Annotated in this window: 839 protein-coding genes, 2 tRNA genes, 1 other RNA gene, 8 pseudogenes, 2 riboswitches and 2 other annotated features (2 of these 854 cut by a window edge); of the genes and pseudogenes, 457 read left to right on the forward strand and 393 right to left on the reverse strand. The window is 67.8% G+C overall.

Annotated elements, in window-relative coordinates:
- The 9 genes from K0O62_RS06260 to K0O62_RS06300 form a co-directional block, all read right to left on the reverse strand.
- Window positions 1–608 carry the 5' portion of an acyl-CoA dehydrogenase family protein gene (locus K0O62_RS06260; RefSeq protein ID WP_073856338.1) on the reverse strand. It extends 553 nt beyond the left edge of the window, so 608 of the gene's 1,161 nt are visible here — the first part of the coding sequence; its start codon is at window positions 606–608; its stop codon lies beyond the left edge, outside the window.
- Between the two features lie 6 nt (window positions 609–614).
- Window positions 615–2,135, reverse strand: a complete 1,521-nt coding sequence (locus K0O62_RS06265; RefSeq protein ID WP_073856339.1) for a CoA-acylating methylmalonate-semialdehyde dehydrogenase — start codon at window positions 2,133–2,135, stop codon at window positions 615–617.
- A gap of 204 nt (window positions 2,136–2,339) precedes the next feature.
- The gene (locus tag K0O62_RS06270) at window positions 2,340–2,948 is read right to left on the reverse strand and encodes a dTDP-4-dehydrorhamnose 3,5-epimerase family protein (protein ID WP_073856541.1); all 609 of its coding nucleotides are present in this window, start codon (window positions 2,946–2,948) and stop codon (window positions 2,340–2,342) included.
- Window positions 2,949–2,958: 10 nt separating this feature from the next.
- Window positions 2,959–3,954 (reverse strand): dTDP-glucose 4,6-dehydratase, encoded by a 996-nt coding sequence (gene rfbB / locus K0O62_RS06275; RefSeq protein WP_073856340.1) that lies wholly within the window; start codon window positions 3,952–3,954, stop codon window positions 2,959–2,961.
- Between the two features lie 9 nt (window positions 3,955–3,963).
- A complete protein-coding gene (locus K0O62_RS06280; RefSeq protein ID WP_073856341.1) occupies window positions 3,964–4,836 on the reverse strand; it encodes an LLM class F420-dependent oxidoreductase in 873 nt (290 codons plus the stop codon).
- 39 nt (window positions 4,837–4,875) lie between these two features.
- A complete protein-coding gene (locus K0O62_RS06285; protein WP_073856342.1) occupies window positions 4,876–5,721 on the reverse strand; it encodes an LLM class F420-dependent oxidoreductase in 846 nt (281 codons plus the stop codon).
- 57 nt (window positions 5,722–5,778) lie between these two features.
- Window positions 5,779–7,302: an ATP-binding protein gene (locus tag K0O62_RS06290; protein WP_073856343.1), complete on the reverse strand. Its 1,524-nt coding sequence runs from the start codon at window positions 7,300–7,302 to the stop codon at window positions 5,779–5,781.
- A 32-nt stretch (window positions 7,303–7,334) separates the two neighbouring features.
- Window positions 7,335–9,038 (reverse strand): response regulator, encoded by a 1,704-nt coding sequence (locus K0O62_RS06295; protein ID WP_073856344.1) that lies wholly within the window; start codon window positions 9,036–9,038, stop codon window positions 7,335–7,337.
- A gap of 39 nt (window positions 9,039–9,077) precedes the next feature.
- The gene (locus K0O62_RS06300) at window positions 9,078–9,977 is read right to left on the reverse strand and encodes a universal stress protein (RefSeq protein WP_073856345.1); all 900 of its coding nucleotides are present in this window, start codon (window positions 9,975–9,977) and stop codon (window positions 9,078–9,080) included.
- Window positions 9,978–10,148: 171 nt separating this feature from the next.
- Between K0O62_RS06300 and K0O62_RS06305 the strand changes: the two genes are divergently transcribed.
- Entirely contained in the window at window positions 10,149–11,855 is a 1,707-nt protein-coding gene (locus tag K0O62_RS06305; protein WP_234800081.1) for a SulP family inorganic anion transporter, read from the forward strand.
- On the opposite strand, the gene K0O62_RS06310 is transcribed toward K0O62_RS06305, so the two are convergent.
- Complete coding sequence (locus K0O62_RS06310; protein WP_073856347.1) at window positions 11,843–12,505, reverse strand: hypothetical protein; 663 nt, start codon at window positions 12,503–12,505, stop codon at window positions 11,843–11,845. The two genes, K0O62_RS06305 and K0O62_RS06310, sit on opposite strands and share 13 nt — an antisense overlap.
- A 79-nt stretch (window positions 12,506–12,584) precedes the next feature.
- Entirely contained in the window at window positions 12,585–13,016 is a 432-nt protein-coding gene (locus tag K0O62_RS06315; protein ID WP_073856348.1) for an Hsp20/alpha crystallin family protein, read from the reverse strand.
- Between the two features lie 179 nt (window positions 13,017–13,195).
- Between K0O62_RS06315 and K0O62_RS06320 the strand changes: the two genes are divergently transcribed.
- The 3 genes from K0O62_RS06320 (at window position 13,196) to K0O62_RS06330 (ending at window position 15,670) form a co-directional block, all read left to right on the forward strand.
- Complete coding sequence (locus K0O62_RS06320; protein WP_073856349.1) at window positions 13,196–13,981, forward strand: sigma 54 modulation/S30EA ribosomal C-terminal domain-containing protein; 786 nt, start codon at window positions 13,196–13,198, stop codon at window positions 13,979–13,981.
- Between the two features lie 136 nt (window positions 13,982–14,117).
- Window positions 14,118–15,011, forward strand: coding sequence for a universal stress protein (locus tag K0O62_RS06325; RefSeq protein ID WP_073856350.1), 894 nt, complete (start codon window positions 14,118–14,120; stop codon window positions 15,009–15,011).
- A 71-nt stretch (window positions 15,012–15,082) separates the two neighbouring features.
- On the forward strand, window positions 15,083–15,670 hold the full coding sequence (locus K0O62_RS06330) for an Rv1733c family protein (RefSeq protein WP_073856351.1): 588 nt from the start codon (window positions 15,083–15,085) through the stop codon (window positions 15,668–15,670).
- A 33-nt stretch (window positions 15,671–15,703) separates the two neighbouring features.
- On the opposite strand, the gene K0O62_RS06335 is transcribed toward K0O62_RS06330, so the two are convergent.
- Window positions 15,704–16,579 carry a universal stress protein gene (locus K0O62_RS06335; protein WP_073856352.1) on the reverse strand — a complete coding sequence of 292 codons (876 nt, stop codon included), beginning with the start codon at window positions 16,577–16,579 and terminating at the stop codon, window positions 15,704–15,706.
- Between the two features lie 167 nt (window positions 16,580–16,746).
- Between K0O62_RS06335 and K0O62_RS06340 the strand changes: the two genes are divergently transcribed.
- From K0O62_RS06340 to K0O62_RS06350, 3 genes are all read left to right on the forward strand, one after another.
- A complete protein-coding gene (locus K0O62_RS06340) occupies window positions 16,747–17,193 on the forward strand; it encodes a pyridoxamine 5'-phosphate oxidase family protein (protein ID WP_073856353.1) in 447 nt (148 codons plus the stop codon).
- A gap of 169 nt (window positions 17,194–17,362) precedes the next feature.
- Window positions 17,363–18,325, forward strand: a complete 963-nt coding sequence (locus K0O62_RS06345; protein ID WP_264002416.1) for a 1-phosphofructokinase family hexose kinase — start codon at window positions 17,363–17,365, stop codon at window positions 18,323–18,325.
- A 31-nt stretch (window positions 18,326–18,356) separates the two neighbouring features.
- A complete protein-coding gene (locus tag K0O62_RS06350) occupies window positions 18,357–20,078 on the forward strand; it encodes a GAF domain-containing sensor histidine kinase (RefSeq protein ID WP_079244230.1) in 1,722 nt (573 codons plus the stop codon).
- Between the two features lie 7 nt (window positions 20,079–20,085).
- Here the strand turns inward: K0O62_RS06350 and K0O62_RS06355 are convergent, their stop codons facing one another.
- Window positions 20,086–20,928: a universal stress protein gene (locus K0O62_RS06355; protein WP_073856354.1), complete on the reverse strand. Its 843-nt coding sequence runs from the start codon at window positions 20,926–20,928 to the stop codon at window positions 20,086–20,088.
- Between the two features lie 432 nt (window positions 20,929–21,360).
- Here K0O62_RS06355 and K0O62_RS06360 point away from each other — a divergent pair, with 432 nt between their 5' ends.
- From K0O62_RS06360 to K0O62_RS06370, 3 genes are read left to right on the forward strand one after another with little or no spacing between them, the layout of a single operon-like run.
- On the forward strand, window positions 21,361–21,642 hold the full coding sequence (locus K0O62_RS06360) for a dsRBD fold-containing protein (protein WP_073856356.1): 282 nt from the start codon (window positions 21,361–21,363) through the stop codon (window positions 21,640–21,642).
- Window positions 21,643–21,696: 54 nt separating this feature from the next.
- Window positions 21,697–22,680 carry a universal stress protein gene (locus K0O62_RS06365; protein WP_234800082.1) on the forward strand — a complete coding sequence of 328 codons (984 nt, stop codon included), beginning with the start codon at window positions 21,697–21,699 and terminating at the stop codon, window positions 22,678–22,680.
- Window positions 22,677–22,955 carry a DUF1918 domain-containing protein gene (locus K0O62_RS06370; RefSeq protein ID WP_073856357.1) on the forward strand — a complete coding sequence of 93 codons (279 nt, stop codon included), beginning with the start codon at window positions 22,677–22,679 and terminating at the stop codon, window positions 22,953–22,955. The genes K0O62_RS06365 and K0O62_RS06370 overlap by 4 nt, the downstream gene beginning before the upstream one ends.
- On the opposite strand, the gene K0O62_RS06375 is transcribed toward K0O62_RS06370, so the two are convergent.
- Window positions 22,952–23,845: a universal stress protein gene (locus K0O62_RS06375; RefSeq protein ID WP_073856358.1), complete on the reverse strand. Its 894-nt coding sequence runs from the start codon at window positions 23,843–23,845 to the stop codon at window positions 22,952–22,954. The genes K0O62_RS06370 and K0O62_RS06375 overlap by 4 nt on opposite strands.
- 225 nt (window positions 23,846–24,070) lie before the next feature.
- Between K0O62_RS06375 and K0O62_RS06380 the strand changes: the two genes are divergently transcribed.
- The 6 genes from K0O62_RS06380 (at window position 24,071) to K0O62_RS06405 (ending at window position 29,046) form a co-directional block, all read left to right on the forward strand.
- Window positions 24,071–24,346: an SHOCT domain-containing protein gene (locus tag K0O62_RS06380; RefSeq protein ID WP_073856359.1), complete on the forward strand. Its 276-nt coding sequence runs from the start codon at window positions 24,071–24,073 to the stop codon at window positions 24,344–24,346.
- Window positions 24,347–24,577: 231 nt separating this feature from the next.
- Window positions 24,578–25,675 carry a 4Fe-4S dicluster domain-containing protein gene (locus tag K0O62_RS06385; protein ID WP_073856545.1) on the forward strand — a complete coding sequence of 366 codons (1,098 nt, stop codon included), beginning with the start codon at window positions 24,578–24,580 and terminating at the stop codon, window positions 25,673–25,675.
- Window positions 25,668–26,516 carry an FAD/NAD(P)-binding protein gene (locus K0O62_RS06390; RefSeq protein ID WP_073856360.1) on the forward strand — a complete coding sequence of 283 codons (849 nt, stop codon included), beginning with the start codon at window positions 25,668–25,670 and terminating at the stop codon, window positions 26,514–26,516. The genes K0O62_RS06385 and K0O62_RS06390 overlap by 8 nt, the downstream gene beginning before the upstream one ends.
- Window positions 26,517–27,275, forward strand: coding sequence for an NADH-quinone oxidoreductase subunit B family protein (locus K0O62_RS06395; RefSeq protein ID WP_073856361.1), 759 nt, complete (start codon window positions 26,517–26,519; stop codon window positions 27,273–27,275). It abuts the gene before it with no gap.
- On the forward strand, window positions 27,272–28,564 hold the full coding sequence (locus tag K0O62_RS06400) for a Ni/Fe hydrogenase subunit alpha (RefSeq protein ID WP_073856362.1): 1,293 nt from the start codon (window positions 27,272–27,274) through the stop codon (window positions 28,562–28,564). The genes K0O62_RS06395 and K0O62_RS06400 overlap by 4 nt, the downstream gene beginning before the upstream one ends.
- A complete protein-coding gene (locus K0O62_RS06405) occupies window positions 28,561–29,046 on the forward strand; it encodes a hydrogenase maturation protease (protein WP_073856363.1) in 486 nt (161 codons plus the stop codon). Before K0O62_RS06400 ends, K0O62_RS06405 begins: the two co-directional genes overlap by 4 nt.
- Here K0O62_RS06405 and K0O62_RS06410 read toward each other — a convergent pair.
- The 4 genes from K0O62_RS06410 to K0O62_RS06425 all read right to left on the reverse strand — a co-directional run bounded on the left by K0O62_RS06410 (window position 28,991) and on the right by K0O62_RS06425 (window position 31,542).
- A complete protein-coding gene (locus tag K0O62_RS06410; RefSeq protein ID WP_073856364.1) occupies window positions 28,991–29,422 on the reverse strand; it encodes a pyridoxamine 5'-phosphate oxidase family protein in 432 nt (143 codons plus the stop codon). The genes K0O62_RS06405 and K0O62_RS06410 overlap by 56 nt on opposite strands.
- Before the next feature lie 22 nt (window positions 29,423–29,444).
- Complete coding sequence (locus K0O62_RS06415) at window positions 29,445–29,879, reverse strand: CBS domain-containing protein (protein WP_073856365.1); 435 nt, start codon at window positions 29,877–29,879, stop codon at window positions 29,445–29,447.
- Between the two features lie 123 nt (window positions 29,880–30,002).
- Window positions 30,003–31,115, reverse strand: coding sequence for an Rv2629 family ribosome hibernation factor (locus K0O62_RS06420; protein ID WP_073856366.1), 1,113 nt, complete (start codon window positions 31,113–31,115; stop codon window positions 30,003–30,005).
- Entirely contained in the window at window positions 31,105–31,542 is a 438-nt protein-coding gene (locus K0O62_RS06425; protein WP_073856367.1) for a nitroreductase family deazaflavin-dependent oxidoreductase, read from the reverse strand. The genes K0O62_RS06420 and K0O62_RS06425 overlap by 11 nt, the downstream gene beginning before the upstream one ends.
- 158 nt (window positions 31,543–31,700) lie before the next feature.
- On the opposite strand from K0O62_RS06425, the gene K0O62_RS06430 reads away from it, so the two are divergent.
- From K0O62_RS06430 to K0O62_RS06440, 3 genes are all read left to right on the forward strand, one after another.
- Complete coding sequence (locus K0O62_RS06430) at window positions 31,701–31,958, forward strand: hypothetical protein (protein WP_073856368.1); 258 nt, start codon at window positions 31,701–31,703, stop codon at window positions 31,956–31,958.
- 305 nt (window positions 31,959–32,263) lie between these two features.
- A complete protein-coding gene (locus tag K0O62_RS06435) occupies window positions 32,264–32,839 on the forward strand; it encodes a hypothetical protein (RefSeq protein ID WP_131817397.1) in 576 nt (191 codons plus the stop codon).
- 83 nt (window positions 32,840–32,922) lie between these two features.
- Window positions 32,923–33,915, forward strand: a complete 993-nt coding sequence (locus tag K0O62_RS06440) for an Acg family FMN-binding oxidoreductase (RefSeq protein ID WP_073856370.1) — start codon at window positions 32,923–32,925, stop codon at window positions 33,913–33,915.
- Window positions 33,916–33,989: 74 nt separating this feature from the next.
- Here K0O62_RS06440 and K0O62_RS06445 read toward each other — a convergent pair whose 3' ends face one another.
- Window positions 33,990–36,317: a heavy metal translocating P-type ATPase gene (locus tag K0O62_RS06445; protein ID WP_073856371.1), complete on the reverse strand. Its 2,328-nt coding sequence runs from the start codon at window positions 36,315–36,317 to the stop codon at window positions 33,990–33,992.
- Window positions 36,314–37,288 carry an Acg family FMN-binding oxidoreductase gene (locus K0O62_RS06450; RefSeq protein WP_073856372.1) on the reverse strand — a complete coding sequence of 325 codons (975 nt, stop codon included), beginning with the start codon at window positions 37,286–37,288 and terminating at the stop codon, window positions 36,314–36,316. Before K0O62_RS06450 ends, K0O62_RS06445 begins: the two co-directional genes overlap by 4 nt.
- Window positions 37,289–37,498: 210 nt before the next feature.
- Between K0O62_RS06450 and K0O62_RS06455 the strand changes: the two genes are divergently transcribed.
- The 3 genes from K0O62_RS06455 to mgtA are packed head-to-tail and all read left to right on the forward strand — an operon-like array spanning window position 37,499 to window position 42,780.
- Window positions 37,499–38,986, forward strand: a complete 1,488-nt coding sequence (locus tag K0O62_RS06455) for a bifunctional aminoglycoside phosphotransferase/ATP-binding protein (protein ID WP_234800083.1) — start codon at window positions 37,499–37,501, stop codon at window positions 38,984–38,986.
- A gap of 46 nt (window positions 38,987–39,032) precedes the next feature.
- A complete protein-coding gene (locus tag K0O62_RS06460) occupies window positions 39,033–40,079 on the forward strand; it encodes a zinc-dependent alcohol dehydrogenase family protein (RefSeq protein ID WP_073856373.1) in 1,047 nt (348 codons plus the stop codon).
- Window positions 40,080–40,092: 13 nt separating this feature from the next.
- On the forward strand, window positions 40,093–42,780 hold the full coding sequence (gene mgtA, locus K0O62_RS06465; RefSeq protein WP_234800084.1) for a magnesium-translocating P-type ATPase: 2,688 nt from the start codon (window positions 40,093–40,095) through the stop codon (window positions 42,778–42,780).
- Here mgtA and K0O62_RS06470 read toward each other — a convergent pair.
- The 3 genes from K0O62_RS06470 to K0O62_RS06480 all read right to left on the reverse strand — a co-directional run bounded on the left by K0O62_RS06470 (window position 42,734) and on the right by K0O62_RS06480 (window position 46,187).
- Window positions 42,734–43,750 carry a zinc-binding alcohol dehydrogenase family protein gene (locus K0O62_RS06470; protein WP_073856374.1) on the reverse strand — a complete coding sequence of 339 codons (1,017 nt, stop codon included), beginning with the start codon at window positions 43,748–43,750 and terminating at the stop codon, window positions 42,734–42,736. The genes mgtA and K0O62_RS06470 overlap by 47 nt on opposite strands.
- Before the next feature lie 165 nt (window positions 43,751–43,915).
- The gene (locus K0O62_RS06475; protein ID WP_073856375.1) at window positions 43,916–44,803 is read right to left on the reverse strand and encodes a universal stress protein; all 888 of its coding nucleotides are present in this window, start codon (window positions 44,801–44,803) and stop codon (window positions 43,916–43,918) included.
- The gene (locus K0O62_RS06480) at window positions 44,757–46,187 is read right to left on the reverse strand and encodes a WS/DGAT/MGAT family O-acyltransferase (protein ID WP_073856376.1); all 1,431 of its coding nucleotides are present in this window, start codon (window positions 46,185–46,187) and stop codon (window positions 44,757–44,759) included. The genes K0O62_RS06475 and K0O62_RS06480 overlap by 47 nt, the downstream gene beginning before the upstream one ends.
- 129 nt (window positions 46,188–46,316) lie before the next feature.
- On the opposite strand from K0O62_RS06480, the gene K0O62_RS06485 reads away from it, so the two are divergent.
- The 9 genes from K0O62_RS06485 (at window position 46,317) to truA (ending at window position 51,956) form a co-directional block, all read left to right on the forward strand.
- The gene (locus K0O62_RS06485; RefSeq protein ID WP_073856377.1) at window positions 46,317–46,967 is read left to right on the forward strand and encodes a response regulator; all 651 of its coding nucleotides are present in this window, start codon (window positions 46,317–46,319) and stop codon (window positions 46,965–46,967) included.
- A 241-nt stretch (window positions 46,968–47,208) separates the two neighbouring features.
- The gene (infA, locus tag K0O62_RS06490) at window positions 47,209–47,430 is read left to right on the forward strand and encodes a translation initiation factor IF-1 (RefSeq protein WP_003418601.1); all 222 of its coding nucleotides are present in this window, start codon (window positions 47,209–47,211) and stop codon (window positions 47,428–47,430) included.
- Between the two features lie 116 nt (window positions 47,431–47,546).
- The gene (gene rpmJ, locus K0O62_RS06495) at window positions 47,547–47,660 is read left to right on the forward strand and encodes a 50S ribosomal protein L36 (protein ID WP_003879483.1); all 114 of its coding nucleotides are present in this window, start codon (window positions 47,547–47,549) and stop codon (window positions 47,658–47,660) included.
- Window positions 47,661–47,824: 164 nt separating this feature from the next.
- A complete protein-coding gene (rpsM, locus tag K0O62_RS06500) occupies window positions 47,825–48,199 on the forward strand; it encodes a 30S ribosomal protein S13 (protein WP_073856378.1) in 375 nt (124 codons plus the stop codon).
- 6 nt (window positions 48,200–48,205) lie between these two features.
- The gene (gene rpsK, locus K0O62_RS06505; RefSeq protein WP_019512358.1) at window positions 48,206–48,622 is read left to right on the forward strand and encodes a 30S ribosomal protein S11; all 417 of its coding nucleotides are present in this window, start codon (window positions 48,206–48,208) and stop codon (window positions 48,620–48,622) included.
- A gap of 32 nt (window positions 48,623–48,654) precedes the next feature.
- Window positions 48,655–49,260: a 30S ribosomal protein S4 gene (rpsD, locus tag K0O62_RS06510; protein ID WP_073856379.1), complete on the forward strand. Its 606-nt coding sequence runs from the start codon at window positions 48,655–48,657 to the stop codon at window positions 49,258–49,260.
- A 73-nt stretch (window positions 49,261–49,333) separates the two neighbouring features.
- Window positions 49,334–50,386 (forward strand): DNA-directed RNA polymerase subunit alpha, encoded by a 1,053-nt coding sequence (locus K0O62_RS06515; RefSeq protein ID WP_073856380.1) that lies wholly within the window; start codon window positions 49,334–49,336, stop codon window positions 50,384–50,386.
- 75 nt (window positions 50,387–50,461) lie between these two features.
- Entirely contained in the window at window positions 50,462–51,019 is a 558-nt protein-coding gene (gene rplQ, locus K0O62_RS06520) for a 50S ribosomal protein L17 (protein WP_073856381.1), read from the forward strand.
- A 7-nt stretch (window positions 51,020–51,026) separates the two neighbouring features.
- Complete coding sequence (truA, locus tag K0O62_RS06525; RefSeq protein ID WP_073856382.1) at window positions 51,027–51,956, forward strand: tRNA pseudouridine(38-40) synthase TruA; 930 nt, start codon at window positions 51,027–51,029, stop codon at window positions 51,954–51,956.
- 13 nt (window positions 51,957–51,969) lie between these two features.
- On the opposite strand, the gene K0O62_RS06530 is transcribed toward truA, so the two are convergent.
- From K0O62_RS06530 to K0O62_RS06550, 5 genes are all read right to left on the reverse strand, one after another.
- A complete protein-coding gene (locus tag K0O62_RS06530; protein WP_079244200.1) occupies window positions 51,970–52,659 on the reverse strand; it encodes a cutinase family protein in 690 nt (229 codons plus the stop codon).
- A gap of 62 nt (window positions 52,660–52,721) precedes the next feature.
- On the reverse strand, window positions 52,722–53,429 hold the full coding sequence (locus K0O62_RS06535; protein ID WP_073856383.1) for a cutinase family protein: 708 nt from the start codon (window positions 53,427–53,429) through the stop codon (window positions 52,722–52,724).
- A gap of 21 nt (window positions 53,430–53,450) precedes the next feature.
- Entirely contained in the window at window positions 53,451–54,083 is a 633-nt protein-coding gene (locus K0O62_RS06540; RefSeq protein WP_079244199.1) for a cutinase family protein, read from the reverse strand.
- An 80-nt stretch (window positions 54,084–54,163) separates the two neighbouring features.
- Entirely contained in the window at window positions 54,164–54,841 is a 678-nt protein-coding gene (locus tag K0O62_RS06545) for a cutinase family protein (RefSeq protein WP_073856549.1), read from the reverse strand.
- Between the two features lie 15 nt (window positions 54,842–54,856).
- Complete coding sequence (locus K0O62_RS06550) at window positions 54,857–55,855, reverse strand: EamA family transporter (RefSeq protein WP_073856384.1); 999 nt, start codon at window positions 55,853–55,855, stop codon at window positions 54,857–54,859.
- Between the two features lie 73 nt (window positions 55,856–55,928).
- On the opposite strand from K0O62_RS06550, the gene K0O62_RS06555 reads away from it, so the two are divergent.
- The gene (locus tag K0O62_RS06555; RefSeq protein WP_073856385.1) at window positions 55,929–56,501 is read left to right on the forward strand and encodes a CGNR zinc finger domain-containing protein; all 573 of its coding nucleotides are present in this window, start codon (window positions 55,929–55,931) and stop codon (window positions 56,499–56,501) included.
- Here the strand turns inward: K0O62_RS06555 and K0O62_RS28610 are convergent.
- The 9 genes from K0O62_RS28610 to K0O62_RS06595 all read right to left on the reverse strand — a co-directional run bounded on the left by K0O62_RS28610 (window position 56,474) and on the right by K0O62_RS06595 (window position 67,995).
- Window positions 56,474–57,277: a hypothetical protein gene (locus tag K0O62_RS28610; protein ID WP_073856386.1), complete on the reverse strand. Its 804-nt coding sequence runs from the start codon at window positions 57,275–57,277 to the stop codon at window positions 56,474–56,476. The genes K0O62_RS06555 and K0O62_RS28610 overlap by 28 nt on opposite strands.
- Window positions 57,274–59,511 (reverse strand): FAD-dependent oxidoreductase, encoded by a 2,238-nt coding sequence (locus K0O62_RS06560; RefSeq protein ID WP_234800085.1) that lies wholly within the window; start codon window positions 59,509–59,511, stop codon window positions 57,274–57,276. The genes K0O62_RS28610 and K0O62_RS06560 overlap by 4 nt, the downstream gene beginning before the upstream one ends.
- On the reverse strand, window positions 59,508–59,912 hold the full coding sequence (locus tag K0O62_RS06565; RefSeq protein ID WP_073856388.1) for an SCP-2 sterol transfer family protein: 405 nt from the start codon (window positions 59,910–59,912) through the stop codon (window positions 59,508–59,510). The genes K0O62_RS06560 and K0O62_RS06565 overlap by 4 nt, the downstream gene beginning before the upstream one ends.
- Window positions 59,905–60,927 carry a hypothetical protein gene (locus K0O62_RS06570; protein ID WP_073856389.1) on the reverse strand — a complete coding sequence of 341 codons (1,023 nt, stop codon included), beginning with the start codon at window positions 60,925–60,927 and terminating at the stop codon, window positions 59,905–59,907. The genes K0O62_RS06565 and K0O62_RS06570 overlap by 8 nt, the downstream gene beginning before the upstream one ends.
- Window positions 60,924–61,160, reverse strand: coding sequence for a hypothetical protein (locus K0O62_RS06575; RefSeq protein ID WP_073856390.1), 237 nt, complete (start codon window positions 61,158–61,160; stop codon window positions 60,924–60,926). Before K0O62_RS06575 ends, K0O62_RS06570 begins: the two co-directional genes overlap by 4 nt.
- Window positions 61,157–61,612 carry a hypothetical protein gene (locus K0O62_RS06580; RefSeq protein ID WP_073856391.1) on the reverse strand — a complete coding sequence of 152 codons (456 nt, stop codon included), beginning with the start codon at window positions 61,610–61,612 and terminating at the stop codon, window positions 61,157–61,159. The genes K0O62_RS06575 and K0O62_RS06580 overlap by 4 nt, the downstream gene beginning before the upstream one ends.
- On the reverse strand, window positions 61,609–62,772 hold the full coding sequence (locus K0O62_RS06585; RefSeq protein WP_073856392.1) for a polyprenyl synthetase family protein: 1,164 nt from the start codon (window positions 62,770–62,772) through the stop codon (window positions 61,609–61,611). Before K0O62_RS06585 ends, K0O62_RS06580 begins: the two co-directional genes overlap by 4 nt.
- A gap of 18 nt (window positions 62,773–62,790) precedes the next feature.
- On the reverse strand, window positions 62,791–63,594 hold the full coding sequence (locus K0O62_RS06590; RefSeq protein WP_073856393.1) for a hypothetical protein: 804 nt from the start codon (window positions 63,592–63,594) through the stop codon (window positions 62,791–62,793).
- Between the two features lie 87 nt (window positions 63,595–63,681).
- On the reverse strand, window positions 63,682–67,995 hold the full coding sequence (locus tag K0O62_RS06595; protein WP_073856550.1) for an AAA family ATPase: 4,314 nt from the start codon (window positions 67,993–67,995) through the stop codon (window positions 63,682–63,684).
- Between the two features lie 543 nt (window positions 67,996–68,538).
- On the opposite strand from K0O62_RS06595, the gene eccB reads away from it, so the two are divergent.
- The gene (gene eccB, locus K0O62_RS06600) at window positions 68,539–69,909 is read left to right on the forward strand and encodes a type VII secretion protein EccB (RefSeq protein ID WP_308214476.1); all 1,371 of its coding nucleotides are present in this window, start codon (window positions 68,539–68,541) and stop codon (window positions 69,907–69,909) included.
- Here eccB and mycP read toward each other — a convergent pair.
- Together mycP and eccD are read right to left on the reverse strand one after the other, a co-directional pair.
- Window positions 69,838–71,217, reverse strand: coding sequence for a type VII secretion-associated serine protease mycosin (mycP, locus tag K0O62_RS06605; RefSeq protein ID WP_073856395.1), 1,380 nt, complete (start codon window positions 71,215–71,217; stop codon window positions 69,838–69,840). The genes eccB and mycP overlap by 72 nt on opposite strands.
- Window positions 71,214–72,530 (reverse strand): type VII secretion integral membrane protein EccD, encoded by a 1,317-nt coding sequence (gene eccD, locus K0O62_RS06610; protein WP_073856396.1) that lies wholly within the window; start codon window positions 72,528–72,530, stop codon window positions 71,214–71,216. Before eccD ends, mycP begins: the two co-directional genes overlap by 4 nt.
- Window positions 72,531–72,638: 108 nt before the next feature.
- Between eccD and eccCa the strand changes: the two genes are divergently transcribed.
- From eccCa to K0O62_RS06640, 6 genes are all read left to right on the forward strand, one after another.
- Window positions 72,639–76,235 carry a type VII secretion protein EccCa gene (eccCa, locus tag K0O62_RS06615; RefSeq protein ID WP_073856551.1) on the forward strand — a complete coding sequence of 1,199 codons (3,597 nt, stop codon included), beginning with the start codon at window positions 72,639–72,641 and terminating at the stop codon, window positions 76,233–76,235.
- A complete protein-coding gene (locus tag K0O62_RS06620; protein WP_073856552.1) occupies window positions 76,232–77,338 on the forward strand; it encodes a type VII secretion-associated protein in 1,107 nt (368 codons plus the stop codon). Before eccCa ends, K0O62_RS06620 begins: the two co-directional genes overlap by 4 nt.
- An 87-nt stretch (window positions 77,339–77,425) precedes the next feature.
- Window positions 77,426–77,734 (forward strand): WXG100 family type VII secretion target, encoded by a 309-nt coding sequence (locus K0O62_RS06625; protein ID WP_097933713.1) that lies wholly within the window; start codon window positions 77,426–77,428, stop codon window positions 77,732–77,734.
- Window positions 77,735–77,747: 13 nt separating this feature from the next.
- Entirely contained in the window at window positions 77,748–78,044 is a 297-nt protein-coding gene (locus K0O62_RS06630; RefSeq protein WP_073856398.1) for a WXG100 family type VII secretion target, read from the forward strand.
- A 201-nt stretch (window positions 78,045–78,245) separates the two neighbouring features.
- Window positions 78,246–79,532 (forward strand): helix-turn-helix domain-containing protein, encoded by a 1,287-nt coding sequence (locus K0O62_RS06635; protein ID WP_073856399.1) that lies wholly within the window; start codon window positions 78,246–78,248, stop codon window positions 79,530–79,532.
- A 97-nt stretch (window positions 79,533–79,629) separates the two neighbouring features.
- Window positions 79,630–80,565 (forward strand): alpha/beta hydrolase, encoded by a 936-nt coding sequence (locus tag K0O62_RS06640; protein WP_073856400.1) that lies wholly within the window; start codon window positions 79,630–79,632, stop codon window positions 80,563–80,565.
- Here the strand turns inward: K0O62_RS06640 and K0O62_RS06645 are convergent.
- The gene (locus tag K0O62_RS06645; protein WP_073856401.1) at window positions 80,498–81,073 is read right to left on the reverse strand and encodes a TetR/AcrR family transcriptional regulator; all 576 of its coding nucleotides are present in this window, start codon (window positions 81,071–81,073) and stop codon (window positions 80,498–80,500) included. The two genes, K0O62_RS06640 and K0O62_RS06645, sit on opposite strands and share 68 nt — an antisense overlap.
- 158 nt (window positions 81,074–81,231) lie before the next feature.
- On the opposite strand from K0O62_RS06645, the gene adh reads away from it, so the two are divergent.
- The 12 genes from adh (at window position 81,232) to K0O62_RS06705 (ending at window position 94,699) form a co-directional block, all read left to right on the forward strand.
- Window positions 81,232–82,755 carry an aldehyde dehydrogenase gene (gene adh, locus K0O62_RS06650; protein WP_073856402.1) on the forward strand — a complete coding sequence of 508 codons (1,524 nt, stop codon included), beginning with the start codon at window positions 81,232–81,234 and terminating at the stop codon, window positions 82,753–82,755.
- A 169-nt stretch (window positions 82,756–82,924) separates the two neighbouring features.
- Complete coding sequence (gene adhP, locus K0O62_RS06655; RefSeq protein ID WP_073856403.1) at window positions 82,925–83,983, forward strand: alcohol dehydrogenase AdhP; 1,059 nt, start codon at window positions 82,925–82,927, stop codon at window positions 83,981–83,983.
- An 80-nt stretch (window positions 83,984–84,063) separates the two neighbouring features.
- Window positions 84,064–85,581 (forward strand): glycerol kinase GlpK, encoded by a 1,518-nt coding sequence (glpK, locus tag K0O62_RS06660; protein ID WP_220045495.1) that lies wholly within the window; start codon window positions 84,064–84,066, stop codon window positions 85,579–85,581.
- Window positions 85,582–85,814: 233 nt separating this feature from the next.
- Window positions 85,815–87,227 (forward strand): ethanolamine permease, encoded by a 1,413-nt coding sequence (gene eat / locus K0O62_RS06665; protein ID WP_073856405.1) that lies wholly within the window; start codon window positions 85,815–85,817, stop codon window positions 87,225–87,227.
- The gene (locus K0O62_RS06670) at window positions 87,224–88,636 is read left to right on the forward strand and encodes an ethanolamine ammonia-lyase subunit EutB (RefSeq protein WP_073856406.1); all 1,413 of its coding nucleotides are present in this window, start codon (window positions 87,224–87,226) and stop codon (window positions 88,634–88,636) included. Before eat ends, K0O62_RS06670 begins: the two co-directional genes overlap by 4 nt.
- On the forward strand, window positions 88,633–89,409 hold the full coding sequence (gene eutC / locus K0O62_RS06675; RefSeq protein WP_073856407.1) for an ethanolamine ammonia-lyase subunit EutC: 777 nt from the start codon (window positions 88,633–88,635) through the stop codon (window positions 89,407–89,409). The genes K0O62_RS06670 and eutC overlap by 4 nt, the downstream gene beginning before the upstream one ends.
- Before the next feature lie 193 nt (window positions 89,410–89,602).
- Window positions 89,603–90,046: a 50S ribosomal protein L13 gene (rplM, locus tag K0O62_RS06680; RefSeq protein ID WP_073856408.1), complete on the forward strand. Its 444-nt coding sequence runs from the start codon at window positions 89,603–89,605 to the stop codon at window positions 90,044–90,046.
- Between the two features lie 41 nt (window positions 90,047–90,087).
- On the forward strand, window positions 90,088–90,564 hold the full coding sequence (gene rpsI / locus K0O62_RS06685) for a 30S ribosomal protein S9 (protein ID WP_073856553.1): 477 nt from the start codon (window positions 90,088–90,090) through the stop codon (window positions 90,562–90,564).
- A gap of 440 nt (window positions 90,565–91,004) precedes the next feature.
- Complete coding sequence (locus K0O62_RS06690; RefSeq protein WP_097933697.1) at window positions 91,005–91,451, forward strand: hypothetical protein; 447 nt, start codon at window positions 91,005–91,007, stop codon at window positions 91,449–91,451.
- Between the two features lie 150 nt (window positions 91,452–91,601).
- Entirely contained in the window at window positions 91,602–92,939 is a 1,338-nt protein-coding gene (gene glmM, locus K0O62_RS06695) for a phosphoglucosamine mutase (protein WP_073856555.1), read from the forward strand.
- A gap of 49 nt (window positions 92,940–92,988) precedes the next feature.
- Entirely contained in the window at window positions 92,989–93,294 is a 306-nt protein-coding gene (locus K0O62_RS06700) for a type VII secretion target (protein WP_073856409.1), read from the forward strand.
- A 4-nt stretch (window positions 93,295–93,298) separates the two neighbouring features.
- A complete protein-coding gene (locus K0O62_RS06705) occupies window positions 93,299–94,699 on the forward strand; it encodes a hypothetical protein (RefSeq protein ID WP_073856410.1) in 1,401 nt (466 codons plus the stop codon).
- Window positions 94,700–94,709: 10 nt separating this feature from the next.
- On the opposite strand, the gene K0O62_RS06710 is transcribed toward K0O62_RS06705, so the two are convergent.
- The 3 genes from K0O62_RS06710 to K0O62_RS06720 all read right to left on the reverse strand — a co-directional run bounded on the left by K0O62_RS06710 (window position 94,710) and on the right by K0O62_RS06720 (window position 98,135).
- Window positions 94,710–95,408, reverse strand: a complete 699-nt coding sequence (locus K0O62_RS06710; RefSeq protein ID WP_073856556.1) for a histidine phosphatase family protein — start codon at window positions 95,406–95,408, stop codon at window positions 94,710–94,712.
- 93 nt (window positions 95,409–95,501) lie between these two features.
- Window positions 95,502–96,881 carry a DEAD/DEAH box helicase gene (locus tag K0O62_RS06715; RefSeq protein WP_073856557.1) on the reverse strand — a complete coding sequence of 460 codons (1,380 nt, stop codon included), beginning with the start codon at window positions 96,879–96,881 and terminating at the stop codon, window positions 95,502–95,504.
- 207 nt (window positions 96,882–97,088) lie between these two features.
- Complete coding sequence (locus tag K0O62_RS06720; RefSeq protein ID WP_073856411.1) at window positions 97,089–98,135, reverse strand: LLM class F420-dependent oxidoreductase; 1,047 nt, start codon at window positions 98,133–98,135, stop codon at window positions 97,089–97,091.
- A gap of 168 nt (window positions 98,136–98,303) precedes the next feature.
- On the opposite strand from K0O62_RS06720, the gene K0O62_RS06725 reads away from it, so the two are divergent.
- Entirely contained in the window at window positions 98,304–99,026 is a 723-nt protein-coding gene (locus K0O62_RS06725; protein ID WP_234800087.1) for a DUF3298 domain-containing protein, read from the forward strand.
- Here K0O62_RS06725 and K0O62_RS06730 read toward each other — a convergent pair.
- The 11 genes from K0O62_RS06730 to K0O62_RS06780 are packed head-to-tail and all read right to left on the reverse strand — an operon-like array spanning window position 99,016 to window position 111,062.
- A complete protein-coding gene (locus K0O62_RS06730) occupies window positions 99,016–100,473 on the reverse strand; it encodes a carotenoid oxygenase family protein (RefSeq protein ID WP_073856412.1) in 1,458 nt (485 codons plus the stop codon). The two genes, K0O62_RS06725 and K0O62_RS06730, sit on opposite strands and share 11 nt — an antisense overlap.
- A 23-nt stretch (window positions 100,474–100,496) precedes the next feature.
- Window positions 100,497–101,180, reverse strand: a complete 684-nt coding sequence (locus tag K0O62_RS06735; RefSeq protein ID WP_073856413.1) for a hypothetical protein — start codon at window positions 101,178–101,180, stop codon at window positions 100,497–100,499.
- A gap of 15 nt (window positions 101,181–101,195) precedes the next feature.
- Complete coding sequence (locus K0O62_RS06740) at window positions 101,196–102,470, reverse strand: MlaD family protein (protein WP_073856559.1); 1,275 nt, start codon at window positions 102,468–102,470, stop codon at window positions 101,196–101,198.
- 11 nt (window positions 102,471–102,481) lie between these two features.
- Window positions 102,482–103,597: an MlaD family protein gene (locus K0O62_RS06745; protein ID WP_073856414.1), complete on the reverse strand. Its 1,116-nt coding sequence runs from the start codon at window positions 103,595–103,597 to the stop codon at window positions 102,482–102,484.
- Complete coding sequence (locus tag K0O62_RS06750; RefSeq protein WP_073856415.1) at window positions 103,594–104,700, reverse strand: MCE family protein; 1,107 nt, start codon at window positions 104,698–104,700, stop codon at window positions 103,594–103,596. Before K0O62_RS06750 ends, K0O62_RS06745 begins: the two co-directional genes overlap by 4 nt.
- Complete coding sequence (locus K0O62_RS06755; protein ID WP_165636978.1) at window positions 104,697–105,734, reverse strand: MCE family protein; 1,038 nt, start codon at window positions 105,732–105,734, stop codon at window positions 104,697–104,699. Before K0O62_RS06755 ends, K0O62_RS06750 begins: the two co-directional genes overlap by 4 nt.
- Before the next feature lie 5 nt (window positions 105,735–105,739).
- Window positions 105,740–106,804, reverse strand: coding sequence for an MCE family protein (locus tag K0O62_RS06760; protein ID WP_073856416.1), 1,065 nt, complete (start codon window positions 106,802–106,804; stop codon window positions 105,740–105,742).
- Window positions 106,801–108,081, reverse strand: a complete 1,281-nt coding sequence (locus tag K0O62_RS06765) for an MlaD family protein (RefSeq protein WP_073856417.1) — start codon at window positions 108,079–108,081, stop codon at window positions 106,801–106,803. The genes K0O62_RS06760 and K0O62_RS06765 overlap by 4 nt, the downstream gene beginning before the upstream one ends.
- Window positions 108,081–108,935: an ABC transporter permease gene (locus K0O62_RS06770; RefSeq protein WP_073856418.1), complete on the reverse strand. Its 855-nt coding sequence runs from the start codon at window positions 108,933–108,935 to the stop codon at window positions 108,081–108,083. Before K0O62_RS06770 ends, K0O62_RS06765 begins: the two co-directional genes overlap by 1 nt.
- Window position 108,936: 1 nt before the next feature.
- Window positions 108,937–109,791, reverse strand: coding sequence for an MlaE family ABC transporter permease (locus tag K0O62_RS06775; RefSeq protein ID WP_073856419.1), 855 nt, complete (start codon window positions 109,789–109,791; stop codon window positions 108,937–108,939).
- Between the two features lie 2 nt (window positions 109,792–109,793).
- Window positions 109,794–111,062, reverse strand: coding sequence for a cytochrome P450 (locus K0O62_RS06780; RefSeq protein ID WP_073856420.1), 1,269 nt, complete (start codon window positions 111,060–111,062; stop codon window positions 109,794–109,796).
- Window positions 111,063–111,198: 136 nt separating this feature from the next.
- Here K0O62_RS06780 and K0O62_RS06785 point away from each other — a divergent pair, with 136 nt between their 5' ends.
- Genes K0O62_RS06785 through K0O62_RS06805 form a run of 5 tightly spaced genes read left to right on the forward strand, consistent with a single transcriptional unit; the run spans window position 111,199 to window position 116,956 of the window.
- Window positions 111,199–111,984 carry an SDR family NAD(P)-dependent oxidoreductase gene (locus K0O62_RS06785; protein WP_079244266.1) on the forward strand — a complete coding sequence of 262 codons (786 nt, stop codon included), beginning with the start codon at window positions 111,199–111,201 and terminating at the stop codon, window positions 111,982–111,984.
- Window positions 111,981–113,378 (forward strand): aromatic ring-hydroxylating oxygenase subunit alpha, encoded by a 1,398-nt coding sequence (locus tag K0O62_RS06790; RefSeq protein ID WP_073856422.1) that lies wholly within the window; start codon window positions 111,981–111,983, stop codon window positions 113,376–113,378. The genes K0O62_RS06785 and K0O62_RS06790 overlap by 4 nt, the downstream gene beginning before the upstream one ends.
- 49 nt (window positions 113,379–113,427) lie before the next feature.
- On the forward strand, window positions 113,428–114,060 hold the full coding sequence (locus K0O62_RS06795) for a TetR/AcrR family transcriptional regulator (RefSeq protein WP_073856423.1): 633 nt from the start codon (window positions 113,428–113,430) through the stop codon (window positions 114,058–114,060).
- Window positions 114,061–114,080: 20 nt separating this feature from the next.
- Window positions 114,081–115,463 (forward strand): aldehyde dehydrogenase family protein, encoded by a 1,383-nt coding sequence (locus tag K0O62_RS06800; RefSeq protein WP_073856424.1) that lies wholly within the window; start codon window positions 114,081–114,083, stop codon window positions 115,461–115,463.
- A gap of 35 nt (window positions 115,464–115,498) precedes the next feature.
- On the forward strand, window positions 115,499–116,956 hold the full coding sequence (locus K0O62_RS06805) for a carotenoid oxygenase family protein (RefSeq protein WP_083603706.1): 1,458 nt from the start codon (window positions 115,499–115,501) through the stop codon (window positions 116,954–116,956).
- Here K0O62_RS06805 and K0O62_RS06810 read toward each other — a convergent pair.
- Complete coding sequence (locus tag K0O62_RS06810; protein ID WP_073856425.1) at window positions 116,953–117,552, reverse strand: carboxymuconolactone decarboxylase family protein; 600 nt, start codon at window positions 117,550–117,552, stop codon at window positions 116,953–116,955. The genes K0O62_RS06805 and K0O62_RS06810 overlap by 4 nt on opposite strands.
- 24 nt (window positions 117,553–117,576) lie before the next feature.
- A complete protein-coding gene (locus tag K0O62_RS06815; protein WP_073856426.1) occupies window positions 117,577–118,410 on the reverse strand; it encodes a TauD/TfdA dioxygenase family protein in 834 nt (277 codons plus the stop codon).
- A gap of 133 nt (window positions 118,411–118,543) precedes the next feature.
- On the opposite strand from K0O62_RS06815, the gene K0O62_RS06820 reads away from it, so the two are divergent.
- The 11 genes from K0O62_RS06820 (at window position 118,544) to K0O62_RS06870 (ending at window position 127,389) form a co-directional block, all read left to right on the forward strand.
- Window positions 118,544–119,146, forward strand: coding sequence for a TetR/AcrR family transcriptional regulator (locus tag K0O62_RS06820; RefSeq protein ID WP_073856427.1), 603 nt, complete (start codon window positions 118,544–118,546; stop codon window positions 119,144–119,146).
- A gap of 193 nt (window positions 119,147–119,339) precedes the next feature.
- The gene (locus K0O62_RS06825; RefSeq protein ID WP_073856428.1) at window positions 119,340–120,323 is read left to right on the forward strand and encodes a thiamine pyrophosphate-dependent dehydrogenase E1 component subunit alpha; all 984 of its coding nucleotides are present in this window, start codon (window positions 119,340–119,342) and stop codon (window positions 120,321–120,323) included.
- 2 nt (window positions 120,324–120,325) lie between these two features.
- Complete coding sequence (locus K0O62_RS06830) at window positions 120,326–121,345, forward strand: alpha-ketoacid dehydrogenase subunit beta (protein WP_073856429.1); 1,020 nt, start codon at window positions 120,326–120,328, stop codon at window positions 121,343–121,345.
- A gap of 3 nt (window positions 121,346–121,348) precedes the next feature.
- A complete protein-coding gene (locus K0O62_RS06835) occupies window positions 121,349–122,869 on the forward strand; it encodes an AMP-binding protein (RefSeq protein WP_073856430.1) in 1,521 nt (506 codons plus the stop codon).
- The gene (locus K0O62_RS06840) at window positions 122,869–123,882 is read left to right on the forward strand and encodes an acyl-CoA dehydrogenase family protein (RefSeq protein WP_234800088.1); all 1,014 of its coding nucleotides are present in this window, start codon (window positions 122,869–122,871) and stop codon (window positions 123,880–123,882) included. The genes K0O62_RS06835 and K0O62_RS06840 overlap by 1 nt, the downstream gene beginning before the upstream one ends.
- Window positions 123,875–124,987: an acyl-CoA dehydrogenase family protein gene (locus K0O62_RS06845; protein ID WP_073856431.1), complete on the forward strand. Its 1,113-nt coding sequence runs from the start codon at window positions 123,875–123,877 to the stop codon at window positions 124,985–124,987. Before K0O62_RS06840 ends, K0O62_RS06845 begins: the two co-directional genes overlap by 8 nt.
- A 1-nt stretch (window position 124,988) precedes the next feature.
- Complete coding sequence (locus K0O62_RS06850) at window positions 124,989–125,369, forward strand: 2Fe-2S iron-sulfur cluster-binding protein (protein WP_073856432.1); 381 nt, start codon at window positions 124,989–124,991, stop codon at window positions 125,367–125,369.
- Window positions 125,356–125,793 (forward strand): Zn-ribbon domain-containing OB-fold protein, encoded by a 438-nt coding sequence (locus K0O62_RS06855; protein ID WP_073856433.1) that lies wholly within the window; start codon window positions 125,356–125,358, stop codon window positions 125,791–125,793. The genes K0O62_RS06850 and K0O62_RS06855 overlap by 14 nt, the downstream gene beginning before the upstream one ends.
- Window positions 125,790–126,938 (forward strand): thiolase family protein, encoded by a 1,149-nt coding sequence (locus K0O62_RS06860; RefSeq protein WP_073856434.1) that lies wholly within the window; start codon window positions 125,790–125,792, stop codon window positions 126,936–126,938. The genes K0O62_RS06855 and K0O62_RS06860 overlap by 4 nt, the downstream gene beginning before the upstream one ends.
- Window positions 126,939–126,948: 10 nt before the next feature.
- Window positions 126,949–127,140 (forward strand): ferredoxin, encoded by a 192-nt coding sequence (locus K0O62_RS06865; protein WP_073856435.1) that lies wholly within the window; start codon window positions 126,949–126,951, stop codon window positions 127,138–127,140.
- 18 nt (window positions 127,141–127,158) lie between these two features.
- On the forward strand, window positions 127,159–127,389 hold the full coding sequence (locus K0O62_RS06870; RefSeq protein WP_073856436.1) for a biotin/lipoyl-containing protein: 231 nt from the start codon (window positions 127,159–127,161) through the stop codon (window positions 127,387–127,389).
- Window positions 127,390–127,435: 46 nt separating this feature from the next.
- Here K0O62_RS06870 and K0O62_RS06875 read toward each other — a convergent pair whose 3' ends face one another.
- The gene (locus tag K0O62_RS06875) at window positions 127,436–128,278 is read right to left on the reverse strand and encodes a dienelactone hydrolase family protein (protein ID WP_207550989.1); all 843 of its coding nucleotides are present in this window, start codon (window positions 128,276–128,278) and stop codon (window positions 127,436–127,438) included.
- 42 nt (window positions 128,279–128,320) lie between these two features.
- Here K0O62_RS06875 and K0O62_RS06880 point away from each other — a divergent pair, with 42 nt between their 5' ends.
- Window positions 128,321–128,887, forward strand: a complete 567-nt coding sequence (locus tag K0O62_RS06880; RefSeq protein ID WP_073856437.1) for a diacylglycerol-binding protein — start codon at window positions 128,321–128,323, stop codon at window positions 128,885–128,887.
- 27 nt (window positions 128,888–128,914) lie between these two features.
- A complete protein-coding gene (gene glmS / locus K0O62_RS06885; protein WP_073856438.1) occupies window positions 128,915–130,789 on the forward strand; it encodes a glutamine--fructose-6-phosphate transaminase (isomerizing) in 1,875 nt (624 codons plus the stop codon).
- A gap of 5 nt (window positions 130,790–130,794) precedes the next feature.
- On the opposite strand, the gene K0O62_RS06890 is transcribed toward glmS, so the two are convergent.
- Entirely contained in the window at window positions 130,795–131,544 is a 750-nt protein-coding gene (locus tag K0O62_RS06890; protein ID WP_073856439.1) for a helix-turn-helix domain-containing protein, read from the reverse strand.
- A gap of 38 nt (window positions 131,545–131,582) precedes the next feature.
- Window positions 131,583–132,823, reverse strand: a protein-coding gene (locus K0O62_RS06895; protein ID WP_372512867.1) for an IS3 family transposase whose coding sequence is annotated in 2 segments (ribosomal slippage) — window positions 131,583–132,538 and window positions 132,538–132,823 — 1,242 coding nt in all. Because the reading frame shifts where the segments join, the coding sequence is not laid out codon by codon here.
- Window positions 132,432–132,548, reverse strand: a sequence feature (AL1L pseudoknot). It overlaps the preceding gene by 117 nt.
- Before the next feature lie 234 nt (window positions 132,824–133,057).
- Between K0O62_RS06895 and cynS the strand changes: the two genes are divergently transcribed.
- From cynS to K0O62_RS06910, 3 genes are all read left to right on the forward strand, one after another.
- Window positions 133,058–133,504 (forward strand): cyanase, encoded by a 447-nt coding sequence (cynS, locus tag K0O62_RS06900; RefSeq protein WP_073856564.1) that lies wholly within the window; start codon window positions 133,058–133,060, stop codon window positions 133,502–133,504.
- Window positions 133,505–133,527: 23 nt separating this feature from the next.
- Entirely contained in the window at window positions 133,528–134,385 is an 858-nt protein-coding gene (locus tag K0O62_RS06905) for a formate/nitrite transporter family protein (protein ID WP_073856440.1), read from the forward strand.
- A gap of 84 nt (window positions 134,386–134,469) precedes the next feature.
- The gene (locus K0O62_RS06910; protein ID WP_073856441.1) at window positions 134,470–136,191 is read left to right on the forward strand and encodes an HNH endonuclease signature motif containing protein; all 1,722 of its coding nucleotides are present in this window, start codon (window positions 134,470–134,472) and stop codon (window positions 136,189–136,191) included.
- 58 nt (window positions 136,192–136,249) lie between these two features.
- Here the strand turns inward: K0O62_RS06910 and K0O62_RS06915 are convergent, their stop codons facing one another.
- Window positions 136,250–137,008 (reverse strand): DeoR/GlpR family DNA-binding transcription regulator, encoded by a 759-nt coding sequence (locus K0O62_RS06915; RefSeq protein ID WP_073856565.1) that lies wholly within the window; start codon window positions 137,006–137,008, stop codon window positions 136,250–136,252.
- Window positions 137,009–137,027: 19 nt separating this feature from the next.
- Window positions 137,028–139,016 carry a PTS mannitol transporter subunit IICBA gene (locus K0O62_RS06920; RefSeq protein WP_073856442.1) on the reverse strand — a complete coding sequence of 663 codons (1,989 nt, stop codon included), beginning with the start codon at window positions 139,014–139,016 and terminating at the stop codon, window positions 137,028–137,030.
- A 173-nt stretch (window positions 139,017–139,189) separates the two neighbouring features.
- Here K0O62_RS06920 and K0O62_RS06925 point away from each other — a divergent pair, with 173 nt between their 5' ends.
- Window positions 139,190–140,248, forward strand: coding sequence for a zinc-dependent dehydrogenase (locus K0O62_RS06925; RefSeq protein ID WP_073856443.1), 1,059 nt, complete (start codon window positions 139,190–139,192; stop codon window positions 140,246–140,248).
- Between the two features lie 19 nt (window positions 140,249–140,267).
- Here K0O62_RS06925 and K0O62_RS06930 read toward each other — a convergent pair whose 3' ends face one another.
- Window positions 140,268–140,591, reverse strand: a complete 324-nt coding sequence (locus tag K0O62_RS06930) for a hypothetical protein (RefSeq protein WP_073856444.1) — start codon at window positions 140,589–140,591, stop codon at window positions 140,268–140,270.
- Between the two features lie 146 nt (window positions 140,592–140,737).
- Here K0O62_RS06930 and K0O62_RS06935 point away from each other — a divergent pair, with 146 nt between their 5' ends.
- From K0O62_RS06935 to K0O62_RS06975, 9 genes are read left to right on the forward strand one after another with little or no spacing between them, the layout of a single operon-like run.
- A complete protein-coding gene (locus K0O62_RS06935) occupies window positions 140,738–142,183 on the forward strand; it encodes an NAD(P)H-hydrate dehydratase (protein ID WP_073856445.1) in 1,446 nt (481 codons plus the stop codon).
- The gene (gene gad, locus K0O62_RS06940; protein WP_073856446.1) at window positions 142,180–143,574 is read left to right on the forward strand and encodes a glutamate decarboxylase; all 1,395 of its coding nucleotides are present in this window, start codon (window positions 142,180–142,182) and stop codon (window positions 143,572–143,574) included. Before K0O62_RS06935 ends, gad begins: the two co-directional genes overlap by 4 nt.
- A 57-nt stretch (window positions 143,575–143,631) precedes the next feature.
- Complete coding sequence (gene alr / locus K0O62_RS06945) at window positions 143,632–144,804, forward strand: alanine racemase (RefSeq protein WP_073856447.1); 1,173 nt, start codon at window positions 143,632–143,634, stop codon at window positions 144,802–144,804.
- A gap of 5 nt (window positions 144,805–144,809) precedes the next feature.
- Window positions 144,810–145,916, forward strand: coding sequence for an alpha/beta fold hydrolase (locus tag K0O62_RS06950; protein ID WP_234800089.1), 1,107 nt, complete (start codon window positions 144,810–144,812; stop codon window positions 145,914–145,916).
- Window positions 145,909–146,373 (forward strand): tRNA (adenosine(37)-N6)-threonylcarbamoyltransferase complex ATPase subunit type 1 TsaE, encoded by a 465-nt coding sequence (gene tsaE / locus K0O62_RS06955; protein ID WP_073856448.1) that lies wholly within the window; start codon window positions 145,909–145,911, stop codon window positions 146,371–146,373. Before K0O62_RS06950 ends, tsaE begins: the two co-directional genes overlap by 8 nt.
- Entirely contained in the window at window positions 146,370–146,999 is a 630-nt protein-coding gene (gene tsaB, locus K0O62_RS06960; RefSeq protein ID WP_372512861.1) for a tRNA (adenosine(37)-N6)-threonylcarbamoyltransferase complex dimerization subunit type 1 TsaB, read from the forward strand. Before tsaE ends, tsaB begins: the two co-directional genes overlap by 4 nt.
- 26 nt (window positions 147,000–147,025) lie before the next feature.
- Window positions 147,026–147,457: a ribosomal protein S18-alanine N-acetyltransferase gene (gene rimI, locus K0O62_RS06965; protein WP_073856566.1), complete on the forward strand. Its 432-nt coding sequence runs from the start codon at window positions 147,026–147,028 to the stop codon at window positions 147,455–147,457.
- Window positions 147,454–148,488, forward strand: coding sequence for a tRNA (adenosine(37)-N6)-threonylcarbamoyltransferase complex transferase subunit TsaD (gene tsaD, locus K0O62_RS06970; protein WP_073856449.1), 1,035 nt, complete (start codon window positions 147,454–147,456; stop codon window positions 148,486–148,488). The genes rimI and tsaD overlap by 4 nt, the downstream gene beginning before the upstream one ends.
- Complete coding sequence (locus tag K0O62_RS06975; RefSeq protein WP_073856450.1) at window positions 148,485–148,934, forward strand: nuclear transport factor 2 family protein; 450 nt, start codon at window positions 148,485–148,487, stop codon at window positions 148,932–148,934. Before tsaD ends, K0O62_RS06975 begins: the two co-directional genes overlap by 4 nt.
- Here K0O62_RS06975 and K0O62_RS06980 read toward each other — a convergent pair.
- The gene (locus K0O62_RS06980; RefSeq protein WP_073856451.1) at window positions 148,923–149,969 is read right to left on the reverse strand and encodes a PucR family transcriptional regulator; all 1,047 of its coding nucleotides are present in this window, start codon (window positions 149,967–149,969) and stop codon (window positions 148,923–148,925) included. The genes K0O62_RS06975 and K0O62_RS06980 overlap by 12 nt on opposite strands.
- A 95-nt stretch (window positions 149,970–150,064) precedes the next feature.
- Window positions 150,065–151,498, reverse strand: coding sequence for an APC family permease (locus tag K0O62_RS06985; RefSeq protein ID WP_073856452.1), 1,434 nt, complete (start codon window positions 151,496–151,498; stop codon window positions 150,065–150,067).
- 235 nt (window positions 151,499–151,733) lie between these two features.
- Here K0O62_RS06985 and K0O62_RS06990 point away from each other — a divergent pair, with 235 nt between their 5' ends.
- From K0O62_RS06990 to K0O62_RS07020, 7 genes are all read left to right on the forward strand, one after another.
- Window positions 151,734–154,040 (forward strand): propanediol/glycerol family dehydratase large subunit, encoded by a 2,307-nt coding sequence (locus K0O62_RS06990; RefSeq protein WP_079244168.1) that lies wholly within the window; start codon window positions 151,734–151,736, stop codon window positions 154,038–154,040.
- Window positions 154,037–154,396 (forward strand): diol dehydratase small subunit, encoded by a 360-nt coding sequence (locus tag K0O62_RS06995; RefSeq protein ID WP_073856453.1) that lies wholly within the window; start codon window positions 154,037–154,039, stop codon window positions 154,394–154,396. The genes K0O62_RS06990 and K0O62_RS06995 overlap by 4 nt, the downstream gene beginning before the upstream one ends.
- Entirely contained in the window at window positions 154,393–155,976 is a 1,584-nt protein-coding gene (locus K0O62_RS07000; RefSeq protein WP_073856454.1) for a diol dehydratase reactivase ATPase-like domain-containing protein, read from the forward strand. The genes K0O62_RS06995 and K0O62_RS07000 overlap by 4 nt, the downstream gene beginning before the upstream one ends.
- A 153-nt stretch (window positions 155,977–156,129) precedes the next feature.
- Complete coding sequence (gene groES, locus K0O62_RS07005; protein ID WP_036421278.1) at window positions 156,130–156,432, forward strand: co-chaperone GroES; 303 nt, start codon at window positions 156,130–156,132, stop codon at window positions 156,430–156,432.
- Window positions 156,433–156,508: 76 nt separating this feature from the next.
- Window positions 156,509–158,131, forward strand: coding sequence for a chaperonin GroEL (groL, locus tag K0O62_RS07010; RefSeq protein WP_073856456.1), 1,623 nt, complete (start codon window positions 156,509–156,511; stop codon window positions 158,129–158,131).
- A gap of 232 nt (window positions 158,132–158,363) precedes the next feature.
- Window positions 158,364–158,786 carry a PaaI family thioesterase gene (locus tag K0O62_RS07015; protein ID WP_234800090.1) on the forward strand — a complete coding sequence of 141 codons (423 nt, stop codon included), beginning with the start codon at window positions 158,364–158,366 and terminating at the stop codon, window positions 158,784–158,786.
- 165 nt (window positions 158,787–158,951) lie between these two features.
- Entirely contained in the window at window positions 158,952–160,460 is a 1,509-nt protein-coding gene (locus K0O62_RS07020) for an adenylate/guanylate cyclase domain-containing protein (RefSeq protein WP_073856458.1), read from the forward strand.
- Window positions 160,461–160,472: 12 nt separating this feature from the next.
- On the opposite strand, the gene K0O62_RS07025 is transcribed toward K0O62_RS07020, so the two are convergent.
- The 3 genes from K0O62_RS07025 to K0O62_RS07035 form a co-directional block, all read right to left on the reverse strand.
- A complete protein-coding gene (locus K0O62_RS07025; RefSeq protein WP_205870612.1) occupies window positions 160,473–161,696 on the reverse strand; it encodes a hypothetical protein in 1,224 nt (407 codons plus the stop codon).
- Window positions 161,697–161,883: 187 nt separating this feature from the next.
- On the reverse strand, window positions 161,884–162,063 hold the full coding sequence (locus K0O62_RS07030; protein WP_234800091.1) for a hypothetical protein: 180 nt from the start codon (window positions 162,061–162,063) through the stop codon (window positions 161,884–161,886).
- A gap of 106 nt (window positions 162,064–162,169) precedes the next feature.
- Window positions 162,170–163,732 (reverse strand): alpha/beta fold hydrolase, encoded by a 1,563-nt coding sequence (locus K0O62_RS07035; protein WP_073856460.1) that lies wholly within the window; start codon window positions 163,730–163,732, stop codon window positions 162,170–162,172.
- A 148-nt stretch (window positions 163,733–163,880) separates the two neighbouring features.
- Here K0O62_RS07035 and K0O62_RS07040 point away from each other — a divergent pair, with 148 nt between their 5' ends.
- Window positions 163,881–164,153, forward strand: coding sequence for a hypothetical protein (locus tag K0O62_RS07040; RefSeq protein ID WP_073856461.1), 273 nt, complete (start codon window positions 163,881–163,883; stop codon window positions 164,151–164,153).
- Window positions 164,154–164,179: 26 nt separating this feature from the next.
- Here K0O62_RS07040 and K0O62_RS07045 read toward each other — a convergent pair whose 3' ends face one another.
- Complete coding sequence (locus K0O62_RS07045; RefSeq protein ID WP_073856462.1) at window positions 164,180–164,683, reverse strand: hypothetical protein; 504 nt, start codon at window positions 164,681–164,683, stop codon at window positions 164,180–164,182.
- 94 nt (window positions 164,684–164,777) lie between these two features.
- On the reverse strand, window positions 164,778–165,068 hold the full coding sequence (locus K0O62_RS07050; RefSeq protein ID WP_073856463.1) for a WhiB family transcriptional regulator: 291 nt from the start codon (window positions 165,066–165,068) through the stop codon (window positions 164,778–164,780).
- A gap of 395 nt (window positions 165,069–165,463) precedes the next feature.
- On the opposite strand from K0O62_RS07050, the gene K0O62_RS07055 reads away from it, so the two are divergent.
- From K0O62_RS07055 to K0O62_RS07065, 3 genes are all read left to right on the forward strand, one after another.
- The gene (locus tag K0O62_RS07055; RefSeq protein ID WP_073856464.1) at window positions 165,464–166,267 is read left to right on the forward strand and encodes a hypothetical protein; all 804 of its coding nucleotides are present in this window, start codon (window positions 165,464–165,466) and stop codon (window positions 166,265–166,267) included.
- Window positions 166,268–166,355: 88 nt separating this feature from the next.
- Window positions 166,356–166,931 carry a sigma-70 family RNA polymerase sigma factor gene (locus tag K0O62_RS07060; RefSeq protein ID WP_073856465.1) on the forward strand — a complete coding sequence of 192 codons (576 nt, stop codon included), beginning with the start codon at window positions 166,356–166,358 and terminating at the stop codon, window positions 166,929–166,931.
- Entirely contained in the window at window positions 166,924–168,198 is a 1,275-nt protein-coding gene (locus K0O62_RS07065) for an anti-sigma-D factor RsdA (protein ID WP_073856466.1), read from the forward strand. Before K0O62_RS07060 ends, K0O62_RS07065 begins: the two co-directional genes overlap by 8 nt.
- Before the next feature lie 7 nt (window positions 168,199–168,205).
- Here K0O62_RS07065 and K0O62_RS07070 read toward each other — a convergent pair whose 3' ends face one another.
- On the reverse strand, window positions 168,206–168,610 hold the full coding sequence (locus tag K0O62_RS07070) for a DUF5319 domain-containing protein (RefSeq protein WP_073856467.1): 405 nt from the start codon (window positions 168,608–168,610) through the stop codon (window positions 168,206–168,208).
- Between the two features lie 165 nt (window positions 168,611–168,775).
- On the opposite strand from K0O62_RS07070, the gene guaB reads away from it, so the two are divergent.
- The 3 genes from guaB to K0O62_RS07085 all read left to right on the forward strand — a co-directional run bounded on the left by guaB (window position 168,776) and on the right by K0O62_RS07085 (window position 173,330).
- Complete coding sequence (gene guaB / locus K0O62_RS07075) at window positions 168,776–170,317, forward strand: IMP dehydrogenase (RefSeq protein WP_073856468.1); 1,542 nt, start codon at window positions 168,776–168,778, stop codon at window positions 170,315–170,317.
- 53 nt (window positions 170,318–170,370) lie between these two features.
- Window positions 170,371–171,507 (forward strand): GuaB3 family IMP dehydrogenase-related protein, encoded by a 1,137-nt coding sequence (locus K0O62_RS07080; RefSeq protein WP_073856469.1) that lies wholly within the window; start codon window positions 170,371–170,373, stop codon window positions 171,505–171,507.
- A gap of 71 nt (window positions 171,508–171,578) precedes the next feature.
- A complete protein-coding gene (locus tag K0O62_RS07085; RefSeq protein WP_073856470.1) occupies window positions 171,579–173,330 on the forward strand; it encodes a GMC oxidoreductase in 1,752 nt (583 codons plus the stop codon).
- Here the strand turns inward: K0O62_RS07085 and K0O62_RS07090 are convergent.
- Together K0O62_RS07090 and K0O62_RS07095 are read right to left on the reverse strand one after the other, a co-directional pair.
- Window positions 173,314–175,695, reverse strand: a complete 2,382-nt coding sequence (locus K0O62_RS07090; protein ID WP_073856471.1) for a glycoside hydrolase family 65 protein — start codon at window positions 175,693–175,695, stop codon at window positions 173,314–173,316. The genes K0O62_RS07085 and K0O62_RS07090 overlap by 17 nt on opposite strands.
- Window positions 175,696–175,703: 8 nt before the next feature.
- The gene (locus K0O62_RS07095; RefSeq protein ID WP_073856472.1) at window positions 175,704–176,438 is read right to left on the reverse strand and encodes a beta-phosphoglucomutase family hydrolase; all 735 of its coding nucleotides are present in this window, start codon (window positions 176,436–176,438) and stop codon (window positions 175,704–175,706) included.
- Between the two features lie 338 nt (window positions 176,439–176,776).
- Here K0O62_RS07095 and K0O62_RS07100 point away from each other — a divergent pair, with 338 nt between their 5' ends.
- Genes K0O62_RS07100 through K0O62_RS07120 form a run of 5 tightly spaced genes read left to right on the forward strand, consistent with a single transcriptional unit; the run spans window position 176,777 to window position 182,388 of the window.
- Window positions 176,777–178,045: a GTP cyclohydrolase II gene (locus tag K0O62_RS07100; RefSeq protein ID WP_073856473.1), complete on the forward strand. Its 1,269-nt coding sequence runs from the start codon at window positions 176,777–176,779 to the stop codon at window positions 178,043–178,045.
- Window positions 178,042–179,241: a URC4/urg3 family protein gene (locus tag K0O62_RS07105; RefSeq protein ID WP_073856474.1), complete on the forward strand. Its 1,200-nt coding sequence runs from the start codon at window positions 178,042–178,044 to the stop codon at window positions 179,239–179,241. Before K0O62_RS07100 ends, K0O62_RS07105 begins: the two co-directional genes overlap by 4 nt.
- Before the next feature lie 16 nt (window positions 179,242–179,257).
- Complete coding sequence (upp, locus tag K0O62_RS07110; protein WP_073856475.1) at window positions 179,258–179,899, forward strand: uracil phosphoribosyltransferase; 642 nt, start codon at window positions 179,258–179,260, stop codon at window positions 179,897–179,899.
- A 56-nt stretch (window positions 179,900–179,955) separates the two neighbouring features.
- Window positions 179,956–181,524, forward strand: coding sequence for a glutamine-hydrolyzing GMP synthase (gene guaA, locus K0O62_RS07115; protein ID WP_073856476.1), 1,569 nt, complete (start codon window positions 179,956–179,958; stop codon window positions 181,522–181,524).
- Window positions 181,525–181,584: 60 nt separating this feature from the next.
- Window positions 181,585–182,388 (forward strand): hypothetical protein, encoded by an 804-nt coding sequence (locus K0O62_RS07120; protein WP_073856477.1) that lies wholly within the window; start codon window positions 181,585–181,587, stop codon window positions 182,386–182,388.
- A gap of 8 nt (window positions 182,389–182,396) precedes the next feature.
- On the opposite strand, the gene K0O62_RS07125 is transcribed toward K0O62_RS07120, so the two are convergent.
- The 3 genes from K0O62_RS07125 to K0O62_RS07135 form a co-directional block, all read right to left on the reverse strand.
- The gene (locus tag K0O62_RS07125) at window positions 182,397–184,316 is read right to left on the reverse strand and encodes a phosphatidylglycerol lysyltransferase domain-containing protein (RefSeq protein WP_073856478.1); all 1,920 of its coding nucleotides are present in this window, start codon (window positions 184,314–184,316) and stop codon (window positions 182,397–182,399) included.
- Window positions 184,317–184,347: 31 nt separating this feature from the next.
- Window positions 184,348–185,952 (reverse strand): S53 family peptidase, encoded by a 1,605-nt coding sequence (locus K0O62_RS07130; RefSeq protein ID WP_073856479.1) that lies wholly within the window; start codon window positions 185,950–185,952, stop codon window positions 184,348–184,350.
- Window positions 185,953–186,019: 67 nt separating this feature from the next.
- Window positions 186,020–186,262, reverse strand: a complete 243-nt coding sequence (locus tag K0O62_RS07135; RefSeq protein ID WP_073856480.1) for a hypothetical protein — start codon at window positions 186,260–186,262, stop codon at window positions 186,020–186,022.
- Window positions 186,263–186,548: 286 nt separating this feature from the next.
- Between K0O62_RS07135 and imuA' the strand changes: the two genes are divergently transcribed.
- Together imuA' and K0O62_RS07145 are read left to right on the forward strand one after the other, a co-directional pair.
- Window positions 186,549–187,283, forward strand: coding sequence for a DnaE2-dependent mutagenesis accessory factor ImuA' (gene imuA' / locus K0O62_RS07140; RefSeq protein ID WP_073856481.1), 735 nt, complete (start codon window positions 186,549–186,551; stop codon window positions 187,281–187,283).
- 29 nt (window positions 187,284–187,312) lie between these two features.
- Entirely contained in the window at window positions 187,313–188,866 is a 1,554-nt protein-coding gene (locus K0O62_RS07145; protein WP_073856482.1) for a DNA polymerase Y family protein, read from the forward strand.
- Here the strand turns inward: K0O62_RS07145 and K0O62_RS07150 are convergent.
- Together K0O62_RS07150 and K0O62_RS07155 are read right to left on the reverse strand one after the other, a co-directional pair.
- The gene (locus K0O62_RS07150; RefSeq protein ID WP_272939081.1) at window positions 188,857–189,927 is read right to left on the reverse strand and encodes a nucleoside hydrolase; all 1,071 of its coding nucleotides are present in this window, start codon (window positions 189,925–189,927) and stop codon (window positions 188,857–188,859) included. The genes K0O62_RS07145 and K0O62_RS07150 overlap by 10 nt on opposite strands.
- A 24-nt stretch (window positions 189,928–189,951) precedes the next feature.
- A pseudogene (locus K0O62_RS07155) lies at window positions 189,952–191,952 on the reverse strand (SDR family oxidoreductase).
- Between the two features lie 79 nt (window positions 191,953–192,031).
- On the opposite strand from K0O62_RS07155, the gene K0O62_RS07160 reads away from it, so the two are divergent.
- The 3 genes from K0O62_RS07160 to K0O62_RS07170 are packed head-to-tail and all read left to right on the forward strand — an operon-like array spanning window position 192,032 to window position 195,353.
- Window positions 192,032–192,898 (forward strand): MaoC/PaaZ C-terminal domain-containing protein, encoded by an 867-nt coding sequence (locus K0O62_RS07160; protein WP_073856483.1) that lies wholly within the window; start codon window positions 192,032–192,034, stop codon window positions 192,896–192,898.
- Between the two features lie 53 nt (window positions 192,899–192,951).
- Window positions 192,952–193,833: a universal stress protein gene (locus tag K0O62_RS07165; RefSeq protein WP_073856484.1), complete on the forward strand. Its 882-nt coding sequence runs from the start codon at window positions 192,952–192,954 to the stop codon at window positions 193,831–193,833.
- Window positions 193,830–195,353: an APC family permease gene (locus K0O62_RS07170; RefSeq protein WP_073856485.1), complete on the forward strand. Its 1,524-nt coding sequence runs from the start codon at window positions 193,830–193,832 to the stop codon at window positions 195,351–195,353. Before K0O62_RS07165 ends, K0O62_RS07170 begins: the two co-directional genes overlap by 4 nt.
- On the opposite strand, the gene K0O62_RS07175 is transcribed toward K0O62_RS07170, so the two are convergent.
- The gene (locus tag K0O62_RS07175; RefSeq protein WP_073856486.1) at window positions 195,350–196,651 is read right to left on the reverse strand and encodes an HNH endonuclease signature motif containing protein; all 1,302 of its coding nucleotides are present in this window, start codon (window positions 196,649–196,651) and stop codon (window positions 195,350–195,352) included. The two genes, K0O62_RS07170 and K0O62_RS07175, sit on opposite strands and share 4 nt — an antisense overlap.
- A 66-nt stretch (window positions 196,652–196,717) precedes the next feature.
- Window positions 196,718–197,488, reverse strand: a complete 771-nt coding sequence (locus tag K0O62_RS07180) for an SDR family NAD(P)-dependent oxidoreductase (RefSeq protein WP_073856487.1) — start codon at window positions 197,486–197,488, stop codon at window positions 196,718–196,720.
- An 87-nt stretch (window positions 197,489–197,575) separates the two neighbouring features.
- On the opposite strand from K0O62_RS07180, the gene K0O62_RS07185 reads away from it, so the two are divergent.
- The 4 genes from K0O62_RS07185 to K0O62_RS07200 all read left to right on the forward strand — a co-directional run bounded on the left by K0O62_RS07185 (window position 197,576) and on the right by K0O62_RS07200 (window position 204,023).
- A complete protein-coding gene (locus tag K0O62_RS07185) occupies window positions 197,576–198,430 on the forward strand; it encodes a helix-turn-helix transcriptional regulator (protein WP_073856488.1) in 855 nt (284 codons plus the stop codon).
- 31 nt (window positions 198,431–198,461) lie between these two features.
- On the forward strand, window positions 198,462–201,764 hold the full coding sequence (locus K0O62_RS07190) for an error-prone DNA polymerase (RefSeq protein ID WP_073856489.1): 3,303 nt from the start codon (window positions 198,462–198,464) through the stop codon (window positions 201,762–201,764).
- 167 nt (window positions 201,765–201,931) lie between these two features.
- On the forward strand, window positions 201,932–203,548 hold the full coding sequence (gene mdlC / locus K0O62_RS07195) for a benzoylformate decarboxylase (RefSeq protein ID WP_073856571.1): 1,617 nt from the start codon (window positions 201,932–201,934) through the stop codon (window positions 203,546–203,548).
- A 73-nt stretch (window positions 203,549–203,621) separates the two neighbouring features.
- Complete coding sequence (locus K0O62_RS07200; protein WP_073856490.1) at window positions 203,622–204,023, forward strand: tautomerase family protein; 402 nt, start codon at window positions 203,622–203,624, stop codon at window positions 204,021–204,023.
- A gap of 13 nt (window positions 204,024–204,036) precedes the next feature.
- Here K0O62_RS07200 and K0O62_RS07205 read toward each other — a convergent pair whose 3' ends face one another.
- On the reverse strand, window positions 204,037–204,447 hold the full coding sequence (locus K0O62_RS07205) for a TIGR03667 family PPOX class F420-dependent oxidoreductase (protein WP_073856491.1): 411 nt from the start codon (window positions 204,445–204,447) through the stop codon (window positions 204,037–204,039).
- 23 nt (window positions 204,448–204,470) lie between these two features.
- On the opposite strand from K0O62_RS07205, the gene K0O62_RS07210 reads away from it, so the two are divergent.
- On the forward strand, window positions 204,471–205,112 hold the full coding sequence (locus K0O62_RS07210; RefSeq protein ID WP_073856492.1) for a nitroreductase family protein: 642 nt from the start codon (window positions 204,471–204,473) through the stop codon (window positions 205,110–205,112).
- Between the two features lie 24 nt (window positions 205,113–205,136).
- Here K0O62_RS07210 and K0O62_RS07215 read toward each other — a convergent pair whose 3' ends face one another.
- Both K0O62_RS07215 and K0O62_RS07220 read right to left on the reverse strand, forming a co-directional pair.
- Complete coding sequence (locus tag K0O62_RS07215; protein ID WP_073856493.1) at window positions 205,137–205,571, reverse strand: TIGR03667 family PPOX class F420-dependent oxidoreductase; 435 nt, start codon at window positions 205,569–205,571, stop codon at window positions 205,137–205,139.
- A 96-nt stretch (window positions 205,572–205,667) separates the two neighbouring features.
- A complete protein-coding gene (locus tag K0O62_RS07220) occupies window positions 205,668–206,132 on the reverse strand; it encodes a tRNA (cytidine(34)-2'-O)-methyltransferase (RefSeq protein WP_073856494.1) in 465 nt (154 codons plus the stop codon).
- 31 nt (window positions 206,133–206,163) lie between these two features.
- On the opposite strand from K0O62_RS07220, the gene K0O62_RS07225 reads away from it, so the two are divergent.
- The 6 genes from K0O62_RS07225 to K0O62_RS07250 all read left to right on the forward strand — a co-directional run bounded on the left by K0O62_RS07225 (window position 206,164) and on the right by K0O62_RS07250 (window position 211,418).
- Window positions 206,164–206,769 (forward strand): class I SAM-dependent methyltransferase, encoded by a 606-nt coding sequence (locus K0O62_RS07225; protein ID WP_073856495.1) that lies wholly within the window; start codon window positions 206,164–206,166, stop codon window positions 206,767–206,769.
- Window positions 206,770–206,993: 224 nt separating this feature from the next.
- Window positions 206,994–209,489: an ATP-binding protein gene (locus tag K0O62_RS07230; protein ID WP_079244570.1), complete on the forward strand. Its 2,496-nt coding sequence runs from the start codon at window positions 206,994–206,996 to the stop codon at window positions 209,487–209,489.
- Window positions 209,486–209,884, forward strand: a complete 399-nt coding sequence (locus K0O62_RS07235) for a roadblock/LC7 domain-containing protein (protein WP_073856496.1) — start codon at window positions 209,486–209,488, stop codon at window positions 209,882–209,884. The genes K0O62_RS07230 and K0O62_RS07235 overlap by 4 nt, the downstream gene beginning before the upstream one ends.
- A 7-nt stretch (window positions 209,885–209,891) precedes the next feature.
- Window positions 209,892–210,278: a DUF742 domain-containing protein gene (locus tag K0O62_RS07240; protein WP_073856497.1), complete on the forward strand. Its 387-nt coding sequence runs from the start codon at window positions 209,892–209,894 to the stop codon at window positions 210,276–210,278.
- Window positions 210,259–210,858: a GTP-binding protein gene (locus K0O62_RS07245; protein ID WP_073856498.1), complete on the forward strand. Its 600-nt coding sequence runs from the start codon at window positions 210,259–210,261 to the stop codon at window positions 210,856–210,858. The genes K0O62_RS07240 and K0O62_RS07245 overlap by 20 nt, the downstream gene beginning before the upstream one ends.
- Window positions 210,855–211,418, forward strand: a complete 564-nt coding sequence (locus K0O62_RS07250; protein WP_073856499.1) for a pentapeptide repeat-containing protein — start codon at window positions 210,855–210,857, stop codon at window positions 211,416–211,418. The genes K0O62_RS07245 and K0O62_RS07250 overlap by 4 nt, the downstream gene beginning before the upstream one ends.
- 268 nt (window positions 211,419–211,686) lie before the next feature.
- Here K0O62_RS07250 and K0O62_RS07255 read toward each other — a convergent pair whose 3' ends face one another.
- The 3 genes from K0O62_RS07255 to K0O62_RS07265 form a co-directional block, all read right to left on the reverse strand.
- Window positions 211,687–214,326, reverse strand: coding sequence for an FHA domain-containing protein (locus tag K0O62_RS07255; protein WP_073856500.1), 2,640 nt, complete (start codon window positions 214,324–214,326; stop codon window positions 211,687–211,689).
- A gap of 92 nt (window positions 214,327–214,418) precedes the next feature.
- The gene (locus K0O62_RS07260) at window positions 214,419–215,339 is read right to left on the reverse strand and encodes a diphosphate--fructose-6-phosphate 1-phosphotransferase (protein WP_073856501.1); all 921 of its coding nucleotides are present in this window, start codon (window positions 215,337–215,339) and stop codon (window positions 214,419–214,421) included.
- A gap of 3 nt (window positions 215,340–215,342) precedes the next feature.
- Window positions 215,343–216,566, reverse strand: a complete 1,224-nt coding sequence (locus tag K0O62_RS07265; RefSeq protein WP_073856502.1) for an NADH:flavin oxidoreductase — start codon at window positions 216,564–216,566, stop codon at window positions 215,343–215,345.
- Window positions 216,567–216,605: 39 nt separating this feature from the next.
- Here K0O62_RS07265 and K0O62_RS07270 point away from each other — a divergent pair, with 39 nt between their 5' ends.
- Entirely contained in the window at window positions 216,606–217,457 is an 852-nt protein-coding gene (locus K0O62_RS07270) for a bifunctional methylenetetrahydrofolate dehydrogenase/methenyltetrahydrofolate cyclohydrolase (protein WP_073856503.1), read from the forward strand.
- Between the two features lie 13 nt (window positions 217,458–217,470).
- A complete protein-coding gene (locus K0O62_RS07275) occupies window positions 217,471–217,764 on the forward strand; it encodes a DUF3017 domain-containing protein (protein ID WP_073856573.1) in 294 nt (97 codons plus the stop codon).
- 9 nt (window positions 217,765–217,773) lie between these two features.
- On the opposite strand, the gene K0O62_RS07280 is transcribed toward K0O62_RS07275, so the two are convergent.
- The 5 genes from K0O62_RS07280 to K0O62_RS07300 all read right to left on the reverse strand — a co-directional run bounded on the left by K0O62_RS07280 (window position 217,774) and on the right by K0O62_RS07300 (window position 223,412).
- Complete coding sequence (locus K0O62_RS07280) at window positions 217,774–218,361, reverse strand: hypothetical protein (RefSeq protein WP_073856504.1); 588 nt, start codon at window positions 218,359–218,361, stop codon at window positions 217,774–217,776.
- A gap of 1,302 nt (window positions 218,362–219,663) precedes the next feature.
- A complete protein-coding gene (locus tag K0O62_RS07285; protein WP_234800093.1) occupies window positions 219,664–220,122 on the reverse strand; it encodes a DUF4383 domain-containing protein in 459 nt (152 codons plus the stop codon).
- An 82-nt stretch (window positions 220,123–220,204) separates the two neighbouring features.
- Window positions 220,205–220,909: a class I SAM-dependent methyltransferase gene (locus K0O62_RS07290; RefSeq protein ID WP_073856505.1), complete on the reverse strand. Its 705-nt coding sequence runs from the start codon at window positions 220,907–220,909 to the stop codon at window positions 220,205–220,207.
- 23 nt (window positions 220,910–220,932) lie between these two features.
- Window positions 220,933–222,048 carry a homoserine O-acetyltransferase MetX gene (gene metX, locus K0O62_RS07295; RefSeq protein WP_073856575.1) on the reverse strand — a complete coding sequence of 372 codons (1,116 nt, stop codon included), beginning with the start codon at window positions 222,046–222,048 and terminating at the stop codon, window positions 220,933–220,935.
- 23 nt (window positions 222,049–222,071) lie between these two features.
- Window positions 222,072–223,412 (reverse strand): bifunctional o-acetylhomoserine/o-acetylserine sulfhydrylase, encoded by a 1,341-nt coding sequence (locus K0O62_RS07300; RefSeq protein WP_073856506.1) that lies wholly within the window; start codon window positions 223,410–223,412, stop codon window positions 222,072–222,074.
- A 150-nt stretch (window positions 223,413–223,562) separates the two neighbouring features.
- A riboswitch (SAM riboswitch) is annotated at window positions 223,563–223,694 on the reverse strand.
- A 265-nt stretch (window positions 223,695–223,959) separates the two neighbouring features.
- Between K0O62_RS07300 and K0O62_RS07305 the strand changes: the two genes are divergently transcribed.
- Window positions 223,960–226,197 carry an NADP-dependent isocitrate dehydrogenase gene (locus K0O62_RS07305; protein WP_073856507.1) on the forward strand — a complete coding sequence of 746 codons (2,238 nt, stop codon included), beginning with the start codon at window positions 223,960–223,962 and terminating at the stop codon, window positions 226,195–226,197.
- Window positions 226,198–226,341: 144 nt separating this feature from the next.
- Here the strand turns inward: K0O62_RS07305 and K0O62_RS07310 are convergent, their stop codons facing one another.
- Window positions 226,342–227,211, reverse strand: coding sequence for an epoxide hydrolase EphH (locus K0O62_RS07310; RefSeq protein ID WP_073856508.1), 870 nt, complete (start codon window positions 227,209–227,211; stop codon window positions 226,342–226,344).
- A gap of 136 nt (window positions 227,212–227,347) precedes the next feature.
- On the opposite strand from K0O62_RS07310, the gene K0O62_RS07315 reads away from it, so the two are divergent.
- Window positions 227,348–228,163, forward strand: a complete 816-nt coding sequence (locus K0O62_RS07315; protein ID WP_073856509.1) for an exodeoxyribonuclease III — start codon at window positions 227,348–227,350, stop codon at window positions 228,161–228,163.
- On the opposite strand, the gene K0O62_RS07320 is transcribed toward K0O62_RS07315, so the two are convergent.
- Window positions 228,156–229,199, reverse strand: coding sequence for an alpha/beta hydrolase (locus tag K0O62_RS07320; protein WP_073856510.1), 1,044 nt, complete (start codon window positions 229,197–229,199; stop codon window positions 228,156–228,158). The two genes, K0O62_RS07315 and K0O62_RS07320, sit on opposite strands and share 8 nt — an antisense overlap.
- An 80-nt stretch (window positions 229,200–229,279) precedes the next feature.
- Here K0O62_RS07320 and trpS point away from each other — a divergent pair, with 80 nt between their 5' ends.
- Window positions 229,280–230,305 carry a tryptophan--tRNA ligase gene (trpS, locus tag K0O62_RS07325; RefSeq protein WP_073856511.1) on the forward strand — a complete coding sequence of 342 codons (1,026 nt, stop codon included), beginning with the start codon at window positions 229,280–229,282 and terminating at the stop codon, window positions 230,303–230,305.
- A 20-nt stretch (window positions 230,306–230,325) separates the two neighbouring features.
- Window positions 230,326–231,381, forward strand: a complete 1,056-nt coding sequence (yhjD, locus tag K0O62_RS07330) for an inner membrane protein YhjD (protein WP_073856512.1) — start codon at window positions 230,326–230,328, stop codon at window positions 231,379–231,381.
- Between the two features lie 19 nt (window positions 231,382–231,400).
- On the opposite strand, the gene K0O62_RS07335 is transcribed toward yhjD, so the two are convergent.
- Window positions 231,401–231,718 carry a DMT family transporter gene (locus tag K0O62_RS07335; RefSeq protein WP_073856513.1) on the reverse strand — a complete coding sequence of 106 codons (318 nt, stop codon included), beginning with the start codon at window positions 231,716–231,718 and terminating at the stop codon, window positions 231,401–231,403.
- A gap of 11 nt (window positions 231,719–231,729) precedes the next feature.
- Window positions 231,730–231,794: riboswitch (guanidine-III (ykkC-III) riboswitch) on the reverse strand.
- 30 nt (window positions 231,795–231,824) lie between these two features.
- Here K0O62_RS07335 and K0O62_RS07340 point away from each other — a divergent pair.
- Window positions 231,825–232,679: a nitronate monooxygenase gene (locus K0O62_RS07340; protein WP_073856514.1), complete on the forward strand. Its 855-nt coding sequence runs from the start codon at window positions 231,825–231,827 to the stop codon at window positions 232,677–232,679.
- A 69-nt stretch (window positions 232,680–232,748) separates the two neighbouring features.
- Here K0O62_RS07340 and K0O62_RS07345 read toward each other — a convergent pair whose 3' ends face one another.
- The 5 genes from K0O62_RS07345 to K0O62_RS07365 all read right to left on the reverse strand — a co-directional run bounded on the left by K0O62_RS07345 (window position 232,749) and on the right by K0O62_RS07365 (window position 238,562).
- Window positions 232,749–233,948, reverse strand: a complete 1,200-nt coding sequence (locus tag K0O62_RS07345) for a D-alanyl-D-alanine carboxypeptidase family protein (RefSeq protein WP_073856515.1) — start codon at window positions 233,946–233,948, stop codon at window positions 232,749–232,751.
- Window positions 233,949–234,104: 156 nt separating this feature from the next.
- Entirely contained in the window at window positions 234,105–235,469 is a 1,365-nt protein-coding gene (locus K0O62_RS07350) for a hypothetical protein (RefSeq protein WP_131817400.1), read from the reverse strand.
- A gap of 496 nt (window positions 235,470–235,965) precedes the next feature.
- On the reverse strand, window positions 235,966–236,502 hold the full coding sequence (locus K0O62_RS07355; protein ID WP_234800095.1) for a MarR family winged helix-turn-helix transcriptional regulator: 537 nt from the start codon (window positions 236,500–236,502) through the stop codon (window positions 235,966–235,968).
- A gap of 153 nt (window positions 236,503–236,655) precedes the next feature.
- Window positions 236,656–238,044 (reverse strand): aspartate aminotransferase family protein, encoded by a 1,389-nt coding sequence (locus K0O62_RS07360; protein WP_073856517.1) that lies wholly within the window; start codon window positions 238,042–238,044, stop codon window positions 236,656–236,658.
- Window positions 238,041–238,562 (reverse strand): Lrp/AsnC family transcriptional regulator, encoded by a 522-nt coding sequence (locus K0O62_RS07365; RefSeq protein ID WP_057166871.1) that lies wholly within the window; start codon window positions 238,560–238,562, stop codon window positions 238,041–238,043. Before K0O62_RS07365 ends, K0O62_RS07360 begins: the two co-directional genes overlap by 4 nt.
- 28 nt (window positions 238,563–238,590) lie before the next feature.
- Between K0O62_RS07365 and K0O62_RS07370 the strand changes: the two genes are divergently transcribed.
- The gene (locus K0O62_RS07370) at window positions 238,591–240,147 is read left to right on the forward strand and encodes a gamma-aminobutyraldehyde dehydrogenase (RefSeq protein WP_234800096.1); all 1,557 of its coding nucleotides are present in this window, start codon (window positions 238,591–238,593) and stop codon (window positions 240,145–240,147) included.
- Between the two features lie 27 nt (window positions 240,148–240,174).
- Here K0O62_RS07370 and K0O62_RS07375 read toward each other — a convergent pair whose 3' ends face one another.
- A complete protein-coding gene (locus K0O62_RS07375; RefSeq protein ID WP_097934235.1) occupies window positions 240,175–241,839 on the reverse strand; it encodes an Ig-like domain-containing protein in 1,665 nt (554 codons plus the stop codon).
- Between the two features lie 794 nt (window positions 241,840–242,633).
- Here K0O62_RS07375 and K0O62_RS07380 point away from each other — a divergent pair.
- Entirely contained in the window at window positions 242,634–243,566 is a 933-nt protein-coding gene (locus K0O62_RS07380; protein ID WP_073856520.1) for a sigma-70 family RNA polymerase sigma factor, read from the forward strand.
- Here K0O62_RS07380 and K0O62_RS07385 read toward each other — a convergent pair.
- Window positions 243,505–244,131 (reverse strand): annotated as a pseudogene (locus tag K0O62_RS07385) (carboxymuconolactone decarboxylase family protein); the annotation flags it as partial. The gene K0O62_RS07380 and the pseudogene K0O62_RS07385 overlap by 62 nt on opposite strands.
- A 42-nt stretch (window positions 244,132–244,173) precedes the next feature.
- Here K0O62_RS07385 and K0O62_RS07390 point away from each other — a divergent pair.
- The 3 genes from K0O62_RS07390 (at window position 244,174) to K0O62_RS28965 (ending at window position 246,257) form a co-directional block, all read left to right on the forward strand.
- Window positions 244,174–245,277: an AI-2E family transporter gene (locus K0O62_RS07390; RefSeq protein ID WP_073856522.1), complete on the forward strand. Its 1,104-nt coding sequence runs from the start codon at window positions 244,174–244,176 to the stop codon at window positions 245,275–245,277.
- Window positions 245,278–245,379: 102 nt separating this feature from the next.
- Complete coding sequence (locus K0O62_RS28960) at window positions 245,380–245,847, forward strand: hypothetical protein (protein WP_308214467.1); 468 nt, start codon at window positions 245,380–245,382, stop codon at window positions 245,845–245,847.
- An 80-nt stretch (window positions 245,848–245,927) separates the two neighbouring features.
- Window positions 245,928–246,257, forward strand: a complete 330-nt coding sequence (locus K0O62_RS28965) for a putative endonuclease domain-containing protein (protein WP_308214468.1) — start codon at window positions 245,928–245,930, stop codon at window positions 246,255–246,257.
- Window positions 246,258–246,279: 22 nt separating this feature from the next.
- Here K0O62_RS28965 and K0O62_RS07400 read toward each other — a convergent pair whose 3' ends face one another.
- The 4 genes from K0O62_RS07400 to sdhC are packed head-to-tail and all read right to left on the reverse strand — an operon-like array spanning window position 246,280 to window position 249,768.
- Window positions 246,280–247,062 (reverse strand): succinate dehydrogenase iron-sulfur subunit, encoded by a 783-nt coding sequence (locus K0O62_RS07400; RefSeq protein ID WP_073856523.1) that lies wholly within the window; start codon window positions 247,060–247,062, stop codon window positions 246,280–246,282.
- A gap of 2 nt (window positions 247,063–247,064) precedes the next feature.
- A complete protein-coding gene (sdhA, locus tag K0O62_RS07405; RefSeq protein WP_073856524.1) occupies window positions 247,065–248,819 on the reverse strand; it encodes a succinate dehydrogenase flavoprotein subunit in 1,755 nt (584 codons plus the stop codon).
- A 47-nt stretch (window positions 248,820–248,866) separates the two neighbouring features.
- Window positions 248,867–249,343, reverse strand: coding sequence for a succinate dehydrogenase hydrophobic membrane anchor subunit (locus tag K0O62_RS07410; protein ID WP_097934231.1), 477 nt, complete (start codon window positions 249,341–249,343; stop codon window positions 248,867–248,869).
- Entirely contained in the window at window positions 249,340–249,768 is a 429-nt protein-coding gene (sdhC, locus tag K0O62_RS07415) for a succinate dehydrogenase, cytochrome b556 subunit (RefSeq protein ID WP_073856525.1), read from the reverse strand. The genes K0O62_RS07410 and sdhC overlap by 4 nt, the downstream gene beginning before the upstream one ends.
- 237 nt (window positions 249,769–250,005) lie before the next feature.
- On the opposite strand from sdhC, the gene K0O62_RS07420 reads away from it, so the two are divergent.
- The 3 genes from K0O62_RS07420 to K0O62_RS07430 all read left to right on the forward strand — a co-directional run bounded on the left by K0O62_RS07420 (window position 250,006) and on the right by K0O62_RS07430 (window position 252,864).
- Window positions 250,006–250,380, forward strand: a complete 375-nt coding sequence (locus K0O62_RS07420; protein WP_234800107.1) for a cytidine deaminase — start codon at window positions 250,006–250,008, stop codon at window positions 250,378–250,380.
- The gene (locus K0O62_RS07425) at window positions 250,377–251,666 is read left to right on the forward strand and encodes a thymidine phosphorylase (RefSeq protein WP_079244666.1); all 1,290 of its coding nucleotides are present in this window, start codon (window positions 250,377–250,379) and stop codon (window positions 251,664–251,666) included. The genes K0O62_RS07420 and K0O62_RS07425 overlap by 4 nt, the downstream gene beginning before the upstream one ends.
- 109 nt (window positions 251,667–251,775) lie before the next feature.
- Window positions 251,776–252,864, forward strand: a complete 1,089-nt coding sequence (locus tag K0O62_RS07430) for an adenosine deaminase (protein ID WP_073856527.1) — start codon at window positions 251,776–251,778, stop codon at window positions 252,862–252,864.
- Window positions 252,865–252,913: 49 nt separating this feature from the next.
- Here K0O62_RS07430 and satS read toward each other — a convergent pair whose 3' ends face one another.
- The 4 genes from satS to K0O62_RS07450 are packed head-to-tail and all read right to left on the reverse strand — an operon-like array spanning window position 252,914 to window position 255,736.
- Window positions 252,914–254,173: a protein export chaperone SatS gene (gene satS, locus K0O62_RS07435; RefSeq protein WP_073856528.1), complete on the reverse strand. Its 1,260-nt coding sequence runs from the start codon at window positions 254,171–254,173 to the stop codon at window positions 252,914–252,916.
- Between the two features lie 19 nt (window positions 254,174–254,192).
- Window positions 254,193–254,354, reverse strand: coding sequence for a hypothetical protein (locus K0O62_RS07440; protein WP_165693844.1), 162 nt, complete (start codon window positions 254,352–254,354; stop codon window positions 254,193–254,195).
- Window positions 254,351–255,433, reverse strand: a complete 1,083-nt coding sequence (locus K0O62_RS07445) for a C40 family peptidase (protein ID WP_220045496.1) — start codon at window positions 255,431–255,433, stop codon at window positions 254,351–254,353. The genes K0O62_RS07440 and K0O62_RS07445 overlap by 4 nt, the downstream gene beginning before the upstream one ends.
- A gap of 3 nt (window positions 255,434–255,436) precedes the next feature.
- Complete coding sequence (locus K0O62_RS07450; protein ID WP_073859610.1) at window positions 255,437–255,736, reverse strand: hypothetical protein; 300 nt, start codon at window positions 255,734–255,736, stop codon at window positions 255,437–255,439.
- Window positions 255,737–255,814: 78 nt separating this feature from the next.
- Between K0O62_RS07450 and upp (K0O62_RS07455) the strand changes: the two genes are divergently transcribed.
- A complete protein-coding gene (gene upp, locus K0O62_RS07455; protein ID WP_073859576.1) occupies window positions 255,815–256,438 on the forward strand; it encodes a uracil phosphoribosyltransferase in 624 nt (207 codons plus the stop codon).
- A gap of 4 nt (window positions 256,439–256,442) precedes the next feature.
- Here the strand turns inward: upp (K0O62_RS07455) and K0O62_RS07460 are convergent, their stop codons facing one another.
- Window positions 256,443–258,041: a phospho-sugar mutase gene (locus K0O62_RS07460; protein ID WP_073859577.1), complete on the reverse strand. Its 1,599-nt coding sequence runs from the start codon at window positions 258,039–258,041 to the stop codon at window positions 256,443–256,445.
- A complete protein-coding gene (locus K0O62_RS07465; protein ID WP_073859578.1) occupies window positions 258,038–258,496 on the reverse strand; it encodes a MarR family winged helix-turn-helix transcriptional regulator in 459 nt (152 codons plus the stop codon). Before K0O62_RS07465 ends, K0O62_RS07460 begins: the two co-directional genes overlap by 4 nt.
- A gap of 86 nt (window positions 258,497–258,582) precedes the next feature.
- Here K0O62_RS07465 and K0O62_RS07470 point away from each other — a divergent pair, with 86 nt between their 5' ends.
- Window positions 258,583–259,683, forward strand: a complete 1,101-nt coding sequence (locus K0O62_RS07470; RefSeq protein WP_073859579.1) for an AbrB family protein — start codon at window positions 258,583–258,585, stop codon at window positions 259,681–259,683.
- On the opposite strand, the gene K0O62_RS07475 is transcribed toward K0O62_RS07470, so the two are convergent.
- A complete protein-coding gene (locus tag K0O62_RS07475) occupies window positions 259,637–260,401 on the reverse strand; it encodes a hypothetical protein (protein ID WP_073859580.1) in 765 nt (254 codons plus the stop codon). The genes K0O62_RS07470 and K0O62_RS07475 overlap by 47 nt on opposite strands.
- 114 nt (window positions 260,402–260,515) lie before the next feature.
- On the opposite strand from K0O62_RS07475, the gene K0O62_RS07480 reads away from it, so the two are divergent.
- A complete protein-coding gene (locus K0O62_RS07480; RefSeq protein WP_073859581.1) occupies window positions 260,516–261,061 on the forward strand; it encodes a TetR/AcrR family transcriptional regulator in 546 nt (181 codons plus the stop codon).
- 7 nt (window positions 261,062–261,068) lie between these two features.
- Here the strand turns inward: K0O62_RS07480 and K0O62_RS07485 are convergent, their stop codons facing one another.
- Window positions 261,069–261,863, reverse strand: coding sequence for a purine-nucleoside phosphorylase (locus K0O62_RS07485; RefSeq protein WP_073859582.1), 795 nt, complete (start codon window positions 261,861–261,863; stop codon window positions 261,069–261,071).
- A gap of 18 nt (window positions 261,864–261,881) precedes the next feature.
- Here K0O62_RS07485 and K0O62_RS07490 point away from each other — a divergent pair, with 18 nt between their 5' ends.
- From K0O62_RS07490 to K0O62_RS07500, 3 genes are all read left to right on the forward strand, one after another.
- Window positions 261,882–263,066 (forward strand): M20 family metallopeptidase, encoded by a 1,185-nt coding sequence (locus tag K0O62_RS07490; RefSeq protein WP_073859583.1) that lies wholly within the window; start codon window positions 261,882–261,884, stop codon window positions 263,064–263,066.
- Complete coding sequence (locus K0O62_RS07495) at window positions 263,063–264,232, forward strand: M20 family metallopeptidase (RefSeq protein WP_073859584.1); 1,170 nt, start codon at window positions 263,063–263,065, stop codon at window positions 264,230–264,232. The genes K0O62_RS07490 and K0O62_RS07495 overlap by 4 nt, the downstream gene beginning before the upstream one ends.
- 151 nt (window positions 264,233–264,383) lie before the next feature.
- Window positions 264,384–265,268, forward strand: coding sequence for a type IV toxin-antitoxin system AbiEi family antitoxin (locus K0O62_RS07500; RefSeq protein WP_073859585.1), 885 nt, complete (start codon window positions 264,384–264,386; stop codon window positions 265,266–265,268).
- 68 nt (window positions 265,269–265,336) lie between these two features.
- On the opposite strand, the gene K0O62_RS07505 is transcribed toward K0O62_RS07500, so the two are convergent.
- Window positions 265,337–265,810, reverse strand: coding sequence for a gamma-glutamylcyclotransferase family protein (locus K0O62_RS07505; protein WP_073859586.1), 474 nt, complete (start codon window positions 265,808–265,810; stop codon window positions 265,337–265,339).
- A gap of 129 nt (window positions 265,811–265,939) precedes the next feature.
- Between K0O62_RS07505 and K0O62_RS07510 the strand changes: the two genes are divergently transcribed.
- The 3 genes from K0O62_RS07510 to K0O62_RS07520 all read left to right on the forward strand — a co-directional run bounded on the left by K0O62_RS07510 (window position 265,940) and on the right by K0O62_RS07520 (window position 270,021).
- On the forward strand, window positions 265,940–267,355 hold the full coding sequence (locus tag K0O62_RS07510; protein WP_073859587.1) for an NAD(P)H-quinone dehydrogenase: 1,416 nt from the start codon (window positions 265,940–265,942) through the stop codon (window positions 267,353–267,355).
- 63 nt (window positions 267,356–267,418) lie between these two features.
- Complete coding sequence (locus K0O62_RS07515) at window positions 267,419–269,158, forward strand: glycerol-3-phosphate dehydrogenase/oxidase (protein WP_073859588.1); 1,740 nt, start codon at window positions 267,419–267,421, stop codon at window positions 269,156–269,158.
- Window positions 269,155–270,021, forward strand: a complete 867-nt coding sequence (locus K0O62_RS07520; protein WP_073859589.1) for a pseudouridine synthase — start codon at window positions 269,155–269,157, stop codon at window positions 270,019–270,021. Before K0O62_RS07515 ends, K0O62_RS07520 begins: the two co-directional genes overlap by 4 nt.
- On the opposite strand, the gene K0O62_RS07525 is transcribed toward K0O62_RS07520, so the two are convergent.
- Window positions 270,022–270,789 (reverse strand): FkbM family methyltransferase, encoded by a 768-nt coding sequence (locus tag K0O62_RS07525; RefSeq protein WP_073859590.1) that lies wholly within the window; start codon window positions 270,787–270,789, stop codon window positions 270,022–270,024.
- 159 nt (window positions 270,790–270,948) lie between these two features.
- Here K0O62_RS07525 and K0O62_RS07530 point away from each other — a divergent pair, with 159 nt between their 5' ends.
- A complete protein-coding gene (locus K0O62_RS07530; protein WP_073859591.1) occupies window positions 270,949–271,719 on the forward strand; it encodes an SDR family NAD(P)-dependent oxidoreductase in 771 nt (256 codons plus the stop codon).
- Here K0O62_RS07530 and K0O62_RS07535 read toward each other — a convergent pair.
- Together K0O62_RS07535 and K0O62_RS07540 are read right to left on the reverse strand one after the other, a co-directional pair.
- Window positions 271,716–272,516: an enoyl-CoA hydratase/isomerase family protein gene (locus K0O62_RS07535; protein ID WP_097934172.1), complete on the reverse strand. Its 801-nt coding sequence runs from the start codon at window positions 272,514–272,516 to the stop codon at window positions 271,716–271,718. The two genes, K0O62_RS07530 and K0O62_RS07535, sit on opposite strands and share 4 nt — an antisense overlap.
- 9 nt (window positions 272,517–272,525) lie before the next feature.
- Complete coding sequence (locus K0O62_RS07540) at window positions 272,526–273,290, reverse strand: TetR family transcriptional regulator (protein ID WP_372512862.1); 765 nt, start codon at window positions 273,288–273,290, stop codon at window positions 272,526–272,528.
- A gap of 69 nt (window positions 273,291–273,359) precedes the next feature.
- On the opposite strand from K0O62_RS07540, the gene K0O62_RS07545 reads away from it, so the two are divergent.
- Entirely contained in the window at window positions 273,360–274,415 is a 1,056-nt protein-coding gene (locus K0O62_RS07545; RefSeq protein ID WP_073859594.1) for a ferredoxin reductase, read from the forward strand.
- A gap of 30 nt (window positions 274,416–274,445) precedes the next feature.
- On the forward strand, window positions 274,446–275,609 hold the full coding sequence (locus tag K0O62_RS07550; RefSeq protein ID WP_073859595.1) for a fatty acid desaturase family protein: 1,164 nt from the start codon (window positions 274,446–274,448) through the stop codon (window positions 275,607–275,609).
- Here K0O62_RS07550 and nei2 read toward each other — a convergent pair.
- Together nei2 and K0O62_RS07560 are read right to left on the reverse strand one after the other, a co-directional pair.
- A complete protein-coding gene (nei2, locus tag K0O62_RS07555) occupies window positions 275,597–276,352 on the reverse strand; it encodes an endonuclease VIII Nei2 (RefSeq protein WP_073859596.1) in 756 nt (251 codons plus the stop codon). The two genes, K0O62_RS07550 and nei2, sit on opposite strands and share 13 nt — an antisense overlap.
- 6 nt (window positions 276,353–276,358) lie before the next feature.
- On the reverse strand, window positions 276,359–280,870 hold the full coding sequence (locus K0O62_RS07560) for an ATP-dependent helicase (RefSeq protein WP_073859597.1): 4,512 nt from the start codon (window positions 280,868–280,870) through the stop codon (window positions 276,359–276,361).
- A gap of 141 nt (window positions 280,871–281,011) precedes the next feature.
- Here K0O62_RS07560 and K0O62_RS07565 point away from each other — a divergent pair, with 141 nt between their 5' ends.
- Both K0O62_RS07565 and K0O62_RS07570 read left to right on the forward strand, forming a co-directional pair.
- A complete protein-coding gene (locus K0O62_RS07565; protein ID WP_097934174.1) occupies window positions 281,012–281,398 on the forward strand; it encodes a hypothetical protein in 387 nt (128 codons plus the stop codon).
- A gap of 29 nt (window positions 281,399–281,427) precedes the next feature.
- Window positions 281,428–281,775 carry a heme-binding protein gene (locus tag K0O62_RS07570; protein WP_073859612.1) on the forward strand — a complete coding sequence of 116 codons (348 nt, stop codon included), beginning with the start codon at window positions 281,428–281,430 and terminating at the stop codon, window positions 281,773–281,775.
- Here K0O62_RS07570 and K0O62_RS07575 read toward each other — a convergent pair.
- The 7 genes from K0O62_RS07575 to K0O62_RS07605 form a co-directional block, all read right to left on the reverse strand.
- Window positions 281,772–282,431, reverse strand: coding sequence for a TetR/AcrR family transcriptional regulator (locus K0O62_RS07575; protein WP_073859598.1), 660 nt, complete (start codon window positions 282,429–282,431; stop codon window positions 281,772–281,774). The genes K0O62_RS07570 and K0O62_RS07575 overlap by 4 nt on opposite strands.
- Before the next feature lie 106 nt (window positions 282,432–282,537).
- Window positions 282,538–283,335, reverse strand: a complete 798-nt coding sequence (locus tag K0O62_RS07580; RefSeq protein WP_073859599.1) for an SDR family oxidoreductase — start codon at window positions 283,333–283,335, stop codon at window positions 282,538–282,540.
- Window positions 283,336–283,363: 28 nt separating this feature from the next.
- Entirely contained in the window at window positions 283,364–284,836 is a 1,473-nt protein-coding gene (locus tag K0O62_RS07585) for an acyl-CoA synthetase (RefSeq protein ID WP_073859600.1), read from the reverse strand.
- Window positions 284,833–285,606 (reverse strand): SDR family NAD(P)-dependent oxidoreductase, encoded by a 774-nt coding sequence (locus K0O62_RS07590; protein ID WP_073859601.1) that lies wholly within the window; start codon window positions 285,604–285,606, stop codon window positions 284,833–284,835. The genes K0O62_RS07585 and K0O62_RS07590 overlap by 4 nt, the downstream gene beginning before the upstream one ends.
- A gap of 1 nt (window position 285,607) precedes the next feature.
- Window positions 285,608–287,116 carry an AMP-binding protein gene (locus K0O62_RS07595; RefSeq protein WP_073859602.1) on the reverse strand — a complete coding sequence of 503 codons (1,509 nt, stop codon included), beginning with the start codon at window positions 287,114–287,116 and terminating at the stop codon, window positions 285,608–285,610.
- Window positions 287,113–287,856 carry a GntR family transcriptional regulator gene (locus K0O62_RS07600; RefSeq protein WP_073859613.1) on the reverse strand — a complete coding sequence of 248 codons (744 nt, stop codon included), beginning with the start codon at window positions 287,854–287,856 and terminating at the stop codon, window positions 287,113–287,115. Before K0O62_RS07600 ends, K0O62_RS07595 begins: the two co-directional genes overlap by 4 nt.
- Window positions 287,857–287,867: 11 nt before the next feature.
- Window positions 287,868–289,463 carry an SMP-30/gluconolactonase/LRE family protein gene (locus K0O62_RS07605; RefSeq protein WP_073859603.1) on the reverse strand — a complete coding sequence of 532 codons (1,596 nt, stop codon included), beginning with the start codon at window positions 289,461–289,463 and terminating at the stop codon, window positions 287,868–287,870.
- Between the two features lie 180 nt (window positions 289,464–289,643).
- Between K0O62_RS07605 and K0O62_RS07610 the strand changes: the two genes are divergently transcribed.
- The 8 genes from K0O62_RS07610 (at window position 289,644) to K0O62_RS07645 (ending at window position 299,511) form a co-directional block, all read left to right on the forward strand.
- Window positions 289,644–290,489: an SDR family NAD(P)-dependent oxidoreductase gene (locus K0O62_RS07610; RefSeq protein ID WP_073859604.1), complete on the forward strand. Its 846-nt coding sequence runs from the start codon at window positions 289,644–289,646 to the stop codon at window positions 290,487–290,489.
- Entirely contained in the window at window positions 290,489–291,913 is a 1,425-nt protein-coding gene (locus tag K0O62_RS07615; protein WP_073859605.1) for an aromatic ring-hydroxylating oxygenase subunit alpha, read from the forward strand. Before K0O62_RS07610 ends, K0O62_RS07615 begins: the two co-directional genes overlap by 1 nt.
- Before the next feature lie 68 nt (window positions 291,914–291,981).
- Complete coding sequence (locus K0O62_RS07620; RefSeq protein WP_073859606.1) at window positions 291,982–293,154, forward strand: LLM class flavin-dependent oxidoreductase; 1,173 nt, start codon at window positions 291,982–291,984, stop codon at window positions 293,152–293,154.
- A complete protein-coding gene (locus K0O62_RS07625; protein ID WP_073859607.1) occupies window positions 293,151–294,998 on the forward strand; it encodes a flavin-containing monooxygenase in 1,848 nt (615 codons plus the stop codon). The genes K0O62_RS07620 and K0O62_RS07625 overlap by 4 nt, the downstream gene beginning before the upstream one ends.
- Window positions 294,998–295,861, forward strand: a complete 864-nt coding sequence (locus tag K0O62_RS07630; RefSeq protein WP_079244214.1) for a TauD/TfdA dioxygenase family protein — start codon at window positions 294,998–295,000, stop codon at window positions 295,859–295,861. The genes K0O62_RS07625 and K0O62_RS07630 overlap by 1 nt, the downstream gene beginning before the upstream one ends.
- A complete protein-coding gene (locus K0O62_RS07635) occupies window positions 295,858–296,769 on the forward strand; it encodes an SDR family NAD(P)-dependent oxidoreductase (protein ID WP_073859608.1) in 912 nt (303 codons plus the stop codon). Before K0O62_RS07630 ends, K0O62_RS07635 begins: the two co-directional genes overlap by 4 nt.
- Window positions 296,762–297,916, forward strand: a complete 1,155-nt coding sequence (locus tag K0O62_RS07640) for a CaiB/BaiF CoA transferase family protein (protein ID WP_073859609.1) — start codon at window positions 296,762–296,764, stop codon at window positions 297,914–297,916. Before K0O62_RS07635 ends, K0O62_RS07640 begins: the two co-directional genes overlap by 8 nt.
- 272 nt (window positions 297,917–298,188) lie before the next feature.
- Window positions 298,189–299,511, forward strand: coding sequence for an HNH endonuclease signature motif containing protein (locus K0O62_RS07645; protein WP_220045497.1), 1,323 nt, complete (start codon window positions 298,189–298,191; stop codon window positions 299,509–299,511).
- Between the two features lie 115 nt (window positions 299,512–299,626).
- On the opposite strand, the gene htpG is transcribed toward K0O62_RS07645, so the two are convergent.
- From htpG to hglS, 3 genes are read right to left on the reverse strand one after another with little or no spacing between them, the layout of a single operon-like run.
- A complete protein-coding gene (gene htpG, locus K0O62_RS07650; RefSeq protein ID WP_073857607.1) occupies window positions 299,627–301,564 on the reverse strand; it encodes a molecular chaperone HtpG in 1,938 nt (645 codons plus the stop codon).
- A gap of 24 nt (window positions 301,565–301,588) precedes the next feature.
- On the reverse strand, window positions 301,589–303,133 hold the full coding sequence (gene amaB / locus K0O62_RS07655; RefSeq protein WP_073857609.1) for an L-piperidine-6-carboxylate dehydrogenase: 1,545 nt from the start codon (window positions 303,131–303,133) through the stop codon (window positions 301,589–301,591).
- Window positions 303,130–304,332: a 2-oxoadipate dioxygenase/decarboxylase gene (gene hglS, locus K0O62_RS07660; protein ID WP_073857611.1), complete on the reverse strand. Its 1,203-nt coding sequence runs from the start codon at window positions 304,330–304,332 to the stop codon at window positions 303,130–303,132. Before hglS ends, amaB begins: the two co-directional genes overlap by 4 nt.
- A gap of 42 nt (window positions 304,333–304,374) precedes the next feature.
- Between hglS and K0O62_RS07665 the strand changes: the two genes are divergently transcribed.
- Window positions 304,375–304,836: an Lrp/AsnC family transcriptional regulator gene (locus tag K0O62_RS07665; RefSeq protein ID WP_073857613.1), complete on the forward strand. Its 462-nt coding sequence runs from the start codon at window positions 304,375–304,377 to the stop codon at window positions 304,834–304,836.
- 49 nt (window positions 304,837–304,885) lie between these two features.
- Window positions 304,886–306,226: an L-lysine 6-transaminase gene (gene lat, locus K0O62_RS07670; RefSeq protein ID WP_073857615.1), complete on the forward strand. Its 1,341-nt coding sequence runs from the start codon at window positions 304,886–304,888 to the stop codon at window positions 306,224–306,226.
- On the opposite strand, the gene K0O62_RS07675 is transcribed toward lat, so the two are convergent.
- The gene (locus K0O62_RS07675) at window positions 306,227–306,709 is read right to left on the reverse strand and encodes a restriction endonuclease (protein ID WP_079244429.1); all 483 of its coding nucleotides are present in this window, start codon (window positions 306,707–306,709) and stop codon (window positions 306,227–306,229) included. It lies immediately after the preceding gene.
- 179 nt (window positions 306,710–306,888) lie between these two features.
- Between K0O62_RS07675 and K0O62_RS07680 the strand changes: the two genes are divergently transcribed.
- From K0O62_RS07680 to usfY, 6 genes are all read left to right on the forward strand, one after another.
- A complete protein-coding gene (locus K0O62_RS07680; RefSeq protein ID WP_073857882.1) occupies window positions 306,889–307,317 on the forward strand; it encodes an SRPBCC domain-containing protein in 429 nt (142 codons plus the stop codon).
- Complete coding sequence (locus K0O62_RS07685; protein ID WP_097933871.1) at window positions 307,314–307,637, forward strand: ArsR/SmtB family transcription factor; 324 nt, start codon at window positions 307,314–307,316, stop codon at window positions 307,635–307,637. Before K0O62_RS07680 ends, K0O62_RS07685 begins: the two co-directional genes overlap by 4 nt.
- Window positions 307,638–307,648: 11 nt before the next feature.
- Complete coding sequence (locus K0O62_RS07690) at window positions 307,649–308,338, forward strand: PAS and ANTAR domain-containing protein (RefSeq protein WP_073857618.1); 690 nt, start codon at window positions 307,649–307,651, stop codon at window positions 308,336–308,338.
- Window positions 308,339–308,374: 36 nt separating this feature from the next.
- The gene (locus tag K0O62_RS07695) at window positions 308,375–308,623 is read left to right on the forward strand and encodes a metallothionein (RefSeq protein WP_073857619.1); all 249 of its coding nucleotides are present in this window, start codon (window positions 308,375–308,377) and stop codon (window positions 308,621–308,623) included.
- A 4-nt stretch (window positions 308,624–308,627) separates the two neighbouring features.
- Entirely contained in the window at window positions 308,628–308,987 is a 360-nt protein-coding gene (locus tag K0O62_RS07700) for a hypothetical protein (RefSeq protein ID WP_073857621.1), read from the forward strand.
- 79 nt (window positions 308,988–309,066) lie between these two features.
- A complete protein-coding gene (usfY, locus tag K0O62_RS07705; RefSeq protein ID WP_073857623.1) occupies window positions 309,067–309,375 on the forward strand; it encodes a protein UsfY in 309 nt (102 codons plus the stop codon).
- A gap of 98 nt (window positions 309,376–309,473) precedes the next feature.
- On the opposite strand, the gene mbp1 (K0O62_RS07710) is transcribed toward usfY, so the two are convergent.
- Window positions 309,474–309,710 carry a microaggregate-binding protein 1 gene (gene mbp1 / locus K0O62_RS07710; RefSeq protein WP_073857625.1) on the reverse strand — a complete coding sequence of 79 codons (237 nt, stop codon included), beginning with the start codon at window positions 309,708–309,710 and terminating at the stop codon, window positions 309,474–309,476.
- 274 nt (window positions 309,711–309,984) lie between these two features.
- Here mbp1 (K0O62_RS07710) and K0O62_RS07715 point away from each other — a divergent pair, with 274 nt between their 5' ends.
- From K0O62_RS07715 to K0O62_RS07730, 4 genes are read left to right on the forward strand one after another with little or no spacing between them, the layout of a single operon-like run.
- Window positions 309,985–310,218 carry a hypothetical protein gene (locus K0O62_RS07715; protein ID WP_073857626.1) on the forward strand — a complete coding sequence of 78 codons (234 nt, stop codon included), beginning with the start codon at window positions 309,985–309,987 and terminating at the stop codon, window positions 310,216–310,218.
- The gene (locus tag K0O62_RS07720) at window positions 310,215–310,370 is read left to right on the forward strand and encodes a hypothetical protein (RefSeq protein WP_097933869.1); all 156 of its coding nucleotides are present in this window, start codon (window positions 310,215–310,217) and stop codon (window positions 310,368–310,370) included. Before K0O62_RS07715 ends, K0O62_RS07720 begins: the two co-directional genes overlap by 4 nt.
- Window positions 310,371–310,418: 48 nt before the next feature.
- Window positions 310,419–310,961 (forward strand): DUF6328 family protein, encoded by a 543-nt coding sequence (locus tag K0O62_RS07725; RefSeq protein WP_079244427.1) that lies wholly within the window; start codon window positions 310,419–310,421, stop codon window positions 310,959–310,961.
- A 43-nt stretch (window positions 310,962–311,004) separates the two neighbouring features.
- Window positions 311,005–311,988 carry an LLM class F420-dependent oxidoreductase gene (locus tag K0O62_RS07730; protein ID WP_073857628.1) on the forward strand — a complete coding sequence of 328 codons (984 nt, stop codon included), beginning with the start codon at window positions 311,005–311,007 and terminating at the stop codon, window positions 311,986–311,988.
- Between the two features lie 20 nt (window positions 311,989–312,008).
- On the opposite strand, the gene K0O62_RS07735 is transcribed toward K0O62_RS07730, so the two are convergent.
- From K0O62_RS07735 to K0O62_RS28865, 4 genes are all read right to left on the reverse strand, one after another.
- Window positions 312,009–313,001 carry an iron-containing redox enzyme family protein gene (locus tag K0O62_RS07735; protein ID WP_073857883.1) on the reverse strand — a complete coding sequence of 331 codons (993 nt, stop codon included), beginning with the start codon at window positions 312,999–313,001 and terminating at the stop codon, window positions 312,009–312,011.
- A gap of 32 nt (window positions 313,002–313,033) precedes the next feature.
- Window positions 313,034–313,927, reverse strand: coding sequence for a DoxX family protein (locus K0O62_RS07740; RefSeq protein ID WP_073857629.1), 894 nt, complete (start codon window positions 313,925–313,927; stop codon window positions 313,034–313,036).
- A 98-nt stretch (window positions 313,928–314,025) separates the two neighbouring features.
- Window positions 314,026–314,232: a hypothetical protein gene (locus K0O62_RS07745; protein ID WP_073857630.1), complete on the reverse strand. Its 207-nt coding sequence runs from the start codon at window positions 314,230–314,232 to the stop codon at window positions 314,026–314,028.
- Between the two features lie 99 nt (window positions 314,233–314,331).
- Window positions 314,332–314,454, reverse strand: a complete 123-nt coding sequence (locus K0O62_RS28865) for a hypothetical protein (RefSeq protein ID WP_097933867.1) — start codon at window positions 314,452–314,454, stop codon at window positions 314,332–314,334.
- Between the two features lie 115 nt (window positions 314,455–314,569).
- Here K0O62_RS28865 and K0O62_RS07750 point away from each other — a divergent pair, with 115 nt between their 5' ends.
- Both K0O62_RS07750 and K0O62_RS07755 read left to right on the forward strand, forming a co-directional pair.
- Complete coding sequence (locus K0O62_RS07750) at window positions 314,570–314,995, forward strand: ATP-binding protein (RefSeq protein WP_073857631.1); 426 nt, start codon at window positions 314,570–314,572, stop codon at window positions 314,993–314,995.
- A gap of 26 nt (window positions 314,996–315,021) precedes the next feature.
- The gene (locus K0O62_RS07755; protein WP_234800191.1) at window positions 315,022–315,744 is read left to right on the forward strand and encodes an RNA polymerase sigma factor SigF; all 723 of its coding nucleotides are present in this window, start codon (window positions 315,022–315,024) and stop codon (window positions 315,742–315,744) included.
- Window positions 315,745–315,748: 4 nt separating this feature from the next.
- Here K0O62_RS07755 and K0O62_RS07760 read toward each other — a convergent pair whose 3' ends face one another.
- The gene (locus tag K0O62_RS07760) at window positions 315,749–316,084 is read right to left on the reverse strand and encodes an STAS domain-containing protein (RefSeq protein ID WP_097933865.1); all 336 of its coding nucleotides are present in this window, start codon (window positions 316,082–316,084) and stop codon (window positions 315,749–315,751) included.
- A gap of 335 nt (window positions 316,085–316,419) precedes the next feature.
- On the opposite strand from K0O62_RS07760, the gene K0O62_RS07765 reads away from it, so the two are divergent.
- Window positions 316,420–316,986 (forward strand): nucleotidyltransferase family protein, encoded by a 567-nt coding sequence (locus K0O62_RS07765; RefSeq protein ID WP_073857634.1) that lies wholly within the window; start codon window positions 316,420–316,422, stop codon window positions 316,984–316,986.
- Window positions 316,987–316,989: 3 nt separating this feature from the next.
- Here K0O62_RS07765 and K0O62_RS07770 read toward each other — a convergent pair whose 3' ends face one another.
- The 9 genes from K0O62_RS07770 to K0O62_RS07810 all read right to left on the reverse strand — a co-directional run bounded on the left by K0O62_RS07770 (window position 316,990) and on the right by K0O62_RS07810 (window position 325,606).
- Window positions 316,990–317,322: a hypothetical protein gene (locus K0O62_RS07770; RefSeq protein WP_073857635.1), complete on the reverse strand. Its 333-nt coding sequence runs from the start codon at window positions 317,320–317,322 to the stop codon at window positions 316,990–316,992.
- A 67-nt stretch (window positions 317,323–317,389) separates the two neighbouring features.
- On the reverse strand, window positions 317,390–319,183 hold the full coding sequence (locus tag K0O62_RS07775; protein ID WP_073857637.1) for an acetyl/propionyl/methylcrotonyl-CoA carboxylase subunit alpha: 1,794 nt from the start codon (window positions 319,181–319,183) through the stop codon (window positions 317,390–317,392).
- Between the two features lie 279 nt (window positions 319,184–319,462).
- Window positions 319,463–320,896, reverse strand: a complete 1,434-nt coding sequence (locus tag K0O62_RS07780) for a hypothetical protein (RefSeq protein WP_073857639.1) — start codon at window positions 320,894–320,896, stop codon at window positions 319,463–319,465.
- 193 nt (window positions 320,897–321,089) lie between these two features.
- Window positions 321,090–321,506: a SufE family protein gene (locus K0O62_RS07785; protein WP_073857641.1), complete on the reverse strand. Its 417-nt coding sequence runs from the start codon at window positions 321,504–321,506 to the stop codon at window positions 321,090–321,092.
- 7 nt (window positions 321,507–321,513) lie between these two features.
- Window positions 321,514–322,407 (reverse strand): sulfurtransferase, encoded by an 894-nt coding sequence (locus K0O62_RS07790; protein ID WP_073857643.1) that lies wholly within the window; start codon window positions 322,405–322,407, stop codon window positions 321,514–321,516.
- 67 nt (window positions 322,408–322,474) lie between these two features.
- Window positions 322,475–323,014: a cysteine hydrolase family protein gene (locus tag K0O62_RS07795; protein ID WP_073857645.1), complete on the reverse strand. Its 540-nt coding sequence runs from the start codon at window positions 323,012–323,014 to the stop codon at window positions 322,475–322,477.
- A 56-nt stretch (window positions 323,015–323,070) separates the two neighbouring features.
- The gene (locus K0O62_RS07800; protein WP_073857647.1) at window positions 323,071–323,718 is read right to left on the reverse strand and encodes a Maf family protein; all 648 of its coding nucleotides are present in this window, start codon (window positions 323,716–323,718) and stop codon (window positions 323,071–323,073) included.
- Window positions 323,715–323,981 (reverse strand): acyl-CoA carboxylase subunit epsilon, encoded by a 267-nt coding sequence (locus tag K0O62_RS07805; RefSeq protein WP_079244611.1) that lies wholly within the window; start codon window positions 323,979–323,981, stop codon window positions 323,715–323,717. The genes K0O62_RS07800 and K0O62_RS07805 overlap by 4 nt, the downstream gene beginning before the upstream one ends.
- Window positions 323,978–325,606 carry an acyl-CoA carboxylase subunit beta gene (locus K0O62_RS07810; protein ID WP_073857649.1) on the reverse strand — a complete coding sequence of 543 codons (1,629 nt, stop codon included), beginning with the start codon at window positions 325,604–325,606 and terminating at the stop codon, window positions 323,978–323,980. Before K0O62_RS07810 ends, K0O62_RS07805 begins: the two co-directional genes overlap by 4 nt.
- A gap of 401 nt (window positions 325,607–326,007) precedes the next feature.
- Between K0O62_RS07810 and K0O62_RS07815 the strand changes: the two genes are divergently transcribed.
- The 5 genes from K0O62_RS07815 (at window position 326,008) to K0O62_RS07835 (ending at window position 331,397) form a co-directional block, all read left to right on the forward strand.
- Window positions 326,008–327,150 (forward strand): glycosyltransferase, encoded by a 1,143-nt coding sequence (locus K0O62_RS07815; protein ID WP_234800178.1) that lies wholly within the window; start codon window positions 326,008–326,010, stop codon window positions 327,148–327,150.
- Between the two features lie 123 nt (window positions 327,151–327,273).
- Complete coding sequence (locus K0O62_RS07820; RefSeq protein WP_073857651.1) at window positions 327,274–327,954, forward strand: acyltransferase; 681 nt, start codon at window positions 327,274–327,276, stop codon at window positions 327,952–327,954.
- The gene (locus tag K0O62_RS07825; protein WP_073857653.1) at window positions 327,954–329,081 is read left to right on the forward strand and encodes a glycosyltransferase; all 1,128 of its coding nucleotides are present in this window, start codon (window positions 327,954–327,956) and stop codon (window positions 329,079–329,081) included. The genes K0O62_RS07820 and K0O62_RS07825 overlap by 1 nt, the downstream gene beginning before the upstream one ends.
- On the forward strand, window positions 329,074–330,258 hold the full coding sequence (locus K0O62_RS07830) for a lipopolysaccharide biosynthesis protein (RefSeq protein ID WP_234800179.1): 1,185 nt from the start codon (window positions 329,074–329,076) through the stop codon (window positions 330,256–330,258). Before K0O62_RS07825 ends, K0O62_RS07830 begins: the two co-directional genes overlap by 8 nt.
- Window positions 330,255–331,397, forward strand: coding sequence for a glycosyltransferase (locus K0O62_RS07835; RefSeq protein WP_073857655.1), 1,143 nt, complete (start codon window positions 330,255–330,257; stop codon window positions 331,395–331,397). The genes K0O62_RS07830 and K0O62_RS07835 overlap by 4 nt, the downstream gene beginning before the upstream one ends.
- On the opposite strand, the gene K0O62_RS07840 is transcribed toward K0O62_RS07835, so the two are convergent.
- Entirely contained in the window at window positions 331,377–332,888 is a 1,512-nt protein-coding gene (locus tag K0O62_RS07840; RefSeq protein ID WP_131817421.1) for an O-antigen ligase family protein, read from the reverse strand. The genes K0O62_RS07835 and K0O62_RS07840 overlap by 21 nt on opposite strands.
- A gap of 224 nt (window positions 332,889–333,112) precedes the next feature.
- Between K0O62_RS07840 and K0O62_RS07845 the strand changes: the two genes are divergently transcribed.
- The 10 genes from K0O62_RS07845 (at window position 333,113) to K0O62_RS07890 (ending at window position 344,954) form a co-directional block, all read left to right on the forward strand.
- Window positions 333,113–334,570 (forward strand): tyrosine-protein kinase domain-containing protein, encoded by a 1,458-nt coding sequence (locus tag K0O62_RS07845; protein WP_165693820.1) that lies wholly within the window; start codon window positions 333,113–333,115, stop codon window positions 334,568–334,570.
- A gap of 4 nt (window positions 334,571–334,574) precedes the next feature.
- Window positions 334,575–335,870 (forward strand): lipase family protein, encoded by a 1,296-nt coding sequence (locus tag K0O62_RS07850; RefSeq protein WP_073857661.1) that lies wholly within the window; start codon window positions 334,575–334,577, stop codon window positions 335,868–335,870.
- Window positions 335,867–336,595 carry a YveK family protein gene (locus tag K0O62_RS07855; protein ID WP_131817422.1) on the forward strand — a complete coding sequence of 243 codons (729 nt, stop codon included), beginning with the start codon at window positions 335,867–335,869 and terminating at the stop codon, window positions 336,593–336,595. Before K0O62_RS07850 ends, K0O62_RS07855 begins: the two co-directional genes overlap by 4 nt.
- Before the next feature lie 40 nt (window positions 336,596–336,635).
- Window positions 336,636–337,889 (forward strand): lipase family protein, encoded by a 1,254-nt coding sequence (locus K0O62_RS07860; RefSeq protein ID WP_073857665.1) that lies wholly within the window; start codon window positions 336,636–336,638, stop codon window positions 337,887–337,889.
- Window positions 337,886–339,178 carry an acyltransferase family protein gene (locus tag K0O62_RS07865; RefSeq protein ID WP_234800180.1) on the forward strand — a complete coding sequence of 431 codons (1,293 nt, stop codon included), beginning with the start codon at window positions 337,886–337,888 and terminating at the stop codon, window positions 339,176–339,178. Before K0O62_RS07860 ends, K0O62_RS07865 begins: the two co-directional genes overlap by 4 nt.
- Window positions 339,178–340,407 (forward strand): lipase family protein, encoded by a 1,230-nt coding sequence (locus K0O62_RS07870; RefSeq protein WP_073857669.1) that lies wholly within the window; start codon window positions 339,178–339,180, stop codon window positions 340,405–340,407. The genes K0O62_RS07865 and K0O62_RS07870 overlap by 1 nt, the downstream gene beginning before the upstream one ends.
- 451 nt (window positions 340,408–340,858) lie before the next feature.
- Window positions 340,859–342,310: a sugar transferase gene (locus tag K0O62_RS07875; protein ID WP_073857671.1), complete on the forward strand. Its 1,452-nt coding sequence runs from the start codon at window positions 340,859–340,861 to the stop codon at window positions 342,308–342,310.
- A gap of 51 nt (window positions 342,311–342,361) precedes the next feature.
- Window positions 342,362–343,630 (forward strand): lipase family protein, encoded by a 1,269-nt coding sequence (locus tag K0O62_RS07880; protein ID WP_073857673.1) that lies wholly within the window; start codon window positions 342,362–342,364, stop codon window positions 343,628–343,630.
- On the forward strand, window positions 343,620–344,426 hold the full coding sequence (locus K0O62_RS07885; RefSeq protein WP_073857675.1) for a biotin--[acetyl-CoA-carboxylase] ligase: 807 nt from the start codon (window positions 343,620–343,622) through the stop codon (window positions 344,424–344,426). Before K0O62_RS07880 ends, K0O62_RS07885 begins: the two co-directional genes overlap by 11 nt.
- Before the next feature lie 9 nt (window positions 344,427–344,435).
- Complete coding sequence (locus K0O62_RS07890; RefSeq protein WP_073857677.1) at window positions 344,436–344,954, forward strand: PH domain-containing protein; 519 nt, start codon at window positions 344,436–344,438, stop codon at window positions 344,952–344,954.
- On the opposite strand, the gene K0O62_RS07895 is transcribed toward K0O62_RS07890, so the two are convergent.
- The gene (locus K0O62_RS07895) at window positions 344,909–345,616 is read right to left on the reverse strand and encodes a GtrA family protein (RefSeq protein ID WP_073857679.1); all 708 of its coding nucleotides are present in this window, start codon (window positions 345,614–345,616) and stop codon (window positions 344,909–344,911) included. The genes K0O62_RS07890 and K0O62_RS07895 overlap by 46 nt on opposite strands.
- Window positions 345,617–345,722: 106 nt before the next feature.
- Between K0O62_RS07895 and K0O62_RS07900 the strand changes: the two genes are divergently transcribed.
- The 5 genes from K0O62_RS07900 to K0O62_RS07920 all read left to right on the forward strand — a co-directional run bounded on the left by K0O62_RS07900 (window position 345,723) and on the right by K0O62_RS07920 (window position 350,550).
- Entirely contained in the window at window positions 345,723–346,928 is a 1,206-nt protein-coding gene (locus K0O62_RS07900) for a 5-(carboxyamino)imidazole ribonucleotide synthase (RefSeq protein ID WP_234800181.1), read from the forward strand.
- Entirely contained in the window at window positions 346,921–347,427 is a 507-nt protein-coding gene (gene purE, locus K0O62_RS07905) for a 5-(carboxyamino)imidazole ribonucleotide mutase (protein ID WP_073857681.1), read from the forward strand. The genes K0O62_RS07900 and purE overlap by 8 nt, the downstream gene beginning before the upstream one ends.
- 118 nt (window positions 347,428–347,545) lie before the next feature.
- On the forward strand, window positions 347,546–348,610 hold the full coding sequence (locus tag K0O62_RS07910; protein WP_073857683.1) for a beta-galactosidase: 1,065 nt from the start codon (window positions 347,546–347,548) through the stop codon (window positions 348,608–348,610).
- Between the two features lie 62 nt (window positions 348,611–348,672).
- Window positions 348,673–349,275, forward strand: a complete 603-nt coding sequence (locus K0O62_RS28870; RefSeq protein ID WP_264002316.1) for an acyltransferase — start codon at window positions 348,673–348,675, stop codon at window positions 349,273–349,275.
- 114 nt (window positions 349,276–349,389) lie between these two features.
- Entirely contained in the window at window positions 349,390–350,550 is a 1,161-nt protein-coding gene (locus K0O62_RS07920) for an acyl-CoA dehydrogenase (RefSeq protein WP_073857685.1), read from the forward strand.
- Between the two features lie 21 nt (window positions 350,551–350,571).
- Here the strand turns inward: K0O62_RS07920 and K0O62_RS07925 are convergent, their stop codons facing one another.
- Complete coding sequence (locus tag K0O62_RS07925) at window positions 350,572–351,291, reverse strand: TIGR03089 family protein (protein WP_097933861.1); 720 nt, start codon at window positions 351,289–351,291, stop codon at window positions 350,572–350,574.
- Between the two features lies 1 nt (window position 351,292).
- A complete protein-coding gene (locus K0O62_RS07930; protein WP_073857687.1) occupies window positions 351,293–352,792 on the reverse strand; it encodes an LCP family protein in 1,500 nt (499 codons plus the stop codon).
- A 136-nt stretch (window positions 352,793–352,928) separates the two neighbouring features.
- Between K0O62_RS07930 and K0O62_RS07935 the strand changes: the two genes are divergently transcribed.
- From K0O62_RS07935 to manB, 4 genes are all read left to right on the forward strand, one after another.
- Window positions 352,929–353,981, forward strand: a complete 1,053-nt coding sequence (locus tag K0O62_RS07935) for a cellulase family glycosylhydrolase (RefSeq protein ID WP_234800182.1) — start codon at window positions 352,929–352,931, stop codon at window positions 353,979–353,981.
- 17 nt (window positions 353,982–353,998) lie between these two features.
- Window positions 353,999–354,856, forward strand: a complete 858-nt coding sequence (gene rfbD, locus K0O62_RS07940) for a dTDP-4-dehydrorhamnose reductase (protein ID WP_073857890.1) — start codon at window positions 353,999–354,001, stop codon at window positions 354,854–354,856.
- 70 nt (window positions 354,857–354,926) lie between these two features.
- Window positions 354,927–355,802 carry a glycosyltransferase family 2 protein gene (locus K0O62_RS07945; protein WP_073857691.1) on the forward strand — a complete coding sequence of 292 codons (876 nt, stop codon included), beginning with the start codon at window positions 354,927–354,929 and terminating at the stop codon, window positions 355,800–355,802.
- A gap of 1 nt (window position 355,803) precedes the next feature.
- Window positions 355,804–356,907, forward strand: coding sequence for a mannose-1-phosphate guanylyltransferase ManB (manB, locus tag K0O62_RS07950; RefSeq protein WP_073857693.1), 1,104 nt, complete (start codon window positions 355,804–355,806; stop codon window positions 356,905–356,907).
- Window positions 356,908–356,922: 15 nt separating this feature from the next.
- On the opposite strand, the gene K0O62_RS07955 is transcribed toward manB, so the two are convergent.
- From K0O62_RS07955 to cofD, 3 genes are read right to left on the reverse strand one after another with little or no spacing between them, the layout of a single operon-like run.
- Complete coding sequence (locus K0O62_RS07955; RefSeq protein WP_073857695.1) at window positions 356,923–357,453, reverse strand: NUDIX hydrolase; 531 nt, start codon at window positions 357,451–357,453, stop codon at window positions 356,923–356,925.
- On the reverse strand, window positions 357,450–358,808 hold the full coding sequence (locus tag K0O62_RS07960; RefSeq protein WP_073857696.1) for a coenzyme F420-0:L-glutamate ligase: 1,359 nt from the start codon (window positions 358,806–358,808) through the stop codon (window positions 357,450–357,452). Before K0O62_RS07960 ends, K0O62_RS07955 begins: the two co-directional genes overlap by 4 nt.
- A complete protein-coding gene (gene cofD, locus K0O62_RS07965; protein ID WP_073857697.1) occupies window positions 358,805–359,803 on the reverse strand; it encodes a 2-phospho-L-lactate transferase in 999 nt (332 codons plus the stop codon). Before cofD ends, K0O62_RS07960 begins: the two co-directional genes overlap by 4 nt.
- A gap of 514 nt (window positions 359,804–360,317) precedes the next feature.
- On the opposite strand from cofD, the gene K0O62_RS07970 reads away from it, so the two are divergent.
- Window positions 360,318–360,578 carry a WhiB family transcriptional regulator gene (locus tag K0O62_RS07970; protein WP_173826766.1) on the forward strand — a complete coding sequence of 87 codons (261 nt, stop codon included), beginning with the start codon at window positions 360,318–360,320 and terminating at the stop codon, window positions 360,576–360,578.
- A 15-nt stretch (window positions 360,579–360,593) separates the two neighbouring features.
- On the opposite strand, the gene K0O62_RS07975 is transcribed toward K0O62_RS07970, so the two are convergent.
- Window positions 360,594–361,016 (reverse strand): metallopeptidase family protein, encoded by a 423-nt coding sequence (locus K0O62_RS07975; protein ID WP_073857699.1) that lies wholly within the window; start codon window positions 361,014–361,016, stop codon window positions 360,594–360,596.
- 130 nt (window positions 361,017–361,146) lie between these two features.
- On the opposite strand from K0O62_RS07975, the gene K0O62_RS07980 reads away from it, so the two are divergent.
- The 15 genes from K0O62_RS07980 (at window position 361,147) to lpqB (ending at window position 376,410) form a co-directional block, all read left to right on the forward strand.
- Window positions 361,147–361,587: a DUF3499 domain-containing protein gene (locus K0O62_RS07980; RefSeq protein WP_073857700.1), complete on the forward strand. Its 441-nt coding sequence runs from the start codon at window positions 361,147–361,149 to the stop codon at window positions 361,585–361,587.
- A gap of 156 nt (window positions 361,588–361,743) precedes the next feature.
- A complete protein-coding gene (locus tag K0O62_RS07985) occupies window positions 361,744–363,153 on the forward strand; it encodes a phosphomannomutase/phosphoglucomutase (protein WP_073857701.1) in 1,410 nt (469 codons plus the stop codon).
- Window positions 363,150–364,220 (forward strand): TobH protein, encoded by a 1,071-nt coding sequence (locus tag K0O62_RS07990; RefSeq protein ID WP_073857703.1) that lies wholly within the window; start codon window positions 363,150–363,152, stop codon window positions 364,218–364,220. Before K0O62_RS07985 ends, K0O62_RS07990 begins: the two co-directional genes overlap by 4 nt.
- A 4-nt stretch (window positions 364,221–364,224) precedes the next feature.
- Window positions 364,225–365,451, forward strand: a complete 1,227-nt coding sequence (manA, locus tag K0O62_RS07995; protein ID WP_073857705.1) for a mannose-6-phosphate isomerase, class I — start codon at window positions 364,225–364,227, stop codon at window positions 365,449–365,451.
- A 175-nt stretch (window positions 365,452–365,626) separates the two neighbouring features.
- Window positions 365,627–366,856: an alkane 1-monooxygenase gene (locus K0O62_RS08000; RefSeq protein ID WP_073857707.1), complete on the forward strand. Its 1,230-nt coding sequence runs from the start codon at window positions 365,627–365,629 to the stop codon at window positions 366,854–366,856.
- The gene (locus K0O62_RS08005; RefSeq protein ID WP_073857710.1) at window positions 366,853–367,056 is read left to right on the forward strand and encodes a rubredoxin; all 204 of its coding nucleotides are present in this window, start codon (window positions 366,853–366,855) and stop codon (window positions 367,054–367,056) included. Before K0O62_RS08000 ends, K0O62_RS08005 begins: the two co-directional genes overlap by 4 nt.
- Window positions 367,053–367,241, forward strand: a complete 189-nt coding sequence (locus tag K0O62_RS08010; protein ID WP_073857712.1) for a rubredoxin — start codon at window positions 367,053–367,055, stop codon at window positions 367,239–367,241. Before K0O62_RS08005 ends, K0O62_RS08010 begins: the two co-directional genes overlap by 4 nt.
- A 74-nt stretch (window positions 367,242–367,315) precedes the next feature.
- A complete protein-coding gene (alkX, locus tag K0O62_RS08015; protein WP_073857714.1) occupies window positions 367,316–367,948 on the forward strand; it encodes a TetR family transcriptional regulator AlkX in 633 nt (210 codons plus the stop codon).
- A gap of 134 nt (window positions 367,949–368,082) precedes the next feature.
- Window positions 368,083–369,543 (forward strand): adenosylhomocysteinase, encoded by a 1,461-nt coding sequence (ahcY, locus tag K0O62_RS08020; protein WP_073857716.1) that lies wholly within the window; start codon window positions 368,083–368,085, stop codon window positions 369,541–369,543.
- Between the two features lie 5 nt (window positions 369,544–369,548).
- Window positions 369,549–370,025, forward strand: a complete 477-nt coding sequence (locus K0O62_RS08025) for a hypothetical protein (RefSeq protein ID WP_073857719.1) — start codon at window positions 369,549–369,551, stop codon at window positions 370,023–370,025.
- Between the two features lie 119 nt (window positions 370,026–370,144).
- Window positions 370,145–371,452 carry a lipase family protein gene (locus tag K0O62_RS08030; protein ID WP_234800183.1) on the forward strand — a complete coding sequence of 436 codons (1,308 nt, stop codon included), beginning with the start codon at window positions 370,145–370,147 and terminating at the stop codon, window positions 371,450–371,452.
- Between the two features lie 55 nt (window positions 371,453–371,507).
- Entirely contained in the window at window positions 371,508–372,131 is a 624-nt protein-coding gene (locus K0O62_RS08035) for a dTMP kinase (protein ID WP_073857720.1), read from the forward strand.
- A 106-nt stretch (window positions 372,132–372,237) separates the two neighbouring features.
- Window positions 372,238–372,924 carry a two-component system response regulator MtrA gene (gene mtrA, locus K0O62_RS08040; RefSeq protein WP_073857721.1) on the forward strand — a complete coding sequence of 229 codons (687 nt, stop codon included), beginning with the start codon at window positions 372,238–372,240 and terminating at the stop codon, window positions 372,922–372,924.
- A gap of 28 nt (window positions 372,925–372,952) precedes the next feature.
- Window positions 372,953–374,644, forward strand: coding sequence for an MtrAB system histidine kinase MtrB (mtrB, locus tag K0O62_RS08045; RefSeq protein WP_073857723.1), 1,692 nt, complete (start codon window positions 372,953–372,955; stop codon window positions 374,642–374,644).
- Window positions 374,641–376,410, forward strand: coding sequence for an MtrAB system accessory lipoprotein LpqB (lpqB, locus tag K0O62_RS08050; RefSeq protein WP_073857724.1), 1,770 nt, complete (start codon window positions 374,641–374,643; stop codon window positions 376,408–376,410). The genes mtrB and lpqB overlap by 4 nt, the downstream gene beginning before the upstream one ends.
- Window position 376,411: 1 nt before the next feature.
- Here the strand turns inward: lpqB and K0O62_RS08055 are convergent, their stop codons facing one another.
- Complete coding sequence (locus tag K0O62_RS08055; protein ID WP_073857725.1) at window positions 376,412–377,224, reverse strand: SDR family NAD(P)-dependent oxidoreductase; 813 nt, start codon at window positions 377,222–377,224, stop codon at window positions 376,412–376,414.
- Window positions 377,225–377,303: 79 nt separating this feature from the next.
- Here K0O62_RS08055 and K0O62_RS08060 point away from each other — a divergent pair, with 79 nt between their 5' ends.
- The 3 genes from K0O62_RS08060 to secA all read left to right on the forward strand — a co-directional run bounded on the left by K0O62_RS08060 (window position 377,304) and on the right by secA (window position 381,917).
- Window positions 377,304–377,939, forward strand: coding sequence for a ComF family protein (locus K0O62_RS08060; RefSeq protein ID WP_073857892.1), 636 nt, complete (start codon window positions 377,304–377,306; stop codon window positions 377,937–377,939).
- A gap of 303 nt (window positions 377,940–378,242) precedes the next feature.
- A complete protein-coding gene (gene hpf / locus K0O62_RS08065; protein ID WP_073857726.1) occupies window positions 378,243–378,914 on the forward strand; it encodes a ribosome hibernation-promoting factor, HPF/YfiA family in 672 nt (223 codons plus the stop codon).
- A 195-nt stretch (window positions 378,915–379,109) separates the two neighbouring features.
- Complete coding sequence (gene secA / locus K0O62_RS08070) at window positions 379,110–381,917, forward strand: preprotein translocase subunit SecA (protein ID WP_073857727.1); 2,808 nt, start codon at window positions 379,110–379,112, stop codon at window positions 381,915–381,917.
- Between the two features lie 66 nt (window positions 381,918–381,983).
- Here secA and K0O62_RS08075 read toward each other — a convergent pair whose 3' ends face one another.
- Window positions 381,984–382,439 (reverse strand): Rv3235 family protein, encoded by a 456-nt coding sequence (locus tag K0O62_RS08075; protein WP_073857894.1) that lies wholly within the window; start codon window positions 382,437–382,439, stop codon window positions 381,984–381,986.
- Window positions 382,440–382,680: 241 nt separating this feature from the next.
- Between K0O62_RS08075 and K0O62_RS08080 the strand changes: the two genes are divergently transcribed.
- The 5 genes from K0O62_RS08080 (at window position 382,681) to K0O62_RS08100 (ending at window position 388,989) form a co-directional block, all read left to right on the forward strand.
- On the forward strand, window positions 382,681–384,090 hold the full coding sequence (locus K0O62_RS08080; protein ID WP_073857728.1) for a WS/DGAT/MGAT family O-acyltransferase: 1,410 nt from the start codon (window positions 382,681–382,683) through the stop codon (window positions 384,088–384,090).
- 54 nt (window positions 384,091–384,144) lie between these two features.
- Complete coding sequence (locus tag K0O62_RS08085) at window positions 384,145–385,911, forward strand: BCCT family transporter (protein WP_073857729.1); 1,767 nt, start codon at window positions 384,145–384,147, stop codon at window positions 385,909–385,911.
- A gap of 9 nt (window positions 385,912–385,920) precedes the next feature.
- Window positions 385,921–386,439: a DUF6912 family protein gene (locus tag K0O62_RS08090; protein WP_073857730.1), complete on the forward strand. Its 519-nt coding sequence runs from the start codon at window positions 385,921–385,923 to the stop codon at window positions 386,437–386,439.
- A gap of 66 nt (window positions 386,440–386,505) precedes the next feature.
- The gene (locus K0O62_RS08095; protein WP_073857731.1) at window positions 386,506–387,660 is read left to right on the forward strand and encodes a ferredoxin reductase; all 1,155 of its coding nucleotides are present in this window, start codon (window positions 386,506–386,508) and stop codon (window positions 387,658–387,660) included.
- 69 nt (window positions 387,661–387,729) lie between these two features.
- Entirely contained in the window at window positions 387,730–388,989 is a 1,260-nt protein-coding gene (locus K0O62_RS08100) for a fatty acid desaturase family protein (protein ID WP_073857732.1), read from the forward strand.
- Between the two features lie 132 nt (window positions 388,990–389,121).
- On the opposite strand, the gene rsgA is transcribed toward K0O62_RS08100, so the two are convergent.
- On the reverse strand, window positions 389,122–390,108 hold the full coding sequence (gene rsgA, locus K0O62_RS08105; protein ID WP_073857733.1) for a ribosome small subunit-dependent GTPase A: 987 nt from the start codon (window positions 390,106–390,108) through the stop codon (window positions 389,122–389,124).
- The gene (gene aroA / locus K0O62_RS08110; protein WP_073857896.1) at window positions 390,105–391,388 is read right to left on the reverse strand and encodes a 3-phosphoshikimate 1-carboxyvinyltransferase; all 1,284 of its coding nucleotides are present in this window, start codon (window positions 391,386–391,388) and stop codon (window positions 390,105–390,107) included. The genes rsgA and aroA overlap by 4 nt, the downstream gene beginning before the upstream one ends.
- Window positions 391,389–391,398: 10 nt before the next feature.
- Here aroA and K0O62_RS08115 point away from each other — a divergent pair, with 10 nt between their 5' ends.
- Together K0O62_RS08115 and K0O62_RS08120 are read left to right on the forward strand one after the other, a co-directional pair.
- On the forward strand, window positions 391,399–392,163 hold the full coding sequence (locus K0O62_RS08115; RefSeq protein WP_073857897.1) for an SOS response-associated peptidase: 765 nt from the start codon (window positions 391,399–391,401) through the stop codon (window positions 392,161–392,163).
- Entirely contained in the window at window positions 392,160–393,641 is a 1,482-nt protein-coding gene (locus K0O62_RS08120; protein ID WP_073857735.1) for a DUF7782 domain-containing protein, read from the forward strand. Before K0O62_RS08115 ends, K0O62_RS08120 begins: the two co-directional genes overlap by 4 nt.
- Before the next feature lie 69 nt (window positions 393,642–393,710).
- On the opposite strand, the gene K0O62_RS08125 is transcribed toward K0O62_RS08120, so the two are convergent.
- From K0O62_RS08125 to K0O62_RS08140, 4 genes are read right to left on the reverse strand one after another with little or no spacing between them, the layout of a single operon-like run.
- Entirely contained in the window at window positions 393,711–394,475 is a 765-nt protein-coding gene (locus K0O62_RS08125; RefSeq protein WP_073857737.1) for a class I SAM-dependent methyltransferase, read from the reverse strand.
- Between the two features lie 19 nt (window positions 394,476–394,494).
- Window positions 394,495–394,812 carry a GNAT family N-acetyltransferase gene (locus K0O62_RS08130; protein WP_234800185.1) on the reverse strand — a complete coding sequence of 106 codons (318 nt, stop codon included), beginning with the start codon at window positions 394,810–394,812 and terminating at the stop codon, window positions 394,495–394,497.
- A gap of 8 nt (window positions 394,813–394,820) precedes the next feature.
- Entirely contained in the window at window positions 394,821–395,672 is an 852-nt protein-coding gene (locus tag K0O62_RS08135; protein ID WP_073857741.1) for an SDR family oxidoreductase, read from the reverse strand.
- 9 nt (window positions 395,673–395,681) lie between these two features.
- A complete protein-coding gene (locus tag K0O62_RS08140) occupies window positions 395,682–396,173 on the reverse strand; it encodes an aminoacyl-tRNA deacylase (protein WP_073857743.1) in 492 nt (163 codons plus the stop codon).
- A gap of 212 nt (window positions 396,174–396,385) precedes the next feature.
- On the opposite strand from K0O62_RS08140, the gene K0O62_RS08145 reads away from it, so the two are divergent.
- Entirely contained in the window at window positions 396,386–397,024 is a 639-nt protein-coding gene (locus K0O62_RS08145; RefSeq protein ID WP_165777141.1) for a sigma-70 family RNA polymerase sigma factor, read from the forward strand.
- Window positions 397,021–397,323, forward strand: coding sequence for a mycothiol system anti-sigma-R factor (gene rsrA, locus K0O62_RS08150; RefSeq protein ID WP_073857746.1), 303 nt, complete (start codon window positions 397,021–397,023; stop codon window positions 397,321–397,323). Before K0O62_RS08145 ends, rsrA begins: the two co-directional genes overlap by 4 nt.
- 76 nt (window positions 397,324–397,399) lie before the next feature.
- Here the strand turns inward: rsrA and K0O62_RS29080 are convergent, their stop codons facing one another.
- Entirely contained in the window at window positions 397,400–397,474 is a 75-nt protein-coding gene (locus tag K0O62_RS29080; RefSeq protein ID WP_085976028.1) for a 50S ribosomal protein bL37, read from the reverse strand.
- 160 nt (window positions 397,475–397,634) lie between these two features.
- Here K0O62_RS29080 and K0O62_RS08155 point away from each other — a divergent pair, with 160 nt between their 5' ends.
- Together K0O62_RS08155 and K0O62_RS08160 are read left to right on the forward strand one after the other, a co-directional pair.
- A complete protein-coding gene (locus K0O62_RS08155) occupies window positions 397,635–397,850 on the forward strand; it encodes a biotin/lipoyl-binding carrier protein (RefSeq protein ID WP_073857898.1) in 216 nt (71 codons plus the stop codon).
- Window positions 397,851–397,870: 20 nt separating this feature from the next.
- Window positions 397,871–399,397 (forward strand): two-component system sensor histidine kinase PdtaS, encoded by a 1,527-nt coding sequence (locus K0O62_RS08160; RefSeq protein ID WP_073857748.1) that lies wholly within the window; start codon window positions 397,871–397,873, stop codon window positions 399,395–399,397.
- 142 nt (window positions 399,398–399,539) lie between these two features.
- On the opposite strand, the gene whiB1 is transcribed toward K0O62_RS08160, so the two are convergent.
- The 8 genes from whiB1 to K0O62_RS08200 all read right to left on the reverse strand — a co-directional run bounded on the left by whiB1 (window position 399,540) and on the right by K0O62_RS08200 (window position 407,716).
- Window positions 399,540–399,794: a transcriptional regulator WhiB1 gene (gene whiB1, locus K0O62_RS08165; RefSeq protein ID WP_029373613.1), complete on the reverse strand. Its 255-nt coding sequence runs from the start codon at window positions 399,792–399,794 to the stop codon at window positions 399,540–399,542.
- Between the two features lie 256 nt (window positions 399,795–400,050).
- Window positions 400,051–400,998 carry a diacylglycerol/lipid kinase family protein gene (locus K0O62_RS08170; protein WP_073857750.1) on the reverse strand — a complete coding sequence of 316 codons (948 nt, stop codon included), beginning with the start codon at window positions 400,996–400,998 and terminating at the stop codon, window positions 400,051–400,053.
- Between the two features lie 107 nt (window positions 400,999–401,105).
- A complete protein-coding gene (locus tag K0O62_RS08175; protein WP_073857752.1) occupies window positions 401,106–401,618 on the reverse strand; it encodes a M15 family metallopeptidase in 513 nt (170 codons plus the stop codon).
- Window positions 401,619–401,627: 9 nt separating this feature from the next.
- Window positions 401,628–402,032, reverse strand: a complete 405-nt coding sequence (locus tag K0O62_RS08180; RefSeq protein ID WP_073857753.1) for a YchJ family protein — start codon at window positions 402,030–402,032, stop codon at window positions 401,628–401,630.
- Window positions 402,019–402,948, reverse strand: coding sequence for a LysR family transcriptional regulator (locus K0O62_RS08185; protein WP_073857755.1), 930 nt, complete (start codon window positions 402,946–402,948; stop codon window positions 402,019–402,021). Before K0O62_RS08185 ends, K0O62_RS08180 begins: the two co-directional genes overlap by 14 nt.
- An 82-nt stretch (window positions 402,949–403,030) precedes the next feature.
- On the reverse strand, window positions 403,031–405,400 hold the full coding sequence (locus tag K0O62_RS08190) for a CaiB/BaiF CoA-transferase family protein (RefSeq protein ID WP_073857757.1): 2,370 nt from the start codon (window positions 405,398–405,400) through the stop codon (window positions 403,031–403,033).
- A 6-nt stretch (window positions 405,401–405,406) separates the two neighbouring features.
- Window positions 405,407–406,609 carry an acyl-CoA dehydrogenase family protein gene (locus K0O62_RS08195; protein ID WP_073857759.1) on the reverse strand — a complete coding sequence of 401 codons (1,203 nt, stop codon included), beginning with the start codon at window positions 406,607–406,609 and terminating at the stop codon, window positions 405,407–405,409.
- A 3-nt stretch (window positions 406,610–406,612) separates the two neighbouring features.
- Window positions 406,613–407,716, reverse strand: a complete 1,104-nt coding sequence (locus K0O62_RS08200) for an acyl-CoA dehydrogenase family protein (protein ID WP_073857761.1) — start codon at window positions 407,714–407,716, stop codon at window positions 406,613–406,615.
- Window positions 407,717–407,880: 164 nt separating this feature from the next.
- Between K0O62_RS08200 and aroQ the strand changes: the two genes are divergently transcribed.
- Both aroQ and K0O62_RS08210 read left to right on the forward strand, forming a co-directional pair.
- Complete coding sequence (aroQ, locus tag K0O62_RS08205) at window positions 407,881–408,321, forward strand: type II 3-dehydroquinate dehydratase (RefSeq protein WP_073857763.1); 441 nt, start codon at window positions 407,881–407,883, stop codon at window positions 408,319–408,321.
- Window positions 408,318–408,722 (forward strand): hypothetical protein, encoded by a 405-nt coding sequence (locus K0O62_RS08210; protein ID WP_073857764.1) that lies wholly within the window; start codon window positions 408,318–408,320, stop codon window positions 408,720–408,722. Before aroQ ends, K0O62_RS08210 begins: the two co-directional genes overlap by 4 nt.
- Here the strand turns inward: K0O62_RS08210 and K0O62_RS08215 are convergent.
- Window positions 408,710–409,630 carry a TIGR03619 family F420-dependent LLM class oxidoreductase gene (locus K0O62_RS08215; protein ID WP_073857765.1) on the reverse strand — a complete coding sequence of 307 codons (921 nt, stop codon included), beginning with the start codon at window positions 409,628–409,630 and terminating at the stop codon, window positions 408,710–408,712. The two genes, K0O62_RS08210 and K0O62_RS08215, sit on opposite strands and share 13 nt — an antisense overlap.
- Before the next feature lie 135 nt (window positions 409,631–409,765).
- Between K0O62_RS08215 and K0O62_RS08220 the strand changes: the two genes are divergently transcribed.
- From K0O62_RS08220 to K0O62_RS08230, 3 genes are all read left to right on the forward strand, one after another.
- The gene (locus K0O62_RS08220) at window positions 409,766–410,362 is read left to right on the forward strand and encodes a TetR/AcrR family transcriptional regulator (RefSeq protein ID WP_073857766.1); all 597 of its coding nucleotides are present in this window, start codon (window positions 409,766–409,768) and stop codon (window positions 410,360–410,362) included.
- 155 nt (window positions 410,363–410,517) lie between these two features.
- Complete coding sequence (locus K0O62_RS08225) at window positions 410,518–412,002, forward strand: aldehyde dehydrogenase family protein (protein ID WP_073857767.1); 1,485 nt, start codon at window positions 410,518–410,520, stop codon at window positions 412,000–412,002.
- A gap of 55 nt (window positions 412,003–412,057) precedes the next feature.
- Entirely contained in the window at window positions 412,058–412,837 is a 780-nt protein-coding gene (locus K0O62_RS08230; protein ID WP_073857769.1) for an SDR family NAD(P)-dependent oxidoreductase, read from the forward strand.
- 5 nt (window positions 412,838–412,842) lie between these two features.
- On the opposite strand, the gene K0O62_RS08235 is transcribed toward K0O62_RS08230, so the two are convergent.
- From K0O62_RS08235 to K0O62_RS08245, 3 genes are read right to left on the reverse strand one after another with little or no spacing between them, the layout of a single operon-like run.
- A complete protein-coding gene (locus K0O62_RS08235) occupies window positions 412,843–413,334 on the reverse strand; it encodes a GNAT family N-acetyltransferase (RefSeq protein WP_073857771.1) in 492 nt (163 codons plus the stop codon).
- Window positions 413,331–414,434: an isochorismate synthase gene (locus tag K0O62_RS08240; protein WP_073857773.1), complete on the reverse strand. Its 1,104-nt coding sequence runs from the start codon at window positions 414,432–414,434 to the stop codon at window positions 413,331–413,333. Before K0O62_RS08240 ends, K0O62_RS08235 begins: the two co-directional genes overlap by 4 nt.
- A complete protein-coding gene (locus K0O62_RS08245; RefSeq protein WP_073857900.1) occupies window positions 414,416–415,030 on the reverse strand; it encodes an acid phosphatase in 615 nt (204 codons plus the stop codon). The genes K0O62_RS08240 and K0O62_RS08245 overlap by 19 nt, the downstream gene beginning before the upstream one ends.
- Before the next feature lie 59 nt (window positions 415,031–415,089).
- On the opposite strand from K0O62_RS08245, the gene K0O62_RS08250 reads away from it, so the two are divergent.
- The gene (locus K0O62_RS08250; protein WP_073857775.1) at window positions 415,090–415,884 is read left to right on the forward strand and encodes a ParA family protein; all 795 of its coding nucleotides are present in this window, start codon (window positions 415,090–415,092) and stop codon (window positions 415,882–415,884) included.
- 39 nt (window positions 415,885–415,923) lie between these two features.
- Entirely contained in the window at window positions 415,924–416,835 is a 912-nt protein-coding gene (locus K0O62_RS08255) for a hypothetical protein (protein ID WP_073857777.1), read from the forward strand.
- A gap of 10 nt (window positions 416,836–416,845) precedes the next feature.
- On the opposite strand, the gene K0O62_RS08260 is transcribed toward K0O62_RS08255, so the two are convergent.
- Window positions 416,846–418,063 (reverse strand): Rv3212 family protein, encoded by a 1,218-nt coding sequence (locus tag K0O62_RS08260; RefSeq protein ID WP_220045499.1) that lies wholly within the window; start codon window positions 418,061–418,063, stop codon window positions 416,846–416,848.
- A 10-nt stretch (window positions 418,064–418,073) separates the two neighbouring features.
- Window positions 418,074–419,588 carry a DEAD/DEAH box helicase gene (locus K0O62_RS08265; RefSeq protein ID WP_073857781.1) on the reverse strand — a complete coding sequence of 505 codons (1,515 nt, stop codon included), beginning with the start codon at window positions 419,586–419,588 and terminating at the stop codon, window positions 418,074–418,076.
- A gap of 295 nt (window positions 419,589–419,883) precedes the next feature.
- Here K0O62_RS08265 and K0O62_RS08270 point away from each other — a divergent pair, with 295 nt between their 5' ends.
- A complete protein-coding gene (locus K0O62_RS08270; protein WP_073857783.1) occupies window positions 419,884–420,597 on the forward strand; it encodes a ferritin-like fold-containing protein in 714 nt (237 codons plus the stop codon).
- A gap of 4 nt (window positions 420,598–420,601) precedes the next feature.
- Here K0O62_RS08270 and K0O62_RS08275 read toward each other — a convergent pair whose 3' ends face one another.
- Window positions 420,602–421,513, reverse strand: a complete 912-nt coding sequence (locus tag K0O62_RS08275) for a hypothetical protein (protein WP_073857785.1) — start codon at window positions 421,511–421,513, stop codon at window positions 420,602–420,604.
- A gap of 258 nt (window positions 421,514–421,771) precedes the next feature.
- Here K0O62_RS08275 and K0O62_RS08280 point away from each other — a divergent pair, with 258 nt between their 5' ends.
- The gene (locus tag K0O62_RS08280; protein WP_073857787.1) at window positions 421,772–422,020 is read left to right on the forward strand and encodes a DUF3107 domain-containing protein; all 249 of its coding nucleotides are present in this window, start codon (window positions 421,772–421,774) and stop codon (window positions 422,018–422,020) included.
- A gap of 19 nt (window positions 422,021–422,039) precedes the next feature.
- Here K0O62_RS08280 and fasR read toward each other — a convergent pair whose 3' ends face one another.
- Entirely contained in the window at window positions 422,040–422,696 is a 657-nt protein-coding gene (fasR, locus tag K0O62_RS08285; RefSeq protein ID WP_073857788.1) for an HTH-type transcriptional activator FasR, read from the reverse strand.
- A 390-nt stretch (window positions 422,697–423,086) separates the two neighbouring features.
- Between fasR and K0O62_RS08290 the strand changes: the two genes are divergently transcribed.
- The 3 genes from K0O62_RS08290 (at window position 423,087) to K0O62_RS08300 (ending at window position 426,298) form a co-directional block, all read left to right on the forward strand.
- Window positions 423,087–424,064, forward strand: a complete 978-nt coding sequence (locus tag K0O62_RS08290) for a DUF3152 domain-containing protein (protein WP_073857902.1) — start codon at window positions 423,087–423,089, stop codon at window positions 424,062–424,064.
- A 175-nt stretch (window positions 424,065–424,239) separates the two neighbouring features.
- Entirely contained in the window at window positions 424,240–425,406 is a 1,167-nt protein-coding gene (gene moeZ, locus K0O62_RS08295; RefSeq protein WP_205870756.1) for an adenylyltransferase/sulfurtransferase MoeZ, read from the forward strand.
- A 37-nt stretch (window positions 425,407–425,443) separates the two neighbouring features.
- The gene (locus K0O62_RS08300; protein WP_073857791.1) at window positions 425,444–426,298 is read left to right on the forward strand and encodes a TIGR02569 family protein; all 855 of its coding nucleotides are present in this window, start codon (window positions 425,444–425,446) and stop codon (window positions 426,296–426,298) included.
- A gap of 55 nt (window positions 426,299–426,353) precedes the next feature.
- Here K0O62_RS08300 and K0O62_RS08305 read toward each other — a convergent pair whose 3' ends face one another.
- On the reverse strand, window positions 426,354–426,653 hold the full coding sequence (locus K0O62_RS08305; RefSeq protein WP_073857793.1) for an MGMT family protein: 300 nt from the start codon (window positions 426,651–426,653) through the stop codon (window positions 426,354–426,356).
- A gap of 3 nt (window positions 426,654–426,656) precedes the next feature.
- Window positions 426,657–427,448 carry an alpha/beta fold hydrolase gene (locus K0O62_RS08310; protein ID WP_073857795.1) on the reverse strand — a complete coding sequence of 264 codons (792 nt, stop codon included), beginning with the start codon at window positions 427,446–427,448 and terminating at the stop codon, window positions 426,657–426,659.
- Between the two features lie 87 nt (window positions 427,449–427,535).
- Between K0O62_RS08310 and K0O62_RS08315 the strand changes: the two genes are divergently transcribed.
- The gene (locus tag K0O62_RS08315) at window positions 427,536–430,652 is read left to right on the forward strand and encodes an ATP-dependent helicase (protein WP_073857797.1); all 3,117 of its coding nucleotides are present in this window, start codon (window positions 427,536–427,538) and stop codon (window positions 430,650–430,652) included.
- On the forward strand, window positions 430,592–433,933 hold the full coding sequence (locus K0O62_RS08320) for an ATP-dependent helicase (protein ID WP_079244262.1): 3,342 nt from the start codon (window positions 430,592–430,594) through the stop codon (window positions 433,931–433,933). Before K0O62_RS08315 ends, K0O62_RS08320 begins: the two co-directional genes overlap by 61 nt.
- Here K0O62_RS08320 and K0O62_RS08325 read toward each other — a convergent pair.
- Window positions 433,918–434,313, reverse strand: coding sequence for a DoxX family protein (locus K0O62_RS08325; protein WP_073857799.1), 396 nt, complete (start codon window positions 434,311–434,313; stop codon window positions 433,918–433,920). The genes K0O62_RS08320 and K0O62_RS08325 overlap by 16 nt on opposite strands.
- Before the next feature lie 42 nt (window positions 434,314–434,355).
- Here K0O62_RS08325 and K0O62_RS08330 point away from each other — a divergent pair, with 42 nt between their 5' ends.
- From K0O62_RS08330 to K0O62_RS08340, 3 genes are read left to right on the forward strand one after another with little or no spacing between them, the layout of a single operon-like run.
- Window positions 434,356–435,447, forward strand: a complete 1,092-nt coding sequence (locus tag K0O62_RS08330; RefSeq protein ID WP_073857800.1) for a potassium channel family protein — start codon at window positions 434,356–434,358, stop codon at window positions 435,445–435,447.
- Window positions 435,448–435,486: 39 nt separating this feature from the next.
- Window positions 435,487–436,410, forward strand: coding sequence for an NAD(+) diphosphatase (gene nudC, locus K0O62_RS08335; RefSeq protein WP_073857801.1), 924 nt, complete (start codon window positions 435,487–435,489; stop codon window positions 436,408–436,410).
- Window positions 436,411–436,412: 2 nt separating this feature from the next.
- Window positions 436,413–436,631, forward strand: a complete 219-nt coding sequence (locus tag K0O62_RS08340) for a hypothetical protein (protein ID WP_073857802.1) — start codon at window positions 436,413–436,415, stop codon at window positions 436,629–436,631.
- On the opposite strand, the gene mrx1 is transcribed toward K0O62_RS08340, so the two are convergent.
- Entirely contained in the window at window positions 436,628–436,870 is a 243-nt protein-coding gene (mrx1, locus tag K0O62_RS08345; RefSeq protein ID WP_205870632.1) for a mycoredoxin, read from the reverse strand. The genes K0O62_RS08340 and mrx1 overlap by 4 nt on opposite strands.
- 97 nt (window positions 436,871–436,967) lie before the next feature.
- Here mrx1 and K0O62_RS08350 point away from each other — a divergent pair, with 97 nt between their 5' ends.
- From K0O62_RS08350 to K0O62_RS08365, 4 genes are all read left to right on the forward strand, one after another.
- A complete protein-coding gene (locus K0O62_RS08350; protein WP_073857908.1) occupies window positions 436,968–437,720 on the forward strand; it encodes an SDR family oxidoreductase in 753 nt (250 codons plus the stop codon).
- Between the two features lie 26 nt (window positions 437,721–437,746).
- Window positions 437,747–439,846, forward strand: a complete 2,100-nt coding sequence (locus K0O62_RS08355; RefSeq protein ID WP_372512865.1) for an ATP-dependent DNA helicase UvrD2 — start codon at window positions 437,747–437,749, stop codon at window positions 439,844–439,846.
- A gap of 171 nt (window positions 439,847–440,017) precedes the next feature.
- Window positions 440,018–440,191 (forward strand): hypothetical protein, encoded by a 174-nt coding sequence (locus K0O62_RS08360; protein ID WP_165637009.1) that lies wholly within the window; start codon window positions 440,018–440,020, stop codon window positions 440,189–440,191.
- A 143-nt stretch (window positions 440,192–440,334) separates the two neighbouring features.
- Window positions 440,335–440,613 (forward strand): WhiB family transcriptional regulator, encoded by a 279-nt coding sequence (locus tag K0O62_RS08365; protein ID WP_073857804.1) that lies wholly within the window; start codon window positions 440,335–440,337, stop codon window positions 440,611–440,613.
- A gap of 79 nt (window positions 440,614–440,692) precedes the next feature.
- Here the strand turns inward: K0O62_RS08365 and K0O62_RS08370 are convergent, their stop codons facing one another.
- The 3 genes from K0O62_RS08370 to K0O62_RS08380 are packed head-to-tail and all read right to left on the reverse strand — an operon-like array spanning window position 440,693 to window position 444,291.
- Window positions 440,693–442,018, reverse strand: coding sequence for a macrolide-binding ATPase MABP-1 (locus tag K0O62_RS08370; protein ID WP_073857806.1), 1,326 nt, complete (start codon window positions 442,016–442,018; stop codon window positions 440,693–440,695).
- Between the two features lie 42 nt (window positions 442,019–442,060).
- A complete protein-coding gene (locus K0O62_RS08375; protein ID WP_073857808.1) occupies window positions 442,061–442,906 on the reverse strand; it encodes a bacteriocin biosynthesis cyclodehydratase domain-containing protein in 846 nt (281 codons plus the stop codon).
- 35 nt (window positions 442,907–442,941) lie between these two features.
- Complete coding sequence (locus K0O62_RS08380) at window positions 442,942–444,291, reverse strand: zinc-dependent metalloprotease (protein ID WP_073857810.1); 1,350 nt, start codon at window positions 444,289–444,291, stop codon at window positions 442,942–442,944.
- Between the two features lie 81 nt (window positions 444,292–444,372).
- On the opposite strand from K0O62_RS08380, the gene K0O62_RS08385 reads away from it, so the two are divergent.
- The 5 genes from K0O62_RS08385 (at window position 444,373) to putP (ending at window position 451,996) form a co-directional block, all read left to right on the forward strand.
- The gene (locus K0O62_RS08385) at window positions 444,373–445,413 is read left to right on the forward strand and encodes a YlbL family protein (RefSeq protein ID WP_073857812.1); all 1,041 of its coding nucleotides are present in this window, start codon (window positions 444,373–444,375) and stop codon (window positions 445,411–445,413) included.
- 101 nt (window positions 445,414–445,514) lie between these two features.
- Complete coding sequence (locus tag K0O62_RS08390; RefSeq protein WP_097934042.1) at window positions 445,515–448,514, forward strand: UPF0182 family protein; 3,000 nt, start codon at window positions 445,515–445,517, stop codon at window positions 448,512–448,514.
- 204 nt (window positions 448,515–448,718) lie between these two features.
- Entirely contained in the window at window positions 448,719–450,104 is a 1,386-nt protein-coding gene (locus K0O62_RS08395) for an FAD-binding oxidoreductase (RefSeq protein ID WP_073857816.1), read from the forward strand.
- Window positions 450,105–450,167: 63 nt separating this feature from the next.
- Window positions 450,168–450,241 (forward strand) — tRNA-Met (locus K0O62_RS08400).
- A 204-nt stretch (window positions 450,242–450,445) separates the two neighbouring features.
- Window positions 450,446–451,996 carry a sodium/proline symporter PutP gene (gene putP, locus K0O62_RS08405; protein ID WP_073857818.1) on the forward strand — a complete coding sequence of 517 codons (1,551 nt, stop codon included), beginning with the start codon at window positions 450,446–450,448 and terminating at the stop codon, window positions 451,994–451,996.
- 66 nt (window positions 451,997–452,062) lie between these two features.
- Here putP and K0O62_RS08410 read toward each other — a convergent pair whose 3' ends face one another.
- Entirely contained in the window at window positions 452,063–453,448 is a 1,386-nt protein-coding gene (locus tag K0O62_RS08410; RefSeq protein ID WP_073857819.1) for an oxygenase MpaB family protein, read from the reverse strand.
- A gap of 160 nt (window positions 453,449–453,608) precedes the next feature.
- A complete protein-coding gene (locus K0O62_RS08415; protein ID WP_073857821.1) occupies window positions 453,609–454,976 on the reverse strand; it encodes an NAD(P)/FAD-dependent oxidoreductase in 1,368 nt (455 codons plus the stop codon).
- A gap of 79 nt (window positions 454,977–455,055) precedes the next feature.
- On the opposite strand from K0O62_RS08415, the gene K0O62_RS08420 reads away from it, so the two are divergent.
- Window positions 455,056–455,745, forward strand: a complete 690-nt coding sequence (locus K0O62_RS08420; RefSeq protein WP_073857823.1) for a TetR/AcrR family transcriptional regulator — start codon at window positions 455,056–455,058, stop codon at window positions 455,743–455,745.
- Window positions 455,746–455,753: 8 nt separating this feature from the next.
- On the opposite strand, the gene K0O62_RS08425 is transcribed toward K0O62_RS08420, so the two are convergent.
- The 7 genes from K0O62_RS08425 to chvE are packed head-to-tail and all read right to left on the reverse strand — an operon-like array spanning window position 455,754 to window position 462,996.
- Window positions 455,754–456,707, reverse strand: a complete 954-nt coding sequence (locus tag K0O62_RS08425; RefSeq protein WP_234800187.1) for an aldose 1-epimerase family protein — start codon at window positions 456,705–456,707, stop codon at window positions 455,754–455,756.
- Window positions 456,700–457,794, reverse strand: coding sequence for a galactokinase (locus K0O62_RS08430; RefSeq protein WP_073857825.1), 1,095 nt, complete (start codon window positions 457,792–457,794; stop codon window positions 456,700–456,702). The genes K0O62_RS08425 and K0O62_RS08430 overlap by 8 nt, the downstream gene beginning before the upstream one ends.
- A gap of 2 nt (window positions 457,795–457,796) precedes the next feature.
- The gene (gene galT, locus K0O62_RS08435) at window positions 457,797–458,879 is read right to left on the reverse strand and encodes a galactose-1-phosphate uridylyltransferase (protein ID WP_073857827.1); all 1,083 of its coding nucleotides are present in this window, start codon (window positions 458,877–458,879) and stop codon (window positions 457,797–457,799) included.
- Window positions 458,876–459,127, reverse strand: coding sequence for a hypothetical protein (locus K0O62_RS08440; protein WP_073857829.1), 252 nt, complete (start codon window positions 459,125–459,127; stop codon window positions 458,876–458,878). Before K0O62_RS08440 ends, galT begins: the two co-directional genes overlap by 4 nt.
- A gap of 4 nt (window positions 459,128–459,131) precedes the next feature.
- Window positions 459,132–460,361 carry a multiple monosaccharide ABC transporter permease gene (gene mmsB, locus K0O62_RS08445; protein ID WP_073857831.1) on the reverse strand — a complete coding sequence of 410 codons (1,230 nt, stop codon included), beginning with the start codon at window positions 460,359–460,361 and terminating at the stop codon, window positions 459,132–459,134.
- Window positions 460,358–461,869 carry a multiple monosaccharide ABC transporter ATP-binding protein gene (gene mmsA / locus K0O62_RS08450; protein ID WP_073857912.1) on the reverse strand — a complete coding sequence of 504 codons (1,512 nt, stop codon included), beginning with the start codon at window positions 461,867–461,869 and terminating at the stop codon, window positions 460,358–460,360. Before mmsA ends, mmsB begins: the two co-directional genes overlap by 4 nt.
- A 29-nt stretch (window positions 461,870–461,898) precedes the next feature.
- Complete coding sequence (gene chvE / locus K0O62_RS08455) at window positions 461,899–462,996, reverse strand: multiple monosaccharide ABC transporter substrate-binding protein (protein ID WP_073857833.1); 1,098 nt, start codon at window positions 462,994–462,996, stop codon at window positions 461,899–461,901.
- 286 nt (window positions 462,997–463,282) lie between these two features.
- Between chvE and K0O62_RS08460 the strand changes: the two genes are divergently transcribed.
- From K0O62_RS08460 to K0O62_RS08505, 10 genes are all read left to right on the forward strand, one after another.
- Window positions 463,283–464,266 carry an ABC transporter substrate-binding protein gene (locus K0O62_RS08460; RefSeq protein ID WP_073857835.1) on the forward strand — a complete coding sequence of 328 codons (984 nt, stop codon included), beginning with the start codon at window positions 463,283–463,285 and terminating at the stop codon, window positions 464,264–464,266.
- Window positions 464,267–464,268: 2 nt separating this feature from the next.
- The gene (locus K0O62_RS08465) at window positions 464,269–465,798 is read left to right on the forward strand and encodes a sugar ABC transporter ATP-binding protein (protein ID WP_073857836.1); all 1,530 of its coding nucleotides are present in this window, start codon (window positions 464,269–464,271) and stop codon (window positions 465,796–465,798) included.
- Complete coding sequence (locus tag K0O62_RS08470; protein ID WP_073857838.1) at window positions 465,798–466,889, forward strand: ABC transporter permease; 1,092 nt, start codon at window positions 465,798–465,800, stop codon at window positions 466,887–466,889. The genes K0O62_RS08465 and K0O62_RS08470 overlap by 1 nt, the downstream gene beginning before the upstream one ends.
- Window positions 466,886–467,887 carry an ABC transporter permease subunit gene (locus K0O62_RS08475; protein WP_079244251.1) on the forward strand — a complete coding sequence of 334 codons (1,002 nt, stop codon included), beginning with the start codon at window positions 466,886–466,888 and terminating at the stop codon, window positions 467,885–467,887. Before K0O62_RS08470 ends, K0O62_RS08475 begins: the two co-directional genes overlap by 4 nt.
- A complete protein-coding gene (locus K0O62_RS08480; RefSeq protein WP_073857840.1) occupies window positions 467,884–468,912 on the forward strand; it encodes a LacI family DNA-binding transcriptional regulator in 1,029 nt (342 codons plus the stop codon). Before K0O62_RS08475 ends, K0O62_RS08480 begins: the two co-directional genes overlap by 4 nt.
- Window positions 468,909–470,576, forward strand: coding sequence for a ribulokinase (gene araB / locus K0O62_RS08485; protein WP_073857842.1), 1,668 nt, complete (start codon window positions 468,909–468,911; stop codon window positions 470,574–470,576). The genes K0O62_RS08480 and araB overlap by 4 nt, the downstream gene beginning before the upstream one ends.
- Complete coding sequence (locus K0O62_RS08490) at window positions 470,573–471,283, forward strand: L-ribulose-5-phosphate 4-epimerase (RefSeq protein WP_073857844.1); 711 nt, start codon at window positions 470,573–470,575, stop codon at window positions 471,281–471,283. The genes araB and K0O62_RS08490 overlap by 4 nt, the downstream gene beginning before the upstream one ends.
- Entirely contained in the window at window positions 471,280–472,791 is a 1,512-nt protein-coding gene (araA, locus tag K0O62_RS08495; RefSeq protein ID WP_073857845.1) for an L-arabinose isomerase, read from the forward strand. The genes K0O62_RS08490 and araA overlap by 4 nt, the downstream gene beginning before the upstream one ends.
- Window positions 472,792–472,806: 15 nt before the next feature.
- Window positions 472,807–473,817 (forward strand): zinc-dependent alcohol dehydrogenase, encoded by a 1,011-nt coding sequence (locus K0O62_RS08500; protein WP_073857847.1) that lies wholly within the window; start codon window positions 472,807–472,809, stop codon window positions 473,815–473,817.
- A 117-nt stretch (window positions 473,818–473,934) separates the two neighbouring features.
- Entirely contained in the window at window positions 473,935–475,221 is a 1,287-nt protein-coding gene (locus K0O62_RS08505; RefSeq protein ID WP_079244249.1) for an MFS transporter, read from the forward strand.
- On the opposite strand, the gene K0O62_RS08510 is transcribed toward K0O62_RS08505, so the two are convergent.
- Complete coding sequence (locus K0O62_RS08510; RefSeq protein WP_073857850.1) at window positions 475,202–475,978, reverse strand: SDR family oxidoreductase; 777 nt, start codon at window positions 475,976–475,978, stop codon at window positions 475,202–475,204. The genes K0O62_RS08505 and K0O62_RS08510 overlap by 20 nt on opposite strands.
- A 155-nt stretch (window positions 475,979–476,133) precedes the next feature.
- On the opposite strand from K0O62_RS08510, the gene K0O62_RS08515 reads away from it, so the two are divergent.
- The 3 genes from K0O62_RS08515 (at window position 476,134) to K0O62_RS08525 (ending at window position 478,949) form a co-directional block, all read left to right on the forward strand.
- Window positions 476,134–477,018 (forward strand): helix-turn-helix transcriptional regulator, encoded by an 885-nt coding sequence (locus K0O62_RS08515; RefSeq protein ID WP_073857851.1) that lies wholly within the window; start codon window positions 476,134–476,136, stop codon window positions 477,016–477,018.
- Between the two features lie 102 nt (window positions 477,019–477,120).
- Complete coding sequence (locus K0O62_RS08520) at window positions 477,121–477,744, forward strand: TetR/AcrR family transcriptional regulator (protein ID WP_073857853.1); 624 nt, start codon at window positions 477,121–477,123, stop codon at window positions 477,742–477,744.
- Complete coding sequence (locus K0O62_RS08525; protein WP_073857856.1) at window positions 477,741–478,949, forward strand: cytochrome P450; 1,209 nt, start codon at window positions 477,741–477,743, stop codon at window positions 478,947–478,949. The genes K0O62_RS08520 and K0O62_RS08525 overlap by 4 nt, the downstream gene beginning before the upstream one ends.
- 72 nt (window positions 478,950–479,021) lie before the next feature.
- On the opposite strand, the gene K0O62_RS08530 is transcribed toward K0O62_RS08525, so the two are convergent.
- From K0O62_RS08530 to K0O62_RS08540, 3 genes are all read right to left on the reverse strand, one after another.
- Window positions 479,022–479,972, reverse strand: coding sequence for an AraC family transcriptional regulator (locus tag K0O62_RS08530; protein WP_073857858.1), 951 nt, complete (start codon window positions 479,970–479,972; stop codon window positions 479,022–479,024).
- Window positions 479,973–480,344: 372 nt separating this feature from the next.
- Entirely contained in the window at window positions 480,345–481,259 is a 915-nt protein-coding gene (locus K0O62_RS08535; RefSeq protein ID WP_073857916.1) for an MBL fold metallo-hydrolase, read from the reverse strand.
- A gap of 97 nt (window positions 481,260–481,356) precedes the next feature.
- A complete protein-coding gene (locus K0O62_RS08540) occupies window positions 481,357–482,175 on the reverse strand; it encodes an acyl-CoA thioesterase (protein WP_073857860.1) in 819 nt (272 codons plus the stop codon).
- Window positions 482,176–482,245: 70 nt separating this feature from the next.
- On the opposite strand from K0O62_RS08540, the gene K0O62_RS08545 reads away from it, so the two are divergent.
- Entirely contained in the window at window positions 482,246–482,896 is a 651-nt protein-coding gene (locus K0O62_RS08545; RefSeq protein ID WP_097934044.1) for a biliverdin-producing heme oxygenase, read from the forward strand.
- A 65-nt stretch (window positions 482,897–482,961) separates the two neighbouring features.
- Entirely contained in the window at window positions 482,962–483,822 is an 861-nt protein-coding gene (locus tag K0O62_RS08550) for an alpha/beta fold hydrolase (protein WP_073857862.1), read from the forward strand.
- Window position 483,823: 1 nt separating this feature from the next.
- Here the strand turns inward: K0O62_RS08550 and K0O62_RS08555 are convergent, their stop codons facing one another.
- From K0O62_RS08555 to K0O62_RS08575, 5 genes are all read right to left on the reverse strand, one after another.
- Window positions 483,824–484,705, reverse strand: coding sequence for a TIGR03854 family LLM class F420-dependent oxidoreductase (locus tag K0O62_RS08555; protein ID WP_073857918.1), 882 nt, complete (start codon window positions 484,703–484,705; stop codon window positions 483,824–483,826).
- Window positions 484,706–484,760: 55 nt separating this feature from the next.
- Window positions 484,761–486,059: an NtaA/DmoA family FMN-dependent monooxygenase gene (locus tag K0O62_RS08560; protein ID WP_073857864.1), complete on the reverse strand. Its 1,299-nt coding sequence runs from the start codon at window positions 486,057–486,059 to the stop codon at window positions 484,761–484,763.
- Between the two features lie 41 nt (window positions 486,060–486,100).
- Window positions 486,101–486,691: a TetR/AcrR family transcriptional regulator gene (locus K0O62_RS08565; RefSeq protein WP_073857866.1), complete on the reverse strand. Its 591-nt coding sequence runs from the start codon at window positions 486,689–486,691 to the stop codon at window positions 486,101–486,103.
- Window positions 486,688–488,499 (reverse strand): flavin-containing monooxygenase, encoded by a 1,812-nt coding sequence (locus K0O62_RS08570; RefSeq protein WP_073857868.1) that lies wholly within the window; start codon window positions 488,497–488,499, stop codon window positions 486,688–486,690. Before K0O62_RS08570 ends, K0O62_RS08565 begins: the two co-directional genes overlap by 4 nt.
- 238 nt (window positions 488,500–488,737) lie before the next feature.
- Window positions 488,738–489,649 carry a LysR family transcriptional regulator gene (locus K0O62_RS08575; protein ID WP_073857870.1) on the reverse strand — a complete coding sequence of 304 codons (912 nt, stop codon included), beginning with the start codon at window positions 489,647–489,649 and terminating at the stop codon, window positions 488,738–488,740.
- A gap of 252 nt (window positions 489,650–489,901) precedes the next feature.
- Between K0O62_RS08575 and K0O62_RS08580 the strand changes: the two genes are divergently transcribed.
- The 3 genes from K0O62_RS08580 to K0O62_RS08590 all read left to right on the forward strand — a co-directional run bounded on the left by K0O62_RS08580 (window position 489,902) and on the right by K0O62_RS08590 (window position 492,752).
- A complete protein-coding gene (locus K0O62_RS08580; protein ID WP_234800188.1) occupies window positions 489,902–490,609 on the forward strand; it encodes a type 1 glutamine amidotransferase domain-containing protein in 708 nt (235 codons plus the stop codon).
- A gap of 477 nt (window positions 490,610–491,086) precedes the next feature.
- Complete coding sequence (locus K0O62_RS08585; RefSeq protein ID WP_131817423.1) at window positions 491,087–492,259, forward strand: MFS transporter; 1,173 nt, start codon at window positions 491,087–491,089, stop codon at window positions 492,257–492,259.
- A gap of 157 nt (window positions 492,260–492,416) precedes the next feature.
- Complete coding sequence (locus tag K0O62_RS08590; RefSeq protein WP_073857876.1) at window positions 492,417–492,752, forward strand: cupin domain-containing protein; 336 nt, start codon at window positions 492,417–492,419, stop codon at window positions 492,750–492,752.
- A gap of 312 nt (window positions 492,753–493,064) precedes the next feature.
- Here K0O62_RS08590 and acs read toward each other — a convergent pair whose 3' ends face one another.
- Window positions 493,065–495,041 (reverse strand): acetate--CoA ligase, encoded by a 1,977-nt coding sequence (gene acs, locus K0O62_RS08595; protein WP_220045500.1) that lies wholly within the window; start codon window positions 495,039–495,041, stop codon window positions 493,065–493,067.
- Window positions 495,042–495,452: 411 nt separating this feature from the next.
- On the opposite strand from acs, the gene K0O62_RS08600 reads away from it, so the two are divergent.
- From K0O62_RS08600 to K0O62_RS08615, 4 genes are all read left to right on the forward strand, one after another.
- Window positions 495,453–497,576, forward strand: coding sequence for an oxidoreductase (locus tag K0O62_RS08600; protein ID WP_073857603.1), 2,124 nt, complete (start codon window positions 495,453–495,455; stop codon window positions 497,574–497,576).
- 142 nt (window positions 497,577–497,718) lie between these two features.
- Complete coding sequence (locus K0O62_RS08605) at window positions 497,719–499,398, forward strand: flavin-containing monooxygenase (protein ID WP_073857601.1); 1,680 nt, start codon at window positions 497,719–497,721, stop codon at window positions 499,396–499,398.
- 175 nt (window positions 499,399–499,573) lie between these two features.
- Window positions 499,574–500,917 (forward strand): aminotransferase family protein, encoded by a 1,344-nt coding sequence (locus K0O62_RS08610; RefSeq protein ID WP_073857567.1) that lies wholly within the window; start codon window positions 499,574–499,576, stop codon window positions 500,915–500,917.
- A 64-nt stretch (window positions 500,918–500,981) separates the two neighbouring features.
- Window positions 500,982–502,478, forward strand: a complete 1,497-nt coding sequence (locus tag K0O62_RS08615) for an aldehyde dehydrogenase family protein (RefSeq protein ID WP_079244152.1) — start codon at window positions 500,982–500,984, stop codon at window positions 502,476–502,478.
- 67 nt (window positions 502,479–502,545) lie between these two features.
- Here K0O62_RS08615 and K0O62_RS08620 read toward each other — a convergent pair whose 3' ends face one another.
- A complete protein-coding gene (locus tag K0O62_RS08620) occupies window positions 502,546–504,159 on the reverse strand; it encodes a PucR family transcriptional regulator (protein ID WP_073857566.1) in 1,614 nt (537 codons plus the stop codon).
- A 190-nt stretch (window positions 504,160–504,349) separates the two neighbouring features.
- On the opposite strand from K0O62_RS08620, the gene K0O62_RS08625 reads away from it, so the two are divergent.
- The 3 genes from K0O62_RS08625 (at window position 504,350) to K0O62_RS28970 (ending at window position 508,590) form a co-directional block, all read left to right on the forward strand.
- The gene (locus tag K0O62_RS08625) at window positions 504,350–506,539 is read left to right on the forward strand and encodes a N,N-dimethylformamidase beta subunit family domain-containing protein (protein WP_073857565.1); all 2,190 of its coding nucleotides are present in this window, start codon (window positions 504,350–504,352) and stop codon (window positions 506,537–506,539) included.
- Between the two features lie 98 nt (window positions 506,540–506,637).
- On the forward strand, window positions 506,638–508,029 hold the full coding sequence (locus K0O62_RS08630) for an NAD-dependent succinate-semialdehyde dehydrogenase (protein ID WP_073857564.1): 1,392 nt from the start codon (window positions 506,638–506,640) through the stop codon (window positions 508,027–508,029).
- A gap of 36 nt (window positions 508,030–508,065) precedes the next feature.
- Window positions 508,066–508,590, forward strand: a complete 525-nt coding sequence (locus K0O62_RS28970; protein ID WP_079244151.1) for an SDR family NAD(P)-dependent oxidoreductase — start codon at window positions 508,066–508,068, stop codon at window positions 508,588–508,590.
- Here K0O62_RS28970 and K0O62_RS08640 read toward each other — a convergent pair.
- The 4 genes from K0O62_RS08640 to K0O62_RS08655 are packed head-to-tail and all read right to left on the reverse strand — an operon-like array spanning window position 508,575 to window position 512,886.
- The gene (locus K0O62_RS08640) at window positions 508,575–509,000 is read right to left on the reverse strand and encodes a pyridoxamine 5'-phosphate oxidase family protein (protein ID WP_073857598.1); all 426 of its coding nucleotides are present in this window, start codon (window positions 508,998–509,000) and stop codon (window positions 508,575–508,577) included. The two genes, K0O62_RS28970 and K0O62_RS08640, sit on opposite strands and share 16 nt — an antisense overlap.
- A 31-nt stretch (window positions 509,001–509,031) precedes the next feature.
- Entirely contained in the window at window positions 509,032–510,312 is a 1,281-nt protein-coding gene (gene eno / locus K0O62_RS08645) for a phosphopyruvate hydratase (RefSeq protein ID WP_073857562.1), read from the reverse strand.
- Window positions 510,313–510,332: 20 nt separating this feature from the next.
- Window positions 510,333–511,736 carry a glycerate kinase type-2 family protein gene (locus tag K0O62_RS08650; RefSeq protein WP_073857561.1) on the reverse strand — a complete coding sequence of 468 codons (1,404 nt, stop codon included), beginning with the start codon at window positions 511,734–511,736 and terminating at the stop codon, window positions 510,333–510,335.
- Between the two features lie 28 nt (window positions 511,737–511,764).
- A complete protein-coding gene (locus K0O62_RS08655) occupies window positions 511,765–512,886 on the reverse strand; it encodes a tyramine oxidase subunit B (RefSeq protein WP_073857560.1) in 1,122 nt (373 codons plus the stop codon).
- Between the two features lie 190 nt (window positions 512,887–513,076).
- Between K0O62_RS08655 and K0O62_RS08660 the strand changes: the two genes are divergently transcribed.
- Complete coding sequence (locus K0O62_RS08660) at window positions 513,077–513,991, forward strand: LysR family transcriptional regulator (protein ID WP_264002119.1); 915 nt, start codon at window positions 513,077–513,079, stop codon at window positions 513,989–513,991.
- 450 nt (window positions 513,992–514,441) lie between these two features.
- Here K0O62_RS08660 and K0O62_RS08665 read toward each other — a convergent pair whose 3' ends face one another.
- Entirely contained in the window at window positions 514,442–515,959 is a 1,518-nt protein-coding gene (locus K0O62_RS08665) for a PucR family transcriptional regulator (protein ID WP_073857559.1), read from the reverse strand.
- An 82-nt stretch (window positions 515,960–516,041) separates the two neighbouring features.
- Between K0O62_RS08665 and K0O62_RS08670 the strand changes: the two genes are divergently transcribed.
- Together K0O62_RS08670 and K0O62_RS08675 are read left to right on the forward strand one after the other, a co-directional pair.
- On the forward strand, window positions 516,042–517,283 hold the full coding sequence (locus K0O62_RS08670) for an NAD(P)/FAD-dependent oxidoreductase (RefSeq protein ID WP_073857594.1): 1,242 nt from the start codon (window positions 516,042–516,044) through the stop codon (window positions 517,281–517,283).
- Between the two features lie 14 nt (window positions 517,284–517,297).
- Window positions 517,298–517,684: a Rid family detoxifying hydrolase gene (locus tag K0O62_RS08675; protein ID WP_073857558.1), complete on the forward strand. Its 387-nt coding sequence runs from the start codon at window positions 517,298–517,300 to the stop codon at window positions 517,682–517,684.
- Window positions 517,685–517,778: 94 nt separating this feature from the next.
- On the opposite strand, the gene K0O62_RS08680 is transcribed toward K0O62_RS08675, so the two are convergent.
- The 4 genes from K0O62_RS08680 to K0O62_RS08695 form a co-directional block, all read right to left on the reverse strand.
- Window positions 517,779–518,066: a hypothetical protein gene (locus tag K0O62_RS08680; RefSeq protein WP_073857557.1), complete on the reverse strand. Its 288-nt coding sequence runs from the start codon at window positions 518,064–518,066 to the stop codon at window positions 517,779–517,781.
- Window positions 518,067–518,082: 16 nt separating this feature from the next.
- Entirely contained in the window at window positions 518,083–518,985 is a 903-nt protein-coding gene (pdxS, locus tag K0O62_RS08685; protein ID WP_097933563.1) for a pyridoxal 5'-phosphate synthase lyase subunit PdxS, read from the reverse strand.
- Between the two features lie 220 nt (window positions 518,986–519,205).
- Window positions 519,206–519,565 (reverse strand): DUF488 domain-containing protein, encoded by a 360-nt coding sequence (locus K0O62_RS08690; protein WP_073859155.1) that lies wholly within the window; start codon window positions 519,563–519,565, stop codon window positions 519,206–519,208.
- Window positions 519,566–519,641: 76 nt separating this feature from the next.
- The gene (locus K0O62_RS08695) at window positions 519,642–520,328 is read right to left on the reverse strand and encodes an HAD family hydrolase (RefSeq protein ID WP_073859156.1); all 687 of its coding nucleotides are present in this window, start codon (window positions 520,326–520,328) and stop codon (window positions 519,642–519,644) included.
- An 89-nt stretch (window positions 520,329–520,417) separates the two neighbouring features.
- Here K0O62_RS08695 and K0O62_RS08700 point away from each other — a divergent pair, with 89 nt between their 5' ends.
- The 4 genes from K0O62_RS08700 to K0O62_RS08715 all read left to right on the forward strand — a co-directional run bounded on the left by K0O62_RS08700 (window position 520,418) and on the right by K0O62_RS08715 (window position 524,153).
- Window positions 520,418–521,347, forward strand: a complete 930-nt coding sequence (locus tag K0O62_RS08700; protein WP_073859157.1) for an NAD(P)/FAD-dependent oxidoreductase — start codon at window positions 520,418–520,420, stop codon at window positions 521,345–521,347.
- Between the two features lie 75 nt (window positions 521,348–521,422).
- Entirely contained in the window at window positions 521,423–522,871 is a 1,449-nt protein-coding gene (locus K0O62_RS08705) for a lipase maturation factor family protein (protein ID WP_073859227.1), read from the forward strand.
- Window positions 522,872–522,924: 53 nt separating this feature from the next.
- Window positions 522,925–523,965: a YihY/virulence factor BrkB family protein gene (locus K0O62_RS08710; RefSeq protein ID WP_079244659.1), complete on the forward strand. Its 1,041-nt coding sequence runs from the start codon at window positions 522,925–522,927 to the stop codon at window positions 523,963–523,965.
- The gene (locus K0O62_RS08715; protein WP_073859158.1) at window positions 523,962–524,153 is read left to right on the forward strand and encodes a hypothetical protein; all 192 of its coding nucleotides are present in this window, start codon (window positions 523,962–523,964) and stop codon (window positions 524,151–524,153) included. Before K0O62_RS08710 ends, K0O62_RS08715 begins: the two co-directional genes overlap by 4 nt.
- A 60-nt stretch (window positions 524,154–524,213) precedes the next feature.
- On the opposite strand, the gene K0O62_RS08720 is transcribed toward K0O62_RS08715, so the two are convergent.
- The gene (locus tag K0O62_RS08720) at window positions 524,214–525,581 is read right to left on the reverse strand and encodes a neutral zinc metallopeptidase (RefSeq protein ID WP_083603734.1); all 1,368 of its coding nucleotides are present in this window, start codon (window positions 525,579–525,581) and stop codon (window positions 524,214–524,216) included.
- A 407-nt stretch (window positions 525,582–525,988) separates the two neighbouring features.
- Between K0O62_RS08720 and K0O62_RS08725 the strand changes: the two genes are divergently transcribed.
- Window positions 525,989–526,699: an SDR family oxidoreductase gene (locus K0O62_RS08725; protein ID WP_073859159.1), complete on the forward strand. Its 711-nt coding sequence runs from the start codon at window positions 525,989–525,991 to the stop codon at window positions 526,697–526,699.
- Between the two features lies 1 nt (window position 526,700).
- Complete coding sequence (locus K0O62_RS08730; RefSeq protein WP_073859160.1) at window positions 526,701–527,525, forward strand: hydroxypyruvate isomerase family protein; 825 nt, start codon at window positions 526,701–526,703, stop codon at window positions 527,523–527,525.
- A 60-nt stretch (window positions 527,526–527,585) separates the two neighbouring features.
- Here the strand turns inward: K0O62_RS08730 and K0O62_RS08735 are convergent, their stop codons facing one another.
- The 16 genes from K0O62_RS08735 to K0O62_RS08810 all read right to left on the reverse strand — a co-directional run bounded on the left by K0O62_RS08735 (window position 527,586) and on the right by K0O62_RS08810 (window position 546,513).
- A complete protein-coding gene (locus tag K0O62_RS08735; RefSeq protein ID WP_097933566.1) occupies window positions 527,586–527,735 on the reverse strand; it encodes a hypothetical protein in 150 nt (49 codons plus the stop codon).
- 181 nt (window positions 527,736–527,916) lie between these two features.
- On the reverse strand, window positions 527,917–529,101 hold the full coding sequence (locus tag K0O62_RS08740; RefSeq protein ID WP_073859161.1) for a metallophosphoesterase: 1,185 nt from the start codon (window positions 529,099–529,101) through the stop codon (window positions 527,917–527,919).
- A 27-nt stretch (window positions 529,102–529,128) separates the two neighbouring features.
- Window positions 529,129–529,887: an SDR family oxidoreductase gene (locus K0O62_RS08745; protein ID WP_073859229.1), complete on the reverse strand. Its 759-nt coding sequence runs from the start codon at window positions 529,885–529,887 to the stop codon at window positions 529,129–529,131.
- Window positions 529,888–530,093: 206 nt separating this feature from the next.
- Window positions 530,094–530,333, reverse strand: coding sequence for a microaggregate-binding protein 1 (gene mbp1 / locus K0O62_RS08750; protein ID WP_073859230.1), 240 nt, complete (start codon window positions 530,331–530,333; stop codon window positions 530,094–530,096).
- A gap of 94 nt (window positions 530,334–530,427) precedes the next feature.
- Window positions 530,428–532,356, reverse strand: coding sequence for a potassium transporter Kup (locus tag K0O62_RS08755; RefSeq protein WP_073859162.1), 1,929 nt, complete (start codon window positions 532,354–532,356; stop codon window positions 530,428–530,430).
- A gap of 56 nt (window positions 532,357–532,412) precedes the next feature.
- Window positions 532,413–533,498, reverse strand: a complete 1,086-nt coding sequence (locus K0O62_RS08760; RefSeq protein WP_073859163.1) for a sulfate/molybdate ABC transporter ATP-binding protein — start codon at window positions 533,496–533,498, stop codon at window positions 532,413–532,415.
- Between the two features lie 23 nt (window positions 533,499–533,521).
- Window positions 533,522–534,322: an ABC transporter permease gene (locus tag K0O62_RS08765; protein WP_073859164.1), complete on the reverse strand. Its 801-nt coding sequence runs from the start codon at window positions 534,320–534,322 to the stop codon at window positions 533,522–533,524.
- Window positions 534,319–535,062, reverse strand: coding sequence for a molybdate ABC transporter substrate-binding protein (gene modA, locus K0O62_RS08770; protein ID WP_372512866.1), 744 nt, complete (start codon window positions 535,060–535,062; stop codon window positions 534,319–534,321). Before modA ends, K0O62_RS08765 begins: the two co-directional genes overlap by 4 nt.
- Window positions 535,059–535,463 (reverse strand): TOBE domain-containing protein, encoded by a 405-nt coding sequence (locus tag K0O62_RS08775; protein ID WP_073859165.1) that lies wholly within the window; start codon window positions 535,461–535,463, stop codon window positions 535,059–535,061. The genes modA and K0O62_RS08775 overlap by 4 nt, the downstream gene beginning before the upstream one ends.
- Before the next feature lie 81 nt (window positions 535,464–535,544).
- Window positions 535,545–536,237 (reverse strand): TetR/AcrR family transcriptional regulator, encoded by a 693-nt coding sequence (locus tag K0O62_RS08780; protein WP_073859232.1) that lies wholly within the window; start codon window positions 536,235–536,237, stop codon window positions 535,545–535,547.
- Window positions 536,238–536,299: 62 nt separating this feature from the next.
- On the reverse strand, window positions 536,300–537,790 hold the full coding sequence (locus K0O62_RS08785) for a sodium:solute symporter family transporter (protein ID WP_073859166.1): 1,491 nt from the start codon (window positions 537,788–537,790) through the stop codon (window positions 536,300–536,302).
- A 78-nt stretch (window positions 537,791–537,868) separates the two neighbouring features.
- Complete coding sequence (locus K0O62_RS08790) at window positions 537,869–538,894, reverse strand: isopenicillin N synthase family dioxygenase (protein WP_073859167.1); 1,026 nt, start codon at window positions 538,892–538,894, stop codon at window positions 537,869–537,871.
- A gap of 2 nt (window positions 538,895–538,896) precedes the next feature.
- The gene (gene atzF / locus K0O62_RS08795; RefSeq protein ID WP_073859168.1) at window positions 538,897–541,398 is read right to left on the reverse strand and encodes an allophanate hydrolase; all 2,502 of its coding nucleotides are present in this window, start codon (window positions 541,396–541,398) and stop codon (window positions 538,897–538,899) included.
- A gap of 8 nt (window positions 541,399–541,406) precedes the next feature.
- On the reverse strand, window positions 541,407–545,009 hold the full coding sequence (uca, locus tag K0O62_RS08800; protein ID WP_073859169.1) for an urea carboxylase: 3,603 nt from the start codon (window positions 545,007–545,009) through the stop codon (window positions 541,407–541,409).
- Window positions 545,006–545,653: an urea amidolyase associated protein UAAP2 gene (locus tag K0O62_RS08805; RefSeq protein WP_073859170.1), complete on the reverse strand. Its 648-nt coding sequence runs from the start codon at window positions 545,651–545,653 to the stop codon at window positions 545,006–545,008. Before K0O62_RS08805 ends, uca begins: the two co-directional genes overlap by 4 nt.
- A complete protein-coding gene (locus K0O62_RS08810) occupies window positions 545,650–546,513 on the reverse strand; it encodes an urea amidolyase associated protein UAAP1 (protein ID WP_073859171.1) in 864 nt (287 codons plus the stop codon). Before K0O62_RS08810 ends, K0O62_RS08805 begins: the two co-directional genes overlap by 4 nt.
- Before the next feature lie 294 nt (window positions 546,514–546,807).
- Between K0O62_RS08810 and K0O62_RS08815 the strand changes: the two genes are divergently transcribed.
- Window positions 546,808–547,458 carry a hypothetical protein gene (locus K0O62_RS08815; protein ID WP_079244694.1) on the forward strand — a complete coding sequence of 217 codons (651 nt, stop codon included), beginning with the start codon at window positions 546,808–546,810 and terminating at the stop codon, window positions 547,456–547,458.
- 3 nt (window positions 547,459–547,461) lie between these two features.
- Here K0O62_RS08815 and K0O62_RS08820 read toward each other — a convergent pair whose 3' ends face one another.
- The 3 genes from K0O62_RS08820 to K0O62_RS08830 form a co-directional block, all read right to left on the reverse strand.
- Window positions 547,462–547,917, reverse strand: coding sequence for a GreA/GreB family elongation factor (locus K0O62_RS08820; protein WP_073859172.1), 456 nt, complete (start codon window positions 547,915–547,917; stop codon window positions 547,462–547,464).
- Window positions 547,918–548,071: 154 nt separating this feature from the next.
- Window positions 548,072–549,613, reverse strand: coding sequence for a PucR family transcriptional regulator (locus K0O62_RS08825; protein ID WP_073859173.1), 1,542 nt, complete (start codon window positions 549,611–549,613; stop codon window positions 548,072–548,074).
- Between the two features lie 31 nt (window positions 549,614–549,644).
- Window positions 549,645–550,130 carry a DUF309 domain-containing protein gene (locus K0O62_RS08830; protein WP_073859174.1) on the reverse strand — a complete coding sequence of 162 codons (486 nt, stop codon included), beginning with the start codon at window positions 550,128–550,130 and terminating at the stop codon, window positions 549,645–549,647.
- A gap of 213 nt (window positions 550,131–550,343) precedes the next feature.
- Here K0O62_RS08830 and mbtM point away from each other — a divergent pair, with 213 nt between their 5' ends.
- Window positions 550,344–551,930: a long-chain-fatty acid--ACP ligase MbtM gene (gene mbtM / locus K0O62_RS08835; protein WP_234800283.1), complete on the forward strand. Its 1,587-nt coding sequence runs from the start codon at window positions 550,344–550,346 to the stop codon at window positions 551,928–551,930.
- Here mbtM and K0O62_RS08840 read toward each other — a convergent pair.
- Window positions 551,927–552,253, reverse strand: coding sequence for a DUF732 domain-containing protein (locus K0O62_RS08840; protein WP_073859175.1), 327 nt, complete (start codon window positions 552,251–552,253; stop codon window positions 551,927–551,929). The genes mbtM and K0O62_RS08840 overlap by 4 nt on opposite strands.
- Before the next feature lie 92 nt (window positions 552,254–552,345).
- Between K0O62_RS08840 and K0O62_RS08845 the strand changes: the two genes are divergently transcribed.
- Complete coding sequence (locus K0O62_RS08845; RefSeq protein WP_073859176.1) at window positions 552,346–553,953, forward strand: CocE/NonD family hydrolase; 1,608 nt, start codon at window positions 552,346–552,348, stop codon at window positions 553,951–553,953.
- Between the two features lie 48 nt (window positions 553,954–554,001).
- On the opposite strand, the gene K0O62_RS08850 is transcribed toward K0O62_RS08845, so the two are convergent.
- Window positions 554,002–554,970 carry an NADPH:quinone oxidoreductase family protein gene (locus tag K0O62_RS08850; protein WP_220045501.1) on the reverse strand — a complete coding sequence of 323 codons (969 nt, stop codon included), beginning with the start codon at window positions 554,968–554,970 and terminating at the stop codon, window positions 554,002–554,004.
- Between the two features lie 26 nt (window positions 554,971–554,996).
- Between K0O62_RS08850 and K0O62_RS08855 the strand changes: the two genes are divergently transcribed.
- The gene (locus K0O62_RS08855) at window positions 554,997–556,076 is read left to right on the forward strand and encodes an NAD(P)-dependent alcohol dehydrogenase (RefSeq protein ID WP_372512869.1); all 1,080 of its coding nucleotides are present in this window, start codon (window positions 554,997–554,999) and stop codon (window positions 556,074–556,076) included.
- A gap of 40 nt (window positions 556,077–556,116) precedes the next feature.
- Window positions 556,117–557,040 carry an alpha/beta fold hydrolase gene (locus K0O62_RS08860; RefSeq protein WP_073859179.1) on the forward strand — a complete coding sequence of 308 codons (924 nt, stop codon included), beginning with the start codon at window positions 556,117–556,119 and terminating at the stop codon, window positions 557,038–557,040.
- Here K0O62_RS08860 and K0O62_RS08865 read toward each other — a convergent pair.
- Window positions 557,030–558,364: a flavin monoamine oxidase family protein gene (locus K0O62_RS08865; RefSeq protein WP_165637053.1), complete on the reverse strand. Its 1,335-nt coding sequence runs from the start codon at window positions 558,362–558,364 to the stop codon at window positions 557,030–557,032. The genes K0O62_RS08860 and K0O62_RS08865 overlap by 11 nt on opposite strands.
- Window positions 558,365–558,457: 93 nt before the next feature.
- Here K0O62_RS08865 and K0O62_RS08870 point away from each other — a divergent pair, with 93 nt between their 5' ends.
- Window positions 558,458–559,441 (forward strand): TIGR03617 family F420-dependent LLM class oxidoreductase, encoded by a 984-nt coding sequence (locus tag K0O62_RS08870; RefSeq protein WP_073859235.1) that lies wholly within the window; start codon window positions 558,458–558,460, stop codon window positions 559,439–559,441.
- Between the two features lie 47 nt (window positions 559,442–559,488).
- The gene (locus K0O62_RS08875) at window positions 559,489–561,048 is read left to right on the forward strand and encodes a flavin-containing monooxygenase (RefSeq protein ID WP_073859181.1); all 1,560 of its coding nucleotides are present in this window, start codon (window positions 559,489–559,491) and stop codon (window positions 561,046–561,048) included.
- Between the two features lie 87 nt (window positions 561,049–561,135).
- Here K0O62_RS08875 and K0O62_RS08880 read toward each other — a convergent pair whose 3' ends face one another.
- On the reverse strand, window positions 561,136–562,251 hold the full coding sequence (locus K0O62_RS08880) for an Rv3169 family protein (RefSeq protein WP_073859182.1): 1,116 nt from the start codon (window positions 562,249–562,251) through the stop codon (window positions 561,136–561,138).
- A complete protein-coding gene (locus tag K0O62_RS08885) occupies window positions 562,251–563,414 on the reverse strand; it encodes a phosphotransferase family protein (protein ID WP_073859183.1) in 1,164 nt (387 codons plus the stop codon). The genes K0O62_RS08880 and K0O62_RS08885 overlap by 1 nt, the downstream gene beginning before the upstream one ends.
- Before the next feature lie 43 nt (window positions 563,415–563,457).
- Between K0O62_RS08885 and K0O62_RS08890 the strand changes: the two genes are divergently transcribed.
- Window positions 563,458–564,078 (forward strand): TetR/AcrR family transcriptional regulator, encoded by a 621-nt coding sequence (locus K0O62_RS08890; protein ID WP_073859184.1) that lies wholly within the window; start codon window positions 563,458–563,460, stop codon window positions 564,076–564,078.
- A gap of 27 nt (window positions 564,079–564,105) precedes the next feature.
- On the opposite strand, the gene K0O62_RS08895 is transcribed toward K0O62_RS08890, so the two are convergent.
- The 18 genes from K0O62_RS08895 to K0O62_RS08980 form a co-directional block, all read right to left on the reverse strand.
- Window positions 564,106–564,882: an enoyl-CoA hydratase gene (locus tag K0O62_RS08895; protein WP_073859185.1), complete on the reverse strand. Its 777-nt coding sequence runs from the start codon at window positions 564,880–564,882 to the stop codon at window positions 564,106–564,108.
- A gap of 9 nt (window positions 564,883–564,891) precedes the next feature.
- Window positions 564,892–566,454: an NADH-quinone oxidoreductase subunit NuoN gene (nuoN, locus tag K0O62_RS08900; protein ID WP_073859186.1), complete on the reverse strand. Its 1,563-nt coding sequence runs from the start codon at window positions 566,452–566,454 to the stop codon at window positions 564,892–564,894.
- Entirely contained in the window at window positions 566,451–568,034 is a 1,584-nt protein-coding gene (locus tag K0O62_RS08905; RefSeq protein ID WP_276035952.1) for an NADH-quinone oxidoreductase subunit M, read from the reverse strand. The genes nuoN and K0O62_RS08905 overlap by 4 nt, the downstream gene beginning before the upstream one ends.
- Window positions 568,028–569,917 (reverse strand): NADH-quinone oxidoreductase subunit L, encoded by a 1,890-nt coding sequence (nuoL, locus tag K0O62_RS08910; protein WP_073859188.1) that lies wholly within the window; start codon window positions 569,915–569,917, stop codon window positions 568,028–568,030. The genes K0O62_RS08905 and nuoL overlap by 7 nt, the downstream gene beginning before the upstream one ends.
- Window positions 569,917–570,216, reverse strand: a complete 300-nt coding sequence (gene nuoK, locus K0O62_RS08915; RefSeq protein WP_073859189.1) for an NADH-quinone oxidoreductase subunit NuoK — start codon at window positions 570,214–570,216, stop codon at window positions 569,917–569,919. The genes nuoL and nuoK overlap by 1 nt, the downstream gene beginning before the upstream one ends.
- Window positions 570,213–570,974, reverse strand: coding sequence for an NADH-quinone oxidoreductase subunit J (locus tag K0O62_RS08920; protein WP_073859190.1), 762 nt, complete (start codon window positions 570,972–570,974; stop codon window positions 570,213–570,215). Before K0O62_RS08920 ends, nuoK begins: the two co-directional genes overlap by 4 nt.
- Entirely contained in the window at window positions 570,971–571,510 is a 540-nt protein-coding gene (gene nuoI / locus K0O62_RS08925) for an NADH-quinone oxidoreductase subunit NuoI (protein ID WP_073859191.1), read from the reverse strand. The genes K0O62_RS08920 and nuoI overlap by 4 nt, the downstream gene beginning before the upstream one ends.
- Window positions 571,503–572,765: an NADH-quinone oxidoreductase subunit NuoH gene (gene nuoH / locus K0O62_RS08930; RefSeq protein ID WP_073859192.1), complete on the reverse strand. Its 1,263-nt coding sequence runs from the start codon at window positions 572,763–572,765 to the stop codon at window positions 571,503–571,505. The genes nuoI and nuoH overlap by 8 nt, the downstream gene beginning before the upstream one ends.
- A complete protein-coding gene (locus tag K0O62_RS08935; RefSeq protein WP_073859193.1) occupies window positions 572,762–575,164 on the reverse strand; it encodes an NADH-quinone oxidoreductase subunit G in 2,403 nt (800 codons plus the stop codon). The genes nuoH and K0O62_RS08935 overlap by 4 nt, the downstream gene beginning before the upstream one ends.
- Window positions 575,165–575,270: 106 nt before the next feature.
- The gene (gene nuoF / locus K0O62_RS08940) at window positions 575,271–576,575 is read right to left on the reverse strand and encodes an NADH-quinone oxidoreductase subunit NuoF (RefSeq protein WP_073859194.1); all 1,305 of its coding nucleotides are present in this window, start codon (window positions 576,573–576,575) and stop codon (window positions 575,271–575,273) included.
- Window positions 576,572–577,273, reverse strand: coding sequence for an NADH-quinone oxidoreductase subunit NuoE (gene nuoE / locus K0O62_RS08945; protein WP_073859195.1), 702 nt, complete (start codon window positions 577,271–577,273; stop codon window positions 576,572–576,574). Before nuoE ends, nuoF begins: the two co-directional genes overlap by 4 nt.
- 7 nt (window positions 577,274–577,280) lie before the next feature.
- Window positions 577,281–578,582, reverse strand: coding sequence for an NADH dehydrogenase (quinone) subunit D (nuoD, locus tag K0O62_RS08950; protein ID WP_073859196.1), 1,302 nt, complete (start codon window positions 578,580–578,582; stop codon window positions 577,281–577,283).
- Entirely contained in the window at window positions 578,582–579,271 is a 690-nt protein-coding gene (locus tag K0O62_RS08955; RefSeq protein ID WP_073859197.1) for an NADH-quinone oxidoreductase subunit C, read from the reverse strand. Before K0O62_RS08955 ends, nuoD begins: the two co-directional genes overlap by 1 nt.
- Window positions 579,268–579,825, reverse strand: a complete 558-nt coding sequence (locus K0O62_RS08960) for a NuoB/complex I 20 kDa subunit family protein (RefSeq protein ID WP_073859198.1) — start codon at window positions 579,823–579,825, stop codon at window positions 579,268–579,270. Before K0O62_RS08960 ends, K0O62_RS08955 begins: the two co-directional genes overlap by 4 nt.
- Window positions 579,816–580,190, reverse strand: a complete 375-nt coding sequence (locus K0O62_RS08965; RefSeq protein ID WP_073859199.1) for an NADH-quinone oxidoreductase subunit A — start codon at window positions 580,188–580,190, stop codon at window positions 579,816–579,818. The genes K0O62_RS08960 and K0O62_RS08965 overlap by 10 nt, the downstream gene beginning before the upstream one ends.
- 183 nt (window positions 580,191–580,373) lie before the next feature.
- Entirely contained in the window at window positions 580,374–580,772 is a 399-nt protein-coding gene (locus K0O62_RS08970; RefSeq protein WP_079244552.1) for an Rv3143 family two-component system response regulator, read from the reverse strand.
- A 10-nt stretch (window positions 580,773–580,782) separates the two neighbouring features.
- On the reverse strand, window positions 580,783–581,295 hold the full coding sequence (locus K0O62_RS08975) for a YceI family protein (protein WP_073859200.1): 513 nt from the start codon (window positions 581,293–581,295) through the stop codon (window positions 580,783–580,785).
- 12 nt (window positions 581,296–581,307) lie between these two features.
- Window positions 581,308–581,679 (reverse strand): nuclear transport factor 2 family protein, encoded by a 372-nt coding sequence (locus K0O62_RS08980; protein ID WP_073859201.1) that lies wholly within the window; start codon window positions 581,677–581,679, stop codon window positions 581,308–581,310.
- A 52-nt stretch (window positions 581,680–581,731) separates the two neighbouring features.
- Here K0O62_RS08980 and K0O62_RS08985 point away from each other — a divergent pair, with 52 nt between their 5' ends.
- Window positions 581,732–582,361: a class I SAM-dependent methyltransferase gene (locus K0O62_RS08985; RefSeq protein ID WP_073859237.1), complete on the forward strand. Its 630-nt coding sequence runs from the start codon at window positions 581,732–581,734 to the stop codon at window positions 582,359–582,361.
- A gap of 4 nt (window positions 582,362–582,365) precedes the next feature.
- On the opposite strand, the gene K0O62_RS08990 is transcribed toward K0O62_RS08985, so the two are convergent.
- The 9 genes from K0O62_RS08990 to K0O62_RS09030 form a co-directional block, all read right to left on the reverse strand.
- Window positions 582,366–582,704, reverse strand: a complete 339-nt coding sequence (locus K0O62_RS08990) for a DUF6285 domain-containing protein (protein WP_073859202.1) — start codon at window positions 582,702–582,704, stop codon at window positions 582,366–582,368.
- Window positions 582,701–583,705: a phosphotransferase family protein gene (locus tag K0O62_RS08995; RefSeq protein ID WP_083603733.1), complete on the reverse strand. Its 1,005-nt coding sequence runs from the start codon at window positions 583,703–583,705 to the stop codon at window positions 582,701–582,703. Before K0O62_RS08995 ends, K0O62_RS08990 begins: the two co-directional genes overlap by 4 nt.
- Window positions 583,702–584,940, reverse strand: a complete 1,239-nt coding sequence (locus tag K0O62_RS09000; protein ID WP_073859203.1) for an acyl-CoA dehydrogenase family protein — start codon at window positions 584,938–584,940, stop codon at window positions 583,702–583,704. The genes K0O62_RS08995 and K0O62_RS09000 overlap by 4 nt, the downstream gene beginning before the upstream one ends.
- A gap of 19 nt (window positions 584,941–584,959) precedes the next feature.
- A complete protein-coding gene (locus K0O62_RS09005) occupies window positions 584,960–585,574 on the reverse strand; it encodes a TetR/AcrR family transcriptional regulator (RefSeq protein ID WP_073859204.1) in 615 nt (204 codons plus the stop codon).
- Window position 585,575: 1 nt separating this feature from the next.
- A complete protein-coding gene (locus tag K0O62_RS09010) occupies window positions 585,576–586,466 on the reverse strand; it encodes a hydroxymethylglutaryl-CoA lyase (RefSeq protein WP_073859205.1) in 891 nt (296 codons plus the stop codon).
- A complete protein-coding gene (locus tag K0O62_RS09015; protein WP_073859206.1) occupies window positions 586,463–587,668 on the reverse strand; it encodes a CaiB/BaiF CoA transferase family protein in 1,206 nt (401 codons plus the stop codon). The genes K0O62_RS09010 and K0O62_RS09015 overlap by 4 nt, the downstream gene beginning before the upstream one ends.
- On the reverse strand, window positions 587,665–588,858 hold the full coding sequence (locus tag K0O62_RS09020; protein ID WP_073859207.1) for an alpha/beta hydrolase family protein: 1,194 nt from the start codon (window positions 588,856–588,858) through the stop codon (window positions 587,665–587,667). Before K0O62_RS09020 ends, K0O62_RS09015 begins: the two co-directional genes overlap by 4 nt.
- Window positions 588,859–588,861: 3 nt before the next feature.
- The gene (locus K0O62_RS09025) at window positions 588,862–589,965 is read right to left on the reverse strand and encodes a homogentisate 1,2-dioxygenase (RefSeq protein ID WP_073859208.1); all 1,104 of its coding nucleotides are present in this window, start codon (window positions 589,963–589,965) and stop codon (window positions 588,862–588,864) included.
- A gap of 83 nt (window positions 589,966–590,048) precedes the next feature.
- Window positions 590,049–590,963 carry an amidohydrolase family protein gene (locus K0O62_RS09030; RefSeq protein WP_073859209.1) on the reverse strand — a complete coding sequence of 305 codons (915 nt, stop codon included), beginning with the start codon at window positions 590,961–590,963 and terminating at the stop codon, window positions 590,049–590,051.
- A gap of 33 nt (window positions 590,964–590,996) precedes the next feature.
- Here K0O62_RS09030 and K0O62_RS09035 point away from each other — a divergent pair, with 33 nt between their 5' ends.
- Window positions 590,997–592,466, forward strand: coding sequence for an aldehyde dehydrogenase family protein (locus K0O62_RS09035; protein ID WP_131817469.1), 1,470 nt, complete (start codon window positions 590,997–590,999; stop codon window positions 592,464–592,466).
- 57 nt (window positions 592,467–592,523) lie between these two features.
- On the opposite strand, the gene K0O62_RS09040 is transcribed toward K0O62_RS09035, so the two are convergent.
- On the reverse strand, window positions 592,524–593,696 hold the full coding sequence (locus tag K0O62_RS09040; RefSeq protein WP_073859210.1) for an acyl-CoA dehydrogenase family protein: 1,173 nt from the start codon (window positions 593,694–593,696) through the stop codon (window positions 592,524–592,526).
- A 35-nt stretch (window positions 593,697–593,731) separates the two neighbouring features.
- Entirely contained in the window at window positions 593,732–594,298 is a 567-nt protein-coding gene (locus K0O62_RS09045; RefSeq protein WP_073859211.1) for a TetR/AcrR family transcriptional regulator, read from the reverse strand.
- 230 nt (window positions 594,299–594,528) lie between these two features.
- Here K0O62_RS09045 and K0O62_RS09050 point away from each other — a divergent pair, with 230 nt between their 5' ends.
- Complete coding sequence (locus K0O62_RS09050) at window positions 594,529–595,497, forward strand: esterase family protein (RefSeq protein WP_073859212.1); 969 nt, start codon at window positions 594,529–594,531, stop codon at window positions 595,495–595,497.
- Between the two features lie 63 nt (window positions 595,498–595,560).
- On the opposite strand, the gene K0O62_RS09055 is transcribed toward K0O62_RS09050, so the two are convergent.
- From K0O62_RS09055 to hisN, 4 genes are all read right to left on the reverse strand, one after another.
- On the reverse strand, window positions 595,561–596,988 hold the full coding sequence (locus K0O62_RS09055) for an FAD-dependent oxidoreductase (protein ID WP_073859213.1): 1,428 nt from the start codon (window positions 596,986–596,988) through the stop codon (window positions 595,561–595,563).
- Between the two features lie 139 nt (window positions 596,989–597,127).
- Window positions 597,128–598,342, reverse strand: a complete 1,215-nt coding sequence (locus K0O62_RS09060; protein WP_073859214.1) for an acyl-CoA dehydrogenase family protein — start codon at window positions 598,340–598,342, stop codon at window positions 597,128–597,130.
- 44 nt (window positions 598,343–598,386) lie between these two features.
- On the reverse strand, window positions 598,387–599,775 hold the full coding sequence (locus K0O62_RS09065) for an acyl-CoA dehydrogenase family protein (RefSeq protein ID WP_073859215.1): 1,389 nt from the start codon (window positions 599,773–599,775) through the stop codon (window positions 598,387–598,389).
- Window positions 599,776–599,857: 82 nt separating this feature from the next.
- Complete coding sequence (gene hisN / locus K0O62_RS09070) at window positions 599,858–600,640, reverse strand: histidinol-phosphatase (protein WP_073859216.1); 783 nt, start codon at window positions 600,638–600,640, stop codon at window positions 599,858–599,860.
- A gap of 23 nt (window positions 600,641–600,663) precedes the next feature.
- Here hisN and K0O62_RS09075 point away from each other — a divergent pair, with 23 nt between their 5' ends.
- Window positions 600,664–601,035 (forward strand): hypothetical protein, encoded by a 372-nt coding sequence (locus tag K0O62_RS09075; RefSeq protein ID WP_097933571.1) that lies wholly within the window; start codon window positions 600,664–600,666, stop codon window positions 601,033–601,035.
- Between the two features lie 219 nt (window positions 601,036–601,254).
- Here the strand turns inward: K0O62_RS09075 and K0O62_RS09080 are convergent, their stop codons facing one another.
- Entirely contained in the window at window positions 601,255–602,595 is a 1,341-nt protein-coding gene (locus tag K0O62_RS09080; protein ID WP_073859217.1) for an FAD-dependent oxidoreductase, read from the reverse strand.
- Between the two features lie 141 nt (window positions 602,596–602,736).
- On the opposite strand from K0O62_RS09080, the gene prfB reads away from it, so the two are divergent.
- The 11 genes from prfB to K0O62_RS09135 all read left to right on the forward strand — a co-directional run bounded on the left by prfB (window position 602,737) and on the right by K0O62_RS09135 (window position 613,845).
- Window positions 602,737–603,858: a peptide chain release factor 2 gene (gene prfB / locus K0O62_RS09085; RefSeq protein ID WP_073859218.1), complete on the forward strand. Its 1,122-nt coding sequence runs from the start codon at window positions 602,737–602,739 to the stop codon at window positions 603,856–603,858.
- On the forward strand, window positions 603,845–604,771 hold the full coding sequence (locus tag K0O62_RS09090) for a mechanosensitive ion channel family protein (RefSeq protein WP_073859219.1): 927 nt from the start codon (window positions 603,845–603,847) through the stop codon (window positions 604,769–604,771). Before prfB ends, K0O62_RS09090 begins: the two co-directional genes overlap by 14 nt.
- On the forward strand, window positions 604,768–605,319 hold the full coding sequence (locus K0O62_RS09095) for an Rv3103c family proline-rich protein (RefSeq protein WP_073859220.1): 552 nt from the start codon (window positions 604,768–604,770) through the stop codon (window positions 605,317–605,319). The genes K0O62_RS09090 and K0O62_RS09095 overlap by 4 nt, the downstream gene beginning before the upstream one ends.
- 25 nt (window positions 605,320–605,344) lie before the next feature.
- The gene (gene ftsE / locus K0O62_RS09100; protein ID WP_073859221.1) at window positions 605,345–606,034 is read left to right on the forward strand and encodes a cell division ATP-binding protein FtsE; all 690 of its coding nucleotides are present in this window, start codon (window positions 605,345–605,347) and stop codon (window positions 606,032–606,034) included.
- Entirely contained in the window at window positions 606,034–606,927 is an 894-nt protein-coding gene (gene ftsX, locus K0O62_RS09105) for a permease-like cell division protein FtsX (RefSeq protein WP_073859222.1), read from the forward strand. Before ftsE ends, ftsX begins: the two co-directional genes overlap by 1 nt.
- A 2-nt stretch (window positions 606,928–606,929) precedes the next feature.
- A complete protein-coding gene (smpB, locus tag K0O62_RS09110) occupies window positions 606,930–607,427 on the forward strand; it encodes an SsrA-binding protein SmpB (protein ID WP_073859241.1) in 498 nt (165 codons plus the stop codon).
- The gene (locus tag K0O62_RS09115; protein ID WP_079244501.1) at window positions 607,424–608,269 is read left to right on the forward strand and encodes an EamA family transporter; all 846 of its coding nucleotides are present in this window, start codon (window positions 607,424–607,426) and stop codon (window positions 608,267–608,269) included. The genes smpB and K0O62_RS09115 overlap by 4 nt, the downstream gene beginning before the upstream one ends.
- Window positions 608,270–608,356: 87 nt before the next feature.
- Entirely contained in the window at window positions 608,357–610,624 is a 2,268-nt protein-coding gene (locus K0O62_RS09120) for a putative bifunctional diguanylate cyclase/phosphodiesterase (protein WP_073859224.1), read from the forward strand.
- Window positions 610,625–610,696: 72 nt separating this feature from the next.
- Window positions 610,697–611,068: a transfer-messenger RNA gene (gene ssrA, locus K0O62_RS09125) on the forward strand.
- 123 nt (window positions 611,069–611,191) lie between these two features.
- On the forward strand, window positions 611,192–612,796 hold the full coding sequence (locus tag K0O62_RS09130) for an SLC13 family permease (protein ID WP_073859225.1): 1,605 nt from the start codon (window positions 611,192–611,194) through the stop codon (window positions 612,794–612,796).
- Window positions 612,793–613,845, forward strand: a complete 1,053-nt coding sequence (locus K0O62_RS09135) for a tartrate dehydrogenase (protein ID WP_073859226.1) — start codon at window positions 612,793–612,795, stop codon at window positions 613,843–613,845. The genes K0O62_RS09130 and K0O62_RS09135 overlap by 4 nt, the downstream gene beginning before the upstream one ends.
- Before the next feature lie 16 nt (window positions 613,846–613,861).
- On the opposite strand, the gene K0O62_RS09140 is transcribed toward K0O62_RS09135, so the two are convergent.
- Both K0O62_RS09140 and K0O62_RS09145 read right to left on the reverse strand, forming a co-directional pair.
- Window positions 613,862–614,386: a hypothetical protein gene (locus tag K0O62_RS09140; protein WP_097933573.1), complete on the reverse strand. Its 525-nt coding sequence runs from the start codon at window positions 614,384–614,386 to the stop codon at window positions 613,862–613,864.
- 53 nt (window positions 614,387–614,439) lie between these two features.
- Window positions 614,440–615,396, reverse strand: a complete 957-nt coding sequence (locus K0O62_RS09145) for a DNA polymerase domain-containing protein (protein ID WP_073858543.1) — start codon at window positions 615,394–615,396, stop codon at window positions 614,440–614,442.
- A gap of 22 nt (window positions 615,397–615,418) precedes the next feature.
- Here K0O62_RS09145 and K0O62_RS09150 point away from each other — a divergent pair, with 22 nt between their 5' ends.
- The 3 genes from K0O62_RS09150 (at window position 615,419) to K0O62_RS09160 (ending at window position 620,652) form a co-directional block, all read left to right on the forward strand.
- Window positions 615,419–616,117: an Ntn hydrolase family protein gene (locus K0O62_RS09150; RefSeq protein WP_073858544.1), complete on the forward strand. Its 699-nt coding sequence runs from the start codon at window positions 615,419–615,421 to the stop codon at window positions 616,115–616,117.
- A 100-nt stretch (window positions 616,118–616,217) separates the two neighbouring features.
- Window positions 616,218–619,046, forward strand: coding sequence for an MMPL/RND family transporter (locus K0O62_RS09155; protein WP_073858545.1), 2,829 nt, complete (start codon window positions 616,218–616,220; stop codon window positions 619,044–619,046).
- Between the two features lie 58 nt (window positions 619,047–619,104).
- Entirely contained in the window at window positions 619,105–620,652 is a 1,548-nt protein-coding gene (locus K0O62_RS09160; protein ID WP_073858546.1) for an adenylate/guanylate cyclase domain-containing protein, read from the forward strand.
- A gap of 9 nt (window positions 620,653–620,661) precedes the next feature.
- Here the strand turns inward: K0O62_RS09160 and K0O62_RS09165 are convergent, their stop codons facing one another.
- Entirely contained in the window at window positions 620,662–621,120 is a 459-nt protein-coding gene (locus K0O62_RS09165; protein ID WP_073858547.1) for a cyclic nucleotide-binding domain-containing protein, read from the reverse strand.
- Between the two features lie 135 nt (window positions 621,121–621,255).
- On the opposite strand from K0O62_RS09165, the gene K0O62_RS09170 reads away from it, so the two are divergent.
- A complete protein-coding gene (locus tag K0O62_RS09170; protein ID WP_073858548.1) occupies window positions 621,256–622,164 on the forward strand; it encodes a metal-dependent hydrolase in 909 nt (302 codons plus the stop codon).
- Window positions 622,157–623,275, forward strand: a complete 1,119-nt coding sequence (locus tag K0O62_RS09175) for a PDR/VanB family oxidoreductase (protein ID WP_073858549.1) — start codon at window positions 622,157–622,159, stop codon at window positions 623,273–623,275. The genes K0O62_RS09170 and K0O62_RS09175 overlap by 8 nt, the downstream gene beginning before the upstream one ends.
- A gap of 2 nt (window positions 623,276–623,277) precedes the next feature.
- Here the strand turns inward: K0O62_RS09175 and K0O62_RS09180 are convergent, their stop codons facing one another.
- From K0O62_RS09180 to K0O62_RS09200, 5 genes are all read right to left on the reverse strand, one after another.
- A complete protein-coding gene (locus K0O62_RS09180; RefSeq protein WP_073858550.1) occupies window positions 623,278–623,643 on the reverse strand; it encodes a nuclear transport factor 2 family protein in 366 nt (121 codons plus the stop codon).
- A gap of 77 nt (window positions 623,644–623,720) precedes the next feature.
- Window positions 623,721–624,146 (reverse strand): hypothetical protein, encoded by a 426-nt coding sequence (locus K0O62_RS09185; RefSeq protein ID WP_073858551.1) that lies wholly within the window; start codon window positions 624,144–624,146, stop codon window positions 623,721–623,723.
- A complete protein-coding gene (locus K0O62_RS28620) occupies window positions 624,143–625,843 on the reverse strand; it encodes an Rv0964c family protein (protein ID WP_234800235.1) in 1,701 nt (566 codons plus the stop codon). The genes K0O62_RS09185 and K0O62_RS28620 overlap by 4 nt, the downstream gene beginning before the upstream one ends.
- Window positions 625,844–625,852: 9 nt before the next feature.
- On the reverse strand, window positions 625,853–626,173 hold the full coding sequence (locus tag K0O62_RS09195; RefSeq protein ID WP_131817450.1) for a type VII secretion target: 321 nt from the start codon (window positions 626,171–626,173) through the stop codon (window positions 625,853–625,855).
- Window positions 626,174–626,366: 193 nt separating this feature from the next.
- Entirely contained in the window at window positions 626,367–626,657 is a 291-nt protein-coding gene (locus K0O62_RS09200) for a hypothetical protein (RefSeq protein WP_131817451.1), read from the reverse strand.
- 197 nt (window positions 626,658–626,854) lie between these two features.
- Between K0O62_RS09200 and K0O62_RS09205 the strand changes: the two genes are divergently transcribed.
- On the forward strand, window positions 626,855–627,466 hold the full coding sequence (locus K0O62_RS09205; RefSeq protein ID WP_264002325.1) for a TetR/AcrR family transcriptional regulator: 612 nt from the start codon (window positions 626,855–626,857) through the stop codon (window positions 627,464–627,466).
- 317 nt (window positions 627,467–627,783) lie between these two features.
- Window positions 627,784–628,887: a fatty acid desaturase family protein gene (locus K0O62_RS09210; protein WP_073858622.1), complete on the forward strand. Its 1,104-nt coding sequence runs from the start codon at window positions 627,784–627,786 to the stop codon at window positions 628,885–628,887.
- 158 nt (window positions 628,888–629,045) lie between these two features.
- On the opposite strand, the gene K0O62_RS09215 is transcribed toward K0O62_RS09210, so the two are convergent.
- Window positions 629,046–629,555, reverse strand: a complete 510-nt coding sequence (locus K0O62_RS09215) for an Imm61 family immunity protein (RefSeq protein ID WP_079244311.1) — start codon at window positions 629,553–629,555, stop codon at window positions 629,046–629,048.
- Between the two features lie 775 nt (window positions 629,556–630,330).
- Here K0O62_RS09215 and K0O62_RS09220 point away from each other — a divergent pair.
- From K0O62_RS09220 to K0O62_RS09235, 4 genes and pseudogenes are all read left to right on the forward strand, one after another.
- Window positions 630,331–630,648: a hypothetical protein gene (locus K0O62_RS09220; protein ID WP_073858555.1), complete on the forward strand. Its 318-nt coding sequence runs from the start codon at window positions 630,331–630,333 to the stop codon at window positions 630,646–630,648.
- A 92-nt stretch (window positions 630,649–630,740) separates the two neighbouring features.
- A complete protein-coding gene (locus tag K0O62_RS09225; protein ID WP_073858556.1) occupies window positions 630,741–631,844 on the forward strand; it encodes a zinc ribbon domain-containing protein in 1,104 nt (367 codons plus the stop codon).
- A 12-nt stretch (window positions 631,845–631,856) separates the two neighbouring features.
- A pseudogene (locus K0O62_RS09230) lies at window positions 631,857–632,821 on the forward strand (DUF732 domain-containing protein).
- A 120-nt stretch (window positions 632,822–632,941) separates the two neighbouring features.
- Window positions 632,942–634,306 carry a wax ester/triacylglycerol synthase domain-containing protein gene (locus tag K0O62_RS09235; RefSeq protein ID WP_073858557.1) on the forward strand — a complete coding sequence of 455 codons (1,365 nt, stop codon included), beginning with the start codon at window positions 632,942–632,944 and terminating at the stop codon, window positions 634,304–634,306.
- Between the two features lie 31 nt (window positions 634,307–634,337).
- Here the strand turns inward: K0O62_RS09235 and otsB are convergent, their stop codons facing one another.
- From otsB to K0O62_RS09280, 9 genes and pseudogenes are all read right to left on the reverse strand, one after another.
- Complete coding sequence (gene otsB, locus K0O62_RS09240) at window positions 634,338–638,015, reverse strand: trehalose-phosphatase (protein WP_073858558.1); 3,678 nt, start codon at window positions 638,013–638,015, stop codon at window positions 634,338–634,340.
- Window positions 638,012–640,414: a phosphoenolpyruvate synthase gene (ppsA, locus tag K0O62_RS09245; protein WP_073858559.1), complete on the reverse strand. Its 2,403-nt coding sequence runs from the start codon at window positions 640,412–640,414 to the stop codon at window positions 638,012–638,014. Before ppsA ends, otsB begins: the two co-directional genes overlap by 4 nt.
- Window positions 640,415–640,628: 214 nt before the next feature.
- A complete protein-coding gene (locus tag K0O62_RS09250) occupies window positions 640,629–641,792 on the reverse strand; it encodes a DUF2786 domain-containing protein (protein ID WP_308214469.1) in 1,164 nt (387 codons plus the stop codon).
- Between the two features lie 162 nt (window positions 641,793–641,954).
- Window positions 641,955–642,296: pseudogene (locus K0O62_RS09255) on the reverse strand (Lsr2 family DNA-binding protein); the annotation flags it as partial.
- 250 nt (window positions 642,297–642,546) lie between these two features.
- Window positions 642,547–643,167, reverse strand: a complete 621-nt coding sequence (locus tag K0O62_RS09260; RefSeq protein WP_079244063.1) for a hypothetical protein — start codon at window positions 643,165–643,167, stop codon at window positions 642,547–642,549.
- Between the two features lie 130 nt (window positions 643,168–643,297).
- On the reverse strand, window positions 643,298–643,846 hold the full coding sequence (locus tag K0O62_RS09265) for a hypothetical protein (protein ID WP_131817452.1): 549 nt from the start codon (window positions 643,844–643,846) through the stop codon (window positions 643,298–643,300).
- Between the two features lie 287 nt (window positions 643,847–644,133).
- A complete protein-coding gene (locus K0O62_RS09270) occupies window positions 644,134–644,883 on the reverse strand; it encodes an SseB family protein (RefSeq protein ID WP_073858562.1) in 750 nt (249 codons plus the stop codon).
- A gap of 684 nt (window positions 644,884–645,567) precedes the next feature.
- The gene (locus tag K0O62_RS09275; protein ID WP_073858563.1) at window positions 645,568–645,978 is read right to left on the reverse strand and encodes a hypothetical protein; all 411 of its coding nucleotides are present in this window, start codon (window positions 645,976–645,978) and stop codon (window positions 645,568–645,570) included.
- Between the two features lie 10 nt (window positions 645,979–645,988).
- Complete coding sequence (locus tag K0O62_RS09280; RefSeq protein ID WP_131830353.1) at window positions 645,989–647,647, reverse strand: hypothetical protein; 1,659 nt, start codon at window positions 647,645–647,647, stop codon at window positions 645,989–645,991.
- Between the two features lie 559 nt (window positions 647,648–648,206).
- Here K0O62_RS09280 and K0O62_RS09285 point away from each other — a divergent pair.
- Window positions 648,207–649,859 (forward strand): nuclease-related domain-containing DEAD/DEAH box helicase, encoded by a 1,653-nt coding sequence (locus K0O62_RS09285; RefSeq protein ID WP_073858566.1) that lies wholly within the window; start codon window positions 648,207–648,209, stop codon window positions 649,857–649,859.
- 49 nt (window positions 649,860–649,908) lie between these two features.
- Window positions 649,909–650,688: a hypothetical protein gene (locus K0O62_RS09290; protein WP_073858567.1), complete on the forward strand. Its 780-nt coding sequence runs from the start codon at window positions 649,909–649,911 to the stop codon at window positions 650,686–650,688.
- Between the two features lie 37 nt (window positions 650,689–650,725).
- Here the strand turns inward: K0O62_RS09290 and K0O62_RS09295 are convergent, their stop codons facing one another.
- Window positions 650,726–657,160 carry an SNF2-related protein gene (locus K0O62_RS09295; RefSeq protein ID WP_073858568.1) on the reverse strand — a complete coding sequence of 2,145 codons (6,435 nt, stop codon included), beginning with the start codon at window positions 657,158–657,160 and terminating at the stop codon, window positions 650,726–650,728.
- Window positions 657,153–662,363: a RecQ family ATP-dependent DNA helicase gene (locus tag K0O62_RS09300; protein WP_073858569.1), complete on the reverse strand. Its 5,211-nt coding sequence runs from the start codon at window positions 662,361–662,363 to the stop codon at window positions 657,153–657,155. The genes K0O62_RS09295 and K0O62_RS09300 overlap by 8 nt, the downstream gene beginning before the upstream one ends.
- Window positions 662,364–662,701: 338 nt before the next feature.
- Here K0O62_RS09300 and K0O62_RS09305 point away from each other — a divergent pair, with 338 nt between their 5' ends.
- The 3 genes from K0O62_RS09305 to K0O62_RS09315 all read left to right on the forward strand — a co-directional run bounded on the left by K0O62_RS09305 (window position 662,702) and on the right by K0O62_RS09315 (window position 667,943).
- A complete protein-coding gene (locus tag K0O62_RS09305) occupies window positions 662,702–665,788 on the forward strand; it encodes a DEAD/DEAH box helicase (protein WP_073858570.1) in 3,087 nt (1,028 codons plus the stop codon).
- A 203-nt stretch (window positions 665,789–665,991) separates the two neighbouring features.
- Window positions 665,992–666,738 carry a PDDEXK family nuclease gene (locus tag K0O62_RS09310; protein WP_131830354.1) on the forward strand — a complete coding sequence of 249 codons (747 nt, stop codon included), beginning with the start codon at window positions 665,992–665,994 and terminating at the stop codon, window positions 666,736–666,738.
- An 80-nt stretch (window positions 666,739–666,818) separates the two neighbouring features.
- The gene (locus tag K0O62_RS09315; RefSeq protein WP_079244064.1) at window positions 666,819–667,943 is read left to right on the forward strand and encodes a PDDEXK family nuclease; all 1,125 of its coding nucleotides are present in this window, start codon (window positions 666,819–666,821) and stop codon (window positions 667,941–667,943) included.
- 280 nt (window positions 667,944–668,223) lie between these two features.
- Here K0O62_RS09315 and K0O62_RS09320 read toward each other — a convergent pair.
- The 5 genes and pseudogenes from K0O62_RS09320 to K0O62_RS09340 form a co-directional block, all read right to left on the reverse strand.
- Window positions 668,224–668,364: pseudogene (locus K0O62_RS09320) on the reverse strand (ATP-binding protein); the annotation flags it as partial.
- A gap of 26 nt (window positions 668,365–668,390) precedes the next feature.
- Window positions 668,391–669,631 (reverse strand): IS3 family transposase gene (locus tag K0O62_RS09325; protein WP_372512867.1). Its coding sequence is split into 2 segments (ribosomal slippage): window positions 668,391–669,346 and window positions 669,346–669,631, totalling 1,242 coding nucleotides; the frame shifts between segments, so codons are not numbered across the junction.
- Window positions 669,240–669,356: a sequence feature (AL1L pseudoknot), on the reverse strand. Its footprint overlaps the gene before it by 117 nt.
- Window positions 669,632–669,677: 46 nt before the next feature.
- Window positions 669,678–670,349: pseudogene (locus K0O62_RS09330) on the reverse strand (ATP-binding protein); the annotation flags it as partial.
- Window positions 670,346–671,822 (reverse strand): annotated as a pseudogene (locus K0O62_RS09335) (Mu transposase domain-containing protein). The pseudogenes K0O62_RS09330 and K0O62_RS09335, both read right to left, overlap by 4 nt.
- A gap of 693 nt (window positions 671,823–672,515) precedes the next feature.
- Window positions 672,516–673,661: a helix-turn-helix domain-containing protein gene (locus K0O62_RS09340; RefSeq protein ID WP_073858575.1), complete on the reverse strand. Its 1,146-nt coding sequence runs from the start codon at window positions 673,659–673,661 to the stop codon at window positions 672,516–672,518.
- Window positions 673,662–673,816: 155 nt separating this feature from the next.
- Here K0O62_RS09340 and drmD point away from each other — a divergent pair, with 155 nt between their 5' ends.
- Genes drmD through drmC form a run of 5 tightly spaced genes read left to right on the forward strand, consistent with a single transcriptional unit; the run spans window position 673,817 to window position 687,893 of the window.
- A complete protein-coding gene (drmD, locus tag K0O62_RS09345; RefSeq protein WP_234800239.1) occupies window positions 673,817–677,362 on the forward strand; it encodes a DISARM system SNF2-like helicase DrmD in 3,546 nt (1,181 codons plus the stop codon).
- Window positions 677,362–681,435 carry an Eco57I restriction-modification methylase domain-containing protein gene (locus tag K0O62_RS09350; RefSeq protein WP_073858576.1) on the forward strand — a complete coding sequence of 1,358 codons (4,074 nt, stop codon included), beginning with the start codon at window positions 677,362–677,364 and terminating at the stop codon, window positions 681,433–681,435. The genes drmD and K0O62_RS09350 overlap by 1 nt, the downstream gene beginning before the upstream one ends.
- Window positions 681,435–685,148: a DISARM system helicase DrmA gene (drmA, locus tag K0O62_RS09355; RefSeq protein WP_073858577.1), complete on the forward strand. Its 3,714-nt coding sequence runs from the start codon at window positions 681,435–681,437 to the stop codon at window positions 685,146–685,148. The genes K0O62_RS09350 and drmA overlap by 1 nt, the downstream gene beginning before the upstream one ends.
- A complete protein-coding gene (gene drmB, locus K0O62_RS09360; protein ID WP_073858578.1) occupies window positions 685,148–687,199 on the forward strand; it encodes an MrfA Zn-binding domain-containing protein in 2,052 nt (683 codons plus the stop codon). Before drmA ends, drmB begins: the two co-directional genes overlap by 1 nt.
- Window positions 687,189–687,893, forward strand: a complete 705-nt coding sequence (drmC, locus tag K0O62_RS09365; RefSeq protein ID WP_073858579.1) for a DISARM system phospholipase D-like protein DrmC — start codon at window positions 687,189–687,191, stop codon at window positions 687,891–687,893. Before drmB ends, drmC begins: the two co-directional genes overlap by 11 nt.
- An 8-nt stretch (window positions 687,894–687,901) precedes the next feature.
- On the opposite strand, the gene K0O62_RS09370 is transcribed toward drmC, so the two are convergent.
- Window positions 687,902–690,004 (reverse strand): UvrD-helicase domain-containing protein, encoded by a 2,103-nt coding sequence (locus tag K0O62_RS09370; protein ID WP_073858580.1) that lies wholly within the window; start codon window positions 690,002–690,004, stop codon window positions 687,902–687,904.
- Between the two features lie 25 nt (window positions 690,005–690,029).
- On the reverse strand, window positions 690,030–691,250 hold the full coding sequence (locus tag K0O62_RS09375) for a hypothetical protein (RefSeq protein WP_234800240.1): 1,221 nt from the start codon (window positions 691,248–691,250) through the stop codon (window positions 690,030–690,032).
- 609 nt (window positions 691,251–691,859) lie between these two features.
- Between K0O62_RS09375 and proA the strand changes: the two genes are divergently transcribed.
- From proA to K0O62_RS09395, 4 genes are all read left to right on the forward strand, one after another.
- Complete coding sequence (gene proA / locus K0O62_RS09380) at window positions 691,860–698,198, forward strand: anti-phage protein ProA (protein ID WP_073858582.1); 6,339 nt, start codon at window positions 691,860–691,862, stop codon at window positions 698,196–698,198.
- Complete coding sequence (locus tag K0O62_RS09385) at window positions 698,195–698,557, forward strand: hypothetical protein (RefSeq protein WP_073858583.1); 363 nt, start codon at window positions 698,195–698,197, stop codon at window positions 698,555–698,557. Before proA ends, K0O62_RS09385 begins: the two co-directional genes overlap by 4 nt.
- 4 nt (window positions 698,558–698,561) lie before the next feature.
- On the forward strand, window positions 698,562–699,617 hold the full coding sequence (locus K0O62_RS09390; protein ID WP_073858584.1) for a DUF2510 domain-containing protein: 1,056 nt from the start codon (window positions 698,562–698,564) through the stop codon (window positions 699,615–699,617).
- 123 nt (window positions 699,618–699,740) lie between these two features.
- Complete coding sequence (locus K0O62_RS09395) at window positions 699,741–700,214, forward strand: nucleotidyltransferase domain-containing protein (protein ID WP_079244408.1); 474 nt, start codon at window positions 699,741–699,743, stop codon at window positions 700,212–700,214.
- 165 nt (window positions 700,215–700,379) lie between these two features.
- Here K0O62_RS09395 and K0O62_RS09400 read toward each other — a convergent pair whose 3' ends face one another.
- Genes K0O62_RS09400 through K0O62_RS09410 form a run of 3 tightly spaced genes read right to left on the reverse strand, consistent with a single transcriptional unit; the run spans window position 700,380 to window position 702,186 of the window.
- A complete protein-coding gene (locus K0O62_RS09400) occupies window positions 700,380–701,024 on the reverse strand; it encodes a vWA domain-containing protein (RefSeq protein ID WP_073858585.1) in 645 nt (214 codons plus the stop codon).
- A 22-nt stretch (window positions 701,025–701,046) separates the two neighbouring features.
- Window positions 701,047–701,427 (reverse strand): hypothetical protein, encoded by a 381-nt coding sequence (locus K0O62_RS09405; RefSeq protein WP_073858586.1) that lies wholly within the window; start codon window positions 701,425–701,427, stop codon window positions 701,047–701,049.
- A gap of 60 nt (window positions 701,428–701,487) precedes the next feature.
- Complete coding sequence (locus K0O62_RS09410) at window positions 701,488–702,186, reverse strand: endonuclease/exonuclease/phosphatase family protein (RefSeq protein ID WP_073858587.1); 699 nt, start codon at window positions 702,184–702,186, stop codon at window positions 701,488–701,490.
- 186 nt (window positions 702,187–702,372) lie between these two features.
- Here K0O62_RS09410 and K0O62_RS09415 point away from each other — a divergent pair, with 186 nt between their 5' ends.
- Window positions 702,373–703,176 (forward strand): hypothetical protein, encoded by an 804-nt coding sequence (locus K0O62_RS09415; RefSeq protein WP_073858588.1) that lies wholly within the window; start codon window positions 702,373–702,375, stop codon window positions 703,174–703,176.
- Between the two features lie 47 nt (window positions 703,177–703,223).
- Here K0O62_RS09415 and K0O62_RS09420 read toward each other — a convergent pair whose 3' ends face one another.
- On the reverse strand, window positions 703,224–703,376 hold the full coding sequence (locus tag K0O62_RS09420; RefSeq protein ID WP_205870816.1) for a hypothetical protein: 153 nt from the start codon (window positions 703,374–703,376) through the stop codon (window positions 703,224–703,226).
- Here K0O62_RS09420 and K0O62_RS09425 point away from each other — a divergent pair.
- Complete coding sequence (locus tag K0O62_RS09425; RefSeq protein WP_411551110.1) at window positions 703,357–703,566, forward strand: NrtR DNA-binding winged helix domain-containing protein; 210 nt, start codon at window positions 703,357–703,359, stop codon at window positions 703,564–703,566. The genes K0O62_RS09420 and K0O62_RS09425 overlap by 20 nt on opposite strands.
- A gap of 107 nt (window positions 703,567–703,673) precedes the next feature.
- Window positions 703,674–704,504 (forward strand): hypothetical protein, encoded by an 831-nt coding sequence (locus K0O62_RS28625; RefSeq protein WP_234800241.1) that lies wholly within the window; start codon window positions 703,674–703,676, stop codon window positions 704,502–704,504.
- A 16-nt stretch (window positions 704,505–704,520) separates the two neighbouring features.
- On the opposite strand, the gene K0O62_RS09435 is transcribed toward K0O62_RS28625, so the two are convergent.
- The 6 genes from K0O62_RS09435 to K0O62_RS09460 form a co-directional block, all read right to left on the reverse strand.
- Window positions 704,521–704,883 (reverse strand): type II toxin-antitoxin system PemK/MazF family toxin, encoded by a 363-nt coding sequence (locus tag K0O62_RS09435; protein WP_073858590.1) that lies wholly within the window; start codon window positions 704,881–704,883, stop codon window positions 704,521–704,523.
- Window positions 704,867–705,103 (reverse strand): antitoxin, encoded by a 237-nt coding sequence (locus tag K0O62_RS09440; RefSeq protein WP_073858591.1) that lies wholly within the window; start codon window positions 705,101–705,103, stop codon window positions 704,867–704,869. The genes K0O62_RS09435 and K0O62_RS09440 overlap by 17 nt, the downstream gene beginning before the upstream one ends.
- 252 nt (window positions 705,104–705,355) lie before the next feature.
- Window positions 705,356–705,673 (reverse strand): type II toxin-antitoxin system VapC family toxin, encoded by a 318-nt coding sequence (locus K0O62_RS09445; RefSeq protein ID WP_073858592.1) that lies wholly within the window; start codon window positions 705,671–705,673, stop codon window positions 705,356–705,358.
- Entirely contained in the window at window positions 705,670–705,918 is a 249-nt protein-coding gene (locus tag K0O62_RS09450; protein WP_073858593.1) for a type II toxin-antitoxin system Phd/YefM family antitoxin, read from the reverse strand. Before K0O62_RS09450 ends, K0O62_RS09445 begins: the two co-directional genes overlap by 4 nt.
- Window positions 705,919–705,951: 33 nt before the next feature.
- Window positions 705,952–707,184 carry an IS1096 element passenger TnpR family protein gene (locus tag K0O62_RS09455; protein ID WP_073858594.1) on the reverse strand — a complete coding sequence of 411 codons (1,233 nt, stop codon included), beginning with the start codon at window positions 707,182–707,184 and terminating at the stop codon, window positions 705,952–705,954.
- Window positions 707,181–708,260 carry an HNH endonuclease gene (locus K0O62_RS09460; RefSeq protein ID WP_073858595.1) on the reverse strand — a complete coding sequence of 360 codons (1,080 nt, stop codon included), beginning with the start codon at window positions 708,258–708,260 and terminating at the stop codon, window positions 707,181–707,183. The genes K0O62_RS09455 and K0O62_RS09460 overlap by 4 nt, the downstream gene beginning before the upstream one ends.
- Before the next feature lie 216 nt (window positions 708,261–708,476).
- Between K0O62_RS09460 and K0O62_RS09465 the strand changes: the two genes are divergently transcribed.
- The 5 genes from K0O62_RS09465 (at window position 708,477) to K0O62_RS09485 (ending at window position 713,390) form a co-directional block, all read left to right on the forward strand.
- Window positions 708,477–709,466 carry an RNase H family protein gene (locus K0O62_RS09465; RefSeq protein ID WP_073858596.1) on the forward strand — a complete coding sequence of 330 codons (990 nt, stop codon included), beginning with the start codon at window positions 708,477–708,479 and terminating at the stop codon, window positions 709,464–709,466.
- Window positions 709,467–709,496: 30 nt separating this feature from the next.
- Window positions 709,497–710,465 carry a mechanosensitive ion channel family protein gene (locus tag K0O62_RS09470; protein ID WP_073858597.1) on the forward strand — a complete coding sequence of 323 codons (969 nt, stop codon included), beginning with the start codon at window positions 709,497–709,499 and terminating at the stop codon, window positions 710,463–710,465.
- Between the two features lie 23 nt (window positions 710,466–710,488).
- Complete coding sequence (locus K0O62_RS09475; protein ID WP_073858598.1) at window positions 710,489–710,989, forward strand: O-acetyl-ADP-ribose deacetylase; 501 nt, start codon at window positions 710,489–710,491, stop codon at window positions 710,987–710,989.
- A gap of 54 nt (window positions 710,990–711,043) precedes the next feature.
- Entirely contained in the window at window positions 711,044–712,006 is a 963-nt protein-coding gene (locus K0O62_RS09480; RefSeq protein ID WP_073858599.1) for a DUF7159 family protein, read from the forward strand.
- Between the two features lie 130 nt (window positions 712,007–712,136).
- A complete protein-coding gene (locus K0O62_RS09485; RefSeq protein ID WP_079244667.1) occupies window positions 712,137–713,390 on the forward strand; it encodes a L,D-transpeptidase in 1,254 nt (417 codons plus the stop codon).
- Window positions 713,391–713,411: 21 nt separating this feature from the next.
- Here K0O62_RS09485 and K0O62_RS09490 read toward each other — a convergent pair whose 3' ends face one another.
- A complete protein-coding gene (locus K0O62_RS09490) occupies window positions 713,412–715,019 on the reverse strand; it encodes a peptide chain release factor 3 (protein ID WP_073858601.1) in 1,608 nt (535 codons plus the stop codon).
- A gap of 115 nt (window positions 715,020–715,134) precedes the next feature.
- Here K0O62_RS09490 and K0O62_RS09495 point away from each other — a divergent pair, with 115 nt between their 5' ends.
- Complete coding sequence (locus tag K0O62_RS09495) at window positions 715,135–715,818, forward strand: YceI family protein (protein WP_165637033.1); 684 nt, start codon at window positions 715,135–715,137, stop codon at window positions 715,816–715,818.
- A gap of 1 nt (window position 715,819) precedes the next feature.
- Here the strand turns inward: K0O62_RS09495 and K0O62_RS09500 are convergent, their stop codons facing one another.
- A complete protein-coding gene (locus K0O62_RS09500; RefSeq protein ID WP_073858603.1) occupies window positions 715,820–717,598 on the reverse strand; it encodes a sulfatase-like hydrolase/transferase in 1,779 nt (592 codons plus the stop codon).
- Between the two features lie 73 nt (window positions 717,599–717,671).
- Between K0O62_RS09500 and K0O62_RS09505 the strand changes: the two genes are divergently transcribed.
- Window positions 717,672–718,637, forward strand: coding sequence for an LmeA family phospholipid-binding protein (locus K0O62_RS09505; protein WP_073858604.1), 966 nt, complete (start codon window positions 717,672–717,674; stop codon window positions 718,635–718,637).
- Here K0O62_RS09505 and K0O62_RS09510 read toward each other — a convergent pair.
- A complete protein-coding gene (locus K0O62_RS09510; RefSeq protein ID WP_073858605.1) occupies window positions 718,634–719,458 on the reverse strand; it encodes a hypothetical protein in 825 nt (274 codons plus the stop codon). The two genes, K0O62_RS09505 and K0O62_RS09510, sit on opposite strands and share 4 nt — an antisense overlap.
- A gap of 361 nt (window positions 719,459–719,819) precedes the next feature.
- On the opposite strand from K0O62_RS09510, the gene K0O62_RS09515 reads away from it, so the two are divergent.
- A complete protein-coding gene (locus tag K0O62_RS09515; RefSeq protein ID WP_073858627.1) occupies window positions 719,820–721,580 on the forward strand; it encodes an N-acyl-D-amino-acid deacylase family protein in 1,761 nt (586 codons plus the stop codon).
- Between the two features lie 17 nt (window positions 721,581–721,597).
- On the opposite strand, the gene K0O62_RS09520 is transcribed toward K0O62_RS09515, so the two are convergent.
- Window positions 721,598–723,118, reverse strand: coding sequence for a PTS transporter subunit EIIC (locus K0O62_RS09520; protein WP_073858606.1), 1,521 nt, complete (start codon window positions 723,116–723,118; stop codon window positions 721,598–721,600).
- Between the two features lie 68 nt (window positions 723,119–723,186).
- On the opposite strand from K0O62_RS09520, the gene K0O62_RS09525 reads away from it, so the two are divergent.
- From K0O62_RS09525 to nagA, 3 genes are read left to right on the forward strand one after another with little or no spacing between them, the layout of a single operon-like run.
- Window positions 723,187–723,648, forward strand: coding sequence for a PTS sugar transporter subunit IIA (locus tag K0O62_RS09525; protein ID WP_073858628.1), 462 nt, complete (start codon window positions 723,187–723,189; stop codon window positions 723,646–723,648).
- Window positions 723,648–724,433, forward strand: coding sequence for a glucosamine-6-phosphate deaminase (gene nagB, locus K0O62_RS09530; protein WP_073858607.1), 786 nt, complete (start codon window positions 723,648–723,650; stop codon window positions 724,431–724,433). Before K0O62_RS09525 ends, nagB begins: the two co-directional genes overlap by 1 nt.
- Window position 724,434: 1 nt before the next feature.
- A complete protein-coding gene (gene nagA, locus K0O62_RS09535) occupies window positions 724,435–725,586 on the forward strand; it encodes an N-acetylglucosamine-6-phosphate deacetylase (protein WP_073858608.1) in 1,152 nt (383 codons plus the stop codon).
- A gap of 1 nt (window position 725,587) precedes the next feature.
- On the opposite strand, the gene K0O62_RS09540 is transcribed toward nagA, so the two are convergent.
- Window positions 725,588–725,821: a hypothetical protein gene (locus tag K0O62_RS09540; RefSeq protein ID WP_073858609.1), complete on the reverse strand. Its 234-nt coding sequence runs from the start codon at window positions 725,819–725,821 to the stop codon at window positions 725,588–725,590.
- A gap of 58 nt (window positions 725,822–725,879) precedes the next feature.
- Here K0O62_RS09540 and K0O62_RS09545 point away from each other — a divergent pair, with 58 nt between their 5' ends.
- Window positions 725,880–726,275, forward strand: coding sequence for a DUF2237 family protein (locus K0O62_RS09545; RefSeq protein ID WP_073858610.1), 396 nt, complete (start codon window positions 725,880–725,882; stop codon window positions 726,273–726,275).
- Here the strand turns inward: K0O62_RS09545 and K0O62_RS09550 are convergent.
- Window positions 726,272–727,921, reverse strand: coding sequence for a patatin-like phospholipase family protein (locus tag K0O62_RS09550; RefSeq protein ID WP_234800243.1), 1,650 nt, complete (start codon window positions 727,919–727,921; stop codon window positions 726,272–726,274). The two genes, K0O62_RS09545 and K0O62_RS09550, sit on opposite strands and share 4 nt — an antisense overlap.
- A gap of 37 nt (window positions 727,922–727,958) precedes the next feature.
- A complete protein-coding gene (locus K0O62_RS09555; RefSeq protein ID WP_073858611.1) occupies window positions 727,959–728,153 on the reverse strand; it encodes a hypothetical protein in 195 nt (64 codons plus the stop codon).
- A gap of 81 nt (window positions 728,154–728,234) precedes the next feature.
- On the opposite strand from K0O62_RS09555, the gene K0O62_RS09560 reads away from it, so the two are divergent.
- Window positions 728,235–728,876, forward strand: coding sequence for a GNAT family N-acetyltransferase (locus K0O62_RS09560; RefSeq protein ID WP_073858612.1), 642 nt, complete (start codon window positions 728,235–728,237; stop codon window positions 728,874–728,876).
- Window positions 728,877–728,899: 23 nt separating this feature from the next.
- Here the strand turns inward: K0O62_RS09560 and mbtN are convergent, their stop codons facing one another.
- The 5 genes from mbtN to crcB (K0O62_RS09585) are packed head-to-tail and all read right to left on the reverse strand — an operon-like array spanning window position 728,900 to window position 732,221.
- Window positions 728,900–730,075: a mycobactin biosynthesis acyl-ACP dehydrogenase MbtN gene (mbtN, locus tag K0O62_RS09565; protein WP_073858613.1), complete on the reverse strand. Its 1,176-nt coding sequence runs from the start codon at window positions 730,073–730,075 to the stop codon at window positions 728,900–728,902.
- Complete coding sequence (locus K0O62_RS09570) at window positions 730,072–730,365, reverse strand: acyl carrier protein (RefSeq protein ID WP_264002380.1); 294 nt, start codon at window positions 730,363–730,365, stop codon at window positions 730,072–730,074. The genes mbtN and K0O62_RS09570 overlap by 4 nt, the downstream gene beginning before the upstream one ends.
- A gap of 32 nt (window positions 730,366–730,397) precedes the next feature.
- Window positions 730,398–731,450, reverse strand: coding sequence for a putative PII-like signaling protein (locus K0O62_RS09575; protein ID WP_073858615.1), 1,053 nt, complete (start codon window positions 731,448–731,450; stop codon window positions 730,398–730,400).
- A gap of 13 nt (window positions 731,451–731,463) precedes the next feature.
- On the reverse strand, window positions 731,464–731,829 hold the full coding sequence (crcB, locus tag K0O62_RS09580; RefSeq protein WP_073858616.1) for a fluoride efflux transporter CrcB: 366 nt from the start codon (window positions 731,827–731,829) through the stop codon (window positions 731,464–731,466).
- Window positions 731,826–732,221: a fluoride efflux transporter CrcB gene (gene crcB, locus K0O62_RS09585; protein WP_073858617.1), complete on the reverse strand. Its 396-nt coding sequence runs from the start codon at window positions 732,219–732,221 to the stop codon at window positions 731,826–731,828. Before crcB (K0O62_RS09585) ends, crcB (K0O62_RS09580) begins: the two co-directional genes overlap by 4 nt.
- Before the next feature lie 48 nt (window positions 732,222–732,269).
- On the opposite strand from crcB (K0O62_RS09585), the gene K0O62_RS09590 reads away from it, so the two are divergent.
- Window positions 732,270–735,575 (forward strand): ATP-binding protein, encoded by a 3,306-nt coding sequence (locus K0O62_RS09590; RefSeq protein ID WP_234800244.1) that lies wholly within the window; start codon window positions 732,270–732,272, stop codon window positions 735,573–735,575.
- Between the two features lie 72 nt (window positions 735,576–735,647).
- Here K0O62_RS09590 and K0O62_RS09595 read toward each other — a convergent pair whose 3' ends face one another.
- Window positions 735,648–736,340 carry a hemerythrin domain-containing protein gene (locus tag K0O62_RS09595; protein WP_073858631.1) on the reverse strand — a complete coding sequence of 231 codons (693 nt, stop codon included), beginning with the start codon at window positions 736,338–736,340 and terminating at the stop codon, window positions 735,648–735,650.
- Window positions 736,341–736,434: 94 nt separating this feature from the next.
- Here K0O62_RS09595 and pgm point away from each other — a divergent pair, with 94 nt between their 5' ends.
- From pgm to K0O62_RS09615, 4 genes are all read left to right on the forward strand, one after another.
- Entirely contained in the window at window positions 736,435–738,069 is a 1,635-nt protein-coding gene (gene pgm, locus K0O62_RS09600; protein ID WP_073858618.1) for a phosphoglucomutase (alpha-D-glucose-1,6-bisphosphate-dependent), read from the forward strand.
- Between the two features lie 64 nt (window positions 738,070–738,133).
- Window positions 738,134–739,402: an MFS transporter gene (locus K0O62_RS09605; RefSeq protein ID WP_073858619.1), complete on the forward strand. Its 1,269-nt coding sequence runs from the start codon at window positions 738,134–738,136 to the stop codon at window positions 739,400–739,402.
- A gap of 56 nt (window positions 739,403–739,458) precedes the next feature.
- Window positions 739,459–739,531: transfer RNA gene (locus K0O62_RS09610), tRNA-Ala, on the forward strand.
- Window positions 739,532–739,824: 293 nt separating this feature from the next.
- Entirely contained in the window at window positions 739,825–741,633 is a 1,809-nt protein-coding gene (locus K0O62_RS09615) for a putative bifunctional diguanylate cyclase/phosphodiesterase (RefSeq protein WP_272939078.1), read from the forward strand.
- On the opposite strand, the gene K0O62_RS09620 is transcribed toward K0O62_RS09615, so the two are convergent.
- From K0O62_RS09620 to K0O62_RS09630, 3 genes are all read right to left on the reverse strand, one after another.
- Window positions 741,630–742,616: an IS481 family transposase gene (locus K0O62_RS09620; RefSeq protein WP_220045508.1), complete on the reverse strand. Its 987-nt coding sequence runs from the start codon at window positions 742,614–742,616 to the stop codon at window positions 741,630–741,632. The two genes, K0O62_RS09615 and K0O62_RS09620, sit on opposite strands and share 4 nt — an antisense overlap.
- A 107-nt stretch (window positions 742,617–742,723) precedes the next feature.
- On the reverse strand, window positions 742,724–743,392 hold the full coding sequence (locus K0O62_RS09625) for an SAM-dependent methyltransferase (protein ID WP_073855794.1): 669 nt from the start codon (window positions 743,390–743,392) through the stop codon (window positions 742,724–742,726).
- Between the two features lie 20 nt (window positions 743,393–743,412).
- A complete protein-coding gene (locus K0O62_RS09630; protein WP_073855795.1) occupies window positions 743,413–744,117 on the reverse strand; it encodes a dienelactone hydrolase family protein in 705 nt (234 codons plus the stop codon).
- A 157-nt stretch (window positions 744,118–744,274) separates the two neighbouring features.
- On the opposite strand from K0O62_RS09630, the gene K0O62_RS09635 reads away from it, so the two are divergent.
- The gene (locus K0O62_RS09635; RefSeq protein WP_073855796.1) at window positions 744,275–744,937 is read left to right on the forward strand and encodes a TetR/AcrR family transcriptional regulator; all 663 of its coding nucleotides are present in this window, start codon (window positions 744,275–744,277) and stop codon (window positions 744,935–744,937) included.
- A gap of 58 nt (window positions 744,938–744,995) precedes the next feature.
- Here the strand turns inward: K0O62_RS09635 and K0O62_RS09640 are convergent, their stop codons facing one another.
- Window positions 744,996–746,378, reverse strand: a complete 1,383-nt coding sequence (locus K0O62_RS09640) for a cytochrome P450 (RefSeq protein ID WP_276036003.1) — start codon at window positions 746,376–746,378, stop codon at window positions 744,996–744,998.
- Between the two features lie 115 nt (window positions 746,379–746,493).
- Here K0O62_RS09640 and K0O62_RS09645 point away from each other — a divergent pair, with 115 nt between their 5' ends.
- The gene (locus tag K0O62_RS09645; protein WP_073855797.1) at window positions 746,494–748,620 is read left to right on the forward strand and encodes an Rv1355c family protein; all 2,127 of its coding nucleotides are present in this window, start codon (window positions 746,494–746,496) and stop codon (window positions 748,618–748,620) included.
- Here K0O62_RS09645 and K0O62_RS09650 read toward each other — a convergent pair.
- From K0O62_RS09650 to K0O62_RS09665, 4 genes are read right to left on the reverse strand one after another with little or no spacing between them, the layout of a single operon-like run.
- Complete coding sequence (locus K0O62_RS09650) at window positions 748,617–750,083, reverse strand: class I adenylate-forming enzyme family protein (RefSeq protein WP_073855798.1); 1,467 nt, start codon at window positions 750,081–750,083, stop codon at window positions 748,617–748,619. The two genes, K0O62_RS09645 and K0O62_RS09650, sit on opposite strands and share 4 nt — an antisense overlap.
- Window positions 750,084–750,112: 29 nt before the next feature.
- Window positions 750,113–750,349 (reverse strand): hypothetical protein, encoded by a 237-nt coding sequence (locus K0O62_RS09655; protein ID WP_073855799.1) that lies wholly within the window; start codon window positions 750,347–750,349, stop codon window positions 750,113–750,115.
- Between the two features lie 59 nt (window positions 750,350–750,408).
- The gene (locus tag K0O62_RS09660) at window positions 750,409–751,539 is read right to left on the reverse strand and encodes an acyl-CoA dehydrogenase family protein (RefSeq protein ID WP_073855800.1); all 1,131 of its coding nucleotides are present in this window, start codon (window positions 751,537–751,539) and stop codon (window positions 750,409–750,411) included.
- Entirely contained in the window at window positions 751,540–752,772 is a 1,233-nt protein-coding gene (locus K0O62_RS09665; protein WP_073855801.1) for an acyl-CoA dehydrogenase family protein, read from the reverse strand. It lies immediately after the preceding gene.
- Between the two features lie 364 nt (window positions 752,773–753,136).
- Between K0O62_RS09665 and K0O62_RS09670 the strand changes: the two genes are divergently transcribed.
- Window positions 753,137–753,892 carry an FAD-binding protein gene (locus K0O62_RS09670; protein WP_073855802.1) on the forward strand — a complete coding sequence of 252 codons (756 nt, stop codon included), beginning with the start codon at window positions 753,137–753,139 and terminating at the stop codon, window positions 753,890–753,892.
- A gap of 3 nt (window positions 753,893–753,895) precedes the next feature.
- Here K0O62_RS09670 and K0O62_RS09675 read toward each other — a convergent pair whose 3' ends face one another.
- Window positions 753,896–755,695 (reverse strand): putative bifunctional diguanylate cyclase/phosphodiesterase, encoded by a 1,800-nt coding sequence (locus tag K0O62_RS09675; protein WP_073855803.1) that lies wholly within the window; start codon window positions 755,693–755,695, stop codon window positions 753,896–753,898.
- A 216-nt stretch (window positions 755,696–755,911) separates the two neighbouring features.
- Window positions 755,912–756,661, reverse strand: a complete 750-nt coding sequence (locus tag K0O62_RS09680) for a hypothetical protein (RefSeq protein ID WP_073855804.1) — start codon at window positions 756,659–756,661, stop codon at window positions 755,912–755,914.
- 415 nt (window positions 756,662–757,076) lie between these two features.
- Here K0O62_RS09680 and K0O62_RS09685 point away from each other — a divergent pair, with 415 nt between their 5' ends.
- A complete protein-coding gene (locus tag K0O62_RS09685) occupies window positions 757,077–757,529 on the forward strand; it encodes a MaoC family dehydratase (protein ID WP_073855805.1) in 453 nt (150 codons plus the stop codon).
- A gap of 66 nt (window positions 757,530–757,595) precedes the next feature.
- On the opposite strand, the gene K0O62_RS09690 is transcribed toward K0O62_RS09685, so the two are convergent.
- Window positions 757,596–758,819, reverse strand: coding sequence for an acyl-CoA dehydrogenase family protein (locus K0O62_RS09690; RefSeq protein ID WP_073855806.1), 1,224 nt, complete (start codon window positions 758,817–758,819; stop codon window positions 757,596–757,598).
- Window positions 758,820–758,934: 115 nt separating this feature from the next.
- Here K0O62_RS09690 and fabG point away from each other — a divergent pair, with 115 nt between their 5' ends.
- The 9 genes from fabG to K0O62_RS09735 all read left to right on the forward strand — a co-directional run bounded on the left by fabG (window position 758,935) and on the right by K0O62_RS09735 (window position 768,686).
- Window positions 758,935–759,675, forward strand: a complete 741-nt coding sequence (gene fabG / locus K0O62_RS09695; RefSeq protein ID WP_073855807.1) for a 3-oxoacyl-ACP reductase FabG — start codon at window positions 758,935–758,937, stop codon at window positions 759,673–759,675.
- Window positions 759,676–760,902, forward strand: a complete 1,227-nt coding sequence (locus K0O62_RS09700; protein WP_073855808.1) for an acetyl-CoA C-acetyltransferase — start codon at window positions 759,676–759,678, stop codon at window positions 760,900–760,902.
- Window positions 760,899–762,092, forward strand: a complete 1,194-nt coding sequence (locus K0O62_RS09705) for an acyl-CoA dehydrogenase family protein (RefSeq protein ID WP_073855809.1) — start codon at window positions 760,899–760,901, stop codon at window positions 762,090–762,092. Before K0O62_RS09700 ends, K0O62_RS09705 begins: the two co-directional genes overlap by 4 nt.
- Window positions 762,076–762,789, forward strand: a complete 714-nt coding sequence (locus K0O62_RS09710; RefSeq protein ID WP_073855810.1) for a GntR family transcriptional regulator — start codon at window positions 762,076–762,078, stop codon at window positions 762,787–762,789. The genes K0O62_RS09705 and K0O62_RS09710 overlap by 17 nt, the downstream gene beginning before the upstream one ends.
- 75 nt (window positions 762,790–762,864) lie before the next feature.
- Entirely contained in the window at window positions 762,865–764,211 is a 1,347-nt protein-coding gene (locus K0O62_RS09715; protein WP_073856169.1) for a flavin-containing monooxygenase, read from the forward strand.
- Window positions 764,208–764,807, forward strand: a complete 600-nt coding sequence (locus K0O62_RS09720; protein ID WP_073855811.1) for a TetR/AcrR family transcriptional regulator — start codon at window positions 764,208–764,210, stop codon at window positions 764,805–764,807. The genes K0O62_RS09715 and K0O62_RS09720 overlap by 4 nt, the downstream gene beginning before the upstream one ends.
- Window positions 764,804–765,706 carry an alpha/beta hydrolase gene (locus tag K0O62_RS09725; RefSeq protein WP_073855812.1) on the forward strand — a complete coding sequence of 301 codons (903 nt, stop codon included), beginning with the start codon at window positions 764,804–764,806 and terminating at the stop codon, window positions 765,704–765,706. The genes K0O62_RS09720 and K0O62_RS09725 overlap by 4 nt, the downstream gene beginning before the upstream one ends.
- 139 nt (window positions 765,707–765,845) lie before the next feature.
- The gene (locus K0O62_RS09730) at window positions 765,846–767,432 is read left to right on the forward strand and encodes an HNH endonuclease signature motif containing protein (protein WP_097933758.1); all 1,587 of its coding nucleotides are present in this window, start codon (window positions 765,846–765,848) and stop codon (window positions 767,430–767,432) included.
- Between the two features lie 66 nt (window positions 767,433–767,498).
- Window positions 767,499–768,686 carry a CaiB/BaiF CoA transferase family protein gene (locus K0O62_RS09735; protein WP_073855813.1) on the forward strand — a complete coding sequence of 396 codons (1,188 nt, stop codon included), beginning with the start codon at window positions 767,499–767,501 and terminating at the stop codon, window positions 768,684–768,686.
- Here the strand turns inward: K0O62_RS09735 and K0O62_RS09740 are convergent.
- From K0O62_RS09740 to K0O62_RS09750, 3 genes are read right to left on the reverse strand one after another with little or no spacing between them, the layout of a single operon-like run.
- Window positions 768,683–769,192, reverse strand: a complete 510-nt coding sequence (locus K0O62_RS09740) for a nuclear transport factor 2 family protein (protein ID WP_073855814.1) — start codon at window positions 769,190–769,192, stop codon at window positions 768,683–768,685. The genes K0O62_RS09735 and K0O62_RS09740 overlap by 4 nt on opposite strands.
- Entirely contained in the window at window positions 769,189–770,016 is an 828-nt protein-coding gene (locus tag K0O62_RS09745; protein ID WP_073855815.1) for a TIGR03619 family F420-dependent LLM class oxidoreductase, read from the reverse strand. The genes K0O62_RS09740 and K0O62_RS09745 overlap by 4 nt, the downstream gene beginning before the upstream one ends.
- The gene (locus K0O62_RS09750; RefSeq protein ID WP_073855816.1) at window positions 770,013–770,846 is read right to left on the reverse strand and encodes an SDR family NAD(P)-dependent oxidoreductase; all 834 of its coding nucleotides are present in this window, start codon (window positions 770,844–770,846) and stop codon (window positions 770,013–770,015) included. The genes K0O62_RS09745 and K0O62_RS09750 overlap by 4 nt, the downstream gene beginning before the upstream one ends.
- Before the next feature lie 67 nt (window positions 770,847–770,913).
- Between K0O62_RS09750 and K0O62_RS09755 the strand changes: the two genes are divergently transcribed.
- Complete coding sequence (locus K0O62_RS09755; protein ID WP_073855817.1) at window positions 770,914–771,531, forward strand: TetR/AcrR family transcriptional regulator; 618 nt, start codon at window positions 770,914–770,916, stop codon at window positions 771,529–771,531.
- Here the strand turns inward: K0O62_RS09755 and K0O62_RS09760 are convergent.
- Genes K0O62_RS09760 through K0O62_RS09780 form a run of 6 tightly spaced genes read right to left on the reverse strand, consistent with a single transcriptional unit; the run spans window position 771,522 to window position 778,262 of the window.
- The gene (locus tag K0O62_RS09760; RefSeq protein ID WP_073855818.1) at window positions 771,522–772,982 is read right to left on the reverse strand and encodes a class I adenylate-forming enzyme family protein; all 1,461 of its coding nucleotides are present in this window, start codon (window positions 772,980–772,982) and stop codon (window positions 771,522–771,524) included. The two genes, K0O62_RS09755 and K0O62_RS09760, sit on opposite strands and share 10 nt — an antisense overlap.
- Complete coding sequence (locus tag K0O62_RS09765; RefSeq protein WP_372512823.1) at window positions 772,975–774,450, reverse strand: class I adenylate-forming enzyme family protein; 1,476 nt, start codon at window positions 774,448–774,450, stop codon at window positions 772,975–772,977. The genes K0O62_RS09760 and K0O62_RS09765 overlap by 8 nt, the downstream gene beginning before the upstream one ends.
- On the reverse strand, window positions 774,425–775,882 hold the full coding sequence (locus tag K0O62_RS28630; protein WP_073855819.1) for a class I adenylate-forming enzyme family protein: 1,458 nt from the start codon (window positions 775,880–775,882) through the stop codon (window positions 774,425–774,427). The genes K0O62_RS09765 and K0O62_RS28630 overlap by 26 nt, the downstream gene beginning before the upstream one ends.
- A complete protein-coding gene (locus K0O62_RS09770; protein ID WP_073855820.1) occupies window positions 775,882–776,655 on the reverse strand; it encodes an enoyl-CoA hydratase/isomerase family protein in 774 nt (257 codons plus the stop codon). The genes K0O62_RS28630 and K0O62_RS09770 overlap by 1 nt, the downstream gene beginning before the upstream one ends.
- 2 nt (window positions 776,656–776,657) lie before the next feature.
- Window positions 776,658–777,458 (reverse strand): enoyl-CoA hydratase/isomerase family protein, encoded by an 801-nt coding sequence (locus K0O62_RS09775; RefSeq protein ID WP_073855821.1) that lies wholly within the window; start codon window positions 777,456–777,458, stop codon window positions 776,658–776,660.
- 9 nt (window positions 777,459–777,467) lie between these two features.
- Window positions 777,468–778,262: an enoyl-CoA hydratase/isomerase family protein gene (locus K0O62_RS09780; RefSeq protein ID WP_073855822.1), complete on the reverse strand. Its 795-nt coding sequence runs from the start codon at window positions 778,260–778,262 to the stop codon at window positions 777,468–777,470.
- A gap of 91 nt (window positions 778,263–778,353) precedes the next feature.
- Between K0O62_RS09780 and K0O62_RS09785 the strand changes: the two genes are divergently transcribed.
- The 3 genes from K0O62_RS09785 to K0O62_RS09795 all read left to right on the forward strand — a co-directional run bounded on the left by K0O62_RS09785 (window position 778,354) and on the right by K0O62_RS09795 (window position 781,334).
- Window positions 778,354–779,124: a FadR/GntR family transcriptional regulator gene (locus tag K0O62_RS09785; protein ID WP_073855823.1), complete on the forward strand. Its 771-nt coding sequence runs from the start codon at window positions 778,354–778,356 to the stop codon at window positions 779,122–779,124.
- Window positions 779,114–780,016: an enoyl-CoA hydratase/isomerase family protein gene (locus K0O62_RS09790; RefSeq protein WP_073855824.1), complete on the forward strand. Its 903-nt coding sequence runs from the start codon at window positions 779,114–779,116 to the stop codon at window positions 780,014–780,016. The genes K0O62_RS09785 and K0O62_RS09790 overlap by 11 nt, the downstream gene beginning before the upstream one ends.
- Before the next feature lie 142 nt (window positions 780,017–780,158).
- The gene (locus K0O62_RS09795; RefSeq protein ID WP_073855825.1) at window positions 780,159–781,334 is read left to right on the forward strand and encodes a thiolase family protein; all 1,176 of its coding nucleotides are present in this window, start codon (window positions 780,159–780,161) and stop codon (window positions 781,332–781,334) included.
- Window positions 781,335–781,386: 52 nt separating this feature from the next.
- Here K0O62_RS09795 and K0O62_RS09800 read toward each other — a convergent pair whose 3' ends face one another.
- A complete protein-coding gene (locus K0O62_RS09800; RefSeq protein ID WP_073855826.1) occupies window positions 781,387–782,136 on the reverse strand; it encodes a TetR/AcrR family transcriptional regulator in 750 nt (249 codons plus the stop codon).
- A 170-nt stretch (window positions 782,137–782,306) separates the two neighbouring features.
- On the opposite strand from K0O62_RS09800, the gene K0O62_RS09805 reads away from it, so the two are divergent.
- From K0O62_RS09805 to K0O62_RS09840, 8 genes are all read left to right on the forward strand, one after another.
- Window positions 782,307–783,068, forward strand: a complete 762-nt coding sequence (locus tag K0O62_RS09805) for a crotonase/enoyl-CoA hydratase family protein (protein WP_073855827.1) — start codon at window positions 782,307–782,309, stop codon at window positions 783,066–783,068.
- Window positions 783,069–783,091: 23 nt separating this feature from the next.
- Entirely contained in the window at window positions 783,092–783,889 is a 798-nt protein-coding gene (locus K0O62_RS09810; protein ID WP_073855828.1) for an SDR family NAD(P)-dependent oxidoreductase, read from the forward strand.
- A gap of 202 nt (window positions 783,890–784,091) precedes the next feature.
- Window positions 784,092–784,928, forward strand: a complete 837-nt coding sequence (locus K0O62_RS09815) for an enoyl-CoA hydratase (RefSeq protein WP_073855829.1) — start codon at window positions 784,092–784,094, stop codon at window positions 784,926–784,928.
- 13 nt (window positions 784,929–784,941) lie between these two features.
- Window positions 784,942–786,192 carry an amidohydrolase family protein gene (locus K0O62_RS09820; protein WP_073856172.1) on the forward strand — a complete coding sequence of 417 codons (1,251 nt, stop codon included), beginning with the start codon at window positions 784,942–784,944 and terminating at the stop codon, window positions 786,190–786,192.
- A gap of 5 nt (window positions 786,193–786,197) precedes the next feature.
- On the forward strand, window positions 786,198–787,799 hold the full coding sequence (locus tag K0O62_RS09825) for an acyl-CoA synthetase (protein ID WP_073855830.1): 1,602 nt from the start codon (window positions 786,198–786,200) through the stop codon (window positions 787,797–787,799).
- Window positions 787,796–788,635, forward strand: a complete 840-nt coding sequence (locus K0O62_RS09830; protein WP_097933762.1) for an amidohydrolase family protein — start codon at window positions 787,796–787,798, stop codon at window positions 788,633–788,635. Before K0O62_RS09825 ends, K0O62_RS09830 begins: the two co-directional genes overlap by 4 nt.
- Entirely contained in the window at window positions 788,635–789,681 is a 1,047-nt protein-coding gene (locus K0O62_RS09835; protein WP_073855831.1) for an acyl-CoA dehydrogenase family protein, read from the forward strand. The genes K0O62_RS09830 and K0O62_RS09835 overlap by 1 nt, the downstream gene beginning before the upstream one ends.
- A gap of 2 nt (window positions 789,682–789,683) precedes the next feature.
- A complete protein-coding gene (locus tag K0O62_RS09840; RefSeq protein ID WP_073855832.1) occupies window positions 789,684–790,859 on the forward strand; it encodes an acyl-CoA dehydrogenase family protein in 1,176 nt (391 codons plus the stop codon).
- Window positions 790,860–790,935: 76 nt separating this feature from the next.
- On the opposite strand, the gene K0O62_RS09845 is transcribed toward K0O62_RS09840, so the two are convergent.
- Together K0O62_RS09845 and K0O62_RS09850 are read right to left on the reverse strand one after the other, a co-directional pair.
- Window positions 790,936–792,168, reverse strand: a complete 1,233-nt coding sequence (locus tag K0O62_RS09845; RefSeq protein WP_073855833.1) for an amidohydrolase family protein — start codon at window positions 792,166–792,168, stop codon at window positions 790,936–790,938.
- Between the two features lie 85 nt (window positions 792,169–792,253).
- Window positions 792,254–793,399 carry a thiolase family protein gene (locus K0O62_RS09850; RefSeq protein WP_073855834.1) on the reverse strand — a complete coding sequence of 382 codons (1,146 nt, stop codon included), beginning with the start codon at window positions 793,397–793,399 and terminating at the stop codon, window positions 792,254–792,256.
- A 132-nt stretch (window positions 793,400–793,531) separates the two neighbouring features.
- Here K0O62_RS09850 and K0O62_RS09855 point away from each other — a divergent pair, with 132 nt between their 5' ends.
- Window positions 793,532–795,067, forward strand: a complete 1,536-nt coding sequence (locus tag K0O62_RS09855; RefSeq protein ID WP_073856174.1) for an aldehyde dehydrogenase family protein — start codon at window positions 793,532–793,534, stop codon at window positions 795,065–795,067.
- Here the strand turns inward: K0O62_RS09855 and K0O62_RS09860 are convergent.
- Both K0O62_RS09860 and K0O62_RS09865 read right to left on the reverse strand, forming a co-directional pair.
- Complete coding sequence (locus K0O62_RS09860; RefSeq protein ID WP_073855835.1) at window positions 795,058–795,750, reverse strand: TetR/AcrR family transcriptional regulator; 693 nt, start codon at window positions 795,748–795,750, stop codon at window positions 795,058–795,060. The two genes, K0O62_RS09855 and K0O62_RS09860, sit on opposite strands and share 10 nt — an antisense overlap.
- A gap of 13 nt (window positions 795,751–795,763) precedes the next feature.
- Complete coding sequence (locus tag K0O62_RS09865) at window positions 795,764–796,954, reverse strand: cytochrome P450 (RefSeq protein WP_205870794.1); 1,191 nt, start codon at window positions 796,952–796,954, stop codon at window positions 795,764–795,766.
- A gap of 192 nt (window positions 796,955–797,146) precedes the next feature.
- Here K0O62_RS09865 and K0O62_RS09870 point away from each other — a divergent pair, with 192 nt between their 5' ends.
- On the forward strand, window positions 797,147–798,616 hold the full coding sequence (locus tag K0O62_RS09870) for a coniferyl aldehyde dehydrogenase (protein ID WP_234800042.1): 1,470 nt from the start codon (window positions 797,147–797,149) through the stop codon (window positions 798,614–798,616).
- Window position 798,617: 1 nt separating this feature from the next.
- Here the strand turns inward: K0O62_RS09870 and K0O62_RS09875 are convergent, their stop codons facing one another.
- The 3 genes from K0O62_RS09875 to K0O62_RS09885 are packed head-to-tail and all read right to left on the reverse strand — an operon-like array spanning window position 798,618 to window position 801,890.
- Window positions 798,618–800,300 carry a medium-chain acyl-CoA ligase Mig gene (locus K0O62_RS09875; protein ID WP_073855837.1) on the reverse strand — a complete coding sequence of 561 codons (1,683 nt, stop codon included), beginning with the start codon at window positions 800,298–800,300 and terminating at the stop codon, window positions 798,618–798,620.
- Window positions 800,293–800,931 (reverse strand): cysteine hydrolase family protein, encoded by a 639-nt coding sequence (locus K0O62_RS09880; protein ID WP_073855838.1) that lies wholly within the window; start codon window positions 800,929–800,931, stop codon window positions 800,293–800,295. Before K0O62_RS09880 ends, K0O62_RS09875 begins: the two co-directional genes overlap by 8 nt.
- A complete protein-coding gene (locus K0O62_RS09885) occupies window positions 800,880–801,890 on the reverse strand; it encodes a Rieske 2Fe-2S domain-containing protein (RefSeq protein ID WP_073855839.1) in 1,011 nt (336 codons plus the stop codon). The genes K0O62_RS09880 and K0O62_RS09885 overlap by 52 nt, the downstream gene beginning before the upstream one ends.
- Before the next feature lie 82 nt (window positions 801,891–801,972).
- Here K0O62_RS09885 and K0O62_RS09890 point away from each other — a divergent pair, with 82 nt between their 5' ends.
- Genes K0O62_RS09890 through K0O62_RS09925 form a run of 8 tightly spaced genes read left to right on the forward strand, consistent with a single transcriptional unit; the run spans window position 801,973 to window position 809,434 of the window.
- Entirely contained in the window at window positions 801,973–802,794 is an 822-nt protein-coding gene (locus K0O62_RS09890; protein ID WP_073855840.1) for a mycofactocin-coupled SDR family oxidoreductase, read from the forward strand.
- Entirely contained in the window at window positions 802,794–803,237 is a 444-nt protein-coding gene (locus K0O62_RS09895; protein ID WP_073855841.1) for a nuclear transport factor 2 family protein, read from the forward strand. The genes K0O62_RS09890 and K0O62_RS09895 overlap by 1 nt, the downstream gene beginning before the upstream one ends.
- A gap of 7 nt (window positions 803,238–803,244) precedes the next feature.
- Window positions 803,245–804,255 (forward strand): NAD-dependent epimerase/dehydratase family protein, encoded by a 1,011-nt coding sequence (locus K0O62_RS09900; protein WP_073855842.1) that lies wholly within the window; start codon window positions 803,245–803,247, stop codon window positions 804,253–804,255.
- Window positions 804,252–805,859, forward strand: a complete 1,608-nt coding sequence (locus K0O62_RS09905; protein ID WP_073855843.1) for a flavin-containing monooxygenase — start codon at window positions 804,252–804,254, stop codon at window positions 805,857–805,859. Before K0O62_RS09900 ends, K0O62_RS09905 begins: the two co-directional genes overlap by 4 nt.
- A 10-nt stretch (window positions 805,860–805,869) precedes the next feature.
- Window positions 805,870–806,937 (forward strand): alpha/beta fold hydrolase, encoded by a 1,068-nt coding sequence (locus K0O62_RS09910; protein ID WP_073855844.1) that lies wholly within the window; start codon window positions 805,870–805,872, stop codon window positions 806,935–806,937.
- On the forward strand, window positions 806,934–807,995 hold the full coding sequence (locus tag K0O62_RS09915; protein WP_073855845.1) for a phosphotransferase: 1,062 nt from the start codon (window positions 806,934–806,936) through the stop codon (window positions 807,993–807,995). Before K0O62_RS09910 ends, K0O62_RS09915 begins: the two co-directional genes overlap by 4 nt.
- A complete protein-coding gene (locus K0O62_RS09920) occupies window positions 807,992–808,360 on the forward strand; it encodes a nuclear transport factor 2 family protein (RefSeq protein WP_073855846.1) in 369 nt (122 codons plus the stop codon). Before K0O62_RS09915 ends, K0O62_RS09920 begins: the two co-directional genes overlap by 4 nt.
- A gap of 24 nt (window positions 808,361–808,384) precedes the next feature.
- Complete coding sequence (locus K0O62_RS09925; protein ID WP_073855847.1) at window positions 808,385–809,434, forward strand: TIGR03857 family LLM class F420-dependent oxidoreductase; 1,050 nt, start codon at window positions 808,385–808,387, stop codon at window positions 809,432–809,434.
- On the opposite strand, the gene K0O62_RS09930 is transcribed toward K0O62_RS09925, so the two are convergent.
- Window positions 809,431–810,927, reverse strand: a complete 1,497-nt coding sequence (locus K0O62_RS09930; protein WP_073855848.1) for an acyl-CoA carboxylase subunit beta — start codon at window positions 810,925–810,927, stop codon at window positions 809,431–809,433. The genes K0O62_RS09925 and K0O62_RS09930 overlap by 4 nt on opposite strands.
- A 73-nt stretch (window positions 810,928–811,000) precedes the next feature.
- Between K0O62_RS09930 and K0O62_RS09935 the strand changes: the two genes are divergently transcribed.
- From K0O62_RS09935 to K0O62_RS09945, 3 genes are read left to right on the forward strand one after another with little or no spacing between them, the layout of a single operon-like run.
- Complete coding sequence (locus K0O62_RS09935) at window positions 811,001–812,053, forward strand: LLM class F420-dependent oxidoreductase (RefSeq protein ID WP_073855849.1); 1,053 nt, start codon at window positions 811,001–811,003, stop codon at window positions 812,051–812,053.
- On the forward strand, window positions 812,046–812,909 hold the full coding sequence (locus K0O62_RS09940; protein WP_073856176.1) for an SDR family oxidoreductase: 864 nt from the start codon (window positions 812,046–812,048) through the stop codon (window positions 812,907–812,909). Before K0O62_RS09935 ends, K0O62_RS09940 begins: the two co-directional genes overlap by 8 nt.
- Window positions 812,910–812,919: 10 nt before the next feature.
- Entirely contained in the window at window positions 812,920–814,155 is a 1,236-nt protein-coding gene (locus tag K0O62_RS09945) for a cytochrome P450 (RefSeq protein ID WP_073855850.1), read from the forward strand.
- Window positions 814,156–814,158: 3 nt separating this feature from the next.
- On the opposite strand, the gene K0O62_RS09950 is transcribed toward K0O62_RS09945, so the two are convergent.
- Genes K0O62_RS09950 through K0O62_RS09960 form a run of 3 tightly spaced genes read right to left on the reverse strand, consistent with a single transcriptional unit; the run spans window position 814,159 to window position 818,156 of the window.
- On the reverse strand, window positions 814,159–814,350 hold the full coding sequence (locus K0O62_RS09950) for a YbdD/YjiX family protein (protein ID WP_073855851.1): 192 nt from the start codon (window positions 814,348–814,350) through the stop codon (window positions 814,159–814,161).
- Complete coding sequence (locus tag K0O62_RS09955; protein WP_073856177.1) at window positions 814,296–816,581, reverse strand: carbon starvation CstA family protein; 2,286 nt, start codon at window positions 816,579–816,581, stop codon at window positions 814,296–814,298. Before K0O62_RS09955 ends, K0O62_RS09950 begins: the two co-directional genes overlap by 55 nt.
- 45 nt (window positions 816,582–816,626) lie before the next feature.
- Window positions 816,627–818,156 carry an ATP-dependent DNA ligase gene (locus K0O62_RS09960; protein WP_073855852.1) on the reverse strand — a complete coding sequence of 510 codons (1,530 nt, stop codon included), beginning with the start codon at window positions 818,154–818,156 and terminating at the stop codon, window positions 816,627–816,629.
- Between the two features lie 121 nt (window positions 818,157–818,277).
- Here K0O62_RS09960 and narJ (K0O62_RS09965) point away from each other — a divergent pair, with 121 nt between their 5' ends.
- From narJ (K0O62_RS09965) to K0O62_RS10000, 8 genes are all read left to right on the forward strand, one after another.
- Window positions 818,278–818,919: a nitrate reductase molybdenum cofactor assembly chaperone gene (gene narJ / locus K0O62_RS09965; RefSeq protein WP_073855853.1), complete on the forward strand. Its 642-nt coding sequence runs from the start codon at window positions 818,278–818,280 to the stop codon at window positions 818,917–818,919.
- Window positions 818,920–819,088: 169 nt separating this feature from the next.
- A complete protein-coding gene (locus K0O62_RS09970; protein WP_073855854.1) occupies window positions 819,089–820,312 on the forward strand; it encodes a nitrate/nitrite transporter in 1,224 nt (407 codons plus the stop codon).
- A complete protein-coding gene (locus K0O62_RS09975) occupies window positions 820,309–823,989 on the forward strand; it encodes a nitrate reductase subunit alpha (RefSeq protein ID WP_073855855.1) in 3,681 nt (1,226 codons plus the stop codon). Before K0O62_RS09970 ends, K0O62_RS09975 begins: the two co-directional genes overlap by 4 nt.
- Complete coding sequence (narH, locus tag K0O62_RS09980) at window positions 823,986–825,644, forward strand: nitrate reductase subunit beta (RefSeq protein ID WP_073855856.1); 1,659 nt, start codon at window positions 823,986–823,988, stop codon at window positions 825,642–825,644. The genes K0O62_RS09975 and narH overlap by 4 nt, the downstream gene beginning before the upstream one ends.
- Complete coding sequence (gene narJ, locus K0O62_RS09985) at window positions 825,641–826,285, forward strand: nitrate reductase molybdenum cofactor assembly chaperone (protein ID WP_073855857.1); 645 nt, start codon at window positions 825,641–825,643, stop codon at window positions 826,283–826,285. Before narH ends, narJ (K0O62_RS09985) begins: the two co-directional genes overlap by 4 nt.
- 1 nt (window position 826,286) lies before the next feature.
- Window positions 826,287–827,015 carry a respiratory nitrate reductase subunit gamma gene (narI, locus tag K0O62_RS09990; protein WP_073855858.1) on the forward strand — a complete coding sequence of 243 codons (729 nt, stop codon included), beginning with the start codon at window positions 826,287–826,289 and terminating at the stop codon, window positions 827,013–827,015.
- Between the two features lie 106 nt (window positions 827,016–827,121).
- Complete coding sequence (locus tag K0O62_RS09995) at window positions 827,122–827,550, forward strand: pyridoxamine 5'-phosphate oxidase family protein (protein WP_073855859.1); 429 nt, start codon at window positions 827,122–827,124, stop codon at window positions 827,548–827,550.
- Between the two features lie 29 nt (window positions 827,551–827,579).
- On the forward strand, window positions 827,580–828,242 hold the full coding sequence (locus K0O62_RS10000; protein WP_073856178.1) for a response regulator: 663 nt from the start codon (window positions 827,580–827,582) through the stop codon (window positions 828,240–828,242).
- Here the strand turns inward: K0O62_RS10000 and K0O62_RS10005 are convergent.
- Window positions 828,207–829,193 carry an Acg family FMN-binding oxidoreductase gene (locus K0O62_RS10005; RefSeq protein ID WP_073855860.1) on the reverse strand — a complete coding sequence of 329 codons (987 nt, stop codon included), beginning with the start codon at window positions 829,191–829,193 and terminating at the stop codon, window positions 828,207–828,209. The two genes, K0O62_RS10000 and K0O62_RS10005, sit on opposite strands and share 36 nt — an antisense overlap.
- A 78-nt stretch (window positions 829,194–829,271) precedes the next feature.
- Window positions 829,272–830,828 (reverse strand): molybdopterin-dependent oxidoreductase, encoded by a 1,557-nt coding sequence (locus tag K0O62_RS10010; protein WP_079244203.1) that lies wholly within the window; start codon window positions 830,826–830,828, stop codon window positions 829,272–829,274.
- A gap of 98 nt (window positions 830,829–830,926) precedes the next feature.
- Here K0O62_RS10010 and K0O62_RS10015 point away from each other — a divergent pair, with 98 nt between their 5' ends.
- Window positions 830,927–831,694, forward strand: coding sequence for an SDR family NAD(P)-dependent oxidoreductase (locus K0O62_RS10015; protein WP_073855861.1), 768 nt, complete (start codon window positions 830,927–830,929; stop codon window positions 831,692–831,694).
- A 132-nt stretch (window positions 831,695–831,826) separates the two neighbouring features.
- Here K0O62_RS10015 and K0O62_RS10020 read toward each other — a convergent pair whose 3' ends face one another.
- From K0O62_RS10020 to K0O62_RS10030, 3 genes are read right to left on the reverse strand one after another with little or no spacing between them, the layout of a single operon-like run.
- Window positions 831,827–832,576, reverse strand: coding sequence for a sulfite exporter TauE/SafE family protein (locus tag K0O62_RS10020; protein ID WP_073855862.1), 750 nt, complete (start codon window positions 832,574–832,576; stop codon window positions 831,827–831,829).
- 42 nt (window positions 832,577–832,618) lie between these two features.
- On the reverse strand, window positions 832,619–834,244 hold the full coding sequence (locus tag K0O62_RS10025; protein WP_073855863.1) for a SulP family inorganic anion transporter: 1,626 nt from the start codon (window positions 834,242–834,244) through the stop codon (window positions 832,619–832,621).
- Window positions 834,234–834,617 carry an ArsR/SmtB family transcription factor gene (locus K0O62_RS10030; RefSeq protein ID WP_073855864.1) on the reverse strand — a complete coding sequence of 128 codons (384 nt, stop codon included), beginning with the start codon at window positions 834,615–834,617 and terminating at the stop codon, window positions 834,234–834,236. The genes K0O62_RS10025 and K0O62_RS10030 overlap by 11 nt, the downstream gene beginning before the upstream one ends.
- Before the next feature lie 238 nt (window positions 834,618–834,855).
- Between K0O62_RS10030 and K0O62_RS10035 the strand changes: the two genes are divergently transcribed.
- On the forward strand, window positions 834,856–835,338 hold the full coding sequence (locus K0O62_RS10035) for a 2-isopropylmalate synthase (protein WP_073855865.1): 483 nt from the start codon (window positions 834,856–834,858) through the stop codon (window positions 835,336–835,338).
- 35 nt (window positions 835,339–835,373) lie between these two features.
- Here the strand turns inward: K0O62_RS10035 and K0O62_RS10040 are convergent, their stop codons facing one another.
- Together K0O62_RS10040 and K0O62_RS10045 are read right to left on the reverse strand one after the other, a co-directional pair.
- The gene (locus K0O62_RS10040) at window positions 835,374–836,870 is read right to left on the reverse strand and encodes a cytochrome P450 (RefSeq protein WP_234800044.1); all 1,497 of its coding nucleotides are present in this window, start codon (window positions 836,868–836,870) and stop codon (window positions 835,374–835,376) included.
- A 145-nt stretch (window positions 836,871–837,015) separates the two neighbouring features.
- Entirely contained in the window at window positions 837,016–838,497 is a 1,482-nt protein-coding gene (locus K0O62_RS10045) for a cytochrome P450 (RefSeq protein WP_073855866.1), read from the reverse strand.
- Between the two features lie 123 nt (window positions 838,498–838,620).
- Here K0O62_RS10045 and K0O62_RS10050 point away from each other — a divergent pair, with 123 nt between their 5' ends.
- Together K0O62_RS10050 and K0O62_RS10055 are read left to right on the forward strand one after the other, a co-directional pair.
- A complete protein-coding gene (locus tag K0O62_RS10050; RefSeq protein ID WP_073855867.1) occupies window positions 838,621–839,265 on the forward strand; it encodes a TetR/AcrR family transcriptional regulator in 645 nt (214 codons plus the stop codon).
- A gap of 18 nt (window positions 839,266–839,283) precedes the next feature.
- Entirely contained in the window at window positions 839,284–840,141 is an 858-nt protein-coding gene (locus K0O62_RS10055; protein ID WP_073855868.1) for an SDR family oxidoreductase, read from the forward strand.
- A gap of 3 nt (window positions 840,142–840,144) precedes the next feature.
- Here K0O62_RS10055 and K0O62_RS10060 read toward each other — a convergent pair whose 3' ends face one another.
- From K0O62_RS10060 to K0O62_RS10070, 3 genes are read right to left on the reverse strand one after another with little or no spacing between them, the layout of a single operon-like run.
- Window positions 840,145–841,299, reverse strand: coding sequence for an AAA family ATPase (locus tag K0O62_RS10060; protein ID WP_073855869.1), 1,155 nt, complete (start codon window positions 841,297–841,299; stop codon window positions 840,145–840,147).
- A complete protein-coding gene (locus tag K0O62_RS10065; protein ID WP_073855870.1) occupies window positions 841,293–842,351 on the reverse strand; it encodes a DNA polymerase IV in 1,059 nt (352 codons plus the stop codon). The genes K0O62_RS10060 and K0O62_RS10065 overlap by 7 nt, the downstream gene beginning before the upstream one ends.
- On the reverse strand, window positions 842,348–842,956 hold the full coding sequence (locus K0O62_RS10070; protein ID WP_073855871.1) for a TetR/AcrR family transcriptional regulator: 609 nt from the start codon (window positions 842,954–842,956) through the stop codon (window positions 842,348–842,350). The genes K0O62_RS10065 and K0O62_RS10070 overlap by 4 nt, the downstream gene beginning before the upstream one ends.
- 89 nt (window positions 842,957–843,045) lie before the next feature.
- On the opposite strand from K0O62_RS10070, the gene K0O62_RS10075 reads away from it, so the two are divergent.
- From K0O62_RS10075 to K0O62_RS10115, 9 genes are all read left to right on the forward strand, one after another.
- Entirely contained in the window at window positions 843,046–843,606 is a 561-nt protein-coding gene (locus K0O62_RS10075; RefSeq protein ID WP_073855872.1) for an NAD(P)H-dependent oxidoreductase, read from the forward strand.
- Window positions 843,607–843,716: 110 nt separating this feature from the next.
- Window positions 843,717–844,970, forward strand: a complete 1,254-nt coding sequence (locus K0O62_RS10080) for a glycosyltransferase (RefSeq protein WP_073855873.1) — start codon at window positions 843,717–843,719, stop codon at window positions 844,968–844,970.
- 1 nt (window position 844,971) lies between these two features.
- Window positions 844,972–848,151: an adenylate/guanylate cyclase domain-containing protein gene (locus K0O62_RS10085; RefSeq protein WP_073856181.1), complete on the forward strand. Its 3,180-nt coding sequence runs from the start codon at window positions 844,972–844,974 to the stop codon at window positions 848,149–848,151.
- 443 nt (window positions 848,152–848,594) lie between these two features.
- Window positions 848,595–848,837, forward strand: a complete 243-nt coding sequence (locus tag K0O62_RS10090; protein WP_073855874.1) for a redoxin NrdH — start codon at window positions 848,595–848,597, stop codon at window positions 848,835–848,837.
- Window positions 848,838–848,880: 43 nt separating this feature from the next.
- Complete coding sequence (nrdI, locus tag K0O62_RS10095) at window positions 848,881–849,333, forward strand: class Ib ribonucleoside-diphosphate reductase assembly flavoprotein NrdI (RefSeq protein ID WP_073855875.1); 453 nt, start codon at window positions 848,881–848,883, stop codon at window positions 849,331–849,333.
- Window positions 849,300–851,468, forward strand: a complete 2,169-nt coding sequence (nrdE, locus tag K0O62_RS10100) for a class 1b ribonucleoside-diphosphate reductase subunit alpha (RefSeq protein ID WP_073855876.1) — start codon at window positions 849,300–849,302, stop codon at window positions 851,466–851,468. The genes nrdI and nrdE overlap by 34 nt, the downstream gene beginning before the upstream one ends.
- A gap of 169 nt (window positions 851,469–851,637) precedes the next feature.
- Window positions 851,638–853,365 (forward strand): DUF222 domain-containing protein, encoded by a 1,728-nt coding sequence (locus tag K0O62_RS10105; RefSeq protein WP_079244253.1) that lies wholly within the window; start codon window positions 851,638–851,640, stop codon window positions 853,363–853,365.
- Window positions 853,366–853,521: 156 nt separating this feature from the next.
- Window positions 853,522–853,761 (forward strand): hypothetical protein, encoded by a 240-nt coding sequence (locus tag K0O62_RS10110; RefSeq protein ID WP_073855878.1) that lies wholly within the window; start codon window positions 853,522–853,524, stop codon window positions 853,759–853,761.
- Window positions 853,745–853,909 (forward strand): hypothetical protein, encoded by a 165-nt coding sequence (locus tag K0O62_RS10115; protein ID WP_165636967.1) that lies wholly within the window; start codon window positions 853,745–853,747, stop codon window positions 853,907–853,909. The genes K0O62_RS10110 and K0O62_RS10115 overlap by 17 nt, the downstream gene beginning before the upstream one ends.
- Before the next feature lie 212 nt (window positions 853,910–854,121).
- Here K0O62_RS10115 and K0O62_RS10120 read toward each other — a convergent pair whose 3' ends face one another.
- Entirely contained in the window at window positions 854,122–854,508 is a 387-nt protein-coding gene (locus tag K0O62_RS10120; RefSeq protein WP_073855879.1) for a DUF5997 family protein, read from the reverse strand.
- Between the two features lie 94 nt (window positions 854,509–854,602).
- On the opposite strand from K0O62_RS10120, the gene K0O62_RS10125 reads away from it, so the two are divergent.
- Window positions 854,603–855,316: a LysR family substrate-binding domain-containing protein gene (locus K0O62_RS10125; protein WP_073855880.1), complete on the forward strand. Its 714-nt coding sequence runs from the start codon at window positions 854,603–854,605 to the stop codon at window positions 855,314–855,316.
- A 43-nt stretch (window positions 855,317–855,359) separates the two neighbouring features.
- On the opposite strand, the gene K0O62_RS10130 is transcribed toward K0O62_RS10125, so the two are convergent.
- Both K0O62_RS10130 and K0O62_RS10135 read right to left on the reverse strand, forming a co-directional pair.
- Window positions 855,360–855,569: a hypothetical protein gene (locus K0O62_RS10130; protein WP_131817388.1), complete on the reverse strand. Its 210-nt coding sequence runs from the start codon at window positions 855,567–855,569 to the stop codon at window positions 855,360–855,362.
- 347 nt (window positions 855,570–855,916) lie between these two features.
- Window positions 855,917–856,585, reverse strand: a complete 669-nt coding sequence (locus K0O62_RS10135; protein WP_073855882.1) for a nitroreductase family protein — start codon at window positions 856,583–856,585, stop codon at window positions 855,917–855,919.
- A gap of 111 nt (window positions 856,586–856,696) precedes the next feature.
- Here K0O62_RS10135 and K0O62_RS10140 point away from each other — a divergent pair, with 111 nt between their 5' ends.
- Window positions 856,697–857,467 (forward strand): SDR family NAD(P)-dependent oxidoreductase, encoded by a 771-nt coding sequence (locus tag K0O62_RS10140; RefSeq protein ID WP_073855883.1) that lies wholly within the window; start codon window positions 856,697–856,699, stop codon window positions 857,465–857,467.
- Between the two features lies 1 nt (window position 857,468).
- Window positions 857,469–857,897, forward strand: coding sequence for a VOC family protein (locus K0O62_RS10145; protein ID WP_073855884.1), 429 nt, complete (start codon window positions 857,469–857,471; stop codon window positions 857,895–857,897).
- On the opposite strand, the gene K0O62_RS10150 is transcribed toward K0O62_RS10145, so the two are convergent.
- Entirely contained in the window at window positions 857,898–858,749 is an 852-nt protein-coding gene (locus K0O62_RS10150) for a TIGR03619 family F420-dependent LLM class oxidoreductase (RefSeq protein ID WP_073855885.1), read from the reverse strand. It abuts the gene before it with no gap.
- Between the two features lie 90 nt (window positions 858,750–858,839).
- Here K0O62_RS10150 and K0O62_RS10155 point away from each other — a divergent pair, with 90 nt between their 5' ends.
- On the forward strand, window positions 858,840–860,030 hold the full coding sequence (locus tag K0O62_RS10155) for a cytochrome P450 (RefSeq protein WP_073855886.1): 1,191 nt from the start codon (window positions 858,840–858,842) through the stop codon (window positions 860,028–860,030).
- Here the strand turns inward: K0O62_RS10155 and K0O62_RS10160 are convergent.
- The 4 genes from K0O62_RS10160 to K0O62_RS10175 form a co-directional block, all read right to left on the reverse strand.
- Window positions 860,027–860,956, reverse strand: coding sequence for a TIGR03564 family F420-dependent LLM class oxidoreductase (locus K0O62_RS10160; protein ID WP_073855887.1), 930 nt, complete (start codon window positions 860,954–860,956; stop codon window positions 860,027–860,029). The genes K0O62_RS10155 and K0O62_RS10160 overlap by 4 nt on opposite strands.
- Before the next feature lie 25 nt (window positions 860,957–860,981).
- Window positions 860,982–861,845: an SDR family NAD(P)-dependent oxidoreductase gene (locus K0O62_RS10165; protein ID WP_073855888.1), complete on the reverse strand. Its 864-nt coding sequence runs from the start codon at window positions 861,843–861,845 to the stop codon at window positions 860,982–860,984.
- Window positions 861,845–863,179 carry a cytochrome P450 gene (locus K0O62_RS10170; protein WP_073855889.1) on the reverse strand — a complete coding sequence of 445 codons (1,335 nt, stop codon included), beginning with the start codon at window positions 863,177–863,179 and terminating at the stop codon, window positions 861,845–861,847. Before K0O62_RS10170 ends, K0O62_RS10165 begins: the two co-directional genes overlap by 1 nt.
- A gap of 90 nt (window positions 863,180–863,269) precedes the next feature.
- Entirely contained in the window at window positions 863,270–864,013 is a 744-nt protein-coding gene (locus K0O62_RS10175) for an SDR family NAD(P)-dependent oxidoreductase (protein WP_073855890.1), read from the reverse strand.
- Window positions 864,014–864,163: 150 nt separating this feature from the next.
- Between K0O62_RS10175 and K0O62_RS10180 the strand changes: the two genes are divergently transcribed.
- Together K0O62_RS10180 and K0O62_RS10185 are read left to right on the forward strand one after the other, a co-directional pair.
- Window positions 864,164–865,351: a cytochrome P450 gene (locus K0O62_RS10180; protein WP_073855891.1), complete on the forward strand. Its 1,188-nt coding sequence runs from the start codon at window positions 864,164–864,166 to the stop codon at window positions 865,349–865,351.
- A gap of 15 nt (window positions 865,352–865,366) precedes the next feature.
- The gene (locus K0O62_RS10185; RefSeq protein WP_073855892.1) at window positions 865,367–866,188 is read left to right on the forward strand and encodes a mycofactocin-coupled SDR family oxidoreductase; all 822 of its coding nucleotides are present in this window, start codon (window positions 865,367–865,369) and stop codon (window positions 866,186–866,188) included.
- A gap of 1 nt (window position 866,189) precedes the next feature.
- Here the strand turns inward: K0O62_RS10185 and K0O62_RS10190 are convergent, their stop codons facing one another.
- From K0O62_RS10190 to K0O62_RS10200, 3 genes are read right to left on the reverse strand one after another with little or no spacing between them, the layout of a single operon-like run.
- Window positions 866,190–867,791: a GMC family oxidoreductase gene (locus K0O62_RS10190; protein ID WP_073855893.1), complete on the reverse strand. Its 1,602-nt coding sequence runs from the start codon at window positions 867,789–867,791 to the stop codon at window positions 866,190–866,192.
- Window positions 867,792–867,811: 20 nt separating this feature from the next.
- The gene (locus tag K0O62_RS10195; RefSeq protein ID WP_073855894.1) at window positions 867,812–868,603 is read right to left on the reverse strand and encodes an SDR family oxidoreductase; all 792 of its coding nucleotides are present in this window, start codon (window positions 868,601–868,603) and stop codon (window positions 867,812–867,814) included.
- Between the two features lie 11 nt (window positions 868,604–868,614).
- Window positions 868,615–869,172, reverse strand: coding sequence for a nuclear transport factor 2 family protein (locus K0O62_RS10200; protein WP_073855895.1), 558 nt, complete (start codon window positions 869,170–869,172; stop codon window positions 868,615–868,617).
- A gap of 251 nt (window positions 869,173–869,423) precedes the next feature.
- On the opposite strand from K0O62_RS10200, the gene K0O62_RS10205 reads away from it, so the two are divergent.
- The gene (locus tag K0O62_RS10205) at window positions 869,424–869,978 is read left to right on the forward strand and encodes a hypothetical protein (RefSeq protein WP_073856182.1); all 555 of its coding nucleotides are present in this window, start codon (window positions 869,424–869,426) and stop codon (window positions 869,976–869,978) included.
- 31 nt (window positions 869,979–870,009) lie between these two features.
- On the opposite strand, the gene K0O62_RS10210 is transcribed toward K0O62_RS10205, so the two are convergent.
- On the reverse strand, window positions 870,010–870,264 hold the full coding sequence (locus tag K0O62_RS10210; protein ID WP_073855896.1) for a hypothetical protein: 255 nt from the start codon (window positions 870,262–870,264) through the stop codon (window positions 870,010–870,012).
- A gap of 141 nt (window positions 870,265–870,405) precedes the next feature.
- On the opposite strand from K0O62_RS10210, the gene K0O62_RS10215 reads away from it, so the two are divergent.
- The 8 genes from K0O62_RS10215 to K0O62_RS10250 are packed head-to-tail and all read left to right on the forward strand — an operon-like array spanning window position 870,406 to window position 879,542.
- Window positions 870,406–871,611 carry an MCE family protein gene (locus tag K0O62_RS10215; RefSeq protein ID WP_073855897.1) on the forward strand — a complete coding sequence of 402 codons (1,206 nt, stop codon included), beginning with the start codon at window positions 870,406–870,408 and terminating at the stop codon, window positions 871,609–871,611.
- Window positions 871,608–872,633, forward strand: coding sequence for an MCE family protein (locus tag K0O62_RS10220; RefSeq protein ID WP_073855898.1), 1,026 nt, complete (start codon window positions 871,608–871,610; stop codon window positions 872,631–872,633). The genes K0O62_RS10215 and K0O62_RS10220 overlap by 4 nt, the downstream gene beginning before the upstream one ends.
- Complete coding sequence (locus K0O62_RS10225) at window positions 872,633–873,712, forward strand: MCE family protein (protein ID WP_073855899.1); 1,080 nt, start codon at window positions 872,633–872,635, stop codon at window positions 873,710–873,712. The genes K0O62_RS10220 and K0O62_RS10225 overlap by 1 nt, the downstream gene beginning before the upstream one ends.
- Window positions 873,712–875,118 carry an MCE family protein gene (locus K0O62_RS10230; protein WP_073855900.1) on the forward strand — a complete coding sequence of 469 codons (1,407 nt, stop codon included), beginning with the start codon at window positions 873,712–873,714 and terminating at the stop codon, window positions 875,116–875,118. Before K0O62_RS10225 ends, K0O62_RS10230 begins: the two co-directional genes overlap by 1 nt.
- Window positions 875,115–876,353 carry an MCE family protein gene (locus K0O62_RS10235; RefSeq protein WP_372512824.1) on the forward strand — a complete coding sequence of 413 codons (1,239 nt, stop codon included), beginning with the start codon at window positions 875,115–875,117 and terminating at the stop codon, window positions 876,351–876,353. The genes K0O62_RS10230 and K0O62_RS10235 overlap by 4 nt, the downstream gene beginning before the upstream one ends.
- A complete protein-coding gene (locus tag K0O62_RS10240; RefSeq protein ID WP_073855901.1) occupies window positions 876,353–877,816 on the forward strand; it encodes an MCE family protein in 1,464 nt (487 codons plus the stop codon). The genes K0O62_RS10235 and K0O62_RS10240 overlap by 1 nt, the downstream gene beginning before the upstream one ends.
- A gap of 56 nt (window positions 877,817–877,872) precedes the next feature.
- On the forward strand, window positions 877,873–878,730 hold the full coding sequence (locus tag K0O62_RS10245) for a mycofactocin-coupled SDR family oxidoreductase (RefSeq protein WP_073855902.1): 858 nt from the start codon (window positions 877,873–877,875) through the stop codon (window positions 878,728–878,730).
- Window positions 878,727–879,542 (forward strand): sugar phosphate isomerase/epimerase family protein, encoded by an 816-nt coding sequence (locus K0O62_RS10250; protein WP_073855903.1) that lies wholly within the window; start codon window positions 878,727–878,729, stop codon window positions 879,540–879,542. Before K0O62_RS10245 ends, K0O62_RS10250 begins: the two co-directional genes overlap by 4 nt.
- 6 nt (window positions 879,543–879,548) lie before the next feature.
- On the opposite strand, the gene K0O62_RS10255 is transcribed toward K0O62_RS10250, so the two are convergent.
- From K0O62_RS10255 to K0O62_RS10275, 5 genes are read right to left on the reverse strand one after another with little or no spacing between them, the layout of a single operon-like run.
- Window positions 879,549–879,893, reverse strand: a complete 345-nt coding sequence (locus tag K0O62_RS10255) for a hypothetical protein (RefSeq protein ID WP_073855904.1) — start codon at window positions 879,891–879,893, stop codon at window positions 879,549–879,551.
- The gene (locus tag K0O62_RS10260) at window positions 879,890–881,065 is read right to left on the reverse strand and encodes an aromatic ring-hydroxylating oxygenase subunit alpha (protein WP_073855905.1); all 1,176 of its coding nucleotides are present in this window, start codon (window positions 881,063–881,065) and stop codon (window positions 879,890–879,892) included. The genes K0O62_RS10255 and K0O62_RS10260 overlap by 4 nt, the downstream gene beginning before the upstream one ends.
- A gap of 23 nt (window positions 881,066–881,088) precedes the next feature.
- Window positions 881,089–881,835, reverse strand: a complete 747-nt coding sequence (locus K0O62_RS10265; RefSeq protein ID WP_073855906.1) for an SDR family NAD(P)-dependent oxidoreductase — start codon at window positions 881,833–881,835, stop codon at window positions 881,089–881,091.
- On the reverse strand, window positions 881,832–883,106 hold the full coding sequence (locus K0O62_RS10270; protein ID WP_073855907.1) for an MBL fold metallo-hydrolase: 1,275 nt from the start codon (window positions 883,104–883,106) through the stop codon (window positions 881,832–881,834). Before K0O62_RS10270 ends, K0O62_RS10265 begins: the two co-directional genes overlap by 4 nt.
- Window positions 883,103–884,377: a sulfotransferase family protein gene (locus K0O62_RS10275; RefSeq protein WP_073855908.1), complete on the reverse strand. Its 1,275-nt coding sequence runs from the start codon at window positions 884,375–884,377 to the stop codon at window positions 883,103–883,105. Before K0O62_RS10275 ends, K0O62_RS10270 begins: the two co-directional genes overlap by 4 nt.
- Window positions 884,378–884,405: 28 nt before the next feature.
- Here K0O62_RS10275 and K0O62_RS10280 point away from each other — a divergent pair, with 28 nt between their 5' ends.
- The 9 genes from K0O62_RS10280 (at window position 884,406) to K0O62_RS10320 (ending at window position 892,308) form a co-directional block, all read left to right on the forward strand.
- Window positions 884,406–885,392 (forward strand): SDR family NAD(P)-dependent oxidoreductase, encoded by a 987-nt coding sequence (locus K0O62_RS10280; RefSeq protein WP_234800045.1) that lies wholly within the window; start codon window positions 884,406–884,408, stop codon window positions 885,390–885,392.
- A gap of 27 nt (window positions 885,393–885,419) precedes the next feature.
- A complete protein-coding gene (locus K0O62_RS10285; RefSeq protein WP_073855910.1) occupies window positions 885,420–885,944 on the forward strand; it encodes a VOC family protein in 525 nt (174 codons plus the stop codon).
- Between the two features lie 106 nt (window positions 885,945–886,050).
- Entirely contained in the window at window positions 886,051–887,040 is a 990-nt protein-coding gene (locus K0O62_RS10290) for a thiamine pyrophosphate-dependent dehydrogenase E1 component subunit alpha (RefSeq protein ID WP_073855911.1), read from the forward strand.
- Complete coding sequence (locus K0O62_RS10295; RefSeq protein WP_073855912.1) at window positions 887,037–888,032, forward strand: alpha-ketoacid dehydrogenase subunit beta; 996 nt, start codon at window positions 887,037–887,039, stop codon at window positions 888,030–888,032. Before K0O62_RS10290 ends, K0O62_RS10295 begins: the two co-directional genes overlap by 4 nt.
- Before the next feature lie 18 nt (window positions 888,033–888,050).
- Entirely contained in the window at window positions 888,051–888,281 is a 231-nt protein-coding gene (locus tag K0O62_RS10300; RefSeq protein ID WP_073855913.1) for a biotin/lipoyl-containing protein, read from the forward strand.
- An 18-nt stretch (window positions 888,282–888,299) separates the two neighbouring features.
- Window positions 888,300–889,706, forward strand: a complete 1,407-nt coding sequence (locus tag K0O62_RS10305; RefSeq protein ID WP_073855914.1) for an aromatic ring-hydroxylating oxygenase subunit alpha — start codon at window positions 888,300–888,302, stop codon at window positions 889,704–889,706.
- 16 nt (window positions 889,707–889,722) lie between these two features.
- Window positions 889,723–890,064 (forward strand): 2Fe-2S iron-sulfur cluster-binding protein, encoded by a 342-nt coding sequence (locus K0O62_RS10310; RefSeq protein ID WP_073855915.1) that lies wholly within the window; start codon window positions 889,723–889,725, stop codon window positions 890,062–890,064.
- Complete coding sequence (locus tag K0O62_RS10315) at window positions 890,051–891,670, forward strand: FAD-binding protein (RefSeq protein WP_073855916.1); 1,620 nt, start codon at window positions 890,051–890,053, stop codon at window positions 891,668–891,670. The genes K0O62_RS10310 and K0O62_RS10315 overlap by 14 nt, the downstream gene beginning before the upstream one ends.
- Before the next feature lie 23 nt (window positions 891,671–891,693).
- Window positions 891,694–892,308, forward strand: a complete 615-nt coding sequence (locus K0O62_RS10320) for a TetR/AcrR family transcriptional regulator (RefSeq protein WP_079244049.1) — start codon at window positions 891,694–891,696, stop codon at window positions 892,306–892,308.
- 3 nt (window positions 892,309–892,311) lie between these two features.
- On the opposite strand, the gene K0O62_RS10325 is transcribed toward K0O62_RS10320, so the two are convergent.
- From K0O62_RS10325 to K0O62_RS10335, 3 genes are read right to left on the reverse strand one after another with little or no spacing between them, the layout of a single operon-like run.
- Window positions 892,312–893,304 (reverse strand): NAD-dependent epimerase/dehydratase family protein, encoded by a 993-nt coding sequence (locus K0O62_RS10325; RefSeq protein ID WP_073855917.1) that lies wholly within the window; start codon window positions 893,302–893,304, stop codon window positions 892,312–892,314.
- A gap of 11 nt (window positions 893,305–893,315) precedes the next feature.
- Window positions 893,316–893,747, reverse strand: coding sequence for a nuclear transport factor 2 family protein (locus K0O62_RS10330; protein WP_073855918.1), 432 nt, complete (start codon window positions 893,745–893,747; stop codon window positions 893,316–893,318).
- 14 nt (window positions 893,748–893,761) lie between these two features.
- The gene (locus K0O62_RS10335) at window positions 893,762–894,280 is read right to left on the reverse strand and encodes a nuclear transport factor 2 family protein (RefSeq protein ID WP_073855919.1); all 519 of its coding nucleotides are present in this window, start codon (window positions 894,278–894,280) and stop codon (window positions 893,762–893,764) included.
- A 188-nt stretch (window positions 894,281–894,468) separates the two neighbouring features.
- Here K0O62_RS10335 and K0O62_RS10340 point away from each other — a divergent pair, with 188 nt between their 5' ends.
- Together K0O62_RS10340 and K0O62_RS10345 are read left to right on the forward strand one after the other, a co-directional pair.
- On the forward strand, window positions 894,469–895,935 hold the full coding sequence (locus K0O62_RS10340; protein WP_234800059.1) for an AMP-binding protein: 1,467 nt from the start codon (window positions 894,469–894,471) through the stop codon (window positions 895,933–895,935).
- A 93-nt stretch (window positions 895,936–896,028) separates the two neighbouring features.
- Window positions 896,029–897,399 carry an LLM class flavin-dependent oxidoreductase gene (locus tag K0O62_RS10345; RefSeq protein WP_073855920.1) on the forward strand — a complete coding sequence of 457 codons (1,371 nt, stop codon included), beginning with the start codon at window positions 896,029–896,031 and terminating at the stop codon, window positions 897,397–897,399.
- Here the strand turns inward: K0O62_RS10345 and K0O62_RS10350 are convergent.
- Window positions 897,396–898,040, reverse strand: a complete 645-nt coding sequence (locus tag K0O62_RS10350; RefSeq protein ID WP_073855921.1) for a TetR/AcrR family transcriptional regulator — start codon at window positions 898,038–898,040, stop codon at window positions 897,396–897,398. The genes K0O62_RS10345 and K0O62_RS10350 overlap by 4 nt on opposite strands.
- A gap of 48 nt (window positions 898,041–898,088) precedes the next feature.
- Window positions 898,089–899,267 carry a geranylgeranyl reductase family protein gene (locus K0O62_RS10355; protein ID WP_073855922.1) on the reverse strand — a complete coding sequence of 393 codons (1,179 nt, stop codon included), beginning with the start codon at window positions 899,265–899,267 and terminating at the stop codon, window positions 898,089–898,091.
- 167 nt (window positions 899,268–899,434) lie between these two features.
- Between K0O62_RS10355 and K0O62_RS10360 the strand changes: the two genes are divergently transcribed.
- The 5 genes from K0O62_RS10360 (at window position 899,435) to K0O62_RS10380 (ending at window position 903,994) form a co-directional block, all read left to right on the forward strand.
- A complete protein-coding gene (locus K0O62_RS10360; protein ID WP_073856186.1) occupies window positions 899,435–900,184 on the forward strand; it encodes a TetR/AcrR family transcriptional regulator in 750 nt (249 codons plus the stop codon).
- Between the two features lie 106 nt (window positions 900,185–900,290).
- The gene (locus K0O62_RS10365; RefSeq protein WP_073855923.1) at window positions 900,291–901,781 is read left to right on the forward strand and encodes a flavin-containing monooxygenase; all 1,491 of its coding nucleotides are present in this window, start codon (window positions 900,291–900,293) and stop codon (window positions 901,779–901,781) included.
- A 49-nt stretch (window positions 901,782–901,830) separates the two neighbouring features.
- Window positions 901,831–902,580, forward strand: a complete 750-nt coding sequence (locus K0O62_RS10370; RefSeq protein WP_165636970.1) for an Atu4866 domain-containing protein — start codon at window positions 901,831–901,833, stop codon at window positions 902,578–902,580.
- Window positions 902,581–902,718: 138 nt separating this feature from the next.
- Window positions 902,719–903,681: a class 1b ribonucleoside-diphosphate reductase subunit beta gene (nrdF, locus tag K0O62_RS10375; RefSeq protein ID WP_073855924.1), complete on the forward strand. Its 963-nt coding sequence runs from the start codon at window positions 902,719–902,721 to the stop codon at window positions 903,679–903,681.
- A 142-nt stretch (window positions 903,682–903,823) separates the two neighbouring features.
- Window positions 903,824–903,994, forward strand: coding sequence for a hypothetical protein (locus K0O62_RS10380; RefSeq protein WP_165636971.1), 171 nt, complete (start codon window positions 903,824–903,826; stop codon window positions 903,992–903,994).
- Here the strand turns inward: K0O62_RS10380 and K0O62_RS10385 are convergent.
- On the reverse strand, window positions 903,984–905,486 hold the full coding sequence (locus K0O62_RS10385) for a GAF domain-containing sensor histidine kinase (protein WP_073855925.1): 1,503 nt from the start codon (window positions 905,484–905,486) through the stop codon (window positions 903,984–903,986). The genes K0O62_RS10380 and K0O62_RS10385 overlap by 11 nt on opposite strands.
- A 93-nt stretch (window positions 905,487–905,579) precedes the next feature.
- On the opposite strand from K0O62_RS10385, the gene K0O62_RS10390 reads away from it, so the two are divergent.
- Window positions 905,580–905,933, forward strand: a complete 354-nt coding sequence (locus K0O62_RS10390; RefSeq protein WP_073855926.1) for a response regulator — start codon at window positions 905,580–905,582, stop codon at window positions 905,931–905,933.
- A gap of 3 nt (window positions 905,934–905,936) precedes the next feature.
- On the opposite strand, the gene K0O62_RS10395 is transcribed toward K0O62_RS10390, so the two are convergent.
- Window positions 905,937–906,590, reverse strand: a complete 654-nt coding sequence (locus tag K0O62_RS10395; RefSeq protein ID WP_073855927.1) for a response regulator — start codon at window positions 906,588–906,590, stop codon at window positions 905,937–905,939.
- 199 nt (window positions 906,591–906,789) lie between these two features.
- Here K0O62_RS10395 and K0O62_RS10400 point away from each other — a divergent pair, with 199 nt between their 5' ends.
- Window positions 906,790–907,110 carry a DUF3349 domain-containing protein gene (locus K0O62_RS10400; RefSeq protein WP_073855928.1) on the forward strand — a complete coding sequence of 107 codons (321 nt, stop codon included), beginning with the start codon at window positions 906,790–906,792 and terminating at the stop codon, window positions 907,108–907,110.
- Window positions 907,111–907,487: 377 nt separating this feature from the next.
- On the opposite strand, the gene K0O62_RS10405 is transcribed toward K0O62_RS10400, so the two are convergent.
- The 3 genes from K0O62_RS10405 to K0O62_RS10415 all read right to left on the reverse strand — a co-directional run bounded on the left by K0O62_RS10405 (window position 907,488) and on the right by K0O62_RS10415 (window position 910,057).
- Entirely contained in the window at window positions 907,488–908,537 is a 1,050-nt protein-coding gene (locus tag K0O62_RS10405; RefSeq protein WP_073855929.1) for an NAD(P)-dependent alcohol dehydrogenase, read from the reverse strand.
- Between the two features lie 154 nt (window positions 908,538–908,691).
- Window positions 908,692–908,967 carry a YciI family protein gene (locus K0O62_RS10410; protein ID WP_073855930.1) on the reverse strand — a complete coding sequence of 92 codons (276 nt, stop codon included), beginning with the start codon at window positions 908,965–908,967 and terminating at the stop codon, window positions 908,692–908,694.
- A gap of 22 nt (window positions 908,968–908,989) precedes the next feature.
- On the reverse strand, window positions 908,990–910,057 hold the full coding sequence (locus tag K0O62_RS10415) for an iron-siderophore ABC transporter substrate-binding protein (protein ID WP_073855931.1): 1,068 nt from the start codon (window positions 910,055–910,057) through the stop codon (window positions 908,990–908,992).
- Window positions 910,058–910,277: 220 nt separating this feature from the next.
- Between K0O62_RS10415 and ctaD the strand changes: the two genes are divergently transcribed.
- Both ctaD and serB read left to right on the forward strand, forming a co-directional pair.
- A complete protein-coding gene (ctaD, locus tag K0O62_RS10420; protein WP_073856188.1) occupies window positions 910,278–912,023 on the forward strand; it encodes an aa3-type cytochrome oxidase subunit I in 1,746 nt (581 codons plus the stop codon).
- Between the two features lie 52 nt (window positions 912,024–912,075).
- The gene (gene serB / locus K0O62_RS10425) at window positions 912,076–913,335 is read left to right on the forward strand and encodes a phosphoserine phosphatase SerB (RefSeq protein WP_073856189.1); all 1,260 of its coding nucleotides are present in this window, start codon (window positions 912,076–912,078) and stop codon (window positions 913,333–913,335) included.
- On the opposite strand, the gene yczR is transcribed toward serB, so the two are convergent.
- A complete protein-coding gene (gene yczR / locus K0O62_RS10430) occupies window positions 913,332–914,777 on the reverse strand; it encodes a MocR-like transcription factor YczR (protein WP_073855932.1) in 1,446 nt (481 codons plus the stop codon). The genes serB and yczR overlap by 4 nt on opposite strands.
- Window positions 914,778–914,839: 62 nt before the next feature.
- Here yczR and K0O62_RS10435 point away from each other — a divergent pair, with 62 nt between their 5' ends.
- The 8 genes and pseudogenes from K0O62_RS10435 (at window position 914,840) to K0O62_RS10470 (ending at window position 921,144) form a co-directional block, all read left to right on the forward strand.
- Window positions 914,840–914,992, forward strand: coding sequence for a hypothetical protein (locus tag K0O62_RS10435; protein ID WP_097933399.1), 153 nt, complete (start codon window positions 914,840–914,842; stop codon window positions 914,990–914,992).
- The gene (yczE, locus tag K0O62_RS10440; RefSeq protein WP_073855933.1) at window positions 914,989–915,678 is read left to right on the forward strand and encodes a membrane protein YczE; all 690 of its coding nucleotides are present in this window, start codon (window positions 914,989–914,991) and stop codon (window positions 915,676–915,678) included. Before K0O62_RS10435 ends, yczE begins: the two co-directional genes overlap by 4 nt.
- Entirely contained in the window at window positions 915,645–916,508 is an 864-nt protein-coding gene (locus K0O62_RS10445; RefSeq protein WP_073855934.1) for an ABC transporter ATP-binding protein, read from the forward strand. The genes yczE and K0O62_RS10445 overlap by 34 nt, the downstream gene beginning before the upstream one ends.
- A gap of 61 nt (window positions 916,509–916,569) precedes the next feature.
- Window positions 916,570–917,409, forward strand: a complete 840-nt coding sequence (locus tag K0O62_RS10450) for an NUDIX hydrolase (RefSeq protein ID WP_097933401.1) — start codon at window positions 916,570–916,572, stop codon at window positions 917,407–917,409.
- Window positions 917,410–917,470: 61 nt separating this feature from the next.
- The gene (locus K0O62_RS10455; RefSeq protein ID WP_073856190.1) at window positions 917,471–918,163 is read left to right on the forward strand and encodes an enoyl-CoA hydratase; all 693 of its coding nucleotides are present in this window, start codon (window positions 917,471–917,473) and stop codon (window positions 918,161–918,163) included.
- Window positions 918,164–918,172: 9 nt separating this feature from the next.
- The gene (locus K0O62_RS10460; protein WP_073855936.1) at window positions 918,173–919,171 is read left to right on the forward strand and encodes a class I SAM-dependent methyltransferase; all 999 of its coding nucleotides are present in this window, start codon (window positions 918,173–918,175) and stop codon (window positions 919,169–919,171) included.
- A pseudogene (locus tag K0O62_RS10465) lies at window positions 919,168–920,378 on the forward strand (THUMP-like domain-containing protein). The gene K0O62_RS10460 and the pseudogene K0O62_RS10465 overlap by 4 nt, the downstream one beginning before the upstream one ends.
- A 64-nt stretch (window positions 920,379–920,442) precedes the next feature.
- Window positions 920,443–921,144, forward strand: a complete 702-nt coding sequence (locus K0O62_RS10470; protein WP_073855938.1) for an esterase — start codon at window positions 920,443–920,445, stop codon at window positions 921,142–921,144.
- Window positions 921,145–921,154: 10 nt separating this feature from the next.
- On the opposite strand, the gene K0O62_RS10475 is transcribed toward K0O62_RS10470, so the two are convergent.
- Window positions 921,155–922,453 carry a BamB-related PQQ repeat family beta-propellar protein gene (locus K0O62_RS10475; protein WP_073855939.1) on the reverse strand — a complete coding sequence of 433 codons (1,299 nt, stop codon included), beginning with the start codon at window positions 922,451–922,453 and terminating at the stop codon, window positions 921,155–921,157.
- 47 nt (window positions 922,454–922,500) lie between these two features.
- On the opposite strand from K0O62_RS10475, the gene K0O62_RS10480 reads away from it, so the two are divergent.
- Window positions 922,501–922,746 carry the 5' portion of an acyltransferase gene (locus tag K0O62_RS10480; protein WP_073855940.1) on the forward strand. Its footprint extends 501 nt past the window's final position, so the window shows 246 of its 747 coding nt (coding positions 1–246); its start codon is at window positions 922,501–922,503; its stop codon lies off the right edge, out of view.

Genomic DNA, 922,746 nt, shown 5'->3' on the forward strand with positions numbered 1-922,746 from the left:
GTGTTCCAGCCCATCTTGGCTTCGTTGGCCCCGAAACTCAGTCCCGGTGTGTCCTTTTCGATCAGGAAGGCCGACAGGCCCTTGGGCCCGTCGACGCCGGTGCGGGCGATCACCAGGTAGACGTCGGAGACACCGGCCCCGGAGATGAACTGCTTGACGCCGTCGAGCACCCACTCGTCGCCGTCGCGCACCGCCTTGGTCCGCACCGCCGACGCATCCGAGCCGGCCCCGGGTTCGGTCAGGCAGTAACTCGCCAGCGCCTCCATACCGGCCAGCCGGGGTATCCAGGTCTTTCGCTGGTCCTGACTGCCGTAGGTGTCGATCATCCAGGCGCACATGTTGTGAATCGAGATGAAGGAGGCCAACGCCGGATCGGCGGCGGACAGTTCCTCGAAGATGCGCACGGCATCGATGCGGCGCAGCCCGCTGCCGCCGACATCCTCACCGCAGTAGATGGCACCCATGCCCAGTTCGCCGGCCTCACGCAGCACATCGGTGGGAAAGTGCTTGGTCTCGTCCCACTCCAGAGCGTGCGGCGCAAGCCGTTTGGCGGCGAACGCGGCCGCCGTCTCGGTGATGACGCGTTCATCCTCGTCGAGCTCGAACATGGCCGGCTACTTCATGGTCGGGATGACGAACTCGGCGCCATCCTTGATGCCGGAGGGCCAACGCTCGGTGACGGTCTTGACCTTGGTGTAGAACTGGATCGAGGCCGGGCCGTGCTGGTTGAGGTCGCCGAAGCCGGAACGCTTCCAGCCGCCGAAGGTGTGGTACGCCACCGGAACCGGGATCGGGACATTCACGCCGACCATGCCGACCTGCACGCGGGAGACGAAGTCGCGGGCGGCGTCACCGTCGCGGGTGAAGATCGCCACGCCGTTGCCGTACTCGTGCTTGGTGGGCAGGCTCAGTGCCTCTTCGTAATCCTCGGCGCGGACGATGCACAGCACCGGGCCGAAGATCTCGTCGGTGTAGATCGACATGTCGGTGCTGACGTGATCAAAGAGGGTGGGGCCGATGAAGTAGCCGCCCTCCAGGCTCTGATCGTCGAAGCTGAGTTCGTCGGTGGCGCGCTCGCGGCCGTCGACCACGATCTCGGCGCCGGCCTCGACACCCTGGTTGATGTAGTCGCGGACCCGCTCGAGGGCGGCACCGGTGACCAGCGGCCCGTAGTCGGCCTTGGGATCCAGGCTGTGCCCGACACGCAGCTGCTTGACACGCTCGACGAGCTTGGCGCGCAACCGGTTTGCGGTCTCTTCGCCAACCGGGACGGCGACGCTGATGGCCATGCAACGCTCACCGGCGCTGCCGTAGCCGGCACCGATCAGTGCGTCGACGGCCTGGTCGAGGTCGGCGTCGGGCAGGATGATCATGTGGTTCTTGGCGCCACCGAAGCACTGCGAACGCTTTCCGTGCGCGGCCGCGGTGGAGTAGATGTACTGCGCGATGTCGGAGCTGCCGACGAACCCGACGGCCTGGATGTCGGGGTGGGTGAGGATGGCGTCGACCGCCTCCTTGTCACCCTGCACCACCTGGAACACACCGGCGGGCAGACCGGCCTCGATGAACAGCTCGGCGAGCCGCAGGGGGACCGAGGGGTCACGCTCAGAAGGCTTGAGGATGAAGGCGTTTCCGCACGCCAGGGCCGGGCCGGCCTTCCACAGCGGGATCATCGCCGGGAAGTTGAACGGGGTGATGCCGGCGACGACACCGAGCGGCTGACGGATCGAGTAGACGTCGATGCCGGTGCCGGCGCCCTCGGTGAACTCACCCTTGAGCAGGTGTGGGATGCCGATGGCGAACTCGATGACCTCGATGCCGCGCTGGATGTCGCCCAGCGAATCGGCGACGGTCTTGCCGTGCTCGATGGACAGCAGCTCGGCCAGCTCCTGGGCGTTCTGGTTCACCAGGTCGATGAACTTCATGAACACCCGCCCGCGGCGCTGCGGGTTGTAGGCGGCCCAAACCTTCTGGGCTTCGACGGCGGAGGCGACGGCGGTGTCCACGTCGGCCTTGCTGGCCAGCAACACCTGGGCCTGGACCTCGCCGGTGCTGGGGTTGAGCACGTCGGCGGTGCGGGTGGACGCCAGGTCGCTGCGCTGGCCGTCGATGAAGTGCGGAATCTGTGTGGTCATGACATCCGTCCAAAAAGGTGTGCAGATTTACTGGTCCGGCGGAAGGCCGAGATACTTGCATATCCTAGTAATCGGGGCACGGGTTTGGCAAGGGGCTGTTGTGAGGGCGACCGGCGCAGCGGTCGACTGTGAGCCGGGCGATGAAATCGGGTACAGATGGGCGATCTTGTTCACGCCGGCGGCGGGCCGGCTAGGGCGAAGCCGTCACTCGCCGGCCTGCGCGGCGCGCAGGCTCTCCACGAAGGCCTGGCTGTCGGCCCAGGTCGGGAGAAGCCCGGCGGCGCGTACCTCGTCGAGGGTCGGTGCGGCGGCGTCGCGCTCGGACAGCAGCGGGGTATGCCCGGCGGGCCACTCGATACCCAGCGAGGTGGCCAGGATGGTGTGCTCGCGCTGCGGCGCATAACCCGTCGAGCACAGGTACATCACCGTCGAATTATCTTCCAACGCAAGGAAAGCGTGCCCGAGGCCCTCGGACAGGTACACCGAGTTGTGGGTGCGTTCGTCGAGCAGCACGGCATCCCACTGCCCGAAGGTGGGGGAGCCGACCCGGATGTCGAGCACCACGTCGTACACCGACCCGCGCAGGCAGGTGACGTATTTGGCCTGGCTCGGCGGCAACTCGGCGAAGTGCACCCCGCGCAGCACCCCGGCCGCGGATACCGAGCAGTTGGCCTGGGCCAGGTCGAAGCGATGCCCGGTCATCGAGGTGAACCCGGGCGCGGTGAACCATTCGAAGAACAATCCGCGGGAATCGGTGTGCACCCTCGGGGTGATCTCCCACGCACCGGGCACCTTCAGTTCACGCGAGCTCATGTCCGCAACCTCACTGCCCGCGCCGCGCATAGGTGGCCTCGACGTCGTTCTTCAAAGGACCCCACCAGGATTCGTTGTCCCGATACCAGTCGATGGTGGCCCGCAGGCCGGACTCGAAGTCGGTGTGGGTGGGCTTCCAGCCGAGTTCTGAACGCAACGCCGATGCGTCGATCGCGTAGCGCAGATCGTGGCCGGCCCGGTCGGTGACGTGATCGAAGTCGTCAGGGTCGCGGTCCATCAACCGCAGCAGGGTGCGCAGCACCGACAGGTTGTCGCGTTCCCCGTCGGCGCCGATCAGGTAGGTGCGGCCGATCTCACCGTCGGCCAGGATCCGCCACACCGCGGCATTGTGATCGTCGACGTGGATCCAGTCCCGCACGTTGGCCCCGGCCCCGTACAGCTTCGCGCGGCGCCCGGTCAGCAGATTGGTGATCTGGCGGGGGATGAACTTCTCCACGTGCTGATACGGCCCATAGTTGTTGGAGCAGTTGGAGATTGTCGCCCGCACGCCGTAGGAGCGCACCCAGGCCCGCACCAGCAGATCGGCGGATGCCTTGGTCGACGAGTAGGGGCTCGACGGGTTGTACGGGGTGCTCTCGGTGAACCGGCCCGGATCGTCGAGCGCGAGGTCGCCGTAGACCTCGTCGGTCGAGACGTGGTGCAGCCGCGTCCCGTGCCGGCGTACCGCCTCCAGCACCGTGAAGGTGCCGATCACATTGGAGTGCAGGAACGGCGCCGGGTCGGCCAACGCGTTGTCGACGTGGGTCTCGGCGGCGAAGTGCACCACCGCGTCGGCCGCGCCGACGAGCGCGTCGACCACCGGGCCGTCGGTGATGTCCCCGGTGACCAGCCGGATCCGGTCGGCCACCGGGGCCAGCGCTTCCCGGCTGCCGGCGTAGGTGAACGCGTCGAGCACAGTCACGTCGACATCGGGATTCTCACGCAGCGTCAGGTGCACGAAGTTGGCGCCGATGAACCCGGCGCCACCGGTGACCAGCAGGCGCATGGGACAACCCTAGTGGTCTACCCCTTTGAGCCCCAGCGGGCCGGCCAGTTCGGTCAGCGTGGGAATCAGCTTGTCCGGGCCACCCAGCACCTGGATGGCCACGTGATCGGCGCCGGCGTCCAGATGCTCGTTGAGCCGCGCCGCGATCGCCGAGGCGCCCCCGTGCGCCACCACCGCGTCGATCAGCCGGTCGCTGCCCGGCTTGGCGATGTCCTCCTCGGTGAACCCGAGCCGGCGCCAGTTGTTCAGGTAGTTGCTCAGATTGAGGTAGAAGTCCACGGTCTCGCGGCCCACCGCGCGGGCCTGCTCGGCGGCATCCGGTGACGCGTCGGTGAGCACCACCTTGTGTTCGGGCGCCAGGAAGACGGTGTTGCCGATGAGGTTGCGCGCCTGCCCGGTGTGTTCCGGGGTGGTCAGGTAGGGGTGGGCGCCGGCACTGCGCGCGGCCGCCAGCTTGAGCACCTTGGGGCCGAGCGCGGCGACGACCCGCCTGCTGGTCGGCACCTTCTGCGCGTCGAGGGCGTCCAGGTATTCGACCAGCACGTCGTAGGGCTTGCGGTACTCCTCGGTGTGTTCGGGATGGCCGATCCCGATGCCGAGCAGGAAGCGGCCCGGGAACGCCTTCTCCACCCGGTGGTAGGCCTCGGCGACCTCTTCGGCCGGGGCCGTCCACACATTGATGATGCCGGTGGCGACCTGCAGATTCTCGGTGGCCTCCAACAGCGGTTCGACGTAGTTGAGGTCGCCGGCCGGCGAACCGCCCACCCAGATCGCGCGGTAGCCGAGCTGCTCGATCTCGGCGGCCTGTTCCGGCTTGGGGCTCCCGAAGATCCAGACGCCGAAGCGGCCGAGGTCGGGTTTGAGCGAGACAGCGTCGGTCATGGTGGTAGTCCTCGTTCCTGGGTAGTTCCGCGTTTCTGATTACTGCAGCCCGAGCGGGCCGGCCAGTTCGGCCAGTGCAGGCACCAGCTTGTCAGTACCCGTCAGGACCTGAACCGGAACGTGATCGGCGCCGGCGGTGAGATGTTCGCGCAGGCGCGCGGCGATCGCCTCGGTGCTGCCGTAGGCGACCACGGCGTCCACCAGCGCATCGCTGCCCGGCTTGGCCACATCCGCATCGGTGAACCCCAGCCGTTTCCAGTTGTTCAGATAGTTCGCCAGATCGAGGTAGACCTGCAGCGCCTTGCGGCCCACGGCGCGGGCCGCCTCGGCGTCGCTGGTCGGGACCACCTTGTGCTCCGGCGCCAGGAACGCGTCGGGCCCGATGAGGTCCCGCGCGGTGGCGGTGTGCTCCGGGGTGGTCAGGTAGGGGTGGGCGCCGGCGCTGCGGCGCGCCGCGAGTTTGAGCACCTGCGGGCCGAGCGCGGCGACCACCCGGCGGTCGGCCGGGACGCCGTAGCGGTCCAGCTCGGCGAGGTAGTCGGTGAGCGCGTCGTAGGGCTTCTTGTACTCGGTGTGCGCTTCGGGGTGGCCGACGCCGATCCCGAGCAGGAACCGGCCCGGGTACTCCTTGTCGATCCGGTGGAACGATTCGGCGACCGGCCCGGCCGCAGCGGTCCAGATGTTCACGATGCCCGTCGCGAGCGACAGGCTGTCGGTGGCGCCCAGGATGGGCTCGACCCACTCCAGCTCGGCCGGCGGTGAGCCGCCGGCCCAGATCGCCCCGTACCCGAGGGCCTCGATGTCGCGGAGTTGTTCCCGCGAGAGTTGTCGCCACTGGGCGTAGTGGCCGAAGACGCCGAACGTGCCCAAGTCTGGTTTCGTCACGTTTGCCTCAACGACGGCGGTGACGTGCGCATTCCGATCCGCGCACGCCGATCGGAACTATTCGGTGCCGGCGGCGGCGAGTTCACCCGGAGTCGGGGTGACCGGGGCGGGCGCGATCAACGGCAGGCAGACCGCGAACCGGGTATCACCCGGCTTGGACTGCACCGAGATGTTGCCGCCGTGCTTTTCCACCACGATCCGCCAGGCCAGGTCCAGGCCGAGCCCGGTGCCCTCGCCGAACGGCTTGGTGGTGAAGAACGGGGTGAAGATCCGGTCGATGATCTCCTCGGGGATGCCCGGGCCGTCATCGCAGATCTCGACCCGGATCGTGTGCTCGTTCTCCCGGGAAGTGCGCAGGGTCAGCGTGCCCTCCCCGTCCATCGCCTGGATCGCGTTGTCGATGATATTGGTCCAGACCTGGTTGAGATCACCTGGGTAGCACTGCAATTCAGGCAGCGTCTTGTCCAGCTCCTTGACGATGGACACCGGCTTGCCCTTGCCGGGGCCGCCGATCTTGTCGCCGAACATCATGATCGTGCTGCGCAGCAGTTCGTGCACGTCGGCGCTGCCGTAGGTGCCGCGGTCCATCTGCGAGTACTGCTTGGCGCCGGCCAGCAGGGCGGAGATCCGCTTGCTGGCCTCGGCGATCTCGTTCATCCTCAGTTCGTTGTCGATGGTGTACTTCAGCCAGCCGATGGCGCTCTGCAGCGACGCCGTCGCGTCGACCTCGTCGACGGAGGCGTGTACCTTCTCCAGCCAGTCGGTATCGAGGCCGGCCTCGACGAATGTCGGCGCGTAGTCCCAGGCCAACGCGATGCCGTGGTCCTCCAGCCAGTCGCCGATCGCGTCCTCGCGGTCGGAGGCCTCCAGCGCGGTGAGTTCGACATCGCGGTTCTTGGCCACCTGCTCGGCGACATCGTCCTGGATGCGGATCAGCACGCACATCCCCTCGGGGGAGAACTTCCCGTCGGCCAGCATGGCCAGCTTGTGCCGCATCTTGCCGACCGTCTCGCGCAGATCGGCGACGGCCCGGGCGGTGGCGGCGGCGGGATTGTTGAGCTGATGGGTGAGCCCGGCGGTGATGGTGCCCAACGCCAGCAACTTCTCCCGCTGCCCGATGATCTGGCTCTGCCTGCGGCCGCCGACGAGATGACCTTCGAGCAGGTGCACCGCCATCGGGAACTGGGTGCGCATGAACTCGGCGAAGTCCTTGGCCTCGAGCACGAAGCAGCGCGACGGCCGGGTCAGCTGCACCGAGGCCTGATAGCTCTGTTCCTCACCGGGGATGTAGGCGGACCACGCGCCGAAGTACACGCCGCGCTGGGAGGTGCGGTTGGTCTGGATGTCGACGCCGCCGGACCGCTTCGACATGATCAATTCGCCGTCGATCATGACGTAGAAGCAGGTGGCGGGCTCGCCCTCCTGGCACAGCGGGCCGGCCGGGAACGTCTCGATGTGCCCGGCCTCGCAGAGGATGTCGAGCTGGTCGTCGGCGAGATGCTCGAACAGGAACAGCGTCCGCAGCTCTTCGCGGACGCACTGCTCGCCGTCGTCTGTGACCTCGCCGTTGCTGGAACCCATGTGTCCCTCTTCCCGCGTCGTCCTGCGTCGTTCTAGGTCTCGGCCAGATACCGGTGCACCAACATCACCGCCATCGACCCCTCGCCGACGGCGGCGGCCACCCGCTTGGCCGACTCCGAGCGCACATCCCCGGCGACGAACACCCCCGGAACGCTGGTTTCCAGGTGGTGGGGCGGACGGTCCAGCGTCCACCCGACCTTGTCGCGCAGATCAGGCCCCGACAAGATGAAGCCGTGATCGTCGCGGGCTATTCCCGCCTCCTCCAGCCATTGGGTGCGCGGGACGGCCCCGATGAAGCAGCACATCCGGTCGCAGCGGACCGATTCGGTCTCCCCGGTCCGCTTGTTCAGCAGGGTCAGTCCGGCCAGATGGCCGTCCTCGGCGGTGGTGTCGACGACCTCGGTGCAGGTCTTCACCGTGATGTTCGGGGTCTGGACGATCCGGTCCACCAGGTACTGCGACATCCCGGCCTCGATCGACTGCCCGCGGATCAGCATGGTCACCGACTTCGCGGTCTGCGACATGTACATCGCGGCCTGGCCCGCCGAGTTGGCGCCGCCGACGATGAAGACGTCCTCACCGGCGCACTCGGCGTTGTCCGAGACCGAGGCGCCGTAGTAGACGCCGCGGCCGATGAAGTTCTCGTCAGGGCTGCCGGGATCGTTCCAGCAGCCGGCGATCTCCAGCTGTCGGTAGTCCACCCCGGTGGCGAGGATGACCGCCCGCGCCCCGATGGTCGCGTCCCCGTTGAGGTGGATGGTGTGCGCGGCGCCGATGCCGCCGGCCTTGAGTCGGCCCGCCTCCTGGGTGGTGATCACTTCGGCGCCGAAGCGTTCGGCCTGCCGGCGCGCCGTCGTGGTCAGCGCGGCACCGCCGACACCGTTCTCGAATCCGAGGTAGTTCTCGATCTTCGAACTGCGCCCGGCCTGGCCGCCGGTGGTGGCCTTCTCGATCAGCACGGTCTTGAGGCCCTCGGAGGCGCCGTACACCGCGGCCGCCAGGCCGGCGGGCCCACCGCCGATGACGGCCAGGTCGTACATCTCCAGCTGCGGGCTGGTGGACAGGCCGAGCAGCGCGGCCAGTTCGGCGTCGGTCGGCGCGACCAGCCGCTCGCCCTTCTCGGTGATGACGACGGGCAGCCGGCTGTCGTCGAGGCCGGCGGCTTCGAGCAGTTGGGCGCCCTTGGGTTCGTCGGCGTTGACGCTGCGGAACGAGTACTGGTTGCGCGCCAGGAACTGGCGGACCTCCCAGGACCGGTCGTTGTACCGGTGCCCGATGACCTTGGTGTAGGGCATGCCGCGGTCCCCGACGGCGCGCCATTCCTCCAGCAGCCCGTCGATGACGGGGTAGAGCTTCTCCTCCGGCGGGTCCCACGGCTTGAGCAGATAGTGGTCCAGGTCGACGACGTTGATGGCGTCGATCGCGGCGGTGGTGTCGGCGTAGGCGGTCAGCAGCACCCGGCGCGCCAGCGGGAAGACGTCCATCGCCTTCTCCAGGAATTCGATGCCGCTCATCTGCGGCATCCGGTAGTCGGCGACCAGCACCGCCACGGTGTCGCCGCGCAGCTTCAGTTCCTTGAGCGCGTCGATGGCGTCGGCACCGGATTCGGCGCGGATGATGCGATATCGCTCCCCGTAATGGCGGCGCAGATCGCGCGCGACCGCGCGCGACACCGCGGGATCGTCGTCCACGGTGAGAATGGCTGGCAGGCGAGGCTGGTGATCGGATCCGGGCATCGCTACCAGTATGCGCCCGTCGTCGAGCGGATTTGCGGCTCAGGTGGGATGAACCGGCGACTGGGGCCGCGCAACGATGACCGCGGTCCGCGCGGATTGCGCCACCGTGCGGCTGACCGATCCCAGAAGCATGCCGGCGAAACCGCCGCGGCCGTGGCTGCCGACCACCACCAGTTGCGCCGTTTCTGCTTGCACAAGCAACTGCTGGGCCGGGCTGTCGCGGACCACCTCCCGCCGAACGGGCACGTCGGGGTAGCGCTCCTGCCATCCGGCCAGACGTTCGGACAGCACCTCCTCGGCCTGCGGCCGAAACGTCGTCCACTCCTCGGCGGGGTACGCGTACACCGTCACGTCGTTCCACGCATGTACCGCGATCAGTTCCACCGCGCGCCGCGAGGCCTCGTCGAAAGCGATCGCCACCGCGGCCTCCGAGGCGGGTGACCCGTCGATGCCCACCACGACGGGGGCTCGCTCGGACTGCATCTGCGGCTGCGCCTTCGGGTGGATCACCGCGACCGGGCACTCGGCATGGTCGAGCACTCCGGAGCTGACCGAACCGAGCAGGGCGCGCCCGATGCGACCGAGCCCCCGGCTGCCCACCACGAGCATCTGCGCATCCCTGGACAGGTCGACCATCGCCGACACCGGGTTGCCCTCACAGACCTGTTCGCGAATCGGGATCGATTCGGCGCCGGTCGCCACCTGTGCAGCGATCATCGTTGCCCGGCTGAGGAACTCGCGACCGCGCTGTGCGGCCCGCTCCTTCAGGTCGTCGGCGACCGACATCTCGTACAAGGTGTGGACCGTAGTGCCCGGCAGCACGTGGACGAGGGTCAACCCGACCTTGTGCAGCACCGCTTCGGCGGCCGCCCAGTCGACGGCCGCCTCCGATTCCGGTGAGCCGTCGACTCCGACCACGATGCCGTTACCTGACGTCATATCAACTCCTCGAACGCCGCCTGACCATGAGTCGACCCGAATCGACCGTAGAGCACCTCCGCGGATCTGTGAGGGCTTTGGTCACCGCGCGCAGAGCCCAACGACCCGACGTGGGGTGGCGGGGCATCGCATAACCTTGATGAGCAGTCCGAGTAGCCGCCGAGGAGGGCCATGGCCGCCGCGACATGGGGTCGGCGTGCCATGCCGGGTCTGGCGAACTTCCAGGGCTACCGCAGAGATGTGCTGCGCGGGGACGTGCTGGGCGGGCTCACCGTGTCGGCGTATCTGGTGCCCCAGGCCCTCGCATACGCCACCCTGGCCGGCCTGCCGCCGGCGGCGGGTCTGTGGGCGGCGTTGCCGCCGTTGGTGATCTACGCGATCCTCGGGTCGTCGCGCCAACTCTCGATCGGCCCGGAATCCACCACGGCGCTGATGACGGCGGCCGTGCTGGGATCGACGATCGCCGGTGGCGACCCCGCACGTTACGCGGCGTACGCCGCGACGTTGGCCGTCCTCGTCGGCGCGATCTGCCTTGTTGCCGGGTTGCTCAGGCTCGGCTTCCTCGCGAACCTCCTGTCGCGGCCCGTGCTCGTCGGGTACCTGGCCGGAATCGCCGCCATGATGGTGGCAAGTCAGCTCGGTCGGCTGGCGGGAGTGTCGGTGTCGGGTCAGTCCGTGGATGCGCAACTACGGTCCTTTGCGACCGAACTTCCGCACTGGCATTGGCCCACAGTACTTCTCAGTGCGGCGATCATGGCCTTGATCTTCGCGCTGGACCGGTGGGCGCCTCGAGTACCGGGACCACTCATCGGGGTGTTGGCGGCCTCCGCGTTGATGGCGTTGTTCGCACACTCATGGCAGGACATCGCCGTTGTCGGCGCGGTACCGTCCGGGCTTCCGCTCCCGGGCTGGCCGATCGTGTCGGGTGAGGAGGTGCGGGCGCTCATCGTTCCGGCGATGGGTATCGCCGTGGTCGCGTTCTCGGACAATGTGCTTACCGCGAGGGCATTCGCGTCCCGAACCGGAGCCGACGTCGACCCGCAGGCCGAACTTCGTGCACTCGGCGCCTGCAATCTCGTCGTCGGTGTGTTCCGTGGGTTTCCGATCAGCTCGAGCGGTAGCCGCACTGCGCTGGCGGATGCGGCCGGGGCGCGTACGCAGGTGTACTCACTCGTGGTTTTCGCGGTGGTGGCCGCCGCACTGCTGTTCGGCGGCGGAATCATGGCCGGCATCCCGTCGGCCGCCCTCGGGGCACTCGTGGTGTTCGCAGCGACCAAACTGGTCGATGTCGGGGAATTCCGCCGATTGGCCCGGTTCCGCCGTAGCGAACTGTATCTCGCGCTGGCGACCACCGCGGCCGTCCTGCTGTTCGGGGTGCTCTACGGCGTGCTGGTGGCGGTCGCGCTGTCGGTGGCCGATCTGCTGCACCGCCTCGCGCATGCGCACGACAGCGTGCAAGGCATCGTGCCCGGACTGGCCGGCATGCACGACGTCGACGACTATCCCGCGGCGAAGGTGATCCCGGGTCTGGTGGTGTACCGCTATGACGCCCCGTTGTTCTTCGCCAACGCCGCGGACTTTCACCGTCGGGCGCTCGCTGCACTGGATCAGGCTCCGGCACCGGTGCACTGGTTCGTGCTGAACGCGGAGTCCAACGTCGAGATCGATGTCACCGCCCTGGACGCGCTCGAGCAGCTCCGCAGGGACTGCGAGCGCCGCGGAGTCGTGTTCGTCATGGCGCGGGTGAAGCAGGATCTGCGCGACGCGCTGGCCGCCGGCGGTCTACTCGACAAGATCGGTGCAGAGCGCATCTATCTGACCTTGCCCACGGCCGTCGCCGCCTATCGCGCCGAGTTCTCCGGCGATCAGGACGGATAACGGCACAGCACGCCGGGCTGCCGGCGTCGGCCTGCCCGCCGCGCTATACCCCGCAGCATCTTCTGCTCCATGACGAAGTGTGGAAGGTCGAACCAGAAGTGACCCACGGCGCCACCACTACCGCGGGCCAGCAATCTCGTCCCGTCGACATCGCGGCGGAGAATGAATGACCAGCAGCCGGAGGCCTTTTGGCCGCACTGCACGCGTTCATAGTCTGCCGGGTTCACCAATACCAGGTGTGAACACTGTTTGACCGCCGCCACGATCTGGCGCGCGTCCGGGCCGTATCTGCGCGCCAGCCAGACGGTGTCGCCGACCCGTAACTTCTGCCATTCCGGGTGGACGGTGTCGGCATTGTGGATGTCGGCGCCGACCGCCCGCTCCAGAAGCGAGTAGCTGTAGAAGCCGCCCCGGTCTTCGCCGATCTGGATCAACCACGGCCACACGGCGGCACGGGATGCGGCGATGCTCACCGCGCGGGTCGTCCTCGGCGCCTCCGGGCTGACCAGCTCATCACCCGGCAGTACCGCTGCGAGCTCGTCCGGACGGGCGCCCCAGGTGTGAATCCACGGCCGCACGTGCGCGCGATACAGTGCGGCGATGCCGACGGCCGCCGACATGGCCGCCACCACGTTGTGCTGCCGCCCCATCGTGACTTCTGTTTTTCGGTTGCCCGGCCCGCACGGTCCGGGGCGGCGACTGTCCGCCCCGGAAACCCCCGTCCACGTGTCAGCCGGCGCGTTCCACCGCGATGTGCTTCTCCGGGGACTTGGGTTCCTTGAGCGGCACCGAGACGGTGAGGACGCCCTTCTCACAGTGTGCCTTGATGTGGTCCTCGTCCGCTCCGGACGGCAGCGCCACCGTACGGGTGAAAGAGCCGTAGGAGAATTCGGAATGACCATTGGTCTCCTTCTTCTCGCTCCGTTCGGCCTTGATCGTCAACATCCCGTTTCGGACCGTGATGTCGACGTCCTTGTCCGGATCGACGCCGGGAATCTCGGCCTTCAACTCGTACTTGCCATCGCGGATGTCGTCCTCGACCTTGATGGGGTGCCCACCGAAGATCGGTCGCAGGTTCGCCCATGAGGGAAGTCCTGGGAAGATGTCCGACATCTCCGGCCATGACGACCGATGATGTTGCTGCACAGCGACGTTACTCATTGTGGTCTCCTCGTTGTTCTCGGTTGGTGCCGTCTCTGAATCCGATCACCCGGGCGGTGGTCCCCACTAGGGGCGGAAGTCCCCGCCATCAGGGTCGTTCGTCGCGCGAACGTGAAACCCCGGCGAAGAGGACCTTCGGCCCTAACGGAGTCGACCGCAGTCGAGATACCACAGTCACCATGACCGACGGAGTTGGCGTTTCGCCCGCAGCGGATCTCGATATCACGATGCGCGGGAGCTTCCCCGGCGCTGTCGAGTACGCGAATATCAAGATCGGCGGACTCGGGCGATCCACCCGCCACCCGATCACCAACGCCCGACTCCGGCTGACTCAGCGAGACCGCGGTCCCGCCGAAACGGCGGTCGTCGGTCAGGTCAATCTCGACTTCCTGGGACGTCATATTCGGGTGCAGGTCGCCGCGGCCACCGCTCGGGAGGCGATCGACAAGTTGGAGGAACGGACGCGGCGCCGGCTCGAACAGGTGCGCGAGCGTCGGGAACCTCGACGCGGGCCGGCCGGCGCGCCACCGTGGCGTCAGGCCCGGGCGTTGGGTCCCGGGTCCGGGCCGAACGCCGGCAGGTCCCGAATCAGCCGGCGCAAATCCTATGCGATGGCCCCGTGCACGGTCGATGAAGCACTGGCCGAAATGGATCTGCTCGACTACGACTTCCATCTCTTCAACGAGATCGGCAGCGGCACAGCCGCCGTCGCGTACCGAAGCGGCCCGACAGGTCTGCGGGTCGCGCTCGTCGCCCCGGACCTCAGCAGTGCGGTGGCGCCCTTCGAACGGCCGGTCACGATCAGCCCGCACCCGGTGCCCTGTCTGCGTGAGGACGCCGCTGTGCGGCGGATGGCGCTGATGGATCTGCCGTTCCTGTTCTACATCGACGCGGCGCTGGGCCGCGCAAGCGTCCTCTACCGGCGCCTCGACGGCGACCTCGCGGTGATCACACCCGCCGGGTAGGGCGGCGCTGCCGAGGAAGGGCCTTTCGTCGGCGAACGAGGGGACCTACGCCTCACGAAACGCAGCGGGCTGCCGATCTACGGTCGGGTCGCAGCCACCGCCGCGACCGGCAGTGCGCAACCCGAATGGAGGCCCGATGACTTTTCAATCGACGACGAACTTGAACGGCATTGTGGCGGCTGTCGACGGGTCACCGACCTCGGACTCCGCGGCGGCATGGGCTGCCCGGGAGGCGGCACGTCGCGACGTGCTGCTCACGCTCGTGTATGTGAAGCCTTCCGACGAGGTCGGCCCCTGGTTGGACCTGCCGATCTCATCGGAGTACCTGCAGGAACGTGATCGGCTGGCCGAAGAGGTGATCGAGGGCTCGCACCGGCACATCGCAACCGTCCTGTCCGGAACCCGGGACGTACGGACCAACAAGCTCGTTCTCGACGGCCCGAAATTGCCCGTTCTGATCGACCTTTCGAAGGATGCAGACCTGATGGTGGTCGGCTGTCGCGGGCTCGGCGGACTGGCGCGTCTGCTGTTGGGTTCAACCAGCTCGGCATTGGTCCACCACTCGCACAGCCCGGTGGCAGTGATCCATGACGAGAACTCGGTGGCGGAGCTTGAGGCGACGGCACCCGTGGTGGTCGGGGTGGACGCCATGCCGGCCTCGGAGTTGGCCGTTGCCATCGCATTCGACGAAGCATCAAGGCGGGGCGTCGAACTCATCGCGGTGCACACCTGGATGAACAGCGCAGATTTCTATGTCGACGTCGCCTACGAAGACCTTGCGGTCCAGGCCGAAGAGGAGTTGGCGCAGCGCCTGGCCGGATGGTCCGAACGCTACCCGGACGTGGTGGTCCGCCGCGTGGTGGGACGTGACAATCCGGCTCACCGGCTCATCGCCGAGTCGCATCGGGCGCAGCTTCTGGTGGTCGGCAGTCACGGTCGGGGCGGCTTCGCGGGCCAGCTTCTGGGTTCGGTGAGCTGGACCGTGGTGCAGGCCGCCACCATACCGGTCATAGTCGCCCGGCAAGGATGAGGCGGTTCGGCCGGTAATCATGGGACTTTTGTCCCTGCGGTAGCGGCTCGGCGGTGCCGAGAATCGTTGATATGCAGACCTTCGCGTTCAATCTCGGCGCCCGGTTTCGGTGCCTGCTGGGGACCAACCCCTTGGTTCGGACCTCCGACCGGGTCCAGGCGACGGCAGAACTGTTGATCGCGGCACTCGCACTGCTCACCGTTGCGATCGCGGCAGCGGTCGCAACGGCTGTGCATGACGACGCCGCTCATGAACTCGCCGCGCAACGCCTGGTCCGTCAGCAGATTTTCGCGACGGTGTCGGCCGACAGTCAGGACACGTCGCAACCATTCGCCGAGTCGTCGGTCACCGAGATCCGCTGGGAGTTCGGCGGTAAGGCGCACACCGATACCATTCGCACCGAGCGACTCAGGGCGGGCGACCGGCTCACCGTGTGGGTGGATGCCGAGGGTGAGCGCACCCTGGCGGTCCCGTCGGACGCGGATGCGGCGATCCTGGCGATCGTCACCGCACTGGCAGTGTGGACCGCGGTGCTGACGCCTGCGGCTGTGCTGTTGCTGTGGCTGCGCAACAGTCTGAACCGTGCGCGGTCCACGGCATGGGATCGTGAACTCGATGGTCTTGCCGATGGCGGTGGGAGAAAGGACAATTCACCCTGATCGAGTTGCCCGGACACCGTGGCGCTCACGGGTTCAGGCGCGGATCACGGCCACCGGTGCCCGGGCCGATTCGGCGACCGAGGTACTGACCGAGCCGAGCAACATACCCGAGATGCCCCCGCGGCCACGGCTGCCGACCACGACGAGCTGGGACTGGTTGGACTCGTCGATCAGCCAGCGAGCGGGCTTGTCGCAGACAACTCGTCTCCGGATGGTGACATCGGGATAGCGTTCCTGCCACCCGGCGAGGCGTTCCGCGAGCACCTCGTGTCCCTGCTCTTCGAACTGGTGCCAATCCATGCCCAGGAAGGGGAAGACCGCCACATCGCTCCAGGCGTGCAGGGCGACGAGGTCTACTCCACGGCGCGACGCTTCGTCGAAGGCAAAGGCCGTTGCCGCCTCCGAGGCCGGCGAGCCGTCGATCCCGAGGACCACGGGCAGGCCGCGGTCGGTGCTACGGACCACGCCTTCTCTGACGAGCACCACCGGACACCCTGCGTGGTGCAGCAGAGCGCGGCTGACCGAGCCCAGCACGGCGGCGCCGACCGGACCGAGGCCGCGGCTGCCCAGCACAATCAGGTCGGCGTCGGCCGACGCCGCGGTCAGCTCGGCCACCGGGCCGCCATGACGACGCTCGACGCGGACGTCCGGCGGCGACCCCGGTACCGCGGTACGCAGGGTGTCCAGTGTGCGCGCGATGACGTTGTCGGCGTGGTCTTCCTGCCACACTTGATAATCCGACAGCACCGCTTCGATCGACCAGCTGGCGATGATCGGCGACACGACGTGCATCAGGGTGACCGGACGGTGTCTCAGCACGGCCTCGTCGGCCGCCCACCGGACCGCAGCATGTGATTCCGGGGATCCATCGATTCCGACGAGAATTCCCAGGCCGGCTGGTGAGGTCATCTGGCGTTCCTTTGCAGTGGCTACTGAACGGGGTGACGCGTACACCGCGCGCACCGGTGCTCCCTAGACACTAGGGCGCTGCCGGCGTGATCTCAGGAGTCCTTGGTTCGTCGAACTAGGGACTTTGTGCCTCAGAACCGGGCGGTGTGGGCTCCTACAGTCGAGTGATGACCGACACCCACACCATGGTCGTGCTGTCCGTTTCGGACTGCTGGGATCTGCTGGCAGGCACTGCACTTGGCAGGCTGGTCACGACGGTCGACGGCGTTCCGGCGATCTTCCCGGTGAACTACACCGTGCAGGATCGGACGGTTCTGTTCCGAACGGCGCAGGGCACCAAGCTGGTCAGTGCGGCGATCAACAACAACGTCCTGTTCGAAGCGGACGGGTACAGCCTCAGCGAGGGCTGGAGCGTCATCGTCGCCGGGGTGGCGCGATCGGTACGCAGCGAGGAAGACATCGCCGAGGCCGAGCGGGCCGGGTTGATTTCCTGGACCGACTCGGAAAAGGAGCATTTCGTCCGGATCCACCCGCGCGGTGTCACCGGCCGGCGGTTCCGGTTCCGTGCCCAGCCGGGCACGGGGACGCCTGCCGAGGATCCGATTCTGGGCTGACCGATTCACCTGCGGAGTCAGCGATGACAACAGCGCGAGCGCGCCACCGAGACCCCTCCGGGCGGGTCTTCCGGGGTCGGGGCGAGGCCGGCCGCGTCCTGGCGGGAAAGCTCGGTGACCACCGCGGACGATCCGGTCTGGTGGCACCCGAAACGTATCCCAGCGGGCTGTGAACCCGCCCGCCATCGTCACCGTGACGATGAACCCCGCACTCGACCTCACCGCCGATGCCGACGAGGTCCGGCCGACCGAGAAGATCCGCTGTCACGGCGAGAGATATGACGCCGGCGGCGGCGGCATCAACGTCGCGCGGTTTGCCCAGGTTCTGGGAGTGCCCAGCGCTGCGGTGTTCACCACCGGCGGGAGCACCGGGGCGCGCCTGGCCGGCCTCGTGGCCACATCCGGGGTCCGCTGTACGCCGATCGGGATCCGGGGTACGACACGCGAGAATTTCACGGTCAACGACCGCGCCTCGGGCAAGCAGTTCCGGTTCGTGCTGGCCGGGCCTTCCCTCGACGACGACGAGCAGACACAATGCCTGGCCGCCGTGGCGCAGGTCGCCGCGTCGGCTCGCTACATCGTCGCGAGCGGCAGTTTGCCGCCCGGCGCATCGCCCGACTTCTACCAGCAGGTGGCCGACGTCTGTGCCGCAGCCGGCGTGCCCCTGATCCTCGATACCTCCGGGGGTGGTCTGACCCACGTCACCTCGGGGGTGTTCCTGCTGAAGCCGAGCCTGCGGGAGCTCCGCGAATGCAGCGGTCGAACGTTGGGCACCGAAGTGGAGCAGGTGCAGGCCGCCCGGGAACTGATCGACCGCGGAGTCGCGCAGACGGTGCTCGTATCGCTCGGGGCCCACGGTGCGCTGCTGGTGACGGCTTCGGAGAGCATTCGTTTCCCGGCCGTCCGGGTGGCGGCGGTCAGCGGTGTCGGTGCCGGCGACGCAATGGTCGCGGGGCTGACCGTCGGGCTGGTGCGAGGCTGGGGACTGACCCGCTGCGTCCAACTCGGAATAGCCGCTGCGACAGCAAAGCTGCAAACACCGGGAACGTCGGCATACGAGAGTGCGGAGGTGCAGCGCTATTTCGCGGCGTTGTCCGCGGAGCGGGAATTCTCGATCCGTAATTTACGCTGACGCTGCACACAGCGGCCGATCCGGTGCCACCATGGGTGGTGTGGTTGGGGGTGGCCGAGACGCCGAAATGGGCATGCGTCCGTTGCGGGAAACGCTGTCTCAGTTGCGGCTGCGCGAGCTCTTGGGCGAGGTGCAGGATCGGGTGGAGCGGATCGCTGAAACGCGTGACCGGCTCGACGGGTTGCTCGAGTCGATGTTGGCCGTGACATCCGGCCTGGAGCTCGACGAGACCCTGCGCACCATCGTCAGAACCGCGATCGACCTGGTAGACGCCCGCTACGGCGCACTGGGCATCCGCGGGTACGATCACGAACTCGTCGAGTTCATCTACCACGGCATCGACGAGCCGACCCGGCGGCAGATCGGACGCCTCCCGGAGGGGCTCGGCGTCCTCGGGGTGCTCATCGACGACCCCAAACCCATCCGGCTGGACAACATCTCACGCCATCCCGACTCGGTGGGCTTCCCGGCGCACCATCCGCCCATGCGGACCTTCCTCGGAGTGCCGATACGCATCCGTGACGAGGTGTTCGGCAACCTCTATCTCACCGAGAAGACCAGTGGGCAGCCCTTCACCGACGACGACGAGGTGCTGGTCCAGGCATTGGCCGCGGCAGCGGGAATCGCCATCGACAACGCGCGGCTCTACAAACAATCCACCGTCAGGCAGTCCTGGATCGAGGCCACCCGCGACATCGGTACCGAGATGCTCTCCGGCGCCGATCCGTCGCTGGTGTTCAGCCTGATGGTCGACAAGGCGCGAACCCTCAGTGGGGCCTGGGTGACCCTGGTTGCGGTGCGTGCCGATCTCGACGAACCCGCCGACCCGGTCGACGAACTGGTGGTGGTGGCGGCGGCCGGTGACGGACCGGAGGCGAACCTGGCCGTTATCGCTGCCGAGGACACATTCATCGGCGACGTCGTCTCGACCCGGAAGGCGCGGCGTTTCGAGAGCCTCGAGCTCGTCGACGACGGTTCGGTCGGGGGCCCGGCACTCGTCCTGCCGATCTGCGCCACGGGCTCATCCACGGCCGGGGTGCTGGTGGCACTGCGGGCGCCCGGGCAGCCCGAATTCACCGACGATGAACTGGACACCATGGCGTCGTTCGTCGCGCAGGCGACCCTGGCCTGGCAATTGGCGACCAGCCAGAGTCAGCTGCGCGAACTGGACATCCTCACCGATCGTGACCGGATCGCGCGGGACCTCCACGATCATGTGATTCAGCGGCTGTTCGCGGTGGGACTCGCGGTGCAGGGGACCATCCCGCGCGTCCGTGCCCCCGACGTTGCGCAGCGATTGTCGAATTGTGTCGACGATCTGCAGCAGGTGATCCACGAAATCCGGACCGCGATCTTCGATTTGCACGGCCACCATCACGATGGCAAGGGGTTTCGACAGCGGCTCGACGAAGCGATCGCGGGCTTCGCGACGTCGGATCTGCACATCACCGTCAAGTTCTCGGGCCCGTTGTCTGTGGTCAGCTCGAGCGTGGCCGACCACGCGGAGGCGGTGGTGCGCGAAGCCGTCAGCAATGCGGTCCGCCATGCACACGCGACGAAGTTGTCGGTCAGTGTCACCGCCGCCGACGAGTTGTGCATCGAGGTGCGCGATGACGGCTGTGGTCTACCCGCCGGGGTTCGGACCAGCGGTCTGACAAACCTGGCGCAGCGGGCCGAGGACGTCGGTGGGACCTTCTCGGCGGAGCCCGTGACCACCGGCGGCACGTTGCTGCGGTGGTGTGCGCCGATTTAGGGAGCTCTCACCGGGCGGTGACGGCGGCGGCCGGGACGCGATGCGCCACCACGACGGCAATCTCCGCCGTACAGGCGTGTCCGATTCGGTCGATGGTGGTGGCGACATCGGTGGCTCTGTCGCCGTCGAGCATGATCAACCCGCCGAGGTCGGGACTGGCGTGCAGGAACCGCGCCAGGTCGTGGTCCGTCGCGACGGGGTAGATGTGAACGTCCGGACACCGGTGCCGCCATTCCGACGCCAGACGGCTCACGTCGTCAACGCAGGTCTTGTCGTTTCCGGAGTCGGTCCACACCGCCAGAATCGCCCACCCCCGCTGCCTCGCCTCGGACGCGGCCTCGGCGAGCAGGCTGTCGTTGTCGCGGGAGCCGGCGTCCACCGGCGTGATGATCCATTTCGATTGAGGTTCGGCGGGCGTGTGGACCGGACGGCGGACGATCGCCACCGGGCAGGTCGCCTTGGTGGCGACGAGGGTCGCCGTGGAACCCATCAAGGTGATCCCGATGCGGTTCATCCCGGTCCACCCGACACAGATCATGTCGGTGCTCTCCGATTCGGCGAGGAGAACACCGGCCGGAGAGCCCTGCGCGATGGTCGTCGTGACCCGCACCCCGCAACCGCATTCGTCGATCCGCTCGCCGGTGGTCCGCAAGATGCGTTTGGCCGTGGCTACGGCGGTTTCGTACTCACTGGCCGACAACATCCCGGTCAGGTCGGTTCTGATCACGTAGATCAGACGCAGTGGCGCGCTGCGTCGCAGCGCTTCGTCGATCGCCCAGAGCGCGGCATGTTCAGCTTGCTCGGAACCGTCGATCCCGACGATGACCTGCGTGCTCTCCGTCTCAGGCATGTCGGCGCCCTTCGTAGGAGGAATCGAGAGTTCTCAGGTTAGGCAGCCGCCCCGCGCGATGGGCGGGGCCAACGGTCACCTCTCTGCGGGCGAAGGTCCATTGTGGGATGGGCGTGCATGTGCTGCCTGCGTGTCGGCGCGCGCATCCGCGGGATCGCCGGCTTCGACGAGGTGCTCGCGGTGGGTGGTCGGGGTGTTCACCCTGATCGGCGGCCCCGGCCGACACCTACCGCCGACACGAGTCACCGCCCGTGAGATCCTCTCCGGCACAGATCATCACCTCATGGCGTCACGTTCGATGACAACCTCGGGTCCATCACGGACCAACGACCCCCAAGGCCGGGACCTCAGTCCCTACCTGCGGCCCATCGGTGGTGGTCGAATCGAGTTGGTGATGACCACCAGTCTGCTGCCGACCTGAGGGGATCGCTCATGACCGAGGATGAGGACAGCGTCCGCAAGGACTGGACCGTGCAGATCGCGATCGACGAGTATGACGGCCGTACCCGGGCGACCGCCACGTTGCGCGGGCGCGGCCAGGAGACCACCGGGATCGGGCTGGCGCGGTGCAATCCCGCCGACGCTGACATTGCCGACATCGGCGACGAACTCGCCGTCGCCCGGGCGCTGGCGGCGCTGGTCCAGCAACTGCGGACCAGCACGGTTCACGACATCGAGGAATCCACCCATCAGCCGGTGACCGCCTTGCGCTGAGCCGCAACGGTGTACGCGATCCGGTGAGAACCAGCCGACGAAATGGGGCACTCCATGAAGATGCCGGGTGACCGTCCCGCCGGGACACCGGACAGCGAGGAAAACCGCTCTCCCGGTGGAGCTCCCGGCGTCCTCGTCGGCATCGACGGATCTGCCTCGTCGACATCGGCGGTGCGGTGGGCAGCACGGGAGGCCATGCTGCGCAAGCTTCCCCTGCAGATCGTGCACGTGATGAAGTGGCCGTCCGGGCCCATCTGGTCCGAAGTGCTCGCCACGCCGGACATCGCCGCGGATCTGACACGAAACGGTGAGGCGGTCCTGCGCGCCGCACACCAGGTCGCCGAGGAGGTGATCGGTGGCGCCGTCGAGATTCGGGTCGACGACGTCGTGGCCGCCGACAGCATCGTGGGCGTGCTGGTCGACTGTTCCCGATCGGCGCGGATGGTCGTCGTCGGCCGCCGAGGCATGGGGGCGGTCAGTCGCTGGTTGCTGGGTTCTGTCACCTCTGCGCTCATCCGGCACGCCCGCAGCCCGGTCGTGGTGGTCCACGATGAGGACGCAGAATCGTTGCCCGCGGCCGGCACCGCGCCTGTCGTCGTCGGTCTGGACGGATCCCCGGCCTCGGAGAACGCACTCGCCTTCGCGTTCGACGAAGCGTCCTGGCGAGCAGCGCCGCTGGTGGTGGTGCACGCGTGGGGTGACGCCGACGGCGAGCCGCTGCCGGGCTCCCAATGGGAGCGGCTGCGAGTTCTGGCCGAGGAGCGGGTGGCCGAGCGACTCGCGGGCTGGGGCGAACAGTATCCGGATGTCCTCGTCCACCGCGACGTTGTTCTCGACCGTCCGGCGCACCACCTGCTGCAACAATCGCGGACCGCGCAGCTGACGGTCGTGGGTAGCCGCGGGCGGGGCGGCTTCAAGGGCCTGCTGCTGGGGTCGGTCGGCAAGAGCGTTGTCGAGGGCGCACAGACACCCGTCGTCGTGGTCCCACCGGATGGCAGCCGCGGCCCGGAGAATCGGATGGAAAGGAATCGCTCATGAAAGCCAATGTCGGTGACTGGCTGGTGATCAAGGGTTCGGTGGTGGACAGACCGGATCGACGCGGAATGATCACCGAGGTGCATTCGTCGGACGGGGCACCGCCCTATGTGGTGCGATGGCTCGACACCGATCACGTCACCACGGTGTTCCCGGGACCGGATGCGATCGTGGTGTCGGCGCAAGAACAGAGGGACGCCGACGAGCGTGCCCGGCACAGATTCGGTGTGGTCCAGTCGGCGATCAAACGCAACCAGGGGACCGATGAGCGGACCTAACTCCGGGTAGGACCACGCACCACCATCACCGGCGCCTCGGCCTCTCGGGCCACCCGTGTGCTGACCGATCCCAGCAGCAGACCGGCGAATCCACCGCGGCCATGGCTGCCCACCACGACGAGTTGTGCCTGCTGAGAATTCTCGATCAGAGACCGTGCCGGCTGGTCACCGACGACCCGGCGGTGCACAGTCACATCGGGGTACCGCTCGTGCCATCCGGCCAGTCGTTCACCGAGCACCTCGTGCCCCTGATCCTCGTACGCACGCCAGTTCGCGCCCAGCGCCGGGAAGACATCGACATCACTCCATGCATGCAGGGCAACAAGATCCACCCGTCTGCGTTCGGCTTCGTCGAAGGCGAACGCGATCGCCTCCTCCGATGCGGGCGATCCGTCGATCCCGACCAGGATGGGGGAGATGTAGTCGACCGCCTGCGCGTCGCCGGCATGGACGACCACGACGGGACATCGCGCGTGGTGGACGAGCCCGCCGCTGACAGAACCCAGGATGACCCGGCCGGCGGCACCCTTACCCCGGCTTCCGACAACCATGAGGTGCGCTCTTGCAGAAGCGGCGACGAGCTCATCGACCACCCCTGCATACCGCACTTCGGTTCGCACCACGAGATTTTCGGCGCCCACGGCGCCGGCCGCCAGGGCATCACGGGCCCGCTCGATCACCTGATGCGCGTTATCCTGCTGCCATTCGGTGATGGTGCCCTGCAGGGGCGGTATGGGCCAGTTCACGATCACCGGTTCGACCACGTGCATTACGGTGACACTCGACTTGCGCAGGACCGCATCGCATGCCGCCCAGCGCAGCGCCGAATCCGACGCGGGCGAACCGTCGACCGCGACGATGATTCCGTATGTCTCGGCATTGCTGGTCATGTCGCGCCCCCAGGGTTGTGTGCGCTCCCATTGCCCCCCTTGCGGATCCTTGACGCTACGGCGCGGCCGAGCGTTTCGGCAGTGCCATTGGTCCATGGATGGGGTGCCGGTGGTCCCCGGCCTTCGGTGCCCCTCGGCGGCCCCTTCCGGCCCTTCGCCTCCAGCATCGTCACCGCTCGCGGCCGACGATGGACTCCGGAGAACGGATGAATCGGGAGTGGTGAAATGCGCTGGCACGAACACGATATGGGGTGGTGGGGCTATGCCGGGATGGGCATCGGCATGGTGTTGTTCTGGACCCTGCTGATCGCCGCGGTCGCGGCCCTGTTCATCGTTCTCGTCGGTGATCGCCGCCGGCCGTCCACGCCGCCGATGCCGCCGACGACGATGCCGCAGACGCCCGAACAGATACTGGCTGCCCGCTTCGCGCGGGGCGAGATCGGTGAATCCGAGTTCCGCGACCGCCTCGCGGTGCTCCAGAGCCACCAGGGACCCAGCTGACCTCACGCACCGACTGCCCGGCCGCGCGACCTCAGACCGTGCCGCAGAAGGGCTCACATCACCATGAATCGCGAACTGTGCAAGTCCCTTTCCGGGACGTTTGCCGCACTCGGCTACGCCACGCGGCCTACGCCGTGGCACGGTTCACCTCCACGTTGAGGACCTTCGCCCCTGCCGGGTGTGACCCATGGCCACTGCACCGCACGTGGTCGCGGACAAATAGTGGAATCCATGAACGATGTGGTGATAGACGCCGCGGGTCTGCGACACCTGGTGTCCACGCTGATCGACCGGGGCTACCGGGTCATCGGCCCGACCCGCTCCGACAACGCGATCGAGCTCGCCGAACTGACCTCTGCCGACGACCTGCCGAGGGGCTGGGGTGTCGACGTGGGTCCCGGGCACTACCGGCTGCGTCGCCGCGCCGACTCGGCGCTGTTCGGCCATTCCGCCGGTCCGCAGTCCTGGAAGCGGTTTCTGCACCCACCACGACAGCGGTTGTGGTCATCCGATGAACCGGTCGCCGAGGAGCCCGAGCGGCTGGCCTTCATCGGCGTCCGGGCCTGCGACCTGGCCGCGATCGCCATGCTGGACGGGGTCCTGGGCGCCGCCGCGCATCCCGACCGGGGATTCCTCGGGCGGCTGCGCAATACCTTCGTGGTGGCCGTCAACTGCACCGAACCCGGCGGGCTCTGCTTCTGCGCCTCGATGGGGACCGGTCCGCGGGTCGGTCCCGGCTACGATCTGGCGCTCACCGAACGCATCACCGGTGACTCCCCGTACTACCTCGTGGAGGTCGGCAGCGAGGAGGGCGCGCAGGTACTGGCCGTCCTGGACCAGCGCGAGGCGCGTCCAGACGAAATCGACTCGGCCATCGCCGATGTGGACGAAGCGGCCCGGCACATGGGTCGGCAGATGCCGCCCGGGGACTTCCGCGAACTGCTCGTCGAGTCCCGGGAGTCGCCACACTGGGACGAGGTCGCCGGTCGGTGCCTGACGTGCGGCAACTGCACGATGGTGTGTCCGACGTGTTTCTGCACGAGTGTCGAGGATGTCACCGACCTCACCGGGCGCCACGCCGAACGGTGGCTGGAATGGTCGTCGTGTTTCGACGTGGACTTCACGTTCATCCACGGGGGCAACGTCCGTCAGTCCGCCCCGTCGCGGTACCGGCATTGGATCACGCACAAGCTCGGCACCTGGCATGACCAATTCGGCAGCAGCGGCTGCGTCGGCTGTGGTCGGTGTATCGCCTGGTGTCCCACCGGAATCGACATCACCCAGGAGATGACCACCCTGGCCGAACTGGCACGACATCACGATGACTGACACCGCGTCGTCCGATGTCTCGGCGATGACGCCGATCCCGTACCGCGTGCGCTCCCGTGCCGACGAGAACCGCGAGTGCTCGACACTGCATCTGGCGCCCGTCCACGGTCCGCTCGGCACACCCAGGCCGGGTGAGTTCATGATGATGTACGTCTTCGGGATCGGCGAGATCGCCGTCTCGGTCAGTGGTGTCACCGCGGCGCCGGATACCACCCTCGCCCATACCGTCCGGGCGGTCGGCGCGGTGAGCACGGCACTGCGTGATGCGCAGGTGGGCACGGTGATCGGGATGCGGGGGCCGTTCGGGACCGGGTGGGGACTCCAGGATGTGACGGGGCGCGATCTGATCCTTGTCGCGGGTGGTGTCGGCCTGGCGCCGCTGCGCCCGGTCGTGCTCGCCGTGCTCGCCAACCGGGCCGCACACGGCACGGTCACCCTGATCGCGGGTGCCCGCTCGCACGATGAGTTCCTGTTCGGCGCCGAACTGCGGCGGTGGTCGCAGGATCGGACCATCGGCGTGAAACTGACCGTCGACATCCCGGTGCAGGGGTGGTCGGGCGAGGTCGGTCTGGTCACCGAACCACTGCGCCGGTTGGCGCTGCGGCCCGGCAAGACGACGGCGTTCCTGTGTGGGCCGGAGCCGATGATGCGTTCCTGCTCCGAGGAACTGTTGCGCAAGGGTGTGCCCGCCGGCGATATAAGGGTGGCGCTGGAACGCAATATGGCATGCGGGGTCGGCTGGTGCGGACACTGCCAGCTGGGTCCGCTGCTGCTGTGCCGGGACGGGCCGGTCGTCGGCTACGACGTCGCCGGACCCCTGCTCGCGGTTCGGGAGCTCTAGGTGCACACCCCGTCACTGGCAGTCTGGAAGTTCGCATCCTGCGACGGATGTCAACTGACCCTGCTGGATTGCGAGGACCAGCTGCTGACCCTGGCCGACGAGGTCCGGATCGTCACCTTCCTGGAAGCGTCCAGTGTGGTCGTCGCGGGACCGTATGACATATCCCTGGTCGAGGGCTCGATCAGCACCGAAGCCGACCGCCTGCGGATCCTCGAGATACGGCGGCAGTCCACGATCCTGGTGACGATCGGCGCCTGCGCCACGGCCGGCGGGATCCAGGCCCTGCGCAACATGGCCGACGCCGACGAGTTCGCCTCGGTCGTCTATGCCCGGCCGGACTACATCCACACATTGGCGACGTCGACACCGGCCGCCGCGCACGTCGAGGTCGACTATCAACTGCAGGGCTGTCCCATCGACCGCGGCCAGTTGCTCGACACGCTTGCCGCGCTACTGATCGGCCGCAAGCCGCGGTTGCCGGCCAAGACGGTGTGCTCGGAATGCAAGCTGCGCGGAGTGACCTGTGTCCTGGTGGCCGAGTCGATTCCGTGCCTGGGCCCGGTGACACAGGCCGGTTGCGGCGCGCTGTGTCCGTCCTGCCATCGAGGCTGCTACGGCTGCTTCGGGCCCGCGGCCACACCGGACACCGCGGCGCTGATCCCGTTGCTGCGCCGCGACGGCCTGTCCGAAGATGGTGTCGAGCAGGTGTTCTCGACGTTCAACGTCACCCGGTTCGCCGCTGAGCGGAACGACCGATGAGTCGCGGGGTGCGCACATTGTCAGTGGGTGCGCTGACCCGGGTGGAAGGTGAGGGCGCCCTGCATGTGACGCTGCGCGACGGAGTGCTCGACAGCGTGGAGCTCGACATCTATGAGCCACCCCGGTTCTTCGAGGCGTTCCTGCGGGGCCGGGCCCACACCGAGCCACCCGACCTCACGGCGCGGGTGTGTGGGATCTGCCCGGTGGCCTACCAGGTCAGTGCCTGCAACGCCATCGAGGACGCGTGCGGGGTCAGCATCGATCCCGAATTGGTCAGGCTGCGCCGCCTGATGTATTGCGGGGAATGGATCCACAGCCACGCCCTGCACATCTTCCTGCTGCATGCGCCGGATTTCCTGGGTTACCCGGACGGTATCAGCCTGGCCCGGGACCGGCCCGGGTTGATCGAGCGCGGACTGGCGATGAAGAAGGCCGGTAACCGACTGATGGAGCTGGTCGGTGGCCGCGCGATCCATCCGGTCAACGTGCGGTTGGGCGGCTTCTATTCGGTGCCGCGGCGCGCCGAGCTCGAGACGGTGGCCGAGCAGTTGCGACGCGCACTCGATGACGCCGTGCGGACCGTCGCCGAGATCGCCGAATTCGACTATCCGGATGTGGAATTCGATCATGAATTCATGGCGCTCACCGGTGCCGGAGAGTACCCGATCGAGAACGGGGACATCGCCCGCAGCGGCGGTGCGCCGTTCCCGGTGGCGGACTTCACCCGGCATGTGGTGGAAACCCAGGTCCGCCGCTCGACTGCGTTGCACGCAACCCTGGATGGTGGCCGCTACCTGACCGGCCCGCTGGCGCGGTACTCGCTGAACTCCGCCGCATTGTCGCCGGTTGCCCGCCAGGTCGCGACGGACGCGGGGCTGGGGGAGCAGTGCCGCAACCCCTTTCGCAGCATCGTGGTTCGTGCCGTCGAGGTGGTGTACGCCTTGGACGAGGCGCTGCGCATCATCACCGACTACCAGCGACCGGTGCGGCCGTTCGTGCCGGTCGGGGCCCGGGCCGGCGTCGGGCATGGGGTCAGCGAGGCTCCGCGCGGTCTGTTGTACCACCGCTACGAGCTCGGCGACGACGGACTGGTGCGGTCCGCGGTGATCATCCCGCCCACCGCACAGAACCAGGGCGCAATCGAACACGAGATGGCCCAGATCGTCGCGGCGAATCTTGCCTGTGACGACTCCTCGCTGACCGCGTTGTGCGAGAGGTCGATTCGCAACCACGACCCCTGCATCTCGTGCGCGGCACATTTCCTCACCGTGAATGTCGATCACCGGTGAACGGCGACGCGCTCGTGATCGGCATCGGCAACGATTTCCGGGGCGACGACGGGGTCGGGCTCGCGGTGGCCGCCGCGCTCGCGGACCACCGGACGGCGGGTGTGCGGGTGATCACCACCGCCGGTGATCCCACCACCGTCATCGATGCGTGGCGCGGGGTAGGGCTCGTCATCGTGGTGGATGCGGCACTGGGTGACGTCGCGGTCTCCGGGCGGCTTCGGCGCTGGGTGCCGGCGGAGCCGGCCGGACCGGCCGAGGTCAGCTCGCACGGATTGGGCCTGCTTCAGGCGTACGCGCTGGGCGAGGCGCTGGGCAACCTCCCGGACCGGCTGGTCGTGTTCACCGTGGACATCGCCGAGGCCGCTCTCGGCATCGGGCTCAGCCCGCCGGTCGCCGCGGCGGTGCCCCGTTGCGTGTCCGCCGTGCTCACCGAGGTTCGTGCACGTCCGGGTCGGGACCGAACCGAAACCGTCGACCGGTGACCTGGACCGGCAAGATCCGGACGTAGTGCTGCCTGGGCGTCGCCGTCCACGGCAGGACCTGGGCCTTCTCGGCGACCGCTATCTCCTCATCGGTGCGAAGCATTCGGGCGACGCCTCTGACGATCACACTCCACCCCTGCGACAAGCCGTGATCGTCGGCTTCGAACAGCACCTGATGGTTGATCGCGGCGCTGACCAGTTTGGTGCCGTGGGCCGTGCGGAACAGCACCGTGCGGTTCTGCACGGCGTAGTTGACCGGGAAGATATCGGGGTTGCCGCCGACGCTGGTGATCAACCGGCCAAGCGTCAGGCTGCCGAGCAGACCCCAGCACTCTGCCAGAGACAGAATGTCGACCGACTCGTCCTTGGTCTTCATCGCGGCTTCCGACGGCGTGGTGTCATTTGCTCGAAATGGCCTCTTGCGCGCAGATCGCTTTCACGAATCCTGCGACCGCGTGTTCGGGGAGGTGCCGGGCGACATCGGCGACGCTGACGATGCCGACCAATCGGTGGTTGTCGATCACCGGCAACCGCCGGACCCGATGTTCGGTCATGACATCGAGCATCTGCTGGACACTGGCATCCGCGTCGACCTGATAGACGGTGCCCTGCGCCATCTCGCCGATCGTCGCCGTCTTCGGGTCAGTACCGGTGGCGATATATCTGGTGACGATGTCTCGATCGGTGAGCATGCCGTACAGGTGGTCGTCGTCACCGCAGATCGGTAACGCCCCGATGCCTTGTTCGGCCATCCGGCGTGCCGCATCGGTGATCGTCTCGTGCGCTCTGACACAGGTGACTCCGGTGTGCATGATGTCCCGCGCTGTTGTCATGTCGTCCTCCTCGGGATGAAGATCCGCTTCGGTTCGGTGTCGTGGAGTCTTCTCGGCCTGCCGCGGGTCGCTGTAGGGTCCTTGGGCCCTAGCGGCGGCGGAGAAAGGCCTTGTCCGTTCCGCTCATGCCCGTGAGTCGTGCGGTGTGTAGCGCAACAGCGCGCCCACCCCGTCCCACAGGCCGGCCTCGTCCGTCGTCCGCACGATCGACGCGTGGGTGGCGACCGCCACGAACGGCAGTGCTTCGTCGGCAAGCGCGGTATGGCGGGGCGGTTCGCCGAATTCGGACAGGGAATCGGGATCCGCCGCGATGGCCGTCAGTGCACGTCCCACCACCACCGTGGCACCTCGGAGTCGGCCGATGACCAAGGTAGCGACCGCGCCCTCCCGCAGCGCCGTGCAGACCGCGGACAGGCCCTGCACCGCCGCGCCGGATTCGCGGGCGAGCTCGGACTTGATTTTCGTTACCGCGGCGTCGATCTCGGCGCGCCCGCGGCGCGCGAACTCCGCGGCCAGCCGGTCGGCGAACTCCAGTTCCGGTGCGCGGCTCCCGTGTGCGCCGGCAGCCAGTGGCACCACGAGTGCCCGGACACGTGGGGCGAGCGCCGACATGATGTCGGTCCGGGCGCGTACCTCACCGCACACGAAGACCAGTTGTGCGCCGATCTGATCGACGATCGTGGTGATGCGGTCGGCGACGGTCCGTGCGTTGACCCGGGCGGACTCTTCTACCGATCCCTCGGCATCTGCGTAGCCATGCCACCCTGCACTGGCCGGTTTGTGTACCGGAAATCCCGGGCCCACAACAGTTTCGACCGATACCCCATGTTCTGCGTGGACGGTGAGATCTGCGCCGAGATGGTCCACCGCAGCGAATACGTGCGGGGGCTGCGTCGACGTGGAATCGCAGAGCGGGAGCAGGTAGGGGTATATGGAGACGCGGATCTGCGTCGCGGGCGGAGCAACGCCGAGTCGCTCATCGAGGAGAACCCGGTCCTGTGCGGCGATCAGCAATCGCCCCAGGTGACCCACGGACGGGGCGCGGGTCAGGACGGCGTTGCGCACCGCCGCCATGAGTTGCTCGGGCACCCCGCTGTCCTTCAGTTGCCGGTGCATCGCGCTCCAGCGAGATTCGGCTTGTCTGGCGGAGTCGTGAGTTGCGTGGCTGTCGTCGAAGTGCAGGGATACGAAGGGCCCGGCCGAGTCGAGCAGGCCGCGGAGACGGTCAGTGCGCATTCCCGGCCGCCTTCCCGGCGGCCGGGCCCAGATCGAAACGAACGAAACGCCCTATGCCGAGACGGCGGAACGCCCGAAGTCGTCGCGCGGGCAGCACCGTGGCGGCCTCGGCGGCGTCGATGAGGCGTGGATTGATCACTGTCGACCGTTTGCCGCCGTTGGTGATGACGGCTTCACCGGCGGCGAGCGTGTTGCGGAGCCAGTCGGTGTCCACACCGTAGGGCAGCGGGGTCAGGTAGCCGCCGCTCACCGGATGGGCGACTATCGGCGTCCGGTAGGTCGTTCCGCTTCGGCGCCCGGTGTGCTCGATGGTCGATGTGTACCAGTGCTTGCGTCCGGCCAGGCGCAGCATCAGCGGATTCAGCACGTGCTTGTTGAAGCGCCGCACGGAGAAGTTGACCGGCGAAATGGTGCTTTTCTTGGTCATTGAACAATGTTCGCGCGGCTCGCCGTGCCGGGGCAGGGTAGAAAGCGCCCGGCCACGAGGACTAAAGGCCTCAGGTGCGGCACTTGTGACTTTCGTCCCTACCACCGGCTGTCCCACCGGAAAACGATGAGGAGGACGATGTTTCACAGGGAGTGACAATGAGACCGACGGGGCGACTCGCCCTCACCCGAAGCCAGTTGGACAACGTGGCATGGCAGTTCTTGCGGTCGGAGTTCACCGATGAGGTGTACGCGCGTTGGCCCATCGATCGCAGGCTCGACGCCTTCCTGCTCCATCGCGGTTACCGGCGACTACACGATGACGGATCCGCGTACGGAGCGCTGCTCGACCGGGTCATGGCCAATATGGCGGCGGCCGCGCGCAACGGCGCCCAGTTCGCGCCGCGGGACGGGTGACCGTCGTCAGGGTGATCCACAGGCCGGCGCAGCAGCATCGGCCCTGCGCCAGGTCGCGGACGCTTGTGGGTGGGCCGTGGAAACCGACGACATCCGGGTGTCCTGTTGTTGCAATCGGTCACCTGAGTCACCGACTTTCGGCCCTAGTTCCGAAAGCCATCTCCTGGATACCTTTCAGGGGCAACACCTGGACAAGGAGTGTCGGCAGGGGGCGAGAAGGCGAAGGTCGGACGGTCGGGGTGTCCGTCGATGAGCAGGATGACCACACCCGGGCCGCTGCGTTGAACCACGAACGGCGTTGAATCATGAACGACTTCGAGGACTCACGGGTCCGAACGCAATACGGCGCACCGCAGCCGCGCAGGCGCTGGTACCGGTGGCTTGCCGTGGGAATGGCCCTCACGGTCGCCTTCGCTCTTCTGATCGTCTCGGTGATACTGCTCACCGACAGGTCAGGCCGGCCCGATCGCGCACTGGATGTCGATTTCGGTCGGCGCACCGCATTTGCCCAGTGGTGGGACGCTGCCTACCCGGATGTCTCTGCGCTACAGGCGGTTGTCGACGAGGCGCAGCGGTCGTTGCGCCTTGCCGAACCACGCGCGCTCACCTCGGCCTGTCAGACGATGCATGACGTGGCCGCAGTCCGGGTTCCCGCGCACCTGCCCGCGCCGGAGGGGGATCTGAGCGCCGAGCTCGGGGCCGCGGCGACGGATGCGCACGCCGCGGCACACATGTGCTTGTCGGTGGTGGAGCGAACGCCGAACAACTATGACGCGGAGTTCCTGTCCAACCTCGAACAGGCCGACCGCCAGGTGAAGGCCGCGATGGCGACTGCCAATGAGTATCTCGCGGGATTCTCCGGTCAGCCCGGCGGTCCCTGATCCGAACATCGGCCGCCCTCCAGGGAGGTGTCGGGCAATGGGAATGTGACGGTGCAGCACTCAACCAGGTAAGGCCACACAAGATGTCCGCTCACTATCCGGATCTCGAAACACTCTACGCAGCAGTGTCATTGGCGATACGTGCTCCATCGGTGCACAATACCCAGCCGTGGCGCTGGCGGGTTGCGCCGCACAGCGCGCACCTGTTCGCCGAGCCGGCATTGCAGTTGGAACACGCAGATCCCGACGGCCGCGATCTGCTGGTGAGTTGCGGCGCGGCGTTGGATCATTGCGCGGTGGCGCTGGCGGCACTCGGATGGCATACGAAAATACACCGTCTGCCCAACCCGGCAGACCCGAATCACCTCGCCTCCATCGAGTTCCATCGAGTTGCGCCCCGTGAGGCGGAAATCGCTCTGGCCGCGGCCATCCCCGCGCGACGAACGGATAGACGCCGCTTCAGTTCGTGGTCTGTGCCCCCGGGCCACATCGCGATGATGGGCGCGCGTGCGGCGCGGCTGGGCATCACGATGAGACGGGTCGAGGTCAATGACCGTTTTCGCGCGGCGCTCGTCGAATCGGCGCGCCGGCATGTTCACGACGCCGGCTACCGCGCCGAGTTGGCGTACTGGAGCGGTCGTCACGCGGCCCGCTCAGGTGTCCCGTCCCGAAATGCTCCGGTGCCGGATCCCAAGGCGTTGGTGCCGGCCCGCGTCTTCGCAGGGGCGGCGTTACCCGATCCGGCAGAGTCTGGCGAAGACTACGACCACGCAGTGGTACTGGCCGTGGGCACCGCAGCCGACGACACCGTTTCGCGATTACGTGCCGGCGAGGCGACAAGCCAGATCGTCTTGACGGCAACCTCTGTGGGACTGGCGAGTTGTATCTTCACCGAACCGTTGGAGATCGTTTCGACCCGTGATGCGCTGCAGGCGGAGGTCTTCGGCATCACGCACTTTCCGCAGGCGCTGGTGCGAATCGGCTGGGCGCCGATCAACGCCGATCCGTTGCCGGCAACTCCGAGAAGGGAACTGAGTGACGTCGCGAGCAGACTCGATGGATCGCCACTGCCGTGAACCGGCCGTGCCGGCGACGCTGCCCGGTGCCGAGACGTTGAGTGTTGCGTGTACCCACCGAAAGTCGTCCGTTCCTACTGCTCGGCAGCCGGGAGCTCCTCGGGCAACAACGTGAAGTAGTTCTCCTCCTCGGCTGCGAAGTGCACGGACAGCAGTTCATCCAGCCCGTACAGGCAGGCAAGAAGGTCCTCACGCTGAGCGTCGAGGCTGTTTCCCTTCTCGGCGAGAAGGACGTGTGCGTGCAGCCGCCGTGCCAGACTGCTGATCTCTGCGTGCATGCGGCTCATGGTCGCGGTGGCTTCCGTGCTTCCCAGCGGCGCTGCGAGCGCGGGGTAGAGGTTGCGGTCTTCGGCACGCTCGTGCGGCAACAGGACCTCCTGTACGAACGCATCCGCCCGCCGCAGCAATGGCAGGGCCTCTGAGGACCGGCCCTCGTAGAGTTCGTGTGCGGCCGCCCCCAGCACCCGGAGGTCTCCACGCATCCGATCGTGCTCCGCCGAGAATCGCCGCAACAGATTCTCGGTGTTCTCGTCCAAGGCGGGACTGCCCACGCCGCGCGTCCGCAATGCACGCAGTGCGTTGGCGATGACGGTGAGGTCGATCAGTTCTTGCAGGAGCGCACCGGCCACCGCGGGAATCAGACCGGCGGCGGCGAAGGCCATGGCCACCAGGGACAGTCCCATTCCGACGCCGGCGCTCTGCAGGGCGATACGCCGGGATCGGCGCGCGATGAGCATGGCATCGGCGAGCCGGTCGAGGCGCCCTGTCGCCAGCACGACATCGGCGGCCTCCGAACTCGCTGTCGAGCCGTAGCCGCTGAGCGCGATGCCCACGTCCGCTGCGGCCAGCGCGGGCGCATCGTTGACACCGTCGCCCACCATCGCCGTCACCGCGGTCTCGCGTTCGGCCCGAACCCCGGCGACTTTGTCGGCGGGGCTCTGTTCGGCGTACAACGCGTCGAGGCCGAGCAATGCCCCGATACGTTCGGCCGGCGGCAACCGGTCACCGGTCAGCATGACCATCCGATTGATACCCGCCGCGCGCAGCCGCCGGAGGGTGCGGGCAGCGTCGATGCGGAGCGGATCATGGAGCAGCACCGCGCCGACCAGGGTGTCGTCGACCGACACCCAGGCAATCACCGCGCCATCGAGATTCGCGCGCAGAAGAGCCGTATCGGCCCACTCCGGCCGGTCCGCCGGTAACGGATGATTTCCCACCGTCACGCGCGAACCATCCACCGTCGCCGTGGTACCGGTTCCCGCTGATTCGACGACATCGGTGGGCAAGCTCAGCGGTACCTGCCGAGCCCGGGCGGCATCCACGATGGCGTGCGCCACCACGTGCGGGGAGAATCTGTCGGCGGATGCGGCCAGTCGCAACACCTCGGTCTGGGTCCATCCCGGGCCGCTGAGCACTTCGGTCCCTTCCGGGTGTCCGGTGGTGACCGTGCCGGTCTTGTCCAGCACCAGAGTGGTGGCCTTTCCGAGAACCTCCAGCGCGCCGCCGCTGCGGACGATCACTCCGATGCGCGCGGCACGTGACAACCCGGATACCACCGCGACCGGAGCGGCCAGCAGCAAGGGGCAGGGGGTGGCGACCACCAACACCGCCACCGCCCGCTCGGCGGACCCGCTGATCAGCCACGCGGTCCCGGCGACGGCGAGGGTGAGCGGCAGAAACCAGGCGGCGAACCGATCCGCGAGGCGTACGACCGGCGAACTCTGGGCGGCCGCCTCCTCGGCGAGGCGCACTATCCCGGAATAGGTGCTGTCGGCCGCGGTCGCCGATGCGGTGATCTCCAGCGCCGCCCCGGCGTTGACGGATCCGCTGCGCACCGCCTCCCCCGACATGCGCTGCGCATAGACGGACTCACCGGTGAGTACGGACTCGTCGAGCGTCGCGGCCGGCGAACTGATCACTCCGTCAACGGGGACGACCTCACCGGGACCGACGATCACCCGGTCACCGGGGACGAGGGACTCGATGGGCACGGTCTCCAGACCGCCGGCGTGGAGTCTTCGGGCGTCGTGGGGCATTCGTTCGGACAATGCGCGCAGATCACGGGTCGCGCGACGCTCGGCCGCCGATTCCAGCGTCCGGCCGGTGGCGAGCATGACCGCGATGAGTGCACCGGCCAGGTATTCGCCCACCGCGAGCGCCCCGAGCAGCGCCAACACCGCGATGAGGTCGGTGCCGAGGCGGTGCTGCCGAAGGGCGGCGGCGACCCACCAGATGGCCGGCACAACCGCCGCCAGAGTGCCGGCACTCCAGATCTGTTCAGCGGTGCGGGGACTGCCGATCCACCACGCCAGCCCACCGCCGGCAAGGGCACTCAGGGTCACGGCGAGGAGCAGTACCGGCAGCAACCGGCCTGCCCGGGCGGTGAACCTCGACCCGCTCATCGGCGTACGGTCACCACGTCGGCGAGCGGCAGGCGCGGGGTGAGCGGGGGGATCTCCTCGTCGGCCGGCGTGCAGCCCATCCTGATCAACACCTGCGGTAGTTCGCGGCCGGTCAGCTCCCGGACGATGTCACGGCCGGCCGGTACCTCTGTGAGGTGGGTCAGCGTGCACGAGGCGAGGTCGGCCATTGTGGCTGCCAGCAGGACCGCCGATAGTGTTTCGCCACAACGGAGTACATCGAGGCGAGTGTCGTCGTAGGTCGACATCACGACGATGCGCGCATCGTCGGCCTGCACGTCGGCGCGCTGGTCCCGGTGATGGGTGATCGGGAAGCGACGCCCTATCCCGACGCGGTCACTTTCGGACTGGGAGGTCAGGGAACTGTGCGGAATGCCGGTTCCTGAATCCGAAGATGATGTCCACCAGTGCATATCAGCGTGATACGTGGAGTCGTCGAGTCGTGCCGACTCGGTGAGCGCAGCCGCCTTCTGCAGCGCCGGCCGGGCCTGCGCGTCGAGGACGTCGATGAGAACCGTATCCCCGGTGATTTGGCGCAACACGGGTTCGAAGGTGTCCCAATCCGCCGGTGCGGCGAAGGGCAGCCGGTCCGTGCGGCGTCGCCGAATCGCCTCGGCGCGGTGTCGGTGCCCCTCGGTCACGAATGCCATCGGGCTGAAGTCGATCGTCGCCAGGTGCTTGTGATCATTGGGGTTCGGGTACCGGTCGACGTTGGCCGTCCAGCCCGCGGCGGCCGCCGCCACCCGGAAATGGTCCAGACCCGCCCCGCAGCTCAGCAACGCCTGGCGACCCGAGGAATCCGACGCCACCAACCGTTGGGGAAACAGGTGGAGTTCCACGGTGTCGGCACCGACCGACCACTGCCAGGGCTGGCTGTTGTGGAACGACGGAGCCCGGCAGGCCAGCTGCAGAGTCTCCTGCAGTTGAGGGGTCCACATGGTGGGCCGGGGCATGGTGGGTCCCTTCGGTGACGATGCGTTCTGGAGTTCAACCCTCGTCCCGTCGGTCACCGTAGGTTAGGGCCATAGGTCCCGAGTTGCGGCATCCGCCCAATCGATGTCCGCACAGTGACTTTGGGCCCTACGGAACGAGGACCATTGCCGCCGGGCGGGGGACGCTCGGCCGCTATCGGCCACGACAGCCGCACGGCGACGATTTCGGATATGAACGCAGCACCCGATCGGCTTGTGCAGCCCGTCGAGTCGATGAGTCCTGCGGCCATCCATGAGACGCACACCGGCCTGGTCGTACTCGCCGGTGACCGTGCCTACAAGGTCAAGAAGCCGGTGGTCACCGACTTCCTGAACTTCGCCGGCACAGAAGCCCGCGAATACGTCTGTCAGCGCGAGGTCAGCCTGAACAGGCGGCTGGCCGCGTCGAGCTATCTCGGTGTCGCGCATCTGGTCGGATTGTCGGACGGCCCCGGGGAACCGGTGATCGTGATGCGTCGTCACCCCGACGCGCTATGCCTGGCGACACTGGTCACCGGCGGCAGGCCCGTCGAAGCGGACCTGGATGCGATCGCGGACCTGCTGGCCCGGTTCCACCGCGCGGCCGACCGGAGCCACCTCATCGACATGTGCGCGACCGTGGATGCCGTCACCGACCGTTGGCGGGAGAATCTGGCCGAACTGCGCACCCACACCGCCGACATCCTTCCTGCGGGTGGGGTTGCCGAGCTGGAACGCCTTGTCGACCAGTTCGTCTCCGGCCGAGGGGACCTGTTCGCGCAGCGCATCGAGGCACATCGGGTCATCGACGGCCACGGTGACCTGCAGGCCTCCGACATCTACTGCCTGCCCGACGGGCCCGCCCTCCTGGACTGTCTCGAATTCGACGATCGCCTGCGCTTCCTGGACGGAATCGACGACGCCGCCTTTCTCGCGATGGACCTGGAGTTCCTCGGCCGCAAGGATCTCGGCGATCGGTTCCTCGACCAGTACCGGCGCGCCGCCGATGATCGGGCTCCGCCGGCGCTCATCCACTTCTACATCGCCTACCGCGCGGCGGTGCGCGCCAAGGTCGACTGCATCCGGGTGACACAGGGACGACCCGAAGCGCGCGACGACGCCCGGGCACACCAAGACATCGCCCTCGCACACCTCCGGTTGGGCACCGTCCGGCTGATCATCGTCGGGGGCGGGCCCGGCACCGGGAAATCGACGTTGTCGCAATCCTTGGCCCGTGACATCGAGGCGCAGGTCCTCTCGACCGACGACATTCGCCGCGAGCTACACCAGGGCGGTCTGATCGGCGGGCCGGCCGGCACCCTGCAGGCAGGTCTGTACACCCCGGAGAACGTCGACCGCGTCTACGACGAAGTCTGCCGGCGGGCGAAAGAGCTGCTGGCCGGTGGACACACGGTCATCCTCGACGGCACCTGGAGAGATCCGCGTCACCGCCGGTCGGCGCATGAAGTGGCCGACGACCTTTCGGTGCCGGTCGTCGAGTTCGTCTGTACGACAACACTCGACGAAGCCGAGAGGCGCATCGCGGGTCGCGGACCGACGTCCTCGGATGCGACGGCGGAGATGGCGGCTCCGCTCACCCCGGACCTCGACGACTGGGTGGGTGCGCACCGGATGGATACCAGCCGCCCACTTTCCGACAGCATCGCCGAGGCGAAACAGATCTGTTGTGTGGGCATCTGACCCAGATGAGTCGCATACCGAGAAAATCCATCGAAAGGGACGTGCCGTGAAAGCTCTCGTCTACCTGGGACCCGGACGACGATCGTGGCAGGAGATGCCCGATCCGCAGATCCAACACCCCGGCGATGCCATCGTCCGGGTGGACGCGGTCACCATCTGCGGAACCGACCTGCACATCTTGAAGGGGGACGTACCCGAGGTAACCGCGAACCGGATCCTCGGCCATGAGGCAGTCGGCACCGTGACCGAGGTCGGCGCGGGAGTCGAAACGCTCGCCGCCGGCGATCGCGTCCTGGTGTCCTGCGTCAGCGCCTGCGGTAGATGCCGCTATTGCCGTGAGGCCCACTACGGGCAGTGCCTGGGCGGCGGGGGATGGATTCTCGGTCACCTCATCGATGGCACCCAGGCCGAATATGTGCGGGTTCCCTTCGCGGACAATTCAACTCACAGGGTGCCCGAGGGTGTGAGCGATGAGCAGATGCTCATGCTCGCGGATATCCTGCCCACCTCCTATGAGGTCGGAGTGCTCAACGGAGCGGTCCGTCCGGGCGATGTGGTGGCCATCGTCGGTGCCGGCCCCATCGGACTGGCGGCGATCCTCACGGCCCGACTACACAGTCCCCGAACGATCGTGGCGATCGATCTGGCCGATTCTCGGCTGGACGCGGCACGCACGTTCGGCGCCGACGTGGTGGTGAACCCCGGCACCCAGTCGGCGCGGCAGGTGATCGACCAGCTGACCTCGGGTCTGGGTGCCGACTGCGTCATGGAGGCGGTGGGCACACCGGGCACCTTCGAGGACTCGGTCCGACTGGTCCGGGCGGGTGGCCATGTGGCCAACATCGGGGTGCACGGCGCGCCGGCGACGCTGCACCTCGAAGAGATCTGGATAAAGAACCTGACCATCACCACCGGGCTGGTCGACACGTATTCCACTCCGACGCTGGTCGGTCTGGTGGCAGGTCAGCGGCTGGACACCACGGCAATGGTCACGCATCGCTTCACCTTCGACGAATTCGAAGCCGCCTACGATGTCTTCAGCCGGTCGGCGGAGACCGGGGCGCTCAAGGTCTTGCTCACGGTGTCGCAGTGACCGCGCGGGCCGCGTGAGTGACCTTCCGCGACAGTTGACGACGGGTCAAGCCGGTACGGCGACGGCAAAGGAGGTGTTGGCCGCAGTCGCCGGCTCCACAACGGGTCTGAGCACCATCCAGGCACAGGAACGGTTGACCACCTGCGGTCCGAATGCCGTCCGTACGCACCGGGTCAGCGCCGGATCGGTGCTTGTCCGTCAACTACGTAATGCCGTGCTGCTCCTGCTTGCCGGCACCGCGATACTGGCCTTCTTCCTCGGCGACGCCACGGAGGCCGCCATCATCGGGGTCATCTTGCTGGCGAGCGTCGGTTTGAGCTTCGCCAATGAGTACCGGGCCGAACGGGCCACCGCGAAACTGCATTCCGAGGTGCAGCATTACGCTCTGGTCTGCCGCGACGGCCGGTTCGCCAAACACAGCGTGACCCACCTCGTGCCCGGTGACGTGATCCGCCTGACGCTGGGCGAGGTGGTGCCCGCCGACGTCCGATTGGTGCGCGTCAACGGCCTGGAATGCAACGAGAGCATCCTGTCCGGGGAGTCCGCGCCGGCGGAGAAGTCGGCGTTGCCGGTAGCCGATGCTCAAGGCTTGTCGGACTACACCGACCTGGCCTTCATGGGAACTGTCGTCACCGCCGGCGAAGCCGACGCCGTGGTGTACGCCACCGGGGCGCGCGCGCAGTTCGGGCGGCTCGCCGCGGGATTGGGGGAGCGGCACCCCGAGACGGACTTCCAACGCGGTCTCCGCGAATTTTCGTATCTGCTGCTGTGGGTCGCGCTCACCCTCACCGGGTTCATCCTGGCCGTCAACATCATGCTCGGCCGGCCCCTGATCGATTCCGCGCTGTTCGCCCTGGCGATCGCCGTGGGCATCACGCCGCAGCTGCTCCCTGCGGTGGTCAGCACCAGCCTGGCCACCGGGTCCAGACGACTGGCCCAGATGCGGGTCCTGGTCAAGCGGCTGGTGTGTATCGAGGACCTCGGCGATATCGACGTCCTCATCACCGACAAGACCGGGACATTGACCAACGGGCGGATCAGTTTCGTCGGTGCCGAGAACGTCGACGCCGAGCGCAGTGCGGCGGTGCTACGGCTCGGACTGCTGGCCAGCGATGTCGACGTCACAGGCGGAGACAGTACGAACCCGCTGGACAGCGCGCTGGCGGAGACCGCCGTCGGTGTGGTGTCCGTCGGCGCTGCGCGCCGGGTCGCCCTGCGTCCGTTCGACCACGTTCGGCGCGCGACATCGGTGCTCGTCGATGACGGCGGTCAACGGCAACTGATCGTCAAGGGCGCTCCCGAACAGGTGATAGCCCTGTGCCAGACGGTGCCTGACGCTGTCCGGACCAGACTGGACGTGCTCTTCGGGGAGGGACGCCGAGTGGTGGCGGTCGCCACCCGGCCCGCGCCCGGCCTCACGGAGATCGGCGACAGCACCGAATCCGCGCTGACCTTCGAAGGCTTCCTGTGTTTCGCCGATGAGCCCAAGGCCGCTGCGGCGCAATCTCTGCTCGCCCTGGCCGAGTTGGGTATCGAGGTGAAGGTCGCCACCGGCGACAATCCGCGGGTCGCGGAGAAGGTCTGCGCCGACCTGGGGCTGCCGAGCAAGGGAACCATCACCGGTACGCAACTCGACGATCTCGGCGGGGCCGACTACAGCCGTGCGGTGCAGGAGCACACCATCTTCGCCAGAATCTCCCCGGAACAGAAGGCGGCGTTGATCATCGAGGCCCGGCGTGCGCAGCGCTCGGTCGGGTTCCTCGGCGACGGTGTCAATGACGCGCTGGCGCTGCACGCCGCCGATGTGGGCATATCGGTGGACACCGCGACCGATGTGGCCAAGGACGCCGCAGACATCGTGTTGATGGAAAAGGATCTGGGCGTGCTCGCCGCGGGCGTGGCCGAGGGCCGGCGCATCTTCGGAAACACCATCAAATACGTCCTGATGGGCACGTCGAGCAATTTCGGCAACATGTTCAGCGCGGCCGCGGCATCGTCGATCCTGCCCTTCCTGCCGATGTTGCCGAGCCAGATTCTGCTGAACAATCTGCTCTACGACAGTTCGCAACTGGCGATCCCCAGCGATCGGGTCGATCCCGAACAACTGCGTGCACCCTCGCACTGGGACATCGCCTTCATCAGGCGGTTCATGCTGACGTTCGGGCCGGTCAGTTCGTTGTTCGATTTCCTGACCTTCGGATTGATGCTGGGGGTTCTGCATGCCGCACCAGCGGAGTTCCGCACCGGGTGGTTCGTCGAGTCGTTGGCGACCCAGACGTTGATCATCTTCGCCATCCGCACCCGTCGTGTCCCTTTCACCCGAAGCAGGCCCGGTGGTCTGTTGACGGTGACGACGGTCGCGGTGATCGCTGTGGGCGTCGCCATCAGCTATTGGCCACCGGCCCGGCGCATGGGATTCACTCCGCTGCCCTGGCAGTACTTCGCCGCGCTCGCCGCGCTGGCGGCGGCGTATCTGGTCTTGGTGGAGTTGACCAAATCGGTCTTCTACCGCGAGTCCGTGGGTGTGCAGCCGCGTCGAGTTCGCAGTCCGGACAAGCAGATTCATCGCCTCGCCGCACGGTTCAGTCATCACGGTCGACTGCTGCCGGGGGCGAGTGGCGCGGAGTCGCCGGCGATGCAGGTGGCTTCCCCGGTCAGCCGACCTGCAGTACCGCAGCGCCGGCGATCGATCCGGCGCTGAGGTCTTCCAGCGCCCTGTCGGCCTGGTCGAGCCGATAGTGCGGACCCGTGATCTCGATTCGGTGGCGGCCTGCGAAGGCCAGGAATTCGAGGGCATCGGCGCGGGTGTTCGAGGTCACCGAACGTATCTGCTTCTCCTGGAACAGGTGACGCTGGTAATTGAGTGACGGCACATCGCTGAGGTGGATGCCGGCAATGGCCAACGTGCCGCCCCGGTCGAGTGCCTCCATCGCCGGCGGAACCAGGTCACCCACGGGCGCAAAGAGGATCGCGGAGTCCAACGCCACCGGTGGACGGTCCGCGGCGCCCTGGGCGGAGGCGGCGCCCAGCTCCAGCGCCAGCCTGCGGGCGTGTTCCCCGCGGGTCATGACATGGACTTCGGCGCCCTCGGCAAGGGCGACCTGCGCGGTGATGTGCGCACTGCCGCCGAAGCCGTAGATGCCCAATCGGCCGCCGGGCGGCAGGTCGGCGCGACGCAGCGAGCGGTAGCCGATGATCCCGGCACACAGCAGCGGGGCCAGTTCGGCATCGCTGTATCCGCCAGGCAGTGAGTATACGAACGATGCGGGCGCGGTGAGGAATTCGGCGTAGCCGCCGTCGGCGTCCCAGCCCGTGTAACGGCTCAGCGGGCAGAGGTTCTCCCGGCCGGCCAGGCAGTACGTGCATTCCCCGCAGGTGTGCCGCAGCCACGCCACACCCACCCGGTCGCCGACGGCCAGTGTCGTGACCGCGTTCCCGAGTGCCACCACCTCACCGACCACCTCGTGGCCCGGGGTCACATGCGGACGGTGCACCGCCAGGTCACCCTCGGTGACATGCAGGTCGGTGCGACACACACCGCAGGTACGCACGGCGATGAGGGCCTCGTCGGCGGCGGGCGTGGGCACCTCGGTGTTGGTGAGCTGCAGGGGGTGCGTGTCCACCGGTGCGGGCGTGCGCACCTTCCACGCCCTCATGGTCGCCGGGATCATGGCCTGCCGGCGTCTCGCGGACAGTGGTGATCGCGGTGCAGCATCGTGCCTCCAGCTCGGTTTCGCCGTCGTTCGACGCCCGGAGCGCTTTGCCGGTCATCGGAGCTCATCTGATGATGTACCGGATCGGCGTGGCCTGCCAGGGCCTTTGGTCATCGTCGGCTTTCACGCTCGGTGCGTCTGTGGCCGCGCCACCAGCACCGGTACCCGCACTGCCTGGACCACCGCGTTGCTGACCGAGCCCAGCAGCACACTCGCCGCCGCGCCGTGGCCGTGACTACCCACGACGACCAGTTGCGCGGACTCCGAGCGCTCGACGAGCTGCCGGGCGGGTTCATCGGCGACCGCGATGCTCTCCACCGGGACCGCGGGGAACCGCTCCTGCCACGGCGCGAGCATCTCCTGGATCTGGCGGTCCACCTCCGGACGCAATGCCTCCCAATCGAAGCCCGGCATTTCGAATGCACCGGGCGACCACCAGGCATGGACGGCGATCAAACCCACCTTGCGAACGGATGCCGCGTCGAAGGCCAACGCGATGGCCGACTGCGATGCCGGTGAGCTGTCGAATCCCAGGAGCACCGGCGCTTCGGGGTCGGGAGGCGGTTCTTCGTCATGGACCACCACCACCGGACACTGCGCCCGGTGCAGCAGTCCGGTGCTGACACTGCCCAGGACCCGACGGGCGACCGCCCCCTTCCCACGCGATCCGACGACGACCATCCCGGCGTCCCGGGAAGCGTGCACCAGGGCCGCGGTCGGGGTCGCGACGGTGAATTCCGTCCTCACGGGCACCGCACCTGCAGTGATGTCAGCGGCGATCCGCGCGGTGTCGGCGAGGATCTCGCGGCCGATCTTGGCCTGCCACTCCAGGTACTCGGCCGGCGCCGGTGCCAGTGGCCACCCGGCGATGGGCAAGGTACTCGCATGCAGCACCGTCAGGGGGAGCCCGCGAAGGGTCGCCTCATGTGCGGCCCATTCGACAGCGCGTTCTGACGATACTGAATCATCCACTCCGACAACTATTTTCCTGGGCTCCAGGGCTTGGGTCATGGTGCTCCTTTCTGGGTTCCGGGTGCCGAGCCACCGTGGCGAGGCGGGTGATCGCCCCGGCGATGCCGTCGGCAAGGTCGTCGACGTCGGGGAACGCATCGAAATCGGCTGTGACTCCGAAGACCAGGTCGTCGCCATAGCTGAGGATCGCCACCGCCGCGCGCATCCGTAACGCCACCGGGGGGATGGGCAGCATGCGGACGACTTCGCGGCCCATCACCTGCAGATGGTGCCGCGGTCCCGGCACGTTGGTTGCCAGCGTGACAACGCCGCGCTGCGGAAGCGAGGTCAACAAACGGACCACCCGGGAGGTGAGCGCGAAGGGCACCAGCTTGAGTGCGGCCACTGCCATGCCCCCGGCTTGCCGCTGGCCGCCGGACTTCACCCGGGCCATCCGTCGGTGCACCGTGCGCAGCTGTTCCAGCGGGTCGGATTCGTCCACCGGCAGGTGCGGGAGCATCACCGATATCCGGTTGTCGAGCTCGCCCATGGCGGCGCCGGGTCGCACCGATACGGGTACGAGTGTGCGCAGGGACGTGCGACGGGGTACTTCGCCGCGGCGCTGTAACGCGGCACGAAAACTGTCGGTGATGGCGGACAGGGCCACGTCGTTGAGGGTGACGTCGAAGGCCTGGCAGACCGATGCGACGTCCGCCAACGGGACCTGTGCGGCGCTGTAGCGGCGCATCGTCGAGACCGGGCCGTTGAACGCGGACTTCGGGCCCGGGCGTAACAGGCTGTCGAGGATCTGGACGGTCCCGCCGACCGTCACCGCCGTGGAGTAGGTCAGCGCGGACACCGAGTTCACCACGCCGCGCACCAGTGTGCGCGGGTCCGCGGTGAGGGTGGGCAGGGTTCGTGGACGGTGCGGCGGCGCGTGGGCGGCGCGGATGGCGCCGACATACGTCTGGCCTTCACCGCCGTCGCCGAGGCCGGCGAGCAGGTGCATCGCGGCGATGCCGTCGGCGATGCAGTGATGCACCTTCATCAGCAGCGCCCAGCGATCGGCGGCGAGTCCCTCGATGATCCAGCACTGCCACAACGGCCGCTCGCGGTCGAGTCGGGACTCCATGGCCTCCGCGGTGAACCGGAACAACGCCGCATCGTCGCCCGGGTGGGGGAGGGCCGCACGGCGGATGTGGTGTGCCATGTCGAGTGCCGGATCCTCCACCCACTCCGGCGCCGACAGATCGAACGGCTGCCGTCGTACCACCTGGCGCAGTCGCGGGACGGCGGCGATCCGGTCGCCGATGAGAGTGGCGAGAGCATCTCGGTCGGGTAGCGGGCCGTCCAGGATGGAGACGGCTCCGACCGCCAGGCTGACGTGCGGATCGGCATCCTCGGCGTCGAGAAACCCGGCGTCGAAAGTGTTCAGGCGGTCCACTGCATGACTATCCGTTCAGCGCACGCCTGTCCGACAGGGCCCGAGGTCCCGGCCTGCTAGGGACTACGGTCCCTTCCCGGGCGCCCCCGGTTCGGTCACAATCGAAGGACAGCAGGTGAGGGGGCCGTCATGGTCAGGGTGTTTCTGGTCGATGATCACGAACTCGTCCGCCGCGGCCTGATCGATCTGCTCAGCGACGACCCCGACCTGGACGTGGTCGGGGAGGCCGCCTCCGTCTCGGAAGCGCTGGCGCGAATACCCGCCCTGCGTCCCGACGTCGCGGTGCTCGACATCCGCCTCCCGGATGGCAACGGCATCGAGTTGTGCCGCGATCTGCTGGCCCGGTTTCCTGACCTGCGGTGTTTGATGCTGACCTCGTTCACGACCGAGGAGGCGATGCTCGACGCGATTCTGGCGGGGGCGAGCGGATACGTGGTGAAAGACATCCGGGGGATGGAACTCGCCAAGGCGATCAAGGACGTGGGGGCCGGGCGGTCACTGCTGGACAACCGGGCCGCAGCGGCGTTGATGGCGAAATTGCGCAACGACGCCACGCATGCGGATCCGCTGTCGGGCCTGAGCGGCCAGGAGCGGGCGCTGCTGGATCTCATCGGCGACGGGCTGACCAACAAGCAGATAGCCGACCGCATGTATCTGGCCGAGAAGACCGTGAAGAACTATGTGTCCCGGCTGTTGGCGAAGCTGGGTATGGAGCGCCGGACACAGGCCGCGGCGTTCGTGTCCAGGCTTGAGCGGCTCGGCCGGCCGGAGATAGTGTGACCCAGGGTGGCCGAGTTCCGCGATTTTGGCCCAGCCCGAACAGCGGGTATCGTGGACCAACGGTGCGGCCTGCGCGCCGGCTCTGTGCGTGCCCTGTCCTGGAACTCGTCGTCTTGGAACTCGTAATTCTGGAGAACGTCGACATCCTGCCGATCTGGCCCACGTGGTGCAGTCGGTCAGGGGTTGCGCCGGTAACGGGCGCATAAGAGATACGAAACGAAGACAAGGATCGCCAGACAGTATGGCCAAGAAAGACGGTGCCATCGAGGTCGAGGGCCGCGTGGTCGAGCCTCTGCCCAATGCGATGTTCCGCATTGAGCTGGAGAACGGACACAAGGTTCTGGCCCACATCAGCGGCAAGATGCGGCAGCACTACATCCGCATCCTGCCCGAGGACCGCGTCGTGGTGGAGCTCTCTCCCTACGACCTGTCCCGGGGCCGCATCGTGTACCGGTACAAGTAACCCGCGTCCACAACCGCAATAACCACGACCTGTGGCGAGCACGCTTGTGCGAGTCACGAATCGACCTGTGACGAGCCCTGGGCGAGTCACAATTCAACACAGAAGGATCGCAAGCCGTGAAGGTGAACCCGAGCGTCAAGCCGATCTGCGACAAGTGCAGGGTGATCCGCCGGCATGGGCGGGTCATGGTGATCTGCTCTGATCCCCGCCACAAGCAGCGGCAGGGCTAGGCCTCTTCTTTTCGAGGCTCAACCAGCACCACCCACAACTGAATGCAGACCTCCCAGTTCCACTGAACGGATTGGCCGTTCAACCACGTCCGGCACGGAGGCCGGACCCCGTGAGGGGAACGGACTGGGAACAGACCTCCGCATAGAAAAGGAATCACTGCCTGATGGCACGTCTCATGGGCGTCGATCTCCCGCGTGACAAGCGCATGGAGATCGCGCTGACCTACATTTACGGCGTCGGCCGTACCCGCTCCCAGGAAATCCTGGACGGCACCGGCATCAGCCGGGACCTGCGTACCAAGGACCTGACCGATGATCAGGTCGCACAGCTGCGCGACTACATCGAAGGCAACCTCAAGGTCGAGGGTGACCTCCGCCGCGAGGTCCAGGCCGATATCCGCCGCAAGATCGAAATCGGCTGCTACCAGGGCCTGCGCCACCGTCGTGGCCTGCCCGTGCGTGGACAGCGCACCAAGACCAACGCGCGTACCCGCAAGGGCCCGAAGCGCACCATCGCCGGCAAGAAGAAGGCCAGGTAACCCCGGATGGCACAGGCAAAGAAGGGCGGCACCGCCGCCAAGAAGGGTCAGAAGACCCGCCGCAGGGAAAAGAAGAACGTCCCGCACGGCGCTGCTCACATCAAGAGCACCTTCAACAACACGATCGTCTCGATCACCGATCCCCAGGGCAACGTCATCGCCTGGGCCTCGTCGGGTCACGTCGGCTTCAAGGGTTCGCGCAAGTCGACCCCGTTCGCCGCGCAGCTCGCCGCCGAGAACGCTGCCCGCAAGGCGCAGGAGCACGGTGTCAAGAAGGTCGACGTCTTCGTGAAGGGCCCGGGTTCGGGCCGCGAGACCGCGATCCGCTCGCTGCAGGCCGCCGGCCTCGAGGTCGGCGCGATCTCCGACGTCACTCCGCAGCCGCACAACGGCTGCCGCCCGCCCAAGCGGCGCAGGGTCTAGGTCGGCTCGGGAAAAGGATTAGGTAACAGAAAATGGCTCGTTATACCGGACCCGCGACCCGCAAGTCGCGTCGCCTCGGCGTCGACCTCATCGGCGGCGATCAGTCCTTCGAGAAGCGCCCCTACCCGCCCGGCCAGCACGGCCGCGCGCGGATCAAGGAGAGCGAATACCGCACCCAGCTGCAGGAGAAGCAGAAGGCTCGCTTCACCTACGGCGTCATGGAGAAGCAGTTCCGCAAGTACTACGAAGAGGCCAACCGCCTCTCCGGTAAGACCGGCGAGAACCTGCTGCGCATCCTGGAAAGCCGTCTGGACAACGTCGTCTACCGTGCCGGCCTGGCCCGCACCCGGCGGATGGCGCGCCAGCTGGTCAGCCACGGCCACTTCACCGTCAACGGTGTGAAGGTCGACATTCCGAGCTACCGGGTGTCGCAGTACGACATCATCGATATCAAGGAAAAGTCGATCAACACGTTCCCGTTCGAGGCCGCACGTCAGGCCGCGGGCGAGCGCCCGATCCCGGGCTGGCTGCAGGTCGTCGGCGAGCGTCAGCGCATCCTGGTGCACCAGCTCCCGGAGCGCGCCCAGATCCAGGTGCCGCTCACCGAGCAGCTGATCGTCGAGTTCTACTCGAAGTAAGGTCTTCAACCGCCCTGGTCGAAGACACCCAGACGGCATCAAATAGCGGGTGCCGAGAAGGAGATAGAAAACCATGCTGATTTCTCAGCGACCCACACTGTCCGAAGATGTGTTGGCCGACAACCGGTCCCGGTTCACCATCGAACCGCTGGAGCCCGGTTTCGGTTACACCCTCGGTAACTCGCTGCGGCGCACGCTGCTGTCGTCCATCCCGGGCGCAGCGGTCACCAGCATCCGCATCGACGGTGTGCTGCACGAGTTCACCACCGTCCCCGGGGTGAAGGAAGACGTCACCGACATCATCCTGAACCTCAAGGGTCTGGTCGTGTCCTCGGAAGAGGACGAGCCGGTCACCATGTACCTGCGCAAGCAGGGCCCGGGTGCGGTCACCGCCGGTGACATCGTGCCGCCGGCCGGCGTGACGGTGCACAACCCGGATCTGCACATCGCGGCTCTCAACGACAAGGGCAAGCTCGAGGTCGAGCTGGTCGTCGAGCGGGGCCGTGGCTACGTGCCCGCCGTGCAGAACAAGGCCTCCGGCGCGGAGATCGGCCGGATCCCGGTCGACTCCATCTACTCGCCGGTCCTCAAGGTCACCTACAAGGTGGAGGCCACCCGCGTCGAGCAGCGCACCGACTTCGACAAGTTGATCCTCGATGTCGAGACCAAGAATTCGATCACCCCGCGTGACGCCCTGGCCTCGGCCGGTAAGACGCTGGTTGAACTGTTCGGTCTGGCACGCGAGCTCAACGTCGAGGCCGAAGGCATCGAGATCGGGCCGTCGCCGGCCGAGGCGGATCACATCGCCTCGTTCGCGCTGCCCATCGACGATCTGGACCTGACCGTCCGGTCGTACAACTGCCTCAAGCGCGAGGGTGTGCACACCGTCGGCGAGCTGGTGTCGCGTACCGAGTCCGATCTGCTCGACATCCGCAACTTCGGGCAGAAGTCCATCGACGAGGTCAAGATCAAGCTGCATCAGCTCGGTCTGTCGCTGAAGGACAGCCCGGCCAGCTTCGATCCGTCCGAGGTGGCCGGATACGACGTGGCCACCGGCACCTGGACCGGTGACACCGGGTACGACTCGGACACCGACCAGGACTTCGCCGAAACCGAACAGCTCTAAGCCCACCAGGGTCTGAAGAGAATCGTCCCGGTCCTACCTGATACGGGGACCGGCCCCACTTAGGAGATAGTCGCAATGCCCAAGCCCACCAAGGGTCCTCGCCTCGGCGGGTCGTCCTCGCACCAGAAGGCGCTGCTGGCCAACCTGGCCACCGCGCTGTTCGAGCACGGCCGCATCAAGACCACTGAGCCGAAGGCCCGGGCGTTGCGTCCGTACGCCGAGAAGCTGATCACCCACGCCAAGAAGGGCCAGCTGCACAACCGGCGCGAGGTCATGAAGAAGATCCGCGACAAGGACGTGGTGCACGCCCTGTTCGCCGAGATCGGACCCTTCTTCGCCGACCGCGAGGGCGGCTACACCCGGATCATCAAGGTGGAGGCACGTAAGGGCGACAACGCCCCGATGGCCGTCATCGAGCTGGTCCGGGAGAAGACCGTGACCTCCGAGGCCAATCGTGCGCGCCGTGCGGACGCCGCGCAGAAGGTTGCGGCCGCGGCCGCACCGCAGGCCGCTGTCGAGCCCGAGGCTGCCGAAGGCCCGACGGCCGACGAGGCTGCCGAGGAGACCACCGAGGCTGTCGCCGAGGAGGCCACCGAGGCTCCTGCCGAGGAAGCCAAGTCTGACGACAAGTAGTCATCCGATGAACATGCCCGTCACCGATTCCGGTGGCGGGCATGTTCAGTTTCCCGTCGCTCCGCTCGCCCCGGCTGGATCTCCCGTCGCTCCGCTCGCCCCGGTTCGTCTACGCCTCGACGTGGCCTACGACGGGACCGACTTCGCCGGCTGGGCCACCCAGGACGGGCAGCGCACCGTGGCCGGTGTGCTGGAGGAATCGCTGTCCACGGTGTTCCGCACACCGGTCGTGCTGCGGGCCGCCGGACGCACCGATGCCGGGGTGCACGCCACCGGTCAGGTCGTGCACGTCGACATTCCGGGCGACGCGCTGGTGCACGCCTTCCCGCGTACCCCGCGCCCGCCGGACGAACACGAGTTCCTGCCGCTGGTGCGCCGGCTGGCACGGTTCGTCCCCGAGGACGTCCGGGTGCTCGGGATCCGCCGGGCGCCCGCCGGGTTCGACGCCCGGTTCTCGGCACTGCGCCGGCACTACGAATACCGGCTCAGCACAGCGCCGTACGGAGCCACCCCCCAGCAGGCCCGGTTCGTCACGCCGTGGACGCGTCCGCTGGACGTGGACGCGATGGCGGCCGCCTCGCAGCGGCTGATCGGCCTGCACGACTTCGCCGCCTTCTGCAAACACCGCGAGGGCGCCACCACCATCCGCGAGATGCAGCGGCTGGACTGGGTCCACGAGGGTGACCTGATCACCGCTCACGTCAGTGCCGACGCCTTCTGCTGGAACATGGTGCGCTCGTTGGTCGGTGCGCTGTTGGCGGTCGGGGAGGGCCGCCGGGACGCGGACTGGTGCGCGGCCCTGCTGGACGCGTCGAAGCGCTCCAGCGATTTCGCGGCGGCCCCGGCGCGCGGTCTGACGCTGGTCGGCGTGGACTATCCGGCGGACGAGGATCTCGCGGCGCGCACCGTGATCACGCGCGACCTGCGCACGCTCTGAGCCGCGGGTTGCCTCAGAGTCGTGGCGCCACGAAGTCGGCGGCCTGATTCACCATGCCGGCGCTGATGTAGGCGGGGGCCAGGTGATCGGCCCAGTAGTCCTCCCAGTTCTCCGGATCGGTGGGGTTACAGATCGGGTCGTCACCGTGGCACAGCTCGATCGTGCGTTCCTGGTAGAGCGGATTGAAGTTCGAGATCGGTCCCACCCACGCAATTCCGTTGCCGAACAAGGCCACTGCGGCGACCTTCTGGTCGGATCCGGGAGGCAGCGGGCGATCGAAACCGAACGCGGGGAACGGAACGGCCAGCACAACGTCGGTGACGGCCGCGCCGAGCGAGTAGCCGCCCAGTACGAGCCGGGTGCCGGGGCAGTTGTCCATCATGTACTGCACGCGGCCGCTCATGTCGTTGGCGCCGATGTCGATCTGGGTGTCGGCGGGGTAGCGCACCGCGTACAGCGCGACGTTCTTGCCCGACTTGGAGCGCAGTGCGCTGACGAGCGCATTACCGATCTGGCCGGCGCCGGGGGACTCGTGCCGGCCCCGCGCGAAGATCAACTCGGCGTCGGGACACGACACCGCTCCCGCGGCGGGCAGCAGAGCGGGCGTGGTCAATGTGTTCGTGGTCAGGGCGGCCAGCACGATCAGCACCGCTGATGCCAGCACGGTGAACCGGCGGGCCCCACCCCTCGGCTTCAAGATCACCGCACCGATTGTAGCCGCCGGAATTGACGTCTGGGTTGCGTAGTTCACCCGGGACCCCGTCGCTACCGGACCCGGGCGGCGGCGAACTCGGCGCCCCGGTCGATGAATCCGCCGTTGATGTAGCCGTCTTGCAGGTGGTTCTGCCAGTCGCTGGCCAATTCGGCGATGCTCGCCGGCCGCGAATTGGAACACACCGGGTCCGTCCCGTTGCAGAGATCGATGGTGCGGTCCCGGTATGCGGGCCCGATCCCGTCGACCCCCATCCGGTTCGAGAAGTTGCCCACCAGGACGACGGCGGCCACGTGTGCGTCCATCCCGGGCGGTAACGGCCGACCGAAGCCGAACCCCTTCTGGGTGGCTGAGAGCGCCATCACCGCGGCCGCGGCGCCCAGCGAGTAGCCGCCGACGATCAGCCGGGTGTTCGGGCAGGCACCGGCCATGTACTGGATACGGTTGCTGATGTCGTTGGCGCCGCGCGCGAACTCGTTGTTGGCCGCGTAGTTCACGGCGTAGACGCCGACGGGCTGGGGCAGTCGCGCGTTCAGCGAGCCCACCAGTGCGTCCCCGATCCGCCCGATGCCCGGTTGTTCGTTACGTCCCCGCGCGAAGATCAACTCGACCGGTGCGCACGGTTCCGCGGAGGCGGCGGCCAGTTGGCCGGCCGGGGGCGTGGCGACCGAGGCGATCAAGCCGCCCAACGCCACCGCCGCGGCGGTGAGGACGGTGCCGATCCTGGTCGTGTGGCGCTTTGCTGACGCTCGGGTGAACACCGAACCGAGTGTACGGCGCGATCAGAGGAGGCCGGCGACGAATCCGGCCGCCTGCTCCACCGCGCCACCGTCGTAGGCGCGGTGGGCGGCGACGTCCTCGCCGCTGGTGCACACCGGGTCTCCGGGGTTACACAGGTCGATGGCGCGGCCACCCCAGACCGGGCTGGCGGTGAGCGGAAGCCCTACCTTGGCCGATGGGTTGCCGAACACCGCGAGGGCGGCGACATGCTCGGGCGTATTCGGCGGCAGCGGGGCATTGAAGCCGATGGCCGGCACCGGAACCGCGGCGATGACATCCATCACCGCAGCACCCTGGGAGTATCCGCCGAGCACCAGCCGGGTGCCGGGGCAGTTGTTCATCACCCACTGGACCCGGGCGCTGGCGTCGTTGGCGCCGTTCGCGGCGGCCAGGAAGTCGTAGCTGGCCGGATAGTTCACCGCGTAACTGCTCACCGACCGCCCGCCCACCTTGTTGCGCAGCGACTCGACGAACGCGTTGCCGACGCGACCGAGACCGGGGGCCTCGTTCGTTCCGCGGGCGAACACCACTTCGATGTCCGGGCAGTCGGCGGCCTGGGCCGGCGCCGCCGGGGAGAGGGCGACACCGCTGACGGCGGTGACGACGGCTGCGCCCAGCAGTGCGCAACGAGACATGACGTGACGACGGTTCACCTGGGTGCTCACGCCTCACCTTAACGCGGAGGTGGGCTAATGACTTCCCGTGACGGTGTGGGTCAGACCCGTCCGGCGATGAAGCCGGCGGCCTGCGGGATGTACATCGAGTTTTCGTATTTGGTGTGTGCGAACGGGTTGCGCCCGCGCGAACAGATCGGATCGCCGTCGGCGCACAGGTCGATACCCCGACCACTGAACGGCGGGCCGGCGGCGGTCAGCGGGTGGCCGAACTTGGCGCCGGCATTGCCGAACACCGCCATCGCCGCGACGTTGCCGGCGAGGTTGCCGGGCAGGGGCGGTGCCGAGCCGATGTCGCCGATCCGGTCGCCGACCGGCGGGAGCCCGGCCAGCATGCTGACGATCGCCGCGCCCTGGGAGTATCCGCCGAGGACCACCCGGGTGTTGGGGCAGTTGTCGGCCAGGTAGGCGATGCGGCCGGTGGCATCGAAGGCGCCGTCGGCGGCCCGGAGGAAGTCGTAGGTGGCCGGGTAGTTGATCCCGTAGGTGCTCAGGGTGCGGCCCCCGAGCTGCTGGCGCAGCGACTGCTCCAGCGCGAAGCCGACCCGTCCGATGCCGGGGGGCTCGCTGGTGCCGCGGGCGAAGATCAGTTCGACGTCCGAGCACGGTTCGGCGGCGGCCACCGGCGCCGGGCCGGCCAGGACGGCGAGGACGGCGACCATTGCGGATCCCAGTGCGGCCGACCGGGCCGCCATCGTGCGCAGCTTCACGATCAACATCTTCACATCTCGCGGTCAGGTGCGGGTAATCGGTTGTTCTGCCGGCGGGACGTCGGGCCAGTTGGCCTGAGCCACCTGGTCGCTGCGATCACCTTGGCGGGCCAGTGCCAGCCCGAGCAGCACCACCACTCCGCCGGCGGTCTGGGTGACGGTGATCGCCTCTCCCACCAGCGCCCACGCGGTGAGCACGGCGAACAGCACCTCGGACAGCCCGACCAGGGAGGCGAACCGGGGGCGCAGTCGAGCCACACCCATGATGCCCAGGGTGTAGGCGAGTGCTGTCGGGATGAGGCCGAGGGCGATGACGGGAACGAACCAGGGCAGCGTGAAGCCGGCGACCACGGTGTCCTGCGCGCTGAACCGCAGTGGGAGTGCGCCGGACGCGCCGAGTGCGGCGACCGCGATGGTGCCCACGACCAGTCCGCCGGCGGCCAGCGTGATGGGGCTCAGGCCGCTGCCGTCGGAACTGGCCTTCTCCGACATCATGAAGTAGCAGGCGGCGCAGATCGCGGCCGCCAGGCCCCACAGCACGCCGACCGAGTTGACGTGGGCGCCGGCGAACACGTCGAGCACCAGCATGATGCCGACGATGGCGAGCGCGACGCCGCCCAAGGTCAGATTGCCGGGCCGGCGCCGGGTCGTCGCCCACAGCCAGCCCACCACCAGAACCGGTGCGGTGTATTCGAGGAGCAGCGCCACGCCCACGGACAGATGGGAGACGGCATTGTAGTAGCACAGCTGCGCGCCGGCGATCGGGATGAGGCCGTAGGCGATGACGGTGCGACGGTGCTGCAGCGCTTCGCGGACCCAGCCCGGCCGGGCGAGGCCGGCGAAGACCGCCATGGCCACCGCGCCGCCGGCGAGCCGCGCGGTGACGGCGGCGGTCGGGGTCCAGCCGGCCTCCATGAGCGCCTTCGCCAACGGGCCGGACAGGCCGAAGGCGAACGCGGACGTGATGGCGAACAGCAGCCCGAGCTGGAACCGGTTCGTGGACCGCGCGTCGGTCACCGTCATCGAGCACCTCGGGATGTAATGAGTAAAGTGAATGTTGCTCATGACGTTATCGGCGACGGGAGTCATGCGTCAAATGATTTTTACTTATGACACGGAGCTCACATTGCGGGCGGCGTGCATGCTGGTCAACAGCAACCGCGGGGCGTCCGGCGGGGTCGACGGGGCCGCCGACACCGTCGGTGATGTGGCGGGTCTGGATGCCTATCTGGCCGAGTTCGGATGGACCGGCCGCCGCGACCGGGACGCCGCCGAACTCGCCGACGTGCACCGGCTGCGGGAACGAATCGGTCGGATCTGGGCGGTGGCCGAGGATGAGGAACGCACCGTCGGGCAGGTGAACGCGTTGCTGTCCGACACCAAGGCCTCGCCCTGGCTGACCCGGCACGCCGAGATGCCGGAGTGGCATCTGCACCTGGCTTCGATCCACGATCCGCTGGCCCAGCGGATGGGCGCCGAGATGGCCATGGCGCTGGCCGATCTCATCCGCGGCGGGGAGCTACGCCGGCTCAAGACCTGTGCGGCCCCGGATTGTGACGCCGTGCTCTTCGATGTGTCCCGTAACCGGTCGAAGATCTTCTGCGACACCGGCAACTGCGGGAATCGTCAGCACGTGGCAGCCTATCGGGCGAGGTCGCGAGACGGCTGAATCAGCTCCAGGCGCGGGTGCAGCGACAGGTCCTGTCGCAGCGGGGCGACGTGCTGCAGCTTGTCCGGAGGCTTCACCCCGGACGCCGATCCGTCGCCCTCGTCACCGGCCGGCCCGGTGTGTTGGGTCTGCCCCTCGTCGGAGGGCGGTTGGTATTCGGTCTTCGACGTCCCCGCCGTGGGCGCGGGCGGCTCGGATGTGGGGCTGGAGCCGGCCTCCCACCATTGTGTGGTCGGGGGCGATGTGGGCTGTGCCGCAGACGAATACAATGATTTCGGCGTCGACTGGACGTAATCTTCGGCAGCTGGTACGCCGGTCTCGGGCGGGTAGGCAGACCCCACCCGCGGCGCCGGTGGCCCGGAACCGGTCGGTGGTCGCACCGGCTCGCTGCGGCTGGCGTCGTCGAGGTACGGGGCGAGCACCACGTGCTCGGCCGGCGGGTCTGCCTCGGCCGGCGTCGGCGCCACCGGTCTGGTGCGCACCGAGTTCTCCAGATACTGGCGCCAGGCCTGCAGGGTGTTCAGCAGCTGCTGGATGTAGTCGGCCGATGGCGCCGCCGGAGCCGTGCCCGGATGGGGAGGCGGGGCCGCAGCGGGCGGCAGCGGCGGCAACGCGGGAGGAAGCAGCGGGTTGGGTGGCAGTTGGGGCAGGCCCGGGAACGCCAGGCCGGGAACGGTCAGGCCGGGGGCCGCCGCCGCACCGGCCAGCTGCTCCAGGTACTGCCGCCAGGCCTGCAGATAGGCCGGCAGGTTCGGGTCGAACTGCGGTGTTGTCATCTTCGTGCCTCCGGAAAGGGTGACGGGAATCCATTGCGGGCGACGGGTGGCGGGGCGGGAATGTCCAGGGGGTGCGGCATCGACTGCGCGGCATAGCGGGAGTCGAGGTTGCGCAGCGGACGGGTGTCGGCGGGTTCGCGGTTCTCCAGGTCGAAGATGTAGCAGTAGTCTCCGGCCGGTGTGGGCATCCGGATCGGGCTCGACAGATTCTGATCGAGGAAGCCGTACGGGAACCGCCAGTCCAGGGTGGTGTGATCGCGGCGGTCGGCGCCGCCGGTACCGATCCAGATGTAGTGATCCAGGATGGCGTTCACGGCGTGGCGGCCCGATTCGCAGGCGGCCTCCATCGATGTCATGCGGGTGAACGTCTTCGTCCAGGTGCCCGCGAAGACCACCGAATTGTGGTGCACCTGGTAACCGCCGTGCCGGGCCTGCCAGACATGACGGCGCCACAGATCATCCAGCCATAGGTCTTCGGGCGGCCGCGTCGCCCAGGACGAGCCGTGCGGATTCCACGGATCTCCGCCGGGCCGGTTCGGCCAGTCGCCGAGTATCGGTATGAGATAAGGGGTTTCGTTGCGAACGATGCGTCGGCCGTCTGGGGCCATGCGCAGCCCGCTGTCCAGGGTGTACCAGGCGGGCCACGGCAGGATCGACTTCGAGTCTGTCCCGTTGACCGCGGTGAGTGCACCGGAGATCTGGCGCCACACCTCGGCGGCGATCTCGTCGGCGGTGCAGTCCCGGGCCGCCTTCGGCCGCCCCGATTCATCGCGAAGGTGCGTCGAGGGCGTGTTGAAATCGCCGATGTCCACCGACAGGACCGACACGTAGCCGTCGCGGGCCAGGTTCGGGCGGTGCTCCCACATCCCGTGCTGGTTGATCGACGACAGCGCCCACTCGGTCCCGGAGTAGTACATGTGCCCGCGCAGCAGCTGGAACTCGGTGTCGAAGAAGAACTGTATGCCGGACAGGGTCTGGAACCGGTCCCACGGCACCCGCCCCATGTGGTCCATGGCGTAGGGATCCCGGCGCGTGGGCGGTCTGGTCGCGCCCGGCTGCAGCGGACCGTCCGGCGGCGGCGCGGAGGTGGTGAACCCGTCGAGTCCGGCGACCGTGCCTCCGGTCCCGGCAGCGCGCAGGGCCGCGGTGACGCGCTCGGCGCCCGGAGCATCGAGCGCCACCACGACATAGTCCGGGGTCACTCGAGTGCCGTCGGCCATCTTCACCCGCACCCGAGGTCGCAGGTGCGGAGGCTGTCGCAGGTCGACCACCGGCGGATCGATGCACTCGACCACCGCCTGGACGAAGTGGACGCCGATCTGGTCCAGGTGGCGGTACCAATGGTCGAACCACGAGTCGGTGGTGGGGCCGTTGAGGACGCCGTCGGCCTTGTTGTCGCGGCGGTCCATCTGCAGTTGCAGCTGTAGATAGGTCGTCAGGTTGGTGCGCGCGTCACCCCATTGCACGTCGAATGCGGCCAGCACCTTGGGCATCTCCCGCAGGTAGCTGTCGAACTCGGCCGTGTAGTAGAACCGGCGGGTGCCGTCGGGTTGCCTGCCGACGAAGAAGTCGTAGGCCGACTGATTCTGCAGTTCGGCGGCCCGGCGCACCGGGCTGGTCACCAGATACTGGAGCAGCCGGCTGACGAAGTTGTACACGTCGGTCGGGGCGAACCCCAGGCTGGTGAGCTGTCTTCCGATGCTGACCACTTCGGCCGAGTTCCGGGGTTTCTCGCGGGGGAAGACCAGCGAGGGTTTGCCGTTGACGGTGGTGCCCTGGGTGACCACCCGGCGGACGTTGTCCAGCACGGTGCGCGACGTCGGCGTCCAACGCTGCGAGCCGTCGGGGGAGAGGGACCGGTGGTAGATGGGGATGCGATTGAACAGGTCCCAGGTGTGCAGATAGTAGGCCGGGAAGAAGCGGAATCCGTGCTCGCCGGCGATGGCCCCGCCGGGCACCGGGTAGGTGCCCGGCCGGCCGGGGAAGGGGCGCAGTTCGGCGCAATGCCCGTGACCGGGAGCGGCTTTCGCGTACTGGGAGGCGGCCAGGCCGCCGAGTTTCACCGGCGGGTGTCCGCCGCCGTCGCGTTCGTCGGCGCGTGCCTCGTAGACGGTGACGTCGAAGCCACGTTCGGCGAGTGCCTGGGCGGCGGTCAGCCCGGCGATACCGGCGCCCAGGACGGCCACGGTGGGACGGCGCGGGCACGAGGCGGGGCTGGTGATCGAGTGGCTCATGGCGTGTCCGCCCGGAGGGCATCCAGCAGCCCCGGCTGCGACGGTGCCCGGACCGCCGCGTGGACATAGGCCCGCAGGGTGTCGTGCGCACGCAGCACGTCATCGAGCGCGCCGCGCACATTGAGTGCGCCGGTCTCGATCGCGTCATCGAGAGTGATCGCGGCGTCGAGGATGGCCAGGATGGCGGGCCGCGACGTGACGACCCGGATGCCCGTCGGGTCATCGGCGTCATCGGTGACCTCGAGTCGTCGGCCGCCCCGCAGCGTGCAGCGTTCGTCGTCGACCTCCAGGCCGACCACCAGTGCGCCGAGGGCGTCCAGGACGTGCCGGTAGCTGGCGGGAAGCTCATCGGCGAGGTGGCCGATCGATCTGCGCAGCAGAGACGAAACCGATTCAGCCATGGAGGAACTCGAATACGCCGGTGCCGCGGAAGTCCATCCGTCGGCCGTTGATCGAACCGGTCACGACGGCGGCGCCGGTGGATTCGCACAGCACGGTTACCCCGTCCAGCGACAGCTCGCTGGGCTGGGCGAGTCGCGCGTAGGACTGTGGCAGGAACTCGACCCGTGCGGCGTCACCGGCCCGGTGCGCGGTCACCGTGACGCACTCCGGTACGCCCGGAACCTCACCGTCGAGCAGCAGGCGCATCGGTGCCGGCAGGGTGCAGTCCGCCCGACGGTGCAGCACACCGGATGTCCGGACCGCCACGGCCGCGTGCCGGAAGATCGCCGCGGGTTCGTTGTGGTGCCACACATAGAGGGCCTGGGAGAAGTAGCGCAGCCGTCGGCGGTCGGTCATCCGCAGGAACACCAGCGACCACGGCTGGTCGGGATCGCTCGGCAGGACGGTCGCCCACTCCCAGCCGAAGTCGTCACCCCACCGGAACCGGCCCCAGTTGTGGTCGTGATAGGCGATGTCGTCGGTGAACCGGTGCTCGCGGCCGCCGATGCGCAGCCACCCGGTGGCGTGCAGGCGCGGGACGAACAGCCAGCTCATCCGCCCGGAACCGACCGGCTGGTTGGTGACGACGAAGGGCTTGCTGGCCGGGACGAAGGACAGTTCCCCGGCGATGCCGCGAGCCGGGAGATCGATGACGACGCGGTACCCATCGGGCCGGATCAGCATCCGGTTCCCGCCGATCGTCAACTCGCCCAGGCTGGGTGCGATGGCGAGCGCGTCCGCGGCGAATCGTTCGACGGCGCCGCCCCATCGGTCGTCATGGGCGATGACGATCACCCGCGGCGCGAGGCGGTACCGACCGTCGGGCGCGCTCTCGGTGTTCAGGCTGAAGTTGACGAGCAGCCGACAGCCCCCGGCGTGGATGACGAAGTGATGCCATTCCTTGAAGGCCTCGGCGTTCGCCATGCCGATGGTGGGGGTGCGCAGGAAGTCGGCCGCTGCGAGGGTGGCCGTCATGGTGACGACCTCGCCGCAGGTGTGTCCGAGGTGCGTTCGGCCAGGGCTTCGATGGCCGATCCCAGGCTCGCGATCCCGAGCAGCAGGTGCACGAAGTCATCGGCGGTGCCGGAGGTGTGCGGGTCGGGGCCGGCCACCGTGCGCACCAGTCGGCCGAGGCCGGCCAGGCCGGTGAGATAGTCGATGAAGCTGCAGTCATCGGCCAGTGCGGCAACGGGATCGGTGAGGGTCATGCGAATCCCTCTGGGCGCAGCCGGGACAGTACGGAGTCGTCGAGGCCGTGTCCGACGACCGCGTCGGCCAGTAGCTCGGCCCAGGCGCTGGGGGTGGCCTTGGGTTCGCAGGGCCCGTCGAGGACGTTGAGGCTCAGCGTCTCCCAGATGCGCCGAAGGTTCTCGACGGCTTCGGAGGCGGCCAGCCGGTCGCGCAGCTGGGCGCCTTCGGGTGTCCGGGCGTATCGCGCGCCCTCGGCCACGAGCATGTCGTGCACGCTGCGGGCGGCGGCCGGGTTTCCCAGGACGGCGCGCCGCGCGCCCATCAGCAGGTCGAAGGCCGCGCGTTCGGATCCGGCGTGTTCGGGCGGTGTCGGCAGCAGGGCGGGCGCGTTGCGTTCGACGAGGTCGAGGGCGGCCTCTCGGATCCGTTCCAACTCGGCCAGCATGCCGATCAGCTGTTCGGGGGTCATCGGGTGCGCTCGTGGACGAAGTCGGTCAGGTGGGTGAGCATGTCCCGGTGCCGGCTCGCCGGCAACCAGTCCATCCCGGAGAGCACCGCTTCGGCGGCCTGCGCGTGTTTGGCCGCCACCGCGCGAGCATGGTCGAGCGATCCCATGCGCTGCATCAGGTCGAACAGCCAGCGGATGTCATCGAGGGTCTTCGGGTCGCAATGTTGTTGAGTGCGTAGGAAGTCGGCGATGGCACCGCGACCGGTCCGGGACAGCTCGCCCTGGCCGGCCAACCGGTCCAACAGATCGGTGAGGTTCAACTCGCCGTCCATGCTGGGGCGACGCTTCCCCAGAATTCCCACGGCGCGGTCGCGGTCCTCCGGGCGGGCATTGCGCAGCGTGTGCAGCAGCATCAGCGTGCGTTTGCCCTCCCAGAGGTCGCCGCCGATCTCCTTGCCGTAATCCTCCGGATCGGCCCGCAGGTTCAGCAGGTCGTCGGTGATCTGGAACGCGGCTCCGACGTGCCGGCCGAGCTCTTCCAGCGGCGCGAGACGGTCGATGCCGGCGCCGGCGGCGATCGCGCCGGCCTGCAGCGGGGTGATGAAGGAGTACCAACTGGTCTTGAGTTCCACCATCCTCAGGTAGTCCGCATCGGTGAGTTCCCATGTGTTGCAGCGCACCCACTCCAGTTCGATGGCTTGGCCGTCCACCGTCTGGCGGGTCATGTGCGCGACCGCGCGCAGGATGCGCAGTGCCGGGCCGAGGCCGACGCGTCCGACGTTGTCGAGCAGCGGCTGCAGGGTCAGGGACAACATCGCGTCGCCGACGTTGACGGCGATCGGGATGCCGTGGTCGATGTGCATCGTGGGTTTTCCTCGGCGCCACCAGGATTCATCCTCGATGTCATCGTGGATCAGGAAGGCGTTGTGGTAGAGCTCCAGAGTGGCCGCGGTCGGCAGGACGGCGTCGAGGTGCCCGCCGAGCCCCAGACAGATCGCGATGGCCAGCGCGGGGCGCAGCGCTTTCCCGCCCCGCTGCGGGTAGTCGAGGATCAGATCGTAGAGGCCGCCGGTGCCGTGCTGGCCGGAGCCGTAGAGCTTTTCGATCTCGGCGTCACATGCCTCTTTGCAGTCGGCGAGGTAGTCCTCCAGCGGGTCGGATACCGTGATCGGTGAATGCATGTGGGCGGTGCCGAGACATCATGCGCCGGTGATGACGACCAGGCCGCCCGGCGTCTTCGGCCGTACCGCACAGCGGATTCGAACGTTGAGCGTGATCAGATTGGCGCCAGTCTCCCCGACGATCTCGAAGCTCGGGGGGATGCTGACGGCAAGGTCGACGGGTTCCTCGCCGGCAGATGCCTGTGACGCCGCGCCCGGGGCGATGCGCTGACGGCGTCCGAGCATGATCGCGTGCTCGGTGCGTCCGGCGGCAGCGGAAACATTCGGCAGCAGCAGCACGTTATCGAACACTTTTGTGATGTGGTGGAAATCCGAGATATTGCCGGCGTCCAGTAGTGGATTCTTCACCGGGTTGTACCCGCCGTACAGTTGATAGAGGGCTTGCATCGCCTTGACGTCGCCGAATAGCGTGGCCGGCGCCCGGAACCCGGCGGTCTCCAGTGCGATCCGCGCCGCGATGAACGCATTCACGATGTCCGGTCCTGGCAGTCCTGGGTTTGGCACATCTTCGACCGCAGCAGCCTTCTGACGCAGTATTGGGAACACATATTCATCGACCTTCACCGCGAGCTTCGCGACCGCGGCGTTGACCTTGTCGAGCAGGGCATCGGGTGTCGGCGCCATCAATTCGGCGACGGACGGAGTGAGAGGCTCGAATGGACTCTCGACTTTCACCACGCCACTGTTGTTGTCCGAAACGTTGGTCTGCCCGGGATCCCCTGTGTCCCAATGCGGTATGGCCTGCCAGGCCACACAGGTCTGCTCGAAGGTCGTCCGGATCGTGTGGTTGACGAGGGCAACCCGCTCGGCGCTCAGATACATACCGTGACCCCCTAGGTCCAGTGTGTGTTGTGAATCATCGCAGATCACAACGTCGCGCGTACGGAAACTCGGTGTCCGCCGATCGAACTATTTCTGGTGCAGCACCACCTCTCTGCCCGGGGGCAGCTCACCCCGTTCGGCCGCCTCGCAATGCGCCAGGTGCAGCGTGGCGACCGGATCGCCGGGCAGCAGGTCCCGGCAGCGCTCGAAGGCCCGCCGTGCCTGCTCCACATCGCCGGTGTCGAACAGCGCGAAGGCTTCATCGAAGGCCGGCTGTGCGGCGCGCTTGGCTTCGCGCAGCGGGGCCGGGTCTTCGTCGTACACCTCGTAGACGGTCACCGGCCGGCGCCTGTTGACCACCATCACCCGTTCCATCCGGCGGATGTGGAACAGGTCCGGCCGGGCCAGTCGCGCGTAGGTCGCATCGGAGATGAGCATCGCCGAGTCGTAACGCTTGGTGGTGCCCTCGATACGTGCGGCCAGGTTCACCGCGTCACCGATGACGCTGAGCACCATGCGGTTCACCCCGCCGACGAGCCCCAGACCGACAACACCGGTATTGATACCGATGCCCACCCGGAACTCGTGGGACCCGTGCGCCTGCCGTTCCCGGTTGTGCTCCTGCAGCGAGCGCAGCATGCCGAGTCCGGCCCGCAGGGCGTTGTCGGGCTCCGATTCGAACACGGCCAGGATCTCGTCCCCGCGCAGATCCTGGATCACCCCGTTGCAGGCAATGATCGGCAGCTCCACGGCCCGGAAGAAGCCGGTGGCGAGATTGTTCGCCTCCGCGATGTCCATGTCCTCGAGCAGCGTGGTGTACCCGCGGATATCGGAGATGAGGACCGTCATCTCGCGTTCCACCCGACGGCCGCTTCGGACCCGGCGGATGTCGTCCAACTCCAGGATGCGCAGCAACTCGTTGGGCACGAACCGGGACTGCATGTCGAGCAGCGACTGTCGTTGCTCATCGGCGGCCCGCAGCCGCGCCTCCAGCTGGAAATTCCACAGCGGGGCGGCGCACTGGGCGCACACGAATGACACCGCCTCCTCGTGCCCGGCGGTGAACGTGTGCTCCGGATCGTCCTGCTCGGCATAGATCACACCGATCACGTTCTGCTGTAAGGAAATCGGCACCGCGAGGATCGACGGAATCTCCTGAACCGGATCGCCCGGGACCCGGACCGGAGCGCCGGTGGCGAGTACCTGGGAGATGATCTCCTCGTCGTAGGACACCGGAGTCCACGGTCCGTCGACCGCGGCGGTGACGCCGTGTTCGTGCACGGCGCGCACGCCGAGCCGGTCCGCCTCCCCGGTGAGCGCGATGATCCGGCTCGCCCCGGTCATGGCGGCGACGGTGCCCAGGGCCAGCCTGCCCAGGCCGTCGGGGGTCCGCGCCGCCGACAGGGTCCGTACCAGCTGGTGCGCGCTGACCGGGTCGATGCCGGTCCCTTCGTCCTGCACCAGATCCCGGCTGAGCAGCCAGGGATGGGCGTGGGCGAGTCGATCGGTGCGGACCGTCATGCCGATGCCCAGGAAACCCTGATACGCGGCCCGGAGCATGTGCTGGTGCAGTCTGGTCCGGCCGGTCTCGGCGTACAGGATGGCCGCCTCTTCGTATGCGCTCGCGGCGATCAGTGGAAGCTGGTGCGTCTCAGCCAGTTCGATCGCCTGCTCGAGGAAGCGTTCGGCCTTGCGGTGCTCCTTGCGTGCCCGCGCCCATGCTCCCTCGATCAACGCGTACGGCGCAGCGTAGTTCGCCGGTGAGTCCGCTGCCCATTTGCGGTGCAGGGCAAGGGCGGTGCGGACCGCTCGCTTGGTGGACCGTTCATCGGGCGCGGCGTGGATCCTGCTCAGCGCGCACTTCATATGGATGAGCTGCATGACCGGGTTACCGTCCATACCGGCGATCTGCTCCATGGCCTCATCGACCACGGTGAGCGCCCCGGCATAGTCACCCGACCAGAAGTGCAGGCCGAGTTTCATGGTGGCCGCCACGCTGAGTGCCACGCCGTCGCTTTCCAGGCGGGCGGCGGGTACCACCTCCCGTTCGTCGTAGCCGCTTTCCCCGGCGAGCAGATAGGCGTCCTCGCTGCGGCCCATCAGATTGAGGCAGATCTGTTGGACGGCCTGACACAGCGTCGCCGGCGTCGGTTGGGAACGGATACCGGGGATCACCGCCTGGGCGAGCGCGTCGATCTCGGTGAGCGGTCGGCCCAACCAGAAGGACTGCGACAGCAGTGCCGCCGCCTGGTACCCGGCGAATTCCTGGTCACCCTGGTCGAGGGCGTGGCCGATCGCGTCGTGCAGCCGGTTCAGGTTCTCTCGGACCGGCTCCTTCCAGTGCCGGATGAAGTGCAGGTAGATGAACAACGTGTGCGGATGTGCTTCGCGGAACTCCTCGCGCTCGGCAAGCGCCAAGGCCACTTCACCGAAGCGTTGACTACCGGTGCGGTCCCCGGTGAACACCAGCACGATCGCGTAGTTGGCCAGCATGATCGGCGAGGCCGGGGTGTGCCCGTGGGCCAGGGTGAGGTCGAGCTGCTTGCGCACCAGGATCGGGGCGTAGTTCGGCTGGATGCTGTAGCAGACGTGAAAGAGCTCACCCAGGATGCGCTGAATCTCGATGACCCGGCGGTCCTCGCAGTAGGTCAGCTCGAGGAGCCGCTCGTTGCTCCACTGCCGCACGGTGAGCTTCATGTTCGCCACCGCGAGCACCATCCGCGGCTTGCCCGGGTCGCGCGGGAGCGGTTCGCCCAGTTGCTCCAGCGCCTGCAGCCCGGTCTCCAGGGCGTCCTGGGGTCGGTTCTGCGCGATCCGGCCCTTGATCCGGAGGAAGGCCAACCGGGCCCGATCGGCCGGGTCGTGCAACACTTCCTCACCCTCGTCGAGCAGGCTGTGCAGGGCGGGCACATCGCAGACCAGCAGGGCTGCCTCGGTCGCGTCGAGGTGCAGCTCCCGGCTCTGCTCGAACGACGTCGTCCAGCGCTGCTCGCCCAAGAGGTCCAGCGCGTTGCGGCAGTAGTCGAGGGCGAGCGGGAAGGACGCCTGGGCCCGGGCCTGGCGTGCCGCGCGGCGTAGGACGTCGACGAACCGGGCACGCTCTCCGGCCTCGAGGAGCCCGCGCCCGCCGATGCCGAGGTGCCGTGCGGCTTCGAAGAGCCGGTCCTCGCCGAGGGTCACCAGGCGGCGGCCGAGGCGGAGATGGGTGCGGCGCGCGTCCTCGTCGGACAGGCCGTGCCGCGCGGCTTCGGCCACCCGGTCGTGGCTGAACCGGTAGCGCGCCTGACGGCTGATGGCATTGGAGATCCGCTGACCGGAGCGGTCCAGCGCTTCCAGCAGGCGCAGTTCCTGGGCCGCCCACAGTGCCTGCGCCACCACGTCGGCGGGCTGGTTTGCTGCGGTGACGGCGTCGTCGAGGTCGAACTCGCTGCCGATGCAGGTCAACGACCGCAGGACGGCTCGATGCGCAGGGTCGAGTTGGTCGAGGTAGCGGCCCATCGACTCGGCGGCCGATGCGCTGACCTCCAGCGCGGCGAGCGCGCGCAGATCCCACTCGGGCGGTCTGCCCGGCCCCACCGGTGCCAGCGCACCCACCTGCTGCGCCCGATACAGCAGCTGACGGATCTGAAACGGGTTGCCCTCGGTCCGGTGGTGAAACTCGGTCGCCACGTCGGCCAACTCGACGGTGTGGCCGCTGACCGTGGCGAGGAGCTCCTCGATGTCCGGGCGGGAGAGCGGCTGCAGATGCATCTCCTGCAGGTTGGGGGAGGTGAAACCGGCTGTCTGCGCGTCGAATTCGCCGGCCCGGTGGGCGCCGAGGACCAGGACGTTGCGCGGGGACACCGTCAGCAGTTCCGACAGCAGTAACAGGGTGTCGCGGTCGGCCCACTGCAGATCGTCGACGGCGAGCACGACCGGCCGGAAGAGCGCGGTCTCGGAGAGCAGGCGGATCACCGCGCGATGCAGTCGGCGGCGGGAGTCGGCGGCGTTCAGTTCGGTGACGCGCGGAGACGGACCGAGGACGGTCGTCAGGTCGGGCACGAGTTGCACGAGCACGCCGGGCAGCGTCGCCATCCCGGTGTGCAGCCCGTCGCGCCACCGGTCCCGCTCGGCCGCCGGGGCTGCGTCCATGGTGTGCACGAGCGCGCCGAGCGCGTCCCGCAGCGCGGAGTAGGGTGCCGGCGCGCGGTCTCGGCACCGTCCGTAGCCGAAGACGCCGTTGCGGTCGGCGACTTCACGGCCGAATGTCTGGACCAGAGTCGACTTCCCGACGCCGGGTACGCCGCTGAGCAAGACGCATGCCCCGTCACGGCCCGCCGCGTCGACGGCCGCTCGCAACTCTGCGAGTTCGCGCTTGCGGTTGACCACCCGGCCGTCGAAGTCGTATAGCGAGGTCGTCATGTGCGGCGTCTCCGCCTGCATCGACCGGACGGCGACCGAAGGACGGGAACGGTCGGCCGCCTCGTCCGATCGTCCCGCACGGATACCGATATCGGGCCCATGACCTGACCGAATCTCCTCACGACCGCCGCAGCACGGGTGTACGTCTCAAGATCGAGATGTGCCGAAGCTTAACCCCGATCGGGTGACGACGGACATTCTGGGAAGCCTCCCGCTCCGATATCAAGATCGCGGTATGGACTCGCGGCTAATGGATTTCGGCTCTCGACGTCGCGGACCGCCTCACCAGGACGGCTGATCGGATAGACCTTTCCTCATGCAAATAAGTTGCTGCACATAGGATTGTCCATGCTCGGGAGGGCCGTCCGCTTCGCGGGAGCAGTCCCGAGGTCGGGCGGAGTCGAGAATTTTGGGGGGCTATACGAAGGTCGACAGGTTGCTGTGAACGGTCGCCGGCGAACTCGCGTTCGGTAGCAACTGGTGCGCTGCGGACCGCTGGGCGCCGGTTAGGGTCGACTCGGGGGATACATGGTTCGGCATTCGGTGACACGACTTGAGGCCAGCGGCTACCGCTTCATCCGGCGCAGAATGGAATACGCGCTGGCCTGCCGGGACACTCGCATGCTCGACGACCCGATCCGAAGTCAGGCCATCGCACTGACCGCGGGCGTGGTGCTGGCCGCGATCGTGCTGGCTGCCTGCGCCGTGCTGGCGTTGCTGCGGCCGCACGGAAGCCTGGGGACCGCCCCCGTCGTCATGGTCCGCGAGTCCGGGGCGCTGTACGTCCGGGTCGGCGACACCATGCACCCGGCGCCGAACCTGGCGTCCGCCCGGCTGATCACCGGGGCGCCGGGCCTGCCGCGTCTGGTGAGCGCCCAGATGATCGCCGGCGCCAAACAGGGTCCGGCGATGGGCATCCCGGGTGCACCGGAGACCATTGCGCCCGCGCTGGAGCCGGACCGGGCCACCTGGACGGTGTGCGACGAGGCCGCCGGCCGCACCGTCGTACTCATCGGTCCGCCCGCCGATCTGCCGGTCGCCGAACCCGTCCTGGTCACCGCGGCACAGGAGCGCGCCCCGGGTGTGTATCTGCTGCACGCCGGCAGACGCGCCGCGGTGGATCTACGCGACCACGCCGCGGTGCGCGCGTTACGCCTCGATGGTGTTGTCCCACGCACGGTTTCGGCGGCACTGCTCGATGTCCTTCCGGAGGCGCCGCCGATCGGGGCCCCACGGATTCCGGGCGCCGGCGGGCCGGGTCCCGTTGCGCTGCCCGACTTTCGGGTCGGCGAGGTCTTGCGGGTCCCGCGCGCGGAGGGCGCCGATCATTATGTAGTCCTGGCCGACGGCGTGCAGCGGGTGGGACGGGTCGCCGCCGACCTGATCCGGTTCGCCGGTACGCACGCCGACAAGTCGATCCCCGATGTGGCGGCGTCCCGGCTCGCGCCGGTGCCGGTGTTACAGACCTTGGCGGTGACCGATCTGAGCGAGACGGCTCCGGTGGGAACGACAGACGGGGTGCTGTGCGCACGCTGGCATGCACGCACAGGCACGCCGGCCCCCGACACCACCGTGCTGACCTCCGCCACGCTGCCGGCGCCGCGGTCGTTCGACCTGGCCCAGGCCGACGGCGACGGGCCGCGGATCGACGCTGTCGCCGTCCCGGCCGGGCGCAGCGCCTACGTCCGGGCTGCGGGAGTGGCCGGCGACGGTGTGACGACCGGGCCGCGGTATCTGGTGACCGGCGCCGGTGTGGCCTACGGCATCGGTGATGACCGCGACGCGGTGTCACTCGGACTGCCGCCCGCCCCGGGCGTCGCACCGTGGCCGCTGCTCGCGCTGCTACCGCGCGGCCCCGAACTCAGCGCCACCCGGGCCGCGGTCGTCCGGGACAGCCTCGGTGTGCCGTCGTGATCGGCGGCGGGGCAGCAGCAACGCGGATACCGCCAGCACCGCGCAGGCCGCCGCGCCGGTCAGCGCGAACCGGCCCGGACGGCCGTCGGCCACCCTCGCCGGCGACGGCGCCGGCGAGCGCTGCGCCCCTGCCGGCGCCGGCGCACCGATTCCCCGCACGGCCGCCAGCACATCGACCACACCGTGGCCCACCAGGGGGTTCCAGCCGGACGCCGGTCGACGGGCGGTGCTCTCGATCCGGTGCATCACCTGCCGCGCGGTCAAGGCCGGGGCGGCAGCGCGAATCAGCGCGGCGATCCCCGCCACGACCGGCGCGGCGTAGCTGGTGCCGGAGATGGGCGCCGGTTGCCCGGGGCCGGGCATGGTGTCGACCAGACCCTCGCCGGTCGCGGCCAGCGAGGTCACCGCCTCACCCGGCGCCGCCACATCCACCCACGGCCCGGCCAGACTGAACGCCGACGGCGCGCCATCGGCATCCACCGACCCGACCGTCAGGACGTAATCGTCGTACCAACTCGGGCTCGCGACCACCTCGACACCGTCCCAGTCGGGTTGAGCGGGCGCCGCCGGGTCGGGCGGCGGATTCTGGCTCGGGCAGGTGCCCCGGCCGCCCACGTTGCCCGCCGCGGCGACCACGACCGCGTTCCGGACGTCCACCGCATAGGCCAGGGCCGCGCCGAGTGCCCGGTCGTCGAGCGTATCGGCCACCCCGAGACAGGCGACCGACGATATGTTGATCACCGTCGCGCCCTGGTCGGCGGCGGCGCGCACCGCGGCGGCCAGCGATTCCACGTCACCGACCCCGCTGCCCCCGTACCCATCCGTGACGCGGAACTTCATGCTGGACTGGCGAATTCCGAGAATGGTGGCGTCGGGGGCGATCCCGCTGAACCCGTCGGACGGATCCGATGCCGCCCCGATGATCCCGGCAACGATGGTGCCGTGACCGTCGCAGTCCTCGGTGCCGTCCCCGTCGGCGACATAGTCCCCGCCGGGCACCAGGTGTGGCAGCAGCCGGTGCCGTGCCACCCCGGTGTCGATGACGGCGACGATCTGTCCGGCTCCGCGGGTGCGGACCCATGCGGCGCGCAGATCGGGTCGGTCATCACGCGGCCGCGTCTGCACAACCGGTGCCGCATCGCATGTTTCGGACTGTGCCGTCGGGTGCCGCGGCGCGGCCGGGCCCTGCGGGGGGAGCATCCGGTTGTCGACCGGCGGCGGGGTCACCGCCGCCGCCGGGGCCGCGGTGCCGACGGGCGCACCGACGAGTGCCACCGCGGCCAGCACCCGGACGAACCGGCCCGTCATCCGAGGCTCAACGATCGGACCACCTGATAGATCCCCGCCACCCAGCAGGCCAGCGGCACCACGGCGGCGATCAGCAGGTATTCGGCGATGTCCGCGGTGCGCGACCAGGACGGCGCACGGTGGGCCCGGCCGGCGTGCCACCACCCCGCCAGCGCCACGGCCGGCACCGCGGCCGGCCCGCCGTAGCGCGGCGCCGACACCGTTGCCAGCGCGACCGTGACGGTGGCACCCACCAGAGCGCACCAGCCCGCGGCGGCCCGGCAGGTGCGGTCGGCGTAGAAGCGCACCCGCAGCAACAGCAACGCCGAGATCACTGCGGCCAGTGCGGCACCCTGCGGCCACGACGGTGAGCCCGCGCTGTCCACCGCGACCATCCCGACCGCGAGAGTGGCGGCCACCGCGCTGCCGCCCACCAGCCCGGTGAACACCGCTCGGCAGCGAACGGCCGTCTCATCCGAGACCGGTCCGGTGTCATCGCTGCGCCCCGGCAACCTCGGCCGCGGCCCGGCAATGCCGATGGCGATACGCCCCGCAGCGCTCGACATCCCCAGGGCCAGCACGCCCAACACCGCGCCCTGCGCGCCGGGCCCGGCCGGCAGGAGCAGCGCCGGCGCACTCACCGCCGTGAGCAGCGCGAGAGCGGTCGCGGTGGCGGTGAAGAACCGCGTATCGGCGCCGCCGGCCCGCAGCAGCCACATCGACGCGGCGCACCCCGTCGCCGCTCCGAGCACGACGCCGGGCATCCCCGCGGGGCCGGGCACCGCGAGAAATCCGGCGACCCAAGTGAATCCGATGGCAGCGGCCTGAAGGGCCAGCCGCATCGCGGTGTCTGCGCGGCGTGCGATCAGCACGCAGCCGGCGGCGGCCGCCACGGCGAGGGCGGGCGCAACCGGCGTCGGGGCGGCGGCGCCGGAGTATCCGAGCGCGGCCACGGCCACCGCGCAGGCACCCGCCCAGGCCCCGGCCGGCACCGTCGGTGGCTCGGGGCGGGCATCGGCGGCGGCCACCGTGCGGAACACGTCGCGCGGCAGCGGCCCGGGTGGCGGGCCCGTCACCGCGGAGAGCACGATGACGTCCCCGTCGACGATCCCGATCTCCTGTAGTGACAGCGACTCGTCACACCGCCCGCCGCAGATGCGGTCCAACCGCCAACCCTGGGTCGCCGCATCCGGGGAAGGGTCACCGTCTCCGGTGACGAGACCGACGATGTCGGGCAACAGCACCCCGAGTGCCGCGTGCCGGGGCAACGCGACGTCGATGGCCCGTGCCGCATCGGCACACTGAATCGAGATCCGGCACAACGGATCGTCCACCCCCGGCACCCCCTGAAAAGCTCCCGGGATCACGGTAACCGCGCCACCGATCGCCCTTGCGCACCAAATCGGGTGGAACCGCAGCCCGCTCCGTCCCGTCTGAACAACATGGAGTTCCTGCGGGAGAGACGGTCGGCGGCCCCGCTCATGCCTGCCGGGGCGATACCGGTGCGGCAACCGCCGGAGGTGCCGGTCGCCGAACCGGCCGGCCCGGTGGCGCGCCTGCTGCCGGTCCTGATGCTCGTCGCCGTCGGCGGCATGGTCGTGCTGTACCTGAGCGCACCGGCCGGGGCCGGTTCCTCGACCACCCGTAACCCGATGTACCTGATCTTTCCGGTGATGATGGTGGTGTCGGTGCTGGGCACGCTGGCCCACACCGCGCGCGGACGCACCGCCGAGGTGGACGCCGGCCGCCGCAACTATCTGCGCTACCTCGACGAACTGGCCGATCAGAGCAGGGAAACCGCCGCGGCCCAACATCTTTGCCTGCACTGGCGACATCCGGACCCGACAGTGCTGTGGGCGGTGGCCGGTGGCGGCCGGATGTGGGAGCGCCGTCCCGGGGATCCGGACTTCGGTCAGGTCCGGATCGGCCTGGGTCCCGGGCAGCCGGCGACCCCACTGGTCGCCGCGCCGGCGGATCCCGTCGCCGAGAGTGACCCGGTCACCGCAGGGGCGCTGGAGGCCCTGATGATGGCCCGATCGACGGTGCCGGACCTGCCGGTCACTGTCGATCTGACCGGGCGCATCGGGTTGGCGGGCGGCCCATCTGCCGCCCGCGACCTGGTGCGCGCGATCATCTGCCAACTCGCGGTGTGGCATGCTCCCGCCGACTTCGGAATCACTGCGGTGGCGGGAGAGGTTGACCACCAATGGGACTGGTTGAAGTGGTTGCCCCACCACGTGCGGTGTGCCGGCGCCCCCGGGCCGGCGCGCACCGTGGTGGTCCGCGATGGTGACGGGCCCGTGCCGGCCGGCCCCGATGTCGTGGTGTTGGACCTCAGCGGGGACGGCGACACCGTCATCGACCCGGCGGAACTCGCCCGCCCGGATGGGCTGTCCGTCGCCCAGGCGACGATGTGCGCCCGTCGACTGGCCCGGTGGCGTGCGGGTGCTGCGGGCGTCGAGCGCCGGGGGTGGGCGGAGTTGATGGGGGTGGGCAGCACCGCCGAACTCGATCCGGCGGTGCTGTGGCGCCCGCGACCGGACCGTGACCGGTTGCGGGCCCTGATCGGCATCGGTGCGGGGCCCGAGGATGGGGGCGAACCGGTGTATCTGGACATCAAGGAGGCCGCCGAACAGGGCATGGGTCCGCATGGCCTGTGCGTCGGGGCGACCGGTTCCGGGAAATCCGAGTTCCTGCGTACCTTGATCCTGGGCCTGGTCGCCACACATTCACCCGACGATCTGAATCTCGCCCTGATCGACTTCAAGGGCGGCGCCACCTTCCTGGGCTTCGACCGGCTGTCCCACGTCTCGGCGGTGATCACCAACCTGGCCGAGGAGGCGTATCTGGTCAGCCGGATGCACGATGCGCTCTCCGGGGAGATCAACCGGCGGCAGCAGATTCTGCGCGCCGCGGGCAATCTCGGCAACATCGCCGATTACCGCCGTGCTCGCCGGGCCGGCGCCGAACTGCCCGCGCTGCCGGTGCTGTTCATCGTCATCGACGAGTTCTCCGAATTGTTGAGCAAGCATCCGGATTTCGCCGAGTTGTTCGTGGCGATCGGTCGGCTGGGCCGGTCGCTGGGCATGCATCTGCTGCTGGCCAGTCAACGCCTGGACGAGGGCAGGCTGCGCGGGCTGGAGACCCACCTGTCCTATCGGGTATGCCTGAAGACGTTCTCGGCCGCGGAATCCCGGGCGATTCTCGGCGTTCCCGACGCCTACGAACTGCCCGCCGCACCGGGTGCGGCCTACCTGAAGACCTCGGACGGGCGACTGGTCCGGCTGCGCACGGCCTTCGTCTCCGGTACGGAGACCGGGACCGACACGCCCCGTGATGTCCGGCCGCGGCTGTTCACCTGCACGTCCGGCCCGGCAGACGACCACCCGGCACCGGACCGCGGCGAGGACACCCCGACCGTCCTCGACGCCGCACTGGCCCGGTTGGTCGGCCACGGCGCCCCGGCACACCGGATGTGGCTGCCCGTGCCGGTTACCTCGCCCACCCTGGACGACCTGCTCGCCCAGCATGAGCAAACGCCGCTGAGTGCACCGATTGCCCTGGTGGACAACGCCTTCGCGCAGCGGCGTGATGTGCTCGCCGTCGATCTGACCGGCGCCGGCGGACACGCGGCGGTGGTGGGGGCGACGCGGTCGGGCAAGTCCACCGTGCTGTGCACGCTGCTGCTGGCGTTGGCCGCCGCGCATACCCCCGCCGAGGTGCAGTTCTACTGCCTGGACTTCGGCGGCGGAACACTTGCCGCCGTGGCGGACCTTCCGCACACCGGTGTGGTGGCCGGTCCCGGTGACGGCGAGCTGGCCGGTCGCACGGTCGCGCAGCTGCAGGCGCTCATCCGGCGCCGGGAGAGTGGTCGGGAACCGGTCGCCGACGGGTACGGCGAGGTGTTCCTGGTGGTGGACGGCTGGGGCGCACTGCGCGCCGTCGACGAGGAGGGCCGGCCGGGTATGGAGGACGCCATCACCGCGATGGCGATGCACGGGCTGGCCTACGGGGTACACGTGATCGTGGCCGCCTCGCGGTGGGCCGAGCTGCGGCCCGCGCTCAAGGACCAACTCGGCACCCGCATCGAGCTGCGCCTGGGCGAACCCGCCGAATCGGAGATGGACCGCACGGCGGCGCGTCACCTCGCCGACAGCCCGCCGGGCACCGGCATCACCCGCGACGGCCGGCTGTTCCGGGTGGCCCGGCCACAGCTGTACGGGATGGATGCCGCCGGCGCCGCGGACGACATGCGTGGCCGATCCGCCGGACGTGCCGCCGTCCCGGTCCGGTTGCTGCCGGCGTTGGTGCAACGCACCTCGGTTCCGGCGCCCGGGGCGAGCGCCACGCATGTGACCATCGGCATCGGTGAATCCGAACTGCGGCCACTGGCAATCGATTTCGCAGAATCCTCGCATCTGATCGTGCTGGGCGACACCTGCTGCGGCAAGACCGCGGCACTACGCACCCTGTGCGCCCAGCTGACCGCGACGTGCACGCCGCAGCAGGTCGAGCTGCACATCGTCGACGTGCGCCGGACCTTGCTCGGGGCGGTCGACACCGGGCACCTCGCGGGCTATCTGATGTCCGCCGGCATGCTGGGCGAGCACCTCTGCGGATTGGTCGAGCGGCTCCGCACCCGGTTGCCGGGCGCGGGGGTGACTCAGCAGCAGTTGCGTGACCGGTCCTGGTGGTCGGGACCGGAGATCTACCTCATCGTCGACGACTACGAGCTGATCACCGGGGCCGGGCACGACCCGTTGGCGGCACTGCTGGAGCTGCTGCCGCATGCCCGCGACATCGGCCTGCACCTGGTGCTCGCCCGGCGGGCCGGGGGCGCGGCCCGGTCGATGTTCACCGCGGTGCCGTCCACCCTGCGTGAACTCGGCAGCGCCGGCCTGCTGATGAGCGCGGGACCCGAGGAGGGCGCGCTGCTGGGTTCGGCTCGGCCCGCTCGGCTGCCTCCCGGGCGGGCGACCCTGGTCGTGCGGGGGCGCGCCGATGAACGGGTCCAGATCGGATGGTCGGCACCTCCGTGACAGTGCTGGTGATCGGCCCGGCAGCGGTATCGGGTGGCGAACCGGTACCGGATGAAATGGTCTGTGCGGCAATCGATGCGATCGATGACCGGCATGCGCTCGTCGAGGACCGGGTGGTGGATGTCGACGCGCTGTGGGCGTCGGTCATCGCTGCGGCCCTGCCCCACCCGGTGGCCCGGCTCACCCTGGTGTGCCCGGGCTGGTGGAGCGATGACCGGGTGACCCGCATCCGTCGGGCGGTCGGCCCGGACCCGGAGATCGTCATCCGGAGGCGGCACGAGGTCGACGGGACGGGCGGATGCCGGGTGGAGATCGCACGGGAGTTCGTGCTGTGCCGCATCGCCGGCCGGCCGGTCGCCGCGGTACCGAGATCGGCGCCGGCCACCGACGTCGCACGGGCGGTCGTGGCCGGCGTCGACGGCGGCGGCCCGGTACTGATCGATGTGCCCGCACGCGTGGCCGGTGCGACCGAGCTCGCCGCCATGATCGCCCGGGGTCTGCGCGAACACGGCCGGGAGGTCGGGATGACCGACGATGCGGCCCTGTGCGCGGCGGTGCCCGACGACGGTCCCCCCGGCGCCCCGGCGCGGCGGGGCGCCGGGGCCTGCGCACTGCTGACCTGCGGTGCGCTGCTCGCGGCCGGCTGGCTGGTGCCGCGCGCCGAGGAGGCTGGGGAACCGGTGGCGCTGATCACCGAAGGGCGGGTGACGGTCCGGCTCCCCGCCGGCTGGATGATCGACCGCGTCACCGGCAGCGCGGGTTCGCCACGCGTACAGGCGGATTCGCCGAGCGATCAACTCGCCGCGATACTTCTCACCCAGTCACCGGCCGGCCCCGACCCGGGCCGCAGCGCGGCCGTTCTCAAGGCGGCACTGGAGCGCCAGCCCGAGGGTGTCTTCACCGACTTCCGCACCGACGACCACCGCGGCGGCCGTGCCGTCAGCAGTTACACCGAGATCCGCGGCGATCGCGAAATCGCCTGGGCCGTCTTCATCGACGGCCCGGTGCGCATCGCCATCGGATGCCAGCAGCCCGCGGGCGGCGGCCAACCGATCCGTGAGCACTGTGACGAGGCGATCCGGTCGGCCCGCGGCACGCCGTGACATCAATTCCGGCACAGACGGAACCGAACCGGGCATCGCTGCGTCCTACTCATGACGGCACCACACCGAACACGGGGGAGAGCGATGATGTCCGCACTGAACACCGACCTGGAGCTCATGCATTCGGTCTCGGGTCAGATCGACGCCCGCAACGAGGAGGTCCGGGCCATGCTCGGCACCTTCATCGGGCGAATGTGCAGTGTCCCCGCATCGGTGTGGGGCGGTGCGGCGGCGGTGCGCTTCCGCGAGGTCGTGGACCGGTGGAACGCCGAATCGATGGCCCTGCACACCGCGCTGGGGCGCATCGCCGAGACCATCCGGCTCAACGAGCGGACCCTGCGCGAGGCCGGCGACGGCCACTCGCACCGGATCGGCGCCGTCAGCAGCGAGCTGTAGAGGAGCCGGACCGATGGACATGATGCTGACCTACAACTTCGACGAGATCGAGTACACGGTGCGCCAGGAGATCCACGCCACCTCGGCCCGGTTCAATGCGGCGCTGGAGGAACTGCGCGCCCAGATCGCCCCGCTGCAGCAGACCTGGACCGCCGAGGCCGCCGAGGCGTACCGCGCCGAGCAGGTGCGCTGGAACCAGTCGGCCGCGGCGCTCAACGACATCTTGTTCCGGTTGGGCAACGCGGTGCGCGAGGGGGCCGAGGACGTCTCGGCCACCGACCGCCGCGCGGCGAGCGCCTGGGGGCGGTGACTCGAGCGCCTGGGGGCGGTGACCCTGTGCGGTCCCGATTCGGGGGAGAGACCGGCGGGACCGCACAGTCACCGCTCACCCCGGGTCGGTGAACCCGGCGGGTCGTTGTCGGCCGTCAACTATCCTGGTCACATGCGCTGCTGCCGGTGATCGGCTCAGCGCCGGAACAGTGGGCGTCGGCTCAGTGCCGGGAGTGTGAGCATGGTGGCGATATCGGACACCGCCGGCGGCCCAGGGCCGTCGGCCAAAGTGCGTGCGCTCCATGAACTCTTCGTCGCAGGTCAGGTGGACGCCGCCTACCTCGATTCGGTGCCGTTGCGCCGGGTGGTGGCCGAGAGCTGGCAGCGCAGCCTGGCGACCGGAGTCGACCCGAACGGCGCCGGTCGGCACGCCGAGGCCCTCACCGCGCTGGAGGAGCTGCGCAGTTCCCATCCACTGGCACCGACGCTGCCGCTGATCCGCAGACTGCTCGTCGAGGATGCGGTGGACTCGGGCGGCGTCGTGGTCGCCATCACCGCCGCGGACGGCACCCTGCTCTGGGTCGAGGGGGACCGACAGGCCTGCCAGAAGGCCGAGGCGATGAACTTCGTTCCCGGCGCGAACTGGAGTGAGGACGTCGCGGGGACCAACGCCCCGGGCACCGCGCTCGCCCTGGGCCGCGAGGTGCAGATCCGCGGGTCCGAGCACTACGCGCGCATCGTGCACCCCTGGAACTGCACCGCTGTACCGGTCCACGATCCCGCCACCGGCGTGGTGCTGGGTGCCATCGACCTCACCGGCGGATCCCGCGTCGCCGCCCCGGAGACCCTGGCGTTGGTGCGGGCCACCGCCGTCGCGGTGGAAAACCAGCTCGCGCTGTTGCGGCTTACCCGCCCGGCCGTCGACACCGACACCGGGACCGCGAGACTGTCGGTCCTCGGCGCCGCCCGGCCCCGCTGGCAGGCCGGGGGTTCCACCCCGATCACCCTCACCGGTCGGCACGCCGACATCCTGGTGCTGCTGATCCGCCATCCGGAAGGCCTGAGCGCCGACCATCTGGCGATGCTGCTCGACGAGAAGGACCTCGACGTGGTGACCATCCGCGCCGAGATGTCGCGACTGCGCCGGGTGATCGGCAAGAATTTCATCGAGTCCCGGCCCTACCGGCTGCAGGAACCGGTGACCAGCGACCTCGGTGATGTGCTCGACGCGCTGCAGGCCGGCAACGTCAACGGCGCCCTCAACGCGTACACCGGAGCGCTGCTGCCGCAGTCGGTGTCCCCGGCCGTCGGGCGGCTGCGCAACGAACTGATAGCCAGCCTGCGTGGCGCCGTGCTCGCCGAATCCAAGGGCAGCAACGTCAGCCTGTTGCGGCGCTGGCTCCAGTTGCCGGAGGGGCGCGAGGACCGGACGGGATGGAAACTGCTGCACGATCACGCCGCCACCGATCCGGTCGCGCGGGCCAGGGCCCGCGCGCATCTGGCGGGCCTGGACGCCGAACTCGGCTGAAAAATCTGAGCAATCCGGGCGGCACCCTGCCTGAACTGGTGTTTTGCCGTCCAAAAGGCGAGTTGCCGAAACCGCCGTGACGCCGCAGCATCGAGGCGTGGACATCGAACGTTACGCAGCCTTCCTGCCGCCGCACCGTCGCGCGATGACGATGGCGGCACCCGAGTCGACCTGGATGGCCTGGCGTGGGCGGCGCATCCACATCGCGCGCGCCGGCGCCCCGGACGCCCCGGTGCGCGCAATCCTGGTGCACGGCGGTGGCGGGTACTCGGGTGCGCTGTGGCCGCTGGCCGGTCTGGTCGTCGGCGACCCCGAGATCGATGTCCAGGTGTTGGCACCGGACCTGCCGCTGTACGGCTACACCGAGGAACCCGCGCCCGGGACGGTGCGCTACCAGGACTGGATCGACCTGCTGTGCGACATCGTCACCGCCGAACGGGCCCGCGACGACCGGCCGATCATCCTGTTCGGCGCCAGCATGGGCGGCATGCTGGCCTACGAGGTGGCCCACCGGACCGGCCAGGTGGACGCGGTGCTGGCCACCTGCCTGCTGGACACCGCCGACCCCCTCGTGCGCCGCGCGGTGGCCCGGCACCCGGTGCTCGGTCGGATCAGTGCCGGCGCGTTGCGCGCGATCAGTCCGGTGCTCGGGTCGGTACGGCTGCCGATCCACTGGCTGTCGGACATGTCGGCGATGAGCAACGACCCGGGACTGTCGCGGCTGTGCGCGGCCGACCCGCGTGGCGGCGGGGCGCGGGTGCCGCTGGGCTTCCTGTCGAGCTGGCTCAACTACCGGCACACCGCGCCGGAACACTACCGCGGCGCACCGGTCACCCTGGTCGCCCCGGCTGCGGACACCTGGACGCCGCCGGAGCTGAGTCTGCGCTTCCTGCACCGTATTTCAGGGAAGACAACGGCGGTGTTGCTGGAGGGCTGCGGGCATTACCCGATCGAGGAGCCCGGTCTCACCCAGCTGGAGGAGGCGGGTCTGCAGGTGCTGCGGGACGTGCTGGAGCAAGATGCGCGACGGTGAGCCGTAACTGCTCGATGTCGTAACCGTGGTCCGGCATCACCCGGTGCAGCTGCGCGTCGACCAGCGCCACGATGCTGCGCGCGGTCAGCTCCGGGTCTTCCTCGGTGCCCCGGTCGCAGCGTTTGAGGTGGTAGGCCACCTCGGCGCAGATCCGGTCCTCGAATATCCGCATCTCCTCAAGATCCGCGGCCGTCATCGCGACCCGGTGCAGCAGCGCGTGCAACCTCGGGTGATCGGCGTGCAGGTCCACCAACTCGCGCAGCACCTGATCCATGGTGTCCTCGAACGGCGGGGCGGTGGCGCGGAGGCGCTCGAACAGCGCGGTCAGCCGGGCGTCGCTGTGCAGAACATGCCGGGCGGCCACCGCGTGCAGCAGCGCACCCTTGTCCGGGAAGTACTGGTAGAGGGTGCCGATCGAGAGCCCCGCCCGCTCGGCGATGCGATTGGTGGTGGCGGCCATCCCCTCCCGGGAGAACACCTGCGCAGCGGCCTCCACCAGGGTGGCCATCGTCTCTTTGGACCGGGCCTGGAGTGGACGTCTGCGTGCGGTGCCGATACTGGCGATGTTCTCCGAACTTGTTGTCCGTTGCAACCGTGATGCAACTGTGCAACCCCTAGGTTGGGTGATGAGCGACACACTGGAGTGTCCCGACCCAGGAGAAGGCCATGACTGTTTATGCACGTCCGGGCGCCGACGGCGCCCTGATGTCGTTCGATGCCCGCTACGACAACTTCATCGGCGGTCAGTGGGTCGCCCCCACTGCCGGCCGCTACTTCGAGAACCCCACCCCGATCACCGGCCAGGTGTTCTGTGAGATCGCCCGGTCCGACGAATCCGATATCGAGAAGGCGTTGGACGCCGCGCATGCCGCCGCGCCGGCCTGGGGCAAGACCTCGGCCGCCGAGCGTTCGGTGATCCTCAATAAGATCGCCGACCGCATCGAGGAGAACCTGGAATCCATCGCGCTGGCCGAGTCCTGGGACAACGGCAAGCCGATCCGCGAGACCCTGAACGCCGACATCCCGCTCGCCGTCGACCACTTCCGGTACTTCGCGGGGTGCATCCGCGCCCAGGAGGGCTCGCTGTCCGAGATCGACGAGGACACTGTCGCCTACCACTTCCACGAGCCGCTCGGCGTGGTCGGCCAGATCATCCCGTGGAACTTCCCGATCCTGATGGCGGTGTGGAAGCTGGCCCCGGCGCTGGCCGCCGGCAATGCGGTGGTGCTCAAGCCGGCCGAGCAGACCCCGGCCTCGATCCTGTACCTGGTGTCCCTGATCGGCGACCTGCTGCCTGCCGGCGTGCTCAACGTCGTCAACGGATTCGGTGTCGAGGCGGGCAAGCCGCTGGCGTCGAGCAACCGGATCGCCAAGATCGCCTTCACCGGTGAGACCACCACCGGCCGGCTGATCATGCAGTACGCCTCGCAGAACCTGATCCCGGTCACCCTCGAATTGGGTGGTAAGAGCCCGAACATCTTCTTCAGCGATGTGCTTGCCGCCGACGACGCCTACCAGGACAAGGCGCTCGAAGGTTTCACCATGTTCGCGCTCAACCAGGGCGAGGTGTGCACCTGCCCGTCGCGCAGCCTGGTGCAGGCCGACATCTACGATGAGTTCCTCGCGATGGCGGCGATCCGCACCAAGGCGGTCCGTCAGGGCGATCCGCTGGACACCGAGACGATGATCGGCGCGCAGGCCTCCAACGATCAGCTGGAGAAGATCCTGTCCTACATCGAGATCGGCAAGAACGAGGGTGCGCAGGTGATCACCGGTGGTGAGCGTGCCCAGCTCGGTGGCGATCTGAACGGCGGATACTACGTCGCGCCAACGATTTTCGCCGGCCACAACAAGATGCGGGTGTTCCAGGAGGAGATCTTCGGCCCGGTGGTCGCGGTGACGTCGTTCACCGACTACGACAACGCCATCGAGATCGCCAACGACACCCTCTACGGCCTGGGCGCCGGGGTGTGGTCGCGCAACGGCAACACCGCCTACCGCGCAGGCCGCGACATCAAGGCCGGCCGGGTGTGGACGAACTGCTACCACCAGTACCCCGCGCACGCCGCGTTCGGTGGGTATAAGCAGTCCGGCATCGGCCGGGAGAACCACAAGATGATGCTCGATCACTACCAGCAGACCAAGAACCTGCTGGTGAGCTACAGCACCAACGCGCAGGGATTCTTCTGATCTGAGCGCTCCGCCGAACGTGGGCTCGGGTGCGATAGCCCCTCAAGGTCTCGCACCCAGGCTCACGTTCGCGGTCCCATGCCGATCGGCGTACCGCCGAAAACTGAGTAACAACTGGAGAAAAACAGAAGACAGCCATCGACCTATCACGATTCGCAGGAGCAGGACCATGACCCAGACCTTCAATCCCCAGACCGATGTGGGCGCCAACGCCATGCGCGCCGCCGTGGTCACCGAATTCGGTGCACCGTTGCAGATCTCCGAACTCACCCTTCCCGAGCCCGGCCCGGGCGAGGCTTTGGTGAAGCTGGAGACCTCAGGGGTCTGTCACACCGATCTGCATGCCGCACATGGAGATTGGCCGGTCAAACCCACCCCGCCGTTCGTGCCCGGTCACGAGGGGTGCGGCACGGTGGTCGCGCTCGGGCCGGGGGTCGAGGACCTCGCGATCGGTGACAAGGTCGGCAACGCCTGGCTGTGGTCCGCGTGCGGCATCTGCGAGTACTGCCGCACCGGCTGGGAGACGTTGTGCGAGAAGCAGCAGAACGGCGGTTACTCGGTCAACGGCAGCTTCGGCACCTACATGGTGGTCAATGCCGCGTATGCGGCGCGAATCCCCGATGGCAGCGACCCGGTCGAGGTCGCGCCGATCCTGTGTGCCGGGGTGACGGTCTACAAGGGGCTCAAGGTCACCGACACTCGTCCGGGGCAATGGGTGGCGATCTCCGGGGTCGGTGGGCTGGGCCACGTCGCTGTGCAGTACGCGCGGGCGATGGGCCTGCGGGTGGTCGCCATCGACATCGACGATGCGAAACTGGCGCTGGCGACGCGACTGGGCGCGGAGATCACCGTCAACGCAAAGACCTCCGACGTGGTGGCCGAGGTGCAGAAGGCCACCGGCGGGGTACACGGTGTGCTGGTCACCGCGGTGCACCCGCAGGCGTTCGGCCAGGCGATCGGTCTGGCCCGCCGCGGCGGCACCATCGTGTTCAACGGTCTTCCTCCGGGGGACTTCCCGGCGCCGATCTTCGACATCGTGCTCAAGGGTCTGACCATCCGCGGTTCGATCGTCGGCACCCGTCAGGACATGGTCGAGGCACTGGACTTCTATGCCCGCGGCCTGATCCACCCGACAGTCGAGACCGCGTCACTGGACGACATCAACGACGTGTTCGGGCGGATGCAGCGTGGGGAGATCGACGGCCGGGTGGTCATCGACTACCGATAGCCGCGTCTCTCCGCGCGTCATACCGACATGGGGCATGCTGATCCTGCTCGGATACAACCGTTTCGACAGTAGGAGCAGCATTGCCCGATTTCGTCGCGGCCATCGATCGGGGGACCACCAGCACGCGCGCCATGATCTTCGATCACGCCGGTGCCGAGGTCGGCCGCCACCAGTTGGAGCACGAGCAGATCATGCCGCGGGCCGGCTGGGTGGAGCACAACCCGGTGGAGATCTGGGAGCGCACCGTGTCGGTGTTGCTCTCGGCGCTCAACAACACCGACCTGCAGCCCGAAGATCTTGCCGCACTCGGGATCACCAATCAGCGTGAGACGACGCTGGTGTGGAACAGGCACACCGGCCGGCCGTACTACAACGCCATCGTCTGGCAGGACACCCGCACCGACCGGATCGCCACGGCACTGGACCGCGACGGCCGCGGTGACGTCATCCGCCGCAAGGCCGGCCTACCGCCGGCCACCTACTTCTCCGGCGGCAAGATCCAGTGGATCCTGGAGAACGTCGACGGGGTGGCCGAGGCCGCCGAAAAGGGTGACGCGTTGTTCGGCACCAGCGACTCCTGGGTGCTGTGGAATCTGACCGGCGGTACCCGCGGCGGGGTGCACGTCACCGATGTGACCAACGCCAGCCGGACCATGCTGATGAACCTGGAGACCCTGGATTGGGACGATGAGTTGTTGTCCTTCTTCAAGATTCCCCGGCAGATGCTGCCGCAGATCCGGCCGTCCTCCTCGCCGGAGCCCTACGGTGTGACGCTGGGCGCCGGACCGCTGGGCGGCGAGGTGCCGGTGACCGGCATCCTCGGTGACCAGCAGGCCGCGATGGTCGGGCAGGTGTGTCTGAAGGCCGGCGAGGCCAAGAACACCTACGGCACGGGAAACTTCCTGCTGCTGAACACCGGTGAGAAGATCGTCCGCTCGGAGAACGGCCTGCTGACCACGGTGTGTTACCAGTTCGGGGACGCCAAACCGGTGTACGCCCTTGAAGGTTCCATCGCCGTCACCGGTTCGGCGGTGCAGTGGTTGCGTGATCAGCTGGGCATCATCAGTGGCGCGGCGCAGAGCGAGTCGCTGGCCCGGCAGGTCGAGGACAACGGCGGGGTGTACTTCGTCCCGGCGTTCTCCGGGTTGTTCGCCCCGTACTGGCGCTCCGATGCCCGGGGCGCCATCGTCGGGCTGTCCCGGTTCAACACCAACGCCCACGTGGCGCGCGCGACGCTGGAGGCCATCTGCTACCAGAGTCGGGACGTGGTGGACGCCATGGAAGCCGATTCCGGTGTGCACCTTGAGGTTCTGAAGGTCGACGGCGGCATCACGGCCAACTCGCTGTGCATGCAGATCCAGGCCGATGTGTTGGGCGTCGACGTCGTCAAACCCGTGGTCGCCGAAACCACGGCGCTGGGTGCGGCGTATGCCGCGGGGCTGGCGGTGGGATTCTGGGACGGCCCAGATGACTTGCGGGCCAACTGGCAAGAGGGGAGGCGCTGGAGTTCGGCGTGGTCGGAGCAGCAGCGAAACGATGGTTACGCGGGGTGGCAGAAGGCCGTCCGGCGCACCCTGGATTGGGTCGACGTGTCCTGATGCCGGCCGCGGTCGTGTCGGGGTGGACACGGGGGCGCCGACAGACGATACTGCTGATCAAAGGTTGGGTATCAGACCTTTAGGCTGCCTCAGTGGCGAGCAGTCGAACGCTGAAAGTCCGCTTTCCCGGTCAGCCCGGTGGCTGGCAGTAACCAGGCGCCACCCGGCGCAGCGCGAGAGCCAACAACCCCACACAACCAAGCTGTATTGCTCCCCGAACGAAGGAGTTCGAAGTGGCCGGTGTCGAAGAACACCTCGAGAGTGCGGACTATCTGCAGAAACGCCAACTGAAGTCCGGCAGCGCGGGCTGGTTGCTGCTGGCCGGCCTCGGCGTCAGCTACGTCATCTCCGGTGACTACTCCGGCTGGAACTTCGGGCTGGAGCAGGGCGGCTTCGGCGGCCTGGCCATCGCCGCGGTCATCATCGCCGGCATGTACCTGGCCCTGGTGCTGGGTATGGCCGAGTTGTCCTCGGCGCTGCCCGCCGCCGGTGGGGGATACACCTTCGCCCGGCGCGCGTTGGGGCCGTGGGGCGGTTTCGCCACCGGCACAGCGATTCTGATCGAGTACGCGATCGCGCCCGCGGCCATCGCCACCTTCATCGGTGCCTACGTCGAATCCCTCGGGCTGTTCGGTATCACCAGCGGCTGGTGGATCTACCTGGCCGCGTACGCGTTGTTCATCGGTATCCACCTGGCCGGTGTCGGTGAGGCTCTCAAGGTGATGTTCGTGATCACCGCCATCGCCCTGGTCGGCCTGCTGGTCTTCGCGATCGCCGCGATCGGGCATTTCGACATCGCCAACCTGACCGACATGGCCGTCGACGACACCGCCGCCGGCGCCTCGTCCTGGCTGCCGCACGGCTATATCGGCATCTGGGCGGCGATCCCGTTCGCCATCTGGTTCTTCCTCGCCATCGAAGGGGTGCCGCTGGCCGCCGAGGAGACCGCCAACCCCGAACGCAACGTCCCGCGCGGCATCATCGCCGGCATGGGCGTCCTGCTGGTCACCTGTGTCACCGTGCTGTTCCTGACCACCGGAGCCGGTGGCGCAGAAGCGATGTCGACCTCAGGCAACCCGCTGGTGGAGGCGCTCGGTGACGGCACCGCCGCGAAGGTGGTCAACTACATCGGGCTGGCCGGTCTGATCGCGAGCTTCTTCTCGATCATCTACGCCTACTCGCGGCAGCTGTTCGCGCTGTCGCGCGCCGGCTACCTGCCGAGGGCGCTGTCGGTGACCAACAAGCGCAAGGCGCCCACCCTGGCGCTGATCATCCCCGGCATCATCGGCTTCGTGCTGTCGCTGACCGGCCAGGGCGACCTGCTGCTGAACATGGCCGTGTTCGGCGCGGCGCTGAGCTACGTGCTGATGATGGTCAGCCACATCGTGCTGCGGGTACGCGAACCCGATATGCCGCGGCCCTACCGGACCCCCGGCGGCGCGGTGACCACCGGTTTCGCACTGGTCATCGCGGTGCTCGCGGTCATCGCGACCTTCCTGGTCAACCCGGTCGCGGCCGGCTGGTGCCTGGCCGTGTTCGCCGCGTTCATGCTGTATTTCGCGGTCTACAGCCGGCACAAGTTGGTGGCCAACTCTCCCGATGAGGAGTTCGCCATGCTCGCGAGTGCGGAGAGTGAACTGAAGTGATCTACCGGCAGCAGATCTCGGGCGTGAACTACGCCTTCGACGGACTCGTGGAGGTGCTGGCCAAGGCCACACCGCTGCGCTCGGGCGACCAGCTCGCCGGGTGCGCGGCAGAGCACGACGCCGAACGGGCGGCCGCCGCCTGGGTGCTCGCAGATCTGCCGCTGCAGACCTTCCTCAACGAGGACATCGTCGCGTACGAGACCGACGAGGTCACCCGGCTGATCATGGACACCCATGACCGCCAAGCCTTTTCGGCCATCTCGGCGCTGACCGTCGGCGGCCTGCGGGACTGGCTGCTGGAAACCTCCTCGCACGACGACAGTGCCGCCCGGATCGCGGCCATCGCCGGAGGGCTCACCCCCGAGATGGTGGCCGCGGTCAGCAAGATCATGCGCAACCAGGACCTCATCGCGGTCGCGGCCGCCGCCGAGGTCACCGCCGCGTTCCGCACCACCATCGGGCTGCCGGGCACCCTGGCGACCCGGCTGCAGCCCAACCATCCCACCGACGATCCCCGCGGCATCGCCGCCGCGGTGCTCGACGGGCTGCTGCTGGGGTGCGGGGACGCGGTGATCGGCATCAACCCGGCCACCGACTCCCCGCACGCCACCTCGGATCTGCTGCATCTGCTCGACTCCATCCGGACCCGCTACGACATCCCGGTGCAGTCCTGCGTGCTGTCGCACATCACCACCACCATCGGCCTGATCGAGGAGGGGGCACCGGTCGACCTGGTGTTCCAATCCATCGCCGGCACCGAGGGCGCCAACTCCGCGTTCGGCGTGAACATCGCGCTGCTGCGTGAAGGACGGGATGCCGCAACGGCTCTCGGTCGCGGCACCGTCGGCGACAACGTGATGTACCTGGAGACCGGGCAGGGGTCCGCCCTGAGTTCGGGGACGCACCTGGGCGTCGGCGGCAAGCCGGTCGATCAGCAGACCCTGGAGACCAGGGCCTATGCGGTGGCCCGGGACCTGAACCCGCTACTGGTCAACACCGTCGTCGGTTTCATCGGCCCGGAGTACCTCTACGACGGGAAGCAGATCATCCGGGCCGGGCTGGAGGACCACTTCTGCGGCAAGCTGCTCGGGCTGCCGATGGGTGTGGACGTCTGCTACACCAACCACGCCGAAGCCGACCAGAACGATATGGACACCCTGCTGACGCTGTTGGCCGCGGCCCGCGCGGCGTTCGTCATCACGGTGCCCGGCGCCGACGATGTGATGCTCGGCTACCAGAGCCTGTCCTTCCACGATGTGCTCACCACCCGGCGGACCCTGGGGCTGCGGCCCGCCCCGGAGTTCGAAGCCTGGATGCAACGGGTCGGCATGGTCGACGACGCCGGGCGGCTGACCCCCTTCGATCTGACGCACTCACCGCTGCGCGCGCTCACCCAGGCGCCGGCATGACCGCGCAGGATCCCGCGGTCCGGGAGTTCTGGGACGACCTGCGCAAAACCACCCAGGCCCGGATCGGCTTGGGCCGGGCCGGAACGGCGCTGCCCACCCGCGAGGTCCTGGAACTGGCGGCCGCGCACGCCGCGGCCCGCGACGCCGTGCACATCCCGCTGGATGTGCAGGAGATCTGCGGAGCTGTTCGTTCGGTCGGGATCGGCGAACCGGTGGCCGTGACCAGCCGCGCCACCTCCCGCGACGAATACCTGCGCCGCCCCGACCTGGGCCGGGTGCCGGCCGAGGACATGGAGGTGCCGCACAGCCCGGCCGATATCGGCTTCGTGCTGGCCGACGGGCTGTCGCCGACGGCGCTGAGCCATCACGGCGCCGCGCTGCTGGGCGCGTTGGTCGAGCAGCTTCGCGACCGGTACACCCTGGCGCCCCCGGTCATCGCCACCCAGGCCCGCGTCGCATTGGGCGATCACATCGCCGCCCGGCAGGGGGTGCGCACCGTGGCGGTGATCATCGGGGAACGCCCCGGTCTGAGCGTCGCCGACAGCCTCGGCATCTATCTCACGCACCTGCCCCGGCCGGGGTGCACCGACGCCGACCGCAACTGCATCTCCAACATCCATCCACCCGACGGGCTGGGCTACGCCGAGGCGGCCCGGGTGGCGGCCGGGCTGGTCGGTGGGGCGGTGGCACTCGGCCGCTCGGGCGTCGGCCTCAAGGACACCTCGCGCCTGGAACTGGGCGCCCAACCTACGGTGGACGGGGAAATCGCCTGAGGGTGCGGGTTTCCGGTATCACCGCGGCCGCCGGACGCGTTTTGACCTGGGCGGATAACGACCGGTAAGCTGCTCGGTTGGCGTGAGCTGCCCTTCGCCGGGCGCACGGGTCCCGGGTCAACGTCGGTCGCCGGAATCCTGAATCGCGTCCGCCTGACCGGCATCAATAACCCGAGAGAAGAAGGTAAGCACTGTGCCTACTTACACGCCGAAGGCGGGTGACACCACGCGTTCGTGGTACGTCATCGACGCCCAAGACGTGGTGCTCGGCCGTCTCGCCGTCGAAGCAGCCAAGCTGCTCCGCGGCAAGCACAAGCCGACATTCACGCCCAACGTCGACGGTGGCGACTTCGTCATCGTCATCAATGCCGAGAAGATCGCCGTCAGCGGCGACAAGCTCACCAACAAGTTCGCTTACAGCCACTCGGGTTACCCCGGCGGCCTGCGCAAGCGCTCCATCGGTGAACTGCTGGAGAAGCACCCCACCCGGGTCGTGGAGAACGCGATCATCGGGATGCTGCCGCACACCAAGCTGAGCCGCCAGGTTCAGAAGAAGCTGAAGGTGTACGCCGGCCCGGATCATCCGCACGCCGCGCAGCAGCCGATTCCGTTCGAGATCAAGCAGGTGGCGCAATGACCGAACAGACTGGGACCGAACTGAACGAGATCGAAGCCGAGGTGGCCGAGGTCGTCGAGACCCCCGAGGGTGAGGTCACCTTCGAGGAGACCGTCGTCGAGGAAGCCGCTCCGCGTGAGCCGGTCTACATCGACCGCCCGATCCAGACCGTCGGCCGCCGCAAGGAAGCCGTCGTCCGGGTCCGCCTGGTGCCCGGCACCGGCAAGTTCCACCTGGACGGCCGTTCGTTGGAGGCCTACTTCCCGAACAAGGTGCACCAGCAGCTGATCAAGGCTCCGCTGGTGACCGTGGACCGGGTGGACAGCTTCGACATCTACGCCCACCTCGATGGTGGCGGCCCGTCCGGGCAGGCCGGCGCGCTGCGCCTGGCCATCGCGCGTGCACTGATCCTGGTGCAGCCCGAGGACCGTCCGGCCCTGAAGAAGGCCGGCTTCCTGACCCGCGACCCGCGTGCCATCGAGCGCAAGAAGTACGGCCTCAAGAAGGCCCGTAAGGCTCCGCAGTACAGCAAGCGCTGATCTGCTCTGCTTTACACCGCCGGGTGTGGATTCCGATCCACACCCGGCGGTTTTCTTTTTTTCGTGACCTTGTTTGCTCGGGGCCGCGGGGCACCCGGGTGCCGATCGCGGGGTCGAGCAGCGCGAAGGGGGCACTCCGGCACTGTTCAGTGGGAAATCGGCGACGATACCGGGGCCGGTCGGCGGGGACCATGATCGGCGCGACGAGGCGTTGGCTCGTTCGGCGGGGTTCGCAGGAGATCGGGCCGGGCATGTTTGAGATCGCCCTCGACGGTGCAAACCCTGGGAGTGGAGCGGGGACGCCGTCGTGCGTCCGAGGCAGACCGAATCTGTCGCCGGAACGAGTCAGTCAGCTCGTGGGGGACCGGACCGCTTCACTGACTGAAAGGATGAATGTCTTGAAGACGAGCACTTTGACCCGCGTAACTGCCGGTGCCGCCATGGGCGGAGCATTTCTACTGTTCGGAGGCGCCGCGGCGGCCAACGCCGAGCCCGGCGACGGACGAGTAGACCTCGCGATCGGGACGGCAGGCGTGCTGACCGGCGTGCCTATCGAGACTGCTTCGAAGATCGCCGCCGGTGTCTGCGATGCCGACCAGTCGACCATCGCATCCACCGCCGAGAGCGTGGACGCCAGCGGCGCCCAGCAGAGCGTCTGCACCAGCCCCGAGATCGGCGCCGTCGACTTCCGGCAGAACACCACCGGCGCCGAGGCCGGCACCTCCGGCGTGATCGATGCGCCGGGTACCGCGGAGGGCACCTCGTACTCCGAGGAGCCCACCGAGCAGCCGGCGCCTGACGTGACCGGCGATGAGGAGACCGCCGTCGAGGACGGTGAGACTCCTGTCACCACCACGACCGTTCCCGTACCGAGCCCGGTCGGCTGATCTGGTCCGCTAGCACCACCACCGCCCGCGCCCACCTGGGGTGCGGGCGGTGCCTCGTTCCGGGCGGACCCGGATACCGATTCGGTACCTACTCGGGCGTACGAGTTGCCGGTTGGCTCTTTGGGTGCTTTCTGTGAGAAATTTATGGGCATGGCTCGACTGTTCGGCACCGACGGCGTGCGCGGAGTCGCCAATCGCGATCTGACCGCAGAGTTGGCGGTGGCCCTCGGTTCGGCCGCCGCCCGACGGTTGACGTCGGCCGGGACCGCCCGGCGCCGGATCGCCGTGGTGGGACGCGACCCGCGGGCCAGCGGCGAGATGCTGGAGGCGGCGGTCATCGCCGGAATCACCAGCGAGGGCATCGACGCACTGCGGGTCGGTGTGCTGCCCACCCCCGCGGTGGCCTATCTGACCAATGCGTATGACGCCGACTTCGGCGTGATGATCTCCGCATCGCACAATCCGATGCCTGACAACGGCATCAAGATCTTCGGCCCCGGCGGGCACAAGCTGGATGACGCCACCGAGGACCGCATCGAGGAACTCCTGAACTCCGGGCCGGGGACACGCCCGGTGGGCGCCGGCATCGGGCGCGTGGTCGACGCCGAGGACGCTCTGGACCGGTATCTGCGCCACGCCGCCAAGGCCGTCACCGCCCGGCTGGACGGCATCAAGGTCGTGGTGGACTGCGCGAACGGCGCAGCCTCGGTGGCCGCGCCGCTGGCCTACCGCGCGGCCGGCGCCGAGGTGATCACGCTGCACGCCGACCCGGACGGTCTCAACATCAACGACCGCTGCGGATCCACCCACATGGAGGTCCTGCAGGAGGCCGTGTTGGCGCACGGTGCCGACCTCGGGCTGGCCCACGACGGCGACGCCGACCGATGCCTGGCCGTCGACGCCACCGGTGCCCTCATCGACGGCGACGCCATCATGGTGATGATGGCGCTGGCCATGCAGGAGGCCGGTGAACTGGCTTCCAACACCCTGGTCGCCACCGTGATGAGCAACCTCGGCCTGCACCTGGCGATGCGCGCAGCCGGGATCGAGGTGCGCACCACCGCCGTCGGCGACCGCTATGTGCTCGAAGAACTGCGGGCCGGGGAATTCTCGCTGGGCGGTGAGCAGTCCGGCCACATCGTGCTGCCGAGCTTCGGCACCACCGGCGACGGGATCGTGACCGGCCTGCGGGTGATGTCGCGAATGGCCCAGACCGGGGTATCGCTGGCCGCGCTGTGTGAGCCGATGCACACCCTGCCCCAGGTGTTGATCAATGTGGCGGTTGCCGACAAGGCCACCGTCGCAGAAGCCGTTTCGGTGCGTGCGGCGGTCGCCGAGGCCGAGGCCGAGCTCGGGGACACCGGCCGGATTCTGTTGCGGCCGTCGGGAACCGAGCAGGTGGTACGGGTGATGGTGGAGGCTGCCGACGAGGTCACCGCGCGCCAGCTCGCGGCCCGGGTGGCCGAATCGGTCAGCCGGCAGGGCTAGTTTCACCCGACAGGGAACCGATCGCAGCGCTGCTGCGTCCAATTCGGGTATGGGATTCATCGACGCTGCCCGGGTGGATGTCGCCGCCGTCCTCGACGCCGCGCACCGCTACGACACCGCGGCCGGGATGCTGGACGGTGCGGTGCAACGATGCGTGACCGCGCTGGTCTTCGGGGGCGCGCGGGCCGGCCGCGAGTACAACGCCGAGGGTGAGGACGTGCGACGGGCCGTCGACCGGGCCGTCGTGGCCCTGCGCGAGTGGTCCCGCAGCTGCCGGGACGTGGCCGCCCAGCTGAGGGTGTCGGCGGCCGAGTATGAACAGGTCGACGACCGCGCCGCGCGCCGGATCGGGTGAGGCGATGAACGAGCTCGCGCCGGGTTTGCCTGCCGTGCAGGTGATGTCCGAGTATGTCCGGGCCGTTCGCCTGCTCGGACACCCCGCCCCGGAGCCCACCCGCCTGCACACCGCATACACCGCGGAGGACGGGATGGACCTGGCGGCGCTGGACGCCGACGCCCGCGCGCTGTCGGCGGCGGCCGCGACCGCCGAGGAGACACTGCTGCTGCAGGAGCACGCGCGACGAACATTGGACGGGACCTGGCGGGGTGCCGGGGCGCAGGCGGCCGCCGACCGGCTGCACCGGCACGCCGACTCTGCCGGTGCGCTGGTCGAGGGTCTCCGCGGGACTGCGGTGGCGCTCGGCGATCTGGGAAACCGGTTGCGGCAGTTGATCGATGCCAAGGTCGACACCACGCTGGAGGTCGAAGCACGCGGCGCGAGGGCCCAGTGGCTGGGTGCCGCCCGCACCGTGACGACCGGTGCCGGGGACCGTTCTGCCGCCAGCGAGTTGGTGGATATGCAGGTGGCGCCGTTCGTCGCGAACGACATCGGCATCGACTGGGTGTCGTCGATGCGGGACACCGAGGCCGCGATCCGGCAGGCCTACCGCGATGCGGCCACCGCGGCCGGCAGCGCTGCAGCGGTATTCGAGCGGTCGGGCTCATTTTTGAGCGTTGGTACCGGATCTCCGGCAGCTGAGCAGGTGTGGGCTCGCACCGGTCCGGCGGCGGTGACCGTTCCGGCGGGCTATGCGCCGGCACCGCAGGCACCGGAGTCCTTGGCGGCACCCGCATCTGCCCCTGTCGCGCCGGCCGCGTCGGTGATGCCGTCCTCCGCACCGCCCGCGGCCGGGCCGGCGCCGCTGGATCCGGCAGCCACAGTGCCCCCGGCCACCCCGATGCCGAACGGTCTCGGCGGCGGGGCATCCCCGCTGGGATCCGGCATGACGGGGTTGTCCGGACTGGGACAGTCCTTGACCGACATGCTCGGCGGTCTGCTCGGGTCCGGGGGAGATGCACTGGGTGAGAACCTAGCCGGGACTCACGATCTCGACCTTGGACCAGACGATGATCCGGAGGACCGCGAGATCGAGGACCCCGCCGAGGGTGAGGTGCCCGACGGCGAGGTGCCCGAAGACGAGGTGCCAAAAGGCGACGACTCTGAAGAGGATGACTCTGAAGAGACTGAAGGCGAGGCCGAGGCCGGTGACCCGGAGGAGCCCGACGACGCGGCACCCGGCGAACCGGCCGCGGCCGGTGAACCCGCCTCACCCTCCGAACCCGTTGCCCCGCAACCGGAGCCGCCGGTGCCGACACCCGTGCCCGACCCACCGGTCGATCCGGTCATCCCTGCCGAACCGGCACCGCCGGAGACCCCGTGCCAGATCGCGGCCGACGATCTGCCGCAGGCCGGGCCCTGAGAGGTGCCCGTCAGGGGCTCATCCGGCTGGCGACCAGTTCCCAGCCGTCGACCGGATTGCCGCGAATGACGAAGTATCCGGTGTTCTGCATCGGCGCGGTGAGGAACGTGCCGGGGTCCACACCGCGCACGTTCATGGCCACCCACATCATGGTGGCGGCCCCGTGCGAGTAGGCGACCGCGTTGCTGTCCCCGCTGTCGTAGATGGCCTGGACGGCCTCGTCGTAGCGGGCATCGAACTCGTTGCCGTCGATGGACCCGGGGATGCGTGCGGCGCGGTCACCGCTCAGCCACCGCAGCGGCGCGGCGGCGTAGGTGGTGGCGGCGTCGGCCTCCGGCAGGCCCTCGTAGTCCCCGGCCTCGATTTCGCGGAGCCCGGGCAGCACCACGATCGGTTCCCGCAGCGCGGCGGCCATCGGTTGGGCGGTCTGCTGGGTGCGGATCATGGTCGACGCGTAGACACCGTCGTAGCTGTTGCCCTTGCCGCGCAGTGCGGCGGTGCTGGCCTCGGCTTCCCGGCGGCCGAGGTCGGTGAGTGCGGGGCCCGGGGTGGAGCTGTCGATCAGACCCGAGGCGTTGCCGGCGGACTGCGCGTGCCGCACCAGGGTCAGGGTGATGTCGCGGAGCTCGGCCGCCGCGATCGGCGCCGACACCAGCGCCAGCGCGACGGTCAGCAGCAGGGCCGCGGTCGCCCGCCCGATTGCGGTAATGGCCGGCACAGCGCCTCCCAGAAGTGAGCACGAAAAAGGTCGCCGTCAAACGTATCTGACGGCGACCATTTCTCGGTCTCGATCCCTAGCGGATCAGCGGGTGCCGGTGCGTGCGGCACCCGAGCCGCTGCGGCGCGGACGTCCACGCCCACCGGCCTGGCCGCCGCCGGAGTGGCCGCCCTGGGCGTGTCCGCCACCGGAATGGCCGGACCCGCCCGAACTGCGCTGCGGCCGGCGGCGGCGTCCGGGCTGCTGCGAGGTACGCGCCGGCTGGTCGGCCGGGGTCTCCTGCACCAGGCCCCCGCTGAACGAGCGCTCGCCGGGGGCGATCTCCTGCAGCACCGGGTGCGATGTGCCGGCGAACTTGGTGATGGTCGGCTTCACGCCGGCCTTGCGGGTCAGCACCCGCACGTCGGCGACCTGATCGTCGAGCATCAGGGTCACCACCGTGCCGTCGTTGCCGGCGCGGGCGGTACGCCCGGACCGGTGCAGGTAGGCCTTGTGCTCGACCGGCGGATCGGCGTGTACCACCAGGTTGACGTCATCGACGTGGATGCCGCGCGCAGCGATGTCGGTGGCCACCAGCACCGCGGCCGACCCGTCGGAGAACGCACCGAGGTTACGCGTGCGGGCGTTCTGGGAGAGGTTGCCGTGCAGTTCGACTGCCGGGACGCCACGCGAGTTCAGCTTGCGGGCAAGGCCTTTGGCGCCGTACTTGGTGCGCGCGAACACGATGGTGCGACCGGGGGAGGCGGCCAGATCGGCCAGCACCTCGAAGCGGGCCGAGCCGTCCACGTGCAGGACGTGGTGCACCATGGCCGAGACCGGGGACTGCTCGGAGTCCACGCTGTGCACGATCGGGTTGTGCAGGTAGCGGTCGACCAGGACGTCGATGCCGTTGTCCAGGGTGGCCGAGAACAGCAGCCGCTGGCAGTTGCGCGGGGTGCGGTCCAGCAGGCGCTTCACCGGCGGCAGGAAGCCCAGGTCGGCCATGTGGTCGGCCTCGTCGAGCACGGTGACCTCCACCGCGGACAGGTCGGCATGACCGGACTTGACGTGATCTTCCAGCCGGCCGGGGCAGGCGATGACGATGTCGACGCCGTCGCGCAGCTTCTGGATCTGGGGTCCGGCGCTGACGCCGCCGAAGATGGTGGCCGAACGCAGGTTGGTGGCCTTGGCCAGCGGTGCGAGCGAGGCGTCGATCTGGGTGGCCAGCTCCCGGGTCGGGGCCAGGATCAGCGCGCGGGGCTTGCCGGAACGCCGCGGGGCGGCAGACGCTGCCAGGCGAGTGACGACGGGCAGCAGGAACGCGTAGGTCTTGCCGGACCCGGTGCGGCCGCGGCCGAGCACGTCACGGCCGGCCAGCGAATCGGGCAGCGTCGCGGACTGGATGGGGAAGGGGGACTCGATGCCACTGGCGGCGAGCGTGGTGACAACGGCCTCGGGCAAGCCGAGGTCGGCAAAGGTAGACAAGTAAATGCTCCAGAAATAGAAACGGTCGTCCTGCCCGGCGCGGATGGTCCCGCGGCGCTCGGTGTGACGATCAGCAGAGCTCAAGAATGGCCCTGGCGAAGCGGCAAAAGGCAGAACAGACGATGCCGCTGTTACACAGGGTACCTAATGATGCCGCCGGGCCCCAATCAGTGAGGTGAGCGTCACCCGCAACCGCCCTCGGCGGGGCTACAGGTCGCCGGTCAGCGACACCAATTCCTCGGTGAACCGAATGGCCTCGGCATCGTCGGTGGCCAGTGGGTGCACCAGCATGGTGGTCACGCCGGCCTCCTTGTAGGCCGCCAGTCGCTCCTGGACGAAGCCACGCGGACCGACCAGTGACACCTGCCGGACCAACTCGTCGGGCACCGCGGCGATGGCTTCGGATTTCTTGCCGGACAGGAACAGGTCCTGGATGTGATCGGCCACCTCGCCGAATCCGTACCGGGTGGCGAGGTTGTGGTAGAAGTTCTTGCCGCGTGCGCCCATGCCGCCGATGTAGAGCGCCAATTGGGGTTTGGCCCAGGCCAACCTGTCATCGAGATCCTCGCCGATGGCAAGGCTGGCGCTGACCATGATGTCCAGCGGTCCCAGGGCCGGGTCGCGCTTGGCGTAGCCCGCGCGCAGCGCATCGCCCCACACCTCGTCGGCCTTCTCCGGGTAGAAGAACACCGGCTGCCAGCCCTGTGCGATCTCGGCGGTCAGCTCGACGTTCTTCGGTCCCAGCGCAGCGATGGTGATCGGGATGTCCTCCCGCACTGGATGATTGATGAGGCGCAGCGGTTTGCCGAGGCCGGTGCCGCGGTCGGCGGGCAGCGGGATCTGGTAGTGCTTGCCCTCGTAGTTCACCTTCTCGCGGCGCCACACCTGGCGGCAGATGTCCACCACCTCGCGGGTGCGGCCCAGCGGGGCGTCGAACGGCACCCCGTGGAAGCCCTCCATGACCTGCGGGCCGGAGGTGCCGATACCGAGCCGGAAGCGACCGTCGGAGACGTAGTCCAGCCCGGCCGCCGTCATCGCCAGCAGGGTGGGGGTGCGCACGTAGATCGGCACCACACCGGATCCGAGCTCGATGGTCGACGTCTTGGCGGCCAGGTATCCGAGTTGGCTGATGGCGTCATAGGAGTACGCCTCGGCGACCAACGCGATATCGGCGCCGACCTTCTCCAGTTCGACGACCTGCTCGACCGCCTGTTTGAACCCGCCCGCGTAGCTCATGAAGATGCCTGTCCGCATTCGTCAGTTATACACCAACCAGTTGGTTGAGCAAGGCGGTGAGCGTCCGCACGTGTCGGGGTGTTTTCCGTTTTCGCGCCCGACAATGGCGTAAACCGATCCGACAATATCGCTCGCACAGTTATTCTCGTCGAATATCGCAGTATGCGGGGATCGGGTGGAATTTCGATGCGTAAATCGGTGGGGTTCGCACTGGCGGCGGTGCTGGCGGTGTCGTCTGTGCTGTGCATCTCCGCGGCCCGGGTGGCGGTCGCCGAGGTCGGGGCCGGCTGGTTCCCGGTCGGCGCAGTGATCGCCGGCAAGAGTCCGGATCAATTGGGCGACTGGACTGTTCGCTACGAACGCCTGGGTGGTCCGGATCCGGCCATCGTGGATTCGATCAATGCGGTGATCGACGCGGAGGCGCGCGGCCAGGTCGCCACCTACGAACCGAGCGCCACCAAGACTCAGCCCTGGACGCTCGATGTGAACGGCACCCTGTCATTCCGGGAAATCACGGTATCGGCGCTTTTCGTCGGTGAATACGACACCGATATGCCGAATATGCCGATTCACACCGTGGGTACCCGGGTATTCGACAAACGCAGCGGAATTCTGATCAGCTGGGACAATCTGTTCGTCGACAAATCGGCGGGGCTGGCCCGGATCTCGGAGCTCACCAAGGCCATCCTGCCGACCGTCTACGCACCGCCCCGCCGGCCCGGGGTGTGGCAATTCGGCAGTGAGATCGCCCCGGTCGACGCCAACTTCCGGTTCTGGATCCCCACCGCCGGCGGTATCGAACTGCACTTCCCGGACGGGCAGTTCGGCCGCGGGGCGGCGGTGATCACGGTGCCGTGGGCCGGGGTCGCCGATCTGATCGCACCGGTGTTCGGGCCGATCACCGGGTAGCCGTCGCCCCCTTGGGCTGGGCGACCCGCGGGGTGTAGCAGCCGTGGAAGCTCAGCGGCAGGTGGTGGCGCAGCTGCCCGATGTAGACGGGGCCGGCCTCGATCCTGCGGGCGTCGAAGATGTAGAGGCCGGCGGTGTTGTTGATCCCGTCCAGCACCGGTTCGATCAGCCAGCCGTCGTCCTCCTCGGTCGCGCCGGGCCGGGCGGCGAAGATCACCTCGTGCGGCAGGTGCCCGTCGGGGAACTGGAACAGGGTGTCCTTGCCGGTCTCGTTGTCGATCTTGGCCAGTGCATTGGGGAACAGGCTTCCCCCGGTGGCCGCCGACAGGTAGAAGTACCGGTTCGGCCGGGCCATCTGGTTGATGTTGATCATCGGGAATTCGCCGGGCACGTCGGAGAACTCGTCGATCGTCACCTTCCCGGACCCGGAAACCCTCACCCGGGTGGGCAATCCACCGTAGGGCATGGTCGAGGTCTCCATCAGCGTCTCGACACCGGCCAACTGGCCGTTGAGTTGCTCCCAGGTGGCGTGGTAGTTCAGGACGTCGACCACGACGTCGCCGTTCTCGTCGTCGTAGGCGTTGGCGAAGTGCAGATGCAGCATCGGATCGGTGTGGAAGATCCGGGTTTTGCCGCCGTCCCGCGGCACCAGCGCGATCGTGGTGCCGACCGACGCTTTGTAGTCGATGGCGTCGATGTAGTTGCGCAGGCCGAACGCCGCGCCGAAGAACTTGTGCAAGGGGAACACCAACGGCGGGATGACGAAGACCAGGTACCGCTTGGTCAGGCCCATGTCGTGGTTGAACATCGGTCCGGGCAATTTGACCTGACCGAGCCTGCTCAACTTGCCCTGACGGTCCACCCGGTAGCAGATCAACTTCGGGACCGGTGCCATCGCCAGCCCGAAGTTGAACATCTCGCCGGTGTCGCGGTCCCACTTGGGATGCGCCGAGAACGCGCCCAGCCATTTGAGTTCACCGTCGTAGTCGTACTCACCCTTGGTGCGCAGCGTGTCGGGATCGAGTTCGGTGGGCCGCCCACCCTCCCACAGCGCCAATAGCTTTCCGGCGTTCATGATGACCGAGGTGTTGGCCACGTTGGCGGGGAAGCGCAACGCATTGGCCAGCAGGCCACCGTCGCGCATGGTGCCCAGCGCGCGGAACGGCGCGCCCTCGGAGATGATCGAGCGCTGGTAGTGCTTGGTCTGGACGAACCGGTTGCGAAAGCGCACCACGCCGTCGGACATGGAGTACATCGACAGCATGCCGTCGCCGTCGAAGATGTGCCCGAGCGGGGTGCCGCCGGCCTCCATCTTTCCCGGGCCGTTGCGGTATACGGTCCCGCGTAGCTCGGCGGGCAACTCGCCGGTGACATCGTCGATCGTGTAGTCGTGCTCGTCGTAGAGCGGGGAATACACCTGGAACGGATTGTTGTCGATGGTGGTCATGGCGGGTTTCCTTCTCGTCAGGTTCAGTGGGCCGTGCGGACGCGTAGGGTGCAGCCCAGGCCGGGCAGGTGCGGGTCGAACTCCAGCGGCATGGGTCCGCCGGCGTGAAAGACTTTCTCGCAGGCTGCCTTACAGCCCATCCGGCAGGACGCGTCCTGGGCGGTGTCCGGGCTGACGCAGGTGTGCATCGCGCATTCCGGGATCTCGTAGACCAGGGTGCCGTCCGGCTCGGTACCGGTGCGGTGGATGGGCCCGACCAGGAAGGTCGACACGCTGACCCCGAGGTCCAGCACGGTCGGGTACAGAGCCTTGGGGATCCACGGGACGACATTGAAGACCGGCAGCAGCAACCGCAGCCAGCCCCGCAGCCGGCCGGCGACGGCGTCGGACACCAGTTCCTCGACCGCGGGCCAGGGCAGGATCCGCAGCAGTTCGGTGCTGGTCCACTCCAATTCGCGGACGAACTGCCGGTATTGACGCTGCCAGGAACGCCGCGGACTCTCGAACAGGCCACGGCGCCGACGGCGTTCGCTCACCAGTGCGGCCCAGTTCTTTTCGACCGCGTCGCGATCGTCGGTGACAACCCGCAGCAGCGGCAGGAACACCGTCTCGGGTAGGTCGCCGACCCGCTTGAGCATGGAGTGCATCAGCCATTCGTCGCGCAGCGCGGTGAGCGGGCCGATCTCGGTGCTGAGAGTGGTTGTCATGGGCGCTTCTTTCTGTTACCACTGCCCGCCCTGGAGAATGGGCTCAGACTCCGGGGGAAGTTGCGGTCCGCCATACGGCAGTTCGATGGTGTGCTCGGTGATCGGGGTGGGGTCGGCGCGCCGGAGCGGATCGAGGCCCGGCGGGGGCAGCGCGGTGTCGTCGCCCGCCGGTCGCGGCGCGTTACGGGCGCCGCGGACCAACAGGTTGGGATCCGGGTTCTGGCAGTAGGTGTAGAGATACGGTTCCGGGTAGTTCGGGATGAACGGCACATCGCGCGGATGCGGGTAGTCGCACACCGGTCGGGGATAGATGTCGGCGATCGCCCAGATCGCACCGTCGTGCATCAGCGACCGGATGCCGTTGAGCAGCGGCTGACGGTCTTCGCTGAACATCCTGTCCAGAGCCGGAACCCGGACATAGGACAACTGCGACACCGTGGTCAGGTCGCCGAGCAACTGCACCATGGTGGGGGAGTTGTCCGCGATCACGGTGTCCACGGTCTGCAGCAGATGCGGGGTGCGGTCGAGCAACGTCCGGATCCCGGCGTCCTTGGCGCCGATACCGCCGAGTGTGACGGCCAGATTGTCCGAGGTGGCCTGCAGCCCCGCCGAGGATTCGTCGAGCAACCGGAAGACGCTGCGGCTGCTGCGCAGCAATGTCGTGGTCTGCGGCAGCACCCCGTCCAGGGTGTTGAGCAACAGTTGGGCGCCGTTGAACAGGTCGCGCAGCTTCTCCGGTCCCTGATCGCTGACGCCGAGTTCGTCGATGACGGAACTGATCTGGGCTGGATCGGCCTGGGCCAGCACGCCGTCGACGTTGGTCAGCAGGCGCCATAGTGGGATCGGGGTCTCGGTGTGGTCGCGGTCGATCACCGTGTCGTCGGCCAGGAACGGGCCGCTGGTGTGTTGCGGGGCGAAATCCAGGTACTGCTCCCCGGCCGGGGAGAGCCCGGAGACCCGGACGGTGGTGTCCTGGAGCGGGATGCGGGCGTCACCGTCGATCACCGCGGTGGCGAGCACCCCGTCGCCGGTGACCTCCACGGACTGCACCCGGCCGACCGGGATACCCCGCACGGTGACGTCCTGTCCGGCCAGCAATCCACCGGACTCGGCCAGGTCCACCCCGACGGTGATCTGGCTGTCGAACGGGTTGATCCGTAGCGATCCGAACGCCAGATAGGAGGCGCCGACGACGACCAGCAGGCACTGGCCGACCACCGAGAGCAGGAGCCGACGCGACGTCGCGGTCTCCACCGCGCGAATGGCGAATGCCGACAGGGGATTCAGCACGCTTCGGATGCTCATTGTGGCGGCCCCCAGATCCGGCCCCGGTCCGGGCCCCACACCCGGTCGCCGAGCTGGGTCAGCACGAACCGGATGGAACCGACCATGTTGTCCCAGTTGGCCTGCTTGGGGCCGGTGAACCCCGGGTCGGCGTAGTGGTTCATGTCGCCGATGTGCCCGAGCGCGACCTGCTGCAGCTCGACATCGGCCCCGGCGGCGTTGCTGCTGAAGAACTTCATCGCCGCGGGCAGGAAGCGCAGGAAGTTCGCCATGGTCACCCGCGGGTCGGTGGACACCTCGTTGAAGGCCGCCGACAGGGCGTTCAGATCGCGGATCCAGCTGCGGGTGTCGGTGCCCTGGATCGCCGGGAACTTCTGCAGCGCGGTGGTCACCCGGCCGATCTCGTCGGCCAGGTCCGCCATTGCGGAGGTGTTGTTCGCGATGGTCATCAGCGCCGGCGCCGAGGCGTCCAGCAGATCGTTGATGGTGTCCCGGCGCGCGTTGAGATCGTCGGCCAGGTCGGCGGTCTGGGTGAGCATGGTGCGGATCTCGTCGGAGCGCTCGGCCATCGTGGACACCAGCGCCCGGGATTCGCGGATCAGGCTGGACAGGCCCTCACCCTCCTTGCCGAGCGCCCCGCCGACCCCGTTGAGTACCCGGGTCAGGTTCCGGACGACGCCGCCGTTGACGATCATCGACGTGGTGGCCAGGACCTGCTCGATCGTGGCGGCCGCCGCGGTGTCCTGCTGCGGGATCCGGTCTCCGTCGGCGAGCACACCGCCGGCGGCACCGGCAGGGGGAGTGAGGGAGACGAACACATCGCCCAGCGGTGTCGCCGAACGCAACTCGGCGGTGGTGCCCTCGGGCAGCCGGATGCCGTCCAGGATGCGCAGCGCTACGACGGCGGTGTAGTCGACCGCCGTCATACCGACCACCTCGCCGACATCGGCGCCGCCAACCCGGACCTTCGCGCGGTCCGGCAGGTTGAGTGCATTGGTGAACTCGGCGTCGAGTCGATAGGTGGGCCCGCTCAACCCGGGCGCGGGCAGCGGTAGTTGTTCGACGCCTGCCGAGCAGCCCACTGCCGCAACCGCTACCAGGGCGCCGACGGCGGCGCGCACACCGACCGTCATTGCTCACCCAGTTTCGTCATGGCGTCCAGCACGCTGGTCACCCCGAAGTCGGGTCCCAGATCACGGATGGATCCGGTGCGGCAACCCAGTTGGCGCAGGCCGAGGATGTTGCAAACTTCCTTGGTCATCGAGCTGTCGAAGAAGACGTTGTCGAAATGGGCGCCGACGCGCAGCATCCCGTTCTGCATGTCGATCGCGGCGGAGGCGTTGTCGATGGCCAGCGGCGCCACGTCGAAGACCTCGGCGAGTTCCCGGCGGTAGTCGACCAGCGCCCGGGTCAGCCTGCCGCTGCTGGCGAGACTGTTCTTGAGGGTGTCCCCGTGGTCGCTGAGCAGGGTATTGAGTTTGTCGAGCAGGCTGTTGACCCGGGTGCCGGTGGCGCCCCGCCCGACACCCTCGGCGGCCATCAGATCGGTGAGTTGCCTGACATAGGAGCCGAATTCGCGGACCTGCGTCTCGTTGCGGGCCGCGCCGTCGGTCAGCGTGCTGAGGTTGGTCAGGATGGTCTCGAGGTTCTGCTTGGTGGCGGCACCGCCGTCGGCCCCGGTGCGCAACGCATCCGAGAGGCCGGCCAGGGCGGCCTTGATCTCGGGCCCGCTGGTGGAGGTGATCCCGGAGGTGGCCGACATCAGGTCGGCCAGCGGGCCGGCGCCCTCGCCGTCGCCGCCCATGGCGCCGCCCAGTTTGTCCACCATCGCCAGGACCCGGTCGAATTCGATGGGGGTCCTGGTGGATTGCGCGTCGAGGACGGCCCCGTCGGCCAATACCTGCCCACCGGAGTAGGCGGGGGTGAGTTCGACGTGGCGGTCGGTGAGGATGGAGGTGCCGACGGTGACGGCGGTGACATCGGCGGGAATGTCGACACCCGGGTCGATCTCGATGTCGACGTCGACGTGCGCACCCCGATTCTCGATCGCGGTCACCCTGCCGACCGGCATGCCGAGTACCGATACGTCGTTGCCGACATACAGGCCGATGGCATTGTCGAACTGGGCGGTGAAGCGCAGTGGTTCGGCCGGGGTGGGGCGGAATACGTAGGCGCCCGCGACGACCAGCGCCACCGCGGTGAGCAGTGCCGCAATCAGAACGGTCCGTCGGGTCATTTGCAGTCCTTGAAGTACTGGTAGCGCTCCGGCCACTTCCACTGCTCGGCGCGGCCACTGATGGCGCACATCCAGGAATCCACCATCAGCCCGCCCGGCAGCATGAAGTCCAGGAACGGACCGGATCCGGTGGCGTTGGCGGCGTTGCGCATCGCCACCGGCATGATCTGGAACAGGTTGCGCAGCAGCGCGTCATGGTCACCGAGCATGGCGGTGACCTGCTGTAGATCGGTCAGCAGCGCCTCGATCTGGGTGTAGTCGGAGCCGATGATCTCGTCGGCGGTGGTGATGAGTGTGGTGGCCGCCCGCAGCAGGCGTTCGACACCGGCACGGCGGCGGACGATCTCGCCGGTGAGTTCACCGCCCGCGATGATGAGTTCGGCCAGATCGTCGCGCTGCCCACCCAGGATCTCGGCGACCGTGGCGGTGTTGCGCAGCAGATCCGCGATCTGATCACGCCGGTCGGAGATGATGGCCGACAGGCTCTGGACATTGGACAGCGCGTCCGGCAGCACCGCGGGCACCCCGGTGAGCTGCTGGGACAGCGTCTGCATCGAGGTGGCGAACTGCTCGGCGTCCACGTCCTCGAACGTCGTGGTCGAATCGGTCAGCAGCTTCTGCAGGTCGTAGGGGACGGAGGTGTGCGACAACGGGATTCGGTCGCCGGGCAGGGTGCGCTCGCCGCGGGGGCGTAGCTCGACATACCGCGACCCGAGCACCGTGGTCAGTTTGATCGCGGCCTTGGTCTCGGTGCCCAGCCGCACACCGTTGTCCAACTCCATGGTGACGATGACGCGGTTGACCGCGAGCTTGGTGGCGCTGACCAGGCCGACCGGGACACCGGCGATGCTGACCTGATCACCCGGGCGCAGGCTGGCGGCCTGCAGGAACTCGGCGGTGTAGGTCCGTTTCCCGATGTGCAGCGCGTTGAGCCCGGTGGTCGCCGCGATCACGGCGACCAGCACGATGAGCGCGACGGTGCCGATCACGGCCCGGTTGCGGTCTTCGAGAGCTTTTGATCGACCGAATGTCACTCGACTCACCTGCACTTCGCCGAATACTTGCGCTGACCACCCGGGGTGGCGGCGTTGACGATCGTCGGGACGATCGGTCTGAGGAAGTTGAACAGCGTGAAGTTGAAGTCACACGCCGTCGCGCTCATCGCGGTGGAGTCCCCGGTGATGCGCGACAGCCCCTTGAGCACGGCGGGCAGATTCGAACCGAGCGTGGCCCACCCATCGCGGTTGGCCACCATGGAGGCCAACATCCCGGGCTCCCGGGCGAGCAGTTCGTGCAGGTCGGGTTGGGCCGCGCTGGTGATCGCCGACAGGCGGGACACCACCGCCGCGATCGACCCGGTCGACTGCACCAACTGGTCACGGCGGGCGTTGAGCCCGGTGACCACCGACCGCATCTGGGTCAGGGTGGTCTGCAGGTCGGTGCCGCGCGAGGCCAGATTCGCGGTGACGGCGTTGAGGCTGTCGATCACCCGGCCGAGGACCTGGTCGGGGCCCGCCATCGACTGCGCGAGCTCGGAGGTCTGCGACACCAGCATCACCACGGAGTCCGAATCACCCTGCAGCGCATTGATCAACGCGTTCGACAGGTTGCCGCGGTTCGTCGGATCGAGCAGGGTGAACATCGGTTCGAAACCGTTGAGCAGGGCGGTGACATCGAAGGAGGGCTCGGTGCGCTCCACCGGGATCACCGCGCCGTCGGAGAGCCGTTCGGGCCGGCCGAAGTCCGCCAGGGTCAGCCCGATGTAGCGCTGGCCGATGATGTTCTGGTAGACGACCGCGGCCTTGGTGTTGCCGTACAGCGGCTGGTCGCGCTGCACCCGGAAACGCACGGTGGCCAACGGTTCCGCGTTCGGACCGGACTCGTCGAGGCTGACCTCGTCGACGCGGCCCACCCGGACACCGGCCACCCGGACGTCGGAGCCCGCACGCAGTCCGGTGACATCGGTGAACTGTGCGGTGTAGGTGAAGGTGTCACCGTGTACGTCTCGGCGCAGCGTCACCAGGATCATCCAGGTCAGGGTCAGGCATACCGTCAGGAAGGCGATGAGCCAGATCAGCTTCCGTGAGCGCGAACGTGTGGTCATGGCGTTCCCGGGGGCTGCTCGCCGTGCTGGTGCGGGCCGGGAACGAACTCGGCCGGTGCGGGCGGCACCTGCAGGGTGTTCTGCAGCACCGCCTCGGCCGGGTTGGCCGGTGCGGGCAGGGTGATCCCGGGTGGCGGGACGTAGGCACGCGGATCGGGCAGGCCGCGGGTGTCCACGACCGGGATGCCCTCGGGCGCGGTATCGCAACTCGGTCCGCGCAGTTCCCGGTATCTCGGGCAGTCCGCGCGGTTGTACAGCCGCAGCGGCGCCAGCGAGACGACGAGTTTGAACTTGAACGTCAGCTTCTGCCCGGTGCGCGTCCACATCTCGGCGAAGAATCCGTTGACGACGTCGTTCAACCCGACGGCGATGGCCGGGAACATGGCGCCGCGCTCGGCCAGGACCCCGATCACCGGCGTCAGATGGGTGGTGATGTCCACCATCTGGTCCGCGCGGTTGTCCATCGCGCTGCCCACGGTGCCCGCGGTGTGGCGCGCTCCGGTCAGCAGATCGCTCAGCGCCGAGTGCTGTTCGGCGACGGTGTGCATCGGTGTGACCGCGGCCTGCAGTGAGTCCAGCAGGTCGGGCGCGGTGGCCCCGAGTGCGTCGATCGCCGAGTTCCAGGTCTGCAGCGTCGACTCCCCGGTGCCGTCGGTGCGCAACTCGTTCATCTCGGTGACGATCCGATTGAGACCCTGTGCCGCCGAGGTCAGTTCGGGACCCCTACCGGCGGTCGCGTCGGCGATCGTGCGCAGCACGCCCAGGGTGTGATCGGTGCCGGGCCGCCCCACCGCGGCGACGAGTTCGCGGACCTTGGCCAACGTGGTCTGGAACAGCTGGGTGGGCAACGCGGTGTCGGCGGTGATGACGTCACCGGCCCGCAACGGCGGCCCGTCCCCGTTCTCGACCAGCTGCACGGTGGACACCGCGAAGGCGTTGCCGGGCACGATGCGGGCGGTCACGGTGTTGGGGATGGCGGTGACGTGACCGGGCTGCAGGTCGATGGTGACCACGTTGTCCCCGCCGCCCAGCGCCGGGCTGACCGATCGGACCGCGCCGACCAGAACGCCGCGGTACTTGACGTCCGATTTCGGTGGCAGGCCGTCACCGACGCTGGGCAGCGTCGCGATGATCGGCACCCGACGATCCAGTGCGCCGGTCGATTTCGCGAACATCAGCGATCCGACCAGCGCACACACCAGCAGGAAGGCCAGGCAGGTGAGCGTCAGGGCGCGTTCGGAGGGACCGCGGCCGTCCATTTCGAACCGGTTGGGCATCAGCCGCCGAGCCTCCCGCCGGAGTCGACACCCCAGAACGCCATGGTGAGCATCATGTTGGTGACGACCATCAAGGTGATGCTCAGCCGCATCGCCCGGCCGGCCGCGATGCCGACACCCTGGGGGCCGCCGGCGGCGTAGAAGCCGTAGTAGCACTGCACCGTCGACATGATCGCCACGAACACAGCCACTTTGATCACCGCGAAGACCATGTCCCGCCCGGACAGCATCAGCGTGAAGTAGTGCAGATAGGTTCCCGATGCCTGGCCGCTGGCCAGGAAGACGACCAACTGGCAGACCAGGAAGTTCAGGGCCAGACAGACCACGAACAGCGGGATGACCGCCATTGCCGATGCCAGTACCCGGGTGGTGACCAGATAGGGGATCGGCCGGATGGCCACCGCGTCCAGCGCGTCGATCTCCTCGGAGATCCGCATGGCGCCCAGTTGTGCGGTGAACCGGCAGCCGGCCTGGATCGCAAAGGCCAAGGCCGCCATCATCGGTGCCAGTTCGCGCACCGTGGCCAGCGCGGTGAGCAGTCCGGTGGCCGGCCCCAGGCCGAGCAGGTTCAGCGCGTTGTAACCCTCGATGGCCACCACGGCTCCGGCGGCGGCGCCCACCACGAGCACCACACCGGCCGTCCCGCCACCCACCACGATCGACCCGTTGCCCCAGGTGACGTCGGAGGACAGTCGCAGGAACTCGCGCGGGTACCTCTTCAGCACGATCGGGATGCCGGCCAGCGTGCGGAAGAAGAACGCCACGATATGGCCGTTGCGGGCCATCTGGTATCCGGTCGCCTGCGCGGCGCCGACCAGTGGGCGGGTGCCGAGGGGGTAGTGGATGGCGGCCATGTCAGAAGCTCGTCTTGGGGACCAGGATCAAATACATCTGGCTGATCAGGGTGTTGGTCAGCAGGAGCAGCAGAATGGATTGCACGACAGCGGCATTCACCGAGTTGGCGACGCCGGCGGGCCCGCCGGTGGCGTCGAGTCCCTTGTAGCAGGCGATGACGGCGACGATCACCCCGAAGACCACGGCCTTGATCAAGGTGATGACCAGATCGTCGACGGTGGCGAACGAGGAGAAGGTGGTGGTGTAGCTGCCCGGCGTCCCGCCCTGCAGCATGACGGTGAAGGCGTAGCCCGCCAGAAAGCCGATGAAGCAGGTGAATCCGGTCAGCGCCACCGAGACGATGACGGCGGCGGCCAGCCGGGGGACCACCAGGCGCCGGATCACCGAGATGCCCATCACCTCCATCGCGTCCGTCTCTTCCCGGATCGTGCGGGCGCCGAGGTCGGCGCTCATCGCCGAGCCGACGGCGGCGGCCATCAGGATCGCGGCGACCAGGGGTGCCCCCTGCTTGATCACGGCCAGCCCGTTGGCTGCGCCGGCCAGTGCGGTGGCGCCGAGTTGTCCTGCCAGCAGGCTGAATTGGACGGCGAGGGTCACGCTGATCGGGATGGCGATGAACAGCGTCGGCACCACCGCGGTACGGGCCATGAAGACGGCCTGGTCGACGAACTCCCAGAACGGGAACCGGCCCCGCACCATATCGCCGAACAGGTACTGGAACGTGCGGACCGCGAGGACACATTGCCCGCCGACGGTGCGCAGCGATGCCAGCGGGTGCCGGTGCAGGTACCCCCGCCACCACCGCACGACCCGGTCGGTCGCGTCGTGGGTGTCCGCCGGACCGGACGTGGGCACGGTCAGTTCGCCTGGAAGGTCAGGTGCAGTCGTTTGAGTCCGCGCAGCATGAAGCTGGGCTCGTATTCGAGATCGTTGTCTTGGGCGAGTTCGACGGAGCTGAACCGGCGGGCGATGTCCTCCAACGCGATTCGGGCCTGCAGGCGCGCCAGCGCGGCGCCCAGGCAGGAATGGATACCCTGGCCGAACGCCAGATGGGTCTTGGCGTTCGGGCGTTGCGGGTTGAACTTCTCGCCGTCCTCGAAGTGCGCTTCGTCGCGGTTGGCGGAGCCGAAGACCAGCACCACCAGCGAGCCTGCCGGGATGGTGTAGCCGCCGAGCTCGGCCTCGGCCTTGGTGATCCGGAACATCGACTGCACCGGGGTGAGGAAGCGCAGTGACTCCTCGACGAGCAGCTCGGAGCGCGGGCCGGGGTCCTCCTGCAGCCAGGTCCACCACGTCGGGTCGGCCGCCAGCTGGTGCAGGGTGCCGGTCATCAGCTTGCGGGAGGTCTCGTTTCCGGCGATCAGGATCTGCTGGATGATGCTCAGCGCGGCCCCGGTGGTCAGCGGTTCGTCGTCATTGGCGTTCGACGCCTGGACGAGCCCGGTGAGCAGGTCGTCCTGCGGGGCGGTGCGGCGGTCCTCGAGCTCGGCGGCGAAGTACCGCTGGTATTCGAGCAGGCTGCGGGCCTGCTCGAGGGCACCGGCGTCATCGATCTCGGCGCCGATGGTCAACGCGAACTGATCGGACCAGCGCCGGAAGTCGTCGATGCGAGCGTCGGGGACGTTGAGGGCCTGCGCGATGACCCGCAACGGGAGCGGCGCGGCGAACTGTTCGACGAACTCCACCGGTTCGCCGACCGGCAGCGCGTCGAGCAGCTGGGTGACGATCGAGCGGATGGTGGGTTCACGCTGCGCGACGAACTTCGGGGTGAACGCGCGGGCCACCATCCGGCGGTAGTAGTGGTGATCGGGCGGGTCGGCGGTCAGCAGGGTGGGGATCATGTCCCAGCCCTGTGCCTTGAGCGATTCGACCTCGGCGGCGACCGACGCCGGCGGGGGCATCTGGGGCAGCCCGAACGCGGAGGAGAACACCTCGTGATCGCTGAGCGCCTGCGCCACCAGGTCCCGGGCGGTGACGAACCACATGCCCCGCTCCGCCACGAAGTGCACCGGCGCTTCCTTGCGCAGCGCCTGGTACCAGGGGTGCGGCACCTGCATCGTCTGTGGGTCCAGCGGGTCGAACGACCCGATCGGGCACTTGGCGGGCGGGCTGGCGATCTCGGTCAAGGCCGTCTCCAGGTTCGGTAGGTCTGAGGTGTTCGCATCGGGTCGTCGGGGCACACTTGACTAATTGGTGGACCAATATAATAGTGATGTGGGTCATAATCAAGCGTGGCCAACCAGCTTGGGAAGCGAGGGAGCGGTGCCGACAGCAGTGGTGACAGGGGCAGGCAGAGGTATCGGCCGGGCCATTGCGGAACGACTCGCGGCCGGCGGTGCCGACGTCGTCGTGGTGGACATCGACCCTGCTGCCGCCGCCGCCGTGGCCTCCGCGATCGGCGCCCGGGCGGTCGCCTGCGATGTCACCGCGGAGGGTTCGGTGGCCGCGCTGGCCGACCAGCTCGGCGAGATCGACGTCCTTGTCAACAATGCCGGTATCTGGCGGTCGAACACCCTGGCCGACAGCACCGTCGCCGACGTCGAGGCGGTGCTGCGGGTCAATGTGCTGGGCAGCTGGCTGGTCACCCGGGCGCTGATCGGCAACTTCGCACCCCGCGGGGGTGCCATCGTGAACCTGACGTCGGTGCTCGCCGAACTCGGCGGCGCCGGGCGCGGGATCTACCCGGCATCGAAAGCCGCGCTCGTCGCACTCACCAAACAGATGGCGACCGAGTATGCGCCACAACGTATCCGGGTCAACGCCGTGGGTCCCGGCCTGGTCCTCACCCACGGCACTGCGGGCGAGTTCGCCGACCCGGGACTGCGCTCGGCCATCGGTGACTCCATGCCGCTGGGCCGCATCGGCGAGCCCGCGGACGTCGCGGCGGCGGTGGCCTTCCTGGCATCGGCGGACGCCGGCTACATCACCGGGCAGGTGCTCTATGTGGACGGGGGCTGGGGCATCAACGGATCGGCGTTCATCGGCACCGCCGTGGAGCAGTACATCGCAGGACTGGCCGCACAACCCATGACCGAGGAGGCACGGTGACACAGACGACGGGGCGCACGGACAAGCCCGGAGAGGCGCGATCGTCGGGTCCGACCGTGCAGAGCCTGCTGGCCGGTGACACCCGTGACGTCCCGGCGCCGCTGCTGGAGGAATCCTATGAATTCCTCGGGTCCGCCGACATCGACAAGGACCGCTACATCAGCGCCGAGTTCCACCGGCTCGAGGTGGAGCGGATGTGGAAGAAGGTCTGGCAATTCGCGTGTCGCGAGGAGGACATCCCGGAACCGGGCGACTACTACGTCTACGACCTGGCCGACATGTCGCTGGTCGTGGTGCGCACCGCCGCCGGCGAGATCAAGGCCTTCCACAATTCCTGCCTGCACCGCGGCACCCGGTTGTGCGACGAGGCCGGACGTGCCAACCAGTTGCGCTGTCCCTTCCACGGTTTCACCTGGAGCCTGGAGGGTGCGCTGACCAATGTGCCGGGGCGGTGGGACTTCCCGCACGTCGACGATGCGGCCTTCGCGCTGCCGCAGGCGCAGACCGGGGTCTGGGCCGGGTTCGTCTTCGTCAATCCCGATCCCGACGCCGCGCCACTCGCGGACTACCTGGGCGATCTGGAGAAGCACTTCGCCCCGTTCAATCTGGCGGACCGCTTCAAGGCCATCCACGTCGCGAAGATCATCGACTGCAACTGGAAGGTCGGGATGGAGGCGTTCCTGGAGTCCTACCACGTGATCGCCACGCACCCGCAGCTGTTGGAGTATCTCGGCGACGCCAACACCCAATACGACGTATACACCCGCAGCGACGGTCTGCCCGGGTTCAACCGGATGATCACCCCGCAGGCCACCAGCAGCCCGCACCTGGAGCCGCTGGAGCCGCAGGACGTTCTCGACGCGATGTTCCGGGACTTCTTCCCGGAGGGAGTCGGCGCGTTCGAGGTCCCCGACGGCGAGTCCGCACGTCCCATCGTCGCCGCGGCGATGCGGGACAACCTCGCCCAGACCACCGGTGCCGACCTGTCCGCCACCTCCGACTCGGAGATCCTGGACGCGATCCAGTACTTCGTCTTCCCCAACATGGTGCCGTGGGCCGGGGTCGGGGCCCCGCTGACCTACCGGTTCCGGCCCTACGGCAACGACCCCGACCGGTGCATCTTCGACATCATGATGCTGATCCCGCTGCCGGCGGGCGTACCCAAACCCAAGACGGCCCCGCCGCACTGGCTGAGCACCGACGAGGACTACAACGCCGCGCCGGAACTGGGTGGATTGTGCGCGGTGTTCAATCAAGACCTGGCAAATCTGCCCAAGGTCCAGCGCGGTCTGCGATCGATGACCAAACCCGGTGTCACACTGGCCAATTACCAGGAGGTCCGGATCCGCCAGTTCCATCAGGATCTGGATCGCTACGTCGCCGATGACGACTGAGACGTACACGGGCGTCCCGCCCGCCGCGTGGCTGCGCAATGATGGCGGGATGAGCGAAACAACCAGTTCAAGATCAGGTCCCGGCCGTCCGGCCGGCACGGACAGCGGGGACACCCGGCAGCGGGTGCTCGCCGCCGCCTGCCAGTGTTTCGCGCAGCACGGGTACGGCCCCGCGACGAACAATCTGATCGCGGAGATGGCCGGCGTGACCGCCGGTTCGCTGCATTACCACTTCGGCTCCAAGAGCAAACTCTTCGAAGCCGTCTGTGAGTACGTGTACGGCAGGATCATCGCGCGCTCGGTGGAGGCGCTGGCCGGCCCGCACTCGGTCCGCGGCCTGCTCCGTGCGGTGCTCGCGGAATCGATGCGGATCAACCACGAATCGCCGGAGTTGGCCGGATTCGTGGCGACCGCGCCCATCGACGCGCGGCGCCACCCGGAACTGTCCGAGGCCTTCGCCAAACAGGCCGAGGCCATGGCCCGCACCCTGGGCGAGGCCGTGACCGCCGGCCAGCACTCCGGCCTGATCCCGGAGAACCTGGACCCACTGGCCGTTGCGGGGATGATCAGCGCGATCGTCGACGGCTTCGCGCACGCCGCGGCCAACACCGATGTCACCGTCATGGATCAGATGATCGATCTGTTCGGCGGGCTGCTGCTCGAGTCGGACGACATCCCGTAGCCGATGACGCCCGGTAACCCATGACGGCCGGCCTGGAACCCGACTGCGCGGCGACGATCGCCCGGCTGCGGCACACCTTCGACAGTGGGCGCACCCTCGATGTCGACTGGCGCCGCACCCAACTACGGGGGCTGGCCGCCATGGTGGTCGACAATGCCGACGCCATCGTGGACGCGGTGTCGGCAGACCTGCGCAGGGCACCGTTCGAGACCTGGATGGCCGAGATCCTGGCCACGGCGAACGAGGCCCGCCACGCGGCGCGCAATGTGCGGAGGTGGACGCGGCGCAGGTTCCGGCTGCTGGAATGGACCCAGCTGCCGGGGCGGGCCTGGATTCAGTACGAGCCCTACGGGACGGTGCTGGTCATCGGCCCGTGGAACGTCCCCTTCCAGCTCACCCTGACCCCGGTGATCGGGGCGATCGCGGCGGGAAACACCGTGGTGATCAAGCCATCCGAACTCGCGCCCGCGTCCTCTCGGTTGCTGGCCGAGATGGTGCCGCGCTACCTCGATCCCGACGCGGTGGCGGTGGTGGAGGGCGACGGCGCCATCACCCAGGAGCTGATCGCTCACGGTCTGGACCGGGTGCTGTTCACCGGGGGCACCGCGGTCGGTCACAAGATCATGGCCGCCGCGTCCGGTCACCTGACCCCGGTCACCCTCGAGTTGGGCGGTAAGAGCCCGGTGATCGTCGCGGAGGACGCCGACGTGAAGACCGCGGCGCGCCGGATCGCCTGGATCAAGCTGATGAACTCCGGTCAGATCTGTGTCGCCCCGGATTATGTGCTGGCGCACGCGACCGTGCGTGACCGGTTGATCGACGAGTTCCGCGCCGCCATATCCGAATTCCGGGCCGGTGCGCGGGCCGGGCTGCCGATCGTCAACGGGAGCCAGTTCGACCGGCTGGCGGGCGCGCTGGCCGCGACCCGTGGCGACATCGTGGTCGGTGGCGGCGTCGATGCGCAGCGCCTCGAGATCGAACCCACCGTGGTCATCGACCCCGCCGAGGATGAGCCGCTGATGACCGAGGAGATCTTCGGCCCGGTGCTGCCGGTGCTGACCGTGGAATCCGTGCAGCAGGCGGTCGGTTTCGTCCGTCAGCGACCCAAACCGCTTGCGGTATACCTGTTCACCCGATCGGCGGCGACCCGTGAGCTGGTCGTGCGACGAGTACCCGCCGGCGGCATGGTGGTCAATCAGCTACTGATGCAGGTGGCGACGGCGAAGATGCCGTTCGGTGGGGTGGGGCCGTCCGGGATGGGCGCCTACCACGGGCGGTTCGGGTTCGAGGAGTTCAGTCACCGTAAATCGGTGCTGACCAAGCCGACTCGTCCCGATCTTTCGTCGCTGTTCTATCCGCCGTACACGGACAAGGGATTACGTCTGTTGCGCCGGATGACCTGACGAATCGTGTTCAGCCACATGTGAGGAGACGTTCTATGGATGCCACCCTGGTGCGGGAGAGCCCGTTTCTGACCGGGCATCATCAGCCCAACCGGATGGAGGTCGACGCCCCGGATCTGGTGATCCGCGGCCGACTGCCCGATGACCTGGCCGGGGTGTTCTACCGCAACGGCGCCGAACCGCTGTATCCGCCGACCGACGAGGACTACCACTGGTTCGACGGCGACGGCATGGTCTACGCGTTCTTCATCTCCGACGGCCGGGTGTCCATGCGCAACCGCTGGGTACGCACCGACAAGTTCCTGCTCGAACAGGGGGAGGGGCGCCGACTGTTCGGGGTGCTGGGCAACCCGATGACCGCGGACCCCAAGTCGCACGGCACCCGGTACAACACCGCCAACACCAACGTCATCATCCACGGCGGCAAGCTGCTGGCCCTGATGGAAGGTGCGCCGCCGGTCGCGCTGGACCCGCGCACCCTGGACACGCTGGGGGAGGAGACCTACGGCGGGCTGATCACCACCACCTTCTCCGCGCATCCCAAGGTCGATTACAGCACCGGGGAACTGATCAACATCGGCAACGCGGTGCACGGCCTGGGCGGTGAGGCGGTGATCCGTTATGACGTCCTCGATTTCGACGGTGCGCCGGTGGTCACCGAGCTGATCCCGGTGCCGCACATGACGATGCTGCACACCTTCTTCGTCACCGAGAACTGGGTGGTGTTCCCGGTCATGCCGTTGGAGATCAGCCTGCAGCGGCTGCTCTCGGGCGGCCCGATGACGGCCTGGGTGCCGGACCGGCCGTCCAAGCTGGGTCTGATGCCACGCCGCGGTACCGCCGCCGACGTCCGCTGGATCGAGGTGGAGCCGCGGCACATGCTGCACGAGGCCAACGTGTGGGAGGACGAGCAGGGCCGGATCGTCGCCGACGTGGCCGCGGCCGAGGGCACCGCGCTGTTCCCCGACGTGAACGGGAACCGGGCCGGCCACGCCGAGACCCGGCAGAGCCTGCGGCGCTGGACCATCGACCCGAAGGCGAAGTCCGACAGTCTCAACGAGGAGATCGTCAACGACCGCGACATCCAGTTCCCGCGCCCGGATGACCGCCTGATGGCGCGGCGCAGCCGGCAGGCGTTCGCCAACAGCAATCTGAACTCGCACGACGGCCGGGTGGAGGGGATGGACTCGGCGCTGCGGGTGGACACCGCCACCGGCGCCGAGGATCTCTACCACTTCGGGGCCGGCACCGCGGTCGGTGAACTGATCTTCGCCCCGCGCATCGGCAGCACCCATGAACTCGACGGCTACGCCCTGACCTTGGTGCACCGCAAGGACTCGCCGGAAAGTGAGCTCGCGGTGTTCGACGCGGCCAACATCGCGGACGGCCCGATCGCCACCGCGGTCATCCCGTTCCGGATTCCCAGTGGCTTCCACTGCAACTACTACAGCGTGGACGGCCCGCTGTACCGGCAGGCGTTCGGGACCGCTTAGCCGAACAACTCGCCGTATCGGGCCATCAGGGCGGGGATGTCATCGTCGATGGTCAGGTCCAGCGAACCGAACATCCTGGCGAGGGTGTCGTAGCCGCCGACGGTGAAGATCAGATCCAGCAGTTGTCTGGTGTCCAAGTCGGCGGAAAGCGTCTGCCAGGTCGCCGTGCTGATCGCGCCGGGATCGATGAGTTCGTCCACCGCGCGCAGCATGGCGGCCTCCAGCGGGCTCCAGAACGGGGCATCCGGTCCGTAGGCGATACGTCCGATCTCCTCGTCGGTCAGCCCCGCGTCACGTGCGACGAACAGATGCTGGGCCCACTCGTAACCGCACTTGCGTACCGCCGCGACGCGCATGACCAGTAGCTCGCGTTGCCGTTCGGTCAACGTCGTGCCCGACAACAAGTGGCCGTTGAAGGTGAAGTAGGCGCGGGCCAGATCGGGGTGGTGTGCCAGGGCGCCCAGCACGTGCAGCGCCTTGGGGCGGTCCTCGGTGGGCAACGGCTCGTGCCGAGGGTTGGGTGGGCGTAACGCGGCCAGCGCCTCCCGCATCTGCGGCGGAAACTCCCTGGGCCTCAGGGGTTCAATGCGTGCCATGTCAGTCGATGGTCCTTCCGAGGTTCACGCGATGGCCTCCTCGCCGACCAGGGTGGTGCGGTGCATCAGTCGGCGGGAGGTCGGTTCGTAGGGGATGGCGCGGTGCAGCATTCCGGTGTTGTCCCACACGACGAGGTCACCGACGGTCCACGTGTGGTGCAGGACGAATCGCGGCTGGGTCGACCAGTCGAGGATCATGTCGAGAATCGCGCGGCCGGCGGCGCGGTCCATTCCGACGATCTCGCCTGCTGTTGCGCCGATCAGCAAAGACTTTCGTCCGTCGGCGTGGGTCCAGACCAGCGGGTGTTCCCGCGAGGGTGCCCGGTGCCATTTGACGAGTTGCTCGGGCGTCGGGTCGGGTTCGAGCAGCAACTGGGAGGCGGCGACGCTGTGCACCACCCGGTAGCCGTCCAGCTCGGCTTTCTTCTCCGCCGGCAGCGCCTGGTAGGCGGCGTAGGTATTCGCGAACTCGGTGTCGCCACCGTCGTCGGCCACTTCACGCGCGGTCAGCAGGGTCGCCTTCTGTGGCACCGCATCGATCAGCCCGTCGGTGTGCCAGAAGATGGTGCTGCGACGTAGACCCGCCAACGCGCTCTTGGACGGGTCCATGGTGACCGGCGAGATCTCCGGGAAATCAGGATGGGCGCCGGCAGGAGCGATCACCACATCACCGAGCATCCGACTGAAGCTCACCAGGTCGGCATCGCTGATGTGGGCTTCGCGGTAGACGATCACGCCGTGAGCGGCCAGCAGCTGCCGGCAGTGGTCTGCGGTCTGTTCCCGGGTGAAGTCGTCGCTGGTCATACCGCGAACGTCGACACCGATCGATTCCGAGATGGGGGAGATGCTCACGCTCACGATGAAGCCCTTCTTGTTTGGGCGATCGCCTAACATCAGACTGGGCATATGCTTAGCACTCCAAAGTTGGGGTGGTCAAGGATGTGGCAGGCCACTGCGGCGGGCGGCGGCGAACGCGGGACAGGACCATGCGATGGCGAAACCGAACGAGGCCGGTAAACGGGACACGGGTACTCGCGAGAGAATCCTCGACGCCTGCGCGCACATCATGCTCACCGAGGGGTACGCCGCAGCCACGTCGCGTCGCGTTGCCGAGCAGGCCGGCGTGCAGCGGGCGCTGGTCTACTACTACTTTCCGGCCATGGACGAGCTGTATCTGGCCGTGTTGCGTCGCGGTACCGAGGCAACCATGGAAATGCAGCGCGCCGCATTGACCGCTGATCGTCCGCTGCATGCACTGTGGGACATGACAGTTGACCCCCGTGGTGTGGGTATTCTGACCGAGTTCATGGCGCTGGGAAACCATCGCGAGGAGATTCGCGCCGAACTCGCGGTCGGTGCCGAAAGGTTCCGCGAAGCCCAGGTGGCCGCGCTGACCCTCATCCTCCGCAACCGCTCCGGCGATGTCGCGGTGCCGCCGGATGTGGTGTCGATCCTCATCGCCGCGGTCGGCCGGCTGATCGTGCTGGAGGCCGCCATGGGCATCGCCACCGGGCACGCCAACACCATGGCACTCGTGCGCAAGCTGCTCGACGACTACGAGATGCCAGAGGCTGAATCCGCCGCAGGGTCATAGGGCCCGTGGGGCGGCCGCGTAATTAGGCGATTGCCTAATGCAGATCTGGGTTACCGCTTGAGCATCGCAGTTCAACCACGCCCGCCCGTTTTCAGGTGCCGTGCCAGGCGTTCAACGCCGGCTGAGCCGTTGACATGCAAAAGTGATCCCTGTTACTAATTAATTAGTTGACCGGCCAATAGATGGGGAGCGGATGACATCCACGGCAGATATCGGTCTCGGAACCGCCGAGCTGACGAAGATCTTCACCACCGCCACCCGGATCAAGGTGTGCGACGAGAAGTTCCGTTCGCTGATCCTGACCGGGCAGGTCAGCGCGCAGTATTACTCGCCACGCGGCCAGGAGATCGTCTCCGCGTCCATGGGGGCGGCCCTTCGGGAGAGCGACTACATGGTCACCACCTACCGCGGGCTGCACGATCAACTCGCCAAGGGTGTGCCGTTGCGCGAACTGTGGGCGGAGTTCTTCGGCCGGGCCACCGGAACCTGCAAGGGCAAGGGCGGACCCATGCACATCACCCACCCGGCCTCCGGGCTGATGGTCACCACCGGCATCGTCGGCAGCGGCCTGCCGATCGCCAACGGGCTGGCGCTGGCCTCTCAATTGCAGGGTACCGACCGGGTCACCGTGGTCAACTTCGGTGACGGCGCGACCAACATCGGCGCCTTCCACGAGGCGTGCAACCTCGCGGCGCTGTGGAAACTGCCGGTGGTATTCCTCTGCCACAACAACCGTTACGCCGAACACACCTCATTCGAGGACGGGACCAGCGTCGACCGGGTCGCCGACCGGGCGGCGGCGTACAAGATGCGCGGCGTGCGGGTCGACGGCAACGACCCGGTGGCCATGCACACCGCGGCGCGCGAGGCCGTCGCCCGGGCCCGTGCGGGTGAGGGACCGACCCTGCTGGAGGCCATGACGTTCCGGTTCTTCGGGCACCAGATGTCGGACCAGAACGAGTACATGAAGCCCGGCGAGTTGGAGTCGGAACGCGCCAACGATCCGGTGCTGCGCTTCCGGGCCGCTCTGATCGAGCAGCGGGTACTCACCGAACCCGAGATCGAAGCGATTGAGGCCCAGGCCAAGTCGGACGTCAAAGACGCCTTCGAGTTCGCCGAAGCCAGCCCGCTGCCCGAGTTGTCCGAATTGCTGACCGACGTCTACGAAGAGGTGTGACGATGACCGAGACCGTCCCGATGCTGGGATTCCAGGCCATCGGCAGTGCATTGGATGACGCCCTGTCCCGCGATCCGTCGGTGTTCCTGCTCGGTGAGGACATCGCCGACCCCAGCGGCGGCGTATTCAAGGTCTCCGCCGGGCTGTCCACCAAGTACGGCACCGACCGGGTACGGGCCACCCCGATCAGCGAGCAGGCCATCGTCGGGGCTGCCGTCGGCGCCGCCATCGCCGGCATGCGACCGGTCGCCGAGATCATGCTGATGGACTTCCTGGCCGTATGCCTGGACCAGGTCGCCAACCACGCCGCGAAACTGCGCTACATGTCGGGCGGTCAGACCACCGTGCCGCTGACCATCCGGTGCGCCGCGGGCGCCGGAATGCAGTTCGGCGCACAGCATTCGGAGATGCTCGAAGCCTGGCTCACGCACATTCCCGGTCTGAAGGTGGTGGTGCCGAGCAACCCGGCAGACGCCAAGGGGCTGCTCACCGCCGCGATCATGGACCCGGACCCGGTGATCGTGGTCGAGCAGAGCCTGCTGTACTTCGCACCGCCGCAGCCGGTGCCGGTCGGCCATCACGTGGTGCCCCTGGGATCAGCCGCCACGGTACGCCCGGGCAGTGACATCACCCTGATCAGCTACGGCCGCCAGGTGCACACCGCGCTGGCCGCGGCCGAGCAGCTCGCGCAGGAGTCGATCGAGGCCGAGGTCATCGACCTGCGTTCGCTGGTGCCGCTCGACGAGCGCACTGTACTGGAGTCGGTGGGACGCACCCGGCACGCCGTCGTGGTGCACGAGGCCGTGCGCCGCAACGGATTCGGTGCGGAACTGGCCGCTCTGATCACCGAGGCGCTGTTCGACGAACTCGGCGCGCCGGTGCTGCGGGTGGCGGGCGCCGACACTCCCATCCCGTACGCCAAGATCCTCGAGGATGCCTTCGTCCCCGGCACGGAGGCCGTCGTGTCGGCGGCCAAGAACGCACTGGCGCGGTCCCGCTCGGGTGCCGGGGTGAACGGGTAATCCGTGGTTGCGGGGATCGCCCAGCACGCGGCCCAGACTCCCGATGAGCACGCCGTCACCGACGGCGTCGTCACCTGGACCTGGTCCGAACTCAACGACCGGCTCAACCGTGCGGTGAACTGGCTGCTGGCCCAGGACATCCCGGCCGAGAGTCGGGTGGCGGTGGCCGGTGCGAACAGCGCCCACGTCGCGCTGGCGCACCTGGCCACCACCTATGCCGGACTCTCGGCCGTCCCGGTGAACTACCACCTGACCGCCGACGAGATCGGCTACATCGTGCGCGACGCCGAGGTGCACACCGTGCTGTGCAGCCCGGACGTCAAGGCGGCCGCCCAGGCCGGCGACGCACGGGTGGCGGTGTTGGACTGGGCCGACCTCGACACCGTCATCGCCGACGCTCCACCGGACGAACCACCTGCGGACCTGGCGCCGGCGAAGCCGCTCTACTACACCTCGGGCACCACCGGACTGCCCAAAGGGGTGGAGTTGCCCGACCAGATGTTCCCCGGCGGGGCATCGATGGTCGAGTTCGTCGAGCGGGTGGTCAACTCGCCGATCGGCAGCCCCGGAAAGCACCTCGTGGTCGCCCCCATGCACCACACCGGCCCGATGGCCGGGGTCCGCGGCATCATCGCCGGCCGGCCCCTGGTGATCCTGCCCCGGTTCGACCCGGAACAGGTCCTGGCCGCCATCGACCGCGAACGCGTCCAGGCCACCATGATGGTGCCGACGCACTTCTCCCGGCTGCTGCGGCTGCCCGCCGAGATCCGCGAGCGCTACGACGTCGCCGGCTTGCGCACCATCGTGCACACCGGGGCGGCCTGCCCCGTCGAGGTGAAACGCGCGATGATCGACTGGTTCGGCCCGATCCTGTTGGAGGCCTACGGATCCACCGAAGCCGGCACCGTGACGATGATCGACTCGACGGAATGGCTTGCGCACCCCGGGTCGGTGGGCCGGGCCATGCCCGGCTACGAACTGACCATCCGCACCGAGGACGGCGCGGTGCTGCCGGCCGGCACCCCGGGCCTGGTGTGCGTGCGGTCGACCACCGGCAACAACCCGCGCTACCACGGCGATCCGGAGAAGACCCGGCGCAGCTACGTCGCCGACGGTGTCTTCGCGCTCGGCGAGATCGGTTACCTCGACGAGGACGGCTACCTATACCTGACCGACCGGGCCTCGGACATGGTGGTCAGCGGCGGCGTCAACATCTACCCGGCCGAATCGGAGGCGGTACTGCGCACCCACCCGGCCGTGGTGGACGTCGCGGTCATCGGCATCCCGCACGAGGACCTGGGAGAGCAGCTGTGCGCGCTGGTGGTCACCAGCGATCCCGGTGTCGACCCGGCCGACCTGGTGTCCTGGACCCGGGACCGGCTGGCGCACTACAAATGCCCGAACCTGGTGCAGATCGTGGACTTCGAATTGCGCTCGGCGATGGGAAAACTCAACAAGCGGCAGCTGCGTGCGGACTACCTGGCCGGGGTGGCCGCCGCTGCGCCCGCGGTCGGGAGGCCATGATGGACACCGTCGAGCTCACCCGGGACGCCGTGCCCCCGATGTTCGCGTTCACCGACGAACACCAGGCGCTGCGCGAGGTGGTGCGAGCGCTGTTCTCCGACACCGACGATCCGGCGACCGGATGGCGGCGGCTGCTCGGTGAGATCGGTGCAGACGAGATCATCCTGGGCAGCACGGAATCCGATGACACGGGTTCACCCATCGACCTGGCCATCCTGGCGGAGGAGGCGGGCGCCGCGCTGTTCGGGGGGCCGTTGATCCCGACGGTGCTGGCCGGGCAGTTCGCGGCCGCCCTCGGCGACGCGGACCTGATCTCCGCGCTGCGCGACGGCACCCAGACTGTGGCGGCCACCCTCGGCGATGACAGCCCGGTGTGGCACGGCCCCGGTGCGCACCTGCTGCTGGTCCGCCGCGGCGGCTGGGTGGCCCTGTTCGACGCCACCGACCCGGACGTCGTCCTGACCCCGGTGGACGGGCTGGACCCGTCCCGGCCGCTGGCCCGCCACACCGTCGGCGCGGCCACCCCGATCGCACGTAGCGAGGGCGAGTCGACCGGCGCCGAGCACATCGTGTCGCTGGCCCTGTCCGCAGAACTGCTCGGGGTGGCCCAGCATGCGCTGGACGGCACCGTTCAGTATGTGGCGCAACGGGTTCAGTTCGGCCGCACCATCGGCTCCTTCCAGGCCGTCAAACATCGGCTCGTCGACCTGCTGGCCAAGGTCGAGCTGACCCGCTCGGCGGTCTACGGCGCGGCCTGGCAGTTGACCTCGGACCCGGGGGCGATCTCGACCGAGGTGGACCTCGCGGTGGCCGCGGCGCTGTCCCGCGACACCGCGCTCGCGGTCACCAAGGCCGCCATCCAGCTGCACGGCGGCATCGCCATCACCTACGAACACTGGGCGCACCGGTATTTCCGGCGGGCCCACGCGGTCACCGCGCTCACCGGCACTGCCGGCCGGTACCGCCGCCGACTGGCCGATCTCGTCGATCTGCGGGACGGTGCCCATGTCTGAGTTACGTACCGAAGTCGATACCTGGGTGCGGGAGAACCGGCCCAAGACAATGGATGTGGGGTCGGCACCGGCGTGGTTCACCACGCTGGGGGAACGCGGTTACACCGTCGCGCACTGGCCGCGTGAGCACGGCGGACTGGGTTACACCGAGGAACAGTCCGCGGTGGTGCGCTCGGTGCTGACCGAGCACGGTGTGGGCCTGCCCGACTACTACTTCGTGCCGCTGACCCTGATCGGCCCGGCCATCATGGCCTGGGGTACCGCCGAGCAGCAGCAGCGCTACCTGCCCGGCATCGTCCGCGGCGCCGATATGTGGTGCCAGCTGTTCAGTGAGCCCGGCGCCGGATCGGATCTGGCCAGCCTGGCCACCCGCGCGGTGCCCGAGGGCACCGGCTGGCGGGTGAACGGGCAGAAGGTGTGGAGCTCGTTCGCCGCCGAGTCCCGGTACGGAATGCTGCTGGCCCGCACCGATCCCGACAAACCGAAGAACGCCGGCATCACCTGCTTCCTGGTGGACATGACCGCACCGGGCGTGACGGTGCGGCCGTTGCGCCAGCTCACGGGCGAGGAACACTTCTGCGAGGTGTTCCTCCAGGACGTGCTGCTCGGTCCCGAGTCGGTGCTGGGGCCGGTCGACGACGGCTGGCGGGTGGCGATGAGCACCCTGAACGCCGAACGCTCCGGGCTGTCGGAGACCACGAGCGCCAGCGGCGTGCCACTGGGCCCGATGCTGGACCGGGCGCGGCGCTCCGGGAAATGGACGGACCCGGTGATCCGTGATCGGATGGCCGACCTGATCGCCGTGGAACGTGCACTGACACTGACAAATCAGCGTGCGTCCGGAGGGTCGATCACCAAACTGGTGCTCTCGGAGCTCTCCCAGCAGATCGCCGAGTTGGGATTCGAACTCGGCGGGGCAGAGGCCGCCCACTGGGCTGACACGGTGCCACCGGACACCCACGACCTGCTGGACAGCCGCCGGTTCACCATCGCCGGGGGCACCTCGGAGGTACAACGCAACATCGTCGGGGAGAAGGTGCTCGGGCTGGACCGCGAGATCGACCCCGGCCGGGGCAAGCCGTGGCGCGAACTGCGACGCAGTTGAGATGCCGACGGTCACGGTCCGCCCCTCGGGGATCACGTTCGAGGCCACACCGGGTCAGACGGTGATGGCCGCCGCGCTGGATGCAGGTCTGCGCTGGCCGACAGTGTGTGGCGGACAAGGTGATTGCCTCGTGTGCCACGTCGAGGTGGTGGACGGCCCCGAACATCTCGCGGCTCCGAGCGATATCGAAGCGCAGGCGGTCCGCGGGCTGTCCGGCGACAAGGGAGGACGCGGTGAGCACGTGCGGCTGGCCTGCCAGGCCGGGGTGCATGGCGATGTCGTCGTCATGAAGCGCGGTGTGCGCGAAGCGCATCCAGAGAACCCAGGTGTGCGCGTCAAGCGCACCCAGAACAGACAGGAGGCACCCGGTGTCGACGGTTGAGATCATCGATCCCGGAATCATCGAGTCCGGTGCGGACGGTGGGATCCGGTTGATCGGCGGGCGGTGCGCGGCTTGCGGTGAAACCGAGTTCCCGCGCAAGCAGTCCTGCCGTGACTGCGGCAGCCAGGACGTCGGCGCGGTGACGCTGGCCGACCACGGCGTGCTGTGGAGTTGGACGGTGCAACGGTTCCCACCGCCCAGCCCGCCGTACCACGGGAGCGCCGACGAGTTCACGCCGTTCGGCGTCGGATACGTCGAACTGCCCGGCGAGGTCATCGTGGAAACCCGGCTGACGGAATCGGATCCGGCCCGGCTGCGGATCGGGATGCCGATGCGGCTGACCGGGATCGAGGTCACCACGGCCACCGGCGAGCAGGCGCTGGCCTTCGCGTTCGCCCCCGTCGAGGAAGGAGAACGGAAGTGAAGAATTCCGTCGCCATCATCGGGATCGGTTGCCGCCCGTTCGGCCGGTATCAGGACACCTCGGTGCGTCAGGAAGCGGTGCTGGCGGCCCGGCTGGCCCTCGCCGACGCCGGCGTGTCCTGGACCGACATCCAGTACGCCGTCGGGGGCAGCATGGACGGCGGCTCGGCCGACACCCTGGTCGCCGACCTCGGCCTCACCGGCGTGCCGTTCGTCAACGTGCTCAACGGATGTGCCACCGGCAGCAGCTCACTCATCTCCGCGGTGCACACCATCGCCTCCGGCGCCGCCGACCTCGCGCTGGTGATCGGCTTCGACTCGCACCCGCGCGGCGCATTCGCCATCAATCCGTCCGCGCTCGGACTCGGGAACTGGTACGGGGAAGCCGGTCTGGCGCTCACCTCCCAGTTCTTCGCGCTCAAGATCCAACGCTATCTGCACGAACACGGCCTTCCGGAGCGACTGCTGACCAAGGTCGCGGCCAAGGCGTTCCGCAACGGATCGCTGAACCCGCTGGCGTGGCGGCGCAAACCGCTGTCCGAGGCCGATATCGACGCCTCGATGATGCTCTCGGATCCGCTGCGGCAGTACATGTTGTGCTCGCCCGGGGACGGGGCGACCGCACTCGTGGTGTGCAGTGCCGACCGGGCCCGCGAACTCAGCCCCCATCCGGTCTACGTCGCGGCGTCCGCGGTGCGTACCCGGCGGCCCGGATCCTTCGAGGTGCTCAGCCCGTCGCTGTCGGTGCGGCGCGGCGTCAGCCCGACCGTCGACGCCGCGGCGGCCGCGTTCGAGGCCGCCGGGATCGAACCCGCCGACGTCGACCTCGCGCAGTTGCAGGACACCGACGCCGGTGCGGAGATCATCCACCTGGCCGAGACCGGTCTGTGCGCCGACGGCGAGCAGACCGAGCTGATCGATTCCGGGGCAACCGAACTCACCGGCCGGCTGCCGATCAACACCGACGGCGGGTGCCTGGCCAACGGGGAACCCATCGGCGCGTCGGGTCTGCGGCAGATCCACGAGAACGTCCTGCAGTTGCGCGGTGCGGCCGGGGAACATCAGGTCGCCGGGCAACCCAGGGTCGCGCTGTCCCACGTCTACGGTGCACCCGGCCTGAGCGCCTGCACCCTGCTCACCCGGTGAGCGGCGGCGCATGAGGGTCACCGTCGACCGCGATCGATGCGTCGGCAACGGGGTGTGCGAGGCGCTGGCGCCCGAACTCTTCGTCGTCGACGACAACGGTGAGGTGGAACTGCAGTTCGCCGAAATTCCGCCAGAACAACAGCAATTGGTGCTCGACGCGGTGAGCTCGTGTCCCGCGCAGGCACTGCGGACAACCCACTGACCGGAAGGCGTTCATCGGATGGAAATCAAGATGCCCAAGCTCGACGTGACCATGACCGAGGGCACGTTCATCGGCTGGCTGGTGCCCGACGGCAGCGCGGTCGTCGAGGGCGACGACCTGTACACGGTCAGTACCGACAAGGTGGAGGTCGACGTGCCCGCACCCGCGGACGGCGTGGTGCGCCACGGTGACGTCGAAGCCGACGAGACCTACCCGGTGGGCACCCCGCTGGGGCGCCTGGAGAGCTAACCCTTCAACAGGGCCGGGACATCAGCCCTTCAACAGGGCCGGGACATCAGCCCTTCAACAGGGCCGCGACCTTGTCCTCCAGGGTGGGCGGCTCGGCGTCCGGCACCGGCGCCACCGTCTTGGGCAGCAGCACATCCGGATCGGCGAAATCACGGTAGGTCTTGTCGCCGGCGAGTACGTACAGCAGATAGCCGGTCAGCAGGGCCCGGGTGGCCTTCTGGGTGCCGCGGTCGGCGCCGGGAAGCCCGAACGCCTTGGCCAGTCGGCGGCCCTCGATCAGGCCGCCGGGTTCGGCCTTGTGCACCGTCCGCAGGATGGCCGCCGGCCAGGCCCGCGACAGTGCGTCGGCGTTGGAGCGGATGGCGGTGCCATCGGCCGGGGCGCGCAGGATCAGCCCGGAGCTCTTGAGCGTCGCGGCGGGCTGTTCGGCGGGCGGGCTGCTGACCGCGGGGTAGAGAGCGGCAACCGCCTTGAGCCGGGAACCCAGGCCGGCGGCGGCGAACACCGCGGCCGACCCGCCGAAACCGTGGCCGACGAGGCCCAGCTTGGTCGGGTGCACGCTGATCTTGCCGGGCCCCAGCCGCACCCCGGCAATGATGTCCAGGGTGGTGCCCAGGTCGAAGGCGAGATTGAGCACCGACGGCGCGAACGACCGCTCGGTGTCGGGCGCCGCGGCGACGATGCCCCAGGACGCCAGGTGCTCCAACGTGCCGGAATACCGGTCGGTTCCGGTCAGCCAGTCGTGACCGAACGCGATGCCGGGCAGGTTCAGCCCCGACTCGGGGGTATAGACGACGCCGGGCTGGCCGGCGAAGGCGAGGTCTCCGCGCAGCACGCGATGCGGTCCGCGCCGGGTCAGAGCAGCGAAGAGTTGCTTCGTCTTGGCCACCCGTTGACCGTAGCCCACCGCGGTCCCGTCTACGTTGCAGGTGTGAAGTTGCGGCCGACGGCGGTGTTGGTGCTGTTCCTCATCGGCGGCGTGGCGGCGCTCCTCGGTGATCACGGTCACGTGGTGACGGGCACCACGTTCTACACCACCGACGCCGTGCCGTTCCTCGGCAGCAGCCCGGTGTGGTTCCCCGTCCTGGTGGGGTTGGCGGCGGTGTCGCTGGCCGAGATCCGGCTGCACCTACCGTCGGTCCGCACCGCGATGACACTGCGCCAGGGGCTGGCCGGGATCGCCGCGGTGGTCGGCAGTTACCTGGTGACCGCGCTGGTCCACACTGGGCCTGCTGTGCCCACGACCGCTCTGATCAGTGCATTCGCCGTGCTGATCTGGTGCGCGTTCGGCGACACGCCCGCCCTGGTGTGCGGCGCACTGGCCGCCGTCATCGGGCCGGTCGTGGAGATCGTGCTGGCCCACGCGGGCCTGTTCGGATACGCCGAGGTCTGCGACGGACTGTTCGGCGTGGCGCCCTGGCTGGTGCCGCTGTACTTCGCGTTTGGGGTGGTGGCGGCCCTGCTGGGCGAGTTGGCATCCGCGCGCGCGGAAAGCTGACCCGTCGCTGCACTACCCTTGACGCCTATGTGTGGAATCGTCGGCTATGTCGGGCAGCGCCCTGCCTGCGAGGTCGTCGTCGATGCGTTGCGCCGGATGGAATACCGCGGCTACGACTCCTCGGGGGTGGCCGTCCTCGACGGTGCCGGTGGCCTGACCGTGCAGCGTCGGGCGGGTCGGCTGGCCAACCTCGAAGAGGCTTTGAAAGAGGCCACCGAGGCCGGCGAGGCGCTCGGCGGCACTTCCGGGATGGGGCATACCCGGTGGGCCACCCACGGTCGGCCCACCGACCGCAATGCTCACCCGCACCGTGACGCCAGCGGCAAGTTCGCCGTCGTGCACAACGGCATCATCGAGAACTTCGCCGCGCTGCGCGCCGAGCTGGAGGTGGCCGGCGTCGAGTTCGCCAGCGACACCGACTCCGAGGTGGCCGTGCACCTGGTGGCGCAGGCCTACCGCCACGGGGAGACGGCCGGCGACTTCGTGGGCTCGGTGCTGTCGGTGCTGCGCCGCCTCGAAGGCCACTTCACCCTGGTGTTCGCCTTCGCCGACGAGCCTGGCACCATCGTCGCCGCGCGTCGCTCGACCCCGCTGGTGGTCGGCGTCGGCGACGGCGAGATGTTCATCGGCTCCGACGTGGCGGCCTTCATCGAATTCACCCGTGAGGCCGTCGAACTCGGTCAGGATCAGGCCGTCGTCATCACCGCCGACGGGTACCGGATCTACGACTTCTCCGGCAATCGTGCGGACGACCTTGCCCGGCCGTTTCATATCGACTGGGATCTGAGCGCCGCCGAAAAGGGTGGCTACGAGTACTTCATGCTCAAGGAGATCGCCGAGCAGCCCGCCGCGGTGGCGGACACCCTGCTGGGGCATTTCGTCGACGGCCGCATCGTGCTCGACGAGCAGCGTCTGTCCGATCAGGAACTCCGTGAGGTCGACAAGATCTTCATCGTGGCCTGCGGCACCGCCTACCACTCCGGCATGCTGGCCAAGTACGCCATCGAGCACTGGACTCGGCTGCCGGTCGAGGTCGAACTGGCCAGCGAATTCCGGTACCGCGACCCGGTTCTGGACCGCAGCACCCTGGTGATCGCGATCTCGCAGTCCGGTGAGACCGCTGACACCCTGGAGGCGGTGCGGCACGCCAAGGAGCAGAAGGCCAAGGTGTTGGCCATCTGCAACACCAACGGCAGCCAGATCCCGCGGGAAGCCGACGCCGTGCTCTACACCCGGGCCGGACCGGAGATCGGGGTGGCGTCCACCAAGACGTTCCTGGCGCAGCTGACCGCGAACTATCTGGTCGGGCTGGCGCTGGCGCAGGCCCGTGGCACCAAGTACGCCGACGAGGTGGCCCGCGAGTACCACGATCTGGAGGCCATGGCCGATCAGGTGTCCCGGGTGCTCACCTGCATGGAGCCGGTGACGGCGCTGGCGCAGCGGTTCGCACAGGCCTCGGCGGTGCTTTTCCTCGGTCGCCACGTCGGCTACCCGGTGGCACTCGAGGGCGCCCTCAAGCTCAAGGAACTGGCCTACATGCACGCCGAGGGTTTCGCCGCCGGTGAGCTCAAGCACGGCCCGATCGCGCTCATCGAGGATGATCTACCGGTGATCGTGGTGATGCCGTCGCCCAAGAGTGCGGCCACCCTGCACGCGAAGCTGCTGAGCAACATCCGGGAGATCCAGGCCCGCGGCGCGATCACGATCGTCATCGCCGAGGAAGGCGACGACACGGTGGCTCCGTACGCAGATCATCTCATCGAGATCCCGGCCGTCTCAACGCTTTTCCAGCCGCTGCTGTCGACGATCCCGATGCAGGTGTTCGCGGCCGGGGTGGCGCAGGCGCGTGGCTACGATGTGGACAAGCCGCGCAACCTGGCCAAGTCGGTCACCGTCGAATAGCCGGCTCAGCCGGTTCGTCGGGCCCACTCACTCGGTGAGACGCCGTACTGGCGTCGGAACGCGCGATTGAACGTTCCGGTCTCGGCGAACCCGCCGGCCCGGCCGGCCCGGTTGACGGGTGCGCCTTGCTCGATGAGTGTGCTTGCGAGTTCCAGTCTCCTGCGCCGGATCTCGGTGGCCGGAGATCGGCCGTCCTCGGCCAGCAGTTGCTGCACCGAACGCAGCGACAGGTGGAACTCGGCTGCCAGTCGGGCCGCGGTGAATTCCGGGTCCCGGAAGCGGGCGTCGATGTGGGCCAACAGCCGTGCCCGCAGGGCGGCGCGGTTCCCGTGGTCGCGGGGCCGTTCGGCGGCAATCCGTTCTGAGGCGTCGGCGAACGCCAGCAGTCGGGTGCCATCGGTACCCAGCGGTCGTGCCGACCAGGTGACCGGGATCGGTTGGCCCGCACGGGTGATGAACCATTCGTGCGCAGTCTCGGCAGTGCTGCCGCAGCCGTCGAGTATCGGGCAGGAGTCCGACGGGTACCGCGATCCGTCCGGATGCCATTCATGCAGGGTGTCGTGGCTGGGGGCGCCGATCACGTCATCATCGTTGCGGTAGCCGAGCATGCTCAGCGCAGCCTGATTCGCCAACACCACCGTGCCGTCCGGGCCGATCACCCACAGTGGGGTCGGCGCGACGTCGATCACCGCCGAGAGGGTGCCGGCGTCGAGTGCGGCGAGGTGCGGTCGAGTGACTTTGGTTTGGGTGAACACCGTCCCACCTGGCTGTTGAAGTACCCCAGGTTTTGTTCCTAGTTGGGTACGAGGGCCGGGGTTGGCTGGCTCGCAGGGTGTGAGGCGCCGGTGAGGGCGACCTCGTACTCGGCCGGTGAAACGTAGCCGAGGGCTTCATGCAGGCGTTCCTGGTTGTACCAGGCCACCCATTGGGCGGTCGCTAGTTCGACGTCGTCGACGCCGCGCCAGGGCTTGCCACGGTTGATCACCTCGGTTTTGTAGGCGGCATTGACGGCCTCGGCAAGGGCGTTGTCATAACTATCGCCTCGCGACCCCACCGAGGGCGCGATCCCGAGCTCGGCCAGCCTGTCGGTGTATGCCAGCGACAGGTATTGGGATCCGCGGTCGGAATGATGAATCAACTCAGATAGATCTGAGTCTGACTGCCACACAGCGTGATTGAAGGCTTGTAACGGGAGATCTTCGGTGCGCATCGTGGTCGATACGGCCCAGCCGACGATCTTGCGGGTGCAGACGTCGGTGACGAACGCGGTGTAGCAGAACCCCTGCCAGGTCCGCACGAAGGTGATGTCAGCGACCCACAACCGGTTCGGTGCGGCGGCATTGAACTGGCGGTTGACCAGATCGACTGGACGTTGATCGGCGGGGTCGGTGACCGTGGTGAACACTGGTCTTCCTCGCTGGATGCCGCGCAGGCCGGCTTTGTGCATCAACCGTCGTGTTTGTTCGCGGCCCAGGTGCCAACCGCGACGTTTCATCGCTGCGTGCATCTTCTTGACGCCGTAGACGGAAAAGTTGTCTTTATGCACGGTGCGGAGGTCGGCGATCAGCTGTTCGTCGCGGATCTCGCGGTCAGAGGCCGGGCGGGTCCGTGCGGCGCGGTAGCCGCGGGCGGTCAGGAAACCCGGGATTGCTGCCCGTAGGATACGGCAGATGAGCTCGACCCCGAATTGATCGCGATGTGCATCGATGAAGGCGATCATTTCGTCACGGGGCGGTCGAGCTCCGCTGCGAAAAACGCGGATGCTGACTTCAAAAGTTCATTTGCTCTGCGTAGTTCGGCGACTTCACGCTTGAGCTTGCGGATCTCGGCGTGCTCGGCGCTGGTCGTGCCGGACCGTTCGCCGGCATCGACCTGAGCTTTGCGTCGCCACCGACGCACCGATTCCTCCGAGATGCCGAGTTTGCTGGCCACCGACTTAATGGCCTCGAACTCAGAAATATCCGAGGCTTCCATCATGGTGTCCAACAACCGCAACGCACGATCGCGAAACTCCGGCGAATACTGACGGGGCATGTTCCTGATCCTCCTATAAAGATCGGAACAAAACCTGGGGTACTTCATATCGATTTGTGCTCAGGCTAGGGGCGGTGGGTTTCGACGGTTTTCTCCGTTCGTTACGGGGTGGTTAAACGGTGTCACTGTCGGGAGCTCATGCGCAAAATGCCGCACTCGCTGCGTCTTTTGCCATGGGCAGACCGCCCCTCGGCCGCTGTCATGGGAGTACCACCACTGCGAAGGAGAATGCCGATGGCCTACGACCCGACCTCACCCGTCATCACCGAGATCGAACAACGCCGTCTCGAGACCGGGATCAGCTGGCAGAAGCTCGCCGACCACATCGACCGTCCGCTGGTGTGGACGGTGGCCGCCATGCTGGGCAGCCACCCGATGCCGAACACCGAGGCTCGAGCCGTCGGCGAACTGCTTGACCTCGGCCCGGAAACCGTTGCGGCCCTGCAGCGCCAGCCGTACCGGACCGAGAATGCGGCCGTGCTGACCGACCCGACGATCTACCGCTTCGTCGAACTGATCAATGTCTACGGTCCGGCGTTCAAGGCGTTGATCCACGAGGAGTTCGGCGACGGCATCATGAGCGCGATCAACTGCAATGTGAACTTCGAACGCCGGGCCGACCCGGACGGTGACCGGGTCGTCGTGACCATCGACGGCAAATTCCTGCCCTACCACTGGTGATTCGCTGCGAAAGGAGGTAAGTCATGTCGTACGTCAAACCAGCCGAACTCGCGACGCGGATCATCGATGCCGGTGAGTCGAAGGTGTTCATGTCCACCCGAGACACCTTGATCCGGTCCTTCATGGCCGGCGCCATCCTGGCGCTGGCTGCGGCTTTTGCGGTGACGATATCCGTGAAGACGGGGGAGCCACTGCTGGGTGCGGTCCTGTTCCCGGTCGGCTTCTGCATGTTGCACCTGCTCGGGTTCGACCTGCTGACAGCGGTATTCACGCTGGTGCCGTTGGCCTGGCTGGACAAGCGCCCGGGGGTGACGGTCGGTCCGATGCTGCGCAACTGGGGGTTGGTGTTCCTGGGCAACCTGGCCGGCGCGCTGACCGTCGCCGTGTTCATGGCGATCTACTTCACCTACGGGTTCAGCGTGGAACCCGACGCCGTCGGGCAGGCGATCGGCCAGATCGGGGAGGGACGTACCGTCGGCTATGCCGATCACGGCGCCGCCGGGATGCTGACGCTGTTCATCCGCGGTGTGATGTGCAACTGGATGGTGTCGATGGGTGTGGTGGGGGCCATGATGTCGGACAGCCTGCCCGGCAAGGTGATCGCCATGTGGATGCCGATCATGGTGTTCTTCTACCTCGGCTTCGAGCACTCGATCGTCAACATGTTCCTGTTTCCGTCCGGGCTGCTGCTCGGCGGCGAGTTCACGATCATGGACTACCTGCTGTGGAACGAGATCCCGACGGTCATAGGCAATCTCGTGGGCGGACTGGCGTTCGTGGGCCTGGTCATCTACGCGACTCACAGCAAGACCGGCCCGTCCCGTAAGCGACCGACCGATCTGGTCGGTGTGGACCGGGTGTCGGTACCGAGCAAGGTCTGAACTCCTCCGCCGGGTCCGCTGAGTTATCCACAGCCGGGGACTTCGTTGTGGCGCGTGTCACAGGGGTCCGGTAATGTCGAACGTATGTTCGATAGTATCGGGTTGGCGGGGATGGGCGATGAACAGCTCATTTCCGCGTTGACGGACGCGACCCGGGGCGAGGCTGCGATGGCGGCACGACGGTTGGCGTTGGTCGCCGAGGTGACTGCCCGGCAGTGCGATGACGAGGATGACGTGATCGCCCATCAGGTGGTCGATGGGTGGGCGTTCGCGAAGGCGCAGGTGGGTGCGGCCTGCAATCTGAGTCCGCACGCGGCCTCGACTCAGATGCGCATCGGGGTGGCGCTGCGGGATCGGCTGCCGCGGACCGCGGCGTTGTTCGGGTCGGGGGCGGTGTCAGCGAGAGTGATCGGGGAGATCACCTGGCGTACCCATCTGGTCACCGATGAGGATGCGTTGGCGTTGATCGATGCCGCGATCGCCGCAGAAGCCACCGAGTACGGGGCGTTGTCGGAAGCCGCGTTGATCCGGGCGGTGGATTTGTGGGTGGAGAAGTTCGACCCGATCGCGGTGATCCGGTCCCAGGCGGCCGCCAAGGATCTCTATGTCGAGTTCGATGATCGTGATGACCCCAACGGGGTGTGCTCGTTCTGGGGGCGGCTGCGGGCGACTGACAAACAAGCCCTGCAGCAGCGCCTCAACGATCTCGCGGACACCGTGTGTCCCAATGATCCGCGCACCGTGCGGGAACGCCGCGCCGATGCCCTGGGTGCCCTCGGCATCGTCGGGCCGTCGCTGCAGCGGTTGGCCTGCCGGTGCGGGGACCCGGGCTGTGCGGGCAGCGGCAAAGACCCACGGTCGACGGCGGTGAACATCTACATGCTGGCCGACCAGGCGCCCGGTTCCGATGCGAGGCCCGCCCCGGACACCGGGCCTGAGCCCACGGGTGAGCCCGGGCCCGAAGGGCCTGAGCCGGAGCCTGAACCAGATGCCGCTGAGCGGCCCGCTGCGCAGACACCCACGCCCGCCGAGTCCGATCCGACGCCCGCCGTGGACCCCGCGGCGCACGTGCCATTCAGTTCCCGGCCCGTGGGCACCGTCCCCGGGGCGGGCGTCGGGGTGATGCTCGACGGCGGGATCATCCCGGCCGCCATGCTGGCCGACCTCATCGCCACCGGCGCCAAGGTCCGGCCCCTGCGCGAGGTCGCCGACCTGCCCACTGAACGTCAATACCGGCCGTCCACGGCGCTGACCGCGTTCGTGCGGATGTGTTCGCAGACCTGTAGCTTCCCCGGTTGCTCGAAACCGGCGCACCGCTGCGATCTGGACCACGTGATCCCGTGGCCGGCCGGGGCCACCCATCCGGGCAACCTGCGTCCGCTGTGCCGTGAACATCATCTGGTGAAAACGTTCCGATCCGGCCCGAACGGCTGGACCGTGAAGGCGCGGCCCGACGGCGCCACGGAATGGACCTCGCCGACCGGGCACACCTATGTCAGTACCCCGGGTGCGGCGATCCTGTTCCCGCACTGGAACATCCACACCACCGTCCCGCCGCCGCGACACATCAGCCTCATCCACGACGATCACCGAGGCGCCAAGATGCCCACCCGGCAACGCACCCGCGCCCAGGACCGCGCACACCGCATCAACGCCGAACGCACCCGCAACGCAACCGAACTCGCCCTCGCGTCAGCAGCGAAGGACCGCAACCAGGACCGCATCGCCAACGGCACCACCGCACCACCGGACATCTTCGACAGCCGGACCACCGACGCCGCGGACCCGGACCCACCGCCCTTTTGATCCGGGCGACATCGGTCGACGACCGCGGGGCAGGGACGGTCAAGGATGACCGATGAGCCTATGCCCGCAGGACGCTGGGCCCCAACGCCTCGTACCGGTGTGCTTCCGCGACCGGCAGTTCGGTGCCGGTGATGATCGACTCGAAGTCGGAGATCTCGGCGAATCGGCAGAAGCTGGTCTGGCCGAACTTGGAATGCGCGGCCACCAGGATCGGGCGGGTGGCGACGCGCACCGCGGTCTGTTTCACCGCCGCCACCGCCGGATCGGGGGTGGTGAGCCCATGATCCAGTGCGATGGCGTTGGTGCCCAGGAATGCCACGTCGATCACCAGGGACCGAAGCCGTTCCAGGGCCCACTCATCCACCGTGGCAAGCGTTCTGCCGCGCATCCGGCCGCCCAGCAACAACACCGTGACGGTGCTGCTGTGGGCGAGCGCCTCGGCCGCCAACAGCGATGAGGTGACGACGGTCAGCTCCTGTTCGGCGAGCAACTCGGCGATCAGGCGTGGGGTGAAACCCTCATCGAGATAGACGGTTTCGGCGCCGTGCAACTGATCGGCCGCGGCGCCGGCGATCCGGTGTTTCTGGGCCAGGTCTACCTGGCTGCGGTATTCGACACCGGATTCGAAGGCCACCGTCTCCAGCGGGATCGCCCCACCGTGCACCCGCTTGAGCAGCCGCCGGCCGGCCAGCACCTTGAGGTCGCGGCGGATCGTCTCCGTCGCCACCTGCAGTTCCTCGGCCAGTGCGGGTACCTCGACACGCCCCCGCTCGCGGGCGAACTCGACGATCTGGCGCTGGCGGCTATCCGAATCCACGGTCACATTCTGGTCGGTGTCATTCCCCGGCGTTCAGCACGGCCTGGATTTCCTCCGCACTGCCGGCCGAGCGGAGTTGGGCGACCCGGTCCTTGTCCAGGAAGACGTGGGCGATGCGGGTCAGCAGCGCCATGTGATCGTTGCCGGCACCGGCGATCCCCACCACGAACTCGGCGGGCTTGCCGTTCCAGTCGATGGGTTCCGGGTAGCGCACGAACGAGATCCCGGTGCGGCGGATCGCGGACTTGGCCTCGTTGGTCCCGTGCGGGATGGCCAGACCGTTGCCCATGAAGGTCGACACCGACTTCTCCCGCTCGTGCATGGCGCTGACGTAGGCCGGTTCGACCGCGCCCGCGGCGACCAGCAGCTCACCCGCCTCGTCGATGGCCTGCGCGGCGGTGCGCGCGCTGCCGTCGAGCACGATCGAGGACAGTGGCAGCACCTCACCGGCCGCTTCGGTGGCCCTGGGTTCCTCGGCAACCGGAGTGGGCGCGGCAGTTCGGTCCCCGTTGGTCTGGCGCAGCCGCTCGACGATCTCGTCGTAGCGTGGGCTGCTCATGAAGTCGTCGACGGACACCTGCACGGCGGACCCGGTCTTCTGGGCGGCCCGGGCGGTCAGGTCCCGGTGGGTCACCACGAGGTCGTAGGTGTCGGTCAGGTTGGAGATCGCCGAGTTCGTCACCTTGACGTCACCGAAGCCGGCCTGCTGAATCTTCTTGCGCAGCACCGATGCCCCCATCGCCGAGGACCCCATGCCGGCGTCGCAGGCGAACACGATGGTGTGGATGGGGCCGGTTGGGCCCGCCCCCGCGCCCACCAGCGCGGTCGAGACACTGGACTTCTTGCCCTTCATGGATTCCATCGACGCGGTGGCGGCGGCGAGGTCGGGTTCGTCGGTGGCCTTGTCGGTCTTGAGCAGGAAGGCGGCCACGGTGAACGACATCGCGGTGGCGCCGAGCACCGACAGCGTCACCCCGAGGAAGCTGCCGCTGGCCGTCTGGGCGTAGATCGCGATGATCGATCCCGGTGCGGCGGGTGCACGCAGGCCCGACCCGAACAGCACGTTGATGAACACACCGGTCATGCCGCCGAGAATGGTGGCGGCGATCAGCTTGGGCTTCATCAGGACGTACGGGAAGTAGATCTCGTGGATGCCGCCGAAGAACTGGATGATGGCGGCGCCGGGCGCGGACGCGCGGGCGACGCCCTTGCCGAACACCATGTACGCCAGCAGGATTCCCAGACCGGGGCCGGGGTTGGTCTCCAGCAGGAACAGGATCGACTTGCCGGACTCCAGGGCCTGGGTGGTGCCCAGCGGGGTCAGCACGCCGTGGTTGATCGCATTGTTGAGGAACAACACCTTGGCCGGCTCGATCAGGATCGAGGTGAGCGGCAGCAGGTCGTTGTCGACCAGGAAGTCGACGGCGTTGCCGGCACCCCGGGTGAACGAGGACACGATGGGGCCGATGCCGAAGAACCCGAAGATGGCCAGCAGCATGCCGAGGATGCCCGCGGAGAAGTTGTCCACCAGCATCTCGAAACCGGGCCGGATCTTGCCTTCCCACAAGGCATCCAGCTTCTTCATGCACCACCCGCCCAGCGGCCCCATGATCATGGCGCCCATGAACATCGGGACGTCGGCACCGGCGATCACGCCCATGGTGGCGATCGCGCCGACCACGGCACCGCGGTTGCCGTGGATCATCCGGCCGCCGGTGTATCCGATCAGCACCGGCAGCAGGTAGGTGATCATCGGGCCGACGATGCCGGCGCCGTCGTAGGCGCCCCAGCCGCCGATCCGGGCGACCCACCCCTCGGGATTCTTCAGATCGGAGAAGATCGCCTGCAGCCAGCCCGCCTCGATGAACAGCGCGGTGATGAGGCCCCAGGCGATGAACGCTCCGATATTGGGCATCACCATGTTCGACAGAGCGGTGCCCAGCTTCTGCACCCGCACCCGCACACCGGTCCGCGGTGAGTCTGCGACTGACGCTTCCAAGGTGGACATCCGATGACCTCCGGTTCCGCCGGCAGATGGGTGATGCCGGTCACAAGTAAGTCCAGTACACCGCATACTCGGGCAGATTTGCAAGCGATTCGGGCAAAAACGGGCACCCGAAGCTGTGGTTTTATGACCGGATGGGAGTTAGGCTCCTGTCACGCCCACCGAAAGGACCGCGCATGTTAGCCCTGCGTTTCTATGCCCCCGAAGACGTCCGGCTCGAGGACGTGCCAGAGCCGCAGTGCGGTCCCGACGAGGTGAAATTGCGGGTGCGCAACTGCTCCACCTGCGGCACCGACGTGAAGATCTTCCACAACGGGCACCAGAACCTGACCCCGCCGCGCACCATCGGCCACGAGATCGCCGGCGAGATCGTCGAGGTCGGCGCGGACGTCAATGCCACCTACGGCAGCGAGTGGAAGGCCGGCGACCGGGTCCAGGTGATCGCCGCAGTGCCCTGCGGTGAGTGTCATGAGTGCCGCAAGGGCTGGATGGCGGTCTGCCAGAACCAGACCTCGATGGGCTATCAGTACGACGGCGGCTTCGCCGAGTACATGATCGTGCCCAAGCAGGTGCTCAAGGTCGACGGACTCAACAAGATCCCAGATAACGTGAGCTTCGACGAGGCCTCGGCCGCAGAGCCTTTCGCATGTGCCATCAACGCCCAGGAACTGCTCGGTATCGAGGAGGGCGACACCGTCGTGGTGTTCGGCGCGGGACCCATCGGGTGCATGCACATCCGCATCGCGCGCGGTGTGCACAAGTGCGGACCGATCTATCTGGTCGACGTGAACGACGCGCGGCTGAAGATGTCGGCCGACGCAGTGAACCCGGACGGGGTCATCAACGCCGCGGAGGTCGACGTCGTCGAGAAGGTCATGGAGCTCACCGGTGGCCGCGGGGCGGACATCGTCATCACCGCGACCGCGGCCAACATCGCCCAGGAGCAGGCCATCGCGATGGCCGCTCGCAACGGCCGCATCTCCTTCTTCGGCGGTCTGCCCAAGACCGACCCGACGATCACCTGCGACTCCAACGTCGTGCACTACCGCCAGCTGCACATCCACGGCGCCAACGGCTCTGCGCCCGAACACAACAAACGCGCCCTGCAGTACATCTCCACCGGCCAGGTGCCGGTCAAGGATCTGATCACCCGCCGCATTCCGCTGGCGAACGTGCTCGACGCGTTCGACATCGTCAAGAACGGCGAGGCCATCAAGGTCACCGTCGAGCCGTAATCTTCCCGCGGGTCCCGGGTCAGCCGCCGACCGCCTGCAGGTACCCGGCGATGCCCAGCACGCACGCCGCGGTGCACAGCGCGAGGGTTCCGCTCGCGTACGGCCAGGCCCGGGTCCGTCGACGCAAGCGCGCGATGGTCAGCACCAGACCGGCCACCCACAGCCCCGCGGCGACGATGAACCCGGTGAACATCGCGGTCACCCCGGCGTCGATATTGCAGGTCCCGGCCGGACAGTCATCGGTGAACGCCATGAAAAAGACCCCGAAGAACGCCGCCACCGCACCGGCGACGAGGGTCAGCGTCAACGCAGTGACCGATACGGCGGCGTCGACGCCCGACACGGGGGGTTGGTTGCGGGTGCGGGGCCGTAGGTCACGGGGCCTGATCGTATGGCCTGGCGTACGCCGCGGCCACAGGATCGGTCCCACAGGTCGACCGGTCCGCGTAACCTGTTGGCGCGCGCCTATCGACGTCGGGACGGGAGCTGATGCGGCACTACTACACCGCCGAGGCCATCCGGGCCGCCGAAGCGCCACTGCTCGCCTCGCAACCGGAGGGGGCACTGATGCGCCGGGCCGCCTACGGGCTGGCGCGGGTGATCGCCGACGAGCTTCGCGGACGGACCGGCGGGGTCAACGGTCGGCAGGTGTGCGCGGTCGTCGGCTCCGGCGACAACGGCGGTGACGCGCTGTGGGCGGCGACGTTCCTGCGCCGCCGCGGCGCGCAGGCTTCGGCGGTGCTGCTCAATCCCGAGCACACCCACCCCGCGGCGCTGGCCGCGTTCCGGCGCGCCGGCGGCCGGCTGGAACAGCGCATCCCGGCGGCGACGGACCTGGTCATCGACGGGGTGGTCGGGATCTCCGGTCGCGGTCCGCTGCGCCCCGATGCCGCGGCCGTCTTCGCAGACTGTGCCGCGCCCGTCGTCGCCGTCGACATCCCGAGCGGGATCGACGTGCACACCGGCGCCACCGACGGGCCGCACGTACACGCGGCCGTCACCGTCACTTTCGGTGGGCGCAAACCCGTACACGCGCTGGCCGATTGCGGCCGGGTCGAACTCATCGACATCGGACTGGACCTCGCACCCACCGACGTCGTCGGGCTGGAGGCCGCCGACGTCGCGGCCCGCTGGCCGGTGCCGGGTCCGCGTGACGACAAGTACACCCAGGGCGTCACCGGGATCCTCTCCGGCTCGGCGACCTATCCGGGCGCGGCCATTCTGAGCACCGGCGCCGCCGTGGCGGCGACCTCGGGCATGGTCCGCTACGCGGGCAGCGCCGCGCACGAGGTGGTCACCCGATGGCCGGAAGTGATCGCCACGCCCGATGTCGAATCGGCAGGCCGGGTACAGGCCTGGGTGGTCGGGCCCGGGCTCGGCACCGATGAAAAGGCCGCGGCCGCACTGCGGTTCGCGCTGTCCACCGACCTGCCGGTGATCGTGGACGCGGATGCGTTGACACTTCTGGCGACCGAACCCGCGCTGGTGACCGACCGGCGGGCACCCACCGTGCTGACCCCGCATGCCGGGGAGTACCGCCGCCTGGCCGGAGCCTTGGAAATAGAACGGCAGGTGGGTGCCGACCGCGTCGCGGCGGCCCGCACCCTGGCCGAAACCCTCGGCGCCACCGTGCTGCTCAAGGGCAACGTCACCGTCATCGCGTCCCATCAGGGCACCTACTTGAACCCCGCCGGGCAGTCCTGGGCGGCCACGGCCGGATCCGGCGATGTGCTGTCCGGAGTGGTCGGGTCGTTGCTGGCCGCCGGCATCCCGGCCGCCGACGCCGCCGCGATGGCCGCCTTCGTCCATGCCCGGGCAGCCCAGCTTGCCGCTGCGGATCCGGGCCCGCACGCCGCACCCACGTCGGCCGGGGGCATCCTGGTTCACCTACGCACCGCCATCGCATCGTTGAACGGAAAGGGAAATCCCGAATGACCCGCAGGCACAAGCCGAGAACGCACATCGCTCCCGCCTACACCGGGCGGCTGTCGACCGACCCGGTGCCGGCGCTGCGTCTGCCCGGCGAATCGATGGATCCGGAGGCGGCCTACCGATACATCCACGACGAGCTGATGCTCGACGGCAGTTCGCGGCTCAACCTGGCGACGTTCGTGACGACCTGGATGGACCCCGAAGCCGAGCGCCTGATGGCCGAGACGTTCGACAAGAACATGATCGACAAGGACGAGTACCCGGCGACCGCCGCGATCGAGTCGCGGTGTGTGGCCATGGTGGCCGACCTGTTCCACGCCGAAGATCTGCGTGACGACGACCCCACCACCGCCATCGGCGTGTCCACCGTCGGGTCCAGCGAGGCGGTCATGCTGGCCGGGCTGGCCATGAAGTGGCGGTGGCGCCAGAAGGTCGGCGGCGCGGACGGTGACGGCTGGAAGGGTCGCACCCCCAACCTGGTCATGGGCTCCAACGTGCAGGTGGTGTGGGAGAAGTTCTGCCGCTACTTCGACGTCGAACCGCGTTATCTGCCGATGGCGCAGGACCGGTTCGTCATCACCCCCGAGCAGGTGGTCGAGGCGGTCGACGAGGACACCATCGGCGTGGTCGGCATCCTGGGCACCACCTTCACCGGTGAGCTGGAGCCGATCGCCGAGATCTGCGCGGCGCTGGACGCGCTGGCCGCCGACGGCGGCGTGGATGTCCCGGTGCACGTCGACGCGGCCAGCGGCGGGTTCGTGGTGCCGTTCCTGCATCCCGATCTGATCTGGGACTTCCGGTTGCCGCGGGTGGTGTCGATCAACGTCAGCGGGCACAAGTACGGGCTGACCTACCCGGGCATCGGGTTCGTGGTCTGGCGCAACGCCGAGCACCTGCCCGAGGAACTGGTGTTCCGGGTCAACTACCTGGGCGGGGACATGCCCACGTTCACGCTGAACTTCTCCCGGCCGGGCAACCAGGTCGTCGGCCAGTACTACAACTTCCTGCGGCTGGGACGAGCCGGATACTCGCAGGTCATGCACTGTCTGTCGGATACCGCCCGGTGGCTGGGGGACGAGCTGCGCGAGAGCGAGCACTTCGACGTGATCACCGACGGGTCCGACATCCCGGTGGTCAGCTTCCGGTTGCGCGGCGACCGGCCCTACACCGAGTTCGACATCTCGCATGCACTGCGGGCGTTCGGCTGGCAGGTGCCGGCCTACACCATGCCCGAGGGCGCCGAGGACATCGCGGTGCTGCGGGTGGTGGTCCGGGAGGGCTTCTCCGCGGATCTGGCCCGGACCCTCAAGGACGACATGATGACCGCGCTGCAGAACCTCGATGAGCTCAAACCCAAGGGTCACTACGACACGGTGCGGCCCTTCGCGCACTGACGCAGGCCCGGGTCACCCCGCCCGGCATGAGAAACCCGGCATGAGAAAATCGGGACAATGCACGCCACCAACCCGACCACGCCGACCGGACGCCACGGTGCTCCGGTCGGCGCTGCCGTTGTGGTCGACCTCGACGCCATCGCCCACAACGTGCGGGTCCTGCGCGAACATGCGGGCCCGGTCGCGGTCATGGCGGTGGTCAAGGCGGACGGCTACGGTCACGGCGCCACCCGGGTGGCGCGCACCGCGCTGGCCGCCGGGGCGACCGAGGTCGGCGTGGTCACCGTCGGTGAGGCGCTCGCGTTGCGCCGTGACGGCATCACCGCCCCGATCCTGAGCTGGCTGCACCCGCCCGGTACCGACTTCGCGGCGGCCCTGGACGCCGATGTGCAGATCGCGGTGTCCTCGCCGGCCCAACTCGACGACCTCGTCGACGCGGCGCAGCGCACCGGCCGCACCGCCGTGGTCACGGTCAAGGCGGACACCGGACTGAGCCGTAACGGCATCAGCGCCGCGGACTACCCGGCGCTGCTGACGGCATTGGCCCGGGCGCAGGCGGCCGGGGCGGTGCGGGTGCGCGGTCTGATGAGCCACCTGGTGCACGGTGACGATCCGGACAATCCGTTCAACGCGGTCCAGGCGCAGCGGCTGACCGGGATGCGTGAGCAGGCCCGCGAGCAGGGTGTGCACTTCGAGGTGGCCCATCTGAGCAATTCCCCGGCCGCGCTGACCCGCCCGGATCTGCGCTTCGACATGGTCCGCCCGGGCATCGCGCTGTACGGGCTCAGCCCGATCCCGGAGCGCGGGGACATGGGTCTGCGCCCGGCGATGACGCTGAAAGCCCCGGTGGTGATGGTGCGGCCGATCAAGGCCGGCGACGGGGTGTCCTACGGGCACAGCTGGATCGCCTCGCGCGACACCACCCTGGCGCTGGTGCCACTGGGCTACGCGGACGGCATCTTTCGCAGCCTGAGCGGCCGGTTCGAGGTGTCCATCAACGGTCGTCGCCGGCCCAATGTCGGCCGGGTCTGCATGGACCAGTTCGTCGTCGACCTCGGCCCCGGTCCGGTGGACGTCAGCATCGGCGATGAGGCGATCCTGTTCGGTCCTGGAGACTCCGGGGAACCGACCGCCCAGGACTGGGCGGAGTTGATCGGGACGATCAACTACGAGGTGGTGACCAGCCCCCGGGGCCGGATCACCCGCGTCTACCGCGGTGAGACGGGCTGAGACCGTTGGCCGACGACGACGCGCGCTGGCCGGTGGCCCGCTGGCTGGCCGGCCTGGCCGGGCTGACCGCCGTCGGGTCGGCGGTCGGGGCATCGGTGGCGCGTTCACTGGCCCGCCGGGTCAGCGCCGATGACCCCTACGCGGGCGAGGATTTCGGACTGCTGCACGATGACCGCAGCACGGTGGTCACCACGAATGACGGTGTGCCACTGGCCGTCCGCGAATGCGGACCGGAGAACGCGCGGGTGACCGTGGTGTTCTGTCACGGCTTCTGCCTGCGGATGGGCGCCTTCCACTTCCAGCGGGACATGCTCGCGAGGCAATGGGGCGATCAGGTCCGGATGGTGTTCTACGACCAGCGCGGTCATGGGCTGTCCGGCGATGCGTCGCCGGACACCTTCACCGTGCCCCAACTCGGCCAGGACCTCGAATCGGTGCTGGCGGTGATGGCGCCACGCGGGCCCGTCGTGCTGGTCGGTCACTCGATGGGCGGCATGACCGTATTGGCGCACGCCCGCCAGTACCCGCAGCGTTATCCGACCAGGATCGTCGGCGCGGCGTTGATCTCCTCTGCGGCAGAAGGAGTCTCGCGCTCACCGTTGGGGGAGATCCTGCGCAACCCGGCGTTGGAGGCGGCCCGCTTCGCCGTCCGGTACGCACCGGGCATCGTGCACAACGGCCGCGGCGTGACCCGCTCGATCCTCGGCCCGGTGCTACGCGCCGCGTCCTACGGCGACGAGGACGTCAGCCCCAGCGTGGTGGCGTTCAGCGAGTCGATGATGCACGACACCTCGGTGCACACGCTGGTCGGATTCCTGCACGCCCTGGAAGTACACGACGAGACCGAGGGGCTGCAGTCGTTGGCGAAGATCCCGACACTGGTCGCCTGTGGTGACCGGGATCTGCTCACGCCCAAGGAGTATTCGCAGCAGATGGCCGCGGCACTGCCCAAATCCGAGTTGGTGATCGCGCAAGGCGCCGGGCATCTCGTCCAGTTGGAGCAGCCCGAACTCATCGATGACGCACTGGTACGTCTGGTGGAACGGGCCACCCCGTCCAAACTGGTGGCGCTGACCCGCAGGATCAAGGAACGGACCCGCAACCATGGCTGAACGCGGCGGCGGCACCGCCGAACTGCTGACCCCGGAGGACACCGTGGCGCTCGGCGCGCGACTCGGCGCGCAACTGCGCGCCGGTGACGTGGTGGTGCTGTCCGGCCCGCTGGGAGCCGGAAAGACCATGTTCACCAAGGGCATCGCGGCCGGCATGGACGTCGAGGGGCCGGTCACCTCACCGACCTATGTGCTGGCCCGGGTGCACCGCGCCCGCCGGGACGGCGCACCCGCGCTGGTGCACGTGGACATCTACCGGCTGCTCGATCACGGCGTGGACCTGCTCGGCGAACTCGACTCGCTGGACCTCGACACCGACCTCGACGACGCCGTGGTGGTGGTGGAGTGGGGCGAAGGCCTGGCCGAGCGGCTCTCGGATCATCATCTGGACATTCAGTTGCACCGTGACGCGGACTCCGAGAAGCGCACCGCGACATGGCGATGGAGCGTTTCATGATCGTTTTGGCCATCGATACCGCCACCCCCGCGGTGACCGCCGGAATCGTCGAGGTGGGGGACACGATCACCACCCTGGCCGAGCGGGTCGTCGTCGACGCCCGCGCCCACGCCGAACGGCTCACCCCGAACATCGTTGCCGCGCTTTCTGATTGCGGAAAGGTCATGGGTGACCTGGACGCGGTCGTGGTGGGATGCGGTCCCGGGCCGTTCACCGGGTTGCGGGTCGGCATGGCGACCGCCGCCGCCTACGGGCAGGCGCTGGGTATCCCGGTGCACGGGGTGTGCACGCTGGACGCCATCGGCGGGTCCACCGACGGCGAGGTCCTCGTCGTCACCGATGCCCGTCGCCGCGAGGTGTACTGGGCGCGCTACCGCGACGGTGTGCGGTCGGCCGGGCCGGAGGTCGACGCACCGGCCGACGTGGACGCCGGCGGCGCGCAGCGGGTCGCCGGATCGCCGACGCTGGGTGCGACGTTCGGGCTGCCGGTCATCGGTCCGGAGTATCCGTCGGCGGCCGAACTCGTTGCCGCCGTTGCGGACTGGTCGGCGGAACCGGAGCCGCTGGTGCCGCTGTATCTGCGCCGACCGGATGCCAAGACGTTGGCCGAACGAGGCCTGGCGTGACGGGCAGTGACATCACGATCGACGCCATGACCCGCTCCGACGCGGCCCGCTGCGCCGAACTGGAATCCCAGCTGTTCGCCGGGGACGACCCGTGGCCGCCGGCGGCCTTTCTGCACGGATTGAGCGGCAAGCACAACCACTATGTGGCGGCCCGGGAGGACGGCAAACTGATCGGCTATGCCGGGATCTCCCGGCTGGGCCGCATCCCGCCGTTCGAGTACGAGGTGCACACCATCGGGGTCGACCCGACCCACCAGGGCCGCGGAATCGGGCGTCGACTGCTCGAGGAACTGCTGCGCTTCGCCAAGGGCGGCGAGGTGTTCCTGGAGGTGCGCACCGACAACGAAGCGGCCATCAACCTGTACCAAAGCGTCGGATTCGCCACGGTGGGCGTGCGCAAGCGGTACTACAAGGTCAGCGGCGCTGATGCCTACACCATGAAGCGAGACCCGGCATGATCATCTTGGCCATCGAAAGTTCCTGCGACGAAACAGGAGTGGGCATCGCCCGGCTCGACATCGAGAAGGACGGGCGGACCTCCGTCACGCTGCTGGCCGACGAGGTGGCCTCCAGCGTGGACGAGCACGCCCGCTTCGGCGGTGTGGTGCCCGAGATCGCGTCACGGGCGCACCTGGAGGCCCTCGGCCCGACGATGCGGCGCGCGCTGGACACCGCCGGGGTGACGCGCCCGGACGTCGTGGCCGCCACCATCGGGCCCGGCCTGGCCGGTGCCCTGTTGGTGGGAGTGGCTGCGGCCAAAGCGTATTCGGCCGCCTGGGAAGTGCCTTTCTACGCCGTCAACCATCTCGGTGGGCATCTGGCCGCCGATGTGTACGACCACGGACCGCTGCCCGAATGCGTGGGGCTGCTGGTCTCCGGAGGGCACACCGAGCTGCTGCACGTGCGTTCGCTCGGTCAGCCGATCATCGAACTGGGCAGCACCGTGGACGACGCGGCGGGGGAGGCCTACGACAAGGTGGCCCGTCTGCTGGGTCTCGGCTACCCCGGCGGCAAACCGCTCGATGACCTGGCCCGCACCGGCGACCGGGACGCGATCGTCTTCCCCCGCGGCATGACCGGACCCCGCGACGAGCCGTACGCGTTCAGCTTCTCCGGGCTCAAGACCGCGGTCGCGCGGCATCTGGAGCGCAATCCGGACGCGTCGCGCGCCGACGTGGCCGCGGGATTCCAGGAGGCCGTCGCCGATGTGCTGACCACGAAGGCGGTGCGCGCCGCGACCGACCTGGGCGTGTCGACGCTGCTGATCGCCGGCGGAGTGGCCGCAAATTCGCGGGTGCGTGAACTGGCCGAGCAGCGGTGCGCGGCAGCCGGGCTGACGCTGCGGGTGCCCCGCCCGCGGCTGTGCACCGACAACGGCGCCATGATCGCGTCGTTCGCGGCGCACCTGATCGCCGCGGGAGCGCCCCCGTCGGGACTGGACGCGGCCAGCGATCCCGGGCTGCCGGTGGTGAAGGGCCAGGTGGCGTGAGCCGAGCAGCGGGTGTCGCCGATCGGCTGGCCGTGCACGAACTGCTCTACCGGTACGCCGAGCTGATCGACGCGGGCGATTTCGACGGTGTCGGGGCGCTGCTGGGCCGTGGCACCTTCATGGGCGTCGCCGGTGCCGAGGCGATCGCCGCGCTGTTCGCGGCGACGACGCGCCGGTTCCCCGAGCACGGCAACCGGACCCGAACCCGTCACCTGGTGCTCAACCCGATCGTCGAGATCGAGGGCGCTCGGGCGCGGGCCCGATCGACGTTCTGCGTCGTGCAGCAGACCGACACGGTGGCGCTGGCGCCCATCGTCGCCGGCCGCTACGCGGACACGTTCGCCCATGACGGACAGGACTGGCATTTCACCGAGCGAACGGTGGATGTGGAGATGATCGGCGACGTCTCCGATCACCTGCTGATCGATCCGCACTCATTCGGTTGAACCGGAGCCGACCCGCGCCGCGTTGATCTGGTACACGCGCACACTGACCTCCAGCTGAAAGCGGTCGGCGGGATTCTTCAGTGACAGGCCGGTGAGCTCCTCGATGAGCTTGATCCGGTACAGCAGCGAATGACGGTTGAGATACAGCGCCCGAGCGGCGGCACTGGTGTTGATGGCCTCGTTGAGCAGGATCTCCAGGGTGTGCATCAGTTGTCCCCGGCGGGTCTTGTCGTAATCCACCAGCGGCTGCAATGTTTTGAGGACGGTCGCCATGCTGCGGGGATGCTGGCGCAGCACCTCGGCGAACTGCTGCGGCCCCACCGGCCCGTCGGGTACCGGCGCGGCGGCGACGGTGACCGATTGGTCCTGTCCCGGCGGCAGCAGCACCCAGCTGACCAGGCTCTCGGGCAGGCCGCTGAGCTGCCAGGCGGATTCGACCAGCCCGGAGCCGGCCGATGCCGGCAGCGGCGCCGAGAAGTGCGTCATCACCAGATCGTCGGTGATCGACGTCTTCTGGGTGATACCGGAGATGCTCGCCAACCGGCTCAGCGTCTCGGCGAACTCGCGTGCGTGCTCGGCCCATTGCGCGTCGTCATCTTCGCGTCTGCCGATGACCATCTGGATGGGGGCATCGTGGGGCAGGGCGTTGATCAGCGGGAGGAGTTGTTTCTGCACGTCGGCGAAAGCAACCTCCCACGGCAGCAGCACCAGCGGGAACTCGTGCCGGTCGGCCAACGGAACGAGCACCGACAGGAGTTCACGGGTGTCGATATCGGGCGGTGGGCCGAGCGCCACGCCGGCAGCCGGCGAAGACATGAGGAAGGTGAGGAACTCCTGCACTCCGTGCTGCCGGACGTCGGCGCCGGTCGTCAAGACGAAGTCACCGGCCCGCACGAACGCTTCGGCGGGGGCGTGCATGATGTCCACCCACAGCACCTCGCGGGTCAACCCGCGGTGCCCGGCGATCACCGCGCCCTGATCCAGCGGCGGGACCGTCAGGGCCGCCGCCACGGTCAGTGGCGCGCGCTGAGACATGTGGGCCCGTTTCCTCTCGAACTCGACGGGTCGCTGACACCGCCGCAAAGTGACGGTATCAGCGACCCGGAACGTGCCGAGAATGCTCCTCGCTGTCAGGACTTCGGGACCGACAGGTCGGCCGGTGCCCGTCCGCTCAGGGTGGCGCCGATCGCCAGGAACACCACCGGCGCGATGCCGAAGATGACGGCAAGCGTCGTGGAGCCGCCGACCACCAGGGTCAGGTTCGCGATGATCAGCGCAACGGCCGCAGCCAGCACGATCGCCGCCACCACGGACAGCACGATGATCTTCGTCGGGCCACCACGCCGCTTGAAGAAGATCGCGGCCGAGATCGTCGTCAGCAGCCACAGGATCGACAGTCCCCAGATGCCCAGCCCGCCGAGCGGGCCGAAGATCTGCAGCACCGGATCCAGCCCGAGCACCACGAACACACCCATGATCACCAGCGACAGCACCGAGACCAGGACCGACGCGTTCGCCGGGGAGCCGAGTTTCGGGTGGACCTCACCGAGCTTGCGCGGGAGCACATTGTCGCGGCCCAGCACGAAGGTGTACCGCGCGGCGATGTTGTGGAAGGCCAGCGCGCAGGCGAACACACTGACGAACCAGAACAGGGTGGTGAGGTCCTTGCCCAGGATGCCGAGGTACTTCTCGGCGGTGTTGACCATGTAGTTGTCCGGGTCATCCTTGGCGACCTGGATGGCGTCGTTGCCGCCGTTGCCCTCGACCAGAGCCCAGCTGGAGAAGGCGTAGAAGGTGGCCACGATGCCGACGGCCCAGTAGGTGGCGCGGGGGACGGTGCGGTCGGGGTCGCGGGCCTCGTCCCGGAAGACCGCGGTCGCCTCGACGCCGACGAAACCCCAGAGGGCGTAGAGGAGCGCGATGCCGAAGGCGCCCGAGATGCCGGACGGGCTGAAGGAATCACCGGTGATTCCCTTGTCGCCGCCCTGAAGCACGATGACGAGGTCCAGCACGACCAGGATGGCGACCTCCGATACCAGGAAGATGCCCAGCACCTTGGCGCTGAGGTCGATGTCCCGGTAGCCGAGGAACGCGATCACCAGCAGCACCACACCGGTCAGCACCCACCACGGCAGCGCCGGGCCGCCGACGATCTCCAGGAGGCTGGACAGGATGACGCCGTCGTAGGCGGCCACCGCCAGCAGTGTCGCCATGTAGGCGGGTAGCGCCAGCACCGCGGCGCCGGTACCGACCGCTTTACCGAGCCCCTTCTGGATGTAGGCGTAGAAGGCGCCGGTATCGCTGACGTACTTCGACATCGCCACGAAACTGGCGGCGAACAGGAGGAAGATCGCGCCGGCGACCAGGAAGGCCACCGGAATACCCGTGGTGTCGCCGAGTGCCATCGCGATGGGGACATTGCCGCCGACGGTCGACAGCGGAGCGGCCGCGGCCACCACCATCAGCACGATCGCGGGCACGCCGAGATTGCCACGCAGGTGGCCGCGTGTATCCGGTGGTTTCGTATCGCTGCGCTTGTCGCCGGTATTGACAGCTTCAGTCATGGGGTGACCCTTCTCTGCGCACGGAGTACGGTTCGTCGGCTCCGAGTTCGGGGGAAAGTCTGCGAGACGGCAGGGACGTCTGCCATACGTCTGCGTCAGTTTCCAACATTTTGTTGTAATCCGGTCACACCATCAGGCTCGGCGGTGTGGTGTTCTCACACATGTTGTTGGAAGGTCGGCGCGTACCGTTGTCCGTCCACACCGTCCGGGCCGATGCTGTGTCCACCGCGATGAGATGTCCACCCGCGACGTAGAGAGGCCGCCAGTGAACAGCCCCGATCCCGAACCGGACCACCGGCTCGGACGCATTCGTCTGCTCGACGAGCAGCGCGTCAACCTCGACGGCTTCGCCGAACCGGACCCGGCGCTGGGCATGATCTCGCACCTTTCCCCGCACGACCCGGAACCGTCCTGGGTGGTGGACGGCGCGGGCAGGGTGCTGGAGATGGACTCCACCCCGGCAGCAGACTTCGACACGATCGACGAGTTCATCGTGGGGCATGCCATCGACCACGCCCAGGCGCCTGAGTCGATGGCGATGTCCGAGGTGGAACTGGCGCGGCTGATCGTCGACACCAGCGTGCCGCGCGCGGACGTGCTGAAGGTGTGCTCCGGGCTGACGCCGGCCAAGATGGCCCGGGTGGTGTCGGCCCTGCATCCCGTCGAGATCCAGATGGCGATGATGAAGATGCGCGCCCGCAAGACCCCGGCCAACCAGGCCCACGTCACCAACCGCCTCGACGATCCGCTGCTCATCGCGGCCGACGCGGCAACCGCCGTCGTGTACGGCTTTCGGGAGCTCGAGGCGACGGTGCCGGTGCTCGACGACGCGCCGGCGGTGGCGGTCGGGTTGCTGATCGGCTCCCAGGTGCCGGCGCCGGGGGCATTGACGCAGTGCTCGGTGGAAGAGGCCCGCGAGCTCGAACTCGGTGTGCGCGGCCTGGTCTCGTACGCCGAGACGGTATCGGTGTACGGCACCGAGCAGGTGTTCACCGACGGTGACGACACCCCGTGGTCCAAGGCGTTCCTGACGTCGTCGTACGCGTCACGCGGTATCAAGATGCGGCTGTCCAGCGGGGCCGGCTCCGAAGTGCTGATGGGCGCCGCCGAAGGCAAGTCGATGAACTACCTGGAGTCCCGATGTGTGGCCCTGGCCAAGGGCATCGGCGCGCAAGGCGTGCAGAACGGCGGCGTCGACGGGGCGGCGATCACCGCCTCGGTGCCCGGGGGCGTCAAGGAACTCCACGCCGAGAACCTCATGGTCATGTTGCGCGGGCTCGAATCCTGCAGCGGGAACGACTCGTTGATGAGCGAATCGACCATGCGGCGCACCAGTCGCACGCTGCCGACGCTGCTGTCCGGATCGGACTTCATCTTCTCCGGCTTCGGTTCGGTCGTCTCCTACGACAACATGTTCGGACCGTCGAACTTCAACGCCGACGACCTGGACGATTACCTGGTGATGCAGCGTGACTGGGGTGTGGACGGGGGGCTGCGGTCCTGCGATCCGACGACGCTGGAGGCCATGCGCCGGCAGGCCGCCGAAGCCACCCGCGCCGTGTTCGAGTACCTGGGTCTGGCCGACTTCGACGACGATCATGTGGAAGCCGTTGTCGCAGCGGCGGGTTCGAAGGACCTGCCCGAGAACGACGGGGTGAAGGTGCTCAGCGCGGCCCGGATGATCGACCAGTCGGGGCTGACGGTGCTCGATGTCGTCACCGCGCTCGCCGAGACCGGATTCACCGAACTGGCCGACCGGGTGCTGGGGATGTCCAGGGCGCGCGTGATCGGCGACTACCTGCAGACGGCCGCGATCTTCGACGAGGAGATGAACGTGCTGTCCGCACTGGAGGATCCGAACGATTACCGCGGACCCGGAACCGGATACCGGCCCACGCCCGAGCGGCAGGCCCAGATCGATACCGTGCGCCAAGCCCGGTCGGTGACCGATCTCGTCCGTGAGCAGGCGACCTTCGCCGAGCCGGACCGGCTGCGGGTGCTCGGCCCGGCCCAGGTCGGTTCGGACCCGCGCGAAGTCGTCGTCGGACTGTCTCCGGCGTTCGGCACCAAGCTGTTCCGCACGCTGTCGGGCATGACGATCTATGACGTGCTCGAACAGATCCTTGCCGGTCTCGAGGAAGAGAAGTGCGTGCCGCGGTTGGTCCGGATCGCCGACAGCATCGACCTCGGGTCGATCGGCAAGTCGGCTGCGGGTCTGTCCGGCTCCGGTATCGGGGTGGGGCTACAAGCCAAGGGCACCACGCTGATTCACCGTCGTGACCTGCCGCCGCTGGCCAACTTGGAACTGCTCAGCGTGGCGCCGCTGATCACCCCGGAGATGTACCGGATCATCGGGATCAACGCGGGTCGGCATGCCAAGGGCGCCACCCCGGCCCCGATGCGCAACGCCTACACCGACGAGGCGATCACGGCGCGGTATCACACCCGGGTGGTGTCGATGGTCGCCATCGAGCGGACCGAATGCCTTGCACTCGACGGCGGGGAGCGCCGTCGGCACGTCGATATGGAGTTCAAGCGATGACCGCGACTGCGCATTCGGGCCGCCACGTCACCGACGTCACCGTCGAGGCCGCGTGCAACGGGGACCTCGTCCTCGACGACATCCGGATCAGCCGGGAGACCCTGCTCAGGCAGGCGGAGGACGCCGAGCGCAGCGGGTCGGCGCAACTGGGCATGAACCTGCGCCGGGCGGCCGAGATGACCGCGCTGAGCGCCGAGGACATGCTCGCGTCCTACGAGGCGCTGCGGCCCGGCCGTTCGTCGTTCGAGGAACTGGAAGAGCTGGCGGGGCGTCTCGACGCGCACGATGCGCCCACCTGCGCCGCGCTGGTCCGCGAGGCCGCGGTCGTGTATCGGCGGCGCGGCCTGCTGCGATGACCGTGTGGGCCGGTGTCGACATCGGCAACGCGACCACCGAGGTGGTGCTGTGCCGTGATCTGGACGTCGTGGCCAGCGGGCGTACCCCGACCCGCGGGGGCAAGGGCTCGTCGCGCGCGATTCAGGGTGCCGCGCAACTGGTCCGGCGGCTGGCGGACAAGCACGGCCTGACCGTCGAACGGGCGGCCTTCGCGCCGACCCCGCCGGTGCATTCGACCGTCGAACGGGTCCGACTGCAGGCGCAGCGCACCGGCCGGCTCGCCATCGTCACCCGGTCCGCGGCGACCACCGCCGGTGACGCCGCGGGGGTGGGCGCCCCGGTGCCGGTCGAGTGTCTGGACACGGTCGATCCGGGGCGTCCCGTGATCGTCTGCGCGGGGCCCGCGCATGGTTACGCGGCAGTCGCCGGCCTGGTGAATGCCGCTGTCGCGGCCGGGCGCGACGTCACCGCGGTGCTCACCGCCAACGACGAGGCCGTGCTGGTGTCCAATCGGCTGGAGACTGCGCTGCCGGTCGTCGACGACGTCGATGTCGAGCACGTCCTGGGGGCGAAGCTGGTCGCCGTCGAGGTGCGGGAGGGGGTGTCGCCGTTGCAGCGGCTCACCGACCCGTTCTGGCTGGCAGACGCCTTCGGGCTCGGCGACGAGGAGCGGTCCGATGCCCGCGTCATCGCCGATCAGCTCTTCGACAGCGTGTGCGCGGTGGTGACCCTGAGTGACTCTGCCGAACCGGTCGAGCCGGTACCGATCCCTGAGCTGCCCGCCGGGCCGGTGCACGTCGTGCGGCTGGGCGATATTGCCGGCGAGGCGAATTCGCGTCGCGGCTCGGTGTCCGTCGACAGCTTGGTGATGGCGAGGATGGGCGGCGACGGGGAGGCGCCCGCCGAAGCCGACGAGCTTGCCGACGTCCTGGGGGTGCCCGTCACCCGCATCGACTCCGAGGCCGGGGCGGCCCGGGCGGGCGCGCTGACCACCCCGGGCCTCCCCGCTGACGTCGTGGTGGTGGATGTCGGCGGCGGCACCGTCGACGTGGTGGCCGAGGGCGATCGGATCGTGCTACCGGGTGCGGGGCAACTGTTGACCACGGCGACGGCGACGGCCCTGGACATCTCGACGAGCGCCGCCGAGTACGCCAAACGTAGCGAGGCGGTCACTGCGGTCACGGTGCAGCTCGTCGAGGATGAGCACGGCCGGCGCCGGTTCCTGGACCGGCCGCTCGACGGCCGCAGCACGGGTTGGCTCCTGACCCAAGCGCCCAGCGGCCTGCTGCCGTTCACCTCGGCACTCTCCGGTGCGGAGTGGCGCAGCTGGCGGTTGGCGGCCAAGCGACTCGTGATCGGTGGCAATGTGCTGCGCGGCGTGCAGCGGGTGGCCGCCGGCGTGACGGGGGTACTGCTGGTCGGCGGCGGAGCGGGCGATGACGAACTCGTCCGGGCCCTGGCCGAGCGGCTCGGTCATGACGTCACGGTGGGGCGCGGCAACGTCGGTGGCGGGCTGGGGCACCGCTTCGCGGTGGCCTACGGGCTCGTCGTCCTGGCGTCCGCGGGCATCGCCCCTGCACAACCCACCCTTGAGTGCTAGCACTCGCGTGTATAGAGTGCTAGGTGGCACGCGGCCAACCCCCGCGCCGGCACCCGCGACGACGGAGCGAAGGTACGGACGCATGCCGAACACCTGGAAAACATGAGGGCCCGGAACATCCCGGTCTCCGATACCCAACAAGTGGAGGGCTCCATCGTGGCAGTCAACATCAAGCCACTCGAGGACAAGATCCTCGTTCAGGCCAACGAGGCCGAGACCACGACCGCGTCCGGTCTGGTCATCCCCGACACCGCCAAGGAAAAGCCGCAGGAAGGCACCGTCGTCGCAGTTGGCCCCGGCCGCTGGGATGAGGATGGCGAGAAGCGGATCCCGCTGGATGTCGCCGAGGGTGACACCGTCATCTACAGCAAGTACGGCGGCACCGAGATCAAGTACGGCGGCGAGGAGTACCTGATCCTCTCCGCGCGCGACGTGCTGGCTGTCGTAAACAAGTAAGCACTCGTGTAACGCCCCGGATGTCCCCGTATCGGGTGACGTCCGGGGCGCTATGCAATCAGGCCAAAGGACATTTATGAGCAAGCAGATCGAATTCAATGAAACTGCGCGCCGCGCCATGGAGGCCGGCGTAGACAAGCTCGCCGATGCCGTCCGCGTCACCCTCGGCCCGCGTGGCCGTCACGTGGTGTTGGCCAAGGCGTTCGGCGGGCCGGTCGTGACCAACGACGGTGTCACCATCGCCCGCGAGATCGACCTGGAGGACCCGTTCGAGAACCTGGGTGCCCAGCTGGTGAAGTCGGTGGCCACCAAGACCAACGACGTCGCCGGTGACGGCACCACCACCGCGACCGTGCTCGCCCAGGCCATCGTGAAGGCCGGCCTGCGCAACGTGGCCGCCGGTGCCAACCCGATCGCGCTGGGCGCGGGCATCAGCAAGGCCGCCGACGCCGTGTCGGAGGCGCTGCTGGCCGCCGCCAAGCCGGTCAGCGACAAGACCGCCATCGCGCAGGTCGCCACCGTGTCCTCGCGTGACGAGGTGATCGGCGACTTGGTCGGCCAGGCGATGACCACAGTCGGCGCCGACGGCGTCGTCACCGTCGAGGAGTCCTCGACCCTGGAGACCGCACTTGAGGTCACCGAGGGCGTCGGTTTCGACAAGGGCTACGTCTCGGCGTACTTCGTCACCGACTTCGACCTCCAGGAAGCGGTGCTGGAGGACGCGCTGGTGCTGCTGCACCGCGACAAGATCAGCTCGCTCCCGGACCTGCTGCCGCTGCTGGAGAAGGTGGCCGAAGCCGGTAAGCCGCTGCTGATCATCGCCGAGGACATCGAGGGTGAGGCACTGTCGACCCTGGTCGTCAATGCCATCCGCAAGACGCTGAAGGCCGTCGCTGTCAAGGCGCCGTTCTTCGGTGATCGCCGCAAGGCGTTCCTCGACGATCTCGCCGTGGTCACCGGCGGACAGGTCGTCAATCCCGACGTCGGTCTGGCGCTGCGCGAGGCCGGCCTCGACGTGCTGGGTTCGGCACGCCGCGTCGTGGTGACCAAGGACAGCACCGTCATCGTCGACGGTGCGGGCACCCAGGACGACATCGACGCCCGCAAGGCGCAGTTGCGTTCGGAGATCGAGGCCACCGATTCGGACTGGGACCGCGAGAAGCTCGAAGAGCGCCTCGCCAAGCTGTCCGGCGGCGTCGCGGTCATCAAGGTCGGCGCGGCCACCGAGACGGATCTGAAGAAGCGCAAGGAAGCCGTCGAGGACGCCGTCGCGGCGGCCAAGGCGGCCGTCGAAGAGGGCATCGTCACCGGTGGTGGCGCCGCTCTGGTGCAGGCCCGGTCCGGGCTCGACAGCCTGCGTGGATCGCTGTCCGGTGACGAGCTGATCGGCCTCGAGGTGTTCGCCACCGCGCTGTCGGCTCCGCTGCACTGGATCGCGACCAACGCCGGTCTCGACGGTGCCGTCGTGGTCAACAAGGTCGGCGAACTGCCGGCCGGGCACGGTTTCAACGCCGCCACGCTGACCTACGGTGACCTGCTCGCCGAGGGCATCGTCGACCCGGTCAAGGTGACCCGCTCCGCGGTGCTCAATGCCGCGTCGGTCGCCCGGATGATTCTCACGACCGAGACCGCGATCGTCGAGAAGCCGGCTGAGGAAGCGGCAGATGCGGGCCACGGCCATCACGGCCACTCGCACTAGTTCGGCATAGCTCTACGAAGCACCCCCGGTCCTGTTGGGCCGGGGGTGTTTTGTGCTGTGCAATCGGCCCGGAGGCGCGGTCCGGCGTGCTTATGCTGTATCGGCGCAAGGAGATTGCGAGGGCATCATGCAGGTTGATCCCAACGGAAGCGCGCATGACGGCTGGGGGCCGCTACGGACCCGAACTCTGCGATGGCACGAGCCCGGTCCGACGACGGCTAAAGGGTTGGCAATGGCCGGTATCGACTACGTCAAGGCCGTCGTCGACGGTGCCTTCCCGACACCACCGATGGAAAGTCAGCTCCAGTTCGAATTCGTCGAGGTGGACCCCGGCCGGGTGGTCGTCACCTGCATGCCGGACGGTTCCTGCTACAACGGGCTGGGCACCGTTCACGGCGGTGTTCTGTGCACGTTGCTTGACGTGGTGACCGGCTGCGCGTTGCACAGCGTGCTGCCGCGGGGTAAGGGCTACACCTCGGTCGGGATCAACGTGAACTATCTGAAGTCGGTGACTTCTCAAACCGGCATCCTCACTGCGAGAGGAACAGTAATCAAGTCGGGGTCGCGGGTCGGCGTCACGCAGGGAGTTGTGACCGATGGCAGCGGCACTCCCGTGGCGACTGCCACGGCAACTCTGTTGGTATTCGATCTCTGACGGGCTTCAATCGCGCACCACAGAGACGGCGATCGTCGAGAAGCCGGCTGAGGAAGCGGCAGATGCGGGCCAAGGCCATCACGGCCACGCGCACCAGTTCGTATCTCGGGAGTAGTACCCAAGAAACGCCCCCGGGCCATCGCCGGGGGGTGTTTCGTTTATTGCGTGGATCGCATGTGGCAATGGATGTGGGATCGGTACGCAGCCAGATACTCGTGGGCATGCTGGGCGCTCACGTGTTTCCTGGCACTGCCGGCTTATCTCGCTTGGTCGTTGGCGATCATCGCTTTCGAGAGGTCCGATCGCCACATTGCGGCCACCGCGGTGACCGCGATGGTCCTGTCCGGGTTCCTGTATGTGGTGGTACTTCCCGGCGGAAGGGCGGTCCGCATCATCGAGCGGTGGGCCGCCGGCGACGACGTTGATCGAGAGAGCGCGTTACGCGCGACCTACAGCTATGGCCGGACGTTGATTGCGCGCAGCTTGACCGTCACCGTGGTCTCGGTCCTGGTGTTGTTCGTCGGCGTCGGCATGATTGCCGGGGCGAGCGGGTCGCGGCTGATCCAGTACGCCGTTCTGGGTGTCATCGTCGGAACTGTCGGCCAGTTGATCACTCTGCACAGCTATGTCGAGGGCGCCTTGCGGCCCGCCAGGGCTGCGATCGTCTCCGACACCGAGATCGGCGATTCCCTGCCTCGTTCCCGCCCGACATTCGCCGCCTGGACCATCGTGGCCATGCTTGCGGTGGGGTTTGCGTTCGCCGTCGTGGGCGCGATTCTGGGCGCCGTATTCGATGTGGCCAGGCATGGCCCGATGCTCGCGGTGCTGATCGGCGGTGCTCTGGTGCTCGTCGTCGGGCCGTCGCTCTGGGCCGCGTATTCGCCACTGCTGCAGCCCATTCGTGAGCTCGCCGAAGCAACCGAGCGCGTCGCGTCCGGTGATTTCAGTCAACGCCTGCCGGTGGTTCAGGACGACGACCTCGGCGCCCTGGCGGCGTCGTTCAACCGCATGCAGGCGGGTCTGGCCGAGCGGCGACGACTGCACGCCGCATTCGGCACCTACGTCGACCCGGACTTGGCGGCTCGACTGCTCGAGCAGGGCGACGACGTGTTCAGCGGTGAGCGTCGTGAGGTCACCGTGATGTTCGTCGACATCCGCGATTTCACCGGCTTCGCCGAGGTGAACACCGCCGAGGACACCGTCACGCGGCTCAACGCCCTGTTCGACATAGTGGTGCCCGCCGTGGTCCAGGCCGGCGGGCACGTCAACAAGTTCCTCGGTGACGGCGCGTTGGCCGTGTTCGGAGCCCCGAACGACCTCGCCGAACATGCCGATGCCGCGGTGGCCGCCGCTGTGCAGATTCACCGCCTCGTCACCGAGCGATTCGGCGCCATGATGCGGATCGGCATCGGGATCAACACCGGAGTGGTGATCGCCGGCACCATCGGGGGCGGGGGAAAGCTCGAATTCACCCTGATCGGTGACGCCGTCAACGTGGCAGCCCGTGTCGAGCAGCTCACGAAGACCACCGGTGATGCAATCCTGCTCACCCAGCATGCCGTTGACGCTCTGAGCAGGCGACTGCCTGAACTCGCCGGCCGCGGAGCCCATGGGCTGAAGGGAAAGTCCGCTCCGGTACAGGTATTCGGCCTCGACCCGGTGGCGAATCGCTGAAGGCCCACCTCGTCAGGAGGCCAGCCTGAGGTGCCGCTCTGCGGGCGGGTGGGCGACCGGAGCGGTGCGTGCATACACCGAAACCACCGAGCCCGTACGCACGATCCCGATCGGTCCGGCTCGGACGTAAGGCGTCAATTCCATTGTGTGCAAGGCCATCCGCGCCCGGGCCTGACGGTAGCCCAGCCGCACGCCGGCGACCCCGGCTGCGAGCAGACCGCTGAGCCCGGGCAGCGCGGCAGAGAGCAGCGCCCACAGCGACATCGCCGCCAGGGCGGTGACGACCCCCTGCGCCGGCGTGTGGTGCGTGCCGTCGGGACCCCGCGACTCGGCGAGCGCCAGAGCGGCCGGCTGCAGTGACGAGGTCAACGCCAGGACCTTGCCCAGACTCATACCGGCTGCGAGGGCACTGCTCAGAGTCGATGAACCCCGCTCGGGCGACAGCGAACGCGACAGGATCCTCTTCAGGACGAGCACGATCGAGTTCTCCGGGGAGAAAGCGCTCGGCAGGCGCGCATCGCCTACAGCTGGGCCTGCCCACGGCATACCGAGCGTGGCACGCAGGTCCGTGACCATTTGGATGACCGCCGTGACGACATCGAGAGCCGTGGCCACCAGTGTGCTCAGCAGGTAGGCGACGGCTGCTCCGAGGCCCGGTGTGGCGATGGACGCGACCGCCGGTGCCGGCGTCGGCGCGGCGGGGGTCGGCGGACCCTGGACGGGTGCAGCGGGCGGGGGCGGGGCCGGAGCCGGAGCCGGAGCGGGGTCTGCCGCGGCCTGCGGGGTGCCGGGGGAGGCCGCGACGTGCACCGTCGGCTCCGCGGTCTGCACAGTGGATGTCGGCGCCGTGGCCGCGGTGTCCGAGCTGCTGCTCTTGGGCTCGCTGCTGTCCGAGCTGCCCCCGGAGGTGGCGGGCGCAGGAACCTCGATGACCTCTTCGGTGAAGGAGGTCCCCGTGTCGGTCGATGGCGTGTCGTCCGGCGCATTCGATTGAGCGAAGGAGGGCGAGCGGGTTTGGGCGTCCTCGAGGTCTCCGAGCGATGTGCCCGCTTCGTCGTCGTCCGGATCGGTGCTACCGGCGTCACCCTCGGATGCCGACGCGCTGTGTGACGCGCTGTCTCCGGTGGTCGAGGTGTTCTTGCTGTCGCCGCCGGAATCGCTGGAGCTTTGACTCGAATCCGATGAGGCTTGGCCGTCGGGTTCGGCCGCTGCGATCGCGCCGTTGAGGCTGCCCATCACGAGCCCGGTGGACAGTAGGCATGCACCCGTGATCAGGTGAATACGCGTGACAATGGGGGTCTCCTCGCAGTAACGCTCGAACCCAGCGGTCGACAACGACGCATGTGCGTGACCCACCTCACAACAGGGTTCAATTCTGCGGCCACGGCGTAAGTCCTGTCAATGGATCCTTTTGCCGGGGTGCTCACACGTCGCGGATCGCCACGACGACCACGGCAGGGTTGTAGAGGTAGACGTCGTGCCCACTGTGAGTTTCGGTGACCTGTTCGCCCCGGGTTGCGTCCGCGGGCAGCAGATCGGTGCGCCAGGGTTTGTCGGCCCGACAGAACCGCGGCGGGCACCGCCGGCATCGGAGGCGCCGCATCGATCCGGCGGAACGCATCGCTCGCCCGGGCCGATGACATCCGCGATGTGTTCGGTGACCGCGTCGACCGCCGCTCTCGGTCCCCGTTGATCGCAGGACGTGGCGGTCACGCCGGGGCCAGCGCGGGCAACTCGATGTTCGCGATGCACGACCGGTCCACGTCCGGGTTGGGCTCGTCGATGAACGCGGTCATGATCGACTGGGCACACGAGGAGTCCGGTATGACGCCGTGCCCGCTGCCGGGAAAGTGCAGCACCGTCGAGTTGGGCAGACCGCCGGTGACATCGTCCACCCAGGCCGGCGCGGTGCTGGCGTCGAAGGTTCCGGACAGGATCAGCGTGGGGACCGCGCTGGAGGCCGGTTGGCGTGCGGCCGGGTCGGATCTGCCCACACCCCAGGCGCGGCACTCGTCGAAGATGTGGCTGCCCGTCGGGGTGACCCGCAGGACCGCGTCGGGCAGGTCCGGCATGGCCTTCCGTGCGCCGGCCAGCGCCTCCTCCCGGGTCGTCCAGTTGGTCATCTCCTGGCAGTAGGCGCCCAGTGTCAACCCGTAGCCCAGCGTTCCGCGCTGCTCTGCCGGTAGGTCGCTCGCGGCGATCGCCTCGGCCGCCAAGGTCACATCGCCTCGGGAAGCGGCGTAGATCATCCGCGGAATATCGGCCACCCTGGCGGCATCCCGGCTCCAGTCGACCACCAGTGGGACGAGCTTCGATCCGTCGACGGTGACGGGTACATCGCGTCCCGACGGGTCCGTCACCGTGACCTGTGCCGGTGCCCGATCCAAGGCATCGACGGTCGCGGTGAACGTCTGCATCAGATCGGGGTACGCAGCGACGCAATGGGATTGGTCTGCGCATGCCCGGGTGATCGCGGCCAGTGCGCTGGCCGGGGCCTCCCACCACCGGTCGACGATGTTGATGTTCGGCGGCACCACCGAATCCAGGACCACCGAACGGACACCGTCCGGGTGGTCCCGCAGGATCTGCAACGCCAGGTCGGAGCCGTAGGACACCCCGTAGAGGTTCCATTCCTTGATGCCCAACGCCGTCCGCAGATCGGCGTGGTCGGTGGCGTTCTCCAGGGAGTTGTAGGCCGCGAAGTCGACCCCGGAGGTGGCCAGCCGCTCCCGGCAGGCCGCCACTGCGGCCGCGGCGAGATTCGCCGTCGACTGCCGGGCAAGGACCAGATTGATTGACCGAGCGGTGAATTCGTCGGTCTCCGGGCAGGACAGGAAGGGGTCGCTGTGCACGGTTCCGCGCGGGTTGACGAAGATGACGTCGCGGTCGGCGTTCATTCCGCCCGCAATGACTCCTGGGGCGCTCAGTGTCCCGGCGCCGCCCGGCCCGCTGGCCAGGTAGACGATCGGATCCGCGGCGGGAGCGTCACTGAGTGCCTCCGCCCGGGCCACCAGGATCTGGATGGTACGTCCGTTGTCCACCCTGCGGTTCTCCGGGACGGTGAGGTATCCGCAGGTGAACTCCGGGCCGAGGCCGGATTCGGGTACTCCGGGGAAGTTCGGCCGAGGGCACGGGGCGGACACATAGGACAGCCTCGTCGTCTCGTGGGGGTCGGCACCGTCGGAACCGTCCTGTGCGCAGCCCGCCACCACGGCGGTGAGCACGGCCGACAGGAGAGCACTGAGCGTCGCTCGGGATTCACCGAAGCGCATCCTTGCCGCCCTCCCGCCGGACTGTCCCCTGCTCGGACGGTAGCCGACGGCGTAATCCAGCGGAGTGGATCGGGGCCGATATCTGCCACGCGGGGCTGTTCTCGGATGGCGCACAGCGGTAACCTCGACCTATCGAGGTGAGAAAACCATGAAACTCCTCTACATGGCCTCAGCAGGTGTATTGGCACTCGGTCTCGGCGCCGCAACGGTGATCGGCACGGGCGTGGCGAGTGCCGCTCCAGGCGCGCCCGGCATCGAATTCCCGCAGAAGCCGCATCACGGCGGTGGGTGGGACGACCGGGGGCCCAAACCCGGCAAAGGGCATGGGCCCTGGGGCAAAGGCTTCGGTATCGACGGCATCGATGCGTGCATCAGCGCGACCGGCCCGTACGGCAACGTTTCGGGTTTCGTCTGTATCTGAGCGCTGAGCGCTGAGCGCTGAGCACGTCAGCCGAGGTGCCGGTCGACCGGTGCCGGCTGAATCGTCACCAACTGCAACGTGCCCGTCCGGGACTCGTCGGCCACGAAATGCACGACCAGGGTGTCCGGCGGGAACCGGGTGGCCAGGGCGTTGAGGGTTCTGGGCAGGAACACCCTGGCTTTGGCGTTGCCGTACCAGTTGGGATCGGTCGGGTCGGTGTCGAGACCGCTGACCTTGTCGATCGCCTCGTCCCACTCCCGTACGGCCTGCGGGAGCGGGTCCGCGAACCCCGTGGACTTCAGGTACGCATCTTCTTGTCCCGCAAGCGTTATCGGGTGTGCACCGCCGACCGGGGTGCCGGTGATGGTGCCGTCCACGACGTCGGCCGTCACCGATACCAACCGGGCGGTGCAGACGCCCACGGGGTCACAGGTGTCCAGCGGGGTCGCAGGAGCGGGTGCAGCGGCCAGAACGGCCGGGACCGTCAACGCGGCGAGGGCGGCCAGGGCGCGGCCGCAGGGCTTGAGCACGGGACCTCCTCCGGAAGTGCGACGTCACTGAAGGGTATTCGGTGACGTCGTCGCCGGAGTTACAGTCCGCAGCTCACCAGCGGCCGCGCCGGGGTCAGGCGCTGCGGCGCATCCCGCGCTTGAGCAGGATCTCGCGCTCGGATTCGGACAGGCCGCCCCAAATGCCGTAGGGCTCACCGACGGCCAGGGCATGTGACCGGCACTGGGTGATCACCGGGCAGGCCCGGCACAGTTCCTTGGCGCGCATCTCGCGCTGGGAACGGGCCCGGCCACGCTCACCATCGGGATGGAAGAAGACCGAGGAATCGACACCCCGACATTGACCCTGCATTTGCCAGTCCCAGATGTCGGCGTTGGGTCCGGGCAGTTGCTGCGGTTGTGGCATTTGAAAACCCCTCTCTTCGCACTCATTTCGCGAAGACGCGTGGGTGCGTGAGTCGCGGAACTGAACCGAGCACATGTCGCCGGTGACATCTCGTGCACACAACGTAGAAGGGCTACCGAAAACCAGTCAATAGCCAGGCTCACCGCGAAAAGGCATAACCGCAGGGTGTGAATTTACGTCACGTTCATCGAGTTCACTTGCGGGCAACCCGGGGGGTGGTTTACCACAGTTCGCGGACCGCCGCAGAACGGCGTTTTCCCTGCTCGCGTGAAATCGGCCGATGTGCGGGCCGGAGCCCGGTTGATCTGTTGGTAACGTGCCGACCATCAAGAGTTAACGAAGGTTGGTTTGGTCACTTTTTTGTGTGCCACCACGATCTTGATAGCGTCCGGGCGATGGCCAGCCCGAGATCCGCCGTGACTGCCCGCCTGACCGAAGCCGCCTTCGGTGCTGATCCGCGACGCTGGCCGCTGCCGGTCGCCGACACCCCCCATGACCGGTGGTTGCGTGCGGTCGCGGCCGGTGGCCAAGGCCGGTACGCCGGCGCATTCGCCGAACTCGACGTGATCGTCCGGACCGCTCGGTCCGGGCCCGTGCTCTCCCTGGCACACAGCACCCGTGCCTCGTTCCTGCGCCAGCTGGGTGGTCACGATCTCGCCCGCGGATGGGACGGCCGGGCCTGGGCAGTGGCCGGAACCGACACCGAGGCCGGCGTGGACGCGCTCGTCGGGCTTGCCGCCGATGCGTTGGGGGTGGGGCGGCTGGCGGCGTCGGCGCGGCTGCTGCAGCGGGCCCGAGCCCTGCTGCACCCGGGGGCGCCGGCCCGTCTGCCCGTCCGGCTGAGCTGGGTATCGGCGGAGTTGGCGATGGCCGGCGGCGACGGCGCAGCGGCCGTCACACACGCCGAACGCGCGGTCGAACTGGCCGAGCGCCTCGGCTCCGCCCGGCACCGGGTGAAATCTCAGGTGGTGCTGTCGGCGGCGCTGTGCTGTGCGGGACGACTCGACGATTCACGTGAGGTTGCCGACACCGCGTTCGCTGAGACGGCCGAGTTCGGGCTCGTCCCGCTGCGCTGGGCGCTGGGCTGCCTGCTCGCCGATATCGGCAGTACCGGGCATTCCGCACAGCAGGTCGCCGACATTCGCGATGCGGCCGCCGATACAGTGCGACGCGGAGGCGGCGTGTGGACGCGTCGCTGAGCCGATTCACCCCATCTCGATCGTTAGTGTTTATCTGACGCAATAGTCCGCCCAAGTCCCATCCGTAACGCTGGAGAGATCAACCACGATGACAATTTCGGGAGAACGTCTCGATGATGTCGTCGCTGATGCTGTGGCGGGGGATCGTGACGCTCTCCGGGTGGTCTTGGAGACCATCCGCCCGATCATCGTCCGGTATTGCCGGGCACGGATCGGGTCAGCTGAACGAAGTGGTCTGTCCGCAGACGACATTGCGCAGGAGGTGTGCTTGGCCGCCATCACGGCGTTGCCGCGCTATAAGGATCAGGGACGTCCGTTCCTGGCCTTCGTGTACGGCATAGCGGCGCACAAGCTTGCCGATGCCCACCGCGCATCGGCGCGCAACCGCGCCGAGCCCACCGACAACGTGCCGGAGCGGTTCTCCGGCGAGGCCGGCCCGGAACAGCTGGCCATCGACGCCGACGCGTCGGTCCGGATGGACAGGCTGCTGGCCACCCTTCCGGAGAAGCAGCGGGAGATCCTCATCCTGCGTGTCGTCGTCGGAATGAGCGCCGAGGAAACCGCGGAAGCGGTCGGTAGTACCCCCGGCGCGGTGCGGGTCGCCCAGCACCGTGCCCTGGCCAAACTCAAGTCTCAGATCACAGCGGGAGGTGAACATGCCTGATTTCGGTCGCTGGACCGCCAACGGCGGTGATCCCTCCCTCAACGACATCAATCGCGCGGACAAGTTCCTGGATGCGCTGGCTGCCGAACAGGCGCCGTTCGCCACCGACCGCGGTGACGCCGATCTCGCCTTCCTGCTGTCGGGCTGGCGCGATGAGGTCCGCCACGTCCCGATGGACCACATCCTCACCCCGTCGCAGGCCGGCGCGGCGCTGGTCGATGCGACGACCGTCCGGCGTCGACCGAACCGGCTGTCGCTGGCGGTCGTCGGCTCGGCCGCTGCGGCGGTGTTCTGCCTCGGCGGTTTCGGCACCGCGGTGTTCGCGGCCGGGCCCGGTGACGGTCTCTACGGCGTGCGCAGCATGCTCTTCGGCGACGAGAGGGCCACCCGCGACGATGCGGTGGTGCTGGCGGCGCAGACCGAACTGGCCCAGGTGCAGCAGCTGGTTGAGCAGGGACAGTGGGATCTGGCCCAGGACAAGCTGGCCGCGCTGTCTGCGACGGTGCAGAGCGTGGATCGGGTCGAGCAGAAGCAAGACCTGATCGAACAGTGGAATGCGTTGACCTACAAGGTCGTCGAGCAGGATCCGGCCGCCACCCTGCCGCCGCCGGGGGAGCCGCTGCCGGTGCTGCCGGCATCGCCGCTGACGCTGCTGCCCGTTCCGGTGATCGAGGATCCCGCCGCGGTCATCACGACCGCGCCCGGCGAAGAATCCGCGACGACCGCGCCAGGAACGACTGAACCGGCGACCACTGGGCCGGCAACCACGTCGGCCGAGACGACCGGCCTCGAGGCACCGGCGAGCCCGTCGGAGACCTCACCGGTCGAGACGACCACGGCGGTGCCGACCACGACACCGGCCACGAGTGCATCGCCGACGACCACAGCAGCGCCGACCACGACTGCATCGCCGACGACCACGGCGGTGCCGACCACGACACCGGCCACGAGTGCATCGCCGACGACCACGACGGTGCCCACTACGACGGTGCCCACTACGACGGCGCCGGCCACCACGAGTGTGCCGACCGCCACCACGACCACCACGGTGGTGCAGTCGAGCGCCTCGGCGCCGCCACGGGCCAGTGCGCCGCCGGCCTCCGCACCCGCGGAGCCGCCGAGCAGCGTTGCGGAGACGGCCGTGCGGGAGGCACCGGCGGTCGAGGAGGAGCCGGTCGTCGAGCCGACGCAGCAGCGTCCGGCAGCGACGGTTCCGCCGGTGGTCACCACCACCACGGTGCCGATGCCGTCAGACGGCGAGGAATAACCGCAGGTCAGCGGTAGCCGTCGGACTCCGAGGCCGCTTCATTGAGCGAGGCGTCGGCGTATCCGCGGCAGTAATCCCAGGTCACGTACGCATCGGGCTCGGGATCATAGGCGGGCTCGTGCGGGCGGACCGTGCCGTCGACCAGCAGCTGCAGCAGATTCGCGCGCAGCATGTCCCAGTCGTGGTAGTGGTCCTGCTGGCATTCGTCGCAGCACACCACCAGGCCGCGAATTCCCCTGTGCGCCAATAACGCCTCGTAGACCGCCAGGTCGGCCAGGTCCGCTTCCACGGCACTGCGTTCCTGCGCGTCCAATGGCAGGCCGGGCTCAAGCGCGTCGAGGGCCGCCGAGGGATCGGACGGATCGTCGGCGAACGGGTCGGGTGGCAGGCCAGGCGGGAGGTCATCTCGCACGGATCTAGCCTACGCAGGCCCGCTGGCTTCGCGCCACCGGTTCACCCGGTGGCGCGCCGCATGTCGCGCCGAGAGGACGTCGTACGGCGCGGCCGCGAGCGATGCGGCCGGTGCCGATAGACTGGCAACCTAGATTCGCGACTGTTCTTAGTGGAGGCTCCACCCATGTCGATCGCTGAAAGCAGCGTCCCGCTCGCCATCCCGGTTCCGACCGGCGGCGATGATCCGACCAAGATCGCCATGCTCGGGCTGACCTTCGACGACGTCCTGCTGCTGCCCGCAGCGTCGGACGTGGTGCCGGCCAACGTGGACACCTCCAGCCGGCTCACCAAGCGCATCCGGTTGCGGGTGCCGCTCGTCAGTTCGGCGATGGACACCGTCACCGAGTCGCGGATGGCCATCGCCATGGCGCGCGCCGGCGGTATGGGCGTGCTGCACCGCAATCTGTCCATCACCGAACAGGCCGGTCAGGTCGAGACCGTCAAGCGGTCCGAGGCCGGGATGGTCACCGACCCGGTGACCTGCTCGCCGGACAACACCCTGGCCGAGGTCGACGCCATGTGCGCGCGGTTCCGGATCTCCGGGCTGCCGGTCGTCGACGAGCGCGGCTCCCTCGTCGGCATCATCACCAACCGCGACATGCGCTTCGAGGTCGACCAGTCCAAGCCGGTCTCCGAGGTGATGACCAAGGCCCCGCTGATCACCGCCCAGGCCGGTGTCTCGGCCGAGGCGGCGCTCGGACTGCTGCGTCGGCACAAGATCGAGAAGCTGCCGATCGTGGACGGTAACGGCAAGCTCACCGGTCTGATCACCGTCAAGGACTTCGTCAAGACCGAGCAGTTCCCGCTGTCCACGAAGGACAGTGACGGCCGACTGCTGGTGGGTGCCGCCGTCGGCATCGGAGATGACGCCTGGACCCGGGCCATGACGCTGGTCGAGGCCGGCGTCGACGTGCTGATCGTGGACACCGCGCACGCGCACAACCGGATGGTTCTCGACATGGTGAGCCGGCTCAAGGCCAACGTCGGCGAGCGCGTCGACGTGGTCGGCGGCAATGTCGCCACCCGCGCGGCCGCCGCCGCGCTGTGCGATGCCGGAGCCGACGCGGTCAAGGTCGGGGTGGGCCCCGGCTCCATCTGCACCACCCGCGTGGTCGCCGGTGTCGGCGCCCCGCAGATCACCGCAATCCTGGAAGCCGTGGCGGCCTGCTCGCGCAAGGGCGTCCCGGTGATCGCCGACGGCGGTCTGCAGTACTCCGGCGATATCGCCAAGGCGCTGGCCGCCGGCGCCTCGACCGCGATGCTGGGCTCGCTGCTGGCGGGCACCGCCGAGTCGCCCGGCGACCTCATCTTCGTCAACGGCAAGCAGTTCAAGAGCTACCGGGGCATGGGCTCGCTGGGCGCCATGCAGGGCCGCGGCGAGCAGAAGAGCTTCTCCAAGGACCGCTACTTCCAGGACGATGTGCTCTCCGAGGACAAGCTGGTGCCCGAGGGCATCGAGGGCCGGGTGCCGTTCCGCGGGCCGCTGTCCACGGTGATCCACCAGCTGACCGGTGGCCTGCGCGCCGCCATGGGCTACACCGGATCGGACACCATCGAGCATCTGCAGCAGGCACAGTTCGTGCAGATCACCGCGGCGGGTCTGAAGGAAAGCCACCCGCACGACATCACGATGACCGTCGAAGCTCCGAACTACTACGCGCGCTGACGAGCGCTTGCGCGAGGACCCGAACACTCAGCAGCCCGAAAGGCATCCCGTACATGCGCGACATGGTTGAGATCGGCATGGGCAGAACCGCCCGCCGCACCTATGAACTCAGCGACATCAACATCGTCCCGGCCCGCCGCACCCGTTCCTCCAAGGACGTCTCGACGGCCTGGCAGATGGATGCCTACCGGTTCGAGATTCCGGTGCTGGCCCATCCGACCGACGCGCTGGTGTCGGTGGAGTTCGCCATCGAGATGGGCCGGCTCGGTGGTCTCGGGGTGCTCAACGGTGAAGGGCTGATCGGCCGGCACGCCGATGTCGAGGCGAAGATCGCCCAGGTCATCGATGTGGCGAAGACCTCCGAGGACGAGTCCGCGCCGATCCGGCTGCTGCAGCAACTGCATGCCGCCCCGCTGGACCCCGAACTGCTGGGGTCGGCCGTGGCGCGGATCCGGGAGGCCGGCGTCACCACGGCGGTGCGGGTCAGCCCCCAGAACGCCGCGGCACTGACCCCGGCACTGGTGGCCGCGGGCCTGGACCTGCTGGTCATCCAGGGCACCATCATCTCCGCCGAGCGCGTCGCCAACGACGGTGAACCGCTCAACCTCAAGACCTTCATCTCCGAACTGGACGTGCCGGTGGTGGCCGGCGGCGTGCTGGATCACCGCACCGCGCTGCACCTGATGCGCACCGGTGCGGCCGGCGTCATCGTCGGCTACGGCTCCACCGCCGGGGTCACCACCAGCGACGAGGTGCTCGGCATCAGCGTGCCGATGGCCACCGCCATCGCCGATGCGGCCGCGGCGCGGCGCGAATACCTCGACGAGACCGGCGGCCGGTACGTGCACGTGCTCGCCGACGGCGACATCCAGACCTCCGGCGACCTGGCCAAGGCGATCGCCTGCGGCGCCGACGCGGTGCTGCTCGGCCCGCCGCTGTCGGTGGCCGCCGAGGCGCAGGGCGACGGCTGGTTCTGGCCGTCCGCGGCCGCGCACCCCTCGTTGCCGCGTGGCGCACTGCTGCAGGTGGCGCTCGGTGAACGACCGGCATTGGAGCAGGTGCTCAACGGCCCGTCGGATGATCCGTTCGGATCGCTGAATCTGGTCGGTGGGCTGCGCCGGTCGATGGCCAAGGCCGGGTACAGCGACCTGAAGGAATTCCAGAAGGTCGGCCTGACCGTCGGTTCCTGACCGACCGCCGTTCTTTACACGTTAGGGCCTCCTGTCTAGAAGTTACCGGTCGGTAGCGTCATACTGGGAGCATGCGGAATGACGGCTCGACCACGCACTACGACGTTCTCATCGTCGGCTCGGGTTTCGGGGGCAGCGTCAGCGCCCTGCGGCTCACCGAGAAGGGCTACCGCGTCGGCGTGCTGGAGGCCGGCCGCCGGTTCACCGACGAGGAGTTCGCCAAGACCTCGTGGAACCTGCGCAAGTTCCTGTGGGCCCCGCAGTTCGGCATGTACGGCATCCAGCGCATCCACCTGCTGCGCAATGTGATGATCCTGGCCGGCGCCGGCGTCGGCGGCGGATCGCTGAACTACGCCAACACCCTCTACGTGCCGCCCGCCCCGTTCTTCAACGACCCGCAGTGGAAGGACATCACCGACTGGCAGGAAGAACTGCTGCCGCACTACGAGCAGGCCAAGCGGATGCTCGGGGTGGTCACCAACCCGACGTTCACCGACGCCGACCGGATCATGAAGGAAGTCGCCGACGACATGGGTGTCGGGGACACCTTCGTGCCCACCCCGGTCGGGGTGTTCTTCGGCGAAGACGGCCAGAAGACCCCGGGCAAGACCGTGCCCGATCCCTACTTCGGCGGCGTCGGCCCGGACCGCACCGGTTGCATCGAATGCGGCGGCTGCATGACCGGTTGCCGTTACAACGCCAAGAACACCCTGCTGAAGAACTACCTCGGGCTGGCCGAATCCGCCGGCGCACACGTACATCCGCTCACCTCGGTGCGCGAGTTCGAACAGCGCCCGGACGGGGTGTGGGAGGTCCGCACGGTGCGCACCGGCGGCAAGCTGCGGCGCACCAAGAAGACCTTCACCGCCGACCACCTGATCCTGGCCGCCGGCACCTACGGCACCCAGAAGCTGCTGTTCCGGATGCGGGACTCCGGAAAGCTCGACAAGTTGTCGCCAATGCTCGGCGTGCTCACCCGCACCAACTCCGAGTCCATCGTCGGCGCCGGACGATTCACCGTCGGCGAGGACCTGAACCTCACCCAGGGCGTCGCGATCACCTCGTCGATCCACCCCACGCCGGACACCCACGTCGAACCGGTGCGCTACGGCAAGGGCTCCAACGCGATGGGCCTGCTGCAGACCCTGATGACCGACGGCACCGGACCCGAGGGCACCGACGTGCCGCGCTGGCGGCAGCTGATCGAGACGGCCCGCAATGACCCGCACGGCACCCTGCGGCTGCTCAACCCACGGCGGTGGAGCGAGCGCACCATGATCGCGCTGGTCATGCAGCACCTGGACAATTCGATCACCACGTTCACCCGCAAGACCTGGTTCGGCTACCGGATGCTGGACAGCAAGCAGGGGCACGGCCTACCCAACCCGACCTGGATCCCGGCCGGCAACGAGGTCACCCGGCGGATCGCCGAGAAGATCGACGGGGTCGCCGGCGGCACCTGGGGAGAGTTGTTCAACATTCCGCTGACCGCCCACTTCCTCGGCGGTGCGGCCATCGGGGACAGCCCGGAGACCGGGGTCATCGACCCCTACCACCGGGTGTACCGGTACCCGACGCTGCACGTCACCGACGGTGCGGCCATCTCGGCCAACCTCGGCGTCAACCCGTCGCTGTCCATCGCCGCGCAGGCCGAGCGGTCGGCCGCGCTGTGGCCGAACAAGGGTGAGGCGGATACCCGTCCGGCGCAGGGGGAGTCGTATCGGCGGTTGTCGCCGGTCGCACCGGTGCGACCGGTGGTGCCCGCCGAAGCGCCCGGCGCGCTGCGCCGGCTGCCGATCGAACCGGTCAGCCCGGCGGGGTAGGGCCTACCGGCCGGGCCGGCCGTCGGCGCATCGGCCCGCGTCCGGGCGGCTGTGGAGGCGTCGGCAACAGCGGACGGCGGGGTTGCACCGGCACCGTGGTCGGCGCGCTGGTGCCGATGACGAGTTCCTCACCGGCGTGTCGAATGGTCAGCGAATGCTCCGGCCCGTCCCGGACGGTGTAGGTCACCTGGTCGTGTCCGGCCTCGACGGTCACCCGGAAGTCCCGCCAGCGCAGCCGGAACCGTAGACACGAGATGCCATCGGGTAGATGCGGGTCCAGCGACAGCACGCCCTCGTCGTCGCGCAACCCGCCGAAGCCGGCGATCAGCGCGGTCCATGCGCCGGCCAGCGAAGCCATGTGCAAACCGTCGCGGGTGTTGTGGTGCAGGTCGCGCAGATCGATCAAGGCCGCCTCGTAGGTGTAGTCGTGCGCCAGTTCCAGGTGGCCGACATCGGCGCACATCACCGCCTGGGTACAGGCCGACAGCGATGAGTCGCGCGTGGTGCGCCGCTCGTAGTAGTCGACGTTGCGCGCCTTCTGTTCCGGGCTGAAGGCGTGGCTCTGCCACTGCATCGCCAACACCAGATCGGCTTGTTTGAGGACCTGGGCAGGATAGAGCCGCACATACGGTTCGTTCATCAGCAGTGGATAGACGGTGTTGGCGGTGAAATCCCATTCGGCGAGCGTGGTGAATCCCTCACACTGCGGGTGGACGCCGAGCTCCTCGTCATAGGGGATATGCGTGGCGTCGGCGGCGTCGCGCCAGGCGGCGGTCTCCTCGGTCGTCACCCCGAGGAGGTACGACGAGTCGGGGTGACGGGTACACGCATCCGCGGCCACCCGCAGGTTGTGCGCGGCCATCAGATTGGTGAACACGTTGTCCCGGACCACCGCGGTGTACTCGTCCGGACCGGTCACTCCGTCCAGATGCCATACCCCGTGCCGGTCATGGTGGCCCAGCGACATCCACAGCCGGGCAGTCTCCACCAACACCTCGAGTCCGCATTCGATCTCCAGTGAATCATCGCCGGTGACAGTGCGATAGCGCTCGAACGCCATCGCGATGTCGGCATTGATATGCCACGCGGCGGTGCCGGCGGGCCAGTAGGCCGAACACTCCTCGCCCCGGATGGTGCGCCACGGGAAGCTGGCGCCCTGCAGATCGAGCAGCGCGGCGCGCTCGCGCGCGAGATCCAGTGTGGACGCCCGCCAGCGCAGCGCGTCCGCGGCGGCTTGCGGCACCGTGTAGGTCAACACGGGCAGCACGAAACCTTCACTGTCCCAGAAGGTGTGACCGTCATAGCCGGTGCCGGTCAGTCCCTTTCCCGCGATGGCGCGCCGCTCCGCGCGGGCGCTCGCCTGCAGCACGTGGAACAACCCGAAACGCACCGCCTGCTGACAGTCCGGATCCCCTTCGACCTCCACATCGGCGCAGTCCCAGAACTCGTCGAGATAGGCGCGCTGGGCGTCCAGCAGTCCCTGCCAGCCGCTGTACCGTGCTCCGGCGATGGCCGCGGCGGCCTGATCGCGCAGCGCCGGCCGGGACCGCAGGCTCGACCATCCGTAACCCAGATACTTGACCACGCGCAGCCGCTGTCCGGGCCGCAGCCCGCAGATGACGGTGGTGCGGGCGAGGTGCTCCCGAACGTCGGTGCTGACCTCGACCCGACCCGGTACGTGCACATCGTGATCCATCGCGGCAGCCATCATGAGCTCGCTGCCGCGGGTGCGGTGAACCAGCAGTGCCCCATGATCGCCGCCCTCGTGATGGATCGCCTCCAGGGGTTCCCGCAGGGCGGCCGCGACGCGGGGATCCTCGGCGGTCTCCGGAACATCCTCATTGGTGACGAGCTCCGATTGCACTGTCACCCGGACGAATTGGTCCAGCGCCTCGACGACGTACTCGATGGCGGCCACGCTGCGGTGAGCCAATGACACCAGCCGGGTGGACGTGATGCGGACCTGCTTACCTGCCGGTGAGCGCCAGTGCGCGTGGCGGGTCACTGTACCGGCACGAAGATCCAGGACACGCTCGTGGCTGATCAGGTCGCCGTACCGGACGTCGAACGGCTCGTCATCGACGAGCAGACGCAGGATCTTGCCGTTGGTGACGTTGACGACGGTCTGGCCGGCCTCGGGATAACCGAAACCGGCTTCGGCATAGGGCAACGAGCGGACCTCGAAGAGGCCGGCGAGATAGGTGCCGGGTAAACCGTAGGGTTCCCCCTCGTCGAGATTGCCACGCAGTCCGATATGCCCGTTCGCCAGCGCGAACAACGACTCCGACTGGGCCAGCAGTTCCAGATCCAGCCGGGTCTCGCGAATCTGCCAGGGCTCCACCGGATAGGCGTCGTCGGTGATCATCACGGCGGCTAGAGCAGTTCGGACAGGTCGGACACCACGGTGTCGGCTCCTGTGCGGCGCAACTGATCGGCCTGGCCCACCCGGTCGACGCCGACGACGTAACCGAAGTGCCCGGCCCGGCCTGCCGCGACCCCGGACAGCGCATCCTCGAACACCGCGGCGTGCGCCGGGGGGACTTCGAGAAGCTCTGCGGCGCGCAGGAATCCGGCCGGAGAGGGTTTACCCGGTAGGTGCTCCTCACGCAAGGTGACACCGTCCACCCGCTGCTCGAAATAGCCGGCCAGACCGGTCACCTGCAGCACCTCCCTGGTGTTCGCGCTGGAGGACACCACCGCACAGCGCAACCCGGCCGCGACCGCGGCGTCCAGGTACCGCCGAGACCCGTCGAACACCTCGACCCCGTCCGTCTCCAGCGTGGTGAGGAACTGCGCGTTCTTGGCGTTGCCGAGTCCGTACACCGTCTCGGCATCGAGGACGTCTCCGGCGGTGCCGTCGGGCAGGGTGATGTCCCGACTGGCCAGGAAGGACCGGACGCCGTCCTCGCGTAGCTTGCCGTCGATGTGGCGCAGGTAGTCCGAGTCCACGTCGAACGGCACGAACGGGGTGCCGGTGTGTTCGGCACGTCGGCGCAGGTACTCGTCGAACATGGCCTTCCAGGCCTTCTTGTGCACGCTGGCGGTGTCGGTGAGCACACCGTCGAGGTCGAACAGTCCGGCCTTCGTCTTCTCCGGCAAACCCAGCATGATCCCTCCCGCGGCCCCTCCGGGAAACTACGGGGCCGGCTACCACTTCACCATGCAGGCGTCGGTGCGGGTACCAAGTTCGGCAATCGATTCCCGATCGAGGGTGGATCCACCCGTCGGCGGCGCGCTGGGACGGTCCCCCCAGCGCCTGCCGCACTTGTCCGGCACCGGCGACTTCGGCGGGATCCCTGCCGGCGGTTGGGTCCGTCGAAGATGTTGTCCATCAGCATGATTGGTAGGAGCGGTTGCCGTTCTCCGATGTCCGGCGCCGTGCGTTTCGCGCTGATACGATGCGGTGACAACGGCGCCGGTGGCGCTCGCCCCGAGGAGGTGCCGACGTGGCATTCGATACCCCAGCGGGCGCGGAGCGCGCGGCAGCGCGCCACATCCGGCTCACCTCGCACAGTGCGGGCGCCCACGCGCCGGTGATCCGTTGGGGCGCGGCGACCGCGGCCGAGCGGGGCCCGGTGGTGGGCACCACCGGTAGTCGGGAACACCGCAACGTCATCGGCACCCACAGTGGGTCCTACGGGGTGTACCGGGCGCTGGCGGTGGCCGCCGGAGCGCTGTCACCACAGCACCGCGCCGACCTCACCGACACCGCACCGACCGATGTCATCGGGCCGTACCCGCAGTGGCAGGACCCGGCCGCCATCGTCAGCCTCGACCCGTGGGGCGCCGCGGTGGCCGATGTCTTCGCCGCCCAACTCGACGCCGGAAGCGATATCCGCCCGACCATCGCCGTCACCAAGGCCCATGTGATGCTGCCCGAGGTTGCCGCCGCGCTGCAGCAGGGCCGCCTGCGACCCGACGGCAAGCTGTTGCTCGAGAACGGGGCCGCGGTGGTGACCAAGGTGGCCGTCGAACCGGTCTGGCATCTGCCCGGCGTGGCGGCACGATTCGGGTGCACCGAGGCCGCGCTGCGTCGAGCGCTGTTCGAGGAAACCGGCGGGATGTACCCGGAACTGGTCACCCGGGGCGACCTCGAGGTGTTCCTGCCCCCGATCGGTGGCCAGACGCTCTACATCTTCGGCAACCCACGGGATCTCGCCGACGCAGGAGTGGAACTGACGGCCCGGGTGCACGACGAGTGCAACGGCTCGGACGTCTTCGGCTCCGACATCTGCACCTGCCGGCCGTACCTGACCCACGCGATCGAGGAATGCATCGCCGGCACCCAGCGCGGCGGTGTCGGGTTGGTGGCGTACTCCCGCAAGGAGGGCCGGGCGCTGGGCGAGGTCACCAAGTTCCTGGTCTACAACGCGCGCAAGCGCCAGGCCGGGGGAGACACCGCCGACCAGTACTTCGCCCGCACCGAATGCGTTGCGGGCGTACAGGATATGCGCTTCCAGGAGTTGATGCCCGACGTGCTGCACTGGCTGGGCATCACCCGTATCCACCGGCTGGTGTCGATGAGCAACATGAAGTACGACGCCATCACCGGCTCCGGTATCACCGTCGGCGAACGCGTCAACATCCCCGATGACCTCATTCCCGCCGATGCCAGGGTCGAGATCGACGCCAAGATGGCGGCCGGTTACTTCACCCCGGGCCCGGTACCCGACGTCGAGGACCTGAAGAACACGGTGGGCCGGGGACTGGCGTGAAACCGGCGGCGACACTGCGCAGCCCAGCCGAGATCCGGTCCCGTTCGCATCATCTGCTGGCCCGCGCCCGGGACGGCGCGTCGGCCTGGTTCACCGTGCAGGATGACGCGATGGACAGCGCCGCCGCCGCGGTCGCCGATCTGACCGTCGCCCGGTTCCCCGACCTCGACATCCCGTTCCACAGCCGCTGGCGACACTTCGAGGCCGGTGGGGTGGACCGCAAACGCGAACTCGACGGCCTGCTCGCCGGCCTGGATCCGGCCGGGTGCGCCCGCGCGATGATCGATCTGACCGTGGTCAGCGTGCTGCTCGACGCGGGCGCCGGACCCGACTGGACCTACCGCGAAGCCGACACCGGACTGCAGTTCAGTCGGTCCGAGGGGCTCGGGGTGGCCAGCTGGCATGCGTTCACCGCGGGCGTGTTCTCCTCCGATCCGGCATGTCCGCTGCAGGCCGACGCCGCCGGCCTGATCGGTCTGGACACCGGGCTGCTGGCCGGGCACCTGCAGCTGGGTCCGGACAACCCGCTGGTCGGTTTCGACGGCCGCGCCGACCTGCTCCGCCGGCTCGGCGCCGCGCTCGCCGCCCAGCCCGCGGTATTCGGCGTCCCGGGCCGGCCCGGGGGATTGTTCGATCTGCTGGCCCCCGAGCCGACCGCCGACGACCTGCTGGGCGTCCTGCTGTCGGCGCTGTCGGGAATATGGCCCGCCGGTAACGCCATCGACGGCGAGTCGCTGGGCGACTGCTGGCCGCACCCCGCCGTGCCCGGTGCCGGGCGCACACAGGGCTGGATGCCGTTCCACAAACTGTCCCAGTGGCTGACGTACTCACTGCTCGAACCGTTCGGCTGGGCCGGTGCGCCGGTCCGCGGCATCGAGGCGCTGACCGGGCTGCCCGAGTACCGCAACGGCGGACTGTTCCTGGACACCGGGGTGCTGGCCCTGCGCGATCCGGGCTGGGCCGAGCATGGATGGACCCCGGCCGATGAATTGGTGATCGAGTGGCGCGCCTGCACGGTCGCCCTGCTCGACGAACTCGCCGTGCTGGTGCGCCGACGGCTCGGCGTCACCGCCGAACGGCTGCCCCTGGCGTGTGTGCTCGAAGGCGGCAGCTGGGCCGCCGGGCGGGCCTTGGCGCAACGACTCCGCGGCGGGCTGCCCCCGCTGACCGTCCACAGCGACGGCACCGTCTTCTAGAAAGGAGCTTCCGAAGATGACACCGTCCCAGCAGCCCCCGGTCACCGTGGTCGAACACCCGCTGGTCGTCCACAAGCTGAATACGTTGCGGCGGAAAAGCGTGTCCACCAACAGCTTCCGGCGCCTCGTCAGTGAGGTCTCGGCGCTGATGGCCTATGAGGTGCTGCGCGACATCCCGCTGCACGAAGAGGAGATCGAGACCCCGCTGGAGACCATGATCGCCAAGGTGCTCGACGGCAAGAAGCTGGTGTTCGTCTCCATCCTGCGGGCCGGCGGCGGGATCCTGGACGGCATGCTCAGCCTGGTACCCAGCGCCCGGGTCGGCCACATCGGGCTCTACCGCGACCCGTTGACCCATGTCGCGGTCGAGTACTACTTCAAGGTGCCCGACGATCTGCGCGAGCGCGATGTGGTGGTCGTCGATCCGATGCTGGCCACCGGGCATACCGCGGTCGCCGCGATCGACCGGCTCAAGGAGCACCACCCGCGCTCCATCAAGTTCGTCTGCCTGCTGACCTGCCCGGAAGGGCTGGCCGTGCTGCACGGCGCGCACCCCGACATCCCGGTGTACACCGCGGCCGTCGACCGGGAACTCGACGAACACGGCTACATCGTGCCCGGCCTCGGTGACGCCGGGGACCGGCTCTTCGGGACCTGACCGCCGGTTCGCATCGCCGCCGATCACCGCTGATCGGGTCGCACTAGACTGACCGGGTGGAATCGCAGACCCGCCCCGTTCTCGTCATCGATTTCGGCGCCCAGTACGCCCAGCTGATCGCCCGACGCGTCCGTGAGGCGCGGGTGTTCTCCGAGGTCCTCCCGCACACCGCGACGGTGGAGGAGATCAAGGCGCGCGACCCGCAGGCCATCGTGCTGTCCGGCGGTCCGGCCAGCGTGTACGCCGAGGGGGCGCCGCGGCTGGACCCGGCGCTGTTCGACCTGGACGTGCCGGTGTTCGGCATCTGCTACGGCTTTCAGGCGATGGCCCAGGCCCTCGGCGGGACCGTCGCGCACACCGGGACCAGCGAGTACGGCCGCACCGAACTGAACGTCACCGGTGGGCAGCTGCATTCGGACCTCCCGGACATCCAGCCGGTGTGGATGAGCCACGGCGACGCGGTCACCGAGGCCCCCGAAGGCTTCGAGGTGGTCGCGGCCAGCGCCGGTGCGCCGGTGGCGGCCTTCGAGAACCGGGCCCGCCGGCTGGCCGGCGTGCAGTACCACCCGGAGGTGCTGCACTCCCCGCATGGCCAACAGGTACTGAGCCGATTCCTGCACGAGTTCGCCGGGATCGGCCCGGCCTGGACGCCGGCCAACATCGCCGACCAGCTCATCACCCAGGTGCGCGAACAGATCGGCGACGGCCGGGCGATCTGCGGGCTCTCCGGCGGGGTGGATTCCGCGGTGGCGGCGGCCCTGGTGCAGCGGGCCATCGGGGACCGGTTGACCTGTGTGTTCGTCGACCACGGTCTGCTGCGTGCCGGCGAGCGCGGCCAGGTGGAGCGCGACTTCGTCGCCGCCACCGGCGCCAACCTGGTCACCGTCGACGTCGCCGACCGCTTCCTGGAGGCGCTGTCCGGGGTGACCAACCCGGAGGGCAAGCGCAAGATCATCGGCCGCGAGTTCATCCGTGCCTTCGAGGGCGCGGTGCGGGACGCCCTGGAGCGCCCCGACGGCGCCGAAGACGTGCCTGTCGAATTCCTGGTGCAGGGCACCCTGTATCCCGATGTCGTCGAGTCCGGTGGCGGTGCCGGCACCGCGAACATCAAGAGCCACCACAATGTCGGCGGTCTGCCCGACGACCTGAAGTTCAAACTCGTCGAACCGCTGCGCCTGCTCTTCAAGGACGAGGTGCGTGCGGTCGGCCGCGAGCTGGGCTTGCCGGAGGAAATTGTTGGGCGCCAACCCTTCCCGGGCCCCGGGTTGGGTATCCGCATCGTCGGCGAGGTGACCGCATCCCGACTGGACACGCTGCGTCGCGCCGATGCGATCGCCCGTGAGGAACTCACCTCCGCCGGACTGGATCAGCAGATCTGGCAGTGCCCGGTGGTGCTGCTGGCCGACGTCCGCTCGGTCGGCGTGCAGGGCGACGGCCGGACCTACGGGCACCCGATCGTGCTGCGCCCGGTGTCCAGCGAGGACGCCATGACCGCGGACTGGACCCGGGTGCCCTACGAGGTCCTGGAACGGATCTCGACCCGGATCACCAATGAGGTGTCCGAGGTCAACCGGGTCGTGCTGGACGTCACGAGCAAGCCGCCGGGCACCATCGAGTGGGAGTGATCCGCCGGTAACCGGTGAAATCGGCGGACCGGTGCACGCCGGATCTGCTAATTTGCCGCCATGGTCAATATTGCCGTGCGAAACGGGTTGGCCTGGCTGGCCGCTCTGGCGCTGCTTTCAACCGGCTGCAGTACCGCCGCGCCGGAGCCGGAAACATCCAGTTCGACTGTTGCGGAATCCAATTGGGGTTGCAGCGGGCGCATCGCCCGGCCGTCCAAGGTCAAGGAAATCGGCCCGGCGCCCGAGCCGGAACCGGCGGTCAACCCCGAGCCCGATGACGGTGTCTACGGTGACCCGGAGGCCGCGACCCGGTACTGGGCCGAACAGTCCGAGGGTGACTGCGGTCTGATGGCCACCCGGATGGTGATCGGCGAACTCACCGGCAGCGCGCCCACCGAGCGGGAGATCATCGATCTGGCCGCCGACACCCCGAGCGAGTGCAGTCCCGGCGAGCCGGTCTACGACGAGAGCATCGACCCGGCCGACGGCGGCGTGGGCCACGGCACCTGTACCACCGACCTGCTCCTGCTGCTCGACCAGTTCGGCATCGACGCGGACTACACCAACGACGATGTGGCGGCCGATGGCGGACCCGACACCGGTATGGACGCGCTGCTGGGGTACCTGAACGACGGCCGACAGGCCATCGTGTGCGTCAACTCGCGCGTCATCTGGGACACCGACGGGGACCGGACCAACTGCGGTCACCTGATCACGGTCGCGGCGGTCGACGTGCCCAACGACATCGTCTATCTCGGCGACAGCGGCGGCGAGGACACCCGCGGCGAGCAGGTCAGCATGGACGTCTTCGAGCAAGCCTGGAGCACCGGTGACCACGAACTGCTCGTCACCGATCCGCGCTGAGGCCGGGCCTACCGGGGTGGGTCGCCGCGCCAGCTGAAGCTGTTGACGTACTTACCCATGTCCAGCGCCAACTGCAGATTGGCCGCCGACGGCTTGCCGGAACCGAAGTCCGGGCCGAACGCGCGGTACGGGCCGACGGCCCCGGCGATGAGGGCCAGATCGTTCTTGACGGCGACCATCACGATGACGCGCATCCGGGTCGAACTGCTCATCGCGCCCTGCGGCCAGAGGTCGGCCACCAGCCCGTAGCCGGGTTGGTAACCGACCATCGTGTTCGGGATCTCATAGGCGGTCTTGGTGTCCGGGAAGGTCTTGTTCACCAGATCGACGGCGATCTCCCGCGGGCTGCGGCCCTCGGCCGGACGGCTGAACAACTGCATGGTGCCGCCGTCGCCGGCCTGCAGCACTGCGGTGACGCCGTTGTCGTGTTTGGCGACCTCGTAGGCGGCGTTCTCCACCGGATAGGACACCGAGAATGCGCCGTCGGAGGAGGTGAAGCGCGGATTGATCTCCACGGCGCGGTTCATCGGCGGACTGCCGCAATCCGGCGGGCAGATGTATTTGGGTGCGGGCTTGGAGATCACCCCGGACAGCCCGACCAGGCCCCCGGCCAGCACCACGATCGCGATACCCAGCACCAGCGCCACGTGGCGGAACGAGGTCTTGGGCTGCTGGAACGTCTCGAATGTGCCGGAGTGCAGGGAATAACCGGGCGCCAACCCGACGACGATCTCCTCGGCCGCAGGCTCCTCGGCGAGCCGGATCGGGCGGTCGTCGCGCCGGGCCCGCCGGGACCGGCGCGACGATGCGTGCATGGCCGCACCGCAATTCGCGCAGAACGGTGCATCGGGCACCACGTGGTCGCACTCCAGGCACAGGATCGGTTCGTCGGCGCGGATCTCGTCCTGCGCCTCGTGCAGCAAGGCCAGGTGCAGGCCGATCCGCAGCGCGAACAAGGCCATCCCGGTCAGCGTCAGGTGCAGGGCCAGCTGGAGCAGCTGGGGGATTCGGGCGACGTCGACCACACCCAGCGAGGCGTACACCGCGATCACCGCGAGCGCGATCAGAACGAGGACCCCGCGGACGAACCCACGGTTCTTGAGGACCTTCGACGGCGGCCGGGTGAACCACAGCGCGGTGCCGATCAGGCCACCGACGGCAGCGGCGGTGAGCGGCATGGCGATTCCGCGGATTCCCGCCTCGACGAGCAGGCCGTCCAACGGGCGCACCCGGTTGATCATCCCGGTGGTGAACTGCGGCGCCAGCCGGGTCAGGGTGGCCGCCGCGGTGAAGGTCAGGGCGCCCAGCGCGCCGATCGCGTAGCCGTCCAAGGATTCTCGATTTCCCCGCCACGCGAACCGGGCCACCAGCGCGGGTACCAGCATGAGCAGCATGCTGCCCACCGGCACCCCGATCCCGTCGCGGAGGATCCTGTCGCCGGCGATACCGGCACCCAGCGGGACACCGTAGGCGCGGGCCAGCGCCGCGCCGGTGAGGAGTACCCACCCGACGCCGAGGGCGATCCCGAGCGTCACCGTCAGCGCCAGCGTGCTGCGCGGAATGTCGCGGGACACACCGGATTCGCGCAGATACAGGGCGAACAGCAGCGGCAGGCCGAGGGAGGCGATCGCGATGAGCGCCGCGGGCATCCGCAGCACCGTGGCCACCGTCAGGGCGGCCCCCAGTAGCCCCAGGCCCATCAGGAACACCTGGCGGGACCGCGGCGGCAGATGCGGGAACAGCGAGCTGGTCAGCGCCGGGGAGAGCAGACGCTGGCCGGGTGCGGCGCTGAACGCGCGGGCCCGCAGCCAGTGCGGACCGTCGCCACTCTTGTGTTCGGCCAGGGGAACGCCGCAGAGCCCGCAGTAAACGCCAGCGGGAACATCGACCTTGCAGACCTGGCATTCGACCATGCCCGGAGCGCTCATCGGTGTTCTCGCTTCTTCGCGCGAGCGCTCATCAGGCCTGCACCTTCTGGGCGATCTGGAGATTGAGCACCAGATTGTCGACGTCCGGGGTGCCCAGCCCGGTGACCAGGTCATAACCCGGACCGGCGTTGTCGACCGCGTTGCCGCCCAACGTGACGTCGCGGAAGGCGGGCCGCGGCGCGCCCTGGGCGATGCGGTACAGCAAGGGGTTGATGTCGCCGATCAGGCTGCCGTTGTTCTCCAGCAGGTACTGGTTCATCACGGCGGTCAGGCCGGCCCAGATGGGCGCCGACTGCGAGGTGCCGCCGCCGACGACCATCTGATCGTTGAGGATGATCTTCACCCCGGTGAACGGGTCGGCCACCGCCGCGATATCCGGTGTCATGCGCTTGCCGATATTGCGCTGCGGTGGGACCGCGGCCGCCGCGAGGCGCTGCCAGGGTGGCAGATCGAAGAGCGCCGAGACACCGCCGCCGGTGCCCTGGGACAGCGGGACATCGAACCAGGTCTGCTCGGACACCCATCTGCCGTCGGCGTCGGTGGACAAGGTGGTGCCGCCGACGCTGGTCATCTCGGGCAGTGAGGCGATCGAGTCCAGTCCGATGTCCTGCTCACTCGGTGGTGACGACCAGTCTTGTCCGCCACGGCATTCCATACCGGCCAGATCGCCGCTGGCGTTGTAGGCGGTGGTGCCGTGCGACTGGGCGGTGCGCAGCGCGGACCGGACCGGGGCCAGATCGGCCGCGGTGATGAGTTTGTCGCAGCCCCAGCCGATGGAGAAACTCCACACCGCACCGGGGAACCGACGGTCGGTGTCCTCGAGCATCTCGCCGATCTTGCGGTAACCGCCGCCGCCCTCGACGGTGGGGCGGGCATTCACCACGACCTTGCGCGCATCGGGCGCAATGGCGTGTGCCACTTGAAGATCCATCGACAGCTCACCGCGCGGCTCGCCGGGTGATCCGCCGACGACCTCCGGGGTGAACGGGGGAAGCCCGAAGGTGGAGCTGAACTTGTCCAGGTCGGACTGGCGGAAACCGTCGAAGGCGAAGACCACGATGGTGATTCCCTTACCGGTGAATCCGCCCCGGGCCAGCTCGTCGGCGTTGTAGGTGTTCAGCAACGCGCTGGGGGACAGGCCCTGGTCAGGGACATCGAGGGGGATGTGGTCGGGTCGGGACATGTGATGGGGTGTGTAACTGAGGATCCGGCCGATCTCGGACACCTCCGCGCGCAGATGCTCGGGCACCGCCGGCTGATGCGGTGAGGCGTAGAAGAACTGGCCCCGGCGGCCTTGGTAGTCGCGCACGGAGACATCGAACGCCCGCTCGACGGCATCGGGTGAGCCCTCGACGATGACCCAGTCGTCGCCGGGGCGCCACTGGACCGACAGCGATTGGTCACGGGCCCAATCCATCAGTGCGGTGGGGCGTGATTCATCGGCGAGGGTGGCGGTGAGTTCGATGCTCTGCTCACGGGCGGGTCCGAGGTCGGTGGACGCGTCCAGCAGCGATGCGAAGGGGCCCTCGATGAGCAAGGCGTCGGGGTGGTGGTCACCGAGGGAAAGGTCGACGGCGAGCACCCCTGCTCCGATGAGGAGTAGGGCGGTCAGGGAGCGTGCGAGCACCGTTCTCATGGTTGTGCCGCGAACGAAGGGCGGGTCCGAGAAGTATCCGGACCCGCCCCGTTCATGATGGTTTCGCTCAGTCGTTCTGCTGCGGGTCGAAGGTCTGCTGAGGTGCGGTCACCGGCGGGGTGAACACGCCGCCGCCGGGGTTGATCGACTTCTCGGTCGGGGTCAGCGAGGGCTCCGTGGTGGTGGTCGTGGTGGGCGACTCTTCGGGCTTGTCACTGTCGCTGCTGCACGCTGCGGTGAAGCCGATCATCGCGAGGATGGCGGCACCGCCGACCGCTGCGGAGATGCGACGACTCAGAGTGGTTGCCATATTCAGTCCTTTACTCGTGTCTACGTGGTGAATCGTCGGTCTGCGCGTTGGTCCGCGAAAACCGTGTGCAGCAGTCCCATTCGGAGAGCGGGATCTGGTGTCAGAAACTGTAACGCAGCGCCTGTATCAGTGCATTCCCTTATCTGGTGCCGGATCGGAGGGGATTTGGGGCGGCTATCTGGTGGTCTGTCCACCGCTTGACTGCCGGGGCGGCTGCGGTGTTTACTCGAGGCATCGAACAGGTGTTCGAATATGGACTGTTTCCGATGATGCTGGAGGTGCTGCTGTGGTGGCGGCGATGGACCTGGAGAAGCATCGGAAAGAGCGCGCTGAACAGGTAGAACAGCTACGGCAAAGGATAGCCGAAGTTTCTGGGAGGATGGCGACCCCGGGTGCGCGCAGGGTGTCCGGGGATGGCCTGCAATCGGCTCCAGAGAGTTTGCTGGAAACCCCGGATCGGCCGATCAACGCCGCCGTCGAGGCGTTGCCGGAGCCCGAGGACCCCGGCCCGCTCTCGCGGCTGTTACCCCGGGGGACGGTGGCGGTGTTGTCCGGGGCCCGGTCACCGGTCCTGCGAATGGTGGCCGCCGCCACCGCGGACGGCGGACACGTGGCGATCGTCGGGCAGCCCGATATCGGGCTGATGGCGGCCGTCGAGATGGGTGCAGATCTGAGTCGGGTCGCGGTGATTCCGTACCCGGGTTCGGACCCGGTCGAGGTGGCCGCGGTTCTGCTGGACGGCCTGGATCTGGTGGTGCTGGGGCTGGGTGGCCGCTCGGTGCCGATGAGCAGGGCGCGGGCGGTGACCGCGCGCGCACGGCAGAAGGGGTGCACTCTGCTGGTCACCGGCGGGGATTGGTACGGGGCCTCGGCGCGGCTGGATGCCCGGGTCTGCGGGTATGAGATGGCCGGTGCCGGTGGCGCAGCCGTCCCCGGTCGGGGCCGGATCGGCCGGGTGCGGGTGGACACCCGGACCCGGAGCCGGATTCCCGGACGGCCGCGCATCGCAGTCGGAGGTTGACGGTGTCCCGGGTTCTCGCACTCTGGTGCATGGACTGGCCCGCGGTCGCCGCGGCCGCCGCCGTGGGGTTACCCGCCACCGACCCGGTGGCGGTCACCCTGGCCAACCGGGTCATCGCCTGTTCGGCGGCGGCCAGGGCGGCCGGCGTCCGGCGTGGGCTGCGCCGCCGCGAGGCGCAGGCCCGGTGTCCGCAACTGCATGTCGTCACTGCCGATCCGGCGCGCGATGCCCGTCACTTCGAGGTGGTGACGGCGGCGGTGGATGAGGTGGTGCCCCGGGTGGAGGTGCTACGGCCAGGACTGCTCGTGGTCGCGGTCCGTGGGGCGGCGCGCTACTTCGGGTCCGAACAGGCGGCCGCCGAACGACTGGTGGATGCGGTGGCGGCGGCGGGGGCCGAATGCCAGACCGGTGTCGCCGATCAGTTGCCCACCGCGGTCTTCGCGGCCAGGGCCGGGCGCATCGTCGAGCCGGGCCGGGATGCGTCCTTCTTGTCCGGGTTGTCCATCCGGCAGCTGGCCGCCGAACCCAGTCTTGCCGGGGCGGGCCGGGGGGATCTGGCAGATCTGTTGTGGCGGATGGGGATCCGCACCATCGGGCAGTTCGCCGAGTTGTCGCGAACCGATGTGGCCTCCCGGTTCGGTGCGGACGCGATCAATGCCCACCGGTTCGCGTGCGGCGAACCCGACCGCGGACCGTCCGGGCGGGAGCTGCCTGCCGAGCTGGATGCCGTGCTGGACTGTGACCCGCCGATCGACCGGGTGGATGCGGCGGCCTTCGCCGGCCGGTCCCTGGCCGGTGAACTGCACCGCCGGCTGGAGGGCGCCGGAGTGGGCTGCACCCGGCTGGCCATCTCGGCGGTCACCGCCAATGGTGAAGAAATGGACCGGGTTTGGCGGTGCGCGGAACCGTTGACCGAGGATGCCACCGCCGACCGGGTGCGGTGGCAACTGGACGGCTGGCTGACCCGTCGTCGTGATGACCGGCCTACCGCCCCGATCGTCACCCTGCGATTGCATCCGGTGGAGGTGGTCTCGGCCGGGGCGCTGCAGCTTCCGCTGTGGGGGTCCTCCGGCGATGAGGATCGGCTGCGGGCCCGCCGGGCCCTGGTGCGGGTGCAGGGTCTGCTCGGGCCCGAAGCGGTTCAGGTGCCGGTGCTCAGCGGCGGGCGGGGACCGGCGGAACGGATCACCTTCACCGCGCTGGGCGACGAGCCGGTCCCGCAGTCCGACCCGACCCAGCCCTGGCCCGGACAGCTGCCCGAACCGTCACCGGTCGTGCTGCTCGATGATCCGGTGGAAGTGCTTGATGCCGAAGGAAAACCGGTGCGGGTGACGCACCGGGGATTGTTCTCCTCGGACCCGGTGCGGTTGGAATCCCCGGGGCACGGCGGAGATCTGAGCTGGTGGACCGGGCCCTGGCCGGTCGACGAACGGTGGTGGGATCCGGAACGCAAACCGGTGGGCCGGACCGCGCGGGCTCAGGTGCTCGTCGCGGCCGACCGGGCGGGTGAGGACGAGGTGGGCCGGGCCATGCTGCTGTGCTACCGGCAGAGCCGGTGGTATGTGGAGGGCATCTACGAGTAGTCCGGGTCGGTCAACCGGCGGGCGAACGGGCCGACCCGTTCGATGAAGCGGTCGAAGAACGCCGCCGGGTCCACCCCGATGCCGATGCGCGCGTTGTGATCCCGGCCCCAATGGCCGCGCCAGTCGGCGACCGTCATCCCGCGGGTCAGGGTTCCGGTCAGCTCGACGTCGACGGTCGCCTGCTGATACAGCACGAGGTCGGGGTCCAGCGCGACGGCGGCGGCCAGCGGGTCGTGCAGGTGGGCCAGATAGCCCTCGCCCTGGTCGAAGTGGAACTCGAAGTAGAAGCGCAGCGCATCCTCGAACACCTGGATCAGCGGGTTGGTCGCCGTCGAACGGGTGCCCCGATCGTCGAGCACACTCAGCTGCGAGGAGTCCGAACCCGCCGCCGCGGCGAGTCGACTCAGGATCGACGGCGTCATCGCCACGTTCTCGGTGAGGTTGAGCCCCAACACGATCGGTAGATGCGTGGGGGCGTGCAGCCCCCAGGCCGCACCCCACACTGCGAACACCTCGGCGGCGGCCTCCGGGTCCACGTGGGTGTTCCATTCCGCGACCGCGGTCGTGTTGCCGCGGTAGTCGAACGCCCCGCCCATGATCACCAACCGGCGCAGCAGCCGGGGCAGGGCGGGCTCCAGGCGCAGCGCCAACGCCAGGTTGGTCAGCGGGCCGGTGGCCAACCCGATCAGCTCACCCGGATGCTCGCGGGCAGCGGTGACCCAGGCCTGGGCGGCGTCATACGGGGTGAGCGACCGATCGGTCTGCGGCAGGTGGGCGTAGCCCAGTCCCTCGGGTCCGTGGGTGTCCTCGGCGGTGCGCAGCGGAATGCTCAACGGCGCCGCCGCGCCCAGGGACACCGGAACATCGCCGACACCGAACAGCTCGAGCAGCCTCAGATTGTTGATCGCCACCTGCTCGGCGGGCACGTTGCCCGCGGTCGACGCGATGCCCACCACGTTCGCGTCCGGGCTGGCGAACAGATAGGCCAGCGCCATCGCATCGTCCACTCCGGTGTCCACATCGGCGAACACCGGCAGTGGTGCGGTATTACTCCCTGTCACGCCGCCCACGATAGGGCGGGGCGATCACCAATGCACACCCGGAATCACCCGCACGGCACGCTTGACCGGCCGGGGGACCCGCACCGGCCGTGTCGCGCGGGCCGGACGCCGCGGCCGGCGCTGCGGCGCCCCGGCATCGGGGACCATTTCCCCGCGCGCCGCCGCCGAATCCGGGTAGCCCAGATACAGCCGATGCAGCACCCGCCGGGACAATCTCGGTGTGAAGTAGGTGCCCAGATCCGCCAGCGTGCCCAGCGGAGTGTCGATGCGGGCCGGCTTGTCGACCAACCCACGCACCACCATCGCCGCGGCATGCTCGGCTGTGATCGGCGGCACAGGGTTCAGCCGGCGCGACGGCGCGATCATCGGGGTGCTCACCAGGGGCATGTGGATGTTGGTGAAGGTGATGTGATCCGACAACGTCTCCGTCCCGACCACCTCGGAGAACGCGTCCAACGCCGCCTTGGTCGGCAGATACGCGCTGTACTTGGGGCTGTTGGCCTGCACACCGGCACTGGACACGTTGACCACGTGGCCGAATCTGCGTTCGGTCCAGTGCGGCAGCAGCGCGAGCACCATCCGGACCGCGCCGAAGTAGTTGACGGCCATCACCCGTTCGTAGTCATGCAACCGGTCGGTGGACGCCGCAACCGAGCGGCGGATGGACCGGCCGGCGTTGTTGACCAGATAGTCGACATGGCCGAACCGGCTCAGGATGTCCTTCACCGTGTGGTCCTCCGAGCCGGAATCGGTGACGTCGCAGGTGAATGCGTGCGCCTCGCCGCCGACGGCGCGGATCTCGGCGATCAGCTCATCGAGCGCCTCGCCATTGCGGGCCAGCGCGAACACCGTGGCGCCGCGCTGCGCGATGGCGATCGCCGAGGCCCGCCCGATACCGCTGGACGCGCCGGTGATGATCACGTGCTTGCCGGTCAGCGGGCCGGCCGGGTCGTCGCGCCGCGCCCGGTCGGGGTCCAGGTGCTCGGCCCAGTACCGCCACAGTTTGCCTGCGTAGGAACCGAACTCGGGCACCTCGATCCCGGTCCCGGCCAGCGCCGCTGCCGTCCGGTCCGCGGTGAACGTCGGTGCCAGGTCGACGACGTCGAGGATCTCGGCGGGCATGCCCAGTTGGGTGGTCGCCATGTTGCGCAGCACTCTGGCCCGGCCGGTGGCCTTCAACACCGGCGCGACGACGTTGCCCGGTATCGGGACGCGCAGCGGGGGCAGTCCGGCCTCCTTGGCGATGCCGCGGTAGATTCCCTGCAGTCCAATGGCTTTCGGTGCGATGAGGTGGAACGTCCGCCCGTCGGCGCCGTCCACATGCATCAGGTGCACCAGCGCGTCGGCCACGAAGTCCACCGGCACGATATTGGTGCGCCCGGCGTCGGGCACCGCCATCGGGGTCACCCGCGGCAGCACGGCGAGCTTGGCCAGCACTCCGAAGAAGTAATAGGGCCCGTCCACCTTGTCCATCTCGCCGGTGCGCGAATCTCCGACCACGACGGCGGGTCGGTAGATGCGGTAGCGCAGCCCGGCACTCGAGCGCACCAGCTGCTCGGCCTCGAACTTGGTCCGGTGATACGGACTCGGCAGGTTCTGGGCGACGTCGAAATCGTCCTCGGTGTACTGCCCGTGGAAGTCGCCGGCGACCGCGATCGACGACAGATGGTGCAGGGTGGCGCCGAGGCGCCTGGTCAGCCCGATCACGGCCCGGGCGCCCTCGACGTTGGCGGCGTGCTGTGCCTGTTCGGTGGCGGTCATGTCGTAGATCGCGGCGCTGTGCACGACGTGTTCGACGGTGCCGAGCTCGGCGATGGCCTCGGCGCTCAGCCCGAGATCCTCCGCGGTCAGGTCACCGACCAGCGGTTTCACCCGCGGACCTCAGTCGCGGGCGAGGCGTTCGAAGCGTTCCAGGGATCCGCGCCGGACCAGCACGGACACCTGCGCCTCCGGTTTCTCGGCCAGCAGCCGGGTCACCACACGACTGCCAATAAACCCGGTACCGCCGGTAACGACATAGCGCATGTGGTGATGGTGCTCCCCGGGTGGGCAAAGGTCAACTATGGTCCCGGTCACACCTGAAACTCATCGCGAAGGGGACCCCATGCCGATCGATCCCGGCAGTGTCGGCGCCACGACCGAGCCGCAGATCTTCACCTGGACCGACCGCGAGACGCTGCTCTACGCGCTCGGTGTCGGGGCGGGCACCGAGGACCTCGCCTTCACCACCGAGAACAGTCACGGCATCGAGCAGCAGGTGCTGCCGACCTTCGCGGTCATCGCCTGCTCGGCGTTCCCGGCCGCGGCGCTCATCGGTTCGTTCAACTTCGGCCAGTTGTTGCACGGCTCCCAGGGGATCCGGTTGTACAAACCGCTGCCTCCGGCGGGGGCGCTGCGGGTGCACGCCGAGGTGGTCGACATCCAGGACAAGGGGGAGGGCAAGAACGCCGTCGTTGTCTTCAAAGGCGTTGGTGTCGAACCGGAATCCGGTGCAGTGGTGGTGGAAACCGTGAGCACCATGGTGATCCGGGGTGAGGGCGGGTTCGGTGGTCAGCCCGGACAACGTCCACCCGCCCCGGACTTCCCCGACCGGGCTCCGGATGCGCGGTTGGCTCTGCCCACCCGCACCGACCAGGCGCTGCTGTACCGGCTTTCCGGCGATCGCAACCCACTGCACAGCGATCCGTGGTTCGCGCAGACCCTGGCGGGCTTCCCCACACCGATCCTGCACGGCCTGTGTACCTACGGGGTGGCCGGACGCGCATTGGTCGCCGAACTCGCCGACGGTGACGCGACCAGGATCCGCGCGGTGTCGGCACGGTTCAGTTCGCCGGTGTTCCCCGGCGAAACCCTGACCACGTCGATCTGGCGCACCGAGGCCGGCTGTGCGGTGTTCCGCACCGAGGCCGCCCAGCCCGACGGCTCGCAAGCCCGCTGGGTGCTCGACGACGGGACGGCCGAATACAACTGATTTCGTTGGTCCAAACGCCGGTGCGCACCGCCGCGCGTTGACAGGATGAACCGATGAGATTGGTTGTCGGATACCTCGCCACCCCCGGCGGAGCGGACGCGGTCGCCCTCGGCGTCCGGTTCGCCCGCAGCCTGGGCGCCGAGCTGGACGTGTGCATGGTGCTGCCCCCGGACCGGGGTGTGCCCGCGAAGGTCTCCACCGGAGGCTATGAGGAACTGCTCGCCGAACAGGCCGGGCAGTGGTTGGCCGATGCGCTGGCCGAGGTACCCGACGATGTTGTGGCGCACCCGCACGTGAGTTTCAGCGAGTCCACCGCCGACGGGTTGCTCCGGGAGGCACACCGCCTGGGTGCACAGGCGGTCATCGTCGGCGGGTCGGGCGGCGGGCTGGCCGGAAGTTACTCCCTCGGTTCGGTGGTCAACGAACTGTTGCATTCGGCACATGTCCCGGTGGCGGTTGCCCCGAAAGGAACTCGGTTGTCGTCGGTGGCGCGGGTGCGGGAGGTGACCTGCGCCATCGGTCAGCGTCCCGGCGCCGACGTGTTGCTGAGCACCGCTGTGCGGGCGTGTGAAGCCGCCGGCGTCCCACTCCGGCTGGTATCGCTGGTGACCCTGGATCCGATGGTCGGCTCGTTGCGCGGGGACGCCGACGCGCATCGCGCGCGGGCGCTGGATCACGCCCACCGAGCATTGGACGAGGCAAAAGTCGGCCTGCCCGAGGGGTTCTCGGTCACCGCCACGGTTGCCGACGGCAGCTCGGTGGAGGATGCGGTGAGTCGATTGCCGTGGCGCGACGGTGACGTCATCATGGTCGGCTCCAGCCGGCTGGCCGCACCGCGCCGGTTGTTCCTCGGTTCCACGGCGGCCAAGATGCTGCGGGTGCTCGACGTCCCGATGATCGTGGTTCCCAGAACCACCGACGAGGAGACCTCATGACCGATCGGCAGGCCGATGCGGTCACCGGGACGATCCATAAGGGCCTGGCCGAGGGTAAGGTCGGCACGCTGTCGGGCGCCATGCTCGGAATTTCTTGTGTGGCACCCGGTTACACGCTGACGGCGAGCATCGGGGTGATCGTCGCGGCGGTCGGATTGAAGATGCCCGCAATCTTCATCGCCGGCTTCATCCCGATGTTCCTGACCGCCTACGCCTATCGCGAACTGAATTCGCGGGCTCCGGACTGCGGGGCGTCGTTCACCTGGTCCACCAAGGCTTTCGGGCCGTATGTCGGCTGGATGTGCGGGTGGGGAATGGTGGTCGCCTCCATCATCGTGCTCTCCAACCTGGCGGCGATCGCGGTGGAGTTCTTCTATCTGCTCATCGCCCGTGTCGCGAACACCCCCGAGATCGCGGACATCGCGGGCAACAAACCGGTCAACATCGCCACCACCCTGGTCTTCATCGCGATCGCCGCGCTGATCGCCTGCCGGGGGATCACCACCAGCGAACGGGTGCAGTACGTGCTGGTGGCGTTCCAGTTGGTGGTGCTGGTGGTGTTCGCCATCGCCGCCTTCGTGCACGTCGCACGCGGTGATGCGCCGGCGGGGCTGAGCTTCGACCTGGACTGGTTCAATCCGTTCACCGGGCTGACGCTCGGGGTGTTCGCGATCGGGCTGACCGGATCCATCTTCGCGTTCTGGGGTTGGGACACCTGCCTGACCCTGGGCGAGGAGTCCAAGGACCCGGACAAGGTACCGGGGCGGGCCGGGTTGTTGTGCGTGATCTCGATCCTGATCACCTATCTGCTGATCGCGGTCGCGGTGATGATGTACGCCGGCGTCGGCGAAGAGGGGCTGGGGCTGGGCAATCCGGACAACTCGGAGAACGTGTTCGGTGCCCTGGCCGACCCGATCCTGGGCGACTGGTTCGGCCCGCTGCTCTACCTCGCGGTGTTCGCCTCCTCGATGGCCAGCCTGCAGACCACCTTCCTGCCCGCGGCACGGGCCATGCTCGCGATGGGGGCCTACAAGGCGTTCCCGGCCCGCTTCGCCGAGGTGAGCCCGCGCTTCCTGACCCCGGTCTATTCCACGGTCGTCGCCGCGGTGGTCACCGGCAGCTTCTACACCGTGGTGATGATCCTGTCGGACAAGGCGTTGTGGGACACCATCGCGGCGCTGGGCATCATGATCTGCTGGTACTACGGCATCACCGCGTTCGCCTGCGTCTGGTTCTTCCGCCGGGAGTTGTTCGACAACGTGCACAACACCGTGTTCAAGTTCCTGTTCCCGCTTCTGGGTGGGTTGATGCTGGCCCTCGTGTTCGGCATCGCGGTCGGCGAGAGCATGAACCCGGAGAACGGTAGCGGGGCCGCGATCGGTGGCATCGGGCTGGTGTTCTTCATCGGGTTCGGACTGCTGGCCCTCGGTGCGGTGCTGATGATGGTGATGCGGGCGCGCAGCCCGGAGTTCTTCGCCGGCGAGACGCTGCGCCGCGAGACGCCGGCGCTCAAGGGCTAACTGCTCGCCGGCGGGGGCTTTGGCTCGAACGGTGTGTACCACCACCATTGGGCGCGTTCGCCGGTCGGCCCTTTGCACGGTGGTACGTCTGGTGGGTCTGTGGTGGGTGGTCGGGCCAGGGATGCCCCGGTCATCGGATTTCCGTCGCTGTCGATGACCACCAGCCGGTCGGCGGGCCCGGTGAGGGTGATATCACCGCGGTGATGCGTGCGATGGTGAAACGGGCAGAGCAGCACCAGATTTGAGAGCTCGGTAGCCCCGCCGTTCTCCCAGTGCACGAGGTGATGGGCGTGCAGACCGCGGGTGGACCCGCAGCCGGGCACCACACACGACTTATCCCGGTACTCCAGGGCTCGGCGGAGTCGGCGGCTGATGGTGCGGGTGGTCCGCCCGGCCCCGATCGGGGTGCCGTGGCGTTCGAACCACACCTCGCAGGTGGCGTCGCAGAGCAGGTAGCGGCGTTCCTCATCGGTGAGGGCGGCTCCCAGATGCAGGGCGGCGACCGGTTTGTCGGCGTGGCGGTCCAGGTCGACGTGCGCCACGACGGTGGTGCGGGCACCGTGCGGGCGCGCGGCGACATCGGTGTCCCAGCCGGCCTCGATCAGGCTCATGAACGCATCGACGGTGTCCGGGAAGGGCGGTGCCTGCTCGCAGGTCTGCGCACCGGCCTGCTCATCGTCACTGTCACCGGCGTCGTGATCACGTCGCCAGTCCGCGACCAACGCGTCCTTGTGCGAGGCCACCGCCGCGTCGAACTTCGCGGCCTCCAGCTTCGGCAACCGGATCTTGTACGTCGTATACCCGTCACTGTCATAGGAACTGAACCCGCGCTTGGGTTCGGGCTTGCGGTCGGGATCGGGGCGGGGTTCCTGCTTGACCGCGGTCCGCAGCTGGGTGACCGTGGCGTACTGCACCAGATTCGCGTAGTGGTCATCGCAGCCCGCGCCGGCCCGTTCGGCGATCACCGCGACCCGGTCCAGCGACAACCGGCCCTCCCGCAATCCCTGTGCCAGACGCGGCAACTCGTCGAGGCGGTGCGCCACGGCGACCATGGTCTCGGCATTGCGCGGGGTCACTCCGGCCTTCCAGGCCACCAACGACTCGATCGAACGGCATCCGGTGGCACCCCACAGCGGGTTGCCGTCGGCCGCACCTCTGCCGTCGATCTCGGCGATGATCTCCACCAACCGACCATCGATGGCGTTGCGCTGCCCGGTCAGCTCCGCGATCTCCGCGAACAACGCATCCAGCCGCGGCTCGACGTAATTCTCGGCGAAAGATGTTGTCGGGGGCGGCATACCAACATTCTCGCAGAGGGGTCCGACAAGTTCCGAGCCTGCGCACCGCAACGGGGTACGATCCGTTCAGACCAAGGTCCCGCCGTCGACGCGCAGCACCGCCCCGGTGACATAGGAGGCCCGGTCGCTGAGCAGCCAGGCCGCAGCCTCGGCGATCTCCTCGGGTGCCGCCGCCCGTCCCAACGGGGTCTGGGCCACCAGATCGTCGATCACACCGGGACTTTCGGCATCCCAATCTCGGATCATCTCGGTCAGCGTGGTCCCGGGGGTGATGGCATTGACCCGGATTCCCTCCGGCCCGTAGGTGATTGCCGCCGATTCGGTCAGACTGTTCACCGCGCGCTTCATCGCGCCGTACGCCGGCAGCGCCGGGTTGCCGCGCAGACTGCCCACACTGGAGGTGTTCACGATGGCGCCGGACCCGGAGGTGGCCCGGATGGCGGCGACCTGGGCGCTGATCGCCAGCCAGACACCCTTGAGGTTGACCGAGTAGACGTGATCGAAGTCGGCCTCGGTCACCGTGTCGAGCGGCCCGGGTGACGTGTTGACGGCCCCGTTGTTGAAGGCGATGTCCAGCCGGCCCCACAGGTCGAGGGCGCGCTGCACGGCAGCGTGCACACTGGCGCCGTCGGCGAGGTCGCACACGATGTAGTCGGCGGTGCCACCGGCCGCCCGGATGTCCTCGGTGACCGTCTTGAGTTGGCTCTCGGTCCTGGCGGCCAACAGCACCGTCGCACCTTCCCGGGCGAACAGTCGTGCCGCGGCGGCGCCGATGCCGCGCCCGGCGCCGGAGATGAATGCAACTTTGTCGGCCAGCAGGCCCGTCTTCGTCGTCATGGTGTCGAGCCTGCGCCCGGGCCGGAGTTCGGATCCAGGTACCACCGATACCTGGCTGCGATCGGTCCCGGTCCGGACAATGGGGACGTGGACAAACGTGAGTTGGGGGCGTTCCTGCGCAGCAGGCGGGAGCGGATCGCCCCCGCCGATGTGGGCCTGCCGGCGGGCCCGCGTCGGCACACCCCGGGCCTGCGCCGCGACGAGGTCGCTCATCTGGCCTTCATCTCCACCGAGTACTACACCCGCCTCGAGCAGGCCCGCGCGCCGCACCCCTCCCGGGAGGTGCTCGAGGGGCTGACCCGCGCGCTGCGGTTGACCGACAGCGAGCGCGCTCATCTGCACCTGCTGGCCGGTGTCGAACCGCAGCGCCCGGTGGGCCCGCCGCGGGCGGTGCGCCAGAGCATCCTGGATCTGCTGTACCGGCTGCCTCAGGCGGCGGCGATCGTGCTGTCGGCGACCCACGAGGTGCTGGCCTGGAATGATCTGGCCTGCGCGCTGATGGAGGACTTCTCGGCGCTGCCGCGCCGGGACCGCAATCTGCTGCGCCGGGTGTTTCTGGGGCCGAAGGGGCCGGGTGGGCGACGGCTTTACGGGGTGTCCGACGTCGACGAGTTCGCGCGTACCAGTGCCAAGCAGCTGCGTGCGGCAGCGGCCCGCTACCCCGACGATCCCGAGGTCGCCGGCCTCGTGGAGGAGCTGCTTTCCGGTAGCGAGGAGTTCAGGACGCTGTGGGAGTCGCACGACATCGTCGACCGGGTGGCGCTGTGTAAGACGTTCGCGCATCCGGTGGTCGGGGCGGTGTCGGTGAACTGCGATGTGCTCGACATCGCCGACCGCGATCAGCAGGTGGTGATTTATACCGCGCAGCCGGGATCACCGTCGGAGGAGGCGCTGCGGCTGCTGTCGGTGCTGGGGACTCAGCGGATGGATGCGCCCGGCTGACTGTCGAACACATGTTCGATATACTGCCGGTGTGGGGTGGAACGATGGGCCGTCGACATGGCCCGAGATGGAGCGGGTGCTGAACGGCAGGCCCCGCCCCGGCAAGAAGCCGCCGCGCTCCGGCCTGCCGCTGGCACCCCCGGGCGACGGTGGTGACAGTCCCGCCTGGTCCCGCAAGCGCGGCGCCTACGAATCCGCCGGAAAGGCGCGGGAACGCTCGGCGGTCCCGTACGCCGAACTGCACGCGCATTCGGCCTACAGCTTCCTGGACGGGGCCGGCACCCCGGAGGAACTGGTGGAGGAGGCGGCCCGGCTGGACCTGCGGGCCATCGCGCTGACCGACCACGACGGTCTCTACGGCGTGGTGCGGTTCGCCGAGGCCGCCCGCGAGCTGGGCATGTCCACCGTCTTCGGCGCCGAACTGTCGCTGGGCAATGTGCCGCGCACCGAGCAGCCCGACCCACCCGGCCCGCATCTGCTGGTGCTGGCCCGCGGTCCGGAGGGCTACCGGCGGCTGTCCCGCCAGATCTCGGCGGCACATCTGGCCGGCGGGGAGAAGGGTAAGCCGCGGTATGACTTCGACACGCTGACCGAGGCCGCCGGCGGGCACTGGCACATCCTCACCGGCTGTCGTAAAGGTCATGTGCAACAAGCCTTTACCCAAGGCGGCCCGGACGCTGCGGGCCGCGCGCTGGCCGATCTGGTGGACCGGTTCGGCGCCGACCGGGTCAGCGTCGAACTCACCCATCACGGCCACCCGGCCGATGACGAACGCAATGCGGCGCTGGCCGCGCTGGCACCGCGCTACGGCGTGAACGTGGTCGCCACCACCGGGGCGCACTTCGCGGCCCCGTCCCGCGGCCGGCTGGCAATGGCGATGGCGGCCATCCGGGCCCGCAATTCGATGGACGCCGCAGCCGGCTGGCTGGCGCCGCTGGGCGGGGCGCATCTGCGGTCGGGGGAGGAGATGTCCCGGCTCTTCGGTCCCGGCATCGTGACCGCAGCCGCCGACCTGGGGGAGCAGTGCGCCTTCGGTCTGGCGCTGATCGCCCCGCAACTGCCGCCGTTCGACGTGCCGGACGGGCACACCGAATCGAGCTGGCTGCGCAAACTGGTGCGCGACGGCGCCCGGGAACGCTACGGCCCGCCGGAGCGGGCGCCCAAGGCCTACGCGCAGATCGAACACGAGCTGGCGATCATCGACAAACTGGACTTTCCCGGCTATTTCCTGGTGGTGCACGACATCACCCGGTTCTGCCGGGAGAGCGCCATCCTGTGCCAGGGTCGGGGATCGGCGGCCAATTCGGCGGTCTGCTACGCGCTCAAGGTCACCAACGTCGACCCGATCGCCAACGAGTTGCTGTTCGAACGATTCCTGTCGCCGGCCCGGGACGGCCCTCCGGACATCGACATCGACATCGAATCGGACCTGCGCGAGAACGTCATCCAGTACGTCTATGACCGTTACGGCCGTGACTACGCCGCCCAGGTCGCCAACGTCATCACCTATCGGGGGCGCAGCGCCATCCGCGACATGGCCCGGGCGCTGGGCTTCTCGCAGGGCCAGCAGGACGCCTGGAGCAAGCAGATCAGCCGGTGGAACGGGTTGGCCGACTCACCCGATGTGGAGGACATTCCCGAGCAGGTGGTGGAGCTGGCCACCCAGATCTCCAACCTGCCCCGGCACATGGGTATCCACTCCGGCGGCATGGTGATCTGCGACCGCCCGATCGCCGATGTGTGTCCGGTGGAGTGGGCCCGCATGGCGAACCGCAGTGTGCTGCAGTGGGACAAAGACGACTGCGCGGCAATCGGTCTGGTGAAGTTCGACCTGCTCGGGCTCGGCATGCTGTCGGCTCTGCACTACGCCATCGATCTGGTGCGCGAGCACAAGGGCATCGAGGTGGACCTGTCGAAGCTGGATCTGTCCGAGCCGGCGGTCTACGAGATGCTGCGGCGCGCTGATTCGGTCGGGGTGTTCCAGGTCGAGTCCCGCGCGCAGATGGCCACCCTGCCCAGGCTCAAACCGAGGATCTTCTACGACCTGGTGGTCGAGGTCGCCCTGATCCGTCCCGGCCCCATCCAGGGCGGGTCGGTGCACCCGTACATCAAGCGGCGCAACGGTATCGAACCGGTCGTCTACGATCACCCGTCGATGGAGCCGGCGTTGCGCAAAACCCTCGGTGTGCCGTTGTTCCAGGAGCAGCTGATGCAGTTGGCGGTGGATTGTGCCGGGTTCACCCCGGCCGAGGCGGATCAGCTGCGCCGGGCGATGGGCTCGAAACGATCGACCGAGAAGATGCGCCGGCTGCGCGACCGGTTCTACCAGGGCATGCGGGACCGGCACGGCATCACCGGTGCGGTGGCCGAGAAGATCTACGAGAAGCTGGAAGCGTTCGCCAATTTCGGTTTCCCGGAGAGTCATTCGCTGAGCTTCGCCTCGCTGGTGTTCTACTCGTCGTGGTTCAAGTTGCACCATCCGGCGGTGTTCTGCGCGGCGCTGTTACGGGCTCAGCCGATGGGTTTCTACTCGCCGCAGTCGTTGGTGGCCGATGCCCGCCGGCACGGGGTGGCCGTACACGGGCCGGACGTCAACGCCGCCCTGGCACATGCGACCTGTGAGAACGACGGGCTGGATGTGCGGATGGGCCTGGGCAGTGTCCGGTACATCGGCGACGAACTGGCGCAACGGATCGTCGACGATCGGACGGCGAACGGGCCGTTCGCATCCCTGCTGGATCTTACTGCCCGAGTGCAGCTTTCGGTGCCGCAGACCGAGGCGCTGGCGACCGCGGGTGCGCTCGGCTGTTTCGGGATCACCCGTCGCGAAGGGCTGTGGGCCGCAGGCGCGGCGGCCGCGGAGCGTCCGGACCGGTTACCGGGAGTGGGGTCGTCCTCACACATTCCGCCGCTGCCGGGGATGAGCGCGCTGGAACTGGCGGCCGCCGACGTGTGGGCCACCGGTGTCTCCCCGGACAGCTACCCCACCCAGTTCCTGCGCGAGGATCTGGCGGCGATGGGTGTCGTGCCCGCCGCCGAGTTGCTGACGGTGCCCGACGGCACCCGGATCCTGGTGGCCGGTGCGGTGACCCACCGGCAGCGTCCGGCCACCGCGCAGGGCGTCACCTTCGTCAACCTGGAGGACGAGACCGGCATGGTCAACGTGCTGTGTGCGCCGGGGGTGTGGGCCCGGCACCGCAAGCTGGCGCAGAGCGCCCCGGCGCTGATCATCCGGGGCATCGTGCAGAACGCCACCGGTGCGGTCACCGTGCTGGCCGACCGGATGAGCCCGGTAGACCTGAAGGTGCGGTCCCGGTCCCGGGACTTCCAGTGAGCCGGACTACCGGCTAACCCCCATCACAGAGTGCGGGGAGGCGCAGGGGTCATTGGCGGTGAGCAGTGATGTTCGCACGGCAAAACAGGACCAGAGTCATCACCAGCGCTTATCAGCAACCGCCGGTAGGCCGAGTCCATTCCCTCCCACGAAAGCTGGTGAATCCGATGACCACCGAACCCACCATCCAAGACGTCACCTTCGATCTGCTCCGCACACTGGGCATCACCACGGTGTTCGGTAACCCGGGCTCCACGGAAGAGACCTTTCTGCAGGACTTCCCGGAGGATTTCACCTACGTCCTCGCCCTGCAGGAGGCCTCCGCGCTGGCCATGGCCGACGGCTTCTCCCAGGCCACTGGCAAGCCGGCCCTGGTCAACCTGCACACCGCCGCCGGCACCGGTAACGCGATGGGCAGCCTGGTCGCCGCCTACCGCGCCAACACCCCGCTGATCGTCACCGCGGGCCAGCAGACCCGCGAGATGTCGGTCATCGATCCCTACCTGAACAACCCGGACGCCACCGAGATGCCCAAACCGTGGGTCAAGTGGTCCTACGAGCCGGTGCGCCCCGAGGACGTGCCCGCCGCCTTCATGCAGGCCTACGCGGTCGCCATGCAGGAGCCCAAAGGGCCGGTGTACCTGTCGATTCCGCTGGACGACTGGCAGAAGCCGGCACTGGGCCCGGCCGTGGTGCGCAGCATCAGCGAGCACACCGCCCCCGACGGCGCCCGGCTGCGCGAGTTTGCCGACCGGATCAACCGCGCCCAGAACCCGGTGCTGGTCCTGGGCCCCGAGGTGGACCGGGCCGGCGGCTGGGACGCGGGCATCGCGTTCGCCGAGAAGCTGGGCGCCCCGGTGCACGGCAGCGCGCTGAGCGACCGGTGCTCGTTCCCCGAGACCCACCCGCTGTATGCCGGTCCGCTGCCGCTGACCATCGACGAGACCAACAAGGCCCTGCGCGGGCATGACCTCGTCATCGTCATCGGCGCCCAGGTCTTCCGCTACTACCCCTACGTGGCGGGGGACTACCTGCCCGAGGGCGCCGAGCTCATCCAGGTCACCGTCGACCCGCATCTGGCGGCCGTCGCCCCGGTCGGTGACAGCCTGGTCGGCGATCCCCGCATCGCCCTGGAACAACTGGTCGAGATGATCGACGTGCCCGTCGGCCGCACCCCGCCGGCCCCGTTGAACCGGGACCGCGACGTGCAGACCTCCGCCCCGTCGGAGCCGCTGACGGCCGACGAGGTCTACCACACCCTGAGCACCGTCAAGCCCGACGACGCCGCGGTCGTCATGGAGTCCACCTCGACGCTGGCCGAACTGCTGCAGTGGCTGCCCACCAGCCGGCGGGAGAGCTTCTTCGCCACCGGCAGCGGCGGGATCGGCTGGGGTGTCCCGGCCGCGGTCGGCCTGGCGCTCGGTGACCGCGAGCGGGGCGTCGACCGGCACATCGTCGCCACCATCGGCGACGGGTCGTTCCAGTACTCCATCCAGGCGATCTGGACGGCCGCCCAGCACAAGTTGCCGATCGTCTTCGTCGTGCTGCGCAACGGCGCGTACGCGATCCTGAAGTCCTTCGCAGAGCTCGAAGAGACCCCCAACGTCCCGGCGCTGGATCTGCCCGGACTCGACATCGGCTCGCTGGCAACCGGATTCGGATGCCGGACCGCCAACGTCAGCACCACCGAAGAACTCGCCCGCGAGTTCAAGGAGGCCGTGGCGGCCGAGGGCCCCACCGTCCTGGTGGTCCCGACGCAGCAGGAGATGCCGCATCTCGGATAACGATCCATCGGTGGCCCGGCGGGGGAGACCCCGCCGGGCTCCCACCCCCTCACTCACTTTTCAGGAGCACGTCATGCCCATCTACACCTGCACCACAGCGCGGGACACCCTGTCCGGTGACGACAAGGCCACCCTGGCCGGCGAGATCACCCGGATCCACTCCGAGATCAACCACGTGCCCAGCACCTACGTCAACGTCATCTTCAACGAGCTGCCGACCGACGCCGTCTACACCGACGCCAAGCCCTCCCGCCCGCTGCTGATCACCGGGTGGGTGCGCGACGGTCATCCCGAAGCCGAAACCACCCGGCTGGCCACCGAGGTCGCCGCCGCGGCCACCCGGGTCACCGGCATCCCGGCTGAGCGGGTGCTGGTCGTCTTCGAATCCAGCCCGGCCCATTACGCCGTGGAAGGAGGGCGGGTGCTGCCCGCCCCCGGGGAGGAAGCGGCCTGGATCGCGGCGGCGGGCCACTAGTGGGCGGTACGCCTCAGGCTTCGGGTGTCGTCCACACCTTGTCGATGCTGATCCGCAACCGGGCGCCGTAGCCGGACATCGACTCGGTCAACCCGAACTGATCCGCGGCCGGGCCGTACTTCGCCCAATAGGACCCGTCCTCGCGGGGATCGGCGTCCTCGGCATCCACTCGCGCCTGCCCACCGAGCACGATGATCCCGCCGCCGTGACCGTCGGAATCGAGGTTCAGGCTGACCTGCGGGTGCTCCCGGACATGACGCACCTTGGCCGATCCCGGCGCGGTGTAGACGACGATCTCGGCGCCGTCGAAGAAGAACCACACCAGTTTCGGCACCGGCATCCCGGATTTCGTGACGGTGGTCAGCCACCCGTAGTGGTCGGACACCAGGCGTTCGGTGACTTCCTGAGTCAGGTTTGCAGTCATGTACGCGAATGTAGTCTCGCGGTATGACACTCAACCTGACTGCGGAAGAAGTCCTGACCACCACGCGTTCGGTGCGTAAGCGACTCGACTTCGACAAGCCGGTGCCCCGCGAGGTCCTGCTGGAATGCCTCGACATCGCGCTGCAGGCGCCGACAGGTTCCAATGCGCAAGGGTGGCAATGGGTTTTCGTCGAGGATCCGGCCAAGAAGAAGGCGCTGGCCGACATCTACCGCGCTGCCGCCAACCCCTACCTCGCCGCACCCAAGCCGGAGCGCGGCGACATCCGCGACGAGCAGATCGACCGGGTGATCGGGTCGGCCCAGTTCCTGACCGACAACTTCGAGAAGGCGCCGGTGCTGTTGGTGCCGTGTCTGGAGGGTCGCCCCGACGGCGCCCCGGCCGGCCTGAGCGCCTCCTACTGGGGTTCGCTGCTGCCGGCGGTGTGGAGCTTCATGCTGGCGCTGCGGACCCGTGGGCTGGGCTCGGCATGGACCACGCTGCACCTACTCGGTGACGGTGAGAAGCAGGCCGCCGAGGTGCTGGGCATCCCGTTCGACCAGTACGCGCAGGGCGGCCTGTTCCCGATCGCCTACACCAAGGGCACCGATTTCAAGAAGGCCAAGCGGCTGCCGGCGGAGAACTTCGCGCACTGGGACACCTGGTAGGCCGACCGGACCCGGCGTCCGCGGTCAATCGCCGTCGGTCAACAGGGCTTCCGGCGGGGTGGTCCACACCTTCTGGATGTCGATCCTCAGCCGCATGTGGTAGTCGGCCACCATGTCGTTGTTGATCCCCATCTCGATGGCGTGATCCAGGTACTTCGTCCAGTACGGCTCGTCCTGGCGCATATCGACACCGATGGTGTCGATATGCGCCGGCCCGCCGATGATGACGACGCCCCGATCGCGACCATCTGAGTCGAGGTGCAGGCTCACCAGCGGGTTGTTCTTGATGTGCCGCACCCGCAACGCGTCCGGCATGGTGTAGACGAAGATGCCGGCGCCGTCGAAGTAGAACCACACCAGCCGAGGGACGGGTTGACCCGACTTGGCAACGGTGGTCAGCCAGGCGGACCGGCCCGAGGCCAGCCGGTCGATCACTTCGGGTGTGAGTTCGATTGCCATTCGAACAACGTAGGGGCGCGGCGCCCGCGGCAGCTATTCGTCAACCGGTCAACTTCGCTGCGCTGATCTCGCAGTATCGGTCTTGACTTCGCCGCCTCAGACCGCGCCGGTGAACCCCTGTTGGCGCCAGGCCTCGTAGGCGGCCACCGCCGCGGCGTTGGACAGGTTCAACGACCGCCGCCCGGCCAGCATCGGGATGCGGACCTGCGCGGTGATGTGCGGGTCGGCCAGCGTCTGCTCGTCCAGACCGGTCGGTTCCGGGCCGAACATCAGCACGTCGCCGGGCTGGTAGTCGACCTGTGCGAACGACCGGTCGGCGTGTGCGGTGAACGCATACACCCGGGTCGGGGCGATGGACGCCCAGGCCGCGGGCAGATCCGGATGCACCGTCACCGACGCCAGATCGTGGTAGTCCAGCCCGGCCCGGCGCAGCTTGGGCTCGGACAGGTCGAAACCCAGCGGTTCGACCAGGTGCAGTTCGCACCCGGTCGCGGCCACCATCCTGATCGCATTGCCGGTGTTGGGCGCAATGCGCGGCTCGAAGAACATCACCTTGAACACCGGGCCATCATCCCCTGCGGATAATGGGTGCATGGTCGAGCAGAGCCTCTGGATGCAGAAAGTCGCGGCCGACCCCGGCCATTCGCAGTGGTACATCGAACGCTTCCGGGAGATGGAGCGTGAGGGCCGGGACCTTTCCGGTGAGGCTCGGCTGATCGATGCGATGGCGCCGCGCGGCGCCCGGATCCTCGACGCGGGGTGCGGGCCGGGCCGGGTGGGTGGGTATCTGGCCGCGGCCGGCCACGACGTGGTCGGTGTCGACGTGGACCCGGCGCTCATCGCGGCCGCCGAGCAGGACCACCCGGGGCCGCGGTGGCTGGTCGGCGACCTGGCCGAACTCGACCTGCCGGCGCGCGGGCTCGGTGAACCGTTCGACGTCATCGTGTCGGCCGGCAATGTGATGACCTTCCTGGCCCCGAGCACCCGGGGGCGGGTGCTGGCGCGGCTGCGGGCCCATCTCGGGCCCGGCGGCCGTGCGGTCATCGGATTCGGCGCCGGCCGCGACTACCCGCACGAGGAGTTCCTCGCGGACGCCGCACAGGCCGGGCTGGTACCCGACCTGTTGTTGTCCACGTGGGATCTGCGGCCGTTCACCGAGGATTCGGACTTCCTCGTCGCAGTGCTGCGGCACGTGTAGACAGTTCGCCGAAATCAACTGACGCCGACGTCAAACCTGTTTTCGTGCATCGCCACAGCTGCGCAACGTAACGGTCACGAACTGTGCGCGGTCGGTCGTGAGGTGTGGAATCCGCTGCGCGCGACTGCCATACTCGACAAATTGCCAGGCGTGCCACGCCGGCCCGATGGTGGGCAAAGCAGGAAGCATATGACCGACGCGCCAACAACGATCCGCGGATCCTGATGACGGTGAGCGCCGCATCGTCGGTCACCTCTGTCCGCAACGAATTCGACAGCGCCGCAGCGCATGCCGTGAAGCGTCCGCCGCAGTGGGCGCCGGCGAACTGGCCCGTGGGCTGGAAAGTGTTCGCCATCGTGCTGGTTCCGCTGGTGCTGGCGGCGACGTTCGGCGGGCTGCGCATCTACTCCGGTTTCACCGAGGCCGCCGATCTGCGGCGTGCCGCGGACCGCGCCGAGATGGTCCCGGCGATCGAAAGCTATATGGCAGCGCTCGACTCGGCCGTCCTCGCCGGATCCGCGGGCGGCGGTGCGCAGTCCGCGTTGAGCGAGTTCGACACCAACCGCGTGGCCTTGGAACGCCGGCTCGACGGGACGGACGTGGTGCCCGATGTGCGCGACGGCGTCACCGCCCTCCTGCGGGGCGGCCAGGATCTGGTGAACAAGGCGACGGCCAACTCAATCAGCCTGCGGGACAAGGTCACCACCTACGCGCCGCTGCTGCTGACCGCCGAAGACGCCATCACCGGGTCGGTGCGGGTCGACGACGCGCAGATCCGCTCCGACGCCGTGGGGCTGGCCCGCGCCATCGGCGCCCGCGGCCAGATGATGATGCAGCAGTTGCTGGTCAACCTGGGCGGGGAGGTCCCCGAACCCGAACTGCGTACCTCGATGAACACGGTGGCCGGCACCGAACCGTCCACCCTGTTCGGCATGACGCAGATCCTCGGTGTCGGATCGGAAGAGGCGAAGATCCTGCAGGAGCAGTTCATCCTGCGGATGTCGATCATGGCCAACCCGGCCGCGGTGCTGGTCGGCAACCCGGAACTGACGCAGTCCATTCAGGTCACCGACGACATCGCCGGTGAGCTCATCGACACGACGACGGCATCGTTGACCGCCGCGGTCGACGAACGGGCCGCCGACCGGCGCAGCGCCGCCATCCGCGATGCCGTCGTCGTGATCACCATGCTCGTGCTGGCGTTGCTGGTGGTGGTGCTGGTGGCGCGGTCCCTGGTGGGGCCGCTGCGCCGGTTACGGGACAGCGCGCTGAGGGTCGCGCACACCGAACTCGCGCGGGAACTCGAGCAGGTCCGCACCGGGGGAGACCCCGGACCCCTTCGGCCGATCCCGGTGCACACCACCGAGGAGGTCGGCCAGGTCGCGCACGCGGTCGACGAGCTGCACGAACAGGCCGTGCTGCTGGCCGGCGAGCAGGCCCGGTTGCAGGTGCAGGTCAGCGACATGTACGAGACGCTGTCCCGGCGGAGCCGGTCGCTGGTCGATCAACAGCTGGCACTGATCGACCGACTCGAGCGCGATGAGCAGGACCCGCAACGCCTGGACAGCCTGTTCCGGCTGGACCACCTCGCCGCCCGGATGCGTCGCAACGGCGCCAACCTGCTGGTGCTCGCCGGCACCAGAGTCACCCGTGAGCACGCCGGCCCGGTGCCGGTGGCCGCGGTGATCAACGCGGCGGCCTCCGAGGTCGAGGAGTACACCCGGGTGGTCACCGACATCGTCGCGGACTGTGAGGTCAGCGGTGCGGTGGCCGCGGACCTGGTGCATGTGCTGGCCGAGTTGATGGACAACGGGTTGCGGTATTCACCACCGGACTCGCAGGTGCGGGTGTCGGCGGTGCGCACCGGTAACGGCGCACTCGTCATCGAGGTCGGTGACACCGGTCTCGGGATGGCCGAAGCGGACCTGCGGGTGGCCAACACCCGGTTGAAATCCGGTGGTGAAGTCAATCCGTACACCGCCCGGCACATGGGTCTGTTCGTGGTCGGAAGGCTGGCCGACCAACACGGGTTCGTCGTGCGGCTGCGCAGTACCGTTGACGGAGAACCGAATTCGGGACTCACCGCGGGTGTCTACGTGCCGGTGGAGTTGCTTGCGGGCGTGCCGGCCGATCCGGTTCACGCCGACTTCGCGCCGGCCCCGGCGACCGAGGTGCTGTCCTTCGCTGCGGTGCCGCAACAGCCCGCGCCCTACGTCGAGCCGGTACCCGATCCCGGTGGCGATGATGCCGTCGCCTCGCCGACATCGGGACTGCCACAACGCAATCCGGGATCCAGCGGATTTCGGGAGGCGCCGGTGCAACCCGAGCAGGTGGCGCAACCGGCGGACACCGGATCCGCCGATGACGCCATCTACCAGAAGATGCTCTCGGAATGGTTGGTCGATCCCACCGAATTCGGTGCGAGCACCGACCTGGACTGGAAGTCGGTGTGGGACCACGGTTGGTCGGCGGCCGCGTCGGCTGAGGATGCTCCCGTCACCGAACACACCGAGGCCGGGCTGCCGGTCCGGGTGCCCGGGGAACGCCTGGTGCCCGGGGCGGGTGACCTCGCCGAGGGCGAGGACGCGCCGGCAACGGAGCCCGCGACCGGCCCGCTCCCGGATCCCGCAGCCGTGCGGGCCAGCCTCAGCAGCCACTTCGGCGGGGTGCACGCCGGCCGGTCGCAGACACGGGACACCGGAGGATCACACCGCGCATGAGTACCCGCGAATCGCTGGACTGGTTGGTCGCCAAGTTCGCCCGCGAGGTGGACGGGGTGTCGCACGCCGTCCTGGTCTCCGCGGACGGATTGTTGATGGCCGCCAGCGAGCACATCCCCACCGAACGCGCCGATCAGCTGGCGGCGGTGGCGTCCGGGTTGGCCAGCCTGTCCACCGGTGCGGCGCAGCTGTTCGCGGGCGGGCACGTCATGCAGTCCATCGTGGAGATGGAGAACGGCTACCTGTTGTTGATGCGCGTCGGCGACGGATCCAACCTGGCCACCCTGGCCACCCGGTCCTGCGACATCGGCCAGATCGGTTACGAGATGGCAATTCTGGTGGAACGGGTGGGCAATGTCATCCAGTCGGGACGACGTGCCCGACACCACAGCTGAGTCCGCGATGCAGCCCCCGCTCGACGCCTGGGAGTCCACCGATCCGGTGGATGTGGCGGCCATGGTGCGGCCGTACACCCTGACCGCCGGGCGCACCGCCGCGCGGGTGGATCTACCGCTGGAAGCGCCGGTCAGCCCGTCGGCGACCGGGTCGGCGCCGCGCTGGCCGCGCAGCGATGTGCGGGCCCGGATCCTGGCTCTGGCCGAGAACAATCCCTCGGTCGCGGAGGTCGCGGCGCGCCTGGAGTTGCCGCTCGGTGTGGCGCGTGTGCTGATCGGAGACCTCCTCGCGGAGGGGTATCTTCGGGTGCACACGACGTTGGGCGACACCGCCTCGCTCGACGACCGCCGTGAACTGATCGGGAGGACTTTGCGTGGCCTTCGGGCACTATGACCGGCCATCCGCCTCGGCTGGGCACTTTGATCGGTCCGCATCGACCAAGATCGTCATCTCCGGTGGTTTCGGCTCCGGTAAGACCACCTTCGTCGGCGCGGTCTCGGAGATCATGCCGCTGCGCACCGAGGCGCTGGTGACCATGGCGTCGGCCGGAGTCGACGGACTGGAGGCCACCCCGCACAAGAACACCACCACGGTGGCGATGGACTTCGGGCGGATCACCCTGGCCGACGACCTCGTCCTCTACCTGTTCGGAACTCCCGGCCAGCGCCGGTTCTGGTTCATGTGGGACGACCTGATCCGGGGCGCCATCGGTGCGGTCATCCTCGTCGACCTGCGCCGACTGCAGGACAGTTTCGCCGCCATCGACTTCTTCGAGGCCCGCAAGCTGCCGTTCATCGTGGCGATCAACGAGTTCGACGGGGCGCCACGACATCCGGTGCCCGCGGTGCGCGAGGCGCTGGCACTGCCGGAGCACATCCCGATCCTCACCGTGGACGCCCGCGACGGACAGTCGGCGCGGGCCGCGTTGATCACGGTGACCGAGTACGCGCTGTCGGCGCTGCCCGCCTCATGACCGAACCCGACCAGGTCTGGGTGGACCGCGAGTTCACCGGCCACGACTTCCGCGATGAGGACCTCAGCCGGCTGCGCACCGAGCGGGTGGTGTTCGACGAATGCGATTTCAGCGGCGTCGACCTCACCGAGTCCGAGCACCTCGGCTCGGCGTTCCGCAACTGCACCTTCCGCCGGGCCGCACTGTCGCACAGCACGTTCCGGCAGTGCAGCCTACTGGGCTCGGTGTTCACCGAAACCCGGCTGCGGCCGGTCCGCTTCCTCGAGGTGGACCTGTCGCTGAGCGTGCTCGGCGGGTGCGATCTGCGCACCGTGGACCTGTCGGACTGCCGGCTGCGCGAGGCCAATCTGGTGGGTGCGGACCTGCGCAAGGCCGTGCTGCAACGCGCCGACCTCAGTGGCGCGCGGGTGCAGAACGCCAAGTTCGACGAGGCCGACCTGCGCGGCGCCCGGGTCGATCCGACGTTCTGGACCACCGCGAAGGTGCGCGGCGCGCGCATCGACATCGAGCAGGGACTGGCCTTCGCCGCCGCGCACGGGCTCGACGTCCACGGCGAATAACCGCGCAGCTCCGAGACAGCCCCGACACGCCCGCTTCAGACAGATATCCCCGCGCACGTGCTTGGGCGAGATCGACGTGAGGGTCGCCGATTGCGCGCGACAATCCGGAATTCGCGACCCTGAGCGCGATCTCGGCGCGAGATCGAGCTCAGGGTTGTAGGTCGGCCGGAAGCCGGTGAATCGGGGAACCCTCAGGTCGATCTCGCCCTAGGGATTCCAGAGCCATGTCCTCACACCCTGCGGCCGACGCGTGCACGGCCTTGACGACTCAGGCCGTCTTGAGCCGGATCTTCCAGCGCACGAACGACAGGTAGCCCACGCTCAGCAGCGCCAGCATGCCCATATCGAACCACCAGGCCGATGCGGTGTGCTCCCAGTGCGCGTCCTTGGGCGTCAGCGGGCCCGGCACCAGATGGGTCAGATCAACCGTCGAGGCCGAGGCCGCGAAACCCCACCGGGCCGGGGTGAACCAGGACATCTGATCGAGCACCAGGCGGTCGGTCACCGGGATCATGCCGCCGGAGAACACCAACTGGCTCATCACCGCCACCACCAGCAGCGGCATGATCTGCTCATTGGACTTGGCCAGCGCGGACAGGGCCAGGCCGACCATCGCGGCGGTCACCGTCGTCGCCGCCATCACGACGAACAGTTCCAGCGTCGGACTCAGGAAGGTCAAGGAGCCCTGGGTGGGCGCACCCTTACCGGCGATCGCAATCGCGGTGACGATGGAGGACTGGATGATGGCGAACACCGCATAGATGCACACCTTGGCCATCAGATACGCCGTCGTCGACAACCCGACGGCCTGCTCGCGGCGGAAGATGGCGCGCTCGCCGATCAGATCACGCACGGTCAGCGCGGTACCCATGAAGATGGCGCCCACATTGAGCAACACCAGCAGCTGGCCCGGCTCGTTGGGGGCGTCGCCCATCGGGTCGGGCACGCCGAACCCGACGGTGCCGGGCACCGAGAGCGACAGCACACCCATGATGAACGGCAGCACGGCCAGGAACGCGAAATATCCGCGGTCCGAGACGATCAACCGCATCTGTCGGCGCGCGATCGTGGAGAACTGGCGGCGCACACTGGTTTTCGCGGGCTTACCGAGATCGGCCGGCTGCGAGGAGGCCTCGGCCTGCGGCGGCGGCCCGCTGCGGGCCAGGTAGCGCTGATGCGACTCGTCGGGGTCACCGGCGACCGAGGAGAAGATGTCGGCCCAGTTGGTGGTGCCCAGCTCCGGTCCGATCTGACTCGGCGGACCGTAGAACGCCGTCTTGCCGCCCGGAGCCAGCAGCAGCACCTGATCGCAGACATCGAGGTAGGTCAGCGAGTGCGTCACCACCAGCACCACGCGGCCGGCGTCGGCGAGCTGGCGCAGCATCGTCATCACCTGGCGGTCCAGCGCCGGGTCCAGGCCCGAGGTCGGCTCGTCCAGGATCAGCAGCGACGGACCGGTCAGCAGCTCGAGGGCCACCGAGGCACGTTTGCGCTGCCCGCCGGACAGCTTGTCCACCCGGGTCTCCAGGTGCTTTGTCATCTCGAGCTCTTCGAGGACCTGCAAGACGACGCGTTCGCGGTCCTCTTTGGTGGTGTCCGGCGGCAGCCGCAGCTCGGCGGCGTACATCAGCGCCTGCTTGACGGTCAGCTGACCGTGCACCACATCGTCCTGGGGGACCATGCCGATTCGGGATCGCAGCGAGGCGTACTCGGCGTGGATGTCGTGACCCTCGAAGCTGACCCGGCCGTCGGTCGGATGCGTCAGCCCCGCGACCTGCTTGGCGAAGGTGGACTTACCGGCGCCGGACGGGCCGATCACCGCGGTCAGCGTGCCGGGGCGGGCGTCGATCGAGATGTTGTCGAGCAGCGTCTTGTTGCCCTCGATGGTCCAGGTCAGGCCGCGGACCTCCAGACCACCGGTGCGGGTGGCGGCCTGGGTCTCCGACTTGCGGACCAGCGTCCCGCCGGTGAACACCAGGTCGACGTTGCCGATGGTGACCACATCACCCTCGCGCAGCAGCGCGTCATCGACGCGCTGGCCGTTGACGAAGGTGCCGTTGATGCTGCGGTTGTCGAGGATCTCGGTGCCACCGGGCCCGGTGACCAGGGTGGCGTGGTGCCGGGACGCCAGGACGTCGGCGATGACGATGTCGTTGTCGGTGGCGCGACCGATCTTGATCCCGCCCGGGGGCACCTCGGGTGCCTTCCCGGGACGCAGGATCTTGAGCATGCTGGTCGCCAGATTGTTCTCCGACGGACGGGCCACTGCGGTCGGGCCCATGGCGGTCTGCGCCGGGTCTGCCGGCGGGATGTACATCGGCTGCGAACGCGACGCCGGCTGCGGCGGGTAGGCCGGCCGCGGTGCGCTCGGGTACTGACCACTCGGATACGGCTGCCGGTCGGTCGGGTAGGGCGGCTGCGGCGGCGGTCCGGACGGGTACCGCGGGGCGGGCTGCGACGGGGTGCCGCCGGTCGGCCACGCCGGCGGGGCGGGCGGCGGGCCCGGCTGGGTCGGGGGCTGGGTCGGCCATGATGCGCCGGCCCGTCCGCCGGTGGTGTGCATCGCGGCCGTCGGCGGGGGACTGCCCACCGAACCCTGGTGCCGGCCGACCTCGAAGACCAGCTGCGGGCCGTCGGGATTACCGATGTTGACGTACTGGCCGTCGGCGATGTCCAGGGTCGGCACCCGCTGGCCATTGACATACATGCCGTTGAGGCTGCCGTTGTCGATGGCGATCCACCGGCCCTGATCGAAACGCAGCACCAGATGCGCGCGGGAGATCAAGGGGTGGGCGATGCGGACATCGGCACGCAGATCGCGGCCGACGACGACGTCATTGCCTGCGGAGAAGGTGCGTGAGGACCCTTCGTACCTAACGGTCAGGGCGGGCGTTACAGGGCGGCTCATCGGGACCAACTGTATCGGTAGCACTGCGACGCCTGCCTGGCCGCGGAGGTGTTGTGTCGTGACCGTTGCCCGGCCGAGATCGAGACGGCCCGTCAGGCGGCCGTGGGCTCCTGCTCGGCCAGGGCGGGTACGGCCTCCTCGGGGTAGCGGTCCCACAGATCCCAGACATCCCAGGTCTGTACCCCCCAGAACACGCCGAACAGCAGGATCAGCACCAGTTCGGCGACGAACACCGCGTAGTGCACGTCGATCGCCAGGAAGACGATGGTGGCCGCCACGGTGAGCAACATCAGCACCGCGATCCACGCGTAGAACCGGGCCCGCCGGGCACGCTCGGCGGCCTTCGCGTAGCAGGCGTGATACACCGCGACCAGGGTGATGGCCAGGAACAACGCGGTGGCGGCGATGACATGCACCCGGTCCCGGAAGGGCGGCCAGAACAAGAGCAGCGCGCCGAGCAGCACCGCCGCGGCCAGCACCTTGGGCAGCCACGGCTCGATCGCCCCGAGCACCTGGGCCACTCGTTTCCAGCCGGTGCTCACCTCTGTGCAGCCGGGGCCCGCGCAGGTCGGTGGCGGCTGGCTGGGCCGCAGGCGCTCCAGCGCCAGGTACAGCGCGATGCCCGCGGCGGCCGCGACGAACAGCGCGATCATGTTGTTGGCGGTGGCACCGAACGGGTCGGACACCGTGGGCAGCCAGGGCTGGCAGACCTCGGCGCTGCCGGTCGGGACCAGCGCCACCACGAAGGCCAGGAACCCGGCGAAGTTGAGCAGCGCGTCCTCGCCGAGGCGGCTGCCCTGGTAGACGATCAGGCAACTGCCCATCGCGCACAGGGCGGCGACGAACACGGCGTGCGTGCGGGTGTAGAAGAACGCGCTGATCGATCCCTGCAGGCAGGTGTGCGCCCATGTCAGGCCCAACGACACCAGCAGGAACACCACCAGGGCGACCAGCCCGACCCGGACGTAACGGTAGGTCACCGCCGCGTCTTCCGCCGTGCTGCGCACGTCCATGGATTACACGGTGAGCGTGTCCGGCGCTCCGGTCAACACACAGTGGGTGTGGCTGTAGATGGTCGGCATGCATTTGTTGCAGTGGTCGCAGATCGACTTGACCGTGTGCGCCTGCCCGTCGGCCTTGATCCGATTGATCAGGTCCGGCTCGGCCAGCAGGGCACGGCCCATCGCCACGAACTCGAAGCCCTCGGCCATCGCCTTGTCCATGGTCTCGCGATTGGTGATGCCGCCGAGCAGGATCAGCGGCATCTTCAGCTCGGCCCGGAACTTGCGGGCCAGATCCAGCAGATAGGCCTCCCGGTACGGGTAATACCGCAGGAACTTCCTGCCGGTCATCCGCATGCCCCAGCTGATCGGCGGTTTGAACGCCCCGGCGAATTCCTTGAGCGGGACCTCGCCGTGGAACAGGTACATCGGGTTGACCAGCGAGCTGCCCGCGGTGAGCTCCAGGGCGTCCAGCCCGCCGTCCTCCTCCAGCCACTTGGCGGTCTGCAGTGCCTCGTGGACCGGGATGCCGCCGCGGATGCCGTCGGTCATGGTGAGTTTGGCGATGACGGCGATCTTCTTGTCGCCGTAGCTGTCCACGGCGTCGCGAACCGCGCGCACCGCACCGCGGGCCACCTTGGCGCGGTTCTCCAGCGACCCACCGAACTCGTCGCGGCGCTGGTTGATCAGCGGGGACAGGAACGAGCTCGCCAGATAGTTGTGGCCGAGGTGGATCTCGACGGCGTCGAACCCGGAGTCGATGGCCAGCCGGGCGGCGTTGGCGTGCGCCTCGGTGACCTCGCGGATGTCCTCGGCGCTGGCCTTCTTGGCGAACCGCATGGACAACGGATTGAAGAACCGCACCGGCGCCAGCGCCTTGGCCTTGTTGGTCCGCGAGTTGGCCACCGGGCCGGCGTGGCCGATCTGGGCGCTGATCGCCGCGCCCTCGGCGTGCACGGCCTCGGTGAGCCTGGTCAGCCCGGGTACCGCTTCCGGGCGCATCCAGAGCTGCCAGCCGTCGGTGCGTCCGCCCGGAGCGACCGCGCAGTAGGCGACCGTGGTCATGCCGACCCCGCCCGCGGCGGGAAGCTGGTGGTACTTGATCAGGTCGTCCGTGACCAGGGCGTTCGGGGTGGAGGCCTCGAACGTCGCGGCCTTGATAATGCGGTTGCGCAGGGTCACCGGGCCGAGCTTGGCCTCGCCAAACACATCGGTGAACACTTCTGACGGGGTGTTCATGGATCGTTAGCCTGCCATGTGGGTGGAATGATGTCTCCCGTGGGAGCGAGCACACTCGACGGTAAGGCCACCCGAGACGAGATCCTGAGCGATCTCAAGGATCGGGTGGCGAAATTGACGGCCGCGGGCCGCACGCCCGGACTGGGTACCATCCTGGTCGGGGACGACCCGGGATCGCAGGCCTATGTCCGCGGCAAGCACGCCGACTGCGCGAAGGTGGGCATCACCTCGATCCGTCGTGACCTGCCCGCCGACATCAGCCAGGCCACCCTGGACGAGACCATCGACGAACTCAACGCCAACCCCGAGTGCACCGGCTACATCGTGCAGTTGCCGCTGCCCAAGCACCTGGACGAGAACGCCGCCCTGGAACGGATCGACCCGGACAAGGACGCCGACGGGTTGCACCCGACCAATCTGGGCCGGCTGGTGCTCGGCAAGGAGGCGGCGCTGCCCTGCACGCCCCGTGGCATCGTGCACCTGTTGCGCCGCTTCGACGTTCCCATCGCCGGCGCGCACGTGGTGGTGATCGGCCGGGGTGTCACAGTCGGCCGGCCGCTCGGGCTGTTGCTGACCCGCCGCTCGGAGAACGCGACGGTGACGTTGTGCCACACCGGAACCCGTAATCTCGCCGAGCTGACCCGCCAAGCCGACATCATCGTCGCCGCGGTCGGCGTGCCGTACATGGTGACCGCCGACATGGTGAAGCCCGGCGCCGCGGTCGTCGACGTGGGCGTCAGCAGGGTGGAGGGCAAGCTCACCGGCGACGTCGCCCCGGACGTCTGGGATGTCGCCGGGCACGTCTCGCCGAATCCGGGTGGGGTGGGCCCGCTGACCCGGGCGTTCCTGCTGACCAATGTGGTGGAGCGCGCGGAGCGCGGCGAGGCGTGACGGACCCGCGGCGGTGACACCGAAGGAGTTCGCCCGCAAGGTGTTTGCCGGGCAGTGGCCGATCCTGGTGGTCGGGCTGATCCTGATCGCCGCGCTCGGGTTGGTGATCGCCGGTTACTGGCGCCGCGGTGCGCTGGTGATGGGGATCGCGGTCGGGGTCGCCGCGGTGATGCGGCTGACGCTGTCGGACGAACGCGCCGGACTGCTCGCAGTCCGCTCCCGCACAATCGATTTCGCCACCACCGCGACGGTCAGCGCGACGGTTCTCTACATCGCCTGGACGATCGACCCGCTGGGAACCAGCTGAGATCGCCACCTACCGTGCGAGGACCTCGACCTTGGAATCACGCCGGGCGATGAATCGCACTCGCTCGGTCCCGCAGAACCCGGCCACCTCGACGTGCCCGTCGTGACCATCGGCGTAGATCCGGGTCACGTGGATGAGCCGTCCGGTCGACGATTGGCGGAAGTATTCGGCGGTCCGCAACTCGGCGGCGTACTTGACGATGAACGGGCCGCTGACGGGGTTGGCCGAGGCTGTGCTGGCGACCGGCCGCAGGCCGATCTGTTTCGAATTGCGCCGCAGCGCGTCCGGTGGCCAGCCGGCAACATCACGACTGAGGTTCAGGGCCGCTTTACCCGCCGAGAATTGGGTGTCGGCAAGGTACATGCGCCGCCACGCCTCCAGATAGCACTCGCGATCGTCCCCGTCGAACTGCGTACGGTGCAGGGCTTCGACCATGCCGTCGCGGAACTGCTCGATCATGCCGGACGCTTCGCCGGCAGAGTAGTCCCCGGCAAGGCCGCGGACGGCGATACCGCCTTTGTGAGTGGGGGCGATCAACGCGCCGGGGCCGGCCGCCGGCACCGAGATGTACCAGTGTCCGTCGGGTTCTTCGATCACCTTCGGTCGAACCTCGGCGCCGAACGGCCACAGATGTTGCCACGGCCAGGTCGCTTCGGGCGCCGACCACTTCTTTATCGAGGGGCCTTCCTGCGGGAGGGGGTCAGCGCCGGTTCTACCCGGTCGGATGTCCCGTTGGTCTGGGCATGGCCGTCCGTCCGGTGGCTCGGAACGCGAAGTACCACCAGCAGTTTCATCGATCATGAGTAGGGGCTGCCTGGTCTCGGCGGTCGAGGCGCTCATGACAGCGCTTCCGCGGTTTGCGTCCGCCGGCACCGATACACGGTGAGATCCACGATGTTGTCCCCTCCGGATCCTGCTGCGATACGGTCGGCAAGTTCTGTCAGGACGGCGCGGGTGATGTGACGCCTGGCCAGGAGGCGGGGGACTCTTCTGGCCTCGGCGATGAGCTGCAGGACCTTCCAAATGTGCGCCTGCGCGCCGTCATCGTTTATTCGGAGTCCATGGCGTTGGTGTAGAAGTTCGGTGAGCAGGACGGATCTCTCGCTCAACCACCTGCTGCGGTGATGAGTCTTTCTCGACAGCAACGCAACTCCTTGGATTCTGGTTCTTGTCATTCGTCGTGACCGATCGTGGGTTGGCGTGACATCGCTCGTATCCGTTCGTCGAAGGTCCCGGATTCGGCGCCGGCGGATTGTTTGCTGGGTGGGGCCGATCTCGCGGGTTCGATCGAACGAGCATTCGGAGCGATGTGCGATATGCGTTGACGACAGGACGGCAGCGGCATGCGACCGTGCGGTGAACTCGAGGGGTGACATGGCAACATTGCTGGCCCCTTCCTGTGATCTACATCATTGAGTGCAGCAGAACGTACCCGATGGATCCGCCCCTCGGGCGCGTTTTCTAGAACCTGTTTCAACAACTCAGGGTCAGAATTTGCGCTTGGTGCACATTCCTGCTGGTCGGTGGCTGTCGTGTCCAAAAAAGCGCATTAAACAGGAGGTTTGACTTCAAGCGTTGTCACTATTGACGAATTAGTTAATATTTTTCGACGGCTGTGACGGCGCGTCGAAGGCGTCGGTCGAGTCAGGAAACTAGACCTCGTCACCTTTCTGTTCGGCATCGTCGGTAAAGAGCGACGGGTGGGCCCACAGAGCGAAGGATTTGATTTCGGTCCCCCGTTGACGTGAGCGCGTCCGGATGCCTGAAAGGACCTGCAGTTAGCGCGGCATCTCGGGGGTGCCGTCCTCGTAAGGTTTGCTGCGCTGCGTTCCGCCGCGAGGCCTGATGACGAGCGTGCCGACGTGGGAGCCGTGGATGCGTCGCACCGGGCTCGTCGTTTCACTCAGGCGTCGACCCGGTCGACAGCCCTCCCAGCGTCAGGCCGGCCCCCAGCATGGTCGTGGCAAGGCCCAGATGCAGCCAGTTCGCCGACCCGTTGACCGGCAGTACGTTCAGCGGGCCGTGGTGGTCGATCAGCATGCCGTACAGCCAGATCGCGGTGGACAGCACGCCGCCGCCGAGCAGATACGCCCGGGCGCTGCCCGCGGTCCGGGCGAGCACCAGCCCGGCGATCCCAACCGCGATGTGCGCGATGTTGTGCAGCACCGAGACGGCGAAGATGTCCAGCAGCAGGGCGCCGGACTCGTGGCCGGCCCAATCCAGGCGGTCCGAGCCGGTGGTGATGCCGGGGATGAAGCCCGCGACGCCGACCAGCAGGTACACGGCGCCGATCACCATCGCGGCCATCTGCACCATCGGGGCGGTCTCGGTAGGACGGTCGTGTTCGGGCTGCGTCACGGGCGGGCCTCTCGTCGATCTCCGAGCTTCTACCCACTCGAGCCGACGAGTATTCGTTTGCTGAAATCTACCCTCGCGGCAATTATGCCAGCGTCGCCCGGATGCCGACGGTGATGTAGGGCAGCGCCAGACCGTTGCTGTTGGCCAGCGCCGGATGGGTGCGCAACAGTTCGCGGACCTTGTCCAGCGTTTGGGTGCGCACCGCGGCCGGGGAGGTGATGCAGTAGCTGCGGGAGGCGACCAGATCGATGAGCGCCTGCGGGGTCAGATAACTCGTCCACTCGACGCGGCTGCGCTCCAGACCGGTGAACGTCGCCGGCAGGGTGACCTCGTCGTTGAGCGGATCGTGTTCGTGGCCGATGATGTTGCCGAGGTCCTTGACCCAGCCCATTCGTTCGTCGCGGGTGTTCCACACCAGCCCGAGTCGTCCACCGGGACGCAGCACCCGGGCGATCTCCGCGGTCGCGCGCTGCACGTCGAACCAATGCCAGGCCTGGGCCACCACGACCGCATCGACGCTGTTGTCCGGCAACGGGATCTCTTCGGCGGTGCCCAGCAGCGCCGGGGTCTGCGGAAGGGAACGGCTGAGGACTTCGAGCATCTCCGGGATGGGGTCCACCGCCACCACGTCCAGACCGCGCTCGACGAGCCGGACCGTCAGCTTGCCGGTGCCGGCACCCAGATCCAGCACCCGTTGCGCGCCCGGCGGCAGCAACCAGTCGATGGCCTCCGGCGGGTACGAGGGTCGTCCCCGTTCGTAGGCGGCCGCCTCTTCACCGAAGGACATGGAGCGTTGCTGATTCGACGGGCTCACCGGGACGCGATCTCCAGGGTCTGCCGGATCAACGGGGCCACCGCGTCGGTCTCCACCAGGAATCCGTCGTGGCCGTAGATCGAGTCGACGACGCTGAGTTCGGCGCAGCCGGGCAGCAGGTCGGCCAGTTCCTGCTGCTGGCGCAGCGGATAGAGCCGATCCGAGGTGATGCCGCCGACCAGCACGGGCACCGGACAGGCGGTCAGTGCGGCGGCCACCCCACCTCGGCCCCGGCCGACGTCATGACTGTTCAGCGCCTCGGTCAGGGCGACGTAGGTGCCGGCGTCGAATCGGGAGACCAGCTTGCCGCCCTGGTGCTCCAGGTAGCTCTGCACCGCATAACGGCCGCCGTTGGTCGGGTCCTCGTCGCCTTGGGCGGAGTTGGCAAACCGCGAATCCAGTTCGGCCTCACCGCGGTAGGTGAGGTGGGCGATCCGGCGCGCGATCTCCAGGCCGGCCGCCGGGGTGCGCCCGGTGCCGTAGTAGTCGCCGCCGTTCCAGTCCGGGTCGGCCTTGATCGCGGCCACCTGGGTGCTCTGGGTGCCGATCTGGTCGGCGGTGGCGCGCGCGCCCACGGCCAGGATCAGCCCGGCACGCACGGTGTCGGGGTGCCCGACGACCCATTCCAGGGCCCGTGCCCCGCCCATCGACCCGCCGATCACCGCGGCGACTCCGGTGATGCCCAGCACGGCCAGGGCGGCCAGGTCTGCGTTCACCTGATCCCGGATGGTGATGGCGGGGAACCTTGAGCCCCAGGGCTTTCCGTCCGGTGCGATCGAGCTGGGCCCGGTCGAGCCGCGGCAGCCGCCGAGGGCGTTGGTGGCGATGGCGCACCAGCGGTCGGTGTCGATGGTCGCGCCGGGCCCGGCCACACCGTCCCACCATCCCGGGGTGGGGTGATCGGGACCGGCCGGACCGGTGATGTGCGAGTCGCCGGTCAGCGCGTGCAGCACCATGACGACGTTGTCCCGCTCGGGAGACAGGTCACCCCAGCGCTGGAACGCGATCGACACCTGGTCGATGACCACGCCGCTCTCCAGCGTCAGGGCGCCGATGTCGACGACCCCGATCTCACCTTCTGCGGGCAGGGTCGACGGCACGTCGCTCTGTATGTCGAAAGTCGTCACGGCTGCTCTCAGACCGACTCGACTGTCTGCCCGGTGCCGGCGAAGGCCCTCGCCGCGGCGAAGCCCTGATCCAGGTCGGCCAGGATGTCGTCGATTCCCTCGATGCCGACCGCCAGCCGGACCAGGCCCGGGGTGACGCCGGTGGTGAGCTGCTCCTCCGGGGTCAGCTGCGCATGGGTGGTCGACGCCGGGTGGATCACCAGCGACCGGACGTCGCCGATGTTGGCGACGTGGCTGTGCAGGGTCAGCGCGTCGACGAACGCCTTGCCGGCCTCGATCCCGCCGGCCAGTTCGAAGGCCAGCACCGCGCCGGTGCCCCTGGGGGCGATCTTGCGGCCCAGTTCGTACCAGGGGGAGGTCGGCAGGCCGGCGTAGTTGACCGAGACGACCTCGTCACGGTCGGAGAGGTACTCGGCGACCTTGACCGCGTTGGACACGTGCCGCTCGACGCGCAGCGACAGCGTCTCCAGGCCCTGGGCGATGAGGAAGGCGTTGAAGGGGGCGAGCGCCGAGCCGAGGTCGCGCAGCAGCTGCACCCGGGCCTTGAGCGCGTAGGCCGGCGGGCCGAGCTCGGCGAACACCACACCGTGATAGCTGGGGTCGGGCTCGGTGAACCCCGGGAAACGGCCGCTGGCGGCCCAGTCGAAGTTCCCGCCGTCGACGATCACGCCGGCGATCGCCGAACCGTGGCCGCCCAGGTACTTGGTCGCCGAGTGCACCACGATGTCGGCGCCGTGCGCGATCGGCTGGATGAGGTACGGGGTGGCGATGGTGTTGTCGACGATCAGTGGGACGCCGTTGTCGTGGGCGACCGCGGCGACGGCCGGGATGTCGAGGATGTCGATCTGGGGATTGGAGATGGTCTCGCCGAAGAACGCCTTGGTGTTCGGGCGGACCGCGGCCCGCCAGCTGTCCGGGTCGTCGGGATTGTCGACGAAGCTGACCTCGATGCCGAGCTTGGGCAGCGTGTAGTGGAACAGGTTGTAGGTGCCGCCGTACAGCCGCGGGCTGGACACGATGTGGTCCCCGGCGCCGGCCAGGTTCAGGATCGCGAAGGTCTCGGCGGCCTGCCCGGAGGACAGGAACAGCGCTGCGACGCCGCCTTCCAGAGCGGCCACCCGCTGCTCGATGACGTCGGTGGTCGGGTTGCCGATGCGGGTGTAGATGTTGCCGGGCTCCTGCAGGCCGAACAGCGCCGCGGCGTGCGCGGTGCTGTCGAAGGTGTAGGAGGTGGTCTGGTAGATCGGCAGGGCCCGGGCGTTGGTCGCGGTGTCGGGCGTCTGGCCGGCGTGCACCTGTTTGGTCTCGAACGACCAGGTCGCCTGGGGATCGGTATCGGGGGTGCTCATATGGTTTTCTCCTGCGAACGTCGGATGTGGTCTGGTACCGGAGCGGCGCGCCTCGTCAGAGGACGACAGCGACGCGCGATCGGTTCACGGACAACAACGCATGGTCGGCCTCCATCAGGTTTCCCTGTCTCCTGGGGGTCCGATCCGACGGACCCGCGCTTGCCTTACAGCCGATCGGAAATATCCCGACGCCTGCTCAACCTGGTCTTCACCCGGAGCACCCCACCGCGGTTGGAGGGTTGCCGGCCAGCAAGCCGGGGCTCGATGCTGGCACTCATGACCGGTACAAAGCCTAGCTCACGACGCTGACCTGGTGCCACCTGGTTCTCGGCGTGGCCGAGAATGCGGCAAAAACTACCGGCCGGTAGTCAAAGCTGACCCATCGCGCGTGCAACGGTCCTTGTAGTGTTGCCGGTGAGGACAGGCCGGTGACCGCCATCAGACGGTGCGGGTCTGCCCACTGGTGTGGAAGTCGCCGCTGTCGGACACCCCGGCAGGGGCCGATTTCCGCTGCAACTGACCGACATTGAGGCCGGGAGAAACCCTTATGACCGCCGAGCAGCCGACCATCATCTACACCCTGACCGACGAGGCACCGCTGCTGGCGACCTATGCCTTCCTGCCGATCATCCAGACGTTCGCCGGAGCGGCCGGCATCGATGTGAAGACCAGCGACATCTCCGTCGCGGCCCGCATCCTGGCCGAGTTCAGCGACTACCTGAGCGACGAGCAGAAGGTGCCCGACAACCTTGCCGCGCTCGGCGAGCTGACCCAGGACCCGTCGGCCAACATCATCAAGCTGCCCAACATCAGCGCCTCGGTGCCCCAGCTGCTGGCCGCCATCAAGGAACTCAAGAGCAAGGGCTACGACCTGCCCGAATTCCCCGGCGACCCGAAGACCGACGAGGAAAAAGAGATCCGTCAGCGGTACGGCAAGATCCTCGGCAGCGCGGTGAACCCGGTGCTGCGCGAGGGCAACTCCGACCGCCGTGCGCCCAATGCGGTCAAGGAGTACGCCCGCAAGCACCCGCACAGCATGGGTGCCTGGTCGCAGGCCTCGCGCACCCACGTCGCCACCATGAAGACCGGTGACTTCTACCACGGCGAGAAGTCGCTGACCTTGGACAAGGCACGCAACGTGCGTATGGAGCTGGTCACCGCAGCGGGCCCGACGATCGTGCTCAAGCCCGAGGTCAAGCTGGATGAGGGCGACGTCATCGACAGCATGTACATGTCCAAGAAGGCGCTCATCGCGTTCTACGAGGAGCAGATCGAGGACGCCTACAAGACCGGCGTGATGTTCTCGCTGCACGTCAAGGCCACGATGATGAAGGTCAGTCACCCCATCGTGTTCGGGCACGCGGTGAAGGTGTTCTACAAGGACGCCTTCGCCAAGCACGGCAAGCTCTTCGACGAGCTGGGCGTCAACGTCAACAACGGCCTGTCCGACCTGTACGACAAGATCGAGGCGCTGCCCGCCTCGCAGCGCGAAGAGATCATCAACGATCTGCACGCCTGCCACGAGCACCGGCCGGAGCTGGCGATGGTCGACTCGGCCAAGGGCATCTCGAACTTCCACTCGCCGTCCGACGTCATCGTCGACGCCTCGATGCCGGCGATGATCCGGCTCGGCGGCAAGATGTACGGCGCCGACGGCCGCACCAAGGACACCAAGGCGGTCAACCCGGAGTCGACGTTCTCCCGGATGTACCAAGAGGTCATCAACTTCTGCAAGACGCACGGCCAGTTCGATCCCACCACCATGGGCACCGTGCCGAACGTCGGCCTGATGGCGCAGAAGGCCGAGGAGTACGGCAGCCACGACAAGACCTTCGAGATCCCCGAGCCCGGCTACGCCCGGATCGTCGACAACGACTCGGGCGAGGTGCTGTTGAGCCAGGAGGTCGAGGAGGGCGATATCTGGCGCATGCCGATCGTCAAGGACGCCCCGATCCGGGACTGGGTCAAGCTGGCCGTCAACCGGGCCCGGCTGTCCGGAATGCCGGTGGTGTTCTGGCTGGACGACGAGCGTCCGCACGAGAACGAGCTGCGCAAGAAGGTCAAGACCTACCTCGCCGACCATGACACCGAGGGCCTGGAGATCACGATCCTGCCGCAGGTGTGGGCCATGCGGTACACGCTGGAGCGCGTCATCCGCGGCAAGGACACCATCGCCGCGACCGGCAACATCCTGCGCGACTACCTGACCGACCTTTTCCCGATCCTGGAGCTGGGCACCAGCGCCAAGATGCTCTCGATCGTGCCGCTGATGGCCGGTGGCGGGTTGTACGAGACCGGTGCCGGTGGTTCGGCGCCCAAGCACGTCAGCCAGCTGATCGAGGAGAACCACCTGCGCTGGGATTCCCTCGGTGAGTTCCTGGCCATCGGTGCCAGCCTGGAGGACCTGGGCAACAAGACCGGCAACGCCAAGGCCAAGGTGCTCGCCGAGACCCTGGACGCTGCCGTCGGAAAGCTGTTGGACGAGAACAAGTCTCCGTCTCGCAAGACCGGTGAACTGGACAACCGTGGCAGCCAGTTCTACCTCTCGATGTACTGGGCGCAGGCACTCGCTGCGCAGTCCGAGGACCCCGAACTCGCGGCGTACTTCGCGCCGCTGGCGAAGTCGCTGGCCGAGAACGAGGAGGCCATCGTGTCCGAGCTGAACTCGGTGCAGGGCGCGCACGCCGAGATCGGCGGGTACTACTACCCGGATCCGGAGAAGACGGCGGCCGTGATGCGTCCGTCCAAGACGTTCAACGCCACGCTGGAGAAGGCGAAGAGCTGAAAGGCGCGGCGGGCCGTCGGCTGATCGCCGGCGTGTCCGGACTCGCAGCGTAGTACTGCCCGCAGTACTACGCTGCGAGCAGTACCGCGGGTAGTACTGCCTTTCGGGACGCGTTGTCCGCCGGAGGCCCCCGGCTCGCTAGCGCTAGCCGGCCGGCGGTGCAGCGCGCTTGGGATCGGTGTGCCGGTCGACGAACTCGGTGATCAGTTCCGTGATCACCCCGGGTGCCTCGAGCATCGGGATGTGGCCGAGTCCCGGCAGGCGGGTGACCGTCGCGTCGGTCGGCAGATGCTCGATGAAGTACTTGGTGCCGCGCGGGCTCGGGAAGACCCGGTCCTTCTCGCACAGCACCAGGTGGGTGGGCACCCCGACCTCCGCCAGTTCCAGCAGGCCCGGCAGCCGCAGCGTCTTGATCAGCAACTGCACGTAGGCCGTGCAGTGCGTGGCGTCCTCGACCAGGGCGACCAGATCGGCGCGGCTGGGGCCGTCGGCGGGCCCGCTGACCGGCAGGGTGGCGATCCGGGTGCCGAACGGCAGGTCGAGGATGCGCGGACCGATCAGCCGGGCGGCGATCAGGGCCGGGGCGCCGAGCAGGAATTTCAGCACGGTCTCGTACTTGGTGGGGGAGTGCCGGCCCCAGCCGCCCGCGGGTGCGATGGCCGTCAAGGTGCGGGCCCGGCCGCGGCGTTCCAGTTCGAAGGCCACCCAACCGCCGAGTGAATTGCCGACGATATGCGCTGTGTCCCAGCCGATCTGGTCCATCCGGCGTTCGACATCGTCGACCAGCGTGGCGGTGTCCAGTAGCCAGGTTCCGGCCCGGGCGCCGCCGTGGTGACCGACCATGGTGGGTGCCAGCACCTCGAATCGGCCGGTGTCGGAGAGTTGATCGGCCACCGTCCGCCAGACGTTCTGCGAGCACAGGAACGGGTGCAGCATGAGAATCGCTTCACCGCCGGCGCCGGGCTGCCCGCGACCGTCGCCGAAGCCGCGGTGAATGGGTGCGCGTTGGGTCATGCTGCCCGACAGTAAGGCGGTACCGGCGGTACTGCAAGGTTCGGCGGGCTGGGGGCACCTCCCGCTTGCGGGGGGAGAGCGCAGCGACCTGGGGATCGGCACGGCTGGTCGGTGAGGTCGGCTATGGTCGTGCTCCGTGATCGTCACCACCGTCAACGTCAACGGCATCCGCGCAGCGGTCAGGCAGCGGTCCACGGACAACCTCGGGTTGCTGCCGTGGCTGAAGGAGAGCACGTCCGACATCGTCTGCCTGCAGGAGACCCGCGCCGACGACGAGCAGCTCGCCGAGGCGCTGGCGCCGGCACTGGCGGACGGCTGGTACCTGGCTGCCGCGGCGCCGCATGTGAAGGGCCGCAACGGTGTTGCCGTGTTGTCGCGCACCCCGTTCGACGCGGTGCGGATCGGTTCGGGTGCCCAGGAGTTCGAGACGCACGGCCGCTACATCGAGGTCGACACCGCCGGTCTCACGGTGGCCAGCGTGTACCTGCCCACCGGCGAGGCCGAGACCGAAAGGCAGCTGGAGAAGGAACGCTTCATGGCCGCGGTGCAGGCGCGGATGGCCGACCTGCTGCGTCTGTCGGTCACCGACGGAAAAGAAGCCGTGCTCTGCGGCGACTGGAACATCGCGCACACCGAACGGGACATCAAGAACTGGAAGGGCAACGTCAAGAAGGCCGGCTTCCTGCCGACCGAACGGCAGTGGCTGACGGATCTGCTGGCGACCGGTTGGGTGGATGTGGTGCGTCAGCTGCACCCGGACGTCGAAGGCGGCCCGTACAGCTGGTGGTCCTGGCGTGGCAAGGCCTTCGACAACGACGCCGGCTGGCGCATCGACTATCACCTGGCCAGCCCGGGGCTGGCGGGCCGCGCGGTGTCGGCCAATGTGGACCGGGCCGAGCTGTACGCCCTGCGCTGGTCCGATCACGCCCCGGTCAACGTCGAGTTCAGCTGATCGGGCACGGTCCGGCGGACAGCACGGCCGGATCGGTGATGGCGGCGTCGACCGCGTCGAGTACCCGCGGGTCCCAGGTGATCCCGGTCTCCCACGGCAGTCCGGCCAGATCGGACACGAAGATGCTGTGGGTGTCGTCGAAGGTCAGGCAACGCCGGTGCGGCAGCACCCGGTCGCTGACGTCGACGGCCAGGGCGCTGGACAGCGCGACAATCCCGTCGTTGGGCCACACGCTCGGGTTCACCGGGCCGGCGCCTGCGGGTGCGGCGAAGCGGTCCCCGCCGATCAGTGTCACCGGGATGTCGTCGAGCACCCCGGCCTGGAATTCGTTCCAGCCGCCGGGACCCATCAGGTAGGCCCGGTTGACCTCGCGGCCCGAACCGGCCACCAGTCGCTCGACCTCCGCCTTGAGGTCGTCCATCGCGTTCTCGCAGAAGGCGTCGCCGTGGCAGTCCGACTTCGGGGTCAGGCCGTGGGCGTAGTCGGACAGGTAGCTGCCCTGCCACGGGGTGCCGATGGTGGTGAGTGACCGGATCCGGATCGGTGACCCGATGCCCTGGAGCACCCGGATCGCCGACCGGGAGTACAGCCCGCCCATCGAATGCCCGACGATGTCGATCTCGGCGGCGCCGTAGTTGTGGTGCAGGTGGGTCAGGAACCTGGCCAGCCGCTCACCGGCGGTGTCGATGGCGGCGGTGGAGTCGACGGTCATGTTGTCCGGCAGTGTGATCGGGCAGTCCCCGAAGGCGCCGAACCCGCCCTGGTCGGTCACCGGTCCGCGGCCGGCCATCGCGGGGGAGGTGTAGACGGTGTGGCCGCGGTCCAGCAGATGCCGGCGCAGCGCGGTGTCGGTGTTCCCGGCGGCCAGTCCCGTGGCACAGGCCTGCGTCGGCGTGGTGAACGGGCTGACGGCGTTCCCGCCGGACACGATGACGACGGTGCGCGGCGGCGGAGCGGCGTGCCCGACCGCGGAGCCGAACCCTGCCGCCAGGCCGGTGGCGGCGACGGTGAGCAGGGCGGCCAATGATCGGTACACGCGAGTCCTCCGTTTATTGACGGTGGCGTAGATAATAGCGGGCGAGCCGGGAAAATCGCGTCTGACAAAATCAACCCATCATGAGTGACTCCAGCAGCGCCGATCGCCAGGTCGTGTTCTCCGGCGCGCAACCCACATCCGATTCCCTGCACCTCGGCAACGCGCTCGGCGCGGTCAATCAATGGGTGAGCCTGCAGCACAGCTATGACGCCTACTTCTGCGTCGTCGACCTGCACGCCATCACCGTCCCGCAGGATCCCGCGGTGTTGCGCCGGCGCACCCTGGTGACCGCCGCGCAGTACCTCGCGCTCGGCGTCGACCCGGCCAAGGCCACCGTCTTCGTACAGAGCCATGTACCGGCGCACGCCGAGTTGGCCTGGGTGCTGGGCTGTTTCGCAGGGTTCGGGCAGGCCTCGCGGATGACGCAGTTCAAGGACAAGTCGCAGAAGCAGGGCGCAGAGGGAACGACGGTCGGCCTGTTCACCTACCCGGTGCTGATGGCTGCCGACATCCTGCTCTACGACACCGATCGTGTCCCGGTGGGTGAGGACCAGCGCCAGCACCTCGAACTCGCCCGGGATCTCGCCGAGCGGATCAACTCCCGCTTCCCGGACACCTTCGTCGTGCCCGAGGCGATCATCCCCAAGGCCACCGCCAAGATCTTCGACCTGCAGGACCCGACGGCGAAGATGAGCAAGTCCGCGACCACCGACGCCGGCCTGATCAGCCTGCTCGACGACCCCAAGAAGACGGCCAAGAAGATCCGCTCGGCGGTCACCGACAGCGAGCGGGAGATCCGCTTCGACCGCGAGGCCAAGCCGGGGGTGTCCAATCTGCTGACCATCCAGTCCGCGGTGACCGGCACCGATATCGACACCCTGGTGGCCGGGTACGCCGGGCGTGGGTACGGCGATCTCAAGACCGAAACCGCGGACGCCGTAGTGGAATTCGTCACCCCCATCAAGGCGCGTGTCGACGAGTTGCTCGCCGATCCGGCCGAACTGCAGTCGGTGCTGGCCAAGGGCGCCGCACGGGCCAACGAGGTCGCTTCGGTGACCCTGCAGCGGGTATATGACCGCATGGGGTTCTTGCCGCCCACGCCTTGACCGCCCGGAAAGGGGTGCCCATGGCCGACCGCGAAGCGGTGTCGCCGGCTCAGTCCGATCCGGACAAGCCCGGTGTGATGGACCGATTGCGCAGTCGCTTCGGGTGGTTCGACCGGGTCATGCGGGCTCAGGAGCGCTACAACTCCAGCAAGGGCGACTTCTACGCCGCCGGTATCACCTACTTCACCATCTTCGCGTTGTTCCCGCTGCTCATGGTCGGCTTCTCGGTCGGCGGGTTCGTGCTGGCCAGCCAGCCCGAACTGATGGCCGAGGTGGAGAACCGGATCCGCTCCGCCGTCGCCGGCGATCTCGGTTCCCAGCTGGTCGAGCTGATGGACTCGGCGATCGCCTCCCGCGGCACCGTCGGCGTGATCGGTCTGGCCGCCGCGGCGTGGGCCGGGCTGGGCTGGATGGCCAACCTGCGCGAGGCGCTGAGCCAGATGTGGGAGCAGCGGCACGAGCCCAAGGGGTTCGTGGCCACCAAGCTGTCCGATCTATTGGCCCTGTTGTCCGCGTTCGTGGCGTTGACGCTGACCATCGGCCTGACCGCGCTGAGCAAGCAGTCGGCGATGACGGCGGTGCTGGGCTGGTTGGGCCTGCCCGACGCCCCGGGCCTGAGCATCGGGCTGCAGATCGCGTCCTGGGCGATGTCGCTGCTGATCTCCTGGATGCTGTTCACCTGGATCATCGCCCGGCTGCCCCGGGAGTCGGTCAGCTTCCGGAGCTCGCTGCGGGCGGGCCTGCTCGCGGCGATCGGATTCGAGATCTTCAAGCAGGTGGCCTCGATCTACCTGCAGTCGGTGGTGACCGGTCCGGCCGGGGCGACGTTCGGGCCGGTGCTGGGTCTGATGGTGTTCGCCTACATCACCGCCCGGCTGATCCTGTTCGCCACCGCCTGGGCGGCCACGTCCCCCGAGAACCTGGCCGCGATGCCGGTGGACCCGCCCGGGCCGGTCCGGATCAGTCCACGGATCCAGGTCCGCGACGGAGTCGGGATGTCCGGCGCGGTCGCGGGTTTCGCGGCCGGGGCCATCGGTGCATTCGGTCTGTCCCGGCTGCTGCGAACGCGACGGTGACGGCGTCGGTGCTCTATCTCTAATGCCCGATCAGTTTCAGCCCCACCACGCAACCGACGATGCCGAGGAGCAGCAGGATCTTGATGACCGAAACCCCCTCGGAGCCGGTGGCCATCGCATAGGCCACCGTGAGGGAGGCGCCGATGCCCACCCAGACGGCATAGCTGGTGCCGACCGGCAACGTGCGCATCGCGTAGGCCAGCCCGACCATCGACAGCACCACCGTCACGCCGAAGACCACCGTCGGGCCCACCTTGCTGAAACCCTCTGACCTGCCCAGTGCCGTCGCCCAGACGGCCTCCAGCACGCCCGAGACGACCAGAATCAACCACGCCACGACGCACCTCCAAGGCTCCGTCTTGTCGCTGGCCGGGTACGGTGCCGCCTCGTCCGGTGTCACATGGTGACAATCCGACCGTAGCAAAGGGGTAGCGTCGCTGGCCATGCGGTTGTCGACGCCATGGTGCGCAGAGATCGGTATCCGGGTGCCGGTGGTGAACGCCCCGATGGGCGGGGCGGCGGGCGGACGGCTGGCCACGGCGGTGTCCCGGGCCGGCGGGCTCGGGATGATCGGGATGGGCAGCGCGGCCACCCCGGCGGCGCTGCGCGGTGAACTGGCCGAATTGGGCGACCGGGACGGCGTTTTCGGTATCGGCCTGGTGCACTGGGTGATGGCCGAGCGACCCGAGCTTCTCGATGTCGCGCTGGCCGCCCGGCCGCGTCTGCTCAGCGTGAGTTTCGGTGACGAGTGGAGCTGGGTGGCGCGGGCGCATGAGGCCGGCGTGCGGGTGACCACCCAGGTACCCGACGTCGAGAGTGCACGACGCGCCGCCGACGCCGGGGCCGATGTCGTGGTCGCCCGCGGAGCCGAGGGCGGCGGCCACGGGAGGCCGGCGATGGGCACCTTGGCGCTGCTGGCCGGGGTGCTCGACGCGGTGGAGGTGCCGGTGCTGGCCGCAGGGGGCGTCACCTCGGCGCGCGCGCTGGCCGCGGTGCTGGCGGCCGGGGCATCCGGGGCCTGGGTGGGTACCGCGTTCGCCGCCTGCACCGAGTCGCTGACCGCCGGCGACGCCCGCGCCGAACTGCTGGCCGGGACACAGACCGAACTGACCTCCGAGCACGACATCGCGGCCGGATACCGTTGGCCGGCCGACATTCCGGAGCGGGTGCTGCGCGGATCCCCGGTCAACGCCGGGGAGGGGGTCGGCCTGCTACGCCGACAGTCCGGCGCGGCCGACGTCGTCGCGCAGCTGTGTGAGGGCGCGGCGGAGCTGTTGGGGCGCTGGACCGGCAGCTGACCCGCCGGACGTGAACACGTCGGCGAGATCAGCGTGAAAGATCGTGAACACCTTCACATTCGGCGTGGGTCAGGCGCGCTGCCGGTTCATCGACCGCGCCGCCATGATGAGCGCGAAGACGATGATGGCGCCGACGAACGCGACGCCGATGCGGACCGGTAGCGCGTCGGCGCTGGGCAGCGCGGTCGCTGCCACCGCGGTCGGGTCCGGGGCCGCCTTGGGTTCCGGTGCGACCAGCGTCGGGTCGGGATCGACCAGGGTGCCGATCTTGGTGCCCGGTGCGGTGGCGAAGCCGTAGTCGAGTAGGCGGGCGGCCTGCTCCCACGGCGCGATCGGCACCCGGGTGCCCTTGAGCAGCACCGCGACCAGACGGCGGCCGTCCCGTTCTGCGGCGCCGACGAAGGTCTGCCCGGCGTCGTCGGTGTACCCGGTCTTGCCACCGAGCGCGCCCGGGTAGTTGTAGAGCAGCCTGTTGTCGTTCTCCAGGTCGTAGGTCGGCCACTTGTATGTCTGGGTCGCCACGATCCTCGCGAAAGTGTCGTTCTGCCAAGCGAAGCGGTAGAACAACCCGATGTCGTAGGCCGAGGTGCTCATGCCGGGCCCGTCCAAGCCCGACGGGGTGGCGGCCCGGGTGTCGCGGGCGCCGAGTTTGCGGGCGAGGTTGTTGATCTTCTGCAGTGCGGTGTCCATCCCGCCGAGTTGGGTGGCCAGTGCGTGGGCGGCGTCGTTGCCGGAGACCATCAGCAGGCCGTGCAGTAGATCGCTGACCGTGTAGCGCTCACCGTTCTTCACCCCGACGCTGCTGCCCTCGGCGCGTTCGTCGGCTTCACTGCCGGTGACCATGCGGTTGATCGGGAGTTCCTGGATCGACTGCATCGCGGTCAGCACCTTGATGACGCTGGCGGGGCGGTGGCGCCCGTGCGGGTCCTTGGCGGCGATCACGTCGCCGGTGTCGATGTCGGCGACCAACCACGCCTCGGCGGACACGTCGCCGGGTACCGGGGGAGTGTCGGGCGCGGTGATCAGGCCGCATCCGCGCAGGGCCTCGCCGCCCGGCGGGCTCGCGGGCACCGGCAGCGGCTCCGGCGGCGGTCCGGCCGTGGGGACCTCTGAATCGTCCACCGCGGGCGGTGTCACCACCCGGTACGGGCAGGGATCGGGACCGGGGTCGGCTCCGGCCGTCGGCCCGCCGACCAGTGTTGTGCCGGCCAGCATCAAGGCCGCGGTGACCGCACAAGCCACTCGGCGCAGCGAAACGAAGGAAGCCATCGTCTGTGCAGACTAGGAGACCGCCGGCCGGATTCCGGGTCGCCACGCTGTGGCTGATGTGACTTCTGTGGTTGGTGAGACATGACGAGGGCCCCTCCTGTCGGACGCAGGAGAGGCCCTCGATGTACGGGTCGTACCTTCCGACCGGGAATCGGCCTACTCGTCGCCGCCGTTGTCGCTGGAGGCGTTGTCGTTCGAGGCGTTGTCGTCGCCACCGTCGTCGCCGGCATTGTCGTTGGCGGCGTCATTGGCGGCGTTGCCCCCGTTTGCCTTGTTGCCGACCGCGCCGTTGCTTTCCGAATTGTCGTTGTCTGCCGTGTCGCCGGCGTCCTCGGATTCGGTCAGCGCCGTCCTGGCTTCGCCCTCCTCCTCGGCTGGACCCGCAACATCCTCCTCATCGGCGGGCGCCGTGACGTCGTCCTCGACGACCTCGTCTTCGGCGATGACGTCCTCGACGACCTCATCTTCGACACCGGCTCCGGCGTCGGTGGCCTCGCCGGCGTCGCTGACGGCGAGGGCCCCCTCGGCCGCGCCATCGTCCTCGGGCCCCGCGTCGAGGCTCACGTTGACCGTGTATGCCCCGGCGTCGGGCACGTCGTTCGCCGGCGGTGCCGATGCGTCCGCGAACGAACCGGCGGCGGCCGGCGCGAGCGGGGCGGGCGGATGCTGGGGAGTGGCCGGCGCGGGTTCGATCACGTCCGCGATGCCCTTGCGCAAGCCGAGCAGGCCGGCGAGCAGACCGTTCGGGCCGAGCAGGCCACCATTGCCGATCATCGGGTTGGAGCTGCCGTTGAGGATGGTGTTGAACATGTCCGAGGGGAAGCTGATGATCGCATTGATCACGGCTTCCAGATTCCGGGCCTTGAGGCCGTCGAAGATCGCCTGGGCGGTCGCGCCGATCTGGAGCATCGGTGCGATCAGATCGGTCAGCAGCGGCAGGCCCACCCCGATCAGCGTCTGGGCGCTGACGACCCTGCCGATGACCCGGGAGATGTTCTCGAACGGGTTCTGCAGGATGGCGGTGATCTTGTCCAGCCCCCCGGAGAACAGCAGCGGGAACATGGCGCCGGCGATCGGCGTGATGAGCACCGTGGCCAGCTCGCCGACGCCTTGGAAGATCTGGCCGCTGAGGATGGTCCGCACGGCTGCAATGGTGGCCTGCGGCACCTTGGCGAAGCCGGTGATCAGATCCCGGGCGACGGGTACCAGGACGTCCACGAGGGTCGATCCGGCGGCGATCTGGTTGCGGAGGAACGCTTCGAGGATCGGCACCGGATCCTGCAGGACCGTGGTCGCCAGCGAACGGACATTGCCTGCCGTTTCGCCGAGGGCCTCGGCCCACAACACGATCGGATTCACCAGCGCGGCGAGTTCCACCGGCGCCGACGAGACCACCACGGCGGCCGGCGCCGCGACGGGTTGCAGCGTCGGCGTGATGGGTTGGACGGGAGTGAGCGCGATGGCGCCGGCGCCGACGAACGCCACCCCGGCAGTGAGATATGAGCGAGCCGATACGTGCATGTTGGTTTCCCCTCAAGTGGGAGTGTGATCTTGGACACAGTGAAACTACCTGTGAAAATGCTTAAAAAGAGGCGGTTGGCGAACGTGAAGGGCCTGGTCGGGCGACTTTGTGCGGCAGTTAATTAACCAAATCGTTAAATAGGCACCTGAGCAGTGATTAACGCACCGGCAATGGCATCGAGCAATGCGCCGTTACTTCAGACCGCAAGTACTCGGCGCGGCGCCTACAACGCGTTGCAACCGTTTGCTGCGCAAGGCCCAACGCCGTCTGCGCGGTGCAGATTCATGGGGTGGGCTTCGCTACCGGCGACCCGACACGAGAGCGCCTCACATGCTGTGGGACAAGCGAAATCCGGCCACAGCAACAACGTGGGGGGGAGGCGGCACCGGGCTCGCAAAAGCGATGGTCCAAGATCACCCCACGTGCGGGAAACCGCCTCCCGCTGGAGACGATAGTGCCTCGCCGAGCGCACTTCGCGCCGATCGGCCGCCGGTGCTACCGCAGTCGTCGCAGTTCCTCGCTGACGCGCCGGCTGCTGTCTCCGGTGGCGGTCATCTGTCCGCGGGTCAACGGGTCGAGATAGAACTGGCGGACGATGCCGGCGTACGTCGTCATGGCCGTGCCCAGCCGGGCCCGGCCGGTCGCCGAGATCGTCGCGGTCACCACGCGGCGGTCCCGGTCGCTGGTGCTGCGGGTCAGCAGCCCTTGCTCTTCCAGTCGATGTGTCTGTTCGGTCACCCGGCTGGGGTGTTCGGCCAGTTCGTGAGCCAGTGTGCCCATCCGGCACCGTCCGTCCTTGGCGTCGGCCAGCAGCGCCAGGAGTCGAACATCGGACAGGCCGAGACCGTGCGCGCTGTGTAGCGTTCGTTGTAGCAGCGTGCAGATACGTGTCGACGCCTCCACGTAGTGGTCCCAGCATTGCTGTTCGACGTCGTCGAGGCCGGGCAGGTGCCGGCCGGTGGGGTACACCGGATCGCCGCGCTCGGTGTAGGCGTCGTGAACCCCGTCGGATGGATCCATGACGTTGGTCATCGGCGTGAGCGGTCCCTGTCAGGAGGGGCGAAGTGCACACACTCTGGCACATCGCCGACACCCGGTGGGGCCGAATGAGGCGGCTGAAACGAAAGCCGGCCGCCGGGTGGGTGCACCCCACCCGGCGGCCGGCTCCGGAACGACTGTCCCCGACTACATCCGGGCGCTGGCCTCGCTCAACACGTTGTGCAGGATGTCGTAGATGGCGTCGAACTCGGCCTGCCCACTGATCAGCGGGGGCGCCAACTGCACCACCGGGTCGCCACGGTCGTCGGCGCGGCAGTACAGGCCGGCCTCCCACAGTGCCGGGGTGAGGAAGCCGCGCAGCAGCCGCTCGCTCTCCTCGTCGTCGAAGGTCTCCTTGGTGGTCTTGTCCTTGACCAACTCGATGCCGTAGAAGAAGCCCTCGCCGCGGACGTCGCCGACGATCGGGAGGTCGTACAGCTTCTCCAGCGTCGCGCGGAAGGCCGGGGCGTTCTGCTTGACGTGCGCGTTGATGCCCTCGCGCTCGAAGATGTCCAGATTGGCCAGGGCGACCGCCGCCGACACCGGATGACCACCGAAGGTGTAGCCGTGCCCGAACACCGTCTGCCCGTCGTTGAACGGTTCGAACAGCCGGTCGCTGGCGATCATCGCGCCCAGCGGCGAGTAGCCCGACGTCAAACCCTTTGCACTGGTGATGATGTCGGGTACGTAGCCGAAATCGTCACAGGCGAACATCGAGCCGATCCGGCCGTAGGCGCAGATCACCTCGTCGGAGACCAGCAGAACGTCGTACTCGTCGCAGATCTCGCGGACCCGCTCGAAATATCCGGGCGGCGGCGGGAAGCAGCCACCGGCGTTCTGCACCGGTTCCAGGAAGACGGCCGCGACGGTATCGGGCCCCTCGAACTCGATGGCCTCGGCGATCCGGTCGGCGCAGTACTGGCCGAACGCCTTCTCGTCGTGCGCGTAGTTCTCGGGTGCGCGGTAGAAGTTGGTGTTGGGCACCCGGAAACCGCCGGGGGTCGGCGGATCGAACGGCGCCTTGAACGCCGGGATGCCGGTGATGGCCAGCGCTCCCTGCGGCGTGCCGTGGTAGGCGATGGACCGCGAGACCACCTTGTACTTGCCCGGCTTGCCGGTCAGCTTGTAGTACTGCTTGGCCAGCTTCCAGGCACTCTCCACGGCCTCGCCGCCACCGGTGGTGAAGAAGACCCGGTTCAGGTCGCCCGGCGCGTAATTGGCGATGCGCTCGGCCAGTTCGATGGCGGTGGGAGTCGCGTAGGACCACAACGGGAAGAAGGCCAGCTTCTCGGCCTGCTTGGCGGCGGCCTCGGCCAGTTCCTTACGGCCGTGGCCGACCTGGACGGTGAAGAGTCCGCTCAGGCCGTCGATGTAGCCCTTGCCGGTGTCGTCGAAGATCCGTACGCCCTCGCCGTGGGTGATGATCGGCGGAGTGATGCCTTCGCCGTGACGGGCGAAGTGCCCCCACAGGTGGCGGTTGGCTTTGGCGGCCAGATCGCCGGTGGCGGCCTGACCTGTTTCGGAGATGGTGGTCATCGGGTTCCCCAATTGTATTGCTGTTTAACAAGTTTGAGATATACGAGGGTTTCGGTTGCTATCACTCCCGGCACGGCGCGGATCTTGGTGTTGAGTAGGTCGAGCAGGTCGCCATCGTCCTCGCAGACCACCTCGACGATGGCGTCGAAGGTGCCCGCGGTCAGCACGACGTAGTCGACGGATTCCAGGGCGGCCAGCTTCTCGGCGACCTTGGTGGTGTCGCCGGTGCAGCGGATGCCGATCATGGCCTGCCGGGCGAAGCCGAGTTGCATCGGATCAGTGACGGCGACGATCTGCATGACCCCGGCGTCGACCATCCGCTGCACCCGTTGGCGGACGGCGGCCTCGGACAGTCCGACCGCCTTGCCGATGCCGGCGTACGACCGTCTGCCGTCCTGCTGCAACTTCTCGATAATGGCTTTCGAGAGCTCGTCGAGCTGGAAGGCGGCGCCCGGGCGGGAGTGGTTGATTCGCAGAGACACGGCGGACGCGCCGGGCTGGGAATCCGGGTTCGACATGTGTTGATTGTGCACGGAATCAGTCGTTATGGGCAACCATTTGTATGAAATCAGGGGTTTGAGGTGCCGTAGATCGGCGGAATGCGTAGCCTTGGTCTCCGTGAGTGCGCAACAACTAGCCAGTAGCTGGATCAACGGTGCCTCGGTGCCCACGACCGGCCCCTCGTTCGACGTGATCAACCCGGCCACCGGTGCGGTGGCCGCGACCTATGCGCTGGCGACGCCGGCCGACGTCGACGCCGCCGTCGCGGCGGCGCGGGCCGCGCAGCCGGGGTGGGCCGCCGCGACGCCGGTGGACCGCGCGGGGGTGCTGGCCAAGCTGGCCGAGCTGATGGAAGCCGAGGCCGACACCTTCATCGCCGAGGAGGTCGCCCAGTGCGGTAAGCCGGTGCGCCTGGCCACCGAGTTCGACGTTCCGGGCAGCATCGACAACGTGTCTTTCTTCGCCGGTGCGGCAAGGCATCTGGAGGGCAAGGCCACCGCCGAGTATTCGGCCGACCACACATCCAGCATCCGGCGCGAGGCCGTGGGCGTCGTCGCGACGATCACTCCGTGGAACTACCCCCTTCAGATGGCGGTGTGGAAGGTCATCCCGGCGCTGGCTGCCGGCTGCGCCGTCGTCATCAAACCCGCCGAGATCACCCCGCTGACCACACTGACCCTGGCACGGGTCGCGAAGGCGGCCGGACTGCCCGACGGTGTGCTCAACGTGGTCACCGGCTCGGGCGCCGATGTCGGCACCGCGCTGGCCGGGCACCCGGATGTGGACGTCGTGACCTTCACCGGATCGACGGGGGTGGGCCGCAAGGTGATGGCGGCGGCTGCCGTGCACGGTCACCGCACCCAGCTCGAACTCGGTGGCAAAGCGCCCTTCGTGGTATTCGACGATGCGGATCTGGACGCCGCGATCCAGGGCGCGGTAGCCGGCGCGCTGATCAACTCCGGTCAGGACTGCACCGCGGCCACCCGGGCGATCGTGTCCCGAGACCTGTACGACGACTTCGTCGCCGGGGTCGGTGAGGTGATGAGCAAGATGGTCGTCGGCGACCCGCACGACCCGGATACCGATCTGGGCCCGCTGATCTCCTTCGCACACCGGGACAAGGTGGCGGCCATGGTGTCTCGCGCCCCCGATCAGGGCGGCCGCATCGTCACCGGCGGGGTCGCCCCGGATCTGCCGGGTGCGTTCTACCGGCCCACGCTGATCGCCGATGTGGCCGAGTCCTCCGAGATCTACCGCGACGAGATCTTCGGCCCGGTACTCACCGTGCGGGCCTTCACCGACGACGATGACGCGCTGCGCCAGGCCAACGACACGGTCTACGGCCTGGCCGCCTCGGCCTGGACCCGTGACGTGTACCGCGCCCAGCGGGCCTCGCGGGAGATCAACGCCGGCTGCGTGTGGATCAACGACCACATCCCGATCATCTCCGAGATGCCGCACGGCGGTGTCGGGGCGTCCGGGTTCGGCAAGGACATGAGCGACTACTCCTTCGAGGAGTACCTGACCATCAAGCATGTGATGAGCGATATCACCGGGGTGGCCGACAAGGAATGGCACCGGACCATCTTCACCAAGCGCTAGTCGCGGTCGTTCTGGGCGGGCTGACGCTCAGACCCGGCTGAACAACACCGTGGTGTAGCTGTGATCGGCAGAGACGGCCGTGTACACCACACCGTCCGGCAGCGTGGGGATCCCGTTCGGAACCCAGCCGATGGCGATGACTGCGCCGTCGGAGCGCAGTAGCACCGTGTGAGTGTGGCCCGCATCGACCTGGACGTAGGTCATACCGTCCGGGAGGTCCGGGATCTGGAGTTGTCCGTGGGAGTTGTAACCGACGGCGGTGACGTTGCCGTCGGAGTGCAGCAGCACCGTGTGGTGCGCGCCGGTGGCCACCTGGATGTAGTTCACTCCGGACGGCGGTGCCGGCACATCGGTTTGTCCGAGTTCATTGATGCCGATGGCGACGGCGGTGCCGTCGGAGCGCAACAGCACGGTCACGTAACCGGCGGCGCTGACCTGGGTGTACGTCTGCCCGGCCGGTAGGTCCGGAATTTCGGTCTCGCCGTTCAGCGTGGTGCCGATGGCAATCACCGCGCCGTCGGAGCGCAGCAGCACCGTGTGATCGGCGCCGGCGGCGACCTGGGTGTACGTCAATCCTGCGGGGAGGTCAGGGATGTTCAGCGCCGGCTGTAAGTAGGGGTAGCCGGCGATAGCGATGGCGGTGCCGTCGGAGCGCAGTAGCACGTAGTGTCCATCGCCGGCGGCGACCTGGGTGTAGGTCAGTCCCGCGGGTAGCTCAGGGACGACGATCGGCCCGGTGATGCCGATGTCGACCAGGAAGGCGGCCCCGTCGGAACGCAGTAGGACTTCGCCGATACTGCTGCTGCGGGCCTGGACCCAAGTCGTCCCCGGCGGCAAAGCGGGGGGCTGTAGGTACCCGCCGATCGTCATCAGGTTGCTCACCGTGCCGATCGGCACCGTGCTACTCACGGTTTGGATCTCACCGTTGACGTCCCGGGTGGTGGCGGTAGCGACGACGGTGATCTGGGTGCCCGGATTGGCCAGCGCCCACGCCGAATCGGTGACCGTGACGAGGTAGGACCCGTCGGTCGCCCGGGTGATCTCCACGTGGCCGGGTTGACCGGCGGTCAGGGTGACCTCTGGGTTGTGTGACGGGACGCGGACGGTCCAGCTGTTGCCGGTGCGGGGCGTCGAGATCACCACGTCGGTGACGGGCGGCTCACCGACCGGATCAAGGGTCAGTGTCAAGGTGGCTGTACTGGTGTGCCCGCCACCGGGTTTGAACATGCCCAGCAGGCCGTGTAGGTGAAAACCCTTGTCCCGAGCGGTGATCGACACGGTGTCGCCGGCGGTGCTCGCGTCGGTCAGGTACGTGTAGGTGCCGTCGGTGTTGCGGGTCAGGGTGCCGTGGGCGCCGTCGGTGGTGGTGTAGGACAAAGCGTTTCCGTCGTAGTCGTCGAACTCGACGCGCAACGTGACGGCGACGCGACCGTCCGTGGTGAGGCTGGTGTCGACGACGGCGGCGCCCTTGACCGTGGGGGTGTCGTTGGACACCAAGGATTCGATGCGTCGGTAGGCGCCCCAGAGTCCTTCCAGAATCGGGTTGTTGGCGGTGCCGGGCGCCGGATTCGGTTTGAATCCGAAGACGCCCAGGACACCCAGGACGAGTTGCCGGACCGGTCGCAGCGGCGGCCTGGCCTGCGACGGCTTGGTGGAGACGACGATCGAGACCTGTGGCGCGACCGCCGCCACGGCGGTCGCTGTGGCAGCGGCCGGCTCGGCGGCTGTGCCCCCGGTGATGGTGCCGGCCGTCTCGGGCCCGGCATCGGTGTGGGAGGAAGGTAGACCGGAGGTCCTCGCCGAGCGCACCGAAATCGGAGCCGTTCGCTTGCTTCGCGGTACCGCAGAAGTCGGCTCGGGGCTGGTGGCTACGGCCTCCGTGACCGGTGCGGGCGCAACGGGTTCGGTGTCGAGGGGCTGGTCGGGATCGTCCGTTTGCTCCGTCTCGGCGTCCTCCTCGGCGTGGCTCGAAGCGGCGGAAGTTCTCGGAACTGCGGCGCTGCGCACGGTGCGGGCGCTGCGCACAGAGCGGGCGCCGGGCGAGTCCGCGGAACCCGCTCTGGACGCGGAGTCGGACGCGGAACTGGACGTCGAGCTACCGCCGTCCTCGGCGAGTGCGACCTGGGGGCCGGCAACTGCGGATCCGATTCCCAATGCGACCGCCAGGACTCCGACGCGGCCGATATGCTTTGCGTACCCCATTATTCTGTTTGCCTCCACAGCTGTATGACCCCTGGATCAGCAGCTTAAGCACAGATCAGAGTGTTTGTGACATCAAATCTAGAACCCCTCTGATCTGCTGCTGAGCAGCGCGCTTAGCCGATCTATTCGGCGTGGCACCGGGCTATAGCTGAGGGTGTTCGGCGGCGGGATCGCAGCAGATGGGGGTTTGCTGTCAGTTCAAGATCAATTTGCTGATCTTGAACATGTCGGGGCAGTCGCCCGGCGTCGATGTTCTCGCCGTCGGGCGCTCCTAGACTCGGCTCATGACCGCGAGCGCCCGCGCCGACGAGTTCGAGGCATTGCGCCCGCACCTGCTCTCCGTCGGCTACCGCCTCACCGGGACCTACGCCGACGCCGAGGACATCGTGCAGGAGGCCTGGCTGCGATGGCGCGGCTCCGGCGACGAGATCGTCGATCTGCGCGCCTGGCTGACCACGGTGGTCAGCCGGCTGGGTCTGGACCGGTTGCGCTCGGCGGAGCGCCGTCGCGAGACCTATGTGGGGCAGTGGCTTCCCGAACCGGTGGTCACCGGCCTCGACCGGGACGACCCGTTGAGCGCCGTCGTCGCCGACGAGGACGCCAGGTTCGTCGTCATGGTGCTGCTGGAACGACTCACTCCGGACCAGCGGGTGGCCTTCGTCCTACACGACGGGTTCGGGGTGCCGTTCCCGGATATCGCCGATGTGCTGGGGGTCAGCGCCGCGAGCGCCCGCCAGCTGGCATCGCGGGCGCGGCGCGCCGTGGACCACGCCCCGCCGCCGGGCGAGGACAGCCACAACGAGACCGCCGGGCTGCTGATGGCGGCGCTCGCCGATGGCGATATGGACGCCGTTGTCCGGCTGTTGCATCCGGACGTCACGTTCACCGGTGACTCCAACCGCCGGGCGCCGACGGCGGCGCGTGTCATCCACGGACCCGACAAGGTGGCCCGCTTCCTGTTCGGCCTGGCACAGCGGTACGGGCCGAACTGGCTGGCCGGCAGCCGGCCCGCGCTGATCAACGGCCAGCTCGGGGTCTACACCCCGGGCGCGCCTGCCGGCGACGGCTACCCGGAGCTGATGCCGCGCATCACCGCGATGACCGTGCGGGACGGATTGGTCTGCGCGGTATGGGATATCGCCAACCCGGACAAGTTCAGCGCTTCTCCGCTGCGTCGTCGACCGCCCACGGCACCCGACAGGCATCCCCGGAGCTGAAGCCTTGTTCGGTGATGCCCAATGCCGAGTACATCCGGGCTCGCATGTTCTCCACGCCGATCTGATAGGTCAGCTCGATCACGCCGTCGTCACCGAACCGGCGACGTAGATCGGCGACCTGCTCGTCGGTCACCGTGTGCGGGTCGGTGGTCATCGCGTCCGCGTAGGCGATCGCCGCGCGCTCGTCGGCGTCGAACAACGGCGACGTCGCGTACTGCTCGATGTGCTTGAGCCGGTCCACGTCCAGACCGTCCAGCCGTTGCAGCATGGACCCGAAGTCGACGCACCAGGAGCAGCCGACGGTACGGGCGGTCCAGAACACCGCGAGCTCGCGGACGCCGGCGGGCAGCTTCTTGGAGCCCGCTTGCAGCAGCATCTCGTGGACGCCGTTGGCCATCAGCAGCCGCGGGTGATGCGCCGCCACCGCGAACGGTTCGGGCACCTCGCCGAACCTGCGTTTGGCGAAGCGGTACATCATCCGGGTCAGCGGGCCGGCTTGTTCGGGGGGCAGCGGAGCGATTCTGGGAGTCATATCTGGTAGACGACGCGGCCCTGTGATGTGTGACAGATCTAGTTCCAACGGACCACCTGCGGGTAAAGAAGAGGGGTGACTGACGCGTTGCCCAGCCGAGGCGCGATATTCGGCAAGCACCTCCGATCGGCGGCCACGGTGGCCATGCAGTTCATCGCCGTGGCCGCGGCCATCTGGGTGCTGGCCTGGATCTTCGGCGAAGCGTGGGTGATCATCCTGCCGGTCGCGCTGGCCGTCGTGATCGGCACCGTGCTGTGGCCGCCGGTGCGCTGGATGCGCGCCAAGGGCCTGCCACCGGCCGCCGCGGCCCTGGTCATGCTGCTGATCGCGGCCGGGGTGATCGCCGCGTTGATCGCCGCCGTGGCACCAGCCATCGTCGAGCAGTCCACAGAGCTGGCACAACAGGCGTCCGCGGGCGTCGTACAGGTGCGTGACTGGCTGGACGGCCCGCCGCTGAACATCAGCCAGGCACAGCTCGACTCGGCGGTCGCCGCGATCACCGACGGGCTCAACACGAGCAGCAGCCAGATCGCGTCGGGCGTGTTCACCGGCGTGGGCGCGGCCACCTCGGCGTTGGTGACGGTCTTCACCACCGTCGTCGTGACGTTCTTCCTGCTCAAGGATGGGCCGCGGTTCATCCCGTGGCTGCGGCGTTCGGTCGGCTACCCGGCCGCTCCGCACCTGGCCGAGGTGCTGCAGCGCATCTGGGCGAGCCTCGGGGGATTCATCCGCACGCAGGCCCTGGTCAGCTTCGTCGACGCCGCCCTGATCGGGATCGGTTTGGTGATCCTGGGCGTGCCGCTGGCCTTCGCGCTGGCGATCGTCACCTTCATCGGCGGTTTCGTGCCGATCGTCGGCGCGTTCGTCGCCGGTGGTCTGGCGGTGCTGATCGCACTGGTCGCCAACGGCCCGGTCACGGCGCTGATCGTGCTGGGCATCATCATCGCGGTGCAGCAACTGGAGGGCAACGTGCTCCAGCCCTGGCTGCAGTCCAGGTCGATGGAACTGCACGCCGTGATCGTCCTGCTCGCGGTCACCCTCGGCGCCTCGGCCTTCGGCGTCGTCGGCGCGTTCCTGGCGGTGCCGGTGGCTGCGGCGCTGGCCGTGGTGCTGCGCTACTACGACGAGCAGGTCCAGGCCCTCACCCACTCCCGCGTCGAAAGTGAAGTTGATAGCTAGAAATCCACGAAACCTCGCGATCTAGTTCACTTTCGGCGGAGGTGGAACGAGTACCACAGCCGGTGCGTCCAAGTTCATGTGCTGATTGTGGGGAGTGAGGCGTTGGCGGCCGGCACCGTCACCCGGTATCAACTGAGCACGCGCTACGAAATGCTGCACCGCGACGTCTATGTTTCCCGCGGGGCGGCTCTCACCCCGAAGGATAGGGCCGTCGCGGCGTGGGTGTGGTCGAGGCGGCGCGGTGTCGCCGCTGGTCTGTCGGCCGCAGCGCTGCACGGCTGCGAGTGGATCGACGCCGCGCTGCCCGCCGAGCTCAACCAGGCGAGCAAGCACAAGACAGCGCACATCCTGCTGCACAGCGATCTCCTGTCCGACAGCGAGATCTGCTGCGTCGATGGCATCCGTGCGACGACCCCTGCGCGCACAGCCTTCGATCTCGGCCGTCGACGAGGGGTGACGATGGCTGTGATTCGGATCGATGCGCTGCTGCAGGTGACCGACCTGGATTTGGCGCATGTGCAGGCACTCGTCGACAGCCACCGGGGTACCAGGGGGGCGTGGTCCAGCTGAGGCGGGTTCTCGATCTCGCCGACGACGGGGCCGAGTCGCCCCAGGAGACCCGGCTGCGCCTACTACTGACATCGGCGGGGATGCGACCGTCGCACACCCAGATCGAGGTCTACGACGAGTACAGCTTGATCGGCCGGCTCGATATGGGTTGGCCGGAGTGGAAGGTCGGCGTGCAGTACGACGGCGTGCAACATTGGACGGATCCCCGCCAGCGCGCCCGCGACATCGATCAGGACCTCGCCTATCGGGACGCCGGTTGGCGCATCGCCCGGGTCGGCGCGGACTTGATGAGATACCGGCGGCCGACGATCCTCAGGCGGGTGCGGGATGCGCTGAATGCAGCAGGCGCACCGTACCCTCTGCCGAAAGTGAAAAAGATCGCGAGAATTCCAAGAATTCTCGCGATCTAATTCACTTTCGGCGGGGGAGGGATCAGCGCGCGAACATCAAGGCGCGCTTGACTTCCTGGATCGCCTGGGTCACCTGGATGCCGCGGGGGCAGGACTCGGTGCAGTTGAAGGTGGTGCGGCAGCGCCACACCCCGTCGACCTCGTTGAGGATGTCCAGGCGCTCGGCGGCGCCCTCGTCACGCGAGTCGAAGATGAACCGGTGCGCGTTGACGATCGCGGCGGGACCGAAGTAGGACCCCTCGCTCCAGTACACCGGGCAGCTGGTGGTGCAGCAGGCGCACAGGATGCACTTGGTGGTGTCGTCGTAGCGGGCCCGGTCGGTGGCGCTCTGGATGCGCTCCTTGGTGGGCGCATTGCCGCTGGTGATCAGGAACGGCTTCACCGCGCGGTAGGCGTCGAAGAACGGCTCCATGTTCACCACGAGATCCTTCTCCACGGGCAGGCCGCGGATCGGTTCGATGGTGATGGTCAGCTGCTTGGAGGCCTTCTTCGGCAGCAGATCGCGCATCAGCACCTTGCACGCCAACCGGTTGACACCGTTGATGCGCATGGCATCCGACCCACACACGCCGTGTGCGCAGGAACGCCGGAAGGTCAGGGTGCCGTCCAGGTACCACTTCACGTAGTGCAGCAGGTTGAGCAGACGGTCGCTGGGCAGGCACGGCACGCGGAAGCTCTGGTAGCCGGCGTCGTCCGGGCTGTCCGGGTTGAAACGGGCGATCTTCAGGGTGACCATCACCGCGCCATCCGGGATGGGCGGCAGGTCCGGGCCGCCGGTCTCGGGCTTCTCCAAAACGCTCGTCATCTCTAGTACTTCCGTTCCATCGGCTCGTACCGGGTCTGGACCACGGGCTTGTAGTCCAGCCGGATATCGCTCAGCAGATCGGTGCCCTCTTTGTAGGCCATCGTGTGACGCATGTAGTTGGTGTCGTCACGGTTGGGGTAGTCCTCGCGCGCATGCCCGCCACGGGATTCCTTGCGGTTCAGTGCACCGACGACGGTGACCTCGGCGAGTTCCAGCAGGAAGCCGAGCTCGATGGCCTCCAGCAGATCGCTGTTGTAGCGCTTGCCCTTGTCCTGCACCGTGATTCGCGAGTAGCGCTCCTTGAGTGCGTGGATATCGGTCAGCGCCTGCTTCAGCGTCTCCTCGGTGCGGAACACCGCGGCGTTGTTGTCCATCGACTGCTGCAGCTGGGTGCGGATGTCGGCGACGCGCTCGTTGCCGTGCTCGGAGAGGATGTCGCCGACCCAGTTGACCACCATGCCGGCCGGGTTCTCCGGCAGGTCGACGTGGTTGTGGTTGAGCGCGTACTCGGCGGCCGCGATGCCGGCGCGACGGCCGAACACGTTGATGTCCAGCAGCGAGTTGGTGCCCAACCGGTTGGAGCCGTGCACCGAAACGCACGCACATTCGCCGGCGGCGTACAGGCCGGGAACGACGTTGTTGTTGTCGCGCAGCACCTGTCCGTTGACGTTGGTCGGGATGCCGCCCATCACGTAGTGGCAGGTCGGGTACACCGGCACCAGTTCGGTCACCGGATCCACACCCAGGTAGGTGCGGGCGAACTCGGTGATGTCGGGCAGCTTGGCTTCCAGCACGTCCTCGCCGAGATGGCGCACGTCGATGTAGACGTAGTCCTTGTTCGGTCCGGCGCCGCGGCCTTCGAGCACCTCGAGCACCATCGAGCGGGCGACGATGTCGCGCGGCGCCAGGTCGACGATCGTCGGCGCGTAACGCTCCATGAAGCGCTCGCCCTCACCGTTGAGCAGACGACCGCCCTCGCCGCGCACGGCCTCGGAGATCAGGATGCCCAGACCGGCCAGGCCTGTCGGGTGGAACTGGTGGAACTCCATGTCTTCCAAGGGGAGTCCCTTGCGGAAGACGATGCCCAGGCCGTCGCCGGTCAGGGTGTGCGCGTTCGACGTGGTCTTGTACATCCGGCCCGAACCGCCGGTGGCGAAGACGATCGACTTGGCGTGGAAGACGTGGATGTCGCCGGTCGCCAACTCGTAGGCGATGACGCCGGTGGCCACCGGGCCACCCGGGGTCTCGGTCAGGGTGATGTCGAGCGCGTAGAACTCGTTGAAGAACTGCACGTCGTGTTTGACGCAGTTTTGGTACAGCGTCTGCAGGATCATGTGACCGGTGCGGTCGGCGGCGTAGCAGGCGCGGCGCACGGGGGCCTTGCCGTGGTCGCGGGTGTGCCCGCCGAACCGGCGCTGGTCGATGCGGCCCTCGGGGGTGCGGTTGAACGGCATCCCCATCTTCTCGAGGTCATAGACCGCGTCGATGGCCTCTTTGCACATGATCTCGACGGCGTCCTGGTCGGCCAGGTAGTCGCCGCCCTTGACGGTGTCGAAGGTGTGCCATTCCCAGTTGTCGTCCTCGACGTTGGCCAGCGCCGCGCACATGCCGCCCTGCGCCGCACCGGTGTGCGAGCGGGTCGGGTACAGCTTGGTCAGCACCGCGGTGCGAGCCCGGGGGCCGGCCTCGACCGCCGCGCGCATACCCGCGCCGCCGGCACCGACGATGACGACGTCGTAACGATGTTCCTGAATCATCCTGCGGTCCTCATTGTTGTTCCCGTCGCTTCGCTCGCCATGGCCATCTAGATGCTCGCGTCGAACGTGACCAGCACGTAGCTGCCCAGTACCAGGGTGAACCCGGTGGCCAGCAGGAGCAGCGAATTCAGATAGAACTTGGTCGTGTTCTTCCGGGTGTAGTCACCGATGATGGTGCGCATCCCGTTGGCGCCGTGAAGCATCGCCAGCCACAGCAGAGCCATGTCCCAGATCTGCCAGAACGGTGATGCCCAGCGCTGCGCCACGTAGTTGAAGTCGATCCGGTACACGCCGTCCTGCCACATCAGCATGATGAACAGGTGGCCCAAGGCCAGGAAGACCAGTGCCACGCCGGAGAAGCGCATGAACAACCAGGCGTACTTCTCGAAGTACGGGATGCCACGCGGGCGCCGGGGAGCGCGCGGGTGATCCAGGCTCGCCGGGCGATCGTGTTCCTTTTCCTGCACCGGGGCGATGCGCCCCTCCTTGTGATGCGGGGTCCAGGCGCCCGCAGACTCGGTCACAGGAAACGCTCCACCATGTGCATGCCGATCACTCCCAGGGCGGGGATCATCACGACCAGCCAGATGCCGGCGATGACCCACAACATCGTGCGCTGATACTTCGGGCCGTGCTGCCAGAAGTCGATCAGGATGACCCGGACGCCGTTGAGTGCGTGATACAGCACCGCGGCGACCAGGCCGATCTCCATCAGACCGACGATTGGCGTCTTGTACGTGTCGATGACCGCGTTGTAGGCCTCGGGGCTGACCCGGACCAGCGCAGTGTCGAGCACGTGCACCAACAAGAAGAAAAAGATCGCCGCACCGGTGATCCGGTGTAACACCCAGGACCACATGCCTGGGTCGCCGCGGTACAAACTGCGGCGGCGCGCCGGTTTTGATCGCGGTGCCGGTATATCGGATTCCGCGGCCGTCGCTGTGCTCATTGAGTCCTCCAACGCCTTCGGTGGACGTCTGGGGGCATGGCTGTTGTTCGTCCCCAGACCTCGGGGCGACTCTAATCCCATTTGGGGGCTGCAAAGAACTAGCGTGGGTGCGGAAGCGGCTCCACTACCACAAAGTTAGGGTTACCTACCTTGGTTCCCTGCGTCGGGGTGCGGCCTTCGGAATGCATTCAGACTGTGGTGGACAGGGGCCCGGTGAGCGCTGATATCGACTGGAAAATGCTGCGTGACAAGGCTATTGAGGCCGCGGCGCAGGCTTACGCGCCGTATTCGGGATTCCCGGTCGGGGCTGCGGCGCTTGCCGACGATGACCGAATAATCCTCGGATGCAATGTGGAGAATGTCTCATATGGCCTAGGTCTCTGTGCGGAGTGTGCTGTGGTCTGCGCCCTGTATTCCGGCGGTGGCGGCCGGTTGGTGGCGCTCAGTTGTGTGGCCGCCGACGGCGCCCCGCTGATGCCGTGCGGTCGTTGTCGGCAGGTGTTGTTGGAGCACGGCGGACCGGGGTTGCTGATCGATCACCCGGACGGGCCGAAACGACTCGCCGAGTTGCTGCCCGAGGCGTTCGGGCCGGCCGACCTGGAGCGGGCATGACCAGCCCGGGAATGACGCACGACGCCCCGTCCGTGATCCGGACCAAGCGTGACGGCGGCGTGCTCTCCGACGACGCCATCGACTGGGTGATCGCGGCCTACACCGAGGGCCGGGTCGCCGACGAGCAGATGTCGGCGTTGCTGATGGCGATCTTCCTGCGCGGGATGACCGGTGCCGAGATCGCCCGCTGGACGGCGGCGATGATCGCCTCGGGGGAGCGCTTCGAGTTCGGGGACCTCGGGCGGCCGCTGGTGGACAAGCACTCCACCGGCGGTGTCGGGGACAAGATCACCATCCCGCTGGTGCCGGTGGTCCTGGCCTGCGGTGGTGCGGTGCCGCAGGCCGCCGGCCGCGGGCTCGGCCACACCGGCGGCACGCTGGACAAGTTGGAGGCCATCTCCGGGTTCACCGCGGAACTGTCCAAAGCCCGTATCCGCCAACAACTGTCCGATATCGGCGCGGCCATCTTCGCCGCCGGGGACCTCGCCCCGGCCGACCGCAAGATCTACGCGCTGCGCGACGTCACGGCCACCACCGAGTCGCTGCCGCTGATCGCCAGCTCGGTGATGAGCAAGAAGCTGGCCGAGGGCGCGCAATCGTTGGTCCTCGACGTCAAGGTCGGCAAGGGCGCGTTCCTCAAGACCGAGGCCGAGTCCCGGGAGCTGGCCGCCACGATGGTGGCGCTCGGCAACGACTCCGGCGTGCCGACCCGGGCCCTGCTCACCGATATGAACCGGCCGCTGGGCCGCACGGTCGGCAACGCGGTCGAGGTGGCGGAGTCCCTGGAGGTGCTGGCCGGCGGGGGCCCGGCCGACGTGGTGGAGCTGACGCTGGCCCTGGCCGGCGAGATGCTCGACGCGGCAGGGCTGGACGGCGTCGACCCGGCGCAGACGCTGCGCGACGGCACCGCGATGGACCGGTTCCGGGCGTTGGTCGCCGCGCAGGGCGGAGATCTGACGGTGCCACTGCCGATCGGCGCGCACTCGGAGACGGTCGTCGCCGGCGGCGGCGGAGTGATGGGCGATATCGACGCGATGGCCGTCGCGATGGCCGCCTGGCGACTGGGGGCCGGCCGGGCCGCGCCCGGACAGCCGGTCCAGTTCGGCGCCGGGGTGCAGATCCATCGCCGTCCCGGCGAGCCCGTCGCGGCCGGCGACACGCTGTTCACGCTCTATACCGAGACCCCGGACCGGCTGGCCGGCGCACTGGCCGAACTCGAGGGCGGGTGGACGGTCGGGCCGGCCGCCCCGGCGCTCGGCCCGCTGGTCATCGACCGGGTGGGGTGAGCGGACCGCGCCCTGCGAAGGTGCCCGGCCGACGACGATTGGCCGAACAATCGGTGCCCGGCGCCGCGATATCCGGGATCTGCGCATCGGGTCCGGCCAAGATGGGTGGATGAGCACGCCGCTGACGTTGGACCTCATCACCCAGGCGCCCAAGGCGCTGCTGCACGATCACCTCGACGGTGGCCTGCGCCCGGCCACCGTGCTGGAACTGGCCGACGAGGTCGGTTACCGGCATCTGCCCGCCGACAACGCCGATGAGTTGGCGACCTTCTTCCGCACCGCCGCGCACAGCGGTTCGCTGGTCCGCTATCTGGAACCGTTCGCGCACACCGTCGGCGTCATGCAGACCGCGGACGCCCTGCACCGGGTGGCGTTCGAGTGCGTGGAGGATCTGGCCGCCGACAATGTCGTCTACGCCGAGGTGCGCTTCGCCCCGGAACTGCACATCGACGGTGGACTGTCGCTCGACGAGGTCGTCGACGCGGTGCTGGCCGGGTTCGCCGCGGGGGAGAAGGCCGCCGGGGGCGCGGGCCGCACGATCGTGGTCCGCTGTCTGGTGACCGCGATGCGGCACGCCGCGCGCTCGCGCGAGATCGCGGAGCTGGCCGTGCGTTTCCGCGACCGGGGGGTGGTCGGGTTCGACATCGCCGGCGCCGAGGCCGGCTATCCGCCGAGCCGGCATCTGGATGCATTCGAATACATGCGAAGCAACAACGCGCGCTTCACCATCCATGCCGGGGAGGCGTTCGGGCTGCCGTCCATCCACGAGGCCATCGCCTTCTGCGGGGCGGACCGACTGGGGCACGGGGTGCGCATCGTCGATGACATCTCGGTGGCCGAGGACGGCACGGTGCGGCTCGGCCCGTTGGCGGCGATCCTGCGGGACAAGCGGGTTCCGCTGGAACTGTGCCCGAGCTCCAATGTGCAGACCGGCGCGGTGAACAGCCTCGCCGAGCATCCGTTCGATCTGCTGGCCCGGGCCCGGTTCCGGGTGACCGTGAACACCGACAACCGGTTGATGAGCGACACCACGATGAGCCAGGAGATGCTGCGCCTGGTCGAGGCGTTCGGCTACGGGTGGAGCGACCTGCTGCGGTTCACCATCAACGCGATCAAGTCCTCGTTCCTGCATTTCGATGAGCGGCTGGCGCTCATCGACGGCGTCATCAAGCCCCGGTATGCCGTTCTCATCGGCTAACGGTTTGTGAAGTTTCAGCCGTAACCAAACCGGGCCAAAACTCCACAGGTCACTCGTGGCGCAGGCGGGATTCGACGAAGCGCTCCAGCTCTTCGAACTGGTCGACGGCTTCGAGGGTCGAGCCCTTGGGCTTGGGCTTCTTGGGGTCCAGCACGTAGTCGACGAAGGCGCCCAGCGGCTGATCGGCGGCCAGCGTCTTCGACACGATCGGGTCCTCGGCGTAATCGCCGACGTCCCGCAGGAATTCCAGTGCCAGATCGAGCTGCTCGCGGTCGACCGCCTCGGGGCCGTCGGCGATGTCGTCGACCAGCCCGGACAGCACGTAGATGTTCTCCTCGGTCACCTCGACGCGCAGCGAACCGTCGGTCGCGGCGGTGCGGATGATCTCGTAGGTGCTGAACCCCGACAGGTCGCTCTCGTGCTCGTCGGCCAGGTAGCGGGCCAGGGCGCGCTCGGAGTTGAACACGCTGATGCGGCCGTTGCGGCCCAGGAAGCGCGGGTCGTCGCCGACGTAGCAGCGCAGGGTGTAGAGGGTGCCGCTGCTGGTCATGACGCGGATGGGGTCGATGCCGACCTGCGCCCAGAAGTCCTTGTCCCCGCCGAGCACCTGACGCTCGGCCTCGGCCTGCAGCGCGTCGACCTCCTCCTCGGTGTCGACCTCGCCCTCGATGAGCACCTCATCGTCGGTGACGATGTCGTCGAACTCGGGAGCGGGTTCGGCCAGCTCGGCCTCGGCCTTCTCCGACTCCGCCTTCGGCACCTGCGGGGTGCTCACCAACTCGTCGAGGGTGTCGATGACGCCGTCCCAGGCGCGGCCGATCACCGCTTCGATCTCGGCCCACCGCTTGCGCCCGGCGCGGCCGCTGAACGCCTCGAGGCCGCCGCCGATGGTGCCCAGCACCGGGTTGCCGTTGAACATCTTGGTGATGGTGGGCAGGTCGCACACCGATCCGATGGCCGACACGATGCCCAACGCACCGCGCAATGTCTTGACGGACTCCTCGGTGGGCTTCTCCGCGACGAGTTCGGGCACCCCGATCAGGTCGTGCCGCTGATCCTCGGCGGGATCGAACCGGTGCGCGTTGGCCTCGGTGAGCTTCTCCCACGCGGGGTGATCGGCCAGATCGTTGTCACTGTCGGTGCGCACGAACGCCGCCAGATCGGCGACCGACTCGAAGGCGAAGATGTCCTCGTCCTTGCCGAGGAATGCCTCCCATTCGTCACCGGCATCGCGCCAGCGCGGTGCCCATAGGGTGTACAGGTCGCCATTGGTCAGTCCGATCCGGACCGGCACGATGTCAGCCGCCATGGCGCACAGCGTAACGATGTCAGCCTGGGCGTTCGGAGGGTCGTCCACCCAAATGGTCGTGCAGGGTCTGCGCGAGGGGTGTGTCGGTGCGCCCCGCGGCGATCCGATCGAGTGTCTGGGCATGGTCCCGGACCCCCGCCAGCGCGTCGTCGACGGTGCGCCGCAGCGCCTCGAACGTCATGCGGTGGGCCGCCAGAAACCCTGGAAACCCTGGCCGGCGTTGGTGGTCCGGATCGCCGACAGCTGGACCGGGTCACCGGCCTCCACCATCAGGCCCGCACCGACCACCATGGCCACGTGCCCATCCCATACGGCCAGGTCACCGGGGAGCAGCGCGCCGGCGCTGACGGCCGTCCCGATGTCCTGCTCCTGCGCGAGCCGGGGGATGTCCAGGCCGGCCTCGCGGTAGGCCCACTGGGTCAGACCGCTGCAGTCCAGGCCGACGCCGGCCGTCGTGCCGCCCCACTGGTAGGGCACACCGAGCTGGGTCAGGGCGTGCCGCACGGCGCTGGCGGCGACGGCGTTGGGTGCGGTGGCCGTGCTGCCGTCGGGCAGGGTCACGGCCTCGCCGATCCCGAACTGTGCGGCGTCGGGCGGGTCGGGGCGTCCCGCCGCGAACGCCGCCTCGGTGATCTGTGGGATCGCCGCCCCGCCCTGGACACCGCCCACCCCGCCCCAGCCCGTCCCGGGCCCGCCGCCCAGGCCGGCCCCCAGCAAGGGACCCGGTCCACTCGTGGGTGCGCTCAGCCCCGCGGGGCCGGTCGGTGCCGGGCCGGCGGTCATGGACCGGGCCTGCGCGCCGAGCTCGGCGCGCAGGTCCTCGATCAGCCTCAGCGCCTCGGCCACCGCACGGCGGGCCTCGTCGACGAGTTGTTCTGCCGTGCCGGGGGCATCCAGCCGGGTCTCCAGCGCCCCGGCGCGCGCCTCGAAGTCGGCGATCAGGCGTTCCAGCGCGGCACGGACGTCGGAGACGCTTGCCGCGGCGTTCTCGGCGGCGGCCCCGAGGGCGGCGATCCGGGCGCGCAGTTCCCCGGCGAGGGTCACCGCCCGCTCCAGACGCTCGGCGGCCGCTGCGGCGCCGGCTCCGGCCCAGTCGCTGTGCAGGTGCGTGACGGTGCGGGCGGCGGCCTGCGCGACGGTGTCCAGCCGGTCCTGCAGCGCGGTGAGCGACGACGCCGGCCCGGCGGCGGGGCCGGGGCCCAGCAGGGCCAGTAACCGGTGCAGCGGCGCGCTCAGCGCCGCGGTGAGGGCACCCGGCACGGGTCAGCCGCCGAGCGTGGCGATCGCACGGTCTGCGCGCCGCTCGGCGTCGGAGTAGGCGGCCGCCGTCCGGGCGGCGAGCCCGGCGGCCCCGGTGAGGTCGCCGCCGAGCCGGGCCGCCCGCTCGGCGGACTCGTCGAGTGCGGAGGCCAGCGCGGCCAGGAAATCCACCCCGACGGGTCCGAGGGCGGTCAGACAGGGTGCGATGGCGGCGGGCAGGGCGGTGGCGATGCCGTCGAACTCGGCCGCCGACCGGGACAGGTCGGCGCCGGCGACGGTGATGGCCGCGGTGTCAGCGAACATGTGGTTATGACGCGCGCCGGGACCGTTCGGTTCCATTGATCTCGCCGCGGCATCGCCGTCGGACTAACCTCTGCGAACATGGATGTACGCGTCGTTGACCACCCCCTGGCCGCTGCACGCCTGACGTCGTTGCGCGATGAGCGCACCGGCAATGCCGCGTTCCGGGCGGCGTTGCGGGATCTGACGCTGATGCTCATCTACGAGGCGACCCGGGATGCGCCGAGCGAAACCATCGCGGTGCGCACCCCGGTCACCGACACCACCGGTTCTCGGCTGGCCAACCCGCCCCTGCTGGTGCCGGTGCTGCGGGCCGGGCTGGGCATGGTCGATCAGGCGCATGCGCTCATCCCCGAGGCACAGGTGGGGTTCGTCGGGGTGGCCCGTGACGAACAGACCCATCAGCCGACCCCGTACCTGGCCTCGCTGCCGGACGACCTGAGCACCCGGGCGGTGTTCGTGCTCGACCCGATGCTCGCCACCGGCGGCTCGATGGCGCACACCATCGGACTTCTCAAGGCCCGCAACGCCGTCGACATCACCGCGGTGTGCGTGGTCTGCGCCCCGGAAGGCATCGCCGCCCTGGAGAAGGCCGCCCCCGACATGCGACTGATCACCGCGACCATCGACGAGGGTCTCAACGACATCGCCTACATCGTCCCGGGATTGGGGGACGCGGGCGACCGCCAGTTCGGGCCCCGCTAGCCGCTCACCACTGCGCGACGGCCGCCGCCACGTCGGTCATGAGCTGCCGCGCGGTCTTCCGTGCGGCGGCGAGGTCATCGGTCGGTGCACGGCGAACCTCGATGTAGGACTTCAGTTTCGGTTCGGTGCCCGACGGGCGCACCACCACGCGTAGCCCGTCCCCGCTGAACACCAGGGCGTCCGTGCGCTGCTGCCCGCGTCGCTCGGCCAGGTCTTCGACGGACACCGGCACGCCGGCAAGGGCGGCCGGGGGATCGGTGCGCAGCGCCGTCATGGCCGCTCCCGCATCCTCGACCCGCCGCGATACCGCCGACGTCAGATGCACGCCGTGCCGGCGAGCCAGCTCATCGAGCGCATCGGGCAGCGTGCGGCCCCGCGACCGCAGTGCCGCGACCAGGTCGCAGACCAGCACGGCCGCGCTGATGCCGTCCTTGTCGCGCACCGCATCGGGATCGACGCAGTGCCCGATGGCCTCCTCGTAGGCGTAGATCAGCGACGCGCCCGGGGCGGCGGCGCGGGACAGCCACTTGAACCCGGTGAGCGTCTCGGCGTGCGCTGCGCCGTGCCCGGCGGCGATGGCGGCGAGCATCCGGGAGGACACCACGGTGCTGGCCACCAGTGCGGTGGCCGGATCGGGGTGCGCCGACAGCAGGTAATCGCCGAGCAGCCAACCGGTTTCGTCGCCGGTCAGCATCCGCCAGCGTGGGCTGCCGTCCGAGGTTGTCTCGGGGACGCCGACCGCACAGCGGTCCGCGTCGGGGTCCAGGGCGACGGCCACGTCGGCGTCGACGTCGGCGGCCAGTGCGAGCAGCAGATCGGTGGCGCCGGGCTCCTCGGGATTGGGGAAGGCGACGGTGGGGAAGTCGGGGTCGGGCGCGAACTGGGCGTCGACGATGTGGACGTCGTCGACACCGGCGAGTGCCAGTGCATCCAGGGCGAATTCGCCACCGACGCCGTGCATCGGGGTGAGCGCGACCCGCACCGAACCGACCGAGCGGCGCACGGTGGCGGCCCGCTCCAGATAGGCCGCGACGATGTCGACACCCGACGGTTCGACTGCGGCGCGGGCGATCTCGTCGGCGTGCGGAGCGCGGGCGATCGCCGACTCGATGTCGCGGTCGGTGGGGGAGATGATCTGCAGGCCACCGTCGACGAAGACTTTGTAGCCGTTGTCCCGCGGTGGATTGTGCGACGCGGTGATCTGCACCCCGGCGGCCGCGCCGAGTCGGCGTACCGCGAACGCCACCACCGGGGTGGGGGCCGGGGTGTACAGGAAGGTCACCGAGAACCCTTCGGCGGCAAGCACTTCCGCGGCCGCGCGAGCGAAGTCCTCGGAGCCGTGTCGGGCGTCGCGTCCGACCACCACCGCCGAACCGCCCAAGCAACGGTCCTTGAGCACCTGCGCCAGCGCCCAGGTCGCGCGCAACACCACCGCCAGGTTCATACCGTCCGGGCCGCCGTGCAGCGGTCCGCGCAGTCCGGCGGTGCCGAAGGTCAGCGGGTGTGCGAAGCGCCGGGCGATCTCGTCGGCGTCGCAGGCGGCCAGTTCGGCGGCGGTGGCCGGGTCGGGGTCGTGTTCGATCCAGTCCTGCGCCTCGGTCATGCGCTGATTGTGCCCGTTGCCGGGCTGTCGGCGTCGGCGAGCTTGCGCAATACCGGGGCGACCAGCAGTAGCAGCCCGAACTCCAGTTCGGTGAGGTGTTCACGCATCGAGGCGTCCAGCCAGGCATCCCGCTCGGCGCGGTCGGTGGCCAGCAGCGCGCGGCCGGCGGCGGTGAGTTCGACGAGCTGGCGGCGACGGTCGGTGTCGTCGGGGCGCCGCGAGGCCAGTCCGGCGGCGACGAGGCCGTTGATGCTGTCGGTCAGCGACTGCACACGCACATGCATGCGGGCGGCCAGTTCGGCCGGGGTGGCCGCGCCGGTGCGGGTGACCTCGGCGAGCACCTGCATCTGGCTCAGGGTCAGGCCGTGGTCGGGGCGGTGGCGCCGCAACTGGCGGGCCACCGCCATCACCGATTCCCGCAGTTCGGTGGCCGCGGAGGCGTCCTGCTTCGTCATATACCAAGTTATACCTTGGTAATTATCGGTGATTGCCCACTTTGAATGAAAAGAAACATGAGTCCATACTTGGTAATGGGAGAGGGGTGACAGTGGGGAAGTGGCGTGGGCCGGTGAACTGGATCCTGCTGGCGGCGGTCAGCGTGGCGGTCACCGTCCCGCTGAGGCTGGTCGGTGTCCCGTCGGCCGGACTGTTCGCCGCCCTGGTGGTCGGTATCGGCTTGGCGCTGGCGAACCTGGCCCCGAAGGCGGTGCCCCGCAAGATCGGCATCGCCGCGCAGGGCGTGCTCGGCGTCTACATCGGCACCATGGTGTCTCGCGACGCGCTCGGTGCGCTCGGTCCGCACTGGATGGTGGTGCTGACGGTGGCGCTGGCCACCCTGCTGATCAGCGTGGCCGCCGGTGCGCTGCTGGGACTGCGCCGCGACGTGAGCCCGCTGACCGGTTCGCTGGCCATGGTCGCCGGCGGGGCCTCCGGGCTGGTGGCCATCGCGCGTGAACTCGGGGCCGATGACCGGGTGGTGGCGGTCGTGCAGTACCTGCGGGTGGCGCTGGTGACGGCCTCGATGCCCATCGTCGTCACCCTGATCTACCGCGCCGAGCGCACCCACCACGCCGGCCCGGTCGGCCAATCAGGGTCAACGCCTTGGTATCTCAGTGTGCTGGTGCTCGTGGTCCTGGTGCTTGCCGGTGCCACGGTGGGCCGGTGGATCCGGCTCCCGGGCGCGGGGCTGCTGGGGCCGCTGGCGCTGACGGTCGTACTGCAACTGAGCGGGATCCCGTTCGATCTGAGCGTGCCGGCCGTCCTGGTCGAGGTCGGCTATCTGATCATCGGGTGGCAGGCGGGCGTGGCCTTCACCCGGGAGTCGCTGCGCGCGGTCGGTCGCACGCTGCCGGCCGCGCTGGCGCTGATCGTGGTGCTGACCGTCGCGACCGCGGGGCTGGGGGTGCTGCTGGCCCACGTCGCCGGTCTGACCCCGCTGGAGGGGTATCTGGCCACCAGTCCCGGCGGGGTGTACGCGGTGCTGGCCACCGCCGTCGAGACCGGGTCCAACGTCACCTTCGTCATCGCCGCACAGGTGGTGCGCATCCTGCTGATGCTGTTCGCCGCACCGTTTCTGGCCAAGGGCATCCGTGCGCTCAGCGAGCGCCGCGGCCGGCGGCCCGCGCCGTCCGGCGGTAGATGATCGGCTGCGCGGCAACGCCGTTGGCCTTGAAGTTGGCCAGCACGAACCGGCGGAATCCCGGATGGAAGAGCAGCGCGGGCAGGAACGTGCGTAACCGAGGCCAGCTGGCGTGGTTGACGATCCGGTAGCCGTCGGTGCCGGTGGACAACGGGCGCAGCAGCGTCGAGTCCGGCAGCGCGGTATGGGTCTGGAACCAGCCGGCGGTGTACTCCCACACGTCGTAGACGGTGTCGGTGTCCTCGCCGTAAAAGAAGTTGAACAGGAACCAGCGGTCGCCGCGGTGGTCGACGTCGGCGATCCGTGCGGCGTTGGCGGCGGTCAGCAGGTGGACGTCCCGCGCGCAGCGTTCGACGTCCGCGACGAGCGCCCGGTAGGCGGCGTCGTCCTGTACCGCCTCCAGCGTTGCAGTGTCCGAGGTGCGGATCAGCACCGCGAGGTCGTGGCGGGCGGGCCGGATACCGGCCCGGGCGAGGATCTCCGCGCCCTCGCCGGGCGGGCGCAGAGCGGCGCGGAATGCGACGGCCTCGATGACGTCAGGCCGCCGGCCCAGCGTGGCGCAGTGTCCGGCGATGCGGTCGAGCAGTTCCCGGCGGCGTCGGGACGGCGACGCGAAAGGTCCGGCCCAGTGCCCGATTTCGGCGGCGATGAGCAGATAACCCGCGGTGTCGGGGGTGCTGAGCCGGGCCGGGGTGGCCATTGCGTCGTTGATCAGTTCCATGGTGTTCCCCTTTCGGTTCCTACGGTCCGGGCCGGACTTTGGTCAACGGGTGTTGACTTCAAGTTAGGCGCGTCGGGAACTGTTGTCAACGGTTGTTGGCCTACGCTTGTTGGCATGCGTAGACCAGCCTCCGAAACCAAGGCCGCGATCCTGCAGGCAGCGCGGGAACGCTTCGCCGCCGACGGTTACGAGCGGGCCACCATCCGGGCCATCGCCGCCGACGCCGCGATCGACCCGGCCATGGTGATGCGCTACTTCGGCAGCAAGGAGGGGCTGTTCGCCGCCGCGGCCGAATTCGACCTGGACCTGCCCGACCTGTCCCAGGTGCCGGCTGCCGAGGTCGGCACCGCGCTGGCCGCGCATTTCCTGGAGCGCTGGGAACGTGACGAGGCCCTGCTCATCCTGCTGCGCGCCGGCGTTACCAATGAGGTCGTCGCAGAACGGATGCGGACCATCTTCGCCGCGCAGTTGGCGCCGGTCATCGCCAAGGCGATCGGCGACCCGCAGCAGGCGCCGGTGCGGGCGAGCCTGGCCGCCTCACAGGTGCTGGGCATGGCGCTGTGCCGGTACGTGCTCGCCTTCGGTCCGCTGGTCGACATGCCCCGCGAGGACGTCGTCGCCTGGATCGGGCCGACGCTGCAGCGCTACCTGAGCGGATAACCGGGGTTCACAGCCGCGCGATCACCGCGGCCAGCAGCGCACCCATCCGGGCCGCCGATTGGCGCCCCGCCTCCAGTACTTCCTGATGGCTCAACGGCTTGCCGGTCATCCCGGCGGCCAGGTTCGTCACCAGCGACACCCCCAGCACCTGTGCCCCGGCGGCGCGGGCGGCGATCGTCTCGTGCACCGTCGACATGCCCACCAGGTCCGCGCCCAGGGTGCGCAACATCCGGATCTCGGCCGGAGTCTCGTAGTGCGGGCCGGGCAGCCCGGCGTACACCCCCTCGGCCAGGGTGGGGTCGATTTCCCGGGCGACGGCCCGCAGCCGGGGAGCGTAGGCGTCCACCAGGTCGACGAACTGGGCCCCGACCAATGGCGAGCGGGCGGTCAGGTTCAGGTGATCACTGATCAGCACCGGTTGTCCGACGGTGTACTCGCTGCGCAACCCGCCCGCGGCATTGGTCAGGATCACCGTCGATGCCCCGGCCGCGCAGGCCGTCCGCACCGGATGCACGACATGGCGCAGCTCGTGGCCCTCATAGGCGTGGATGCGGCCGACCAGCACCAGCGCCCGGTGCGCGCCGATGCGGATCGAATGCACCTGGCCGCCGTGGCCCTCCGCGGTGGGCGGGCTGAATCCGGGCAGGTCGGCCATCGGCAGGGACGCCGACGGCTCGCCGAGCGCCGTCAGCGCCGGCGCCCAACCCGAGCCGAGCACCACGGCGACGTCGTGGGTGGGCACCCCGGTGTGTTCGCGGATCGCGGTGGCGGCGTCATTGGCGGCCGACTGGGGATCTGACACGAGTGAGATACTGCCAGTATGTCCACGGTCACCGCGTCGTCGTGCGTCGAGGACGCGGTGAACCGTCGCAGCGCCGATCTCATCGCCCTGTCGCACGACATCCACGCCGAGCCCGAGTTGTCCTTCGCCGAGCATCGCAGCTGCGCCAAGACCCAGGCGCTGGTCGCCGAACGCGGTTTCGCGGTGACCGCGGCGCCCGGCGGCCTGGACACCGCGTTCCGCGCCGAGTTCGGCAGCGGCTCCCTGGTCATCGGGGTATGCGCGGAGTACGACGCATTGCCGGGACTCGGGCACGCCTGCGGGCACAACATCATCGCCGCCTCGGCGGTGGGCACCGCGCTGGCGTTGGCCGAGGTGGCCGACGAACTGGATCTGACGGTCGTGCTGCTCGGCACCCCGGCCGAGGAGGCCGGCGGCGGAAAGGTGTTGCTGCTCAACGCCGGTGTCTTCGACGACATCGCCGCGTCGGTGATGCTGCACCCCGGGCCCGCCGATATGGCCGCGGCCCGGTCGCTGGCGCTCACCGAGGTCGCGGTCACCTACACCGGTCGCGAATCGCACGCCGCCGTCGCGCCTCACCTCGGCGTCAACGCCGGCGATGCGGTCACCGTCGCCCAGGTGGCGATCGGATTGCTGCGCCAGCAGCTCACGCCCGGACAGATGGTGCACGGCATCGTCACCCACGGCGGCGAGGCCACCAACGTCATCCCGGCGCACACCGAACTGCGTTACACCATGCGCGCCACCGACATGGCGTCGTTGCAGGCGCTGGAGTCCAGGATGGCCGGCTGTTTCTCCGCGGGAGCGGTGGCCACCGGCTGCACGCACGAGGTCCGCGAAACCGCGCCGCCGTACGATGCGCTGGCGCCGGATCCGTACCTGGCAGAGGTGTTCCGCGCGGAGATGATCCGTAACGGCCGGCATCCGCTGCCGGCGGAATTGGAGGCGGCGTTGCCACTGGGCAGCACCGACATGGGCAATGTCACCCAGCTGCTGCCGGGGATCCACCCGGTGGTCGGCATCGATGCCGGGGGAGCCACGCTGCATCAGCAGGAGTTCGCCGCCGCGGCCGCCGGCCCGAGCGCGGACAAGGCCGTCGTCGACGGATCGATCATGCTGGCGCGCACCGTTGTGGCCTTGGCGCAGAACACCGTCGAACGTGACCGGGTGCTGGCAGCACAGGCCCGCAGGAGGGCATCATGACGCTGGCTGAGCACACCGAGGCCTGGCTGGCCGCCCACCACGACGAGCTGGTGTCCTGGCGGCGGCACATCCATGCGCACCCGGAGCTGGGCCGCCAGGAGTTCGCCACCACCGAGTTCGTCGCCACCCGGTTGGCCGATGCCGGCCTGAACCCCAAGGTGCTGCCCGGCGGGACCGGTCTGACCTGTGATTTCGGGCCCGAGGACCGTCCGCGTATCGCCCTGCGGGCCGATATGGACGCGTTGCCGATGGCCGAGCGCACGGGCCTGCCGTTCTCCTCGACGGTGCCCGGCGTGGCGCATGCGTGCGGCCACGACGCGCACACCAGCGTGCTGCTCGGCGCGGGCCTGGCGATGGCCTCGGCGCCGGAACTGCCCGTCGGCGTGCGGCTGCTCTTCCAACCCGCCGAGGAACTGATGCCCGGCGGCGCGATCGACGCGGTGGCCGCCGGCGCGGTGTCCGGGGTGGCGCGGATCTTCGCGCTGCACTGCGACCCGCGCCTGGAGGTCGGCAGGGTGGCGAGCCGATTGGGTCCGATCACCTCGGCCGCCGACTCGATCGAGATCACCCTGCACTCACCCGGCGGGCACACCTCGCGCCCGCATCTGACCGGCGATCTGGTGTACGCGCTGGGCACCCTGATCACCGGGGTGCCCGGAGTGTTGTCGCGGCGCGTCGATCCGCGCAAGAGCACGGTGATGGTGTGGGGCGCGGTCAACGCCGGGGTGGCGGCCAACGCCATCCCACAGACGGGCACGCTGGCCGGCACCATCCGCACCGCCAGTCGCGAGACCTGGCTGACGATGGAATCGCTTGTCCAGGAGATCGTTTCGTCGCTGCTGGCACCGCTGGCGGTGGACTACAGCGTGAACTACCGCCGCGGGGTGCCGCCGGTGGTCAACGAGGAACTGTCCACCCGCATCATGACCCACGCGATCGAGGCGCTGGGGCCGGACGCGCTGGCCGACACCCATCAGTCCGGCGGCGGTGAGGACTTCTCCTGGTACCTGGAGGAGGTGCCCGGAGCGATGGCGCGCCTCGGCGTGTGGAGCGGCAAGGGCCCGCAGCTGGACCTGCACCAGCCCACCTTCGACCTGGACGAGCGGGCGCTGGCCGTCGGGGTGCGGACCATGGTCAACCTGGTGGCGCACTCCGCACTGGTCTAGGCGCGAGCGACCGTGTCGGTACCAGGACACGCCGTCGTCGCCGGCAGTTTGAGGTCGCCCGGCAACCGAGGTTGTGCACAGTCACGACTCCCTCCACAGATCGGCGTGCGCCCCTGTTCCAGTGCGACGTCGGCCGCCGACGATTGTCGTCATGACCGACCCGCTCGACGAGATCTTTGACCGACAGGGTGGCGTCGCTGCTACGGCACAGATCCTCGATCACCTGTCCCGTCGGGGTATGGAAGCGGCGATCGGCCGCGGGGCTCTCACCCGCTTGTGGCACGGCACCTATTGCCGAGGCGAAGCCGACGATGCGCTGAGGCTGCGCGCTCTCGACTTAGTTTGTCGCACAACAGTTCCCATTTGCATGAACACCGCGGCCGCGGCTTACGGCTTTGACACCGAGGAGCCCGGGGACCTCCATGTCCTGCAACCAGAGGGCTCGCGTCTTCGAAGCGCCCACGGTCTGGTGGTCCACCGGCGCGACGGTGCGCCGCTGGCAAACGTTGGCGGTAGGCCGGCGACAACGCCGGCCTGGACGGCGGTCGAGGTGGCTCGATCGTTGCGGCGCGGCCGTGCCCTGGCCACCTTGGACGCGGCCCTACGAACTAACCGATGCCGAACCTCGGAGCTGTGGGACGCGGCGGTTGGGCACGCCGGACGGCGCGGCATCGTCGCGGTGCGCGAGCTGATACCCCTGGCAGATCCGCGTGCCGAGTCGCCGATGGAAAGTGAAGCCCGACTCGTCATGCTCGACGGTGGACTACCGGCACCCGAATTGCAGTACCGGATCATCGACGGAAATGGAGATGTCAGGCGACTCGATTTCGCCTGGCCGGATGCTGGTGTGGCGGCCGAGTACGAAGGTGTGGACTGGCATAGCGGCGCCCATGAGATGCGCCGTGACCGCCGGAAACTGGCTGCTGTTCAGGACGCCGGGTGGGTGTCGGTGCCTGTTCTGTTCGAGGATGTGCGCTACCGACCCGCCGAGTTGGTGGCCCGACTGAAGCGGCATTTGCATCGCGCCGCCGCGTGAGCGACCCCAAAAGGTCACATTGTGCGGCGTGTCGTCGTACCGACACGGTCGCTCGCCGGAAAGGAGAGTCAGGTGCCCGGGCCCACGTTGCGCGCCGGCCGGGTCCGGATGTCGTGCACGTAGTCCGCCGGGGCGCCGGCGATCTCCGCGGCATCGGCCATCACGCCGAGGTAGCGCGCCGAGGGCAGTCCGCCCTCCCAGGCGTCCACGACGTAGAGCCAGGCCAGTGTCGGGTCGGTGGTGGTGTCGGAGGTGAGCCGGTCCACCCGGCAGCGGATCTTCTTGTGGAAGCCGAGCTCGGAGCCCTCCCAGCGATCCAGGTTCTCCTCGTCCTCACGGGTCACGTCGTAGAGCACGACGAACACCCGCGACAACGGATCCTCGACCAGGGTGGCCAGGGCGCCCTCCCAGCTGAGGTCCTCGCCCCCGAACGTCAACCGCCAGCCGTAGAGCCATCCGGTGCCCGCCATCGGGGAATGGGGGGCGCGCTGCAGCATTTGTTCCGGATGCATGTTTGATCCGTAAGCGGCGTAGAGCGGCACGCGCCCAACTTTAAGCGGTGCAGTGGGCAGGAGCGCAGCGACCCGGGAGATAGATGTGGTGGGCTTGGGCACAGCGGCGCGGGGGTATGTCGGCTGGGCAGTGGGACAGCGACCCACTACGTTCTAGACGTGCCCACCCGCATCGTGATCATCGGCGGCGGTCCCGCCGGATATGAGGCAGCCCTGGTTGCCGCGGCCCGCGGACCGGAGGTCGCGCAGGTGACCGTCGTCGACTCCGACGGGATCGGCGGCGCCTGCGTCCTGTTCGACTGTGTTCCGTCCAAGACGTTCATCGCCTCGACCGGGGTGCGCACCGAACTGCGCCGCGCCAACGGCCTGGGATTCGACATCGCCATCGAGGACGCCAAGATCTCGTTGGGGCAGATCCACAACCGGGTCAAGACGCTGGCCCGGTCGCAGTCCGCCGACATCGGCGCCCAGCTGCTGCGCGACGGCGTCAACGTGGTGCAGGGCCGCGGCGAACTGGTCGACGACGTGCCCGGGATGGCCCAACACCGGGTGAAGGTGACGACGTCGGCGGGCAAGGTCGGCGTGCTCAAGGCCGACGTGGTGCTCATCGCGACCGGCGCCACCCCGCGGGTGCTGCCCAGCGCGCGTCCCGACGGTGAACGCATCCTGAACTGGCGTCAGCTCTATGACCTCACCGAGCTGCCCGAGCATCTGGTGATCGTCGGGTCCGGGGTCACCGGTGCCGAGTTCTGCAGCGCCTACACCGAGCTCGGTGTGAAGGTGACGGTGGTGGCCAGCCGGGACCAGATCCTGCCGCACGAGGACTCCGACGCCGCCGCGGTGCTGGAGGAGGCGTTCGCCGAACGCGGCGTGCAGCTGGTCAAGAACGCCCGCGCCGACTCGGTGACCCGCACCGACACCGGCGTCCGGGTCTCGATGGCCGACGGCCGCACGGTCGAGGGCAGTCACGCCCTGATGACCGTCGGGTCGGTGCCCAACACCAGCGGTCTGGGCCTGGAGCGGGTCGGCATCGAACTGGGCCCGGGCAACTATCTGAACGTCGACCGGGTCTCGCGGACCTCCGCGCCGGGCATCTACGCCGCCGGCGACTGCACCGGCCTGCTGCCGCTGGCCTCGGTGGCCGCCATGCAGGGCCGCATCGCCATGTATCACGCCCTGGGCGAGGGGGTGTCGCCGATCCGGCTGCGCACCGTGGCCGCCGCGGTGTTCACCCGCCCGGAGATCGCCGCCGTCGGCGTCCCGCAGACCAAGATCGACAGCGGCGAGGTCCCCGCCCGCACCCTGATGCTGCCGCTGACCACCAATGCCAGGGCCAAGATGTCGCTGCTGCGGCGCGGCTTCGTCAAGATCTTCTGCCGCCCGGCCACCGGCGTGGTCATCGGAGGTGTGGTGGTCGCGCCGATCGCCTCCGAACTGATCCTGCCGATCGGGCTCGCGGTACAGAACAACCTCACGGTGGCCGATCTGGCGCAGACGTTGTCGGTGTACCCGTCACTGTCGGGATCTATCGTCGAGGCCGCCCGGCGCCTGATGGCCCACGACGATCTCGACTGATCACCCCGGAATCCGCACGCCGACGGCCCACATCGGCGCGGGGCGCAACGTAGGCTCGCAGGTGTGACTGACCCGATTTCAGGCAATGGTCAAGCTCATCTCGGTCCCGCCCAGCGTGCGGCGGCGTGGGAACGGCTCGGCAGCGAACAGTTCGATGTCGTGGTCATCGGCGGCGGCGTGGTCGGCGCCGGCGCGGCCTTGGATGCCGCGACCCGCGGCCTGAAGGTCGCGCTCGTGGAGGCCCGTGACTTCGCCTCCGGAACGTCGAGCCGCAGCTCGAAGATGTTCCACGGCGGCCTGCGTTACCTGGAGCAGTTGGAGTTCGGGCTGGTGCGCGAGGCCCTGCACGAGCGTGAGTTGTCGTTGACGACGCTGGCGCCGCATCTGGTCAAGCCGCTGCCATTCCTGTTCCCGCTGACCAGGCGGGTCTGGGAGCGGCCGTACATCGCCGCCGGGATCTTCCTCTACGACCAGCTCGGTGGCGCGAAATCCGTTCCGGCGCAGAAGCATCTGCTCAAGGCGGGGGCGCTGCGGCTCGCGCCCGGGCTCAAGCGCAGCTCGCTCATCGGGGGGATCCGCTACTACGACACAGTCGTCGACGATGCCCGGCACACCATGACCGTGGCACGCACGGCCGCCCACTACGGCGCGGTGGTGCGGACCTCGACGCAGGTGGTGGACCTGCTGCGGGAAGGGGACCGGGTCACCGGGGTGAAGGTGCGCGACTCGGAGAACGGCGCGGTGACCGAGGTGCGCGGGCATGTCGTGGTGAACGCCACCGGCGTGTGGACCGACGAGATCCAGGCCCTGTCCAAGGAGCGTGGCCGTTTCCGGGTGCGTGCCTCCAAGGGCGTGCACATCGTGGTGCCGCGCGACCGGGTGGTCAGTGAGGTGGCGATCATCCTGCGCACCGAGAAGTCGGTGCTGTTCGTGATCCCGTGGGGCACGCACTGGATCATCGGCACCACCGACACCGACTGGAATCTGGACCTGGCGCATCCAGCCGCGACCAAGGCGGACATCGACTACCTCCTCGGGCACGTCAACACGGTGTTGGCGACGCCGCTGACCCACGATGACATCGACGGGGTGTACGCGGGACTGCGCCCGCTGCTGGCCGGCGAGAGCGAATCCACCTCGAAGTTGTCGCGTGAGCACGCCGTCGCGGTGCCCTCGCCGGGGCTGGTCGCGATCGCGGGCGGCAAGTACACCACCTACCGGGTGATGGGTGAGGACGCCATCGACGCGGCCGCCGAGTTCGTGCCGACCCGGGTGGCGCCGTCGATCACCGAGAAGGTGCCGCTGGTGGGCGCCGACGGATACTTCGCGCTGGTGAACCAGACCGAGCACGTCGGCGCGCATTACGGTCTGCACCCCTACCGGGTGCGTCACCTGCTGGACCGCTACGGATCGCTGATCGGCGAGGTCCTGGCCATGGCCGACGGGAAACCCGAACTGCTGGAACCGATCACGGCCGCTCCGGTGTACCTGAAGGTGGAGGCCTTCTATGCGGTGGCCGCCGAAGGGGCGCTGCACCTGGAGGACGTTCTGGCCCGCCGGATGCGTATCTCGATCGAGTACCCGCACCGCGGTGTCGATTGTGCCCGCGAGGTGGCCGAAACCATTGCCCCCGTCCTGGGTTGGAGTGCCGAGGATGTCGAGCGCGAGGTGGTGACCTACCTGGCCCGGGTGGAGGCCGAGGTGCTCTCGCAGACCCAGCCCGATGACGAGTCCGCGGATGCGCTGCGGGCGGCGGCACCGGAGGCGCGCGCGGAGATCCTGGAACCGGTCCCGCTGAATTGAGGCGACCCAGGCGCGCGCCGCTGCCGGACCGGGACGGTATCGGCCCGGCGCGGGTGCGGATGCTCGGCGGCAACGTCTTGCAGGAGTTTCGGACGCGGTTCGGCGATGGCGCGAAAGTCCTTGCCGGGGAGGTCTTCTGCGCGGACGGCACGGTGGTCGATGCGTCGACCGAGCTCGCGCCCGGGACGGTCGTCTACCTTTACCGCGATCTGCCCGACGAGGTGCCCGTTCCGTTCGAGGTGCCGATCCTGTTCCGCGACAACGACATCGTCGTCGCCGACAAACCCCACTTCCTGGCGACCATGCCGCGCGGTGGTCACATCGCGCAGACCGCCCTGGTACGTCTGCGCCGCGAACTCGATCTGCCCGAGTTGAGCCCCGCGCACCGACTGGACCGGCTGACCGCAGGGGTGCTGCTGTTCACGACCCGCCGGGAAGTTCGGGGCGCCTATCAGACGTTGTTCGCCGACGGCCGGGTGCGCAAGACGTATCTGGCGCGCGCCACCGGGACGCCCACCGTCGAGCTACCCGCGGTGTTGCGGAGTCGGATCATCAAGGAACGCAGCCGGTTACAGGCCTTCGAGGAGCTCGGCGAGTCGAACGCCGAAACGTACGTCGAACCGCTCGGGATGGGTGTGTACCGGCTGACCCCGCGCACCGGCCGGACTCATCAACTCCGGGTGCACATGTGCTCCATCGGGGTGCCGATCGAGCACGACCCGCTGTATCCGCAGGTGCTCGAGGTCGCCGCCGACGATTTCAGTCGCCCGCTGCAACTGCTGGCGCACACCCTGGAGTTCGACGACCCGATCACCGGTGCGCCGCGCCGGTTCGTCAGCGCCCGGTCCCTGCAGAAGGGATGATCAGTTGCCGATGAGGGTGAACTGGGCGATGTCGCCGTACTGGAGCAGGGTGTGGGTCTTGGCCAGCGGGTTCTGGTCGAAGACGTATTCGACGTAGAGTTTCTTGATCTTGCCCGCCAGGTCGACCGGAATGTGGTCGATCACCGCGGACTCCAGACCTTCGATGTCGATCTTGAGGATGTCGATGTGACCGTGCTTCTCCACGATGTCACGCAGAACCTGCTGCGAATCCACGCTTTTCACGGTCAGCGTGTTGCCGAACGCGGCGTCGACGCCACCGTAGCGACCGGTTTCCTCCCAGCCGAACTCGACCTCGCCCGCGGACGTGCTGACGGCGACCTCCTGCAGGGCGTACCGGCCCTCGAACGGGCGCAGGTTGTCGTGCAGCCGGGAGATGTTGCGGGGCAGCGGCTCGAAGAGATAGACGAACGCATCGGGATTCCGGGACAGGAAGTACGTCGCGGAGATACCGATGTTGGACCCGAAGTCCACGATCACCCGGTCGTCGGGGCCGGCCTGGTAATCGGAGCGGCAGAAGATCTCGTTGACCGTCAGCAGGTCGTGCGCGGTGTAGAGCCGCAGCGACACCCAGCCCAGCGGGGTGCGCAGTCGCACGGTGGTGGGGTACTCGCCGGCGCCGGTGAGGTAGCGCCGGAAGATGTCCACCGGATGCTCGTAGACCTTGACCATGTTGCGTGCCGCCACGTAGTGGCGGCGTTGCAGCACCGAGCCGGCGATCTTGCCGATACTGCGGCCAGCGACCTGCATTGCACCTCCATCGTGGGCATTCGTCCGGCGGCAAGTATGCCGGATTTGTCGACGAACATGTTCCTAAGGGCCGATTTGCTCCGTAACGAAACGATCCGGCCGCCGATCAGCACGGGTTTGTCCGATGATTCCGGGACCTTTTCTGGTCTACTGACCGGCGTGGATCGCACCGGGTTTGACCGACTGTTCGACATGACCGACCGCACCGTGATCGTGACCGGCGGGACGCGGGGCATCGGCCTCGCACTGGCCGAGGGATTCGCACTGGCCGGCGCGCGGGTGGTGGTGGCCAGCCGCAAGCCCGACGCCTGCACCGCGGCGGCCGAGCATCTGCGGTCGCTCGGCGGGCAGGCACTCGGTGTGCCGACGCATATGGGGGATCCCGACGATCTCGGGGCGTTGGTGTCGGCCACGGTCGAGGAGTTCGGCGGCATCGACGTGGTGGTCAACAACGCGGCCAACGCGTTGGCTCAACCGCTGGGCCAGATGACTCCGGAGGCCTGGACGAAGTCGTATTCGGTCAATCTGCAGGGCCCGGTGTTCCTCGTGCAGCACGCGCTGCCGTATCTGAAGCAGAGTCCGTCGGCGGCGGTGCTGAACATGGTGTCGGTCGGCGCCTTCAATTTCGCGCCGTCGCTGTCCATCTACGCCTCCAGCAAGGCGGCGCTGATGTCGGTGACGCGTTCGATGGCGGCCGAACTCGCGTCCTCCGGTGTGCGGGTCAACGCGATCGCGCCCGGGCCGGTGGACACCGACATGATGCGCAACAACCCCCAGCAGGCCATCGACGCGATGACCGCCGGCACGCTGATGAAGCGACTCGCCTCTCCCGACGAGATGGTCGGGGCGGCCCTGCTGCTGTGCTCGGGCGCGGGCAGTTACATGACCGGCCAGGTCGTCATCGTCGACGGCGGCGGTACACCGCGCTAGCTCTTCTTGCGATGCGCGAAAGCTTCGGCGAAGGCCCGCATCTCGCCGCTGCTGCCGGCCAGGATCTGACTGCGGTTCTCGACGTGCAGGGCGTTCTCCAGGCTGCCCGCGTCGAGGTTGGCCCACAGCACCTGTTTGGTGGACTCCAGGCCGAATTTCCCGTAACCACACAAGGTTTCGGCTATTTCGAGGGCGTCCTGGAGTGCGGCGCCGTCCTCGGCGATCCGGGAGACCATCCCGAGGCGCAACGCCTCCTCGGCCTCGACGGTGCGGGCGGTGAGGATCAGGTCGAAGGCCGGTCCGGCCCCGATGATGCGCGGCAGGGTGTAGCTGACGCCGATGTCGCAGCCGCCGATGCCCAGCTTGATGAACTGCGTGCAGAATCGCGCCGACCGGGCGGCGACCCGGATATCGCTCGCCATGGCGAGCGCGAAACCGCCGCCGTAGGCCGGGCCGTTCACCGCGGCGATCACCGGTTGCCGCAGCCGGTGCAGTTTCACCGTCAGTTCGGCGATGCGTTCCTGGTAGCGCATCCCGGCGCGGGGCGCCTCCAGCCCGGCCGACACCGCCGGCTTGTCGGGATCGGTGAGGTCCAGGCCCGCACAGAAGCCGCGGCCGGCACCGGTGAGCACCACCACCTGGCAGTCGTTGTCGGCCTTGACGGCGTCGAGGGCGGAGTGCAGGTCCTCGACCAGTTCCGCCGACAGCGCGTTGAGCTTGTCGGGCCGGTTGAGGGTGAGGACGGCGATCTCGGGCCGGGGGCGGGTCAGCTCCAGTGGTGAGGACACATCAGGCATGGCGACACACTATGTGCTGTCGCTGTGCCATCCGCGGACTCCGATGGTGATCATCGACATCTGTTTGATCGCGGTCTGCTTGATCGCTTCCAGGGCGGCCGCGTCGGTGGCGTCCTCGGCCAATTCGGCGATCGAGATCATCGCATTGACGAACAGATTGGCCAGGATATTGAGATCCTCGCTGCTCCACTCTTTCAATCCCGGGAACCGGGCCAGGTCGATCGCGAGTTCGGAAGTGATGAGCCGGATTTCGGTGCGGATGGCGTACCGCAGGACGGTGACGCCACTGGAGCGTTCGCGGGTGATGAAACGCCAGTGCTCGCGCCGTTCGCTGATGCTGGCGATCAGGATCTCGGCCGAGGAATCGATGACGTGGTTCGGGTCGAGTTTGCCGGCCCGGGCTCCGCGCAGCATGTCGCGAAGTGACCGGAAGGACTCGTCGATGAGGACCAGGCCGAGCGCTTCCATCGACTCGAAGTGCCGGTAGAACGCGGCGGGCACGATCCCCGCCTCGCGGGTGACCTCCCGCAGGCTCAGGCCGGTGAAACTGCCCTGTTCCAACAGGTGCAGTGCGGCCGCGACGATGGCACGGCGGGTGACCTCCTTGCGCTCCTCGCGGGTCAACGTGTCGCGTGACCGTGACCTGCTGGAACGGCTGGAACGGGTCCGGGGGTTGTCACCATCCACAACCAAGGAGCGTACCGCCGGGGGGCTGTCCACCTGGAGGGCTACGCCCGGCTCAACCGTTCGCGTATTCGGCGTACGGTCGTTCACTGTGTAATGGCGATCACAACCTGGCTGTTTTCCTTGACGAGTCTTGCTTGACACGAACACAGTGTACATATGTTCACTGAAACGTTGACGCGGCGGGTGTCCCGATCCTCGCTGCTGAATCTGCTCACCGGACCGCACGGCATCGACCGCTACACCGAGCTCGTCGACCCCACCTGGACGCAGGGGCAGGCCCGTGCCCGCATCGTCGACGTCCGGCGCCAGACGCCGCGCAGCGTCACGATGACGCTGCAGCCCAACCGCGCCTTCACCGGCTTCCGGGCCGGCCAACACATCAACGTGAGCGTCGAGATCGACGGACGCCGCCGCACCCGCTGCTACTCACCGGCCAACGCCGAGGGCAGCGCGCTCCTGGAGATCACCGTCGGTCGTCACGACGGCGGACTGGTCTCGACGTACCTGTGCGACCACGCACGGCCCGGGATGGTCGTCGGTCTGGACTCGGTCGCCGGTGACTTCGTGCTGCCCGACGCCCGGCCGTCGCGCATCCTGTTCGTCTCCGGCGGCAGCGGCATCACCCCGGTGCTGTCCATGCTGCGCACCCTGCACGCCGAGGGATTCCCCGGCGAGATCGCCTTCGTGCACTATGCGCGCTCGGCCGCCGAGGCCTGCTATCGCCGGGAACTCGAGGCGATCCCCGGCGTTCGGGTGCTGCACGGATACAGCCGCGATACCGCCGGGTCCGATCTGGACGGGCGCTTCGGGCCCGCCCATCTGGGGGCGGCCATGCCCGATCCGGAGGCGGTGTTCGTGTGCGGGCCGGCGGCGCTCATCGAATCCGTGCGCGGGGCCTTCCCGCAGGCGGTCTCGGAGAGCTTCGTCCCCCCGAACTTTGCCGCACCCACCGATACCGCCGGTGGCTCGATCAGCTTCACCGCCAGCGGTATCGAGGTGGTCGATGACGGCCGGCCGCTGCTGGCCCAGGCCGAAGCCGCCGGGCTCAGCCCGGAGAGCGGATGCCGGATGGGCATCTGCCACAGCTGCACCCGCTTCAAGTCCAGCGGTGCGGTGCGCAACCTGATCACCGGGACGGTCTCCACCGCCGACTGTGAAGACATCCAGATCTGTGTCACCGCTGCGGTGGGTGACATCGCCATCGATCTCTGAGCACGACCTTCGACAACGAAAGGAAATCTCATGACTGCGCACGACATTCTCGATCGCCCCGCCGCCCCGGAGGTGCGCCCGTACTCGCTGACCCCCGAGCAGGCCGATGCCTTCGGCGCCGAACTCGACGCGATCCGCGAGCGTGTGATCGCCGACCTCGGCGAACGCGACGCCACCTACATCCGCAAGGTCATCAAGGCCCAGCGCACCCTCGAGGTCGGCGGCCGCGCCCTGCTGTTCGGTGGCGTGTTCCCGCCGTTCTGGCTGGCCGGCACCACCATGCTCGGGATCGCCAAGATCCTCGACAACATGGAGATCGGCCACAACGTGATGCACGGACAGTACGACTGGATGGGTGATCCGGCCTTGTCCGGCAAGGTTTTCGAATGGGACACCGCCTGCCCGGCCGACCAGTGGCGGCACTCGCACAACTACATGCACCACACCTACACCAACATCGTCGACATGGACCGCGACATCGGCTACGGCATCCTGCGGATGAGCGAGGACCAGAGGTGGTCGCCGTACTTCCTGGGCAACCCGGTGTATGCGTTCCTGCTGATGGTGCTCTTCCAGTACGGGGTGGCGCTGCACGAGCTGGAAACCGAACGCATCCGGGCCGGCGAGATCAGCATCGCCGACAAACGTGAAGTGCTGCGCGGCATCTGGCAGAAGACCAAGAAGCAGACGCTCAAGGACTACGTGGCATTCCCGCTGCTGGCCGGGCCGTTCGCGCCGTGGGTGTTCGCCGGCAACATGACCGCCAACCTGATGCGCAACGTGTGGTCCTACATGATCATCTTCTGCGGGCATTTCCCGGACGGCACCCAGGAGTTCTCCATCGAGGAGACCAAGAGCGAATCACGCGGCCAGTGGTACTTCCGGCAGCTGCTGGGGTCGGCAAACCTGACCGGACTGTTTTCCCGTCGCCCTGAATCGGCAAAGTGGTTTCACATCCTGTCCGGCAACCTGAGCTTCCAGATCGAGCATCACCTGTTCCCGGACATCCCGGCGCACCGGCACGCCGAGATCTCGGTCGAGGTCCGCGAAATCTGCCGGCGCTACGGGCTGCCGTACAACAGCGGGCCGCTGCACACGCAGTTCGGCAGCGTGGTCCGCAAGATCGTGCGGCTCGCCCTGCCGGACCGCACCCCGGCGCCTCGGCGCACCGATGACGCCGCTCAGGCCGCCTGACAACTGGGGCACCAGTACCTGATCCGGTCGCCGCTGTCGTCGCGCTCGATGAGCGTGCCGCAGCGGCGACACGGCTCTCCGGCCCGGCCGTACACCCAGAACTGCTGCCCGCGCCGGGTGTTGCCGGTGATGATGCGGTTGGGTCGGTTGCGGTTGAGCCACAGCATGTCCCGCGCCCGCTGCACCATGCGCAGCGGATCGGCCAGCGTGCCGACGGCCGCGTCGGGGGCCCGGCCCAGCACGAAGCACAGTTCGTTGGCGTAGACGTTGCCGACGCCGGCCATCACCCGCTGATCCAGCAGTGCATCGGCCAGTTCGCGGTCCGGGTCGGCGATCAGGTTGGCCTTGGCGAGCTGCGGATCCCAGTCCGGGCCGAGCAGATCGGGCCCCAGGTGGGCCACCACCTCCTGATCGAGGCGACGTTCCAGCACCTCCAGGATTCCGAGATCGACGCCGTACGCCACACTGTCCGCGGTGCCCAGTGCGATCCGGATCCGGTGCGGGGCACCCCGGAACGAACCGATCACCCAACTGCCGTCCATTTTGAGGTGCGAGTGGATGCTGGCCTCACCGACCCGGATGAACAGGTGCTTGCCGCGGCTGAGGACCTCGTCGACGACCTGCCCACGCAGATCCACCGTGGCATAGCGGGGGACCCGGATGTCACAGCGGGTCAGGGTCTTCCCGGCCAAGGCCTCGCGCAGTTTGGTGGCGGCGCGGAATACGGTGTCACCTTCGGGCATACGGCGTCAGCGTAATCTGAGGCCGCGCGGGGTGCGGGCGAACCCCGCACTCACCAGGGCCCCCACCACCTCGGCATGCTCTTCGCCGGCACCGGGATCGAGCACCGAGACCCCGTTGATGCGCTCCACCAGCAGCGAGGGCACCCGCCCGGTGCCGACCAGATTGGCCAACGCCGCCGCGGCGGCACCGTGAGCCTCGGGTTCGGCGCCGAAGTGCAGCAGCGACTTTCCGCCGCGCTCCAGGAACCACACCAGCTGACCGTCGACCAGCACGACCAACGCCCCGGCCTTACGTCCGGGCCGGTGGGTCACCTCGCCGGCGCCGGGCCACGGTAACGCCATCCCGTACGGATTGGCCGGATCGGTGGCGGCCAGCACCACGGCGTGCAGTTGCGGGCGTTGCGGGTCCACGCCGTCGAGGTAGGAGCGCAGTCGGTCGACGGTGGAGGCGGCGGCGAACTGGGCACCGCCGAGGGACTCCACGAAGTAACCGCGTTGGCAGCGGCCGGCGTCCTCGAACGCGGTGAGCATCTTGTAGAGCATGGCGAATCCACCGGGAACTCCGTCGGCGGCACCGCGGGTGAGCACCCCGTAGCGGTTCAGCAGCAGCTCGGCCTGAAAGTGTGCGCGCACCGTGGAGTCCGTGGTGGCGGCCGGCAGCGCCGACCACCGGCCGGCCACGGTGGGGTCGGTTCGCGGTTGCGCGCTGGTCAGGCTGTATCGGCTCAACCGGGGCGGGCGTTGCCGCTGCCGGTGTGCCGGGGCGCCGGTGCGGCGGGGGCCGTGCAACAGCGCACGCACCGGAGCGAACGTGTCACCGGTGACCCATCCGGCCCAGATGAGTTCCCAGAGCGCCGATTTCAGTGATTCGCTCGCCGATCCATCGGCGAGCTGGCGGAAGAAGTACGCGCCGCCGTGACCGAGTGACTCCAGGATGGCTCGGTGCTCGTCGGTGAAGTCGATCTCCGCCGGCGGCGCCAGCGTCAGCGACGCGGAGTCGCTGGGGTGAAAGGCGATCCACCCGTCGCTGCCGCCGATCTGGCCGGCGCCGGACCAGGTGACCTCACCGGAGGCCAGCAGTTCGTCGAGCATCGCGGGCTGATAGTCGGCCACCCGTTGACCGAATATCAGGGACTCCACCGCCGAGGCGGGCATGGCGTGACCGGCGAGCTGTTCGATCACCGTGGCAAGCCCGTCCACCCCGCGGTTGTGTGTGGAGCCGACATGCTGCCAGGCGGGCAGGAAGCGGCCGTAGGCCGCCGTGCTGACCGGCTCCACCGCGGCCCGCAGCGCGGCCAGTGAGCGGCGGCGCAGGATCTTGAGGACGGTGGCGTCGCACCACTGATCCGAAGATCCGGAGACCGTCTCGGTGAACTCCCCGCGGATCAGCCGGCCGTCACCGGCCAGCCGGGCCAGTACATCGGCGGTCACCCGGACACCCAGCCCGAAACGGGCGGCGGCCTGCTCGGTGCTGAACGGCCCGTGCGTGCGCGCGTAGCGGCCCAGCAGGTCACCGAGCGGGTCGGTCACCGACTCGGTGAGGCTGGCGGGCACCCACACCGGTACCGCGACCCCGACACCGTCGCGCAGCAGCGCCACATCCTCGACGGTCACCCACCAGGTTTCCCCGGCGAACGACACCGTCAGGGCGCGGCGGTCGGCCCGCAGCCCCTCCAGCCAGCCACCGATGTCGGCGCCCGCGCTGCGCTCGGAGATCTCCGCTTCGGTCAGCGGGCCGAGCAGCCGCAGCAGATCCGCCACGCCCTCGGCATCGCGGGCGGCACGGTCGGGGTCCAGGTGCTGCAACTGCCGGCTGGTGGCCTCGACGACGTCCGGGTCGAGCAGGTCGCGCAGTTCCACCCGGCCCAGCAGTTCGGCGAGCAGCACGGTGTCCAGGGACAGTGCCGCGGCACGGCGTTCGGCCAGCGGGCTGTCACCCTCGTACATGAACGCGCCGACGTAGCCGAACAGCGCCGACGCCGCGAACGGGGACGGGGTGGCCGTCTCGACTTCGAGCAGGCGGATCTTGCGTTGGGCGATCTGCTGCATCAGACCGGTGAGGGCGGGCACGTCGTACACGTCCTGCAGGCATTCCCGCACCGTCTCCAGCACGATCGGGAAGTCCGGGTACTTGCGGGCCACATCGAGCAACTGCGCGGCCCGCTGCCGCTGGTGCCACAGCGGTGAACGCTTGCCGGGGTGCCGCCGTGGCAGCAGCAGCGCCCGGGCCGCACACTCCCGGAACCGCGACGCGAACAGCGCCGAGCCGCCGACCTCGGCGGTGACGATGGGCTCCAGCTCGTCGGCGTCGAACACGAAAAGGTCTGCGCCCGGCGGATCCTCAGCGCCGTCGGGCAGGCGCAGGATGATGCCGTCGTCGGACGCGGTGGGTTTCTCGTCGATGCCGTACCGCTCCAGCAGCCGGCGCCCGACGGCCAGTGCCAGCGGGCCGTGCACCCGCAGGCCGTAGGGCGAGTGCAGGATCACCCGCCAATCACCCAGCTCGTCGTGGAATCGTTCGACCACCAGGGTGGTGTCGCTGGGTACCGCGCCGGTGGACTGGCGCTGCTCGTCGAGCAGCTGCCACAGGTTGTCGGTGGCGAAGTCGTCGAATCCGGTTTCGCGGCAACGCTTCCGGAACTCCTCGGCGCCCAGGCCGGCGAGTTCACCGGTGAACGCACCCACCGCGGCACCCAGTTCGGCGGGCCGGCCCACGCTGTCTCCGCGCCAGAACGGCAGTCGGGCGGGAAGCCCGGGAGCGGGCACCACCAGCACCCGGTCGTGGGTGATCTCGGTGATCCGCCAACTGGTCGCGCCCAGCGAGATCACATCCCCGGGCCGGGATTCGTAGACCATCTCCTCGTCCAGCTCGCCGACCCGGGAGGGCTTGTCGTTCTCGGTGGCCAGATAGACGGTGAACAGGCCACGATCCGGGATGGCGCCACCGGAGGTGACGGCCAGCCGCTGCGCGCCGGGCCGCGCGGTCAGGGTGCGGGCATCGCGGTCATAGACCAGCCGGGGCCGCAGCTCGGCGAACTCGGTGGACGGATACTTGCCGGACAACAGATCCAGCGTCGCCTCGAAGGCGCTGCGCGGCAACGTCGCGAACGGGGCGCTGCGCCGTACCGTGTCGAACCAGGTGTCCGCGTCCAGCGGTTCCAGCGCCGCGGCGGCCACCGTGTGCTGGGCGAGCACATCGAGCGGATTGGCCGGCACCCGCATGGTCTCGATCTGGCCGGCCCGCATCCGCTGCACCGTCACCGCGCAGTCGATCAGATCGGTGCGGTGTTTGGGGAAGAGCACCCCCTGGGAGATCTCACCCACCTGATGGCCGGCCCGGCCGACCCGCTGCAGCCCGCTGGCCACCGACGGTGGTGCCGACACCTGGATCACCAGGTCCACCGCGCCCATGTCGATGCCGAGTTCCAGGCTGGAGGTGGCCACCACGGCCTTGAGTCGCCCGCTCTTCAGATCGTCCTCGACGAGCGCGCGCTGTTCCTTGCTCACCGAACCGTGATGGGCCTTGGCCAGCAGCGGTGGCGCCCCGAAACTCTGTCCGCTGGCCATCACATGGGCCGGTGCGCCGCCGGCCACCTTGGTGTTGTGCCCGGTGGGCAGTTCGACACCGGTGCGTTCGGCGTGGATCTCGTTGAGCCGGGAGGTGAGCCGTTCGGCGAGGCGCCGGGAGTTGGTGAACACGATGGACGACCGGTGCGCCTCGATCAGGTCGACGATGCGTTCCTCGACATCGGGCCAGATGGAGCCCTCGGCCACGTTGGTCATGTCCGGCACCGGGACCTGCACCTGCAGTTCGAACGTCTTGTCCGCCGGTGGGGCGACGATCCTGGCGGGCCGCTCGGTGCCGGTGAGGAAGCGGGCCACCTCCTCGGCGGGCCGGACCGTCGCGGACAGCCCGATCCGCTGGGCCGGCCGAGCCAGCAGGGCATCCAACCGCTCCAGTGAAACCGCAAGGTGCGCACCGCGTTTGGTGGCCGCGACGGCATGCACCTCGTCGACGATGACGGTGCGGACATCGGCGAGGGTGTCCCGGGCCGACGAGGTCAGCATCAGGAACAGCGATTCCGGGGTGGTGATCAGGATGTCCGGTGGCCGGCTGATCAGATCACGACGCTGCTTGGGGGTGGTGTCCCCGGACCGCACACCCACGGTGATCTGCGGTGCGGGCAGGCCCAGCCGTTCGGCCACCCGGGTGAGGCCGGTCAGCGGGGTGCGCAGGTTGCGTTCGACGTCGACGGCCAGCGCCTTGAGCGGCGAGATGTAGAGCACCCGGGTACCGGCGCCCGGGTCGGACGGGGACCGGGCCAGGTCGTCGATCGCCCACAGGAACGCGGCCAGCGTCTTGCCCGAGCCGGTGGGGGCGATGACCAGGGTGTTCTCCCCGTCGGCGATGGTGTCCCACGCCTGCGCCTGGGCTGCGGTGGGCGCCGGGAAGGTGCCGGCGAACCACTCGCGCGTCAGCGGACTGAAGCGTGAGAGCGGGTCGGTGTCGGCGGGCACGCCTCCATGGTGCCCGCCGGCGCCGACAGATCCGGACCGGCATTGCGAAAAGCCTGCTAGACGTGCTGACCGCAGGTCTATGCTCGGGGCAATCCTGCCCGGCAGGTACCCACTCAGCACCATGAGTGAAGGGGTCCCACGATGCGACTGTTCACGACGCTCGCCATACCGGTGCTGATCGCAGCGGGGCTCTCGGTCGCACCCACCCCGATCGCGGGCGCGGACTGCACCAGCGCCGGCGGAACCACCATCTGCTCGCAGGGCGATGTCCGCGGCGCCAATACCGGCAGCGGGCCGAGCGGGTCCGCGGGGCCGTACGCCCCCTATCCGTGCGACTACGACGACTGGTACCTGTGTGACAACGACTGGGGCTGGGATGTCAATCTCGACGTCGACGCCAATCCCGGTCGGCCCGGCGGGCCGGGCGGGCCCGGCGGGCCGGACATCGGTCGGCCCGGCGGCCCCGGCGGACCGAATATCGGCGGTGGCCGGGGCGGTGGCGGCCGAGGCGGCGGTGGCCGTCGGTGAGCGAACAGAAATCGATCGAGGAGAACGACATGCTGTGGAATCCCATCTCGGTGCGACGGGTCATCGGGGTCGCGCTGGGCGCGCTGGCCGTCGCGATCGGGACGGCGACGTCGGCCTCGGCGGAGCCGCCGCCACCCCGGCCGCCGAACTGCACCGCGGCCGATCTGTCCGGCATCATCGCCGGGGTCACCGCGGCGACGTCGGCCTATCTGTTCACCCACCCGCCGGTGAACGACTTCTTCACCTCGCTCGGCGGAAAGTCGCAGGAGGAGCGCCGCACCGAGCTGGAGGCCTATATGACCGCCAATCCGCAAGTGCGCGACGAGCTTCGGGGGATACGGCAGCCCACCCGGGATTTCCGTAACCGCTGCGGTTAACGGCGCTCCGGCGCCACGGCGGCGACCAGCTTCGCAGGGATGTCCGGTACCCGCCCGAGCGCGTCGAGCAGGTTGTGCGCGCAGGTGTCGGCGACGAACCCCGCGTCCATGGTGGGGTCGAGCACCCGCTGGCGGCACAGCTCGAAGGTGAACGCCAGCCAGCCGTACACGACGGCGCGCAGGTTGCGCGCCGTGATCTCGTCCAGCGGTGCGCCGGCGACGGCCCACACGTGGCCGATGATGCGGTCGGCCTGTTTGTCGTTGGCCTGGCCATCCTCATCGTCGAGACCCCGCAACACCGGGTCGGCCCGCCCGATGCCCATGTAGGCGGCCCAGGCGCCGTGCGGGTGCTGCTCGTCGTAGCGCAGATAAGCCAGCACGCCCTCGCGCACCTGACCGAACAGGGTGTGGTCCGGGTCCAGCGGGGCATTGGTGGCCTCGAACAGCCGCTCGCCCTCGGCCCGCACCACCGCCGCGAAGAACGCCCGCTTATCCGGGAAGTAGTGATACATCAGTGCCCGGGACACCCCGGCGCGTTCGGCGATCTCGTCGATGCGGACCTCGTCGTAGGGGCGCTGCCCGAAGACCTCGGCACCCAGGATCAACAGCTCGCTGCGTCGGTCGCCGGGGGAGAGGCGCCGCCGGGGTTCGCCCACACCGGCATGCTACTGCGCACGTGTGCAACGGCGCAGGAGGGCGCCCGGTCCACCCGTCGACCATTCGCTCCGGGAGCTGATCGGCCGTGGAACGAAACGCGACGATTCAGCCCCGCAACGTCCGCTGATACCGGCGCATCCCGGCGATCCAGCGGTCGTGGTCGGCGGCCTTGCCGGCGAACATGTCCCCGACGCCCGGGTGCGGCAGCACCATGAAGCGGTCCTCGCGCACCGCCTCGACGGTCAACTCGGCGACCCGTTGCGCGCTGAGCACCTCACCGGCGGTGGTGATCGAGTCGGCGGCCACCCTCGCGACCGGATCGGCGGAGTCGCGGATATCGCTGAGCAGCGGGGTGTCCACGCCCATCGGGCACACACATGTCACGCCGATTCCCTTGTCGCCGTAGCTGATCGCCAGCCATTCGGCGAAACCGACCGCGGCGTGCTTGCTCACCGCATAACCCGCCGCACCGACCTGCGTGAGCAGGCCCGCCGCCGAAGCCACGCTGACGAAGTGGCCACTGCCGCGCTGTTGCCAGCCCGGCAGCAGCGCGTCGGCCGCCCGGATGTGTGCCCGCAGGTTCACCTCGAGCACCCGGTCCCAGTCACCCTCGGACCCCAACCCGGGCGCACCGATGACCCCCGCGTTGGCGACGTAGATGTCGACCGGGCCGAACGCATCCCGCGCCGCATCCAGCATGGTGACGATCCCGGCGGCCGAGGCGGCGTCCGCGCCGACCCCGACGGCACGCGCCCCGAGACCGGACGCGGTCTGTGCGGCCGCGTCGGCGTCGAGATCCCCGGCCACCACCGAGGCCCCTACGGCCACCAGTACCTGCGTCAGGGCCCGCCCGATACCCGAACCCGCGCCGGTGACCACGGCCACCCGGCCTTCGATATCCATGCTGACGTGTCTACCGCACCGGTCCCGATCACTCCGGCACCCGGTCGCGCAACTCCCGTTTGAGGACCTTGCCGTAACTGTTCTTCGGCAGTTCGTCGACATAGATGTAGCGCTTGGGCCGTTTGAAACGGGCGATCCGCTCCAGCAGGTGCGCGTCGAGGTCGGCCTCGGTGGCGGTGCCGACGATGAACGCGACGACCACCTCGCCCCACTCCTGGTCGGGGGCGCCGACCACACAGGCCTCCTCGACACCCGCGTGTTCGACGAGCACCTCCTCCACCTCGCGCGGGTAGATGTTGCTGCCGCCGCTGATCACCACGTCCTTGCTGCGGTCCCGCAGCGTCAGGTAACCGTGTGCGTCGAACGATCCCATGTCCCCGGTGTGCAACCAACCGCCGGCCAGGGTGGCCTCCGTCGCTGCGGGGTTGTTCCAGTACCCGGACATCACGACGTCACCGCGGCAGACGATCTCGCCGATCTCGCCCACCCCGGCGGGGTTCCCGTCGGCGTCGAGCACCGCGACCTCCACACCGGAACGCGCATAGCCGACCGAGCCGAGCACCGCGTCATCGGCGTCCAGATGGTCCCGCCGGCGCAGGCCCGTGATGGTCATCGGGGCCTCGCCCTGCCCGTAGAGCTGGACGAAGATCGGCCCGAACGCGGCCATCGCCTTCTTCAGGCTGTCGACGTACATCGGTCCGCCGCCGTACACCACGGTGGTGAGGTTCTGCGGTCGCGGCCGGCCGGTGGCGACCAGGCGGGCCACCATGGTGGGGGCCAGGAAGCCGCTGGTGCGGGGATGATGGTCGCACAGATCGAGGAACTCCTCGGGATCGAACCCGGACGAGGTGGGGATGACCTGCCGGGCCCCGCGCAGGACGTAGGGGGCGATGTAGAGACCGGAACCGTGCGACATCGGCGCGCCGTGCACGAGGCTGGAATTCTCGTCCGGCGAATCGAAATCGGCGAGGTGCGACACCGTCATCGCCATCAGGTTGCGGTGCGAGAGCATCGCGCCCTTGGACTTACCGGTGGTGCCGCTGGTGTAGAACAACCAGGCCAGCGCGCCGGGGTCGGTGTCGGCCGGCCGCGTAGCGGCGCTGGACAACCGGGTCACGTACTCGGGGGAATCGATGACCTCGACGGGCACATCGGTGGCGTCGGTGAGCGCAGGCGCGATCTTCGGTGACGCGAACACCACTGCGGCACCGGAATCTTCGAGGATCTGCGCCATCTCACGCGGATGCAGCTTGAAATTGATGGGTACGACGGCACATCCGGCGGCCCACACCGCGAACATCAACTCGATGATCTCGGGCCGGTTCTCGCTGGCGATGGCGATCCGGGCGCCGGTATCGCGGTCATCGGAGAGTGAGGTGGCCAGCCGCAGCGTACGATCCCGTAGTTCACCGAAGGTGTGCAGCTGCTCGGTGCCGCGGAAGACCGCGCCGCGATCACCGAACCGTGTTGCGGCCTGGTCGAGTACCGCGAACAGGTTCACTTGGCGACCCACTCCGAGCTGAGTGCGAAGTCGGACAGGTACTTCGTCGAACTCCAGCCGCCGTCGACGACGATGGTCTGGCCGTTGATGAAAGCGCCACCCGGAGAGCACAGGAACGCCACGGTGCTGGCGATGTCGTCGACCGTGCCGAGCCGGGTGTGCGGCGTCATCTCGGTGTTGATCTTGCGGAAGCGTTCGTCCTCCAGGCGGGTGGCCACCATCGGGGTCAAGGTGACGCCCGGGGCGACCGCATTGCACCGGATCCCTTCGGCGCCGTACTGGCAGGCGATATGGCCGGTAAGCGCGGTGAGACCACCCTTGGCCGCCGAATAGGCGCCGCCGCGCATGCCGCCCACCACCGCGAAGGTCGATGTCACGTTGATGATCGCCGAACCGGGACCCATGTGCGGCAGCACATCTCGGGCCAGCCGGAACGGGGCCCGCAGCATCAGGCCCAGAAAGTAGTCCAGCGATTCGTCGTCGGTCTCGTGCAGTGGTTTGGGGCTGCCGACCCCGGCGTTGTTGATCAGGAAATCGACGTGGCCCCACCGGGAGACCGCCGCGTCGACGATCTGGGACGGAGCGTCGTCGGCGGTGAGATCCACGGCGAGCGTGGCGATCCGGTCCGGATCGCCGATGGCCTGCTCGAGTTCGGTGAGCCGGTCGCGGTCCCGGCCCGCACCCAGCACCGCCATGCCGGCCTCGGCGAGTTTGACGGCGCAACCGAAGCCGATACCGCTGCTGGCCCCGGTCACGATCGCTACCTGCATGTCAGTGTGATCCCTTCATCAGCGTCGCGCGGATCTGGTGTTTGAGAACCTTGCCCGCGTCGTTCTTGGGCAGGGTGTCCCACACGACCACCTGCTCGGGGGTCTTGAACCTGGCGAGGCCGTGCGTGCCCAACATCTCGCCGAGATCCGCGACGGTCGGTGCGGACGCATTGGTTGTATCGGTGGGAACGATGACCGCACAGGCGCGTTCGCCGGTGCGCGCGTCGGGCACCCCGACGACGGCAATCTCGGCGATGCCGGTGTGCCCGATCAGGATGTCCTCCACCTCCTTGGGGGAGATGTTCTCCCCGTTGCGGATGATGAGGTCCTTGGCGCGTCCGGTCACCACCAGGTAGCCGTCCTCGGTCAGGTGCCCGAGGTCCCCGGTGCGGAAGTAGCCGTCCTCATCGAAGGCCCCGCCGTTGTCCTCGGGGTGCAGGTACCCGGCGAGCATCTGTGGTCCGCGTACCCGGATCTCACCGTCGACCACGGTGAGGTCGGCGATCCCGGCCCGGCCGTCGGTGTCGGCCGCCCGGTCCGGGTGCTCCGGTGAGCCGACGGTGGACACCGGAACCTCGGTGGACCCGTACACCCGGGTGACGATGGCGCGTTCGAAATAATCTGCGGCCCGGCGGATCAGCGAAGGGGGGACCGAGGCGCCGCCGCAGATGAAGACCTTGAGGTCGGGTAGCCGGGTGCCGGCACGTTCGGCTGCGCCGAGCAGTCCGTCCAGAAAGGGTGTCGCCCCGGCCATATGGGTGCACCGGTGCTCCTGCATCAGGGCGACGGCGTCGTCGGGGTCCCAGCGCTGCATGAGGACGGCGGTCGAGCCGAGCAGCAGCGGGCATTCGAATGCGTAGATGGACCCGCCGATGTGGGCGATCGGGGACGGCACCAGGAAGGTGTCGCCGGCGTCGATACGCCAGTGCTCACCGAGCTGGCGGATCAGCGCACCGATCGAACCGTCGGTGTGCAGCACGCCCTTGGGACGCCCGGTGGTGCCCGAGGTGTACATGATCATCCGCACCGCGGACGGATCCAGCGGCACCGGGGCAGCGGGCGCCGTGGCCGCCAACTCGGCGAACCCGGTGAAACCGGGATGGGTGCCGCGGCAGACGACCACGACCGGGGGCGCGGCCATCCCGGTGGTCACCCGGGCCAGCATCGCGGCGTAATCGAATCCACGGAACTGGGCCGGTATGAAGATCATCCGCACATCGGCGTCGGCGAGGATGAACCGCAGCTCACTGTCGCGTAGCGACGGCAGAATCGGGTTGACCACCATCCCGGACAGGGCGGCGGCCAGATAGACGACGGCGGCTTCGTGCCAGTTGGGCAGCATGAACGACACCACACTGCCGGTCGGCATCCGTTGCGACATGGTCGCGGCCAGCGACTCGGCCTGGTGCTGCAGGGTTTTCGCGTCCAGTTCGATGTCACCGTCGATGACGAGCACCCGATCCGGCGTGCGCTGAGCCGCGACTGCCAGCGCATCGGCGAGGGTGCTCACGGCTGGTCCTTGACGCGCCGCATCGTCATCGAATGGCGGTAGGTCGCGGCCGGGTGGGTGTTCACCGTCACCTGGGCGACCTCGCCGTCGGAGGTGGTGTAGGTGCGCTGCATCTGCAGGGCCGGCGCGCCGGTCGGGGTCTTCAGCAGGCCGGCGAGTTCGGGCGGCAACCCGATCGCGGTGATCTCCTGGTGCACCTCGGTGATGCTGACGCCGTAGAGATCCTCGATGAGCGGGAAGATCGGCCCGGTGTGGCGGTGCAGCATCCGGCCCACCGCCGCGAACGCCCGGTTGATGTAGTACTCGGTCCGGCAGATCGGGGTGTCGGTCTCGGCGTCCCGGCGGTAGCCGCGCACCGCCAGCCATTGCTCGCCGATGCCGAGGCCGGTGTCGCCGGCGAGTTCGGCGTCGATGGTCACCATCGCGTTGGATTCGATCTCGAACTGGGCGCCGGACGCGAACGCCAGCAGGTCGTTGATCGACATCACGTCCTGGGCATAGGAACTCGACGACGGCCGGGGGACCACCAGCGTGCCGGTCCGGGGGCGTGAGGACACCAGGTTGTCGTCGCGCAGCCGGCGCAGCGCCTCGCGCACGGTGTACCGGCTGACGGCGAACCGTTCACACAGTTCGTGTTCGGTGGGCAACTGCGAGCCGACCGGATACACCCCGTCCACGATTTCCTTGCGCAGCGTCCGGGCCACCTGCAGATAGCGGTGCTCTGGTGCTTGTGTGGTCATCGCGCCGGCCGTCACGTCCGGCGCAGCGCGTAGACGCTGCCTTCACCGTCGGCCGAAAGATACAGCGTGCCATCGGGTCCCGCGGCGATCCCGGCGAACGGTCCCTGCGGCCCGGAGAACGGGGGCATTCCGCGCAGCGGCTTCGGGGTGACTCCGGGAGGTGCACCGACCGGCAATCCCGCGGCGATGGTGTTGCGCGCTTTGGTGGCAAGGTCGACGGCGACGAGGGCCTTGTCCCCGGCGTCGATGATGTAGAGCACGCCGTCGCGCACCAGGATGCCCTGCGGGGTGAGGAGTCCGTCGACGACGGTGTCGGTGCCCGACGGGGTGATCCGCAGCACCGCGCCGGTCACCACCGACACCAACACCGAGCCGTCGGCGTCGGTGGTGACCCCGACCGGGGTGTCCAGGCCGCTGGCCAGCACCTCGGTCCCGCCGGCGGTGATCGCCAGTACCCGACCGGTGCCCTGCTCGACGACGACCGGGGTGCCGTCGGGCAGCAGGGTCACCCCGTAGAGCTGGTCCAGACCGTCTGCCAGGTAATCGGTTTCGTTGTCGGCGGGCCGGTAGCGGGCGACCTGTCCACCGGAGGTGGTGACCACGAACTCACCGGCGCCGCCCGGGGTGAGGCCGCGGACGAAGCCGGGGTAGCCGGGGCTGAACAACATGCCGACGGTCCGCAATCCGCCATCGGGGCCGACGCTGTAGAGATAGGTGCCGTCGGCGATGTAGAGCACACCGTCGGCGCCGACGGTGACGTCCAGCGGCCAGTTCAGGCCGCCGGGCAGCAATGCCCTGGTGTCGCCTCCGGCGGTGACCTCGGTGATGGCGCCGGTGAAGTTCGAGACGAACAACCGTCCGTCGACGAATGCGCAGTTGTCCAATCCCGGCGTCAGCGTGGCCAGTACGGTCTGCGAGCCGGTGCGCGGATCGATGCGCAGCACCTGCCCGCTGGCGACCTGGGTGGACACGATGGTGCCGTCGGCGTCGAACTTGACCGAATCCGGCACGCCGAGATCCCCGGCGACCACCTCGGGCTCGCCGCCGTCGGGATGCACCCGCCAGATCTGGTTGGCGTTCATCACCGGGAAGTACAGCAGCCCGTCGGGTCCGACCTCCATGGCATTGGGGGAGGGCAGATCCGCCAGGATCAACCGTGGCGCACCACCGGCGAGGTCCATCTCGAAGAGCCGGCCGCCCTCACGGCATTCGTTGACGAACAGTCGGCCCTGGTGGACGGTGATGCCGTTGGCCGAGGGCATGTCGTCGCGCAGTACCCGGGTTGTGCCGGTGCTGTCGCGGACGCTGACCCGGCCGTCCATCACCTCGGTGGCGAACAGGCTGCCGTCGGCGCCGAAGGCCAGGTCGTCGGGGGCGACGATGTCCCCGCCCTTGGCGCTGATCGTCTCGATGTCGCCGGTGTCCACGTTGAGTGCGCTGATCTGGCTGCCCGTCACCTGCGCGATGTAGAGGCGGCCATCGGGCCCGGTGCGCAGCCCATTGGCGCCGAACAGCCGGCTGGGCGCGGTGAGGCGGGTCAGGACCCAGCCGCCGGCGGCTTCCGGTGCTGAGGCGACGGGGTACCGGCCGGTCTGCAGGGTGCTCATGGGCAGGACGCTATCAAGCGTCAACTAGTCCAGACAATAGGTGCGATACACGCATTATCGACCCTTGACGACCCATAATCGCTGGGGAATAGTGTTCTCCAATGAGCAGAGCCACATATGTTGTACGGACAATTGGCCACCGCAGACGGGCTGGAGAGTAGTGGCCCAGGAAAGCGAGTCATGACCGATCTCTTGGCGCTCGAGGACCGCATCGTGGTGGTGTCCGGGGCAGGTGGTGGTGGCATCGGCACCACGGTGACCCGGCTGGCGGCCGAGGCCGGCGCCACCGTCATCGCGGTGAGCCGCTCGCAGGACAACCTGGACACCCATGTCGCACCCCTGGCGCAGGGGGGTCTGTCGGTGATCCCGGTGGCCGCCGACGCCTCCACCGACGAGGGCATCGCGACCGTGCTGGAGGCGGCGCGCAACGCCGACGGCGTGCTCTACGGCCTGGTGAACATCGCGGGCGGGGCCGCGCCGTCGACCTGGATGCCGGCCACCCGGGTGTCCCGCGCGGACTGGCGCGAACTGTTCACCGCCAACCTGGAGACGATGTTCTTCATGAGCCAGGCGGTCGCCGGTGAGATCCGTGCCGCGGGTAATCCGGGATCCATCGTGTCGGTGTCCTCGATCAGCGGGATGAACAGCGCCCCTTACCACGTCGCCTACGGCACCGCGAAGGCCGCGATCGTCGCGGCCACCCGGACCCTGGCCGTGGAACTCGCCGGTGACGGGATCCGGGTCAACGCCGTGGCCCCCGGGGTGACCGAGACGGCGGCCTCGGCCACCTATGTGGAGGCCGACCCGGAACGCGATCAGCGCGCCATCGCCATGGGCCGGCGCGGGACACCGCAGGAGCAGGCCGGCGCGATCCTGTTCCTGCTGTCGGACCTGGCGGGCTATGTCACCGGGCAGACGCTGCTCGTCGACGGCGGGCTGAACCTGAAATGGACGCACCTCGGTGCGGACAACACGTCGTTGTTCCTCAAGGACGACAACTTTCGTGAAGCGATCAGGAGGATCTAGTGACCCATACCGAATCCGACCTCGACGCCGCGATCGAGATCGACGCCGATCCGGACGACTCCACCGGCCAGGTCGCCGAGGAGCTGTCCACCCCGATGACCATCCCGGTGGACGCCTACATCTCGCCGGAATACGCGCGCAATGAACGGGACCGGTTGTGGCGCAAGGTCTGGCAGCAGGTCGGCCGGGTCGAGGAGATTCCCGAGGTCGGCAGCTACCTGACCTATGACATCCTCGACGACTCCATCATCGTGGTGCGCACCGATACGGGGAACTCGTCGGAATCATTCAAGGCCCACCACAACGTCTGCATGCACCGCGGACGCAAACTGATCGACACCCCCGAGGGCGCCAAGAACGCGACCGGCAGAGCGCGCAAGTCCTTCGTGTGCGGCTTCCACGGCTGGACCTACGGCCTCGACGGGGCGTGTACCCATATCCGCGAGCAGGACGACTGGCAGGGCAAGCTCACCGGCGCCAACACCCACCTGGCACCGGTGCAGGTGGACACCTGGGGCGGTTGGCTTTTCATCAACATGGATCCGCACTGTGAACCGCTGGCCGACTATCTGTTCCCGGCCGCCAAGATCCTCGACCCGTTCGGGCTGGAGAACATGCGGTACAAGTGGCGCAAATGGCTCTACTTCGACTGCAACTGGAAGGTCGCGATGGAGGCCTTCAACGAGACCTACCACGTGTTCACCACGCACCCGGAGTTCAACAAGTTCGGTGAGTTCAAGGGCTGGGCCAAGGCGCAGGGCAAGCACAGCAACATCGGCTACGACGCGCCGAAGGGGATGGACGAGACCAAGTCCAAGATCCGGCTCGGCACCGGCGACCCGCGGATCTCCACGGCCGAGATGCAGGTCTACACCATGGAAGAGACCAACGCGACCACCACGCAGACGCTGGTGAACGCGGCCAAACGCCTCGTCGACGAACTTCCCGAGGGCACCCCGGCCGATCAGGTGCTCGCGCACTGGCTGGCCTCGGCCCGACGTGATGACGCGGCGCGTGGTGTCGAATGGCCGACCATCCCCCCCGACATTCTGGGCCAGAGCGGCACCGCATGGCAGATCTTCCCCAACCTCCAGGTGGGCCAGGGCCTGACCAGCGCCCTGTGCTACTCGGCGCGCCCCGATCCGAGCTACCACCCGGACAAGTGCATCTTCGAGGTGGCCGTCTTCGAGCTGTACCCGAAAGGTGAAGAGCCCGAGACGGAATGGGCGTACACGCCGAAGGACTCGTCGAACTGGCTCTCGGTCCTGCCGCAGGACTTCTCCAACATGGCAGCCGTGCAGCAGGGCATGAAGTCGGCCGGTTTCCCCGGCACGCTGCCCAACCCGTACCGCGAACGCAGCACGGTCAACCTGCACTACCAGCTGTCCAGGTACATGGACGCCGGAGAACCCCGAGACATTTAGCGATTTCGGCGCGTTCGCATCCGTTTCGCGAACGTGAGCGCGCCGAAATCACGAAGAGGAGAGAACACATGAAGGTAAACCTCGGCACGGGTGCGCAGAACTCGCACGACTGGGACCGGGTCATGGCCGGGGATTTCAGCAGCCCGCCGGCCACCCCGGACTACAAGTGCGTGCAGGCCGCACTGGCGCTCGGTGATCTGGCCGAACCGCTGGGGTTCGACGGCATCTGGTTCCCCGAACACCAGGGCACCCCGTACGGCATGACGCCCAACCCGATTCAGGCGCTCACCTACTTCGCGGCGCGCACCGAACGGGTCAGCCTGGGCACCTTCGTCGCGGTCGCACCGTGGTGGAACCCGGTGCGGCTGGCCCACCAGATCGCCTATCTGGACATCGTCTCCAACGGCCGGTACAACACCATCGGCATCGGCCGCGGCGTCTCGAAGGCCGAGTTCGACGCCGTCGGCGTGCCGCGCGAGGAGAGCCGCCAGCGCTTCAACGAGACCCTCGACATCCTGGAACTGGCCTTCTCCGGGGAGCGGTTCTCCTATGGCGGTGAGATCTTCAGCTTCCCGGAGATGTCGCTGCGCCCCGAACCGATCAGCACGGACCTGTTCTCCCGGATCTTCAGTTCGTCCTCGACCGCCGAGTCGCTGGAGATCCTGTCCCGGCGCGGCATGGTGCCGCTGTTCGTCGGCAACAAGCCGATCTGGGACGCCGGTGAGGAAGTCAAGAAGGTCAACACCTTCCGGGCCGAGGAGGGCTTCGAGCCCTGTCAGCCCAAGAACGTGATGTTCATGTACTGCGTGGCCGATGAATCCGAGGCCGCCGACACCGAAGAATGGATCTGGACCGCGAACCGGGACGTCAACGTGCACTACGGCTTTGCCGACGCCTCGAACTTCAAGGGCGTCAAGGGTTATGAGGCCTACGCCGCACGTGAGGCGACCGCCACCGCGGTGCTCGCCTCCCAGGTCGGTGATCAGAAGAAGGGTGGCCCGCCCGGATATCACGCGTCGAACCTGCTGATCGGCACCCCGGAGGTGGTGTTCGAGAAGCTCAAGGCCGCCCAGGAGGCCTGCTCGTTCTCCGAGGTGACCATCGTTCCGCAGTTCGGCACCATGCCCTACGAGAAGGCGATGGAGAGCACCAGGCTGTTCGCCGCCGAGGTGTTGCCCGCCGTTCACGAGATGGAAGCTCCCCTGCATCCCAGCGTGCTGCCGGAAAGCGTCACGGCATGACGACAACCGACAGCACCTGCGGGCCCACCGACACCCCCACCGACATCGACATCCCCGCCATGCGGGAGAAGTACGCCGCGGAGCGGGCCAAACGCCTGCGGCCCGAGGGCGGGGATCAGTACCTGGAACTCGAAGGCGATTTCGCCGAGTTCTACGAGGTCGACCCGTACACCACGGTGACGCAGCGGGATCCGGTCACCGAGGACTCCGACGTCGTCATCCTCGGCGGCGGGTTCGCCGGTCTGCTGGCCGGGGCCCACCTGAAGAAGGCCGGCGTCGAGGGGATCCGCGTCATCGAGATGGCCGGTGACTTCGGTGGCGTGTGGTACTGGAACCGGTTCCCCGGAATCCAGTGCGACAACGACGCATACTGCTACATCCCGCTGCTCGAAGAACTCGGCTTCATGCCGAGCAAGAAGTTCGCCGACGGTGCGGAGATCTTCGGCCACTGCCGCAACATCGGCAAGCAGTTCGGCCTCTACGACGGTGCGTTGTTCTCCACACAGGTACGCGACCTGCGCTGGGATGAGGCGGCACAGCGCTGGCAGATCAGCACCGACCGCGGCGACGACATCCGGGCCCGGTTCGTGGTGATGGCGCAAGGCTCCTACAACCGGCCGAAACTGCCGGGTATCCCTGGCATCAAGGACTTTGCCGGGCACGTGTTCCACTCCGCGCGCTGGGATTACGACTACACCGGCGGGGACGCCGACGGCGGTCTGCACAAGCTGGCCGACAAGCGCGTCGCCCTGGTCGGCACCGGGGCGACCGGCATCCAGCTGGTACCCCACCTCGGTCGGGATGCCAAGGAACTGTTCGTCTTCCAGCGCACACCATCCTCGGTGGACGCCCGCACCAACCCGCCGACCGACCCGGACTGGGCGGCCTCGCTGCAACCGGGCTGGCAGGAGGAGCGCAAACGCAACTTCCACAACTGGTCGCCGTTCGTCGGCGTGGTGTTCGGCGAACCGGATCTGGTCTGCGATTTCTGGACCGAACTCGGCCGCAATCTGACCGCCCGGATCGCGAGCAGCCCCGACCCGGCGTCGGTGACGATCGAACAGATCATGGCGTTCCGGGAAGAGGAAGACTTCAAGATCATGGAGCGGCTGCGCCGCCGGGTCGCCGAGATCGTCGACGATCCGGTCACCGCCGAGGCGCTCAAGCCGTACTACCGCTTCATGTGCAAGCGGCCGACATCCAGTGAGCACTACCTGGCCACCTTCAACCGGCCCAATGTGACGCTGGTCGACGTGTCGGAATCCAAGGGTGTGGAGCGGCTGACCGAGAAGGGGATCGTCGCCAACGGAGTCGAATACGAGGTCGACTGCGTCATCTTCGCGAGCGGCTTCGAGATCTCCACCGAGATCCACCGCCGATTCGCGATCGACTCCATCGTCGGCCGCGACGGGCTGTCGCTGTTCGACCACTGGCGAGACGCCTACAAGACGCTGCACGGCGTGACCAGCCGGGGCTTCCCGAACCAGTTCTTCATGGGGTTCATCCAGGGCGGGGTGTCGGCCAACACCACGGCGATGTTCGAACAACAGGCCCGCCACATCGCCTACATCATCGCCGAGGCCCAGAACCGGGGCGCCTCCACCGTCGAGCCGAGCCAGGAGGCCCAGGACGCCTGGGTCGCCACGGTCCGGGAACTCTCGATCGACAACTCGGCCTTCGAACTTTCCTGTACGCCGGGCTATTACAACAACGAGGGCCGTGGCGGCGCCGAGCGCAACGGAGCATTCCTCGGAGACTTCTACTCGCCCGGGTTCTACGCATTCGATGAGTTGATCGAGCAGTGGCGGGACAAGGGTGACCTCGACGGGCTGGAGCTGACCTGATGACGGTTCTGGGCGAGCGGAGTGACGGGCGGTACACAGCCATAGAGGCATTACAGGTGCGCGATATCAAGCCCCGTATCGGGTCCGAGGTCCGCGCCGGCAAAGACGACCTGTTGTCCGGTGAGTACGCCGGCGCCATCAGGGAGCTGCTCGAACAGCGCGGCGTGCTGGTGTTCCCGCAGATCGCGTTCAGCGACGAGGAGCAGATCGCCTTCACCGAAACTCTCGGCACCTTCGCGCCGGAGTCCGTCGGCGAGAAGCTGTACAAGGTGTCATTGGACACCTCGGTCAACAAGCAGGCCGACTATCTCAAGGGTTCGCTGTACTGGCATCTGGACGGCACCATGAACGATGTGCCGATCCTGGCGTCGCTGCTGCAGAGCGTCGCGCTCGGCAACCCGGATGAGGGCGATACCGAGTTCTGCAACACCTACGCCGCCTACGACGACCTGTCGGACGAGGACAAGGCGGAGATTGCGGACCTGCGGGTGATGCACTCGGCATGGAACACGCTGTTCTACTACGACCCGGAACCCTCGGCGAAGACGCTCAAGCAGATGATGGCCATCGGGGATCGCGAACTGCCGCTGGTGTGGACGCACAAGTCGGGCCGTAAGTCGTTGGTGCTGGGCGCCACCGCGCGCCAGGTCAACGATGTCGATTACGCCAAGAGCGCCGAACTGCTTGTGCGGCTACGGGATTGGGCGACCCAACCGCAGTTCACCTACCGGCACAAGTGGACCGTCGGCGACCTGGTCATCTGGGACAACACCGGCACCATGCACCGGGCCACCCCGTATGACCCGAGCTCGGGACGGCTGTTGCAGCGCACCAAGCTCGAGGGGGAGGAGCCGTTCGCTTGAGCGAGCTCAGTTTCGAGGATCGGGTCGCGGTCATCACCGGCGGCGGACGCGGCCTGGGCCGCGAATACGCTCTGCTGCTGGCATCGCGGGGCGCCAAGGTCGTCGTCAACGACCCGGGTGGGAGTCTGGCCGGGGACGGATCCGATGGGGCCCCCGCCCACGAGGTGGTGCGCGAAATCACCTCCGCCGGAGGGCAAGCCGTCGCGAACACGGACTCGGTGGCGACCGTCGAGGGTGGCCAGGCCATCGTGGCGGCCGCCATCGAGAACTACGGGCGCGTCGATATCCTGATCCACAATGCGGGCACCGTCCGCCGCGGCTCACTCAAAGAACTGAGCTACCAGGATTTCGAGGCCGTGCTCGATGTGCACCTGCGCGGCGCGTTCCACGTGGTACGACCGGCTTTTCCGCTGATGTGCGCGGCCGGCTACGGAAGGATCGTGCTGACTTCGTCGATCGGCGGGCTGTATGGCAACCACGGCGTCGCCAACTACGCCGCGGCGAAGGCCGGGATCGTCGGGCTCACCAATGTGGTCGCCCTCGAAGGTGCTGCCGAAGGCGTCACCTGCAATGCGATCATTCCCGGCGCGGTCACCAGAATGGCTGAGGGACTGGACACCTCGGCGTATCCGCCGATGGGCTCGAACCTGGTGGCGCCCACGGTCGGTTTCCTGAGCCACGAGTCCTGCCGGGTGACCGGCGAACTGTACGTGGCGATCGCCGGCCGGGTGGCCCGGGCGTTCATCGCCGAAACGCCGGGGGTGTACCGGCCGTCCTGGTCGATCGAGGACGTCGCCGCGAACCTCGACGCGATCCGCGACGACACCTCGCCGCTGGTGTTCCCGCCGGTGCCCGACGGGCACACCGACCACATCCGCTACTCGTTCGGGGCGGCCACGTATGAGTGATCATCAGGGCCCGCTCAAGGACGTCCGGGTCGTCGACCTCACCGCGATGGTGATGGGCCCGTACTGCACCCAGATCATGGCCGATATGGGCGCCGACGTCATCAAGGTCGAGCCCCCCGCCGGTGACAACACCCGCTACATCTCCGTCGGGCCCGTCGCCGGGCTCAGTGGGGTGTTCATCAACGTGAACCGCGGCAAGCGCGGTGTGATGCTGGACCTGCAGACAGCCGAGGGCAAGGCCGCGCTGCGGTCCCTGATCGAGACCGCCGACGTGTTCATCCACTCGATGCGGGCAAAGGCGATCGCGAAGCTCGGCTTCGGCTACGACGACGTCGCCGCGCTCAACCCGTCGATCGTCTATACGAACTGCTACGGGTATGGCAGGCGCGGCCCGGACGCCGACCGTCCCGCCTACGACGACACCATCCAGGCCGAATGCGGATTGCCCGCGGTACAAGAACAATTGACCGGCGAGGCCAGCTATGTCGGCACCATCATGGCGGACAAGGTGGCAGGACTGACTGCCCTGTATGCCACCACGATGGCGCTGTTCCACCGGGAGCGCACCGGCGAGGGGCAGGAGGTGGAGGTCAGCATGTTCGAGACGATGGCATCGTTCATGTTGGTGGAGCATGCCAACGGCGCCATGTTCGACCCCGCCCTCGGGCCGGCGGTGTATCCCCGCGCGGTGGCTCCCAACCGAAAGCCGTACGAGACCAAGGACGGTCAGATCGCGGCATTGATCTACAACGACAAGCACTGGCAGGCGTTCATCGACCGCGTTCAACCCGTCTGGAACAGCCCGGAGTTCGCGACGCTGGAGCGGCGCGCCAAACAGATCGACACCGTGTACGGGTTGGTGGCGCAGACGCTCAAGGAACGCACCACCGACGAGTGGCTGCAACTGTTCCGCGAGCTGGAGATCCCGGCCGCCGCCGTCAACAGCCCCGACGCGCTGTTCGACAACGAGCATCTCAACGCCGTCGGGCTGTTCGAGACCATCGACACCCCGCACGGCCGCATCCGGATCCCCGGGGTGCCCACCTGGTTCTCCCGCACTCCCGGCCGGGTGCACGGGCCGGCGCCGGAATTGGGCGCCGATACCGAATCCGTGCTGGCCGAACTGAAAGCGCAGCCTCGGCACTAGAACGTGACTGCCGGAGGCGACCTGGACCGCGGGTGGGAACTGTCACCGATGTCCTGAGACATCACCCTTGCGTACTGCATCCACGAGGCGTACCATCGAACATAAGTTCGAATTGAATTGAGTAGTGCTCCCGATCTGTTCACGGTGAGCTTTCGCCCGCGACGTGTGTCGCTGAGAGGTTCGAGGGTCCCTGCGGGACCGTCCGAGCCGATTGCCTATGCATCAGAGTTGTCATCCCGTGTACCGCCTTTGGGAAAGGTTGGGCATCTGGCATGGACGCCACCCATCTCGACACGTTCGTCACTGCGTTGATCGATGACCTCGCTCCGGCAGGTGAGGGCACCGATCGCAGTTTGTTCGATCTGCTGGATTGTCCGCGGCCGGTGGTTGATGAGCCGGCCCTGTTGGCGGTGCTGGTGGCCGCAGTGACCGCGCGCAATCTGTTCGACCATGTGATCGCGTCGGCGGTCGCGGCCACCGAGCGGCTCGGGATCCCGGCGCGCCGGCACCTGCGCTCGGGGGCCGATCTGCTCACCAGCATCGGGGTGGCCCCGGGTGTGGCGCTGCGGGCGGTACGGGTCGGACGTGCCGCGCCGATGCTGCCGGCCCTCACCTGCCAACAGCGACTCGGTGGGCTGGGTATCGAGTTCGCCGACGCGGTCGGACGCGGCGTTGCCCACATCGCCGCCCGAGTTGAATTGACCGAGGAAGACCGGGCCGCGGTGGTCACGAAGCTGATGATCCAGACCACCCCCGCACAGGTGAGCGAGAAGGCCCGCGAGATCGCCATCGAGAAAGCCGCCACACAACCTCAAGAAGAGGGGGCGGTGCCGGTGGCGGAAAATACTGACCTCAACGACATGACACTCGTGCAAACAGACGACGGGCGCGTCAGCGCCACAATCGATCTCGATGTGCTCACCGGTGAGGAACTGTTCGCGGCATTGGATCCGTTGTGCCGGCCCGTTCCACTGCCGGATGGGTCACCGGATCCGCGGCCGGCCGGGCGGCGCCGCGCGGACGCCTTCGGCCAACTGCTGCGCGACTACTTGTCGAGCCAGCGGCGCCCCACCTCCGGTGGCGTGCTGCCCCACGTCACCCTGATCCGACCCGCCACCATCCGACCAGGTGCGCGCGGCCAGGAATGCGTGGACACCCTCGGGTTCGGTGGACCGGTCAGCGCCACCACCGCGGACCTGATCTCCTGTGACAGCACCCTCACCGCGGTGATCGTCGACGGCGCGGGGGCACCACTGGACGTCGGACGCGCCGAACGGCTGTTCACACCCAACATCCGTAAAGGATTGGCGGTACGCGACCGTGGCTGCGCCTTCCCCGGCTGCGGCAGACCGGTGTCCTGGTGCGACGCCCACCACATCCAACCGTGGAACAGCGCAGGCACCACCTGCGTCGATAACGGAGTGCTGCTCTGCCGCAGCCACCACACCGCAATCCACCACGGCGGCTGGCAGGTCTACCTCGGCCCCGACCGGCACCCCTGGTTCATCCCACCCCACGACCCGGCCGAACCCCAACCGGCCCACCTGCGTTCACACGCCAGACGCACCATGACCGACCTACCCACCGCCGCTTAACCCAGCCCCTCAGGCACCTTGACAACTCCACAGAGAACCGCACACGCGGCGGGAACCGGCACCGATGACGCCGCCGGACCCGCCACGATGAATCACGGCGACGGCCTGCGGACAACTAGAAGGTCTTGGCCAACCGGTCGGCGAGAATGGCGGCGAAATGCGCTGGATCGTCGAGGGATCCGCCCTCGGCGAGAAGGGCTGTGCCGTACAACAACTCGGCAGTATCGCTGAGCCCTTCCTGCTGTGATGACGCCAAGGCGTCCCGCAGACCGACGATCAGGGGGTGATCGGGGTTGAGCTCCAGAATGCGCTTGCCGACGGGCACATCCTGGCCGGACGCGCGGTACATACGCGCCAACTGCGGGGTGATGCCGAAGCTGTCGGTGATCAGGCAGGCCGGCGACGAGGTCAGTCGGGTCGACAGCCGGACCTCCTTGACGTGCTCGTCCAGCTTCTCCTGCAGCCAGGCCAGCAGCTCGGCGAAGTCCGGACGGTCGGAGTCGGAAGCTGAATCGTCCTTGGCTCCCAGATCGACCTCACCCTTGGCCACCGACTGCAGCGCCTTGCCGTCGAACTCCGGCACCGACTCGACCCACACCTCATCGACCGGATCGGTGAGTAACAGCACCTCGTAGCCCTTGGCCTTGAACGCCTCCAGATGCGGTGAATTCTCCAGCAGCTGGCGCGATTCGCCGGTGGCGTAGAAGATCTGCTCCTGGTCGTCCTTCATCCGCCCGACGTAGTCGGTCAGGGTCGTCGAGTCATTGAGCGTCGACGCGAACGACGACAGCTTCAGCAGGGTGTCGCGGTTGTCGATGTCGGAGAGCAGGCCCTCCTTGAACGCACGGCCGAACTGCGTCCAGAACGTCGCATAATCGTCGGGCCGGTTCGCCTGCAGGTCCTTGATCGCCGACAGCACCTTCTTGGTGAGACTGCGCCGGATCACCTTGATCTGCCGGTCCTGCTGCAGGATCTCCCGGGAGACGTTGAGCGACAGATCCTGTGCGTCGACGACGCCCTTGACGAACCGCAGGTACTCGGGCACCAGTTCATCGCAGTCGCCCATGATGAAGACCCGCTTGACGTAGAGCTGCACGCCGGTGTGCCCGTCGCGGTTGAACAGGTCGAACGGCGCCTGCGACGGGATGAACAGCAGCGCCTGGTATTCGAACGTGCCCTCGGCCTTCATTGCGATGACGTCGAGCGGCTCGTCCCACGCGTGCGCGATGTGCCGGTAGAACTCTTTGTACTCCTCATCGGTGACCTCGCTCTTGGGCTTGGCCCACAGCGCGGTGCGCGAGTTGAGGGTCTCCGTCTCGACGGTGGTGGTGTCGGCGGCACCTTCCTCCTCGGCCGGAACCGTCTTCTCGACCTCCATCCGGATCGGCCAGGAGATGAAATCGGAGTACTTCTTGACCAGCTGCCGGATCTTCCACGGCGCGGTGTAGTCGTGCAGCTCGTCGTCGGCGTCCTCGGGCTTGAGGTGCAAGGTCACCGATGTGCCCTGCGGGGCCTCGTCGACGGTCGCGATGGTGTAGGTGCCGTCGCCGCTGGATTCCCAACGGGTGGCCTTGCTTTCACCCGCTTTGCGGGTCAGCAGGTCGACCTTGTCGGCGACCATGAATGTCGAGTAGAAGCCGATGCCGAACTGGCCGATCAGTTCGTCGACATCGCCCGCCCCGCTTCGCCCGCCCGCGGCATCATCGGTCTGCTTCGCCTCGCTCAGCTTGCGGCGCAGCTCGCCGGTGCCGGACCTGGCGAGCGTGCCGATCAGGTCGACGACCTCGTCACGGGACATGCCGATGCCGTTGTCGCGGATGGTCAGCGTCCGCGCGGCCTTGTCGGTCTCGATGTCGATGTGCAGATCCGACGTGTCGACATCGAGTTCTTTGTCCTGGTAGGCCGCCAGTCGCAGCTTGTCCAGCGCGTCGGAGGCGTTGGAGACCAGTTCCCGCAGGAACGAGTCCTTGTTCGAGTAGATGGAGTGCACCATCAGCTGCAGCAGCTGACGGGCCTCTGCCTGGAATTCCCGCTGTTCTACCTGCTCGCTCACGTCGCCATAGTAAAACCCGCCGGGTCAGCCGAACCGGACCCCCTGCGCCAACGGCAGCTCGGACGAGTAGTTGACGGTGTTGGTCGCCCGGCGCATATAGGCCTTCCAGGCGTCGGATCCGGACTCCCGCCCGCCCCCGGTCTCCTTCTCGCCGCCGAACGCGCCACCGATCTCGGCGCCCGAGGTGCCGATGTTGACGTTGGCGATGCCGCAGTCGGACCCGTCGGCTGCCATGAACCGTTCCGCCTCCCGGATGTCGGTGGTGAAGATCGCCGACGAAAGCCCCTGCGGAACAGCATTGTTCAGTTCGATCGCGGTGTCCAGATCGTCATAGGTCAGCACGTAGAGGATCGGGGCGAAGGTCTCGTTGTGCACCACCTCGGTCTGCCCGGGCATCCGCACCAGGGCCGGAGCGACGTAGAACGCATCCTCGGCGCCCATGTCGTGCCGGTGACCGCCGATCACCTCACCGCCATCGGCGGCGGCGGTCTGCAACGCGCCGACCATGTCCCGGTAGGAGCGGCTGTGGATCAGCGGGCCGACCAATGTGCCGTCCACGGACGGGTCCCCGATCGGCAGGGTCTCGTAGGCCGCGGCGATCCGGCGGCACAATTCATCGGCGATCGAGGAGTGCGCGATCACCCGCCGCATCGTGGTGCACCGCTGGCCCGCCGTGCCGGCCGCCGAGAACACGATGGCGCGCACAGCGAGGTCCAGATCGGCCGACGGGGTGACGATGGCGGCGTTGTTGCCGCCCAGTTCCAGCAGCGCCTTGCCGAAGCGCTGGGCCACCCGCGGGCCGACCTCCCGGCCCATCCGGACCGACCCGGTGGCGCTCACCAACGCCACCCGCGGATCGTCGATCAGCGCCTCGCCGATGTCGCGGCCGCCCTGGACGAGTCGGCTGACGGACCCGTCGACCCCGACGTCGGCGCAGGCGCGCTCGATCAACGTCTGGCAGGCGATGGCGGTCAGCGGTGTCAGCTCCGAGGGCTTCCACACCACCGTGTCCCCGCACACCAGCGCCACCGCGGTGTTCCAGGCCCAGACCGCGACCGGGAAGTTGAACGCCGTGATGACCCCGACCACGCCCAGCGGGTGCCAGGTCTCCATCAGCCGGTGCCCGGGTCGCTCCGAGGCGATCGTCTTGCCGTACAACTGCCGCGACAGACCGACCGCGAACTGGCAGATGTCGATCATCTCCTGCACCTCGCCGAGTGCTTCGGAGCTGATCTTGCCGGCCTCCACGGTGACCAGGGTGGCCAGATCGGCCTTGTGTTCGGTGAGCAGTTCGCCGAGCCGGGCCACCAACGCGCCCCGCACCGGGGCCGGGGTGGTCCGCCACCCGGCGAACGCCGCGGCCGCCTCGTCCACGGCAGCGCCGGCCGCCGCGGGGCTGGTCTCGGGAACCGAGAAGAGCACATCACCGGTGATCGGGCTGCCGGCCGCCAGCCCGGACACCCCGGGCTCTCCGAGCGCGGCGTCGGCGCCCACCGCCTGCAGCGCGACGCGCACCCGGTCACGAAGGTCGTCAGCGGTCGGCAGGTTGTTCTTCTGCATGGTGGTCATGATGCCGCTTTCTCGTAGAGGTCGTAAGGGTCGTGGATGTGGTGGCCGATCGCGCCGGCCATCCAGTCGAGGTCGTAGTGCGTCGCGCGGTCGGCGGTCTCGGTGACCGTTGTGTCGCCGTCGAGGTTCGACCGGAAGATCCCCGCTGCGGATGCCGGCAGGAAGTCCTCGTAGACAACGGGTCTGGTGGGGTCGCCGGCACGGTAATAGGCGAGGCCCTGGGCGGCCATCTCGGCGTCGGTGCCCGGGAAGTACCGGTGCCAGTTGCCGCGGTCGGCCATCGCGGCGTCATACCGGGCCCGGCCGGCGCGGGTCAGCGCCACCCCGCGGGCCTCGACCTCGCCGAAGCGCACCCGCAGTGTCCCGTCGAACCCGGACCCGTCCGGGCCCCGGAACCGTCGCGGCTCGGCCAGTGCCCGAAATGACGTCTGGCGCAGCAACACCGCAGGGCACGGGGTACGTGGCGGCCCCTGGATCGCGTCGATCATGGTGACACCGCGGGCGGTCATCCGGGCGTACAGCGCGTCGATGTCCAACACCCTGGGCGTGAGGTGGTTGATATGGGTGCTGCGCACCCCGGCGATGTCGGCGGCGACCGCGGACACCGCGGCCAGTTCGTCGTACCACGCCTTGTCGATCGGTTCCCGGGACAGGGCGAACGCCGCGGTGGCCGACCGGACGAAGTCGTCCGCCTGATCCGGCGGGCAGCCGTCGGTGGCGATGCGCCGGGCCTGGGCGATCAGCGCGGGATCGAACAGGTTGCGTTGTCCGACGAAGCTGCGTACGCGGGCCGCCAGATCGGGGTGGAAGAACCGGGCGTCGTCGGTGGCCAGCATCGAGGTGAAGACCCGGAACGGGTTGGCTTCCAATTCATCGGCGTCGATGGGCCGGAACGCGGTGGACACCACCGGAACCGGGGAGGCCGCGTCGCGCAGATCGTAGAACCCGACTCCGAACATCCCGAATGCCGCGAAAAGGTCGGCGACATCGGCGAGTTCGGTGACGCTGCCCACCCGGATCGCGCCATGGCGTTCGGCGGTGACCCGTTGCAGCGAGCCCAACCGATCCGAGTGCGCGGTATCCCGGTTCACCTCCGACGTGACATCCACCAAGGTCGTGTAGGCCGGAACTTCGGCGCCGTACATCCGGGACAGTGCGGCGGCGAAGGCGGCCCGCAACTGCGACGTGGGTACGGTCACCGGTCGCCCGCCCGAGCTCGGGGGCTGCGATAGTCTCCGGCCATGGTCGACTCCGAACATCTCGACGACATCGATCGGATCCTGGTGCGGGAACTGATCGCCGACGGCCGGGCCACGCTGGCGCAGCTCGCGGCCACCGCCGGCTTGTCGGTGTCGGCGGTGCAGTCCCGGGTACGCAGGCTGGAATCGCGCGGGGTGGTGACCGGGTACACGGCGCGGGTCAATCCGGAGGCGGTCGGGCGCATGCTGTCGGCGTTCGTGGCCATCAGTCCTCTCGATCCCTCTCAACCCGATGACGCTCCCGCCCGGCTGCGTCATATCGACGAGATCGAGTCGTGTCACTCGGTGGCCGGGGACGAGAGCTATGTCCTGTTGGTGCGCGTCGCTTCGGCGCGGGCGCTGGAGGACCTGCTGCAGAGAATCCGCACAGCGGCCAATGTCCGCACTCGAAGCACCATCATCTTACAGACTTTTTACGAAGGCCGGACCCATCTACCGGAATAGTTCCTGTCGATCGGCATATAGCCAGTAAATATTGCGTTAGGATGGCCGCATGACGGCTGTCCTGAATTCTGCTGACCAGCTCCCCGCCGACCGTGTCCCCGCCCACGAGGTGCACGACGTATTGCGCCGCAGCATGCTGGCCGACGGCATGGATCTGGTGCTCGACCTCGACCGCTCCCGGGGATCGGTGCTGGTCGACGCCCGGGACGGCCGCCGCTACCTGGACATGTTCACGTTCTTCGCCTCGTCGGCGCTGGGGATGAACCATCCGGCCCTGGCCGAGGACGCCGCGTTCCGTGCCGAACTCGCCCAGGCCGCGGTGAACAAGCCCAGCAACTCCGATGTGTACACCGTGCCGATGGCGGGGTTCGTGCAGACGTTCGCCCGGGTGCTCGGCGATCCGGCGCTGCCACACCTGTTCTTCGTCGACGGGGGAGCGCTCGCGGTCGAGAACGCGCTGAAGGTCGCGTTCGACTGGAAGAGTCGCCACAATGAGGCGCACGGCATCGATCCGGCGCTCGGAACCCGGGTCCTGCACCTGCGCGGCGCGTTCCACGGCCGCAGCGGCTACACCCTCTCGCTGACGAATACCGACCCCAACAAGGTCGCCCGCTTCCCGAAGTTCGACTGGCCCCGGATCGACGCGCCGTACCTGCGCGCCGGCGCGGATATTGTTGCGCTGGAGGCCGAATCATTGCGACAGGCGCGTGCCGCGTTCGAGGCGCACCCGCACGACATCGCCTGCTTCATCGCCGAGCCGGTTCAAGGCGAGGGGGGTGACCGCCACATGCGCCCGCAATTCTTCGCTGCGATGCGGGCGTTGTGCGACGAGTTCGACGCGTTGTTCATCTTCGACGAGGTGCAGACCGGATGTGGGATCACCGGAACCGCCTGGGCATACCAGCAATTGGGTGTGATCCCGGATGTGGTGGCGTTCGGCAAGAAGACTCAGGTCTGCGGCGTGATGGCGGGCGGGCGGGTCGACGAGGTGCGCGACAACGTATTCCGGGTCAGCTCGCGGATCAACTCCACCTGGGGCGGTAATCTCACCGACATGGTGCGCGCCAGGCGCATTCTGGAGGTCATCGAGTCCGAGGGGCTGATCGACCACGCGTCCGCCGCGGGCGGGCACCTCCTGGATCGGTTGCGGGCGTTGGCCGTCGAGTTCGGGGACCGGGTGCGTGACCCGCGCGGCCGGGGATTGATGTGCGCGTTCAGCCTGCCCACCGCCGCCGAGCGCGACGAGCTGATCCGACGGCTGTGGGATCGCGGGGTGATCATGCTGGCCAGCGGGACCGACTCGGTGCGTTTCCGGCCGGCGCTGACGGTCACCTACGCCGAGATCGACGCCGCCGTCGAGGCGGTACGCGCCGTGCTCGCCGGCGGCTAGTCAGCGCTTGGGCTCTGCGGTGAGCCGGCGGATCATTCCTCTCAACCGCGGCAGATCGCTCCCGCTGACCAGGATGCAGTCGTGGCGTTCGGCCAGTTTCCTTGCCGCGGGTGTGAACTCGTTGTTGGTCACCACCATGGTGCGGGTGCAGTCCTGCATCGCGGCACCGGCCACCACCTCCTGGACGGCACCGGTGCCGACCGGGCGGGTCATGCGTTTGCACTGGATGGCCAACCGGTCCGGGCGGCGCCCGACGATCAGATCGACGCCCCAGTCGCCGGTGATCGACGTCATGATCACCGGAGCTCCACAGGAGCGCGCGAGTCGGGCGACATAGTCCTCGAACTCGGTGCCCGACATCAGGTCGATCGGGTTCTCGCTCGGGGCGGGGGTGCGCAGACCGGTCAGGAAGTGCGGCACCGCCGCCAACAGCACCGGCGCGGCCAGTGCGCCGGTCAGGGCCAACTGCCAGTCGGCACCCATTGCGTAGGCGGCGCCGCCGGCCGTGATGCCCACCGCAAGGGCGATCTTGATCCGCACCCACGCATGGTAAGCGGCGACTCCGACACGAGGTCGGCACCGTTACTGCAACCAGCCAGTTGCACAACCGGCGTTGTTGTGCAACTCTGGGGTTGCAGAAACCAGTCAACGGGGAGAAGACCATGACCGCACTTGAGATCACCCGCCACATCGACATCGCGGCGCCCATCACCACGGTGTGGGCCGCGCTCACCGAGGCGGACCTGATCGCCCGGTGGTTCGGCGACAGCGCCGAGTTGGACGCTGTCCCAGGAGGCGGCGGATTCTTCGGCTGGTCTGCACACGGAAAGTTCCGGGTGCGGGTGGAACAGGTCGACAAGCACCGGCTGCTGGTCTATCGGTGGGCACGCGAAGCCGATACCGACCCGGTGGCGGGGAACTCGACCGTGGTCCGGATCGAACTGGCCGAGATCGACGGCGGGACCCGGCTCGCACTGCTGGAGAGCGGGTTCGAGGAACTGGACAACCCGTCGGTCGCGCACGCCGAGAACGAGGGCGGCTGGACGTCCGAACTCGGCGAACTGGTCGAATTTCTGGCAGCCGCGCCGTGACCGCCCCGCCGGCGCTGCTGGCGGTGCTGGCCGACGAAACCCGTTGGCGCATCCTCACCGAGCTCGGCGCCCAGGAGCTGTCGGCCAGCGCGCTGGCCACCCGGCTCCCGGTGTCGCGGCAGGCGATCGCCAAACACCTGGCGGTACTCGCCCGGGCGGGTCTGGTCGAATCGGTCCGGGAGGGCCGCGAGGTTCGCTACCGCGCGATCGGCGCCCGGCTCAGCGCCCTCGGCAGCCAGCTCACAGTGATCGCGCAGCAATGGGATCGTCGCCTTCTGGCTATCAAGCACATCGCCGAAAGCATGGATGACCGGGCATAATCCATCGTGAGATGACTGATGGACAATATGTCGGCAACCACGCACCGGATGAGCCTCCCCTCGCCGGTAGCGGACATCATCATGTCGGCTGGTTCCGCTTCTACTTCGCCGACGAGCGTTGGGAATGGTCCGACGAAGTGGCGCGGATCCACGGCTACCGCCCCGGTGCGGTAGAACCCACCACCGAACTTGTGCTGTCGCACAAACATCCGGACGACTACGGACAGGTGGCCGCCACGCTGGAGGAGATCAGGCGGACCGGATCGGCATTCAGCACCCGGCACCGCATCGTCGACACCCGGGGACGGACACGTCACGTCCTGGTGGTCGCCGACCGGTTGTTCGACGATGCCGGCAGCGCGGTCATCGGGACCCACGGCTTCTACATCGACACGACGCCGACCACGCACACCGGTGCTCGTGAACAGCAGGATCGGGTGAGCGAGGCGGTGGCCGAGATCGCGGCGGCGCGCAGCGCCATCGAGCAGGTCAAGGGCATGCTCATGCTGGTCTACCGGATCACCTCCGATGCGGCGTTCGAATTGCTCAAGTGGCGATCGCAGGAGACCAACACCAAGCTCAAGGCCCTCTCCGAACAGATCCGCCAGGACTTTCTCGAACTCGACTACCAGGAGTTGCTGCCGCACCGCAGCGTCTATGACCGGTTGCTGCTGACGGCGCATCTGCGCGTCGAGCCCTGACGTTTACCGCCCGACCTGCTCGGGCACCCAACCGCCATGGCTACCTGCGCCACCTGTGGCAATGACTACGACAAGGCCTTCACCGTGCAGTGGGGCGGGCAGACCGCCACCTTCGACAGCGTGGAATGCGCAGCGGTCCAGATCGCGCCGGAGTGCGCGCATTGTGGCTGCCGCATCCTGGGGCACGGGCTGGAGGCCGGCGGCGCGATCTACTGCTGCGCCCACTGCAGCCGTGCCGCCGGGGAGCACACGTTGGTCGACCGGCAGCCGCAGAGTGAAGGGTAGTTCGATGCGTACCGAACCGCGGATCCACCGCGACGAGCCCGAAGTGCGCTCCGCCATCCGATTCGGACTGGTGACGGCGGTGCTCGGGGTGCTCTTCCTGATTGTGGCCGCCGTCCTGGCGCGTTCCTGTGATGACGCCGTGGTGGATTCGGCCTCGTGCGGCCGGCCGGAACGGCTGGTACTGGCGCTGGGTGCGCCGGTGATCTTGTTCGGCGGTGGGGTTTACGCGTTTGTGCGCACCTATCGGACGTGGAAGAACCGGCAGGTGTGGTGGGCCTGGCAGGGAGCAGGCTGGTTCCTGATGCTGCTGATGCTGACGGTGCTCACCATGAGCATGCCCGCGCTGGCCGGTTACCTCGGATGAGGCGGTTCGGCCCCCGCTCGCCGGATACGGACCTACTCTGGAGCTAGCCCGATTTCGGGTGATGGCGGAAGGAGTGGCCATGAAAGGCCCCAAGGATCCTGTCGATCACACCCGCACGACGCGCACGCACGCCGGCGAGTCCATGAAAGACAACCTGATCATGCCTGCCCTCATCCTGATCGGTCTGGCTCTCGTGATGTTCGTCGGCTGCCTGGCCGCGTTCGCCACCGGTAATCAGGCTGTCGGCCTGTTGCTGGGCTCCCTCTCGGCGGTCGGCTTCCTGGTCGGCGCGTTGTGGATGGCGGTCGAACACATCCGGGTGCGCCGCATCGAAGAACGTTGGTACGCCGCGCATCCCGAGGCGGCACGGCAGCGACCCGCCAGCTGAAACCGGGCTCGCGTAGCGGAGTAGGGGGCCGCAGACACGGAAAGGCCCAGCCCTGCGGGGGAGCTGGGCTGGGCCGATCCAAGTTTGCCGAAATCGCCCTACTGTTCGGACTTCTGGCGTTCTTCGGCCGCCTTCGCGCCGGCTCGGGCGCTGTCGGCCTCGGCTTCCTTCTTCGCCGCGTCGCGTTGAGCCTCGGCCTTGTCCTGCTGGGCCTCGCCCTCCCGGACAAGGTCATCGCGACCGGTCACGGTGCCGACGGCCTCCTTGGCCTTACCCTTGACGTCCTCGACGACGCCGCGAATGCCCTCTTCGGGTCCAGAGTTCTTGTCAGACATTGTCGAACCTTTCCGCTACACGAGTGGATTGGTGGCGTACACGGAGGGCTCGTTCCCTCACGCAGCGGAGGTTTCCCGATGCGCCCGCCGGCCAAACCTCGGCAACACGACGGATTTTCAGCTAACAGCCCGAAACCCGGGCCGGATGTATCGCAGTGGGGCGCAACGCCCCACGGACTCGCCGCCGCGAACTGCAGGCCGCAAAGATCAGGTTTGACGCCTCCGTAAACGGGGTACACCCCGGCTGCAATCATCGACGCTACGGAGGGCTCTCATGGGACGCGGACTCATCGGCACGCTCGTCTTGATCTGGCTGTTGATCGGGGTGTTCGCGGCATGGCAGCGCGACTACTTCGCCGGTGGAGCCACCAACTGCGCGACCGCGGGAACCATCGCACTGACCGTGGTCGCCGGGCCACTGAACTATGCGGGGGTGAACCCGAAGGTGACGGATTGCAAACTGCCAGAACCCAGTGCGATCGGATCGATGGAAATGAGGGTGTCGTGATACTGCTCGGAGCATTGCTGCTGATTCTCGGTTTCGTGCTGGACGTCTATCTGCTCTGGGTGGTCGGCGTCGTTCTCCTGGTCGTCGGGGCGGTGTTCTGGGCACTCGGAGCCATCGGGCGCCCGGTCGCCGGTCGCCGCGCGTGGTTCTAGTGGACCGTAATCGGCTTTGCGCCGTTCACAATCGGCCGCGAGGTCGACGTGGACCGGCTGGAGCCTGACCGGCGCTGGAACGAGAAGGCTCGTCATGAGACGAGCACGCAAAGGCTGGACCGCAACTGGTCCAGCCTTTTGCAGGAACTCAGGGTTGTCCAGACCGGCGTCCAGCTGCTGACCGGTCTGCTGTTGACGCTGCCGTTCCACGACGGCTTCGAGGATCTGCGCGCCGAACTGCGCATCGTCTATCTCTACACCGTCGCTTGCTCGATCGGGGCGACCGCTCTGCTGATCGCTCCGATCGGCATCCACCGGTCGATGTTTCGCCGGCACCGGCTCGACGTGGTCGTGACGACCGCGCACCACCTCGCCAACGCGGGCATTCTGCTGCTCGGGCTGACCCTCTCGGGTGTGATGGTGCTGATCTTCGGCGCGGTGCTCGATCTGCACGCCGGCATCGTGGCAGGTCTCTGCACGGCGCTGGGCATCGTGCTCTGCTGGTTGGTGCTGCCGGTGGGGTTGCGGGCGCTCGCCGGCCCGCCGCAGTCCTCGCAACCGGCGGACACGGACCCGGACCCGGCGCGGTGACGGGCCGGCGTTTGTCCGCCCCTCGATCGGGTATGCCGAGGTCATGACCGCATTCGGGTACACCTTGATGACCGAGCAGGCTGGTCCCAAAGATCTTGTTCGCCATGCTGTTTCCGCGGAGCAGGTGGGTTTCGACTTCGAGGTCTGCAGTGACCACTACTCGCCGTGGCTGGCCACCCAGGGGCACGCCCCCAATGCGTGGCCGGTGCTGGGCGCGGTGGCCCACGCGACTTCGAACGTCGACCTGTTCTCCTACGTGACATGTCCGACGATGCGTTACCACCCCGCGGTGGTGGCCCAGCAGGCCGCCACTGTGCAGATCCTGGCCGACGGCCGGTTCACCCTGGGGCTCGGCAGCGGCGAGAACCTCAACGAGCATGTCGTCGGGCAGGGTTGGCCCGCCGCCGGGCGCCGGCTGGACATGCTCGCCGAAGCGATCAGGCTCATTCGTGAACTGCTCAGCGGCGATCTGGTGGACTTCCACGGAGAGTACTTCAGCGTCGACTCGGCACGGGTGTGGGACGTGCCCGACGTGCCGGTCGGGCTGGCGGTGTCGATGACCGGGGACCGCTCGCTCGAACAACTGGCCGTGTTGGCGGACCACCTGGTCAACACCGCCCCGGACCGCGACGTCATCCACGGCTGGCACTCCGCTCGTCAGGGTATGGGGCTGGCCGAGGGCCGGATCATCGGCCAGCTGCCGATCTGCTGGGATCCCGACCGCGACACCGCGATTGCCCGGGCTCATGACCAGTTCCGGTGGTTCGCCGGGGGCTGGTCGGTCAACGCCGACCTGCCCACTCCGGCCGGTTTCGCCGCAGCCACCGAGTTCGTGCGGCCCGAGGACGTCGCCGCGGAGATTCCCTGCGGACCTGATCTGGACGCCGTCGTGGCGGCGGTGAAGCCATACCGCGACGCCGGATTCACCGACATCGCGCTGGTCCAGATCGGGGGTGACAGTCAGGACCGGTTCCTGGCCGAGGCGGCCGAACCCCTGTTGAACGCGCTGCGCTCCGAACTCGGGTGAGCGGTCCGGGCGCCGGTGGCTCAGGCCAACGGGTGCAGCAGTGAACTGTGTTCTGCCGACCAGCATTTCACCAGGTGCTCGGCCAGGAGGCCCTCCACGAGATCGTACGCGCGGATTCCGAACACGATGTCGTCGTTGAGTTCAGGCTCGGCCGCCAGCAGGTCCCGCACCACCTCGATGGCCCCACCGTCGTCCAACCACGCTTCGGCGTGTTGGCGGTAGAACCGGGTGCACGCCGGCGGTGCGTCCAATCGGTGCAACGCATCAGCGAGCCGTTGTGAGTAGGGCGGGGAGGTGATCTCGGCGGCCGCGAAATGGCCGACTGCCGCACCACGCATACTGCGGTGCAGACCGAACATCGACATCAGATTCACCACCGCCAGCGATTCCGCGGGCACCGCATTCAGATAGGCCAGGTAGGCGTCGTCCAAATCGGCGGCGGCCATGAGTTCGCCGAACAGTCGTTGATCCATGTGCGAGGCGTGCCCGGAACCGTAGTCATCGAATTCGATGGCCACGAAGGATGCTTTGGCCTGTCCGGTGAGCCGGGGTATCACCCATGCCTGCGGGTCTGCCTCCTTGAGGCGGTGCAGTGAGCGATGCACGAAGTATTCCCGCATCTGTTGCCAGGTGCCGCTGAGCAGGAACTGTGCCGGACCGCTGCCGTGCTCGGATTCGGCCGCCACCCGTTGCATCTCGTCGGCCGCGGACACCCCGTGCACATCCGGAACCCGGTCGCGCAGGTGGTCCAGGAACACCCGCTCCAACCGGCCGCGCAGGCCGATCAGGTCGGCGTCCCACTCGAAACTCGGGTCGACGCCCGCGAATCCGCGGTAAGCCAGCTCGTAGCACACATACAGCGTCAGCTGGATGTCGAGTCCCAGCGGATCCGCCGCCCCCGGCCGGACCCGGGTGAGATCCTGCACCCGCCCCGCCAGATGAGCCGTCACCGCCGCCGACGTGGGGCCGGCGGCGGCGGGTAGGGCAGGGGAGAGGCTCTTGCTGGGCGTCACGGCGGCGCGGTCGCGGGTGGCCTGGACGGCGCCTATCCGCGCACTCTCCGCCACCGCGACGACAGCTGTTCGCCACCCTGCTCAAGAGCGGTCTCGGCCAGTTCCGTGCCCCGGCGGCGCGCCTGCTCTGCCAGCGGTGCGGCCTTGTGGGCGCCCTTCTGCAATGCCAGTGCGCTGCGCTCGTAGGCCTCGGCGGCCAGCGGTGCGGCCTTGTCGGCGCCCTTCTGCAATGCCAGTGCGCTGCGTTCGAAGGCGGTGGCGGCCAACGGCGCCGCCCGGTCCTCGGCCTTGCGCAACGCGTGCGCGCTGCGCTCGTATGCGGTGGCGGCCAACGGTGCCGCCCGGTCGAGTGCGGTTTCGGCAAGTTCGCGTCCGCGCTCGACGCCGACCTGGACGCCGTGGCTCAGTTTCTCGGTGAGTTCCGCGTCGATCAGGGCGTCGTTCGACGAGGGCAGCACCGCGGAGACCTTCTCGGCCACCCGACGTCCGGCGCGGCGGCCGCGCCAGCCCAGTGACGGCTTGCCGGCGGTGTCGGCGGAGGCGAGTACCAGGCCGCCGATCAAGCTCAGATCGGTCAGGAAGCCCAGGCGTTTTTCTGCCTTGAGCGCGGGATCGCTTTCCTCCCAGAACATGTGCTTGCCCAGATTGCCCGGGACGACGGTCGCCGCCAGCAGTGCCGAGGCCACCCGCGGGATGCGGCCGGTGGCCAGCAGCAGGCCACCGCCGATCTGCACGGCGGCATTGATCCGGGCAACGGTGACGGCGTTGTCCGGGATCTGATCGGCCACCGGACTCGGGAGCGACTGCGCGGCATCCAGCGTCGGCTGCACCACCTGGGCAGCGGGCTTGACGTCTCGGAGGGCTTCGATTCCCTGGCCGATGAACGCGGCGGACAACAGCGGGCGGGCAATTCTGCGTACCAACATGGGCCAGGAGTGCCCGCCGGGCGGACTTTGCAAACCAGTTCGGGGCGGGATCTGATCTAGAAAAGGATGGCCGACCGGCGACCGAATCCCGATGGCGGTCAGTCGCGGCGGTCGGCGTCATCCGCGTCGAAACCCGCGGCGGCATCCTCGTCTTGCTCCTGCCAATCCGCTTCCGGCGCCTCCATGGGCGGCCCGACCGACCCGAGGTTGGGCGCCTCCTCATCGGGGACGACTTCGGAGGCCTGGCGAAACTGTTCGGCGGCGTCGGCCGCCGGAACATCGTCGGGTACGTCCTGGCTTGTCATAGCCGGGTGATTACCCAGGTCTGGGCGGCCGAAACGGCGCGGACGACCGCCATGTTTGAGCATCCCATGGTTCTGGGTACAGGGCGTCTCGTGCAGAAATCAGGCCATCATCGGACCGAGCATCAGAAATGCGGCGCCGTACACACCGATGGCGAACAGAACGGCAATGATCAGGACCACGGCTACCGCGATGAGTATTCCGCGCAACGTGTGGTTGCTCATGCCGCAGGATTACCCCATGTGGGTCGGGGTGACACACCAGCGAGGCGGTGCAGCACCGTTGGTTAACGACGATCAGATGTGGGGTAACCTCCGAGCGGACTCAGCGGGAGGTCAGATGGTGCAGGGTACGGGCACGTACGACGGCGCAGTCGTCGGAGACAGATCGGTCGAATTTCGGGTGGCCGCCACGGTGGAGAACCTGGCTGTGTTGCGTGCGCTGGTCGCCGCCGTTGCCACGTTCGAGGATCTGGATTTCGATGCGGTCTCCGATCTGCGGTTGGCCGTGGATGAGGCGGCGACCCGCCTGATCCGGTCGGCCGCCGCGGGGTCGGCGTTGGTCGTGCGGGTGGAACCGCGCGATGACGCGGTTGTCGTGCACGCCTCCACCAAGTGCGAGACCGACGAGGACACCATTGTGTCTCCCGGCAGCTTCAGCTGGCACGTCCTCAGCTCGCTCACCGACGAGGTCAGCACGTTCAACGGCGCCGGACGGGTCTTCGGGATTTCGCTCACTGCGAGACGAGCGAGCCTGTTGCAGTGACCTCGGAATACGCCGATGTCCTGGAGATGTTCCGCGAACTACGCGAACTTCCCGCTGACTCAACAGAATTCGCGCGTCAACGGGAGAAGATCGTGCAGCGGTGCCTGCCGCTGGCGGACCACATCGCGCGCCGATTCGAAGGGCGTGGTGAGGCCCGCGACGATCTGGTCCAGGTAGCGCGCGTCGGTCTGGTCAACGCGGTCAACCGTTTTGACGTCGATGCCGGTTCGGATTTCGCCTCCTACGCGGTTCCGACCATCATGGGCGAGGTGCGCCGGCACTTTCGGGACAACGGTTGGTCGGTCAAGGTGCCACGCCGGCTCAAGGAGCTGCATCTGCGGCTCGGCGCTGCCACCGCGGAGCTGTCGCAACGGCTCGGGCACGCACCGACCGCCTCGGAGCTGGCAGCCGAACTCGGTATGGACCGGCAGGAAGTCGTCGAGGGATTGATCGCGGGCAGCTCGTACAACACGCTGTCCATCGACAGCGGTGGTTCCGGCGACGACGAGGCCCCGGCGATCGCCGATACGCTCGGGTCCCCGGACGACGCGCTGGACCAGATCGAGAATCGGGAGGCGCTGCGCCCACTGCTGGCGACCCTGCCCGAACGCGAGCGGACCGTGCTCATACTTCGGTTCTTCGAATCGATGACCCAGTCCCAGATCGCCGAGCGAGTGGGCATCTCGCAGATGCATGTGTCGCGGCTGCTGGCGAAATCGCTGGCGCGCCTGCGTGACGAGCTGCAGTAGCGGTTCAGCTCGCTTCGCGCAGACCGGACAGTGCATGATCGGGGTCGCAGATCTGCAACATCCGTTCGACTGCGGCGCTGGTCAGCATGCTCCACTGCGCACCCTCGGCCGCAGCCTGCACGCCCACCTTGTGGATGGCCGAAAAAGCTTCTGCGGCAAAGAATGTCACGCCGCTGAGGTCGAGGATGAGTCTGTCGGCGTTGCGCAGGCGCAGCTGGATGTGGGCGCTGAACTCGTCGGTGTTGGCGGCGTCGAGCTCGCCTTCCACGGTCACGACCACCGTTGACGGCGGGCAGGCCTGGGTATCGTAACGTGCGCGATTGTGGGTGGAATACGTCATTGTGACTCCCTCGGTCGGAAAGCACTCCGATGAACCTGATGGTGCTGGGACGCGTCGACGTGTTCCGGTCCGGAGAATGAAAGCCGCTCGTAGCCATGAGCGAGAGATAATTACCACGTTGTCAGTGCTGAACCACGTGGTCTGAATGCCGGTCGATGGCAATGACGCGTCTTGCCCGGCTGTGAACTCAACCTGTTCTCGACCCTACGCCACATCACCCGTCAGGACAATCGCCTGACGAATCAGGTGGCGCGGGTCTCCACGCCGGCTATTTTTGGCGCGAACGTCCGCCACCCGGGCATCCGGGCGGACGGACGCCGGTACACACTGATGCCATGACCAGTGATGCCACCGCGGCCGGCATGGTGCTGGCCGCCGGCGCCGGAACCCGGTATGGAATGCCGAAAGTCCTTGCCGAGAACGGCATTTGGTTGCAGAAGGCGGTGGCGGCGCTGGCCGGCGGCGGGTGCGACGAGGTGATCGTCGTCTTGGGTGCGGCCGGCCCGGACCGGGTGGACCTTCCCGCGCCCGCGCGGGCCGTGCACGCCCGAGGGTGGGCGGACGGGTTGTCGGCGTCCCTGCGGGCGGGGCTAGAGGCATTGACCGTCGACTCCGGCGCTGTCTTTGCCGTCGCGCATCCGGTCGACACGCCCGACGTCGGGGCGGCGGTGGTGAGCCGGGTCCTGCAGGCCGCCCGGGCATCGGATTCGGGCCTGGCCCGAGCGGTCTACCTAGGGCGACCGGGACATCCGGTCGTGCTGGCCCGCCGACACTGGCCGGCGCTGCTGGGCGAACTGCGCGGCGATGTCGGAGCCGGGCCGTTCCTGCGGGCCCGCGCCGACGTCATCGCCGTCGAATGCGGGGATCTGGCCACCGGGGCCGATATCGACACGCCGGCCTGAGAATCAGGTGTGCACGTGCAGGCCGAGTTGGGCCGACGCGTAGCGCCGCACGGTGTCCTCGGACATGGCCGCGGCGTCCTCGAACCCCGGACGTGCCCGGCTGGCCATGAATCCGGTGGTGCGGTCCAGGGTGATCTCGGCCAGCAGTTCACCGGTGGACGGCTCGCACACCGCCCAGGTGTAGCGGGTATCGGACTCCCAGCCGTCGGCCGCGTCGTCGATGTAGTCCAGATCGGTCTCGCCGAGATCGGCCAGCGCCGGCCGGTCGTCGACGCGATCGTCGTAGCGCAGTCCGCGCAGGTACCACTGGCCGTTGTTGATCTCTACCGGTTCCATCAGGTCTCCAGAATGGCCAGTGGCCGCTCATCACGTGCAATGAGCGGCCACTCGACAGAGGTTTCGGCTAGTCCTTGATCTCGGCGATCACGGTGCCCTGGGTGATGGCCGCGCCGGCCTCCACCGACAGCCCGGTGATGGTGCCGTCCTTGTGGGCGGTGACCGGGTTCTCCATCTTCATCGCTTCCAGGACCACGACCAGATCACCCGCGGAGACCTGCTGGCCCTCTTCCACCGCGACCTTGACGACCGTGCCCTGCATGGGTGCGGTCACCGAGTCGCCGGAAGCGGCCGCGGCGCCGCCGGCGCCACGCTTGCGGGCCTTGGGCTTCTTACGGATCGCGCCGCCGCCGCCGGCACCGCCACCGATGGCCAGGTCACCGGGCAGCGAGACCTCGAGACGACGACCGCCGACCTCGACCACGACCTTCTGCCGGGGCAGGTTGTCCTCTTCGTCGAGCGGCTCGCCACCGGTGAAGGGCTCCACCGTGTTGTCCCACTCGGTTTCGATCCAGCGGGTGTGCACGTCGAACTTGGTGCCGTCGCCGATGAAAGCGGGATCGGAGACCACGGCGCGGTGGAACGGGATGACGGTCGCCAGGCCCTCCACGTTGAACTCGGCCAGGGCGCGGCGCGAACGGGCCAGGGCCTCGTCGCGGGTCGCGCCGGTGACGATCAGCTTGGCCAGCATGGAGTCGAACTGCCCGCCGATGACCGAACCGGTCTCCACGCCGGAGTCCATCCGCACGCCGGGGCCGGTCGGGGGCTCGAACTTGCTGACCGGGCCGGGGGCGGGCAGGAAGCCGCGGCCGGCGTCCTCACCGTTGATCCGGAACTCGAACGAGTGGCCGCGCGGCTCCGGATCCTCGGTGATGTCGAGGGCTTCACCGTTGGCGATCTTGAACTGCTGCAGCACCAGATCGATGCCCGAGGTCTCCTCGGTGACCGGGTGTTCCACCTGCAGGCGGGTGTTGACCTCGAGGAAGCTGATCAGGCCGTCCTGGCCGACCAGGTACTCGACGGTGCCGGCACCGTAGTAGCCGGCCTCCTTGCAGATGCGCTTGGCCGACTCGTGGATCTCCTTGCGCTGCGCGTCGGTGAGGAACGGGGCCGGGGCCTCTTCCACCAGCTTCTGGAAGCGGCGCTGCAGCGAGCAGTCGCGGGTACCGGCGACGACCACGTTGCCGTGGGTGTCGGCGATGACCTGAGCCTCGACGTGGCGCGGCTTGTCCAGGTAACGCTCCACGAAGCACTCGCCGCGACCGAAGGCGGCGACGGCCTCACGAGTGGCCGACTCGAACAGCTCGGGGATCTCCTCGAGGGTGCGCGCCACCTTCATGCCGCGGCCACCGCCGCCGAAGGCGGCCTTGATCGCGACCGGCACGCCGTACTCCTTGGCGAACGCGACGACCTCGTCGGCGTCCTTGACCGGGTCCGGGGTGCCCGGGACCAGGGGAGCGTCGGCCCGCGCGGCGATATGGCGGGCGGTGACCTTGTCGCCGAGGTCACGGATGGACTGCGGGCTGGGGCCGATCCAGATCAGCCCGGCGTCGATGACGGCCTGGGCGAACTCGGCGTTCTCCGAAAGGAACCCGTACCCGGGGTGGATGGCGTTGGCGCCGGACTTCTGCGCGGCTTCGAGCAGCTTCTCGAACACCAGGTAGGACTCGGCCGAGGTCTGACCACCGAGCGCGAACGCCTCATCGGCGAGCCGCACGTGGGGTGCGTCGGCGTCCGGCTCGGCGTAGACGGCCACGCTGGCCAGCCCGGCGTCTTTCGCGGCTCGGATCACACGGACAGCGATCTCCCCGCGGTTGGCGACGAGCACCTTTGAGATCTTCGAGCTGGCGTGACTGGGCACTGGGCCTCCTGAATGGCATGTTCTCTAAGAAACGTCTTTAAGAATGTATCGGGCGAAGTTTAAGCGTCCAATTCCGGGGGTGGCGAGTCGGACCCCCGAAATTCCGGCGAGATACCGTCGACCTTCCGGTAAGCCGCTTTTGTTACTGGTCGGTACAGGTGATGTGTGCTGGGCGAACGGGCGAGACCCGGCCACCGCACCGGCATGCGTGCCCGCCGGTCGACATGCTGCCAGACCATCACACACGACACCGGACATCGGTTCAACCGGACGCGCGGCTCAACCGAACAGTGTGGGAATGCCCTCCATCGACGGTCCGGGTTCCACCCCGAGCACATTGGCCAGCAGCGAAGGAGCCACGTCCAGGACGTCGACTTCCTTGCGTGAGGGATCGGGCCGCACCCCGGCGCCCGCGGCCAGCAGGATGCCCTCCGGGATGTGATAGCCGGTGTTCACGCCACCGACCCGGCTGTGCGGAGCGAACCCGAGATCGGAAGCGCGCGCGGTCGACTCCTGATCGGCGCCGACCGGGCGGAACCGCAACACGGGATCGGAGCCGGCCTCGACCGCGTAGTCGGTGCCGAACGTGACCGTTCGGCCCTCCACCCGCACCCGCGCGAACAGTGGGCCGCCGCCGTCCACACTCACCGATTCCAGCGGTCCGGTGGCGGCTTTGGCGTCTGCCTCGGAGCCGAACACCAGCGACAGCATGGGGTACATCGCCAGGCCCAGTCCGGTCGCCGCCGCGTTCAGCCCGGCCACCAGCTTGGTGTGGTCATCGAGCACCAGGCAGGTGTCGTCGGACTTGACGACCTCGACCGGTCCCTGGCCCATGCTGGCCGACAGGACCAGCATCGACCGGGGGTTCCTGGCGATGAACCGGCGGATCCGGCCGAGTTGACGATCGGCGATATCCATTGCCGCGACGATGAATTCGCCGTAGACATCGTCGGGGGAGTACTCGTATCGGTCGGTGTAACCCGGCATCCCGTCGCCCCAGAACCGGTGCATCATGCCGGCGACGTGGTTGGTGAAGAAGACGCTGAGCCGGGGCCGGTGCCTGCGGTGCAGAGCCCAGTAGAGATCGAAGCCCAGCGGTGCCTGCATGGCCGAGCGGAACGCCTTGTTCCGCGGATCGCGGCGTTCCTTGACCAGGTGGGTGCCGATCGTCGCGATCGAGCGCGGTGTCAGGCCCTGGCGCAACAGGCTCAAGCCCGTGCCGGCGAGCGTCTTCGGGTGCAGCGCGGCGTTCGGCGAGAAACCGTTCTCGCCGGTCATCGCGAGGTTGAACGCCTGGAAGCGTTGCACTGCCACGGGGTAGGCGACGGCGTCCTGGCTGAAGGTGTCGGGGACGTAGAAGCCTCCGTGCCGGAATTCGCGGGCCGGCCAACTCTGCATCGGTCCGAAGATCCCGACGGACAGCCCCGCGTTCTCGGCGACGGTCCAGATCGGGTCACCGCGGAAGGTCGTCGGATCCTGACCGAGATCGAAGGAATTGTGGGAGTAGGTGGACGAATGCAGCGTCGGCCAGGTACGCCAGGGCTGCAGCCCCTGCAGTTCCTCGCGGTCCTCGTGCACGGTGGTCAGCGATTGGCCCTCGGCGAGCAGCGCAGCCAGATGTGAACCGGGCCGGTTCTCGACGTAGATGTCGACGACATCCCACGGCACTTCGTTGAGCTCGTAGAGGATGACGTCCCGGGCTTGCTGGTTCATCGAGCCGGGCCCCCCTTTCCATGGTCCGAATCGCCGCGCGTGGTCACACCAGTGCCTCGACACGTGGGTAAAGCGTCGCCCGCCGGCCCACCGGCCCGCGCGACACCGTCATTCTGGCAGGGTTTGCCACAAATTTCGCTATAGGCCGAAAATTGACGGGCCAGACAATGATCTTGCCATCGGCGGCCGCCGGCTACTGCGTGCGCAACCGCCGTTTGATCCGCGTCAGCATCGCCGACATCCCGCGCAACCGCAGCGGGCTGATGAGCGCCGCGAGGCCGAGATCGGCGTAGAAGTCGTCGGGCACCGCGAGGATGTCCGCCGCGGACTGGCCGTCCAGGCCGGCCGCCAGGATCGACGCGAAACCCCGGGTGGTCGGCGCCTCGGCCGGCGCACTGAAGTACAGCCGGACGTGCTCGGGATCGGCCGCGTCGACGTCGAGGAACAGCGGTGACTGGCACTCGGGAACCGGCTCCATCGCCGCTTCCTCGAGGTGGGCCGGCAGCGCGGGCAGTTCATTGGCGAACTCCAGCAGCAGCTGCAGCTTGTCCTGGCCGGTGACGTCCTGGAAGTCGCTGACGACCTCGGCGAGGGCCTCGGGCATCGTCATGACGAGATCACTTCGACGGTGCTTCGCCCGGCTCGGGCCCGACGGCGACCGGGACGCGCACGGCATTGCCCCACTCCGTCCAGGACCCGTCGTAGTTGCGCACATTCGGCAGGCCGAGCAGATGGGTCAGCACGAACCAGGTGTGGCTGGAGCGTTCGCCGATACGGCAGTACACGATCGTGTTGTCGTCGGCGCTCAGGTGCCCGTACAGCGCATCGAGTTCGGCACGGCTGCGGAAGCGTCCGCTGTCCTCGGCGGCCTTGGCCCACGGGATCGACACCGCGGTCGGGATGTGCCCGCCGCGCAGAGCGCCCTCTTCGGGGTAGTCGGGCATGTGGGTGCGCTCGCCGGTGTACTCCTGCGGCGAGCGGACATCGATCAGCGGCTGGTCGCCCAGCGCGGCCAGCACGTCGTCGCGGAACGCCCGGATGGCGGCGTCGTTGCGCTCCACCACCGGGTAGCCGGTGCTCGTCCGGGTCGGGACGTCCAGGGTGGTGTCCCGGCTGTTGGACACCCACAGGTCGCGGCCACCGTCGAGCAGGCGCACATCCGGGTGGCCGAACAGGGTGAACACCCACAGCGCGTAGGCCGCCCACCAGTTGCTCTTGTCCCCGTAGATCACCACGGTGTCGTCACGGGAGATGCCCTTGCGGTCCATCAGCGCGGCGAACTGGGCCCCGTCGATGTAGTCGCGGACGGTCGGATCGTTGAGGTCGGTGTGCCAGTCGATCTTCACCGCACCGGGGATGTGACCGGTGTCGTAGAGCAGTACGTCCTCATCGGACTCGACGATGGCAAGTCCGGGGCGACCGAGGTTGGCCGACAGCCAATCCGCGGTCACCAACCGTTCCGGGTGCGCGTAGGCGGCGAGGGCAGGGTCTGGATCGGCAGGAAGCGACACACGACGAGCGTACCCATCGGTGTTGACCTGCCGCTCGAGAGTCTCGGCCCGGCGCCGGGCGGGGGGCCTAGGGTAGGCAGTCCGCCGCCGGGATCAGGTCGGCCCGCATGTTGCGTTGCATCATGGTCAGCGCCGATTTGCCCAGGTCGGCGTCGATGTGGGCGACCGCATCCGGTGGGACCACCACGTTGTAGTGCCGGACGTAGGCGTCCAGGGCGGTGTAGAGCACGCACTGTTCGGTGACCTGACCGGTGATCACCAGGCGTTCGGGTTGCAGCTGCTGCAGCAGGTAGTCCAGTTGTGTCGAGAAGAACGCACTGTGCCGAACCTTGGTCAGCCGCAGACAATCCGGGGTCGGCAGGATGGCCTTCACCAGGTCCGGGCGTGCCCCGTCGAGTGCCTTGGCCACGATGTCGTCCCAGGTGCCGGTGAAATCGCCGAAGTTGTCATTGACGTAGATCACGTCCACGTCCTCGTGCCGGCGCCCCTCGGTGATCAGGTCGGCCAACGGGTCCACCATGTCGGCCACGCTGGCGGTGAGCTGTTCGGCATCGGGGTGCTCATAGGCGTTGAGCATGTCCACAACCAGTAACGCGGTGTCTGCCATGGCGCCGGAGTACCCGGAGACCGGAGTTTCGATACGTGTTGGCTGCGATCCTCGGCCTACACGTCGGTGGCGACGCCGTTGGCCTGCCAGAGCGCGGCGACCGAGATCCCCATGCGCGCCAGCAGCTTTCGTAACAGCGGAAGGCTCAGACCGATCACGTTGGACGGGTCGCCCTCGATCCGGTCGATGAACCAGCCGCCCCGACCGTCGATGGTGAAACCGCCTGCGACGTGGAGCGGTTCACCGCCGGCCAGATAGGCATCCAGGTCCTCCTCGGACGGCGTGCCGAAGTGCACCGCGGTGCTGCCGGTCCGGTTCGCTTCGTCGACGACCACACCGTCGCGTACCCGCAGCACGCTGTGCCCGGTGTGCAGCATCCCGGTGCGTCCGGCCGAGGCCTGCCATCGACGCCGTGCCGCCTGGACCGAGCCCGGCTTGCCGGCGAGCTCGCCGTCGATCTCCAGCATCGAATCGCAGCCGACCACCACACAGTCGGCGCGGACGTCCTCGCCGAGAAGCTCGGCGACGCGGCCGGCCTTGGCCCCGGCCAGCGCGGCGACGACCGTCGCGGGAGGGTCCTCGGACATCCGCGCGATGATCGCGTCCTCGTCCACGTCGGACACCGTGACCAGGGGATCGACCCCGGCTCCGCGGAGCACACTGAGTCGACCTGCCGACGCGGAGCCGAGAACGAGCCGCGTCACCTCCGCAGGTGGGTCCGCTCCAGCAGGGTCACCCGCTGCCAGCTGTGGCTCTGGTAGCGCAGCCGGTCCACCGGATGCCCCCACAGGTTCGCCTCGGTGACGGCCGGCTCACCCGGGCCGCCACCCGCCGCCGACAGCACACCGATCAGTGCGGCCAGGTCTTCGGCGGTCGGCTCACCCTTGAGCACCTTGATGTGCGGCTCGTGCGCCGCGGTCGCGGTCTCCGTATCAGGCACAGCCACCGTCTCCTTCGGCTCGCTCACAGCGGAATGTTCCCGTGCTTCTTCGGCGGTACCTGGCTGATCTTGCGCTCCAGCAGGCGCAGCGAGGTCGCCACGTAGCCGCGGGTGTGCGACGGCGGGATGACCGCGTCGACGTAACCGCGCTCGGCGGCGATGTACGGGTTCACCAGGGTGTCCTCGTAGGTCTGCTGCAGCTCCAGGCGCAGCGCGTCCACGTCCTGGCCCTCGGCGGCGGCCTGCTTGAGCTCGGAGCGGTAGACGAAGCCGACCGCGCCGGAGGCGCCCATGACCGCGATCTGGGCGGTCGGCCAGGCGACCACCACGTCGGCGCCCATGTCCTTGGAACCCATCACGCAGTACGCGCCGCCGTAGGACTTGCGGGTGATGACGGTGATCTTGGGGACGGTCGCCTCGCCGTAGGCGTACAGCAGCTTGGCGCCGCGGCGGATGATGCCGTCGAACTCCTGGCCGGTGCCGGGCAGGAACCCGGGAACGTCGACCAGCAGCACGATCGGGATGTTGAAGGCGTCGCAGGTGCGGATGAAGCGGGCGGCCTTCTCGGAGGCCTTGATGTCCAGGCAGCCGGCGAACTGGGTCGGCTGATTGGCGACGATGCCGACGGAACGACCGTCAACCCGGCCGAACCCGATGATGATGTTCTGGGCGTACCCGGCCTGCACCTCGAGGAACTCGTCATCGTCGAGGATGCGCGAGATGACCTCGTGCATGTCGTACGGCTGGTTCGGCGAATCCGGGATCAGCGTGTCGAGTTCGATGTCCTCGCCGGTGAGGTTCTCTTCGATGGAACCCGTCGGTGCGGGCACCGGGTACCGCGGCGGATCGGCGTAGTTGTTCAGCGGCAGGTAGCCCAGCAGGTCGCGGACGTAGTCCAGGGCGTCCTGTTCACCGGAGGCGACGTAGTGCACGGTGCCGGACTTGGCCATGTGGGTCTGGGCGCCGCCCAGCTCCTCCATGGTGACGTCCTCGCCGGTGACGGTCTTGATGACATCGGGGCCGGTGATGAACATCTGGCTGGTCTGGTCGACCATGACGATGAAGTCGGTCAGCGCGGGGGAGTACACGTGACCACCCGCGGCGGCACCCATGATCAGCGAGATCTGCGGGATCACACCGGAGGCCTTGATGTTGTTGTGGAAGATCTTGCTGTACAGCCCGAGCGAGACCACACCCTCCTGGATGCGGGCGCCGGCGCCGTCGTTGATGCCGATCAGCGGGCGGCCGGTCTTGATGGCCAGCTCCTGGACCTTGACGATCTTCTCGCCGTAGACCTCGCCGAGGCTGCCGCCGAACACCGTGGCGTCCTGGCTGAACACGCAGACCTCGCGGCCGTCGATGGTGCCGTAGCCGGTCACCACACCGTCGCCGAGCGGGCGGTTCTTCTGCAGACCGAAGTTGGTGCTGCGGTGCTTGGCCAGCGCGTCGAGTTCGACGAACGAGCCCTCGTCCAGCAGTGCGTAGATGCGCTCGCGGGCGGTCAGCTTGCCCTTGGCATGCACCTTCTCGACCGCCGCCTCACCCACCGGGTGCAGCGCCTCTTCCGCGCGCTTGCGCAGGTCGGCCAGCTTGCCGGCCGTGGTGTGAATGTCCGGTACGTGCTCTGCCGCCGGCTCGATAGTGCTCGTCATGGTCGTCGATGTTAACGGTTCTCTAAGAAGTCGGACAGCTGGGTGTGGTTTGTGTCGGACCCTGCGCCATCGACGGCCGTGCTCACCGGGTGTTTCCGCCGCTGCGCCCGTAGTTTGCCGTGCGCTCGGGCGGGTGGCCGAGGCATTCCGCTCAGACATTTGCCGGCGGTATTCGTCCGGTGGCACTCGCGCGCGGAACCGACTAAACAGAGTTATTGCGAAATAACTGCAACGTTGCGCTCGTGACGGACGATTCGGCGATCGGGTCCGGTGGCCACCATCGGTGCGTTGGCAATATAGTTCGCTGAGCCGAAAGACGATTGCTGGCAGCCGGCAGCGTGGTGTGGTTCGGTGTGGGCGCGGGTCGAGCGGTGACCGACGGCCTGGAGAGGAACGGCAGTGTGACGACTCAGCGCGCTTACGACGGCGTGGACGGTCCCCGCGTGGTGATCGCACACGACTACCTGACCCAGCGCGGGGGCGCCGAGAAGGTCGTGCTGTCCATGAGCAAGGCGTTTCCCGATGCACCGATCTACACCCTGCTCTACGACCCGGCCGGCACCTACCCCGAATTCGCCGACCGCGATGTGCGGGTGTCGCCGCTGAACCGGCTCGCGTTCTTCCGCAAGCAGCACCGCGCGGCGCTGCCGCTCCTGCCGGCGGCCGCGTCGTCGATGTTCGTCGACGCCGATGTGGTGGTGACCAGCAGCAGCGGCTGGGCGCACGGTTTCCGCACGAACGGCGCCAAGCTGGTGCACTGCCACACCCCGGCGCACTGGCTCTACACCCCGGACATGTACCTCAAGGACCAGGGCGACGGCATCAAACGCGGCCTGCTGAAGGTGGCCGGACCGGCGCTGAAGGCGTGGGACCGTCGCGCCGCGCGGACGGTGGACCGGTATCTGGCGGTTTCGACGATGATCAAGGACCGCATCGAGGGCGCCTATGGCATCGAGGCGGACGTGCTGCCCTCGCCGGTGGCGATGCGCACCGACGTCGAGGTGGAGCCGGTGCCGGCCGTCGCCGAGTGGGCGACCGAGGACCAGCCGTTCTACCTGTGCGTGTCCCGGCTGATGCCCTATAAGAACGTCGACAAGGTGGTCCGTGCCTTCGCCGGCAGCGACCGCCGGCTGGTGGTGGTGGGCCGCGGCCCGGAGGCCGGTCACATCGAGTCGATCCGCACCCCGAACGTGGCACTGCTCTCGGACCTGACCGACGCGCAGATGGCCTGGCTGTATCAGTCGTGCCGGGCCCTGATCGCGGCCAGCTACGAGGACTACGGCCTGACCCCGATCGAGGCCGCGGTGTGGGGCAAACCCGCGGTGGTGCTGCGCTGGGGAGGCTTCCTGGACACCGTGATCGACGGCGTCACCGGGACATTCTTCGATGAGCCGCAAGCGGATTCGATCGCCGCGGCCCTGGACCGTTTCGCCACCCTGAGCTTCGACCCGCAGCTCATCTGCAAGCACGCGGACCAGTTCACCGAGCAGCGTTATTCGCAACGTCTCTACGAGGCGGTCGACGGACTCGTTGCACCGTGCTGAGGGGGCCGGCCGGATTCGGAGACGATTCTGTACTCGGGCCGGGCGACTCAGGGCATGTGGCCACCGGATCGGCACACCGGTCGCTATCGTTTACGCGGATTCCTCAACAAGGAGCGATGATTCATGTTTCGTGAACCGGCTTCGGCAGATCCGGCTGACATAGCCCGGAAGAAGGCCGCCGCTCCGGCGCTGAGGATGGCGCCGAAGTCGGAATACGTTCTCGACGAGAACAACCGGGTGACCCACTACAAGATGCAGAGCCTCGGGTTCGTCCCGAAGGCGAAGAACCGCATCGGTGAACTGGTCTTCAACCTTCTGGTCACCTACATCCCGTCGCACCGGATCCGGCAGGGCTTCCTGCGGTTGTGCGGGGCCAAGATCGGTAAGCACTGCTCGATCCTGCGCGGCACCACGGTGCTCGACCCGGCGTACCTGACCATCGGTGACGGCGTGGCCATCGGTTTCCGCTGCATGCTCGACGCGCGCGCCGGCATCTACATCGGCAACCAGGTCACCATCGCCAGCGATGTGCAGATCATCGGCGGCGGCCACGACGTCAACCACCCGGACTTCCTGCCGGTGCCGATCCCGACGGTGATCTGCGACTACGTGTGGATCGCCAGCCGGGCGATGGTGCTGCCGTCCCTCGTCGGCCGCGGCGCGGTGGTGGCCGCGCAGGCGCTGGTCACCAAGGACGTCGAAGAACTCAGCATCGTGGGCGGCGTGCCGGCCAAGGTGATCGGTAAACGTGATCCAGATGTATTGCTGTACACCAACACTCGTCGACCCCCGCCGTTCTACTGATGGCTGATCGGTTACGCGAGAACCGGTTGGTCTTCGTCGCGCCCGACGACGGGCAGACCGCGGTGGGTGACTATGCGCAGGATCTGGTGGACGCGCTGCGCCCGCATTTCGGTGAGATCGCCGAAGTTCGCACCGCCGGCCCCGGCCTGGACACCCTCGCCGACATCCGTCGGCACCGGACCCGGGTGCGCAAACTGGTCGCCGACGGACCGCCGGGGCGCACCCTGGTGCACGCCGAACTGTCCACCGGCGTGATGCCCACCTTCTGGGCGGTGGCCGGCCTGTCCGGGGTGCCCGTGACGGCCACCATCCACGACCCGCCGCAGGGCCTGTGGTTTCTGGCCCGTCCCCGGTTCATCGCCAGGTCCCGCCTGCTCACCCACGGCATCCACTACCCGCTGCGTCCGCTGTCGCGGGCCATCGAAGGCCGGGTGCACGGGAACCGGACCCTGATCGCGCTGACCGAGACCGGGCGCCGGTCGATCGAACGGACCTACCCGCGCACCCACACCGCATACATCCCGCACCTGGTGCGCGAGCGGCCGGTCATCGTGCCGGCCCAGGACCGCCCCAAGGCGGTCGGCTTCTTCGGATTCGTCTACCGGGGCAAGGGTTTCGACCAGATCGCCGAGATCCGTGCCCAGCTGCCCGATGACATCGAGATCCGGGTCGCCGGCCGCGGCACCGAGGAGCTGCCCCGGGCCGAGGGCATCGAGATCCTCGGCGGTGTCGACGGCGCCGCCGAAGACGCGTTCTTCGCCTCCGTCCGGGCCATCGTGGTGCCCTACGGCAAGCGGCACTTCTACGCCGAGACGTATCCCGCCTCCGGCGTGGTGGCGCACTCGATGGCCTACCGCACCCCGGTGATCTGCACCGGGTACGGGTCGCTGGCCGAACTGACCCCCGAACACGGTGTGGTGGCGGTGCCTCCGGCGGCCGATCCGGGCGCCGGCGTGGCCGCCGGGCTGGCGGCCGAGATCACGGCGGTCCTGGGCGACGAGGCCCGGCTGACCGAACTGGGCGCCAACTCCGAGCGCACCCGCCAGGAGCGTTCGCCCGCACGTACCGCAGCGGCGTTCGTGGCGGTCTGGGAACAGCTGATCGAACGTGGGCCGGCCGGTGACTGAGTCGACCGAACCCGCGGTCGCGAAGCCTGGTTCGCCACATCTGTCGCGCGCCCTGTGGGCGGCGTTCTGGATGTACGGCGGACGTGCCTGCGGAATGGTCTGGACGCTGGCCATCGTCGCCCAGCTCGGTATCGCCGACTACGGCAAGTACGCCATGGCGTACGCGGTCTACTCGCTGATCGGGTCGCCGCTGGACAACGTGTTCGTGGTCCGGTCGGTGCGCGAGTCGGAGGCACACTTCCTGGCCGACCGGGCCACCCGGTATCTGCTCGGTGTCGCGCTGATGCTGGTGGGCCTCGCCCTGCTCGAGGTGAACTACGTCGCGGCGTTCGGCCTGTTCGTCTCCGGCGGCGAGCTGACCCTGAAAGCCTGGGAGAGTCGCCCGCTGCGGGACGGTCGGCCGCACCGGGCGGCCCAGATCGACACCGGCCGACAGTTCGCCAGCGTGGTGCCGGCGTGTATCTACCTGTTCGTCGTCCCGGATCCGACGCTGCAGACCGCGACGATGATCCTGGTCGCGCCCTACGCGCTGGTGGCGCTGGGGGTGGGGCCGATGGCGTTGCGGCACCGGCCCGGGATGCCGGGATCTCCGCGGGTGATCGCCATCCTGGTCGGCGAGACCTTCTCGATCATGGCCGGTGTGCAGGGCGATCTGCTGCTGCTCGGGTGGCTGACCAACGACACCGTCGCCGGTTACTACGGCATCTGCACCACGGTCACCCTCGCCATCGTCGCGGTCGGCCAGACCTTCGGCATGTCCTACAACCAGGTGCTGCGCGAAGGAGAGGGCAATGTGGCGGCCGGACCGCCGCTGAAGGGCACGATATTGCTCGGTGTGGCCGCCGGGGCGCTGGTGCTCATCACCGGCCTGGTCATGATGGTGGTGCCGGTGGTGCCGCAGGAGCTGGCGGTCGCGATGACGATCATGTCGCTGTTCTGCGGTATGCGCACCGTCGCCATGGTGTTCCAGGCGGTGCTCTACAACCAGCACCGCGACGGTGTCCGGCTGATCGCCAACTCGGTCATCGTCCCGGTCAAGCTGGGCCTGGTGCTGGCGCTGTACGGGCTCGGCGCCGTGGGTGCGGCGATCGCCTCCGTCATCGGCGATGCCCTGTTGATGGCCATCTACCTGCGGGTGCTCTACCGCAAACCGGTCTCGGAAGAGCCCGCGACATGAACGCCGGCCGGGTGAAACCCACGGTCTGTTTCCTGCTGTCCAAGGATCCGGCGGCCGATCACGGGGGTGACGTCGAATTGTCGCGCCTGGTCCTGGAATTGGCCGCCCAGGATTTCGAGGTGTCGGCGATCTGTCTGTCCCGCGAGCCGGCGGGCCGGCTGGACTTCGGTCCCGTGCCACTGGTGCGGGTCGACAAGGCGGGCGTGCAGCCGCTGCGGCTGCTGCTCGACGTCGCCCGGACCGGACGCAGCCTGGTGCACGCCCGGTTCGACAACGACGACCTGGTCGCGGCGATCGATGCCGCCGGTGCCGACATCTATGTGGCCGAGCACAGCTACATGGCCGAGTCCTTCTTGCGCAGCTCACGTTTGGGCAAGTCCCGGTTCGTGGTGAACACCCACGTCAGTGAGTCCCTGGTGTGGCGTGCCACCCGGGGCGTGCTCGGCCGGTTGCAGGTCGGCCGGTTGCTCCGCGACGAGCTGCGGGTGGCTCGGGCCGCCGACGCGGTCGGCACCTTCGACGCCGAGGAAGCGGAGTTCTACCGCGCCCGCGGGGTGCGAAACGCGCGGTGGATGGACATCACGCTGCCACCGGCCGAGCAGGTTGCGGTGGCCTCGACGCCACGACGGCTGGTGCTGATGGGGACCCGGGACTGGCCGCCGAACCAGGAGGCCTTCGAAGAGGCGTTGCGGTTGTGGCCGCGGATCGCCGAGGGGATCGACGGCGCCGAACTGTGCGTGATCGGGGCCAAGGCCGCCAAGGCCCCCGAGCCCGAGTACCCGGCCGGTGTACGGGATCTGGGCTTCGTCGATGATCTGCCCGCATTCCTGGGAACCTGCCGGGCCATGATCGCCCCGATCCGGACAGGTGGGGGAGTGCGGGTGAAGATCCTGGACGCCGCGCGGATGGGGTTACCGGTGGTCGGCACCTCGGCGGCCGTCGGCTCGCTGGGGGACCTGCTGGGCCTGGGAGTGTTCGACGGTGACGCGGCGTTCATCGAACAGTGCCGAAAGTACTTGCTCGACAGCGCCGGTGCCGCTGAGGCGGGGGACCGGCTGTATCGGCTCAACGAGGGATACTGGCGGGACCGCCGGCCGCACCGGGCGGTCACCGACCTGCTAGGCGGTTGCGGCGGGTAGCGGCGGCCCTTGCGCGGCAACGCTGTCCGGTTCACCGGAGCGTGGCGGCCCGGGCGGGGTGTCCGGGGACAGCGCCCCGCCCTTGGGTGCCGTCAGGGCGCCTTGTCTGCGCAGCTCGTCGGAGTACTGCAGGAACACCAGGAAGAACGTGTACATGAAGGTCATCTGCGCGATCACGACGACCGGGTGATCCAGGTTCAGCGTGATGGTCGAGAAGGCGATGAACACGCCGCCGTAGAAGGCATGCGGCAGTGAGTCGGTGCGGATCAGCTTGGCGGCCACCACGCATCCGATGACGATCACCGCCAGGAACGACAGGCCGGCCACCAGCCCGCCGCGGTGCACCGCGATCAGCGGCGCGTTGGACACGAAGTTCTCGGTGAACGCGTAGGGGCCGTCCTTGAATTCGCGCAGGGACCAACCGTTTCCGAAGATCCAGTTGTCGCCCATCCGCCACGGGAATTCGCGGATCGCCGCGATGCGGTCCGACGCGCCGGCGTCGTTCTCGCCGAGAGAGCCCATCAACCGTTTGCGGACCGCCGGAATCATCATCGCGGTGGTACCGCCCACGAACAGCGTGCCGATCATCAACATCCGGTCCCGGGAGCGCATGTTGTGGAAGACGAAGACCAGCAGCGCGCCGACCAGGACGCTGGCCAGTGCCGCGCGGCTCAGGGTCAGCACGATGGCCGCCATGAGGATGGTCATTAGGGTGACCCGCTGCCAACCGGTGAACAGGATGCCGGTGATCGCCAGCGCGATCACCAGGCCGATGCCGGCGGCGTTGGGGTCCACCCACAGACCGCCCAGTCGCTGGAAGGTCTCGCTGTCCTGACCGACGTCGAACCGGCCGGTCCTGGGCGTGGTGAGTGTGCCGCCGGTGATGTAGAACTTGTCGACCGCGTAGTAGCCGATGATCTCGAACGGCTTGACGATGTACTTGGTGGAACCCAGCGCCACCGCGGCCATGCCCCAGAGCGCGCTGAAGGTGGCCGAATAGACGAAAACCTTACCGACGCGGCATAGTTGGTCGTTCGGCAACGCCAGTAGCGCGAACAGGAAACCGGTGGCCACCGCCCATTTGGTGAAGTCCATGATGTTGAGCGGCGTGGAGAAGGTCACCGCCATGGACAGTCCGGACATCACGATCAGCAGCAGGACCGCCGACATCAGCGGTGAGGACCGCCGTACCGCGCGGGGATGCATCAGCAACGCCAGGATCGACCCGCATCCGAACACCAGGTAGATCGGCACGTGCACACCGGGGAAATAGCCGAACGGGAACGTGGTGACGAAGACGACGGTGCCGTAGTACAACCACAGTGGGTGGCGCAAACCGACGTACACCCCGACCACCGCGGCCATCAGGCCGGCGATCGCGATGGTGGCGGGTTTGCCACCCAGGGCGGCGGCGACCGCCGCAAACGGCCCGAGCACACAGGCCGCCGCTCCCGCCCAGATCTCGGTCCGTGAGTATGTGGGCAGCCTCAAAGACGAACTCCTTTGCTGCCGGATCGGCGGTCCTTCGCGCACTGAACTATCCTCGCATTGTCTTCGCTGGGATCGCCACACGTTCTTTTTCCCCATGCACATGACTTTGGTGTGTAGGGCAAGGTGGAGACGCTATCGTGAGGACGTCATGGTGACCCAACAGCGATCGGAGTGCCCAGTTGGCCGTCGGTGATTACGTGCGGATCTTTTGCCGGCTCTGGTGGGTGGTCCTCGCTGCGGTGGTGATCGGTGCCGGCGCCGGCGCTGTGTCACAGCAATTCGACAAGCCGGAGTACACCTCCACAGCAAGGCTTTTCGTCAGCACTCAGAGCGGCACATCGGTCGGCGACGCCTACCAGAACAACCTGTTCTCCCAGGAGCGGGTGTACTCCTATGCCGGCCTGGCCACCAGCGAGCAGGTCGCCGCACGCGCCATCGACCAGGCGAAGGCCTCGATCACCGTCGATGAGTTGCGGGCCAAGATCACTGCGGTCCCGCTACCTCAGACGGTGTTGCTCGACATCACCGCGACGGATTCGGACCCCGCCACCGCCCAGCTCTACGCCAACGCGGTCGCAGACCAACTCGTCAACGTCACCACCGAACTGGAGACCTCGCGACGCGGCGGCGAGTCCGCAGCGGGCGCCATCGTCGTCGACGACGCGAGTTTCGGCACCCGGGTCGAATCGATGGGCCTGGTCACCCGCGTCCTGCTGGGCGCACTGGCCGGTCTGGTGATCGGCATCGTGCTGGCCGCGATCCTCGGCGTCTCCGACACCCGGGTGCGCCGCCGCGAGCGCCTCGAGGACGTCACTTCCAACGCGCTGATCGGGTCGCTGCTGCAGAACAAGGGCCGCGAAGGCGTCCTGGACCTCGCGGCCGGCGGGCCCGCGGTCGAGCGGCTGCGCGAACTGCGCACCAACATCCAGTTCGCCCGCACCCCGGACGGGGGCCGTCCGCACGTCATCGCCATCACCAGCCCGTCGCCGCAGGACGGCCGGTCCACCACGGCCGCCGACCTGGCCGCGGCCTTCGCAGAATCCGGGCACTCGGTGCTGCTGGTCGACGGTGACCTGGTCGATCCGACGCTGCCGTCGGTGCTGGGTCTGTCGTCGGCCGATCAGGTCCGTGCGTCCCAGAAGGGTCTGACCACGCTGTTGGCCCGCCAGTCGACCCTGGCCGATTCGACCATCCGGCTCGGCAACCTGACCTTCCTGCCCGCCGGTCCGCTGCCGGCCACCCGCCGCCAGCTGTGGGGCGACGACGCGGCCGGTCAGGTGTTCGATGATCTGCGCGCGAACTTCGACTACGTCATCGTCGACACCCCGCCGCTGCTCAAGTACTCCGACGGCGCGGTGCCCGCCGGCCTCGGCGACGGCGCGGTGCTGCTGGGCCGGATCGGCCACACCAGGGCCGCCGCACTGCGTAAGGGCCTGGCGGTGCTGTCCGCCGCCCGGGTCAACCTGATCGGGGTGGCCGCCACCGGCGAGCACGAGCAGCGCAAGGATCGGTCCGAGTTCAAGGCCGGCGAGAAGAAGGCTCTCGAACAGGAGGCCCGCGTGCAGAGCAGTGCGGAGCGCAACGGGTCGGGCCCCGAGGTGATCGGGCAGTTGCCGTCGGTTCAGGCGGACCAGGAAGTCGGTCAGCCGCGCCACCGGGCTCAACTGGGACACCCGGAGTAGTCCGGTGCAGTCGCTGCGCCCGCGACGGGTGACCGCGCTGCTGGCCGGTTCTCTTGCCGCGCTCGCGGTGGCCTCCTCGGTCAGTGCCTGCACCAGTGGTACCCAGACTCAGCCGGCGCCCTACGTCCCACCCACGATCAAGACCTTCGCCGCGCCCTTCGAGGGCAAGCCCCACCTGGCGCCGCCGGACATGACCGACGACGGGCCGGGCTCGCTGGTCTCGGTCGAGCCGATCTCCTCGGGGGCCGAACTGCTCGACGAGGATGGCGCCACCTACATGCGGGTGGTGTACCGGTCCACCTCGGGCATCGACGGGACGCCGACCGAGGTGTCCGCCGCGATCGCCATCCCGGCAGGGACACCGCCTCCGGGCGGCTGGCCGGTCATCGGCTTCGGGCAGGGCACCAAGGGCGTGCTCTACAAGTGCGCGTCCAGCCTGTTCCCGAACCTGCCGAAGCAGGCGTGGTCCATCGCCCAGTTCATCAAGAACGGTTACGCGGTCGCCGCCAGCGACTTCCAGGGTTCCGGGGTGAAGGGCTATTCGCACCCGTTCCTGGACGCAAAGACCTACGGCTACAACGTCATCGACTCGGTGCGGGCAGCACGCCGGGTGGGCGCCGACATCAGCGACAAGTGGATGTCCTACGGACACTCGGCCGGTGGGCTGGCGGTCTGGGGAGCCGCCGAGGTGGAACCGGAGTACGGACAGGGCCTCGACCTGCTGGGCACCATCTCGATGGCCCCGGCCGCGGACATCTCCGAACTGGCCGATGCCGCGTGGAACGGGACCCTGACCAACGCCCAGCGCGTCACCCTGGTGTACGCCCTGCAGTCGCTGTCGTGGTTCGAGCCGGAGATGAACCTGGACGACTTCCGGTCCGGGGTCACCGCCGAGAACTGGGATCTGATACTCAACTGCATCCCCACCGACTTCGACGAGGTCGCCAGGGTGTGGGAGACCATGGTCAACGAGGATCTCAAACCCCGCACCTACGAGAACGTGGAGTGGCTGCGGGAGCGGCTGGCTTCCCGCGCGATCCCCAATATGCGGCGCATCGACACCCCGACGGTCGTCGCGTACGGCACCGATGACGAGCTGTACAACCAGGAGTGGTTCGAACGAGCGCTGAGCAGGGCATGTGCGCTGGGCAGCAATCTGGAGATCAAGAAGGAACCGGGCAAGGGCCACGCCGACCTGGACCAGGCGTTCGTGATGGGCTGGCTGAACGACCGGTTGGCCGGAGTGCCCGCCCCGCCGAGCAACTGCGCGGAATGGGAAGAACGGGAGCTGCTGAAATGAGAGCTCCGGTAGACGTCCCGAGAGTCCGCGACTATCTGTCGCTCCTGCTGCGCGCGTGGCCGATGATCCTGGTGGCGACCCTGTTGTCGGCGGGTGCCGCCGCCTTCGTGGTGGCGCAGAAGGCACCCACCTACACGGCGTCGGCGCTGGCTTTCGCCAAGGTGTCGAATGACCCGAGCACCTTCTCGCAGTATTACGGCGGCATGGGCGCCAAGCTGCGCATGCCCGGCTATGCCGAACTGGCCAAGTCCCGGTTGGTGGCGCAGCACGCGATCGACGCCATCGGGGAGGACACCGCCGCCGAGGACCTGGCCTCCAGGATCTCGGCGGAATGGGAGCCGGGAGGGGCCGATCTGCGCGGCCGGGCGAACTCGGTGCTGCTGCGGATCACCGTCACCAACGAGAACCCCGACCTCGCCGTCGAGGAGGTCAATGCGGTGGGCAGCGCGCTGGTGAAACTGTCGCAGGACCTGGAATGGTACGAGTCCGCCGTGTCCGACGACGTCCAGTACAAGGGGCCGCTGGCCGAACTGCTGCCCGTGGACGCGGCGAAGACGGCACGAGAGGTGCCGACCCCGATGTCCGGGCCGTTGGCGATCGGCGCCGGATTCGGCTTCGCGGTCAGCGCGCTGATCATGCTGGGCGTCGGGATCGCTCGGGACACCCTGGTGACCCGCAGCCAACTCGATCAGGTTGTCCGGGCTACGACGCAACGGGAAACGTAGGAGCTTCGTGGAAACTACGAGGACCGCTGCGCGTGTCCTGATGACGGGCGTGCTGGCCACCACGGTGGCCTTGACGGGCTGCGCGGGGGACAAGAGCGACCAGAGCGACACCCCGGCCCAGCCGTCGTCGCTCGACCAGCAGCTGCTGTTGCCGGCGGACTACTCGGGCGAGGGCCCGGGAACCCTGCGCTCCGCGGTCGACCTGCCGATCGTCGACCGCCGGATCGTGCGGGTGGCCGAGGAGGCCGCCCGCATCACCTACGACTCCACCTCGGGCATCGACGGCAGCCCGCAGACCGTCACCGGCAGTGTCTTCGAACCGCTCGGGGAGCCCCCCGATGGTGGCTGGCCGGTCATCGTGTTCGGGCACGGCACCGTCGGCATCCATTCGGACTGCGCACCCTCGCTGTCGCCGTCGCTGGGTGGTGCGGCGGACGCGATCCGGGCCCTGCTGTCGCTGGGCTACATCCTGGTGGTGCCCGACTACCAGGGCCTGGGTACCGACACCGGCTATCACCCGTACCTCGATGCCTCGACCGAGGGCTACAACATGATCGATGCCGCCCGGGCGACCCGGAAGCTGCTGCCCAACGCCTCGGACAAGTGGGTCGCCTTCGGGGTGTCCCAGGGCGGCCAGGCATCCTGGGCGGCCAACGAACTCAACGCCACGTACTCCAGCCCGGACCTGTTCCTGGTCGGTTCGGTCAGCGTGTCACCGGCCGCCGACATCGCCGGTCTGGCCGACCTGGCCTGGGCCGGGGAGCTGACGCCGCAGCAGTCGATCGCGATGGTCCTGATCCTCGCCACGCTCAAGATCGAACATCCCGAGCTCAACCTCGACGACTACCGCCGCGGCGCCGCGCAGGAGAACTGGGCGCTGCTGTCGGGTTGTTCGTCCGACTCGACCGATGAGCGACTCGAGGTGGCCGACGCACTGTCACCCGATGACCTGCGCCCGGTGAGCCAGGAGGCCACCGATCTCCTGCGCCACTACCTCATCCAGATGAGCGGGTTGCCCCGCTCGCCGGCCAGCGCACCGTCGCTGGTGCTGCAGGGGGACCAGGACCAGTTGATCCCGGTGCCATGGACCGATGCCGCGGTGCAGCGCGCCTGCGACATGGGCGCCGACATCGCGTCCTTCGTGGCGGTGGGGCGCGGCCACAGCGATTTCGACCCGACCGAGGCGTTGGACTGGATGCAGCAGCGGTTCCGGGGGGATCCGCCGGCCAGTACGTGCGCCGTCGAGGGGGGTCCGTCCATCCGTAAAGTGCCCCAACTGACATTGCCGGAATGATGACTGATAAAGCCGCAGCCAAGCTGCCCATCGAATCCCAGGTGATCGCGAGTTCGCCGACGCGTGGACGAGTCGTCGGTCTCGACGGCATCCGCGGCCTCGGCTGTCTGGCGGTCGTCGTCGGCCACGTCGGCGAGTTCTACACGCCCGAGACCCATTCCAAGGCGTTCCTCGATGTGCTCGGGCTGGCGCTGATCCTGTTCTTCGTGCTCAGCGGGTTCCTGCTGTTCCTGCCCTATGTGCGCAAGCTGACCAAGCCCGACGCCGCGATGCCCGACACCCGGCAGTACTTCCTGCACCGGGTGTTCCGGGTGTTCCCCGGCTATCTGGCCATCTTCCTGCTCGCCAACTTCGTCTTCCAGGCGGTGTACGTCGAGAATCCGATCACCCAGGTGCCCGGCAGCGGGGACGGCACCGGGATGATCACCGACCCGGGCAAGCTGCTGGCGAACCTGACCCTGATGCAGACCTATATCCCCGACTACGTGCAGACCGGGATCAACCCGTCCTGGTCGCTGACGCTGGAGATCGCGTTCTACCTGTCCCTGCCGTTGCTCGGGGTGCTGGTGTTCGCGCTGCGCGGGCGGGTGAACATGCATCCGCTGAAACTGGCGCTGGTGGCCCCGGCCATCCTGCTGGCGATCGCCTATGCCGGCCGACTGCTCACCCCGTACGTCTACAGCCACGTCAACGTGCACAACTACGAGCCGCCGGCCAGCGGGTACATGCCCGACATCTGGCTGCAGAACTGGGGCCCGAACCTGGCGGCGGTGTTCAGTCGCAGCTTCCTGACCAATGCCGACCTGTTCGCCTACGGCATGCTGGCCGCGATCTTGTTCGTCGCGATCGAGCAGGCGGTCATCAGCCGGCGGGCCGCCAAGTGGATCCATCGGGTGGACATCCTTCTGCTACCGGTGTTCGGCGTGCTGACCATTGCGCTGCTGCAGGCCGAGAACGCGTTCGGCTACGCCGCGTTGGGCATCGTCTCGGCGCTGTTCATCGTGTTGGTGATCCTGCCGCTGTCCTGGGGGACGCCGTCATGGCTGGCGCGGGGCCTGGACTGGAAGCCGTTCTATTTCGTCGGGCTCATCTCCATGTCGGTGTACCTGTGGCACTACCCGGTGCTGCTGCTGTTGGGCCGGTTCGACCTGAACGCCGGTGACAGCTGGGGCGGCATGCTCCAGAACATGGGCGTCGTCACCGTGGTCACGCTGGTGCTGTCCACCATCACCTATTACGCCGTGGAGAAGCCGGGCCTGGATCTGGCCAAGAAGTTCCGGAAGCGTTGATGCGCCGGAATCTGTTGTGGGCGGCGGTCATTGCCGCGGTCGTGCTGCTGACCGCGGGGTTCGTGCTGGTGGTGTCCCCGCCGGCGCGGCAGTTCGTCGGGATCGACGCCGTCGCCGATGACCCGCAGCCGATCGAGACCGCCGACCTCAGCGGCTCGGGCCCCGGCACCTTGGTCAGCGCCGTCACCATGCCCGAATTCGACCGCCGCCTCACCGGGTCGGCGGTGCGCGCGGCCCGGGTGGTCTATCGCTCCACCGAGGGCGACACCGGGGCACCGACCGTGGTGTCCGGATCGGTCTTCATGCCCAGCGATCCACCGCCGCCCGGCGGCTGGCCGGTGATCGCCTACGGCCACGGCACATTGGGCATCGACGAGCCGTGCGGACCCTCGCTGTCACCGACCCTGTTGGGCAACGTGACCTGGGTGACCAATCTGGTGGGCGCCGGCTACGCGGTGGCCATGGCCGACTACCAGGGCCTGGGCATCGAGGGGGTGCATCCCTATCTCGACGCCCGGACGGCCGGCCTGAACCTCATCGACTCGGTGCGTGCGCTGACGCGCACCTTCGACGGCGTCTCGTCGCGCTGGGCCGCGCTCGGCGGCTCACAGGGCGGCGGGGCGGCATGGGCCGCGGGGGAGCAGGCCGCGACCTACTCCCCGGAGATGCTGCCCGTCGGGGTGGTGGCGCTGGCGCCGGCCGCGGATGTCGCCGGCCTGGTCGACCTGGCGCAGCGGCACGAACTCACCCGCGAGCAGATGCCCACGCTGGTCATCATCGTGGAATCACTGGCGCGGTTGCACCCGGAGATCAACCGGGACGACTACCGGCGTGGACTCGCCGCCGAGAAGTGGGACGTGCTCACCGCCTGCAGCGGGAACCTGGTCCACGAGCGGGAAGCGGTGATCGAGCAGCTGCAGCCCGCCGACGTCGCGCCGCAGACCCCGGAGGCCGCCGACCGGCTCCGCGCATACCTGACGGCGTGGGCGCTGCCGCAGCAACGGCCGGCGGCGCCGATGTCGGTGGTCTACGGGGGAGAGGACGAATACATCGCCCCGAGTTGGACCGAAGGGGCGATCCGGCGGGCGTGCGACCTCGGCGGTGTGGTGACCGCGGATTTCCAGCCGGACAAGGGTCACGGCGACCTCGAATTCGGTACCCGGGTGGAATGGCTGGCCGAGCGTTTCGCCGGCGCGCCGGCGCAGAACGGTTGCCTCGCCACCCCGTGATCCGCCGCCGATCGGCATTGCGCGGCAGCCCCCGGCCGACGTTTGCGGCTGATGAGTCGGCGCATGGCCGGCAGGTTGTCCGGGTTTTTGTCCGACCCGGACACGCTCGCTCATTTTGCTTGCTGAGCGGGGCGTTCTCGTAAGCCTCACAGTACCGTCTTTGTCGCGGGGGTCAATTACTGTGGCAGCTGAGGTTTGTGGCAACATGCCTTGTCGTTGCGGGTCGCGTGGATCGGCTGGGCTGTTCGTACTCAGTCCAATTGTTATTGGTAGCCGCCGGTCCGCCAGCAAACTCGCTAATTTGCTCCGTGGGTTCGGATCGTGTGTAATATGTGGATTCTCGTGGGTTCCGTCCCACAATGAGAGGGAATCAGCGGTGACACTAGTTTCTCGTGACGCGAGCGCTCTCGGGGACTTTGCGGCGCCAGAAGAAGATGATTCATCTCAACCGTTGGTCGCGGTTGCTGACCGCTCCCAAGGACTGGATTGGCAACGCCGATACGTCTTCGGGCTTCTCATCTCCGATGTCGTCGTCGTGAGCGCGGCCATGGCCTGCGCCCAGATGGTCCGGCTGGGACGCCCCGTCACCCAGTTCGACCCGCTGACGAAATACTTCGGTCTGCTGTCGGTCATCTTCGGCCTGATGTGGCTGGGCATGCTGGCGGCGTACGGGACCCGCTCGCCGCGGATCGTCGGCGCGGGCACCGAGGAGTACCGGCGCGTGCTGTCGGCAACCATGTCCACCATCGGCGTCGTCGCCGTCACGGTGATGATCTTCCGGCCGGAGTACGCCCGCGGGTATCTCGCGGTGGCCTTCCCGCTCGGTCTCGTCCTGCTGCTGATCAGCCGCAGTTCGGCGCGCCGGGTGCTGGGCTGGTACCGCAAGGACGGCCGGTGCATGAACTCGGTGCTCGCGGTCGGCAGCCCGACCGCGGTCAACAGCCTGGTGCAATCCCTTTCCCGCGCGCGGGATTACGGCTATTCGGTGGTCGGGGTGTGCCTGACCGGTCAGTCGGCCGGCGGCACCATGGAGGTCCCGGGCGTCGGCACCCTTCCCGTCCTGGGCGATGAACACGGCGTCGAGGCCGCCCTGGCGGCCACCGGCGCGGACACCGTCGCGCTGACCACCACCGATCATCTGGGCCCGGCGGGTCTGCGGGAACTGTCCTGGGACCTGGATCGACTCGGGGTCGACCTGGTCGTGTCTCCGGGCATGGCCGATGTCGCCGGGCCGCGGTTGACCATGCGGCCGGTCGCCGGTCTGCCGTTGATCCACATGGAGAAGCCGCAGTACAGCGGGACCAAGAAACTGCAGAAGCGCGTCTTCGACGTGGTGCTGTCGCTGTCGGTGCTGATCTCGGCCGCACCGCTGATGATCCTGGCCGCGATCGCCATCAAGCTCAGCAGCCGGGGCCCGGTCTTCTACTGCGCGGAACGCATCGGCATCGACGGTAAGCCGTTCAAGATGATCAAGTTCCGCACCATGGTGGTCGACGCGGACAAGCAGGTCGATCGCCTCACCGCGCAGAACGACTTCGACGGCGGCGTGCTCTTCAAGATGCGCGACGATCCCCGCGTCACGCCGGTGGGCCGGATCTTGCGGCGCTACAGCATCGACGAGCTGCCGCAGTTCTTCAACGTGCTCAAGAAAGAGATGAGCGTCGTCGGTCCGCGGCCGCCGCTGCGCTGTGAGACCGACGCCTACACCGACCAGATCCGCCGTCGTCTGCTCGTGCTGCCCGGCATCACCGGACTGTGGCAGGTCAGCGGCCGCGCGGATCTGTCCTGGGACGACGCGGTGCGACTGGACCTGTCCTATGTCGAGAACTGGTCGATCAGCGGCGATGTGCTGATCGCGTTCAAGACGATCCGCACGGTGCTCGGGGCGGTCGGCGCGTACTGACTCGGCTTGCGCCGCAGGTCGTCCCGCGCGGGCTCGGGTAATGTTGCCGCCATGCGGCGCTCGTCGGTGACCAGTCCGGCGGGATGGGCCTCCAAGATTTTCGCGGCCGTCGCCGCGGTGGCGTTGGTGTTCACCGGATTCAAACTCCTGCCGCTGGCGATCCCCGCCGCCACATGGCTTCTCAGCGCGACGTACAACTCGTTCTCGGCGCTGCAGGGCCCGCCGGTACCCGTACAGACCGCAGACCTGTCCGGCAGCGGCCCCGGCTCGCTGATCTCCACCACCACCATGCCCGCGGTGACGCAGACCTGGGAGGGGCGCAACGTGCGCGCGGCCCGCGTCGTCTACCGCTCGACCTCCGGGGACACGGGCGCCCCGACGGTGGTCTCCGGATCGGTCTTCACCCCGTTGGGCGAGCCGCCCGCCCGAGGTTGGCCGGTGGTGGCGATCGGTCACGGCACGGTCGGTATCGACGGGCCGTGCGGGCCGTCGCTGTCCCCGTGGCTGCAGGGGGCGCTCAGCTTCGTGGCGCCGCTGGTCGACCGGGGATATGCCGTCACGGTGGCGGACTTCGAAGGGCTGGGTGTCAAGGGCGTGCACCCGTATCTGGACGCCCGCACCGCGGGATTGAACATGATCGACTCGGTGCGCGCGCTGCGGCACACCTTCCCGGGACAGGTGTCGAGCACCTGGGCCGCGTTCGGCCATTCACAGGGCGGCGCGGCGGCCTGGGCGGCCAACGAACAGGCCGCCGACTACGCCGCCGAGATGCGGTTCATCGGCGCCGTCGCCGCAGCACCGGCCGCCGACGTCGCCGGGCTGGTCGACCTGGCCGAGGCGGGCGCCCTGAACAACGAGCAGCGGTTGAGCATGGCGATGATCGTCGAGTCGGCGGCGCGCCGGCACCCCGAAATCGATCGCGACGACTTCCGCCGCGGCGCGGCCGCCGAGCACTGGGCGGTGCTGACCGCCTGCCAGGGTGACGAGCTGCTGCAGCGCTCGGCCGCCGCGGGCAAACTCACCGGGGACGACTTCGTGCCGCGTACCCCGCAAGCCGCCGAAGCGCTACGGAAGCTGTTGCAGCAGTGGGCACTTCCGCAGCGTGCGCTGTCGGGTCCGCTGTCGGTGTGGTACGGCGGGGCGGACGGCTACCTGGACGAGGAGTGGACGCGCGCCGCGATCGCCGAGGCCTGCGCCATGGGCGGTACGGTGACGGTTCAGCTCGAACCGGACAAGGGGCACAGCGACGTGGATCTGGGGTCGCAGTTGACATGGCTGCTCGACCGTTTTGCCGGGCAGCCGGTGCGCAATGACTGCTGAGGCGAGTCGGGCGCCGCTCGACGCGGCGAGCCTGCGTGCGCGGATCGCCGGCACGTCATGGCGGCGCCTCGACGTCGTGGAGGAGACCGGGTCCACCAACGCCGACCTCGTCGCGCGCGCGGCCGGCGGCGAGGACATCGGTGGCGCGGTGCTGGTGGCCGAGCATCAGGCTTCGGGGCGGGGCCGCGGCGGCCGGGTGTGGTCGGGAGTCCCGATGGCCTCGATCACGATGTCGGTCGGGGTCTCGGCGGCCGGGGTGGACGAGCAGAACTGGGCCCTGTTGCCGTTGCTGACCGGGGTCGCCGTGGTGCAGGCCCTCGCCGACGCCGGCGTGGCCGCCTCGCTGAAGTGGCCCAACGACGTGCTCGTCGACGGGGCGAAGATCGCCGGGATCCTGGCCGAGGTGGCCTCCCCGCAGCCGGTGGTGGTGGTCGGGATCGGCCTCAATGTGACCGTCGGCGCGGACGAGATCGATCAGCCGGGGGCCACCTCGGTGCTCGCCGCCGGCGGCGACACCGACCGTGAGGCCCTGGTGCTGGCCATGCTCGGACACCTCGGCGCCCGTATCGCGGACTGGCGTGCCGGACGCGATCTGCTCACCGACTATCGGCGGCACAGCGCCACCATCGGCGCGCGGGTCCGGGCGCTGCTGCCGGGGGACCGGGAGTTCGTCGGCACCGCCACCGGGGTTGACGATCGCGGTCAGTTGACCATCGAGTCGGCGGGCACGGCGATGACGGTGGCGGCCGGCGACATTGTGCATTTGCGGCCCGCGCCGGAGCAGTCCGGGCAGTAAAGTCGCGCTGTGGGTTATCCGGACAATGTGCTGGCCAACGACGAGCAGGTGGTGCTGCACCGGCACCCGCACTGGAAACGGCTGATCGTCCCGGTCCTGGTGTTGCTGGTCGCCTCGGCGCTGGCCGCCTTCGGCGCGGCGGTGGTCGCCGAGACCGACTGGGACCCCACGGCCAAACAGGTGGTGCAACTGGTCATCGCCGCCGGCTGGCTGATCCTCGTCGGCTGGCTGACGGTGTGGCCGTTCCTGACCTGGTGGACCACGCACTTCGTGATCACCGACCGGCGGGTGATGTTCCGGCACGGGCTGTTGACCCGCAGCGGGATCGACATCCCGTTGGCGCGGGTGAACAGTGTGGAGTTCCGGCACGGGCTGGCCGACCGGATCCTGCGCACCGGCACCCTGATCATCGAATCAGCGTCGCAGGATCCGCTCGAGTTCTACGACATCCCGCGGGTGGAGCAGGTCCACTCGCTGCTGTATCACGAAGTCTTCGACACCCTGGGGACCGAGGAATCGCCGAGCTGATCGGCGCGCTTGCTGCGTCCGGGCCGGCGACGCAACGGGGTGACCGTGCCGGAGGGGTCCGGCTGCGCGGGATCTTTCTGCGCGGGGTCGGTCTGCGCGGGGTCGATGTGGTCCTCGAGGGCCTCGGCGAGCCCGCCGCTGGTCAGCGTCGATTCCAGGGCCTGATCGCCGGCGCGGCCGAACTCGTCGGGGAACACCCAGCGACGGAACGCCCAGAACCGGAAGGCCATCTGCAGCAGGTTGCCGATGATGTAGGCCGAGATGAAGTCGGCGACGTTCTCCACCGTCAGTGACACATCGGGCACACGCAGTTGCAGCACATAGCTGGAGAAGTACAGCGGGGCCATGCTCAGCAGCACGCCGACCCCGCTCACCCCGAAGAACAGCAGGGCCTCGTGATGCCGCTCACGCCCACCCCGGTCGCGGAAACTCCACTCGCGATTGAGGATGTAGGAGGCGATGACGGCGACCACGCCGGCGATGATCTTGGCGGTGACCGGCTTGGGTTCCAGCACGGTGAGTTTGAGCGTGTAGAAGATCGCCGAGTCGATGATGAACGTCGTCCCGCCGACGATCGCGAACTTGATCAGCTCATGGTGCCGCTCGGCATACGGTCGGATCACGCGTGGCAGCCGCGCGATCGTGGCATCTGCAAAGGACACGGATAGCCAGTGTACGGAACTGGCCGCCCAGGTGCTGAATCGTGTGTTCGTCGCAGGTCATGCCACCATGGTGGGCGTGCCAAAACCGCGTAGAGAAACTCGATCGATGCCCGTGGTGGCCATGGTCGGCGGCGGGCAGCTCGCCCGCATGACCCATCAGGCCGCCGTCGCGCTGGGGCAGACCCTGAGGGTGTTGGCGGAGAACCCCGGTGACCCGGCCGCGCAGGTCAGCCCCGATGTGGTGCTGGGGTCGCACACCGATTACGCCGCCCTGCGCGAGGTCGCTCAGGGTGCCACCGCGTTGACCTTCGACCACGAACACGTGCCCACCGACCTGCTGGACAAGCTCGTCGCCGACGGCGTGAACGTGGCGCCGCCCCCGGAGGCGCTGGTGCACGCCCAGGACAAGCTGGTCATGCGGCGCAAGTTGTCCGAGCTGGGGGCGCCGGTCCCGCGGTTCACCGAGGTCCAGACCGTCGACGATGTCGCCCGCTTCGCCGATCAGGTCGGCGGCCAGGTGGTCATCAAGACCATCCGGGGCGGATACGACGGCAAGGGTGTGGTGCTCGCCGACGACACCGAACAGGCCGTCGCCGCCGCCGAGCGCTACCTCGCCGACGGTGTCGCCATCCTGGTCGAGGAACGGGTCGCGATGCGGCGCGAGCTGTCGGCGTTGGTGGCCCGCTCGCCGTTCGGGCAGGGCGCGGCGTGGCCGGTGGTCCAGACGGTGCAGCGCGACGGCATCTGCGTCGAGGTGATCGCCCCGGCACCGGATCTGTCCGACGAGCTGGGGGCCCAGGCCCAGCAGCTGGGGTTGAAGCTGGCCGACGCGCTGGGCGTGGTCGGGGTGCTGGCGGTCGAACTGTTCGAGACGACCGACGGTGCCCTGCTGGTGAACGAGCTGGCGATGCGCCCGCACAACTCCGGGCACTGGACCATGGACGGCTCGGTGACCAGCCAGTTCGAGCAGCACCTGCGGGCGGTGCTGGACTACCCGCTCGGCGACACCACGGCCCGTGCGCCGGTCACGGTGATGGCCAATGTGCTTGGCGCCCCGGAGATCCCGGCGATGAGCGTGGACGAGCGGTTGCACCACCTGTTCGCCCGGATGCCCGACGTGAAGGTGCACCTGTACGGCAAGGGCGAGCGCGCCGGCCGAAAACTCGGTCACGTCAATGTTGTCGGCGGCATCGGCGATCGTGCCGACGCCGAAGGGGTGGCCGCCCTGCGGGAACGCGCCGACCGCGCGGCACACTGGTTGTCGCACGCGCAGTGGACCGATGACTGGAATGAGCACACAGCCGATGACTAATCAGCCCCGGGTCGGGGTCATCATGGGTAGCGACAGCGACTGGCCGGTGATGACCGATGCCGCGACCGCGCTCGCCGAGTTCGACATCCCCTTCGAGGTCGGTGTGGTGTCCGCACACCGCACCCCTGGCCGGATGCTCGACTATGCGCGCGACGCCGCCGGGCGCGGCATCGAGGTGATCATCGCCGGTGCCGGCGGCGCGGCCCATCTGCCCGGGATGGTCGCCTCGGCCACCCCGCTGCCGGTGATCGGCGTCCCGGTGCCGTTGGCCCGCCTCGACGGACTGGACTCACTGCTGTCCATCGTGCAGATGCCCGCGGGCGTACCGGTGGCCACCGTCTCCATCGGCGGCGCCCGCAACGCCGGGCTGCTGGCGGTGCGGATCCTGGCCGCGGGTGACCCCGCGCTGCGGGCCCGGGTGGAGAAGTTCCAGGCCGATCTGGAGGCCACCGTGCTGGAGAAGGACGCGCGGTTGCGCGCCGAACTGCTCGGTGACTGAGCCGGCTTGAGCCGTCCCGGCGATGCCGTCCGCGGTAACGCCCGGCGCCCACGCGCCGATAAGGCGGTCAGTCAGCCCACGGAAATCGTCCGTGTCCAGGAAAAAGAGGTGCGATAACATGCCGTCCATGCTGAAGCCGCTGGGCCGGACATTTCGTCGGAGCGCCTTGATCGCCACTCTGGTCGCCGCATTGGTGTCCGCCGCGCCTGCGGTGTCGCACGCCGCCGACGTCGTCGCCCCGGCCGACGGCTACGGCTTCGGACAGGGCGCCGCACCGACCTGGTCGTCGTTCGCAGACACCAACCGCGAGATCGAGGCCGTCGCGCGCACCGGCGCCTCCTGGTACCGGGTCGCTGTCGACTGGAGCACGATCGAGAAGGCCAAGGGCCAGTACGACTGGGGCTACCTGGACAACGCGGTCAACACCGCCAACGCCAACGGCCTGCGGGTCCTCGGTGTGCTGCTCTACACCCCGGCGTGGGCGCGCCCGCCGGCGCTGAACTCGCTGCTGCCGAGCGTGCCGCCGGCCAACCCGGCCGATTACGCGGCGTTCGCCAATGCGGCGGCCAAGCGCTACGCGGGCCGCGTGCAGGCCTGGCAGATGTGGAACGAGCCGAATCTGCCCATCTTCATGGGCTTCACGGAGAACCGGGCCGCCGTCTACGCCGGACTGGCCAAGGCCGCGTACCCGGCGATCAAGGCCGCCGATCCGGGCGCGACGGTGGTGCTGTCCGGGCTGAGCCGCAAGCTCGGACCGGATTCGCCCTCGGGCTTCCTGCGTCAGCTCTACGACCTCGGTGTCGGGGGATCCTTCGACGCCACCGCGGCGCATCCCTATGTGACTCCGGGCGGCATCGCCGCCAATCCGGAGGGCGGATGGTCCGAGGTCGGCGCGATGCGCGGGGTGATGAACGGCGCCGGTGACGGTGCCAAGAAGATCTGGTTCACCGAACTGGGCGCGCCGACGAGCGACACCGTCGAGGGGGTCAGCCAGCAGGAGCAGGCCAAGCAGATCACCGACGTGTTGGCCGCCGCCGCCGGATTGGGTTACGTCGGGCCGGCTTTCATCTACAGCATCCGCGACAACAACAGCGGGAACCGCGGTGACAACGAATCGAATTTCGGTGCGTTGCTGACCACCGACTGGCAGCCCAAGTACACCGCGAGCGTGCTGGCCAAGTAGCGGACGAACGCGCCGGGCTCGGTGGCCAACGTTGCTGAGAGGTGACCGGTAGTATTCGCGCCGTGATTCCGACCGAGCCTTCGCAGGGTGCATTGGTGCAGCTACTGAAGAAGTTCACGCCGCCGAAACTGTTGGCGCTGATGCGGTGGATCCTGATGCGGGTGCGCGTCAAGGACATGCAGGCCCCGCCGTTCTGGATCGGGCAGGGTTTTCAGCTCCATGTGGGACCGAACGCCAAGCTGCGGGGCTGCAATCACCTGTTCATCGACCGCTACAACGACTGGCGGATCGAGGGTGAACTGATCGTCGGTGACAACGTGCGGTTCGCGCCCAAGGCCACCCTGTCGGTGCACAGCAAGGTCGTCCTGGGTGACAACTCGCAGTTCGCCGAGTGTGTGTCCATCCATGACAACACCCACCTGGGCGCCGAGAACGACGTCCCGTTCCACTTCCGCCCGCGCGATGCGGCGCCGATCATTGTCGGACAGAACGTCTGGGTTGGTGCCAAGGCCACCATCCTGATGGGCGTCACCATCGGTGACAACGTCGTCGTGGCCGCCAATGCTGTTGTCACCAAGGACATCCCGCCGGGCGTCATCGTGGGTGGCGTGCCCGCCAGGATCATCGGGAAGACGGTCAAAGAGGCCGATCCGACCGCGGGGTAGCATCCGGAATCGCGGCACCCGATACGGCGCCGTCGGCCCTGGCGACTTACTGGCGGTTTGCGGCACAGTGCCCGGGAGGCGCTAAAGTTACCGGCGAGTAGCGAGGAGATTCCGATGGTTGCCAACCCTTCATTCGACCTGTTCAAGCTCTCTGACGAGCACAACGAACTGCGCACGGTGCTGCGTGCGCTGTGCGAGAAGGAGATTGCGCCCTACGCCGCCGAAGTCGATGCGCAGGCGCGCTACACCGACGAGGCGCTCGCGGCGCTCGACGGCTCCGGGTTCTCCGCGGTGTACATCCCCGAGGAGTACGGCGGCCAGGGCGCCGACGCGGTCGCGGCCTGCATCGTGATCGAAGAGGTCGCCCGGGTCTGCGCATCCTCCTCACTCATCCCGATCTGCAACAAACTCGGCACCACCGGGCTGCTGATGCGCGGATCCGAAGAGCTCAAGCGCAAGGTGTTGCCCTCGATCGCGGCGGGCGAGGCCACCGCCTCCTACGCACTGTCCGAGCGCGAGGCCGGCAGCGACGCCGGGGCGATGCGCACCCGCGCGGTGGCCGACGGTGACGACTGGATCCTCAACGGCACCAAGTGCTGGATCTCCAACGGCGGCAAGTCGACCTGGTACACCGTGATGGCGGTGACCGACCCGGACAAGGGAGCCAACGGCATCTCGGCGTTCATCGTGCACAAGGACGACGAGGGGTTCTCGGCCGGACCCAAGGAACACAAGATGGGCATCAAGGGTTCGCCCACCACCGAGCTGTATTTCGAGAACTGCCGGATCCCGGGCGACCGGATCATCGGTGAGCCGGGCACCGGCTTCAAGACCGCGCTGGCGACGCTGGACCACACCCGGCCCACCATCGGCGCGCAGGCCGTCGGCATCGCCCAGGGCGCCCTGGACGCGTCGATCGCCTACACCAAGGAACGCAAGCAGTTCGGCAAGAACATCGCCGACTTCCAGAACACCCAGTTCATGCTCGCCGACATGGCGATGAAGATCGAGGCGGCCCGGCTGATGGTCTACACCGCCGCCGCCCGCGCCGAGCGTGAGGAACCCAACCTGCAGTTCCTGGCCTCGGCGTCGAAGTGTTTCGCCTCCGATGTCGCGATGGAGGTCACCACCAACGCGGTGCAGCTGTTCGGCGGGTACGGCTACACCGTCGACTTCCCGGTGGAGCGGTTCATGCGCGACGCCAAGATCACCCAGATCTACGAGGGCACCAACCAGATCCAGCGGGTGGTGATGTCGCGTCAGCTGCTGAAGTGACGCCCCGGTCCGCGGCTGCGCCTAGCCGCGGGTGACCTTCTCCATCTCCCGGCGCCGGTCCAGCGCGGCCGGGTCCGGATGGGACACCTGCACCAGCGAGGCGCCCGCGGCCAGCACCGCGAGGAAATTGCGGATCAGGTCGTCCTCGGTGTCCCAGGATGCGGTCGAGAGCACCCGGTCGGCGTCGGTCAGCCCCTGCTCGGCGGCCGATGCGGTCGCCGCGGCCAGCAGGCCGGACACCGTGCGGCCGTTCAGCGCCGCACCCGGGGAGCGTTCGGGGACGATCTGGTCCCCGTGCACCCGGACCGACGTCGCATAGTCGGTGACCCCGATCGGCAGGTCGGGCACCGGCTTGCCGAACGGGTCCAGCGAGAGCGCCACCACCTCACCCATCGCGGCACCGACCGCGGCGTCCGCCTCGTCGATGCGGACGGCGGTGCACAGCGCGATCTCGGCCGCTGGGTCCTCGGCGCCCCACAACACCTCGGCCCCGATCCACCAGGCACCCAACAGCACCGCGGCCGTCTGCCAGTGCGCGGGCAGCAGGACCGCCACCCGGGTGCCGGGCCCGGCGCCGAGTTCGTCGCGCAGCAGGTTCGCGGTCTTGGCGGCCCAGTTGGCCAGCGTCACGGTCGACACCTCGATGCGTTCGCCGGTGGCGTCGTCGTAGTAGGTGATCCGCGGGCCGACCGGGTCGCGCTTCATGATCGGATCGAGCAGGGCCGCACTGACTGTCGCCACGTCAGTTCACGCACTGCGGGTCGTCGGAACCGGCGGTGATGATCGGCGACGGCGGTGGCGGTGGGGCGGCCGGCTCCGAGGAGACCAGATCGTCGCCCTGATAGCCCTGGTACCACTCGGTGGAGGCCGGGTCGGCCGACGTGGTGCCCTCCAGGCCCGAACCGGGCCCGGTGTAGTCGTCCGACAGCACCACCTGGACCGTGCCGGGCGCCATCGAGGGATCCTCGATCATCATCAGATTGCCGAGCTGCTTCGAAACCGCTTGGGTGCCAAGATCATCGACGCTGGGCCCACGTACCTGGCTGTGCGCGACGCGTTCACCCTCATGGTTGCCGACGTTACCGGCGGTGAATCCGCCACCGCTCAGCACCTGCGACACCGCCGCGGCGAGACCGTTGATGTCGGTGTCGTTGACGACGTCGACGGTGGTCTTGTGCGGGGAGTAGGCCACCTTCTCGGTGTTGCCCTGTTCCTGCTCCTCGAGCAGCCCGTGCACCCATTCCTTGACGGCGGTGGGATCGATACGCACGACGCTCTGCATGCCGTCGTCGCTCCAACCGTCCTCGCGCAGGATGGGAATGGTGGCGAACGCCACCGACCCGGCCGCGATCTCCTGCAGCTGGGTGACGAAATCCATGATGTCCCAACCCTCGGAGAGCACCACCGACCGCTGCACGGCGGTCTGCAGGCGGCCCAGGGTGGACGGGCTGGACAGTGTCTTACCCGAGATCACCTCATGCGCCAGCGATGCCATCACGGCCTGCTGACGCGTCACCCGGTCCAGATCGCCGCGCGGCAGGTCGTGACGCTGCCGAACGAAACTCAACGCCCGCGGGCCGTCCAGCTTCTGCCAGCCCGCCGGGAAGTCGGCTCCCGAAAGCGGTTCGTAGACAGGCTCCTTGAGACAGACGTCCACGCCACCGAGCGCGTCGGTGATCAGGCTGAAGCCGAGCAGCCCGATTTCGGCGTAGTGGTCGACGGTGACTCCGGTCAGATGGGCGACCGTCTCGATCAGCGCCTCGCGGCCGGCCTCGGTGCCTTCCTTCTCGCCTTGGGCCGGGTCCATGCCCTGGACCTCGATGAGTTCCTTCATGGTGGCGAGCTTGGCGTCGCCGTACACCCCGTTGATCTTCATCTTGCCCTGGTCGTCGGGCAGTTCGACGTAGGTGTCACGCGGGATGGAGATGGCGGTGGCCGACTGCCCGTTGTTCGGGATGCGGATCAGGATGATCGTGTCGGTGTTGGTCGCCACGTCATTGCCGACCCGCAGGGTGGCCAGTTCCTCTTCCGACAACGGGTTCCCGTGCGCGTCGGTGCGGCTGTCCACACCGACCAGCAGGATGTCGATGGCGCCGTCCTCGCCGCCCTCGCCGAGTGCCGCGGAACTGACGTGGTTGATGCCGCCCTCGAACGAACGCACCGTGCTCCAGGCCACGCCCGTGGACACCACCACCGCCACCGCGGCAATGACGCCGACCGTCCTGGTCAGCCGATTTTGCATCAGCCCAGGCTACTGTCCGCGGCTGCGATGTCCGCCGAAGCGCGTCGGCGTGCCAACCACGAGTGACCTAACTCCTGCGGGCCGGCCGCGCCGTGAGTTCGGCCGGTGCGGGCAGGGGTCCAGTAACTTGACCCATATGCGAAGGAGGCTGGACAGATCTCTCGGGCGTGCGGCCGCCCTGGTCGCGCTGGTGTTGTCGATGGTCGTGACGACCCCGGTCACCGCGCATGCGGTGGTGGCCCCGGCAGACGGTTACGGCTTCGCGCAGGGCTACACCTGGGCGACCGGCGATCCGGACGACGCCCGCCGGGAGATCGCGGCGGTCGGCAGGACCGGCGCCTCCTGGGTCCGGCTGCCGCTGGACTGGTCGGTGGTCGAGCCGCATTCGGGCCGGTACGACTGGGGCTACTTCGACAATCTGGTGAAGACCGCGGACAGCCAGGGGCTGCGCGCGCTCGGGCTGATCTACAACACGCCGCTGTGGGCGCGGGGCGAGGGCGCCCGGCTGTTGTTCCCGTCCGCACCGCCGCGCGACCCGGCCGACTTCGCGGCCTTCGCCGCCGCGGCCGCCAAGCGGTACGCCGGGCGGATCAACGCCTGGGAGATCTGGAACGAACCGAACCTGCCGCTGTTCATGGGGTTCGTGCAGGACAAGGCCGTCCGCTTCACCGAGATGCTGCAGGCCGTCCACCCGGCGATCAAGGCCGCGAACCCGAAGGCCACGGTTATCGCCGCCGGCTTGAGCCCGCTGCTCGGTGATGATTCACCCCCCGGATTCCTGGCGCAGATGTACGCCGCGGGCGCCCGGGGTTCCTTCGACGCGGCGGCGGCGCACCCCTATGTCTTCCCCGGCGGGCTGGCCGCCGACAGCGACAACGGCTGGTCCGATGTCCTACGCATGAATGAGGTGATGGTGGCCAACGGCGACGCGGGCAAGAAGATCTGGCTGACGGAGATGGGCGCGTCGACCAACGACACCCCCGAGGGCGTGAGCCAGCAGGAGCAGGCCCGCCAGATCGTCGACGTGCTGGGCGCGGCGGCCGCGGTCGGCTGGACCGGACCGGCCTTCATCCACGCCGTGCGCGACCTGGACACCGCCAACCGTGACGACCGGGAAGCCAACTTCGGCGCCCTGCTCACCAGCGACTGGCAGCCGAAGTACGCCGCCACGGTCCTGGCCCGACAGTGACCACCCCGATCGAGACCGTGGCGAACCGGATCGTCATCGCCGGCGCCGGCGGACAGGTGGGGCGCTTCCTGGCCGACGAGCTGACTGCCCGGGGCCGCGACCTGCTGGCCTGCACATCGGCCCAGTGGGATATCACCGACCCGGCGGTGGCGGCCGAGATCGTCGGCCCCGGCGACGTCGTGATCAACTGCGCCGCGCTGACCGCCGTCGACGCCGCGGAGGCCGATGAGCCCCGCGCGTTCGCCGTCAACGCGACCGGTGCCGGGAACATCGCCCGCGCCTGCGCGGCGGTCGGCGCCCGGCTGATCCACATCTCCACGGACTACGTGTTCAGCGGTGAGTTCACCGGGTCGCCGCGCCCCTACGAGGTGGACGATCCGGTCGGTCCGCGCAGCGTGTACGGCCGCAGCAAGCTGGCCGGTGAGCAGCAGGTGCACGCCGCGCTGCCGGACGCCACCGTGGTGCGCACCGCGTGGGTGTACACCGGGGTGGGCGCCGACTTCGTCGGCACCATGCGCCGGCTGGAATCCGAGCGCGACACCATCGAGGTGGTGGCCGACCAGACCGGTTCGCCGACCTACGTCGCCGACCTGGTGGCGGCCCTGCTGCAGATCGCCGACGACCCGGCGCCGCCGGCGCTGCTGCACGTGGTGAACACCGGCCCGGCCAGCCGCTACGAGCTGGCCCGCGCGGTGTTCGCCGGCATCGGCGCCGATCCCGGGCGGGTCCGGCCGGTGACCAGCGACCGGCATCCGCGTCCGGCGCCCCGGCCGGTGTACTCGGCGTTGTCGACGGCTCGCTACGAGGCGGCCGGGTATCGGCCGCTGCGGTCCTGGCAGGACGGGTTGGCCGCCGCGCTGGCGGCGTTGCGGTGACGGTGCCGAACCGACCGGACATCGGACTGGCTACCCTCTAGCAGCGTGGGCGACGAACTGGCTGGGTGCGGTGACTGACGAACTGAAGGTCGTGACGGTGACCTATTCACCGGGCCCGCATCTGGATCGCTTCCTGGCCTCGCTGGCGCACGCCACCGAACGGCCGGTCACCGTCATCATGGCCGACAACGGTTCCACCGACGGCGCGCCCGAGGAGGCCGTGCAGCGGTATCCGAACGTCCGGCTGCTGCACACCGGCGGCAACCTCGGTTACGGCACCGCGGTGAACCGGGCCGTCGATCGGTACGTCACCGACGGCGAGTTGTTCATCGTGGCCAACCCCGATGTGCAGTGGGGACCGGGCAGCATCGACGAGTTGCTGGCGGCGGCCGCGCGGTGGCCACAGGCCGGCGCGCTCGGGCCGCTGATCCGGGACCCGGACGGCTCGGTGTACCCGTCGGCGCGGCATCAGCCCAGCCTGATCCGCGGCGGCATGCACGCCGTGGTCGGGCCGGTGTGGAAGGCCAACCCGTGGACGGCGGCCTACCGGCAGGAGCGGTTGGCGCCCAGCGAACGCCCGGTGGGGTGGTTGTCCGGGGCCTGCCTGTTGCTGCGCCGGGAGGCGTTCGACCAGATCGGCGGGTTCGACGAGCGCTACTTCATGTACATGGAGGATGTCGACCTCGGCGATCGGCTGGCCCGGTCGGGCCGGCAGAACATCTACGTGCCCGGCGCGGAGATCCTGCACGACAAGGGGCATTCCACCGGCCGGGATCCCGCCACGAATCTGGCGGCCCATCACCGCAGCACCTACACTTTCCTGGCCGACCGGCATCCGCGCTGGTGGCAGGCTCCACTGAGGTGGACGATCAAGGGTGCACTGGCGACCCGCGCCGGTCTGGTGGTCCGGAACTCTCGACGTAAACAGGCGAAAGGGCGGCGCTGACATGGTCGGTGGCGAAAAGGCCAGCACACTCAAACCCTCGGACGTGGATGCGGTGATCCTGGTCGGCGGGCAGGGCACCCGGCTGCGCCCGCTGACATTGTCCGCGCCCAAACCGATGCTGCCGACCGCCGGTCTGCCGTTCCTCACCCATCTGCTGACGCGGATCGCCGCGGCCGGCATCCAGCACGTGGTGCTGGGCACCTCCTACAAGGCCGAGGTGTTCGAGGCGGCCTTCGGGGACGGCTCCAAGCTGGGCCTGGAGATCGAGTACGTCGTGGAGACCGAGCCGCTGGGCACCGGCGGCGGCATCGCCAACGTGGCCGACAAGCTGCGCCATGACACCGCGCTGGTGTTCAACGGCGACGTGCTCTCCGGCGCCGACCTCGGTGCGCTGCTGAACCGGCACGCCGAGCACCAGGCCGATGTGACCCTGCACCTGGTCCGGGTGGGGGATCCGCGGGCCTTCGGATGCGTGCCCACCGATGCCGACGGCCGGGTCACCGCGTTCCTGGAGAAGACCCAGGATCCGCCGACCGACCAGATCAACGCGGGCTGCTACGTGTTCCGTCGCGAGATCATCGAGGCGATCCCCAAGGGCCGGGCGCTGTCGGTGGAGCGGGAGATCTTCCCGACGCTGCTGGCCGAGGGAAGCAAGGTGTGCGGTTACGTCGACGCCAGCTACTGGCGCGATATGGGCACCCCGGAGGACTTCGTGCGGGGCTCGGCCGATCTGGTCCGCGGGATCGCGCCGTCGCCGAACCTGCAGGGCGAGCGCGGCGAGTTCCTCATCCACGACGGCGCGGCGGTGGCGCCCGGGGCGCTGCTGATCGGGGGGACCGTGATCGGCCGGGGCGCCGAGATCGGCGCCGGCGCACGGCTCGATGGCGCGGTCATCTTCGACGGTGTCCGGGTCGAGGCCGGTGCGGTGATCGAGCGGTCCATCATCGGGTTCGGTGCGCGGATCGGCCCGCGGGCACTGATCCGCGACGGCGTCATCGGCGACGGCGCCGATGTCGGCGCACGCTGCGAGCTGCTGCGCGGGGCCCGGGTCTGGCCGGGGGTCACCATCCCCGACGGCGGCATCCGGTTCTCGACCGACGTCTGAGCGCTCCGGGGCCCGTCAGCGGCGGGCGGCGGCGGCCAGCGCGAGCAGGGCCGGATCGTCTCCGGGCAGCGCGTCGAGGCGCCACCAGCGCAGATCCAGCGACTCGTCGCTGCGGGTGATCTCCGCGCCCTCGGGCGCGACCACCACGAACTGCATGTCGAGGTGGCGGGTCGGCAGACCCAACGAGCAGGTGATCGGGTGCACATGCAGCGCGGCCAGGTGCGGTTCGATCCGTAGTCCGGGGATGCCGGACTCCTCGGTGGCCTCCCGCATCGCGGCCGCCAGGATGTCGGCGTCGGACTCCTCGCAGTGCCCGCCGAGTTGCAGCCAGCGCCCGACGCGCGGATGCAGGGTGAGCAGGGCATGGGTCCGGCGGTGATCGAGCACCAGCGCCGAGGCGGTGATGTGCCCCGGCTCGCAGGCGCGCCGGCACGCGTCGGGGCGGCCCAGCACGAAGGCCAGCACGGCGTGGCGCAGCGAATCCTGTTCGGGGCTGGGGGCATCCCAGCCCGACAGGGTGTCGACGACGGAGGCGTGCAGGCTCATCGCAGGATCAGCAGACCGTCGGTGGACGCCGGGTCGCGCGGACCCTGCGGGTCGGCCGGATAGCCGATCGCGATGGCGCCCAACGGCTCCCAGTCATCTGCGACGGCGAGTTCGCGGCGCGCGACCTCGGCGGCGAAGATCGTCGACCCGATCCAGCAGCTGCCGATCGCGCGGGCCGCCAGAGCCACCAGCAGGCCCTGCACCGCCGCCCCCGCCGCGACGGTGAACATGGTGTGCTCGGCCGCGGTGCGTTGCGGATCCGGATAGCTGTGTGCCCCATCGGGAACCATGAACGGGATCACGAGTTCCGGTGCGTCGTAGAGGATCTGGCCGCGTGAAACCCGGCGGGACACCTCCTCGGCCGGACGGCCGTCGGAGGACAGGTCGGCCTGCCATTGCTGTTTCATCGCATCCAGTAACCGGATTCGGGTATCCGGATCGCGCACCCACACAAAGCGCACCGGGCGGGTGTGATGTGGGGCCGGCGCGGTCAGCGCCTCGGCGACCGCTTCCTCGACCAGGTCGGCGGGGACCGGTTCGGAGCTGAAGTGGCGCACCGAACGGCGGAGCAACTGTGCCTGCCTGCGGCCCAACTCGATGGACTCGGCGGTGCCGAGCCAGAACAGGTCGTCCTCGCCGCCGCGCACCAGGGTGCGACCGTTGGAGCCGTCGTCGTGCAGCTCGAGTCCGCGCACCACGGCCACCGGGACGCCGGTCAGCTTGCCCTTCACCAGATCCCCGGCGGCGGCGAGTTCGTCGGCGACGGCGATCTCGGTGACGAAGAGTTCGTTGCCGTGCGCGTCGTGTGCCCCGGCGTAGCCGTGCAGCACCGTCAGACCGGCCGCGCCGATCGCGACATCGGTCTGGCCGTTGCGCCAGGCCCGCCCCATGGTGTCGGTGACGACGACGCCGACCCGTACGCCCAGCTGCCGTGCGATACCGTCGCGCAGCGCCGCGGCGCTGCCGTCCGGATCCACCGGTAGCAGCGCGAGTTCGCCCGAGTCGATGTTGGAGCCGTCGACGCCGGCGGCGGCCTGGACCAGGCCGATGGCGTTCTCGGTGATGAACGTCTTGCCCTTGCGGGCCAGGACGCGTACGGCCTCGTCGTCGATGAGCTTGCGGCGCAGGAGGTCTCGCTGCTCGGGGTCGGTGGGTGCTGCGACGATGCGGCCCTCGGTCTTGGACAGCACCTTGCTGGTGATGACCACCACGTCGTCATCGCGCAACCAGCGTGCGGCGCCGGCGATCGCCGCGGCGAGATCGTCGCCGGGACGGAACTCGCCGAGTCCGGTGACCGGGATGATCTCGACGGGTTTCGCGGTGCCGTGCTCGGTGGCCCGCTGCTCGGCCGTCACAGCGAGATGCCCGCCAGGTGCAGGCCGGCCCGGACCATCTCGGCGGTGGTGGCCGGATCGGTCATCAGCAGTGGGGCGGCCCGGACGTCGAGGCCCTCGATCGCGGCGGTGTCGCCCTCGTCGATCAGCCAGCCGTCCAGGATGCCCACGCCGCTGCGGGCGCCGAAGTGCCTACCGACCGCCTCGGAGGACGATTGCACCCCGATCACCGAGAGGCATTCGTCGGCCATGCCGCGCAACGGCTTGCCGGCGACGATGGGGGAGTAGCCGATCACCGGGGCGGCGGTGGAGCGCAGCGCGCCGCGGATACCGCCGACGGCGAGGATGGAGCCGATGCTGACCACCGGGTTGGACGGGGCGATCAAGACGATGTCCGCGTCGGCGATGGCCTCGGTCACGCCGGGTGCGGCGGTGGCCTTGTCCGAGCCGATGAAGGCGAAGCTGTGGGTGGGAATCTTCGCGCGGTAGCGCACCCACCATTCCTGGAAGTGGATGGCCTTGCGTTCCCCGTCCGGGTCGGTGACCACCACGTGGGTCTCGCTGCGCTCGTCGCTGGCCGGCAGCAGGCGTGCCCCCGGCGCCCAACGGGAGCACAACGCCTCGGTGACGGCCGACAGTGGGTAGCCGGCCCGCAGCATCTGGGTGCGCACCAGATGGGTGGCCAGATCACGGTCGCCGAGCCCGAACCAGTCGGGCTGCACTCCGTAGGCGGCCAGTTCCTCCTTGGCATGCCACGTTTCGTCACGGTGGCCCCAGCCACGGTCCGGATCGATGCCGCCGCCCAAGGTGTACATGCAGGTATCGAGGTCGGGGCAGATCCGGACGCCGAACATCCAGGCGTCGTCGCCCACGTTGACCACGGCGGTCAGTTCGTGTTGAGTGGGCCCCTCGGGATCGGCGGACGGGTCGGCAAACTGCCCCAGTTGCAGCAGATGCTGGACGCCGAGCAGGAATCGGGCGCCGCCCACGCCGCCGGCCAGAACTGTCACCTTCACGCCCTCAGACCCTAGGCCAGCCGGCTCGGTGAGGTGTTCCCCACCCGGGTGTGGCGAACACGCCGGAGCAAGGACACGCCGGATCTACGTCACGAGATGGTATGAAAAACGGCCCTTTAGCTTGACCGTGGCAGCTAACACGTGTCTAATCACATCAGTGTCATTTCGTGGTTCGCCCGCCGGTTTCGGTGCCGCAGACCGGGATTCGATCATCTGTTCGAATCCGGATGGCCTGACATCACAATAGTGATAGCTGGGGTGGTGCCGAGGGCTTTTTCAGATCCGCAATTGCTGGATCTGACAAGATCTTTCGGCAGGGGCCCCAAACGGCAACAACGGGAAAACCAATCAGGTGAGGAGGCGGAACATGTCTTTTGAGCAGGTCGATTTCGACCGCGCGCTCCGGTTCGAAGACCGGATGCTCGGTTCAGTGGACAGCGCACCGCACACCACTACCGGCCCGACGACAAGCGATGCGGTCACGCGCCCGCAATTGAGCTTGGTACCCGAACGTATCGAACTGGCACTGGATCCGATCGACGGTTCGTTCGACGAGGATGACCAGTGGCAGGAACGCGGTCTGTGCGCTCAGACCGACCCCGAGGCCTTCTTCCCGGAGAAGGGCGGCTCGACCCGGGAAGCCAAGCGCATCTGTCAGGGTTGCGAGGTCCGCGACCGGTGCCTGGAGTACGCACTGGCCAACGACGAGCGGTTCGGTATCTGGGGCGGCCTGTCCGAGCGTGAGCGCCGCCGCCTCAAGCGCGGCATCATCTGACCGGCTCCGGCCGCGTTATCCGTCGTCGAGCGACGGATCGATGACCGACGGCTCGACGCCCAGATAAGTGGCCACCTGGGCCACCAGTACCTCATGCAACAAATCCGCGAGTTCATCGGTGTCCTTGGCGCGCCGTTCGATCGGCTTGCGGAACAGCACAATTCGCGCCCGCGTGGGATTTCCGCGGACATCGACCCCGGCCGGGATCAGGCGGGCCAGCGCGATCGGGCCGTCCGCGACGACCTCCGGCGGCCACTGCACACTGTCGGGATCCTTGGGGGAGATGCGCGGAATCTCGTCGACCGCCACATCCAGATTGGACACCCGCTGATGCCATCGGCGTTCGATCGGCTCGTAGGCCTCCAGCACCGCCATGTCGAATTTCTCGCTTCGGCTGCGCCAGCCGGGAACCGTCGGCGGCAACAGCGACCCCCGCATTCCACGTCCGCGTCGGGAGCCCCGATGGCTGCGCTGCACCACAGGACAGATGGTAACGGTTGGAGATCGGCCACCGGATCACGCGCGTGTCCGGGAGCCCGACGCGTCGCCGCACGATAATCTTCCCTGCGTGAACGTTCCCCGTCGCTGCTGCAGGCCAGGGTGCCCGCACTACGCCGTGGCGACGCTGACCTTCGTCTATTCGGACTCGACAGCCGTCGTCGGACCGCTTGCCACGGTGTCCGAGCCGCATTCCTGGGATCTGTGTGTCGTGCACGCCGGTCGGATCACCGCGCCGCGCGGCTGGGAATTGGTCCGCCACGCCGGTCCGCTGCCGACGCATCCCGACGAGGACGACCTGGTGGCGCTCGCCGACGCGGTCCGTGAGGGCCGCGACGGATCGCAGTCGATGGTGAACGGCGGGACCGGCGTGACCGCCGGATTCTCCGACCCGGCCACCGGCGCGTCCGGCGGATCGCTGATGGCGCCCCCGGTCCGTCGTCCCGAACCCAACGGTCGACGTCGCGGTCACCTGCGGGTGTTGCCGGATCCCGAACCCGGTTCCGAATAGCCCTTCCGGGTCGTCATCGTGCGGCCGTGGCCGTGCGCTCCTTGTCCGGTTCCCGACATAGGTCACGGGACCTCCGACGGTCATCGTGCCGAGACACTAGGCTGAGTGGCCAGAGCAGTCCCGAATTCCCCGTACACACAGAGAGCGAGGAGAGCCATGTCTCGGCCCGCTGAGGCTGTCCACGCTGTCATCAAGGCATACGACGTGCGGGGCCTGGTCGGAGACCAGATCGACGAGGCCTTTGTCCGCGACGTCGGCGGCGCCTTCGGCCGCCTGGTCCGCGACGAGCAGCGGCCCGCCGGCACCGACCCGGTGACCCGGGTGGTGATCGGGCACGACATGCGCGCGAGCTCGCCGACCCTGTCGGACGCCTTCGCCGAGGGCGTCGTGGCCCAGGGGCTGGACGTGGTGCGGATCGGGCTCGCCTCGACCGACCAGTTGTACTTCGCCTCGGGGATGCTGAACTGCCCGGGCGCCATGTTCACCGCCAGCCACAACCCGGCCGCCTACAACGGCATCAAACTGTGCCGCGCCGCCGCCTTGCCGGTCGGGCGCGAAACGGGTCTGGCAGTGGTCGCGCAAGAGGTCATCGACGGGGTGCCGGAGTACGGAGGCACGAGCGGAACCATTCAAGACCGCGACGTGCTCGCCGAGTACGGCGAGTACCTGCGGTCCCTGGTGGACCTGGCGCAGCTGCGCCCGCTGCGGGTGGCCGTGGACGCCGGCAACGGGATGGGCGGGCACACCACCCCCGCCGTGCTGGGTGCGATCCCCGGAATCACGGTGCTGCCACTGTATTTCGAATTGGACGGCACCTTCCCCAACCACGAGGCCAACCCGCTGGACCCGGCCAACCTGGTCGACCTGCAGGCCCATGTGGTGGCGACCGGGGCGGATATCGGCCTGGCCTTCGACGGTGACGCCGACCGGTGTTTCGTGGTCGACGAGTTGGGCGTGCCGGTGTCGCCGTCGGCGGTGACCGCATTGGTGGCCGCCCGCGAACTCGGCCGCGAGATCGGCGGCACGGTGATCCACAATTTGATCACCTCGCGGGCGGTGCCCGAACTGATCACCGAGCGCGGGGGCACCGCGGTGCGCTCACGGGTCGGCCACTCCTACATCAAGGGGCTGATGGCCGAGACCGGGGCGATCTTCGGTGGTGAGCACTCCGCGCACTATTACTTCCGCGATTTCTGGGGTGCGGACTCGGGCATGCTGGCCGCGCTGCACGTGCTGGCCGCGCTCGGCGAACAGCAGCGCCCGCTGTCCGACCTGATGGCCGACTACCAGCGCTACGAGGCGTCCGGCGAGATCAATTTCACCGTCGCCGACGCCCCGGCCTGCGTGGATGCGGTGCTCACCACGCTCAGCAGCCGCATCCAGTCCCTGGACCATCTCGATGGCGTGACCGTCGACCTCGGCGACGGCCGCTGGTTCAACCTGCGGACCTCCAACACCGAACCGCTGCTGCGGCTCAACGTCGAGGCCCGCACCACCGAAGAGGTCGACGAGGTGGTGGAGCAGGTGGCGAATCTGATCGCCGCGCGTAACGAGCCCGCGCCATGACCTCCCGGGCCGCCATCATCGACCTCGACGACGTCGAGGGGCTGTTGGCTGCCGACCGGGATGGTTTGTTGCGGGCGGCGGCGATGTCCGGCGCGCAGGTGCGTGCCACCGCGGCGGCCGTCGACGAGGGGGCGCTGGATCCGCTGCGCGCCGACGTCCCGCCCCGCACCCTGATCTGGGTCGCCGACGGCGGGCCCGCCCGCGCGGCCGGCTCCCTGTTGGCGGCGGTGCTCGGCCCGGCCAGTGCGGTCCCGATCGTGGTGGCCGCCGAACTGCCGCCGTGGACCGGGGCGCTGGATGTCGTGGTGGTGGCCGGCGCCGACGCGGGGAACCCGGTGCTGGTCTCGGCCGCGGCGACCGGTGTGCGCCGCGGGGCGCGTGTCGTCGTGGCCGCGCCGCACGAGGGGCCGCTGCGCGAGGTGACGGCCGGCCGGGCCGCCGTGCTGGCGCCGCGGCTGCCGGTGCCCGAGGAGTTCGGCCTGACCCGCTACCTGGCGGCCGGGGTCGCCATACTGGCCGTCGTCGACGCCGGTGTCCGGGTGGACATCGCCGCGCTGGCCGACGGATTGGACGCCGAGGCCCTGCGTAACAGTGCCTCCCGGGACCTGTTCACCAACCCGGCCAAGAGCCTGGCCGATCGGCTGTCCGGGCGGGAGGTGGTGCTGGCCGGGGACAACGACGCGACGCTGGCGCTGGCACAGCACAGCGCCGCGGTGCTGCTGCGGGTCGCCCGTCAGGTCGTGGCCGCGGTCGGGCTCTCCGATGCGCTGGCGGCGCTGGGCCGGACGGATGCCGCACCGGTCGATTACGAGGCCGCGCTGTTCCACGACGAGGAACTCGACGGACCGCTGCCGGCCCGCACCCGGACCGTGGTGCTGACCTCTGATGAACAACGGCCGGCGGTGGTCACCCGTACCGAGGGATTCGCCGACCTCGATGTGGTCAGCGCCGACGATGTGCCCGATCTTGCGACCACGATCAGCGGCGTCCGCCCCGAGCAGCAGTTGGCGACGGTGGCGGTGCGGTTGGAGATGACCGCCGTGTACCTACGACTGGTGCGAGGTTGAGAGCGTGAACCTGCTCCGTGGAGCCATCCGCAAATATGCTTGGGGGTCGCGTACCGCGATTGCCGAGTTCACCGGAAGACCAAGTCCGACACAGCATCCCGAGGCGGAGCTGTGGCTCGGCGCACATCCGGGAGATTCGGCGCGCTGTGAGACCGACGAAGGCGAACAGTCGCTGCTGCAGATGATCACCGACGACCCGGCCGGGCAGTTGGGCGCCGCGTCGCGGGACCGGTTCGGTGACGCGCTGCCGTTCCTGGCCAAGGTGCTCGCCGCCGACGAGCCGCTGTCGCTGCAGGCGCACCCGAGCAGTCAGCAGGCGGTACACGGTTTCGAGCGCGAGGAGCATCTGGGCATCCCGGTGAGCGCGCCGACCCGCAACTACCGCGATGCCAGTCACAAGCCGGAACTCCTCGTGGCGCTGGGGCAGTTCGAGGCGCTGGCCGGTTTCCGGCCGGCCGCGCGCAGCGTGGAGTTCATGCGGGCGCTGTCGGTGGCCGACCTGGACCCGTTCATCACGCTGCTCAAGGGGCAGTCCGACGCCGACGGGTTGCGGGCGCTGTTCACCACCTGGATCACGTTCCCGCAGCCCGACCTCGATGTGCTGGTGCCCTCGGTGCTCGACGGCGCGATCAACTACATCCGGTCGGGGGAAACGGTTTTCCAGGCCGAGGCCAAGACGATCCTGGAGCTCGGGGAGCGCTATCCCGGTGACGCCGGGGTGCTGGCGGCGATGCTGCTGAACCGGATCACCTTGGCGCCCGGGGAGGGCATCTATCTGCCCGCCGGGAACCTGCACGCCTATCTGCACGGCGTGGGCTTCGAGGTGATGGCCAACTCCGACAACGTGTTACGCGGCGGTCTGACACCCAAGCACGTCGACGTGCCGGAGTTGTTGCGGGTGCTCGACTTCACCCCGACCGATGATGCGCCGATCGTGGCGCGCTCGACTCGCGGCGGTCTGGAACTGGTCTATGACACCCCGGCCCCGGAGTTCGCGGTGTCGCTGCTGCAGGTCACCGACGAGCACGTGGGCCGCGAGATCGATGCGCCCGCCGAGCACGCCGGCCCGCAGGTGCTGCTGTGCATCGAGGGTGTCGTGAAGGTGCAGTCGACGTCCGGTGCGGTGTCGCTGGCCCGCGGTGACGCCGCCTGGGTGTCCGCCGGCGACGGCCCGGTGCGGCTGCTGGCCGACGAACCGGCCCGGATGTTCCGGGTGACCGTCGGGCTCTGAGGCTCGCTGCCGCGCGCCGACGGTGCGCTGAGCTCTACTTTTCGCGTCTTTTCTCGCTCTGAGCGCACCGTCGTGCCCAGCGTCGTTTACAAAACATCTAGTTTTGTCTAGACACGCGACAAACTACGTTCTATAGTCAACCGCAGCAGTGATGGCACTCACAGGAGGTTGTCGGATGACGACGCACATGGATGCGGACGCGAACGCGCCGGCCGTGCAATGGCGGGACCGCAAGCGATACCTGTGGTTGATGGGGCTGATCCCGCCGACCGCGCTGTTCGTGATCCTGCCGGTGGTCTGGGCGATGAACCAGTGGGGCTGGCAGACCGCCTCGCAGGTGCTGTTCTGGATCGGTCCGCTGCTGGTCTACGTGCTGCTGCCGATCCTGGACCGCAAGTTCGGCCCGGACGGCCAGAACCCGCCCGACGAGCTGATGGAACAGCTGGAGAACGACAGGTACTACCGCTACTGCACCTACCTGTACATCCCGTTCCAGTACGCCAGCGTCATCTTCGGCGCCTACGCCTTCACCGCGTCGGACCTGAGCTGGCTGGGGTATGACGGCGGGCTGAGCTGGCCGGCCAAGATCGGCCTGGCGCTCTCGGTCGGTGTGCTCGGCGGTGTCGGGATCAACACCGCCCACGAGATGGGGCACAAGAAGGACGAACTGGAGCGCTGGCTGTCCAAGATCACGCTGGCCCAGACCTGGTACGGGCACTTCTACATCGAGCACAACCGTGGCCACCACGTCCGCGTCGCCACCCCGGAGGACCCGGCGTCCTCGCGGTTCGGCGAGACCATCTGGGAGTTCCTGCCACGCAGCGTGTGGGGCAGCCTGAAATCGTCGTGGGAGCTGGAGGCCAAGCGGCTGGAGCGGGCCGGCAAGCCCACCTGGCACTGGTCCAACGACGTACTCAACGCCTGGGCGATGTCGGTGGTGCTGTGGGGCGCGCTGATCGCCGTCTTCGGCCTCGGTGTCATCCCGTTCATGCTGATCTCGGCGATCTACGGCTTCGCGCTGCTGGAGACGGTGAACTACCTGGAGCACTACGGCCTGCTGCGGCAGAAGCTGGACAGCGGTCGGTACGAGCGGTGCGCCCCGGTGCACAGCTGGAACTCCGACCACATCGTCACCAACCTGTTCCTGTACCACCTGCAGCGGCACAGCGACCATCACGCCAACCCGACCCGCCGCTACCAGACGCTGCGCAGCATCGAGGGCGCGCCGAACCTGCCGAGTGGCTACGCCTCGATGATCGGGCTGACCTACTTCCCGCCGCTGTGGCGCAAGGTGATGGATCACCGGGTGCTGGCGCACTACAACGGCGACATCAGCCGGGTGAACATCCACCCGCGGGTGCGCGAGCGGGTGCTGGCCAAGTACGGAAGCGGTGAGGTGAAGTGAGCGCCTACCGTTGCCCCGGCTGCGATTACGTCTACGACGAGGCGAAAGGCGCTCCGCGCGAGGGCTTTCCGGCCGGCACCGGCTGGGCCGAGGTGCCTGACGACTGGTGCTGCCCGGACTGCGCGGTCCGCGAGAAGGTCGACTTCGAACCCGCCGGGGCCGGCGAAGCGACGGGAATCGAGAAGGGGACGTCCCGATGAGCGAGAACGAGTACAGACTGTTCGTCTGCGTGCAGTGCGGATTCGAGTACGACGAGGCCAAGGGCTGGCCGGAGGACGGGATCGCCCCGGGCACCCGCTGGGCCGACATCCCCGAGGACTGGAGCTGCCCGGACTGCGGCGCAGCAAAGTCCGACTTCGACATGGTCGAGATCGCCAGGCCGTGACGGTCGTCTCGGGCGTCCGGACGGCCCCGCGAGCATCCGCCCCCACGGCGCGGCGAAGTTATAGGGTCGCGGCTATGAGCGGACCCGGACCTCGGCGTACGGCACCACGCGTGCCGTACGCCGAGGCGTCTCGGGTGCTGCTGCGCGACTCGATCCTGGACGGCATGCGCGAGATGCTGCTGGTGCGGGACTGGTCCTCGATCACCCTCACCGATGTGGCCCGAGCGGCCGGGATCAGCCGGCAGACCATCTACAACGAGTTCGGATCGCGGCAGGGACTGGCCGAGGGCTATGCGCTGCGGCTGGCCGACCGCCTGGTCGACGCCGTCGACCGGGCGGTCAACAACAACGTCGGGCAGGTCTACGACGCCTTCCTGGAGGGGTTCCGGGCGTTCTTCCTCGAGTCGGCCTCGGATCCGTTGGTGATCTCGCTGCTCGGCGGCGAGGCCAAACCGGATCTGCTGCAGATCATCACCACCGGCAGCGGCCCGATCATCACGCGCTGCTCGCAGCGGCTGACCGCGACGTTCCAGGACAGCTGGATGAAGGCCTCCGACGAGGACTCCGGGGTACTGGCCCGCGCCATCGTCCGGCTGGCGATGAGCTACGTCTCGATGCCCCCGGAAGCCGACCACGATGTGGCCATGGATTTGGCTAGGCTTATGACGCCGTTCGCCGAACGGTACGGTGTCATAGACACCCGGTAGCTGGCAGAGCGCTGCACAAGCGCCTGTCCCGCGAGCCCGCAGGCCACCGGTGTCGCGTGCGCACACTCGTGCGCTCCTAGGCAAAGCCTGTTGAAGGCCTGTTCGAGAACGATGACTTAAGGGGCCCTATCCATATGACTGAGTTGACCGCCGACGTACGCAACGGCATCGACTACAAGGTCGCCGACCTTTCCCTGGCCGAGTTCGGCCGCAAGGAGATCCGCCTCGCCGAGCACGAGATGCCCGGTCTGATGGAACTCCGCCGCGAGTACCACGACGTCCAGCCGCTCAAGGGTGCGCGCATCTCCGGCTCGCTGCACATGACCGTCCAGACCGCCGTGCTGATCGAGACGCTGACCGCGCTCGGCGCGGAGGTCCGCTGGGCCTCCTGCAACATCTTCTCCACCCAGGACCACGCCGCCGCCGCGGTCGTCGTCGGGCCCAACGGAACCCCGGAAGAGCCCAAGGGCACCCCGGTCTTCGCCTGGAAGGGTGAGTCGCTGGAGGAGTACTGGTGGGCCGCCGAGCAGATGCTCACCTGGCCGGGCGAACCCGCCAACATGATCCTCGACGACGGCGGCGACGCCACCATGCTGGTGCTGCGCGGTGCGCAGTACGAGAAGGCCGGCGTGGTGCCGCCCGCCGAGGACGACGACTCCGCCGAATGGAAGGTCTTCCTGGCCCTGGTCCGCGCCGGCTTCGAAAAGAGCAAGGACAAGTGGACCAAGATCGCCGAGTCGGTCAAGGGGGTCACCGAGGAGACCACCACCGGTGTGCTGCGGCTGTACCAGTTCGCCGCCGCCGGTGAACTGGCCTTCCCGGCCATCAACGTCAACGACTCGGTCACCAAGAGCAAGTTCGACAACAAGTACGGCACCCGGCACTCGCTGATCGACGGCATCAACCGCGGCACCGACGCCCTCATCGGTGGCAAGAAGGTGCTGATCTGCGGCTACGGCGACGTCGGCAAGGGCTGCGCGGAGTCGCTGGCCGGCCAGGGCGCGCGCGTGCAGGTCACCGAGATCGACCCGATCAACGCGCTGCAGGCGCTGATGGACGGCTACGACGTGGTGACCGTCGAGCAGGCGATCGGTAACGCCGACATCGTGATCACCTCGACCGGTAACAAGGACATCATCACCCTCGAGCACATGAAGGCGATGAAGGATCACTCCATCCTGGGCAACATCGGCCACTTCGACAACGAGATCGACATCGCCGCCCTGGAGCGGTCCGGTGCCACCCGGATCAACATCAAGCCCCAGGTCGACGAGTGGACGTTCGGTGACACCGGCAAGTCGATCATCCTGCTGTCCGAGGGCCGCCTGCTCAACCTCGGCAACGCGACCGGGCACCCCTCGTTCGTGATGAGCAACAGCTTCTCCAACCAGGTCATCGCCCAGATCGAGCTGTGGACCAAGAACGACGAGTACGACAACGAGGTCTACCGCCTCGCCAAGCACCTCGACGAGAAGGTCGCCAAGATCCACGTCGAAGCGCTCGGCGGAACCCTGACCCGGCTCACCAAGGAGCAGGCCGAGTACATCGGCGTCGACGTCGAGGGCCCGTACAAGCCGGAGCATTACCGCTACTGATCAGCGTGCGGAATCTGCGTGGAATCGCCACGGCGGCACTGTGTGCCGCCGTGGCGATCGGCTGTTCGGGCACTTCTCCGGACGCCTCGCAGGGCTCCGGGCCCACCGACGCGGCAGCGCCGGCGGAGGTGCGCCACGACATCGCCGGTCTGGTCGAGGTGTTCCCCGGCGTCGGGGCGCCGGAGTCGGTGGCCTGGCTGCAGTGGGGTGAGCCCGCCGATGGCGGTATGGCGGTGCGCTGGACCGACGCCGTCGTCCGGTTGAACCCGGCGGTCGCCGACGCCATGGCGGCCCAGTTCGAGCCCACCGACACCGGCCGCCGGCCCCAGGTGCAGGACGCACTTTCGGCCGAGATCCCGGCCGGGCCGTTCCTCACCGGCGAACTTCTCGACGCCGGTTTCTCCTCCGATTCGACGAGCACATACGCGTTCTTGGATCGCGGACAGGCGACGTTGGTGTTGCAGGCGACCAGCATCGGCTGACCGCCCCGCCGTCGAGCAAATCCCGCCGGGCAGTGCGGGTGGGCACGTGACATCTCGGCCCCCGTATGTCATGTGATGAATCCGTGTCCAAACGGCGACCTGTTTGTTACTGTCCGGTGGTGATTCGGGCCGGGGCTCTGCTTGCCATCGTGTCTTTTGGTTTCGTCATCAGTTGTCTCACAAGCGGTTTCGCGCATGCCGACGACTGGTATCCGTACTACAACGAGGACGAGTACACCGAGTTCTACACGCCACCGAATCCGTTGCCGGACGTACCGCCCGGGGACCTCATCCGCACCGAACCCTCGCGGCTGGTGCTGGAGCCGTCCGGGCAGTTGGGCCACATCATGGCCAACGGCACCCGGATCATGTACCGCAGCACCGATGGTCGCGGTAACCCGAATGTGGTGACCGGCACCTACTTTGAGCCGTGGAACGCCTGGCCCGGGCAGGGCCCGCGGCCGCTGATCGTGTACGGCCCCGGCACCCAGGGCCAGGGCGACCAGTGCGCACCGTCGCGGCAGTTCAACCAGGGCATCCACTGGTCGCCGTACCTGGACTTCATGTTCAACTACGAAGAGCTGTTCGTCGCCACCCTGGTGGCGCGCGGGTTCGCCATCGTGATGACCGACTACGAAGGCCTGGGCACCATCGGGGTGACGCACACCTACGTCAACCGGCTCTCCCAGGGGCATGCCATGCTCGACGCGGCCCGTGCCGCGCGGCTGCTGCCGGACACCTCGCTGACACCCGCCGGGCCCACTGCCTTCTGGGGTTACTCGCAGGGCGGGGGAGCGGCCGCGTCGGCCGCCGAGCTGGCGTCGTCGTACGCACCCGATGTGAACGTGGTCGGCACCTTCGCCGGTGCGCCGCCGGCCGATCTGATCGATCTGATCCCCTATGCCGACGGCAGCGCGCTCGTCGGGGTCATCGGCTACGCGCTCAACAGCGTCTTCCAGACCTACCCGGAGGCGGAACCCAAGATCCGTTCGGTACTGACCCCGCGGGGCCAGGACTTCGTCGACAAGACCCGCGACCAGTGCGTCGGGGAGTCGTTGACCAAGTTCATGTTCCGGCACCTGCAGCCCTATTTCAATCAACCGATCTCAGAGCTGTTGCACGACCCGCAGTTTCGCGGCATCTTCGAGCTGCAGAAGCTCGGCACGCTGAAACCCAATGCGCCGGTGCTGCTCAACAGCAACCGCTACGACCCGTTGGTGCCCTACGCGCCGGTGGTGCAACTGGCCCGGGACTGGTGTGCCAAGGGCAGCGACATCGAGATGCGCACCAACGAGCAGCCACCCTTTCTGAACAAGGCAGTGGTCAACCACGCCCTGCCGATGCTCGTCGACGGCGAACCGGCCATGCAGTGGCTGGCCGATCGCTTCAACGGAGTGCCCACCGCACCGAACTGCGGACAGGTCTGAGGACTCCGACACCGGATCGTCGGGCAGTGGGCCGACCGGCGGCTAGGCTCGCTGGGTGCTCATCGTGATCGAAGGCCTCGACGGTGCCGGCAAGAGAACCCTGACCGAGGGGTTGCGCACGGCGTTCGAGGCCGGCGGCAAGACGGTCACCACCCTGGCTTTCCCGCGCTACGGCGCGTCCGTGCACGCCGACATCGCGGCCGAGGCGCTGCACGGTGCGCACGGCGACCTGACCGATTCGGTGTACGCCATGGCCACCCTGTTCGCGCTGGACCGGGCCGGGGCCAAGGCCGAGATCGAGGAGCTGCAGCGCACGCACGACGTGGTGATCCTGGACCGCTATGTCGCGTCGAACGCCGCCTACAGCGCGGCCCGGCTGAACCAGGGCATCGACGGTGAGGTCGTGGGGTGGGTGTATGCCCTGGAGTTCGGCAGGTTCGATCTGCCCAAGCCGGATCGTCAACTGCTGCTGGATGTTTCGCCTGAGCTGGCCGACCGCCGAGCTCGGCAGCGCGCCGAGCAGGACGCCGACCGGGCGCGCGACGCCTACGAACGTGATCGCGGGCTGCAGGAGCGCACCGCGGCGGCCTATGCCGACCTGGCCGCCGCGAACTGGGCGGGAGACTGGGTGGTGGTGCCCCCGGACAGTGACCCGGCGGCCCTGGCCGGACGGCTCTGAGCGCGCGCTGCGCGCCGGCCCGCTCGGGCCCTGTGGCCCTCGTCATTGAGCCCAAACCGAGAAACCCGCGTGTGGCACCCGGGTTTTATCGCCTTGTGGTGACACCATGGTCACCATGAGGCAACGGATCCTGGTCGTCGACGACGACCCCTCGCTGGCCGAGATGCTCACCATCGTGCTGCGTGGGGAGGGTTTCGACACCGCCGTCATCGGAGACGGCAGCCAGGCGCTCACCGCCGTCCGTGAACTGCGGCCCGATCTGGTGCTGCTCGACCTGATGCTGCCGGGCATGAACGGCATCGACGTGTGCCGTGTGCTGCGCGCCGACTCCGGCGTGCCGATCGTGATGCTGACCGCCAAGACCGACACCGTCGACGTGGTCCTGGGCCTGGAATCCGGCGCCGACGACTACGTGATGAAGCCGTTCAAGCCCAAGGAACTGGTGGCCCGGGTCCGGGCCCGGCTGCGGCGCAACGACGACGAGCCCGCCGAGATGCTGGCCATCCATGACATCGACATCGATGTGCCCGCACACAAGGTCACCCGTGCCGGTGAGCAGATCTCGCTGACCCCGCTGGAGTTCGACCTGCTGGTGGCGCTGGCGCGTAAACCGCGTCAGGTGTTCACTCGTGATGTGCTGCTCGAGCAGGTCTGGGGCTACCGCCATCCGGCCGATACCCGGTTGGTGAACGTGCATGTCCAGCGCTTGCGGGCCAAGGTCGAGACCGACCCGGAGAACCCGCAGGTGGTCCTGACCGTTCGAGGAGTGGGATACAAGGCCGGACCTCCGTGATCGGTTCGTCCACGGTGGGGCGGCGTTCGTGATCTGGGGTTCACGACGCCGGGTCCGTGGCCGTTTCCGCGGCCCGTCGCCGATGTTGCGCGGGTTGGGGGCGGTCGGCCGCGCCATCAGCTATGCCTGGCGCCGCTCGTTGCAGTTGCGCGTGGTGTCCCTGACGCTCGGTTTGTCGCTGGCCGTCATCCTGGTGCTCGGCTTCGTGCTCACCAGCCAGATCACCGACCGCATCCTGGAGGTCAAGGTCCGGGCGGCCACCGAGGCGATCGAGCAGGCCCGCGGCACGGTCAGCGGCATCGTCGGTGGCGAGGAGGCCCGGTCGCTGGACGCCAGCCTGCAGCTGGCCCGTAACACGCTCATCGACCGCAAGGCCGACGTCGGCTCGGGATTGGCCGGTGCCTTCGACGCCGTCCTCGTGGTGCCCGGTGACGGCCCCCGCGCGGCGACATCGGCCGGCCCGATCCAGCAGGTCCCCGATGTCCTGCGCGACTTCGTCAAGGCCGGTCAGGTCAGCTACCAGTACGCGACCGTGCACACCGACGGGTTCTCCGGGCCCGCGCTGATCATGGGCAGCCCCACCGGGTCGTCGACGCCCTCGGTCCCCAATCTTGAGCTCTACCTGATCTTTCCGCTGAGCAACGAGGAGTCCACCATCTCGCTGGTGCGCGGCACGATGGCGACCGGCGGCGTGGTGCTGCTCGGTCTGCTCGCCGCGATCGCGCTGCTGGTGGCCCGCCAGATCGTGCTGCCGGTGCGCTCCGCGTCCCGGATCGCCGAACGGTTCGCCGAGGGACATCTGACCGAGCGGATGCCGGTGCGCGGTGAGGACGACATGGCCCGGTTGGCGGTGTCGTTCAACGACATGGCCGAGAGCCTGTCCCGCCAGATCACCAACCTGGAGGAGTTCGGCAACCTGCAGCGCCGGTTCACCTCCGACGTCAGCCATGAGCTGCGCACCCCGCTGACCACCGTGCGGATGGCCGCCGACCTGATCCACGACCACAGCGAGGACCTGGACCCGGCGCTGCGCCGGTCCACCGAGTTGATGGTCAACGAACTCGACCGGTTCGAGACGCTGCTGGCCGATCTGTTGGAGATCTCGCGGCACGACGCCGGCGTCGCCGAACTGGCGGTGGAGGCGGTCGATCTGCGCTCCACCGTGCAGAGCGCCCTGGACAACGTCGGCCACCTGGCCGCCGACGCCGGGGTGGCGCTCGAGGTGGACATGCCGTCGGACGGGGTGATCGCCGAAGTCGATCCGCGCCGGGTGGAACGAGTTCTGCGCAATCTGATCGCCAACGCCATCGATCACGCCGAACACAAACCGGTGGAGATCCGGATGGCCGCCGACGAGGACACGGTGGCGGTCACCGTCCGCGATCACGGGGTCGGGCTGCGGCCGGGGGAGGAGAAGCTGGTGTTCAGCCGGTTCTGGCGTTCGGACCCGTCGCGGGTGCGCCGTTCCGGCGGAACCGGGCTGGGTCTGGCCATCAGCATCGAGGACGCCCGGCTGCACCAGGGCCGGCTGGAGGCCTGGGGTGAACCCGGCAAGGGCGCCTGTTTCCGGCTGACCCTGCCGTTGGTGCGCGGGCACAAGGTGACGACGAGTCCGTTGCCGCTCAAGCCGGCCGGGGTATCGGGGGCCGCCACCGGACCGCAGTCGCGGGTCCGGGATTCCGGGCCGCTGCGCCGTGATCGGGAGTCGGAGGGCGTATGAGCCACGTCCGCAAGACGCTGGGAGCGGCCATGGCCGCCGCGGTGGTGGTCGCCGGTTGCGCCGGGGTGCCGACATCCTCGGCGCCGCAGGCCATCGGGACCGTCGAGCGGGCGGCGCCGCCCAGCCTGCCCACCCCGACGCCGGGCATGGAACCCGATGTGCTGCTGCGCGAATTCCTCAAGGCCACTGCCGATCCCGCCAACCGGCACCTGGCCGCGCGCCAGTTCCTCACCGAATCAGCCTCGCGCGGTTGGGATGACGCCGGCAGCGCCCTGTTGATCGACCGGGTGGTCTTCACCGAGACCCGCCGGCCCGAACTGGTGACGGTGAGCATGCAGGCCGACATCCTGGGCTCGCTCTCCGAACTCGGGGTGTTCGAGACGGCCGAAGGTGCGCTGCCCGATCCGGGCCCGATCGAGCTGGTGAAGACGTCGGGCGGCTGGCGTATCGACCGGCTGCCCAACGGGGTCTTCCTGGACTGGCAGCAGTTTCAGCAGACCTACAAGCGCAACACCCTGTACTTCACCGATCCCACCGGCCGCACCGTGGTGCCCGATCCGCGTTATGTCGCGGTTTCCGGTGCCGACCAACTGGCCACCGAGCTGGTGACCAAGCTGATCGCCGGGCCACGGCCGGAGATGGCGCGCACCGTGCGCAACCTGTTGGCGGCACCGCTACGGCTGCGCGGGCCGGTGACCCGTGCGGACGGCGGCAAGACCGGGGTCGGGCGCGGGTACGGCGGCACCCGCATCGAGCTGGAGAACCTGTCCAGCACCGATCCGCACACCCGCCAACTGCTTGCCGCACAGATCATCTGGACGCTGTCGCGGGCGGGCATCAACGGCCCCTATGTGATCAACGTCGACGGTGCCCCGCTCGACGAGCGGTTCGCCGAGGGCTGGAACACCGCGGACGTCGCGGCCAGCGACCCGGGTGCGGCCGACGGCGCGGGAGCCGGATTGCATGCGCTGGTGGGTGGTTCGCTGGTGTCCCTGGACGGTCAGCGTGCGCCCCGGGTGGCCGGGCCGTTCGGGCAGATGCCCGATCAGGTGTCGGCGGCGTTGTCGCGGACCGGGCGCGAGGTGGCCTCGGTGATGGTGCTGCGCGCCGGGGCGCCGGACATGGCGTCCTCGCTGTGGATCGGGCCGATCGGTGGCGACGCGGGTCAGGCGCTGGACGGCCGCACCCTGACCCGGCCCAGTTGGTCACTCGACGATGCGATCTGGATCGTCGTCGACGGGGTCAACGTGGTCCGGGTACTGCAGGAGACCGCGTCCGGGCAACCGGCCCGCATCCCGGTGGATTCCACCGCGCTGGCCGCCAAGTTCCCCGGCGCCATCACCGAACTGCAGCTCTCCCGGGACGGCACCCGCGCGGCGATGGTGATCGAGGGCAAGGTGATCCTGGCCGGGGTGGAGCAGACACCGGGCGGGCAGTACGCGCTGACCTACCCGCGCCGGCTCGGTTTCGGGCTGGGCGCCACGGCGGTGTCACTGTCCTGGCGCACCGGGGACGACATCGTCGTCAGCCGCACCGACGGATCCCATCCGGTGTCCTACGTGAACCTCGACGGGGTGAACTCCGACGGACCCAGCGGCAACCTCCAGGGACCGGTGACCGTCGTTGCCGCGAACCCGTCGACGGTGTACGTCGCCGATCGCCGCGGCGTGCTGCAACTGTCCGGGTCGGCGGCCGACAACGACCTCAGCTGGTCGGAGGTCCAGCCGCTGATGGTCGCCGGTGCCCAACCGGTGCTGCCCGGCTGAGTCAGCGCGGGCCCTGCGCCGCGCGCTGTTGGGCGACGAACCGGATGGACATGCGCTGCAACAGTCCCGGCGCGTAGCGGGCGAACCGCCAGGCCATCCGGGCCTGCCGCGGCCACACCAGCAGCGCCTTGTTGCGCTCGATGGCGCGCAGCGTATCGGCGGCCAGGTCGTCGGCGGAAGCGAATGTCGCACTGCGCCGGCCCATTCGGTAGAAATCGCGGCCGACGAACCCGCCGACCGCACCCTTGTCCAGGATGGGTGTCTCGACCGCGGTCGGGCAGATCGCCAGCACCCCGACCCCGCGTCCGGCGGCCTCGCTGCGCAACGCCAGCGACAACCCGACGACGGCATGTTTGGTCATCACGTAGCTGGTGATCTGGCCGGCGGCGGCCAGCCCGGCCATGGAGGCGGTGTTCACGATGTGCCCGCGACCCTGTTTCACCATCACCGGGTAGGCGGCGGCGACCCCGTGCACCACGCCGCGGATGTTGACGTCGATGATCGCGTTCCACTGGTCCAGGGTCAGCAGTTCGGTGTCCCCGCCCCAGGTGATACCGGCGTTGTTGAACATCAGATCGAGCCGCCCGGTCCGGTCCACCACCTCGGTGACGCAGTCGGCGACGGCGGCCGCGTCGGTGACGTCGAGCCGGCGCCACCGGGCGCCGAGCGGTTCGGCGGTGGCCCGCGCCGCGGTTTCCTCGACGTCGGTGCACAGCACGTCGGCCCCGGCCCCGGCCAACGCGCGGCACAGCGCCGCGCCGATCCCGGACCCGGCGCCGGTGACGATGGCCTGCCGGCCGGTGAACGTTCCCACGTCTCTCCTGTCGTTGCAACGGTAAGAGGGACGGTAGTCGCCGGAGGTTGTCACACCCCGGCGCCACACTGCAGACATGGTGCTGGACCTGATCCTGCCGTTGGAGTGCGGCGGCTGCGGCGCACCGTCGACGCGGTGGTGTGCCACCTGCGCGGGGGAGTTGGTGGCCCGCGCCGCCGAACCGCGGCTGGTCACCCCGCGGCTGGATCCCGGGGTGCCGGTGTTCTCGCTGGGCCGCTACGCCGCAGCCCGCCGCCAGGCGATCGTGGCGGTCAAGGAACGCGGCCGCGCCGATCTGATCGGTCCGCTGGCCGGCGCGCTGCACCTCGGACTGTCCCGGCTGCTGGGATGGGGACTGCTGGGCACGCCGCTGACGGTGGTGCCGGCCCCGACCCGGTGGCTGGCCGCGCGTCGGCGCGGTGGGGACCCGGTGACCCGGGTGGCCGTCGAGGCGGTCCGGGCGCCGGGGCTGGCCGGTGTCACGGTGGTCCAGGCGCTGCGGCTGACGGGCTTCGCGCGGGATTCGGTCGGCCTGTCCAGCGCCGACCGTCAGCGGAATCTGGCCGATCGGGTCCGGGTGATCCGGCCGGTTTCCGGCGCGGCGCTGATCGTCGACGACGTCGTCACCACGGGGGCGACCGCGTGTGAATCGGTGCGCGCGCTGCAAACCGCCGGAGTGCCGGTGCACGCGGTGTTGGCGCTGGCTGACGCCTGAAATCGACGGGATTTCGGGGCGCTCTGTTGCGCTCTGATGAAGAACTAAAAACACGTCTGCGAAATTGGTGGCACAGTCAGGTGAACAACGACTACCGTCGGGACCAACGACCCCGTGACCCTCACGGCGGCACCTGGTAGACGGGCGCCCGTGCGGAATCGGGACTGCCTGAGTGCGGTAGGAGGTGATTACTCGACACCTGACGCCGCCGGGCGCAGCGACATGCAACGAGCCGTCGGCGTATTACTCACCAACCGGGCACGTGATGCGCGTGCGACTTCCGAGAGAAACGAGTTGTCAAGCATGTCAACGAATTCCGTGGAAACCACCAGCTCCACCATGGTTATGGATGATCGGGACCCGTCGGCCGAAGCGCCGGTGCTCAACGCCGACGTGGTCGTCAAGGGCCGCAATGTCGAGGTGCCCGATCACTTCCGGGTCTATGTCGCCGAGAAGCTGGCGCGCCTGGAGCGCTTCGACAAGACCATCTACCTGTTCGATGTCGAACTCGACCATGAGAAGAACCGGCGCCAGCGCAAGAACTGTCAGCACGTCGAGATCACCGCACGCGGGCGTGGCCCGGTGGTGCGTGGCGAGGGCTGCGCGGACAGCTTCTACGCGGCGCTGGAGTCCGCGGTGAGCAAACTCGAAGCACGGTTGCGTCGCGGCAAGGATCGCCGCAAGATCCACTACGGGGACAAGACGCCTGTCTCGGTCCACCAAGCCACCGCGGAACTGGCAGCGGTCGCCGAGCCGGTGCCGCACGATGCCTTCGCGGTCGAGCCCCGTCCCGAACCCGGCCGCATCGTGCGCGTCAAGGACCACGAGGCCGCTCCCATGACCGTCGATGACGCGCTCTATGAGATGGAACTCGTCGGCCACGATTTCTTCCTGTTCCAGGACAAGGAGACCGACCGGCCGTCGGTGGTGTACCGCCGGCACGCCTACGACTACGGACTGATCCGGCTGGCCTGAGTCAGCCCTTCACTGCGCGAGCCCCCGGCGTCCCGCCGGGGGCTCGTTGCATGCCGGTGCGGCGACACCCGGGCGCGCTCGGGAGCACACTTTCAGACGGGTACCTCGAAGAGTCGCCTACGATGGATTGTTGGCAGGCCGGCCAGCGTTGCGCGAACCGGCCGACTCTATTCATCAACCCACAGGGGAAACAGCGTGCTCGATAAGTTGCTCCGTCTCGGTGAAGGCCGCATGGTCAAGCGCCTCAAGAAGGTCGCCGACTATGTGGACACCTTGTCCGACGACGTCGAGAAGCTGTCAGACGCGGAGCTGCGCGCCAAGACCGACGAGTTCCGCAAACGTATCGACGGCGGGGAAGATCTCGACGACCTGCTGCCCGAGGCCTTCGCGGTGGCCCGCGAGGCGGCCTGGCGGGTGCTCGGCCAGAAGCCGTTCGGAGTCCAGCTGATGGGCGGCGCGGCGCTGCACTTCGGCAACGTCGCCGAGATGAAGACCGGTGAGGGCAAGACCCTGACCGGTGTGCTGCCCGCCTACCTCAACGCCCTGTCCGGCAAGGGTGTGCACCTGGTCACCGTGAACGACTACCTGGCCAAACGCGACAGCGAGCAGATGGGTCGTATCCACCGCTTCCTCGGCATGGAGGTGGGCGTCATCCTGTCCGGGCTGACCCCCGACCAGCGCCGCGCCGCCTACGCCGCCGACATCACCTACGGCACGAACAACGAGTTCGGTTTCGACTATCTGCGCGACAACATGGCCCATTCGGTGCAGGAGATGGTGCAGCGCGGCCACAACTACGCCATCGTCGACGAGGTCGACTCGATCCTCATCGACGAGGCCCGTACCCCGCTGATCATCTCCGGCCCGGCCGACGGGGCCTCGCACTGGTACAGCGAGTTCGCCCGGCTCGCGCCGCTGATGGAGAAGGACGTCCACTACGAGGTGGACCTGCGCAAGCGCACCATCGGTGTGCACGAGTTGGGTGTCGAGTTCGTCGAGGATCAGCTCGGTATCGAGAACCTCTACGAAGCCGCCAACTCCCCGCTGGTCAGCTACCTGAACAACTGCCTGAAGGCCAAGGAGCTGTTCCTGCGGGACAAGGACTACATCGTCCGCAACGGCGAGGTCGTCATCGTCGACGAGTTCACCGGCCGCGTGCTGGTGGGCCGGCGCTACAACGAGGGCATGCACCAGGCCATCGAGGCCAAGGAGCACGTCGAGATCAAGGCCGAGAACCAGACGCTGGCCACCATCACCCTGCAGAACTACTTCCGCCTCTACGACAAGCTCGCCGGCATGACCGGTACCGCCCAGACCGAGGCGTCCGAGCTGCACGAGATCTACAAGCTGGGTGTGGTGCCGATCCCCACCAACCGGCCGATGATCCGGGCCGACCAGTCCGACCTGATCTACAAGACCGAAGAGGCCAAGTACATCGCGGTCGTCGACGACGTCGTGGAGCGCTACGAGAAGGGCCAGCCGGTCCTGATCGGCACCACCTCGGTGGAGCGCTCGGAATACCTGTCGCGCCAGTTCGCCAAGCGCCGGATCCCGCACAACGTGCTCAACGCGAAGTTCCACGAGCAGGAGGCGAACATCATCGCCGAGGCCGGGCGGCGCGGGGCGATCACGGTGGCGACCAACATGGCCGGCCGCGGTACCGACATCGTGCTCGGCGGCAACGTCGAGTTCCTGGCCGACAAGCGGCTCAAGGAGCAGGGCCTGGACCCGGTCACCACGCCGGATGAGTACGAGGCGGCGTGGGAGTCCACGGTCAGCGCGATGAAGGCCGAGGCCAAGGCGGAGGCCGAGCAGGTGATCGCCGCGGGCGGTCTGTACGTGCTGGGCACCGAGCGGCACGAGTCCCGGCGTATCGACAACCAGCTGCGCGGCCGTTCGGGCCGCCAGGGCGACCCGGGCGAGTCCCGCTTCTATCTGTCCCTCGGTGACGAGCTGATGCGGCGCTTCAACGGTGCGACGCTGGAGACGCTGCTGACCCGGCTGAACCTGCCCGAGGACGTGCCCATCGAGGCCAAGATGGTGACCCGCGCCATCAAGAGCGCGCAGACCCAGGTCGAGCAGCAGAACTTCGAGGTCCGCAAGAACGTCCTCAAGTACGACGAGGTGATGAACCGGCAGCGCACGGTCGTCTACAAGGAGCGCCGGATGATCCTGGAGGGCGAGAACCTCCAGCAGCAGGCGCACGACATGATGGTCGACGTCATCACCGCCTACGTCGACGGGGCGACGGCGGAGGGTTACTCCGAGGACTGGGATCTGGAGAAGTTGTGGGAGGCGCTGCGGGCGCTGTACCCGGTGGGCATCGATCACCACGACCTGATCGACTCCGATGCCATCGGCGAGCCCGGTGAGCTGACCCGCGAAGAACTGCTCGACGCGTTGATCAAGGACGCCGAGCGCGCCTACGCCGAACGTGAGGCACAGATCGACGCCATCGGTGGCGAGGGCGCGATGCGTCAGCTCGAACGCAATGTCCTGCTCAACGTGATCGACCGCAAGTGGCGTGAGCACCTCTACGAGATGGATTACCTCAAGGAGGGCATCGGCCTGCGCGCGATGGCGCAGCGTGACCCGCTCGTGGAGTACCAGCGGGAGGGCTACGACATGTTCGTCGCCATGCTCGAGGGTCTCAAGGAGGAGTCGGTCGGCTTCCTGTTCAACGTCGCGGTCGAGGCCGCGCCGGCGCCGGCCGCGCCTACGGTGGCGCCGATGGCGTCCGGATTGGCCGAGTTCGCCGCCGCCGCGGCGGCGAAGGCGTCCGCCCAGAACGCCGAACAGCCCCAGGGCCAGGTGGCCACCAAGGAACGCCCGGGCATCCAGGCCAAGGGGATCGACGAGGGCGGGGCGCCCAAGCTGACGTACTCCGGCCCGGCCGAGGACGGTTCCGCGGAGGTCAAACGCTCCGGTGGGGCGTCGGCCCCGGCGGGCGGCGGGACCCGCAAGGAACGCCGAGAGGCGGCGCGCCGCAACAAGACGCGCTAGTCGGACGACGACCCAGCGGCGAGGAACGAGCCGCGTCGGGGAGGAGTCCGACAGATCGGGCTCTGCTCAGCCGATCTGCAGCGCCACCATCTGCCAGCGCCCATCGACCAGTTCGATCCGGGCGGCCAGCGCCCGCACCCGCGACCCGCGGGTGTAGGTGGCGAACACCTCGGCGACGGTCACCGGTTGGTCGGCCGCCGCGCTGCATCCGATGCTGCGCAGCCGGATCCGGCGCAGCACGGCGGCGCCGCCGTGCTGCGGGGACCGCGCCAGAGTTTGCGTGATGTCGATCAACGACGGCGCCAGCAATCCGCGTAGCTGGGCGGCCGGCCGGCGACGATCCACCACCTCCAGCACCCGGCGCAGGGCAGCGTCGGCGAACGCCGCCGCGGCCTGCGGTACGGGTGCCTCACCGGCGACGGCGGCCGGTCGCGGCGGGCGGGATCTGCGCGGGCGCAGCGTCGCCGGATGCGCCGAAGGCCCCTGTGCCGCACCGTGTGCCGGCGGCTCGTAGTCGATGATCGGGGATGTGCGGACCGGTCCGGCGGCGGCGCCGCCGACGGGGCGGTGGGACGGGTCTGATACTCGGGACACAGGCACTCCAGCGGACAGCGAAACGGACGGGACGGCTGCTGGAGAGGCACAGTCCCCTTGATGATCGCACGGGTTCGCCGGGCCCGGATGCACACATCGTGCGCGTACCGGGTACTCCCGGCTACGGTGTCGGGTAGTCGCAGCCGGGAGTGAGGGGGACGCTGTCTCGATGGTGACCAGGTTGTCGGCATCCGACTCGGCGTTCTATCGACTGGAGAACAGTTCGACCCCGATGTACGTGGGGTCGCTGTCGATCGTGCGCAAGCCGCGCGGCGGGCTGAGCTATGACACGGTGCTGGCCACCGTGGAACAGCGGTTGCCGCAGATCCCGCGGTACCGGCAGAAGGTCCGCGACGTCAGTTTCGGCCTGGCCCGCCCGGTGTGGATCGATGACGCCGACTTCGACATCACCTACCACGTCCGGCGCTCGGCGCTGCCCTCCCCGGGCAGCGACACCCAACTGCACGATCTGATCGCCCGGATCGGGTCCCGGCCGATGGACAAGTCCCGGCCGCTGTGGGAGATGTACATCGTGGAGGGGCTGACCGGCAACCGGATCGCCATCTACACCAAATCCCATCAGGCCCTCGTCAACGGTATGTCCGCCCTCGAGATCGGGCACGTCATCGCCGACCGCACGCAGAAGCCACCCGAGTTCGGTGAGGACATCTGGATTCCGGCGCGCGAACCCGGCGAGTCGGAGCTGTTCTTTGCGGCCGTCGGGGAATGGATCACCCGGCCCACCGTCCAGCTGGCGGCGGTGCGTTCGGCGGTGCAGGAGGCGACGACCAACGCCGGGGTGCTGGTCGACGCCGGGCGCCGGGTCGCCAGTGTGGCGCGCACGCTGGCGCGCGGTGCCGCCCCGAGCAGCCCGCTGAACGCCACGGTGTCGCGCAGCCGGCGTTTCACGGTGGCCGCCCACCGCCTCGACGACTACCGGTCGCTGCGGGCGCGCTACGAATGCGATGTCAACGATGTGGTGCTCGCGGTGGTGGCCGGTGCGCTGCGCAACTGGTTGCTGTCCCGTGGGGAACCGGTGACCGCGACCTCGACGGTGCGGGCGATGGCGCCGAATTCGGTGTACCCCGACGCGGAGATCGATTCCGCGGGACCCGGCCAGGCGATCAGCCAGGTCTCGCCGTTCCTGGTGGACCTGCCGATCGGGGAGGGCAACGCCGTGGTGCGGCTGTCCCAGATCGCGCACGCCACCGAATCGCATTCCACCGCCGCGAGTTTGGTCGACGCCCGCACCATCGTGACGCTGTCGGGGTTCGCACCGCCGACCCTGCACGCCATGGGTACCCGGGTGGCCACCAGTTTCTCGGCGCGCCAGTTCAATCTGTTGATCACCAATGTGCCGGGCGCGCAGAAGCAGATGTACATCGCGGGCACCAAGTTGCTGGAGTCCTACGCGGTGCCGCCGCTGCTTGCCAATCAGGTTCTGGCGATCGCGGTGACCTCGTATAACGGCAGTATGTACTTCGGCATCAACGCCGACCGCGACGCCATGAGTGACGTCGAGGTGTTGCCGTCCCTGCTGGGCGAAGCCCTGGACGAGTTGCTGGAATCGGCGCGCTGAGCCCGGGCGGGGGTTGTTGACTCGACCCGCCGATCACGATCTCATGGGTTGACCATGTCAAATCATTCGCGAAGCGAACAACCCGGTCCGGATGTCATTCCGCACCCCGTGCTCGACGTTCCGATCGATGAAGATGCACTGGTCAAAGGGCGCCGGCTGGACCTGGTGGTCTTCGGCGTCACTGCCGCCATCGCGGTCGGATTCCTGATCTGGGGGTTCATCGACACCGCCGCGTTGGCGTCCGCGTCGGGCGACGCACTGGGCTGGGTGATGACCAACACCGGGTGGCTGTTCACGCTGGCGGCCTCGGGTTTCGTGCTGTTCGTGCTGTGGATCGCGCTCGGCCGGTTCGGCAACATCCCGCTGGGCCGCGACGATGAGGAGCCCGAATTCCGCACGGTGTCCTGGATGGCCATGATGTTCAGCGCCGGGATGGGCATCGGCCTGATGTTCTTCGGGGTGGCCGAACCGCTGGCTCATCTGGTGGCGCCCCCGCCGGGGGCCGGCGCCGCGGGAAACCCGGACGCGGTGCAGACGGCGATGGCGACCACGCTGTTCCACTGGACGCTGCATCCGTGGGCCATCTACGCGGTGGTCGGGCTGGCCATTGCTTACGGCGTGTACCGCAAGGGCCGGTTCCAGTTGATCAGCGCGGCCTTCGAACCGCTGCTCGGGGACCGCGCGCACGGCGGCTGGGGCAAGGTCATCGACATGCTCGCCATCTTCGCCACGCTGTTCGGCTCGGCGGCGTCACTGGGTCTGGGCGCCTTGCAGATTCGCAGTGGCTTGCAGATCGTCGGGGGTATCGGCGAGGCCGGCAACGCGGTCCTGATCGGGATCATCGCGGTACTCACCTGCGCCTTCGTGCTGTCTGCGGTGTCGGGGGTGGCGCGCGGTATCCAGTGGCTGTCCAACATCAACATGGTGCTCGCCCTGGTGCTGGCGGCGTTCGTATTCATTGCCGGGCCAACGATTTTCATCCTCAACCTGATCCCGAACTCGATCGGCAGTTACTTCCAGGACCTGGCGATGATGGCGGCGCGCACCGGTGCCGAGGGTGCTGAGGCCGAGGCCTGGCTCGGCTCGTGGACCATCTTCTACTGGGCGTGGTGGATCTCCTGGACGCCGTTCGTGGGCATGTTCATCGCGCGAATCTCGCGGGGGCGCACCATAAGACAGTTCGTCACCGGGGTGTTGATGGTGCCCAGCCTGGTGTCGCTGGTGTGGTTCTGTGTCTTCGGCGGCGCCGCCATCAAGGCCCAGCAGGACGGTGCGAACCTGGCGGGGGAGGGCAGCACCGAGGCTCAGCTGTTCGGCTTGCTCGGTGAATACCCGTTCGCCACGGTGTCCGCGATCGTGGTCATGGTGCTGGTCGCGGTGTTCTTCGTCTCCGGGGCCGATGCGGCGTCGATCGTGATGGGTTCGCTGTCCGAGCGCGGCACCATCGAACCGCACCGCAAGACCGTCGTCTTCTGGGGCGTCGCCACCGGGGCGGTCGCCGCGGTGATGCTGCTCGTCGGCGGATCGGATGCGCTGACCGGTCTGCAGTCCATCACCATCGTGGCGGCGCTGCCGTTCGTGCTGGTGATGCTCGGCCTGGCCGTGGCCCTGGTCAAAGACCTCCGTCAGGACCCGATGATGGTGCGCCGCCGGTACGCCATCGCGGCGGTGGAATCGGCGGTGATCGCCGGCGTCACACAGCACGGCGAGGACTTCGTCATCTCGGTGGAGAAAATTCCGGACGCCGGGACCGACACCGAGGGCGACCCCGGGACCGACACCGACGGCACAGCGGCGCCGACAGCGGGCTCCCCGGGCTAATCTCGGCTGGTGCGTGTCTACATACCGGTGACCCTGGCCATGCTGCAGCAACTGGTTGCCGACCGGTTGATCCATGCCCGCAGCGGTACGGCTTTCGCGGTGACCCCGGCGCTGCGGGAGTCCTACGCCGAGGGCGATGACGACGAGCTGGCCGAGGTCGCCCTGCGGGAGGCGGCGCTGGCCTCGCTGCGGCTGCTGGCCGGGGAGGGCGAGACCGATCTGCCGCCGCGCCGGGCGGTACTGGTCGCCGACGTCGGGGGAACCGAGGGTGACGAGGAGGCCGTCACGCTGCGCCCGGACCTCGACGATGCGGTGGTCCGGTTGGCCGCGCCGGTGGCGCTCGAGGACGTCGTCGCGGCGTACGTGGACAATGCGGCGGCCGAGTCGGCGGTGCTGGTCGCCGTCGAACGGATCGATGAGGCGGACCTCGGGGATGAGGACGCTGAGCTTGCTGTGGGGGATGCCCAGGACCATGACCTGGCCTGGTATGCGTCGCAGGAGTTGCCGTTCCTGCTCGAGCTGCTGTGACGCAGGTCGCATCGATCGTTCTCAGAAGTTGACTACGCCCCCGTAAGCTACGGTACCGTAGGTTGCGTGGCGAAGAGTGAAATCAAGTTCTCGGCAAAAGTGGCCGAGACAGTGCGTCCCACCATCGCGGGCGCGGACCGCCACCCCGGCTGGCATGCTCTGCGTACGGTTGCGGGCAGGATCACCACCCCGCTGCTGCCGGACGACTACCTCAAGTTGGTCAACCCGTTGTGGTCGGCCCGTGAGCTGCGCGGCAAGGTGCTGGAGGTGCGGCGCGAGACCGAGGATTCGGCCACGCTGGTCATCAAGCCCGGGTGGGGATTCAGCTTCGACTATGAGCCGGGTCAGTACATCGGCATCGGCCTGTTGGTCGATGGTCGCTGGCGTTGGCGCTCGTATTCGCTGACCTCGGCCCCGGTGCGCGGCGCGCGGAACAGAAGTGGCGCGCGCACCATCACCATCACGGTGAAGGCGATGCCGGAAGGCTTCCTGTCCACGCACCTCGTCGGCGGGGTGGAGCCGGGCACGATCGTCCGGTTGGCCGCGCCGCAGGGCAACTTCGTGATGCCGGATCCGGCTCCCGCGTCGGTACTGTTCCTGACGGCCGGCTCCGGGATCACCCCGGTCATGTCCATGCTGCGTACCTTGCAGCGACACGACCAGATCACCGACATCGTGCATGTGCACTCGGCGCCGACCGAGTCCGACGTGATGTTCGGTGCGGAGTTGGCCGCCCTGCACGAGGCGCATCCGGGCTACCGGATGGTGCTGCGTACCACCCGCACCCAGGGTCGCCTGGATCTGGACCGCCTCGCCGAGGTGGTGCCGGACTGGCGCGAGCGGCAGGCCTGGGCCTGTGGTCCGGAGGCCATGCTCAACGACGCCGAACGGGCGTGGGCCGAGGCTGGGGTGCGCTCGCATCTGCACCTGGAGCGGTTCGCGGTCACGCGTGCCGCACCGCACGGGACCGGTGGCGCGGTGACCTTCGAGCGCAGCGGCAAGACCGTCGACGCCGACGCCGCCACCTCGCTGATGGAAGCCGGCGAGAACGCCGGTATCCAGATGCCGTTCGGGTGTCGGATGGGCATCTGTCAGTCGTGTGTGGTGGGTCTGGTCGAGGGCCACGTGCGGGATCTGCGGACCGGGGAGGAACACGAGCCCGGAACGCGGGTACAGACCTGTGTGTCCGCGGCCTCCGGCGATTGCGTGCTGGACGCCTAACTTTTACTGACAAGTAACCTACGGTGCCGTAGGTTACGCTATCGTAGCCAACGAAAGGAGGGCCGAGACATGGCTGTCACCGACGTACAAGCGTTCACACATCTCACCGAGGCGGACATCGAGACGCTGGGTGCCGAACTGGACGCGATCCGACGAGACATCGAGGATTCCCGGGGGGAGCGCGATTCGCGCTACATCCGCCGGACGATCGCGGGTCAGCGTGCGCTGGAGATCACCGGCCGCCTGTTGCTCGCCGGAAGCTCCAAGCGGGCCTTCTGGTGGGCGGGAGCGTCGACTCTGGGCGTGGCCAAGATCATCGAGAACATGGAGATCAGCCACAACGTCATGCACGGCCAATGGGATTGGATGAACGATCCCGAGATTCACTCCTCGACCTGGGAGTGGGACACCACCGGGGCTTCCAAGCACTGGCGTTTCACGCACAACTTCATGCACCACAAGTACACCAACATCCTGGGCATGGACGACGATGTGGGCTACGGCGTCATCCGGGTCACCCGCGACGCGCGGTGGAAGCCGATGAACCTGGGGAACCTGTTCTACAACACCATGCTCGCGGTGCTGTTCGAGTGGGGTATCGGTCTGCAGCACCTGGAACTCGGCAAGATCTTCAAGGGCCGCGATGACCGCAAGGCGACCATGCTGCGCGTCAAGGAGTTCGGCGTCAAGGCCGGCCACCAGGTCGTCAAGGACTACGTGCTGTGGCCCGCGCTGACCTCGCTGTCGCCGGGAGCCACGTACAAGTCGACGATGAAGGCCAATATCTTGGCCAACATCATCCGCAACATCTGGACCAACGCGATCATCTTCTGCGGCCATTTCCCCGATGGTGCAGAGAAGTTCACCAAGACCGACATGGTCGGCGAAAGCCGCGGCCAGTGGTACCTGCGCCAGATGCTGGGCAGCGCCAACATCAGTGGCGGCCGGGTGCTGGACTTCATGAGCGGCAACCTGTCCTACCAGATCGAGCACCACCTGTTCCCGGATCTGCCGAGCAACCGGTACCGCGAGATCTCGATCAAGGTGCGCGCGCTGTGCGACAAGTACGACCTGCCCTACACCACGGGGCCGTTCCTCGTGCAGTACGGCAAGAGTTGGCGCACCATCGCCAAGTTGTCGCTGCCGGACCGGTTCCTCAAGGACACCCGCGACAATGCGCCTGAAACGCGCAGTGAGCGGATGTTCGACGAGCTGGAGGGTTTCGGTGTCACCGATCCCGTCACCGGTAAGCGCCGGGGCCTGAAGACGGCGATCGCCACCGTGCGTGGCTGGCGTCAGTCCAAGTCCAAGGCTGCTGTCGCCGCTTAGAGCATCACCGGATGCGCCCCACAGCACGTGCTGTGGGGCGCATTTCGTGTCACCGGCCCGAATCTGTCGCCGAGAGTGAATCGGCTGCGGTGATTTCGGTCGAGCGCCGCAGCGGATTCACGCTCGGGCAGTTCAGTAGCCCGCTTCGCCGAGCGTGCTCAGCAGCCGCCGGGCCGCCGCCACCCGGGCCGCCGCGGCCCCGGTCAGGGTGTCCAGCGCACATTCCGGATCGGCGGGTGGGCCCATATGGCCGCAGCCCCTTGGGCATCCGTCGACCGCCTCGGCCAGATCCGAGAATGCCTGTACGACATCGTCGGGTTTCACATGCGCCAGCCCGAAGGACCGGATGCCCGGAGTGTCGATCACCCAGCCGGATTCGCGCAGCGGTAGCGCCACCGACTGGGTGGAGGTGTGCCGGCCCTTGCCGACGCCGGTCACCGACCCGGTGGCCCGATCCGCATCGGGCACCAGGCGATTGACCAGCGTGGACTTACCCACTCCCGAATGCCCCAGCAGGACGGTCACATCGCCGGTCAGCAGCGGAGCCACCACGTCGAGCGGATCGTCGCGGCCGGCCGTCAGCACCTGCAGGTCCAGGTCGGCGAACTGCGCGGCGAACGGCTCCGCCGGCGCCAGATCGGATTTCGTCAGACACAGGATCGGTCGAAGGCCGCCGGTGTACGCGGCGATCAACGCGCGCTCCACGAACCCGGTGCGCGGCGGGGGATCCGCGAGTGCGACCACGATCAGCAACTGATCGGCGTTGGCCACCACCACGCGCTCGCTCGGGTCGGTGTCATCGGCGGTGCGGCGCAACACGGTACGACGCTCACCGCGGCGCACGATCCGGGCCAGGGTGTCCGGGCGCCCGGACAGGTCGCCGACGATGCTGACCTCGTCACCGACCACGATCGGTGTGCGGCCCAACTCGCGGGCGCGCATCGCGGTGACGTTGCGGTCGGGGTCGCCGCCGAGCGCGCAGCCCCACCGGCCGCGGTCGACGGTGACGACCATCGCCTCGGCGGCATCGGCGTGGTCGGGGCGGTTCTTGGTGCGGGGCCGCGAACCCTTGCCCGGGCGCACCCGGACATCGGATTCGTCGTACTCGCGAGATTTCAACGTCGGCCCAGCATGTCGGCCCACATGCCCGGGAAGTCCGGCAGTGTCTTGGCGGTGGTGGCGATGTCCTCGACCTGCACGCCCGGCACGCGCAGTCCGATGATCGCGCCCGCGGTGGCCATCCGGTGGTCGGCGTAGGACTTCCAGACCCCGCCGTGCAGCGGCGTCGCGGTGATCTGCAGGCCGTCCGCGGTCTCGGCGCACTGCCCGCCGAGGCCGTTGATCTCGGCGCTCAGCGCCGCCAGCCGGTCGGTTTCGTGGCCGCGCAGATGGGCGATGCCGCGCAGGGTCGATACCGATCCGGGGGCGGCCAGTGTGGCCAGCGCGGCCACCGACGGCGCCAGTTCGCCGATATCGTGCAGGTCGATGTCGATGCCGCCGTAGCTCACCGAGCCCCGGGCCTCCAGATATGAATCCGTCTGCCGGACATCGACATTCAATCTTCTCAGTAGGTCCAGGATGTCGCCGGCGGGTTGGATGCTGTCCACCGGCCACCGCTCGATCCGCACCGTTCCGGCGGTGACGGCCGCGGCGGCCAGGAACGGCACCGCATTCGACAGGTCCGGTTCGATGGCCCAGTGCCGGGCCGCGACGGTGCCGGGAAAGACCTGCCAGCGGTTGGGCACATGAGCGTCGACGGTGACGCCGGCGGTGCGCAGCATCGACACCGTCATCGAGACATGCGGCGCCGAGGGCACCGAGTCGCCGGTGTGCAGCACGGTCAGACCGTCGTCGAAGGTGGCGCCGGCCAGCAACAGTCCGGACACGAACTGCGAGGACGCCGACGCATCGATGCGGACCTCACCGCCGGCCACCGAGCCCTGCCCGCGGACCTCGAAGGGCAGGCCGTCACCGTCGATCGCCACGCCGAGCCCGCGCAGTGCGTCGAGCAGTGGCGCGATCGGCCGGGCGCGGGCCTGCTCGTCCCCGTCGAACGTGACGGTCTCGGTGCTCAGCGCGGCCACCGCCGGCAGGAAGCGCAGCACGGTGCCGGCCAGTCCGCAGTCGATACGGCTGCCGGGCGCCGGGGCGATGGCGCCGCTGACGGAAAGTTCGGTGCCCGCACCGTCGACCGCCAGCCCCAGGGTCTGCACCGCGGCGATCATCAGGTCGGTGTCGCGGCTGCGCAGCGCGCCGCTGATGGTCGAGGTGCCGTTGCGGGAGGCCAGCGCGGCCAGCACCAGGGCCCGGTTGGTCAGCGACTTGGAACCCGGTACGGCCACCGTGGCGTGGATGGGGGCGGATGTCGACGGTGCCGGCCAGTTACTCACAGCCTCTATCCTGCCTGGTATGTGTGGGCGATTTGCGGTGACCACCGACCCGGCGTTGTTGGCGGAGAAGATCAAGGCCCTCGATGAGACGGTCGAGACCCCCGGCGGGGGCAGCCCGAACTACAACGTGGCCCCGACCACCACCATCAGCACCGTGGTGAAACGACATGATGAACCGGAGGACGAGTCGACCCGCCGGATCCGGTCCATGCGGTGGGGCCTGATCCCGCCGTGGGTGAAGACCGGGTCCGACGGGGGTCCCGACCTCAAGAAGGGCCCGCTGCTGATCAATGCGCGCGCCGAGACGCTGACCACCTCCCCGGCGTTCCGCGGGTCGGCCAAGACCAAGCGCTGCCTGGTCCCGATGGACGGTTGGTACGAATGGAAACCCGGTGCCGACACCGGCACCGCCAAGAAGCCGGCAAAGACCCCGTACTTCATGTACGCCGCCGACGGTGAGCCGCTGTTCATGGCCGGCCTGTGGTCCACCTGGCGACCGGAGGATGCCGGTCCGGACAGCAGGCCGCTGCTCAGCTGCACCATCATCACCACCGATGCGGCCGCCCAGCTGGCCGGCATCCACGACCGGATGCCGCTGACCATCAGCGCCTCGGACTGGGACCGCTGGCTCGACCCCGACGCGCCCATCGACGAGGGCCTGCTGCGCGGGCACGGTGATCTGGACCGCATCGAGATCCGCGAGGTGTCGCGGCTGGTCAACAGTGTCCGCAACAACGGCCCCGAACTCATCGAGGCCGTCGCACCCGAGGCGGGCCTGTTTTGACCCTCGGTCCGGTGGTATGCGACGCCCTGGGCGCCGATCTGCGTGCGGCCGGCTACACCGTCGACGGCGTGGCCGAACTGCTCGGCGAGCACGCGAACGCCGCGCTGGGGCGCGGGATGTGGTGGCCGGCCGCCCGGGTGGCCCAGCGTGCGGACGGTCCGTTGGCGGCGCTGGTGCGGCTGTTCCTGCTCGGGGCCGAGGTGTCCCGGGAGCGGCTGGCCGAGGTGTTCGTGACGGTGCCGTTGGAGGCGCTGGTGGCCGGCGGCGTCCTGGAGCAGACGCCGGCGGGCGCGTTCCGGGCGGTGCTGGACATCCGCCCGTACAGCGACACCGCCCGCGATTATCTGGTCGTGTCCGACCAGGACGCCGCGCTGCGGGACGGTCCGCTGCGCCGCGACCACGTGCTCGGGATCGGCGGTGCGGCGATGTCGCTGGCCCGCGCCGTCATCCGCACCCCGGTGCGCCGCGCGCTCGACCTGGGCACCGGCTGCGGCATCCAGGCGCTGCACCTGGACGGGCACTGCGCCGAGATCGTCGCCACCGACGTCAACGAGCGGGCGCTGAGGCTGGCCGGCGCCACCGCGCGGCTCAACGGGATGTCCTGGGATCTGCGGCGCGGCAGCCTGTTCGAACCGGTGGCGGGGGAGCGGTTCGACCTGATCGTGTCCAACCCGCCGTTCGTGGTCGGCGCCGGGACAGACGAGTACATCTACCGGGATTCCGGTATGGCCGGGGACGCCCTGTGCCGCACGCTGATAGAGCAGGTCGGGGATCACCTGAACCCCGGCGGCACGGCGCAGATCATGGCCAACTGGATTGTCCGCCAAGATGACTGGCGAGAGCGTGTGCAGGAGTGGTTGGACGGTACCGGACTGCACGCCTGGGTGGTGCAGCGCGAGCTGGCCGACCCGGTCAGCTATGTGTCGTTGTGGTTGGCCGACGCCGGGGAGTCACCCGAGCAGACGGCCCGCCGGGGCGGCGAATGGCTGGACTGGTTCGCCGCGGAGGGCATCACCGGCATCGGCATGGGGCTGATCTGCCTGCGCCGCCCGAGCGAGGGCGAAGCGCCCGAGCAGATCCTCGAAGAGATCACCGGCGCCGACGAACTCGTCACCGGCACCGAGGTGGAGGCGTTCTTCGCCCGCCGAGCCTATCTGCGCGATACGACCGACGATGCGCTGCTGGCCGCCCGGCTGTCCACGGCGCCGGTGTTCCTGGAACAGCAGTCGCTGCCCGGGCCCGACGGCTGGCAGCAGGTGGGCGCGGCGGTGCGCCGCCCGGGTGGGCCGGGTGCGGTCCTCGGCGTCGACGAGGTGCTCACCGCGCTGTTGGCGGGGTGTCGCGGGGAGGTGGCGCTGGGCACCCTCATCGCGCTGCTGGCCGCGCACCACGGCGTGGACGCCGATGCGCTCGCCGAGGTGACGCTGCCGGAGGTCCGTGCCGCGATCGGGCGCGGAATCCTGTACCAGGCCCGCTGAGCGAGCGCAGCGAGCGGATCATGGAATCGACATGGCGGAGCCGGGCCCGCGAGGCAACGGCATGACGGCTCAGCGCCGCCGGGCGGCCACCACCGCGTAGGACGCGTCGAAGGCGACGCCGTCGGGGCTGGTGTACCTCTCGAACGAGGCGGCGAACGCCTCGACGAGCCGACTGCGGGTGCCCACGTCCAGTCGCGCCAGCACGTCGACGTGCATCGGCGACTCATCGGTGACGAACGTGACGGCTGCCTGCTGCGAGGCGAATCGCCAGGTGTGCTTGCCGTTTTCGATGAAGATCTCGTCGAAATCGTCGGTCAGCCGGGCGGTGACGACATCGGGTTGGCCCCACTGGTCCGGAGTGTAGGGGGCCGCGGGTGGCGGGCCCAGCACATCGAGGATCGGGTTGAAGAACGGATTGTCGGCGTCGCGCACCCAGGTGGAGAAGCCGAAGTACCCGCCGGGTCGCAGCAGCCGCACCACCTCGGCGATCTGGCTGACCGGCTCGACGAAGATGATGCCCATGTTCGACAGCACCGCGTCGAACCCCTGATCGGGCAGGCCGGTGGCCGCGGCGTCGGCGGCCACCCACTGCACCGCGTCCCCGCCCGGCTTGGCCGCCGCGATGGCCAGCAGTTCGGGCGTGACGTCGAGGCCGGTCACCTGCGCCCCGGCCGCGGCGGCGGCCAGTGCGGCGTTTCCGGTGCCGCAGGCCAGATCGGCGACCGCGGCGCCGTCGAGCGGGCGTAGCCGGTCCACGGTCTCGACCAGCTCGGCGGCGATCGGCGCGATGCGTTGGGCGACGGCCTCATACCGTCCGGCTGACCAGATGGACACCTGGCCAGCCTATGTCACGTCAGGAATTGTCCAGCAGCCCAAGCACGGCCGGGGTCACCTCGTCGACATCGGCGGCGAAGTCATCGTGCTTGTCGAGGAACTTCTGCACGAACTGGCAGACCGGGACGATGCGCAGGCCGGCGTTGGTGGTCTCGGTGAGCGCGGTCTTGATCAGTTGGGAGGCCAGGCCCTTGCCGCCGAACTTCTCGCCGATCTCGGTGTGGTGGAAGATACGCTGCTGCTCGTGGTCGACGTACTCGGCGAAGCCGGCGATCTCGTCGCCTTCGTAGATCTCGAAGCGATTCAGTGCCGGTGCGTTCCTGACGATCTCGGTCATCGTGCTCCTCATGGTCCGGTGTAGCCGGGCGGGTTGGCGGAGTCGACCCACAGATCCACCCGAAGATCCTGCGATCCCGGGGTGCAGTTGTAGACCGACAGATCGGTGATACCCGATTCCAGTAGAACGTCCTCACACAGCAATGTATTGCCGGTGAATTCGCGGGCCGGTCTGGTCAGCACCGCGTACGCGGCATCCGAGTACACCTCGGGTTTGCGGGATTGCCGCATCGATTCGTCGCCGCCGAGCAGGTTCTGCACCGCGGCGGTGGCCACCGAGGTGCGCGGCCACAGAGTATTGGATGCGACTCCCGCATCACGGAGCTCTTCGGCAATGCCCAACGCACACAGCGTCATCCCGTACTTGGCCATCATGTACGCGGTGGGGCGTAACCACTTGTGCTCCAGCCGGATCGGCGGGGAGAGGGTCAGGATGTGCGGGTTGTCCCGCCCGATCATGTGCGGGAGGCAGGCCTGCGACACGGCGTATGTGCCGCGCACCTGGATGCCGTTCATCAGATCGAACCGTTTCAGCGGGACGTCCAGGATGGGGGAGAGGTTGATCGCCGAGGCGTTGTTCACGCAGATGTCGATGCCGCCGAACTGTGCCGCGGCCGCGGCCACCGCAGCGTGCACGGCGTCACCGTCACGCACGTCACCGACGATCGGCAACGCCTGCCCGCCGGCCTCCTCGATCTCCTTGGCCGCGGTGTAGACGGTGCCGGGCAGCTTGGGGTGCGGTTCGGCGGTTTTGGCCAGGAGCGCGACATTGGCGCCGTCGGCGGCCACCCGCTTGGCGATGGCCAGGCCGATTCCCCGGCTGGCGCCGGAGATGAACATGGTCTTCCCGTGCAGAGACATGCGGCCAGCCTACGCGGCCCGGATGTCTCCGGTAACGCCAACGGTAAGCCGTACCAGATCGGCTGGGGCGAGCGCCACATCCCAGCCGCGCTTGCCCGCGCTGCACAGCACGCGGTCCCATTTCAGCGCCGAGGAGTCGATCACCGTCGGCAACGGCTTGCGCTGGCCCAGCGGGGAGATGCCACCCAGCACGTACCCGGTGGAACGTTCGGCGGCGGCCCGGTCGGCCATCGCCGCCTTGGACACCCCGAGCGCGGACGCGGCGGCCTTGAGCGACAGCTTCGAGGGCACCGGGAGCACCGCGACCGCCAGCCCGTGCGGAACGGCCAGGATCAGCGTCTTGAAGATCTGCTCGGGCGCCAGCCCGTGCGCGGCGGCCAACTCCGCGACCGCCTCGTCGCCGAAGGAGTCCGCGCGCGGGTCGTGCTGGTAGCGCAGGATCTCGTGGGCCGCACCGTCGGCCACCAGGGCGGCGATCGCCGGGGTTGCTGCTCGTGCCACGCAGATCAGATTAGCCCGGGAAATACCCTGGCCCGACCTGCCGTTGTTCTCTTGGACGACACCCGTGGACGGCCCTACGCCCCGGCGATGTCGGTCATTGCCTTTAGGATCGACGGATAGGGGATTTTGTGCCAACGGCCTGCCTGGATCGTCCGGTACCCATACCGGAGCTGCTCGGTGATGCCGCAACAGAAGGGACGGTGCTTCCCGCGATGACCGATATCGGAGCCCAGGCTCCCGCGCCGGCCGCAGAGACCGATGCCGAGTTGACGGCGCGCTTCGAGCGCGATGCCATCCCACTGCTCGATCAGCTCTACGGTGGTGCGCTGCGGATGACCCGCAATCCGGCCGATGCCGAGGACCTGCTGCAGGAGACGATGGTCAAGGCCTATGCCGGTTTCCGCTCCTTCCGGGCGGGCACGAACCTGAAGGCCTGGCTGTACCGCATCCTGACCAACACCTACATCAACAGCTACCGCAAGAAGCAGCGTCAGCCCGCCGAGTACCCGACCGACGAGATCACCGACTGGCAGCTGGCGGCCAACGCCGAGCACTCCTCGACGGGCCTGCGGTCGGCCGAGGTCGAGGCGCTGGAGGCGCTGCCCGACACCGAGATCAAGGCGGCGCTGCAGGCGCTGCCCGAGGAGTTCCGGATGGCGGTCTACTACGCCGATGTCGAGGGATTCCCGTACAAGGAGATCGCCCAGATCATGGACACGCCGATCGGCACCGTGATGTCACGGCTGCACCGAGGTAGGAAACAACTACGTGAGCTGCTCACAGATGTGGCCAGGGACCGGGGATTCATCCGAGATCAACAGGTCGGTGCGCCCGAGGAGGTGTCGTCATGACTCAGTCGTCTGATGAGCAGCGCTGGTCGCCGCCGGTCGGACCGATCGACCCCGAGCACCCCGAGTGCGCGGCGGTGATCGCCGAGGTCTGGACCCTGCTCGACGGGGAATGCACCGCCGACACCCGCGTCAAGCTCCAGCAGCACCTCGAGGAATGCCCGACCTGCCTGCGCCATTACGGCATGGAGGAACGGGTGAAGAAGCTGATCGCCAGCAAGTGCAGCGGGGAGAAGGCCCCGGAGTCCCTGCGGGCCCGGCTGCGCCTGGAGATCAGCCGGACCACCATCATTCGGGGCTGACGCCCCCATACCCGCAGATAAAACAACCGCCCGGGCTCTTCGAGAGCACGGGCGGTTTGTTGCGTCTGGTGACGCGTCAGGCGTTGGGACGACGGCCGTGGTTGGCCTTCGAGTGCTTACGATCGCGCTTCTTGCGGCCTCGCTTGGCCATGGTGAACCTCCGATTCAGGTGAATACGTGGCTATCAGTATCTCATGCCGCGGGGAGTGCTTTTTCCCGCGTCACATTCGGTGGGTCCTCCGGGGTTGTGGTTCGATATAGCCCGGTAGGCGGACAGCTGTCCGCCGACGAGCAACGTGAGTGGGGTGAAGATGGCCGAGGATGTTCGCGCCGAGATCGTGGCCAGCGTGCTGGAGGTCGTGGTCAACAAGGGCGACCAGATCAATGCGGGCGACACCCTGGTCCTGCTGGAATCCATGAAGATGGAGATTCCGGTGCTGGCCGAGGTGGCCGGCACCATCAGCGAGGTGAGTGTCTCGGTGGGTGACGTCATCCAGGCCGGCGATCTCATCGCGGTGATCAGCTAGCCCGTCTGCGGTAGCGGCCCATGTCGACCCTCGGCGATCTGCTCGCCGAGCACACCGTTCTTCCCGGTAACGCCGTCGACCATCTGCATGCCGTGGTCGGCGAGTGGCAACTGCTCGCCGACCTGTCGTTCGCCGACTACCTGATGTGGGTGCGGCGCGACGACGACATCCTGGTGTGTGTGGCGCAGGTGCGCCCCAACACCGCCCCCACGGTGCTGCTGTCCGACGCGGTCGGCACGTCCTCGCCTGCCGAGGAGATGCCGGTGGTCCGGGCGGCCTTCGACTCCGGCGCGATCGGCCGGGAAAAGGATGTCCAGCGGCCACACCTGACCCAGGGGCAGTGGCCCAACCCGGGACCGGGCCCGGACCGGCACGAGGTCGAGGCGGTGCCGGTGCAGCACGCCGACCGGGTCGTCGCCGTGCTGACCCACCAGACCGCACTCGCCGAGGAACGCACCTCCAGCCCGCTGGAACGCGCCTACCTCGACTGCGCGGCGGACCTGCTGCGGATGCTCAGCGAAGGCACCTTCCCGAACGTCGGTGACGCTGCGATGTCGCGTTCCAGCCCGCGGGTCGGTGACGGCTTCATCCGCCTCGATGTCAACGGGGATGTCACCTTCGCCAGCCCGAATGCGCTGTCGGCGTATCACCGGATGGGGCTCAACGCCGAGTTGGCCGGGCACAACCTGATCGGGATCACCCGCCCACTCATGTCGGACCCGTTCGAGGCCCAGGAACTGGCCAACCATGTGCGGGTCTCGGTGTCCGGTGGTGCCAGCACCCGGATGGAGCTCGAAGCCGGCGGCGCGGCGGTGCTCATCCGCACCATCCCGCTGCTGACCAGCGGGGAGGCCGCCGGTGCCGCGGTGCTGATCCGCGACGTCACCGAGATCAAGCGGCGCGACCGCGCGCTGCTGTCCAAGGACGCGACCATCCGGGAGATCCACCACCGGGTGAAGAACAACCTGCAGACGGTGGCCGCCCTGCTGCGGTTGCAGGCCCGCCGCACCAACAATGCCGAGGGCCGGGAGGCACTCATCGAGTCGGTGCGCCGGGTGTCCTCCATCGCTCTCGTGCACGACGCGTTGTCGATGTCGGTCGACGAAGAGGTCAATCTCGACGAGGTCGTGGACCGCATCGTGCCGATCATGAACGACGTCGCCTCGGTGGACACACCCATCCGGATCACTCGCGAGGGTGACCTCGGTGTGCTGGATGCCGACCGGGCCACCGCCCTGATCATGGTGATCACCGAACTCGTGCAGAACGCCCTGGAGCACGCGTTCGACGGGGACGTCTCCAAGGGCGCGGTGACGATCCGTGCCGAACGGTCCGCCCGCTGGCTGGACGTCGTGGTGCACGATGACGGCCGCGGGTTGCCCGAGGGTTTCAGTCTGGAGAAATCCGACCGGCTCGGGCTGCAGATCGTGCGCACCCTGGTCGCGGCAGAGCTGGACGGATCACTGGGCATGCACGATTCGGATGCCGGGGGCACCGACGTGGTGTTGCGGGTGCCGCTCGGACGCCACCGCAGGGCCGCCTTCTAGCGCATCGGATTGCCGCACAGCGAATTCCCAGCCAAATGTGATGTGATGCACAGAGATTCACGCCACACCCGAGCGCTTTCGGACAAAAACTGCGGCCCCGACATGATTGTCGGGGCCGCAGTTGGTGGTGTGCGATGGATCGCTAGACGCTGGTGCGCGCCTTGGTCCGGGCGTTGCGGCGCTTGAGGGCGCGGCGCTCGTCCTCGCTCATGCCGCCCCACACGCCGGCATCCTGGCCGGACTCCAACGCCCAGCTCAGGCACTCGGTGGTCACCGGGCAACGGTTGCAGACGAGCTTCGCATCAGCAATCTGCGCAAGGGCCGGGCCACTGTTACCCACCGGGAAGAACAGTTCCGGATCCTCGTCGCGACAGACCGCCTTGTGACGCCAATCCATAGCTTCCATCTCCTCGTAAAATCGTTGCAAAGGCGCCACAAAGACGCTCTACATTTTCTCGGCTGTTAACGCGTGCACAGGAATGTTTCTGCACTGTTGCAACAATGCTTTCACAGGCTGAACAGATGTCAATAGAAGTGCGTTAACACGTGGGCAATGTCACTGAGGTACCGGGTTACCGGACCGCTCACCTGTTTGTACTACACTCACACTCACTTGCGCTCTAAATCCCGGTAGGCGAGGGTCAACCCCCAGGTCACGCCATTTTCGGTAGGGGCGCCACGACGCACAGCGCGTTCGGAACCGAAGTAAAAGTCATCACATCACGCAAACCGATGTAGTCGCCGTCGATCTGGCAGGCCACCGGTGTGTCGCTGCTCACCCGCAGCCACGGCAGGTCGTCCTCGCGGATCAGGTGGCGGGCCTTGATATCCGGCTTGGAGGACAGCATCCTTCGCACCAGCGCGAGATTGCGCCAGATGTTCATGCTGGTGATCGCGAAGACGCCGAGCCCGGTGTCGAAGGTCGTGGTCGGGTTCGTCCACACCGGCCGGGCATTGGCGTAGGTCCACGGGCTGGAGTTGGACACGAAGGCGAAATGCGCACCCGATACGGGCTCGCGGCCGGGCAGTTCGAGGGTCAGCAGGGGCTCTCGGCGCGCGCTGGCCAGCATTTCGCGGATGCCCACCCGGATGTACCGGGACGCCGTCACGGTGCGCCCCTTGGCGCGCTGGGCCTCCACTGCGGCCACCACGTCACCGTCCACGCCCATGCCCGCGGTGAACACGCCCCACCGCTCACCGCAGTTCATCAGGCCGATCCGCCGCCACTGCCCGCCGCGGCGGTGGTCGCCGAGCAGGTCGACGAGCTGATTGGTGGCCACCACCGGATCCGGGCTGATGCCCAGCGAACGCGCGAACACATTGGCCGAGCCGCCGGGGACCACCCCGACCGCGGGGGCGCGTTCGCACGATTCCGACAGCACGCCGTTGACCACCTCGTTCACCGTGCCGTCGCCGCCGTGCACGATCAGCACGTCGATCCCGTCCCGGGCGGCCTGCTGGCCGATCTCGATGGCATGGCCGCGATGGTCGGTGTGCACCACGGTCAGATCGACCCGGCTCTCCAGCGCGTGTGCCAGCAGGTCACGCCCGGCCGGGGTCGTCGATGTCGCGTTGGGGTTGACGATCAGCACGGCACGCACGGGATATCAGCCTAACCGCGAATCGGCCGGCGACGAACCGGCCGGCCGAGTCGTGCGGCGATGGCGTTGCCGCTCAACCCGTTCGGTGATCGGGGTCACGACCGAGGTCAGTGGGTGTCGGCAGCGTCGGGTAGCAGCGGCGGGCAGCCACCGAACATGTCGGTGCTCAGCTCGAAATGCCACGGCTCGTTGGCGTAGATCTGGCACAGCCCGAACCGTGGCCCGTTGGTGATCATCCACTGATCGGCGCCCGGGCCGCCGATGTCGACGGCCGCCCCCGCCACATGCCGGGACCGATCCGGCGTCTGGACGTAGCGCCGGGCCGCCTCGTAGGTGCCGTAGGTGCCGACGGCCTCATCGAGCAGTTGCTGCTGGAACTCCGGTGAGCGCCACCCGGAGGTGACGGTCATGGTGACCCCCTCGGTGGCCGCCGCCGAGGTGGCGTTCTGGACCGCGCTGCGCAGCACCGGATCGAGGTTGGCGATCGCCGGATCGTGCACGTCGTAGGCGGTCAGCGGCTGCGGCTGGGGTGCAGCGGTGCCGGTCGGATCGGCCTGGGCGGCGGGCGCCGACAGGACGGCCGCGACCGCCAGGGTCGCCGTGGCAGCCAGGTTACGCATCCGGCCAGTTTACGGACGGTCCCCGAAGTCCCCGTCGAGATAGCGCCAGGAGCCGTCCCGCACGCGCCGGAACCGGCTGCGTTCGTGCAGGATGTGGCGTTTCCCGTGCTGCACGTACTGGGCTCGGAATTCGACGATGCCGGTGGCGTCCGCCGGGCCACCGGCCTCGGTGTCCACGATCTGTAGGCGTCGCCAGGTGATCGTGTCGTCGAGGTCCAGTTCCGCGGGCCGGGTGTCGGGATGCCAGCTGTGGATCAGATAGTCGGTGCGTGCACACGCGAAGGCGCTGAACCGCGAGCGCATCAGCGCCACGGCGGTGTCGGCGCGGGACGTGCCGTCGTGCAGCGGGCCGCAACAGTCGGCGTAGGCCCGGCCCGTCCCGCACGGACAGACGGCGTCCTCAACCGGCGGCATCGGGAGCTCCCACCGCGTCGGCGATCTGCTCGACGGCCTCGGCGATCTCGGCCGGGCGGGTCTGCCGGTCCGGTACCCAGGCCAGCGCGATCCGCACTGGGGCCCAATTGCTTTCGTCGATCGGAATGAGTTTGAACTCCGGTGGCGAGAAGATCCGGCCGATCGCCGACGCCGGCGCGTAGGTGACCACCGCGACCAGATGCCGGTTGAACACCTGGGTGGCCATCTCCAGCTCACCGCCGAGCTGATTGGTGGTGCGCACGATGCGGTCCACCCCGCGGGCGTGCAGGCTGCGGGTCAGCCCGGCCAGCACCACCGGATTCGGCCGCGCGAAGTCGATCACCACGTCCCGGTCCCGCAGCGCCTCGATGCCGACCCGGTCGGCGGCGGCCAGCGGATCGTCGTACCGCACGGCGATGGCACCCGGATAGCTGGCCACCACCCGGTGGCGCAGTCGTTTGTCCGAGGTCGGCAGGTGGATCAGGCCGATGTCCAGGTGCCCGGACACCAGTTTGGCGGTCACCTCGGCGGCCGAACCCGGGACGCTGAACTCGGTGGCGGCCGGCAGCGTGCCGACCGCGGTTTCCAGCTTGGCCAGGAAATCCGAGGGTGCATACGCCGTGGCTCCGATACGGATCGGATTGGCGGACTTGGTGATTCGGGTGGCCAACAAGGCGAACTGGTCGACCCGGGTCAGGATGTCGCGGGCCGGTTCGAGCAGGGATTCACCGAGCGGGGTGAGGCGCACGTTGTGGTAGTCCCGTTCGAACAGGGCGCCGCCGAGTTCGTTCTCCAGCAACTTGATCTGCTTGCTCAATGGCGGCGGCGTGATCATCAGCCGGTCGGCGGCGCGCCGGAAGTGCAGTTCTTCGGCGACCGCGACGAAGTACCGGAGTCTGGTGAAGTCGACTTGCATGCGGGCACGTCCGAAACGGTTCGAGGCTGGTGGGGCCTTCGATCCTAACCGCCGGCCACCCGGCGCCCGGAGGTCGCCGCGGCTACGGGGCCGCCTCCACCGGCGCGGTGAACCGCTCCAGCACGCCGCGGGCCAGCAGATCGTCGATCTGGGCATCGTCGAGTCCGAGCAGTTCGGCGGCCAGCTCCCGGGTCTGCTCGCCCAGCAGCGGTGCCTGTCCCAGCGGCGGATCCGCGATGCGCTCGGAATGGATCTGCACGTTCTCCATCACGAACGGCGTGGTCCACAGCGGATGGAGTTCCTCGCGGAACGCGCGGCGGGCGACGTAGTAGTCCCAGCCGGGCAACTCGGCCGCGCGCAACGCCGCACCGGCGGGCACCCCGGCCCGCTGCAGCAGCGTCATCGCCTCGGTCGGGCTCCGGCCTGCGGTCCACTCGCCGACCGCGTCGTCGATGCGGGCGCGGTCCCGGGCGCGACCGGCCCGGGTGCTCAGCGCGTCGTCGGCGGCCAGGTCGGCGCGTCCGATCACCGAGCACAACGCCCGCCAGTCGTCGTTGTCACGTACGGTCACCGCGACCCACTGGTCGTCACCGGCGGATCCGAACACGCCCCACGGCGCGTCGTGGGTGGGCGGCAGCGGGGTGGCCACCACCTGTTCGGCGATCTCGGCGGCCAGGTGGCTGAGCATCACCTCCGACTGCGCGATGCTCACCGAACCACCGGTCCCACTGCGTTCGCGGCGCAGCAGCAGCGCCAGCGCGCCCAGCACACCGATCCGTGCCGACACATGATCGGGGTAGACGGTCACGGTGTCGCAGAAGGCTTTCCGGCGGGACTCTTGCTGTCCATCGGGGTACACCCACAGGTCGGTGAAGCCGGCCGCGGCACGGACCAGCGGGCCGTATCCCATCCGGGTGGCCCACGGGCCGGTCGGGCCGAATGCGGAGCTGTCCACCACGACGATGCCCGGGTTCACCGCCTTGAGCGTGTCGTGGTCCATGCCCAGCGTGGCGGCCACGCCGGGTTTGAAGTTGGTCAGCACCACGTCGGCCTCGGCGACCAGGCGGTGGGCCAGTGCGCGGCCTTCGGCCGAACGCAGGTCGATGCCGATGGAGCGCTTGTTGCGATGCCCGGCGGCGTAGGTCTGCGACACCGATGTCAGGTTGCCGCGCAGGCCGTCCGGGAACGCCGAGTTCTCGATCTTCACGACGTCGGCGCCGAGATCGCCGAACAACCGTCCGGTGTCCCCGCCCACCACGATCACGCCGAGGTCCAGCACCCGCAGGCCTTCCAGCGGAAGCCCCTCGTTGCGGCGGGGCCGGGCGGCCAGGATGGCCGCTGTGTCCGGGCGGGGCTGCGGGGCAACGGATTCGGTGAGCGTGCTGGCCCGGTGACCGTCGATCTCGGCGACACCCGCGGGCACCGGGACCGTCAGCCCGGGTTCGAGTTCGACCTCGCGCAGGAAGCCGCGCTCGCGGATCTGATCGGTACGCAGCGCCTCGGGCAGCGTCAGCACCGCGGCCGCCGGCACCCGGTACTGCTGTGCCTGGGCTTCCAGTTCGGCACGGGTCTTGTCCCGGAAGAACTTTGCGATCGCCGGCATCAGTGTCGGGGACAGGAAGCGTTCACGCAGCTTGTCGTACTTGGGGTCGGCGAATTCCTCGGGCCGGCCCATCCACTCGAACATGCCGTGCCACTGGCGTTTGGCCAGCAGGCAGATCCGGATGTAGCCGTCCGCGCACTTGATGATCGGGTAGCGCAACTGCTCGGCGATCCAGTTGCGCTCCTGCTTGCTGACCGCGACCCCGACCGAGGCGGTGCCGGCGCTGCCGTACGGCGGGTCCAGCGTCTGCATGGCGCCGTCGAGGACCGAGAAGTCGACGAGATCGCCTTCGCCGGTGCGTAACCGGTCCAGGAAGACGCTGACGACCATCACCGCGGCCTGTGCCGCCGCCACGGAGTAGGGGAGCTGGCGGGCCGGTGGTACCAGCGGCACCTGGCCGGGAATGCCGGACCGCGTCAGCTCACTGCTCAGCGCGTGCAGCACCGGGGCGGTGGCCTGCCATTCGCGGAAGTCGTTGTCGCGGCCGAAATCGCTGATGGACAGCACGACCAGACCCGGATGCTCGGCGCGGATACGCCGAACATCGAGTGCCGCTTCATTGACCGATCCCGGTCGGGTGTTCTCGATGAGAATGTCGGCGCCGGCCACCAGGGGCTGCCACTGTCCGGCGTCGGCGTCGACGTGTTCCAGCCCGCGCCGGTTGATGGCGGTGTCCAGCACATCGGGTGCCGGCGCGCCGGTGTCGTCGTTGACACCGGCGAGCCGTACCACGGTCACCTGCGCACCCAGATCGGCCAGCAGGCGACCGACGGCGGTCATCGGACCGGTGCTCAGATCCAGGATCCGGACACCGGAAAGCGGTGGGTCGTAATGTTTCGGGCTGCCCATGCTGCTCTAGTTCTTCCGGATCTCGCGGAACGGGATGTCGCGGTCGACCTCGGGTTCCTTGGGCAGCCCGAGCACCCGCTCGCCGATGATGTTGCGCTGGATCTGATCGGTGCCGCCGCCGATCGAGGTGAAGAACGCATTGAGCGTCAGGAAGTTCACCTCGTCGGCCTCGGCGTTGTCCGGTCCGGCCAGCAGCGCGTCGGCGCCGATGATGTCGGTCTTGAGCCGGGCCTCGGCGTGCAGGATGCCCGATGTCGCCAGCTTGCCCAGCGACATGACCGGGCTGGCGGTGCCCTGTTTGGCCTCGGCCTTGGCGCGGGCGTTGTTCAGGCTGTTCAGCTCTCGCAGCGCGAGCACATCGGCCAGCGACCTGCGGATTGCGGAGTCTTCCAGCTTGCCGTGCGCGCGAGCCATCTCGACCAGGCTGTTTCCGCGGGATTGCTTGCGGTGCAGGCTGGTTCCGGAACCCATGATGGAGCGTTCGTAGGCCAGCGCGGTCTGCAGCACCCGCCAGCCGTTGCCGACGCCGCCGACGACGTAGGCGTCGGGCACCTTGGCGTCGGTGATGAACACCTCGTTGAAATGCGAGTCGCCGGTGATCTGCACCAGCGGCCGGATCTCGATGCCCGGCTGCTTCATCGGCACGATGAAGAAGGTGATGCCCTTGTGCTTGGGCACATCCCAGTCGGTACGGGCGATCAGCAGCGCGTACTGGGAGGTCTGGGCGCCCGAGGTCCACACCTTCTGGCCGTTGATGATCCACTGGTCGCCGTCGCGCACCGCGGTGGTGCGCACGCCGGCCAGATCCGAACCGGCGCCGGGCTCGCTGTAGAGCAGGCAGGTGCGGGACTTCTCGGTCAGGAACTCGTGCAGCAGATCGGATTTGAGCTGCTCGGTGCCGAACGCCAGCGTGGTGTTGGCCGGGATGCTGAACTTGTCCTGGCAGGCGCCGGGGGCGCGGACCGCGCGGAACTCCTCGGCGATCACCTTGGCCAGCTTGTTCGGGTAGGCCCGGCCGTACCACTGCCTCGGGTAGGTGGGCGCGCCGTAGCCGGCCGCGACGACCTTGTCCAGCCAGGCGATCCGCTCGGGGGAGCTGACCCAGGGGTCATCGGACTTGGGCAGGGTGACGCCGGTCCAGTTCTGGGCCAGCCACTCGCGGACCTCGGTGCGCAGTTCCTCGGCGCTGGGCAGATTGTTGTCGCTCATGACTCAAGCGCCTTTCGAGAGCAGGTAGCGTTCGCGGTGCGACCCGGAATCGCCGAACAGTTGCAGGCCGCTACGCGCCCGGCGGACGTACAGGTGAGCGGGGTGCTCCCAGGTGAAGCCGATGCCGCCGTGCATCTGCACCGCCTGCATGGTGGTTTTCACATAGGCCTCGGCACAGGCGAATCCGGCCAGCGCGACCGCCCCGTCGCGGGCCTCGGCAGTGCTGTCGACGGCGGCGATCTGCGCCGCGGCGTTCTGGGCCGCCGAGGTGGCCGACTCGACCTCCAGCAGCAGATCGGCGGCCATGTGCTTGAGCGCCTGGAAGCTGCCGATCGCGCGGCCGAACTGGAAGCGGGTCTTGAGGTAGGAGATGGTGATGTCGAAGATGCGCCGGGTGCCACCGGCCTGCTCACCGGCCAGCGCGACGACCGCGAGGTCCAGCGCCTGCTGCACGGCTTCCCAGCCGGCGGTGCCCAGCCGCCGGGCCGGGGTGTCGGCGAAGGTGTAGGTCGACAGCGGCACGGTCGGGTCGAAAACCGTTACGGCCGTGCGCTGGAAGCCGGCCGCGTCCGCGGCGACCTCGAAGACACCGACCCCGTCGCCGGTGTCGGCGACGACCAGGATGACGTCGGCGACCTGGCCGTGGGTGACGAAGTGCGCGGCGCCGTTGAGGGTGCCGTCGGCGCCGGCGGTGACGTCGACGCCCTCGGCGGTCCAGGTGCCGCGGGCGCCGGTCACCGCGACGGTGCCGATCGAACTCCCGTCGGCCAGACCCGGCAGCAGGCGCTGCTTGTCCGCATCGGTGCCGGCCGCCTGGATCAGTGCGACGGTGAGCACCGCGCTGGAGATGAACGGGGCGGGCAGCAGCGCGGCACCGGTCTCCTCGGCGACGGACTCCAGTTCCAGCGGGCCGAATCCGAGGCCGCCGTGCTCGTCGCCGACGAGCATGCCGAGCACGCCCTGCTCGGCCAGCCGGCCCCACAGCTCCCGGTCGAAGCCATCCTCGGACTCCATGGCCTGCCGCACATCCTGCTCGGAACACTTCTCCTGCAGCAGGTCGCGGACCGCGGATCTCAACTCCGCTCGTTCGGCCACGCTGATCGTCATGCTCTACCGCCCTTCCTGGCTGTCGGGATCCCATGCTTCGTGGTGCGCGCGGCCGTGTAAATCACGGATGTCGACACCGACACGTTTCCGTTTGGGAAACGCTACCTCGGACCGGGTCCGGTGTGGCGTGGCCGCCGGCGCGGCGGCGTCGGTACCGTACTGACGTGACCCAACGCCGCTTGCTGCTCCTCAACGGCCCCAACCTGAATCTGCTCGGGACCCGCCAGCCGGAGATCTACGGGGCCACCACGCTGGCCCAGATCGAGCAGCAGGTGGCCGCGACGGCCGCCGAACACGGCCTTGACCTGCGCGCCGTCCAGAGCAACCACGAGGGCGCGCTGATCGACGCCATCCACGCCGCGCGGGCCGACTGTGCGGGCATCATCATCAACCCGGGCGGCTACAGCCACACCTCGGTGGCCATCCCCGATGCGCTGGCCGCGGTGGAGCTGCCGGTCGTCGAGGTGCATCTGAGCAACGTCCACCGCCGTGAGCCGTTCCGACATCACTCCTATGTGTCGGCGGTCGCCGAGGTGGTGATCGCGGGCGCGGGCCCGCTCGGCTACCGGTTCGCCGTGGCGCACCTGGCCGGTCGGCTGTCGTGATCCAGCCACCGATCGTCCGTTACGCAGGCTTCCTGGTCGCGGCCGAGGGAGTCGCGGCGCTGATCATGGCCGCCGTACTGCTGGTGCGGGCGGCCTTGGGCGCCGATCAGCGCATCGTCAGCGGCTGGGGCACGGCGCTCTGGTTCCTTCTGATCGGCGCGGGCGTGCTGGCCGGTGGCTGGGCGCTGATCACCGGCCGGCGTTGGGGCCGCGGGATCGCGGTGCCGACCAACCTGCTGTTGCTGCCGGTGGCCTGGTACGTCATCACCAGCCACCATGTGGTGTACGGGATCCTGGTCGGCCTGCTGGCACTGAGTGCGCTGAGCATGCTGCTGAGTCCGTCGGCGGTGCAGTGGATGGCGGGCCGGCATGAGCCCCCGGACGGCGCTCAGTCCAACTGAGGTTTGATCGTCTCGATCACCCACTGGGTGTAGTCGAGGTACTCCTCGACCCCGCTGACCGGCGGGGTCGGTACCGAGCTGACGGTCACCCCCTGAGCGCCGAGCCAGTTGAGCCGGTCCACGATCTCGGCCTCGCTCATCCCGGGCCGGGCGTGGGGATCCTTCTGGACCACATGTCCCTCGCCGACCCGGTTCGTCCCGAGGCCGTGCACCACGTCGAACGGCCGGCCGTCGTAGCCGTCCTGGGACTTGATGAAATCGATCCGTTCGGCGATCTGCTCGGGCGGGGTGAGGAAGCACCACCAGCCCGATGCGTACTTGGCCGCGCGGCGAAGGGCGGCGTCGGCGTCACCGCCGATCCAGATCGGAAGATGCGGTTTCTGCACGGGTTTCGGCTCGAAGCCCACGTTCTCGAAGGACACGTACTTGCCGGAGAAACTCGGGTCGTCGCTGGTCCATAGTTCTTTGATGGCGGCCAGGTACTCGTCGGCAATGCGGCCGCGTTCCCGAAAAGGCACGCCGAGCAGTTCGAATTCGCTCTGCAGCCAGCCGACACCGAAGGTCACCATCATCCGGCCGCTGCTCATCCAGTCCGCGGTGGCCAGCGCCTTGGCCATCACCACCGGATGCTGCAGGGGTAGCACGGTGATGCAGGAGTTCAGTCTGATGTTCTGGGTGGCGCCGGCCAGATAGGCCTGGGCCACCGTGGACTGCAGGTAGTGCGGACCGGAGAGTTCCAGGTGCTCGTTGGGGATGATGAAATGCTCGGGAATCGCGATCATGTCGTATCCCCACTCGTCGGCGCACCGCGCCATCCGGGTCTGGTCGGCGCCGGTCACGGTGCCCTCCCACGGCTGGCTGAGCGCCTTGAGTCGCATCATGTGGGGGAGGGGAAAGACAAGTTGCACGCTGAGGCTCCCGGTGGTCAAGCAGCACTGAGTGGATGGACGACTCTATGACCATAGAGTGCGTTCGCCGGTTGCGGACCGAAACCGCGATCTCGGGATCTGTCTACCCGGATCGCGCTAAACTCCTTGCCCACCATGCGAAATAGCCCGAACCCCGAGCAGCGTCGTCGAACCCTCTGTGACGTCGCGATTCGCCTACTGGCCGAGGGTGGACTCAAGAGTGCCACGCATCTGAAGGTGGACCGGGCGGCCGGGTTTCCCGACGGGACGACGTCGTTCTACTTCCGCACCAGTTCGGCGCTGCTGTGTGCGGTCGCCGAACGGGTCGCCGAGCTGGACCGCAAGGATCTGCGCGCGGCGACCAGGGATCCCGGCGACGCCGCCCGCGCGTCGGGACTGGCGACCCTGGTGGTCCGGTGTGGCAGCGGCGTCCGGCTGGTTCGGACCAAAGCGCGCAACGAGTTGGGGTTACAGGCCGCCCGGGACCCGGCTCTTGCCGAGGCGCTGCGCGGTTATACCGACGAGTTCTCCGCGCTCATCCGTGACGTTGTACTGCAGCTCCAGCCGCGTCGGCGTGGCGGCGAGTCGGCCTCGATCGACGCCCAGACCTATGCCGTCACGATGTTCATCGGCGGTGTCATGCTGGCCACGGTGACCGGTCATCGCGCCGCGCACACCGCGCACGAGCTGGACGTGCTCATCGCCGGCATCGTCCGTGGCCTCGGTAGCTGAACCCGTTATCCCCGAGCGAATTGGTCGTTGCCGGTCGGGTGTCGCGAAAGTGCGCCTAAACTTTCTCTATGACAGTAGAGTCGCAGTCAGTTCTCATCCACAAAATCCGATGTGGGCTAGCGAATCTCGTCAATCACCAACCAAAGGGGCTCTCCGTGACCAGCGTGCAGACCGAGACGGGCATACTCGCCGGCGAGCAGCGGATGCTCATCGACGGGGAACTGCAACCGGCCGCGAGCGGCGCGACGTTCGGGGTGGAGCACCCGGCCAACGAAACCGTGGTCGGCGATGTCGCCGACGGCAGCGTGCACGATATGGAACGCGCGGTCGGCGCGGCCAGACGCGCGTTCGACGAGACGGACTGGTCCCGCGACACCGATTTCCGATTCCACTGCCTCACCCAGCTGCACGAGGCGCTGCAGCGCAACCAGGAACGGCTGCGCCGGATCCTGGTCACCGAGGTCGGCTGCCCGATCTCGGTCACCGGAAGTCAGATCGAATCACCCATCGACGAGGTCCGGCACTGGGCCGAGTACGGCCGGGATTTCGACTATCTGGTGGACACCGGCCTGCACGACACCCCGCTCGGACCGGCACGGCGGAAGCTGCATCACGAGCCGCTGGGCGTGGTGGGGGCGATCACCCCGTGGAATGTGCCGTTCTATCTCAACATCGCCGAGACGATTCCGGCACTGATGGCCGGCAACACCGTGGTGCTCAAACCGGCGCAGCTGACCCCGTGGTCGGGAACCGAACTCGGTCGGATCATCGCGGAGGAAACCGACATCCCGGCAGGGGTTTTCAATGTCGTGACGTCGAACGCCAACGAGGTGGGTGCGGCCCTGTCCGCGGATCCCCGGGTCGACATGATCACCTTCACCGGTTCGACCGCCACCGGGCGGGCCATCCTGGCCGCCGGCGCGGCGACGGTGAAGAAGAACCTGTTGGAACTGGGCGGCAAGTCGGCGCACATCGTGCTCGACGACGCCGACCTCTCCGCGTGCCTACCGCTCGCGGCCATGATGGCGTGCGTGATGTCCGGGCAGAGTTGCATCCTGCCAAGCCGAATCCTGCTGCCCCGGTCCAGGTACGAGGACGGCCTGGCGATCCTGAAGGCGAGCATGGAGGGTTTCCCGATGGGCGACCCGTGGACACCGGGCGTCATGCAGGGCCCGCAGATCAGTGCGGCGCAGCGTTGCAAGGTGTTCGGCCTGATCGAGGCCGGGACGGACTCGGGGGCCCGGCTGGTGACAGGTGGCGGGATGCCCGAGAACCTCCCGGTGGGGTACTACGTCCAACCGACGCTGTTGGCCGACGTGGACCCGAATTCGGTTGTCGCCCAGGAGGAGATCTTCGGTCCCGTGCTCACGGTGACCCCTTACGACAGTGTCGACGAGGCCATCGCCATCGCCAACAACACCATCTACGGACTGTCCGGTGAGGTCAGCGGCGCCGATGTGGAGCGCGCCTTCTCGGTGGCGACCCGGATGCGTACCGGCAACGTCACGATCAACGGTAAGAGTCACTTCGGCATCGACAGCCCGTTCGGCGGCACGGGACAATCCGGACTGGGTTACCGCAACGGCGCACCGGGCTACCTGGAGTACCTGCACATCAAGACCATCGGGATGCCCGAGTGACCCGCCCGGCCATGTGCGGTTGTCCCATGATGTCGTCGAATCCGGAGGTAGCCAGATGAATACAGTCCCGCAGCTCGATGGCCGCAAGGTGCTCGTCACCGGCGCGGGTCAGGGGGTGGGCCGGGGGCTCGCGCTCGCCTTCGCCGGCGCCGGGGCGCACGTCCTGGTCAACGATCTTCGCGCCGAACGCTCCGAGCAGGTCGTCGAGGAGATCCGGGCCGCCGGTGGCGCCTCCTCGTCGGTCCCGTTCGACGTGACCGACTACGGCGCGGTCGCCGGGGCGGTCGCCGAGCACGGCGGGGTCGACATCCTGGTCAACAACGCGGGCAATGCCGGTGCCGACGGGTTCGGTGACCGGTCCCGTTTCGCGGACTCCGACCCGGCCGACTGGGACATGTTCCTGCGGGTCAATCTGTACGGCGTCCTGCACTGCACCCGGGCCGTGCTGCCGTCCATGATCGCCGGCAGGTGGGGGCGCGTCCTGACCATCGTGTCCGACGCCGCCCGCACCGGTGACGCCGGCGGCGCGGTGTACGGCGCAGCCAAGGCCGGGGCCGCCGGGCTCACGCGATCGCTGGCCATCGAGAACGGCCGGTTCAACATCACCGCCAACAACATCTCGCTGGGCACCATGCGGACCCCGCTGACCGAACCGTTGTGGGCCGAGCAGGCCGATTCCCCCCAGGCCAAGGCGATTCTGCAGAACTATGCGATTCGCCGGCCGGGTTTGCCCGAGGACGTCACCAATCTCGCGCTGCTGCTCGGCAGTGACCAGGGCGCGTGGATCACCGGTCAGACGATCTGCGTCAACGGCGGATATTCGTTCGCGCTCTGAGCCGTTCAGTCGGCGGCCGACGCCAGCGCACTGAGCTCGTCACCGGACACCCGGTAGGTGGTCCACTCGGTCTGCGGTTTTCCGCCGACCGCGTCATACAGCGCGATGGCGTCGACGTTCCAGTTCAGCACCGCCCAGCTCAGCCGCGTGTAGCCGCTGGCCACGCACTCGGCAGCCAACGCCGACAACAACTTCCGGGCCAGACCGCGCCGGCGGAAGGCCGGCCGCACGAACAGGTCTTCCAAGTAGATGCCGGCCACGCCGTCCCAGGTGGAGAAGTTGCGGAACCACACCGCGGTCGCGGCGGCCCGGCCGTCCACCTCCACCACATGCGCGAAGGCGATCGGCTGATCGGCGAACAGTGCGGCGCGCATCTGGGATTCGGTGACGGTGCACTCCTCGGAGGCCTTCTCGAAGGCGGCCAGCTCCTCGATCATCGCCACGATCTCGGCCTCGTCACCGGGCTGCGCCCGGCGGATCAACTCGGTGGAACTCATGTGGCCCCCAGCCCTGTCAGGATCGTGCGGAACTTCGTGGTCGTCTCGTCGACCTCGTCATCGGGATCGGATTCTGCGACTATCCCGCCGCCGGCATGGGCGAGCGCGCTGAGCCGGTCCGCGGCCAGCACCGCACACCGGATCGACACCACCCAGCGGCCGTCGCCGTGCGCATCGCACCAGCCGACCGCACCGGCGTAGAAACCGCGGTCGCCCTCCAGTTCGGTGATCAGCTCGGCGGCCAGATCGGTGGGCACGCCGCCGACCGCGGGTGTGGGGTGCAGCGTGAGCGCCAGGTCCAGGGCGGTGGTGTCCGGGGACCGCAGCCGCCCGCGGATCGGGGTGCTCAGATGCCAGAGCGCGTCGGTGCCGTGCAGTTCGGGCTCGGCGGCGATCTCCAGGTCCGCGCACAGCGGGTCCAGCGCCGCCCGCATCACCTCGACGACGAGGGCGTGCTCGTGGCGGTTCTTCTGCGATGCGGCCAAGCCGGCCGCGTTGGCGGCATCGGTCGTCGGATCGGCCGAGCGCGGCGCCGAACCCGCGAACGGCTGGCAGACCACAGTGTCTCCCACGCGGGCGACCAGCAGTTCCGGGCTGGCCCCCACCAGCACCCGGTCGGTGTACTCGGGACCGGCCGGGGACAGATCGGCCAGGTACACCGTCGCCGCGGGATCCGCGCCGGCCAGTCGGCGCAGGACCGCTCGCGGGTCCCACGCGGCGTCGGCGGTCAATCGCAGCGCGCGGGCCAGCACCACCTTGTCCAGCGGCGATCCGGGGGCGCGCAGTCGTCGGACCGCCTCGGCCACCCGTTCCCGGTGCACCGCCCCGGCCGGCAGGGTCTCGCGGTGCAGGATCGCCGGTGGTGCAGTGTCCGGCCAGTCGGGCAGTCCGGCACCGCGGCGGACCGCGCCGGGCCGGTGCAGGGCCGCCGGACGGTCGAGATCAAAGGGCAACGCGCCCAACACCACCGGCGCGGCACCGGTGCGCAGGGCGTGCTGGGCGGCGGCCACCTCGGAGAAGCCGGTGGCGACACCGTCGGCCAGCAGCGTGCCCGACGGTCCGGACAGGACGAACGAGGGCGTCACGCCGGCGGAAGACATGGGTTGGTGTGCCCGGTCAGCCCGAGCGCGCTGAACTGGGGGATGCCCTTCTCGAACCCGCACACCGCGATGGACGCGGCCGCCATCGAGAACCGGACACCCTCGGACACCGGTAGTTCGATCCACCGGCTCAGGACGGAGCGGGAGAAGTGCCCGTGCCCGACGAAAACCACATCCCGGGAAGCCATGTGTTCCAGGGCCAGGGCGATGGCCGCATCCGCGCGGTCGGACACCTGGGCGGCCGTCTCGCCACCCGGGCATCCGTGGGTCCACACCGTCCAGCCCGGCACGGTCTCGCGGATCTGGGGTGTGGTCAGCCCCTCGTAGTCGCCGTAATCCCACTCGGCGAGCAGCGGTGACACCTCGTCGACCGTCAACCCGGCGAGTTCCGCGGTGACCAGCGCGCGTTTGCGCGGGCTGCTGATCACCAGGGGAGTGCGCAATTGCAGATCGCCGAGCGCACCGGCGGCCAGGGTGGCCTGCTCCCGACCGATGTCGAGCAGTTCGATGTCGGTGCGGCCGGTGTGCCTGCCGAGACGTGACCACTCGGTTTCACCGTGCCGCAGCAGCAGCAGCCGATGCTGGTGGACGCTCACCCGGGCGATTCTGCCGCACAGGGCAGCCATCCGCCGCATCCACGTGTCAGGATGGCCATGTGACGCGAGTACTAGCGGTCGCCAATCAAAAGGGTGGGGTCGCCAAGACGACGACGGTGGCGTCGATCGGCGCGGCGATGGCGGAGAAGGGTCGGCGGGTGCTGCTCGTCGACCTCGACCCGCAGGGGTGTCTGACGTTCTCCCTGGGCCAGGATCCCGACAAGTTGGCGGTATCGGTGCACGAGGTGCTGCTCGGCGATGTGGAGCCGAGCGCCGCCCTGATCCAGACGGTGGAGGGGATGACCCTGCTGCCGGCCAACATCGATCTGGCCGGTGCGGAGGCGATGCTGCTGATGCGGGCCGGGCGCGAGTACGCGCTGAAGCGCGCCCTGGCGAAGCTGACGGACGACTTCGACGTGGTGATCATCGACTGTCCGCCCTCTCTGGGTGTGCTGACGCTCAACGGCCTGACCGCGGCGCAGGAGGTCATCGTGCCGCTGCAGTGCGAGACGCTGGCCCATCGCGGTGTGGGGCAGTTCCTGCGGACCATCAACGACGTCCAGCAGATCACCAACTCTGATCTCAAGCTGCTCGGTGCCCTGCCCACGCTGTATGACGCGCGCACCACCCACAGCCGCGATGTGCTGCTCGACGTCGCCGACCGTTACGACCTGCCGGTGCTGGCACCGCCCATCCCGCGGACGGTGCGGTTCGCCGAGGCCAGTGCGTCCGGTTCGTCGGTGCTGGCCGGCCGGAAGAACAAGGGCGCCAACGCATATCGAGAACTCGCCGAGTCGCTGATGAAGCACTGGAAGACCGGCCGGGCGCTGGCCACCTTCACCCCCGAGATCTGATTCGACGAGCCTGTCGTAGGTGTCACCTACGATCGCGTCATGGCCGGCTCGAAATGGCGGGCGCATCCGGTGGCGGTCGGGATCTGCGCTCTCGCTGCGGTGCTGCTGATCGCCGCACTGTCCGCAGGTTCTTGGCTGCTGGGTCTGCTCGGCGTCGCCGCGGGTGCGGTCGCGATGTTCGGTCTCCGGGCCCCGGCGCGACGTCAGGTCGATCCCGAGCCCCTGGAGTTGCCCGCCACCCTGCATGCTTCGCTGGCGCGGATGGCGCGACAGATCCGGCCCGCGCCGGATTCGGTCTTCGCCACGCCGGCACCGGAGATCGCCAGGTTGGAAGTGACACCGGAGGGGCTGACCACCCTGCTGCAGCAGCGGCCGCCGGCCTGGCCGTGGGCGTTGTTCGCCTCGGTACTGGTTCAGCGCCGCAATGCGGTCCAGCCCCGGCTGCGCTACTGCGTCTCCGGACATCACCCGCGCCCGGGTGAACCGGTCGGGCGCGGTGAATATGCCCGGCTCGTGGGCCAGGTCCTCGAAGAGATCGGGGACCTGGCCGCGAAACTCGAAGGGTTCATGCTCAGCCCCGGCTTCGTCGGCGCATTCGGCGACGTCGATGCCGCCGACCGGACCGCGGATGCCGAGGCGATCACCGACAATGCCCACCGCCTGATGGACTACCACGAGAAGTTCCTCGACTGCGCGGAGCGCTGTCTGCGCACGCCGGTGGGTACCGAGAGCCTGGTGTTCGTACAGGACGCCGGCGCCGTGGCACTGTGTCCGCTGGCCGGGTACGAGGAGTTCATCGCCACCATGTGCACGCGCGTCGAGGAGATGCGCGATCTGCTGCCCTACGCCGCGGGGAGGCCGATCGCGCTCGAGACCGCGACGCTGTCGATGGATTTACCCGACGGGCTGATACGGCGGGTAGGGGAGCACATCGAGAACTCGTTCCCGTGATCGGCGGGTGTCAGCCCAGCGCAACGACCGTGTCGCCGCGCTGCTCGATCACGGTGGAACCGGCCACGGCGGGCACCACGGCGGTGCTCTGGGCGGGCCGGTCGAGGTCGATATGCCTGATGCCCCTGCCGGTTTTGACGTCGAACACGTCGTAGCCGTCGGTCACCGGAACCAGTAGTTCGCCGGCCATCACGGTGGCCGGGCCGACCGGCGCGCCGTTCGGCGCCGGAGCGACGGTGTACTTGTAGTGCAGGCCGCTGGAGTCGAAGACCAGCACCGAATCCCCGGTCCACCAGGTGGTCACGTCACCGGCGCGCGTCATCGTCGCGTGCTCGGAGGGGGCGGTGTCCAGCCGGGTGCTGGCGGTGACGGTGCCGGTGCCGGTGTCGTCGACGATGTTGACCACCGGGTGCGGTGAGGGCAGATACACCGCGGTGGTGGTGTCCGAGACCGCGATGACGCGGGCGTCGGCGTCGGACGAAACACCGGGCTGCTGTTCGTATTTGACTTCGGGAACGTCTTCTTCGTCGGACACCCGCAACAGCGTGAGTCGCATCTCGGACTGCTGCGGGCAGGACTCCATCACCGACACCGCGGCCGAACTGGCCGCCGCGGACACCAGCCGGCACAGCGGCGACTGCGGCACATCGGGCTTGACCCGGGCATCGAGTGCGCCCCAGCTGAGCATCCGGACCATGTCCGACCGCCACAACTCCAGACGGCTGTCCCCGGCCGAGAGCACCGTGCTGCCGTCGGTGGACAGCCGCACCTCCGGGTCGGCGTAGCCGGTGCGGGCCGGGCCGCGTTTACCGGTACCGGCATCGATTGTGCTGACCTGGCCGCAGCCCCGGGCATCGGGGTAGACCGCCACGGCGTACTGGTACACCGAGGTCACCCCGCACAGCTCGAGATCCCGGCTGTAGCTCCACAGTTCGGCACCGGTGACCGGGTCGCGCCCGATGACGGTGCCGCCGTCGCCGGTCACCACCGCCCCGGATACCACCAGTGGCGCCGTGGTTTTGGCGCTGTTCGCCGACCAGAGTTGCTTGAGGCCGGTCGGCACCTGGGGCGCCGGGGTCAGGCTCGGCACCGGTTCGGCGGCCGGCTTGCTGATGGTCGCCCGGGCGTCGCTGGTCCACCAGATCAGCGCCGCGGTCACCGCGACCACGAGCGCGATCACCCCGGCCGCAATCAGATCGCCGCGCGTGCGGCGTTCCGGTTGAACCATCGCTGCGGGACTAGCCGGCGGCAGGGGTGCCGGTCTTGCGCGGACGACGCCGGCGGCGGCGCTTGGCCGGGGCGTCGCCGCTCTCGGTCTCGGGCGCGGTGTCGGTGGCCGGCGCGCTGGTGGCGTCCGAGGCGTTCGCGCCGTCACTCTGCTCGGGATGTCCGGTCGCCGACTGGCCTCCGCGGGTGCGGGTGCGGGTCCGGGTACGGACCGGGCGTTCGGTGCGCTCGGCGCGTTCGACGCGCTCGCCCTCGGTGCGCGGCTTGCTCTTTCGCGGTGCTGAAATCGACCCGGTGGTGCCGGCAGGAATCTTCAGCTCGGTGTACAGATGCTCAGAGCTGGAATAGGTTTCGACCGGATCGGGATTGTTCAGGCCCAGCGCCTTGTCGATCATGGTCCAGCGGGGCAGCTCATCCCAGTCCACCAGGGTGACGGCGATGCCGGTCTTGCCGGCACGCCCGGTGCGGCCGATGCGGTGCACGTAGGCCTGCTCGTCCTCGGGGATCTGGTAGTTGATGACGTGCGTGATGTCGTCGATGTCGATACCGCGGGCGGCCACGTCGGTGGCGACCAGCACGTCGACCTCACCGGTGCGGAAGGCCTTGAGGGCCTTCTCCCGGGCGATCTGGCCGAGGTCGCCGTGCACGGCGCCGACCTTGAAGCCGCGCTCGCTGAGCTCGTCGGCGACCTTCTGCGCGGTGCGCTTGGTGCGGGTGAAGATCATGGTGGCGCCGCGGCCCTCGGCCTGCAGGATGCGGGCGACCATCTCCACCTTGTCCAGCGCGTGCGCGCGGTAGGCGAACTGCTCGGTGGTGTCGTGGGTCTGCGAGGACTGCGCCGACTCGGCCCGGATGTGGGTCGGCTGGTTCATGAAGGTGCGGGCCAGCGTGATGATCGGGCCCGGCATGGTCGCCGAGAACAGCATCGACTGCCGGTCGTCGGGGGTCAGGCGCAGAATCCGCTCGATGTCCGGCAGGAAGCCCAGGTCGAGCATCTCGTCGGCCTCGTCGAGGACGAGCACCGACAGGCTGCCGAGCTGCAGGTGGCCCTGCTGTGCGAGGTCCAACAGCCGGCCCGGGGTGCCGACGACGACGTCGACGCCCTTGCGCAGCGCCTCGATCTGCGGCTCGTAGGGGCGGCCGCCGTAGATGGAGGTGACGACGAACTTGCGGTCGCCGTCGGGGGACTCCGCCCGCAGGTACTTCGCGGCGAGTTCGAGGTCGTTGTAGACCTGCAGGCACAACTCACGGGTGGGCACCACGATCAGGGCGCGCGGGGTGCCGTTCAGCGGCCGGGTGCCGTCGCTGGTGATGCGGTGCAGCAGCGGCACGCCGAAGGCCAGCGTCTTGCCCATGCCGGTGCGGGCCTGACCGATGAGATCGTCGCCTGCCAGCGCGAGCGGCAGGGTCAGTTCCTGGATGGCGAAGGCGTGTTCCTTGCCGGTTTCGGCGAGCGCCCGGACGATCTCGTCCCGGACCCCGAGCTCGGCGAATGAAATGGTCGGTTTGCTGTCAAGTGCAGTCATAGTGTGGTCGGCGTCGCTTGCGATGCCGTCAGCCTTTCGGTGTCAATCCTCGTCGCGTCCACGCGCGCACGACGATGACGAGTAAAAGGCGGATATCCCCAGGTAGGCGGGCGATACCGCTCCGTCGGGCCCTGCCAATGAGGGGCGGGCCGAACCACGTGCACGCACATTTCTCAGGTAGCGGCAGGTCACAAAAACTCGGTCGTTTTGCGCATCGAAGTCGCTACCTGTCGTCCATGATAGCTGGTCATACCGGTTCTCGGTTGCCGGACGGCCCGGAGTCTAGAGTTGGGCCATGATTTCACTGCCGCCTCAGACGTCGTCAGCGCAACCCGCCGGCCCCGCTGACGGAGCTGTGCGGCCGGGTGTCTCGGCCGATCATCCCGGTGTCACCGAGCTGTTCGCGGTGCTGGCCTACGGCGAGGTGGCGGCCTTCTATCGGCTCACCGAAGAGGGCCGGATGGCGCCGAATCTGTCGGGCCGGATCAACATGGCCAGCATGGCCGCCGCCGAGATGCGCCATTACGAGGTGCTGCACGAGGCGCTGGCCGCCCGCGATGTCGACACCGTGCCCGCCATGACGAAGTACGCGCCCGCGCTGGAGAACTACCACCGCCTGACCACCCCCAGCACCTGGCTGGAGGCGCTGGTCAAGACCTATATCGGTGATGCGCTGGCGGCCGATTTCTACCTGCAGATCGCCGATGCGCTGCCTCCCGAGGTCGCCGATGTGGTGCGGTCGGTGCTGGCCGAGACCGGGCACTCGCAATTCGTGGTGGCCGAGGTCCGGGCGGCGGTCACCGCCAGCGACCGGCAGAAGCACCGGTTGGCACTGTGGTCGCGGCGGCTGCTCGGCGAGGCGATCACCCAGGCCCAGTACGTGCTCGCCGACCACGATGAGCTGGTCGACCTGGTGATGAGCAGTCAGGGGCTGGCCCAGCTACCGGAGTTCTTCGACCGGTTGCAGCGCACCCACGCCAGCCGCATGCAGGAACTGGGCCTGGCCTGATCCTCTACCGGGTGCAGGTGGCGATCATCGAGTCGTTGGCCTGCACCGCGACCGCGGCGCCGCTGCCGTCGACGATCGAGCAGTTGAGCTGGCCGCCCACGCTGGTCGCCGTCACCGACGACAGCGTCACACCCGGGTCCAGGGTGACGGTTTTCACCCACGGCAGCGCGACGTTCACGTCGGTCCGCAGGGCACCCTGCGCATCGGTATAGATGACGGTCACCAGATCGAGCAACGGCCGGTTGCCGGTCACGTGATAGGTGACGGTGCGCGCCGCCAGCGCCGGGTCGGCCACCGGCGCCTCCGGGACGACGACCGGGGCGGGCACCACGGGGGCGGGCTCCGGGGCCGGTAGCACCGCACTCGGGGTGGGTGTGACGGTCGTGACAGTCTCGGGCAGCGTGGCGCCGCCGGGGACGGGCGGCGGCGGGGCAGGGACCCCGGCGGTCGGGGTCGGGGCCGACGCGGTCGGCGTCGCGGGCGCCGACGGCACGGCCGGCTCGGTGGTCGCCGAGGAGGCGGCGGCCGAGACGGTGCCGCTGTCGCCGTCGCCCAGGATGATGCCGGTGCAGATGACCGCGACCATCAGGATGACGCCGGCGACGCCGGCCACCCAGATCCAGCGCCGGTCGAGTTGGTCGTGGTAGTCCGCCGGGTACTGGTAGTCGGTGTAGTCGGTGTCGACATCGGCCGGGTAGCGCGGGGTGTCGTTCGACTCGCCGCTGTTCGGGTCGTAGTCGCGGGGCTGGTACCCGTCGTAACCGTCATGGTCGCGCGGAGTGCGGTAGGCATCCCCCGTGTCGAAGCTGGGGTCGAACCCGTCCGCAGCGTCCCAGGTGTCGGTGGCGTACTCCGATCGGTAGCTGCCCGAATAGCGACTGCGGGTGGTCGAATATGGCGAATATTGCCTGCTCATAACGTAATTCCCAGATCGTTCCGGCACGTACCTGGTCGATGCTAGTGGTGCAAAAGTGACAGCTGATGTTGACGCGGTCGCGGTCCGGTCACGGTCCGGACTCGGTCTGGTCAGGACGCTTCACTGCCGGCGCAACGCGCAGGTCAAGGCGCGTGGAGGCGCCCGGGGCGGCGCTGAAGCGATCCCCCTGGTCGTTGTGCACGGGTGCGCCGTACTAGCCTGATTGCACGCATCGCCATCCAACCGAAAGGCCACAGCGTGGACATCAAGATCGGGGTCACCGACAGCCCGCGAGAGCTGATCATCAGCACCGCGCAGACACCCGACGAGGTGGAGCAGGCGATCGTCAAATCACTGTCCGACGCCTCGGCGCTGCTCGCGCTGTCCGACGACAAGGGCCGGCGCTACCTGGTGCCGTCGGCGAAGATCGCCTACGTCGAGATCGGCGCCGCCGACAATCGCCGGGTCGGTTTCGGGGTCGGCGCAGAGGCCATCAAGACCAGCTAGTTGTCAGCTGGCCCGGTCCTCAGGACCGGGTCAGCGGCACGTGCGACAGTCCGCCCCAGGCGAACTGCACCGTGCCCTCGACCGCCGCGTCCTTGGAGATCGGGCGGTCGTTGTCCAGCCAGTAGCGCGCACAGTCGACGCTGGTGGACACCAAGCCCACCGCGATCATCCGGGCCCGGTGGGCCTCCAGGCCGGAATCCCGGCTGATCAGGTCGAACACCGCGTCCGTGCAGGATTCGGTGGCCACCTTCACCTGGGCCGCGACCTGCGGCTCGGTCACGTAGTCGTTCTCGAAGATCAGCCGGTATCCCTGGCTGTCGTGCTCGACGAACTCGAAGAACGCCTGGACCGCCGCGCGCAGCCGCTGCCGGTTGTCGGTGGTGGTGCGCAGGGCCTGGCGGACCCCGGAGACCAGATTGTCGACGTGCCGTTGCAGGACCGCGAGGTACAGCTCAAGCTTCGACGAGAAGTGTTGGTAGAGAACGGGCTTGCTCACGCCGGCGCGGTCGGCGATTTCATCCATGCCGGCGGCGTGGTAACCGCGGTCGACGAATACCTCGCTGGCCGCGATAAGCAGTTGGCCGCGGCGTTCGTCGCGGGGCAGGCGGTTGCCGCGCCGATTGCCGGTGCCCGCCTTGGTGCCGCGCGCTCCGGCGGCGTTGGCGAGATCGCTCATCACGTCCTCAATCTCAAAATCTGTGCAGTGTGCGCTGAGGCACTACTCGGGCCGTTTATCGGCAGCTTCCACCTGCTGATCGCCACGACATTACTACCGCACCCAGGCAGAGAGTCGGGTGTAGGCCGTTAGGCCTACCTCGACGTGTCGGTGGCGTGCCGGAATGGGATGCGCCGCGCCTTGTGCCATCCTGGTTCGGTGACCTACGACCCGGGGCGTCGCGTCGGCGACCGAGTTCGGTCCGGCGGGCGGGAGCGCAGCGACTCGGGGGATCAGAACCGCGGGCGGGAGCGCAGCGACTCGGGATATCCACGCAGCGTGCCCGGGGGAGCACCCCCGCGTGCCCGGCAGTTCGACGACCCGGACCGGATACCGGTGCGGCGTGACGACATGCGGGAGCCGCTGCGCGCGCAGCGCGATCCGCTGGCCGAGGACCACGGCCGGCCCCGCGCCAACCGCGACGAGCACCAGCAGTGGCGCAAGCAGACCTGGCTGGGCCGGTTCGTCTCGACCTACGGGTGGCGCGCCTATGCGCTGCCGGTCCTCGCCGTGGTGACCTGCATCGTGCTGTATCAGACGGTGACCGGCACCGGTGCGCCCAGCTCGGTCAGCGCGGAAGGCCCGGTGCAGGGCCCGCCGACGATCGACGCCCCGAGCACCGCCATCGTCGGCGCACCGCCCAAGGGACTGACCGAGTTCGACGCCAACCTGCCCACCGGCATCCTGCCCGGCGGGGGACCGTTCACCCAGGCCGGTGCCAAGACCTGGCACATCGTGCCGGGCACCTCACCCAAGATCGGTCAGGGCACCGACAAGACCTTCACCTACACCGTCGAGGTCGAGGACGGCCTGGACACCGCCTCCTTCGGCGGTGACGAGGGATTCGCCCGGATGGTCAGCGAAACCCTGGCCAACCCGAAGAGCTGGACGCACAACGCGCAGTTCGCGTTCCTGCGGGTGGACAACGACAGCGAGGGCCCACCGGACTTCCGGGTGTCGCTGACCTCGCCGCAGACCATCCGCGAGGGGTGTGGCTACGACATCCCGCTGGAGGCGTCCTGCTACAACCCGGCCTACCTGGGCGATCAGGCCCGGGTGTTCATCAACGAAGCGCGCTGGGTGCGCGGGGCCACCTCGTTCCAGGGCGACATCGGGTCCTACCGGCAGTACGTGATCAATCATGAGGTCGGTCACGCCATCGGCTACCGCCAGCACGAACCGTGCCCGGAGAACGGTGCGCTGGCGCCGATCATGATGCAGCAGACATTCTCGACCAGTAACAACGACGGCGCCCGCTTCGACGCGGAGTCCGTCCAGGCCGACGGCCTGACCTGCCGCTTCAATCCCTGGCCGTACCCGATCGCCTGACGTCCCGGGCCCCGGGCGTGCGCATCGCGTCCGGCTCGTCGCCGAGCGGTGAGTAGAAGCGCACACTGGTCATGGGCGCGGGAACGTATTGGGCTGAATTGCTGTTGAGTACGTGTGCCTGGTCTGATGGGCCGGAGAAATTCGTCGTCGATTCGAGGAGCGCACGGTGACGTCGTTGCCACCGCTGGTGGAGCCAGCCGCTGAACTGACCCGCGAGGAGGTCGCCCGGTACAGCCGGCACCTGATCATCCCGGACATGGGGGTGGACGGTCAGAAGCGTCTGAAGAACGCCAAGGTGCTGGTCATCGGCGCCGGCGGGCTCGGCTCGCCGACATTGCTCTACCTGGCCGCCGCGGGTGTCGGAACCATCGGCATCGTCGAGTTCGACGTCGTCGACGAGTCCAATCTGCAGCGCCAGATCATCCACGGCCAGTCCGATATCGGCCGGTCGAAGGCGCAGAGCGCCCGGGATTCGGTGCTCGAGGTCAACCCGCTGGTGAACGTGGTGCTGCACGAGGTGCGCCTGGAACCCGAGAACGCGGTGCAGCTGTTCTCCCAGTACGACCTGATCCTGGACGGCACCGACAACTTCGCGACCCGCTACCTGGTCAACGACGCCGCGGTGCTGGCGGGCAAGCCCTACGTGTGGGGCTCGATCTACCGCTTCGAGGGCCAGGTGTCGGTGTTCTGGGAGGACGCCCCCGACGGATTGGGCCTGAACTACCGCGATCTGTACCCCGAACCGCCGCCGCCGGGCATGGTCCCGTCCTGCGCCGAGGGCGGTGTGCTCGGCATCCTGTGTGCGTCGATCGCCTCGGTGATGGGCACCGAGGCCATCAAGCTGCTCACCGGCATCGGGGATCCGCTGCTGGGCCGGCTCATGGTCTACGACGCGCTCGACATGACCTACCGGACGATCAAGATCCGCAAGGATCCGTCGACCCCGAAGATCACCGAACTCATCGACTACGAGGCGTTCTGCGGTGTGGTGTCCGACGAAGCCGCCCAAGCGTCGGCCGGCGCCACCGTCACCCCGCGTGAACTGCGCGAACTCCTCGACTCGGGCAAGCCGGTGGCGTTGATCGACGTCCGCGAACCGGTGGAGTGGGAGATCAACCACATCGAGGGCGCGACGCTGATCCCCAAGTCGGTGATCGAGGCGGGTGCCGGCCTGGCCACCGTCCCGCAGGACAAGACCGCGGTGCTCTACTGCAAGACCGGGGTCCGTTCGGCGGAGATGCTGGCCGTGCTGAAGAAGGCCGGCTTCGCCGACGCGCTGCACCTGCAGGGCGGAATTGTGGCGTGGGCGAAACAACTCGAGCCCGACATGGTCATGTACTGACCGCGTGTCGACCTCCGCACCGCTTAGGCTGACGTGCGTGTCTGACGATCTGCCGCCCGATCATGTGATGGCGGCCTTCGGTTTGACCGGCCTGTCGCCGGTGCCGCTGGGGTCCAGCTGGGAGGGTGGCTGGCGTTGCGGCGAGGTGGTGCTCTCGATGGTCGCCGACCACGCCCGCGCCGCCTGGTCTGCCAAGGTCCGCGAGACGCTGTTCGCCGACGGGATCCGGCTGGCCCGCCCGGTCCGCTCCACCGACGGCCGCTATGTGGTGGCCGGGTGGCGTGCGGACACCTTCGTCGCCGGCACCCCCGAACCCCGCCACGACGAGGTCGTCTCGGCCGCCGTCAGGTTGCACGAGGCCACCGCGAAGCTGGAGCGCCCGCGGTTCCTGACCCAGCCGCCGGTGGCCCCGTGGTCCGACGTCGACGTCTTCATCGCCGCCGACCGCGCGGCCTGGGAGGACCGGCCGTTGCACGGCCTGCCGCCGGGCGCCCGGGTGTCACCGGGATCGGCGGACGGCCAGAAGTCCGCCGAGCTACTTAATCAGCTCGCGACATTGCGCAAACCGACCCGCAGCCCGAGCCAGCTGGTGCACGGAGATCTCTACGGCACAGTGCTTTTCGCCGGTACCGCGGCGCCCGGCATCACCGACATCACCCCGTACTGGCGGCCGGCATCGTGGGCCGCCGGGGTCGTGGTGGTCGACGCGCTGGCCTGGGGCGAGGCCGACGACGGTCTGGTCGAGCGGTGGGCGCCGCTGCCCGAGTGGCCGCAGATGTTGTTGCGGGCCTTGATGTTCCGGCTGGCTGTGCACGCGCTGCATCCGCGCTCGACGGCGTCGGCGTTCCCGGGCCTGGCCCGCACCGCCGCGTTGGTCCGGCTCGCCCTCTAGGTCCGTGCGATTTGTGGAGTGTTTCCCGGAATGAGTCCGGGTTTCGCTCCACAAGTCACCGGAAGCGGTGGCGGTACTCGCGCAGCGCCACCCGGCCGTCGAGGGCCAGCACCCCTTCGGTGCGTAGTCGTTCCAGCTGTCTGGTGGCCAGGTGCGGCGCCGGGCGCCCGGACGCCGGGATCACCCGGTGCCACGGCAGATCCGAGGAATCGGTGCGCATGATCCAGGCCACGATGCGCGGGCTGGACAACTCCGCCTCCTCGGCGAGATCACCGTAGGTGCTCACCCGGCCGGCCGGGATGGCGGCCACCAGTGCCCGCACCTTCTCGACCTGATCCTCGGTGATGGGCGCCATGGCTCAGATCAGATGGGCGCGGATGATGGCGGCGGTCTCGGCGGGCCGCGCCTGGGCCACCATGTGGTCGCAGTCCACCTCGGTCAGCGTGAACGCCGCACCCAGTGCGTCGCGCAGCGCGCCGATCAGCTCGGCGGTCGCATACGGCGGGGTGGTGCGGGTCGCCAGCACCAGGGTGGTGGGTGTTCCGCTGCGCGGCAACGCAATCGGACGGGTCAGCTCGCTCCAGTACGACATCGTCGCGGGGATGCTGATGCGCCAGCCGAGACGGCCGTCGGGCAACTCGATGAGGTGCTCGTCGAGTTCGCGTTCCAGCTCGTCGGGGAACTCGGCGGCGACCTCACCCCACGATCCGGACAGCTTGTCGGCGATCGCCTCGTCGCGGTCGGGGTAGTCGGGGGAGGACAGCATCGCATCGGCGATCTCGGCCATCCAGGCGCCGTCGAGCGCCACCGCCGGATCCAGCAGCACCAGACCGGAGACCAGGTCGGGCCGGGCCGCGGCCAGGTTGAGCGCCACCGCGCCACCGAACGAGTGCCCGACCACCAGGACGGGCCCATCGGCCTCGGCGTCCAGCAGTGCCGCCAGCGCGTCGACGTTGGCGTCCAGCGTCCAGGGCGCCGCCCAGCTGGACCGGCCGTGCCCGATCAGATCCGGTGCGAGCATCGAGAACTCGGGCAGGTGCCGGGCGGACAACGTCTCCCAACGCCGGCCGTGCCCGGTCAGTCCGTGCACCGCGAGAATCTGCGGCGGACGGGACGGGCCGTAGCGATACACGTGGAGGTTGTCGGTCACCCTTCGATGCTAGGTGGGACGGCGGAGAGCGGCGGTGCCGGCCCAGGTCAGCGCCAGTTGTCGGACCCCCGTGATGTCATTGCGTCCATGTCCGCACCGCACACCGACCTGACTCCGCAGGCGCTCACCCGGCCGGGTGTGCGTGGCACGGTGCGGGTGCTCGGCGGTGCCGGCACGGGCAAGAGCACGCTGCTGGTCGACACCGCGGTCGGGCACATCGCCGCCGGGGTGGACCCGGAATCCGTTCTGCTGCTGACGGGCTCGGCGCGCCTCGGGGCGCAGTCACGCGCGGCGATCACCGCCGCGCTGCTCAACGCCGGGTCTCGCGGGGTGATCCAGGAGCCGGTGGTGCGCACCGTGCACTCGTACGCGTTCGCCGTGCTGCGGCTGGCCGCGCAGCGCAACGGCGATCCGCCGCCGCGGCTGATCACCAGCGCCGAACAGGACGGCATCATCCGCGAGCTGCTCGCCGGTGATCTGGCCGACGGCGCCGAGAACTGGCCGCTGCCACTGCATCCGGCGCTGGGCACCGCCGGGTTCGCCACCGAGTTGCGGGACCTGTTGGCCCGCTGCGCCGAGCGCGGGGTCGACGCCCAGGCGCTGCAGCGCCTCGGCAAGCTGTCGGGTCGCCCGGAATGGGTGGCCGCGGGCCGGTTCGCCGCCACCTACGAGCAGGTGATGTTGTTGCGGTCCTCGGTGGGCATGGCCGCGCCGCAGGCCACCGTGCCGGCGCTCGGCGCCGCCGAACTGGTCGGTGCGGCGCTGGACGCCTTCGCGCTGGACCCTGCCCTGCTGGCCGCCGAACGCGCCCGGGTGCGGGTGCTGCTGGTCGACGACGCGCAGCAACTCGATCCGCAGGCCGCGCTGCTGGTACGGGTCCTGGCGGCCGGGGCCGACCTGGCGGTGCTCGCCGGCGATCCGGATCAGGCGGTGTTCGGTTACCGCGGCGGCGATCCCGCGCTACTGCGCACCGATACCCCCGCGGTCGTGCTCACCGAATCGCACCGCTGCTCGGCGGCGGTAGCCGAGGCGGTCACCGGCATCGCCCGCCGGCTGCCCGGCCACGAAGGGCTGCGCGCATTCACCGGAGCCTCCGGCCGCCGGGGTTCGGTGACGGTCCGGATCGCGGCCTCCGCGCACGCCGAAGCCACCCTGATCGCCGATTCGCTGCGGCGCGCCCACCTCGTCGACGGGGTGCCGTGGTCCCAGATGGCCGTGATCGTCCGGTCGGTGCCGCGGGTCGGCGCGGCGCTGGGCCGGGCGCTGACCGCCGCCGGGGTCCCGGTGGATCTGCCGCCCGCCGATCCGGGCCTGGCACAGCAGCCCGCGGTGCGCGCACTGCTCACCGTGCTCGACGCCACCGCCAACGGGTTGACCGGTCCGGCCGCGCTGGAACTGGTCACCGGCCCGATCGGCCGGGTCGACCCGGTGTCGTTGCGGCAGCTGCGGCGTGCCTTGCGCCGCACGATGGGGCAGCGCGACGAGTTCTCCACCCTGCTGGTGCGGGCCGTGCAGCGTGTCCCCGACGATCTGTCCGCCGATCTGGCCCGCTGCCTGCAACGCGTGCAGGCGGTGCTGCGTGCCGCCGGGCAGAGCCACCGCGGTGGCGACGATCCGCGACACACGTTGTGGCAGGCCTGGAACCGCAGCGGCCTGCAGCGCCGCTGGGTCACCCTGGCCGATCGTGGCGGGACCGGAAGCGTTGCCGCCGAACGGGATCTGGCCGCGGTGACAGCGCTGTTCGACGTCGCCGACCAGTACGTCACCAACACCACCGGGGCGACGCTGACCGGTCTGGTCGCCCACGTCGACGCTCTGGAACTGCCGCCCGCCGGTGCCCACCCGGAACGCCCGGACACGGTGGCGATCTGCAGCCCGCACGCCGCCCTGGAACGGGACTGGGATTTCGTGGTCCTCGCCGGTCTGCAGGAAGGGTTGTGGCCCAACACCGTTCCGCGCGGCGGGGTGTTGGGCACCCAGCATCTGGTCGACATCCTGGACGGGGTCGTCGACACCGAGGCCGGCCCGACGGCGCGGCTGTCCACCCGCGCGCCGCTGCTCGCCGAGGAACGGCGACTGCTGATCGCGGCGATGGGGCGCACCCGGCACCGACTGCTGGTGACCGCCGTGGACAGCGACACCGGCGACGCCGCACTGCTGCCGTCCCCGTTCTGCGCCGAACTGGCAGCCCTGAGCACGGACACCGATCCCGACGCCGACCCGGATCGCCAGATGACCCCGCTGCCCCAGCCCCGGGTGCTGACCCCGGCCGCGCTGGTCGGGCGGCTGCGCGCGGTGGTGTGCGCGCCCGACGGTGAGGTCGATGAGGACGAAAGAGCCACCGCCGCGACGCAACTGGCGCGGCTGGCGGCCGCCGGCGTGCCCGGTGCGGACCCGGCGCAGTGGCATCCCCGCACCACGCCGTCCACCGCGGAGCCGCTGTGGTCGGGCGAGGATCACGTCAGCACCCTGTCGCCGTCCACCTTGCAGACCCTGACCGACTGCTCGTTGCGCTGGCTGCTGGAGCGCCACGGCGGTAGCGACGGCCGCGATGTGCGCTCGGCGGTCGGGTCGTTGGTGCACGCCATCGTCTCCGACTCGGCGAAGAGTGAGAGCCAGATGCTCGCCGACCTGGAACGGATCTGGGCGGCCATGCCGTACGAATCGCAGTGGTACGCCGACAACGAGCTGGCCCGGCACGGGGAGATGCTGGCCGCCTTCGCGCGCTGGCGCGAGTCCACCCGCGGGCAGTTGACCGAGGTCGGCACCGAAGTCGCGGTCGACGGCATGGTGGCGCCCGGGGTGCGGGTGCGGGGGCGCATCGACCGGCTGGAACGCGACAACGCCGACCGCCTGGTCATCGTCGACGTCAAGACCGGCAAGAGCCCGGCCACCAAGGACGACGCCCAGCGCCACGCCCAGCTGGCCATGTACCAGTTGGCCGTCGCCGAAGGTGTGCTGCCCGAAGGCGATGAGCCCGGCGGCGGGCTGCTGGTCTACCCGGGCAAGAGCACCGCCGGGGGCGTCACCGAACGCACCCAGGACGCGCTCACCCCGGAGACCGCGCAGCAGTGGCAGGACACCGTGGTGGCGGCCGCGGCGGCCACCCGGGGACCGGAGTTCGTGGCCCGGGTCAATGATGGATGCGGACACTGCCCGGTACGGGCCATCTGCCCCGCCCAGAACCCGGAGACCCCGACGTGATCGTCCAGCAGCAGTACAGCCCCGAAGACCTGGCCCAGGCGCTCGGTCTGTTCACCCCGACCGCCGAGCAGGCCGCGGTGATCGCCGCCCCGCCCGGCCCGCTGGTGGTCATCGCCGGCGCCGGGGCCGGCAAGACCGAGACCATGGCGGCCCGGGTGGTCTGGCTGGTCGCCAACGGCTACGCCCGTCCCGGCGAGGTCCTCGGCCTGACGTTCACCCGCAAGGCCGCCGGGCAGCTGCTGCGCCGGGTACGCACCCGGCTGGCCCGGCTGGCCGGCACCGGGATCGGCGCCGAGGTCCGCGGCTCGCACATCGGTACTGACGACCCGCCCACCATCAGCACCTACCACGCCTTCGCCGGTGCACTGCTGCGCGATCACGGGTTGCTGCTGCCGGTGGAGCCGGACACCCGGCTGATCGGTGAGACCGAGTTGTGGCAGCTGGCCTACCGCGTGGTGTGCGAGCACCCGCGCGAGCTGGACACCGACAAATCCCCGGCCGCGGTCACCGCGCTGGTGCTCCGGCTCTCCGGTGCGCTGTCCGAGCATCTGGTCGACACGGCGGCGCTGCTGGACACCCACGTCGAGCTGGAACGGCTCATCCATCACCTGCCCGCCGGCGGCAACCAGCGTGACCGCGGTCCCGCCCAGTGGCTGCTCAAACTGCTGGCCACCCAGACCGAACGCACCGAACTGGTGCCGCTCATCGACGAGCTGCACCGCCGCATGCGCGCGGAGAAGGTGATGGACTTCGGCGCCCAGATGTCGGCGGCGGCCCGGCTGGCGATGTCCGCGCCCCAGGTCGGCGCCCAGCTGCGGCAGCGCTACCGGGTGGTGCTGCTCGACGAGTACCAGGACACCGGGCACGCCCAGCGAATCGCGTTGTCCTCGTTGTTCGGCGGCGGGGTCGACGACGAGCTGGCGTTGACCGCGGTCGGTGACCCGATCCAGTCGATCTACGGCTGGCGCGGCGCCTCGGCGGCCAACCTGCCGCGGTTCGTCACCGATTTCCCGCTCGCCGACGGCAGCCCCGCCCCGACCCTGGAACTGCGCACCAGTTGGCGTAACCCGCCCGAGGTGCTGCACCTGGCGAACGCGACGTCTGAGGCGGCCCGCAGGCGCTCGGTGAATGTGCGGGAACTGCTGCCCCGCCCGGACGCCGAGCCGGGCACCATCCGCGCAGCGCTGCTGAACGATGTTGTAGCCGAGCGTAATTGGGTGGCCGACCAGATCGCCGCGCGCTACCTGGAGAACCCGACTCCGCCCACGGCGGCGGTCCTGGTCCGGCGCAACGCCGACGCCGCGCCGATGGCGGAGGCGCTGACCGCGCGCGGGGTGCCGGTGGAGGTGGTCGGACTGGCCGGGCTGCTGGCGATCCCGGAGGTCGCCGACGTGGTCGCCATGCTGCGGCTGGTGGTCGACCCGACCGGTGGGGCGGCGGCCATGCGGGTGCTGACCGGTCCGCGGCTGCGCCTGGGCGCCCGCGACATCACGGCGCTGTGGCAGCGCGCCGTGGCCATCGACGTGCCGGTGCCCGGCGAGCAGGGGACGATGGAACGCATCGCGGCCCAGGCCGCCCCGGATGCGGACACCGCCTGCCTGGCCGACGCGATCTGCGATCCGGGTCCGGCCGACCGGTACTCCGAGGAGGGCTATCACCGCATCGTCGCGCTGGGTCGCGAATTGACCGCGCTGCGTGCCCATCTCACGCATCCGCTGCCCGATCTGGTCGCCGAGGTCCGGCGGGTGCTCGGCGTCGACGTGGAGGTCCGCGCGGCGCGCCCGGTCGCCAACGGCTGGGGCGGAACCGAACATCTGGATGCCTTCGGTGACGTGGTGGCCGACTTCACGGCCCGCTCCGACGGCTCACCGGCCGGGCTGCTGGCCTACCTGGATGCCGCCGCGGACGTGGAGAACGGTCTGGCTCCGGCCGAGGTGACGGTGTCGGCCGACCGGGTGCAGATCCTCACGGTGCACGCCGCCAAGGGGCTGGAATGGCAACTGGTGGCGGTACCGCACCTGAGCGGGCGGGTGTTTCCGTCCACCGCGATGGCGCGGACCTGGCTCTCGGATGCCGGCGACCTGCCGCCGCTGCTGCGCGGGGACCGGGTGACGGTCTCCGAGCACGGCGTCCCGGTGCTGGACACCTCCGACGTCAACGACCGAAAGGCATTGGCCGACAAGATCGGTGACCACAAGGATGTGCTCGCCCAGCGTCGCGGCGACGAGGAACGCCGGCTGCTGTACGTGGCACTGACCCGCTCCGAGGACACCCTGCTGCTGACCGGGCACCACTGGGGCGCCACCGAATCCAAACCCCGCGGACCCTCGGAGTTCCTCACCGAACTCAAGCGGGTCATCGACGACTCCGCCGAGGCCGGACAACTCTGCGGCACCATCGACGAATGGGCGCCCGATCCGCCCGACGGGGAGCTGAACCCGTTGCGGGGCACCGTGGTCGAGGCGGTCTGGCCGACCCGGTCCGACGGCGGTCGGCACGCCGACATCGAACGCGGCGCCGAACTGGTGGCGCGGGCGGCGGCCGGCGCCGTCGGTGCCGGTGCGGACCCGGAGAACTGGGCGGCCGACGTCGACGCACTGCTCGCCGAACGGGAACGGGTCGCCGAACCGGCGCCGGTCCGGCTGCCCGGGCAGCTCTCGGTGAGCACGCTGGTCGAACTGGGCAAGGATCCGTCGGCGGCGGTCGCCCGGCTGCGCCGCCGGCTGCCGGCGCGTCCCGAACCACATGCCTTGTTGGGCACCGCGTTCCACGAATGGGTGCAGCGCTACTTCCACGCCGAGCGGCTGTTTGACCTGGAGGATCTGCCCGGTGCCGTCGACGGTGAGGCCGGCCGCGCGCACGCCGAGGCGTTGGCCGACCTGCAGGCGTCGTTCGCCGCCTCGCCGTGGGCGTCGCGCACCCCGACCGATGTCGAGGTGCCCTTCGACATGATCCTCGATCCGCAACGCGGCACGGTGGTGCGCGGACGCATCGACGCCGTCTTCGCCGAACCGGACGGCGGCGCGGTGGTGGTCGACTGGAAGACCGGGGAGCCGCCGAGCACCCCGGAAGCCCAGCGCCACGCGGCCATTCAGCTCGCGGTGTACCGGCTGGCGTGGGCTGGCCTGCAGGGCTGCCGACCCGAATCGGTGCGGGCCGCGTTCCACTACGTGCGCAGCGGGGTGACCGTCATGCCCGAGGACCTGCCCGGCGCCGAGGAACTGGCCGACATCCTGACCGCCGCCGCGGCAGACGGCGCGCCCGCTCAGGAGGTGCGATAGACCCTGTAGGCCTGGGTGATCATCGGGATCTGCAGCGGCAGCCGGGCCAGCGGGCCGGCACGCATGATGGCCGGCTTGTTCTTCCACAACCGCACCATGTTGACGTTGGCCGGGAACACCCCGAGGTACAGCGCGATCGCGGCCAGCGCGCCGAGCTTGCGGGTCCGCGGGACGATCAGTGCCGTGCCGACCGCGACCTCGGCCACTCCGGAGCCGTGGGTGTACAGCCGTGCGCTGCCGGGCAGTTCCGCCGGGACGATGGTGTCGAACGGCTTGGGCGCCACGAAGTGCAGGATGCCCATGCCGACCAGCAGCCCGCCCATCCGGACGGCGCGGCGCGCGTTTGCCTGTTGCTGATCTCCGGCTGGGGGCATTGTCATGGTTACATTGTGGCGTGCCGACCCCGCACCGATTGGTGAATCGTGGCCAGAGGTAGGTTGCGCCGGAGGTTGGCGGCGGTCAACCAGAACCTCACGTCGCGTCATGACGCCGACCTTGTCGACGTACTGAGCATCCCGGAGAAGTTCGTCAGCCCGGGCCGCCGTATCTTCCGCCGGGTCCTCTACGCACTCGGCGCGCTGTTCGCCGCGGTGCTGATCGTCTACCTGGACCGGCACGGCTACCGCGACCTCCGGGACACCCCGAACCCGGATGACCCGCTGTCGTTCCTGGACTGCCTGTACTACGCCACGGTGTCGCTGTCGACCACCGGCTACGGCGACATCACCCCGGTGACCCCCTCCGCGCGACTGGTCAACGTCCTGGTCATCACCCCGCTGCGGGTGGCGTTCCTGATCGTGCTGATCGGCACCACGGTGGAAACCCTGACCACCCAGTCGCGGCAGGCCCTCAAGATCCAGCGTTGGAGGAAAAGCGTGCGTAACCACACCGTCGTCGTCGGCTACGGGACCAAGGGCCGCACCGCGGTCGCGGCCATGATCGGCGACGACGTCGCGCCCGCCGACATCGTGGTGGTCGAGAACAATCCGGCCGCCCTCGAGCGCGCCAAGAACGCCGGGCTGGTCACCGTGCGGGGCAACGCCACCGATTCGGAGATCCTGCGGCTGGCCTCGACCCAGCACGCCAAGTCGGTCATCGTGGCCGCCAATGACGACAACACCGCGGTCCTGGTCACGCTGACCGCCCGCGAGCTGAACCCGAACGCCACCATCATCGCCGCGGTCCGCGAATCGGAGGGCCAGCACCTGCTGAAGCAGTCCGGCGCGACCACCACCGTCGTGACCTCCGAGACCGCGGGCCGGCTGCTGGGCCTGGCCACCCAGACCCCGAGCGTCGTGGAGATCATGGAAGACCTGCTGACCCCCGACGCCGGGTTCGCGATCGCCGAGCGACCGGTGGACATCAAGGAGGCCGGCGGTTCGCCACGCCACCTCACCGACATCGTGCTGGGCGTCGTGCGCGAAGGTCAGCTGCTGCGCGTGGACGACGAACGCGTCGACGCCCTGGAGCTGACCGACCGGCTGCTCTACGTCCGCTCGAAGGAAGACCGGTGACTTTTCGATGAGCGCTTGCGCGAAGAACAGGAAGCACTGATGGGTTTCACGCTCCGCAATGTTCCGCTGCTGTCCCGCATCGGCGCCGACCGCGCCGACACGCTGCGCACCGACATCGACGCCGCCATCGCGGGCTGGTCCGATGCGCTGGTGCTGCGGGTGGACCGCCGCAACCAGGTGTTGATCGCCGGTGACAGCGTCGTGCTCGGCCGCGCCACCAGCCTGGGTGACGCGCCGCCCGAGCACGCGGTGTTCCTGGGCCGGCTGGGCGACGGCCGGCATGTGTGGGCGATCCGCGCCGCGCTGGAAGCACCCGAGGATCCGTCGGTCGAGGCCTCGGTGCTCGACCTGCGCCGGGCCGGCTCCATCTTCGACGACGCCAGCGCGCAACTCGTGGCCACCGCGACGGCCCTGCTGAACTGGCACGACAGCGCCGGCTTCAGTCCGGTCGACGGGTCACCGACCACCTCGATCAAGGCGGGCTGGGCGCGGCTCAACCCGGTCACCGGGCACGAGGAGTTCCCGCGGATCGATCCGGCCATCATCTGCCTGGTGCACGACGGGCATGACCGTGCGGTGCTGGCCCGCCAGGGCGTCTGGCCGGACCGGATGTTCTCGATCCTGGCCGGCTTCGTCGAGGCGGGGGAGTCCTTCGAATCCTGTGTGGTCCGCGAGATCGCCGAGGAGGTCGGCCTCGACGTCACCGATGTGCAATATCTGGGCAGCCAGCCGTGGCCGTTCCCGCGATCGCTGATGGTGGGCTTTCACGCCCTCGGCGATCCGGAGCAACCGTTCGCGTTCAACGACGGCGAGATCGCCGAGGCCCAGTGGTTCACCCGGGCCGAGGTCCGGGAGGCGCTCGAGCACGGCGACTGGAGCAGCACTTCGTCGTCGCGGCTGCTGCTGCCGGGCTCCATCTCCATCGCCCGCGAGATCATCGAATCCTGGGCAGCGCAGGACTGATCGTGGAATCACTCGTACCCGAAACCGTCAGGCAGGCGCGCTGGTACGTCGCCGGCGGGAGTCTCGCGATCATCGTCGGCGTGGTCCGCGCCACCGGTTTCGCCAACCACGGCGGGATCGTCTACCTGGTGATGGCGGCGCTTTTCCTGACGCTCGGCGTGGCCTCGGTGGCCGCCGGCGTCATCCGGATCCGGCGCGGCGACGGCGGCGCGAAGCGTTAACCCAGCTTGGCCTTGACCTGCTTGATGTTCGGGTTGGTCAGGGTGGACCCGTCGGCGAACTTGACCGTGGGCACCACGTGATTGCCGTTGTTGACCGAGCCCACGAAATCCGCGGCGGCCGGGTCGTCCTCGATATCGACCTCGGTCCAGGCGATGCCCTCGGCCCTGAGTGCGGTCTTGAGCCGATTGCAGTATCCGCACCAGGTGGTGGTGTACATGGTCAGCTGGGCGTTGCTCATGGCGCGGTCAACCTATCGACGTCGGTGCGTATTCCCCACAAACCCTAGAAGACCCCGAGGAGACTTCTGGGTGCAGGGACGGATCAAGGGGGAGAGCATGCGGATCGCAGTAGCCGGGGCCACCGGGAACATCGGGTCGCGCACCGTGGCCGCCCTGGGCGCCCACGGCCACGACGTGGTGCCGATCAGCCGGTCCGCGGGGGTGGACCTGTGCACCGGAGCCGGCCTGGACGAGGCACTGACCGGGGTCGCCGCGGTCATCGACGTCATCAGCGCGCCACCGCAGTCCCGGGACCAGACGGTCGACTATCTGGGCACGGCCACCGCCCACCTGCTGGCCGCCGAGCAGCGTGCCGGGGTCGGCCACCACGTGCTGCTCTCGATCGTCGGCATCCACGGCATCCACGGCATCCACGGCAATCCGCATTACGCCGGTAAGCGGGAACAGGAACGGCTGATCGCCGAAGGCCCGGTGCCCTGGACCGTGGTGCCGGCCACCCAGTTCCACGATTTCGCCGAGATGGTGGTCGGCTGGACCGAGCACGACGGGACCGCGGAGATCGCGCCGCTGCTGGTGCAGCCGATCGCCCCGGACGATGTCGCCGCGGTGCTCGCCGAGGTGGCGGTGGGCCGCCCGCAGGGCCGTCACGCCGACGTCGCCGGCCCCGAGACGCAGGATCTGGTCGACATGGCCCGGCGCACCCTGACCGCGCGCGGGCGCACCGTCACGCTGGTGCCGACCTGGTCGTCGGTGTTCGGTCTGGAGATGGCGGGCAATGCGCTGCTGCCGGGACCGGACGCGCGGCTGGCGTCGACGACCTTCGACCGGTGGCTGAGTCAGCAGCGGTAACACGACTGTCGGACGCTCCTGCCATGATGGACGGCATGCCGTCCGTCGACAGTCTGCTCGGCGACCTCGACGACGAACAGCGCGAGGCCGTCCTCGCGCCCCGCGGGCCGGTCTGCGTGCTGGCCGGCGCCGGCACCGGTAAGACCCGCACCATCACCCGGCGCATCGCTCACCTCGTGGTGGGCGGCCATGTCGCGCCCGGTCAGGTGCTGGCGGTGACGTTCACCGCCCGGGCGGCCGGGGAGATGCGCAGCCGGTTGCGCGCCCTCGGTGAGCAGGCCGGGGTGCCGACCGCCGCGGTGCAGGCCGTCACCTTCCACGCCGCCGCGAGGCGTCAGCTGCAGTACTTCTGGCCGCGGGTGGTCGGCGACACCGGCTGGCAGCTGCTCGACAGCAAGTTCTCGGTGGTGGCGCAGGCCGCCAACAAGGCCGCCGTCAAGGCCGGCACCGATGACGTGCGCGACCTCGCCGGTGAGATCGAGTGGGCCAAGGCGTCGCTGATCACCCCCGAGCAGTACGCCGACGCGGTCGCCCGGGCCCGCCGCGACATCCCGATGGATGCGGGCACCGTCGCCAAGGTCTACAACAACTACGAGCGGCTCAAGACGCACCGGGACGGCACCGCGCTGCTGGACTTCGACGATCTGCTGCTGCACACCGCGGCCGCGATCGAGAACGACCCGGCCGTCGCGCAGGAGTTCCGGGACCGGTACCGCTGCTTCGTGGTCGACGAATACCAGGACGTCACCCCGCTGCAGCAGCGGGTGCTCAACGCGTGGCTCGGGCAGCGTGACGACCTGACCGTGGTGGGGGACGCCAACCAGACCATCTACTCGTTCACCGGGGCCACCCCGAAGTTCCTGCTGGATTTCTCCCGCCGGTTCCCGGAGGCGACCGTGGTGCGGCTGGAACGCGACTACCGGTCCACGCCCGAGGTGGTGTCGCTGGCCAACCGGGTGATCGCGGCAGCCCGCGGCCGGATGGCCGGCAGCAAACTGCACCTGATCGGCCAGCGCCCGCCGGGGCCCAAACCGTCCTTCGCCGATTATCCCGACGAGGTGGCCGAGGCCGCCGGCGTCGCCAAGAAGGTCAAGGAGCTCATCGAATCCGGAACGCCGGCATCCGAAATCGCGGTGCTCTACCGGATCAACGCGCAATCCGAGGCGTACGAAGAGGCGCTCACCGAAGCCGGTATCGCATTCCAGGTGCGTGGTGGTGAGGGCTTCTTCAGCCGGCAGGAGATCCGGCAGGCGTTGATCGCGTTGCAGCGCAATGTCGATCATCCCCACGATTCGCTTCCGGATCTGGTCCGGATCCTGCTGGAACCGTTGGGGCTGACCGAGGAACCCCCGGCGGGCACCAAGGCCCGTGAACGCTGGGAGGCGCTGGCCGCGCTCGCCGCACTCGTGGACGACGAAGTGGCGCAACGACCTTCGCTGGACCTGCCGACCCTGCTCGGCGAGCTGCGTCAGCGCGCCGACTCCCGTCACCCGCCGGTCGTGCAAGGCGTGACGCTGGCCTCGCTGCACGCGGCCAAGGGCCTGGAATGGGATGCGGTCTTCCTGGTCGGACTGGCCGACGGCACCATGCCGATCTCGCACGCCCTGGCCCACGGCCCCGACAGCGAGGCGGTGGAGGAGGAGCGTCGACTGCTCTACGTCGGCGTCACCCGTGCACGGGTGCACCTGACCTTGAGCTGGGCGCTGGCCCGCGCCCCCGGCGGCAGGCAGAGCCGGCGGCCCTCCCGCTTCCTCAACGGCGTGGCGCCGCAATCCTCCTCGGATGCCGGTCCGGCCCGGCCCAAGCGCGCCCGCGGTGCGGCACCGCGGTGCCGGGTCTGCAACGGCGCACTGAACAGTCCGACCGCGATCATGCTGCGCCGGTGCGAGAGCTGTCCGTCCGACATCGACACCGAACTGCTGGCCGAACTCAAGGACTGGCGGCTGCGCGTCTCCCAGGAGATGAAGGTGCCGGCGTTCGTGGTGTTCACCGACAACACCTTGATCGCCATCGCCGAAACCCTGCCGGTGGATGCGGCGGCGCTGGTCGCCATTCCCGGCATCGGTGCCCGCAAGCTGGAGCAGTACGGCCCGGATGTGCTGGCACTGGTGAAAGCCCGGTCCTGAACCAACCCGGCGAATTCGGCCATGTATCGCACAAATACCGCCAAAACCGCTGGTCAGAAAATTGCTTGCGGGTTTTGCCTGTTAGGCTCTAGCCTCAAGAACGCACGTTATGCGCAACTTTCGGCTGGCACGAGCGGTCGGCTACATCGACACGGGAGGAGACTCGGCATCATGGCGATCATCACCATGCAGTACGGCGTAAACGTCGGCGCCATGCCGCTGCCCATCCGTGCCGCCGGCATCATCCCCGCCATGCATCGAGCCGGTTGGGCGCCCGCTGCCGCCGCGCCGCAGCATAAGCGCCGCAACGCGATCCCTGCGTCCGTGAAACGGGGTACCTCCTAGGTAACCCCAGCACCGCCGAAAAGGCCACGGACCCGCGACAACCGGATCCGTGGCCATTGTCTTTCGGAACACCCGAACACTCTGGTCGCCCGGTCCGGTCAATACACCGACACCGAATCAACGACCAGGAAGTAGGGAACGACATGTCCGTCCAGGCATGCCTGCAACGTTCACTGCCCGCGGTGCCGTGCCACGAGGCCGATCCCGACCTGTGGTTCGCCGAAAGCCCGACCGAACTCGAACGGGCCAAGGCGCTGTGCGCAGATTGCCCGATCCGCAGTCTGTGCCTCGACGAAGCCCTGGAAAGGCAAGAGCCATGGGGTGTTTGGGGCGGCGAGATCCTCGAACGCGGAACGATCGTGGCGCGCAAGCGGCCACGGGGGCGTCCGCGCAAGCACGGCCGCGAAGGCCGGGCGGCGTGATGAGGGCACGCGAGACTACGGGTGGTGGCCGGATCGCAACGTCAACCCGCCACCGCCCGTAGTCTCGGCGCGGAACCGGCTAGCCGGTGAAGCCCGGAACCAGTTCGGTGGCAATGGCTTTCACCGGAACGTGGGCATCGAGCTGGCAGCAGATCGCGATGGTCGACGCGATCACCCGCAGCGGGATGGCCAGGTTCGCCGGCAGATCCAGCTGGCGGGCCATCTTGATCTGCGCCACCGAGTTGTCCATCTGGCCGGCGGCCATCCGCTGAATCCAGCGCCGGGTGTAGTGGAACACCTCGGTCTGTACCGGCTCCACGTACTGGCGCAGCATGTCGTCGATTTCCTCGACCGACACCTGCTCACCCTTCTGGATGAACCCGGCCTCTTCCATCACCGGCAGCAGTGCGTCGTAGTCCTTGTCCCGGGCCAGCCGGATACATTTGCCCAGCGAGTCCGGGAATCCGCCGGGCAGCGGGGCGACCGCCCCGAAGTCGATGACACCCATCCGGCCGTCGGGCAACAGCATGAAGTTCCCGGGATGCGCGTCGCCGTGCATCATCTCCAGGCGCTTGGGGGCGCCGAAGGTCAGCTCGGTGAGCCGGGTGCCCATCAGATCGCGCTGTTCGGGGGTGCCCTCCCGGATGATCACCGACATCGGGATGCCGTCCATCCACTCGGCGATCACCACCTTGGGTGCACTGGCCACGATGTGCGGCACCGCGAAATGCGGGTCGTTCTCGTAGGCCTTGGCGAAGGCGCGCTGGTTGTCGGCTTCGAGCCGGTAATCCAGTTCCATCTCGGTGCGCTCGATCAGCTCGGCGACCACGGCCTCGATATCGGCGCCGGGGGCGAGCTGTTTGAACACGCCGGTCAGACGCTGGATGGTCTTCAGATCGGCGCGCAGCGCCTCATCGGCGCCCGGGTACTGGATCTTGACCGCGACCTCGCGGCCATCCGCCCAGACGGCCTTGTGGACCTGCCCGATGCTCGCCGACGCGATCGGCTTGTCATCGAAGGACAGGAACCGTTCCCGCCACTTGGTGCCGAGCTGGCCGTCCAGCACGCGGTGCACCTTGGCCGCCGGCAGCGGGGGAGCCTCTCGCTGCAGCTTGGTCAGCGCCTCCCGGTAGGGCTTGCCGTACTGCTCGGGGATGGCGGCTTCCATCACCGACAGTGCTTGGCCGACCTTCATGGCCCCGCCCTTGAGTTCACCCAGAACGGTGAACAGCTGCTGGGCGGCCTTGTCCATCAGCTCCGCGGTGACATCGTCCTTGGATTTACCGGCCAGTCGTTTGCCGAAGCCCAGAGCGGCTCGTCCAGCAAACCCGACGGGCAGGGTGGCCAGCTTCGCGTTACGGGAAACGCTGCGCCGTTTGATTTCAGACACCCATCCATCATCCATGACGCGGCTGAACTAGCTGCAACGAACTGGCAACATCTGATGTCAGCAGGCACACGCGGGGTGCCGCGACCAGCGCCGGGTGACCACCGATCCGGTGCCGACATCGAACTCCACGGTGGTGTCCAACGTCATCGGGGCGGACCCGGCGTCGGTGCCGGCGGGGGCGTCGCGCATCGCCCGGACCACCAGGTTCACCTGCGTGAGCGCCAGCGCCGCGGTGCCGAGCACGGTCGCCCGGTCGGCGGTGGTCACCGCGTGGCGAAGCTGGGCGGCCAGCGCCGGCCAGGCCGCGTCGCGGTCGCTGCGGTGCAGGTCCGCACACGACAGACAGGACGTGACGCCGGGAATCACCAGCGGCCCGACCAGGCCGGTGCCGTCGCGCACCCGGACCGGCAGATGCGGCACCCGCGCGGCGTGCAGATCGCGCAGTACCCGTGGATCGCTGACCAGCGTGTCGGCCAGCACCACCAGATCGGTGTGCTCGGCCGTCACCACCGCGTGCCGCCGGTTGCTGCGGCTCACCCGGGTCCCCGAGCAGCGCAGCGCCCCGGCCAGCAGGTCCGACAGCGGTCCCCGGCCGTGGATGCGCACCGACACCGACCGCGCGGCCGGACGCACCGGTGCCGTCGTCACCGCCCCGGTGGACACCAGGGTGTCCAGCAGATCCGCGACGGCGTCCGCGCTCAGCCCCAGACCCTGCGCGCGGTCGGCGAACTCGTCGGCCGTGGCCGGGGCCTGCAGGGAACGCAGCAGGCCGGCCAGCGCCGCACAGGTGAGTCCGGCCGGCGGGTGCACCTGCACCGCGCGCCGCGGATCCCAGCCGATCTGCACGCTGCCGTCCGGGCGCAACAACACCGGCATCGCCGGGTTGAGTGCGTAGCGCCGCATGCCATGACTGTGTCACGGCCGGCGCGCGGCCCGCCTCAGTTATCCACAGGGCCTTCGGGCTTGCCGTCGGTGCCCTCGTTCTTCTCCAGGTCGGCCAGCGCCTGATCGATCCCGCTGGTGTCCCCGCCGAGCACCCGGTCGATGAACGCGGCCGGCTCGTCGAGATCCTCGGCGCCGGGGAGCAGATCGGGGTGCTGCCAGACCGCGTCGCGGGCGTCCGCGCCGACCGCGTCGGTGAGCTTCTCCCACAGCGCCGCCGCCTCGCGCATCTTGCGGGGCCGCAGCTCCAGGCCGACCAGGGTGGCGAAGGTCTGCTCGGCCGGGCCGCCGGTGGCGCGGCGGCGTCGCAGCGTCTCGCTCAGCGCCGCGGTGCCGGGCAGCCGGTCCCCGAGCGCGGCGGTCACCACGGTCTGCACCCAGCCCTCGATGAGCGCCAGCATGGTCTCCAAGCGCTCCAGTGCGGCGGTCTGCTCCGGGGTGGCCTTGGGTTCGAACATGCCCTGGCTGAGCAGCTGTTCCATGGCGGCCGGGTCGGCCATCGACGCCGGGTTGAAACCCTGCGCCAGATCTTCGATGCCGGCCATGTCGATCTTCATGCCCTTGGCGAACGCCTCGACCGCACTGAGCAGCTGGCTCGACAGCCACGGCACGTGGCTGAACAACCGGTGGTGGGCAGCCTCGCGCGCGGCCAGGAAGGTCAGCACCTCACTGCGGGACTGCTCCAGGCCCTCGGTCAGCGCGTCGACGGCCTCGGGCATCAGCGCGGCAACACCCTTGGGGCCCAGCGGTAATCCGATGTCGGTGGAGGTGAGTACCTCCTTGGAGAGCTTGCCCAGGGCCTGGCCGAGTTGGCTGCCGAAGGCCATGCCGCCCATCTGCGACATCATCGCCAGCAGCGGGCCGGCCATCGCCTGAGCCTCCGCGGGCAGCGCCGAGGCCCACACCGTGGAGATCTGTTCGGCCACCGGGTCGCACAACCGCTTCCAGGTGTCCAGGGTGTTGTCGATCCAGTCGGTCGGCGTCCAGGCCGCGGTGCGGGTGGCCCCGGCCGGCAGCGGGGTGGCGCCGTCGAGCCAGGTCTCGGCCAGGCGCACCGCATCGGCGATGGCGCTGCTGGTCGACTCCGGTATCGGGGCGACGAATCCGATGGCGCTCGATGCCAACTGGCGGGCCAGGTCGTAGTTCACCGGGCCGGTCTGCTGGCCGCCGGCGGCCATACTGCCTGCACCGCTGAACATCTCGCCGAGCCGGGTGAAGATCTGTCCGAGGTCGGACATGTCGAAATTTCCACCGCCCATCCCGAACGGGTCCCCGGAGGGATCTTTCTTGCGTTTGTCCGGATCCGGGTCATCTCCTGGGGAGAAGCCGAAGGGCAGGTCAGCCATGCCGTCAACGGTACCCACCGAGGGAAGGGCCGGTGGGGCCGCGGGTCACGCTGTGGGTGAACGCGCTCTACTGTGGGCGGCGTGAACAGGCGGATTTTGACGCTGGTGGTCGCGCTGGTGCCCATCCTGGCATTCGGGTTGCTGCTCTCGGTGGTGACGGTTCCCTTCGTCGCGCTGGGGCCGGGTCCGACGTTCGACACCCTCGGCGAGGTGAACGGCAAGCCGGTCGTCGACATCAAGAGCACCGACGGGGTGGCCGGGGACATCACCCACCCGACGTCGGGGCACCTGAACATGACCACGGTGTCGCAGCGCGACGGGCTGACCCTCGGGCAGGCGATGGTGCTGTGGATGTCGGGGCGCGACCAACTGGTCCCGCGCGAGCTGGTCTATCCGCCGGACAAGTCCAAGGACGACATCGACAAGAGCAACTCCGCGGACTTCAAGCGCTCCGAGGACGACGCCGAGTTCGCGGCGCTGTCCTATCTGAAGTACCCGAAGGCCGTCACCGTCGAGTCGGTCGACGAGAAGGGGCCCTCGGCGGGCAAGTTGGAGCGCGGCGACGCCATCGACATGGTGAACAACATCGAGGTGCCCGACCTCAAGGCGTTCCAGGACATCGTGAAGGCCACCCGCCCCGGCGAACAGATCGTCATCGACTACCGCCGCAAGAACGGTCCGATGGGCACCACCACCATCACCCTGGGCGAGCATCCCGAGGGGGAGCAGGGCTTTTTGGGGGTCGGCGTGCTCGATGCGCCGTGGGCCCCGTTCGAGATCGAGTTCAACCTGGCCAACATCGGCGGGCCGTCGGCCGGCCTGATGTTCAGCCTGGCGGTGATCGACAAGCTGACCACCGGGGAACTCAACGACGGCAAGTTCGTCGCCGGCACCGGCACCATCGACGCCGACGGCAAGGTCGGCTCCATCGGCGGTATCACCCACAAGATGGTGGCCGCCCGCGATGCCGGGGCGACGGTGTTCATGGTGCCCGCCGACAACTGCTCGGAAGCACTCACCGCGCACGAGGATGGCCTGCAGTTGGTGAAGGTGGACACGCTGACCACCGCCGTGGACGCGCTGAACGCGATCTCCGCCGGCGGCGAACCCCCGACATGCTGAGAGATTCCTTGGCAGGCACTGCGTAGAGTTGGGGCAAGTTGTGGCAGCTCGACCCGGATCGGATTGGTTGGGGCCACGTACCACGGACTGGAGTTGAAGAGTTGGGTATGCGGCCCGCGGCGAGAATGCCGCAGCTGACAGGTCGGAGCCGGGTTCTCATCGGCGTCGCGGTAGCTGTTGTCCTGCTGTTGTTGGTGGGGCCACGCTTCATCGACGGCTATGTCGACTGGTTGTTCTTCGGCGAACTCGGCTATCGCTCGGTGTTCACCACGGTGCTGTTCACCCGCATCGTGCTGTTCCTGGTGGTGGCGTTGTTGATCGCCGCGGTGGTGTTCGGCGCGATGACGCTGGCCTACCGCACCCGCCCGGTGTTCGTGCCGACCGCCGGGCCCAACGACCCGGTGGCCCGCTACCGGACCACCGTGATGAGCCGGCTGCGGCTGTTCGGCATCGGCATCCCGGCGTTCATCGGCCTGCTGGCCGGGATCGTGGCGCAGAGCTACTGGCCGCAGGTGCAGCTGTTCCTGCACGGCGGTGAGTTCGGGATCACCGACCCGCAGTTCGGGATCGACCTCGGCTTCTACGCCTTCCAGTTGCCCTTCTACCGGCTGGTGCTGACCTACCTGTTCGTGGCGGTGTTCCTGGCTTTCGTCGCGAACCTGTTGGGCCACTACCTGTTCGGCGGTATCCGGTTGTCCGGTCGCACCGGCGCGCTCAGCCGGGCCGCCCGTATCCAGTTGATCGCGCTGGCCGGCACCCTGGTGCTGCTCAAGGCGGTCGCCTACTGGCTGGACCGTTATGAACTGCTGAGCAACACCCGCGCCGGAAAGCCGTTCACCGGTGCCGGCTACACCGACATCAACGCGGTGCTGCCCGCCAAGCTGATCCTGCTGGCCATCGCGGTGATCTGCGCGGTGGCGGTGTTCTCCGCGCTGGTGCTGCGGGATCTGCGGATCCCGGCCATCGGCCTGGTGCTGCTGCTGCTGTCCTCTCTGGTGGTGGGTGCGGGCTGGCCGCTGATCGTCGAGCAGTTCAGCGTCAAGCCGAATGCCGCGCAGAAGGAGAGCGAGTACATCAGCCGCAGTATCGCGGCGACCAGACACGCCTACGGGTTGACCGATGATGTGGTCAGCTACCGCGACTACAGCGGTGATGCCGCGGCCACGGCCCAGCAGGTCGCCGCCGACCGGGCCACCACCTCGAACATCCGTCTGCTGGACCCGACGATCGTCAGCCCGGCGTTCACCCAGTTCCAGCAGGGCAAGAACTTCTACAACTTCCCCGACCAGCTCTCGATGGACCGCTACGTCGGGCCGGACGGTCAGATCCGCGACTACGTGGTGGCCGCCCGTGAACTCAACCCGGACCGGCTGATCGACAACCAGCGGGACTGGATCAACCGGCACACGGTGTACACGCACGGCAACGGGTTCGTCGCCTCGCCTGCCAACACCGTGCGCGGCATCGCCAACGATCCGAACCAGAACGGCGGTTACCCGGAGTTCCTGGCCAGTGTGGTCGGCGCCAACGGCACCGTGGTCTCCCCGGGCCCGGCTCCGCTGGACCAGCCGCGCATCTACTTCGGCCCGGTGATCGCCAGCGCGACCGACGATTACGCGATCGTCGGCAAGAACGGTGACGTCGACCGTGAGTACGACTACGAGACCAACACCGAGACCAAGAACTACACCTATCAGGGCAGTGGCGGCGTGCCGATCGGCAACTGGTTCGCCCGCGGTGTGTTCGCGGCGAAGTTCGCCGAGCGGAACTTCCTACTGTCCAACGTGATCGGCGAGAACAGCAAGCTGCTGTTCAACCGTGATCCGGCGAAGCGGGTCGAGGCGGTGGCGCCCTGGCTGGACACCGACAACGGCATGTACCCGGCGATCGTCAACAAGCGGATGGTGTGGATCGTCGACGGCTACACCACGCTGGACAACTACCCGTACTCCGAGCTCACCACGCTGTCGAGCGCCACCATCGACTCCAACGAGGTGGCGGTCAACCGGCTGCTGCTGGACAAGCAGGTGTCCTACATCCGCAACTCGGTGAAGGCCACCGTCGACGCCTATGACGGCACCGTCACGCTGTACGCGCAGGACGAGGACGATCCGGTCCTGAAGGCGTGGATGTCGGTGTTCCCCGGCACGGTGAAGCCCAAGTCCGAGATCTCCGAGGATCTGCAGGCCCACCTGCGCTACCCGGAGGACCTGTTCAAGGTGCAGCGCGCGCTGCTGGCCAAGTACCACGTCGACGATCCGGTGAAGTTCTTCACCAACGCCGACTTCTGGGACGTGCCACTGGATCCCAACCCGACGGCCAGCAGTTTCCAGCCGCCGTACTACATCGTCGCGCAGGATCTGGTGGAGCAGAACGGCTCGGCCTCGTTCCAGCTGACCAGCGCGATGAACTGGATCCGCCGAGACTTCCTGGCGGCCTACATCAGTGCGAGCTCTGATCCGGACACCTACGGCAAGCTCACGGTGCTGACCGTGCCCGGTCAGGTCAACGGTCCGAAGCTGGCCTTCAACGCCATCAGTACCGACACCGCGGTCTCCACCGAGTTGGGTCAGATCGGTCGTGACGGCCAGAACCGCATCCGGTGGGGCAACCTGCTCACGCTGCCGATCGGCAACGGCGGATTGCTCTACGTGGCACCGATCTACGCATCGCCGGGCAGCAGCGACGCGGCCTCGTCCTACCCGCGTCTGATCCGCGTGGCGATGATGTACAACGACAAGGTCGGTTACGGCCCGACGGTCCGCGACGCGCTGGATGAGATCTTCGGCGCCGGAGCGGGTGCCACGGCCACGGGTCCCGCGCCCGCGCCCGGGCAGCCGGCCGCGCGGCCGCCCGCCCAGTCCACGGCCAACCCGCAGGCTGTACCGCAGCAGGGCACCGCGCCCGCCGCGCCGCCGCCGGCTGCCGCGGTCCCGTCCGGGCCCGTGGAGCTCTCGGGTGCGAAGGCCGCTGCGCTGGCAGAGGTCAACGCCGCGCTGGACAACATGCAGCAGGCGCAGACCGGCGGCAACTTCGCCGAGTTCGGTGAGGCGCTGCAGCGCCTCGACGACGCGATGAACAAGTATCGCGAGGCTAAGTAGCGAAGCGGATTGGCCCGATAGGCAGGCCAAGTAACCTTCCCTCGCCGCGAGCGTGCGGGTCTGCGGTGGACACGCCGCACCCGAACCTGATTCAGCGCACGTTCGCGGCGAGGTAGGTCCACTTGTGGTCGGTTACAAGAGGACGCCAAGTGGTCCCGGGGAGTCTTGACTCAAATGAGTCAACTCTGCCCGGAAGGACCCTCGATGACCCTGGCCGAATCTGTCGACGAGCGCGCGCTGTCGACGCTGCCCGACCACGTCAGCGCCCTGGTGGCGCTGCCCGGCGAGCCCGGCTACGAACGCTGCACACCGTGGAATGTGGCCGTGCCGGTGCGGCCGGCGGCGGTGGTGTTCGCGACCTCGGCGCACCATGTCGCCGAGGCGGTGCGCTTCGCCGCGGCGCACGGTCTGAAGGTGGCGGTGCAGGCGACCGGTCACGGCGCCGTCCCGGTCGGCGAGGACGCGATCCTGGTGCAGACCGGCGCGATGACCGACTGCGTGGTGGATCTGCAGACCCGGGTCGCCCGGGTGGGCGCGGGTGCGCGGTGGCAGCACGTCCTCGACGCCGCCGCCCCGCACGGGCTCGCCCCGCTGTGCGGTTCCTCGCCGTCGGTGGGTGTGGTCGGATTCCTCACCGGCGGTGGGGTCGGCCCGCTGGTCCGCAGTGTCGGCGTGTCCTCGGACTACGTGCGTTCCTTCGATCTGGTGACCGGCACCGGGGAGTTGCTGCATGTGACACCGGAGGCGCATCCCGATCTGTTCTGGGGTCTGCGTGGGGGCAAGTCCACGCTCGGCATCGTCACCGCGATGGAGTTCGAGCTGCTGCCCGTCTCCGAGTTCTACGGCGGTGCCTTGTATTTCGACGGCGTCGATGCTCCTGCGGTGTTGCGTACCTGGCAGGAGTGGAGCCTGAGCCTGCCGGAGACCATCAACACCTCCATTGCCCTCCAGCAGTTGCCGCCGTTGCCGGGGGTCCCCGAGCCGTTGGCCGGCCGGCTCACGGTGGCGGTGCGCTACACCGCGCTGGACGATTTCGCGGAGGGCGCAGCGCTTCTGGCGCCGATCCGGGAGGCGGCGATGCCGATCCTGGACACCGTCGGTGTGCTGCCGTATGCGGCGATCGGTGCGGTGCATGCCGACCCGGTGGATCCGATGCCGTGCCACGAGGGGCAGGTGCTGTTGGGTGAATTCGGTTCCGAGGCAGTCGATATCCTGCTGGCCGCCGCGGGCCCGGGTTCGGCGTCGGTGCAGACAGTCGTGGAGGTGCGGTTGCTCGGCGGTGCGATGGCCCGCCAGGCAGAGCATTCCAGCGCGTTCTGCAACCGCCAGGCCGCCTATGCGGTGACGACCATCGGGGTGCCGATGGGGCCGGCCGCGGAATTGGTGCCGGCACAGGCCCGTGCATTGGCGCGTGCCCTGCAGCCGTGGTCCACCGGCGGTCTGCTGCCCAACTTCGCGCCCGCCGCGGATGCGGCGCGGATGGCGCGGGTGTACGACGAGGACACCCGGCACTGGCTGGCCACGCTGGCCGACCGATATGACCCGGCAGGCGTTCTCAAGACCGGTCAAGCGGTCCGGTTTTCCGCCTAAAAACGGCTCTGAGCACCCGATTTGGCGCCTTGCGTCCCCTTGGGTAATGTTGTCCTTACCCGACGCGGGGTGGAGCAGCTCGGTAGCTCGCTGGGCTCATAACCCAGAGGTCGCAGGTTCGAATCCTGTCCCCGCTACTAGGTAGAACGGCCCCCGGAGATTTCTCCGGGGGCCGTTTTCATTGCCTTGGTGGCACCCCACCCCCGGGCGCTCTGTCGAACCGGATAAAGAGCGGGCCCATTTCCCATACGATCGGCCAAGAAGTTCAGGCGCGGTCGGTGATTTCATGATCGGAACCACGAGCACGGCACACAGGAACCTTCGACGGAACGAGAAATTTCATGTCCGACTCCGCGTTTCAGATGGTGGCGATCGGGTTGTATTTCGCCCTGATGCTCGCGATCGGCTTCTACGCCTTCCGGCGAACCAGTGACCTCGACGACTACATGCTCGGCGGCCGCAAGCTGCCGCCGGCGGTCGCCGCGCTGTCGGCCGGCGCATCGGACATGTCCGGATGGCTGCTGCTCGGTGTCCCCGGCGCCATCTACGCCTCCGGCCTGGTCGAGTCGTGGATCGTGATCGGCCTGGTGATCGGCGCCTGGCTGAACTGGAAGTTCGTCGCACCGCGGCTGCGGGCGTATACCGAGATCGCCAACAACTCGATCACCGTGCCCAGCTTCTTCGAGAACCGGTTGCGGGACAAGTCGCACGTCCTGCGGATCGCCGCCGGCGCGATCATCCTGGTCTTCTTCACGTTCTACGTGTCCTCCGGCATGGTCGCCGGTGGCGTGTTCTTCGAGTCCTCGTTCGGGTCGTCCTATCTTGCCGGCATGCTGCTGGTCGCCGGAGTGACCCTGTGCTACACGCTGTTCGGCGGATTCCTCGGCGCGTCGCTCACCGACGTCGCGCAGGCGCTGTTGATGTTCGCCGCGCTCGTCACGATCCCCGTCGCCACGATCATCGCCACCGGCGGCCCGGGCGAGATGGTCAATCTGGTGCAGGCCGCCGACGCTGCGCACAACGCCGCCAACGCCGGTGACGAAGTTCAGCGCACCTCACTGTTCTTCGGCGGCAGCTTCCTCGCGATCGTGTCGGCGGCGGCCTGGGGGCTGGGCTACTTCGGCCAGCCCCACATCATCGTCCGCTTCATGGCGATGCGCTCCTCGGCGGATGCCAAGGCGGGCCGTCGAATCGGCATCAGCTGGATGATCCTCACCTCGGTTGGGGCGATCACCACGGGGTTCGCGGGCCTGGCGTACTTCTACCGCGAGGGCGTCACATTGGACAACCCCGAGACCGTGTTCCTGCAGCTGGCGCAGGTGATGTTCCATCCCTTCGTCGCCGGCATCGTGCTGGCCGCAGTGCTGGCGGCCATCATGTCGACGGTCTCCTCGCAGCTGATCGTGTGTTCGTCGGCTCTGGTCGAGGACATCTACCGGGCGTTCGGCAAAGAGGCCAGCCAGACGCGGCTGGTCGCCTACGGCAGGGTGGGGGTGCTGACGGTCGCCGTGGTGGCGGTCCTGTTGGCGCTCAACCCGGATGGGACGATCCTCGATCTGGTCGGTTTCGCGTGGGCCGGCTTCGGTGCCTCCTTCGGCCCGCTGATCCTGCTGTCGCTGTTCTGGCGCAAGCTCACCTCCGCCGGGGCGATCGCCGGCATGATCGCCGGCGCCGTGGTGGTGGGCATCTGGGGGCAGACCGATGCGCTGTCCAGCGCCATGTACGAGATCGTGCCCGGCTTCATCGCATGCTTCGCCTTCGCCGTGGCCGTATCGCTCATGACCGCGCGTGAGGACGACGATATCCAGCGCGAGTTCTCCGAGATGGCCGAGATGGCGCAGAACACCGGCGAGCCGGTGGCCACTGCCCGAAACGCCACGATCCACCAGTAGGCCAAGCGCACCGACGACCGGGACCCGCAGGTGCTCAAGCATTTCCGTGCGGACTCGGTGACCGGTTCAGCCGGTGAAACCCTCTCCCGAGGTCGAACGGTCGTGGTGGGAGTAGGTCACCGGGATCTGCTTACCGCGGGCGATCTTGTCCAGCATCGCGATCCGCTTCCGCGTCGCGTCGCCGTTGCGCTTCTTGCGCTCGCTGATCGGGTTGGACCATGGCAGCAGATCGGCCACCCGGACGAGGCCGACGTTGAGCCGGGCGATCCGCTCGAAGTCGCGCACCCGGCGCTCGATGTTGTAGCCCAGCGGCTCGAACAGCGTGCCGGCGATCATGGCCTCGATCTGCTTGTAGCCGAACACCACTCCGGCCGGGGCGAGCACCAGGCTGGCCATGAGCTGGTTGGCGTAGGTGGCCACCACCTTCTTGGCCCAGCCGGGCAGCGTGTCGGTCAACGTCGCGATGTGGGCAGGACCCGCGATGGCATCGACGAGTTCGGCCCGCCAGGGCGACGGGTTGCCGCCCCTGGCCAGGACGTAGTTCAACGATTTGATCAACTCCACGCCGTCGGCGGAGTGCAGGCGCTCGGGCGCACCCCACAGCCGCCCCGAGTACGAGGAGTACTCGGCGAGATCCTCGAGCTGCCGCCGGGTCAGCTTGCGCCCGAACGCGTGGTCGACGAGGCGGCCGAGCAGCATCCCGCTGCCGAAGCCGAGCAGCGACGTCACCGGGATCGGCTCGCCGAACTTGAGGTAAAGGTCGTCGCCCCACTTGCGCCGCAACCCGCGACTGACCAGTCCGTGCATCAACCGCACGCGCACCACATCCTGGAACGCAACGGAGCGCCGGTCGAAGATGTCGGGCAAGGTGAACTCCGCGAACACCCGTGCCGTCTCGATGAAGCGGCGCGGACCGTCGTCCGCGAAACGGCCGGTGGCACCGGTGGCCGCGGAGATGTCGCCGGTCATCGCCGTCTCGTAGAACGCCCACGCCTGGATGATGGTGCTGGCCGCCCGGCTGCTCGACATCGCCAGCATCCGGCCCCGTTCGGCCGCGACCAGATCGAACTGGCTCGGCAGGTTGTCCAGGTGCTCGAAGAAGTCGACGTACTCCTGCGGGGGATCGGTCAGCGTGTCGATGCCCTGGGTCAGGGCCTGCTCGAACAGCGCTCGGCCCTGCTCATGACCGAGGCGCTCGAACGCATCGACCACGCCGATGATGTGCTCGTCGGCCTGCCAGAAGTAGTCGTCGCGCAGACGGGTGATGTCGTTGGGTTCGACCTCTTTGTCGACATCGATCCACTCACCGAACATGAACTTCCGCATGTACCGCCACTGGTCGGCGAAGTGGTCACGGCCCGGCGGGATGGGCCGCCACGGTCGATCGGGATGATCCCGTCGATTGAAATCGACGTCCTCGAGCAGGATTTCTCGCTCGCCAGTCAGAGTCATGCGGTAACCCGATCTCCGGAGTCGGTGGCCATTACGGCGAGGCTATCCCACAATTTTGCCGATGTGAATGGCGGTTCACATGCGTTACACCTGTCCCCACAGGTCAGAGCGCTGATAGTGGGTCGTCTGCACCGGCGTTGAGTAGCGGTTGCCGCGCAGGCTAACTCGTGCCGGCACACGTCGGCACGTCTCGGGCGGAGGCGGCCCGCCGCCGGGTGAACATCGCGGCCTGGTATGCCCGGGCGGCCTCGCGCCCGAGATCGCGGCGCAGCGTCCGCCACAGTTCCCGGTTCTGCACCCGAGGGTCACGCGCGGCGGTGGCCACCCAGTGCAACAGGCGCGCCGGGGTGAACACCCGGGTCGGCTCGCGGCGCCGGCTGAACACGTCGAGCAACTCGGTGGCCCGGGCCGGATCGTCGGCGAACCAGCGGTAGGCGGTGTATTCGATCGGGGAGATGGTCTCGGCCAGGCCTAACCCGTTGGCCCACTGGTACATCGGCAGACACTGGGCGTCACGGTCGGCTTCCCAGCCGGCCAGTGCCGCGTCGAGTGCGGCGGGATCGTCGAGATGTGGTGCGGCCGCCTCGCCGAGCAGCCGGCCGAACCGCAGGGCATCCCGGATGCCCTGGGCGGTCACCGGGTCCTTGAAGTGCCCGGCGTCCCCGGCCAGTGCCCAGCCCGGGCCGTGGGAATGCCGGAAGTAGGACGGGTGGGAGACCGAGGTGTACACCCGGCTCTGCCGGGTGCAACCGGTGAGGCGTTCGGCGAACGCGGGCACGCGGTCGATGGCCGCGGCGAAGGCGGCCTCGGCGTCGGCCCGGAACTCCTCGGCGCGGCCGACGGGCGGCATCAGCAGCGCGACGACTTGTCCACCGTCACAGGGGAATACCGTCACCAGGTCGTCGCCCTCGCGCCACTGCATGGCGAGGCTGCGGCGGGCGTCCGGGGCGTCGAGGTAGTAGGCGTACGCCATCATCCGCCGGTTCTCGCAGCGGTGGTGCTCACGGGCCTCGACCAGGCGGGCAACCGTGGAGCGCCGACCGTCGGCACCGATCACAAGTTTGGCGGTGATGCTGGTCTGCTCACCCTGTCGGTTGCGCAGCGCAACGCCGCTGACCCGGCCGGCCCCATCGCGCAGCAGGCTGGTCACCCGGGTGTGTTCCCGCACGTCCGCGCCGGCCTCGCGGGCCGTTTGGACCAGCGCGAGGTCCAGTCCGGGACGGCGGACGCAAGACCCGTGATCCAAGCCCTCATACGGGCTGTAGCGCCCGATCACGTCAACCCCGGGGGAGCCCAACCCGCCGTGGCTGTGCAGCGGTGGGGCCAGGTCGAGTACCCGCTCGCGGGCGCCCAACCGCTCCAGCTCGGCCCAGTGGTGGGGGAAGAACAGGTGGGTGGACAACGTGTCGGACGGGAACGCGGCGCTGTCGACCGCGACGACGGCGCGGCCGCGGCGCGCCAGGGCGATCGCGGCCGCCGATCCGGCGCACCGACTGCCCACGATGATCACTTCGGTTTCTTCGGTCATAGATGGATCGTTGCAGATCGAAACGGTTTGAGAAGACGATTCAAAAAATGAACGGACTTCTATCGTCTATGCTGGCGCGATGTCGACCCAAGCCGCGCGCGCGGACCGTCGGCGGGCCCGGACCCGTGGTCAGATCCTGGACGCCGCCGAAGTCGTCTTCAGCCGGCACGGTTTCGACGGTGCCCGCATCGAAGTCATCGCCGAGGACGCCGACGTGTCCGTCGGCACCATCTACACCCACTTCGACGGCAAGCGCGGGGTGTATCTGCACCTGGTGGACCGGGCGCTGGAGCTCTTCGGCGAATACATGGCCCGCGCCGAAGACCCGGCGCTGAGCCCCCTGCAGCGGGTGCTGGCCGGCGGCGATGCCTACCTGCGTTTTCATCTCGACCACCCGGGGGCCTTCCAGTTCCTGGCCTACCGCAGCCCGGGCTCGGTGCCGTTGTCGGCGGACGCGGACGTCGAGGCCCGCATCCGGGATCGGGTGGGAGTCCTGTTGGAGCGGTTCGCCGCCCAGATCGACGAGGCCATCGCCGCGGGGGAGGCCCGCCCGGTGGATTCGAGTCGGTTGACCCGCTACCTGTGGGGCGCGTGGAACGGGGTGATCGCACTCGGCCTGCAGCCCGACGGCCTGCGGATCTCCGATGAGGAGATCGCCGAGACCCTGGAGCTGGCCCGCTGGTTGCTGCGCGAGGGGCTCGCCGGATCGGCGCTGCGCGACGCGAACGGTGAAGTGGGGGAGCGGGTCCCGCTACCGCGGATCGGGTGAGAGCAGGTTCATCCCCGAACGCCGGCGCCATCGTCGTACCGGATCGCCCACGAGGAAACCGTGTCCTGTGCCGGCGCGAGCCAGCGCAGACCGTCCCCGGTGTTGAGCGCGTTGGCCGGAGCGGTCATCGGTTCCAGGGCCACGGCGGTCACGAGTTCTCCGGCACGGGGGAATTCTCGGGTGATGAACACGTGGACGAAGCCGAAACCTGCGTCGGCCCAGAGCGAGACGGTGCGGCCGTCCGGGGCGCGCAGGCTGTGCACGCTCCCGCCGCCTGTCGGGCACAGGTCGGTCCAGGTGTCATCGAGGTTCAGGTCGGCGACGAGTCGTCCACCACGCAGATCCCAATCGGTACCCGGCACGGTGCGCAGGCCGATCGGGATGAGGCGGTGGTCGGTGTCGATGTGCTGCAGGGCATTCACGGTGAGCCGCAGGGAATCACCCGGCACACCGCCGATGGTCGGAAACGGATGTGCGCCGATGGCCACCGGGGCACGCGTCGACCCGATGTTGCGCACGGTGTGCGTCACCGCCAGGCCGTCGGGCGTCAGCCGGTAGCAGACCTCGGTGTCGAGATGGAACGGATAGCCGGGCCGCGGCATCACCTGCGCCCCGAGCGTGATCGACGATCCGGACCGTGCCACCACCCGGTACGGGACATCGCACAGCAGACCGTGTAATGCGTTGCCGCGCAACCGATCGTTGACCTCCAGCTGGTGGGTGCACCCCTCATGCACCCACCGGCCATCGCGAACCCGATTCGGCCACGGCACCAGCACCGCACCGCAGAAGAAGGGCGGGACATGGTGCTCGTCGAAGGTGTGGGTGATCGCCACGCCGTCGACGCAGAGTTGCCGGATCGCGGCGCCCACCTCGGTGATGACCGCGTGCACCGATCGTGCGCCCGCCCGCAGGGCGAGCTCGTACTGCGATCCCAGCAGACTCTCCACGCGGTCAGTCACCGGCACCTCGCCCGGCATGGGTCACCGCGATGGTGGGTTCGCGGCGACCGCAGCGGCGCATCGACGCGCGCACCGCGTCGCCGACGGCCCCCACCCGGGAGGCCTGCACCAGTGCGATCACACAGCCACCGAAGCCGCCGCCGGTCATCCGTGCCCCCAGCGCGCCTGCGTGGACGGCGGTTTCGGCGATCAGGTCGATGTGATCTGTGGTGATCTGGAAGTCGTCGCGCATCGATTGCTGCGATGCCGTCAGCAGTTGCCCGACTGCGGCGAAGTCGGCCGCGCCCAGCGCCGCGGCGGCGTCGAGCACGCGCTGATTCTCGCTGAGGACGTGTCTGGCGCGGCGGGCGTCGACGCTGTTCGTCAGGGCCGTCAGGGCCTGCGGCCCCGGCAGATCGCGCAGGGAGGGTACGCCCAGCGCGGCCGCGGCGCGTTCACAGGAGGCACGGCGGTCCGCGTACTCGCCACCGGCATGCCGGTGTGCCGCACGGGAATCGATGAGCAGTAGCGCCACCCCGGCGGCCCCCGGGTCGAAGGGCACCGAGTCGACGGTGAGGTCACGGAAGTCGATCAGTTGGGCGCGTCGGCGCTGCGCGAACAGAATCGCCAATTGATCCAGCAAGCCCGTCGGCGCCCCGACGTAGGTGTTCTCGGCTCGCTGCGCGATACGGGCCTGCCCGACACGATCCAGCTCCGTCCCGGTCGCCGACAGGATCGCCCCGAGCACCGCACACCCCAGTGCCGCCGACGATGCCAGCCCGGATCCGGTCTCGACGCCGCCGCTGACTGCCATCGCGCCGCCGGGTACCCGGTGACCGGCCTCCCGCAGGGCCCACACCACACCGGCCACGTAGGCGGCCCAACCGTCGACATCCCCGGGAACGGTGTCCAGCGCAATCCGGACGGGTTCGTCCTCCCGGTCGCTGCGTACCACCAGGGCGGTGCTGTCGTCGGGTCGATAGGCCACCGTCGTTCGTTCGGGTAGTGCGATGGGCAGGGCGAAACCCGCGTTGTAGTCGGTGTGTTCGCCGATCAGGTTGATCCGGCCCGGAGCACTGTAGATGACGACGTGTCCTGCTGAGGGCATGATCAGAGTTCCCGGAGTCGCTGGGCGACGGCCTCGGGTGTGGTGTCGTTGATGAACGCTCCCATCACCGACTCCGAACTCGCCAGGTACTTCAGTTTGGTGGCGCTGCGTCGTGTCGAGAGCAACTCGACATGGAAGTACCCCTCACGTTGTGCGTCGTCATCGGAGTACTGGTGCAGCGCCGCCATGTAGGGCAGGGGGGCGTCGTACAACCGGTCGAAGCGACCGAGCACGTCGCGATAGATCCGCGCGAAGCTGTCGATCTCGGCGTCGTCGAGGTCGGTCAGGTTGCGCACGAACCGGTGGGGGTAGATGTGCACCTCGACCGGCCACCGTGCCGCGAAGGGTACGAAGGCGGTGAAAGCGTCGTTGGCGGTGACGACCCTTGTGCCGTCGCGGATTTCGTCGGCCAGGATCCGGGCGAAAAGATTGGTGCCGTGGTCGGCTCGGTGGGCGGTGGCGCGCCGTAGCATCGCCGCGGTGCGCGGTGTCAGATACGGATAACCGTAGATCTGGCCATGCGGGTGGGTCAGTGTCACGCCGATCTCCTCGCCGCGGTTCTCGAAGCAGAAGACCTGTTCGATGCCCGGCCGCGTCATCAACTCTGCGGTGCGGTGCTGCCACGTGCGCACCACCAGCCCGGCATGGGCTTCATCGAGGCCGGCGAAGCTGCCGGTGTGGTCGCTTGAGAAGGCGATGACCTCGCAGCGTCCGTACCCCGGGGCGGCCGGGAATCCATCCGTCCCGTCGGGCAGCCCATCGGCACCGTCGGCGACCAGGCTGGGAAATCGGTTCTCGAACACCACGACGTCGTAGTCGGACGCGGGAACCTCGCTGGTCAATCCGGAAGGCCCTGGGCACAGCGGGCATCGGTCGGGCGCGGGGTGATAGGTGCGGTCCTGGCGCAGCGCCGCCACGATCACCCACTCACCGGTACGAGGGTCCCGCCGTAGTTGTGTCGCGCCCGCGGTTCGGGTGGGCAACGGGCGGCGGTCGGGGACCGGTGCCGGGGTGCGCCCGGGCAGGGAGAAGAACAGTAGTTCGCGGCCGTCGGCCAGCGGCCGGCGCAGCGGTGCGATCCTCATGCTCCGATCGTCCGGGCGCGTACGCGCTTCGCGTCGGCGGTCCTGGCCCGCGGCGGTGTCACCCGCAGCCAGGGCCGGGCCAGTTCCTGCTCGCGCCGGCGCTTCTCGGCGGCGATGATGTGCTCGACCCGCGTGGTGAGTTGCCCCGGCGTCAGCCCGAACTCCTGGAGAAGTTCGGCTGCGGGCGGACCTCCGTACGGCGACCAGCTGCGGACGTAATCGAGAATCTCGCGGTCGTACCGGTCCATTTCGTTACGCTCCGCTCTTCTTCTTGTTGTAGACGTCGAAGCCGACCGCGGCCAGGAGCACCAACCCCTTGATCACCTGCTGGACATCGCTGCCGATGCCGACCAGCGACATGCCGTTGTTCAGGACACCCAGCACGAAACCACCGATGATGGCGCCGAATACGGTGCCCACGCCGCCGTTGGCGGAGGCTCCGCCGATGAAGGCCGCCGCGATCGCCTCCAGTTCCATCCCGATGCCCGCCTGCGGGGTGGCCGAGTTGAGTCGCGCGGCGAACAGCAGACCGGCCAGGGCGGACAGCAGACCCATGTTGACGAAGACCAGGAATGTCACGCGCTTGGTCTTCACCCCGGACAACCGGGCGGCGGCGACGTTGCCGCCGACCGCGTACACCTGCCTTCCGAAGACGCTGCTGCGCATCAGGAAGGCGTAGACCACGAACGCCACCGCAAGGATGATGCCGACCACCGGCACGCCGCGGTAGCTGGCCAGCAGCAGGGTGAAGGCCGCCAATGCGGCGACGGTGGCCGCACATTTGAAGATGAACCACTGCAGCGGCAACACCTCGAAGCCGTACCGGGTCTGAGCGTTTCGCTGGCGGACCTGCTGGCACACCGCGGCGAGCATCACCAGCGCGCCGAGAATCAGGGTGGGCCAGTGGTAGAGGGCGTTGCCTCCCACCTCCGGCAGGAACCCGCTGCTGACCTGGCTGAAACTGCGCGGGAACGGCGCGATCGACTGGCCTTCGAGCAGATACTGGGTGGCCCCGCGGAACACCAGCATGCCGGCCAGGGTGACGATGAACGACGGAATGCCGACGTAGGCGATCCAGAATCCCTGCCAGGCCCCGATCAGCGCGCCCAGCAGCAGACACAGCGAGACCGCCACGGGCCAGGGCATGTCCTGTCGGATCATCAACACCGCAGACATGGCTCCGATGAACCCGGCGATGGAGCCCACCGACAGATCGATGTGCCCGGAGATGATGACGATCACCATCCCGATCGCCAGGATCAGGATGTACCCGTTCTGCTGGACGATATTGGTGACGTTGAGAGGCTTCAGCAGGATGCCGCTGGTCCAGATCTGGAACAGGATGACGATCAGGATCAGCGCGACGACCATGCCGTACTGGCGGAAGTTGCCGCGGATCGCGGTCAGCAGTCGGGTGGCCCCTGATTCCGGCGGCGGCGCAGGCGTGTTCGATGCCGCGTCCACCGTGGAACTGGTGGTCATGTGTTCGGTCCCTTCATCATGTGGTGCATCAGTGTTTCCTGTGAGGCATCGGCACGGGCCACCTCGCCGGTGAGCCGCCCCTCGTTGAGGGTGTAGATGCGGTCACACAGGCCGATCAGCTCGGGCAGTTCGGACGAGATGACGATGATGGACTTACCCTGGGAAGCAAGGGAATTGATGATCGTGTAGATCTCGTACTTGGCGCCGACATCGATACCGCGGGTGGGCTCGTCGAGAATGAGCACATCGGGGTCGGCGAAGATCCACTTGCTGAGCACGACCTTCTGCTGGTTGCCGCCGGACAGATTCCCGGTCGTCGCCCGCACCGACGGGGCTTTGATGTGCATGTCCTTGCGGAACCGCTCGGCGACGACGGTCTCCTCGTGCTCGTTGATGACGGTCGCCCTGCTGACCTTGGGCAGCGATGCGAGCGTCACGCTGCGCGCGATGTCGTCCATCAGATTGAGCCCGTAGTGCTTGCGGTCCTCGGTCGCATAGGCGATACCGTGGCCGATCGCCTCGGGGACCGTCCGGGTGTGAATCTCGATGCCATCCTTGAAGACCGACCCGGCGCCCTTCTTTCCGTAGCTGCGGCCGAAGACGCTCATGGCGAGTTCCGTGCGGCCGGCGCCCATCAGGCCGGCCAGGCCCACCACCTCGCCGCGGCGCACGTTGATCGATATGCGGTCGACGACCTTGCGCTGTTGATCCAGCGGATGGAACACGGTCCAGTCCTCGATCGCCAAGGTGACATCACCGATCGGGTGCGTGCCGCGCGGGGGGAACCGGTCGCTCATATCGCGCCCGACCATGCCGCGGATGATGTGTTCCTCGGTGAGTCCGGGCTCGACGAGCCGGGTCTCGATGGTCTGTCCGTCGCGCAGGATGGTGATGCGGTCGGCCACCCGCATCACTTCATTGAGTTTGTGCGAGATGATGATGCAGGCCAGGCCCTGGGCCGCGAGACCCACGATGAGGTCGAGCAGGTGCCGGCTGTCCTCGTCGTTGAGCGCCGCGGTCGGCTCGTCGAGGATGAGTAACTTCACCTTCTTCGACAGGGCTTTCGCGATCTCGACGAGCTGTTGCTTCCCGACGCCGATATCGGAGATCCGGGTCTGCGGGTTCTCTCCCAGACCCACCCGGTCGAGCAGCGTCTGGGCGTGGGTCATCGTTTCGTGCCAGTTGATGATTCCGCCGGCGGCGTGTTCGTTACCGAGGAAGATGTTCTCGGCGATGGACAGCACGGGCACCAGCGCAAGTTCCTGATGGATGATCCCGATACCGTGGCGCTCGCTGCTGCGGATGTCCTTGAACTCGCCGGGCTGACCGTCGAACACGATCTCACCCTGATAGCTGCCGTGCGGGTAGATCCCGCTGAGCACCTTCATCAGAGTCGATTTCCCGGCGCCGTTCTCGCCGCAGATGGCGTGGATCTCGCCGTGCCGGACAGTGAGATTGACGTCCCGCAGCGCGGTGACATTGCCGAATCGCTTCGTGATGTCCCGCATTTCGAGCAGCGGCGCCGCCGTCGCGCCTGTCACGCGAGCTGCGCCGGGGTGTAGTAGCCGGAGCCGACGAGCACCGTTTCATAGTTGCCGCGGTCCACACTGACGGGATTGAGCAGGAAGGACGGGACCACCTTCACCCCGTTGTCGTAGGTGGTGGTGTCGTTGACCTCCGGTGTCGCGCCGGTCATCAGCGAATCGACCATCTGCACAGCGGCATTCGCCAGTTCCCGGGTGTCCTTGAACACGGTCTGTGTCTGCTCGCCGGCGATGATCGACTTCACCGAGGCCAGCTCGGCGTCCTGGCCGGTGACGATCGGGAGCGGATTGGTGGGTGTGCCGTAGCCCGCGCTCTTCAGCGCCGAGATGATGCCCAGGGACATGCCGTCGTAGGGGGAGAGCACGGCGTCGACCCGTTCGCTGGTGTAGGCCCTGCTCAGCAGGTTGTCCATCCGCGACTGGGCCAGCCCACCGTCCCAGCGCAGCGTCGCCGACTGGCCGAACGAGGTCTGACCGCTCCTGACGACGAGCTTGCCGCTGTCGAGGTAGGGCTGCAGCACACTCAGTGCGCCGTTGAAGAAGAATGTCGCGTTGTTGTCGTCGGGGGAGCCGGCGAACAGTTCGATGTTGAAGGGGCCCTTGCCATCTGCGACACCGAGCTTGTCCACGATGTAGTCCGCCTGCAGGACCCCGACCTTGAAGTTGTCGAATGTCGCGTAGTAGTCGACATTCTCGGTACCGCGGATCAGTCGGTCGTAACTGACCACCGGGATGTCCGCATCGGCGGCGCGCTGCAGGATGTCGGTCAGCGACGAGCTGTCGATCGGAGCGATGACCAGCGCCTTCACCCCCTTGGTGATCATGTTCTCGATCTGGGACACCTGGTTCTGCACGACGTCATCGCCGTACTGCAGGTCGGTTTGGTACCCGAGATTCTGGAACTGCGCGGCGATGTTGTCGCCGTCGGCGACCCAGCGCTCGGACGATTTCGTGGGCATGGCGATACCCACCGTGCCGGTCCGTTCGCCACCGCCGGTCGCGTCCGTCGTGTCCGGGCGGCCGCAGCCGGCGCTGGTCAATGCCGTCACCACGGCCAGTGCACCGACCATCCGACCCAAGCTCTTACGCATCAAATTCCTCCGGATTGTCTTCCGCCCCGAAAACGCGGTCGGAGCGGGGCCGGACCACGGGATGTGAGCGCTAACATAAGAAAGTGTGTGACGGTGCTCACGGCTTTGTCAAGACCCGCGGACCGTCTCGGTGAGCGCTCGGAAATGATTGACATCCGCCAGATGTGAGCGTTAACATTCGGACTGTGTAACGCCGGTCACATCCGACGCGGCTCTGCAGAAACCGCCCCCATATCCGCCGGAGCACGGCCTGATCTGGGCAGACAGCCACTATCGAGGAGCAAAGATGAAGCTTCGCACCATGGTCACGGCCGCTGCCGCGGCGACACTGCTGGCCGGCTGTGGCAGCGGTCCGGCCGCGGGCAGTGGCGCGGGGTCCGACGCCGATCCGGGGCAGATCACCATGGGCTTCTCCCAGGTCGGTGCCGAGAGCGGCTGGCGCACCGCGAACACGAAGTCCATCCAGGATGCGGCCGGGAACGCCGGCGTCGACCTCAAGTTCTCCGACGCCAACGGCGAGCAGGAAAATCAGATCTCGGCCATCCGCTCCTTCGTGCAGCAACGGGTCGACGTCATCGCGTTCAGCCCGGTGGTGCGCACCGGTTGGGATGCGGTTCTGCTGGAGGCCAAGAATGCCGGCATCCCGGTCATCCTCACCGACCGCGCCGTCGACACCGACGAACCCGACGTCTACAAGACCTTCCTCGGTGCCGATTTCGTCGACGAGGGCCGCCGTGCCGGTGACTGGGTGGTCGGGGAGTACGCGTCGACGCCCGGACCGGTCAACATCGTCACGCTGGAGGGAACGACCGGTGCCGATCCCGCCATCGATCGCAATTCCGGCTTCGCCGAGGCCATTTCCGCCGATCCCGATCTGAGGGTGATCGCCTCGCAGAGCGGCGATTTCACACGTTCCGGCGGTAAGCAGGTGATGGAGGCGTTCCTGAAGGCGAACCCGAAGATCGACCTGGTGTTCGCGCAGAACGACGATATGGGGCTCGGCGCGATGGAGGCCATCGAAGCTGCGGGCCGCAAGCCCGGACAGGACATCAAGATCGTCACCATCGACGCCACCCGCGACGGGATGCAGGCACTGGCCGACGGCAAGTTCAACTTCATCGTGGAGTGCAACCCGCTGCTCGGGCCGCAACTCATGGAACTCGCCGAGCAGGTCGTGGCGGGGGAGCCGGTGCCGGCGCGCGTCGTCACCCCGGACGAGGCCTTCGATCAGCAGCAGGCCGCGGCCGTGCTGCCGGACCGCGCGTACTGATGATGACCTCGGTCGCGCACATCGGTGTCACGCCGAGGATCGAGTTGCATGGTGTCACAGTCGAATTCCCGGGTGTGCGTGCCCTCGACGGCGTCGACTTCCGGCTGCTGCCCGGAGAGATCCACGCGCTGATGGGAGAGAACGGGGCCGGGAAGTCGACCCTGATCAAGGCGCTCACCGGTGTCCACGACATCGCCTCGGGCAGCATCACCGTCGACGGGCAGCAGCGCCGGTTCGGCAGTCCGCGTCAGGCGCAGGAGGCCGGCATCAGCACGGTGTACCAGGAGGTCAATCTCTGCCCGAATCTGACGGTGGCCGAGAACATCCTGCTGGGGCGGGAGCCGCGCCGCTTCGGCCGGATCGACCACCGGTCGATGAACCGTCGCGCGCAGGAACTGCTCGGCGAACTGGACGTGCCACTCGATCCCCGGTCCACCCTGGGGAGGCATCCGATCGCGCTGCAGCAGATGGTCGCCATCGCGCGGGCGATGGCGATCTCGGCGCGGGTGCTGATCCTCGACGAGCCGACGTCCAGCCTGGACACCAACGAGGTCGCCGAGCTGTTCCGGGTCATGCGCCGGCTCCGCGACGCCGGGGTGGCGATCCTGTTCGTATCGCACTTCCTCGACCAGGTCTACGAGATCTCCGACCGGATGACGGTGCTGCGCAACGGGCGTCTGGTCGGTGAGTATCCCACCGCAGGTCTCGACCGGGTGACGTTGATCGCGGCCATGCTCGGCCACGAACTCGATCTGCTGGAGAGCCTGGAGGACGCGGTGGCCGACGGCCGCGGCGCCGCCGCCCGCGACGTCGTCGTCAGTGCGCGCCAACTCGGACGTGCCCCCGCCGTCCGCCCCGTCGACCTCGACATCCACCGCGGCGAAGTGATCGGTCTGGCCGGTCTGCTGGGCTCGGGCCGCACCGAACTGGCGCGGTTGCTCTTCGGCGCCGACCACGCCACCAGCGGACGCACCGCCGTCGACGGTAAGACCCGGGCGATCCGCTCACCGCGTGCCGCGATCGCCCAGCGCTTCGCCTTCTCCTCCGAGGATCGCAAGGCCGAGGGCATCATCGGCGAACTGTCGGTGCGCGACAACATGATCCTGGCCCTGCAGGCCCGCCGCGGGTTCGCCCGTCCCCTGTCGAAGAAGACCACCGAGCAGCTGGTGGCCCGCTACCTGGACGCCCTGGACATCCGGCCACGCGACCCCGCCGCGCTGGTCAAGAATCTCAGCGGCGGCAACCAGCAGAAGGTGCTGCTGGCGCGATGGCTGATCACCGAGCCCCGACTGTTCATCCTCGACGAGCCGACCCGTGGCATCGATGTCGGGGCCAAGGCGCAGATCCAGAAACTCGTCACCGACCTGTCCGCGGACGGCACGGCAGTGGTGTTCATCTCCGCCGAACTCGAGGAGGTGACGCGGATCAGCGACCGGATCCTGGTTCTGCGCGACGGCCGCTGCATCGACGAGGTCGGCGCGGGTTGCTCGGTCCAGGCGTTGACCGAACTGATCGCCGGGGTGGGGGCGTGATGAAGCGCCGACTGCTGGCCTCACCCCTGCTGTGGCCCACCGTCGCGCTGATCGTGCTGCTGCTGATCAACGTCGTCATCACCCCGAGTTTCCTGACCATCCGGGTACAGGACGGGCATCTCTTCGGCAGCCTGATCGACATCCTGCGCAACGGCGCCCCCACCATGCTGATCGCCCTCGGCATGACACTGGTGATCGCCTCCCGCGGCATCGACCTGTCGGTCGGTGCGGTGGTCGCGATCAGCGGGGCGCTCGGCTGCGCCCACATCGCCTCGTCCGCCGACCCCGCAAGTCCGGGCACGGTCATCACCGCCATGAGCATCGCGCTCGGTGTCGCCGTGGCCCTCGGGTTGTGGAACGGCGTGCTGGTCTCGGTTTTCGGCGTCCAGCCGATCATCGCCACCTTGGTACTCATGACGGCCGGTCGCGGGATCGCACTGCTGATCACCGACGGACAGATCGTCACGGTGACCAGTCCTGCATTCAAAGTGCTCGGGGCCGGCTACGCGTTCGGGCTCCCCGTGGCCGTCCTGGTGAGCCTGTCGGTGTTCGTGGTGGTCGGTCTGCTGACCCGGTACACCGCACTGGGCATGCTGCTGGAATCGGTGGGGATCAACCCCGAGGCCAGCAGGCTGGCCGGAGTCCGGTATCGCTCGATCGTGTTCGCGGTGTACGTGTTCAGTGCCCTGTGCGCCGGTATCGCCGGCCTGATGATCGCGTCCAACATCTCCGCCGCCGATGCCAACAACGCCGGGCTGTGGATCGAGATGGACGCCATCCTGGCCGTGGTGATCGGCGGAACATCGTTGCTGGGTGGTCGATTCAGCCTGACCGGAACAATACTGGGCGCGTTGATCATCCAGACGCTGACGACCACGGTCTACACCGCGGGCATCACCCCGGAGACCACGCTGGTGTTCAAGGCACTGGTCGTGGTCGCCGTGTGTCTGCTGCAGGCCCCGAAGTTCCGCGCGCTGCTGTCGAGGCGTCGGCCACCGGACGCGCTCTCCGCACCTGCGCCCGCCGCCGGCCCGGCTCCCGAGCAGGCACCCACCTCGGGGGCCCCGAACACGGCGATGGTGACCAAATGAACATGCAGACCACGGTCCGTCCATCCACCGTGGGTGCCGAGTTGGTGCGGCGGGCCCACGGCCGCTACCTGTCGCCGCTCGCGTCGCTGCTGCTGTTCGTCGCCATGTTCGTCGCCGTCGTCGGCAGTTATTCATTCGCCAGCCCGGCCCAGGTGTTCTTGAACCTGCTGGTGGACAACGCCCACCTGATCGTGCTGGCAGTCGGCATGACCTTTGTGATCCTCACCGGGGGAATCGATCTCAGCGTGGGTGCGGTCGTCGCGCTGTCCACCGTGCTGTTGGCCACCACGCTGCGGGCAGGCTGGCCGATGCCGGTGGCCGTCGGTGTGGTGCTGGCGGTCGGGCCTTCGCTGGGGCTGTTGATGGGCCTGATCATCGAGTACTTCGATGTTCAGCCGTTCATCGTGACACTGGCCGGGATGTTCCTGGCCCGCGGACTGTGCTATGTGCTCAGCGTCGACTCGCTGCCGATCAAGGATCCGGCGCTGCGCGCATTCGGACTCAACTACGTGTATCTGTACGAGGACAAGTTCATTCGCTGGACCGTCGTCCTCGCACTTGCCGCTGCCCTGGTCGGGGCCTACGTGTTGCATCAGACGCGATTCGGGCGCACCGTGTACGCCGTCGGCGGCAATCGGCAGTCCGCCCAGCTGATGGGGCTCGACGCCGCCGGAACGCGGGTGTCGGTGTACGCCATCAGCGGTCTGTGCGCGGCGCTGGCCGGACTCCTGCTGGCCGTGCAGAAACTGTCGGGCTACAGCCTCAACGGCGTGGGCCTGGAACTCGACGCCATCGCGGCAGCCGTGATCGGCGGGGTACTGCTTTCCGGCGGTGTCGGTTTCGTGCTCGGATCGGTGATCGGGGTACTGGTGCTCGGTACGATCCAGACGTTCGTCACGGCCGCGAACCTCGACTCATATTGGACGCGGATCATGACGGGGGCGCTGCTGCTGGTATTTGTTCTCGTACAACGCCTAGTGGTGAGGAAGACCGGATGAGCAGTCAGTCCAACCAGCCCACGACCGGGAAGCCCGTGATGGCCGACGTCGCACGTCTGGCCGGCGTCAGCCACCAGACGGTGTCCCGGGTGATCAACGGTTCTGCGAGCATCCGGCCGGAAACCAAAGCGCGTGTGGAGCAGGCGATCTCGGAACTCGGCTACCGGCCCAACACAGCGGCCCGGGCGCTGGTCACCAGACGCTCCGGCGTCATCGGCATCGTCGGCAGCAACAGCGCGCTGTACGGGCCGTCGAGCATCCAGCGCTCGGTGGAGGAGGCGGCCCGCGCCGCCGGCTACTTCTCCAGCATGGTGCCGCTGGCCGAGGTCACCCGCGAGGCGCTCGCCGACGCGCTCGACCACCTGGCCCGGCAATCGGTGGAGGCCATCGTGATGATCGCGGCCCAGGAGGACGCCTTGGCCGTCGCGCACGCGGCCGACTCCGGGGTGCCGATGATCGTCGTCGAGGGCGACCTGTCCGGGCGCGGGTTGAGCGTCGGCGTCGACCAGATCGACGGGGCGCGCCAGGCAACCCGACACCTGATCAGCCTGGGACACCGCGCGATCGATCATATTGCCGGTCCGAGGACGTGGACCGAGGCCAGGGGCCGCCGAATCGGATACGAGGAGGCGATGCGCGACGCGGGTCTGGAGGTCCGCGAGTCGCCGGTGGGGGATTGGACACCGGCCCGCGGATACGCCATCGGCTGCGAGTTGGCGCGGCGTTCGGATGCGACAGCGGTCTTCGTGGCGAACGACCAGATGGCGATCGGGGTACTGCATGCGTTCGCCCGCAACGGGTTACGGGTCCCCGAGGATGTCAGTGTGGTCGGGTTCGACGACCTCCCGGAGTCGGCCTATCTGAATCCGGCCCTGACCACCGTCAGGCAGGACTTCAAGGCGGTCGGACAGCGCGCGATCGAACTGGTGATCGCGACCCTGGAAGGAGCGACCCTCGACGTTTCGTTGCTGGCCCCCGAGTTGATCATCCGCGAGAGCACAAGCACACCGAAGGAGGCCCGATGAGTGCCGAGAAGTACACCGTCGGAGTAGATTTCGGCACCCTGTCCGGCCGTGCGCTGGTGGTGCGAGTCAGCGACGGAGAGCAGATCGCCGTCGCCGAGCACGCCTACCGGCACGGCGTCATCACCGACACGCTGCCCGGGGGCGGCCGTCGCCTCGCCCCACAATGGGCCCTGCAGATTCCCGAGGACTATCTCGACGTGCTCCGGCACGCCGTCCCCGAGGCCGTGGCGAACGCCGGGGTGGACGTGGGCGACATCATCGGGATCGGTACCGACTTCACCGCGTGCACCATGATTCCGGTCGACGGGGACGGGACCCCGCTGTACCAACTGGACGGATTCGCCGACCGGCCGCACGCGTACGGCAAGCTGTGGCGCCACCATTCCCCGCAGCCGCAAGCCGATCACATCAACGCCGTCGCCGCCCGACGCGCAGAGCAGTGGCTGCCGCGGTACGGCGGGCTGATCTCCAGTGAGTGGGAGTTCGCGAAGGGGCTGGAGATCTTCGATGAGGACCCGCACGTCTATCGGTCGATGGAACACTTCGTCGAGGCCGCCGACTGGATCGTCTGGCAGCTCTGCGGGAACTATGTCCGCAACGCCTGCAGCGCCGGCTACAAGGGCATCCGGCAGGACGGCCGGTACCCGTCTCGGGAATTCCTCGCCGAGTTGCGGCCCGGATTCCAGGATTTCGTCACCGAGAAGCTGGACGCCCCGATCGGCCGGCTGGGCGACCGGGCCGGGGGATTGACCGCACAGGCGGCCCGGTGGACCGGCCTGCCGCAGGGCATCCCGGTGGCGGTCGGCAACGTCGACGCACATGTGACCGTCGCGGCCGCCGATGCGCTGGAGGGCGGTCAGCTCGTCGCGATCATGGGGACCTCCACCTGCCACGTGATGAACGGAGAGGTGCTGCGCGAGGTGCCGGGCATGTGCGGTGTGGTCGACGGCGGGATATCCGAAGGCAGTTGGGGATACGAGGCCGGACAGTCCGGCGTCGGGGACATCTTCGGCTGGTTCGTCGAGAACTGCGTGCCCGAGAGCTACCACGTCGAGGCCCGCCGGCGCGGAATCTCCCTGCACGAGCACCTCACCGATCTGGCAGGCAGGCAGCGGGTCGGGGAGCACGGCCTGGTGGCGCTGGACTGGCACAGCGGAAACCGTTCGGTACTGGTCGATCACGAGCTGTCCGGCGTGATGATCGGCCAGACCCTGCACACCACCTGCGTGGACATGTACCGGGCGCTCCTGGAGGCCACCGCGTTCGGCACCCGGATGATCGTCGACACCTTCATCGGCTCCGGCGTCCCGGTCGAGGAGTTGGTCGTCGCCGGGGGCCTGCTGAAGAACAAACTCCTGATGCAGATCTACGCCGACGTGGTCGGGCTGCCGCTGTCCACGGTGCCGTCCGCACAGGCACCGGCGCTCGGCGCGGCGATCCATGCGGCGGTGGCCGCGGGTGCGTACCACGATGTGCGGACCGCCGCCGCCGCGATGGGCAGCCGGACCCGCAACGCCTACCTGCCGGTGCCGGAGAACGTCGAGGCCTATGACCGGCTCTACCGCGAATACGTCGCAGCCTACGAGTGGTTCGGCCGCGGCAACGACATGATGCGCCGGCTCCGGCGCATCGGCACCCCGGAACCCGTTGGAGCACTGCAATGACGATCACATCCGACATCGACCACGTCGTCGCCCAACTGCGCCGGCAGGTCTGCGAATTGCACTCGCTGCTCACCCGGTACGAGTTGGTGATCTGGACGGCCGGCAACGTCTCGGCCCGGGTCCCGGGCCGGGACCTGATGGTCATCAAACCCTCGGGCGCCGAGTACGCCTCGCTGCGGGACGAGGACATGGTGGTCTGCGACCTGCACGGGAATCTGGTCGACGGCGCACTGTCGCCGTCCTCGGATACCGCCGCGCATGCCTACGTGTATCGGCACATGCCCGAGGTGGGGGGAGTGGTGCACACGCACTCGACCTACGCCACCGCGTGGGCGGCCCGTGGTGAGCCGATCCCGTGCGTACTGACCATGATCGCCGACGAGTTCGGGGGAGAGATCCCGGTGGGTCCGTTCGCGCTGATCGGCGATGACTCCATCGGCCGCGGCATCGTCGAGGTGTTGCGGGACAGTCGATCCCCGGCGGTGCTGATGCGCAATCACGGGCCGTTCACCATCGGTCGTACCGCACGCGACGCCGTCAAGGCCGCGGTCATGGTCGAAGACGTGGCGCGCACCGTGCACATCAGCCGGCAACTCGGTGTCCCGCCGGCCCTCGACGCCGCCGATGTGAGCGCGTTGTTCGACCGCTACCAGAACGTATACGGCCAGACCGGCCGGCCCTCCGATGTACTCCAGGAGAACCGATGATCTCGTCCCGCCTCGTCACCAGCCAGGTCTGGCTGATCACCGGCAGTCAGTCGATGTACGGCCCCGACACCCTCGACCAGGTTGCCGACCAGTCCAGGCAGATCGCCGAAATACTGGATGCCAGTAGCGAGATCCCGGTGGAGGTGCGCTGGTTGCCCGTCGTCACCGACGCCGAGCAGATCGCGCGGGTCCTCAGTGCCGCGAACACCGCCGAGGGCTGTATCGGCGTCATCGCCTGGATGCACACCTTCTCCCCGGCGAAGATGTGGATCCGCGGGCTCAAGTCGCTGCGTAAGCCACTGCTGCACCTGCACACCCAGTTCGGCGTCGAACTGCCCTGGCAGAGCATCGACATGAACTTCATGAACCTCAACCAAGCTGCGCACGGCGACCGGGAATTCGGCTACATCCAGTCCCGGCTGTCCACCTCGCGCAAGACGATCGCCGGGCACGTCAGCGATCCACGGACGCGCCTGCGGATCGGGTCGTGGGCACGCGCCGCGCTGGGCACAGCCGAGTTGTCGACGCTCAGGGTGGCCCGCTTCGGTGACAACATGCGCGGCGTGGCGGTCACCGAAGGCGACAAAGTGGAGGCAGAGGCGCATTTCGGCGCATCGATCGACACCTACGGGGTGAACGACCTCGTGGAGGCGGTCGAACGGGTACGGCCCGTCGAGGTCGACAAACTGATCAGCGAGTACGAGCACACCTACCGGGTGGCTGGTGAACTGCTGCGTGGTGGTGACCGCCATCGGTCGCTGCGGCACGGCGCCCAGATCGAACTCGGTCTGCGAAACTTCCTGGCCGACGGTGGTTTCCATGCCTTCACCACCAACTTCGAAGACCTCGGCGGGTTACGGCAACTGCCGGGGTTGGCGGTACAGCGGTTGATGGTCGACGGCTACGGCTTCGGCGGCGAGGGTGACTGGAAGACCGCGATGATGCTGCGCACCGTGAAGGTGATGGCCGAAGGCCTGCCCGGCGGCACGTCGTTCATGGAGGACTACACCTACGATCTGACGCCCGGCCGCGAGCGGATCCTGGGTGCGCACATGCTGGAGGTGTGCCCGAGCATCGCCGCGGCCACCCCGACGCTGGAGGTGCACCCACTGTCGATCGGTGATCGCGAGGATCCCGTCCGGTTGCGGTTCACCGCCGCACCCGGCGACGCGGTGATCCTGGGCATCTGCGATATGGGCACCCGGTTCCGTCTGGTGGCCAACGAAGTTCGGGTCACCGAACCGGAGCAGGAGTTGCCCAATCTGCCGGTGGCGTGCGCGGTCTGGGAGCCCAAGCCGTGCTGGTCGACATCTGCCGAGTCGTGGCTGATGGCGGGCGCCCCGCACCACACCGTGCTGACGACCGCCGTCGGGACCGAGGTGATCGAGGATTTCGCCACGATGACCGACACCGAACTGCTCGTCATCGACGACACCACCACGGTGCGGGGCTTCGGGCACGAGCTGAAGTGGAACGACGTGTACCACCATGTTGCTGCCGGCCTCTGATCGAGAGTCGGGCTGATGCTGGCCGCGAGGCTGCACGCGGTCGGTGACCTGCGGGTGGCGACCGAAGCCGACCCCGGGGACGCACCGGCGGGGTGGTCGCTGCTGGCAGTGACTTCGGTCGGCATCTGCGGCTCCGATCTGCACTGGTTCACCGACGGCGGCATCGGGGAGAACCGGATCGAACGTCCCGTGGTGCCGGGGCACGAGTTCGCGGCGCGTGCGCTGACAGGTCCCCATGCGGGCCGACGGGTGGCCGTCGATCCGGCCATCCCCTGTGACATCTGCGAACTCTGCCGGATGGGCCACCACAATCTCTGTCCAACAGTGCAGTTCGCCGGACACGGCACGGTCGACGGGGCGTTGCAGGAGTACCTGGTGTGGCCGGATCACCTGTTGCATCCACTCCCGGACGAACTGAGCAACGATGCGGGGGCGCTCCTGGAACCGCTGGGGGTGGCCATCCACGCGGCCGACGTCGCCCACCTGCGGCCCGGGGCCGATGTGCTGATCGTGGGTGCCGGCCCGATCGGTGTCCTGGCGACCCAGGTGGCTCTTCGGCGTGGTGCATCCCGAGTGTTCGTGACCGAACCGCTGGCCCACCGGCGCGAAACCGCCCTGCGTCACGGTGCGGCGGCGGCGTGGTCGCCGCTGGGGGGAGCCGACGCTGTTCGCGATGCCACCGACGGACGCGGCGTCGACGTGGTGATCGAACTGGCCGGCACCGATGCGGCGATCGCCGCCGCGGTGGCTGCCGTTCGGCCGGGTGGTCGGGTGGCACTTGCCGGCATCCCCGCACACGATGCCTCGTCGTTCCCGGCCGCGGCGGCACGGCGAAAGGGCCTGACGTTCGCGATGGTGCGCCGGATGAAGGACACCTACCCGCGGGCGATCGCCATGGCCGCCGGCGGGCTGGACCTCGACGGGTTGGTCACCGCGCGCCATGGTCTGGGTGCGGTGGCGAACGCGTTCGACGCCGCCGCGCAGCGCCGCGGTGACAAGGTTGTGGTGGTGGTCACCGGCGGGTGATCCGGCGCTCGCGGTTCGGACGGTGCCCCCTGTCGCGGGCCTCCCTGCGAATGGACGCGGGCCGGTGTGGGCTGGCAGGATTCGACAGCCCCAACCGGCAATAGGGAAACGTGAGGCATGTCTTCGTCTTCGGTAAGTGACCGCGGCGCGTCGTCGTCTGCGGTATCGGGCTGCTCCCGGCGGGACCTGGTGCGGGTGCGCTTGGCCGTGATCGCGGTGTTCATGACCTTCGGGATCTCGATTGCCGCCTGGGCGGTGCACCTGCCCTCGCTGCAGCGTGCCACCGGAATCTCCACCGCCATGCTCGGTACCGTCATTCTGTTGCACGGGCTCGGCGCCTTGGTCGGCATGCAGGTCTCCGGGCCGCTGTCCGACCGGTGGGGCTCGGGAAGGCTCGCCCTGGGGACGGCCCCGTTGATGGCGGCATGCATGCCACTGCCGTTCCTCACCGACAGCGTGGGATGGGTGTTCTGCGGGGCGTTGGCGTTCGGCATCGCCACCGGCGGAGCCGAGGTCTCCATGAATGCTGCGGGGGTCGCCCTGGAGCGGGTGTACCAACGCCCGATCATGTCCTCCTTCCACGGCATGTTCTCGATCGGCAATGTGATCGGATCCGGCATCGCCGCAATAGGTTTCCTGGTCGAGGCGTCGACCGTGGTGATGACGGGGCTGATGGCCGCCGTGGGCATCACCTTGATGGTGGCGGCATCGACCTGGCTACGCCATCCGATGCTGGCCGAAGCTGCGGAGGCCCCCGACGCCCCCGAGGCCCCCGACGCCGCCGCGGTGTCGGGGCAACGGTCGCCGCGGAAGTCGGGCAAGAGCCGTGTGCTGCTGCTCGGCGCGCTGGCGTTCCTGTGCCTGCTGTGTGAAGGCTCGGCCATGGATTGGTCGAGTTTGCATGCTCAAGAGCATCTCGGTGCGTCCCCGGCACAGGGTGCGATGGCGTTCGCGGCGTTCGTCTCGTCGATGACAATCGGTCGGCTCGTCGTGGACCGGATCGCCCATCGCGTCGGTGCGGTGGCGGTGGTCCGCTACGGCAGCGTGCTCGTGGTCGCCGGCGCACTGCTGGTGGTGACGGCGACCATGCTGCCGTTCACCATGCTGGGGTGGGCCTTGTTCGGCCTCGGGTTGGCCGGTAGTGCCCCTCTGGTGTTCAGCGCCGCGGGCAATCTCGGGCCGGACTCGGGACGGGTATTGAGCCGCGTGGTCGGCATGGGGTACCTGGCCTTCCTGGCCGGACCGGCGCTGGTGGGGTGGATCGGCGAGGTCACGTCGCTGAACACCGCGCTGTTCATCCCCGTCGTGGCCGGGGCGGTGTGTGTCCTCGCGGCAGGCACCGTCCGCCGCGAGGATCACGTCGCACCGGCTCAACAGTCCGGCGCTACACCGCCTGTTCGGTAGGCAGGATGGTGATCTCGGTGAGGTTGACGTGCCGCGGCACCGCCGCGACGAAGCCGACCGTCTCGGCGACATCCGCCGCGGTGAGCACGTCGATCTCCCGGATCAGATCGGCCATCAGCCGGGTCGCGTCGGGATCGGTGACATGCGAGGGCAATTCGGTGTCGACCATGCCCGGCTCGATGGTGCTGACCCGCACCTTCTTTCGGCCCAGCTCCACCCGCAGCAGCCGGGTGAGCTGACTGATGTAGGCCTTGGTCCCGGAGTACACCGAGAATTTCTCCAACACCCGGGTCGCCGCGATCGACGAGGTGGTGATCAGGTCCGCCGGTTTCCCGTGCGCGGCCGACTCGATCAACTGCGGGACGAACGCCCCGATCACGTTCATGACCCCGGTGATGTTCAGGTCGATCTGTCGGTCCCACTGGTCGAACCGGGCGTCCTCGACCGGCGAGATGAGCTGAACCCCGGCATTGTTGAACACCAGGTCCGCGGGGCCGAATGTGTCGGCCACCTTCCCGGCGGCGGTGAGGACGGCTTCCCGGTCGGTGACATCGAGTGGCAGCGCCAGCGCGGCGCCCCCGGCTTCGGTGATCCGGGCGACCAACGCGTCGAGGCTGTCCGCGCGGCGGGCGGCCACGGCGACCGTGGCCCCGAGCGTGGCCAGCCTTTCGGCGGTGGCGGCGCCGATGCCGCTGGATGCTCCGGTGACGACGGCGACGCGTCCGGTCAGCGGGGCGGTGGTGAGGACGGTGGACATGTGTGTTTCCTTTCGCTTTCGCGGTTCTGGTTCCTCCTTCACACAACCGCGCCCGGCGCCGGTCGTGGGCCGTCAAACCGGCCCGGTGTATCGGGGGACACGTTGGGCCACCTTCGGGCCCCGGCTCGCGCCGGTGCCGGGGCAGACTGGTCTCCATGTCCGAGCGCAAACCGACGGAGCTGGCCGAGTTCCTCAGTGCCCGGCGGGCGCGTCTCACCCCGCAGGACGCGGGTCTGGAGGAGCCCGGTGGGCGTCGGCGCGTGCCCGGTCTGCGGCGTGAGGAGCTGGCCCGGCTGGCCGGGGTCAGCGTCGACTACTACACCCGGCTGGAACAGGGGCGCAGTCCCAGCGCCTCGGCCGAGGTGCTGGATGCGTTGGCGACCGTCCTGCAACTCAATGACGCCGAACGCCAGCACCTGCACCGACTGGCCAAACCGCCGACGGCTCAGCGGCGCAAACGATCCCGACCGCAATCGGTGGATCCGGCCACCCTGCGGCTGCTGGAACTGCTCGATCAGGTGTGGTCGCCGGCGTTCGTGCTCGGCCGTCGCCTCGACGTGCTGGCGCACAACCGGCTCGCCGGAGCGCTGATCACCGAATTCCGGGAGCTGCCGGCCAAACTGCGGAATCAGGCCCGCTTCGTGTTCTTCGATCCGCATGCCCGTGAGCTGTACGCGGACTGGGCCGAGGTGGCCGCCGATACGGTCGCCATGCTGCGGCTGGACGCCGGGCGTTATCCCGACGACGAGCGGCTGTCCGAGCTGATCGGCGAGTTGTCGATCCACTCCACCGAATTCCGCACCTGGTGGTCCAGACACAAGGTCGAACGACGCACCACCGGACGCAAGACCTACCACCATCCGCTGGTGGGGGAGCTCACGGTGAACTATCAGGCGCTCAACCCCGCCGGTGATCCGGATCAGATCCTGTTCGTCTACAGCACCGATGCCGGGTCGGACGATGAGACCGCGCTGCGACTGCTGGCGAATTGGCGGGATGCCGGCACAGGTCGCGCCGGCGCCGCACGCACGGCTCACTGACGGCACGGCAGCGTCACCGGCCGCATCCGGGATGACCCGTCGGGCGGCCGACGCTTTACGAGACTCTTGATTTCCGGAACTCATTGGTTCAGGATCGGGAGTGTGACGGCGAGCACACCGAAGGTGCGGGCAGCGCGCACGCGGGGGCGGCCCCGTGACGACCGGCTGGACGCGGCGATCATCGACGCCGCGATCGCCGAGACCGCCGCCAAGGGCTGGGGTGGCGCAACCATCGAGGGCATCGCCGCCCGCGCCGGGGTCGGCCGCGCATCGATCTACCGCCGCTGGTCGAGCAAGTACGAGCTGTTCCAGTACGTCGCGCGGGCCATCACCCAGGAATCCGAGGCCGCCGACACCGGCTCCTTCGTCGAGGACCTCTTCGCCGCGCTGCTACCCATCGCCGACATGCTGACCCGGCCCGACCTCGCGGCCATCCTGCCCTCGCTGCTCGCCGAGGCGGCCAACGACGATGCGATCCGTACGACGGTGCAGACCTTCGCCGGACGGTGCCGCCGGCAGGCGATCGACGCGGTGCACCGGGCCCGGCATCGCGGTGACATCCCGGACTCCACCGACGCCGACGCGCTGGTGGACATGTTGGCCGGTGGGCTCGTCTACCGGCGGCTGCTGCTCGGTGAGACCACCGACGCGGCGGCGGTGCGGGCACTCATCCGCCAGGCAGTGCAGAGCTGCTCCACAGATATCGGGAAAGGGGAACAACGTTGACCAACGTTCTGGAGGTCGATCTCACCGACCCGCAGCTCTACACGCAGGGTTTCCCGCACGAGCTGTTCACCGAACTGCGGGCCCGCGGCCCGGTGCACCGCCATGAAGCGGTGCAGGGGCGTCCCGCGATCCCGCCGATTCCGTTCTGGTCCATCGTCGCCCATCCCGAGATCCAGCAAGCCAACCGCGACTGGAAGACGTTCGAGGCCAAGGGCGGCCCGATGATGGCGCCCGATCCGCTGTTGTCGGCCGGGCCCACCCTGGTGTCGATGGATCCGCCCGAGCAGGCCGAGATGCGCCGCAAGATCACCTCGGAGTTCACCCCGCGCATGATCGGCCGGCTGGAAGAACGCATCACCAGCCGCACCGAGCAGATCCTGCAGGCCACTGCGGGGCAGACCTGTGACTTCGTCAGCGACATCGCCTATCAGGTACCCATGCACGTGATCGCCGACATCGTCGGCATCCCCGAGGACGACCGGCCCTGGGTGTTCGAGCGCACCGATCTGCTGCTCAAGAGCGGCAACCCGTACAACGGCTACACCGATGAGCAGCGGCTCGGACTGCAGGTCGAGCTGTTCGAGTACGCCCAGCGCCTGACCGTCGAGAAACGGGCCAATCCGACCGACGATGTGTGGACCAAGCTCGCCGGTCAGCTCGACGGCTTCGAGTTGGAGATGTTCTTCCTCATCCTGGCCATCGCCGGCAGCGAGACCACCAGAAACGCGCTGACACAAGGGCTCATCGCGCTGCTCGACAGTCCCGAGCAGCTGGCCGAGTTGCGGGCGGACCCGCGTGCGGCCCTCACCGCGGCCGATGAGGCCATCCGCTGGGCCGGCCCGGTGTTGTTCTTCGGCCGGACCGCCACCACCGACGTCACCATCGGCGGACAGGACGTGAAGGCGGGCGATCGTGTGCTGTTCTGGTACCCGTCGGGCAACCGGGACGAGTCCGTGTTCGCAGATCCGTTCCGGTTCGACATCCGGCGGACGCCCAACCCGCACTTGTCCTTCGGCGGCGGTGGTGTGCACTACTGCCTGGGCGCGAATCTCGCGCGCAAGGAGGTCGAAGCGGTGTTCGGGGCGATCGCGGCCGGCTATGACGTCGAGTTGGCCGGGCCCCCGGTCTGGTCCGGCGGGGGGCCGGTCCACAACGTCGGCATCGGCATCGACGCACTGCCCGTGCGGGTCACCGCGCGCGCCTGACCGGGCCGTTGCGGGCCGGTGAGCGCAAGCTTTTCCGGGCGCCGAGCCGCTGAGCGAATTCCTTCGATCCGGCTAGTGACGCAGAGTGGACATCGGTGACCGCCCGTAGGTCTGCCGGTAGTAGGCGGCGAACCGACCGCCGTGGGCGAAACCCCACCGCTTGGCGACGGTGCTGACCGCGGTGTCGGCCGGAGAGCTGGCCAACAGATCCTGGTGTGCTCGGTCCAGTCGGACCTTGCGCAGGTACTCGGTGGGCGTGCAATCCAGGTGGCGACGGAACATGTACTGCACGGCGCGGGGTGTCAGGAACACCGCGTCGGCGATATCGCGCGGGGTGATGTCTTCGTGCGCGTGCTCGTCGATGTAGGTCATCGCCCGCCGTAGCAGCACCGGTTGCGCGGCATCGCGCCGATCCGTCGCGGTGGGTTCGAGCTGCGCATTGTTCGGGAAGGCCTGCAGTGTGGCCGCGGCGAGGTGGGTGACGACGGAGTCGACGATCAGCGGGGAGGTGCGGGCCTGCTCATCGGGCAGGACGTGGTCACGGAGGTAGGCGATCAACGAGCTGAGCCGTTGTTTGGCCGCCTGCGACACCGGACGGTGGCCCTGCAGTTTCACGGGTCCCGCACGATCATGGGGCGTCATGGCGACCCGCTCGAACAGGGTGGTGTCGAACACCGTCAGGTCATACTCCGCCGCGCAGACCCGGCCGGAATAGGGGAGCTCAGGCGGGCTGTACAGGGTCAGGTCACCGGGGGCGAACACATCGTCGGGCTCGCCGATGAACTTCTCCTCGATATGGCCGCTGTGCACCTCGCACAACACGATGCGTCTGAGCGGGTCGGCGTCATAGCTCATGTCGTAGGTGACGGACAGCCGATCCAGGCTCACCGGCCCCAGGGTGCGCCGCACCACCTGAGTCCGCGCCGGGTCGCCCGCGCCACCGATGCTCATCTTGGTGTACGCCCGGACCAGGAAATCCTCGGTCTCGCCGAGGTCATCACTCTCGAAGCACAAGTCCTGCATCTTGGTTACCCATATCTTGGTTACCCGTCGTGCACTGCCGCAGAATCAGAGGTGACCAGGTGGTACACCGGTCGTCCACCGCGGCGGGTCACGGTCGGCGCGCCCGGGTCAGGCGACCGCCGCGTCGCGCACGCCGGCGGCCGGCGATTGCACGCACGAGGCGCACTCGGGGGAATCGATGTCCATCTGACCGCAGCTCGTGCAGATAAAGGGAATCACGGTTGGCACCTCCACGTCGGGTCTGTGGCGCAGCATCGCGCCTCTGTTGCCTGCCCTGTACCCCGCCGAGGTGCGGGTCGAAACCGACTGTGACGTGAATCCGGGCGCCTCGTCGCCGGACGGGCGGCGACGAGGCCGATCACGGACATGAGGTCAGTAGTCCCAGACCGCGGGGACGACCCGGAAGGCATTGCCGGCCGCCGCGACGTGACACACCGACGGGAAGGGCAGATGCGTGGCGACCAACTGTTCGCCGCTGGCCGCCAGCTCACCGAGCAGGCGCACCCGCACCCGGGCAGACTCCTCGGGGTCGTGCTCGAAACCGTTCTGCCAGCCCGGCTGCTCGAACCCGGGCTGGAACACCGCGTCTCCGGCGAAGGTCAGGGCCTCACCCCGGGATTCGATCCGGACGATGCTGTGGCCGGGGGTGTGCCCGCCGGTGCGTCGTAACAGCACGCCGGGCGCCACCTCGTACTCTTCGTCGAAGGCGCGCAACTGGCCGCGGTAGAGGTCCAGGAACGCGGTGGCGGTGCGGCGCAGCACGTCGGGGATGGGCGCGGGCATGACGGTGCGGCTGAAGTCCGGGGACTCCCAGAACTCGGCCTCGGCCGCCGCGACGTGCACCCGCAGGTCCGGGCGTAGTTTGTTGCGCAGGCCATCCACCAGCAGCCCGCCGATGTGGTCCATGTGCAGGTGGGTGAGCACCACATCGGTCACCGAAGCCGGGTCGATCCCGGCGGCCGCCAGGCGCAGGCCCAGCTGCCCCGCCCGCGGAAAATCCGGAAACTCGGTGCCCAGGCCGGAGTCGATGAGGATGGTCTTGCCGGCGCTGCGCACCACGGCCACGTTCAGCGGCCAGTCCAGGATCTCCGGTGGCAGGAACATCTCCTTGAGCCAGGCCGAGTACGCGGCGGGTTCGGCGTTGGTCGCCATCGTCGACGCGGTGATCGGCAGCACCCCGTCGCTGATCACCAATACCTCGATATCGCCGACGGTCAGCGCGTAGCGCGACGGCACCAACTCGTCGATTCCCGTGCCACCCAGATGGGTGATGTTGTCCACGCTCATGTCCTGTTCCTCCTGCACACCGTGTCCGACGAAGGTGCTCCGCTGCCCCTTCTGCCCGGTCGAACGCGCGTCGGTCGGAAAAGTCATCCCCGAGCGGTCAGTGGTGGTTGGGGAAATACATCTCCTGCCCGACGGTGCACACCAGTGAGCCGTCGCGGTTGAACATCGTCCCGCGTGCCAGGGCCAGCGTGTCACTGCTGCTCGGCGAAGACTGTTCGTAGAGCAGCCAATCCGACAGGTTCGCCGGGCCGTGGAACCACACCGAGTGATCGCGTTGCGCCGAGGCGCCGATCTTGCCGCGGGCGGCGTAGGCCGGCTCGGTCAGTGTCACCGCGGACAGGTAGGCCACCAGCGAGGCGGTCAGCACCGGATCGTCGGGTACCTCGCCGTCCGGGCGCCACCAGATCCGGGACCGGGCCGGTGGCGCCTGGTCGGCGTCCACGATCCGCCGCTGGAACCAGCGCAGGCTGGCCCACATGCCTTCATTGGCCTCCGCGGACTCGGCGAAATGCGGTGCCACCCAAGGCAAATCGTCGGGCGCCGGAACCCGCGGGACGGTCGGCTGATACCCGCCGGTCTCGGGGCCGCCGGCCTTGAACGAGGACATCGCCTCCAGCAGGATCTGCCCGCCCTGGCGGGCGGTGACCCGGCGCGCCGAAAAGGTGCGGCCCTCCTGCAGTTCGGTCACCTCGAAGTCGACCGGATGGCGGGCATCCCCGGGCCGCAGGAAGTAGGTGTGCACGCTGTGCGGTGCCCGGTCCGGCGCGGTGAGGCTGGCCGCCATCAACGCCTGAGCCGAAATGTGGCCGCCGAGGATGTGGTTCGCCGGCGCGGCGAGTTGGACGCCGGTGAACCGCGCCGGGTTCACCTGTTCGAGCTGCAAGGATGCGAGCACTTCGCTCAGGGAGGAGGACATCGCAGGTATTTTGCCCGAGCCCCTGGGTATGGTCGTAGCCACCGTCTCGCACCGCAGTCTGGAGCTGAGTATGCCGAGTACCGCCGAGGCCATCCGGCCGTTGTCGGTCGCGCTGAAGGAAGGTTCGGCGGCCGAACACGACGCCGCCGAGCAGTCGCCGTTCGTGGCCGAACTGCTGGCCGGGCGGGTCGGCGCCCGCGGTTACACCGACTATCTGCTGCGGTTGCGGGTGATCTACTCCGCCCTGGAGGACGCGGTCCGCGCACATCGGGACGATCCGTTGGTCGCCGCGGTATACGACCCGGCGTTGGAGCGGACGGCGGCGCTGGATGCAGATCTGGCGTACTGGGCCCCCGAGGGTGCCGGCGGGCCCGACTCACCGGCCGCGAACGCCTACCGGGACCGGATCGCCGCGGCCGGGTGGGGCGGCGCGCTTGTGGCCCACCACTACACCCGCTACCTCGGGGATCTGTCCGGCGGGCAGGCCATCGGCAGGATCCTGGACCGCGAATTCGGGCTCGTCGGCGCGGGTTTGGCGTTCTATGACTTCCCGCTGCGGGTCAAGCCCTACAAGGACGGCTACCGGGATCGACTCGACGGGCTGGGTCTGGGGGCCGCCGATGTCGACCGGGTGGTGGACGAGGTCAAGGTTGCGTTCGGCCTGAACCAGGCGGTGTTCGACGAGTTGTCCGAGAACCTGCCCAGCTATCGGATCGGCTGACGCGTACTGTTGCCAGCAGAAGTTACCGATCAGTAGGCTTGCGATTCGAGGGGGCGGGAGCCGCAGTGACGGAAACGAAGTTCATCGACATTCACGGCGTACGGCAAGCGATCATCGACGAGGGTGAGGGTGACGAGGTCCTGCTGCTGATCCACGGTATGGCAGGCAGCGCCCACACGTGGCGGGCGGTGTTGCCCCAACTCGCGAAGAAGTACCGCGTAGTGGCGCCTGACCTGCTCGGCCATGGCCAGTCGTCGAAGCCGCGTACGGACTATTCGCTCGGCGCCTTCGCGGTCGGTCTGCGGGATCTGCTCGACGAACTCGGCATCGAGTCGGCGACGGTCGTCGGTCACTCCCTGGGTGGCGGGGTGGCCATGCAGTTCCTCTATCAGCACCCGGACTACTGCCGGCGACTCGTCCTGATCGGCAGTGGTGGACTCGGTCCCGATGTCGGGTGGATCTTGCGTCTGCTCGCAGTGCCCGGCGCGGAGTTCGTGATGCCGGTGATTGCTCCGTCGCCGATAGTGCGTGCCGGAAACGCCGTGCGATCCCGGCTGAGTTCTGCGGGGCTGCGCTCGCCGCGTGGCGCGGAGGTCTGGGCCGCGTATTCGTCCTTCGCCGACGGTGAGGCGCGTGCGGCGTTCTTGCGCACCCTGCGGTCGGTGGTCGATTACCGGGGCCAGGCGGTGAGCGCACTGAATCGGTTGAATCTGCGCGAAGGTCTGCCGGTACTGGCGATCTGGGGTGAACAGGACAAGATCATCCCGGTCGACCACGCCTACTCCGCATTGCAGGTCCGGCCGGACTGCCGACTCGAAATCCTGCCCGGAGTCGGGCATTTCGTGCAGGTGGAGGCTCCGACCGAGGTGATCGACCTGGTCGACGAATTCATCTCGACGACAACGCCGGCCGATCCGCGCCGCTGATTCAGTTCTGCCGCGGCAGCATCTCGGTGACGAACGTGTCGATGAACGCCTCGGTGCCGATTCCGGCGGCGGGTCTGATCACGAACTTGGTCAGCCCGGCCTCGATGTATTCGTCGATCTGCCGATGTAACCGCGCCCAGTCAGGCGCCACCAGTTCCGTCGGGTCGAGGTCGGGTCTGCGGGTGCGGACCGCGGCGATGACGGGTTCCGGCAGTGCGCCGTCACCCACTGCCAGGTTGATGCCGTAGTGATCGGCAGGGATGACGCGTCCGGCTCTGTCCGCGGCGGCGCTGATGGCGAGTCGGGCCCGGCGCGCTTCGCTCGGGGTCACGAAGCTGCCCAGCCAACCATCCCCATACGCGCCGATCCGCTCGAATCCGGGTGTCGATGCGCCACCGAGCCAGATATCCAGGGGTGGTGCCGGTTTCGGCAGGATCTGGATGTTGCGGGCAGAGTAAAAGGATCCGTGGAAGGTGAGGTCGTCTTCGCGCAGCGCGGTGCGCAACAACTGCAGCGCCTCGTCGAACACCTCGGCGCGCCGGCCGTCGGGGACCCGGAACAGGTCGCGCTCGGCAGCCAGTGCTGAACGCAGACCGAACACCGGTAACACGCGTTTGGGCGCCAGTGCCGCCAGCGAGGCCAGCTGTTTTGCGACCAGCACCGGGTGCCGGCCCGGCAGCACCGCCACCGAGGTGCCCACCTTCAACTGTGCGGTGCGTGCCAGTGCGAACGTCATGCCGATGAACGGGTCCACCGACGGGGAGTAGATCAGCTCGGAGAACCACAACGAGTCGACCCCGGAGGCTTCCAGGTGGTCGACGGTGTCAGCCAGTCCAGCAGGGGACGCGTCCGCGCTCAGACTGACACCGAATCGGATCTTCACCTGCTGTCTCCCCACCTCCGCCATCGCACCGTTCTCAGGCTAACGCTGCCGCGGCTCAGAATCGTTCCCGCAGTGGCCGGTCGTGCGGCGTGGAGCGGTAGATTCCGCGCTCGATGAGACGGGGCACCACCTCGTCGATGAACTCGCGGATGGCCTGCGCTCCCGCCGAGAACATCAGGTTGAAGCCCCCGACGTTGCCGTCCGCATGCCAGGCCGCGAAGTCCTCCACCAGGTCGTCGTAGCTGCCGACGAACTTGCGGTGCGTCGCACCGCCGCGGCCGACGGCCTGGGCGACGACCTCGCGGACCGTGACCTCAGGACGCTCCTGGATCCAGTTGTACAGCCCGACGTAATTACCGAAGGTGCTCTTGATGGTCTTCTCGACGTCCTCGGGACGGGGCAGCAGTTCGGTGGGGAACGCGTCGTCGATGTCCTCGAACGGGACCTCGATGCCGAACTGCCCCAATGCGAACGGGGCGATCGGTTCCCAGTTCACGTGGCTGTCCAGTTCGTGCAGTTTCTCCTCGGCTTCCTTGGCGGTGCGCCCGAGGTAGGGGATGAGGCCGGGGATCGGCGGGACCGAACCCGGGGCGCGGCCCTGCTCGACGAGCGCCTTGTCCAGGGACTCGCGGTAGGCCGCGGCGCCCTCGCGGGTGGACGAGTTGGTGAACACCATCTCGGCGTGCTTGGCGGCGACCTTGATGCCGGGGCCCGACCCGCCGGCCTGGGCGATCAGTGGGCGGCCCTGCCGGCTCGGCGCGATGTTGAGTGCGCCGGCCACCTGGAACCGGTTGCCGCGGTGGTTGATCGGCTCGGCGTAGAACCGGGTCAGGCCGTCGGGGTCGCGGCGCACCGTCCGGTTGTCCCACAGCGCGCGCAGCACGTCGAGGAACTCGTCGGCACGCCGGTAGCGGGCCTCGCGGTCCAGATGTTCTTCCAGGCTGTAGTTCTGCGCGAACTGGTCGATCACCGAGGTGACCGCGTTGTAGCCGGCGCGGCCGTCCGACGCCTGGTCGAGTGAGGCCAGCAGCCGGGCCAGGTTGTATGGGTCGTAGAAGGTGGTGGAAGCCGTGGCGATCAACCCGACGTGGCGGGTGTGCTGGGAGATCGCGGTAAGCGCGGTGATCGGTTCGGCCGGGCCACCGTCGAAGGCCGGTGACCCGTTCAAACCGGGAATGTCGCCGATGAACAGCGCGGTGAACAGTCCCTCGTCACCGAATCGGCCGTATTCCAGCAGCCGTTCGAAGGTGTTGCGCTCGGGGATACCGTGCGCCTGTTCGTACTTGTAGGCACCCTGGTGCAGGTTGATGTCGTTGGCCACCAGGTTCAGATGCATGTACCGCCGCGGGCTCATCGGGCTCCTAACAAGGGTTGGCGCGTTCAGCGCATGGTCGTTCAGCGCATGGTGGAGTACAGCGCGTCGGTCATGGCCTCGATGGCGGCGTCCCGGTCCAGCGGCCACCCGTCGACCAGCCACAGGTGCATGAACGAGTCGACCATGGTGTACATCATCGCGATGGCCAGGCGCAGTTGGGCTTCGCCGGCACCGGGCATCGCATCGGAGCGAATCCATTCGGCCACATCGGCTTCCATGGTGGCGCGGTGCGCGGCGGCGAACTCCGGGTCCGCGGCCCGGGCCTGGTGCAGCGCGGTGTAGAGCTCGGGCGCGGAGGTGTAGAAGTCGACGACCTTTTCGAAGAACGATCGCACCGAGGGTCGACCCTTGGGGCCGCCGCGCGGCGCGTCCTGCTCGGTCCACACCGTCATCCGGGTGTTGCGCAGCTCCCGCAGCACCGCGGCCTTGCTGTCGAAATGCAGATAGAACGTCGCCCGGCCGATGCCCGCGCGCCCCACGATGTCATCGACCGTCGTTGCGACATAACCGCGTTCGGCGAACGCCTCCAGTGCGGAGGTCATGATCTGGTCACGGGTCATGATGCGGTGCCGGTCCCGCATCGTGAGCTTCGGTGCCGCGTCGGCGCTCATGAGATCTCGACCCCGTCGAGGCGGCCCGTGGCACGCCAGGCGCTCAGCATATCGAAGAAGTCGGTGGGTTTGCCGCCGAAGTTGTTGGCCAGCATGCCGTGTGGATTGTCCTTTTCGCCCTCCGAGCTCAGGTAGCTCGGCGTGCAGTCCGCGTAGAAGGCCTTGGGTTTCTCCGAGGCCGCGGTCATCGCGGCCAGCCACTCTTCTTCGGCGTCGCTGGTGGCCTCGACGGTGGCGGCGCCGCGCTGGGCCCAGGTGCTGACCAGATAGGTGAAGTGCCGCGCGCGTTCCTCGGCGGTGTGGGTGTAGTTGGGGGATACCCCGGATTGGGTGTAGCCGAGGAAGAAACAGTTCGGGAAGCCGTGTGATTGCAGGCCGTGGAGGGTGCGCATGCCCTTGGCCCATTTGTCGGACAGGCGCACGTTGTCGCGGCCGACGATCTCGAAGCCCAGGCGGCGGGTGAATTCGGTGCCGACCTCGAAGCCGGTGGCGAAGATCAGTGCGTCGAGTTCGTAGTGCACCCCGGCGACCACGGCGGCGGTCTCGGTGAACCGTTGCACGCCGGCGCCGTCGGTGTCGACGAGGGTCACGTTGGGCCGGTTGAAGGTCGGCAGGTAGTCGTCGTGGTAGCCGGGGCGTTTGCAGTTGAGTTTGAACCAGGGCTTGAGCGCTTCGGCGGTCTTCGGGTCGGTGACCACGTCGCTGATGCGTTGGCGCAAGCGCTCCATGGCCTCCCAGTCCGCGCGGTACAGGAACTCGGTGATCTCCGCAGGCGTCATCTCCCGGCCCAGGCGGGCGGTTTCCCGGATGACGGCGGGCTCGGTGAGAGCGAGCGCGTTGCGGGTCCACCCGTCGTCGGTGAGATCGAGGTCGGTTTCGACGCCGCAGGTGACGCGGGTGAAGTTCTCCATCCGCATCCGTTGCCACCCGGGCTGCAGGCCGGCGGCCCACTGGGGGTCGGTCGGGCGGTTGTCGCGTTCGGCGACGGTGCTCGGGGTGCGCTGAAAGACATAGAGCTGCGCGGCGTCTCGGCCGAGGTGCGGGATGCACTGCAGGCCGGTCGCGCCGGTGCCGATGATGCCGACTTGTTTGTCCCGCAGCCGGGTCAGGTTTCCGGATTCGTCGCCGCCGGTGTAGTCGTAGTCCCAGCGGCTGGTGTGGAAGGTGTGGCCACCGAACTCGTTGATGCCCGGGATGCCGGGAAGTTTGGGCCTGGTCAGCGATCCGGGGGAGACGGCGACCAGATTGGCGGTGAGCCGATCGCCCCGGTCGGTGCCGATCTCCCAGTGGCAGGTGATCTCGTTCCAGGTCATGCCGGTAACGGTGGTCTGCAGCAGGGCGTTTCGGTACAGCCCGTAGTGGCGGGCGATGGCCTGCAGGTGCGCGCGGATCTCCGGGCCGTGCGCGTAGCGCTCGGTCGGGACGTAGTTGAGCTCCTCCAGCAGCGGCAGGTAGATGTAGGACTCGATATCGCACTGAGCGCCGGGGTAGCGGTTCCAGTACCAGGTGCCCCCGAAGTCGCCGGCGGTGTCCACGATCCGGATGTCGGTGATGCCCGCTTCCTGTAGCCGGGCCGCCGCGATCAGACTGCCCAGCCCGCCGCCGATGATGAGCACCTGGGTGTGATCGGTGACCGGGTCGCGCTCCAGGCGTTCGGTGTAGGGGTCGTCGGCGTAGTGCGAGAAGCCGGCGGTGACCTCGACGAACTGGTCGACGCCGTCGGCGCGCAGGCGTTTGTCGCGTTCGGTCTGGTACTTCGCGCGGACCCAGTCGGCGTCGTACTCCGCAGGTGGGGGGCCGAGGGACATCTGGCGACTCCTCGCTGGACGGACTGTCTAGTGAACGGACGGTTCGTCATATTGCCAGATGGCGCGTCTGTTGGGTAGGCGTCTTTGAAGAAGCGGCCTGCTGCCGCGACGGATGCCACGCGGCCGTTTGCTCGTCGAGGGCGTCGATCGCGGTGGCGGTGAGACTGTTTTCGGGGCTCGCCGGGACGCCTGGCAGCGCACAGCGCTGTTCGGCCAATTACATTCTCCTGGGGCGGATTCAGGCCTCTTCGCGGATTGCCAACCGCTCACAGCACTCGACGAGAGCGCGCAGCTTGGGTTGGTTGCGGTTGACTTCCGGGAAGTACAGGTACAGGCATTCTCCGCCTGGCGTGTAGCTGCTCAGGGTCGGATGGAGAAGGCCTTGTTCGATCTCGTCCGACGCGTGAAGCATCGAGGAGTAGATCAGCCCTTCACCTTTCACCGCCAGGCGCCGCATGAGGGCGCCGCTGTTGACGGTGATCTCCGCACTGGGCGAGATCCGCACACTCTGTCCGTGGCTGACGAACTCCCACCGATAGACATCACCCTGCTCATCGCGCCGGAGACCGATGCAACGATGTTGCGGGAGTTCCTCGGGTGTTTGTGGCTCTCCGTGAGCCTGAAAGTATTCGGTGGAACCGAGAACGACCCAATTGAAAGGTCGTGACACCTGTACGGCGACCATATCGGGATCGATGTATGACCCGATTCTGATGCCCGCGTCGAATCCGGCCGCGGCAAAGTTGGAATGAACTTCGGCAACAGTGACATCGAGCCGAAGGCCAGGCCACCCCTCCCTGAGCATCGGTAACACGGGTTCGAAAACGTGTTTCGCAGCGACAGGTTCGATGATCAATCGCAGGGTCCCCGTCGGCTGACGACTCCACTGCGACAGTTCCTCGAGGGCGGACCCGATCGTATCGATGGCGGGGCTGATTTGCTGCAGGAGGAACTGGCCCTCATCGGTCAGAGAGACATGCCGCGTCGTCCGGTGGAAGAGCGGAAGTTCGACTCGGCGCTCCAGGCTGGCGATCGCTTGGCTGACCGCCCCAGGGGTTACGCCCAAGCTGTCGGCTGCCGCGCGGAAACTCTTGAACCTGGCGACTTCCAAGAAGACCGAGAGGTGGTCGAGCGGGTCGAGGCGAGACATCAAACACTCCAGGTTGGTCGGTGGTGCGCACGCAGCTTCCACATCATGTCGCGTCCGGTCGTGGCGGTGTCCAGCCCAGCCTATTGATTCCTGTCGATTAGATAGTAAAAATGAACAATAGGTGTACGATTGCATCGTCTAAGTCAATAATTGGTTCTGTCATGAGGAGAAGTTATGAATCGACGAGGTCAGCCCCTGTTGGCGTTCGCGGCCGCTGTGGCGTCGGCCGTGTGCGCTGTCGCGTGCACGTCCGTGGAGTCATCAGCAAGTCCCGATGCGCCCGAACGGGTCCTGGTGGTGGTGTCGAGCCACGACACCAAGGGAGCGGGGCAGGTGGCGGGTTTCTGGTTCCCCGAGTTGACGCATCCGGTGGAGGTCTACGACAAAGCCGGCTTCGAGGTGGACATTGCCAGCCCGCAAGGTGGCCTCGCGCCCTTCGATGGCTTCGACCTGCAAGACCCTGTGAATCAATGGTTCTGGACGAATCCGGAATACCGCAACAAGCTGGGCAACACGCTCAAGCTCTCCGAAGTCGACCCCTCGCGGTACGACGCCGTTCAACTCACGGGCGGTCATGGGCCCATGTGGGACTTCACCCAGAACACTGACCTGAATGACATCGTGCGCGGGATCTACGAGGATGGCGGGGTGGTGAGCGCGGTGTGCCACGGCCCGGCGGGATTGCTCGATATTTCCTTGAGCAATGGTGAGAGCCTGATCGCCGGAAGGCATCTCACCGGCTTCACCAACGAAGAGGAAGTCTCTCGGGGTTACGACCAATTGGTGCCCTTCGAACTGGAGACCGCGCTCAAAGATCGCGGTGCCGTATTCGAGAGTGCGCCGGCCTTCCAGAATCGGGTCGTCACCGATGGAAGACTCGTGACCGGCCAGAATCCTGCCTCCGCCCACGACTTCGGCCAAGCTGTCGTCGCCGCGGTCGATGCGGGCAGCAGCTCGTGAAGCGTCCGGTTCCTGCCTGGTTCGCGAGACATCGTCCGGGTCTGCTGCGCGAGCAGGTGACAGTTTTGCCCTGCCCTGCCAGGCCCGCGGTGTGGCCTCCCCGGCGGTCTCCCGCAGGACAGCACATGGGAGGTTCTCGCGCGCCTGCACGTCGACGGGGATCTGAGTGCTGACGTCTGGCGGCGGAACCAGTTCATCGGCGCGTTGACAAATCGTAAGGCACCTCGGGTGAACAGCTGACAACTTGCCATCTCGCGTTGTGCTCGTCACAAGCACACACTTCATTTGCGTGTTCAGCGGTCCAATGTCGGACGCTCAGACACCTTCGGCGCGCGTGTAAGTGACAACCAAACCTTTCAAGGAGTGAATGTGCCGCGATCGTCACCGAGCAAATGGGTAATCCTCGGAATTGCCTACCTAGTGCTGTTGGCAGCGTACGTTCCATTCCTCGGATGGACGCCCAAGCTCACCAGCGTCATGGAAGACCTGTCCTTGAATTACACGCAGGCAGGTGCGCTTTCATCAGTGGCGGGGCTTGCTTCCGGCATCGCCCTCCTTTGCGGTGGCGTGATCACGTCGAAGTGGGGACCCAAGAACGTCCTTCTGTGGGGCCTGGCCGGTGGAGTGATCGGTCTACTGCTGTTCGCATACGCGGATAGCTACACGGTGGCGATGATCGCTCGTGTCATCAGCGGCGCCGCAGCCGGATTCCTTTTCGTCGGAACCTACACCGTCGCGGTCAACTGGTTTCAGCAGTCAAAAGAGACCGGTAGGGCACTCGGCATCATGGCGACTGGTGACGGGACAGGGCTGTTGTTCGCGCTGTACATCTTCGCGTCGGTGCTGACCCTGTTGGGTTGGCGTAGCGGACTTGTGGCCGGCGCAATCGGTCTCGTCGTGGTGTTTGTGGTCGTTCTCTTTGTCGTCCCAGGGGGCGTGCGGTCGGAAGCCGGCGTGCAGGCCGAAGAGGCTGTGTCGACCGGGACGTCCCCGCGTCCAGGGCTGTTTGCCTCGGTTATGCGCCGCGGCGTGATAGTCGCAGCAATCTTCGCTATCGGAACCACGGGCCTGTTCACTCTCCTCGCTGCCTGGATGCCTGCCGTACTGGTGGAGGGCGCCGGCTGGTCGGAGTCAACCGCGGGTCTGGTTGCATCCTCGTTCGCCGTAGTCGGTATCAGCACCGCGCTACTGGGAGGCTTCGTCTCCGACCGTATTGGTCGCAAACCGGTGTTGGTCGCGGGCGGGTTCGCAGGAAGCCTGGGAGTGGCAGGTACCGCTGTAGCTCTGGTCGCCGGGAACTACTCGATGGTCGCAGTCTGCATTCCGATCATCGGCCTGGGCATCTATCTGGCTTTCCCGGTGGCCGTGGCGCTCGCCGTCGAGTCCACCGAGCCGGAATACGTCGGCGCCGCCAACGGCCTGGTGCTGGGTTCCGGATACATCGTGGGTGGCTTCATCTACCCGCTCGCGCTGGGCAGTATCAAGGACGCGACCGGCGACTACGCCGTCGGGTTCTACTCGCTCACTGTCGCGACATTCATCCTCTGTGCGATAGCTCCCTTGTTCAGCCAGAAGAAGGAACAGGCAGAGCAGCCCGGTGCGGGCGACCTGCGCGGCACGGATCGACACGATCTCGAACCGCAGCCGTAATACTCGTGCGTCACGGGGTAGCGCTGAGCGCTACCCCGTGCGCTGGGCTCGACCAAACTATCCCGACCCGCCGTTCGACCCCGACAGCCGGTGAGTGCCATTGCACCCCGGCAATTTTCCCGTAGGTCGACCTCAATTCTGGAAGAGCAGGTGCATCATGCAGAAGTTCGAACTCAACTGGACGCCCTTCGAGGCCGTGGCGCCCGAACGTGTTACAGAAGGACATCCCACTACACGGCTGGCCGAAGGCGTTGCCGGCGACACCCTGAAATCTGGGCTCTGGGAGGTGACACCGGGCCGATTCACAACCGCTCCCAAGGGGTTCGACGAAGTGATCCACATCGTCAGCGGTAAAGGGGTGTTGCGGTCCGTTGACGGAAGTTCGATCGACCTGTCTCCCGGAGTGTCGTTCCTGATGGAGGATGGCTTCGTCGGTGAGTGGGAGATCGTCGAGCCGCTTCGGAAGTTCTATGCAAAGGTGCCGACGTCATGACGGCGCGGTGAGATGACAAAACGAAGACCTCCGAGTGAGGAGTGAAGTGCGAACTGATCGCCGAACGCACACGCACTTCAACTCGGAGGTCTTCGTCGTCTCGACCGTGAATTCACTTGGCCGAAACGGATTGTCTGCAGCAAGAACCGATCGTTTGTTCCGATTTGACGCGTCGAGGGTGAACAACGTGCGGCGTCGCTCCGGTGGCACCGAGCTGAGATAGCCCGACCGCGACTACCTCACACGCTGAAGCTGGCTCTTTAGGCACCTGTCCCTGGACGAACCAGCGCGTCGCACGCCGAACCGCCGGCGCTATTTGCTGGCGCGGATGGCCTCGAACACGCTGGGGTCCAACAGTGTTGAGGTGTCGCCGAGTTCGCGGCCCTCGGCTACGTCGCGCAGCAGGCGGCGCATGATCTTGCCGCTGCGGGTCTTGGGTAGTTCCGGAACGACATGGATCTCACGGGGTTTGGCGATCGGTGAGATCTCCTTGGATACCTCGGCGCGCAGTTCGTCGACCATCTGTTCGTGGCTCATCTGGGCGGCGTGGCTCTTGAGGATGACGAAGGCGCAGATGCCCTGGCCGGTCTGCTCGTCGGTGGCGCCGACCACGGCGGCCTCGGCGACTCCGGCGTGCCCGACGAGAGCGGATTCGACCTCGGCGGTGGAGATCCGGTGCCCGGAGACGTTCATGACGTCGTCGATGCGCCCGAGTACCCAGATCTCGCCGTCGCTGCCGTAGCGGGCGCCGTCACCGGCGAAGTACCAGCCCTGTTCGGCGAACCGGGACCAGTAGGTGTCCTTGAACCGTTCGTCGTCACCCCAGATGCCGCGCAGCATGGCCGGCCACGGCTTGTCCAGGACGAGGTAGCCGGTGGTGTGCTCTTCGCCGTCGATGGCGGGTTTGAGGTCGTTGCCGTCGTCGTCGACGATCTTGGCCGAGATGCCGGGCAGCGGGGTCATGGCCGAGCCGGGTTTGCAGGTGGTCACCCCGGGCAGTGGGCTGATCATCGCCGCGCCGGTCTCGGTCTGCCACCAGGTGTCCACGATGGGGGCGGTGTCGGCGCCGAACACCAGGCGGTACCAGCGCCAGGCTTCGGGGTTGATCGGTTCGCCGACCGAGCCGAGCAGCCGGATGCTGGACAGGTCGTGCTCGAAGGCCAGTTCGCGGCCCCACTTCATGAAGGTGCGCACCACCGTCGGCGCGGTGTAATAGATGGTGACACCGTACTTTTCGATGACCTCGAAGTGGCGGTGTTCGGTCGGGGAGGCCGGGGTGCCCTCGTAGACCACCTGGGTGGCGCCGTTGGACAGCGGCCCGTAGACGATGTAGGTGTGCCCGGTCACCCAGCCGATATCGGCTGTGCACCAGTAGACGTCGGTCTCGGGCTTGAGGTCGAAGACGACCGAATGGGTGTAGGAGGCCTGGGTCAGGTAGCCGCCCGAGGTGTGCACGATGCCCTTGGGCTTGCCGGTGGTGCCCGAGGTGTAGAGCAGGAACAGCGGTTGCTCGGAATCGAAGGCCTGCGGGGTGTGTTCGGTGGAGGCCTTGGGGACGGTCTGGTCCCACCACAGATCGCGGCCTTGCTGCCAGGGCACGTCGATTCCGGTGCGGCGCACCACCAGAACGTGCTGCACGGGGCTGGCCTCGCCGAGGGCGTGCAGCGCTTCGTCGACACCGGCCTTGAGCGGGGCGGCCTTGCCGCGGCGGAACTGGCCGTCGGAGGTGATGACGATCTTGGCCGCGGCGTCTTCGATGCGCGCCTTGAGTGCGGAGGCGGAGAAGCCGGCGAAGACGACGCTGTGCATGGCGCCCAGGCGGGCGCAGGCCAGCATGGCGATGATGGCCTCGGGCACCATCGGCATGTAGATGGCGACCCGGTCGCCGGCGGTCAGGCCGAGTTCGGTCAGGGTGTTGGCGGCCTGGTTCACCTCGTCCTGGAGTTGGGCGTAGGTGATGGAGCGGGCGTCACCGACGGGCTCCCCCTCCCAGTGGATGGCGACGCGGTCGCCGTTGCCGGCTTCGACGTGGCGGTCCACGCAGTTGTAGGCGACGTTGAGCTTCCCGCCGACGAACCACTTCGCGAACGGTGCGTTCGACCAGTCCAGGACCTCGTCGAACGGGGCCTGCCAGGACAGCCGGTTGGCCTGTGTGGCCCAGAAGGCCAGCCTGTCGCGCTCGGCTTCGTCGTAGAGGGCGCTGGTGGCGTTGGCGTTGGCCGCGAAATCGGCGGGCGGGGGAAAGCCGTGCTGGGGTGCTGTCGCTGTCACGGGGTTGTCATTGGGCACCGATCTACCTCGCTCTCGTGTGTTCACGGAAGGGTCGGCGTGCGTCACATCGTGGCCGCCGATGTGGCCGAGTATGCGCCATCGTCGCGTGACCCCGGTGGGTGGGACCAGGTACTTTACGTACTGTCGACGGCGACGTCTGGGTACTTGACACTTCGCGTGTGTGGCCGCGAACGGATATCTAGCACTGTTCATCAACACGGTGGTTTCACCAAGTACTTATCGGCTCGCGGCCGCTACCGCGGTCCGATCGGACACACCGCCCGGCCCGGCGGAATTGGCGCCGCCGAGGAATCGAGCACGATGCGTTCGCCCCTCAGTCTCCTGCCCAAGCGGGGCAGAGTGGAGTGAGGGACACGCGATGCATCGTGTCGATACGACACGAAGTTTCAGAGGAAGGTGATCACCGTGATGGATCCGCGGCACGCGATCTTGTTCGAACCAATCGCGATCGGACCGAAGGTTCTGCCGAACCGCTTCTATCAGGTCCCGCATTGCACGAGTTTCGGGGTCGTCCGGCCGCGCGCACAGGCCGCCTTCCGCGGGATGAAGGCCGAGGGGGGATGGGGTGCGGTATGCACCGAGGAATGCTCCATTCATCCGGAGGCCGACCAGATGCCGATGGTGCTGGCCCGTCTCTGGGACGACGATGATGCGGCCAACCTGTCGCTCATGTCGGACAGCGTTCACGAGAACGGTGCCTTGGCGGGTATCGAGCTGTGGTACGGCGGCGTTCACGGTCTGAGCATGGAGTCCAGGGCCGTGCAGCGGGCACCGTCGCAGATCGCCAGTGATGCGCTGCCGATGTCCCCCTGCCGTGAGATGGACCTCGACGACATCAAAGCGGTGCAGGGGTTCTACGTGGATGCTGCGTTGCGCTCACGCGATGCCGGATTCGACATCATCTGCATCTACGGTGGCCACGAGGGCCTGCTGGAGCAATTCCTGTCGCCGTACTACAACAAGCGCACCGATGGATACGGCGGATCGCTGGCCAACCGGACCCGGATGTGGCGGGAAGTCGTCGAGGCAATCTCGACCGCTGTGGGATCGGATTGTGCGGTGTCCGTGCGGCTGTCGGCCGATTCCATGCGCGGTGAAGAGGGCGTGCTACTCGAACGCGACGTCCTGCCCTTCGTCGAGATGTGTGACGACGTGGTCGACCTGTGGGATGTGCACATCGGTGGCGTCGACTGGGGAGATGACGCGACGCCGTCGCGATTCTTCAAGAGCGGTCGCGCGATGGATTGGGTGAAATCGGTCAAGGACGCGACGCGCAAACCTGTCGTGGCCGTGGGGCGTTTCACCGATCCCAACGAGATGGCCCGGGTCATCAATGACGGCGTGCTCGACATCATCGGTGCCGCCCGGCCGTCGATCGCCGATCCCTTCCTGCCCGCGAAGATCAGGGAGGGGCGACTCGAAGACATCCGTGAGTGCATCGGATGCAACATCTGTGTCTCACGCTTCGAGCACGGAGGGCCGCCGATCGTGTGCACCCAGAACGCGACGTCCGGGGAGGAGTACCGGCGCGGCTGGCACCCGGAGCGATTCTCCAAGGCGGCCAACGCCGAGAACGATGTGTTGATCGTCGGCGCGGGTCCCGCGGGCATGGAATGTGCGCGCGTGCTCGGTGAGCGCGGTATGCGCAACGTGCATCTGGTCGACGCAGACGCCGAACTCGGTGGGCACCTGAAGTGGATGGCCAACCTGCCCGGGCTTCGTGAATGGAGCCGAGTCATCGATTACCGGTTGACCCAGTTCGACAAGCTCGACAACGTCACCGTCATTCCGAACACCCGGATGAGTCCCCAGGACATCGTCGACTACGGCGCCGGCCTGGTCGTCATCGCCTCCGGATCGCATTGGTCCGGCCACGGGCTGGGCCCCGTTACCCGCGAAGGGATCCCGGGCGCGGACGCCCAGTTGCCATACGTTCTCACCCCTGAGCAGATCATGGTGGAGAACAAGCCCGTGCCCGGTGAGCGTGTGGTGATCATCGAAGCAGAGGGATACAACGTGGGCGCGGCACTGGCCGACCGGCTTTCGGCTGCGGGCAAGGCGGTGACGGTGCTGACGCACCTCGGCGAGCTTGCTCCCTATACTCACTACACGCTGGAAGCGACCCATCTGCGCAGAAAGCTGTACGCGCAGGGAGTCACCGTGGCGGCATCCATGATTCCCACCCGCATCGCCCCGGAGGGTGTGTGGGCGCACTACGCCTACGCCGACTCTGACGATGCGAAGCTCATCGAGGCGGACGCCGTGGTTCTGGTGACCCAACGGGTCTCCGACACCACTTTGTACCGCGGTATCGTCGACGGCTTCGGCGCGGACAAGCTATCCGCAGAAGGTATTACGGGTGTGTACCGGATCGGGGACTGCGTGGCGCCGCGGATTGTCGCGGAGTCCGTCTTCGACGGGCACCGGCTGGCACGCGAAATCGATTCCGCCGACCCGTCGATGCCGCTGCCGTACCTGCGGGAGCGCCCCATCGCCAGGGAACTGCCGATCCTGAGCGTGCAGCGACCTTGACGAAACGCCTCGGTGGGCGCCGAAATGGCTGACACCCGGAGGCTGTCGAAATCCGTTCATGCGGAGTGAGATTGGTTGCGCAAGCAATGCAGCGGAGCCGGCCACGATGCGTCCGGTGATCACCATCGAGAGGGTATGCCACATGGATCCGAAGCCTCTGGGGCAGCAGCACAATGGCGAGACGGGCGACGTCGACGCAGTCGTCATCGGCGCCGGTATCGGCGGTCTGTACGCGGTGCGCCGGCTGGCCGCCGACGGGCTGAATGTCATCGGTTTCGACAGCGCCACCGACGTCGGGGGCGTGTGGTTGCACAACGGCTACCCCGGGGCGCGGGTGGACATCGAGGCGTACTACTACTGTTTCTTCGATCCCGAGATCTATGGGGATTGGCAGTGGTCGCAGCGGTTCCCACCGCAGTCGGAGCTGTTGGCGTACTTGCAGCACTATGCAGAGCACTACGGATTGCGGAGGTACTTCCAGTTCTCCACCCGCGTCGAGGAGATGCACTGGCAGCCCGAGACCAAGCGCTGGCGGGTGCGCACCGATACCGGCGCGACCGTATACGCGCGCCACGTGGTGCTGGCCACGGGCCAGCTCTCGAAGGGGCGTCAGCTGCCCTTCGAAGGTGTCGAGGACTTCGCCGGTCAGTGGCTGGAGACATCGCAGTGGCCCGCCGAGCCGGTGGACCTGGCGGGCAAACGGGTCGCCGTGATCGGGACGGGATCCTCAGGTGCACAGGTGATCTCGGCTATCGCGGACCAGGTGGACAGCCTGCACGTGTTCCAGCGAACCCCGAACTACGTGGTTCCGTCCCAGAACGCTCCGATGGATCAGGAGCGTTACCGGCAGTACAGTCAAAATCTCGGCGAGCTGTGGGATCAGGTGATGCGAACGGGGGTGGCTTACCTGGCCCCGACCAGCGATGTGCCGGCCTCGGCGATGGATCCCGAACAGCAGCTCCGGCGCCTCGAAGATCAGTGGAACTTCGGCGGCCTGGCGATGACGTTCACGTTTCCCGATCAGCGGACTGATTGGAAGACCGCGGACCTGGTGTCCGACTTCGTCCGTGGAAAGATTCGGGACGTCGTCCAGGACCCTGCGTTGGTTGATGCCCTCGAACCGCGCGACTATCCGATCGGTACCCGGCGGCTGGTGGTGTGCAACGGCTACTACGAAGCCTTCAACCGGGACAACGTCAACCTCGTCAACCTGCGCAAAGAGTCGATCACGCGGGTCACGCCGCAGGGGATACAGACCGATGAGGGGTTCTACGAAGTCGATGTGATCATCTCGGCGCTGGGATTCGACGCCTTCAGCGGGGCGATGGACGCGATCGACATCCGTAATGCCGACGGCCGGCGGCCGACCGAGGACTGGGCTCGGGGACCGCAGGCGCACCTCGGTCTGATGGTGCACGGATTCCCGAACATGTACGTCCTCACCGGCCCGGGCTCCCCGTCGGTGCTGGTGAACTTCAACGTGCACAATGTGTTCCACGTCGACTACGTGGCTGATTTGATCGCCTACATGAGCAGCCACGACTACGACGCGGTGCAACCGACCGCCGAGGCTCAGCGACGCTGGCATATCGAGACCCAACGTGCCGCGGACGGACTGCTGCGCAAAGAGGTGAAGAACTACATGGTTCACGTCAACGACGACGGGTCCCGTGTCTTCATTCCCTATGCCGGCGGGTGGTCGACATACGTCGATATCGTCAATCGAGTCGCCAGCGAGGGCTACCACGGCTTCGCGTTCTCGGAGGTCGGAACGTCGACGTATCGCGCCGTGGACCATGAGGACACCGTCGTCCCCCTCTGAACGGCATCCGTCGATCCACAATGCCCGCCGGCGTCCACACGCCGGCGGGCATTCCGCTGTTCAGGGCAAATTTCATCCGTCCGCGTCGATATGGACAATCTGTCGACCCGCACGTCGGCATTGCCGACGTTTCGCCCTTCGACGCGGCCACCCCGGGTTGACCAAACTAGGGCCTATGAGTTCGTCACTGACAGATGCCACTCTTGCCCCCGCCAGCACCCCGGACGCCGCGGATCTCATGGCCGCGGATTCGCGGCACGTCATCCACGGCTTCAGTCCGTTCGGTGACCGAACTCCGGGCCCGGTCTTCGCGTCCGGGCGCGGGATCACGCTGACCGATGTGAACGGTCAGGACTGGATCGACGCCTGCGCCGGACAGGCCAACGTCGCCCTCGGATACGGTCGCACCGACCTGGCCGACGTGGTCGCCGACGCACTGCGCGAGCTGACCTTCGGAACGCACTTCTACCAGCGGCGCAGCCATGTGGGCGCGGCTCGCCTGGCCGAACGGCTGGCCCAGGTGACCCCGGAGGGCCTCGACCAGTTCGTGTTCATGCTCGGTGGCTCCGACGCGGTGGACACCGCGATCAAGATCGCGCGGTTCGCCAACATCGCCGCGGGCCGGCCGGAGAAGATCCACATCATCGGCCGGTGGAACAGCTACCACGGGGTCACCTATGGCGGGGCCAGCCTCACCGGCGATCCGGCGATGTGGCGCAATATCGGGCCCAGGCTGGAAGGGTTCTCCCATATAGACCAGCCGGAGGCCGACTCCGTGGGCGCCGCACGCCTGCTGGAGGACGAGATTCTGCGCATCGGTGCGGACAAGGTCGCCGCGTTCATGGCCGAGCCGATCTCGACCCCGAACGGTATCGTCGTGCCGCCGGACGATTACTGGCCCCAGATCCGCGAAATCTGTGATCGCTACGACGTTCTGCTGATCAGCGACGAGGTGCTGACCGGATTCGGACGCACCGGAAAAATGTTCGCGGTGGAGAACTGGGATCTGCGCCCCGACATCCTGACCATGTCAAAGGCAATCACCGCCGGGTTCTTCCCGCTGGCGGTCGTCGCGATCAGTGGCGAACTCCGGGAGCGTTTGTCGGCCAGCGACGACGCTTTCGTCCACGGCGTGACCGCCGGTGGGCACCCCGCTGCCTGCGCCGCCGCGCTGGCCACCCTGGACATCTACGAGCGCGAGAACGTCCTGGCCCACAGCATCACGGCCGGGCAGTACCTCTCGACCCGACTGCACGCCCTGGCCGACACCTACCCGGTACTCGACAAGAGCAGCATCCGCGGCATCGGGATGATGCACGCGGTGGACCTCGACCCTGACGCCGTCGATCCGGGGTACGGTGCGGCCCTGCACGCCGAGTTCATCAACCAGCGCGTCTTCGTGCGCACCTACCGCAACAATCAGACCATCGGGTTGCTGCCATCGTTGACGCTGAGCACCGAGGACGTCGATGCCATCACCGGGCGCATGGCGGCCGCGCTGGAGGTCACCCGGCCATAGGCCGGCAACGCCAACCGACCACCCCGACTGAGCACGTTTTGCACGGCAAACGGAAAGAAAGAACATGACGGAAACCACCAAAAGCTCACTCATCGAACGCGTTCCGAGCCTGGAACGCCTGACGCGGCCGTTCATCGACGGCGGCTTCGTCGACGCCCGCTCGTCCGGCACATTCGAGAACATCAGTCCCGTCAACGGTGACCGGCTGCCCGATGTGGCCTCGGGTGACAGCGCTGATATCGATGCCGCGGTGGCTTCGGCCCGCAAGAGCTTCGAGATGGGTGACTGGCGGCGGCGCACGCCGCGCGAGCGCAAGATCGTCCTGCAACGGTTCGGACGTACCCTCCGCGACAACACCGAGGAACTCGCCGCCCTGCTGGCCGTCGAGATGGGCAAACCGATCAAGGACGGCCGGTGGGAGGTCGACTACAGCGCCACGGTGCTGGAGTGGTTCGGTGAGGCTGTCGACCATCTGTATGACGAGGTCGCGCCCATCGGTGAGGTCGGTCATGCCACGATCACCCGGGTCCCCGTGGGTGTCGCCGGCGCCATCATTCCGTGGAACTACCCGTTGCTGATGGCGGCGGTGAAGCTCGCACCGGCCCTGGCGTCGGGCAACTCCATGGTCCTCAAGCCGGCCGAGCAGACGCCGGCCATCGCGTTGCGGGTGGCAGAACTGGCGTTGGAGGCGGGCGTGCCCGCCGGTGTGCTCAACGTCGTCCCCGGACTCGGTCACACGGCAGGAAAGGCCCTCGCCGAACATCTGGATGTCGATGCGATCGGCTTCACCGGATCGACCAGCGTGGGCCGCCTGGTCATGAAAGCGGCCGCCGAATCCAATCTGAAGAAGGTCTCGCTTGAGCTCGGCGGCAAGTCGCCGGCGCTGGTGCTCGCCGACGCCGCCGACATGCTCGACCTGGTTGCCGCGAAAACCGCGGAGTCCGTCTTCGGAAACGCGGGGCAGATGTGTGACTCCAGCACACGCCTGATCGTCCACGAATCCCTCGCGGACGAGGTCGTCGAACGACTCGGTGCCGTGGCGGCCGATTGGCAGCCCGGTGATCCCTTCGACGATGCCACCACCATGGGGGCGATCATCGAGGCCCGGCAGCTGGAGCGCATCATGGGCTTCATCACCGGCGCTGAGCCCGGTGGGGCATCAATCGCCCATGGCGGCAACCAAGTTCGCCAGGAGACCGGCGGGTTCTATGTGGAGCCGACGGTCATCCGGGGAGTCACCAACGATATGGACATCGCCCGCAAGGAGATCTTCGGTCCGGTGCTCTCGGTCATCACGTTCTCCGATGATGAAGAGGGTCTGCGCATCGCCAATGACACCTCCTACGGGCTGGCCGCCAAGATGTGGACCGGCGACTTGAAGAAAGCCCACCGGATTTCCCGGGAGCTGCGCGCGGGCGCGGTGTTGGTCAACGGTGATGAACTCTTCGACGTGACGCTGCCGCACGGGGGCTTCAAGCAGTCCGGTATCGGCCGCGACTACTCGCATCACGCCTTCGACAACTGGACCCAGCTGAAGTCGACCTACATCAACCTGTTGTGACACTTCCGAATCGGCTGCCGCCGTGGGCTTCTGCCCACGGCGGCAGCCGTCGTTTCGGAGGCCGGCGTCAGATCTGACCGGTGGGGAAGTGGCTGAGTACACGCAGCGCAAGGTGCAATCCCAGTCGGACGTCCGAGTCGTCCAGATCGACCCCGAGCAGGGACTGGATGCGCTCCACCCGGTTATAGAGTGACTGCCGTTCCAGGTGCAGAGCCCGCGCGGTCTCGGTCTTCTGGCCGTGCTGCTCCAGCAGGACCTGCAGGGTCTTGACCAGTTGAGTGCGTCGCTGCGCATCGTAGGCGACCAATCGTTCCAGCCGCAGCCGGGCGAAACGTTCCAGGTCGGGGTTGTCTCGCAGACTCCAGATCAGCCGATCCAGATCGAGGTCGGTGGCGTCGTGCCATGGGCGCGGCGGGCTGTGCAGCGCGCCGTCCAGGGCGTCCACCGCCACGGCCAGGCCTTCGATTGCGGCCTGCCAGGTGTGTACCGCCGGACCGACCGACAATACGGCTGACTGCGGCTCGCCGAGATGACGCTTGGCGGCATCCTGGATGACCTGGGCGACTCGGTCGGCGATGCGGCCGCGGTTGGATACATCTTCGACACCGATCATCATCAGCGTCGGGTTGGCGGTGGAGGCTTCATCGATCAGCGCGGGTATGCCGATGCCGTCCAGATCGGTCTTGACGTCGCGCCAGACCTGGCGCCACTGATGGTCCTCAGATGCAACCGTCGCGGCCCGGTGATGGCGCGCCCGCCGAACTGCGAGAGAGACAAGAACCGGTGCGGTGAACCCGAGCGCGACCGCGCGCGCTTCGGCGGCCAACGGTTCAATCGAGCCGGCAAGAAGCGAGGTCAGTACGCCGCCGTGGCGACCGTGGTCGGCGAACACGGCGTCTCGTCGTCGGTTGCCGATCACTACCAGGCTCACCACTTGGGCGGCGCGTTCCAACGCGACGGTCGCCGCCTCGTCGAATTTTCCGCTGATGCCCAGAGCGACGAGTCGGCCGTCGCGGGCTCCGTCGATGGTCAGATGCCGTTCGATCCACGGTGGTGCGGTGTCGACAGCACGTGTGATCAGTTCCCAGCCTGCGGTGACATCGCGGTCGGTCATTCCATTGAGCGCGCGATAGACGAATCCACCGTCGGCCCGTTCGTAGACGACGGGGTTCCCGACGGCAGCAGCCACCGCATCGAGGACTTCCGCGATACCGCCCCCGCCGAGGACGAGGTCCGTGAGATGCAACTGAATCTCTTGCGCCTGATCCAGCATGGTGATCTTGTGGTTGACGATCTGAGTGTGGATCGCCTCGGTGACTTCGATGAAGGCGACCGGCAGGTGCAAGGCAACGAGTGTGAAGTCACGCTTATGGCACTCATCGATGATGTGTCGTGGGACACTGCGGAAGTGGGAGCCGAGCTCGAGCACCATCGCGGTGACACCGCGTTCGGACAACTCCACGATGAGACGGCGATCGGCGGATTCCGGCCCGGCAAACATGCGGCCCTCGGTGAGTATCAGCTCACCGCCGCGAAGGACCGAGGCGATATCGCGGACCTCGACGACATGTACCCAGCGGACCGGGCGATCGAGGTTGGCGTGGCCCGCCACCACCTCAGGGGCACCGCCCCGCAGCGCGGGCAACGCCAGTGCTTCACGAACAGTTAGAGATTCCGACACAGAACTATTGTGGCTGACCCGTCAATTGTGGACGCGGGCCCAAGGCGAGCTTCTGACACTCTGTCGTACGGCGGTGCGAGATGCATGACAGCGCGGGGGTGCGGCTTCACACGACCTGTACAGCACGATTACGGGGCTACCGTCTGTCCGGGCGGTACGTCTGTCGTTGCAACGGGTAAGGAGCCTGCTGATGAGCATGCCGATCGTCGGTTATACCGATCGCCTCACTGTTGGGCCCGGCCAGACGGTTGACTTCAAGATCAGTTGTGACGCTCCGACATTCACCGCGTCGCTGGTGCGCCTGATCCACGGCGACGCCAATCCGGCGGGACCGGGCTTCAAAGCCCAGCACATCGCGTCCAGCATCGAGGGCACCCATCCCGGTCAACACCAGGCGTTGTCTGCGGGTTCGTATGTTCGAGTGCCGTACCGAAACGGATTGACTCCGGCCGACAGCTTCACTGTCCATCTCTGGATCTGGCCGACCTTGCCGACAGGTGGTCGCCAGACCCTTCTTTCCCAGGGCCGCGTGAGTGATGGTGGCTACGCGTTGGGGCTTGAGGAGGGGAAGGTCACGTTTCGCGTGGGCAGCCAAATACTCACGGTTCCGCATGTGCTGCTTGCCCGCAGGTGGTACTCGGTGGCGGCAGTGGTTGACGTCACCGCAGGCGAGGTTCGACTCGATGTGGTGACCAAGGCGATCAACCGGGCGGCCGAACATCATCGGGTGGTCGGTGCGATCGAGATGTCAACGCGTGGTGAGGACGACGTGCTCATCGCAGCCGAACAACTCGACTCCGCTGTGACCGGTAACTACTACAACGGCAAGATCGACGCGCCGCGGATCTACGACTCCGCGTTGAGCGAGTCCGCGCTGGAGGCGATCAGCCGGGACGCCGCACTGGACGCTCAAGTCTCCCAGCTGGCGGCATGGGACTTCTCCCTGGATATCAGCAACTGGACAGTGACCGACACCGCGGGTGACTTTCACGGGCATACCGTCAACAAGCCGATGCGGGGTGCCACCGGCCACAACTGGGACGGCACGGAGACGGCGTGGCCGCACGCGCCGGCGCAATACGGCGCCATCCACTTTCACGACGATGACCTTGCCGACGCGGGTTGGGCGACGACGTTTCAGTGGACGGTCCCCGAGGACCTACCGAGTGCGGTCTATGCGGCACATGTGCGAGCCGGCGATGCTGAGGACTACGTCCCGGTCTTCGTCCGGCCCCGCCGGGGTGCACCGACGGCCAAGATCGCCCTGCTCATGCCGACTTTCAGCTACCTCGCCTATGCCAATGAGCAGCTGCTCAACAATCCGCTACTGACGGACAAGGGTGACTACCCTTCACAGGTACAAGATCGCTACATCGTCGAGAATGGTCTGCTCAGCCTCTACGACAAGCACAGCGACGGGACCGGAGTCTGCTACTCATCGCGCCTGCGGCCCGTGGTCAACATGCGACCCAAGTGCAACATGGCCTGGCTCGACGGCGGCAAGGGATCGCCGCATCAGTTCAACGCCGACCTACATATCGTCGACTGGCTGTACGAAAACCACTATGACGTCGACATCTACACCGACGAGGATCTGCATCGAGAGGGCAGTGCGCTGCTCGAGCCGTACAAGGCCGTGCTGACGGGCACCCACGCCGAGTACTGGTCAGCCGAGATGCTCGACGCCACTCAACAGTATCTACGCGGGGGCGGACGGCTGATGTCGTTGTCCGGCAACGGAATGTACTGGGTGACTCAACTCGATCCGGAGACCGGCACAAGCATCGAGATCCGCCGCCGCGGACCGGCAACCCGCATGTGGGAACCCGAACCGGGCGAGGCGCATCTGAGTAGCACCGGTGAACTCGGTGGACTCTGGCGCTTTCGGGGACGCGGACCACACACCTGGATCGGAGCCGGGCACACCGCTGAAACGGCGGGCACCGGGCGGCCCTACCGGCGCACAGAGCAGAGCTACGATCCGGCAGTCTCTTTCGTGTTCGAAGGCGTCGACGGCGACACGATCGGCGACATCCCCTGTCTGGTCAACTCATACGGCGCGGCCGGTTTCGAGTTCGACCGCGCTGACGTGGCCGTCGGTACCCCGGTCGAGACCATGATCCTGGCCACCGCTGACGGATTCGATGATGACGCACAGGGAACCATCGAGGATGTTCTGCTGGCCGATTCAATGCAGGGCGGTACCCAAAGCCCGCTGGTGCGGGCCGACATGACGCTGTTGAAGTACCCCGCCGGCGGGGCTGTCTTCGCGGTGAGCTCCATCGCATGGAGCGGATGCCTGTCCTACAACGGATATGACAACGACGTATCACGCATCACGCGCAACGTACTCGAGGCATACGTCTCCGACAGGGTCTAGATCGAACGGCAAGCGCCGATCGTCCTCCGTGTCATCCGAGGGTGCCACGGTGAATTCTCCTGCACGCAACCTGCCAGAACTGAGAGGGCCTATCACCAATGGTCAACGTCGAGACAACCAACCCCGCAACAGAACAGCCGCTGGCCGGCTATGCGGCCATGACGGACGCCCAGATCGACGCGGCGGTGAGTCGTGCCGAGCGGGCTTACCGGGAATGGGCGACATGGACCATCGACCGGCGCGCCACCGTCATCGCTGCTGCCGCGCAACTGCTGCGCCGCGAGATCGAAGAGCTCGCACTGCTCATCACCCGGGAGATGGGTAAACCCCTTGCCGAGTCGCGGGCCGAGATCAGCAAATGTGCGCTCGGACTGGACTACTACGCCGAGAACGCGTCGCAGCTGCTTGCCGATACCGCCTACGAGACCGCCGCGGACCGGAGTTGGGTGTCCTACGAGCCACTCGGCGTCGTGCTTGCCGTCATGCCGTGGAACTTCCCGCTGTGGCAGGTGTTCCGGTTTGCGGGCCCGGCGTTGATGGCCGGTAACGCCGCCGTGCTGAAACATTCCCCGAACACCACGGGGGCAGCACTTGCGGCAGAGCGCATCATCGAGGCGGCCGGCGCCCCAACCGGGCTGCTGACTGCGCTGATCGTGGCCGAGAACGACGTCGCCGATGTCACCGCACGGCTGATCGACGACGACCGCATCGCCGCGGTCACCTTGACCGGCAGCGAACGCGCCGGTGCAGCCGTCGGCTCGTGCGCAGGACGGTCCATCAAGAAATCGGTGCTGGAGCTCGGCGGATCGGACCCGTTCATCGTCCTCGCCGACGCCGATATCGACACCGTCGTGGCACAGGCGGTCAAGGCACGTTTCCTCAACGCCGGCCAAAGCTGCATCTCCCCAAAGCGATTCATCGTCGATGCGCAGGTTTCCGACGACTTCATCGCCGGGATGCAGCGGGCGGTTTCCGCGCTCACGGTCGGGGATCCGGAGGATCCCGCAACGGACATCGGGCCGATGGCCAGGCGCGATCTCCGCGACCTCGTCACCGAGCAGGTGGCCGAAACACTGCGTGCAGGTGCGAACCTGATCGCCGGCGGTAACCTGGTGACCGGGCGCCCAGGCTGGTTCTTCCACCCGACTCTCATCGCCGACGTGCGCCCGGGCAGCCCGGCCTACGAGGAGGAAATCTTCGGTCCTGTGGCGGCGGTTCTGACCTTCGACAGTGAGGACGAAGCAGTGCGTATCGCGAACGCCACTCGATACGGACTGGGAGCCAGCGTCTGGGGTGCAGACGTCGACAAGGCCGCCCATATCGGACGGCAGGTGGTTTCGGGGGCCTGTTTCATCAACGCCCCGGTCGCCTCGGACGTCCGCATTCCGTTCGGTGGCGCCAAACGCAGTGGGTTCGGCCGTGAGTTGGCGGACGCCGGAATTCGGGAGTTTGTCAATGCCCGCACGTGGTGGGTCAACAACGACGCATAGACCCGAAAGTCTCGTTGGCCCTGTGCGGTTGACACCCTGTGGACGCCGACCGAGGACTGGGACCGTTCGCTGCGGACCAACCTGAGTTCGGTGTTCTTGGGTAGTGAGCATGCAGTGTTGGCGATGCGCGAGCAGGGCAGTGGTGGGTCGATCGTCAACACCGCCTCGGTGGCCGCCTTCACCACGACCGCCGATACTGCCGCGTACGTCGCGAGCAAGTCCGGCGGCATGGGGCTCACCGTGCGATCGCTCTCACCTATGCGGCGGAGGGGATCCGGTGTAATGCTCTGTGTCCCGGTGACTTCGAGTCGCCGATGTTCGATGCCTTCCTGGCAGGCGCGAGCGATCCCGCTACCGCGCGGACGGAGTTCGAGGCGCTGTACCCGACGAAGCGAATCCTCAAGCCGGGCGATGTCGCCAACGCGGCGGTGTTTCTGGCCTCCGATTGCTGGCGAAAACCTACTGATTCCCGACCAAGTGGACCGCTGCGAGTTCGGGCATCATCACCGGCGACGTGCTGTCGCAGGTGATGATGCCCGGTGGCGCTACTCCTTGCTGTAGTCGGCCGAGTTCCAGACTTCGGGACGCATCGTGATCAACACCGCTTTGTCGGTGTAGTTCGCGTCCAGGTATTCCTCCATCTCCTCATCGGAGACGTAGCGGCGGACGATGGGCAGGACGCCCTCGCGAGGGATGTCCTCCCGGATGGATGCGGGTCCGCCGACGGAGACGTAGCGGTACGGCGTGGTCTCCTGCTGTACCGCGAGGGAGAACCGGCCGGCGGCGCGGATGAACCGCTCCTTCATCGATCCGAGCTCGGTCCAGATCTCGATATCGCCGGCCTCATCGACGCGGTACCAGATGGGGACGGTCAGTGGCGGCTTGTTCCCCCGCTCGATGGCGATGATCGCTACATGGTTGTCGGCCAGGAACTCTGTTCGTTCGGCTGCTGTCATCTTGAGATCTGTCACGGTCACTCCTATTGGTTGGGGCTGCGGCTTGCTAGAACTTGACGATGGCGGGCACGTCGGCGAGAACACACCCAGGTGTCGAGTCGGCCACCCGCAGGAGAAAGTTGAGCTTCTCGATGCGTTCGCCCGAGCGGGGTGCGCCGTTCTTCTGAAATGGCACCGACAGACCCACCGACAGGTCCATGACGACATCGTCGATGACACCACCGGAGCGACCGGAGGGAATGGTGAACAGATCGTGGGCGACTGCGTAGCGGTAGCAGTCCAGCGCTTCGGTGATCGTGCCGACCTGGTTGGGTTTGAGGATGAACCCGCCCACCGCGGAGGATTCCACTGCGCGCTGCAGTCGGTCCCGGTTGGTGACGACCAGATCGTCCCCGAGGATGATCGACTTGTCGATTTGCGCCACGGCCTTCGGGTACCCGGCCCAGTCGTCTTCGTCGAGCAGATCCTCGATGAAGACGAACGGGAACTCGTCGCTGAGTTCGCGGACGTAGTCGATCAGATCGTCGGATGTGACGCGGTCGCCGTTGAGTTCGTAGCTGCCGGTGGCGGCGTCGAACATTTCGCTGGATGCACAGTCGAGGGCGAAAGCCATCGTCTCGGCGACACCGGCGCGCTCCACGGCGGTCATCAACAGTTTCAGCACTTCCCGCGGGTCCGAGGACGGGCTGGCAAAACCGTATGACGAGGCCACCTGCGGTTTGCGTCCCAGATATTCGGTGAGAACCTCTTCGAGCACGCCGAACAGTTTCACGCTCTTTTCGACGGCATCCTGAATCGAGCAGGCCTTGTAGGGCATGACGATGAACTCGTTGAACGGTTGCACGACATCGCCGTACCGTCCGCCATTGATCATGTTGAAGCTCGGCACTGGGACCTGGCTTACGGGTCCAGGGCCGAAATGCTCGGCGATCCACGAGTAGGTGGGCAGACCGGCGGCGGTGGACGCCGCGCGTAGCAGGGCTATGGACGTCGAGTAGATGGCGTTACCACCGAGGCGGCTCTTGTTGGGAGTGCCGTCGAGGTCGATCATCAACCGGTCGTTGGCTTCGAGGTCCAGCTGCGTGCCGACCAGAGCCGGTGCGATCTCGTTGTTCACCGCGTCGACAGCCCTGTGGACGCTCAAACCGTTGTACTCCGTGGGGTCGCCGTCACGCAGGATGAACGCCTCATGCGCTCCGACGGAGCTGCCCGTCGGAGCGGCGCCCCGGCCGACGTAGCCGTTGTCCGTGGTGATCTCGACTTCGACCAACGGTCTTGTCTTGCAATCGAGTAGCTGGCGTGCAGTCACTGATGTGATCTTCATGATGTCTTTCGGATCGGGGCTTGTCAGGCCGGTCGCGCGGGGATGTAGAGAATGTTCAGGTCACACAGGTTCGTCCCGGTGTTGCCGGTGAAGACGGCGTCCCCGATTGCCGACAGTGCTTCGTGGGTGGCGTGGGTACGTAGTGCCTCGTGCAGGTTCACACCGCATTGATCGGCTCGGGCCAGGCTGGTCGAGTCACACAGCCCGCCGGCCGCCGTGGTGGTGCCGTCGGTGCCCTCTGAGTCGAGAGAGATCATGGCTGCGCCGTGGGTTTTGGCTGCAGTCAGGGCAAAGCCGGTGACCAGTTCATGACCAGGTCCACCATGACCACCGATGATGCTGTTGTCCGGGATGTGGGTGGTGGTCTCCCCGGCGGCGATCAGCACGCACGGTGGTGCGACGGGGTTTCCGCTTGCCTGAGCCTCGCGGGCAATCGAAGCGAAGAACGTTCCGGCGTCGCTGCTCTCACCTTCCAGAAAAGAGCTCACGATCATCGCCGGCAGGCCCATCTGTTCGGCGACCTCCTTGGCATAGAGGCAGGAGTCGGGAAGGGTGTTGAGTAGGAAGTATGTGTTGTCCGGGAAGGCCTTCGGTGTCTCGTCTTCCTCGCCCGCAGACTCGAGGTAGTCGACGATCGATCGGGGCAGTCGGTCGGCGAGGTCGTAGTTTGCGATGACGGCCCGCGCATCGGCGAGGGTGGTCTTGTCCGGGCCGATCGGTGTGGATGCATAGTCGGCGTAGGGCCGGGTGATGTCCCCGGAAGGCGGATTGCCCACTGCATCGGAGATGCCGAAGCCGATGAGTTCAGCGCCCGATCGGGCGATGCGCTGGGCGAGGCGGCCGCCGTTGGTCTGGGAGATGTGTCGGCGGATGGCGTTGATCTCGTAGATGCCGGCGCCGCTCTTGAGCAGAACGTCGGTGGCGTCCATCTCATCCTGAAGGGTGATTCCGTCGATGGGACAGCTCATCAGCGCTGACGAGCCGCCGGAGATGACGGCGATGAACAGGTCCTCGGGACCAGCCTGATCGGCGAGGGACAGGATCTCCAGGGCCGCCCGGTGGCCGGTCTCATCCGGAATCGGATGCCCGCCGACGTGGACCTCTGTGCGGTGGAACCGGTCACTGTCTTCCGCGATCTTGACGATCGCGATCCCGCGAGTGAGGCGGTCACCGAGGATCTCGTCAATGGCCATTGCCATGTGGTTGCAGGCCTTGCCGGCACCGACCAGGTAGACGTTGCGTTTGCTCGACAGGTCCCATTTGCGGGTACCGATGGTCAGAATGTCACCGTCGAGGCGGGTGATCGCCTTGATCCGGTGGTACGCGTCCAGCCGGGTCAGCACCCGATCGGCGATGGTCAGCACGACCGACCGGGATTCGCTGTCGCCCAGGCGGATGAGGTCGTCGTAGTTCTTTATCTTGTTCACTTCTTGGTCTCCGAAAGGTGATTGGCGGCTATTCCGCGTACGGTGTGTCCCACAACGCGAGGGGCGTGCCGAGGCCCTTGTCCTGGGCCGTGCGGTAAATCTCGTAGCCCCACGCGAGGTCGAAAACGGACATTCCGCAGGCGACGAAGACGGTGCGCCGGGCCCCGGTGTCAGCACGCTGGGCGGGTGCCTGCAGTACCGTGCCGAGGTCGGTGAAGTCCTTGAGCGCCGGCAGCCTTCCGTCATCGATGAGTCGATAGAGCGGACCGCCGATGACGCCGTCATAAGCGGCCTGTTTGTCGGGGGAGGCGACGGCCTCGTCCACGTAGGCCTCGTGCAAGGCAACGTGATCGAGCACCACGCGGTTCTCCAGCCAAAACGCATCGTCTGCCGAGATCGGCCCGGAGATCAGGACTGTCGCCTCGGGGTGCAGCCAGTCATTCTGGACGACAAGAGGTTTCACGCGTGACGCGGCCACCGTGACAACCTCGGCGCCGGACAGGGCCGTCTGCAGGTCGTTCTCGACGATGGCGTCGACGCCCAGGGTCTGGCGGGCCCAGTCGGCCAGCTTCTCGGCGGCGGCCTCGAAGATGTCGTAGAAGTACACCCGCTTGAGGTGCGGAAGCTGAGTTGCAATCGCCTTGAGGCAGGCCTTGTTGATCGGGCCACACCCGAGCACGGCAACCGAACCCGCAGTGGCGCTGGCCAGGTGGCGTGTTGCAACTGCCGGGACGGCGCCGGTGCGTGCGGAACTCAGCAGGTTCGCCGACATCAGGCACAGCGGCTCGCCGGTCTCCTTGTCATTGAGCATCAGCGTCAGGACCGACCGTGGTAGCCCTTTGGCGGTGTTGGCGTGGTTGGAGCCGTACCACTTGTTGCCGCAGACGTCGAACCGTCCGCCCAGGTAGCCGGGCATGGCGACAAAGCGTCGGTCCGGTCCGGCGACGGGCATGTTCGGGAAGGGGCTGGACTTCGGGAAGACGACGCCCATGCCGTGGCTGTTGTGGTTGGGCCCACCCATCAGGTAGTCGCCCTGCGCGAGTAGCCCGAACACCTCTTCGCACACGTCGACGCAGCGGCCGGCGTCTAGTACGCCGGCGTCGATGCAGTCCGGTTCGGACAGGAAGAGGAAATCTTTGCGTGCACTCATGGGGACTCCTGCAAAGGCTCGGCGTAGCCGGAAAGGGTTGGGTGGCCGGGAATTTCGAGACAAAATGGGCGCCTCGAACTCGACACGCCTACTTTGGCACCGGTTGATCAATCGGTCCAGCGATAGATTTCGGCGTATAATCATCGATTACTTCGAATGATTGGAACCGGCCGTGCTGAACTTGCACCGAATGCGCCTCTTGGTCGAACTCAGCCGGCGCGGCACCTTGGCGAGGGTGGCGCAGGCGTTGTCGTTCAGTACCTCGACGGTCAGCCAGCAGTTGAGCCAGCTCGAGAAGGAGGCGGGCGCGCAGCTCATCGAGCCGGTGGGCCGAGGAGTGCGGTTGACCGTGGCCGGCGAAATCCTGGTCGAGCACGCCGAGGTGATCCTGCGCCAGATCGACCGGGCCGAGGCGGCCCTGGCGGCCACCCGATCGGAGATCGTCGGTGTCGCCAAAGTGGCCACTTTCCAGACGGCCGCAATCTCGCTGCTCCCGGATGTGTTGCACATCATGGGGGAGCGGCATCCCGGACTCACGATCTATCTTTCCGAGATCCAGCCGGATTCAGGCACCGCGGCACTGCTGGCGCGCGAGTTCGACCTCGTGCTCGGTGAGCAGTACCCAGGTCATGAGTCGCCGCCGGACGCCGGCATCGACCGACGTCCGCTACTGAGTGATGCTTTGCGTCTCTATGTGAGTCCGCGACTGCGAGGAGTTACGACACGATTGGACTTGGCGCACTTCGCGGATCTGCCGTGGGTTCTGGAACCGAAGGGAAAGCCGGCTCGCATCTGGGCAGAATCCGCCTGCAAAGCGGCAGGTTTCGAGCCGAACGTGCGTTACGAATCGGCTGATCTGTTGGTACACGCGAGACTGGCGGAGACCGGCCATGCGGTCGCGGTTCTGCCCGACCTGGTCTGGGAGACGCGCCGACCCGAGGCCGAACTCGTCGATCTACCGGGCCGGCCAGACCGCCAGGTGTATACCGCGGTACGTACGGGTGCAGAGACGCGCCCGGTACTGGTGGAGTTGCGGAGCGTCCTGGCGGCAGTCGCCAGCCGGCATATGTCGTCGGACACCTCGGCGACGGCGAATGGGCGGTGAAGTGTGACCCGAGGTCTTGGCACCCGCATCTGGACAGTCGGGCACTTTACGTTCTGTCCGCCATGGCACGGACGCATGTGACAGTTTGCCGATATGGCTCGTGTTCCAGGGCGCAGCACTCTTGTTCGGCACGAGGCGACCTGCCGGCCAGCAGGGGCCGTGCACGAGAACTGAACCCGGTACCGATCTGAGTCGCGGGGGAGCGGTATGTCGAGTAACAGGTGGGCCAATCTGTCCGTCGACTACATGGCGCGGGATTCGTTGCGCTCACCGTCGCAACCGTGGTGTTGTGTGCGATCTCGCCGCTGTTCATCAAGAAATCCTCGACCGCTGCTGGGAGCACTGTGGTACCGGACAGCCAGCCGTGACAAGGTGCAGCCCGGATGCGTGGCTCAGTTGTGGGGAAGTATCGGCGCGCGCACGTAGAGACGTGTTGCATCACATATCGCATCACGCCGGTGGTGGGTCATCCCAACCTCGCAGCAGGAGCAGCGCGGCCAACCGCTGCGAGTTGGTCTGCAAACTGGTGCCGACGAGTTGGTCGATTTTCCTCAGGCGGTGTCGAACGGTGTTGGGATGCGTGTGAAGGATGACGGCAGCCTCTTTGATATCGCCGCCGCAATCGAGCCAGGCGCGCAACGTAGACGCCAGAGGTATTCTGCCACAGTGTTCTTCGCGAAGTATCTGCCGTAGCTCGTCGTGCTCGATAGATGCGACCGCCGCAGCGGCACGCCGCAAGACGACCGTGTCCCACACCTCGTCGTAGGTTCCGACAGAACGACCGAGAGCGCACACCGCGTGCAGTGCCTCAGTGGCCTCCAGTCGGGCTGCCGGCAGTGACTTGTTGTCCGATATGGTTCTGCTCGCGGCCATCCGGCCCGGTGCGGATGCGGCCCCGAGGCCGCGGAGCCACTCCCATCCGCCGGGCCCAGGTCGTTCCGGCACTATCGCGAAGGTCGCGCCGTCGAGATCTGCGAGTATCGGATCCGGCCAGGACCTCTTGCGGAAGAAGGTTTGCCAAAGTGCGACATCGTCGGCCGACGTTGCCCCAGACAGGCTCTGCAGTGCGACAACTCGTTTGGATTGCGAAGGCGGCTCCCACCCGCTGGACGAATCACCGGTGCTGCCACTCAGCGCCGCACGGACGCTTGCGAGGGTATGACGTCCGGCCCTATCTCGGCTGGCGATGAGCTGAACCAAACTCACGGCCGCGGCAGTTCCGGTTGTTCTCAGCTGCATTTCCAACTGCGCGTCGAGCGTGCCGTCCCATATCGCCCAGATGGAGCCCACGGCTTGGCCACCCACACGTAGTGGAACGACGAGACGCTGAAGAAATCCGGGCTCGAGAGCAGGGACGATGAACGGCCGTACGTCGTGGGTCAACCGCTTCAATACACCGGTGGCACGCAATCGCCCCAGCACGGCGGGAGGTACCGCGCGACGCATGATCGTAGAGGTCCGCGTGCTGTCGACACCGTCGGTTGTCGCCGAATAGGCAACTACTCGACTATGGGCGTCCTCGATGGTCACCGGTGCGCCGAGCGTGGCCGCAAGAGCGTCGGCGACCGCGAACAATTCTTGTTGCGCAGTCGATTCCGTCTTCAGCCCCGGCTCATCACGATCCATCAGACTGTGCACGAGCCAGACGAGGTGGGACCATTCGGCCTGCGGGGCAAGCTCGGCCAGGCTGATTCCCAGTTCTTGGCAGAGCGCACCCGTGGCCGCCGAGGCAACTTCGCGGACAACCACGACTCCAGCACCGGCGGATGCGGCAAGTGTCACCGCCTCCGCTTGCTGATCGGAGTTCGCCGCAGTCGGAGCCGCGATCAGCGATCCAGGCTTCGGTTGCGCCGAATCGCCATGAAAGTGAACTGAAGACACCGAGGTGCGGCGGCCGTACGAAACCACCGAGACTACTCCCGCGGCCGTCAACTCACTGAGGTCTACGCCACCGGTCACGTCCTTCATTGTACGAACAACATCGCTACCGGTTGAATCGTTGTTCGGCTCGGACAGCGATCCAGAGATGGTCGGGCTGCACCATGGATTCATGAATGGTCGACAGTTCGGACATCAACAGCGGGTGGCTGTCATCGGCGCGGGCATGGTGGGTCTTTGCACCGCCTGGTACCTGCAGGAACGTGGCGTCGAGGTGACGGTGATCGATGCCGACGGTGTGGCGGCAGGGTCGAGTTGGGGCAACGCCGGGTGGCTGACGCCCAGTATCGCGACTCCGCTACCTGAGCCCGCGGTTCTCAAATACGGCGTGCGTGCGTTGGTGAGTCATGCCTCGCCCGTTTATGTTCCGCCGTCTGCCAATCCGCGTCTGATCCGCTTTCTTCTGCAATTCGTGCGTAACAGCACCGCGTCACGGTGGCACAAGGCGATGCAGGCATTGATCCCGCTCAACAGGGACGCACTGGCCGCATTCGACGAGATGGAAGTCGATTCGGCGGAGAAGTCCGCGCCCGCCGCACCGTTCATCGCGGCATACCGCACCACCGCGGACCGGAAAACGCTCCTCGATGAGTTCGACGAGATCCGGGCCGCGGGCCAGCACGTGAACTTCGAGATCCTCGATGGTGATACCGCCCGGGCCGAGGAGCCTGCGTTGTCGTCAGAAGTGAACGCGGCGATCAAGATCCTCGACGAGCGTTTCCTCAATCCCGCCGCATACGTGCATGCTCTCGCCGATCAGGTCCGCGCGCGTGGCGCACGGATCGTGACCGGGCGGACGGTCGACGAAATCCGGGATACCGGGACGGCCGTTGTGGTCGCGGGCGAGCAGTTCGACGCCGTGGTGGCCGCGACCGGAGCACGGTTGAACACCTTGCTGCGGCCGTTTGGGGTGAAGCGGTTGGTACAAGCGGGCCGGGGATACAGTTTTACCGTCAAGGTGGACCATCTCCCGAAGGGGCCGGTGTACTTCCCGACACAGCGTGTGGCCTGTACACCGGTGGGTGACCGGCTGCGCATCGCCGGAATGATGGAGTTCCGCGATGTGGACGCGCCGATGGATCCCCGGCGTATTCACGTGTTGCGCAACGCGGCCGGCGAACTGTTGAACGGAGCGCACCTCGACGTTCGCGAGGATGAGTGGGTAGGGGCGCGTCCATGTACGGCCGACGGTCTGCCGCTCATCGGCGGCACATCGAGTCCCCGTGTCTTCGCCGCCGGTGGACACGGAATGTGGGGGATCACCCTCGGCCCCGTGACCGGAAAGTTGATCGCCGAGATGATCACCACGGGCCGGACACCCGAGGCCCTTCGCGCAGTAGATCCGCTCCGTTGACGAGAGAGAAGACCATGACCGAACTCACCCGTATCGCCTCTGCAAATGCGCCTGCCGCAATCGGTCCGTATGTGCAGGCAGTTGCCCATGCCGGACTGCTCTACTGTTCGGGAGCGTTACCTATCGATCCGGGCACGGGATCGATCGACGTGACCGACCCGGCGGACCAGGCGCGGCAATGCCTGACAAACTTGACCGCGGTGTGCGCCGAAGCCGGGACTGCGTTGAAGCGCGCCGTGCGCACCACGATCTACACCACCGACCTGAGCGCTTTCGGGGCTATCAACACCGTCTACGCGGAGTTCTTCGACGGAGAGGTCCCTGCCCGCACCACGATTCAAGTCGCGGCACTGCCGATGGGCGCAACTGTCGAGATCGACGCGATTGTCGCTTTGGCCTGACTTTCGGCAAGGAGACCGGTACGCAGAGTATCCACCCGGATGACATCCACCCGGGTGGATACTCGTCCTCAATCCTCCTTGAGGATGGGCTGATTCACCGCGGGGGAGCCTTCTTTACCCGTGCGAGAAGTGGCGCGTACTCAGGCTCGCGACCGTAGATCCGCGACCAGATGTGCAGTCGTTCCAGGCTCATCGCGGGCAGGCGGTGTTGGTTCTGCACCACGATATGCAGGATTCGGTGGATGGCGGACAGGAAATCACCGCAGCCCAGGTCCACGAACACCGCTGTGCGGTCTTCGTGACTCAGTCGGGCGCCGACTCGGTCGGCCAACTCCCAAGCCAGTTGGCTTTCGGTCACCTTGGTCATGCTGGCACTCGCCATATCCGTGACGCTTTGTCTACCAGCCGCGTTCGGCCAGGCGGTGCGGTGCCGCGATGTCCTCGACGTTGATGCCGACCATCGCCTCACCGAGTCCGCGCGACACCTTGGCCAGCACGTCGGGATCGTCGTAGCAGGTGGTGGCCTTCACGATCGCCGCGGCACGCGCCGCCGGATCGCCGGACTTGAAGATGCCCGACCCGACGAACACACCCTCGGCGCCGAGTTGCATCATCATCGCCGCATCGGCCGGGGTCGCGATGCCGCCGGCGGTGAACAGCGTGACCGGCAGCTTGCCGGCCCGGGCCACCTCGGCCACCAACTCGTACGAGGCCTGCAGTTCCTTGGCGGCGACGAACAACTCGTCCTCGCTCAGCGAGGTCAGCCGACGGATCTCCGCACCGATCTGGCGCATGTGCGTGGTCGCGTTCGACACGTCCCCGGTGCCGGCCTCACCCTTGGAACGGATCATCGCCGCGCCCTCGGTGATCCGGCGCAGCGCCTCGCCCAGGTTGGTCGCACCGCACACGAACGGCACGGTGAAGCGCCACTTGTCGATGTGGTTGGTGTAGTCGGCCGGGGTCAGCACCTCGGACTCGTCGATGTAATCCACCCCGAGGGACTGCAGGATCTGCGCCTCGACGAAGTGCCCGATACGGACCTTGGCCATCACCGGAATGGTGACCGCGGCGATGATGCCGTCGATCATGTCCGGATCGCTCATCCGCGACACCCCGCCCTGGGCGCGGATGTCGGCGGGTACCCGCTCCAGCGCCATCACCGCGACCGCACCGGCGGCCTCGGCGATCCGGGCCTGCTCGGGGGTGACGACATCCATGATGACGCCGCCCTTGAGCATTTCGGCCATACCGCGCTTCACCCGCGCCGTACCGGTCTGCACATCTCCCGAATCTGGCGACATGACGTAAGTGTGTCCAAGGGCTCGTCGGGAATCGAAGGGCTGACTGTCGACTATTTTCCGGACGTCTCTGACATGTTGTCCACTGTCTGCCGGTGGGTCGCTGCCCGGTTCGGATCGAATCGCCGTCATTCCGCTCGGAATTCTGGGTTTCCGCTGGTCGGGTGGGCGGCCTATTCGAACGGACGGCGGAACCGGCAGCAGGTGATCACCGGCCGGCCGGTCAGTGCGCCGTCAGAATCGCCGCCAGTACGGCGGCCTCACTGATCTCGGGACGCTTGGTGGCCGTGAGGAGGGTGAGTGTTCCCTCGGCGGCCAGGTCCTTCAGATGGGACAGGGCGGCGGCAGGCTGCGGATCATCCAGCTCGGCGGTGTACCGCCGGCTGAATTCCTCGTACAGGTCGGGGTCATGGTGATACCAGGTGCGCAGCTCGGGTGAGGGTGCGACCTGCTTGCACCACTCATCGAGGTGCGCCCGGCTCCTGCTCACGCCCCGAGGCCACAATCGGTCCACCAGAACCCGGGCGCCGTCGTCGGGCAGTGGGTCGTCGTAGATGCGGCGCACCTGTACTCGATCTCTCATCGCACCCTCGAAGGTCGGCCGGCGAGTCCGTGACGGCAGCTTAGTTCGACACCCCTTCCATCCGCCGCGTTGATGCTCAGCGCAGATCGATCAGGCGCTGCACCGGGCTCTCGGTCAGGTGCGAGCCCAGGTCGAGGACGTTGTCGAACACGGCGGCGGCGCCGGCCTCCTCTAACTCGCCGCGGGAGACGCCGCCGCTGAGCACGCCGATACACGTCACCCCGGCGGCCACGCAGGCCCGGGCGTCCCACACCGCATCGCCGACGAACACGGCACGCTTCGGACCGACTCCGGCTCTGTCCAAAGCAATCTCGACGATGTCGGGTTCGGGCTTGGCGGTCTCCACATCCTCTGCCGAGGTGACCACCGAGATCAGGTCGTCACGGTTGAGCACTTCACGCAGCATTGCCAACTCATCCTCCGGCGCGGAGGTCGCCAGCACGACCTGCAGGCCCAGCGCCTCGATACGCTCCAGGATCTCCCGCCCGCCCGGCAACGGAGACAACAACGAGGAGGTCTCCTCGTAGTGCCGGCTGTGCAGCTCCTTGAGCTGTTTGCGGACGTCGTCGTCCACATCGGCAGCCAACGTATCGAGGAGCTTTCCGCCGTCCATGCCGATCGACCGGTGAATCTGCCAACTCTGCACCGGGATTCGCAGCTCGCTGAACGCGCGGTGCCACGCGTGCACGTGCAGATAGTTCGAGTCGACCAGGGTTCCGTCGACGTCGAACAGCACGGCAGGGGGACGCTCGCTTCCGGACACGGCTTCAAAATGCCCGCTCGGCGCCCTGCCAAACCTGCTGCTTTCGTAGTCGACGTTTGAGGCGCCGCACCCGGGCAATCCAAGCGCTCGTGAGTGAGTGGGAATGTGTGATCGTCGGCGGCGGCGCCGCCGGACTCAGCGCTGCCCTGGTTCTCGGCCGGGCCCGCCGCCGGACGCTGGTGGTCGACGCCGACCGGCAGAGCAACCGTGCCGCCCAGACCATGGGGGGTGTCCTCGGTTTCGACCGGCGGCCGCCGGCCGAGCTGTACACCAAGGGGCGGGAGGAACTGGCCGCCTATCCGACCGTCCGCTACCGGAACACCGAGGTGCGCCGCGGGATGCCGGTCGACGGTGGGTACGCGCTCGATCTCGACGACGGGCAGACGGTCTACGGCCGCCGTGTCCTGCTCGCGACCGGAATGGATTACACGCCGCCGGACTTGCCGGGCGTGGCGGAGTTGTGGGGCGCATCGGTGTTCCAGTGCCCGTTCTGCCACGGCTGGGAGATGCGGGACAAACGTCTGGCCGCGCTGGCCTCGGGGGCGGAGGGCGTCCACGCGGCGCTGATGTTGCGCGGCTGGAGCGACGACGTCGTGCTGCTCACCGACGGCCCGGCGGACCTGGATCCCGCTGGTCTGCAGCTGTTGGCCCGGGCGAAGGTGCCGGTCGAGCAACGCCGGGTCGCCGAACTGCACCACTGCGGCGGCACGTTGTCGGCGATCGGATTCACCGACGGTGACCGGCTGGAACGCGACGGTCTGCTGGTGGAGGCGCCCTTGCGGCAGCGCTCCCCGCTGGCCGAGCAGCTGGGCGCTGCATGCACACCCAACCCGGACGCCGGCGTGCTGGCCATCGACGCGCTGCACCGCACCGAGGTCCCCCACGTATTCGCCGCCGGCGACCTGTGCGCCGAACAACCCCACCTCGCCGGGGCGATCGCGGCGGGCTCGCAGACCGCGATGATCGTCGTGCAGAGCCTGTTGGCCGACGAATTCGGCTTGCCGTACCCGCCCGACTGACGACCGCACACATCAGCGAGGACAATCACACCCAAGACGTAGGTCATGGTCATCACCGCGCTGGGAGGTGGACCGATGGACTGGCTCGCGGCAACGGAGTCATGGTGGGGTAGATTCGCCCTCACCCGAGGGATCGCCGCCATCTACCTGGTCGCCTTCCTGTGCGCGGCCCTGCAGTTCCGCGGCCTGCTCGGCAGCAACGGCATGACCCCGATCCCGAAGTTCCTGGCCCGCAGCTCCTTTCGTGCCAAGCCCAGCATCTTTCACTGGCACTACACGGACCGCTTCTTCGCCGCCGTGTGCTGGGCCGGGGCCGCGGTGTCGGCGGCACTGGTCCTCGGACTGGGCGACGCCGTGCCGCTGTGGGCGGCGATGCTGCTGTGGTTCGGGCTGTGGGTCGCCTATCTGTCCATCGTCAACGTCGGGCAGTGCTGGTACTCCTTCGGTTGGGAGTCACTGCTGCTGGAGGCCGGCTTCCTCGCGGTGTTCCTCGGCAACGACGAGACCGCACCCCCGCTGCTGGTGCTGTTGCTCGCCCGCTGGCTGCTGTTCCGTCTCGAGTTCGGCGCCGGGCTGATCAAGATCCGCGGCGATCGCTGCTGGCGCGACCTGACCTGCCTGTACTACCACCACGAGACCCAGCCGATGCCCGGGCCGCTGAGCTGGTTCTTCCACCGGTTGCCCAAACCCCTGCACCGCGTCGAGGTGCTCGGCAACCACATCACCCAGCTGATCGTCCCGTTCGGACTGTTCGCGCCGCAGCCGGTGGCCGGCATCGCGGCCACCATCATGATCGTGACGCAGCTGTGGCTGGTGGCCTCCGGTAACTTCGCCTGGCTCAACTGGCTGACCATCGTCCTGGCCTGCAGCGTTCTCGACGACACCATGTTCGCCGCGGTGCTGGGCGTGACGACCCCCGCGGACGCGCCGACCTCGGTGCCCACCTGGTTCGGGGTCCTCGTCCTCGGGTTCACCGCGCTGGTCCTGGTGCTGAGCTGGCGGCCCGCCCTCAACCTGTTCTCCCCGCACCAGCGGATGAACAGCACCTTCGATCCGCTGCACCTGGTCAACGCCTACGGCGCGTTCGGCAGCGTCGGCAAGACCCGCTACGAGGTGGTGATCGAAGGCACCGCCGACACGGTCATCTCGCCGCACACCGAATGGCGCGAATACGGATTCAAGGGCAAGCCCGGGGACCCCGCCCGGATGCCGCGGCAGTGGGCTCCCTATCACCTGCGCCTGGATTGGCTGATGTGGTTCGCGGCGCTGTCCTCGTCCTACGCCCGGCCCTGGATCGGCCAGCTGCTGAAGGGGTTGCTCTCGAACAACCGCGACATCGTGAAACTGTTGGGCCACAACCCGTTTCCCGATCAACCACCCACCCACGTGCGGGCGCTCCTGTACGAGTACCGGTTCACCACCGGGAAAGAACTGCTGGGCGACCGGGCGTGGTGGCACCGCGAACTCATCGGTGACTACCTGCCACCCGTCGACGCCGACCGGGTCCGCAGGTTCGTGTCCTGACAGCTGTGGGTATCCCGTGCCCGCGGCAGGGCCGCTGAGGGCGGGAGGAAGCGATGCTGGGCTGGCTCGATCGTGTGCAGCAGCGCAGCCGGGCGGCCGGCTTCGTCATCGCGGTCATCTACAAGTACGTCGACGACCAGTCCAACTACCTGGCCGCGCTGATCACCTACTACGCATTCGTCTCGTTGTTCCCGCTGTTGCTGCTGCTCACCACGGCGCTGGGGGTGCTACTGCGGGAACGGCCCGAGTGGCGTGAGCAGATCGTGGACTCCGCAATCAGCCAGCTGCCGTTGCTCGGCAACCAGCTCAGTGAGCCCAACGCGCTCAGCGGCGGCACGGCCGCGGTGGTGATCGGCATCGCCGGCGCGCTCTACGGCGGTCTCGGCGTCGGCACGGCGGTGCAGAACGCCATGGACACCGTGTGGGCGGTGCCCCGGTACGTACGGCCGGACCCGATCAAGGCCCGTCTGCGCAGCCTGATGTTGTTGATCGTGTTCGGGTCGGCGTTGATCGCCACGACCCTGCTCACCGCGATCGGGCGGAGTTGGGCCGCCCTCGGCATTGTCGGGACCGGAGCCGTCGTATTCGCCTCGCTGGTCCTCAACACCACGGTCTGCGTCGCCGTGTTCCGGGTGTCCACGGTGCGGGAGTTGAGCATCCGGCAGGTACTGCCCGGGGCGGTGGTCGCCGCGGTGTTGTGGCAGCTGCTGCAGTGGTTCGGCGCGACCTACGTCGCCCGCGTGGTCGCGTCGGCCAGTGTGACCAACAGCGTGTTCGCCATCGTGCTGGGTCTGCTCGCGTTCCTGTACCTGGTGGCCACCTCACTGTTGGTGTGCGCCCAGATCAACGCGGTGCGCGTGGACCGGCTGCACCCGCGGGCGCTGCTGACGCCGTTCACCGACAACGTCGACCTGACCGTCGCCGACCGCCGCGTATATACCGGACAGGCCGAAGCCCAGCAGGCCAAGGGATTTCAGCGGGTCGACGTCAGCTTCGACGAACCCGGCACCGCGAACGATCCGGGGGACAACGTTTGCCCCGGGCGCGGCGAGGGTACCGCCGAAGCTGACCGTGAGAGAGGGGAATCCGCGTGAGTGTCACCAGTCGTGCCCGGTCGATCACCCGCTTCGGGGTGAAGGTTCAGCGTCGGATCGTGATCGTGCAGGCCTTGGTGTGGCCCACGCTGATCGTGACCGGGGCGGCAGTCGGCACCGCGGCGGCCCTCGCCGTCAGGCACCGCCGAGACACGGCGCCCTGGTCCCCGGATGCTGTCCCGGACTGAGCACGCGGGGCACCGTCCACCGACGATGACCTGACCGGTGTCGGACGCCGACGCGGGCGATCAGGCGAGCATGTCCGAGCACGAGTCCTCATCGCCGAGCACGCCGGTACGGAACGCGTCGATCCGGGCGAAGCCGGCGGGTGCGGCCTTGCCGTTGACGTCACTGGCGGCGAGGCCGTTGGTGAGTAGCCCCGCGACCGCCTCGTCGAGGTCGCCCGCAGTCAACGCCACGGTGTTCCCGTCGGGGGTGCGCACCTCCCGTGCGAGCTTTCGGGTGGCGACTCCGGTGAGGCAGGCTGTGCGTAGGCCTGCCGTGGCGCCGTCGAGGGCCAGGCCGCGTGCATTCTGGAGCGACAACATCTGGCGTGAGATCAGCACGGAGTACGCGGTGTTGTCACCGGTCAGGCCCGCCGGGCCCGCGGACGCCGCGCCGAGTTTCTTCAGGCCGGCGAGGTCGACCGCGAGGGTGTTGGTGGCCGGGCAGAAGGAGACCGGCGGTGTCGCCCGCACTCCCGCGCACTTGGCCGCAACGGCGCTGTCGAAGACGAGCTTCGGTTCCTCGGATATCGCGAACAGGATATTCATCGCGGCGACAACCGATTTCACCGACTCCCGCGAGACCGGCCAGTTACCGGTCTGGCCGCGTTGCAGAGCAACCGGCAGGTCGCCGCGCCGCTGCCGGACCTCCTCGACGGTGATCTGGCGACATGTCGCCGGGCCGCCGGTGAAGCCGAACTGGAACGCCGACACCCGTTCGAAGGCCGAACCGTGTTCTCCACCGGCGGCCATCACGCGATCGCGGGTGAAGATCGGGTCGCGGAACGAGATCACGCTGGCGAGCAGGGCGTTGAGTCCGTTGCCGGTGGACAGCCTGAAGCGCTGTGAATCGCCCTCGGCCACCCAGCGCATATACGCGCCGGCGAAGCAGTCGGCCTGCTGCTCGGCCACCAACACCGGTGTGTTCGGTTGGTTCAGTTCGGCCTGGTACTGCACCGAATGGCCGTACTCGTGAGCGAGGACCATGCCGACGGACATCTCGCCGTAGGTTTTCTCCAGGGCGGGCAGTAACACGCCGCGGTCCCAGCCGATGGAATTGTCCGGCGGGCAGAACGCAGCATTGACCAGGCCGGCGGTGCTCTCCCCGCAGAACGTGATGGCGGAGCGGGTCTTCCTCGCATCCCAGGACAGCAGCTTGCGGACCGGCCGGAAAGGGGAGTCGAAGGTTTCGGCGAAGGCGCCGTTCCAATAGTCTTCGACGTCGCTGACGGCGGCCACCGCCAATCGGTCGATGGGTCCGTTGTCGGTGTTGGCGACGGCCCGCGACGGAATGCTCGCGCCCGGCCGCAGGCCCGACGGGCCGTCCGTGACCGGCATGCCGCCGACGGTGAACGGGTCGGCGTTTTCCGAGGTGGTCGCGGCGCAGGACATCGTGAGCACGGCCACCACCGCGACGGACGCGCGGGCGAGCCGTCCCGAGGAGGTGCGTCCACGGTCGTCGGCGCTGCGGAACCGGCCCCTTGCGGAGGTCGAGAAATGAACGTCGATGACCAGACATCCTTCCCCTAGCGCGGGCGTGCGACTCGAGAGCACGTTACCAGTGGCAGCCGCGCTACACCTCAAATACGGTGCGCAACAACGTCATGCGGCAACGCCGTGGCTTCCCGTCGGGTACCGGCCTGCGCCTTACCGTACTCCCGGCCAGCGCACACGAGATGTGGAATGGCGTTGTCGACGGCTTTTGCGAAGATGCCGGAACATGAGCGATCCGGCGGCGATCCGGACCGAGTGGCGGCAGATCATGAACCGGTACCTCCGCCGGCCGGCGGCACGGCAGAATCAGACCCGTGAGCAAAGTCGTCATCATCACCGGCGCCGGCAGCGGCATCGGCCGCGCGACCGCGCGAACACTTCTGGACGCGGGGCACCGGGTGGTCCTGGCGGGCCGGCGCCCCGAACAGCTGACCGAGACGGCGCACGGCGCGTCCGCCGCGCTGGTGGTGCCCACCGACGTCACCGATTCCGGCTCGGTGCGCGCGCTGTTCGAGCAGACCGTGTCGGCATTCGGCCGGGTCGATGTGCTGTTCAACAATGCCGGCACCTTCGGTCCGTCGGCCTCGATCGCCGATATCGACGACGAACAGTGGCACGCCGTCTGGCGCACCAACGTCGACGGCGCGGTGTTCTGCGCACGCGAGGCCGCGCGCATCATGACCGCCCAGTCCCCGCGCGGCGGACGGATCATCAACAATGGATCGATCGCCGCGCACCGTCCGCGCCCCAACAGCCTGGCCTACGCGGTGACCAAGCACGCGATCAGCGGACTGACCGCCTCGATGCTGCTCGACCTGCGCGACCTGGATATCTGCGTCACGCAGATCGACATCGGCAATGCCGCCACCGAGATGACCGGCGGCTTCACCGAGGCGAGCTTCGATGTCAAACACGTCGGGGAGATGATCTCGCACATCATCGATCTGCCGCTCGACGTCGACGTGCCCACGTTGACCGTGATGGCGCGCCGGATGCCCTATGTCGGGCGGGGTTGAGATGAGCGCACCGCGCTATGTCGTGAACTGCTCGATCCTGCTCACCGAACTGCCGCTGCTGCGCCGTCCGCAGGCGGCCCGCGACGCCGGTTTCGGCGCGGTCGAGTTCTGGTGGCCTTTCGAGCGCGCCGTCCCGGCCGACAGCGAGGTCGAGGCGTTCATCGGTGCGGTGACCGACGCCGGTGTGGCGTTGAGCGCGCTGAACTTCGCCGGCGGCGACATGGCGGCGGGGGAGCGCGGACTGTTGTCCCTCCCGGCCCGCCGCCAGGAGCTGCGTGACAACGTCGACGTCGCGTTCGGTATCGCAGATCGGTTGGGTACCAAGGCCTTCAATGCGCTCTACGGCAACCGGCTCGGCGATGTCCCGGCGTCCGAGCAGGATACGGTCGCGGCCGAGAATCTTGAGCACATCGGGCGACTGGCCGAGCGGGCCGGTGCGGTGATCCTGGTGGAGCCGCTCAGCGGGGTGGATGCCTACCCGTTGCGGACCGCCCGCGACGTCATCTCGGTGATCGAGCGGGTGAGCGGTGTGACGTCGCTGCGATTGCTGGCCGACCTGTATCACCTGAGCGTGAACGGCGACGACATCAGCGCAGTCATCGACGAGTACGGCGATCGGATCGGGCACGTGCAGATCGCCGACGCGCCCGGCCGGGGTGCCCCGGGCACCGGCACCGTGGATTTCGGCCGCCACCTCGCGGACCTGCATCGGCGCGGTTACCGCGGCAATGTCAGCCTGGAATACCGGGATGACGGCGCGGACCCGTTCGGATGGCTGCCGCGAGCGCAGCGCGGCGCGGACCTGTGGGAGCAGGCCGGGAAATGAATCAGAGCCGGGGCCCGTTGGGGCCACCGGCTCTGGTCTGCGCGATCGTCGAGATCAAAATCAGCGAGCGGAGTCCTGGAACTCGTAGCGCTGAGCCACCGCGATCAGTTCTTCACGAACCGTCGAGTCGGGCATGGCGTTGATCCGCGCGTAGAGGCGACGCCGATTGTTGGCGCGCTTCATGTTGTCGCGAAACTGCGCGAAAGACATTCTTCTCACTCCTTGAGTGCCCTGGATCACAGGGCATTTGGTTGGTCTCACTGGTCGTCAAGCGGGGGTCACCCGACTTGATCAACACCCAATGCTCCGTGTTAATTCTGGGTAAAGCAACTTAATCGGTGTGAGTTTGGATACAACAGAAGCCCATTCGCGGCGTATGGAGTGCGCCGCGTCACACCGAGCGCAGCGTCAGCAGTGTGATCTCACTGGGGGCGAACACCCGAAAAGGCGGTCCCCAGAACCCCGTTCCGCGGCTGGTGTACAGCTGGGTGCGCGCACCGTGGCGGCTCAGCCCTTGCACCGCAGGCTGATCGAGGCGGACCAGCACGTTGAACGGCCAGATCTGCCCGCCGTGGGTGTGCCCGGAGATCTGCAGATCCACCCCCGCGGCCACCGCCTGCGGAATCTGCTTGGGCTGATGGGCGAGCAGCAGCACCGGCAGCGCCGGGTCGGCGCCCGCCAATGCGGTGGCCAGATCCTCGCCGTGCCCGTGCACTCCGGAACCCTGTGCGGTCGCGTCGTCGACACCGGCGATGACCAACCGGTCCCCGCCCCGCTCGATCACCAGGTGCCGGTTGTGCAGCGCCGACCAGCCGATGCTCTCCATGTAGTCCAGCCAGCCCTGCGCCTCGTTGAAATATTCGTGGTTGCCCGTCACGTAGACCCGCGCCGCGCTCGCCCGCACCGACGCCAGCGGGCTCGCCTGATTGCGGCGCCGCTGGACCGTTCCGTCGGCGATGTCACCCACGTGGCAGACCACGTCGGCATCGAGGTCGTTGACCCGGGCCACCATGTCCGCCGACCACTGCGCGCGGTCCAGCGGTCCGTAGTGGGTATCGGTGATCATCGCGACCCGTAGACCATCCAGCCCGCGGCCCAGCCGGGGGATCTGCACCTCGATCGGCCGCACCCGCGGCACCCGCATCGCCTCGACGTAGCCCCAGACCAGCAGCGCGGCCGAGACCACGAGCACCGCCGCGGCGATCACGCGGGACCGCACCGGGTCCTCGACGCCGGCGGCCAGCAGCACCAGGTGCGCCACATTGCCCAGCACCGACCAGACGAAGAGCACCCACATCACGCCGAGCAGCGCGTCACCCACGGCCGCGGGCAGATCACGATGGCGCCCGTGCCCGGTGAACAGCAGCGTCGGCAGGGCGATCAGCGCCGCGACGAACAGCGCGGTGCCCCCGACCACCACAGCGGTCGGCCAAGCCGCGCCGGCGATCAGCAGCGTCCACCACGGCACGCCGAACAACAGGGCCAGCACGGCGGTCACGACGACGGTGCGGCGCCACCGGCCACCGCGGGGCGGATGCGCAGCTTCTTCGACGATCTCGGCCGGGTTGTCGGTCATCCCTCGACGGTACCGACGGTCGAGCGGTCAGCCGGGCAGCGTTTCCCCGCCGATCGGCGCCAGCACCTCGCCGCTGTAGTAGGAGGACAGCCGGCCGGCGGCGAAGAACACGTAGGAGGGGGCGATCTCGTCGGGTTGGGCCGCACGGCCCATCGGGGCCTGTTCCCCGAAGCTCGCGGTCTTCTCCGCATCCATCGTCGCGGGGATCAGCGGCGTCCAAACAGGACCGGGTGCAACACAATTGACGCGGATACCGCGATCGCGCAGGGCCTGGGACAGCGAGTACGTCAATGCGATGACGGCGCCCTTGGTCGCCGAGTAGTCGATCAATGTCTTGTTGCCGCGTAATCCGTTGATGGAGGCGGTGTCCTCGACGGGGGACTGGTAGGCCACGTTGTTCACCAGGATGTCGAGGCCGCCCAACGCCGCGACGGTGTCGGTGACCACCTGTCGGCAATGTGCCGGATCTGCCAGGTCGCCGGGCAGCGCGACACCTCGGCGTCCCTCGGCCTCGATCAGGCCGACGGTGTGCTCGGCGTCGTCGGTCTCGTCGAGGTAGGCGATCGCCACGTCGGCGCCCTCCTTGGCGAAGGCCGCCGCCACCGCCCGGCCGATGCCGGAGTCACCGCCGGTGATCAGCGCACGTTTCCCGGCCAACAGGTCACGGCCGACGTAGTCGGCCATCTCATCGCGGGGCTGAGGGTCCATCTCGTCGGTGTGCCCCGGGTAGGGGATGGTGCCGTGCGGTGCGGGATCGGATGAGTCGGTGGCAATGGGCCGTTTCATACCCACGGCGCTGCGGGAGCAATCGCGGATGAAATATCGGAACGGCCCCGGGAGGACACACCGGGGCCGTTCCGTGGGGATGGAGCTTCCCGCTCCGTAAAGATCTGGGATTCGTGTGCTGCGGGTGAATCGCGCTCGACGAATGGGTTTCGCACTCAACTGTGGGTCCCGCCGCAAGGGCGAGACCCACAGATGAGGTGTCGGGACTACTTGGCGTTCTCGGCCGTCTCCTGGCGGGCCTCGGCGGCACCTGCTGCCGCTCGGGCGGCCTCGGCCTCGGCTTCCTTCTTCGCCACATCACGCTGGGCGTCGGCCTTGTCCTGCTGGGCCTTGCCCTCTTCCTTCAGGGAGTCGTTGTCGGTGACGATCCCCGCCACTTCCTTGACCTTGCCCTTGACGTCTTCGACCACACCGCTCACGGCATTCTCGGGTCCAGTGTCAGCCATCATGGTTCCTCTCGGTCGATGTTGATCGCTGGCAGGGGATTACCCACAAGATCAGTCGACCAGTCTCCGGAGTGACATAGATCACCATCGGTGTTCAGACCTCCATCCGGGAGCCCACCAGGATGGTCCGGTCCTGCGGCAGGTTGAAGTACCCGGCGGCGTCGGCGGTGAGCAACGATGTCGCGACGAAGAGCCTTTTCCGCCACCCCACCATGTCGGTGTTGTCCCCGGGCACCAGTTCCAGGTGGGACAGGAAGAACGACGCCCGGTCCAGATCGATACCGCCCTCGGTGATTTCGGCGGGCAGCATGTGCAGGGCCGCGGGGACGTCGGGCCGTTCCATGTAGCCGGCGTGGACGAGCACGTGCACGATGCCGTCATCGCGGTAGCCCAGCGCATCCACGGCGATGCGCTCCTCATCGGAAAGGCGCGGCACCGGCAGTGTTTCCACCGACACGATGATCACGTGCTCGTGCAGCACATGGTTGTGCTCGACGTTGGCGCGCATGGCCAGTGGGGTGGTGTCATCGTGGCGGTTGAGGAAGATCGCGGTCCCGGGCACCCGGGTCAGCGCCGGCCGCCGGGTGGCCAGCTCGGCGATGAACGGCCGCAGCGGGCCCTCGATCTCGCGCCGGGCATCGGTCACCAGATGCCGGCCGCGCTGCCAGGTGGTCATCACGGTGAACATGAAGATGGCGATCACCAGCGGCAGCCAGGCGCCGTGTACCAGCTTGGTCAGGTTGGCGGCGAGGAACATCAGGTCGACCGTCAACAGCAGCCCGCCTCCGGAGAGCAGCAACCACAGCGGCCACTTCCATTGCTGGCGTGCGTAATACAGGAACAACAGGGTGGTGATGGTGATGGTGCCGCTGACGGCCATGCCGAATGCGTACGCCAGGGCCGCGGAGGTCTCGAATGCGAAGACCAGCGTCAACACCGCCACCATCAGCACCCAGTTGATCCACGGCACATAGATCTGGCCGATCGCGCGGGCGGAGGTATGCGTGATCCGCAGCCGCGGCAGGTAACCCAGTTGGACGGCCTGGGACACCACCGAGAAGGCCCCGGTGATCACCGCCTGGGACGCGATCACGGTGGCCGCCGTCGCCAGCAGCACCAACGGCAATCGAGCCCACTGGGGGGCCAGCAGGAAAAACGGGGCGGTGTGGGTGTTCTCGTCGAGCAGGAGCAGCGCGCCCTGCCCGAAATAGCTCAGCGTGCAGGCCGGCAGCACCAGACCCAGCCAGCCGACCACGATGGCACGTCGGCCGAAATGGCCCATATCGGCGTAGAGCGCCTCGGCGCCGGTGACCGCCAGCACGATCGCGGCCAGCGCGAAGAACGCGATATGAAAGTGCCCGGCCATGAACGAGATCGCGTGCGTGGGGGACAGCGCGGCGAGAATGCCCGGGTTGGAGGCGATCCCGCCGACCCCGCACGCCCCGATCGCGAGGAACCACAGAATCATCACCGGCCCGAAGAACCGGCCGACGACGGCGGTGCCCTGCCGTTGCACACAGAACAGCGCCACGATGATCACCGCGGTGATGGGCACCACCCAGTCCGCGAGATCCGGCTCCAGGGTCTTGAGTCCTTCGACGGCCGACAGCACCGAGATCGCCGGGGTGATCATGGAATCGCCGAAGAACAGTGCCGCGCCGAAGAGCCCGAGGAAGCCCAGCATGATGGACGTGCGGTGGCCGCGGGTGGCGGCCCCGCGCCGCAGCAGGGTGATCAGCGCCATGATGCCACCCTCGCCGTGGTTGTCCGCGCGCATCACCAGCACGACGTAGGTGAGGGTGACGATCACCATGACCGACCAGAAGATCAGCGACACGACGCCGTACAGGTTGGCCTCGGTCAGCGGCACCGGGTGCGGATCGGCGGGGTTGAAGACGGTCTGCAGCGTGTAGATCGGGCTGGTGCCGATATCGCCGAACACCACGCCCAGGGCGCCGACGATGATCGCCAGGCGCAGCGGCCGAACGGTGTGCGGTGCCTGGACCGGTTTGTCTTCGAGCATGCCCCCAATCATGGGGTGCCGCCGCTGATCGCCGGCGGTTTCGCGGTGATCGGTTGCTACCCGTGGGTGTCCAGCGCCGGGTGCAGAGCCACCTCCTGGGTCTTCACCACGAAGAACACGGTCTGGCCGATCTGCAGGTCGAGATCGGCCAGTGCCGCCGCGGTGATGTCGGCGGCCAGACCGGCCGACCCGTCGGGCTGCTCGGTGCCGCGTACCCGGACGGTGCTGCCGTGCATGTCCACCTCGGCGATCTGCACGGCGAGGACATTGCGCGGGCTCGCGTGCGGGGGCGTCAGATGCACTGCGACCGCGGCGGGCCGGAACAGCGCCACCGCCCCGTCGCCGGGTGCCACGGTCGAGATACCGGAAATCTCTGTGCCCCAAGCCGTCCGAAGCGTGCCCTGGGCGCCGAGCACACCCGGCACCAGGTTGACACCGGCGATCCGGGCGGCGAAGTCGCTGCGCGGAGTGCTGAGCACCTCGCGCACCGGCCCGCTCTCCACCACCCGGCCGCGGTCGATGACGACCACCTGGTCGGCGACGGTCAGCGCGTCGAGCAGATCGTGGGTGACGACGATCGCGGTGCGGCCGGCAGTGCGCAGGACGTCGCGCATCAGGCGGCGCATCGCCGGGGCGGCGGTGACATCGAGGGCGGCCAGTGGCTCGTCGAGCAGCAGCAGACGCGGTTCGGCGGCCAGCGCCCGGGCCAGGGCGACCCGCTGCGCCTGCCCGCCGGAGAGCTGGGCGGGTTTGCGATCGGCCAGGTCGCCGGCGTCGACCGCGTCGAGCCAGTGCCGCGCCGACGCGTTGGCGGCCCGCCGCGGCATTCCCCGGCACCGTGGTGCGTAGCCGACATTGGCCAGCACGCTCAGGTGCGGGAACAGCATCGCCTGTTGCGAGAGCATCGCCACGCCCCGGGCGTGGGTGGGCAGGAAGGTGCCGGTGGCGGTGTCGGTGAGCACGGTGTCATCCACGGCGATGCGTCCGGCGTCGGGCCGCAGCAGGCCGGCGATCAACTGCAGCAACGTCGACTTGCCGGCCCCGTTCGGCCCGAGCACGGCGAGCACCTCACCGTGGGCGAGCGTCACCTCCAGCTCGACACCGCGCTGCTCCAGCCGGGCCTGCACAGCGACACCACTCACTTGAGCCGGATCGTTCGCTCCGCTCACAGGGGACCCGCCAAACGTCTTCCGGCCGAGGCGATCACGATGCCCGCGGCCACCACGATCAGCAGCAGTGAGAGCGCGACCGCGGAGTCGGCATCGGTTTCGCGTTGCAGGTAGATCTCCAGCGGCAGCGTCCTGGTGACCCCCTGCAGGGACCCGGCGAAGGTCAGCGTCGCCCCGAACTCACCGAGGGAGCGGGCGAACGCCAGTACCGCCCCGGAGATCAGCCCGGGCAGCACCAGCGGCAGCGTCACGGTGCGCAGCACGGTGCTCGGCCGGGCGCCGAGGGTGGCCGCGATGCGGTCGTAGCCCGTGCCCGCCGTCCGCAGCGCGCCCTCCAGGCTGACCACCAGGAACGGCAGCGACACGAAGGACTGCGCGAGCACCACCGCGGTGGTGGAGAACGCGATCCGGATGCCCCACAACTCCAGGTGGTGGCCGAGCAGGCCCTGGCGGCCGAAGGTGTAGAGCAGCGCGATGCCGCCCACCACCGGCGGCAGGACCAGGGGCAGCAGGACCAGCGCCCGCAGCACGCGCAGTCCGGGGAACCGGGCGCGGGCCAGCACCAGCGCCATCGGCACCCCGAGTGCCACGCAGACCAGCGTGCTGGTCGCGGCGGTCTGCACACTCAATATCAGGGCCGCGCGCGAAGATTCGGAGCTGATGAGGGGGATGAAGTTGGGCCAGTCGACCCTGCCCAGCAGGGCGATCAGCGGCACCAGCACGAAGAGTGCGCCGACCGCCGCCGGAAGATAGATCCAGGCCGGCAACCCCGGCACGCTGTGTGGGGAGTTGCTCACGGCGCGGCAAAGCCCGCCGCGGAAAGGATCTCGCGACCGTCGGCACTCCTGACCAGGTCGACGAACTGCTGGGCCGCCGTCGGGTCGGCTGCGTCCTTCAGCACGGTGATCGGGTAGGTGTTCACGGCGTCGCCGGCCTCCGGGAATGCGATGGCCGCCACCTGGTCCCGGGCGGCCGCGGCGTCGGTGACGTACACCAGCCCCGCATCGGCTTGTCCGGTGATGATCTTGCCGAGCACATCGGTGACCGCGGATTCCTCACTCACCGGGGACAGTTCGACACCCGTGGCCTTCTCGATCTTCGCGGCGGCCGCCCCGCACGGGACCTGTGGGGCGCACACCACCAGCTGGGTGCCGGGTGCGGCCAGGTCGGCGAAAGAGGTGATGCCCTTGGGGTTTCCGGGCGTGGTGACGATGGTCAGCGTATTGGTGGCGAAATCGACGGGCGGGCCGGCGACGATGTCCGCGTCCACCGCCTTGGCCATGTTGCCGGTATCGGCGGCGGCGAACACGTCCGCGGGGGCGCCCTGGGTCAGTTGGGCGACCAGATCCGACGAGCCGGCGAAGTTGAACGTGACCTTCGTGCCGGGATGGTCCTTTTCGAAGCGGGCTCCGAGTTCGGTGAACGTCTTCTTCAGCGAGGCCGCCGCGAACACCGTGAGCCCGCTGCCCGGGGCGGCCGGCGGGGAGCAGCCGGCCACCAGCAGCGCGACACCCAGCAGCCCGAGGATCGCTTTCACGATGTCCCCGCCGGGGTCTCCACGATGACGTTGGTGGCCTTGACCACGGCGACGGCCAGCGAACCGGGCTCCAGGCCGAGCTGGCGTACCGAGGCCGTGCTCATCAGGGAGACCACCGTGAACGGACCGCACTGCATCTGGACCTCGCTCATCACCTGATCCGAGGTCACCTGGGTGACCAGCCCGACGAGGCGGTTGCGGGCCGAACTGCCGACACCCAGCGGGTCCGCCGGCGGGTTGGCCTGCTCGCGGGCGAACTCGGCGAGCACCTCACCGGCGATCACCTTGCGGCCGGCCTCGTCCTTGTGGGACGCCAGCGCGCCGCCGTCGATCCAGCGGCGCACGGTGTCATCACTGACGCCCAGCAGGGCGGCCGCATCCTTGATCCGTATCTCAGGCATCTGCGCCTCCCTAGCCGCCCTGGATCCGCAAATGCGGATGCAAGGGACTATAGCGCCGACGATGCGGACGCAGGGGAACCGTTACCCGGCGGCCCGGTCGCGCGCCATCTCGGCCGCCACGGCCATCGACGCGGTACGCAGCGCCGCCCAGTCACCCCGCCAACCCAGCAGATGTATCGCCAGGTCGGCGGTGCGCGCCGGTTGATCGGGTGCGCCCAGACCGTCCGCCCGCAGGTTGGGCAGCGACTCGACCAGTCGGAAGACGGCGTCCTCGTCGATCCCGACATCGAGCGTGTCCGGTCCCGTCGGGCTGAGCCCGGCGATCACCCGGTGGCTCAGATCTTGATAGGCCTTGCGCAGTTCGGTGCGCTGCCGGTGGAAGTCATCGAAGTGCGGATCGCGCACCTCGGGCAGCAGATACAGGATGCCCAGGTTCCACGGACTGTCCCAGAGCAGCCTGCAGTCCAGGTAGCTCAGCGCATGTAACAGCACCACCGGGGGTTCGGGCCGGCCGCCCAACTGCTGGGCGGCCTGCAGGGACGACTCCACCGTGCCACTGAGCAGCGTGGCCAGGATGTCGTTCTTGGTGCGGAAGTGGTGGTACAGCGAGGCCTGCCGGATGCCGACGGCCTCGGCGATCTGCCGCGTCGAGGTGGCCGCGACGCCCAGTGTGGTGAACAGTTCCGCGGCGGCGTCGAGTACCTCGTCGCGGGCAGTGGCACCCGGCCGTTTACGCCGCTGGAGGCGGGGCCGTCCGGACGAGGGGGTGCGCACGTGTCGATCCTCCCAGGCGGGCAGGGCCGACACGTGCGCGACCACGCTGCTGTCGGTGCGGCTCAGGGCTGCGCCGTCGTGAGTACGGCCGGGGCGGGCTGTGCGTCGGGTTCCACCTCGACGGGCGCGGCCCGCTTCTCGGTGAACGCGGCGACCACCAGGTAGGCGGCCAGGGACACGGCGCCGGCCAGCAGCGTGGTCCAGCCGTCGGCCCCCGGGCCGACCCACTCGTTGGGGATGTAGAACAGCGTGTTGTCCACCCCGTAGATGGTCGGGGTGAGCACGAAGAACGTCATCCGCACCCCGATGCCGATCAGGATCGCCGCCCAGGCCGCGGCGGCCCCACCGCGGGACCAGTACAGCCCGAGGACGAATGGGACCACCAGGCTGGCCAGCAGCAGGTCGAAGGCCAGGGTCAGCAGGATGCCGGTCTGCGGCACCCGCAGCGCGACCACCGCGGCCAGCACCGCCATCGGCACGGTCGCCCACCGGGTGGCGGTGAGCACCCGCGGGGTCATGATCACCGCGGCCGCGTCGATCTGCAGTACATTGCGGATCAGCACCGCCGCGGTCGACAGCAGGATGCCGCTGATGGTGGTCAGGGTCGCCGCCAGCAGACCGGAGATGACGATGATCGCCAGCCAGGCCGGCGCGTACTGGCCCAGCAGGGTGTAGAGGATCGGCCCGTCGGCCGCGGCGTCACCGACGATGCTGACCGCCGCCAGTGCCACGAACGACAGCGGGAGGCACAGCAGCAGGATGCCCGCCGCCGCGGAGAAGCACGCCTTCTGCGCGCCGCCGGGGGTACGCGCGGAGAACACCCGCTGCATCAGGTCGATGGCGACGAGGTTGCCCAGGCCGAGCGCGATGATGGTGGCCCAGTTGATGACCGCACCGGATTCGCTGGAGGTCAGCTGGCTCAGGTCGCCGGCGCCCATGCCCTCGGGGGCGCTGAAGCCGTGCGTGCCGGCCACCCAGATCACCAGCGACACAACCCCGATGATGTTGACGACCACACAGGTGACCCCGGTGTAGACGGAGGCGAACATGCCACCGGTAATGGTGTAGAGCAGCGCGAGTGGGACGGTGAGCAGGATGCCGAACCAGTAGGAGACGCCGAGGAAACGCTCCAGCAGGAAGCCGACGGCGACCAGGTTGCCGGCCAGCAGAATGATGAAGCTGGCGATGGTCAGCACCGAGGACGCGACCTCGGTGGACCGGCCGAACCGGTTGCGGAAGTACTCCGGCAGCGTCACCACATCGGCGGCGCGCATCCGCTTGGCGAAGAACAAGCCCATCAGCAGCAGGCACAGGGCCAATCCGATCGGCAGGGCGGCACCGGCCCAGAAGCCGAAAGCGGCTGACAGGTCGGCATTTCCGATGGTGGCGTTCGAGTCGACGGGCTGGGCGATCAGGACCGCGGTGACCAGGACGGCGGGCAGTGCGCGCCCGGCGACCAGGTAGTTCGAACAGTCTCCGCGCACCCGGCGCGCGGAGACCACACCGCTGATGGTGAGGATGAGCAGGAAGATGGCTACGCCGGTGATGATCATGGCGGGACTCCATAGGGGGAGTAGGGGCGTTCGGTTGCCCCGGCGCCGTTGCCGGAGGATTGCAGAGCGAAAGCAGAACTAGCGGTGCAGCAATGCGTCTCGCCCGAAGCTGTCCAAAGGCTGTGCGCCTTCGGGCATCGTCACCTCCCCCCGCGCGACCCGGTCCTGGAGATAGCGGAAACTCTGGGCGGTCTGGGCGAACAGGTGCTCACCGGCGACCACCGTCGGTTTCGTCGCGCCGCTGCCGCGGAACGCGTCCAGTGGCGCGACGACGGTGTCGGCATCGACGTTGACGAACAGCGGAAAGGAGTAGCGTTCCTGCGCGACCTTGCGGACCCGGTGGCTGGTCGCGACGAACTCACCGTTGGTCCAGATCTCCAGCAGATCACCGATATTGAGCACGAACGCCCCGTCGATCAGCGGGACGTCGACCCAGTCCCCGGCGGCGTTGAGCACCTCCAGTCCCGGCGCGGTGGGGCGCAGCAGGGTGAAGCATTCGTAATCGGTGTGCGCGCCGATGCCGGGGCGGTCGGCGGCGGCCGGGTCGAACGGGTAGTGGATCAGCCGCAGCTGCGACGGTGGCGCGCTGACGTGCCGGTCGAAACGGTCGGCGGGTTCCCCGAGCGCCACCGCGAAGGCCCGCAGCAGCACCCGCGACAGCGCGAATACCGCGTCGTACCAGGCGGTCACGGCCTCCCGGAACCCGTCCAGCTCCGGCCACTGATTGGGCCCCAGCAGCGGGTGCCCGGCCAGGTGGCGGGGATCGCCGGCGGGCAGTTCGAAGGACAGGTCGAAGGCCTCCTTGGTGTCCACGGTGCCCGCCGAGAACACCTCCTCACCCGGTGGTACGTAGCCGCGGTGGTTGGTGGAGTTACCGATGTACACCTTCTGCTTCTCCGCCTCGGGCAGCGCGAAGAAGGCCGTGGTGCGCTCCAGCAGACCGTCGAACAGCGCCGGGTCCACACCGTGTCCGACGATCTGGGCGAAGCCGATGTCGCGGGCGGCCGCGCCGAGCGCGGCCACCGCATCGCGGTAGCCGGGTCCGGATTCATCGCGCAGTGCGGAGATGTCCAGTACCGGGATGGAGGTGAAGTCGGTGGTCATGATCAGTCCTGTAGTGCCAGTTGGGTTTCGGAATGGTCGCGCGCGATGCTCCATCGGCGCCGAGGGGCACCGCCGTGGTCGGCGACGGTGATCTCGCCGTCACCGAACTCGGGTGCCAGATCGTCGCCGATCCGGAACGGCAGCGTGGACCGGGTGATCACCCATCGGCCGTCGGTCACGGTGCCCAGCGAGATCTCCAGATCGAGCAGGGCGCGCGCGGTGGCCAGATCGGCGACCGCGACCGCCTCGCGCAGTGACATGCCCGGCGCCGGTGTCACATCGGCGCTGCGTCCGCGCAGATAACCGAACTGGTCTCCGACGCGCAGCAGCATGCCCGGCCGTCCGTCGGCACCGGCCAGCGCCAGTTCCAGCCCGTCCGGTGCCGCGTCGGTGGCGATCCAGTCCTCGAAATAGTCACGGCCGATGCCGGTTTCGACCAGGATGCCGTCGGCGAAGTGCAGCAGTCCGCGGTCGGGCAGCGGATCGGCCGGATGCAGGTCCACCTCCCGCCACCAGGTCCATTCCCCGTCACGCTCCTCGAGTCGGCCGGCGAAGGCCTGTTGCCCGCACAGCGCGAGCAGATCCTCGCGGGTGAGTTCGTCGGGCCCGTCGGCACCGATCACCGGCATGTCGGCCGGTGTCCGCAGGTCGAGGTAGAGCTCACCTGCCTGCAACCAGTCGACCTCGGTACCGGTGTCCACGGTGGTGCCGGGTACGACCAGCGCGCGCCGGCTCCAACGCCGACCGCTGAGGTCGGCTCGGGTCGCGGCGGTCCCGGTACCGATACGGCGCAGGTAGCCGCGCCAGTCGCCGTGATGGGTGATGTCCTTACCGGACTCGAATGCCTCTGCGGTGCATCCGAACCCGACCACCTCGGTGCCGTCGGCCAGGGTGGCCCGGCCCAGCGACATCGGGGCGGGCAGCGCGGCCAGGAAGTCGCCGAGCATCGCGGTGCCGATCAGCCACACCTCGCCGTAGATCGCGGCGCCGCCACCACCGGGCGCGACCCTGACCAGGCCGGGTTTGGGCGGCTCGGTGTCCAGCCGCGCCAGCCGGTACTGCGGTGCTGTGTGCACCGGTCCGATCCAGCGTGCCCCGCGGTCATCGAGCTGCCAGGCCAACGGCTGACCGCGCAGGTGCGCACCCACGACCAGCAGCGTGGTGGTGTCCAGGCCGGCCCGCGCCGGCCAGGGTGCATCCGGCGCCGGGGTTGACACCGCGCCGGCCTGAGCGACGCCGTCGGTGGGCAGCGTGACGAGCCGGGCCAGATCCAGCGCCAGCGCATCCGCGCCGGCCCGGGCCACCACGGTGACCCCGAACTGGGTGCCCTGCGCATCGATTCCGGACGGTACCGCGACCGCGCAGAGGTCCATCAGATTGCAGAAGTTGGTGTAGACGCCCATCCGGGAGTTGGCGGCGACCGGGTCGGCGTTCACCTCGGCGATGGTGGGATGGCCGGTGGTGGTCGGGATCAGCAGCGCGTCGCGGTCACCGAGTTCGGCCATGGCGACGGCGGTCAGCTCGGCCAGCCGGACCCGGTCGGCCAGCAGCCGGGTGGCCGGCACCGAACCGGCCGCGGAGACGATGCCCGCCACGGTCGGATCGAGTTCCGGCTCGCCGAGATGCGCGTCGACGAATTCCCCGACCGCCTCATGGCGTTCGGCGACCAGCCCGCCGTCGTAGAGCAGCCGGGCCGCCTCCAGGAACGGGTTCAGGTCGATCTCGACGATCTCGGCACCGGTGTCCGCCAACCGATCCGCGGCGGCCCGGAACAACCGCTCCCACTCCGCGGACAACCCGGGCAGTGCGCGTGGCACCGCGACCCGGGGCCGGGGCGGTGCGGCCAGCGGTGCGTCCGGCGGGAACGGCCGTGCGCCCCCGGCCAGCACACCCATCGCGGTGTCGGCGGTGTCGAGGTCGCGGGCGAACACCGTCACGACGTCATAGGACCGGCAGGCCGGCACCACCCCGTCGGTGGGCACCACGCCGACGGTCGGTTTGATCCCGACGATGCCCTGCAGCGCGGCGGGCACCCGGCCCGACCCGGCGGTGTCGGTGCCCAACGCGATGTCCACCAGGCCCAGGGCGACCGCGACGGCCGAGCCCGAACTGGAACCGCCCGAGATCCGGTCCGGGCGCCGCGCGTCGCGCACCGCACCGTAGGGGCTGCGGGCGCCGACCAGACCGGTCGCGAACTGATCCAGGTTGGTCGCCCCGATGATCACCGCGCCGGCCGCCCGCAGCCGCGTGACCACGCCTGCGTCGGTGACCGCCGGACCGCCGGGGTAACTGGGGCAGGCGGCGGTGGTGGCGATACCGGCGATGTCGATGTTGTTCTTCACCGCCGCGACCAGCCCGGCCAGCGGCGGGGCCGGATCCAGCCGGTCGACCGCCTCGGCGTCGGTCAGAGCATCGGTCAAGGGCCGCAACGTGATCCAGATCTCCGGGCGATCCACCGCGTCGATGGCGGCGTAGGCGGCACGGACCCGCTCGACCGCGGTCATGGCGGGGCTCATGCGGATGCCCCGGTGCCGACGACGACCAGCGGGGTACCCGGATCGACCAGATGCCCGGCCGAGACCAGGACCTGGGTGACCACACCGTCGGACGGTGCGCGCAAAACGGTCTCCATCTTCATCGCCTCCAGCGCCAGCAGCGGCTGGCCGGACACCACCGGATCACCGACGGCCACGTCGACCTTCCACACACTCGAGGAGAACGGTGCGTCGACGCGGTGATCGCCGTCGCCGAGCACGATCTCGGAGCTGGTGACGGTGGCATTGCTCGCGGCCCGTTCGGCGCGGTCGAATTCCCCGGCCCGCTCCCAGGCGTCGCGTTCGGCGGAGAAGGCCGCGGCCTGCTGGGCGCGGAAGGCGGCGATGTCCTCGGCGTTCTCGGCCAGGAACCGGTCATGCTCGGCCAGGGAGAAGGTGCCCTCGCTGATGTCCACCGAACCCCGCCCGGCGGCCATGTCCGCGCGCAGGTCCAGCAGTTCCTCCGCCGACACCGGATACCAGGAGATCCGGTCGAAGAACCGCAGCAGCCAGGGGCTGCCGGACTCGAACGGCGCGGTGTGCCGGTAGCGGCTCCACACCTGGGTGGTGCGGCCGACGAACTGGTAGCCGCCGGGGCCCTCCATGCCGTAGATGCACAGATAGGCGCCGCCGATGCCCACCGAGTTCTCCGCGGTCCAGGTACGCGCCGGGTTGTACTTGGTGGTGACCAGCCGGTGGCGGGGGTCCAGCGGGGTCGCGACCGGGGCGCCCAGATACACGTCGCCGAGCCCCAGGGTCAGGTACTCCGCGGCGAACACCGTGTCATAGACGTCGGCCTGGCCGCCCAAACCGTTGATGCGCCGGATGAATTCGATGTTCGACGGGCACCACGGCGCGTCATCGCGTACCCCGGAGGTGTAGCGGGCGATGGCCTCCCGGGTGGCCGGGTCATCCCAGCTCAGCGGGAGCCGGACCCGGCGGCTCGGGACCACCAGCTCCGAGGAGGCCGGCAGGTCGTCCTCGATCTCGGACAGCAGTTCCAGCAGCCGGGGGACCGGCAGCACATCCGGGTCGACGTGCACCTGCAGCGACCGGATACCGGGGGTCAGATCCAGGATTCCCCTGATCCCGGTGTCGAGCCGGGTGTGCAGCGCGTGGACCCGGGCGCGCAGCGCGAGATCCAGGACGATATCCCCGTATTCGATGAGCACGTTGTCATCGCCGCTGCGCCGGTAGGTGACCGCCGGTGCTCCGTCGGTCCCGGCGCGGCGGCGCAGCACGCCGTCGTCCCCGTCCCCGCCGGCGCGGACGAGACCGGGCGCCGCGGCGGCCCGGCCGGGGCCCAGGTCGGTGCGGGACCCGGCCTCGGCGGCGCGGACCGGGACGAACCGCACGGTGTCACCCGGGCGCAGCTGACCCAACTTCCAGCGCTGCGCCGACACCACGGTGACCGGGCAGACGAACCCGCCGAGGCTCGGTCCGTCGGGTCCCAGCAGGATCGGGGTGTCCCCGGTGAAGTCCAGTGCGCCGACCGAGTACGCGTTGTCGTGGATGTTGGAGGGGTGCAGTCCGGCCTCGCCGCCGTCGGGCCGGGCCCACTGCGGTTTCGGGCCCTCCAGGCGGACCCCGGTGCGGGCGGAGTTGAAGTGCACCCGGTAGGCGGAGCTGTACAGGGTGTCGATGTCCTCGCGGGTGAAGAACTCCGGGGCGCCGTGCGGCCCCTCGGTGACACCGAGTTCCCATTCGGTGCGCAACGCCGGACGCAGTTCCGGTGCGATCGCGCCCGACTCCGCCGTCTCATCGACGGGCTTGGTGCGCAACACATCTCCGATCTGCAGCGCACGGCCGCCGTGTCCGCCGAACCGGCCCAGGGTGAAGGTGGACGCACTGCCCAGGTAGTCGGGCACGTCCAGGCCGCCGGCCAGCAGCACATAGGTGCGCAGGCCCATCGTCTCGGCGGTGCCGACGTCGAGCACCCCGCCGGCGGGGATCCGCACCGGCTCCCACATCGGGGCGGGTAGACCGTCGACGGTCACCAGACATTCGGCGCCGGTGACGCACACCGTGGCGGGATGGCTGAACCGCAGCACGGGACCCGATGCGGTGCATTCCAGTCCGGCCGCGTGCTCGGGGTTGCCCAGGGCCTGATTGCCGAGCCGGAAGGACAGGTCGTCCATCGGCCCGCTCGGCGGCACGCCGACCTGCCAGAGCCCCACCCGGCCGGGCACATCCTGGACGGTGGTCAGCAGGCCCGGCCGGTCGACGGTGATGCGCGGCCGCGGGTCGGTGACCTCGGTCAGCGTTGCGGTGCTGTGCTGCGCCGCCCGGACGGCATCGTGTTCGAGTGCGGCACGCAGCATTCCGACGTTGACCTCGATGCCGTGCAGCTCGGTGCCGGCCAGCGCCGCGCCGAGGCGGTCCAGGGCGGTGTCCCGGTCGTCGGCGTGCGTGATGACCTTGGCCAACAGCGGGTCATACGAGGCGGTGACCTCGGTGCCGTCCTGCACCCAGCCGTCCACCCGGACGTGCTCCGGGAAGCTGACCGCGGTGATGGTGCCGATGCTGGGCCGGTAGTCCCGCATCGGGTCCTCGGCGTAGATGCGGGCCTCGACCGCGTGCCCGGTCAACGGGACGGTGGCGCAAGGGTATTCGTCGAACATGGCGGTGTCGCCGATGGCCAGCCGCATCATCCAGGCGGCCAGGTCGACGCCGGTGACGGCCTCGGTGACCGGGTGTTCGACCTGCAGGCGGGCGTTGACCTCCAGGAACGAGGCCTCCCGGCGGGCGGCGTCGTAGACGAATTCGACGGTGCCCGCCGAGCGGTAGCCCACCGAGGCGGCCAGCGCGCGCGAGGTGGCGTGCAGCTGCTCGCGGACCGCGTCGGGCAGGGCGGGGGCGGGCGCCTCCTCGATGACCTTCTGGTGGCGCCGTTGCAGCGAGCAGTCCCGATCACCCAGGGACAGCACGCGTCCGGCGCCGTCGCCGAAGATCTGCACCTCGACGTGGCGGGCGTTCTCGACGTAGCGCTCGACGAACACGCCCGTGGAGCCGAAGCTGCGTTCGGCCTGGGACACCACCCGCTGATAGGCCGAGCGAAGCTCGTCGGCGTCGCGGCACACCTGCATGCCGATGCCACCGCCGCCACCGGTCGCCTTGAGCATGACCGGGTAACCGATGGCGTCGGCGGCGGCCACCGCGGCGTCCGGGTCCTCGAGCAGATCGGAGCCGGGGAAGATCGGGACACCGGCCGCGCGGGCCGCGGCGCGCGCGGTGTGCTTGGTGCCGAACTCGCGCAGCTGTGCCGGGGTCGGGCCGGCGAAGGCGATCCCGGCGGCCTGCACCGCGTCGGCGAAATCGGCGTCCTCGGAGAGGAATCCGTACCCGGGGTGCAGGATGGTCGCTCCGGTCGAGGCGGCCGCGGCCAGGATGGCGTCCACGCGCAGGTAGCTTTCCCGGGGTGCGGCGGGCCCGACGCGCACGGCCTCGTCGGCCAGTGTGACGTGCGGGGCGCCGCGGTCGGCGTCGGAGAACACCGCGACGGTGCGCATGCCGAGTCCTTGGGCGGCGCGGACCAGGCGCACCGCGATCTCCCCGCGGTTGGCGATCAGGACGGTGTTCACGCCACCACCTCGGGCCGGGTCACGATCATCTGCACCGGCGTCGGGTCGAATGCGTTGCAGGGGTTGTTGATCTGCGGGCAGTTCGAGACCAGCACCAGGGTGTCGATCTCGGCGCGCAGCGCGACCCGCTTGCCGGGAGCCGACAATCCGTCCACGATGCCCAGCGCCCCGTCGGGATCGACGGGCACATTCATGAACCAGTTGATGTTGCTGGCCATGTCGCGGGCGCCCAGGCCGTGCCGGGACCCTTCGAGCAGGAAGTTCTCCAGGCAGCCGTGCTGGGCGCGGGTGTGCTGCCCGTAGCGCAGGGTGTTGGATTCCTTCGAGCAGGCCCCGCCTAGGGTGTCGTGCACACCCACCTCGTCGGCGACCACGGTCATCAGCGCGTCGCCGGTGTCCGCGCGCAGCACCGATCCGGTGGTCAGCGTGATGCGGCCCTGGCAGCGGATCGTCTCGGATGCCGAGTAGCGCACCCCGGTGTCGGCGGCCGAGTACAACAGGCAGTCGACGGCCTGGTTGCCGGCCAGGTCGACGATGGTCAGCACGTCACCGGCGGTCACGACGGCCGACCAGGCGGCCCGCGCCGCGACGTGCTCGTCGAGGACGACGGTCCCCGGGATCAGCGGTGCGATGGTGGTGGTCACAGGGTCCCCCTGGCGGTGAGGTCGGCGTCGGTGTTGGCGATGGCCTGCAGATGCTCAGGGCCCAACGGCCCCAACAGCTCTCCGGAGGTGAGCCGGTCCAGCTCGGCGCGGGCCGGCCAGGCGTGGATCAGCAGCGGGGCGCTGGTGTACTCCGGCCGCGGATCCAGCGGGTGGGCGGTGTTGGCCACCAGCACGATGGCGTCGACGTGCAGCAGCAGGTCCACCGTGGTGTCCGGTCCGGCCGAGCCGAGCCAGCGGAACGTGCCGTCGGGCTGTACCCGCACACCCTGGAAGAACGACACCGACGGCGGCAGATCGCGGCGGTCCAGGCCGTGCTTGAGGCCGGCCAGGGTGAACAGTTCACGTCCGGCGGGTGCCGTCGACTCCGGGCCGGCGGCGCCGTAGCGCTCCAGATTGCCTGCGCGGGTGGAGGTTCCGGTCAGCGCGTCGTGGTGTGCCGAGGTGTCCGCCACGATGGTGGCCAGCGCCCGGCCGAATCCGCTGAGCAGTGGGTGCCCGCTGCCCAGGTAGGCCTGCCAGGGCACCTTCACGGTGTCGGCGACGTTGAGCCGCTCATGCGGCGCGTCGGCGCGGTGCAACAGCAGGTGCGCACATGCGTCACCGGTGGTGTCGGTGAACCGCAGCCGGGTGCCACGGGCCAGCACTGCACTCGAATATCCGCCCGGGGCAACGGTTTCGGACCACACCAGCCGCTCGGCGGGGATTCCCGCCGGGGCGGTGGGCGAGGATGACGGCGGGATGTGGCGCATGAACTCGGCGCTGCGCCCGTGCTGGGCGCGGGCGTGGGCTCGGGCGCCCGCCGTGGTGGCGGTTTCTGAGGCTGTGTCGGTGCTGCTCACTGATCACTCTCGCGTCGCGCGGAGCCCGCCGGATCGGCGGGCTTTCTGTCGAGTGATAGTTTTCGCGGCGAGTGGGCGCCGGTGGTTGCCGTCAGGTAACCGATGATTCGGATGCTGTTAACAACGTGCGGCGAATGTTTCTGTCGAGTGACAGGTATGGGCTGGGGCCTCGCGAACGCGGCTGGCGCCCCGCCGGCCCCGGGGCCGGCGAGGTGGCGCAGAGCTGGGCAAACAGCGCACGGTCGGCGCCGCGGAACGGCCGCCCGCAGGCATGTCGTTGCTAGGATTGCCGGCGTGCCCGACGAAACGAAGCCCGAGGACTCCGCTCGGGAGGACGAGGCCCGCCAGGACGATGCCGTAGAACTGAACGGCAGGCCCGCAGCGCGTGCCGATGAGGTCGAGGACGAGACCGGCGCCGATGCCCAGCCGCGGGAGGGCTCGGGACGCAGCCCGGTGGTGATCGCCGTCAGCGCCATGCTGCTGGCGATCGCCACACTCGGCGCGTCCGCCTATATGTGGCGTAACCCGATGACCCCCTTCGACGCCCCGACCGCGCCGACGGCAGCGGCCGCCGAGCCGACCTTCACCGACGCCCAGCGCGAGGAGGCGAAGGCCAAGGTGTGCGACGCGTTCCTGGTCGTCAGCTCCGGGGTCGCCAACAGCAGCGGGCTGCAGGCCGAGGACGGTGACGCCGTCGGCGCGGTGGCGATCGCGACCAACGCGCGGCTGGCGCTGCTGGGCGGCGGGCAGTACATGCTCGACCGGGTGGACCCGGCCACCGAACCCGCGCTCGCGGAGGCCGCGCGGGCCTTCGGCAACGCGCTGATGGATGTCGGGGCCGCCGCCATCGCGCAGATCCCGAACGACGACCCCGCCCACCAGGAACGTCTCAAGGACGCCGACGAGCAGAACGGCAAACTACAAGGAATGTGTGTTCCGGAGTAGCGCTCAGCCGGCCGCGGGATCGACCTCGCGGACTCCGTAGGGGGCCGCGTCCAGCAGCGTCACCGTCACCTCTGCACCGCTGGGTACCTGGTAGCTGCGCTGTTCGCCGGGACGTGCGCCCGAGATCGCACTGCCCAGCGGCGATTGCGCCGAGCACACCTCGAGGTCACCGAGTTCGGCGATCGGCGTCCCCAGCAGGAAGGTCTCGGTTTCGCCGCTGCCCTCGAAACGCACCGTGAGGATCATGCCGGGCTCGGCGACCCCGTCGTCCGGCGGCGCCTCGCCGACCGAGGCGTTCATCAACAGGTCTTGGATCTGCCAGATCCGTGCCTTGCGGGCCTGATGCTGATCCCAGTCGGTGTTGTCGTCCTCAGCGCTCACCGCCAGCAGCTCGTGCAGTTCGGCTTCCATCCGGTCCCGGGCCTGCCGGCTGATCCACACCTGATGATTCGGGCGCATGAGAACTCCTTAGGGTCGCAAAAATCGATCGACCCGAACGCGGTGGCGGGGGTCGATCGATCCGTCTCCACGATGGTGGCCCGGATCGCGCACCAGCGGTTGGTACCGATGGGACAACCAGCAGCCCGGTTTTTGTCGGAATCCGACACTTTGGTTACGGCGACTCGTCCGGGATCGCGGCGAGTTCGATGGTCATCGCCAGTCGCTTGTACGGATCGTCGAGGTCGAGCACGGTGACCTCGGCCATCTTGCGCAGCCGGTAGCGCACCGTGTTCTCATGCACCCCCAGCAGCTCCCCGGCCCGGGTCAGATCGCCCTGGGCGGTCAGCCAGGCCCGCAGCGTCGCGACGTACTGGGTGGAATGCGATGCGTCGTGGCGGCGCAGTTCGGTCACCGGCCCGCGGGCCGGAACCCGGGTGGACCGGGCCGCGGTGCGCAGCCGATGCAACAGGATGTCGTGCCAGGACTCGTCGTACGCCGGGACGCTGTCCGGGGTCAGCGGGCTCTCGTGCAGGGCCAGGCACTCGTCGGCCTCCTGCCGGGCCGAGGCCAGTTCGGCGATCTCGGCGGGCGCGCTGATCCCGGCGTGGATCGTGGTCTCGGCGGGCAGCGCCACCCGCATCCACTCGATCCACTGCCGGGCCGCGTCGGCTTCCTCGCCGGGCAACACCGTGTAGAGGGTGTTGCCTGCCAGGCTGCTGCGCCCGGGCCGGGACCAGCCGAACCCGGAGGTGGCGTATTCGAAGGCCAGCAGCAGCGCGGCATGCGGCTGGTCGGCGATGCTGGCGTGCACGGCGATCACCCGCAGCCCGGTCTGGCGCAGGCCGAGCCTGCTGGCGGTGGTCGCCGCATCGGCCGATCCGTCCAGCAGCCGGGTCACCAGGTCGGATTCCACATGCCGTTCCAGATCGGCGCTCGCCCGCGACCGCAGCACGTGCATGGCCACCGTGCGCGCGCCGTCGCTCAGCACCCGGCGCCGGGTGTCGTCCAGCGGCTCGGGGCTGGTCACCCACACCGAGCCCAACAGTTCGCGGCCGGCCCGCACCGCCATCACGGTGCGCCCGGTCAGCCCGTGATCGGGATCGGCCTCGATGAACAGTGGCTCGTCGGAATGTGCGAGATGGGTGAAAACCCCACGGGCGCGCAGGGACTCGCGGATGTCCTCGGGGACCTGGCGGTGCAGGATGGTCGCGGCCCGGGCCGGATCGGCGTGTGCCTGCAGCCGCGAGTACCCGAGCAGCCGGGACTGGCCGTCCTCGATGATGACCGCGGCGCCGATCGAGTCGGCGATGCTGTCGGCCAGGGCGAACAGATCGGTGGGACCCCGGCCGGCGGCGGTCTCGCGCCCCTCCAGCACCAGGCCGTAGACCACCCCGGCCAGCTCGCTCCAGGACACCGCCGGGTCGACCGCCAGCACCGCGATGTCGTCGGCGGTTTCCGGGCCGACGGTCGCGTCCTCGTCGCGCACCAGCACCGCGATCGACTGACTGGACCGCGCCCATTGCAGGGCCTCGGGCACCGTGCCCGCGCCCATGGCCAACAGCACATCACCGATGACGGGACGACCGTCGGGTAGCTGGGCGGCCGGTTCGTGCAGCACCACGCTGCGCAGTACCGCGGCGCGGGAAACCTCCGCCGTGCACAGTCGTACGCCATAGCTGCCCAGCACATTCACCAGGCGGTCCAGGGTGACCATGAGCCGCTCCTATTCGTGCCGAATGCTCAGATTAACCAGTACCGGTCAGTGATATCCGGAGCCGGTCCGGGCTGGGCTCGCGTCCCGCTTCCAGGTCGTCGGCAAGCGCATCGGCCTGTGCGATCAGCCCGGCCGTGTCGATGCCGTACGGGGCCGGGACCACCGAGGCGAGTCGCGACGACGCCCGCCGCAGCAGCGCTGCCGCACCGGCGAGATTCCCGCGCCGCACATGGGTTATACCGACGGCCAGCTGGGCCAGGCCCTGCCACAGTAGGCGCTCGGAATCAGGCCCGTTCTTCCAGGCCGACTCCAGGACTTCGTGCGCGTTGAACGATTGGCCACGGTCGAGCAGATCCTGGGCGTAGGCGAGGCTGTCCGCCGGTGCCAAATGCAGGTCGTCGGGTATGCGCGGCACGCCGGGGGCGCCGTAGGGCAGCGGCCTGCCCAGAGCATCACGAGGCCGGGTATTGCGGGGCCGTCCCGATTCGTCGCGGTCGCGTCCGGATTCGGTGCCCATCCGTACAGCCTCGCAGAGCCGCCGCGACCGGGGGCGGCAACCACGGACCGGGCATCCGCCACCGTTGCTGAGGCGTTCCTCAGCGACCGGTGCCGGGCGCGACACACTTCGCAACAGGTCGCGGAATTGCGCACAACCACCGTCCAAAAGTCAAATTGTCACCGACGTTAACCTGCGGAACCACGACGAGCAAAGGTCATATAGTTTCCATTCATGGTGAATCCTCTGGCGTCCGCGCTGGCCGAGTCATTGACCGCCAGTGGCAACGATCTGGTGTTGCTGGCCGACGGTCAGTGGACCCGCCATCCGTGGCCGGAGATCTACACCCGCGCCGAGAACGTCGCCGACCATCTGCTCAACGAGAACGTCCGCTGCCTGGGCTTGGTGGGGGAGCCCACCGCCGAACTCATCGCCGCGGTCATCGGCGCGTTCCTGGCCGGGGCGGCGGTGTCCATCCTGCCCGGGCCGATCCGCGGCGCGGACACCGCGCAGTGGGCGCAGGCCACCGTCACCCGATTCCGTGGGATCGCGGCCGGCCGGATCGGTAGCCAAGGCGCCTACCTGGAGAAACTGTCCCTGGCAGAACAGAGCCCGGCGATCGTCGACCTCGACGCGGTCGCCCACCCGCGCCGCTCCAGCAGCCTGCGGCTGCCCTGTCTGCCGGCGCCGGTCGCCATCCTGCAGGGCACCGCCGGGTCGACCGGGTCGCCGAAGACCGTGCAGCTTCCACCGGCCTCGGTGCTGGCCAACATCAGCGGCCTCAACGAGCGGATCGGGATCCGGCCCGGGGACATCGGGTGCTCCTGGCTGCCGCTGTACCACGACATGGGGTTGAGCTTCCTGCTCGCCGGGGCGCTGGCCGGCAACGACGTCTGGCAGGCGCCCACCTCGGCGTTCCAGGCCTCGCCGTTCCGCTGGCTGAACTGGCTGAGCGAGAGCCGGACGTCGGTCACCGCCGCACCCAATATGGCCTACGGCATGATCGGCAAGTACTCCCGCCGGGTCACCGATGTCGACCTGTCCGCGCTGCGGTTCGCCCTCAACGGCGGTGAGCCCGTCGACTGCGAACTGACCGAACGGTTCGCCATCGAGATGGCCCGCTTCGGCTTCGACGCCGCAGCGCTGTCCCCGTCCTATGGGATGGCCGAATCCACCTGTGCGGTAACGGTTCCGGTTCCCGGTGCCGGCATGCGGGTGGACGAGACGGTGTTCACCACCGCGGACGGCAGCGCGCCGCGCCGGCATGCCGTCCTGGGCGAGGCGATCCCCGGCATGGAGGTCCGCATCGAACCCGTGGACCTGGCCGAGGGAGCCACCGAGGTCGCCGGACGTGAACTCGGGGAGATCGCCATCCGGGGAACCTCCATGATGTCGGGGTATCTCGGTGACGCCCTGCTGGGCGCCGACGAGTGGTTCCGCACAGGGGATCTCGGCTACTTCGTCGACGGCGGCCTGGTGGTCTGCGGGCGGGCCAAGGAGATCATCACCGTGGCCGGGCGCAACATCTTCCCGGCCGAGGTCGAGCGGATCGCCGCGCAGGTGCCCGGGGTGCGGGAGGGCGCGGTCGTCGCCGTCGGCGTCGGGGAGGGCTCCATCCGCCCCGGCCTGGTCGTCACCGCCGAGTTCCGCGGCCCCGACGAACCCGGCGCCCGCGCCGCGCTGATGCAGCAGGTGGCCTCGGGTTGCGGTGTCGTCCCCGCCGACGTGGTGTTCGTCAAACCCGGTTCACTGCCCCGGACCTCGTCGGGCAAACTGCGCCGGCTCGAGGTCAAGCGCGGCCTGGAAGTCGGTACGGGCTAACTGCTCATCGAGTGTTCGGGGCAGAACGCGACCGTCGCGGTACCCACCACGAACGACGCGACGTCCTCGGGCACCGAATCGGTGGCCATCACGTCGTCGACCACGGACAACTGGTCCACTCCGGTGTCCATGGTGCGGCACAGGTTGGTGGCGCTCTCCAACGCGGTGGCCTCGGTATAGAACTTCGGGATCAGTCCGGCGACGGTCAGCGCATTCAGGTAGGCCCGCTCGTTGTTCGGATCGGCTCCCGCCGGTGCGGCCCCCAACAGAGCGGCTGAGGTCACGGCGAGGGCGGTCAGGCCGCCGAACAGAGAACTGCGCATGACACGAAGGTATGCCACCGGCCCCGGGGTGCGCCGCCCATCCCGGCTTTCGTGCTCCTTCCGCAACAATGCTCGGGTCACAATGGACGGCGATGCCGAGCACCGATGACACCCGCCCCGGGCCGATCGTCCGACTGGCCACCCGCGCGGTGGGCCGACGACTGAGGCTGCCTCCGCCGACGACCGGCTACCGGGTGACCCGTGATATCCCGGTGCCGATGCGCGACGGCGCCCGGCTGCGCACCGACCTGCACGTGCCGGTGGCCGACGCGGCCGGCACGGTACTGATCCGCACACCCTACGGGCGCGCCAACCTACCGTCGGCGGTGATCGCCGGCATCTACGCCGAGCGCGGGTACCGCGTCGTGATTCAGAGTGTGCGAGGGACATTCGGTTCCGAAGGAGTCTTCGACCCGGGGCGCTCCGAAGCCGAGGACGCCGCCGACACGGTGGCCTGGATGCGCGCGCAGCCATGGTTCGACGGGCAGTTCGCGACCGTCGGCTCGTCCTATCTCGGGTTCACCCAGTGGGCGCTGCTGGCCGACCCGCCACCGGAACTGAGCACCTCGGTGATTGCGATGGCACCGCACGATCTGGCGCAATCCGGTTGGGGCACCGGCACGTTCGTCCTCGCCGACCACCTGTCCTGGAGCTTCCAACTGGCCCGCCAGGAGGACGGCGGGTCGGTACGGGCCCTGGTCCGGATGGCCGGCATGCCGCGGCGGCTGGCCCGGCCGCTGCGGATGGTGCCGCTGAGCGCGGCGGGCGCCCAGATGTTCGGCGACCGCGCCCCCTGGCACGAACCGTGGCTGCGCACCCCCGACCTGGCCGATCCGTACTGGCATCCGGTGCGGCTCGGGCACGCGCTGGCCCGGGCCGACGTCCCGGTGCTGCTGATGTCCGGCTGGCAGGACGTCTTCCTGACCCAGACCCTGGACCAGTACCGGCAGCTGGCCGACCGCGGCCGGGAGCCCGCACTCGTGGTCGGCCCGTGGACCCACGGTGACGGCGGCGGGGAGGTGCTGCGCGAGACGCTGCGGTGGCTGGACGGGGACCGGCGGCCCGGGGTGCGGGTGTGCGTGACCGGAGGCGGGGGCTGGCGCGAGCTGCCCGCCTGGCCGCCCCCGGCGACCGGGCGGGTGCTGCACCTGCGGCCCCGGGCCGGCCTCGGCGAGCAACCCGTACCCGGGGAGCAGACACTGGCCCGGTTCGTGTTCGACCCGCACGACCCCACCCCGACGCTGGGCGGGCGGCTGTTGTTCACGCCGAACGGTTACCTCGACGACACCGCGCTGGCCGCCCGCGGCGACGTGGTCACCTTCACCGGCCCGGCGCTGGCGGAGGACCTCGAGGTGATCGGCGTCCCGCGGATCGAATTGGCGCACGGCGCCGATACCGGCTGGGCCGACGTGTGGGTGCGGATCAGCGAGGTCGGACCGGACGGACGATCCCGCAACGTCAGCGACGGCTACATCAGCCGCGCCCCGGGGGACCCGCAGCCGCTGACGTTGGATCTCGACCCGATCGCGCACCGGTTCGCCGCCGGCGCGCGGATCCGGGTGGCGATCGCCGGGGGCTGCCACCCGCGGTACGCGCGCAACCCCGGCACCGGGGAACCGGTGTGGTCGGCGGACCGGTTGCTGCGGTCCACCCACACCATCGGTGCGGGCTCGCGGCTGATCCTGCCCATCCCCGTGTGATTGCGGCGCGCCCGCGTGCGTTGTCCGTACGTGAGCGCGCCGAAATCGCTAACGGATTTTCAGCACGACCTTGCCCTTGGCGGTCCGGTTCTCCAGCGACGCGATGGCCTCACCGGCCCGCTCCAGCGGATACACGATGGGCTCGGGCGCGCTCACCGCGCCGGAGGCCAGCAGCGGCGCCAGCTCGGCCCACTGCTCGGCGAGATAGCCCGGATGGGTGCCCGCCCAGGCGCCCCAGCCCACGCCGATCGCGTCGACATTGTTGAGCAGCAACCGGTTCACCTTCACCGTCGGGATCTCACCGCCGGTGAACCCGACCACCAGCAGTTGTCCGCCCGGTGCGAGGGAACGCAACGAATCGGTGAACCGGTCACCCCCGACCGGGTCCAGCACGATGTCCACCCCGCGGCCGCCGGTGAGTTCTTTGACCGCGTCCCGGAACCCGTCGGCGAGCACCACATCCGTTGCCCCGGCCTCCCGGGCGATCTCACCCTTGTCCTCGGTGCTCACCACCGCGATGACCCGGCTCGCCCCGAACGCCGGGGCCAGTCGCAGCGTCGAGGTGCCGATACCACCGGCGGCACCGTGCACCAGCACCGTCTCGCCGTCGGCCAGCCGGCCGCGGGTGCGCAGCGCGAAGTGCACGGTCAGATCGTTGAACAACACCCCCGCGCCGGCCTCGAACGACACATTGTCGGGCAACGCGAACACCCGCTCCGCCGGCAGGGCCACCACCTCGGCCATCCCGCCGGTGAGCATGCACAGCCCGGCCACCCGGTCCCCGGCGGAGAACCCGGAATCGGCCGGGGCGCTGCGCACCACGCCGGCGACCTCCGCCCCCGGCACGTAGGGCAGGGGGGCCTTGTACTGGTAGAGCCCGCGGGTCTGCAGGGCATCGGGGAAGGCCACACCGGCCGCGTGGACGTCGATGACCACACCCTCGGCGGCGGGTTCGTCGATGTTCACCAGCTCCGCGGCGTCGGGACCGTCCAACCGGGGTATCTGTATGGCGCGCATGACACACCATTTAACATCCGTCGATGATCAAGGCACGTGCCGCGGTACTCCGCGAGGCCGGGCAAGACCCGCAGCTCACCGACGTCGAACTGCGGGATCCGGTGGGCGACGAGGTGCTGGTCCGCATCGACGCCGTCGGGATCTGCCATACCGACATCAGCGTCGCGGCCCACTTCGCCAAGGTCCCGATGGTGTTCGGCCATGAGGGCGCGGGCACCGTGGTGGCGGTCGGGCCGCAGGCCACCCGGCAGGTCGGCGAGCCGGTGGTGCTCACCTTCGCCAGCTGCGGGACCTGCGGATACTGCGTCGCCGACCGGCCCGCCTACTGCGATCAGTCGACCAATCTGAACATGCGCGGCAGCCGCCGCGACGAGAGCAGCGCGCTGCGTCTGGACGGCGCGCCGATCACCGGCGGATTCTTCGGGCAGTCCAGCTTCGCGACCTACGCGATCGCCGGGAGCCGCAATGCGGTGCCGCTGCCGGCCGGGATGGATCCGGCGTTGGCCGCCCCGCTGGGCTGCAGCGTGCAGACCGGGGCCGGCGCGGTGCTCAACGTGCTCGGCGCGCCGGACAGCGTGGTGGTGTTCGGCGCGGGTGCGGTGGGCCTGTCGGCGGTGATGGGTGCCCGGATCGCCGGGGCGAGGACCATCATCGCCGTCGATCCGATTGCCGAACGCCGTTCTTTGGCAACCGAATTGGGCGCCACGGCCACCATCGACCCGACCGCCACCGACGCCGCGGCCGCGGTCCTGGAGCTGACCGGGGGCGTCGCTGCCGCGGTGGACACCACCGCCCGCCCGGATGTCATCGCCGCCGCGGTCGGGGTGCTGGCCGCCCGCGGCACCCTGGCTCTGCTCGGGCTGGGTGCGATGACCGCCGAACTGCCGGTCGTGCTGATCATGGCGAAGGGTCTGACGGTGCGCGGGGTGGTCGAGGGCGACAGCGATCCGCACGTGTTCATCCCGCGACTGGTGCAGCTGTTCGAGCGCGGGGACCTGCCGCTGCAGAAGCTGGTGAGCACCTACGCTTTCGACGACTTCGACCGGGCGTGGGCGGATGCCAAGAATGGCGCGGCAATCAAACCGGTTCTGGTCACCGGGCGTTAAGCTCGGCACAAGGCAACGACGCCGGCGATTGGAGCAGACAATGGTTCGGCCACCGCTACCCTCGGGCCGGGATGTCGAGGTCCGATCTGCCGACGGCACCCGGCTGCACGCCCGGGTCTTCGGACCCGAGAACGGCTATCCGATCGTCCTGGCGCACGGCATCACCTGCGCCATCGAGGTCTGGGCCCACCAGATCGCCGACCTGGCCGGCGACTACCGCGTCATCGCCTACGACCACCGTGGCCACGGCCGCAGCGAGACGCCGCGCGGGCGCAACCGCTACAGCCTCAACCATCTGGCCGCCGACCTGGACGCCGTGCTGGACACCACGCTGGCGCCGGGGGAGAAGGCTGTGATCGGCGGGCACTCGATGGGCGGCATCGCCATCACCTCCTGGTCGCAGCGCTACCCGCACCGGGTCAACCGGGTTGCCGATGCGGTCGCCCTGATCAACACCACCACCGGCGATCTGTTGCGCAACGTCAAGGTGCTGCCGGTGCCGCAGCCGCTGTCGGGCCCGCGGGTCCTCGCGGCCGGCACCGCGATCCGGACCTTCGGCGGGCTCCCGCTGCCCGGGGCCGCCGGGGTGGCCAACAAGCGATTGGTCAAGTATGTCGCGGTGGGCCCCGACGCCGATCCGTCGGTGTCGGAGTTCGTCTATCAGTTGTTCACCTCGACGCCGCGGGTGGGACGCGGCGGCTGGGCCCGGGTCCTGGTGAACAACCTTGACCGCCAGCACATCTCGTTGGTCAACCTGACCGTCCCGACGCTGGTGATCGGCAGCCGCAAGGACCGTCTGCTGCCCATCAACTCGGCCCGCCACATCGCCGAACACGCACCGAATCTCGCCGAGTTCGCCGAGATGCCCGGCGGGCACTGCGCCATCCTGGAATGCCCGGACCAGGTGAACCAGAAGCTGCGGGCGCTGGCCGAATCGATTGCGCCGCAGCGGCTCAGCTCCTGAGGTAGCCGGCCACCTCGGTCGCGGCGCGGCGCCCGGAACGCACCGCGCCGTCCAGGAATCCGGTCCACTCGTCGGCGGTTTCGGTACCGGCCCAGAAGATCCCGTCCGCCGGGGCCCGCAGGTGCCGGCCGTGCGCGACCCAGGCGCCCGGCGGGACGGCCGCGGTCGGGCCGCCCGGCGCGAACGACTCGGCGCCCCAGCAGTGATCCAGGTAGTCGATGGGGTGTGCGGCCTTGTCCCCGAACAGCGTGACGAACCCGGCCAGTGCCTGCTCGCGACGTAGCTGCGGTTCCAGGGCATCGAAGTTGCGGGCGTCCACGAACCCCAGCAGGATGCCGGGTCCGTCGTCGCCGGGGCTGACATCGAAGGTGATGAAGACCGGGCCCTCGTCGGACAGCGCCTCGCCCGAGCAGCCGTTGGCCCGCCAGAACGGGGTCTCGTAGGCGGCGTAGGCCTTGCTGAGCTTGCCCTGCGGCCAGTGCGCGGCCAGATCCCGGTAGCCGGCGGGCAGCGGCGGGTCGAAGGTGATCGCGGCGCGGTGCGCGGGCGCGACCGCCAGCACGACGGCGGCGGCCGTGTGCCGGCCCTTCTCCGAGTCGACGGTGAAGCCCGAGCCGTCCCGGGCGATCCGGTGCACCGGGGCGTCGGTGAGCACCCGGTCGCCGAGCGCCTCGGCCATCCGCTGGGCGATCTGCTGGGTGCCGGCCGGGAACCGGTCCTGCTGGGCGCCGCCCTCGACATCGAGCATCCGGCCCAGCCCGCCCGCGGCCTTCACATAACGCACCGCGTGCAGCATGGACAGGTCCGCGGGCTCGCACCCCCAGGTCACCCGCGCCATGATCGCCATCAGATTCCGGGTCGAGGCGCTGGCGTGTAGCTCACGTAGCCAGTCCTCCAGACTCTTCTGGTCCAGACGGTGGGCTGCCGGTGCCGTCCACGGCTCGATCACCGGGATCTGGCGGGACAGCCGGTCGAACCGCCACTGGATGCGCGACACGTCGAGCAGTTCGATCAGCGACAGCTTGGGGATGGTGCTGCGGTAGGACCGGACCCGGCCGTGCCAGCGGATCAGGTTCTTGCCGCGGCTGTAGGTCGGCACCGTCTCGCAGCCGAGTTCGGCGGCCAGGGCGATGACGGCGTCCTGGGTGGGGCCGACGAACGTCGCGCCCAGATCGACGGGGACGCCGGCCACCGTCGCGGTGTACGAGCGACCCCCGACCCGGTCCCGGCCCTCCAGCACCAGTACCTGGTAGCCCCGTTTGGTCAATTCCCGCGCCGCGGACAGACCCGCGAAGCCCGCCCCCACCACGATCACATCGGTCACAATTCTCAGTCTCTCGCGATTTGTGGAGTTCTAACCGCAATTAGTCCGGTTTTCGCTCCGCAAGTCGCGTTAGTGTGTGGCGCTGTGAAGGTGATGACCGCATTGTTCGGACCTGTAGGAGCCATCGAGCGCGCCACCGTGCTCCGGGATGCGGGTGCGGCCGGGGTGTTCACCTTCGAAGGTCCGCACGACGTGTTCACCCCGCTGACCCTGGCATCGACCGTCGGCGGCCTGGATCTACTGACCAACGTGGCAATCGCGTTCCCGCGCAACCCGATTCACCTCGCCCACCAGGCGATCGACCACCAGATCCTGAGCCAGGGCAGGTTCACCCTTGGCCTGGGCACCCAGATCCGGACCCAGATCGAGAAACGGTTCGGCGCCGAGTTCGACCGGCCGGTCGCGCGGATGACCGAGCTCGTCGCGGCGCTGCGTGCCATCTTCGACACCTGGTCGACCGGCGAGCGCCTGCAGTTTCACGGTGAGTACTACCGGCACACCCTGATGACCCCGACGTTCACCCCGCGCGACAACCCGTACGGTCCGCCGCCGATCTTTGTCGGGGCGCTCGGGCCCCGGCTGACCAAGGCCACCGCTCAGCACGCCGACGGACTGTTGGTGATGCCGTTCGGGACGAAGCGGTTCCTGCACGAGGTGACGATGGCCGCCGTCGACGACGGGCTGGCCGCCGGCGGGCGGACCCGCGCCGACCTGGCGGTGGTGCCGGAGATCATCGTCTCGGTCAGTTCGGACGCCAACCCCGACCACGCCGCCACCCGGCGACTGCTGGCGTTCTACGGGTCCACTCCGGCCTACCGACCGGTCCTGGATATCCACGGCTGGGGGGACCTGCAGCCGGAGCTCAACGCGCTGTCCAAGCAGGGCCGGTGGGCCGAGATGGGCGCACTCATCGACGACGACGTGCTGCACACCATCGCCGCGTGCGGCAGCCCGGCCGAGGTGGCCGCGCACATCCGTGACCGGGTCGGCGGAATCTCCGACCAGATCTGCATCTACCAGCCCGGACCGATCGAAGCGGACCTGCTCGCCCAGATCGTTGACGCGCTGCGCACCTGACGACCTAAGGTGGTTGGTACGGGGCAGGACCACAAGGAGGTTGTCCGATGACCTACCCGCACGACGCTGCCGAGACCGAGCGCGGCGCTGAACCCGAATACAGCGATGTCCTCATCATCGGCGCCGGTATCTCGGGGATCAACGCCGCCTACCGCATCCATCAGCGCAACCCGGGATTGAGCTACACCATCCTGGAACGCCGGCAGCGCATCGGTGGCACCTGGGATCTGTTCCGTTACCCGGGTATACGCTCCGACAGCGATATCTTCACCCTCAGCTATCCGTACCAGGAGTGGACCCGCCGGGAATTCGTCGCCGACGGCGGCGACATCCGCGACTACCTCGCCGCGACCGCCCGCAAACACGGCATCGACCGCCACATCCGCTTCGACACCAAGGTGTCCTCGGTGGACTGGGACTCGGGCACCGACACCTGGACGGTGCACGCCGAATCCGGCGGGGTGCCCACCACCCACCGCTGCCGGTTCCTGTTCTTCGGCACCGGCTACTACAACTACGACGAGGCCTACACCCCGGACTTCCCCGGTATCGAGTCCTTCACCGGCACCGTCGTGCATCCCCAGTTCTGGCCCGAGGAACTCGATTACGCGGGTAAACGGGTCGCGGTGATCGGCAGCGGCGCGACCGCGATCAGCCTGGTCCCGGCGCTGGCCGACGGCGGCGCCACGGTCACCATGCTGCAGCGCTCACCGACCTACATGATGTCGATGCCCGCGGTCCCGATGGTGATGCACGCCATTCGAAAGAGTCTGCCGCGCAAGCTCGCCCACCCGGTCGTCCGGCTGCGCAACGCCTGGATGCACTACCTGTACTACGTGTTCTTCCGCGCCGCGCCGAAGTTCGGACGCAAGATGATCCGGGCGGCGAACAAGAAGGAACTACCCGCCGGCTATCCGGTCGACATCCACTTCAAGCCGCGCTACAACCCGTGGGACCAACGGATGTGTCTGGTTCTGGACGGTGATCTGTTCGAGCACATCAGCGCCGGGCGCGTCGAGGTGGTGACCGACCACATCGACCACATCGACGGCGAGGGCATCGTGCTGCAATCCGGGGACCGGATCGACGCCGACATCATCGTCACCGCCACCGGGCTGCAACTGCAGGCGCTGGGCGGCATCGAGTTGCACGTGGACGGTGAGCGGGTCGACCCGACCGACCGCTACGTCTACAAGGAGTACCTGCTGCAGGACGTGCCCAACATGGCGTGGTGCATCGGCTACACCAATGCCTCGTGGACGCTGCGGGCCGACATGACCGCCAAAGCGGTGGCGAAGCTGCTGGCCTACATGGAATCCCACGGCTACACCCATGCCTACCCGCACCTCGGTTCGGCGGCCATCGCGGAGAAACCGGCCTGGGACATCAAGGCCAACTACGTCAAACGCGCCCTGCACGCGCTGCCCAAGTCCGGTACCAAGCGGCCGTGGAACGTGCGGCACAACTGGGCACTCGATGCCGTCGATCACCGCTTCGACCGGATCGGGGAGTCCATGGTGTTCGGGCGGGTGCAGGCCGGCCGGGACGCGGCGGCGGACAAGGCATCGGCGGACAAGGCGTCGACAGCGCTGCGCGCCGGGGCCTGAGAGACACCCCGAGAAGCGACCGCGATTTGCGCACGCTGACCGGCGCTGACCGCCGGTGGATGTGCGTCGCAAATCGCGCGAGAAAGGTCAGGGCGCGACGGTCAGCCAGTCGGCGAAGCCCGACGGGTCGTGCCGGCCCAGCGCGCCGTGCTCGAACAGTCCCCAGCCCTCGACCGGGGCGCGTGCACCCTCGGTGCACACCGCCCGGCCGACGTGGTCGATGACGCCGAAACCGGCACGTCCGATGATCGCCGGATCGGTCATGTCGTAACTGAGGCGTTCGGTGAAGTTCGCGCCTTTCCACACCCCGTGGATCCAGTCGGCGTCCCCGCCGTATCCGCCGCCGACGTGAATCGGTACGGCCAGTTTGGATTCCACATCGATTCGCAACGCCGTTCCGTCCGGTGCAGTGGTATCGATGGTGGCGCCGGTGGGGATGCGGGTCCCGGAACGGTAGTGGATCTTCACCCGTGGCCAGCCCAGCTGTTCGACGCGGCCGTCCTTGAAGATCCGGGTGCAGTCGTTGAGGGAGCGGAAGCCGTCGGGCGCCTCCTGGATGATCAGCACGATGGAGTAGTCGTCGAAGGCCATCGGCACATAGAGCCACCACATGCCTTCGAACGGCGGGTCGGCGGGCCGCCCCGGCGGCTCGGCCTCACCGACCGGCCGGATGCCCCAGGACCGGTCCCGTGACCCGATCCAGGTCGACGGGTCGACGGTGATACGTTCCCCGTCGACCTCCAGATACCCACTCCAGGAACCCAACTGGGCGAACCGCTGAGCGTCCAGGGTGACCCGGTTGCCTTGGCGCATCAGGTGGCGCTGCTCCTGCACCACGTCGAACAGACCGGTCCAGGTCAGGTCGGCGGCGATGCCGTCGGTCTCGTCCAGGGTGATCCGCAGCCGGTGCAGCGGGTCCTCGACCTGCACCCGGTATCCGTTGACGTGCTGGTTCAACCGGTCCTGGTCGATGGCGTCGGACAGGTGCACCGCGGTCTGCGTGTCGCCGCGCCGCACCAGGAAGAAGGCGTCCTTCACCCCGAGGTTGGGGTAGTACCCGATGCCGGTGATGACGAAGATGTCCCCGGTCCGGTCGTGGGCGTTGAAGTAACTGCGGTCATAGAAGTTGCGGTCCGAGGATCCCGGCCACGCGATCGGCTGCGGAACCTGGTGTACCGGAAACTCATCCATCGGTCCGAGCATCACGCACCTTCCTTATCCCGGGTCGCTTCGCTCCAGCCCGCCGGACCCTCCAACAGTCGCCGTAGCAGCGACGCGTGGTAGAACGCCGACTCCACGTCTTCGGGGGCCTCCATCTCGCCGAAGTGCACCCGCCGCGCGGTGGTGCGCATGAACACGCAGCACCAGATCACCCCGGAGTAGATGTAGAACCAGTGCAGGTCGCCCAGCGTCACGCCGGTCAGCCGTTCGTAGGTCGCCCGGACATCCTCCTCACGCAGCACCGTGGGCAGGCCGTCGAGCCCGGCGAGGCCGGAGAGCTCCTGGAACACCATGTGGGCGAAGATGATCCACGACACGTCGAGTTCGCGGGGGCCGACGGTGGCCATCTCCCAGTCGAGCACCGCGACCGGGGTGAAATCCTCGTAGAGCACATTGCCGATGCGGGAGTCGCCCCAGGCCAGTACCGGGGTGGCGGCCGCGGTCTCGGTGGGGAAGTGGTCCTCCAGCCAGGCCAGCGCCCGCTCGACCAACGGCGAGCGGCCGATGTCGGGCACCGCGAACTCGTACCACTGCTTGAGCCATTCGAAATGCCGCCGCAGTGGGGTGTCCCCGGGCGGGTCCACCTCGGTGAGGAAGGAGAAGCGCTGTGCGGCATCGGGAATCGAGTGCAGTTTGGCCAGCACCTCGACGGTGGCATCCTGGAGCCTGCGTTGATCTTCGGGCGAGGAGTCGGCGAACCAGTTGCCGCCGAACGTGTAGGGCATGACGTCCGGGGGGACGACTCCGTCGACGCGGTCCATCAGGAAGAACGGGGTGCCCAGCACGTCGCCGGCGGCGTCGATCCAGCGCACCCGCGGGACCGGGACGTCGGTGAGCTCCTCGACCAGGCGCATCAGTTCGAACTGGTGATCCAGCCGGTATGAGGAGAACACCGGGACGTCCTGCGCGGTGGGGGCCACCCGGGCCACCAGGCGCTGTTCATCCTCGCCCCAGCGGGCGGTCAGCAGGATGGTCTCCGACGACATGCCGTTGGCGTCGACCCCGCTTTCGATGCTGACCACCGGGGGTTGCTGCTGGGGTAGCAGCGACCCGAGCCAGCCGGACAGCAGTTCCGGTAGGGCGTCGGTGTCTCGGCTGGAATGCTGGAGTCGGCTGACGTCCTCGACCGCCGGTTGCTTCGCCACGGGTGTTCCTTCCGGCGCCAATTACGATACGGTGGGTAGCGTTATGAAAGCAGAGTTGCCACCGGTTGACAAGGGTGCCGGCCGTCCACGCGACCCGCGTATCGATGCTGCCATTCTGTCCGCAACGGCGGAACTGCTTGTGCAGATCGGCTATTCGAATCTGACCATGGCGGCGGTCGCCGAGCGGGCGGGCACCACCAAGACCGCCTTGTACCGGCGCTGGTCGAGCAAGGCCGAACTGGTGCACGAGGCCGCGTTCCCGGCCGCGCCGACCGGGCTCGCGCTGCCCGAGGGCGACATCGCCGGCGACGTGCGGGAGATGATCGCGGCCGCCGGCGCCGTGTTCACCAGCCCGGTGGTGCGCGCCGCCCTGCCGGGGGTGATCGCGGATATGGCCGCCGACCCCGGCCTCAACGAGCGGGTGATGAGCCGGTTCAGCGGACTGTTCGACGTGGTGCGGCTCCGGCTGGAACACGCGGTGCAACGCGGCGAGGTGCACGCCGGGGTCGACCCGCAACGCCTCATCGAACTGATCGGCGGCGCCACCCTGCTGCGGATGCTGCTCACCCCCGGCCGGGACCTCGACGACACCTGGGTCGATCAGACCACCGCGATCGTGGTGCACGGCGTCCTGTCTCCCGCCCAAACGAACAAACGGGCGTAAAAGACCCAGGTAAGCCCCACCCTTTCGTCAGTCTCGCCGCCCGTCGATCTGGGTCTTGTTGTGCTGGGCCACCGCCCGGAACCGGTCCCCGAGCCCGTCGAAGTCCCGCTGCTGGGCGTAGGCGATGCGCTGCTCGGCCGCCAGCGCCGGATCGATCACCGCCGCGGCACCCTCGGTGTAGATCTCCTTGAGGCTGCGCATCGTCGGCCCCGGCACCTCGGCGATCTGCCCGGCCAGCTCCAACGCCCGCGCCGGCAGCCGGTCGTGCGCGACGACCTCGGTGACCAGCCCGATGCGCTCGGCGCGTGCGGCATCGATCACCTCCCCGGTCATCGACATCCGCCGCGCCATCGCCAATCCGACCACCTGCGGCAGCCGCGCGGTCATCCCGCCGCCGGGCAGGATGCCCACCCGCGCATGGGTGTCGGCGAAGACAGCCCGCTCGGACGCGACCAGGAAGTCGCAGCCCAACGCGATCTCCAGGCCGCCGGTGAAGGTGGCGCCGTTGACGGCCCCGACGATCGGGGTGCGCATCTCCCGGACCGCGGTGATGGGACTGCGGGTCCGGAACTCCTCGAAGTACTTCATGCCGTCCCGGGCGGCGGCCTTGAGGTCGACGCCGGCGCAGAACGCCGGGTCCGTCCCGGTGAGCACCACCGCGCGCACGGCGTCGTCGGCGTCGGCGGTCTGTAGTGCCGTATACAGTGCGCGCATCAGTTCGGGGCCGAGCGCGTTGCGGGCCTGCGGCCGATTCAGCGTGATCACCCGCACGGCACCGTGATCGGCGGTGAGTATTTCGCTCATCGTGCGAACCTAACCGACGAACTGCTGCGCCTGGTTCGCCAGATCCAGCAGCGGCTGCGGCAGCGCACCGAGGGCGAACGTGACCGCCGCGGTGACGGTGACGGACCCCTTCGTCAGCGCACTGGGCACCACCACCGTCGGGGCGTCCTCGGGCGGGTCGGTGAAGAACATCAGCACGATCACCCGCACATAGAAGTAGGCGGCCACCGCGCTGGCGATCACCCCGATCACCACCAGCGCCGCCGCGCCGCCCTCGGCCGCGGCCTTGAACACCGCGAACTTGCTGACGAACCCACTGGTCAACGGGATACCGGCGAACGCCAGCAGATACAGCGAAAACACCACGCCCACCACCGGATGGCGGCGTCCCAGACCCGCCCACCGGGCCATGGTGGTCTCCTCCTCGCCGTCGGCGCGGCGCACCAGACCGGCCAGCGCGAACGCGCCCAATGTGCTGAACCCGTAGGCGAACAGATAGAACAGCGTGGCCGCCACTCCGGCGCCGTTGAGCGCGATGACCCCGGTGAGGATGAACCCGGTGTGCGCCACCGACGAATAGGCCAGCATCCGCTTCACATCGGTCTGCGATACCGCGGTGACGGTACCCACCACCATGGTGATGATCGCGATGCCCCACAGCATCGGCCGCCAGTCATCGGCCAGCCCGGGCAGCGCCACGTAGAAGATGCGCAGCATCGCCCCGAACGCGGCGATCTTGGTGGCGGCCGCCATGAACGCGGTGACCGGGGTGGGGGCACCCTGGTAGACGTCCGGGATCCAGGAATGGAACGGCACCGCCCCGACCTTGAACAGGATCCCGACGGCGACCAGCCCGGCGCCGACCAGCACCAGCGCGGTGTCCCCGCTGTCGGTGCTGACCGCCTCGGCGATGTCATCCAGACCGAAACCGCCGGAATACCCGTACAGCAGGGCGATTCCGTACAGGAAGAACGCCGAGGAGAACGCGCCGAGCAGGAAGTACTTGAGCGCCGCCTCCTGCGACACCAGGCGCCGCCGCCGGGCCAGCCCGCACATCAGATACAGCGGCAGCGAGAGCACCTCGAGAGCGACGAACATGGTCAGCAGATCGTCGGCCGCCGGGAACAACAGCATCCCGCCGAGCGCGAACATCGTCAACGGGAAGATCTCGGTTTGTGCCACAACGGCTTTCGCGGCGACCTTCTCCGCGACGCTGCCCGGCACCGCGGACGCCTGCGGAGTGAAGGCATCCAACCCCGACTCGTCCCCGGCGCCGATCCGGCGCTCTGCGATCAGCAGCACACCGAGGATGCCGATGAGCAGCAGCAGCCCCTGCAGGAACAGGGCGGGCCGGTCCACCACGAGTGAGCCCACCGCGGCGGTGTTGCCGGGGGAGTCACCGAGCCCGGTGTGCACCCAGACCACCGCCGCCAGCGCCGCGAGTTGCCCGCCCAGCGCCAGCGCCAACTGGGTGCCGTAGCGGGCGCGCCGCGGCAGGAACGCCTCCACCAGGACACCGAGCACCGCGACACCGAGGACGATGAGAAACGGTGAGAGCTGGCCGTATTCGATGACGGGTGCCGGGATGTTCATCGGGTCGGTCCTTCCGCCGTGGCCGGCACCGGGTCCTGGACACCGATGGTGGTCAGCGTGTGGGTCACCGCCGGGTTGATCACATCCAGGGCCGGCTTCGGGTACACGCCGAGCACCAGCAGCAGGGCGATCAGCGGCGCCACCACCGCCAACTCACGGGGGATGAGGTCGCGGAGCGACTCGTTGCCGGCGGTGACGGGGCCGGTCATCATCCGTTGGTAGGCCCACAGGATGTAGACGGCCGACAGAACCAACGCGCTCGCCGCGATCACCGCCAGCACCGGGAACCGGGTGAACGTTCCGATGAGGACCAGGAATTCGCTGATGAACGGCGCCAGCCCGGGCAACGACAGGGTCGCCAGCCCGGCGACCAGGAAGGTGCCGGCCAGCACCGGGGCCACCCGCTGGACACCACCGAAATCGGCGATGAGCCGGGTTCCCCTGCGCGACACCAGGAACCCGGCGATCAGGAACAGCGCCGCGGTCGAGATGCCGTGGTTGACCATGTACAGCGTGGAGCCGGCCTGACCCTGGCTGGTCATCGCGAAAATGCCCAGGATGATGAAGCCGAAATGTGAGATCGAGGTGTAGGCGATCAACCGCATCACATCGGTCTGACCGATCGCGACGACCGCACCGTAGACGATGCCGATGACGGCGAGCGTGATGATCAACGGCTGGAAGGTCTTCGACGCATCCGGGAACAACTGCAGGCAGTAGCGCAGCATCGCGAAGGTGCCGACCTTGTCGACGACGGCCATCATCAGCACCGCGGTCGCCGGGGTGGACTCCACGGCGGCGTCGGGCAGCCAACGGTGGAACGGCCACAGCGGCGCCTTCACCGCGAACGCGAACATGAAGCCGAGGAACAACGCGTTCAGCAGCGCCGGGTCGACGTTCAGGTCGCCGTTGGCGACCGCGGCGGCGATGGCCCGGAAGTCGAAGGTGCCCCCGAGGTCGCTGCCCGCGGTCACCACGTACAGGCCGATGACCGCGGCCAGCATGATCAGTCCGCCGAACAGGTTGTACAGCAGGAACTTCACCGCCGCTTGCGGAGCCGCCCCGGCGGCGACATCAGACCCGGTGCGGGCGCCTCCGCCGAACCCACCGATGAGGAAATACATCGGGATGAGCATGGCCTCGAAGAACACGTAGAACAGCAGCACATCGAGAGCCACCAGCGAGACGAGCACCATGCCCTCGACGGCCAACGTCAGCGCCAGATAGCTCTGCGTGGACCGGGACCCGAAATGCCTCCCGTCACCGTCGTGCCAGCCCGCGACGATCAGCAACGGCACCAGCACCGCGGTCAGCACCACCAGCGCCAGCGCGATCCCGTCCAGGCCCAGGATGTAGCCGGTGCCGAAGGTCGGGATCCACGGATAGTCCTCGACGAATTGGAACTGCGGCCCGGCCGGATCGAACTGCACCGCCAGCAGCAGGGCCACGCCCAGCACCGCGACCGAAACCCCCAGCGCGGCGTACTTCGCCGCCGTCTTGCCGGGCAGCAGGATCACCAGGACGGCGCCCAGCAGCGGCACCACCCACAGCGCAGTCAGCCAGCCGATGCCGTTCACCAGACCCTCACCACCAGAATCGCGCCGATCACCAGGACGGTGCCGCCCAGCATGGACAGCGCGTAGGACCGGGCAAACCCGTTCTGCCAGCGCCGCATCCGCTGCGATGCCGCCGCGATACCGGCGGCCAGTCCGCGGGTCACACCGTCCACCGCGTCGTCGTCGATCTCGACCAGGCCGGCGGTGAACTGCGCACCGGGCCGCATGAACACCCGTTCGTTGAACGCGTCGCCGTACAGATCGTGGCGGGCGGCCACGGTCAGCGCCGACCCGGCCGGTGCGGTCTCGGGAACAGGCCGGGCGGCGTACATGCGGTAGGCGATGCCGATGCCGACGGCCACCACCGACAGCGTGATGACGGTCATCACCCAGACCGGCACCACATGGTGAAGCTCGGTGCCGGCCGGATTCACGACGGGGTCCAGCCAGTGTGCGAGCGTGCCGCCGATCGCGAGCAGGGCACCGGCGCCGACGGATCCGAGCGCCAGGATCACCATCGGTGCGGTCATCACGGCGGGGGACTCGTGCGGATGGCTGTCGTGCGGATTCCAGCGCCGCTCGCCGAAGAACGTCATCAGCATGACCCGGGTCATGTAGAACGCGGTGATACCGGCGCCCAGCAGAGCCGCGCCGCCCAGCAGCAGCCCCTTCACCCCGCCCGCGGCGAACGCGGTTTCGATGATGGCGTCCTTGGAGAAGAACCCGGACAACGGCGGCACCCCGATGATCGCCAGGTAGCCGAGGCCGAAGGTCACGAAGGTGATGGGCATGACGGTGCGCAGTCCGCCGTAGCGGCGCATATCGGTTTCGTCGTCCATGCCGTGCATCACCGACCCGGCGCCCAGGAACAGTCCGGCCTTGAAGAACCCGTGGGTGAGCAGATGCATGATGGCGATCGCGTAGCCGGCCGGCCCCAACCCGGCGGCCAGCACCATATAGCCGATCTGGCTCATCGTCGACGCGGCGAGTGCCTTCTTGATGTCGTCCTTCGCGCAACCGATGATCGCCCCGAACAGCAGCGTGACCGCACCGACGACGGTGACCGCGGTCTGCGCCTCGGGCGCCAGGTTGAACACCGGACCGGACCGCACGATCAGGTACACGCCGGCGGTCACCATGGTGGCGGCGTGGATGAGCGCGGACACCGGGGTGGGGCCCTCCATCGCGTCACCCAGCCAGGACTGCAGCGGCACCTGTGCGGACTTCCCGCATGCGGCCAGCAGCAGCAGCAGACCGATGGCGTTCAGCGTCCCGGCCGACAACTGCGGGGCGGCGGCGAAAACACCCTCGTACGAGACGGTTCCGGTGGAGGCGAACATCACCATCAGCGCCACGGCCAGCCCCATGTCGCCGACCCGGTTGACGACGAATGCCTTCTTGGCCGCCGCCGCCGCGCTCGGCTTGTGCGACCAGAACCCGATCAGCAGGTAGGACGCCAGGCCGACGCCCTCCCAGCCCACGTACAGGCCCAGGTAGTTGTCGGCCAACACCAGCAGCAGCATCGCGGCCAGGAACAGGTTCAGGTAGGCGAAAAAACGTCTACGACCGGCGTCCGCTTGCATGTAGCCGACCGAGTAGAGGTGGATCAGCGACCCGACCCCGGTGATCAGCAGCACGAAACAGATGGACAGCTGGTCGAGCTGCAACCCGAAGTCGACGCGCAACTCACCGGCCGGTACCCAGGTGAACAGGGTCTGATGCACCGTCCGGTCCTTGGCCTCGCGGCCCAGCAGGTCGGTGAACAACACCAGTCCGACGACGAACGACGCTGCCGCGGCGGCCAACCCGAGCAGGTGACCCCACGCATCGGTGGCCCGGCCGCCGAGCAGCAGCACGACGGCGCCGGTCAGTGGCAGAGCGATCAGCAGCCAGGTCAGGTTGTCCACTAGTGCCTCAGCAGACTGGCCGCATCGACCGACGCCGACCGCCGGGCCCGGAAGATCGCCATGATGATGGCCAACCCGACCACCACCTCACAGGCGGCGACGACCATGGTGAAGAAGGCGACCACCTGCCCGTCGAGTTGGCCGTGCATCCGGGAGAACGTGACGAACGCCAGGTTCGCGGCGTTGAGCATCAGCTCGACGCACATGAACATGACGATGGCGTTGCGGCGCAGCAGGACTCCGGCGGCGCCGATGGTGAACAGCAGGGCGGACAGGAACAGGTAGTTCGCCGGGTTCACTCGCCCTCCTCCGGTATGTGGCCGCGGGGGATCAGAACGGAGCTGACCGAGGTACGCGCGGCGGTCCCGTCGGGCAGCCGGGCCGGCACATCGACGGCGTTGTGCCGGGCGTACACACCTGGATTGGGCATCGGGGTCGGGTGCCCGCCGGGGCCGAAGCGTTCGGCGGCCAGTTCGCGCTGGGACTTGCGCCGGTCGAACAGTTCCCGGTGCGCGAGCACCATCGCGCCCAGCGTCGCGGTGATCAGCAGTGCGCTGGTCAACTCGAACGCCCAGACATAGCGGGTGAAGATGAGCACCGCCAGACCCTCGACGTTGCCCGCCCCGTTCGCTTGCTCGAGCCCGACAAACCCGCTGACCGAGGAGTTGCCGATGGCGCCGATCAGCAGAATCCCGAACCCGACACCGACACCGATCGCCGAGATCCGCTGCCCGCGGATGGTTTCCACCAGTGACTCCGAGGAGTCGACGCCGATCAGCATCAGCACGAACAGGAACAACATCATCACCGCGCCGGTGTAGACCACGATCTGCACGACACCGAGGAACACCGCGTCCTGCGCGATGTAGAGCACCGCGAGGTTGATCATCGTGATGGCCAGGAAGATCGCCGAGTACACCGCCTTCGGGGCGGCCACGACGCCGATCGCGCTGCCGAGGATCACCGCACCCAAGATCCAGAACAGCACCGCCTCACCGGTCGAGGTCCGCGTCAACGGTTCCCCGTCGATCGCGACGGCCAGCACGGTCAGGGTCATGGGGTCGTCTCCGGGTGCCGGGTCAGCCCGTCCGCGGTGATGTTGCCGCGGTAGTAGTCCTCGTCGGTGCTGCCCGCGGCCATGCCGTGCGGTGGCGGGGTCATCTCGGCGGTCAGTGGGGCCAGCAGCTTGTCCTTGCCGTAGATCAGATCGGAGCGATTGTCGTCGGCCATCTCGTAGTCGTTGGTCATGGTCAGCGCACGGGTCGGGCAGGCTTCGATGCACAGTCCGCAGCCGATGCAGCGCAGATAGTTGATCTGATAGACCTGCCCGTACCGCTCACCGGGCGAGAACCGTTGCTGCTCGGTGTTGTCCGCGCCTTCCACATAGATGGCGTCGGCGGGGCAGGCCCACGCGCACAGCTCGCAGCCGATGCATTTCTCTAGGCCGTCGGCGTACCGGTTGAGTTGGTGGCGGCCGTGGTAGCGCGCCGCGACGGGGCCGGGTTCCTCCGGGTACTGCTCGGTGAGCGGCTTCTTGAACATCGTCTTGAACGTGACACCGAACCCGGCCAGGGCATCGCGGATCCTAGACATCGGAGTGCTCCCTCGGTGTGGGCGCCGGGGCGGACCGGCGCGGTGGGCTCGGGATGGGCGGGACCGGATACACACTGACCGCGCCCGGATCGCTGGGCAGGCTGAACTCGGGGATCGCGTTGCGCCGCACGGTCCGCCGGATCAGCAGCACCAGGACGACGGCCAGCACGGCGCCGAGGCTGATCAGCGCGCTCACCCAGCCGGGGGAGCCGTCCCTGCGCATCGTGCGGCTGATGGCGACGACGACGATCCAGCCCAGCGACACCGGGATGAGCAGCTTCCAGCCCAACGCCATGAACTGGTCGTAGCGCAGCCGCGGCAGCGTGGCGCGCAGCCACATGTAGAGGAACATGAACGTCCACACCTTGGCGACGAACCACAGCAGCGGCCACCACCCGGAATTCGCGCCGTCGATCATGTTGAACGGGAACGGTGCCTGCCAGCCGCCGAGGAACATGGTGGTGGCCAGCGCCGACACCGTCGTCATGTTGACGTACTCGGCGAGCATGAACATCGCGAACTTCAGCGACGAGTACTCGGTGTGGAAACCGCCGACCAGCTCACCCTCGGCCTCGGGCAGGTCGAACGGCGCCCGGTTGGTTTCGCCGACCATGGAGACCACGTACACCAGGAAGGAGGGCAGCAGCAGGAACACGAACCAGGTCCCGGACTGGGCGGCGACGATCCCCGAGGTGGACATGGTGCCGGCGTAGAGGAACACCGCGACGAACGACAGCGCCATCGCGATCTCGTAGGAGATCACCTGGGCGCTGGACCGCAGCCCGCCGAGCAGAGGATAGGTGGATCCGGATGACCACCCGGCCAACACGATTCCGTACACCCCGATCGAGGTGACCGCCAGCACGTAGAGCACCGCCACCGGCAGGTCGGTGAGCTGCAGCGGCGTGGTGTGCCCGAACACCGACACCAGCCCGCCCATCGGGATGACCGCGAACGCCATGATCGCCGGGATGACCGCGATCACCGGGGCCAGCAGATAGAGGGGTTTGTCCACCCCGGCCGGGATGAGGCCCTCCTTGAGGGCGAGTTTGACGCCGTCGGCAAGGCTCTGCAGCAGGCCGAACGGTCCGACGCGGTTGGGCCCGAACCGCATCTGCATGCGGCCCAGGACTTTCCGTTCGACCAGGATGGCCACCAGCACGGTCAACAGCAGGAAGACGAAGATGGCCAGGCACTTGGCGAGCATCAGCCACCACGGGTCATGGCCGAAGGAGTTCAGATCGGGCATTGTCATGGGCGATCCCGCTCCGCTTCTCGCCGGTTCATCGCCGAGATCCCGACGATCGCCCCGGCGGCCGCACCCAGCATCCGGTACACCGGGCCGGCGGAGTTCAGCGGCACCCACACCACCCGGTCCGGCATCTCGGTCACCGCCACCGGCAGCCGCAGGTCACCGCGCTCGGTCCAGATCCGCACCGGATCACCGTCGGCGCAGCCGATCTCGTCGGCAGTCGCCGCGGACAGCCGCGCCACGGCGGGGCGGGCCGTGCCGGCCAGGTACGGTTCGCCATCCTGCATCCGGCCGCCGTCGAGCAACATCCGCCAGCCGGTCAGGACCGCCTCACCCGGGCCGGGCCGGGCCGGGCCGGCCGGCGGGACACTCGGTGCGGCGGCACGTGGTCCTGCCCAGCTGCCCAGCCGGTCCAGATCGGCCCGGACCGCGGCGGCGTCGGTGAGCCCCAGATCCACGCCGACCTCGTCGGCCAGTGCGGCGAGCACCCGCATATCCGAGGTCGCCGACGGCGGCAGCGCCGCACCGAAGGACCGGTACCGGCCCTCCCAGTTCACGAAGGTGCCGGCCTTCTCCGCGACCGGGGCCACCGGGAACACCACGTCGGCACGGTCGGTGACGGCGCTGCGCCGCAACTCCAGACTGACCACGAACGGCGCGGCGTCGATGGCCGCCAGCGCCGCCTCCGGGTCGGGCAGATCGTCGACCTCGACGCCGCCGATGAGCAGGGCCTGCAGCTCGCCGGATGCCGCGGCGGTGAGGATTGCCGCGGTGTCGCGGCCCGGCGTGGACGGAAGGCGTTCGACGTGCCAGGCCGCCGCGACTTCCCCGCGGGCGGTGTCGTCGGCCACCGGGCGGCCGCCGGGCAGCAGATGCGGGACGGCCCCGGCCTCCAACGCGCCGCGATCCCCGGCCCGCCGCGGCACCCAGCCCAGCCGGGCGCCGGTGGCCGCGGCCAGTCGTACCGCAGCGGAATAGGCGCCCGGGGATCCGGCCAGCCGTTCGCCGACCAGAATCAAGGAACCGGACGGTAATTCGTCGCCCAGGCCGTCCAGCGCCGCGGCCTCGCCGCCCGGTGCGGCCGTGATCAGCCGGCCACCCAGCTTGTGCAACCCGCGACTGGTGAACGGACCGACCGACAGTACCGGCAGCCGGTGCTTGCGGACGGCCTTGCGCAACCGCAGGAAGACGATCGGGGATTCCTCTTCGGGCTCGAAACCCGCCAATACCACCGCCGGCGCGGATTCGATGTCGGCGTAGCCGACCGACTGCGGTAGGCCGGCGACCGCATGGGCGAGGAAGTCGGCCTCCTCGGCGGAATGCACCCGGGCACGGAAGTCGATGTCGTTGGTGTCCAGGATGATCCGGGCGAACTTCGCGTAGCCGTAGGCGTCCTCGACGGTGGCCCGCCCGCCGACCAGGACACCGGCCCGGCCGGCCGCCGCGGTCAGGCCGCGCACCGCAACCGCCACCGCCTCCGACCAGGACGCCGGGCGCTGGCTGCCGTCCGGGTCGCGGACCAGGGGAGTGCCGATGCGATCGTGCTGGCGGGCGTAGGTGAAGGCCCAGCGGCCCTTGTCGCAGTTCCATTCCTCGTTGACTTCCGGATCGTCACCGGCCAGTCGCCGCAACACCTTTCCACGCCGATGATCGGTGCGTTGCGCACATCCCGAGGCGCAGTGTTCGCAGACGCTGGGGGTCGACACCAGGTCGAACGGGCGGGCCCGGAAACGGTAGGCGGTGCCGGTGAGCGCGCCGACCGGGCAGATCTGCACGGTGTTGCCCGAGAAGTAGGAGTCGAAGGCCTCCCCGTCGGCGATACCGACCTGTTGCAGCGCACCGCGTTCCAGCATTTCGATGGACGGATCACCGGCGATCTGATCGGAGAACCGGGTGCACCGCGCGCACAGCACACACCGTTCCCGGTCCAGCAGCACCTGTGTGGACAGGCTGATCGGCTTCGGGTAGATGCGTTTGACGTCGGTGAACCGGGAGTCGCTGCGGCCGTTGGACATCGCCTGGTTCTGCAGCGGGCATTCCCCGCCCTTGTCGCAGACCGGGCAGTCCAGCGGGTGGTTGATCAGCAGCAGTTCCATCACCCCGCGCTGCGCCTTGTCGGCGATCTCGGAGGTCAGCTGGGTGCGCACCACCATGTCCGGGGTGACCGCCGCGGTGCAGGAGGCCAGCGGTTTGCGTTGCCCCTCGACCTCGACCAGGCATTGCCGGCACGCGCCGACCGGCTCCAGCAGCGGATGGTCGCAGAACCGCGGGATCTGGATGCCCATCAGCTCGGCGGCCCGGATCAGCAGCGTGCCCTTGGGCACACTGACCTGATGCCCGTCGATGGTCAGCGACACCATCTCGACTCCGGTGGTCTCCTCGGCCGGCCCGGCAAGCGTCATGCCCCCGCCCCCCTTCTCTCCGCGAGCAGACGCGAATGGCCGCGAAACAGCCCATTTCTGCGGCCATTCGCGACTGCTCGCCGGTAAGAGGTGACCCGCAGGACCGTCATGCCCCCGCCCCTTCCACCGCGAACAGCGTCGACGCATACGGGTCGAACGGACAGCCACCGTCCAGATGCGCCAGGTACTCGTCGCGGAAGTACTTGATGGAGGAGATGATCGGGCTGGCCGCACCGTCGCCGAGTGCGCAGAACGACTTCCCCAGGATCGCGTCGGCGATGTCGAGCAGCTTGTCGATGTCGGCCTGGCTCGCCGCACCCTCCTCCAGGCGCTGGTAGATCTGCGCCAGCCAGTAGGTTCCCTCCCGGCACGGTGTGCACTTGCCGCAGGACTCGTGGGCGTAGAACTGCGTCCACCGGCGCACCGCCCGCACCACGCATGTGGTCTCGTCGAAGATCTGCAACGCCTTGGTGCCCAGCATCGAGCCGGCGCCGGCCACCCCCTCGTAATCCAGTGGCACGTCCAGATGTTCGGTGGTCAACAGGGGCGTCGAGGAGCCTCCCGGGGTCCAGAACTTCAGCTGGTGCCCGGCCCGCACGCCACCGGCGTAGTCGAGCAGTTCCCGCAGTGTGATGCCCAGCGGTGCCTCGTACTGGCCCGGACGGGTCACGTGCCCGGACAGCGAGTACAGCGTGAATCCGGGGGACTTGTCCGAGCCCATCGACTTGAACCAGTCCACCCCGCGGGACACGATGGCGGGCACGCTGGCAATAGATTCGACGTTGTTGACCACCGTCGGGCAGGCATACAGACCGGCGACCGCCGGGAACGGCGGACGCAGCCGCGGCTGCCCGCGCCGGCCCTCCAGGGAGTCCAGCAGCGCGGTCTCCTCGCCGCAGATGTAGGCCCCGGCCCCGGCGTGCACCACCAGGTCCAGATCGAAACCGGTGCCCCGGATGTCGGTGCCCAGGTAGCCGGCCTCGTAGGCTTCGACGACGGCGGCCCGCAGCCTGCGCAGCACCGGCACCACCTCACCGCGCACGTAGATGAACGCGTGCCGGGCGCCGATCGCGTACGCGGCGATGATCGCGCCCTCGACCAGCACGTGCGGTGTGGCCATCAGCAACGGAATGTCCTTGCACGTACCGGGTTCGGACTCGTCGGCGTTGACCACCAGATAGTGCGGTTTGGGATCATGGGCGTTGATGAACGACCACTTCTGCCCGGTCGGGAATCCGGCCCCGCCGCGTCCGCGCAGGCCGGACTCCTTGACCAGGCCGATCACCTCGGCGGGGGTCATCCCCAGCGCGGTGTCCAGGGCCCGGTAGCCGTCGTGGCGCAGATAGGTTTCCAGCGTCCAGGACTGCGGGTCGTCCCAGTAGCGGCTGAGCACCGGTGTCAGTGACGTCACTGTTCACCTCGGCTCACCCGCAGTCCGGCCAGCGTCGCCGCGCCGGCCGGGGAGGTGTCGGGGGCGCCGGCGTCGACACCGGCCAGGATGCGGGCGGTCTGGCGGAAGGTGCACAGCGTGGCGCCGCGGGTCGGGGTGACGGGCTGTCCCGCCCGCAGGTCGTCGACGAGATCCCGCGCCGTCGACGGTGTCTGGTTGTCGAAGAACTCCCAGTTCACCATCAGCACCGGCGCGTAGTCACAGGCGGCGTTGCATTCGATGTGCTCCAGCGTGATCGACCCGTCCGCGGTGCTCTGCCCGGCACGGATGCCGAGATGCTGCTCCAGCACGTCCAGGAGGGCGTCACCACCCATCACCGCGCACAGCGTGTTGGTACAGACGCCGATGAGGTAGTCCCCGGTCGGGGTGCGCCGGTACATCGAGTAGAAGGTGGCGACGGCGGTCACCTCGGCCGGCGTCAACCCGAGTTGGTCTGCGCAGAAGGCGATCCCGGCGGGGGTGAGGTAGCCGTCCTCGGCCTGCACCAGGTGCAGCAGGGGCAGCAGCGCCGACCGGGCCACCGGGTAGCGGGCGATGATCTGCTCGGCATCGGCGGCCAGGTGGGCGCTCACCTCGTCCGAGTACGTCTGTGGCCCGGCACTGATCGGTGGTCCCGCCTCCTCTGGACGCTGACCGAGTTGCAGATCGATGGCGGTCATCTGGCTATCACCTGTCCACACCCCCCATGACCGGGTCGATGGATGCCACCGCAGAGATCGCGTCGGCCACCATGCCGCCCTCACACATCGCCGCCACCGCCTGCAGGTTGGTGAACGACGGATCCCGGTAATGCACCCGGTACGGGCGGGTGCCGCCGTCGCTGACCATGTGCACCCCGAGTTCCCCGCGGGGTGACTCGACCGCGACATACACCTGGCCGGCGGGCACCCGGATACCCTCGGTGACCAATTTGAAGTGGTGGATGAGCGCCTCCATCGAGGACCCCATGATCTTGGCGATGTGCTCCTCGGAGTTGCCCAGCCCGTCCGGGCCGACCGTGAGATCCGCCGGCCAGGCCAGCTTCTTGTCGGTCAGCATCACCGGCCCCGGCTTGAGCCGAGACACACACTGTTCGACGATCTTCAGCGATTCCTTCATCTCGTCGACGCGAATCAGGTAGCGGCCGTAGGCATCGCACCCGGTGTCGGTGCACACTTCGAAGTCGTAGGTCTCATATCCGCAGTACGGCTGCGCCCGGCGCAGGTCATGCGGCAGACCGGTGGATCGCAGCACCGGACCGGTGATGCCCAGCGCCATGCACCCGGTCAGGTCCAGGTAGCCGATGCCCTCGGTGCGGGCCTTCCAGATGTAGTTCTCGCGGAGCAGCTTCTCCAGATCACGGAGCCGGCCGGGCAGGATGTCGATGAGTTCGCGCAGCTGCGGCATCGCCTCCTCGGGCAGATCCGCGGCCAGGCCACCGGGCCGGATGTAGGCGTGGTTCATCCGTAGGCCGGTGATGGTCTCGAACACGCTCAGGATGAGCTCGCGTTCCCGGAACCCGAAGAACATCGCCGACATCGCGCCCAGTTCCATCCCGCCGGTGGCCAGTGCGACCAGATGGCTGGAGATGCGGTTGAGTTCCATCAGCAGGACCCGGATGACGCTGGCGCGTTCGGGGATGTCGTCGGTGACGCCGAGCAGTTTCTCCACGCCCAGGCAGTAGGCGGTCTCGTTGAAAAACGGTGACAGGTAGTCCATCCGGGTCACGAAGGTGACGCCCTGCGTCCAGTTGCGGTACTCCAGGTTCTTCTCGATACCGGTGTGCAGGTAACCGATCCCGCACCGGGCCTCGACGATCGTCTCGCCCTCGATCTCCAGGATCAGCCGCAGCACACCGTGAGTGGAGGGATGCTGCGGACCCATGTTCACCACGATGCGCTCACCGGCGTGTTCCCGGGCGGCCGCCACCACGGCATCCCAGTCCTGGCCGCCGACCATCACGACGGGCGGGTCGGTCTCGGTCGACATCAGCTGTAGGCCCTCCGCTCATCGGGCGGCGGGATCTGTGCCCCGTGATACTCGACGGGGATGCCGCCCAACGGGTAGTCCTTGCGTTGCGGGTGCCCGACCCAGTCGTCGGGCATCTCGATGCGGGTCAGCGACGGGTGCCCGTCGAAGATGATGCCGAAGAAGTCGTAGGTCTCCCGTTCATGCCAATCGGTGGTCGGATACACCGAAAACAGGGACGGCACATGCGGATCGGTGTCCGGTGCGGCGCACTCGAGCTGGATGCGGCGGTTGTGGGTGATCGACATCAGTGGATAGACCGCGTGCAGTTCGCGGCCCGTCTCGCCCGGATAGTGCACCCCGGAGACACCCAGGCACAGCTCGAATCGCAGCGCGGGATCGTCGCGCAGTGTCCGGGCCACCGCCACCAGGTGCTCGCGGCTGATGTCCATGGTGAGCTGATCGCGGAAGACCACGATGCGCTCCACCGCGGCGGCGAACACGTCGTCCCCGAGCGCGGCGATCAATGCGTCGACGACCTCGTCGAAGTACCCGCCGTAGGGCCGTGGGGAATTGCCCGGCAGTGTGACCTCGCGGACCAGCCGGCCGTACCCGGAGGTGTCACCGGTGCCGGTGACCCCGAACATGCCCCGGCGGGTGCCGATCACCTCTTGATCACCGAACCCCGCGCTGGTGTCTTCGGATGTCATGGGCGCAGCAATCCGGTCAGTTCGATGGTGGGCCGCGATGCGAGCGCGGCCTCTTCGGCGGCGGCGATCGCCTCGGCCCGGTTGACTCCGAGCGGCATCTCGGCAATCTTGGCGTGCAGCTTGAGGATTGCGTTGAGCAACATCTCCGGGCGGGGCGGGCACCCGGGCAGGTAGATGTCCACCGGCACCACATGGTCGACGCCCTGCACCACCGCGTAGTTGTTGAACATTCCGCCCGAGGAGGCGCACACCCCCATGGCCAGTACCCATTTCGGCTCGGCCATCTGGTCATAGACCTGACGCAGCACCGGGGCCATCTTCTGACTGACCCGTCCGGCCACGATCATCAGGTCGGCTTGGCGTGGTGTCGCCGAGAAGCGCTCCATGCCGAACCGGGAGATGTCGAAGCGCGGGCCGGCGGTGGCCATCATCTCGATGGCGCAGCACGCCAGCCCGAAGGTGGCCGGCCACAGCGATCCCTTGCGCACGTAACCGGCGACCTTCTCCACGGTGGACAGCAGGATGCCGCCGGGCAGTTGTTCCTCTAGTCCCATGCGAGCCCTCCCCGGCGCCAGACGTAGGTGTAGGCCACGAAGACGGTGAGCATGAACAGCAGCATCTCCACCACCGCGAACAGCCCCAGCGAGTCGAAGGTCACCGCCCACGGGTAGAGAAACACGATCTCGATGTCGAAGATGATGAACAGCATCGCGATCAGGTAGTACCTGATCGGGAACCGCTGACCGGTCGCGAGCTTGGCGGCCGCGGCGGGGAGCAGCGGCTCGATGCCGCATTCGTAGGCTTCGAGTTTGGCGCGGTTGTAGCGGCGCGGCCCGATGACGAGGGCAATGCCCACCGAGACGATCGCGAACGCGGCCGCAATCGCCCCCAGCACCAGGATGGGTGTGTAGACAGTCATGTCTGTGTCAACCTCTGTGCCGCTCTCTCGGTGGACTTTCGATGTGAGCTAGAACACAGCTTAGTCGCGTTAACGGTCGAGGCGCCGCATTTTGGTTAGGATCGGAACCGACAGCTGGGTCCACCCGCCCTCATCTGTGAGAGTGGTGAAGATGCAACGGCCACAGCGTTTTTCGTGCTGTGATCAAGAACGTGGGCGCAGCAGATCTGCCACGGCCTCACCGAGCCGGATCGGATCGATCGGGTGCGGCACCGCCGCTTCGGCGCGTGACCAGGACGCCAACCAGGCGTCGTCGGGACGCCCGGTGAGCACCAGGATCGGGGGACACACCCTGATCTCGTCCTTGAGCTGCTTGGCCAGCCCCATCCCGCCCGTCGGCGTCGCCTCGCCGTCCAAGATCAGCAGATCGAATCCGCCGGCGGCGACCTGCTCGACGACCACCGGCGCGGTCGCGACGTCGAGATAGCTCAGCTCGGGCAGATCGGGATGAAGGCGCCGGCCCAGCGCCGAGCGCACCTGTTCGCGGGTGCGGTTGTTGGAGCTGTAGACCAGGATCCGTAGCTGCGCATCGGTGTCGGCCACAGGGGCGATGCTACGACTGCTTGACGAAAACCGCGGCGGCTTCGATGGTGACCGCGTCACCCATCATCCCGAGCAGGTTGCCGTTGACCCCGAATGTCTGACGGTTCAGCGTGGTCGTGGTTTCCAGCCGGACCTCACCGCCGGGCAGGCCCCGCACGTGCGTCGGCAACTCCAGATCCTGCTGTTTGCCCTTCACCGTCAACTGGACGCTCAGCGTCACCCAGGACGGCCCGGTGGCCTCCGCGGCCTCCACCGCCACCTCGATCAGCGGGAACCGGCGAACGTCGAAGAAATCATCGGAGCGCAGATGGTTGTCGCGGCGGCCGATGCCGGTGCGCACCGACGCGGCGGCGATGCGCAGCCGCCCCGTGACATTGCCCTCCGCGACCGCCTCGGCGCTGCCCTCCACCTCGGTGAACACGCCGTTGACGTGCGCCAGGCCCCAGAACGTGGGGCTGTGGAACGCGACTTCGGTGCGGCCGGGATCCAGCCGCCAGGTACCCAGCCAGTCCTGCAGATCCATCCCCGGTCCTCCTCAGTTCGTGAGTAGGGGAGCCATATCGGCCGGGTCGAAGTATTCGTCGATCCGGGTGATCCGGCCATCGGCGCCCACCTTGATCACGATGCATACACGCAATTGGATCGACGCACCAGCGGTGGCCTCGGCGTGCAGCACGTGTTGCTGCACGAAGCCGCCGTCGAAGAACTGCCGATCGAGGATCTCGTAGCGCCGCGAGGAGGTGATCCGCATGAACCACCGGATCACCTTGAGTGCGGGCCCCAGGTCGTTGTCGGCGGTGTCCCCGCTGTGCCACACCTTGACGTCGTCGGCCCACATGGCGGCGACGGTGTCGTATTCACCGCGCTCGATGGCGCTGAACAGTCGGTCGGCCACATCGGCGGTCATATCTCCTCCTGGGGTTGACCTCAAGGATGGTTCAGGTCCGAAGCTGGTGGACATGAGAGAACACTTTGACAGGGCCTATGAAACACGCACCGCGCCATGGGTGATCGGCGAACCGCAACCGGCGGTCGTCGCGCTCGCCGAGGGCGGCATGCTGCACGGACGCATCCTGGACATCGGATGCGGGCTGGGGGAGCACACCATCCTGCTGACCGGCCGTGGCCATCCGGTGCTCGGTGTCGACTACGCGCCGCGCGCCATCGCCCAGGCCCGGGAGAACGCGGCCACGCGGGGCGTGGACGCCCGGTTCCAGGTGGGTGACGCCATGGACATGGACGCGATCCTCGCCGGGGCCGCGCCGTTCGACACGATCCTGGACAGCGCGCTGTTCCACATCTTCGACGATCCCGCCGACCGCGCCCGCTACGTCGCCGGCCTGCACCGGGGCTGCCGGTCCGGTGGGTATCTGCATCTTCTGGCCCTGTCCGACGCGGGCCGCGGGTTCGGCCCGCAGGTCGGCGAGGAGGTGATCCGGTCCGCATTCGCCGACGGCTGGGAGCTGGAGGCGCTGGACACCACCACCTACCGCGGGGTGGTGGGTCAGGCGCACGCCCCGCTGCTCGGCCTGCCGGTCGGTGCGGTCGTCGACGAGCCGGCCTGGCTGGCCCGGATACGCCGGCTGTGAACCCTCACTCCTGGTCATAGCCCGGGTGCGCGATGTCGAGGCGATGGCGCACCAGGGCCCGCAGCGCGGGCAGTACCTCGGCGCCGCGGCCGTCGAAATCCCCGGCCCGGATCGCGGCGGCCAGGGCGGCCTCCTCGTCGAACCCGAGCGCCGCCAACTCCGCGCGGGGCTCGTCCTCGCCGGTGGCCGCCAGTTCACGTTCCACGATGCGCAGCACGTTGGCCGCGACCCGGGCGTGGAAGTTCAGCGCACCGGTGGTCTCCGTGCGGACCTCGCCTTCCAGGAACTCCGCCACCGCGGCGACCAGTTCGGCGGCGGTGGGCTTGTAATGCAGGTCCGTCACGCTGTGTCCATTCCCCGGTCGCTACGCTCCAGCCCACCGGACTCCAGAAGGTTGAGCAGGTCGTACTCGGTCTCGCACACCCGCCGCCCGATGGCCGCCAGTTCGACCGACCGGGTCAGCCCCGAGCGGTGCCGCTCGTACTGGTATCGGCAGATCACGCCCCAGCGCAGGGTGGCCGCCACCAGCCACCAGCGCAGCGCGGCGCGGTCCACCGCCCGGCCGGCAGCCAGCTCGTAGGCGGACACGAAGTCCTCGATGCTGCCCAGCCCGCCCGCGCCGAGCGCGGCGGGTGCCCCGAACCGCCAGGCCCGGATGCAGAACCAAGCCAGGTCGTCGAGCGCCTCGCCGATGTGGGTGAGCTCCCAGTCCAGTACGGCGGCCAACCCGTTGTCGTCGACGATCAGGTTGCCCATCCGGAAGTCGCCGTGTACCAGCACTTCCGGCGTCGCCGCCGGACGGTTGTGCTCCAGCCAGCGAAACGCCCACTCGAATGTGGCGGTGGTGTCGCCCATCTCGTCGAGCTGGTGGCGCCACTCGTCCAGCGGGTCGGCGCTGGAGAGCCCGATCCCGGCCGGATCGGCCCGGTGGATGGCGGCCAGCGCCTGGGCGCACTGGCGCAGCAGCCGTGCCCGCGAGGTGTCATCGAGGGTGCGCGCGATCTTGCGGACGATCGTCTCACCGCCGATGAAGTCGCAGACCAGGTACGGATTGCCGAGTGCAGCAGGGGAATTGTCCGCGGCGATGATCTGCGGAACCGGTGCGCCGGTGGCCGCGGCGCGGCGCAGCGCGGCCGCCTCCAACTCCATGCTGGCGTGCACGTCGTCGGGTGGGCCGGTGCGCAGGATCAGGGCCCGCACCCCGGCCGGCGTCCGGGCGTCGAAGGCCCAGGTGGCGCGGCTGGCTCCGCCGGTGAGTACCCGCAGATCCGACACCGTGACCTCGCCCAGCTCCGGCGCGAGCACATCGACGAGGGCCGCGCCCAGTCGCGACGCGTCGGTCACTTGCGCCCGAACTTCAGCATGCGCTGCGCTACCCGGCGGATCTGGATCTCCTCGGCGCCCTCGGTGATCCGGTACCGCCGGTGATGGCGGTAGATGTGCTCGAACGGTTCGTGCCGGCTGTAGCCGACGCCGCCGTGGATCTGCATGGCCCGGTCCGCGGCCTCACACACCAGCCGGTTGGCCCGATAGTTGGCCATCGACACCTTGTCCGAGACCTCCATGTGGTGATCGCGGTCCAGATGCCAGGCGGCGTAGTACACCAGCAGGCGCACCATCTGTGCCTCGGTCTGCAACTCGGCCAGCGGCCACTGCACGGCCTGGTTCACCGACAGCGGCTTGCCGAAGACGATCCGGTCCCCGGCGTACTGCGCGGCCCGGTCGATGCAGTACTGGGCGGCGCCCAGACTGCTGGCGGCCTGCCGAATCCTGTTCTCGTGCAGGAATGTCTGGCCGACCTCCAGGCCGTGGTCGACCTCGCCGAGCACCGCGTCGGCGGGCACCCGGACGTCCTTGAGCTCCACCTCGCCGTGGTCGCTGGGCATGTTGAAGGTCCACCAGTAGTAGGGGACGGTGAAGCCCGGGGTGTCGGTGGGCACCAGGAAGGCCGTGATCCCGACGGCCGACCCGTCCGCACCGGAGGTCCGGGCGAAGATCAGGTCATGGGTCGCGCGGTGCACACCGGTGTTCCAGCGCTTGGCGCCGTTGATGACCCAGTCGTCACCGTCGCGGACGGCGGTGGTCTCCATCCAGGTGGCGTCGCTGCCGTGGTTGGGTTCGGTCAGGCCGAAGGCCATCGAGCGTTTGCCGGTCAGCATCGCCTCGACCCAGTCCTTCTTCTGCGCCTCGGTGCCGAACCGGCTCATCATGATGACCTGCGGGAAATTGCCGACGATGGAGGATTCGTCCTGCAGATCGTTGTGCAGGCCGAGACCCTTGTGCGCCAGGTGTTCCCGGATGACGGCCATATCCAGGTTGGACCCGCCGCGGCCGCCGAACTCCTCGGGCAGGCCGTACCGCAGCCACCCGGCGGCATCCGCGCGCCGGCGCATCTCGTCGAGCAGGTCCTCCCACTCCCGGGCCGGCACCCCGCCGTTCTCCAGGTCGGTGCGGGCGAACTCGCGGCGCCGGTCGAAGTACTGCATGTGCTCGCGTTCCAGCGGCTTGATCTCGGCCTCGATGAAGGCGTCCATCTCGGCCAACAGGCCTGGAAGATGCTCTGGTAAAGCGAAATCCACGGTGATCTCTCTTTCTGGCTCAGCGGCCGTACAGGGTCTTCTTCCAGATCGTCGACAAGGTCTTGATGGCGTCGGCGTCGCTGATCTGCAGTTCCGAACCGGGGTTTCCGACCACCACCACGGTGAAATTCTCGAACAACAACGCGATCGCGGCGGCGATATGCTCAGGTTCCAGGTCCTGGGCGTAGCCCTGTTCGCGGGCCCGGCGCACCGAATCGGCCACCATGTCGATCCCGAACCGCCGGAACTCGTGCTGCACCTGAGCGAACCTGGGCTGGGTGGCCCCGAGCTGCGCGACGGCGATCATGATGCCGATGTTCTGCTTGAACAGATTCCAGTACCCGGTCACCACCGTGGTGAAGTACTCGGTGTCCTCCGGTGAGTCCGGCAGCGGCACCCGGGTGCCGGAGGGTTCGACGATGTCGTGCAGGAAGGATTCCGCGAGCGAGGCCAGCAGGTCCTCCTTGTCGTCGAAGTACCGGTAGAACACCGCCGAGGACTTGCCCGCCGCCGAGGTGATGTCGGCCAGCGTGGTGCCGTGAAAACCGCGTTCGGCGAACAGCTTCCGGGCGGCGAGCTCGATGGCGCCCCGGGTCTGGCGGCCCTTGGCGGTCAGCGATCCGGCGGGGGTCATGTCAGCCCAGGATGCGATCCCCGGCGCGCAGCAGCGCGCTGGGCAGTTCGTGGCCGACGGCCTGCTGGGCCACCCGCGCCGCCGCGATGGCGGCGGTGAGGTCGACGTCGACCTCGATATCGCTGTCGCGCAGCAGATACACCAGATCCTCGGTGGCGATGTTGCCGCTGGCCCCGGGCGCGAACGGGCAACCGCCCAGCCCGCCGACCGAGGCGTCCAGCCGGGTCACCCCGGCCTGCACCGCGGCGTATGCACTGGCCAGGCCCGCCCCGCGGGTGTTGTGGAAGTGCGCGCCCAGCGGCAGATCCCCGATCACCGGGCGGACCCGCTCGATCAGGGCCTGCACCCGCTTCGGGGTTGCGGTGCCGATGGTGTCCGCGATCGCGATCCGGTCCACTCCGAGATCGGTTGCTGCCGAGGCGATGTCGACGACCCGCTGGGGGTCGGTGGGTCCGTCGAACGGGCAGTCCCAGGCGGTGGCGATGATGACCTCGACGCGCGCGTCGTGGTCATGGGCGATGCGGGTGACGTCGGCGATGGCCGCCGTCGCCTCGGCGGTGTCGCGTCCGACGTTGGCGCGGCTGTGCGCATCCGAGGCCGACACCACGTATTCGATGGAATTCAGCCCGGCCGCGATGGCGTGTTTGGCACCGTTGGGGCTGGCCACCAGCGCGGAGAACTCCACGTCCGGAAAGCGGTGCAGTTCGGCGGCCAGCTCGGCGGCGTCGGCCAGGGCGGGCACCTTGGACGGGGAGACGAACGCGGTGGCCTCGACCTCCCGGACACCGGTGGCGACGATGGCCTCCAGGATGCCGATCTTGGCCTCCAGTGGGATGGGCGCCTCGATCTGCAGTCCGTCGCGCAAGCAGACCTCGCGGATATCGACCTTCATAGCACCCCTTCCTCCTTCAAGGACGCCAGTTCCTCGGCGCTCAGGCCCAGCAGACCCGAGTACACCTCGTCATTGTGCTGGCCCGGCCGCGCCGAACCGGCGTTGCGGATGGTGCCCGGCGATTCCGAGAGCACCGGGATGACACCCGGCCCCTTGACGTTACGCCCGATCCGCTCATCCCAGTGGTCGGCGATCATCCCGCGTGCCTGAAGTTGCGGGTCCTCGAACACCTCGGCGACGGTGTTGATCGGCCCGCTGATGACACCGGCCTCGGACAGGGTCGCGATGATCTCGGTGGGCTCCCGCCGGACGGCCCAGTCGCCGATGATCTTGTCCAGCTCGTCCTGGTTGCGCCCGCGGGCCACGTGGTCGGCGAACCGGTCGTCGGTGGCCAGTTCGGGCCGGCCCATCGCCTCGCAGAGGCGGCGGAACACGGTGTCCTGGTTGGCGGCGATCACCACCCAGCTGCCGTTGGCGCTCTGGTAGATGTTCGACGGGGCGATGCCCTCCAACCGGGTGCCCGACGGTCCGCGGACCACGCCCCCGACGTCGTAATCGGGGATGGTGGATTCCTGGATGGCCAAACAGCTTTCGGTCAGGGCGGTGTCGACGACCTGCCCCTCACCGGTGACGCTGCGCCGGTACAGCGCGGCCAGCGCGCCCTGGGCGGCGAACATCCCGGCCAGGCTGTCACCGAGCGACAGCGCCAGCCGCGGGGGAGGGCCACCGGGGAAACCGTTCATGTGCCGCAGCCCGCTGGCCGCCTCGGCGACGGAGGCATACCCGGCCTTACCGGCGTCCGGCCCGGTCTGGCCGTACCCGGACACTCGCACCAGGATGATGCCCAAGTTGTGTTCGCGCAGCACGTCGTAGCCCAGGTTCCACTTCTCCAGCGTGCCGGGCCGGAAGTTCTCCACGATGATGTCCGAGCGTGATACCAGTTCCAGGAACAGTTCCCGGCCCCGCTCGGTGCGCAGGTCCAGGGTGGCGGCCTTCTTGTTGCGGGCGTGCACCGTCCAGAAGAAGTGGTGCCCCTCGAGTTCGGCCTGCCCCCAGGTGCGCAGCGGGTCCGGGCTGCTGGGCAGTTCGATCTTGATGACCTCGGCGCCCATGTCGCCGAGCAGCCGGCCGGCGAACGGGCCCGAGATCAGGGTGCCCAGCTCGAGCACCCTGATGCCGTCGAGCGGTCCGGTGACCGTCACAGCGAGAACCCGTGCCGGTGCAGCCAATCGGTGCAGATCGCCACGGCCTGGCGCAGCGTGCCGCGCTGATCGGGGCCCGAGTAGTAGTGGTTGGCGCCCGGGATCTCGTGCATCTCCTTGTCCGGGTGCCCGATCGCCTCGAACAGTCGGCGGGTGTGGCTCGGGGTGCAGGCGTCATCGGCGAGGTTGCCGATGACCAGGGCGGGCACCGTGATGTCCGGTCCGGCCTTGAGGGCGTCACCGTTGGCGTCGTCATAACTCCACTGCGACAGCCAGCTGCGCAGCGTGCAGAACCGGGCCAGGCCGACGGGGGAGTTGTTCACCACCTGCGGGTCGCCCAGGTAGCAGGTGCCCGGCTTGCGCTCGTTGGGGTCGACGGTGGGGTCCAGCCAGCGCGGGTCTGCCATGGTGCCGTGCACGACGAACGCATACTCGTCATCGGGACGTCCGGCGGCCCTGAGCTCGGCCAGTTTTTCCTTGACCCACTTGGTGATTCGCCGGTTGCGGGCGATCTGCGCCTGATGGTAGCGCTCCAGGAACTCACTCGTGTAGGGCGGCTGGTTCGGGTTGTCCGGGTTGTACAGGTCCAACTCGGGGTCCCGCTTGGACGGGTCGTTCTCGTCCAGGATGGAGGCGTCCATCCATTCGGTCATGGTGCCGTGCCTGCTGATGTGCGCGGCCAGCAGCATGATGCCGTCGGCCGGGATCAGGCCCAGCGTGGTCAGGTCGGGGCCGTCACCGGACGGGCTGGCGGTCACCGTCGGGTTCTGGGCCTGCTGCTGGTAGAACGCCGACAGCGAACCACCACCGCTCCAGCCGGCCAGTACCACCTTCTCGTAGCCCAGCCGGTTCTTGGCGTCCTTGATGCACTCGCCGAGATCCTCGACGACCTTCTCCATCAGCAGCGCGGAGTCGGTGCCGCGGAATCGGCTGTTGCAGTAGATGACATGGTGGCCGGCCCGGGCCAGCGCATTGATCATCGGCAGGTAGGCGCCGCCACCGATCGGGTGCATGAACACCAGCACGGTGTCGCTCGGCTTGGTCTTGGGCTTGAGCAGATAGCTCTCCAGCACCACCAGTTCGGCGACGCCACCGTAGACGTCACGCACCGACGAGGTGTTCTGGTAGGCAACCAGGTACGGGATGCGGTCGTACTCGTATTTGACGGGGGATTCGGTGGTTGCGGTCATGTTCTAGTGCTGCCCCAGATCGTTGGCGAGGATTTCGGCGGACGGGATGAGTCGGCGGCGGGTGTCGATGGCGATCACCGACCAGTCCACCCGGTCGTAATCGTCGAACTTGCGGCGGGCGCGTTCCCGGGCCTTCTCCGGTGCGCCGTGGTGAACCCCTTGCGGCGCATGGGAAACCAGGCCGGGAGGCATCGGGATGCCGTACAGCGTCCCGCCGTGGAAGAACGCGATCTCGTCGTAGTCGACATTGCGGTGATACCACGGGGTGCGCTCGGTGCCCGGCACGCTCTCGGCCGGCTTGGGCAGGAAGTTCATCACGTACACGCCGGTCGCCTGCATGAACAGGTGCACCGTCGGGGGCAGGTGCACGCTCTCGGACGTGATGACGGTGTAGTCCTCGATGTTGAAGGTGAACGGGAAGTTGTCCCCGCGCCAGCCCTCGACGTCGAGCGGATTGTGTTTGTAGAACAAAGATGTGGAGCCCGCCCCCTGAATCTCTGCGTGGATGAGGCGGACCTCGTACTCCTCGCGTCCGTCATCGTCGATCGGCGCCGGCTCGGGGATGGTCACCTGCGCCGGGTCGAACGGGAAGTGCCGGCCCAGGGTGCCGGCCGGGGGCACCCGGAAGTCGTCGGTGGCCTGGATCATCAACCAGGTGCTCTCGCTGTCGGGCACCTGGCGGAAGGTGCACGCCTTCGGGATGTAGATCCAGTCGCCCTCGCGGTAACGCAACGGGCCGAACTCGGTTTCCAGCAGCCCGGCGCCCTTGTGCACGAAGATCAGCAGATCGCCGTCGACGTAGCGGACGAAGAACGGCATCTCCTCGGTGCGCCGGCTGAGCAGCACCAGGCAGTCGGGGTTGGAGAACATCAGCAGCGGGCCGCCGTGGGCGTCGGTGGCGTCGCCGGGCTTGAGCTCGGAGGACAGCACGTCGGTGGGGCGCAGGGGACCGACCGTGCGGTAGGCGGTGGGATCGTTTCGCCGGTACATGTTCGCGGTCCGGCCGACGAAGCCGCCGCGGCCCAGTTCATCGTCTTTCAGGCCGTCCAGGTCGGCGTGCACGCGTTTGGGCGTCTTGCCTTTCCGCAGGTGAACGAAGGATTCCATGACGCTCCTCGCAAGTCTGTCAGCAAAACTGAAAGTGACTTTACTTTTTGTTCTGGGTGTTGGCAAGGGCCGATGACGGCCGGTCAGCCGAACAGGCGCTCGGCGTTATCCCGGGTCCGGGCAGCCAGATTCGGGTCGACCGCCGCGGTGTTCTTCTCGACGAACGGCGCGGGAGCGAACGGGATGTCGCTGCCGTAGAGCAGCCGGTCGGTGCCCACCACCTCGGCGGCCAGCTGCAGTGCTTCCGGTGAGGCCGACAGCGCGAGGTCGTAGTAGAACCGGCGCAGCTGATCGCGGACGGGTTCGCGGCGGCCGCCGTCGGCGGACGGGAAATCGTCGAGCATCGACAGCCGCCAGGCCGCCCACGGCAGGGTGCCGCCCAGATGGGAGAGCACCAGTTTGAGATTCGGGTATCGCGCCGGGGTTTCGGTGAGGATGAGCTCGGCGACCATACGGGTGGTGTCGAAGGTGAACTCCAGGACCGGTGCGGGCAGCATCAGCCGGGCGTCGGCCATCGCCGGCGGCAGGTTGGGGTGCACGTGTACCACCGCGTGCCGGCGGTCCAGTTCGGCCAGCACCGGTGCGAACCGCCGGTCGCCGAGATAGCGGCCCTCGTAGTTGGTGAGCACCGCGACCCCGTCGAGGCGCAGAACGTCCAGCGCATAAGCGATTTCGGCGAGTGTCGCGTCGACGTCGGGTAGCGGCAGCAGCGCGAACCCGCCCACTCTGCCGGGATGGCGTGCGCTCAGATCGGCCATGGTCTGGTTGCAGGACCGGGCCAGCGCGGGACGGTCGGCGGCGCCGAGTGGGGCCAGGGCGGGTGCCGACACCGACAGCACGGCCCGGTCGATGTGCAGTGCCTCCATGCGTGCCAGCATCGAGGTCTCGTCCCACGCCGGCTGCGGTATGCCGCCGACCGAACCGCCGGTGGCCGCGTCCACCGCCGCCCGGTAATCCGGCGGGACGAGGTGCTGGTGGACGTCGATCAAACCCGACACCAGGTCAACGTACCTTAAGGTACGTTCGGGCCCGTGGGGAATGACGCGCACGTCCTGATCGGCGGCCGCACGGTCGGCAGCCCGATGCATGCGGTCCACAACCCGGCCCGCGCCCGGGACATCGTGGGGGAGTCCGCGCTCGCCGATGCCGCCCTGGTGGACCGGGCGGTGCGGGCCGCCGCCGCAGCGGCCCCGGGCTGGGCCGCGCTGACGGTGACCGAGCGCCGCGATGCGCTCAAGGCGGCCGCCGGTGCGGCGCTGGAGGACTTCGAGAACCGGGCCCGGCTGCTCACCAATGAGCAGGGCAAGGTGCTGTGGGAGTCCATGGTCGATCTCGCCGGGGCGCCCTACCTGCTGCGCGAGTGCCGGCGGCTGATCGAGCGGGTGGCCGCCGAAGAGATCGTCGACGACGAGCGCGGCCGGTTCGTCCGGCGCCGCCGCCCGGTCGGGGTGGTGGCCGTCATCGTGCCGTGGAACTATCCGGTGTTGTTGGCGTTCAATGCCATTGCCCCGGCGCTGGCGGCCGGTGACACCGTCGTCGTCAAACCGTCGGAGCTGGCCCCACTGGCCCTGACCGCGGTGCTGCACGCGGTGTCTGCCGCCCTGCCCGACGGGGTGATCAACGTGGTGCCCGGCGACGGCGCGCAGACCGGCCATGCGCTGGCCGCCCACCCCACGGTGCGCCGGGTCATGTTCACCGGCGGCACCGCCGGCGGGCGCGAGGTGATGCGCGCCGCCGCGGAGTCGATCACCGGGGTCGGGCTGGAACTCGGCGGCAACGATCCGGCACTGGTACTCGAGTCGGCGGTCGTCGATGATGCGCTGGTCACCGCGCTGCGCAACTCGGCGTTCACCTGCTCGGGGCAGGTGTGCTTCGCCATCAAGCGGATCTACGTGCACCGCAGCCACTTCGGCGATCTGGTCGAGGCGCTCGCCGCGGTCACCGATCAACTCACCGTCGGTGACGGACTGGACCCGGCCAGCTCCATCGGCCCGTTGATCAGCGCGGCGGCGCTGGACCGGGTGCAGGCCCTGATCCGGGACAGCGCCGAGATCGGCGGCACCGTCACCGAATTGGGGCGCAAACTCGATCCGGCCGGCTGGGAGCGCGGGCACTTCCTGCTGCCACACCTGGTCACCGGCATCCCGCAGCAGTCCCGGCTGGTGGCCGCCGAACAGTTCGGCCCGGTGCTGCCGATTCTGCCGTTCGACACCGAGAACGAGGCGATCGCGCTGGCCAACGACTCCGAATACGGTCTGGCCGCCTCGGTCTGGTCCCGCGACGACGAGCACGCCTTCGCGGTGGCCCGCGGTATCGAGGCGGGCACGGTGTTCGTCAACGTGCACGCAGCCGGGGCCTCGGATCACACCACCCCGTTCGGTGGGGTCAAGCAGAGCGGTATCGGCCGGATCAACGGCTGGGCCGGCATCGAAGAACTCACCGAGACCCAGATGCTGATCCGCCGCGACGATGCCGCCAACCTGCCCGGGCCGCCGGCCTGATCAGTCGGCCGACTCCACCCGCACCGTCGGCAGGTTGGCGCCGAAGGTGGGCGGCCATCAGATCATCGAGGTGAACGGGATCTTGCACCCCAGGGCCAGCGCGCCGGCCAGCTCCCGGCTGGTGTCGTAGTCGAACACCACGTGCCCGGACAGCACGTCGACGTCGCGTTTGAACCGCTGCATCGGGTTGGCCAGGAAGTGGATGCTGGCCCCGCCGGCGCCCATCAGCTCGGCTATGACGCCCTTGGACTCGGCCACGATGTGCGCGGCCGCCAGCCGGGCCTGCGCGCGGACCGGCTTGGCCACCGGATCCCCGGCGGCCACGATCTCCTCGATCTGTCCGACCGTGTCGGCCAGCAGGGCGTTGAGGGCGCGCAGCCGGACCTGCGCCCCGGCCAGGTGTGCCTGGGCGATCGGCTTGTCCTTCTGCATCACGCCCTCGTAGGCCAGCACCCGCTCGGCGAGCCGCTCGGCGTAGATCTCGGTGACCCGTTCGGCGCTGCCGAGCGCGGGCATCGCGGCCAGCAGCGCCAGCGCGGGCACCATCGGCCAGCGGTAGGTGGTGCTGTTGTGCAGCCCGGCACCGGGGGCGGTGCCCGAGTAGATGTCCAGCACGTTGACCAGCCGGTGCGCCGGTACGAACACATCGGTGGCGACGACGTCGTTGGAGCCGGTGGCCCGCATGCCGTCGGTGTGCCAGACGTCCTCGACGGTGACGTCCTGGATCGGCAGCAGGGCCAGCGCGGGGTAGATGCCGCTGGGATCCCCGTCCGGCCCGCACAGCGCGGCCACGAAGACCCAGTTGCCGTGCATCACGCCGGTGGCCCAGGACCAGCGGCCGGTGATCCGGACACCGCCCTCGGCGGGCAGGCCGCGGCCGGTCGGGGCCAGCGGCGCCGGTGCCAGGAACGGGGCGCCGGCGAAGGCCTCCTCCTGGGCCTGCTCGCTGAACAGCGCCAGGAACCAGTTGTGCAGCGCCAGGAAGCCGATCGTCCAGGCGCTGGAGGTGCAGCCGTGGGCCATCCGGCGTACGGGGTCCAGCAGGGCGGGGAACGGCGCTTCCAGGCCCCCGTAGCGTGCCGGCTTCAACAGATCGGTGAACCCGGAAGAGGTCAGATCGGCGACGGTGGCCTCGGGCATGCGGCGCAGCTCCTCGGCCTCGGCGGCGCGCTGGGCCAGGGCAGCCACGAATTCGTCGGTCACCAGCGGGGATGCATCGATCGTCGGCATGCCGACGAAGCTACCATACTTTTTAGTATGGAAGTTCAGCGCGCGAGCATCAGTTCGAGGAAACGCTCGCTCTGGGCGGCCTGCCGGGGGTTCGGTGTCCGGCCCGAAAGATGAAGGAAACCGATACCCACCGCGAACGTCGCGTTGGCCCGCAGTTCGGCGTCCTCGGCGTCGAAGCCGTAGTCCTCGAACGCGGTGCGCACCGCGGCCAGAACTCGCCGGTCAGCGGCCCGCACACTCTCGGCGACGGTCTCGTCCGTGCGTGCCCACTCGCGCATGGCGCGTTCCAGGGTCCAGTGCCGGGGGCTGATGAGGGAGGCCATCATCTGGGCCAGCCGCTCGCGCGGCGGCAGTTCTCCGATGGTCTCGATCTGGCTGCGATCCTCGTCGCGCAGGTCCCGCCAGCCCTGCACCAGGGCCGCCCGATAGCTGGGCATACCGTCGAAGTGCCAGTAAAAGCTGCCCTTGGTGACCTTCAAGCGGGTGCACAGACGATCTATTTTGAGTGTTTTTATGCCCTCTTCGGCGAGGATGGCATAACCGGCCTGGAGCCAATCGTCAATGGTCAGGCGGTTGCCAGACGAGGATCGGGCGGACGACATGAGGGGCAGCCTACGGCGACGCGCCCGCCCCCCGGACTTTCTGTAGCCCCAGATTGCGTGTTTTACTGCAAGTCGGACAACTGAATTCTCGATCCGCTCCACGATCCGAATCGACGAGCGGACGCGGATACCGCAGTGCAAAGAGGCACTGCGGTATCTCTGGGTGTTGGGTTTCACCGACACCGAGGGTCGGGCGGGACCGTGACGGATAAGAGTTGGGATTGAATTTGATGCAGAACCTTGTTGGCCGGTGGATGCGCCGGATCGGGGCCGCCGCCGCGGCGGCGCTGGTCGTACCGGGCGCGATCGCAGTTGCAGGGGAGACGGCCACCGCTGGTGCCTTCTCCCGCCCAGGCCTGCCGGTGGAGTACCTGATGGTGCCGTCCGCCGGTATGGGCCGCGATATCAAGATCCAGTTCCAGAGCGGTGGCGAGAACTCGCCGGCGGTCTACCTGCTGGACGGCCTGCGGGCGCAGGACGACTTCAATGGATGGGACATCAACACCCAGGCCTTCGAGTGGTTCCTCGACAGTGGCCTGTCGGTCGTCATGCCCGTCGGTGGCCAGTCCAGCTTCTACGCCGACTGGTACGCGCCGGCCCGCAACAAGGGCCCGACCGTCACCTACAAGTGGGAGACGTTCCTGACCCAGGAGCTGCCGGCCTACCTGCAGTCGAACAAGGCCGTCAAGCCCACCGGAAGCGCCGCCATCGGTCTGTCGATGGCCGGCTCGTCCGCGCTGAACCTGGCGACCTGGCACCCGGCGCAGTTCATCTACGCCGGTTCGATGTCAGGCTTCCTGAACCCCTCCGAGGGCTGGTGGCCGTTCCTGATCAACATCTCCATGGGTGACGCCGGTGGCTTCAAGGCCGACGACATGTGGGGCAAGACCGAGGACCCGAACAGCGGCTGGAAGCGCAACGACCCGATGCTCAACATCCCGACGCTGGTGGCGAACAACACCCGCATCTGGGTCTACTGCGGTAACGGCACCCCGAACGAGCTCGGCGGCGGCGATCTGCCCGCCACCTTCCTCGAGGATCTGACCATCCGCACCAACATCACCTTCCGCGACAACTACCTGGCCGCGGGCGGTAGCAACGGTGTGTTCAACTTCCCGAACAACGGCACGCACAACTGGGCGTACTGGGGCCGGGAGCTCCAGGCGATGATCCCGGACCTGCAGCGGGTCCTGGGCTAGATCAGCCATCGAAAATCCCCCGAGGCCTCGGCCTCGGGGGATTTTTCGTTGCCCTGTGCGGGTTCAGATGCGGGTCGCCCGGGGTTTCCCGAGCGAGGGCTGGGACGGAATGGGACGCGGGCCGCGATTCCCCTCTGATCGCGGCCCGCGCCCGAGCCCGTTGACCCGCGCCACACGACCCACGAATGCGGGTCGGAGCAGGCGCAACGGGGAGTCCAGCATTCCGGTCACCCGCAGCAGTTGGACCGCGGTGGGGGAATCGGTTTCGGCGGCGGTCATCACCCAGTCGAGGTAGGCGTTGGACAGTCGCATCGGCAGGGGGCGGGGACCCGCCACCTCCGGCAGCGTCAGATCCGAACCGACCGCGGTCTGCCATGCCACCCGCAGTTTGGCCGCCGCGGCGCGGAAGAACCGCTGCGGCAGTGCCTGATCGCCACGGCGCAGGCACTCGCTCAGCAGCGTCGCCTCGATCGCCGCCATCGTCATACCCTGCCCGTAGATCGGGTTGAAGCTGCAGATCGCATCCCCGAAGACCAGCAGGCCCTGCGGAAACCGCTTCATCTTGTCGTAGCGTCGCCACCGGTTGGACGGCACCCGGTAGTGCTCGACGTCGCTGAGCGGGGTCGCCGCCCGCGCCGCCGAGAGGGCGCGTTCGTCGACGAATCCCTCACCCCAGGCCAGCATTTCGGGCCGGTTGGCCGGCGCGGGCCGGCCAACCATCGAACCCAGGGTCATCATCCAGGTGTCGTGCTCGTACCGGACCAGCGTCCATGTCCTCGGCCGGCCGGGGGCGGGGAAGTAGGCGAACAGGTTCTCCGGCAGGGTGCCGTCCGGGATATGCAGGAGCTGGCTGGCATAGGCGAGTTTGACGACGAGTTCGTCCTCGGACGGGCGGCTGTAGCCCAGCTTGTCGAGGAATACCGGTGTCCGCGAACCCCGGCCGGTCGCGTCGACGACGAGGTCGGCGGGGATGGTGTGCCGGGTCGCGTGCACCTGGTCGGCTATCCGTACACCGGTGACGTGGTCGCCGTCAGGGGTCGCGGTCAGCTCGGTCACGTCGTGTCCGTCCACCAGGGTCACGTTCGGCAGGGCCTGGACCCGCCGTAAGATATTGCGTTCCAGCAGAGGACGACTCGCGAAATACAGCGTCGAATCATCGGTGGTCTCCCCGTCCGCGGAGTGCACCATCAGATGGCCGTTGAGTGAGAGCCGGATCCGTGACATCTGACTGCCAGTCGATGACGGGACACCGTCGGCGGCCAGTTCGTCGGCGAATCCGGGGAACAGCTCGGCGAGGATCTGCGAGCTGCGGGCCAGCAATACATGACCATGCCGGCCCTGCGGGACACCGCGGCGTGCGGTCGGCAGATCGGTGAGGACATCGCGTTCGACGATGGTGACGTCGTGATAATGGTCGGCCAGGACCCGGGCCGCCAGGAGACCGCCGATGCTGGCGCCCAGCACCACTGCGCGTTCCCCGAGTAGCTCCATGCTCGGATTCTGCGGGTAGCCGAACCGCGGCCATAGAGTAGTGCACTACTCGTTTTTCTGGCAGGGCGTGTCAGGCCTTTGCGGCACAGGATCGGTGAGGTGGTGCCGGCCCCCCGGACGGCGCCACCTCACCGAAGTCTCATTTCAGCTGGGCCGAGGACAGCCCCAGCAGCCGGCGGGCCACCACCAGCAGCTGGATCTGCTGGGTGCCCTCGAAGATGTCGAGGATCTTCGAGTCGCGGGCCCACTTCTCCAGCAGGGTCTGCTCGGAATAGCCGACGGTGCCCGCCATCTCGACGGCCTTGAGGGTGATGTCGCTGGCCACCCGGGCGGCCTTGGCCTTGCCCATCGAGGCTTCCTTGGAGTTCGGGATCTTGTTGTCGGCCTGCCAGGCCGACCGCACCGTGAGCAGGTACCCCGACTCCCAGTCGGCCTCCATGCGGAGGAACTCCGCCGCGGGGGCGCTCTGCGCGTGCGCGGGCTTGTCGTAGGAGATCTCGATGCCCGCCTCGGTGAGGATCACCCGTAGCTCCTCGAGTGCGGCGCGGGCGACGCCGACGGCCATGGCGGCCACGATGGGCCGGGTGTTGTCGAAGGTCTCCATGACCCCGCCGAACCCCTTGTCCACCTTGACTTCGGGATCCCCGAGCAGGTTCTCCTTGGGAATGCGCGCGTTCTCGAAGCGGATCACCGCGGTGTCGGAGGCCTTGATGCCCAGCTTGTGCTCGAGGCGTTCCACGGTGACGCCGGGGTGCTCGCGCGGGACGACGAACGACTTGATGGCCGCGCGCCCCAGCGACTTGTCCACCGTCGCCCACACCACGATGTGGGTGGCCCGCGATCCGGCGGTGACGAAGATCTTCTCGCCGTTGATGACGTACTCGTCGCCGTCGAGCACCGCCGTGGTGGAGACCGCGGCCGAGTCGGACCCGAAGCTGGGCTCGGTGATCGCCATCGCGGCCCACACCTTGCCGAACCGCTCCAACTGTTCCTTGGTGGCCACGCTGGAGATCGCCGCGTTACCGAGGCCCTGGTACGGGATCGACAGCAGCAGGGCGATGTCGCCCCAGCTGACCTCCAAGGCGTTCAGCAGCGCAGACATGTTGGCGCCGTTGACGTTTGTCTTCTTGCCGTCATCCGCGCGCCCGCCGACCGCATCGGCGCCGGCGAAGGAGATGGTCTTGGCTTCCTGCAGGCCTTCGAACAGCTGGGCCAGGGTGTCCAGCTCGACCGGGTAGGCGTGCTCGGCGAGGTCGTACTTGCGCGAGATCGGCCGGAGCATCTCCGCGGCGCCCTGGTGGCCCTTCTCGACGACCGCCTGCAGTTTGCGGGGCAGTTCCAGATTGATTGCCATGACTGGGTTTTCCGTTTCTGTGATGGCTTAGAGGACGCAGCTGGTCAGAGGACCACGACACCCTCGGCGACGCCGAGGACCCGCAGATCGCGGTACCAGCGCTCGACCGGATGTTCCTTGGTGTAACCGTGACCGCCGAGCAACTGCACCCCGTCCAGCCCGATCTGCATGCCCTTGTCGGCGGCGATCCGCTTGGCCAGTGCGGCTTCCCGGGCGAAGGTCAACCCCTGCTCGGCCCGTGACGCGCCGCGCAGCGTGATCAGGCGCAGCCCGTCCAGTTCGATGGCCATGTTGGCGGTCATGAACGCCACGGCCTGCCGGTTGGCGATCGGCTCACCGAACGCCTCGCGCTCCTTGATGTAGGGCATGACGTAGTCGAGCACCGCGTGGGAGGTGCCGACGGCCAGTGCGGCCCAACCCAACCGGGAGTAGGCGATGGCTTCGGAGTAGTCCTGGGCGAAGTCGGCGTCGGTGCGCTCGGTCTCGCCGAGCCGGTTGTGCAGCGGCACCGCGACATTGTCGAGGGCGACCTTGCCGAGGCCGGCGCCCCGTACGCCCATCGACGGGTCGGCTTCGACGGTGAGGCCCTCGGAGGAGGCCTCCACGACGAAAAGCGCAGGCTTGCCGTTGAGTTGGGCGGCCACGATGAACAACTCGGCGGCACCGGCGGCCGGAACCAGCGACTTCACTCCGGAGAGGCGGTAGCCGCCCGGGGTGCGGACCGCGGTGGTCTTCAGCGCGGTCGGGTCGAACAGCGCGTGCGGTTCGGCGATGAGAACGCTTGCCTGCGGCACGTTCTCACCGGCGAACTCGGGCAGGTAGGTGCCCTGCTGCTCGGCGCTGCCCCAGTGCGTCAGCGCGGCGGCGACCCCGGCCGGGGCCAGGATCGGCAGTGCCAATCCCATATCGCCGTAGGCGAGCGCCTCGGCGACCAGGGCGCCGGTCACGGTGCTGCGGTGCTCGGCGATGCCGTCGAAGTTCTCCGGGATGTTCAGCGCGGTGACGCCGATCTCGGCGGCCTTGGTGATCAGGTCGGCCGGGTAGGTCGCGGCCGCGTCGGCGTCGTGTGCGGCCGGGCGCAGGATCTCGTCGGCGAATTCGCTGACCGTCTCGACGATCATCTTCTGGTCGTCATCGGGAGTGAGGTCGAAGTAGTCGGACTCCCGGGGAGCCAGCCGGGTGGGGGAGCCGCCCAGGTTCTGGATGCGCTTGAACTGGCGGGTGGTGGCGCCGGCGGCCGAGAACGCGGTCTTCACGCCGTACCGGATGCCCTTGTTGAGCGGGTCGCGCAGGCCGTAGCGGTCCAGGACCTCCTGGCCGACGATGGGGGTGATCAGCGCCAGTGCGATGTCGGTCGCTGTCCGCTTGTGCTTCTGCAACCCGACGGCGCTCTCGGGCCCGGTGCGCCGTGGACGGGATTCGATCTGAGTCATGTCAGCAGCCTCTTTTGGTGGTGGCAATGCGCCATGACCGTATCTTACTCCGGAGTAAGATAGCCCGATCCTGTTACCAAGTTCACATGGGCGCCAGCCGGGCCCGCACCTGATCGTGCAGGCGCCCGTTGGTGGCCAAGGCGCTGCCGCCGTGCGGTCCGGGCTCGCCGTCGATGCTGGTGAACGAGCCGCCGGCCTCCCGGATCAGGATGTCCAGCGGGGCGATGTCCCAGACCTTGACCTCCGGTTCGCAGGCGATGTCGACCGCGCCCTCAGCAACCAGGCAGTAGGACCAGAAGTCCCCGTAGGCGCGCACCCGCCACACCGCGTCGGTGAGGGCGAGGAACTGTTCGCGCCGGTCGTCCCAACCGGTCGTCAGGTCCGAGTAGGACAGGCTCGCCGAGGCCAGATCGTCGACGCCGGACACCTGGATGCGCCGGGTCGTCCCACCGAACGAGGTGTGTGCGCCCAGACCGTGCCCGGCCCACCAACGGCGGCCGAGTGCGGGCGCGCTCACCACCCCGACCACCGGCACGCCGTCGGAGATCAGGGCGATCAGCGTGCACCAAACCGGGACGCCGCGGACGAAGTTCTTGGTGCCGTCGATCGGGTCGAGCACCCACTGCCGGCCGGTCGCGGCCACGGTGCCGCCGAACTCCTCGCCGAACACCGCATCGTCGGGGCGGGCCTGTGCGAGTGCGGCGCGCAAGGTTTCCTCGGCGCCCTTGTCGGCGTCGGTGACCGGGGTCAGGTCCGGTTTGGTCTCGATGCGAAGGTCCAATGCGCCGAACCGGGCCATGGTCAACTCATCGGCCCGATCGGCCAGTCGCAGTGCCAGGGCCAGATCATCGGAAACATCGCTCATGTCCGCAGTCCTACCATGGCAGCGTGATCGAATTCGCGATGGTGCTTGTGTTGGTGGGCGCGCTGGTCCTGATAGCCATGCCCTGGATCCGGAAGCGCCAGGGCGGAGGCGGCGCGGGGGCGAACATGGCGCCTGGCACGCTGCTGGTAACCGGGGTGAGCCCGCGCCCCGACGAGGTCGGCGAGCAGTTCGTGACGATCAGCGGAGTGATCAACGGCCCGACCGTCAACGAGCACGTCGTCTACCAACGGATGATCGTCGACGTGGACCAGTGGCCGACCATGGGTCAACTGATCGACGTGGTCTACTCGCCGAAGAACCCGGACAAGTGGATGTTTGCCCCGGCAACACCGCCGCCCCCGCCGGTGGTCCCCGACTACCCGCCCACCAACTGAGCCGCAGAGGCCGTTGTCGCGGGGGACATGCCCCCAGAAACGCTAGGGCGAGATCCACGTCAGGGTCGTCGATGACGCCCGGAAACGTGCTGTGAACCGCCCTGAGGTCGAACTCGCCCCGAGTTCGACCTGATGGTTGCGACTACGCCCGAAATCTTGGTGAATCACCAGCCCCCAGCTCGATCTCGACCTAGGGGTTTGACGGGCATATCGGCCCGCTCAGCCGTGTGCGATCCCCAGCATCTCCTCGACGCTGCTGATCTTCACCCGGGGCCGGTGCTGGGCATCGCCGAGGGCGCGCTCGTGGGCGTCGATGCGCTGCCAGTGCGCGTCGGTCACCAGCTTCGGCTGGCGCGACAGCAGCCACTGCGCCAGCTCCTCGGCGTGCTCCTCGCCGAAGCCGGGCTCGCCGAGATCGGCCAGCAGCGTGTCCACCGTGTCCGCGGAGTCCTTCTTATTGCTGCCGATGACACCCGACGGGCCGCGCTTGATCCAGCCGACGACGTACTCGTTGCGGCTGCCGTCGATCCGGCCGTCGGTGTGCGGGATGGTGCCGGAGCGCTCGTCGAAGGGCAGCCCCGGCGTCGCGACACCCTTGTAACCGACCGCACGCACCACCAATTGCACGGGAAGTTCCTCGCGCTCACCGGTGTCCTTGGCGACCACCCGGCCGCCCTCATCGACGAGCTCGTTGCGGCCCAACACGATCGACTCCACCCGGCCGTCGCCGCGGATCTCGATCGGTGAGGTCGCGAATCGGAACACCACCCGCCGCTTCGCGCCGGCCGGTTCGTTCTCCGCGTACGCGCGCAGCACCTTGATGTTCTGCCGGACGGTCTTGTCCGCCGCCTCCAGGTCTTCGTCGGTGATGGCGTCGAAGTCGGCGCGCTCGACCACCACATCGACCTCGGCCATCTGTTCCATGTGCCCGAGCTCGCGGAGCTCCAGCGTGGTGAACGGGGCCTGCAACGGGCCGCGCCGGCCCACCACGATGACCTCACGGACCCCGCGCGGGCCCAGCAGATCCAGCGCGTGATCGGCGATGTCGGTCTGTGCCAGGATCTCCGGGTCGCTGATCAGGATGCGCGCCACATCGAGTGCGACGTTGCCGTTGCCGATCACCACCGCCCGGTCGGCGGTCAGGTTCGGTGCCATCGTCCCGAAGTGCGGGTGCGAGTTGTACCAGCCGACGAAGTCGACGGCCGAGACGCTGCCGGGCAGGTCCTCGCCGGGGATGCCGAGCACCCGGTCGGCCTGTGCGCCGATCGCGTAGATCACCGCGTCGTAGCGCTCGGCCAGTTCGGCGGCCTGCACATGCTCGCCGACAGAGATGTTGCCGAAGAACCGGAAGTGCGGATCGGCGGCGATCTTCTCGAACTGGGAGCTGATCGACTTGATCTTCGGGTGGTCCGGCGCCACGCCGGAGCGCACCAGCCCCCAGGGGGTGGGCAGCATCTCCAGCATGTCGACGCGGAAGTCGCGGTCGGACTTCAACAGCGATGCGGCGGCGAAGAACCCGGAGGGGCCCGCGCCGACGATCGCCACGTGGTACGGGCGCATGTCTTGCCTTTTCGTGAGGCTGACCGGTGGCGCGCAAGGGGCTGTCGCGACGTCACCGGAGGTGGTTACCGCACCCGATGCTAGCGGCGGTGGGGCGATCGAGGGCGGAGTCCGGGGAAGCGGCCGGTAACCTCAACAATCGTGGATCCAGACCGTCTTGCCGATATCGCCGCCCTCGACACCACGTTGACGACCGTGGAGCGGGTGCTCGATGTCGAGGGGCTGCGCGGCCGCATCGAAACGCTCGAGGCCGAGGCCGCGGACCCGAACCTGTGGAATGACCAGGCGCATGCGCAGAAGGTCACCAGCGAGCTGTCGCACGCCCAGAACGAGCTGCGCCGCGTCGAGGAACTGCGCCAGCGCATCGATGATCTGCCGGTGCTCTACGAGATGGCCGCTGAAGAAGAGGGCGCCGACGAAAAGGCTGCGGCCGTGGGGGAGGCCGACACCGAGCTGGCCAAGCTGCGCGAGGACATCGCGGCCATGGAGGTGCGCACCCTGCTCTCCGGTGAGTACGACGAGCGCGAGGCCGTCGTCACCATCCGGTCCGGCGCCGGCGGCGTGGACGCCGCGGACTGGGCCGAGATGCTGATGCGGATGTACATCCGCTGGGCCGAGGCGCACAAGTACCCGGTCGAGGTGTTCGACACGTCCTACGCCGAGGAGGCCGGCATCAAGAGCGCCACCTTCGCCGTGCACGCCCCCTACGCCTACGGCACCCTGTCGGTCGAGCAGGGCACCCACCGGCTGGTGCGGATCAGCCCGTTCGACAACCAGAGCCGGCGCCAGACATCGTTCGCCGACGTCGAGGTGCTCCCGGTCGTGGAGACAACCGACCACATCGAGATCCCCGAAGGCGATCTGCGCGTCGACGTCTACCGCTCCAGCGGCCCCGGCGGACAGTCGGTCAACACCACCGACTCCGCGGTGCGGCTGACCCACATCCCGACGGGCATCGTGGTGACCTGCCAGAACGAGAAGTCCCAGCTGCAGAACAAGGTGTCCGCGATGCGGGTGCTGCAGGCCAAGCTGCTGGAGCGCAAGCGGCTGGAGGAGCGCGCCGAGATGGACGCGCTCAAGGGCGACGGCGGCAGTTCCTGGGGCAACCAGATGCGGTCCTACGTGCTGCACCCGTACCAGATGGTCAAGGATCTGCGCACCGAATACGAGGTGGGCAGCCCGTCCGCGGTGCTCGACGGGGACATCGACGGCTTCCTGGAGGCCGGAATCCGATGGCGTAACAGGAAAGATGACGACGACTAGCCGCGTGCTCGCACTGTCAGTGGCCGACCGCTGGCAGGGGTTCTGGCGCGGGGACATCGGCGAGTGGATCATCACGCGCGGGCTGCGCATCGTCATGCTCGTCATCGCCGCGATACTGATCGCGCGGTTCGTCAACTGGGCCGCCCAGCGCATCACCCGGCGTATCGACGCCGACTTCCAGGAGAGCGACGCGCTGGTGCGCACCGAGACCGCCAAGCACCGCCAGGCGGTGGCCTCGGTGATCTCCTGGGTGACCGTCGCGCTGATCTGCGTGATCGTGGGGCTGCAGATCACCGAGATCCTGGCCATCCCGCTGGGCTCGCTGGTTGCGCCGGCCGCGGTGCTCGGCGCCGCGCTGGGTTTCGGCGCGCAGCGCATCGTGCAGGACCTGCTGTCCGGGTTCTTCATCATCACCGAGAAGCAGTACGGCTTCGGTGACCTGGTGACCCTGACGCTGGGCGCCTCCAACGAGGCGACCGGCACCGTCGAGGACGTCACGCTGCGGATCACCAAGCTGCGCACCAGCGACGGTGAGGTCTTCACCATCCCCAACGGGCAGATCATGAAGTCGCTGAACCTGTCCAAGGACTGGGCGCGCGCCGTGGTCGACATACCGGTGCCGACGACGGCCGATCTCAACGCCGTCAACGAGCTGCTGCACGCGGTGTGCGTGAACGCCATGAAGAACCCGCAGATGAACGATCTGCTGCTCGACCAGCCGCAGCTGATGGGCGTGGAGAGCCTCCAGCTCGACACCGTCAACCTGCGGATGGTGGCCCGCACCCTGCCCGGCAAGCAGTTCGAGGTGGGCCGTCAGCTGCGGCTGATGGTGATCGCGTCGCTGGCCCGGGCCGGCATCGTCTCCAAGGCCCAGTCCTCCTCGCTGGCGGCCAACTCCGAGGTCCGCGAATGAAGCTGATCTCGCGCCGCACCGGCGACTCCGAGAAGCGCTGGCCCGTGTATCTGCTGCGCGGCCGGATGCGCGCGTCGACACTCGTCCTGATCGTCGCGTTCTGCCTCGCCGCCTGGCTGTACAACACGTACAAACCGCCGCCGCCGGAGCCCGTCCCGGCCACCCAGACGGTGCCGCCCGGTTTCGTGCCGGACCCCGAGTACACCTGGGTGCCGCGCACCCAGGTTCAGGAATGGACGCGCACGACGACGCCGACCACCACCACCATCCCGACGACCACTCCGACGACCACCGACACGGTCGTGCCGCCGACGACCACCACACCGACGACGCCGATCGAACCGACGGGTCCGACCGACACACCGGTGCCCGGGCAGCAGACGCCGGCCCCCGCGGAGGTGACGCCGCCCACCACGACGGTGATCGATCCGGACGGGCCGAACGGGTTGCTTCCCCCGATCACGCTGCCGGTTCTGCCCGGCGCGGCACCCGCGCCGGCACCCCAGACACCCGCGACACCGCCACCGCCTGCACGCAGTGGGTACTGACACGCGTCTACACTGGCGTGCCGTGATGATCACCCTCGACAAAGTGAGCAAGCAGTACAAATCCTCTGCTCGTCCGGCGCTGGATGACGTCTCACTCAAAATCGACAAGGGTGAGTTCGTCTTCCTGATCGGCCCCTCGGGTTCGGGCAAGTCGACGTTCATGCGTCTGCTGCTCGGCGCCGAGCATCCCTCCAAGGGCGATGTGCGGGTCTCGAAGTTCCACGTCAACAAGTTGTCCGGCCGGCACATCCCGCAGTTGCGCCAGGTCATCGGGTGCGTCTTCCAGGACTTCCGGCTGCTGCAGCAGAAGACCGTGTTCGAGAACGTCGCGTTCGCGCTCGAAGTGATCGGCAAGCGCGGCGACGTGATCAACCGGGTGGTGCCCGACGTGCTGGAGATGGTCGGTCTGTCCGGCAAGGCCAGCCGGCTGCCCAGCGAGCTCTCCGGTGGCGAGCAGCAGCGGGTGGCGATCGCGCGGGCGTTCGTGAACCGGCCGCTGGTGCTGCTGGCCGACGAGCCCACCGGCAACCTGGACCCGGAGACCAGCAAGGACATCATGGATCTGCTTGAGCGGATCAACCGCACCGGCACCACGGTTCTGATGGCGACGCACGACCACCACATCGTGGACTCCATGCGTCAGCGCGTCATCGAACTCGAACTGGGCCGGCTCATCCGCGACGAGCAGCGCGGCGTCTACGGAATGGATCGCTAGTGCGTTTTGGCTTCCTGATCAACGAGGTCGTCACCGGCCTTCGTCGCAACGTCACGATGACGGTCGCGATGATCCTGACGACCGCCATCTCCATCGGCCTGTTCGGCGGTGGCCTGCTGGTGATGCGCGTGGCCGACCAGTCCCGCGACATCTACCTGGACCGGGTGGAGAGCCAGGTCTTCCTCACCAACGACGTGTCGGTCAACGACCCGAACTGCGATGCGGACCCGTGCAAGGCGTTGCGCGCGCAGATCGACGCGCGTGACGACGTGAAGTCGGTTCGCTTCCTCAACCAGGAAGCCGCCTACGAGGACGCCATCAAGAAGATCCCGGCCTTCAAGGACGTCGCGAGCAAGGACGCGTTCCCGGCCTCGTTCATCGTGAAGCTGGAAAACCCGGAACAGCACATGGATTTCGACGCTGCCATGCAGGGCCAGCCCGGAGTGATGAATGTGCTGAATCAGAAGGACCTGATCGACCGGTTGTTCGCGCTGCTCGACGGCATGTCGAATGCGGCGTTCGCGGTGGCGCTGGTGCAGGCGATCGGCGCGGTGTTGTTGATCGCCAACATGGTTCAGGTGGCGGCCTACACGCGGCGCACCGAGATCGGCATCATGCGGCTGGTCGGCGCCACCCGCTGGTACACCCAGCTGCCGTTCCTGGTGGAGGCGATGCTGGCCGCGTTCATCGGTGTGGTGCTGGCGCTGATCGGTCTGCTGGCGGTGCGCAGCCTGTTCCTGGAGAAGGCGCTGAGCCAGTTCACCCAGGCTAATTTGATTGCGCCGCTGGACTTCGCCGATATCCTCTACATCGCCCCGATCCTGCTGTTCGTGGGTGTGGCGATGGCCGGTGTCACGGCCTATGTGACGCTGCGCCTCTACGTACGAAGATGATGATGGCGAAGAAACCCGACAAGGCCGCCGAAAAGGCGAACAACCACGTGGTGGCGACCAACCGAAAGGCGCGCCACAACTACACGATCCTGGACACCTACGAGGCCGGGATCGTGCTTGTCGGCACCGAGGTGAAGAGTCTGCGCGAAGGGCAGGCCTCCCTGGTCGACGCGTTCGCCACCGTCGACGACGGTGAGATCTGGCTGCGCAACCTGCATATCGCCGAGTATCACCACGGCAGCTGGACCAACCACGCGCCGCGGCGCAACCGCAAACTGCTGTTGCACCGCAGCCAGATCGACAACCTGGTCGGCAAGATCCGCGACGGCAACCTCACCCTGGTGCCGTTGTCGCTGTACTTCAGCGACGGCAAGGTGAAGGTGGAGCTGGCGCTGGCTCGCGGTAAAGAGGCCCGCGACAAGCGCCAGGATCTGGCCAAGCGGGACGCCGACCGGGAGATCACCCGCGAACTGGGCCGGCGCGCCAAGGGCATGCGCTGATAGGCGTTCTGCTCGCCTTGGTTTCGGCCGCGGGCTATGGCGTCAGCGACTTCGTCGGCGGCATCGCGTCCCGGCGGGTGGCCGCGCTGCGGGTGGTGCTGGTGTCCTACCCCGTGGCGCTGGTGCTGCTGACCGCGCTGTCTTTCGTTGTGGGTGGACAGATTTCGAGCCCCGCCGTCCTGTGGGGTGTGCTGTGCGGCATCAGTCAGGCGTTCGGGGTGTGGTGGTTCTACGCCGCGCTCGGGGCCGGGCCGATCTCGGTGGTGTCGCCGTTGACCGCGATCCTGGTGGCCGGGGTGCCCGTCGGCGTGGGGATGGCGTTGGGGGAGCGGCCTTCAGCACTGGCCCTGTTGGGCATCGCGGTGGCGCTGGGCGCCGTCGTGCTGGTGTCCCGTGGGGTGAGCGATGAGGACCCGTCGCCGCACCGGTTCACCAAGACGGTGGCCTGGCTGACGGTCGGGTCGGGGCTGGCGTTCGGGCTGAACTTCGTCCTGATCGACCAGGCTCCGGTGGATGCGGGCCTGTGGCCGCTGGTGTTCGCCCGGGCGTCGGCCACGGTGTTGGTGGTGCTGATCGCGCTGGCCGGCGGCAAGCTGCGGGTACCGACCGGGGTGCCGCTCAAGCTGGCCCTGGTCGCCGGGGTGCTGGACACCGTCGCGAACGTGGCGATGCTGCTGGCGTTGCAGGCCTCGCTGCTATCGCTGGCGGGGGTGCTGATTTCGCTGTATCCCGCGTCGACGGTGGCGCTGGCGCTGCTGGTGCTCAAAGAGAAGGTGACCCGATGGCAGGTGGTGGGCATGGTGGCCGCGGCGGTCGCGGTGGCCATGATCGCCCTCGGGTAGTTTCCTGAAGTTTCTTCATGCGTGCCTGCCGCCGTGGGTCGCTCGGTAGCATCACGATCCATCCACCGATAGCGCGAAGGGAGGCGTGTGTCGTTGAAGGGTCACCGACGGCGCCTCTGGTTGCTCCTACTCGTGGTGTTGCTGCTCATCAACGCGATATCACCCTGGCCCCACGAGGTCGCCCGCCATGTCGCCTTGACCGTCGGGTTGGCGACCTCGCTCGGGTGGGGGCTGTGCGGTCTGGTGGTGGCGCGCCGGACGACCGGCTGGTCGCGGCGGTGGCGGGTACTGATGTCGATGGGCCTGCTCTCCATGTTCGTCGGTGAGGCGCTGTGGTGGGCACAGGGTTTCGGGGAACCGGTGCCGGCGGTCAGTCTGGCCGCCTACCTGCTGTGCCCGGTGTTCGCCCTGGCGGCGATCGCGGCGCTGACCCGGTCCGGTGGTGGGCTGACCGGATCGGATGAGAGCGAAGCGCGGTCCACCCCGGTGACGACGGTCATCGATGGTGTGGTGGCCTGCCTGGCCTTTCTGATCCTGGTGGCGATGGGCGGCTTCGGCGCCGGATCGAGCGTCTCGTTACCCCGATCGGACAACGTCACCGTCGAGATCCTGTTCGCACTGGCCGAGCTGTTCGTCGTGGTGCTGGCGGTGGTGGTGGCCATGACCTATCGGCCGGACCGGCCCTACCGGGCCAACCTGCTGTGGCTGTGCAGTGGTGTCCTGGTCGCGATCACGTCCGACCGGGTGATCGCCTACCTCGACTCGGCCGGCGCCGAGGGTGCCGGGCGGTGGGGCGGCATCGGATTCACCGTCGGGCTGACGCTGACCGGCATGGCCATGCTGGAGCTGCCGCGCGGTCCGCTGCCCCGGCGACGCACCGGCGGGTTCGACTGGACGCAGCTCGTGCTGCCCTACATCTCCTTCCTCGGCGTGGCGGTGCTGTACGCCTATCACTTCGGGCGCGGCGCGACGCTGCATTCGGCGATCCTCTGGGTGACGGTGCTGATGGTGCTGATGGTGGCGGTCCGCCAGGCGGTCGCCATCCGCGCGCAGTATCAGTTGACCGAGCGGCTGTTGACGACGCAGCGCCGGCTGGCGCATCAGGTGCACCACGATTCGTTGACCGGTCTGCCCAACCGGGTGCTGTTCGCCCGGCGCCTCGACGAGGCCATGCGGACGGGGCACTTCGTGCTCATCTTCGTCGACCTCGATGATTTCAAAGAGGTCAACGACCGGTACGGGCACGCCGCCGGGGACGCGCTGCTGCGCGCGGTCGGGGAGCGGCTGGGCCGGTGCGTGGGCGAGGCCGACACGCTGGCCCGGATCGGCGGCGACGAGTTCGCGATCCTGATGGACGGCACCGTCGACGAACCCGAGGCGGTCGCCGAGCGGCTGCGGGTCGCGCTGCGGGAACCGTTCGCGGTCAACGGATCGTCGGTGCGGGTCCGGGCCAGCATGGGTCTGGTGCGGCCCGGCGAGGACGGTGTCGCGCAGTCCTCCGACGATCTGCTGCGCCAGGCCGATGTGTCGATGTACGCCGGCAAACGTCTCGGCAAGGACACCGCCGTGGTGTACCGGCCGTCCTCGGGCGTCAACGTCGACTTCCCGACCGCGCTGCGCCGGGCCCACGGCGCCGCGCCGCCCGGCTTCCAGTTGGTGTACCAGCCCATCGTGCGGCTTCCGCACCCGGCGCCGGTGGCCGTCGAGGCGCTGGCGAGGTGGACGACGGCCGACGGGATCGCGATCTCGCCGGAGACGTTCGTCGCGGTGGCCGAGGCCGCCGGGATGGGCGCGGACCTCGATGCGCTGGTCCTCGACCTGGCCTGCCGGGAGGTGTCGGGGGCCGGTCTGGACCTCGACATCCATGTGAACGTGGGGGCGGCGCGGCTGGGGAACCCCACCTTCGAGCGGCGCATCATGCGGACCCTGGAGCGCTACGGCATCGAGCCGCACCGGCTGGTGCTGGAGATCACCGAGACCGTCCCGATCGTCGACCTCAACGACGCCGCCGACCAGATCGCCCGGCTCAACGCGCTCGGAATCAAGGTCGCACTGGATGATTTCGGCGCAGGCTACAACTCGCTGACCTACCTGCACGTGCTGCCGGTGCAGATCGTCAAGCTCGACCGCAGCCTGGTCGCGGGTGCCGCGCGGGCGCGGGATGTGACCTTGTACCGGTCGGTGATCCGGTTGTGTGACGCGCTCGGGTTGGCGGTGGTCGCGGAGGGCATCGAGGTGGCCGCGCAGGCCGAGACCGTCTACGACGCGGGCTGCGAGCTGGCCCAGGGGCACCTGTTCGCCAAGCCGGTGCCGATCGGAGCGCTCATGGAGAAAGTGCCGAGCAGGCCGGTGTGACGTGTTGATCAGTTGCCTGTGTCGGGGCGGCCGGTAGACTGGCCTTCTCGCTGAACGTCGGCGGGGGTGCGAGGGGCTGAACGGTTTCGACTTCGCGCATCGAATCAAGGGAAGCGTGCCGGTGCAGGCAAGAGACCACCGTAAGCGTCGTTGCAACCAATTAAGCGCCGATACCAATCAGCGCGACTACGCCCTCGCTGCCTAAGTAGCGACTGCGTGTCTGTCAGACCGGGAGCGCCCTCGGCCCGGACCCTGGCATCAGCTAGAGGGACCCACCCACGGGTTCGGTCGCGGGAACCGTGGGGACATCAAACAGCGACTGGGATCGTCATCTCGGCTTGTTCGCGTGACCGGGAGATCCAAGTAGAGGCATAGCGAACTGCGCACGGAGAAGTCTTGAGGGAATGCCGTAGGACCCGGGTTCAATTCCCGGCAGCTCCACCTCAGGAAGGCCGCAGGTCAGCAGACCTGCGGCCTTTCTCGTTGGTCGATGTTTAGCTTCCGCGGCGACGAGGCACATTCCAGCAGAGTGTGGCGCAGGCCACACCTGGGGGGCGGAGCGCGCGAATGACCGATCAGATCCCGAGCACGAAGACCGACGTCGACAAGGCGCTGCTCGGCAGCGCCACCTACCGCAGCCTCGGCGAGCAGAAACTGTCGCCCAAGGAGGAACGCTTCGAGAAGGGCCGCCGCACCACCGGACTGTTCCTGGCGCCGGCGCTCACCATCGGGTTCCTCCTGCTGCCGCTGGACATCCCGCGCGAGCAGCAGGTGCTGGCCGCCGTGCTGCTCGGGGTGATCACGCTGTGGATCAGCGAGGCGGTACCCATCCCGATCGGTGGCCTGCTCGGGGTGGCGGTCGCGGTGTTTCTCGGGGTCGCCCCGGTCGACGACGTGCTCGCCCCCTTCGGGTCGTCGACGGTGTTCACCTTCATCGGGGCGTTCATCCTGGCCCAGGCGATGCTCAAACACGGTGTCGCGCGGCGGTTCGCGTTCCGCATCCTGGCGCTGCCCCGCGCGGGTCGCTCCACCACCGGGGTGATCATCGCGTTCGGCGTGATCACCTGCGTGCTGTCGGCGTTCGTGTCCAACACCGCGACGGTGGCCATGCTGCTGCCGACCGCGCTGGGCATCCTCGGCGTCATCGCCAAACTGTTGCAGCAACGCGGCGACGTCGAACCCGACTTCGACCCGCTGCGGCTGCGCGTCGGCACCGCGCTGATGCTGATGCTCGCCTACGCCGCCAGCGTCGGTGGCCTGCTGACCCCGGTGGGCAGCCCGCCTAACCTGATCGGGCGCGGGCTCATCGAGGAGGCCACCGGGGAACGGATCAGCTTCGGCCAATGGGTGGTGCTGGCGCTGCCGATCTGTATCGCGATGTTCGTCGCGCTGGCCTTCATCCTGTTGCGGCTCAACAAGCCCGAGATCAACCGGATCGACGGCATCGCCGACTATGTGGCCTCCGAGCGGGAGAAGCTGGGCGGGCTGTCCCGGGCCGAGAAGAACACCCTCATCGCTTTCGGGGTCACCGTCTTCCTGTGGATCCTGCCGGGCGTGCTGGCGCTGGTCTTCGGCAACGACTCCGACATCTACACCGCGGTCAGTGACCGGCTCGACGAGGGCATGGTCGCCGTGTTCGGCGCCGCACTGCTCTACCTGCTGCCCACCGACTGGGAGAAAAGGGAATTCACGCTGCGTTGGCGGGATGCCGCCGACATCGACTGGGGCACCATCGTTCTCTTCGGCACCGGCATCATCTTCGGCTCGCTGATCGCCGACACCGGGCTGGCCGAGACCATCGGCAGCTCGGTGAACGGCGCGCTCGGATTGGGCAGCGCCGTCGCCATCACCATCTTCGCGGTGCTGCTGGCGATCATCGTGTCCGAGACGACGAGCAACACGGCGTCCGCGGCGGTGGTGGTGCCGATCATCATCCCGGTGGCCGTCGCCGCCGGGGTGAATCCCTTCGTGCCGGCGCTGGCCGCCACCTTCGCGGCATCGTTCGGCTTCATGCTGCCGGTGTCCACCCCGCAGAACGCGATCGTGTACGGTTCGGGCGTGGTTAAGATCACCTCAATGATCAAGTCCGGCATATCGTTTGACGTCATCGGTGCGCTGCTGATCATCCTGCTGCTACCGCTGATGGTCGGCGTGCTGGGCCTGGGCGCATGACGGGGGCGCGGATCGCGGTCATCGCCGGCGACGGTATCGGCGGTGAGGTGATCGACTCGGCGCGGGCGGTGCTCGACGCGGTCAGTGCGCGGCACGGAATCGAATTGTCCTACACCGAGTTCGACTGGTCCTGTCAGCGCTACCAGCAGACCGGCGCGATGATGCCCGAGGACGGCATCGAGACGCTGCGCGCATTCGACGCGATCTTCCTCGGCGCGGTCGGCTGGCCGGGGGTGCCCGACCATGTGTCGCTGTGGGGCCTGCTGATCCCGATCCGGCGGGCCTTCCGCCAGTACGTCAACCTGCGCCCGATCAAGGTGTTCGACGGGGTGCGCAGCCCGTTACGCACCGCGGACAAGGTGGATTTCGTGGTGGTGCGCGAGAACGTCGAGGGGGAGTACAGCGAGATCGGCGGCCGGATGAACCGTGGCTTCCCCGACGAGATGGCGGTGCAGGAGTCGGTGTTCACCCGGGTCGGGGTCAGCCGGATCGCCGACTACGCACTGGAACTCGCGCGCACCCGGCGCGGCTATGTCACCTCGGCCACCAAGTCCAACGGGATCGTGCACACGCTGCCGTTCTGGGACGAGGTGGTCGCCGAGCGGGCCGCGGCCTACCCGGATGTGCAGGTGGACAGCGAGCACATCGACGCGCTGGCCGCGAAATTCGTGCTGCAGCCGCAGCGCTTCGACGTGGTGGTGGGCTCGAACCTGTTCGGCGACATACTGTCCGACCTTGCCGCTGCGGTGGCCGGGTCGATCGGGATCGCGCCGTCGGCCAACCTGGACCCGACCCGGGAATTCCCGTCGATGTTCGAGCCGGTGCACGGTTCGGCCCCCGACATCGCCGGCAAGGGGGTCGCCAACCCGGTCGGGGCGGTGTGGTCGGCGGCGATGATGCTCGATCACCTCGGGTTTCCCGAGGCGGCCGCCGACGTGCTGGCCGCCATGGAGGCGACGCTGGCCCAGCCGCAGACCCGCACCCGGGACCTCGGCGGGACGGCGTCCACGGCCGAGGTCACCGCGGCGCTGATAGCCGAGCTGGGGTAACCGCCGAAATCACGTATCAGTTCTCCTCGGCCGGCGGCTCGGGGGTGACGGTCTCGGTTTCGGTCTGCGTCTCGGTGACCGTGCTGACGCTGGTGCTGACCGACGGCGTCGTCTCGGTGGTGGTCGTGGTCGTGGTGGTCGACGGCGTGGTGGTGGTGGTTGTTGTCGTCGTCGGCTCGGTCGTGGTGGTGGCCGGGGGAGCGGTCACCGTCTCCGTGGGCACCGGCGCCGGGGCGACCGCGCTGGTGGTCGGCGCCTGCGAGGACGTCGTCGTGGTGGTCGTCGTGCTGGTCGACGGCGACGAGTCGCCGCTGAGCGCGGAGATGATGCCGTAGATCGCGGCGGCCAGCACCAGCGCCGCGATCGCGCCGATCGCCACCAGCGCGGCGGGTTTGCGGTACCAGGGCTGCGGCGGCTCCGGGGGTTCGCCGCCGCCGTACGGGTCACCCGCCGGATAGGGCTGGGTGTAGTCGCTGTAGTTCGCCGCGTACTGGGTGGGGTCGTCGTCGGAGTAGTAGCCGCCAGGTCCGTTGTTCGCCATAGTGCTTCGACGGTACGACGTCGCGGCGCCGATATGGGGTAACCCGGCGCGGCTCAGCTGCTCTCGCGTCGCGCCTTGGCGCGCCGTTTCCCTTCGTGCATGGCGGCCACCCGGGCGACCGGAATGGTGTGGCCGTGGGCGATCAGGTCGGCGGGCAGCCGCTGCGGGGCGGGCATCGCCTCGGCCCACGGGTCGCGGTCACCGAGGCGTTCCAGCGCGGTGTGCACGGTGAAGTCGGACGGGTGCACCTCGGTCAACTCCGGCCAGGCCAGCGGGAACGACACCGGGGTGCCGGGCCTGAGACGCGGGCTGTAGCTGGCGGCCACCGTCGCCCCGCCGGAGCGGGTGGCGTCGACGAACACCTTGCCCGCCCGGTCCTCGACGATGAAAGCCGTTGTCGCGATGGCCGGATCGAGTGCCGCGGCGCGGGCGGCCAGCGCCCTGGTCGCGGCGGCCACGTCGTCACCGGGTGCACTGTCGTCGATCGGGACGAAGATGTGCAGCCCGCGCGACCCGCTGGTCTTCACCGCGCCGGCCAGCCCGCAGTCGGACAAGGCCTGGTGCACCAGTTGCGCCACCGCCACCACCGCGCCGAAGTCGTCGGCGCCGGGCGGGTCGAGGTCCAGGATCAGATGGGTGGGCCGGTAGATGTTGTCGGCCAGGCCGAGTGCCGGGTGGTATTCGACAGCGCGCTGATTGGCCAGCCACAGCAGGGTGCGCCGGTCATCGCACAGCGCGTAGTGGATCTCGCGGTGCGAGGCCTCGGCCCAGATCGGCGCCGTCTTCACCCAGTCCGGGGTGTACTTGGGCACGTTCTTCTGCATGAATGGCGCCCGTCCGCGCAGCACCCGCAGCACCGTCAGCGGGCGTCCGGCCAGGCACGGCAGGATCCGGTCGGCGACGGCGTCCAGGTAGTCCACCAGGTCGCGCTTGGTGGCCCCGGCCTCGGGCGTGAGCGGCTGGTCCAGGTTGGTCAGGTCGACTCCGGAGCGATGCTCGTCCGCGGGCATGAGACCACCATAGGATCGTGCAATGACCGTTGTCCTCGCGCTGCGGTGCGCCAATGGAATCGTGTTGGCCTCGGATTCCCAGATCACCGATCCCGGCCGCGGTCTGACCTATCCGGCGCAGAAGCTGCATCCGCTGGGCGATTCCGCGGCGTGGGGTGGCAGCGGGTCACGCGCGGTGCTCTACGACGTCGAGCAGCTCTTCACCGAGGAGGCCGAGGCGATCGTCGAGGCCAAGGACATCGGGCACGCCATCCAGGCCAGGGTCCGGCCCATCCTGAAACACCACTACGAGAACTTCATCCCCAGCGTGCCGGGGCAGGAGAAGGCCGGCACCCCGGCCACCTTCATCCTGGCCGCGGGCTATGCGGGGGACCGGCCGTTCATCATCGACCTCGACCCGAACGCGCTGCTCGGCCACCACGAGGAGACGGGTTTCCAGGCGATCGGCAGCGGCGCGGCGATGGCCCAGCAGGCGCACGCCCTGCTCACCCATTTCCGGATGCCCGAACGCGACGTCGACTACGGGTTGGTGGCCGCCCTGCGGGTGCTCGACGCGCTGGACGCCTCCTCGTCGAGCATCGGCGGGCCGATGGACCTGTGCCGCATCACTCCCGAGGACGGTGCCCAGCACCTGACGCCCAAACAGGTCGAGGGGGTCCGCAAGGACGTCGCCCGGTGGGTGAAGCTCGAGCAGAGCGCGCTCGACGATCTCTTCGCGTGAGCCTGTGAGGTTGCTGTCAATCCGGCAGACCCATTGCTGATGGTTAAACGAGCTACGTAAGTTACGCCGGATAACGACTCTGTCATCCGATAGGCGCCACATGACCGCCAGCACCGGCCGATCCACCATCGGGCACTTCATCCGGCTGTTCGCCGTACCCATCGTGCTCGGCTGGCTGGCGCTCACCGTCGCCACCAACGTGCTGGTGCCGTCGCTGGAGAAGGTCGGCGAGGAGCACACCGTCGGGATGAGCGCCCAGAACGCGCCGTCGATGATCGCCATGAAACGCATCGGCGCCAACTTCGACGAATTCGACTCCGATTCCAACGCCATGGTGGTGCTGGAGGGAGATCAGCCCCTCGGTGCGCAGGCCCATCATTACTACGACGGGCTGATCGGCAAGTTCGAGGCCGACCCCGCCCACATCCAGCACGTCGCGGACTTCTGGGGCGACACCCTGACCGCCGCGGGGGCACAGAGCGCGGACGGTAAGTCCGCGTACGTGCAGTTGTACCTGCACGGCAACCAGGGCGAGACGCTGGCCAACGAGTCGGTGCAGGCCGTCCGTGACATCGTGGCGTCCACCCCGCCGCCGCCGGGCCTGCAGGTGTTCGTCACCGGTGGGGCGCCGCTGATCTCCGATCAGCACCATGCCGGGGACAAGAGCATCGCCCGGGTCACCATGATCACCCTCGGCGTCATCCTGCTGATGCTGCTGATCGTGTACCGCTCGATCGGCACCACGATCCTCATCCTGCTGATGGTGTTCGTCGAACTCGGCGCCGCCCGCGGTGTGGTGGCGTTTCTGGCCAACGCCGGGGTCATCGGGCTCTCGACGTTCGCGGTGAACCTGTTGACGCTGATGATCATCGCCGCCGGCACCGACTACGCCATCTTCGCGGTCGGCCGTTACCAGGAGGCCCGCGGCGCCGGTGAGGACCGGGAAACCGCCTACTACAGCATGTTCGGCGGCACCGCGCACGTGGTGCTGGGTTCCGGGCTGACCATCGCCGGGGCCATGCTGTGCCTGTCGGTCACCCGGCTGCCGTACTTCCAGACGATGGGTGTGCCGTGCGCGATCGGCACCCTGGTCGCGGTGCTGGCGGCGCTGACGCTGGGCCCGGCGGTCATCACGATCGGCAGCCGGTTCGGCCGCTTCGAACCCAAACGGGCCATCCGTTCGCAGGGATGGCGGCGCATCGGGGTGACCGTGGTGCGCTGGCCGGGCCCGGTGCTGGTGGCCAGCCTGGCGCTCGCCATCATCGGCCTGGTCACCCTGCCCGGCTACATGACCAACTACGACGCCCGCCGGTACCTGCCCCAGGAGTTGCCGGCCAACGTCGGATATGCGGCCGCCGAACGGCATTTCAGCGCCGCCCGGATGAACCCCGAACTGCTGATGGTGGAAAGCGACCGCGATCTGCGCAACCCGGCCGACTTCCTGGTCATCAACAAGATCGCCAAGGGTATCCTCGCCGTCCCCGGGGTGGCGCGGGTGCAGACCATCACCCGGCCCAACGGAAAACCGATCGAGCACACCACGATTCCGTTCATGCTCAGCCAGCAGGGCGCCACCCAGACGATGAACGAGAAGTACCGTCAGGACCAGTTCGCCGACATGCTGCGCCAGGCCGACGATATGCAGACCAACATCGAGACGATGGAGGCGATGTCCTCGATCACCGAGCAGATGGCGGCCACCACCCACGAGATGGTGCTCAAGACCACCGACATGACCCTCGACATCGTCGAATTGCGGGACCACATAGCCGATTTCGACGACTTTCTGCGCCCGATCCGCAACTACTTCTACTGGGAACCGCACTGTTACGACATCCCGGTGTGCACGACCATGCGGTCGATCTTCGACGCCCTCGACGGTATCGACACGATGACCACCGATGTGCAGAAACTGGTGCCCGATCTGCAGCACCTGGACACCCTGATGCCGCAGATGGTCACGCTGATGCCGGAGAACATCCGCGTCATGCGCAACATGCGCGAGTCGATGCTGACGATGTATCAGACCCAGAAGGGCATGCAGGACCAGGGTTCGGCGATGCAGGAGAACTCGACGGCGATGGGGGAGGCCTTCGACGCCTCCCGCAACGACGACTCGTTCTACCTGCCGCCGGAGGCCTTCGAGAACGAGGACTTCAAGCGGGGCATGGAGAATTTCATCTCCCCGGACGGAAAGTCCGTGCGGTTCATCATCAGTCACGACGGTGATCCGGCCACCCCGGACGGCATCGCGCACGTCGACCCGATCAGAACGGCCGCCAAGGAGGCCATCAAGGGCACCCCGCTGGAGGGGGCCAAGATCTTCCTGGCCGGCACCGCCGCCACCTACAAGGACATGCACGACGGCGCCCAGTGGGATCTGATCATCGCCGGGATCGCGGCCGCCTCCTTGATTTTCGTCATCATGCTGCTGATCACCCGCAGCCTGGTCGCGGCCGCGGTGATCGTCGGCACCGTGCTGCTCTCGCTGGGCGCCTCGTTCGGCATGTCGGTGTTGTTGTGGCAGCACCTGCTCGGGCTGGAGTTGCACTGGATGGTGCTGCCGATGTCGGTGATCCTGCTGCTGGCGGTGGGCTCGGACTACAACCTGTTGCTGGTGTCGCGGTTCAAGGAGGAACTGCCCGGCGGGCTCAAGACCGGCATCATCCGGGCGATGGCCGGCACCGGCTCGGTGGTCACCTCGGCCGGTCTGGTGTTCGCATTCACCATGGCGTCCTTCGCGTTCAGCGATCTCAAGGTGATGGCGCAGGTCGGCACCACCATCGCGCTGGGCCTGCTGTTCGACACCCTGGTGGTGCGGTCGTTCATGACGCCGGCGATCGCCGCGCTGCTGGGCAAATGGTTCTGGTGGCCGCAGACCGTGCGGACCGAGGCGTCGCGGCGGCGGCTGGCGGCGCTGGCTCGGTAGCGGGCGGCATCTGCCGAAACCGGCGATATGGCGGCCAGGACAATTATGCTCAGAGTTTGTGCCTGAAACCTCGTACGCTCCGTGCGGCGAGCTGAGTCTGGCCTATCAGGTGTTCGGTGACGGGCCGATCGACCTTGTCTTCGCCGGGCCGATGGTCACCCATGTCGACCTGTTCTGGACCATGCCCGAGTTCAAGGTCTTCTTCGACCAACTCGGCACCTTCTGCCGGATCGCCATCTTCGACAAGGCCGGTGTCGGGTTGTCGGATCCGGTACCCCAAGTCCGCACCCTCGATGACCGGGTCGCCGAGATCGAGGCCGTGATGGACGCCGTCGGCTTCGAGCGGGCCGCGATCTTCGGGATGAGCGAGGGCGGAGCGCAATCCGTCTACTTCGCGGCGAAACGGCCGCAGCGAACCCGGGCGCTGATCCTCTACGGCGCGTTCGCCTACCTGTCCGGCGGCGGGTGGGACGAGGTGCTGGGCGACCCGGCCGAGGTGTGGGCGCGCGTGCACGCCGAATTGGGTCCGCAATACTCGCCGTCGGTCGAGCAGATCGTCCGCTTGCAGGCTTTCGCGCGTTCTGCCCGTGAGCAGTGGGGCAGCGGCGCGAGCGCCAAGGCGTTGACGCCGTCGGTGCGGTCGCTGCGCCAACTCGCCATGTTCGAACGGATGGCCGCGAGTCCCGGAATGGCGCGCGCCACAATGGAATCCAATCTCCGCATCGACCTCCGGTCGGTTCTCCCGACGCTGGCCGTGCCCACCCTCGTCGTGCATGCCAGCCACGACGGCGTGCCGGTACAGTGCGGCCGGTATCTGGCCGACCACATCGCGGGCGCGAGGTACATCGAGGTCGACGGCGTCGATCACGCGCCGTGGCTGACCGGGCCCGACACCATCCTCACCGGCATCGAAGAGTTCCTCACCGGCGGGCACGCCGTGCCCTCGCAGTCCCACCGAGCCCTGCGCACCGTGCTGTTCACCGACATCGTCTCCTCGACCCAGCACGCCGCCACCGCCGGTGACGAGCGGTGGCGGGCGGTGATGATGCGCTTCGGGGACATCAACGCCGAACTGGTGCAGCGCTTCGGCGGCGCGGTGCTCAAGAGCACCGGCGACGGCCATCTCGCCACCTTCGACGGCCCGACCCAGGCCATCCGCTGCGCCGAGGCGCTGCACACCGACGCCGAGACGCTGGGCATCGAGATCCGGGCGGGCATTCACACCGGGGAGTGCGAACTGCTCGGCGGGGACATCGCCGGGATCGCGGTGCACATCGCCGCGCGGATTCTCGGGCAGGCCGGCGCCGGCGAGATCCTGGTCTCGCGCACCGTCCGCGACCTGGTGGTCGGCTCGGGCACCAGCTTCCGGGATCGCGGCATCGTCGCGCTGCGTGGGGTGCCCGGCAGTTGGCAGCTGCTGGCCGTCGACCGGCAGGGCGACCAGGGATCGGCCGAAGCGCAGCTGGCGTCGACACCCACCCCCGGCCCGCGGGCCGCGATGCACCGCACCGACCGGGCCGTGGAGATGATGGCGCGGCGCACGCCGTGGGTGCTGCGCGGGGTGGCGCGGCTGTCCCCGACGGGTCGCAGCCCGAAATCCGGGTAGCCGGCGGGACTAGCGGGAGGCCGCCGTCCGCACGTGTTTGGCCACCGTCGCGTCCATCGTCTCGCGCAGCGCCGGAATCTGGTCCAGCAGCCGATGGAGATCGTCGCGCGCGATGTGCAGCACCTCGGCCTTGCCGGTGGTCGTCACCGTCGCGTTGCGCAGGGTGCCGCGACGCAATGCGGATTCGCCGATCACTTCGCCCGGGCCGACCACGGCCACCCGGTCCTGGCCGACATACACCGCGGCCTGGCCGCTGAGCAGGATGTAGCAGGAGTCCGAGGGGGTCTGTTCCAGGATCAGCGGCCACGGCCCGGAGGTGGAGGTGCGGTGCGCGGCGCGGACGAGGCGGCGCACGTCGGCGTCGGAGAACTTCGCGAAACCCGCGAATTCCCGCAGCCGGGCGGCGTCGACTTCGAGTTCCTGCTCCCGGGCCAGATCCGCAGCTCGGGTCGTCCTGTGCTTGTTCATGTCGGATCCTTCCTCTGTGTGCACACCGAGGGTGTCTGACGGCGGGGGAGCCGGACCGAGTAGCGGACTACCTGTTCTGATCTGGCAATTCGCTGTGGACGTTTGAGCAACCCCATTGCCGAGCATGGTGGCCCGATGACCGAGCCACCGGACGGCGTCTTCGCCGCGGACGATTTCGCCCCGGAAGAGATAGCCCTGCGCCCGCGCAATGTTCGTTTCGACTGGTCAACCGCCCCGCTGCATTGGATCCCGGGCGATCCGTACGCCTCGCACGGGGTGACCGCGCTCAACCTGTTCCTCCCGGTCGCCGAACGGTGGTTCAGCAAATTGCTCTCGGATTCTTTGGAGTTCGTGCGTGACGAACACCTACGGGAGGAGATCGTCGGCTTCGTCGGCCAGGAGGCGGTACATGCCCGCACCCACGACCATGTGCTGGACGCCTACCTGCGCGGGCACGGTATCGACCCGGGCCCGTTCACCACCCAGCTGGAGTGGGTCATCGGCCAGTACGACCGACGGGTCGCGCAGGCCGATGCGGATCAACGGCGCAAGGTTCTCGCCTCCGGGACGCACGCGCTGAGCGCCGCCGAGCACTACACCGGGGTGCTGGGGCACTGGGCGCTCAACAACCGCTGGGACGAACTCGGCGCCGACCCGACGCTGACCGACCTGTACCGCTGGCACGGCGCCGAGGAGGTCGAGCACCGGCACGTCTCGTTCAACGTTGCGAAGTACTTCGGGATGGACTACGTCGCGCAGGCCGCGGCCGGGGTGATGGTCACCGTGGTGTTCTTCGCGCTGATGCTGCGCGGCACCAGGTATCTGGTGAACCAGGACCCGGCGCTGCCGAGGACGGGCTATCTGCGGCTGCTGTGGAAACTGCGGCGCTCCGGCAAGACCGGCGGGTTGCCCTCGATGTCGTACTACGTCCGGTCCGGGCTGACACTTTTGCGGCGCGACTACGACCCGGCTGACGAGGGCAGCACCGCGCAGGCGGTCGCCTACCTGGCCGGCTCGCCGGCCGCGCGCGCAAGCCATGGGTGAGCGGTGGTCGCGGCTGCTGCGGCCGTATGTCGGTGAGCCGCCGCCGGGGCTGTACGGCCGATCCCCGGATGCGCTGATCCGTGCCGTCGGCGCGGTGGTGCCGCATTTCTTGTCGGTGGTGATGCGCCTGGGTGGGGATCGCGAACTGCCCGAGCTGCCGCGAGTGCGCAACCGCCGCACCATGATTGTCGAGGAGCGCCGGCTGGTGGCCCGCGATCCGGACGTGGTGGCGTTGACGTTGGTCGCCGCCGACGGCGCCGAGCTGCGGCGCTGGCATCCCGGCGCGCACATCGACGTACACCTGCCGTCGGGCCGGACCCGGCAGTATTCGCTGTGCGGAGACCCGGACCGCCTCGACCACTACCGGATCGCGGTGCGCGAGGTCCCCGGCCACGGCGGGGCATCGATCGAGGTGCGCGGGTTGAGGGTGGGGCAGCGGGTGCAGATCAGCGATCCGCGCAACGCGTTCATGATGCCGCTGCCCGGTTCCGGGTCCCGTTCGGAGCGGCTGCGGTTCATCGCCGGCGGCATCGGGATCACGCCGATCCTGCCGATGGTGCGGCTGGCGGACCGGCTGGGGCTGGACTGGTCGCTGCGCTACACCGGCCGGCACCGAGACAGCCTGCCGTTCCTGGAGGAGCTGGAGGGCTTCGGCGACCGGGTGCGGGTGCTGACCGACGAGGGGTCCGGATTGCCCACGGCGGCAGATCTTCTCGACGATGTGACGCCGCGGACCGCGGTGTACGCGTGCGGCCCGCCGCCGATGATGGATCTGGTGCGTGCCGGGGTGCCGGAGCGTTGTGAACTGCACATCGAACGGTTCTCCGCGGTGCCGGTGGTGCACGGGCGGCCGTTCGAGTTGGTGCTGTCGGGTTCGGGTGAGGTTGTCGCAGTCGGCGCCGGGCAGAGTGCGTTGGCCGCGTTGCGTGCGGTGCGTCCGAACGTGACTTTTTCGTGTCAACAAGGGTTTTGCGGGACCTGCGTGCAGCGGGTGGTATCTGGGAAAGTGGAGCACCGCGACCACACGTTGACCGGTGAGCAGCGTGCGCTCGGGCAGATGCTGGTGTGCGTGTCCCGGTCCGCGAACGGTCCGTTGGTGCTCGACCTCTAGTACTAGTCGCTGTCGGTGAGGATCGTCCAGAGGCGGGCGATACGGTCGTCGGCGATCAGTGCGACGTCGAAACCCGATGCGACAGCGACGTTGTCGGGTGTGTGCACCTCCCACGCCAGATAGCCGAGGTCGCCGGTCTGGCGGACCGGGCCGGCCTTGACGAAGTGCAGGCCCTGCAGCGCGCCGTTCTGCAGGGCGGCGGCCTTGGCGTCGAGCGCCTCGTGGCCGGTGCTGACGCCGTCTTCATCGGTCCACTTCACGTCGGGGGCGTAGGTTTTCGCGATGGCCGCGGCGCGACGGCCCGGGTCGCGTTCGTCGAACACGGCCAGCAGGTTGGCTTCCATCAGTTCGGTGATGACGTCGCTCATGGACTGAGTATGAACGCTTGCGGGGTGGTGTGCTCGGTGTTTGCGAGGGGCTGAGTGTCCCCGTGTGTGGTTCAACTTCATCGGTCCTTGGCTGGGCCGAACAGTTCATCTGCGACGCTGTTTTCGAGTGCGATCAAAGCCTCGCAAGACGCCTTCGTGGTCGGAGGATTCGCGAAGAGGGACTCGACCCGTGTGATGTTCGCTCTGAGCCAATCTACCGCTTCAACGCTCACGGCCGCGTCCGACGCACGCGTCCCGTCAAGAAATCTCCGGATGATCGAAAGGCGGAACCAGTTCTCGGGCGCGGTCGCTGAGGACGGAGCGGTCGCCAACACAATCTGTCCGCGGTCGTTCGTGAGGGACCAGCTGAGAATATTGCCTGCCACAACCAGCTGCGCATCGGTCGTCGCCGAGCCGGACGAACTTGAGTCGACGATTCGGTATTGAGGGTCGAGGTAGAGGAAGTCAAAGTACTTCAGAAAAACTTCGAGTAGGTGCTTCACTTACTTCCTCCGTTGGTGGGTGGCAACATCGTATTTGTGCCGCTGCGCTGGTACCCGTGCGCTTCGAGATACCGGATCTCAGCAGCCGTGAAAGTGTTCTCGCCCACCTTGCCGAACGTAGTTGAGAGTGTCACCTTGTCACCATTGCCAATGGCCATGTCAAGGACATGCTGATTGGCCGCTAGTCGCTCCGTGGGCGACGCTGCGTCCCATGCGTCTCCGATGTCGAAATAGCTGGCTCCATTATGCTTCGCAACCTCGATGTAGGACGGGCCACCGCCGTCCGGTCTATACGGTCCGAGGACTGTTTCTCCGCTGCCGGTCAGATGTTGCTCAGCCAAGACCCGCAATTCAGGAGTCATTTGATCAAGGGGGTTGCTTAGATTGAATTCGGGTCCAGCGGGGGCTGTCTGCGGAAGCAAATCGACCGGCGAGACGCTGCTATCGAGACCGTCGAGCGGAAGTGGGCGGTCGACCATTCCGTTGGGCGCAGGACTATCGATCAGATCGTGAGGGATGCCTGGACCTATTCCGTCCAGGGCGCCGGCCCGAGCGATGAGGGCCCCTTCGCCGCCGAAGACCAAACCAGGTGCGGCTACGGCACCGTCGGCGGCCTTCTCCCCGAGATAGTAGGCGGCACTGGGCGAGTCCATTGCGCGTTGGACCTCGTCGACAGCTGCGCCAACAGGATCGGCGAGTTGTTCGTTCATGCTGACCGCGAGGTCGCGCCACGATTCAAGGACTCCGGGTGCCCCGGGGCCGCCCTGCCCGATGAGCTCCTTTATCCCTTGTTCGGTTGCGAACCAGCGGTCTGCAAATCCCTCCTTGAACCCAGGGGCGGGCAGCGGGTCAGGCTGCGGAGGTACGTAACGGGGCAGGGGGCGTTGAGCCGCCGCCACCATTGCGTCGATACGTTCCTCGATCTGGTCTGCCGGTACGCCGTCGAGCTGCATGTTCTGACGCGCGAGCGCCTTGAACTCCTCGACCTTCGCGGGATCTAGTCTGGGCGCGGGCGCGGGCGCGGGCGCGGGCGCGGGCGCAGGGCTTGCTGGTTGACCTCCGGGCCGGCCGGCAAGTTGGGTTAGCGCGCTGTCGAGGTCGGTAGGTGCGGGCTCGCTCGGACTGTTGGATTTCTTTGTCTCGCCGCCACTTGGCAATAGCAAGTCACCCAAAGAACTTGGCGTCTTGGCCGGCGGCGTAGGTGAGGCGGTCGCAGTACCGATCGCATTCGCCAGGTCAGTGTCGACCTGTTGTCCGTCGGTTAGCAACGTCGCGATTTGCGCTTGTAGTTCGGATACCTTGGCGACCACGTGAGCTGCAGTTTCGTCGTCGAGATAGGAGGTATCGGGCGGGATGACTTGGTTGGTGGTCAGATCGATGAGTACTGCGGGCGCTGCCGCTGCATAGTTGAGAAGTTCTTTAATGGCGTTGGAAACGTTCTCAGCTTGGTCGTGGGCCTGTTCCATCGCTGCTGCAGCTGAAACGAGATTCTCGGCCGCACCTTCGTGATCACCGGCGCTCGCGACCATCGCGGCCCGGGCGGCAGCGCCACCATCGCCTTCCCACGTGGATGCGGCGGCCAAGGAGCGGTAGAACTCCGCCGATTCAGTGTGATTTGCCGCAGCCTGGCGAGTCGATGCCGCCAAGTCGGCAATCTCAGGAACCCACTCCATGAGGTCCCGGAGTGTCAGCGACACGGTGTCGCCTTAGAGCGCGGAGCCTGCGGCGTCGATGTCGTCTGCGCCGCGATCATCCGTCGCTGAGTACTTCGCGGCGGCCACGCGGTGATGCCCGGCAAGCGTGGCGAAACGTTCGCTGTAGCGTGCGCAGTCGTCGTCCCATGAAGCCAGCATCGCGGGCAGTGCCGCTGTGGACGCGCTGGCCCCGAGAGAGGCGTGCCCCGCCTTCTCGTGCGATGAGCGGTGTGCCGACGTAAAACTACCGGCCTGGCCTTCAAGTTGATCTGCTGCCAGCTGAAGTTCGGTCGGATCGACTTTCAGCGGCATACTCGCCTGCGACATCCCCATGCCCTCCCCATAACGCTGTTCCTTCAGGATATGTCGGTGCACGTGCACCGCGATGCATCAAACTTCGCGGTGCTCAACGTCTCGGCCTACCGGGAACCGTTGCGTGACAGTCGGAACCAGGATGCTGGATGCATACAGGATCACGTCGAGGGAGCCGTTCTTGTCGGCGCTCTCGACTAGTGGAGCGTGTCTACTACGTCGCGGACTGACAGGTCCCGGAGCCGCGCGCGGCCAGGAGCAACAGCAGCCGGTGGCGGGCCTCGGGATCCTCTGGGGCGTCGTACACCTCGTCGCAGGCCATCCTGACCAGATGATGCCAGTTCAGCGGTTGCTCCACCTCGGCCCGGTTGGCTGTCGCGGCGGTCAGCAACCGGTGCAGGCGGTCGCACGCAGCTCTGTCGTCCGGGTCCCGGTGTACGTCATCGCATGCAGCCTGGATCTGTTGGCGCAGCATCGATTCCATGTATTCGCCCCAAACGGCCATCAGTACCCCCTCACCGGTAGGCCAGGCGGTCTCGGACAGGGCCGCTCGCAGGATATTCCGAAGCTGGTCGCTCCGACGAGCGAAACCATACACGCATATTGCATTACATCGTGCGCATATTGCGCTATTGAACACTTGTATGGTGCTCGGGAATCGAATAGAGTCGCCGGGTGACAGACACGGTGTTCCTGCGTCCGGTGACTCCCGTCGAGCCGACCAGTAGAGAACGCATTGTTGATGCCGCAATCAAATCTTTTGCTCGACAGGGCGTTTCCAATACGCCGTTGCGAGCGGTGGCCGAGGCCGCCGGGGTGAGTGTCGGGCTGGTGCAGCACTACTTCGGCAACAAGGCCGGCCTGACCGCCGCGGTGGACGAGTATGTCCTGCAGGTTTTCGGTGAGGTCCTGGAATCGGAGCCGCTCCCGGAGCCACCTGCGGACCATTCGGTGGAGTTGCGCGGGCGGTTCGCCCGGCTTTTCCACACCTACCCCGAAGTCACCGACTATGTCGCCCATGCGTTGAGTGAGGGCGACGAGATCGGGGCCGTCATCTTCGACGGGCTCCTGCGCATCAGCACCGTGCAGGGCGAGAAGTACGCCGAGCACGGGCTGGTCCGTTCCGACCTCGATCTGCTGTGGGGGACGATCAACCCCCTGATCCTGCGGGTCGGGGCCGCCATGCTGCGCAGTCACATCGAACGCCACATCCCCGGACCGTTCTACTCCGCCGAGCAGTTGCAGCGATGGGACTCCGCGGTCACGTTGCTTATCCGGAGGGGGCAGTTCACCCCGGAGGCTACCGACATCTAGCAGCAGCGCCCGCCCGCGCTCGAGGGGTGCGTCGGGTGGGCGGAGCGGATCGGTCAGCGGTGTCGCTGAGAACACACTCAGTGGCGTAGACAAGGCGCACCGGCGGGGGAGCTGAGCCCCGGCCGGGCGTTCGCGCTGGTCCTCGCCGAGTCCGTTGGCGCGGCCGTCGCACGCAGCAAACGTCCTCGGCGCCCCCGGGTTCGACCCCACACGCCCTTTGATTAGCCGTCATCGAGGCGGAGGCAATAAGCTGCGCTCCAATGTTCGCGGTGGCCCGGATCGCCGCTCTCCACCGGACCCACCCGAGGAACACCCTGATGGCGATCGCCGATGTCCCCAGCTACCTGCACCTCACCGACGCGGACGTCGAAGAGATCGCCTATGAACTGGACGTGATCCGCCGTGACATCGAGGACTCGCTCGGGGCCAAGGACGCGGCCTACATCCGGCGGGTGATCCATTTCCAGCGGGCGCTGGACGTCGCGGCGCGCCTGACGATCGCCGGTAGCAAGTCCAAGGCCGGCTGGCTGCTGGGCACGGGTGCGCTGGCCTATGCGAAGTCCATCGAGAACATGGAACTCGGCCACAACATCTCCCACGGCCAGTGGGACTGGATGAACGATCCCGAGATCCACTCCAACACCTGGGAGTGGGACATGGTCGGGGATTCGGCGCAGTGGCGGTACTCACACAACTACCGCCACCACGTGTACAGCAACGTGCTCGGCATGGACGAGGACATCGGCTACCGCCTGCATCGGGTGACCACCGATCAGCAGTGGCGCCCTGTGCACCTGGCGACTCCGCTGCGAAACCTGGTGCTGGCGGCCATGTTCGAATGGGGCATCGCGTTGCATGGCCTGCATTCGGAGAAGCTGCGGGGCGAATCGTCGGACGCTCCCGCGGCGGAGAAGCGGAAGTTCCGCGCCAAGATCGTCCGGCAGCTGGCCAAGGATTATGTGTTCCTGCCGGCGCTGAGCCTGCGCCGGTGGCGGCGCACCTTCGCGGCCAACTTCACCGCGAATGTGGTCCGCAACCTGTGGGTGTACGTGAACATCATCTGCGGCCACATTCCCGACGGCGCCGAGACGTTCGACCCGGCGGTGCTCAAGGACGAGACCAAGGGCGAGTGGTACCTGCGGCAGATGCTCGGGACCGCGAACTACGAGGTGAGCCCGCTGGTGGCGCTCTCGGGTGGGCACCTGTGCTACCAGATCGAGCACCACCTGTTCCCGGACCTGCCGAGCAACCGGCTGGCCGAGGTCAGCGTGCGGGTGCGGGAACTGTGTGAGAAGTACGACCTGCCCTACAACTCGGCTTCGCTTGGCCGCCAGTACTTCCGGACGCAACGGACCATTCATGGGTTGGCGTTCCCGGACTGGGTGGTGCGGTTGGTGCGGCGGCGCAGTTCTTGTCGCTGAGTTCTCGCGTTCAGCGTGGGCGGTTGGTGCTGTCCTGTGCGATGAAGGTCTGCTGAGCGTCAAATCGCGGGTATGCGCCGCCGCGGTCCGTTCCCGGAGCTTTCTCACAAAGCCCGGATCGACCTATGGCTATGCGTCGGCGGATCCCCGCACCAGCATTACTGGTTGCTGTTGGGCCGTGGCTCCGTGATTCCAACCTTGACGATCGCATCGATTTCGCCCACGGATTTCGACATCAGGTGGCTGAAAATCGTCGCCGATGGCTCCATCAGCACTGCATGCTCGGTGCCCAATCGGACCTCGTAGGTTCCCGCGTCGATTGCTACCGCTTCAACGGCGGAATCGATTCCGCGTGCATAGAAGTCTGGGCCGAGTGGCGTCAAGCGCAATACGTTTCGAGCAGCGAACGACCACTGCCAGATGAGGAACTTCTCGGCAAGTTCGAGCGACGAGAACTTCGCAACGTTCTCGCGTAGCTGGCCACGGTCATCGACCGTATCAATGACCCACCAGTCTTCGGTATGACGCAAGTGGACCGAGTACTCATCGGATAGAAACCGAAGCTCGCCGTCTGCTTGGACCCAGGCATCGATACTGGTGAGCCCTGAAGTCGCCGACCAGAAGTACCAATTGTCGGCCAGTCGTCCCGCATCATCCGATTGGTTCATTGACATCCCTCAGATAGTCGGAAACGAGCAAGTCATTGACCTGTGCTGACGTGCCGTCTGGCCCGATGATTCGTACCGGACGCCCCGCCGGGCTGATGGAATCACGGTGCCACAGCTGACGGCTCGATTCGTAATACTGGCGGTGGTTTCGTCGAGTCGGTTCTGTCGTCGATTACGGCACCGGATATGGCTTAACCCTTTTCAGGCGGGGGTAGACCAAGGTTTACGCGGGGCCGAATGACCTTTTGCTATCGCTTCCTTCAGCGCGTTGAGTGTCTCGCACGATTGCGCCGCTGAAGAAGGACTTTCAAACAGTTTTTCTAAGAGAGGATGGGGAGTGCAGCCGCCGACGACCCTGCGCCGATCGACACCTGGCCGGCGCGAGCTCGTGTCGCTTGATGCGCGGCGCGAAAGCTGCTGGCCTGACCATCGAGTTGGTCAGCGGTCAAATGTAGATCTGTCGGATCAACCTTTAGTGGTTCACTTGGCTTCGACACCCCCGCGTCCTTCCCCCATCACACCTTGGTGAGACAGCCTACCGGCACACAGACGGCGGTCGATACGCGAAAAGTTCGTTGCTGGGTGCTGGGTGCTGGGCCACATCCAGAGCGTGCTGACCCTTTGCGAGCGTGCACGTTCAAGGACGCTTCGTCACCCAGTATCGAAGGCCGAAATGGTGGCCTCAGTTGCCCACGTCTGCGTGACATTTGAGCGACAGTCGGCTTGTCGGTACCGGATGCGATGCTGTGCGGCTACTTCGAACAAGGAGATCGTGATGAAGAAGGTCGTACTGGCAGCAGTGTTGATGGGGTCGGCGATCGCGGTGAGCCCGCCGGCGTCCGCGGAGCCGTCGTGGACGATGCCGAATCTGATCGGGATGGATCTGCAGGGCGCCCAGGACAGAATTCAGTCCGTCAGCGGGGGCGCGGTCTGGTTCAGCAGCTCCACCGACCTGACCGGGCAGGGGCGGGCGCAGATCAGTGACCGTAACTGGCAGGTGTGCAGTTCGACCCCGGCGCCGGGGGCGACGTTCACTGCGAGTACGCCCATCGATTTCGGGGTGGTGCGGATCGGTTCCGAGGAGTGTCCGTGAGCCGACTCCGCGCGGACGTTTTCCGCCGATAGTGAGCACGTTTTGCCAGCTCAGAGTACCTTGACCTCATGTCGTGATCGGGGGTGCGGGCGATGGCCGATGCGTGGAGTCAGCCGGGAGGACCGTCGGGCAGCGTGCTGTGCCCGCAGGGACATGCGAACTCGCCGAGCTACCGGTTCTGCAGCGTCTGTGGGTCCCCGATCGGCGTGGTGCCGTTTCCCGAAGATATTGAGTCGACGGGATCGTCCGGCAGACGGCGACTCGGGTGGATCATCGGTGCGGCCGCTGCGGTGGTGGTGGTGGTCACGGGCGCGACCACCGCGGTGCTGCTCTCCCGGCCGTCGGGTGACACGTCGGCAGCAGGCGCCGCAGGCGGTTTCGAGACGGGGACGCCCGCGGCGGTCTCCGCGGCGCCGGTGTGCACCGAACCGCCCATTCTGGAGACCGAGTCATTTGACCTGACGGACGAGGGCCTCGTGGTCGGCGCCGCGCTGTTTTCCGGGTGCCCGGGCGGCGATGTCGAAGCAGGAGAGGCGGTCCGGGTGACGGTCGCCGACGGTGAACGCGATATCGCAGCCGGGGAGTTCGACTTTTCCGCATCGCCGGTCGAGATGAGGGGGAGCGTGCCCGAGCATCGCACGCTGGTGTTCCCGAAGGGCATGTACTGGCGGACACCGGACATGGTCAGCGGCAAGCCGACGCTCGTGGCGCATCGAGGTGAACGCCGTACGGCGACTCCGGTCGCGTCGATGGCTGCCGTCGAGCGGCTGGTGGCGGTTGGGCCGGCGGAGCCGGAACACGGCAGCGTGGAGGGAGTCGCCAAGGCGGTGCTCAATGAGCTGCGGGACGCCGACTACCCGGTGGTGCTGGAGGGCGCGGCGAATAGTTGGGTGCCCCAAGTCAGTTCGAAGCGCGCCGGGTTGGTCGTCGATGGCCGAACGCTCAGCAATGCCGACGTGCTGCGTGATCACCTCGATTTCCGGCAGCGATTCGATCAGGCTCGACTCGTGTACTCGGGTCAGTGGTCGACGTTCAACGACAGCGACTGGTGGGTGACGGTGGTCGGACCGTCCTGGGTCTATCCCGAGGGTGCGAACGGATGGTGCGATCGCCAGGGCTTCGGCGTGGACGACTGCTTCGCGAAATTCCTCAGCAACCTGTTCGGGCCGGAACGTACGACTGTGTACAGGAAGTGAGTGGGCGCAACCATGGGATTCTGCGTGTTCTGCGGTGCGGCACTGACCGACTACTCGCATTGTGGCTCGTGTGGAGCGGTGAAGGTCGGCGGCACCTGGCATGGGTCGGCGGCACCTGGCATGGGTCGGCGGCACCGATCGTCCGTGCTACCGGGGATAGCGGCTGGCGTCCTGATCCGACGGGGCGCCATGAAGGCCGGTACTTCGTGGGCGGGCAGGCGACGGACCTGGCCCGGGACGGTGACGTCGAGACCCTCGATCCGGTGGGCAAGCTGCAGATGGAAGGCGCTGTCGCACAAGCGGGGTCGCCGACTTCGAAGCCGACGAAGCGTACCGGCGGCAGGAGGTGGGCGGTGATCTCGGCGGCCGTGCTCGCGGTGGCGGTCGCCGGAGTGGGTGTCGCGGTGTATCAGTACGTCAACCGCGAGCAGGTCAATCCCGATGAGGAGTACGTCAAGGCGTTGAAACAATCCGGTTATGCAGGGGAGTTCAACTCCGACGCCAATGCCGTCGCGCACGGTAAGCAGGTGTGCCGTCAGCTGAGCGAGGGCGCCCCGCAGCAGGGCATGCCCGCCGATGAGGTTGCGGTGCAGTACCTCTGCCCGGAGTTTGTCGAAGGGTTCCACGTCCTGGAGACGGCGACGATCACCGGAACCTTCACGCTCAACGACGACTCTCCCAGCACGTACTCACCATTGATCGAGGTCGATGGATCCAGCTGCAAGGGGGCCGGCGGGTACAGCGATGTGAATCCGGGTACGCCGGTGACCGTCAAGAACGGCAAGGGAGAGATCCTCACGACGACGTACCTGGAAGAGGGCCGGGGCGGTCGGTACATGTGCACCTTCGGGATCACCTTCGAGGTCACCGAGGGGGAGGATCGCTACGTGGTCAACGTCGGCCGCCGTGGTGAACTCAGCTTCTCGTTCGCGGAGCTGAAGTCGAACGGTGTGTCGTTGGTGCTGGGCGGAAGCTAGTTCCGCGGGGGAGTGCGTGCGCGCCTTCACAGGGTGGGCCGGGGATGGGTCGGTCAACAGAGCACTTTGGCCCTGTCTTGCCATCGACGCGCACCGCTAGATTCGAACTCGGGAGTGTCGATGAGCCATTACATGCGAAGCACTGATGCGTTCACCTGGGCGATGGAGAGCGATCCGCGCCTGCGGTCGACTGTGGTCACCGTGCTCCTGCTGGAGAAGTCGCCGAATTGGGACCGCGTGCGCGACAGGATCAATCTGATCAGCCGCAAGCTGCCGATGTTTCGGCAACGGGTGGTGGAATCTCCGCTTCAGGGGGCCCCGCGGTGGGAGGACGCCCCGGACTTCGATCTCGACTTCCACATCAGGCATGTCGCTTCGCCCGAACCGGGCACGCTCGACGGGGTGCTGGAGCTGGCGCGGGTCGCCGAGATGGAGGACTTCGACCGGGCTCGCCCGCTGTGGGAGGTCATGCTGATCGACGGTCTCGACGACGGCGGGGCGGCGGTGGTGTGCAAATTCCACCATGCCCTCACCGACGGTGTGGGCGGTGTGCAGATCGGGATGATCCTGTTCGACCTCTCCGAGCAGCCCGCAGACACCGAACCGCTTCCGCCTGCCCGGGCGGTGTCGGCGTCGCCGTGGTGGGGTGAGTACCGCAGCGTGCTGGGCCACGACGTGAAACTCGCTGCAACGACGGTGGCGGGAGCGCTGGCCGCGACCCCGGGACTTGTGTACAACAGCGTCCGCCGCCCGAAGTCGACCGTCGAATCCGCGGTGGCCACCGCCGCGTCGATCTACCGCACCGTCCGCCCGGTGACCCACACCGGGTCACCCCTGATGACGGGCCGCACGCTGACCCGCCGTCTCGGGGTGCATCAGGTGCCACGACGTGCGCTGCGGGAGGCGGCGCACCGCGGCGGTGGGGCGCTCAACGACGCGTTCGTCGCCGGGCTGGCCGGCGGGCTGCGGCTCTACCACGACGAGCACGGCGTCGAGGTGGGCGACCTGCATCTGACCATGCCGATCAGCCTGCGGACCGAGGACGACGAGATGGGTGGTAATCGAATCACGCTGATGCGCTTCGACGTACCGGTGGGAGTCGTCGACCCGGCCGAGCGCATCGCCGCGGTCCACCAGCAGACGGCCAAGGTGCGCCGGGAGAAGTCGCTGCCCTACACCGAGTGGATCGCGGGCGCGCTCAACCTGATGCCGCGCTGGTACATCGGCTCGATCCTGCGCAACGTCGACTTCCTGGCCAGCGACGTTCCGGGGATTCCGGTGCCGGTATTCCTCGGCGGCGCCAGCCTGGTGATGCAGTACGCGTTCGGCCCGACCATCGGCGCGGCCGTCAACGTGACGTTGCTCAGTTACGTCGACACCTGCTCCCTGGGCATCGACGTCGACACCGGTGCGATACCGGATTTCGAGGTCTTCCACGAATGCCTCGTCGCGGGTTTCGACGAGGTGCTGGCGTTGGCTGCCTGACGGGGTCAGAAGTCGGCGGTGTCAGCCCTCGTCAATCCGGGAACCGGACGGTGGTCCCGGGCATCAGTTTGACGACCCGACCGCGACACTCCACGTCGATCCCGGCCGCATGGCGCGGATCCACGCTGATGATCACGCCCTTACCGCTGACCCGCAGGTGCAGGTGCAGCCCGCGGTAGTGGATCGGAATGACCAGCACACCAAGGGATTCCGGCCAGTACGGGGAGAGGATGAGGCGATCGGACCGGGTCTCCAGGCCGGTGAAGCAGCGCTGCATGAGATCGACGGTGCCCGCCATGGCCGCCAGGTGAACACCCTCGGACGTGGTGCCGCCCTGGATATCGGAGACATCTGATTTCAGCGCCTGTTGGAAGAACTCCAGGGCGCGATCGCGGTTGGCCCTGGCCAGCACCCAGGTGTGCACGACGCCGCTGAGCGTGGACCCGTGCGAGGTGCGGGCCAGGTAATAGTCGACCATTGCCGGCACCTGCTCGGGCAGGAGGCGATAGCCGAGCCGGTCGAGCAGCTCGCGCAGCTCATCCGCCGAGAGCAGGTAGAGCAGCATGAGCACGTCGGCCTGCTTGGATGCCTTGTAGCGGTTGACATCGTCGTCCTCGGCCTCCAAGATGCGGTCCAGCCGCTGGATGTTGCCGTACTGCCGGCGAAGGCGGCCCCAATCCAGCTCGGCGAGATCGCCGTAGCCCTCGAACTGGCTGATGACCCCGTCGTGGAACGGGACGTACATCCGCCGGCTCACCTGCTCCCAGTGCGCCAGCTCGGCGCTGTGCAGCCCGAGTGACTCCAGCAGGTCGAGTCGGTTGGGCAAGGGCAGCAGATTCAGTGCGTCGAGCGCACGCATGATCACCCAGACCGCCATGACGTTGGTGTAGGCGTTGTTGTCGATACCGTCGTAGGGGGCCGTGGGGTAGCCGGAGTGGAATTCGTCCGGCCCGATCACACCCTTGATCTCGAAGCGTTCCCGCTCGTCGTCGTAACCCGCCAGGCTGACGAAGAACCGCGCGACCTCGACGATCAGCTCGGCGCCGTAGTCGATCAGATAGGCGAGGTCGCCGGTGACCTGATAGAACTTCCACGCGCTGTAGGCGACGGCGACGCCGATGTGGTGTGCCCGGGCGCTGGCGTCCGGATTCCAGCGGCCGCTGCGCGGATTCAGGTGCAGCCGTTGACTTTCCTCGCGCCCGTCGCTACCGGACTGCCAGGGAAACATCGCGCCCGCATGGCCGGCTGCTCGGGCGGCGTGCCGGGCCTCGGGCAGGCGCCGGTAACGGTAGGCCAGTAGCGACCTGGTGATCATCGGGAACCGCAGGTTCAGGACGGGGAAGATGAACAACTCATCCCAGAAGATGTGCCCGCGATAGGCCTCCCCGTGCAGTCCGCGGGCCGGCACCCCGACGTCGAGGTCCGCGGTGTTCGGTGACACCGTCTGCAGCAGATGCAGCAGATGCAGGCGCAGGATCCGCACTTCGTCGGAGAAGTCGTCGAACTCGATGGACAACCGCTCCCACAGGTGCGTCCATGCGGTCAGGTGTCCGTCCAGCACCTCGGCGAACCGGCCGAGCCGAGCCAGCCCGCGCTGGGCGTCGACCCCCGGTTCGGAGGTGGCGACATCGCGGCCGGTGTGTACGGTGACGAGCTTCTCGACCGTCACCGTCTCGCCGGTTGACAGCTGCACCGCGATGTCGTGACCGATTTCGGCGGCCTGGTCGAACAGCGCGAAGGCCACGGGCACCGGTGCCCCGTCCCGCCAGACGGTGGTGCGCGCGGCCATCGCCACCGGAATGCGGGACTGGTTGGTCTGCACGCTCAGCAGCACTGAATCATCGGCGATCTCACGGGTTTCCACCGACCCGAGATGCTGGTTGGCCAGGTCCCGGTAGCGCTCCACCAGCGAATTCTTCACGTTGCCGTCGAGGGTGGAGCGAAACTCGATGGTCCCCGACCAGTCCTCGGCGCGCACCGTCGTCTCCAACGCCCCGACGTGGGGCAGGTGCATGGCCACGAACCGGCGCTGTCGCAGCGCGCTGGCCCGGCCGGCCTTGTCACGGAAGCGCACCTCGCGGGTCAGCACCGCGGCACGCAGGTCGAGGGTCTGGTGGTACGACAGGACGGTGACCGCGTCGATGTCGAACCAGTCGCCGCCGTCGATACGGAACGTCAACGCAAGCCAATTCGGCAGGTTGACCAGACTCTCGTTGTCGATCTCGGTGCCCGACACGTTGTCGACCAGCCGGTTGAACACCCCTGCCACATAGGTGCCCGGATAGTGCACCTGCCCGGCCTTCGACTCGGGCGCGGCGCCCCGGGTGGCGAAGCAGCCGTTGCCGACCGTACACAGTGCCTCACGGAGCTTCTCGTTCTGCGGGTCGTATCCGTCGAAGACGTAGTCCCAGGCCTTGTCCGCCACCTCGTGCTGGAATGACAGCCACTGGGAACCCCGTTCGATGAACTCGCGCACCTGATCCGGGCTCTGCAGGCTGAAATGTGCGGCCGTCTTGCGGTCGCTGTCCTCGTCGTGTCGGACGACGATCCCGACGCCGTCGAACCGGATTGCATCGAAGGCGTCCTCGTCGGTGAGGTCGTCGCCGATGTAGATCGGCAGCAGGGAGTCCGACGGGTCGATGCGCTCGCGGATCCAGGCCAGGGTGGTGCCCTTGTCCCAGTCGACGTCGGGCCGCAGTTCGACGAGCATCCGCCCGCTGGTCACCCGCAGCCCCAATTGCGCGCCGAGTTGTTTTGTGGCAGAGATGATCGCGTTGACATTCTCCGGCGCTACCTCGCGGTAGTGCACCGCGACGGCGAAGCGCTTGTGCTCGATGCGCGCGCCGGGAACCCGGGCCAGGGTCTGACCCAGGTCGGCGGCGGCCTGCTCGAGGATGGGGACGAACACGGCGGCGGCATCGTTGCTGTGGTAGGCGCCGTCTGGCGCCGTCAACTCGAACCCGTGGCTGCCGGCGTACCAGAGGCCGGAGACACCGACTCGGTCGCGGACATCCGCGAGGTCACGCCCGCTCACGATGGCCACCGGGCACAGTCCGGAGAGGAGCTCGAGCGCCTCGGCAACACCATCGACGAGCCTGGCCGCGGCGGGGTCCGAGACGATGGGCGACAGCGTTCCGTCGAAGTCCAGGAACAGCGCCGACTTGCGTGCGGTGGTGGTGCCGATCAACTGGCCGTAGGAACCCACCGCATTCGGCAGCTCCGAGATGCGCCGGTCTCCGGTGCGGACGGCGATGTCGGCGAGGCGGTCGAGCACGACGTCGGCGCCGTGGCGGGTCAACTCGTCGGGACCGCCGGCCCCGTCGATACCGACCACGAGCGCGAACCCGCCCTGGCGGCCTGCCGCCACCCCGGCGGCCGAGTTCTCCACGACGACACACCGCTGCGGCCGCACCCCGAGGCGGCCGGCGGCCTCCAGAAGTACTGTGGGATCGGGTGTTTCGACGGTGCCGCGGGCGCCGTCGCTGCCGTCGATGCAGACGTCGAACAGATCATCGATCCCGGCGGCCACCAGGGCCTTGCGGCACTGCGGGCTGGACGAGTAGACGGCCACCTCGACCCCGACGGTCCGGAGTTTGCGGGTCAGGTCGACGGTCGCCCCGAAGATCGGCACATCGCTGGTCAGCGCACCGTCGAGGTCGAGCAGCACCGCGTCGTGATAGCGGGGATCGATCGTGACCGGCAGTTTCATGACGCCGATGAGGGCAGCAGCTGTTGTTCCAGCTCCAGCACTTGGCGGGTGGTCCTCACCACCGTGTCCGGATTCAGGCTCATCGAGTCGATGCCGATCCGGACCAGGAACTCGGCCATGTCCGGGTAATCCGACGGCGCCTGCCCGCAAAGCCCCGAGTGAATCCCGTTGCGGCGGCAGCCCTCGACGGCCAACCGGATCATCTCCTTGACGCCGTCATCGCGCTCGTCGTAGTCGAAGGCCACGATTTCACTGTCGCGGTCGACCCCCAGGGTGAGCTGGGTCAGGTCATTGGAACCGATGGAGAAGCCGTCGAAACGGCCGGCGAACTGATCGATCAGGATCACGTTGTTCGGGATCTCGCACATCGCGTACACCTTGAGCCCGTTCTCGCCGCGGCGCAGGCCGAGGTCGGCCATCGTCTGCAGGACCAGGTCCGCCTCACTGACCCGTCGTACGAACGGGAGCATCAGGATGACGTTCGTCAGGCCCATCTCGTCGCGCACGCGCCGCATGGCGCGGCATTCCAGCGCGAACCCCTCGGCGTAGGCTGGGTGCGCATAGCGCGAGGCGCCGCGGAAGCCGAGCATCGGGTTGCTCTCGGCCGGTTCGAATCCGGCGCCGCCGAGCAGGCTGGCGTACTCGTTGGTCTTGAAGTCCGACATCCGCACCACGACCGGCTTCGGCCAGAAGGCGGCGGCAATGGTGCCGATGCCCTCGGAGAGGCGCTCCACGAAATACGTGCCGCCGTCGGGGTAGCCCAGCGTGAGCCGGTCGATCGTCCGGCGCGCCTCGGGGTCGTCGACCCGGTCGGGATGCAGCAGGGCCAGCGGGTGCACCTTGATGTACTCGCTGATGATGAACTCCATCCGGGCAAGTCCGACCCCGTCGTTGGGCAGGAACGACGTCTTGAACGCGAGGTCGGGGTTGCCCAGGTTGAGCATGATCTGCGTGCGCGGACGGGGCAGATCGCCGATCTCGGTGCGATCCACCTGGAAATCCAACGCGCCCTGGTACACCCGGCCGGTGTCGCCCTCGGCGCACGACACCGTCGCCGCCGCGCCGTCGGGCACGCTGGTGGTGGCGTCGCCGGTGCCGACCACGGCGGGGATGCCGAGTTCGCGCGCGATGATCGAGGCGTGGCAGGTCCGCCCGCCGCGGTTGGTGACGATCGCCGCGGCGGTCTTCATGACCGGCTCCCAGTCGGGCGTGGTGGTGTCGGAGACCAGCACCTCACCCGGTTTGAAATCCGAGAGTTGCGCCTGGTTCTCGATTCGTCGCACCGTGCCCGACGCGATCCGTTCGCCGACCGCACGCCCCTCGGCCAGAATCTCGCCGCGCCCCCGGAGCACGTAGGACTCCAGCGTGGTCGCGCTCTGCTGGGAGACCACGGTCTCCGGACGGGCCTGCACGATGTAGAGCTTTCCGTCGAGACCGTCCTTGGCCCACTCCATGTCCATCGGCCGTCCGTAGTGATCCTCGATGGTGCAGGCGTAGCCGGCGAGTTCCAGGATGTCGGAATCGGTGAGGCAGAACCGCGCGCGGTCGGATTTGGGTGTGGGGATGTTGCGCGTGGTGTTCTTGGTCTCGCCCTCGACGAGGATCATCTTCACCGCCTTGTCGCCGAGGTGTCGGCGCAATACCGCGCGGTGACCGGCCGCATAGGTCGGCTTGTGGACATAGAACTCGTCGGGGTCGACGGCGCCCTGAACCACGTTCTCGCCCAAACCGTAGGCGCCGGTGATGAAAACGGCGTCGCGGAAGCCCGATTCGGTGTCGATGGAAAACATCACGCCCGAGGACGAGATATCCGAGCGCACCATCTTCATGACGGCGATCGACAGCGAAACCCTGAATTGGTCGAAGCCCTGGTCGATTCGGTAGTGGATGGCGCGATCGGTGAACAGGCTGGCGAAACAACGGCGGCATGTCTCGAGCAGGCTCTCGTCGCCCTTGATGTTGAGGAACGAATCCTGTTGCCCGGCGAAGCTGGCGGTCGGCAGGTCCTCCGCGGTGGCGGAGCTCCGCACGGCGAGGCTGACCTCCTCGCCGTACTCCTGCTGCAGGGTGCGGTAGCCCCGTAGAATCTCCGCGGCCAGGTCATCGGGGAGGCCGGCGCCGTAGACGATCTCCCGGGCGCGCTTGGCCTTGCGGGCCAGCGCGGCGACGTCGTCGGGGTCGATGTCGTCGAGCTCGGCGTGCAGGCGGTCCCAGGCACCCGCCTCGTCCAGCATGTGTCGATAGGCGGCCGCGGTGATGGCGAACCCGTGCGGCACCCGGACACCGTGCTCGGAGAGCTTCTGGAACATCTCGCCCAGCGAGGCGTTCTTGCCGCCGACCAGCGGCACGTCCTCGATCCCGAAGTCCTCGAAGAAGCGGACGAATCCCCGTGTACCCATGATCTGGCCTCCCGTTACCCGCTGGGAATGCCAACGTCGCATGGCGTGACATCGCAGCGCCAGGGCCGAAGGTCCTATGGATGGACCCTGGTGGGGAGGTCTGGGTGGCCGAGGTCGGTCCCACGTGTAGGACGGGACCGTGCCGGTGTTCTAGGGCCGGTGGTCGGGGGAGCGCCGGATCGATCCCGGGCATTACGTCCGGGTCAGGTAAGCGCTATCCCGCAATCGGTCGTCGCACATTGAGTTGGGCGAGGTCGGCAGCGCAGCGCCCGGCCAACATGCCGGTGCCATTGGACGCCGACACAGCACGGGCAACCGCCGCCGGGAACAGGCGGTTGGTGAGGTCCTCGGTTGCCTGGCTGCGCGCCGCCAGTACCGGAAGCAGCTTGTCGTGATCGACCTCGGTGGTGGCGGCCGTACTGGCGGCGGTGAGGCGTTCGCCGATGCGGATGCCGTATGCGATGAGAAACGATTGCCGAAACGACCTGGTCCGGGCCTGCCCACCGGTGGTCAGGCGGCCTGCGGTCAGCATCGCCTGGTTGGCCTGCACCAACAGGGAGGTGGTCAGCAGCTCAACGAATTCCAGATCAGGGTCGGGGCCGAGGACCGTGACAAATCCGGGCTTCTCCGCCCACACCATGCGGCACCGGTTTGCCGTCGCCACGGCCTGCACCAGGGTCGCCTTGGCGCCGGCGTAGGGACTGTCGATCCAGATCCGCCGCGCGCCTGCCGTCGATTCGCGACCGGTCCGGTGCTCGTGCATCGCGTGGTGCAGGGAGTACCTGCTCATCAGTTCTTGCGCTTTGGCCGAAAGTGCTTCGGCTTCCTCGGGAAACTCGGTGGCCTCGGCCTTGGCCAGGAGTCCGCGCACTCGGCCGAGCGCCTTCGTGTCGGTCTCACCCACCACGACAGGGGTGTGTTGAATCGCGCCGGGCAAGGGCAGCAACGGCTCCAGGACCGGAAGCTTCCGCAGAAACTGCAGCAGGTTCAGCACCACCGTCAAAGCCGCGCGGTTGCCGAGGGCGCGTCGGCCGGCCCAGGCCCACATCTGCGGCGCCCGGGTGGCCGGATCGATCCCGGCGGACAACTCGGCGAGGTCGGCGCGCCATCGCGGGTGCAAAGTGGTGATGGCGTACTGCTGGGACTCGATCACGATGGCCTCGGCCAGATAGTCGGCGGCCGACGCGTCGAGCCGGCGACCAATGAATTCGTGGATGTCACTCGGTGACCAACCCGCCTCCCATACCCTTCGGATGGCACCGGCCATGGCGACGTCGGCGGCCGCTGCGAGATCGCGGGCCCAAGGGGAAAACTCTTCGAGCAGTTCGGCGGCGTGGAAATCGACGTCATGCTCGGGGCACGTCGCGGCGTCGTACAACGCCGCGACCAGGTGGTCGAGCAGGACGACCCGATCGTGGCGGGGATAGGTGTCGCGGTGTGGCCGCGGCGACGATGTGTGGCGGCGCGCCTTCCGTTTGGCCGCGCGCTTCTGGCGGTTGTGTCGGCTCATGTCTGGAGTCTGGCCGAGGGGTACGACAGGTCAGGGGGTGCTCGGGTGGGCGTCGCGCCAGGACTGCCACACCTCGGGCCGCAGCCGGCCGCGGTCGGGCACCGGCAACCCGGCGGCGCGCGCCCAGGCGCGCACCTCGGCGGTGCTCGGACCCTCCGCTGGTGGGGCGGGCGTGGCGATATCGACGCGAGCGTCCGAGATACGCTGCAGTGCAGCGGTTTCGGTGCTGGCCCAGGTGTGCGCGGCGGCGAGGAAGCGGTAGGTCCATTCCTCGGCCAACGGGCGGGTCTCGCAGAAGACGATCGGCACGCTGGGCCAGCGGACCTGCAGTTCGGCCAGCCCGTCGGCGATCAGTGCTGGACGGACTCGGTCCAGGAGGTGCAGAAAAGTGTGGAGGACCGGGTTCGCAGTGGGTTGCAGGAGTATTGGGACACCGCGGGGTAGGAAATCAAGTGCGATGCCTGGGCACGCCACGGCTGGTCAACGCTTGGCGGGCAACGAATGTCGTAGTCGTATCCGCAGGACCCCGTCTGCGGTGAACGGCCGGCAGTTCTGTCGGCATGGCGCGGCTTTCGCGTGGGTGTCAGGACTGAAACTCTCGGCCGCGATCTCTTCAGTCAGTTCACCCGAGCCCGGTCGGCCCCGCGTGACGGCCGTACTGTTCGCGACCAGCCAGACGTCGCGGGCTGAGGAAGTACGCGGCGAGGTAGGCGATCAGGAAGACGCCCAGTGTGACGGCCGATGTGAGGAAGAACTGAATGCGCTGTCCCGATGCGAAACCGGCTCCGAGGAGTGCGTCACGGTATCCGAAGGAAGACCCGGAAATGACGATCCCGAGGGTGGCAGCGATGGCGAGCCACGGGCCGCCTTCACCGAAGAAGTACGCAATGATCCCGATCGTCAACACGGTCATCGCAGCTAGGAGGCGCCACCACGATCTATTCGCGGTGACCCCGGCGCCGTAGGGCTGCGGTGACCTGCTGTAGAAGGAGATCACACGGCCTTTGATGCTGAGGAACGGCGTGTAGGTGTACGCAATGAACGCGGCAGCCACGCCGAAAAAGACCACTGCACCGAGCGCTGATTTCCAGCCCTGCGGCTGCGCGACGAAGTATGCCGAGGTAGCGGTTACCGCGGCCCCCGCCCAGTAGACGGTTCGACCCGCGCGGACGTTCTTGCGGGGTGCGAGCGCCATCGCGGCCAGTCCTGCAACCGCTGAGATCAGACTGATGTTGTCGATCATTTTCCGGCCAGCCAATCGTCGACGAATTGCGTTCCGTGATCAACGTGGACGGTGCCGCCCGGCGTCTGGTCGGCCGTCGGGGTTTGGCAATGACGCGCTGCAGGTTGCCGGCGGTGGGCTAAAATTCTGATCACCGGTATGGCTGGTGGTAGAGCAGCACGTAGGTCGTCGCTCCCTCTGCCTTGGGGATCAAGATGTTGACTTGACGGCCACTGTTGTATTTCTCGCAGGTTCGGTAGTCGGATGCGTCGACAGTTGCCTCAACGCTTTCGAACATGTACTTGGTCGGATAGCCGGTCAGAACCGGAGGCACATGCCGGACGCTGGCATCGACGCTTCCGCACGTTTCGGCAATCACTTGGTCGGGCGGAGCGACGAAGCTGATGACCGTGGCCGCTCGAAAGTCCTGCAACGGTGGACGGTTCACGCGTAGTTCTTGGAGGTCACCGGGAAGCTGGACATCCAGGTAGCCCTTGAAATAGCCCAGGGCTGAGCGTGCTTCGTCGGCTGGACTCATAATCGGCGACGGGCTCGTGCCCGTCGAGGTATGCAAAGGGTCGGCGGTGGGTCCCTCCGAACATCCGGCGGCGACGGCTCCGACACATACCAAGGCTGCTACGGCCACTTTCGGCTTATCCACCGGTCCGCCAGCGCCATCAACCGACAGGTGCTCTGTCATTCGTTGGCCCCCCGGCGCGTTCGGCACGCGAGCTCCGCCGCGCTTAGACAGTCGTAGCTCAATCCTAGAGGAGCTGTCACGGTGTCGAAGCACCAGTTTTCTAACGGTCAACCCCTAGCCCATCAGAGGTGCTGTACCTGAGTCTGATGGCGGATGTTGTGGGCGAAAGAAGACCGCTCCTGATGGCAGTGTCGTCGTCGGGGAGGTCAGCCCCGGGTCGACTTGAGCTGGCGGACGATCGGAGGGCGCTCGACGAGGTGGCCAGGGAGCCAGTGCCGGCGGGGAATTCAGGAGAGGGCTGAGTGCGGTACAGCGATCGACGGTCCGGCCTGGTTGACGACCAGCCCGCTGTAGCCATTGGTCCGGACCACGTCGATGATCTGTGTAGTGGTTAGTGCCATGACTGCTTTCGCCGGGTTGTAGGCCACGACTTCGGGGGCGCTGGTGAAGGCCAGCAAGGCGGTCGTGCCATCTGACATTGCAATGGTTGCGGCCGTCGTCTTGCCGGGGACGGTGGTATCGACGGCCAGCAATAAGGGTCCTTTCTCACGAAGCACCTCCAGCACGCGGTGCCGGTCCGCTCGCCCGGCATGCCATTCCGCGATTGTCGCCTTGAGTTGTTCGTTGTGCGGATTCCGCAGTGCGAACTCGATTTCCTGCGCCGACAGCGCGCATGTCGGCCCGGCCGGATCGATATAGAGCCAGCCGCTGCCCAGGCTGTGCGCCAACTCCAGGGCGCCGGTAGCCGGGGTCGCCATCGACTGCGTGCGGGTGCCCGGCGGGTGCATGCGTGCCACTTCCTCGTTGCGGGTGAACACAAAGAGTGCCCTGTTGCCGTCCGGCCCGGTTCCAGAACGGATCTGCACCCGTGAACCTCCCGGAAAGCTCCAATACACCGGGTCATCGGAGCCGGTGATATCGAGGAGGACCTCGCCGTTCATGCACTCCCGCAACACGTCGAAGGCGAGGCGCTGTCCTGGATCAGCGGCAAAGGCAGCCACTGCGCGGCGCATAGTGGTGTTGTCGACCAACGTCATGACGGTTGTTGCCTTTCTTGGTCGGGTTGGCGTGCTGCGAATGAGTTCAGTCGCTACTCCGCTTCAATGGTGACCGGACCGGCGGACGTATCGGTGCCGTCAAGGTGCCCCTAAACCGACTTTGGCTTCGGCCACCCCCAGTTCCCCCGGATGAAATCTCCTGTCTCAGCGCTACCAACTCGGCGCACACGCGAGGAGCGTCTTCCGCATCTGTGAACAACCTTTCGACCTCGTCTAGATTGAGAGAAAGCCAAGCGGATGAATCGCGATCTGAGCCTCCTTCGGCGGCGGCCTGACTACCGTTGAGGTACTGGCGTATTAGCGAGAGCCAAAACCAGTTGTCGTCGTTTGCGAATTGCAGTGGGACGACGGCCACATCGATCTGGCCGCGGTCGTTAGTGATATCCCAGCGGAGCGTGTCGCTCGAAAGCGAGATCGACGCATCGATGTCCGCGAGGCCACAAGTCTTTGAATCGGTGAATCGGTATGCAGGGTTCAGATAGAGCACTTGCAGGTATTGAGTAGCGAACTCAAGTAGTTTTTCCAAGCGATCTCTTACTGTGGAGGGGCTACCTAGTGCCACGAGTTTCGGGTGTGCAAGCGGGTTGGAGTTCGCGGACGATGGACAGGACGTTTCACAGGCAGTTCATTCTGCTCCTGTAACCGAACTCGATTCCCAGACTTTCATCCCGGTCCGAACAGTCGTACCGCTATCGCTTCCTTCAGGTCATTCAGATCACTGCATGATTGCATCGCTGTTGCTCGATCTGAGAAAAGCTGCTCAATTCGGCCAACGTTCTTGTAGAGCCACGTGATTCCATCGGCGTCAAGCTGAGTGTCTTCGTCGCTGTCCAAGTGCTGACGGATCACAGATAGCCAAAACCAGTTGTCCCGGGACAGCAATTCGGTCGGAGCAACGGCGAGCTGGAACTGTCCTCGGTTGTTGACCAATCGCCAGGTCAGAATCGAGCCCGTGATGACAATCCAGGCGTCAGATTCTGCTGAGCCCGATGTCTTGGAATCAGAGATTCGGTAGTGGGGGTCAAGATAGAAGATCTGGAAATATCTCAAGAAGAACTCGAGTAGCCGCTTCATCTATCGTCCTTCACTTTGGAGGCACTAAGGTGTTGTCCCCGACGCGTCGATATCCATGGGATTCAAGATAGCGGATCTCGGCTGCGGTGTATGTGCCCGCTTCAATCTCCTTGAAGGGCACCGACATGGTGATGGTGTCATTGTTCGCGATAGCGATGTCGAGCACGTGCTGGTTGGCGGCGAGGCGTTCTGTGGGTGTGGCGGCGTTCCACGCATCACCGATGTCGAAGTAGCTCGCTCCGTTCTCGTGCGCAACTTCGAGGTAGGACGGCCCTCCGTTGGCGGGGCTGTACGGGCCGAGGACTGTTTCGCCGCTGCCTGTCAGGTTCTGTTCGGCAAGGGTGCGCAGTTCTGGGCTGATGTGGTCGAGTGGGCTGCTCAAGTTGAATTCCGGGCCGGGAGTTGGTGCCGGCGGGGGATCGAAGGCCGGCAGCTTGCTGTCGGGACCATGGAGGGGCAACGGGTGATCGAAACTTCCTGACGGTGCCCGGCCGTCGATGAGATCCTGCGGAACGCCCGGGCCGAGGTCGCCGAGCGCTCCCGCTCTTGCGACGAGGGCAGCCTCGCCGCCGAAGATGAGGCCGGGCGCGGCGACCGCTCCGTCGGCTGCTTTCTCGCCCAGGTAGTAGGCGAGGCTGGGGGAGTCCAGTGCATCTTTGACTTCGTCGATCACGGTGCCGACCGGGTTGGTGACCTGTTCGGCGGTGCCCTCGAGGAGGCCACCCCAGGATTCGAGGACACCCGGTGCTCCCGGTCCGCCCTGCCCGAGCAGTTCTTTGATGCCTTGTTCGGTCGAAAACCAGCGGTCGGCGAACCCTTCGCCGAAGCCGGGTGGTGGCATCGACTCGGCCTTGGGTGCCGTGTAACGGGGTAGCGGTTTTTGCGCCGCGGCGACCATCGCGTCCAGGCGCGCTTCGATCTGATCCGCCGGTACCCCGTCGCGTTGCATCGCTTGCCGCGCCAGCGCCTTGAACTGCTCGACTTTCACCGGATCCAACGGGGGAGGTGCGGACGGCGTTATCGGTTGGTCTGTCGGTTGTCCGGCGATCTCGGCCAGCGCGGCGCCGAGATCCGGTGTTGTACCGGCGGATCTCTCGGATTTCGTCGGATCACGGCTCTCCTGGGATCCGTGAAGCAGCAGATCTTCAAAAGACTTGTGGGACTGGGTCGCGGGCGGGGGTGTCCCGGTTGCGGTGCTGATCGTTCCGGCGAGCTCGGCGTCGACCTGCTGGCCATCGGCGAGTGCGACAGCAATGCGGGCCTGGAGGTCGGCAACCTTCGCGGCAACTTCGGCTGCAGCGTCCTCGTCCAAATAGGTGATATCTGGTGGGATCACCTGATTGGTGTTCTCGTCGACGAGTACTGCGGGTGGCGCCGCGGCGTCGTTGAGGATGCCGACGATCGCATTGGCGACCTTTTCGGCTTGCTGATGGGCGTGCTCCATACCTGTTGCGGCTGCGCCCAGGTTCTCGGCCATATCGTCGTGGTCGGAGGCGCTGGCGACCATTGCAGCGCGGGCAGCGTTGCCGCCGTCGCCTTCCCAAGTCGAGGCGGTGGCCAGGGAGCGGTAGAACTCTGCCGAGGAACTGTGGTTCGTCGCAGACTCGCGGGTGGCCGTGGCCAGATCGGTGATCTCAGGAACCCACTCTTTGAGCTCCTTGAGCGTCATCGACACGACGTCACCTCAGCGCGCAGGGCCGGCATCGTCGATGTGCTCAGCACCGTGAGCGTCGGTCACTCTGTACTTGGTGGCCGCTATGCGGTGATCTTCGGCGAGGGCGGCGAATCGTTGGTGGGAGCGTGCAACATTGCTGTCCCAGACGGCCAACATCTCCGGCAGCGCGGCGGCCGATAAACCCGCCCCAAGTGCGGCGTGGCCCGCCCTTGAGTGGGATGCGTGATGCGCCGTCACGAAACTACTGGCCTGAGCGTCGAGCTGATCCGCCGCAACTTGAAGCTCGGTCGGATCGACTCTCAACGGCTGATTCCGCTCCGGCACCCCGATTACTCCCCACGTGCTGCTGTCCAGACCAGACTACTGCCGCTGCAGCTCGTCCGAGTGCACCAAATTATTGCCGCCAGGACCCGGTGAATCGAGGGCCGCCATGCAACGCGAAGTTCGGCCTCATAGGTTCCCTCAGCGCGGTGCTGCTGACGACACCTGGACAAAAAGGATGTGGGCTGTCGGCGCTGCTCGCTAGCATCCGGACAATGTTCGGGAAGGAACCATGACGACCGACACCGCAAAGCCACAACTGGCCAATGCCGCCGAACGCCGCGTGTACGACCTGCTGGTCGAGCAGCTCGGCGACGACGGTGTGGTCATCGCGGGTAAGCGGGTCACCGATCACCTCAAGGACCACGAGGTCGACTTCCTGGTCGCGATCGAGGGTGCCGGCGTCGTCTGCGTCGAGGTCAAGGGCGGGGACGTCTGGCACGACGGCCAGAGTTGGCGCCAGATCCGGGGCGGCAAGGCATACGCGATCGAACCGGTCCGGCAGGCCCGCGAGGCCTGCTATGCGCTGCGCAGTTTCGTCGAGCACGATCCGCGGTGGAGCCAGGGCCGGCTGCGGTGGGACCACGTCATAGTGCTGCCCAACACCGAACTGCCCGACGGCTTCGGGCTGGCGGACTGCCCTCGCTGGAAAGCGTTCGATCGCAACGATCTTGGCGATCTGGTGGGGCGGATGCGCCAGAACCTGCACAGCCAGGAACTTGAGCGGCCGGTGCTCACCGCGGTCGGAATCGATCAGCTGGTGGAGTCGCTCAGTGGTCGCGGTCTGCCTCAGCGTGATGTGGTGGCCCGCGCACTGGAGCACGAGGATGCTGCCGATGTGCTCACCGAGCACCAGTCGGTGATCCTGGATGCGATCCGGCTGCTGCACCGGGTCGAGGTCCGCGGTGGCGCCGGTAGCGGCAAGACGTTTCTGGCGATGGAGCAGGCGCGGCGGTTGGCGCGCAGCGGGCAGCGGGTGGCGCTGGTCTGTTACTCGCACGGTCTGGCGTCCTACCTGGAACGGATCACCGGGGCGTGGCCTCGCCGGCAGCGGCCGGCCTACGTCGGCGAGTTCCACGACCTCGGTAAGCAGTGGGGCGCGCCGGCGGGGCCGGACGAGTCGCTGCGCACCGACGACTCGGTGCAGTTCTGGGAGCACGACCTGCCGGCGCAGATGGCGGACCTGGCGGCCGCGCTGGAGCCCGGGCAGCGCTTCGACGCCATCGTGGTCGATGAGGCCCAGGACTTCGCCGACGCCTGGTGGGATCCGCTGCTCGGTGCGCTCAAGGACGACGTGACCGGCGGGCTGTACGTCTTCACCGATGAGGGGCAGCGGGTGTTCAACCGGCAGGGTTCGCCGCCGGTGCCGCTGGTGCCGTTGGTGTTGGACCACAACCTGCGCAACACTCGGCAGATCGCGACGGCGTTTCAGCCGTTGGTCGATCACCCGATGCGGTTTCTCGGCGGTGACGGGCCAGCGGTGAAGTTCGTCGCGTGCGCGGCCGAGGATGCGATGGACGTCGGCGACGACGAGGTCGAGCTGCTACTGGAGCAGGGCTGGCGGCCTGAGGATGTCGCGCTGTTGACCACGGGCACACGGCATCCCGAACAGCGGGAACGCCAGGCCGCCGGCAATGTTGCGTACTGGGCCAGCTTCTGGGACGCCGAGCAGGTGTTCTACGGACACGTCCTCGGGTTCAAGGGGCTGGAGCGGCGCGCGGTGGTGCTGGTGGTCAATGAGCAGTCAGCGTTCGAGCGGTCGCGGGAGCGGTTGTACGTCGGGTTGTCCCGGGCACGGGATCAGTTGGTGGTGTGCGGGGATCCGGGGTTTGTGCGGGAGGTTGGTGGGGCGGACTTGGCGCGGCGGCTGGGGATTCTCGGTTAGGTTACCCTCGAATGATGGGGCTCTAATCTGAAGAGATAGGCGTCTGCACATGATCGACGACCTCGGAATCGATGAGTGGTATCTCGAAAGTAACCAGCGGGGACACTGGCTTGCGTTCAACGCCAGCCTGTTTGATGCAGAGGAACTCGTTGAGGTATTGGACGCGACAAGCCTCGGGGTGAAGGCGTGGGGAGAGAGCTTCCGTCCTGCGGCTGACGGAGTCCGCTACGACTGGTACATCCTGCTCAAGTCCAAGTGCATGCGTGATGAATGCTTGCGGCTACTCGGTGGCTTGCTCGATCGGCGTCGCGAAGAACCTACGAACGAGATTGTTCAGGACCCGCCCCGCGCGGGGAAAAGCCTCTGGCAACGGGTGGTATCGGTGCTCCCGTGGGTTCACGACAAGCAAGGGGACTCATCGGCTCCCAGCGAGGCGCGTCCAACGCGATCGGTGTTCAATGATCTGGCTGGTAACCGTATAACTCGTACGGTCCACGAGCTACATGTCACGTTCGATACAGGTTCGTGGCCGTCGAACGGGGTTCTTAGGGAGCTGGGATACAAGGTTGGACAGAACGGGCTAGGTCCGGTCGAACGGCGGCGAATACTGCGGACTGCCTATGCGGTCACCCTCACTGGGGTATCGAAGGAAACCCGGTCCTACATAGCTGAGTGGGGCGAGCCCAACAGCCAGCAGCGGGCCGACAAAATCGAACGGTGCCTATCGAACTTCGCCGAGGTTGCTCGCCGACGAAGTGCTGACATGTCAGAGGCGATCGCGGATTGGGAAGACGACCTAGACTGGTTCAGACGAGAAGGCGCTAGATAGCTGATGTGCAACTCCCCGTCGACTTCAACAGAGGCCGTCAGTCCGCCGTGTCAAGCCGTCCGTCCAGGTACTCGTTCACAGACGGGTTCACTATCACCTGCTTCTCGCCATCGGCAACCTTGCGTGTCCAGTGATTCTTGGACCGCTCCACGACTACGGTGTGCTGAGCATCGGAGCCGATTAGCATGCGCCGCGTCGACAGTAGACGCCCGTGCTCGCGGGCTTCACCCCGTGTCGGCGGTCGCACTGCCGTGCATGCCGGGCACAGCCACAGGTTGGCCTGCGGTTGACTCACGCAGCGCTTGCAGATGTTGACGGCGCATGCGTCGCACGCCACCGCCTTGTCGATGCAGACCGCACACGTCGCCCCGCCGCAGTAGTTACAAAACGCAAAGCCTGCGCCGAAGTGACCTTCTCGGTCGATTGCCCCTGAATCGAACAGGGAGCCCGTGCTGCCATTGACGCGGCGAGCCTCCATCTGCCCGGCTGCGAGCGTGCGTTCGTAGCGCCAATCGTGGCCGTCCTCGACGGTGACAAGTTGCTCGATATGCGCCCCGACCTCCAGCTGTGCCCACGCGGTTGTCGGCTGGAACGCCTGTGCAAGGTTGATGCGTAGCCGATCTGGAAGCTTTTCCAGTTGCGGCACCCGGGCGCTCGTTGGTGGGTTCCACGCCATATGCGCGTCCCCCGAGACATCGGCTCCAACCTGAGGGCCGGTGCTGATCGTGCCTATCGGATTCACGGTGACGGATGATCGCACTGCATTGGTGACGGAGGAGAGCCGTACCTGTCGGGGGTCGGTGAACACGCTGACTGTGTCGGCATCTCCGAGGCCCAACCATCGTGACAAGGCGGTTGCTGTCGCGGCATTCTCGGATCTGTTGATTGCGTACCAGCTGGTTTGCCCAGCGATCCGGACCCCGAGCGCAGTCATGGAGGCCAGTTGGACGACCGCGGCTTCTGCCGTCGGAGCGCCGTTGCTCGATGCATATGCCCGCACGGCCGGGACCGGTTCCCAATCGTCACTGACCCACTGCGGTGTCGCCGTCGCCGCAACCCATCCCGCTGTGGTGTCCTCGGCGACCGAACGTTCAATTGTGGTCCTGCACAGTCCCTGCGAGGAGATGCAGATGTCGTAACCGAAGCGTTCCCAAAAAATGTCAAGGCCGGCGGTCAGCGGCGTTGACATGTTTGCGAATTCGTGTGCCAGTCGTCCAGGCGCGATGGACGCGGGTGTGGGTTCCTTTCTCGGCGAGGGGAACTCCGGTGCGATGATGGGGATCAGATCGCCCACGGGGTCGTTGAAAGATTGGGTACCAGAACCGGAGGCCTGTAGCTGCTCGACGGACCAGGCCGGACGGTATGAGCGTTCGGTGCTGACGATGAACCGTGAGCCATCGCGGGGTTGTTCAGGCTCGACACTGTGAATCTTGGGCGTCACTTGAGCTTCGAGGATGCCGCTGGCGGCCAAGGCAAGCCGGTAAGCATTATCAATACTGTTCTTGTCGAACACCTTCCAGACGATGATCGAGTCGTTGCGGACGATCGCCTGCTCGACGGTTTCGCCGCGCTTGATGAGCACAACGCTGGCGTCGGCGTCGGATCCGATACGAACTTCGGCGCCCGACAGCACCAGCGACTGGGGCAGCGAGGCTCTTTGAGAATCGGTTGCGGTGGCCAGATGCGCGCACGCAGGACAGGTTTCCTCGACGCGGCAGCTTCCGCACACCGTGCGGTCGCACATTGGGCAACAATTGACTTCGGGATCTCGTCCGCAATCTGAGCACGCGTGGTCTCTGCAGACGACGCATCGTTCAGCGGGTGCATCATGTTCGCTTGACAGACAACGCCGGCACACTGAGACGTAACACCCGGGGCACGGTAGCGACGCCAAATGGTCCAGCTCATCACAGGACGGGCACGCCCAGGCACGACACGAGCCGCAGAGCGCAGCGGTGCCGCCGGGGTAAAAGTGGCCGTCGCGGCAGACACCGAAGTCGGTTTCCGGCGAACCCAACGGGCTCAGCGGTTGACCGTCAAAGGTCCGGTACGTGTGGACGGCGGTGCCATGCCCACGCCAATTTTCTTTGACTTCCAATCCGTTGCGCAGTGACGCGGTGAAGGGACGGCTCGTCTTGGTCAGCAGTGCTGTACTCAACCCCGTAGGTAATGGGCGAGTCGTCTTTGCGATTGCGTGGTTCGGGCGGACGCCAAGCGCGGCCAATGACTCATCGTTGGCTGACTCCAGCTCGAAACCGGATTCCAAGTCGACAAGTTCCGCGACGGTGCGAATCTCACGTTCAACAAGAGTGCACTCGCTCGGCGAAGGGAACGGCGCAGTGATGGTGGTTATTTCGTGGATGCGCTTGCCGATTTTGCCGCCCGGCATTCGGATCGAGTTGAGATAGTCGAAGCCGGCGATCTGGAATGCAAGGTTCCTGCCGGCCGGGCATGCGGTCCACGTATCGGGTTGTGGCTGCCCGTCCGTCGATACAAAGACAAGTACTGCCTCATTTCGAGATTGAAGCGAAATCTGTGTCCCATCGAGGGCGGCGTTGCCGATTATCGGACTATCGCCGGCTGGGCTCGTCCACTGCATCGGTTCGAACTGGCGATCGGCAACGGAGATGCTGCCGTCGTCGCATACCGTGGACACCTCTTTGGCGAGACCATCCGCTTCCAGATATAGATCCGTGAAGCTGGCGCGACGGGTGACCATCACCATGGGCGGGGCCGGGGGTGTTTCCTCCGATCGGAGCTTCTGCAGCAGCTTCCCTATGCTCATTGCGCGTTCAGGCACGACGTTCGCCTCGTCGTGCAGCGGAACGTCGGCGATCGCTGCCGAATCGATGGCGGAACCGCTCGTCGCGGCAATGCTGAGCTCTGTCGCAACCGCTGATGCTGATTTCAGTTTGGCCCGGGTGTCGTCCTGTAGATCGCGACGCCCGATGAGATTTCGCAGTGTGACACCGCAGTCCAGCGGCAGGCCATTGCTCACGGCGTACGACCGCATCCGCTTCCGGTGCGGATCATCGGCATCCTTATCGCGCACCAGAGTGTGCGACTGTCCGTCCGGCCGATGCAGTTCAGCAACACGGTCGCCGACCAGCAGGGTCGTTCCGCCATTCAGGCGCCAGGCGAGCGCGAATTCGTTGTCCAACTCGGGTACCCGCTGCGGGAACGCGCAACCGCGGCACAACCCGCCGCCATCCGCGCGGCAGGCGCCACAGCTGGCCAGTCCGCAGATCGGGCAGTCGGCGAACACGGCATCCTCACCGCAGGCCCCGCAGAGGACGTGATCGCAGGACTCGCAGTACTGCGTCTCCGCTTCGCTGACACAGTGCGAGTCCGAGCACAATGCCAGGACTTCGATCGGGTCCCCGGATGCGTCGCTCACGAAAAGTGGCGGCTCCGAATCCTCCCACGGATAGGTCAACGTGGCTTCGGCACCGTTTGGGCCTGCCCAAACCTCCTCGACCAACCAGTCATCCTCATCGAGGGTGAGTGCGAGGATCTTCGCCCGCGCACGCACGTCCGGAACCCGGCTGAGGCGCTTCTCTTCTGAACTCAACGCGCGCTGCAGCCGGACACTGTCCTCGTAGGAGGCCTCGTCGATCTGTGCCGAATACCCGGTGCGGATACGCTGCAGTTCCGCCGCCTGGTCCGCTTCCACCTTGTCCGCCAGGTCGCGGCGGAGTCTCTCCAACTGACCGGTCGCGGCCTTCTCGAACGCAGCGATGACCTCCGACGGGGTGCCGAACGCCGCCGGCAGTGTTTCACCATCCTGCAGCGGCCGGCGAGGCAGTCGAGTTTGGTGGTGGCCGTTGATATCCGCGGTCAGCAGGTGCTCGGTTGTTTCACTCTCGCCCACTGCAGCACGGAACGTTGCCTGCCCGCTCCACGAGCCCGAGGGGACAAGGTGTCGGCGGAGCAGCGTGACATTGTCGGCCCGTTCGAGCGGGCTGTCGCCGATGTCGTCGGGCACCACCGGCACGGTTGCGTGCATATCGCCGCGCATACGGAGCAGGCCGAGGATCTCGTCGAATACCGGTGAGCCAACCGCGCACAGCTCGGCATCCGGATGGTGCTCCATGCCGATGCGGTCGAACGCGAGGTGCATCAGCGTTCGGCCATCGAGTTCCTGTTCGTACTCCTCGTCGAACTGTGCCGTGATGAACGCTCCGTCACCCTCCCCGGTGTCGTGGAGTAAATCTGCGCCCAGGGCTTTGAGGACGTTGCGCGTCCAGGTTTGCACCCGACGTTGCCGCATGCGTGCGCGCTCGCTTACTTCGGGGGCCAGTTCGGTGGCTCCGGCCTTGGACAGGCCTTTGCGATGTTCGAACGCCGAGGCCATCCAGTTGCTCAGCCCGCTGTCGGCAGCGATGAGCGTGGATGCGCTCTCGCGGGCCTGCGCGAGCTCGGTACCGAGTTGACCGAGCAGGTTCTGCATCTTCTTGTCGTTGTCCGAGAAGAGCGCTTCGAGGATCCGGGATTCGAAGCTGGCGGATTTCGAATCGTCGAGTTCACCGAGGATCGTGGTGACCTGCCCGAACAGAAGCTCGAACATCCGTAGCTTCTCGGCGAGCAGCCGATACACGCTTTCGTCGATGGTGCCCTGCGCATACAGGTTGGCGATGAACACCTCGTCCTTGGGCTGAGTGAGGCGGTCGACGCGCCCGATCCGCTGCTCGATTCGCATCGGATTCCAGGGCAGGTCGAAGTTGAGGACGCAGTTACAGAACTGCAGGTTCTGACCTTCTGCGCCTGCGTCGGTGGAGATCATCACCGGGGCTTCGCCCGACCGGAACGCGGCGATGGTAGCGGCGCGTTCACCGGCAGACATCGATCCGTGGAACGAGCGCGCGGTGATTCCCTCGACCTCCATCCGGCGGAGGAGACCGGTCACGGTGTCGGTGTGCTGGGTGAAGACCAGTACCCGACCATGCTCTTTGAGCCACTTGTGGGTGATCTCGATCGCGGTGTTCTCACGTGCGGACTTCTCGATATCCATCGCAAGGTGGCCGACTTCTGTGAGCACCGCCCGCACCTTCGGGTCGGGATGTCTCTCGGCCATCCTCAGCGCGGTGGTCCCCATCGAGAACGGGCTGGCCGTGAGCCGGAGTGCCAGGCTCCGCCGACGCATCGCGTCCCCGGGGTCGGTCATGACACTGCGCAGTAGCTTCGTACACAGCGCGTAGAGCTCACGCTCGCGCGGGCCGAGCGTCACAGGCACGTCCACGGCGCGGCGGGTGACACGGTCGACACCGGCCTGAGCGCGGGTCGTGCGGATCATTGCGCTGCTGATGAGACGACGCAGTGCCGCAGGATCATTCGGAGTACGCGGGTCGTATCCCTGCATGAACTGCCGCTTGAATTGCTGTACGGAGGTGAAGGTGCCCGGACGCAGCAGCTCGACCAGCCGGTAGAGCTCGAGCAAGTCGTTCTGAACCGGGGTCGCGGTGAGGAAAAGGGCATACCGACACGCGGTGGTCAGGGCGGTGATGAATTCGCGGGTCTTCCGAGCGCCGGCACCGGCGGCACGGTGCGCCTCGTCGACAATGACGATGTCCCAGGGTTCCGCGGTCAGCTTCGGGGCCGAATTGCGTCCGAGCTGCAGGCTCATGATCAGCTTGTCTTGTTTGTGTACGTCGGTACCGCGAAGGGCGACGTCGAAGTTCAGGTCGAACTTCTGGTGCATCTCCTCGCGCCACTGCTCGCGTAGGGGAGCGGGGCACAGGATGAGCACGCGTTTTGCCAAACCCCGCAGGGTCAGTTCCTTGACGGCCAGGCCGGCTTCGATGGTCTTACCGAGGCCGACCTCATCGGCGAGTACGGCGCGCCCGCGCAAGCGTGACAACGCATGTCGCGCGACGGCCTCCTGGTGTGGCATCCGGTCGACATTGGCGACGTCGACGGCGAGCAGTTCTTCGAAATCGTCGAGCGTGGCCAGTTCTTCGCCTTGCAGTCGCAGCTCGACCAGTTCGAGATCGTCGAAGCCGGCGGCCTTGAGTTGCTCGCCGAGCAGTACGCGGGCGTCCTTGAGAAACCCGATCGCTTTGCTCGCGCCGGCTGACCAGTCATACTCGTTGTCGGCGTGGAACTGACGGTCGACGGTCCGACGTCGCGCAACCTTCGCAGCCACGGTCTTGTTGTGGATCGGCGGGGTTGGTGGCGACTTGTAGATGGTGACCATCTCGGCGCCTGGGGGCAGTATGGACAGGCGGTAGACACCGTCGACCAGGCGAAGGCGGAGCAGCCCACCGTCTTGGCCGTAGTCCTGCAACCGTTCGGTGAGGATGTCCCCGGCCAGCTGCCTGCTCTTGCCGCTCCATTGGGCGAAGAAAGGGTCACCGTCCAGTTCGAGGGCGAGCGTGGTGCTGTGCTGGGGCAGCGCCAATGCCTCACGTTCCCGTTCGGTGAGCGAAAGCTCCCCCGACTCCAACAGCTGGTGGGTGATCCGCTTCTCAATCATCCTGTGTCACCGTGATTCCGAGTGTTTGGGCGCCGCGAGGGGTCAAGACGAGACTCTGATAAGGCGTGCGGGTCGACTCCCGTTCCACGGTGCGCCGATCGATGAAGCCTTCGGCGAGAAGTTTCTCCACCGCGGTATTCCACCGTTTCTCCCCATTGCGCACATGGCGGAGAGCCCCGAACTGGGGGCAACTGAGGACGCCCGCGCCGAGCGGTCTGCCCTCGCCGAGCGATTCCAGACCGAGCACGGCGGCACGCAGGCTGGCCTCACCGTAAGCACCCTTCTTGAAGGCCGATGCCCACCCCACCGCCTGGAGGACGGTCAGTTCGGCGTTCACAAGGAGTTCCGGGTCGGGGACCATGTGGTCGGGTAGCGCCGCCCACGGTGGGGACTCGTCGTTGCAGCGGTCGCAGGTGACGATGTCCCGGCTCGTGCAGTCGGCGACGGTGTCACCGAAATGCTCGCCGATGGCGATCCGGCGACACGACGAGGCCTGTTCGGCGTAGTCGATCATTGCCTGCAGGCGGCGTTGTTGCCACTGCTTCCAGCGTGTGGACTCGCGTTCGAGTGCGTCCCGCGGCGCGAGGTGGGAGAGCAAACGGACCCTGCGGAGCCGGCGGGAGCTGGAGAACGTGACGAACCGGTCCAGGGACCAGTCGATCAGTTTCTGCTCCAGTTCGTCGGGGTCGTAGCCGCGTTCATCACGGAGCTGGTGGAAGTCGATCTGGACGCGGACATTGGGGCGTGCTCGGTTCGCCTTGTAGAACAACTCCCGGAACAGACGGCGTTCGTCCTCGTCGGTCGGTTCGCGGAATCCGACGTCCACCGTCCCGCGGGCCGAGCAGTCCAGCCCGAGTTTCAGCGCGCCGACTCGCTCGAGCTGGGCCAGGTGCACATTGACCTCGTCGTCGTCGATGCCGAGTTTGTCCGCCAACTCATCGACGTCGAATACTCGACTGTCACCGCGCTCGGGACATGTCCACAGCAGCGTCAGCAACTGCTGGGTGATCTGCGCGTCGGCCTTCGACTCGTGCGAATTGATCAACCGGCGACGTCGGGCGATATCGCCGCGGGTGTAGAAGAGCACGCAATCGCCGGTGACATCGGGAGCACGTGCGGCACGGCCGGCTTCCTGGGCGTATCCATCCAACGAGTCCGGGAGGTCGTAGTGGACCACCCAGGCGATGTTGGGTTTGTTGATGCCCATGCCGAACGCTTTGGTGGCCACGATGATTCGGGTCGTGTCAGAGTCGAAGTCTTCCTGGACGGCGTCGCGTTGTTCGGGGACCATACCGGCGTGATAGGCGCGAGCAGCGTGCCCGGCGCGACGCAGCATTGCCGCGATCTCCTCGGCGAGTGCACGTTTGGTGACGTACACGATGCCGGGCTTCTTCTCGGACCAGGTGACGAACCGGAGCAGCTCTCGGACCCTGTCCCGCTCGTCGACGCATCGATGGACGCGGAAACGAAGGTTGGGGCGGTCGCTGGGCTCCCGCACGACGGCGGGGTCGAGCATGTCCATGGCCCCGACGATGTCGGTCTCCACTTCGGGCGTGGCCGTCGCGGTGAAACCGGCGCGGGGCGGGCGGGTGTCGAAGGTTGCCACCGATGCGGGTACCTGCCGGAACTCCGGTCGGAAGTCGTGCCCCCACACCGAAACGCAGTGTGCCTCGTCGACCACGACACGGTTGAGCTGCTGGCGCCCCAAAGCCCCGCGGAGCACCGGGTCTCGGGCCAGCCGTTCCGGGGAGACGTACAGCAGCCGGACGTGCCCACTGGCGGTGTCGCGCAGGATGTCTGTCTGCACCACCCGCGACGTGGTGCCGGTGATGCCCTGGACCGGACGGATGCCGCGCCGGCCACGCAGGTCGTTGACCTGATCCTTGATCAGTGCGATAAGGGGAGACACGACCACCGTGGCGCGAGCCTGCGGGGCGAGCAGTGCCGGTAGCTGGAAGCACAAGGACTTGCCGAACCCCGTGGGCAGCACGGCCATCACGTCCTGGCCATCGATGATCGCGCGCATCACTTCGAGCTGTTTGGGGTGAAGGTCGGTGATGCCGAACAGTTTCTCTGCAGCTTCGATGAGCTTCGCGGTCGGATCCTCACCTTCGAGGAGCCGCAGGTTCTCCAGCAGTTGACTGACGTCGTCGCGGCCGAAGGAGATCGCCGTGCTGAGGTCGGGTGCTGTGCCGGTGACGAATTCGATGGCCGTCGTCCACGCATCGTCGCGATCGATGGCCTCATGGATTGCTGGCCCGGGCAGCGACCCCAGTAGTACCCGCTGTGCCTGTGTCGGTGAGTGCAGCCGGCGGTCGCAGATCAGTGCGGCGCCGATATCGTTCTCGGAGCGGATGAGCCGACCGAAGCCCTGAGTGAACTGCATGGCGGTCATCGGCAGAACGTACTCAAGAAACGGGTCACCGCCGCGTTCGGCGATGGCGCGCTGGCGTGCCGACACGAGCGGATCGTCGGGATGCGGGTACGGGGGCTTCTCGATGAACAGGTAGGACAGGGTCTCGCCGGGGGCGTCGAAGCCCTCCCAATACGATTTGAGCCCGTAGAGCACGGTGCCCGGCTCGGAATTGAACCGATGTGAGATCTGCGACCGGCCGTGTTCACCCTGGACGAGAAGCTCGACTCCGCGTTCAGCAAGTTCGGCAGCCTTCGCGCGGACGCCGTCGGCGACGATCTCCATTCGGGTCCGCGCGGCGAACAGGATCAGTGTTTTGCCGCCGGAAAGGCTGAGGAACCCGGCCTGGTCTGCGGCCATCTCCTCACAGAACTCCCGCTCGTTGACCGGGATGGGGATCGGTAAGTGGTTGGTGAGGACCACCTTTGACTGTTTCGCGTAGTCGAACGGCGACTGCAGACGTAGGCCGCGGAAGCCGCCATCGGCCGCTGTGGGATCGATCTCGATCCCCAGGCGCGAGCTGAGGTAGTCGAAGCGCTGCTCGACGGTGAGGGTGGCCGAGCACAACACGGTCGAATGCATCCGGTCGACCACGAACTGCTGGAATTCCGGGAAGACGTGGATGGGCAGCAGCTCGTAGGCCCAGGCGTCCGGATCGTCCTCTTCGGCGGCCAGCCGGTACACCCAGCGGTGGCTGTCGGGCAGCGGTCCCAGTGTCTCCAGAATTGAGACAGCGTTGTCGATCCGCTCGGCGTGCCCGTTGAGTCGGCGCTTCGCCGAACCGACGCCCTCGACGCCGCTCAGCGACTGCCCCAGCGCGGACACCGCCTTCCCCAGTTGGATCAGGGCGTACCGCAACGTCGATGCCGATTGACGTAACACTCGGAATTCGGGGCGAGAGTTGACGATTCCGGACTGGAGGACTGCTGCATGCGCCCGACCGCCGTACTCATGGAGGTAGGTGGTGACGGCCTGGGTGAACTCGATGCCGGCCGCGCGGATCGCATCGCAGCTGCTCGCGATGCTGTCGATGGCCTCTTTGACCTCGGTACGACCGTTCGACCGCTTCCGGATGTCGCGCATCATCCGGGCACGGGGATTCAGGGAGTTGACGACGATTTCGAGGTCGATGGCGTCGACCCGGCCGGTCCACGCCGAGGTCAAGGAATCTTCGAGGGCGTGCGCCTCGTCGAAGACAACATCGGCTCGGCGGTCGGCGAAGATGTCGCCGGGTGCCTTGGCGGCGGTGACCCAGGCTGCCATCAGGGCGTGGTTGATCGACACCACGCCTGGCGTGCTGGCAAGACCCTCGCTCTGCTGGACAACCGGGCAGATCTTGGCCCAGGTGCAGCCGGCGCGGTCGCATCCCGCCGCGTTGGTCCTCAGGCGAGCACGGGTGCGCGCATACCGGGCGTCCGAACGCTTGAGGACGTCGTCGGTGACGTCATCCCAGGTGCCGGTGGGGGACTCGGCGATCGCCCGGAAGGCGACCGCCAACGCCAGACCTGAGGTCTCTTGATCGGCGACCGCGTCTTCGAGTTCCCGGGCGCAGACATAGTTGGCGACGCCCTGCAGCTGGCGGAACGGGGCTCCGAGGAGGTTCTCCTGCTGCAGCCGGGCCGCTTCGGCGCGCAACTGTCCCTGGAGCGCTTTTGTTGCAGTCGCAATGATTACGGGCTGACGGGGACGTGATGCACGGGCGAGTGCCGGCAGCATGTACGCCAACGACTTACCGGTTCCGGTGGGTGCCTCGACCGCGAGATTGCCACCTCGGTCGAAGACCTCGGCGACGGCGTGGGCCATTTCTTCCTGCGCGGGTCGTTTCCGGAGATTGCGCAGCTCGCGCAGGACCGGGAAGGTGTCCCGAGTGCCCGACCATGCATCGGAGGCCTTAGGGCCGGCCGGGTTCAGCAGCGGGTCGGGATCCCGGTGCAGCGTGGACAACTCGGGTGGGCCGGGTAGCGATGGCAGCAGCAGCGCGAGCGGATTGCGGTGGGTTTCCAGGGTCGCGATGGCGAGTTGCCAGCTGGGTTCGGCAACGTCGACCTCGGCCAGTAGGGCGCGGATGACGGCGGCGGTTGCTGTGGCGTCCGAGTGGGCACGATGCGCCTCTTGGTTGGTGATGCCGTAGCGGAGCGTGAGGTCGGCGAGCTGCCGGTTGGGTAGCGCCACATCCACGAGGAGGGAGAGGTGCAGACTGTCGGCGCTCGGCGGGAACTGGGGGACCGACAGTCCATGACGCTTTGCGGCCTGCACCAGAAACGGCAGATCGAAGGCGAGCAGGTTGTGCCCGATCAGCAGATCGGCACTCTGCAACCGGGTGGCCAGGACATCCAGGGCATGAGACAGCGTCACGGCGTCAGCGCCGACTTGGCCGTCCGGTACCGCCACCTCGACGCTCATCAGTTGCGTACCGTCCAGCCGGGCCAAGGCAATCTCGGTGATGAAATCGGTGGCCTTGTTGAGGCCGGTGGTCTCGATATCCAGCACCGCCACTCGGTCCAGCGGGACGCGGTCAGGCTGCGGTGAGTACCAGGGTCCGTCGGTGGGGTTGGGGTCGGTGACGGGGTGGCTCTTGTACGCGACCGCCACGTGGAGGAGCCCGTCGTCGGTGACGGCAAAGCGGTGGGGGAACCGATCCGGCCACTGCTGGAGCCGCTCCAGGGTTTGGGCGAAACCCTCCTTGCGGAGCTGTTCTCTGAGTTCGGGTGCCGACAGCGGGCCGTGTTCGAGCAGCAGACGATGCGCCGTCTCGGCGGCCGGCGGCATGGGGCGCTCGGGCGTGCTCATCAGCGGACCGGCACGGTGAGGGGTCGAAGGTGCACACCACGGGTCCGCACTGTCTTCGCCACACCGACCATCGAGCTACGCCCCCTGCAAAACAAACGTTCGCGTCAATATAGCGCGAATGCGGGAACGATACTCGACGTGTCTGACATGCTGACCTCGTGGTCCACCGGTGGCGCGGATAAAACAATCCCGCAGCCTAACGCCTCGTGCGCGGTGACGCGAGAGTTTTAGCAAACACGGATCGCGGCTTTCGCAACCTGGATACCCCGGCGCGGAACGCCGCGCTGCGCGTGACAGATCCTGCGCAAGTTGTCACATAGCCGCGCTAGCCTCACCGCGTGGAAACCGGACTGTATGAGTCAGTGCTTACGTCGCGCCTTCGCTCCGCGCTCTGCGCGAATACGGGCCTGCACACTGAGCTGAGCACAGTCGATGAGTCTGAACAGGCGCTGGTCCTCGCCCGCCACCTGAGTCCGCTAATCGAGCGGCAGCTGCGTGCTGCGCGGGGCGCAGAAGAGCGAGCGCGACTTACCCAGAAGATTTTGGAAGCTCTCGGCGACCCCGAGCTCCTCGACCATGTGCCGGACCAGGACGACCCGACAAAGATTCGACGCTTGGACTCCGTCACGGCTGACGCACTGGGTTCGGTTCGGCCACCGCGTCCGGCCACACCACTGTCGGATGCCGCACTCATGACCAACGCGCGGAATGAACCGACCCTCGCTGCTGAGCTGCGCGCCGAGTTGGCCAGCGCGGACGAGGTCGACCTCCTGTGCGCCTTCGTGAAGTGGCATGGAATTCGTCTCCTGGAGCGCGAGCTCACCCAACTGCGCGAGCGCGGAGTCCCGTTGCGCGTCATCACCACGACCTACATTGGTGCTACTGACGCGAAGGCCCTAGACAGGCTGGTCGAAGAATTCGGCGCCGAGGTCCGCGTCAACTACGACACCAACATGACCCGGCTCCACGCGAAGGCGTGGCTCTTGCGGCGTAACACCGGGTTCCACACCGCCTACGTTGGCTCATCCAACCTGTCGCAGTCGGCTCTGGTGGATGGCTTGGAATGGAACGTGCGACTGTCGGCGGTCGCGACGCCACACCTGTTGGATAAGTTCCGTGCGACCTTCGATTCCTATTGGGAGAACCGCGAGTTCGAGAGGTACCGACCCGCAGAGGACGGGGCGAGGCTGCGCAACGCACTGGAAATCGCATCGGGGAAGAAGCAGCGCGACCCGTTGGCGATCACGCTGTCCGGTTTGGAGGTCACGGCCAAGCCGTACCAAGCCGAGCTGTTGGAGCAGCTCGACGCCGAACGGGCACTGCATAACCGTCACCGCAACCTCATCGTTGCGGCCACCGGCACGGGTAAGACCGTCATTGCCGCGCTGGACTATCGCCGGCTGGCCCGCGAGGTGCACGGGCGGGACCTGAAGCTGCTGTTTGTCGCACACCGCAAGGAGATCCTGACCCAGGCACGCCGGATGTATCAGGAGGTCCTCACCGATCCCACCTTTGGCGAGTTGCTGGTCGGTGGAGACCAACCGACGCAATGGCGTCACGTCTTCGCCAGCATCCAATCGCTGACGGATGGACGCCTTTCCACGATTGAACCCGATCATTTCGACGTCGTTGTGATCGACGAGTTCCACCATGCTGAGGCGCCGTCTTATCGCCGCCTCCTTGACCACATCGCCCCCATGGAGCTGCTTGGACTTACCGCCACGCCCGAACGCGGTGACGGTAGCGACGTCCGCGAATTCTTCGGCGGACGCGTGGCCGCAGAGCTGCGGCTATGGGACGCGCTGGAACAAAACCTGCTGTGCCCGTTCCACTACTTCGGGGTGTACGACGGCACCGACCTCGAAAAGCTGCAATGGCGGCGCGGCGGATATGACCTCGCCCGGCTCAGCGAGGTCTACACCGCCGACGACGCCCGTACGCGCATCGTGCTCGATCAGGTCCGGGACAAGATCGCCGATGTTGGATCGATGCGGGCGCTCGGGTTTTGTGTCAGCGTTGAGCACGCCCGATACATGGCGGAGAAGTTCGTCGTCGCGGGAATTCCGGCGCGCGCGGTGGTGGGCCTCGACGACAGTGCCGAGCGCCGCGAAGCGCTGGAGGCCCTGCGCAACCGCGAAATCAACGTGTTGTTCACCGTGGACCTTTTTAACGAAGGGCTGGACATTCCGGTGGTGGACACCGTTCTGTTTCTGCGGCCGACGGAGAGTGCGACGGTCTTTCTGCAGCAGTTGGGGCGCGGACTGCGGTTGGCGCCGGGCAAGTCGGTGCTGACGGCGCTGGACTTTGTAGGCCATCAGCGCAAGGAGTTCCGGTTCGATCAGCGGTTCCGAGCGCTCACTGGGTTGGGGCGGAAACAGCTGGAAAGAGAGATCAAGCACGGGTTTCCGTTCCTGCCGTCGGGCAGCCAAATCGTGCTGGATGCTGTCGCGCAGAAGTTGGTGTTGGAGAACGTGCGTCAGCAGATTTCGCCGAAGAAAGCGGCGCTGGTTTCCGAAGTTCGGGCGCACCCCAACGACCAGCTGGCCTCGTATCTAGAGGAATCCGGACGGGGGCTCGAGGACATTCTGCGCACCGACCGGTCATGGACGACGCTGTGCCGTGCTGCCGGCAAGTTGGGGGAGGAGCTCGATCCGCGGGAAGCCGAGCTCGTGAAGCGGGTCAAGGCGCTCGCGCACGTGGATGACCGACAGCGAGCGGACGCGTACCGAGCGCTGCTGGACGGTGGTGCTGTGACTGAGCAGCGATTGGCGAACATGCTGTTCTACTCGCTCTACCCGAACGGTGGGGGATTCGACACTGCGGCAGCCGGACTCGAAGCGCTCCGTGGGGAAGCGGTAGCGGCGGAGATGCGCCAGGTCGTGGACATCGCCTTCGAAGCGGCGCACCGCAGCACATATGCGCTTGGAGACCTGGTGCCGGAACTGGCCGACGTTCCGTTGGCTCTGCACGCTACGTATTCACGAGAAGAAATTCTCGCCGGCCTCGGCTGGGTGTCGGACAAGCGGACGCCCTCGACTATGCGGGAGGGGGTGGCGTGGTGCCCGGCGGCCAACGCCGACGCCTTCCTCATCACGCTGAAAAAGTCAGACAATGACTACTCGCCGACCACGATGTACCGCGACTTCGCGCTCAGCTCAGACTTGTTCCACTGGGAGTCGCAATCGACGACCACCTCGGCGTCACCGACCGGGCAGCGCTACATCAATCACCGTGCGAAGGGCTCGCACATCCTGCTGTTCGTGCGGGAGACGAAGACCAACGCGCTCGGGGCTGCGCCCTACATTTTCCTCGGGCCCGCGGACTACGTGTCGCATGAGGGAGACCGGCCGATGGCGATCACGTGGCGGCTGAAGCGGCCGATGCCGGCGGAGGTGTACCTGGGTGCGCGGGCGGCGGTGGCTTAGCGAGGTGAACGGCGGGGACGCCTTCGTTGGGCACGTCTTAGTGGCCGCCGGAACGGTTCGCACGTATCAGGGTGGTGTATCTGGAACGAGGACTGCCAGCCCCTCGAACAGCCCGGCGAATGCCGGTGCCCGTGATAAGAACGTAGCGCCCAATCCTGCACGTTGGTCTCATTGTTCAGTTGTTGGATGAAGAGGATCTGCCCATGGCTGCAAAACTGACGAGAGCTGACCGAATCGCTCGCTTGGTCGAGAAAACGCGTCAGCGTGTAGAGAAGACACCGGTGAGCGTTCGGCAGCTCCGCCACATGCCCAGCAGCACCTTAGGGGTACTGGTGCGGGAGGCCGGGTATGCCCGGACTTCGCAGAAGCTCCTGTTGGAACTTGCAGATCAATTGCACGCGGCGGGTGTAGGTTTCAGTCCCGAGCTGGTGGACCCAGCCAATACTCCGAAGTCGCGGATCTATTTTTTCGATGCTGCCCGTCCCGTACGCGGACTACAGCCTACGCGCGAGTTGTTTAAGGACGAAGCTCAGCTGTCTCGATTCTTATGGCTCAATCAAGACTTTCTTGCTTACGCGGCAAAGAACCTCCGTATTCGAGACCGCGAGAAACGCATAGCACCTGGTGCGAAGATTGATCTCGTTGCCATCGACACGAAGACCCGAGAGCTCGTTGGAATAGAGCTCAAGGCAGAAGTGCCCGACCAGGGAATAGTCGCGCAAGCGGCGAAGTACATGAAGGCGCTAAAGGAGCTCGCCGAGCTGGAGGGCCGGCCTGGGGCTCGCCTGATGATTGTCACCGGTCAACCTGACGAGGAACTTGCCGAGAATGTACAAGCTCACGCGGACCGCCTCGGTGTGAAGACCGACTGGTTTCTGTACCGGGTGCGTTTTGAACTACGCGATGTCGGCCGCGCGGGTGAGCGCGCTGGCGGCAAGGCCAAGAGATGAGCATCCTCAAATGATGAGAGCTGGTCGTGCCGTGGTTGGGATGGCTAAGTTGGGCGCTGCGTCGCCGGTGAAGTCAACGTGTGGACCGGGACGAAAGTCTGCGCGATCACGTTCCGAAGTTCGACGCCGCACGCTATGGCAACCGAAAGGACTGCACGATGTTGTATGCGATTGACGGGAGCAAGTTGGTGCGACAGGAAGTCGCGACTTTCGGTGCCTTGAACCTCCGCGAGAGGTCAGACTTGCAGCGTCTGCTCCGAGAACATCCTGAGGCGCTGGATGACGATCTGATGATCATCGCTGAGGAATTCGGGGAGTGGGAGGATTCCCGCCGACGGATCGACCTCCTCGCGATCGATCGCCAGCGACGGCTGGTGGTGATCGAACTGAAGCGCACTGAAGACGGCGGGCATATGGAGCTTCAGGCGCTTCGGTATGCAGCGATGGTCTCGGCCATGACCTTTGATGAGGTGGTCAGTGTTTACGCACGCCACCGCGGGCAAAGCGTTGATCTCGGCACTGCCCGTGACGACTTAGTCGCGTTTCTTGACGTTGAGGACGCCGACGATGAGGTCGTCATTTCATCCGAATCGCGAATTATTCTGGTGGCGGCAGATTTCGGCATTGAAATTACGACCACCGTGCTTTGGCTTAATAACTTTGACGGGCTTGATGTGCGATGCGTCCGCATGGCTCCCTACGAGCTCAACGGTCAGGTGCTTATCGATATCACGCAGGTACTGCCCTTACCTGAGACACGCGACTACCAGGTGCGGCTCCGTAAGAAAGAAATCGCCCGTGAACGCAACACTATTGGGACGGATCGACGTGACTTTACTCGCTACCACGTCGTCGTCGACGGACAAGAGTCTGACCCGTTGAGCAAACGGCATGCGGTGCGCACCATGATCACGGAGCTGGGGAACCGCGGAGTCGCGTACGAGAAGATGGCCGCGTTGCTATTCAATCGTGCCCTCAGGTCGGTTCCTGGACAGATCACTGACGAGGAGGCTCTAGTCGATGCGCTCGCAGCGGATCATCCGACAGCGAAGCCGAGGAGCTGGTTCGTTGAGTACCCGATTATCGACGGCGACCGAACGTGGGTAGTTTTCCGAAAGTGGGATGGAACTACCTCCGTGGATGCACTTGAAACGTTGTCGAGTGCATTCCCCGATGCGGGAGTCGGGTTTCGACCAGCTACGTGAGTCGAGGAGAGTTGGGGCAGGAAGATCTGCGGGCTGAGGGCTGGGCTGGTGGCCAGGATGTACTGGGCAATCCGAGAGGTCTGGCAAGTGGAGTATCAGTTGCCGTCCGAACTGGACTTGTCTTGAACTGGCTAACTTGCGCTGCGTGAGGCGCCTTTGAGGGCGGCCTCGTACTCGGCTGGTAGAACGTAGCCGACGGCCTCGTGCAGGCGATTGTCAATGGCCAAGTTGAAGTATCCGCTGGTGGCCGGATGAAAGTACCCGCCCCGTGCGGTAATCACTAGGTTGGTTTGGGGTTCTCCTTTCGGTGTTGGGCGTCCTTCATGCGGTAGGAGTCGCCGTCGGTGATGACGACGGTGGCGTGGTGCGGGAGGCGGTCCAGGATGCTGACGGCGGTGGTCTGCTCGGGTAGGAATCGTCCCTATTGAAGTACCCCAGGTTTTGTTCCTAGTTGGGTACGAGGGCCGGGGTTGGCTGGCTCGCAGGGTGTGAGGCGCCGGTGAGGGCGACCTCGTACTCGGCCGGTGAAACGTAGCCGAGGGCTTCATGCAGGCGTTCCTGGTTGTACCAGGCCACCCATTGGGCGGTCGCTAGTTCGACGTCGTCGACGCCGCGCCAGGGCTTGCCACGGTTGATCACCTCGGTTTTGTAGGCGGCATTGACGGCCTCGGCAAGGGCGTTGTCATAACTATCGCCTCGCGACCCCACCGAGGGCGCGATCCCGAGCTCGGCCAGCCTGTCGGTGTATGCCAGCGACAGGTATTGGGATCCGCGGTCGGAATGATGAATCAACTCAGATAGATCTGAGTCTGACTGCCACACAGCGTGATTGAAGGCTTGTAACGGGAGATCTTCGGTGCGCATCGTGGTCGATACGGCCCAGCCGACGATCTTGCGGGTGCAGACGTCGGTGACGAACGCGGTGTAGCAGAACCCCTGCCAGGTCCGCACGAAGGTGATGTCAGCGACCCACAACCGGTTCGGTGCGGCGGCATTGAACTGGCGGTTGACCAGATCGACTGGACGTTGATCGGCGGGGTCGGTGACCGTGGTGAACACTGGTCTTCCTCGCTGGATGCCGCGCAGGCCGGCTTTGTGCATCAACCGTCGTGTTTGTTCGCGGCCCAGGTGCCAACCGCGACGTTTCATCGCTGCGTGCATCTTCTTGACGCCGTAGACGGAAAAGTTGTCTTTATGCACGGTGCGGAGGTCGGCGATCAGCTGTTCGTCGCGGATCTCGCGGTCAGAGGCCGGGCGGGTCCGTGCGGCGCGGTAGCCGCGGGCGGTCAGGAAACCCGGGATTGCTGCCCGTAGGATACGGCAGATGAGCTCGACCCCGAATTGATCGCGATGTGCATCGATGAAGGCGATCATTTCGTCACGGGGCGGTCGAGCTCCGCTGCGAAAAACGCGGATGCTGACTTCAAAAGTTCATTTGCTCTGCGTAGTTCGGCGACTTCACGCTTGAGCTTGCGGATCTCGGCGTGCTCGGCGCTGGTCGTGCCGGACCGTTCGCCGGCATCGACCTGAGCTTTGCGTCGCCACCGACGCACCGATTCCTCCGAGATGCCGAGTTTGCTGGCCACCGACTTAATGGCCTCGAACTCAGAAATATCCGAGGCTTCCATCATGGTGTCCAACAACCGCAACGCACGATCGCGAAACTCCGGCGAATACTGACGGGGCATGTTCCTGATCCTCCTATAAAGATCGGAACAAAACCTGGGGTACTTCATATTGTTCGAAGGGCCAGTGCGAGTCGATGGCCAGGGATCGGCGTTCGTAGGCGCCGGCGACGAGCCGGAAGAGCAGTTGGGTACCGGTGTCATCGAGCGGTGCGAAGCCGAGTTCGTCGAGGCTGATGAGGTCGACGCGCAGCAGGGATTCGATGGTCTTGCCGACGGTGTTGTTAGGAAGGCCGCGGTAGAGGGTTTCGACGAGGTCGGCCGCGGTGAGGTAGCGGACTTTGTGGCCAGCGTGAATTGCGGCGGTTCCCAGGCCGATCAGGGTGTGAGACTTGCCGGTAACGGCTGGCCCGATGATCGCCAGGTCTTGTTGCGCCCTAATCCATTCCAGGCTGGATAGGTAGTCGAACACCTTCGGCTGGATCGATGACGCCGACACATCGAAGGAGTCCAATGTCTTCGCGACTGGGAAGGCTGCAGCGTTGAGATGGTTGACGATGTTGGACGTATCGCGGGCGGCCAACTCGGTCTCGACCAGGGTGCGTAGCACTTCTTCGGGTGTCCAGCGTTGAGTCTTGGCGGTCAGCGAGACCTCGGGTGCACTACGTCGTATCGCAGCCAGCTTGAGCCGGCGCAGCCCAGCATCCAGATCGGCAGCAAGTGGCGGGCTCGACGGTGGGACAATGGGTTGCGCAGTGATCAGCGGTGGGATCTTGGTCATGAGATCACCTCGCCATCGATGACGGTGCTGATCTTGTAGGCGTCCAGGGAACGGGTCGGGGCGACCGGCAGGTCCAGGATCAGCGCGTCGCGGGCCGGGCGGGGCTGCGGTGCCCCGGTTCCGGCGGCCAGGATGGAACGCACGTCGGCCGCGCGGAACCGTCGGAATGCCACTGCCCGATGCAATGCCGCGATGAGCGCCTGTTCGCCGTGGGCGGCACCGAGGGCGAGCAGGATCTCCAGCTCTGATCCGAGGCGGGTGTTGCCGGTAGCGGCTGCACCGACCAAGAACGCCTGTGCGTCGACGCCGAGGTCACAGAACTGCTTTTCCACGGTGGTTTTGGGGCGAGGTCCGCGGCTCGATTGCGGGCGGGGTCCGTCGTAATGGGCATCGAGGATTGACGCCGAGCCCGGCGCGGTGAGGTTATGTTCGGCCACGACCATCCTGGTGGTTGGTTCGACCAAGCAGACCATGCTGTGGTCGATCACCACGGCCACGGTGGCCCGATCAGTCGGGTGGGCACCGAGTAGCGCGCTGAGCCGTAACGGACACAGGAGAGCCGGTCGACTTTGCGGAGCACCGAGCCGGCCCCGATCTGCAGCCGCAACGACGGTAGTGGCTGCAGCAGTTCGCGTTCGGTGATCAGGCGTTGGTCGGGGATCGCACAGATCTCTGAGTGCACTGCGGCGTTGACCTCGGCGCACCACGTCACTGCAGCGGCGTTGGCCGACCGTAGATCACCGCGGTACCGGTGACTGCTGCTTCGATTAGCAGCGGTACTGCCAGGTCGCGTTGGGCGTAGCCGCACAGGTTTTCCACGATGCCCTTGAGCTGCGGATCGTTGGGGTGGCAGAAGTCCGGGGCGAGCCCGTAATGGCCTGCCAGGCGTACCTAGTCCGGGGTGGGAACCACGACTTTGGCGACCACTCCGCCTTTGAGGCAGGCCATCCGGTCGGCCAGGACCCGGGCGGGGACCCCGCCGATCGCGGCCAAGGCTTCGGCGATCAATGCCAGCGTCGTGGTCGCTTTCTGGTCGGTGGCAAAGCGCACGAAGCGCCACCGGGAGAACGCCAGCACCGCACAAAAGATGAATAGTCCCGGTGCGGCTTGGGCCCAGTCGAAGACCAGATACTCACCCGGTGAACACACCGCGGGGGCGGCGCCCGCAGTGATTATTGCTGCGCCACATTGCTTTCTCTTGCGCAACCAGCCGACGGAAGTTACGCGCCGAACGGCTGAGATTCGAGCGTTGGATTTCTCGACGCGTTCGGTGACCAACTCGGCCACCGAATCGTAGTTGTGGGTCCGTTCTGCTCGCGGTGGCGGCGGCATGCCGGACTGGTCGGCTTCGAACTTGTCGATGACCTTCTTAACGGTCCGGTGGGTGGTGCCACACTCCTCGGCGGCCGCCCGGCACGACCCGAGTTGTTGATAGGCAGAAATGATGTCCATACGGTCCCTCGCAGACTTCAATGGAACTCCCCGGTGGTGATGGCGATTGGTTGGCACCTTCACCGTCACCATCGGGGCCCGCAGTTCCTGATCGAACGACGAACACGGGGTGGATACTTCTATCTGGCCAAAACTGGATACCTCAACTTGGCCACCAGTGGGTACTTTTTCATGGCCACGGACAGGCGATCCGTTAGGCGTTAAGGCGAAGGGCCCACGATTGGTAGTCATTGGTCGGAACTGAGAGCGGCTCGAAACCTGCACGGGCGGCGAGTAATTCACTCGGTCTGTTCTTGGTATGGATGGTAGCGGTGAGAACCGCATCTAGACCTGAGCTGCTAGCTTGTTCGAGGGCCAGTTCAGTTGCGACCGCAAGTGCCTCGTTCGCTACCGATCCGCCCTGACCGCGGACGCTCACGCTGACTGCGAGGCATCCTATATGCACTTCCATGAGTGGAGGAGCGGTATCAAAGATTAGGTGGGCTGCCGCGACGATCGTTTGGTCGTCCGTTCGACCCACCAGGAGCAAGTCCCCGTTCTTGAGCCGTTTCGAGCACTCCCGGAGGTGGCTTTGTGCCTCGCGCTCCCACTGCTTTGGGTGGGGAAGTTTGCGGCCGTCTGGCGTCTTGGGGAAGTCGGACGTGCAGGTGAACGCTTGGAGCTCGCGCGCCGCTACGCGATCGACTATGCATTCCCAAGACAGGGAGCGATCGGTCACTTGGACTCGCTCACCGCCAGCCAGTTCGCCAAATCGTCTGCGCTAGGACGGTTCTCGATCGCCGAAACGCGGGCATCCGCGAGGGCTTTGTCATCCGGCTCGGGGAATTCTATCTCGTCGACCGGAACGTCGAGAGCCCAGGCGAGGAGCTCTGGAGATGCGTTACCGGCTTCCACTTCACGGTGAAGGGCGTCCACCAGAACGGCGGGGACGAGGCGAGTTGACGCTTGTTGTTCTCGCAGGGATACCGCCGCTTCGCCGCCGATCATCCATTCGGTTTCGGCGTGAGCCCGAATCAATCTCGGTGTCGTGTGGACTAACGCGTCCTCGACCGCTGCGGCAGGCTTGATCTGTAGTGCGGCAAGGCGATTCCTTAGTGCCTGTGTCGAGACGCCAGTGAACCATAGGTACCGGGCGAGACCGGCCTCGTCTTTTCTGTCCCAGTTTTCATTGGACACTTCCTCACTCGGAAGAAGTAGGTTGGCCGCGAACGAGTCAGCGGGTCCCTCGTTCTTTCTATCGGTGCTCGATAAGCCATCGTGATGACCGAGTGCAAGATGTCCGAGCTCGTGCGCCAACGACCAATTGCTTCGAAACCAACGTGGCGTAGTGGCAAGGATAATGATCGAGCGGGACCCTATCCTGAGCGAATAGTCGGTGGTGAGGCCGGCGATGCGCACGATATCCACGCCCAGCTTGTTCTCGACTTCGTCAGAGAAGTCTCGGACGAACGCTTCGCCTAAGAGTTCACGGAGCGCTAGCGGATTCTTCGGCAGCGCCCTGGATGCTGGGGGACCCGAAGGGAATGCTGCCTGGTAGGCGGCGATCACCTGGCCTAGAACGGCCTCATCGACGTCGCGCCCAGGATTGTCGCGTCGGCGGTGCTTTGGATCCCACTTGTGTCGAGCGGCGATCTCTACCTTTCTCGGATCGTCTCTGCCTGTGATCATCCAGTACACGTCAGCGCCTAGCTCGTCGGCTAGGCGGGCAAGCTCGGTGGAAGAGAACCCTCGTTGTCCGTTCAGGGCGCGAGAAAGTGCGTCTGGGGTCATCCCAGCTTTCTCTGCGAGCCGCTTCTGGCTCATGCCAAGCGGGAGCCTTGAACGTATGCGATCACCAACCGCCTTGAGCTCCGCATCCATGACGACATGCTAGCTGCGGTGTTGGGAAATTCCCAACACCGCAGCTAGCCTGGCGTTAGTCCTCGACCTCCCATTCCAGCGCTACATACAGGAGCGTGCTTTGTCTCCACTGCGAACCGCCACGACGTCGGCTGGTCGGAACTAGGGTTCGAGCAATGGGGGAGAGTCGAGCCGAAGCTGACCATCTGTCACCCGGGCAGCGCTACACGATCCGGCGAGCCGTCCAAGAAGCGATCGACGAACACGGCATCGAATGGGCTATGCGGAACACCTGTTCGCATCTCGAAGCTAAGTACGGCATCTCCTACGACACCCTCGAGTACCTGCTCCATGACGAGTTGCCGGCGGCGTTGCCCGAGGAGCTGCTGACTTCGGGCCAGCGAAACAAGATCCGACGGGACTTCAGCGCCGCGACCTCCACCACCGACCCCACCCGCAGACACACCGCCGTCGCCGAGATGGTCAAGCGATCCGCCGAGCACTTCGGAGTGTCCGAAGACACCATTCGGGCGGTTGTCGGTATCGAAGGCGATACTGTGCCGGCAACATCACTACCCGGAGGATCACCTGTGCCTGTAGCCGCCCCGTCCCTGCCCGAGCCTGGTCAGGTCGTCGAGGTGCGCGGCTCAACGTGGGCGGTCGCCAACGTCCAGGCGCAGGGGCTACCACTCAGCCCGGCTGACGACGCAGCCGCGAAGCTGAACCACGTCGTCGACCTCCAGTCGCTCGACGAGGACCGCCTCGGTGAACAGCTGTCGGTGATCTGGGAGCTTGAGGTCGGCAAGACCGTCACCCCGCCGCAAGGATTACCCGAGCACATCAACCCGGAAGGCTTCGACGATCCCGTCACCTTGGCCGGCTTCATCGACGCGATGCGCTGGGGTGCGGTCACCTCGGCGGACCCCAACCGCTACCAGGCGCCATTCTGGTCCGGTGTCACGGTGGAGGCCTACCAGCTCGAACCACTACGGCGTGCGCTGACCAGCCCGCGTACCAATCTGCTGCTCGCGGACGACGTCGGATTGGGCAAGACCATCGAGGCCGGCCTCGTGGTGCAGGAACTGTTCCTGCGGCATCGAGCCCGCACCGCAGTTATTGTGTGCCCGCCGAGCTTGGCGCTTAAGTGGCAAGACGAGATGCGAGACAAGTTCGGCCTGCAGTTCGTCATCGTGAACAGCGAACTGATGGCCGAGGTGCGCCGCACTCACGGCCTGCACGCCAACCCCTTCCAGCTGTATCCGCGGGTGATCGTGTCCATGGCATGGCTGCCGCAGGTGCGCTGCCAGCGATTGCTGCGCGACGTCTATGCCCAGGCAAAGAATCCCAAGCTGGGCAAGCGGTTCGTCTTCGACATGCTCATCGTCGATGAAGCTCACCACGTCGCGCCGTCGAGCCCCTCAACCATTGCCGGCGGCCGCGGCTACTCGGTGGACACCCAAAGAACCGTCGCGGTGCGCCAACTCGCCGACACGTGCGAGCACCGCCTGTTCCTGAGTGCCACCCCGCACAACGGCTACCCGGAGTCGTTCACCGCGCTGATGGAGATGATCGACCCCCGCCGGTTCTCCCGCGGCGCGCTGCTGGACGCCGCTGCGCTCAAGGACGTGACGGTGCGCCGCCTCAAGCGCGATCTCACGGGCAAAGGGTTCAAAGAACGTCAGGTAACGACCCTCAACTTCACGCCCGAGGTCAGCGAACAGGAGATGTTCTCCCTGCTCGACGAGATCGTCACCCGCAGCGCCAAGCAGAACGGCACCAAACCGGGCGGCGACATCGTGACCATGCTGCTCAAGAAGCGGTTCCTGTCCAGCCCGTTCGCCTTCGGGATGACGATTAGCCATTACCGCGACGCGCGAGCCGGGCGCGGGCTGCGCGACGACGAGTACGACGACATCTTCGGTGAAGGCCAGGCCGACGAGGAAGAAGGCCTGTGGGAGCACGACGAGGCCGAGCGGCTGCGTGAGTCCAAGGCCTCGGACCCACTCAGCGCCGCCGAGCCCGGTCAGCTGGAGAAACTCGCCGATTGGGGATTGAGCTACGAAAGCCGACCCGACTCACGCCTGGAGCGGCTGATCACCTTCCTCGACGCGGTCTGCCGGCCCGACGGCACCCACTGGTCCAACGAGCGGGTGGTGGTGTTCACCGAGTATGCGCACACCCTCGGCTGGCTGCAGCGAGTATTCGCACAACGCGGCTACGCCGACCGTTTGGCCGTCATCGAAGGCGCAACCCCCACCGAGGACCGGGAGTACATCCGGTCCCAGTTCACTGCCGACCCCACCGAGGAACCGGTGCGGGTGCTGCTAGCTACCGACGCCGCCGGCGAAGGCATCGACCTGCAAAACCACTGCCACCGGCTGGTGAACTTCGACATCCCGTTCAACCCGTCCCGGCTCGAACAACGCATCGGCCGCATCGACCGCTACGGGCAAACCGAAACACCCGAGGTGTTTCACTTCGTTCCCGACGACAAGTCCTCCACCTACGCCGCCGACGCGAACTTCATGGCACGCATCGCCAAGAAGATCGCTCAGGTCGAGGTGGACCTGGGATCGGCGAACCAGGTGATCGGTGACGAGATCCAAGAACACTTCGCCCAACGCGCACCGGCCAAACGCAAAGCCAAGGGGCTTGACGGCAACAAGGTAATCCAGGAAGCCTTGGCCGGCGGCATCGAACTCAATACGCGGCTCACCGAACTCGAACGCGGCTACGACGCCTCACGCGCCGATCTGCATCTGGAACCGCAGAACCTGCGTCGGGTCGTCGACACGGCACTGCGGATCAATCATCAGCTTCCGCTGGAGCCAGTGGGCGATGCCGACACCGACGCCGAGGTCTTCGAAATGCCGCCGCTGAGTCCCGCATGGCAGGACACCCTCAAAGGCTTGGCTACCCGGCTGAAACCCGATGTGCCGCGACCGATCACGTTCGACCCGACCGCCGCTGAAGGACGTGCCGACCTGGTGTACGTCCACCTCGGACACCCGATCGTGCAGAAAGCGCAACGGCTGCTTCGCCGCTCGCTATGGAGTGTGGACTCCACCCTGAACCGAGTCACTGCGGTGGTGATCGACGATGCTGCGGAGTCGTTTGTGGCTGCCGTGACCCGTATGGTGCTCGTCGGCCGAGGCGGGGTGCGGCTGCACGAGGAGGTGTTCCTGGTCGGTGTGCGACTGAAGGGCAGGCGCGCGATGGCCGAGGAGAAAGCCGAACAAGCCCTGGACCACGCACTGGATGGTGACCGGCTGACGCTGGCTAGTCGCCGGGTCCGCGACGACTTGTGCGACATCTGGAACGCCCCAGATGCACCACTGCGGGCTCGACTGGAGGACTCCATGCACGCCCGCGCCGACCGCCGCCACACCCGCGTGCTGGAGCAACTGGACAAACGCCGAAGTTCCGATATTCAGCGGGCCCGCGACATCTTCGCCGCGTTCCGGACGAATCTGCGCGAATCACTGGATCTCTTGCGCAGCAAGGAAGCCGAAGCCCAAGCCATGCTCTGGGCCGACGACCAGCAGAAGCAATGGCGCCGCGACATCGACTCAATGCAGCGCCGCCTCGATGAACTCGACGACGAGGAGGCCCGCGAGATCGCCGCGATCACCGGCCGCTACGCCGACGTGAAACCTCACACCACCGCCGCCGCGGTGGTGTTCGCCCTCACCCCTGAAGACGCGAAAGCGGGGCTGCGCTGATGGCACCCCACACATCCCGACAACGTGCGACACCCAACGTTTCCGAGCTGCACCGCGCGTGGCTCGAACTCGTCGACACCGACGGCCCGTTCCTGGCAATCGCACCACTCAAGCGGGTCTGGCCCCAGGGCATGCCAGCCCTGGACCACGAACGCAAAGAAGCACTGCTGTACGCCCGCAAGGACTTCGAAGCCGCATGGGAGGCCGCAGACCGAGCCACCGGCAACGACGGCACGACAGGCGACGCGTACCGCATCGCCCGCGACAAATGGGTCGAAACCGTCCTGCGCGACGTCGTCGGCTGGGCCGAGTCCCTGTCCTGGGGACCCGTCGCCGGTATCACGGCTCAATCACCCAACCGCGCCGTCACCGTCGGCGCCGAGGCAGCCCTGCTGGACCCCGACGGCGCCATCGGCGCCCTCGTGTCGGTGATCGACCCTGTCGACTCATTGCGACAGGTCCCCAGTGACCTCTGGGCGGCCACCCCGATCGACCGAATGGAAGCGCTCCTGCGCGACAACGACATTCCGATCGGCATCGTCACCGACGGGCGCTGGTGGGCACTGGTGTGCGCACGTGCCGGCGCCATGACCGCCTCCGGTGTCGTCGACGCGCTGACCTGGGTCGAGGAAACCCGCACCCGCGACGCTTTCCTGACGCTGATCTCGCGTCAGCACATCATCGGCGGCACGGAAGACGAGCGGCTGCCGGTACTGTTCGAGGAATCCGTGGCTGCTGCCGAGGAGATCACCGAGGCCCTCGGGGCGCAGGTGCGTCGCGCAGTGGAATTGCTCATCCAGTCGTTCTCCGAATCGGCACGCGACGCTCAACAACGTGGCGAATCCGATCCACTGCCCGCCGACACCCACCAAAGCTATGAAGCCGCGGTGACAATCATGATGCGGATCGTGTTCCTGCTGTTCGCCGAAGAACGCGGCCTGCTGCCCTCAGGAGAGTTGTTCGAGCAAGGTTACGGAATCTCCCGCGAACTGGACCGACTGCAAGCACGCGAGGCCGAGGAAAGCGAAGAGGCCCTCGATGCCACCTCGCTGACGTGGCATCGGCTGCTCGCCACGAGTCAGGCGCTCTACGGTGGTGCGTCCTTCGAGAACATGCGGGTGCCCGCCTACGGCGGTTCCCTCTTCGACCCGGAGCGTTTCCCGTTCCTGACCGCGCTCACCGCGCACGGCACCTTGGCCATCACCGTGTCGGACCGGGTGATGTTACACGCGTTGCGCTCGGTGCAACAGGCCGTCCTCAAAGGCGGTGAAGCACGGCGAATCTCTTTCCGCGACATCGATGTCGAACAGATCGGCTATATATACGAGGGTCTGCTGGGTTACACCGCTGTCACAGTCGATGGGATCTACCTCGGTCTGCAAGGTGCCCGCGGCGAAGAACCAGAGATCTCACTGTCTGAACTGGAACAGCTCGCGGAGGCTAACACCACCCCGAAGAAGCTGGCCGAAGCGATCCGGGCACACATCGAACGTGATCAACCCTCGGCCAAAACTCAGTCATCTGCCGCAATCACCAAAGGCATTGGCGCCCAGATCGAGCCGAGTGTGATCAGCGGCCTGGCGCAAGCGGTCGGCGACGACACAAAGTTGCGTGAGCGTGTGCTGCCGTGGTTGGGAATCATGCGGCAGGACCTCCGAGGCCGACCTTTCGTGGTACTCGACGGCGGGCTAATGGTCAAGGAAACCCCGTCCCGTAAGAACGCGGGAGCGCACTACACGCCCAAGTCACTCGCCCGAGAAGTCGTCCTGCACGCGCTGCAGCCACTGTGCTACTCACCCGGTCCCTATCAGACCGCCAATGAATCGGAGTGGAGACTCAAGTCCTCAGATGATTTGCTGAGCCTGAAAGTCGCCGACATCGCCTGCGGCTCAGGAGCATTCCTCGTCTCAGCCGCTAGCTATCTCGCCGACCGAGTCGTCGAGGCGTGGACTGCCGAGGACCCCGCCAACGCCCACCGCAGCGACCTGCACCGGCGAGCCATCCGCGAAGTGGTCGCGAACTGCCTCTACGGCGCCGACATCAACGACATGGCCGTCGAGATGTGCAAGCTCTCGTTATGGCTAGTGTCGTTGGATCGAGACCTGCCGTTCTCATTCGTCGACGACAAGATCTTCCTCGGTAACTCCTTGCTCGGCATCACCAGCCTGGACCAGCTCCGGAAGTTGCACATCGATCCATCACGCGTCCCCGCTGGGGAGATGTTCGACATCTTCGACGTTGATATCGACGCCATCATCGCCAAAGCTGCTGACCTTAGACGCAAACTTGCTTCCGAGATTGACGAGAACGACCCGGCTCGTAATAGTGCAGCCAAACGCCGCCAGCTTGCTCAATTACGTGAGGTTACAACTAATTTGCGTAGGATCGCGGACGGCATCGTTGCAGCGGGTCTTCCGCTCGGCGGAAAACCGGGCAAGGCGCTCGACGAGGCCTACGAAAACCTGCGCATCGCAGTCAAAGCCGCACACCCTGAATCCGGCGTGGCGACCTCAACGATGCTCGACACGATCATCGACGCCGGTCTCAAGCCAACCGTGGCCACCGACTATCGTCGGTGGCAGCCTAACCACTGGATCATCGAAGCGGCTGACGTTTTCGTTGAGCATGGTGGTTTTGATGCAATCGTCGGGAACCCGCCGTTTCTCGGAGGATCCCGGATCACGGGTGCGGTGGGAACGAACGTCCGCGACTGGCTCGTCGATGTACTCGCTGGCGAAACTCGGGGAGCGGCCGACTTAGTTGCGTACTTTTTCTTGCGTGCGCACACGCTGATCAACCGGCGCGGGACGGTTGGCCTGATCGCGACTAATACTCTGGCTCAGGGTGATTCACGAATAGTTGGTCTCGACCGTATGGTCGCGTCAGGGTTCTCGATCACGCGCGCGATTCAGTCTCGGCCGTGGCCTGTTGCCACCGCAAACCTCGAGTTTGCGGCGGTGTGGGGAAGCCTCGCTGCTATTGCGGACGACGTGCCACGGATCTGCGACGATGTTCCCGTACCCCGCATCTCAACCCTGTTGGAGCCCGCTGGCCGCGTCGACGGGAAGCCGCAACGGCTGGCTACAAATACCGATATCGCGTTCGAAGGCTGCAAACCCATCGGAATGGGTTTCATTGTCGAGCCGGGGCAGGCGGAGCAGTGGGTCGCCGACGACCCAGCCAACACACACGTGCTTTTCCCTTACCTAAACGGAGAGGACCTGAACTCGCGACCTGACTGTTCCGCGCGCCGTTGGATAATCGATTTTAATGATCGCCCAGAGGAAGAATCAACGAAATTCTCACTGCCGTATTCGCGGATACTGGAAGTGGTCAAGCCCGAGCGGGCGACGAACAACCGAAAAGTTTACCGCGACTATTGGTGGCAGTTTGGTGAAAGACGACCAGCCATGCGTAAGGCGATTGCAGACCTCGATACGGTTCTTGTGTTGACGCGGGTAAGCGACACGCTGATGCCGATTCGAGTTTCGAGCGCACAAATATTCAGCGACCGCTTGACGGTGTTTGCGTCCGATTCGCTAACGCTTCTTGGAGTTCTATCGTCGTCCATTCATAGCCTATGGGCCATCAGGTATGGCACTACCCACGAGACGCGTGTCACCTACAACCCATCAGCAGTGTTCGAGACCTTTCCTCGTCCCGTAACCACCGACCGAGTGACCGCGGCTGGCGAGTTGCTTGATACCAGACGACGTGAAGTGATGCTTCGCAGGGAGTTTGGTCTGACGCACCTCTATAATCTCGTCAACGATCCGCAGATCACCGATGCTTCCGACCCGGATATCGCCCGGATGCGGGCCATTCATGTCGAACTTGACGAGGCGGTAATGGACGCGTATGGCTGGTCCGACATCGCGCTCGACCACGGCTTCCACACTTATCGGCAGATGCAGCGCTGGACGGTGAGCACCGCAGCACGCGTCGAGATTCTCGATCGGTTGTTGGAGTCAAACCATTGCCGAGCAGCCGAAGAAGCTAAGCAGGCAACGAAACCGAAAAGCAAGGGACGCCGGGGCAAGAACTTGTCGGACGAGCAAGGGACACTGCTGTAATGACTAGCGCCACTGAGAAAGCGAAGGAACCGGCGTCGTCCTATGAGCTGACATTCGAGCCGGACGGCTCGTCGTTCACGGTTCGAGAGAACTTGGTCGACATTCTGGAGCGCGAGCTGCTCGGCCCGATCCATGGCCCTGAAGAGTTGTTGCCCTTTAGCCCACGCTCCCAGTACTTGGTCGGATACATCGCGCCAGTGCGGCTCAGCGGCGCCACAGCCGGTAACGGTGACGCCGCCGACGGCACCGAGCGTGGCGAGCTGGCTGAGGCCCGTGCTGATGAGAACGCCGCGGCTGAGGGACGGGGTATTCCTGCGTTTGCGGCGGATGACGGTGAGGCAGACGCTGCCGACGACGATGCTGAGGACCGGGCGCCCAAGCAGGGGTTGATGATTCCCTCATCGATGGGTCTGCGGTTTCAAGTACCGCCAGATTTGGAAGCGTTCACGGTGACGGCATCGTGGGGAACGTACGAGTCGGTGCAAACCGACAAGGTCACCAAGGCCGGGCGTCCGATCCGTACTTTCCAACGGCTTCCGGTCGAAGAACCCCGCACGATCCGCCTTGCCGATCTCGATGCGGGGCAGACGACGACGATCCCGTTGCGCGACACCATCTGTCTTCGGGTGGACCGCTACGACGACGCTGCGTATGGCCGGGTGCTCATCGAGATCGCGTTGTGCAACGACCGCGAGACACCGATGCCGATCCCGATCGGGATGTGGATGTTCCAAACCAAGCTCCACGTCGATGCCGGGGGAGCTGAGGTATTTCTCCCGGTGTGCGACGTCCTCGAGCAAGACTTGCCGGAACACGACCCCGAAGTGCAGCGTCTAAATTTGCAGTACCGCAATAGGCTTGAGTACGCGATCGGTCGGACCTGCTCGGTGGACTGGACCGTCAAGAAGGGCTCGCGACGCGCCACCGCTGTATGGACCACGTGGCTGCCGGTGGCTGAAACCCCGCAGACACAGGCTCGCGACGTCGAAAACGCACTGCTATCCATGGATGCACTAGCCACCGCGACAGCAGAACGAGTCCGCTCCGGACTACAGCCCCTGATCGACGGCTACGGGGACTGGCTCGACACGCAAGAAGCCGCGACCATGCAGTTGCCGCCGCATCTTCGCGATACTGCCGACCTGGCCCTGGTGGAAGCGCGTCGGGCCCACAAGCGACTGCTAGCGGGGCTGGAACACGTCGTGGCCGACGTTGAAGCGCTGCGCTGCTTTCAGTTCATGAACGCCGTGATGCGCGATCAGCGCATTGCCTCTCAGGTCGCGGCCTTGCGGGCATCGGATCCCGCGTTGTCGATCGCCGATGCACAAAGCAAGGTCGCCGAAGTGGGTGCGAAAGCCGCATCCTGGCGGCCATTCCAGCTGGCGTTCATCCTCATGCAACTCGGAGCCCTAACTGACCCGGCTACGTCTCTGCGCAGTGCCGCGCACCTGGCGCAGGTCGAGTTGTTGTTCTTCCCGACCGGCGGCGGCAAGACCGAGGCCTACCTCGGGCTGGCCGCCTACACCTTCGCGATCCGGCGCCGCCAAGGTGTCGTCGATTCCACCGACGGCCCGCTGGACGGCCGCGACGGCGTAGCGGTGCTGATGCGCTACACCCTGCGGCTGCTTACTGCCCAGCAGTTCCAGCGAGCCACCGCACTGGTGTGCGCAGCCGAGCTCGCGCGTCAAGCTAACGAAGCCACCTGGGGCAGTGAACCGTTCCGGATCGGGCTGTGGGTGGGGACCGACGTGAGCCCGAAACGCTTCGAGGAAGCCGACGAACAGCTGACCAAAGCCAACGAATACGGGTCGCATCGGCTGACCGTGCTCCAGGTCCAGCGCTGTCCCTGGTGTGGTACCCCAATCTCCGCGGCACAGGTCAAAGCCGACGCCACGGCCCGGCGGGTGTTCGTCTACTGCGGTGATGACCTTGCCCGCTGTCCGTTCGCCAAAGGCGGGCAGGTCAGTGAGGGTCTGCCGATTCTGACCGTGGACGAGGAGATCTACCGGCTGACACCGGCATTCGTCATCGCCACCGTCGACAAGTTCGCCCGCCTGGCCCGCGAAAGTGAAGCCGCGGCATTATTCGGCTACGTCGGCCGGCGCTGCGGTCGCCATGGCTACGTCCATCCCGACTACGCGGCGTGCAACATCTCCACCGCGCATCCGGCCGCGGCCGGATATCCCGCGGCCACCGTCCACCCGGTGAACCGGCTCCGGCCCCCTGATCTGATCATCCAGGACGAGCTGCACCTGATCACCGGGGCGCTGGGCACAGCGGTCGGCCTGTTCGAGGTTGCGGTCGAGACCCTCGCGTCCTGGGAAAAACCCGATGGAAACCCAGTGCGGCCGTTGATCGTTGCGTCCACTGCCACCGTCCGAAACGCACAGGAGCAGGTGCGTGGCCTGTACGGGCGGCGCCTGGAGATCTTTCCGCCGCAGGTGCTCGACGTCGCCGACACCTATTTCTCCCGTGAAATACCGATCACCAAGGCAACCCCCGGGCGCCGCTACATCGGGGTGAGTGCGCAGGGTGTGCGCCTGGCCAGCGCCGAGATCCGCGTCTCGGAGGTTCTGCTCTCGGCCGGGCAGCTGCTGTTGGACCGCAGCGGCATCGCCGCCGACCCCTACCTGACGCTGGTCGGATACTTCAACGCCACCCGCGAGCTGGCGGGCATGACCCGCTATATGGGTGACGATGTGCAGAATCGGATCAAGCGGCCCCGCAAAGACTCCGGATTCCCACCCCGACACGGGGCCGCGTTCGGTCTGCTGAACACCGGTGAACTCACCGCGCGGATCGCGTCGTCGGAGATCGGCCGCACCCTCGACAGGTTGGGGTTGGAGTTCGACCCCGACTATGACACCACCGAAGCCTTCCAGGCCCGAATGGCTGCACAGCGCGACGGCAAGAAGGTGCCCACCCGCAAGGAGGCGCCGTTCGACGTGGTACTGGCAACCTCGATGCTGCAGGTCGGTGTCGACGTGCAGCGACTTGGGCTTATGCTCGTCGTCGGTCAGCCCAAGAACACCGCCGAGTACATTCAGGCGTCTTCTCGTGTCGGCCGCGACGCTTCACGCCCCGGTTTGATTGTGACGCTGGGCAATTGGGCGCGTCCCCGTGATCTGGCGCATTACGAACAGTTCCGTCACTACCATGAGACGTTCTACTCTCAGGTGGAAGCGTTGTCCGTGACCCCGTACTCGCCGACATCGCTGGATCGAGGATTGGACGGGTTGTTGGTCAGCGTGGCGCGCGTAGTGCAGGCGCCCCTCGATGACGGGCTCTCCCAGGAGCGCAGTGCCTGGCGGATCAAGGAACACCGGGATGTGGTCGACCGGGTGGCCGAACGACTCAAAGCCCGGATCTCGGCTGGGGCGCAGGATGACGCCAGGGTGAAGTATGCCAGCGACCGGTTGGTCAATCGCATCGATCGGTGGGTCGATCGTGCCAACCGCGCCAGCGACATGCACAGGACCCTGGTGTACGAGCGCACCGGGGAAGGGGACAAATACCTGCCGTTGCTGATGAGCCCCGAGAACGCCAAAGCCGGTGTCGGGTCGTCGAATCAGGCGCCGTTCGTCGTCGCGAACTCGATGCGGGAAGTGCAGCCGGAGATCAACATCCTCGTCAGCCCGATCCCAGAGCGGCTCTTCGCGCATGTACCCGACGGAGCACCACGGTGGACCCTGCCAGTGGGGGACGAGGACTGATGACCGACACCGCACCCGAAGAGGTGATGCTGCACGATCCGGGGGAGGCGCTGGACCCGCTGACCGACGCCGAAGACGCGGTGGTCAAGAACCGCGCCAAAGTGGGCTCGTCACGGCCGTCGTCGCTGCTGTACACCTACGGACCGGGCGCCATTATGGATCTGCCCGGTTTCTCGGTGATGCCCGCGGGGCTCGACGACTGGGAACCCATCTGGAAACGGCGCGAAAAGATCCCGGCGATCATCGAGCCCCGGCTGCTCAATGTGATCCGGATGCACCTCGGTCCGCAGGTGGACGCGCTGCGGCCCTATCCTTGGCAGCCGAAACAGAATTCGTTCGCCAAAGAGGGCGCCGACTTGGGGATCCCCGCAAGGGTATTCCCGCAGTGGCTGCGATGCACGGGCTGCGACTACCTCGGCCCGCTGCCACGGTTCAGCTACACCAATACTCATCCCTTCCGGCCCGATCTCGCGCAGTTCACTCATAAGGGCTGTCCGGGTCGCGGTGCGCAGCGCGGTGGCGCGAAGACTGGGAAGCGAGAAAGCCCCGCGGTACCCGCGCAGCATCTGCTGACATGCACCAACGGTCATGTCGACGAGTTTCCCTACGAACTGTGGGTGCATCGCGGCCGGCGATGCCCCAAGGCGGAGCGACCGGACCTCAAGATGCGTGATGCCAACGTCGGCAAGAGCGTTGGCTCGATGATCGCATGCACGCAATGTGGGGCCAACCGCGGCATGGCAGAGGCACAGGGCTCGGTGGGCCGCGACAAGTTGCCGCCGACGTGCCGGGGACGTCACCCACATTTGAACGCTTTCGATAAAGAGTGCGACGCGCGGCCGACGTTGATCATGATGGGTGCCTCGAACCTGTGGTTCGCCTCCACGCAGTCGATCATCGTCATGCCGCGTACCGACGCAGAGAAAGCCGAAGCCCTCGGCGACCTGCTCCGGCTGGAACTCGGGGTCGACACCGTCAAGCAGTTTGCTGGACAACTCGACGTTATCCGCGCGATGGCAAGTATGAAAGATATTGACCTGAGCGGTGTTTCGAATGAGAGTCTCTCGACCGCGATTGCCGACGCGCTCACGCCGCCAGAGTCCGACGAGGAGCGCAAGAAGAAGCGCGACGACTGGGATCCCGTAGAACTCCTGGTCCCCGAATGGCAGTATCTCCAGAAGCCTGCGCTGTTCCCCTCCCAGAAGAACACCACGGGGCTGATGGTGACCGACATGGCCCGCGGCCCCGAGCTTCCCCCGCAGATCAGCCGCGTCGTCGCGGTCAACCAGATGAAGAAGGTCAATGCCTTCATCGGGTTCACCCGTCTCGATGAGATGGACCGGGTCAACGATCTGCCTGGGCGCCTGGTCAAGCTCACCCGCAACGGGAAGCCGACGTGGGTGCCCGCGACAGAGGACCGCGGCGAAGGAATCTTCCTGCAGCTCAGCCTCGATGCCGTCGAAGCCTGGGAGAACATCATTTATACGACGCCGCTGTGGACGGCACACCAGGCGGCTAACCGGCGCAACTTCGCCCGACGCTTCTCCGAGACCGCCAAAGCCGTTAAGCCTGACACTCGGCTACCTGCACCTCGATACTGGTTGCTGCACACCCTGTCTCACGTACTGATCCGTGAAATGGCAATGTCGTGTGGCTACGGTGCGGCCAGCCTTACCGAACGGATCTACGGCTGGCCGGCCTCCGCGCACCGCGAGGGCGCTGCCGGTTTGCTGATCTGCACGACTGCCTCAGATAGCGAAGGCACCCTGGGAGGTCTCGTCGCGTTGTCAGAGCCGGCTCGACTGCAAGGCCTAGTGATCAACGCGCTACGGCGGGCGGCCCGGTGCTCGTCGGACCCTGTGTGCGCCATGCGAACTCCGAGCGACCCCGAGGATTTCCTGCATGGAGCGGCATGCCACTGCTGCACCTTCGCCTCGGAGACATCGTGCGAGAGGGCGAACCGGTTCCTCGACCGCCGCTTCTTGCTCACATTGCCGAGCGCGCACGGCAAGCCGGTGCCAGGGTTCTTCGGGAGCCCTGATGTCCGATGATCCGTTGAAACAACTGGGGGAGTACCTGACCGCTACCGAGGCCGAAAGCTTGGCAGCACTCATCGACGCCGGTGAGCATACCGCGCACGCACTCGTATCGATAAGCCACTCCCGTCGCGACCGAGCCGCAAATCTGTTGAAGACCGCGGGAATCGGACACACTGAACCAGCTCTGTCGGTGGCGGTGCTCCGCGGAATCGCAGGTGCCAAGTCCGTGCATCGCGACCTCACACCGGTGTGGACGATGCCCGGAAACGAAGCCACGACCGGACATCTGACCAATCAGTTTCACGAGGTCGTCGCCGCGGCCCGCATTTCGGTGACGTGTGCGACCTATAACTTCTCATCGACATCGAGCATGTGGGACGCACTCCAGACAGCATCCGAGGAGCCCGAGGTGGTTGTGTGTGTCTACGTCGACGCAGGCAAGGGCGACCCTGGCGGCGTCAAGGCACGGCTCCCGCGGGCGAACGTCTACCGCTCAGCCAACTTGCCGAATGGACAGCCGATCGTCAGCCATACCAAGTTCATTGTCGTCGACCATGAGGTCGTTCTGCTGACAAGTGCAAACTTCTCGTACAACGCTGAGAACCGAAACATCGAGTTCGGTCTGCTGATTCACGACAGCGGTCTCGCAGCATCAATTGAGTCGACCATGGCCAGCAAGCGGGGGAGCTTGTACGAGCTCGTGTAGCGCTGGAATCATGGTTTGGCGTCGAGGTTTATCGCATGGAGGAACGGGCTCGGATCACCATTCCACGTGACGAGCAGCTCTTCGCGGGCACGGGTGCACGCGACAAAGAGCAGGCTTCTTTCCCGCTCGATTCCATGTTCATGGGTGAGCTCATCCTCATCGATGGGCGTGACCGCATTCGGCAGGGGTAACTGTGTAGCGTTCACGCCCGCCACGACGACACAGCGGAACTCCAAGCCCTTCATCCGATGCATCGTGCCAATGCTGATCGCATCTACGTCGCCTGCAGTGGAATTCGAAAGCTCGATGGTCGGAATGCTGTGGGCTTTCAGTTGGCCTTCGATCTTCGAACCGCCCCACTTTGTGCGCGTCGCAATTCCAATCTCGGATGGGGTGATGCCTTTGTCTAACCAACCCTTGATGTACGCGGTTACGAAGCGGGCTTCGTCCTCAGCGTTAGGCAGGCCCACCGTTCTCGGGGTCATGCCGTGAACGAACGACCTGCATCCGGCGATTGAGTCGAGGCCGCCGTCCATGTCATCGATCGCGGCTCCGCGCATTAGCCCCAAGCTCCATCCGAGGATCTCAGCTGTCGTGCGATAGTTGAGATTGAGTTTGCTTGAGCGGCCTGCGACGTTGATGCCAACTTCGCGAAAGCTGACGCGGTGATCATAGATTCGTTGATGCGTGTCGCCTGCTATGAAGATGTCGTCGGACAACTTGGGTACAGCTGCACGCAGCAGTCGCCACTGGTCGGGGCTGAGGTCCTGCGCCTCATCGATGATGATGTGGCGATAGGGCTTGTTGGTGTCGCCTTCTAGCACGGCGGTAGCTTCGCGGCGGACCGTCTCATGGGTCCAGCAATTGCGCTTGCCAATGGTGTCTTCGAAGTCGGCGATCGCCTGCCAAACCTGCGATCGCTGATTCTGACCCAGCGGTCGGCCTCGGCCGGTTCGCTTCGTGGCTCGGTAGTCATCCGCACCTGAAATACGTCGAGCGAGCACAACTTGCCGCCACTCTTCGGCAAGGAAGGCATCCGAGAAAGACACGCCGAGTTGTTGAACGATCTTCTGCCAGATGGCCTTCTCTTCGACCGAGCTCAACATCTTGGGAGCGCCGAACTTCTGCCGAAAGACGCGATGTGCCAACTTGTCTACATGGCACACTTCGACATCCGTGTTGGTCCCGCCGTTTAGCACGTCGAGTCCCCACTGCAACGAATCGGACAGGGTCGACGTAAAGGTCGTGACGAGAACCTTGCCTTCGCCTCGGTTAACTAGATTTTGCGCCCTGTGCAAGGCGACGACAGTTTTTCCCGTCCCGGGTCCGCCGGTCACGCGGGCTGGTCCGCTGTACGTGGCCTCGGCGATGGCACGCTGGGTTGGGTGAAGGTAGACACGCCAGGTTGCGAAGGGATACTCGTAGGCCTTCATGAGCTCTTCGGGGCCGTCGACGAGCAGCACCCTGTTCCTACTGCGAAGTACTGCGGCGTCGAAGTCGGATGTGTCTACCGGCTCATCCAGGATGGCTGCACCCAAATCGGCCCACACTTCATCGGGGCTGAACCCTGCCGCTAGGCCGCAGAGGACATCCCATTGTGTCTCGGGGAGCAGCGCTTTGGCTGCATCGAGCTGTGCAGTCGAAGTCAGCGCACGCGCGAACTCCAAAGTGCTGTCGTCGATACCCAGCTTGTGCATATCGGAGTCACGAACACTCTCGAGCAGAAGGGTTGGAGCGCCCTGCGCGGCAACGGCCAGGTCCGGCAACGCATCTTCTAAGCCAGCTTCATCTCTGATCTCGATGCCGCCGGTCGCGTGATTGATCGAGATGTTGCTGCGTTGCGCCCAGGCATAGGCATCGTTGTGCGGCAGGACCTTGAGCAAGGTGTAGACGTCGCCGGCTTGTGGGGCGAGCACCACCCCGCGCCAAAACTGGTCGATCCGGATAGATCGGAACCGTGGGTTGCGGGCGTTGTTAATCTTTTCCAGGTGCAAGCCGGTGTGAGTTGCAGTGCCGAACTCGTCGAATACTTCGGTGACGCGCTTTGCCACGGGCTTCTCGAGCTTGAGTAAATCGGACAGAAACCCTTTGTCCATAGCTAGGGTCGGCATCGCTCACCAATCGGGTCGGTCATCGCTATACGGAGACGGCTGGCAGCACCACGACGGAACCATCGCGGTTACGGGCAATGTCGATGGCAACATCGGACGCGCGCCGGGAGACTTCGACCTCGTCGCCGAGAGCGCGCAAGCGGTAGGACGCGCTGAGCAACTTGTTCACGTCGCCTGCGCTCACCATCTTGTCCAAGATCCTGCGCGAAGACGTCAACTCGAGGCGCGACAGGGAACGCAGGACATCTGCGATCCCGAACTCCAGCTCGTCGACCCTTTGCGCGTCAGCTTTCAGCGCTTTTACAAAACTCTCGAAGGGGTTTGACTGGTCGGACTGGGAATGTTCCACAGCTTGGAGCACAATCACGCGCCGTTTTAAAGCAATTGCAAGGGTGGCAAGTTCGAGGTGAGCGCGGAACTCGCCACCAGGTTCATCGATACCGGGGAAGCTCTTGCGTAAAGCTGCAACTTCAACTTTCTCGCTCGGCAAGTCGGCGATGGCCTGTTGCCAACGCTTCAAGCGACGGCGCGACGCTTCCATGGCGGTACTGATGACGTGGACGGCGGAATCGAGACCTAGCGAAGCACCGATCCGTCCCTGGTCGAGCAGGATCGCAGTAGCCTTGTCGATTGCGTCCCGGCAACCGTCGAGCTGGCTCCGCTCGGTCTCCAGTTTGTCTTCGTGAACTTTCTCTAGGAGCTCGGTGATCCGCTCAATCGCTTGTTGGCGCTTGTGCTCGGCGTGGGCGCTGACTCCGACCGCTACCGCCATGAGAATCAACGGTGCGGCGACGGTGAGCGTCCCCGCGCTTGCCGCTGCGACCCCTGCGGTGGCGGCAGAGCCCGTGGCGGCGCCGGCCGCAGCCGCCTGACGGGTAACAGGTACGAATGTCGCTTGCGCTGCGATGCCAGACGAGTTAGTCAACGCGCTGTGAATGCCGCCAGTGGCTGCCTTTGACGCCATCGGCTTCAGGGCGCCGCTGCTGACTTCTGCGGCGTGTTTAGCCGGAACGACCATCCGGTAAAGGGCTTCCCCCGTCGCGCTCGCGCTGACCGAGGGCGCCGCTTCTGGCGTTTTGCTGATCAACTGGGAGAGGTGTTGGGCGAGCGGGCTCGCGCTATCTAGGTGAATACCGCCGCTGCGGTCAAGATCCTTCGGTAGTGGGTGCACCTCAAGTGTGGCGATCGGTACGTCAGCCATGGCTGCCAGAACGGTGCGGAGTTCCGCCAATCGTTCCGGAGTCATGGTCGCCTCGTCGAGTAACGAAGGGACGGCGACTTCTTGGGTCGCTAACGTCCAAACTGGTGCGAGCGATGTCCTGCCGTCGTCTACCACTGCGATCTGTTCCTCTCGGTGTCATGCTGCGGCGTCGGATCCCGGTGCTGACTTGAGAAGACCATACGGTGGCACGGCGACAGGTTGGGGCGGAACTTTTGCGGGTGAGCGCTTTGATCACTTAGCGGTGCGCATCCAGTGGGCAGCTCTTTCTCGATGCTGTGTACGCCGCGGGCCTAAAGATCCGATGGTTTGCGTCTTTAAAACAAGTGCGGAGCCGAGCAATCTCGGGGGGTTTTTGTCGGTGCCCTCTGTCATCCTGGTCGGCTCGCCTCTGCGGGTACACGACCTGACGGATTGGACTCCTGGATGACCGACTGCCCGAGATTGACGCCCGCCCAAACCCTAGCTGCGCTAATCTTCGCCAGTACGGAACACAGCAAATTGGCGTGCGCGAAGATATTCATGGGGGTCCGCGGCGGTATGTCTGACGTTGTCGCGCGGGGCCCGCGCCGGCCGTCCGGAAAGACGCCACCTGTCCAGAATCCGCAAGCCGCCCCGAATGCCGAGGTGTGAAAAGTGAACAACGTGGACCGTCATCAACTCATTGGCCATACGCTGACCACACTGGCTGCCGGCCTGTCCCCGTTCGTGTCGCAGGTGCTCAACCGCGCCGTTCCGCCCGGTACGGACTGGGCCGAGCTGCTGCGAGCAAAGGATGCGCAAAATGGCCGAGGCGGCGGCGAGTACCGGAGCGGCGACGTCGCTCTCATGCTGCGCGCCATGACCGAGCGGCTCGGCGACCTCGGCTACCCGTTCAACCGCGCGATGCCGCGGCAAGCCGAGATCTACGCCAAGGAGCTGCGCGAGGTCCGCAACAAGTGGGCGCACACCGGTGAGTTCACCGATACCGAAACCTACCGGGCCATCGACTCCGCCGAACTGCTGCTGCGGGCCATCGGTGCCGCCGACGTCGCCGAACGGGTGCACCACCTCAAGGCCGCGGTCGCCCCGATCGCGGCCGCGCCGGCACCGCAGCCCGCGACACCGGCACCCCCGCGGCCCGCACCCGCCACGGCTCCGGCATCGAAACCCGTGCCGCCCGCCGATGCCCCGCGCATCGACATCTCCGTGATCGCCGACCTCAGCTACGCGATGGCGCACTGCCGCATCCCGGTCATCGACCACATCACCGTCGACAACACCGGTGGCGACCGACAGGGCGCCGTCCTCGAAGTCGACGTCGTCAGCGCCGAGGGCTCGCACGGCGGACCCGCCGAGATCCATCTCGACCTGTTGGCGCATCAGCCGACCACGCTGCAGACCGTCGACCTCAAACTCGACCCGGCATCGATGTGGCGCGTCGACGAAGCCCGCCCTGGCGAGATCCGCGTCGTGCTGCGCGACAGCGCCGGCCACGTCCTCGCCGAGGCCGCCAAGGAAGTCACCATCCTGGCGGCCAACCAGTGGAAGGCCACCCCGCCGCAGCTGGCCCTGGAGGTCCTGGCCGCCTACGTCCAACCCAACGCCGCCGCCATCGCTCCGCTGCTGGTCGAGGTCTCCGACCGGCTCGGCGCGGCCACCGGTAACTCCTCGCTCGACGGCTACCAGAGCGAGAACCCGGAACGCGTCGACGCCATCGTCCGCGCGGTCTTCGACGCGGTGAAGGCCCGCGACATCCGCTACGCCGAGCCACCCGCCAGTTGGGGCGACATCGGGCAGAAGGTCCGCACCCCCGCCGAGGTGTTCGACGGCCGCCTCGGCACCTGCCTGGACACCACGCTGACGCTGGCGGCCGTGCTGGAGCAGTGCGGCATCAACTCGACCATCTGGCTGCTGCGTGAGCACGCATTCCTCGGCTACTGGCGCATCGACGGCGCGCTGGCCTCCGTGTCGACCACCGAACCCGCCGAGGTGATCAACCAGGTCGACCTCAAGAGCATCGGGCTCATCGAAACCACCCTGGTGACGCAGTCGGTGCCCGACGCCACCTTCGACGACGCCCGGCGCGCACCGCGCATCCAGCACCTCGCCGAGGACCTGACCAACATCCTCGGCATCACCGATGTGCGACAGGCACGGCGCTCCCGCATCTTTCCGCTGCCCAGCCGCAGCACCGACGCCGACGGTAACGTCGTCATCTCCGAGTACAAGCCCGGCGACGGACCGGTGTTCCAACCGTACGAGGCCACCGAGTCGAAACCGGCGGCCACGGCCGAGGCCGTGCCGGCGCGGGTCCGGCAGTGGAAGAACGCGCTCCTGGATCTGAGCCTGCGCAACAAGCTGATCAACTACACCGACCGCGCCGGGTACCGCCTCGAAGTTCCCGGCCCCGCGCTCGGCCGCTTCGAAGACGCCGTCAACGCCGGCGCGCGGGTCAACCTGCTCGGTTCCGACGAAGTGCAGAACGTCGATGTCGCGCGCGGGATGCGGTTCGGCCGCGACCTGCCCGAGGCCGAACGCGAACTGCTGCTCGCCGACAAACACAGTGCTGCCTACATCGACATCACCGCGGCGTCCTACAAGAACAAGCTGAGATACCTCGCGAACAAAGCGAAGACCATCCGGGAGGAAACCGGCGCCAACAACCTCTACCTGGCGTTCGGGATGCTCAGCTGGCACCTGAACGACCGGCCGCTGCGTTCACCCCTGGTGCTGGTCCCGGTGTCGCTGACCACCACCAACCGCGGCGAACGCTATCTGCTCACCATCGACGACACCGGCGCCTCGACACCGAACTACTGCCTGATCGAGAAGCTACGCACCGCACTCGGGTTGGAGATCCCCGGGCTGGCACAGCCCGATGAGGACGCCTCCGGCATCGACCTGGTGGCCACCTTCGACGCGGTTCGTCGCGCCGTCGCCGAGGCCAAGCTGCCCTTCCTGGTCGAAGACAGTGTGCACCTGTCGATCCTGCAGTTCGCCAAGTTCCCGCTGTGGAAGGACCTCGACGAATCCTGGAAGGCGCTGTCCGGCAACAGCTTGGTGCGCCACCTGCTGGAGAGCCCGCAGAACCCCTTTGTCGACCCGGTCACCGAGCTACCGCGCACCGACCTCAACGAGCTGAGCACCGCGGTGCCGGTGCCCGCCGATGCATCCCAGTTGCGGGCCGTCGCCGACGCCGTCGGCGGGCGGACCTTCGTCCTGGAGGGCCCGCCGGGAACCGGTAAGTCGCAGACCATCACCAACCTGCTGGCCCACGCCATGGCCAGCGGACGCCGCGTCCTGTTCGTCGCCGAGAAACGCGCGGCGCTGGACGTGGTGAAGAAGCGGCTGGAAGGTGTCGGACTGGGGGAGCTGTCGCTGGACATCCACGACAAGTCCGCGCGCCCGGCCGCGGTGCGCGCGCAGATCAAACATGCCCTGGAACTGCGGATGAGCCACGACGCGGATCTGCTGCGCACCAAGCTGCAGGTCGCCGAGTCCAGCCGGCACAGCCTGGCCCGCTACGCCGACCGGCTGCACGAGGCCAACACCGTCGGCCAATCCCTGTACACCGCAAGGTCCTTCGAGCTCGCCGCCGACCAGGACATCGCGCCGCTGGCGGTCCCGCGCAGCCTGATCACCAACGCCGACCCCGCCCTCTTCGACGCGGTGGCGCAGGTCCTGCGCACCCTGCCGGAGAAGTTCGACGACGCCCGCCCGAGCCCGGAGCACCCGTGGGCCTTCATGGACACGATCCCGCCGAGCGGTCTGGATCCCGCACGGATCCACGCCGCCGCGGTCGCCTTCGACACCGCCCTCACCGAGCTGCACCGCTTCGGCATCACCGCCGACGCGCTCGGCCGGTGCCACAGCCCGGAAGCCGTCGACGGTTGGGCGCGGCTGGCCGGGGAACCGCGTTACCCGCTGTCGGACATCGACGCCCTGCACACCGCCGAGTGGCAGACCTACATCGCCGGGATCGAACAGGTCCTCGCGGGCCTGCAGCAGAAGCCGGAGTGGCTGGCGACCGTGACGCCGGCGGCCATGGACCTCGACATCCCGGCCATCCACGCGGCGGCCGTCGCGGCCGACGAATCGGGGATGTTCGGCCGCAAGAAGCGCCGCCGCGCGGTGCTGGCCCAGCTCACCGACGTCCTCGCCGTCGACCCGGCCGAGGTCAAACTCAAGACCCTGTCGGCACTGACCGCGGACCTGCAGACCAGCCACGCCGTGGTCGCCGATCTGCGGCAGCGGGTCGCCGCGCTGCCCGCCGTGCTGTTCGACCGGCCGTGGAACCCGTTCGTGGACGCCGACGCGGCGCACCTGGCGCAGGCGTTGGCGGCGTTGCGCGGCCTCGGCCACAAACTGTCCGCCAACCCGGCCGACCCGCACATCGCCGATCTGCGAAAGTTCTACAGCGACACCGCGACCGGAACGTGCGCGGCCACCCTGCAGGCGCTGGCGACGAGTTGGCGCCAGCTGATCGAGATCACCGGCAGCGCCGCAACCCAAGCCGCTTGGGCCGATGACGCGTCGTTCATCGGGAAGTGGTGGGCGACCCGCGGCACCCGCCGGATCGAGTCGGCGGTGACCATCGAACGGTGGGTCGCCCTGCTGCAGCACATCGACCCCCTGCTGCGCGCCGAGATGCCCGAGGCGCGGCGCGACATCCTGGCCGGCCGGATCGTGGCCGAGGACGCCAGCCTGGCATTCGACCGCGGTGTCGCGGTCGCCTCCGTGGCCGAACGCCTGGAGGCCAGCGGACTGACTGATTTCGATGTCAGCGCGCACGGCAAGGCCATCGACCGGTTCACCACCAGCGCATCGGCGATCCGCGACGAACTGTGCCGGTCGATCCCGGCCCGGCTGTTGGAGGGGCGGACCTTCGACGCGTTCACCGAGAGCGGCCAGATCGGCCTGCTGAAGCGCCAGTTGGACAAGAAGCGCGGCGGCATGAGCGTGCGCGCGTTGATGGAGAACTTCGGCGAGCTGATCACCCAGATCCTGCCCTGCACCCTGATGAGCCCGGATTCGGTGGCCCGGTTCTTCCCGGCGCACCCCGACATCTTCGACATCGTCGTCTTCGACGAGGCGTCCCAGATCCGGGTCGCCGACGCCATCGGCGCGATGGGTCGAGCCAAATCGGTTGTGGTGGTGGGTGACAGCAAGCAGATGCCGCCGACCAGCTTCGCCGAGACCAGCGCGGGCGTGGACGACGGTGAGGAGGACACCAACCCCGAGGTGGTGGCCGATGAAGAATCGATCCTCAGCGAGTGCGTGCAGTCGCTGGTGCCGCAGCAGTGGTTGTCCTGGCACTACCGCAGCCAAGACGAGGCGTTGATCGCGTTCAGCAACATCCACTACTACAACGGGCGGCTGGCGTCCTTCCCGGCGCCGCTGGCGCCCACATCCGGGCACGGCATCTCGCTCATCCGGGTCGATGGCCAGTTCGAACGGTCCGGGCGGGGAAAAACACTGCGCACCAACCGGGTCGAGGCCGAACGCATCGTCGCCGACATCCGCGGTCGCTTCGACGCGTCACCTCACGTTGCGCCGTCCATCGGGGTGATCACCTTCAACGCGCAACAGCGCGACTTCATCGAGAACCTGTTGCGTGACGCCGGTGATGACCGGCTGCTGCAGGCCCTCGACGAGCCGGACGGTCTGTTCGTCAAGAACCTGGAGAACGTGCAGGGCGACGAGCGCGACACCATCCTGTTCTCGGTGGCGTTCAGCAAGAACGACAAGGGCGTGGTGCCGCTCAACTTCGGTCCGCTGTCCCGGCCGGGTGGGGAGCGGCGCCTCAACGTGGCGATCACCCGCGCGCGTCGTGAAGTGGTGTTGTACGCCAGCTTCGACCCCGCGGATCTGCGCGCCGAGGAAACCACCCAGGTCGGCACCAAGCATCTGCGCGCCTACCTGGATCTGGCGCACCGCGGTGTGGACACCATCACCCAGGGTGGTCGCCGCAATGCGGTGATCGATCGGCACCGCGACGACATCGCTGCGGCGCTGCGGACCGAAGGGTTCGCCGTGCAGGCGGATATCGGGCTGTCGGACTTCCGTGTCGACCTGGTGATCGCGGACCCGCAGGAACCCGATCACCCGTTGGTGGCGGTACTGCTGGACGGCCCGGAATGGTTCGGACGCCGGACCGTCGCTGACCGCGATGGCCTGCCGGTCGAGGTGCTCTCCAAACTGCTGCATTGGCCCGGGGTGGAGCGGGTGTGGCTGCCGGAATGGCTGGGAGATCGCGACGCGACGGTCGCACGGCTGCGGGAGTCGGTGGCGGCGGCGAAGCAGCGCAGGTTGGAACCGCCGGCCGAGGAGGTCCCGGTTCCGCCACCGGTGGTGCAACCGGTGATGGAGGAGACCCTGGCCTTCCGGTCGGCGCCCGCGGCGTCGACGCCGCGGGCGCCGCGGCGACACGCCCACCTCACCGACTTCAGTCCGTGGAATTCGGTGGTGATCGGCAGCATCAGCGTGCTCGACGAGATTCACACCAGCTACAACCGAGCGCATGTGGTGAAGATCGTCGAGTCGATCATCGACGCCGAGGGACCCGTGCACCGGGATCGGCTGGCCAAATTGGTGGCCGGTGCATTCAGCTTGGGCAAGGTCAGTGAATCGCGTAAGCGTGCGATTCAGCAGGTGGTTCCGGCCGAGTATTCGCGAGCCGACGACCGAGAGTTCTACTGGCCCAACGGTGTGCACCCTGGCACCTGGCGAACGGTGCGGACCTCCAACCGAGGAGAGGGGCGCCCGATCGGTGAGATCAGCCTGGTCGAGATCGGTAATGCGATGCGTGTCGCGGCAGAGCAGACCGGTGGCAGTGCCGTTGATGACCTCAAACGTGAGGCGATGAACCTGCTCGGCATGACGCGAATGGGGTCCGCCGTCACCTTGAGACTCGACCAAGCTCTGGAGCGGGCGCTGGCCGTCGGGGTGCTGAGGCAACAGCCATCAGGGATCTTTGTGGTCGGATCTGCATGAGCCCAGCCGAATTCGACGACGCGCTGTTCCACCAGGTCACGCAGGCGGTGGGCCCCGGCACGGCGATCCTGACGCTGTCGACCAAGAACCTCAACAGGGTTACCGCGGTGGACCGCCAGGGCGTGTGGGTGGAGACCGAACGCTCGATGGGTCTGGGATCGGGGCCGCAGCTGGTACCGGCGTGGATGATCGCCGTGGCCTGGGAGCGGTTGTGTGACAAGGGGGAGTTGAGTCAGCAGGACCTGCTCAATGAGCTGAACGTGAAGCGATCGGCGTTCGTGTGTGCGCTGCTGGCCAAGTTTCCGGAGGTGCGTATCAGGTCGACGCGGCCGACGGTGCTTGAACTACAGGGGGAGTAGCGACGTGCCGGGTGAGTATCTGTTGTGGAACGAGCAGCGCGGCGACTGGTGCAACTACGACATCGTGGGGGAGAGCTTCTACGGCGCGAACATCCAATCACTTCTCCCCGACGGATGGACAGGTGACGGCGTCGAAGTGCGGCGCAACTTCGAGCTGATTCCCGAGCCGGATAACCCCCACGATGAGTGGGCGATTTCGGTGCGGGCCGACGGACAGACCGTTGGATATCTGTGCAGGGAAGATGCTCCCCATTGGGCGAACGTCGTTCGACGCGTTGTCGCCTCCGGGCTGGTGCCCGTCGTTCCCGGACGAATCTACGCATACGAAGCCACCGACTGGGATGCGTGGGATGGCGAGAACGACCCGCCGAAGGACCTCGCGGCCCGAGTGCAGCTCAAGCTTGGTGATCCGCACGGTGCACTGCCTCTCAACGTCCCGCCGTCAGTTCCCTACACGCTGATTCCGCGGTCAGCGATCGTCCAGGTCACCAAGGAGGACGAGCATTCGGACGTCCTGCTGAGGTTTGTCCCGGCGGCCGGCTACGGGGCATTGTTCGTGACCCTGCACGAATGCTCCACGGGGCGACCCGGATCTGCCAAGCAGGTGGTCGAGATCCGCATCGACGACGAGCGCATCGGACAGTTGACGCCGCAGATGAGTCAGCGGTTCCTCCCGATGATCCGCCATCTCGACGCTCGGGGACTTGTGACTGCCTGCTGGGGCGACATCAAGGGGTCGGCTGTCGCCGCCGAGGTACGGATCGATGGAATCAAGGCCAACGAAGCCGATGCCAGCGTCCTCGACGGTGATCCGGTGACCCTCCCGGCCCTGGTTGGGTTTCAGGACGATCCGCTTGGGTACGACCTCTCCCCTGGGGTGGTCGGGACGACGCAGCCCGATCGTCGGCATACGTACGCATCTGAACGCTCAGTCTCCGCTACTGCGGCGCCGCCGCCGTTGCCGCCCGCCGCGTGGTACGACGATCCGTCCGATCCCAGCATGTTCCGCTACTGGGACGGGCTGCGGTGGACGGCACACGTTGCGCCGAAGGTTCGATAACCGGCATCGCTGGAATTGACGGCAGATTCAGAACTCGTCACCGCGCGGCTGCTGAAGTGCCTGGATCGTGACCTGGTGAAATTCATCCCTGGCCAGCATCTCGCACGATGATAAGATTGCCTTATGACGCTGGTTGCGGAGTACCTGGCTGCTCGTCGCGAGGAGGACGCTGCGCGATTGCGACGTGTCCTTGCGCTGCGGGCGATGGTTGCAGCCGGAATGCCGCAGCGGCAGATCGCCGCGGCGCTGGGCATCAGTCAACCCGCCGTGAGCCAGCAACTCAGGTTCGCTCCGGAGCTTGCCGAGGTCCATCCGGCTGACCTGCTGAACGCAGCGACACCGATTCTCAAGGTGCTGGCTGCCGACCGTGGGTACCAACGGCTGGCTGTCTTCGGCTCGGTGGCGCGAGGCACCGCTCGACCAGGATCCGATATCGACTTGATCGTTGAAGCGCCCGAAGGGACGTCCTCTTTCGGGTTTCTTCAATTCAAACAACTCATCGAACAGGTGCTCGGCCGCGAGATCGACTTGGTCGAGTACGGAGGCCTGAAGCCCAACCTGGATGACGATATCCGTCGAGAAATGGTGCCCCTCTGATGGACCGGAAAGCAGCCAAGGAGTTGCTGCACATCCAGGGATGGCTCGTGGCGGCGATCGTTGGAGAGATACTTCGCCGATGCCGAAGTTGCCTTGGCGGACGAGGGCGACTGATCTCCAAAGGTTCGTATCCTCAGCGAATCTCATTGACTGCGGCAGATCGAGTCAGTCGTCTGCCAACTCCGACCTCTGATCCGCACTGAACGCCGGCATCGCCGCGTCCGCGTCGTCGAGCCGGGCGGTGCGGTAGGAGCGCACATTGTTGGATGCCGCCATCATTGCCTCCCGCGACTTGCCGCGGGCGTAGCTGACGGACTGTTCGGCCCGAACACCGAGCCCCTTACCGACCTCGACGGCGTCCTGATCCGCGCCCATATACAGGAATTCCCAACCGCTTTCGTTGGTCTGCTGTTCGACGAGCGACTTGATGGCCGGCCGGCTCCATTCCCGGCTGGCGTTCTCCAGGCCGTCGGTCATGATGGCCACGATGACGGTGCCCGGCTTGTTCTCCTCGCTGAGCGCCTCGATCTCGGCGGCGGTGTCGGTGATGAGCTTGCCCATCGAGTCCAGCAGCGCGGTGCTGTTGCGCGGGTTCAAAACCAACGGCGGCACGTCACTGAGCGGGATGGAGCGGTAGACGACCTCGTACTCGTTGTCGAATTGCGCAAGCGTCACCAGACATTCACCGTCGCCGGCGCGCTGTTCGGTGAGGAACGCGTCGAAGCCGCCGACGACGTCGGACTTGATCGACTGCATCGACCCGGATCGGTCGAGCAGGAAGGCGATGAGGGTGAGGTTAGGGTTCGACATGGTGCCTTCTTTCGGTAGTTGTCTATCGGGGCTTGGTGTTGCGGCGCGGTTTGAATCGCATCGGTTCGGGGGCGGGGGTCGGCGGCAGCGGGTTGCCGGCGTGTTTGTCGTTGCGGGCGCGTCTGACGTCTTCGGCGGTGATCCGTTCACCGGTGCTGACATAGGGGTGGAGGCGCGGTGTCTTGGCCAACCGAGGACCGACCGCGTTCTCGGTGAGGCCGGCACTTTTCCCGGCCGCCGCGATCGACATCTCGTCGTCGACGACGGCACGGGCCAACTGCTCGTCGAGAAGCCGGCTGACCTCGGTGAGGACGGACCGGAGATGTTGGAGGGCTTGATCGGCGGATGCAGCGCTCTCGGCGTGGGCGAGATCTGCGCGGATGCGTTCGTACTGGCTGGGCATGGACAACCATACCGCATAAACTGAGGAGTCCGCAATAACTGCGGATCAATGTCGGCATGTTCAGCTCACCATCGCCACCAGGGCCGAATGATCGGTTTCGCCCGACAGTCGCGGCAGATGGTCGAACTCGCACCACCGGATCCGCTCCGCGAGATCCGGGCATGCATAGATGTAGTCCAGCCGGAACCCATTGTCCCCGGGGCGGCTGAACCAGGAGTACTCCCGCACCTCGGGGTGCAGGGACCGCCACACATCGGTGTATCCGGTCGCGACCAACCGGCCGGGCATCTCGGGACCGATGAACTTCGTCCCGCCGGGATCCTTGTCCAAATCGTTGGTGCCGGTGTTGAAGTCACCGACCAGCAGATCGATGTCGGCCCGGCGGGCACCGTCGATCAGCGCCTCCCAGTACGGCAGTTTCGCCGCATCCTGCGGCATGTACACGCCGCACACATACGCACCGTCGATCTCGGCGCACCACAGGTGCCGCGGGTCGAGTGACTCGTCGAACGCCCAGGACCGTTCGATGCCACCCCGCGCCGCGATGAGCACAGTGTTCGCCGTCGGCCCGACCGCCGGATGCGAGGTGTCGTAGCCGGCCTCCGCGAGCCGCGCCGTCAACCGAGTACCGGCCGCGTTGGCGCGAAACTCGGTCACCACGAGGATGTCGGCGCGGTAGCCGATCAGCCGGACCGCCAGCGCGTCCGCGGACTTGGTGCCGCCGTGCCGGAGGTTGAGTGTCACGAGCCCGGTGCTCATCGAAGATCCTCTCGCTCGGCGTGGAATCTCCAGCGAGCCGCTCAGTATGAGGGCGGCCACCGACAAGTCGATGCCGACCGCCCGGGACCTTGGCGCGCAAGCCCGAGCGTGTCGGTGGCACCTGTCATTCTGTCCGGCTGGCCTGAGCACACCCGGTGTGGCCGTAGACGAATGGGGAGAAACGCGATGAGCGACCGTCAGCCCAGCGTGGGTGCGGCCTTGTTTTGGCTGATCTTCGGCATCTTGTTTCTAATCTCGCTCATCCCGAAGCCGGTGTGGATCGCACTCGGCATCTGCGCGGGCATCGCCGTCGTGGTGTGGATCGTCTACGCCATAGTCCAGGGCATCGAAAAGGACCGCATCGAGGCCGGGAAGCGCGCGCAAGCGGAGAAGGCGGCGCGGGCCGCGGCCGCCCAACGGGAACGCGAGGAGCGGGCCCGCAAGGAGAAGCAACACCGCATCGACACGCTCGGTAAGTCGAACGCTTCCCTGGTAGAGGAGGCGCTCGCCGCGGCCCAGCAGGTCGCCGCCTCCGAGGCCGCCCGCGCCGGCTGGTTGGGCGACGTCGACTTCAGCCCCGACATCAAGGCGATCACCGACGGCTTCGCAAAAGCACACGCCTTGGGTGCCGTGACCGGCAAGCTGGCCGCGTTGGACAAGCCCAGTGCCGATGATCGCCGGATTCTGGCCGAGGCGAGGACGACCGTCGCGAACCTGGAATGTGCCGCGATCGAGCGGGTGGAGTTGATCGCCAGTTGCGCCATCGAGGCGAGACACATCGATGCCTCGCTGCGCGCCGAACGCCATGACGCCAAGGTCGCCGAGCAGCGCGCCGAATTGCATGCGAAGCTCAGCGCCATGCTCTACGGCATCGAGGCCGCACCCCAGACCACGCCGACGAGCTCCGCGGTCGATGCGGTGATGGCGCGCGTGCAGGCGTACCGGGAGATCAAGCAGCAGATCGATTGGGCCCGATCCGGCGGAAGCTGACGAAGCGACACTTGGTGCCGCAGAACCCGTGCCCGGGCAATCGATCGTTAGGCTGCTTCCAACCGCCGCAACGCTTCCCGGTACGCCGGGTTCGGGTTCGCCTCCGGCGGCACCGCCAACACCTCGCCCAGGGCGGCACGAGCGCCGCGGCGTGCGCCATACAGCGCGGCCACCGTGGGGGTGCGGCTGTACGCCTCCACGCCGGATCCCGATCGCCTTTTAGGGGACGGCTTCACGCTGCGTGACCTCCGCCTGGTGCACGAAGCGATCCTGGGTCAGGAGCTGCAGCGCGACACCTTCCGGCGCGCCATGGAACCGCATCTGGAGCCCACCGGGGAGCGGGTGGCCGCCGGCCGGGGGCGGCCGGCGGAGCTGTTCCGCCGCGCCTGAACGGGTGTGTCCTCGCTCCGTGTAGCAACTCTGACGATCGCTGAATTGTCAGACCCTGCTGGGATAATTCTGCTATGGAGCGAACAATTCACCACCGACTTCACCTCGTGGAAGCAGCCGACTGGAAGGACGGTGTCATCACCCTGCTCGAGCCGGATTCGCCGTATCGGCCGTGGCGGTACGCCTTCGGTGATTCCCGTCCCGGTGACTACTCCGTCATGGTGCTCGGCACCGATCCGGTGTCGGTGCTGACGCTGCTCGGGCGTATCGACCACGAGGGCGGTCTGGGTGGGGCGCTGTTCAACGACCACTGGGTCGGCAGCTCGAACCTCGTCGACCTGGCCACCCTGGCGATGGTGCTCGACCTGGATGACGCGTTCACCACCTGGCGGTTCACCGACGACGATGCCGAGCGGGTCATCCTTGCGCTGCACGAGAGCCGGGCGCGGGGCGGCCCGTTCCTGCGCTGGGGACACTCGTCGGTCTCCGCGGCACGGATCTTGTTGAATTTCAACGGTAAATGCGATTCGTGTGACGAAGAAATCGACCTGCGCGGCATCGATGCCCGCGATCGGATGCATATCCACACCGCGGACCCGTTGCCGCGCCCGACGCCGCACTCACCGATCCGGCCGGTGGACCACCCCGGTCGGTATCGACCGTACCGGGCGTCGCTGCGCGACGAGGTCCGCGACTGGCCTGCGGTGCTGTGTCGTCGCTGTCACGTCCGGATGCGCAACGGGAACTTCTCGTCCTTCATCGACTTCCGGTTCGCCCAGCACCCCGAGTGCCGGGAGTGCGGCGGAGCGCGAACCCAGCGGATCGCGTACGGGGAGCCGGTTTCTCCCGACTACTTCGGGCCGTGGGTGTATCTCGGTGGCTGCGTCGAAGGGGCTGACGACTGGCACTGCGACAACTGCGAGCATGAATGGTCGTGACGGCGCTGGCTGCAGCTCAGTCCGGCATGCGAATCCCCAGAATCAGACTGAGCGAGCGCTCGATCTGGCGCATGGTCTCGGGGGTGAGCGTGCCGAGTCGTTTCAACAACCGGGTGCGTGCGACGGACCGGATGCTGCGGCAAACAGCCACACTTGCGGTGTCTACGCCTTCATCGGGTGAGATTGGCGGTCGCAGTGGGGTTCCCGCGCGCGAACTCGATACGGGAATGACAACGATGAGTTCGTCCTCGACCCCGGTTAGTAGGTCGTCGACGGAGATGACCACGGCGGGTCGATGTTTGCCGGGCTCTCCATTGCGTGCGGCACCGAGCGCAACGAGCCACAGGTCACCGCGCCGCGGTTCAGGCGATTCCGTCATCGACCGTGTCGCTCCAGTCGCCGTCCTCGCCGCGTGCGTTGGGGGCGCTCGCTTCGGCCCGTGTGGCCTCGCGTTCGGCGCTGAAGGCTGCCTCCTGCTCTGCGCGTGCGGCCAGCTCCGTGAGTAGCGCGGCAATGGATATGCCTCGCTCCCGGGCCTGGGCGGCGAGGCGGTCGCGCGTCGGCGCGGGGACCCGGATAGTCGCCGTTGGTGTAGACATGTAGTGAGCCTACCCCTGGCGCCAGATATCGGCGCCTAGATGTGGGCCGATCGTGCGATGTGAGCGCTCGCCGCGAGGAGGACCTCGCGCGGTTGCGGCGCCTCCTCGAACTCATCGTTGCCTGGCGCGGTACCTGTGGCGGCCTGTATGACGCCTGTGGACGGACATCGGTGTTGGTGGGCGTATACGACGACCATCGGCAAGTGCAGCGGATATGCAGAAGATCGAGGTTCGGCACGGCGATGCCGCGTCTCACACCTTGAGTGCGGAGACCAGCGCGGCGTCGAGGATCTTGCTGTCACGGGTCGCGATGGTCAGGTTTCGGCGAAGCGCCTGGGCGACCAGCGCCCGGTCGAAGGGACCTCTGCGTGGCCAAGGGAGGCGCCTGGCGAGAATTGCATCACCTGATTCGATGGGTAGTTCCTCGGCACTCATGCCGGCGATGACGTCTGACCAGGCCGACAACAGCGCCAAGCCGTCGAGTCGGCCGATCCGGGTCTTGATGGCGATCTCCCAGGCGGATGCGGCGCTGACCCATACGCGGGTATCTGGGTCCAGGAGTACATTCATCGCTCCTCGGCGGCATCCCAATTCGTGACTTCCGACTCAGACAGGGGCTCGTCGAAATCGTTGGGCACAAACAGATTCGGTAGCTGTCCGAACGTTCTCGGGGTCGGCTGTACCGGAACGAGCCTTGCGACCGGTCTCCCGTGTCTGGTGATCGTCACCGACGCGCCAGGGCGCTCGACCTCGGCCAAGAGGTGGTTCAGCTGCTTCTTGGCTTGCGTGCGGTGACGGTGCTGTCCATGCGCCACGATAGGACCAATTGAGCTGTTCGCGCCAACCGATTAGCGACGTGGTCGTTTTGGTCGTAGTGCTGCTCGCGCCAACGCTGCCGCGGCCGGGCTCACCCAGTTGTGTTCGGCGAACTTTCGCGGCCGGTTGCAGATGTTCCGGAGCACCCCGCCGACCGCTAACCGGGCTATTTCGTAGGTCTCGACGCCCCGGCCGTCCGCGGTTCGCCAGCCGAGGTCGGTCAGCGCTTCCGCGATCTCGCCGATGCGCACCCACGAATCCTCGGACCCGCCGGCCTGCGCCAGGAACAACAGCGTGGCGTGACACTCGAATGTGTGTGGGTCGCTGGGGACCAACCGCGACGCCAGATGCTGCAACAGCACCACCGGATCCCGCTGCGCCGCGGCCCCGGCCTTGGTCAGTACCAGCGATCCCTTGTATTTGCGCAGCAATCCCATCGTCTGGAGTGACTGTCGAAAAGCCAGCAGCGGAAGGCAGTTCACCTCTCGGTTGTTCTTGCCGATCCAATCGGCCATTTCCGGAACAGTTTCGGACGCCGCGGTCACGTCGGCGGGTTTCAGGTAGCCCGCCGAGGTCAACGGAATCCCGCCGTCAGCCGCGCGGTTCAGAAACCACCGGACTGGGGCGAGGTTCGCCCGGAGGTCGGCGTCACCGACTGTTGTGGGGGCGGAGCCCAATCGAGCCACGCTGATGCTGCCGAGGCCATTCGGCAGCCGACTGAGCAGTGCAACGAGCCGAGAATCCACGCCGACGGTGAGCGCGACAAACAGGGGGCTGCGCAGTGCATCGTTGATCTCGTCGACTTCGAAAACGGTGTCAGGCGATGGGGTATCGACAAACCCCCGGCTGTCCTCCGGCGGCGCTGCCCTCTGGCCGTCGATGACCGCCGCCGCAGGAGAGTCGTCCAGTGCTGTCGTGACCTGCTCGAGTGTGAACGTCAATTCCCAGAAGTCGCCGTAGTCGTACACGTATGCGAGTCGGTCGCCGGGGCGATGCAAAGCGGCGTTCAGCGGCGTCTGCGATGCCGGCGCGCCCTGGTCTTCGCCTTCGGCGATGTCCTCATCGCAGAGATAGCGTTGGCTGCCGTCATCGAACGGGCCACCGCCCGTAGCGAATCGGTACAGGTGGCGGTTCTCCCATTCGAACGCCGCTTGCACCACCAGATGTACCACGTCCAACGGCAGATCTGCACGCAGATCCAGCCGCCGCCAGATGGGCGGTGTGGCGCCGTCGAGGTCGACCCGCACCCGGTAGATCGCCGTCAACTTGTCGTCCCTTCCAGCCACACCGGCGCGAACGCCAGATCCCACCGCACACTCGACTTGTAGCCCGCCCAGGTCGCGACTCCCGGAGGCTGCCCGCGATAGATACCGCGCGCGGCGGCCTGCACCCGTTGGTACTCGGTGGGCCACCGGATTTGATCGGCGATCTGCTCCAGAGCGTCTCGGTCGCGACCGAGCACCCGGTCCACGATGTCGACGGCGGGCAGCGCATGCCGCTTGTCGGTGTTACACCGTGCACAGGCCAGCACCAGATTCGCCAGACCGTCGATCCCGACCAGCGACCACGGCAGCACGTGGTCGATCGGGTTGTCCACGGGCAGCCGAGCGCGACAGTAGAAGCAGTGCGGACCGAACGCCTCCTTGAACGGTCCCCGTACCGCGGCCAGTGCTGTGCGGTCCCGCCCGAACAGATGCCCGGCGATATCGGGTACGTCGGCGTGCAGGAACTTGTTCATCCGGCGTACATCGTCGACCCACATGATCTCCAGCGCGGGTTTGAGCAGCCCGGCCAGTCGGGCCAAGCCCGCCGCGACGCCGGGCAGCAGGTCGATCGCGTCACCGCGGGCACGCAACGCCGAACGCGAGATACCCGAGTGCAGAAACGAATCGTCGTACAGAAAGCGGTCACCGGTCTGCGCTCCCGGTACCCGCTGCAACCGGAAGAGTGGCTGCTGCGCCAGGCACAACGTGATCTCGTCGATCGCCGTCTCATAGGCCGGGGGCGCACTGTTCATGGCGGCGGCAAGAGACCGCGCCGGCCCCGCCGCAGATCGGAACGCCGTGACGGCTCGGGGGATTCGCGCGCGTTCACCCGTGGACTGCCGGAGCTCATGGCCCTCGAACGGCCGAACCTGACGCCAATACAGTTCCAGCACGCGGTGCGCCAGATCGGGGATCGGCACCGTCCGCGCAGCGGCCGGATCGTCCGGTAGGTGCTCGATGCAGTGATCGATCAGTGCCATCAGTGTCGCCAGTTTGTACGTCGCGGTCCGCAACCCGGTCTCCAGGACTGCGACCACGCGCTGACCCAACAGCAGCGGATCGACGGCGTCGGGCATGTGCCCTTGTTACCACCTGTGCGCAGTCTCAACCCGGATTTGTCGGTGCCCTCTGTCATTCTGTCCGGCTCGCTTGAGCACAGAGCGAATGACGGAGGACACCATGACCACGACCCCCGGTCGGCACCCGCATCCGGCCGGTCAGCCCGGCCGGCCCTACCGCGACGGGCAGTTACAGCACGCCGACCGCGGCCAGTACCCACCGGACGCCGCGTGATGGTCCCGCTGCCACGAGCCCGACCCAAACCGGTCGACCTCGTCTACGCACGCCCGCGCCCACCCGAGACGATCGCGATCGCCGTTGCCGCCGCCGATTTCGGATATCGCTACGCCGCCGTCGGGGAGCTTCGGTGTTGGTCCGGCTTCGTCGCCACGACCGGCAAGGACACCGCGTTGCTGGACGCCATCGACCGGATCCGCTCCGAGCACGGAAAGCACCTGCGGATGCGGTTCCTGGTCAACCTGCCCACCACCAGCCCGGTGTGGGGCCGTGCCCACAGCATCTGGTGGATCGAGCGTCCCGACACCGCCGATCAACACCTGTTCGACGCCGCGGTGGAGCAACTGCGCCAAGCTCCGCCCGCGCCCGCGGCGCCGTTGACCGTCGACCTGGAGCCGGTCACGGTGGCCACCGACGGATCCGTGCGTGGTGAGCACGCCGGTTTCGCGTGGTTGACCTGCACCGCGTATTACGGGATGGCCGGGTACCGGTCTGTACCGAAAATCGTTGGCAAGCAACCGGTCCTCGTCGCCGAACTGCTCGCGATCGGTGACGCCGTCCGCGAGCTGACCCGGCGCCACCTGTCGATCGTGTCCGACAGCCAGGATGCCGTCGCCGTGGTGCAGCGGTGGAAGCGCGGTCACGACGTGATGCCCATCGACTATCCGGCCGGTGGCTTCTTGCAGGCCGCGCGCCAACAGATCCGTGCCGAACGCGACCGGATCGACGTGCGGTGGGCGCCCGGCCACCGCGGCGAACCGCTGAACGAGGGCGCCGACACCCTGGCGCGGCTGGCGTCGCGGTACCGGCGAGGTGACCGTGACCTCGACGTCGGCGAGTACGGTCGCCGGGCCCAGGGCATCGCTGAGGGTTTTGCGGCGGAGTTTCGGCGGACCACACCTATTTTTCTCCCGCACCGCCGTTCCGCCCGTGACCCGCACCGACGCCGAGATCACCCCCTCACGCAGCAAACGACCCCAGATTGACCCCCCACCAAACCGGGTACGCGCCCCAGCATGGATGTGTACAACGTCGCCTTCGAATGGACCGACACCAGCAAGCACTGGCTGCTCGAGGTGCCGATCAGAGTCGTCGCGTACCTGGTCATCGCGCTGGTGGCGCGCTACCTGATCCACCGGGCCATCGACCGCGCCACCACCGGGCGCAGGCCCAAGATCGTCGACGAAGCCCAGCCCACCGCCGACGAATCCCGAACCAAGATCCCGCCGCTGCTGCGCGCCCTGCGTGAGCGCGCGGGCTCGGTCAGCGCGGCCAAGGTCGCTGCGCGGCGTCAACAACGCGCCCAGACCATCGGCTCGGTGCTCAAATCCACCGTCTCGATCGTGCTGCTGATCTGGGTGGCACTGACCATCCTCAACGTGCTCGGCGTCAACATCGCCCCGTTCATCGCCTCCGCCGGCGTCGTCGGGCTGGCCATCGGCTTCGGTGCGCAGAATCTGGTCCGCGACTTCGTCACCGGCGTCTTCATGCTGCTCGAAGACCAGTACGGCGTCGGCGACACCGTGGATCTGGGCGAGGCCACCGGCGAGGTCGAGTCCGTCGGGCTGCGCATCACCACGGTCCGCGATATCGACGGCACCCTCTGGTACGTCCGCAACGGTGAGATCGCCCGGGTCGGCAACATGAGCCAGGACTACGCCGTCGCCCGCGTCGAGCTCCCCGTCGCCCTGACCGTCGACCTCGCCCGCGCCGAACAGGTCGCCCTGGAAGCCGCCGAGCAGGCCATCAAGGACCCGGCCGTGGCGGCCAAGGTGATCGGTGAACCCGAAATGCTCGGCGTACAGGAACTTTCACCCGACCGGGTCACCCTGCGGATGACGATCAAGACCCGGCCCAACGCCCAATGGTCGGTGCAGCGACGGTTGCGCCGCGAGATCCTCAAGGCCTACGACGAACACGACATCGACCTTCCCTATCCGACCGGCCGGGTGCCGGTCACCGTCGGCGAGCAGGCAGGGGAGTAGCGCCCAAAGCGCATACTGGCCCGATGCCGGACATCACCGCCGTGCACGGCGACATCACCAGGCAGAACGTCGACGCCATCGTCAACGCCGCGAACAGCCGGATGCGCGGCGGCGGGGGCGTCGACGGCGCCATCCACCGGGCCGGCGGGCCCGCGGTACTCGAAGACTGCATCCGGCGGTTCCCCGACGGTCTGGCCACCGGTGACGCCGGCTGGACCACCGCCGGCAACCTGCCCGCCCGCTGGATCGTGCACACCGTCGGACCCAACTACACCGCCGGCCAGCGCGACCGTGCCCTGCTGGAATCCTGCTACCGCCGCTCCCTACAGGTCGCCGACGAACTGGGGGCAGCCAGCATGGCGTTCCCTCTGATCAGCGCCGGTATCTACGGTTGGCCACGAGATGACGCCATCGCCGCGGCCATCGACACCATCGCGGCCACCGACACCCGGGTCGCACAGGTCCGCATCGTCGCCTTCGACGCCCCCGCCTTCGAAGCGGTCCGTACCTACCTGGATTCGTAGACCCGCCCGCTGGGTAATCTCGAATGCAAGTGTCAATGGATCGAGGGGGTCATCATGAGCCTCGTACTGGGCCTTTCGGTGACCTCGAAAGACATCCACGGGGAATTGGTCGACGGGGTGACCGGCGAAGGGGACCACCTCGACCGCGCCGTGCTCGACGTCGACCACATCGGGGACTTCCTGGCCGAGATCCCGGCCGACGCGGATCTGCACGCCATCGGCCTGACCTGGTCGCATGACGCCGAAACCGAGGCCATCAAGGTCCGCGAGGCCCTCGACGTCTATGCCGGCGGGGCGCCCGTCGTCCCGGTCCGCGACGTCGACGCCGCCGAGGCCCTGGCCCGCGGCATCGCCGAGAAGGCCGGCCAGGATTTCCTCATCGTGGTCGTGGTCGAACCCGACAACGCGGTGGTCGCCACCATCGACGGGTTCCACATCGCCGTGGAGAGCATCGACCACGCCGACACCGCCACCCTCACCGACCGGGTGCGTGCCCTCGTGCACGCCGCCCGGCCCAGCCCCGACGCGGTCTACGTGCTCGGCTCGGAGAACCCCAACGCGCTGGTCGCCGCGATCCAGCAGGAGACCGACCGCCCCGTCGTCACCGCCACCGAGGCCGACTTCGCGCTCACCCGCGGCGCCGCGCTGGCCTCCGCGCACACCGCCAACATCCCGGCGGTGCCCGCCCCGCACCACCACGTCTCGCGCGTCCGCGTGCTCACGGCCGCGTTGGGTGTGGCGGCCGTGGTGTTCGTGGTCTCCGTGTCGCTCGCCCTGACCGCGTACGGGGCACCGGCCGAGCAGCAGCAGCAGCCGGTCCGTCCGGTCGCGGTCGAGTCCGCCCCGGTGCCCCAGCAGCCGGTCGCCGAGACACCGCTACCGAAAACCCCACCCGTGCAAGCGAAAACGATCAACATCGTGCCGGCCGCGCCCGCACCACCGCCGCAGGCACCTGCGCCGCCGCGGCTGCGCGACCGGATCCTCGACAAGGTCCCGTTCGCCGACCGATTCCGGTAGGCCGGCGCTTGGTCGAATCGACTCCGAGCAGAGCACATGCCGTTACCCACCGGAGCCGCGCACCGGGCTACCATGGACACAGCGATCGGAGTCCCGATCAAACCGGCCCTCGCCGAACCATATTGGAGTTGTGTTGACCTCTGTTCGTCGTGCCTGTTTGGCGATCGTATTTGCCGTGCTGGCCGTGGCGGGCGGGGTCGTCCTGACCGTGCTGCCCGGCTGCACCGGGCACTGCCAGACGTTGACCGCGACGACGCAGGAGCTGCCGCAGGCCTCACCGATCGAGCCGCCCCGGATCACGATCAACCCCGGACCTCGCGCCGAGGTGGAGCCCGTCGGCGAGGTCTCGGTCACCGCCCAGAGCGGCACCCTCGCCGGTGTCACCCTCGTCAACGACGCGGGTAAGGAGATCCCCGGGGTGCTCGCCGAGGGCGGCACCTCCTGGACGCCGGCGGTGCCGCTGGGCTACGGCCGCAGCTACACCCTGACCGTGCACGGACGCGGTCCCGGCGGCATGCCGACCCGGGAGAGCTCGACCTTCACCACCGTGGACCCGGCCTACCAGGCCCGGGTGTACCTCAACAGCACCGCCTACGCCCCGTTGCAGGAAGGCGCCACCTACGGCATCGGCATGGTGGTGGTCGCGCGGTTCGACCAGACCATCACCGACAAGGCCACCGCCGAACGGCGCATGACGGTGACCACCGAGCCCAAGACCGTCGGCTCCTGGAACTGGATCGACGACCAGACCGCGCACTGGCGCCCGGAGAAGTACTACGCCCCCGGCACCAAGGTCACCGTCGACGCCGGCATCTACGGCACCCGCCTCGGCGAGGACCTCTACGGCGCGCAGGACGAGAAGGTGTCGTTCACCATCGGCGACGCGCACGTCTCGATCGCCGATGACGCCACCAAACAGGTCAGCGTCTACGAGAACGGCAAGCTGGTCCGCACCATGCCGACCTCGATGGGCATGGGGGGCAGCGAGACCATCGGCAACACCACGCTGAGCTTCTGGACTCCGCGCGGGGTCTACACCGTGATGGACAAGGCCAACCCGGTGATCATGGATTCCTCCACCTACGGTCTGCCGGTCGGCTCCCGGCTCGGCTACCGCAACACCATCCCGTGGGCCACCCGCATCAGCATGGACGGCATCTATCTACACCAGCTCAACGACACCATCTGGGCGCAGGGCAACACCAACGTCAGCCACGGCTGCCTGAACCTCAGCGGCGAGAACGCCGAGTGGTTCTACCACTTCTCGCGGCCCGGTGACATCGTCGAGATCCGCAACACCGGCGGCGAACCGCTGGCCCCGACCAACAACGGGGACTGGAGCGTGCCCTGGGCGCAGTGGCGCCAGGGCAGCGCGCTGAAGTAGCGGCCCGGATCGGGCCGGGTTTCAGTCGGCGGTGGCCACCAGCGAGCGCAGCTTGATCTCCGGGTGGTCGCGCTGGAAGCCCTGCAGCCGCCACGGTGTGGAGAACAGCACCAGCAGCACCCCGTCGCTGCGGGTCAGCACCTCGGCGGACACCTGCTTGTTCATGAACTCCGCGTCCTCGGGCTCCACGATCCGCGCGATCTGGTACGGCAGTGGCTCCATGGTGATGGCCGCGCCGATCTCGGTTTCCATCCGGTGCGCGGCCACCTCGAACTGCATCGGCCCGACGGCGGCGAACACCGGTGCCTGCTCGCCACGCTTGTCCGAACGCAGCACCTGCACCACGCCCTCCTGGTCGAGCTGTTCGATGCCCTTGCGGAACTGCTTGTGCTTGCTGGGATCCTTGCCGCGCACCACCGCGAAATGCTCGGGGGAGAAGCTGGGGATCGGCGGAAACGTCACCGGCACATCGCGATACAGGGTGTCCCCGGGACGCAGCGCCGCCGCATTGGCCAGGCCGATCACGTCACCGGGCCAGGCGTCGTCCAGGGTGGAGCGCTCGCGGCCGAACACGGACTGGGCGTACTTGGTGACGAACGGCTTGCCGGTGCCGGCGTGGGTCAGCACATCGCCGCGCTCGAAGGTGCCCGAGCACACCCGGGCGTAGGCGATCCGGTCCCGGTGCGAGGAGTCCATCCCGGCCTGCACCTTGAACACGAACGCGCTGAACGGTGCATCGACGGGCCGGGGGTTGCCCTCCACGTCGACGATGGCGCCCGGCGACGGCGCCAGCTCCACCAGCACGTCGAGCAGCTGGTTGACGCCGAAGTTCAGCGCGGCCGAGGTGAACAGCACCGGGGAGGTCTCGCCGGTCCGGAAGGTGTCCGGATCGAAGTCGGACCCGTCGGCCGACAGCAGCTCGGATTCCTCGACCGCGTTGTCCCAATCGATGCCCGCGGCGTCGTGGGCGGCCTCGGCGGCGATGTGCTCCTCGGGGGCGGCGGTGGCGCCACCGGCGGTGCGGGTGAACCGGATGTAGTTGCCCTTGCGGCGATCCATCACGCCCTTGAAATCCCCGGCGATGCCGACCGGCCAGGTCAGCGGGGTGGTGCGCAGCCCGATCCGCTCGTGGATCTCGTCCATCAGCTCCAGCGCGTGCCGGCCCGGGCGGTCCCACTTGTTGATCACCGTGATGATCGGGATGCCGCGGTGCTTACACACCTGGAACAACTTCAGCGTCTGCGGCTCAAGACCTTTGGCGGCGTCGATGAGCATGACCGCGGCGTCCACCGCGGTCAGCACCCGGTAGGTGTCCTCGGAGAAGTCGGCGTGGCCGGGGGTGTCGAGCAGGTTGATCACGCAGTCGCGGTACGGGAACTGCAGCGCGGTCGAGGTGATCGAGATGCCGCGGGCCTTCTCCATCTCCATCCAGTCCGACACCGTGGACTTGCGGCCCGCCTTGCCGTGGATGGCGCCGGCCTCGTTGATCACCCGGGCGTGCAGCGCGAGCGCCTCGGTCAACGTCGACTTACCGGCGTCGGGGTGGCTGATCACGGCGAAGGTGCGGCGCCGCGCCGCCTCCGCGGCGACGCGGCCGGCGGTACGGGTGTCGAGGGCATTCTCGGTCATATCAACAGCGATGGTATTTGCCGTGGCCGGGAAACAATAATCGAAGACCCGCCGGGCGTTAGCTGCGTCACGGCAATGCGGCTCCCCGTCGACCGGTTCTGTCAGGATGTTGCCCGTGAACCGGAAGCGTTGGCTCGTGGTGGTCGGGTTGCTGGCAGTGCTGACCCTGGGTGCGGTGGCCGCGGCGCCCTGGGCCTATACGAGGTTCGTCGCCGAGCCGCCGCAACCCGCCCTGACCCTGCCGTCCGACACCCGGCCGGCGAGCACCGGCGTCGACGGAGCGTGGACGGTGCAGCCGGGCTCGCAGGCCGGCTACCGGGTGCAGCAGCAATTGCTGTGGGAACTGGTCGATGTGAACGGCCGCACCGACGCCGTCACCGGAGCCGCGGAGATCACCGGCTCCGAACTGACGTCGCTCGAATTCACCGTCGACCCGGCGACCATGAAATCGGGCAGCCCGGGCCGCGACGAGAAGTTCCGCAGCGCCGACGCATTGGAGACGGCGACGTTCCCGACCGCCACGCTCACCGGCAACGGACCGGTCGACGTGTCCGGCGTGCCCGCCGACGGCAGCCCCGTGCGGCTGGAGATTCCGGTGACGCTGACGCTCAAGGGTGTCGCCCGGCCCGCCACCGCCGTGGCCGAGATCCAGCGCAACGGGGACCGGGTGGACGTGGCCGGCGCCATCGCGATCCGGCTGCCCGACTTCGACGTCGTCCCGCCGAAACCGGCCGCCTCGCTGCTGGAGGTCCAGCCGGCGGCCACCATCGAGTTCCTGGTGCATCTGGCCAAGGAGTGACTCAGCGGCGCAACCGCTGCAGCAGGCGCGCGAACAGCCCGCCCGACGGCTCCGGAGGTTGGCGTCGCACATACGGCCACGGGTTGTTGCGCTCCGGTACCGCGGCCGCGCGCACCTGCTTGAGCTGCGTACGCAGCAGCGCCCGTAGCTCGTGCAGCGACGGGTCCTCCCAGCGGTTGACGGCCTCGGCCGGGTCGCCGGTCAGGTCGTAGAGCTCCCACTGATCGTCGAGCACATCGCTGCGGTAACGCGGCGCGCCGCGGCCCGTGTAGGCGAGCTGGCGCACCCCGGGCTCGGTCCAGGTGCCCGGATCGTCGAAGGTGCGCACCAACTTCCACAACCGGTCATCGACGCGGGACACCAGGCCCTCGAAGTTCCCGGCGACGTGCGCGGGCACCCGGATGCGCAGCGGCGCGGGCGGATTGACGTCGCGCCCCAGTTGTCGCGCCAGCCCGGACGCCCCGGTGTCGCCTTCGAGCACGTTGTCGCGGGTGAGCAGGTACACCACCCGGTCCTCGTCGGCCGGGGCGCCGTCGACCACCGGCATCAGGTCGACCCCGGGCAGCGGGTGCACCTCGGAGAAGGACTGCGCCAAGTCCGCGGCCACCGCGGGGACGTCGACCCCGGCCGCGCCGAGCAGCGTCGGCACCAGATCCACATGGCTGGTCGGCGCCGACACCGTGCGCGGCTGCGTGGCGTGGGTGCCGATGCGGGCGATGACGAACGGCACCCGGGTGGCCTCGTCATACAGGTTGAACCACTTCTGGTGCAGCCCGCCGTGCGCGCCGAGGAGCTCCCCGTGATCGGAGGTGCGCACCAGCACCGCCTCCGCCGACCCCGCGGTGACCGCCCGGCGCACCCGGTCCAGCGGGCCGTCCACCTCGGCGTGCAGCCGGTAATAAAGGTCGCGGTAGTCCTGGGCCTTGCGCCGGTAGGTGCGCGAGACCGCCGCGGTGGGTCCGTACCCGGAGTAGTAGGCGTCCCGGAACGCGGCCTGGGCCGCCGGTTTGGTGCTCAGGTCCTCGTCCGCGGTGGGCGCGGCCGGCACATGCGGGGGATCGAGTGGCGAGGCCGACAGCGGGCTGCGTCGCGACCACGCCGGAAACAGCACGATGTCATGCGGATTGACGAAGCTGGCCACCAGCAGGAAGGGCCGCAGCGCCGCGGGGTCCCCGGCACGGCGCCGCGCGTAGCGGTCCTCCAGCCAGGCCACGATCCGGTCCGCGAACAGCGGGTCGCGCCGAAAACCGCTGTTGGCCATGGCCGCTCCGTGCGGCTCCGGGCCGACCCAACCGGAGAACCCGTACGGGCCCAGTGGGTCGGCATCCAGGTAGGCCTGCACCGCGGCCTCGTCGACCACGCCGTCGTCATCGTTGGTGGCCAGGATCTTCCCGGTCGCCGGGTCTTCCAGGTCGGCGTGCGAGATGTGCCACTTGCCGTCGTAGTGCGTGTCGTATCCCGCTGCGCGGAACCAGTTTCCGAGGGTGGGCACCTCGCCCCGGCGCAACCAGCGCAGCCGCGAGTCGTCGTAACGCTTGCCCAGCCCGTCGGTCTGGGTGACCCCGTGCAGGTCCGGGTACTGTCCGGTGAACAGGGTCGGCCGGCTCGGGACACAGGCCAGCGATCCGGTGTAGTGCCGGGTGAAGCTGACGCCGTGCTCGTCGAACCAGCGCCGCCCGCTCAGGGTCCGCTGCCGCCAGTCCGACACCTCGGCCGATTCGTAGGGCGGGATCGCGCGTTCCTCGTCGGTCATCAGGATGACGATGTCGGGCTTGCTCATGGCTGCCATCCAACACCGGATTGCCGGGATCGGCGGTGATTGCGCCCGGCTGTCGTTTTGGCACACTGGGCAGATGCCGATGCAGCCGCCCGAACCGCCGCGCGACCCGGCAACCCGGCGGATCCCACGCCCGGACCCACCGACCCGGCGGATCCCGCGCCCGGACGCCGCGACCGAGCGGATGCCGCGCCGGCCCGAGCCGGCCACCGAGCGGCTGCGGGCACCGGACCCGGCCACCCAGCGAATCCAGGCGCCCCCGCCGCCGATCCCACCGCCGCCGCTGCGCTCACCCGGGATGGCGGTGCCCCCGCCACCGGCACCGCGCAACAAGCAGAGCCTCGTCCTGATCGCCGTCATCGTGGTGGCGGTGCTGGTCGGCGGGCTTGCCGGCGCCGAGCTGTTCGCCCGCAACCGCGCCGCCGCCGTGCTGTCCGGGATCACCGACTGCCTGGTCGAGGACACCGCCGACGTGTCCTACTCGGTGAGCCCGCCGTTCCTGTGGCAGTACCTCACCGACCGCTACAGCGACATCTCGGTGATCACCACCGGCGACCGGGTGCAGGAAGCCAAGGGCATGACCGCCGATGTCACGCTCAGCGACATCCACCTGCAGGACTCGGCGGACGCCAAGGGCACCATCGGCTCGATCCGCGCCACCCTGACCTGGACCGCGGACGGCATCAAGAGCACCGTGGCCGACAACCTGCCCGTCGTCGGGGATCTCGTCACCGCGGTACGCACCGATGCGAACGCGGGCACCCTGATCCTGGAGGCCACCGGCGACACCACCATCACCGCCAAGCCGGTGGTCACCGACGGCGATCTGGAACTGCAGGTCCTCGACGTCACCGGCCCGTTCGGCAAGGACGCCGTGCAGACCGCGCTCAACGAGCTGACCACCACGCTCAACGACAACTACCCACTGGGCATCAAGGCCGACAGCATCGAGGTGACCGACACCGGGGTCGTCGGCGAGTTCTCCTCCACCGATGCGACGATCCCGACCGGCGACAGCGATCCCTGCTTCGCCGACCTCTAACGTCTCCGGATCCGCGACCACACCGCTTCACGGACGCGGTGGCTGATCGATCCGGCGGTGTGCTGCGGCAGCACCGGTACGTAGAGCCAGCCCTGGCTGCGCAGGAACTCTGACGTGGCGACGATGTACGTCGTGGGTGCATCGGTGAGATCGCAATCGACGCCGACCTTCAGCGCGGGCCAGCCCATGGCCAGCAGGACGTCTTTGAAGCCGTCGGTGACCCGGATCTGGCTGTGAGTGGGGCGAAGTCCACTGTCGGACAGCAGCAGCCGTACGCGGGTCTGTTCCGGTGTCCGGGCGCCGGGGTCGATTTCCAGGATCGCCCGGTGCGCCGTTCGGATGTCCCGCGTTCCCCGGTAGCGCCTTGCCAGCCACCAGATGTCGTCTGTGGTGATGCCGGTGGCCGCGGTGAACGGGTCCAGCAGCGTGACGGCCTCGTCGCGCGGCAGGTGCCGCGCCAGGTCGAGCGCGGTGCGCACGGGCGTGGTGATCGGGAGTCCGTTCCAGTAGGTGATTTCGTCGACGCAGATGCGCTCGTTGTGCAGGACGATCCCCGGCGGATGTCTGCTGTTGCGGGCGATCAGGTCGACGGGGTGGGCGCTGATCTGCCATGGATCCCGGTAGATCCCCGCGGCGGTGCGGCCGGCGATGATTCCGCACTTCCCGCTCCACAGCCAGGCCGCCTCCGCGCGATCCAACAGGGTGGGTTCGGTGTCCTTCGGTAGGTAGATGTTGGGCAGGACCGCGGTATACCTCGCCCGTAGGACACCCCTGGTCATATCGCCGCGGGCCACGGCCTCGCTGCCGATGAAGGGCTCCATATCGCCATGGTGGAGTGCGGTGCCGACATATTCGGCGGCGTCGTCACCGGGTTGTGGATAACCGGCGGAGTCTGTGTGGGTGCGGCTGAAATCCCTAGGGTGAGATCGAGCTGAGGGCTGCTGATCCGCTCGGCGTCCGCCGGGTACACAGCCGTACGGTCGATCTCGGGCCGAGTTCGAGCTGAGGGTCGTCGGTATCGGTTGTGGGGCGGAAGCACGCGACCGTGCGATCGATCTCGCCCTAGGGTTTCTGGCGGGGTGTCACCGGCCGGAGCGGGCCCGCAGTGAACACTTTCTCAAATCTGCCTAGCCGGTCGTGGTCCAAGTGTTAGACACGAGGAACGGACCGAAGGAGTTGACCGTGTTCGACCTCAAGATCACCGGAGGCACCGTCGTCGACGGCACCGGGGCCGACCGTTTCACCGCGGATGTCGGCATCAAAGACGGCAAGATCGTCGAGGTCCGCCGACGCGGCCCCAACGATCCGCCGCTGGCCGGGCCGGCCGCCGAGACCATCGACGCCGCAGGCAAGATCGTCGCGCCCGGCTTCGTCGACATCCACACCCACTACGACGGGCAGGTCAGCTGGGACGACCTGCTGGAACCCTCCAGCAATCACGGCGTCACCACCATCGTCGCCGGCAACTGCGGGGTCGGCTTCGCGCCGGTGCGGCCCGGTCAGGAACAGTGGCTCATCGAGCTGATGGAAGGCGTGGAGGACATCCCGGGCACCGCGCTCACCGAGGGCATCACCTGGGGCTGGGAAACCTACGCCGAGTACCTGGACGTGATCGGGAGCCGGGAACTGGCCGTCGACATGGGCAGCCAGATCGCGCACGGGACGGTGCGCGCCTACGCGATGGGGGAGCGGGGCGCCCGTAACGAGCCCGCCACCGCCGAGGACATCGCGGCGATGAGCGCACTGGTACAAGAGGCCATCGAGGCTGGGGCCCTGGGCTTTTCGTCCTCGCGGACGCTGGCACACCGGGCCATGGACGGCGAGCCGGTGCCCGGCACCTTCGCCGCCGAGGACGAACTGTTCGCGCTCGGGCGGGCCACCGCCGCCGGTGGCGGCGCGGTCTTCGAACTCGCCCCGCAGGGCGCGGCCGGCGAGGACATCGTCGCGCCTCGAAAAGAACTGGAGTGGATGCGCCGCCTCGGCGAGGAGATCGACTGCGCGCTGAGCTTCGCCCTCATCCAGGTCGACGCCGACCCGAATCTGTGGCGCGAACAACTCGAGCTGTCCGCGGCCGCGCATCAGGCGGGCAGTCGGCTCTACCCCCAGGTGGCGGCCCGGCCGTTCGGCATGCTGCTCGGGTTCCCGGGCCACCACGCCTTCACCCACCGGCCCACCTACCGCCGGCTCAAGGCCGAGTGCAGCCGTGAGGAACTCGCCGCCCGCCTCGCCGAACCGGCTGTGCGCCAGGCGATCCTGTCCGAGCAGGATCTGCCCCTCGACCCGAACGTGCTGTTCGACGGCATGTTCGCGCTGGCGCAGTACTCCACCGAGCGGCTGTACTCGCTGGGGGAGCCACCGGACTACGAGCCCACCCCGGACCGGACGGTCGCCGCCATCGCCCGGGACCGCAACCAGGATCCGTTGGCCACCATGTACGACCTGATGCTCGAAGCCGACGCCGCCACCATGCTGATGCTGCCGATGTTCAACTACGCCGACGGCAACCACGACGCCATCCGGGAGATGATGACCCACCCCGCCGGTGTGCTGGGCCTGTCCGACGGCGGCGCGCACTGCAGCATGATCTGCGACGCCTCCTATCCGACGTTCCTGCTCACGCACTGGGCGCGCGACCGGCACCGGGGCGAGAAACTTCCGCTGGAATACGTGGTCCGCAAGCAATCCCACGACACCGCACAGCTGTTCGGGCTCACCGACCGCGGCGTCATCGCGGTGGGCAAGAAGGCCGACATCAACGTCATCGACCTGGACGCGCTCACCCTGCACGCCCCGCGGATGGCCTACGACCTGCCCGCCGGCGGACACCGGCTCGTGCAGGGCGCGTCCGGCTACACCGCGACCATCGTCAACGGGGTGATCACGCGACGCGACGGTGTGGACACCGGTGCCCGCCCGGGCCGGCTCGTCCGCGGTGGTCGCTGAAAGACGGGCGCGCTGAGCTACAGCACGCCGAGGATGTCGTTCTTCATCGCCTCGGCCTCGGTGCCGAACACCGCCTGCACGCTGTTGCCGACCTCGATCACCCCGGCCGCGCCCAGACTCTTCAGCCGGGCCTGATCGACCTTGGCCGGGTCGGCCACCTCCATCCGCAGCCGGGTGATGCAGGCGTCGACGTTGACCAGGTTCTCCCGCCCGCCGAAGGCCGCGATCACCTGCTCGACGCGGCTGTCCTCGGCGGTCACCGCGGTGGTTCCGGCACCCTCACCCAGGTTGGCCGCCTCCTCGGCCGCGAACTCCGCCTCGGGTTCGCGACCCGGCGTGCGCATGTTCCACCGGGTGATCGCGAACCGGAACAACAGGTAGTAGACGACGAAGAACACCACACCCATGCCGATCAACAGCGGGATGTTCTTGGCCGCCGGGGCGGTGCCGTACAGCAGCAGATCGATCAGGCCCGCCGAGAACGAGAACCCCAGATGGATGTCGAGCAGATACGCGATCGCCAGAGACAACCCGGTCAGCACCGCGTGGATGATGTACAGCGGGAACGCCACGAACATGAACGCGAATTCCAGCGGCTCGGTGACCCCGGTGAGGAATGCGGTCAGCGCCGCGGCGGCGAGGATGCCCACCGCGACCTTGCGCTGCTTCTTGTTCGCCACATGGATCATCGCCAGCGCGGCGGCGGGCAGACCGAACATCAGGATCGGGTAGAAGCCGGCGGTGAGATGCCCGCCGGTCGGGTCGCCGGCCGCGAACCGGGTCAGCTCACCGGTGACGATGTTGCCGTCCGGGGTCTGATAGTCGCCGTAGAGGAACCATATATACGAGTTCGGGATGTGATGCAACCCGAACGGGATCAGCATCCGGTTGGCGAACCCGTACACGAACGCCCCGAAAGCCCCAGCGCCACCGATGAACTGGCCGAGGCTGGTCAGCCCGGCATCGAAGATCGGGTAGAAGTAACTCATCGCGAACGCCAGGAACAGCGAGGCCAGCGACACCACGATCGGCACGAACCGTCGGCCCCCGAAGAAGCCCAGATAGGACGGCAATTCGATGGTGTGATACCGGTCGAACAGCCATGCGGTGAGCAGGCCCACCACGATGCCGGCGAACACGCTGTAGTTGATCAGCGCCTGATCGCCGTTCTTGTCGACCTCACCGGCCAGCACGATCGGCGACATCGTCTTGAACACCGCCTCGACCACCAGGTAGCCGACCACCGCGGCCAGCGCGGTGGACCCGTCGGCCTTCCGTGCGAAACCGATGGCCACACCGACGGCGAACAGCAGCGGCAGATTCGCGAACACCGCATCGCCGGCCGCGCTCATCGCCTTGAAGAACGCCCCGATCACCGGCGCCTCGATGCGGCCCAGCAGATCGGGTTGACCCAACCGGAGCAGGATGCCCGCGGCCGGCAACACCGCGATCGGCAGCATCAGACTCTTGCCGAGGCGCTGTAACTGCGCGAATCCCGGAATGCGGGTACTGCTATGACGTTTCGTGGACCCCCTCATTCGGGGCAGCCTAAACGAGAACAGGCGAACCCGAGACCGTGTTCGGCAACGCTCGTACTGTGGACACCATGCCGACGAAGGTTCTCGCTCCGGTGCCCGGACGGATGGTCGTCCTCGGCGACGTGCCCGACCCGGTCTTCGCCCAGGGCATGGTCGGGCACGGCGCCGCGATCGACCCGCCGCGCGAGGTGCTCACCGCCGTCGCACCCGTCGGCGGCACCCTGCTCAAACTGATGCCGCACGCCTACGTCGTGCTGACCGAGGCGAAGGTGGGGGTGCTGGTGCACCTCGGGCTGGACACCGTCGCGTTGAAAGGGCAGGGCTTCACCACGCATCTGCAGCAGGGCGACCCGGTCAGCGCCGGGCAGCCGGTGATCACCTATGACGTCCCGGCGATCGTCGCCATGGGGCTCAACCCGATCGTGCCGGTGGTGGTGATGGACGAACGCGAGGCCGCCAACATCGCGGTGACCGCCGCACCGGATGCCCCCATCGCCGCGGGGGCCGAATTGTTCGTGGCCAACCGCTGATGGAAGTCATCATCACCGCGGGTCCGGCCGAGATCGGGGTGCTCGCCGCCGACGCGGTCGGCGCGCTGCTGCACCGCAAACCCGACGCGGTGCTGGGACTGGCCACCGGGTCGTCCCCGCTGGTGATCTACGACGAACTGGCGAACCGGCATGCGGCCGGGCAGATCTCGTTCGCCGCGGTGCGCGGCTTCACCCTCGACGAGTATGTCGGGCTGCCCGCCGGCCATTCCGAGCGCTACCGCAACGTGATCGACGAGGTATTCGTCTCCCGGGTCGACTTCGCCGACGGCGCGGTGGCCGGCCCGGACGGGCTCGCCGCGGACATCCCGGCGGCCTGCGCGGCCTACGAGGACGCCATCCGCGCGGCCGGCGGCATCGACCTGCAGATCCTCGGCATCGGCACCGACGGGCACATCGGGTTCAACGAGCCCGGGTCCTCGCTGGCATCGCGCACCCGCATCAAAACCCTGACCGCCCAGACCCGGTCCGACAACGCGCGGTTCTTCGGCGGCGACATCGACGCGGTGCCCACCCGCTGTCTGACCCAGGGGCTGGGCACCATCCTGGACGCCCGGCACGTGATCCTGGTGGCCACCGGCCGGCGCAAGGCCGAGGCGGTGCACCATGTGGTGGAGGGCGCGGTGAGCGCCATGTGGCCGGGCACTGTGCTGCAGCATCATCCGCATGTGACGGTGCTGCTCGACGAGGCCGCGGCCGGCCGGCTGCAGCTCGTCGACTACTACCGGGAGACCTATCGGGCCAAGCCCGAATGGCAAGGCCTCTAGAATGCTGCTGACCGCCGACACCCTGCTGACCGGCACGGAACTGTTGCGCCCCGGCTGGATTGACGTCGACGGTTCGACCATCCGGGCGGTCGGTGACGGGGTGCCCGCCGCCCGGACGGATCTGGCGCTCGGCGCGGTGACCGTGGTGCCCGGCTTCGTCGACACCCATGTGCACGGCGGGGGCGGCGCCAACTTCTCGGCCGCCTCCCCCGAGGAGACCGCCGCGGCCGTGGCGCTGCACCGCAGGCACGGCACCACCACGCTGATCGCCTCCCTGGTGACCGCGGGCCCCGATGAATTGCTGTCCCAGGTTCGCGGTTTGGCCGTCGACGTCCGAGCCGGGCTGTTGGCCGGTATCCATCTGGAGGGGCCGTGGCTGTCGGTGCGCCGCTGCGGCGCGCATGAACCCGCCCTGATGCGCGATCCGGACCCGGCCGAGATCGACCGGGTGCTGGCCGCCGGCGACGGCGCCGTGCGGATGGTGACGCTGGCCCCCGAACGTGACGGCGCGCTCGCGGCCATCGACCGATTCACCGCCGCCGGGGTGGTGGCCGCGCTCGGGCACACCGAGGCGGGTTATGCGCAGACCCGCCTCGCCATCGACGCCGGGGCCACCGTCGGCACCCACCTGTTCAATGCCATGCGGCCGATCGGCCAGCGGGAGCCCGGGCCCGTCATCGCCCTCATGGAGGACCCCCGGGTCACCGTCGAACTGATCACCGACGGGGTGCACATCGACCCGGCGATCTACCGTCACGTCACCCGAAGCGTTGGGGTGCAGCGGGTCTCGCTGATCACCGATGCGATGGCGGCCACCGGCATGACCGACGGTCACTACGAGCTGGGGCCGCTCGGGGTGGATGTGGTGGACGGGGTGGCCCGGGTCGCGGGCACCGACACCATCGCCGGCAGCACCGCGACCATGGATCAGGTGTTCCGGTTCGCCGTGGAGCACTGCGGGCGGGACTGTGACGATGACGATGCGCTCCTGCACGCGGTGGCCCAGTCCTCGCTCAACCCGGCCCGCGCGCTCGGGCTACCGGCGGCGGGGCTGGCGGCCGGGGCGGTCGCGGACCTGGTCGTGCTGGACGAGGACCTGGCCGTGGCCGGGGTGCTGCACCGCGGCGACTGGGTCGTGGACCCGGCCGACTGAGCTAGGGCCGGCAGCTACCGCCCAGCGCGCACGGCAACACCGCATCCATCCAGCCGTGATCGTTCTGCATGGTGGCCAGCAGCCACGCCCCGCCCAGCACCACCGCGAACGTCCCGGCCGCGAACAGCGCGACCACCAGCACCAGCAGCGCGATACCGGCGGGGGAACCCCCGGCCATCAGCCGGACCGCGCGGACCACCACATCGATGATGCGCACCACGAGCATCAACACCATGGGCGCCACTGTATCGGGGCTGAGTCGCCGAATCCGGTGAGTAGAGCATGATGGGCGCATGCCCGAGGAAACCGAACTCAATGTGCTGGGCGGACCACTGGAGCCGTGCGGTACCGACCCGATGACCGGCTTCTACCGTGACGGCTGCTGCTCGACGGGACCCGAGGACGCCGGCCTGCACACCATCTGCGCGGTGGTCACCGCCGAATTCCTGGAGCACCAGCGCTCCATCGGCAACGATCTGAGCACCCCGATGCCGCAGTACCGCTTTCCCGGTCTGACGCCGGGGGATCGCTGGTGCGTGACGGCGGTGAACTGGCTGCGCGCCTACCGTGACGGGTACGCGGCCCCGGTGGTGCTGGCGTCCACCCACGAACGCACGTTGGCGGTGGTCCCGCTGGAGGCACTGGCCGAGCACGCGGTGGACGTGCCCGACGACGCCAGCGACCTCTAGGTGATGTAGCGGTTGCGCCAGCGCTCGAACTTGTTGCGCGGCGGCGCAACCGCGGAGAGCACCTCGCTCATCGGGGAGGCCACCGACGCCGCCGCCACCCGCCGCGGTGGGTCCGCGGTTGCCGCCTCGTCCCACCAGATCGGTTGCAGCAGAGCCGATGTGATCGGGATGGCCTTGTCGACCCGTTTGTGCCCCCAGCTGCACGCCCGGTCGATCGAGGCGCGCGAGGGGGCCAGGTTCACCGGAGACAGGGTGGGGGAGAACCGGACGATGTGATCGGAGTAGGGCAGGTTGCGCACCATCTGCAGCTGGATGGCCTGCGCGATGGGCGCCAGCCACAGATGGCGGGGATCCCACTGCGGGTGGAAACAGTCGAACGCCAGATAGCAGGCGTTGCGGGTGCCCAGCCGGCCGTCGCGGATGCGTTTCCAGGCGAGTTCGACCGGCACATTGCTGGCGGTGCCGCCGTCCACGATGGCCGCCACGTCGTTGGCCGCCATCACCTCGTCCAGGATCGGCAGCATCTGCGGGTCGCGGGTCTCGTGATGCAGCACGCCGGGGATCGCCGAGGAGAACGACGCGGCGTCAACGACATTGACGTTGCGGGTCAGGTCGTCCCCACCGACGACGATGGCCTTGACCACCCGGGAGTCGATGAACGCGGCGGCCTGCCACAGCCGGGCCGCGACCTCGGGCCCGACCCCGATGGGCAGGAACGGCAGGGTGCGCAGCTTGAGTACCGCGAGTTCCTGGTGCCGGAACTTGGCGGGCAGCGCGGCGAAGGACTGCCGGCGCACCCCGGCGACCACCGCGTCGAACGGGATGGCCAGATCGGTCATCCGCATCTGCTCCCCGTCCGGGCGGGTGAACAGCGCCTCGGCGAACAGGTCGAACCGCAGGGAGAACACCCCGGTCAGGCCGTGCCTGCGGCGTAGCTGTTCGGGCCCCAGGATGGACCGGTAGGACACCGTCTTGGCCCAGGCCACATACTCCTCGATCGGCACCGGCAGCGAACGGGCCATCACCGACCCCATGACCGACCCGATCGACGAGCCGACCAGGTAATCGGGCACCTGCCCGGCCTCCAGCAGCCGCTGCATGCCGCCGATGTAGACGAAGCCCGCCCCGCCGCCACCGCCGAGCACGGTGACCAGCTTCTTGTGCCCGACCTCGGCGTCCAGTTCGGCCGGCGAGAAACGACTGGCGTGCCGCTCGGCGAGCGCGCGCCGCTGCACGTCCTGATCGTCGGCCAGGGTGCCGAGCACCGCGGACGCCGCCCGCAGTGCGGTCACCCCGTGCTTCTCCTCGCGCAACGGCCCGTGCAGGGCGTCGGCGACCCGCAGCTGCCAGGCGGCCTGCTCGGCGCCCACGGATACGTCGCCGCGGCCGCGGGTGCCGCCCGGCCCGGCCGCGCCCGGCTCGAAGTCGGACAGCTTGGCGAAGTTGATCAGGTACCGCAGCTTGCGCAGCTGTTCGGCGCTGAGCACTCCCGGGTTGGCCAGGTTCAGCCGGACCAGCCGGTTCTCCATCTTCTGCAAGGCCAGCGCCGGGTCGGCGGAGGGCAGCTCGGCCTCGTGCGCCTCGGCGTTCTCCAGTTCCTCGGCGGAATCGGCCGGTTCGGTGTCATCGAACGGGGGCTGCAGCACAGACGCCACTCTAGGTGGCCTCATCCATCCCCGGCGCTCACTCGTCGGAGCGCTCCCGGCACCCCACGAACGCCAGCAGCGCCGGATCCGACGAGACGAACCGCTCGACCTCCTCACCGCCGTCGCAGCGCAGCAACGCGATGGTCAGCCGGCCGGGGGTGCGGGCCACCACCTGCCAGTGCGCTCCGGAGTCCTCCCACCTGCGCAATTCCTCGATCCGGTCCCGGGTCATGTCCCTACCATCGCACCTGTGACGCAGTCCCACATGCGTAGCGGACTCCCGCATCGGACGGTTAGGTAGGGTCGGGGGCAAATGATCGAGATTGACGCCGAGACCGACGACGAGCTGCCGATTCTTCCGCGCGAGCTGACGAATGTTCCCGATGAGGTCTGTCGGGTCGGTCCGCCGCAGATTCCGGTGATCGAAGAGCCGTACGGCGCCCGGCTGGTCGACCCGGACGTGCACGCGGAGCTGATCTCGGAGTGGATGAACATGCCGCACCTGGTGGAGTCCTGGGAATCCGCGTGGCCCCCGGAGCGTTGGCGGCTGTATCTCAAAGCTCAACTGGCCGGGACGTTCTCACGCCCGTACCTGACCAGCCGCAAGGGCGAGGACATCGGCTACATCGAGCTGTACCGGGCGGCAAAGGATTCCATCGCCACCCGCTATGACGCGCACCCGCACGATCTCGGCATCCACGCCGCGATCGCGGACACCAAACTGGTCAACCGGGGCATCGCGCCGCGGATGCTGCCCAAGCTGATGAGGGATCTGTTCGACCTCGAACCCGAGTGCCGGCGCATCATGTTCGACCCGGACCACCGCAACACCGGGGCACGGCGGCTCGTCGAGTATGTGGGCTGCACGTTCCTCGGCGAGCACCAGATGTCGAACCGCAAGATGGCGCTGTACGTCTTCCCGCGCACACCCGAGGACATCCCGGCGCACAGGTAGCCACCCGCGCGCCGGTGTGATGATCAGCCGTTGAGGCCCATCATCTCCTCATAGCCGTCGTAATCGGGCTTCATCGCGGCGGCCACCAGCTCCCACAGCACCTCATCGGTGCCGCCGCCGACACGCGCCAGCTTCATATCGCGCCACCACTGTCCCAGCGGGGTCTCGTCCACCAGATAGCCTGTGCCGCCGAAGATGTGCATGCACTCGGAGACGACCTCCTCGCCGAGGCGGGCCGCGCACACCTTCATCGCGGCCGCGGTGCGCAGGTCCAGCTTGCCGCCCACCCCGATCCCGGTAAGCGCGTGGCGCAGCATGTCGGCCCGGGCCTGCAGATCGGCCATCCGCATCCGCAGTGCCTGGTGCTCATAGAGGGTGTGCCCGAACTGGCGGCGGTTCATCATGCGGGCCAACGTGATTCCGAGGATCCGCTGGCAGCTGCCGGAGATCTGCCCGGCCACCGACATGCGCTCATGGGCCAGCCCCCAGGAGATGGCGGCCAGCCCGATCCCGGCGCGGGCCACCAACGCATCGGCGGGCACCCAGGTGTCGATGTGCACGGCCGCGGTGTCCAGCGGCCCGTTGCCGACCTTGGTGTAGGGCTTCTGTACCTGCACACCCGGATCGTCCAACGGGACCGCGATGACGACGACGTTGCCGTGCTTGCTGTCCGGATCGTTGTCGACGTTGCGGGCCACCGCCAGCACGTAATCGGCGATGGGGGATAGCGAGACGAACTTCTTGACGCCCTTGACCTCGAAACCGTCACGCACCGAACGAACTTTGGTCTCGACGATCTGCAGGTCGGATCCGCCGGACTCCTCGGAGGCCCCGACACACAGCACCGCGTCCCCGTGGATGGCCCGCTCGGCGATGTCGCGCAGGTGGTCGGTGCGGGCGAAGCGGCGCAGCAGCGCGATGGCCGAGTCGTGCAGGCTCACCCCGACGGCGATACCGCCGGAACCCAGCCGGCCCAGCCGCTCGGCCAGGGCGATCACCTTGGCCACATCGGGCTGGGTGTCCTGACCCCATTTGGCGGTGAAAACGCCCTCCTTGGCCAGGTATTCGAGCAGTTCGCGGGGGAACTTCTCGGTCCGTTCGGCTTCGGCGGTCCATTCCTTGACCCGGTCGTCGAAGACCCGGTCCAGCAATTCGTTGAATTCGTCGAGCGAGGCCGACCGGGATGGTGCTGCAGTCACGAGTTGGCCTGATCCACAGGCAGTTTGGCCAGCACGATGGCTTCCAGCTCGCCGACGGTCTCGCAGCTGAGCAGGTCTTCCTCCGACAGCGTCGCACCGAGACGGTCCTCGATGGCCACCATGCCGACAGCGAAGGCGACCGAGTCCATGCCGACATCGTCGACCAATCGGGAGTCGCGGGTCACCCGGCTCACATCGATGTTCAGCTCGTCGCGCAGGATGGCCAGGAGCTCCGGATTGACCGCTTCGGGCTGTGACAGTTCCATGGTCGGCGACCCTACACCGGAGATTTTACTCAGGGTAGCCTTACCGAAGGTGGTCGTCAGCGCGTCGGGTCGGCCAGGGTGAGGCCACCGTTTCGCACACCCCCGTCGATGGTGACCATCGCGGGCACGAGTTCACTGGTGACCAGGCCATGCGCCCCGGTCAGTTCGTCGATCAGGTCGAAATGCGCCGCGATCCGGTCCGCGCTGTCGAGCACCACGGTTGTGACCGGAACCTCACGGCCGAGTTGAAACAGCTTGTCGCCGTGCGGCTCGTGAGCGCCGTGGAATCCCCAGATCCCGCGCAGCACGGTGGCCCCGGCGGACGCCCGCCCGGCGCGCAACGCATCCACCACCCGGCGGTGGATGGGGGCGCCGTCGGCCCGCTGGGCTTCCAAGGTGTGGATGGTGAGTTTCTGCCACAGCGGTACCCCGCGGGCATCGGTCGCCGGCAGCGCGGCGGGCCGGCCGATCACCCGGCCGTCGCGTTTGCACACCTGGAGGCGTTCCACGGTCGTCACGGCCGTCGGCAGCAGTTCGCGCAGTCGGGGCAGGGCCGCCGTCACCTGCGCGGTGTCCCCGACGGCGAGGATCATCACCGGCACCTCGGTGTTGGTGCTGAAGAACCGGGCCCGCCGCCGGATGCCGTGCTCGGTCCCGTCCACACCGAGAAACGTTGTGGCGCCTGCGAACCCGAGTAGATACAGCAGTGCGCAGATCTCCCGGTAGGCGGGTCGGCCGGCGATCCGGGTCTGGCGCCCGACGTACACGGTCAGCTTGGCCGAGCCGGTGCCGACGGGGACGGTGGTCGAGGCTCGCTCGAGGGTCACCACACCGCGGGACAGCGCCGCGGCCACCGGCTCGGCCAGCGCCTGGATGCGTTCGGCGCGGTCCACCGCGGCCAACGCCACCGGCAGATCCTCCGAGGTGGACAGCGTGCGGTCGGTCCGCAGTTGATGGCTGGGCCCGAATCCGCCGATGCCGCGCAGCACGACGCTGTCGGCCACCTCGGCCCGGCCGAGCCGGTCCAGCAGTTCGTCGGCGAGGAACCCGCGCCCGCCGCGCGAGCGCTCCCCGAAATAGGCGGTCAGCTTCAGCAGGTCGGTGCTCACAGTGCCACTCCGATCACAGGAGCCCCCCCATCAGCTGGCCCAGCCAGGCCGCCAACAGTCCCAGCGCCACACTGGCGACGATATTCACCGTGGCGGGCCGGCGGCGGCGCTCCTCGGCCAGCCGGTGCGTCTCCAGCATCCAGGTCGAGAACGTGGTGTACGAGCCGACGAACGCGGTCCCGGCCAGCAGCGCGGCCTGCGGCCCGAGCGCCAGCGCGCCCAGGAACCCGAGCAACCAGGCGCCGCTGACGTTGACCGCGAGCGTGCCGAGCGGGAACCCGGTCGCGAGGCGCCGCGATACGGCGCGGTCGACGAGGTACCGGCACACCGCCCCCAGACCGCCGAGGACCAGCACCGCACCCCACAGCAGCGCCGTCACCGCAGTGCGGCCCGTCGGACCAGGGCGGTGCTCAGCTGCATGGTCAGCAGCCCCAACCCGACGCTCGCCACGGTGTAGCCGGCGGCCAGCAGATAGTGGCCGTGCTCCAGCATCCCGATGGTCTCGACCTGCATGGTGGAGAAGGTGGTGAGCCCGCCGCACAGCCCGGTGCCCAGCAGCGGCCGGCGATACGCGGACACGGGCAGCCGTTCCAGCAGCCGGGTGGTGAAGTAACCCAGCAGCGCGGCGCCGGCGATGTTGACGATGAAGGTCGCCCACGGCCAGTGCCCGGGCGGCACCGCGAGCAGATGGCTCAGCGCGGCGCGGGCCAGCGTGCCCAGCGCGCCCCCGGCGAACACCGCCGCCAGTTCCCGCCGGTCCGTGAGCGCCACACCGCAAAGTATGTACGCCGACGGGCCGACAAGTAAGGTCGGCTCACAATGATGGCGCACGATCAGCCCGCGGTGCGGATCTCCGTGCTGGGCCCGGTCCGGGCGTGGGTCAACGGGCAGCCGGTCGATCTGGCCGGGCCCAAGCAGCGCTCGGTGCTCGTGCGGCTGGTGCTCGCCCACGGCGACGTGGTGTCGGTGGACCGGCTCATCGAGGATCTGTGGGCGGGGGAGCCGCCGCCCAAGGCGTTGGCCGCGCTGCAGGCCTACATCTCGCACCTGCGCCGGGTGCTCGAACCCGGGCGTGCGCGCCGCGCCGCGGCCACCGTGATCGTCAGCGCCGCCCCCGGCTACTGCCTGCGGCTGCCCGAGGACGCCGTCGACATCTGGTCGCTGGAGGCCCGGATCGCCGCGGCCGAACAGCGCACCGATACCCACGCCCGGGCGGCCATGCTGGAAGAGGTGGTCGCCGACTGGTCCGGCGATCCCTACGTCGAGGTCCGCGATGCGCTGTGGGCGGCGCCCGAGGTGGCCCGGCTGACAGAGCTGCAGCTCTCGGTCCTCGAGGCGCACGCCGCCGCGCAGTCCGCGCTGGGCCGGCACGCCGTGGTGGCCCGGGTGCTGGAGGCGCCGGTGCGCGATCACCCGGACCGGGAAACCGCGGCCTGCCTGCTGGCCGTCGCGCGGTACCGGCTGGGTCATCAGGCCGCCGCACTGGAGGTGTTGCGGCGCACCAGCGACTACCTCGTCGACGAACTCGGTCTGGAGCCGGGCCGGGCGCTGCGGAACCTGGAACGCGACATCCTGCGGCAAGCCGATCACCTCGATCCGATCGCGGCGGCCCCCACACCGACCGCGGCGCCGCTGGAAGCTCCGCATCCGGCCCCGGACAACGCCACCCGCGGCCGGGCCGACGAACTCGCGGCCATCGAGGCGGCCGCCGGGTCCGCGCTGCGCGGCGGACTGCGGGTGGTGTGGATCGGCGGCGAGGCCGGGGCCGGCAAGACCACGGTCGTCGAGACGGCGGCCGCCCGGCTGCGCGACTCCGGGTGGACGGTGGCCGCCGGGCGCAGCCCCGAGGTCGACGGCGCCCCACCGGGCTGGGCCTGGACCGAAGTACTGGCGCCGTTCACCGGCCGGATCGGCCGGACGCCCCACGCCGAGGCGCTGGCCCCGCTGCTGCACGACGGCCGGTCATCGGGCCCACAGACCGCCGACGGCACGGTGTTCTGGATCGCGCACGCCCTGGCCGAGGTGCTCGGGCAGGCCGCCGCCGAGGCGCCGCTGCTCATCCTGCTCGACGACCTGCACCGCACCGACGGCCTGACCCTGGAGTTGTTGCGGCTCACCGCCGACCGGCTCGGTGACGGCCGGATGCTCGTCATCGGCACCTACCGGCCCTCGGAGTCCGGTGCCGAACTCGGTCAGGCGCGCGCCGCCCTGGCCAACCACACCGCCGCCCACCTGCTGCTGACCGGCCTCGACGACGCCGCGCTCACCGCGCTGGCCACCGATTGCGGACTGCCCGCGGTGACGCGGGAGACCCTGCGGCTGTTCCGCGAACGCACCGGCGGCAACCCGCTTTTCGTGCGGGAGCTGGCCCGGCTGATGGTGGCCGAGGGCATCGACGCCGCGCACGGCGGTGTGCCGGCCGGGGTGGGGGACGTGTTGCGCCGCAGACTGGCCCGGCTCCCACCGCAGACTGCGACCGCACTGCGCCAGGCCGCGGTGCTGGGCCGTGAGGTCGACATCACCCTGCTCGGTGAGCTGGGCCGCACCGATGACGAGGAGTTGCTCGACGCGCTGGAACCGGCGGTGCTGGCCGGTCTGCTCGACGAGCCGGTACCCGGTCGGATCCGGTTTGCGCACAACCTGATCCGCGACACCCTCTACGGCGACACCTCGGTGCTGCGGCGTTCCCGGCTGCACGCCGCCGCGCTGGACCTGCTGCGCCGGCCCGGTCGCGGCGCCGATTCCGCGTCGCTGGCGTATCACGCCGTCGCGGCCGCCACCGCCGACACCGCGACCGAGGCAGCCGGGTTCGCGATGGCCGCGGCGCGCGACGCCGATGCGGTCGGCGCCCCGGTGGAGGCGGCGCGGCAGTACCGGGCCGCGGTGCGGATGTTCGGGCTCGCCGGGGCCGAGCACGCCGCGACCGTGCCGGCCCGCTGCGGCCTGATCGCCGCGCTGGCGCGGGCCGGTGACGCGCTGGCGTCGCGGGAAGAGTTGCACGACACCCTGATCGCGGTCGGGGAGCACGACGAACTCGCGGTGCGGGCGCTGACCGCCTCGGACAGCCCGCTGGTCTGGCGGGTCCGCGCCGGTGACCACATCGACCCCGTCATCGTCGACCCGCTGCGGCGCGCCCTCGGGCGTGACCAGACCCCGCACACCCGGGCCCGGTTGCTGATGACCCTGTTCACCGAAACCGAAGGCGCCGAACACGGCACGGCGCTGGCAGCCAGCGTCGAAGCGCTCGAGCTGTCCAGGACGCTGCACGCGCAGGACCCGGTCGCGCATCAACGCCTGCTGTGCGCCGCGCTCAATGTCCGGGCCTTCGCCTGTCTGGGTCCGGATCACGCCGAGCAACGGGAAGCCATTGTGGCCGAGCTGCTCTCGGTGGCCGAAGCCTATGACGCCATCGACTATCAGGCGGTCGCGCACTGGTTCGCGTTCCTCGACGCCGCCGGGCGTTCGGATCTGGCCGGAGCGGTCCGGCACGTCGATGCCGCCGTGGCGCGTGCGGGCACCGGCCAGATCGGTTTCCTGCTCGGTGTGCTCGACGGGTTCGCCGCACAGCTGACCGTGCTGGCCGGTCGCACCGACGAGGGGGAGCGGCGCTACCTCGAGGTGGCCGCCAAACTGGCCGAGTACGGCGTCGCCAACGGAGCGTTGGTCGGCCTGATCGGCCGCATCAGCGCGAACCTGGTCCGCGGCAGCCTCGCCCCGATGGCCGACGAACTCGTCGCCGTGCACCATCAGGTGTCGCGGACCATCGCCGAGGGTGCCGCGCTGGCGCTGTACCAGGCGGGCAGGCCCGCGCAGGCCCAACAGATCTGGGCGCAGCGGATACCCGTCGAACGGTCCTACTACTTCGTGGCGACGGCGACCCTGCGGGCACACGCCGCCGTCGCACTCGGCGACCTGGCCACCGCCACCGCCACCGCCGCGGAGCTGCTGCCGTACTCCGGGCGGATGGCCGGGCTGGACAACGGCACGCTGCTCACCGGTCCGGTGGACGCCGCCCTGGCGGCCGTGGCCGAGGCCACCGGCGACACCGAGGCCGCCGCCCGGTACCGGCGGGCGGCCGCCGAGCTGACCGAGCGGCTGAGCCGCGCGGCGCAGACCCTGATCTGACGGCGAAACTCGCGTACCCGTCGTGATTTCTGCCAGGGGAGCGACGGGTACGCGAGTTTCGCCGCGCCAGGGTCAGCCGAACACCGCGGCTTCGAACTTGTTGTGCCGCCGGGCCAACACCCGCAGCAGGCCCACCAGTACCGGACTGAGACCGCCGATCAGCGTGGCGCGTTCGGCGTCGGTGGCCACCGCGAGGATCCGCGGCCCCTCGAACGACAGCCGCCCGGTGCGCTGTGCGGCCTTCTCCACCGCCTGCCAGTCCGTGCTGGACACGTACCGCCGGATCACCGGGAACAGCTCGCGCTCCTCGTCGGCGATGTGCGCGGCCAGCAGCCGGTGCAGATCGGCCAGGCCGGCGGCCAGTGGCCGGGCCATCTCGGGGTCGCCGCTGCGCCCGAACGCCGCGGCGGCCGCCCGCAGCCGGTCCAGCCGCGGGTCCAGGGCGGCGTGATCCTCGGTCAGTTCGCTCAGGTCGATGAAGTCGCCCGCCGCGGCCTGGATCACCGGCCACAGCACGTCGTCCTCCATGGTGTGGTGGTGATGGATCGACTCGCACATCAGCGCGACGTAGCGGGCGATGGCGCGGGCACGCCGGGGCGCACAGGGCAGCCGGCGCTGGGCGACCGCGGTGGTCAGGTCCGCGAGCCGGGCGGTATCGGTGACCATGGCGCGGTGGGTCAGGGTGATACCGCTGAGGTCGGGGTCCGGGTCCCCGGGACGACGCGCGGAGACGGCGGGCTGGGCTGATCGTGGTGTGTCGGTCATGCCGGCCACCTTGTCCTGGCCCACTTGCGACGAACTTGTGGTCGGCTTGGGGTCAGGACAAGACACCGGCGCCGCGGGTAGGCAGGATGGACCCATGGTGGCCAATCCGCGAGCCGGGCAGCCGGCACAGCCCGAAGATCTCATCGACCTTGCGCATCTGGTCACCGCGTATTACACGGTGCAACCCGATCCCGACGACGTCGCCCAGCAGGTGGTGTTCGGCACCTCCGGCCATCGCGGCTCGGCACTGGACGGCGCGTTCAACGAGGCGCACATCCTGGCCACCACCCAGGCCATCGTGGAGTACCGGGCGGCCCAGGGCACCACCGGTCCGCTGTTCCTGGGCCGCGACACCCACGCGCTGAGCGAACCGGCCTGGGTGTCGGCGCTGGAGGTGCTGGCGGCCAACGACGTGGTCGCCATGATCGACGCCGCCGACCGGTACACCCCGACCCCGGCGGTCAGCCACGCCATCCTGACCTTCAACCGGGGCCGCGACACCGACCTGGCCGACGGCATCGTGGTCACCCCGTCGCACAACCCGCCGCGCGACGGCGGCTTCAAGTACAACCCGCCCAACGGCGGGCCCGCCGACTCGGACGCCACCGGTGTGATCGCCAAGCGCGCCAACGAGATTCTGCGTGAAGGCATCCGGGCGGTGAAACGGGTCCCGTTGTCCCGGGCGGTGCAGGTCGCGCAGCGCCACGACTATCTCAACGCCTACGTGGCCGATCTGCCCAACGTGGTGAACCTGCACGCGATCCGCGCCCAGGGGGTGCGCATCGGCGCCGACCCGCTGGGCGGGGCCAGCGTCGACTACTGGGGCGCGATCGCCGAAACCCACAACCTGGACCTGACGGTGGTGAACCCGCTCGTCGACGCCACCTGGCGGTTCATGACGCTGGACACCGACGGCAAGATCCGGATGGACTGCAGCTCACCGAACGCGATGGCCTCGCTGATCGCCAACCGGGACCGCTTCCAGATCGCCACCGGCAATGACGCCGACTCCGACCGGCACGGCATCGTCACCCCGGACGGTGGGCTGATGAACCCCAACCACTATCTGGCCGTGGCCATCGACTACCTGTACAGCCACCGGCCGGGCTGGGGGGCGGGTATCGCCGTCGGCAAGACCGCGGTCAGCAGTTCCATGATCGACCGGGTGGTGGCCGGGCTGGGACGCGAACTGGTCGAGGTGCCCGTCGGCTTCAAGTGGTTCGTGGACGGATTGGTGACCGGGACAATCGGTTTCGGTGGGGAGGAGAGCGCCGGGGCGTCGTTCCTGCGCACCGACGGGACGACCTGGACCACCGACAAGGACGGCATCATCCTGGCGCTGCTGGCCTCGGAGATCCTGGCTGTCACCGGCTCCACCCCGTCGCAGCGCTACACCGAACTCGCCGAGCAGTACGGGGCGCCCACCTACGCGCGCATCGACGCTCCCGCCGACCGCGACCAGAAGGCCCGGCTGGCCAAGCTGTCCGCCGAGCAGGTGAGCGCCACCGAACTGGCCGGCGAGCCGATCACCGCGAAGCTCACCACCGCACCCGGTAACGGCGCCGCGCTGGGCGGGCTGAAGGTGACCACCGAGAGCGCGTGGTTCGCCGCCCGCCCGTCGGGTACCGAGGATGTCTACAAGATCTACGCCGAGTCCTATCGGGGGCCCGCGCATCTGGCCGAGGTCCAGCAAGCCGCCAAGGATCTGGTGACTACAGTCATCGGGTGACCAGCGAGAAGCGAAGCGGGATCGCGCATCGGGAAATCGAGCGAGAAGCGAAGCGGGATCGCGCATGAGCCCCGCCGGTGCAGAAGGCGACTGTACGGCCCCGGCCAAGCGGAAGCTCCCGCGCGAGGTATGGGTTCTGGTCGCGGCGAACGTGGTGGTGGCGCTGGGGTACGGCGTGGTGGCCCCGGTCCTGCCGCAGTACGCCCGCCACTTCGGTGTGAGCATCTCCGCGGCCACATTCGTCATCACCGCCTTCGCGGTGATGCGGCTGATCGGGGCGCCGCCGGCGGGGTTCCTGGTCCAGCGGCTGGGGGAGCGCCGCGTCTACATCAGCGGCCTGCTGATCGTGGCCGTCTCGACGGCGGCCTGTGCGCTCGCCGAAACCTATTGGCAGCTCCTGCTGTTCCGGTCGCTGGGCGGAATCGGTTCGGCCATGTTCACGGTGTCCTCACTGGGACTGATGATCCGGATCTCGCCGGCCGACGCGCGGGGACGGGTGGCGGGTCTGTTCTCCTCGGGCTTCATGATCGGTTCGGTGGGCGGGCCGGTCCTGGGCAGCCTGACCGCCGGATTCGGTCTGTCGGCGCCGTTCCTGATCTACGGTGCCGCTCTGCTGGTCGCCGCGGCCGTCGTCTTCGTCAGCCTGCGCCACTCGCATCTGGCCGCCGCCGAGGAGAACGTGGATCCGCCGGTGCCGTTCGCGACGGTGTTCCGGCACGGGGCTTTCAAGGCGGCGCTGCTGTCCAACTTCGCCACCGGGTGGGCGTCGTTCGGGCTGCGGATCGCCCTGGTCCCGCTGTTCGTGGTGGAGGTGTTGGGCCGCAGTCCGGGCGTGGCCGGGCTGGCGCTCACCGCGTTCGCGGTGGGCAATATCTCGGTGGTGGTCCCCAGCGGTTATCTGTCCGACCGGTTCGGCCGCCGCAGGCTGATGATCTTCGGGCTGCTGCTGGCCGCGGTGTCGACCGGTCTGGTGGGCTTCAGCGAGTCGCTGACGGTGTTTCTCGTCGCCGGTTATGTGGCCGGCGCGGCCACCGGCATCTTCGTCGCACCGCAACAGGCCGCGGTCGCCGATGTGGTGGGCAGCAAGGCCCGCGGCGGTCCCGCGGTGGCCACCTTCCAGATGATGGCCGACGTCGGCTCGATCGGTGGGTCCCTCCTGGTCGGTCTGATCGCGCAGTATCTGTCGTTTTCCTGGGCGTTTGTCATCAGTGGATTGATCCTGCTGCTGGCCGCGGTGGGCTGGATGTTCGCCCCGGAGACCCACCGGGAACCGCCCGCCGGCCACACCCCGGCCCGCTCATTGGGCCCAGAGGCCGGTGGAGAGGTGCCCTGACCAGCCGTTTTGAACCTGCACGGTGCAGTGGTGTACCTTTCAACAGCACCACAAACGGGGCTATGGCGCAGTTGGTAGCGCACCACACTGGCAGTGTGGGGGTCAGGGGTTCGAATCCCCTTAGCTCCACGTTTCGACAACCCGCTCCGGCTTCGGCCGGGGCGGGTTTTCTCGTCGGCGCGCCCTTTATTTCGGAATGAGCGACCGCTGAGTGGGAGCGCAAATTGCGGGCGGAGTCCACAACTGGCGGGTTATGCCATATTTCACGCGAATTGCCTGCGAACAATTCGACGTAATGGCGCAACACACATTTCTCGGGTGGACCGCTAAAGTATTGCTGGTGTTTGCCTCCTGCCGTGTGTGCCGTGTCGGCGGGGATGCGTAGGCGGTGACATAACTTGACCGGCAGCCTCAATGGCTTGGTGGATTTGACCGCCAAACGGCTGATCACCGCGAACAGTGAGAACGCGGTCGAGGTCAGCGAGTTGGTGTTGACCGATTTGGCCGCATACCTCGGTCTGGACGTCGCATTTCTGCGCCACAATGACCATGAGATTCACGCCACGCGTCTGGTGGCGCAGTGGCCGATTCGGACCTTCGTCCCGGATCCGGACCCCATCGGAGTCGTTTACTTCGCCGACGCGGACCCGGTGTTCGCAATGGCCGAATGGCTCAAAGAGCCGCTGGTGATCCGGCCCGAACCGAAAACCGACGAATATCAGCAAACTATTCAGCAGGGCACCGAGGTGCCGCAGATCTCGCTGGCCTGCGTGCCGCTACTGTCACACGACGTCACCACCGGGACGCTGGGGTTCGTCAAATACGGCGACCGGGAGTGGCTGGAAGAAGAGCTCAACGCGCTGAAGACGATCGCGACCATGTTCGCCCAACTACAGGCGCGACTGGTGGCGATCGACCGGCTGCAGTACCTGGCCGAACACGACGACCTCACCGGGCTGTGCAACAACCGGGTGCTCTCCCAGCATCTGGACCGTCGGCTGGAGTCCGGGCAGCACGGCCCGGTGGCCGTACTGTTCACCGATCTGGACCGGCTGAAGTCGGTCAACGATCTGTTCGGCCACACCGCGGGTGACGAGTTGATCGCCCAGTTCGCCGGACGACTGCGCGAATCGGTGGGCGACACCGCGTTCCTCGCGCGCCAGGGCGGCGACGAGTTCGTGATCGTGCCGCACGGGCCGCTGGAACTCGGGCAGGCCGAAGAGCTGGCCGACCGGGTCCGGCTGCTGCTCAAGGAGCCGTTCACGGTGGGCCGCGAGTTCGTCCGGCGCACGGCCAGTATCGGTGTGGCGGTGGGGCTTCCCGGTAAGGACTCGGCGTCCGACGTGCTGCGGTACGCCGATCTGGCGCTGGTGGCCGCCAAGGGGTCGGGCGGCAACGACGTCGCGGTCTTCACCGATGCGATCGCGCGCAAGTACCTGCTGCTCAACGATGTCGAGTTGCATCTGCGCGACGGCATCGAGACCGACGCGTTCGTGGTGCACTACCAGCCCGAGGTGGACCTGCGCACCGGCGCGGTGGTCGCGGTGGAGGCGCTGGTGCGGTGGAACCACCCCACCCGGGGCATCCTGCTGCCCAGTGCCTTCATGCCGGTGGCCGAATCCTCCAATCTGGCTGCGGTGCTGGGCCGCAAGGTGTTGCACGACTCCTGCGCGCAGCTGCGGCAGTGGCGCTCGATGGGTCTGGCCCGCGACGTCAAACTGCGGGTCAACGTGTCACCGGTGCAGCGGGTGGCCTACGGGTTCGCCGACCACGTCGCCCGGGTGCTCGAGGAGTTCGACCTGGAACCGTCGTCGTTGAGCCTGGAGATCTCGGAGAGCTTCGTCACCGACGATGCCGACGTCAACGGCGACACCCTCACCGAGTTGCGGGCCCTCGGTGTCAGCGTGGCCCTCGATGAATTCGGGGCCGCCTACAGCGATCTCAGCCGCCTCAAGGCGCTGCCGATCGACACCCTGAAGATCGACCGGACTTTCGTGCAGGAACTGCAGGAGGGCTCCGACGATCTGGCGATCATCCGGGCCATCGTTTCGCTGGGCGAGGCGTTCGGGCTCGGTCTGGTCGCCGTCGGCCTGGAGACCGAGGCGGCAGCGCAGACCCTGGTGCAGCTGGGTTGCTTTCAGGCCCAGGGTTTTCTGCTGTCCCCGCCGGTCGATGCCGCCGCCATGGCGAAGATCCTGGCGGCCGGCACGATCGACTGGCAGACCGGCTAGCTGTACTGACCTGAGAGGTTAGGTACGCGGGTGGCAGGTGGTTCGCCGCCGAGTGCGGTGTGGCCGCGGTGGTAATTGTAGGTGTGTAGCCAGCGTGGATACTCGGCGCAGCGTTCAGCGTCGCTGGTGTAGAGCCGGGCGTAGGCCCATTCGTCGGCCAGGGTGCGGTGGAAGCGTTCGACCTTGCCGTTGGTTTGCGGCCGGTAGGGGCGGGTGCGGCGATGTTCGACGTCGCCGAGTGCGTCCCGGAAAGCGTGTGATCGGTAGCAGGAACCGTTGTCGGTCAACACTTTACGAACAGTGATCCCGCACTCGTTGAACCAGGCGTTAGCGCGTAGCCAAAACGCGGCGGCGGTCTCTTTGCGTTCATCGGTGAGCAGCTCGCTATAAACCAGTCGTGAGTGTGCATCTATCGCGGTGTGCAGAAAGTGGTAGCCGCGCACCAACCGGCGATTGCGGTGTTGGCCGGCCCCTCTGCTTGCCTGTGCGTTGCGATTGCCCACGCTGCGCCCTTGCATCCGCCATCCACCGCCGGCGGGGACCTTACCGACCTTCTTGACATCGACATGGACCAGTTCACCGACGGCTGTGGTGTTGATCCGTCGGATGACCCTGCCGGTGGGGCGGTCCAGCCAGCGCAGGCGCGCGATCCCGTAGCGGGTCAGCACCCGGTGCACAGTCGAAGGATGGATGCCTAACAGATAGCCGATCTGGGCTGGGCCCCAACGACGGATGACTCGGACCTTGATGATTCGCCGCTCGGTGCGGGTGGGTGTCTGATTGGGGCTGTGGTGCGGTCGTGAGCTGCGATCGGCCATGCCGGCCGGTCCCAGTTCGCGATACCTGCTGGCCCAACGCTGGGCAGTGGTGACCGCGACCTGAAACCGCTCGGCGGCCCGGCGCAGCGACCAGCCGTCCTCGACAACACAACGAGCCAGCCGCAGACGACCGGTTTCTGACAATGGGGCATTACGGTGGGACACGAAGACCTCCGAGAGAGTGGGTGCGTTCCTAGACAGCTCGCACTTCACTCGGAGGTCTTCTCCATGTCACCACGCCACGCCGTACCTAACGTCCGTGGTCAGTACAGCTAGCCGGTCTTGCGTGCCGAGAGCAGCAGCGCGGGCAGCTTGACCCGGCCCTTGTCGTCGCTGTCGAAACTGTGCTCCGGCAGGTTCGGGACATCGGGCAGCTTCACCGCCACGAAGGCCGGCGCGACGTTCTCGATGGTCCAGACCCGCGAGACCACCTCGCGCAGTTCGGCCTCGGTGACCAGATTGGGTACCGGGAAAGGGGAGTCCGGGGGGAGCGCATCGGTGGTGAACACCAGCATGTGCAGCACCGCGCCGGGCGCGGACACCTGGTGCACCCCGCGCAGGTAATCCTCGCGCGCCTCGACCGGCAGCGAATGGAACAGCGTGCAGTCGACGATGGTGTTGAACGGCTCGCCGTCGACGGTGAGCGTGCGCAGATCCCCTTGGACGAAGCGCACATTGGTCAGGTTGCGTGCCGCCGCGGCCCGGGTGGCCGCCTCGATGGCGACGGTCGAGATGTCGGCACCCACCACGTCATAGCCGTGCTCGGCGAGCGCCAGCGAGACGTCGCCGACGCCGCAGCCGGCGTCCAGCACGGGGCCGGTGATCTTGCCGGCGTCGACCAGCGCCACGATCTCGGGCTGTGCCTCGCCGATGTTCCACGGCGGCGGCCCCGCGAAAACGTGGTCGGAGTACGCAGCGTCCCAATCCATCACCTCAGCCATAGCTGGCCAGCGTAGCGCCTTCAGCTCAGATGTTCCTCGAAGAAGGAGAGGATCCGTCGCCACGCGTCCTCGGCTTCGGGTTCGGAGTAGCTCATCGCCGCGAGTCGCTCGATGACGGTGAACGGTGCCGGTATGCCGAAGTCGTTCATGAAGGCGTGACCGACGTTCTCGTACTCCTTGATGTCGCGGGCGACCCCGCCCTTGGCCAGCACGGCCTCCAGCTCGGCGGCCGACCCGGTGCGCGTGATCCGGTCCTTGGCCCCGTAACTCGCGACCACCGGACAGGATTCGGCCAGCGCATCGATGTTCTTGGGGTTCAGGCCGTAGTTCGGTGCGCTCGCGTCGAACAATCCACTGGGCGAAAGCTGTAGGACGAAACCCGCACCCATGCAGAATCCGACCAGGCCGACCTTGCCGGTGCAGCGCGGGTCGGCCAGCAGATGGTCCCGGGCCGCGACGATGTCGTCGAAGCTGTCGCCGGTGCCGGCGAAATGCGTGCGGATGGTGGAGACCATGCACTTGATCCTGAGTCCGCGGCTGTACAGCGCGGGGGCGAGGGTGAGATAGCCGGCGGCGGCCAGGCGGTCGCTGATGCGGCGCAGGTCAGCGGTCATCCCGCGGACATCCTGCACCACGATCACCGCAGGCCACGGACCGTCGGTCGGGGGCACGGCGAGGTACCCGCGCAGGACACCGGCGGGGGCGGGGTAGCTGACCTTGGGCATGTGATTCCGTTGCTGTCCAGTTCATCTGGCGACTCGCCGGGCATGGTGGTCCGTCTCGCGCAGGCCCGACGGTGCGGGTGTACCGTCTGCCCAGCTTGGCATACCGCTGCACGGTAGGGGCGCATTGGATTGCAAGTTGGCTGTATTGTCATGGCCCATGACGGTCTTCCTCAGACCACGCGTACCGCCCGAGCCGACGAGTGTCGACCGGATCCGTGACGCGGCCGTGCGGACCCTCGCCGACCGTGGTGTGGCCGCGACCTCGCTGCGCGCGGTCGCCGAGGAAGCCGGGGTGTCGATCGGCCTGGTGCAGCACTACTTCGGCAACAAGGCCGGGCTGGTCGCCGCCGTCGACGACTACGTGCTGCAGGTGTTCGGCGAGATCATCGAGGCGACACCGATTCCGGAGCCGGCGACCGCTTATCCGCAGGACATGGGCACCCGGTTCGCGCAGTTGCTCGACGAGCATCCCGACCTCACCAACTACATCGCCCACGCCCTCATCGAAGGCGACAAGATCGGCTCCGTCATCTTCGACGGTCTCCTACAGATCAGCGCGGCGCAGGGGGAGAAGTTCGCCGAGGCCGGGCTGATCCGGTCCGACCTCGACCCGGTGTGGGGCTCGTTGAACCCGCTGATCCTGCGGGTCGGCGCGATGATCCTGCGCCCGCACATCGAACGTCATCTACCCGAACCGTTCGGGTCGCAATCTCAGTTACAACGCTGGGATGCGGCGGTGACGGCGCTGATCCGCAACGGCCAGATCTCGGAAGGCCAGATCTCGGAAGGCCAGATCTCGGAAGCTGCCGTCGACAACTGACCACATGGCGAGCGTTGATCCCTGGTGCGGGTGTTCGTGGGGTACGCCCCACCAGGGGTCAACGCGCAGTCACCTGGGCCCCGATGACGCCGTCGGGCACCATGGTGAAGGGCACCGCGAGCGGAAAATCGGCCTCCAGCGCGGTGATTCGTGCCCGCCCGACGACGGTGGCCACCGCGAGCGTGGCCTCCAGCATCGCGAAGTGATCGCCGATGCACGACCTGGGTCCGCCGCCGAAGGGCAGATACTGCCAGCGGTCACGGTCTTTCGACCGCTCGGCACTGAACCGATCGGGATCGAACTCCAGGGGGTTCTCCCACAGCGACGGATCCCGCTGCACCGACATCCGGCCGAACACCAGCATCGTTCCGGCCTGCACCCGGTAACCGGCAACCTCCACATCCTCGGTCGCCATCCGGGTGCCGGTCGGCCCCGGCGGGCACAGCCGCAACGCCTCCTTGACGACCTGCACGGTGTAGCCGAGCCGGTCGACGTCGGCGGTGGACAACCGGCGCTCACCGATCGCCGCGACCTCGGCGGCCACCCGGTCCTGGATGTGCGGATGCCGGCCCAATGACCACAGTGCATAGGTCAGGGTGGTGGCCGTGGTGTCCTGGCCGGCGAACAGGAAGATGATCATCTCGTCGCGGATCTCGGCATCCGACAGTGGCCGGCCGGTCTCCGGATCTCTGGCGGCGATGAGGGCATGCACCAGCGGGGCATCCAGGTCCGGGTCGGCCCGGCACGCCGCGATGATCTCGTCGGCCAGTCCGCGGATGGTCGCGGTGGCCGCGTGGGCCCGCTTGCGGGCCGGGGTCGGCAGCCACGACGGTGCGCGCAGCGGCCGCAGCGCGCGGCTCACGGCGTAACTGGTGGCCACCCGCAGCGGTTCGGCGACGGCCTCGGCCCGCTCATCGAGATTCAGCCCGAGCACCGAGCGGCCCAGCACCCGCATGGACAGCAGCCCGCACTGCTCGGCCAGATCGATTGTGCGGCCGCCCGGATCGTCACCGTCGAGCCAGGAACCGACGATCTTCTCTGCGGCCTCGGCCATGTGCCCGGCGAACGAGTCGACGCGCTGCTTGGTGAAAACCGGTTGTAGAGTGCGTCGCCGAGGTAGCCATTCCTCGTGTGGCAAGACGAAAAGGTTCCCGCCGATGAGGCTGCGCAGCTGCGCGGCGACGGCGCTGGTCTTGTCGATGGAACCGTCGCGGACGCTGTTGATATCGCGGATTCCCTGAGGTGAGGTGGCCAACACGATGGGCGGCATCAGCCAGCGCGGGCCGAGGGTGAACCGGGTGACCGGCCCGCCCGCATCGCGCAGGATGTCGGTCCCGGTGTGGAAGTTGCGCAATGCATCACGTCTTTGCCGGTAGGGCAGTGGATTGAGCGGGGCCAGTGGCAGGTCGGCGACTGTGCGGCCGTGCCTGGTCTCGGGCAAAGCGATACCTCCGTTGGGTCGATTACCCCGTCCCCGTTGAATCGGACCTAGTCTACGACCCGACACCATTGGCGTTCCGGCGCCCAAGGACACCGCCCCCGACGATGAGGAAAGCATGCCGATCGCTTATCGCGCACAGATTCTGGACCCGGCCGAGCCCGCGGACAATGCGGTTCTCGACGAACTCCGCCGCGACCCGGGCATCGAAGTCCTCGATCATCACGGGCTGCAACTGGCCAGTCTTGAGGCGCTGCGTCCGGCGCCGGATCACGAACTGGTGCAGGAGCGCCGGCGGTGGGCCTACTACCCGTGGCGGCGCACCGTCATATCGGTGCTGGGGCCGCGCGCTTTTCGGGCGCTGCGGCTCGACCGCAACCGCAACAACATCACCGCCGCCGAGCAGGACCGGCTCAGCGAGGTCGTCATCGGCGTCGCCGGTCTCAGCGTCGGGCACATCATCGCCCACACGCTGGCGATGCAGGGGGTGTGCGGGCGGTTGCGGCTGGCCGACTTCGACGAGCTGGAGCTGTCCAACCTGAACCGGGTGCCGGCCACGGTCTTCGACCTGGGGGTCAACAAGGCACACGTGGCGGCGCGCCGCATCGCCGAGATCGACCCGTACCTGGCGGTCGAGGTCTTCGACACCGGCCTGAACGCCGACAGCCTCGACGCCTTCATCGACGGCCTGGACATCGCGGTGGAGGAATGCGATTCGCTGCACATGAAGGCGGTACTGCGGGTTGCCGCGCAGCAGCGCGGGATTCCGGTGTTGATGGCGACCAGTGACCGCGGGATCGTCGACGTGGAACGGTTCGACCTCGAGCCGGGCCGGCCGATTCTGCACGGTCTGCTCGGGCAGCTCGACATCGACCTGCTTCCCGGCATGACCAACCGGGAGAAGATCCCGCACATCCTGCGACACCTGGAGGCCGACCGGCTCTCGGCGCGCACCGCCGCGTCACTGATCGAGATCGACAAGTCGCTGTCGACGTGGCCGCAGCTGGCCGCAGACGTCACCGTCGGTGCCTCCGCGGTCACCGAGGCCGCCCGCCGGATCGGTCTCGGTGCCCAACTGCGTTCGGGGCGTACCCGGCTGGACATCGGCGCGGCGCTGGACCAGATCCGTGAACCCGACATGGGACACCACGGTTCGCAGGACACCGGAGAAGTCACACCGGCGGCCCGAACCGCCTCTCCTGGGGATCTGCTCGACGATCTCGCCACCGCGGCGATGCGGGCGCCCTCGGGCGGCAACGTCCAGCCGTGGCGGATCGAGGTCGGCGCCGACGAGGTCAGCATCGAGATCGCGCCGGCGCACACCTCCACCATGGACGTCGGCTTCCGGGGCAGCGCGGTGGCCGTCGGCGCGGCGCTGCTGAACACCAGGATCGCCGCGGCGGCGCACGGCGCGCTGGGGGAGGTCAGCTTCGTCGAGGACGCCGCCGGTGTGCCGCTGCGGGCGCGGCTGCGTATCGGTGACGGCGCCGACGAGGAACTGGCCGGGCTGTTCGGGGCGATGGTGGCCCGCGAGACGAACCGCCATCACGGCGAACCGCAACGCATCGACGCCGATCTGGTGGCCGCGCTCACGGACGCCGCCGAACGCGAAGGCGGACGGCTGCACCTGATCACCGACCGCGATGATATGGACAGGGTGGCAACACTATTCGCCGCTGCCGACCGTATCCGTTTCCTGACCCCGCACCTGCATCGGGAGATGATCTCGGAACTGCGGTGGCCCGGCGACCCCGATCCGGACGCCGGCATCGATGTGCGCAATCTGGAATTCGACGAGGGTGACATGGCCGTTCTCGGGGTGCTGCGCCGCCCCGATGTGATGGCCGAACTGGCGCAGTGGAACGCGGGATCGGCGCTCGGCGAGGACATGCGCGACCGGATCCGGGCCAGCTCCGCCCTGGCGGTGGTCAGTGTGCCGGGCGCAGGTCTGCGGGACTACGCCATCGGCGGCGCCGCGGTGGAAGCGGTGTGGATCGCCGCCGGGTGCCACGGTGTGGGCGCACAGCCGGTGTCCCCACCGTTCCTGTACGCCAGGACCGCCGCCGACCTACAGCAGCTGTCTCCGGACTTCGCTGACGAATTGGCGCGTCTGCAAAAGGAATTCGTGTCGCTGGTCGGGGTCGACCCGGACGATTCGATCGCCCTGACGCTGCGGCTGGCGGCCACGCCACCGGCCTCGCTGCCCAGTCGGCGCGATGACGGTCGGGTCTCGGTCGTACGCTAGCCCGCGGCGGGCGCGGTCAGCGTCTGCCGCAGTACCTCTTTGGCGACCTTGCCGTTGCTGGTGAGCGGCAGCGCGTCGACGAACTCCACCCGGCGGGGCCGTTTGAACGCCGCCAGGTGCGCCCGCACGTGGGCGGTCAGGTCCTCGGCCGAGGGCCGCGCCCGGGCGTGCGCGACGATGACCGCACAGATCGCCTCACCCCAGTACTCGTCGGGCACGCCGATCACCGCAGCCTGATCGACACCGGGATGCAGGCTCAGCACGTCTTCCACCTCACGCGAGGACACGTTCTCCCCGCCGGTGATGATGACGTCCTTGAGCCGGTCGGTCACCACGAGCCGGCCGCCGTCGTCGATGAACCCGGCGTCGCCGGTGTGCAGCCAGCCGTCCACGGTGGCCGGACCGTCCGGCCAGTACCGCGCCGCCACCTGCGCCCCCCGGACCAGGATCTCGCCGTCGTCGGCGATGCGGACGGTGACCTCGTCGTGCGGGCGGCCCGCGCTGCGCAGCACCTGCGGGTCACCACCGAGGTGGTCGGCCGGGCCGAGAAAGGTGATGTTGCCGCCGGTTTCGGTCATTCCGTAGCCCTGGTGGAATCCGGCGCCGAGTCGATCGACGGCCCGGCGCAACAGGTCGGCCGGTATCGCCGCCGACCCGTACGCGATGTCACCCAGGGTGGGCACCGTCGCGCCGGTGGCCTCCAGGTGGGCCAGCAGGCTGTGCAGCATCGTCGGCGCCAGCGAGCACGACGTCACCCCGTGCGCATTGACCGCGGCGACGAACTCGTCGGCCCGGAAGGCCGGCACCGGCAGCACCGTGGAGGCCACGCTGTGGTGCACCAGCATGTTGTACCCGGCGATATGGCACATCGGGAACGGCAGCAGATAGACCCCGCCGGAGCGCACCGCACGCCCGGCGACGGTCCCGCGCACCGCGGTGGTGATGGAGCGGTGGGTGTGCAACACACCCTTGGGGGTGCCGGTCGATCCGCTGGTGAACAGCAGCCACGCCGGATCGTCGGGCGCCACAGCGACATCCGGCTCGGTATCGGAATCCCGCCGCCATTCGGGATCGTCGAAGGACACCACCGCACCGGCGACACCGCGCAGCGGTTCGGTGTACCGGGCGTCGCCCAGCACCAGCGCGGGTGCGGCCCGCTGTAGCTGGTCGATGTGCTCGTGCACGCTGAGCCGCTGGTTGATCAACGTGAGGACGCGGCCACTGCGCGGCACCGCGTAGTACAGCCGGGCGTAGTCGGCGCCGTTGTCGGCGAGCACGGCGATCCGATCGCCGGGCCGGCTGCGGGCGGTGATCCACGACGCGACCGCCCGCACCTGAGCATCGAATTGCGCGAAGGAGACCGCGGTGCCGTCCGGGGCGATGAGCGCGGCCCGGTCAGGTGCGCGCAGCGCCGCGGCAGCCACCAGGTCGTGGATCAGGGCAGAGGTCGAAGGGCCGGTCATGGGGGCCGTACCGGTGTGCACGGTCCCTCCTAACGGGAGACCGGCGTCGCGGTGTCCTCCCGGAAATCGACGGGGCGGGGCAGCATCCACCGGTAGACGGTGACGCCGGGCATCATGACCGGCCAGAGCACACCGAAGATCGCGCTCACCAGAATCAGAGCGAAGTTCGCGGGCCGGCCGGCGGCACGGATCACCCGCCAGAACCACGCCGCGCAGAACCCGCCCACCACCAGGTAGGCGACCACAGTGAGCGGCGAGAGGTCCATCGGAAAATCAGCGTACCGTCCGACGGCCGCGCTTCACAGCGAAGTCAACTGCCGGCCGGTCAGGGCCGGGTCAGCTCCGCATACCGGGCGACGTGGTGGTCGGTGGAACCGAACTCGTACTGCACCGCCGTCAGCCGCTTGAAGTAGTGCCCGATGGCGAGTTCCTCGGTCATCCCCATGCCGCCGTGCAGCTGCACCGCGTTCTGGCCGACGAACCGGGCGGCCCGGCCGACGGTGGCCTTGGCCGCCGACACCGCGCGGGCGCGCTGCGCCGGCTCGGCCTCCAGGTTCAGCACCGCCAGGTACACGGCGGCCACCGACTGCTCGAGCTCCATGTGCATGTCCACCATGCGGTGCTGCAGGGCCTGGAAGCTGCCGATCGGCGTGCCGAACTGCTGGCGCTGCTTGCAGTACTCGACGGTGTCGGCCACCACCTTGCGCATGTTGCCGACCGCTTCGGCGCAGACCGCCGCGGCGCCCTCGTCGCGGGCACGGGCCAGGGAATCCCAGGCCCCGCCATCGGATCCGAGCAACGTGGCCGGCACGCCGGCCAGTTCGATGTCGGCCGCCCAGCGGTCGTCGACGGTGCGGTAGTGGTGCTGGATGAGACCGGCCGGCGCTTGGGCCGGATCGCCGCCGGCCAGATCGACCAGGAACAGCGACAGCCCCGCCGGGGTGTTCGCGGTGACCAGCAGGTGGGTGGCCAGCCGCGCGTGCAGCACCACGATCTTGGCGCCGTCGAGCACCCACCCGTCGCCCTCGGCGCGGGCGGTGGTGGTCACGTCCTGCCAGCGGTCACCGGACTGAGCCTCGGCCGCGGCCAGGGCGAGCACGGCCTCACCGCCGGCGATCTTCTCCAGCAGCCCGTTGGCGATGTCGCCGCCGGCGCGCTGCAGCAGGCCACCGGCCACCACGACGGTGTCGACGTAGGGTTCGACGACCAGCGCGTGTCCCAGCGCCTCGGCGATCACCATGATCTCCACCGGCCCGCCGCCGATCCCGCCCATCTCCTCGGGCAGTGCAGCGCCCAGGATGCCGAGTTCGTCGGCGAAGGACTGCCAGATCCCGGGCTGCCAGCCCTCGCCGAGCTTGATGGCGCGCCGGCTGGACTCCAGCCCGTAGCGCGATGCCAGGAACTTGGTGAGGCCGTCGCGGAGTAGTTCCTGCTCACCGGTCAGTTTGAAGTCCATCTACAGTCCCAATTCTGCTTTGGCGAGGATGTTTCGCTGAATCTCGTTGCTGCCGGCGTAGATCGAGCCGGCGCGGTCGTTGAAGTAGCGCAGCGGTGCGACGGCCTGCCACGGCTCGCCGGACAGGTAGTCGTCTGCGGGCGGTGTGAAGTCGGCGATCGGGCCACCCGGGCAGGCGGCGTGCGGCTGATAGGCCCGGCCGCGCGGGCCGGCCGCCTCCATGGACAGTTCGGTCAGCGTCTGGCTCAGCTCGGTGGAGATCACCTTGAGCATCGAGGAGGCCGCACCCGGATGGCCGCCGCCGGCCAGCGCGGCCAGCACCCGGTACTCCAGGATCTCCAGCACCTCGGTGCGGATCCGGGCATCGGCCAGCTTGCGGGCGAAGGCAGGATCGTCGATCAGCTTGCCGCCGCTCGGGCCGGGCTGCTCGGTGGCCACCTCGGCGATGTTCTCGGCCATCACCTGCAACGCGGGTGCGGTGGCGCCGCCGCCGCGCTCGAACTCCAGCAGGTACTTGGCGACCGTCCAGCCCTCGTCGATATTGCCGATCACATTGGCCTTGGGGACCCGCACCTCGTCGAAGAACACCTGGCTCTGGACCTCTTCGCCGGAGGTCATCACCAGCGGGCGGATCTCGATCCCGGGGGTGGCCATATCCAGCAGCACGAAGGTGATGCCCTGCTGTTTCTTACCGGTGCGGGAGGTGCGCACCAGGGCGAACATCCAGTTGGCCTCGGTGGCGTGGGTGGTCCAGATCTTGCTGCCGGTGCAGACCAGATCGTCGCCGTCCTGCACGGCGGCCATGGTCAGCGCGGCCAGGTCCGAACCCGCCTCCGGCTCGGAATAGCCCTGGCAGAAGAACACCTCGCCGGTGAGGATGCGGGGGAGGAAGAAGTCCTTCTGCTCCTCGGTGCCGAACTTGACGATCGCGTGCGCGACCATCCGGATGCCCATCGGCGACAGCGACGGGGCGCCGGCCAGCTGGGATTCCCGGCTGAAGATGTAGTGCTGGGTCAGGCTCCAGTCGCAGCCGCCGTACTCGACCGGCCAGGCCGGGGCCGCCCAGCCGCGTTCATGCAGGATCGCCTGCCAGGCCAAGCTCGCCTCGTGATCGCTGTACACGCTGGTCATCAGGCGTCCGGCGCGTTCGATCTCCGGGGTCATCTTCTCCGCCAGGAACCGGCGTACCTCGTCGCGGAACGCGATGTCCGCATCTGACCAGCTCAGGTCCATGAGTGCCTGCCTCTCCGTATGCTGTCTAACTTAGATATATAAGTAGCAGTTCGACGGCGGGTTGTGAAATCTATCGCTCACGGGGGCGGCTGTGACGTGGCCGACCCTCGGCCGGTCGGCCCGGCCGGGAATCGCGTCGCCGCAGGTGGTGGCGATTTGGGAGTGCTAGGGTGAGGTCATTGCCGCGATTCGTGCTGGCAAATTTGCGATGTCTCTGGGTGGTGGCTGGTTTCATTCGCTGCCGGTAGGAAGAGTCGGAATCATTCGACGTGAGCGGTCGATATCAGCGCGGACAACGGTTGCCGGCACTGGCCTCAGGCGCGCGAGCGCTGATCTACAGCTATCAAAGGGTTGCTAACGCACTATGTGGGACGAGATGGTCGACGTGGTCGCGGTGGGTGCCGGACCGGGAGCACTGGCCTGCGCGATCGCCGCGGCCGACGCCGGGCTGGACGTGTTGGTGGCCCGTCCGGGCGCGCCCGCCCCGATCGATGCCAGCGGTCCGCGCGGCTGGCTGCCGGTCGTCGACGATCCCGACACCAAGGCGTACTTCGACGCGCTGGCCGACGAACTGCCCACGGTCACGCCGGCCGACGACGCCGCGGCGCTCCAGGTCCGAGCCCTGCACGAGGTCCGGGTCGACACGTCCCGGCGCGCCCAGGTGGAGACGTTCGTCGGATCCCGACTGGGAGTCTGGGCGGCGACCTGCATCGCCTCCCCGTACGGCGTGCTGTTCACCCGGGTCGACGACTGGCCGACGGCCACCATGCGGACGGCGGGCGGGAAGTCGTTCGAGGTGACCCTCCTCGACGAGAACGGCCCGGCCGATCGGACGTTCACCGAGCGGTTGGACGCGCTCGCCGCCGACCGCGACATCGACGTGCTCGCGGACAGCCCGTTGCAACGTTTCGTGTTCGAGGAGGGCGAGATCGCCGGCGTGGTGGTCGATTCGCCGGACGGACCGTGGGCGGTGCAGGCCCGCGTCGGCATCGTGGTGACCTCGCCCAATCCGTGCCCGCCCGATGAGCGGATCCTCGCCGCCGACAGCCGGATCGGGCTGGTCGGGCTGACGGCGAGCAGGTTCGGTCGGGTAGAAGTCCTGAGCCCGGCCGATTCCTAGGGACTAGGGCTCGGCGAAGTCCACCGGTATCGTGCCCCGGCGCAGCAGCGCCTCCATCTGGTCACTGGGAATCGGGCGCGACAACAGGAAGCCCTGTGCGCGGTGGCACCCGTGCCGCAGCAGCGTGGCGGCGGCCGTACCGGTCTCCACGCCCTCGGCCACCAACTGGAGGTCGAACGCCTCGGCCAGCGCGATGATCGCCCGCACGATGGCCAGATCGCCCGGATCGGCGCCGAGATCCCGCACGAAACTCTTGTCGATCTTGAGCGCGTCCACCGGAAGCGATTTCAGCAGGGACAGCACGCTGTACCCGGTCCCGAAGTCGTCGATCGCGACCTGCACCCCGGCGTCGTGCAGCTTGGCCAGCGTCACCCGGGTGACCTCGATGTCTTGTACGACAATGCTTTCGGTGATCTCCAGGCACACCGAGCCGGGCGGCAACCCGAACTCGGCCACGATCGTGGCGACCGACTCGGCGAACCCGTCCGCGACGAGTTGTACCGGTGACACGTTCACCCGCAGGACCGCGTCGAGCCCGACGCCGTTGGCCCGCCAGCGGGCGAACTCGCCGCAGGCCGTGCGCATCACCCAGCGGCCCAGCTCGCCGGCGAGGTTGATGGATTCGGCGACTCCGATGAACGAGTCCGGGGCGAGCAGGCCGCGGGTGGGGTGCTGCCAGCGGACGAGCGCCTCGGTGGCCAGCACCTTGCCGGTCCGCATATCCACCTCGGGCAGATACCGCAGGAACAGCGCGCCCGTCTCGATGACGTTCTGCAGGTGTAGCTCGATGTCGTTGCGGAACTCGCTCTCCAGCGAGATCGCATCCGAGTAGAGGATGACCTGATTGCCGCCCGAGTTCTTGGCGGTGAGCACGGCCTGGTCGGCGTGCCGCAGCAGATCAGAGGTGCTGTCCCGGCCGGGCACCCCGACGGCGACCCCGATGCTGACCGTGCGGGTGACCATCTCACCGTCGATCGGCACCTTCTTCGACAGCGCATGCTGCAGCCGCTCCGCGAGTTCCTCGGCCGCGTCGACATCGGTGGGGGAGGCGGGAACCACGAGGAACTCGTCACCGCCGAGCCGGGCGATCATGCTGGGCCCGGCGGCCTGCGCCAGCCGCTCGGCCAGCACCTGGATGAAGCGATCTCCCGCCGAGTGGCCGAGATAGTCGTTGATCGCCTTGAGCCGGTCCAGGTCGAAGAACAGTGCGCTGACCGGGCCGGGCTGGTCGGGCTGGAGCCGGGCGTCCAGGTGGGCCATCAGGGCCCGCCGGTTGTGCAGCCCGGTCAGGTCGTCGTGCTCGGCCAGGAACCGCAGCCGGTCCTCGGCGTACACCCGGGCCTGGACCTGCGCGAACAAGGTGGCGATGGCGGCCAGCGCATGCAGTTCCTCGGAGCTCCACTGCCGGTCGCCGGCCATGACGAAGCCCAGCATCCCGGTGGTCACCTCACCGGAGGGCAACGGCACGCAGGCCACCGTGGTTCCGGCGTGGCCGCCGGTCTCGGGCCGCAGCACCACCGGTTCCTGCAGGTTCTCGGCCAGCGCGTACACCGGGTCGGCGTCGGCGAAGTGGATCAATGCCGGCGGATCGGGCTGCGCGCCGGCCGGTCGCGGTGGCCATTCGGCGATCAGCCGAGTCGCATGAATGGTGTGGTCATGGTGCCGCAGGAAACTGGAATCGACGCCGAAGTAGGTCACCAGTTCGGCAAGAACCTGCTGGCTGACGCCGGTTGCGGTGGCGGCGTCGACGGCGATCAGGCGTGTGGCGACCGCGGTGACGACGAGTTCGAGGCTGCGGGGCACCTAGACCTCTCTGTGTGACGCACCTGGTCGGTGCCCAACGATGCACGGCCCCCGAGATACCGCTTCGGCACTGCCGCCGGCGGGCTCCGGTCAGCCTGCCGAGAGTCTATTGCAGACACCGGCGCACATCGGTGACATCCGCCGGTCGTGGCGCAGCTCTTTGTCGGTGGGTTTGTCGGTGGGTTTGTCGGGGGCCACCCCGGTATCCGACCGCCGTCAGACCCCGGCCTGGACGGCCCCGGCCAATCCGCCGATGTCCTCGAGCAGCGGCAGCAACACGCGTGTCTCCGCGCGGGTGGCGATAATCTGTTGCGGGTCGGCGGTTCTGGTGAACTCGGCCTGATCCCACCACATCATCTTGGTCTCGTAGCGCTCGTCGGGGTAGGGGGTCGCCGGGATCCGGGTGGCGACCACGCCGCCGGAGGACCGCCATCGATCCAGGACGTGCGCCGCGGCGGTCGCCATGGCGAACTTCGCACCGAGGATGAAGGTGGCATGCAGCGGCATACGCGCCAGAACGGAAGCGAGAGCGCGGCTGTGTGGGTGTCTGTCATCCGACCACGCGGTCTTGACCTCCACCACCCCGAAGGGGAGACGATCCTCGATCATCTTGCGCACCAGGGGAAGTGAGTCCTGCCCGGCCCATTCGACCAGCGCATGACTCTCCTCGGGCTCCCGGTACGGTCCCTGGGTGCGGACGCCACCGACCACGTGGCCGGCGTCGTCGACCGCGGCGAGGAACAACGACGTCGCGGCGGGGTCGACGAGTGTGCTCGGGTCGATTGCGCGCTCCACCCCGTGTTTGCGGTAACTGCGCAGTGCGCCCTCGATGAAGTCGTCCCACAGCTCCGGCTCGGCCGTGGGTGTCGAGAGCACGAGCGTGCTTTCCGATTCTCGATCCCACCACTGTGCGGACGCATTGTCAGAAAGTCCGCGAAACGCGGTTTCGGCGACAGACACGCTCATTCCGGACCCACCGATCAGTTGCCGGAACGCGGCCGTGAGGGGGTACGTTCCAGAGAGGCTATTGCGAATAGTGCAGTTAAGTATCGCTATATCCAGGGCAGATACCAGCGGTAATTTATTGCCGATGCCGACAATTCGTTGCTGATCGAGCGTAGGTGCGGATTTGGCAACGATGTAATTGAGCTGTAGATAGTAGTTATCTGGTAAGAAATCAGCTAACTCGTTAGATTTGGCAAATATGATTTGCCCGTCGCGAAGTTTTCTATATCAATCGCGCATCTGACCGTCAAGTTGGCATTCGCTGCCATATCTGCGGTGCGGCGACCCGGTGCTGTCGGGACCCGGTGCGCGGTCCGCTCGCTTTACAGACTATGCATGAACCTGAAAAGTCGACGGCGCGACCGAAGGAGGAACAGTGCAGGTTTTCAAAAATCTCGACGAGTTGGTGGGCGCCCAGGGGGCCGAATTGGGCCCGACGGAATGGCTGGAGATCAGTCAGGATCGGGTCAATAAGTTTGCCGACGCAACAGAAGACCACCAGTGGATCCACGTCGACCCCGAGCGTGCGGCCAACGGCCCCTTCGGCGGCACCATCGCGCACGGGCTGCTGACCCTCTCGTTGCTGCCGCACTTCAACCATCAGCTCTACCGGGTGGAGGGCATCTCGCTGGCGGTCAACTACGGCTACAACAAGGTTCGGTTCATCACCCCGGTGAAGGTGGGTGCCCGTGTGCGCGCCCGTGGCGTGGTCAATGACGTCACCCAGCTCCAGGGCGCCGCCCAGTCCACGGTGACCATCACCGTCGAGATCGAGGGGTCGGAAAAGCCTGCGGCAGTTGCGGAGTCGATCATCCGCTACATCGCCTGACGTTTCGGGCACGTACAGCAGAAGGCCTCGGGCTCGCCCGAGGCCTTCGCGTTTTTCAGGAGAGGGTCAGGCCGAGGCTTTGGCCTTGCGTTGAGCCGCCTTCACCAGACCGCCGCCGATGATGAGCCGCTGGATCTCGCTGGTGCCTTCATAGAGTCGCAGCAGCCGCACCTCGCGGTAGATCCGCTCCACCGCCACCTCGCGCATATAGCCACTGCCGCCGTGAATCTGCACGGCGAGATCGGCGACCTTGCCGGCCATCTCGGTGCAGAACAGCTTCGCCGAGGACGGTGCGATGCGCCGGTCCTCCTCGGTGACCCACAGGCGCGCCGCCTCACGGACCAGGGCCCGCCCGGCCATCACGCCGGTCTGCTGATCGGCGATCATGGCCTGCACCAACTGGAAGTCCCCGATCGGTGTGCCGCCCTGGGTGGCGGTGGCGGCGTAGGCCACCGATTCGTCGAGGGCACGCTGGGCGGCACCGACGGCGAGCGCGGCGATGTGCACCCGGCCGCGGGCCAGCGATGTCATCGCCGCCCGGTAGCCGACGTCCTCGCTGCCGCCGACCAGCGCGTCGGCGCCGACGCGGACCTCGTCGAAGCTGACGTCGGCGGTCCAGGCGCCCTCCTGGCCCATCTTGGCGTCCTTGGCGCCGATGGTGACCCCGGGGGAGTCGGCGGGGACGAGGAAGACCGCGATGCCGGCGCCGTCGGCGTCGGCGGGGCGGGTGCGGGCGAAGGTCACGAACAGATCGGCGTTGGGGGCGTTGGTGATGAACCGCTTCTGCCCGGTGATCACCCAGTCTGTGTCACTTCCCGAGTCGCTGCGCTCCTGCCCGCCGGAACCATCCCTGACGGCCTTGGTGCGCAGGCCGGCGGGATTGGACCCGGCGCCCGGCTCGGTCAGCGCGAAGGAGGCGACCACCGCGCCGGAGGCGATGCCTTCGAGCCAGCGGGACTTCTGCTCATCGGTGCCGAACCCGACGAGCACCTGCCCGGCGATGCCGTTGTTCGTGCCGAACATCGAACGCAGCGCCAGGCTGGTGTAGCCGAACTCCATGGCCAGCTCGACGTCCTGGGCGAGGTTGAGGCCCAGTCCGCCCCACTCCTGTGGGATCGCGTAGCCGAACAGGCCCATCTCCTTGGTCTGCTCGCGGATGTCGTCGGGTACCCGGTCGGCGGCCATGATCTCCAGTTCGCGCGGGACCACCTGATTGCGGACGAACTGCCGGGTGGCGGCGAGGATGTCGGCGAAGTCTTCGTCGGACACGGCGGTCGGATTGGCGGCCATCAGCGGCAACTCCTGGATTGATGCGACAAGCGGTGGGGCGATTTGGTACAAGAAATATCATATTTTATGTTTGGTACCTGGCTCCAGAAGGGGCCACAGGAAGGGATGGACTGGCATGGGTCTGCTTGACGGCCGCACCGCGGTGATCACCGGGGGTGCACAGGGGATCGGGTTCGCGATCGCCGAACGGTTCGTGGCGGAGGGCGCCCGCGTGGTGCTCGGCGACCTGAACCTCGACGCCACCGAGGCCGCTGTCGCCAAGCTGGGCGGACCGTCGGTCGCCAAGGCGGTGACCTGCAACGTGGTCGAGGCGACCGAGGTGGAGGCGCTCGTCGGGGCGGCCGTGGACACCTTCGGCAGCTTGGACGTCATGGTCAACAACGCCGGCATCACCCGCGACGCGACCATGCGCAAGATGACCGAGGAGCAGTTCGACCAGGTCGTCGCCGTGCACCTGAAGGGCTCCTGGAACGGCACCCGGCTGGCCGCCGGCATCATGCGCGAGGCCAAAAGCGGTGCGATCGTGAACATCTCGTCGATCTCCGGCAAGGTCGGCCTGGTCGGCCAGACCAACTACTCGGCCGCCAAGGCCGGCATCGTCGGCCTGACCAAGGCCGCCGCCAAGGAGGTCGCCCACTTGGGCGTGCGGGTCAACGCGATCCAGCCCGGCCTGATCCGCTCGGCCATGACCGAGGCCATGCCGCAACGGATCTGGGACCAGAAGCTGGCCGAGATCCCGATGGGCCGCGCCGCCGAACCCAGCGAGGTCGCCTCGGTGGCCCTGTTCCTGGCCTCGGACCTGTCCTCGTACATGACGGGCACCGTGCTCGAAGTGACCGGCGGGCGGCACATCTAGATGGCCGAGTTCACCCGGGAAGCCGTCATCTGCGAGCCGGTCCGCACCCCGATCGGCCGCTACGGCGGCATGTTCAAATCCCTGACCGCGGTCGATCTCGGCGTCGCGGCGCTGCAGGGTCTGTTGGCGCGCACCGGCGTGCCCGCCGACGCGATCGAGGACGTGATCCTCGGGCACTGCTATCCCTCCAGCGAGGCGCCGGCCATCGGCCGGGTCGTGGCGTTGGACGCCGGCCTGCCGATCACGGTGCCCGGCATGCAGATCGACCGCCGCTGCGGATCGGGGCTGCAGGCCGTCATCCAGGCCTGCCTGCAGGTGGCCGGCGGCAGCAACGAACTGGTCGTCGCCGGTGGCGCCGAATCGATGAGCAATGTGGCCTTCCACTCCACCGATATGCGCTGGGGCGGAGCCCGCAGCGGGGTGCAGATCCACGATGGTCTGGCCCGCGGCCGGGTCACCGCCGGCGGCAAGAACTACCCGGTGCCCGGCGGCATGCTGGAGACCGCGGAGAACCTGCGCCGCCAGTACGGCATCTCCCGGGTCGAGCAGGACGAACTCGCGGTGCGCTCGCACCAGAAGGCGATCGCCGCGCAGACCAGCGGGGTGCTGGCCGAGGAGATCATTCCGGTCACGGTGTCCTCGCGAGCGGGCGAGCAGGTGATCTCCGTGGACGAACACCCGCGCGCGGACACCTCGGTAGAGGCGCTGGCCAAGCTGCGGCCGGTGCTGGGCAAGAGTGACCCCGAGGCCACCGTGACCGCGGGTAACTCCAGCGGCCAGAACGACGCGGCCTCCATGTGCATCGTCACCACCCGCGAACGCGCCGCCGAACTGGGACTCAAACCCCTTGTCCGGCTGGCCTCCTGGGGCCTGGCCGGGGTGGCACCCAACGTCATGGGCATCGGGCCGGTGCCGGCCACCGCGAAGGCGCTGGACAACGCCGGGCTCAAGCTCGCCGATATCGACATCATCGAACTCAACGAGGCGTTCGCCGCGCAGGCGCTGGCCTGCATGCGCGAATGGCAGTTCACCGACGCCGATCTGGAGCGCACCAACGTGCGCGGTTCGGGCATCTCGCTCGGGCACCCGGTCAGCGCCACCGGCGGGCGGATGCTCGCCACCCTGGCCCGCGAACTGGAGCTGCGCGACGCGCGGTACGGGCTGGAGACCATGTGCATCGGTGGCGGCCAGGGCCTGGCCGCCGTATTCGAACGGATTTCTGCATGACCAAACTCGCCCAAACCCCCGGCCTGACCGACGTCCAGGCCGAGATCGTCGCCACCGTGCGCCAGTTCGTGGACAAGGAGATCATCCCGAACGCGCAGGAACTGGAGCATTCGGACACCTATCCGCAGCAGATCGTCGACCAGATGCGGGAGATGGGTCTGTTCGGGCTGATGATCCCCGAGGAGTACGGCGGCCTCGGTGAGTCACTGCTCACCTACGCGCTGTGTGTGGAGGAACTGGCCCGCGGCTGGATGAGCGTCTCCGGTGTGATCAACACCCACTTCATCGTCGCGTACATGATCCGCCAGCACGGCACCGACGAGCAGAAGCAGCACTACCTGCCGCGGATGGCGACCGGGGAGGTGCGTGGCGCGTTCTCGATGTCCGAGCCGGAGTTGGGCTCCGATGTCGCCGCGATCCGCACCAAGGGTGTTCGGGATGCCGACGGGAACTACACGATCACCGGCCAGAAGATGTGGCTGACCAACGGTGGCAGCTCGACGCTGGTGGCCGCTTTGGTGAAAACCGATGAGGGAGCGGACAAGGCGCACCGCAACCTGACCGCGTTCCTGATCGAGAAGCCCGCCGGATTCGGTGAGGTGTTGCCGGGGCTGACCATCCCGGGCAAGCTCGACAAGCTCGGCTACAAGGGCATCGACACCACCGAGATGATCTTCGACGGCTACCGTGCCACCGCCGGCGACGTGCTCGGCGGGGTGCCCGGCAAGGGCTTCTTCCAGATGATGGACGGTGTCGAGGTCGGCCGGGTGAACGTCTCGGCGCGGGCCTGCGGGGTTGCGCTGCGGGCGTTCGAATTGGCGATTCGCTATGCGCAGCAACGGGAGACGTTCGGCAAGCCGATCGCCGGGCACCAGGCCATCGCCTTCCAGCTCGCCGAGATGGCAACCAAGGTCGAGGCCGCCCACCTGATGATGGTCAACGCGGCCCGGCTCAAGGACTCCGGCGACCGCAACGACGTGGCCTCCGGTATGGCGAAATACCTTGCCAGTGAGTACTGCGCGGAGGTCACCCAGCAGGCGTTCCGGATCCACGGCGGCTACGGCTACTCCAAGGAGTACGAGATCGAGCGGCTGATGCGGGATTCGCCCTTCCTGCTGATCGGCGAGGGCACCAGCGAGATCCAGAAGACCATCATCAGCAAGAACCTGCTCGATGAGTATCGGATCTGATCCACCGGGGCGAGCGGAGCGACGGGGGGACCCGGAGTTCGCGGCCCGCCCGCAACTGTCCGACGACGTCGCCCGGGTGGTGCGGCGGCGGATCTTCGACGGCACCTACCGTGCCGGGGAGTACCTGCGACTGGACCAGTTGGCCGCGGACCTCGGGATCAGTGTCACCCCGGTGCGGGAGGCGCTGCTGAACCTGCGCGCGGAGGGTCTGCTGGTGCAGCACCCGCGACGCGGATTCATGGTGTTGGAGTTCACCGCGCGCGACCTCGCCGACGTCGCCCAGGTGCAGGCGTATGTCGGCGGGGAACTCGCGGCCAGGGCGGCCGAGAACATCAGCGCCGAACAGCTTTCCGAGCTCAAGGAGATCCAGGACCAGCTGGAGCGGGCCTACGGGGAATCCGATCCGGAGCGCACGGTGCGGCTCAACCACGAGTACCACCGGTTGATCAACGTCGCCGCCGCCTCACCCAAGCTGACCCAGTTCATGTCGGGGATCACCCGTTATCAGCCCGAGTCGGTGTTCCCGACGCTGCCGGGTTGGCCGACGCAGTCGATCAAGGACCACCGCCGGGTGATCGCGGCGTTCGAGAACCGCGATCCGAGCGAGGCCCGGGCGGCGATGGCCGAGCACTTCACCATCGGGGTGGCCCCGCTGTGCGAGCACCTGGCCGCGCTGGGGGTCATCGCGCCGATCTGACGGGCGTCAGAACCTGTTGACGTGCGTCAGCACACCTCGCTAGTGTTCCGCATCACAGCGACCCGAGGAGTGACTGTGGTGCGAAGCCAGCCGCGGACGGCGATCATCGGTGCCGGGATCAGCGGGCTGACCGCGGGCAAGATGCTCAAGGACTACCGGATTCCCTACACCACCTTCGAGATGTCCGACCGGATCGGCGGCAACTGGGCGTTCGGCAACCCCAATGGTCTGAGCAGTGCCTACCGCTCACTGCACATCGACACCTCCAAGCACCGGTTGTCCTTCAAGGATTTTCCGGTGCCCGAGCACTACCCGTCGTTCCCGCACCACAGCGACGTCAAGGCCTATCTGGACTCCTACGCCGAGGCTTTCGGCCTGCTGGAGAACATCGAATTCAACAATGGCGTGCGCCATGCCCGGCCGCGTCCCGGCGGCGGATGGCTGATCGAGGACCAGGCCGGGACGATGCGCGAATTCGATCTGCTGGTGGTCGGCAACGGACATCACTGGGACGCGCGGTGGGCCGAGTTCCCCGGTGAGTTCACCGGCGAGTCGATTCATTCGCACCACTACATCGACCCGCAGACCCCGCTGGCCCTGACCGGGAAACGGATCCTGGTCGTCGGCATCGGCAACAGCGCCGCCGACATCACCGTCGAACTGTCGTCGAAGACCCTGCAGAACAAGGTGACGCTGTCGACCCGGTCCAGCGCCTGGATCGTGCCGAAATACCTTGCCGGGCAGCCCGGGGACAAGATCTTCAAGACGACGCCGTATCTGCCGCTGTCCTGGCAGCGCAAGGCCGCACAGGCGTTCGCCCCGTTGGTCGGCGCGGATCCCACCAAGTACGGTCTGCCGCCGGCGAATCACAAACTGTTCGAGGCGCATCCGACCCAGTCGGTGGAGCTTCCGCTGCGGCTGGGTTCCGGTGATGTGATCCCGAAGCCGAACATCTCGCGGCTGGACGGGGACACCGTGCACTTCGACGACGGCACATCGGATGTGTTCGACGTGATCATCTACGCCACCGGATACAACATCACGTTCCCGTTCTTCGACCCCGATCTGATCAGCGCCCCGGAGAACCAGATCCGGTTGTACAAGCGGATGTTCAAACCCGGGTTCGAGGATCTGGTGTTCATCGGATTCGCGCAGGCCATCCCGACACTGTTCCCGTTCGTGGAATGCCAGTCCCGGCTGCTGGCGGCCTACGCCTCCGGCAGGTACGCGTTGCCGCCCGTCGCCGAGATGGAACGGGTGATCGACGCCGACCAGCAGTTGCACGCCGGGCACTGCACCAACCGCGCCCGGCACACGCAGCAGGTGGACTACTTCTACTACGAGCACGACATCCGCACCAAGGAGATCCCGGCCGGGACCAAACGTGCCGCGGCGGCGCGACCGGAACTCGCCCCGGTATGAGATCGCCGACCGATCGCCGACCGACGCTGCGCAGCGACGAGCGTCGGGAGGCGATCCTGGACGCCCTGGATTCCTGGTTGCAGGAATCCAGCCTCGATGCGGTCAACGTCGCCGAGATCACCGCGCAGGCCGGGGTCACCCGCTCGGCGTTCTACTTCTACTTCGAGAACAAGGCGGCGGCGGTGGCCGCGCTGATCGAGCGTCTGGTGGCCGAGGTCTTCGTCGTCAGTGACGAATTCACCTCCGGCGGTGGGGATCCACGCGAGCGGGTGTACGCCATGCTGGAGGGGTTGTTCGACAGCGCGGACCGGTACCGGCACGTGTTCAGCGCCATGCTCGAGGCGCGTGGTTCCAGTGCCGCCATCCGTCAGATCTGGGATGACGGACGCGATGCCTTCAAACCGTCGGTGACGGAGTTGATCCGCGCCGAACGGGCCGCCGATGCACCCGATCCGGAGGTGCTCGCGGCGGTGCTGCTGGAATTCAATGACCGGATGGTGGAGCGGTTCCTCTTTGGCGGTGGGCTGACGCGTGATCAGCTGATCGACGGAACGGCCGCGATATGGCTGAGCACGATTTACGGAGACCGACGATGACCTATCAGGACACGACCTACCGGGAGATTTCCTTCAGCTCACACGGAACGCGGTGCAGCGGGTGGCATTTCCGCGCCGACGGGGGCGGGGCACGGCCCGTCGTGGTGATGGCGCACGGCTTCGGCGGTACCAAGGATTCCGGGCTGGCGCCGTTCTCCGAGCGGTTCGCCGAGGCGGGCATCGACGTGCTGGCCTTCGACTACCGGGGATTCGGGGCCTCCGACGGCGAACCGCGGCAGACGATCTCGCTGGAACGCCAGATCGCCGACTTCCACAGCGCCATCGCCGCGGCCCAGGATCTGCCGGACGTCGACGGCATCGCGCTGTGGGGGGCCTCCATGTCGGGAGGTCACGTCCTACAGGTGGCAGGCGACCGGGACGACATCGCCGCGGTGATCGCGTTGACACCGTTGACAAGTGGGCTGGCCGCCGGCCGGGCCGCCATCGGCGAGCGCGATGTGCTGACCGCCCTGCGCTGGACGGCCACCGGCATGCGCAGCAAGTTGTCGGTGGCCCGGGGCGGCGCCGCGACCTTGATGCCGATCGTCGGGCGACCCGGTGAGCCGGGGGCGTTGACCTTGTCGGGAGCCTACGAGAGCTACCTGGCGATGGCGGGGCCGACCTGGCGCAACGAGATCGACGCCTCGGTCGGCATGGAGCTCGGCCGGATGAGCGTGAAATTCGCTGCCAAACGGTTGCGCTGCCCGGTGCTGGTGCAGATCGGGGACTTCGACCGGTTCGTGCCGGCGGGGGCGGTGGCCAAGACCGCCGAGTTGGCCCGCGCGCAGGTGCACCGGTACGCATGCGACCACTTCGACGTGTGGCCGGGCAACGAGTGGTTCGACAAGACCGTCACCGATCAGGTGACGTTCCTCCGGCGGGTGCTCGCGCTCGGTTGAGTTTCCCGGCGGGTATGAAAGTGCCCACCTCGCAGCGACAATCGAGCGACTTTCGCTGTCCTGAAAAAACTTTGGTCGCTTCAGTCCCATGAGTCACGCAGCGGTCGATTTTGTCGGTGGTCGCACGTATGTTCGAGTCATGAAGTCGGACGCGGTGGCCAGTCGGGAGACGGTGCGGCATGCACTCTCCGATCACGCCGCGTCCACCAAAGCCTTGCTGGATGCTGACTTCACCGTGTTCGACACCGCGGAGTTGTTGGCCATCCAGTCCGAGCGCGAACTGCGGGCGCGCGCGGACGAGATGATCGGGCACCGGATCCAGGCCGCGCTGATGGATCGGGCCACCGCGCATGAGATCGGCGGGAAGTCCTGGGTGGATGTGCTGGCGAGCCGGATGCGGATCAGTCGTGCCGAGGCCGCCCGCCGGGTCGCCGCGGCGGAGGTCCTGGGTCCCCGGCATGCCCTGAGCGGTGAGGTGTTGGAGCCGGTGTTGCCGGCCTGTGCCGCCGCGTTGGCCGACGGATCGATCTGTGCGGCACACATCAAGGTGGTCCGGGCGACAATGAAGACCGCGTGCGGCCGGATGAGTGGTACCGAGTTGGCGGACTTGGAGGTGTCGCTGGTCGCCGCGGCCAAGACCACGACCCCGGAAACCCTGGAAAAGGCCGCCGAACGGGTGCTCTACAAACTCAACCAGGACGGCCATGGCCCCGATGTCGCGCGGCATAAGCGGGGCATCACCCTGGGCCCGCAGGATGCCGACGGGCTGGTGCGGATCACCGGTTGGGTCGATGCCGAGCTGGCCGCGTATCTGGGCACCGCGCAAGAGGTGTGGGGCCGGCCCGGGGTCAACAACCCCGATGATGCTGAGCCCCAGCTCAATCCGGACCCCAACCCGCTCGAAGACGAACCCGCGCCGCAGTGCGACCCGGTAAGTGAAGAACCCGTGGATGCTGAGTACGACGAAGGCCTCACGGGCCCGGAGGATGAAGCCGACTTCGCGGGAGCCGAGGCCGAAGAGGAACCGACGGCACCGTCCCCGGCAGGGCCTTCTGAACCCGGCCACCCCGCCGATTTCGGTGCCCTGGCCGATCTGGCCGCCGGTGATACCCGCACCCGGGCCCAACGTTTGCACGATGCCTTCAAGGCGATCCTGCGTGATGCCCTGATGGCCAAGAGCCTCGGCCAACACAACGGCATCCCGGTCACCGTCGTGGTCTCCACGACGTTGGCGGAATTGGAGGCAGGCGCCGGGATCGCGGTCACCGGGACCGGCACGCTGATGCCCATGCCGGATCTGATCCGCCTCGCCGAACAGGCGTATCACTACCTGGTGGTGTACCGAAAACACACCGCCGAACCGCTCTACCTCGGGCGCACCAAACGCCTGGCCAGCAAGGCCCAACGCCTACTGCTCTACAACCGCGACCGGGGTTGCACCCGGCCCGGCTGCACCAAAGCCGCGTGTCAGTGCCAGGCCCATCACGCCGAACCCAGCTGGAACAACGGCGGACTCACCGACGCCCCCACCCTGGCCCTGGGCTGCGGCCCCGACAACCGGCTCGCCGAAATGGGCTGGACCACCAGCATCGACCACGACACCGGGCGCACCCACTGGCACCCGCCACCGTTGATGGACACCGGCGGTGACACCCTCAACCACCACTTCCACCCCGAAGAACTCCTCCCACCGGGCGGGGACCCGGATGGGGAAGCCGGCCCGTGAGCGGAGTTGCATCCCCGCCATACTGTAATACTTACAGTGGAATATTCGACGACGATGGGTCCAGGCATGCCAGGCGTTCTCGACGGGATACGGGTGCTCGACTACGGGCGGTTCATCGCCGCGCCCTGGTGCAGTGCCATCCTGGCCGATATGGGTGCCGATGTGCTGCGGGTGGAGAAACGCGAGGGCGGCGAAGACCGCTGGGTGCAGGCCGTCACCGAGGGTGGTGAGGGCGGGACCTTCCTGCAGTGCAACCGCAACAAGCGATCGCTGACCCTGGACTCCACCACGGCCGAGGGCGCCGAGATCACCCGCAGGCTGGTTGCGGGCGCCGATATCGTCGTCGCCAACATGCCGGCGGCCGGGATGCGCGCCAACGGACTGGATTACGAGACCCTCAAGGCCGTCAAACCGGATATCATCCTGGCCAGCGCCACCGCCTACGGGGAGGGCGGCCCCTACAGCGACAAGATCGGCTTCGACGGCGCCGGGCAGGTGATGTCGGGTGCGGTGTACCGGCAGGGTCTGCCGGATCAACCGATCCGAACGGTGGTGCCCTACGCGGATTTCGGGACCGCGCTCACCCTCACGATCGGCGTCATGATGGCGTTGTATCACCGCGACCGCAGCGGGGAGGGCCAGCACGTCGAAGGGGCGCTGCTGCCCACCGCGCTGATGCTGTCCAACGCGTTCCTCATCGAACGCGAACTGCTGCAGACCGACAAGCCGCGGATGGGGAACCAGGGTGCCTCGGTGGCGCCGTGCGATCTGTACCGCACCGCCGACGACCAGTGGGTGTTGCTGCAGGTGGCCGGGCAGCCCATGTTCAAGCGCTGGTGCCGCCTGGTGGGGCGCGAAGAACTGTTCGACGACCCGCGGTTCGCCGACGACGACACCCGCTGGGCGAACGGTGACGTCCTGAACGACATCATGTCGCAGTGGTGTGCCGACAAGACCAAGGTCGAAGTGCTCGACCTGCTGGACAAGGCGAAAATGCCCGCCGCGCCGCTCTATTCGACACAGGACGTGCTCGACGACCCGCATGTTGCGGCGATGGGCTACCTGAAGCGGATCCCGTTCCCCGGCGCCCCGCGCGATGTGCCGATCATCGAGACACCGTTCCGGATGTCGGCCACCCCGGGGACGATCCGCCGCCGCGCTCCGTTGCTCGGCGAGCACACCGACGAGGTGCTCGCCGAGATCGGCTACGGCGCAGCCGAGGTCGAGGATCTGCGGGCGGCCGGCATCGTCTAGTCCAGGGGTGCCGCGGTCAACAGGGCGCGGGCCTCGAGGTTGCCGTCCAGTGCGCGGCTCACCCGGCGGGTGATCCGCCAACGCCCGTCGATCCGGCGCAGCGTGAAATGATTCGCTCCGGCACGCGCCACCACCCACCGGTCCTCACGGCGCCGCACCAACAGTGACTCGCACACCGCGTAGGCGTCGTCACCCTGCACGTTCACCTGAGCGGGTCCCAGGAAATGCGCTGCGCCACCGGCGATCAGGTTCTGGTGGGCGTCGGAGGCCACCATGGAGTGCACATCGGCGCGGCTACGCATGCTCCAACCCTCGACGTGGTAGCTGCCGTCCTCGCTCCACAGTGCGGCGACCTCGTCGGGGGAGCCGGCGTCGACCAACGGACCGTAGGAGGCGATCAACTGTGTGATCGCCACCTGATCGGAGAGCGCGCGCACCTGTTGTTCGAGCGCGGGCAGGCGGGTCTCCAGGGTGGCGTCATCGGGGGTCGCGTCGTGGGAAGTCATAGCGGATGTCCGATCTCGTGTAGGGCGCTGAGCTGTTCGCGGTAATGATCGGGATTATCGGCGCGCACGACGCAGGTGACCAGAGTGGCGCCGGCATCGCGCAACCGTTCCAGTTGGCTGCGGGTGCCGGCCGGGTCGCCAAGTGGGTCGCAGGCCCGTCCGGTGGACAGCACGACGTCGAAGCCGGGCGGTGCGGGATGTCGCGCCAGATACCCGGCGATGGTGTCGGGGGAGAGTCCGAACGGCATCCATCCGTTGCCCAGTGCGACGGCCCGGCGCAGGGAGCGCAGGGTACGCCCGCCCACCCAGACAGTGAGATCGGTTGAGGTGGCGTGTGGTTCGATGGCCAACCCGTCGACGACGGCTTGCCCCCACGCGGCCCGCAGCCGCCGCAGTGCGGCATCCGCCTCGGCGCCGCGGCCGGCCCATTCGGCGCCCAGCAGGTCGAACTCCTCACGCAACGAGCCGACTCCCACGCCCAGAATCGTCCGCCCGCCGCTGAGCCGGTCCAGCGTCCCGTAACTCTTCGCCAACGCGACAGGGTGGTGGTAGCCCAGCACCAGCACCGACGTGGCCAACCGGATGCGTCGGGTGTGCGCGGCCAGAAAGGACAAGGTGGCCAGCGGATCCCAGTACACCGAGCCGCGGGTGTCGGCGGCCTGCGCCGGGATGCCGACATGCTCGGAACAGGTCAGGTATTCAAACCCGAGATCGTCGGCGGCCGCCGCGATCGCCGCCAGTTCCGCCGGCCCGGCGTCGCGCTCCCACGGGGAGGCGATGCCCGGCTGCTGAATGACCACCGGGGTGGACAGCCCCAACCTCATCGGTCCGACGCCTGCCCGATCAACTTCCGCATCACCTCGTCGGTGCGCAGGATGGTTGCGGCGCGGTCCGGGTCACCGTGGGCCAGTGCCACGTTCGCATGCTTGGCGACCACGTGCACCGGGCCGTGCCCGAGCGCGGCGAGACCTTCCCTGGCGACCTCCTCGGGTTCGGAGACCGCCATCCCCGGAACATCGAAGTTCAGGCCGACGCGCTCCATGGCCGGGGTCCGGGTGACGCCGAGGACGAGTTCGAGCACATCGACATCGTGATCCCGCAGTTCCAGCCACAGGCCTTCGGTAAAGATCCGGCCGAAGGCCTTGACCCCGCCGTAGACGGTGTGCCGGTTGGAACCCAGATAGCCGGCCACCGAGCCGACCAGCAGGATGCCGCCCCTGCGCCGGCTTCGCATCGCGGCGCCGAAGTGATGGACCAGGGCCAGCGGTGTGGTGACGTTCAGGTCGATGACCTTCCCGAAGGCGGCCAGGTCGCCATCGAGGAACTGGGCGCTGTGGGTGTTGGCACCGGCATTGTGGATGAGCAGGCCCACCTCGACATCGGACACCGCATCGGCGACGGTGTCGGCCGACGACGGGTCGGACAGGTCGGTGCTCAGGGTGCGGACCTGCACGCCGAACTCGCGGCAGCGCCGCGCTGTCTCCTCCAACGGCCCGGTCTTGCGCGCCACCAGCAGCAGATGCATTCCCGCGGCGGCCAACTGCCGGGCGAATGCCGCGCCGACACCCTCGGAGCCGCCGGTGATGACGGCCCACGGTCCGTACTTCGTGGTGTCGAATGCGGGGCCGTCGGGCTGGGTACCTTCGTCGCTCATGGCTCTGTTGTAGCATCCTTTCCGGCAATATTTAGAATTAATTCTAGTTTTGTGAGGATCGGTCCCCATGCCGCGCATCGGTACACCCCGTGAGCCGGGGTACGCATCGACACCCCGACAACTGGCCCGTAACGCCGCGATCCTGGACGCGGCGCGCCGGCTGGGGGAGCGGCATGGGCTGGAGCGGGTGCAGATGTCCGATGTCGCCGCGCACGCGGGGGTGGCGCTGGGCACGCTGTACCGGTACTACCCGTCCAAGCACCATCTGTTCGCCGCGGCGCTGACGTCATCGATCGCGGCGCTGCCCGAACCCACGGCCGGGTCGGCCGATTCAGTCGGGGCGGCCCCGGCCGATCCGGTGGCGGCCGTTCGCGACTTCCTCGGCACCGCGGCCGGCAATCTGCTGGCCGAACCGCAGCTGGCCCGGGCGATGCTGGTGTCGGTCAACGTCATCAGGTCCGCCGCCGATACCCCCGCCGATCCGGTGATGCCGCAGCGCATCCTGTCGATCGCCGGAATCGATGCACCTTCTGAGGAGGACCGCCGTCTGGTCCGGATGGTGGAGCAGTGCATGTACGGCATCCTGACCTGGGCGACGGCCGGGCAGCTGGATGCCGCCGCGGCCGTCGCCGACGTGCGCTACGCCTGTGAGCTGCTATTGGCGCCGTGGCGGATTCAGGGCTGAGCCGCCAGTAACGCCCGCAACGCGGTGTTGTCGACCTTGCCGGTCGCCCCGCGCGGGATCGCCTCATCGTCGTCGAGCAGCAGCCACCGGGTCGGCACCTTGAACGCGCTCAGCACCCTGCGCGCGGCGGCACGCAGCTCCTCGACGCGCAACGTGCCGATGACCGCGGCGCCCACCTGATTATGCTGCCCGGCAGGCACATTGGTGACGAATGCGGCCCGCACCCCGCCGATGGTGCGCAGTGCACGCTCCACCTCGCCGGGGTAGACGGTGGCGCCGCTGACCTTGAACATGTCGTCGGCGCGGCCGCGGTAGAACAGGAACCCATCCGCGTCCAGATAGCCCAGATCGCCGGTGGGGTAGAAGCCGTCGGGGGTGAAGACCTCTTCGCGGCTGCGCCGGCAGATGCCACGCAGGATGTGCGGCCCGCGGATGTGGATCTGGCCGACCTCCCCGGCGGGCACCGGGCGTCCGGTCTCGACATCGGCGATGCGTACGTCCATGCCGGGGAAGGGCTTTCCGCAGCTTCCGTACGCGGATTCGGGCAGCTCGCGGTCGGCGGGATACCCACTGTAGGGGCCGAACGATTCCGTCATACCCAACAATGCGGCGCGGGCACCCGGCGCTGACCGCAAGGCCGCGGGCAGCAGCGCCTCCAGGCTGCCCACCTGGAGGTCGGGCAGGGTGCGTCCGCCCAGGTGCTTGGCCAGGGCGACGGCCTGATCCGGCCAACCGCGGAACAGCGTGACGCGCTCGCGGCGCAGCAGCTCCAGGGTCGACTGCGGTGACGGGATCGGTTCGGTCACCAGGGTCGCGCCGGCGAGTAGGGCGGTGAGGATCCCGGTCCCGAATCCACCCACCCAGAAGAACGGCAGCGGGAGATACAGCCGGGTGTCCTCGACGACGCGGCGCGCGGCCAGTCCGGAACGGGTCGCCGCCAGCGCATTGCCATGCGAATGCAGCACGCCCTTGGGGGCTCCGCTGCTCCCGGAGGTGAACATGATGACCAGCGGATCGGCGGGCCGGACCGGCGGTGCCGGCGCGTCCCCGCGCAAGGCCAGGATTTCGGCTGGGGTCCAGATCCGCCGCAGCGAGGGCACCGGCTCCGGGGCATAACGGCGGCCACGGAACTCCTCGACCGCGATCAGGTGCTGGACCGATGCGGTGCGTAACTGCGCGGTGAGTTCGGGTGTGGTGAGCAGCGTGCTCAGCGGAACGAGGACTGCCCCGATCCGGGTGGCGGCCAGTGCGATGCGCACCCAGTCCGCACAGTTCGGCATGATCAGACCGAGCCGGGTGCCCTTGCCTATTCCGGCATCGATCAGGCCGGACGCCAATTCTGCTGTGCTGCTGTCCAGTTCGGCGTAGCTGATGCTCATGTCCGGGTCGATCACCATCGGCCGGTCATCACCGGACCGGGAACGGAGCAGCGCATCGATCGTGTCAGTCATCGAAAAGCCCTGTCAGTGAGGGCAAATCGACCTTGCCGCTGGACAGCACCGGGATCTCGTCCGGGCGGCAGACCGCGAACCTGCGGGGCACCTTGTAGGCCGATAGGTCGGCGCGCAGCGCACGCCGTAGCGCGTCGGTGTCCACCGGCTCGTCGCTGACGATGACGGCGGCCACGACCTGACCGCGCTCGGCGTCCGGCAGGCCCGCCACGTGTGCGGTGAAACCCCGTGCGGCGATGGCCTTCACCACCTCCGCCGGGGTGACGTTGGCCCCGGCCGTCTTGATCATCGAGCCCGCCCGGGCCAGATAGTAGAAGTAGCCGTCCTCGTCCACCCGGACCAGGTCGCCGGTGTGGAACCAGCCGTCGGCGTCGAAACAGTCCTCCCTGGACCGCCCGTGATACCCCTGCATGACATACGGGCCGCGGATGCAGAGTTCCCCGGTGTCGAGCACCTTGGTCTCGAAACCCGGTGCCGGACGGCCGAAGCTGCCACGCCGGTGCTCGGGCTGGTCGGTCTCGTCCCCGTCGATCAGCAGCACGCTGCCGGCCTCGGTCATGCCCAGCATGCTGTGCCGCAACTCCGGATCGGCCGGGCGGGCCTCGGGCGCCATGATCGGGTACAGGTTGCCGCGCCGCAGCGAGGACAGGTCGCGGTCACCGAAACCGGGGTGCCGGGGCAGATGGGCGATGCCGGCGGTGAAGCCGTTGGTGATGTTGGGCCGCACGGTCTCCAGCAGGTCCAGCGTGGCACCGGCATCGGTGGCGTTCGAACAGACGAGGGTGGACCCGGCCACGAGAGTGGCGAGCAGGCCGAATGCGAACCCGCCGATCCAGAAGAACGGTGAGTTGCAGAACAACACGTCCGGCGCTCCGAGTCCGCGGATGCGGTTGAGGTTGCGTTGGTGACCGAGCAGCCCGGCGTGGGTGTGCACCGCCCCCTTGGGTGGGCCGGTCGAGCCCGAGGTGTAGAGGATCGCCAATACGTCGGAGCCGTCCACATCGGCCTGTACGGGGTCCAGCTGTGCTGCGCCGACGGGCGCGCCCGGCGGATCGAACAGCAGGTGGCGCAGGCACGGTATGCCGGTGGTATCCGACAGCCGGGCCCGGTAGTCGTGGGTGCGGAAGGAGCGGGCCGACAACATGATCGACACATCGCTGTCCAGCAGCTGGGTGCGCAGCTCCGCGGTGGTGGCAAAGGTGGAGAACGGCACCACGACCGCGCCGATCCGGGCGGCGGCGAGCATGGCCACCACGAACTCCGGCCCGTTCGGGTAGAGCACCCCCACGTGGGTGTCCTTGCCGGCACCCAGGGCGAGCAGGCCGGCGGCGAGCTCCGCGGAACGCCGGTCCGCGTCACCATAGGACAGCGTCTGGTCATCGCAGATCAGCAGCGGGTGCCCGCCCCGGCCTGCGCGGGCGGCCAGCAGTGCGCCGACGGTGTCATCCACGATTGGCGAAGTGTTCACGGACGGCCCCCAGATCGGCCTTCCCCGAGGGTGTCCGCGGAATCGTCTCGACGATGGCGAGGTCGGTGGGGATCTCGTAGCGGGCCAGCCGGCCGGCCAGATAACCCAGCAGCTCGTCGGCGGTGGCCGACGCATCGGGACGCAACTCCACCATGGCTACCGGGGTTTCGCCGAGGCGCCGGTCGGCCCGGCCGATCACCGCCGCGCCGCGCACCGCGGCGTGGCTCTCCAGGGCGGTGCGGACATCGTCGGGCATCACCTTGAACCCGCCGCGGATGATGGCCTGATCGGCCCGTCCCAGGATCCACACGAAACCATCGGTGTCGATGCGGGCCAGGTCGGTGGTGCGGATCCAGCCTGATCCCGGATCCATCTGTGCCGGTTTGACTTCCAGCAGCCCCTGCTCATCGGGGCCGAGCACGGTGCCGTCCTCGTCCACCACCCGCAGCTGGGCGCCGGGATTGGCCCGGCCCACGCTGCCACGCTTGGCCTGCCAGTACTGCTGGTGATCGGCCAGCGTCCAGGAGGCCACGCCGCCGCCGAATTCGGTGGCGGCATACGAGGTCAGCACCGGGATACCGAACTTCTCGGTGAAGGCGTCGGCGTCCTCGGCGGACAGCGGGGCGGTGCCGGAGGTGACCGCCCGCACGCCGGCGAGGTCCTCGCGGGTCAGGTCGGAATGCAACACCATCCGCAGCGCCGCGGGCACCAGCGAGACCGCCCGCGGTTGGTGCTCGCGCACCGCGGCCGTCCACCGCTGCAGGTCGAACTTGGGCAGCAGCACGAACGGGCGGGCCTCGGCCAGGCACAGCAGCACCCGGAACACCCCGCCGACGTGCACCAGCGGGGAGTTCACGATGGCCACCCCGCGGCGCAGGTCGGTGGGCTCCTGCCAGGGTTCGCGGCCCATGACGCTGCGCGCCAGCATGTCGTAGGTGAGATCCACCCGCTTCGGCGGACCGGTGGTGCCGCTGGTCAGCATCCACACCGCGACACCGGGACGGGCCCCGCCATCGGTGTGGGCGTCGGTGACAGCTCCCACCACGACCTCGGGCGCGGTGTCCAGGTCGGAGAGGGTGACCACGGTGCCGGTGAACGCCGGGGGGAGCAGGTCGGCGATGTCGTCGGCCAGCCCGACGATGACCGGCAGCGCCAGGCTCGCGATATCGGCGCGGGTGCGGTCGTCCCCGCGGGACGGATTGAGGACCACGACGGTGCCGCCGGCCTCCAGCACCCCGAGCAGTGCCGCCACGTGCGGCGGGCTGTTGCGCAGCATGATGCCGACCCGGGTGCCCGCGGCGAGCGCACCGACGCGGCGGGCCGGCGTCGCGAGTTGACCCCAGCTCGACCACTGGCCGTCGAACTGCAGCGCGGGCGCCGACGGATCGAGGTCCAGCACGGTGCCGATACGTCGCGAAAGCGGATGTGTCATCAGCGGATCCGGTGCGGTGTCGCCGGCACCGGCCGGGCCGCGAGCTCCTTCTTGGCGATCGGATTGCCCACCCTGGTGTAGATCAGCCCCTGGTCCATCGCCGCACGGTAGGGCTTGTCGAGTGACTCCCACACCGCTTTCACGGTGCCCTGGGTGGCGGTCGGGGGCTTGTTGGCGATCGTTGCGGCGATCTCGTGGGCCCGGGTCCACAGTTCCTCGCGAGCCACCACCTCGGTGACCAGCCCGATCTGCAGCGCGGTCTCCGCGCCGACCCTTTCATCGTTGCCCATCAACGCCATCCGCAGGGTGTGCGCCAGGCCGACCCGGCGCATCAGCCCGATCGGTTCCAGCGCGGAGACCAGCCCGGAGGTGACATGGGAGTCGAAGAAGGTGGCCTCCGGTGAGCAGATCACCACATCGGATTCGTTGACGAAGTACAGCGCCCCGGCGGTGCAGATACCCTGCACCGCGCAGACCACCGGTTTCCACATCTTCTGCCATTTGGGGCTGAGCAGCTCGCCCGGATCCTCGTGGTTCCAGACGATCTCGGGCTGTCCGTAGCTGGATTTGATGTCGAGGCCGGCACTGAACGCACGGTCGCCGGCGGCGCACAGCACCGCCGCGTTGATGCCCTCGTCGTCCTTGATGGTGCGCCAGGCGTCGCGCATCTCGTGGCACATCTGCCGGTTGAACGTGTTCAGCGCCTCCGGCCGGTTCAGCGTGACGGTCGCGACCCGGCTGTCGTGGTCGAGGTCGAGCAGGATGGTTTCCATACCTACCGCGCCTGCCAGTTCGGCCGGCGCTTCTCCACGAAGGCCCGCGGTCCCTCCAGCGCATCCTCGGTGCGGGTGACGCGTTCGCGGAACGTCTCGGCGAGGATCTCACCCTCGTGCAGCGGCATGTCCAGTGTCTTGTGGATGGCCAGCCGGGTACCGCGAACGGCCAGCGGCGCATTGCGATTCACCGTATCGGCGATCTCGTGCGCGCGCTCCAGAAGCTTGTCGTGCTCCACGATCTCGGTGATCAGGCCGAGATCGTAGGCGCGCTGCACGGTCATCCGTTCGTGCTTGCCCATCAGCGCCATCCGCAGCGCCACCGACCGGGGCAGCGCCTTGGCCAGGCGCACCATCTCACGGGCGGCGACCAGGCCGATGCTGACATGCGGATCGAAGAAGGTGGCCGCCTCGGAGGCGATGACGATGTCGCCGGTGGTGACCCAGTCCAGCCCGGCGCCGCAGCAGATGCCGTTGACGGCCACGATGACCGGCTTGGTCATGCTGCGAAACGGCGGGGTGCCCTCCTGCGGCGCCTCCCACTGCTCATAGGTGGACAGGTAGGGCCGCTCGTTGATGACCTTGCCGTCGCCGGGGATCTCCTTGACGTCGGCGCCGGTGCAGAAGGCGCGCCCGGTGGCGGTGACGATCATCAGCCACACGTTGTCGTCGTCCTCGGCCTGCTGATAGGCCGCCCGTAACTCGGTGATCATGTGCGGGGACAACGCGTTGAGCGCGTCGGGCCGGTTCATCGTGATGGTGGCCTTGTGGCCGTCCACCTCATACTTGATGGTCTCGTACATGCTCACCTTTCAACGACCTGTGAAGTGCGGGTCGCGGCGTTCCCGGAACGCGGCCAGACCCTCTTTGAAATCTGCGGTGCGGCAGGAGAGTTCGAGGTTGGACAGCTCCTGGCTCATCGACTGCGACAAGGTGGCGTGCTGTCCGTAGCCGATCGCCTGCTTGGCCAGGCCGATCGCGACGGTGGGCCCGCCGGCCAGCCGGGCGAGCAACGCATCGACCGCCGCGTCCAATTCGTTGGCGGGCACCGCGCTGTGGATCAGCCCCCAGTCGGCGGCATCGGCTCCGCTGACCTTCTCGCCCAGCAGCAGCATCCGCTTGGCGCGGGCGACGCCGGCCAGCCGGGGGAGCAGCCAGGTGGAACCGGTGTCCGGGGTGAAGCCGCGGGACAGGAACGGCTCCCAGAAGGTGGCGCCGTCGTCGGCGATGGTGAAATCGGCGGCCAGCGCGAGGTTGCAGCCCAGGCCGACGGCCCAACCGCGGACCGTGGCGACCACCGGCAGCTGGATGGTGGCGACCAGCTCGATGATCCGGTTCGCCCCGTGCGGAATGCGCCGCACCAGGTCCCCGGTGCGGGGCCGTTCCCCGGGTGTGTTGGTGGCGACCCAGTCGGCCCCGGTGCAGAAGTGTTCACCGGCGCCGGTGATCGAGACGGCGCGCAGTGAGTCATCGCTGGCGGCGGCGGTGAGAAGACCGACGAGATCGTCGATCATCGCGTGGCTCAACGAGTTTCGCCGGTCGGGCCGGTCGAGGGTGATGCGCAGGACGGAGTCCGCGCGGGTGGTGGTCACCGAACCGTCGCTCACCTGGCACCCGGCCTTTCAATATCCATACAGTTGCCCATACAGTAGGCGATGCGGTTACTATCCTGTACAAGTTAGCAAGGAAAGGTCGTCGATGGAAGGACGCACCCGGCGGATCCGGCAGCCACGGGTTGCCGAGATCGTCGCGTCCAAACTGCGCGACGACATCCTGTCCGGGCGGTTGCGCGCCGGCGACATCCTGCCCACCCAGGAGAACCTGTACTCCGAATTCGGTGTCAGTCCACCGGCGCTGCGCGAGGCGATCCACCTGCTGGAGACCGACGGTCTGATCGCGGTGCGGCGCGGCAACGTGGGTGGCGCGGTGGTGCAACTGCCGTCGGCCGAGCGCACCGCACACATGATCGGCATGGTGCTGCAGACCCGCGCGGCGACGCCGGCCGATGTCAGCGGGGCACTGTTGCACCTGGAACCGATCTGCGCCGGGATGTGCGCGGCCCGCGAGGACCGGCGCACCGAGGTGGTGCCCTATCTGCAGGCCGAAATCGACTTCCAGACGGCACACTTCGAGGACGTGGAGCAGTACGTGCGCAATGCCCGCCGGTTCCACGAGGCGCTGGTGGCCCGGTGCGGCAACGAGCCGATGATCCTGCTGATCGGCTCACTGGAACTGATCTGGTCCAGCCACGAATCCTCGGTATGGGGCGACGGGGACGAAGCCATGGATCGCAAGACCATGCGTGCCGCGCTGCGCGACCATCAGCGCCTGCTCGACGCGATCGCCGAAGGCAACTCGGCGCGGGCGACCAAGCTCGCCGTCGACCATCTCACCGCGGCACGGCGGACCACGCTGGCCGCCGGCACCGACAGAACAATTGAAGCGAGGCTGATTTCGCATGACCGATGACCGGGTGCTCTTCGAGGTCGATGCGGAGAACCGCATCGCGACCGTCACACTGAACAACCCCAAGCAGCGCAACTCGTATGACGCCGCGATGCGTGGCGAGATCGCCCGTTACCTCGACATCGTCGCGGAGGACGATGACATCACCGTGGTGCTGTTACGCGGGGCCGAGGGGGTGTTCAGTACCGGGGCGGATATGAACAACGCCTACGGCTGGTATGGCGACGAGCGCTCGCGCGAAGAGCAGGGTGCCGGAGCGGGTGAGTCCACGGCTGCCAAGAAGTCCCGGCCCAGTCAGCGTCGCCGACTCACGGTGGACCGCAAGTCCTTTGACTTCTACCACAACCTCCTGGGCTTCCCGAAGGTCACCGTCGGCGAAATCGGCGGGTACGCGCTCGGCGGCGGTTTCGAGATGGCACTGATGACCGACATCTCGGTGATCGCCCGGGACACCAAGATCGGCATGCCCGCCACCCGCTTCCTGGGCCCGGCGCTGGGAAGTCTGCACATGTTCTTCCACCGGCTCGGCCCGGTGCTGGCGCGGCGGATGCTGCTCACCGGCGACATCATCGAGGCCGGCTCGATCGAACATCTGGGGATCTTCACCGATACCTGCGATGCCGACCAGGTGCAGGCTCGGGCCCGGTACTGGGCGCTGAAGGCGGCGAAGATGCCCGCCGACGGCGTGGTGATCGCCAAGGAGGCGTTCCGGCTCGTCGAGCAGAGCCAGGCCTACCAGGGGGAGGAGGTGGCCAGCTACCTGTTCCACGCCTACGGCACCAACCTGCAGTTCTCGCCCGGTGAGTTCAACTTCGTCAAGACCCGGGCCGAGCACGGCACCAAGGAGGCGTTCCGGCTGCGTGACGAGCATTTCCACGTCCCCGAACCCAGCTGACCTTCCCCGCCGAAACGAACAGACGGGCGGGAAAGTGCGAGTGGTTCGCGCCATTCTGTCAGTCTCGGTGACCAGCGGGGCATTACAAATGCTAGCGTTTCTGTAAGTACGATCGACAATCGACAGATTCGAGGTTCCGCCCATGCCCAGCCCCGTCATCGTTGGTGCCGCCCGCACCGCCATCGGCAGGTCCTTCAAGGGGACGCTGGTCAACACCCCGCCGGAGGAGCTGCTCACCCCGGTGCTGGCTGAGGTCGTGCGTCGGGCCGGTATCGACCCCACGGCGATCAACGATCTGATCATCGCGGAATCGAACTACGGCGGCGGCGACCTGGCCCGCTATGTCGCCGACATCCTGGGCTGGCAGTCGGTGCCCGGTCAGGCCGTCAACCGGCACTGTGCCGGCAGCCTGACCGCCATCGGCAACGCGTCGGCGCAGGTCGCGTCCGGGATGGAGCGCGTCGTGATCGGCGGCGGGGTGCAGTCGCTGTCGATGACGCCGCTGACCAACTGGCGCATCCCCGGCCCGGAGCTCAAGTTCGAAGAACGCTGGATGACGCCCACCCACGTGGAGACCCCCGACGCGCCGATGCGGGATATGTCCATCACGGTCGGCTGGAACACCGCACAGTCCGCGGGGATCACCCGCGAGGACATGGACGCCTGGGCCGCGCGTTCGCACCAGCGTGCCGTGGCCGCGCAGGACGCCGGCAAGTTCCTCGACGAGATCGTGCCGATCAAGGTGACCCAGCCCGACGGTTCGGTCATCGAGTTCAGCGTCGACGAGCACCCGCGCCGCGGCACCACCGTGGAGAAGCTCGCCGAGCTCAAGGTCCTGCACCCGGAGATCGAAGGATTCTCCATCACCGCGGGCAACAGCAGTGGCACCAATGACGCTGCCGCTGCTGTCGTGGTGGTCGGTGACGACTACGCCGCCGCGGAGCACCTGAAGGTGCTGGCCAAGGTGAAGGCCTGGGGTTCGGTCGGCGTGGCCGCCCGCGACACCGGTCTGGGCGGCGTGAAGGTCATCGGCCACGTGCTGGACCGTGCCGGCCTGAAGCCCTCGGACGTCGCGCTCTGGGAGATCAACGAGGCGTTCGCCTCGGTGCCGATCGCCGCCGTGCGCGAGTACGGCATCGACGAGGAGCTGGTCAACTTCTCCGGCAGCGGCTGCAGCCTCGGACATCCGATCTCGGCCTCCGGAGCCCGGATGGTGACCACCCTGATCTACGAACTGCAGCGTCGCGGCGGCGGTATCGGCGTGGCGGCGATGTGCGCCGGCGGCGGTCAGGGCGGCGGACTCGTCATCGAAGTGTGATCAGCATCGAAGTGTGATCAGCATCGAGGTCTGATCTACAGCGAGGTGTGCACTACCCGGCGGATTTACCCCGGCCCTTCGGGGCCGGGGTTTTATCTTTGCTGTCGGCCTCGAGTCGCCGGGCGGCGTGCTCCAGGATGCAGTCCAGCCCGAATTCGAAGTTGTTCTCATCCGAGGCGCCGAAGCTGTGGCCCTCCCCGGTGACCTGCGCCAACAGCGGAGCGACCTCCGGATCGATCACCAGGGTCTGGTCGTAGGCGCCCGGGCCCTCGTCGCCGGCCTGGTTCTTCTCGGCCAGCCGTTGCAGCACCACCGACCCCCGCACGTGCAGGGTCACCGCCGAGTAGGTGTCGAAGGCGTCCTCGGGGCTCAGGCCGGCCTCGACCAGTCCGGAGATCGCCTTCTCCATCTCCAGCACGCCGACCTTGGCGGCGCGCGGGCTCAGCGCGGCCCGGATGAGGATGAGATCGCACAGGATCGGGTTGCCGACGAACGTCTTGCGCATGGTCCGGGCGTGGTTGCGCAGCGTCTCGCGCCAGTCCTTCGCCTCGACATACGGTGTGGCGAAGACGTACTCGCTGAGCGCGCGGTCGGTCATCGCGTTCAGCAGGTCGTCCTTCTTGCGGAAGTACCAGTAGATGCTGGTGACCCCGACGCCGAGATGCTTGCCCAGCAGCGGCATGCTGAGGTTGTCGATGCCGACCCGCTCGGCGAGTTCGAAGGCGCCCTTGATGATGTCGTCGGGGTTGATCGATCCGCGCTCGCGACGCTGGCGTTTCTCAGCGACCGGTTGCTTGGCCACGGCGGCACCTCTTTCGCATCGGATGGTGAACCGTCAAGCTTACCGGTAGCCATACCGTCGTCCGGGTACGCGCATTCTCGCAGCGGAATTCGGCCGGTTACCGTAATGGCTATAGTAATGTTTTCCGCTGAGCGAATGACGTTCTCACATCCGACAAGCGAGGTTCACGCGTGGCCGACGAAATCCTGACCGAGCGCCGGGGCCGCACCCTGGTCATCACCATCAACCGGCCCGAGGCGCGCAACGCCTTCAATCTCCCGGTGGCACAAGGCCTCGCGGCCGCGATGGATGAGCTCGACGACAGCCCGGAACTGTCGGTCGGCGTACTCACCGGTGCGGGTGGGAACTTCAGCGCCGGGATGGATCTCAAGGCGTTCGCCTCCGGTGAGCTGCCCTACGTGCCCGGTCGTGGCATCGGGTTCACCGAACGCCCGCCGCGCAAACCGCTGATCGCGGCCGTCGAGGGCTACGCGCTGGCCGGTGGCACCGAGATGGTGCTGGCCACCGACCTGATCGTGGCCTCCCGGGAAGCCAAGTTCGGCATCCCCGAGGTCAAGCGCGGCCTGGTGGCCGGCGGCGGCGGACTGCTGCGGCTGCCGCACCGCATCCCGTACCAGAAGGCCCTCGAGCTCGCGCTCACGGGCGAGAACTTCACCGCCGAGCAGGCCGTGGAATGGGGCTTCGTCAACAAGCTGACCGAACCCGGCGAGGCACTGGCCGGGGCGCTGGAACTGGCCGAGAAGATCACCGCCAACGGGCCGCTCGCGGTCGCGGCGACCAAGGAGATCATCGTCAAGTCCGCGGAGTGGAGCCAGTCCGAGATGTGGGAGAAGCAGAACGCGATCATGGCCCCGGTGTTCGGGTCCAAGGACGCCATCGAAGGCGCCACCGCGTTCGCCGAGAAGCGGGCCCCCAACTGGACCGGTAGCTGATCCTCCGGAGGGGCTGAGACGCAATGGATCTCGGTTTCGCAGGGGCGGCCACCGTGGTGGTGGGCGGCGGCCGCGGAATGGGCTTCGCGACCGCGCAGTGTCTGGCCGACGACGGCGCGCGGGTGGCGATCGTGGGGCGGTCCCCAGAGGTGCTCGACGAAGCCGCCGCGGATCTGGCCCGGCGGGGGAGTCCGGACGCGGTGGCCGTCGTCGCCGACATCGGTGACGACGCCGCGGTGCAGCGGGTGTTCGCCGACCTGGCGCAGCGGTGGGGTGGGGAGATCAACGCCCTGGTCAACACCGTCGGTCCGGGCGCGGCGGGCAACTTCGAGGAGCTGACCGACCAGCAGTGGCAGCAGGCCTTCGACGCCGGCCTGATGGGCATGGTGCGCTGCGTGCGCGCCGCGCTGCCGTTGCTGCGCCAGGCGGAATGGGCTCGCATCGTCAACTTCTCGGCGCATTCGACACAGCGGCAGAGCACCCGGCTGCCGGCCTACACCGCGGCCAAGGCCGCGCTGACCAGTGTGTCCAAGAACCTGTCCCTGCAACTGGCGCCCGACGAGATCATGGTCAACGTGGTGTCGCCGGGCAGTATCTCGTCGGAGGCGCTGCAGGGCTGGGCACAGTCGGTCGGGGTGGACGGCAACGACCCGTACGCCCTGATGGCAGCCATCGACGAACACTTCGGCCACCCGGCGCACCTGCCGCGGGCCGGCCTGCCCGCTGAGATCGGGCCGGTGGCCGCCTTTCTGGCGTCCAAGCGCAATTCCTACATGACCGGCGCCAACATCAACGTCGACGGCGGCAGCGACTTCACCTGAACCGGGTCGCACCCGCATTTCCGGCCACCGCAGGTCGAGCTTCCCGCGGCCGTGAAGGCGCAGATCGAAAAGGCTTGCCGCAACCTCGGATTGACCACGGTGTGATCGCCACTTTGTGCAGGTCGCGGGCCGCATGAGCGGGTTGCGGAATGCACTACCGATAGGTATACAGTATGTATGCCTGAACGGGAGGGGCCGGCCCATGACTGTTGCTGACAGTGTCGGTTCCGAGGTCGTGGGCAACGAGGCCGTGCGCTACGAGGTCTCCGAGGCCGGCGTCGCCGTCATCACGCTGAATCGGCCGGAGCGCCTGAACTCCTGGGGCGCCGACATCTCCAGCGGTGTCTACGCCGCCTTCGACCGGGCCGAAGCCGACGCCGCGGTCCGGGCCGTCGTGCTGACCGGCACCGGCAAGGGCTTCTGCGCCGGCGCCTATATGGGTGCCATGCAGGATCTGGGGGAGTCGATCAGCGGCGACACCGACGTCAGCAAGATCGTCGGCGAGCGGCACCCGCACTTCCTGACCACGCTGCGCAAGCCGGTCATCGCCGCCATCAACGGCGCCTGCGTCGGCATCGGGCTCACCCACGCGCTGATGTGCGATGTCCGGTTCGCCGCCGCCGGTGCCAAATTCGCGACGGCCTTCCCGCGCCGCGGACTGATCGGCGAATACGGCATCACCTGGATCCTGCCGCGGCTGGCCGGCTGGGGAGCGTCGGCGGATCTGCTGCTGTCGGGCCGGACCTTTCTCGCCGAAGAGGCTGCCCAGCTCGGTCTGGTGAAAGCGGTCGTGCCGCCGGAGGATCTGCTACCCACCGCACTCGCCTACGCCGAGGACCTGGCGCGTAACTGTTCCCCGGCCTCGATGGCGGTGATCAAGAGCCAGCTGTACGGCGACGCGGGTGACCCCGTCGTGGACGTGAGCGCCCGCGCCGAGAAACTGATGCACGAATCCCTGGTGCGGCCCGACCTGATCGAGGGCATCTCCGCGTTCCTCGAGAAACGGCCACCGAATTTCCCGCCTTTACAAGAGCTTTGAAAGGTTGACCACCATGACCGACACACCAGAGCGCCTGCCCTACCTGGCCGTCGACGTCGACAATCACTACTACGAGCCGATCGACGCGTTCACCCGGCACCTGCCCAGGGAATTCCGCAGTCGCGGTGTGCAGATGGTGCAGGACGGGAAACGGACGCTGGCGGTGTTCGGCGGGGTGGTCAACCACTTCATCCCCAACCCGACCTTCGACCCGATCATCGAACCGGGCTGCCTGGATCTGCTGTTCCGCGGCGAGATTCCCGAAGGTGTCGACCCGGCCTCGTTGATGAAGGTGGACCGCCTCGCCGATCATCCCGAGTACCAGAACCGGGACGCCCGGCTCAAGGTGCTCGACCGGCAGCGCCTCGAAACCGTGTTCATGCTGCCGACTTTCGCGTGCGGCGTCGAGGAGGGCCTCAAGCATGACATCGAGGCCACGATGGCTTCGGTGCACGCGTTCAACCTGTGGCTGGACGAGGACTGGGGGTTCGACCGGCCCGACGGCCGCTTCGTGTCGGCGCCGATCATCTCGCTGGCAGACCCGGTCAAGGCCGTCGAGGAGGTCGAATTCGTGCTCGGCCGCGGTGCCAAGCTGGTGTGCGTGCGCCCGGCCCCGGTGCCCGGGGAGGTCCGGCCGCGCTCCCTCGGCGACCCGTCCCATGACCCGGTGTGGGCGCGGCTGGCCGAGGCCGGCGTCCCGGTGGTGTTCCACCTTTCGGACTCCGGGTACATGGCGGTGCCGGCGTTGTGGGGCGGCAGCGGCGTGTTCAAGGGCTTCGGTAAGCGCGACCCGCTCGACATGGTGCTCATGGACGACCGCGCCATCCACGACACGATGGCCTCGATGATCGTGCACCAGGTGTTCACCCGGCACCCCGGGCTCAAGGTCGTCAGCATCGAGAACGGTTCCTACTTCGTCTACCGGCTGATCAAGCGGCTCAAGAAAGCCGCCAACAATGCGCCGTACCACTTCACAGAGGATCCGGTGGAGCAGTTGCGCAACAACGTCTGGATCGCGCCCTACTACGAGGACGACGTCAAGCTGCTCGCGGACACCATCGGTGTCGACAAGATCCTGTTCGGTTCGGACTGGCCGCACGGCGAAGGGCTGGCCGACCCGACCACCTTCACCGCCGACATCCCGCAGTTCCCGGAGTTCTCCCTGGAGGACACCCGAAAGGTCATGCGGGACAACGCGCTCGAACTGCTCGGTGATGTGAACCGGGTCGCGCCGGGCGCCCGTGATCTGGCCGCAACGGTCTGACGTCCGTGACCGAATGGACCATCGGCGCTGTCATCGACGCCATCGCCGATGCGGTACCGGACCGGGAGATGACGGTGTGCGGCACCCGGCGCACCACCTTCGCCCAGGGTGCCGCCCGGACCCGGCGGCTGGCCGACTTCCTGGCCGGCCGCGGACTGGGCGCCCACACCGAACGCGGTGAGCTGAACCGGTGGGAGTGCGGTCAGGACCGCGTCGCGCTCCTCATGCACAACGATCTGTATCCCGAGATGGTGATCGGATGCCTGAAGGCCCGCACGGTCCCGGTCAACGTCAACTACTACTACTCGCCGGGTGAGGTCGCCGACCTGCTGACCTACCTGCGGCCGCGGGCGATCATCTACCACCGCTCGCTGGGGGCGAAGTTCGCCTCCGTCCTGGATGCCGAGCTGCTGATCTGCGTCGACGACGGCGAGGGCGAGGAGATCCCGGGCTCGGTACCGCTGGACGAGGCGCTGCGCGAAGGGGATTCGGACGGTGCCCCAGCCGGATCGCCGGACGATCTGTTGATGATCTGCACCGGCGGTACCACCGGACGACCCAAGGGTGTGCTGTGGCGCCAGGGTGACATCTACGTCTCCTCGATGAACGGCGCCGACCACGACGAGGTCGGCGAGATCCACCGGAAGGTGGCCAACGCCGGGCCGCCGTGGTTCGCGGTCTCCCCGCTGATGCACGCGGCGGGCATGTGGACGGCGTTCTCCGGCCTGCTGTCCGGTCAGACGGTCGTCCTGCACGACACCAAGGCCCGCTTCGATCCGCGCACGGTGCTCGAAACCGCCGAGCGGGAGAGGATCGGGCTGATGACCATGGTCGGTGACGCCTACGCCGCACCGCTGGTCGAAGAACTCGGCCGGCGCCGTTACGACCTGTCCTCGATGTTCGCCATCGGTACCGGCGGGGCCGCAACCAACCCGAAACATCAACGGGCGCTGCTGGAACACATCCCGCAGATCACCATCATCAACGGCTTCGGCTCCTCGGAGACCGGCAACATGGGCTTCGGGCACACCCAGCGCCAGACCGAGACCGCCGACACCTTCCAGCTCCGGCCGGGCGGACTGGTACTGGCCGCGGATTACACGAGGTTCCTGGCGGCCGGGGAATCCGAGGTCGGGTGGGTGGCCCGCAACGGCCGGATCCCACTGGGCTACTTCGACGATGCCGAGGCCACCGCGAAGACCTTCCCCGAGGTGGACGGACAGCGGGTGGTGGTCTCCGGCGACCGGGCGGCCCTGGAGTCCGACGGCACGCTGCGCCTGTACGGCCGCGACTCGCTGGTGGTCAACACCGGAGGGGAGAAGGTCTTCGTCGAAGAGGTCGAGGCCGTGCTGCGGGCGCACGCCGCGGTCGCCGATGCGCTGGTGGTCGGGCGGCCCAGCGAGCGCTGGGGTGAGGAGATCATCGCGATCGTCGCGGCCCGCGCCGATGTGACCGCCGACGTCCTGCGCGAACACTGCGGAACGGAACTGGCGCGGTTCAAGATCCCCAAGGATGTGCTGTTCGTCGAACAGATTCGGCGACTGGGTAACGGCAAGGCCGACTACCGGTGGGCGAAGAGTGTCGCAGTGGGAAAGGTTCGAGCGTGACGCAGAAGGTGAACCGTGTTATTGATTGCCTGGCCAACGTGCACTTCGGTGAGACGGAGAACCAGCCCACCTTCATGAAGAAGGTGCGCGACGACTACTTCAAGGGTCCGAGATCGCTGTACGACCCCATCGACCTGGGCCAGATGCTCGAGGAGATGGACACCCACGGCGTGCAGCGGGCCATCCTGATGGACTCGCTGGCCAAACCGTCGGTGACGGCGCGCAAGTTCGTCGAGGCGCACCCAGACCGGTTCGCACTGGCGATGGGCGGGGTAAACCTGTTGCGGCCCATCCCGTCGCTGCGCGAACTCGAGGCCATCACCAAAGACCTGCCGGTGATGTACACCGTTGTGGGCCCCAGCTTCTGGGGGGACGGCCAGTACCCGCCCAGTGACGCGGTGTACTACCCGCTCTACACCAAGTGCGCCGAACTGGAGCTGCCGCTGTGCGTGAACACCGGCCTGCCCGGACCGCCGATCCCCGGGGAGGTGCAGAACCCGATCCACCTGGACCGGGTGTGCGTGCGGTTCCCCGAACTGAAGCTGTGCATGATCCACGGCGCGGACCCGTGGTGGGACATCGCGATCCGGATGCTGATCAAATACCAGAACCTGCGCCTGATGACCTCGGCCTGGTCGCCGAAGCGACTGCCGGAAAGCCTGATTCACTTCATGCGGACCCGCGGCAAGAACAAGGTCATCTTCGCATCCGACTTCCCTGTGCTGCGGATGGAACGCGTGGTACCGGAGGCGCTGGCACTGGATCTGCCCGCCGACGTGATGGACAACTACCTCTACAACAATGCCCACGATTTCTTCTTTGGGGAAGGCAACTGATGGATCGTTACGAGCTGCGCAGACTGGATTACAGCCTGACCGAGGACCACAAGGATCTGCAGGCGGCCTACAGACAGTTCTTCAAGACCCACTGCGACATCGAGGCGGTGCGCGCGGCCGAACCGGCCGGCTTCGACAAGAGCCTGTGGGAACGGTTGTGCGGTATGGGCGCAACGACGATGGGCCTGCCCGAGTCGGTCGGCGGTGACGGCGCCACCCTGGTGGACCTGACGCTGGTCGCCGAGGAGATCGGCCGGTCGCTGGCACCGGTGCCGTGGATCGATCACGTGGTGGCCGCCCGGCTGCTGGCCCGGCTCGGTGCGCTGGAGTCCGCCGAGATCGTGGCGGGCACCCAGCTGGTGGTGCTGGACCCCCAGCAGGTCGCACCCACCGGTACCCGGCTGATCCCGGCCGGGTCGATCGCCGACCACATCCTCGTCCGCGATGGGGAGGACATCGTGCGACTCGGGTTCTCCACCCGGCCCGCCAAAGTCGACAACATCGGCAAGCTGCCGATGGCCTGGGTCGATCCCGGCGCCGCGGACACCCGGGTGGTGCTGGCGAGTGGCGCCGGCGCACTGGCCGAATACCAACGGGCCCTGGATGAATGGCGGCTGCTCACCGCGTCGGCGCTGGTCGGCCTGGTCGAGGAGACGATGACCATCGCCGCCGAGTTCTCCAAGACCCGCTACACCCTCGGGGTGCCGATATCCACGCTGCAGGGCATCTCGCATCCGCTGGCCAACATCGCCATCACCGTCCAGGGCGGGCGCGGGCTGGCTCGGCGGGCCGCGTGGTTCCTGGACAACGAACCCGACGAACGACCCGAACTCGGGCCGTCGGCGTTCGTGTTCATGGCCGAGGGGGCCGCCAAGGCCGCCACCATCGCGGTGCACGTGCAGGGTGGCCTCGGCGTCTCGGCGGAGGCCGCCGCCACCGCGTACCTGGTCCGCGCCCGCGGCTGGGCGCTGGCCGGCGGTGACCCGGGCGCCACCGCCGTCCGCATCGCCCAGATCGTCTCGGCTCGCGAGAGCCAGGAGGTATAACCATGGATTTCTCAGTCGTCGAACTGTCCGCGCAGGACAAGGCGTTCCAGACCGAGCTACGCGAACTGCTGTCCCGGGTGGTCACCGAGGACGTCATCCGCCGGGACCGGGAGACCGGCGACAACTTCGACGAGGACGTGCACCTGGCCCTCGGCGCGGCCGGTTACCTGGAGCGCGAGTTCAAGCCCGAGGGGGACGGCGGGTTCACCCGGGTGCAACGCCGTATCTGGGCGCTGGAGCGGCGCCGCGCGGAGGTGCCGTGGGTGACCTGGGGGACCACCATCATGATCGCCCGGTCGGTGGCCAAGTTCAGCGCCCCGGAGGTCCGCGACGAGGTGCTGCGCGGGGTGTTCGACGGCACTGTCCGGATGTGCCTGGGCTACACCGAGCCCGAGGGCGGCTCCGACGTCGCCACCTGCAAGACCCGTGCGGTACGCGACGGCGACCAGTGGGTGATCAACGGCTCCAAGATGTTCACCACCGGCGCGCACAACTGCCAGTACACCTTCCTGATCACCAACACCGACCCGGATGCTCCGAAACACAAGAGCCTCACCATGTTCCTGGTGCCGCTGGACACCCCGGGGGTGGAGATCCAGGGCATCCGCACCGTCGACGGGGACCGCACCAACATCGTCTACTACTCCGACGTCCGGGTCGACGACAAGTACCGGATGGGCGAGATCAACGGCGGCTGGACGGTGGTGCGCGAACCACTCGACGCCGAGCACGGCGCGGTCGCGGCGGCCGATGACGGCCTCGACGATGTCGCGATCATGTCGCATCAGGCGATGTTCATGGCCGAAGCCGCGGACAACGTCGCCGCCCTGGCCGCCCGGACGGGGTCCATCGAGGACGGATCCGTGGCCTACCGGCTGGGCCGCGCGCACGCGCGGTTGGAGGTGGCGCTGTCCAGCCCGAGCATCTTCGGCCGCGTCGCCATCGCACAGACCATGCGCGACATCTCCCCGGACCTGATGGACATCGCGGGATCGGTTGCGGCCCTGCCGATCGGCACCGACGGCGGCGCGGACGACCGCAGCGAGTACGTCTACCGGTTCGCGCCGCTGGTCGGCATCTACGGCGGAACCCTGGAGGTATTCCGCAATATGATCGCCCAGCACGTGCTGGGGATGGGCAAGCCCAACTACTCGCCGCCGGGCAAGAAGGTGTCGTAGCTGTCGAACCACCGGTCGGCGAGCGCCGGGAGCGGCTGGTGCGCCGGATCCCCAGATCGCTGGTGGCCGTGGGCCGTCAGGGTACGGTCAGCGCCGGTGGTGTGACGGCGGCGGGATCCGGGTTGGCGATCGGCAGTCCCATGAACCTCCGCGCATTGTCACCCATGAAGTCGTAGGTGCGCCGGACGTCCATGCCCTCGGCGTACTTCCAGAAGCCCCGCGGCTCGGGCAGACCCTCGGGGTGCGGGTAGTCCGAACCGAACATGACCTTGTCCCAGCCGACGGTGTTGACCACGTCGGACACACAACCCTCCCAGAACGGGCTGACCCAGATGTTGCGGCGGAACACGTCGTGCGGGTGCTCCGGGAAGTTCTGCGGCATCTTCTTCTGCAGATCCTCGAAGTCGTTGAACAGCGGAAAGATCCAGCCGCTGCCGTTCTCCACGCTGGCGATGCGCAGCTTCGGGAACCGGGTCAGGGTGCCGTGGCAGATCAGCGCGGTGATCATGTCGGCGATCTCACGGTGGCCGAGCACCATCCAGCGGAATGCGCTCTGGGTCATGAAGTTCTGGGTATGCGCGGGCTCCCACTTGTTGACGTAGTCGTCCAGCGGTGGGTAGCTGGCGTGCAGCACGATGGGCAACCCGGCGGCCTCCACGTCCCGCCAGAACGGGTCGAATTCCGGCAGTGCGGGGGAGCGCCAGCCATGCAGACCGTTGACCGGTCCCGGTTTGATCAGGGCGGCCTTGGCGCCGCGGTCCACGACCCACTCCAACTCGCGCTGGGCGGCGTCGACCTCGGACAGGTTGATGATCGGCGTGGTGAACAGCCGGTCGGCGTGGTTGAAGGACCAGTGCTCGTGGATCCACTCGTTGAGGGCGTGGATGATCGCCAGGGTCAGCTGCGGATCGTCGGCGCTGGAGTGCTCGACCAGGCTGCCCAGCGTCGGGTAGTTCAGCGCCTCGGTGACGCCCTGGCGGTCCAGTTCGGCGACCCGTGCCTCGGGGTTGCGGGTGGCCTCCGGTGCCTCGATGGCCCTGCCCTGCATCTCCCGCAGCGTCAGGCCGTCGGTGTTCTCACCGGCGAAGAACTTCTCGTGCGCGCCCGGCGCGGCGACCCGCTCGAAGGTCGGGTTGGGGATGAAGTCGGTGACCCGGTTGTTGATCACCACCCGGGTCTGCCTGCCGAACTGGGCGTACTGCACGGCGCGGCTGTACTTCTCGGGCAGGAACTTGATCAGCGCGTCGCCGGTCTCGTACATGTGCTGGTCGGCATCGAAGATCGGTGCGTCCCGGAACTGCTCGGTCATCGGAAGCTGCCTTTCTCAGGAGGCCGAGATCGACGAAATGGTGGGATTTACTCGCACTTTTCCGCCGGTTTGTTCGTTTGGGCGGTCAGAGACTGAGCACGGTGGCGCCGGCGGTGCCGGGCGCGCCGTACAGTTGCGCGAAGCCCACCCGCGGGTTGCCGGGGACCTGCCGGTCGCCGGCCTCACCGCGCAGTTGGCGCACCAGCTCGTGGATCTGGCGCAGGCCGGACGCGCCGATCGGCTCACCGTTGGCGATCAACCCGCCGTCGGTGTTGATCGGCAGCGATCCGCCGATCTCGGTGGCGCCGTCGGCCAGCAGCTTCTCCTGGTCCCCGTCGGCGCAGAAACCGCACTCGGCCATGTGGATGATCTCCGCCCCGGCGTCGGTGTCCTGCAGCTGCACCACATCGACGTCTTCGGGCGCGACACCGGCCTTCTCGAAGGCCGCCCGCGCCGCGTACACCGTCGGCGCGACGTCCTCGACGACCGGTGCGCAGGTGGTGTTCACCTCGTAGGCGCCGTAGCGGCGGGTGCGGACCTCGACCGCGCGCAGGTACACCGGTTTGGAGGTGTACTTGTGCGCCAGGTCGGCCCGGCACATCACCACCGCGGCCGCACCCTCGTCCGGTGCACAGAACATGTACTGGGTCAGCGGGTAGTTCAGCATCGTCGAGTTGAGGATGTCGTCCTCGCTGATCGGCTTGCGCCGGAACGCATTGGGATTCAGCGCGCCGTTGCGGAAGTTCTTGTTGGCCACCTTGGCCAGCGTGCGCGCCGAGATGTTGTGCTCGTGCAGATACCGGTTAGCCTTCATGCCGAAGAACTGGGTGGTCAGGTACTGGCCGTTCTCGGCGTACCAGCTCGGCATGCCCACCAGGGCCGGGTCTTCGGTGAAGGCGCCGCGGGGATGCTTGTCCAGGCCGACGGCGATCCCGATGTCGTAGTCGCCCAACCGGATACCGTCCGCGCAGACCTTGGCGGCACTGGCCGCGGTCGCGCAGGCATTGAACACGTTGGTGAACGGAATGCCGGACAACCCGACCATGCCCACGATGGCGTCGGGGTTGGCCACCGTCCAGCTGCCGCCCGTCGCCGCCCCGATGTCCTTCCACTCCACCCCGGCGTCGGCGACCGCGGCGAAGATGGCGTCCACACCCATCTCCATCGCCGACTTCCCCTCGAAGCGGCCGAACGGGTGCAGGCCGACCCCGATGATGGCTACCTCATGCATGATCAGGCTCCTTTGACGGGCGTGAAGGCGAAGGTGACGAGTTCGCACATCTCCTCGTGGCCACCATCCGCAGATGCCAACTGTAATTCTTACAGTATCGTAACTTGGTATCGCCTGGAACTGGAGGTTGTGGTGAGCGAAACCGTGGCGGATGCGCCCAGCGTGGAGATCGGCCGCCGCGCGGCCGGCCGCGCCGAGACCCGAATGCTCATCGACGGTGAGCTGGTCTCGGCCGCGTCCGGCGAACAGTTCGACAATCTCAGTCCGGCAACGGGTTCGGTGCTCGGTGTCACCTCGGATGCCGGCGCCGAGGACATGGACCGCGCCATCGGTGCGGCCCGGCGAGCCTTCGACGACTCCGACTGGTCGACCAACCGCGGGCTGCGGCAGCGGACGCTGCTGCAGTTACAGGAGGCGATCGAAGCCGAATCCGAGGATCTGCGTGAGGAATTGATCGCCGAGGTGGGTTGCCCGGCGATGACGACGCAGAATGCGCAGCTGGACTGGCCGCTGGCGGACGCGCTGCGCTATCCGGCACGGTTGATCGACGAGTTCGAATGGGAGCGGCGCCTCGACGGCGGCGGGCTGTTCGGGGACCGCAACGCGCGCACCGTGGTCAAGGAGGCCGTCGGCGTCGTCGCCGCCATCACCCCGAGCAACTTCCCGATCGAGGTCATCCTCAACAAGCTCGGCCCCGCGCTGGCGGCCGGCAACACGGTGGTGCTCAAGCCGGACCCGAACACCCCGTGGAACGCCACCCGGCTGGGCCGGCTCATCGCCGAACGCACCGACATCCCGGCCGGCGTCGTGAACGTGGTTCCCACCGCGTCGAACGAGGTGGCCGGGCTGCTGGGCGCCGACCCCCGGGTGGACATGGTGTCCTTCACCGGTTCCACCGCGGTGGGCCGGCACCTGATGCGCGTCGGCGCGGACACCATGAAGCGCACCTTCCTCGAACTCGGCGGCAAGTCGGCGATGATCGTGCTCGACGACGCGAACCCGGGACACGTCATTCCCGGTGCCATCGGCGCCTGCGTGCACGCGGGCCAGGCGTGTGCGGCCAACACCCGGATGTTGGTGCACCGCAGCCTGTTCGACGAGGCGGTGGCCAATGTCACGATGGCGTTCGCGGGTGTGCCGGTGGGGGATCCGGCCTTGCCGAGCACGCTGGTGGGCCCGCTGATCAGTGCGGCGCAGAAGCAACGGGTGCTCGATGCCATCGATGGGGCACGGCGCGACGGCGCCGAGATCGTGGTCGGCGGCGGCGTGCCGGACGGCCTGGCCGATCACCTGCGCGGCGGGCATTTCGTGGCCCCGACGGTGATCGTCGGCGCCGACCCGAAGTCGTCCATCGCCCAGGACGAGGTGTTCGGGCCGGTGCTGGTGCTCATCCCGTTCGACGATGACGGCGAGGCGGTGCGGATCGCCAACGACAGTGCCTTCGGTCTGGCCGGGGCGGTGGTGTCGAAGTCCGCGGACAGAGCCATGGCTGTGGCGCGGCGGATCCGTACCGGCGCGATCGGCGTCAACGGCGGCATGTACTACGGCGCCGACGCACCGTTCGGCGGCTTCAAGAACAGCGGCGTCGGGCGGCAGTGCGGCATCGAGGGTTTCGCGCAGTACACCGAGACCAAGACCATCGGGTGGCGGCTGCCGCGTCAGGGCTGACGGGCCAGGCCTTCGGCACGGTCGAGAATGCAGGTGAGCACGTACTCGAAGTTGATGTCGTCGGCGACACCCATCCGGTGACCGCGACCGGTCGCCTCGGCGATGTGCGGGGTGGCGGTGGCGTCGATGAGGTTGCGCTCCCCATCCCGGCGTGGGGCGATGCCGGGCATCTTGTCCTGCAGGCGTTCCATGATCACGGTGCCGCGGACATGGGTGGCGATGGCCGAGTAGGTGTCGAACGCGTCCTCGGCGGACAGTCCCGCGCGGACCAGTGCCGCCACCGGTGGCTCCAGCTTCTGGATCGCGCCCTGTACCGCCGCCCGCCCGTAGGATCCTCGGATCAGGATGAGATCGCACAGGATCGGGTTGGCGCGAAAGGTCTTTCGCATGATCCGGGCGTGGTGGGCCAGTGACTCGCGCCAGTTGCCGGCGTCGATGCTGGGGGCGGTGAAGTCGTAGTCGTCCAGCGCCCGGTCCGTCATCGCGTCGAGCAGGTCGTCCTTGCGGCGGAAGTACCAGTAGATGCTGGTGACGCCGACGTCGAGGTGCTTGGCCAGTTGCGGCATGCTCAGGTTGTCGATGGATACCTGGGCGGCCACCTCGAAGGCGCCGGTCAGGATCTCCTCGACGCTGATCGACCCGCGTTCACGACGCCGGCGTTTGGCGGCGGGTCTGGCGGCCATCGACACTCTCGGCTCAGGAGATCGGATCGAAGGTGACCGGAACCGCGGTGGGGGACCGGAACGGCTGACCGAAGATGTGCGGATCGCCCGAGGTGTCGAGTTCGATGTTGGTCACCCGGTTGAGCAGGCATTCGACCGCGACACGGGTCTCCATCCGGGCCAGGTGCAGGCCGAGACAGGTGTGCTCGCCGGCGGCGAAGGTGATGTGCGGCACCCGTTTCCGGAAGATGTCGAACTCCGCGGCCCGTTCCCAGCGATTCTCGTCGCGGTTGGCCGACCCGATGCAGACGTCGATGACCGCCCCTGCGGGCAGCTGCACACCGTCGAGTTCGGTGTCGACGCTGGCCGAGCGCTGCACGGTGGTCAGCGGCGTCTCATAGCGCAGACCCTCCTCGATCGCCTGCCCGATCAGCTCGTGATCGGCCTGTACGGCGGCGAACTGGTCGGGGTGGGTGAGCAGCAGATACAGCAGGTTTCCCGAGGAGCGGAAGGTGGTCTCCAGTCCGGCGGGCAGCAGCAGGCGCAGGAACGAGTAGATGGCCTCGTCGGTGAGCTTCTCGCCGTCGACCTCGGCGGTCACCAGATCGCCGATGATGTCCTCGGTCGGTGTGGAGCGCCGCAACTCGATCTGGTTGAGGAAGTACTCCTTCAGTGCCGCCGAGGCCTCGAAGGCGCGCTTGTACTTGACGTGGTAGCTGATCAGCTCGACGGCGCGCTGCCGGAACCAGGCGAGGTCCTCCTCGGGCAGGCCCAGCAGCTTGGAGATCACCCGGGTGGGGAACTCGAAGGTGAAGTCCCGGACCAGATCCGCGCGCCCGGTCTCGATGAACTCGTCGATCAGTTGCTCACAGATGGGCCGGACGATCTCGGGTTCCCAGCGCACCAGCGACTTGGACTTGAACGCGGTGGTGACGAGATTGCGGTGAGCGCGGTGCAGATGGCCTTCCATGGCCAGGATCGACGGGCCGATGAACAGCCCGATGGTGTCGTCATAGATCTTGGAATTGAACGACTTCCCGTCCCGGAACACGGTGTTCACCGCGTCATAGGAGACCGCCGCGTACTGGTGCTTCGGCCGGAACTCGTCGGGGGTCTTGGACCAGTCCATGACACTGCCCTCGAAGACCCCGTGCCGGGTTCGGTGCGCATCGAAGTACGGGTACGGGTCGCGAAGCAGGTTGAAGGAGTCGCCCAGTTCCGCCATGAGGTCGGTCTCGTCCCGCGTCTGGCTGTTCACCCGTCGCCCCTGCCTTCGTCACGCCGACCGAATAAATACTGTAACGCTTACCGTAACACATCCCGTCAGGGCGAAACATGTCCTTTCCTGTGGCGATGCGGTGCTGTTTGATGGGGGTGCGGCGGCTGGGAGTCGGCATTACCGGAGGGAGTACGGGAGATGAGCGCAACCGACGAGCGGGTCGAACCCCGGGTGAGCGCGAGCACCCTGCTGGAACGCCAGCGCCGGGCGTTCATCGCGGCCGGGCCGCCGAGCGTGGCACTGCGGCGCAACCGCATCGACCGGCTGATGGCACTGGTACTCGACAACACCGACGCCTTCGTCGACGCGATGGCCACCGACTTCGGCACCCGGTCGCGGGCGGCCTCGCTGTTCACCGAGGTGGTCGGCATCATCCCGGTGATCGAGCACACCAGATCACATGTGCCGCAGTGGATGAAGTCCACCAAGCTGATGCGGGCGGCGCGCGCGGCCGGGTTTCGGGCCGAGGTCGAACCCGCGCCACTGGGCGTGGTCGGCATCATCGGGCCGTGGAACTTCCCGTTGAACCTCGTGGTGCTGCCCGCCTCGGCCGCGTTCGCCGCCGGCAACCGGGTGATGATCAAGATGTCCGAAGTCACCTCGCACACAGCCGAGTTGATGGCCGAGTTGGCCCCGCAGTACTTCGAGCCGACCGAACTCACCGTAGTCACCGGCGGGCCCGAGGTGGCCGCCGAGTTCTCCCGGCTGCCGTTCGACCACCTGTTCTTCACCGGGTCGCCGTCGGTGGGCTCGCTGGTGCAGCGGGCCGCGGCGGAGAACCTGGTGCCGGTCACGCTGGAACTGGGCGGAAAGAACCCCGTCGTGGTGGCCCCCGATGCGGACATCCGGCGTTCGGCCACGCGAATCGCGCAGGCCCGTATGGTCAATGGGGGACAGGTCTGCGTGTGCCCCGACTACGTGTTCGTGCCCGACCGCGACGTCGCACAGTTCGTCGACACCGTGCGGCAGACATGGCAGGGCATGTTCGGATCCATCATCGGCAACGACGACTACTGCTCCAGCGTCAACGAAGCCAACTTCGACCGGGTGATCGGGCTGATCGAGGACGCCCGCGCCCTCGGGGCGACGGTGCACACGGTGGCGCCGCCCGGGGAGGCACTGCCCGACCGCGCCAGCCGCAAAATCGCACCGACCATCGTCAGCGCCATCGACGACCGGATGGCGATCGCGTCGGAGGAGATCTTCGGTCCGGTGCTATCGGTGCTCGGTTACTCGGCGCTGCCCGAGGTCATCGACTACATCAACGCGCGCCCGGCGCCGCTGGTCGCCTACTGGTTCGGGCCCGACGGCGACAGGTTCCGGACCTTCGTACGCAACACCCGCAGCGGTGGGGTAGCCCGCAATGACTTTGCCGCGCAGATGATCCCGTCCGCCGCGCCGTTCGGTGGGGTGGGCCGCAGCGGGATGGGCGCCTATCACGGCAAGGCCGGGTTCGACGCGTTCAGTCACCAGCGCACCGTGGTCGGCACCGACCTGCCGTTCAGCATGACCGGCTCGGCGGCCCCGCCGTTCGGGCGCGCGATGTTGATGTACGCCGACGTGACCCTCGCGATGGCCCGGCGGCGCACCCGACGCCGCCTCAGCTGATCTATTCCCCGTCGCTGCGCTCGCCCGCGGTAACGGCCTGTTCGCGGGCCCACCGGTAGTCGGCCTTGCCGGCCGGGCTGCGTTCGATGACCGGGCGGAACACCACCGCCTTGGGCAGCTTGTACCGGGCGATCGACTGCTCTGCGTGGGCGATGAGCTCCTCGGCGTCGGCGTGGGCGCCCTCGGACAACGCCACGACCGCCACCACTTCGCTGCCCCAGCGCTCGCTGGGCCGGCCGGCCACCACCACGTCGGCCACCGCGGGATGCGAGGCGATGGCGGATTCGACCTCCTCGGCGAAGATCTTCTCCCCGCCGGAATTGATGGTGACCGAATCCCGGCCGAGCAACTCGATGGCGCCGGTGTCGAGGTGGCGGGCCCGATCCCCGGGGATGGCGTAGCGGACCCCGTCGATGGTCACGAAGGTCGCCGCGGTCTTGGCGGCGTCGTTCTTGTAGCCCAGCGGGACGTAGCCGCGTTGGGCCAGCCAGCCCAGATCGTCATGCCCGGGTGCCAGCACAGCGCTGAAATCCTCTGCCACCACGCAGGTGTCGGGGCCGGCATTGAAGGTGCCGGTGGACACCGCGCCGCCGGCGGACATGTGGTTGAGCTGGGCGCCGGTCTCCGAGGAGCCGACCCCGTCGATCACGATCAGTCCCGGTTTGGCGTCGATCAGCTGCTGCTTCACATACGGGGTGAGCTGCGCGCCACCGTTGGCCACCACCGCCAGCGAGGACACGTCCGCCGACCCGGCCTTGATCGCGGCCAGCAGCGGGCGGGCCATCGCATCACCGACCACCGTCGCGACCATGACCTGCTCGCGCTCGATGGTGCGCACCACATCGTCGGCGTCGAACCGGTCGACGGTGCTGGGGAACACCAGCGTCTGCCCGGTGCTCAGCGCCGTCATGGCCGCCCACTGCGCGGCCCCGTGGATCAACGGCGGCAGGATCAGCAGTTTGGTGCCCGGATTCTCGGCGACGCGGGTCGCGACCTCCTGCACCGAACCGACCAGATCGCCGGTCATCATGTTGCGGCCGCCGAACGAGGTCATGAAGATGTCGTGCTGGCGCCACAGCACGCCCTTGGGCATGCCGGTGGTGCCGCCGGTGTAGAGCACGTAGAGGTCGTCGGGCGAGTGCGCCACGGCCGGGGCCGGAGCGGGGGCATCGACGATCGAGTCGTAGTCGACCGCACCGTCGAGCAGCTCGTTGCCGGACCCGTCGGCGATCTGGATGAGGACCTTCAGGTTCGGCAGCTCGCCGCGGATCTCGGCGACCCGGGGCGCGAAGGTCGCGTGGTAGAGCAGCGCAGAGGCCGCGGAATCGGCCAGCAGATACTGTAGTTCGTTCTTGACGTAGCGGTAGTTGACGTTGAACGGCGCGACCCGGGCGGCGAACGATCCCAGCAGTCCCTCGACGAACTCCGGCCCGTTGTAGGCGTAGATGCCGAGCAGGTCCTGGCCGGCCTCGTGACCGGCCAGCGCGCTGCGTTCGGTGTGACAGCCCAGGCCGCGGGAATTCAGGAAGGCGGCCAACCGGTTGGAGCGGTCCACCACCTCGCGGTAGCTGTACCGGCGGTCGCCCTGGATGATCAGCGGGCGGTCCGGGACGGCCGCGGCGACGGCGTCGGCGACGGCCGGGACGGTGAACTGCGGGGATGTCTGCGGGGATGTCTCAGCCATGGCGGCTCCATTGTTCGATGAGGTCGTCGGTCGTGGTCACGGTGGCCAGCAGGGCGAGACTGTTGTCGATGACCGCCTGGCCGTAGTCGGCGGGGACCCCCGCAACGGCGTCGCGGGGGAGGACCACACGGTAACCGGCATTGACGGCGTCCATGACCAGATTGGGGATCGCGATGTTCAGTGAGACCCCGACCGCGACGATGGTGGTGACGCCGAGATTGCGCAGCACCGCGTCCAGCTCGGTGCCGCCCATCGGGCCGACTCCGTGCCACCGGTACAGCATCAGATCGGTTGGCTCCGGGCCGAATTCGGGGAGCAGAGTAGCGCCCTCGCTACCGGGGGTGATGTCGACGGAGCGTTTGCCGGCCGCGAACAGTCGGGCGTTGTGATTGGAACCGAGCCCGTCGGGCCGGCGCTGCACCAGGCAGTGCACGACGTGATGACCGGCCGTGCGGGCCGCCGGGAGCAGTCGCGCGATGTTGGGCAGCGCGGCCCGGCGCGCCTCGGCGGCCAGGATCGCCAGCCCGGCGTTCGGCCCGACCACCGCACCCTGGAGTTCCTGGGTGACGATCGCAAGGGTCACGCGTTGATCTTCTCGACCGGGGGCACCTCGTAGAACTGCTGCGCCCATTTCCGCATGGCCATATAGGGTTTCGCGTCGATCTTGGACAGCGTCGGCCGCTCCACATACTTCTGGTATCGCCAGATGTCCAGGTCGTCCCACACGGTCACCATGTACTGCTTCTCGACGCGCTTGCGCACCGCTTCCGGCGGGATGTCGCCGGTGTCCCCGGGTTCCTTGGGCCACCAGACCGAATAGAACATGTTCGAGTTGTGGTCGTCGACCGGGGTGCAGGCGAAGATCAGCCGGTGGTTGGCGGCGCCCTCGAAGGCGCTGATGGCGAAGCCCAGCCCGGAGAAGTGACTGTGGATGTAGAGCGACATCTTGTCGGGATCGTCGCTGCCGGCATCGGGCCAGCCGGTGAGGAACCGCCACTCGTTGTCCACGACCTTCCAGTCCAGGCAGACCGGGGTGACGGTGGCGCGGTGCACATAGCGGAAATGTGCACTGTCGGGGCCGTTTTCGGCGACGATCTGGGGATGCACCGGTTCGTTCTCGGCGAATCGGGAGAATTCCGGATAGGGCCGGTAGTAGGCGTTCGGATCGGTCTCGAACTGCGGGTGCTTCTCGAAGATGTCGGGCAGTTCCCATTTCGGCGGCTCACCGTGCGGCTGGTACCACATGAACACCACGCCGTGCTGCTCGACGACCGGGTACACCCGCAGCCGGACGCCCCGATTCGGTTTGTCGGGCTGATACGGGATGTAGCGGTTGGTGCCGTCGGCGCCCCAGCGCCAGCCGTGGAACGGGCATTCGACGCAGTCGCCGACGATCCTGCCGCCATGGCCGAGGTGCGCGCCGAGGTGCTTGCAGTGCGCCTCCATCAGGTGCAGCGTGCCGTCCTCGTCACGCCAGGCCACCAGATCCTCGCCGAAGTACTTCAGTGCTCTGGTCTCACCGGCGGCGAATTCGGCCGACCAGCCGATCACGAACCAGCCGGTGACTTTCCAGGTGAACGGAACTTCCACGGGATACCCTCCAGGGACCGAACGAGATACTGAACAGCTTACAGTAGTATCGTCCGGAGGGATTCGAATGCAAAGGAGCACGATGGCAGGGCTGCTGACCGACAAGGTCGCCTTCATCACCGGAGCCGCACGTGGGCAGGGTCGTGCGCACGCGGTCCGGATGGCCAACGAAGGTGCCGACATCATCGCCGTCGACATCGCGGGCCCGCTGCCGCCGAAGGTGCCCTATGACTCGGCCACCCCCGACGAGTTCGCCGAGACGGTGGATCTGGTCAAGGCCACCGGCCGGCGCATCTTCCATCGCGTCGTCGACGTGCGGGATTACGAGGGCCTGCAATCCGCGGTCACCGACGGGGTCGCGGAGCTCGGCCGACTTGATGTGATCGTGGCCAACGCGGGCATCACCATCGCAGAGGCCTGGCACGACATCACTCCCGAGTCGTTCCGCGATGTCATGGACATCAACGTCACCGGCACCTGGAACACCGTGATGGCCGGTGCCCAGCACATCATCGACGGCGGCCGCGGCGGCTCGGTGATTCTGGTGAGTTCCCTTGCCGGGGTGAAGATGCAGGCGTTCATGGTGCACTACACCGCCAGTAAGCACGCCGTCACCGGGATGGCGCGGGCGTTCGCTGCCGAACTGGGCCGCCACCACATCCGGGTGAACAGCATCCACCCCGGGCCGGTGATCACGTCGATGGGCACCGGCGACATGGTGGTCGCGCTGAACAAGGCCTTCGAGACCAATCCGACGCTGGTCCAGATGGGCACCCCGTTCACCCCGAACTGGATCGTCGAACCCGAGGACGTCGCCGCCTCCGCGGTCTGGCTGGCCTCCGACGAGGCCCGGCACATCACCGCCGTCGCGTTGTCCATCGACAACGGCATGGCGCAGTTCTGATGAGCGCCGAGGAAACCCGCGAGGAGATCCGTCAGCTCAAGGCCCGGTACTGCCGGCTGCTGGACACCAAGGACTACGAGGGCTGGAAGAAGGTGTTCGCCCCCGACGTCGTGGTCAAGCTGGACATGGCCACCTCCGTCGGCGGCGCCGACGGGCAGACCGCGCCCCCGCTCAACGGGCTGGAGGAGTTCCTTCCGGTGGTGCTCGGCGGCGTCGAGCACGCACAGACCAAACACCACGTGCACACCCCGGAGATCACGCTGACCTCGGACACCACCGCCTCGGCGATCTGGGCGATGGAGGACCTGCTGCTGTTTCCCGACGGCAGTGAGCTTTTCGGGGCCGGGCACTATCACGAGACCTACGAGAACCGCGACGGCGCCTGGATGATCACCAGCCTGCACCTGACCCGGACCATCATGCGATTCACCCAGGCGAAGTAGCCGGGCCATGGCGGACCGGCGGACGGTGCTGGTGATGGGCGCCAGCGGTTTCCTGGGCTCGCACGTCACCCGCCAACTCGTCGATCGTGGCGATCGGGTCCGGGTGCTGTTGCGCCGCAGCAGTTCGAGCAGGGGGATCGACGACCTCGACGTCGAACGCCACTACGGCGACATCTTCGACGAGGACGCGGTCCGCACCGCGATGGCGGGCTGTTCGGCGGTGTTCTACTGCGTGGTCGACACCCGGGCGTGGCTGCGCGATCCCGCCCCGCTGTTCCGCACCAACGTCGAGGGGTTGCGCGGTGTGCTCGATATCGCGGTCGAGGCCGGACTGCAGAGTTTCGTCTTCACCAGCACCATCGGCGCGGTCGCGGTCGGCAAGAACGGCCGGTCCGCCGCCGAGGACGACCCGTTCAATTGGCCGGGCAAGGGTGGCCCGTACATCGAATCACGGCGCCAGGCCGAGGACCTGGTGCTGCGGTATGCGCGTGAATGTGGACTGCCCGCGGTGGCCATGTGCGTGTCCAACACCTACGGACCGCTCGACTGGCAGCCCACCCCGCACGGAGCGATGATCGCCGCGGCGGCGCTGGGGCGGATACCGGTGTACTTCAACGGTGTGGGTTCGGAGGTGGTCGGTGTCGAGGACGCTGCGCAGGCATTGGTGCTGGCCGCCGAACACGGTACGGCCGGCGAGCGCTACATCGTCTCCGAGCGGTACATCACCCAGCGCGAACTATTCGGCACGGCAGCACAATCCGTCGGACGCGTCGCGCCACGCATCGGTCTCCCGATGGGGCTGCTCTACGCCGTCGGCGCGGTCGGCGGGCTGCTCGGCACACTGTTGCGCCGCGATACCCCGGTGAACCTGACCTCGGTACGCCTGCTCGACCTCACCTCGCCGCTGGATCATGCCAAAGCCACCCGGGAGCTGGGCTGGCAGCCGCGGCCCGCGACCGAGGCGATCGGCAGGGCCGCGGAGTTCTACGTGCAGCGCTATCGAAAGGCTTCGGCATGAGCGACTTCGATGTGATCGTCATCGGGGCCGGTTTCTCCGGTCTGTATGCGCTGCACAAGCTTCGCGACCAAGGCCTGCGGGTCCGCGCTCTGGAACGGGCCGACGCCGTCGGCGGCACCTGGCGGGAAAACCGCTACCCGGGGGCGCGCTGCGATATCGAGAGCATCGAATACTCCTACAGTTTCTCCGAGGAGATTCAGCAGGAGTGGGTGTGGACCGAGTCCATGCCGGCCCAGCCGGAGATCGAGGCCTATCTGAATTTCGTCGCCGACCGGCTCGATCTGCGCCGCGACATCGCCTTCGGCACCGAGGTGCTCGCCATGGCCTTCGACGAGACAGATGCGCTGTGGCGGTTGGAGACCTCGGGTGGTGCGTACGCGGCGCCGTTCGTGGTGGCGGCGTCGGGCATTCTCTCGGTCCCGCTGGAGCCCGACATTCCCGGGATGGCCTCCTTCGCCGGCGAGTCGCTGTTCACGAGTCGCTGGCCGGACACCGACGTGGACCTGGTCGGCAAGCGGGTCGGGGTGATCGGCACCGGATCGACCGGGGTGCAACTCATCCCGGTGGTCGCGCGGGAGGCCGGTCACCTGAGCGTGTTCCAGCGCTCGGCGGCCTTCACGCTGCCCTGGACGGTCCATGAGTTGGCCCCGGGCGAACTGGACGGTCTCAAGGCCGATTACGCCGATATCCGTGCCGCCCAGCGCGCACACCCGGTCGGCGCGGCCCGACTGTCCGCGTTCTCGGTGCTGCTCGACATGCTGGCCAGCCCGCCGATCAAGACGGCCACCCGCGAGGAACAACTGCGGGCCATCGACGAACGCGGGGTGATGGGCGCGCTCAACTGGGGTGACGTGTTCTTCGACATCGAGGCGAACCGGATGGCGACCGCGCTGTACGGGGAGGCCATCGCCCGCATCGTCGAGGACCCGGACACCGCCGCCGCGCTGGTGCCCACCCATCCGTTCGCCTGTAAGCGGCCGATCATCGATCAGGGTTATTACGAGACCTTCAATCGGGACAACGTGACGCTGATCGATCTGCGCAACGGGCCGATCGTGTCGGTGACGCCGCGCGGCATCAGCACCGCGCAGGGTGATGTCGATCTGGACGTGATCATCTACGCGACCGGGTTCGACGCCATGACCGGCGCACTGAGTCGGATGAAGGTGCGCGGCCTGCAGGGTGTACTGCTGGGCGACTATTGGGCCGAGGAGGGCCCGCTGTCCTACCTCGGGTTGGCCGTTGCCGGGTTCCCGAACCTGTTCACCGTGCAGGGCCCGGGCAGCCCTTCGGCGGCAACCAATTTCGTCGCGGCCATGGAGCAGCACATCGAATGGATCGCCGACTGTATCGGCTACCTGCGGGCACACGGGTACCGGACCATAGACGCGCAACCGGGCGCGCAGCGCGACTGGGTCGAGCACGCCACCTCGCTGGTGGCGCCGACGGTGCTCACCCACCCGTCCTGCAACTCCTGGTACAACGGGGCCAATGTGCCCGGTAAGAAACGCATGTACATGGGCTACACCGCCGGGATACCCGAGTACCGGCGTCGCTGCGACGAGATCGCCGCCAACGGGTATCAGGGATTCACCCTTGCGTAGGGCCGTCCAGATGGCCTGGGAGCTCGGTGGGGTGGTACCGCGTTCGGTGGGTGCGCTCAACGGATCCGGTGACTGGAACTGGTTGTCGAGAGCCGGGTTACGCCAGCTCGGTGAGGTCGCCCTCGACGAGCTGGTGGTCACCGGCATGACGTTGACCGGGCCACCGCCGCAGCTGCCTCGACCACTGGCGGCCTACGAGTATGCCGCGGAGGAACTCGGGGCACTGGGCATCGACCGGGCGCATCAGGATCCGGCCCCGCTGCGGGTCAACGACATTCGCCCACAGCGGTTCGGGGCACTGACTTTCGAGGAGCTCACCTTCGAGCACGAGCCGGCGCTGCCCACATCGCTGTTGGCCGACGGACACGGCGGCCCGGCAACGGCGCGGGTGCGGCTGTACCGGTCGGGGGAGGGTCGGCCCTGGGTGGTGTGGATCCACGGCGCCGGGCAGGGCGACCCGATGGACCTGCTGGTGGCGCGGGTGCGCCGGCTCAACGCCCTGGGATTCAATGTGGCGCTGCCGGTACAACCCGGGCACGGGGCACGGCGGCGAGAGTGGCCGGAGTACCCGGCACGGGATCCGCTGGCCAACGTCGCCGGCACCATCCGGGTGGTCTCCGAGGTGCGTGCCCTGCTGGGCTGGCTGGCGGCACAGACGGATTCGATCACCGTTGCGGGCCTGTCGCTGGGCAGCGCGGTCGCCGCGCTGGTGGCCCACCTGGACGCGCGTGCCACCGGGGTGGCGCTGTACACACCGATCCTCGGGCTCAACGCCATGATCGGCCTGCACCTGGGCCGCTGGGGTGCGCCCGGGCGGGACGCCGGTGAGTTGTTGCTGTCGGACACGGTGTCGGCGATGACCTCGGTGATCGACCCGCTGGCGACCGTGCCGGTGACGGCGCGGCGGCTGATCGTCGGCGCCTGGCATGACCAGATGGCGATGCGGAGTTCGGCGCTGGCCATGCACGACCGGTGGGGAGGTCAGTTGCACTGGCACGACGGCAGCCATGTCGGACACCTGTTCTCCGGCGGGGTGCAGCAGGTGACAGAACAGTTCCTCGTCGGAGGTCGAGAATGACATCAACCGCTGTACCGGCGCCGGTCCCGTCGAGCATCGAGGAGGTGACTGCGCGCTGGCTCACCGATGCATTGCCCCGGCAGTCGACGGTCACCGCGGTGCATGCCGAGCGGATCGCCGAGGACACCGGATTCTCGGCGCGGCTGTATCGACTGCAGCTGACAGGGCTGGATGTGCCGGCCTCGGTGATCGTGAAGCTGCCCGCAGAGTCGGCGGCACGCGGCGGGATGGAGTTACTCGGAGGGTATCGCCGGGAGTTGGCGTTCTACCGCCACATTGCGCCCGCGGCCCCGATCGCCACCGCCGACTGTCATGTCGCCCGCATCGAGGGTGACACCTTCGTGCTGGTGCTCGAGGATCTGCGGGACTGGGACAACGCCGATCATCTGGCCGGGCTGTCGATGGACCGCGCCCGGTCGTGCATCGGGGCGTTGGCCGATCTGCACGCCTGGTCGGTGCGCCGAGCCGACCCGGCTGCCTTGCAGGACTTCCCGGCGATCGACAATCACTTGACCCGGGATCTGCTCCTGCCGGCCTTCACCCCGGGATGGCAGATGTACCTGGACAAGACCGGCCGGTCGGTGCCGCCCGCGGTGGCGGACTTCGCCGATCGGTTCGCCGAGCTGGCCCCGCAGGCGCTGAGCGCGTTGTCGGCGCGACCGATGTTGCTGCACGGCGATATTCGTGCCGACAACATGTTCTTCCGAGGTGACGAGCTCAAGATCGTCGACTTCCAACTCGCGGTGCGCGGTGCGGGAGCCGCCGATATCGCCTACCTGGTCAGCCAGGGCCTGCCGACCGCCGCGCGCCGCGGCCACGACGAAACACTGGTGCGCGATTACATCGACGCCCTGCAGCAGCGTGGCGTGACCGATTACGGGTTCGACGAGGCGTGGCGGCATTACCGCTTCGGGGTCGCCCTGCTGCTGTACATGCCGGTGGTCGCACTGCTCACCTGGGATGTGGTGCCCGAACGGTCACGACGACTCTGTGTGGCGTTGATCGACCGCGCGGTGGCGGCCATCGAGGACATCGGGGCATTGGCGGAGTTCGCATGACCCGCACCGCCCGTGAGGTCGTCGAGCTGTACAACCTGGTGGTGTGGAACGAGCGGGATTTCGCGCTGGCCGACGAGCTGCTCGGGGAGACGGTGACCCGGCATGACGTCGGTGAGGTGAAGGTGCTCACCCATCGAGAGGCCGTCAACCGCGTCGTCGACCACTGTGCGATGTTCGAGAGCATCCGCTTCGACCTCAATCTGGTGATCGCCGACGACGAACACGTCGCGATCGTGTACCAGTCGCCGATGCGGACCACCGACGGCACCGAGATCACCATCAGCAGCATGGAGATCTTCCGTGTCGTCGACGGGCGGATCACCGAGGTCTGGAATTGTGGCTACAAACAAGGAGTGTGGGCGTGATGCGGTGGGCAGGAGCGAAGCGACATGGGTGATGACAAGGGCGTACTGAACGAACTGGGCTACTACCTGCTGGCCGGTGCCGGTGGTGAAGGCCCGGCCACCCTGATGGACGAGGCACGTCGCGGTGAGGAACTCGGGTTCGGCACCGGATTCATCTCCGAACGTTGGAATGTCAAGGAGGCGTCCTCACTGACCGGGGCCGCGCTGGCGGTCACCAGCAGAATGCAGATCGCCACCGGGGCCACCAACCACAACACCCGCCATCCGCTGATCACCGGATCCTGGGCCACCACCATGCACCGGCTCTCCGGCGGGCGGTTCACCCTGGGCCTGGGCAGGGGCATCGCCGCGATCTACGGCGCATTCGGGGTGCCCGCGGTGACGACGGCGCAGATGGAGGATTTCGCGCAGGTGATGCGCCGGCTCTGGCACGGGGAGCTGATCTTCAACCACGACGGGCCGATCGGTAAGTACCCGTTGCTGTTTCTGGATTCCGACTTCCGCGAGGACATCCGGCTGGCGATCGTGGCCTTCGGCCCGCAGACCCTGGCACTCGGCGGCCGGGAGTTCGACGATGTCATCCTGCACACCTACTTCACTCCGGAGACGTTGCAGCGCGCGGTCAAGACCGTGAAGGACGCGGCCGAACAGGCCGGACGCGACCCGGCGAGTGTGCGGGTCTGGTCATGCTTCGCCACCGTCGGCGACCACCTGCCCGAGGAGCTGCGGCTGAAGAAGACCGTGGCCCGGCTGGCCACCTACCTGCAGGGTTACGGCGACCTGCTGGTGAGCACGAATAACTGGGATCCCGCTGTGCTGGAACGCTTCCGGGCGGACTCGGTGGTGCAGTCCGTGGCGGGCGGGATCGACCACAAGGCCACCGCCGAGCAGATCGAGCACATCGCGACGCTGATCCCCGACGAGTGGCTGGAACCGTCGGCCACCGGTTCCGCGCAGCAGTGCGTGGACCGGATCCGGAAGGAATTCGACTACGGCGCGGACGCGGTCATCCTGCACGGCGCCACCCCCGACGAGTTGGAACCCATCGTCGCGGCCTACCGCGCAAGGGGCTAGGGGAGGATCACGGTGCGCTGCACCGGTTCTGCCGCGGCCTGCCGCGCCCGCAACCCGCGCTGCAGCGCGGCGAGCAACTGATCGCGGGTTGCGCGGGGGTCGATCAGCTCGTCGAAGCCGAGATGGTCCGCGGACCGGTAGGACGCCGACAGTTCGGCCTCACGCAGCTGCGCGGACAGATCCGCCTCGGCGTGCGACGCCTTGGACAGCGCGGCGGCGCTCATCGCGCCCATCGTCGCGCCCGGGAAGGCGAACGTCGCCTCCTGGCCGTCGAATCCCAACAGTGACATCACCATTGATCCGAACCCATAGGCCTTGCGCAACGTCACATGCAGCTTGAGCGTCGTGGCCGCGGTCTGCGCGGCGAACATCCGGGCCCCGGCACGCAGCACGCCGGTCTTCTCGGAGCGGCTGCCCGGCAGCATCCCCGGATTGTCGGCCAGGAACACGATCGGCAGGTGGAACGAGTCGGCCACCATGATGAAGTGCGCGGCCTTGTCCGCGGCGTCGGCGTCGATGGAACCGGCCAGCACGTTGGGCTGGTTGGCCACCACGGCGACGGGGTGGCCGCCGAGATGGGCCAGCGCACAGATGATCGCCTTGCCGAACCGTGGCTGGATCTCGAACCAATCGGTGTTGTCGAAGATGATGTCGAGCACCGACCGCATGTTGTACACCCGCCGGTTGTCGCGGGAGATGACCTCCAGCAGTTCCGGTGTCGGCCGCGGGCCGGCGTCCTCGCCGAACGGCAGCGGTTCGGGATAGGACCATGCGCTGGAGGGGAAGTAGGACAGATAGCGGCGGATGTCGTCGATGACGCCCTCGTCGGTATCCGCGTGGTTGTGGATGACGCCGCTGCGCAGGGCGACGTTCGGCCCGCCGAGGTCCTCCTTGGTGATCTCCTCGCCGGTGGACTCCCGCACCACCGGCGGGCCCGCGGTGAAGATGGCGCCCTGGCTGCTCATGATCCGGAAGTCGCTGACCGGTGCGACCAGCGCGCCGTGGCCGGCCGACGGGCCGAGCACGGCGGCGACGGTGGGGACCCGTCCCGAACACTGCGCCTGGGCGATCAGATCGGTGGGGGTGCGTCCGTAATGCGCACCGGTGGGCCGGAATCCGGCACCTTCCAACAACATGACCAACGGGATCTTGTCGCGCACCGCCAGTTCGGCCAGCCGGTAGCGTTTGGCGTTGCCGGTCGAGCCGATGCTGCCGGCCAGGGTGGTGAAGTCCTCGGCGCCCACCATCACCGGGGATCCGTTGATCAACCCGGAGCCGGTGACGATGCCGTCGGCGGCGATCTCGCCGCCGGCGAAGGTGCCGAACTCACGGAAGGTGCCGGGGTCGAGCAGGCGATCGATACGGGCACGGACGTCGAGCTTGCCCTTGGCGTGATGCTTGGCGACGCGATCCGGCCCGCCCATGGCCAGGGTGTGCTCGCGACGACGATCGAGATCGTCGAGCGTTTCCTGCCAGTCGGCGGCATTCGTCATGAGCGGGTCCTGTTCTGGGTAACCGGCATTGCAACGTTGACCATACTGAATTGCTTACTGTAGCGTCCCCGGCATGGGTAATGTCGCCCGGCTGAGCATCGATCGCGGTATCCCGAGCGACCTCAATGCCGTTCCGGCGCGGGCACGCGAGATCGAGCAGCAAGGGTATGACGGCTGCTGGACCGGCGAGATCGATCAGGACCCGTTCCTGCCGTTGCTGCTGGCCGCCGAACACACGTCCCGGCTGCAGCTGGGCACCAGCATCGCGGTGGCCTTCGCGCGCAACCCGATGCTCATCGCGCAACTGGGCTGGGACCTGAACAGCTACGCGCAGGGCCGGTTCATCCTCGGCCTGGGCACCCAGGTGCAGGCGCACATCGAGAAGCGCTTCTCCATGCCGTGGAGCCACCCGGCCCGGCGGATGCGCGAGTTCGTGGCCGCGGTGCACGCGATCTGGGACACCTGGCAGCACGGTTCGCGATTGGCGTTCGAGGGCGAGTTCTACAGCCACACGTTGATGACGCCGATGTTCACCCCGGAGCCGCAGCCCTACGGGGTGCCCAGGGTCTTCATCTCGGCCGTCGGTGACCTGATGACCCGGGTGGCGGGCGAGTCGGCCGACGGTCTGATCGCGCATGCCTTCACCACCCGCCGCTACCTGGACGAGGTGACGGCCCCGGCGCTGCAGGCAGGTCTGGAGGCCGCGGGCCGGTCCCGGGACGACTTCGAGTTGTCCTGCCCGGTGTTCGTGGTGACCGGGGAGACCGAGGAGCAGTTCGCGGCATCGGCGGCCGCACACCGGAAACAGCTGGCGTTCTACGGGTCCACACCCGCTTACCGCAGGGTGCTCGATCTGCACGGCTGGGGTGGTCTGCACGAGGAACTGCACCGGCTGTCCCGGCTGGGGGAGTGGGACACCATGGCCACCCTGCTCGACGACGAAGTGCTCGACACCTTCGCGGTGGTCGCCGAATTGCCCGATGTGGCAGAGGCTTTGGTGCAGCGCTGCGCAGGTGCCATCGACCGGGTGCTGCCCGGATTCCCGGCAGGCATGTCCGAGGAGGCCATCGCCTCGGTGTTGGACGAGGTCCGGTTGCGTCGAGATGCCGTCAATGCCGATGGGTGAGAAGAGGGACAGGATCAGCGGCAAGACGGTGGCGATCACCGGCGCCGCCCGGGGCATCGGGTACGCCACCGCCATGGCACTGCTCGACCGCGGGGCCCGGGTGGTCATCGGCGACCGCGACGTCGAGGCGCTCGACAATGCGATCACGACGCTCGGTCACGACCGGGTCAGCGGTCACCCGCTGGATGTCACCGACCGGGAGTCCTTCACAGGCTTCGTGAAGCGGGCCCGCGTCGACGGTGGCGGGCACATCGACGTGCTGATCAACAACGCCGGCGTGATGCCGATCGGCGGTTTCCTCGACCAGTCCGAACAGGCGCTGCGCTCGGCCATCGAGGTGAACTTCTACGGGGTGATCACCGGATGCCAGTTGGTGTTACCCGAGATGATCGACCGGGGCGCCGGGCACATCATCAACGTCGCCTCGCTGGCCGGGCTGATGCCGGTACCCGGCCAGACCGTCTACGCCGGAACGAAATCCGCGGTGATCAGCCTGTCCGGTGCGATGGCCGACGAGTTCGCCGGCCGCGGCATCCAGGTCAGCGTGGTGATGCCGCCGTTCACCCGCACCGAACTGATCTCCGGTACCGCGCAGACCCGGGCGAACCGGCCCGTCGAACCGCAGGCCATCGCCGCGGCGATCGTCCGGGCGCTCGACAAACCCAAGACGCACGTGTCCGTGCCGGGCGGAATCCGGTTCGTGCTGGGCCCGCTCGGTCTGCTGGGCCCGCGCGGACGGCGCTGGGTGAGTCGCCGGGTCGGCACCGACAAGGTCTTCCTGGAATTCGACACCGCCGCACGGCAGGGCTACGAGCAGCGTGCGCAGGCCGCGCTGGGTGTGGTCAACGAAAAATGAGGAGCCACCGATGAGCACACCGACGATGGACGACGCCGCAAAGGTATTGGCCGACCCGAAGGCCTACACCGACGAGGCCGGTCTGCACGCCGCGCTGACCCACCTGCGGGCCAACGCGCCGGTGTCCTGGGTGGAGGTCGAGGATTACGCCCCGTTCTGGGCCATCACCAAACACGCCGACATCATGGAGATCGAGCGGGCCAACGACATCTTCACCAACTCGCCGCGCCCGGTGTTGGTCACCAGGCAGGGCGATGAGCAGCAGGCCGCGGTCGGCATCAAGACGCTGATCCACATGGACGATCCCCAGCATCGGGACTTTCGGGCCATCGGGGCGAACTGGTTCCGGCCCAAGGCCATGCGTGCACTCAAGGACCGGGCCGACGAACTGGCGGTGCAGTTCATCGACAAGATGGCGGCCGAGGGTCCGGAGTGCGACTTCGTCCAACAGGTGGCGGTCAACTATCCGCTCTACATGATCATGACGCTGCTCGGGGTGCCGGAATCGGACTTCGCCTCGATGCTGCGCTGGACGCAGGAACTGTTCGGCAGCGACGACGAGGAACTACAGCGCGGCACCATGGAGGAGAGCATGGGTGCGCTGCTGGAGATGTTCCAGTACTTCACCGAGTTGACCGCGTCGCGGCGGGCCGAGCCGACCGACGATCTGGCCTCCACCATCGCCAATGCCACCATCGACGGCAAACCGCTCGACGATATCGAAACCGTCTCGTACTACGCGATTCTCGCCGCGGCCGGGCATGACACCTCGAGTGCGAGCATCTCCGGCGGGATGGCCGCACTGCTGCAGCACCCCGATCAGCTGGCGCGGTTGCGCAACGACATGAGCCTGATGCCGCTGGCGGTCGAGGAGATGATCCGCTGGACCACGCCGGTCAAGGAGTTCATGCGCACCGCGCAGCGCGACTACGACCTGCGCGGGACCCGGATCAAGGCGGGGGAGTCGGTGCTGCTGTCGTACGTGTCCGGCAACCGGGACGAGGACGTGTTCGTCGACCCGTTCAGCTTCGACGTCGGCCGGGATCCCAACAAGCACATCGCCTTCGGCTACGGGGTGCACTTCTGCCTGGGCGCGGCGCTGGCCCGACTGGAGATCAACAGTTTCTTCTCCGCGTTGCTGCCGCGCCTGGAGTGGGCCGAACTGGCCGGCGAACCGGCGCACATGGCGACGACGTTCGTCGGTGGGCTCAAGCACCTCCCGATCCGGTACCGGCTGCGGGCCTGAACCTCAGCAGCAGCGGGCACCCGGGTTCGCGTCGGCGGCCGCGTGCCGCATCCGCCAGTACTCGCGCTCACTGGGCACCGGCGCACCGGGGTGCGCGCGGCCCAGGTGTTCGACGTAGCGGCGGTAGTGGTTATCGCCCATCAATGATGCCCAGTACCAACCGATCTTGCCGATGACGGCGGCAGCTCGTCCCATTGTTTCTGCACCTCCTTCTCGGTGGCGGTGGCCCGCAGACCGGAGGGGGCGAAGATCCGCGAGGGCACCGGTTCGTCATCGGTGAGCGGCCGGCCGACGCCTCGGATCACCCTGATCGCCACCACCACCCCGGCGCTGAACACGATGAGCACCAGCACCGCGAACACGATCGACAATGTGCCCTGGATGAACGTATTGCGGATCACCGCGTCGATCTGCTCGGGTGTCTTGGCGGCACCGAACGACGACTCACCGGCCTCCTTGGCCGCGACGTACTGGGAATGCTGCTTCCAGTAGCCGACTTTCGGGTCCGCGGAGAAGATCTTCTGCCAGGACGCGGTCATCGTCACCACCAGATCCCAGGCCAGCGGCAAGCCGGATATCCAGGCCCACTTCAGATAGCCCTTCTTGATGATCACCACCGTGACCACCGTCAGTGCTATGGCGGCCAGCAGCTGGTTGGCGATGCCGAACAGCGGGAACAGCGTGTTGATACCGCCGAGGGGGTCGGTGACGCCCATCAGCAGGATGGAACCCCAGGCGGCGACCACGACGACGCTGCAGGCCCAGGCGCCCACCCGCCAGCTCGGGTCGCGCAGCTTCTTCATCGGCCCGCCGATGTTGGCCAGACCGTCGGACAACATGAACCGCGCCACCCGGGTGCCCGCGTCGACCGTGGTGAGGATGAACAAGGCCTCGAACATGATCGCGAAGTGATACCAGAACGCCTTGAGGTTCGGCCCGCCGAACACCTGCAGCACCTCGGACATGCCGAACGCCAGGGTGGGTGCGCCGCCGGTGCGCGAGACGATCGAGGCCTCACCGACCCCCTCGGCGGCCGCGTCGATCTCGGCGGCCGTGATCGGCGCCCCGGACAGTCCGAGACCATTGACGTAGTCCGCCGCCGACTCCGCCGCACCGCCGGTGGCCGCTGCCGGCGCGTTCATCACGAAGTACAGGTGCTGATTGAGGATGCACGCGGTGATCAGCGCCATGATCGCCACGAACGACTCGGTCAGCATGCCGCCGTAGCCGATCAGCCGCATCTGGCTTTCCTTCTCCAGCAGCTTCGGGGTGGTGCCCGAGGAGATCAGCGAGTGGAACCCGGACAGCGCGCCGCAGGCGATGGTGATGAACAGGAACGGGAACAGTGCGCCGGCGAAGACCGGTCCGTCACCGCGGGTGGCGAACTGCGAGATCGCCGGGGCCTCCATCAACGGCCGGGCCAGCAGGATGCCGATGGCCAGCAGGCCGATGGTGCCGACCTTCATGAACGTGGACAGGTAGTCCCGCGGCGCCAGCAGCAGCCACACCGGCAGCACCGAGGCGGCCAGCCCGTAGATGATGATGCACCAGGACAGCGTCACCTTCGACAGCGTGAACCAGTCTGCACCCCAGGCGGTTTCGGCGACCCAGCCGCCGGACACCACGGCCAGCAGCAGCAGGGCCACCCCGATCAGCGACACCTCCGACACCCGCCCGGGACGCAGGAACCGCAGGTACAGGCCCATGAAGAGAGCGATCGGGATGGTCATGGCGATGGAGAAGACGCCCCACGGGCTCTCTGCCAGGGCGTTGACCACCACCAACGCGAGCACCGCCAGCAGGATCACCATGATGACGAGCACGCCGACGATCGCCGCGACACCACCGACGGGGCCGAGTTCGTCGCGGGCCATCTGGCCCAGCGAACGGCCACGTCGCCGCGTCGAGATGACCAGCACCAGGTAGTCCTGCACACACCCGGCCACCAGCGCGCCGATGATGATCCAGATGGTGCCGGGCAGGAAGCCCATCTGGGTGGCCAGCACCGGGCCGACCAGCGGACCGGCGCCGGCGATGGCGGCGAAGTGATGCCCGAACAGCACCCGCCGGTCGGTCGGCATGTAGTCGGTGCCGTTCTCGAAGATCTCCGCCGGCGTCGCGTTGTCGTCGCGGGGTTTGACGATCTTCATCTCGATCAGTCGGGCATAGAACCGGAAACCGATGACGTAGGTGCAGATCGCGGCGATGACGAACCACACTGCGTTGACCGTCTCGCCGCGGAAGAACGCGATGATCGCCCACGCGATGGCGCCCACGACGGCGATCACCCCGAAGATGATGCGGTGCCGCACGGTGATCGGGGACCGGTCGATGATCGCCACCGGGGGCAGATCCGGATCGGTACGTACGAAGGTGATATCGCCGCGGTGTTCCTCAGTTCGTTCCGGGGCGCTTGGAGATGCCATGCTGAGATCCTTGCACCGAGCCTGCATGACATGGGGACTTTGCGGTCATCCGTTGCGTTCGTAGTGTTCACGGACGGTGTCGACCGTGTCGGCTTCCGCGGCGGTCTTGTCGTCGCGGTAGCGCAGCACCCGGGCGAAGCGCAGCGCCATGCCGGCCGGGTACCGGGTGGAGCCCTGCACGCCGTCGAACGCGATCTCCACCACCTGCTCGGGACGCACCCGCACGACGTAACCGTCGGTCGGGCCGTCGGCCAGCTCGGTGAAACGCCGGGTCTGCCAGTCCAGCATCGCGTCGGTCATCCCCTTGAACGTCTTGCCGAGCATGACGTAGCCGCCGGTCTCCGGGTCGCGCGCGCCGAGGTGGATGTTGGACAACTTCCCGGTGCGCCGCCCGGAGCCCCACTCCACGGCCAGCACCACCAGGTCCAGGGTGTGCACCGGCTTGACCTTCAGCCAGGCCGCACCGCGCCGGCCCGCCGCATAGCCGGCGCCCGGGTGCTTGGCCATCACACCCTCATGCCCGGCGGCCAGTGTCTGTTCCAGGAACTTCTGTGCGGCAACGGGTTCTGACGTCGCCAGCCGTCGCATGCGTTGCGACTCGGGGACCACCTCGTCGAGTGCGGCGAGCCGCTCGGTCATCGGTGCGTCCAACAGATCGACGCCGTCGCGGTGCAGCAGATCGAAGAAGAACACCGACAGCGACTCGCGGCTCACCTCACCGGACCGGGTGCCGAACCGGGATGCGGTCACCTGGAAACGGTGCGGCCGGCCGTCCGGGCGCAGCGCGATGGCCTCGGCGTCGGCGATCAGCTCGGTCACCGGTAGCGCGAGCGTCGCCGCGACGACCTCGGGCAGCCGCGCGGTGACGTCGTCGAGGCTGCGGGTGTAGACCGAGACGGTGTCCCCGGCGCGATGCACCTGCACCCGGGCCCCGTCCAGTTTGGATTCGAACAACGCTGTGCCGCCGAGCTTGTCGAGCGCGTCCTGCACCGAAGTCGCGGTCTGGGCCAACATCGGCCCGACCGGACGGCCCACCTGCAGGGTGAATCGATCGAGGGCGGGTGCACCGCCGGTGAGCGCGGCGGCCGCGACCACCGGCAGATCCCCGGCCAGCATGGCCGCCCGCCGTACCGCGGTCACCGGGACCGTGGCGGCCTCGGCCACGGCGTCGACCATCACCCCGGCCAGCGCGCCCTGGCGGAGCTCACCGCCGAGGAGGCGCCGCAGGAACTGTTGTTCATCGGCGGTGGCGGCACCGAACAACGCGCGCAACCGATCGGCCCGCTGGGCCTGCGACCCGCGCCCGGCGAGTCCCTTGATCGCCGAGAACGCGGCGTCCACGGCCCGCACCGTGAGCGAGGCGGAGGCGGCCGGGGCGGGCAGGGTACGCAGCGCGGCCCAACCGACCCCGATCTGACGCTGTGGAAGCTCCCCGGACAGCCACGCCACCACCACCGCGATATCGGCCGGCGAGTCGAGCGCGGACAACGTCGCGGCCACCCGCGTCACCTTGGCCCGGCGTGCGGACAGGGCGCCCACCTCGATCGAGGTGGCCGCGATCTCGGCGAGTAGCATTCGTCCAGCCTGCCACCGGGGACTGACAGAACTTGGGGGAAAGCGTGCTCAGCAGCCGACTCAGTGGTTCCCTTGATGGTGTGACCGTGTCGAAGCACCCCAGCACCCGGGAGCGCCGTTCATGAAACGGGGCCGTGGGCGCGGTCGGCCCTCCGCCCGGCTGCAGCACCGGACGGTGTGGCAGGGCGCGGCGATGCTGTTGGTCCGGCCCGATGACCTATATCTGTCCCGGCTGAAGGCCGTCGAGGAGCTGCTCGGGCATCTCGACGGCGGGTACGCCCTGGCCCTGGGCCGGGCCGGCGCCGGGCTGCGCAGCCTCGACCTCAAGACCGCGATCCTGACGTACGCGCTGACCTTCGAAGCCGGGGGCCGGCGCGGGCTGCTGCTGACCAACTGGATGGCCGAGGACAACCGTGACCGCGTGGTGCACCGGCAGGCGTTCGTGGATGCCTACCGGGCGGCCGGCGTGCCCATGCCCAGCGGGGCGATGCCCGATCATCTGGCCGTGGTGCTGGAGTTCGCCGCGCACGCCGACCCCGAGGCCGGTCGGCGGCTGCTGGTCGAGCATCGGGTGCCGATCGCGGCACTGCGCCGGGTGCTCGACGAAGTGCGATCGCCGTACGCCCACGCCGTCGCGGCCGTGTGCGCCACGCTTCCGGAGGTGACCGCGGAGGAACTGCAGAGTCTGCCGATCAGTGGCCCGACCACCGACACCGTCGATCAGCGCCATGTCCACCTGGACACCCCGCCGAACGGACGGTGAACCGGCCCGCGGGAGAGTAACCGATCCGGCGGCAGTAACACGTCGCCGGGAGCATGGTCTGCGATGCGGACATCGTCAGCAAATCCGTGCTGATTCGCTCCTCTGCAGGGCGCCGCAAAGATGTCCAAAACCGTGCTGAGCCGCCGTTTCAGGTGGTTCGCTAGGAAGTGTGAAAGCGGCGATCGAGCCGACCACCGGCTCTACCCGTACGGCGAACCTCGTGCTCGCCACCTGGGTGTCGGCCATCAACTTCTGGGCCTGGAACATGATCGGTCCGCTGTCCACCACCTATGCCGGCGATATGCGGCTGTCGAGCACCGAGGCCTCGATGCTCGTCGCGACGCCCATCCTGGTCGGTTCGCTCGGCCGCATCGTGGTGGGGTCCCTGACCGACCGGTTCGGTGGCCGCACCATGTTCATCGCGGTCTCGCTGGCCTCGATAGTGCCGGTGCTGGCGGTCGGGGCAGCCGGCACGGCGGGCTCCTACCCGCTGCTGCTGGTCTGTGGATTCTTTCTCGGCATCGCCGGCACCATCTTCGCGGTCGGTATCCCGTTCGCCAACAACTGGTATGAGCCCGCTCGCCGCGGCTTCGCCACCGGGGTGTTCGGCATGGGCATGGTCGGCACCGCGCTGTCGGCGTTCTTCACCCCCCGGTTCGTCGGCTGGTTCGGTCTTCTCACCACGCACGTCGTCGTCGCGTTGACGCTGGCGGTGACGGCGGTGCTGTGCATGGTCGTGATGCGGGACTCGGCGGACTTCCGGCCGAACACCGACCCGGTGCTGCCCAAATTCAAGGCCGCGCTCAAACTCCCGGTCACGTGGGAGATGTCGTTCCTCTATGCCGTCGTGTTCGGCGGGTTCGTCGCGTTCAGCAACTACCTGCCGACCTATATCAAGACGATCTACGACTTTTCCGCCGTCGACGCCGGTGCGCGCACCGCCGGGTTCGCCCTGGCCGCGGTGCTGGCCCGGCCGATCGGCGGCGCGCTGTCGGACCGGGTGTCGCCCAAGTATGTGGTGATGACCTCGTTCGGTGGGACCGCCGTGCTGTCGGGCATCGCGATGTTGCAGCCGCCGCCGGATCTCTGGTCGGCGCTGACCTTCATCTCCCTGGCGGTCTTCCTGGGGATCGGGACCGGCGGGGTGTTCGCCTGGGTGGCGCGCCGCTCACCGGCCCAATCGGTGGGATCGGTCACCGGAATCGTCTCCGCGGCAGGTGGTTTGGGAGGGTATTTTCCGCCGCTGGTGATGGGCTCGACCTACGACCCCGTTGACAACGACTACTCGGTCGGGCTGGGCCTGCTGGTGGTGACCGCGCTGATCGCGCTGCTCTTCACCGCCCTGCGCCTGCGCGCCTATGAACCCAAACCGGCCGAGGGAGGCCCGTCGTGACCAAATCGCACATCGGTGGTGTCGTCGAGGAGCTGCTCACCCGTAGCGGCCGATTCTTCACGCCCGGAACGATTTCCGAGGATCTGCGTACGGTCAGCAGACAAGGCGGACGCGAAGGGGACATCTTCTACCGCGATCGCTGGAGTCACGACAAGGTGGTGCGGTCCACCCACGGAGTCAACTGCACCGGGTCGTGCTCATGGAAGATCTACGTCAAGGACGGCATCATCACCTGGGAAACTCAGGAAACCGACTATCCGTCGGTCGGTGCTGACCGGCCCGAATACGAACCCCGTGGATGCCCGCGCGGTGCGGCGTTCTCCTGGTACACCTATTCACCCACCCGGGTGCGCTACCCGTACGCCCGCGGTGTGCTGGTGCAGATGTACCGGGACGCCCGGGCCCGGCTGCACGATCCGGTGCTGGCCTGGGCGGACATCCAGGCTGACCCGCAACGCCGGCGCCAGTATCAACAGGCCCGGGGAAAGGGCGGGCTGGTCCGGGTGACCTGGGCCGAGGCCACGGAGATGATCGCCGCCGCACACGTACACGCGATCAAGACCTACGGGCCGGACCGGGTGGCCGGCTTCTCGCCGATCCCGGCGATGTCGATGGTGTCGCACGCGGCCGGCTCCCGATTCATCGAACTGCTGGGCGGGGTGATGACCTCGTTCTACGACTGGTACGCGGATCTACCGGTGGCTTCCCCGCAGGTGTTCGGCGACCAGACCGACGTACCCGAGTCCGGGGACTGGTGGGACGCCGCGTATCTGATGATGTGGGGCTCCAACGTGCCGGTCACCCGCACGCCGGACGCACACTGGATGGCCGAGGTGCGTTACCGCGGCACCAAGGTGGTCAGCATCAGCCCCGACTTCGCCGACAACACCAAGTTCGCCGACGAATGGATGCCCTGCGCGGCCGGCACCGACGGAGCGCTGGCGATGGCGATGGGCCACGTGATCCTCTCGGAATCCTTTGTGCACAACCGTGTCCCGTTCTTCGAAGACTACGTGCGTAAGTTCACCGACCTGCCGTTCCTGGTCAAGCTGGAGCAGCGGGACGGCTTCCTGGTGCCGGGTAAGAACCTCACCGCGGCCGACCTGGGCCACGACACCGAGAACGCGGCGTTCAAGCCGGCGCTGCTGGACGGCGTCAGCGACGCCGTCGCCGTCCCGCGGGGCTCGTTGGGGTTCCGGTACGGCGACAGCGGTGCCGGCGACTGGAATCTGGACCTGGAGAACCTGGTGCCCGCCTTGACGGTGGCCGCCGAGGGCGGGGAGACCGCGGCAATCCGGTTGCCCCGCTTCGACACCCCCGACGGGCACGGCGAGACGATGGAACGCGGTGTCCCGGTGCGGCGCGTCGGGACGCATCTGGTGTGCACGGTGTTCGATCTGATGCTCGCCCAGTACGGGGTGGCCAGGCCCGGGTTGCCCGGCATCTGGCCGACCGGTTACGACGACGCCGAGCAGCCGCACACCCCGGCCTGGCAGGAGGAGATCACCGGTGTCTCGGCCACCCAGGCCATCCGGGTGGCCCGTGAGTTGGCCCGTAACGCGCAGGAATCCCACGGGCGGTCGATGATCATCATGGGGGCCGGCATCTGCCAGTGGTTCCACGGTGACGCGACCTACCGTGCGGTATTGGCGCTGTTGCTGCTGACCGGATCGATGGGCCGCAACGGTGGCGGCTGGGCGCATTACGTCGGCCAGGAAAAGTGCCGACCGGTCACCGGCTGGGCGACCATGGCGATGGCCACCGACTGGTCGCGGCCACCGCGCCAGATGGCCGGAACCTCCTACTGGTACGTGCACACCGACCAGTGGCGCTATGACGGGTACCGCGCCGACGCGCTGGCCAGTCCGCTGGGCCGGGGCCGGTTCGCCGGCAAGCACACCATGGATGTGCTGACCGCCGCCAACGCCATGGGGTGGAGCCCGTTCTTCCCGCAGTTCGACCGGTCCAGCCTGGATGTGGCCGATGAGGCCAAGGCAGCCGGGCGGGATGTGGCCGAGTATGTGGCCGACCAATTGGCCGGCGGTGGGCTCAAACTGGCGGTCACCGACCCCGACGATCCGGCCAACTGGCCCCGGGTGCTCAGTGTCTGGCGGGCCAATCTGCTGGGCTCGTCGAGCAAGGGCAACGAGTACTTCCTACGCCACCTGCTGGGGACCACCTCGAACGTGCAGGGGGAACCCTCCACCGTGCGGCCCGCGAGTGTCACCCTGAGGCCGGACATCCCGGAGGGCAAGCTCGACATGTTGATGTCGATCGACTTCCGGATGACCTCCACCACGCTGCTTTCGGATGTGGTGCTGCCCGCGGCGACCTGGTATGAGAAGGCCGACCTGTCCAGCACCGACATGCACCCCTACCTCCACGCATTCAGCCCCGCGGTGGACCCGCCGTGGGAAACGCGGTCTGATTTCGACGCGTTCGGCGCGGTCGCGCGGGTGTTCAGCACGCTGGCCGCCGAACATCTCGGCGTGCGCACCGATGTGGTGCTGGGCACGCTGCAGCACGATACGCCGGGGGCGATGGCGTATCCGTCCGGGACCGAGCACGACTGGCGCGTCACCGGCGAGGTGCCGGTGCCGGGCAAGACGATGGGGCCGGTGGCGGTGGTGGAACGCGACTACGGCGCCATCGCCGAGAAGTGGGCCGCCCTGGGCCCGCTGGTCGACACTCTGGGGCTGACCACCAAGGGGGTGACGACGTATCCCGACGAAGAGGTCGAAGAGCTGGCCCGCAAGTTCGGTGTGATGGATTCCGGTGCCGCAGCGGGCCGTCCGGCCATCACCACGGCCGAACGGATGGCCGATGTCATCCTCGCGTTCTCGGGCACCTCCAACGGGCGGCTCGCGGTGGAGGGGTTCCGGGCGCTGGAACGGCGGGTCGGCCGCCGGCTGACGCACCTGGCCGCCGGCAGTGAGGAGCGTCGGATCACCTATGCCGACACCCAAGCCCGGCCGGTGCCGGTGATCACCAGCCCGGAATGGTCGGGCAGCGAGACCGGTGGACGGCGCTACGCCCCGTTCACCGTCAACATCGAGGAACTCAAACCCTTCCACACCCTCACCGGACGCATGCACTTCTACCTCGACCATGACTGGCTGGAAGAACTCGGTGAGCAGCTGCCGCTCTATCGTCCACCGTTGGACATGTCGCGCTTGTTCGGTGAACCGCAGCTGGGCAGGCAGGGCTCCGACGGGGTGGGCTTGACGGTGCGCTACCTGACCCCGCATTCGAAGTGGTCGATCCACTCCGAATATCAGGACAACCTGTTGATGCTGTCGCTGTCCCGGGGCGGGCCCACCATGTGGATGAGTCCGGTTGACGCGGACAAGATCTCGGTGCGGGACAACGACTGGGTGGAGGCGGTGAACCGCAACGGGGTACTGGTGTGCCGCGCGATCGTCAGCCACCGGATGCCCGAAGGGGTGGTGTTCGTCTACCACGCTCAGGAACGCACCATCGATGTGCCGCTGACCGAGACCACCGGAACCCGGGGCGGCATCCACAACTCACTGACCCGGCTGCTGATCAAACCCAGCCACCTGGCCGGCGGCTACGCCCAGCATTGCTTTGCCTTCAACTATCTCGGCCCGACCGGTAATCAACGTGACGAGGTGACCGTGGTGCGCAGGCGGTCACAGGAGGTGCGATACCAATGAAAGTCATGGCGCAGCTGGCGATGGTGATGAACCTCGACAAATGTATCGGCTGCCATACCTGCTCGGTCACCTGCAAACAGGCCTGGACCAACCGTGCCGGCACCGAGTACGTCTGGTTCAACAACGTCGAAACCCGTCCAGGACAGGGTTATCCGCGCACCTATGAGGATCAGGAGCGCTGGCGCGGGGGCTGGATACGGGACCGCAAGGGCCGGCTCCGGCTGCGCGACGGCGGGCGGCTGTCCAAACTCGCCCGTATCTTCGCCAACCCGAAGATGCCGTCGATCGACGACTACTACGAGCCCTGGACCTACGACTACGAGAACCTCACCTCGGCGCCGCTGGGTGAGCACATCCCGGTCGCCCCGCCGCGTAGCCTGATCACCGGTGAGCCGACCAAGGTGGCCTGGTCGGCGGCATGGGATGACGACCTCGGCGGCTCGCCGGAGATCCTGTCCGGCGACCCGGTGCTCAAGCAGGTCAGCGAACGCATCCGGCTGGAACTCGAGCAGACCTTCATGTTCTATCTGCCGCGCATCTGCGAGCACTGCCTGAACCCGTCGTGTGTGGCGTCCTGCCCGTCCGGGGCGATCTACAAACGCTCCGAGGACGGCATCGTGCTCGTCGATCAGGACCGGTGCCGCGGCTGGCGCATGTGCGTGTCCGGATGTCCCTACAAGAAGATGTATTTCAACCACAAGACGGGCAAGGCCGAGAAATGCACCCTGTGCTATCCGCGCATCGAGGTCGGACTGCCGACGGTGTGCTCGGAGACCTGCGTCGGGCGTCTGCGCTACCTCGGCCTGGTGCTCTATGACGTGGACCGGGTGACCGAGGCAGCGTCGGTGCCCGACGACAAGGATCTCTACGAGGCGCACCGGCGGATCCTGCTGGATCCCTCGGATCCGAGCGTGATCGCCGCGGCCCGCGCCGAGGGCATCTCCGACGAGTGGATCGAGGCCGCGCAGCGTTCTCCGGTCTACAAGCTGATTAACACCTATGGCGTTGCGCTGCCGTTGCATCCGGAGTACCGCACGGTGCCGATGGTCTGGTACGTGCCGCCGCTGTCGCCGGTGGTGGACGCCGTCAGCAGGGACGGTCACGACGGCGAGGACATCGGCAACCTGTTCGGTGCGTTGGAGGCGTTGCGGATACCGATCGAGTACCTGGCCGGGCTGTTCACCGCCGGGGACACCGACGTGGTCGCCGGGGTGCTGCGCCGGCTCGCCGCAATGCGGTCCTATATGCGCGACATCAACCTGGGCCGGGATACCCAGCCGGACATCCCGGCGGCCGTGGGCATGGGCGAGGAACAGATGTATGACATGTACCGGCTGCTGGCACTGGCCAAATACGAAGAGCGCTACGTGATTCCGACGGCGTACGGTACGCAGGGCCAAATTCACGGCCACGGCCCGGAGGAGCCTGGTTGCTCACTGGATTTCGACGGCGGGCCGGGAATGTATGAATCGGGGCCATTCGGCGAGGCCAGCGGCGGGCCGGTACCGGTCGCGGTGGAGACCTTCCACGCGCTGCAGAACCGCCAGACCACCGAAGGGATGGCCGCCAACGCCGAACGGCCGTCCCGGGTGAACCTGCTGAACTGGGACGGGCGGGGAACGCCGTCCGGCATCTTCCCCGCGGACCGACGATGAGCCGGCGCACCCGCGGGCGCGAGCCCCTGCAGGATCGGTTGACATGGCAGGCCGCGTCACTGCTGTTGGCGTATCCGGACGCGCAGCAGACCGAGCGCCTGGACACCGTCGACGCGCTGCTGGGACACCTTCTCGACGCGCGGGGCGCGGCATTGCGGCGGACCGCCGCCGCGCTGCGCGAACGTGATTTCATGTCCGCGCAGCGCGACTATGTGGAAACCTTCGACCTGAGCCGGCGGCACACCCTGCTGCTGACCTTCTGGACGGCCGGGGACACCCGTAACAGGGGTGTGCAGATGCTGGCTTTCGCCCAGGCCTACCGGGCCGCCGGGGTAGAACCGCCCGCCGCCGAGGCACCCGACCATCTGCCGGTGGTGCTGGAGTTCGCCGCCACCGTCGACCCGCAGGCCGGGCGGCGGCTGCTCACCGAGCACCGGGTGCCCATCGACGTGCTGCGCCGGTCACTGGCCGAGGCCGGGTCTGCGTACGCCGATGCGGTGGCGGCGGTGAGTGCCACCCTGCCGGCCGCGGGCCAGGACGCGGTCACTCGGCTGATGTCCGCCGGACCACCGTCGGAAGCCGTTGGGCTGCAGCCATTCCAGCTGACGGTGCCGCCGCGCCGCGTCGGGGAGGGGGTCTGACATGTCGGGTTGGGAGATCTTCTGGGACACGGTGCCCTACGTGACGCTGGCGATCGTCATCGTCGGCACCTGGTGGCGCTACCGCTATGACAAGTTCGGTTGGACCACCCGCTCGTCGCAGCTCTACGAATCGCGGCTGCTGCGGATCGGCAGCCCACTGTTCCACTTCGGCATCCTCGTCGTCTTCATCGGGCACATCATCGGATTGATGATTCCGGCGTCGTGGACCGACCGGGTCATGAGTGAGCACTTCTACCACCTGCAGGCCGTCATCCTGGGTGCGATCGCGGGGGTGGCGACCCTGGTCGGTGTCGCGCTGCTCATCTACCGGCGGCGCACCCGCGGTCCGGTCTTCATGGCGACCACCCTCAATGACAAGGTGATGTATCTGGCACTGGTCGCGGCGATGGTCGCCGGGTTCGCCTGCACGCTGCTGGGGGCGACGCCGGACGGGGCGGCGTACGACTACCGGGAGACGGTGTCGCCGTGGTTCCGGTCGATCTGGATCCTGCAACCCCGCGGAGATCTGATGGTGCAGGCGCCGCTGCAGTTCCACATCCACGCCGGTATCGCGATGGTGCTGTTCTGCCTGTGGCCGTTCACCCGGCTGGTGCACGCGTTCAGCGCACCGATCGGCTACCTGTTCCGCCCCTACATCGTCTACCGCAGCCGCGACGTCGCAGCCGGCGGCGAGTTGGTGGGATCCCGGCCGCACCGACGGGGCTGGTGAGTCCCAGGTCGGGACCTTCGACCCTGCCGCCTGCCGCGGCGGTGACGCACACTCGAGGCGGGACCCGCGCCCGCGGGTCGTACGCCGCCAGGGAAAGGTGACGACGATGTCGCACGGCCAGCAGCTCGACGTACTCAACCGCAGGCAGTGCCTGGACAGGTTGGCGCAGGTCCGGGTCGGCCGGCTGGTGTTCACCGAGGACGCGCTGCCGGCGATCCAGCCGGTCAACTTCCGGCTGTGGCACGACGATGTGGTGATCCGGGTGGCGGGTGGGCCGAAGCTGGAGGCGGCCACCGCACATCAGGTGGTGGCGTTCGAGGCCGACGAACTCGATCCCGACCTGCGCAAAGGCTGGAGCGTCACCGTCGTCGGGCAGGCCGAACCGGTCACCGACATCGAAGATCTGGTGGCGGTGGCCGGAACCTTCATCGAGCCGTGGGTGCAGGGGCGCCGCGACCACTTCATCCGGATCCGCACCGACCGGATGACCGGCCGGGAGTTCCGCGAGGACGCCGGGCCGCAATACGGCTCGTGATCGGCACCGGCCATGATGGGGGCATGCCCGTGGTGAAGGTGTTCCTGGTCGACGATCACGAGGTCGTGCGCCGTGGTCTGATCGACCTGCTCGGCGCCGATCCCGATCTGGAGGTGGTCGGTGAGGCCGGTTCGGTCGCCGAGGCGGTGACCAGAATTCCCACCGCGCGGCCCGATGTGGCGGTGCTGGATGTTCGGCTGCCCGACGGCAACGGTATCGAGCTGTGCCGCGACCTGCTCTCGGACCTGCCCGATCTGCGGTGTCTGATGCTGACGTCCTTCACCTCCGATGAGGCGATGCTGGACGCGATCCTGGCCGGGGCGAGCGGGTTCGTGATCAAGGACATCAAGGGTCTCGAGCTCGCCCAGGCCATCAAGGATGTCGGTGCGGGACGATCGCTGCTGGACAACCGGGCCGCGGCCGCGCTGATGGCCAATCTGCGCGGCGCCGCGGAGCGGGACGACCCGCTGACCGGGCTGACCGAGCAGGAAAGGACCCTGCTGCACCTGCTCTCGGAGGGGTTGACCAATCGTCAGATCGCGGCCCGGATGTTTCTCGCGGAGAAGACGGTGAAGAACTACGTGTCGCGGCTGTTGGCCAAGCTCGGCATGCAACGCCGAACGCAGGCAGCGGTTTTCGCGTCCAAACTGGAGCAGTCAGCTCAGCTGCGGGGACCAGGTGACGACGGCTGACAACGGCAGCCGCGGGGTGGACGGCAACGGGTCTGCGTTCACCGGCGCCCAGCCCACCCGCAGCAGCATCTGCGGGTGACCGCTGTCGCCGAACACGTCGTCGCGGACCGCGGCCCGGGTTTCGTCGATCTCCAGCGGCTCGGTGACCGGGCAGCTGGCCAGCCCGAGCGTCGTCGCGGTGAGCAACACCAGGCTGGTCGCCTCCCCGGCACGCAGCCGGGACAGCGCGCTGTCGTCCTTGGTGCCCAGCGCCAGGACGGCGGCGGCGTCCTGCTCGGGCGTGCTGTCGGCCGGCTGGGCCAGGACCGGTCCGGCGAACAGTCGTCCCGGGATACGGGCCCCGGGATCGGATTTCGGGGTGCTGCGCGCCGGAACCCCGGCCAGTGAGGCGTAACGCCCACTCCAGGTGGATAGTTCGGCAAGGTACTCACGATCGTTGGCGTGCCGCCAGATCGCGTCGGCGACGATCTGTTGGAGTTCGGGCAGCCGCTCGACCTGGCGCAGCATCACACCGGCCCGCGCGGCGCGGGCCCCCATCACGGCGATGTCGGCGTCGGGAACGTGCCAGCCGCTGAACACGCGGCGATCGGTGCGCCGCCGCGGTATCGCCGCCGCCAGCGGCACATCCGAGCCGGCGGCCGATGACGGGCGAACCGTGATGGTGGCCAGATGTCCGGGCCGGCCCGGGTCGGGAAAGCGCTGCACCCGGGCGAGCCAGCCGTGCGCGGCCAGCGCGATCACGGCATGATGCAGCGTGGCCCCGCAGCTGAGCAGCAGGTCGCGCGAGTCCGGATCTGCCTGGGGGAGAGCACGTTCGGGGTCGGCGTGCAGTTCGATGTGGTCGGCGCCGACGCACCACCGCCAGGGCTGCGAGTTGTGGATCGACGGCGCGCGGGTCGCCAACGACAGCACCGTCTCGATGGTGTGCCGGTCGGGAAAGGTCACCTCCATGGCCCCCAGCCTGCTCCGGAGGGCGCACACGCTACTAGTGCCGAAAGTCCTCACCAATGGTCACGAAGGTGGCTGGAACTAGACCACGGCGAAGTCCACCGAGTGCCGGCCGGTGGCGCCGTCGGGAATGACACTGGCCCAATCCGAGGTCTGCACATAGCCGGTGTTGTCGGTGGCGCGCACCGTGATGGTGTGCGGTCCGGCCTCGTCGGCCTGCCAGTCGAAACTCCACAGCCGCCAGGTGTCGTCGGAGTAGGCGGCGCCGAGGGTGGCCGGCTGCCACGGACCCTCTCCTGCGGGGGAGTCGATACGCACCTCCACCGCGCGCACACCGCGGGGCTGCGCCCAGGCCACCCCGCCGAACCGGACCGGGCCGACCGGGACGTCCTGTCCGCTGCGCGGCACGTCGATCCGGGACTGGGTCTTGATGGGCCCGCGTTCCGACCAGCCCAGCGGCGTCCAATAACCCTGCGCCCGGTCGAATCTCGTCAGCTCCAGGTCGACCACCCATTTGGTGGCCGAGACGTAGCCGTAGAGGCCGGGCACCACCAGTCGCGCCGGATAGCCGTGCTCGATCGGCAGCGGTTGCCCGTTCATGGTGATGGCCAGCAGCGAGTCCCGGTCGTCGGTCATCGCCTCGATCGGGGTGCCCGCCGTGAACCCGTCGCTGGACTCCGAGAGCACCATGTCGGCGTCCGGGGAGACCCCGGCCGCGGCCAGCAGGTCGCGGATCCGGTAGCCGCCCCACACCGCGTTGCCCACCAGGTCACCGCCGACCGGATTGGAGACGCAGGCCAGCGTCACCATCTGTTCGACGAGCTCGAACTGCTCCAGATCGGCGAAGCTGAAGGTCTTTTCGCCGTCGACCATGCCGTGGATCCGCAGCCTCCACGCATCCCGGGACAGCTGCGGCACGCTCAGTGCGGTGTCGATGCGGTAGAAGTCCGCGTTGTCGGTGACGAACGGGGTCACGTCCACACCGGGCGGCTGGACGCCCGGCGGGACCGGCGGTGCGGGCCTGGCCACCTTCGGTGGGGCGAATGCCGCGCGGTCGTCGGCCACCGAATGCACCCGGCGCGACCACATCGCGCCCACTGCGGTGCCGAGTACGCCCAGTCCGAGCAGGCCGAGGGCGGCCAGCGACAACCGGCGACCGGGATCGGTCTCGGCGGCCTCATGGGCCGACCCGTCGGTCAGCCGCCCGGAGGTCAGGAAGCGCAGTGTGAGGATGCCGCCCAGGCCGCCGACGGCGGTGGGGATCACGTCGACCGGCGTCGAACCCGCGCGGGAGAGCACCGCGACGCACCCGGCGATGGCGGCCGCGGCGATCATCACGCTGCCGATCGGCAGCCGGCGCCGTTCGAGCAGTCCGGCGACGGCGGCCAGCACGGCGATGATGAGCAGCACCATCACCGTCAGGAACAACTTGTCGGCGGTGCCGAAGGTCTGGATCGCCCATTCCTTCACCGGGCCGGGCGTGAGGTCGATGACGGTGGACCCGATGGCGTTTCGGGCGTCGGCGGACGCGCCGAGGGGGGCCGCCACCAGCGCGCTGAGGCCCAGGGTCACCGCCGCGGCGGCGATACCGCTGAGGATCCGAGTCGTTGCGGGGATGACCGGGGATGTGCGAGCCACCCGTCCACGCTAGCCGAGACAACGTGCCGAAAGGCTTACCGTAAAGTGTCGATCGGCCGTAACGTTACATTTTCACCGCTTTATGGAAAGGGAGCCAGATGGAGATTTCGGGCAAGAAGGCCGTGGTTGTCGGCGGGGCATCCGGCTTCGGTCGGGCGACCGTCGAGTCGCTGGCCAAGCGGGGCGCCGGCGTCGCGATCCTCGACCGTCCGCAGTCCAAGGGCAAGGAGGTCGCCGAACAGGTCGGAGGCTCCTTCTACGAGGTCGACATCACCGACTTCGAGGGCACCGAGCAGGTTCTGGCCAAGGTCGTCGAGGACCTGGGCGGGCTGCACATCGCGGTGACCACCGCGGGCGGCGGCATCGGCGAGCGCACCGTCAAGAAGGACGGCCCGCACAGCCTGGACTCCTTCCGGCAGACCATCGACCTGAACCTGATCGGCACCTTCAACGTCAGCCGGCTGGCGGCGTGGCACATGAGCAAGAACGACCCGGTCGATGAGGAGGCCGAGGAGCGCGGCGTCATCATCAACACCGCCTCCATCGCCGCCTTCGAAGGCCAGATCGGCCAGGTCGCCTACACCGCGTCCAAGGCCGCCATCGCCGGCATGTGCCTGACCATGGCGCGCGACCTCGGCAGCCTGGGTATCCGTGCGCTGGCCATCGCGCCGAGCCTGTTCGCGACCGGCCTGACCGAGGGCATCCCGGACGAGTTCGCCAGCGTGCTGACCAAGGACGCCGCCTTCCCGAAGCGTCTCGGCAAGCCGGAGGAGTACGCCCGGCTCGCGATCGCGATCGTGGAGAACCCGATGCTCAACGGCCAGTGCATCCGCCTGGACGCCGGGCAGCGGTTCGCCCCCAAGTAAGACATCGCGATTTCGGCGCGTTCACGGTTCGGCGGGCAGGAGCGTAGCGACCCGGGGTCAGGGTTCGGCGGGCAGGAGCGTAGCGACCCGGGGTCAGGGTCGCTCATCGGCCGTGAACGCGCCGAAATCGCTTCAGGCGTAGGTGTCGAAGCCGAGTTTGACCGCCAGCGCCAGCCCGGCGAACGCCACCAGCAGCCGCAGCGGGGTGGCCGGGGCGTGCCGCACCACGATCGGCCCGAGCCGGGCGCCGATCAGGCACCCGGCGCCCATCACCGCGACGGCCGGCCAGTGTACCGAGGCCGCCACCGTGAACACCACGGCCGCAACAGCATTGGCCACGCCCAGCACCACGTTCTTGGTGGCGTTCGCCTCGGCGAAGGTCACCATCTCGGTGCGGGTGAACACCGCCAACATCAACAAACCCGCTGCGGCGCCGAAGAATCCGCCGTACACGCAGATCAGTCCGATCACCACGGCCTGGGTGATCCGCGCGGCACGCGTGGGCACCGCGGACCGGTCAGCGCCCTTGGGTACCGCGATCGCCACCGATGCCACCGCGAGCAGCACCGGGACCGCATTCTCGAAGCCGTCGTCGGGGATGGACAGCAGCAGGACCGCCCCGGCCAGGCCGCCGAGCGCACCCATCGGGATCAGCCGCCGCAGCCGCGGGCCCTGCCCGGCCAGTTCGGGCAGCGAGCCGCGCACGGACCCGACCCCGTTGAACACCAACGCCACCGTGTTCGTCACGTTCGCGGTCACCGGCGGCAGGCCGATCATCAGCAGCGCGGGATAGGTCGACACCGAGGCCAGGCCGGCGATACTGCCGGTCAGCCCGCCGCCGATGCCGGCGACGAACAGCAGCGCGATCTCCCACCCGGTCACCCGGACATCCTTGCCTACCGGTGCGGCGCGGGCGGATCTGCGTCAGCCGCGGACGTGGCTGCGGGCATGGGCGATCGCCTCGTCGAGCGAGTCGATCAGGTGGTTCTCGTGGCGCAGCGACTCGATGGCCCCGACGTTGGTCAGCAGGTTCAGGTGTTCGGGCTGCACGCCCTTGATGATCACGGTGATACCGCGCGCCTCGAGCTCGGCGGTGATCTGGGCCAGGGTGTGCGCGCCGGTGGCGTCGAGCATGCCCAGCTGCGACATCCGGATGATCACCACCGAGACCTCGGGATGATCGGCGTCGACGATGGCGCTGGAGATCCGTTCGGCGGCACCGAAGAACATCGCTCCGTCCAGGCGGAGCAGCGCAATGCGCTCGTCACCGGGCTGGTACGGCACGGGTAGCTTCTCGCGGGTCACGCTGCTGCGCCGGGCGACGGCACGCAACGCGTAGAACGCGGCCACCACGATCCCGATCACGACGGCGTCGATCAGATCGAACACGATGGTCACCGCCGCGGTGAGCGCGAAGGTCAGCACATCGGAACGGCCGGCCCGCAGGATCTTGGCGATGGTCCGTCCGGAGATCATCCGGAACGAGGTCACCATCAACACCGCCGACAGCGCCGAGAGCGGAATGGAGGCCACCGGACCGCTGGCGAAGTAGACCACGGCCAGCAGCAGCAGACAGTGCACGATCGCGGCGACCCGGGTGCGGGCTCCGGAGCGGACGTTGACCGCGGTCCGGGCGATTGCTCCGGTGGCGGGCATCCCACCGAACACGCCCGACGCCACCGACGCCAACCCCTGCCCGACGAGTTCGCGGTCCGGATCGTAGGGGCCGGTGGGTGACATGGTGGCCGCCACCCGGGCCGACAGCAGAGACTCGATGGCGGCCAGCGCCGCGATCGCCAGCGCCGCGCCCAGCAGTGCCCGCAGTGCAGCGGGGTCGGCGTGCGGCAGCACCGGAGCAGGCAGATGGTCGGGCAGTTCACCGATTCGGGCCACCGGCAGTCCGAGCGCGGCCACCACGCCGGCGGCGGCGATGATCGCGGCCAGCGACTCCGGAATCCCCCTGTGCAGCCGGGGTAGCAGCACCATCAGGGCCGCGACGATGCCGACCACCAGCAGGGCCGGAAGCGCCTCGGACCAGTTGGCGCCGGTGAGCACCCGCCAGGCGGCGACCAGCGGAGGCTGCCCGGTCGGGGCGGCCGTGTTGAGGGCGGCGGGCACCTGCTGCAGGAAGATGATCGCGGCGATCCCGAGGGTGAACCCCTCGATCACCGGCCACGGGATGAAGGTGACCGCGCGACCCAGGCCGGTGACCCCCATCGCCAGCACGATCAGGCCGGCGAGCAGCGTGACCAGCGCGACGCTGCCCAGCCCGTAGGACGCCACGATGGGGGCGAGCACCACGGCCATCGCCCCGGTCGGTCCGGATACCTGGACATGCGAGCCACCGAACACCGCGGCGACCAGGCCGGCAATGACGGCGGTGATGAGCCCGGCCGCCGCGCCGACCCCGGAGCTGATGCCGAACGCCAACGCCAACGGCAGCGCCACGACACCGACGGTGACCCCGGCCAGCAGGTCCTGGCGCCAGGAACGGGGAAGTTCGGCGTAGTCGGCTCGGCGGGGCAGGAGGCGGCGGGCGTCAGCCAACACCGGAGCCACCGATCGGGGGGAGCGTGGAGAGGGTGTCGAGCTGGTCGCGGCGGGCGCTGAGGGTGTCGGCCAGGAAGGTCCGCGCAATGACCAGCAGTTCGGAGATCTTGGGGTGCGCGAGCCGGTAGAACACGGCATTCCCGGAGCGCTCGGCGGTGACCACCTGATGACGCTTCAGAACCGCCAGGTGCTGGGACAGCAGGGTCGGCTCGATATCGCTCTGGGCAAGGATCGCACTGACCGGGGTGGGTTCGCCGGCGGCCGACAGGATCTCCAGCACCCGGATGCGCGACGGGTGCGCCAGGGCCTTGAACAGGTTGGCCTTGATCTCGTAGAGCGGCTGTTCGTGGCCGGGCGGGAGGCGTTTGGGCATCAGCGGTCCTGCGGATTGATGGATTGAACGAATTCTCAATCAGTGTAGCGGGCGTTGCGACCGGCCCGCGGAAAAGGAAGTTGCGCCCGGGCCGCGGGGAGGACTAACCTCGGCGATCGTGCATCGCATTCTCGTAGTAGCCAGTACCCGCAGCGGGGTCTGATCCAGACCGACCCCCCGCTGTGGGTCGGAAGCTACTACCCGTCGGTCGCTCCCTCTGAGCAGAGAAGACCGGCACATGAACTCTCACATCACCACCACCGTCGCGAGCCCCCGTTTCGCGGACTTCTTCGACGCGCCGCTGCCCCGCGGCCTGCGCGACCTGGCCGCCGAGATGTCCTGGGACGACGTCGCCGCCACGTTCGGATCCGCGGCCGGGCCGGTGAGCCTGGAGCGCTGGGAAGAGGACGGGCGCGCCCCGCACACCATCGGCGGGCGGCGCGGGATCACCTACCGGGCCACCATCGCCGTGGGTGAGCGCGTCGCGACGTCGTCGGTCACGGCCGCGGGCCCGCTGGCCGCGCTCACCGCGATCCTGCACGAGCGCGGAATTGCCGTGGAAATGCTCAACTTTCACCAACTGCGGGCCGGCGGTCAGACGGCGACGTTCATCCGCGGCACCGACGGCGTGCACACCGAGTGGGCGATCGGCTGGTCGGAATGCCCGAACCTGTCGGCGCTGCGGGCCGTCATCGCCTGCGCGAATCGGTTGCACGGCTAGTTGTCTGGCGGGTGGGACCCCAGCCGCCAGCGGGACTAGCGGATCGGGCGCAGGGTGACCGGCATGCCGTCCATCGGGACCGGCATACCCGCGTAGTCCAGCTTCGCCTGGTAGCCCGGGAAGGGCGGCTCGAGGCGGTACTTGCGCAGCAGTCGGTGCATGACGGTCTTGATCTCCAGCTGGCCGAAGACCATGCCGATGCACTTGTGCGCGCCGCCGCCGAACGGGGCGAAGGCGTAGCGGTGCTTCTTGTGCTCGTTGCGCGGTTCGGCGAAGCGGTCCGGGTCGAACTTCATCGGGTCGGTCCACAGCTCGGGCAGGTAGTGGTTCATCGACGGCCAGGTGACGATGTTGGTGTTGGCCGGGATGAAGTGGCCGAGCAGATCGGTGTCGCGCACCGTGGAGCGCACGTTGAACGGCAGCGGCGTGACCAGGCGCAGCGCCTCGTTGATCACCAGGTCGTAGGTTTCCAGCTTGTCCAGCGCCTCGATGTCGAGCGGGCCGTCGCCGATGCGGTCGGACTCCTCGCGGCAGCGCTCCTGCCACTCCGGGTTGGCGGCCAGGTGGTAGGCCATCGTGGTCAGCGTCGAGGTGGAGGTGTCGTGGGCGGCCATCATCAGGAAGATCATGTGGTTGACGATGTCCTGATCGGTGAACGAGTTGCCGTCCTCGTCGGAGGTCTGGCACAGCACCGACAGCATGTCGGTCCCGCCGGAGTTGCGCCGCTCCTTGACCCGCGCCTCGAAGTAGTTGTCGAGGACCTTGCGGGCCTCCAGTCCGCGCCACCATTTGAACGGCGGCACGCCGGTGCGGACGATGGCGCCGCCGGCCCGGGTGGTCATGGTGAACGCGTCGTTGACCTTGGTGACGAGTTCCTTGTCGCTGCCGGGCTCGTGGCCCATGAACACCACCGAGGCGATGTCCAGGGTCAGCTCCTTGACGGCCGGGTAGAACAGGAAACGGGGGTCGTTCTCCACCCAGTCATTGGCGATGACGGCCGAGGCCACCTTGTCGATGTGCTCGACGTAGCCGGTGAGCCGGCTGCGGGTGAAGGCCTCCTGCATGATGCGCCGGTGGAACATGTGTTCCTCGAAGTCCAGCATCATCAGGCCGCGGTTGAAGAACGGCCCGATCACCGGGTCCCAGCCCTTCTGCGAGAAGTCCTTGTTGCGGTTGGAGAAGACCGCCTGGGTGGCGTCCGGGCCCAGCGCCACCACCGCGGGCAGGGCGGGGGAGTGCGCGTAGTGCAGCGGACCGAACTTGCGGTACACCTCGAGCTGGTAGGCCGGACCGCTGCGGAACGTCTCGATCATGTGGCCGAGGATCGGCAGACCGGAATCGCCCATGACGGGCTTGAGGCCGCTGCCGGCCGGGGGTTCGGCGAGTACGAACTGCTTGAACGAGTGCTGGCGCAGCCGCTGCTCCACCGAACCCATGCCGGGCATGTTGTTCAGTGTGGGGGTGAGCTTGCGTTTGGCCTGATCGAGCAGATAGGCCGGGGTGCTGATGGCGGGCTTGGTGTTGGTCGGCACGGACAGAGCTCCTCAAACTGGTCGTACGGGACAGCCTGTGGTCGGTGTCACTGATGAGCACATCCTGTACGGGCAACTTGACGGCTGTCAAGTTTCTCGCGGCGCGTCGGGCCAAGCTCGAATTCGGTTGGCCCGCACCGACCCGTCAGCGGATGGGGCGCAGGATGAGCGGCATGCCGTCCATCGGTACCGGCATGCCGCCGTTGTCCCAGTGCGGCGTGTAACCGGGCTTGACGAGTTCCAGCCGGTACTTGCGCAGCATCCGGTGCACGATGGTCTTGACCTCGAGTTGGCCGAAGACCATGCCGATGCACTTGTGCGCGCCGCCGCCGAACGGGGCGAAGGCGTACCGGTGTTTCTTGTGCTCGCTGCGCGGTTCGGCGAAGCGGTCCGGGTCGAACTTCTCCGGGTCGGTCCACAGTTCGGGCAGCCGGTGGTTCATCCCGGGCCAGGTCACCACGTTGGTGCCGGCGGGCACGTAGTAGCCCAGCAGATCGGTGTCGCGGACGGTCTGGCGCATGTTGAACGGCAGCGGCGTGACGAGGCGCAACGATTCGTTCATCACCAGATCGAGGGTCTCCAGCTTGTCCAGCGCCTCGATGTCTAGCGGGCCGTCGCCGAGTCGGTCGCACTCGTCGCGGCAGCGGTCCTGCCACTCCGGGTTGGCCGCGAGGTTGTACGCGATGGTCGTGGTGGTCGAGGTCGAGGTGTCGTGGGCGGCCATCATCAAAAAGATCATGTGGTTGACGATGTCCTCGTCGGAGAACGAGTTGCCGTCCTCGTCGGTCGTGTGGCACAGCACCGTCAGCATGTCGGTCCCGTCGGAGTTGCGGCGTTCCTTGATGCGCTCCTCGAAGTACTCCTCCAGCACCTTGCGGGCGCGCAGGCCCTGCCACCACTTGAACGGCGGCACGGCGAAGCGCAGGATCGCCCCGCCCGAACGGGTGGTGGTGGCGAACGCGTCGTTGACCTTGGTGACCAGCTCGTGGTCGTCACCGGCGTGCTCGTGGCCCATGAACACCACCGAGGCGATGTCCAGGGTGAGTTCCTTCATCGCCGGGTGGAACAGGAACCGGGCGTCGTCGGTCGGCCAGTCCGCGACCACCGCGGTGGCGACCTGGTCGATGTGCTCGACGTAGTTGGTCAGCCGGGTCCGGGTGAAGGCCTCCTGCATGATCCGGCGGTGGAACATGTGTTCCTCGAAGTCGAGCATCATCAGGCCGCGGTTGAAGAACGGCCCGATGACCGGGTGCCAGCCCTTCTGTGAGTAGTCCTTGTTGCGGTTGGAGAAGATGGTCTGGGTGGCGTCCGGGCCCAGCGCCACGATCGACGGCAGGATCGGCGAGTCCGCGAAGGTGATGGGTCCGCGGGTGTTGTACAGGTGCAACGGGAAATCCGCGCCCTCGCGGAACATCTCGATGATGTGCCCGAGCAGCGGTAACCCCGAGTCGCCCTTGATCGCCTTCAGACCGCTGCCGGGCGGCGGTTCGGCGAGGATGTGCTCTTTCCACTGGTGGGCCAGCAGGCGCTTCTCGATCGCTCCCATGCCGGGGATGGTGTTCACCGTCGGGGTGAACCGGCGCTTGGCCTGGTCCAGCAGATAGGCCGGGGTGCTGATCGTCGCCATGTAGTGCTCCTCACAAAGTTTCGGTACCTGTGTTGGAACTCACTCTCGAAACTCATCCTGTATGCCACACTTGACGCATGTCAAGTTTTGTTCTCGCGTGGCACGGTGCCAAGGTTTAGTGCCATGAGCGCCGTCCCAGAATCGGAATCCGAGACTCGGCGTAGTCGCGGGGACCGCCAGCGCGATGCGATCGTCGCGGCGGTGCGTGAGCTGCTGGGCACGAAACCCTTCGCCGACCTGTCGGTCAGCATGATCAGCGAGCGGGCCGGCGTGGCCCGGTCGGGTTTCTACTTCTACTTCGACTCCAAGTACGACGTGCTGGCCTACATCGTCAAGGACGCGCTGACCGAACTGGACGCCCTGACCCACAACTTCGCCCCGCGTGACCCGGGCGAGTCGCCGGCCGCCTTCGCCAAGCGGATGGTCGGCAGTGCCGCCGCGGTGTTCACGACCAACGACCCGGTGATGGCGGCCTGCACCGCCGCGCGCAACACCGATGCCCAGATCAACGACATCATGAACGACTTCGAGGACCTCGTCATCGCCAAGATCGTCGCCGTCGTCGAAGAAGAGGTGCGCAACGGCACCCGCCCGATCAGTGACGACATCCCCGCACTGGTCCGGATGCTCACCGCGACCAGCGCGTGGACGCTGTCGCAGGACGCCGGATTCGTCGGCCGCAACACCGATCCGCAACGCGCCGTGGACGTGCTGGAGCGGTTGTGGTTGCACGCGCTGTGGGGAACCGCCGCGTCCTGGGAAGGCTGACTCGGTAGGGTCGCCTCCATGGGGCAACCGAACAACTTTGCGGGAAAACGGATTCTGCTCACCGGCGCGGCCAGCGGCATCGGCCGGGCGACCGCACTGAATCTGGCACGCCAGGGCGCCGAGCTCTATCTCACCGACCGAGACGCCGACGGGCTGGCCACCACCGTTGCCGACGCGACCGCACTGGGTGCCCAGGTGCCGGCGCACCGGGCACTGGACATCGCCGACTTCGATGCGGTCTCCGCCTTCGCCGCCGACGTCCACTCCGCACACGGAGCGATGGACATCGTGATGAACATCGCCGGGATCTCGGCCTGGGGCACCGTGTCCACGCTGACCCATCAGCACTGGAAATCGATGGTCGACGTGAATCTGATGGGACCCATCCACGTCATCGAGACATTCGTGCCGCCGATGGTCGCCGCGGGCCGCGGGGGACACCTGGTCAACGTGTCCTCGGCGGCCGGCATCGTGGCGCTGCCCTGGCATGCCGCCTACAGCGCCAGCAAGTACGGGTTACGCGGCATGAGTGAGGTGCTGCGCTTCGACCTGGCACGGCACCGGATCGGGGTGTCGGTCGTGGTGCCGGGCGCGGTGAAAACCGGTCTGGTGCAGACGGTTCAGATCGCCGGCGTGGACCGCGAGGATCCCCGGGTGGCCAAATGGGTGGACCGGTTCGCCGGGCACGCCGTGTCTGCGGAGACGGCCGCGGAGAAGATCCTGGCCGGGGTGCGCCGCAACCGTTTCCTGATCTACACCTCACCGGACATCCGCGCGCTGTACGCGTTCAAGCGGGTCGCCTGGTGGCCCTACAGCGTGGCCATGCGCCAGGTGAACGTGTTGTTCACCCGAGCGTTGCGCCCCAAACCCCGCTAGGGGTCAGCGTTTACCCCAGTCCCATGCCGGCGCGGACAGCATCGTCTGGCCCGCCACGCGGGTCTCACCCCACTCCTTGATCAGTTCGATCGTGGATCCCGGTGCCAGCTGCTCGACCAGGGCCGCCGAATGGGTGACCACCACGACCTGGGTGCCCGCGGCCGCGGACCGGATCATCTGAGCCAGCGGAGCCACCAGGTCCGGGTGCAGCGAGGTCTCGGGTTCGTTGAGCACCATCAGCGAGGGCGGCCGCGGGCTCAGCAGGGCCGCGCCCCACAACAGGAATCGCAATGTGCCGTCCGACAATTCGGCGGCCCGCAACGGGCGCAGCATCCCGGTCTGATGCAGCTGCAGTTCGAAGATCCCGTCGCGCACCGCGACCGACAGTCGTGCCCCGTCGAACGCATCGGCCACCGCCCGGGGCAGATCGTCGAGTCCGACCTCGATGATGGTCTGCACCGCCGCGGCGAGGTCCGCGCCGTCGTCGCTGAGCACCGGGGTGCGGGTGCCGACCTGCGGCCGTCGCGCGGGGGCGTCGGCGTCCACCCGGAACCCGTCGTAGAAGCGCCAGCCCCGCAGCCGTTCTCGCACCGCCGCCAGTTCCGGGTGGGCGCCGGGGTGGGCGAACTCGGCCAGCACGCTGCGATAGCTGGGCAGCGACTGGGACAGCTTGTCGAATCCGCGCCCGGTCTCGGAACTGACCTCGGCGTAGTCGCGGGTGCGTTGCACCAGCGTGCCGGCCGGGCGCAGCACCGGGCCGGCGAAGATCGCCTCTCGTTTGATCTCCGGGTCCCGGGCGAAGTAGGAGCCGGGCCCGGCGAACTGCGGTAGCCCGAGATCGATCAGATAGCCGAAATCGTCGGAGGCGAAGCCCAATTCGAGGGATACCGGGCGGGTGCGGGTGCTGCCCTCGGTCTGGCCGGTGCGACGTGCCCCGGCGGTCTGCTCGGGGCCGGCCCACAGCACCGATTCCAGGCCGCCCTCCCGGGCCAGGGAACCGATGACCGCACCGCTGCCGCAGTCGGCCAGCAACCGCAGTGCGCGGTACACCGATGACTTGCCGGTACCGTTGGCGCCGGTGACGACCGTGAGATCGCCCAGCGGCAACACGATTTCGCGTAGCGAGCGATAGCCCCGGATGGCGATGGTACTCAGCACGGAGCGCTCTCCTTCGGGGAGTCGTCGGGCATCTGCAGTTCCAGGCGCACCCCGAGCAGCCGGACCGGGCGGTCGAGGTCGAACTCGCCCAGCAGGGCCAGTGCCTGGGCGGTGATGGTGTCCAGATCGATGCCGGGCTCGGCCAGTTTGCGGATCTTTGTGCGGGTGTAGAACGTGCTGGTGCGCACGGTCACCGACACCCGCGTCACGATGCGGCCCTCGCCGACGATCTCGTCGAGCGTCCGCGCGGTGAGATCGGTGACGGCGCGCGACATCTCGTCGACGTCGGTGAGATCGTGCGGGAACGTCACCACGTGACTGCGCGAGCGGGGCACCCAGGGCTGCGCGCTGACCTCGGTGTCGCCGCCACCCTTGGCCAACAGCAGGATGCCGAGGCCGGTGCTGGGCCCGAACGCTGCGGTCAGCGTGGTGGCATCGGTGCCGGCCAGATCGGCGACGGTGTGAATGCCCATGGCCGCAAGTTTTTTGGCGGTCCTGGGCCCGACGCCCCACAGGGCATCCACCGAGCGGTCGCCCATCAGCGTCATCCAGTTGTCGGCGGTCAACACGAAGATCCCGGCGGGTTTGCCGAACCCGGTCGCCACCTTGGCACGCTGCTTGTTGTCGCTGATCCCGACCGAGCAGGACAACCCGGTCTCGGCGGCGACGAGGATGCGGATCCGTTCGGCGAGTTCGACGGGATCGGGCACGTCCGCGCCGAGGTACGCCTCGTCCCAGCCCCACACCTCCAGCGGGTGGCCCAGATCGCGCAGCAGTCCCATCACCCGTTCGGAGGCCGCGTCGTAGGCCGGTGAATCCGAGGGCAGGAAGGTGGCGTCCGGGCATTTGCGGGCCGCGACACGCAGCGGCATCCCGGCGTGCACGCCGAACTCCCGTGCTTGGTAGGACGCGCAGGTCACCACCTTGCGTGGCTCGGTCGGATCCCCGCTGCCACCCACGATGACCGGCAGACCGACCAGCTCGGGGTGGCGTTGCAGTTCGACCGAGGCCAGGAACTGGTCCAGGTCGACATGCAGGATCCAGTGACTCACGTGCCGCAGAGCTTGCGGGCCACCGTTTCCCAGGCGTCGCCGAGCTGTTCGAGGGTCCGGCCCCGTTCGGTCATCTCGTGCGCCACCCGGTCGGTGTCGAGCAATGCGGTCAGGGCATCCGCCTGGGCATCGAGATCGCCTGTGGTACCGGCTGATTCTAGGAGCATTCGGACGTGGGTGTGATGCAGGGTGGCCGGTGCGTTGAACCGGGTATGCGGGTCGCGTGCGACATCGGAGAGCAGGGCGTGGTGGGTGTGCACGAACCGCAGCCGACTGCGCCCGTAGGCCAGCAGGCGCTCCAGGGGCGGGGCGCCGGGTCCAAGCGGTGGGGCACCGAACATGAACGCCTGCTGTTCGGCCGCCTCGTCCTCGTCGAGCAGGACGATCATCAACCCGGAGCGGCTGCCGAACCGGCGGAACAGGGTGCCTTTGCCGACGCCCGCGGCGGCCGCGACGTCATCCATGGACACCGCGTCGGCGCCTCGTTCGGCGATCAGGGTGCGGGCCGCGTCCAGCAGTAGGGCACGATTGCGTGCCGCATCGCCGCGTTCGGTCGGTGCGGCTGTGCTCAGCGGCAGCGAGTTCAGCCGGTCGGGGGCGCCCACACCTGCACTTTAACTCAGCCGGAATTATTCGGACTACAGTCCGGTTAACCTGTGCGAGGATCACGTAGACCACGAAAGGGAACATCACCATGGCCCAGAACCAGGACAGCGCCGAGATCAACGTACTGGTGCTCGTCGGCAGCCTGCGCGCCGCCTCGATCAACCGGCAACTGGCCGACCTCGCCGTCGAATCCGCCCCCGACGGCGTGACGCTGCAGATCTTCGATCGGCTCGGCGAGCTCCCGCACTACAACGAGGACATCGACACCGAGGATGTCGCCGAGCCGGTCCAGGCGCTGCGCGCCGCCGCCGCGGTGGCCGGCGCGGCCCTGGTCGTCACCCCGGAGTACAACGGCTCGATCCCCGGCGTGCTCAAGAACGCCATCGACTGGCTGTCGCGGCCGTGGGGCAACGGCGCGCTCAAGGACAAGCCGGTGGCGGTGATCGGTACCGCGCTCGGTGGGTACGGCGGCGTCTGGGCGCACGACGAGACCCGCAAGTCCTTCGGCATCGCCGGGCCCCGGGTGATCGAGGACCTGAAGCTGTCCATCCCGTCCAAGACGCTCGACGGCAAGCATCCGCGGGAGACCGCCGAGGTGGCCGCGAACGTGCGCGAGGTGGTCGAGAAGCTGGCCGCCGAGGTCAGTTGACAGACTGCTGTGTAGTTCGGTCATCCCCGCCTACGGCACCCGGGGGCGGCCTAAACTCGCCACCGTGAGCCGAGCGCCGGGCTCGGCGGATGAGGTGTTGACGTGCGGAAATGTCCACAATCCTGGCGTATACCTCGCCGTCCCTAGGCAACCTGTATCCCATTGCCGCGCTGTTGTCCGAACTGCACCGGCGCGGCCACCGGATCGTGTTGCGGACCCACACCGCCGGCCTGCCGGTGGGGCGGGGCGCCGGGTTCGACGTGGCGGCCGTGGACCCACGCGTCGAAGCGGTCGCCATGACCGACTGGATGGCGCGCACCGGCTGGCAGGGCATCAAGACCGGTTTCGGCGTCTTCGCCGAACGGGCCGCGCTGGAGGTCGGTGACCTGCAGGCCGCCATCGCCGCGGAGCGCCCCGACGCGCTCGTCATCGACACGAACTGCTGGGGGGCCTCGGCGGTCGCCGAGGCCACCGGTCTGCCCTGGGCGTCGTTCTGGCCGTATCCGCCCTACCTGTCGTCGCCGGCGGTGCCGCCGTTCGGCCTCGGGTTGCGGCCCCGCGCCGACCTGTTCGGCCGACTGCGCGACCGCGGCGTCGCAACGGCGGTCGGCGGACTGCTCGACAGGTCGATGATCACGCCGCTCGGTCGCGTGTACCGCGAACTCGGCATCCGGCCGATCAGCTCCGCCGACGATTTCGTCCGGCGCGCACCGCTGATGCTCGTCGCCACCGCCGAACCGTTCGAATACCCACGCCCGGACTGGGGCGACCGGGTGGTGCTGATCGGCCCGTGCGAACTCGGTGAGCCGCCGGTTGCGGATGGGCCCGACACCGGCCCTGCCCCTGACGACGACCGGCCCGTGGTGCTGGTGACGACCTCCTCGGAGCACCAGCGCGACGATGTACTGCCGACGACCGCGCTGGCCGCCCTGGCCGATGAGCCGATGCGCGTGGTGGCGACCTACCCGTGCGGAATCCCGGAGGGCCTCGACATCCCCGACAACGCGACGGTGCACGGGTTCGCCGCGCACGGCCGGTGGCTGGACCACGCGGTGTGCGCGGTCACCCACGGTGGGATGGGCGTCACCCAGAAGGCCCTGGCCCGGGGCGTCCCGGTGTGCGCGGTGCCGTTCGGTCGCGACCAGTTCGAGGTCGCCCGCCGAATCGAGATATCCCGCAGCGGAACGCGATTGGTCAGTAGGCGGCTGACGGCACCGCGGTTGCGGGCCAAGGTGCTGGAGGCGATGGCGATGACCGACGGTGCGCGCCGGGTGGCGGCCGGGTTCGCAGCCGCCGGCGGTGCCCGCCGCGGGGCCGATGTGCTGGAGCGTCGGCTGCTCGGGATCGCGGCGGCCGGCGGGTGACATGCACCCCGGATGCACGAACTGCGGCACCGTACCCCGTGCGGGTGCCCGGTTCTGCGACTTCTGCGGCACCGCGTTGGTCCCCGTCGCCTCGCTCGCCTCGGCAATCGCCGCACCGCACCAGGCGGAATTCAAACAGGTCACGGTGTTGTTCGCCGACGTGGTCCGGTCGATGGATCTGGCCGCCGCGTTGGGCACCGAACGCCTGCGCGAGGTGATGAGCGAGCTGTACCCGCGTTTCCGGACGGTGGTGGCGCACTACGGCGGCAGCGTGGAGTTCACCGGCGACGGGGTGATGGTGGTCTTCGGTGCGCCGATCGCCCTGGAGGACCACGCATTTCGTGCCTGCCTGACGGCTCTGGATCTGCAGCGCGAGGTGCAACGGTACGCGGTGGAGGTGCATCGCCACGACGGAGTGGGCCTGCGGTTGCGGGTCGGGCTGAACTCCGGGCAGGTCATCACCGGTGAGATCGGCACCGTCCCGGGCAGTTACACCGCCATCGGATCGCACGTCGGGATGGCGCAGCGGATGGAGGCGGCGGCCCCGCCCGGCGGGGTGATGCTCAGCGCGTCGACGGCGCGGCTGGTCGAGGGCCTCGTCGAACTGGGGCCGCGGGAAGCGGTGCGAATCAAGAACTCCGACACCCCCGTACCGGCACGGCGGTTGATGTCGGCGGCGGTCGGTGCGGGCCACGGCCGGCGGGAGTGCACGCTGGTCGGGCGCGACGCGGAGGTGCGTGCCCTGGCAACCCAGATGGAGGCCGCCCTCAAGGGCGCGGGCGGGGTGGCCGGGGTGATCGGGCCGCCGGGAATCGGTAGGAGCCGGTTGGTGGCCGAGGTGCTGCGGATGGGGCAGGCCAGGGGAGTGGGCGTGGTGTCCACGTGTTGCGAGGCACACTCTCGCCAGGTGCCGTACCACGCGGCGGCCCGATTGTTCCGCAATCTGCTCGGTGTCGGCGCCCGACAGGGCCGGGCTGCGCGCGACTGCGTCCGCGAGCGTCTGCCCGGCACCGATCCGGCCGACCTGCTCCTGCTCGACGACCTGCTCGGCATCCGGGAACCCGAACATGAGCCGGCCGCAATCGATCCCGACGCCCGACGACGTCGGCTGAGTGCCTTGCTGACCGCCGTGGCGACCGCGCACCGGGAACCGTCGGTGTACGTCATCGAGGATGCGCATTGGATCGACGAGGCCAGTGAGTCGATGCTGGCCGATTTCCTGACCGCGTTACGGGGCGGCCGGTCCATGGCGGTGATCACCTACCGGCCGGAGTATCGTGGCAGGCTGGCCGAGATCGCGGCACCACGTGCCATTTCCCTTGTGCCGCTGGATGAAAAGCAGTCGGCGCGGCTGATCGGGGAGCTGCTGGGTCCGCATGCGTCGGTGGCCCCGGTCGCCGCGCAGATCGCCGAGCATGCCGCCGGCAATCCGTTCTTCGCCGAGGAGATCGTCCGTGACCTCGCCGAACGCGGTGTCCTGCAAGGGGATCCCGGCAGTTACGTGGCCGTCGAGGGTGCCTCGGTGACCGGGGTGCCGGTCACCCTGCAATCGACCATCGCCGCCCGCATCGACCGGCTCGAAGACACGGCCAAGAGCGCACTCAACGCGGCCGCCGTCATCGGCTCCCGGTTCACCGACGACCTGCTGCGGAAACTGGTCGAACCGGCCTGTCTCGACGAACTCGTCGACGCCGAGATGATCGAGCGGGTGCCCGCGCACACCGCCGAGTACTGCTTCCGCCACCCCTTGATCCGGGCCGTCGCCTATCAATCCCAGCTGCGGTCCGAACGCGGCCGGCTGCACCGCCGGCTCGCGACGATCATCGAACACGGGCAGGGCACCTCCGAGGCGAATGCGGCGTTGATCGCCGCCCACCTGGAGGCCGCCGATGAGCTGGAGGCCGCCTTCGACTGGCATATGCGGGCGGGGGCGTGGCTGGCCGGCCGCAACATCGCGGCGGCGCGAGCGAGCTGGCGACGCGCTGCGGAGGTGGCCCGGCAGCTGCCGATCGACGACCCGGACCGGCTCCGGATGCACATCGCCGCCAGTGGCGCGCTGTGCGGGATCGCGTGGCGGGCCGGTCCCGCCGAGGCCGAGACGTTGTTCGAGGAGCTTCGCCGGCTGTGCACCGCGCAGGACGACCAGCGGGCGCTGGCCACCGGTATGGCGGGTTACGTGATGGCGCTGACCTTCCACAACCGTCCGCGCACCGCATCGGCACACGCCTCGGAGCTGCAGCGGCTGCTGGCACGCGTCGACGACGACGCCTTGACGGTGTCGGTGTCCTTCGGCGTGCTGGCGGCCAAGTGGGAGACCGCGGAAGTGCTCGAGATGGAGAGGGTGTCGCAACGGGTCATCGACCTGGCCGCCGGTGACCCCGGCCGGGGTGGCACGTTCTTCGGCTCACCGCTGGCGCTGTCGCTGGCGGTGCGGGGTCTCGCTCGCATGTCGTTGGGCCGGCCCGGGTGGAAGGACGACCTCGACGGCGCCATCGAGATGGCCCGCACCCTGGAGCCATTGATCCTGGTGGTCGCCACGCTGCACAAGTACGCCCAGATCGGCCTGGGCGCGTTGTGCACCGACGCCGACGCACTACGCGACACCGCCGGGGCGCTGGCCGCCGCGGAGCGGTCCGGGGATGACTTCACGGTGGTGCACGCCCATCTGGCGCGTGGGCTGGCGCTGGTCGCCGGGGAGAGCGATGACCGGGACACCGGTTATCTGCATCTGGAGCGGGCGCGCGAAAGCGCCCTGCAGGGTTGCGGCAACTCCGCGATCGTGCAGATCGCCGACATCCAGTTCGCCCGCCGCCGTCGCGAGCTCGGGGATCTCGATGGCGCCGTCGAACTGGCCGGCTCGGTGGTGGACGCGTTGTTCGGTAGCGGCGCGGTGGTCTGGCGCGGTCCGGCCACCGGCGCGCTGGTGGAGGCGTTGCTGAGCCGCCGCGCCGACGGGGACGTCCGCGCGGCGCGCGCGGCGATCGAACGGCTGGCGAGCACGCCGGTGGATCCGGGATTCATGTTGCACGAGGTGCCCCTGTTACGGTTGCGGGCCCTGGTGGCGAGAGCCGAGGGGGACGTGCAGACCGAGCGGCGATTTGCCGAGCGGTACCTCGCGGTGGCGCGGGCCTGCGGTTTCGAGGGGCACGTCGCGACCGCGGTGGCGATGGCGCCGGTGTGACCGGCCGTCCGGAGTCGCAGCGCTGACTTTGCTGACCGGCGTGTCGGCCGCCGCCGGGCGTGTCCGCGCCGGACGGGCGTCCCGACGCCGGCCCGCTTCGCGCGACACGACCGCGGTTGTGACGTGCGACACGCCGGTGGCGGGTCCGGTGCAGTCGTTACGACCTGGGAATTCCATGAATGTGGTTCAGAACATCTTGTATCTGTTCGGTTTGTCGGCCACTAGGTGTAGTGTCTGACGGACCGCAAGGCCCCAATGCTTCAGGAGCCCGACGGAGCAGGAATCGAAAGTGTGTCGGTGGTCCCGTCCACAATGGATTCGCTTCGCGGCTCCGGAATTTTCGGGCCCCGCGGCCCGCTGAACATCAGAAGAACGCAGTACCGGGTCAGTTGCCGGTGCACACAACCCATCAAGAGCGACACACACTAGGAGCCGTACCGCCGATGACCGTCACCGTGTACACCAAGCCCGCGTGCGTGCAGTGCAACGCCACCTACAAGGCGCTGGACAAAGAGGGCATCGCCTACGAGAAGGTCGACATCAGCGTCGACACCGAAGCGCGGGACTACGTGATGGCGCTCGGCTACCTGCAGGCGCCCGTGGTGGTGGTCGGCAACGACCACTGGTCGGGCTTCCGCCCGGACCGGATCAAGGCGCTCGCCGGTACGGCCGCCGTCACCGCCTAGTGCGAGGGTCGGGGGACAGAGCGGGACAGAAAGGAGAAGTATCGTGAGCCACCTCGTGTACTTCTCCAGCGTCTCGGAGAACACCCACCGCTTCGTGCAGAAGCTGGGCCATCCCGCCGATCAGGTCACCCGGATCCCGCTGCACGGCCGTATCGAGGTGCACCAGCCCTACGTGCTGGTACTGCCCACCTACGGCGGTGGCAAGGCCAGCCCCGACATCAACAGCGGCGGCTATGTGCCCAAGCAGGTCATCGCCTTTCTCAACAACGAGCACAACCGGTCGTTGATCCGCGGCGTCATCGCCGCGGGCAACAACAACTTCGGTGAGGAATTCGCCTACGCGGGCAATGTGGTCTCAGCCAAATGCCGCGTGCCCTACCTCTACCGCTTCGAACTCATGGGAACGCCGGACGACGTCGACGCCGTCCGTGCCGGCTTGGAAGAATTCTGGAAGGAACAGACGTGTCACCAACCGTCACAGCTGCAGAGCCTGTAACCACGGGCGTTCATGCGCTCCCGGGGGAGACGGACTACCACGCGCTCAACGCGATGCTCAACCTGTACGACGCGGACGGCAAGATCCAGTTCGACAAGGATGCGCTGGCCGCCCGCGAGTACTTCCTGCAGCACGTCAACCAGAACACGGTGTTCTTCCACAGCCAGGACGAGAAGCTCGATTACCTGATCGAGAAGGAGTACTACGAGCGCGAGGTGCTCGACCAGTACTCCCGCAACTTCGTCAAGTCGCTGATCGACCGCGCGTACGCCAAGAAGTTCCGGTTCCCGACCTTCCTGGGCGCGTTCAAGTACTACACCTCCTACACGCTGAAGACCTTCGACGGTAAGCGTTACCTGGAGCGGTTCGAGGACCGTGTGGTCATGGTGGCGCTGACGCTGGCCGCCGGTGACACCGACCTGGCCGAGAAGCTGGTCGACGAGATCATCGACGGACGATTCCAGCCGGCCACGCCGACGTTCCTGAACTCGGGCAAGAAGCAGCGCGGCGAGCCGGTGTCCTGCTTCCTGCTGCGCATCGAGGACAACATGGAGTCCATCGGGCGCTCCATCAACTCCGCGCTGCAGCTGTCCAAGCGCGGCGGCGGTGTGGCCCTGCTGCTCACCAACATCCGTGAGCACGGCGCGCCGATCAAGAACATCGAGAACCAGTCCTCGGGCGTCATCCCGATCATGAAGCTGCTGGAGGACTCGTTCTCCTACGCCAATCAGCTCGGTGCCCGCCAGGGCGCCGGTGCGGTGTACCTGCATGCGCATCACCCCGACATCTACCGCTTCCTGGACACCAAGCGGGAGAACGCCGACGAGAAGATCCGCATCAAGACCCTCAGCCTGGGCGTGGTGATCCCGGACATCACCTTCGAGTTGGCGAAGAAGAACGAGGACATGTACCTGTTCTCGCCGTACGACGTGGAGAAGGTGTACGGCGTGCCGTTCGCCGACATCTCGGTGACCGAGAAGTACCACGAGATGGTCAACGACGCCCGGATCCGCAAGACCAAGATCAAGGCGCGCGAGTTCTTCCAGACGCTGGCCGAGCTGCAGTTCGAGTCCGGCTACCCGTACATCATGTACGAAGACACGGTCAACAGGGCTAACCCCATTGATGGCAAGATCACCCACAGCAACCTGTGCTCGGAGATCCTGCAGGTGTCCACCCCGTCGGAGTTCAACGAGGATCTGTCCTACGCCAAGGTCGGCAAGGACATCTCCTGCAACCTGGGGTCGCTGAACATCGCCAAGGCGATGGACTCGCCGGACTTCGCCCAGACCATCGAGGTGTCCATCCGCGCGCTGACCGCGGTGAGCGACCAGACCCATATCTGGTCGGTGCCCTCGATCGAGCAGGGCAACAACAGCTCGCACGCCATCGGCCTGGGGCAGATGAACCTGCACGGGTACCTGGCCCGCGAGCGGATCCACTACGGCTCCGAAGAGGGTGTGGACTTCACCAACATCTACTTCTACACGGTGCTCTACCACGCGCTGCGGGCCTCGAATCTGATTGCCATCGAACGCGGTAAGGCATTCGGAGGCTTCGAGAAGTCGAAGTACGCGTCGGGGGAGTTCTTCGACAAGTACACCGATCAGGTGTGGGAGCCGGCCACCGACAAGGTGCGAAAGCTCTTCTCCGACGCCGGGATCCACATCCCGACGCAGGACGACTGGAAGCTGCTCAAGGAGTCTGTGCAAAAGCACGGCATCTACAACCAGAACCTGCAGGCCGTCCCGCCGACCGGTTCGATCAGCTACATCAACCACTCGACGTCGTCGATCCACCCGGTGGCCAGCAAGATCGAGATCCGCAAGGAAGGCAAGATCGGTCGCGTCTACTACCCGGCGCCGTACCTGACCAACGACAACCTGGAGTACTACCAGGACGCGTACGAGATCGGCTACGAGAAGATCATCGACACCTACGCCGCGGCCACCCAGCACGTGGACCAGGGTCTGTCGTTGACGTTGTTCTTCAAGGACACCGCCGACACCCGCGAGGTCAACAAGGCGCAGATCTACGCCTGGCGCAAGGGAATCAAGACGCTGTACTACATCCGGCTCCGCCAGATGGCGCTGGAAGGCACTGAGGTGGAGGGTTGCGTCAGCTGCATGTTGTGACGCGCTGAATACGTTGCAGGCCAGGGAGAATACTCCCTGGCCTGCTTCTTTTTGGGATGGCCAGGTGGCGGCCGTTGTGCTCCGTCGGCTCCGTGGCGGGACCCGACGTTATCCACAGCGTTCCACTTTCTCGTGGCGCGAGTCACACCCCTTCGGTAGAATCGAACATGTGTTCGATAGGATCGGGTTGGCGGGGATGAACGAAGAAGCGCTCATCTCTGCCCTGGCGGCCGCGACCCGAGCCGAGGCGGTGGCCGCGGCGGATCGGTTGGCGCTGATCGCCGAGGTGACCGCGCGGCAGTGCGATGACGAGGACGAGGTGTCTGCCCGTCAGGTGATCGATGGGTGGGCGTTCGCCAAGGCGCAGGTCAGTGCCGCGTGCAACGTGAGCGAGCGTGCCGCCTCGACTCAGATGCGCATCGGGGTGGCGCTGCGCGAACGGCTGCCGCGCACCGCGGCCCTGTTCGCGACGGGGGCGGTGTCGGCGAAGGTCATCGCCGAGATCACCTGGCGCACCCACCTGGTCACCGACGAGGAAGCGCTGGCGTTGATCGACGACGGCATCGCCACAGAAGCCACCACCTATGCAGTGTTGTCCGAAGCCGCGCTGATCCGGGCCGTCGACTTCTGGGTGGAGAAGTATGACCCGATCGCGGTGATCCGGTCCAAGGCCGCCGCCAAGGATCTCTACGTCGAGTTCGACGACCGCGACGACCCCAACGGGGTCAGCTCGTTCTGGGGGCGGCTGCGCGCCACCGACAAGGAAGCGGTCAAACAGCGCCTGCATGGTCTGGCCGACACGGTGTGTGCCAATGATCCGCGGCCACTGGGGGAACGCCTCTCCGCGGCCATGGGCGCCCTCGGAGTAGTGGGTCCGTCGCTGGAGCGGCTGGCCTGCCAATGTGGGGACCCGGACTGCGCAGGCAGCGGGAAAGACCCACGCTCGGGCGCGGTCGTCATCTACGCGCTCACCGATCAGGTGCCCGGGACCGACGCGCGACCCGCACCCGAACCCGGTCCGGGGCCCCAGCCTGCACCTGAGCCCGCGTCCGACGAGGCTGGTGAACCCGAGCTCCCTGCTGAGCCCGCGGCAGACCCCGAATCCGACGAGCCGGCTGAGCCCGCCGCGCTGGCACCAGCCGAACCTGCTCCCGCGGCCACCATCCCCGGCGCGGGTGCCGGAATCACCCTGGACGGCACGATCATCCCGGCCGCCATGCTCGCCGACCTCATCGCCACCGGCGCCACCGTGAAGCCGCTGGCCGAGGTTGCCGATCTGCCCACCGAACGCCAATACCGGCCCTCGACCGCACTCACCGCGTTCGTCCGGATGCGTTCGCAGACCTGTAGCTTCCCCGGCTGCTCCAAACCGGCACACCGCTGCGATGTGGACCATGTCACTCCGTGGCCGGCCGGGGCGACGCATCCGGGCAACATGCGTCCGCTGTGTCGTGAGCATCATTTGTTGAAAACTTTCCGGACCGGCCCCGGCGGCTGGACCCTCACCGCGCACCCCGACGGCACCTCGCAATGGACCGCGCCGACCGGGCACACCTATGTGACCCGCCCGGGTGCTGCGGTCCTGTTCCCGCAGTGGAACATTCACACCACCGTGCCGCCCCCGCGGTCGATCAGTCTCCTCGACGACGACTATCGGGGCGCGATGATGCCTACCCGGAAGCGCACCCGTGCACAGGACCGGGAATACCGGATCAACGCCGAACGCGTCCGTAACGCCTCCGAACTCGCGCTCGCCCACATACGCGCCGGAGCCGCCAAGGACGCCGAAGCTGCCAAGGACCCCGGCGCACATGGCAGCGCAGCAGGCGGCGACGTCGTCGGAGGCGAGATGGGTAATGGTGGGGCTTTCAGCGACCCGGACCCACCGCCGTTCTGACCGCTCAGCTCAAGGCGCTCACATTCGCGAGTCAGGTGGGCCGGACGCTGTGCTGAACCTGGTGCGACGCATGGTTCTGAACACGGTCGATGGATAGCAGGCGTTGGTAGGATTCGTTTTCCAACTGGACATTTCGTAGCGGAAAGCAGGATTGACGTGGCGCGCAAGTCGTGGAAAGAGATTCCCCCAGCGGGCAAGGCGGCGATCATCGTCCTCACGGCGCTCGACGCGGGCCTGCGGGCATGGGCATTGCGTGACCTGGCGCACCGTGACGCCGCTCAGGTGAACGGCCCGCGGTGGCTGTGGCGTATCGCCCTGGGCGCGGTGACATCGTCGGGCGTATTGCCGGCCGCATACCTGCTGCGTGGACGCAAGCCCGGTGTCGACCACCGTTGAGGTCATCCTCATCACCGCGCTGGTCTTCGGGATCGTCGCGGCGTTGTTCGGTTCGATCTACCTGTGGGAGAAGTGGGGTAAGGGCTCCCGGCTGGAGCGGCGCGCCGATCGCTTTTTCGATCGCCTGAGCGACATGTTCGACCGCTAGCCGAGGCTACTGCCCGTACGTGCTGCGCAGATTCGCATTGATCAGAACATTGATGTACTTGCGCTCCAACACCATCGGCGCCACCTCGTCGTAGGTGCAGCCATGTCCGGATGGTGTTGCGGGTCGGCGCGGTCAGATCCCCGAACACCACGTGCGGCGGGCGGGAAGGTTCCGTCGCCGGGACCAGAGCTCACCCATGCACCGAACTCGACTCAGTTCTTGCGCGGCTTGTCTGCGTGCAAAGCCTTGATGCGGCGCTCCTCGCGCAGCACGTTCTGGAAGCTCTCGCGCTCGGCGGCCAGCCAGTCGGGCATTTCTTCGATCAGCGCATTGATCTGCTCGGTGGTCAGCGCCTCGGTGACTCCGCCGCGGGCCAGGCCGGCGATCGAGACACTCAGCTTGGCGGCGACCAGGTTCTTCGGGTGCGGCCCGTTCTTCCGCAGGTCCTGCAGCCACTGCGGCGGGTTGGCCTGCAGCTCGGCGAGCTGATCGCGGGTGATCGGGTTCTCCTGGAACTCCGCCGGCGTCGCGGGCAAGTACACATCCAGCTTCTTCGCCGCGGTGGCGGGTTTCATGGACTGCGTGTTCGGCCTGCTCATGCGGTGCCCTCGCACGCTCGGGTCCCGCATGCGTGCCGTTGATTCGCTCCGCAAGCCTCGCTCATGAGGGTCAGCCTATCGGTAGCCTGAGTCGGTGACCCAGTCCTGCCTCATCCTCGGGTACGTCCCCGGCGGGACACCCGCGAAGTGGGCGCGGATCTGGGCCCAGCGCCACCCGGGCGCACCTCTGCAGCTGCAGGCCGTCGCAGCGGCGGATGCGGCCGACGCTGTGCGGGGTGGCACCGTCGACCTGGCGTTGCTCCGGCTGCCGGCCGATACGTCCGGACTCGCGGTGATCCCGCTCTACGAGGAGGCGACGGTGGCCGTGGTGCCCACCGAGCACCTGTTGAGCGCCGCCGACACGATCACCGCCGCCGACCTTGCCGACGAGCCCCGACTGTGCCCGCTCGACGACGTCGTCGCCTGGGATGCCGCTCTCGGCACCGTGATCGAGCACCGCCCCGAGACCACCGAGGCCGCGATGGAGCTCGTCGCCGCGGGGCTAGGCGTGCTCATCGTGCCGCAGTCGCTGGCACGGCTGCATCACCGCAAGGACCTCACCTACCGCCCGATCGCCGACGCACCCGGCTGTGCGGTGGCGTTGGCCTTCCCGGAGGGGCCGCAGTCCGAGCTGGTCGAGGAGTTCATCGGGGTCGTACGCGGCCGCAAGCCCGGCTCCTCGCGCGGGCGTGCCGAACCGGCGCCGAAACGCACTGCCCGGGAGAAGATGCTGGCGAAACAGGCGGCCCGGGCTGCCGCGGGCAAGGTCGCCCGTAAACCGGGACCGGCCAAGCGCGGTCGGCGCTGACGCGTCTCGCGCGGCGCGGGCAGCGGCCTGCATGTCCAGGGCGTCACTCGGGAGGCGGGTTGGCGAGATTGCCTGCCGGTGGGTCGGTGTCGTCCTCGTCGTCTGCGTCGAGGGCTGAGCCGGACACCGCGCGGCGCCGGACGATCTGCCACAGCGCGAACACCCCCAGGGCGACGAAGGTCCACACCGGGGGCGGGTGGTCGACCACGACGATGACCCCTGCGGCCAGGGTGAGCCCGCTGACCGCCGCCACCACGGCCACTGTCGCGACGAAGCCCCATCCTCCGGTCGACCAACCGTGCCGAACCCATTGCGGGCAGTGGAGCCCGGGGTGCGGGCGGCCATCGCGGGCCCGACGACCTGACACCGGCCCGATCCACCTTTCGTGGAGGATGGCCCTCGGCCACCTTCCTGACGTTGACGTCAATTATTGGCCAGACGGGGGCCCGTCACCAGGCGGGCGCGGCGCATTCGTCCGAACGGCGGACACGGGCATCCGGTACTCGAAAATGACTGGTGATCCTCGAGCGCGGTCGCCGCGCTGAACAGATGCAGGCGCAGCTACATCACTCCGTGGGCGCGTGAGCGTGCGGTGATCGGTCAGTTGCGGGGCCGGGCGCCCCGGCCGTAGGTGATATCGGCCCGATCGGCGTCCCAGCGATTGCGGAACACCACGTCGGCGACCGGGCGGCGGCGCATCGGGCCGTGCCGGCCGCGTGGCCAGCCGACCACCACGTGCCCGGCCAGAAACCACTCGTCGGGGATGCCGACCGAGGTGCGCAGCACCCGCTCCCCGTCGTAGGAGGCCCAGCTGGTGATGCAGGCGCCCAAACCCTGCGCGCGGGCGGCCAGGTAGAAGTTCTGCAGGGCCGGATAGATCGAGCCGCCCTGCAGGAACTCCGAGGCGAATTCGTTCTTGTAGGCGGTGAACAGCACGGACGTGTAATCGCCTGCGCGGTCGTGCAACTCGTAGGTGGCCCGGTTGTTGCGGGCGGTGCGGCTCTGGTCGTCGGGGTCGGGTCGGCTCATGCCGTAGATCGATTCGATTGTGCGCAGGGCGATCTGGGCTGCCTCGGCAACCGCCGCTCGCTGTTCGGGCGCATCGAGGACGATGAACCGCCACAACTGCGCATTGGCTCCGTTGGGCGCCCAGGTCGCTGCCTGCAGGCAGCGGTCGAGCGTCTCGGCGTCGACGGGCTCATCGGTGAAGCGGCGGATTGAGCGTGCGGTGGACAGCACTTCCCAGACATCGTCGGTTGGATCCGGCATGCCATTGGTCTACTCGACGCGCCGGTCGATGTCGAGTACCTGAACCCGTTCCCCATGCAGATCATCTGCTGTACAGTCGTATGGCAAACGTGAGGAAAAGGAGTCCATGCTGTGAGCGATAGGTTTTCGATGGAAGGCAAGGTCGCCGTCATCACCGGTGGCGGCACCGGAATCGGCCGGGCGTCGGCGCTGGTGCTGGCCGAACACGGTGCGGATGTGGTGTTGGCCGGCCGCCGCCCGGATCCGTTGAAGTCCACCGCCGCCGAGATCGAGGCGCTGGGGCGCAGGGCCCTCGTGGTACCGACCGATGTGACGAAAGCCGAGGAGTGCAACGCGCTGGTCGACACCACGCTGGCCGAGTTCGGGCGTCTCGATGTGCTGATGAACAATGCCGGTGGGGGCCAGACCAAGTCGCTGATGAAGTGGACCGACGACGAGTGGCACGAGGTGCTGGACCTGAACCTGTCCAGTGCGTGGTACCTGTCGCGGGCGGCGGCCAAGCCGATGATCGCCCAGGGCAAGGGCTCCATCGTCAACATCTCCTCGGGGGCGAGCCTGCTGGCCATGCCGCAGGCGCCGGTCTACGCGGCGGCCAAGGCCGGCCTGAACAACCTGACCGGGTCGATGGCGGCGGCCTGGACCCGGAAGGGTGTGCGGGTCAACTGCATCGCCTGCGGTGCCATCCGCACGCCCGGCCTGGAGGCCGATGCGGAGCGCCAGGGATTCGACATCAATATGATCGGCCAGACCAACGGCTCGGGCCGGATCGCCGAACCCGACGAGATCGGTTACGGCGTACTGTTCTTCGCCTCCGATGCGTCCAGCTACTGCTCCGGGCAGACGCTGTACATGCACGGCGGCCCCGGGCCGGCGGGGGTCTGACATGGCGGTCAGTCACGTCGGGTTGCGGGTCCGCGATCTCGTGGGCGTCCAGAAGTTCTACGAGGCACTCGGTTTCGCCGAGGTGCAGCGCATGACCGTGCCGGACAAGATGGCCGCCGGACTGCTCGGGCTGGCCGAACCGATCGGCTTCGAGGCGGTCTACCTGCGCAACGACGGTTTCGTCCTGCAATTGCTGACCTTCTCGGGTCATCCCGCTCCCGAAGCGCCTCAGCGGGACATGGTCGGCGCCGGCCTGACCCATCTGTCCCTGGTGGTGGACGATATCCCGGCGGCCCAAGCGGCCGTGGAGGCGGCCGGTGGCACGGTGATCGCCGATCCCGGTGGCGGTTTCGCGTGCATGGTGCGCGATCCCGAGGGGCAGTTGCTCGAACTCATCCACTCGAAGTTCCGGCCGGTCCCGGCCGGCTGATCACCGAAGCTCGTCGACCATCGCGGCGTAGCGGTCCAGGAACGCCCACGTACTCGACGAGTCGTGGGCGTTCTTACGTCCGCCGCCGAGCACGACCCGGTTGAACCCGAGATCGCGGTAGCCGGCCAGTGTGGCGACCGTGGGAGCGCCCCAGGCCATGATCGTCAGATCCAGCGTCGAGGGATCGCGGCCGACTTCTTCGGCCACCCGGCGGAAGTCATCCAGCGCCGCGCCGAGGTCGCGGAATGCGGCGTCGCCGGGTAGCCAGCCGTCGGCCCAGGGCAGGCACTGCCGGATGGCCTTGGGGCCGGTGGCCGCGGCCAGCAGCGGCGGATGCGGACGTTGATGAGGCTTGGGGTAGGACCACACCGGCTCGAAATCGTAGAACTGGCCGTGATGCTGGGATTCCTCGCCATTCCACAGCGCGGTGAGCGCGGCGACCATATCGGCCAGCGCGCGATAGCGATCGCCCCACGCCACCGTGCTCGCGACCTCCAGTTCGGCGCGCGCACCGACTCCGACCCCGAGCGTCACCCGCCCTTGGCTCAGATGGTCGAGGGTGGCGACTTCCTTTGCAAAGGTGAAGATCTCACGCTCCAGTGGCAGGGCCACCGCGGTGCCGAGTCGCAGTTGCTCGGTCGCCTGTGCGGCCGACAGCAGCGACAGAAAGGGATCGAGGATCTGCTTCTGCGCGGCCAGCAGCGCCGGATGGAACTGTCCTGCCGCAGCCACCGGAATCTGCGGATGCTCACCGACCCAAAGCGATTCGAACCCACGGGCCTCCAGTTCGGGGCCGAGCACCGCCGGCGCGATGTCCTGCGGCGTGTTCAGCGAGACGAATCCCAAATCCATTGACTTTCCTTCGGGTCGACTGAGGGCGCTGTACGATCGTACTGCACAGCCCGCCGCACTGGCGATGAACAATCGAGGAGCGCACCCCAGATGGTGGAAACCCGCGAGCTCTACTACGATCCCTACGACGTCGACATCGATGTCGACCCGTACCCGGTGTATCAGCGGCTGCGGGACGAATCGCCGCTCCATTACAACGAAAAGATGGACTTCTGGGCGTTGTCGCGGATGTCCGATGTCGAGGATGCCCTGCGCGACACCGACAATCTCAGCTCGGCCAAAGGGGACATCCTGGAGGTCGTCAAGGCCGAGCCGGAGATGCCGCTCGGCGTCTTCATCAACGAGGACGCACCGCAGCACACCGTGCACCGGCTGCTGGTGTCGCGTGCCTTCACGCCGCGCAAGATGAAGGCCATCGAGGATCAGGTCCGCGACTTCTGTGCCACGTGCCTGGACCCGCTGGTCGGAGGGGACCGCTTCGACTTCATGAGCGACCTCGGCGTCGAGATGCCGATGCGGGTGATCGGCATGCTGGTCGGCATGCCCGACGAACTGCAGCGCAGCGTGCGCAAGGTCGCCGGTCGGCGGCTGCGCAACAATCCCGGTGAACCGCTGCCGGTGAGCAAGAAGAATTACTTCAACGGCAACATGTTTCGGGAATACGTCGAGTGGCGCAAGGAGAATCCATCCGACGACCTGGTGACCGAACTGTTGAACGTCGAGTTCACCGATGCCGACGGCGTGGAACGCAAACTCAGTTCCGAAGAACTGCTGGTGTTCCTCGGTGTGGTTGCCAACGCCGGGACCGAGACGGTGAGCCGACTGTTCGGATGGCTGGGAAAGCTGCTGGGGGAGCACCCCGATCAGCGCCGCGAACTGGCAGCGGACCCCGCGTTGATCCCGGGTGCGATAGAGGAGGTGCTGCGCTACGAACCGCCGGTGCACGGGATCGCCCGCTATGTCGCCAAGGACGTGACCTACCACGACACCACGGTGCCCGCGGGTTCGGCGCTGCTGCTGGTGGCCGGTGCGGCCAACCGCGATGAACGCAAATTCGACGACCCCGACCGCTTCGACATCCACCGCAACGGAAATCACGTGAGTTTCGGTCGGGGAGCGCATTTCTGTCTCGGTGCATCGCTGGCCCGCGTCGAGGGCCGGGTGGCACTCGAGGAGATCCTCAAGCGTTGGCCGGACTGGACGATCGATGAGCAGAACGCGCACCGGGCGCCGACGGTGGCGGTCCGGGGTTGGGACAGCATGCCCGCGATCCTCGGTTAGTCCTGCCGGGCCAGCGCACTCAGCAACGACCGGGTGCGGCGCACCGAGGCGGAGCGCTGCGCCCGGTCGGCACCCACGGGCACCGGCTGGGCCCAGACATCGGTGGCGCCCGCATCCAGCAGCGCCCGAAGCTGCTGCACCACGGCGGATTCGTCACCAAGGATCGCCACATCGGCCGCGTCGGTGCCACCACCGGCGCGAATGATCTGCTGGTAGTTACGCATTCCCGCATAGGAGACGGCGTTGGCCGCCACCGCCTCGCGGGCCTCGTCGAGATCGTCGTGCACCGCGACCGGCAGGCCCGCCACGATCCGTGGGGCGGACCGCCCGGCCTCGGCCGCCGCCGATGTGAGAATCGGGGTGATCCGGGATTCCAGGGCCTGCCGCGACGCCATCCACAGCACGACGCCGTCGGCGAGCAGTGCGGCGGTGCGCAGCATCCGGGGGGACAGCGCCGAGAGCAGCAGCGGGATGGGGTGTTCGGGGCGGGCGGCGCGCCCGGCGCTGTGCGCGGTCCACTCGGTCCCGTCGACGTCGACGTCCTCGCCGCGCAGCAGCGGCCCCAGGATCTGCAGGTACTCCGCGGTGTTGCGGACCGGGCGGTCGTAGGACAGGCCGAGCACGTCCCGCACGATGGGCTCGTGGGAGGGCCCGATGCCCAGGCACAGTCCCGGTCGTCCCATCGCGTTCGCGGCGGCAATCACCCGGTTGGCCTGCAGCAGGGGATGGCATGGATAGGTCTGCAGCACAGCGGTTCCCAGCTCGATCGACGAGGTGGCGCGCCCGGCCATCGCCATCGCGACCAATGGGTCACCGGCGACGCGGCTGGCGAACCACAGCGAGGAGAACCCGTCGGCCTCGGCCTCCTGGGCCTGGGTGATGATCGCCTCGACCGACGCGGCGCCGCCGGACAGTCCGATACGCATGGTGCGTCCCCTCTACTGACCCTGGCTATCGCATGACGTGCGGGTACTGCTCGTGCGGATGCACGTCGAACAGTGTCCGATACGACGGCGGCCGGCGACCACCCTCGTCCACGATGCCGTACTTGCCGGCCAACTCGGCGCCGATCAACGTCTTCCCGCTGACGTCCATCAGATCCGGGTCGTTGAACAACGCCCAGATGACATGGCCGGTGAGTTCGGGCGTCTCCGCGGTGTCGAGGATGTGGCCGAACCTGTCCGGCTTGGCGGCGATGATCCCGCGCACCCGCTCGGTCAGCAGCGATCCCAGCCAGATCGACACCGCGGCGATCTCGAACTCGCGGAAGTCCACCGCCATGTCGGCAGCCATCTTGTCCACCCCGGCCTTGGGGACGCCGTAGGCGGGCCCGAACGCGTAGTGCACCGACCCCGAGGACGAGGTGAACGCCACCAGCCCTTTGCGCTGCGGCAGCATCAGCGGCGCACACAGGGCGGTCGCGACGTAGCTGCTGCGCACGCCGACGTCGAGGGTGTCGAGCACGCTGAGCGGCTCTTCCCAGAACTTGGTGCGACCCATCATCTCGTCACGAATGATGGCGGCATTGTTGACCAGGATGTCGACCCGGCCCTGCTCCTCGGCGATCCGGTCGAACAGCGCCTTGACCTGATCGTCGTCGCTGTGGTCGACGCGCACCGCGATGCCCTCACCGCCGGCCGCGGTGACCATGTCGGCGCTCTGATGGATGGTGCCGGCCAACGGGGAATCCCCGGCGGTCTCACTGCGCCCGGTGACATACACCGTGCAGCCGTGACTGCCCAGGGCGTGCGCAATCCCGATACCCGCACCGCGGCTGGCCCCGGTGACGACCGCAACCGGTCTGTTCTGGCTCATCAGTGGCCGATCTCGGCGACGGTCTTGAGTTCGGTGATCGGGCGGGCCAGACCCTGCTCGTCGCAGGCTCGCTGCAGCTTGACGAGGGTCTCCTCGACGCCCGGGCCGAGCCGGGGGCCGGGGGTGAAGGTGGCGGGCAGGTGCCGCATGCCCTGAATCACCCCGATGCTGTCGTAGTGCACGGTCTGTTCGGCGATGCACCGGTAGTCGGGCATCCGGTCCAGGACGGCGGTCAGCATCGACTTGAACACCGTGCGGGCCACGTTCGAGCCGATGCACCGATGTACGCCGAGCCCGAAGCTGAAGTGCCGGTTGTTCTTCCGGTCCATCACCAACGCGTCCGGATCCTCGAACAAGGCGGGGTCCCGGTTGGCCATCGCCCAGGACAACCACAGCCGCTCGCCCTCACGGAGCCGGGTGCCGTCCAGATCGATGTCTTCGGACACGGTCCGGGCATCTCCGGGTGCGGGGGTGAAGAAGCGCAGGAACTCCTCGGTCGCCCGGTCCAACAGCGCGTCCCGTTCGGCGCTCAACCGGCTGCGCTGCTCGGGGTGTTGCGACAACCACTCCAGGGCATGCGCGGTGAGCGCGGTGGTGGTGTCGAACCCGCCGCCGATCAGCAGGTTCAGCATGCCGATCAACTCGATGTCCGGCGGTGCTTCACCATCGATGCGCAGCTTGGCCAGGGCGTCGATGATGCCTGGCCGCGGGGTCTCTCTGATCTGCGCCAGGTTGGTGAACAGGTCGATGCCCATGGCCATGAAGAGATCGCGGACCCGGGCGGCGTCGGGGGAGTCCGGCGGGGTGTAGACCGATGCGTGCGCCGGCTCGCTGTACATCGTCCACTTGTCCAGCTGCACACCGAGCATGGCCAGCGTGAGGACCGCCGGGACGACGTTCGCCAGGTCGTCGACGAAATCGATCTGTCCGGCCTCGATGCGGTCATCGATGCAGGCGCGGACGATGTCGTCGATGAAGGGGGTCCAGCGCCGGACCGCTGCGGGGGAGAGATACGGATTGAGTGCGGTGCGGTAGAAGCGGTGCTCGGGATCGTCCATCTCCAGCATGCCGCCGCGAAAACCCTCCGCTTCCAACATCGTCGGAATGGAGATGCCCTTGTAGCCGCGTCGTTCGTTGTGCACGTCGTGGTCATTGGAGACATGCGGGCAGCGGGCCAGTTCGAACACCTGCTCTCCGCCGGCCGCCACCCAGTGCCCGTCGTAGGTGTCCGTCCAGGCGATGGGGCAGCGCTGCTGCATCTCATGGGTGATGTCGAGGAACTTCTCGCGGTAGTCGGCACTGTGCCGGTCGAAGTGGTAGCCGGTCTTGCTCATCGCGCGGCCTGCGCGGTTGCGACTTCTGCTTTCACCGTGGCTCCTGATGGCATCTGATTGGGGCTGAATGTGTTTGGCGAGAGTGTCGAGTCAGGTGACGGCGCCGCCATTGACGCCGATGACCTGGCCCGTCACATAGCCGGCGTCCTCGGCGGCCAGGAACGAGCACACCGCGGCGACGTCCTGCGGCCTGCCCAGCGTCCCCGCCGGGATGGCCTGGTTCAGGTATTTGTCGGGCGGCAGTTTCCCGGCGGCCTGCTGTTCACGCAGCATCGGTGTTTCGATGGCGAACGGCGGCACCGTGTTGGCGGTGATGCCCTTGCCGGCGTAGTCGAGCGCGACCGTCTTGGTCAGGGCGATGACACCGCCCTTGGCCGCGGAGTAGTGGGCCTGACCTTGCGCGCCCTTCTGCCCGGCGGCCGAGGAGATGGTGATGATGCGTCCCCACTGCGCGGTAACCATGTCCGGTAGCGCGGCCCGGATGCTGAGGAAGGTTCCGGTCAGATTGACCGCCAGATAACGGTTCCATTCATCCAGCGAGATCTTGTCCAACCGGGTGAAACCCGAGATGGCCGCGCTGGTCACGAGGATCCCGACCGGGCCGAGCTTCGAACGAACCGAGTCGAACGCCCGCGCCACGGCGTCCTCATCGGAGACGTCGACACCGACGGTGATCGCCCGGCCGCCGGCCGCTTCGATCTCGGCGGTCACCTGCTCGGCCGCGTCAGCGTTGTAGTCAAGAACGGCAACATGATTGCCGTCGGCGGCGAGTCGGGTCGCGATGGACCTGCCCAATCCCGATCCGGCACCGGTCACCACGGCCACCCGGCTCATGTCTGATCCTCCTGCGATTCGGTAACAACTGCTGTACAGATGTATAGCGGATGGTGTTGCTCGGCACAAGTGGCCACGCGGTCGTCGCATTGCTGTACGGGCGTATAGCATCTGCCTTACACTCGTGCTGACTTCAGGAGGAGAATGTCTGTGAACGACCTCTATTACGACCCGTGGGACGTGGGCATCGACATCGACCCGTACCCGACCTACCGTCGACTGCGGGACGAGGCCCCGGTGTATTACAACGAGCGGCACGACTTCTGGGGCATCAGCCGGTACGCGGATGTCGATGCGGCGCTGCGTGATCCACAGCGGTTGAGCTCGGCCAAGGGCGACATCCTCGAAGTCGTCAAGGCCGACCCGGTGATGCCGCCGGGGGTATTCATCAACGAAGACCCACCACTGCACACCATCCACCGGACGATCGTCGGCCGGATGTTCACGCCGAAGAAGATGCGCGCGCTCGAAGACAAGGTGCGCTCATTTTGCGCAGCCTGCCTGGACCCCCTGGTCGGGGGCGATCGATTCGACTTTGTTGTGGACCTGGGCCGGGAGCTACCCATGCGCACCATCGGCATGCTGGTCGGGATTCCGGATGCTGACCAACCTTCGGTGCGCGCACAGGCGCACGCCGTGCTGCGCAACAAGCCGGGGCAACCGCTGCCGGTCGACAAGGATCACTACTTCGACGGCGACATGTTCACCGACTATGTGGCCTGGCGGAAGAAGAATCCCTCCGATGATTTGATCACCGAACTACTCGCCGTCGAATTCGAGGACGAGACCGGGGTCACCCGCACGCTGCGCACCGCCGAACTGCTGATCTTCCTTGCCGTGATCGCCGGCGCCGGGGTGGAGACCACCGGCCGGTTGTTCGGTTGGATGGGAAAAGTACTGGCCGAACATCCCGACCAACGGCGAGAGCTCGTCGACGACCCGGCGCTGATCGGGTCTGCCATCGAGGAATTACTGCGGTTCGAACCGCCCGGCCCACACGTGGCGCGCTACGTCGCGACCGATGATGTGACGTTCCAGGATCAGACTGTGCCGGCCGGTGCCGCGTTGTTGATCATGTTGGCGGCGGCCAACCGGGATGAGCGGCACTTCGCGGATCCCGACACATTCAACATCCACCGCAGGTCCGCGGGACACCTGACGTTCGGGCGGGGTGCGCACTTCTGCCTCGGTGCTCCGCTGGCGCGACTGGAAGGGCGAATCGCGCTCGAAGAGGTGCTCAAGCGTTGGCCGACGTGGGAGGTCGACATGTCCGGGGCCCGTCGTTCCCGGACGTCTACTGTTCGTGGCTGGGACACCATGCCGGCCATCGTCGGCTGATCGGAAGGAACACCCATGACATCATCGGATCGCCAGGTCGCGGTCATCACCGGTGCGGCCCGCGGACAGGGGCGCAGCCACGCGGTGGCCCTGGCCGAGGCCGGGGCGGACATCATCGCCATCGACCGGTGCGCCGATATCGACTCCATCCCTTACCCGTTGGCCACCGAGGACGACCTGGCCGAAACCGCCCGACTGGTGCGGGAGGCGGGCGGGCGCATCGAGACGGCAGTCGCCGACGTCCGCAATCTGGGTGACCTACGCGCCGCGGTGGATGCCGGGACCTCCGTCTTCGGCGATGTCGACGTAGTGGTGGCCAACGCGGGCGTCGTCGGGATCGGCCTGGACGATCCGCTCGACGAGCAGGTGTACTCCGACATCGTCGACACCAACCTGCGCGGCGTGTGGAACACCATCGCCGCTACGGCGCCATCGATGATCCGCCGCGGCACCGGCGGATCGATGATCCTGATCTCGTCGATGCAGGGGCTGGTCGGCCGTGGCGGGGACGGCAGTGCGGCGACCTTCGCCTACGCCGCATCCAAACACGGCGTGGTGGGCCTGATGCGTTCGGCGGCGTTCGCCTACGCCCAGCACAACATCCGGGTGAACTCGGTGCACCCGACCGGGGTGGCCACCCCGATGATCTTCAACGAGCACATGGCCCAGATGTTTGCGGCGAACCCCGAGGGCTCCGCGATGTCGGGCAATCTGCTGCCGGTGCCCTTCGTCGAGGCGTTGGACGTCACCAACGTGGTGGTGTTCCTCGCTGGTGAGAAGGCCCGCTACATCACCGGCGTCGCCCTGCCCGTCGACGCCGGATTCAACGTGCTCTGAGCTACTGATCCTCGACGATGAACTCGGCGGCCCGCCAGGCCATAGCCATGATCGGTCCGTTCAGATTTCCGGACACCATGGTCGGCATCACCGAGCAGTCGACCACCCGCAGTCCCGCCACGCCACGCACCCGCAGTCGGCCGTCCAGCACGGCCTCCTCGTCGGGGCCCATGGCGCAGGTGCCGACGGCGTGGTATCCGCTGAATCCGCCGTCGAGTGCGGCGTCCACCAGTTCCTCATTACTGGTCGCGGCCGGCCCCGGGTAGGTCTCGGCGCTGACCCGATCGGCGATGGGATCCTGGTCGAAGATCTTCCGCATTGTGCGGAGTAGATCGGCGGTGGTCTGCCGGTCGTGTTCGGTACCAAGGTAATTGGGGTCGATGAGCAGTGGCGCGCTGGGATCCGATCCGGTGATCTCGCAGCGTCCTTCGGCCGTCGGACGTAACGCCATGCCGAGGCAGGAAGCCCCGGGTTGGCGTTCGATCTTGACCGGTCCGCCGGTGTTGTACGCCGGGATGGTCCACGGGCCCATCATCAGCTGGGCGTCGACCCGTTCGGCGTCGGCCTGGGTCTTGGCGAACGCGACGATGTCGAACGCGGGGGCAGCCAGCGGACCCTTCCGGGTGGCCAGATAGCGTACCCCGGTCTTCGCCTGGGCCACATTGCTCGCGAGTTGCCGGTTGTAGCCGAGGTCGGCGTTGAGCCGGAAGCGCATCACCGCGCACCGGTGTTCCCGGAGGCCGCGACCCACGCGCTGGCGATCCAGGTAGACGTCGACGCCGGCGGACCGCAGCACCTCCTTGGGGCCGATGCCGGACAGCTGCAGCAGCTTCGGCGTGTTGAGGCTGCCCATGGACACGATCACCTCGCGGGTGACCCGGATCTCGCTGCTACCGCGCCGGTTTCGGGCCAGCACTCCTACCGCACGGCCTGTGTCGAACAGGATCCGCTCGACCGAGGTGTTGGTCAGCACGGTGAGATTCGGGCGTGCCATGGCCGGCTTGAGGAACGCCCGGGAGGCGCTGACCCGGCGGCCGTCCTTGATCGTCGAGGTGGTGTAGCCGATTCGTTCCTCATCGGACTCGTTGATGTCGGCGACCTCGGTGAGGCCGGCCTTGACCCCGGCGGCCAGCATCTCGCGGCACAGCGGGTCGGGGTCGCGGGGGACCGAGATGTGCACCGGCCCGCCCACGCCGCGGGTGGGGGAGGGCCCGAACTGGTTGTCCTCGAAGGAGGTGAAGATCGGCAGGATGTCGTCCCAACCCCAGCCGGGATTGCCGAGTCGCTCCAGCTCGTCGTAGTCGGCCCGGTGGCCACGGTTGTAGACCATGCCGTTGACCGAGCTGGAGCCGCCGAGCAGCTTGCCGCGCATCCAGGTCTCGACGTGTGAGCGCGGCCCGAACGGCGTGGTCTGGTACTGCCAGGTGTACTTCTCGTTCTCGAACACCAGGCCGGCGCCCTTGGGGATGCTGAACATCGGGCTGCGATCACCGCCGCCCGCCTCGATCAACAGCACCGAGATCGCCGGGTCGGCCGACAGCCGGTTGGCGAGTACGCAACCGGCCGAGCCGGCCCCGGCGATGATGTAGTCGTAGCTGGTCATATCGTCGTCCTCGGCTGAGATCAGTTGTGCTGGCGGGCAACCGGAACGTTCAGGCGCATATCGGGACCGGCGACGTCGGCGAACGTCATCGGCCATGCCGGTTTGCCGTGCTGGGCCACCCAGCAGGTTCCGGTCTGCTCGGCCGGTGCGGTGACCGCGGTGAGCACCGCATCGGCGATCGCCTCGGGCTCCATCACCGGCACGCCGATCCGCTCGACGATCTTGCGTCGATCACCCAGCACTCCGGTCTCGGTGATACCCGGGCAGATGGTGTGCACCGAAATCCCTTCTGGAGCCAGGTTCGGCGCGATGGACCGCATGAAGCCGACCACACCGTGTTTGCCGAGGCTGTACACCGGATCGGGATGCCAGGGCACCAACCCGGCCAGCGAGGCGGTGGCGAGAATCGCGCGCTCGCCGCTGCCAGCGCAGGATCTCATGGTCCGCACGGCGGTGACCGCACCGTAGACCACACCGTCGAGGTTGACACTCACCGACCGGCGGTACTGGTCCAGGTCGAGGGACCCGATGTCCCCGGACCAGTGAATCGTGATGCCCGCGTTCAGGAAGGCCAGGTCGAGGCCGCCGAGTTCCTCGACGCAGCGGGTGAACGCGGCCTCGACCTGGGCGGGATCGGAGACGTCGCAGGACAGACCTACCCCGTCGATGGAGTCGGCCACCGCCTGGGCTGCCTCGCCGTCGATGTCCACCACGCACACCCGCATGCCTGCGGCGGCGAATCGCAGCGCCGATGCCCGGCCGATGCCCGATGCGCCGCCCGTGACCAGCGCTACTCTTCCGTCGAGCTTCATCCGGTGCCGGCTTACCAGCGACTGACCGGTGCGCCGTCCATGGACAGCGGTCGCTGGTAGGACACGTCGGTCTTGTCCCAGGTGCCCTTGATGAACCCGGCGACCGCGCCGGATTTCAGCAGTGAGGTATCCCCGTTCATCATCCATTCGATGGTGCACCGGCGCAGCGCGATCTTCCAGACCCCGTCGCGACGCTCCAACCGGTCGATGTAGCGACCGCCCATCAGCGAGACGATCTTGCCGCCCTTGGCGCGCATGGCCCCGATGACGTAACTCTCGGCGTGCGCGGTATCGCCGTCGATCTCGCAGGTGTGGGTGGTGACGTTGTGCAGGTGATCCTCGAACACAGCGGTATGTGCCGCGTTGGCCCATTCGCCGTACTCCGGACCGGTTTTGACGGTCGGACCGTGCTCGTCGACGCCGTCCTCGAAGTACACGCTGCCCATCAGTTCGGTGTCGTGGCGGTCGTGGCCGCGGGACTGGTTCATCACGCAGTCCAGGATGGCGGTCCGGTCTTCGAGGTACTGCAGGCGCTTGCGCAGGTCGTCGATTTCCTCAGTGGTACTCAATGTTCTTCCTCTCGCATCATGGGTCCCAACAAATGTTGTACAGATGTATAGCATGGACGGGTGCGGCTTTGGCGAATTGCGTGAATCAGGTTTGCACAGTTGGCGAATCGCCCGAATTTGCACGTCAGCCGACCAGGCGGCCTGCACGCTCGTACGGTAACGGCCGTGCCGGAAGTGCGTGTCGGTTCGAACACGCAGGGCTACGCTCTACATACGTATAGTGACGCCGCGTCGCGAAAAGGGTGGACATCATGGCACGAACGACAGCAGACGATCAATCCCGACACCAAAGTGAAGCTTCCGACAGCGGCCGCGCCGCAGGCATCAGTGTCTATACGGGTGCTTCGCTGGGAGATGTCGGCGAGATCATGAGCGCTCCAGAATTTCCCGCCGAGATCCCTGCCGGTCTCGACCTGGCGGCGATTGCCGGTGGCACGGTGGTGGATGTCATTTTCCGAGACGACCGGCCGGATGGATTCAGCCTCGCGAACATTCGGCTGGCGCCCGACTACATCCTGCCCACTCACAGTCACGACGTGGACTGTCTGTACTACGTCCAATCCGGTTGGATCGTGCTCGGTCGCCGGCGAATTGATTCCGGCGGTGGCTTCCTGGTACTCGCGGAGCGGCCCTACGGCTACCGTGCCGGTCCGGAAGGTGCCACCGTGCTGGAGTTTCGGAAGTCGACCGGGTTCAACATGGTCATCAGCGCGATGCCCTCGGCGAAGTGGCAAGAGATCGTCGACGTGGCGCGCCGGCATGATGGCTGGCCGGACTTCGTCGAGACCGTTGCATTGCCGAGGTAATCACGGCCACGGGCCGGTCTGAGCCGCGGCTTCAGGCACAGCGCATCGACTCAGCGAAGCCCGGGCGGCGCGCGTGTGTGATGGTCATGAACCGCGCGCCCTCGGCGTGTTTCGGCTCGGTGTCACCCTGCACTTCCACGGCCAGCGCGGTCTGCGCGAATTCGAGAAACAGTTGCATGAGCGGGTTCTCTTCGTCGTCGTACTCGGCGGACGGGTCCGGCTTCGGCGGTTTGCGTGAATCGGCGGCAGCGATCGAAACCGGACTGGGCGTTGCGCAACTCACCATGATGCGCTGCGTAACACCGTTGCCGTATGTCATTGCCGGCGACGGCGCGAGACCGTGAGTGAAGTTTCCAGATGTTCAAGTGCTATACAAACGTACCAACTGCGCTATACGGTCGTACAGTCCAGGGTGGCAGGAGTTCGTATGGAACGGTTTTCGCAAGAAACAACCGCATGGCTGCGTCCGATCGTCGGTCTGGGAACCATTGCCGTGATCGCGGTGGTCATCGGGTTGGCGCTGTCGGTGTTCCAGGGTCGTTTCACCGACGCCGTCCCCTTGACCGTGGTGACGCACCGTGCCGGGCTGGTAATGAATCCCGATGCAAAGGTCACCTTGCTCGGTGCGCCGGTCGGAACAGTCTCAACCATCGACTCCGCTCCGGGTGGCACCGCGATCATGCGCCTGGCGATGCAGCCCCATTCTCTGCGGCAGATTCCTAAGAATGTTCGGGTGGTCATCGCAGCACCGACCGTATTCGGCGCGAAATCGGTGAACCTGGTTCCACCTGACCATCCCGCGGCTCAAACCCTCAGTGCCGGAGACGTTCTGCATGCCGATCAGGTCACGGTCGAGGTCAACACGGTGTTCGAGCAGCTCAGAACTGTGCTGCAGATAATCCAGCCTGAGAAGCTGGATGCCACCCTGGAGGCCTTGTCCACTGCGCTGGACGGCCGAGGCGCCGGGATGGGCGAACTGATCAGCGACCTGAACAGTTTCCTGGCCAAACTCGATCCTTCATTGCCCGACTTCGCGCACGATCTGAAGGTTGCACCAGAGGTGCTGAACACGTATGCCGATTCGGCGGCCGGATTGATCGAGATTGCAGATGACACGACATCGATCAGCAGAACGATCGTCGACATGGATCGCGATCTCGACCGGATGCTGCTGAGCACCATCGGTCTGGCGGAAGCCGGCGAAGCGGTGGTCGGCGTCAACCGGCAGAACCTTACCGACCTGCTCCGCATCCTGGTCCCGACCACAGATCTGACCAATGAGTACCACCAGGCACTGACCTGTGGCCTGTCCGGTCTCGACGTGCTCGCCCAGATACCGCCGTCGCCGCGCCCCGGTGTGGTCACCAGTACCGGACTGATGCCCGGGCAGGAGAGATACCGCTACCCGGCGAACCTGCCGAAGGTGGCCGCCCGGGGCGGCCCGCAGTGCACCCTGCTACCCGATGTGCCGTTCAACCCGCGCGTGCCATTCGTCGTGGCCGACGTCGGTGCCAATCCTGCGCAATACGGTAACCAGGGTCTGCTGTTGAACTCAGATGGGCTGAAGCAGTTGCTTTTCGGACCGCTTGACGGGCCCCCGCGGAACACCGCACAGATCGGCCAACCCGGATGAACAAGCAGTCAACTCCCTGGCTGAAGTTCGGGATCTTCGCCACCGCCACGCTGCTGCTGACCGCGGCCCTGTTCACCGTCTTCGGCGAGTATCGCGGCGGCTCCACGGTCAGCTATTCGGCGGTGTTCATCGATGCGTCGGGCCTTGAGCCCGGGGACTCGGTCAGGGCCGGCGGTCTCCGTGTCGGCACGGTAACCGAACTCGCCCTGCAAGCCGACGACACCGTCGTGGTGGCGTTCGATACGGACCGGCACGTCGTTCTCAGCTCCGACAGCAGGGCGGCGGTCCGCTATCTGAACCTGGTCGGCGACCGCTATCTCGAAGTCATCGATGTGCCCGGAGCGATCGCTGCCATGCCACCCGGGGCCCGGATTCCCGTCGAACGAACCACTCCGGCCTTGGACCTGGATCAGCTACTCGGCGGACTCCGACCGGTGATCAGGGGACTCAATCCAGCGGATGTCAACGCGCTGACCGCATCCCTGGTCCAGGTGTTCCAGGGCCAAGGCGGCACACTGGAATCCCTGCTGTCGAGCGGCGCCACGCTGACCAGCGACCTGGCGGACCGCAACCATACCGTCGAGCTCCTGATCGACAATCTCAACGAGGTCATGGCGAGTCTCGCGTCCGATGGGGAGGCCTTCGGAAATGCGATCGACCGGTTTCAGACCCTCGTGTCGGGTTTGGCCGAGGACCGCGATCCGATCGGTGCCGCGATCGACTCACTCAGCATGGGCACTACCGCGATCGGTGATCTGCTCAGCGGCGTCCGCCCACCATTGGCGGAGTCGGTGCACCAGCTGAGCCGACTGGCACCACTGCTGGATCACGACAAGGAGCAGCTCGACATCGCTCTCGGCCGGGCCCCGGGCAACTTCCGGAAACTTGTGCGCCTCGGTGCCTACGGAAGCTGGCTCAATTACTACATCTGCGAGCTGTCCTTCCGCGTCAGCGATCTGGAGGGACGAACGGTGGTGATCCCGTGGACCAAACAAGAAGGCGGAAGGTGTAGCGAACCCTGATGCTGAAATATCACGGATCCCACCTTGCCCGATCGGGAACCATCGGGCTGATCCTGATACTGCTGGTGATCGCAGTCGGGCTACAGCCGAAACACCTTTGGCAGTGGTCGACGGCGACCCGATATCACGCCGAGTTCGCCGAAGCCGGCGGGCTGGCAGTCGGCAACGCCGTGATGGTCTCGGGTATGACCGTGGGGTCTGTCACAGATCTTTCGTTGCGGGCCGGCACGGTGGTGGTCAGTTTCATCGTGGACGGGAACCACCGCGTGGGCGCGGACAGCACTGCCCATATCCGTACCAGAACACTGCTCGGCGAGCGGGTGCTGGCCGTCGAGTCGGCCGGAGACGCGAGACTGCATGCCAACGGTCTGATCCCGCTCGCGCGGACGTCATCGCCCTACGCATTGACCCAGGCAGTCGACGAGCTGACCAGCAACACCGCGGGTACCGACACAGCGGATCTCAATCAGGCGCTCGATACGCTCGCGGCGACCATCGATCAGATCGCTCCCCGGTTGGGTCCCGCGTTCGACGGGTTCACCCGGCTGTCACAGTCGCTGAACAGTCGCGACGAAGTCCTGCGTGACCTGCTGCGGAACACCCGTGACGTCACCGGTGTGCTCGCTGCGCGCAGCCAGCATCTCAACACATTGATCATCGATGCCAATTTGCTGGTCGACGTCCTCAACAACCGGCGCAATGAGGTCGTGGGTCTACTCACCGGAATATCCGTTGTCAGCAGGGAACTCTCGGGTTTGGTGGCGGATAACGAAGCCGCGTTGGCACCCGCCTTGGCGAAGCTCAACGCGGTCACCGCGATGCTGCAGAAGAATCGGGACAACATCGCACAGGCGTTGCCAGGCTTGGCCAGGTACCAGGTGACCCAGGGCGAAACGGTGTCCAGCGGCTTCTACTACAACGCGTTCATCCCGAACCTGGTGCCCGCGCAGGCGATACAGCCCTTTCTCGACTATGCGTTCGGATTCCGGCGCGGTGTAAATGCCGGTCAGCCCCCGGACAATGCCGGGCCACGTGCCGAGTTCCCGCTGCCGCGCAACGGAATCCCTGGAGGATCTTGATGACCCGGTACAGCCGAACCAAGGTGCTGGCAACCGTCCTCATCTCCACATTCGTGGTGGGGGTCGGCGTGTTGGCCCACGAGGTCTTTCTTCGCCCGATCCGGATTTCGGTCAATTTCGCCAGTGCCATCGGTATCTACCCGGGTGACGATGTCCGCGTCCTCGGAGTCAAGGTAGGTCGCATCGCGGCGATCGAACCGGCCGGGGCACACGTGAGGATGACTCTCGAGTTCGATCATGATGTGCCCATCCCGGTCGATGCCGAAGCGATCATCGTCACCCAGAGCCTCGTCGCCGCGCGCTACGTTCAACTCACCCCCGCCTACGGCACAACGGGGTCCACGATGCCCGACGGGGCAGAGATACCACTGCAGAGGACCGCGGTTCCGCTCGAGTGGGACGAGGTGAAGGCCCAGTTGATGCGGTTGGCAACCGATCTCGGCCCGGCGACCAGCGGTGAGGACACGCCCCTTGCCCGCTTCATCGACAGCACCGCAAATGCCATGCAGGGCAACGGCGCCAAGTTGCGCCACACCTTGGCAGAGCTGTCCGCTTTGGGGCGCGTTCTCGCCGACGGCGGCGGAGACATAGCCGAAATCATCAAAGGTCTACACACCTTCGTCGACGCTCTTCGGGACAGCAACGTACAGATCGTGGAGTTCCAGGACCGCTTCGCCGTGCTGACCGGCGTGCTCAATGACCATCGCTCCAGTCTGGGTGCGGCGCTGACCGACTTATCGGTGGCGGTCGGTGACATCGAGCGCTTCGTCGGTGGCGCCGGTGACGCCACAGCCGAACAACTGCAGCGATTGACCGAGGTGACCCAGATCCTCGTCGACCGCAAATCCGACGTCGAGAACATCTTGCACGTGACTCCGAATGCCATCGCCAACGGCTACAACGTCTATAACCCGAACTCCGGTGCCCAGGTGGGGGCGTTCGTGATGAACAACTTCAGTGACCCGGTGGCGTTCCTGTGCGGCTCGATTGCCGCGGTCGCCAATGTGACGTCGGCGGAGACGGCCAAGCTGTGCCAGCAGTACCTGGGCCCGGGTTTGCGGCAGGCGAATTTCAACTATCTGCCGTTCCCCTTCAACCCCTATCTGGGTAAGGCGCCGGACAATCTGATCTACACCGACCCGGCCCTGGCACCGGGCGGAGCGGGCCCCGTTCCGCCTGCCGCAGAACTACCGCTTCCGGTCTCCGCCCATACCGGGGCGATCGACAATCCCTTCCCGGCGCCCGGCCAAGCGCCCCCTGCACTCATCGGACCGGGCCCGACTGCACCGCATCACCTGCCCGCGCACCCCTCGCCGGCGCTGTACCCCGGCGCCCCGCTGCCGACACTTCCCACCGTCGTATCCAACCTGCCGGATCTGTTGCTCCCAGCCGAGGGGATTCGATGACAGGCACTGTGGCGATCATGGATCGAGGGCGTTGGCGCCGGCATATCGCAGTGGCACTGTGCATCCTGTTGACCGTCCCGGGATGTGGCTTCCAGGGCTTGACCTCACTTCCGTTGCCAGGCGCCGTCGGGCGGGGCGCCGATGCGCAGACCTTTCATGTGCAGTTCGCGAACATCGGCACCTTGGAATCCAATTCACCGGTCATGCTCGACGATGTCGTGGTCGGCAGCGTCGGAAAGATGACCTTCGCCGACTGGCACATCGACGTCGAACTGTCTGTCATCTCGGATGCGATCGTGCCGGCCAATGCGATGGCCGGGATCGGCCAGACCAGTCTGCTCGGCTCCATGCACGTCGCACTCGACCCGCCTCTGGGCCAGATACCGACCGGGCGGCTACTACCCGGGGTGACGATCCCGTTGGACAGCTCGGCGATCTCGCCCTCCACCGAGCAGACGCTGTCCTCGCTGTCTGCGGTGGTCAACGGTGGGGGACTGGGGCGGGTGGGCAACATCATCCACAGTTTCAACGCCGCACTCACCGGCAGGGAGAGCGATCTGCGCCAACTGCTCACGCGTCTGGACAGATTCGTACGAGTCCTGGACGACCAGCGGGCGGACATCATCGATTCAATGGATGCTCTGAATCGACTGTCTGGCACATTCGCCGAGCAGTCCGCGGTGATCACCAGCGCCGTGCAGGAGATCCCGCCTGCGTTGGACGTCCTGATCACCCAGCGTCCGAGGATCACCCATGCGCTCGATGCCCTGCGCACATTCAGCGACACATCGACGCGGCTGGTGAACGACAGCCAAGATGATCTGGTCAAGAATCTGGACAATCTAGCGCCCACCTTGCAGGCGCTTGCCGACGTCGGCGACGGATTGAACCGCGCGCTCGTTTTCGCGACCGCATTCCCGTACGGGCAGGATCTGATCGACCGTGGCTTGCGCGGTGACTACATGAATCTGTTCGAGATCCTGGACTTCACCGTTCCCCGACTCAAACGTTCAACGCTGCTCGGCACCCGCTGGGAAGAACCCGGCGCGGCACTTGTACCGGCGCCGGGCGAACCGTACTACCTGGACCATACCTACGCACCTCTGGTGGCCCCCGGCGTCCAGGCACCCGCGACGCCACCGACTCACCCCGAACAGCCCGCGATCTTCGCAGGTCCCTACGGGGCGGACAGTTCACCGGCGCCGGCTGCGCCGGCCACACCAGGAGGCCGATAATGCTCACCAGCCTCGTCCGAAAGCAACTGGTAATCTTCGTCATTGCCGCTGTCACGGGTATGACGGTGCTGGTCTTCAACTATCTGCAGGCGCCCACCTTGCTCGGCGTCGGGCGCGTCATCGTAAAGCTGCAATTGCCGGGGACCGGCGGGCTCTACCGTTTCAGTAACGTCACCTACCGCGGGGTGAACGTCGGCCGGGTGACCGATATCGAGGTCATCGGCGCACGGTACGTAGAGGCAACTCTGTCCTTGGACGGCACCGCCAAAATCCCGGCCGATCTCGTTGCGCATGTCCGCAATATGTCTGCAGTCGGCGAGCAATACGTGGACTTGCAACCCAACCACGGGTCGCCCCCGTACCTGACCGACGGAGCGGTGATCCCGGTCGACAGGACAACGCTTCCCCAACAGGTCGGGCCGATGCTGAACCAGGTCAGTTCCCTGCTGACGAGCATCCCGCAGGAGCGGCTCGGCACCATCATGGATGAGTCTTTCGAGGCTTTCAACGGCGCCGGCTACGACTTCGGCTCGTTGCTCGACTCGACCAAAACGGTGGTGAAGGATCTGCACAGCGTGGCAGATGACATGGCAGGTCTCGCCACCGACGGCCGGCCAATTCTGGACTCCCAAGCACAGGGCGGCGACGCCATCCGCAGCTGGATAGCCAATCTCGCCGGTGTCGTCGAGGAGGTGCGGCGCAACGACAGCCCGCTGCGCACCGTGCTGACCCAGACCCCGCGAGCAGCGGAGGAGGTGACCGAACTGCTCGCGACCGTCAAACCGACGATCCCGGTGTTGCTGGCGAACCTGACGACGGTCGGTCAGGTCGCGGTGACCTACAACGCGGCCATCGAGCAGATACTGGTGCTGCTGCCGCCCTACATCGCCGCGATCATCGGCGTGACGCCCACCAAGAACGCGACCGGAATTTCTCTGGGAGACTTCGCATTGACCATGGCCGACCCGCCGGCCTGCACGGTTGGCTTCCTGCCGCCATCGTCGTGGCGGTCCCCGGCCGACGAGAGTGTCGTCGAGACCCCGGACGGTCTGTACTGCAAGCTTCCGCAGGATTCCCCGATTGCGGTACGCGGCGCGCGTAACTACCCATGCCAAGAGCATCCCGGAAAACGAGCCCCGACAGTGGAATTGTGTAACGACGAGACCGGATTCCTGCCGCTGGCACAGCGTCAGCATGTGCTGGGGCCGTATCCGTTCGACCCGAGCTTGATAGCGCAGGGGATTCCACCGGACAGTCGTGCCGTCGGCGACGAGCGTTCAACCGGACCGCTGGAGGGTACACCTCCTCCGGTCGCTGCGCCGAACCCTGATATCGCTGTCGCCCAGTACGATCCACACACCGGGGGATACGTCGCGGGTGACGGTAGGTTCTACGTGCAATCCGATCTGGGAGCGTCCTCGCGGCCGGATTCCTGGACTCAGCTGGTCCTTCCGGCACCCTGAACCGCACTGTACACTCGTATAGCAGCCAACGTGCCGGACAGTGAGGGTGATTCGATATGGCTCGACTCGAGAACAAGGTGGTCGCCATCACCGGCGCGGCTCGCGGGCAGGGGCGCAGTCACGCCGTACACATGGCAGCCGAGGGCGCCGACATCATCGCGTTCGACATCTGCAGCGATATCGCCTCCACGCCGAATGCGTTGGCCACCGAAGCAGATCTGGATACAACTCGGCATTTGGTCGAGCAGACGGGACGCCGGATTGTCACAGCCAAAGTAGACGTCCGGGATCGAGGCCGGCTCGCTGACGCACTGGACGAGGCCGTGGCAAGACTGGGCAGACTCGACGCGATCGTGGCAAATGCCGGAATCTCCGCCTTCGGTCCCACCGTCCCCGTTCAGGGTTTCGTCGACGCATTCGATGTCGACTTCGTCGGCGTGGTCAACACCGTGAGCGTGGGCCTACCACATCTGAAACCGGGCGCGTCGATCGTTGTCATCGGGTCGATCGCCGCCCTGGCTTCGCAGGTGAACAGATCGGACGGTCTGGGATTGCAGGGACCAGGCGCCGCCGGCTACGGACTGGCGAAGAGCATGCTCTGCGACTACACGAAATCGCTGGCTCTGGTACTGGGAGAACAACGGATTCGCGTCAATGCGGTACATCCGACCAACGTGGACACGGACATGCTGCACATCGATGCCATCTACCGGACGTTCCGTCCCGACCTGGATAATCCGACACGGTCCGACGCGGAGGTCGGGTTCACCTTCATGCACGCCATGCCGGTGCCCTACGTCGATCCGGCTGACATCTCGCATGCGGTGGTGTATCTGGCCTCCGACGAATCGCGCTACGTCACGGGACAACAGCTCTTCGTCGATGCCGGGGCAGCCCTGAAGGCCGGACTGTGAACGCCGACCGGCTCGCCATCGAATACCTGAGTGTCTTCGGTCTGCCGCCAGTGGAATTCGTGCGACTGGCCGCAGAACTCGGCGTCCCCTACATCTCGACGGGCCTGACGGCCATGCCGCTGGAGTCACTGAACTATCCGCGGTTCTCACTGCGCGAGGACGCCGAACTGAGGCGTGAACTGCGCTCGGCGATGGACGACACCGGGGTCCGGATCTCCCTCGGCGAAGGGTTCCTCGTCATTCCGGGTGCCGACTGCCGCGACTTTGCGAGCGACCTCGACCTGATGTGCGAACTCGGCGTCCCGCGGATAAACACCCTCGGTCTCGATCCGGACCGCAACCGGACCTTCGACCAGTTCGCGATCCTCACCGAGTTGGCCGCCGAACGCGGTATGCGCACAACCCTGGAGATGATGCCCGGATCGGTGGTGGGCGATCTCGACACCGCAGTTGCCGCCGTGCAGCACGTGGGACGACCGGACTTCCAATTGCTCATCGACACCATGCATCTCGGGCGTTCGGGGGCCGGCGTCGAGCAGCTTCGAGCGCTTGCCCCCGGCGTGATCGGGTACGCCCAACTGAGTGACAATCCGGTCATCGACAGCATGGGGGATTACCTCGTGGCTGCGACCTTCGAGCGCATGGTTCCCGGAACCGGGATCCTGCCACTGGCCGACATTCTCGAGGCGCTGCCGGCCGAGGTGATCATCGGACTCGAGGTACCCATCCGATCGCAGGCCGAGGCCGGCGTGGGGCCTCTCGAGCGGCTGCGCCCCTGCGTCGCAGCCGCCCGAGCGCTCGTCCCGGCCTGAGCCGGCTCAGCATGCCTCCGACGGTGCCTGAGTGATGGTCATGAACCGCGCGCCCTCAGCGTGTTTCGGCTCTGCGTCGCCCTGCACCTCCACGGCCAGCGCGATGTGGGCGAAGCTGAGAAACAGTTGCATGAGCCGGTTCTCGTCGTCGTCGAACTCGGCGAACGGCTTCTTGTCCAGGTAAGTCAGGCCGTCCTGCAAGCGGTCCTTGACGGCGTTGAAGAACGCCACGCGCTCGTCTTCCGAACTGGTCAACCGGCGCTTGAGGCGGTCGTCGGCGTTGTCGAACACCCAGCCGTCGACGAAGTGCTCCAGGGTCTCGAAGCCGGGTGGCAACAGGTCGGTGCTCATCGGCGCACCTGCTCGGCGCGGTAGGACGACACGGCCGCATCGACCTCGTGATAGAGGTGACGCAGAAGTACTTCCTGAGCCTGGAAGTGGATGTGGCTCAGCGCGCCGCTGCTGATGCCGCGCTGGCCGGCTTCGATGACCTCGCGGTCCTCGGAGTGGATGTCCAGGGTGGTGCAGGCGGCGTACTCGCGGGCGAACCGCTCACTGGCGTTGAGGTCGTCACCGACCCAGTACAGCCGCACGACACCCCGGGACTTGGTCGCCGAGATCGGGTAGACGACGTGGGAGAAGTGTTGGATGGCCATCCCGAAGATGAAGAAGTTCGGGAACAGCACGAGGTAGTCCATGTTGAATTCCAGCTGCCGGGACAGTGCTCCCTCCAGCTGCTTCATCAAAGCGATGCCTTGTACCTCGGCGGGGGTGAATTCCGGGTTGGTCCAGACCGTTTGGTAGCGGTGCGGACCGGAGAACCCGATGTCGGTGGGGTAGCCGAACGGGTTGTCCGGTCCGGTCGGGCCATTGCCACCACTGCGGGGGTGGATGAACCGCAGGTGATAGTTCTCCTGGAAGTTGTCGAACGTCAGTTTCCAGTTCGCGTCGATCTCGTAGACGTACTCGGTGCACGTCGTTGCCTGCGCGACGGGCAACAGTTCCAGCTTGGCGGCCAGCGGACCGAGGAACTCGCGCAGGCTCTGTTTCGGTTCCGGGTCCAGGTTGATGAAGATCAACCCGGCGCATACGTCGACCGAGATCTTTGGCAGCCCGCACTGGGACTTGTCGATGTAGAAGTTCCCGAAGTCCGGTGCGGACCGCAACCGTCCGTCGGGGGTGAAGTTCCAGCCGTGGTACTGGCAACTGAACGACGAACGTTGTCCACCACGGTCGAGCACCAGTTGGGTGGCGCGGTGCGTGCACACATTGTGGAACGCGCGGATGACGCCGTCCTTGCCTCGGGTGATCAACACCGTGGTGTTGGCGACCTCGAGTTCGCGCACGATGTAGCTGTTGGGCTGGGGCAGTTCGCAGACGTGGCCGATCTCCAGCCACGTCCGTTTGAAGATCGCCGCACGTTCGGCCTCGAAGTACTCCGGCTCGTAGTACGGACCCGTCGGGATCGGGTCGGTGCCCAGGTCGTGCGTGGCCGGGCGGGGTAGGACGGATTCGGTCGTCATGGCATCTCCTCGGGTCGGGTGGATCAGCTGACGCAGTAGCCGCCGTCGACGGTGACGACGGATCCGGTGATGAACGAGCTGTTGTCGGTGCACAGGAAGATCACCGCGTCGGCGACGTCCTCCGGGTTGCCGAGCCGGCCGAGCGGGGTACGTGCCACCTGTTCGGCGATGTAATCGGGAACGAGCTCCGGAGAGGTCATCGGGGTGTCGATGAAGCCCGCGGTGACGGCGTTGACTCGGATTTTGTCGGGACCCCATTTCATCGCGAAGTTGCGCGTCATCGCCAGCACGCCGGACTTGGCCGCGCCATAGGCCGGCACCATTGGCACAGCACGCACGGTCGATAGCGAGGACAGCCCGACGACGCTGGCACCACCGGGGGATGTCGAACCAGCCAGCGCGCCGTGCAGGGCGGTGGTCAGTTCGAACGGCCCGAAAAGGTTGAGGTCCACCGTGGCCCGGAACCCGTCGGGCGTGGACTCGTCCATGCCGCCGGCGAAGATCGCGCCGGCATTGTTCACAAGGATGTCGAGCGTGCTGAATTCTGCCGCCAGACCTTGGATTCCGGTGCGATCGGTGAGCTCGAGCTGGTGGTACGTGATCCCGTCGAGGTCGATACCGTAATCGGTGGCCTGGGGCTTGCGGCCCGTGGTGGTCACGGCGGCACCCGCGTCGCGCAACTTGGTCACGATGGCGTGGCCGATGCCGCTGGTACCGCCGGTGACCAACGCGGTGGCCCCGCTGAAGTCGTAGGTAGCGCGGGCGGTCATGAAAGCTCTCCAATCTGTTTGCGAAGCCAGGCTGATTCCCAGAAGTTCGTGCTTTGTGCCAACAGCGCCTCGTGGGCGGCGCGGACGACCGATCGGGCGCGTGCGTGCGCGGAGTCGGTGTTGAGCACGACCTCGCCGAGGTGAATCGCCGCCAACGGTGCGCCCACGGCGAGGTGCCGTTCGGCGCGGTCACAGATGGCGTCGGCGCCCGCCAGCTCCACCAGGTCCGCGCTGACAGTCTCGGGGCCCACGGGATATAGCTCGGTGGTGGACCGGCGGTGGAACCAGCCGTTGTAGGTCTCCCAGATTGCCCGGACGTTCCAGCTGACCTTGCCGTAGCCCTGTCCGACCTCCAGGTGCGGCGGCAGTGTGATCCGGGCCATCGCGTCGCGCACGTCGTCGCCGGCGTTCATGGCGGTCACGGTCTCGTCGTGCAGGTACTGAACCGCGTCCCGCAGCCGGATCAGCTCGGCGTTGATCTGCGCAGCCCCGTAGATGGGATCGAAGTGGCCGGTGATCAGCACCTCGGGCTGTAGCTGCCGGACCCGCTCATAGGATGCGACGGCGGTCAGCGCGTCGCGGTAGCGGTCGCCGCGCATGGTGACCAGGTTGGGGATGTGCCCGAACACCGGGCCGAACAGGTTGCCGCACAGGCAGATCCGCTCATCGGGCAACCACACCACCAGTGAGTCGGTGGTCTCACCGCCGGGCGTGGCTATCAGTTCGACGCGGCGCCCTCCGACCTCGAGGGCGAGGGTGTCCTCGACGATGGTGTCCGGGTCGGGAACGGCCTGTGCGGGGAGGATCTCGCCGAACCGCTGTTGGATGCCCGCGACGGTGGCGCTGATCTTGTCGACGAAGGCGAACATCGTGTTCCGGGCCCGATGTGCCAGCAATCTTTCGGTGTCATCGCGCCACATCTGCCACTCGGCCTGCGCCACGATGTGGGTACCGGGCTCCCGGAACACGTCGGTGCCTCCGACGTGATCGGCATGCCCCTGCGTATAGATGATGTAGCGCACCGGGCCGTCGTCGACGGCATCGAAGTTGGCCTTGTGCACCGGGGATTCGAAACCCATCCCGGTGTTGACGACGATCCGCCCGTCGGCCGTGGTCAGTAGATAGGCGTTGGTGAGCCCGGGGGACATCCAGACGCCCGGCGCAACCTCCTCGGCCTCGGTTGCCGAGGCGCCCGCAAGCTCTTCCGCACCCGGCCGGCTGCGATAGATCGGCTCGACGTCACCGAGAGGTGCGTCTGGGGCGGTAGTCACCGGCCGTCCTTGCCGGAGGGCTCCGGGCGTACGTCGAACTTGTCGAAGTAGAAGTCGAACCTGCTGCGAATCTCCTCGGGGCTGCGGTCGAAGTGACGTTCCAGGTCGTAGGCGATGCGGCCGTGCTTTCCGCGCGGATTGCCGGACAGGTAACCGTTGAACGCGTTTCGGGTCTCAGGGGTCAGATCCACCCCGCCGCGCTGGTACAGCTGTTCAAGGAATGGGATTTCATTGCCGTTGAGGTGGTGGAATGAGATGTCGATGCTGCGCTCGGCCGGGACCAGGTCCCGGTCTCGCACACAGGCACCGAGGAGTCGTTCCACCCGGTCGACCCAGTAGTTGACGATCCAATCGGTGTCGACCTTCTCCCTGCGGATCCGGTCACCGTAGGCCATCAGCGTGACGGTGGACTGGATGACGGCGACCGGATCTCGGTGAGTGAAGGCGAATGTCGCGTCCGGGAAGACCTCCAACAGGGCCGGGATCTGCTCACAGTGCTGGGGCGCTTTGAGCACCCAGGTCTGCGGCCCGCGCAGGAAGGTCAGTGCCTTCAGTACGTTCTTCAGGTAGCCGTAGTGCTTCACCTGGTCGAGGCCCAGGTAGTAATCCCGCCACTGCGGCACCTGGGCGTACCACTCCACGATGTAGTTGGAGAAGTCCAGATCGAGCTCGATCTCTTCCTCGATGGCTTCCGGGTACCGGTCGTGCACGGCCAGCGCGAACGGCATGAACTCCTTGACGAAACCGTACTCGTCGGCTGTGCGCTGGTACCGCGGATCGATACCGTTGGGGCCGGCCGCCTCGCCGCGGATGGGGAACGGTTCACGGCTCTCCCAGTAGGGAAGTGCCCGGCGCCGGCTGTCGGCCGCGATCAGGTTCACGAAATGGGTCGTGCCCGAACGTGGCATTCCGATCACGATGAAGGGCTTCTCGATCTCGATGTCCTCGATCTCGGGGTAGCGCCGCATCAGATCGGTGAACAGCACCCGGCTGCGAAGAAGACGCACCGACCGCTCCCGCAGCGTCATTCGCGAGAGCGGATTCAGATTATCGGCGTCAATGGCTGCGAAATGAACCCCCAACCGCTCACGGAACTCGCCATCGAGGCCTTCGCCGTCGAAATCGGTGATGCCGGAGGTCTGCACCGCCTCGTCGAGAACCTTGTCGATGTCGAAGTCGACATCCTGATGCCGGGTGGCTTCCAGTACCTGACTCTGGAGATCGGTCAGCTGCGGGTCACGCAGGTCATCGACGGTGATGATGTCTGGCATTTCGTCTCTTTCATCTTGAGTCACAGGGGTGTTCGTAAGTAATCAATTGATTGATTTTGTCGAATCTAAGACGCGGCCTGGGTGCGAGTCAAGGAAATACGAGAACTACGTCACACTCTTGACGGAGAGTGGCCGGCGTCATACCGTCATCGAATCAATCATCTGTTTGATTTTGCTTTCGTGGCGGAAGTGCGGTGAGGATTTGGAGACGGGGCTGAGCGGCCGTACCGCGGTGGTGACCGGCGCCAATGCCAATATCGGACGTGGGGTAGCGCTGGCTCTCGCCGCCGAGGGTGCGAAGGTGGTGGTGGTCGGCAGGGATCGTGTCCAGGGCGAACGGGTCTGCAATCGGCTGCTCGATGCCGGTGCGCCGGAGGTCTTGTGGCAAGGCTGTGACGTGACCGATCGTGAGGCGGTCGGCTTGATGGCCGAAGCGGTGCGTGACCGTTTCGGTACGGTCGATGTGCTGGTGAACGGGGTTGGCGGCAACGTCGGGATGGACGCGTTCGCCGACTCCGATTCCGCGAGCTGGCGTGAAGACATCGACCTGACGTTTGTCAGCACGCTCAACTGCACGCACGCATTCCTGCCCACGATGATCAGCCGAGGCCGAGGGCGGATCATCAATATCGGGTCGACGTCCGGGATCGTGGGAGACCCGCTTCTGGCGGTGTACTCCGCGATGAAGGGTGCCGTTCACGCGTTCACCAGAGTCCTTGCCAAGGAGGTGGGCGTGCATGGAATCACCGTCAATGCGGTCGCCCCGTACTCGACATTCCCGGACGGCGAGGACGCCATCTCCACCGGCAGCCGGTGGCACCCCACCGGGATATTCGCGCGATTGATGGAGGATCGCGCCGAGGAACTCGCCTCCATCGGTCGTCGGACTCTGTTGGAACGCCAATTCGCCCATCCCCGAGAGGTCGGCGCCGCGGTGGTGTATCTGGCCTCCGAGGCTGCCGCCTTCGTCACCGGGCAGGTGCTCTCCGTGGACGGTGGTACCCAGATTGCGTAAAGCACGAGAACTTAGATCGGAGCTCGGATGCCAGAATCCCCACTGACCGGAGCGATTCGTCAGATCGGCTATGTCGTCGACGACCTCGACACCGCCATTGCCGGATGGCTGGAGTTGGGGGTGGGGCCGTGGTTCGTTCTGCGGCGGATTCCACAACGCGCCGACTATCGCGGCGAACCGTGCGAGGTGGAGATCTCCATCGCGCTGGCCAACAGCGGCGACCTGCAACTCGAAGTCATCCAGCAACACGGTGACACGCCGAGCATCTACACCGAGTTCCTCGACCGACGTGGCGCGGGGTTTCACCAATTGGCTTACTGGCCTGTTGATTTCGGCGAGACGCTGAGGAAAGTGAAACACGCCGGGTGGCCCGTGGTGTGGGCGAATGCGGAGGAGGGGGGTGTGCGGTACGCCTACGTGGAGCCGCCGGCACCCGTCGCCACCATCATCGAACTGATGGAGTTCGACGAGGTCACCGAGGGGCTGTCGACCTTCGTCGCCGCGGCCGCGCAGAACTGGGACGGCAGCGACCCGATCCGCGCCATGAACTGACTGCGGCCGGACGCTTGACGTGACATGAAGCGGCGCATAAGTTCGAAACAATCAATCAATTGATTAATTCCTAGCCAATCGGCTCCGAGGGGAGTGAATCGACCCGATGACGACGATCGAAACGAATCTGGACCGGGCAACGCTGGTGGGTTTGTACCGCACCGCCGCCCGCATCCTGGCGTTCGACGAGACCTACCGCGCACAGATGATGAGCGGCAAGTTCGCCGGCATGTACTACTCCCCGCGGGGACAGGAGTTTGCCGCGGCGTCCGTGGCGGCGCACCTGCGGCCCACCGACTACGTGGTGACCACCTATCGCGGTCTGCACGACCAGATCGCCAAGGGCATACCGCTGCGGGACCTCTGGGCGGAGTACCTGGGACGCGCGGCCGGAACGTGTCGCGGCAAGGGCGGACCCATGCACGTCACCTCGCCCGAGCATGGGTTGATGGTCACCACCGGGGTGGTCGGTTCGGGCCTGCCCATCGCCAACGGATTGGCGCTGGCCGCCAAGATGCGCGGCACCGATCAGGTTGCGGTCGTCAACTTCGGTGACGGCGCCAGCAATATCGGCGCATTCCACGAAGCGCTGAACCTCGCCTCGCTGTGGAAGCTGCCGGTGATCTTCGTCTGCCAGAACAACAAGTGGGCCGAGTACACCCCGCTGGGCGGGGGCACCACGGTGGCCAACATCGCCGATCGCGCCGTGGCGTACTCCATGGCGGGCATCACGGCAAACGGCAACGATCCCGTCGAGCTGTACCGGGTCGCCGGTGAAGCGATCAGCCGGGCCAGAACCGGTGGTGGTCCCACCCTGCTGGAGGCGGTCACGTACCGGTTCTGCGGTCACTACTTCGGCGATCAGAGTGAGTACATCCCCGCCGAGGAGCTCGCCGCGGCGAATGCCGCCGACCCGATCCCGATGTACCGGCAGCGCCTCGTCGATGAGTTCGGCGTAGCCCCAGCGGACCTGGACGAGATCGACCGGGAGGCCAAGGCGGAGGTCGATGATGCCGCCGAGTGGGCGTTCGAGCAGCCGCTGCCCGACCCGTCCGAACTGACCACAGATGTCTACGCCGAGGAGACCGCTCGATGAGCACCGCAACCGCATCCCGCACCATGATGATGCTCGATGCGATCCGGGACGCCCTCGACGTTGCACTGGGCCTGGACCCGGAGGTCTTCCAGCTCGGCGAGGACATCCAGGACCCCAAGGGCGGCGGGTTCGGTGTGCACAAGGGCCTGGAGACCAAGTATGGCTCCGAGCGGATACGCTGCACCCCGATCAGTGAGCAGGCCATCATGGGCGCGGCCATCGGCGCGGCGATGGCCGGCATGCGCCCGGTCGCCGAAATCATGCTGATGAACTTCATCTCGGTGGCGGCCGACCAGTTGTTCAACCACGCGGCAAAGCTGCGCTACATGTCCGGCGGGGCCACCCCGATCCCGCTGACCGTGCGTACCACTACCGGTGCCGGAGCCGGATTCGGCGCCCAGCATTCCGAGATGCTGGAAGCCACCCTGGTGCACACCCCCGGGCTGAAAGTGGCGGTACCCTCCACCGCGGCGGACGCCAAGGGTCTGCTGCTGTCCGCGATCTTCGATGACGACCCGGTGGTGTTCGTCGAGATGAGCAGCCTCTATTTCGCCGTTCGTGACGACGTTCCCGAAGGTGACTACCGGGTGCCGCTCGGCAAGGCCCGCATCGCCCGGCAAGGTAGCGACCTGACGTTGATCACCTACGGCCGTCAGGTGCTGGACTGCGTCGCGGTTGCCGAAAAGCTGGCCGGCGAGGGCTATTCCATCGAGGTCATCGATCTGCGGTCGTTGCAGCCACTCGACACGGCCACCATCTTCGGGTCGGTGTCCAAGACCCACCGGGCGGTGGTGGTGCACGAGGCGGTCACCCGTGGTGGATTCGGAGCCGAGTTGAGCGCACAGATCCACAGTGAACTGTTCAACGAGTTGGCTGCACCGGTGGGCAGGGTTGGTGGGGCCAACACCCCGGTGCCCTATGCATCGTCACTGGAGCAGAACTTCCTCCCGGGCAACCGTATCGAGCACGCCGTGCGGGCGTTGCTGGGCTGACAGCAAAGGATTCACGCAATGGCACATGAAGTTCGTATCCCCAAGCTGGGCGTCGCCGTCGAAGAGGCCCAGATCACCGAATGGCAATGCAGTAACGGCGATGATGTGGAAGCAGGGCAGGTCATCTACGTGCTGGCTACCGATAAGACCGAGGTCGAGATCGAGAGTCCCGCAGCGGGTGTGATCACCATCATTGGGGAGGTCGAGATCGACTATCCCGTCGGCACCATCGTCGCAACGATCGACTGACGTCTCGAAAGGCCCAGCATGACAGCTCAGCTCACACCCGAAGAAGCTCAAGTCCCGGCCGAGCATGCCGAACCGTACAAGCCCCGGCACACCGTGGACACCAGCCACGTGCCCTACCGGGTCGCCGATGGCGTGCACCTGCCGGTACAGCGTTACTACGACCAGGATTTCGCCGATCTCGAGTACGAGAAGATGTGGTTGCACACCTGGCAGTGGGCATGCCGCGAAGAAGACATCCCCGAACCGGGGGACTTCATCGAATACTCCATCGTCGACAAGACCGTCGTCATCGTGCGCCAGCCCGACCGCAGTATCAAGGTGCTCAACAACGTGTGCCCACACCGAGCCACCCAGCTCGTCGAGCCCGCCGACGCCGGAACATTCGGCGGCAACCAGATCGTCTGTCCCTTTCACGGCTGGCGGTTCAACACCGACGGCACACAGTCCTACATCTACTGCAGGAAGGGATTCGTCGCCGGGTCCATCGATCCGGACACAATGAAGCTCGGGGAGGTGCGCTCGGCCGTCAAGTACGGTTTCGTGTGGATCAACTTCGACGACGATGCGCCAACCCTCGATGAGTTCTTCGGTGATTACGACAAGCATCTGGCACCGATGGCAATGGACCGGATGCGGGTGCGCTGGTGGAAGTACTCGGTCGTGCCCGGCAACTGGAAGGTGGCCACCGAGGCATTCCTGGAGGCCTACCACGTCATGCAGGCCCATCCTGAACTCGCGATGGGCGCCACCGACGACGACTACAACGCCGACGGCGTGCCGTACTACCACCATGGAATGGGGCATGTGGACACCGCGACCCCGTTCGACCCCGAGCATCCGGAGAACTACACGCTGCCACCGACGCTGGTCGCTGGGATGGAGCCAGGTCGGTTCTTCATCGACCAGAATCAGGTGCTCTTCGAAGGCACCGACGGTTTCGCCACGGCACGCGACGAATACATTGCCGACCGGATCCGTGACCTGCCAGATGACCAGGTGCTGTTCAAGTTTTTCGAGGAACTCTACAGATACGCGGAAGAGGCCGACATCCCGCTTCCACCACTGGATCCCAACGCGTCAACCTACGGATTCGTGTTCCCCAACTTCGTCTTCCTCGGCCTGACGGGCAATCTGTTGTTCTACCGGTTCCGCCCGAACGGACATGACCCGGACTCGGCGATCTTTGAAGCACTGGCGATGCAGATCCCGAGGCGTTGCGATATGGACAATGCCGCACCGCGTCGGGAAGGACCACTGGAACCGGAGGACTGGCCGTTCGTGCTGCAACAGGACATGGGCAACATCTACCGGCAGCAGGCGGGATACCGCTCGGGTGCGATCAAGCACTCGACCCTGTCGCCCAAGTACGAACCGATGATCTTCTCGCTGCACACCGAGATCGACCGCTACATTGCCACCTATTGACCCAGCATCGGTGACAATGCGGGTCGAGCCCGCCGGCATCGAGATCACCGTCCGCGAGGGCGAGAGTCTGATGCAGGCGGCCTGGCGGGAGGGCTACGAGTGGCCCACCCTCTGCTATGCGATGGGTCGCTGCACCGCGTGCCGGTGTGAGGTGCTCGACGGCCTGCACGTGCTCTCTGAGCGCACCGATGCCGAGGTCGCGCTGCTGGGCGACCTCAACCGCCGGGTCCGGCGGGCCAACCCCCGGCGCGTGCGGTTGGCTTGTCAGGTCAGCGCGACCGGTGATGTCACCGTGCGTAAACCCGGGGTGAAGAAGCGAACCGAGGAGAGGGCCGCAAACGCCAATGACACAACATGATTTCGACGTGATCGTGGTCGGCTTCGGTGCCGCCGGCGCGTGTGCCGCCATCGCCGCCGCCGAGGGCGGTGCGCGGGTGCTGGTGGTGGACCGTGCGCTGGGCGGGGGAGCGTCGGCCTTGTCCGGTGGCGTGGTGTATGCCGGCGGCGGCACGCCGTACCAGCAGGCGGCCGGTTACGACGACGATCCGGACAACATGTTCGCCTACCTCCGACAGGAAGTTCAGGGCATCGTCGACGATGCGACGCTGCGCCGGTTCTGCGACGAGAGCGTGGACCAACTGGCCTGGCTCGAGAAGCACGGGGCCGCCTTCGAAGCATCCCTGTGCCCGTACAAGACGTCCTATCCGACCAAGCACTACCTCTACTTCTCCGGCAACGAGAAAGCCCTCCCGTACCGGCTGCACGCAAAGCCCGCACCGCGTGGGCACCGGCAGATCGCGAGCGGAACCAAATCCGGACGAGATCTATGGCGCGCCCTGCGTGATTCCGCGCTGCGGCTGGGGGTTACCTTCCTGCCCCGCACCACGGTCGACGAGCTCGTCATCGTCGACGGCCGCATTCAGGGAATCCGTTGCCGTACCTGGACTTCCGGTGGTCGACTGGCGAAGCGGGTGCACAGCGCCGGCACCGCCTTCGGTGCGAAGATGATGAACTGGATGCCGCCTGCCGGTGCCCCCATCATGGGTCTGGCCGACCGCATCTGGGCACGGCACGCACAGCCACGTACCTTCCTGGCGGCGAATGTCGTGCTGGCCGCGGGCGGGTTCGCGTTCAATGAGGACATGCTGCGCCAGTTCGCTCCCGCCTATCAGCAGATGCGTCCGCTGGGGACCCGTGCCGATGACGGTGCCGGGATCCGGCTCGGCGAGTCCGCCGGCGGGGTCGCCGATCACCTGGAGCGGGTGACCGCCTGGCGCCTGCTCACGCCGCCGTCCGCCCTGGTGGAGGGAATCGCGGTGGGTGTCAGCGGTGAGCGGATCGCTGCCGAGGATCTGTACGGGGCTACCCACTGCCACATCATGGTGAACGAGTTCGGCGGCAAGGGCTATCTGATCGCCGACTCCGATATCTGGACCCGCGCCCGCGGTCAGGGTATGGCGCAGGCCGAGTCGATACTGCGTCTGCAGATCGGGTCGATCTTCACCATCGGCCACCGCAAGGCGGCGACACTGCCCGAGCTCGCCCGCAAACTGGGTATTTCCGCCTCCGGGCTGGCCGCCACCGTCGACGCCTACAACGCTTCGATCGCTGGCGGAACCGACGATCCGGCCGGCAAGGCTTCCGACCTCTGCGCGCCCATAGCGCGGGCCCCGTTCTACGGCATCGATATCTCCATGCGGCCGTCGCTGACCTATCCGGTACCGGGGTTCACCCTCGGCGGCCTCAAGGTCGACGGTGAGTCCGGCCATGTGCTTGACGACCGCGGACAGTGCATCCCCGGTCTCTACGCGGCCGGTCGCACGGCCGTGGGAATCTGCTCGAACAGCTACGTCAGCGGCCTGGCGCTCGCGGACTGCGTGTTCTCCGGACGTCGGGCTGGGGAGCACGCCGCCCCGACAACCAGGTCGTCCCATACCGGCGACGCCGTGAGAAACTCGGGATAGCACCTCCGACCGAAGGGATACCCGTGGCCACCAATCCATCGCTGCTTGGCCGGCCCGTCGGGGCCAATAGCGAGGAAACGCGGCGACGCATCATCGACGCCACCATGCGCTGCGTCGCCGAAGTGGGTTACGAGCGGGCCACGATCCGCGAGATCGCCCGCAAGGCGGAGATGACCAGCGGCAGTCTGTATCACTACTTCCCCAACAAGACCGAGCTGATCAAGGCCACCGTCGACGAGTGGGCAGAGTTGACCATCCCGCGGATCGCCGCGTCGGCTCAACGCGGTGAGGACTTCCGGGACCGACTGGTCGCGGTGTTCGACGAATGCGATCAGTTGATGCAGGAATATCCACTCATCGCCATGTTCGACCGAGCCATCCGGGTCGGCACCGCCCGGCAGCTCGCCGAGAGCCGGGAAACCCTGTTCTCCTCGCTGCGCGAGGTGACCCTCGACATCCTGAGGCAGGCCAAGCGGGAGGGCGCACTCCCGCGGGGAGCCCAGCTGGAAAGCGTGGCGAACTCGATCTACCTGGTACTGCAGGGCATGACCGACTACGCGGCGACTGCGGATCCCGAGGAGTACCACGCCACCGTCAAGGCACTCAAACGACTGGTGAGCGGCACCCTCTTCAAATAGGGCTCACATCATGTCGTGTGCGCGGTAAAACGCGACAGCATCCCGGATCGAATCTTCGATGGGGGCCGGTTTCCAGCCGAGCTCGCGTTCGGCCTTACCGTGATCGAGCGCAGACATCTTGTCCACCATGTTGAATGCCCTTCGGGCGAACTTGATCTCACGTCCCGTCAGGTCACCGGCGAGCTGGGCGACCGACGACAGCGCCAGCAGCACCCGTCGCGGTATCGGCAGCCACGGCGGGCGCACGCCGCCGGCTTCGGCCGCAAGCGTATGCAGTTCGCGGGTAGTCAGGAATCTGTCGGAGATGATGTAACGCTCACCGACCCGTCCCTTCTCCGAGGCCAGGATCATCGCTTCGGCGGCGTCCTCGATGCCCACCACCTCCTGACCGATGCCCCGGAAGTAGAAGGGCGCCTTGCCGGCTGCGATCATCGCGATGAGCCCGCCGTGCGGGGTGGGCTGCCAGTCACGCGGACCGTACGTGTTCGAGATGCACAGCGCGACGGCGGGCAGACCCTTCTCATTGGCGTACTGCAGGACCAGGTTTTCGGCATCCACGCGGCACTGGGTATACGCGCCACCGTCGGCGTACCAGTTACACGGCTGATCCTCGGTGACCGGCGTGCCATCGGTGCTGACTGCCAGGGTCGCGATGGTGGACATGAACACGAAGCGTCGGAGCTCGGTATCCACCGCGGCATCGAGGACGTGGCGCAGCCCCTCGACGTTCGTGCGGATCAGCGGCGCAGGATCGCGCAGCCAGGCCCGGGCATCGACGACGCAGTAATACACCACGTCGCAGTCTGCCATCGCAACCTGTAACGCCTCGTCGTCGAAGACGTCCCCGTAACAACGCTCGACCTCAAGGTCATCGATTGCTCTAGTGGAACTGGTCTTCCGCAGCATCACCCGAACGTCGTCGCCGCGTTCCACCAGCTTGCGGATGACGTTCGACCCGACGAACCCGCTGCCGCCGATCACCAACTTCTTGGGCATCGAATCGGGGCTCAGTTCTCGACGGGTTGCAGCGGATTGGTGAACCAGGCGTTCTCTTCTCGTAGCGCTCGGCTACGCCAGCCTGCCGGTGTCCGCACCACGGAGTGGTGGTAGTAACCGCCGCAGAAGCTCAGTTCAGACATGCCCGGTAACTGCATCGGGTTGTAGAACATGGCGCGTACCTCGGCGGTGTCACCGGCGATGTCGATCTCGACATTGCTGATGAAGTGCTGCATCATCTGCATCGCGCCCAGGGCCGCTTCCAGCCACGCCGACACCTCATCTCGGGTACCGGCGATGGCTCCGGCCGACGAATAGTCCACGGTGGCGTCCTCGGTGAACAGTGAGCGCCACAGGTCCCAGTCCCGGGTGTCCACCGCGCGGGCATACTTGGCCAGCAGGCCTTGGATTTCGAGCCGGTCGCTGATCTCTTGAATGTCCATCGGTTACCTCTCAGCTATCGGTTGGTGGTGTCGAACTGGGGTTTTACACTTTCTTGGCCGACGAACTGTTCTACGCCCCAGCCCTTCTCGTACGTTGTCACGGCGGAGGCTTCGAACGACATGGTGCTGTATCGCCAGCCCTGTGGCGTGCGTCGGTACTCGGTGCGGTATCGGCCGAAGGTCCAGAAGGCCTGTCCTTCAGCGGTCGTGGTGCTGATGATGGCGTGGAACTGGCCCCGAGCCTGGTCCCCGGTGACCTCGATCAAAGGATTCATCACATGGTGGACGATGAACGGGATCACCTGGAACTGGCGGAACAACTCCACGATGGCCTCCCGGCCCTCGACACGTACCGAGCCCAGCGGCCCCTCCCAGACGCCGTTTTCGGTGAACATCTCCGCGACCTTCTGAGGATCGTGGTGGGTCGGGCCGGCCCACCCGCCGTCGTTGCAGTTGATGTAGCGGTACTGCAGGTCGGTGATGGCTTGTCGGTCCTCGATCAGTTGAACGCGTTGTTCCAACGAGTGCGCCATCGATCCTCCGTTGTCTAATCAATCGCTTGATTGATTTGTATGATGCGTGCCACACTGCCGAGGTGTCAAGGAGCGAAATTCCCAGAACGCCTGCCGCCAATCCGACCCTGACGACCCGCGCCATTCCGGCCGAACTGGCCCAGACCTATCAGGCCAATGGGTGGTGGACCGACGAAACGATCGGCGACATGCTCGCCAACGGGCTGCGACAAGCGCCCGACGCCGAGTTCCGGGTGCACTCGGACGTTCGGCCATGGTCGGGGACCTTCGCCGACGTGGAACGGATCGGGCGCCGGCTCGCGCAGGGCCTGCGGGACCGTGGCGTCGGCCCCGGCGACGTGGTCGCATTCCAGTTGCCCAACTGGATGGAAGCCGCAGCGACCTTCTGGGCCGCATCATTTCTCGGCGCGGTGGTGGTCCCCGTTGTGCATTTTTACGGCGCCAAGGAGATCCGCCATATCATTGCGACAGCGAAACCCAAGGTGTTCATCACTTTCCAGGAATTCGGCCGGACCCGCTACCAAGAGGATCTCTACGATGACGTTCCCATTGTCGGCGTGGTGGGCCGTGATTTCGAAGATCTGCTCGCCGCGGCACCGTTTGCCGAGGAACCTGCGATCGCTGCGTCTGATCCCGCGGTCATCGCCTTCACTTCGGGCACCACACGCAATGCGAAGGGTGTCGTCCACAGTCACCAGACACTCGGGTTCGAGACACGGCAGCTGGGCGATGCGTACCCGCCGGGGCTGGAACGTCAGCTCACCGCGGCTCCGGTCGGTCATTTCATCGGGATGCTGAACGCGTTCCTGATCCCCGTGGTCAAGGGCACTCCGATCTACCTCACCGATGGCTGGAACCCTGCCCAGACGCTCTCATTGATGCTCTCCGACGGTCTGACCTTCGGCGGTGGCGCGCCTTATTTCGTGATCAGCCTGCTTGATCACCCCGATTTCACTCCCGCGCATCTGGACTACATGCGGTATGCCGGTATGGGCGGCTCGTCGGTGCCGGCCGCGACGGCGCGGCGGCTGCACGATCAGGGAGTCAACGTGTGGCGGTCCTACGGTAGTACCGAGCATCCCTCTGTCGTCAGCACGCATTACACCGCACCCGCCGAGAAACGGATGTACACCGACGGAAAGCCGTTGCCGGGGGCGGAGATCCGGTTGTCCGCTGACGGCGAGATTCTCAGCCGGGGACCCGACCTCTGCTTGGGATACCTGGATCAGGACCTGACGGCCGCTGCTTTCGACGCCGAGGGCTGGTACCACTCCGGAGACATCGGCGTGTTGGACGACGACGGCTACCTGAGCATCGTGGACCGCAAGTCCGACATCATCATCCGCGGAGGCGAGAACATCAGTGCCATGGAGGTGGAGGAGGTGCTGCAGACCCTGCCGGGAGTGGCCGAGGCGGTGGCCGTCGCGGCGCCGGACGAGCGCTTCGGTGAACGCACCGCCGCGGTGCTGCGGATGAAGCCGGATGCTTCGTTACCGAGCATGGATGATCTTCGCGCGCACTTCGCGCGCTCCGGGTTGGCCAAGCAGAAGTGGCCCGAGGAGATCCACCAGGTCGAGGAGTTCCCCCGTACGCCCAGTTCGAAGATCCAGAAGGCCCTGATACGCAAGATGGTCGCGGACTCGCGGGCGGTCTAGACGCTTTCCTGGGCGATTTGGTGCATCACCGGGGACCGGGCCTGTACAGTCGTACAGCAGATGCCCGGTCGACGATGACGAAGCGAGCTGCCCATGGCCAAACGGATGATCTTCACCCTGTTGCTGATGGATGCCATCGGGCACAACTTCCACGGCGGCTGGCGCCATCCAAACGCCCGCAACCGCGAATTCAAGGGATTCGACCTGTGGGTCGATCTGGCGAAGAAGGCGGAACAGGCCAAGGTCGATGCGTTTTTCTTCACCGACGTGATGGGCGTGCAGGGGCAGTACAACGGATCCAGCGACATCGTCTTCGAGATGGCGATGAACGTGCCGATCGGCGACTGCACGATGGTGATCCCGGCGATGGCCCAACAGACCGACAACCTCGGCTTCCTGTACACCAGCTCGGTGATCTCGCACCACCCCTTCGTCTTCGCCCGCGCGGTCAGCACGCTCGACAGCCTCAGCAAAGGCCGGATCGGGTGGAATATCGTCACCTCGGCCAATGAGCGCGCATTCCGCAATCTCGGTCTGCCCGGCAATCTTTCGCATGACGAGCGCTACGCCTGGGCGCAGGAGTATGTCGACGTCACCTACAAGCTGTGGGAGGGGTCCTGGGACGTCGACGCCATCGTCGACGACGCCGAGCGGGGTGTCTATACGGACCCGGCGAAGGTGCACGACATCAACCACGCCGGCACCCGCTATCAGGTCGAAGGCTTCAACCTGATGGAGCCCTCACCGCAACGCACCCCGGTGCTGGCCCAAGCCGGTGGTTCCCCGGCCGGCCTCGACTTCGCGAGTCGGCATGCGGAATTGATGTTTCTGTCCGCCTTCTCGCTGGAGACGATCACCCAGCAGGTGAACAGCGTGCGGGAGTTGGCGCGCGCAGCCGGCCGTCGGGACGGCGACATCCTGTTCCTGCAGGGCATGATGTTCGTCATCGGCTCCACCGATGAAGAGGCCTACCGCAAATGGGGTGAGCTGGAGGCCTGGCGCAGCCCGGAGGCCCAGACCGCGTACTTCTCCAGCCTCAGCGGCACCGACCTCGGCCGCTACGATCCGGCGACCCCGTTGGAGGACATCCTCGACGAGATCCCCGGAATCCAGGGGGCTTTCCTGGCGGTCATCAACGCCTGGCCCGAGGGCATCAAGCCGACGGTGAAGGACTTCCTGACTTCGCTGTCGCTTCCGCAGATGGTGGTCGGCTCACCGGACACGATCGCCGATCGCCTGACCGAGTACCAAGGTGCGGGAGTGGACGGCGTCCAGGTGATGAATGCGCTGCTGCCGGACAGCTACGAGGAATTTTTCGAGCATCTGGTGCCGGTGCTGCAGGACAAGGGTCTGATGCAAAGGGAGTATCGGCCGGGAACCCTGCGGGAGAAGCTGTTCGACACCGCGACACCGGACATCAGCGAGCGTCATCCCGCCCGCGGATACCGCGGCAGGTTCGCTTAGCCGTCGGCCTTCTTGGTGCGGCGCCGGGACGCCGACGATTTGCTTGCAGTGGTCCGCGGCTCGACCGTATCGAGGTAGTCCTCGAAGACCTTGGTCAGTTCGGCGTGCGCGGTCTGCACGCCGATACCCTTCTCCAGGTTGAGGAACTTGGGCAGGCTGGAGATCAACAACTGCAACGCCGGTAGGGACAGATCGCCGACCGGGCGCGCGTCTTTCCCGAATTTTGCTGTCAACGCGTCCAATTGGGCCTTGCGGGCGCTCTCGGTCACCGCGGCGATCTCGGCCCGAATCGACTTGCGGTGGTTACCGAGCGCCATGAACTCGGTCATCAGCACGCCGGTCGCCTCATCCCAGTTGTATTCCCACAATGCCCGCAGCGGATCGTCGGTGCGCTTTTCCAGGATCTTGTTCAGGAAAGCCAGGTTCCGCTGCGAGTAGCGCGAGATCGCGGCGATGAAGATGTCGTCGAGGGCCGGGAAGTAGTACTGTACGAGGCTCGGGGTGACACCGGCTTTGGATGCCAGCGCGCGGTAAGTGACGCTGGCATAGCCCTCTTCGATCATCATCGTTTCGACGCAGTCGAGTAGCGTGTCGCGCGTCTTCGACGTCTCGGCGCCGACGCGTCGGCTGGATGCTGCCATCCCGTCATTCTGGCATCCGATCGCCGGGAGTGACCGCACTACGCCTCGCTAGGTGTGCTGCGGGCTCTGCGCCTTCTTGTACATCGACTTGAGTAGTAGGTCGCGGAATGTGCGGTTGTCCAGTGCCTTCAGGCCCGCACTCGCGATTGCGGGATTCCCGGCGAGTTTGTTGAAGAATCGGCCACGCCGGTATTCGCGACCCCAGGCTGCCCGCATCCGCTGTTCGTAGTTGGTGAAGTCGTCGGGACCGCCGTTGACGAGCGCGGCGACCGCGCATTCACCGGCCGTCAGTCCCGATTCCAGCGCCTTGGAGATCCCGGCACCGGACACCGGCTTGCCGGCGCCCAGTGCGTCCCCCGCGAACAGCACCCCCGGCCGCCACGGCGGCCAGGCCGTGAAGCCCATCGGTAGCCGCCACGCCCGAACGCTCTTGTTCTTCTTCAGCTCCTCGATCGGCGGGACTTCCCATTCGGCGGGCAGGGTCCGCAGAAAGTCACCCAGGAACTGGGTGGCGTTGATGGACTGCCAATTCTTGTAGCTGTTCACATAACCCAGCCCGATGTTGAAGCGGCTGCCGCCCATCGGGAACACCCAGCCGTACCCGGGCAGCTGATCGCCTTGGAACAGCAACTTCAGATAGATGTCGAGGCTGTCGTTGTCGGGACGGTTGAGGTTCATCTCGGAACGGATGGCGATGGCCGAGTAGCCGTTGTACTGCGAGTCGAGTTTGAGGGCGCGTTTGATGGGGGAGTACGCGCCGTCGGCGGCGATCACCGCATCGCCGAGCACCTTTTCCCCACTCTTGAGCACCACGCCCACGACCCGGCCGCGTGCGTCGAGCTCCGGACCGGCGACCTCGGCGCCCTGGTAGACCTCGGCGCCGGCCGATTCGGCGTGCTTGAGCAGCACGGTGTCCAGATGGGTGCGGCTGACGGTGTGGCCGTGATCGGGCATCCCCGGGCGACGCGGGAAGGTCAGCTCCCACTCGCTGGGGCTGAAGACCGTCACCCGGTTCACCCGGTGGTAGGTGGCCACCTCGTCGGCCAGGCCCATCTTCTGCAGATAACTCACCGCGCGGGCGGTGAGTCCGTCACCACACGGCTTGTCGCGCGGGAACTCGGCCTTGTCCAGCACCGCGACCCGCGCACCGCTCTGGGCGGCCTGCCAGGCCGCGGCCGACCCCGACGGCCCACCACCCGCGATCACGACGTCGTATCGACCGGTCATGGTCTCGCCCCCTGAGAATTTTCGGACGTTTCGATGCTACAGAAAGCAACCTGGGCACCGCCGATCATGAAATCTCTGCTGGGCCACTGCCGGCGCCGCGCAGTGCGCTGTGCCACGCCGGGCCCGTGCGGTCTGACCAGGCCAGTGTCGCCCGGTACAGTGGCTGGGTGCGCAGACCATCTATTCCGCTGCCGGGCCAGCCCGGCGTGAAGGTCGATGCGCGCAGCGAACGTTGGCGCGAGCACCGCAAGAAGGTCCGCGCGGAGATCGTCGAGGCGGCTTTCCGGGCCATCGACCGGCTGGGCCCCAATGTGAGTGTGCGCGAGATCGCCGAGGAGGCGGGCACCGCCAAGCCGAAGATCTACCGGCACTTCACCGACAAGTCCGACATGTTCGCCCAGATCGGCGAGCGTATGCGAGACATGTTGTGGGCGGCTGTCATTCCGTCGATCGACATCGAGTCCGACTCCGCCCGCCAGGTCATCGGCCGGGCCGTCGAGCACTACGTCGAGCTGGTGGACCAACACCCCAATGTGGTGCGGTTCCTGCTGCAGGGGCGGTTCGCCGATCAGTCGGCGGCGGCGATGACCACCGTCAACCGGGGCCGCGACATCACCCTGGCGATCGCCGAGATGGTCAGCGGGGAGCTCAAGGAGATGGAGCTCGACCCCGCGGTCTTCGAGTTAGCGGCGTTCGCGTTGTTCGGCACCGCGGCCTCGGCCACCGACTGGTGGCTCGGCGGCAACGACGACACCCCGCGCCGGATGCCCGCCGAGGAGTTCGTCGCGCATATGACGACGATCATGATGGGTGCGGTGAACGGCACGGCCGAGCTGGTGGGTGTACAGATCGACCCCGATCAGCCCATTCACAATGCGGTCCGGCGTCAGGAATCCGTGCAGCAACCCGGCGCCTGAGGCGATCCGGAACTCCGGCCCCACCTGGGGCGTTGACACGTGTTATCGGGTACCGGGACACTGAGAAGTATCCGGTACCGGCGTTCCCAGGAAAGGCTCTGACGCTGTGTCTACTGACGCTGTCTCGACCCGCGCACTGATCATCGGATCCGGTTTCTCCGGACTCGGGATGGGCATCGCGCTCAAGAAACAAGGTGTGGACTTCCTGATCCTGGAGAAGGCCGACGAGATCGGCGGCACCTGGCGGGACAACACCTACCCCGGGTGCGCCTGCGACATCCCGTCGCACATGTACTCGTTCTCCTTCGAACCCAAGGCCGACTGGACCCACATGTGGTCCTTCCAGCCCGAGATCTTCGACTACCTCAAGGGCGTCGCCGACAAGCACGGCCTGCGTCGCCACATCCGGTTCGGCGCCCATGTCGACCGCGCGCACTGGGACGAGGCGGAGTCCCGCTGGCACGTCTTCGACGCCACCGGGCAGGAGTACGTCGCGCAGTTCCTGATCTCCGGGGCCGGCGGACTGCACATCCCGTCCATCCCCGAGATTCCTGGGCGAGACCAATTCGGTGGTGTGGCTTTCCATTCCGCGCAGTGGAACCACGAGGTGGATATCCGCGGCAAGCGGGTCGCGGTGATCGGCACCGGTGCCAGCGCCATCCAGATCGTGCCCGCCATCGTCGACGACGTCGCCGAACTGCAGCTCTACCAACGCACCCCGGCCTGGGTGATGCCGCGCCCCAACAACGCGTTCCCGCAATGGATGCGCACCGTGTTCACCCGTGTTCCCGGGGTCCGGGCGCTGCTGCGCGCCGGCATCTACTGGATCCACGAGGGCGTCGGCTTCGCCATGACCCAGCAACCCCGACTGCTCAAGATCGGCGAGCTGATGGGGAAGTGGAACATCAACCGCAGCATCAAAGATCCCGAACTGCGGCGCAAACTGACCCCCGACTACCGTGCCGGATGTAAGCGAATCCTCAACTCCGACACCTACTATCGCGGGATCGCGAACCCGAAGACCACCGTGGTCACCGAGCGGATCGAGCGGATGACACCGGGCGGCTTCGTCACCGCCGACGGCGCCGAGCACCCGGTCGATGTGGTGATCTGGGCCACCGGATTCCACGTGACGGATTCCTACACCTACGTCGACATCAAGGGTGCCGACGGTGAGGATCTGGTGGACCGCTGGAACGCCGAGGGGATGGCCGCCCACCGTGGCATCACCGTCGCCGGGATGCCGAACCTGTTCTTCCTGCTCGGACCCAACACCGCGCTGGGGCACAACTCGGTGGTGTTCATGATCGAATCGCAGATCCGCTACGTCGCGCAGGCCATCGCCGCGGTGGACCAGGCGGGCGCGGCCGCCCTGGCCCCGACCCGCCGCGCACAGGACGAGTACAACGCCGATCTGCAGCGGCACCTGGCCGGCACGGTGTTCAGCACCGGTGGCTGCCACAGCTGGTACATGGACGCCCACGGTGTCAACCGCACCCTGTGGAGCGGGATGACCTGGCAGTACTGGCTGGCCACCCGTAGCTTCAAGCCCTCGGAGTACAGCTTCATCCGGCAGCGTGAATCGGTGCGTTCCTAGGAGTGTCACGGCCTGCCTGCCGCCCGGCAGCGATCCTAGGTTCGGTGTCATGACCAACATCACTCGTCTTGCCCTGTCGGTGATCGGCGTCCTGGCCCTCACCGTGACGCTCGGATGTACTGCCAACGCCGAAAGTTTGGCTCCCACCGGCCAGCAGCAACGCAACGAGGAGGTGATCCGGGATGCCTTCGCGCTCGGGGTCGGCGACGACGACACCTTCTATGCGGTCCTCGCCGACGATGTCGAGTGGACGGTGGCCCGGGCCGGCGGGGCGTCCACCTATACCGGGCGCGCGGAATTTCTCCGCGACGGCGCCGCCCCGATCGTGTCCCGTCTCGACGGTCAGATCCACGCCGAGATCAGGGAACTGGTCGCCGCGGATGATGTGGTGGTCGCGTCGTGGCGTGGCACCGCCACCGCGCGCGACGGGCTCCCGTACGTCAACGAGTACGCCTGGGTGATGACCATGCGCGATGAGCGCGTGGTCCGGGTGACGGCCTACCTGGACCTGGTCGCGCTCGGTGAACTGCTGGAACGGGTGAGCCCGGACACCGCCGCCGGCCGTCCCTACCTCGGCATGTGGACGACCGCCGATGGTCGCATCCGCCAGGAACTGCGGCCCGACGGGCGCTACGACGAAGCGCGGGGCTCGCGGGAGAGCGCCTACACCGGGCGGTACGAGGTGCGGGGTGAGCGCATCGAGTACCGGGACGACTCCGGGTTCACCGCCGATGGGACGTTCGTCACCCCCGACGAACTGCACCACGGTGGCATGATCTTCTATCGTCAACCGCGCTGAACCGCGACACGCCAGACACAACATCTCGTATAGCCCGGCGATGTCGCACACCAGTTGTAGTGTTGGTGTCGCCCACGGGATATATCCTGGGGACAGCGCAAAATGCCAGGTGAAATGGGGTCCAAGGTGTCCGACGGAATGAAGCTGATCGATCGCGTATCGGCCATCAACTGGAACCGTCTGCAGGATGACAAGGATGCCGAGGTGTGGGAGCGCCTGACCGGCAACTTCTGGTTGCCCGAGAAGGTGCCGGTGTCCAACGACATCCCATCCTGGGGGACCCTCAACGAGCACGAGAAGCAGCTCACCATGCGCGTGTTCACCGGCCTGACGTTGCTGGACACCATCCAGGGCACCGTCGGCGCGGTCAGCCTGATCCCCGATGCGCTGACCCCGCACGAAGAGGCGGTCTACACCAACATCGCCTTCATGGAGTCCGTGCACGCCAAGAGCTACAGCAATATCTTCTCCACGCTGTGCTCCACCTCCGAGATCGACGAGGCGTTCCGCTGGTCGGAGGAGAACCCGAACCTGCAGCGCAAGGCGCAGATCGTGATGGACTTCTACAAGGGCGACGACCCGCTCAAGCGCAAGGTGGCCTCCACCCTGCTGGAGAGCTTCCTGTTCTACTCCGGCTTCTACCTGCCGATGTACTGGTCCTCGCGCGCCAAGCTCACCAACACCGCCGACATGATCCGGCTGATCATCCGCGACGAGGCCGTGCACGGCTACTACATCGGCTACAAGTTCCAGAAGGGTCTCGCCCTGGAGACCGAGGCCCGCAAGCAGGAGCTCAAGGAGTACACCTACGAGCTGCTGTTCGAGCTGTACGACAACGAGGTGGAATACACCCAGGACCTCTACGACGGCGTCGGGCTGACCGAGGACGTCAAGAAGTTCCTGCGCTACAACGCCAACAAGGCGTTGATGAACCTCGGCTACGAGGCGCTGTTCCCCAAGGACGAGACCGACGTCAACCCGGCGATCCTGTCCGCGCTGAGCCCGAACGCCGACGAGAACCACGACTTCTTCTCCGGCTCCGGATCCAGCTACGTGATCGGCAAGGCCGTGGTCACCGAGGACGAGGACTGGGACTTCTAGCCCGACCGGCGCTCATGGTTTGTTCTCGCTGATCAGCGGGCACTCTTCTTACCAAGTTCACGGCTTCTGTTGAGGATCCTCGCGGGTCCGTCACGCAAGCTGGGACGCAGACGGTTCAGAAGCGGGCCCGAGGGAGGACATCATGGTGGCGATCGCGATGGCGGACAGCAACGTCGTCGAACTCTCGGTACGCCGTGCCCGGCGCAACCTGCGGGCACTCAACGAGGCCAAGCACCGGCACCCGTCATACATCTCGCGCAACACCCCGGCGAAGGCACCCGAAGCCTGCCGGATCCTGCAGTTCAGGAGCTGACCGGGATCGACGCGGTGACGGTGGTGCCCACGTTCGGGGTGCTGAGGACGCGGAACTCCCCGGACAGCGCCTCCACCCGGTCCTGCAGGCCGATCAACCCGGAACCGCCCCCGGCCGCGGCCCCGCCGACACCGTCATCGCCTACCGAGAGCCGCAGGGCGCCGTCCTCGACGGCCGCGGTCACGGTCACCACCTCCGCTTCGGCATATTTCGCTGCGTTGGTGAGCGATTCGGCGACCAGGTAGTACGCGGCGACCTCCACGGATGCGGGCAGCCGTTCCTCGATCTGCAGATCCAACTCCACCGCCACCGGCGACCGGCGCGCGAGCGTGCGGATGGCCGGCACCAGCCCACCTTTGGACAGGATCGCCGGGTGCAGGCCGCGGGAGAGCTCCTGCAGGTCCGCGTAGAGCCCGGCAAGGCTGTCGACGGCGGCCGACAACTGGGCGCGCACCGGCCCCTCCGCCGCCGCCTCGGTGGCCCGTAATTGCAGGCTCAGCGCCACGATCCGCTGCTGGGCCCCGTCGTGCAGATCGCGTTCGAAACCACGGCGTGCCTCATCGGCGGCGGCCACGATGCGGGCCCGTGAGGCGGTCAGTTCCGTACGGGTCTCGGCGTTGGCGATCGCCGTCGACACCAGATCGGCGAAGTCACCGATGTGATCCTGAAACCGGGTCGAAAACGACTCCGGGCGACGGGATCCCACGATCATCGCGCCACGGACGACACCGCTCACGATCAACGGGGTGCCGGCGCCGGAACGTACCCCGAGCCCCTGCAGCCGTTCGGCGATAGGGCCGGACGCGGCACCGTAGTCGTCGATGTGCTCGGCGACGCCGGTCTTGCGAATGCGGGTGCTGATGCTGTCGCCGGTCAGCGGGAAGCGTTCCCCGACGAGCAGTGCAGCCCGAGTTTCGTCCCGGTCGCGGGAGGCCAGCACGACGCAGGCGTCGTCGGGATCGAAGCGCATCAAGGTCACATGGTCGGCGCCGAGACTGTCGCCGAGCTCGTCGACCGCCGCGGTGAACACCGCCGTCGGATCGGCGGACCGCGCGACCAGAGTGGCGACCCGGCGCAGCGCGGCCTGCTGCGCGGCGAGCCGGTCGGCGTGGCGTCTGCGCTCCTCGGCCTCGGCGGCACGCAGACGTGCCTGTCCGACAAGCACATTGGTCAACAGGGCCAGCGTCAGGAACACCGCCAGCGCCGGTGCCAGACTGTCGCGTCCCTCCAGGTGCAGGTACGCGTACACCGCCGCGCTGGCCAGCGATGTCGCGATGGCCAGCCCGAAATCCCAGCCCGCCGACACCACCAGCACCCCGAGCAGCAGCAGCGCGCCGAACGCGTTCTCCGGGGCAACCTGCTTGAGCGCGATCACCGCGCCGACCTCCGCGAGCAGGAAGACGATCGCGACCACGATGCCGAGGCCGAGGGGACGCGCGGTCGGGCGAACCACCTGGGCCAGCAGCCGATGAGGCAGTGTGTGCCAGTTCACCGGCTGATGGTAAGCAGACGAACCGCGCCGCGTCCGGTGAAGATTCCCGTTACCGGTAATGCCATCCCGGCCCGGCCCTGCCACTCTTGAGATATGAGAGTTCCGCGCTGCCTGATCGTCGACGACAGCGCCGCCTTCCGTGACGCCGCGCGCGCCATGTTGGAGCGCGGTGGCTTCGCGGTGGTCGGTGCGGCCGCGGACGCCGCCGAGGCGGTGCGCCTGACCGAGGAACTGCATCCCGATGTCGCGCTGGTGGACGTCGACCTGGGTGCCGACAGCGGGTTCGATGTCGCGGGCCGGCTGAACGCCGACCACAGCGAGGTCGCGGTGATCCTCACCTCCACCCACGATGAACAGGATTTCGCCGATCTGGTCGCGGCGAGCCCGGCGCGCGGGTTCCTGCCCAAGCTCACGCTGTCCGCCGAGGCGGTCCGCGAGTTGCTTTGAGCGTTAGCGGGATTCCAGGTACACGATGACCGCCCGCACCCGGCGGTGATCGTCACCGGTCTCCGGCAGGTCCAATTTGGTCAGGATGCTGCGCACATGCTTTTCCACGGTGCCCTCGGTCACCCACAGCCGGCGCCCGATACCCCCGTTGGACAGGCCCTCGGCCATCAGCGTGAGCACCTCGCGTTCGCGGGCGCTCAGCGCCGCCAGCGGATCGTCGCGCCGCCGCGCCGACACCAACTCGGCGACCAGGGCGGGGTCGATCACCGACGCCCCGTTGCTCACCCGGCGCAAGGTGTCCACGAAATCGTTCACATCGACCACTCGGCTCTTGAGCAGATACCCGATGCTCTGGCCGCCGGCCAGCAGTTCCATCGCGTGATCCACGTCGACGTGCGCGGAGAGCACCATGATGGCGACCTCCGGGGTGCGTTCGCGGATCACCCGCGCCGCGTCCAGGCCCTCGGTGTGGTGTTCCGGTGGCATCCGGATATCGGTGAGAACGAGGCCGGGCCGCTGCTCTTCGACGAGCCCGAGCAGTTCCTCGGCGTCGCCGGCCTGCCCGACGACCTGGAATCCCTCGCGCTGCAACAGGCTTGCCAGACCCTCTCGCAACAGCACGTCGTCGTCGGCGATGACCACCCGCAGGGCATCCATGCTGTCCTCCCGGCGCCGGTCTTTTCGGCGCGGATGCATTGTCGCACCTGGTAGGCGGTCTGCGTGTGGATGCGAGGCGGATTGGGGGTCAGCCGGTACCACGTGGTCGGGAAATCCGGCCGTGCGGAGTGCGGGCAACGCCGGTGACAGCGGGCGCGGGCGGTTTGGCAACGCCCGGCCGGGACGCGACACTGGGGGCATGCCTGTCACGACCTTGATGGCTTCGATCCTGAACTGGCTGCGCGCCGGCTACCCCGACGGGGTGCCCGGGCCGGACCAGGTCCCGCTGCTGGCCCTGCTGCGGGCCACTCCGCTGACCGAGGAACAGGTCCAGGAGGTGGTACGCAACATCGCCGAGGTCGCCGCCCCGGCCGACATCGAGGACCCGATCACCCGCGACGACATCGAAGCATCCATCTCCGAGCTGACCAACCACGACGCCGGCCCGGAGAACACCGCCCGGGTGGCCGCCCGGCTCGCCGCGGCGGGCTGGCCGCTGGCCGATCTGTCGGGGGAGTAGTCACCGGCCGTCCATGATCCACGGGCGCTCGTTGGCCTGCTGCCATTGCGGCAGTGCGGTACTCAGGGTGGCCATGGTCTTGAGGGCGACGAACACCCCGAACAGCGAACTCGGCGGTCATGAAGGCCGGCACGCCCAGGCGGCCGAAACCGATACTGCGCCAATCGACTTCGGCCATGTGTCCAACGCCGTTGTGGTTCAGCGGAAACACGATGACGCCCAGGAACACGCCGTGCACGGCGCAGAAACTCAGGCTGATGACACCGCAACTGGACAGGAACGTCGACAGCGGATCCGGTGCACGCGCAGACCGTCGCACGCCGCAACGAAAAACACCGGGTATCACTGGCAGTGATACCCGGTGTCGACGGTGACGGTCAGAGCGTGGCGATGTCGATGACGAAGCGGTAACGCACGTCCGAGGACAGCATCCGCTCGTAGGCCTCGTTGACGTAGGACGCCTCGATGACCTCGATCTCGGGGGTGACCCCGTGCTCGGCGCAGAAGTCGAGCATCTCCTGGGTTTCGGGGATACCGCCGATCATCGAACCGGACAGACTGCGGCGGCCGCCGGCCAGCGGGAACACCGGCACCGGCATCGGGTGCTCCGGGATGCCCAGCTCGACCAGGGTGCCGTCCACGGCCAGCAGGTTCAGGTAGTCGGCCATGTTGATGTTGGCCGACACGGTGTTCAGGATCAGGTCGAACTTGCCGGCCAGCTTGGTGAAGGTGTCCGGATCGCCGGTGGCGTAGTACTCGTCGGCGCCCAGACGCAGACCGTCCTCCATCTTCTTCAGCGACTGGCTCAGCACGGTCACCTGCGCGCCCATCGCATGGGCGAGTTTGACGCCCATGTGGCCCAGGCCGCCCAGGCCGACGATGGCGACCTTCTTGCCGGGGCCGGCGTTCCAGTGCCGCAGCGGGGAATACAGCGTGATGCCCGCGCACAGCAGGGGAGCGGCCTTGTCCAGTGGGATGCTGTCGGGAATGCGCAGCACGTAGTTCTCGTCGACGACGATGGCGGTGCTGTAACCGCCGTAGGTGGGGCTGCCGTCCCGTTCGGTCGAGTTGTAGGTGCCGTGCATGCCGTACTCGCCGGTGCAGTACTGCTGCAGGCCGGCCTGGCAGTTGTCGCATTCGCGGCAGGAGTCGATGAAGCAGCCGACGCCGACGTGATCGCCGACCTTGTACTTGGTGACCTCGGAACCGACTTCGGTTACCACACCGGCGATTTCGTGGCCCGGCACCACCGGGTAGTTGGGCTCGCCCCATTCGGCTTTGACGGTGTGCAGGTCGCTGTGACAGATGCCGGAGAATTTGATGTCGAACGCGACGTCGTGCGGGCCGACGTCGCGGCGCTCGATGGTGGACTTGAACAGTGGTGCGGTGGCCGACTCGGCTACGTATGCGGAAACAGTGGTGCTCATCGGATCAGTCCTTCATGCGTCATTTACGTTTACGTGCAGATAGGTGCATTCTCGTCCCGTAGCGGGCGAAAAGCAGCACGGGCGCAGCGCCGCGCCCGTGAAAAGCAACACCACAGCCCCGCGGGCTAATCCTGCGAGGTGGCGAGGAATCGGGTCAGAGCCCGGGCGCGCGGAATGCGCCGTTGAAGCTGACCCGGTCGTAGCGGGCGGCGCCGGCCGGGATGTAGGGATCGGTCGCGATGAGGGCGTCCGCCTCCTCGACGGTCATGTCCGAGGCGATCAGTACCGCCCCCTGTCCCGACTCGACTCGTCCGGCCAGAATGATGCGACCGGCCTCGACCTCGGCGGTCACCCATTCCAGGTGGGCCGGGCGGGTCTGGTCGACGACGTCCGCCGGCTGCAGGTAGGTGCTGGTGAATACGTGAAACACGCGTCGAAGGTTACCGTGCCGGTCAGTTGATCGGCGCGTTCAGCCAGCGCAGGTCCTCGATGATGCCGCGGGCGGCCACCACACCCTGGCCGGTCTGCCACACCTCGTTGTTCACCGCGAACACCCGGTCATCCCGGGTGGCCGACAATTTCCGCCACGCAGCACTGTTGAGCACCGCGGTGGCGCGCTCCTTGGCGGCCGGGCCGGTGAAGGACAGGTAGACGATGTCACCGTCGGCCGCGGACAGATCCGTCTCCTCGGTGAGGTTGCTGATGCTCACCTCGATGAAGGGCACGTCCGTAAAGCGTTGTGCTGCAGGACGATCCACCCCCACCGCGCGGAGGACCGTGGCCGGGAAATTCTCCGCGCCGTACACCCGCATGCTGTCCTCGGTGAACTGCACCACCGAGGCCTGGAAGTGGGTGGCGTCGGTGCGTTCGCCGGCCTCACGTGCCTCACGCTCGAAGCCGTCGAGCACCGCGTCGGCGGCCTCGGGGCGCCCGGTCGCCGCCGCGACGGCGCGCAGCGTGTTCTGCCAGTCGGCGGCGCTGCCGGTGAACACGGTGGGGGCGATCCCGGCGAGCGCGGCGTAGGAGTCGGGAGTCTGTGTCGCCGATCCGAAGATCAGGTCCGGTGCGGCGTCGGCGACCGCGGCCAGATCCGGGGCGTCGCGATCGCCGAGGCCGGCCGCGTCGTGCAGCACGGTGCCCAGGTACGAGGGCTGCGGGACCGTCGTCCCGACCACCCGGTCCTGCAGACCCAGCGCGCACAGGGCGTCCAGCTCGGCGAAGGACAGCGCCACGATGCGCTGTGGATCGCCGCGAACCTCGGTGCTCGCCGGGATCCCGGAGCCGGAGGCGTTACGCACCGTCCGCGGCGCGTCGGGGGAGACCGCGGGCGCCGGCGCGGCGGCGCACGACTCGTCGGGCCTGCGCTGATTACCCAGCACGCCGGCCCCGGCGATCCGGGTGGTGCTGGTGATCGGGGTCTGAGCCGACCCGGACGCGGCGGCGCCGGGATCGCTGTCCGGCGCGCCGCAGGCGGTCAACACGGTGAACGAGACGGTGACGCCTGCGAGGAGCAGGGCCATCCGCGCAGAGGGAAACGGCACGCCGCCGACGGTATCAATCCACCACCACCGTCGCCGCCGGGCCCGGCCCCGTATGCAGGCCGTTTCCGGCCGGTCAGGCCTGGACAGCGGGCCAATACGACACTTTGTAGGACACCGGTTCCACAGTCGGTTGCGAGGGGGATAGGATGCCCAACAGAGCATTGCCGGGATGGCCCGTCGACTTTTTATGGAGGATCTGTTGGTAGCCGAAGCGCCCCCAATCGGAGAACTCGAGGCACGGCGGCCTTTCCCGCAGCGGATGGGCCCCAAGGGGAACCTCATCTACAAGCTGATCACCACGACCGATCACAAGCTGATCGGCATGATGTACTGCGTCGCCTGCTTCATCTTCTTCTTCATCGGCGGCCTGATGGCCCTGCTGATGCGCACGGAGCTCGCGATCCCGGGTCTGCAGTTCCTGTCCAATGAGCAGTTCAACCAGCTGTTCACCATGCACGGCACGGTCATGCTGCTGTTCTACGCGACCCCGATCGTGTTCGGCTTCGCCAACCTGGTGCTGCCGCTGCAGATCGGTGCGCCGGACGTCGCGTTCCCGCGCCTGAACGCCTTCTCCTTCTGGCTGTTCCTGTTCGGCGCGCTGATCGCCATGGGTGGCTTCATCACCCCCGGTGGCGCCGCCGACTTCGGCTGGACGGCGTACTCGCCGCTGACCGACGCGATCCACTCCCCGGGCGCCGGTGGCGACCTGTGGATCATGGGTCTGGCCGTCGGTGGCCTGGGCACCATCCTCGGCGGTGTCAACATGATCACCACGGTGGTCTGCATGCGCGCCCCCGGTATGACCATGTTCCGCATGCCGATCTTCACCTGGAACATCCTGGTGACCTCGATCCTGGTGCTGCTGGCGTTCCCGCTGCTGACCGCCGCGCTGTTCGGCCTCGCCGCCGACCGCCACCTCGGTGCCCATATCTATGACCCGGCCAACGGCGGCGTCCTGCTGTGGCAGCACCTGTTCTGGTTCTTCGGTCACCCCGAGGTGTACATCATCGCGCTGCCGTTCTTCGGCATCGTCTCCGAGATCTTCCCGGTGTTCAGCCGCAAGCCGATCTTCGGTTACACCACCCTGATCTACGCGACGCTGGGTATCGCGGCGCTGTCGATCGCGGTGTGGGCGCACCACATGTACGCCACCGGCGCCGTGCTGCTGCCGTTCTTCTCCTTCATGACGTTCCTGATCGCGGTGCCGACCGGTATCAAGTTCTTCAACTGGATCGGAACGATGTGGAAGGGGCAGTTGACCTTCGAGTCACCGATGCTGTTCTCGGTGGGCTTCCTGATCACCTTCCTGCTCGGTGGTCTGTCGGGTGTGCTGCTGGCCAGCCCGCCGCTGGACTTCCACGTGACCGACAGCTACTTCGTCATCGCGCACTTCCACTACGTGCTCTTCGGCACCATCGTGTTCGCCACCTATGCGGGCATCTACTTCTGGTTCCCGAAGATGACCGGCCGGCTGCTCGACGAGCGCCTCGCCAAGCTGCACTTCTGGCTGACGTTCATCGGCTTCCACCTCACCTTCCTGGTGCAGCACTGGGTCGGTGACGAGGGCATGCCGCGTCGCTACGCCGACTACCTGCCCACCGACGGCTTCACCACGCTCAACGTGGTGTCCACCATCGGCGCGTTCATCCTCGGTATCTCGACGCTGCCGTTCGTCTGGAACGTGTTCAAGAGCTGGCGTTACGGCGAGCCCGTCGTGGTCGACGACCCGTGGGGCTACGGCAACTCCCTGGAGTGGGCCACCAGCTGCCCGCCGCCGCGGCACAACTTCACCGAGCTGCCCCGGATCCGTTCGGAGCGTCCGGCATTCGAGCTGCACTACCCGCACATGGTGGAGCGGATGCGCGCCGAGGCGCACATCGGCCGCGCCCACGGGCCGTCCGACGGGGATGTGACCAGGCTGGACGGCGAGAACGTCCGCACCTGATCCGGCTCCTCGGAAGAGCTCAGCTGATACGAGGCATCAAACGGAGGTGAGTGTGCCGACGGCCTCGCAGTCAGTCGACTCCTTGCGAAAGCGTTCATCGCTGCTGATCACCGTCACCGGCGTGGACCAGCCAGGCGTGACGTCCGCACTGTTCGAGGTGCTGTCACGGCACCGCGTGGAGCTGCTCAACGTCGAACAGGTCGTCGTCCGCGGCCGGCTCACCCTCGGTGTGCTGGTCTCGGTCGACACCCAGGTGGCCGACGGCGACGAGTTCGCCGCCGAGGTGCGGGCCGCCATCCAGGGGCTGGGCCTGGACGTGTCGATCGAGCGCAGCGACGACAAGCCGGTGATGCGGGAGCCCTCCACCCACACCATCGTGGTGCTGGGCCGCCCGATCACCGCCGAGGCGTTCGGTGTGGTGGCCCAGGAGGTTGCCGCGCTCGGGGTGAACATCGACTTCATCCGCGGGGTGTCGGACTACCCGGTGACCGGCCTGGAGTTGCGGGTGTCGGTGCCGCCGGGCGCCGCGTACGCCCAGCTGCAGACGACCATGGCGCGCACCGCGGTGGCACTCGGGGTCGATATCGCCCTCGAGGACTACAGTCTGTCGCGCCGGACCAAGCGGCTCATCGTGTTCGACGTCGATTCCACCCTGATCCAGGGCGAGGTAATCGAGATGCTTGCCGACCGGGCCGGCGCGCTCGCCGCGGTCGCCGAGGTCACCGAGGCGGCCATGCGCGGCGAACTGGACTTCGCCGAGTCGCTGCACAAGCGGGTGGCGACGCTGGCGGGATTGTCCGCCGAGGTGCTCGACGAGGTGGCCGAGCAGATCGAGCTGACCCCCGGTGCCCGGACCACCATCCGGACCCTGCGGCGGCTGGGCTATCACTGCGGCATCGTCTCCGGCGGATTCCGGCAGGTGATCGAGCCGCTGGCACATGAGCTGATGATGGACTTCGTCGCCGCCAACGAACTGGAGATCGTGGACGGCAAGCTGACCGGCCGGGTGATCGGCCAGGTCGTGGACCGTCCGGGCAAGGCCAAGGCGCTGCGCGATTTCGCCCAGCAGGTGGGCGTGCCGATGGAGCAGACCGTCGCCGTGGGTGACGGCGCCAACGACATCGACATGCTGTCCGCGGCGGGGCTCGGCGTGGCGTTCAACGCCAAGCCGGCGTTGCGCGAGGTCGCCGACGCCTCGCTGAATCACCCGTACCTGGACACCGTGCTGTTCCTGCTCGGCGTGACCCGCGCCGAGATCGAGGCCGCCGACGCGGTGGACGGCACCGCGCGCCGGGTCGACATCCCGGACTAGACGACGACGGCCCGGGTGTCCGGGGCCGCGGTCGTCCCGGTGATCGACCCCCACGCGCGGGCCATCAGGTCCACCGCCGCCTCCAGCTGCGGCTCGGGCAGCGCGTAGGGCACCCGGATGAACCGCTCCAGGGTGCCGTCGACACCGAACCGCGGCCCGGCGGGCAGATCCAGTCCCAGCCGCGACGCCGCCGCCGACAGGGCAGTGCTCATCGGCGCCGGCAGTTGCACCCACAGCGACATCCCGCCACGCCCCGGGCCCAGCCGCCACTCCGGCAACCGACGGGCCAGCAGCTCCACCAGGAATGCGCGCCGGGCGGCCAGCAGTTCGCGGCGCTCCGGCAACACCTCGTCGCGAATCTCCAGAAGCCTTGCGGCGGTCAGTTGTTCGAGGATCGGGGTGCCGAGATCCACCGAGCGGCGGATGGCCGCGACGGTGGCCAGCGCCGCGGGTTCGGCGCGGATCCAGCCGATGCGCAGCCCGCCCCAGAACGATTTGGACATCGACCCGATGGTGAGCACCAAGTCGTGGCGGGACGGTACCGCGGCGGCCAGCGGTGCCGGTGGCGGCGCGTCCAGCCACATGTCCATGATCGACTCGTCGATGATGGTTCGGGTCCGCGTCTCGGAGATGATGTGGCCCAGCCGGTTTCGTTGACCGGCGGGCATGGTGAACCCGGTCGGGTTGTGACTGTCGGGGATCAGGTAGGCCAGGGCGGGGGAGAGCTGGCGGATCGCGGCGTGCAGGTCGTCGAGTTCCCAGCCGTCGTCGTGCAGCGGTACCGGCACGGCGCGGGCCCCGGCGGTCGAGATCGCCGACAGGGCTCCGTGATAAGTGGGCTGCTCGACGAGCACCCGGTCACCCGGCTGGGTGAACGCGGCCAGGATCAGGCCGATCGCATGCTGGGCCCCGGTGGTGATCATGATCTGTTCGGGGTCGGTCAGAAGCCCTCGCGCGGTGTACCTTTCGGCCACCGCGGCGCGCAGCGCGCGCACCCCGGACAGTTCGTGGCCGACCTCGGCCAGATACGGGGTGATGTCGCGGGCGGCGTCGGCGAAGGCGTCGAGCACTGCGGCGCTGGGCGCGGACAGGGCGGCGGCGGCCAGGTTCACCGTCGTCGTGTCGGTGGCGGGCGGCAGGTCCGGCCGCGGCGGGAGTGCGGCGGTGCTGCGGGCGCCGCGCCGGGCGCGCAGGTATCCGTCCTCGCGGAGCGCGGTGAAGGCCGCGGTGACCGTGGTGCGCGACACCCGCAGGGCATCGGCCAGCGCACGTTCACTGGGTAGCCGCGAGCCCACCGGGATGCGGCCGTCGATGATGAGCAGCCGGACGGCGTCGGCCAGTCCGAGGTAGGCGGGTCCGGACGAACTGGATGTGCGCCAGTTGCCCAGATCGCGGGCCAGAAGGTCCACATCGAGGGCTCTGGTCCCCGCGTCGATAGACATAAAGGCCAGTATTTGCCAACTGGCTATTGAATGGCAAGCCACTTCGCGATGATCATCGAGTCATGCGTAAGAACTGGATGTCCCGAATGGCGGGCAAGTATCGGCGGGCCGGCACCTACGACCGGGCCGGATCCCGGACCGCGGAGAACGCCGATGCCCGGCGGATCCGCAGCGAACTGGACGCCATCCGCGCCCGATTCCCCGACCACGCGTGACGGCCGCTCTGCGGGGTGCGCTACTGCTCGCCGGCCTGTCCGGCTACGGCTTCTCGATGGCGATGATGGTGCAGGCCAGTTTGGGACTGGACCCCTGGGATGTGTTCCATCAGGGCCTGAGCCGGCACACCGGGATGACCATCGGCACCGCCTCGGCACTGGTGGGCCTGGCGGTGCTGCTGGCCTGGATCCCGCTGCGCAACCGGCCCGGCATCGGGACCATCGCCAACGTCATCGTCATCGCGGTCACCGTGGACATCGGCGTGGCGGTGCTGCCCGCCCCCGACGACATGGCGGTGCGGGTGCCGATGATGCTGGGTGCGGTCCTGCTCAACGCCGTCAGCACGGTGCTCTACATCGGCGCGGGCCTCGGCCCCGGGCCGCGCGACGGTCTGATGACCGGCCTGGTCGCGCGCACCGGCCGGTCGGTGCGGCTGATCCGCACCCTGATCGAGGCGACCGTGCTGACCGCCGGCTGGCTGCTCGGCGGCACCGTCGGCGTCGGCACCGTCATCTACGCCTTCGGCATCGGGCCGCTGGTGCAACTGATCCTTCGGTACATGCCGCGCCGGCTGCTGTTCCACGACTTCGGCGCGGCCGGGCGAGCGGGGCGAGACCGGGCGCCGGATCGCGCCGACACTACGATGAGCGGGTGCCCCCGACTGTCGCAGGAGACGATCACCTAGACGGCCCCGTTGCAGACCCGGACCTGCTGATCGATTTCGCCGAGGTCACCCTGCGCCGGGACGGCAAGACCCTCGTCGGGCCCATCGACTGGGCCGTCGAACTCGACGAGCGCTGGGTGGTGATCGGCCCGAACGGTGCCGGTAAGACCTCCCTGCTGCGGATCGCGGCCGCCATCGACCACCCGTCCTCGGGAACCGCGTTCGTGCTCGGCGAGCAACTCGGCCGCACCGACATGTCCGAGCTGCGGTCCCGGGTGGGGTTGAGCAGTTCGGCACTGAGCCAACGGATCCCCGACGACGAGATCGTGCGCGACCTGGTGGTGTCGGCCGGGTACGCGGTGCTGGGCCGGTGGCGGGAGCAGTACGACGACGTCGACTACGAGCAGGCCATCGACATGCTGGAGAGCCTCGGCGCCGAGCATCTGGCCGAACGCGCCTACGGCACGCTGTCCGAGGGGGAGCGCAAGCGGGTGTTGATCGCCCGCTCGCTGATGACCGATCCGGAGCTGTTGCTGCTCGACGAACCCGCCGCCGGCCTGGACCTCGGTGGCCGGGAGGAACTGGTGGCCCGGCTGGCCGATCTGGCCGCCGACCCGGACGCACCGGCCATCGTCCTGGTCACTCATCACGTCGAGGAGATCCCGCCCGGGTTCAGCCACTGCCTGCTGCTCTCGGAGGGCAGCGTGGTCGGCGCCGGCCTGCTCGCCGACGTGCTGACCTCGGAGAATCTGTCGACCGCCTTCGGGCAGGCGATCACCTTGGACTACCTCGACGGGCGCTACTTCGCCCGTCGCACCCGCACCCGCGCAGCGCACAGGAGGCGAGCATGAGCGAAGCTTGCGAGCGAATCATCGGCTTGCAATGCGCCGACCGAGCCTGCGAGGCCGGCGCATGACCGACCCGTTGGTGCCCCGGCCCGCCTCGACGGTGATGCTGCTCCGCGATGCGGGCACCCCGGAGTCCCTGGAGATCTTCCTGATGCGCCGGCATTCGGCGATGGACTTCGTCGCCGGGGTGATGGTGTTCCCCGGCGGCGGCGTCGACGAGCGCGATCGCGGTACCAACATCGCCTGGTACGGACCCGAGCCGGCCTGGTGGGCCGAGCGGCTCAACGTCGACGTCGACCTCGCCGAGGCCCTGGTGTGTGCCGCCGCGCGGGAGACCTTCGAGGAGTCCGGGGTGCTGTTCGCCGGGGCGGCCGACGACTCGGACATCCTCGTCGACGACGCCTCCGTCTACCGCGAGCAGCGGGCGGCGCTGGCCAACAATTCGCTGTCCTTCGCGGACTTCCTGCGTGACGAGAAGCTGGTGCTGCGCGCCGACCTGCTGCGGCCCTGGGCGAACTGGGTGACCCCGAAGGAGGAGCGCACCCGTCGTTACGACACCTACTTCTTCGTCGGCGCCATCCCGCAGGGCCAGCGCGCCGACGGGGAGAACACCGAGAGCGACCGCGCGTTCTGGTGCACCCCGCAGGCCGCCCTCGACGAATTCGCCGACGGGAAGTCCTTCCTGCTCCCGCCGACCTGGTCGCAGCTCGATTCGGTCAACGGGCGGACTGTGGCCGAGGTGCTCGCCACCGAGCGCAGGATCGTGGCGATGGAACCCAGCCTGTCGGCGGACAAGGCGACCGGCGACTGGGAGATCGAGTTCTTCGACGGCGAGCGCTACAACGCGGCCCGCAACCGGCGTGGCCCGCAGGGTTACACCGACGGCGGAGTGAAGCGGGCATGAGCGAGTGCAACGAGCGAATCGATAGCAGGGAATGCGGCACCCGAGCCTGCGAGGTGGCCGCATGAGCGAGTTCGTCTCCACCGTCGTGGCCGACGGCGTGGCCACCCTGGTGCTGTCCCGGCCGCCCACCAACGCGCTCACCCGGCAGATGTACCGGGAGATCGCCGCGGCGGCCGGTGAACTCGGTGCCCGCCCCGAGGTCGGCACGGTCATCGTGTTCGGTGGGCACGAGGTGTTCAGTGCCGGAGACGACGTCGCCGAACTGCGGCGCCTCGGCGCGGCCGACGCCGAGAGCGTGACCGCGGCCTGCCGTGCCGCCCTCGACGCGGTGGCCGCCATCCCGAAGCCCACGGTCGCCGCGGTCACCGGTTACGCGCTGGGGTCGGGACTGGCCCTGGCGCTGGCCGCCGACTGGCGGATCGCCGGGGACAACGTGAAGGTCGGGGTCACCGAGGCGCTCGCCGGGCTGCTGCCGGCGGCGGGCACCGAGCGGCTGGTCGGGGTGGTCGGGGCCGGCCGGGCCAAGGAGCTGGTGTTCAGCGGCCGGTTCGTGGGCGCCGAGGAGGCCCTGGCCCTGGGCTTGGTCGACGAACTGGTCGCCCCCGACGGTGTCTACGACGCCGCGCTGGGCTGGGCCCGCAGGCATGCCGAGGCGCCGGCACACGTGCTGGCCGGGGCCAAGGCGATGATCGACAGCCCTGGTGAAGCGGTGCGGCGCTACGTCGAGGTCTTCGGGACGTTCACCGGCAGTTAGGCTGCCCATATGACGAGCACCGACCAGACGCCTCACGTCGACGCTGACGCCGAACTGAAGCCCAACCCGCACGCCACCGCGGAGCAGGTCGAGGCGGCGCTGAAGGACACCAAGCTGGCCCAGATCCTGTACCACGACTGGGAAGCCGAGACCTACGACGACAAGTGGTCGATCTCGTATGACCAGCGCTGCATCGACTACGCGCGCGGCCGCTTCGACGCCATCGTCCCCGAGGAGGTGCAGCGCGAGCTGCCCTATGACCGGGCCCTGGAGCTGGGCTGTGGCACCGGCTTCTTCCTGCTCAACCTGATCCAGGCCGGCGTGGCCCGCCGGGGCTCGGTGACCGACCTGTCCCCGGGCATGGTCAAGGTCGCCACCCGCAACGGGCAGGGCCTGGGCCTGGACATCGACGGCAAGGTCGCCGACGCGGAGGGCATCCCCTACGAGGACAACACCTTCGACCTGGTGGTCGGGCACGCGGTGCTGCACCACATTCCCGACGTGGAGAAGTCGCTGCGCGAGGTGGTGCGCATCCTCAAACCGGGCGGCCGGTTCGTGTTCGCCGGTGAGCCCACCAGCGCCGGCAACGTCTACGCCCGCAACCTGTCCACGCTGACCTGGCACCTGTCCACCAGCATCACCAAGCTCCCCGGCCTGGAGAGCTGGCGTCGCCCGCAGTCCGAACTCGACGAGTCCTCGCGTGCGGCCGCCCTGGAGGCCGTGGTGGACCTGCACACCTTCGATCCCGAGGATCTGGAGCGGATGGCCACCAACGCCGGCGCGGTCGAGGTGGCCACGGCCAGCGAGGAATTCACCGCCGCCATGCTCGGCTGGCCGATCCGCACCTTCGAGGCCTCGGTGCCTCCGGGCCGGTTGGGTTGGGGCTGGGCCAAGTTCGCGTTCAACAGCTGGACGACGCTGAGCTGGGTGGATGCCAACGTGTGGCGCCGGGTGGTGCCGAAGGGCTGGTTCTACAACGTGATGGTCACCGGGGTCAAGCCGTCCTGACCGACGGCGGGGGCCCAGCGACTCGGGAAGTCGTCCGGTGTCAGTAGCCTTCTCGCTCGGGGACGTCGCCTACCTGCGCAGCGACGACGGCCGGCGTGCGCTGACCGAGGTTGCCGAACTCGCGCTCAGCGATTCCGGCCGGGTCGCCGACATCGCCACGGTGCGAGCACGTTTCGGGGACCGTACCGCGGCACTGGTGGAGACCACGCTGTTGCGGCGGCGGGCGGCGGCCAAGTTCGCCGATCCGTCGTCGTGGTTGTTCACCGATGACGCGCTGCAGCAGGCCACCACCGAGACGGTCGCAGCCCACCGCGCGCGCCGGTTGGCGGGTGCGCGGATACACGATGTCACCTGCTCGGTGGGCGCCGAACTGGCCGCGCTGCGACCGGTCGCCGCACTGCTCGTGGGCAGTGACATCGATCCGGTCCGACTCGCCATGGCGCGCAACAACGTTCCCGATGTCGAGGTGTGCCGGGCCGACGCGCTGCGCCCGGTCACCCGTGACACGGTGGTGCTGGCCGACCCGGGACGGCGCAGCGGCGGGCGGCGCCGGTTCGATCCGCGCGCCTACGCACCGCCGCTGGATGAACTGTTCGACGCCTACCGCGGCCGCGACCTGGTCGTGAAGTGTGCTCCCGGAATACCTTTCGAACAGCTGGGCGATCTGGGATTCGACGGGGAGATCGAGCTGTGCTCCTCGGCCGGAAGTGTGCGCGAGGCATGTCTGTGGTCGGCGGGGCTCACCGAGCCGGGGGTGCGCCGGCGCGCCACCGTGCTCGACCGCGGCGAACAGGTCACCGACGCCGACCCAGACGATTGCGCGGTCGGCCCGGCCGGCCGGTGGATCATCGACCCCGACGGGGCCGTGGTGCGTGCGGGATTGGTGCGCCAGTACGCAACCCGGCACGGCCTGTGGCAGCTGGACCCCGATATCGCCTATCTGTCGGGGGATGAACTGCCGGACGGGGTGCGCGGTTTCGAGGTGCTCGGCGAGGTCGGGTTCGACGAGAAGCGGCTGCGCCGGGAACTGGCCGCCCACGATGCCGGTGCGTGCGAGATTCTGGTCCGCGGCGTGGACGTGGACCCGGACGCGCTGCGTCGGCGGCTCAAGCTTCGTGGGTCGCAGGCGGTATCGGTCGTCATCGCCCGGATCGGTACCGGAGCGGCCGGCCGTGCGGTGGCGTTCATTTGCCGATCTTCGCGATAGCGCCACAGGTACCCTGTCGGGCAGCGGCGCCTGTGCCGACCCTGCTCCTCGGAGGATCTCCCAGATGCGCGTACCCTCGCTGGCCGCCCCGGTGCTGGCCGTTTCGGTGTTGGCCGGAGCACTCGCGTCGGCGGCCCCGGCGTTCGCCGCCCCGCTCAAATGCGAGGACGTCGGCGCGACCGTCGGCGTCGGCGCCACCTGCCAGATCCAGCAGATCGACCCGGCCTACATGCTCAACATCAACTTCCCGTCCGACTACCCGGACCAGAAGGCGGTGTTCGACTACGTCAAGCAGACCCGGGACGGCTTCCTGAATGTGGCCAAGAGTCCCGACTTCCGGGGCATGCCGTACGAGTTGGACACCACCTCGGCGAAGTACTCCTCCGCGGTGCCGCCGCGCGGCACCCAGTCGGTGGTGTTCACCACCTACCAGAACGTCGGCGGCGCGCACCCCCAGACGTTCTACAAGTCGTTCAACTGGGATCAGGCCTACCGCAAGCCGATCACCTTCGAGACCCTGTTCCGGGACGGCACCGACCCGCTGCCGGTGATCCTGCCGGTGGTGCAGGCCGAGTTGGCGAAGCAGTCCGGGATGCCCGATCCGGTGCTGCCCGAGGCCGGCCTGGATCCGGCCAACTACCAGAACTTCGCGATCACCGACGACGCGGTGATCTTCTTCTTCGGACAGGGCGAACTACTGCCCGAGTCCGCCGGCGCCGTTCAGGTGTCGGTGCCGCGGGCCACGATCGCCCCGCTACTGGCCTGAGCGCCGCGGCTCAGTCCGGCACGAAGCCGTAGACCTGGCCGTCGCTGGTCGCGGTGACCACGCGGCCGTCGTGGCCGATGGACACCCCGACCGGCCAACCGGTCGCATCGGGTAGGGGGTAGCGGTTGACGGTGCCGCCCTCGGCGGGGTCGAACACCAGCAGGGCCTGTCCCTGCTCCCCGTCGCGGACCACGGTGTAGCCGGCGTTCTCCCCGGCCCGGCTGGACGTCGACAACGGCTCGACATCAGCACGCGTCCATGCGATCTCGGCGTCATCGCCGTTGTCGGTGAGCCCGGTCAGCCGGGCGCCCGGACCGCCGCCGGCCACGATCACGCCGTCCGGTGACACCGATGGCGGGGTTTGCGGCTGGTAGCCCAGCTCGATCGACCACTTGGCGGTGCCGTCGGCGGTGTTGAGCGCCCACAGCCGGCCGTCGCGCCCGTTGACGTAGACGGTGGCGCCGTCGGCGGACAGCACCGGGCTGGCGATGGGGCCCCCGCCGACCGCGTCGCTGGTCCACACCCGTTTCAGGATCGGGGTCTGGCCGGGTCGGTACTGCAGCCCGGTGAGAACCGGGGCGGGCGCGCCCGGTTCCCACAACCCGAGCACCAGCATCCCGGACTCGGCGGCGAAGGCCGGTGCGGCCGAGACGGGGCAGTCCTTGCCGCCCACGGCGCAGTCGTCGAGGCCGCGTTCGGAATCGGTGGGGTCGACGCCGGACACCAGGTCCAGCGAGGTGCCGACCACGGTCCCGCGGTGCGCGTCGAACACCAGCACCTGACCCAGGTGGGTGAGCACGAGCAACTGTCCGGGAGCCAGCAGCCGTGGGGTGGTGGGCATCCCGATCACCGGCTGACGCCACCGGATCCACTGGGTCGGCGGGTAGGACATGATGGCGCCGGGTTGACCGACGTAGAGGTTGTCGAAGCCATCGAAGAGGGCACTGGAGCGCGGGCCGCCCTGCCACAGCCGGGTGCACCACCGCTGGCGGGCGTTGCTGTCGGTCTCCCAGACCATCAGCGAGCAGCCGTTCGCGGTCTGCGCGTTGACCGCGAGGTAACTGCCGGAGCCCAGCGCCACCTGCGCACCCAGTTCGCCCTTGACCGAGCGCTCCCAGTCCGGGGCGAGCGCCTGCGCGCCGTCCACCGGGTTGTAGCTGGTGTTGGCGGCGTCGGCGTACTGCGCCGCCCAGCCGGTCGCGGGGTGGGCCTGGACCCACGAATCGGTGTTTGCGCAGGAGCTGACGGTCAGCGCCGCGATTCCCAGCACGGCAGCAAGCCGGCGCACAGTTCCTCCTCGAGCAGGCATCGAGTCCCGAGACTATCCCGTCTGGGTGTCGCGTAAGGTGACCGGCCATGACGACGATGTGGGGCGCGCCGCTGCACAAGAGGTGGCGTGGTTCGCGATTGAGCGATCCGCGCCAGGCGCAATTCCTGACCCGCGATTCGCTGCGCTGGGTGCTGGCGAACAAGGCATACACACCGTGGTACCTGGTGCGCTACTGGCGGCTGCTGAAGTTCAAGCTGCGTAACCCGCACATCATCACCCGCGGCATGGTGTTCCTGGGCAAGGGCGTGGAGATCGAGGCCACCCCGGAGCTG

The sequence above is a fragment of the Mycolicibacterium diernhoferi genome (assembly GCF_019456655.1).
GTDB lineage: Bacteria > Actinomycetota > Actinomycetes > Mycobacteriales > Mycobacteriaceae > Mycobacterium > Mycobacterium diernhoferi.

Coding starts and splice junctions, on each gene's coding strand:
- K0O62_RS08670 (WP_073857594.1), top strand. CDS start 516,042: ATGAATGGTCGACAGTTCGGACATCAACAGCGGGTGGCTGTCATCGGC.
- K0O62_RS09700 (WP_073855808.1), top strand. CDS start 759,676: ATGGCCGAGTTCACCCGGGAAGCCGTCATCTGCGAGCCGGTCCGCACC.
- K0O62_RS07355 (WP_234800095.1), bottom strand. CDS start 236,502: ATGACCAACGTCATGGATCCATCCGACGGGGTTCACGACGCCTACACC.
- K0O62_RS09860 (WP_073855835.1), bottom strand. CDS start 795,750: ATGGCCGCCAGACCCGCCGCCAAACGCCGGCGTCGTGAACGCGGGTCG.
- rpsK (WP_019512358.1), top strand. CDS start 48,206: ATGGCACAGGCAAAGAAGGGCGGCACCGCCGCCAAGAAGGGTCAGAAG.
- K0O62_RS07920 (WP_073857685.1), top strand. CDS start 349,390: ATGGTTGCCAACCCTTCATTCGACCTGTTCAAGCTCTCTGACGAGCAC.
- K0O62_RS08560 (WP_073857864.1), bottom strand. CDS start 486,059: ATGAGCCCGCGGCGGTACATGCATCTGAACCTGGTGGCCAACGACATC.
- K0O62_RS09005 (WP_073859204.1), bottom strand. CDS start 585,574: ATGACCCCCGCCGGATCGCTGACCGCCAAGGGCCGCCAGACCCGGGGC.
- K0O62_RS07305 (WP_073856507.1), top strand. CDS start 223,960: ATGACCGCCGAGCAGCCGACCATCATCTACACCCTGACCGACGAGGCA.
- K0O62_RS07025 (WP_205870612.1), bottom strand. CDS start 161,696: ATGGGCAGCCTCAACGGCGCGATCGCAGCGGCCGAACCCGACGGCCAA.
- K0O62_RS08680 (WP_073857557.1), bottom strand. CDS start 518,066: ATGGCGAGTGCCAGCATGACCAAGGTGACCGAAAGCCAACTGGCTTGG.
- K0O62_RS08500 (WP_073857847.1), top strand. CDS start 472,807: ATGCTGGCCGCGAGGCTGCACGCGGTCGGTGACCTGCGGGTGGCGACC.
- K0O62_RS06865 (WP_073856435.1), top strand. CDS start 126,949: ATGAGGGTCACCGTCGACCGCGATCGATGCGTCGGCAACGGGGTGTGC.
- K0O62_RS08570 (WP_073857868.1), bottom strand. CDS start 488,499: ATGTCCCTCGGCCCCCCACCTGCGGAGTACGACGCCGACTGGGTCCGC.
- ahcY (WP_073857716.1), top strand. CDS start 368,083: ATGACTGAGTTGACCGCCGACGTACGCAACGGCATCGACTACAAGGTC.
- gad (WP_073856446.1), top strand. CDS start 142,180: ATGACCCGCAGGCACAAGCCGAGAACGCACATCGCTCCCGCCTACACC.
- K0O62_RS06570 (WP_073856389.1), bottom strand. CDS start 60,927: ATGACGGCCACCCTCGCAGCGGCCGACTTCCTGCGCACCCCCACCATC.
- K0O62_RS08160 (WP_073857748.1), top strand. CDS start 397,871: ATGTCGACCCTCGGCGATCTGCTCGCCGAGCACACCGTTCTTCCCGGT.
- K0O62_RS06485 (WP_073856377.1), top strand. CDS start 46,317: ATGGTCAGGGTGTTTCTGGTCGATGATCACGAACTCGTCCGCCGCGGC.
- pgm (WP_073858618.1), top strand. CDS start 736,435: ATGGTGGCCAATCCGCGAGCCGGGCAGCCGGCACAGCCCGAAGATCTC.
- K0O62_RS10315 (WP_073855916.1), top strand. CDS start 890,051: ATGACACAACATGATTTCGACGTGATCGTGGTCGGCTTCGGTGCCGCC.
- K0O62_RS08255 (WP_073857777.1), top strand. CDS start 415,924: ATGGCCGGCTCGAAATGGCGGGCGCATCCGGTGGCGGTCGGGATCTGC.
- K0O62_RS09285 (WP_073858566.1), top strand. CDS start 648,207: ATGACGACCGACACCGCAAAGCCACAACTGGCCAATGCCGCCGAACGC.
- K0O62_RS09505 (WP_073858604.1), top strand. CDS start 717,672: ATGCCGATGCAGCCGCCCGAACCGCCGCGCGACCCGGCAACCCGGCGG.
- nuoE (WP_073859195.1), bottom strand. CDS start 577,273: ATGACCGCCATCGATCTGCAACTCGGTCAGCGTCCAGAGGAGGCGGGA.
- K0O62_RS07040 (WP_073856461.1), top strand. CDS start 163,881: ATGAAACTCCTCTACATGGCCTCAGCAGGTGTATTGGCACTCGGTCTC.
- K0O62_RS07160 (WP_073856483.1), top strand. CDS start 192,032: ATGCCGATCGATCCCGGCAGTGTCGGCGCCACGACCGAGCCGCAGATC.
- K0O62_RS10400 (WP_073855928.1), top strand. CDS start 906,790: ATGCCTGTCACGACCTTGATGGCTTCGATCCTGAACTGGCTGCGCGCC.
- K0O62_RS08690 (WP_073859155.1), bottom strand. CDS start 519,565: ATGAGAGATCGAGTACAGGTGCGCCGCATCTACGACGACCCACTGCCC.
- K0O62_RS09275 (WP_073858563.1), bottom strand. CDS start 645,978: ATGAAGCGGCTACTCGAGTTCTTCTTGAGATATTTCCAGATCTTCTAT.
- K0O62_RS09945 (WP_073855850.1), top strand. CDS start 812,920: ATGAGCACACCGACGATGGACGACGCCGCAAAGGTATTGGCCGACCCG.
- K0O62_RS06280 (WP_073856341.1), bottom strand. CDS start 4,836: ATGACCGACGCTGTCTCGCTCAAACCCGACCTCGGCCGCTTCGGCGTC.
- K0O62_RS09645 (WP_073855797.1), top strand. CDS start 746,494: ATGCCGATCGCTTATCGCGCACAGATTCTGGACCCGGCCGAGCCCGCG.
- K0O62_RS08260 (WP_220045499.1), bottom strand. CDS start 418,063: ATGGTTCAACCGGAACGCCGCACGCGCGGCGATCTGATTGCGGCCGGG.
- K0O62_RS07170 (WP_073856485.1), top strand. CDS start 193,830: ATGACCGATCGGCAGGCCGATGCGGTCACCGGGACGATCCATAAGGGC.
- K0O62_RS07745 (WP_073857630.1), bottom strand. CDS start 314,232: ATGACAAGCCAGGACGTACCCGACGATGTTCCGGCGGCCGACGCCGCC.
- K0O62_RS06340 (WP_073856353.1), top strand. CDS start 16,747: ATGACCGACACCCACACCATGGTCGTGCTGTCCGTTTCGGACTGCTGG.
- rsrA (WP_073857746.1), top strand. CDS start 397,021: ATGACTCAGTCGTCTGATGAGCAGCGCTGGTCGCCGCCGGTCGGACCG.
- K0O62_RS09490 (WP_073858601.1), bottom strand. CDS start 715,019: ATGACCGAGAATGCCCTCGACACCCGTACCGCCGGCCGCGTCGCCGCG.
- K0O62_RS06320 (WP_073856349.1), top strand. CDS start 13,196: ATGACCGACGGAGTTGGCGTTTCGCCCGCAGCGGATCTCGATATCACG.
- guaB (WP_073856468.1), top strand. CDS start 168,776: ATGTCGATCGCTGAAAGCAGCGTCCCGCTCGCCATCCCGGTTCCGACC.
- K0O62_RS09915 (WP_073855845.1), top strand. CDS start 806,934: ATGACATCAACCGCTGTACCGGCGCCGGTCCCGTCGAGCATCGAGGAG.
- K0O62_RS07480 (WP_073859581.1), top strand. CDS start 260,516: ATGCGTAGACCAGCCTCCGAAACCAAGGCCGCGATCCTGCAGGCAGCG.
- K0O62_RS08320 (WP_079244262.1), top strand. CDS start 430,592: ATGCGGACACTGCCCGGTACGGGCCATCTGCCCCGCCCAGAACCCGGA.
- K0O62_RS08180 (WP_073857753.1), bottom strand. CDS start 402,032: ATGCCGCCGGTTGAGGACGCCGTCTGTCCGTGCGGGACGGGCCGGGCC.
- purE (WP_073857681.1), top strand. CDS start 346,921: ATGACTAATCAGCCCCGGGTCGGGGTCATCATGGGTAGCGACAGCGAC.
- K0O62_RS09655 (WP_073855799.1), bottom strand. CDS start 750,349: ATGGACCTCTCGCCGCTCACTGTGGTCGCCTACCTGGTGGTGGGCGGG.
- K0O62_RS09935 (WP_073855849.1), top strand. CDS start 811,001: ATGGGTAATGTCGCCCGGCTGAGCATCGATCGCGGTATCCCGAGCGAC.
- K0O62_RS08775 (WP_073859165.1), bottom strand. CDS start 535,463: ATGCCTGAGATACGGATCAAGGATGCGGCCGCCCTGCTGGGCGTCAGT.
- K0O62_RS09625 (WP_073855794.1), bottom strand. CDS start 743,392: ATGGCTGAGGTGATGGATTGGGACGCTGCGTACTCCGACCACGTTTTC.
- K0O62_RS10265 (WP_073855906.1), bottom strand. CDS start 881,835: ATGACCGCCCGCGCTACCTACGACTTCAGCGGGGCCACCGCGTTGGTC.
- K0O62_RS08420 (WP_073857823.1), top strand. CDS start 455,056: ATGTCGACCCAAGCCGCGCGCGCGGACCGTCGGCGGGCCCGGACCCGT.
- K0O62_RS07215 (WP_073856493.1), bottom strand. CDS start 205,571: ATGGCAATCGAACTCACACCCGAAGTGATCGACCGGCTGGCCTCGGGC.
- K0O62_RS09410 (WP_073858587.1), bottom strand. CDS start 702,186: ATGAGCACCGGGCTCGTGACACTCAACCTCCGGCACGGCGGCACCAAG.
- K0O62_RS07125 (WP_073856478.1), bottom strand. CDS start 184,316: ATGAGCGCTCCGGGCATGGTCGAATGCCAGGTCTGCAAGGTCGATGTT.
- K0O62_RS07300 (WP_073856506.1), bottom strand. CDS start 223,412: ATGAGCACCCCCGATACCGATCCCCAGGCGACCTGGTCGTTCGAGACC.
- K0O62_RS07880 (WP_073857673.1), top strand. CDS start 342,362: ATGCGGCGCTCGTCGGTGACCAGTCCGGCGGGATGGGCCTCCAAGATT.
- K0O62_RS08895 (WP_073859185.1), bottom strand. CDS start 564,882: ATGAGCGAAATACTCACCGCCGATCACGGTGCCGTGCGGGTGATCACG.
- K0O62_RS09135 (WP_073859226.1), top strand. CDS start 612,793: ATGACGGGGGCGCGGATCGCGGTCATCGCCGGCGACGGTATCGGCGGT.
- K0O62_RS08135 (WP_073857741.1), bottom strand. CDS start 395,672: ATGTCTCTGCACGGGAAGACCATGTTCATCTCCGGCGCCAGCCGGGGA.
- K0O62_RS10355 (WP_073855922.1), bottom strand. CDS start 899,267: ATGACCGGTCGATACGACGTCGTGATCGCGGGTGGTGGGCCGTCGGGG.
- K0O62_RS09710 (WP_073855810.1), top strand. CDS start 762,076: ATGAGTATCGGATCTGATCCACCGGGGCGAGCGGAGCGACGGGGGGAC.
- K0O62_RS08410 (WP_073857819.1), bottom strand. CDS start 453,448: ATGACTCTGACTGGCGAGCGAGAAATCCTGCTCGAGGACGTCGATTTC.
- K0O62_RS07955 (WP_073857695.1), bottom strand. CDS start 357,453: ATGAGCCTGCACGCCTCCGTCGTCGACACCCTGTCGGGCTGGGATGCC.
- K0O62_RS07700 (WP_073857621.1), top strand. CDS start 308,628: ATGCGTACCGAACCGCGGATCCACCGCGACGAGCCCGAAGTGCGCTCC.
- K0O62_RS10335 (WP_073855919.1), bottom strand. CDS start 894,280: ATGGCGCACTCGTTGGAACAACGCGTTCAACTGATCGAGGACCGACAA.
- K0O62_RS10030 (WP_073855864.1), bottom strand. CDS start 834,617: ATGCCCAAACGCCTCCCGCCCGGCCACGAACAGCCGCTCTACGAGATC.
- K0O62_RS07590 (WP_073859601.1), bottom strand. CDS start 285,606: ATGCAGGTAGCGATCGTGACCGGGGCCAGCAGCGGTATCGGCTTCGGT.
- K0O62_RS07900 (WP_234800181.1), top strand. CDS start 345,723: ATGCCCGTGGTGGCCATGGTCGGCGGCGGGCAGCTCGCCCGCATGACC.
- K0O62_RS06360 (WP_073856356.1), top strand. CDS start 21,361: ATGACCGAGGATGAGGACAGCGTCCGCAAGGACTGGACCGTGCAGATC.
- atzF (WP_073859168.1), bottom strand. CDS start 541,398: ATGACCGCGGTCGAGCGGGTCCGTGCCGCCTACGCCGCCATCGACGCG.
- K0O62_RS09130 (WP_073859225.1), top strand. CDS start 611,192: ATGACCGATCAGATCCCGAGCACGAAGACCGACGTCGACAAGGCGCTG.
- chvE (WP_073857833.1), bottom strand. CDS start 462,996: ATGCGTAAGAGCTTGGGTCGGATGGTCGGTGCACTGGCCGTGGTGACG.
- K0O62_RS28865 (WP_097933867.1), bottom strand. CDS start 314,454: ATGAGCAACCACACGTTGCGCGGAATACTCATCGCGGTAGCCGTGGTC.
- K0O62_RS08860 (WP_073859179.1), top strand. CDS start 556,117: ATGGTTCGGCCACCGCTACCCTCGGGCCGGGATGTCGAGGTCCGATCT.
- K0O62_RS06770 (WP_073856418.1), bottom strand. CDS start 108,935: ATGGCCGCCATCCACTACCCCCTCGGCACCCGCCCACTGGTCGGCGCC.
- K0O62_RS09540 (WP_073858609.1), bottom strand. CDS start 725,821: ATGGTGTTGATGCTCGTGGTGCGCATCATCGATGTGGTGGTCCGCGCG.
- K0O62_RS06475 (WP_073856375.1), bottom strand. CDS start 44,803: ATGACCCAAGCCCTGGAGCCCAGGAAAATAGTTGTCGGAGTGGATGAT.
- K0O62_RS09020 (WP_073859207.1), bottom strand. CDS start 588,858: ATGACCGCAACCACCGAATCCCCCGTCAAATACGAGTACGACCGCATC.
- K0O62_RS07250 (WP_073856499.1), top strand. CDS start 210,855: ATGACCGAACCCGACCAGGTCTGGGTGGACCGCGAGTTCACCGGCCAC.
- K0O62_RS07975 (WP_073857699.1), bottom strand. CDS start 361,016: ATGCGGGGGTCGCTGTTGCCGCCGACGGTTCCCGGCTGGCGCAGCCGA.
- K0O62_RS10210 (WP_073855896.1), bottom strand. CDS start 870,264: ATGGTGAGTTGCGCAACGCCCAGTCCGGTTTCGATCGCTGCCGCCGAT.
- K0O62_RS06845 (WP_073856431.1), top strand. CDS start 123,875: ATGTCTGAGTTACGTACCGAAGTCGATACCTGGGTGCGGGAGAACCGG.
- K0O62_RS07180 (WP_073856487.1), bottom strand. CDS start 197,488: ATGACGACGAAGACGGGCCTGCTGGCCGACAAAGTTGCATTCATCTCC.
- K0O62_RS06690 (WP_097933697.1), top strand. CDS start 91,005: ATGGGCGGAGCATTTCTACTGTTCGGAGGCGCCGCGGCGGCCAACGCC.
- K0O62_RS09010 (WP_073859205.1), bottom strand. CDS start 586,466: ATGAAGGTCGATATCCGCGAGGTCTGCTTGCGCGACGGACTGCAGATC.
- K0O62_RS06730 (WP_073856412.1), bottom strand. CDS start 100,473: ATGACCACCATCGACAACAATCCGTTCCAGGTGTATTCCCCGCTCTAC.
- K0O62_RS06985 (WP_073856452.1), bottom strand. CDS start 151,498: ATGACTGAAGCTGTCAATACCGGCGACAAGCGCAGCGATACGAAACCA.
- K0O62_RS09850 (WP_073855834.1), bottom strand. CDS start 793,399: ATGCATGAGGTAGCCATCATCGGGGTCGGCCTGCACCCGTTCGGCCGC.
- K0O62_RS07525 (WP_073859590.1), bottom strand. CDS start 270,789: ATGCAGGTCGCTGGCCGCAGTATCGGCAAGATCGCCGGCTCGGTGCTG.
- K0O62_RS08365 (WP_073857804.1), top strand. CDS start 440,335: ATGTCCGTCCAGGCATGCCTGCAACGTTCACTGCCCGCGGTGCCGTGC.
- K0O62_RS10275 (WP_073855908.1), bottom strand. CDS start 884,377: ATGCCAGACATCATCACCGTCGATGACCTGCGTGACCCGCAGCTGACC.
- K0O62_RS07785 (WP_073857641.1), bottom strand. CDS start 321,506: ATGACGATGCCCGAGGCCCTCGCCGAGGTCGTCAGCGACTTCCAGGAC.
- K0O62_RS07810 (WP_073857649.1), bottom strand. CDS start 325,606: ATGACGAGCACTATCGAGCCGGCGGCAGAGCACGTACCGGACATTCAC.
- K0O62_RS07625 (WP_073859607.1), top strand. CDS start 293,151: ATGACGACAACCGACAGCACCTGCGGGCCCACCGACACCCCCACCGAC.
- K0O62_RS08395 (WP_073857816.1), top strand. CDS start 448,719: ATGACCCTGGCCGAATCTGTCGACGAGCGCGCGCTGTCGACGCTGCCC.
- K0O62_RS09460 (WP_073858595.1), bottom strand. CDS start 708,260: ATGCCCGACGCCGTCGATCCGCTGCTGTTGGGTCAGCGCGTGGTCGCA.
- K0O62_RS06335 (WP_073856352.1), bottom strand. CDS start 16,579: ATGACCTCACCAGCCGGCCTGGGAATTCTCGTCGGAATCGATGGATCC.
- K0O62_RS07400 (WP_073856523.1), bottom strand. CDS start 247,062: ATGACGAGCGTTTTGGAGAAGCCCGAGACCGGCGGCCCGGACCTGCCG.
- K0O62_RS06410 (WP_073856364.1), bottom strand. CDS start 29,422: ATGAAGACCAAGGACGAGTCGGTCGACATTCTGTCTCTGGCAGAGTGC.
- rpsM (WP_073856378.1), top strand. CDS start 47,825: ATGGCACGTCTCATGGGCGTCGATCTCCCGCGTGACAAGCGCATGGAG.
- K0O62_RS08190 (WP_073857757.1), bottom strand. CDS start 405,400: ATGGGCAGCCCGAAACATTACGACCCACCGCTTTCCGGTGTCCGGATC.
- K0O62_RS28610 (WP_073856386.1), bottom strand. CDS start 57,277: ATGACAACACCGCAGTTCGACCCGAACCTGCCGGCCTATCTGCAGGCC.
- K0O62_RS07755 (WP_234800191.1), top strand. CDS start 315,022: ATGTTCCGCGAACTACGCGAACTTCCCGCTGACTCAACAGAATTCGCG.
- nuoI (WP_073859191.1), bottom strand. CDS start 571,510: ATGTCTAGGATCCGCGATGCCCTGGCCGGGTTCGGTGTCACGTTCAAG.
- K0O62_RS07750 (WP_073857631.1), top strand. CDS start 314,570: ATGGTGCAGGGTACGGGCACGTACGACGGCGCAGTCGTCGGAGACAGA.
- K0O62_RS08965 (WP_073859199.1), bottom strand. CDS start 580,190: ATGACTGTCTACACACCCATCCTGGTGCTGGGGGCGATTGCGGCCGCG.
- K0O62_RS08535 (WP_073857916.1), bottom strand. CDS start 481,259: ATGAGCGTGGACAACATCACCCATCTGGGTGGCACGGGAATCGACGAG.
- K0O62_RS07265 (WP_073856502.1), bottom strand. CDS start 216,566: ATGAACACCCCGTCAGAAGTGTTCACCGATGTGTTTGGCGAGGCCAAG.
- K0O62_RS09375 (WP_234800240.1), bottom strand. CDS start 691,250: ATGACTCCGGAACGATTGGCGGAACTCCGCACCGTTCTGGCAGCCATG.
- K0O62_RS07820 (WP_073857651.1), top strand. CDS start 327,274: ATGTTTCGTGAACCGGCTTCGGCAGATCCGGCTGACATAGCCCGGAAG.
- mdlC (WP_073856571.1), top strand. CDS start 201,932: ATGACCACCGAACCCACCATCCAAGACGTCACCTTCGATCTGCTCCGC.
- K0O62_RS09095 (WP_073859220.1), top strand. CDS start 604,768: ATGAAGCTGATCTCGCGCCGCACCGGCGACTCCGAGAAGCGCTGGCCC.
- K0O62_RS09790 (WP_073855824.1), top strand. CDS start 779,114: ATGACCGATGACCGGGTGCTCTTCGAGGTCGATGCGGAGAACCGCATC.
- K0O62_RS07620 (WP_073859606.1), top strand. CDS start 291,982: ATGAAGGTAAACCTCGGCACGGGTGCGCAGAACTCGCACGACTGGGAC.
- K0O62_RS08740 (WP_073859161.1), bottom strand. CDS start 529,101: ATGACCGACAACCCGGCCGAGATCGTCGAAGAAGCTGCGCATCCGCCC.
- mycP (WP_073856395.1), bottom strand. CDS start 71,217: ATGACGGGCCGGTTCGTCCGGGTGCTGGCCGCGGTGGCACTCGTCGGT.
- K0O62_RS06300 (WP_073856345.1), bottom strand. CDS start 9,977: ATGACGTCAGGTAACGGCATCGTGGTCGGAGTCGACGGCTCACCGGAA.
- K0O62_RS09175 (WP_073858549.1), top strand. CDS start 622,157: ATGGGTGAGCGGTGGTCGCGGCTGCTGCGGCCGTATGTCGGTGAGCCG.
- satS (WP_073856528.1), bottom strand. CDS start 254,173: ATGGCGGCTGACATCGTGCCGGTCCGGATCGGACTGACCAATGGCGAC.
- mmsA (WP_073857912.1), bottom strand. CDS start 461,869: ATGCGGGACATCACGAAGCGATTCGGCAATGTCACCGCGCTGCGGGAC.
- K0O62_RS08880 (WP_073859182.1), bottom strand. CDS start 562,251: ATGCTCGGACCGATGGATGAGTTTCCGGTACACCAGGTTCCGCAGCCG.
- K0O62_RS09170 (WP_073858548.1), top strand. CDS start 621,256: ATGACCGAGCCACCGGACGGCGTCTTCGCCGCGGACGATTTCGCCCCG.
- K0O62_RS06420 (WP_073856366.1), bottom strand. CDS start 31,115: ATGCGCACTGACCGTCTCCGCGGCCTGCTCGACTCGGCCGGGCCCTTC.
- K0O62_RS06575 (WP_073856390.1), bottom strand. CDS start 61,160: ATGACCCTCACCGATCCCGTTGCCGCACTGGCCGATGACTGCAGCTTC.
- K0O62_RS08375 (WP_073857808.1), bottom strand. CDS start 442,906: ATGCGGCGCTACGCACTCAACCCGGCGATGCCGGTGTTGTTGCGCCCG.
- K0O62_RS06545 (WP_073856549.1), bottom strand. CDS start 54,841: ATGTTGATCGTGAAGCTGCGCACGATGGCGGCCCGGTCGGCCGCACTG.
- K0O62_RS06630 (WP_073856398.1), top strand. CDS start 77,748: ATGGACATGATGCTGACCTACAACTTCGACGAGATCGAGTACACGGTG.
- K0O62_RS07630 (WP_079244214.1), top strand. CDS start 294,998: ATGACGGTTCTGGGCGAGCGGAGTGACGGGCGGTACACAGCCATAGAG.
- K0O62_RS07120 (WP_073856477.1), top strand. CDS start 181,585: ATGGTCAATATTGCCGTGCGAAACGGGTTGGCCTGGCTGGCCGCTCTG.
- K0O62_RS07565 (WP_097934174.1), top strand. CDS start 281,012: ATGCGACTGTTCACGACGCTCGCCATACCGGTGCTGATCGCAGCGGGG.
- alkX (WP_073857714.1), top strand. CDS start 367,316: ATGAGCGGACCCGGACCTCGGCGTACGGCACCACGCGTGCCGTACGCC.
- K0O62_RS09865 (WP_205870794.1), bottom strand. CDS start 796,954: ATGGCGGAACTGGGCGACTCCTTCAACCTGCTTCGCGACCCGTACCCG.
- mtrA (WP_073857721.1), top strand. CDS start 372,238: ATGGTCACCATGAGGCAACGGATCCTGGTCGTCGACGACGACCCCTCG.
- K0O62_RS09140 (WP_097933573.1), bottom strand. CDS start 614,386: ATGGCGAACAACGGACCTGGCGGCTACTACTCCGACGACGACCCCACC.
- K0O62_RS08155 (WP_073857898.1), top strand. CDS start 397,635: ATGGCCGAGGATGTTCGCGCCGAGATCGTGGCCAGCGTGCTGGAGGTC.
- K0O62_RS09705 (WP_073855809.1), top strand. CDS start 760,899: ATGACCAAACTCGCCCAAACCCCCGGCCTGACCGACGTCCAGGCCGAG.
- nuoD (WP_073859196.1), bottom strand. CDS start 578,582: ATGTCGACCGAGACCGACCCGCCCGTCGTGATGGTCGGCGGCCAGGAC.
- K0O62_RS09300 (WP_073858569.1), bottom strand. CDS start 662,363: ATGAGCACGCCCGAGCGCCCCATGCCGCCGGCCGCCGAGACGGCGCAT.
- narH (WP_073855856.1), top strand. CDS start 823,986: ATGAAAGTCATGGCGCAGCTGGCGATGGTGATGAACCTCGACAAATGT.
- K0O62_RS08465 (WP_073857836.1), top strand. CDS start 464,269: ATGACCTCGGTCGCGCACATCGGTGTCACGCCGAGGATCGAGTTGCAT.
- araB (WP_073857842.1), top strand. CDS start 468,909: ATGAGTGCCGAGAAGTACACCGTCGGAGTAGATTTCGGCACCCTGTCC.
- K0O62_RS06750 (WP_073856415.1), bottom strand. CDS start 104,700: ATGACCCGACGGACCGTTCTGATTGCGGCACTGCTCACCGCGGTGGCG.
- eutC (WP_073856407.1), top strand. CDS start 88,633: ATGACCGCGCAGGATCCCGCGGTCCGGGAGTTCTGGGACGACCTGCGC.
- K0O62_RS09880 (WP_073855838.1), bottom strand. CDS start 800,931: ATGGGCGCAGCAGTTCTACGAGGTGCCCCCGGTCGAGAAGATCAACGC.
- nagB (WP_073858607.1), top strand. CDS start 723,648: ATGGAAGTCATCATCACCGCGGGTCCGGCCGAGATCGGGGTGCTCGCC.
- K0O62_RS07465 (WP_073859578.1), bottom strand. CDS start 258,496: ATGACGAAGCAGGACGCCTCCGCGGCCACCGAACTGCGGGAATCGGTG.
- K0O62_RS09670 (WP_073855802.1), top strand. CDS start 753,137: ATGTGGGACGAGATGGTCGACGTGGTCGCGGTGGGTGCCGGACCGGGA.
- K0O62_RS06270 (WP_073856541.1), bottom strand. CDS start 2,948: ATGAGCTCGCGTGAACTGAAGGTGCCCGGTGCGTGGGAGATCACCCCG.
- K0O62_RS07230 (WP_079244570.1), top strand. CDS start 206,994: ATGACGGTGAGCGCCGCATCGTCGGTCACCTCTGTCCGCAACGAATTC.
- K0O62_RS06445 (WP_073856371.1), bottom strand. CDS start 36,317: ATGAGCGGGTCGAGGTTCACCGCCCGGGCAGGCCGGTTGCTGCCGGTA.
- K0O62_RS09845 (WP_073855833.1), bottom strand. CDS start 792,168: ATGACCGAGCAGTTCCGGGACGCACCGATCTTCGATGCCGACCAGCAC.
- drmC (WP_073858579.1), top strand. CDS start 687,189: ATGTCCGATGATCCGTTGAAACAACTGGGGGAGTACCTGACCGCTACC.
- K0O62_RS08115 (WP_073857897.1), top strand. CDS start 391,399: ATGTGTGGGCGATTTGCGGTGACCACCGACCCGGCGTTGTTGGCGGAG.
- K0O62_RS06565 (WP_073856388.1), bottom strand. CDS start 59,912: ATGGCTGAATCGGTTTCGTCTCTGCTGCGCAGATCGATCGGCCACCTC.
- fabG (WP_073855807.1), top strand. CDS start 758,935: ATGGGTCTGCTTGACGGCCGCACCGCGGTGATCACCGGGGGTGCACAG.
- K0O62_RS08360 (WP_165637009.1), top strand. CDS start 440,018: ATGGCGATCATCACCATGCAGTACGGCGTAAACGTCGGCGCCATGCCG.
- K0O62_RS06440 (WP_073856370.1), top strand. CDS start 32,923: ATGTCCGCTCACTATCCGGATCTCGAAACACTCTACGCAGCAGTGTCA.
- K0O62_RS09900 (WP_073855842.1), top strand. CDS start 803,245: ATGGCGGACCGGCGGACGGTGCTGGTGATGGGCGCCAGCGGTTTCCTG.
- K0O62_RS08145 (WP_165777141.1), top strand. CDS start 396,386: ATGACCGATATCGGAGCCCAGGCTCCCGCGCCGGCCGCAGAGACCGAT.
- infA (WP_003418601.1), top strand. CDS start 47,209: ATGGCCAAGAAAGACGGTGCCATCGAGGTCGAGGGCCGCGTGGTCGAG.
- K0O62_RS09150 (WP_073858544.1), top strand. CDS start 615,419: ATGACCGTTGTCCTCGCGCTGCGGTGCGCCAATGGAATCGTGTTGGCC.
- alr (WP_073856447.1), top strand. CDS start 143,632: ATGCACGCCACCAACCCGACCACGCCGACCGGACGCCACGGTGCTCCG.
- K0O62_RS07490 (WP_073859583.1), top strand. CDS start 261,882: ATGTCCACGGTCACCGCGTCGTCGTGCGTCGAGGACGCGGTGAACCGT.
- K0O62_RS09220 (WP_073858555.1), top strand. CDS start 630,331: ATGAAGAAGGTCGTACTGGCAGCAGTGTTGATGGGGTCGGCGATCGCG.
- upp (WP_073859576.1), top strand. CDS start 255,815: ATGGATGTACGCGTCGTTGACCACCCCCTGGCCGCTGCACGCCTGACG.
- K0O62_RS07740 (WP_073857629.1), bottom strand. CDS start 313,927: ATGTTGGTACGCAGAATTGCCCGCCCGCTGTTGTCCGCCGCGTTCATC.
- K0O62_RS08355 (WP_372512865.1), top strand. CDS start 437,747: ATGGACGGCATGCCGTCCGTCGACAGTCTGCTCGGCGACCTCGACGAC.
- truA (WP_073856382.1), top strand. CDS start 51,027: ATGAACATGCCCGTCACCGATTCCGGTGGCGGGCATGTTCAGTTTCCC.
- K0O62_RS09840 (WP_073855832.1), top strand. CDS start 789,684: ATGGATTTCTCAGTCGTCGAACTGTCCGCGCAGGACAAGGCGTTCCAG.
- lpqB (WP_073857724.1), top strand. CDS start 374,641: ATGAGCCACGTCCGCAAGACGCTGGGAGCGGCCATGGCCGCCGCGGTG.
- K0O62_RS10160 (WP_073855887.1), bottom strand. CDS start 860,956: ATGCGTATCGGACTGTCCGGCGGCGCCGCGTCGGTCGAGGCGATCATC.
- K0O62_RS09680 (WP_073855804.1), bottom strand. CDS start 756,661: ATGAGCGTGTCTGTCGCCGAAACCGCGTTTCGCGGACTTTCTGACAAT.
- K0O62_RS10135 (WP_073855882.1), bottom strand. CDS start 856,585: ATGCCGGATCCAACCGACGATGTCTGGGAAGTGCTGTCCACCGCACGC.
- K0O62_RS07145 (WP_073856482.1), top strand. CDS start 187,313: ATGGACTGGCCCGCGGTCGCCGCGGCCGCCGCCGTGGGGTTACCCGCC.
- K0O62_RS09270 (WP_073858562.1), bottom strand. CDS start 644,883: ATGACGTTGGTCGACAACACCACTATGCGCCGCGCAGTGGCTGCCTTT.
- K0O62_RS06295 (WP_073856344.1), bottom strand. CDS start 9,038: ATGCCCGGATCCGATCACCAGCCTCGCCTGCCAGCCATTCTCACCGTG.
- K0O62_RS06430 (WP_073856368.1), top strand. CDS start 31,701: ATGAGACCGACGGGGCGACTCGCCCTCACCCGAAGCCAGTTGGACAAC.
- K0O62_RS07365 (WP_057166871.1), bottom strand. CDS start 238,562: ATGTCGAACCCGGATTCCCAGCCCGGCGCGTCCGCCGTGTCTCTGCGA.
- K0O62_RS09595 (WP_073858631.1), bottom strand. CDS start 736,340: ATGACCGACACACCACGATCAGCCCAGCCCGCCGTCTCCGCGCGTCGT.
- K0O62_RS09400 (WP_073858585.1), bottom strand. CDS start 701,024: ATGTCGAACCCTAACCTCACCCTCATCGCCTTCCTGCTCGACCGATCC.
- K0O62_RS09910 (WP_073855844.1), top strand. CDS start 805,870: ATGGCCTGGGAGCTCGGTGGGGTGGTACCGCGTTCGGTGGGTGCGCTC.
- narJ (WP_073855853.1), top strand. CDS start 818,278: ATGAAACGGGGCCGTGGGCGCGGTCGGCCCTCCGCCCGGCTGCAGCAC.
- K0O62_RS09660 (WP_073855800.1), bottom strand. CDS start 751,539: ATGGACTTCAAACTGACCGGTGAGCAGGAACTACTCCGCGACGGCCTC.
- K0O62_RS07770 (WP_073857635.1), bottom strand. CDS start 317,322: ATGGAACCGGTAGAGATCAACAACGGCCAGTGGTACCTGCGCGGACTG.
- K0O62_RS07780 (WP_073857639.1), bottom strand. CDS start 320,896: ATGAACCAGCAAGCCCGGGACGTCATCCTCTACGAGCTCAACGAAGTG.
- tsaE (WP_073856448.1), top strand. CDS start 145,909: ATGGCTGAACGCGGCGGCGGCACCGCCGAACTGCTGACCCCGGAGGAC.
- K0O62_RS08935 (WP_073859193.1), bottom strand. CDS start 575,164: ATGACGCTTGCCGGGCCGGCCGAGGAGACCACCGGAGTCGAGATGGTG.
- K0O62_RS07165 (WP_073856484.1), top strand. CDS start 192,952: ATGAGATTGGTTGTCGGATACCTCGCCACCCCCGGCGGAGCGGACGCG.
- K0O62_RS09475 (WP_073858598.1), top strand. CDS start 710,489: ATGCCGGACATCACCGCCGTGCACGGCGACATCACCAGGCAGAACGTC.
- K0O62_RS08085 (WP_073857729.1), top strand. CDS start 384,145: ATGTCAAATCATTCGCGAAGCGAACAACCCGGTCCGGATGTCATTCCG.
- K0O62_RS07440 (WP_165693844.1), bottom strand. CDS start 254,354: ATGACGTTCGAGGCGCTGCGGCGCACCGTCGACGACGCGCTGGCGGGG.
- K0O62_RS08850 (WP_220045501.1), bottom strand. CDS start 554,970: ATGCGCGCCATACAGATACCCCGGTTGGACGGTCCCGACGCCGCGGAG.
- K0O62_RS09545 (WP_073858610.1), top strand. CDS start 725,880: ATGCCCGAGGAAACCGAACTCAATGTGCTGGGCGGACCACTGGAGCCG.
- K0O62_RS07175 (WP_073856486.1), bottom strand. CDS start 196,651: ATGCCGCCCCCGACAACATCTTTCGCCGAGAATTACGTCGAGCCGCGG.
- K0O62_RS10455 (WP_073856190.1), top strand. CDS start 917,471: ATGAGCGAGTTCGTCTCCACCGTCGTGGCCGACGGCGTGGCCACCCTG.
- K0O62_RS09690 (WP_073855806.1), bottom strand. CDS start 758,819: ATGGCCGCCAATCCGACCGCCGTGTCCGACGAAGACTTCGCCGACATC.
- K0O62_RS08540 (WP_073857860.1), bottom strand. CDS start 482,175: ATGTCCTCCTCCCTGAGCGAAGTGCTCGCATCCTTGCAGCTCGAACAG.
- K0O62_RS06825 (WP_073856428.1), top strand. CDS start 119,340: ATGACATCCACGGCAGATATCGGTCTCGGAACCGCCGAGCTGACGAAG.
- K0O62_RS10305 (WP_073855914.1), top strand. CDS start 888,300: ATGACAGCTCAGCTCACACCCGAAGAAGCTCAAGTCCCGGCCGAGCAT.
- K0O62_RS10075 (WP_073855872.1), top strand. CDS start 843,046: ATGGCCCAGAACCAGGACAGCGCCGAGATCAACGTACTGGTGCTCGTC.
- K0O62_RS08430 (WP_073857825.1), bottom strand. CDS start 457,794: ATGCCCTCAGCAGGACACGTCGTCATCTACAGTGCTCCGGGCCGGATC.
- K0O62_RS06805 (WP_083603706.1), top strand. CDS start 115,499: ATGGATGCCACCCTGGTGCGGGAGAGCCCGTTTCTGACCGGGCATCAT.
- K0O62_RS09720 (WP_073855811.1), top strand. CDS start 764,208: ATGAGATCGCCGACCGATCGCCGACCGACGCTGCGCAGCGACGAGCGT.
- K0O62_RS07225 (WP_073856495.1), top strand. CDS start 206,164: ATGGTCGAGCAGAGCCTCTGGATGCAGAAAGTCGCGGCCGACCCCGGC.
- K0O62_RS10240 (WP_073855901.1), top strand. CDS start 876,353: ATGCTCACCAGCCTCGTCCGAAAGCAACTGGTAATCTTCGTCATTGCC.
- K0O62_RS07380 (WP_073856520.1), top strand. CDS start 242,634: ATGACCGCGAGCGCCCGCGCCGACGAGTTCGAGGCATTGCGCCCGCAC.
- K0O62_RS07640 (WP_073859609.1), top strand. CDS start 296,762: ATGAGTGATCATCAGGGCCCGCTCAAGGACGTCCGGGTCGTCGACCTC.
- ftsE (WP_073859221.1), top strand. CDS start 605,345: ATGATCACCCTCGACAAAGTGAGCAAGCAGTACAAATCCTCTGCTCGT.
- K0O62_RS06450 (WP_073856372.1), bottom strand. CDS start 37,288: ATGCCCCGGCCCACCATGTGGACCCCTCAACTGCAGGAGACTCTGCAG.
- nuoN (WP_073859186.1), bottom strand. CDS start 566,454: ATGAACATCCCGGCACCCGTCATCGAATACGGCCAGCTCTCACCGTTT.
- K0O62_RS07135 (WP_073856480.1), bottom strand. CDS start 186,262: ATGGCAACCACTCTGAGTCGTCGCATCTCCGCAGCGGTCGGCGGTGCC.
- K0O62_RS07240 (WP_073856497.1), top strand. CDS start 209,892: ATGCAGCCCCCGCTCGACGCCTGGGAGTCCACCGATCCGGTGGATGTG.
- K0O62_RS08625 (WP_073857565.1), top strand. CDS start 504,350: ATGAGCATGCCGATCGTCGGTTATACCGATCGCCTCACTGTTGGGCCC.
- K0O62_RS07095 (WP_073856472.1), bottom strand. CDS start 176,438: ATGCTGGGTTTGCCGGAGAAGACGAAGGCCGGACTGTTCGACCTCGAC.
- K0O62_RS07730 (WP_073857628.1), top strand. CDS start 311,005: ATGACCGCATTCGGGTACACCTTGATGACCGAGCAGGCTGGTCCCAAA.
- K0O62_RS07645 (WP_220045497.1), top strand. CDS start 298,189: ATGGACGCCACCCATCTCGACACGTTCGTCACTGCGTTGATCGATGAC.
- K0O62_RS09730 (WP_097933758.1), top strand. CDS start 765,846: ATGAAGTCGGACGCGGTGGCCAGTCGGGAGACGGTGCGGCATGCACTC.
- K0O62_RS07350 (WP_131817400.1), bottom strand. CDS start 235,469: ATGCACGTATCGGCTCGCTCATATCTCACTGCCGGGGTGGCGTTCGTC.
- K0O62_RS10350 (WP_073855921.1), bottom strand. CDS start 898,040: ATGGCAGCATCCAGCCGACGCGTCGGCGCCGAGACGTCGAAGACGCGC.
- K0O62_RS10230 (WP_073855900.1), top strand. CDS start 873,712: ATGACCCGGTACAGCCGAACCAAGGTGCTGGCAACCGTCCTCATCTCC.
- K0O62_RS09025 (WP_073859208.1), bottom strand. CDS start 589,965: ATGGAATCCTTCGTTCACCTGCGGAAAGGCAAGACGCCCAAACGCGTG.
- K0O62_RS06795 (WP_073856423.1), top strand. CDS start 113,428: ATGAGCGAAACAACCAGTTCAAGATCAGGTCCCGGCCGTCCGGCCGGC.
- manB (WP_073857693.1), top strand. CDS start 355,804: ATGGTCGGTGGCGAAAAGGCCAGCACACTCAAACCCTCGGACGTGGAT.
- K0O62_RS07460 (WP_073859577.1), bottom strand. CDS start 258,041: ATGACCGAGGCGCAGGACTGGATCGAACACGACCCCGACCCGGCCACC.
- K0O62_RS08785 (WP_073859166.1), bottom strand. CDS start 537,790: ATGATCATCACCGGCGTAGCCATCTTCCTGCTCATCCTCACCATCAGC.
- K0O62_RS09090 (WP_073859219.1), top strand. CDS start 603,845: ATGACGACGACTAGCCGCGTGCTCGCACTGTCAGTGGCCGACCGCTGG.
- K0O62_RS10285 (WP_073855910.1), top strand. CDS start 885,420: ATGCCAGAATCCCCACTGACCGGAGCGATTCGTCAGATCGGCTATGTC.
- K0O62_RS07605 (WP_073859603.1), bottom strand. CDS start 289,463: ATGAGCACCCTGCAGACCGGCCGGTACCCCGTCGCCTCAGCACCGGAA.
- K0O62_RS06645 (WP_073856401.1), bottom strand. CDS start 81,073: ATGGCCACCCTGGTGGAGGCCGCTGCGCAGGTGTTCTCCCGGGAGGGG.
- K0O62_RS06870 (WP_073856436.1), top strand. CDS start 127,159: ATGGAAATCAAGATGCCCAAGCTCGACGTGACCATGACCGAGGGCACG.
- lat (WP_073857615.1), top strand. CDS start 304,886: ATGACGGCTGTCCTGAATTCTGCTGACCAGCTCCCCGCCGACCGTGTC.
- K0O62_RS08460 (WP_073857835.1), top strand. CDS start 463,283: ATGAAGCTTCGCACCATGGTCACGGCCGCTGCCGCGGCGACACTGCTG.
- K0O62_RS09215 (WP_079244311.1), bottom strand. CDS start 629,555: ATGAACCAATCGGATGATGCGGGACGACTGGCCGACAATTGGTACTTC.
- K0O62_RS08830 (WP_073859174.1), bottom strand. CDS start 550,130: ATGGGCACCGAATCCGGACGCGACCGCGACGAATCGGGACGGCCCCGC.
- K0O62_RS07855 (WP_131817422.1), top strand. CDS start 335,867: ATGAGAGCTCCGGTAGACGTCCCGAGAGTCCGCGACTATCTGTCGCTC.
- K0O62_RS08200 (WP_073857761.1), bottom strand. CDS start 407,716: ATGACGATCAGCGTGGCCGAACGAGCGGAGTTGAGATCCGCGGTCCGC.
- K0O62_RS06560 (WP_234800085.1), bottom strand. CDS start 59,511: ATGAGCCACTCGATCACCAGCCCCGCCTCGTGCCCGCGCCGTCCCACC.
- K0O62_RS07205 (WP_073856491.1), bottom strand. CDS start 204,447: ATGACTGCAAACCTGACTCAGGAAGTCACCGAACGCCTGGTGTCCGAC.
- K0O62_RS09415 (WP_073858588.1), top strand. CDS start 702,373: ATGAGCGACCGTCAGCCCAGCGTGGGTGCGGCCTTGTTTTGGCTGATC.
- K0O62_RS08745 (WP_073859229.1), bottom strand. CDS start 529,887: ATGAAACGGCCCATTGCCACCGACTCATCCGATCCCGCACCGCACGGC.
- K0O62_RS06390 (WP_073856360.1), top strand. CDS start 25,668: ATGACTGACACCGCGTCGTCCGATGTCTCGGCGATGACGCCGATCCCG.
- K0O62_RS08655 (WP_073857560.1), bottom strand. CDS start 512,886: ATGAGTGCACGCAAAGATTTCCTCTTCCTGTCCGAACCGGACTGCATC.
- K0O62_RS10405 (WP_073855929.1), bottom strand. CDS start 908,537: ATGAGCACCACTGTTTCCGCATACGTAGCCGAGTCGGCCACCGCACCA.
- K0O62_RS07535 (WP_097934172.1), bottom strand. CDS start 272,516: ATGCCTGATGTGTCCTCACCACTGGAGCTGACCCGCCCCCGGCCCGAG.
- K0O62_RS06350 (WP_079244230.1), top strand. CDS start 18,357: ATGGGTGGTGTGGTTGGGGGTGGCCGAGACGCCGAAATGGGCATGCGT.
- rplQ (WP_073856381.1), top strand. CDS start 50,462: ATGCCCAAGCCCACCAAGGGTCCTCGCCTCGGCGGGTCGTCCTCGCAC.
- K0O62_RS09435 (WP_073858590.1), bottom strand. CDS start 704,883: ATGACGGAATCGCCTGAACCGCGGCGCGGTGACCTGTGGCTCGTTGCG.
- K0O62_RS10340 (WP_234800059.1), top strand. CDS start 894,469: ATGCTCGCCAACGGGCTGCGACAAGCGCCCGACGCCGAGTTCCGGGTG.
- K0O62_RS08790 (WP_073859167.1), bottom strand. CDS start 538,894: ATGACCACCGACTTCACCTCCATCCCGGTACTGGACATCTCCGCACTG.
- K0O62_RS06585 (WP_073856392.1), bottom strand. CDS start 62,772: ATGCATTCACCGATCACGGTATCCGACCCGCTGGAGGACTACCTCGCC.
- K0O62_RS10310 (WP_073855915.1), top strand. CDS start 889,723: ATGCGGGTCGAGCCCGCCGGCATCGAGATCACCGTCCGCGAGGGCGAG.
- K0O62_RS09260 (WP_079244063.1), bottom strand. CDS start 643,167: ATGATCGACAACATCAGTCTGATCTCAGCGGTTGCAGGACTGGCCGCG.
- K0O62_RS07865 (WP_234800180.1), top strand. CDS start 337,886: ATGATGACTGATAAAGCCGCAGCCAAGCTGCCCATCGAATCCCAGGTG.
- K0O62_RS09060 (WP_073859214.1), bottom strand. CDS start 598,342: ATGGCAATCAATCTGGAACTGCCCCGCAAACTGCAGGCGGTCGTCGAG.
- K0O62_RS09590 (WP_234800244.1), top strand. CDS start 732,270: ATGATGGCGCACGATCAGCCCGCGGTGCGGATCTCCGTGCTGGGCCCG.
- K0O62_RS08720 (WP_083603734.1), bottom strand. CDS start 525,581: ATGTCCTGCGCCGCGACCACCTCGGAAAACGCCGACCCGTTCACCGTC.
- K0O62_RS10475 (WP_073855939.1), bottom strand. CDS start 922,453: ATGCCTGCTCGAGGAGGAACTGTGCGCCGGCTTGCTGCCGTGCTGGGA.
- whiB1 (WP_029373613.1), bottom strand. CDS start 399,794: ATGGATTGGCGTCACAAGGCGGTCTGTCGCGACGAGGATCCGGAACTG.
- nei2 (WP_073859596.1), bottom strand. CDS start 276,352: ATGCCCGAAGGTGACACCGTATTCCGCGCCGCCACCAAACTGCGCGAG.
- K0O62_RS07795 (WP_073857645.1), bottom strand. CDS start 323,014: ATGGCAGACACCGCGTTACTGGTTGTGGACATGCTCAACGCCTATGAG.
- K0O62_RS08585 (WP_131817423.1), top strand. CDS start 491,087: ATGGAAGACCTGTCCTTGAATTACACGCAGGCAGGTGCGCTTTCATCA.
- K0O62_RS07860 (WP_073857665.1), top strand. CDS start 336,636: ATGACGGGCGTGCTGGCCACCACGGTGGCCTTGACGGGCTGCGCGGGG.
- K0O62_RS07210 (WP_073856492.1), top strand. CDS start 204,471: ATGACACTCAACCTGACTGCGGAAGAAGTCCTGACCACCACGCGTTCG.
- K0O62_RS09930 (WP_073855848.1), bottom strand. CDS start 810,927: ATGACGAATGCCGCCGACTGGCAGGAAACGCTCGACGATCTCGATCGT.
- K0O62_RS10170 (WP_073855889.1), bottom strand. CDS start 863,179: ATGAGCAAGACCGGCTACCACTTCGACCGGCACAGTGCCGACTACCGC.
- K0O62_RS08975 (WP_073859200.1), bottom strand. CDS start 581,295: ATGGATCTGCAGGACTGGCTGGGTACCTGGCGGCTGGATCCCGGCCGC.
- K0O62_RS06980 (WP_073856451.1), bottom strand. CDS start 149,969: ATGTCTCAGCGCGCGCCACTGACCGTGGCGGCGGCCCTGACGGTCCCG.
- K0O62_RS09940 (WP_073856176.1), top strand. CDS start 812,046: ATGGGTGAGAAGAGGGACAGGATCAGCGGCAAGACGGTGGCGATCACC.
- K0O62_RS10190 (WP_073855893.1), bottom strand. CDS start 867,791: ATGACCAGCTACGACTACATCATCGCCGGGGCCGGCTCGGCCGGTTGC.
- K0O62_RS07260 (WP_073856501.1), bottom strand. CDS start 215,339: ATGGACGTGCGCAGCACGGCGGAAGACGCGGCGGTGACCTACCGTTAC.
- K0O62_RS10050 (WP_073855867.1), top strand. CDS start 838,621: ATGAGCGCCGTCCCAGAATCGGAATCCGAGACTCGGCGTAGTCGCGGG.
- yhjD (WP_073856512.1), top strand. CDS start 230,326: ATGGCCGACCGCGAAGCGGTGTCGCCGGCTCAGTCCGATCCGGACAAG.
- K0O62_RS07570 (WP_073859612.1), top strand. CDS start 281,428: ATGCTGTGGAATCCCATCTCGGTGCGACGGGTCATCGGGGTCGCGCTG.
- K0O62_RS07475 (WP_073859580.1), bottom strand. CDS start 260,401: ATGGAACTGATCAACGACGCAATGGCCACCCCGGCCCGGCTCAGCACC.
- K0O62_RS07340 (WP_073856514.1), top strand. CDS start 231,825: ATGCGGTTGTCGACGCCATGGTGCGCAGAGATCGGTATCCGGGTGCCG.
- K0O62_RS09920 (WP_073855846.1), top strand. CDS start 807,992: ATGACCCGCACCGCCCGTGAGGTCGTCGAGCTGTACAACCTGGTGGTG.
- K0O62_RS08415 (WP_073857821.1), bottom strand. CDS start 454,976: ATGACCGAAGAAACCGAAGTGATCATCGTGGGCAGTCGGTGCGCCGGA.
- K0O62_RS07080 (WP_073856469.1), top strand. CDS start 170,371: ATGCGCGACATGGTTGAGATCGGCATGGGCAGAACCGCCCGCCGCACC.
- K0O62_RS10255 (WP_073855904.1), bottom strand. CDS start 879,893: ATGAGCACCGACCTGTTGCCACCCGGCTTCGAGACCCTGGAGCACTTC.
- K0O62_RS08510 (WP_073857850.1), bottom strand. CDS start 475,978: ATGTCCACCGTCCTCACCACCGCCCCGCTGACCGGACGCGTCGCCGTC.
- K0O62_RS08370 (WP_073857806.1), bottom strand. CDS start 442,018: ATGGATGATGGATGGGTGTCTGAAATCAAACGGCGCAGCGTTTCCCGT.
- K0O62_RS09510 (WP_073858605.1), bottom strand. CDS start 719,458: ATGGAGCCCTTCATCGGCAGCGAGGCCGTGGCCCGCGGCGATATGACC.
- K0O62_RS09080 (WP_073859217.1), bottom strand. CDS start 602,595: ATGCGCCCGTACCACGTGGCGATCGTCGGCGCGGGCCCCTCCGGGTTC.
- K0O62_RS07085 (WP_073856470.1), top strand. CDS start 171,579: ATGCGGAATGACGGCTCGACCACGCACTACGACGTTCTCATCGTCGGC.
- K0O62_RS06810 (WP_073856425.1), bottom strand. CDS start 117,552: ATGGCACGCATTGAACCCCTGAGGCCCAGGGAGTTTCCGCCGCAGATG.
- K0O62_RS09760 (WP_073855818.1), bottom strand. CDS start 772,982: ATGACTGACACGATCGATGCGCTGCTCCGTTCCCGGTCCGGTGATGAC.
- K0O62_RS06380 (WP_073856359.1), top strand. CDS start 24,071: ATGCGCTGGCACGAACACGATATGGGGTGGTGGGGCTATGCCGGGATG.
- K0O62_RS07015 (WP_234800090.1), top strand. CDS start 158,364: ATGGCCGGTATCGACTACGTCAAGGCCGTCGTCGACGGTGCCTTCCCG.
- K0O62_RS08840 (WP_073859175.1), bottom strand. CDS start 552,253: ATGCGCAGTTCTCTGTTCGGCGGCCTGACCGCCCTCGCCGTGACCTCA.
- K0O62_RS06625 (WP_097933713.1), top strand. CDS start 77,426: ATGTCCGCACTGAACACCGACCTGGAGCTCATGCATTCGGTCTCGGGT.
- K0O62_RS07675 (WP_079244429.1), bottom strand. CDS start 306,709: ATGGGTGCCGACTGGCAGTTGGCCCTGACCGGCGCACTGGCCGCGCCG.
- K0O62_RS08870 (WP_073859235.1), top strand. CDS start 558,458: ATGACCGCATTGTTCGGACCTGTAGGAGCCATCGAGCGCGCCACCGTG.
- K0O62_RS08960 (WP_073859198.1), bottom strand. CDS start 579,825: ATGGGACTAGAGGAACAACTGCCCGGCGGCATCCTGCTGTCCACCGTG.
- K0O62_RS08845 (WP_073859176.1), top strand. CDS start 552,346: ATGCCGAGCACCGATGACACCCGCCCCGGGCCGATCGTCCGACTGGCC.
- K0O62_RS10005 (WP_073855860.1), bottom strand. CDS start 829,193: ATGGAGGTGACCTTTCCCGACCGGCACACCATCGAGACGGTGCTGTCG.
- K0O62_RS08985 (WP_073859237.1), top strand. CDS start 581,732: ATGAGAGAACACTTTGACAGGGCCTATGAAACACGCACCGCGCCATGG.
- K0O62_RS06415 (WP_073856365.1), bottom strand. CDS start 29,879: ATGACAACAGCGCGGGACATCATGCACACCGGAGTCACCTGTGTCAGA.
- K0O62_RS09045 (WP_073859211.1), bottom strand. CDS start 594,298: ATGTCGTCCGCCCGATCCTCGTCTGGCAACCGCCTGACCATTGACGAT.
- K0O62_RS06720 (WP_073856411.1), bottom strand. CDS start 98,135: ATGCGGACAGGCATCTTCATGAGCTACGCGGGCGGGTTCAAACAGGCG.
- K0O62_RS08265 (WP_073857781.1), bottom strand. CDS start 419,588: ATGACTGCACTTGACAGCAAACCGACCATTTCATTCGCCGAGCTCGGG.
- K0O62_RS10145 (WP_073855884.1), top strand. CDS start 857,469: ATGGCGGTCAGTCACGTCGGGTTGCGGGTCCGCGATCTCGTGGGCGTC.
- K0O62_RS07690 (WP_073857618.1), top strand. CDS start 307,649: ATGACTGATGGACAATATGTCGGCAACCACGCACCGGATGAGCCTCCC.
- K0O62_RS09500 (WP_073858603.1), bottom strand. CDS start 717,598: ATGAGCAAGCCCGACATCGTCATCCTGATGACCGACGAGGAACGCGCG.
- K0O62_RS07885 (WP_073857675.1), top strand. CDS start 343,620: ATGACTGCTGAGGCGAGTCGGGCGCCGCTCGACGCGGCGAGCCTGCGT.
- K0O62_RS09480 (WP_073858599.1), top strand. CDS start 711,044: ATGAGCCTCGTACTGGGCCTTTCGGTGACCTCGAAAGACATCCACGGG.
- nudC (WP_073857801.1), top strand. CDS start 435,487: ATGGGTTTCACGCTCCGCAATGTTCCGCTGCTGTCCCGCATCGGCGCC.
- K0O62_RS08600 (WP_073857603.1), top strand. CDS start 495,453: ATGGATCCGCGGCACGCGATCTTGTTCGAACCAATCGCGATCGGACCG.
- K0O62_RS09295 (WP_073858568.1), bottom strand. CDS start 657,160: ATGATTGAGAAGCGGATCACCCACCAGCTGTTGGAGTCGGGGGAGCTT.
- K0O62_RS09635 (WP_073855796.1), top strand. CDS start 744,275: ATGACGGTCTTCCTCAGACCACGCGTACCGCCCGAGCCGACGAGTGTC.
- K0O62_RS08010 (WP_073857712.1), top strand. CDS start 367,053: ATGAGCGAGAACGAGTACAGACTGTTCGTCTGCGTGCAGTGCGGATTC.
- K0O62_RS07235 (WP_073856496.1), top strand. CDS start 209,486: ATGAGTACCCGCGAATCGCTGGACTGGTTGGTCGCCAAGTTCGCCCGC.
- putP (WP_073857818.1), top strand. CDS start 450,446: ATGTCCGACTCCGCGTTTCAGATGGTGGCGATCGGGTTGTATTTCGCC.
- K0O62_RS08955 (WP_073859197.1), bottom strand. CDS start 579,271: ATGACATCCGAAGACACCAGCGCGGGGTTCGGTGATCAAGAGGTGATC.
- K0O62_RS09890 (WP_073855840.1), top strand. CDS start 801,973: ATGGCAGGGCTGCTGACCGACAAGGTCGCCTTCATCACCGGAGCCGCA.
- K0O62_RS10150 (WP_073855885.1), bottom strand. CDS start 858,749: ATGGATTTGGGATTCGTCTCGCTGAACACGCCGCAGGACATCGCGCCG.
- K0O62_RS10290 (WP_073855911.1), top strand. CDS start 886,051: ATGACGACGATCGAAACGAATCTGGACCGGGCAACGCTGGTGGGTTTG.
- K0O62_RS07495 (WP_073859584.1), top strand. CDS start 263,063: ATGACGCTGGCTGAGCACACCGAGGCCTGGCTGGCCGCCCACCACGAC.
- K0O62_RS07825 (WP_073857653.1), top strand. CDS start 327,954: ATGGCTGATCGGTTACGCGAGAACCGGTTGGTCTTCGTCGCGCCCGAC.
- K0O62_RS06325 (WP_073856350.1), top strand. CDS start 14,118: ATGACTTTTCAATCGACGACGAACTTGAACGGCATTGTGGCGGCTGTC.
- galT (WP_073857827.1), bottom strand. CDS start 458,879: ATGAGGATCGCACCGCTGCGCCGGCCGCTGGCCGACGGCCGCGAACTA.
- K0O62_RS09560 (WP_073858612.1), top strand. CDS start 728,235: ATGATCGAGATTGACGCCGAGACCGACGACGAGCTGCCGATTCTTCCG.
- K0O62_RS09820 (WP_073856172.1), top strand. CDS start 784,942: ATGACCGACACACCAGAGCGCCTGCCCTACCTGGCCGTCGACGTCGAC.
- K0O62_RS09960 (WP_073855852.1), bottom strand. CDS start 818,156: ATGCTACTCGCCGAGATCGCGGCCACCTCGATCGAGGTGGGCGCCCTG.
- rimI (WP_073856566.1), top strand. CDS start 147,026: ATGACCCGCTCCGACGCGGCCCGCTGCGCCGAACTGGAATCCCAGCTG.
- K0O62_RS06355 (WP_073856354.1), bottom strand. CDS start 20,928: ATGCCTGAGACGGAGAGCACGCAGGTCATCGTCGGGATCGACGGTTCC.
- K0O62_RS10155 (WP_073855886.1), top strand. CDS start 858,840: ATGGTGGAAACCCGCGAGCTCTACTACGATCCCTACGACGTCGACATC.
- mmsB (WP_073857831.1), bottom strand. CDS start 460,361: ATGACCACCAGTTCCACGGTGGACGCGGCATCGAACACGCCTGCGCCG.
- trpS (WP_073856511.1), top strand. CDS start 229,280: ATGAGTGACTCCAGCAGCGCCGATCGCCAGGTCGTGTTCTCCGGCGCG.
- K0O62_RS07500 (WP_073859585.1), top strand. CDS start 264,384: ATGACCGACCCGCTCGACGAGATCTTTGACCGACAGGGTGGCGTCGCT.
- K0O62_RS08380 (WP_073857810.1), bottom strand. CDS start 444,291: ATGGCTGACCTGCCCTTCGGCTTCTCCCCAGGAGATGACCCGGATCCG.
- K0O62_RS08665 (WP_073857559.1), bottom strand. CDS start 515,959: ATGAAGGACGTGACCGGTGGCGTAGACCTCAGTGAGTTGACGGCCGCG.
- K0O62_RS07930 (WP_073857687.1), bottom strand. CDS start 352,792: ATGCAAAATCGGCTGACCAGGACGGTCGGCGTCATTGCCGCGGTGGCG.
- K0O62_RS09280 (WP_131830353.1), bottom strand. CDS start 647,647: ATGACGCTCAAGGAGCTCAAAGAGTGGGTTCCTGAGATCACCGATCTG.
- K0O62_RS07425 (WP_079244666.1), top strand. CDS start 250,377: ATGACCAGCCCGGGAATGACGCACGACGCCCCGTCCGTGATCCGGACC.
- K0O62_RS08730 (WP_073859160.1), top strand. CDS start 526,701: ATGAGCGCACCGCGCTATGTCGTGAACTGCTCGATCCTGCTCACCGAA.
- K0O62_RS06840 (WP_234800088.1), top strand. CDS start 122,869: ATGGACACCGTCGAGCTCACCCGGGACGCCGTGCCCCCGATGTTCGCG.
- K0O62_RS08350 (WP_073857908.1), top strand. CDS start 436,968: ATGCGGATCGCAGTAGCCGGGGCCACCGGGAACATCGGGTCGCGCACC.
- K0O62_RS09235 (WP_073858557.1), top strand. CDS start 632,942: ATGAGCCATTACATGCGAAGCACTGATGCGTTCACCTGGGCGATGGAG.
- K0O62_RS08315 (WP_073857797.1), top strand. CDS start 427,536: ATGTCCGCACCGCACACCGACCTGACTCCGCAGGCGCTCACCCGGCCG.
- K0O62_RS10045 (WP_073855866.1), bottom strand. CDS start 838,497: ATGGCGACGATCAGCACCCCGGCCTATCTGCTGGACCAGGCCAAGCGC.
- K0O62_RS08920 (WP_073859190.1), bottom strand. CDS start 570,974: ATGACCCTGACCGTGCTGGCCGTCGCGATCGACGGGGAACCGTTGACG.
- K0O62_RS09050 (WP_073859212.1), top strand. CDS start 594,529: ATGCAGAACCTTGTTGGCCGGTGGATGCGCCGGATCGGGGCCGCCGCC.
- K0O62_RS06515 (WP_073856380.1), top strand. CDS start 49,334: ATGCTGATTTCTCAGCGACCCACACTGTCCGAAGATGTGTTGGCCGAC.
- groL (WP_073856456.1), top strand. CDS start 156,509: ATGAGCAAGCAGATCGAATTCAATGAAACTGCGCGCCGCGCCATGGAG.
- K0O62_RS09630 (WP_073855795.1), bottom strand. CDS start 744,117: ATGCCCAAGGTCAGCTACCCCGCCCCCGCCGGTGTCCTGCGCGGGTAC.
- K0O62_RS07695 (WP_073857619.1), top strand. CDS start 308,375: ATGGCTACCTGCGCCACCTGTGGCAATGACTACGACAAGGCCTTCACC.
- K0O62_RS09040 (WP_073859210.1), bottom strand. CDS start 593,696: ATGCCGACGATCGATGCATCCCCGCTGGTGACCGACGAATTCGTGGCT.
- K0O62_RS07680 (WP_073857882.1), top strand. CDS start 306,889: ATGACCGCACTTGAGATCACCCGCCACATCGACATCGCGGCGCCCATC.
- K0O62_RS08080 (WP_073857728.1), top strand. CDS start 382,681: ATGGTGACCAGGTTGTCGGCATCCGACTCGGCGTTCTATCGACTGGAG.
- smpB (WP_073859241.1), top strand. CDS start 606,930: ATGGCGAAGAAACCCGACAAGGCCGCCGAAAAGGCGAACAACCACGTG.
- K0O62_RS06760 (WP_073856416.1), bottom strand. CDS start 106,804: ATGACCACACGTTCGCGCTCACGGAAGCTGATCTGGCTCATCGCCTTC.
- K0O62_RS10370 (WP_165636970.1), top strand. CDS start 901,831: ATGACCAACATCACTCGTCTTGCCCTGTCGGTGATCGGCGTCCTGGCC.
- K0O62_RS09520 (WP_073858606.1), bottom strand. CDS start 723,118: ATGAGGGGGTCCACGAAACGTCATAGCAGTACCCGCATTCCGGGATTC.
- K0O62_RS08440 (WP_073857829.1), bottom strand. CDS start 459,127: ATGGACCGGTACGACCGCGAGATTCTCGATTACGTCCGCAGCTGGTCG.
- K0O62_RS09395 (WP_079244408.1), top strand. CDS start 699,741: ATGACGCTGGTTGCGGAGTACCTGGCTGCTCGTCGCGAGGAGGACGCT.
- araA (WP_073857845.1), top strand. CDS start 471,280: ATGATCTCGTCCCGCCTCGTCACCAGCCAGGTCTGGCTGATCACCGGC.
- adh (WP_073856402.1), top strand. CDS start 81,232: ATGACTGTTTATGCACGTCCGGGCGCCGACGGCGCCCTGATGTCGTTC.
- K0O62_RS06830 (WP_073856429.1), top strand. CDS start 120,326: ATGACCGAGACCGTCCCGATGCTGGGATTCCAGGCCATCGGCAGTGCA.
- K0O62_RS08270 (WP_073857783.1), top strand. CDS start 419,884: ATGATTTCACTGCCGCCTCAGACGTCGTCAGCGCAACCCGCCGGCCCC.
- K0O62_RS06550 (WP_073856384.1), bottom strand. CDS start 55,855: ATGACGGTGACCGACGCGCGGTCCACGAACCGGTTCCAGCTCGGGCTG.
- K0O62_RS10460 (WP_073855936.1), top strand. CDS start 918,173: ATGACGAGCACCGACCAGACGCCTCACGTCGACGCTGACGCCGAACTG.
- K0O62_RS08130 (WP_234800185.1), bottom strand. CDS start 394,812: ATGACCGAGATCGTCAGGAACGCACCGGCACTGAATCGCTTCGAGATC.
- K0O62_RS08490 (WP_073857844.1), top strand. CDS start 470,573: ATGACGATCACATCCGACATCGACCACGTCGTCGCCCAACTGCGCCGG.
- K0O62_RS09995 (WP_073855859.1), top strand. CDS start 827,122: ATGTCGCACGGCCAGCAGCTCGACGTACTCAACCGCAGGCAGTGCCTG.
- upp (WP_073856475.1), top strand. CDS start 179,258: ATGACACCGTCCCAGCAGCCCCCGGTCACCGTGGTCGAACACCCGCTG.
- K0O62_RS09755 (WP_073855817.1), top strand. CDS start 770,914: ATGCCGCGCATCGGTACACCCCGTGAGCCGGGGTACGCATCGACACCC.
- K0O62_RS09665 (WP_073855801.1), bottom strand. CDS start 752,772: ATGGACCTGAGCTGGTCAGATGCGGACATCGCGTTCCGCGACGAGGTA.
- K0O62_RS09815 (WP_073855829.1), top strand. CDS start 784,092: ATGACTGTTGCTGACAGTGTCGGTTCCGAGGTCGTGGGCAACGAGGCC.
- K0O62_RS06330 (WP_073856351.1), top strand. CDS start 15,083: ATGCAGACCTTCGCGTTCAATCTCGGCGCCCGGTTTCGGTGCCTGCTG.
- K0O62_RS08660 (WP_264002119.1), top strand. CDS start 513,077: ATGCGCCTCTTGGTCGAACTCAGCCGGCGCGGCACCTTGGCGAGGGTG.
- K0O62_RS09470 (WP_073858597.1), top strand. CDS start 709,497: ATGGATGTGTACAACGTCGCCTTCGAATGGACCGACACCAGCAAGCAC.
- K0O62_RS09200 (WP_131817451.1), bottom strand. CDS start 626,657: ATGGCCGTTTGGGGCGAATACATGGAATCGATGCTGCGCCAACAGATC.
- K0O62_RS07870 (WP_073857669.1), top strand. CDS start 339,178: ATGCGCCGGAATCTGTTGTGGGCGGCGGTCATTGCCGCGGTCGTGCTG.
- K0O62_RS09195 (WP_131817450.1), bottom strand. CDS start 626,173: ATGGGGATGTCGCAGGCGAGTATGCCGCTGAAAGTCGATCCGACCGAA.
- usfY (WP_073857623.1), top strand. CDS start 309,067: ATGAAAGGCCCCAAGGATCCTGTCGATCACACCCGCACGACGCGCACG.
- K0O62_RS07360 (WP_073856517.1), bottom strand. CDS start 238,044: ATGACCACCATCTCCGAAACAGGTCAGGCCGCCACCGGCGATCTGGCC.
- K0O62_RS10245 (WP_073855902.1), top strand. CDS start 877,873: ATGGCTCGACTCGAGAACAAGGTGGTCGCCATCACCGGCGCGGCTCGC.
- K0O62_RS08630 (WP_073857564.1), top strand. CDS start 506,638: ATGGTCAACGTCGAGACAACCAACCCCGCAACAGAACAGCCGCTGGCC.
- K0O62_RS07060 (WP_073856465.1), top strand. CDS start 166,356: ATGACAATTTCGGGAGAACGTCTCGATGATGTCGTCGCTGATGCTGTG.
- K0O62_RS08590 (WP_073857876.1), top strand. CDS start 492,417: ATGCAGAAGTTCGAACTCAACTGGACGCCCTTCGAGGCCGTGGCGCCC.
- K0O62_RS09870 (WP_234800042.1), top strand. CDS start 797,147: ATGAGCGCAACCGACGAGCGGGTCGAACCCCGGGTGAGCGCGAGCACC.
- K0O62_RS09740 (WP_073855814.1), bottom strand. CDS start 769,192: ATGACTTCCCACGACGCGACCCCCGATGACGCCACCCTGGAGACCCGC.
- K0O62_RS09770 (WP_073855820.1), bottom strand. CDS start 776,655: ATGGAAACCATCCTGCTCGACCTCGACCACGACAGCCGGGTCGCGACC.
- K0O62_RS08875 (WP_073859181.1), top strand. CDS start 559,489: ATGACCTACCCGCACGACGCTGCCGAGACCGAGCGCGGCGCTGAACCC.
- K0O62_RS09750 (WP_073855816.1), bottom strand. CDS start 770,846: ATGAGCGACGAAGGTACCCAGCCCGACGGCCCCGCATTCGACACCACG.
- K0O62_RS06315 (WP_073856348.1), bottom strand. CDS start 13,016: ATGAGTAACGTCGCTGTGCAGCAACATCATCGGTCGTCATGGCCGGAG.
- K0O62_RS08545 (WP_097934044.1), top strand. CDS start 482,246: ATGCCGAGTACCGCCGAGGCCATCCGGCCGTTGTCGGTCGCGCTGAAG.
- K0O62_RS10055 (WP_073855868.1), top strand. CDS start 839,284: ATGGGGCAACCGAACAACTTTGCGGGAAAACGGATTCTGCTCACCGGC.
- K0O62_RS08185 (WP_073857755.1), bottom strand. CDS start 402,948: ATGCAAGTCGACTTCACCAGACTCCGGTACTTCGTCGCGGTCGCCGAA.
- K0O62_RS10235 (WP_372512824.1), top strand. CDS start 875,115: ATGACAGGCACTGTGGCGATCATGGATCGAGGGCGTTGGCGCCGGCAT.
- K0O62_RS07545 (WP_073859594.1), top strand. CDS start 273,360: ATGTTCACTGAAACGTTGACGCGGCGGGTGTCCCGATCCTCGCTGCTG.
- K0O62_RS07065 (WP_073856466.1), top strand. CDS start 166,924: ATGCCTGATTTCGGTCGCTGGACCGCCAACGGCGGTGATCCCTCCCTC.
- K0O62_RS07420 (WP_234800107.1), top strand. CDS start 250,006: ATGCTGCGTGACAAGGCTATTGAGGCCGCGGCGCAGGCTTACGCGCCG.
- K0O62_RS09290 (WP_073858567.1), top strand. CDS start 649,909: ATGATCGACGACCTCGGAATCGATGAGTGGTATCTCGAAAGTAACCAG.
- K0O62_RS06765 (WP_073856417.1), bottom strand. CDS start 108,081: ATGCCCAACCGGTTCGAAATGGACGGCCGCGGTCCCTCCGAACGCGCC.
- K0O62_RS09340 (WP_073858575.1), bottom strand. CDS start 673,661: ATGGATGCGGAGCTCAAGGCGGTTGGTGATCGCATACGTTCAAGGCTC.
- K0O62_RS10300 (WP_073855913.1), top strand. CDS start 888,051: ATGGCACATGAAGTTCGTATCCCCAAGCTGGGCGTCGCCGTCGAAGAG.
- K0O62_RS10380 (WP_165636971.1), top strand. CDS start 903,824: ATGGTGGCGATCGCGATGGCGGACAGCAACGTCGTCGAACTCTCGGTA.
- K0O62_RS08615 (WP_079244152.1), top strand. CDS start 500,982: ATGACGGAAACCACCAAAAGCTCACTCATCGAACGCGTTCCGAGCCTG.
- K0O62_RS09145 (WP_073858543.1), bottom strand. CDS start 615,396: ATGCCCGCGGACGAGCATCGCTCCGGAGTCGACCTGACCAACCTGGAC.
- K0O62_RS06910 (WP_073856441.1), top strand. CDS start 134,470: ATGTTCGATAGTATCGGGTTGGCGGGGATGGGCGATGAACAGCTCATT.
- K0O62_RS10185 (WP_073855892.1), top strand. CDS start 865,367: ATGACATCATCGGATCGCCAGGTCGCGGTCATCACCGGTGCGGCCCGC.
- K0O62_RS09835 (WP_073855831.1), top strand. CDS start 788,635: ATGGATCGTTACGAGCTGCGCAGACTGGATTACAGCCTGACCGAGGAC.
- amaB (WP_073857609.1), bottom strand. CDS start 303,133: ATGACCACCATGCAGAAGAACAACCTGCCGACCGCTGACGACCTTCGT.
- K0O62_RS06935 (WP_073856445.1), top strand. CDS start 140,738: ATGCGGCACTACTACACCGCCGAGGCCATCCGGGCCGCCGAAGCGCCA.
- K0O62_RS09810 (WP_073855828.1), top strand. CDS start 783,092: ATGGATCTCGGTTTCGCAGGGGCGGCCACCGTGGTGGTGGGCGGCGGC.
- K0O62_RS09225 (WP_073858556.1), top strand. CDS start 630,741: ATGGCCGATGCGTGGAGTCAGCCGGGAGGACCGTCGGGCAGCGTGCTG.
- K0O62_RS07310 (WP_073856508.1), bottom strand. CDS start 227,211: ATGACCCAACGCGCACCCATTCACCGCGGCTTCGGCGACGGTCGCGGG.
- K0O62_RS08195 (WP_073857759.1), bottom strand. CDS start 406,609: ATGAGCGACAACAATCTGCCCAGCGCCGAGGAACTGCGCACCGAGGTC.
- K0O62_RS08825 (WP_073859173.1), bottom strand. CDS start 549,613: ATGGTCACCCTGGACCGCCTGGTGAATGTGCTGGGCAGCTATGGCGTA.
- K0O62_RS06820 (WP_073856427.1), top strand. CDS start 118,544: ATGGCGAAACCGAACGAGGCCGGTAAACGGGACACGGGTACTCGCGAG.
- K0O62_RS10090 (WP_073855874.1), top strand. CDS start 848,595: ATGACCGTCACCGTGTACACCAAGCCCGCGTGCGTGCAGTGCAACGCC.
- K0O62_RS09310 (WP_131830354.1), top strand. CDS start 665,992: ATGGCTGCAAAACTGACGAGAGCTGACCGAATCGCTCGCTTGGTCGAG.
- K0O62_RS09465 (WP_073858596.1), top strand. CDS start 708,477: ATGGTCCCGCTGCCACGAGCCCGACCCAAACCGGTCGACCTCGTCTAC.
- K0O62_RS09795 (WP_073855825.1), top strand. CDS start 780,159: ATGCCCAGCCCCGTCATCGTTGGTGCCGCCCGCACCGCCATCGGCAGG.
- K0O62_RS09385 (WP_073858583.1), top strand. CDS start 698,195: ATGAGCCCAGCCGAATTCGACGACGCGCTGTTCCACCAGGTCACGCAG.
- K0O62_RS09650 (WP_073855798.1), bottom strand. CDS start 750,083: ATGACCGGCCCTTCGACCTCTGCCCTGATCCACGACCTGGTGGCTGCC.
- adhP (WP_073856403.1), top strand. CDS start 82,925: ATGACCCAGACCTTCAATCCCCAGACCGATGTGGGCGCCAACGCCATG.
- K0O62_RS08705 (WP_073859227.1), top strand. CDS start 521,423: ATGGACTGGCTCGCGGCAACGGAGTCATGGTGGGGTAGATTCGCCCTC.
- drmB (WP_073858578.1), top strand. CDS start 685,148: ATGACCGACACCGCACCCGAAGAGGTGATGCTGCACGATCCGGGGGAG.
- K0O62_RS06470 (WP_073856374.1), bottom strand. CDS start 43,750: ATGATCCCGGCGACCATGAGGGCGTGGAAGGTGCGCACGCCCGCACCG.
- K0O62_RS09895 (WP_073855841.1), top strand. CDS start 802,794: ATGAGCGCCGAGGAAACCCGCGAGGAGATCCGTCAGCTCAAGGCCCGG.
- K0O62_RS07430 (WP_073856527.1), top strand. CDS start 251,776: ATGAGCACGCCGCTGACGTTGGACCTCATCACCCAGGCGCCCAAGGCG.
- K0O62_RS06425 (WP_073856367.1), bottom strand. CDS start 31,542: ATGACCAAGAAAAGCACCATTTCGCCGGTCAACTTCTCCGTGCGGCGC.
- K0O62_RS07035 (WP_073856460.1), bottom strand. CDS start 163,732: ATGCGCTTCGGTGAATCCCGAGCGACGCTCAGTGCTCTCCTGTCGGCC.
- K0O62_RS06905 (WP_073856440.1), top strand. CDS start 133,528: ATGTCGTACGTCAAACCAGCCGAACTCGCGACGCGGATCATCGATGCC.
- K0O62_RS07715 (WP_073857626.1), top strand. CDS start 309,985: ATGGGACGCGGACTCATCGGCACGCTCGTCTTGATCTGGCTGTTGATC.
- K0O62_RS07610 (WP_073859604.1), top strand. CDS start 289,644: ATGACCGATCTCTTGGCGCTCGAGGACCGCATCGTGGTGGTGTCCGGG.
- K0O62_RS06590 (WP_073856393.1), bottom strand. CDS start 63,594: ATGTATCTGAGCGCCGAGCGGGTTGCCCTCGTCAACCACACGATCCGG.
- K0O62_RS07030 (WP_234800091.1), bottom strand. CDS start 162,063: ATGCGGCGCCTCCGATGCCGGCGGTGCCCGCCGCGGTTCTGTCGGGCC.
- K0O62_RS06800 (WP_073856424.1), top strand. CDS start 114,081: ATGACGGCCGGCCTGGAACCCGACTGCGCGGCGACGATCGCCCGGCTG.
- K0O62_RS08980 (WP_073859201.1), bottom strand. CDS start 581,679: ATGACCGCCGATGTGGCCGACCGACTGTTCAGCGCCATCGAGCGCGGT.
- ppsA (WP_073858559.1), bottom strand. CDS start 640,414: ATGGGTACACGGGGATTCGTCCGCTTCTTCGAGGACTTCGGGATCGAG.
- K0O62_RS07665 (WP_073857613.1), top strand. CDS start 304,375: ATGGTCGACTCCGAACATCTCGACGACATCGATCGGATCCTGGTGCGG.
- K0O62_RS08735 (WP_097933566.1), bottom strand. CDS start 527,735: ATGTCTTTCGCGCAGTTTCGCGACAACATGAAGCGCGCCAACAATCGG.
- K0O62_RS06745 (WP_073856414.1), bottom strand. CDS start 103,597: ATGACGGTCGGTGTGCGCGCCGCCGTCGGCGCCCTGGTAGCGGTTGCG.
- K0O62_RS07990 (WP_073857703.1), top strand. CDS start 363,150: ATGACCTCCCGGGCCGCCATCATCGACCTCGACGACGTCGAGGGGCTG.
- K0O62_RS09165 (WP_073858547.1), bottom strand. CDS start 621,120: ATGAACAAGCACAGGACGACCCGAGCTGCGGATCTGGCCCGGGAGCAG.
- K0O62_RS07345 (WP_073856515.1), bottom strand. CDS start 233,948: ATGGCTTCCTTCGTTTCGCTGCGCCGAGTGGCTTGTGCGGTCACCGCG.
- K0O62_RS06435 (WP_131817397.1), top strand. CDS start 32,264: ATGAACGACTTCGAGGACTCACGGGTCCGAACGCAATACGGCGCACCG.
- K0O62_RS06290 (WP_073856343.1), bottom strand. CDS start 7,302: ATGGGTTCCAGCAACGGCGAGGTCACAGACGACGGCGAGCAGTGCGTC.
- K0O62_RS08230 (WP_073857769.1), top strand. CDS start 412,058: ATGAATACAGTCCCGCAGCTCGATGGCCGCAAGGTGCTCGTCACCGGC.
- K0O62_RS07130 (WP_073856479.1), bottom strand. CDS start 185,952: ATGAGAACGGTGCTCGCACGCTCCCTGACCGCCCTACTCCTCATCGGA.
- K0O62_RS07255 (WP_073856500.1), bottom strand. CDS start 214,326: ATGAGCCGCCCTGTAACGCCCGCCCTGACCGTTAGGTACGAAGGGTCC.
- K0O62_RS06920 (WP_073856442.1), bottom strand. CDS start 139,016: ATGTCCACCTTGGAAGCGTCAGTCGCAGACTCACCGCGGACCGGTGTG.
- sdhA (WP_073856524.1), bottom strand. CDS start 248,819: ATGATTCAGGAACATCGTTACGACGTCGTCATCGTCGGTGCCGGCGGC.
- K0O62_RS06925 (WP_073856443.1), top strand. CDS start 139,190: ATGTTAGCCCTGCGTTTCTATGCCCCCGAAGACGTCCGGCTCGAGGAC.
- K0O62_RS08220 (WP_073857766.1), top strand. CDS start 409,766: ATGCGAAATAGCCCGAACCCCGAGCAGCGTCGTCGAACCCTCTGTGAC.
- K0O62_RS10395 (WP_073855927.1), bottom strand. CDS start 906,590: ATGGATGCCCTGCGGGTGGTCATCGCCGACGACGACGTGCTGTTGCGA.
- narJ (WP_073855857.1), top strand. CDS start 825,641: ATGAGCCGGCGCACCCGCGGGCGCGAGCCCCTGCAGGATCGGTTGACA.
- sdhC (WP_073856525.1), bottom strand. CDS start 249,768: ATGAGCACAGCGACGGCCGCGGAATCCGATATACCGGCACCGCGATCA.
- K0O62_RS08000 (WP_073857707.1), top strand. CDS start 365,627: ATGACGACGCACATGGATGCGGACGCGAACGCGCCGGCCGTGCAATGG.
- K0O62_RS09405 (WP_073858586.1), bottom strand. CDS start 701,427: ATGCCCAGCCAGTACGAACGCATCCGCGCAGATCTCGCCCACGCCGAG.
- cynS (WP_073856564.1), top strand. CDS start 133,058: ATGGCCTACGACCCGACCTCACCCGTCATCACCGAGATCGAACAACGC.
- K0O62_RS06375 (WP_073856358.1), bottom strand. CDS start 23,845: ATGACCAGCAATGCCGAGACATACGGAATCATCGTCGCGGTCGACGGT.
- K0O62_RS10015 (WP_073855861.1), top strand. CDS start 830,927: ATGGAGATTTCGGGCAAGAAGGCCGTGGTTGTCGGCGGGGCATCCGGC.
- K0O62_RS07550 (WP_073859595.1), top strand. CDS start 274,446: ATGACTGCGCACGACATTCTCGATCGCCCCGCCGCCCCGGAGGTGCGC.
- K0O62_RS10085 (WP_073856181.1), top strand. CDS start 844,972: ATGCACCCCGGATGCACGAACTGCGGCACCGTACCCCGTGCGGGTGCC.
- K0O62_RS10195 (WP_073855894.1), bottom strand. CDS start 868,603: ATGAAGCTCGACGGAAGAGTAGCGCTGGTCACGGGCGGCGCATCGGGC.
- K0O62_RS06580 (WP_073856391.1), bottom strand. CDS start 61,612: ATGACCCCCGAACAGCTGATCGGCATGCTGGCCGAGTTGGAACGGATC.
- hisN (WP_073859216.1), bottom strand. CDS start 600,640: ATGAGCGATGTTTCCGATGATCTGGCCCTGGCACTGCGACTGGCCGAT.
- K0O62_RS10260 (WP_073855905.1), bottom strand. CDS start 881,065: ATGACGACCGAATCCGTCCTACCCCGCCCGGCCACGCACGACCTGGGC.
- K0O62_RS10345 (WP_073855920.1), top strand. CDS start 896,029: ATGGCCAAACGGATGATCTTCACCCTGTTGCTGATGGATGCCATCGGG.
- K0O62_RS06555 (WP_073856385.1), top strand. CDS start 55,929: ATGATTTTTACTTATGACACGGAGCTCACATTGCGGGCGGCGTGCATG.
- tsaD (WP_073856449.1), top strand. CDS start 147,454: ATGATCATCTTGGCCATCGAAAGTTCCTGCGACGAAACAGGAGTGGGC.
- K0O62_RS07000 (WP_073856454.1), top strand. CDS start 154,393: ATGACCGTGTGGGCCGGTGTCGACATCGGCAACGCGACCACCGAGGTG.
- K0O62_RS06635 (WP_073856399.1), top strand. CDS start 78,246: ATGGTGGCGATATCGGACACCGCCGGCGGCCCAGGGCCGTCGGCCAAA.
- K0O62_RS06990 (WP_079244168.1), top strand. CDS start 151,734: ATGTCCACCCGCGACGTAGAGAGGCCGCCAGTGAACAGCCCCGATCCC.
- K0O62_RS09875 (WP_073855837.1), bottom strand. CDS start 800,300: ATGGCTGAGACATCCCCGCAGACATCCCCGCAGTTCACCGTCCCGGCC.
- pdxS (WP_097933563.1), bottom strand. CDS start 518,985: ATGTCGCCAGATTCGGGAGATGTGCAGACCGGTACGGCGCGGGTGAAG.
- rpsD (WP_073856379.1), top strand. CDS start 48,655: ATGGCTCGTTATACCGGACCCGCGACCCGCAAGTCGCGTCGCCTCGGC.
- K0O62_RS07290 (WP_073856505.1), bottom strand. CDS start 220,909: ATGTCCTTCGGTGAAGAGGCGGCCGCCTACGAACGGGGACGACCCTCG.
- K0O62_RS10120 (WP_073855879.1), bottom strand. CDS start 854,508: ATGAGCAGGCCGAACACGCAGTCCATGAAACCCGCCACCGCGGCGAAG.
- K0O62_RS09925 (WP_073855847.1), top strand. CDS start 808,385: ATGGGTGATGACAAGGGCGTACTGAACGAACTGGGCTACTACCTGCTG.
- nagA (WP_073858608.1), top strand. CDS start 724,435: ATGCTGCTGACCGCCGACACCCTGCTGACCGGCACGGAACTGTTGCGC.
- K0O62_RS06995 (WP_073856453.1), top strand. CDS start 154,037: ATGACCGCGACTGCGCATTCGGGCCGCCACGTCACCGACGTCACCGTC.
- K0O62_RS08530 (WP_073857858.1), bottom strand. CDS start 479,972: ATGCAGGACTTGTGCTTCGAGAGTGATGACCTCGGCGAGACCGAGGAT.
- hpf (WP_073857726.1), top strand. CDS start 378,243: ATGTCAACGAATTCCGTGGAAACCACCAGCTCCACCATGGTTATGGAT.
- K0O62_RS08565 (WP_073857866.1), bottom strand. CDS start 486,691: ATGAGCGCCGACGCGGCACCGAAGCTCACGATGCGGGACCGGCACCGC.
- mbp1 (WP_073857625.1), bottom strand. CDS start 309,710: ATGTCTGACAAGAACTCTGGACCCGAAGAGGGCATTCGCGGCGTCGTC.
- K0O62_RS07090 (WP_073856471.1), bottom strand. CDS start 175,695: ATGATCACCGACGACGCCTATCCGGTGGAGCCCTGGCAGATTCGCGAG.
- K0O62_RS07600 (WP_073859613.1), bottom strand. CDS start 287,856: ATGACCACACAAGCACCAGAGCACCGCTATCTGCAGGTGGCCCGGACG.
- K0O62_RS09440 (WP_073858591.1), bottom strand. CDS start 705,103: ATGTCTACACCAACGGCGACTATCCGGGTCCCCGCGCCGACGCGCGAC.
- K0O62_RS10415 (WP_073855931.1), bottom strand. CDS start 910,057: ATGGCCCTGCTCCTCGCAGGCGTCACCGTCTCGTTCACCGTGTTGACC.
- K0O62_RS08290 (WP_073857902.1), top strand. CDS start 423,087: ATGCGGGAGCCGCTGCGCGCGCAGCGCGATCCGCTGGCCGAGGACCAC.
- mbp1 (WP_073859230.1), bottom strand. CDS start 530,333: ATGGCTGACACTGGACCCGAGAATGCCGTGAGCGGTGTGGTCGAAGAC.
- tsaB (WP_372512861.1), top strand. CDS start 146,370: ATGATCGTTTTGGCCATCGATACCGCCACCCCCGCGGTGACCGCCGGA.
- K0O62_RS08610 (WP_073857567.1), top strand. CDS start 499,574: ATGAGTTCGTCACTGACAGATGCCACTCTTGCCCCCGCCAGCACCCCG.
- K0O62_RS10165 (WP_073855888.1), bottom strand. CDS start 861,845: ATGAGCCAGAACAGACCGGTTGCGGTCGTCACCGGGGCCAGCCGCGGT.
- K0O62_RS10450 (WP_097933401.1), top strand. CDS start 916,570: ATGACCGACCCGTTGGTGCCCCGGCCCGCCTCGACGGTGATGCTGCTC.
- narI (WP_073855858.1), top strand. CDS start 826,287: ATGTCGGGTTGGGAGATCTTCTGGGACACGGTGCCCTACGTGACGCTG.
- K0O62_RS09555 (WP_073858611.1), bottom strand. CDS start 728,153: ATGACCCGGGACCGGATCGAGGAATTGCGCAGGTGGGAGGACTCCGGA.
- yczR (WP_073855932.1), bottom strand. CDS start 914,777: ATGTCTATCGACGCGGGGACCAGAGCCCTCGATGTGGACCTTCTGGCC.
- K0O62_RS08755 (WP_073859162.1), bottom strand. CDS start 532,356: ATGCTCGAAGACAAACCGGTCCAGGCACCGCACACCGTTCGGCCGCTG.
- K0O62_RS06265 (WP_073856339.1), bottom strand. CDS start 2,135: ATGACCACACAGATTCCGCACTTCATCGACGGCCAGCGCAGCGACCTG.
- K0O62_RS08890 (WP_073859184.1), top strand. CDS start 563,458: ATGAAAGCAGAGTTGCCACCGGTTGACAAGGGTGCCGGCCGTCCACGC.
- eccCa (WP_073856551.1), top strand. CDS start 72,639: ATGGAGTTCCTGCGGGAGAGACGGTCGGCGGCCCCGCTCATGCCTGCC.
- drmA (WP_073858577.1), top strand. CDS start 681,435: ATGACTAGCGCCACTGAGAAAGCGAAGGAACCGGCGTCGTCCTATGAG.
- K0O62_RS08710 (WP_079244659.1), top strand. CDS start 522,925: ATGCTGGGCTGGCTCGATCGTGTGCAGCAGCGCAGCCGGGCGGCCGGC.
- K0O62_RS09370 (WP_073858580.1), bottom strand. CDS start 690,004: ATGCCGACCCTAGCTATGGACAAAGGGTTTCTGTCCGATTTACTCAAG.
- K0O62_RS06310 (WP_073856347.1), bottom strand. CDS start 12,505: ATGGGGCGGCAGCACAACGTGGTGGCGGCCATGTCGGCGGCCGTCGGC.
- K0O62_RS10035 (WP_073855865.1), top strand. CDS start 834,856: ATGAACTCTCACATCACCACCACCGTCGCGAGCCCCCGTTTCGCGGAC.
- K0O62_RS06705 (WP_073856410.1), top strand. CDS start 93,299: ATGAACGAGCTCGCGCCGGGTTTGCCTGCCGTGCAGGTGATGTCCGAG.
- K0O62_RS09350 (WP_073858576.1), top strand. CDS start 677,362: ATGGCACCCCACACATCCCGACAACGTGCGACACCCAACGTTTCCGAG.
- K0O62_RS06700 (WP_073856409.1), top strand. CDS start 92,989: ATGGGATTCATCGACGCTGCCCGGGTGGATGTCGCCGCCGTCCTCGAC.
- K0O62_RS06305 (WP_234800081.1), top strand. CDS start 10,149: ATGGCCGCCGCGACATGGGGTCGGCGTGCCATGCCGGGTCTGGCGAAC.
- K0O62_RS07985 (WP_073857701.1), top strand. CDS start 361,744: ATGTCTCGGCCCGCTGAGGCTGTCCACGCTGTCATCAAGGCATACGAC.
- K0O62_RS08575 (WP_073857870.1), bottom strand. CDS start 489,649: ATGTCTCGCCTCGACCCGCTCGACCACCTCTCGGTCTTCTTGGAAGTC.
- otsB (WP_073858558.1), bottom strand. CDS start 638,015: ATGAAACTGCCGGTCACGATCGATCCCCGCTATCACGACGCGGTGCTG.
- K0O62_RS06365 (WP_234800082.1), top strand. CDS start 21,697: ATGAAGATGCCGGGTGACCGTCCCGCCGGGACACCGGACAGCGAGGAA.
- K0O62_RS08275 (WP_073857785.1), bottom strand. CDS start 421,513: ATGAGCAGGCAATATTCGCCATATTCGACCACCCGCAGTCGCTATTCG.
- K0O62_RS08515 (WP_073857851.1), top strand. CDS start 476,134: ATGTCCGAGCGCAAACCGACGGAGCTGGCCGAGTTCCTCAGTGCCCGG.
- K0O62_RS08475 (WP_079244251.1), top strand. CDS start 466,886: ATGAACATGCAGACCACGGTCCGTCCATCCACCGTGGGTGCCGAGTTG.
- K0O62_RS06735 (WP_073856413.1), bottom strand. CDS start 101,180: ATGACAACCACTCTCAGCACCGAGATCGGCCCGCTCACCGCGCTGCGC.
- K0O62_RS10330 (WP_073855918.1), bottom strand. CDS start 893,747: ATGGACATTCAAGAGATCAGCGACCGGCTCGAAATCCAAGGCCTGCTG.
- K0O62_RS09180 (WP_073858550.1), bottom strand. CDS start 623,643: ATGAGCGACGTCATCACCGAACTGATGGAAGCCAACCTGCTGGCCGTG.
- fasR (WP_073857788.1), bottom strand. CDS start 422,696: ATGAGCGATCTCGCCAACGCCGCCGGAGCGCGCGGCACCAAGGCGGGC.
- K0O62_RS08505 (WP_079244249.1), top strand. CDS start 473,935: ATGTCTTCGTCTTCGGTAAGTGACCGCGGCGCGTCGTCGTCTGCGGTA.
- K0O62_RS08605 (WP_073857601.1), top strand. CDS start 497,719: ATGGATCCGAAGCCTCTGGGGCAGCAGCACAATGGCGAGACGGGCGAC.
- K0O62_RS10390 (WP_073855926.1), top strand. CDS start 905,580: ATGAGAGTTCCGCGCTGCCTGATCGTCGACGACAGCGCCGCCTTCCGT.
- K0O62_RS06725 (WP_234800087.1), top strand. CDS start 98,304: ATGCGTAAATCGGTGGGGTTCGCACTGGCGGCGGTGCTGGCGGTGTCG.
- glmM (WP_073856555.1), top strand. CDS start 91,602: ATGGCTCGACTGTTCGGCACCGACGGCGTGCGCGGAGTCGCCAATCGC.
- K0O62_RS08100 (WP_073857732.1), top strand. CDS start 387,730: ATGGCTGTCACCGACGTACAAGCGTTCACACATCTCACCGAGGCGGAC.
- K0O62_RS06595 (WP_073856550.1), bottom strand. CDS start 67,995: ATGACGACCTCGCTATACGACTTCGACGGCCGGGTGGTCAACCGCAAG.
- K0O62_RS06370 (WP_073856357.1), top strand. CDS start 22,677: ATGAAAGCCAATGTCGGTGACTGGCTGGTGATCAAGGGTTCGGTGGTG.
- K0O62_RS08820 (WP_073859172.1), bottom strand. CDS start 547,917: ATGCGCCCGAATCATCAGGTGTGGATCAGCCGGCAGGCCCGGGACCGG.
- K0O62_RS07760 (WP_097933865.1), bottom strand. CDS start 316,084: ATGACGTATTCCACCCACAATCGCGCACGTTACGATACCCAGGCCTGC.
- K0O62_RS08675 (WP_073857558.1), top strand. CDS start 517,298: ATGACCGAACTCACCCGTATCGCCTCTGCAAATGCGCCTGCCGCAATC.
- K0O62_RS09525 (WP_073858628.1), top strand. CDS start 723,187: ATGCCGACGAAGGTTCTCGCTCCGGTGCCCGGACGGATGGTCGTCCTC.
- K0O62_RS09745 (WP_073855815.1), bottom strand. CDS start 770,016: ATGAGGTTGGGGCTGTCCACCCCGGTGGTCATTCAGCAGCCGGGCATC.
- K0O62_RS10205 (WP_073856182.1), top strand. CDS start 869,424: ATGGCACGAACGACAGCAGACGATCAATCCCGACACCAAAGTGAAGCT.
- K0O62_RS08325 (WP_073857799.1), bottom strand. CDS start 434,313: ATGACAATGCCCCCAGCCGGAGATCAGCAACAGGCAAACGCGCGCCGC.
- K0O62_RS09445 (WP_073858592.1), bottom strand. CDS start 705,673: ATGAATGTACTCCTGGACCCAGATACCCGCGTATGGGTCAGCGCCGCA.
- K0O62_RS08240 (WP_073857773.1), bottom strand. CDS start 414,434: ATGTCTTCCGCCGGCGTGACGCCCTCGTTCGTCCTGTCCGGACCGTCG.
- glmS (WP_073856438.1), top strand. CDS start 128,915: ATGTGTGGAATCGTCGGCTATGTCGGGCAGCGCCCTGCCTGCGAGGTC.
- K0O62_RS07835 (WP_073857655.1), top strand. CDS start 330,255: ATGAACGCCGGCCGGGTGAAACCCACGGTCTGTTTCCTGCTGTCCAAG.
- K0O62_RS09065 (WP_073859215.1), bottom strand. CDS start 599,775: ATGACTCAGATCGAATCCCGTCCACGGCGCACCGGGCCCGAGAGCGCC.
- K0O62_RS07055 (WP_073856464.1), top strand. CDS start 165,464: ATGGCCAGCCCGAGATCCGCCGTGACTGCCCGCCTGACCGAAGCCGCC.
- rfbB (WP_073856340.1), bottom strand. CDS start 3,954: ATGCGCCTGCTGGTCACCGGTGGCGCCGGGTTCATCGGCGCCAACTTC.
- K0O62_RS10295 (WP_073855912.1), top strand. CDS start 887,037: ATGAGCACCGCAACCGCATCCCGCACCATGATGATGCTCGATGCGATC.
- K0O62_RS06455 (WP_234800083.1), top strand. CDS start 37,499: ATGAACGCAGCACCCGATCGGCTTGTGCAGCCCGTCGAGTCGATGAGT.
- K0O62_RS07765 (WP_073857634.1), top strand. CDS start 316,420: ATGACCAGTGATGCCACCGCGGCCGGCATGGTGCTGGCCGCCGGCGCC.
- K0O62_RS09905 (WP_073855843.1), top strand. CDS start 804,252: ATGAGCGACTTCGATGTGATCGTCATCGGGGCCGGTTTCTCCGGTCTG.
- K0O62_RS09735 (WP_073855813.1), top strand. CDS start 767,499: ATGCCAGGCGTTCTCGACGGGATACGGGTGCTCGACTACGGGCGGTTC.
- K0O62_RS09950 (WP_073855851.1), bottom strand. CDS start 814,350: ATGGGACGAGCTGCCGCCGTCATCGGCAAGATCGGTTGGTACTGGGCA.
- drmD (WP_234800239.1), top strand. CDS start 673,817: ATGGGGGAGAGTCGAGCCGAAGCTGACCATCTGTCACCCGGGCAGCGC.
- K0O62_RS10225 (WP_073855899.1), top strand. CDS start 872,633: ATGCTGAAATATCACGGATCCCACCTTGCCCGATCGGGAACCATCGGG.
- K0O62_RS07200 (WP_073856490.1), top strand. CDS start 203,622: ATGCCCATCTACACCTGCACCACAGCGCGGGACACCCTGTCCGGTGAC.
- K0O62_RS06540 (WP_079244199.1), bottom strand. CDS start 54,083: ATGTCTCGTTGCGCACTGCTGGGCGCAGCCGTCGTCACCGCCGTCAGC.
- K0O62_RS09210 (WP_073858622.1), top strand. CDS start 627,784: ATGGCGATCGCCGATGTCCCCAGCTACCTGCACCTCACCGACGCGGAC.
- K0O62_RS09725 (WP_073855812.1), top strand. CDS start 764,804: ATGACCTATCAGGACACGACCTACCGGGAGATTTCCTTCAGCTCACAC.
- K0O62_RS09955 (WP_073856177.1), bottom strand. CDS start 816,581: ATGGCATCTCCAAGCGCCCCGGAACGAACTGAGGAACACCGCGGCGAT.
- K0O62_RS10175 (WP_073855890.1), bottom strand. CDS start 864,013: ATGAGCCGGGTGGCCGTGGTGACCGGTGCCGGATCGGGATTGGGCAGG.
- K0O62_RS06850 (WP_073856432.1), top strand. CDS start 124,989: ATGCCGACGGTCACGGTCCGCCCCTCGGGGATCACGTTCGAGGCCACA.
- K0O62_RS07935 (WP_234800182.1), top strand. CDS start 352,929: ATGCGAAGGAGGCTGGACAGATCTCTCGGGCGTGCGGCCGCCCTGGTC.
- K0O62_RS08235 (WP_073857771.1), bottom strand. CDS start 413,334: ATGAGTTCCACCGAGTTGATCCGCCGGGCGCAGCCCGGTGACGAGGCC.
- K0O62_RS06385 (WP_073856545.1), top strand. CDS start 24,578: ATGAACGATGTGGTGATAGACGCCGCGGGTCTGCGACACCTGGTGTCC.
- K0O62_RS10325 (WP_073855917.1), bottom strand. CDS start 893,304: ATGCCCAAGAAGTTGGTGATCGGCGGCAGCGGGTTCGTCGGGTCGAAC.
- K0O62_RS10080 (WP_073855873.1), top strand. CDS start 843,717: ATGTCCACAATCCTGGCGTATACCTCGCCGTCCCTAGGCAACCTGTAT.
- K0O62_RS09155 (WP_073858545.1), top strand. CDS start 616,218: ATGACCGCCAGCACCGGCCGATCCACCATCGGGCACTTCATCCGGCTG.
- K0O62_RS08305 (WP_073857793.1), bottom strand. CDS start 426,653: ATGGCGCCCATCACCGAGGATCAGGTCGAGAAGGTGCGGGCACTGGTG.
- K0O62_RS10435 (WP_097933399.1), top strand. CDS start 914,840: ATGCGTAAGAACTGGATGTCCCGAATGGCGGGCAAGTATCGGCGGGCC.
- K0O62_RS08175 (WP_073857752.1), bottom strand. CDS start 401,618: ATGCGTAACCTGGCTGCCACGGCGACCCTGGCGGTCGCGGCCGTCCTG.
- K0O62_RS06400 (WP_073856362.1), top strand. CDS start 27,272: ATGAGTCGCGGGGTGCGCACATTGTCAGTGGGTGCGCTGACCCGGGTG.
- K0O62_RS09785 (WP_073855823.1), top strand. CDS start 778,354: ATGGAAGGACGCACCCGGCGGATCCGGCAGCCACGGGTTGCCGAGATC.
- K0O62_RS08470 (WP_073857838.1), top strand. CDS start 465,798: ATGAAGCGCCGACTGCTGGCCTCACCCCTGCTGTGGCCCACCGTCGCG.
- K0O62_RS08480 (WP_073857840.1), top strand. CDS start 467,884: ATGAGCAGTCAGTCCAACCAGCCCACGACCGGGAAGCCCGTGATGGCC.
- K0O62_RS07450 (WP_073859610.1), bottom strand. CDS start 255,736: ATGTTCGCTGACACCGCGGCCATCACCGTCGCCGGCGCCGACCTGTCC.
- K0O62_RS10215 (WP_073855897.1), top strand. CDS start 870,406: ATGGAACGGTTTTCGCAAGAAACAACCGCATGGCTGCGTCCGATCGTC.
- K0O62_RS10220 (WP_073855898.1), top strand. CDS start 871,608: ATGAACAAGCAGTCAACTCCCTGGCTGAAGTTCGGGATCTTCGCCACC.
- K0O62_RS09265 (WP_131817452.1), bottom strand. CDS start 643,846: ATGACAGAGCACCTGTCGGTTGATGGCGCTGGCGGACCGGTGGATAAG.
- K0O62_RS07050 (WP_073856463.1), bottom strand. CDS start 165,068: ATGCCACAACCGCAGCAACTGCCCGGACCCAACGCCGACATCTGGGAC.
- K0O62_RS10470 (WP_073855938.1), top strand. CDS start 920,443: ATGCGCGTACCCTCGCTGGCCGCCCCGGTGCTGGCCGTTTCGGTGTTG.
- K0O62_RS07910 (WP_073857683.1), top strand. CDS start 347,546: ATGCCGTCCATGCTGAAGCCGCTGGGCCGGACATTTCGTCGGAGCGCC.
- mbtM (WP_234800283.1), top strand. CDS start 550,344: ATGGTGAATCCTCTGGCGTCCGCGCTGGCCGAGTCATTGACCGCCAGT.
- mrx1 (WP_205870632.1), bottom strand. CDS start 436,870: ATGAGCAACGCCCAGCTGACCATGTACACCACCACCTGGTGCGGATAC.
- K0O62_RS28630 (WP_073855819.1), bottom strand. CDS start 775,882: ATGACACATCCGCTTTCGCGACGTATCGGCACCGTGCTGGACCTCGAT.
- K0O62_RS07370 (WP_234800096.1), top strand. CDS start 238,591: ATGGGCAACCATTTGTATGAAATCAGGGGTTTGAGGTGCCGTAGATCG.
- K0O62_RS28965 (WP_308214468.1), top strand. CDS start 245,928: ATGCGACCGTCGCACACCCAGATCGAGGTCTACGACGAGTACAGCTTG.
- nrdF (WP_073855924.1), top strand. CDS start 902,719: ATGAAGCTGATCGATCGCGTATCGGCCATCAACTGGAACCGTCTGCAG.
- K0O62_RS07580 (WP_073859599.1), bottom strand. CDS start 283,335: ATGGATATCGAAGGCCGGGTGGCCGTGGTCACCGGCGCGGGTTCGGGT.
- K0O62_RS09605 (WP_073858619.1), top strand. CDS start 738,134: ATGAGCCCCGCCGGTGCAGAAGGCGACTGTACGGCCCCGGCCAAGCGG.
- K0O62_RS09775 (WP_073855821.1), bottom strand. CDS start 777,458: ATGTACGAGACCATCAAGTATGAGGTGGACGGCCACAAGGCCACCATC.
- nuoH (WP_073859192.1), bottom strand. CDS start 572,765: ATGACAATGCCCGATCTGAACTCCTTCGGCCATGACCCGTGGTGGCTG.
- K0O62_RS09055 (WP_073859213.1), bottom strand. CDS start 596,988: ATGGAGCTACTCGGGGAACGCGCAGTGGTGCTGGGCGCCAGCATCGGC.